Origin of the sequence: Amycolatopsis sp. NBC_01286, assembly GCF_035982555.1 — a bacterium.
GTDB lineage: Bacteria > Actinomycetota > Actinomycetes > Mycobacteriales > Pseudonocardiaceae > Amycolatopsis.
In genome coordinates, this window is sequence record NZ_CP108428.1 from 684,110 (window position 1) to 1,588,745 (window position 904,636).

At 71.2% G+C, this 904,636-nt stretch carries 852 protein-coding genes, 3 tRNA genes, 3 rRNA genes, 2 other RNA genes and 6 pseudogenes (2 of these 866 cut by a window edge); 374 read left to right on the forward strand and 492 right to left on the reverse strand.

Translation table 11 applies throughout. The annotated features are described in order from the left end of the window. Both OG570_RS03205 and OG570_RS03210 read right to left on the reverse strand, forming a co-directional pair. A protein-coding gene (locus tag OG570_RS03205; RefSeq protein WP_326955527.1) for a BTAD domain-containing putative transcriptional regulator crosses the window boundary here: on the reverse strand, positions 1-930 show its 5' portion. Its footprint begins 801 nt before the window's first position; only the first 930 of its 1,731 coding nucleotides appear in the window; it begins with the start codon at positions 928-930; the stop codon falls past the left edge of the window. Positions 931-1,127: 197 nt separating this feature from the next. Next, the gene (locus OG570_RS03210) at positions 1,128-2,612 is read right to left on the reverse strand and encodes a chitinase (RefSeq protein WP_326955528.1); all 1,485 of its coding nucleotides are present in this window, start codon (positions 2,610-2,612) and stop codon (positions 1,128-1,130) included. A gap of 150 nt (positions 2,613-2,762) precedes the next feature. Here OG570_RS03210 and OG570_RS03215 point away from each other — a divergent pair, with 150 nt between their 5' ends. After that, entirely contained in the window at positions 2,763-5,165 is a 2,403-nt protein-coding gene (locus OG570_RS03215; RefSeq protein WP_326955529.1) for a Tex family protein, read from the forward strand. A gap of 68 nt (positions 5,166-5,233) precedes the next feature. Here OG570_RS03215 and OG570_RS03220 read toward each other — a convergent pair whose 3' ends face one another. After that, complete coding sequence (locus tag OG570_RS03220) at positions 5,234-6,688, reverse strand: benzaldehyde dehydrogenase (protein WP_326955530.1); 1,455 nt, start codon at positions 6,686-6,688, stop codon at positions 5,234-5,236. A gap of 116 nt (positions 6,689-6,804) precedes the next feature. Between OG570_RS03220 and OG570_RS03225 the strand changes: the two genes are divergently transcribed. Continuing rightward, entirely contained in the window at positions 6,805-7,761 is a 957-nt protein-coding gene (locus OG570_RS03225; protein ID WP_326955531.1) for a helix-turn-helix domain-containing protein, read from the forward strand. On the opposite strand, the gene OG570_RS03230 is transcribed toward OG570_RS03225, so the two are convergent. The 4 genes from OG570_RS03230 to OG570_RS03245 form a co-directional block, all read right to left on the reverse strand. Beyond that, the gene (locus OG570_RS03230; protein ID WP_326955532.1) at positions 7,697-8,110 is read right to left on the reverse strand and encodes a hypothetical protein; all 414 of its coding nucleotides are present in this window, start codon (positions 8,108-8,110) and stop codon (positions 7,697-7,699) included. The genes OG570_RS03225 and OG570_RS03230 overlap by 65 nt on opposite strands. A gap of 94 nt (positions 8,111-8,204) precedes the next feature. Next, complete coding sequence (locus OG570_RS03235; RefSeq protein WP_326955533.1) at positions 8,205-8,966, reverse strand: 2-keto-4-pentenoate hydratase; 762 nt, start codon at positions 8,964-8,966, stop codon at positions 8,205-8,207. Then, on the reverse strand, positions 8,963-9,412 hold the full coding sequence (locus OG570_RS03240) for a nitroreductase family deazaflavin-dependent oxidoreductase (protein ID WP_326955534.1): 450 nt from the start codon (positions 9,410-9,412) through the stop codon (positions 8,963-8,965). The genes OG570_RS03235 and OG570_RS03240 overlap by 4 nt, the downstream gene beginning before the upstream one ends. Continuing rightward, positions 9,409-11,115, reverse strand: a complete 1,707-nt coding sequence (locus tag OG570_RS03245; RefSeq protein WP_326955535.1) for an acyl-CoA dehydrogenase — start codon at positions 11,113-11,115, stop codon at positions 9,409-9,411. The genes OG570_RS03240 and OG570_RS03245 overlap by 4 nt, the downstream gene beginning before the upstream one ends. A gap of 237 nt (positions 11,116-11,352) precedes the next feature. On the opposite strand from OG570_RS03245, the gene OG570_RS03250 reads away from it, so the two are divergent. Both OG570_RS03250 and OG570_RS03255 read left to right on the forward strand, forming a co-directional pair. Next, positions 11,353-12,951: a DEAD/DEAH box helicase gene (locus tag OG570_RS03250; RefSeq protein WP_326955536.1), complete on the forward strand. Its 1,599-nt coding sequence runs from the start codon at positions 11,353-11,355 to the stop codon at positions 12,949-12,951. A gap of 775 nt (positions 12,952-13,726) precedes the next feature. Further along, positions 13,727-14,095 carry a hypothetical protein gene (locus OG570_RS03255; protein ID WP_326946756.1) on the forward strand — a complete coding sequence of 123 codons (369 nt, stop codon included), beginning with the start codon at positions 13,727-13,729 and terminating at the stop codon, positions 14,093-14,095. Here OG570_RS03255 and OG570_RS03260 read toward each other — a convergent pair. The 5 genes from OG570_RS03260 to OG570_RS03280 form a co-directional block, all read right to left on the reverse strand. Continuing rightward, on the reverse strand, positions 14,050-14,895 hold the full coding sequence (locus tag OG570_RS03260; protein WP_326955537.1) for an SMP-30/gluconolactonase/LRE family protein: 846 nt from the start codon (positions 14,893-14,895) through the stop codon (positions 14,050-14,052). The two genes, OG570_RS03255 and OG570_RS03260, sit on opposite strands and share 46 nt — an antisense overlap. Further along, positions 14,892-15,269, reverse strand: a complete 378-nt coding sequence (locus OG570_RS03265) for a DUF1761 domain-containing protein (RefSeq protein WP_326955538.1) — start codon at positions 15,267-15,269, stop codon at positions 14,892-14,894. The genes OG570_RS03260 and OG570_RS03265 overlap by 4 nt, the downstream gene beginning before the upstream one ends. Before the next feature lie 84 nt (positions 15,270-15,353). Then, the gene (locus OG570_RS03270; protein ID WP_326946753.1) at positions 15,354-16,241 is read right to left on the reverse strand and encodes an ABC transporter permease; all 888 of its coding nucleotides are present in this window, start codon (positions 16,239-16,241) and stop codon (positions 15,354-15,356) included. Beyond that, positions 16,228-17,019, reverse strand: a complete 792-nt coding sequence (locus tag OG570_RS03275; RefSeq protein ID WP_247061646.1) for an ABC transporter ATP-binding protein — start codon at positions 17,017-17,019, stop codon at positions 16,228-16,230. The genes OG570_RS03270 and OG570_RS03275 overlap by 14 nt, the downstream gene beginning before the upstream one ends. 19 nt (positions 17,020-17,038) lie before the next feature. Continuing rightward, positions 17,039-18,097 carry an ABC transporter substrate-binding protein gene (locus OG570_RS03280; RefSeq protein ID WP_326959848.1) on the reverse strand — a complete coding sequence of 353 codons (1,059 nt, stop codon included), beginning with the start codon at positions 18,095-18,097 and terminating at the stop codon, positions 17,039-17,041. A 185-nt stretch (positions 18,098-18,282) separates the two neighbouring features. Between OG570_RS03280 and OG570_RS03285 the strand changes: the two genes are divergently transcribed. Further along, positions 18,283-18,714: a hypothetical protein gene (locus OG570_RS03285; RefSeq protein ID WP_326955539.1), complete on the forward strand. Its 432-nt coding sequence runs from the start codon at positions 18,283-18,285 to the stop codon at positions 18,712-18,714. Beyond that, positions 18,711-19,112 carry a hypothetical protein gene (locus tag OG570_RS03290; RefSeq protein ID WP_326955540.1) on the forward strand — a complete coding sequence of 134 codons (402 nt, stop codon included), beginning with the start codon at positions 18,711-18,713 and terminating at the stop codon, positions 19,110-19,112. Before OG570_RS03285 ends, OG570_RS03290 begins: the two co-directional genes overlap by 4 nt. Before the next feature lie 61 nt (positions 19,113-19,173). On the opposite strand, the gene OG570_RS03295 is transcribed toward OG570_RS03290, so the two are convergent. From OG570_RS03295 to galE, 4 genes are all read right to left on the reverse strand, one after another. Next, positions 19,174-20,181 carry an S-adenosylmethionine:tRNA ribosyltransferase-isomerase gene (locus OG570_RS03295; RefSeq protein WP_326955541.1) on the reverse strand — a complete coding sequence of 336 codons (1,008 nt, stop codon included), beginning with the start codon at positions 20,179-20,181 and terminating at the stop codon, positions 19,174-19,176. Further along, the gene (locus tag OG570_RS03300; RefSeq protein WP_326946750.1) at positions 20,178-20,852 is read right to left on the reverse strand and encodes an SDR family NAD(P)-dependent oxidoreductase; all 675 of its coding nucleotides are present in this window, start codon (positions 20,850-20,852) and stop codon (positions 20,178-20,180) included. Before OG570_RS03300 ends, OG570_RS03295 begins: the two co-directional genes overlap by 4 nt. Positions 20,853-20,896: 44 nt before the next feature. Beyond that, a complete protein-coding gene (locus OG570_RS03305; protein WP_326955542.1) occupies positions 20,897-22,270 on the reverse strand; it encodes a purine-cytosine permease family protein in 1,374 nt (457 codons plus the stop codon). Positions 22,271-22,357: 87 nt separating this feature from the next. Beyond that, on the reverse strand, positions 22,358-23,317 hold the full coding sequence (galE, locus tag OG570_RS03310; protein ID WP_326955543.1) for a UDP-glucose 4-epimerase GalE: 960 nt from the start codon (positions 23,315-23,317) through the stop codon (positions 22,358-22,360). Positions 23,318-23,470: 153 nt separating this feature from the next. On the opposite strand from galE, the gene OG570_RS03315 reads away from it, so the two are divergent. Beyond that, on the forward strand, positions 23,471-25,021 hold the full coding sequence (locus OG570_RS03315; protein WP_326959849.1) for a sensor histidine kinase: 1,551 nt from the start codon (positions 23,471-23,473) through the stop codon (positions 25,019-25,021). A gap of 61 nt (positions 25,022-25,082) precedes the next feature. Here the strand turns inward: OG570_RS03315 and OG570_RS03320 are convergent, their stop codons facing one another. Then, entirely contained in the window at positions 25,083-27,047 is a 1,965-nt protein-coding gene (locus OG570_RS03320) for a S53 family peptidase (protein WP_326955544.1), read from the reverse strand. A 348-nt stretch (positions 27,048-27,395) separates the two neighbouring features. After that, positions 27,396-28,544 carry an ROK family transcriptional regulator gene (locus OG570_RS03325; protein WP_326955545.1) on the reverse strand — a complete coding sequence of 383 codons (1,149 nt, stop codon included), beginning with the start codon at positions 28,542-28,544 and terminating at the stop codon, positions 27,396-27,398. Between the two features lie 85 nt (positions 28,545-28,629). On the opposite strand from OG570_RS03325, the gene OG570_RS03330 reads away from it, so the two are divergent. Beyond that, positions 28,630-29,901, forward strand: a complete 1,272-nt coding sequence (locus OG570_RS03330; protein WP_326946744.1) for an MGH1-like glycoside hydrolase domain-containing protein — start codon at positions 28,630-28,632, stop codon at positions 29,899-29,901. Positions 29,902-30,399: 498 nt separating this feature from the next. Here the strand turns inward: OG570_RS03330 and OG570_RS03335 are convergent, their stop codons facing one another. The 3 genes from OG570_RS03335 to OG570_RS03345 are packed head-to-tail and all read right to left on the reverse strand — an operon-like array spanning position 30,400 to position 33,259. Next, a complete protein-coding gene (locus tag OG570_RS03335) occupies positions 30,400-31,026 on the reverse strand; it encodes a TetR family transcriptional regulator (RefSeq protein WP_326946743.1) in 627 nt (208 codons plus the stop codon). Positions 31,027-31,050: 24 nt separating this feature from the next. Next, positions 31,051-32,622 carry an alkaline phosphatase D family protein gene (locus tag OG570_RS03340; RefSeq protein ID WP_326955546.1) on the reverse strand — a complete coding sequence of 524 codons (1,572 nt, stop codon included), beginning with the start codon at positions 32,620-32,622 and terminating at the stop codon, positions 31,051-31,053. 34 nt (positions 32,623-32,656) lie between these two features. Next, positions 32,657-33,259 carry a hypothetical protein gene (locus OG570_RS03345; protein WP_326955547.1) on the reverse strand — a complete coding sequence of 201 codons (603 nt, stop codon included), beginning with the start codon at positions 33,257-33,259 and terminating at the stop codon, positions 32,657-32,659. A gap of 164 nt (positions 33,260-33,423) precedes the next feature. On the opposite strand from OG570_RS03345, the gene OG570_RS03350 reads away from it, so the two are divergent. From OG570_RS03350 to OG570_RS03360, 3 genes are all read left to right on the forward strand, one after another. Next, the gene (locus OG570_RS03350; RefSeq protein WP_326955548.1) at positions 33,424-36,357 is read left to right on the forward strand and encodes an AfsR/SARP family transcriptional regulator; all 2,934 of its coding nucleotides are present in this window, start codon (positions 33,424-33,426) and stop codon (positions 36,355-36,357) included. A gap of 179 nt (positions 36,358-36,536) precedes the next feature. Next, entirely contained in the window at positions 36,537-37,757 is a 1,221-nt protein-coding gene (locus OG570_RS03355; RefSeq protein ID WP_326955549.1) for a hypothetical protein, read from the forward strand. Positions 37,758-37,998: 241 nt separating this feature from the next. Next, positions 37,999-39,234, forward strand: coding sequence for a glucuronyl hydrolase (locus OG570_RS03360; RefSeq protein ID WP_326955550.1), 1,236 nt, complete (start codon positions 37,999-38,001; stop codon positions 39,232-39,234). A 36-nt stretch (positions 39,235-39,270) separates the two neighbouring features. On the opposite strand, the gene OG570_RS03365 is transcribed toward OG570_RS03360, so the two are convergent. After that, the gene (locus OG570_RS03365) at positions 39,271-39,726 is read right to left on the reverse strand and encodes a DUF4396 domain-containing protein (protein ID WP_323332394.1); all 456 of its coding nucleotides are present in this window, start codon (positions 39,724-39,726) and stop codon (positions 39,271-39,273) included. 295 nt (positions 39,727-40,021) lie between these two features. On the opposite strand from OG570_RS03365, the gene OG570_RS03370 reads away from it, so the two are divergent. Continuing rightward, complete coding sequence (locus tag OG570_RS03370; protein WP_326955551.1) at positions 40,022-41,038, forward strand: autoinducer 2 ABC transporter substrate-binding protein; 1,017 nt, start codon at positions 40,022-40,024, stop codon at positions 41,036-41,038. A 3-nt stretch (positions 41,039-41,041) separates the two neighbouring features. Here OG570_RS03370 and OG570_RS03375 read toward each other — a convergent pair whose 3' ends face one another. The 3 genes from OG570_RS03375 to OG570_RS03385 form a co-directional block, all read right to left on the reverse strand. Next, on the reverse strand, positions 41,042-42,610 hold the full coding sequence (locus OG570_RS03375) for an esterase-like activity of phytase family protein (RefSeq protein WP_326955552.1): 1,569 nt from the start codon (positions 42,608-42,610) through the stop codon (positions 41,042-41,044). Positions 42,611-42,793: 183 nt separating this feature from the next. Next, positions 42,794-44,137: a DUF6923 family protein gene (locus OG570_RS03380; RefSeq protein ID WP_326955553.1), complete on the reverse strand. Its 1,344-nt coding sequence runs from the start codon at positions 44,135-44,137 to the stop codon at positions 42,794-42,796. Then, complete coding sequence (locus OG570_RS03385; protein ID WP_326946734.1) at positions 44,134-44,898, reverse strand: bestrophin-like domain; 765 nt, start codon at positions 44,896-44,898, stop codon at positions 44,134-44,136. The genes OG570_RS03380 and OG570_RS03385 overlap by 4 nt, the downstream gene beginning before the upstream one ends. 483 nt (positions 44,899-45,381) lie before the next feature. Here OG570_RS03385 and OG570_RS03390 point away from each other — a divergent pair, with 483 nt between their 5' ends. From OG570_RS03390 to OG570_RS03400, 3 genes are all read left to right on the forward strand, one after another. Next, positions 45,382-46,794 carry a family 2B encapsulin nanocompartment shell protein gene (locus tag OG570_RS03390; protein WP_326946733.1) on the forward strand — a complete coding sequence of 471 codons (1,413 nt, stop codon included), beginning with the start codon at positions 45,382-45,384 and terminating at the stop codon, positions 46,792-46,794. A gap of 178 nt (positions 46,795-46,972) precedes the next feature. Continuing rightward, positions 46,973-48,361, forward strand: coding sequence for a family 2B encapsulin nanocompartment shell protein (locus OG570_RS03395; protein ID WP_326955554.1), 1,389 nt, complete (start codon positions 46,973-46,975; stop codon positions 48,359-48,361). Further along, positions 48,361-49,389 (forward strand): family 2 encapsulin nanocompartment cargo protein polyprenyl transferase, encoded by a 1,029-nt coding sequence (locus OG570_RS03400; RefSeq protein ID WP_326955555.1) that lies wholly within the window; start codon positions 48,361-48,363, stop codon positions 49,387-49,389. The genes OG570_RS03395 and OG570_RS03400 overlap by 1 nt, the downstream gene beginning before the upstream one ends. A gap of 135 nt (positions 49,390-49,524) precedes the next feature. On the opposite strand, the gene OG570_RS03405 is transcribed toward OG570_RS03400, so the two are convergent. After that, positions 49,525-50,658 carry a CapA family protein gene (locus OG570_RS03405; protein ID WP_326955556.1) on the reverse strand — a complete coding sequence of 378 codons (1,134 nt, stop codon included), beginning with the start codon at positions 50,656-50,658 and terminating at the stop codon, positions 49,525-49,527. 381 nt (positions 50,659-51,039) lie between these two features. Here OG570_RS03405 and OG570_RS03410 point away from each other — a divergent pair, with 381 nt between their 5' ends. From OG570_RS03410 to OG570_RS03430, 6 genes and pseudogenes are all read left to right on the forward strand, one after another. Further along, a complete protein-coding gene (locus OG570_RS03410) occupies positions 51,040-52,014 on the forward strand; it encodes a substrate-binding domain-containing protein (RefSeq protein WP_326946729.1) in 975 nt (324 codons plus the stop codon). Positions 52,015-52,128: 114 nt separating this feature from the next. After that, positions 52,129-52,599: pseudogene (locus OG570_RS48230) on the forward strand (ATP-binding cassette domain-containing protein); the annotation flags it as partial. Positions 52,600-52,917: 318 nt separating this feature from the next. Beyond that, a pseudogene (locus OG570_RS48235) lies at positions 52,918-53,622 on the forward strand (ATP-binding cassette domain-containing protein); the annotation flags it as partial. A 64-nt stretch (positions 53,623-53,686) separates the two neighbouring features. Continuing rightward, entirely contained in the window at positions 53,687-54,721 is a 1,035-nt protein-coding gene (locus OG570_RS03420) for an ABC transporter permease (protein ID WP_247061612.1), read from the forward strand. Positions 54,722-54,723: 2 nt separating this feature from the next. Beyond that, the gene (locus OG570_RS03425) at positions 54,724-55,380 is read left to right on the forward strand and encodes a FadR/GntR family transcriptional regulator (protein WP_326946727.1); all 657 of its coding nucleotides are present in this window, start codon (positions 54,724-54,726) and stop codon (positions 55,378-55,380) included. A 154-nt stretch (positions 55,381-55,534) separates the two neighbouring features. Continuing rightward, positions 55,535-56,617: a glycoside hydrolase family 88 protein gene (locus OG570_RS03430; RefSeq protein WP_326955558.1), complete on the forward strand. Its 1,083-nt coding sequence runs from the start codon at positions 55,535-55,537 to the stop codon at positions 56,615-56,617. Positions 56,618-56,679: 62 nt separating this feature from the next. Here OG570_RS03430 and OG570_RS03435 read toward each other — a convergent pair whose 3' ends face one another. The 6 genes from OG570_RS03435 to OG570_RS03460 all read right to left on the reverse strand — a co-directional run bounded on the left by OG570_RS03435 (position 56,680) and on the right by OG570_RS03460 (position 62,347). Beyond that, positions 56,680-57,993, reverse strand: coding sequence for a DNA polymerase IV (locus OG570_RS03435; RefSeq protein WP_326955559.1), 1,314 nt, complete (start codon positions 57,991-57,993; stop codon positions 56,680-56,682). A 1-nt stretch (position 57,994) separates the two neighbouring features. Then, a complete protein-coding gene (locus tag OG570_RS03440; RefSeq protein WP_326955560.1) occupies positions 57,995-58,309 on the reverse strand; it encodes a winged helix-turn-helix domain-containing protein in 315 nt (104 codons plus the stop codon). Further along, positions 58,306-58,932: a hypothetical protein gene (locus OG570_RS03445; protein WP_326955561.1), complete on the reverse strand. Its 627-nt coding sequence runs from the start codon at positions 58,930-58,932 to the stop codon at positions 58,306-58,308. Before OG570_RS03445 ends, OG570_RS03440 begins: the two co-directional genes overlap by 4 nt. Before the next feature lie 51 nt (positions 58,933-58,983). Then, positions 58,984-59,715: an ABC transporter permease gene (locus OG570_RS03450; RefSeq protein WP_326946723.1), complete on the reverse strand. Its 732-nt coding sequence runs from the start codon at positions 59,713-59,715 to the stop codon at positions 58,984-58,986. Then, a complete protein-coding gene (locus OG570_RS03455; protein WP_326955562.1) occupies positions 59,712-60,620 on the reverse strand; it encodes an ABC transporter ATP-binding protein in 909 nt (302 codons plus the stop codon). Before OG570_RS03455 ends, OG570_RS03450 begins: the two co-directional genes overlap by 4 nt. A gap of 152 nt (positions 60,621-60,772) precedes the next feature. After that, positions 60,773-62,347, reverse strand: a complete 1,575-nt coding sequence (locus OG570_RS03460; RefSeq protein WP_326946721.1) for an alpha/beta hydrolase — start codon at positions 62,345-62,347, stop codon at positions 60,773-60,775. Between the two features lie 273 nt (positions 62,348-62,620). Between OG570_RS03460 and OG570_RS03465 the strand changes: the two genes are divergently transcribed. Then, the gene (locus tag OG570_RS03465; RefSeq protein WP_326955563.1) at positions 62,621-63,793 is read left to right on the forward strand and encodes a macrolide family glycosyltransferase; all 1,173 of its coding nucleotides are present in this window, start codon (positions 62,621-62,623) and stop codon (positions 63,791-63,793) included. Here OG570_RS03465 and OG570_RS03470 read toward each other — a convergent pair. The 6 genes from OG570_RS03470 to OG570_RS03495 are packed head-to-tail and all read right to left on the reverse strand — an operon-like array spanning position 63,781 to position 70,086. Next, on the reverse strand, positions 63,781-65,334 hold the full coding sequence (locus OG570_RS03470; protein WP_326955564.1) for a caspase family protein: 1,554 nt from the start codon (positions 65,332-65,334) through the stop codon (positions 63,781-63,783). The genes OG570_RS03465 and OG570_RS03470 overlap by 13 nt on opposite strands. A gap of 4 nt (positions 65,335-65,338) precedes the next feature. Further along, on the reverse strand, positions 65,339-65,725 hold the full coding sequence (locus OG570_RS03475) for an effector-associated constant component EACC1 (RefSeq protein WP_326946718.1): 387 nt from the start codon (positions 65,723-65,725) through the stop codon (positions 65,339-65,341). Positions 65,726-65,777: 52 nt separating this feature from the next. Beyond that, on the reverse strand, positions 65,778-67,496 hold the full coding sequence (locus OG570_RS03480) for an aminotransferase class V-fold PLP-dependent enzyme (protein WP_326955565.1): 1,719 nt from the start codon (positions 67,494-67,496) through the stop codon (positions 65,778-65,780). Next, complete coding sequence (locus OG570_RS03485; RefSeq protein WP_326955566.1) at positions 67,493-68,260, reverse strand: amino acid ABC transporter ATP-binding protein; 768 nt, start codon at positions 68,258-68,260, stop codon at positions 67,493-67,495. The genes OG570_RS03480 and OG570_RS03485 overlap by 4 nt, the downstream gene beginning before the upstream one ends. Then, positions 68,253-69,146, reverse strand: a complete 894-nt coding sequence (locus OG570_RS03490; protein WP_326946714.1) for an amino acid ABC transporter permease — start codon at positions 69,144-69,146, stop codon at positions 68,253-68,255. The genes OG570_RS03485 and OG570_RS03490 overlap by 8 nt, the downstream gene beginning before the upstream one ends. Further along, positions 69,133-70,086 carry an ABC transporter substrate-binding protein gene (locus tag OG570_RS03495; protein WP_326955567.1) on the reverse strand — a complete coding sequence of 318 codons (954 nt, stop codon included), beginning with the start codon at positions 70,084-70,086 and terminating at the stop codon, positions 69,133-69,135. Before OG570_RS03495 ends, OG570_RS03490 begins: the two co-directional genes overlap by 14 nt. A 627-nt stretch (positions 70,087-70,713) precedes the next feature. On the opposite strand from OG570_RS03495, the gene OG570_RS03500 reads away from it, so the two are divergent. Then, the gene (locus OG570_RS03500; RefSeq protein ID WP_326955568.1) at positions 70,714-71,697 is read left to right on the forward strand and encodes a Gfo/Idh/MocA family protein; all 984 of its coding nucleotides are present in this window, start codon (positions 70,714-70,716) and stop codon (positions 71,695-71,697) included. On the opposite strand, the gene OG570_RS03505 is transcribed toward OG570_RS03500, so the two are convergent. Beyond that, the gene (locus OG570_RS03505) at positions 71,658-72,092 is read right to left on the reverse strand and encodes an NADAR family protein (protein WP_326959851.1); all 435 of its coding nucleotides are present in this window, start codon (positions 72,090-72,092) and stop codon (positions 71,658-71,660) included. The genes OG570_RS03500 and OG570_RS03505 overlap by 40 nt on opposite strands. A gap of 24 nt (positions 72,093-72,116) precedes the next feature. Then, a complete protein-coding gene (locus OG570_RS03510) occupies positions 72,117-73,322 on the reverse strand; it encodes a glycosyl hydrolase family 8 (protein WP_326946711.1) in 1,206 nt (401 codons plus the stop codon). Positions 73,323-73,480: 158 nt separating this feature from the next. On the opposite strand from OG570_RS03510, the gene OG570_RS03515 reads away from it, so the two are divergent. Beyond that, positions 73,481-73,873 (forward strand): TIGR03618 family F420-dependent PPOX class oxidoreductase, encoded by a 393-nt coding sequence (locus OG570_RS03515; protein WP_326955569.1) that lies wholly within the window; start codon positions 73,481-73,483, stop codon positions 73,871-73,873. A 47-nt stretch (positions 73,874-73,920) separates the two neighbouring features. Here OG570_RS03515 and OG570_RS03520 read toward each other — a convergent pair whose 3' ends face one another. The 5 genes from OG570_RS03520 to OG570_RS03540 all read right to left on the reverse strand — a co-directional run bounded on the left by OG570_RS03520 (position 73,921) and on the right by OG570_RS03540 (position 80,198). After that, the gene (locus OG570_RS03520) at positions 73,921-74,463 is read right to left on the reverse strand and encodes a TetR/AcrR family transcriptional regulator (RefSeq protein WP_326955570.1); all 543 of its coding nucleotides are present in this window, start codon (positions 74,461-74,463) and stop codon (positions 73,921-73,923) included. Then, positions 74,463-76,004 (reverse strand): long-chain-fatty-acid--CoA ligase, encoded by a 1,542-nt coding sequence (locus OG570_RS03525; protein ID WP_326955571.1) that lies wholly within the window; start codon positions 76,002-76,004, stop codon positions 74,463-74,465. Before OG570_RS03525 ends, OG570_RS03520 begins: the two co-directional genes overlap by 1 nt. Positions 76,005-76,129: 125 nt before the next feature. Then, entirely contained in the window at positions 76,130-77,332 is a 1,203-nt protein-coding gene (locus OG570_RS03530; RefSeq protein ID WP_326955572.1) for a GTPase, read from the reverse strand. Then, the gene (locus tag OG570_RS03535) at positions 77,329-79,110 is read right to left on the reverse strand and encodes an isoniazid inducible protein IniA (protein ID WP_326955573.1); all 1,782 of its coding nucleotides are present in this window, start codon (positions 79,108-79,110) and stop codon (positions 77,329-77,331) included. Before OG570_RS03535 ends, OG570_RS03530 begins: the two co-directional genes overlap by 4 nt. Before the next feature lie 92 nt (positions 79,111-79,202). Further along, entirely contained in the window at positions 79,203-80,198 is a 996-nt protein-coding gene (locus tag OG570_RS03540) for an IniB N-terminal domain-containing protein (RefSeq protein ID WP_247061581.1), read from the reverse strand. 300 nt (positions 80,199-80,498) lie between these two features. Between OG570_RS03540 and OG570_RS03545 the strand changes: the two genes are divergently transcribed. Then, positions 80,499-81,644 (forward strand): molecular chaperone DnaK, encoded by a 1,146-nt coding sequence (locus tag OG570_RS03545; protein WP_326955574.1) that lies wholly within the window; start codon positions 80,499-80,501, stop codon positions 81,642-81,644. Further along, positions 81,641-84,154: a helix-turn-helix transcriptional regulator gene (locus OG570_RS03550; protein ID WP_326955575.1), complete on the forward strand. Its 2,514-nt coding sequence runs from the start codon at positions 81,641-81,643 to the stop codon at positions 84,152-84,154. The genes OG570_RS03545 and OG570_RS03550 overlap by 4 nt, the downstream gene beginning before the upstream one ends. A 22-nt stretch (positions 84,155-84,176) precedes the next feature. Here the strand turns inward: OG570_RS03550 and OG570_RS03555 are convergent, their stop codons facing one another. Genes OG570_RS03555 through OG570_RS03565 form a run of 3 tightly spaced genes read right to left on the reverse strand, consistent with a single transcriptional unit; the run spans position 84,177 to position 86,129 of the window. After that, complete coding sequence (locus tag OG570_RS03555) at positions 84,177-84,920, reverse strand: ferredoxin reductase (protein ID WP_326955576.1); 744 nt, start codon at positions 84,918-84,920, stop codon at positions 84,177-84,179. Then, positions 84,890-85,489, reverse strand: coding sequence for a sulfite oxidase-like oxidoreductase (locus OG570_RS03560; protein WP_326955577.1), 600 nt, complete (start codon positions 85,487-85,489; stop codon positions 84,890-84,892). Before OG570_RS03560 ends, OG570_RS03555 begins: the two co-directional genes overlap by 31 nt. Positions 85,490-85,517: 28 nt before the next feature. Beyond that, positions 85,518-86,129 carry a pentapeptide repeat-containing protein gene (locus tag OG570_RS03565; RefSeq protein WP_326955578.1) on the reverse strand — a complete coding sequence of 204 codons (612 nt, stop codon included), beginning with the start codon at positions 86,127-86,129 and terminating at the stop codon, positions 85,518-85,520. A gap of 43 nt (positions 86,130-86,172) precedes the next feature. Here OG570_RS03565 and OG570_RS03570 point away from each other — a divergent pair, with 43 nt between their 5' ends. From OG570_RS03570 to OG570_RS03580, 3 genes are all read left to right on the forward strand, one after another. Then, positions 86,173-87,066 (forward strand): ornithine cyclodeaminase family protein, encoded by an 894-nt coding sequence (locus OG570_RS03570; protein ID WP_326955579.1) that lies wholly within the window; start codon positions 86,173-86,175, stop codon positions 87,064-87,066. Between the two features lie 436 nt (positions 87,067-87,502). Beyond that, entirely contained in the window at positions 87,503-87,757 is a 255-nt protein-coding gene (locus tag OG570_RS03575; RefSeq protein ID WP_247061574.1) for a hypothetical protein, read from the forward strand. A 285-nt stretch (positions 87,758-88,042) separates the two neighbouring features. Next, positions 88,043-88,870 (forward strand): hypothetical protein, encoded by an 828-nt coding sequence (locus OG570_RS03580; protein WP_326955580.1) that lies wholly within the window; start codon positions 88,043-88,045, stop codon positions 88,868-88,870. Between the two features lie 105 nt (positions 88,871-88,975). On the opposite strand, the gene OG570_RS03585 is transcribed toward OG570_RS03580, so the two are convergent. The 6 genes from OG570_RS03585 to OG570_RS03610 all read right to left on the reverse strand — a co-directional run bounded on the left by OG570_RS03585 (position 88,976) and on the right by OG570_RS03610 (position 96,333). After that, positions 88,976-89,542, reverse strand: coding sequence for a hypothetical protein (locus tag OG570_RS03585; protein WP_326955581.1), 567 nt, complete (start codon positions 89,540-89,542; stop codon positions 88,976-88,978). Beyond that, the gene (locus tag OG570_RS03590) at positions 89,539-91,140 is read right to left on the reverse strand and encodes a substrate-binding domain-containing protein (protein ID WP_326955582.1); all 1,602 of its coding nucleotides are present in this window, start codon (positions 91,138-91,140) and stop codon (positions 89,539-89,541) included. The genes OG570_RS03585 and OG570_RS03590 overlap by 4 nt, the downstream gene beginning before the upstream one ends. Further along, on the reverse strand, positions 91,137-92,252 hold the full coding sequence (locus OG570_RS03595) for a toxic anion resistance protein (RefSeq protein WP_326955583.1): 1,116 nt from the start codon (positions 92,250-92,252) through the stop codon (positions 91,137-91,139). The genes OG570_RS03590 and OG570_RS03595 overlap by 4 nt, the downstream gene beginning before the upstream one ends. 1 nt (position 92,253) lies before the next feature. Further along, positions 92,254-93,321, reverse strand: coding sequence for a hypothetical protein (locus OG570_RS03600; RefSeq protein ID WP_326955584.1), 1,068 nt, complete (start codon positions 93,319-93,321; stop codon positions 92,254-92,256). 97 nt (positions 93,322-93,418) lie between these two features. Continuing rightward, complete coding sequence (locus tag OG570_RS03605; RefSeq protein ID WP_326955585.1) at positions 93,419-94,912, reverse strand: carboxylesterase/lipase family protein; 1,494 nt, start codon at positions 94,910-94,912, stop codon at positions 93,419-93,421. After that, positions 94,912-96,333 (reverse strand): ATP-binding protein, encoded by a 1,422-nt coding sequence (locus OG570_RS03610; RefSeq protein WP_326955586.1) that lies wholly within the window; start codon positions 96,331-96,333, stop codon positions 94,912-94,914. Before OG570_RS03610 ends, OG570_RS03605 begins: the two co-directional genes overlap by 1 nt. Before the next feature lie 44 nt (positions 96,334-96,377). Here OG570_RS03610 and OG570_RS03615 point away from each other — a divergent pair, with 44 nt between their 5' ends. Both OG570_RS03615 and OG570_RS03620 read left to right on the forward strand, forming a co-directional pair. Next, entirely contained in the window at positions 96,378-96,773 is a 396-nt protein-coding gene (locus OG570_RS03615; protein ID WP_326955587.1) for a helix-turn-helix domain-containing protein, read from the forward strand. Positions 96,774-96,788: 15 nt separating this feature from the next. Further along, positions 96,789-97,595, forward strand: a pseudogene (locus OG570_RS03620) (RNA-guided endonuclease InsQ/TnpB family protein); the annotation flags it as partial. 14 nt (positions 97,596-97,609) lie between these two features. On the opposite strand, the gene OG570_RS03625 reads toward OG570_RS03620, so the two are convergent. The 9 genes from OG570_RS03625 to OG570_RS03665 all read right to left on the reverse strand — a co-directional run bounded on the left by OG570_RS03625 (position 97,610) and on the right by OG570_RS03665 (position 108,744). Continuing rightward, a complete protein-coding gene (locus OG570_RS03625; RefSeq protein ID WP_326955588.1) occupies positions 97,610-99,262 on the reverse strand; it encodes an FAD-dependent oxidoreductase in 1,653 nt (550 codons plus the stop codon). Positions 99,263-99,271: 9 nt separating this feature from the next. Continuing rightward, on the reverse strand, positions 99,272-100,198 hold the full coding sequence (locus tag OG570_RS03630) for a ribonuclease Z (RefSeq protein ID WP_326955589.1): 927 nt from the start codon (positions 100,196-100,198) through the stop codon (positions 99,272-99,274). A gap of 15 nt (positions 100,199-100,213) precedes the next feature. Further along, the gene (locus OG570_RS03635) at positions 100,214-100,777 is read right to left on the reverse strand and encodes an HdeD family acid-resistance protein (RefSeq protein ID WP_326955590.1); all 564 of its coding nucleotides are present in this window, start codon (positions 100,775-100,777) and stop codon (positions 100,214-100,216) included. A gap of 61 nt (positions 100,778-100,838) precedes the next feature. Next, positions 100,839-102,365 carry a TIGR03767 family metallophosphoesterase gene (locus OG570_RS03640; RefSeq protein ID WP_326955591.1) on the reverse strand — a complete coding sequence of 509 codons (1,527 nt, stop codon included), beginning with the start codon at positions 102,363-102,365 and terminating at the stop codon, positions 100,839-100,841. Next, a complete protein-coding gene (locus OG570_RS03645) occupies positions 102,365-103,429 on the reverse strand; it encodes an ABC transporter ATP-binding protein (RefSeq protein ID WP_326955592.1) in 1,065 nt (354 codons plus the stop codon). Before OG570_RS03645 ends, OG570_RS03640 begins: the two co-directional genes overlap by 1 nt. Then, positions 103,429-104,232 carry an ABC transporter permease gene (locus OG570_RS03650; RefSeq protein ID WP_247061559.1) on the reverse strand — a complete coding sequence of 268 codons (804 nt, stop codon included), beginning with the start codon at positions 104,230-104,232 and terminating at the stop codon, positions 103,429-103,431. Before OG570_RS03650 ends, OG570_RS03645 begins: the two co-directional genes overlap by 1 nt. Further along, positions 104,229-105,158 carry an ABC transporter permease gene (locus OG570_RS03655; protein ID WP_326955593.1) on the reverse strand — a complete coding sequence of 310 codons (930 nt, stop codon included), beginning with the start codon at positions 105,156-105,158 and terminating at the stop codon, positions 104,229-104,231. The genes OG570_RS03650 and OG570_RS03655 overlap by 4 nt, the downstream gene beginning before the upstream one ends. A gap of 1 nt (position 105,159) precedes the next feature. Continuing rightward, positions 105,160-106,290 carry an ABC transporter substrate-binding protein gene (locus tag OG570_RS03660; RefSeq protein WP_326946684.1) on the reverse strand — a complete coding sequence of 377 codons (1,131 nt, stop codon included), beginning with the start codon at positions 106,288-106,290 and terminating at the stop codon, positions 105,160-105,162. A 240-nt stretch (positions 106,291-106,530) separates the two neighbouring features. After that, on the reverse strand, positions 106,531-108,744 hold the full coding sequence (locus tag OG570_RS03665; RefSeq protein ID WP_326955594.1) for an RICIN domain-containing protein: 2,214 nt from the start codon (positions 108,742-108,744) through the stop codon (positions 106,531-106,533). Positions 108,745-109,024: 280 nt separating this feature from the next. On the opposite strand from OG570_RS03665, the gene OG570_RS03670 reads away from it, so the two are divergent. After that, a tRNA-Ala gene (locus tag OG570_RS03670) sits at positions 109,025-109,097 on the forward strand. 461 nt (positions 109,098-109,558) lie between these two features. Here OG570_RS03670 and OG570_RS03675 read toward each other — a convergent pair. After that, the gene (locus OG570_RS03675) at positions 109,559-109,885 is read right to left on the reverse strand and encodes a hypothetical protein (protein ID WP_326955595.1); all 327 of its coding nucleotides are present in this window, start codon (positions 109,883-109,885) and stop codon (positions 109,559-109,561) included. A gap of 964 nt (positions 109,886-110,849) precedes the next feature. On the opposite strand from OG570_RS03675, the gene OG570_RS03680 reads away from it, so the two are divergent. Beyond that, entirely contained in the window at positions 110,850-111,278 is a 429-nt protein-coding gene (locus tag OG570_RS03680) for a hypothetical protein (RefSeq protein ID WP_326955596.1), read from the forward strand. Here the strand turns inward: OG570_RS03680 and OG570_RS03685 are convergent. The 4 genes from OG570_RS03685 to OG570_RS03700 all read right to left on the reverse strand — a co-directional run bounded on the left by OG570_RS03685 (position 111,275) and on the right by OG570_RS03700 (position 116,609). Then, complete coding sequence (locus OG570_RS03685) at positions 111,275-111,778, reverse strand: hypothetical protein (RefSeq protein ID WP_326955597.1); 504 nt, start codon at positions 111,776-111,778, stop codon at positions 111,275-111,277. The two genes, OG570_RS03680 and OG570_RS03685, sit on opposite strands and share 4 nt — an antisense overlap. 91 nt (positions 111,779-111,869) lie before the next feature. Next, a complete protein-coding gene (locus OG570_RS03690) occupies positions 111,870-114,074 on the reverse strand; it encodes a DEAD/DEAH box helicase family protein (protein ID WP_326955598.1) in 2,205 nt (734 codons plus the stop codon). Positions 114,075-115,971: 1,897 nt separating this feature from the next. Beyond that, positions 115,972-116,172 carry a hypothetical protein gene (locus OG570_RS03695; RefSeq protein WP_326955599.1) on the reverse strand — a complete coding sequence of 67 codons (201 nt, stop codon included), beginning with the start codon at positions 116,170-116,172 and terminating at the stop codon, positions 115,972-115,974. Between the two features lie 209 nt (positions 116,173-116,381). Then, the gene (locus OG570_RS03700) at positions 116,382-116,609 is read right to left on the reverse strand and encodes a hypothetical protein (protein WP_326955600.1); all 228 of its coding nucleotides are present in this window, start codon (positions 116,607-116,609) and stop codon (positions 116,382-116,384) included. 494 nt (positions 116,610-117,103) lie between these two features. Between OG570_RS03700 and OG570_RS03705 the strand changes: the two genes are divergently transcribed. Then, a complete protein-coding gene (locus OG570_RS03705; protein ID WP_326946642.1) occupies positions 117,104-117,886 on the forward strand; it encodes a hypothetical protein in 783 nt (260 codons plus the stop codon). Between the two features lie 98 nt (positions 117,887-117,984). Continuing rightward, complete coding sequence (locus OG570_RS03710; RefSeq protein ID WP_326955601.1) at positions 117,985-118,533, forward strand: hypothetical protein; 549 nt, start codon at positions 117,985-117,987, stop codon at positions 118,531-118,533. Positions 118,534-118,548: 15 nt separating this feature from the next. On the opposite strand, the gene OG570_RS03715 is transcribed toward OG570_RS03710, so the two are convergent. From OG570_RS03715 to OG570_RS03725, 3 genes are all read right to left on the reverse strand, one after another. Beyond that, on the reverse strand, positions 118,549-121,341 hold the full coding sequence (locus OG570_RS03715) for a helix-turn-helix transcriptional regulator (protein WP_326955602.1): 2,793 nt from the start codon (positions 121,339-121,341) through the stop codon (positions 118,549-118,551). Positions 121,342-121,638: 297 nt separating this feature from the next. After that, the gene (locus OG570_RS03720; RefSeq protein WP_326955603.1) at positions 121,639-122,649 is read right to left on the reverse strand and encodes a hypothetical protein; all 1,011 of its coding nucleotides are present in this window, start codon (positions 122,647-122,649) and stop codon (positions 121,639-121,641) included. Between the two features lie 28 nt (positions 122,650-122,677). Continuing rightward, positions 122,678-123,232, reverse strand: a complete 555-nt coding sequence (locus OG570_RS03725) for an RNA polymerase sigma factor (protein WP_326946638.1) — start codon at positions 123,230-123,232, stop codon at positions 122,678-122,680. A 336-nt stretch (positions 123,233-123,568) separates the two neighbouring features. Here OG570_RS03725 and OG570_RS03730 point away from each other — a divergent pair, with 336 nt between their 5' ends. The 9 genes from OG570_RS03730 (at position 123,569) to OG570_RS03770 (ending at position 133,917) form a co-directional block, all read left to right on the forward strand. After that, positions 123,569-124,882: an FAD-binding protein gene (locus OG570_RS03730; RefSeq protein WP_326955604.1), complete on the forward strand. Its 1,314-nt coding sequence runs from the start codon at positions 123,569-123,571 to the stop codon at positions 124,880-124,882. 126 nt (positions 124,883-125,008) lie between these two features. Continuing rightward, complete coding sequence (locus OG570_RS03735; protein ID WP_326955605.1) at positions 125,009-125,632, forward strand: thermostable hemolysin; 624 nt, start codon at positions 125,009-125,011, stop codon at positions 125,630-125,632. Then, positions 125,632-127,215: an AMP-binding protein gene (locus OG570_RS03740; RefSeq protein ID WP_326955606.1), complete on the forward strand. Its 1,584-nt coding sequence runs from the start codon at positions 125,632-125,634 to the stop codon at positions 127,213-127,215. Before OG570_RS03735 ends, OG570_RS03740 begins: the two co-directional genes overlap by 1 nt. 2 nt (positions 127,216-127,217) lie before the next feature. Then, the gene (locus OG570_RS03745) at positions 127,218-128,150 is read left to right on the forward strand and encodes a TauD/TfdA family dioxygenase (protein WP_326955607.1); all 933 of its coding nucleotides are present in this window, start codon (positions 127,218-127,220) and stop codon (positions 128,148-128,150) included. A gap of 11 nt (positions 128,151-128,161) precedes the next feature. Beyond that, a complete protein-coding gene (locus OG570_RS03750) occupies positions 128,162-128,905 on the forward strand; it encodes a class I SAM-dependent methyltransferase (RefSeq protein WP_326955608.1) in 744 nt (247 codons plus the stop codon). A 10-nt stretch (positions 128,906-128,915) separates the two neighbouring features. After that, on the forward strand, positions 128,916-129,989 hold the full coding sequence (locus OG570_RS03755) for a hypothetical protein (protein ID WP_326946632.1): 1,074 nt from the start codon (positions 128,916-128,918) through the stop codon (positions 129,987-129,989). Positions 129,990-130,028: 39 nt separating this feature from the next. Then, positions 130,029-131,231, forward strand: a complete 1,203-nt coding sequence (locus OG570_RS03760) for an MFS transporter (protein ID WP_326955609.1) — start codon at positions 130,029-130,031, stop codon at positions 131,229-131,231. Positions 131,232-131,398: 167 nt separating this feature from the next. Further along, positions 131,399-132,826: a M1 family metallopeptidase gene (locus tag OG570_RS03765; RefSeq protein WP_326955610.1), complete on the forward strand. Its 1,428-nt coding sequence runs from the start codon at positions 131,399-131,401 to the stop codon at positions 132,824-132,826. 5 nt (positions 132,827-132,831) lie between these two features. Next, positions 132,832-133,917: an RNA polymerase subunit sigma-70 gene (locus OG570_RS03770; protein WP_326955611.1), complete on the forward strand. Its 1,086-nt coding sequence runs from the start codon at positions 132,832-132,834 to the stop codon at positions 133,915-133,917. Here the strand turns inward: OG570_RS03770 and OG570_RS03775 are convergent. From OG570_RS03775 to OG570_RS03790, 4 genes are all read right to left on the reverse strand, one after another. Next, the gene (locus tag OG570_RS03775; RefSeq protein WP_326959853.1) at positions 133,823-134,368 is read right to left on the reverse strand and encodes a dihydrofolate reductase family protein; all 546 of its coding nucleotides are present in this window, start codon (positions 134,366-134,368) and stop codon (positions 133,823-133,825) included. The genes OG570_RS03770 and OG570_RS03775 overlap by 95 nt on opposite strands. A 101-nt stretch (positions 134,369-134,469) precedes the next feature. Further along, positions 134,470-135,294 (reverse strand): DUF72 domain-containing protein, encoded by an 825-nt coding sequence (locus tag OG570_RS03780; protein ID WP_326959854.1) that lies wholly within the window; start codon positions 135,292-135,294, stop codon positions 134,470-134,472. A gap of 113 nt (positions 135,295-135,407) precedes the next feature. Then, positions 135,408-135,902, reverse strand: a complete 495-nt coding sequence (locus tag OG570_RS03785) for an RICIN domain-containing protein (RefSeq protein ID WP_326946628.1) — start codon at positions 135,900-135,902, stop codon at positions 135,408-135,410. A gap of 118 nt (positions 135,903-136,020) precedes the next feature. Further along, the gene (locus OG570_RS03790; protein WP_326955612.1) at positions 136,021-136,860 is read right to left on the reverse strand and encodes an SDR family oxidoreductase; all 840 of its coding nucleotides are present in this window, start codon (positions 136,858-136,860) and stop codon (positions 136,021-136,023) included. 91 nt (positions 136,861-136,951) lie between these two features. Here OG570_RS03790 and OG570_RS03795 point away from each other — a divergent pair, with 91 nt between their 5' ends. After that, complete coding sequence (locus tag OG570_RS03795) at positions 136,952-137,323, forward strand: winged helix-turn-helix transcriptional regulator (protein WP_326946626.1); 372 nt, start codon at positions 136,952-136,954, stop codon at positions 137,321-137,323. A 24-nt stretch (positions 137,324-137,347) separates the two neighbouring features. On the opposite strand, the gene OG570_RS03800 is transcribed toward OG570_RS03795, so the two are convergent. The 5 genes from OG570_RS03800 to OG570_RS03820 form a co-directional block, all read right to left on the reverse strand. After that, positions 137,348-137,791, reverse strand: a complete 444-nt coding sequence (locus OG570_RS03800) for a hypothetical protein (RefSeq protein ID WP_326955613.1) — start codon at positions 137,789-137,791, stop codon at positions 137,348-137,350. Between the two features lie 54 nt (positions 137,792-137,845). Then, positions 137,846-138,907, reverse strand: a complete 1,062-nt coding sequence (locus OG570_RS03805) for a hypothetical protein (RefSeq protein WP_326955614.1) — start codon at positions 138,905-138,907, stop codon at positions 137,846-137,848. Between the two features lie 62 nt (positions 138,908-138,969). Beyond that, positions 138,970-140,217: an RNA polymerase sigma factor gene (locus OG570_RS03810; RefSeq protein ID WP_326955615.1), complete on the reverse strand. Its 1,248-nt coding sequence runs from the start codon at positions 140,215-140,217 to the stop codon at positions 138,970-138,972. After that, positions 140,214-140,537 (reverse strand): YciI family protein, encoded by a 324-nt coding sequence (locus OG570_RS03815; RefSeq protein WP_326946623.1) that lies wholly within the window; start codon positions 140,535-140,537, stop codon positions 140,214-140,216. The genes OG570_RS03810 and OG570_RS03815 overlap by 4 nt, the downstream gene beginning before the upstream one ends. A 44-nt stretch (positions 140,538-140,581) precedes the next feature. Continuing rightward, positions 140,582-141,202, reverse strand: a complete 621-nt coding sequence (locus tag OG570_RS03820) for a dihydrofolate reductase family protein (RefSeq protein WP_326955616.1) — start codon at positions 141,200-141,202, stop codon at positions 140,582-140,584. A gap of 336 nt (positions 141,203-141,538) precedes the next feature. On the opposite strand from OG570_RS03820, the gene OG570_RS03825 reads away from it, so the two are divergent. Next, on the forward strand, positions 141,539-143,029 hold the full coding sequence (locus OG570_RS03825) for a right-handed parallel beta-helix repeat-containing protein (protein ID WP_326946621.1): 1,491 nt from the start codon (positions 141,539-141,541) through the stop codon (positions 143,027-143,029). A 25-nt stretch (positions 143,030-143,054) separates the two neighbouring features. On the opposite strand, the gene OG570_RS03830 is transcribed toward OG570_RS03825, so the two are convergent. Together OG570_RS03830 and OG570_RS03835 are read right to left on the reverse strand one after the other, a co-directional pair. Then, positions 143,055-143,681, reverse strand: a complete 627-nt coding sequence (locus OG570_RS03830; protein WP_326955617.1) for a TetR/AcrR family transcriptional regulator — start codon at positions 143,679-143,681, stop codon at positions 143,055-143,057. A gap of 25 nt (positions 143,682-143,706) precedes the next feature. Next, on the reverse strand, positions 143,707-144,180 hold the full coding sequence (locus tag OG570_RS03835; RefSeq protein WP_326955618.1) for a nuclear transport factor 2 family protein: 474 nt from the start codon (positions 144,178-144,180) through the stop codon (positions 143,707-143,709). A gap of 182 nt (positions 144,181-144,362) precedes the next feature. Here OG570_RS03835 and OG570_RS03840 point away from each other — a divergent pair, with 182 nt between their 5' ends. The 5 genes from OG570_RS03840 (at position 144,363) to OG570_RS03860 (ending at position 148,911) form a co-directional block, all read left to right on the forward strand. After that, entirely contained in the window at positions 144,363-144,857 is a 495-nt protein-coding gene (locus tag OG570_RS03840; protein WP_326955619.1) for a VanZ family protein, read from the forward strand. A gap of 6 nt (positions 144,858-144,863) precedes the next feature. After that, positions 144,864-145,958 (forward strand): sensor histidine kinase, encoded by a 1,095-nt coding sequence (locus OG570_RS03845; RefSeq protein ID WP_326955620.1) that lies wholly within the window; start codon positions 144,864-144,866, stop codon positions 145,956-145,958. 84 nt (positions 145,959-146,042) lie between these two features. After that, positions 146,043-147,257: a cytochrome P450 gene (locus tag OG570_RS03850; RefSeq protein ID WP_326955621.1), complete on the forward strand. Its 1,215-nt coding sequence runs from the start codon at positions 146,043-146,045 to the stop codon at positions 147,255-147,257. After that, on the forward strand, positions 147,254-148,177 hold the full coding sequence (locus OG570_RS03855) for an ATP-binding cassette domain-containing protein (RefSeq protein ID WP_326955622.1): 924 nt from the start codon (positions 147,254-147,256) through the stop codon (positions 148,175-148,177). Before OG570_RS03850 ends, OG570_RS03855 begins: the two co-directional genes overlap by 4 nt. Further along, on the forward strand, positions 148,174-148,911 hold the full coding sequence (locus tag OG570_RS03860) for an ABC transporter permease (RefSeq protein ID WP_326955623.1): 738 nt from the start codon (positions 148,174-148,176) through the stop codon (positions 148,909-148,911). The genes OG570_RS03855 and OG570_RS03860 overlap by 4 nt, the downstream gene beginning before the upstream one ends. A gap of 67 nt (positions 148,912-148,978) precedes the next feature. Here the strand turns inward: OG570_RS03860 and OG570_RS03865 are convergent, their stop codons facing one another. From OG570_RS03865 to OG570_RS03875, 3 genes are all read right to left on the reverse strand, one after another. Next, positions 148,979-152,101 carry a BTAD domain-containing putative transcriptional regulator gene (locus OG570_RS03865; RefSeq protein WP_326959856.1) on the reverse strand — a complete coding sequence of 1,041 codons (3,123 nt, stop codon included), beginning with the start codon at positions 152,099-152,101 and terminating at the stop codon, positions 148,979-148,981. Between the two features lie 328 nt (positions 152,102-152,429). Beyond that, positions 152,430-153,149 (reverse strand): ABC transporter permease, encoded by a 720-nt coding sequence (locus OG570_RS03870; protein ID WP_247061517.1) that lies wholly within the window; start codon positions 153,147-153,149, stop codon positions 152,430-152,432. A 15-nt stretch (positions 153,150-153,164) separates the two neighbouring features. After that, positions 153,165-154,049, reverse strand: a complete 885-nt coding sequence (locus OG570_RS03875; protein ID WP_326955624.1) for an ABC transporter ATP-binding protein — start codon at positions 154,047-154,049, stop codon at positions 153,165-153,167. A gap of 107 nt (positions 154,050-154,156) precedes the next feature. Here OG570_RS03875 and OG570_RS03880 point away from each other — a divergent pair, with 107 nt between their 5' ends. Both OG570_RS03880 and OG570_RS03885 read left to right on the forward strand, forming a co-directional pair. Continuing rightward, positions 154,157-155,299: a sensor histidine kinase gene (locus OG570_RS03880; RefSeq protein WP_326955625.1), complete on the forward strand. Its 1,143-nt coding sequence runs from the start codon at positions 154,157-154,159 to the stop codon at positions 155,297-155,299. Then, complete coding sequence (locus OG570_RS03885; RefSeq protein ID WP_326955626.1) at positions 155,296-155,898, forward strand: response regulator transcription factor; 603 nt, start codon at positions 155,296-155,298, stop codon at positions 155,896-155,898. Before OG570_RS03880 ends, OG570_RS03885 begins: the two co-directional genes overlap by 4 nt. On the opposite strand, the gene OG570_RS03890 is transcribed toward OG570_RS03885, so the two are convergent. Together OG570_RS03890 and OG570_RS03895 are read right to left on the reverse strand one after the other, a co-directional pair. Next, positions 155,895-156,743, reverse strand: a complete 849-nt coding sequence (locus OG570_RS03890; protein ID WP_326955627.1) for an alpha/beta fold hydrolase — start codon at positions 156,741-156,743, stop codon at positions 155,895-155,897. The two genes, OG570_RS03885 and OG570_RS03890, sit on opposite strands and share 4 nt — an antisense overlap. Before the next feature lie 54 nt (positions 156,744-156,797). After that, complete coding sequence (locus OG570_RS03895; protein WP_326955628.1) at positions 156,798-157,793, reverse strand: YncE family protein; 996 nt, start codon at positions 157,791-157,793, stop codon at positions 156,798-156,800. A 111-nt stretch (positions 157,794-157,904) separates the two neighbouring features. On the opposite strand from OG570_RS03895, the gene OG570_RS03900 reads away from it, so the two are divergent. Further along, positions 157,905-158,807: a LysR substrate-binding domain-containing protein gene (locus tag OG570_RS03900; protein WP_326959858.1), complete on the forward strand. Its 903-nt coding sequence runs from the start codon at positions 157,905-157,907 to the stop codon at positions 158,805-158,807. Between the two features lie 46 nt (positions 158,808-158,853). Beyond that, entirely contained in the window at positions 158,854-159,570 is a 717-nt protein-coding gene (locus OG570_RS03905; protein ID WP_326955629.1) for a hypothetical protein, read from the forward strand. 38 nt (positions 159,571-159,608) lie between these two features. On the opposite strand, the gene OG570_RS03910 is transcribed toward OG570_RS03905, so the two are convergent. Continuing rightward, positions 159,609-160,265 carry a polysaccharide deacetylase family protein gene (locus OG570_RS03910; RefSeq protein WP_326946602.1) on the reverse strand — a complete coding sequence of 219 codons (657 nt, stop codon included), beginning with the start codon at positions 160,263-160,265 and terminating at the stop codon, positions 159,609-159,611. A gap of 2 nt (positions 160,266-160,267) precedes the next feature. Beyond that, entirely contained in the window at positions 160,268-160,933 is a 666-nt protein-coding gene (locus tag OG570_RS03915) for a glycoside hydrolase family 11 protein (RefSeq protein ID WP_247061506.1), read from the reverse strand. 223 nt (positions 160,934-161,156) lie between these two features. Here OG570_RS03915 and OG570_RS03920 point away from each other — a divergent pair, with 223 nt between their 5' ends. Further along, positions 161,157-161,327 carry a hypothetical protein gene (locus tag OG570_RS03920; RefSeq protein ID WP_326955630.1) on the forward strand — a complete coding sequence of 57 codons (171 nt, stop codon included), beginning with the start codon at positions 161,157-161,159 and terminating at the stop codon, positions 161,325-161,327. Between the two features lie 72 nt (positions 161,328-161,399). Here OG570_RS03920 and OG570_RS03925 read toward each other — a convergent pair whose 3' ends face one another. Together OG570_RS03925 and OG570_RS03930 are read right to left on the reverse strand one after the other, a co-directional pair. After that, a complete protein-coding gene (locus tag OG570_RS03925; RefSeq protein ID WP_326959860.1) occupies positions 161,400-163,943 on the reverse strand; it encodes an ABC transporter permease in 2,544 nt (847 codons plus the stop codon). Between the two features lie 2 nt (positions 163,944-163,945). Further along, the gene (locus OG570_RS03930) at positions 163,946-164,680 is read right to left on the reverse strand and encodes an ABC transporter ATP-binding protein (RefSeq protein ID WP_326955631.1); all 735 of its coding nucleotides are present in this window, start codon (positions 164,678-164,680) and stop codon (positions 163,946-163,948) included. Between the two features lie 133 nt (positions 164,681-164,813). Here OG570_RS03930 and OG570_RS03935 point away from each other — a divergent pair, with 133 nt between their 5' ends. The 3 genes from OG570_RS03935 to OG570_RS03945 all read left to right on the forward strand — a co-directional run bounded on the left by OG570_RS03935 (position 164,814) and on the right by OG570_RS03945 (position 166,936). Then, positions 164,814-166,016, forward strand: a complete 1,203-nt coding sequence (locus tag OG570_RS03935) for a sensor histidine kinase (protein WP_326955632.1) — start codon at positions 164,814-164,816, stop codon at positions 166,014-166,016. Continuing rightward, positions 166,004-166,654, forward strand: a complete 651-nt coding sequence (locus tag OG570_RS03940; RefSeq protein ID WP_326946598.1) for a response regulator transcription factor — start codon at positions 166,004-166,006, stop codon at positions 166,652-166,654. The genes OG570_RS03935 and OG570_RS03940 overlap by 13 nt, the downstream gene beginning before the upstream one ends. A gap of 84 nt (positions 166,655-166,738) precedes the next feature. Continuing rightward, on the forward strand, positions 166,739-166,936 hold the full coding sequence (locus OG570_RS03945; RefSeq protein ID WP_326955633.1) for a hypothetical protein: 198 nt from the start codon (positions 166,739-166,741) through the stop codon (positions 166,934-166,936). On the opposite strand, the gene OG570_RS03950 is transcribed toward OG570_RS03945, so the two are convergent. Then, positions 166,909-167,595 carry a TioE family transcriptional regulator gene (locus OG570_RS03950; protein WP_326955634.1) on the reverse strand — a complete coding sequence of 229 codons (687 nt, stop codon included), beginning with the start codon at positions 167,593-167,595 and terminating at the stop codon, positions 166,909-166,911. The two genes, OG570_RS03945 and OG570_RS03950, sit on opposite strands and share 28 nt — an antisense overlap. A 71-nt stretch (positions 167,596-167,666) precedes the next feature. On the opposite strand from OG570_RS03950, the gene OG570_RS03955 reads away from it, so the two are divergent. Continuing rightward, entirely contained in the window at positions 167,667-168,788 is a 1,122-nt protein-coding gene (locus OG570_RS03955; RefSeq protein WP_326955635.1) for an erythromycin esterase family protein, read from the forward strand. Here the strand turns inward: OG570_RS03955 and OG570_RS03960 are convergent. Then, entirely contained in the window at positions 168,719-169,840 is a 1,122-nt protein-coding gene (locus OG570_RS03960) for a Cmx/CmrA family chloramphenicol efflux MFS transporter (protein ID WP_326955636.1), read from the reverse strand. The two genes, OG570_RS03955 and OG570_RS03960, sit on opposite strands and share 70 nt — an antisense overlap. A gap of 163 nt (positions 169,841-170,003) precedes the next feature. Here OG570_RS03960 and OG570_RS03965 point away from each other — a divergent pair, with 163 nt between their 5' ends. Further along, on the forward strand, positions 170,004-170,441 hold the full coding sequence (locus OG570_RS03965) for a hypothetical protein (RefSeq protein WP_326955637.1): 438 nt from the start codon (positions 170,004-170,006) through the stop codon (positions 170,439-170,441). 76 nt (positions 170,442-170,517) lie between these two features. Here the strand turns inward: OG570_RS03965 and OG570_RS03970 are convergent, their stop codons facing one another. From OG570_RS03970 to OG570_RS04010, 9 genes are all read right to left on the reverse strand, one after another. After that, positions 170,518-171,456, reverse strand: coding sequence for a GlxA family transcriptional regulator (locus tag OG570_RS03970; RefSeq protein ID WP_326955638.1), 939 nt, complete (start codon positions 171,454-171,456; stop codon positions 170,518-170,520). A gap of 21 nt (positions 171,457-171,477) precedes the next feature. Next, the gene (locus tag OG570_RS03975; RefSeq protein WP_326946591.1) at positions 171,478-172,062 is read right to left on the reverse strand and encodes a TetR/AcrR family transcriptional regulator; all 585 of its coding nucleotides are present in this window, start codon (positions 172,060-172,062) and stop codon (positions 171,478-171,480) included. A 63-nt stretch (positions 172,063-172,125) separates the two neighbouring features. After that, positions 172,126-173,439 carry an ABC transporter substrate-binding protein gene (locus tag OG570_RS03980; RefSeq protein WP_326946590.1) on the reverse strand — a complete coding sequence of 438 codons (1,314 nt, stop codon included), beginning with the start codon at positions 173,437-173,439 and terminating at the stop codon, positions 172,126-172,128. Further along, complete coding sequence (locus OG570_RS03985; RefSeq protein ID WP_326955639.1) at positions 173,426-174,502, reverse strand: branched-chain amino acid ABC transporter permease; 1,077 nt, start codon at positions 174,500-174,502, stop codon at positions 173,426-173,428. Before OG570_RS03985 ends, OG570_RS03980 begins: the two co-directional genes overlap by 14 nt. Before the next feature lie 2 nt (positions 174,503-174,504). Next, positions 174,505-175,356: a branched-chain amino acid ABC transporter permease gene (locus tag OG570_RS03990; protein WP_247061486.1), complete on the reverse strand. Its 852-nt coding sequence runs from the start codon at positions 175,354-175,356 to the stop codon at positions 174,505-174,507. A gap of 37 nt (positions 175,357-175,393) precedes the next feature. Continuing rightward, positions 175,394-176,101: an ABC transporter ATP-binding protein gene (locus tag OG570_RS03995; protein ID WP_326946589.1), complete on the reverse strand. Its 708-nt coding sequence runs from the start codon at positions 176,099-176,101 to the stop codon at positions 175,394-175,396. Beyond that, on the reverse strand, positions 176,094-176,885 hold the full coding sequence (locus OG570_RS04000; protein WP_326955640.1) for an ABC transporter ATP-binding protein: 792 nt from the start codon (positions 176,883-176,885) through the stop codon (positions 176,094-176,096). Before OG570_RS04000 ends, OG570_RS03995 begins: the two co-directional genes overlap by 8 nt. Before the next feature lie 235 nt (positions 176,886-177,120). Next, positions 177,121-178,101: an ABC transporter substrate-binding protein gene (locus OG570_RS04005; protein WP_326946586.1), complete on the reverse strand. Its 981-nt coding sequence runs from the start codon at positions 178,099-178,101 to the stop codon at positions 177,121-177,123. A gap of 259 nt (positions 178,102-178,360) precedes the next feature. After that, complete coding sequence (locus tag OG570_RS04010) at positions 178,361-178,492, reverse strand: hypothetical protein (protein WP_326946585.1); 132 nt, start codon at positions 178,490-178,492, stop codon at positions 178,361-178,363. A 160-nt stretch (positions 178,493-178,652) separates the two neighbouring features. Here OG570_RS04010 and OG570_RS04015 point away from each other — a divergent pair, with 160 nt between their 5' ends. From OG570_RS04015 to OG570_RS04030, 4 genes are all read left to right on the forward strand, one after another. Further along, complete coding sequence (locus tag OG570_RS04015; protein ID WP_326959862.1) at positions 178,653-178,982, forward strand: YciI family protein; 330 nt, start codon at positions 178,653-178,655, stop codon at positions 178,980-178,982. A 3-nt stretch (positions 178,983-178,985) separates the two neighbouring features. Continuing rightward, positions 178,986-179,300, forward strand: coding sequence for a YciI family protein (locus OG570_RS04020; protein ID WP_326946584.1), 315 nt, complete (start codon positions 178,986-178,988; stop codon positions 179,298-179,300). Further along, positions 179,297-180,529 carry an RNA polymerase sigma factor gene (locus OG570_RS04025; RefSeq protein WP_326955641.1) on the forward strand — a complete coding sequence of 411 codons (1,233 nt, stop codon included), beginning with the start codon at positions 179,297-179,299 and terminating at the stop codon, positions 180,527-180,529. The genes OG570_RS04020 and OG570_RS04025 overlap by 4 nt, the downstream gene beginning before the upstream one ends. A 62-nt stretch (positions 180,530-180,591) precedes the next feature. Continuing rightward, positions 180,592-181,482 (forward strand): Kelch repeat-containing protein, encoded by an 891-nt coding sequence (locus tag OG570_RS04030; protein WP_326955642.1) that lies wholly within the window; start codon positions 180,592-180,594, stop codon positions 181,480-181,482. A 1-nt stretch (position 181,483) separates the two neighbouring features. On the opposite strand, the gene OG570_RS04035 is transcribed toward OG570_RS04030, so the two are convergent. Next, on the reverse strand, positions 181,484-181,762 hold the full coding sequence (locus OG570_RS04035; protein ID WP_247061473.1) for a hypothetical protein: 279 nt from the start codon (positions 181,760-181,762) through the stop codon (positions 181,484-181,486). A gap of 12 nt (positions 181,763-181,774) precedes the next feature. Continuing rightward, the gene (locus OG570_RS04040; RefSeq protein WP_247061472.1) at positions 181,775-182,125 is read right to left on the reverse strand and encodes a hypothetical protein; all 351 of its coding nucleotides are present in this window, start codon (positions 182,123-182,125) and stop codon (positions 181,775-181,777) included. A gap of 233 nt (positions 182,126-182,358) precedes the next feature. Between OG570_RS04040 and OG570_RS04045 the strand changes: the two genes are divergently transcribed. Both OG570_RS04045 and OG570_RS48240 read left to right on the forward strand, forming a co-directional pair. Continuing rightward, complete coding sequence (locus OG570_RS04045; protein WP_326946581.1) at positions 182,359-183,123, forward strand: GntR family transcriptional regulator; 765 nt, start codon at positions 182,359-182,361, stop codon at positions 183,121-183,123. A gap of 47 nt (positions 183,124-183,170) precedes the next feature. Further along, positions 183,171-183,589, forward strand: a pseudogene (locus OG570_RS48240) (transposase); the annotation flags it as partial. A 173-nt stretch (positions 183,590-183,762) separates the two neighbouring features. Here OG570_RS48240 and OG570_RS04050 read toward each other — a convergent pair. The 4 genes from OG570_RS04050 to OG570_RS04065 are packed head-to-tail and all read right to left on the reverse strand — an operon-like array spanning position 183,763 to position 187,572. Next, the gene (locus OG570_RS04050) at positions 183,763-185,061 is read right to left on the reverse strand and encodes a hypothetical protein (RefSeq protein WP_326946579.1); all 1,299 of its coding nucleotides are present in this window, start codon (positions 185,059-185,061) and stop codon (positions 183,763-183,765) included. Continuing rightward, a complete protein-coding gene (locus tag OG570_RS04055; RefSeq protein ID WP_326955643.1) occupies positions 185,058-185,450 on the reverse strand; it encodes a PTS sugar transporter subunit IIA in 393 nt (130 codons plus the stop codon). The genes OG570_RS04050 and OG570_RS04055 overlap by 4 nt, the downstream gene beginning before the upstream one ends. 9 nt (positions 185,451-185,459) lie before the next feature. Further along, on the reverse strand, positions 185,460-187,088 hold the full coding sequence (locus OG570_RS04060) for a PTS system mannose/fructose/sorbose family transporter subunit IID (RefSeq protein WP_326955644.1): 1,629 nt from the start codon (positions 187,086-187,088) through the stop codon (positions 185,460-185,462). A gap of 7 nt (positions 187,089-187,095) precedes the next feature. After that, positions 187,096-187,572: a PTS system mannose/fructose/N-acetylgalactosamine-transporter subunit IIB gene (locus OG570_RS04065; RefSeq protein ID WP_326955645.1), complete on the reverse strand. Its 477-nt coding sequence runs from the start codon at positions 187,570-187,572 to the stop codon at positions 187,096-187,098. Positions 187,573-188,004: 432 nt separating this feature from the next. On the opposite strand from OG570_RS04065, the gene OG570_RS04070 reads away from it, so the two are divergent. Beyond that, positions 188,005-189,270, forward strand: coding sequence for a ricin-type beta-trefoil lectin domain protein (locus OG570_RS04070; protein ID WP_326955646.1), 1,266 nt, complete (start codon positions 188,005-188,007; stop codon positions 189,268-189,270). A gap of 253 nt (positions 189,271-189,523) precedes the next feature. Next, entirely contained in the window at positions 189,524-190,474 is a 951-nt protein-coding gene (locus OG570_RS04075; protein ID WP_326955647.1) for an MBL fold metallo-hydrolase, read from the forward strand. Here OG570_RS04075 and OG570_RS04080 read toward each other — a convergent pair. Continuing rightward, positions 190,471-190,962, reverse strand: a complete 492-nt coding sequence (locus tag OG570_RS04080) for a MarR family winged helix-turn-helix transcriptional regulator (protein ID WP_326955648.1) — start codon at positions 190,960-190,962, stop codon at positions 190,471-190,473. The genes OG570_RS04075 and OG570_RS04080 overlap by 4 nt on opposite strands. Positions 190,963-191,037: 75 nt before the next feature. Here OG570_RS04080 and OG570_RS04085 point away from each other — a divergent pair, with 75 nt between their 5' ends. Together OG570_RS04085 and OG570_RS04090 are read left to right on the forward strand one after the other, a co-directional pair. Continuing rightward, positions 191,038-191,955 (forward strand): EamA family transporter, encoded by a 918-nt coding sequence (locus tag OG570_RS04085; RefSeq protein WP_326955649.1) that lies wholly within the window; start codon positions 191,038-191,040, stop codon positions 191,953-191,955. 38 nt (positions 191,956-191,993) lie between these two features. Next, a complete protein-coding gene (locus OG570_RS04090; RefSeq protein WP_326955650.1) occupies positions 191,994-193,190 on the forward strand; it encodes a glycoside hydrolase family 64 protein in 1,197 nt (398 codons plus the stop codon). Between the two features lie 75 nt (positions 193,191-193,265). Here the strand turns inward: OG570_RS04090 and OG570_RS04095 are convergent, their stop codons facing one another. Together OG570_RS04095 and OG570_RS04100 are read right to left on the reverse strand one after the other, a co-directional pair. Next, positions 193,266-195,620, reverse strand: a complete 2,355-nt coding sequence (locus OG570_RS04095; protein WP_326955651.1) for an excinuclease ABC subunit UvrA — start codon at positions 195,618-195,620, stop codon at positions 193,266-193,268. A gap of 46 nt (positions 195,621-195,666) precedes the next feature. Further along, a complete protein-coding gene (locus OG570_RS04100) occupies positions 195,667-196,011 on the reverse strand; it encodes a VOC family protein (RefSeq protein WP_326955652.1) in 345 nt (114 codons plus the stop codon). A gap of 102 nt (positions 196,012-196,113) precedes the next feature. On the opposite strand from OG570_RS04100, the gene OG570_RS04105 reads away from it, so the two are divergent. Next, the gene (locus tag OG570_RS04105; RefSeq protein WP_326955653.1) at positions 196,114-196,920 is read left to right on the forward strand and encodes a PGAP1-like alpha/beta domain-containing protein; all 807 of its coding nucleotides are present in this window, start codon (positions 196,114-196,116) and stop codon (positions 196,918-196,920) included. On the opposite strand, the gene OG570_RS04110 is transcribed toward OG570_RS04105, so the two are convergent. From OG570_RS04110 to OG570_RS04120, 3 genes are read right to left on the reverse strand one after another with little or no spacing between them, the layout of a single operon-like run. Then, a complete protein-coding gene (locus OG570_RS04110; RefSeq protein ID WP_326955654.1) occupies positions 196,910-197,752 on the reverse strand; it encodes an ABC transporter permease in 843 nt (280 codons plus the stop codon). The two genes, OG570_RS04105 and OG570_RS04110, sit on opposite strands and share 11 nt — an antisense overlap. After that, positions 197,749-198,666 (reverse strand): ABC transporter ATP-binding protein, encoded by a 918-nt coding sequence (locus OG570_RS04115; protein ID WP_326955655.1) that lies wholly within the window; start codon positions 198,664-198,666, stop codon positions 197,749-197,751. The genes OG570_RS04110 and OG570_RS04115 overlap by 4 nt, the downstream gene beginning before the upstream one ends. Next, entirely contained in the window at positions 198,663-199,790 is a 1,128-nt protein-coding gene (locus tag OG570_RS04120; protein ID WP_326955656.1) for a sigma-E factor regulatory protein RseB domain-containing protein, read from the reverse strand. The genes OG570_RS04115 and OG570_RS04120 overlap by 4 nt, the downstream gene beginning before the upstream one ends. Positions 199,791-200,050: 260 nt before the next feature. On the opposite strand from OG570_RS04120, the gene OG570_RS04125 reads away from it, so the two are divergent. The 5 genes from OG570_RS04125 to OG570_RS04145 all read left to right on the forward strand — a co-directional run bounded on the left by OG570_RS04125 (position 200,051) and on the right by OG570_RS04145 (position 204,840). Next, on the forward strand, positions 200,051-201,094 hold the full coding sequence (locus OG570_RS04125; RefSeq protein ID WP_326959864.1) for a class I SAM-dependent methyltransferase: 1,044 nt from the start codon (positions 200,051-200,053) through the stop codon (positions 201,092-201,094). A gap of 84 nt (positions 201,095-201,178) precedes the next feature. After that, positions 201,179-201,856, forward strand: a complete 678-nt coding sequence (locus tag OG570_RS04130; RefSeq protein WP_326955657.1) for a rhomboid family intramembrane serine protease — start codon at positions 201,179-201,181, stop codon at positions 201,854-201,856. 172 nt (positions 201,857-202,028) lie between these two features. Beyond that, positions 202,029-203,531, forward strand: a complete 1,503-nt coding sequence (locus OG570_RS04135) for a hypothetical protein (protein ID WP_326955658.1) — start codon at positions 202,029-202,031, stop codon at positions 203,529-203,531. Next, positions 203,458-203,925, forward strand: a complete 468-nt coding sequence (locus OG570_RS04140) for a SitI3 family protein (RefSeq protein ID WP_326955659.1) — start codon at positions 203,458-203,460, stop codon at positions 203,923-203,925. The genes OG570_RS04135 and OG570_RS04140 overlap by 74 nt, the downstream gene beginning before the upstream one ends. 156 nt (positions 203,926-204,081) lie before the next feature. After that, the gene (locus OG570_RS04145) at positions 204,082-204,840 is read left to right on the forward strand and encodes a trypsin-like serine peptidase (protein WP_326955660.1); all 759 of its coding nucleotides are present in this window, start codon (positions 204,082-204,084) and stop codon (positions 204,838-204,840) included. Positions 204,841-204,901: 61 nt separating this feature from the next. Here OG570_RS04145 and OG570_RS04150 read toward each other — a convergent pair whose 3' ends face one another. Continuing rightward, complete coding sequence (locus OG570_RS04150) at positions 204,902-205,699, reverse strand: hypothetical protein (protein WP_326959866.1); 798 nt, start codon at positions 205,697-205,699, stop codon at positions 204,902-204,904. Here OG570_RS04150 and OG570_RS04155 point away from each other — a divergent pair. After that, positions 205,602-205,808 (forward strand): hypothetical protein, encoded by a 207-nt coding sequence (locus OG570_RS04155; RefSeq protein ID WP_247064529.1) that lies wholly within the window; start codon positions 205,602-205,604, stop codon positions 205,806-205,808. The two genes, OG570_RS04150 and OG570_RS04155, sit on opposite strands and share 98 nt — an antisense overlap. A gap of 71 nt (positions 205,809-205,879) precedes the next feature. Here OG570_RS04155 and OG570_RS04160 read toward each other — a convergent pair whose 3' ends face one another. Continuing rightward, on the reverse strand, positions 205,880-206,524 hold the full coding sequence (locus tag OG570_RS04160) for a TetR/AcrR family transcriptional regulator (RefSeq protein WP_326955661.1): 645 nt from the start codon (positions 206,522-206,524) through the stop codon (positions 205,880-205,882). A gap of 85 nt (positions 206,525-206,609) precedes the next feature. Here OG570_RS04160 and OG570_RS04165 point away from each other — a divergent pair, with 85 nt between their 5' ends. The 5 genes from OG570_RS04165 (at position 206,610) to OG570_RS04185 (ending at position 212,883) form a co-directional block, all read left to right on the forward strand. Continuing rightward, positions 206,610-208,310 (forward strand): TIGR03086 family metal-binding protein, encoded by a 1,701-nt coding sequence (locus OG570_RS04165; RefSeq protein ID WP_326955662.1) that lies wholly within the window; start codon positions 206,610-206,612, stop codon positions 208,308-208,310. An 862-nt stretch (positions 208,311-209,172) separates the two neighbouring features. Continuing rightward, complete coding sequence (locus tag OG570_RS04170) at positions 209,173-210,000, forward strand: hypothetical protein (protein ID WP_326955663.1); 828 nt, start codon at positions 209,173-209,175, stop codon at positions 209,998-210,000. Between the two features lie 32 nt (positions 210,001-210,032). Continuing rightward, on the forward strand, positions 210,033-210,620 hold the full coding sequence (locus OG570_RS04175; RefSeq protein ID WP_326955664.1) for a TetR/AcrR family transcriptional regulator: 588 nt from the start codon (positions 210,033-210,035) through the stop codon (positions 210,618-210,620). Positions 210,621-210,640: 20 nt separating this feature from the next. Continuing rightward, positions 210,641-211,810: a Glu/Leu/Phe/Val dehydrogenase dimerization domain-containing protein gene (locus tag OG570_RS04180; RefSeq protein ID WP_326955665.1), complete on the forward strand. Its 1,170-nt coding sequence runs from the start codon at positions 210,641-210,643 to the stop codon at positions 211,808-211,810. Positions 211,811-211,854: 44 nt separating this feature from the next. Next, positions 211,855-212,883, forward strand: a complete 1,029-nt coding sequence (locus OG570_RS04185; protein ID WP_247061447.1) for an LLM class flavin-dependent oxidoreductase — start codon at positions 211,855-211,857, stop codon at positions 212,881-212,883. Here OG570_RS04185 and kstD read toward each other — a convergent pair. Next, positions 212,880-214,613 carry a 3-oxosteroid 1-dehydrogenase gene (gene kstD, locus OG570_RS04190; RefSeq protein WP_326955666.1) on the reverse strand — a complete coding sequence of 578 codons (1,734 nt, stop codon included), beginning with the start codon at positions 214,611-214,613 and terminating at the stop codon, positions 212,880-212,882. The two genes, OG570_RS04185 and kstD, sit on opposite strands and share 4 nt — an antisense overlap. 226 nt (positions 214,614-214,839) lie before the next feature. Here kstD and OG570_RS04195 point away from each other — a divergent pair, with 226 nt between their 5' ends. Further along, a complete protein-coding gene (locus tag OG570_RS04195) occupies positions 214,840-215,547 on the forward strand; it encodes an SDR family NAD(P)-dependent oxidoreductase (protein ID WP_326959868.1) in 708 nt (235 codons plus the stop codon). A 10-nt stretch (positions 215,548-215,557) separates the two neighbouring features. Continuing rightward, on the forward strand, positions 215,558-216,283 hold the full coding sequence (locus OG570_RS04200) for a nucleotidyltransferase domain-containing protein (RefSeq protein WP_326955667.1): 726 nt from the start codon (positions 215,558-215,560) through the stop codon (positions 216,281-216,283). Here the strand turns inward: OG570_RS04200 and OG570_RS04205 are convergent. Together OG570_RS04205 and OG570_RS04210 are read right to left on the reverse strand one after the other, a co-directional pair. Further along, positions 216,263-217,555: a 6-phospho-beta-glucosidase gene (locus OG570_RS04205; protein ID WP_326955668.1), complete on the reverse strand. Its 1,293-nt coding sequence runs from the start codon at positions 217,553-217,555 to the stop codon at positions 216,263-216,265. The two genes, OG570_RS04200 and OG570_RS04205, sit on opposite strands and share 21 nt — an antisense overlap. After that, positions 217,552-218,301 (reverse strand): DeoR/GlpR family DNA-binding transcription regulator, encoded by a 750-nt coding sequence (locus OG570_RS04210; RefSeq protein WP_326946554.1) that lies wholly within the window; start codon positions 218,299-218,301, stop codon positions 217,552-217,554. The genes OG570_RS04205 and OG570_RS04210 overlap by 4 nt, the downstream gene beginning before the upstream one ends. A 116-nt stretch (positions 218,302-218,417) precedes the next feature. Between OG570_RS04210 and OG570_RS04215 the strand changes: the two genes are divergently transcribed. The 5 genes from OG570_RS04215 (at position 218,418) to OG570_RS04235 (ending at position 222,305) form a co-directional block, all read left to right on the forward strand. Next, entirely contained in the window at positions 218,418-219,443 is a 1,026-nt protein-coding gene (locus tag OG570_RS04215) for a PfkB family carbohydrate kinase (protein WP_326955669.1), read from the forward strand. Positions 219,444-219,445: 2 nt separating this feature from the next. After that, positions 219,446-220,156 (forward strand): heavy metal-binding domain-containing protein, encoded by a 711-nt coding sequence (locus tag OG570_RS04220; RefSeq protein WP_326955670.1) that lies wholly within the window; start codon positions 219,446-219,448, stop codon positions 220,154-220,156. A gap of 122 nt (positions 220,157-220,278) precedes the next feature. Further along, complete coding sequence (locus OG570_RS04225; RefSeq protein WP_326946551.1) at positions 220,279-221,076, forward strand: heavy metal-binding domain-containing protein; 798 nt, start codon at positions 220,279-220,281, stop codon at positions 221,074-221,076. A gap of 9 nt (positions 221,077-221,085) precedes the next feature. After that, a complete protein-coding gene (locus OG570_RS04230) occupies positions 221,086-221,904 on the forward strand; it encodes a heavy metal-binding domain-containing protein (protein ID WP_247061439.1) in 819 nt (272 codons plus the stop codon). Next, positions 221,904-222,305, forward strand: a complete 402-nt coding sequence (locus tag OG570_RS04235; RefSeq protein WP_326946550.1) for a hypothetical protein — start codon at positions 221,904-221,906, stop codon at positions 222,303-222,305. The genes OG570_RS04230 and OG570_RS04235 overlap by 1 nt, the downstream gene beginning before the upstream one ends. A 167-nt stretch (positions 222,306-222,472) precedes the next feature. Here the strand turns inward: OG570_RS04235 and OG570_RS04240 are convergent, their stop codons facing one another. Next, positions 222,473-223,324: an alpha/beta fold hydrolase gene (locus OG570_RS04240; protein ID WP_326955671.1), complete on the reverse strand. Its 852-nt coding sequence runs from the start codon at positions 223,322-223,324 to the stop codon at positions 222,473-222,475. Between the two features lie 101 nt (positions 223,325-223,425). Here OG570_RS04240 and OG570_RS04245 point away from each other — a divergent pair, with 101 nt between their 5' ends. Both OG570_RS04245 and OG570_RS04250 read left to right on the forward strand, forming a co-directional pair. After that, complete coding sequence (locus tag OG570_RS04245; protein WP_326955672.1) at positions 223,426-223,962, forward strand: CGNR zinc finger domain-containing protein; 537 nt, start codon at positions 223,426-223,428, stop codon at positions 223,960-223,962. A 23-nt stretch (positions 223,963-223,985) separates the two neighbouring features. Then, positions 223,986-224,393, forward strand: coding sequence for a VOC family protein (locus tag OG570_RS04250; protein WP_326946547.1), 408 nt, complete (start codon positions 223,986-223,988; stop codon positions 224,391-224,393). Between the two features lie 31 nt (positions 224,394-224,424). Here the strand turns inward: OG570_RS04250 and OG570_RS04255 are convergent, their stop codons facing one another. After that, a complete protein-coding gene (locus OG570_RS04255; RefSeq protein WP_326955673.1) occupies positions 224,425-225,258 on the reverse strand; it encodes an SCO6745 family protein in 834 nt (277 codons plus the stop codon). A gap of 10 nt (positions 225,259-225,268) precedes the next feature. Then, positions 225,269-226,504: an aspartate--tRNA(Asn) ligase gene (gene aspS / locus OG570_RS04260; RefSeq protein WP_326955674.1), complete on the reverse strand. Its 1,236-nt coding sequence runs from the start codon at positions 226,502-226,504 to the stop codon at positions 225,269-225,271. A gap of 397 nt (positions 226,505-226,901) precedes the next feature. Here aspS and OG570_RS04265 point away from each other — a divergent pair, with 397 nt between their 5' ends. Next, a complete protein-coding gene (locus tag OG570_RS04265) occupies positions 226,902-227,765 on the forward strand; it encodes an SDR family NAD(P)-dependent oxidoreductase (protein ID WP_326955675.1) in 864 nt (287 codons plus the stop codon). Between the two features lie 8 nt (positions 227,766-227,773). On the opposite strand, the gene OG570_RS04270 is transcribed toward OG570_RS04265, so the two are convergent. Further along, positions 227,774-229,003 (reverse strand): cytochrome P450, encoded by a 1,230-nt coding sequence (locus OG570_RS04270; protein ID WP_326946542.1) that lies wholly within the window; start codon positions 229,001-229,003, stop codon positions 227,774-227,776. Positions 229,004-229,217: 214 nt separating this feature from the next. On the opposite strand from OG570_RS04270, the gene OG570_RS04275 reads away from it, so the two are divergent. Both OG570_RS04275 and OG570_RS04280 read left to right on the forward strand, forming a co-directional pair. Continuing rightward, positions 229,218-230,804, forward strand: coding sequence for a discoidin domain-containing protein (locus OG570_RS04275; RefSeq protein WP_326955676.1), 1,587 nt, complete (start codon positions 229,218-229,220; stop codon positions 230,802-230,804). Between the two features lie 77 nt (positions 230,805-230,881). Continuing rightward, the gene (locus tag OG570_RS04280; RefSeq protein ID WP_326946540.1) at positions 230,882-231,511 is read left to right on the forward strand and encodes an SAM-dependent methyltransferase; all 630 of its coding nucleotides are present in this window, start codon (positions 230,882-230,884) and stop codon (positions 231,509-231,511) included. Positions 231,512-231,634: 123 nt separating this feature from the next. Here OG570_RS04280 and OG570_RS04285 read toward each other — a convergent pair whose 3' ends face one another. Together OG570_RS04285 and OG570_RS04290 are read right to left on the reverse strand one after the other, a co-directional pair. Continuing rightward, the gene (locus OG570_RS04285) at positions 231,635-232,651 is read right to left on the reverse strand and encodes a S1 family peptidase (RefSeq protein ID WP_326946539.1); all 1,017 of its coding nucleotides are present in this window, start codon (positions 232,649-232,651) and stop codon (positions 231,635-231,637) included. Positions 232,652-232,835: 184 nt separating this feature from the next. Then, a complete protein-coding gene (locus OG570_RS04290; protein WP_326955677.1) occupies positions 232,836-233,126 on the reverse strand; it encodes a GNAT family N-acetyltransferase in 291 nt (96 codons plus the stop codon). Between the two features lie 268 nt (positions 233,127-233,394). Between OG570_RS04290 and OG570_RS04295 the strand changes: the two genes are divergently transcribed. The 8 genes from OG570_RS04295 to OG570_RS04330 all read left to right on the forward strand — a co-directional run bounded on the left by OG570_RS04295 (position 233,395) and on the right by OG570_RS04330 (position 240,772). Then, positions 233,395-235,572, forward strand: a complete 2,178-nt coding sequence (locus OG570_RS04295) for a terpene synthase family protein (protein ID WP_326959870.1) — start codon at positions 233,395-233,397, stop codon at positions 235,570-235,572. Position 235,573: 1 nt separating this feature from the next. Beyond that, positions 235,574-235,759, forward strand: a complete 186-nt coding sequence (locus tag OG570_RS04300) for a hypothetical protein (protein ID WP_326955678.1) — start codon at positions 235,574-235,576, stop codon at positions 235,757-235,759. Positions 235,760-236,007: 248 nt separating this feature from the next. Beyond that, positions 236,008-236,799, forward strand: a complete 792-nt coding sequence (locus tag OG570_RS04305) for an MBL fold metallo-hydrolase (protein WP_326955679.1) — start codon at positions 236,008-236,010, stop codon at positions 236,797-236,799. Then, positions 236,796-237,398, forward strand: coding sequence for a DedA family protein (locus tag OG570_RS04310; protein WP_247061421.1), 603 nt, complete (start codon positions 236,796-236,798; stop codon positions 237,396-237,398). The genes OG570_RS04305 and OG570_RS04310 overlap by 4 nt, the downstream gene beginning before the upstream one ends. Beyond that, positions 237,395-239,512 carry a phage holin family protein gene (locus OG570_RS04315; protein WP_326955680.1) on the forward strand — a complete coding sequence of 706 codons (2,118 nt, stop codon included), beginning with the start codon at positions 237,395-237,397 and terminating at the stop codon, positions 239,510-239,512. Before OG570_RS04310 ends, OG570_RS04315 begins: the two co-directional genes overlap by 4 nt. Further along, entirely contained in the window at positions 239,509-239,739 is a 231-nt protein-coding gene (locus OG570_RS04320) for a glutaredoxin domain-containing protein (RefSeq protein ID WP_247061419.1), read from the forward strand. The genes OG570_RS04315 and OG570_RS04320 overlap by 4 nt, the downstream gene beginning before the upstream one ends. Beyond that, positions 239,736-239,966, forward strand: coding sequence for a putative acetyltransferase (locus tag OG570_RS04325; protein ID WP_326955681.1), 231 nt, complete (start codon positions 239,736-239,738; stop codon positions 239,964-239,966). Before OG570_RS04320 ends, OG570_RS04325 begins: the two co-directional genes overlap by 4 nt. An 11-nt stretch (positions 239,967-239,977) precedes the next feature. Continuing rightward, positions 239,978-240,772: a methyltransferase domain-containing protein gene (locus OG570_RS04330; protein ID WP_326955682.1), complete on the forward strand. Its 795-nt coding sequence runs from the start codon at positions 239,978-239,980 to the stop codon at positions 240,770-240,772. On the opposite strand, the gene OG570_RS04335 is transcribed toward OG570_RS04330, so the two are convergent. Then, entirely contained in the window at positions 240,714-241,544 is an 831-nt protein-coding gene (locus OG570_RS04335; protein ID WP_326955683.1) for a TetR/AcrR family transcriptional regulator C-terminal domain-containing protein, read from the reverse strand. The two genes, OG570_RS04330 and OG570_RS04335, sit on opposite strands and share 59 nt — an antisense overlap. 76 nt (positions 241,545-241,620) lie before the next feature. On the opposite strand from OG570_RS04335, the gene OG570_RS04340 reads away from it, so the two are divergent. Together OG570_RS04340 and OG570_RS04345 are read left to right on the forward strand one after the other, a co-directional pair. Next, complete coding sequence (locus OG570_RS04340) at positions 241,621-243,894, forward strand: excinuclease ABC subunit UvrA (RefSeq protein WP_326955684.1); 2,274 nt, start codon at positions 241,621-241,623, stop codon at positions 243,892-243,894. Then, a complete protein-coding gene (locus OG570_RS04345; protein ID WP_326955685.1) occupies positions 243,891-244,685 on the forward strand; it encodes a siderophore-interacting protein in 795 nt (264 codons plus the stop codon). Before OG570_RS04340 ends, OG570_RS04345 begins: the two co-directional genes overlap by 4 nt. A gap of 479 nt (positions 244,686-245,164) precedes the next feature. Here the strand turns inward: OG570_RS04345 and OG570_RS04350 are convergent, their stop codons facing one another. The 3 genes from OG570_RS04350 to OG570_RS04360 all read right to left on the reverse strand — a co-directional run bounded on the left by OG570_RS04350 (position 245,165) and on the right by OG570_RS04360 (position 247,875). Continuing rightward, complete coding sequence (locus OG570_RS04350) at positions 245,165-246,358, reverse strand: cytochrome P450 (protein ID WP_326955686.1); 1,194 nt, start codon at positions 246,356-246,358, stop codon at positions 245,165-245,167. A gap of 104 nt (positions 246,359-246,462) precedes the next feature. Beyond that, entirely contained in the window at positions 246,463-247,026 is a 564-nt protein-coding gene (locus tag OG570_RS04355; protein WP_326951784.1) for a TetR/AcrR family transcriptional regulator, read from the reverse strand. 144 nt (positions 247,027-247,170) lie between these two features. After that, entirely contained in the window at positions 247,171-247,875 is a 705-nt protein-coding gene (locus tag OG570_RS04360; RefSeq protein ID WP_326955687.1) for an SDR family oxidoreductase, read from the reverse strand. Positions 247,876-247,975: 100 nt separating this feature from the next. On the opposite strand from OG570_RS04360, the gene OG570_RS04365 reads away from it, so the two are divergent. Next, a complete protein-coding gene (locus OG570_RS04365; protein ID WP_326946526.1) occupies positions 247,976-248,467 on the forward strand; it encodes a winged helix-turn-helix transcriptional regulator in 492 nt (163 codons plus the stop codon). A gap of 187 nt (positions 248,468-248,654) precedes the next feature. Beyond that, a complete protein-coding gene (locus OG570_RS04370) occupies positions 248,655-249,218 on the forward strand; it encodes a snapalysin family zinc-dependent metalloprotease (protein WP_326955688.1) in 564 nt (187 codons plus the stop codon). Positions 249,219-249,343: 125 nt separating this feature from the next. On the opposite strand, the gene OG570_RS04375 is transcribed toward OG570_RS04370, so the two are convergent. Genes OG570_RS04375 through OG570_RS04405 form a run of 7 tightly spaced genes read right to left on the reverse strand, consistent with a single transcriptional unit; the run spans position 249,344 to position 258,430 of the window. Further along, complete coding sequence (locus OG570_RS04375) at positions 249,344-250,015, reverse strand: GntR family transcriptional regulator (protein ID WP_326955689.1); 672 nt, start codon at positions 250,013-250,015, stop codon at positions 249,344-249,346. 30 nt (positions 250,016-250,045) lie between these two features. Continuing rightward, positions 250,046-251,392 (reverse strand): ABC transporter substrate-binding protein, encoded by a 1,347-nt coding sequence (locus OG570_RS04380; RefSeq protein WP_326955690.1) that lies wholly within the window; start codon positions 251,390-251,392, stop codon positions 250,046-250,048. Positions 251,393-251,414: 22 nt separating this feature from the next. After that, on the reverse strand, positions 251,415-252,365 hold the full coding sequence (locus tag OG570_RS04385; protein WP_326955691.1) for an acetylxylan esterase: 951 nt from the start codon (positions 252,363-252,365) through the stop codon (positions 251,415-251,417). Further along, a complete protein-coding gene (locus OG570_RS04390; protein WP_326955692.1) occupies positions 252,365-254,656 on the reverse strand; it encodes a glycosyl hydrolase family 95 catalytic domain-containing protein in 2,292 nt (763 codons plus the stop codon). The genes OG570_RS04385 and OG570_RS04390 overlap by 1 nt, the downstream gene beginning before the upstream one ends. Then, on the reverse strand, positions 254,653-255,534 hold the full coding sequence (locus tag OG570_RS04395; protein ID WP_326955693.1) for a carbohydrate ABC transporter permease: 882 nt from the start codon (positions 255,532-255,534) through the stop codon (positions 254,653-254,655). The genes OG570_RS04390 and OG570_RS04395 overlap by 4 nt, the downstream gene beginning before the upstream one ends. 8 nt (positions 255,535-255,542) lie before the next feature. After that, positions 255,543-256,424, reverse strand: a complete 882-nt coding sequence (locus OG570_RS04400; protein ID WP_326946519.1) for a carbohydrate ABC transporter permease — start codon at positions 256,422-256,424, stop codon at positions 255,543-255,545. Further along, entirely contained in the window at positions 256,424-258,430 is a 2,007-nt protein-coding gene (locus OG570_RS04405; RefSeq protein ID WP_326955694.1) for a CBM35 domain-containing protein, read from the reverse strand. The genes OG570_RS04400 and OG570_RS04405 overlap by 1 nt, the downstream gene beginning before the upstream one ends. 192 nt (positions 258,431-258,622) lie before the next feature. Here OG570_RS04405 and OG570_RS04410 point away from each other — a divergent pair, with 192 nt between their 5' ends. Further along, on the forward strand, positions 258,623-259,786 hold the full coding sequence (locus tag OG570_RS04410; protein WP_326955695.1) for an AAA family ATPase: 1,164 nt from the start codon (positions 258,623-258,625) through the stop codon (positions 259,784-259,786). A gap of 425 nt (positions 259,787-260,211) precedes the next feature. On the opposite strand, the gene OG570_RS04415 is transcribed toward OG570_RS04410, so the two are convergent. After that, complete coding sequence (locus OG570_RS04415; protein WP_326946516.1) at positions 260,212-261,216, reverse strand: LacI family DNA-binding transcriptional regulator; 1,005 nt, start codon at positions 261,214-261,216, stop codon at positions 260,212-260,214. Between the two features lie 155 nt (positions 261,217-261,371). On the opposite strand from OG570_RS04415, the gene OG570_RS04420 reads away from it, so the two are divergent. The 8 genes from OG570_RS04420 (at position 261,372) to OG570_RS04455 (ending at position 270,239) form a co-directional block, all read left to right on the forward strand. After that, a complete protein-coding gene (locus OG570_RS04420) occupies positions 261,372-262,448 on the forward strand; it encodes an ABC transporter substrate-binding protein (RefSeq protein ID WP_247061395.1) in 1,077 nt (358 codons plus the stop codon). Then, on the forward strand, positions 262,448-264,004 hold the full coding sequence (locus OG570_RS04425; RefSeq protein WP_326955696.1) for a sugar ABC transporter ATP-binding protein: 1,557 nt from the start codon (positions 262,448-262,450) through the stop codon (positions 264,002-264,004). Before OG570_RS04420 ends, OG570_RS04425 begins: the two co-directional genes overlap by 1 nt. After that, positions 263,997-264,959 (forward strand): ABC transporter permease, encoded by a 963-nt coding sequence (locus OG570_RS04430; RefSeq protein WP_326946514.1) that lies wholly within the window; start codon positions 263,997-263,999, stop codon positions 264,957-264,959. The genes OG570_RS04425 and OG570_RS04430 overlap by 8 nt, the downstream gene beginning before the upstream one ends. Beyond that, the gene (locus OG570_RS04435) at positions 264,956-265,930 is read left to right on the forward strand and encodes an ABC transporter permease (protein WP_247061390.1); all 975 of its coding nucleotides are present in this window, start codon (positions 264,956-264,958) and stop codon (positions 265,928-265,930) included. Before OG570_RS04430 ends, OG570_RS04435 begins: the two co-directional genes overlap by 4 nt. 31 nt (positions 265,931-265,961) lie before the next feature. Continuing rightward, on the forward strand, positions 265,962-268,460 hold the full coding sequence (locus tag OG570_RS04440; protein WP_326955697.1) for a LamG-like jellyroll fold domain-containing protein: 2,499 nt from the start codon (positions 265,962-265,964) through the stop codon (positions 268,458-268,460). Positions 268,461-268,598: 138 nt separating this feature from the next. Next, positions 268,599-269,105, forward strand: coding sequence for a hypothetical protein (locus tag OG570_RS04445; RefSeq protein ID WP_326955698.1), 507 nt, complete (start codon positions 268,599-268,601; stop codon positions 269,103-269,105). 77 nt (positions 269,106-269,182) lie between these two features. Continuing rightward, on the forward strand, positions 269,183-269,578 hold the full coding sequence (locus tag OG570_RS04450; RefSeq protein WP_326955699.1) for a carboxymuconolactone decarboxylase family protein: 396 nt from the start codon (positions 269,183-269,185) through the stop codon (positions 269,576-269,578). Between the two features lie 10 nt (positions 269,579-269,588). After that, positions 269,589-270,239: an epimerase gene (locus tag OG570_RS04455; RefSeq protein ID WP_326955700.1), complete on the forward strand. Its 651-nt coding sequence runs from the start codon at positions 269,589-269,591 to the stop codon at positions 270,237-270,239. Positions 270,240-270,243: 4 nt separating this feature from the next. On the opposite strand, the gene OG570_RS04460 is transcribed toward OG570_RS04455, so the two are convergent. Further along, a complete protein-coding gene (locus tag OG570_RS04460; RefSeq protein WP_326955701.1) occupies positions 270,244-270,915 on the reverse strand; it encodes a TetR/AcrR family transcriptional regulator in 672 nt (223 codons plus the stop codon). Positions 270,916-270,976: 61 nt separating this feature from the next. On the opposite strand from OG570_RS04460, the gene OG570_RS04465 reads away from it, so the two are divergent. Then, positions 270,977-271,540: a TetR family transcriptional regulator gene (locus OG570_RS04465; RefSeq protein ID WP_326946508.1), complete on the forward strand. Its 564-nt coding sequence runs from the start codon at positions 270,977-270,979 to the stop codon at positions 271,538-271,540. Here OG570_RS04465 and OG570_RS04470 read toward each other — a convergent pair. Both OG570_RS04470 and OG570_RS04475 read right to left on the reverse strand, forming a co-directional pair. Next, positions 271,533-271,949 (reverse strand): PGPGW domain-containing protein, encoded by a 417-nt coding sequence (locus OG570_RS04470; protein WP_326946507.1) that lies wholly within the window; start codon positions 271,947-271,949, stop codon positions 271,533-271,535. The genes OG570_RS04465 and OG570_RS04470 overlap by 8 nt on opposite strands. Further along, positions 271,916-273,376: a serine hydrolase domain-containing protein gene (locus OG570_RS04475; protein WP_326955702.1), complete on the reverse strand. Its 1,461-nt coding sequence runs from the start codon at positions 273,374-273,376 to the stop codon at positions 271,916-271,918. The genes OG570_RS04470 and OG570_RS04475 overlap by 34 nt, the downstream gene beginning before the upstream one ends. A gap of 142 nt (positions 273,377-273,518) precedes the next feature. Here OG570_RS04475 and OG570_RS04480 point away from each other — a divergent pair, with 142 nt between their 5' ends. Genes OG570_RS04480 through OG570_RS04490 form a run of 3 tightly spaced genes read left to right on the forward strand, consistent with a single transcriptional unit; the run spans position 273,519 to position 274,917 of the window. Then, a complete protein-coding gene (locus tag OG570_RS04480) occupies positions 273,519-273,854 on the forward strand; it encodes an ArsR/SmtB family transcription factor (protein ID WP_326955703.1) in 336 nt (111 codons plus the stop codon). Next, positions 273,851-274,318 (forward strand): SRPBCC family protein, encoded by a 468-nt coding sequence (locus tag OG570_RS04485; protein WP_326946504.1) that lies wholly within the window; start codon positions 273,851-273,853, stop codon positions 274,316-274,318. The genes OG570_RS04480 and OG570_RS04485 overlap by 4 nt, the downstream gene beginning before the upstream one ends. Continuing rightward, the gene (locus tag OG570_RS04490) at positions 274,318-274,917 is read left to right on the forward strand and encodes a dihydrofolate reductase family protein (protein WP_326955704.1); all 600 of its coding nucleotides are present in this window, start codon (positions 274,318-274,320) and stop codon (positions 274,915-274,917) included. The genes OG570_RS04485 and OG570_RS04490 overlap by 1 nt, the downstream gene beginning before the upstream one ends. On the opposite strand, the gene OG570_RS04495 is transcribed toward OG570_RS04490, so the two are convergent. Both OG570_RS04495 and OG570_RS04500 read right to left on the reverse strand, forming a co-directional pair. Then, the gene (locus tag OG570_RS04495; RefSeq protein ID WP_326955705.1) at positions 274,905-275,501 is read right to left on the reverse strand and encodes an FMN reductase; all 597 of its coding nucleotides are present in this window, start codon (positions 275,499-275,501) and stop codon (positions 274,905-274,907) included. The two genes, OG570_RS04490 and OG570_RS04495, sit on opposite strands and share 13 nt — an antisense overlap. Beyond that, on the reverse strand, positions 275,498-276,595 hold the full coding sequence (locus OG570_RS04500; protein ID WP_247061372.1) for an LLM class flavin-dependent oxidoreductase: 1,098 nt from the start codon (positions 276,593-276,595) through the stop codon (positions 275,498-275,500). Before OG570_RS04500 ends, OG570_RS04495 begins: the two co-directional genes overlap by 4 nt. A gap of 114 nt (positions 276,596-276,709) precedes the next feature. Between OG570_RS04500 and OG570_RS04505 the strand changes: the two genes are divergently transcribed. The 3 genes from OG570_RS04505 to OG570_RS04515 all read left to right on the forward strand — a co-directional run bounded on the left by OG570_RS04505 (position 276,710) and on the right by OG570_RS04515 (position 283,950). Beyond that, the gene (locus OG570_RS04505) at positions 276,710-278,038 is read left to right on the forward strand and encodes a hypothetical protein (protein ID WP_326955706.1); all 1,329 of its coding nucleotides are present in this window, start codon (positions 276,710-276,712) and stop codon (positions 278,036-278,038) included. 132 nt (positions 278,039-278,170) lie between these two features. Beyond that, positions 278,171-280,222, forward strand: coding sequence for a DNA gyrase/topoisomerase IV subunit B (locus OG570_RS04510; RefSeq protein WP_326955707.1), 2,052 nt, complete (start codon positions 278,171-278,173; stop codon positions 280,220-280,222). Between the two features lie 29 nt (positions 280,223-280,251). Then, positions 280,252-283,950 (forward strand): DNA topoisomerase (ATP-hydrolyzing), encoded by a 3,699-nt coding sequence (locus OG570_RS04515; RefSeq protein ID WP_326955708.1) that lies wholly within the window; start codon positions 280,252-280,254, stop codon positions 283,948-283,950. A 52-nt stretch (positions 283,951-284,002) separates the two neighbouring features. Here the strand turns inward: OG570_RS04515 and OG570_RS04520 are convergent, their stop codons facing one another. From OG570_RS04520 to OG570_RS04545, 6 genes are all read right to left on the reverse strand, one after another. Then, complete coding sequence (locus OG570_RS04520; RefSeq protein ID WP_326955709.1) at positions 284,003-285,178, reverse strand: acyl-CoA dehydrogenase family protein; 1,176 nt, start codon at positions 285,176-285,178, stop codon at positions 284,003-284,005. Next, positions 285,175-286,044 carry an SDR family oxidoreductase gene (locus tag OG570_RS04525; RefSeq protein WP_326955710.1) on the reverse strand — a complete coding sequence of 290 codons (870 nt, stop codon included), beginning with the start codon at positions 286,042-286,044 and terminating at the stop codon, positions 285,175-285,177. The genes OG570_RS04520 and OG570_RS04525 overlap by 4 nt, the downstream gene beginning before the upstream one ends. Continuing rightward, complete coding sequence (locus tag OG570_RS04530; protein WP_326955711.1) at positions 286,044-286,883, reverse strand: MaoC/PaaZ C-terminal domain-containing protein; 840 nt, start codon at positions 286,881-286,883, stop codon at positions 286,044-286,046. The genes OG570_RS04525 and OG570_RS04530 overlap by 1 nt, the downstream gene beginning before the upstream one ends. Then, positions 286,880-287,311, reverse strand: a complete 432-nt coding sequence (locus tag OG570_RS04535) for a type II toxin-antitoxin system Rv0910 family toxin (RefSeq protein ID WP_326955712.1) — start codon at positions 287,309-287,311, stop codon at positions 286,880-286,882. The genes OG570_RS04530 and OG570_RS04535 overlap by 4 nt, the downstream gene beginning before the upstream one ends. Before the next feature lie 7 nt (positions 287,312-287,318). Continuing rightward, positions 287,319-288,503 carry a lipid-transfer protein gene (locus tag OG570_RS04540; protein WP_326955713.1) on the reverse strand — a complete coding sequence of 395 codons (1,185 nt, stop codon included), beginning with the start codon at positions 288,501-288,503 and terminating at the stop codon, positions 287,319-287,321. Positions 288,504-288,600: 97 nt separating this feature from the next. Continuing rightward, positions 288,601-289,908 carry a family 1 glycosylhydrolase gene (locus tag OG570_RS04545; protein ID WP_326955714.1) on the reverse strand — a complete coding sequence of 436 codons (1,308 nt, stop codon included), beginning with the start codon at positions 289,906-289,908 and terminating at the stop codon, positions 288,601-288,603. A 131-nt stretch (positions 289,909-290,039) separates the two neighbouring features. On the opposite strand from OG570_RS04545, the gene OG570_RS04550 reads away from it, so the two are divergent. Then, the gene (locus OG570_RS04550) at positions 290,040-291,305 is read left to right on the forward strand and encodes a PepSY-associated TM helix domain-containing protein (protein ID WP_326955715.1); all 1,266 of its coding nucleotides are present in this window, start codon (positions 290,040-290,042) and stop codon (positions 291,303-291,305) included. Next, a complete protein-coding gene (locus OG570_RS04555) occupies positions 291,302-291,646 on the forward strand; it encodes a hypothetical protein (RefSeq protein WP_326955716.1) in 345 nt (114 codons plus the stop codon). Before OG570_RS04550 ends, OG570_RS04555 begins: the two co-directional genes overlap by 4 nt. Positions 291,647-291,708: 62 nt before the next feature. Here the strand turns inward: OG570_RS04555 and OG570_RS04560 are convergent, their stop codons facing one another. After that, on the reverse strand, positions 291,709-292,998 hold the full coding sequence (locus tag OG570_RS04560; protein WP_326946489.1) for a ThuA domain-containing protein: 1,290 nt from the start codon (positions 292,996-292,998) through the stop codon (positions 291,709-291,711). 31 nt (positions 292,999-293,029) lie between these two features. Then, positions 293,030-294,856, reverse strand: a complete 1,827-nt coding sequence (locus OG570_RS04565) for a glycoside hydrolase family 3 protein (protein ID WP_326955717.1) — start codon at positions 294,854-294,856, stop codon at positions 293,030-293,032. Positions 294,857-294,991: 135 nt separating this feature from the next. Between OG570_RS04565 and OG570_RS04570 the strand changes: the two genes are divergently transcribed. Then, positions 294,992-295,183 (forward strand): hypothetical protein, encoded by a 192-nt coding sequence (locus OG570_RS04570; protein WP_326955718.1) that lies wholly within the window; start codon positions 294,992-294,994, stop codon positions 295,181-295,183. A 57-nt stretch (positions 295,184-295,240) separates the two neighbouring features. Here OG570_RS04570 and OG570_RS04575 read toward each other — a convergent pair whose 3' ends face one another. The 6 genes from OG570_RS04575 to OG570_RS04600 form a co-directional block, all read right to left on the reverse strand. Next, on the reverse strand, positions 295,241-295,735 hold the full coding sequence (locus OG570_RS04575) for a YbaB/EbfC family nucleoid-associated protein (RefSeq protein ID WP_326955719.1): 495 nt from the start codon (positions 295,733-295,735) through the stop codon (positions 295,241-295,243). Between the two features lie 5 nt (positions 295,736-295,740). Beyond that, on the reverse strand, positions 295,741-296,121 hold the full coding sequence (locus tag OG570_RS04580; protein WP_326955720.1) for a YbaB/EbfC family DNA-binding protein: 381 nt from the start codon (positions 296,119-296,121) through the stop codon (positions 295,741-295,743). Positions 296,122-296,130: 9 nt separating this feature from the next. After that, positions 296,131-297,255 (reverse strand): C40 family peptidase, encoded by a 1,125-nt coding sequence (locus OG570_RS04585; RefSeq protein ID WP_326955721.1) that lies wholly within the window; start codon positions 297,253-297,255, stop codon positions 296,131-296,133. Then, entirely contained in the window at positions 297,252-297,581 is a 330-nt protein-coding gene (locus OG570_RS04590) for a hypothetical protein (protein ID WP_326955722.1), read from the reverse strand. Before OG570_RS04590 ends, OG570_RS04585 begins: the two co-directional genes overlap by 4 nt. 111 nt (positions 297,582-297,692) lie before the next feature. Beyond that, positions 297,693-298,436 (reverse strand): DsbA family protein, encoded by a 744-nt coding sequence (locus OG570_RS04595; protein WP_326946483.1) that lies wholly within the window; start codon positions 298,434-298,436, stop codon positions 297,693-297,695. Between the two features lie 72 nt (positions 298,437-298,508). Next, the gene (locus tag OG570_RS04600; RefSeq protein ID WP_326955723.1) at positions 298,509-299,036 is read right to left on the reverse strand and encodes a DoxX family protein; all 528 of its coding nucleotides are present in this window, start codon (positions 299,034-299,036) and stop codon (positions 298,509-298,511) included. Positions 299,037-299,103: 67 nt separating this feature from the next. Between OG570_RS04600 and OG570_RS04605 the strand changes: the two genes are divergently transcribed. From OG570_RS04605 to OG570_RS04620, 4 genes are all read left to right on the forward strand, one after another. After that, on the forward strand, positions 299,104-299,934 hold the full coding sequence (locus tag OG570_RS04605; RefSeq protein WP_326955724.1) for a glutamate ABC transporter substrate-binding protein: 831 nt from the start codon (positions 299,104-299,106) through the stop codon (positions 299,932-299,934). Continuing rightward, positions 299,931-302,312, forward strand: a complete 2,382-nt coding sequence (gene hrpB, locus OG570_RS04610; RefSeq protein WP_326955725.1) for an ATP-dependent helicase HrpB — start codon at positions 299,931-299,933, stop codon at positions 302,310-302,312. The genes OG570_RS04605 and hrpB overlap by 4 nt, the downstream gene beginning before the upstream one ends. A gap of 69 nt (positions 302,313-302,381) precedes the next feature. After that, positions 302,382-303,296 (forward strand): ATP-binding cassette domain-containing protein, encoded by a 915-nt coding sequence (locus tag OG570_RS04615; RefSeq protein WP_326955726.1) that lies wholly within the window; start codon positions 302,382-302,384, stop codon positions 303,294-303,296. Further along, positions 303,293-304,057: an ABC transporter permease gene (locus tag OG570_RS04620; protein WP_326955727.1), complete on the forward strand. Its 765-nt coding sequence runs from the start codon at positions 303,293-303,295 to the stop codon at positions 304,055-304,057. The genes OG570_RS04615 and OG570_RS04620 overlap by 4 nt, the downstream gene beginning before the upstream one ends. A 48-nt stretch (positions 304,058-304,105) precedes the next feature. Here OG570_RS04620 and OG570_RS04625 read toward each other — a convergent pair whose 3' ends face one another. Beyond that, the gene (locus OG570_RS04625; RefSeq protein WP_326955728.1) at positions 304,106-304,660 is read right to left on the reverse strand and encodes a TetR/AcrR family transcriptional regulator; all 555 of its coding nucleotides are present in this window, start codon (positions 304,658-304,660) and stop codon (positions 304,106-304,108) included. A 49-nt stretch (positions 304,661-304,709) separates the two neighbouring features. Here OG570_RS04625 and OG570_RS04630 point away from each other — a divergent pair, with 49 nt between their 5' ends. Further along, positions 304,710-305,837, forward strand: a complete 1,128-nt coding sequence (locus OG570_RS04630; protein ID WP_326955729.1) for an FAD-dependent monooxygenase — start codon at positions 304,710-304,712, stop codon at positions 305,835-305,837. On the opposite strand, the gene OG570_RS04635 is transcribed toward OG570_RS04630, so the two are convergent. From OG570_RS04635 to OG570_RS04645, 3 genes are read right to left on the reverse strand one after another with little or no spacing between them, the layout of a single operon-like run. Then, complete coding sequence (locus OG570_RS04635; RefSeq protein WP_326946475.1) at positions 305,782-306,456, reverse strand: response regulator transcription factor; 675 nt, start codon at positions 306,454-306,456, stop codon at positions 305,782-305,784. The two genes, OG570_RS04630 and OG570_RS04635, sit on opposite strands and share 56 nt — an antisense overlap. Beyond that, on the reverse strand, positions 306,453-308,033 hold the full coding sequence (locus tag OG570_RS04640) for a sensor histidine kinase (RefSeq protein WP_326955730.1): 1,581 nt from the start codon (positions 308,031-308,033) through the stop codon (positions 306,453-306,455). The genes OG570_RS04635 and OG570_RS04640 overlap by 4 nt, the downstream gene beginning before the upstream one ends. A 46-nt stretch (positions 308,034-308,079) precedes the next feature. Then, positions 308,080-308,787 (reverse strand): dienelactone hydrolase family protein, encoded by a 708-nt coding sequence (locus tag OG570_RS04645; RefSeq protein ID WP_326955731.1) that lies wholly within the window; start codon positions 308,785-308,787, stop codon positions 308,080-308,082. A gap of 41 nt (positions 308,788-308,828) precedes the next feature. On the opposite strand from OG570_RS04645, the gene OG570_RS04650 reads away from it, so the two are divergent. Further along, positions 308,829-309,038 (forward strand): hypothetical protein, encoded by a 210-nt coding sequence (locus OG570_RS04650; RefSeq protein ID WP_160698997.1) that lies wholly within the window; start codon positions 308,829-308,831, stop codon positions 309,036-309,038. Then, entirely contained in the window at positions 309,035-309,796 is a 762-nt protein-coding gene (locus OG570_RS04655; RefSeq protein WP_326955732.1) for a hypothetical protein, read from the forward strand. The genes OG570_RS04650 and OG570_RS04655 overlap by 4 nt, the downstream gene beginning before the upstream one ends. On the opposite strand, the gene OG570_RS04660 is transcribed toward OG570_RS04655, so the two are convergent. Both OG570_RS04660 and OG570_RS04665 read right to left on the reverse strand, forming a co-directional pair. Next, complete coding sequence (locus tag OG570_RS04660; RefSeq protein ID WP_247061331.1) at positions 309,778-309,999, reverse strand: hypothetical protein; 222 nt, start codon at positions 309,997-309,999, stop codon at positions 309,778-309,780. The two genes, OG570_RS04655 and OG570_RS04660, sit on opposite strands and share 19 nt — an antisense overlap. A gap of 8 nt (positions 310,000-310,007) precedes the next feature. After that, positions 310,008-311,132, reverse strand: a complete 1,125-nt coding sequence (locus tag OG570_RS04665) for an inorganic phosphate transporter (protein WP_326955733.1) — start codon at positions 311,130-311,132, stop codon at positions 310,008-310,010. Positions 311,133-311,352: 220 nt separating this feature from the next. Here OG570_RS04665 and OG570_RS04670 point away from each other — a divergent pair, with 220 nt between their 5' ends. Then, positions 311,353-312,759, forward strand: coding sequence for a nitrilase-related carbon-nitrogen hydrolase (locus OG570_RS04670; RefSeq protein WP_326955734.1), 1,407 nt, complete (start codon positions 311,353-311,355; stop codon positions 312,757-312,759). Here the strand turns inward: OG570_RS04670 and OG570_RS04675 are convergent. After that, entirely contained in the window at positions 312,756-313,958 is a 1,203-nt protein-coding gene (locus tag OG570_RS04675; RefSeq protein WP_326955735.1) for a PucR family transcriptional regulator, read from the reverse strand. The two genes, OG570_RS04670 and OG570_RS04675, sit on opposite strands and share 4 nt — an antisense overlap. Positions 313,959-314,062: 104 nt before the next feature. Between OG570_RS04675 and OG570_RS04680 the strand changes: the two genes are divergently transcribed. Then, positions 314,063-314,929 (forward strand): esterase/lipase family protein, encoded by an 867-nt coding sequence (locus OG570_RS04680; RefSeq protein WP_326955736.1) that lies wholly within the window; start codon positions 314,063-314,065, stop codon positions 314,927-314,929. 52 nt (positions 314,930-314,981) lie between these two features. Here OG570_RS04680 and OG570_RS04685 read toward each other — a convergent pair whose 3' ends face one another. The 6 genes from OG570_RS04685 to hutH form a co-directional block, all read right to left on the reverse strand. After that, positions 314,982-316,139: an FAD-dependent oxidoreductase gene (locus tag OG570_RS04685; protein ID WP_326955737.1), complete on the reverse strand. Its 1,158-nt coding sequence runs from the start codon at positions 316,137-316,139 to the stop codon at positions 314,982-314,984. Positions 316,140-316,248: 109 nt separating this feature from the next. Then, a complete protein-coding gene (gene hutI, locus OG570_RS04690) occupies positions 316,249-317,394 on the reverse strand; it encodes an imidazolonepropionase (protein WP_326955738.1) in 1,146 nt (381 codons plus the stop codon). After that, the gene (locus OG570_RS04695) at positions 317,382-318,671 is read right to left on the reverse strand and encodes a formimidoylglutamate deiminase (RefSeq protein WP_326955739.1); all 1,290 of its coding nucleotides are present in this window, start codon (positions 318,669-318,671) and stop codon (positions 317,382-317,384) included. The genes hutI and OG570_RS04695 overlap by 13 nt, the downstream gene beginning before the upstream one ends. Continuing rightward, complete coding sequence (locus tag OG570_RS04700) at positions 318,668-319,864, reverse strand: allantoate amidohydrolase (protein WP_326955740.1); 1,197 nt, start codon at positions 319,862-319,864, stop codon at positions 318,668-318,670. Before OG570_RS04700 ends, OG570_RS04695 begins: the two co-directional genes overlap by 4 nt. Further along, a complete protein-coding gene (gene hutU, locus OG570_RS04705; protein ID WP_326955741.1) occupies positions 319,861-321,522 on the reverse strand; it encodes a urocanate hydratase in 1,662 nt (553 codons plus the stop codon). Before hutU ends, OG570_RS04700 begins: the two co-directional genes overlap by 4 nt. Before the next feature lie 57 nt (positions 321,523-321,579). Next, positions 321,580-323,106: a histidine ammonia-lyase gene (hutH, locus tag OG570_RS04710; protein ID WP_326955742.1), complete on the reverse strand. Its 1,527-nt coding sequence runs from the start codon at positions 323,104-323,106 to the stop codon at positions 321,580-321,582. 84 nt (positions 323,107-323,190) lie between these two features. Between hutH and OG570_RS04715 the strand changes: the two genes are divergently transcribed. Then, the gene (locus OG570_RS04715; RefSeq protein WP_326946460.1) at positions 323,191-323,973 is read left to right on the forward strand and encodes an IclR family transcriptional regulator; all 783 of its coding nucleotides are present in this window, start codon (positions 323,191-323,193) and stop codon (positions 323,971-323,973) included. On the opposite strand, the gene OG570_RS04720 is transcribed toward OG570_RS04715, so the two are convergent. Together OG570_RS04720 and OG570_RS04725 are read right to left on the reverse strand one after the other, a co-directional pair. Further along, a complete protein-coding gene (locus OG570_RS04720; protein ID WP_326955743.1) occupies positions 323,970-324,677 on the reverse strand; it encodes a nucleotidyl transferase AbiEii/AbiGii toxin family protein in 708 nt (235 codons plus the stop codon). The genes OG570_RS04715 and OG570_RS04720 overlap by 4 nt on opposite strands. 70 nt (positions 324,678-324,747) lie before the next feature. Continuing rightward, positions 324,748-325,755, reverse strand: a complete 1,008-nt coding sequence (locus tag OG570_RS04725; protein ID WP_326955744.1) for a type IV toxin-antitoxin system AbiEi family antitoxin — start codon at positions 325,753-325,755, stop codon at positions 324,748-324,750. A 271-nt stretch (positions 325,756-326,026) separates the two neighbouring features. Here OG570_RS04725 and OG570_RS04730 point away from each other — a divergent pair, with 271 nt between their 5' ends. Both OG570_RS04730 and OG570_RS04735 read left to right on the forward strand, forming a co-directional pair. Further along, on the forward strand, positions 326,027-327,253 hold the full coding sequence (locus OG570_RS04730) for an MFS transporter (protein ID WP_326959872.1): 1,227 nt from the start codon (positions 326,027-326,029) through the stop codon (positions 327,251-327,253). A gap of 85 nt (positions 327,254-327,338) precedes the next feature. After that, positions 327,339-328,631 (forward strand): diguanylate cyclase, encoded by a 1,293-nt coding sequence (locus OG570_RS04735; RefSeq protein WP_442788309.1) that lies wholly within the window; start codon positions 327,339-327,341, stop codon positions 328,629-328,631. Positions 328,632-328,638: 7 nt separating this feature from the next. On the opposite strand, the gene OG570_RS04740 is transcribed toward OG570_RS04735, so the two are convergent. Together OG570_RS04740 and ssrA are read right to left on the reverse strand one after the other, a co-directional pair. Next, complete coding sequence (locus OG570_RS04740; protein WP_247061315.1) at positions 328,639-328,860, reverse strand: hypothetical protein; 222 nt, start codon at positions 328,858-328,860, stop codon at positions 328,639-328,641. A 709-nt stretch (positions 328,861-329,569) separates the two neighbouring features. Beyond that, positions 329,570-329,937, reverse strand: a transfer-messenger RNA (tmRNA) gene (ssrA, locus tag OG570_RS04745). A 161-nt stretch (positions 329,938-330,098) separates the two neighbouring features. On the opposite strand from ssrA, the gene OG570_RS04750 reads away from it, so the two are divergent. The 5 genes from OG570_RS04750 to OG570_RS04770 all read left to right on the forward strand — a co-directional run bounded on the left by OG570_RS04750 (position 330,099) and on the right by OG570_RS04770 (position 334,381). Beyond that, the gene (locus tag OG570_RS04750) at positions 330,099-330,773 is read left to right on the forward strand and encodes a sensor domain-containing protein (RefSeq protein ID WP_326955746.1); all 675 of its coding nucleotides are present in this window, start codon (positions 330,099-330,101) and stop codon (positions 330,771-330,773) included. Beyond that, positions 330,770-331,903: a sensor histidine kinase gene (locus OG570_RS04755; RefSeq protein WP_247061289.1), complete on the forward strand. Its 1,134-nt coding sequence runs from the start codon at positions 330,770-330,772 to the stop codon at positions 331,901-331,903. The genes OG570_RS04750 and OG570_RS04755 overlap by 4 nt, the downstream gene beginning before the upstream one ends. 39 nt (positions 331,904-331,942) lie before the next feature. After that, the gene (locus OG570_RS04760) at positions 331,943-332,584 is read left to right on the forward strand and encodes a response regulator transcription factor (RefSeq protein WP_247061287.1); all 642 of its coding nucleotides are present in this window, start codon (positions 331,943-331,945) and stop codon (positions 332,582-332,584) included. Between the two features lie 119 nt (positions 332,585-332,703). Then, positions 332,704-332,937 (forward strand): hypothetical protein, encoded by a 234-nt coding sequence (locus OG570_RS04765; protein ID WP_247061285.1) that lies wholly within the window; start codon positions 332,704-332,706, stop codon positions 332,935-332,937. Between the two features lie 109 nt (positions 332,938-333,046). After that, entirely contained in the window at positions 333,047-334,381 is a 1,335-nt protein-coding gene (locus OG570_RS04770) for an acyltransferase family protein (RefSeq protein ID WP_326955747.1), read from the forward strand. Between the two features lie 62 nt (positions 334,382-334,443). Here the strand turns inward: OG570_RS04770 and OG570_RS04775 are convergent, their stop codons facing one another. From OG570_RS04775 to OG570_RS04810, 8 genes are all read right to left on the reverse strand, one after another. Next, positions 334,444-335,340, reverse strand: coding sequence for an amidohydrolase family protein (locus tag OG570_RS04775; RefSeq protein WP_247061281.1), 897 nt, complete (start codon positions 335,338-335,340; stop codon positions 334,444-334,446). After that, entirely contained in the window at positions 335,337-335,819 is a 483-nt protein-coding gene (gene smpB, locus OG570_RS04780) for an SsrA-binding protein SmpB (protein ID WP_247061279.1), read from the reverse strand. The genes OG570_RS04775 and smpB overlap by 4 nt, the downstream gene beginning before the upstream one ends. Positions 335,820-335,876: 57 nt before the next feature. Next, positions 335,877-336,770, reverse strand: a complete 894-nt coding sequence (ftsX, locus tag OG570_RS04785; protein ID WP_326946456.1) for a permease-like cell division protein FtsX — start codon at positions 336,768-336,770, stop codon at positions 335,877-335,879. 45 nt (positions 336,771-336,815) lie between these two features. Further along, complete coding sequence (gene ftsE / locus OG570_RS04790; RefSeq protein WP_247061275.1) at positions 336,816-337,505, reverse strand: cell division ATP-binding protein FtsE; 690 nt, start codon at positions 337,503-337,505, stop codon at positions 336,816-336,818. A gap of 111 nt (positions 337,506-337,616) precedes the next feature. Beyond that, on the reverse strand, positions 337,617-338,720 hold the full coding sequence (prfB, locus tag OG570_RS04795; RefSeq protein ID WP_247061274.1) for a peptide chain release factor 2: 1,104 nt from the start codon (positions 338,718-338,720) through the stop codon (positions 337,617-337,619). Between the two features lie 64 nt (positions 338,721-338,784). Continuing rightward, positions 338,785-339,285 carry a PadR family transcriptional regulator gene (locus tag OG570_RS04800; protein ID WP_247061271.1) on the reverse strand — a complete coding sequence of 167 codons (501 nt, stop codon included), beginning with the start codon at positions 339,283-339,285 and terminating at the stop codon, positions 338,785-338,787. Positions 339,286-339,665: 380 nt separating this feature from the next. Next, positions 339,666-339,742, reverse strand: a tRNA-Met gene (locus OG570_RS04805). Between the two features lie 78 nt (positions 339,743-339,820). Beyond that, the gene (locus OG570_RS04810; protein ID WP_326955748.1) at positions 339,821-340,399 is read right to left on the reverse strand and encodes a TetR/AcrR family transcriptional regulator C-terminal domain-containing protein; all 579 of its coding nucleotides are present in this window, start codon (positions 340,397-340,399) and stop codon (positions 339,821-339,823) included. 92 nt (positions 340,400-340,491) lie between these two features. Here OG570_RS04810 and OG570_RS04815 point away from each other — a divergent pair, with 92 nt between their 5' ends. Beyond that, entirely contained in the window at positions 340,492-341,913 is a 1,422-nt protein-coding gene (locus OG570_RS04815) for an FAD-dependent monooxygenase (RefSeq protein WP_326955749.1), read from the forward strand. Positions 341,914-342,044: 131 nt separating this feature from the next. On the opposite strand, the gene OG570_RS04820 is transcribed toward OG570_RS04815, so the two are convergent. Together OG570_RS04820 and OG570_RS04825 are read right to left on the reverse strand one after the other, a co-directional pair. Beyond that, positions 342,045-342,118: transfer RNA gene (locus OG570_RS04820), tRNA-Met, on the reverse strand. 67 nt (positions 342,119-342,185) lie between these two features. Further along, positions 342,186-345,185, reverse strand: a complete 3,000-nt coding sequence (locus OG570_RS04825; RefSeq protein WP_326946453.1) for a UPF0182 family protein — start codon at positions 345,183-345,185, stop codon at positions 342,186-342,188. Positions 345,186-345,337: 152 nt separating this feature from the next. On the opposite strand from OG570_RS04825, the gene OG570_RS04830 reads away from it, so the two are divergent. Then, positions 345,338-345,889, forward strand: a complete 552-nt coding sequence (locus OG570_RS04830; protein ID WP_326946452.1) for a PPA1309 family protein — start codon at positions 345,338-345,340, stop codon at positions 345,887-345,889. 22 nt (positions 345,890-345,911) lie between these two features. On the opposite strand, the gene OG570_RS04835 is transcribed toward OG570_RS04830, so the two are convergent. Then, positions 345,912-347,018: a YlbL family protein gene (locus OG570_RS04835; RefSeq protein WP_326955750.1), complete on the reverse strand. Its 1,107-nt coding sequence runs from the start codon at positions 347,016-347,018 to the stop codon at positions 345,912-345,914. Between the two features lie 101 nt (positions 347,019-347,119). On the opposite strand from OG570_RS04835, the gene OG570_RS04840 reads away from it, so the two are divergent. Further along, a complete protein-coding gene (locus OG570_RS04840; RefSeq protein ID WP_326955751.1) occupies positions 347,120-348,484 on the forward strand; it encodes a zinc-dependent metalloprotease in 1,365 nt (454 codons plus the stop codon). A 439-nt stretch (positions 348,485-348,923) separates the two neighbouring features. Here OG570_RS04840 and OG570_RS04845 read toward each other — a convergent pair whose 3' ends face one another. Next, complete coding sequence (locus OG570_RS04845) at positions 348,924-349,433, reverse strand: M48 metallopeptidase family protein (protein ID WP_326946449.1); 510 nt, start codon at positions 349,431-349,433, stop codon at positions 348,924-348,926. A 230-nt stretch (positions 349,434-349,663) separates the two neighbouring features. On the opposite strand from OG570_RS04845, the gene OG570_RS04850 reads away from it, so the two are divergent. From OG570_RS04850 to OG570_RS04860, 3 genes are all read left to right on the forward strand, one after another. Next, positions 349,664-350,710: a hypothetical protein gene (locus tag OG570_RS04850; protein ID WP_326946448.1), complete on the forward strand. Its 1,047-nt coding sequence runs from the start codon at positions 349,664-349,666 to the stop codon at positions 350,708-350,710. A 60-nt stretch (positions 350,711-350,770) separates the two neighbouring features. Next, positions 350,771-352,111, forward strand: a complete 1,341-nt coding sequence (locus OG570_RS04855) for an ABC1 kinase family protein (protein WP_326946447.1) — start codon at positions 350,771-350,773, stop codon at positions 352,109-352,111. Between the two features lie 162 nt (positions 352,112-352,273). Beyond that, positions 352,274-353,161, forward strand: coding sequence for a hypothetical protein (locus tag OG570_RS04860; protein WP_326959874.1), 888 nt, complete (start codon positions 352,274-352,276; stop codon positions 353,159-353,161). 187 nt (positions 353,162-353,348) lie between these two features. Here the strand turns inward: OG570_RS04860 and OG570_RS04865 are convergent, their stop codons facing one another. The 6 genes from OG570_RS04865 to OG570_RS04890 all read right to left on the reverse strand — a co-directional run bounded on the left by OG570_RS04865 (position 353,349) and on the right by OG570_RS04890 (position 358,050). Then, complete coding sequence (locus OG570_RS04865; RefSeq protein WP_247061260.1) at positions 353,349-353,534, reverse strand: hypothetical protein; 186 nt, start codon at positions 353,532-353,534, stop codon at positions 353,349-353,351. Continuing rightward, the gene (locus OG570_RS04870; RefSeq protein WP_326955752.1) at positions 353,531-354,403 is read right to left on the reverse strand and encodes a class I SAM-dependent methyltransferase; all 873 of its coding nucleotides are present in this window, start codon (positions 354,401-354,403) and stop codon (positions 353,531-353,533) included. Before OG570_RS04870 ends, OG570_RS04865 begins: the two co-directional genes overlap by 4 nt. A 316-nt stretch (positions 354,404-354,719) precedes the next feature. Then, on the reverse strand, positions 354,720-354,971 hold the full coding sequence (locus OG570_RS04875; protein WP_247061256.1) for a hypothetical protein: 252 nt from the start codon (positions 354,969-354,971) through the stop codon (positions 354,720-354,722). Continuing rightward, positions 354,968-355,321: a WhiB family transcriptional regulator gene (locus tag OG570_RS04880; protein WP_326946444.1), complete on the reverse strand. Its 354-nt coding sequence runs from the start codon at positions 355,319-355,321 to the stop codon at positions 354,968-354,970. The genes OG570_RS04875 and OG570_RS04880 overlap by 4 nt, the downstream gene beginning before the upstream one ends. 151 nt (positions 355,322-355,472) lie before the next feature. Continuing rightward, positions 355,473-355,733: a hypothetical protein gene (locus OG570_RS04885; protein WP_247061252.1), complete on the reverse strand. Its 261-nt coding sequence runs from the start codon at positions 355,731-355,733 to the stop codon at positions 355,473-355,475. Between the two features lie 232 nt (positions 355,734-355,965). Next, positions 355,966-358,050 carry an ATP-dependent DNA helicase UvrD2 gene (locus OG570_RS04890; protein WP_326955753.1) on the reverse strand — a complete coding sequence of 695 codons (2,085 nt, stop codon included), beginning with the start codon at positions 358,048-358,050 and terminating at the stop codon, positions 355,966-355,968. A 65-nt stretch (positions 358,051-358,115) separates the two neighbouring features. Between OG570_RS04890 and OG570_RS04895 the strand changes: the two genes are divergently transcribed. Continuing rightward, the gene (locus tag OG570_RS04895; protein WP_326946441.1) at positions 358,116-358,844 is read left to right on the forward strand and encodes a DUF4191 domain-containing protein; all 729 of its coding nucleotides are present in this window, start codon (positions 358,116-358,118) and stop codon (positions 358,842-358,844) included. A 390-nt stretch (positions 358,845-359,234) separates the two neighbouring features. Here the strand turns inward: OG570_RS04895 and OG570_RS04900 are convergent, their stop codons facing one another. Beyond that, positions 359,235-359,624: an RDD family protein gene (locus OG570_RS04900; protein ID WP_442788310.1), complete on the reverse strand. Its 390-nt coding sequence runs from the start codon at positions 359,622-359,624 to the stop codon at positions 359,235-359,237. 270 nt (positions 359,625-359,894) lie between these two features. Here OG570_RS04900 and glnA (OG570_RS04905) point away from each other — a divergent pair, with 270 nt between their 5' ends. Then, entirely contained in the window at positions 359,895-361,319 is a 1,425-nt protein-coding gene (gene glnA, locus OG570_RS04905) for a type I glutamate--ammonia ligase (protein ID WP_247061245.1), read from the forward strand. Positions 361,320-361,494: 175 nt separating this feature from the next. Beyond that, a complete protein-coding gene (locus OG570_RS04910; protein ID WP_326955755.1) occupies positions 361,495-362,040 on the forward strand; it encodes a hypothetical protein in 546 nt (181 codons plus the stop codon). 50 nt (positions 362,041-362,090) lie between these two features. Here the strand turns inward: OG570_RS04910 and OG570_RS04915 are convergent, their stop codons facing one another. From OG570_RS04915 to OG570_RS04935, 5 genes are all read right to left on the reverse strand, one after another. Next, positions 362,091-362,522 carry an acyl-CoA thioesterase gene (locus tag OG570_RS04915; protein ID WP_326955756.1) on the reverse strand — a complete coding sequence of 144 codons (432 nt, stop codon included), beginning with the start codon at positions 362,520-362,522 and terminating at the stop codon, positions 362,091-362,093. 10 nt (positions 362,523-362,532) lie between these two features. Next, positions 362,533-365,511: a bifunctional [glutamine synthetase] adenylyltransferase/[glutamine synthetase]-adenylyl-L-tyrosine phosphorylase gene (locus tag OG570_RS04920; RefSeq protein WP_326955757.1), complete on the reverse strand. Its 2,979-nt coding sequence runs from the start codon at positions 365,509-365,511 to the stop codon at positions 362,533-362,535. A 39-nt stretch (positions 365,512-365,550) separates the two neighbouring features. Continuing rightward, complete coding sequence (locus tag OG570_RS04925; protein WP_326955758.1) at positions 365,551-366,684, reverse strand: inorganic phosphate transporter; 1,134 nt, start codon at positions 366,682-366,684, stop codon at positions 365,551-365,553. A 94-nt stretch (positions 366,685-366,778) separates the two neighbouring features. Continuing rightward, the gene (locus OG570_RS04930) at positions 366,779-367,528 is read right to left on the reverse strand and encodes a type 1 glutamine amidotransferase (RefSeq protein WP_326955759.1); all 750 of its coding nucleotides are present in this window, start codon (positions 367,526-367,528) and stop codon (positions 366,779-366,781) included. A 19-nt stretch (positions 367,529-367,547) separates the two neighbouring features. Further along, on the reverse strand, positions 367,548-367,985 hold the full coding sequence (locus OG570_RS04935) for a rhodanese-like domain-containing protein (RefSeq protein WP_326955760.1): 438 nt from the start codon (positions 367,983-367,985) through the stop codon (positions 367,548-367,550). Positions 367,986-368,097: 112 nt separating this feature from the next. Here OG570_RS04935 and OG570_RS04940 point away from each other — a divergent pair, with 112 nt between their 5' ends. Next, positions 368,098-368,550, forward strand: coding sequence for an Lrp/AsnC family transcriptional regulator (locus tag OG570_RS04940; protein ID WP_326955761.1), 453 nt, complete (start codon positions 368,098-368,100; stop codon positions 368,548-368,550). Positions 368,551-369,244: 694 nt separating this feature from the next. Here the strand turns inward: OG570_RS04940 and rrf are convergent. From rrf to OG570_RS04970, 6 genes are all read right to left on the reverse strand, one after another. After that, positions 369,245-369,361: ribosomal RNA gene (gene rrf, locus OG570_RS04945) — 5S ribosomal RNA — on the reverse strand. Positions 369,362-369,443: 82 nt separating this feature from the next. Beyond that, positions 369,444-372,565: ribosomal RNA gene (locus OG570_RS04950) — 23S ribosomal RNA — on the reverse strand. Between the two features lie 330 nt (positions 372,566-372,895). Continuing rightward, positions 372,896-374,411, reverse strand: a 16S ribosomal RNA gene (locus tag OG570_RS04955). Together the 16S, 23S and 5S rRNA genes form the textbook arrangement of a ribosomal RNA operon. 431 nt (positions 374,412-374,842) lie before the next feature. Further along, positions 374,843-376,402, reverse strand: a complete 1,560-nt coding sequence (locus OG570_RS04960; protein ID WP_326955762.1) for an amidase — start codon at positions 376,400-376,402, stop codon at positions 374,843-374,845. Next, complete coding sequence (gene glnA / locus OG570_RS04965; protein ID WP_247061234.1) at positions 376,402-377,745, reverse strand: type I glutamate--ammonia ligase; 1,344 nt, start codon at positions 377,743-377,745, stop codon at positions 376,402-376,404. The genes OG570_RS04960 and glnA (OG570_RS04965) overlap by 1 nt, the downstream gene beginning before the upstream one ends. Before the next feature lie 62 nt (positions 377,746-377,807). Next, positions 377,808-379,088, reverse strand: a complete 1,281-nt coding sequence (locus OG570_RS04970) for an MFS transporter (RefSeq protein ID WP_326946432.1) — start codon at positions 379,086-379,088, stop codon at positions 377,808-377,810. 87 nt (positions 379,089-379,175) lie between these two features. Here OG570_RS04970 and OG570_RS04975 point away from each other — a divergent pair, with 87 nt between their 5' ends. Further along, the gene (locus OG570_RS04975) at positions 379,176-379,838 is read left to right on the forward strand and encodes an LppX_LprAFG lipoprotein (protein ID WP_326955763.1); all 663 of its coding nucleotides are present in this window, start codon (positions 379,176-379,178) and stop codon (positions 379,836-379,838) included. Here the strand turns inward: OG570_RS04975 and OG570_RS04980 are convergent. After that, on the reverse strand, positions 379,835-381,325 hold the full coding sequence (locus OG570_RS04980; protein WP_326955764.1) for an alpha/beta hydrolase: 1,491 nt from the start codon (positions 381,323-381,325) through the stop codon (positions 379,835-379,837). The genes OG570_RS04975 and OG570_RS04980 overlap by 4 nt on opposite strands. Next, positions 381,322-382,890: an alpha/beta hydrolase gene (locus OG570_RS04985; RefSeq protein ID WP_326951780.1), complete on the reverse strand. Its 1,569-nt coding sequence runs from the start codon at positions 382,888-382,890 to the stop codon at positions 381,322-381,324. The genes OG570_RS04980 and OG570_RS04985 overlap by 4 nt, the downstream gene beginning before the upstream one ends. 149 nt (positions 382,891-383,039) lie before the next feature. On the opposite strand from OG570_RS04985, the gene secA2 reads away from it, so the two are divergent. Both secA2 and OG570_RS04995 read left to right on the forward strand, forming a co-directional pair. Beyond that, the gene (gene secA2 / locus OG570_RS04990; protein WP_326946428.1) at positions 383,040-385,382 is read left to right on the forward strand and encodes an accessory Sec system translocase SecA2; all 2,343 of its coding nucleotides are present in this window, start codon (positions 383,040-383,042) and stop codon (positions 385,380-385,382) included. A gap of 77 nt (positions 385,383-385,459) precedes the next feature. Continuing rightward, on the forward strand, positions 385,460-386,020 hold the full coding sequence (locus tag OG570_RS04995; RefSeq protein WP_326946427.1) for an RNA ligase 1 family protein: 561 nt from the start codon (positions 385,460-385,462) through the stop codon (positions 386,018-386,020). Here the strand turns inward: OG570_RS04995 and OG570_RS05000 are convergent. Then, positions 386,004-386,621, reverse strand: a complete 618-nt coding sequence (locus OG570_RS05000) for a hypothetical protein (RefSeq protein ID WP_326955765.1) — start codon at positions 386,619-386,621, stop codon at positions 386,004-386,006. The genes OG570_RS04995 and OG570_RS05000 overlap by 17 nt on opposite strands. A 158-nt stretch (positions 386,622-386,779) precedes the next feature. On the opposite strand from OG570_RS05000, the gene OG570_RS05005 reads away from it, so the two are divergent. Beyond that, the gene (locus tag OG570_RS05005; RefSeq protein ID WP_326946425.1) at positions 386,780-388,501 is read left to right on the forward strand and encodes an NAD+ synthase; all 1,722 of its coding nucleotides are present in this window, start codon (positions 386,780-386,782) and stop codon (positions 388,499-388,501) included. Positions 388,502-388,573: 72 nt separating this feature from the next. Here the strand turns inward: OG570_RS05005 and OG570_RS05010 are convergent, their stop codons facing one another. Then, positions 388,574-389,188 carry a VOC family protein gene (locus tag OG570_RS05010; RefSeq protein ID WP_326955766.1) on the reverse strand — a complete coding sequence of 205 codons (615 nt, stop codon included), beginning with the start codon at positions 389,186-389,188 and terminating at the stop codon, positions 388,574-388,576. A gap of 62 nt (positions 389,189-389,250) precedes the next feature. Between OG570_RS05010 and OG570_RS05015 the strand changes: the two genes are divergently transcribed. Then, entirely contained in the window at positions 389,251-389,784 is a 534-nt protein-coding gene (locus OG570_RS05015) for a methylated-DNA--[protein]-cysteine S-methyltransferase (protein ID WP_326955767.1), read from the forward strand. Positions 389,785-389,924: 140 nt separating this feature from the next. Here OG570_RS05015 and OG570_RS05020 read toward each other — a convergent pair whose 3' ends face one another. From OG570_RS05020 to lysX, 3 genes are all read right to left on the reverse strand, one after another. Continuing rightward, complete coding sequence (locus OG570_RS05020) at positions 389,925-390,515, reverse strand: DinB family protein (RefSeq protein ID WP_326955768.1); 591 nt, start codon at positions 390,513-390,515, stop codon at positions 389,925-389,927. A gap of 66 nt (positions 390,516-390,581) precedes the next feature. After that, the gene (locus tag OG570_RS05025) at positions 390,582-391,151 is read right to left on the reverse strand and encodes a hypothetical protein (RefSeq protein WP_326946421.1); all 570 of its coding nucleotides are present in this window, start codon (positions 391,149-391,151) and stop codon (positions 390,582-390,584) included. 64 nt (positions 391,152-391,215) lie between these two features. Then, the gene (gene lysX, locus OG570_RS05030) at positions 391,216-394,539 is read right to left on the reverse strand and encodes a bifunctional lysylphosphatidylglycerol synthetase/lysine--tRNA ligase LysX (RefSeq protein ID WP_326959876.1); all 3,324 of its coding nucleotides are present in this window, start codon (positions 394,537-394,539) and stop codon (positions 391,216-391,218) included. A gap of 253 nt (positions 394,540-394,792) precedes the next feature. Between lysX and panB the strand changes: the two genes are divergently transcribed. After that, on the forward strand, positions 394,793-395,677 hold the full coding sequence (panB, locus tag OG570_RS05035) for a 3-methyl-2-oxobutanoate hydroxymethyltransferase (protein WP_326955769.1): 885 nt from the start codon (positions 394,793-394,795) through the stop codon (positions 395,675-395,677). Here the strand turns inward: panB and OG570_RS05040 are convergent. Then, a complete protein-coding gene (locus tag OG570_RS05040) occupies positions 395,674-396,543 on the reverse strand; it encodes a cytochrome c oxidase assembly protein (protein ID WP_326955770.1) in 870 nt (289 codons plus the stop codon). The two genes, panB and OG570_RS05040, sit on opposite strands and share 4 nt — an antisense overlap. 1 nt (position 396,544) lies before the next feature. Then, positions 396,545-397,471, reverse strand: coding sequence for an undecaprenyl-diphosphate phosphatase (locus OG570_RS05045; RefSeq protein ID WP_326955771.1), 927 nt, complete (start codon positions 397,469-397,471; stop codon positions 396,545-396,547). Positions 397,472-397,930: 459 nt separating this feature from the next. Here OG570_RS05045 and pip point away from each other — a divergent pair, with 459 nt between their 5' ends. Then, complete coding sequence (pip, locus tag OG570_RS05050; protein WP_326955772.1) at positions 397,931-398,869, forward strand: prolyl aminopeptidase; 939 nt, start codon at positions 397,931-397,933, stop codon at positions 398,867-398,869. Between the two features lie 91 nt (positions 398,870-398,960). Here pip and OG570_RS05055 read toward each other — a convergent pair whose 3' ends face one another. From OG570_RS05055 to OG570_RS05075, 5 genes are read right to left on the reverse strand one after another with little or no spacing between them, the layout of a single operon-like run. After that, positions 398,961-399,758 carry an ABC transporter permease gene (locus OG570_RS05055; RefSeq protein ID WP_326946417.1) on the reverse strand — a complete coding sequence of 266 codons (798 nt, stop codon included), beginning with the start codon at positions 399,756-399,758 and terminating at the stop codon, positions 398,961-398,963. A gap of 9 nt (positions 399,759-399,767) precedes the next feature. Next, entirely contained in the window at positions 399,768-400,607 is an 840-nt protein-coding gene (locus OG570_RS05060; RefSeq protein ID WP_326955773.1) for an ABC transporter permease, read from the reverse strand. A gap of 1 nt (position 400,608) precedes the next feature. Continuing rightward, on the reverse strand, positions 400,609-401,811 hold the full coding sequence (locus OG570_RS05065) for an ABC transporter substrate-binding protein (protein WP_326955774.1): 1,203 nt from the start codon (positions 401,809-401,811) through the stop codon (positions 400,609-400,611). Next, on the reverse strand, positions 401,808-402,881 hold the full coding sequence (locus OG570_RS05070; RefSeq protein ID WP_326955775.1) for an ABC transporter ATP-binding protein: 1,074 nt from the start codon (positions 402,879-402,881) through the stop codon (positions 401,808-401,810). The genes OG570_RS05065 and OG570_RS05070 overlap by 4 nt, the downstream gene beginning before the upstream one ends. Positions 402,882-402,889: 8 nt before the next feature. Continuing rightward, on the reverse strand, positions 402,890-404,311 hold the full coding sequence (locus OG570_RS05075) for a gamma-aminobutyraldehyde dehydrogenase (protein WP_326955776.1): 1,422 nt from the start codon (positions 404,309-404,311) through the stop codon (positions 402,890-402,892). Positions 404,312-404,423: 112 nt separating this feature from the next. Between OG570_RS05075 and OG570_RS05080 the strand changes: the two genes are divergently transcribed. Both OG570_RS05080 and OG570_RS05085 read left to right on the forward strand, forming a co-directional pair. Then, on the forward strand, positions 404,424-405,152 hold the full coding sequence (locus OG570_RS05080; RefSeq protein ID WP_326946412.1) for a FadR/GntR family transcriptional regulator: 729 nt from the start codon (positions 404,424-404,426) through the stop codon (positions 405,150-405,152). Between the two features lie 33 nt (positions 405,153-405,185). Continuing rightward, positions 405,186-405,902, forward strand: a complete 717-nt coding sequence (locus OG570_RS05085) for a cache domain-containing protein (RefSeq protein ID WP_326955777.1) — start codon at positions 405,186-405,188, stop codon at positions 405,900-405,902. A 20-nt stretch (positions 405,903-405,922) separates the two neighbouring features. Here OG570_RS05085 and OG570_RS05090 read toward each other — a convergent pair whose 3' ends face one another. Next, the gene (locus OG570_RS05090) at positions 405,923-407,389 is read right to left on the reverse strand and encodes a PucR family transcriptional regulator (protein WP_326955778.1); all 1,467 of its coding nucleotides are present in this window, start codon (positions 407,387-407,389) and stop codon (positions 405,923-405,925) included. Positions 407,390-407,491: 102 nt separating this feature from the next. On the opposite strand from OG570_RS05090, the gene gabT reads away from it, so the two are divergent. The 3 genes from gabT to OG570_RS05105 are packed head-to-tail and all read left to right on the forward strand — an operon-like array spanning position 407,492 to position 410,801. Continuing rightward, on the forward strand, positions 407,492-408,847 hold the full coding sequence (gene gabT / locus OG570_RS05095) for a 4-aminobutyrate--2-oxoglutarate transaminase (RefSeq protein ID WP_326955779.1): 1,356 nt from the start codon (positions 407,492-407,494) through the stop codon (positions 408,845-408,847). Then, positions 408,844-410,271 (forward strand): aldehyde dehydrogenase family protein, encoded by a 1,428-nt coding sequence (locus OG570_RS05100; RefSeq protein ID WP_326955780.1) that lies wholly within the window; start codon positions 408,844-408,846, stop codon positions 410,269-410,271. The genes gabT and OG570_RS05100 overlap by 4 nt, the downstream gene beginning before the upstream one ends. 5 nt (positions 410,272-410,276) lie before the next feature. Further along, the gene (locus OG570_RS05105) at positions 410,277-410,801 is read left to right on the forward strand and encodes an HAD domain-containing protein (protein ID WP_326955781.1); all 525 of its coding nucleotides are present in this window, start codon (positions 410,277-410,279) and stop codon (positions 410,799-410,801) included. Between the two features lie 68 nt (positions 410,802-410,869). On the opposite strand, the gene OG570_RS05110 is transcribed toward OG570_RS05105, so the two are convergent. Next, positions 410,870-411,640 (reverse strand): helical backbone metal receptor, encoded by a 771-nt coding sequence (locus OG570_RS05110; protein WP_326955782.1) that lies wholly within the window; start codon positions 411,638-411,640, stop codon positions 410,870-410,872. After that, on the reverse strand, positions 411,637-413,043 hold the full coding sequence (locus OG570_RS05115; RefSeq protein ID WP_326959878.1) for an RNB domain-containing ribonuclease: 1,407 nt from the start codon (positions 413,041-413,043) through the stop codon (positions 411,637-411,639). The genes OG570_RS05110 and OG570_RS05115 overlap by 4 nt, the downstream gene beginning before the upstream one ends. Positions 413,044-413,172: 129 nt before the next feature. On the opposite strand from OG570_RS05115, the gene OG570_RS05120 reads away from it, so the two are divergent. Next, positions 413,173-414,117 carry an ATP-binding protein gene (locus OG570_RS05120; RefSeq protein WP_326955784.1) on the forward strand — a complete coding sequence of 315 codons (945 nt, stop codon included), beginning with the start codon at positions 413,173-413,175 and terminating at the stop codon, positions 414,115-414,117. Here OG570_RS05120 and OG570_RS05125 read toward each other — a convergent pair. The 12 genes from OG570_RS05125 to OG570_RS05180 form a co-directional block, all read right to left on the reverse strand. Next, the gene (locus OG570_RS05125) at positions 414,114-414,299 is read right to left on the reverse strand and encodes a hypothetical protein (protein WP_247061188.1); all 186 of its coding nucleotides are present in this window, start codon (positions 414,297-414,299) and stop codon (positions 414,114-414,116) included. The two genes, OG570_RS05120 and OG570_RS05125, sit on opposite strands and share 4 nt — an antisense overlap. A 3,562-nt stretch (positions 414,300-417,861) precedes the next feature. Next, entirely contained in the window at positions 417,862-418,863 is a 1,002-nt protein-coding gene (locus OG570_RS05130; RefSeq protein WP_326955785.1) for a C40 family peptidase, read from the reverse strand. Between the two features lie 2 nt (positions 418,864-418,865). Continuing rightward, positions 418,866-419,471, reverse strand: coding sequence for a hypothetical protein (locus OG570_RS05135; protein ID WP_326946402.1), 606 nt, complete (start codon positions 419,469-419,471; stop codon positions 418,866-418,868). A gap of 3 nt (positions 419,472-419,474) precedes the next feature. Next, positions 419,475-421,565, reverse strand: coding sequence for a magnesium transporter (locus OG570_RS05140; protein ID WP_326955786.1), 2,091 nt, complete (start codon positions 421,563-421,565; stop codon positions 419,475-419,477). 88 nt (positions 421,566-421,653) lie between these two features. Then, positions 421,654-424,635: an ATP-binding protein gene (locus tag OG570_RS05145; RefSeq protein WP_247061184.1), complete on the reverse strand. Its 2,982-nt coding sequence runs from the start codon at positions 424,633-424,635 to the stop codon at positions 421,654-421,656. A 3-nt stretch (positions 424,636-424,638) separates the two neighbouring features. Then, positions 424,639-425,172, reverse strand: a complete 534-nt coding sequence (locus tag OG570_RS05150; protein WP_247061183.1) for a hypothetical protein — start codon at positions 425,170-425,172, stop codon at positions 424,639-424,641. Between the two features lie 13 nt (positions 425,173-425,185). After that, positions 425,186-425,452 (reverse strand): hypothetical protein, encoded by a 267-nt coding sequence (locus tag OG570_RS05155; protein WP_247061182.1) that lies wholly within the window; start codon positions 425,450-425,452, stop codon positions 425,186-425,188. 455 nt (positions 425,453-425,907) lie between these two features. Beyond that, the gene (locus OG570_RS05160; RefSeq protein WP_326955787.1) at positions 425,908-426,768 is read right to left on the reverse strand and encodes an SCO6745 family protein; all 861 of its coding nucleotides are present in this window, start codon (positions 426,766-426,768) and stop codon (positions 425,908-425,910) included. Positions 426,769-426,872: 104 nt separating this feature from the next. Next, positions 426,873-427,267, reverse strand: an RNA gene (gene rnpB / locus OG570_RS05165) — RNase P RNA component class A. A 29-nt stretch (positions 427,268-427,296) separates the two neighbouring features. Beyond that, positions 427,297-428,553, reverse strand: coding sequence for an NAD(P)/FAD-dependent oxidoreductase (locus tag OG570_RS05170; protein ID WP_326955788.1), 1,257 nt, complete (start codon positions 428,551-428,553; stop codon positions 427,297-427,299). Then, the gene (locus tag OG570_RS05175) at positions 428,550-429,362 is read right to left on the reverse strand and encodes a ferredoxin (RefSeq protein WP_326955789.1); all 813 of its coding nucleotides are present in this window, start codon (positions 429,360-429,362) and stop codon (positions 428,550-428,552) included. Before OG570_RS05175 ends, OG570_RS05170 begins: the two co-directional genes overlap by 4 nt. A gap of 8 nt (positions 429,363-429,370) precedes the next feature. After that, positions 429,371-430,039: a DUF4142 domain-containing protein gene (locus OG570_RS05180; protein WP_326955790.1), complete on the reverse strand. Its 669-nt coding sequence runs from the start codon at positions 430,037-430,039 to the stop codon at positions 429,371-429,373. Between the two features lie 247 nt (positions 430,040-430,286). Here OG570_RS05180 and OG570_RS05185 point away from each other — a divergent pair, with 247 nt between their 5' ends. From OG570_RS05185 to OG570_RS05205, 5 genes are all read left to right on the forward strand, one after another. Then, positions 430,287-430,865, forward strand: a complete 579-nt coding sequence (locus OG570_RS05185) for a sigma-70 family RNA polymerase sigma factor (protein WP_326959880.1) — start codon at positions 430,287-430,289, stop codon at positions 430,863-430,865. Then, on the forward strand, positions 430,862-431,281 hold the full coding sequence (locus OG570_RS05190; protein WP_326946396.1) for a hypothetical protein: 420 nt from the start codon (positions 430,862-430,864) through the stop codon (positions 431,279-431,281). Before OG570_RS05185 ends, OG570_RS05190 begins: the two co-directional genes overlap by 4 nt. A gap of 31 nt (positions 431,282-431,312) precedes the next feature. Then, entirely contained in the window at positions 431,313-434,108 is a 2,796-nt protein-coding gene (locus OG570_RS05195; RefSeq protein WP_326955791.1) for an AAA family ATPase, read from the forward strand. A gap of 57 nt (positions 434,109-434,165) precedes the next feature. Further along, on the forward strand, positions 434,166-435,281 hold the full coding sequence (gene sfnG, locus OG570_RS05200; protein ID WP_326955792.1) for a dimethylsulfone monooxygenase SfnG: 1,116 nt from the start codon (positions 434,166-434,168) through the stop codon (positions 435,279-435,281). Positions 435,282-435,370: 89 nt separating this feature from the next. After that, entirely contained in the window at positions 435,371-436,612 is a 1,242-nt protein-coding gene (locus tag OG570_RS05205) for an SLC13 family permease (protein ID WP_326955793.1), read from the forward strand. Positions 436,613-436,732: 120 nt separating this feature from the next. Here OG570_RS05205 and OG570_RS05210 read toward each other — a convergent pair whose 3' ends face one another. The 4 genes from OG570_RS05210 to OG570_RS05225 form a co-directional block, all read right to left on the reverse strand. Next, positions 436,733-438,478, reverse strand: a complete 1,746-nt coding sequence (locus OG570_RS05210; protein WP_326955794.1) for a hypothetical protein — start codon at positions 438,476-438,478, stop codon at positions 436,733-436,735. Positions 438,479-438,661: 183 nt separating this feature from the next. Continuing rightward, the gene (locus tag OG570_RS05215) at positions 438,662-439,783 is read right to left on the reverse strand and encodes a bifunctional RNase H/acid phosphatase (RefSeq protein ID WP_442788311.1); all 1,122 of its coding nucleotides are present in this window, start codon (positions 439,781-439,783) and stop codon (positions 438,662-438,664) included. 8 nt (positions 439,784-439,791) lie between these two features. Beyond that, positions 439,792-440,529 carry a zinc ribbon domain-containing protein gene (locus OG570_RS05220; protein WP_247061167.1) on the reverse strand — a complete coding sequence of 246 codons (738 nt, stop codon included), beginning with the start codon at positions 440,527-440,529 and terminating at the stop codon, positions 439,792-439,794. A 10-nt stretch (positions 440,530-440,539) separates the two neighbouring features. Then, positions 440,540-441,361, reverse strand: a complete 822-nt coding sequence (locus OG570_RS05225; protein WP_326946388.1) for a Nif3-like dinuclear metal center hexameric protein — start codon at positions 441,359-441,361, stop codon at positions 440,540-440,542. A gap of 31 nt (positions 441,362-441,392) precedes the next feature. Between OG570_RS05225 and OG570_RS05230 the strand changes: the two genes are divergently transcribed. The 4 genes from OG570_RS05230 to OG570_RS05245 all read left to right on the forward strand — a co-directional run bounded on the left by OG570_RS05230 (position 441,393) and on the right by OG570_RS05245 (position 444,233). Further along, complete coding sequence (locus OG570_RS05230) at positions 441,393-441,956, forward strand: chorismate mutase (RefSeq protein ID WP_326955796.1); 564 nt, start codon at positions 441,393-441,395, stop codon at positions 441,954-441,956. A gap of 235 nt (positions 441,957-442,191) precedes the next feature. Further along, positions 442,192-442,653, forward strand: a complete 462-nt coding sequence (locus OG570_RS05235) for a low molecular weight protein-tyrosine-phosphatase (protein WP_326955797.1) — start codon at positions 442,192-442,194, stop codon at positions 442,651-442,653. A 60-nt stretch (positions 442,654-442,713) separates the two neighbouring features. Further along, on the forward strand, positions 442,714-443,559 hold the full coding sequence (locus OG570_RS05240; RefSeq protein WP_326955798.1) for an SURF1 family cytochrome oxidase biogenesis protein: 846 nt from the start codon (positions 442,714-442,716) through the stop codon (positions 443,557-443,559). A 50-nt stretch (positions 443,560-443,609) separates the two neighbouring features. Further along, positions 443,610-444,233 carry an FMN-binding negative transcriptional regulator gene (locus OG570_RS05245; protein WP_326955799.1) on the forward strand — a complete coding sequence of 208 codons (624 nt, stop codon included), beginning with the start codon at positions 443,610-443,612 and terminating at the stop codon, positions 444,231-444,233. A 1-nt stretch (position 444,234) separates the two neighbouring features. On the opposite strand, the gene OG570_RS05250 is transcribed toward OG570_RS05245, so the two are convergent. The 3 genes from OG570_RS05250 to OG570_RS05260 all read right to left on the reverse strand — a co-directional run bounded on the left by OG570_RS05250 (position 444,235) and on the right by OG570_RS05260 (position 446,286). After that, complete coding sequence (locus tag OG570_RS05250) at positions 444,235-445,125, reverse strand: cobalamin biosynthesis protein CobD/CbiB (RefSeq protein WP_326955800.1); 891 nt, start codon at positions 445,123-445,125, stop codon at positions 444,235-444,237. Positions 445,126-445,195: 70 nt separating this feature from the next. Further along, a complete protein-coding gene (locus tag OG570_RS05255) occupies positions 445,196-445,336 on the reverse strand; it encodes a hypothetical protein (protein WP_326955801.1) in 141 nt (46 codons plus the stop codon). A gap of 257 nt (positions 445,337-445,593) precedes the next feature. Further along, a complete protein-coding gene (locus OG570_RS05260; protein ID WP_326946381.1) occupies positions 445,594-446,286 on the reverse strand; it encodes a FadR/GntR family transcriptional regulator in 693 nt (230 codons plus the stop codon). Positions 446,287-446,390: 104 nt separating this feature from the next. Here OG570_RS05260 and OG570_RS05265 point away from each other — a divergent pair, with 104 nt between their 5' ends. From OG570_RS05265 to OG570_RS05280, 4 genes are all read left to right on the forward strand, one after another. Beyond that, on the forward strand, positions 446,391-446,885 hold the full coding sequence (locus OG570_RS05265) for a gluconokinase (RefSeq protein ID WP_326955802.1): 495 nt from the start codon (positions 446,391-446,393) through the stop codon (positions 446,883-446,885). Further along, on the forward strand, positions 446,882-448,249 hold the full coding sequence (locus OG570_RS05270) for a GntT/GntP/DsdX family permease (RefSeq protein WP_326955803.1): 1,368 nt from the start codon (positions 446,882-446,884) through the stop codon (positions 448,247-448,249). The genes OG570_RS05265 and OG570_RS05270 overlap by 4 nt, the downstream gene beginning before the upstream one ends. Before the next feature lie 603 nt (positions 448,250-448,852). Further along, the gene (locus OG570_RS05275; protein WP_326955804.1) at positions 448,853-449,176 is read left to right on the forward strand and encodes an ArsR/SmtB family transcription factor; all 324 of its coding nucleotides are present in this window, start codon (positions 448,853-448,855) and stop codon (positions 449,174-449,176) included. Then, the gene (locus OG570_RS05280) at positions 449,173-449,679 is read left to right on the forward strand and encodes an SRPBCC domain-containing protein (RefSeq protein ID WP_326955805.1); all 507 of its coding nucleotides are present in this window, start codon (positions 449,173-449,175) and stop codon (positions 449,677-449,679) included. The genes OG570_RS05275 and OG570_RS05280 overlap by 4 nt, the downstream gene beginning before the upstream one ends. A gap of 51 nt (positions 449,680-449,730) precedes the next feature. On the opposite strand, the gene OG570_RS05285 is transcribed toward OG570_RS05280, so the two are convergent. From OG570_RS05285 to OG570_RS05335, 11 genes are all read right to left on the reverse strand, one after another. After that, on the reverse strand, positions 449,731-450,699 hold the full coding sequence (locus OG570_RS05285) for an N-acetylglucosamine kinase (RefSeq protein WP_326955806.1): 969 nt from the start codon (positions 450,697-450,699) through the stop codon (positions 449,731-449,733). Continuing rightward, positions 450,696-451,961 (reverse strand): 6-phospho-beta-glucosidase, encoded by a 1,266-nt coding sequence (locus OG570_RS05290; protein WP_326955807.1) that lies wholly within the window; start codon positions 451,959-451,961, stop codon positions 450,696-450,698. The genes OG570_RS05285 and OG570_RS05290 overlap by 4 nt, the downstream gene beginning before the upstream one ends. Next, entirely contained in the window at positions 451,958-452,848 is an 891-nt protein-coding gene (locus OG570_RS05295) for a carbohydrate ABC transporter permease (protein ID WP_326946375.1), read from the reverse strand. The genes OG570_RS05290 and OG570_RS05295 overlap by 4 nt, the downstream gene beginning before the upstream one ends. Continuing rightward, complete coding sequence (locus OG570_RS05300) at positions 452,845-453,837, reverse strand: carbohydrate ABC transporter permease (protein ID WP_326955808.1); 993 nt, start codon at positions 453,835-453,837, stop codon at positions 452,845-452,847. The genes OG570_RS05295 and OG570_RS05300 overlap by 4 nt, the downstream gene beginning before the upstream one ends. Next, the gene (locus OG570_RS05305) at positions 453,834-455,195 is read right to left on the reverse strand and encodes an extracellular solute-binding protein (protein WP_326946373.1); all 1,362 of its coding nucleotides are present in this window, start codon (positions 455,193-455,195) and stop codon (positions 453,834-453,836) included. Before OG570_RS05305 ends, OG570_RS05300 begins: the two co-directional genes overlap by 4 nt. Before the next feature lie 23 nt (positions 455,196-455,218). Beyond that, a complete protein-coding gene (locus OG570_RS05310) occupies positions 455,219-456,454 on the reverse strand; it encodes an ROK family transcriptional regulator (protein WP_326951776.1) in 1,236 nt (411 codons plus the stop codon). A 363-nt stretch (positions 456,455-456,817) separates the two neighbouring features. Continuing rightward, on the reverse strand, positions 456,818-457,837 hold the full coding sequence (gene nudC / locus OG570_RS05315; RefSeq protein WP_326955809.1) for an NAD(+) diphosphatase: 1,020 nt from the start codon (positions 457,835-457,837) through the stop codon (positions 456,818-456,820). After that, the gene (locus OG570_RS05320) at positions 457,837-459,219 is read right to left on the reverse strand and encodes a M16 family metallopeptidase (protein WP_326946370.1); all 1,383 of its coding nucleotides are present in this window, start codon (positions 459,217-459,219) and stop codon (positions 457,837-457,839) included. Before OG570_RS05320 ends, nudC begins: the two co-directional genes overlap by 1 nt. After that, a complete protein-coding gene (locus OG570_RS05325; protein ID WP_326955810.1) occupies positions 459,216-460,508 on the reverse strand; it encodes a M16 family metallopeptidase in 1,293 nt (430 codons plus the stop codon). The genes OG570_RS05320 and OG570_RS05325 overlap by 4 nt, the downstream gene beginning before the upstream one ends. A 63-nt stretch (positions 460,509-460,571) precedes the next feature. Beyond that, positions 460,572-462,143, reverse strand: a complete 1,572-nt coding sequence (locus OG570_RS05330; RefSeq protein WP_326955811.1) for a DUF2207 family protein — start codon at positions 462,141-462,143, stop codon at positions 460,572-460,574. A gap of 2 nt (positions 462,144-462,145) precedes the next feature. Next, entirely contained in the window at positions 462,146-463,891 is a 1,746-nt protein-coding gene (locus OG570_RS05335; protein WP_326955812.1) for a DUF2207 family protein, read from the reverse strand. A gap of 558 nt (positions 463,892-464,449) precedes the next feature. Between OG570_RS05335 and OG570_RS05340 the strand changes: the two genes are divergently transcribed. Continuing rightward, positions 464,450-465,553 carry a neutral zinc metallopeptidase gene (locus OG570_RS05340; RefSeq protein ID WP_326946366.1) on the forward strand — a complete coding sequence of 368 codons (1,104 nt, stop codon included), beginning with the start codon at positions 464,450-464,452 and terminating at the stop codon, positions 465,551-465,553. Between the two features lie 117 nt (positions 465,554-465,670). Here the strand turns inward: OG570_RS05340 and OG570_RS05345 are convergent, their stop codons facing one another. Further along, positions 465,671-466,816, reverse strand: a complete 1,146-nt coding sequence (locus OG570_RS05345) for an RDD family protein (protein WP_326955813.1) — start codon at positions 466,814-466,816, stop codon at positions 465,671-465,673. 32 nt (positions 466,817-466,848) lie between these two features. Here OG570_RS05345 and OG570_RS05350 point away from each other — a divergent pair, with 32 nt between their 5' ends. Beyond that, positions 466,849-467,856 carry a stage II sporulation protein M gene (locus OG570_RS05350; RefSeq protein WP_326946365.1) on the forward strand — a complete coding sequence of 336 codons (1,008 nt, stop codon included), beginning with the start codon at positions 466,849-466,851 and terminating at the stop codon, positions 467,854-467,856. On the opposite strand, the gene OG570_RS05355 is transcribed toward OG570_RS05350, so the two are convergent. From OG570_RS05355 to OG570_RS05380, 6 genes are all read right to left on the reverse strand, one after another. Further along, positions 467,848-468,627, reverse strand: a complete 780-nt coding sequence (locus OG570_RS05355) for an RICIN domain-containing protein (protein ID WP_326955814.1) — start codon at positions 468,625-468,627, stop codon at positions 467,848-467,850. The genes OG570_RS05350 and OG570_RS05355 overlap by 9 nt on opposite strands. Positions 468,628-468,720: 93 nt before the next feature. After that, positions 468,721-470,013: a DUF58 domain-containing protein gene (locus OG570_RS05360; protein WP_326955815.1), complete on the reverse strand. Its 1,293-nt coding sequence runs from the start codon at positions 470,011-470,013 to the stop codon at positions 468,721-468,723. Position 470,014: 1 nt separating this feature from the next. Next, positions 470,015-470,986, reverse strand: coding sequence for an AAA family ATPase (locus OG570_RS05365; RefSeq protein WP_326946362.1), 972 nt, complete (start codon positions 470,984-470,986; stop codon positions 470,015-470,017). Next, positions 470,983-472,122: a DUF4350 domain-containing protein gene (locus OG570_RS05370; RefSeq protein WP_326955816.1), complete on the reverse strand. Its 1,140-nt coding sequence runs from the start codon at positions 472,120-472,122 to the stop codon at positions 470,983-470,985. The genes OG570_RS05365 and OG570_RS05370 overlap by 4 nt, the downstream gene beginning before the upstream one ends. After that, positions 472,119-472,745 carry a DUF4129 domain-containing protein gene (locus OG570_RS05375; protein WP_326955817.1) on the reverse strand — a complete coding sequence of 209 codons (627 nt, stop codon included), beginning with the start codon at positions 472,743-472,745 and terminating at the stop codon, positions 472,119-472,121. The genes OG570_RS05370 and OG570_RS05375 overlap by 4 nt, the downstream gene beginning before the upstream one ends. Before the next feature lie 77 nt (positions 472,746-472,822). After that, positions 472,823-474,001, reverse strand: a complete 1,179-nt coding sequence (locus OG570_RS05380; RefSeq protein ID WP_326955818.1) for a hypothetical protein — start codon at positions 473,999-474,001, stop codon at positions 472,823-472,825. Positions 474,002-474,195: 194 nt separating this feature from the next. Here OG570_RS05380 and OG570_RS05385 point away from each other — a divergent pair, with 194 nt between their 5' ends. Further along, entirely contained in the window at positions 474,196-475,275 is a 1,080-nt protein-coding gene (locus OG570_RS05385) for a neutral zinc metallopeptidase (RefSeq protein ID WP_442788244.1), read from the forward strand. A gap of 3 nt (positions 475,276-475,278) precedes the next feature. On the opposite strand, the gene OG570_RS05390 is transcribed toward OG570_RS05385, so the two are convergent. Both OG570_RS05390 and OG570_RS05395 read right to left on the reverse strand, forming a co-directional pair. Then, complete coding sequence (locus OG570_RS05390) at positions 475,279-475,713, reverse strand: hypothetical protein (RefSeq protein ID WP_326959885.1); 435 nt, start codon at positions 475,711-475,713, stop codon at positions 475,279-475,281. 115 nt (positions 475,714-475,828) lie between these two features. Beyond that, positions 475,829-476,908 carry a potassium channel family protein gene (locus tag OG570_RS05395; protein WP_247061127.1) on the reverse strand — a complete coding sequence of 360 codons (1,080 nt, stop codon included), beginning with the start codon at positions 476,906-476,908 and terminating at the stop codon, positions 475,829-475,831. A gap of 91 nt (positions 476,909-476,999) precedes the next feature. Between OG570_RS05395 and OG570_RS05400 the strand changes: the two genes are divergently transcribed. Beyond that, complete coding sequence (locus OG570_RS05400) at positions 477,000-477,368, forward strand: DoxX family protein (RefSeq protein WP_247061126.1); 369 nt, start codon at positions 477,000-477,002, stop codon at positions 477,366-477,368. A 125-nt stretch (positions 477,369-477,493) separates the two neighbouring features. Here OG570_RS05400 and OG570_RS05405 read toward each other — a convergent pair whose 3' ends face one another. Together OG570_RS05405 and OG570_RS05410 are read right to left on the reverse strand one after the other, a co-directional pair. Next, on the reverse strand, positions 477,494-480,733 hold the full coding sequence (locus OG570_RS05405; RefSeq protein WP_326955819.1) for an ATP-dependent helicase: 3,240 nt from the start codon (positions 480,731-480,733) through the stop codon (positions 477,494-477,496). Between the two features lie 76 nt (positions 480,734-480,809). Then, positions 480,810-483,983, reverse strand: coding sequence for an ATP-dependent helicase (locus tag OG570_RS05410; RefSeq protein ID WP_326951773.1), 3,174 nt, complete (start codon positions 483,981-483,983; stop codon positions 480,810-480,812). A gap of 172 nt (positions 483,984-484,155) precedes the next feature. Here OG570_RS05410 and OG570_RS05415 point away from each other — a divergent pair, with 172 nt between their 5' ends. The 6 genes from OG570_RS05415 to OG570_RS05440 all read left to right on the forward strand — a co-directional run bounded on the left by OG570_RS05415 (position 484,156) and on the right by OG570_RS05440 (position 488,374). Next, positions 484,156-484,479 (forward strand): MGMT family protein, encoded by a 324-nt coding sequence (locus OG570_RS05415; RefSeq protein ID WP_326946357.1) that lies wholly within the window; start codon positions 484,156-484,158, stop codon positions 484,477-484,479. 28 nt (positions 484,480-484,507) lie between these two features. Next, positions 484,508-485,359 carry a siderophore-interacting protein gene (locus OG570_RS05420; RefSeq protein ID WP_326955820.1) on the forward strand — a complete coding sequence of 284 codons (852 nt, stop codon included), beginning with the start codon at positions 484,508-484,510 and terminating at the stop codon, positions 485,357-485,359. A gap of 83 nt (positions 485,360-485,442) precedes the next feature. Next, positions 485,443-485,877 carry an SRPBCC domain-containing protein gene (locus tag OG570_RS05425; RefSeq protein ID WP_247061121.1) on the forward strand — a complete coding sequence of 145 codons (435 nt, stop codon included), beginning with the start codon at positions 485,443-485,445 and terminating at the stop codon, positions 485,875-485,877. After that, the gene (locus OG570_RS05430) at positions 485,877-486,206 is read left to right on the forward strand and encodes an ArsR/SmtB family transcription factor (protein WP_247061119.1); all 330 of its coding nucleotides are present in this window, start codon (positions 485,877-485,879) and stop codon (positions 486,204-486,206) included. Before OG570_RS05425 ends, OG570_RS05430 begins: the two co-directional genes overlap by 1 nt. Before the next feature lie 21 nt (positions 486,207-486,227). Then, complete coding sequence (locus OG570_RS05435; protein ID WP_326955821.1) at positions 486,228-487,577, forward strand: MFS transporter; 1,350 nt, start codon at positions 486,228-486,230, stop codon at positions 487,575-487,577. Next, entirely contained in the window at positions 487,577-488,374 is a 798-nt protein-coding gene (locus tag OG570_RS05440; protein ID WP_326955822.1) for a DUF899 family protein, read from the forward strand. Before OG570_RS05435 ends, OG570_RS05440 begins: the two co-directional genes overlap by 1 nt. A gap of 173 nt (positions 488,375-488,547) precedes the next feature. Here the strand turns inward: OG570_RS05440 and OG570_RS05445 are convergent, their stop codons facing one another. Next, on the reverse strand, positions 488,548-489,354 hold the full coding sequence (locus OG570_RS05445; protein WP_326955823.1) for a uroporphyrinogen-III synthase: 807 nt from the start codon (positions 489,352-489,354) through the stop codon (positions 488,548-488,550). Beyond that, on the reverse strand, positions 489,347-490,315 hold the full coding sequence (locus tag OG570_RS05450; protein WP_326955824.1) for a helix-turn-helix transcriptional regulator: 969 nt from the start codon (positions 490,313-490,315) through the stop codon (positions 489,347-489,349). Before OG570_RS05450 ends, OG570_RS05445 begins: the two co-directional genes overlap by 8 nt. Before the next feature lie 63 nt (positions 490,316-490,378). Between OG570_RS05450 and OG570_RS05455 the strand changes: the two genes are divergently transcribed. Continuing rightward, complete coding sequence (locus OG570_RS05455; protein ID WP_326946349.1) at positions 490,379-490,774, forward strand: DUF3224 domain-containing protein; 396 nt, start codon at positions 490,379-490,381, stop codon at positions 490,772-490,774. Positions 490,775-490,786: 12 nt separating this feature from the next. Further along, entirely contained in the window at positions 490,787-491,893 is a 1,107-nt protein-coding gene (locus OG570_RS05460; RefSeq protein WP_326955825.1) for a DNA glycosylase AlkZ-like family protein, read from the forward strand. Positions 491,894-491,933: 40 nt separating this feature from the next. Here OG570_RS05460 and OG570_RS05465 read toward each other — a convergent pair whose 3' ends face one another. The 11 genes from OG570_RS05465 to OG570_RS05515 form a co-directional block, all read right to left on the reverse strand. Beyond that, positions 491,934-493,037: a uroporphyrinogen-III synthase gene (locus OG570_RS05465; RefSeq protein WP_326955826.1), complete on the reverse strand. Its 1,104-nt coding sequence runs from the start codon at positions 493,035-493,037 to the stop codon at positions 491,934-491,936. Then, on the reverse strand, positions 493,034-493,378 hold the full coding sequence (gene nirD / locus OG570_RS05470; protein WP_326955827.1) for a nitrite reductase small subunit NirD: 345 nt from the start codon (positions 493,376-493,378) through the stop codon (positions 493,034-493,036). The genes OG570_RS05465 and nirD overlap by 4 nt, the downstream gene beginning before the upstream one ends. Then, positions 493,375-495,879 (reverse strand): nitrite reductase large subunit NirB, encoded by a 2,505-nt coding sequence (gene nirB, locus OG570_RS05475; RefSeq protein WP_326955828.1) that lies wholly within the window; start codon positions 495,877-495,879, stop codon positions 493,375-493,377. The genes nirD and nirB overlap by 4 nt, the downstream gene beginning before the upstream one ends. A 1-nt stretch (position 495,880) precedes the next feature. Then, positions 495,881-497,236, reverse strand: a complete 1,356-nt coding sequence (locus tag OG570_RS05480; protein ID WP_326955829.1) for a nitrate/nitrite transporter — start codon at positions 497,234-497,236, stop codon at positions 495,881-495,883. Between the two features lie 29 nt (positions 497,237-497,265). After that, positions 497,266-498,693: an FAD-dependent oxidoreductase gene (locus OG570_RS05485; RefSeq protein ID WP_326955830.1), complete on the reverse strand. Its 1,428-nt coding sequence runs from the start codon at positions 498,691-498,693 to the stop codon at positions 497,266-497,268. After that, positions 498,690-500,738 carry a molybdopterin oxidoreductase family protein gene (locus OG570_RS05490; RefSeq protein ID WP_326955831.1) on the reverse strand — a complete coding sequence of 683 codons (2,049 nt, stop codon included), beginning with the start codon at positions 500,736-500,738 and terminating at the stop codon, positions 498,690-498,692. The genes OG570_RS05485 and OG570_RS05490 overlap by 4 nt, the downstream gene beginning before the upstream one ends. A 120-nt stretch (positions 500,739-500,858) precedes the next feature. Continuing rightward, on the reverse strand, positions 500,859-501,272 hold the full coding sequence (locus tag OG570_RS05495; RefSeq protein ID WP_326955832.1) for a hypothetical protein: 414 nt from the start codon (positions 501,270-501,272) through the stop codon (positions 500,859-500,861). A 32-nt stretch (positions 501,273-501,304) separates the two neighbouring features. Next, positions 501,305-502,102 (reverse strand): TIGR02569 family protein, encoded by a 798-nt coding sequence (locus tag OG570_RS05500; protein ID WP_326946340.1) that lies wholly within the window; start codon positions 502,100-502,102, stop codon positions 501,305-501,307. Between the two features lie 144 nt (positions 502,103-502,246). After that, the gene (moeZ, locus tag OG570_RS05505; RefSeq protein ID WP_326955833.1) at positions 502,247-503,422 is read right to left on the reverse strand and encodes an adenylyltransferase/sulfurtransferase MoeZ; all 1,176 of its coding nucleotides are present in this window, start codon (positions 503,420-503,422) and stop codon (positions 502,247-502,249) included. 123 nt (positions 503,423-503,545) lie between these two features. Further along, on the reverse strand, positions 503,546-504,706 hold the full coding sequence (locus OG570_RS05510; RefSeq protein WP_326955834.1) for a DUF3152 domain-containing protein: 1,161 nt from the start codon (positions 504,704-504,706) through the stop codon (positions 503,546-503,548). A gap of 80 nt (positions 504,707-504,786) precedes the next feature. After that, a complete protein-coding gene (locus OG570_RS05515) occupies positions 504,787-505,686 on the reverse strand; it encodes an alpha/beta fold hydrolase (protein ID WP_326951772.1) in 900 nt (299 codons plus the stop codon). 213 nt (positions 505,687-505,899) lie between these two features. On the opposite strand from OG570_RS05515, the gene OG570_RS05520 reads away from it, so the two are divergent. After that, positions 505,900-506,526, forward strand: coding sequence for a TetR/AcrR family transcriptional regulator (locus OG570_RS05520; protein WP_247061100.1), 627 nt, complete (start codon positions 505,900-505,902; stop codon positions 506,524-506,526). A gap of 94 nt (positions 506,527-506,620) precedes the next feature. Here OG570_RS05520 and OG570_RS05525 read toward each other — a convergent pair whose 3' ends face one another. Both OG570_RS05525 and OG570_RS05530 read right to left on the reverse strand, forming a co-directional pair. Further along, the gene (locus tag OG570_RS05525; RefSeq protein WP_326955835.1) at positions 506,621-507,532 is read right to left on the reverse strand and encodes an alpha/beta fold hydrolase; all 912 of its coding nucleotides are present in this window, start codon (positions 507,530-507,532) and stop codon (positions 506,621-506,623) included. Next, positions 507,529-508,437 (reverse strand): AurF N-oxygenase family protein, encoded by a 909-nt coding sequence (locus OG570_RS05530; RefSeq protein WP_326955836.1) that lies wholly within the window; start codon positions 508,435-508,437, stop codon positions 507,529-507,531. Before OG570_RS05530 ends, OG570_RS05525 begins: the two co-directional genes overlap by 4 nt. A gap of 55 nt (positions 508,438-508,492) precedes the next feature. On the opposite strand from OG570_RS05530, the gene OG570_RS05535 reads away from it, so the two are divergent. Further along, the gene (locus OG570_RS05535; RefSeq protein ID WP_326951771.1) at positions 508,493-509,266 is read left to right on the forward strand and encodes a TetR/AcrR family transcriptional regulator; all 774 of its coding nucleotides are present in this window, start codon (positions 508,493-508,495) and stop codon (positions 509,264-509,266) included. Continuing rightward, positions 509,263-509,580 carry a DUF4873 domain-containing protein gene (locus OG570_RS05540; protein WP_247061095.1) on the forward strand — a complete coding sequence of 106 codons (318 nt, stop codon included), beginning with the start codon at positions 509,263-509,265 and terminating at the stop codon, positions 509,578-509,580. Before OG570_RS05535 ends, OG570_RS05540 begins: the two co-directional genes overlap by 4 nt. A gap of 159 nt (positions 509,581-509,739) precedes the next feature. On the opposite strand, the gene OG570_RS05545 is transcribed toward OG570_RS05540, so the two are convergent. The 4 genes from OG570_RS05545 to OG570_RS05560 all read right to left on the reverse strand — a co-directional run bounded on the left by OG570_RS05545 (position 509,740) and on the right by OG570_RS05560 (position 512,672). Further along, positions 509,740-510,195 (reverse strand): pyridoxamine 5'-phosphate oxidase family protein, encoded by a 456-nt coding sequence (locus OG570_RS05545; protein ID WP_326955837.1) that lies wholly within the window; start codon positions 510,193-510,195, stop codon positions 509,740-509,742. 109 nt (positions 510,196-510,304) lie between these two features. After that, a complete protein-coding gene (locus OG570_RS05550) occupies positions 510,305-511,573 on the reverse strand; it encodes a DUF418 domain-containing protein (RefSeq protein ID WP_326955838.1) in 1,269 nt (422 codons plus the stop codon). A 95-nt stretch (positions 511,574-511,668) separates the two neighbouring features. Further along, complete coding sequence (locus tag OG570_RS05555; protein ID WP_326946335.1) at positions 511,669-511,899, reverse strand: DUF3107 domain-containing protein; 231 nt, start codon at positions 511,897-511,899, stop codon at positions 511,669-511,671. Between the two features lie 119 nt (positions 511,900-512,018). Continuing rightward, positions 512,019-512,672 carry a ferritin-like fold-containing protein gene (locus tag OG570_RS05560; RefSeq protein ID WP_247061088.1) on the reverse strand — a complete coding sequence of 218 codons (654 nt, stop codon included), beginning with the start codon at positions 512,670-512,672 and terminating at the stop codon, positions 512,019-512,021. A gap of 438 nt (positions 512,673-513,110) precedes the next feature. Between OG570_RS05560 and OG570_RS05565 the strand changes: the two genes are divergently transcribed. Then, on the forward strand, positions 513,111-514,724 hold the full coding sequence (locus OG570_RS05565; RefSeq protein ID WP_326959887.1) for a DEAD/DEAH box helicase: 1,614 nt from the start codon (positions 513,111-513,113) through the stop codon (positions 514,722-514,724). A 24-nt stretch (positions 514,725-514,748) separates the two neighbouring features. Then, the gene (locus OG570_RS05570; protein ID WP_442788245.1) at positions 514,749-516,092 is read left to right on the forward strand and encodes an Rv3212 family protein; all 1,344 of its coding nucleotides are present in this window, start codon (positions 514,749-514,751) and stop codon (positions 516,090-516,092) included. Between the two features lie 131 nt (positions 516,093-516,223). On the opposite strand, the gene OG570_RS05575 is transcribed toward OG570_RS05570, so the two are convergent. The 7 genes from OG570_RS05575 to OG570_RS05605 all read right to left on the reverse strand — a co-directional run bounded on the left by OG570_RS05575 (position 516,224) and on the right by OG570_RS05605 (position 522,834). Beyond that, positions 516,224-516,820 carry a hypothetical protein gene (locus OG570_RS05575; protein ID WP_326955839.1) on the reverse strand — a complete coding sequence of 199 codons (597 nt, stop codon included), beginning with the start codon at positions 516,818-516,820 and terminating at the stop codon, positions 516,224-516,226. Positions 516,821-516,832: 12 nt separating this feature from the next. Next, positions 516,833-517,684, reverse strand: coding sequence for a RecB family exonuclease (locus tag OG570_RS05580; RefSeq protein WP_326959891.1), 852 nt, complete (start codon positions 517,682-517,684; stop codon positions 516,833-516,835). A 162-nt stretch (positions 517,685-517,846) separates the two neighbouring features. Next, complete coding sequence (locus tag OG570_RS05585) at positions 517,847-520,333, reverse strand: alpha-L-rhamnosidase-related protein (RefSeq protein ID WP_326955840.1); 2,487 nt, start codon at positions 520,331-520,333, stop codon at positions 517,847-517,849. 128 nt (positions 520,334-520,461) lie between these two features. Continuing rightward, positions 520,462-521,091 (reverse strand): MarC family protein, encoded by a 630-nt coding sequence (locus tag OG570_RS05590; protein WP_247061080.1) that lies wholly within the window; start codon positions 521,089-521,091, stop codon positions 520,462-520,464. A 1-nt stretch (position 521,092) separates the two neighbouring features. Continuing rightward, the gene (locus OG570_RS05595) at positions 521,093-521,956 is read right to left on the reverse strand and encodes a PHP domain-containing protein (RefSeq protein ID WP_442788246.1); all 864 of its coding nucleotides are present in this window, start codon (positions 521,954-521,956) and stop codon (positions 521,093-521,095) included. 131 nt (positions 521,957-522,087) lie between these two features. Continuing rightward, positions 522,088-522,648, reverse strand: a complete 561-nt coding sequence (locus OG570_RS05600; protein WP_326946331.1) for a PH domain-containing protein — start codon at positions 522,646-522,648, stop codon at positions 522,088-522,090. 21 nt (positions 522,649-522,669) lie between these two features. Continuing rightward, positions 522,670-522,834: a hypothetical protein gene (locus tag OG570_RS05605; RefSeq protein WP_167379843.1), complete on the reverse strand. Its 165-nt coding sequence runs from the start codon at positions 522,832-522,834 to the stop codon at positions 522,670-522,672. A 194-nt stretch (positions 522,835-523,028) separates the two neighbouring features. Here OG570_RS05605 and OG570_RS05610 point away from each other — a divergent pair, with 194 nt between their 5' ends. After that, a complete protein-coding gene (locus OG570_RS05610; protein ID WP_326946329.1) occupies positions 523,029-523,442 on the forward strand; it encodes an NUDIX hydrolase in 414 nt (137 codons plus the stop codon). Between the two features lie 159 nt (positions 523,443-523,601). On the opposite strand, the gene OG570_RS05615 is transcribed toward OG570_RS05610, so the two are convergent. Together OG570_RS05615 and OG570_RS05620 are read right to left on the reverse strand one after the other, a co-directional pair. Beyond that, complete coding sequence (locus tag OG570_RS05615; protein WP_326955842.1) at positions 523,602-524,708, reverse strand: DUF2332 domain-containing protein; 1,107 nt, start codon at positions 524,706-524,708, stop codon at positions 523,602-523,604. 7 nt (positions 524,709-524,715) lie between these two features. Then, entirely contained in the window at positions 524,716-525,219 is a 504-nt protein-coding gene (locus OG570_RS05620; protein ID WP_247061070.1) for a MaoC family dehydratase, read from the reverse strand. 333 nt (positions 525,220-525,552) lie between these two features. On the opposite strand from OG570_RS05620, the gene corA reads away from it, so the two are divergent. The 3 genes from corA (at position 525,553) to OG570_RS05635 (ending at position 528,304) form a co-directional block, all read left to right on the forward strand. Next, positions 525,553-526,641: a magnesium/cobalt transporter CorA gene (gene corA, locus OG570_RS05625; protein ID WP_326946327.1), complete on the forward strand. Its 1,089-nt coding sequence runs from the start codon at positions 525,553-525,555 to the stop codon at positions 526,639-526,641. 179 nt (positions 526,642-526,820) lie between these two features. Then, a complete protein-coding gene (locus OG570_RS05630; protein WP_326955843.1) occupies positions 526,821-527,471 on the forward strand; it encodes a metallophosphoesterase family protein in 651 nt (216 codons plus the stop codon). Beyond that, positions 527,468-528,304 (forward strand): chromosome partitioning protein ParB, encoded by an 837-nt coding sequence (locus OG570_RS05635; RefSeq protein WP_326946325.1) that lies wholly within the window; start codon positions 527,468-527,470, stop codon positions 528,302-528,304. The genes OG570_RS05630 and OG570_RS05635 overlap by 4 nt, the downstream gene beginning before the upstream one ends. Here OG570_RS05635 and OG570_RS05640 read toward each other — a convergent pair. The 6 genes and pseudogenes from OG570_RS05640 to OG570_RS05660 form a co-directional block, all read right to left on the reverse strand. Beyond that, positions 528,276-528,797: an SLATT domain-containing protein gene (locus tag OG570_RS05640; RefSeq protein WP_326959893.1), complete on the reverse strand. Its 522-nt coding sequence runs from the start codon at positions 528,795-528,797 to the stop codon at positions 528,276-528,278. The genes OG570_RS05635 and OG570_RS05640 overlap by 29 nt on opposite strands. 49 nt (positions 528,798-528,846) lie before the next feature. After that, a complete protein-coding gene (locus OG570_RS05645) occupies positions 528,847-530,355 on the reverse strand; it encodes a diguanylate cyclase domain-containing protein (protein WP_326955844.1) in 1,509 nt (502 codons plus the stop codon). Positions 530,356-530,403: 48 nt separating this feature from the next. Continuing rightward, a pseudogene (locus tag OG570_RS48245) lies at positions 530,404-530,595 on the reverse strand (PAS domain-containing protein); the annotation flags it as partial. A 156-nt stretch (positions 530,596-530,751) separates the two neighbouring features. Next, complete coding sequence (locus OG570_RS05650; RefSeq protein ID WP_326955845.1) at positions 530,752-530,922, reverse strand: hypothetical protein; 171 nt, start codon at positions 530,920-530,922, stop codon at positions 530,752-530,754. A gap of 311 nt (positions 530,923-531,233) precedes the next feature. Next, the gene (locus OG570_RS05655; protein ID WP_326955846.1) at positions 531,234-531,476 is read right to left on the reverse strand and encodes a sigma factor; all 243 of its coding nucleotides are present in this window, start codon (positions 531,474-531,476) and stop codon (positions 531,234-531,236) included. 65 nt (positions 531,477-531,541) lie between these two features. Further along, positions 531,542-533,041, reverse strand: a complete 1,500-nt coding sequence (locus OG570_RS05660; RefSeq protein ID WP_326955847.1) for an MFS transporter — start codon at positions 533,039-533,041, stop codon at positions 531,542-531,544. 117 nt (positions 533,042-533,158) lie between these two features. Here OG570_RS05660 and OG570_RS05665 point away from each other — a divergent pair, with 117 nt between their 5' ends. Then, positions 533,159-533,824 (forward strand): TetR/AcrR family transcriptional regulator, encoded by a 666-nt coding sequence (locus OG570_RS05665; RefSeq protein ID WP_326955848.1) that lies wholly within the window; start codon positions 533,159-533,161, stop codon positions 533,822-533,824. Between the two features lie 69 nt (positions 533,825-533,893). On the opposite strand, the gene OG570_RS05670 is transcribed toward OG570_RS05665, so the two are convergent. Continuing rightward, on the reverse strand, positions 533,894-534,088 hold the full coding sequence (locus OG570_RS05670) for a PspC domain-containing protein (RefSeq protein ID WP_247061051.1): 195 nt from the start codon (positions 534,086-534,088) through the stop codon (positions 533,894-533,896). A 250-nt stretch (positions 534,089-534,338) separates the two neighbouring features. Here OG570_RS05670 and OG570_RS05675 point away from each other — a divergent pair, with 250 nt between their 5' ends. Continuing rightward, positions 534,339-535,244, forward strand: a complete 906-nt coding sequence (locus tag OG570_RS05675) for a hypothetical protein (protein ID WP_326955849.1) — start codon at positions 534,339-534,341, stop codon at positions 535,242-535,244. A 64-nt stretch (positions 535,245-535,308) separates the two neighbouring features. On the opposite strand, the gene OG570_RS05680 is transcribed toward OG570_RS05675, so the two are convergent. The 6 genes from OG570_RS05680 to OG570_RS05705 form a co-directional block, all read right to left on the reverse strand. Then, positions 535,309-536,490: an ABC transporter ATP-binding protein gene (locus tag OG570_RS05680; RefSeq protein WP_326946317.1), complete on the reverse strand. Its 1,182-nt coding sequence runs from the start codon at positions 536,488-536,490 to the stop codon at positions 535,309-535,311. 2 nt (positions 536,491-536,492) lie between these two features. Continuing rightward, positions 536,493-537,332, reverse strand: coding sequence for a carbohydrate ABC transporter permease (locus tag OG570_RS05685; RefSeq protein WP_247061047.1), 840 nt, complete (start codon positions 537,330-537,332; stop codon positions 536,493-536,495). After that, positions 537,332-538,303: a carbohydrate ABC transporter permease gene (locus tag OG570_RS05690; protein ID WP_305879371.1), complete on the reverse strand. Its 972-nt coding sequence runs from the start codon at positions 538,301-538,303 to the stop codon at positions 537,332-537,334. Before OG570_RS05690 ends, OG570_RS05685 begins: the two co-directional genes overlap by 1 nt. Beyond that, complete coding sequence (locus tag OG570_RS05695) at positions 538,300-539,622, reverse strand: ABC transporter substrate-binding protein (protein ID WP_326946316.1); 1,323 nt, start codon at positions 539,620-539,622, stop codon at positions 538,300-538,302. The genes OG570_RS05690 and OG570_RS05695 overlap by 4 nt, the downstream gene beginning before the upstream one ends. Before the next feature lie 243 nt (positions 539,623-539,865). After that, on the reverse strand, positions 539,866-540,381 hold the full coding sequence (locus OG570_RS05700; RefSeq protein WP_247063953.1) for a general stress protein: 516 nt from the start codon (positions 540,379-540,381) through the stop codon (positions 539,866-539,868). Between the two features lie 177 nt (positions 540,382-540,558). Then, complete coding sequence (locus tag OG570_RS05705; RefSeq protein ID WP_326955850.1) at positions 540,559-541,755, reverse strand: acyl-CoA dehydrogenase family protein; 1,197 nt, start codon at positions 541,753-541,755, stop codon at positions 540,559-540,561. 140 nt (positions 541,756-541,895) lie between these two features. Here OG570_RS05705 and OG570_RS05710 point away from each other — a divergent pair, with 140 nt between their 5' ends. Together OG570_RS05710 and OG570_RS05715 are read left to right on the forward strand one after the other, a co-directional pair. Continuing rightward, positions 541,896-542,321 carry a DUF4190 domain-containing protein gene (locus tag OG570_RS05710; RefSeq protein ID WP_326955851.1) on the forward strand — a complete coding sequence of 142 codons (426 nt, stop codon included), beginning with the start codon at positions 541,896-541,898 and terminating at the stop codon, positions 542,319-542,321. 41 nt (positions 542,322-542,362) lie between these two features. Beyond that, the gene (locus OG570_RS05715; RefSeq protein WP_326955852.1) at positions 542,363-543,037 is read left to right on the forward strand and encodes a DUF4190 domain-containing protein; all 675 of its coding nucleotides are present in this window, start codon (positions 542,363-542,365) and stop codon (positions 543,035-543,037) included. On the opposite strand, the gene OG570_RS05720 is transcribed toward OG570_RS05715, so the two are convergent. After that, positions 543,034-543,945, reverse strand: a complete 912-nt coding sequence (locus OG570_RS05720; protein ID WP_326955853.1) for a slipin family protein — start codon at positions 543,943-543,945, stop codon at positions 543,034-543,036. The two genes, OG570_RS05715 and OG570_RS05720, sit on opposite strands and share 4 nt — an antisense overlap. A gap of 95 nt (positions 543,946-544,040) precedes the next feature. On the opposite strand from OG570_RS05720, the gene OG570_RS05725 reads away from it, so the two are divergent. The 4 genes from OG570_RS05725 to OG570_RS05740 are packed head-to-tail and all read left to right on the forward strand — an operon-like array spanning position 544,041 to position 547,916. After that, the gene (locus OG570_RS05725) at positions 544,041-544,949 is read left to right on the forward strand and encodes an aminoglycoside phosphotransferase family protein (RefSeq protein WP_326955854.1); all 909 of its coding nucleotides are present in this window, start codon (positions 544,041-544,043) and stop codon (positions 544,947-544,949) included. A 10-nt stretch (positions 544,950-544,959) separates the two neighbouring features. Next, entirely contained in the window at positions 544,960-546,258 is a 1,299-nt protein-coding gene (locus tag OG570_RS05730; RefSeq protein ID WP_326946311.1) for a magnesium transporter MgtE N-terminal domain-containing protein, read from the forward strand. Then, positions 546,251-546,760, forward strand: a complete 510-nt coding sequence (locus OG570_RS05735; protein ID WP_247061038.1) for a DUF1003 domain-containing protein — start codon at positions 546,251-546,253, stop codon at positions 546,758-546,760. The genes OG570_RS05730 and OG570_RS05735 overlap by 8 nt, the downstream gene beginning before the upstream one ends. A gap of 10 nt (positions 546,761-546,770) precedes the next feature. After that, positions 546,771-547,916, forward strand: a complete 1,146-nt coding sequence (locus OG570_RS05740) for an Mrp/NBP35 family ATP-binding protein (RefSeq protein ID WP_326946309.1) — start codon at positions 546,771-546,773, stop codon at positions 547,914-547,916. Positions 547,917-547,988: 72 nt separating this feature from the next. Here the strand turns inward: OG570_RS05740 and tatB are convergent, their stop codons facing one another. The 4 genes from tatB to sigE all read right to left on the reverse strand — a co-directional run bounded on the left by tatB (position 547,989) and on the right by sigE (position 551,879). Then, a complete protein-coding gene (tatB, locus tag OG570_RS05745) occupies positions 547,989-548,399 on the reverse strand; it encodes a Sec-independent protein translocase protein TatB (RefSeq protein WP_247061036.1) in 411 nt (136 codons plus the stop codon). A gap of 76 nt (positions 548,400-548,475) precedes the next feature. Then, positions 548,476-549,993 carry a S1C family serine protease gene (locus OG570_RS05750; RefSeq protein ID WP_247061035.1) on the reverse strand — a complete coding sequence of 506 codons (1,518 nt, stop codon included), beginning with the start codon at positions 549,991-549,993 and terminating at the stop codon, positions 548,476-548,478. Between the two features lie 606 nt (positions 549,994-550,599). Further along, positions 550,600-551,268, reverse strand: a complete 669-nt coding sequence (locus tag OG570_RS05755) for an anti-sigma factor (RefSeq protein ID WP_247061034.1) — start codon at positions 551,266-551,268, stop codon at positions 550,600-550,602. Continuing rightward, a complete protein-coding gene (gene sigE / locus OG570_RS05760) occupies positions 551,265-551,879 on the reverse strand; it encodes an RNA polymerase sigma factor SigE (RefSeq protein WP_442788247.1) in 615 nt (204 codons plus the stop codon). The genes OG570_RS05755 and sigE overlap by 4 nt, the downstream gene beginning before the upstream one ends. Positions 551,880-552,069: 190 nt before the next feature. On the opposite strand from sigE, the gene OG570_RS05765 reads away from it, so the two are divergent. Continuing rightward, positions 552,070-552,714, forward strand: coding sequence for an O-methyltransferase (locus OG570_RS05765; RefSeq protein WP_247061033.1), 645 nt, complete (start codon positions 552,070-552,072; stop codon positions 552,712-552,714). A gap of 2 nt (positions 552,715-552,716) precedes the next feature. Here the strand turns inward: OG570_RS05765 and OG570_RS05770 are convergent, their stop codons facing one another. After that, positions 552,717-553,901: an MFS transporter gene (locus OG570_RS05770; RefSeq protein WP_326955855.1), complete on the reverse strand. Its 1,185-nt coding sequence runs from the start codon at positions 553,899-553,901 to the stop codon at positions 552,717-552,719. Positions 553,902-553,960: 59 nt separating this feature from the next. On the opposite strand from OG570_RS05770, the gene OG570_RS05775 reads away from it, so the two are divergent. After that, a complete protein-coding gene (locus OG570_RS05775) occupies positions 553,961-554,866 on the forward strand; it encodes a LysR family transcriptional regulator (RefSeq protein WP_326955856.1) in 906 nt (301 codons plus the stop codon). 215 nt (positions 554,867-555,081) lie between these two features. Here OG570_RS05775 and OG570_RS05780 read toward each other — a convergent pair whose 3' ends face one another. Both OG570_RS05780 and OG570_RS05785 read right to left on the reverse strand, forming a co-directional pair. Beyond that, the gene (locus tag OG570_RS05780) at positions 555,082-556,554 is read right to left on the reverse strand and encodes a leucyl aminopeptidase family protein (RefSeq protein WP_326946304.1); all 1,473 of its coding nucleotides are present in this window, start codon (positions 556,552-556,554) and stop codon (positions 555,082-555,084) included. A gap of 90 nt (positions 556,555-556,644) precedes the next feature. Further along, positions 556,645-556,812 carry a DUF3117 domain-containing protein gene (locus OG570_RS05785; RefSeq protein WP_005155393.1) on the reverse strand — a complete coding sequence of 56 codons (168 nt, stop codon included), beginning with the start codon at positions 556,810-556,812 and terminating at the stop codon, positions 556,645-556,647. A 198-nt stretch (positions 556,813-557,010) separates the two neighbouring features. Between OG570_RS05785 and OG570_RS05790 the strand changes: the two genes are divergently transcribed. Continuing rightward, a complete protein-coding gene (locus OG570_RS05790) occupies positions 557,011-557,805 on the forward strand; it encodes an enoyl-CoA hydratase-related protein (protein WP_326955857.1) in 795 nt (264 codons plus the stop codon). 87 nt (positions 557,806-557,892) lie between these two features. Here OG570_RS05790 and OG570_RS05795 read toward each other — a convergent pair whose 3' ends face one another. From OG570_RS05795 to OG570_RS05815, 5 genes are read right to left on the reverse strand one after another with little or no spacing between them, the layout of a single operon-like run. Then, positions 557,893-558,456, reverse strand: a complete 564-nt coding sequence (locus OG570_RS05795; RefSeq protein ID WP_326955858.1) for a DNA-3-methyladenine glycosylase I — start codon at positions 558,454-558,456, stop codon at positions 557,893-557,895. Beyond that, the gene (locus OG570_RS05800; RefSeq protein WP_326946301.1) at positions 558,449-558,907 is read right to left on the reverse strand and encodes an SRPBCC family protein; all 459 of its coding nucleotides are present in this window, start codon (positions 558,905-558,907) and stop codon (positions 558,449-558,451) included. The genes OG570_RS05795 and OG570_RS05800 overlap by 8 nt, the downstream gene beginning before the upstream one ends. Then, positions 558,904-559,263: a DivIVA domain-containing protein gene (locus tag OG570_RS05805; protein WP_326955859.1), complete on the reverse strand. Its 360-nt coding sequence runs from the start codon at positions 559,261-559,263 to the stop codon at positions 558,904-558,906. The genes OG570_RS05800 and OG570_RS05805 overlap by 4 nt, the downstream gene beginning before the upstream one ends. After that, positions 559,260-559,928 (reverse strand): permease prefix domain 1-containing protein, encoded by a 669-nt coding sequence (locus OG570_RS05810; protein ID WP_326946300.1) that lies wholly within the window; start codon positions 559,926-559,928, stop codon positions 559,260-559,262. Before OG570_RS05810 ends, OG570_RS05805 begins: the two co-directional genes overlap by 4 nt. Continuing rightward, on the reverse strand, positions 559,925-560,242 hold the full coding sequence (locus OG570_RS05815) for a helix-turn-helix transcriptional regulator (protein WP_247061020.1): 318 nt from the start codon (positions 560,240-560,242) through the stop codon (positions 559,925-559,927). Before OG570_RS05815 ends, OG570_RS05810 begins: the two co-directional genes overlap by 4 nt. A gap of 60 nt (positions 560,243-560,302) precedes the next feature. On the opposite strand from OG570_RS05815, the gene OG570_RS05820 reads away from it, so the two are divergent. The 5 genes from OG570_RS05820 (at position 560,303) to OG570_RS05840 (ending at position 566,880) form a co-directional block, all read left to right on the forward strand. Beyond that, positions 560,303-561,466: a cytochrome ubiquinol oxidase subunit I gene (locus OG570_RS05820; RefSeq protein ID WP_326955860.1), complete on the forward strand. Its 1,164-nt coding sequence runs from the start codon at positions 560,303-560,305 to the stop codon at positions 561,464-561,466. 3 nt (positions 561,467-561,469) lie between these two features. Further along, entirely contained in the window at positions 561,470-562,459 is a 990-nt protein-coding gene (locus OG570_RS05825) for a cytochrome d ubiquinol oxidase subunit II (protein WP_326955861.1), read from the forward strand. Positions 562,460-562,468: 9 nt separating this feature from the next. Beyond that, positions 562,469-564,025 carry a thiol reductant ABC exporter subunit CydD gene (cydD, locus tag OG570_RS05830; protein ID WP_326955862.1) on the forward strand — a complete coding sequence of 519 codons (1,557 nt, stop codon included), beginning with the start codon at positions 562,469-562,471 and terminating at the stop codon, positions 564,023-564,025. Positions 564,026-564,483: 458 nt separating this feature from the next. Continuing rightward, positions 564,484-566,160, forward strand: a complete 1,677-nt coding sequence (gene cydC, locus OG570_RS05835; protein WP_326955863.1) for a thiol reductant ABC exporter subunit CydC — start codon at positions 564,484-564,486, stop codon at positions 566,158-566,160. Between the two features lie 45 nt (positions 566,161-566,205). Then, positions 566,206-566,880, forward strand: coding sequence for a lysophospholipid acyltransferase family protein (locus OG570_RS05840; RefSeq protein WP_247061010.1), 675 nt, complete (start codon positions 566,206-566,208; stop codon positions 566,878-566,880). 1 nt (position 566,881) lies between these two features. Here OG570_RS05840 and OG570_RS05845 read toward each other — a convergent pair whose 3' ends face one another. Continuing rightward, a complete protein-coding gene (locus OG570_RS05845) occupies positions 566,882-567,598 on the reverse strand; it encodes an SDR family NAD(P)-dependent oxidoreductase (protein ID WP_326955864.1) in 717 nt (238 codons plus the stop codon). A gap of 70 nt (positions 567,599-567,668) precedes the next feature. Between OG570_RS05845 and OG570_RS05850 the strand changes: the two genes are divergently transcribed. Beyond that, the gene (locus OG570_RS05850; protein ID WP_326955865.1) at positions 567,669-568,556 is read left to right on the forward strand and encodes a LysR family transcriptional regulator; all 888 of its coding nucleotides are present in this window, start codon (positions 567,669-567,671) and stop codon (positions 568,554-568,556) included. Here the strand turns inward: OG570_RS05850 and OG570_RS05855 are convergent. Both OG570_RS05855 and OG570_RS05860 read right to left on the reverse strand, forming a co-directional pair. Then, positions 568,505-569,089, reverse strand: a complete 585-nt coding sequence (locus tag OG570_RS05855) for a TIGR00730 family Rossman fold protein (RefSeq protein ID WP_326946292.1) — start codon at positions 569,087-569,089, stop codon at positions 568,505-568,507. The genes OG570_RS05850 and OG570_RS05855 overlap by 52 nt on opposite strands. Next, positions 569,089-569,874, reverse strand: coding sequence for a TIGR00730 family Rossman fold protein (locus OG570_RS05860; RefSeq protein ID WP_247061002.1), 786 nt, complete (start codon positions 569,872-569,874; stop codon positions 569,089-569,091). The genes OG570_RS05855 and OG570_RS05860 overlap by 1 nt, the downstream gene beginning before the upstream one ends. A gap of 381 nt (positions 569,875-570,255) precedes the next feature. On the opposite strand from OG570_RS05860, the gene OG570_RS05865 reads away from it, so the two are divergent. The 6 genes from OG570_RS05865 to OG570_RS05890 all read left to right on the forward strand — a co-directional run bounded on the left by OG570_RS05865 (position 570,256) and on the right by OG570_RS05890 (position 581,066). Next, positions 570,256-571,548, forward strand: a complete 1,293-nt coding sequence (locus tag OG570_RS05865) for a helix-turn-helix domain-containing protein (RefSeq protein ID WP_326955866.1) — start codon at positions 570,256-570,258, stop codon at positions 571,546-571,548. A gap of 581 nt (positions 571,549-572,129) precedes the next feature. Beyond that, positions 572,130-574,202, forward strand: coding sequence for a M4 family metallopeptidase (locus OG570_RS05870; RefSeq protein ID WP_326955867.1), 2,073 nt, complete (start codon positions 572,130-572,132; stop codon positions 574,200-574,202). An 82-nt stretch (positions 574,203-574,284) separates the two neighbouring features. Further along, a complete protein-coding gene (locus tag OG570_RS05875) occupies positions 574,285-575,559 on the forward strand; it encodes a helix-turn-helix transcriptional regulator (RefSeq protein WP_326955868.1) in 1,275 nt (424 codons plus the stop codon). Between the two features lie 337 nt (positions 575,560-575,896). Further along, complete coding sequence (locus OG570_RS05880; protein WP_326955869.1) at positions 575,897-578,161, forward strand: M4 family metallopeptidase; 2,265 nt, start codon at positions 575,897-575,899, stop codon at positions 578,159-578,161. Between the two features lie 93 nt (positions 578,162-578,254). Continuing rightward, positions 578,255-579,862: a M28 family peptidase gene (locus tag OG570_RS05885; RefSeq protein WP_326955870.1), complete on the forward strand. Its 1,608-nt coding sequence runs from the start codon at positions 578,255-578,257 to the stop codon at positions 579,860-579,862. A gap of 151 nt (positions 579,863-580,013) precedes the next feature. Next, positions 580,014-581,066: a chitinase gene (locus tag OG570_RS05890; protein ID WP_326946286.1), complete on the forward strand. Its 1,053-nt coding sequence runs from the start codon at positions 580,014-580,016 to the stop codon at positions 581,064-581,066. Between the two features lie 62 nt (positions 581,067-581,128). Here the strand turns inward: OG570_RS05890 and OG570_RS05895 are convergent, their stop codons facing one another. Both OG570_RS05895 and dapE read right to left on the reverse strand, forming a co-directional pair. Further along, entirely contained in the window at positions 581,129-581,941 is an 813-nt protein-coding gene (locus OG570_RS05895) for a DUF3152 domain-containing protein (RefSeq protein ID WP_326955871.1), read from the reverse strand. 120 nt (positions 581,942-582,061) lie between these two features. Beyond that, the gene (gene dapE / locus OG570_RS05900; RefSeq protein WP_326955872.1) at positions 582,062-583,132 is read right to left on the reverse strand and encodes a succinyl-diaminopimelate desuccinylase; all 1,071 of its coding nucleotides are present in this window, start codon (positions 583,130-583,132) and stop codon (positions 582,062-582,064) included. 56 nt (positions 583,133-583,188) lie between these two features. Here dapE and OG570_RS05905 point away from each other — a divergent pair, with 56 nt between their 5' ends. The 3 genes from OG570_RS05905 (at position 583,189) to OG570_RS05915 (ending at position 585,660) form a co-directional block, all read left to right on the forward strand. After that, the gene (locus OG570_RS05905) at positions 583,189-583,596 is read left to right on the forward strand and encodes a hypothetical protein (protein WP_326959895.1); all 408 of its coding nucleotides are present in this window, start codon (positions 583,189-583,191) and stop codon (positions 583,594-583,596) included. 28 nt (positions 583,597-583,624) lie between these two features. Next, entirely contained in the window at positions 583,625-584,623 is a 999-nt protein-coding gene (gene dapD, locus OG570_RS05910) for a 2,3,4,5-tetrahydropyridine-2,6-dicarboxylate N-succinyltransferase (protein ID WP_326955873.1), read from the forward strand. 98 nt (positions 584,624-584,721) lie between these two features. Next, positions 584,722-585,660, forward strand: a complete 939-nt coding sequence (locus tag OG570_RS05915) for a CHAD domain-containing protein (RefSeq protein WP_326955874.1) — start codon at positions 584,722-584,724, stop codon at positions 585,658-585,660. 21 nt (positions 585,661-585,681) lie between these two features. On the opposite strand, the gene OG570_RS05920 is transcribed toward OG570_RS05915, so the two are convergent. Further along, positions 585,682-587,082: an FAD-dependent monooxygenase gene (locus OG570_RS05920; protein ID WP_326955875.1), complete on the reverse strand. Its 1,401-nt coding sequence runs from the start codon at positions 587,080-587,082 to the stop codon at positions 585,682-585,684. A gap of 44 nt (positions 587,083-587,126) precedes the next feature. Between OG570_RS05920 and OG570_RS05925 the strand changes: the two genes are divergently transcribed. Beyond that, positions 587,127-587,774 carry a TetR/AcrR family transcriptional regulator gene (locus OG570_RS05925; RefSeq protein ID WP_326946280.1) on the forward strand — a complete coding sequence of 216 codons (648 nt, stop codon included), beginning with the start codon at positions 587,127-587,129 and terminating at the stop codon, positions 587,772-587,774. Here OG570_RS05925 and dapC read toward each other — a convergent pair. From dapC to OG570_RS05940, 3 genes are all read right to left on the reverse strand, one after another. Beyond that, the gene (gene dapC, locus OG570_RS05930) at positions 587,771-588,862 is read right to left on the reverse strand and encodes a succinyldiaminopimelate transaminase (RefSeq protein ID WP_326955876.1); all 1,092 of its coding nucleotides are present in this window, start codon (positions 588,860-588,862) and stop codon (positions 587,771-587,773) included. The two genes, OG570_RS05925 and dapC, sit on opposite strands and share 4 nt — an antisense overlap. Beyond that, on the reverse strand, positions 588,859-589,185 hold the full coding sequence (fdxA, locus tag OG570_RS05935) for a ferredoxin (protein ID WP_247060974.1): 327 nt from the start codon (positions 589,183-589,185) through the stop codon (positions 588,859-588,861). Before fdxA ends, dapC begins: the two co-directional genes overlap by 4 nt. A gap of 112 nt (positions 589,186-589,297) precedes the next feature. After that, positions 589,298-589,474 (reverse strand): hypothetical protein, encoded by a 177-nt coding sequence (locus tag OG570_RS05940; protein ID WP_247060972.1) that lies wholly within the window; start codon positions 589,472-589,474, stop codon positions 589,298-589,300. Positions 589,475-589,541: 67 nt separating this feature from the next. Between OG570_RS05940 and OG570_RS05945 the strand changes: the two genes are divergently transcribed. The 7 genes from OG570_RS05945 to OG570_RS05975 are packed head-to-tail and all read left to right on the forward strand — an operon-like array spanning position 589,542 to position 594,371. Then, positions 589,542-590,321 (forward strand): GNAT family N-acetyltransferase, encoded by a 780-nt coding sequence (locus OG570_RS05945; protein WP_326955877.1) that lies wholly within the window; start codon positions 589,542-589,544, stop codon positions 590,319-590,321. Further along, a complete protein-coding gene (cofD, locus tag OG570_RS05950; protein ID WP_326955878.1) occupies positions 590,318-591,307 on the forward strand; it encodes a 2-phospho-L-lactate transferase in 990 nt (329 codons plus the stop codon). The genes OG570_RS05945 and cofD overlap by 4 nt, the downstream gene beginning before the upstream one ends. Then, positions 591,300-592,646 carry a coenzyme F420-0:L-glutamate ligase gene (locus OG570_RS05955; RefSeq protein ID WP_326955879.1) on the forward strand — a complete coding sequence of 449 codons (1,347 nt, stop codon included), beginning with the start codon at positions 591,300-591,302 and terminating at the stop codon, positions 592,644-592,646. The genes cofD and OG570_RS05955 overlap by 8 nt, the downstream gene beginning before the upstream one ends. Then, positions 592,643-593,188, forward strand: a complete 546-nt coding sequence (locus tag OG570_RS05960) for an NUDIX hydrolase (RefSeq protein ID WP_326946275.1) — start codon at positions 592,643-592,645, stop codon at positions 593,186-593,188. The genes OG570_RS05955 and OG570_RS05960 overlap by 4 nt, the downstream gene beginning before the upstream one ends. A 26-nt stretch (positions 593,189-593,214) precedes the next feature. After that, complete coding sequence (locus OG570_RS05965; protein WP_326955880.1) at positions 593,215-593,715, forward strand: hypothetical protein; 501 nt, start codon at positions 593,215-593,217, stop codon at positions 593,713-593,715. After that, a complete protein-coding gene (locus OG570_RS05970; protein ID WP_247060967.1) occupies positions 593,712-594,083 on the forward strand; it encodes a GntR family transcriptional regulator in 372 nt (123 codons plus the stop codon). The genes OG570_RS05965 and OG570_RS05970 overlap by 4 nt, the downstream gene beginning before the upstream one ends. A gap of 3 nt (positions 594,084-594,086) precedes the next feature. Further along, positions 594,087-594,371 carry a hypothetical protein gene (locus OG570_RS05975; protein ID WP_326955881.1) on the forward strand — a complete coding sequence of 95 codons (285 nt, stop codon included), beginning with the start codon at positions 594,087-594,089 and terminating at the stop codon, positions 594,369-594,371. Between the two features lie 132 nt (positions 594,372-594,503). On the opposite strand, the gene OG570_RS05980 is transcribed toward OG570_RS05975, so the two are convergent. Both OG570_RS05980 and OG570_RS05985 read right to left on the reverse strand, forming a co-directional pair. Further along, the gene (locus tag OG570_RS05980; RefSeq protein ID WP_326955882.1) at positions 594,504-595,400 is read right to left on the reverse strand and encodes a DNA-3-methyladenine glycosylase family protein; all 897 of its coding nucleotides are present in this window, start codon (positions 595,398-595,400) and stop codon (positions 594,504-594,506) included. A gap of 3 nt (positions 595,401-595,403) precedes the next feature. Further along, on the reverse strand, positions 595,404-596,492 hold the full coding sequence (locus OG570_RS05985) for an NDP-sugar synthase (protein ID WP_326946271.1): 1,089 nt from the start codon (positions 596,490-596,492) through the stop codon (positions 595,404-595,406). A 141-nt stretch (positions 596,493-596,633) separates the two neighbouring features. On the opposite strand from OG570_RS05985, the gene OG570_RS05990 reads away from it, so the two are divergent. After that, the gene (locus tag OG570_RS05990; protein WP_326946270.1) at positions 596,634-597,125 is read left to right on the forward strand and encodes a hypothetical protein; all 492 of its coding nucleotides are present in this window, start codon (positions 596,634-596,636) and stop codon (positions 597,123-597,125) included. Here the strand turns inward: OG570_RS05990 and OG570_RS05995 are convergent. Next, positions 597,122-597,982 (reverse strand): glycosyltransferase family 2 protein, encoded by an 861-nt coding sequence (locus tag OG570_RS05995; protein ID WP_326955883.1) that lies wholly within the window; start codon positions 597,980-597,982, stop codon positions 597,122-597,124. The genes OG570_RS05990 and OG570_RS05995 overlap by 4 nt on opposite strands. A gap of 492 nt (positions 597,983-598,474) precedes the next feature. Between OG570_RS05995 and OG570_RS06000 the strand changes: the two genes are divergently transcribed. Further along, positions 598,475-599,008 carry a hypothetical protein gene (locus tag OG570_RS06000; RefSeq protein WP_326955884.1) on the forward strand — a complete coding sequence of 178 codons (534 nt, stop codon included), beginning with the start codon at positions 598,475-598,477 and terminating at the stop codon, positions 599,006-599,008. A 103-nt stretch (positions 599,009-599,111) separates the two neighbouring features. Here OG570_RS06000 and OG570_RS06005 read toward each other — a convergent pair whose 3' ends face one another. After that, entirely contained in the window at positions 599,112-600,260 is a 1,149-nt protein-coding gene (locus tag OG570_RS06005) for a glycosyltransferase family 4 protein (protein WP_326946267.1), read from the reverse strand. Between the two features lie 53 nt (positions 600,261-600,313). Then, positions 600,314-601,390 carry a glycosyltransferase family 4 protein gene (locus OG570_RS06010; RefSeq protein WP_326955885.1) on the reverse strand — a complete coding sequence of 359 codons (1,077 nt, stop codon included), beginning with the start codon at positions 601,388-601,390 and terminating at the stop codon, positions 600,314-600,316. A 9-nt stretch (positions 601,391-601,399) separates the two neighbouring features. Here OG570_RS06010 and OG570_RS06015 point away from each other — a divergent pair, with 9 nt between their 5' ends. The 3 genes from OG570_RS06015 to OG570_RS06025 are packed head-to-tail and all read left to right on the forward strand — an operon-like array spanning position 601,400 to position 605,951. Beyond that, entirely contained in the window at positions 601,400-602,332 is a 933-nt protein-coding gene (locus tag OG570_RS06015; protein ID WP_326955886.1) for a glycosyltransferase family 2 protein, read from the forward strand. Between the two features lie 30 nt (positions 602,333-602,362). Next, positions 602,363-604,873: a glycosyltransferase gene (locus tag OG570_RS06020; protein ID WP_326955887.1), complete on the forward strand. Its 2,511-nt coding sequence runs from the start codon at positions 602,363-602,365 to the stop codon at positions 604,871-604,873. After that, positions 604,866-605,951, forward strand: coding sequence for a glycosyltransferase family 4 protein (locus tag OG570_RS06025; RefSeq protein ID WP_326955888.1), 1,086 nt, complete (start codon positions 604,866-604,868; stop codon positions 605,949-605,951). Before OG570_RS06020 ends, OG570_RS06025 begins: the two co-directional genes overlap by 8 nt. A 6-nt stretch (positions 605,952-605,957) precedes the next feature. Here the strand turns inward: OG570_RS06025 and rfbD are convergent, their stop codons facing one another. Next, positions 605,958-606,851 carry a dTDP-4-dehydrorhamnose reductase gene (gene rfbD / locus OG570_RS06030; protein WP_326955889.1) on the reverse strand — a complete coding sequence of 298 codons (894 nt, stop codon included), beginning with the start codon at positions 606,849-606,851 and terminating at the stop codon, positions 605,958-605,960. 5 nt (positions 606,852-606,856) lie between these two features. Beyond that, entirely contained in the window at positions 606,857-607,846 is a 990-nt protein-coding gene (rfbB, locus tag OG570_RS06035) for a dTDP-glucose 4,6-dehydratase (RefSeq protein WP_326946261.1), read from the reverse strand. Between the two features lie 136 nt (positions 607,847-607,982). Between rfbB and OG570_RS06040 the strand changes: the two genes are divergently transcribed. Continuing rightward, a complete protein-coding gene (locus OG570_RS06040) occupies positions 607,983-609,515 on the forward strand; it encodes an LCP family protein (protein WP_326946260.1) in 1,533 nt (510 codons plus the stop codon). A gap of 38 nt (positions 609,516-609,553) precedes the next feature. Further along, complete coding sequence (locus tag OG570_RS06045) at positions 609,554-610,834, forward strand: LCP family protein (RefSeq protein ID WP_326955890.1); 1,281 nt, start codon at positions 609,554-609,556, stop codon at positions 610,832-610,834. On the opposite strand, the gene OG570_RS06050 is transcribed toward OG570_RS06045, so the two are convergent. Further along, positions 610,827-611,663: an NAD(P)H-binding protein gene (locus OG570_RS06050; protein WP_326955891.1), complete on the reverse strand. Its 837-nt coding sequence runs from the start codon at positions 611,661-611,663 to the stop codon at positions 610,827-610,829. The genes OG570_RS06045 and OG570_RS06050 overlap by 8 nt on opposite strands. 107 nt (positions 611,664-611,770) lie before the next feature. Here OG570_RS06050 and OG570_RS06055 point away from each other — a divergent pair, with 107 nt between their 5' ends. After that, the gene (locus OG570_RS06055) at positions 611,771-612,481 is read left to right on the forward strand and encodes a TIGR03089 family protein (protein ID WP_326946257.1); all 711 of its coding nucleotides are present in this window, start codon (positions 611,771-611,773) and stop codon (positions 612,479-612,481) included. A gap of 63 nt (positions 612,482-612,544) precedes the next feature. Here OG570_RS06055 and OG570_RS06060 read toward each other — a convergent pair whose 3' ends face one another. Then, positions 612,545-612,985 (reverse strand): DoxX family protein, encoded by a 441-nt coding sequence (locus OG570_RS06060; protein ID WP_326946256.1) that lies wholly within the window; start codon positions 612,983-612,985, stop codon positions 612,545-612,547. A gap of 257 nt (positions 612,986-613,242) precedes the next feature. Here OG570_RS06060 and OG570_RS06065 point away from each other — a divergent pair, with 257 nt between their 5' ends. Continuing rightward, on the forward strand, positions 613,243-615,099 hold the full coding sequence (locus OG570_RS06065; protein ID WP_326955892.1) for a translation factor GTPase family protein: 1,857 nt from the start codon (positions 613,243-613,245) through the stop codon (positions 615,097-615,099). On the opposite strand, the gene OG570_RS06070 is transcribed toward OG570_RS06065, so the two are convergent. The 3 genes from OG570_RS06070 to OG570_RS06080 form a co-directional block, all read right to left on the reverse strand. Beyond that, entirely contained in the window at positions 615,096-615,911 is an 816-nt protein-coding gene (locus tag OG570_RS06070; RefSeq protein WP_326955893.1) for a DUF1206 domain-containing protein, read from the reverse strand. The two genes, OG570_RS06065 and OG570_RS06070, sit on opposite strands and share 4 nt — an antisense overlap. A gap of 127 nt (positions 615,912-616,038) precedes the next feature. Then, positions 616,039-616,464: a hypothetical protein gene (locus OG570_RS06075; RefSeq protein WP_326955894.1), complete on the reverse strand. Its 426-nt coding sequence runs from the start codon at positions 616,462-616,464 to the stop codon at positions 616,039-616,041. 68 nt (positions 616,465-616,532) lie between these two features. Next, on the reverse strand, positions 616,533-617,462 hold the full coding sequence (locus OG570_RS06080) for an esterase/lipase family protein (protein ID WP_326955895.1): 930 nt from the start codon (positions 617,460-617,462) through the stop codon (positions 616,533-616,535). A 154-nt stretch (positions 617,463-617,616) separates the two neighbouring features. On the opposite strand from OG570_RS06080, the gene OG570_RS06085 reads away from it, so the two are divergent. Then, complete coding sequence (locus tag OG570_RS06085; protein WP_326955896.1) at positions 617,617-617,853, forward strand: hypothetical protein; 237 nt, start codon at positions 617,617-617,619, stop codon at positions 617,851-617,853. Positions 617,854-618,172: 319 nt separating this feature from the next. Here OG570_RS06085 and OG570_RS06090 read toward each other — a convergent pair whose 3' ends face one another. Further along, entirely contained in the window at positions 618,173-619,330 is a 1,158-nt protein-coding gene (locus OG570_RS06090) for an acyl-CoA dehydrogenase family protein (RefSeq protein ID WP_247060937.1), read from the reverse strand. A 116-nt stretch (positions 619,331-619,446) separates the two neighbouring features. On the opposite strand from OG570_RS06090, the gene OG570_RS06095 reads away from it, so the two are divergent. Beyond that, positions 619,447-621,120: a class I adenylate-forming enzyme family protein gene (locus tag OG570_RS06095; protein WP_326955897.1), complete on the forward strand. Its 1,674-nt coding sequence runs from the start codon at positions 619,447-619,449 to the stop codon at positions 621,118-621,120. A gap of 9 nt (positions 621,121-621,129) precedes the next feature. Here OG570_RS06095 and OG570_RS06100 read toward each other — a convergent pair whose 3' ends face one another. Then, entirely contained in the window at positions 621,130-622,140 is a 1,011-nt protein-coding gene (locus OG570_RS06100) for an Lrp/AsnC family transcriptional regulator (RefSeq protein WP_326955898.1), read from the reverse strand. A gap of 101 nt (positions 622,141-622,241) precedes the next feature. Here OG570_RS06100 and OG570_RS06105 point away from each other — a divergent pair, with 101 nt between their 5' ends. Beyond that, positions 622,242-622,946, forward strand: coding sequence for an SDR family NAD(P)-dependent oxidoreductase (locus tag OG570_RS06105; protein ID WP_326946247.1), 705 nt, complete (start codon positions 622,242-622,244; stop codon positions 622,944-622,946). Between the two features lie 15 nt (positions 622,947-622,961). Here the strand turns inward: OG570_RS06105 and purE are convergent, their stop codons facing one another. The 5 genes from purE to OG570_RS06130 all read right to left on the reverse strand — a co-directional run bounded on the left by purE (position 622,962) and on the right by OG570_RS06130 (position 628,110). Continuing rightward, positions 622,962-623,459, reverse strand: coding sequence for a 5-(carboxyamino)imidazole ribonucleotide mutase (purE, locus tag OG570_RS06110; RefSeq protein ID WP_247060933.1), 498 nt, complete (start codon positions 623,457-623,459; stop codon positions 622,962-622,964). A 10-nt stretch (positions 623,460-623,469) separates the two neighbouring features. Continuing rightward, complete coding sequence (locus OG570_RS06115; RefSeq protein ID WP_326955899.1) at positions 623,470-624,654, reverse strand: 5-(carboxyamino)imidazole ribonucleotide synthase; 1,185 nt, start codon at positions 624,652-624,654, stop codon at positions 623,470-623,472. A gap of 12 nt (positions 624,655-624,666) precedes the next feature. After that, positions 624,667-625,863 (reverse strand): glycosyltransferase 87 family protein, encoded by a 1,197-nt coding sequence (locus tag OG570_RS06120; RefSeq protein ID WP_326955900.1) that lies wholly within the window; start codon positions 625,861-625,863, stop codon positions 624,667-624,669. Then, positions 625,838-627,190, reverse strand: coding sequence for a glycosyltransferase 87 family protein (locus tag OG570_RS06125; protein ID WP_326946244.1), 1,353 nt, complete (start codon positions 627,188-627,190; stop codon positions 625,838-625,840). Before OG570_RS06125 ends, OG570_RS06120 begins: the two co-directional genes overlap by 26 nt. Positions 627,191-627,261: 71 nt before the next feature. Continuing rightward, a complete protein-coding gene (locus OG570_RS06130; RefSeq protein ID WP_326955901.1) occupies positions 627,262-628,110 on the reverse strand; it encodes a GGDEF domain-containing protein in 849 nt (282 codons plus the stop codon). A 269-nt stretch (positions 628,111-628,379) separates the two neighbouring features. On the opposite strand from OG570_RS06130, the gene OG570_RS06135 reads away from it, so the two are divergent. From OG570_RS06135 to OG570_RS06170, 8 genes are all read left to right on the forward strand, one after another. Next, positions 628,380-630,617, forward strand: a complete 2,238-nt coding sequence (locus OG570_RS06135) for a sigma-70 family RNA polymerase sigma factor (RefSeq protein WP_326955902.1) — start codon at positions 628,380-628,382, stop codon at positions 630,615-630,617. Between the two features lie 10 nt (positions 630,618-630,627). Continuing rightward, positions 630,628-631,137 (forward strand): GtrA family protein, encoded by a 510-nt coding sequence (locus OG570_RS06140; RefSeq protein ID WP_326955903.1) that lies wholly within the window; start codon positions 630,628-630,630, stop codon positions 631,135-631,137. A gap of 38 nt (positions 631,138-631,175) precedes the next feature. After that, positions 631,176-631,703 (forward strand): GtrA family protein, encoded by a 528-nt coding sequence (locus tag OG570_RS06145; protein ID WP_247060924.1) that lies wholly within the window; start codon positions 631,176-631,178, stop codon positions 631,701-631,703. 239 nt (positions 631,704-631,942) lie between these two features. After that, positions 631,943-633,286 (forward strand): MFS transporter, encoded by a 1,344-nt coding sequence (locus OG570_RS06150; RefSeq protein ID WP_442788248.1) that lies wholly within the window; start codon positions 631,943-631,945, stop codon positions 633,284-633,286. After that, complete coding sequence (locus OG570_RS06155; protein WP_326955904.1) at positions 633,283-634,131, forward strand: NAD(P)H-binding protein; 849 nt, start codon at positions 633,283-633,285, stop codon at positions 634,129-634,131. Before OG570_RS06150 ends, OG570_RS06155 begins: the two co-directional genes overlap by 4 nt. A gap of 19 nt (positions 634,132-634,150) precedes the next feature. Then, positions 634,151-634,801 (forward strand): response regulator transcription factor, encoded by a 651-nt coding sequence (locus tag OG570_RS06160; RefSeq protein ID WP_326955905.1) that lies wholly within the window; start codon positions 634,151-634,153, stop codon positions 634,799-634,801. A 92-nt stretch (positions 634,802-634,893) separates the two neighbouring features. Beyond that, positions 634,894-635,526: a response regulator transcription factor gene (locus tag OG570_RS06165; RefSeq protein WP_326955906.1), complete on the forward strand. Its 633-nt coding sequence runs from the start codon at positions 634,894-634,896 to the stop codon at positions 635,524-635,526. Between the two features lie 3 nt (positions 635,527-635,529). Beyond that, the gene (locus OG570_RS06170) at positions 635,530-635,934 is read left to right on the forward strand and encodes a Pvc16 family protein (RefSeq protein WP_326955907.1); all 405 of its coding nucleotides are present in this window, start codon (positions 635,530-635,532) and stop codon (positions 635,932-635,934) included. On the opposite strand, the gene OG570_RS06175 is transcribed toward OG570_RS06170, so the two are convergent. Continuing rightward, positions 635,931-637,214, reverse strand: a complete 1,284-nt coding sequence (locus OG570_RS06175; RefSeq protein ID WP_326955908.1) for an ATP-binding protein — start codon at positions 637,212-637,214, stop codon at positions 635,931-635,933. The genes OG570_RS06170 and OG570_RS06175 overlap by 4 nt on opposite strands. Positions 637,215-637,217: 3 nt before the next feature. Next, the gene (locus tag OG570_RS06180; RefSeq protein WP_247063947.1) at positions 637,218-637,913 is read right to left on the reverse strand and encodes a response regulator transcription factor; all 696 of its coding nucleotides are present in this window, start codon (positions 637,911-637,913) and stop codon (positions 637,218-637,220) included. 42 nt (positions 637,914-637,955) lie between these two features. On the opposite strand from OG570_RS06180, the gene hisN reads away from it, so the two are divergent. Next, on the forward strand, positions 637,956-638,741 hold the full coding sequence (hisN, locus tag OG570_RS06185; protein ID WP_326955909.1) for a histidinol-phosphatase: 786 nt from the start codon (positions 637,956-637,958) through the stop codon (positions 638,739-638,741). Positions 638,742-639,214: 473 nt separating this feature from the next. After that, a complete protein-coding gene (locus OG570_RS06190; RefSeq protein WP_326955910.1) occupies positions 639,215-642,463 on the forward strand; it encodes a GH92 family glycosyl hydrolase in 3,249 nt (1,082 codons plus the stop codon). 64 nt (positions 642,464-642,527) lie between these two features. Here the strand turns inward: OG570_RS06190 and OG570_RS06195 are convergent, their stop codons facing one another. The 5 genes from OG570_RS06195 to OG570_RS06215 form a co-directional block, all read right to left on the reverse strand. Beyond that, the gene (locus tag OG570_RS06195; protein ID WP_247060908.1) at positions 642,528-642,788 is read right to left on the reverse strand and encodes a hypothetical protein; all 261 of its coding nucleotides are present in this window, start codon (positions 642,786-642,788) and stop codon (positions 642,528-642,530) included. Next, complete coding sequence (locus OG570_RS06200; protein ID WP_247060906.1) at positions 642,785-643,744, reverse strand: TNT domain-containing protein; 960 nt, start codon at positions 643,742-643,744, stop codon at positions 642,785-642,787. Before OG570_RS06200 ends, OG570_RS06195 begins: the two co-directional genes overlap by 4 nt. Positions 643,745-643,854: 110 nt before the next feature. After that, complete coding sequence (locus OG570_RS06205; RefSeq protein ID WP_326955911.1) at positions 643,855-644,784, reverse strand: hydroxymethylglutaryl-CoA lyase; 930 nt, start codon at positions 644,782-644,784, stop codon at positions 643,855-643,857. Continuing rightward, positions 644,784-645,350: a PH domain-containing protein gene (locus tag OG570_RS06210; RefSeq protein WP_247060903.1), complete on the reverse strand. Its 567-nt coding sequence runs from the start codon at positions 645,348-645,350 to the stop codon at positions 644,784-644,786. The genes OG570_RS06205 and OG570_RS06210 overlap by 1 nt, the downstream gene beginning before the upstream one ends. Before the next feature lie 85 nt (positions 645,351-645,435). Beyond that, complete coding sequence (locus tag OG570_RS06215) at positions 645,436-646,236, reverse strand: biotin--[acetyl-CoA-carboxylase] ligase (protein ID WP_326955912.1); 801 nt, start codon at positions 646,234-646,236, stop codon at positions 645,436-645,438. Between the two features lie 81 nt (positions 646,237-646,317). Here OG570_RS06215 and OG570_RS06220 point away from each other — a divergent pair, with 81 nt between their 5' ends. Next, positions 646,318-647,391, forward strand: a complete 1,074-nt coding sequence (locus OG570_RS06220) for a C40 family peptidase (RefSeq protein ID WP_247060899.1) — start codon at positions 646,318-646,320, stop codon at positions 647,389-647,391. A gap of 1 nt (position 647,392) precedes the next feature. Here OG570_RS06220 and OG570_RS06225 read toward each other — a convergent pair whose 3' ends face one another. Next, the gene (locus OG570_RS06225; RefSeq protein WP_326946230.1) at positions 647,393-647,821 is read right to left on the reverse strand and encodes a hypothetical protein; all 429 of its coding nucleotides are present in this window, start codon (positions 647,819-647,821) and stop codon (positions 647,393-647,395) included. A gap of 105 nt (positions 647,822-647,926) precedes the next feature. Here OG570_RS06225 and OG570_RS06230 point away from each other — a divergent pair, with 105 nt between their 5' ends. Then, the gene (locus OG570_RS06230; protein WP_326955913.1) at positions 647,927-648,265 is read left to right on the forward strand and encodes a VOC family protein; all 339 of its coding nucleotides are present in this window, start codon (positions 647,927-647,929) and stop codon (positions 648,263-648,265) included. Here the strand turns inward: OG570_RS06230 and OG570_RS06235 are convergent, their stop codons facing one another. Further along, positions 648,266-649,291: an alkene reductase gene (locus tag OG570_RS06235; protein ID WP_326955914.1), complete on the reverse strand. Its 1,026-nt coding sequence runs from the start codon at positions 649,289-649,291 to the stop codon at positions 648,266-648,268. A 64-nt stretch (positions 649,292-649,355) separates the two neighbouring features. Here OG570_RS06235 and OG570_RS06240 point away from each other — a divergent pair, with 64 nt between their 5' ends. Continuing rightward, on the forward strand, positions 649,356-650,243 hold the full coding sequence (locus OG570_RS06240; RefSeq protein WP_326955915.1) for a sigma-70 family RNA polymerase sigma factor: 888 nt from the start codon (positions 649,356-649,358) through the stop codon (positions 650,241-650,243). Here the strand turns inward: OG570_RS06240 and OG570_RS06245 are convergent. Together OG570_RS06245 and OG570_RS06250 are read right to left on the reverse strand one after the other, a co-directional pair. After that, a complete protein-coding gene (locus OG570_RS06245; protein ID WP_326955916.1) occupies positions 650,200-650,373 on the reverse strand; it encodes a hypothetical protein in 174 nt (57 codons plus the stop codon). The two genes, OG570_RS06240 and OG570_RS06245, sit on opposite strands and share 44 nt — an antisense overlap. Before the next feature lie 104 nt (positions 650,374-650,477). After that, complete coding sequence (locus OG570_RS06250; protein ID WP_326955917.1) at positions 650,478-651,476, reverse strand: GlxA family transcriptional regulator; 999 nt, start codon at positions 651,474-651,476, stop codon at positions 650,478-650,480. 71 nt (positions 651,477-651,547) lie between these two features. Between OG570_RS06250 and OG570_RS06255 the strand changes: the two genes are divergently transcribed. Next, positions 651,548-652,315 (forward strand): NAD(P)H-dependent oxidoreductase, encoded by a 768-nt coding sequence (locus OG570_RS06255; protein WP_326959899.1) that lies wholly within the window; start codon positions 651,548-651,550, stop codon positions 652,313-652,315. 58 nt (positions 652,316-652,373) lie between these two features. Here the strand turns inward: OG570_RS06255 and OG570_RS06260 are convergent, their stop codons facing one another. Next, positions 652,374-653,123, reverse strand: a complete 750-nt coding sequence (locus OG570_RS06260) for an SDR family oxidoreductase (protein WP_326955918.1) — start codon at positions 653,121-653,123, stop codon at positions 652,374-652,376. Then, a complete protein-coding gene (locus OG570_RS06265; protein WP_326955919.1) occupies positions 653,120-654,055 on the reverse strand; it encodes an NAD(P)-dependent oxidoreductase in 936 nt (311 codons plus the stop codon). The genes OG570_RS06260 and OG570_RS06265 overlap by 4 nt, the downstream gene beginning before the upstream one ends. On the opposite strand from OG570_RS06265, the gene OG570_RS06270 reads away from it, so the two are divergent. Beyond that, positions 654,054-654,413 (forward strand): winged helix-turn-helix transcriptional regulator, encoded by a 360-nt coding sequence (locus OG570_RS06270; protein WP_326946222.1) that lies wholly within the window; start codon positions 654,054-654,056, stop codon positions 654,411-654,413. The genes OG570_RS06265 and OG570_RS06270 overlap by 2 nt on opposite strands. Here the strand turns inward: OG570_RS06270 and OG570_RS06275 are convergent. Next, entirely contained in the window at positions 654,385-655,575 is a 1,191-nt protein-coding gene (locus OG570_RS06275; RefSeq protein WP_326955920.1) for an FAD-dependent monooxygenase, read from the reverse strand. The genes OG570_RS06270 and OG570_RS06275 overlap by 29 nt on opposite strands. A 73-nt stretch (positions 655,576-655,648) precedes the next feature. Here OG570_RS06275 and OG570_RS06280 point away from each other — a divergent pair, with 73 nt between their 5' ends. Further along, on the forward strand, positions 655,649-656,221 hold the full coding sequence (locus OG570_RS06280; protein ID WP_326955921.1) for a TetR/AcrR family transcriptional regulator: 573 nt from the start codon (positions 655,649-655,651) through the stop codon (positions 656,219-656,221). Here the strand turns inward: OG570_RS06280 and OG570_RS06285 are convergent. Then, positions 656,218-656,781 (reverse strand): flavodoxin family protein, encoded by a 564-nt coding sequence (locus tag OG570_RS06285; protein WP_326955922.1) that lies wholly within the window; start codon positions 656,779-656,781, stop codon positions 656,218-656,220. The genes OG570_RS06280 and OG570_RS06285 overlap by 4 nt on opposite strands. A gap of 80 nt (positions 656,782-656,861) precedes the next feature. Here OG570_RS06285 and OG570_RS06290 point away from each other — a divergent pair, with 80 nt between their 5' ends. The 5 genes from OG570_RS06290 to OG570_RS06310 are packed head-to-tail and all read left to right on the forward strand — an operon-like array spanning position 656,862 to position 661,122. Beyond that, positions 656,862-657,278, forward strand: a complete 417-nt coding sequence (locus tag OG570_RS06290) for a MarR family winged helix-turn-helix transcriptional regulator (protein WP_326946218.1) — start codon at positions 656,862-656,864, stop codon at positions 657,276-657,278. 56 nt (positions 657,279-657,334) lie between these two features. Then, the gene (locus OG570_RS06295; RefSeq protein ID WP_326955923.1) at positions 657,335-658,126 is read left to right on the forward strand and encodes an SRPBCC family protein; all 792 of its coding nucleotides are present in this window, start codon (positions 657,335-657,337) and stop codon (positions 658,124-658,126) included. 34 nt (positions 658,127-658,160) lie between these two features. After that, positions 658,161-659,252: a sensor histidine kinase gene (locus OG570_RS06300; protein WP_326955924.1), complete on the forward strand. Its 1,092-nt coding sequence runs from the start codon at positions 658,161-658,163 to the stop codon at positions 659,250-659,252. Continuing rightward, positions 659,249-659,890, forward strand: a complete 642-nt coding sequence (locus tag OG570_RS06305; RefSeq protein ID WP_326955925.1) for a response regulator transcription factor — start codon at positions 659,249-659,251, stop codon at positions 659,888-659,890. The genes OG570_RS06300 and OG570_RS06305 overlap by 4 nt, the downstream gene beginning before the upstream one ends. 29 nt (positions 659,891-659,919) lie before the next feature. Beyond that, a complete protein-coding gene (locus OG570_RS06310) occupies positions 659,920-661,122 on the forward strand; it encodes an FAD-dependent monooxygenase (protein ID WP_326955926.1) in 1,203 nt (400 codons plus the stop codon). A 1-nt stretch (position 661,123) separates the two neighbouring features. Here the strand turns inward: OG570_RS06310 and OG570_RS06315 are convergent, their stop codons facing one another. Next, positions 661,124-661,330 (reverse strand): hypothetical protein, encoded by a 207-nt coding sequence (locus tag OG570_RS06315; RefSeq protein WP_326955927.1) that lies wholly within the window; start codon positions 661,328-661,330, stop codon positions 661,124-661,126. A gap of 233 nt (positions 661,331-661,563) precedes the next feature. Between OG570_RS06315 and OG570_RS06320 the strand changes: the two genes are divergently transcribed. After that, complete coding sequence (locus OG570_RS06320) at positions 661,564-663,201, forward strand: acyl-CoA carboxylase subunit beta (RefSeq protein WP_326955928.1); 1,638 nt, start codon at positions 661,564-661,566, stop codon at positions 663,199-663,201. Further along, positions 663,198-663,440, forward strand: coding sequence for an acyl-CoA carboxylase subunit epsilon (locus OG570_RS06325; RefSeq protein ID WP_326955929.1), 243 nt, complete (start codon positions 663,198-663,200; stop codon positions 663,438-663,440). Before OG570_RS06320 ends, OG570_RS06325 begins: the two co-directional genes overlap by 4 nt. Here the strand turns inward: OG570_RS06325 and OG570_RS06330 are convergent. Continuing rightward, complete coding sequence (locus OG570_RS06330) at positions 663,433-664,818, reverse strand: hypothetical protein (protein WP_326955930.1); 1,386 nt, start codon at positions 664,816-664,818, stop codon at positions 663,433-663,435. The two genes, OG570_RS06325 and OG570_RS06330, sit on opposite strands and share 8 nt — an antisense overlap. 256 nt (positions 664,819-665,074) lie before the next feature. Between OG570_RS06330 and OG570_RS06335 the strand changes: the two genes are divergently transcribed. Both OG570_RS06335 and OG570_RS06340 read left to right on the forward strand, forming a co-directional pair. Next, on the forward strand, positions 665,075-665,494 hold the full coding sequence (locus tag OG570_RS06335) for a hypothetical protein (protein ID WP_326955931.1): 420 nt from the start codon (positions 665,075-665,077) through the stop codon (positions 665,492-665,494). After that, complete coding sequence (locus OG570_RS06340; RefSeq protein WP_326955932.1) at positions 665,491-665,733, forward strand: hypothetical protein; 243 nt, start codon at positions 665,491-665,493, stop codon at positions 665,731-665,733. Before OG570_RS06335 ends, OG570_RS06340 begins: the two co-directional genes overlap by 4 nt. A gap of 7 nt (positions 665,734-665,740) precedes the next feature. Here the strand turns inward: OG570_RS06340 and OG570_RS06345 are convergent, their stop codons facing one another. Both OG570_RS06345 and OG570_RS06350 read right to left on the reverse strand, forming a co-directional pair. After that, positions 665,741-666,181 carry a MarR family winged helix-turn-helix transcriptional regulator gene (locus OG570_RS06345; RefSeq protein ID WP_326955933.1) on the reverse strand — a complete coding sequence of 147 codons (441 nt, stop codon included), beginning with the start codon at positions 666,179-666,181 and terminating at the stop codon, positions 665,741-665,743. A 9-nt stretch (positions 666,182-666,190) separates the two neighbouring features. Continuing rightward, positions 666,191-667,084: an LLM class flavin-dependent oxidoreductase gene (locus OG570_RS06350; protein ID WP_326955934.1), complete on the reverse strand. Its 894-nt coding sequence runs from the start codon at positions 667,082-667,084 to the stop codon at positions 666,191-666,193. A 100-nt stretch (positions 667,085-667,184) separates the two neighbouring features. Between OG570_RS06350 and OG570_RS06355 the strand changes: the two genes are divergently transcribed. Then, entirely contained in the window at positions 667,185-667,685 is a 501-nt protein-coding gene (locus tag OG570_RS06355; protein WP_326955935.1) for a DinB family protein, read from the forward strand. On the opposite strand, the gene OG570_RS06360 is transcribed toward OG570_RS06355, so the two are convergent. Next, complete coding sequence (locus OG570_RS06360) at positions 667,682-668,077, reverse strand: hypothetical protein (RefSeq protein WP_326955936.1); 396 nt, start codon at positions 668,075-668,077, stop codon at positions 667,682-667,684. The two genes, OG570_RS06355 and OG570_RS06360, sit on opposite strands and share 4 nt — an antisense overlap. A 1-nt stretch (position 668,078) precedes the next feature. Beyond that, on the reverse strand, positions 668,079-668,702 hold the full coding sequence (locus OG570_RS06365) for a nucleotidyltransferase domain-containing protein (protein WP_326946206.1): 624 nt from the start codon (positions 668,700-668,702) through the stop codon (positions 668,079-668,081). 175 nt (positions 668,703-668,877) lie between these two features. Here OG570_RS06365 and OG570_RS06370 point away from each other — a divergent pair, with 175 nt between their 5' ends. From OG570_RS06370 to OG570_RS06385, 4 genes are all read left to right on the forward strand, one after another. Further along, positions 668,878-669,504, forward strand: a complete 627-nt coding sequence (locus OG570_RS06370) for a PadR family transcriptional regulator (RefSeq protein ID WP_247060859.1) — start codon at positions 668,878-668,880, stop codon at positions 669,502-669,504. After that, positions 669,485-671,101: a DHA2 family efflux MFS transporter permease subunit gene (locus OG570_RS06375; protein WP_326946205.1), complete on the forward strand. Its 1,617-nt coding sequence runs from the start codon at positions 669,485-669,487 to the stop codon at positions 671,099-671,101. The genes OG570_RS06370 and OG570_RS06375 overlap by 20 nt, the downstream gene beginning before the upstream one ends. Before the next feature lie 387 nt (positions 671,102-671,488). Further along, positions 671,489-672,121: a Maf family protein gene (locus tag OG570_RS06380; RefSeq protein WP_326955938.1), complete on the forward strand. Its 633-nt coding sequence runs from the start codon at positions 671,489-671,491 to the stop codon at positions 672,119-672,121. Between the two features lie 100 nt (positions 672,122-672,221). Then, positions 672,222-673,574: a dicarboxylate/amino acid:cation symporter gene (locus OG570_RS06385; protein WP_326955939.1), complete on the forward strand. Its 1,353-nt coding sequence runs from the start codon at positions 672,222-672,224 to the stop codon at positions 673,572-673,574. Positions 673,575-673,639: 65 nt separating this feature from the next. Here the strand turns inward: OG570_RS06385 and OG570_RS06390 are convergent, their stop codons facing one another. Then, positions 673,640-674,362, reverse strand: coding sequence for a hypothetical protein (locus OG570_RS06390; RefSeq protein WP_326955940.1), 723 nt, complete (start codon positions 674,360-674,362; stop codon positions 673,640-673,642). Positions 674,363-674,520: 158 nt separating this feature from the next. Between OG570_RS06390 and OG570_RS06395 the strand changes: the two genes are divergently transcribed. From OG570_RS06395 to OG570_RS06435, 9 genes are all read left to right on the forward strand, one after another. Continuing rightward, positions 674,521-674,805, forward strand: a complete 285-nt coding sequence (locus tag OG570_RS06395) for an SAV_915 family protein (RefSeq protein WP_247060851.1) — start codon at positions 674,521-674,523, stop codon at positions 674,803-674,805. Between the two features lie 106 nt (positions 674,806-674,911). Continuing rightward, positions 674,912-676,705: an acetyl/propionyl/methylcrotonyl-CoA carboxylase subunit alpha gene (locus OG570_RS06400; protein ID WP_326946201.1), complete on the forward strand. Its 1,794-nt coding sequence runs from the start codon at positions 674,912-674,914 to the stop codon at positions 676,703-676,705. A gap of 58 nt (positions 676,706-676,763) precedes the next feature. Next, on the forward strand, positions 676,764-677,306 hold the full coding sequence (locus tag OG570_RS06405) for a DUF1707 SHOCT-like domain-containing protein (protein ID WP_326955941.1): 543 nt from the start codon (positions 676,764-676,766) through the stop codon (positions 677,304-677,306). A 7-nt stretch (positions 677,307-677,313) separates the two neighbouring features. Beyond that, on the forward strand, positions 677,314-677,703 hold the full coding sequence (locus OG570_RS06410) for a DUF1707 SHOCT-like domain-containing protein (protein WP_247060845.1): 390 nt from the start codon (positions 677,314-677,316) through the stop codon (positions 677,701-677,703). Positions 677,704-677,725: 22 nt separating this feature from the next. Beyond that, complete coding sequence (locus OG570_RS06415; RefSeq protein WP_326959901.1) at positions 677,726-678,910, forward strand: sensor histidine kinase; 1,185 nt, start codon at positions 677,726-677,728, stop codon at positions 678,908-678,910. After that, positions 678,907-679,518: a response regulator transcription factor gene (locus tag OG570_RS06420; protein ID WP_326955942.1), complete on the forward strand. Its 612-nt coding sequence runs from the start codon at positions 678,907-678,909 to the stop codon at positions 679,516-679,518. Before OG570_RS06415 ends, OG570_RS06420 begins: the two co-directional genes overlap by 4 nt. A 65-nt stretch (positions 679,519-679,583) precedes the next feature. Then, positions 679,584-680,606: a hypothetical protein gene (locus tag OG570_RS06425; protein WP_326955943.1), complete on the forward strand. Its 1,023-nt coding sequence runs from the start codon at positions 679,584-679,586 to the stop codon at positions 680,604-680,606. A 91-nt stretch (positions 680,607-680,697) separates the two neighbouring features. Next, positions 680,698-681,714, forward strand: a complete 1,017-nt coding sequence (locus OG570_RS06430; RefSeq protein ID WP_326955944.1) for a hypothetical protein — start codon at positions 680,698-680,700, stop codon at positions 681,712-681,714. A gap of 81 nt (positions 681,715-681,795) precedes the next feature. Beyond that, positions 681,796-682,326, forward strand: coding sequence for a GNAT family N-acetyltransferase (locus tag OG570_RS06435; RefSeq protein ID WP_326955945.1), 531 nt, complete (start codon positions 681,796-681,798; stop codon positions 682,324-682,326). A 254-nt stretch (positions 682,327-682,580) separates the two neighbouring features. On the opposite strand, the gene OG570_RS06440 is transcribed toward OG570_RS06435, so the two are convergent. Beyond that, a complete protein-coding gene (locus OG570_RS06440) occupies positions 682,581-684,320 on the reverse strand; it encodes a glycerol-3-phosphate dehydrogenase/oxidase (RefSeq protein ID WP_326946195.1) in 1,740 nt (579 codons plus the stop codon). 244 nt (positions 684,321-684,564) lie between these two features. Between OG570_RS06440 and OG570_RS06445 the strand changes: the two genes are divergently transcribed. Further along, complete coding sequence (locus tag OG570_RS06445) at positions 684,565-685,317, forward strand: MIP/aquaporin family protein (RefSeq protein ID WP_247060835.1); 753 nt, start codon at positions 684,565-684,567, stop codon at positions 685,315-685,317. A gap of 31 nt (positions 685,318-685,348) precedes the next feature. After that, positions 685,349-686,863, forward strand: coding sequence for a glycerol kinase GlpK (glpK, locus tag OG570_RS06450; protein ID WP_326946194.1), 1,515 nt, complete (start codon positions 685,349-685,351; stop codon positions 686,861-686,863). A gap of 47 nt (positions 686,864-686,910) precedes the next feature. Here the strand turns inward: glpK and OG570_RS06455 are convergent, their stop codons facing one another. From OG570_RS06455 to OG570_RS06475, 5 genes are all read right to left on the reverse strand, one after another. Further along, the gene (locus OG570_RS06455; protein ID WP_326955946.1) at positions 686,911-687,714 is read right to left on the reverse strand and encodes a VOC family protein; all 804 of its coding nucleotides are present in this window, start codon (positions 687,712-687,714) and stop codon (positions 686,911-686,913) included. Between the two features lie 80 nt (positions 687,715-687,794). Further along, positions 687,795-688,445, reverse strand: coding sequence for a class F sortase (locus OG570_RS06460; RefSeq protein WP_326955947.1), 651 nt, complete (start codon positions 688,443-688,445; stop codon positions 687,795-687,797). A 121-nt stretch (positions 688,446-688,566) separates the two neighbouring features. Then, positions 688,567-689,151 (reverse strand): hypothetical protein, encoded by a 585-nt coding sequence (locus OG570_RS06465; RefSeq protein ID WP_326955948.1) that lies wholly within the window; start codon positions 689,149-689,151, stop codon positions 688,567-688,569. A gap of 220 nt (positions 689,152-689,371) precedes the next feature. Then, positions 689,372-689,827, reverse strand: coding sequence for a hypothetical protein (locus OG570_RS06470; RefSeq protein ID WP_326955949.1), 456 nt, complete (start codon positions 689,825-689,827; stop codon positions 689,372-689,374). 72 nt (positions 689,828-689,899) lie between these two features. Then, entirely contained in the window at positions 689,900-691,303 is a 1,404-nt protein-coding gene (locus OG570_RS06475) for an NAD(P)H-quinone dehydrogenase (RefSeq protein ID WP_326946189.1), read from the reverse strand. A gap of 128 nt (positions 691,304-691,431) precedes the next feature. Here OG570_RS06475 and OG570_RS06480 point away from each other — a divergent pair, with 128 nt between their 5' ends. Next, positions 691,432-691,884 (forward strand): gamma-glutamylcyclotransferase, encoded by a 453-nt coding sequence (locus OG570_RS06480; RefSeq protein ID WP_247060826.1) that lies wholly within the window; start codon positions 691,432-691,434, stop codon positions 691,882-691,884. A 62-nt stretch (positions 691,885-691,946) separates the two neighbouring features. Here OG570_RS06480 and OG570_RS06485 read toward each other — a convergent pair whose 3' ends face one another. From OG570_RS06485 to OG570_RS06510, 6 genes are all read right to left on the reverse strand, one after another. Beyond that, positions 691,947-692,789 carry a DUF559 domain-containing protein gene (locus tag OG570_RS06485; protein ID WP_326959903.1) on the reverse strand — a complete coding sequence of 281 codons (843 nt, stop codon included), beginning with the start codon at positions 692,787-692,789 and terminating at the stop codon, positions 691,947-691,949. Positions 692,790-693,009: 220 nt separating this feature from the next. Further along, positions 693,010-694,311, reverse strand: a complete 1,302-nt coding sequence (locus tag OG570_RS06490; protein WP_326946188.1) for an amidohydrolase — start codon at positions 694,309-694,311, stop codon at positions 693,010-693,012. A 226-nt stretch (positions 694,312-694,537) separates the two neighbouring features. Then, positions 694,538-694,840 carry a hypothetical protein gene (locus tag OG570_RS06495; RefSeq protein WP_326946187.1) on the reverse strand — a complete coding sequence of 101 codons (303 nt, stop codon included), beginning with the start codon at positions 694,838-694,840 and terminating at the stop codon, positions 694,538-694,540. A gap of 59 nt (positions 694,841-694,899) precedes the next feature. Further along, entirely contained in the window at positions 694,900-695,895 is a 996-nt protein-coding gene (gene meaB / locus OG570_RS06500) for a methylmalonyl Co-A mutase-associated GTPase MeaB (protein ID WP_247060823.1), read from the reverse strand. Positions 695,896-695,898: 3 nt separating this feature from the next. Beyond that, a complete protein-coding gene (gene scpA / locus OG570_RS06505; RefSeq protein ID WP_326955950.1) occupies positions 695,899-698,067 on the reverse strand; it encodes a methylmalonyl-CoA mutase in 2,169 nt (722 codons plus the stop codon). Beyond that, a complete protein-coding gene (locus tag OG570_RS06510) occupies positions 698,067-699,899 on the reverse strand; it encodes a methylmalonyl-CoA mutase family protein (RefSeq protein ID WP_326955951.1) in 1,833 nt (610 codons plus the stop codon). The genes scpA and OG570_RS06510 overlap by 1 nt, the downstream gene beginning before the upstream one ends. Before the next feature lie 97 nt (positions 699,900-699,996). Here OG570_RS06510 and OG570_RS06515 point away from each other — a divergent pair, with 97 nt between their 5' ends. After that, a complete protein-coding gene (locus OG570_RS06515; RefSeq protein ID WP_326955952.1) occupies positions 699,997-701,733 on the forward strand; it encodes a serine/threonine-protein kinase in 1,737 nt (578 codons plus the stop codon). Continuing rightward, the gene (locus OG570_RS06520) at positions 701,733-702,740 is read left to right on the forward strand and encodes a ketopantoate reductase family protein (RefSeq protein ID WP_326955953.1); all 1,008 of its coding nucleotides are present in this window, start codon (positions 701,733-701,735) and stop codon (positions 702,738-702,740) included. Before OG570_RS06515 ends, OG570_RS06520 begins: the two co-directional genes overlap by 1 nt. Here the strand turns inward: OG570_RS06520 and OG570_RS06525 are convergent. Then, the gene (locus tag OG570_RS06525; RefSeq protein ID WP_326955954.1) at positions 702,737-703,366 is read right to left on the reverse strand and encodes a MerR family transcriptional regulator; all 630 of its coding nucleotides are present in this window, start codon (positions 703,364-703,366) and stop codon (positions 702,737-702,739) included. The two genes, OG570_RS06520 and OG570_RS06525, sit on opposite strands and share 4 nt — an antisense overlap. A 130-nt stretch (positions 703,367-703,496) precedes the next feature. Between OG570_RS06525 and OG570_RS06530 the strand changes: the two genes are divergently transcribed. Genes OG570_RS06530 through OG570_RS06540 form a run of 3 tightly spaced genes read left to right on the forward strand, consistent with a single transcriptional unit; the run spans position 703,497 to position 705,714 of the window. Then, positions 703,497-704,453, forward strand: coding sequence for a hypothetical protein (locus OG570_RS06530; RefSeq protein ID WP_326955955.1), 957 nt, complete (start codon positions 703,497-703,499; stop codon positions 704,451-704,453). Then, a complete protein-coding gene (locus OG570_RS06535; protein ID WP_326955956.1) occupies positions 704,453-704,908 on the forward strand; it encodes an ABA4-like family protein in 456 nt (151 codons plus the stop codon). The genes OG570_RS06530 and OG570_RS06535 overlap by 1 nt, the downstream gene beginning before the upstream one ends. 26 nt (positions 704,909-704,934) lie before the next feature. Next, complete coding sequence (locus tag OG570_RS06540) at positions 704,935-705,714, forward strand: purine-nucleoside phosphorylase (protein ID WP_247060815.1); 780 nt, start codon at positions 704,935-704,937, stop codon at positions 705,712-705,714. 82 nt (positions 705,715-705,796) lie between these two features. Here OG570_RS06540 and OG570_RS06545 read toward each other — a convergent pair whose 3' ends face one another. Then, entirely contained in the window at positions 705,797-706,957 is a 1,161-nt protein-coding gene (locus OG570_RS06545) for a glycosyltransferase (RefSeq protein WP_326955957.1), read from the reverse strand. Positions 706,958-706,987: 30 nt separating this feature from the next. On the opposite strand from OG570_RS06545, the gene OG570_RS06550 reads away from it, so the two are divergent. The 9 genes from OG570_RS06550 (at position 706,988) to OG570_RS06590 (ending at position 716,171) form a co-directional block, all read left to right on the forward strand. Next, positions 706,988-708,622, forward strand: coding sequence for a phospho-sugar mutase (locus OG570_RS06550; RefSeq protein WP_326955958.1), 1,635 nt, complete (start codon positions 706,988-706,990; stop codon positions 708,620-708,622). Beyond that, positions 708,622-709,074, forward strand: a complete 453-nt coding sequence (locus OG570_RS06555) for a flavodoxin family protein (RefSeq protein WP_326946176.1) — start codon at positions 708,622-708,624, stop codon at positions 709,072-709,074. The genes OG570_RS06550 and OG570_RS06555 overlap by 1 nt, the downstream gene beginning before the upstream one ends. Before the next feature lie 333 nt (positions 709,075-709,407). Then, positions 709,408-709,815: a helix-turn-helix domain-containing protein gene (locus tag OG570_RS06560; protein ID WP_326946174.1), complete on the forward strand. Its 408-nt coding sequence runs from the start codon at positions 709,408-709,410 to the stop codon at positions 709,813-709,815. Beyond that, positions 709,812-710,333 (forward strand): hypothetical protein, encoded by a 522-nt coding sequence (locus OG570_RS06565; RefSeq protein ID WP_247060810.1) that lies wholly within the window; start codon positions 709,812-709,814, stop codon positions 710,331-710,333. The genes OG570_RS06560 and OG570_RS06565 overlap by 4 nt, the downstream gene beginning before the upstream one ends. Continuing rightward, positions 710,330-711,445, forward strand: coding sequence for an MAB_1171c family putative transporter (locus OG570_RS06570; protein ID WP_326955959.1), 1,116 nt, complete (start codon positions 710,330-710,332; stop codon positions 711,443-711,445). The genes OG570_RS06565 and OG570_RS06570 overlap by 4 nt, the downstream gene beginning before the upstream one ends. 1 nt (position 711,446) lies before the next feature. Next, complete coding sequence (locus OG570_RS06575) at positions 711,447-712,613, forward strand: amidohydrolase family protein (protein ID WP_326955960.1); 1,167 nt, start codon at positions 711,447-711,449, stop codon at positions 712,611-712,613. 639 nt (positions 712,614-713,252) lie between these two features. Further along, positions 713,253-713,642, forward strand: a complete 390-nt coding sequence (locus OG570_RS06580) for a hypothetical protein (RefSeq protein WP_326955961.1) — start codon at positions 713,253-713,255, stop codon at positions 713,640-713,642. Between the two features lie 25 nt (positions 713,643-713,667). Beyond that, positions 713,668-714,957 carry a histidine--tRNA ligase gene (hisS, locus tag OG570_RS06585; protein ID WP_326955962.1) on the forward strand — a complete coding sequence of 430 codons (1,290 nt, stop codon included), beginning with the start codon at positions 713,668-713,670 and terminating at the stop codon, positions 714,955-714,957. A gap of 59 nt (positions 714,958-715,016) precedes the next feature. After that, positions 715,017-716,171, forward strand: coding sequence for a hypothetical protein (locus OG570_RS06590; RefSeq protein ID WP_326955963.1), 1,155 nt, complete (start codon positions 715,017-715,019; stop codon positions 716,169-716,171). Positions 716,172-716,305: 134 nt separating this feature from the next. On the opposite strand, the gene OG570_RS06595 is transcribed toward OG570_RS06590, so the two are convergent. The 6 genes from OG570_RS06595 to OG570_RS06620 form a co-directional block, all read right to left on the reverse strand. Next, on the reverse strand, positions 716,306-717,514 hold the full coding sequence (locus tag OG570_RS06595) for a sensor histidine kinase (RefSeq protein WP_326955964.1): 1,209 nt from the start codon (positions 717,512-717,514) through the stop codon (positions 716,306-716,308). Then, entirely contained in the window at positions 717,511-718,158 is a 648-nt protein-coding gene (locus tag OG570_RS06600; protein ID WP_326946167.1) for a response regulator transcription factor, read from the reverse strand. Before OG570_RS06600 ends, OG570_RS06595 begins: the two co-directional genes overlap by 4 nt. A gap of 64 nt (positions 718,159-718,222) precedes the next feature. Then, positions 718,223-719,503, reverse strand: a complete 1,281-nt coding sequence (locus OG570_RS06605) for a cation:proton antiporter (RefSeq protein WP_326946166.1) — start codon at positions 719,501-719,503, stop codon at positions 718,223-718,225. Then, on the reverse strand, positions 719,500-720,825 hold the full coding sequence (locus OG570_RS06610; protein WP_326946165.1) for a cytochrome P450: 1,326 nt from the start codon (positions 720,823-720,825) through the stop codon (positions 719,500-719,502). The genes OG570_RS06605 and OG570_RS06610 overlap by 4 nt, the downstream gene beginning before the upstream one ends. Further along, the gene (locus OG570_RS06615; protein WP_326946164.1) at positions 720,822-721,892 is read right to left on the reverse strand and encodes an alpha-hydroxy acid oxidase; all 1,071 of its coding nucleotides are present in this window, start codon (positions 721,890-721,892) and stop codon (positions 720,822-720,824) included. The genes OG570_RS06610 and OG570_RS06615 overlap by 4 nt, the downstream gene beginning before the upstream one ends. After that, complete coding sequence (locus OG570_RS06620; RefSeq protein ID WP_442788249.1) at positions 721,892-723,448, reverse strand: NAD(P)-binding domain-containing protein; 1,557 nt, start codon at positions 723,446-723,448, stop codon at positions 721,892-721,894. The genes OG570_RS06615 and OG570_RS06620 overlap by 1 nt, the downstream gene beginning before the upstream one ends. A 175-nt stretch (positions 723,449-723,623) precedes the next feature. On the opposite strand from OG570_RS06620, the gene OG570_RS06625 reads away from it, so the two are divergent. Both OG570_RS06625 and OG570_RS06630 read left to right on the forward strand, forming a co-directional pair. After that, complete coding sequence (locus OG570_RS06625) at positions 723,624-724,388, forward strand: DddA-like double-stranded DNA deaminase toxin (RefSeq protein ID WP_326955965.1); 765 nt, start codon at positions 723,624-723,626, stop codon at positions 724,386-724,388. Further along, positions 724,385-724,795, forward strand: a complete 411-nt coding sequence (locus OG570_RS06630) for an Imm1 family immunity protein (protein WP_326946162.1) — start codon at positions 724,385-724,387, stop codon at positions 724,793-724,795. Before OG570_RS06625 ends, OG570_RS06630 begins: the two co-directional genes overlap by 4 nt. 36 nt (positions 724,796-724,831) lie before the next feature. On the opposite strand, the gene OG570_RS06635 is transcribed toward OG570_RS06630, so the two are convergent. Further along, a complete protein-coding gene (locus OG570_RS06635) occupies positions 724,832-725,809 on the reverse strand; it encodes an aldo/keto reductase (protein WP_326955966.1) in 978 nt (325 codons plus the stop codon). Further along, the gene (locus OG570_RS06640; RefSeq protein WP_326955967.1) at positions 725,806-726,207 is read right to left on the reverse strand and encodes a MerR family transcriptional regulator; all 402 of its coding nucleotides are present in this window, start codon (positions 726,205-726,207) and stop codon (positions 725,806-725,808) included. Before OG570_RS06640 ends, OG570_RS06635 begins: the two co-directional genes overlap by 4 nt. Positions 726,208-726,291: 84 nt before the next feature. On the opposite strand from OG570_RS06640, the gene OG570_RS06645 reads away from it, so the two are divergent. Then, positions 726,292-726,906 (forward strand): TetR/AcrR family transcriptional regulator, encoded by a 615-nt coding sequence (locus OG570_RS06645; RefSeq protein ID WP_326955968.1) that lies wholly within the window; start codon positions 726,292-726,294, stop codon positions 726,904-726,906. Here the strand turns inward: OG570_RS06645 and OG570_RS06650 are convergent. Genes OG570_RS06650 through OG570_RS06670 form a run of 5 tightly spaced genes read right to left on the reverse strand, consistent with a single transcriptional unit; the run spans position 726,879 to position 730,729 of the window. Beyond that, positions 726,879-728,117 carry a hypothetical protein gene (locus tag OG570_RS06650; protein ID WP_326955969.1) on the reverse strand — a complete coding sequence of 413 codons (1,239 nt, stop codon included), beginning with the start codon at positions 728,115-728,117 and terminating at the stop codon, positions 726,879-726,881. The two genes, OG570_RS06645 and OG570_RS06650, sit on opposite strands and share 28 nt — an antisense overlap. Next, positions 728,114-728,689, reverse strand: a complete 576-nt coding sequence (locus OG570_RS06655) for an RNA polymerase sigma factor (protein WP_326955970.1) — start codon at positions 728,687-728,689, stop codon at positions 728,114-728,116. Before OG570_RS06655 ends, OG570_RS06650 begins: the two co-directional genes overlap by 4 nt. After that, positions 728,686-729,660 (reverse strand): pentapeptide repeat-containing protein, encoded by a 975-nt coding sequence (locus OG570_RS06660; protein WP_326955971.1) that lies wholly within the window; start codon positions 729,658-729,660, stop codon positions 728,686-728,688. The genes OG570_RS06655 and OG570_RS06660 overlap by 4 nt, the downstream gene beginning before the upstream one ends. Positions 729,661-729,662: 2 nt before the next feature. Beyond that, positions 729,663-730,286, reverse strand: coding sequence for a uracil phosphoribosyltransferase (upp, locus tag OG570_RS06665; RefSeq protein WP_326946156.1), 624 nt, complete (start codon positions 730,284-730,286; stop codon positions 729,663-729,665). Positions 730,287-730,291: 5 nt separating this feature from the next. Beyond that, positions 730,292-730,729 carry a protein-tyrosine phosphatase family protein gene (locus OG570_RS06670; RefSeq protein ID WP_326946155.1) on the reverse strand — a complete coding sequence of 146 codons (438 nt, stop codon included), beginning with the start codon at positions 730,727-730,729 and terminating at the stop codon, positions 730,292-730,294. A 93-nt stretch (positions 730,730-730,822) separates the two neighbouring features. Between OG570_RS06670 and OG570_RS06675 the strand changes: the two genes are divergently transcribed. From OG570_RS06675 to OG570_RS06695, 5 genes are all read left to right on the forward strand, one after another. Then, complete coding sequence (locus OG570_RS06675; RefSeq protein ID WP_326951756.1) at positions 730,823-731,437, forward strand: DUF1707 SHOCT-like domain-containing protein; 615 nt, start codon at positions 730,823-730,825, stop codon at positions 731,435-731,437. An 84-nt stretch (positions 731,438-731,521) separates the two neighbouring features. Continuing rightward, positions 731,522-732,496, forward strand: coding sequence for a deoxyribose-phosphate aldolase (gene deoC / locus OG570_RS06680; RefSeq protein WP_326955972.1), 975 nt, complete (start codon positions 731,522-731,524; stop codon positions 732,494-732,496). Further along, a complete protein-coding gene (locus OG570_RS06685) occupies positions 732,496-733,929 on the forward strand; it encodes an aldehyde dehydrogenase family protein (RefSeq protein ID WP_326955973.1) in 1,434 nt (477 codons plus the stop codon). Before deoC ends, OG570_RS06685 begins: the two co-directional genes overlap by 1 nt. Beyond that, positions 733,922-734,788 (forward strand): aldehyde dehydrogenase family protein, encoded by an 867-nt coding sequence (locus OG570_RS06690; RefSeq protein WP_326955974.1) that lies wholly within the window; start codon positions 733,922-733,924, stop codon positions 734,786-734,788. Before OG570_RS06685 ends, OG570_RS06690 begins: the two co-directional genes overlap by 8 nt. Positions 734,789-734,826: 38 nt before the next feature. After that, positions 734,827-735,606: a beta family protein gene (locus tag OG570_RS06695; RefSeq protein ID WP_326955975.1), complete on the forward strand. Its 780-nt coding sequence runs from the start codon at positions 734,827-734,829 to the stop codon at positions 735,604-735,606. Between the two features lie 9 nt (positions 735,607-735,615). On the opposite strand, the gene OG570_RS06700 is transcribed toward OG570_RS06695, so the two are convergent. Together OG570_RS06700 and OG570_RS06705 are read right to left on the reverse strand one after the other, a co-directional pair. Next, positions 735,616-736,455 carry a GH12 family glycosyl hydrolase domain-containing protein gene (locus OG570_RS06700; protein WP_326955976.1) on the reverse strand — a complete coding sequence of 280 codons (840 nt, stop codon included), beginning with the start codon at positions 736,453-736,455 and terminating at the stop codon, positions 735,616-735,618. A 104-nt stretch (positions 736,456-736,559) separates the two neighbouring features. Then, complete coding sequence (locus OG570_RS06705; protein ID WP_326955977.1) at positions 736,560-737,204, reverse strand: TetR/AcrR family transcriptional regulator; 645 nt, start codon at positions 737,202-737,204, stop codon at positions 736,560-736,562. A 180-nt stretch (positions 737,205-737,384) separates the two neighbouring features. On the opposite strand from OG570_RS06705, the gene OG570_RS06710 reads away from it, so the two are divergent. From OG570_RS06710 to OG570_RS06725, 4 genes are all read left to right on the forward strand, one after another. Continuing rightward, on the forward strand, positions 737,385-738,617 hold the full coding sequence (locus tag OG570_RS06710; protein WP_247060781.1) for a cytochrome P450: 1,233 nt from the start codon (positions 737,385-737,387) through the stop codon (positions 738,615-738,617). Between the two features lie 13 nt (positions 738,618-738,630). Further along, the gene (locus OG570_RS06715) at positions 738,631-739,836 is read left to right on the forward strand and encodes a cytochrome P450 (protein ID WP_247060780.1); all 1,206 of its coding nucleotides are present in this window, start codon (positions 738,631-738,633) and stop codon (positions 739,834-739,836) included. A 39-nt stretch (positions 739,837-739,875) separates the two neighbouring features. Further along, entirely contained in the window at positions 739,876-740,070 is a 195-nt protein-coding gene (locus tag OG570_RS06720; RefSeq protein ID WP_247060779.1) for a ferredoxin, read from the forward strand. 151 nt (positions 740,071-740,221) lie between these two features. Further along, positions 740,222-741,235 (forward strand): hypothetical protein, encoded by a 1,014-nt coding sequence (locus OG570_RS06725; protein WP_326955978.1) that lies wholly within the window; start codon positions 740,222-740,224, stop codon positions 741,233-741,235. Between the two features lie 41 nt (positions 741,236-741,276). On the opposite strand, the gene OG570_RS06730 is transcribed toward OG570_RS06725, so the two are convergent. Genes OG570_RS06730 through OG570_RS06750 form a run of 5 tightly spaced genes read right to left on the reverse strand, consistent with a single transcriptional unit; the run spans position 741,277 to position 746,491 of the window. Next, complete coding sequence (locus tag OG570_RS06730; protein ID WP_326955979.1) at positions 741,277-742,356, reverse strand: ABC transporter ATP-binding protein; 1,080 nt, start codon at positions 742,354-742,356, stop codon at positions 741,277-741,279. A 2-nt stretch (positions 742,357-742,358) separates the two neighbouring features. Further along, entirely contained in the window at positions 742,359-743,231 is an 873-nt protein-coding gene (locus OG570_RS06735; protein WP_326946143.1) for a carbohydrate ABC transporter permease, read from the reverse strand. Beyond that, the gene (locus OG570_RS06740) at positions 743,228-744,160 is read right to left on the reverse strand and encodes a carbohydrate ABC transporter permease (RefSeq protein WP_326955980.1); all 933 of its coding nucleotides are present in this window, start codon (positions 744,158-744,160) and stop codon (positions 743,228-743,230) included. Before OG570_RS06740 ends, OG570_RS06735 begins: the two co-directional genes overlap by 4 nt. Then, entirely contained in the window at positions 744,160-745,500 is a 1,341-nt protein-coding gene (locus tag OG570_RS06745; protein WP_326955981.1) for an ABC transporter substrate-binding protein, read from the reverse strand. The genes OG570_RS06740 and OG570_RS06745 overlap by 1 nt, the downstream gene beginning before the upstream one ends. Further along, on the reverse strand, positions 745,487-746,491 hold the full coding sequence (locus OG570_RS06750) for a zinc-dependent alcohol dehydrogenase family protein (RefSeq protein ID WP_326946140.1): 1,005 nt from the start codon (positions 746,489-746,491) through the stop codon (positions 745,487-745,489). The genes OG570_RS06745 and OG570_RS06750 overlap by 14 nt, the downstream gene beginning before the upstream one ends. A gap of 128 nt (positions 746,492-746,619) precedes the next feature. On the opposite strand from OG570_RS06750, the gene OG570_RS06755 reads away from it, so the two are divergent. Further along, on the forward strand, positions 746,620-747,600 hold the full coding sequence (locus OG570_RS06755; RefSeq protein ID WP_326955982.1) for a sugar-binding transcriptional regulator: 981 nt from the start codon (positions 746,620-746,622) through the stop codon (positions 747,598-747,600). A gap of 122 nt (positions 747,601-747,722) precedes the next feature. Then, the gene (locus tag OG570_RS06760; protein WP_326955983.1) at positions 747,723-748,409 is read left to right on the forward strand and encodes a hypothetical protein; all 687 of its coding nucleotides are present in this window, start codon (positions 747,723-747,725) and stop codon (positions 748,407-748,409) included. On the opposite strand, the gene OG570_RS06765 is transcribed toward OG570_RS06760, so the two are convergent. After that, a complete protein-coding gene (locus OG570_RS06765) occupies positions 748,300-748,623 on the reverse strand; it encodes a winged helix-turn-helix transcriptional regulator (RefSeq protein WP_247060771.1) in 324 nt (107 codons plus the stop codon). The two genes, OG570_RS06760 and OG570_RS06765, sit on opposite strands and share 110 nt — an antisense overlap. 67 nt (positions 748,624-748,690) lie before the next feature. Here OG570_RS06765 and OG570_RS06770 point away from each other — a divergent pair, with 67 nt between their 5' ends. Further along, positions 748,691-749,248: an NADPH-dependent F420 reductase gene (locus tag OG570_RS06770; protein WP_326955984.1), complete on the forward strand. Its 558-nt coding sequence runs from the start codon at positions 748,691-748,693 to the stop codon at positions 749,246-749,248. A 21-nt stretch (positions 749,249-749,269) separates the two neighbouring features. Here OG570_RS06770 and OG570_RS06775 read toward each other — a convergent pair whose 3' ends face one another. Both OG570_RS06775 and OG570_RS06780 read right to left on the reverse strand, forming a co-directional pair. Continuing rightward, a complete protein-coding gene (locus OG570_RS06775; RefSeq protein WP_326955985.1) occupies positions 749,270-750,322 on the reverse strand; it encodes a C45 family peptidase in 1,053 nt (350 codons plus the stop codon). A 38-nt stretch (positions 750,323-750,360) separates the two neighbouring features. Then, entirely contained in the window at positions 750,361-752,865 is a 2,505-nt protein-coding gene (locus OG570_RS06780; protein WP_326955986.1) for a DEAD/DEAH box helicase, read from the reverse strand. Positions 752,866-753,016: 151 nt separating this feature from the next. On the opposite strand from OG570_RS06780, the gene OG570_RS06785 reads away from it, so the two are divergent. Next, positions 753,017-754,291: a primosomal protein gene (locus OG570_RS06785; protein ID WP_326955987.1), complete on the forward strand. Its 1,275-nt coding sequence runs from the start codon at positions 753,017-753,019 to the stop codon at positions 754,289-754,291. A gap of 219 nt (positions 754,292-754,510) precedes the next feature. Here the strand turns inward: OG570_RS06785 and OG570_RS06790 are convergent, their stop codons facing one another. Both OG570_RS06790 and OG570_RS06795 read right to left on the reverse strand, forming a co-directional pair. After that, positions 754,511-755,722 carry an MFS transporter gene (locus tag OG570_RS06790; RefSeq protein ID WP_326959907.1) on the reverse strand — a complete coding sequence of 404 codons (1,212 nt, stop codon included), beginning with the start codon at positions 755,720-755,722 and terminating at the stop codon, positions 754,511-754,513. A gap of 111 nt (positions 755,723-755,833) precedes the next feature. Next, positions 755,834-756,928 carry an adenosine deaminase gene (locus OG570_RS06795; protein ID WP_326955988.1) on the reverse strand — a complete coding sequence of 365 codons (1,095 nt, stop codon included), beginning with the start codon at positions 756,926-756,928 and terminating at the stop codon, positions 755,834-755,836. 211 nt (positions 756,929-757,139) lie between these two features. Between OG570_RS06795 and OG570_RS06800 the strand changes: the two genes are divergently transcribed. After that, positions 757,140-758,264 (forward strand): PA containing protein, encoded by a 1,125-nt coding sequence (locus tag OG570_RS06800; RefSeq protein ID WP_326955989.1) that lies wholly within the window; start codon positions 757,140-757,142, stop codon positions 758,262-758,264. A 204-nt stretch (positions 758,265-758,468) separates the two neighbouring features. On the opposite strand, the gene OG570_RS06805 is transcribed toward OG570_RS06800, so the two are convergent. The 6 genes from OG570_RS06805 to OG570_RS06830 all read right to left on the reverse strand — a co-directional run bounded on the left by OG570_RS06805 (position 758,469) and on the right by OG570_RS06830 (position 765,325). Further along, on the reverse strand, positions 758,469-759,752 hold the full coding sequence (locus tag OG570_RS06805; protein WP_326959909.1) for a thymidine phosphorylase: 1,284 nt from the start codon (positions 759,750-759,752) through the stop codon (positions 758,469-758,471). A gap of 26 nt (positions 759,753-759,778) precedes the next feature. Further along, the gene (locus OG570_RS06810; RefSeq protein ID WP_326955990.1) at positions 759,779-760,168 is read right to left on the reverse strand and encodes a cytidine deaminase; all 390 of its coding nucleotides are present in this window, start codon (positions 760,166-760,168) and stop codon (positions 759,779-759,781) included. Beyond that, complete coding sequence (locus OG570_RS06815) at positions 760,168-761,445, reverse strand: ABC transporter permease (protein ID WP_442788250.1); 1,278 nt, start codon at positions 761,443-761,445, stop codon at positions 760,168-760,170. Before OG570_RS06815 ends, OG570_RS06810 begins: the two co-directional genes overlap by 1 nt. After that, complete coding sequence (locus OG570_RS06820; protein ID WP_326946131.1) at positions 761,445-762,533, reverse strand: ABC transporter permease; 1,089 nt, start codon at positions 762,531-762,533, stop codon at positions 761,445-761,447. Before OG570_RS06820 ends, OG570_RS06815 begins: the two co-directional genes overlap by 1 nt. Next, complete coding sequence (locus tag OG570_RS06825) at positions 762,530-764,101, reverse strand: ABC transporter ATP-binding protein (protein ID WP_326955991.1); 1,572 nt, start codon at positions 764,099-764,101, stop codon at positions 762,530-762,532. The genes OG570_RS06820 and OG570_RS06825 overlap by 4 nt, the downstream gene beginning before the upstream one ends. A gap of 81 nt (positions 764,102-764,182) precedes the next feature. Beyond that, entirely contained in the window at positions 764,183-765,325 is a 1,143-nt protein-coding gene (locus OG570_RS06830; RefSeq protein WP_247060759.1) for a BMP family lipoprotein, read from the reverse strand. A gap of 1,314 nt (positions 765,326-766,639) precedes the next feature. On the opposite strand from OG570_RS06830, the gene sdhC reads away from it, so the two are divergent. The 5 genes from sdhC to OG570_RS06855 all read left to right on the forward strand — a co-directional run bounded on the left by sdhC (position 766,640) and on the right by OG570_RS06855 (position 771,171). Then, a complete protein-coding gene (sdhC, locus tag OG570_RS06835) occupies positions 766,640-767,083 on the forward strand; it encodes a succinate dehydrogenase, cytochrome b556 subunit (protein WP_086861784.1) in 444 nt (147 codons plus the stop codon). A gap of 1 nt (position 767,084) precedes the next feature. Then, positions 767,085-767,498 (forward strand): succinate dehydrogenase hydrophobic membrane anchor subunit, encoded by a 414-nt coding sequence (locus OG570_RS06840; RefSeq protein WP_247060758.1) that lies wholly within the window; start codon positions 767,085-767,087, stop codon positions 767,496-767,498. 19 nt (positions 767,499-767,517) lie between these two features. Beyond that, the gene (gene sdhA / locus OG570_RS06845) at positions 767,518-769,272 is read left to right on the forward strand and encodes a succinate dehydrogenase flavoprotein subunit (RefSeq protein ID WP_326946129.1); all 1,755 of its coding nucleotides are present in this window, start codon (positions 767,518-767,520) and stop codon (positions 769,270-769,272) included. Then, positions 769,272-770,042, forward strand: coding sequence for a succinate dehydrogenase iron-sulfur subunit (locus OG570_RS06850; RefSeq protein ID WP_247060754.1), 771 nt, complete (start codon positions 769,272-769,274; stop codon positions 770,040-770,042). The genes sdhA and OG570_RS06850 overlap by 1 nt, the downstream gene beginning before the upstream one ends. 163 nt (positions 770,043-770,205) lie before the next feature. Further along, the gene (locus OG570_RS06855; RefSeq protein WP_326955992.1) at positions 770,206-771,171 is read left to right on the forward strand and encodes a hypothetical protein; all 966 of its coding nucleotides are present in this window, start codon (positions 770,206-770,208) and stop codon (positions 771,169-771,171) included. Between the two features lie 73 nt (positions 771,172-771,244). Here the strand turns inward: OG570_RS06855 and OG570_RS06860 are convergent, their stop codons facing one another. Continuing rightward, positions 771,245-772,639, reverse strand: a complete 1,395-nt coding sequence (locus OG570_RS06860; protein ID WP_326955993.1) for a S8 family peptidase — start codon at positions 772,637-772,639, stop codon at positions 771,245-771,247. A 77-nt stretch (positions 772,640-772,716) separates the two neighbouring features. Beyond that, positions 772,717-772,953: an SCO4848 family membrane protein gene (locus tag OG570_RS06865; protein WP_247060748.1), complete on the reverse strand. Its 237-nt coding sequence runs from the start codon at positions 772,951-772,953 to the stop codon at positions 772,717-772,719. Between the two features lie 43 nt (positions 772,954-772,996). Between OG570_RS06865 and OG570_RS06870 the strand changes: the two genes are divergently transcribed. Continuing rightward, complete coding sequence (locus OG570_RS06870) at positions 772,997-774,244, forward strand: D-alanyl-D-alanine carboxypeptidase family protein (RefSeq protein WP_326955994.1); 1,248 nt, start codon at positions 772,997-772,999, stop codon at positions 774,242-774,244. Here the strand turns inward: OG570_RS06870 and OG570_RS06875 are convergent. From OG570_RS06875 to OG570_RS06905, 7 genes are read right to left on the reverse strand one after another with little or no spacing between them, the layout of a single operon-like run. After that, complete coding sequence (locus tag OG570_RS06875) at positions 774,241-774,687, reverse strand: winged helix-turn-helix transcriptional regulator (protein ID WP_247060745.1); 447 nt, start codon at positions 774,685-774,687, stop codon at positions 774,241-774,243. The two genes, OG570_RS06870 and OG570_RS06875, sit on opposite strands and share 4 nt — an antisense overlap. Continuing rightward, positions 774,684-775,685: an NADP-dependent oxidoreductase gene (locus tag OG570_RS06880; protein ID WP_326955995.1), complete on the reverse strand. Its 1,002-nt coding sequence runs from the start codon at positions 775,683-775,685 to the stop codon at positions 774,684-774,686. Before OG570_RS06880 ends, OG570_RS06875 begins: the two co-directional genes overlap by 4 nt. An 8-nt stretch (positions 775,686-775,693) precedes the next feature. Further along, positions 775,694-776,800, reverse strand: coding sequence for an acyl-CoA dehydrogenase family protein (locus OG570_RS06885; RefSeq protein WP_326955997.1), 1,107 nt, complete (start codon positions 776,798-776,800; stop codon positions 775,694-775,696). Between the two features lie 56 nt (positions 776,801-776,856). Next, positions 776,857-777,870 (reverse strand): inner membrane protein YhjD, encoded by a 1,014-nt coding sequence (yhjD, locus tag OG570_RS06890; RefSeq protein ID WP_326946123.1) that lies wholly within the window; start codon positions 777,868-777,870, stop codon positions 776,857-776,859. Positions 777,871-777,915: 45 nt separating this feature from the next. Then, positions 777,916-778,434: an ATP-binding protein gene (locus tag OG570_RS06895; protein ID WP_326955998.1), complete on the reverse strand. Its 519-nt coding sequence runs from the start codon at positions 778,432-778,434 to the stop codon at positions 777,916-777,918. After that, positions 778,431-779,462, reverse strand: a complete 1,032-nt coding sequence (gene trpS / locus OG570_RS06900) for a tryptophan--tRNA ligase (protein WP_247060740.1) — start codon at positions 779,460-779,462, stop codon at positions 778,431-778,433. The genes OG570_RS06895 and trpS overlap by 4 nt, the downstream gene beginning before the upstream one ends. A 46-nt stretch (positions 779,463-779,508) precedes the next feature. Beyond that, positions 779,509-779,868, reverse strand: a complete 360-nt coding sequence (locus OG570_RS06905; RefSeq protein ID WP_326946121.1) for a hypothetical protein — start codon at positions 779,866-779,868, stop codon at positions 779,509-779,511. 467 nt (positions 779,869-780,335) lie between these two features. Between OG570_RS06905 and OG570_RS06910 the strand changes: the two genes are divergently transcribed. Further along, a complete protein-coding gene (locus tag OG570_RS06910) occupies positions 780,336-781,073 on the forward strand; it encodes a chitinase (RefSeq protein WP_326946120.1) in 738 nt (245 codons plus the stop codon). 54 nt (positions 781,074-781,127) lie between these two features. Here the strand turns inward: OG570_RS06910 and OG570_RS06915 are convergent, their stop codons facing one another. Beyond that, complete coding sequence (locus OG570_RS06915) at positions 781,128-781,625, reverse strand: MarR family winged helix-turn-helix transcriptional regulator (protein ID WP_326955999.1); 498 nt, start codon at positions 781,623-781,625, stop codon at positions 781,128-781,130. A 65-nt stretch (positions 781,626-781,690) separates the two neighbouring features. On the opposite strand from OG570_RS06915, the gene OG570_RS06920 reads away from it, so the two are divergent. Continuing rightward, positions 781,691-782,164: a cupin domain-containing protein gene (locus OG570_RS06920; protein ID WP_326956000.1), complete on the forward strand. Its 474-nt coding sequence runs from the start codon at positions 781,691-781,693 to the stop codon at positions 782,162-782,164. Here the strand turns inward: OG570_RS06920 and OG570_RS06925 are convergent. After that, complete coding sequence (locus OG570_RS06925) at positions 782,161-782,967, reverse strand: exodeoxyribonuclease III (RefSeq protein ID WP_326959913.1); 807 nt, start codon at positions 782,965-782,967, stop codon at positions 782,161-782,163. The two genes, OG570_RS06920 and OG570_RS06925, sit on opposite strands and share 4 nt — an antisense overlap. A 165-nt stretch (positions 782,968-783,132) precedes the next feature. Between OG570_RS06925 and OG570_RS06930 the strand changes: the two genes are divergently transcribed. The 3 genes from OG570_RS06930 to OG570_RS06940 all read left to right on the forward strand — a co-directional run bounded on the left by OG570_RS06930 (position 783,133) and on the right by OG570_RS06940 (position 785,414). Next, entirely contained in the window at positions 783,133-783,876 is a 744-nt protein-coding gene (locus OG570_RS06930) for an MBL fold metallo-hydrolase (protein ID WP_326956001.1), read from the forward strand. Between the two features lie 325 nt (positions 783,877-784,201). Then, positions 784,202-784,786, forward strand: a complete 585-nt coding sequence (locus OG570_RS06935) for a TetR/AcrR family transcriptional regulator (protein ID WP_326956002.1) — start codon at positions 784,202-784,204, stop codon at positions 784,784-784,786. A 79-nt stretch (positions 784,787-784,865) separates the two neighbouring features. Next, the gene (locus OG570_RS06940) at positions 784,866-785,414 is read left to right on the forward strand and encodes a permease (protein WP_326946116.1); all 549 of its coding nucleotides are present in this window, start codon (positions 784,866-784,868) and stop codon (positions 785,412-785,414) included. Positions 785,415-785,423: 9 nt separating this feature from the next. Here the strand turns inward: OG570_RS06940 and OG570_RS06945 are convergent, their stop codons facing one another. Continuing rightward, a complete protein-coding gene (locus tag OG570_RS06945) occupies positions 785,424-785,723 on the reverse strand; it encodes an SH3 domain-containing protein (protein ID WP_326946115.1) in 300 nt (99 codons plus the stop codon). A gap of 201 nt (positions 785,724-785,924) precedes the next feature. Continuing rightward, positions 785,925-787,148 (reverse strand): NADP-dependent isocitrate dehydrogenase, encoded by a 1,224-nt coding sequence (locus OG570_RS06950; RefSeq protein WP_247060730.1) that lies wholly within the window; start codon positions 787,146-787,148, stop codon positions 785,925-785,927. A gap of 258 nt (positions 787,149-787,406) precedes the next feature. Here OG570_RS06950 and OG570_RS06955 point away from each other — a divergent pair, with 258 nt between their 5' ends. From OG570_RS06955 to OG570_RS06970, 4 genes are read left to right on the forward strand one after another with little or no spacing between them, the layout of a single operon-like run. Then, positions 787,407-787,916: a hypothetical protein gene (locus OG570_RS06955; protein ID WP_247060728.1), complete on the forward strand. Its 510-nt coding sequence runs from the start codon at positions 787,407-787,409 to the stop codon at positions 787,914-787,916. A gap of 25 nt (positions 787,917-787,941) precedes the next feature. Continuing rightward, positions 787,942-788,322 carry a DUF2203 domain-containing protein gene (locus tag OG570_RS06960; RefSeq protein ID WP_326946113.1) on the forward strand — a complete coding sequence of 127 codons (381 nt, stop codon included), beginning with the start codon at positions 787,942-787,944 and terminating at the stop codon, positions 788,320-788,322. Between the two features lie 10 nt (positions 788,323-788,332). Further along, a complete protein-coding gene (locus OG570_RS06965) occupies positions 788,333-788,932 on the forward strand; it encodes a class I SAM-dependent methyltransferase (protein WP_326956003.1) in 600 nt (199 codons plus the stop codon). Then, the gene (locus OG570_RS06970) at positions 788,929-789,636 is read left to right on the forward strand and encodes a hypothetical protein (protein ID WP_326956004.1); all 708 of its coding nucleotides are present in this window, start codon (positions 788,929-788,931) and stop codon (positions 789,634-789,636) included. Before OG570_RS06965 ends, OG570_RS06970 begins: the two co-directional genes overlap by 4 nt. 48 nt (positions 789,637-789,684) lie before the next feature. Here OG570_RS06970 and OG570_RS06975 read toward each other — a convergent pair whose 3' ends face one another. Both OG570_RS06975 and OG570_RS06980 read right to left on the reverse strand, forming a co-directional pair. After that, positions 789,685-790,191 (reverse strand): hypothetical protein, encoded by a 507-nt coding sequence (locus OG570_RS06975; RefSeq protein WP_326946110.1) that lies wholly within the window; start codon positions 790,189-790,191, stop codon positions 789,685-789,687. A 132-nt stretch (positions 790,192-790,323) separates the two neighbouring features. After that, entirely contained in the window at positions 790,324-790,737 is a 414-nt protein-coding gene (locus OG570_RS06980) for a DUF2000 domain-containing protein (RefSeq protein ID WP_326956005.1), read from the reverse strand. A gap of 49 nt (positions 790,738-790,786) precedes the next feature. On the opposite strand from OG570_RS06980, the gene OG570_RS06985 reads away from it, so the two are divergent. Next, positions 790,787-791,566: a helix-turn-helix domain-containing protein gene (locus OG570_RS06985; RefSeq protein WP_326956006.1), complete on the forward strand. Its 780-nt coding sequence runs from the start codon at positions 790,787-790,789 to the stop codon at positions 791,564-791,566. Between the two features lie 64 nt (positions 791,567-791,630). After that, complete coding sequence (locus OG570_RS06990; RefSeq protein WP_326956007.1) at positions 791,631-792,224, forward strand: HhH-GPD-type base excision DNA repair protein; 594 nt, start codon at positions 791,631-791,633, stop codon at positions 792,222-792,224. Positions 792,225-792,275: 51 nt separating this feature from the next. On the opposite strand, the gene OG570_RS06995 is transcribed toward OG570_RS06990, so the two are convergent. Beyond that, positions 792,276-793,454, reverse strand: coding sequence for an MFS transporter (locus tag OG570_RS06995; RefSeq protein WP_326956008.1), 1,179 nt, complete (start codon positions 793,452-793,454; stop codon positions 792,276-792,278). Between the two features lie 109 nt (positions 793,455-793,563). On the opposite strand from OG570_RS06995, the gene OG570_RS07000 reads away from it, so the two are divergent. Together OG570_RS07000 and OG570_RS07005 are read left to right on the forward strand one after the other, a co-directional pair. Then, a complete protein-coding gene (locus OG570_RS07000; RefSeq protein ID WP_326946105.1) occupies positions 793,564-793,887 on the forward strand; it encodes an ArsR/SmtB family transcription factor in 324 nt (107 codons plus the stop codon). 195 nt (positions 793,888-794,082) lie between these two features. Continuing rightward, entirely contained in the window at positions 794,083-795,264 is a 1,182-nt protein-coding gene (locus OG570_RS07005) for an MFS transporter (RefSeq protein ID WP_326946104.1), read from the forward strand. Here OG570_RS07005 and OG570_RS07010 read toward each other — a convergent pair. Together OG570_RS07010 and OG570_RS07015 are read right to left on the reverse strand one after the other, a co-directional pair. Further along, positions 795,261-795,584: a DUF3017 domain-containing protein gene (locus OG570_RS07010; protein ID WP_442788251.1), complete on the reverse strand. Its 324-nt coding sequence runs from the start codon at positions 795,582-795,584 to the stop codon at positions 795,261-795,263. The two genes, OG570_RS07005 and OG570_RS07010, sit on opposite strands and share 4 nt — an antisense overlap. Beyond that, entirely contained in the window at positions 795,581-796,438 is an 858-nt protein-coding gene (locus OG570_RS07015; protein WP_326956009.1) for a bifunctional methylenetetrahydrofolate dehydrogenase/methenyltetrahydrofolate cyclohydrolase, read from the reverse strand. Before OG570_RS07015 ends, OG570_RS07010 begins: the two co-directional genes overlap by 4 nt. Positions 796,439-796,626: 188 nt before the next feature. Between OG570_RS07015 and OG570_RS07020 the strand changes: the two genes are divergently transcribed. Then, positions 796,627-799,473 (forward strand): TNT domain-containing protein, encoded by a 2,847-nt coding sequence (locus OG570_RS07020; protein WP_326956010.1) that lies wholly within the window; start codon positions 796,627-796,629, stop codon positions 799,471-799,473. A gap of 52 nt (positions 799,474-799,525) precedes the next feature. Here OG570_RS07020 and OG570_RS07025 read toward each other — a convergent pair whose 3' ends face one another. Then, positions 799,526-800,113, reverse strand: coding sequence for a pentapeptide repeat-containing protein (locus OG570_RS07025; RefSeq protein WP_247060710.1), 588 nt, complete (start codon positions 800,111-800,113; stop codon positions 799,526-799,528). A gap of 44 nt (positions 800,114-800,157) precedes the next feature. Beyond that, the gene (locus tag OG570_RS07030) at positions 800,158-800,640 is read right to left on the reverse strand and encodes a VOC family protein (RefSeq protein ID WP_326956011.1); all 483 of its coding nucleotides are present in this window, start codon (positions 800,638-800,640) and stop codon (positions 800,158-800,160) included. A gap of 75 nt (positions 800,641-800,715) precedes the next feature. On the opposite strand from OG570_RS07030, the pseudogene OG570_RS07035 reads away from it, so the two are divergent. The 3 genes and pseudogenes from OG570_RS07035 to OG570_RS07045 form a co-directional block, all read left to right on the forward strand. Next, a pseudogene (locus tag OG570_RS07035) lies at positions 800,716-801,393 on the forward strand (DUF6597 domain-containing transcriptional factor); the annotation flags it as partial. 117 nt (positions 801,394-801,510) lie between these two features. Next, positions 801,511-801,939: an acyl-CoA thioesterase gene (locus OG570_RS07040; RefSeq protein WP_326959915.1), complete on the forward strand. Its 429-nt coding sequence runs from the start codon at positions 801,511-801,513 to the stop codon at positions 801,937-801,939. A gap of 31 nt (positions 801,940-801,970) precedes the next feature. Further along, the gene (locus tag OG570_RS07045) at positions 801,971-802,693 is read left to right on the forward strand and encodes a class I SAM-dependent methyltransferase (protein ID WP_326956012.1); all 723 of its coding nucleotides are present in this window, start codon (positions 801,971-801,973) and stop codon (positions 802,691-802,693) included. 1 nt (position 802,694) lies between these two features. Here OG570_RS07045 and OG570_RS07050 read toward each other — a convergent pair whose 3' ends face one another. From OG570_RS07050 to OG570_RS07065, 4 genes are all read right to left on the reverse strand, one after another. Next, positions 802,695-806,036: an error-prone DNA polymerase gene (locus OG570_RS07050; RefSeq protein ID WP_326956013.1), complete on the reverse strand. Its 3,342-nt coding sequence runs from the start codon at positions 806,034-806,036 to the stop codon at positions 802,695-802,697. Further along, positions 806,037-806,693, reverse strand: coding sequence for a hypothetical protein (locus OG570_RS07055; protein WP_326956014.1), 657 nt, complete (start codon positions 806,691-806,693; stop codon positions 806,037-806,039). A 2-nt stretch (positions 806,694-806,695) separates the two neighbouring features. Continuing rightward, on the reverse strand, positions 806,696-808,240 hold the full coding sequence (locus tag OG570_RS07060; protein WP_326959916.1) for a DNA polymerase Y family protein: 1,545 nt from the start codon (positions 808,238-808,240) through the stop codon (positions 806,696-806,698). Positions 808,241-809,027: 787 nt separating this feature from the next. Continuing rightward, positions 809,028-809,729, reverse strand: a complete 702-nt coding sequence (locus OG570_RS07065) for a hypothetical protein (protein ID WP_326956015.1) — start codon at positions 809,727-809,729, stop codon at positions 809,028-809,030. Positions 809,730-810,112: 383 nt separating this feature from the next. On the opposite strand from OG570_RS07065, the gene OG570_RS07070 reads away from it, so the two are divergent. Next, the gene (locus OG570_RS07070) at positions 810,113-810,601 is read left to right on the forward strand and encodes a GNAT family N-acetyltransferase (RefSeq protein WP_326956016.1); all 489 of its coding nucleotides are present in this window, start codon (positions 810,113-810,115) and stop codon (positions 810,599-810,601) included. Between the two features lie 46 nt (positions 810,602-810,647). Then, entirely contained in the window at positions 810,648-811,400 is a 753-nt protein-coding gene (locus tag OG570_RS07075) for a hypothetical protein (RefSeq protein WP_326956017.1), read from the forward strand. 7 nt (positions 811,401-811,407) lie between these two features. Here OG570_RS07075 and OG570_RS07080 read toward each other — a convergent pair whose 3' ends face one another. The 9 genes from OG570_RS07080 to OG570_RS07120 all read right to left on the reverse strand — a co-directional run bounded on the left by OG570_RS07080 (position 811,408) and on the right by OG570_RS07120 (position 821,336). Continuing rightward, entirely contained in the window at positions 811,408-812,199 is a 792-nt protein-coding gene (locus tag OG570_RS07080; protein ID WP_326956018.1) for a hypothetical protein, read from the reverse strand. Between the two features lie 27 nt (positions 812,200-812,226). Further along, the gene (gene purH, locus OG570_RS07085; protein ID WP_326956019.1) at positions 812,227-813,789 is read right to left on the reverse strand and encodes a bifunctional phosphoribosylaminoimidazolecarboxamide formyltransferase/IMP cyclohydrolase; all 1,563 of its coding nucleotides are present in this window, start codon (positions 813,787-813,789) and stop codon (positions 812,227-812,229) included. Continuing rightward, entirely contained in the window at positions 813,779-814,396 is a 618-nt protein-coding gene (gene purN, locus OG570_RS07090) for a phosphoribosylglycinamide formyltransferase (RefSeq protein WP_326959918.1), read from the reverse strand. The genes purH and purN overlap by 11 nt, the downstream gene beginning before the upstream one ends. Before the next feature lie 78 nt (positions 814,397-814,474). Beyond that, positions 814,475-815,980, reverse strand: a complete 1,506-nt coding sequence (locus OG570_RS07095) for a cell division protein PerM (protein WP_326956020.1) — start codon at positions 815,978-815,980, stop codon at positions 814,475-814,477. 146 nt (positions 815,981-816,126) lie between these two features. Continuing rightward, complete coding sequence (locus tag OG570_RS07100) at positions 816,127-816,909, reverse strand: DUF5336 domain-containing protein (RefSeq protein WP_326946090.1); 783 nt, start codon at positions 816,907-816,909, stop codon at positions 816,127-816,129. Positions 816,910-817,116: 207 nt separating this feature from the next. Next, the gene (gene sucD, locus OG570_RS07105) at positions 817,117-818,007 is read right to left on the reverse strand and encodes a succinate--CoA ligase subunit alpha (protein WP_247060690.1); all 891 of its coding nucleotides are present in this window, start codon (positions 818,005-818,007) and stop codon (positions 817,117-817,119) included. Position 818,008: 1 nt separating this feature from the next. Next, a complete protein-coding gene (sucC, locus tag OG570_RS07110) occupies positions 818,009-819,178 on the reverse strand; it encodes an ADP-forming succinate--CoA ligase subunit beta (protein WP_247060688.1) in 1,170 nt (389 codons plus the stop codon). 119 nt (positions 819,179-819,297) lie between these two features. Continuing rightward, positions 819,298-819,642, reverse strand: coding sequence for a hypothetical protein (locus OG570_RS07115; protein ID WP_326956021.1), 345 nt, complete (start codon positions 819,640-819,642; stop codon positions 819,298-819,300). Further along, positions 819,639-821,336, reverse strand: coding sequence for a hypothetical protein (locus OG570_RS07120; protein ID WP_326956022.1), 1,698 nt, complete (start codon positions 821,334-821,336; stop codon positions 819,639-819,641). Before OG570_RS07120 ends, OG570_RS07115 begins: the two co-directional genes overlap by 4 nt. A gap of 1,659 nt (positions 821,337-822,995) precedes the next feature. Between OG570_RS07120 and OG570_RS07125 the strand changes: the two genes are divergently transcribed. Beyond that, the gene (locus OG570_RS07125) at positions 822,996-823,676 is read left to right on the forward strand and encodes a M23 family metallopeptidase (protein WP_326946087.1); all 681 of its coding nucleotides are present in this window, start codon (positions 822,996-822,998) and stop codon (positions 823,674-823,676) included. 893 nt (positions 823,677-824,569) lie between these two features. Here OG570_RS07125 and pcrA read toward each other — a convergent pair. Further along, complete coding sequence (pcrA, locus tag OG570_RS07130) at positions 824,570-826,987, reverse strand: DNA helicase PcrA (RefSeq protein WP_326956023.1); 2,418 nt, start codon at positions 826,985-826,987, stop codon at positions 824,570-824,572. Positions 826,988-827,095: 108 nt separating this feature from the next. Between pcrA and OG570_RS07135 the strand changes: the two genes are divergently transcribed. From OG570_RS07135 to OG570_RS07165, 7 genes are all read left to right on the forward strand, one after another. Then, on the forward strand, positions 827,096-827,521 hold the full coding sequence (locus OG570_RS07135; RefSeq protein WP_326946085.1) for a DUF1707 SHOCT-like domain-containing protein: 426 nt from the start codon (positions 827,096-827,098) through the stop codon (positions 827,519-827,521). A 163-nt stretch (positions 827,522-827,684) separates the two neighbouring features. Further along, the gene (locus OG570_RS07140; protein ID WP_247060676.1) at positions 827,685-827,981 is read left to right on the forward strand and encodes a chorismate mutase; all 297 of its coding nucleotides are present in this window, start codon (positions 827,685-827,687) and stop codon (positions 827,979-827,981) included. Between the two features lie 64 nt (positions 827,982-828,045). Beyond that, on the forward strand, positions 828,046-828,360 hold the full coding sequence (locus tag OG570_RS07145) for a hypothetical protein (RefSeq protein ID WP_326956024.1): 315 nt from the start codon (positions 828,046-828,048) through the stop codon (positions 828,358-828,360). Between the two features lie 335 nt (positions 828,361-828,695). Continuing rightward, the gene (locus OG570_RS07150; RefSeq protein WP_326956025.1) at positions 828,696-829,970 is read left to right on the forward strand and encodes a hypothetical protein; all 1,275 of its coding nucleotides are present in this window, start codon (positions 828,696-828,698) and stop codon (positions 829,968-829,970) included. A 259-nt stretch (positions 829,971-830,229) separates the two neighbouring features. Further along, positions 830,230-831,096, forward strand: coding sequence for a hypothetical protein (locus OG570_RS07155; protein WP_326946083.1), 867 nt, complete (start codon positions 830,230-830,232; stop codon positions 831,094-831,096). Between the two features lie 215 nt (positions 831,097-831,311). Next, complete coding sequence (locus tag OG570_RS07160; protein ID WP_326956026.1) at positions 831,312-832,946, forward strand: serine/threonine-protein kinase; 1,635 nt, start codon at positions 831,312-831,314, stop codon at positions 832,944-832,946. A gap of 13 nt (positions 832,947-832,959) precedes the next feature. Continuing rightward, positions 832,960-834,108 carry a serine/threonine-protein kinase gene (locus OG570_RS07165; RefSeq protein WP_247060671.1) on the forward strand — a complete coding sequence of 383 codons (1,149 nt, stop codon included), beginning with the start codon at positions 832,960-832,962 and terminating at the stop codon, positions 834,106-834,108. Here OG570_RS07165 and OG570_RS07170 read toward each other — a convergent pair. Beyond that, entirely contained in the window at positions 834,105-835,007 is a 903-nt protein-coding gene (locus OG570_RS07170) for a LysR family transcriptional regulator (RefSeq protein ID WP_326946079.1), read from the reverse strand. The two genes, OG570_RS07165 and OG570_RS07170, sit on opposite strands and share 4 nt — an antisense overlap. 103 nt (positions 835,008-835,110) lie before the next feature. Between OG570_RS07170 and OG570_RS07175 the strand changes: the two genes are divergently transcribed. Further along, entirely contained in the window at positions 835,111-836,079 is a 969-nt protein-coding gene (locus OG570_RS07175; RefSeq protein ID WP_247060669.1) for a DMT family transporter, read from the forward strand. Between the two features lie 130 nt (positions 836,080-836,209). Here OG570_RS07175 and OG570_RS07180 read toward each other — a convergent pair whose 3' ends face one another. The 3 genes from OG570_RS07180 to OG570_RS07190 all read right to left on the reverse strand — a co-directional run bounded on the left by OG570_RS07180 (position 836,210) and on the right by OG570_RS07190 (position 838,933). Continuing rightward, complete coding sequence (locus tag OG570_RS07180) at positions 836,210-836,878, reverse strand: response regulator (protein ID WP_247060668.1); 669 nt, start codon at positions 836,876-836,878, stop codon at positions 836,210-836,212. A 40-nt stretch (positions 836,879-836,918) separates the two neighbouring features. Further along, a complete protein-coding gene (locus OG570_RS07185; protein ID WP_247060666.1) occupies positions 836,919-838,244 on the reverse strand; it encodes an ATP-binding protein in 1,326 nt (441 codons plus the stop codon). A gap of 65 nt (positions 838,245-838,309) precedes the next feature. Then, positions 838,310-838,933, reverse strand: a complete 624-nt coding sequence (locus OG570_RS07190; protein WP_326956027.1) for a restriction endonuclease — start codon at positions 838,931-838,933, stop codon at positions 838,310-838,312. 144 nt (positions 838,934-839,077) lie between these two features. On the opposite strand from OG570_RS07190, the gene OG570_RS07195 reads away from it, so the two are divergent. Then, complete coding sequence (locus OG570_RS07195; protein WP_326956028.1) at positions 839,078-840,373, forward strand: PspC domain-containing protein; 1,296 nt, start codon at positions 839,078-839,080, stop codon at positions 840,371-840,373. Then, positions 840,366-840,605 (forward strand): hypothetical protein, encoded by a 240-nt coding sequence (locus tag OG570_RS07200; protein WP_326946076.1) that lies wholly within the window; start codon positions 840,366-840,368, stop codon positions 840,603-840,605. Before OG570_RS07195 ends, OG570_RS07200 begins: the two co-directional genes overlap by 8 nt. Before the next feature lie 66 nt (positions 840,606-840,671). Here the strand turns inward: OG570_RS07200 and guaA are convergent, their stop codons facing one another. After that, positions 840,672-842,228 (reverse strand): glutamine-hydrolyzing GMP synthase, encoded by a 1,557-nt coding sequence (gene guaA / locus OG570_RS07205; RefSeq protein ID WP_326946075.1) that lies wholly within the window; start codon positions 842,226-842,228, stop codon positions 840,672-840,674. Positions 842,229-842,353: 125 nt separating this feature from the next. Here guaA and OG570_RS07210 point away from each other — a divergent pair, with 125 nt between their 5' ends. Beyond that, complete coding sequence (locus OG570_RS07210; RefSeq protein ID WP_326956029.1) at positions 842,354-842,899, forward strand: DinB family protein; 546 nt, start codon at positions 842,354-842,356, stop codon at positions 842,897-842,899. A gap of 92 nt (positions 842,900-842,991) precedes the next feature. Beyond that, positions 842,992-843,462, forward strand: a complete 471-nt coding sequence (locus tag OG570_RS07215; RefSeq protein WP_326956030.1) for a hypothetical protein — start codon at positions 842,992-842,994, stop codon at positions 843,460-843,462. A 22-nt stretch (positions 843,463-843,484) separates the two neighbouring features. Here the strand turns inward: OG570_RS07215 and OG570_RS07220 are convergent, their stop codons facing one another. Continuing rightward, positions 843,485-844,093 (reverse strand): rhomboid family intramembrane serine protease, encoded by a 609-nt coding sequence (locus tag OG570_RS07220; protein ID WP_326956031.1) that lies wholly within the window; start codon positions 844,091-844,093, stop codon positions 843,485-843,487. A 74-nt stretch (positions 844,094-844,167) separates the two neighbouring features. Between OG570_RS07220 and OG570_RS07225 the strand changes: the two genes are divergently transcribed. Beyond that, a complete protein-coding gene (locus OG570_RS07225) occupies positions 844,168-845,202 on the forward strand; it encodes a zinc-dependent alcohol dehydrogenase family protein (RefSeq protein WP_326946071.1) in 1,035 nt (344 codons plus the stop codon). Positions 845,203-845,268: 66 nt separating this feature from the next. Continuing rightward, positions 845,269-846,714 carry an aldehyde dehydrogenase family protein gene (locus OG570_RS07230; RefSeq protein ID WP_326956032.1) on the forward strand — a complete coding sequence of 482 codons (1,446 nt, stop codon included), beginning with the start codon at positions 845,269-845,271 and terminating at the stop codon, positions 846,712-846,714. Position 846,715: 1 nt separating this feature from the next. Here OG570_RS07230 and OG570_RS07235 read toward each other — a convergent pair whose 3' ends face one another. The 3 genes from OG570_RS07235 to OG570_RS07245 all read right to left on the reverse strand — a co-directional run bounded on the left by OG570_RS07235 (position 846,716) and on the right by OG570_RS07245 (position 850,815). Continuing rightward, positions 846,716-848,251 (reverse strand): FAD-dependent oxidoreductase, encoded by a 1,536-nt coding sequence (locus OG570_RS07235; protein WP_442788252.1) that lies wholly within the window; start codon positions 848,249-848,251, stop codon positions 846,716-846,718. Between the two features lie 118 nt (positions 848,252-848,369). Beyond that, positions 848,370-849,092, reverse strand: a complete 723-nt coding sequence (locus OG570_RS07240) for a maleylpyruvate isomerase N-terminal domain-containing protein (RefSeq protein WP_326956033.1) — start codon at positions 849,090-849,092, stop codon at positions 848,370-848,372. Positions 849,093-849,102: 10 nt separating this feature from the next. Next, positions 849,103-850,815, reverse strand: coding sequence for a GMC family oxidoreductase (locus OG570_RS07245; protein WP_326956034.1), 1,713 nt, complete (start codon positions 850,813-850,815; stop codon positions 849,103-849,105). A gap of 164 nt (positions 850,816-850,979) precedes the next feature. Between OG570_RS07245 and OG570_RS07250 the strand changes: the two genes are divergently transcribed. Then, complete coding sequence (locus OG570_RS07250) at positions 850,980-851,183, forward strand: DUF397 domain-containing protein (protein ID WP_326946067.1); 204 nt, start codon at positions 850,980-850,982, stop codon at positions 851,181-851,183. On the opposite strand, the gene OG570_RS07255 is transcribed toward OG570_RS07250, so the two are convergent. From OG570_RS07255 to guaB, 4 genes are all read right to left on the reverse strand, one after another. Continuing rightward, positions 851,167-852,300 (reverse strand): GuaB3 family IMP dehydrogenase-related protein, encoded by a 1,134-nt coding sequence (locus OG570_RS07255; RefSeq protein ID WP_247060642.1) that lies wholly within the window; start codon positions 852,298-852,300, stop codon positions 851,167-851,169. The genes OG570_RS07250 and OG570_RS07255 overlap by 17 nt on opposite strands. Before the next feature lie 76 nt (positions 852,301-852,376). After that, entirely contained in the window at positions 852,377-852,871 is a 495-nt protein-coding gene (locus OG570_RS07260) for a hypothetical protein (protein WP_326956035.1), read from the reverse strand. A gap of 2 nt (positions 852,872-852,873) precedes the next feature. Then, complete coding sequence (locus tag OG570_RS07265; protein ID WP_326946065.1) at positions 852,874-853,368, reverse strand: hypothetical protein; 495 nt, start codon at positions 853,366-853,368, stop codon at positions 852,874-852,876. A 226-nt stretch (positions 853,369-853,594) separates the two neighbouring features. Beyond that, positions 853,595-855,106 carry an IMP dehydrogenase gene (gene guaB / locus OG570_RS07270; protein ID WP_326946064.1) on the reverse strand — a complete coding sequence of 504 codons (1,512 nt, stop codon included), beginning with the start codon at positions 855,104-855,106 and terminating at the stop codon, positions 853,595-853,597. 129 nt (positions 855,107-855,235) lie between these two features. Here guaB and OG570_RS07275 point away from each other — a divergent pair, with 129 nt between their 5' ends. Next, positions 855,236-855,631 carry a DUF5319 domain-containing protein gene (locus tag OG570_RS07275; RefSeq protein WP_247060636.1) on the forward strand — a complete coding sequence of 132 codons (396 nt, stop codon included), beginning with the start codon at positions 855,236-855,238 and terminating at the stop codon, positions 855,629-855,631. 67 nt (positions 855,632-855,698) lie between these two features. On the opposite strand, the gene OG570_RS07280 is transcribed toward OG570_RS07275, so the two are convergent. From OG570_RS07280 to OG570_RS07300, 5 genes are all read right to left on the reverse strand, one after another. Beyond that, positions 855,699-856,643 (reverse strand): anti-sigma-D factor RsdA, encoded by a 945-nt coding sequence (locus tag OG570_RS07280; RefSeq protein ID WP_326946063.1) that lies wholly within the window; start codon positions 856,641-856,643, stop codon positions 855,699-855,701. Beyond that, on the reverse strand, positions 856,644-857,216 hold the full coding sequence (locus tag OG570_RS07285; protein WP_247063912.1) for a sigma-70 family RNA polymerase sigma factor: 573 nt from the start codon (positions 857,214-857,216) through the stop codon (positions 856,644-856,646). A gap of 397 nt (positions 857,217-857,613) precedes the next feature. Then, positions 857,614-858,210, reverse strand: a complete 597-nt coding sequence (locus OG570_RS07290; protein ID WP_003073605.1) for a response regulator transcription factor — start codon at positions 858,208-858,210, stop codon at positions 857,614-857,616. Between the two features lie 131 nt (positions 858,211-858,341). Next, a complete protein-coding gene (locus OG570_RS07295) occupies positions 858,342-859,196 on the reverse strand; it encodes a hypothetical protein (RefSeq protein ID WP_326956036.1) in 855 nt (284 codons plus the stop codon). Between the two features lie 121 nt (positions 859,197-859,317). Next, positions 859,318-860,262 carry a MerR family transcriptional regulator gene (locus OG570_RS07300; RefSeq protein ID WP_326946061.1) on the reverse strand — a complete coding sequence of 315 codons (945 nt, stop codon included), beginning with the start codon at positions 860,260-860,262 and terminating at the stop codon, positions 859,318-859,320. A gap of 191 nt (positions 860,263-860,453) precedes the next feature. Here OG570_RS07300 and OG570_RS07305 point away from each other — a divergent pair, with 191 nt between their 5' ends. Next, positions 860,454-860,774 (forward strand): WhiB family transcriptional regulator, encoded by a 321-nt coding sequence (locus tag OG570_RS07305; protein ID WP_305879369.1) that lies wholly within the window; start codon positions 860,454-860,456, stop codon positions 860,772-860,774. A 568-nt stretch (positions 860,775-861,342) separates the two neighbouring features. On the opposite strand, the gene groL is transcribed toward OG570_RS07305, so the two are convergent. The 3 genes from groL to OG570_RS07320 form a co-directional block, all read right to left on the reverse strand. Continuing rightward, positions 861,343-862,956 carry a chaperonin GroEL gene (gene groL, locus OG570_RS07310; protein ID WP_247060629.1) on the reverse strand — a complete coding sequence of 538 codons (1,614 nt, stop codon included), beginning with the start codon at positions 862,954-862,956 and terminating at the stop codon, positions 861,343-861,345. Between the two features lie 97 nt (positions 862,957-863,053). After that, positions 863,054-863,347 (reverse strand): co-chaperone GroES, encoded by a 294-nt coding sequence (gene groES / locus OG570_RS07315; protein ID WP_007031106.1) that lies wholly within the window; start codon positions 863,345-863,347, stop codon positions 863,054-863,056. A gap of 212 nt (positions 863,348-863,559) precedes the next feature. After that, positions 863,560-863,961 (reverse strand): ArsI/CadI family heavy metal resistance metalloenzyme, encoded by a 402-nt coding sequence (locus OG570_RS07320; RefSeq protein WP_326956037.1) that lies wholly within the window; start codon positions 863,959-863,961, stop codon positions 863,560-863,562. 73 nt (positions 863,962-864,034) lie between these two features. Here OG570_RS07320 and OG570_RS07325 point away from each other — a divergent pair, with 73 nt between their 5' ends. Both OG570_RS07325 and OG570_RS07330 read left to right on the forward strand, forming a co-directional pair. Then, positions 864,035-864,367, forward strand: coding sequence for a metalloregulator ArsR/SmtB family transcription factor (locus tag OG570_RS07325; RefSeq protein ID WP_326956038.1), 333 nt, complete (start codon positions 864,035-864,037; stop codon positions 864,365-864,367). A 72-nt stretch (positions 864,368-864,439) separates the two neighbouring features. Further along, positions 864,440-866,332 carry an N-acetylmuramoyl-L-alanine amidase gene (locus OG570_RS07330; RefSeq protein ID WP_326956039.1) on the forward strand — a complete coding sequence of 631 codons (1,893 nt, stop codon included), beginning with the start codon at positions 864,440-864,442 and terminating at the stop codon, positions 866,330-866,332. A gap of 60 nt (positions 866,333-866,392) precedes the next feature. On the opposite strand, the gene OG570_RS07335 is transcribed toward OG570_RS07330, so the two are convergent. Together OG570_RS07335 and xrtP are read right to left on the reverse strand one after the other, a co-directional pair. Then, the gene (locus OG570_RS07335) at positions 866,393-867,769 is read right to left on the reverse strand and encodes a glycosyltransferase family 2 protein (protein WP_326956040.1); all 1,377 of its coding nucleotides are present in this window, start codon (positions 867,767-867,769) and stop codon (positions 866,393-866,395) included. Further along, positions 867,766-868,275, reverse strand: coding sequence for an exosortase P (xrtP, locus tag OG570_RS07340; protein WP_326956041.1), 510 nt, complete (start codon positions 868,273-868,275; stop codon positions 867,766-867,768). The genes OG570_RS07335 and xrtP overlap by 4 nt, the downstream gene beginning before the upstream one ends. Positions 868,276-868,587: 312 nt before the next feature. On the opposite strand from xrtP, the gene OG570_RS07345 reads away from it, so the two are divergent. From OG570_RS07345 to wecB, 3 genes are all read left to right on the forward strand, one after another. Then, on the forward strand, positions 868,588-869,352 hold the full coding sequence (locus OG570_RS07345) for a choice-of-anchor P family protein (protein ID WP_326956042.1): 765 nt from the start codon (positions 868,588-868,590) through the stop codon (positions 869,350-869,352). Positions 869,353-869,363: 11 nt separating this feature from the next. Beyond that, positions 869,364-869,546: an LPXTG cell wall anchor domain-containing protein gene (locus tag OG570_RS07350; RefSeq protein ID WP_326946054.1), complete on the forward strand. Its 183-nt coding sequence runs from the start codon at positions 869,364-869,366 to the stop codon at positions 869,544-869,546. Between the two features lie 94 nt (positions 869,547-869,640). Continuing rightward, positions 869,641-870,792 carry a non-hydrolyzing UDP-N-acetylglucosamine 2-epimerase gene (wecB, locus tag OG570_RS07355; protein WP_326956043.1) on the forward strand — a complete coding sequence of 384 codons (1,152 nt, stop codon included), beginning with the start codon at positions 869,641-869,643 and terminating at the stop codon, positions 870,790-870,792. 62 nt (positions 870,793-870,854) lie between these two features. Here the strand turns inward: wecB and tsaD are convergent, their stop codons facing one another. From tsaD to tsaB, 3 genes are read right to left on the reverse strand one after another with little or no spacing between them, the layout of a single operon-like run. Further along, positions 870,855-871,901 (reverse strand): tRNA (adenosine(37)-N6)-threonylcarbamoyltransferase complex transferase subunit TsaD, encoded by a 1,047-nt coding sequence (gene tsaD, locus OG570_RS07360; protein ID WP_326956044.1) that lies wholly within the window; start codon positions 871,899-871,901, stop codon positions 870,855-870,857. Then, on the reverse strand, positions 871,901-872,380 hold the full coding sequence (gene rimI / locus OG570_RS07365) for a ribosomal protein S18-alanine N-acetyltransferase (RefSeq protein WP_326946051.1): 480 nt from the start codon (positions 872,378-872,380) through the stop codon (positions 871,901-871,903). Before rimI ends, tsaD begins: the two co-directional genes overlap by 1 nt. Continuing rightward, entirely contained in the window at positions 872,377-873,042 is a 666-nt protein-coding gene (gene tsaB / locus OG570_RS07370) for a tRNA (adenosine(37)-N6)-threonylcarbamoyltransferase complex dimerization subunit type 1 TsaB (protein WP_326956045.1), read from the reverse strand. Before tsaB ends, rimI begins: the two co-directional genes overlap by 4 nt. 146 nt (positions 873,043-873,188) lie before the next feature. Between tsaB and OG570_RS07375 the strand changes: the two genes are divergently transcribed. Both OG570_RS07375 and OG570_RS07380 read left to right on the forward strand, forming a co-directional pair. Then, positions 873,189-874,613: an acyl-CoA synthetase gene (locus OG570_RS07375; protein WP_326956046.1), complete on the forward strand. Its 1,425-nt coding sequence runs from the start codon at positions 873,189-873,191 to the stop codon at positions 874,611-874,613. Then, the gene (locus tag OG570_RS07380) at positions 874,606-875,937 is read left to right on the forward strand and encodes a carboxyl transferase domain-containing protein (RefSeq protein WP_326956047.1); all 1,332 of its coding nucleotides are present in this window, start codon (positions 874,606-874,608) and stop codon (positions 875,935-875,937) included. Before OG570_RS07375 ends, OG570_RS07380 begins: the two co-directional genes overlap by 8 nt. 24 nt (positions 875,938-875,961) lie before the next feature. Here the strand turns inward: OG570_RS07380 and tsaE are convergent, their stop codons facing one another. From tsaE to glmS, 8 genes are all read right to left on the reverse strand, one after another. Beyond that, positions 875,962-876,417, reverse strand: a complete 456-nt coding sequence (tsaE, locus tag OG570_RS07385) for a tRNA (adenosine(37)-N6)-threonylcarbamoyltransferase complex ATPase subunit type 1 TsaE (RefSeq protein ID WP_326956048.1) — start codon at positions 876,415-876,417, stop codon at positions 875,962-875,964. Next, positions 876,414-877,514: an alpha/beta fold hydrolase gene (locus OG570_RS07390; RefSeq protein WP_326956049.1), complete on the reverse strand. Its 1,101-nt coding sequence runs from the start codon at positions 877,512-877,514 to the stop codon at positions 876,414-876,416. Before OG570_RS07390 ends, tsaE begins: the two co-directional genes overlap by 4 nt. Next, a complete protein-coding gene (alr, locus tag OG570_RS07395) occupies positions 877,511-878,629 on the reverse strand; it encodes an alanine racemase (RefSeq protein ID WP_326956050.1) in 1,119 nt (372 codons plus the stop codon). The genes OG570_RS07390 and alr overlap by 4 nt, the downstream gene beginning before the upstream one ends. A 29-nt stretch (positions 878,630-878,658) precedes the next feature. After that, positions 878,659-879,750, reverse strand: a complete 1,092-nt coding sequence (locus OG570_RS07400) for an ABC transporter ATP-binding protein (RefSeq protein ID WP_247060595.1) — start codon at positions 879,748-879,750, stop codon at positions 878,659-878,661. Between the two features lie 5 nt (positions 879,751-879,755). After that, on the reverse strand, positions 879,756-881,186 hold the full coding sequence (xylB, locus tag OG570_RS07405; RefSeq protein ID WP_326956051.1) for a xylulokinase: 1,431 nt from the start codon (positions 881,184-881,186) through the stop codon (positions 879,756-879,758). Then, on the reverse strand, positions 881,176-882,009 hold the full coding sequence (locus tag OG570_RS07410) for a DeoR/GlpR family DNA-binding transcription regulator (RefSeq protein ID WP_326946044.1): 834 nt from the start codon (positions 882,007-882,009) through the stop codon (positions 881,176-881,178). The genes xylB and OG570_RS07410 overlap by 11 nt, the downstream gene beginning before the upstream one ends. A gap of 209 nt (positions 882,010-882,218) precedes the next feature. Then, entirely contained in the window at positions 882,219-883,655 is a 1,437-nt protein-coding gene (locus OG570_RS07415; protein ID WP_326956052.1) for an NAD(P)H-hydrate dehydratase, read from the reverse strand. Positions 883,656-883,670: 15 nt separating this feature from the next. Then, positions 883,671-885,533 carry a glutamine--fructose-6-phosphate transaminase (isomerizing) gene (gene glmS / locus OG570_RS07420; protein ID WP_326956053.1) on the reverse strand — a complete coding sequence of 621 codons (1,863 nt, stop codon included), beginning with the start codon at positions 885,531-885,533 and terminating at the stop codon, positions 883,671-883,673. A gap of 204 nt (positions 885,534-885,737) precedes the next feature. Here glmS and OG570_RS07425 point away from each other — a divergent pair, with 204 nt between their 5' ends. Continuing rightward, on the forward strand, positions 885,738-886,562 hold the full coding sequence (locus OG570_RS07425) for a dienelactone hydrolase family protein (protein WP_326956054.1): 825 nt from the start codon (positions 885,738-885,740) through the stop codon (positions 886,560-886,562). A 54-nt stretch (positions 886,563-886,616) separates the two neighbouring features. On the opposite strand, the gene OG570_RS07430 is transcribed toward OG570_RS07425, so the two are convergent. From OG570_RS07430 to OG570_RS07450, 5 genes are all read right to left on the reverse strand, one after another. Then, positions 886,617-887,090, reverse strand: coding sequence for a hypothetical protein (locus OG570_RS07430; protein WP_326956055.1), 474 nt, complete (start codon positions 887,088-887,090; stop codon positions 886,617-886,619). 44 nt (positions 887,091-887,134) lie between these two features. Continuing rightward, positions 887,135-889,750: a WXG100 family type VII secretion target gene (locus OG570_RS07435; protein ID WP_326956056.1), complete on the reverse strand. Its 2,616-nt coding sequence runs from the start codon at positions 889,748-889,750 to the stop codon at positions 887,135-887,137. Then, positions 889,750-890,061: a hypothetical protein gene (locus tag OG570_RS07440; RefSeq protein WP_247060586.1), complete on the reverse strand. Its 312-nt coding sequence runs from the start codon at positions 890,059-890,061 to the stop codon at positions 889,750-889,752. Before OG570_RS07440 ends, OG570_RS07435 begins: the two co-directional genes overlap by 1 nt. Positions 890,062-890,210: 149 nt before the next feature. Next, positions 890,211-890,471 (reverse strand): acyl carrier protein, encoded by a 261-nt coding sequence (locus tag OG570_RS07445; protein ID WP_247060584.1) that lies wholly within the window; start codon positions 890,469-890,471, stop codon positions 890,211-890,213. After that, the gene (locus tag OG570_RS07450; protein WP_326956057.1) at positions 890,464-892,014 is read right to left on the reverse strand and encodes a fatty acyl-AMP ligase; all 1,551 of its coding nucleotides are present in this window, start codon (positions 892,012-892,014) and stop codon (positions 890,464-890,466) included. The genes OG570_RS07445 and OG570_RS07450 overlap by 8 nt, the downstream gene beginning before the upstream one ends. A 30-nt stretch (positions 892,015-892,044) precedes the next feature. On the opposite strand from OG570_RS07450, the gene OG570_RS07455 reads away from it, so the two are divergent. Further along, the gene (locus tag OG570_RS07455) at positions 892,045-892,929 is read left to right on the forward strand and encodes a cytochrome P450 (RefSeq protein ID WP_326956058.1); all 885 of its coding nucleotides are present in this window, start codon (positions 892,045-892,047) and stop codon (positions 892,927-892,929) included. Between the two features lie 40 nt (positions 892,930-892,969). On the opposite strand, the gene glmM is transcribed toward OG570_RS07455, so the two are convergent. From glmM to rplM, 3 genes are all read right to left on the reverse strand, one after another. Beyond that, complete coding sequence (gene glmM / locus OG570_RS07460; RefSeq protein ID WP_326946036.1) at positions 892,970-894,304, reverse strand: phosphoglucosamine mutase; 1,335 nt, start codon at positions 894,302-894,304, stop codon at positions 892,970-892,972. Positions 894,305-894,503: 199 nt separating this feature from the next. Then, on the reverse strand, positions 894,504-895,118 hold the full coding sequence (rpsI, locus tag OG570_RS07465; RefSeq protein ID WP_326956059.1) for a 30S ribosomal protein S9: 615 nt from the start codon (positions 895,116-895,118) through the stop codon (positions 894,504-894,506). Between the two features lie 14 nt (positions 895,119-895,132). Beyond that, a complete protein-coding gene (gene rplM, locus OG570_RS07470; protein ID WP_247060576.1) occupies positions 895,133-895,585 on the reverse strand; it encodes a 50S ribosomal protein L13 in 453 nt (150 codons plus the stop codon). A gap of 263 nt (positions 895,586-895,848) precedes the next feature. On the opposite strand from rplM, the gene OG570_RS07475 reads away from it, so the two are divergent. Together OG570_RS07475 and OG570_RS07480 are read left to right on the forward strand one after the other, a co-directional pair. Then, positions 895,849-896,742 carry a hypothetical protein gene (locus OG570_RS07475; protein WP_247060575.1) on the forward strand — a complete coding sequence of 298 codons (894 nt, stop codon included), beginning with the start codon at positions 895,849-895,851 and terminating at the stop codon, positions 896,740-896,742. Positions 896,743-896,783: 41 nt separating this feature from the next. Next, on the forward strand, positions 896,784-897,488 hold the full coding sequence (locus OG570_RS07480) for a DUF4333 domain-containing protein (protein WP_326956061.1): 705 nt from the start codon (positions 896,784-896,786) through the stop codon (positions 897,486-897,488). A gap of 27 nt (positions 897,489-897,515) precedes the next feature. On the opposite strand, the gene OG570_RS07485 is transcribed toward OG570_RS07480, so the two are convergent. Beyond that, the gene (locus tag OG570_RS07485; RefSeq protein WP_326946034.1) at positions 897,516-897,884 is read right to left on the reverse strand and encodes a VOC family protein; all 369 of its coding nucleotides are present in this window, start codon (positions 897,882-897,884) and stop codon (positions 897,516-897,518) included. A 62-nt stretch (positions 897,885-897,946) separates the two neighbouring features. Between OG570_RS07485 and OG570_RS07490 the strand changes: the two genes are divergently transcribed. Then, a complete protein-coding gene (locus OG570_RS07490) occupies positions 897,947-898,396 on the forward strand; it encodes a MarR family winged helix-turn-helix transcriptional regulator (protein ID WP_326956063.1) in 450 nt (149 codons plus the stop codon). Between the two features lie 106 nt (positions 898,397-898,502). Here the strand turns inward: OG570_RS07490 and OG570_RS07495 are convergent, their stop codons facing one another. The 5 genes from OG570_RS07495 to eccCa form a co-directional block, all read right to left on the reverse strand. Then, positions 898,503-898,793, reverse strand: a complete 291-nt coding sequence (locus OG570_RS07495) for a WXG100 family type VII secretion target (RefSeq protein ID WP_247060571.1) — start codon at positions 898,791-898,793, stop codon at positions 898,503-898,505. A gap of 61 nt (positions 898,794-898,854) precedes the next feature. Next, positions 898,855-899,178 (reverse strand): WXG100 family type VII secretion target, encoded by a 324-nt coding sequence (locus OG570_RS07500; protein WP_326956065.1) that lies wholly within the window; start codon positions 899,176-899,178, stop codon positions 898,855-898,857. A gap of 254 nt (positions 899,179-899,432) precedes the next feature. Beyond that, a complete protein-coding gene (locus OG570_RS07505) occupies positions 899,433-899,798 on the reverse strand; it encodes a hypothetical protein (RefSeq protein ID WP_247060568.1) in 366 nt (121 codons plus the stop codon). Positions 899,799-899,812: 14 nt separating this feature from the next. Further along, positions 899,813-901,852, reverse strand: coding sequence for a type VII secretion-associated protein (locus OG570_RS07510; RefSeq protein ID WP_326956066.1), 2,040 nt, complete (start codon positions 901,850-901,852; stop codon positions 899,813-899,815). A gap of 115 nt (positions 901,853-901,967) precedes the next feature. Continuing rightward, positions 901,968-904,636 carry the 3' portion of a type VII secretion protein EccCa gene (gene eccCa / locus OG570_RS07515; protein WP_326946030.1) on the reverse strand. The gene runs 1,348 nt beyond the window's last position, so the window shows 2,669 of its 4,017 coding nt (coding positions 1,349-4,017); its start codon lies off the right edge, out of view; its stop codon occupies positions 901,968-901,970.

A 904,636-nucleotide genomic window follows, 5' to 3' on the forward strand; every position in this document is an offset into this window, starting at 1 on the left:
GGTGTCGTCGTGCACCACCAGCGGGCCGCCGATCTCGGCCTCCAGCTCGCCGATCTCCTTCTCCAGCGCGTCCGCCGTGCTGCGCACGCGCCAGGCCGCGGACTCGAAGTCGCCTTCGCGCGCCACGATCAGCAACGTCGCGACGGCGCGGATCGCGGCCAGCTCGATCAGCGACCCCGTCCGCACCTGCTCGCGCGCGGCCGGCGGCGGTTCCAGCCCCGGGTCGCCCGCCAGGATCCGCCGGTGCAGCCCGCGCAGCACCGGCCCCGGGTCGGCGCCCAGGTACTCGGCGAGGCGACGACGGACGCCCTCGAAGTGCGCGAGTGCGTCGGCCTGCCGCCCGCTGCGGTAGTAGGCGAGGATCAGCTGCCCCGCGAGCCGCTCGTCGAACGGGTGCTCCGCGGCCAGCTGCGGCAGCATCGCCAGCAGCGCCGCGTGCCGCCCGAGCCGCAGCGAGACGTCGTGGCGGTCCAGCCGGGCCGCGAACCGCTCGGCTTCCAGGCCTTCGCGGACGCCGGTCAGCCACGGCGAGTCCAGCCCGGCGAACGGCTCGCCGCGCCACAGCGCCAGCGCTTCGTCGAACAGCGTGGCCGCGGCGACGTCGTCGGACGCCGCTCGCGCGCGCGTCACCTTGTCCCGGAACCGGTGCAGGTCGACCGACGCCGGGTCGACGCGCAGCACGTAACCGTGCGGGGTCCGCTCGATCGCGCACCCGGCGGCGCGCAGCCGCGAAAGGTAGCTGCGGAGCGTCGCTGTCGCGCGGTGCGGCGGGTTACCGCTCCAGACACGGGTGACGAGCTGGTCCGGCGTCACCGGCCGGTTCGGGTCCGCCAGCAGCGCCGCGAGCACGTAGCGCTGGCGCGTGTGCCCGACGTCGAGCGCGGCCCCCTCGGATTCGGCTTCGAGGGTGCCGAGGACGCCGAACCGCATCACCGGACTCCTCCCTGGACCTACTCAGACCCGCTCCGACCTGCGGATTCCACGTTTCCGCAACGATCACACACGGACCGTCCTGCAGTCTAGGTGGCGCGGGCGCGCGGCCGGGGGGTCTGCGCGCGCCGGCTGGGGGTGCCGTGAAGGGGCCCTTCCGGACGAGCGTCCGGAAGGGCCCCTTCATGACGTATGCGTCACGGCAGGCCGGCGAGCCCAGCGGACACGGTGTTCGCGAACGCGTACCCCGCGGTCGCGTCCCAGTTGATCGACCACGTCATCGCGCCGCGGATCGCCGGGTAGGTCGCCGACGGCTTGAACGAGCCGCACGACGTGCCCTTGGCCAGGCAGTTCAGCGCCGAAACCGTGTTCGCCGGCGCCTGGTAGCCGCCCCCGGCCGCCTGCGACGACGCCGGCAGCCCGAGCCCGACCTGGTCGGCCCGCAGGCCGCCCTGCAGCTGGATGCAGGCCAGCGCGGTCAGGAAGTCGACCGTGCCCTGGGCGTAGACGCTGCCGTTGCAGCCGAGCATGGTGCCCGAGTTGTAGTACTGCATGTTGACGATCGTCAGGATGTCCTTGATGTTCAGCGCCAGCTGGAAGTAGCCGCCGCCGGTGGACTGCATGTCGATCGTCTGCGGCGCCATCGTGATGACCTTGCCGCCGCCGTTGTAGATGCTGCGCAGCGCCTGGCCCATGTAGGTGGCGTTGACGCCGTTCTCCAGGTCGATGTCGACGCCGTCGAAGCCGTACGACGAGATCAGCGACTTGATGCTGTTGGCGAAGTTGTTCGCCGACGACGAGTCGCCGACGCTGATCGTGCCGTTCTGGCCGCCGACGGAGATGATGACCTTCTGGCCGCGCGCCTGGACCGTCTTGATGTCGGCCTTGAACTGCGCGTCGGTGTAGCCGCCGAGCTGCGAAGACAGGCCCGAGTCGAGCGTGAAGCTCACCGCGCCCGGCGTGCCGGTGGCGTCCGCGAAGGACACCGCGATGATGTTGTACTTCGTCGGGACGTCGGCCAGCTTCAGCGCCTTCGCGCCGTTGTAGAAGTTCTGCCAGTAGCCGGTGAGGACGTGCTTGGGCAGGTCACCCTGGGTCGGCGGCGGCGTGGTCGTCGTCGGCGGGGTGGTCGTGGTCGGCGGCGTCGTCGGGGTGGTGGGGGTCGTCGGGGTGGTCGGCGTCGTCGGCGGCGGGGTGCCCGGGCCGTCGAGGCTGACGTCGTCGGCGAAGTAGGTCGGCTGGCCGTACCAGCCGTGCAGGTAGACCGTCAGCGAGGTGCTGGCGCCGGTCGTGAAGCTCAGCGAGAGCTGCGTGTAGCCGCTGGTGCCGGGCGTCCACGTGCTGGTGGTCGCGGATCCGGAAACACCCAGGTAGACGTAGCTGCCCTGCACCCAGGCGGACAGCTTGTAGGCGGTGTTCGCCGCGACGGTGAGCGTCTGCGAGCACTGCGCGGTGTCCGACGACGTCGGCGTCGCGCTCAGGGCGCGGCTGCCGCTGTGGACCGGGGTGCTCACCGCGGTCGGGGCGGCGGTGCAAGTCCACCCCGCGGTGCCGGATTCGAAGCCGGGGTTGGCGAGGATGTTGGCCGCCGAGGCGTTGCCGGCGAGCACGAACGTCACGCCGAGACACAGCGCGACCGCGGAAAGTAACGATAACAGGGCTAGACGGGCTTTGGGGACCACGGGGCGACCTCCACTGGTCGTGAGGCAGGTCACCACAAAATGGACTAGACCAATCTCGTTGTCAAGGAGCCCCATCCGAAAGTCGGGGTGGTCGGAACGGCAGAATGTACGGATCGGAACCACCCGAGGGCGAAGCAGGAGCGTGTTGCAGTGAGCGTGTCGGTCGAGCAGAGGATCGCCGAAGAACTGGGCGTGCGCGAAGGACAGGTCAAGGCCACCGTCGAGCTGCTCGACGGCGGTTCGACCGTCCCGTTCATCGCGCGGTACCGCAAGGAAGTCACCGGCATGCTCGACGACGCGCAGCTGCGCACGCTCGAAGAGCGGCTGCGCTACCTGCGGGAACTCGACGAGCGCCGGCTCGCCGTGCTCGATTCGATCCGCAGCCAGGGCAAGCTGGACGAGGCCCTCGAGGCCTCGATCCTCGCCGCGGACACGAAGTCGCGGCTCGAGGACATCTACCTCCCGTTCAAGCCGAAGCGCCGCACGAAGGCGATGATCGCGCGCGAGGCGGGCCTCGAGCCGCTGGCCGACGGCCTGCTGAACGACCCCACCACGGACCCGCACGCCGCGGCCGCGGTGTTCGTCGACGCGGACAAGGGCGTCGCGGACGCGCAGGCCGCCCTCGACGGCGCCCGCTCGATCCTCGTCGAGCGCTTCGCCGAGGACGCCGACCTCATCGGCGACCTGCGGGAGAAGATGTGGGGCCAGGGCCACCTTGTGGCCAAGGTCCGCGGCGGCAAGGAGGAGGACGGCGCCAAGTTCTCCGACTACTTCGACTTCTCCGAGCCCTACACCAAGCTCCCCTCGCACCGGATCCTCGCGATGCTGCGCGGCGAGAAGGAGGAGGTCCTCGACCTCACGATGCTGCCGGCCGAGCCGACCGACGAGCCGCAGGTCGGGCCGACCGACTACGAGACGCGCATCGCCGCGAAGTTCGGCGTCACCAACGAGGGCCGCCCCGGCGACAAGTGGCTGAACGACACCGTGCGCTGGGCGTGGCGCACCAAGATCCTGCTGCACCTGGGCATCGACCTGCGGATGCGGCTGCGCCAGGCGGCCGAGGACGACGCCGTGCGCGTGTTCGCGTCCAACCTGCGCGACCTGCTGCTCGCCGCCCCGGCCGGCACCCGCGCCACGATGGGCCTCGACCCGGGCTTCCGCACCGGCGTCAAGGTGGCCGTCGTGGACGCGACCGGCAAGGTCGTCGACACCCACGTCATCTACCCGCACCAGCCGGCCAACAAGTGGGACCAGTCGATCGCCGAGCTGGCCGCGCTGTGCGCGCGCCACCAGGTCGACCTGGTCTCGATCGGCAACGGCACGGCGTCGCGCGAGACGGACAAGCTCACCCAGGAGCTGATCAAGAAGCACCCGGAGCTGAAGCTGACCAAGGCGATCGTGTCCGAGGCGGGCGCGTCGGTGTACTCGGCGTCGGCGTTCGCCTCGGCGGAACTGCCGACCATGGACGTCTCGCTGCGCGGCGCGGTCTCGATCGCCCGGCGGCTGCAGGACCCGCTGGCCGAGCTGGTGAAGATCGACCCGAAGTCGATCGGCGTCGGCCAGTACCAGCACGACCTGTCCGAGGTCTCGTTGTCCCGCTCGCTCGACGCGGTGGTCGAGGACTGCGTGAACGCGGTCGGCGTCGACGTCAACACGGCGTCCGCGCCGCTGCTGACCCGCGTCTCGGGCATCACCACCGGGCTGGCGGAGAACATCGTCTCCCACCGCGACTCGAACGGCCCGTTCCGCTCCCGGACGGCGCTGAAGGAGGTCGCGCGGCTCGGCCCCAAGGCGTTCGAGCAGTGCGCGGGCTTCCTGCGCATCCCGGACGGCGACGACCCGCTCGACTCGTCGTCGGTGCACCCGGAGGCGTACCCGGTGGTCCGCCGGATCCTGACCACGACGGGCACGGACCTGCGCGCGCTGATCGGCAACACGCGCACGTTGTCGTCGCTCCGCCCGGCCGACTTCGTGGACGAGACGTTCGGCCTCCCGACGGTGACGGACATCCTGGCGGAGCTGGACAAGCCGGGCCGCGACCCCCGCCCCGCGTTCAAGACGGCGACGTTCGCCGAGGGCGTCGACAAGATCGGCGACCTGAAGCCGGGCATGCGCCTGGAGGGCGTCGTCACGAACGTGGCGGCGTTCGGCGCGTTCATCGACGTGGGCGTCCACCAGGACGGCTTGGCGCACGTTTCGGCGCTGTCGAAGAACTTCGTGAAGGACCCGCGCGAGGTCGTGAAGCCGGGCGACATCGTGAAGGTGAAGGTCCTCGAGGTCGACGTGCCGCGGAAGCGGATCTCGCTGACGCTGCGCTTGGACGACGAGCCTGGCGCTCCGTCCGGTAACCGCGGCGGCGGTGGCGGCGGTGGTCGTGACCGGGGTCAGCAGGGCGGCGGTGGCGGCGGTCAGCGCCGGGGCGGTTCCGGTGGCGGCGGCGGCCAGCGCGGCGGCAGTGGTGGCGGCGGTGGCGGCCGGGGTGGGAACTCCGGCTCCTCGAGCAGCAGCGGCTCGATGGCGGACGCGCTTCGCCGGGCCGGCTTCGGCAAGTAGGCACAAAGCCGTGAAGGCCTCCTTACCGGCTATAAGAGCCGGTAAGGAGGCCTTCACGGCTTTACGGGTCAGAACGGGAAGCCGTGGGCCTGTTCGCGTAAGGTCACCCACTGCCACTGCGTGAACTCGTCCCAGCTGTGGCCTGAGCCGAAGCGGCTTCCGTTGCCCGAGGCTCCCGTGCCGCCGAAGGGCGCGAACGCGTCGTTGTTCAGCGTCTGGTCGTTCACGTGGACGATGCCCGTGCGCAGGCGGTCCGCCACCGCTCGGCCGCGGTCCACCGAGCCCGTCTGGATCGCTGCCACCAAGCCGTATTCCGTGTCGTTCGCGACCGCTACCGCTTCGTCCTCGTCGCGGACCACGATCACCGGGGCCACCGGGCCGAAGATCTCCTCGCGGAACGCCGGCATCGACGTTGTCACGCCCGCCAGGACCGTCGGCTCGTAGAACAGGTCCGTGTACGAACCGCCGGCGCGGACCGTGGCGCCCGCGGCGACCGTTTCCGTGACAATGCGGTCCACATTGGACAGTTGGCGAGCGTTGATCAGCGGGCCCAGTGCGACCTGGCCGGTGAACGGGTCGCCCACCGGGAGCTTCGCGGCCCTTGCCGCCAGGCGGTCCAGGTACTCGTCCGCCACCGACTCCATGACGATGTGGCGGCCCGCCGTCATGCAGACCTGGCCCTGGTGCAGGAACGCGCCCCACGCGCCGGCCGAGCTGGCCGCGTCCAGGTTCGCGTCGTCCAGGATCACCAAGGCGTTGTTGCCGCCCAGTTCCAGGCTGACCCGCTTCAGCGTCCGCCCCGCCGCCTCGCCCACGCGACGACCGACCGCCGTCGAGCCGGTGAACGAGATCGCCGCGACGCCCGGGTGTTCCGTCAGCGCTGCGCCCGGCTCCGCGTCACCCGCCAGAACGTGCAGCAAGCCGGAAGGCAGGCCCGCCGCTTCGAAGAGACGTGCGATCAGCGTGCCGCCGGCGACCGCTGTGTTGACGTCCGGCTTCAGCACCACGGCGTTGCCCAGCGCCAGCGCCGGCGCGACCGCCCGCACCGACAGGATCTGCGGGAAGTTCCACGGGCTGATCACGCCGACGACGCCCAGCGGGATGCGACGCGCGATGCTCTCGCGGCCGGCCTCACTGGTCGGCAGCAGGTGCCCCCACGGCTGCGTCGGCAACGCGGCGGCCTCCCACAGCTCGGCCAGCACCAGGTCGACCTCGAACGCCGCCTTGGGCGGGATCGCGCCGCCCTCGCGGACCAGCCAGTGCTCGAACTCGGCGCGGTTGTCCTCCAGGACCCGCGCGGCCTTGCGCAGCAGCGCCGCGCGCTCCGGACCCGGCGTCGCCGCCCAGGCCGGTTGCGCCGCGGCCGCCCCCTTCACGGCGTTGTCGATGTCCTGCGCGTCGGCCAGCCCGACCTCGGTGAGCACCTCGCCGGTGGCCGGTTCGGTCACCGGGAGCGTCCCGCCGTGGGCCGGCACCCAGCCGCCCGAAAAGATCTTCCCGCGCCAGTCGACGTCGTCCAGCATGCGTTCCTCCCGCGTTCCGACAGAGCTTCCAGCCTGGTCGCGGGAGCGGCGAGCGCGTTGATTCTGCGGGTCACGGTGTTAGCCTGATCAGGTCAGCGACGACCCCGGGCGGCACCATGACCTTCCCCGTGTACCACCGCGGCGAGGCCTGGCGGGAGCGGCTCGGCGGCGCGTTCAGCGAGCTGTTCCCCGAGCGCCTCGACAGCTCCGAGCCCGCGGGTGACGTCGTCACGACCCCGCTCGGCGACGTCCACGTCTACACCGTCGCGGGCACCCCGCAGGTCGTCCGCCGCTCCCCCGGGACGATCCGGCAGAACCCTTCCGACCTGCTCAAGGTGTGCGTCCAGGTCCGCGGCCGCGCGACGGTCGTGCAGGGCGACCGCGAGATCGTCGTCGAACCCGGGCAGCTCGCGCTCTACGACACCGGCCGCCCGTACGCGCTGCGGCTCGAAGGGGAGTGGATCTCCGCGGTGATGGCCTTCCCGCGCGACGTCCTGCACCTGCCCACCGCCCGCGCGATGGAGCACGCCTTCCCCGCCACGAACGGGCCTGGCGCGGTGTTCGCCGACTTCGTCTCGGCGTCGGTCGCCCAGGGCAGCCACCTCTACGCAGCCGCCGCCAGCCGCCTCGGCGACGCCGGGCTCAGCCTGCTGGCCGGCACGCTCACCGAGCACGTCAGCGTCGACGAGATCCCCGACGCGCTGCGCGCCCGCGTGCTCGACCACGTCCAGCGCCACCTCGACGACCCGCGGCTGTCCCGGGCGACGGTCGCCGCCGCGCACGGCATGTCGCCGCGCACGCTGAACCGGCTCTTCGAAGACGAGCCGCACACCGTCACCGACCACATCCGCCGGCTGCGCCTGGACGCCGTCCGCCGCGACCTGCGGGATCCGTTGCTGGCCAACAGAAGCGTCGGGGCGATCGCGGCGCGGTGGTGCTTCGTCGACGCCGCGCACTTCAGCCGGGTGTTCCGCGCCGAGTTCGGGGAGAGCCCGTCGGCGTTCCGGCTCACTTCAGCGCGACCAGGCCCACCACGAACAGCCCCGCCGGGACCACCGCCGCCGACAAGCTGATCAGCCACGTGCCGCCGCGCCAGCCGGCCGGCGACGCGTCGAGCACCATGCCGCGCACGAGCGCCGCTTCGACGACCGCCGTCAGCAGAAAACCGAGGCCCACGCTGAAGATCGACGCCGCGCCGACGAAGAACAGGCCCGACGTCGACGCCGCGGCGAGCGGCGCCGCGACCTCCCAGCGCACCAGGCCCGCGCTCGCCGCGAGCAGGGCCAGCAGGAGCACGAACGCGACCAGGAACCCGACCCGCGCGCTCGTCTGGTGCTGGCCGCGGGTGAACAGCCAGAACCCCGCATCGAGCGCCGCCACGACCACGGCGAGCACCACGAAACCGGCACGGAAAGTCAGCACGTGATCACTCTAGTGTCCGGACGCCGCTACCGGTCGTGAGTGGTAATGAGGGTTAGAACCCTCATTACCACTCACGACAACCGGCACCGACCGCTCAGAGGAAGTGGGCTTCGATGTGGCCCAGCGTGCCGAAGTCGGCGAGCACGTGGCCGCCCGCGTGGATCGGGCACGGCGGGGTCGCCGTGCCGGTCGTCACTACGTCGCCCGGGCGGAGGCGGTGGCCCGTGCGGGCCAGTTCCGTCGCGAGCCAGTGCAGCGCCAGGCGCGGGTCGCCCAGGACGAGGCCGCCGTGGCCGCGGGCGAACTCCGCGCCGTCGGCGTGCAGGACCACCGCCTGGCCCGGCAGGTCGAGGTCGCGCCAGCCCGGTACGGCCCGTCCTTCGACGAACCGGCCCGCGCACGCGACGTCCGCCAGCAGCTGCGGGCCGCCCGCGTGCCGGTGGTCGGTGTAGCGGCTGTCCGGCATCTCGAGCGCCAGGAACATCGTGTCGACCGCGTCGAGCACCCCGCCGAGCGACGGCGCCGGGCCCGGGTCGGCCTTCATCCGGAAGGCGAACTCCGGCTCGGCGACGCCCATCGTCATCGTGTCGGCCGGCACCGGCGGGCCTTCGAGCTGGTGGAACCGCTCGAACAACGCGCCCGGCAGCGGCCCGGGGACACCGAGGTGCTGCTGGGCGTACGCCGTGGTCGCGGCGATCTTCCAGCCGCTCACCGGGCCGGCCAGCGCGGCCAGCGCGGTCTGGGCCGCCATGCCCTCGGCGGCGTCATGCGGGCGGACGTCGGCCGGGAGCCCGTCCAGCCGCTCGCCGGTGCGCCACGCGTCCCAGAGCAGCTCCGCCGCCCGCTCGTGCTTCACGCCCGTGATCTTGCCAACCGGAACACCGGGTGTCGATCGGCTTCCGCCTGGAACGCCTCGACGGGACCACTGCCCTTGGCGTCGAAGTACGACGCCGTGACCGGGATCTGCCGCACGTAGGCCCGCAGCACCGGCGCCGCGGTGGCGGCGTCGGCCTCCTCGACCTCCCACGTCTCGGTCTTGCGGCCACGGCTCAGCCGGGCGACGGCGTCGGCCCGCAGGTTGTGCACCCAGGCGACGGCGCCGTAGGGCGCGACGAGCCACCGGTCGCCGCCGACCTCGACGACGTTCACCGGTGTCGTGCGCTCGAGACCGCTCTTGCGGCCCTTCGTCGTCAGCAGCACGCCACCCTTGCCCGCGGCCGGGACGCCGCGCGCGAGCAGCGGCTTCACCAGCGCGTTGACGGTCTTCCGCAGCGTTCCCAGCCGGTACTCCCTGGCCATCATGGGTGCATAGCGTAGGCCCCGGAGAGGTCGCGGACGAGCGCCCAGACGGCGTCGAAGCGCTCGGCGTCGACCACCGGCTTGCGCAGCGCCGCCAGCGCGACGGCCTGCTGGGCTTCGGTGGAGCTCGGCTTCCCGTTCAGGTCCACCGCGGCGAGGCTGAAGTCCTGCACCAGCACCGCGAAGATCTGGTCGACGACCTGTTCGTCGAGCCTGGTGATGCCGGCCTGCTCCAGGATCAGCTGGCCGTAGACGACGAGGGTGAACAGCTCGGTGAGCGCGAGGCCGAAGTCGAGGTCGGCCTGCTGGGCCTCGTCCGGCGTCGCCTCGGTGAGCAGCTTCACCAGCGCGCCGGCCTGCTCGGTGAACAGCGCGACGTTCGGGATGTGCGACGCCTGCGCGTACGCGGCCCGCCAGTCGTGGAAGCGGACCTTCGACAGCCCGCGCGCCGGGCCCTGGCGGAAGAGGAACTCGTCGTCCGCGGCGTCGGTGCGGGTCGGCACCGGGGCGTACTCCTGCGGCGAGAACAGGTACGCGGGCATGAACTTCGCGATCAGCGCGAGGTTCACCGCCACCGTGCCTTCGAGCTTCGGCAGGCCGTCGATGTCGTTCTTGGCCATCGCGAGGTAGGTGCCGGCCTCGAAACCCTTGGCCGCCACGACGTCGGCGACCAGGCCGATGACCTTCTGCGCCTCGGTGGTCACCTTCATCTTGGTGATCGGGTTGTAGAGCAGGTAGCGGCGGTCGTCCGCGTGCGCGCTGCGGAAGTAGTCCACGGCGCGGTCGGAGAACAGCTTCATCGCCGTCAGCCGCGCGTAGGCCTCGACGAACTCGCGGCGGACGTGCGGGAAGTTCGTGACCGGCTTGCCGTAGAGGACGCGGTTGTGCGCGTGCGTGATGGCCTCGTACAGCGAGTGCGTCGCCATGCCGATGCCGCCGAAGCAGAGGTTGAACTTGCCGATGTTGACCGTGTTCAGCGCGGCGCTGAAGGCCTCGGCGCCGACGTGCAGGAGGTCCTCGGCGTGCACCGGGTAGTCCTCGAGCCGGAACTCGGCGACGTACATCTGCGACGGCACGACGTTCTTGACCACGTGGTAGTTCGGGTGCTCGGCGTCGGCGTAGAAGAAGACGTACTGGTCCGGGCCCTCGACGCCGTCGATCCGGCCGAAGACGGCGACCGTGCGGGCGACGTTGCCGTTGCCGATGTAGTACTTCGAGCCGGTGGCGCGGTAGCCGTCGCCGTCCTTCGTCAGCACCAGGTCGGAGGAGTAGATGTCGGCGCCGTGGTCCTTTTCGGACAGTCCGAACGCGCCGACGCCACCGGCGTCCAGTGCGTCCGCCGCGCGCTTGCGGGCGACGTCGTTGCCGCTCTGCCACACCGGTCCCAGGCCGAGGATCGTGACCTGCCAGGGATACCAGTAGTTCAGCCCGTAGAACCCCAGGATTTCCGACAGCGCGGCGACGCGGCTGGTGTCCCAGCGCTTGTCCGGGTTGCCGTCGGCGTTCGCGGCGGGCGTCAGGAAGGTCGAGAACAGGCCTTCCTTGCCGGCGAACTCGAGGAAGTCCGCGTAGAAGGTGCGCGCGTGGTAGTCCTCGGCCAGCTTCGCCTTGCCGCGCTGCTCGAACCAGTCGATGGTGGCCCGGAGCAGCCGGCGCGTTTCGGCGTCGAAGTGCGCCGGGTCGTACTCGTGCGGGTTCAGCAGCATGGGGTGAGCCTCCTTGATTACCGACCGGTAACTTAGCAAGGCGATCCTGGTGCGGGCAATCTCACTAGGAGTACGTCACTCGCGTTGGGTACACTGATCTTGCGGGCCGCTCAGTTCTGCCTCGGCCCGCTGCTGTTGTCGACTACCACGCGCCGCGGCCGTTGACCGGTCTGCGCCGGGCAGGACAACCCTTCTCAGGTTATGGAGACCAGGGCGCAGCCGCGCCCGCATGCACTTATGAGCACATTCGCTGAACTCGGCCTGCCCACCACGCTCGTGGACGCGCTGGCCGCTCAGGGCGTCACCGAGCCCTTCCCGATCCAGGCGGCGACCCTGCCGCACACCCTCGCCGGGCGTGACGTGCTCGGCCGCGGCCGGACCGGCTCCGGCAAGACCTACGGCTTCGTGCTGCCCGTGCTGGCCCGCCTCTCGGCGGGGCCGACGCGGCGCAAGCCCGGCCGTCCGCGCGCGCTGATCCTGGCGCCGACCCGTGAGCTCGCGACGCAGATCGAGGCGTCCATCCTGCCGCTGGCCAAGCCGCTGGGCCTGCGCACGACCACCATCTTCGGCGGCGTCTCGGCCAACCCGCAGATCACCAAGCTGCGCGACGGCGTCGACATCGTCGTCGCCTGCCCCGGCCGGCTCGCCGACCACATGCGCTCCGGGCACGTGAAGCTCGACGCCATCGAGATCACCGTGCTCGACGAGGCCGACCACATGGCCGACCTGGGCTTCCTGCCCGAGGTGCGGCGGATCATGGACGCGACGCCGTCCCGCGGCCAGCGGATGCTGTTCTCCGCGACCCTGGACAACGGCGTCGACGTGCTGGTCAAGCGCTTCATGAGCAACCCGATCACGCACAGCGTCGACTCGGCGCAGTCGCCGGTCTCGACGATGGAGCACCACGTGCTGCACCTCGAGGAGACCCACCGGCTGCCGGTGCTGGTCGACCTCACCGCGGCGCCGGGCCGCACGCTCGTGTTCACCCGGACGAAGAGCCGCGCGAAGGCGCTGACCCGCAAGCTGGTGGCGTCGGGTGTCCCGGCCGTCGAGCTGCACGGCAACCTCGGCCAGAACGCGCGCACGCGCAACCTCGAGGCGTTCTCCTCGGGCGCGGCCAAGACCCTGGTCGCGACGGACATCGCGGCCCGCGGCATCCACGTCGACGACGTCCGGCTGGTCATCCACGCCGACCCGCCGGTCGAGCACAAGGCGTACCTGCACCGCTCGGGCCGCACCGCGCGCGCCGGCGCGTCCGGCACGGTCGTCACGCTGATGACCGACGAGCAGGTCCGCGACGTCCGCGACCTCACCCGCAAGGCCGGCATCAAGCCGACCACCACCCAGCTCGGCCCGGGTCACCCGCTGCTGGCGGAGCTGGCCCCGGGCGAGCGGTCGTTCACGGCGGCGCCGAAGCGGCCCCCGGTGGACAATCGCCCGAAGAAGGTCACGGCTTCGGGCGCGGCCCGCCCGGCCCGCGTGCGCGACGGCGACGAGCGCCCGGCCCGCGGCGGACGCCACGGTGGCGCGGGCGCGCCGAAGGAGAACCGCGGCGGCCAGCGAGCCCGGGCGAACTCCCAGTCCCGCCGCGACGACCAGCCGCGTTCGGACCGCCGCACCCAGTCTTCGGAGCCGGGCCGCGGCTCGGGTTCGGGCCGCAGGTCGGGCGCCCCGGCGGCGGCCGGAGCTTCGGGCTCGGCCGACCGCCGCGGTTCCGGCGGCGGCGGTCGCCGTGGCGGCGCTCCTGCTGCCGGAGCGGGCGCCGGCGCCAGCCGGTCTGGCGGCGCGGCGGCGTTCTCCTCGGGCACCCGCGCGGGCGCCCGCCGAGGCCGCTGACCTTCGCAGATAGCTGACATCGACCCCCGGGCTGCGGCCCGGGGGTCGTTGTCGTTTGCACGGGCCGGCGCCGGCGGATGGCCGACGCCGGGCATCTGACTCCGGACCAGAAAGACCCCGCTCGTGGCGAGACACCGGTCCACGGCCGCATTCGGGCCCTGGGCTCCGGCCCGGGTCGAGTCGTCTGCACGGGCCGGCGGACGGCCGACGCCGGGCATCTGACTACAGATCAGAAGGACCCCGCTCGTGGCGAGGCACCGGCCCACGGCCGCATTCGCCCCCTGGGCTCCGGCCTGAGGGTCGAGTCGTCTGCATGGTGACGGCGCCGGCGGATGGCCGACGCCGAGCATCCGACTACGACCAGAAAGGCCCCACTCGTGGGGAGGCACCGGCCCGCGGCCGCATTCGCCCCCGGGGATCCGGCCCGAGGGTCGAGTCGTCTGCATGGTGATGGAGCCCAGCGCCGGGCATCCGACTACGGACCAGAAGGAGTCCGCGGGCACACCCCACTCGCATGAGGCACCGGCCCTCGACCGCATTCGACCACCACGGGCAGCCCAGCCACCGCGCCAACGACTGTTCAGGCCCACCCTCGCGAAGGCAGCCCCCACCCATCCCTGGGGGGCGGCCCCTGTCCAGTCTATCGGCTCTGACCTGCAAAAACCGTCGCTCGCGAAATCTGTGGACAACCGGACCCGATGTGGACAACTCCGCGGCGGGCCGGGTTGCGCGGCGATCACCGGGGTGCGGCCGCGGCCGTGGCATGCTCACGGCCATGGAGGACACGGAACTGGTGCAGACCGGGATCGGCCTGCTCGCGTCGGTCTACCGGCTTCGGCGGAACCTGCGCGACGGCAACGACGAGTCCGGCTCGAGCGGGTACCCCGAGCTGCTCGAAGGGGCGTTCGACTTCACCATGACCGCGGACATGAACGTCCCGGAGGAGCACGTCGCCGACGTTCAGCACATCGTCAACCAGGCCGTCGACCAGCTGGCGCACCGCCAGGAGGCCGTCATGCGCGGGCTGCTGATGGGGTTCGTCAAGGTCGTCGAGGCCTATGAGGAAGAGCAGCCCGAGCCAGACGTGCTGGAGGTCCTTCAGCAGCTTTCGCTCGAGGTGGCGACCGCCCCGCCGGAGGACTGACCGACCGGGTGGGTCAGGATCCGGCCCGTCCGGGGGCCGCCGACGCCGTCCAGGCCGTGCCACTCCTGGGCCACCAGGTACAGCGTGTCCTCGCTCAGCGCGCACGCGAAGCACCCGCGGTCCAGCTCCACCCGCTCCAGGACTTCGCCGCCTTCGCGCACCCGCGTGCACGACTTGCCCGGGACGTCCGCCACCCAGATCGCGCCCGACGCGTCCAGGGCGATGCCGTCCGGGACGCCGTCGCCGAGGTCCGCCCACACCCGGCGATCACGCAGGGAGCCGTCCGAAGTCACGGTGAACGCCGTCAGGCAGTTCGCGTATGACTCCGCCACGACCAGCGTCGAGCCGTCCGGGGTCAGGGCCATGCCGTTGCCGAACGCGATGTCGTCCGCGACCTGGCGAGCCGCGCCGGACGGCGAGACGTGCCAGACGCCGCCGGGGCGGTACGGCTCCCCTGCCATCAGGTCGAAGCCGCCGCCGTTGACGTAGCAGCCACCGTCCGAAGCCACCACGATCTCGTTGAAGCCGGTCGAGCCCAGGTCGGCGTGGGTGGACAGGGAGCCGTCCCGGGACAACCGCAGCAGCAGGCCCTGCGACGACGAGACGATCAGCGGGTCGCCGCCGAGGAAGCCGAAGCACATCGGCATCGTCGGGAAGTCCGCCCGGAACACCACCTCGCGCTCGCCCGCCGGCGTGACCGCGACGATCTCGTGGGCCAGCCAGTCGGCGAACCACAGCCGGCCGTCGTGCCAGCGCGGGGACTCGCCGAACGCGATCCCGTCGATCAGCACCCCGGTCATCGCCACACCCCCAGCACCAGCGCCACGACCACGATCTTCACGAGCCAGTCGCCCGCGTGCAAGGCGGCCAGCCGCACCGGCACGTTCTCGTGCAGCACCGACCCGGCCAGGATCAGCACCGGGAAGCCCACCCAGAGCACCAGCGCCAGGCCGAGCGCACCCGCGACGCCGTCGACGCCGACCGCGGTGCTCAGCCCGGCGAACACCGTGACCAGCGCCAGGGTCCGGACGAACTCCGCCGCCATCTTCCACGGCGCGGGCCGCTCGGCCGCCGCCTCGCTCAGGCCGGCCCAGACCGTCCCGAACGCCGTGTACCAGGCGGAACTCACCACGAACCCCGCCACCGAGGCCACCAGCACAGCCACGACACCCATCGCCATCTCCTTCGCGCAGGACCTGCTTGCGAAGGGGACGTCGACGCCGTCAGCGGCGCTTCGACACGCCGCGCGGAAAAGTTTCTAGAGCGACGACGTGAGCCCGCGGGCCCGCAGCACCGAGCGCTCCAGCGGGCGGAACACGATCAGCTCGATCCCGACGCCGACCAGCAGGATCAGGAAGATCGCCGCGATGACCGTCTCGATGCTGTTGAGCGAGGAGCCCTGGTTCAGGTACGCGCCGAGGCCGACGCCCAGCTGCGGGGACAACGCGATCAGCTCGGCCGCCATCAGCGAGCGCCACGAGAACGCCCAGCCCTGCTTGAGCCCGGCGAGGAAGCCCGGCAGCGCCGCCGGCAGCAGGATGTGCCGGGCCGACGACAGCCGGCCCGCGCCCATCACCTGGCCGACGCGCGGCAGGATCGGCGGGATCTGGTCGATGCCCGAGACCAGGCCGTTCGCGATCGACGGCACCGAACCGAGCAGCACGACGAAGTAGATCGCGCCGTCGTTGATGCCGAACCACAGGATCGCGGCCGGCACCCACGCCACCGACGGCAGGCTCTGCAGCCCGGTCAGCAGCGGGCCGATCGCGGCCCGCACCACGCGGACCTTCGCGACGAGCAGCCCGAGCGGCGTGCCGAGGACGACCCCGGCGACGAAACCGAGCGCGGCGCGGTGCACCGACGTCCAGACGAACCCGAACACCTCGCCGGTGACGACGTGGCTCCAGAACTCGTCCCAGACGGCGATCGGCGCGGGCAGCTGTGTCTCCGGCCAGAACGCCGCGGCCCACAGCAGCTGCCAGACGACGACCAGCACGACGAGCGCCAGCACCGGGGGCAGGAACCCCCAGGCGAACCGCTTCCAGAAGCTCGGCCGGCGGTCCCCGACCGGGGTGTCCAACGAGTCCAGTCCAGCACCTACAGCGTCGAGATCCTCGACATCCGCGGGCCGGTCAAGCTGCGGCATGGGTGCTGATCACCTCTCGCAGGTGCCCGGTGATCTCTTCGGTCAGCTCCTCGGCGTCGGCCAGCGGCACGTCCACCCACTCGCGCACGACCCGCCCGGGCCGCGACGACAGGAGCACCACGCGCTGCCCGAGCCGGACCGCCTCGCGCACGTCGTGGGTCACGAACAGCACCGACGTGCCGGTGCTGCGGTAGACGCGCAGCAGCTCACCCTGCAGGACGTCGCGGGTGATGGCGTCGAGCGCGGCGAACGGCTCGTCCATCAGCAGCAGCGCCTGCTCCGGGTCGCCGCCGACGCGCAGGGTCGCGGCCAGCGCGCGGGCCAGCGCGACGCGCTGGCGCATCCCGCCGGACAGCTCGTGCGGCCGCTTCGCCCCGGCGTCGGTCAGCCGGACCAGGTCCAGCAGCTCGGCGGCCTTCTCGCGGCGCTCGGCCCGGCCGAAGCCGGCCAGGCGCAGCGGCAGCTCGACGTTGCGCGCGGCGGTCAGCCACGGCATCAGCGCGGCCTCCTGGAACATCACCGCCGGCCGGGACGTCGTGAGCGTGATCTCCCCCGCCGACGGCGCGTCCAGGCCCGCGACCAGGTTCAGCAGCGTGCTCTTGCCGCAGCCGGACGCGCCGAGCAGGCAGACGAACTCGCCCGGCGCGACCGTCAGGTCGACGCCGTCCAGCGCGACCACCGCGCGCCCGCCCGTGCCGAACGTCTTGCGCACACCGTCCAGCCGGACCGCGGCCGTGCCGGTGTGCCCGGTCCGGCCACTCGGGAGGGTCGTGGTCATCGCAGGCTGCCTCTCCGGATCACTTGATGAGCTCGGGCGCGTTCACGGCGGGCTGGTTCTGGGCCTTGAGGACGTCGTTGAGCGGGCCGAAGTCGGCGAAGCCCTTCAGCGCGACGACGCTCTTCACGACGCCCGCGGTCACCGAGTCCTGCGCGAGCTGCGGGAACTCGGCGGGGATCGGGTCGGAGGTCAGCTCGATGTTCGAGAACGCGCGGTCGATGACCGCCGGGCTGAGGCTGCTGCCGGCCAGCTCCTTGAGCGCGCCGTTGACCACGGTCTTCGCGTCCGCCGGGTTGGCCTTCGCCCAGTCGATCGCGGCCAGCTGGCCCTTCAGCACGGCGCGGACGGTGTCCGGGTGCTCCTGCAGGAACTGGCTGCGCACGATGACGACGGTGGTCGGGAACCGGCCACCGGGCCACAGGTCCTTCTCGTCGACCAGGACCTTCGCGCCGGCGTCGAGGACCAGCCGCGACGACCACGGCTCGGGCAGCCAGCCGCCGTCGACCTCGCCCTTCTTGAAGGCGTCGAGCGTCTTCGAGTTGTCCAGGTTGGTGATCTTGACCTGGCCGGTCAGGCTCTTGCCGGCGAGGAACTTCTTGAGCGCGACGTCCTGGGTGTTGGCCAGCTGCGGGGTGGCGATGTTCTTGCCCTTGAGCGCGTCGACGCTCGCGATGTCCGGCTTGACGACCAGCTGCGCGCCGCCCGAGACCGCGCCGGAGATCAGCTGGATGGTGCCCTTGGACTTGGTGAAGGCGTTGATCGCCGGGCCGGAGCCGATGTAGGCGATGTCGAGGGAGTTGCCCAGCAGCGCGTTGACCTCGTCGGGGCCCGCGTTGAACGTCTGGGTGGTGAGCTTGGTCGAGCCCAGTTCCTGCTTGAAGAAGTCCTTCTTGACGCCGATCAGCGCCGGGGCGTGCGTGACGTTCGGGAAGAACCCGAGCCGGACCTCGGTGGCGGCGCCCGCGTTGGCGGCGGGGGCGGTGTTCTCCGCGGCGCGGGAGCAGCCGGCGAGCACGCCCACGACGGTCAGGGCGGCGAACGCCGAGGCCAGGAAGCGGGTTCTGTGGTGGGAGCGCACGTCAGCGTCGCCTTTCACGGGGTCGATGTCGGGGGCGAGGTTCGCACGGTCACCCACTGGGGCGCATAGCCATCCGCATCCCGGGAAAACGAGTGAGATTCCTTGACATCGACGATTCATGCGCCTAAGTGCAACCTCCTGGGCCGCTCGCGCGTGGTGCTCCCGACGACTTCCGAGGGGGAGCTGTGGAACCTGACGCGCGAAACCGGCTGACGAGCCAGCTGGTGCTGCTGATGTGGGCGGCTCTCGGACTGGGGCCGATCGGCGCCGACTGGCTGGAGACCACGGGCCTGGGCGAGTGGCCGGCCGTGGGGGCGGTCGCCGCGGCCCCGCTGCTGGGTCTGCTGGCCGGCCTGGCGGTCTGGGTGCTCTCCGGGAGGCCGCGCCCACGGGCCGCGTTCCTGCCGGACTGGGCGGCCGTGCCGTCCCTGGCCATCGGCCTGATGGGCCTGGTCACCGGCACGGCGTCGCGGGGTCACCTGTTCGTGTTGATCTTCCTGACGGTGCCGGCGTTGATCGTTCTGCTGGTCGTCGCCATCGAATTGCGAAATGCGGGCAACCGGACGCGTCATCCGGACGTGGTACAGGTGACCACGGACTTGGGAGGGATGACATGACGAGCACCGCACACCGTGCCGGCCAGGGGGCCACCATCCGCGTGGCGCTGGTCGTTCTCTTCGTCGGGCTGGGCCAGGCGTCGTTCGAATGGCTCCGGTCGCTGGGGATGGACGCCGTGACGAGCATGGTCGTCTGGGCGATCCCGGTCGCCACCGCGGCGGCCGTTTCGCTCGTGCTGTGGCTGGCGTCGGACCGCGCGTTCGCGCTGCGGACCTGGCTGCCGGTCAGCCTGTGCATTCCGGTGTACCTGGGCGGCCTCTTCGGCCTGGCGACCGGCACGGCGAGCCTGGTGGCCTCGATCGTCAGCGGCGTCGGACTGGGGATCACGGTCGTCGCCGTGGCCGGCCTGTACCGGGCCCGCCGCCAGGACGACACCCGCGAACCGGCGCGCCAGTAGCGGATGTCCGTGAAGGCCTCCTTACCGGCTCTTATGGCCGGTAAGGAGGCCTTCACGGCTTTCAGCGACGCAGGAGCAGGGAGACGTCGCCGAACTCGTGCCAGAGGTAGCGGCGCTCCACCGCCGCGTCGTAAGCCCGCTGGACCAGCTCCGGGCCGGCCACCGCCTCCAGGAGCAGCAGGTGGGACGCGTCCGGCGCGTGCAGGCCCGTGACGATGCCGTCCACCACCCGGGCCGGGCGGTCCGGGCCCAGGACCAGGTCCGTCCAGCCCTCGGCCGCGCCGACCGCACTGCCGTCGAAGGCCGACTCCAGGGCGCGGGCCGCTGTCGTGCCCACCGCGATCACGCGGCCGCCGCGGGTGCGGACCCACGAAACCAGCGCGGCGGTCGTGGCGGGGACCCGGAAGCGCTCGGCCTGGGGCGGCTCGCCAGTCTCCAGCGACGACACCCCGGTGTGCAGCAACAGTGGCGCGACCAGCACGCCGTCGGTCACCAGGCGGGTGACCAGCGCGTCCGTGAACGGCCGGGCCGCCGACGGCATCTCCGCGCTGCCCGGCTCGCGGGCGAACACCGTCTGGTAGTCGCTCAGCGGCCACGCGCGTGGGACGTAGCCGTAGCGGATCGGACGTCCGCTCGCGGCCAGCAACCCGGGCACCGGGACCGACGCGGCCGCCCGCCACAGCCGTGCCTGCCCCGGGACGTGCTCGGCGAGCAGCGTCAGCGACGCGCCCCCGGGCAGGTCCAGGCGCTCGCCCGGCCGGCCGTCGAGCAGCGGGCCGCCGGGGGCGCGCAGCTCGACCACCCACGCGCCGTCGGCCAGCTCGGTCGAGAAGTGGACGACGACCGGACGCCCGCCGCGACGGGCGTCGATCGCCGCGGGCAGTGTCCCGGACGTGTTGACGACCAGCAGGTCGCCCGGCCGCAGGTGATCGCCCAGTGCGCTGAACACCGTGTGGTGCACCGCGGACGGGCTCGCGACCAGCAGGCGGACCTCGTCGCGCGCCACCCCGCGGGCTTCCGGTGGCGCCGACGCCGAGAGTTCGCCGGGCAGCTCGAACCGGACGCTCATGCGGGCACCAGCAGGTCGGCGGCGCGGTAGCGGCCGCTGGCCGGACGCTCGTCGAGCAGCCGCAGGAACGCCGGGACCGCCGCCTCGGGCAGCGGCCGGTCGGAGATGTCCTCGCCGGGGAAGGCGAGCTGGTGCATCGCGGTGCGCAGGTCGCCGGGGTCGACCGCGTAGACGGCCAGGTCCGGGTGCTCCGCGCCGAGCACGGCGGTGAGCTGGTCGAGCGCGGCCTTCGCCGAGCCGTAACCGCCCCAGCCTTCGTAGGCTTCGACGGCGGCGTCTGAGCTGACGTCGACGATCGTGCCGCCGGTCTTCGTCAGGGCGGGCAGCAGCAGCTGGGTCAGCGCGAGCGGCGCGAAGACGTTCACGCGGTAGACGTTTTCCAGCTCCGCCAAGGGATAACGGCCCAGCGGCGGCAGCGGGCTGACGCCGAGCGTGCTGGCGTTGTTGACGAGCAGGTCGAGCCCGGAGCCGACGGTGGCGGCGAGTGCGGCGCGGTGGTCCGGGTCGGCGACGTCGCCGGGGACGGGCGTGAAGCCCGCCTCCCGGGCCGCGGCGGTCAGCGCGGCCGCGTCCCGGCCGTCGCCGACGACCGTCCACTTGCGACTCACCAGGGCCGCGGCGAGGGCCTTCCCCAGCCCCGCCGAGGCGCCGGTGATCAGTGCGACTGGCATGGTTCCTCCTTGCAGGGGTACCACACCATCGTTGAACCTCTACATTAGTCGAGGTCAACAGGACGGCGGCCGCGCAGCAGGAAATACGCTGCCAGCGAAACGACGAGCCCGACGTAGTAGGCGAGATCGGCGCCGTGCAGGGCCGCGGCGACCGGGCCGGTGTAGAGCGACGTGTTCATGAACGGCACCGCCGCGCCGAAACCCGCGACGAACGCCACGACGGCGGCCCAGGGACGCGTGGTCGTCGCGGCCCGGACGTCCACGGATCGGCCGCCGCGGGTGCGCCGCAGCCAGTCCGGGAGCACGACGCCGAGGAACGGCGGGATCCAGTAGCTGACGAACAGCAGCACGTTCTGGAACTTCGCCGCCAGCTCGCCGCTGTGCATCCAGAGGATCAGCGCGAACGCGAGCACCGTGACGAGAACCGCCGACACCGGGCGCCGCAGCCGGACGCCGACGGTCTGCAGCGCCAGGGATCCGCTGTAGTCGTTCATCGCGTTGGACGACACGGCCGCGAGCGCGATCACCGCGAGGGCCAGCGAACCGAGGAAACCGCCGCCGAGCAACGTCGCGACGCCGGTCGCCGTCTGGTCGCCCAGCGACGACCCGAGCGCGAGCCCGAGGCCTTCGCCGATCGCGTACGACGCCGTCAGACCGAGCAGGGTGAACCAGAAGACGCCGCGCGACGACGTGTCCGCGGGCAGGTAGCGACTGAAGTCCGAGGCGTACGGCGCCCAGGAGATCGCCAGCGACAACGCGATCGTCGAGAACAGCACGACGGCGCCGGTGTGGTCGCCGCCGGTGGCCGTGTCGGCCGTCGCGATCGGGTGTCCGGAAAGGACCTTCACGGCGAGCGCGGCGAACGCGAGCACCAGCAGGACGCTCATCACGGCCTGCACGCGGTGGATGAGCGCGTAGCCGAAGACGCCGAGCGCGCACTGCAGCACCAGCACGATCAGCACCGCGGCCCAGAACGGCAGCCCGGTCAGCTCGGCCAGCGCCTCACCGCCGAACAGCCCGACCAGCGCGTCCCAGGCGATGGAACCGAGCCACTGCACCAGGCCGGGCAGCACGACGCCGCCGCCGAACGGCAGCCGCGCGAGCGGGAGCTGGCCGGTGCCGGTGCGCGGGCCCCAGGTGGACAGGTAGGCCACCGGCAGCGATCCGAGGACCGTGCCGGCGAGCATCGCGACCAGGCCCGTCCAGAAGCCGAGGCCGAGCGACGCGGCGAGGGTGCCGGTGAAGACCGCCGTCATGGTCAGGTTCGGCGCGAACCACACGCTGAACAACCGCCACGGCCGCCCGAACCGGTTGCTCTCCGGCACCGGCGTGATGCCGTGGGTTTCGATCGCCAGGTCCGAGCCCCCGGCGGGCATCCGCCCGCCGAAGACCTCGGCGTCGAGACCGCGTCCGCTCATGTCCTGCCTCCACTCGGGTGATCGAGGCAACCCTAGGGGATGCGTGATCACCCCCCGGCCCGGCGAGCTCTTGACGTGCCTCGACGGTCAGTGGTGGTTGGTGTGGAAGGACCAGGCGTCGGCGACGATGTCGCGCAGATCGGGCCGGCCGGGCTGCCACCCCAGGTCCTTCCGGGCCTTCTCGCTGCTCGCGACGGTGACGACCGCGTCGCCGTCGCGCCGAGGGGCGAGCACCACGGGGATGGGGTGCCCGGTGACCTCGCGAACCGCGGCCACGACCTGCATGTTGGTGTAGCCGTTGCCGTTGCCCAGGTTGTAGATCTCGTGCCGGCCGGGCTCGATCGCCTCCAGCGCGAGCAGGTGCGCCGTGGCCAGGTCGGCGACGTGGATGTAGTCCCGCACGCACGTGCCGTCCGGGGTCGGGTAGTCGTCGCCGTACACCTGCAACCGCTCCCGCTTGCCCGCCGCGACCTGCACCACGATGGGGATGAGGTGGCTCTCCGGGTCGTGCCGCTCGCCGAGGTCGCCGACCGCGCCCGCCGCGTTGAAGTAGCGCAGGCTCGTCGCGCCGAGGCCGAACGCCGCGGCTTCCGCGGACAGCATCAGGTCGACCATGAGCTTGCTGGCCGCGTAGGGGTTGCGCGGTTCCACCCTGGCGGTCTCGTCGAGCTTCTCGTCGCCCTCGCCCCGGTACATCGAACCGGTCGACGAGAAGATCAGGCGCCGGACGCGCGCCGCGCGGGCCGCCTCCAGCAACGCGAGGGAGCCGCGCACGTTGACGTCCCAGTAGCGGTCCGGCCGGGCAACGGACTCCGCGACCTCGATCCGCCCCGCGAAGTGGAGCACGCCGCCGAAGCCCGCTTCGGGCGTCAGCACCCGAGCCGCGTCGTGCACCGACAGCTGGTGGAAGGCCACGCTGTCCGGCACGCTCGCGCGGTGCCCGGTCGACAGGTCGTCGAGCACCTCGACCTCGTGCCCGGCCGCCAGAAGCGCTCGGGTCACCACACTCCCGATGTAGCCCGCACCGCCCGTGACCAGCAGTTTCACCGTGAAATCCTCCCTCGCCGAATGGTCAGGGGAGCTTAGCGACCCGGCCGGCCGCGAATGCGCGGCGCCGCACCGTGCCCGGACGGCCGCGCGGTGTAACGCGGCGGGCCGAACGGGCGAATCACGGTTAGCCGTCCGGGAGGGGTTCGCGTGGTGCAGCACCCCCGGACCGTCGTGCTGACCGGGCTGCTGAGCCTCGGCTTCGGCCTCGGCGTCACCGCGCTGACGCTCAAGGTCGCCGACGGCAGCCACTCCGCGCTCGACACCGCGCTCAGCACCACCACCGGCTTCCTGTTCCTGCTCGCCGGCGCGGTCGCGCACGTGCGGCGGCCGGCCAACGCGATCGGCGTGCTCATCGCGCTCGTCGGCGTCGCGTTGTTCCTCGAAGACCTGCAGTTCACCGCGAACCCGGTGCTGTACACGCTCGCCGTGCCGCTGCGGGCCGCGTCCAGCCCGGTGATCGCGCACCTGGTGCTCGCCTTCCCGCACGGCGGGCTCCGGTCGCGGTGGGAACGGCTGCTCGTGGCCGCGTCCTACCTGGTCGTGCTCGGGCTGGGGGTGCTCGGGCTGCTGTTCAGCGACGACCCGCGCGACCTGCTGGCGATCTCCGCCGACCACGACGGGCACGGCCTCGCCGACCGCGTCCTGGGACTGGCCGCCGCGGTGATCAGCGCCGGTGTCCTCGTGGTGCTGCTGTACCGGTGGCTGACCGGCCGGCTGCCCCAGCGGCGGCTGCTGTCGCCGGTGATCGCGATCGCCCTCGTCGGCGCCGCGACGTCGGCGGCGGGCACCGCGCTCGGTGACGCCAGCCCCCTGTCGGAGCCGCTGCTCGGGATCTACCGGATCGCGTTCTGCCTGTGGCCGCTGGCGTTCCTGGCCGGCGTGCTGCGCGCCCGCGTCGGCAACGCCGAGATGATCCGGCTGCTGCTGGAGCGCGACGGCACCGGGCTGGCGGCGCTGGTGCAGGACGACGAGGTGTGGAAGGACAGCCGCTCGATCGACGCGCTCAACGCGGCGGCCGGGCTGGTGCTGGACAATCAGCGGCTCACCGCCGAGCTCGAACAGCGGCTGGCCGAGGTGCGCGCGTCGCGGGCCCGGCTCGTCGCGGCCGGCGACGAGGAGCGCCGCCGGCTGGAACGCGACCTCCACGACGGCGCGCAGCAGCGGCTGGTCAGCGTCGTCCTGCTGTTGCGGATGGCCAACCGCCGCGCGGAGCTGCCGCCGGCGGTCGGCGAGCTGCTGACGAGCACGGTCGACGAGCTGCAGACGGCGATCACCGAGCTGCGCGAGCTGGCCCGCGGCATCCGCCCGGCGATCCTCACCGAGGCGGGCCTGGTCGCGGCGGTGCGGTCGCTGGCGGACCGCGTCCCGATGGAGGTGGCGCTCACGGTGGGCACAGTTCCGCGCCTCGACGCCGCGGTGGAGGCGACGGCCTACTACGTCACGTCGGAAGCGCTGACGAACACGTTGAAGCACGCGCGGACCGGCCACGCGGACGTCCGCATCGCGGTGGCCGGCGCGCAGCTGCGGGTCGAGGTGACGGACCGGGGCGTGGGCGGCGCGGACCCCGCCGGCGGCTCGGGACTGGCCGGGCTGCGCGACCGCGTCCAGGCCCTGGGCGGCGACCTGTGCGTGGAGACCTCCGGGGAAGGCACGACGATCCGCGCGGTCATCCCCCTAGCAACGCGGCCCGAAACGCCGTGAAGGCCTCCTTACCGGCCATAAGAGCCGGTAAGGAGGCCTTCACGGACCTCGATGGAGCTGACTAGACGAGGAGCAGGAACAGCAGCCCGCTGGGCGAGCCGAGGCCGGTCACGTCGTCGTAGCCCTTGGTGGTGTGGATCGTCAGACCCTGGTAGTCGAACGTCCGCACCGAGCGGAGCAGGCCGTCCGACGCGTCGACCGAGTTCGCGTAGTCGACCCGGGCCACCGCGGCGTCCACGTGCTGCACGTCGCTGATCGCCTTGGTGCGGGAGGTCAGCTTGTAGATCACGGGGTTGATGAAGCCGTGGTGGAAGTGGTCGAAGCTGTCGGCCACCGCCATGATGCCGGCGAACACCGGCGACGCGAGGCTCGTGCCGCCGATCCGGTACTGGTCGTAGTGCGCACCCTCCGGGAAGGTCTGCGTCTGGCCGACCAGGAAGCCGGTGTTCGGGTCACCGATCGCGGAGATGTCCGGAACCACGCGGCCCTTGTTGCCGGCCGTCTGGTTCTTCGTGGACAGCGAGTCCGGCACGACACCCTTCTGGTAGAAGGGCTGCGGGAACAGGCGGCTCGTGCCACCACCGGAACCGGAGGTGTAGGCGAACGGCCCGAACGCACCGTTGGTGATCGTGGACTTGCTGGTCTCCCAGCCGGTCTCGAACAGCCGCTGGCCGTTCTTGCCGACCGCCAGCGACGTGCCGCCGACCGCGGTGATCCACGGCGCGGAGGCGGAGAAGTCCGGCGACGGCGTGCCGAGGCGCGCCACCTCGTCACCGTTGTCGCCCGAGGAGAAGTAGACGCCGATGCCCTCGAGGACCGCCTGCAGCGAGATCTGGTTGAAGACCTTGACCTCGTCGGCCGGGATGTCCTCGCCGGTGTCGCCGTAGGAGTTCGACACGATGTCGGCCTTGTGGCCGGCGATCACGTAGTTCAGCGCCTCGTCGAGCGCGTTGTCCTCGCAGGACTCGCCGCCGACGTAGAGGATGTTCGCGCCCGGGGCGAGCCCGTGGGCGGCCTCGACGTCGAGGGTCTCCTCGCCGTACCAGCCCGCCGCGTCACACTGGTCCGGCGGCTCGAGAACCGGGTTCGCCGGGAAGACGTGCTGCGAGAACTGGCTCTGCTTCAGGGGGTGCTGCGGGTCGTTCTTCTTCGCGTACGTGCTCGCGTCGGCGTAGATCGTCGGCGAAGCGAAGGCGTCCACGATGGCGATCGTGGTGCCGTGGCCGTCCGCGCCGAACTTCGCGGCCTGGTCGACACCGTAGGCCGAGCGGAGCTGGGCCGGGGTGTAACCGCAGGGCGCGTAGGTCAGCTGCTTGCCGTTGTAGGCGGGGTCGGTGGTGTCGACCTTCTCGCCGTAGTAGGAGCTGCACGGCGGCGCGTTGCGGAAGCCGGGCCCGGGCGCGACGTCCGACGGCTGGACCGACTTGGTCGCCTTGCCGGAGTCGATGCCGTCGGTGTGGTCCGGCTTGAACAGGTTGGTCGCCTGGTCCACGCCGACGACGCCGAGCACGTCGTTCGCCAGGTTCGCGGGCACCGAAAGGTTCTTGTCGGCGGCGCGGAGGGTCTGGCCCTTGACGCTGTACTTGCCCAGCTTGACGCCGAACGCGTTCTGCGTCTGGCCGGCGGTGCCGGTGGCCTCGACGTAGGCGCGGTTCGACGGGATGTCACCGATGCTGAAGCCGCTGCCGGTCAGCCACGCCTTGACGGCGTTGACCGTCGCGTCGCTGGCGGCGAAGCGGTCCCGCACCTGGTCGGTGCTCAGGAACTGGCGGTAGGTCTTGCTGTCCGGGTCGGACACGGCCTGGGCCAGCGCCTCGGCTCCGGCGTTGTCACGCTGGTTCAGGTAGACGCGGAAGCTCAGCTTCGCCGCGGGCGCCGTGTCGGCGACCTTCGCCTGCGCGTTCGCCCACAACGGGTGCGACTGCGGAATGTCCTGACGCCCCTGTGCCGACGCCGCTGCCGGCATGGCCGCGGTGAGACCACCCACCACCGCGAGCGAAAGGAGCAGGGTGGAGCTTCTTCGCACAGAAATCTCCCTCTTCTGAATCGGCCCGGGTAACGGACCTAGAACACCGGACGAGACTAGATCGGGGTTCCGGCCCCGGGGAAGTACTTGCGGAACCGTTATCTGGTCGCGAATTCACCGAATCCGGAGCGCGGGACGGAAATCCGATTTGTCGTCCGAAATACGCGAGGATTGCTCCGCGATGCGCGGTAAGTCCGATTCGTGGCCGTATTACGGACCACGCGATCGGAGTACCCGCCACCTACGAAAGTCGGTTGCTCCGTCCACTCCGGACAGTCCCGCGATGACGGCACTTAAGCCGTCAGCCACCGGCTCGGCCGGGGATCCGGGACCGGCCGCGGGCCGACGTCAGACCTGCGCCGCCAGCCGGCGATCCACTTCCACCGGGGAAAAGACCGACTCCACCACCATCGCCACCGCGCCGCCCACCGCGAGCCCGGTGCCGCCGATCTCCACCTGCAGGCTCTGCGTCGCCCGCGGCAACGCGCGCCGGTACAGCACCTCGCGGACACCCGCCACGAAATGCGGCTCGGCCAGGTCGCCCGCGATCACCAGGACGCCCGGGTTGACCACCGACACCAGCGTCGCGAGCACCTCGCCCACCTGGCGGCCCGCGAACTCGGCCAGCCGGACCGCCGCCGGTTCGCCGGCCAGGATGCGGTCGCGCACGCCCGAGCCCGACGTCGTCGGCAGGCCCTGCTCGGTCAGGCGCGCGGCCAGCGCGCCGCCGCTGGCGACCGCCGCGAGGCAGCCCTGGGAGCCGCACATGCAGCGGGCCTCCGGGAACGCCGGCAGCCGGATGTGCCCGATGTCGCCGGCGCCGCCGTCGACCCCGCGGTAGACGTCGCCGCCGATGACCAGGCCGGCGCCGATGCCGGTGGACACCTTGACGACCACCAGCGCGGGCGACTCCGGGTGGCGGGCGCGGTGCTCGCCCAGGGCCATCAGGTTCGCGTCGTTGTCGACCAGCACCGGGGCACCGAACCGCTCCCCCAGGTACTCGTCGATCGGGTAGCGGTCCCAGCCCGGCATGATCGGCGGCTGCGTGACCCGCGCCTGCCCCGGCTCGACCGGCCCCGGCACGGAGATCCCCACCCCGCAGACCGGCAGGTCGACGTCGGCGAGCAGCTCCTCGAACCACTCCGCGATCCGGCCGAGCACGGGTTCCGGGCCGTCGGCGACGCGCACCGGACCCTCGCGGCCGCCCAGCCGGCGTCCGGACAGGTCGGTCAGCGCGACCTCGGCGTGCATCGTGTCGACGCTCGCGGCGAGGACGACGGCGTGCCGATCGTCGAACCGCAGCTGCCGCGCGGGGCGGCCACCGGTGGAGTCCTCCTGCCCGCCCTCGGCCAGCAGGCCCGCCGACTGGAGCAGGTCGAGCCGCGCGGTGAGCGTCGAGCGGGACAGCCCGCTGCGCGTGAGCAGGGCCTTGCGCGTGGTCGCCTGACCGGTCCGGACCAGTCTCAGCAGCTCACCGGCGCTGGTCGGCGTGGTCATCCGGGCCCCCTTCGCTGTGGGTCACATCATCCCAGGGCCTACTTTTGTCCATTGACAAGACATAAGTAGGAGATAGATTGGACACATGGACGTAACATGGGGGTCCGCTGAGGCCGTGCTGGCCGAGAACTGGATCGGCGCGTCCACCGTGCCCTCGCGCGGGCTGTACCCGCACCAGTGGAGCTGGGACTCCGCCTTCATCGCCTTCGGCCTGCGCCACCTGGCCCCGGAGCGCGCCCGGCGCGAGCTGGTGACGCTGTTCTCCGCGCAGTGGCGCGACGGCCGCGTCCCGCACATCCTCTTCAACCCGGACACCCCGCCCGAGGCGTACTTCCCCGGCCCCGCGTTCTGGCGCGCCGGGCGGACGTCCGGGCTGATCCAGCCGCCGGTGCACGCGCGCGCCGTGCTGGCCGTGCACCGCGCCGACCCGGCGGGTTCCGGCGCCGAGACGTTCCTCGCGACGCTCTACCCGAAGCTCAAGGCCTGGCACGGCTACCTGCGGACCTACCGCGACGCCGGCGGGCGCGGGCTCGCCTCGATCGTGCACCCGTGGGAATCGGGGATGGACAACAGCCCGGCGTGGGACGGCCCGCTTTCGCGCGTCACGCCCGCCGACCCGGCCGGGTTCGTGCGCCGCGACCTGGAGCACGGCCACGCCGCCGACCGCCCGAGCGACGAGGACTACGGCCGCTACGTCCGGCTCGCGTCGGCCTACCGCGACAGCGGCTACCTCGACGCGCGCTGGGCCGACGTCGACGGCGGCTTCACCGTCGAGGACCCGGGCCTCAACGCGCTGCTGGCCGACGCCGAGCTCGCGCTGGCCGAGATCGCCGAGGTGCTCGGCCTGCCCGCGGCCGCTGCCACGCACCGCGACAGCGCGGCCCGCGTCGCCAAGGCGCTGCAGGAAACGTTGTGGGACAGCGCGTCCGGCTTCTTCTTCGCCCGAGACGTCCGCACCGGCGAGCGCACCCGCGAGTACACCTGCGCCGGGCTGCTGCCGCTCGTGCTGCCGGACCTCGCCGTCGCGCCGGCGCTGCTGGCCACCGCCACCGGCCCGCGCTTCCGGCTCGGCCAGGTGCACGGCGTCCCGAGCTACGACCTGACCGCGGCCGACTTCGACCCGGGCCGCTACTGGCGCGGCCCGTCGTGGTTCAACGTCGGCTGGCTGGTCCGCCAGGGGTTGCTGCACCACGGCGAGCACGCGCTGGCCTCGTGGCTGCGCGACGACCTCGTCGAAACGGCCACGCGCACGGGTTTCGCGGAGTACGCGGACCCGTTCACCGGCGCGGGCCACGGCGCCCGCTCGTTCGGCTGGACCGCGGCGCTCACCGTGGACCTGATGTCCACCACCGGCTGACGGCCGGCCCAGCCGCGTCGGGGGCGGGTGGGCCGGCCGCCGCTACTCGTTGTGGTGTGCTGGGCCGGCGTGACCCACGACGACGCGTACCTGCTGTTCCTCGACGCCGCGGGGTATTCGAGCATCGTCGCGCGGGCCGAACTGTGAACCGGCGAGCTGCGGCCAGCCGTGGACAAGGGGCCGTGCGGTTGCCGGACGACCAGTCCGAGCCCGATCCATTCACCGCACGTCAACTTCGCGGAGCACCCCGGCCCGAGGGGTGACGTGAGCGGCCAGAAAGCGTTTTCCCACGGCCGACCAGGGGACCCGCACCACCCCCAGCCGGGTGCGGGTCCCCCGTTGTGCAATGGTGCGGTGCTCCGGTTTTCGTGGCGGCGAACCGGTCCTGACACCGAAGACCTCTGCCGGCTTCGGCGTCCTATCAGAATTTTCGCAGTCTACCTTCGCGGAGCCCGCGGCGAACGTGCATTTTTCATGGTCCACACCGTGAATCCCGCATCAGCCGAAACCTACGCCGGACGACAGCAGGCCGAACGCCCGATCGGCGGCGGCGACCGCGTCCGGATGGCGCTGCTCCGCGGGAATCCCGTTCGCGACGGCGTCCATGTTGGCCGTCGACAGCAGCCGGCGGACCGCCGCGATCTGGGCCGCCGCCAGTTCGGCGTCCAGTGAAGGCACGTTCGCTTCCATCAACGCCAGTGCCAGTGCCGCCTCCCCCGCGGAGACGAACTCCGCCAGCCGCGCCACCAGCGCCGGGGTGCCGGTGACCAGCCGGAACACCGCGACGACCTCGAGGGCGTCGCACAGGCCGGTCACCGGTTCGCGCTCGGCGAGGCCGCGCAGGAACGCCTCCCGCAGCGCCGCCAACGGCCCCTGGCCCGGGCGGCGGGCGCGGACGACGTCCGCCGCGTCCGTCTCGTGGTCGGCGAACCGGTGCAGCACCAGGTCCTCCTTGCTCGGGAAGTAGGCGAAGAGGGTCCGCTTGGACACCTCGGCCACCCGCGCCACCTCGGCGACCCCGACGGCGTCGAACCCGCGCTCCAGGAAGAGCGTGATCGCCGCCGTCGAGATCGCCGCCCGCGTGCGGAGTTTCTTGCGCTCCCGCAGGCCCAGTTCATCGGTCACGTCACTCAGCGTAGCGCCCGGGCTTCAGACCTTCTGCAGGCCAGGCGTCCCTGCTTGCACTACGTAGCTGGCGTCGTTCTTGATGACCACCTTCGCCGGGTCGTAGACGCTCGTGTCGGACGTCGTCATGAAGTCCGCCCGCGTCTGCGACGGCGTGGCCGTGACGCGGACGTAGCCGCGCTCGCCCTTGCAGTACTTGACGTGCGGGTTGTTCGCCAGCCAGGCCGCGCTCGGCGGGGTCGCGGTATCGCTGTTGCTCGTCACCGACGTCGTGACGAGCTCCGAGCCGATGAGCGGGTCGCTGTGGTCGAAGTAGTCCAGCCGCAGGTCGGCGGCCCAGTGCCGGTGGACGTCGCCGGTCAGCACGATCGGGTTGGCCACCTTCCGGTCGACCCAGCCCTTCGCGATCCGGTCGCGTGAGGCCTCGTAGCCCTGCCAGGAGTCGGGGCTCTCGCAGGTGGCCTTGTTGCCGTCACCGTCCCGCGTGGCGAAGAAGACCTGCTGGCCGAGGAAGTCCCACGTCGCCGGGTGCGACTCGAACTGCTTGAGCAGCCACGCCTCCTCCGTGGCCCCCAGGATGCTGCGCGAGGTGCTGCGCATGTCGGTGCAGGAGGGGCCCGCCGAGCCGGACGGGTCGGCGACCTGGGCGTTGCGGAACTGGCGGGTGTCGAGCATGTGGAACCGGGCGAGGTTGCCCCACATGAGCTGGCGGTACAGCTGGATCGACGAGCCGTTCGGCTTCGCGGTCGAGCGGATCGGGGTGTGCTCGTAGAACGCCTGGAACCCGGCGGCCTTGCGGGCGGCGGGCGCGGGCGAGGTGGTGCCGTTCCAGTTGTTCATCACCTCGTGGTCGTCGAAGACGACGATCCACGGCGCAATGGCGTGCGCGGCCTGCAGGTCGGCGTCGGTCTTGTGCTGCCCGTGGCGGGCGCGGTAGATCGCGAGCGTGGTCGCGTCGTCGGCGACGGCGAGGCTGCGCGGGTTGCGCTCCGCCGCGGCGCGGCCCGACTTCTTCTCGTAGATGTAGTCGCCGAGGAACAGCACCAGGTCCGGGTCGTCGGCCACGACGCCCTTGTACGCGTGGTAGTAGCCCTCCTCCCAGTGCTGGCAGGAGGTGAAGCAGTACTTGAGCTGGTTGACGGCGGCGCCCGCGGCGGGCGCGGTGCGCGTGCGGCCGACCGGCGAGATGTAGCCGGAAGTCTTGAAGCGGTAGAAGTATTCACGCGCGGGCTGCAGCCCGACCGGTTCGATGTGGACACTGTGCGCGGACGCGCGGACCGCGCTCGCCGACCCGCTCTGCACGATCGAGCTGAACGCCGCGTCGTTCGCGATCTCCCAGTCGACCGCGTACGTCGCGTCGGGCATGCCGCCGAAACCGTCCGCGTTGAGCGGCGCGGGCGCGAGTCTCGTCCACAGCACTACGCTGTCGGGAAGCGGATCGCCGGAGGCGACACCGAGCTGGAACGGATCGTGGATGGCGGGCGCGGCCGCCGTGGTGCGGGCGTTCGCCCAGGACGGCAGGGCCGCCGAAGCCGCCGTGGCGGTGACCGCGGCGAGGCCGCCGAGCAGCACCTTGCGCCGGTTGACCTGACTCATGTCGGAAGTCCTTTCGGGGAGGGGGAAGACGCGGTCAGGCGGCGAAGTCGGTGATGCCGTCGCTGCAGGACTTCAGGTCCGGCTGGCCGGTGGTGTAGTTGGCGACGCAGACCTTGTAGAAGACCCAGCCGCCCTTCGCGACGGTGACGGCCTTGTCGACCTTCGTGCCCTCGCCGCCGGAGTTCCAGACGTAGAACGGGCCGGCGCCGCCCTTGAGCCAGTAGGTGACGACGGCGGAGTAGCCGTCGGCATCGGTGTCGTAGACCAGGAAGTGCGAGTCGGACGAGCGGTACTGGCCCTCGCCGACGCAGGCGTCGGCGCACTGGCCGCTGCCCGTGCCGACGCCGCAGTCGGGCGCGACCCGCGTGTCGGAGCCCGTGTTGACGTAGGTGTCGGAGACGTAGCCGCCGAGCGCGGGCACGTAGTCCCACAACGTGCTCGTGCCGAACGTGCCGGTCACGGACGTGCCGGTGGTCTGGCAGTCGATGCTCACCGACGCGCCGTTCGCGACGGTCTTGACGGCCGTGGCGCTCGTGGTGGGCGCCCGGCGGACGTTCAGCGGGTCGCCCGCGGTCTTGATGGTGCCGGTCGCCGCGGCCGACGCCTCGAGCGCGCCGCCCACCGAGAGCGTGCCCACCGCCGTGAGAATGATCCCTAAGCCGGCGATACGCCGGAGGTTCAAACGCTTCATGGCGGGAGCGTGACGCACTCCGGTACACGTCCCATACAAAGCGCCGGACCCGCGCGCAGACACTCCGAATGGATCTATCGGGCCCGGTGGCCGGGAAATAGCATCCGGGCATGGGGGAACTCATCGGGCAGGTTGAGGCCACCTCGCTTACCATCCGCGTCCTCGGGCCGCTGGAGGTCACCGCCGCCGGGCGGGTGATCGCCCTCGGCGGCCCGAAGCCCCGGCTGCTGCTGGCCGCCCTGGCGCTGCAGCCGAACGTCGTCGTGTCCACCGAGGTGCTGGTGGAGGTGCTGTGGCCGGCTTCGGCGCCGCGCTCGGCCGCGGCGAACATCCGGACCTACGTCCATTCGCTGCGAAGGCGGTTCGCCGAGATCGACCCCGGCCTCGGCGAGCGGATCAGCAACCGGGCCTCCGGCTACCTGCTGACCGCGTCGCCCGGCGAACTGGACCACCTCGCGTTCACCGCGGCGGCGGGCGACGCGCGGGAAGCGCTCGACCGCGGGGACGCCGAAAGCGCTCTCACGGTGCTCGACCGCGCCGAAGGCCTGTGGCGCGGCGAAGTTCTCGAAGGGCTCCCCCACGACCACAGCTGGGGCGCGACCGTCGCCCGGCTCGCCGAGCTGCGGCTTTCGGTGCAGGAACAGCGGCTGCGCGCGCGGATCGACTTGGGCCGCGGCGGCGAGGCCGTCGCCGAGCTGCGCGGCCTGGTCACCGAACACCCGCTGCGGGAAGAACTCTGGGCGCAGCTGATCGTCGCGCTGCGCGCCGCGGGCCGGACCACCGACGCGATCGATGCGTTCGACGCGGCCCGGCGGGTGCTGCGCGAGGAGCTCGGTGCCGAACCGGGCGCCCGGCTGCGGGAGCTGCGCGCGACGCTGGTGGTGTCCGAAAGCGTGCCTGCCACGCGCCCCGCCGACCTCGCCCCGATCTGCCAGCTGCCGCTGGACCTGCCGGACTTCACCGGCCGCGACGACGTCATCCGCGAGGTCGTCGCGTTGATGAAGGAGCGGGCCGAGCGCAACGCACCCGCCGTGATCGTGCTGTCGGGCGCGCCCGGCGTCGGCAAGTCCGCGGTCGCCGTCCGCGTCGCGCACGCCGTCCGCGACGACTTCCCCGACGGGCAGCTGCACGTCGACCTGGCCGGCACGTCGTCGTCACCGCGCGCGCCGATGGGCGTGCTCGCGGAACTGCTGCACGCGCTGGGCATCCCGGACGCCGGCCTGCCGCGCGAGCCGGCCGAACGGGCCGCGCTGCTGCGATCGCGGCTGGCCGGGCGGCGGATGTGCGTCGTGCTCGACGACGCCGGCAGCGCCGCGCAGGTGCGGCCGCTGCTGCCCGGCGCCGGCGCGTGCGCGGTGCTGGTGACCAGCCGGCTGCGGCTGCCCGGGCTCGCCGGGGCGAAGCCGGTGGACGTCGACCTGCTGCCCGAGGCCGACGGCGCGCGGTTGCTGGAGGGCATCGTCGGCGCCGAGCGCGTGGCCGCGGAACCGGAGAGCGCCGCGGCGATCCTGCGCCAGTGCGGGCACCTGCCGCTGGCGATCCGGGTCGCCGGCGCGAAGCTCACCCACCGGCCGGGCTGGACGCTGCGGCTGCTGGCCGACCGGCTGCGCGACGAACGCCGGCGCCTCGACGAGCTGCGCGTCGGCGACCTCGCCGTCCGCGCGAGCGTGACGCTCTCCTACGACCTGCTGCCGCTGTCGGCGGCGACGGCGTTCCGCGGGCTCGGGCTGCTCGGGCCGGTGCAGTTCCCGGCGTGGGCGGTCGCCGCGGTGCTGGGCCGCCGCGAGGCCGACGACGTGCTCGACGTGCTCGTCGACGGCCACCTCGTCGAGCTGGTCGGCTCCGACGCCGCCGGGCAGCCGCGTTACCGGCTGCACGACCTGCTGCGTGTGTACGCCGTGGAGCTGGCCGAGCAGAGTGATCCCGCGAAGACGCGCGCGGGGCTGCGGCGCGTGCTGGAGGGCTACCTCGCGCTCGCGCTCGAAGCCGCGCGGCTCATGCCGATCCACTTCTTCGGCAGGTACCGCGACGACGAGCTGCCCCGGCCGCAGCTGCCCGCGGACGTGCTGCCGCCCGAGACCGCGGCGTGGTTCGCGGCCGAGCGGCCCACCAGCGTCGCGGCCGTCTCGCTGGCCGCCGGGCACGGGTTCGACGACCTGGCCTGGCAGCTCGCGTCCGCGTTGACGCCGTACTTCGACCTGCGCGGTCACCAGGACGACTGGCACAGCACGCACACCATCGCGCTCGCCTCGGCCCGGCGCACCGGCTCACTGCGCGCCGAGGCGATCGTGCAGCGCAACGTCGGCCAGTACCTGCTCTACCAGGACGAATACGCCCGGTCGCGGGTGGCGTTCGAGGAGTCGAAGGCGCTGTTCGAGCGGGTCGGCGACGCCCAGGGCGTCGGCATCGCGCTGACCGGGCTGGCCACCATCCTGCGCATCGAGGGCGAAGGCGACCGCGCGCTCGACCACTGTCACGAGGCCCTGAAGGTGTTCGCCGAGGCGGACGACCGGCACGGCGAGGCCGTCGCCCGGATCAGCGCGGGCGCGGTCTGGATGTCGCGCGGCTGCTACGCGGCGGCGAAGCGCTGGTTCACCGACGCGCTCGAGCTGTCGGCGGCGATCGGCGACCGGCACCGCGAGGCCCACGCGTTCAAGCGGCTCGGCCTGCTCCACCAGCACCAGGGCAACCTGGCCGCGGCCCGCGAGCACGTCGACCGGGCGATCGCGATCTTCACCGAGCTCGGCGACGACCACTGCGTCGGCTACGCGAACCAGAACCTCGGCGAGCTGTGCCTGCACAGCGGCGACTTCGCGCACGCCCAACTGCTGCTGGTGAACTCGCTGTCGGTGCACCGCCGCAACGGCGACCGGCGCTCGGAGGCGGAGGTGTCCCAGCTGCTCGGCGAGCTGCACCAGGCCCTGGCGCAGCCGGACCGGTCCCGGGAGTACTCGGAGCGCGCGCTGGCGCTGTGGCACGAGCTGTCGACGCGGCCGCCGGACCCGGCACCGCCGGCCGAACCCCCGCACACCGTCTCCGCCTGACCGCTCGCCACCTGCCGCTTGCCGTGAGGGGCACCCTCAGGGCGCTTAAAGCCATGGGGGGCACCTTCAGGGCATTCCGCGCCGGCCGATTCGCCTGCGAGTGACTTTGTACGGATCATGTATGGGCCCCCGCCAGGCTTTGCCACGTTCGAGTGAACGAGGGCGAAGGGAGACCGGGGATGATCCGGATCAGGAAGACCGGCCGCGTGACCGCGGCGGTACTGGCCGCGGGAGCGGTGACGGCGCTGGCCGGAGCCCCCGCCCAGGCGGCGACCGCGGCGGCGAACGGCTGGACCGCCGACCTGTCCACTGTGGACGGCGACGACGTCAACGTCACCGGCGCGGGCGGAACGCTCACGCTGGCCGACCCGGCGTGGCACAGAACCGCGCGGGTCTTCGCGGGCAGCGAAGGCAGCCTGCTCCTGCCGGAGCACGCGCTGAGCGGGCCGGCCGACCGCGTCAGCGCGGCGGTCGGCGCCGACGTCCCGGCCGGCACGAGCGTCGAAGTCGACGTCCGCGGCCGCACCGGCGTGAACGACTGGACGGAGTGGGCGCCCGCGGGCACGGCGCTGGGGGCGAGCGTCGGTTCCGTGCAGGTGCGGATCAGCCTGCACAGCACCACCGACGGCGTCGCCCCGGCCGTCCGGAGCGTCGCGCTCAGCGCGGACTCCGTCCCGCGGGTCGACGCGCTGGCCGCGACGACGCCGTTGACCTACAAGGTCTACGGCACCCGCGAAGGTCTGGTCGGCGGCACCACCGCCAACGGCCACAAGATCGTCAGCCACGACCACTTCGTCTCGTTCCCGTCGGTGAAGTCCGTGTCCCCCAAGGGCACCGGCAACTACACCGCGCGCGTCTGCCGCACCGACGGCAGCAAGTGCGAGTACGCGCCGGTGTGGGAGGTCGGCCCGTGGAACATCCACGACGACTACTGGAACCCGGCGTCGGTCCGCGCGGAGTTCAAGGACCTGCCGCAGGGCAAGCCCGAAGCGCAGGCCGCCTACCTCGACGGCTACAACGGCAAGAAGGACGACTCGGGCCGCACGGTCCTGAACCCGGCGGGCATCGACCTCGCCGACGGCGTGTTCTGGGACGGCCTCGGCATGTCCGACAACGGCTACGTGAACGTGACGTACCTGTGGACCGGCTCCGGCCCGACGGGCGTGGTCGGCACCGCGGGCGACCCGCTGAACGTCCGGGCGAGCGCCAGCACGTCGGCGGCGGTCAAGGGCCTCGCGGCGAACTACGCCAAGGTGACGATCGAGTGCTACACCACCGGCGACACGGTCACCGGCAAGTTCGGTACGAGCAACATCTGGGACCGCATCGGCGCCGGCCACTACGTGTCGGACACGTACCTGCAGACCGGCTCCGACAGCCCGGTCGCCCCGCACTGCTGAGCGGCCCGCGGCTCGAGTGAGCCTCGATCGTCGCGTGGTTGACTGCCCTCACCCCCGCGACAACAGCGAAGGCCCGGCATCCCCCGCCGGGCCTTCGCCCATTTCGCGCAGTGCGTATTCCGCTCTCCGGGACATCAATTCACAACCGTGAACGACTATCCGCCGGGTGTACAAGCACGTGTCCGTTGTGTAAAACTTCCGGCACCTGGAGCATTTCCCCACACGGAATGGCGGGCACCTTGTGAGCGTTACCCGGAGAACCCTGCTGACCACCGCGGCCGGCGCCGCGGTGGCGGTGAGCGCCAGCACCTCCACCACCGCGTCGGCGAGTACCCCTGCTGCCGTCGACCAGGCAACCGTCACCCGGACGCTCCGCCAAGCGGCCGACTACGCGGTGGCCAAGCTCCGCGCCGTGGCCCCCGGGGTCACCGCGTTTCCGACCGGCACGAAGTTCGAGAAATGGGCTTATTCGCAGAATGGCGACTGGGTCGGCGGATTCTGGCCCGGTCAGTTGTGGCTGGCGTACCTGCACAGCGGCGACGAACAATTCAAGACGCTCGCGCTGGCGTCCGCGGACAAACTCGCGCCGCGGCAGTTCGACACCGGAACGCACGATCTCGGCTTCCTCTTCTACCCGTCGTGGGTCACCGCGTGGCGGCTCACCGGTGACGAGAAGTGGCGGGCCGGCGCGGTGCAGGCCGCGGCGTCGCTGATCAAGCGCTTCAACCCGGCCGGGAAGTTCATCCGGGCCTGGGGCGCGCTCGACGACCCGAAGGACGCGGGCCGCGTCATCATGGACACGATGATGAACCTCGACCTGCTGGCTTTCGCGAGCAAGCAGACCGGGGACCCGCAGTACCTCGACGTCGCGATCGCGCACGCGAAGACGGCGCAGCGCAACTTCGTCCGCCCGGACGGCTCGACGCCGCACGTGTTCGACTTCGACCCCGTCACCGGGGCGCCGATCGGGCAGAACACCGTGCAGGGCTACAGCCCGACGTCGTGCTGGTCGCGCGGGCAGGCGTGGGGGATCTACGGGTTCACCACGATCTACCGGCGCACCGGTGACAAGGAGTTCCTGACGACGGCCCGGCGCCTCGCGGACTACGCGCTGTCGCGGCTCACGCCCGACAACGTGCCGGTGTGGGACTACCTCGCCCCGCAGGCGCCGAACGACATCAAGGACGCCTCCGCCGGCGTGGTCATGGCGTGCGGGCTGCTCGACCTGGCCGAGCAGACGCACCGCCCGCAGTACCGGGACAGCGCGCTGCGGATCCTCGACGCGACGTCGAAGACGTGCCTGACGACGAAGTCGACGCGGGCCGAGGCGACGGTCGCGCGCTGCACCCGCAACCGCCCGGCCGAGGACGGCATCGAGATCTCGCTGCCGTACGCCGACTACTACCTGCTCGAAGGCATCCTGCGGGTGCTCGACCGCGCCAAGGTGGATCGCGCCGTCGACCTGTCGAGCCGGTAGGACCCGACCGGGGAGGCCGCCACCTCCCCGAGGCCGTCAGTGCTGGTGGTGGGCGTGCACCTTCGCGTGCCCGAGCCCGCGGCCGATCATCCACTTGTTCACCGGCACCGTCACCACGAACGCGATCGCGAGCGAGAGCACCAGCGAAAGCCAGAAGAGCACGCTGGCCAGGCCCGCGTCCATCGCCCCCGGGATCGCCACGACCACCGTGTTGTCGATGACCTCCATGACCGCGATCGACACCGTGTCCGCGGCCAGCGCGACCTTGAACGCCGCCGCCAGGTCCAGGCCCGACTTGAGCACGCCGCGCATCGTCAGGCCGTAGCCGAAGACGAAGGCCAGCACGATCGACAGGACCACCGTCGCCGCGTTGTGCAGGCCGAACGCCGTGCCCAGCACCATGCCGAGCACCTCACCGATGGCGCAGCCGGTCAGGCAGTGCACCGTCGCCTGAACCGCCGTCGCCCACGAAGCCCCGTGCTGTTCGCTCATGCCTGCGACTATACCCCCAAGGGGTATCGACGTGCTTGTCTCGCCGGCCACACCGCGGGCGAGCACGCACAGCGACGTCCAGCTCGCCGCAGTGCTACCCAGAGTGCTATCCAGTGTCGCTCAGCGTAGCGAACACCGCCGACCAGGCGTTCTCCCGCCGGAAAGCCGCCAGGTAGAACTCACTTTCGTAACCCTTTGCGCACATCCCGTTGACCACAGTTACCCGGGGCCCTACGTTCGCCGTGGGTCTCCACCGCGCGCAGACCGTCACCGAAGCAGTGAGGAATGGGTGGGGATGCGAGGGCCGACGAGGACGTCCCGGCTGATCGCGACGCTGCTGTTGAGCGTGGCGTTCGCGCTCGGCGGCTGCTCGGAACAGCTCGGCAGCACGCCGCCACCGGCACCGACGCGGATCGTGTTCGTGCCCAAGATCGCCAAGATCCCGTACTTCGAGGCGATGAACAGCGGCGGGACGGAGGCCGCGAAGCAGCTGGGTGCCGAGTGGACGATGACCGCCCCGGCGTCGGTCGACCCGGCCGCGCAGGTGACGATCCTGCGCACGCTGATCGCGCGGAAGGTCGACGTCATCGTCGTCGCGCCGAACGACCCCGCCGCGCTCGCGCCGGTGATCGCCGAGGCCCGGGCGAAGGGCATCCACGTGCTCACCTCGGACACCGACGCGCCGGGCACGCAGCGCGAGGTGTTCGTCAACCAGTCCAGCGCCGAGGGCATCGGCACCGCGGTCACCGACGCGCTGATGGCGAAGACCGGCGGCGCCGGCAAGTACGCGATCGTCTCGTGCGGCCCGGCCGCGGCGAACCTCAACAGCTGGATCTCGGTCCAGAAGGAGTACACGGCCGCGCACTACCCCAAGGCCCAGATCGTCGAGACCGTCTACGCCGGGGAGGACGAGGACGCCGCGACGGCGCTGGCCAAGCAGCTGATGACCCGCTACCCCGACCTGACCGGCCTGGTCGGCGAGTGCACGACGTCCGCGCCGGGCGTCGCGAAAGCCGTGAAGGAACAGCAGAAGATCGGCCAGGTGTTCACCGTCGGCGTCGGCACGCCGCAGTCGATCAAGCCGTACCTGCTCGACGGCTCGTGCTCGCAGTCGGTGCTGTGGAACGTCGAGTCGCTGGGCTGGCTGACCGCGTGGACGGCCAAGCAGGTCGCCGACGGCAAGCCGCTGAGCCCGGTCAACAGGGTGAGCCTGGAGTTGCCGGCGGTGAAGTACGACGCCCCGTCGAAGACCGTCCTGCTGGGCGATCCGCTGCTCATCACCGCCGACAACGTCGACCAGTTCAAGTACTGATCGCTACCGTACGTCGATGGTGACCGTCGCCGTACTGGTGACCGCCGGGAGCCGGGTCGTGTCGACCGCGAGGTACTCGCCGTCGTCCTGACGGCCGTCCGGCAGCGTCTTCGGATGCAGCGCGTACGGCGGGGCCGCGTTCGTCACGCCGTCGATGCCGAAGTCGTTGTCGTTGCTGATGACCAGCGTCCGGCCGCCGTCGGTGGTGGCGACGCCCTCGACCTTGTCGTGCCCGAAGAAGCCGCCGGCCGGGTCGAGGCCGGTCACCAGCGCGCCGAGGTCCAGCGAGAGCTTCTTGCCCACCGGCGTGATCCCGGCCGCGGCGAGGTCCCTGATCGCGTCGGCGGTGGTGTCCTTGCCGACGTAGGCGTCGATGCTCTTGCCGCCGACCAGCACGCCACCCTTGACGGCGTCGTAGCCCGCCGCCCGCGGCCCGACGTCGGTGGCGCCGGCCAGGTCGATCTCGAAGAGCTTCTTGTACGCGCCCGGTTCGAGCTTGCCGTCCCGTTCGTCCACCAGGAAGCGGGTCGCCGACAGCGCGGTGATCTCGCTGACCGCGGTGCCCGTCGTGGCCGGGTCGTCGAGCAGGTAGAGGTACTCGTGCGTGGCGCGGGTGCGCAGGTCGACGGTGACGATCCGCAGCGTGGTGACGTTGCCCGGCTTCTTCGTCAGGTCCGGCTGCTGCAGCGCGGACTGCATGACGCCGACGAGCGTCCGGCCGTCGGGGGTCAGCGCGAGGCCTTCCATGCCCTTGTTCGGCACCCGGTACTTCAGCTCGGCCGGCAGCGAGCCGTCGAACGGCGAGAGCCGCTCGAGCGCCCGGCCGTCGCGGCCGAAGTGCGTGATGAACGGGCCGTACTCGTCGGACACCCAGAACGTGCCGTCGCGCTGGGCGACCAGGCCTTCCGAGTCGTAGCCGTCCGCCGACTTCGGCAGGACGTTGCCGTTCAGGTCGACGATCTTCTCGCCGGTGTCGGCCTGCGGGCTGACCTGGCCGTTGTACGGCGTGCCGTCCGCGGCGCGCAGCGGGATCGTCTTCTCCAGCACGGCTTTCCCGTCGTGGAGCCGGAACTTCCCGATGGCCGGGGTGAACGCGGGCAGTGGCTCGATCTTGCCGCCGTCGGGCGCGTCGACGTTCGGGCCGCGGTCGGTGAGGCCGTAGAACTCGTCGCGGTTCCCGGGGACGGGGGTCAGCGCGGAGCCGTACGCGCCGCCCTTGAGCTGGACGCCGCCGATCGTGGCCAGCGGCTTGAGCGCGGTCGGGTAGAGCTTCACCGCGTCGGAAACGGTGTAGGTGAAGGAATCACGGCCGTGGAAGCCGGGTGCCGGGGTGTAGTGGAACGCGCCGTCGGCACCGATCGTGACGCTGCCGTGCGCGGCCGCGGTGTGCCGGACGACGGCGGTGGCGCCGCGGTCGTTGCCGAGCACGTCGTCGTGCAGGGTCTGCCCCGCGCGGACGCGGTAGTGGTCGTCCTTCGCCCGCGGCCCGTGCTCGTGCGCCGAGGCCGGCCCCGCGGCGGCCAGCGGCAGCGCCAGGACCGTGGCCACCAGGGCGATTCGTACCCGCTTCATCGGTTTTCTCCTCCTCCGGCGCGTGACTGCGCCGGAGGAGGAGTCTGAGTGGCCGAAGTGGACAACGCCCGTCTTCGAGGAGACCGTGGCGTTAACGGTGCCGCCGGGTGGTCTGCCGCAGCTCGTCGTGAGTGGTAATGAGGGTTCTAACCCGCATTACCACTCACGACCCCGGCCACGGTGCTAGCGGTGGCGGCGGGCCGCGGCGACCGCTCCGGCGCCCAGCACCAGGATCAGCGTCGTGAGGCCCCAGCGGCGCTTCTCCTTCGTCCGCACGGCGGTGTCCTGCGCCACGGGTTCGGCCTTCTTCGTCGGGACGGCGTGCGGTTTCTTCGTCGGGGGCGCCGGGGTCGGCGGCGCCGTCGTGGGCTCTTCCCGCGGTGACGCGGTCGGTGGCGGCGGCGGCGCGACCGGTTCCTCCACCGGTGGCGGCTGCGACGGCGGAGGCTGCTCCGGCGGTGGCTTCGGTTTCGGTTTCGGTGTGGGGGTCGGCGTCGGCGGGTTCGGCGGCGGCGAGTTGGGCGGCGGGCTGTTGGGCGGGGGCGAGTTCGGCGGGGGCGTGTTCGGGGGCGGGGTGTTGGGCGGCGGCTCGGTGGGCGGCGGCGTGTTCGGCGGCGGCTCGGTCGGGGGCGGCGGCGGGGGCACCGCCGCCTCGGCGTAGCAGCCGGCCGCGTCACCGCTGGCCAGCACCGGGCCGGTCGAGATCTCGACCGCCGGACCCGAGCCGTCGCGGGGCAGGCGGTACGTCACGCTCCGGCGGCCCTCGTGGTTGGCCGTCGCGTAGATCGCGCCCGGGCCGAGGACGACCGAGCCGTACGCGCCGCCGCTGGGCAGCTGCAGGCCGGGCACCACCGCGACCTTGCCGGACGACGGGTCGACCGTCACCACCGAACTGTCGCCGCGCGACGACGTCGAGACGCCGTACAGCAGCCCGTCCGCCGGGTCGTAGGCGAAGTCGTCGACGCCGTCGGCCAGCGACACCGGCCGCAGCGACGTCCGGTGCACGACGCGCACGTAGTCGGCGCTCGCCGGATCGACGTCCACTGTGTACAGATCGCTGTTCTGCCGGACGTACCAGTGGTTCCCGGCCACGACGCCGGCGGTGGCGCCGGTGACCTGGCTCCACACCGGGTGCGGCGTGCCCGCCTTGCCGACCACGCCGAGGTCGGTGACCGCGCCGGTCCGGCTGATGCGCACGGCGTGCGCGCCGTCGTGGTAGCGGCCGGCGCGGGTGCCGTCGGCGACGCCGTACACCACGTCCTGCGCGGGCGCGTAGCCCATCGCGTTGATCCAGTACCCGACCTCGGTCAGGCGTTTCGTGAGGCCGTCGGGCAGCGACAGCAGTCGCAACGTCGTCGGCGCGCCGCTGCGTTCGTTCTCGGCCTGCAGGATCGTGCAGCCGTTCGGGGCCGGGGCCGCCGGGCGCTTCGGCGACGAAGGAGCGAGCCACCCCGTCGCCGCCAGCAGTGCCGAAACCACCGCGGCGACGCCGAGCATCGCCGCCCAGCGGGCCCTCCCGCCGGTCAAGCCAGCCTTTCCAGCGCCGACTTGAACGCGTCCGGCGGGATGCTCGCGCCGCCGCTGAACGGGTTCTGCAGCTGGTAGATCGCGAACAACAGCAACGTGATCGTGCCGGCCAATGTGGAGACGATGATGATGTGCGCGGCGAGCCGGGTGCCGCCGAAGAGGTTGGGCAGCAGGATCGCCGTGATGATGCTGCCGAGGACGAGCGCGAACCAGACGACCGCGCCCACCCCACCACCGCCGGCGTTGTTCAGTCGCTGCGTGCGGGACTGGTACACCGACCAGAGCTGGTTGCTGGCCTCGGTCTTGCGGTCGATCTGCCAGTCGCCGTCGACGTTCGCGGCCGCGACGGCCTGGCGCATCTGGTCCAGCTGCGTCCAGCCGGTGGCCGGGATCGCGCCGCCGTCGGCCAGGCGCGGCCACTCCTGCTGCTCGACCGTCTGCGAGTAGGCGGTGGCGAGCTGGCGCACGCGGTCCGCGGTGTCGGGCGGGAGCGCGTCGGCGGCCCAGGTGGCCGCCACGAGGCTGTCGGCCTCGGTCTGCGCGTCCTGGGTCGCGCCGCCCACCGAGTCGTAGAGCGAGATGAGCACGAACGCCATCAGCACCGCGTGCAGCCCGCCGACGATGGTGAACACCTGGCCGGCCGCGTCGTTGTTGTCGGCCCGCCCCTCGTCCCAGCCGAACCGCCGGACCAGGTACCCGATCACGGCGCCGACGAGCGCCGCGCCGACCACCCACAGAGTGCCGGCCAGGAAGATGTTCATCCGAGTCCTTTCACCCGCCGAACGCGGGACGCGCCGCCCGGTGAATTCCGCAACCGGACCCGCTCAAGTTAGTCAGCCATTTCCGGGCGGACAACTTGGTATTGTGGGAATCATCCGAGTGGCCGCACCCGCGCTCCGATTATCGCCGGTTCGGCCCAGTCGACCGGCACCGGGGTCCGTCTCGCCACCGCGTGGCGCTACTCCGAATTCCCCTTACGAGCAGGGAACTTTCCCGACCGAGTGACGCGCGGGCACCCGTCGTGACCAACTGTGGCCGACACCCCGCCGGCAGGTGTCCGGAATGGGCGGACCGGGGCCCGCTGAATATCCCGGTGACCCGATCGTGTCATTGTGCGGCTCCGCCCGGTTGATATGTTGATTTCGCGGCGCCGTCAACCGCGCATTATCGAAAATCGCAGGTCACAACTCCGCGCGCCGCAGGGCGGGCGCGCACCGACTCCGAACGAATGGGTGGTTCTCGCTGTGACTGTCACCGACCCGGTGGACTCCGCGACCGCGGAACAGGCACCTCTGAGCCTCGGCCGGGCCGCGGCCCGGACCCTGGCGACGACGACGAAGTCCGTCCCGCAGATGCAGGGCATCTCGTCGCGGTGGCTGCTGAAGCTGCTGCCGTGGGTCGAGGTCTCCGGCGGCGCCTACCGCGTCAACCGCCGGCTGAGCTACTCCGTGGGCGACGGGCGGGTCACGTTCACCACGACCGGCGCCGAGGTCCGCGTGATCCCGCCGGAGCTCGGCGAGCTCGCGCCGCTGCGCGGGTACGACGACGAAGAGGTCCTCAACGAGCTGGCGAGCCGCTTCGGCCAGCACGAGTACGAGCCGGGTGACGCGCTCGTCGAGTTCGGCAGCCAGGCCGACCACGTCTTCCTCATCGCGCACGGCAAGATCACCAAGGTCGGCACCGGCGCCTACGGCGACCAGACGGTGCTCGGCACGATGGCCGACGGCGACTACTTCGGCGAAGGCTCGCTGATCAGCAGCGACGGGATCTGGGAGTTCACGGCGAAGGCCGTCACCCGGTGCACCGTGCTGAGCCTGCCGCGCCAGGTGTTCCAGGAGGTGCGGGACCGGTCGGAGACCCTGCAGGCCCACCTGGACGCCTTCGTCGCCGGTGGCGCGTCGGCCCGCAACGACCACGGTGAAGCGGAGATCACGCTCTCCGCGGGCCACGACGGCGAACCGGCGCTGCCGGGCACGTTCGTCGACTACGACAGCTCGCCGCGCGAGTACGAGCTGAGCGTCGCCCAGACCGTGCTGCGGGTGCACTCCCGCGTCGCGGACCTCTACAACCAGCCGATGAACCAGATCGAGCAGCAGCTGCGGCTGACCGTGGAGGCGTTGCGGGAGCGCCAGGAACACGAGCTGATCAACAACACCGACTTCGGGCTGCTGCACAACGCCGACTTCGCCCAGCGCGTCCCGACCCGCACCGGGCCGCCGACGCCGGACGACCTCGACGACCTGCTTTCGCTGGTGTGGAAGGACCCCGGGTTCTTCCTGGCCCACCCGAAGACGATCGCCGCGTTCGGCCGCGAGTGCAGCAAGGCCGGGATCTACCCGGACGCCGTCGACATGGGCGGGCACCAGGTGCCGGCGTGGCGCGGGATCCCGATCCTGCCGTGCAACAAGATCCCCGTCACCGAGACCCGCACCAGCTCGATCCTGCTGATGCGCACCGGCGAGCAGTCCCAGGGCGTCGTCGGGCTGCACCAGACCGGGCTGCCCGACGAGTACCAGCCGGGCCTGAACGTCCGCTTCATGGGCGTCTCGGAGCAGGCGATCATCTCCTACCTGGTCAGCGCCTACTACTCCGCCGCGGTGCTCGTGCCGGACGCGCTCGCCGTCCTGGAGAGCGCCGAGATCGGCCGGGAGGGCTGATGCCCGAACCCGCCACGCCACCCCGGAAGCCGGACGCGGAGCCCCCGCGTCCGGGCTCCGGCCTCCCCCCGTCGGCCTTCGGGCCGACGGGCCTGGGCACGGCCGCCGCCCGGATCGTGCCGAAGCCCGCGGGCGCCCGTCCTCCTGAAGCCCCAGAACCCGATCGGCGCGTGAAACCTTGACAGTCACCGAAGAACCGGCGCCGCCGCAGCTGTCGCTCGGCACCCGAGCGGCCCGCACGCTCAGCACCACCACCAAGTCGCTCCCGCAGATGCGCGGCATCACCCCGCGGTGGCTGCTCTCGCAGCTGCCCTGGGTCGAGGTCCCGGCGGGCAGCTACCGGGTCAACCGGCGGCTGACCTACACGATCGGCGACGGCAAGCTCAGCTTCTTCAACACCGGCGCCCGCGTCCAGGTGGTGCCCGCCGAGCTGACCGAGCTCGAGCTGCTGCACGGGTTCGGCGACGAGCAGGCCCTCTCGGCGCTGGCCGACGCCTTCGAGCAGCGCGAGTACGAACCGGGCGCGACGATCACGACCGCCGGCGACCCGCTCGACACGCTGGTGCTGATCGCGCACGGCAAGGTGACCCAGCACGGCCGCGGCGAGTACGGCGACGAGACGCTGCTGGGCACCGCCGCCGACGGCGACCACTTCGGCGCCGACCTGCTCGCCCGCGACGACGCGACGTGGAAGTTCACCGCCCGCGCCAAGACCCGGGTGATCGCGCTGATCCTCCCGGTGGCGGCGTACGCCCGGCTCAACGGCCGCTCCGAGTCGCTGCGCGCGCACGTCGCCGAGATGGCCGGGCGGGAGCGCAAACCCCAGAACGCCCGGGGCGAGGCGAGCATCGACCTGTCCGCCGGCCACGACGGCGAGCCGATCCTCTCCGGCACCTACGTCGACTACGACGCGTCGCCGCGGGAGTACGACCTCGCCGTCGCGCAGACGATCCTGCGCGTCAGCAACCGCGTCACCGACCTCTACAACCAGCCGATGAACCAGCTGGAGCAGCAGCTGCGGCTCACCGTGGAGGCGTTGCGGGAACGGCAGGAGCACGAGCTGATCAACAGCACCGAGTTCGGGCTGCTGCACAGCGCGGACCTCAAGCAGCGGATCACCACCCGCAGCGGCCCGCCCACGCCGGACGACATGGACGAGCTGCTCACCCGCCGCCGCAAGACCCGGTTCTTCCTGGCGCACCCGCGCGCGATCGCGGCACTCGGGCGCGAGTGCACCGCACGCGGGCTCTACCCGGCGACGACGGTCCTCGACGGCCGGCGCGTGAGCGCGTGGCGCGGCGTGCCGATCCTGCCGAGCGACAAGATCCCGGTCACCGACGCGGGCACGACGTCGATCATCGCGATGCGTACGGGCGAGGACGACGCCGGCGTGATCGGGCTGCGGCCGGCGTCGCTGCCGGACGAGTACCAGCCGGGCCTCAACGTGCGGTTCCTGGGCATCAACGAGCGCGCGGTGACGTCGTACCTGGTCAGCGCCTACCACTCGGCGGCCGTGCTGGTGCCGGACGCGCTCGGCGTGCTCGGCGACGTCGAGGTCGGGCGCTGATGACGACCTTGGACACGCGCACCGCGGCCCGGCCGCTCTCCGACGTCCTGACCTGGAGCAAGAGCCTGGTCGACGCGGCGACGCGGACGGCGGCCGAGCGGCTGCCGGAGTCGATGCGGCGGATCGCGGGTTACCACTTCGGCTGGTGGGACGCGAACGGCGAGCCGACGCGGGGTGACGGCGGCAAGGCCCTGCGCCCGGCGCTGGTGCTGCTGTGCGCGGAGGCGGTGGGCGGGGACGCGGCGGACGCCGTCCCCGCCGCCGTCGCGGTCGAGCTCGTGCACAACTTCTCGCTGCTGCACGACGACGTCATGGACGGCGACACGACCCGGCGGCACCGGGCCACGGCGTGGACGGTGTTCGGCACCGGGCCGGCGGTGCTCGCCGGGGACGCGTTGCTGTCGCTGGCGTTCGAGCTGCTCGCGCCGAGCGGCGTCGCGAGCACCCGGCTGCTGTCGGCCGGGGTGCTCGACCTGCTCGACGGCCAGGCCGCGGACCTCGGCTTCGAGCAACGCGACGACGTCACCCCGGGCGAGTGCGTCCGGATGGCGGAGGGCAAGACGGCGGCGCTGCTGGGCGCGGCGTGCACGCTCGGCGCGCTGGCCGGGCAGGGAAAGCCCGAGGACGCCGAGCGGCTGGGCGCGTTCGGCCGGTCGATCGGGCTGGCGTTCCAGCACATCGACGACCTGCTCGGCATCTGGGGAGACCCCGACGTCACCGGCAAGCCGGTGTACTCGGACCTGCAGAACCGGAAGAAGTCGCTGCCGGTCGTGACGGCGCTGTGCTCCGGCACGCCGGCGGGCGCCGAGCTGGCCGAGCTCTACGCGCAAGCGGACCCGCTCGACGACGCTTCGCTGGCCCGCGCGGCCACGCTCGTCGACGAGGCCGGCGGCCGCCAGTGGAGCCAGGCCCAGGCCGAGGCGTTGCTGGCCAAGGGCCTCCGCGACCTCGCCGCGGTGAACCCGAACCCCCGAGCCGGCGCCGAACTCGCCACCCTGGCCCGCCTGATCACCACCCGCACCCACTGAGGTTGTGATTGAAGGGTCAACTCGCGTGATCAGAACGCCAACTCACGTGATTGGAGGGTCGACACGATGCCATGGCCCGTGTCGACCCTTCAATCACGCGTGTCGACTCCTCAATCACGCGTGTCGACCCTTCCGTCACGGCTTTCCGGGGCGGGTGAGGCCGTCTTTGTCGGCTCCCAGCGACAGGATGTTCTTGTCCGTGTCGGACAGGGCCTTCGTGACCTGCGTTGACGCCGGGGATGTCGACAAGTCGAGAAGGCGGATGGGGGCGTCCAGCTTGATGAGGGTCGGGACGTACTCGGCCTTGTCGACCTTCCAGCGGTCGCCGTCGCGGACGAAGCGGAACCGGGCCGCCGCGCCCTCCTCCGTGTCCCCGCGCGGGTCGGAGTGGCGGGCGACGCTGTTGCCGAGGCCGTAGGCCACCCACTTGTCCCCCACCTTCTCGAACGGCTGCACCACGTGCGCGTGGTGGCCGACGATCAGGTCGATGTCCGCCGATCCCAGCAGCTTCTTCGCCTGGCTGCGCTGCTCGGCCGTCGGGTCGTGCTGGTACTCGACGCCCCAGTGCAGGCTCGCGATCACGACCTGCGCCCCCGCCTCGCGCGCCTTCTTCGCCGCCGCCAGGACGTCGTCGACGTCGATCTGGTTGGCCAGCCACGGCTTCCCGGCCGGCACCTTGATCCCATTGAAGCCGAAGGCGTAGGACACCTGCGCGACCTTGACGCCGTGGACGTCCAGGATCAGCGGCGTCGCCGCTTCCTTCGCCGAGCGGGCCGAGCCGGTGTGCTTGAGGCCGTTCGCGTCGAGCGCGTCCAGGGTCCGCTCGACGCCGCCGGCGCCCTGGTCGATCGTGTGGTTGGACGCCGTCGAGCAGGTGTCGTACCCGGTGTCCTTGATCGCGGCCGCGATCTCCGGCGGCGCGCTGAACGACGGGTACCCGCTGTAGGGCCCGCCTTCGGGCGCCAGCGGCGTCTCGAGGTGGCAGATGCCGAGGTCGGCGCCGGAGATCAGCGGCTTGATCCCGGCCAGCAGCGGCCGGTAGTCGAACTTGCCGTGCCCGTCGGCCTCGGCCTGGTCCGACAGCGCCGGGTGGATCAGGACGTCGCCGGTCGCGACGACGCTGAACGACCCGTCGGGCGCCGACGCCGAAGCCTCCGACGACGACTCCGGGAACGGCGTCGGCGCCGGGCCTCGCTGCTGCGGCGGGCTGCTGCAGGCGGCCAGCAGGACGGCGGTCCCGGCGAGCACGGCGACGCGGTAGCTCGTCATCGATCCCCCTTGTGACGTGGTCCGGTCATCCTCCCAGTCGGGCGAATCCGACATCTCGGGGGCGACGTCCTCCGTCAACCAGCGCAACAGTCGACAACACCGATCACAACACTCACACCGGACAGCTACCGGACAACGCGCAGGTCGAGCGGTAATTAATACGATTAATGGCCGGGCCCGAGCGACACGGCGATCACACAGAGTAGATCTCGCTCCGCTAACTGCCAGGCCGGAGCGTCTTGACGTCACCCGAACGAGTGTCTTGTAATACGAGTCACACGGCGTTCACGCGCCCGCAACACTCACCCCCGGCCCCCATGGGAGCACTCGATGTCCACATACCCGCACAGGTCACGGACCTGGGGCGTTGTTGGTTGTTGTTTGATTGCCGGTGCCATGTTGGCCGCCTGCTCCTCCGGCAAGACGGAAGCACCGGCGTCGCAGCAGGCGCCCGCCAACGGCAAGATCACGCTGTACTACCTGCAGAAACAGGGCGACCAGCAGTACTTCGTCGAGCAGGCGCAGGGGGCGCAGGAGAAGGCGAAGGAGCTCGGCGTCGAGCTCAAGGTCGTCAACCTCGGCCAGGACGCCAACAAGGCGATCACCGAACTGGACGCCGCGGTCGCGCAGGGCGCCAACGGCGTCGCCATCGTCGTCCCCGACCAGGCCATCGGCCCGCAGGTGATCGACAAGGCGAAGAGCGCGGGCATCCCGATCATCGCCTCGGACGACGTCATCAAGGACGGCTCCGGCGCGAAGGCCCCGTTCGTCGGCTTCAACGGCAGCCAGATGGGCGACTCGGTCGGCACCGAGGCCGGGAAGCTGTTCAAGGCCGCCGGCTGGACCGCCGCCGACACCAAGATCATCAGCGCCTACAAGCAGGACCTCAGCGTCTGCACCGACCGCGTCAACGCCGCCAAGTCCGCGTTCGCGAAGGCCGGCGACCCGAGCATCCCGGTGATCGACGTCGGCACGGACAACTCGCCGGTCGACGCGCAGAACCGCTCCGGCGCGGTGATCGGCTCGAACCCGGGCGTCAAGCACTGGGTCGTCTGGGGCTGCAACGACGAGAACGAGACCGGTGTCGTGACGGCGCTGGCCAACTCGGGCGTGCAGGCGAACAACATCATCGGCGTCGGCCTCGGCGCGTACCTCACCTGCAAGGACTGGGCGGCCGGCAAGGATACCGGCAACAAGTCCGCGCTCTACATCTCCGGCGCCGAGGTCGGCCGCTCGGCGATCCAGGTGCTGGTGGACAAGGTGAAGAACGGCAAGGAGCTGCCCGCCGAGACGATCGCGAAGACCACGATCGTCAACAAGGACAACTACAAGCAGGCCGGCGTCAACTGCACCTGACCGAACTCCCGTGCCCGTCACTTTCACGTGAAAGTGACGGGCACGGGTTCCACCGCTCGAAGGGCGATCATGTCCAGCTCTGCTCCCGCGCTCGCCGTCGAGGGCATCGGCAAGCGTTTCTCCGGGGTCACCGCCCTCGACGACGTCTCGCTGGAGTTCCGCTCCGGCGAGGTGCTCGCGCTGATGGGCGAGAACGGCGCCGGCAAGTCGACGCTCCTGCGTGTGCTCTCCGGCGACCAGGGCCCCGACGACGGCCGGCTGCTGCTCGACGGCACCGAGGTCACCTTCGACACCCCGCGCGCGGCGATGGCCGCCGGGGTGCGCGTGATCTACCAGGAACCCGAGATCATCCCGCACGTTTCGGTGGCGGAGAACGTCTTCGTCGGCGAGCTCCCCGCCAAGGCGCGGGTCTTCAACCGCCGCACGCTGCTGAAGGCGACGCAGGACGCGCTCGCCGAGTACGGCTTCGAAGGCGTGCTCAACCCGGCGACGCTCGGCGTCGCGCTCTCGGCCGCCCAGCGGCAGATCGTCGAGATCCTGCGCGTGCTCACCGCGGACACCCCGCCGAAGGTGATCGCCTTCGACGAGCCGACGTCGTCGCTGTCCGAACACGAGGTGGACGCGCTGTTCCGGCTGATCGGGCGGCTGCGCGACAACGGCGTCGCCGTCGTCTACGTCTCGCACCGGCTGAAGGAGATCTTCCGGCTCGCCGACCGCGTCGCGGTGCTGCGCGACGGGAAGCTCGTCGGCGTCCAGCAGGCCGCGGACACCGACGAAGCCAGCCTCGTCCGGATGATGATCGGCCGCGACCTGTCCGCGCTCGAACGCCGTGTCACGCAGGACACCGGCGAAGTCGTGCTGAAGCTCGACGACGTGACCACCGACGACGTCACCGGCATCTCGCTGCAGGTCCGCGCGGGCGAGGTCGTCTGCCTGGCCGGGCTGGTCGGCGCGGGCCGCTCCGAGCTGGCCCGCGCGATCGTCGCCGACCTGCCGATCCGCTCGGGGACCATCGAGCTCGCCGGGAAACGGCTGCGCGCCCGCAACCCCGGCGACGCCGTCAAAGCGGGCATCGGCTTCGCGCCCGAAGAACGCAAGACGGACGCGCTGCTCATGCAGCGGTCCGTGCGCGACAACATCTCCATCTCCGTGCTCGACCGCCTTCGCCGCTTCCGCGTGGTGAAGCGCGCGAAGGAACGCGCGCTCGTCGAGGAGTACATCCGCGAGCTGCGTGTGCGGACGCCGTCGATGGAGCAGGAAGTCCGGAAACTGTCCGGCGGCAACCAGCAGAAGGCCGTCCTGGCGCGGTGGCTCGCGCGGCGGCCGAAGCTGCTGATCCTCGACGAGCCGACCCGCGGCGTCGACGTCGGCGCCAAGGCCGAGATCTACCGGATCATCGACGGCCTCGCCGCGGAGGGCATCGCGCTGCTGGTCATCTCGTCCGACCTGCCCGAGGTCCTGACGCTGGCCGACCGCATCCTCGTGATGCGCGCCGGGCGGCTGGCCGGCGAGATCGCCAGTGCCGACGCGACCGAGGAAGCCGTGCTGACCCTCGCCATCCCCGAAACCGAACCCGCAGTAGAAGAGCAGCAGGAGATCGGCGCATGAGTGAGCTTGCGAACGAATCGATCGACACAGCAGTAGCCGTGCCGAGCGTCAGCGAGGTCGGCGCATGAGTACCCCGACGCAGGAGAAAGCCATGTCCTCGGAGCCGGCCGCGCCGCAGCAGCCCTCGGTGGTCCGCCGCGTGCTGACCGGCATCGGCGTGCAGAACTCGAGCCTGATCATCACGCTCGTCGCGTTGATCGTGCTGCTGAGCATCCTGAACGACAACTTCCTGCGCACCAACAACCTGCTGCTGATCGGCAGCGCGATCACCATCATGGGGCTGCTCGCCCTGGTGCAGACGCTGGTGATCATCCTGGGCGCGCTGGACATCTCGGTCGGCTCGATGGCGGGGCTCGCCTCGGTCGTCTCGGCGATGGTGTTCACCTCGTCCGGCAACGCCGAGGTCGGCATCCTCGCCGCGGTCGGCGTCGGCATCGTCTGCGGCCTGGTCAACGGCATGATCATCATCTTCGGCCGGGTCAACCCGGTGGTCGCGACGCTGGCCATGCTGGCCACCTACAAGGGCATCGCGCAGGTCATCTCCGACGGCAAGTCGCAGGGCTACACCGGCGGCGACGACCTGTTCATCTTCCTGGCCAAGGGCGCCATCCTCGGCCTGCCGTCGCTGGTGTGGGTGTTCCTGATCGTCGCGGCGGCGCTGCACTTCCTGCTGAAGTACACCGACATCGGCCGCAACGTCTACGCGATCGGCGGCAACGACACCGCCGCGCGGCTGGCCGGCATCAACATCAACCGGTACATCATCGGCGTCTACGCGCTGGCCGGCGTGGTCGCGGCGGTCGCGGGTGTCCTGATCACCGCGCGCACCGGCTCGGGCCAGCCGGTGTCCGGGTCCGAGGGCCTGGAGCTGCAGGCCGTCACCGGCGCCGCGCTCGGCGGCACGATGCTCAAGGGCGGGCGCGGGTCGATCATCTCCACCGTGCTCGCGGTGATCATCCTGGGCGTGCTCGACAACGGCATGTCCGGGCTCGGCATCAACCCGTTCTGGCAGAACGTCGCGCACGGCGCCCTGCTGGTGATCGCCGTCGTGCTGCAGCAGCTGCGCAGCGGAGAGCGCCGCGTCGGCCTGCCCGAGTAGCGGTGAACCTCCACGCTCGGATAGTGGACGAGCTGGGCAGGCTCATCGTCGAAGGCGTCCTCGGGGACGGGCAGCCGCTCGTCCCCGAGGAACTTGGACGCCGCTTCTCCGCATCCCGGACGGTGGTCCGCGAAGCGCTGCGCGTACTGGAGTCGAAGGGCATGGTGACCGCGCGGCCGCGCGTGGGCACGTGGACGCTGCCGCCGGAGTCGTGGGACGCGATCGACCCGGACGTCATCGCCTGGCGCGTCAACGGGCCCGACGGCCGCAAGCACCTGCACGAGCTGCTGGAGCTGCGGCTGACCATCGAGCCACAGGCGGCCCGGCTGGCCGCGCACCACCGGCGCCCGGGCGAGCTCTCGGCGATGGCCGCGGCCTACGAACTGATGGCGGACGCGGTGGAACGCCAGGACACGGCGGCCTTCCACGACGCCGACTCGGAGTTCCACGCAGCCTTGATCCGCGCTTCCGGCAACGCGCTCATCGCGCAGCTACAGGTGCCCGTCGTCGCGGCTCTGCGGGCGCACGGCGAGCCGCTGGAGCTCGTCGCGCACTCCCGCGTGCTCACGCTGGTGCTGGCGAAGAACGCCGACGGGGCCGAATCCGCGTCGCGCCGGCTGCTGGAAACCGTTGCGCCGTACCGCTCACCGGCACCTTGACACGTCCAGCGGGAAGCCTGAACACTCGCTGGCGAACGGCCGCCGGGTGGGTGGTCGCCGCCGCCACGACCTGCTCGAACATCAGGGGCTTCGCCCCTGGCCGGGGGGCTCCGCCACCCGGACCCCCGAACCGATCTTTGAGGAGGACGCTCCCATGCGTTTCCCGGGAATTCGCGGCTTCGGCGTGCTCGCGGCCGTGACGCTGACCGGCGGGCTGCTGTCCGCGCCGGTGGCCACCGCGGCCGCCGCGGACTGCGCCGTCGCGGACCAGATGGTCGCCGCCGGCGACTACTGGGTGGCCAACGGCACGAACCTCGACGCGATCGACTGGCAGAACGCGACGTTCCACGTCGGCAACCTGGCGCTGGTCCGGACCACCGGCCAGTCCAACCACAAGACGCTCCCCTGGGCCGAGGCCGCGAACTACCAGCTGCCGCAGGACCCGAAGCGGCCGTTCTTCCCGGACGACCAGGCGGCCGGCGAGGCCTACCTGGACCTCTACACCTACTTCCACCCGGAGATCTCGCTCGACTCGATCCGCACCCGGATTCGCGACGAGGTCGCTTCGGTGCAGGCGGGTCACAAGGACTACTGGAACTACGTCGACGCGCTGAACATGGCGATGCCGTCGTTCGCGCGGATGAGCGTCATCGACCAGGATCCGTCCTATGTGGACACGATGGACAAGCTGTTCAAGTCGTCGGAACACAAGCTGTTCAACGAGCTGACCGGCCTGTGGTACCGCGACGCGCGCTTCACCGGCTCGGGTGTGTTCTGGTCGCGCGGCAACGGCTGGGCCCTGGCGGCGCTGGCGAAGGTGCTGCAGGCCCTGCCCGCCACCGACCCGCACCGCGCGGAATACCTGCGGGTGTACAAGAAGATGGCGTTTTCGCTGTCCCTGCTGCAGCGGCGTGACGGCTTCTGGAACCCGGACCTGCTGAACCCGTTCGACCACGGCGGCCCGGAGAGCAGCGGCACGGCGTTCTTCGCGTACGGCATCGGCTGGGGCGTCAACGCGGGCATCCTCCCCGCCGCGAAGTACCGCCCGGTCGTCGACAAGGCGTGGACCGCGCTGTCGACGAAGGCGCTGCAGCCCAACGGCTTGGTGGGTTACGTCCAGGGCGTCGGCGACCGCCCGGCCACCGCGAAGGCCACGGATACCGCGGCTTACGGCGTCGGCGCGTTCCTGCTGGCCGGCCAAGAGGTCGCCAAACTGCAAGGCTGCTCCGCCGAGTAGCCGAAGTCCGTGAATGCCACATTGAGGGACACTATGTCCCTCAATGTGGCATTCACGGACTTTCACCGCAGGCAGTCGCCGGGTTCGCCGCGGCGTAGGGCCGGGTCGTCCTGGAGGAACGTTTTCGCGCGGCCGGGGCCGCTCGTGCGGTGCTCGAAGCGGACCGTGACGCGGCCGTGGCCTGCCCCCTGGACCCAGCCCGTGCCGTGGTCGTCGTGGACCACGTCGTCGCCTTGGCGCCAGGTTGACGGCGGTGGCGCGGGAGTCGCCGGGGCCGCGGGGGTGACCACCGTCGAAGACGGAGTTTCCGGGACGGCCAGGGTGAACAGCGCGTCCTGGTGCGGCACCGAAAGGCCGCTGTACGCGACGCCCGCCAGGCGGATGCCGCCGAACTCCGCGGGGTCCAGCAGGAGCCGTTCCGCCGTCGCGGCCAGCTCCGCCAGGTCGTCCGTCGGCGCGGAGATCGTCTCGGAGCGGGTCACCGTGTGCATGTCGGTGTGCCGCAGCTTGATCACCACCGTGCGGGCCACGCGCTCGGCCTTGACCAGCCGCTGGTGCGCGCCCACCGCGATCCGCCGCACCTGCTCGCGCAGCGTCGCCAGGTCCTTGATGTCGATGTCGAACGTCGTCTCGGCGCTGACCTGCTTGGTCTCGCCGCGGTCGGCGACCGGGCGGTCGTCGAAGCCGGTGGCCAGCAGGCGCAGGTCGCGCCCGACCACGCCGCCCAGCGTGCCGACGGCGTCCTTTTCGGACAGTGCCGCCAGCTGCCCCAGCGTCTGGACGCCGATGAACCGCAGCTTGCCCTCGGCGACCGGGCCGATCCCCCACAACGCGCGCACCGGCAGCGGCGCCAGGAACTCGCGTTCGGTGCCCTGCGGCACGACCAGCAGCCCGTCCGGCTTGGCCTCGTCGGAGGCGATCTTGGCGATCTGCTTCCCGTTTCCCGCGCCGATCGACGCCACCAGGCCCGTCTCGGACCGGATCCGCGCCCGCAGCGACGCGCAGAACGACGTCACCGCTTCGAGCGACGCACCCACGAGCGAAGGCGGCTCGGCGAACGCCTCGTCCAGGGAGATCTTCTCCAGCACCGGCGCCACCGACGTGACGACGGCGAAGACCTCCTGGCTCAGCCGCTCGTACACGCGGAACCGCGGCGGCACGATCACGCCGTTGGCCGGCAGCAGCCGCCGGGCCTGCGCCATCGGCATGGCCGAGTGGATGCCGAACGCGCGGGACTCGTAGCTCGCGCCCGCGACGACGCCGCGTGGCCCGGCGCCGCCGACGAGGACGGGACGCCCGGCCAGCGTCGGCCGGGTGAGCTGCTCGGCCGAGGCGTAGAAGGCGTCCAGGTCGAGGTGGATCACCCAGCGGGCCACGTCAGTCCCCGCCGGTCGCGTCCAGCAGCTGGTGCAGGGCCTTCGTGTAGCTCTCGAACGCGGCCCGCCCGGCGGCGGTCAGCCGGACCAGCGTGACGGGCGTGCGGTGTTCGTAGGCCTTGGTGATCTCGACGTACTCGGCTTCTTCGAGCTTGCGCAGGTGCGTCGAGAGGTTGCCGGCCGTCATGTCGAGCAGCTGCTGCAGCCGCGGGAAGGTGATCTGGTCGTTCGAGTGCAGCCCGGCCAGCGCGACCGTGACCCGCAGCCGTGCCTGGGCGTGGATGACCGGGTCGAGCTGCGGCAGCGGATCGCTCATCGCCGGCCGCGTTTCTCACGCACGAAGTACACGATCGCGCCGAGCAGGAACCCACCGCCACCGCAGACGGTGAGCACGAGGAAGTTCGCCGGATAGCCGACGAGGACGCTCAACGCGGCCGAGACGAGCATCCACGCGCCGAGGCCGTACATCATCCGGTCCTGCCAGATCGTGCCGCCCGCCATGTACATGACGCCCGTCAGCAGCAGCCACGTCCCGGTCCACATCAGGGAGATCTGGTCGGGGGTCAGCGTGCCGAAGCTCGTGATCCGGATGTCGACGACCGTCAGCCCGATCGACCCGAGGCACCAGCTCCAGCCGTACATCGCCCCGGTGATGCGGGACGGTCCCCGCAGCCCGCGCCCGGCGCGCGCGGTGACGTAGATCGTGTAGCCGACGGCGCCGAAGAACAGCACCGGGACGACGATGCCGCCGATCCAGACGGGCACGGCGTCACCGGATTGGGTGGCGTAGTAGGTGAAGCCCCAGCCGATCAGCCAGGCGAGGGCCCACGCCGCCAGGATGCGCGCCGGGCCCCCGCCCAGTTCCCGGCGCATCCGCCGGTTCTGCTGGGCGATCAGGTTCAGCGACTCTTCCGCCGACAACGGTTCGTCGTCCACCATGATCACCCTCCCGTGCAGACCCCGCGATACTGCACGGAAGTTAACACGCATTCACAGCCGCGCCGTGTCCAGCCGGAACCGGCGCACCACCACGAGGGCCGGGACGATCAGCCAGCCCGCCAGCACCAGCGCCGCCAGCCCCATCCCGCCCGCGTGGGCGAGCGGTTCCAGCCCGACCCGGCCGAGCCAGAACGTCGGGAAGAAGTGGGCGAGCGTGGCCATCCAGTCCGGCAGGACGTAGAGCGGGATCCACAGGCCGCCGAGCATGCCCAGCGGCATCATCAGCGCGCCGGTGACCGCGCCGACCGTGTCACCCTTGCCGAACAGGCCGATGGCCAGGCCGAGCACGGCGAACGGGAGCGTGCCGAGCCACAGCGACACCAGGACCAGGCCCCACTGCGCGGCGCTCATCTGCACCCCCATCGCCAGGCCCGCGGCGAACACCACCACGAGCACCGGCAGCGCGACGGCCATGGCCGAGATGACCTTGACGACCAGGTAGCCGGGGCCGCGCATCGGCGTCAGGCGCAGTTGCCGCTGCCAGCCGTCGGTGCGCTCCTGCGCCACTCTCGTGCCGGTGAACAGGGCGCCGCCGCTCGCGCCGTACGCAGCAAGGTTGATCATGGTCTGGACGTCCGCCGGGAGGCCGTTCGGCGCGACGAGCTTGCCGAAGATCGAGCCGAACAGCAGGAACATGGCCACCGGCATGCCGATGGTGAAGATGGTGAACTGCGGGCTGCGGACGATCCGCTTGATCTCCAGGCTCAGGTACGTCGTGTTCACGCGACGGCTCCTTCGGTCTCGTCGGCGGTGAGGGCGAGGAACGCCTCTTCCAGGCCGAGCGCGGTGATTTCGATGTCGGCGGCGAGCGGGTGCGCGGCGAGCAGGCCGCGGATCGCGGCGTCGGAGTCGGCGCAGGCCAGCTCGGCGCGGCCGGCGCGGATCTGCACGCTCGTGACGCCCGGGAGCGCGGCCAGGTCGCTCTCGCCGGCGCCGGGCACGACGGCCTTCAGCACGCGCCCGGACACCGCGGCCCGGACCTCGGCGACCGGGCCGTCGGCGACGACCTTGCCGTGGCGCATCAGCACGACGCGGTCGGCGTAGTCCTCGGCCTCGGCCAGGTAGTGCGTCGCGAACACCACGGTGCGGCCGGCGTCGGCGAAGGCGCGGATGGACGCCCAGAAGGACCGCCGCCCGTCGACGTCCATCGCGGCGGTGGGCTCGTCGAGCACGAGCAGCTGCGGGTCGCCCGCCAGGGCGAGCGCGAACCGCACACGCTGCCGCTCACCGCCGGAAAGCTTGCCGCAGCGGCGTTTCACGAGGTTCTGGAGGCCGGCCCGGGCGATCACCTCGGCCGCGGGCAGCGGCTTGGCGTGCGTCGAGACGACCAGCGCGACGATCTCGCCGACGGTGACGTCCGGTAGCAGCGCGCCGTTCTGCATCATCGCGCCGACCAGCCCCCGGTCGACGGCCTCGCGCGGGCTCCCGCCCCCGACGACGACCTCCCCCGCGTCCGGCTTGGTCAGCCCCAGCAGCATGTCGACGGTGGTCGACTTGCCCGCGCCGTTCGGCCCGAGCAACGCGACGACCTCCCCGCGCGCCACCTCGACCGACACATCGGCGACGGCCGTGACCGCCCCGAACCGCTTGGTCAGGCCGTGGAGCGCGAACGCCGGTCCGGTGTCCATGGGTCCCCCTTCGTGAACTTTGAATCGCAAAGTCGCTGCGGACTTTGTAACACAAAGTCCGCTCAACTTCAAAGCCCCCGGTGCGGGAGAGCGCACAAAAGCGGGGTGCCGGGCCCTGGGCCCGGCACCCCGCTTTCAGCGGTTACCGCAGGTCAGCCGGTGAACCGACCGGAAACCAGACCCTGCGTGTCGGCCTTGGCCGAAGCAGCCGGAGCCGGCGCCGGGGGCGTCGGCTGTGGCAGCGGGGCGCACTCGACGTCGGCCGTGCGGCCCGGCTTGCGGGCCGGGAGCGCGCCCGTCGCCAGGTAGTCGGCGATCTTGTTGTCGACGCACGCGTTGCCGCGCGGGGTGATCGCGTGGCTCGTGCCGCCCGGCTCGGCGATCAGCGAGGCACCCGGGAAGCGGCTGCGGACCTCGAGGCTGCCCGGGAACGGCGTCGCCGCGTCCAGCGTCTCGTCGATCATCAGCACGCTCTGCACGCCGTGGCCGTCGACCTTCGTCGGCGTGCCCGGCTTCACCGGCCAGTTCAGGCACGGCGCGTTGTACCAGGCGTTCTGCCACGTGAAGTACGGCGCCTTGGCGAACGTCTTCCAGTTGTCGGCCTTCCACTGGTTCCAGCTCGTCGGCCACTGGACGTCCGAGCACTGGACGGCGAGGTAGACCGCGTAGCCGTTGTCGTCGCCGAGGCCGCCGAACGCCTCGAACAGCGACTTCATCGTCGCCACGTCACCGTTGTTGACGAACTTCGACAGCGCGTCGCCGAGCAGCGTCCAGCGCAGCTGGTAGTAGGACGCCTGCTGGATGACGTCGATCAGCTCGTCCGAGCCGATGACCCCGCCCGCGGGGTGCAGCGCCAGCTTCAGCAGCTGCTCGTTCACGACGCGCTGCACCGCCGGCTGCGTCTTGCCCAGGTGGTAGACGTCGTCGTGCTGGGCGAGCCAGCCGAACCAGATCCGGATGTTGACGTCGAACGCGACGTCCTGGTTCAGGTTGTCGCCGTACCAGACGCCACGCGGGTCGACGGTCGAGTCGAGGATCATCCGGCGCACGTTCTGCGGGAACAGCGTGCCGTAGACCTGGCCGAGGTAGGTGCCGTAGGAGTAGCCGTAGAAGTTCAGCTGCTTCTGGCCCAGCGCCTTGCGGATGGAGTCCATGTCCTTGACCGTGTCGGTCGTCTTCATGTTCTGCAGCAGCGCGCGCGAGTTGTTCTTGGCGCACGCGTCGGCGTAACCCTTGGCCTTGGCCAGCCAGGTCCGCTCGAGCTGCGGCGTCACCGGCACGTACTCCGGCCGGTCGTAGGTCATGTAGTTCGGGTCGCACGACAGCGCGGGCTTGCTCGCGCCGACCCCGCGCGGGTCGAAGCCGATCCAGTCGTAGGCGTCGCCCGCGTGGTTCGGCACCTTCGGGCCGCGGGTGGCCAGCAGCAGGCCGGAGCCGCCGGGGCCGCCCGGGTTGGTCAGCATGACGCCCTGGTACTGGGCGTCCGCGACCTTGTGCTTGACGCGGCTGACGGCGAGCTGGACCTGCTCGCCGTTCGGCTTCGAGTAGTCGAGCGGGACCGCCAGGTACCCGCATTCGGCGCCGGCGGTGACCAGCGTCGGGTCGGTACACGGCCCCCAGGCGATCGACGCGGCGGCCGGCGCGGGCGCGGCGACCGCGGCCGGCGCGGCCACGAGCGCGGACGCCAGCGCGGCGGCGGCCACCGCGGCGATTACAGCACGTCTCACTGTTTTCTCCCTTTTCAGCTCCGACGAAAGCGGGTGAACCCTAGACCCGCCTCCGGGCCGCAGGTACCGCAAACGGTTGCCCGTCGGCGAATGCCCTACGAAAGGAGGAAATCGGGTGGCGCGCCGAATCGGACATCCCGTACGGTGCCGGTCATGATCTACTTCATCCGCCTCCGCCGCGTCTGAGACGGCGTGACCGCCGGACCGCCCGCCCACCGGGCCGGTCCCCCTCACCTGCGCGCCGTCTGCCCTTCTTCCTCTTGAAGGAGACTCATGCTGCGCAAGCACATCGTCATGGTCGGCTGCACCGCGCCGAGCCACGTCTACCCGTCGCTCGGCGTCATCACCGAGCTGGTCCGCCGCGGGCACCGCGTGTCCTACATCGTCGGCGCGCCGCTGGCCGGGCTGGTGTCGCCGACCGGCGCGTCCGTGGTCGAGCACCCGACGATCTTCCCGCTCGGCGAGGCCGCCGTCTGGCCGGACGATCCGGCCGACGCGATGCGCGTCTTCCTCGACGAGGCGATCGCGATCCACCCGCGGTTGACGTCGGTGTTCGACGAAGACCGGCCCGACCTGCTGCTGTACGACATCGGCGGCCTGGGCGCGCCGGTCCTCGGCGAGCGGTACGGCGTCCCGGCCGTGCAGCTGTCGCCGACGCTGGTGGCCTGGGACGGCTACGACGAGGACATGGCCGAGGTGCTGGCCCCGATCAAGGCGTCACCGTCCGGTGTGGACTACGCCGCGACGTACACCGCGTGGCTGCGGGCGAACGGGATCTTCGCGGACGCCTGGGACTGGATCGGGCACCCGCCGCAGGTCCTGTCGCTCATCCCGCGGGCGATGCAGCCGCACGCGGATCGCGTCGGGGACCACGTCCGGTTCGTCGGGCCGTGCCTGGACCCGTCCCGGCTGGCGGACCGGTCGTGGAAACCACCGGCTTCGGGACGTCGTGTGCTGCTGGTGTCGTTCGGCACGGCGTTCAACGACCAGCTCGACGTCTACCGGGCGTGCGTCGAGGCGTTCGCATCGGATTGGCACGTCGTGATGTCGATCGGCAAGCACGTCTCGCCGGACGCCTTGGGACCATTGCCATCCTCGGTGGAGGTGTTCGAGAGCGTGCCGCAGCTGGCCGTGCTGGAGACGGCGTCGGCGTTCATCACGCACGCCGGCATGGGCGGCGCGACGGAGTCGCTGTGGTTCGGCGTCCCGACGGTCGCGATCCCGCAGGCCGCGGACCAGTTCGGCAACGCGACCCAGCTGGAAGCGCTGGGTGTCGGGCGGCACCTGCCGGCTTCCTCGGTGACCGCGGAGTCGTTGCGGAAGGCGGTCGACGAGGTGTCGTCGTCACCTTCGGTCGCTTCCCGGCTCGCGAAGCTGAAGGCGGAGATCCGCGGCCACGGCGGAGTAGCCGCGGCGGCGGACGCGGTGGAGTCCTACTTGGACTGACGGCGGAGGAGATTGGCGACGCCGATCACGAGGAAGACCACGAAGATCATGGCGAGCAGGAGGATCAGCGCACCGCCGACACCGCCGAAGCCGAGCGCCATGATCAGGACGAGGACGAGACAGGCGGTGCCCAGGTAGAACCGCGCGTCGCGGGCCGGGCCGCGACGACCGGGGATGGCGGGATCCGGCGGGATCGTGCCTCCGGCGGACGGTCCCGCCGGTTTCGACCGAGCTGCTCGCGGTACCGGGGTCGTCGCCGGCGGCTTCGAAGCCGGAGTTGTCCTTGCCGGAGTTGTCGTCGTCGGCGGTTTCGGAACCGGAGTCGTCCTTGCCGGAGTTGCCCTTACCGGAGTTTTCGGCTTCGGCGCCGATGGTGTCGTCTGCGGCACCACCGGTGCCGGCTTCGGGGCCGGTGGTGCGATCCCGGGCGCGGCTCCGGCTTCCGGCTCCGCTTCCCGCACTTCGGCAGCCGACGGCTGCTGAAGTGCCGAGGTCGCCGCGACCTGGGCCACCTCGTCGGCCGAGCCGACCGGAACACCCGGCGAAACCGCCGCCTCGACCGGTGGCGGCGGCGTGCCCTCCGTGACCCGCGTCGCCTCCTCCGCCGCTCGCGCCCACGTCCGGGCCGTCGCCGAGACCATCCGGCTGTCGTCGTCCACCAGGCGGCGGATCTCCTTCTCCGTGCGGGCCTTCACCACGCTGTTGCCCACCCGGTTGAGCCGCACCAGACCCTCCAGCGCCGTCAGCCGGTCCGCCGCGATCGGGCTCGCCAGGCCGTGCCTCAGGTACTCCGGCAACGCCCAGTGCGGGTTGCGCGCCAGCACGATGCGACCCTCCACATCGGACTGGTGCTTCGGCCGCTGCCGGGGCATCTCCGCCACCACGTGCTCGTGGACGTAGCTGTACAGCTCGTCGACCGTGACGTCGCCGTCGCCGTCGAGGTCCGCGCTGCCGTCGCGCAAGCCCGCCACCAGGTGCCGGGTGAACACCGAACGGGCCGCCGAGCCGACCACCGAATCGCCCTCGAACGAGTACTGCGTCGCGTCGGACGCCGTCAGCACCGCGCGGCCGCGGCCCTGGAACCGCTCCAGCGTGTGCACGTCCGTGCCCGCCTTCGCGAGCTTCCCGGACGGGAACGCGCCGCTGTAACAACAGTCGAGCACCAGCACCTTCTGCCGCGACGCGCAGCCCGCCATCGCGCGGTCCACCTGCTCCGCCGCCAGCGCGGTGAACATCAGGCTGTCGCGGCGGGTGTTGGCCATCGCCAGGTACAGACTGCCGTCGTCGTCCTTCACGCCGTGGCCGGTGAAGTACAGCAACGTCAGCTCGTCACGGCGGCGGCCGCGGTAGAACTCGCCGATCGCCTCGCCGACGACGTGGTGCGGCTGGTCGACCAGCGTCGTGACCTCGAAGCCGGCGATCTCCGGGTCGCTGAGCACCTCCGCCAGCGCGCGGGCGTCGCCGCCGGGCGCGGTCAGCCGCCGCAGCGCCGGGTCGGTGTACGTCTCGGTCGCGATCAGCAGCGCGTGCCGGGCGGCCACGGCCCTAGCCGTGCCGTCGGACGAAGGCGTCGATCAGCTGCTGCCGCTCGGCCGCGGTGGCGCGTTCCAGCTCGACGGTGTCGCCGTCGACGGTCACCGTGATCCGGTGCTTGCCCGCCTGCCGCCCCAGCCACTCGCGCAGCGTCTCGACCAGCCCGGGGAACACCCCGCCGGCCGCGCTGAAGGCCACCACGAGCGAGCCGATCGTCACCGGGTCGGCGGCCTTCGCCCCGGGCGGCGGCTCCCCGGCCGGGACGGCGGCGAGCACGTCGAGGTCCAGCTCGGCCAGCTCGGCGCGCAACCGCCGGGCCAGCCGGTCCAGCTCCTCGGCGTCGGCCTCGTCGTCCGCCTCCAGCCGCAGCAGCGCCCGCCGCGTGTCCGGTTCGGTCATCGCCACATCGTCCGCCCCGCCGGGGGCGCGGACAAGGTCCGATCGGGCAGCCTCAGGCGCGGATTTCGTTGAGGTAGTTGTAGATCGTGTAGCGCGTCACGTCCAACCGCCCGGCGAGGTGGTCGACCGCGTCCTTGATCAAGAAGTACCCCGCCTCGTCGAGTTCGCGCACCACACCGGCTTTGTGGCGCTTCTTCATCAGGTCCACCGGGATCCCGGCCTTGCCGATCGCCCGGTCGACCAGGAACCGTTGCAGGCTGTCGACATCCGGTGGGAAAGTCTCCGGCTCGCCGTTGCCGCCCGTCGACGCGGCCGCGTCGACGCTGTTGACGCACAGGCAGCCGACCGCGACACCGTCGGCGTCACGCAGGAAGAGCGTCGACGACCGGATCGCGCGGCCGTCCGGGCCGTGGGTGCGGTAGTTCGTCAGGTCCTGCGTCGTGCCGCGGCGGACCAGGCCGAGCAGCAGGTCGGTCATCGGGCCGCCCACGTTGCGGCCGGTCAGGTCACCCGCGATCGCGACGATCGAGTCCGGCAGCCGGCTCAGGTCGTGCAGCAGCACCTCGTTGCCCGGGCCGAGCATCGCCGCCAGCCCCGGGATCGCCGGCACCAGCGCGGTCAGCACCTCGTGCGTCGTCGCGCCCGCGGCCGGGATGGCCAACGGTTCCCGGGGCTTGGTCAGCGTCTCCAACGCCTCGCGGAGCAGGTCCGCCGCGGCCGCCGGCGTGGACGCGTGCGGCGACAACCGGACGTGCTCGGGCCGGACGGTCGCGGCGATCCCGGCGTTGGCCAGCGCCGCGCCGACCTGCTCGGCCGGGTGACCCGGCAGCGTGAACGCCAGGATCCCGGCCCGCCGTCCGGTCGCCGAGACGACCTCGGCGCCGCAGGAGGCCAGCACCTCTTCGAAAGACCCGATCCGCTCGGCGATGCGGGCGGCGATGGCGCCGACACCGGCGTCTTCGACCAGCTCCAGGGCCTCGGCGAACGCACCGGACGTGATCGGGCTGAGGTTGGAGATCGACCAGGCCTGGGCGGTGGTGTCCGGCGGGTGGATCTCGTCGTCGAACAGGCCGGGGTCACGCGCGCCGGTCCAGCCCGACAGCACCGGGTCCAGCCGGTCGAGCGCCCGGTCCGACAGCACCGCGAAGCCGGTGCCCCAGCCCGCCCGCAGCCACTTCTGGCCGCCGACGACCAGGACGTCCGCGACCTCCCACGGCGCCTCGATGACACCGAAGCCCTGGATGCCGTCGACGACCAGCAGCCGGTCGCCGACGACGTCGCGCAGCGCGGCGAGGTCGGCGCGGAAGCCGGTGCGGAAGTCGACGGCGCTGACGCTGACGGTGGTGATCTCCGGCGTCAACGCCTCCGCGACGCGCTCAGGCGTCACGTAACCGCCGGTCAGGCGGCGCAGCTTGAGCCGTCCGGCCTGTTCGGCGCGGGCCCACGGGTAGGTGTTGGCCGGGAACTCCGCGGCCGACACCAGGACCTCGCCACTGCTGTGGAACGCGGCCTGGAACAGCCCGAGGCTCGTGTTCGGCAGCAGGACCGTGTGGTCGGTGTCCGAGCCGGACAGCCGCGCGGCGGCGGCCTTGGCCCGGATCTCCTGCCGCATCAGCTCGTCCACAGTGGACGGACCGGCCGTGGTGGCCTGGTCGAGCAGCGCGGCCGTCGTGTCGAGCACCGCGTGGGACGGCGGGCCGAACCGGGCGAAGTCGAGGTAGCCGGCGGGCTCGTCGAACTGGAGCAGGTACCGGGGCGAAATCCGCGTCACGCGAGGATCCTCGCCAGGAACTGCCGGGTGCGTTCGTGCTTCGGCGCGCTCAGTACCTCACTCGGCGGCCCGGTCTCGACGACGGCGCCGTCGGCCAGGAACACCACCTCGTCGGCGGCCTCCGCGGCGAAGCTCATCTCGTGCGTCACGACGACCATCGTCATCCCCTCCCCCGCCAACGTACTCATCACTTCGAGCACCTCGCCGACCAGCTCCGGGTCCAGCGCCGACGTCGGCTCGTCGAACAGCATCAGCTTCGGTTTCATCGCCAGCGACCGCGCGATCGCGACGCGCTGCTGCTGCCCGCCGGACAGCTGCGCCGGGTAGGCGTCACCGCGGTGGGCGAGGCCGACGCGGTCGAGCAGCTCGAGGCCCTGCTTGCGCGCCTCGTCCGCTTTGCGGCCCAGTACCCGGATCGGCCCTTCGACGACGTTTTCCAGCGCCGTCCGGTGCGCGAACAGGTTGAACCGCTGGAATACCATGCCGATGTCGCGGCGCTGGCGGGCGACGTCGCGTTCGCGCAGTTCGTACAGCTTGCCGCCGCGTTGCCGGTAGCCGATCGGCTCGCCGTCGACCCAGATCTGGCCGGCGTCGATCGTCTCCAGGTGGTTGATGCAGCGCAGGAACGTGCTCTTCCCGGCACCGGACGGGCCGAGCAGGCAGACGACCTGTCCCTTGTGGACCTCCAGGTCGATGCCGCCGAGGACTTCGGTGTGGCCGTAGGACTTCTTGACGCCGACCGCGCGCAACAAGGGCTCAGACACGGGCACTCCTCACCAGCGGCACGCCGCGCAACGCCTTGCCGGCGCGGGAAAGCGGCCCGCGGTCGGCCTGTCCGAACGCGCGTTCCAGGTAGTGCTGGCCGACCCCGGCGACGGTCACCACGACCATGTACCAGACGGCCGCGGCCAGCAGCGTCTCCATGACCAGCAGGTTGTTCGACGAGATGTTGTTGGCCGCGTGGATCAGCTCGGTCACGCCGATCACCGACGCCATCGACGTCCCCTTGAGCATGTTGATGAAGTCGTTGCCGGTCGGCGGGATGATCACGCGCATCGCCTGCGGCAGCACGACCCGGCGCAGCGTCGCGGCCGGTGTCATGCCGATCGACTTCGCGGCTTCGGTCTGTCCGCTGTCGACGCTGTTCAGCCCGGCCCGCACGATCTCGGCCATGTAGGCGCTCTCGTTGAGCGCCAGGCCGAGGAACGCCGCGGTGAACGCGCTGATCAGCACGTTCGTCTGCGCGTCGACCAGGAACGGGATGTGGATGACGGGGAAGACGAGCGCCAGGTTGTACCAGAGCAGGATCTGCAGCAGCACCGGCAGGCCGCGGAAGATCCAGATGTAGCCGGCGGCGAACCACCGGGCGACCGGGTTGGCGCTGCGGCGCAGCAGGGCGATGACAATGCCGAGCACGATCGCGACGGCCTGCGACAGCACGGCGAGGACGACGGTGTTGAGCAGGCCGGTCGCCATCACCTTGAAGAAGACGAAGTCCGGGACCTGGCTCCACTCGATCTGCGCGTTGCCGAGGGCGACGCCCAGCAGCACGAGCAGCGCGAGGATCACGACGGCGGCGACCCACCGGCCCCAGTGCCGGAGCCGGACGATCGGCAGTGGTTCGATTCCAGCCGGTTCAGGAGCCGCCATTGATCGCGACCTCCTTGATCGCCCCCTGGTCGACCCCCCAGGCCTGCAGGATCTTGCCGTAGGTGCCGTCGGCGACGAGCGCCTGCAGCGCCTTCTGCACGGAGTCGGTCAGCGGCTTGTTCTGCTTGTTGACGCCGATGCCGTAGGGCCCGCCTTCGATCGGCTCACCCGGGACGACCTCGAAGAACTTGCCGTCGCCCGCCGTCTTCGAGATGTAGACGGCGCTGGGCAGGTCGTTGAGGATCGCCGCGACACGGCCGGTGCGCAGCTGGTTCTGGTTCTGGTTGTCGCTGTCGGTCGCGGTGACGTTGACGGCGGGCTTCCCGGCCGACGTGCACTTCGTGCTCTGCGTCGCGGCGAACTTCTGGTGACTGGTCCCCTGCACGACGGCGACGTTCTTGCCGCACAAGGCGTCCGGCCCGGTGATGCCGTCCGGGTTGCCCTTGCGGGTCATGATCGTGATGCCGGAGGTGAAGTAGTCGACGAAGTCGATCTGGGCCTGGCGGGCCTTGGTGTCGTTCATCCCGGCCATGGTGAGGTCGATGCGGCCGGACTGGAGGCTGGTGATGAGCGAGCCGAAGGCCATGTCCTGGTGCGTCACGGTCACCCCGAGCTTGGCGGCGATCGCCTTGGCGAGATCAACCTCGTACCCGATCGGCGTCTTGCCGTCGGCGGCGTAGAAGTTGTTGGGCGCGGACTGCAGGTTCGAGGCCAGATGCAGCACCCCAGCCTGCTTGACGTTCGCCGGGAGAGCAGCGTTGAGCTGGGCATCCTTCTGCACACCTTGGACGATCGCGGCGGTATCGGGAATGCCCCCGGACGCGGGCGCCCCGGGAGCCTGCGACGTCCCGCCGGCACCGTCGGGGCCACCACCACAGGCGGTCACCAGGACGGCCAGGCTCGCGAGCAACACCGCCTGGACTGCACGGGAACGGGACATAGCGGACCTCCACTGTTCGGCTGGCGGGAACGGTACAACTCGTTGTTGAAGAGGTCAACTGCTTGTTGAAATCTGGTTGGGTCGGCCACTGGCTGTCACAAAGAGCCGGTTCGCGGCCGGTTGAGGTGCGCGAACGGCCCGCTGGTGACGGCCGCAGGGGCCGCGAACGGCCCGTCGATGACGGTCGGCAGCGCACGAGCAGCCCGTTGATGACCACCGAGGAATACGAACGGCCCGCTGGCGACGGTAGATCCCGCGCGAACGGCCCGTTGCCGACCACGCCGAGGCACGAACGGGCCACTGGCGACCGTCGCGGATCGCGAACGGCCCGTCGACGACAGTCGGCGGCGCGCGAACGGCCCGTTGGCCACCATCGAGGGGTGCGAACGGCCCGCTGACGACCACCGCCGAGGCGCCAACGGGCCGTTCGTCCCAGCGGAGGTGCGCAAAGCGCACGAACGGGCCGTTCGCGCACCTGGACCAGCGAGCGGCAGCCAGCACGAATGGCCCATTCGCGACCGAAACAGCACGAACGGGCCGTTCGCACAGCCGACAGGCGAGCGGGTGAGCGGGTGAGCGACCAGGCGACCGATCGAGCCCAAACCAGCCGGTGCTAGCTTCGCGCCCATGAGTCTGCGGATCGGCATCCTGGGTGCGGCCCGGATCGCACCCACCGCCCTGATCAAGCCCGCCGCCGCCCACACCGACGTCGAGGTCGTGGCGGTCGCCGCGCGGTCTGCTGATCGGGCGCAAGCGTTTGCGGCCAAGCACGGCATCGGCCGGGTGCATTCGTCCTACGAAGCGTTGGTCGCCGACCCGGATGTCGATGCCGTTTACAACCCGCTGCCCAACGGTCTCCACGGCCGGTGGACGAAGGCGGCGATAGCAGCCGGGAAGCACGTCCTCTGCGAGAAGCCCTTCACCGCCAACGCCGCCGAAGCCCGCGAGATCGCCGACCTGGCCGCGGCGTCCGATCGCGTCGTGATGGAAGCCTTCCACTACCGCTACCACCCCCTCGCCCTGCGGGTGGAGGAGATCGTCGCGTCCGGTGAGCTGGGCGAACTCCAGCGCGTCGAGACCGCGTTGTGCTTCCCGCTGCCCAAGTTCTCCGACATCCGCTACGACTACGGTCTCGCGGGCGGCGCGACGATGGATGCGGGCTGCTACGCCGTCCACATGGCCCGCATCTTCGGCGGTGAAACCCCGGAAGTCGTTTCGGCGCAGGCGAAACTGCGCGACCCGCGGATCGATCGCGCGATGACGGCCGAGCTGCGGTACCCGTCGGGACACACCGGGCGGGTCACCTGCTCGATGTGGTCGTCTTCGGTCCTCAAGATCAGCGCGAAGGTGACCGGCTCCCTGGGGTCGCTGAGCGTGCTCAACCCCGCGTCCCCGCAGGTGTACCACCGCCTCACGGTCCGGGTCGGCGGCGCCCGCCGCGTGGAGCGGTTCCCGCGGCGGGCGTCGTACGCCTACCAGCTGGACGCCTTCGCGGCGTCGGTGCTGGAGGGCGCGCCGGTGAAGACGTCGGCGGAAGACGCGGTGCGGACGATGACCGTGATCGACGCGATCTACCGCGCGGCCGGGCTCCCCGTGCGCGAACCGAGCTGAGCCCGGACGTCGGCGAGGGCGAAGCCGAGCAGGTTCAGCCCCCGCCAGCCGCGGGGGTTCCCGGTCCGCGGGTCGTCGGCGGCCAAGTAGCGGCCGAGATCGGGGTGCTGGGTGAACTTCGCGACGTTGCCGTCGACGACGATCTCGCGACGGGCACCGACCCACGTCGCCTCGTCGAAACGCCGCACGCGACGGCCGAGGTCCTTCGCCCGCTTGGGGTGCGCCGCGGCCACGACCTGGGCGGCCACCTCGTCGTCGCCGAAGAGTTTCGCCTTGCGCCACATCATGTAGTGCTCGGCCGTGGCGAACCGGACGTCGTCGACGACGAACGGCGACGGCCCCCACTGGCTGAGACACCCGGAACCGGCCCCAACCAGCCGCCCCGCACCCGAAATACCGGTGCGGGACGGCCGGTGCGGCTAAGCAGCCACGTAGTTGCCGGTCAGGATGAGCAGCACCTGGACCGTGATGCCCGTTCCGTAGTAGTCCGTCGAGTCCGGGGCGAACGCCGCGATCGACGTCCACAGCTTGTCCAGCCACGCCTGGCTGCCCGGGTCCGTCATCGCCGCCACCGCGAACGGCGCCGTGAAGCACGGGTGCTGGCCGCTCTCGGTCTTCGTGCCCGACAGCGAGTAGCCGCTCTGGATCTTCGACGGGTCGCCGCCCGTCGCGGACTTGATCCACGTGTTCATCTTGCGGACCTGTGCGGCCGCAGCGCTGCCGGACGCCGAGATCGCGTCCGCGCCGAGGCGCCACGGGTCGCGGCAGGCGTTCCAGCTGTACTTGCCGTCGTACTCGCCCTCGAGGAAGTCCGCCGGCGCCGGCTTCGGCGTCGAGTTCGTGTTCACCACGAAGTCCGGCAGCAGCCCGGTGTTCGGCGCGTACTGCGACTGCAGCTGGCTCACCGCGGTCTCCGACCGGGTGCGCACGGAGTCCCAGAAGCTGTCGCCGGTGGCCTTCGCGAAGGCCCGCAGGTGCCCGGGCATCCAGTCCGACGAGCGCGAGCTGTTCTTGTACTCCGCGTCGTTGCCCCAGTCACCCAGCAGCGTGAACTTGGTGCTGTTGTTGACCTCGCTCTTCTTGATCGCGTTGATGATCCGGACGGCTTCGGCCTTGTAGTTGACCGACCCCGTGCTGCCCCACTTCGTGTCCGCGATCAGCAGGCCGTACGCGATTTCGAGGTCGCCGTCGGTGGCCGAGTCGCTGCCGTTGACGCTCTTGCAGTTCGCGTCCTGCTCGGCCGCGTGCAGGTCCTTGTTGTTGACCGACGGGTGGGCCTTGACGAACTTCACGATCCCGTCGACGATCGCGCGGGCCTGCGGGTCCTTGTCGGCCATCATCGCCGAGATCGTGACGCCGTAACCCTCGCCCTCGGCCACGAACGAGTGGTCGGCGTCCTTCGACAGCACGGCGTAGGTGCCGCTGCCGCACTTGGTCGTCAGGAAGTTCTTCTTCCAGAAGTCGTAGTACTTCTGGAGCACCTGGTCCTGCGTGGCCTGCGAGACCGAGGGCCGCAGGGTTCCCGGCACGTACGGGGTGCCGGCCGCGGACGCGGTCGTCGGCACGCTCAGCAGCCCGGCGGCCAGCGCGGCCGTGGCCACCACCGCCCGGACGATCTTCTTCATCGCTCCTCCGTAAAGGACATCGTTTCGGCTGCGGCGACAGCGGCTCCGAGCGTGACAGAAAGTTCAAGAGCTGGTCAAGACTGTTAGGAAACTTTCCTTACAATTACCGTGAGTGGTTTCACGGCCCCCCGCTCGCCCGGACGGACTAGCGTGGGGGCATGGAGATCGACCGCGGCGCAGACTTCCGCGCCTTCTGGACCGAACGACGCCTGGCGTCCCTGACGACCGTCCGCCCGGACGGTACCCCGCACGTCGTCGCGGTCGGCGTGACCGTCGACTTCGAAGCCGGCCTCGCCCGCGTGATCACGTTCGACACGTCCGTCAAGGCACGGCTGATCCGGGCCGCGGGCGCCGACGGGATCCCCGTCGCCGTCTGCCAGCTCGACGGCCCGAAATGGTCCACTTTGGAGGGACGAGCGGTGCTGCGCGACGACCCGGAATCGGTGCGGGACGCGGAAAACCGCTACGCCGCACGCTACCGGCAGCCGAAGCCGAACCCGCAGCGGGTGGTCCTCGAAATCACCGTGAACCGGATCCTCGGCAACGCTTGACCCGGCTTGTCGTGAGTGGTTAGGGCGGTTCTAACCGCCCTAACCACTCACGAGCCGCGGGAGTGCACCAGCCGCGTGTACTCGGCCAGCAGCGCCGCCAGCTCGCTGTGCTCCCCCGCCGACGCGAGCTGCTGGTGGCCCACCAGCATCGCCATGCCCAGCGACGTCAGCGTCCGGGCCAGCTCGCGGTCGCCGACGATGCCCGTGACCGCCTTGCCGACCGTCCGGACGCGGGCCTCGTCGACGCGTTTCTGCACCGCGCGCACGCTCTCGTCGTTCATCCCCCACGCCCGGATGGCCGCCTCGGCCTCGTGGTGCAGGCCGAGCGTGAGGTCCATCAGCGCGGCGAAGTCCGCCGACGGGCCGCCGGTGCCGAAGTCCCGTTCGCGCAGGATCAGCACCTGCCGGTTCTCCCAGTGGTCCAGGAGCTGCTCGACGAACCCCGGCCAGCCACCGAAGTGGTGGTAGAACGACCCGCTCGTGACGCCGAGGTCGCGGCAGAGCCGGCCGACGTTCAGCTCGGTGAACCCGTGCGCCGCCAGCGCTTTCAGCGCCGCCTCGAAGTAGGCCCGCCGCGTGACCGGCGGCATCAGACGTTCCGGCTCCGGTCCCGCCAGTACGGCTCGCGCAGTGAGCGCTTCAGGATCTTGCCGGTCGCGTTGCGCGGCAACGCTTCCACGACGTCGACGCTGCGCGGGCACTTGTAGTGGGCCAGGTGCTCGCGGCAGAACTCCATGAGCTTCTCGGCGTCGAGCTGCTCGCCGGCGACGATGGCCTTGACCTGCTCGCCCCACCGGTCGTCCGGGACGCCGATCACGGCCACCTCGGCGACGCCGGGGAACTCCGCGACCACCCGCTCGACCTCCGGCGAGTAGACGTTCTCGCCGCCGGTGATGATCATGTCCTTGACGCGGTCTTCGAGGAACAGGAACCCGCCGTCGTCGAGGCGGCCGACGTCGCCGGTGCGCACCCAGCCGTCCACAATGGTCTCCGCGGTCGCCTCGGGATTGCCGAGGTAGCCCGCCATCCGCTGGTCGGTGCGGATCCAGACCTCGCCGGCGGCGACGTCTTCGAGCGTGACTGGGTCGACGATCCGGATGTCCACTCCGGACAGTGCGGTGCCCGCGGAGGCCAGCCGGTCCGGGCGGGAGTCGTCGCGGTGCGCCTCGGGGTCGAGCGCGGTGACCGCGCCGGACAGCTCGGTCATGCCGTAGACCTGCGCGAACCTGACGTCCGGCCAGGCGGCCAACGCCTTGCGCAGCAACGGAAGCGGCATCGGCGACGCGCCGTAGCAGAGGTAGCGCAGCTTCGAGAACGCCTGCATCGCCTGGTCGCCGGCCTGCGCGATGCCGGCGACGACGGCGGGCACCAGGAAAGCGTGCGTGATCCCGGCCGCCAGCGCGGCGAACAGCGAGGCCGCGTCCGGCTCGCGCGTCAGGTAAGACGGTTCGCCGTACAGGAAGCCGGAAACCGCGTAGCAGCTGCCGCCGACGTGGAACAGCGGCATCGCGACGAGGTTGACGTCGCCCGGCCCGATCGGGAACGCGGTGCCCGCGGCGAGGCCGTGCGAGAGGATGCTGCGGTGGGTCAGCACGGCGCCCTTGGGGAAGCCGGTGGTGCCGCTGGTGTACATGACCAGGACGCCGTCGTGCTCGTCGAGTTCGTGCGGCGCAGCGGGTTCCGCGGACAGGAGCGGTTCATACTGGTCGTCGTCCCCGCCGACGACGACCACGCGCTCGACGGCGGGCAACCGGTCCCGGACCGCTTCGACGGCGGGCAGCAGCTCGGCGCCCACGAAGACCACCTTGGCCCCGGCGTCGGCCAGGACGTAGGCGAGTTCGTCGCCGGAGAGCCGCCAGTTGACCACGGCGTTCGCGGCGCCGATCCCGGCCGCCGCGAAGGTCGTCTCCAGGCAGGCGGGGTGGTTCTTGTCGATGAACGCGACGCGATCACCGTGCCCGATCCCGGCCGCCGTCAGCGCACCCGACAGCCGCCGGACGCGCTCGTCGAGCTCCGCCCAGGTCCACGCGCGGTCGCCGTAGACGAGCGCGGTGTCCGTGGCGCGTTCCCGCGCCCAGTGCGCGAGAAGCTCGCCGAGCAGCCGGACCCGGGGGCGGTGGTCATCGGGCATGGCGGGTTTCCCTTCGGGCCGGCGCTGGACCGTAGACCGCTCTATGGTGCGTCGCGCCCGGACGCGCGTCAAGGCCGGACAGGGATCGCCGGGTCAGGTGAGCGGTCGGTGTTTTCCTTGCCGCGTCAGCCGAACAGCGCCAGCAGTCCCTCGGTCGACCGGACCACGACGTGCGCCGCGGTGCGTTCCGCGTGGGGCCGGTCCGGGCGCTCGGCCTCGTGGCGCCAGCGGCGCAGCGCGTCCAGGCTCGAGTCGTAGATCTCGCCGGGGTCCGCGTCCGCTTCCAGGCCGAGGCGGTCGGCCGGGGCGGTGCCCTGGGCTCCCAGCAACCGCACCGCTTCCTCGGCCGGCTCGCCGGACAGCGCCGTGCGGCCGCCGCGGATGTCGGCGATCAGGCGCAGCTCGCGGAAGTCGTGGGCGGCCGCCGCGAAGCGCTCCACTCGCGACACCAGGCGGTCACCGCCCGCGCGGGGTTGCGCCGCCAGCAACGCTTCCAGGCGGATCACCGCCGTCCGCGCCTTCAACGCTTCGGCCCGTGCGACGAAACAGCCGGCCAGGGTGTCGCGCAGTTCGCCGAGACCGCTGCGGCGGACCAGTTCCGCCGAGAGCTTGACGCGGTCGTCGCAGCCGGTGCGGATCAGTGTCAACGCCAGCCGGACGCCGAACATGCCGAACCGCACGATCAGCGACCGGCGCGTCTCCACCGGGATCGGGCCGGGGAACGCCGGGTCGGTGAACGAGTCCACCGAGAGCACGTGCCGTTCCAGTTCCTCGCGCGGCACGGCGGCGAACGCGGCCAGGAGGTCGAACTCGTCGTCGCGCAGGGAACGTCCGCCGTAGGCCAGCTGCCCGGCGACGGCGATCACGCCCAGGAACCCGTTGCACAGCGGGTCTTCGCGCCACGCCCGCCGCGCGAGCTGCTTCGCCGTGAGCAGCGCGTCGATCCGGCCCGCGCCGATCTCGTCGGCCCGCGAGAGCACCAGCACCGAGTTGACCGCGCTCTGCCGCGCGAACGCCGAGCCGCCCGGCGGGTGCGCGGCGGCGAGCTCGTCCGGCTCGAGGTGGCGCACCAGGCGGACCGTCGCGTCGGGGAAGTCGTCGGCCGGGCCCGGGTCGTCGAGCAGCACGAGGTCGCGCAGCGCCCGCGTCGGCCACTCCCCCAGCGCGGCGGACAGGGTCGTCTTCCCGGACGACGGCGCCCCGGCGAACGCGACGCGCAGTGGTTGCTCCAGCCGGTGCTGGCAGTCGAGCAGCAACGCCGACGCGCGCGGGTCGTCGCGGTAGAGCCCGGCCGCGGCGGCCAGCAGGTCGCGGACGTCCTGGGTCACGCCGAAAGCTCCCGCCGCGTCGTCCGGCCGGCGATCGTGCCGAGCTCGCCCGCGCGCTGGTGCAGGCCGGCGAGCCGGTCGATCTCGCGGCGGATGTGCACCGTCCGCCGCTCGCGCTCGGCCGTGCCGGCCAGGATCGTCTCGCGCTCGTGCGTCAGCTCGTCCGCGAGCTCTTCGGCCAGGCCGGTGAAGTGGTCGCGCAGGCGTCGCTGCACGACGCGGATCGCGTCGCGGCATTCCTTGCCGAAGCGCAGGAAGACGTCGTCGACGTGCCGTTGCGCGGCCTGCTTGGCGACGGCCTGGCGGCGCTGCAGCCGCATCCCGCCCTCGTCCTTGATCGTCTTCGCGGCGAACGCCGCGCCGGCGCCGAGCGAGACCGGGTTGATCAGCGGCAGCCCGGCGAGGCTGGTCACCAGGCCGAACATCAGCACGCCGCCGTACGACCCGCGCAGGCCGGTGAAGGCCTGCTGGCCGACCTTGAACTTGTCGATCTTCGGGCGGCGGACGTCGTCGAGGGCGTCGATGCCCGGGCCGTCGAGCCGCAGGTCGGGCAGCGCGCCCTCGTACTGGGCGCCGAAGCAGGCCGCGGTCGCCTGCGCGATCCACTCGGCCCGGTCGGCGAGCCAGTTGTAGTTGGTGTCGACGGCTTCGGCGAGCGCGCCGTCCAGCCACGGCGCGAACTCGTCCCACACCTTCGCCGGGTCGCCGTCGTCGAAGGTCTGGTCGATGGTGTTCACGATCTTGCGGGTCCGCTCGCGCAGGTCGTACTCGGCGTCGGACAGCAGGTCGGTGATCTCGTCGGACAGCAGGTTCTGCCAGCGGGTGTTCTGCCGGCGCAGGTCGTCGGCCCGGCGTTGCGCCCGCTGCAGCAGCGCGGCCTGGCCCAGCCCGGCGTCCTGCCCCGCGGCGTCCGCGCGGTCGCGCAGGGATTCGACGAGTTCCGCGGCGGCGGCGCGCACGCCCACGGCGGCGAGCAGCGCGCGGGACTGCTCCGGCGGCCGCGCGGCCTGCTCGGCGATCCAAGACAGCAGCTCGGGGAAACCCGAGCGGGCGTTGAGGTCGGCGTCGCCCGCCTTCGCCGCGGCCTGGCGCACGACGGCGGACACCGGCAGCACCGGCGCGTCGATCCCCGCTTCGGCGAGCATCGCGCGGTCGCGTTCGGCGACGGCGCGCCAGCCCGGGGAGGCGTCGATCTTGGTCAGCGCCAGCACGACGTGCGGGCACCAGGTGCGCACGTGCCGGGCCAGCGCGAGCTCGGCGGGGCTCAGCGGCGCGGTCGCGTCGGAGACGAGGATCACCGCGTCCGCTTCGGCGAGCAGGTCGAGCGCGGCGGCGGTGCGCGGCGAGCGCGGGTCACCGACCGGCGGGGTGTCGACCAGGATGAGCCCGGCCGAGAGGAGTTCGCGGGGCACACCGACTTCGACGCGGCTGAGCGTGCCTGCGGGCCGGGCGCCGAGCTCACCGGTGAGCTGTTCGACCGCGACGGGGATGCGTTCGAGGGACCGGCCGACCAGGGTGGCGGCGGGTTCGTCGGCGTACCCGATCTCGGTCGGCACGGCGGGGGTGGCGGCGTCGCCGACCGCGCACACCGGCGCGTTCAGGACGGCGTTGAGCAGGTAGCCCTTGCCCTGTTTGGGAAAGCCGAGGACGCCCAGCCGGATCTGCTCAGCGGGGGCGTCACGGCGTCTGCGCAGGAGCTCGGCGAGATCGGCGCGGCCGTGGGTGCGGCACGCGTCGAAGGTCTCGTTGAGCACTTCGAGCCAAGCTGGGGCGGTCACGACGAAGGAGTCTCCCCCGTACGAGTGATGGACGCGAGCCGGGTGCCCGTTCCGCGGTCGCACCCTGACCGCGGAACGGGCACCGGAGGAGATCAGTGACCCAGGTGGATGTCGTTGTGACCGAGGTCGCCGACGTGGATGTTGCCCAGCGCGTTGTGGCTGAGGTTGTCGGTGACGCCCGACACCACGTCGTGCACCGCGTCGACACCGTTGTTGCTCGCGATGTCGCCGACCGCGTTGTGGTCGACGCCGCCGACGGCACCGGTCACCGTGGTGACGGTGTTGTGGGTGATGTCGCCCAGGCTGTTCTGCACCGCGCTGGTCAGGTCGCCGCCGACGTGCTTGACGTCGAGGTCGCCCACGTTCTTCAGCGTGCCGGTGAAGTCGCCGATGTGGTTGGTGACCTCGCCGACGGGGCTCACGGCGCCGGTGACGGCACCGGCCAGGTCGCCGCCGTGGACCGGGGCCGCGACGGTGCCCGTGACGCCGGTGACGACCTGCTCGACCTGGCCGACACCGTTGTGGCCGTCGACGGCGCCGGTGACGGCACTGCCCAGGCCGAGCGAACCGGCGTCGATGCCGTGGGCGAGGTCGCCGCCCAGGCCGAGGGAGTTGGTGACACTGCCCGCGAGGGCCGTCACGTTCGCGGCGTTGGTGACGTCGGTCACGCTCGACAGCTGCTGGCCGCCGAAGACCGCGCTGGTCGGCAGGCCGAGGTCGCCGACGACGGGCAGCTCGCCGACGCCGCCGACACCGAGGTCGCCGACACCCGGCAGCACCGAGGTGGCCGGCAGGCCGAGTCCCGCGGTCAGGGCGGTGAGCTGGTCGATCGCGCCCTGGATGCCCGTGGTGTCGGTGCCCAGCGAGGTCAGGTCGCCGACCACCGGGAGACCGCCGACGGCGGGGAGGCTGTCGACCGGGACGTAGTCGAGCACCAGCGGGATGACCTCGTGCACGTCGGCGGCACTGACGTCGCCGAGGCCGGCGAGGGCGAGCGCCTGCTGCGGGTCCGTCCCGAAGGCCGCGAGGGCGGTCGGGTCGTTGAGCAGGTTGAGGGCGAAATCGTGCAACGTCTGCACGGAGTCCATGGAGGTTCTCCTGATCCGGTGGTTCGGGGGACGGCATCGGCCGCTGGGACCGGTGTCCATGGCCAAGTTAGGGAGCCGGTCCCCCCACGCACATCGGGGATCACTCCGAGTCGCATCCGGCTCAGCCGATAGGGGATCGATATGTCATCGTTAGGGAGTTAGGGGCTCATCCGAGATGCTCGCAGTTGGGTTAAATCCCCCCAGACCCTTGCCTGACTAACCCGTTTGGGTGAGGATGCCCCGAGCCCTAGGGGGCTTTGCCGCCCCCGATCGGCCCCGCGAGGTGAGGAGGAAGCGCCGTTGCCCTACGTCCTCGGGATCGATGTGGCCCAGGGGCGGACCCACGCCGCGATCAGCCACCGCCACGGCCCCGGCTGGGGTGCCCCCGAACCCCTGTGGCTGGGTGAACGGTCCCCGGCCGCGGCGTCCGCGCTGTTCCTGGACGACGAGGGGTACCTGCTCACCGGCGACGCGGCGGCGCAGGCGGGCACCCGGGTCCCGTCCCGGCTGCTCACCGGCTTCCACCGGCGCATCGGCGACGACGTGCCGATGGTCGTCGAAGGCGAGACCTTCCCGCCGGAGACGCTGACCACCGTGCTCGTCGAAGGCATTGCCGAGCACGCCGAGAACCAGTTCGGCGGACCCCCGCAGCACCTGGTGATGACGCACCCCGGCGACTGGGGCGGTTACCGCCGTGACGTGCTGCGGCGGGCACTGGCCGACGCCGGGTTCACCGCGGTCACGCTGGTCCCCGGCTCGATCGCGGCGCTCGGCGCGCACCTGCCCGTCCCCGGCCCGGGGGTGACCGGCGCCGGGGTCTGCGAGTTCGGCGCCGACGGCGTGAGCGTCACGCTGGCCACCCCGAGCGGCGCGAACGGCTGGCAGATCGGGGCGAGCGCCGAAGGTGTGTCCCCGGCGGCCGCGTTGAGCACGCTGTTCGCGCTCGCCGGCACCGCGTCGACGTCCCCTAGGGGCCTCGCCGGCGTGGTCTTCTGCGGTGACGTCCCGCCGCACGCGCTGCCCGCCCGGCCGCCGTGCCCGATGTTCGCGGGACCGGTTCCGCCGGCCACCACCGCGCTCGGCGCGGCCGCCCTCGCCGGGCTGCGCGCCGAGGGCCGGGGCACCGCCCAGGAACCCCCCGCCGTCGAGACCACCCTGCTCCCCAAGATGGACACGCTCGGTGAGCTCGGCGAGCGGCCACCCCGCCCGCCGGTCGAGATCACGCCGTTCGAGCTCCCCGAACGCACCGGCCCGATGGACCTGTTCCGGCGACGGCGCCCCCTCGCCGCCGCGGTCCTCGTGCTCGCCGCGGCCGTCTCGGCCGTCCTGATCACCATCACCGCCCGCGAAGCCACCGCCGGCCCCGACCAGCCCCCGGCTCCCAGCCAATCCACCCCGAGCCACTGCGCCGCTCCCGGCGCCCCCTCCGGTGAAGGTCACTGTTGAACACTCTGCTCACGCAGGCCGCCTCGCTCCACCCCGTCCCCGTGCACCCGGCGGCCCGGCAGCTGCTCCGCCAGGTCGCCGCCGACCCGGCCGCGCCGCTGCGGATCGCCGTCGTCGCCCCCGGCGGCTACGGCAAGAGCGTGCTGCTCGCCGCGCTCGCCCGCGCCTACCGGGACGCCGGCGCCGACGCGCTGCTCGTCGACGACGCCGACCGGATCGACGCCGACCAGCTCGAAGAGCTGCTGGCGGGCGCCGACGGCCCGATCGTCGTCGCGCACCGCCCGGCCGCGGTCGCGGCCGGCTGGACGTTGCTGCAGCTCGCCCCGCTCGGCGTCAACGATGTCGCGCGGCTGGTCGAGGCGCTGACGGGCACCCCGGCCGAGCCGGCCGCGGTGGCCGAGCTGCACCGGGTGAGCGGTGGCGTGCCCCGGTTGGCCGAGCGCGCGCTGCTCGGGCGGCTGGAGGAGTTCCGGCCCGAGCTCGACGAGCTCGACGACGACGTCCTGCGCTACCTGATCGCGGCGGAGGCCGGCGCGGGCCGCAACCTCGACCTGCTGTGCGTGCTGCTGGACCGCACGCCCGACCAGCTGCCGGGCATCGTCGACGGCGCCCGCGCGACCGGCCTGCTCGCCCCGGACGACACGCTGCTGCCGCTGGCCTCGGCCGCCGTCCGCGACTTCGGCCCGCCGGCGCGCCGGCTGACCACGGTGCAGCGGCTGGTCGAGCTGCAGCTGGCGAACGGCCTCCCGGTGCTCGACCTGGCGCGTTCGCTGCTGGGCACGGGCAGCACGGGCACGTCCGCGGCGGCCGCCTTCGCCGCGGCGGCCGCCGAAGCCCTGCCGACGGACGCCCGCCTGGCGACCAAGCTCTTCGAAGCCGCGGCCGAAGCGGGCGACCGTTCGGCGTCGGTCACCGCGGGCTGGGCCCGCGCGGCGGCGCTGTCGGGCGACCTGGACACGGCGTTGCGCCTCGGCGACGGCATGCTCGGCGCCCCGGACGCCGAAACCCGCGCGGCGGGCGCGGAGATCGCGGCCACGGTGCTGGCCCACCGAGGCGAACTGGCCCGCGGCGCGGAGCTGTACCAATGGGCCGCTTTAGGTGGGCAGAGCCCCGGCCAGCACGCGGCCGACCCGTACTCGGCGGGCCACGGCCCCAGCTCCCCGGCGGGGTGGACCGACCCACGGCACTCGACGGGCCGCGGCACCGGCCCCGGCTCCCCAGCGGGGCGGGGTGGCACCGATGCCTTCGCGGTGATGGCCCTGGTCGGCACCGGCGACCTCGATGGCGCCCGCCGGCTGCTCGACTCCCCCGCTCCCGGCGTTGCGCCGACCTTGTTCGCCGGTGCGGCTACCCGGATGGCTCGCGGTATCGCCGACTCGGTGTCCGGCTGTGCGACCGAGACGTTGTCCACCCTGCTCGGCGCGGCGGCGATGCTGGAACCGGCGCTGGGCGGCACCTTGCTGCCCGACAGCCCCGCGGCGCTGGCCGCGCTCGCCGCGTTGCACACCGGCGAGCTGGCCCTGGCGGAGTCCGCGCTGACTCGTGCCCTGGACGGCCGGATCGGCGGTGACCTCCTCGCGGTGCGCCACCGCCTGCTGCTGGGCTGGGTGGCGATGACCGCGGGCGACCTCGCGACGGCGGCGGGGCACCGCGACGCCGTCGCCGGCCGGCCGCTGGAAGCCCGCGACGAGATGTTCTTCACGACCTTGGAGCTCGGGCTGGCCCGGCGCTCCAGCGACCTGGTCGGGCTGCAGCGGTCGTGGGACCGGGCGTACCAGGCGTCGATGCGCCAGCAGACGGACCTGTTCACGCTGCTGCCGCTGGGCGAGCTGGTGATCGCGGCGGCCCGCACCGGCGCCCACGCGAAGCTCGCCGGCCAGCTCGAACGCGCCCACACCCTGCTGGCCCGCCTCGGCGAGCCTCCACTGTGGACGGTTTCGCTGGTCTGGCACGAACTCCACGCGGCGATCACACTGGAGGACGCGGAAGCGGCGAAGGCGCACCTGGCGACGTTGACGTCCCACGCCCACTGCGGCCGCCACCCGAGCGCGCTGGCCACGGCGGCCCGCGGCTGGCTCGCGGTCCTGAGCGGCACGTTCGCCCCGGACGAGATCTCGGCGGCCGCGGCGGAGCTGCACGATCTCGGGCTGCGCTGGGACGCGTCGCGCCTGGCCGGCCAGGCGGCGATCCGCACGTCCGACCGCAAGGCGATGGTCCAGCTGCTGGAGGCGGCCCGCCAGTTCCAGGGCACCGGCGTCCGCCGCGAGGCGGGTGCGGCGGAACCGGCGTCCTCGGGCACCGGGCTCGCGGCGTTGAGCGAGCGCGAACTCGAAGTCGCGCGGCTGGTGGTCGAGGGCCTGACGTACAAGCAGGCGGGCAGCAAGCTGTTCATCTCGAGCAAGACGGTCGAGCACCACATGGCCCGGATCCGCGGGAAGCTGGGCGCGTCGGACCGCCGGGAGCTGCTGGCGACGTTGCGCGAGCTGCTGTCCCGCCCCGACGCCCCCTAACCCCGGCGTTCACGCGGGACGGTCAGTCGCGGCTGGGGCCGAAGCGTTCGGTGCGGATGCGGTGCGGGTCGTGGCCCAGCGCGACCAGGATGTCCGCGACCGTCTCGACGAAGCCCGTGGGGCCGCAGACGAAGGACGTCGCGCCGAACTCGGCGGGCCAGCCCGCGGTGTTGAGCGTCGCGACGTCGATGCGGCGCGGGATCCCCTCGCGGCCGTCAGGCAGCTCGCGCGTGTAGACGTACGTGACGTCCAGGCCCGCGACCGGCTTGCGCAGTTCGTCGGCGTAGTACAGCTCGGCCGGGGTGCGCAGCGAGTAGATCAGCTTGAACGGCGTGCGGACGCCTGCCGCGCGCTGGGCGCGGACCATGGCCATCAGCGGCACGATGCCGGAGCCGCCGGCGACCAGCAGGACCGGTTCGGGGTCGGCAGGCCGCCAGACGAACCAGCCGCCCACCGGGCCGCGGATCTCGACCGGGTCGCCGATCGCGTACGGGCCGGTGAGGTGTTCGGACACCTCCCCGTCGGGGACGCGCTGCACCGTCAGTTCGATCCGGTCACCATCGGCGGGGGCAGCGAGTGAGTAGCTGCGCTGCGCACGATAGCCGTCGGCGGCGGTCAGCCGGACGTCGACGTGCTGTCCCGCGAGGTGCCCCGGCCAGCCCGGCAGGTCGAAGACGAGCGTGCGGGCCGTGGGGGTCTCGTCGCGGAACCCGGCCAGGCGGGCGACCCGCCAGGCTAGTCGCCCTGATACCGCTGTTCGCGCCATGGATCCCCGTAGTCGTGGTAGCCGACGTTCTCCCAGAAACCCGGCTCGTCGCGGGTCTTGAGCTCCAGCCCGCGCACCCACTTCGCGGACTTCCAGAAGTACAGGTGCGGCACGAGCAACCGCGCCGGGCCGCCGTGCTCGGGAGTCAGCGGCTTGCCGCCGTACTCGTAAACGATCCAGGCCTGGCCGTCGAGCAGGTCGGCCAGCGGCAGGTTCGTGGTGTAGCCGCCGTAGGAGTGCACCAGCACGTAGTCGGCCGCGGTGTCGAGCCCGCCGACCAGCGTGTCCACCGGGACGCCCCGCCACCGGGTGTCCAGTTTGGACCACTGGGTGACGCAGTGGATGTCCACAGTGAACTTCTCGCTCGGCAGAGCCGTCAGCTCCGCCCAGCTCCAGGCGTGTTTCTCGCCGGTCTCGGTGGTGACCGTGAACTCCCACGCCTCGGTGCGCACGCGCGGGGTCGGGCCCGCCGACAGCACCGGGAAGTCCTCGGCCAGGTACTGCCCGGGTGGCAGGCGCGGGTCGCCGCTGCGGGCACGGCCCCGGAACCCCGGTGTCACGACGCCCATCCGGCTCTCCCTCCTGCTGCCGACGAGTCTAAGCCCGCACCTGAAGCCCGAGCGACGTGACGAGCACCGCAGCCTGTTCGGGTGAAACGATCGCCGCGTGCAGCTCGGCGTTCAGCGGGTCGAGCGCCGAGAGGTCGCTGCCCCGCAGGTCGGCGCGCGGCAGCTTGACGGCGTGCAGCGTCGCCCCGGACAGGTCGACGTCCGCGAACACCGCGTCGCCGCAGTTCGCCCCGGTGAGGTCGGCCTCCCGCATCCGCACGCCGTGGAAGGCGACCGACCGCAGGTCGGCGCCCACCAGCCCGGCGAACGACCAGTCGCCGCCGGTCACCCGCAGCGGCCGCAGCTCGCACTCGGTGAACGTCGTCCCGACGAGCTTGCACCCGGTGAACTCGGCGTCGAAGAAGTTGCACCGCTTGAAGGCGCACCCGGTGAAGGCCGAGTCGGTGTGCCGCGACGAGTTGAAGCGCACGTTGCCGAACACGCAATCGGTGAACGTCGAGTTCCGGACGACCGCCTCGGAGAGGTCGACCTCGTGGAACTCGCACCGCACGTAATGCCGCCCGACGAGCTCTTCGCCGTACCAGTCGTCACGGGAGAAGCGCTGGTCTTCGACGAGTGGATCTTGCGTGGCATCGGACACTCGGCCAGGCTAGCGGCCACCGACGACGAGGAGGTGCCGAAGCATGCTGGACGCCGACGACGTCCGAGCGGCCGTGCCGATGCGAGCGGCGGTCGACGCGGTGCGAGAGGCGTTCCTCGACCTCGCCGCGGGCCACTTCGAGGTGCCGCAACGCCTGTCTTTCGACGGCGGCACGACGCTCGTCATGAGCGCCTGCCACACCCCCACCGGCCGGACGGCGGTGAAGACGCTCAGCCTCGTCGCCGGCCGCGACCCGATGATCCTCGGGACGCTGGTGTGGAACACCACCGAGGGACAGCTGGTCGCCGACGCGATCGCGGTGACGACCTTGCGCACCGGCGCGGTGTCCGGCGTCGCCACCGACCTGCTGGCCCCGCCCGGGGCGAGCCGCCTGGCCGTGATCGGCACCGGCGCCCAGGCCGCGGATCAGGTCCGCGCAGTGGCGGCGGTCCGCCCCATCCGGCAGGTGACGGTCTTCGGACGTTCGCCGGCACGGGCCGCGGAGTTCGCCGACCGGTTGCGAGGCGAGTTCCCCGGCGTGCGCGTGGCACCGAGCGTCGAGGACGCGGTGTCCGACGCGGAGATCGTTTGTTGTGCTACTTCGTCCGCCACTCCTCTCTTCGACGTCGACGCCTTGCCGGAGCGCGTCCACGTCAACGCGATCGGGTCGTACCTGCCGTCGATGCGGGAACTGCCCGCCGAGCTGCTCGCGACGGCTGATTGTGTTGTGGTGGACCAGGTCGACGCCGTCCTGGAGGAGGCAGGCGAGGTGATCCACGCGGTGGACAGCGGGCTGGTTTCGCGGGATTCGCTGGTGGAGCTGGGGAACGCGCTTCGGGAACCTCCGGTGGTCGGCGGGCGGACCGTGTTCAAGTCCGTGGGGGTGGCGGTGCAGGACTGGGCCATCGCGCGACTGCTCGGTGAGGCGGGTCGTTGATTGCCTCGTTGACCGGCGTTCAAGTCGCCAGAGCCTGGCGGACCGATCGCGCTCCGTTCTTCGAGGGCGATGTCAGGACTAGACCACTCCACGATCGCTCGGCGAAGGGGTTCGTCGAGCGCGCGAAGGTGACGAGCCGCGTGAGCGAGGATGGGCCTTTCGGGGGGGGGTATCGGGGGCAGTCGCCGCGCGCTGGCGGTGGATGGGCGTCTTGAGTCGACTGAGGGTGCGCTGGCCCATGGCGGAGGGCGTGCCTTGGCGGATTGAGGGCGCTAAAGGCGGATTCTGGCTCACTGAGCGTGCCAGTGGCCCAGCAGAGAGCAATAACAGCGGCCAAACGGCGCAATCTGGGGCTTGAAGCGTTTGACAGGTCACCCAATCCGGGAATTTCGGCGGCATGTCTCCTTGGCGAACCACCACTCGACGGAACACGGCCGTGCGGGTCATCACGGCGATCGGCGCGATCTTCGCGGGGATCGAAGTTCTTTACATGATCATGGTGCTCGCCGGCGCGAATGCCGGTAACTCCTTCTTCGTCTTCATCAAGTCGTTGGCCGTTCCTCTCGCGTTGTTCTGGCCGGGCCTGTTCCCGGTGAGCAACCCGAGCCTGGCCGTGATCCTCGACTTCGGTCTGGCCGCCGTGTTCTGGCTGGTCGTCACGGGCATCATCGCCCGCTTCGCCGGTCGGTGACGGGCGCTCGCCGCCCGCGCCTTCCACTGGACTGCCGCCTGCCGTCGCCGACCCCTCCGGTGACGGCAGGTGGCTCACCACACTGACCGCGCTCACCACACTGACAACGAAACGCGCACGACTGCCTGGCGCATGTGACGAAGCAGGCGCCAGGCACCGGCCGAAACCGTCCGGGCTGGTCACGAAGGCCCTTGTCGACGCGCAACCGACGGCAGGCACGCTCTCACCCCTTCGGGCGGCCACCCGCCATCCCCGCCGACCGCGTTCTTCGGCGACACTGGACGGATGACTGACGGCAGATGGTTCGACGGCTGGGCACCTTGGCCTGAGCTGGCCGGGCTGGCCGCGGTCGGGCGCTCACTGCTTCCGAACGTCCCGGTCACGCCGGCCGCTGTCGTGCGGACCGTCACCGAGCAGCTCGTCGGGCGCCGGTTGACCACCAAGGTCGACGGCCGCGAAGTGGGCCTCACCCTCACCGAACTCCACTACCCGGCCGACAGCCTGCGCCTGGCCACCGGACGCGTCGGCGACGTGCGCATCGTCGCCGAGGACGTCGACTGGCCCGAGCCCGCGGACGAGACCGGCCAGCAGCGCAGCATCCTCCTCAAGCGGGTCACCGTGCTCGCCGAGGACGTCCGCCTCCGCTCGCTGCCCACGCCGGCCGCCATTCCCGCGCGGGTCGAGCTGCGGATCGCCGTGGCCGCGGACGTGCTGCGTGAACGGGTGGCGGCAGTCCGCCCCGGGATCGTCGCCGCGCCCGCCGAAAGCGGGCTGCTCCAGATCCACTGGGCCAAGCGGCCGCAGTGGGGCCACCTGACCCTGGAGGCCCAGGTGGCGGACGACGCCGTGGTGCTCGTGCCGCGGACCCTCCACATCGGACGCCGGCGGCTGAAACCACCGGCACGCTTTCGCCCCATCGTGCTTCCCCTGCCGGAACTCCCGCCCGGGATAAAGCTGACGAAGGTGGAGCCCCGGCAGGACGAACTCGTGCTCCACACCGTGGCGGAGGAATGGCCGGAACGGCTTTCCCGCATTCCGCTGACCGACCTGCTGAGCTGGCTGACCACCGCGGCCATGACCCTGACTCTGCCGAAACTCGGTACGCGTTCATAACTCTCCTTCATCGACGTGGGCCCTACGCCAATGAAGCTACTCGAACGCCCGTTCGAACACATCACTCACACGGGTACAACCGGGAAACCCTTGCACAGCAAGGAATCAAGCGTCCCGGTCGCGCAGATAGCGCGTGTGATCCGCCTGCCGGTCGACGTCCGCCGCGTAGAACCGCTCGGCGATCCGATGCGCTTCCGCTTCGAGCAAATCGAGCTGTGCCACCAGCTCCGCAGCCGCACCGGCCCGCCGGGAGGCGAACCACCGCGGCAGGTTCAGGAAGGATTCCACCGACAGCGGCAGATCCGTCCGCACCAGCCGGACCACGGAGTGCCGCAGGTCCGGATCGGCCGACAGCCGCGCGGGCTGCGCGAGCAGGTCGGCCAGCACTTCGGCGATCCGCCGCACGGTATCCACAGTGGACTCGGGCATTCGCGACGCCTGGGACGACACCGAAGAAACCAGCGTCTCCAAAGACACGCGCAGCTCCCCCGAAGCGTCGGGCAGCAGCCGGACCTTCTCCGGCGGCGCGAGCAGCGCGCCTGCCGCGTACAGCGCGACCACGACCACCGGCCACAGCCAGCCGATCACCCCGGCCAGGTACAGGCCCAGGCCGGCGAGCCCGCCGACGCAGCCGGCGAGGTTCTTGGTCGAGCCCAGGTAGCGCAGCATCATTGGTACCCGCGAATCTCCTGGAAGACGCTCGCAAGCTGGACCTTCCGCGCGTCGAACACCTTGCCGCCGGTCAACGTCGCGACCTGCGTCAGCTCGTCGCTCGACCCCTCGCCGAACAGCACCGTGAACACCGGCACCCCCTTCATCGCGGCCGGTAGCGAGCCGAACGACGCCTGGAAATCGGACAGGGACGAGCCGTTCGCGTTCTCCCCGTCGGTCATCAGGACGATCGAGGTGAACCGATCGGGATCGCGCGCCGCCAAGGGTTCCAGCACCCGGTAAGCCTCGGAGAGACTGTCGTAGATCGCCGTCCCGCCGCGGGCGGAGAGCCCTTCGGCGAACGCCTTGATCCGCGCCAGCTCGGCCGCCGGATCCTGCTCCGGCACGACGAACGTCGACGCCGGTGAAGGCCCCGAGTTGAACGGCAGCATCGTCACCTCCTCCCGGCTCCGGAACCGCCGGTACCGGCCGGTGAGCGAGTTGTCGGCGCCCGTCAGCCCGGCCAGCGCGGTGCGCAGCGAGTCGATCCGGTCGCCCTCCATCGAGCCGGACGTGTCGAGCACGTACAGCGTCCGCGACGGCCTGCGGATCTTGTCGAAGTACGCCTGGAGCAGGGCGTCCACCGCCTGCTGCGTCGCCGGGAACGGCAGCTCGACGAGGTCCCGCTGCGCGAACTGCGACCCCAGCGCGACCCCGGGCACGACCGGACGTCGCTGGGTGGTGTCCATGATCCGCTTCTGGACGTCCGGCGTGCGCAGGTAGTCGGAGAGCCGCTGGTGCGACGAACGCGCGTCGGAACCGGCGTCCGCCAGCAGCGTCAAGGGATAGTCCGCGGTGACGACGCCGTCGCTCGGGTAGATCAGCTTCAGCGGCTCCGGCAGCTTCCCGGACGCGTTCGCCGACAGCAGCACGGACTCGTAGTTGATCAGCCCGTCGACCTTCTGCCCGGGGTCCTGGCCGGTCGCGCGCCGCGTGTACGCGTCCGACAGCCAGCCCGACGACCCGGCCGAAAGTGCCTGTGCGCTGAAGAACTGCGTCAGCTGCGGGGTGACGGCGGCGATCTGCCGGGCGTCGATCGCGTTGCCCGCGCCCGCGAGCGCCGACGCGACGCCGACCAGCGCCGAGAACCCGGAGTTCGACGCCGACGGGTCGGTCATCCCGTACGTGAACGCCTTCTTGCCGGCCTGCGCGGCGATCTCGCCCCAGCCGACCGGCTTGCCGGTCCAGCCGAGCCGTTGCGCGGACGACGCCGAGAGCCCCAGCACCACCGGCGAACTCATGATCTTGACCTGGTTGCCGAGCCGCTTCGCCGCGTCGGGAATCCCGGCCGGGTAACGGTTCGACGAGAACCACACGGCGTCGTACTTGCCGTCGGCACTGCCGTTCGCGAGCGACTCGGCGCCTTCCAGGGTGCCGGTGAAGGTGAACTTGACCTTGACGCCGGTGGCCTTCGCGGCCTCGTCGAGCACCGGCTGCATGTCCGCCAACTCGCTGCCCGCGAGGATCCTGAGCGTCCCCGGCTCAGGGCCGTCGGACGCCGCGGAGGAGCAGCCGGCCAGCAATACCGCGCTCAACGCCAGTAAAACGAGCTTCTTCATACTTCCCCCTCGTGCGAACGCCGCAGGTGGTCCTCGGCGCGGCGCAGCTCGCCGGTCAGTGACTCGACCGTGGTCGCCATGGTGCGGACGGCGTCCGCGCGGAAGCCGTCGATCGCGTCGATCGAGGCGTAGATCCGGTCGAACGACGCGCGGATGGTCTCGGTCGCGACGGCCGGGTCGCTGCTCGCCTTGCGGATCTCCGCGGACTGCGTTTCCAGCAGCTCGGAGTTGGCGCGGATCAGCCCGTCGGTGGTCGACTGCAGCGCCGCCACCTCGTCCAGGACGTCCCGCTGACCCGCCAGAGCGGCCGAGACGAGCAGTGCGACGCGCAGGGCGGACACGGTCGTCGAGACCGCCCGCTCGACGCCGCGGATCAGCTCGTCGTTGGTGCGCCGCACCAGGTCCAGCGCGAGGTACCCCTGCGCGCTCACCGCGAGCTGGGTGAGCAGGTCCTGGTGCCGCTGCCGGATCGGGTACAGGATGTCGCCGCGCAACGCCTGCGCCCGCGACGGGTCGGCGAACTCGAACACCGACGCCTGACGCTCGATGGCCGCGTCGACGGCTTCGGCGAACACCGATGCTTCGGCGAGCTTCCCCAGCACCTTCCACAGCCGTTCGCGCTCGCCCTTGATCGCGGCGTTGTCGCGCCGCAACCGGTCCTGTCGCGTCCGCAGATCGACGACCAGCGCGTTCACCGGCTCGTTCGCCGCGTGGTAGCGATCGAGAGCCCGCTTCGCGGCACCAGCCATCGGGAACATCCCGAGCAGCTTCCGCCCGGTGATCGGCAGTTTCGCCGGGTCCAGCTCGGCGACGGTCCGGCGCAGCCCGGCGAGGCTCGTCGTGACGCCGTCCTGTGGAGAAGCGGAACCACGCAACGAGCGGTCCAGCATCGCGCCCGCGACGCCGGCCGCGGCCCGCATGTCGGCCTCGCCGACGGCCAGCAGCTCGTCGAGGACGTCGGTGAACTCCGGCGACTTGACGTCCAGGGCTTCCAGGCGCGTCGCGAAGACGCCGGCGCGCGCGGTGATCTCGGCGCGGGTGTCGGCCCCGAGCGTGACGAGCCCGGCGGCGCGCTCGGGGGAAACCGCGGTGACGGGGGTGAGTTCGTCCATGTCAGTACTGCTTGCCGACGGCGTCGAGCAGGCGCTCGAGGGTCTCGAACGACGGCGGCTCGACGGCGTCCACCAGGTCGGCGGGCGCGTGCGCCGGCGCGGCGACGTCCGCGAAGAGCTTCGGATCGGTGGTGCGGAACCCGAACGTCGCGGCCAGCTTGCCCAGCTCGGGGTCGGTCGCGAGCAGCTGACCGACCTTGTCGCCGTCGGCGGACAGCGGCACCAGCGTGTGCTTCGAGTACACCGTCGGCGCCGTGTAGATCATCCGCATGTCCGGCCGGATCGAGCCGTCGCCGCGGACGACGCGGTCCACGAACTGCGACTCGTAGATCAACGCCAGCGGCGTCTTGCCCATGCCCGCGGACAGGTAGTCCTCGAACGGTCCTTCGGTGCTGTTCTGCGTGTATCCCTGGTCCAGGAACAGTTTCGACACCGACGGCAGCACCCTCGCCTCCTGCTCGGGCGAGCTGACGACGGTGTTGCCGTTGGCCACGAAGGAAACGATCGACAGGTACATCGCCGCGGAGTTCGACTCACGCGGGTCGGTGGTCGTGACCAGGACGTTCTTACGAGCCGGGTACGCGGTGTTGCCGGGCAGCTGGTCCCAGCGCGTGCCCGCCTTCGCGACGTCCAGGTACTTCGCGACGTCGAGGACGTCGTAGTCGCCGGCGCCCTTGCGCACCACGCCGTTCGCGCGCAGCAGCGCGACGATCGGCTCGAAGGTGGCGATCGCCATCGGCGACTGGAACGGCGTGTAGACGGTCGTGACCTTGCGGTCGCGCTGGATCTTCTGCGCCGCGGGCGAAGACGACGGGAACGCGAACGCGTACTTCCCGAGGTCGACGGTCGTCGCGAGCTGCCGCGACCCCGCCGTGTCGACCTCGACCTTCAACCCGTGGTGCGCGAAGGCGTCGACGACGCGCTGGTCGGTGAAGAAGGCCTGCTTCTCCGACCCGATGACCCCGCGCACCGTCGCAAGCCCCGGCCCGGAGTCGTTGCCCCAGACGATCACCGCCACGACCGCGAGCAGCAGCACCACGGCCAGTCCGATCGATACCCGGCGTTTCACGAGCCACTCCCCTCGACGGCCCGATGATTCAGGGCCTTCGACTCGTTTGACGCGCGAACGAGCCGGTTCGAAGTGAACAGCGGGTGAAGGAACGGTGTCAGGTCACCGGGAACCAGGTCCCGGACGCCCATTCCGTGTCGCCCCAGGCTTTTCGCTCTTCGACGCGTGGGTCGAGCACCAGATCCGTGTCTTCCCGGAAAACCAGCACCGGCCGCAGCTCCGGGCCGTACGGCGGCCATTCGGGGCCGTCTGCGGACGCGACGCCGTCGTGCACGAACCGCACCCAGCAGCGGTGGATCAGGAACGCCGCGCGCTCGCGGGCCGGGTTCACGTCGGTCGCCTCCGCGAACAACGGCAGCGGCGTCTTCCAAGCCATCGTCGTCTCCGTGCCGTGCCCGCCGTCGAGCTGCTCGGGCACGCCGGGCGCCGCGATGTCGATGCGGTAGCGGTAGACGGGCGCGTGCGCGGACTGCGCGTCGGCGAGGCGCTGGGTCGGGACGCCGTAGCGTTCGTCGCCCATCGCGGCGATCTTCGCGGCGTTGAGGTCCGGGACGCGGCGGAGGTACGTCTCGAGGAGCTGCGAAGCGCCTTCGTCACCGAGGATCGCGGAGAGGACGTCGTCAGCCGGCGCGGTCGCGGCGTCGTCACCCAGCATCATCGCGTACGTGCTGCCTTCGTTGCTGTTGCAGCCGACGAGCAGCGGGACGCCGGCCGCGCTGCCGCGGCGGATCGGCTCGATCGGAACCTCGGGCAGCACGCGGGGGTGCAGCGTCGGGCGCCACAGCCACAGCGCCTGGAAGCCGCTGAGGATCCGTTCCTGCGCCTCGACGAACTCCTTGGCCGGCAACGCCCGCAGCGCTTCGACGTCGTGGCAGCCGACCTCGTCGAGCAGCCGCCGGGCCAGCGCGGTGCCGGTTTCCGGCGTCGCCACGTGGTCCGCGCCGCCGCTGCTGCTGATCGCCTGCGCGAACAACCCCGCGCCGAGCGGGCTGCCCATCAGGTTCCCGACGCTCTTCGCGCCCGCCGAGACGCCGTAGACGGTGATCCGCGACGGGTCCCCGCCGAACGCGGAGATGTTGCGGCGCACCCACTTCAGGGCGGCGATCTGGTCGAGCAGGCCACCCACCCCGGCGTCCGCCTCGGCCTCGCCGAAGACGCCGGCGAGGTGCAGGAACCCGAGCGAGCCGAGCCGGTAGTTGATCGTGACGACGACGATCCCGGCGCGCGCGAACTCCTCGCCGTCGCCCAGCTGTTCGCCGTGGCCGACGCGGTAACCGCCGCCGTGCAGCCAGAACAGCACCGGGTACCCGCCCTCGGGCGCGGGCTCCTCCGGCGTGCAGACGTTGAGGTACAGGCAGTCCTCGTCGCAGACCGCCCGCGGGTTCATCGGGTCGGGCGACTGCATCGCGTGCGGCCCGTACTCCGCCGCGACGTGCACGCCATCCGAGAGCGAAGGCGGCTGCGGCGCCTTCCACCGCAGCTCGCCCACCGGCGGCCGGGCGTACGGGATCCCGCGCCACCTGCGGACGCCGTCACCCGCCAACCCCACCAGCGCCCCGAGCTCGGTCGTGACCGTCGGGACCGAGGCCATCAGAGGGAGGCCTGCTCTTCGGTCGGGAGGCACACCTCGAACCGGGTGCTCCCTGGCTCGGACTCGACGCGCAGGTCGCCCTGGTGCCGCTCGACGACGATCTTCCACGAGATGTCGAGGCCCAGCCCGGTGCCCTCGCCGACCGCCTTGGTCGTGAAGAACGGCTCGAAGATCCGGCCCTTGATGTCTTCCGGGATGCCCGGGCCGGTGTCGCCGATCTCCACGCGGACCTGGTCGTTGACGCCCCAGGTGCGCAGCGTGAGCGTGCCTTCGCCGCCCATCGCGCCCAGCGCGTTGTCGATGATGTTCGTCCACACCTGGTTGAGCTCGCCCGCGTACGCCGGGATCTTCGGCAGGTCGCGGTCGTACTCCTTGACAACGCGGACGCCGTCGCCGATCTTGCCGGCGAGCATCACGAGCGTGGAGTCGAGGCCGTCGTGGACGTCGACCCACTGGTGCGGCGACCGGTCCATCTGCGAGTACTGCTTGGCCTTGCCGACCAGCGCGGAGATGCGGGTGGTCGAGTCCTCGATCTCGCCCATCAGCATCTCGGTCTCGAGCGCGTAGGCGAGCCAGCGGACGGCGCCGTCCATGAAGGTGTCGCCGACCTGCTCCAGGACGTTGTCCAGGTCGGTCGTCGTGAGCCCAGCCCGGACGTAGATGTCGGCGAGGTCCCAGCCGCCGTCGATGTCGTGGTCCTCGAACCAGTCGCTGATCTGGTCCTCGCGGTCGGACTGCTGCATCGCGCTCAGCTTCGGGGCCTGCGCGACCTGCTTGACGAGCTTTTCCTGGACGTCGATCAGCTGGTAGAGCAGCTCGGGATCGATGGTCTTCTTCGCCAGGAACGCCAGCTTGTGCCGCATTCCGGCGACGCGCTCGCGCAGCGCGGACGTCGCCCGGACGGCGGCCGCGGCCGGGTTGTTCAGCTCGTGCGTCAGGCCGGCCGACAGCTCGCCCAGCGCCAGCAGACGGCGGCGCGAGCCGATCACGGTGTCGCTGTTGCGCCAGCCGAGGTACATGCCTTCGAGCAGGTGCGTCGCCATCGGGAACCACCGGCGGAACTCGACGGAGAACTCCCGCGAGGGCAGCGCCAGGAACGTGACGTCGGACAGCGCGCGCACCGAGGCGCCGTAGCGGTGGTCGGTGTCCTGGTGCACGAAGAACTGCGTCGCGCCGAAGTAGACGCCACGCTGGTCGGACCGGTTGGTCTCGACCTCGGTGCCGCTGACGAGCCGCGTCATCCGGATCGCGCCGCTCAGCAGGACGTAGAAGCAGGTCGCTTCGTCGCCTTCGCGGATGACGACGGTGTCGCCCTCGTACTCCTCGAGCACGGCGTTGTCGGCGATCCAGTCGAGCTGGTCTTCGGAAAGGTGTTCGAACAGGAAGAGGCCGCGAAGCTCTTCCCGCGGCAATGCGCTCATTCCTTCACCCCTGTTTTGTCGGTGGCCGGGGCTACGTTTCCCGCATGTCCCGCTTTCGCTTGACGCCCACAGCCGAACAGGAGGCTCGGCTGCTGGTCCATTGCGCCCACGCGCGGTTCGTCTGGAACCTCGCCGTGGAGCAGCACTCCCATTGGCGGCCCGGGCGGCCGCTCCCTCCAGGCTACGTCGAGCAGGCCCGGCAGCTGACCGAGATCCGGGACGAACACGCGTGGTTGCGCGAGGGCTCGGTCACCGTCCAGCAGCAGGCGCTGCGCGACTTCGCCCAGGCTCTGCGCAGCTTCTTCGGAGGCACCCACGGCAAGCCGACTTGGCGCCGAGCGGCGGTCCACCAGGGATTCCGGCAGGTCGCCGTCCGGCCTGAGCACGTACGAAGGCTCAACCGGCGGCGCGCCGCCGTGTGGGTGCCCAAGGTGGGCTGAGTCCGGTTCCGCTGGTCGCGGCGCCCGTCCGGCGAATTCAAGTCCTACCGGATCACCCGCGACCGCGCCGGGCGGTGGCACCTCGCGTTCGCCGCTGTCCCCGCGCCCGTTCCGGCGCCGGGCGACGGCAGTGCGGTCGGGATCGATCGAGGCGTTGCCGTGTCGGCGGCACTGTCGACCGGAGAGCTCCTGCACTGCCCCGGGCTGTCCCGCGCCGAGCGGGCGAGAGCGTTGCGGCTGCGACGGCGGCTCGCCCGGGCCGCCCGCGGATCGAACCGGCGCGCCCTGCTGCTCCGGGCGATCGCGCGGCTGACCGCCAAGGCGTCCGCACGCCGGAAGGACTGGGCGGAAAAGCTGACGACGCGTGTCGCCCGCGAGTTCGACGTGATCCGGGTCGAAGACCTGCGCATCACGCACATGACCCGATCGGCGAAGGGCACCGCCGCGGCGCCGGGACGGCGAGTGCGGCAGAAGTCGGGCCTGAACCGGGCGATCCTCGCCCAGGGGTGGGGTCTGGTGGTCTCGCGCCTGGAGAACAAAGCTCCGGGCCGGGTCGAAAAGGTCCCCGCCGCCTTCACGTCGCAACGTTGTTCCGCCTGCGGGCACGTGGCGTCCGAATCCCGCGAGAGCCAAGCGGTGTTCCGGTGCGTCGCCTGTGGGTACAGCGGCAACGCGGACGTGAACGCGGCCAGGAACATCGCCGCCGGACGGGCGGTGACCGCGCGGGGAGGCGGGACAGTGGTCCGGCCGGTGAACCGTGAACCTCGGCGACCCGACCCGGCCGTGCCGGGCTCGCGCCGCCGGAATCCCCTGGTCGGATGACTGCGGGGAGGACGTCAATGTTCCTCCAGGTACCGGTGTACCAGCGTCACGGCCATCGCGCCTTCGCCGACCGCGGAGGCCACCCGCTTGACCGACTGGGACCGCACGTCGCCCGCTACGAAGACGCCCGGGATCGACGACTCGAGGTAATGCGGGTCACGGTCCAGGGTCCAGCCCCGGGGGCGCTGGCCGGCGGCCAGCAGGTCCGGGCCGGTGCAGACGAAGCCGTGGGCGTCGCGGTGGAGGTCGTCGCCGAGCCACTCCGTGCGCGGGGCCGCGCCGATGAAGATGAACAGGTGGCCGGTGTCGACCTCCTCGGTGACGCCGTTTTCGCAGAGCGTGAGCCGCTCCAGATGGTCGTCGCCGTGGGCCTGCTTGACCGTGGTGCGGGTGCGGACGTGGATGTTCTCGATGCCGGCGATCTGCTCGATCAGGTAGTGCGACATCGACGACTCGAGCGACTCGCCGCGCACCAGGATGCTGACGTCGCTGGCGTGCTTGGAGAAGAACACCGCGGCCTGGCCGGCGGAGTTCGCGCCGCCGACGATGTAGACGTGCTCGCCCTTGCACTCGGGCGCCTCGGTGGGCGCCGAGCCGTAGTAGACGCCGCGGCCGCTCAGCTCCTCGATGCCCTCGGCGTCCAGCGCGCGGTAGGTGACGCCGCTGGCGAGGATCACCGAGTGCGCGGCGATCTCGCTGCCGTCGCCGAAGGTGATGACCCGGGACGAGCCGCGGGCCTCCAGGCCGACGACGTCGCGGGCGGTGAGCACCTCGGCGCCGAACTTCTGAGCCTGGCGCCGCGCCCGGTCGGTCAGCTGCGCGCCGGAGACGCCGTCGGGGAAGCCGAGGTAGTTCTCGATGCGCGAGCTGGTGCCGGCCTGGCCGCCGGTGGCCTTCTTCTCGACGAGCACCGTGCGCAGGCCCTCGGACGCGCCGTACACCGCGGCGCCGAGCCCGGCCGGGCCGCCGCCGATGACGACGAGGTCGTAGAACTCCTGCGCGGGGCGGGTCGACAAGCCGACCGCGTCCGCGATCTCGCCGCTGGAGGGGTGCTTGAGCACGGTGCCGTCGGGGGTGACGATCACCGGGATGTCGGCTTCGACGGCGTCGGCGGCCTTGAGCAAGCGCTTGCCCTCGTCGTCCTCGACCGAGTACCAGCGGTAGGGCACGGCGTTGCGCGCGAGGAAGTCGCGCATGTGGAACGACGGCGACGAGTACCGGTGGCCGAGGAGCTTGACCTCGTCGACCGGCTTGTCGCCGACGGCCTTCCAGGTCTCGACGAGCGCGTCGATCACCGGGTAGAGCTTCTCCTCCGGCGGGTCCCACGGCTTGAGCAGGTAGTGGTCGACGTCGACGACGTTGATCGCCTGGATCGCGGCGTCGGTGTCGGCGTAGGCGGTCAGCAGGGCCCGGCGGGCGTGCGGGAACAGGTCCATCGCCTTCTCGAGGAAGGCGATGCCGTCCATCTGCGGCATCCGGTAGTCGGCGAGGATCGCCGCGACGGCGTCGCCGCGCAGCTTGATCTCGCGCAGCGCGTCGAGGGCGTCGGCGCCCGAGTCGGCGCGGATGATGCGGTAGTCCTTGCCGTAGCGCCGGCGCAGGTCACGGGCGACCGAGCGGGACACGGCGGGATCGTCGTCGACGGTCATCAGGATCGGCTGGCTCACGCTTGCAGCCTACGGCGCGAGGCGCTCCGCTGGGGAGGACCGGCGTTTCGGCACCTGGACCCGCTCCAGGTCTCGGGCCACCACGATCTCGCCGTCGAACTCGGCCCGGGCTTCGTCGAAGAACCGCTGAGGCTCGGTGTAGCGCTGCGAAAAGTGGGTCAGCACGAGCAGCCGGACGCCGGACTCGGCGGCGACGCGGGCGGCCTGCTGGGCGGTCAGGTGGCCGAAGTCACGGGCCAGGGCGGTGTCCTCGGCGAGGAAGGTCGACTCGATCACGAGCATGTCCGCGTCCTCGGCGAGGGCGTAGACGCCGTCGCAGAGGCGGGTATCCATGACGAACGCGAACCGCTGGCCGCGCCGGGGCACGCTGACGTCGTCGAGGCTCACCGTCCCCAGCCGTCCGTCCCGCTGGAGCTTGCCGACGTCCGGGCCCTGGATGCCGAACGAGCGCAGCCGCTCGGGGAGCATCGTCCGGCCGTCCGGCTCGACCAGCCGGTAGCCGAACGCCTCGACCGGGTGACTCAGCAGCCGGGTCTCCAGGACGCCGAACTTGCCCGACGCGATCTGGCCGCTCGAAGAGATGGGCTGTTCCCGCAGGTCGGCGGTCTCGTAGAACGACGTCGCGTGCCGCAGCCGCTCGAAGTAGTGCGCGCCGGACGCCGGGAAGTGCGCGTGCACCGGGTGCCGCACCTTGTCCAGCGACAGTCGTTGGATGACGCCGGACAGCCCGAGGCTGTGGTCGCCGTGGAAGTGCGTGACGCAGATCCGGGTGACGTCCGTGACCGCGACGCCGGCGTGCACCATCTGCCGCTGGGTGCCCTCGCCGGGGTCGAAGAGGAGGCCTTCGCCGTCCCAGCGCAGGAGGTAGCCGTTCTGGTTGCGGTGGCGCGTGGGCACCTGGCTCGCGGTGCCCAGCACCACCAGTTCGCGGGTCACATCCCCGCACGGTACTCAGACCGCGGCGGGCGTGTTCGCGATCTTCCGCAGCCGGAAGGCCAGCACGAGCAGCACGATCCCGTAGACCAGCGCGTAGATCCCGGCCAGCAGCGCGACGCCGTACGCGCCCGCGATCGGGTTGATCACGATGAGGATGCCGGCGAGCACGGAGATCGCGCCGGCCAGGATGAGGAACGCCTCGCCCCGGATCTGCTTGCGCAGGCGGATCGCGGCGGCGATCTCGGCGATGCCGGTGACGATCGCCCACAGCCCGACCAGCAGCGCCAGCAGCAGCACCGTGATGCCCGGCCACACCAGCACCACGATCCCGGCGACGATGCCGAGCACGCCCAGCACGCCGTACGCGGCGCGGTGGGCGCCGTCGCCCGGGCGGAACGCCTGCATCAGCCCGCCGATGCCGTCCACGATCGCGTAGACGCCGTAGAGGATCGCGAGCACCAGGACGGTCGCACCCGGCCAGACGAGCGCGAAGATCCCGAACAGCACGGCGAACACACCGCGCACGGCCGTCAGCGGCCAGGCTTGCCGGGGTTCGACGACGATTCCGAAGGCGGTCATGTCCCGCTCCTTTGCACTCCGGGAGCCCCAGTATCGCGACACCCGGGGCCCTCGGCGCGGTTCACCACCCGTTCGGGCGTGGATCCCGGAGCAGGAGCTCGACGTTGCGGTCGGCGGCGGTCCCGGCGCCCCGCTCGGGGCCGTCGCGGTGCTGCCAGTAGTTCGCCGACAGCTCGCGGGACAGCCCCGCCAGCCCGATCGGGTCGGCACCACCGCCCGTCACCGGTCCACTGTGGTCGACGATGGTGACCACAATGGACAGCGTGCCGTCGGCGTTGTCGCGGACTTCGACGAGCCGGGCCTGCTGCGGCCAGTCGATGTGCGACGCCGTCGTCACTTCCCAGAACGTCTCCTGCGGGGTCACCTTGTTCTCGTGCGTGTGGCCGTTCACCCAGAGGACGACGTTCGGTGACGCGTGCAGCAGTGCGGCCAGCTCGTCGGCCAAGACCCGCCGGTCCGGGCCGTGGTCGTTGACCAGCGTGTCGAGGGGGTGGTGGCTGAACAGCACGACGAGCCGGTCCGCCGACGCCGTCAGCTCCGCGCGCAACCACTCGAACTGGGGAACGTCGAGCGAGCCCTGCCAGAAGCCGTGCGGGTTGACCGTGTCGAGCACCAGGCAGCGCAAGACGCCGTGGTCGAACGCGTAGTAGGCGGTGTCGGACTCGGCGTTCGCCCGGACGTATCCGTGGCCGTGGCAGTCGACGTGCGCGCCGATCCACTCGGCGCGGGAGACGTGCCGCCGCTCGGCGTCGGGCGTCACGGGCACCGTGGCGCCGTCCAGCAGCCGCGCGACGACGTCCCGCTCGGCCTGGTCGAAGCCGTGCAGCAGCTCGACGACGTCACCCTCGGGCAAGGCCGTCAGCTTGGCCCCGCCGACCGTGATCTCGCCCAGTTCCGGCCACGGCGGGACGACACCCTGCAGCATGTTGTCGTGGTTGCCGTAAACGGCGTACCAGGGCACGTGCAGCCCGGTCGCCTCGAACGGGCGCGCGGCCGCGTCGAGGGCGCCCGGCGCTTCCGGGAAGCCGTAGCGGGCCCGCGCGTGGTCGTCTTCGCAGCCCTCCGGCGTGCCATCGGGGTGCCAGTAGCGGACGTCGTAGGTCGCCGGGTCGCTCGCGTGGACGCCCTCCCAGTGCCCGCGCTCGCCGGAGTCCGGGTCGACCGGGCCGCCGTCGAGCGTGCCCAGGTAGGCGCGCAGTTCGTTGGCCTGGCAGGCGTCGGTCGCGTCGCCGGTGGACACCGCGAAGTCGACGTCGAACTCGTTGACCGCGCGGACCATCGCCTCGACGACGTGCGTGGTGAACACGTCCTGCGGCCGGTAGGTGCCGATCAACGGGAGGTACGGCCGCAGCGGCGAGTCCGGGTCGGCGTGCCGTTCCAGGTACTCGACCCGGCTCGGCGACTGCGCGTCCATCACGTGCAGGTCCGACAGGTGCGCGAACCGCGCCAGCGGCGTCCCGGGCCGGGAGGCCGACGCCGGCGCGAAGTCCTCCCGGACGGCGTGCGGCTCGCCCGGCGCCTCGGCGAGCCGCCGGTAACCCAGCTCGCCCGCCTCGGCCCGGACGATCCGCCGGCGCGTCGTGTCCACTACGCGTCCGCCGCCAGCAGGACCGGGCGGCTGCCGAAGCCGACGGCCGCCGTGCTGCCCGGGAGCAGCTCCGCGGCCGTCACGCTCGGCAGGTCCACGAGCACCGTCGTGCCGTCCGGCAGCACCGCCGTGAGGCGGGTGACCGCGCCGCGGAAGCTGTGGTCGGTGACGCGGGCCGGGCCGCCGGGTTCGAGCGTCACCGACTCGGGGCGGACCAGCACGCGCACGGCCGCGCCGTCCGCCCGCTCCCCCGGCTCGGCCAGCTTCAGCCGCTGCCCGGCGACGTCGACCTCGGTGCCGCCGCCGGTGACCGTGCCCGCGAGGTGGTTCATCGTGCCGACGAACTCCGCCACGAACGCCGTCGCCGGGCGCGCGTACAACGCGGCCGGGGTGTCGCACTGCTCGAGCCGGCCGTCCTTCATCACGCCGACGCGGTCCGCGATCGACAGCGCCTCCTCCTGGTCGTGCGTGACGAACAGCGTGGTGATGCCGACCCGCAGCTGCAGCCGGCGGATCTCGTCCCGCAGCTGCGTGCGCACCTGGGCGTCCAAAGCGGACAGTGGCTCGTCGAGCAGCAGCACGCGCGGCTCGATGGCCAGCGCCCTGGCGAGCGCGACGCGCTGCTGCTGGCCGCCGGAGAGCTGGTGCGGGTAGCGCTTGGCGTGGCTGTCCAGCCCGACCAGCTCCAGCAGCTCCTGCGCCCGCTGGTGCCGGGGCGCCGTGCCCTGGCCGCGCAGCCGCAGCCCGAACGCGACGTTGTCCCGCACGGTCAGGTTCGGGAACAGGCTGTAGGCCTGGAAGACCATGCCCATGTCGCGTTTGCTGGCCGGCACGCCGACGACGTCGGAGCCGTCGACGAGCACCTCGCCCGAGTCGACCTGCTCGAGGCCGGCCAGCACGCGCAACGCCGTCGTCTTGCCGCAGCCGGACGGCCCGAGCAGCGCGACCAGCTCGCCGGGCTCGATGAGCAGGTTCAGCCCGTCGAGGGCCTTGACGTCGCCGAACTCGCGGTGCAGCCCGCGGAACTCCACGGACGCGCCGGTCTTGGTTTCGATCACGGTCATCAGGCGGTTCCTTGCGGTGCGGGGGCGATGGGCGCGGCCGGGTTGTGCTCACGACGGCGGCGGCCCGCGACGAGGGACAGGACGAACAGCAGCAGGAAGGCGACGAACAAGCTGAACAGCGACACCGCGACCGACACGCCGGCCTCGGACTGTCCGGTTTGGACGGTCCACACCGGGAAGGTGTCCATCAGCAGGATGCTGGCCAGGGTGTATTCGCCGAGCACCAGCGCCAGGTTGAGGAACGCGGCGCCGAACACCGCACTGCGGATGTTGGGCACGATCACCCGCAGCAGCACGGTGCCCCAGCCGGCGCCGAGGCTGCGCGCGGCCTCGACCAGCGTCGGCAGCGCGATCGCCTGCAGGCCCGCGTCGAGCGTGCGGTAGGTGAACGGCAGCGCCAGGACGACGTACTCCAGCACGAGGATCACCGGCGTCCCGTTGATCACCTCCGGCGCGTCCGCGAACACCACGAGCACGCCGTTGACCAGCACGATCGGCGGGATGACCAGCGGCAGCAGGCTGATCCCCTCCATCACCCGGCGCAGCTTCGGCTTGCGCAGGTGCACCCAGCTGACCGTCGGGACCATGATCAGCAGGGTCAGCACGACCGTGCCCGCGGCGACCCACAGTGACGTGCCCAGCGTCTCGAACAGGCCCGGCTCGTCGAGCAGCTTGCTCCACGAGACGAAGCTGTGCGTGTCGTTGACGTCGCGCAGGCTGAACTCGACCGACGCCGCCATCGGCACCAGGAAGTACAGGCCGAACAGGGTGAGAATGGTCCAGCGACCCCATTTGTTGGTCATCCGAGCCACCTCGACGCGCGCCGCTGCATCCACGAGTAGAACGCCATCACGATGGCGACCACGACGATCATGCCGAGGCCGAGCGCCTTCCCGAGGTTCTGCTGGTCCGCCACGACGTTGCCGGAGACCAGCGAGCCGATCTGGATCGGCACCAGCGGGATGATGCCGGTGGTCAGCGCGTACGCGGTGGCGTAGGCGCTGAACGCGTTGGCGAACAACAGGAGCGTCGAAGCCAGGAACGGCGGCAGCAGCACCGGGACGGCGATGAGCCGGAAGTACTGCGTGCGCGTCGCGCCCAGGTTCTCCGCCGCCTCGCGCCACTGCGCGCGCATGCCTTCCAGCGCCGGGGTGAACACGATGACCATCAACGGGATCTGGAAGTAGATGTAGACGATCGCGATGCCGGAGAAGCTGAACAGGCTGAACCCGGACGCGTAGAGGTCGAGGCCGAGCCCGGTCAGCGCCTTGGTGACGATGCCGATGCTGCCGAGCGTGGCGATGAACGCGAACGCCAGCGGCACGCCGCCGAAGTTGGCCAGCACGCCGGCCGCGCTGGAGACGACCTTGCGCAGCAGGCCGTCCGGCTTGGACCCGAGGACGGCGTGGGCGAGCAGCGCGCCGAGCACGGCGCCGACCACGGCGGTCAGCGCGGACAGCTCGATGGACGTCACGAACGACCGGCCGAACTGGTCCTTGAAGGCCGCGCCGAGGTTGTCGGTGGTGAACGCGCCGTCGTTGTCCTGGAAGGCACCGACCGCGACCATCACCACCGGCGCGCCGAGGAAGACGCCGGTGTAGGCGAGGAAGGGCAGCAGGCCGAGGTGGCCGGTCACCCACTTGAGCAAGCGCCGCGCGAACCCGGGGCGCACGGGCACGGCGGCAGGCGACGTCGCGCCTGCCGCCGTGGTGAGGGTCTCGGCCGTCACGTCAGCCGACGGCCTTCGCCCACTCGTCCGCGACGACCTTCTTGGCCGCGTCGATCTGGTCGTTGGTCGGGAACTTCGTCTCGCCGGGGATCTGCGGCAGGGCCGCGAGCGACGTCTTGTCCGCGGTGCCCGCCGTCTCCATCTTCGGCAGCCGCGCCGGGCGCGAAAGGCCCTTCAGGAAGAGGTTCTGGCCCTCGTCGGAGAACAGGAACTCCTGCCACAGCCGCGCGGCGGCCGGGTGCGGGGCGGTCTTGCTGACCGCCTGGCAGTAGAAGTTCGAGTAGACGCCGTCGGCCGGGACCGCGACCTTCCAGTCGACCTTGCCCTCGAGCTTCTTCGCGTAGCCGGCCTGCAGGTAGTCCCAGTCGAGCGTGATCGGCGTCTGGCCGCTCTCCACGGTCGCCGCGCTCGACTGCACCGGGATGAAGTTGCCGGACTTCTTGAGGTCACCGAAGTAGCTGATGCCGGGCTTGATGTCGGCGAACGAACCGCCGTTGGCCAGCGCCGCGGCGTACACGCCGGCGAAGGCCGCGCCCGCCTTCGTCGGGTCGCCGTTCAGCGCGATCTTGCCCGCGTACTCCGGCTTCTTCAGGTCGGCGAAGGACGTCGGCGGGTTCGGCACCTTCTTGGCGTCGTAGCCGATGGAGATGTAGCCGCCGTAGTCGTTGACCCACTGGCCGTCGGCGTCCTTCTGGTTGTCCGGGACGTCGGCGAAGGTCGCGACCTTGTAGGGCGCGAGCAGGCCGTCCTTGGCCGCCGTCAGCGCGAAGGCGCCGCCGAGGTCGAGCACGTCGGGCGCACGGTCCTGGCCCTTGAGCTGCTTGACGGCGTTGACCTCGTCCTGGCTCGAGCCCTCGGGGTTGGCCTCGGTGACCTTGAGGCCGTACTTCTTCTTGAAGGCGTCGAGGACCTCGCCGTAGTTCGCCCAGTCGTGCGGGAGGGCGATGACGTTGAGGGTGCCTTCCTTCTTCGCCGCCTCGACGAGCTTGTCGAGCCCGCCGAGGTCGGCGGCCGACTTGGCGGTGCCGGCGGCACCGGAGTCCTTGTTGTCGCTGGAAGATCCGCCACAGGCGGTGAGTACCAGGGCACCTGCGGCGACCGCCGCGGTGAGCGCCGCGAAACGTCTGTTCACTTGCTACGTCCTCCGATACCCGGGGTGGCTGTGCGAGCGAACGCTCCCCGAGCAAGGTGAACAATCCATAACTTCCCGGTAAATATGTACTACCGTACGCATGCACGCTCTGTAATCACACTTTTCGCCCGTTCGGCGGTTGCCCGTTAACCCGGCCGACGGGTTTCGCGTGAGGACTTCCGTTACGGAGAATGAGGACCGGCGTGCGCCGCGGCCGCCACCACGGCGCACGCCGGTTGATCAGGGGTAACTCACCAGGTTGACGGGCTTCGTCCCCGTCGGCGTCGTGTCACCGGTGGTGTTGATGACGTGCGTGATCGTCCCCTGGTAGTTCAGCGAGACGGTCACCATGTCGTGGAACTTGACACCCGGGGTGTTCGGCGCCTCGAAGGCGTGCGCGCTGGCGACCGAGGGGTTGGTGCTGAAGAAGCAGTAGCTGCCCAGCCCCCACGCCTCGTGACTCGTCACGTTCGGGCCCACCTTGTACGCGGAGTAGCCCTTCGTGGAGCCGTTCATCCAGCCCGCCTGGTTCGGCACGTCGTACGGCATCTCGTTCTGGAAGAAGTACGTCCGGCCGCCGTTGCCGTTCCAGACGACCTGCGTCTTCTGGTAGTGCTCGACGAACAGGCCGTACATCGTCACGTTGTTGCCGTTGACCGTGAGCCCGTTGTCGGCGGTGTTGGTGGTCCAGCCGACGTTGTTGCCGTTGTCGGCGTGGTCGGCGCGCCAGATCCACATGTGGTCGCCGATCACGTTGTTGCTGTTCACCACCAGGCTGTTGGTCGCCTTGCCGACGGCCGGGCCGCCGATCCGGAAGAACACGTCGTGCAGCGACGTCGGGTCGGCCGAGTGGTCGGCGGTCGAACCGGCCGCACCGACCTGCATGAGCGTGTTCGAGTTGGTCGTGCCGGCGTCGATCAGCAGGCCGGCCACCTTCACGCCGTTGACGTCGTCGACGTTCATCGCGGTGACGCCGCCGTCCGGCACCAGGGTAGCGATGCCGAGACCGAGCACGACGGTGTCGGGCCGGGTCACGTGCAGCGCCTGGTTGAGGTGGTAGACACCGGGCGTCACCAGCAGGTTCTTCCCGGCGGCCAGCGCGGCGTTCATGTCCGCGGCGGTCGCGCCGGGCTTGGCGATGTAGAACTGGTCGATCGGCAGCGAGGTGCCCGGCGCGGTGCCGTTCGCCCAGCTCGTGCCGGACGCGTTGGTCTTCACCCCGGGGACGAACACCTGGTAGTTGCCGGCGTTGTCGATGTACAGGAACGGCTTTTCGCGCACGACCGGCGTCGAGGCGACGGTGGTGTAGGGCGGCGACGGGAAGGTGTTCGAGGGAGCGCCCTGGACGCCGGCGAAGACCATGTTCCAGTTCGAGCCGTTCCAGCTGCCGAACTGCGAGTTGCGCGAGATCCACTGCTGCTGCGAGCCGGAGCGGACCTGGCCGTCGATCTTCGAGTCGGAGATCCAGCCGCCGCTGGCCCAGCCGCCGTCGTCGAGCTGCAGGTCACCGCGGACGTGCATGCGGCGGTACGGCGCGGCCTGGCTGACCGCCCAGCGGTCGGCGCCGCCGGTCGGGTTGACGGATAGGTTCTCGGCGCCGCGCCAGAAGTTCTGCGTCGCGTTCTGCGGCGGGAACCAGTCGGCCTCGACGTGCACGGCGCCGTTGATCGTCACGGCGTCCGGGCTCAGCCCGAGGCCCAGCACCTGCGTGTAGAAGCCGACGTTCACGTCGTTGGAGTACGTGCCCGGCTTGAACATCACGGCGTAGCGCTGGCTGCCGAACTGGTTGCGTTCCTGCTGGCTGAAGATGCCGTTGAGCCGGCTCTGGATGCTGGAGCTCGACATCGACGGGTCGAAGATCACCACGTTCGGGCCGAGGTCCGGCTGACCGGAGGTCGGAGGAGTAGTGCCACCCACGGGGGTAAGTGTGAACGACTGCGCACTGGTGTTGTTACAGGAGTACTGCTGAAGCTGGACGGAGTCGGCGGTGGAGGCGCTCGGCACGTCGAGGCACTTCCCGCTGTTCCGGTTCACGAAGTGGTACCGCCCGCTGCCCTCGTCGACGGCCTGCCACTGCTGGTTGAGGCCGTTCGAGTAGCTCCACAGCTGCACGAGCCCGCCGTCGGCGGTCGAGACGCCGGTGACATCCCAGGCCGCGGCGGCGTTGTTGCGCGTGTTGACGCGGAAGTAGCCGTCCCCGGTCGACTGGAACTGCCACTCCTGGGAAGCGCTTTGATTGCAGCTGTACTGCTGCACGACGGTGCCGTTGGCACTGGCGGCAGCCCGAGCATCGACACACTTACCACTGTTCACGGCGGCGACCGTGTACCACCCGTCAGGGGTGATCGCGGCCTGAGCCGCCGGCGCCGCCGCGACGACGGTGATCAAGCCCGCGACCAGGGTGGACGCTGCCGAGAGCACCGTCATCACCCGCCGTCGCACCGGACTCTTCATCGAAACCTCCTCTGCCGCACAGGCGGCGTTCTTCGAGCAGGAAACGGCAGAGGCATGCCCGGTGAAGACGCGGCGTAACGGGCGGGGACCTCGGCGTCACAACCGCCGAAAATGTAACGGCGGACACACCGGGAGTCAATACACGCCTAAAAATAAGTCCTAAAACTGCAGGTCACAAGGTTGTGCCCAAGTTGGTGACCATGCAGGCACCCCCGCGTCGAGGGCCTTGGGAGGGCGTGTAGGGTATAGCCATACGAGATGCGGAGTACACCTTCGTCTCGGGGCTATGGCGCAGCTGGTAGCGCACCTCACTGGCAGTGAGGGGGTCAGGGGTTCGAGTCCCCTTAGCTCCACAGTGACGAAACACCGCTCACCGGAACAGAAGTTCCAGGTTGAGCGGTTTTTTCGTATCGGCGAACTTTGACTTTCGTCCAGAAGAAGTTCAGCTACCGGCGGGTAGCTGGGCAAAACTGGGGCACCGGCCCGAGGGCGGCGAAATGGGGTCACGAAAAGTGCCCCAGTAGCGTCCCCCGGACAGGTGGACGCCAAAGGTTCTTTGCGCGCACCTTCGTGCCATCGGCGGCAAGCTCAGCTCCTTCGCCGAGTCTCGTAACGAAGCGGTTCGCCGCCCATCACCGCAGTCCTGTCTCCTCCGATGCGGCTGGACGGAGTTAGCAGCGACCACGACCCGTCGCTCGATGCGAGGCAGCCATGCAGACCGACGATGAAGCCCTGCGGCGATCCGACCCCGTAGCGCTCGAGCAGGGCGAACCGACGAGTGACCGACACTGGCCGCCCACGACAACACCTGTTGTCAAGCGGTGAGTTTCCGGCACCTCCGGATTCGGAAGGTGCGGTAGACCGCGCCGCCGGTGACGAGCACCACCGGCAAGCCGCCGAACGCGACGGTGAACCGCGCGCTGTCCGACCTCCGTTCGACGCAGTGCTCGGCCGGTCGGTACCGGACGTCCAGCCGGCAGCCGACCTGGTGGCGGTGCCGGGTTCCCGGGTTGAGGTCCACCCGGACTACACCCTCAGGGCCGACGAAGGCGATCTCGTACTCCGGCGCTTTCTGCGGCACCAGCACCTGGGCGGGTGTGTGCTGGACCCGCTGGACGCGTCGAGTAACTGGGAGATTCACGGCTATTCGGACTCCTGCGCCATTGTGGACGATCGCCGGATATAGCTGGTTAGCGGTGGCGCACTGGGCTTCACCAGGCCCGCTTCCGCGAAGGGCGCTTTCAAGAAGATCGACGCCCCTTCGACGCCGAGGCCAACCCCCGGGGTGCCGATTTCGCAGCGGCACGAGGCGCAAAGGTTCCCGTTTTCGGAGACCTTTCGGGCAGGGGTAAAACGTTCCGGGGCGTTGACGCCGTCTGGGTCATCGCTGATACGTTCAGTCGAACAAGAGTGCATCACCCGGCTGGGGTAGCAGAGGTGATTCCGGCACTCTCGGTAACTGGGGTTTGGTTTACGAGGGAAGGCAGAAGACTTTATGGCGAGGAACGAAGGCCGAAGTGACCACGCCTCGCCGGCGCCGTCGATGACGAGCCTGTCGCCCGCAGTGGTTGCGCTGCCGGTGACCTGATGACCGGAGACCTGCGGTTCCGGCGAAAACGCCGACGCGCTTCTGCTGTTGTTGCGTGACCTGACGGAGGAAGCCGCGGGAGCCCCGCCGGCAACGCCGTTCGTGCCGAGACGGGGCACCGTGACGACGGTGTGCGCGCTCGTGCGAGCGGGGGTCTGGCCGAGCTGCGCAAGTTGAGCGGCACAGAAGCGGATTCTTCGGCGGTGAAGAAATGATCCGCGTGATCCTCCCAGGTGCTGAACCCACCCCGTCGGAGCCGCGCCACATCCACTGACTCCGCGGGTGCACCCATTCCGACTGTCCCAATCGGCGAGCGTCCTCAGCGAGGAACTGTTCATGCGGTGGCGCCGAACCGCAGCGGATAAGCCGGTCATTGTCGGGCGGACAGTGGTCCGATGCCGGTTGGCGCCGAGGTTGTTCGACTGCGGCGGGATCCTCTGCTGCTGCAGCAGATGATGTACATCAAATACAGCTCGTCCAGATTTCCCTGTGCGAGTACAAGAATGGGAGTCATACGATGCGCAACAAGATCGCGGCCTTGGTCGCGACGACTGCTTTTGTCGCCGGCGGGACACTCATGACCGCGACGTCGGCGTCGGCAACTGTGGACCCTCCCGGCGGCAGCTGGGACCACACGTGGACCACCACGGACGCCAACAAGGGTGGCACTGTCTACGTCGAAGAAAACGGCGACGTCGTGTCCGTCTGCGACTCGTTCGCCGACGGACTTGCCGCCCGGGCGCGTGTCTCCGTCCAACAGAGTTCGGGCGCCTACCTCGAGCGTTACACGCTCGTCGCCTCCGGTGGATTGGGATCTTGCGCCACGGCCAGGGCTTCTGATGGCGGCACGCACGACCTCCCGGAACACGTGAGCATCGGCGTCACGGTTTACCTGGGTCCGGACTTCCAGCACGCGAGCGACCACTATTACCTCAACGATCACTAGGTTTCTTGCGTCCTGGCTTCGTGTGCTGAGCCGAAGCCTGTCGGACCAGGGGTGTAGTGCAGCCGAAGTCGGACTTGCTTCGGTAGTCCTGTTCGGACGGCCCGGTCGTTGGATCCCGACCGGGCCGTCTGCTCCGGCGTCGCCCAGATCCGCTCCGGCACGGCGCGTCGTGATCGCCGGCCACGACGCCTCCGCCGGCGCACCGGATTGAACGGAATCAGCCGCTCATCAGCTGCATCGGTCAGCAGCATCGACAACGGGTTGAGCTGCGAGCTCACCGTCGCCTGGGCGTAGCCGTCCCGATCCAGTTGTCGGGCCAATTCGGTCACGCCCAGCGCCGTGATCGCACCCAGCGGTAGTTGGCCGAACTTCGGCAGGATGTGACACCGCAACCGGCTCCGGTAGCTCTCGATCGTCCGCGGATCCAGATCCAGCGACCGGAACCACCGCGCCACCCAGTCAGCGACCGTGACCGCGCTGTCGGCCGGATCGATCCACACCCGCCGACGCCGATCCGCCTCCAACTCGGCGGCATAGACCTATCACCGGGTATTACGAGCTCGTCTCGCGGGTGAACACCTCACTCTCGTCTCATCCCGAGCGGCCGAGCAAGCCGCCGGTGTTCTTGTGGAGCTGGCCGCCCGGTTGCGGTGGTGGTGCCTGAAAGGCCCGGTAGCGTTGCTTGGTGACGCATCGGATGACTGCGTGCATAAATTTCGTGCGGTCGGGCACTCGTACTGCCCAGCGCTCGTCGGTACGGGTGTTCCACAACACGCCCGTCTCATGGCCGCCCATCACCAGATAGAGCGCCAGCTGGAGAAACATGGCGCGATCGAGTTCGGAGACGAACTTCAGCTCGAAGACCCGGCCATCGTGCACGGCGTCGGCGACACCAACGAACGTGATCGGCGTCGCCGCTGGTGACCCCAGAGCCATGCCGGAGAGGTTCATCGGCACCTGGGCCTCGCAGTCGCGGGGAAGCTGAGTCGCCAGCCGCCTGGTCAGCGCGTCGCGCACCTCCTCACTGACTTTCCGGGTGACCTGCTCGGCGTAGCGCATCTGGTCGGTGTCGACGGCGGTCAGCAGCAGCGCATCGTGCCAAGGGTCCTCGTTCAGCTTGACGCGCAGTTGCTTCGCGATCGGTTTGGGGTTCAGCATCACCTCGAGGGCCGGGTTGTACCGGTCGAAGAACACCGCTTCCTGGTAGTGCCCCACCACGGGAGAGAGATCGATCAGCCCGTCGACGCGGTCGATGACGATCTCCTCGCCCGAGCCGTCGTCGAGACGTCGCCGATCGAGCAGGGCGACACACGCCTGAAGGTTCTCCGCGTAGGTGAAGTCGAAACAATCCGAGGCCAGCAGCGGCTTGTCATACTTCGGCTGGTCCTCGTTCAGCAGTTGCGTGAACCGCTGCACGGGGATGAACCCGATGCTCTTGGGTTGCCGACGAGCATGTGCGGATCGCACAAAGACGACTTCGTGCTTCCCTCGGGATGCGGCGACCAGGAACACGTTGCGCAGGACGGTGATGTCCACGTTCGGGAAGCCGCAGCGCATATCCCACATGTTTTCGTCGTAGTCGAACACCACACTCGTCGGGCGTTCCAGGCCTTTGCTGGAGTCGAAGGTGGTGAACACGGCGGTGTTGTCGTTATAGGTGACCGACTTGTCGCCGTCGCGGATGGAGGCGTAGACGGTTTGCTTGTTGAAGACCTCGCTGTGGTGGTGTTCCAGGTGGTTCAGTGCCTCGGCCATCTGCCCGTTGCGTTTGCCCAGGCACAGCAGGTCGCCCGGGTTCTTCGCCCGCATCAGGTCGAGCGCCTCGCGGTAAGAGACATACCGGATAGTCTGCGCGGGGTTGACGCCCACCACCGGCTTGTTCCATGCCTCCGACAGCAGCGCGCCGAGTTCCTGACCTGCCCGGAAAGACTGTGTGAACGGCATCAGCTCAGCTTGACGGGTGATCTCCCGGGTGAACCGTTGGACATCCAGCGTGGTGTTCGACTGCACTTTCTGAGCCAGGTCGCCGACCAGAACGGTCTGCATCGACGGGTTCAGCGACTTGATGTTGCGCAGCAGCTGCGCGTACTCCTCGTTGATGTCCTGGTACTCGTCGACCACGAGCAGGTCGAAGCGGGGAAACCACGCCGAAATGCTGTTGAAGGCCGCGTTGAACCGCCGGATGGATTCATCGAGGCCGCAAGTGATGCCCGCCTTGAGCAGCGATGGATACACGATTCCGTGATAGTTCTGCACTTTCGCGTTCCGTACCCGGCGTTGCGCATCGGCCTTCAGCAGCTTGCTGTAGGTCAGGTACAAGACCTCCCGGCCTCGGCCCACTTCGCTGCACAATGCCTGGATCGCGGTGGTCTTGCCCGATCCCACCGTGGCGTCGACGATGACATCCCGCCCCGCGCGTACCGCGTCGATCATCCGCCGCTGCTCGCCACTCAGCGGCACGGGCGTGGGAGCCGCGGCAATGCGGCCGCGGCTCCCACGACGGCTGGACACCCGGGTCGGGCTGACGACCGCAGCGAAGTTCGGGTTGGCCGCGAGCTGCGCCCGTAGCACCGCCTCGCCATCAGCTCGCATCGCCGGCCGCAGGTCCGGCGGCAGAAGCACCTGGCACCGTGCCTGCACCGCACCGGGCGTGCGCTGCAGCGTCCCCGCCAGCGCCTCCAGCGCCACACCGCGCCTGAGCCCGTCCAGCAGCGTCGCGGTGTCCTCCGCCGACCAGGCTGCGCCCGCACGGCGTGGCGCAGGCTTGGAGTCGTCACTCCGGCTTTCAGTAGTCACCTTGTCACGCTATCGACAATCATCGACATAATGTGCCGGTATCGCGAATCCAGGCCGGGCTGCGCGCGTTCTGTTCGGGTGCCGGTGGGCGTGGCGCGGTAACACAGTGTGGGCCAGCGCGGCGACCTCAGAGTGCGCCGCGTTTCTTCTGCCGGGCCGATGCCGGCAATTTCCGACCGGTCACGAGAACCGATGCGGCTCCGCGATCAAGAAACCGCCGCCCCCGTGATCGATCTGACCAGTCTCGGCCTCGGCGCGGCCCGCACGGGGAGCCGGGCCACGACGCTGCGGTTCCACCAGAGCGCCGGGTCGCTACCCGTCATCAGATTGGGGAAACCACGTCCACGAAATCGGCGAGACCGACGATCCGGGGGCCTCCATACAGCGACAGGACCGACCGGCGGCCAGAGATCGGGCATGAGCGGATAGAGCCTCACCATCGCCTCTTCCCCGGGCGCGAGCGTCTTCACCTTCTCCAGCGTCAGAAAGGATCGGGGTGCGACGGCAGCCTTGGCGAGGTGGTCAGGAGCCACGATCGGGCGCGAACGTGTCCACACTCCGGTTCGGTCGCCGTCCACCTGTCCTGCTCACGATGGGGGTCCGTGCCGAAAATATGCCGTGACGTAGAACTCGGCGTTAGCATTCGGTTCATGCGGCGGCAACGCTTCACCAGGACGATCACCACCGGCCCCCGTGGCCGGGTGTACCTGCCGGTGCCGTTCGACCCGGACGAAGTGTGGGCCGAAAAGGATACCCACCACGTCACCGGCACCCTCAACGGTCACCAGGTCCGCGGCCCGCTCGCACGCTTCGGCACCGACATCGGCCTGGGACTGGGACTGGGACTGGCGCCAAGTGTAGCGGCGGGACAACGGCATCGAAGCGGGCGACCGGGTCGACGCGGAGCTGCAGCCGGAGGGGCCCCAGCACCAGGACCTGGCCGACGACATCGCCGAAATGATCACTCTCCTCGAGCAGCGGAAGAAGCAACGGTGACCGCGACGCCCGGACCAGGTACACCGGTCGAGGACCGTCGGCGACTGTCCACACATGCCGCAGAACCCGGGTCTCGACCGACGCTCGGTAGCTCGACGCGGCGGCCGGCCAAGTGGCTGACGTAGCTTGTTACCGCGCCTTCCGGTGCACGTCGTCGCTCGCCTTGACTGCTCGACTGGCGCCAAGCCCGTGGTCGTGTGCCGATCACACGTTTGTTCGAAACAACCGCAAGCGGTCCTCTCACCAATTTCACCGGGGCACAGCTGGGGCAAACCTCCTGTTACAACTGCACTCAACAACACACAGTTGCCAACAACGGCACCGAAGCGCATCATCTGACTAGGCGATTCTCTATCGCCGCAGGTCAGGGCCATGATCGACCCTCACTGGCAGTGAGGGGGTCAGGGGTTCGAGTCCCCTTAGCTCCACTCTCTTACAGAACCCCTTCGATTATGCCGTTTCGGCAGGTCGGAGGGGTTTCTTGCGTTCCGGGTTCGATCTTCGGTGATCGACCTTGCTGCGTGATCTTGTGCTCCTGGTGGGGCAGAACTGGAGCACCACCCCCTCGATACGGCGTCGGCGCGGTGTTCCTGCTGCTCCCGGGCCCGACCGGGGGGTGACCCCCACCGTGGCGAAGAGGGGGACAACCGGCGCAACCCGCCTGCTGTCGACCACACTCGTGACGGTGTCGGGGCGCCGTGTGCCAGCACCGCTCGAGATCGTCGAGCAGCCGCTGCTCAACCTCCGGGGCGACGTGGGGGTAAGTCTCGACGGCCCGGTTGTCCAAGTGATGGCCGAGCCTGCGGGCCTGCGCGATCTACGGTGCGCCGCCCGCGATCAGCCACGTCTTGTGACTGTGCCGCAGCCCGTGGAACGTCGACCCGGGCCGCGCAGCCCGCCTTCATCCCGGACGCGTCGCTGTCGTCGATCGCCGGGTGGAAACCCGCCGCAGGAACGTCGAGCGCCACAACCACGTCCCGCTCGGCGCGGGGAACACGAACCCACGCCGGTGCCTCGCGAGGTGCTCGCGCAGCAACGCGACCAAGAACGGCGGCCACGCGATCGGCCCACCGAGCAGACCGGCCTGCTCGGCAATCCGCACCACCTGCTCCGCAGCCGATCGGCCGTCATCCAAGATGCGCGGACTGCGGCGACGGGTCCGAAGACACGCCCATGCCGATGAACGGACGTCCATCCGTTGTGTTGTCTCCGCCCGCTGGATGTCATCGTCTTGCGGATCGCAGACGGGCGGATCGCGGTATGAGGTCAACCGCAGGACCATCGCCAGGGCCGCTCTGCAGGAGGTGCCTCTCAGCGCCCCGGTGGAGGACCGTCCTCGACGACCACTTTCTCGGCGCCTCGCTTGGCGAACGCCGCCCACAGGCTGAAGCTCACGACGCCCACCGCGACCGCCAGCCAGAGCCAGACGAACGGCTCCCTCAGCGGGAACCGCACCAGTACGAAAACGATCATCGCGACCCCGACGACCGCGCCGAACACGGCGGAGGGCTTGGACGGCTTGATCCGGTACACGAGCATCACTCCCCGGACAGCAATTTTCGTGGCCCTCGACTATCCCCTGAACGATCTACCGAAACTTCACCGGCTTCCTCGATTGGCGCCGGTTCGAAGTCGCCGTACGCCAGTCCCGTAACGGCGGCACGGGGTGGCTTCGGGTCGATCGCACCCTGTCGAGGTTCGAGCGGATGGTCCTGGTCGTGGGGTGGTCGGGTCCCCAACACCCGCTGGCTGTCGGCAAGGGTCGCCTCGAACCGCGGGATCACCCGCCAGGTGGTGGGCAGCAGCGAGGTTGTTCCGCGAGCTCAGCTCACACTGGTTCCACAAACGCACCGGATTGGCGCCGCACCCCATCCTGCGCAGCTCGAACAGCCCCGATAGCGAAGATTAGGGTTTCGTGTAGGGGTTTCCCTGATGAGCGACCACTGTCTTCCTCTTAACCTTCGACAAGTGCGGCCGCGGTGGTACCCGAAATCGTGGCCAGCCGGCCGAAGTCGAATGATTCAGGAGGAAAAATGGCTCAGGAAACGACTTCTTTCGAAGAGTACGACAAGAAGGCCTACGAGTCGCAGGTTGCCGCCCTGCGGTTGAACGGGTCGGCTGTCGTCACCAACCTCAAGAACATGAAGCGGACGTTCATCAGTGTCAGCCTCGAAGGATCGAACGTCGCCGCCAGCATCGACGGCAAGCTGATCTACGACAAGGACGACAAACGAGGGTACTTCTGCGACCAGATCGACGTCGAACTCTCCATCGGCTCGCCGTACAAGATCGGCATCGACAGCCCGCAGACGACCATGGGCAGCGAATCGACGAGCACCAGTTCGCAGTGGCAGCTCGACGTCAACGCGGGAACGTTCGGGCCGGTGCCGACCACGGGCGTCAGCGGCGGCATCGTCATCGGCAGCTCGTTCAGCAAGGGCCTGCAGGACTGGAAGGTCGTCAACACCTCGACCAACGACGTCATCCGGCACAGCTACCGGATGGCCGCATCCGAGCGCGCGGCCTACGAACAGCCCTCCGACCTCGTGGACCAGACGGCGGGCGGCCAGCTCCAGGGGTGTCCGCTCTTCCACGTACCGGACATCTCGGTGGCCAACATGCCGCTGCTGACCACGGGCATCTTCGTGAGCGACCGGCTCCAGGACCGTTCGCGCGTCAACCTGCAGGTGAAGGTCACCGGACACTTCGTCCGCGTCGAGAAGACCTTCGAGTTCTTCGTGGTCGACATCGAAACCCTCCGCAAGCCGTGGACCTGGCAGTACTCGGTCCCGGTCACCATCCCCGCGGCCGACTGACCTGTATTTCAGCACCACGCCTTGAACGGAGGGGAATCATGCCCGAGGAAATTCCGACGTCCGAACTCCAGCGAATGCCAAGAGACATGTTCAACGAGATGGCCAGATACCTGTCCCCAGCCGACCTTTCGAGTCTGCTGACGACGTCATCGGACATGAACAAGAAGGTCGGCGCGTACATCGACAAGATCCTCCTGTCCGGCGACATCGTGCGGTCCAGCGGGATCCCGGTGGATCGCACGGAATCATGGCGCAAGATCGTCTCGTTCCTCGATCGGGGTGACTACCTGCGCAACCCGGGGCAGGACCCGAAGACCTCGATCCTCGACGTCCTGAAGAACCAGGAAAACCACGACCAAGCCGAAAAGTTCACCCAGTACATCGTGATCTGCACGTACGGGCTGGAGCGGGAAGCGAACCAGTTCAAGGCGTACGCACTGGACGCCCTGGAAAGGGTCAACTACACCTTCACCTGGTTCGAGGACGGCAAGTACCTCCGCACCGGGGACAAGGACGAAAACGGAGAAGGAGTCATCTTCTCGCGCCCGGAGGGTGAGACGATCCTGGACATGGCGCGGCGATGGCGCGTCATATCCGGAGTGCTGGCACCCCTCCCGGGAGAAGCGCCCGATCAGCGACACCGGTAAGGCCGGGCTCCAGGGTCAACCGGCGGCGAAGTGGGTGACGAGCTGGGTCCGCGAGCGGACACCGAGTTTGCGAAACGTCCTGCTCAGGTGAGCCTCGACGGTCTTCTCGCTGACGAACAGACGCTCGGCGATCTCACGGTTGGTCAACGCGTCCGCGGCCAACCGCGCGACCCGGCGTTCGGACGGCGTCAACCCGCGCACGCCGTTGATGCGAAGCTTGGGCGGCCGGCCGCCACCTCGCGCCAGCCCGGCTTTCAGCCGCTCGGCCAGTTCGAGGGCGTGACACTCCACGGCCAGCTCGGCGGCACGCCGGACAGTGGCCCGAGCGGTGCCTCGATCGCCGTCCCGCAGCTGCAGGTCGCCGAGATCCGAGAGGGTCCTGGCCAGCTCCAGCCGGCCAGGACCGTCTCGCAACAGGTCTGCTGCTTCAGCGAGATTCCGCAGTGCCTCGGCGGGGGCGGCGAGCTGGGCCGCGGCGCGCAGGGCGATCGCGATGTGCCTGGGAACAGCGAAATCACGGGCCAGCCGCAGTTGCTCGGCGACGAATGCTCCGGCTTCCTGCCGGTTGCCCGCGAGCAGATGGGCGCTCGCGGCCGCCAATCGCCACGGCACGTCCCAGGTCAGGCTCATACCCCACCGTTCGTACCACTGTCCGCACAGCAGCGCGTCGGCGAGTGCGGCGGCGTGGTCACCTTCGGTCAGATGCAGCCGGATTCTGGCCTCCAGCAACCACATGAGGGTGGACGCGTGCGGTTGCCGCCCACCCGCGAGCTCGCCGCTTTCCAAGATCTGCCGCGCTTCCGGCAGCCGGCCCTCCTCCATTCGCAAGTGGACCGCGGTGGCGTCCAGCAACGGCAACCCGACGTTCGGCCGGGGTGTCGCCGCGGTGCCGAGTTCGACGTGTTCGACGGCCTCCGCCAGATCACCACGCGCCCAGGCGATCCGGCTCAAGTAGCCTCGGATGATGCCCATCGGCAACAGCAGCCCGCGCTCGACGGCGGTGTCCAGCGCTCGTTGCATGCGCCGTTCGGCTTCGTCCAGCTGATCGGCCACCAACAGGGTGTGCACCGCCGCCCAGAGGGCGCACCGCTCGGGGGTGAGCGCGTCACCGGCGAGCGCCGAGCGTGCGAGCCGCAGCGCTTCGGCGACCGGGCGACCGGCGAAGATCGCCTCGATCGACCGCTGCGAGTCCGGTATCGCGCCTGGGCGGCCGCTTCGCCGTTCCAAGGACTCCAGGTGCCGCAGCAGCAGGGTGCGGCCGGCCGGATCGGCCCTGGCCATGCCGACCAGTTCGCCCTCGACCTCCAGCTCGAGGTCCGGGGCATCGGCACCGGCCAGATCGTCGAGCGCTTGGACCAGCAACGGGATGGCCGTGTGCGGGTCACCACTGGCGTTGCGGAACCGGGCGAGGCTGTAAGCGCACAAGGCCCGCTGCCTGCGGTCATCGGTGAGCGTGAGCGCTTCCCGCAGGTGGATTTCGGCGTCGGTGACGGCCAGGTGGTGGGCCCGGCAGTTGCCCAGCTGCCGGCTGATCTCCGCCCGCAGTGCCGGTGCCGGCGGTTCGGCGCGCGCCCTCTCCAGGAACACGGCCGCGTCCTCCGGCGACCCGTGCTGGAACGCCTGCCTGGCCGCCGCGGCCAGCAGTGTGACGCGGTCGTGCACGCCGCGCGGGGCAGTGCGCAGCAGGTGCGAGGCGATCTGGACCAGTGGTCTTCCCGCCCGCTGCAACACCGCCGCCGCCCGTTCGTGTTCCGCGCCGAGGTCGTCCGCCGGGATCAGCGAGAGCGCGACATCGCCCACGACGGCATGCACGAAGGCAGGAGGGTCGGCACGCTCGAATATCCCCAACCGAGTGAGCTTCTGCGCGGCCGCCACGGTTCCGGACCCAGGCAGGCCGGCTTGTTCGGCCACGACAGCGACGGGCGTGTCGTCACCGAGCACGGCGACCGCCCGCGCCACAGCTTGGACCTCCGGTGTTTGGCGGCGCAACCGGCCGGCGACGTACCAGCGGATCGCGTCCGGGCCCGAATCCGCGACGGAGGCGGCGTTGGCCGCCTCCGGCCGTACACCGTCGGCGGCCAGCACTCGCAACAGTTCCCGGACGAACAGCGGGTTCCCGGCGGTGACGGCGTGACAGGCGACGCAGAACTCGTCGTGCGCGTCCCCGCCCAGCTCCCGCCGCACCAGTTCGGCGACCGCGACGCCGCTCAGGTTCTTGGGGCGCAGCAACGTCAGTTCCCCGGCGGCAAGGATGTCGTCGATCAACTCGTCGGCGCCGGGTTCCGCGGGCCGGATCGCGATGATCACCAGGGCCCGGGCCGAGTCGAGCCGGCGCGCCAGGAAACCCAGGAACTGCAAGGACGGCAGATCGGCCCACTGCGCGTCGTCCACCAGCACGACCAACGGCGCCCGCTCCGCCAGGTTGACCAACAGCCAGTACAACCCGTTCAGCAACGGGTAGAGCGAGCCGGGCGCGTCCTCCTGGCCGGTCTCTCCGAACAGGCGCTCGGTGGCTTTGGCCGCACCCGTGAACACTTCGTCCCGCGCGGCCCGCTCCCTCGGCAGAACCGGCTCGAAGAGCTGCCGCACCACGCCGAAACCGAACTGGCGTTCCAGCTCCGCACCGCGCGCCCCCATCACCGTGCACCTCTGACCGGCCGCGAGCCTGCGCACCTCCCGCAGCAGTGTGGTCTTGCCCAGCCCCGGGCCCGCTTCCACCACCGCCAGACCACCCCGGCCGGCCGCCAATTCGGCCAACGACCGCTTGAGGTCGCGCAGCTCTCCGTCCCGCTCCACGAGCCGCGTCACCAGACGTTCACACTCCTGTGTCCGACACCCTGAGATCAAGAACTTCGTCGAGCCGGAAGTGTTGTCAGCATAACGACTCGCCACAGGGCTGATCCACGTCGAACACTCTGCTCCGTGTGGCGCAGAGGAGTGGGCGCGGATCGAGGAGTTCGGGGCGGCGACCCTGACGTTGCGGACGCGCAGGCGTTCATCGAGGCGATGATCGGGCTCGGGTGGCGGGCTCGGGTGATCGACATGGTGATGTCCTGGGAGGGCCGAGATGATCTCGGCCCTCCCAGGACAGTTCGGTACGAGGGGTCAGATCTTGCCCGCGGCGACGTCGGCGAGGGTGACGCGGAACGACTTGTAGTTCACCACGTAGTGCTTGGACGATTCCGCCGAGGTGACCTCCTCACGGATCGGCAGGCCGTTGTCGGCGTTGATGATGAGGACGTCCGCACTGCCGCCCAGGATGGCGGGGGGCGCGGTGAGGGTCAGTGCGGCCTGGCCGTCGACTTCGGTCTTGCCGACGATCATGTCCGGGATGGTCGCGTACAGCTTCAGCACGCCCGCGCGGACCTCCGCATCGGCGGCGTTGGCGAACAGCGCGTGCTGGGTGTTGCTCCACAGGTGGTTGTTGATGAGGTTTTCCAGGTCCTTGCCCGTCGGACGCGGCCGGGGAGCGGGAACCGGCTTGCCGATCTTGCGGAGCACCTCCGCGGTCTCCGCTTGGGCGGCCGCCCAGGCCTTGTCGGCCTCGGCGGGGCTCAGGCCGATTCCCAGAGCGTTGCCGGCCGCGGTGATCATCGCGATCCTGGCCTTGTCCACGTCGCCGTTCGCGGCGAGACGGGCCGCCGCCATCACCTTCCCGTCGTACGGCGTAGCCGGCTCGGCGTCGCCCTTGGCGACCGCGTCCGCCAGGGTCTTCGCCGAGTCGCCCGTGAACTGCCGGCCCTTGTCGGTGTAGAGGGTGTAGTAGAGGTCCGGCTTGCCGTCCAGCCCGAACTTCGTGTTGATGATCAGCGACGCGTCTCCTGGCCGCGTGCCGGCCGCCCGGACCGCGGAGGCCAGCTTCACCAGCGGCGCCTCGACCGCCTGCGGGGCGGCGCCGGACGGGCCGGCCGGGACGCTGCCGCCTGACGTACCCATCACCACGGCCGCCGCGACGGCTGCCGCACCCACGGCGGCGACGCCGACCTTGGGCCAGGAGAACCAGTGCTTCGGTCGCACGACCGTGGCCACGGGTTCCTCAATCGCCGTCCGCAGTGCCGCGCGGGCACGGTCATAGGCCTCGGGACCGGGGGACGGCACGTCACGCAGATTCTTCATGAGATCCATTTCATCCATGGGTTGTCTTTCACGTTGTCGGGACTTGCAGCAGCGCGATCACTTCGGGGGCTTCACGCAACGCCTTGCGCGCCTGGTGCAACAGGCGGCGGGCCGTGCCGGCCGGGATGTCGAGCACCCGCCCGGCCTCGGCGACGGTCAGGTCCTCCCAGGCGACCAGGCCCAGCACTTCCCGCTCTTCCGGTTTGAGCCGAGCCAGTGCCCTGCTCAGCAGGGCCTGCGTGTCCACGCGGGCATCCACCGCCGGCCAGGGATCCCAGTCACCCGCCACGCCGGTCAGGTCCGACGCCGGCTCCTCGGCCGGCGCGGACCGCCAGTGCCGGCGCAGCCTGTTCAGCGCGACGCCGTACAACCAGGGCCTGGCTTCGGGATACGAACGGTCGTAGTTCGCACGGGACTCGTAAGCCGCCACCCACACATCGCCGAGCACGTCCTCGGCTGCCTGCCGCCCCACTCTGCGCGCCAGATAGTTCCCGAGCGCGGTCTCGTGCCGGCTGATCACTTCCACGAAGGCATCGGTGTCCCCGCGCAGCGACCTGCCGATCAGTTCCGCGTCTGACGACATGAAGCTCCTCGGGTTTCGCTTCGCCCTGACACCCCGTCTTTGCCAACGCGCGCCCAAAGCGTTCAGGTCAGGTCAGGTCAGGTCAGGTCAGGTCAGGTCACCCCACTGGGGCACAGCAAGCGAGTCCCGAGGCGGAGTCCAGCGGGTCACGCCCGCCTCAGCGCCGACTCCGGCGCCGAGGGCACGGTGTCCGGCGCTGGTCACGTCCGGGGGGTCCGCATCGGCTGTGGGCGGCCTACCTGTCAAACCCATTGTCCAGAACGTGCAGAATGCACTACTGCGCCGGCGGCTGTTCAGACAGGATCAGGGGCAATCGAAATCGTCGGAGGATGCCTGATGACCGCACCGCACGCTGGTCGTGGAACGCCGCCCGATGATGACTTCGGGCACCTGGTCAGCCGGCGTCCCGCTCTTGTGGAGCAACCGGGTGGACCTGACGAGCTGGCCGCGCTCATCGTCGGCTCTGCCGCTCTCGGGCGGACGGTCGTCGCTCGGGGCGAGGGGCACTCGACCTTCGGGCAGGCGCAGTCCGCGGGAGGCGTGCTGGCGGACCTGCGGTCGTTGGCTGGGGTTCCCGAGATTGGTGAGGATCGGGTTACCGTGTTGGCCGGTACTCGCTGGTCAGCCCTTCTCAAGGCGACGCTCGCGGCCGGCCTGACGCCGCCCGTGCTTCCCAACTACCTCGAACTGTCGGTCGGTGGCACGCTCGTGGCGGGCGGCTTCGGCGGGACGGCTCACCAGCACGGCCCGTTGACCGACTCGGTGCTGGAACTCGACGTCGTCACCGGCGACGGTCAGGTGCACACCTGCCACCGCGGCGACGAGCTGTTCGTCGCGACCCTCGGTGGCCTGGGGTTGTCCGGCGTGATCACGCGCGTGGTGCTGCGGCTGGTGCCGGCGCCCGAGCGCGTCCGGCGGCACCTGGTGCCGGTGCCGGACGCCGCGACCCTCATCGCGGCGCAGCGGGACCTGATCGGGAGCACGCAGTGGCCCTACGTCGAAGGCATGGTGCAGGCCCGCGCGGAGGGCAGCGGGTTCCTGCTCGACGTCGCCGCCTTCTACGACGCGGCCACGCCGCCTGACGACGCGAAAGCGCTGGGCGAGCTGGGCTTCGACCCGGCGGACGCGACCACGACGGACCTGACCTACTCGGAGTTCCTGCACCGCATGGCGGCCGGCGAGGCGACGTTCCGGGCTTCGGGAGACTGGTTCCACCCGCACCCGGGGCTCAACCTGCTGCTGCCCGACGAGGTGGCGGCCGAGTTCGTCGCCGAGGTCGCCGCGGAGCTGACCCCGGACCACATCGGGCCGAGCGGGGTCGTCCTGCTCTACCCCGTCAAGACCACCGACGCGCCGCTGCCGCGGATGCCGCGGGGTGCGACGGCGTTCTTCTTCGCCCTGCTCCGGACCGCGCCGCCGGACCCGGTCGCCGCGGAAGCGCTCGTCACCGCCAACGAAAAGCTGTACCACCGCGCCCGGTCGCTCGGCGCCGTGCAGTACCCCGTCGGCTCCGTCCCGATGCGCCCGGCCGACTGGATCGTCCACTTCGGACAGGCCTGGCCACTGGTGGAGTCGGCGAAGCAGCGCTACGACCCGGGCAACGTCCTCGGCAGCGGCCAGGGTGTCTTCACCGGCGAAGAAGCGGAGTGACCACAACGGGGCGTCGCTGACGCGAAGTGACCGCAATCCAGGAGCAGCCTGCTCCCGCGCCGTCGTGTGACCCTTACGGGCATGGCGGTTTCCCCCAGTATTGCGCGCGCTCCCGTGGTGGATCCGGTGCGCCGGCCGGTCGGTCCCGTCGTCGTGCGCGACCTGCGCGACGGCGTGGTGCCCGACGCCTGCGTCGTGTGGCCGGACGATCCGTACTACGACGTCTGCGTCGACACGGCCAAGGCCAAGTACCTGGCCGTCTACGGCGCCGTCATCGACCCGCACCCCGACTTCTTCGTCGCGGCTCGTGACGTCGTCCGTCCCTCGGCCGAACCCCTCGGCGTCGCCGGGATCACCTCGGCCGGCGGCCGGACGCTGCTTTCCGAGCAGTACCTCGACTGTCCGGCGCAGGACGCCTGCGCGCGGCTCAGCGCCGAAGTCCCGCCACGCGAACGCGTGTGCGAGCTCGGCCCGCTCGTGTCGAACGCGCGCGGGTGCGGGCTGTTCCTGATGCGCACCGTGCCCGAGATCGTGCGCTCGCTCGGCTTCGACTACCTCGTCGCCACGCTGACCGAACAGCTGCACGGTGTCGCCCACCGCGCCGGCTGGCGGTTCACCACGCTCGCGAACGCCTGTCCCTCGGACCTGCACGACACGGACCGAGAGCGCTGGGGCACCTACTACTCGACCCGGCCCCGCACCGGGATCCTGCTGTGCGCGTCGCACGGCACCGCGAAAGGAGCAGCTTGATGCGCTGGTTGAGGCAGGTCGACCTGGACGCCGCGGACGCGGTGGCGGTCGAGGAGCTCGCCGCCGACGGCACGGTCACGACCTACACCTACGGTGCGGTCTTCGGGGCGGCCGTCCGGCTGGCGGAGGCGCTCGACCTCCGCGCCCGCGGTCGCGGTGACGACGACAGCACCGTCGGCATCCTCACCGGCAACGGTGTCGCGGCCGTGATCGCCGACATCGCCTGCCAGCTCACGACGGTCAGTTCGGTCCCGATCCCGCTCGCGTTCGCCCGCGAGCAGGCGCGCCACCTGCTGCGCACGGCGATCACCGTGCTCGTCGACGAGCAGGGGACGCGGCAGCTGGAAGCGTGGGGCGGGGCCGCGGACCTCTTGCCGCAGAAGTGCGAGATCGTCCCGGTGGCCGCCGAGGCCGACGCCACGGCACTGGCGGACGCCTGCGAGCGCATCGCCCTGGCGGAAACGTTTTCCGAGGAGGCGATCTGCAAGATCGTGCACACCTCGGGGACGACGTCGACGCCCAAGGGCGTCATGCTCCGCCGCGGCGCGGTCGACGACCTGCTCGATTCGGTCCGCTCCCGCGTCGGCGTCGAGGCCTGGCAACGCTACGTCTCGGTGGTGCCGATGAGCTTGCTCGTCGAGCAGGTCTTCGCCGTGTACCTGACCTTCCTGGCCGGCGGCACGGTGGTGTTCCTGCCCGAGGACGTCAAGCCGCTCGGCACGGCGGGGTCCGATGTGGAGCGGGTCCGCGAGCTGCTCCCGCGCGTCCGCCCGACCGTCTCGCTGGTGCCGCCGTCCCTGGTGGAGTCCCTGGCCCAGAAGGTCGACCGCACCAGGGAAGCCGGTACACGCGCGCTTTCCCTTTCGCTGTACGGCCGGGAAGACCCGATGCTGCTCTTCAGCGGCGGTGCGCCGGTCTCCGACACGGTCCTGCGGGCGATGTGGGATCGCGGGCTGCCCGTGTACGTCGCCTATGGCCTCAGCGAAAACGGTTCCGTCGCCACGCTGAACGCACCCGGCCAGGTGAAGCTGGGCACGGTCGGCCGGCCGCTGAACCACTGCCAGGCCCGGGTCGGCGAGTCGGGCGAGCTGCTCATCAAGAGCACGTCCCAGCTGTCGGGCTACCTCGGTTCGAGCGACCCGAGCGCCCTGCCGCTGGACGACGACGGGTGGCTGCACACCGGCGACATCGCGCTGCTCGACAACGACGGGTACGTGACGATCACCGGCCGCCTGAAGAACGTCATCATCACCTCGAACGGCCGCAACGTCAGCCCGGAATGGGTGGAGGCGCAGTACAAGAGCCGGCCGGCCATCGAGTCGGCGGTCGTGTTCGGGGACAACCTCGAACGCCTGGTCGCGGTGTTCGTGCTCGCACCCGGCGCGGCGCCCGGGGAAGCGCTTTCGCAGGTCCGGCAGGTGAACGCGGAGATCCTCTCCGAGATCGAGCAGGTCGCCAAAGCCGCCTTCGTCACCGGCGACGAGCTGTTCCACGCCGAGTTCTTCACCGTCACGGGACGTCCCCGCCGGACGGACATCTGGACCGCGGTGCAGGGGCACCGCTTCAACATGGTGGAGGTGTGAGCATGTCCGAGTTCACCTTGGCCGATCACATCGACGGCCACGGCCTCGTGGTCGAGAGCGGCGCCCGCGACCCGTTGACCGCGGTCGACGGCGTCGAGCTGCTGACCGCGCTGTCCGAGCACGGCTACGCGGTCCTGCGCGGCTTCGACACCGCGCCGGAGTCGTTCTCCGGGCTCGTCGAACGGGTCTCCTCGCGGATCACCCTGGACCCGGCGCGCCGGTTCGCCGGCGGCAGCGTGGCCCAGAAGATCGAGGCCGGGCTGGTGCCGCAGGGCCTGCACGTCGAAAACGGGGCCACGCCGTGGGTGCCCGACCTGGTCTGGTTCTACTGCGAGCGGCCGGCGAAGATCGGTTCGCAGACCACGATCTGCGACGGCGCCCGCACCTGGGACCGGCTGTCGCCGCGGACCCAGGAGCGGTTCCTGGAACAGCGGATCTCCTTCGCCCGGCCGATGCCGGCGGACAAGTGGAAGAACCTGGTGTTCCGCCTGCTCGACGGCGCGAAGACCGCCGAACAGATCACGTTCGACGACCTGCTCGCGGTCACCGACGACGACGTCGACGTCAAGTACCTGCTCCGGGCGGACGGCTCGGTGCACTACACGTACTTCACCCACGCCGCCCACACCACGATGTTCGGTCAGGGCCCCGTCTTCGCCAACAGCATCCTCACCCCGTCGGTCAACTACGAGCCGCCGGTGATCGAGTTCGAGGACGGCACCCCGCTCGACGCCATGCTCATGCGCGAGATCATCGAAGCGACCGCGCTGGAGACCGACGAGATCGACTGGTACGCCGGCGACGTCGCGATCGTCGACAACAGCCGGGTGATGCACGGCCGGCGCAAGATCCGCGACGAGAACCGTTCGCTGTTCAACGCGCAGAGCTACGTCAAGCCCGAACTCCTCGCCGAGGCCCGGTCCCGGCTCTCCTGATCGGAGGCGCGATGGAAACCCAGTACGACGCGATCGGCCAGTCCTACGAGCGGCTGAAGAAACAGATGCCGCTGGCCCGTTTCCCCGAGGGCGCGACCTTCCACCGGCTGGCCACCCGGCCCGCGGGCGCGGCGGCGGCCGAGGTCCTCGACCTCGCCTGCGGCACCGGCTGGTACAGCCGCGCGCTGGCCCACGGCGGCGCGCGGGCCGTGCACGGCGTCGACATCTCCCAGGAGATGGTCGCCTCGGCCCGGCGCACCGAGGAGGCCGAACCGCGCGGGATCGAGTTCAGCGTCGGCGACGCGCGCTCGGCCGGCGTGCTCGGCGAGTTCGACGTCGTCACCGCCGTGTGGCTGCTGTGCTACGCCGAGACGCAGGCCGACCTGACGGCCATGGCCGCCACGGCGTACGCGAACCTCCGCGACGGGGGCGAGTACGTCGGGATCGAGATGAACCCGGCCTTCGACTGGAGCCGCGAGCCGGCGACGAAGTACGGCCTCACCCACCGGGTGCTGGAGGACTTCGACGACGGCAAGCGGCTGGAGGTCACCGCGCACGTCGAGCCGGAGATCTCGTTCAAGGCCGTCTTCTGGTCGGCGAGCCCGATCGTGCGCGCGTTCCTCGACGCCGGCTTCCGGTCCGTGGAGTTCACCGCACCCGACCTCCCGGAAGCGGCGGTCGCCGAGTTCGGCGCCGGCTTCTGGGCGGAGTTCCTGGCCAACCCGACGATTCTGGGCCTGCGCGCCCGGAAGTGAGGAGGTCACCGTGCCCGCCGGACTCGAACCATTGCTGGAGTCGCTCGGCCGCGCACAGCGGAAGGGCTTCGAGTACAAGGGGTTCGTCGCCAACCACGCGCCGATGGGCGCCGAGGTATTGTCCACAATGGACGTCGGCGAGGAGCTCGTCGGCTGGACCGACACGTACCTGACCTGGGTGGACGATCCCGAACCCGCGAAGCAGCGGATCGACGGCGATCCGGTTTCCCTCGCCTGCGCGCTCGGCGACATCGAGCGGTCGACGGACTGGATCGAGTTCTTCACCCGCGAACTGGCCGAAGCGCACTGGCGTGACGTCGTCGACGCGTGGTGGCCGCGGCTGCTGCGCGGCATCTCCGCGGCCGGCACCCACGGGTTCCTGCGCACCGCCCACGCGGTCCGCGCGATGAACGAGCACGGCAGCGAACACCCGTTGCTGCTCGACGAGATCGCGCACGGCCTCGGTTACTGGGCGGCGCGCTACCAGGAGCTGCCGGGTGTCTACGCGCAGGCCCGGCCGCTGCGCACGGCCCCGGGCGCGCTCGAAACGATCCCGTGGCTCCCGGCGACGGCCAAGTCCCGGCGTGAGGGCATCCCGGGCCGGCTCGACCTGCTGCGCGACGACCGCGAGTTCGCCGCCGGCGTGGAAAGCTTCCGCCCGACGGTGTCGTGGCCCGACCAGATCGGCCGGTTGACGCAGATCGGCGCCCGCGCGTTCGCCGCGCACCACAACACGCCGATCCCGTTCGTCCACCTGGTGACCGCGCCGTCGGCGTTGCGGATGCTGAGCAAGGACCTGACCGCCGAGGCCCTGGAGTCGACGGCCTGGCACCTGTGGCAGTTCTTCGCCGGGATCTTCGCCGGGTTCGGTGCGCTGACGCCGGAACCGGCGGCGGTGCCGGTGGAGCCGGCGCCGTCGATCGACGCGCTCCGCACGGCCGCCGTCGAGCACGGTGACGAGCACGTCATCAAGTTCACCGACGCCTGTCTCACGGAGTTCACCATTTCCGGTGACGACATCTTCCTGCGTGCGGCATCTCTCGCGCCGGCTCGCTTCGGTGCGCTGCACTGTAAACCACGCTGATCGGCGCCGGCCGGTGCCGAACCACGGAAAGAGGTCGGGATGCCGAGCGAACGGACCGCGCCGACGAGGTCGCTCGTCCTGGTGATGGCGATCGCGACCGGGGTGACGGTCGCGAGCCTCTACTACGTGCAGCCGCTGCTGCCGATCGTGGAGGCGGAGTTCCACGTCGGCTCGACGGCGGCCGGGCTGACCGTCTCCCTGTCCCAGCTGGGTTTCGCGGTCGGCCTGGCCGCGGTCGTCCCGCTCGCGGACGTGCTGACTCGCCGCAAGCTGGCGGTGGGACTGCTGGCCCTGCTCGCCGCGGCGATGGTCGTGGCGGCGAGCAGCCCGTCGGTCGCGGTGCTCATCGGGGCGTCCGTGCTGATCGGGCTGGGCGTCACCGCGGCTCAGGTGATCGTGCCGTTCGCGGCGTCCATGGCCGACGACGCCTCACGCGGCCGCGTGGTCGGCACGGTGATGACGGGCATGCTCGTCGGCACCCTGCTGGCTCGCACGGTGGCCGGCCTGCTGGCCGACGCGGCCGGCTGGCGCATCGTCTACTGGGGCGGCGCCGTGCTGGTGACGCTCGTCGCGTGCGTCCTCGCCCGCCGCCTGCCGGCCGACGGCCCGCGCGAGCGCCTGAGCTACCCGGCGCTGCTGGTGTCGATCTACCGCGTGTTCCGCGCGGAACCGGTGCTGCGCAACCGGATGGCGATGGGTGCGGTCGGTTTCGCGACGTTCAGCCTGTTCTGGGCGACGATGGCGTTCATGCTCGCGGACGCGCCCTACCACTTCGACGCGAGCACGATCGGGCTCTTCGGCCTGGCCGGAGCGGCGGGCGCGCTCGCCGCGAACTTCGCGGGCCGCTTCTCCGACCGTGACCTGGGGCGCCGCCCGGGGGTGGCGTTCGCGGGGTGTGTGCTGCTCTCGTTCGGCCTGCTGGTGCTGGGCCGCCAGTCGGTGGTCCTGCTGGTGCTCGGGATCGTGGTGCTGGACGTCGGGGTGCAAGGCCTGCAGGTGACCAACCAGGCGACGATCTACCGCCTGGCCGCGGGCCGCAACGGCCGCATCACGGCGAACTACATGATCGCCTACTTCGTCGGCGGCGCGGCGGGCTCCGGCCTCGGCAACGCGGCGTACGTCGTGGCGGGCTGGACGGGCGTGTGCGCGGCGGGAGCGTTCCTGGGCGCGGTGCTGCTGGGCCTGGCCGCCCGCGCTCGCCTGCCGCGACCGGCAGCGGCGGACCGGGTACCCGCGCGCTGAGCACGGGCGGGTGCACTACCCGGCGGCGGTGGATCACGCCGGGAGTCCTTTGTGGGCACAACCGGCCAGGAACCGCCCGAACCGGACTCCGAGGCCGCCACGGCAGGGTTGATCCGCGTGTCGGATCGGACCTACTCTTCAGCGTCGATGACTGCCGAGGAGGACCGATGCGAGGCATCAACCGTAGCCGTGGCCACTTGGTGATCATCTCCTGCGCGCTGACCGCCGGCCTGCTGGCCGCGACGGGCCCGGCGGCGGAGGCGGCGCCCGCACAAGCGCCGCGGTACTCCCCCGGTGCGCCGGGCGCCGGGGACCCGTACTTCCCCGACATGGGCAACGGCGGCTACGACGTCGGCCACTACGACATCCGGCTGGCGTTCAGCCCCGCGACCCAGGCGATCGACGCGACCACGACGATCCTCGCCACGGCCACCCAGGACCTCTCCCGCTTCGACCTGGACTTCCAGGGACCGCTGAAGATCAGCAGGCTCTCGGTGAACGGCCGGAACGCCGCCTTCACCCGCAGCGGCGCCCAGGAGCTGGTGATCACCCCGCCGTACGGCCTGCGGAAGGGCAGCGCGTTCGTCGTCTCGGTGAGCTACGCCGGCGTCCCGCGGAAGATCGACGACCCCGCGCTGGGCCTGTCCGGCTGGGTCCCCACCAAGGACGGCGCGGTCGCGCTCAACCAGCCGATCGGCGCGGCGACCTACTACCCGGTGAACGACACCACCGACGACAAAGCGACCTACACGCAGACCATCACCGTGCCCACCGGGCTCACCGTGCTGGCCAACGGCGAACCCGGGCCCACCACCACCCGCGACCACCAGACGACCTTCCGCTGGTCCATGAACCGGCCGATGGCCAGCGAGCTGAGCATGCTCGCGATCGGCGACTACGACGTCACCCGCGGCGTGGCGGCCGGCGGCCTGCCGAACATCACCGCGATCGGCAAGTCGATCGACACCAAGCCCGGTCAGGGCAAGGTGTTCAACCAGACCACGGCGCAGGTCATCCAGTGGGAATCCTCGATGTACGGGCAGTACCCGTTCGACTCGACCGGCGGCATCCTCGCCGACGTCGGCGTCGACTACGCCCTCGAGACGCAGAGCCGCCCGGTCTACGACCAGAGCACCAGCGACGTCGACGGCGACCTGCTCGCCCACGAACTCGGTCACCAGTGGTTCGGCGACAGCCTCACCCCGGTGCACTGGTCGGACATCTGGCTCAACGAAGGCTTCGCGACCTACTCGGAGTGGCTCTACCAGGAGAAGTTCGACAAGGTTCCCGTGCAGCAGACCTTCGCGAAGGCCTACGCCGACGAGAAGGACTGGAGCGGCGAAGTCGCCGACCCGGGGCGTGACCACATCTTCGACGACCTGGTCTACAACCGCGGCGCGATGGCCCTGCAGGCGCTGCGCATGAAGATCGGCGACCGCGCCTTCTTCAAGGTGCTCACGCAGTGGCCGACGGCCCACCGGTACGGCAACGTCTCGACGCGGCAGTTCATCCAGTTCGTCGAGCGGCTGACCGGCCGCGACCTCGACACGTTCTTCCACACCTGGCTCTACCAGCCGGGCAAGCCGGCGCTCTGACGACCATGACCGACGCCGGACCGCCGGACGCCGACGAGGCCGCGTTCATCGCGGCGGTCCGCTCCGGCGACACGGCGCGGTTCGCGGTCGTCACCGAACGCCACCGGCGTGAGCTGCAGGTGCACTGCTACCGGATGCTCGCGAACTACGAGGACGCCCAGGACATGACGCAGGAGACGTTCCTGCGGGCGTGGCACAAGCGGGAGACGTTCAAGGGCCACGCGGCGCCGCGGACCTGGCTGTACCGGATCGCGACGAACGTCTGCCTCGACTTCCTGGACAAGCGCACGCCCGTGGCGTCGGAGCTGCCGGACCCCGGCGCCGAGGTGCCGCACCTGCAGCCCTACCCCGACCGGATGCTCCCCGAGGACCCGCAGGAATCGGTGGTGGCGCGGGAGACGATCGAGCTGGCGTTCATCGTCGCCGTCCAGCACCTGCCACCGCGGCAGCGGGCGGTGCTCGTCCTGCGCGACGTCCTCGGCTGGCCGGCGTCGACGGCCGCCGACGCCCTCGAGCTGACCGTCGCGTCGGTGACCAGCGCGCTGCAACGGGCGCGCGTGACCATGCGCGAGCAGCTGCCCGGCCGCCGCCTCGACTGGCGGAACCCCGCCACCCACGAGCTGTCGGACGACGAGCGCGGCGTGGTGAAGGCGTACATCGACGCCCACGAGCGCAACGACGTCGACGCGCTGACGGCCCTGCTGCGCGACGACCTGCGCTTCGCGATGCTGCCGGATCCGGGCACCGTGACCGTGGGGGCCGGGGACGCGGTGGACGGCTGGGTCGCCGGTGGGCTCTTCCTTCCCGGCCACGACTGGCGCTGCGTCGCCACGACGGTCAACCGCATGCCCGCCGCCGTGCTGTACCGCCGCACCCCCGACGACCCGGTGTACCGGTTGCTCAACATCGCGGTCCTGCACATCGTCGACGGGAAGATCGCCGAGCTCACCGGCTTCGACGTCACCGGCAAACCGTGGCTGGAGCTGCCCCCGTCCCTCAGCGCCTCGTCTCGTACCGGGTCAGCACCACGCCGCCGGGGAACGTCCGCGTCTCCACGAGGTTCAGGTTCACCCAGCTGTCCAGCGCCGTGAACAACGGCGTGCCGCCGCCCACCAGGACCGGGTGGGTGACGATCTCGTAGGCGTCGACCAGCCCGGCCCGCACGGCCGCCCCGGCCAGCCTCGCCCCGCCGACCCGCATCGGGCCGCCGTCCCCGGCCTTGAGCCGGGTGATCTCGGCGACGGCGTCGCCGGTGACCAGGCGGGTGTTCCAGCCGACCTCGTCGATCTTCGAAGAGAACACCACCTTCGGCGTGTCCCGCCAGTTCCGCGCGAACTCGGCCTGCGCCGGGGTGGCGCCGGGCCGCTGGTCGCCGGTCGGCCAGTGGGAGCTCATCGCCTCCCACAGCCCGCGCCCGTACAGCGACAGCGTGCCCGCCAGCTCCTGGTCGAGCCACCACTGGAACATCTCGTCGCTCGGCGGCCCGCTCCAGCCGAGGTCGTCGCCGGGCGCGGCGACGTAGCCGTCCACCGTCACGTTCATGCCGAAGATCAATTTGCGCGTCAAGCCAGCCTCCTGTGAATCGATCTCACACGTATAGACGGGCGCGGTGCGAAGTTCTAATCGGTGCGCGGCGACGTCGCTCAGAACAGGGTGGCGGGCTCGATCGGCTCCGGCTCGGGCAGCGGTTCGAGGCTGGGCACCAGTGCTCGGACGTCGTCGTGGAAGCGGCGGGCCAGCGCCGGCGCGTCGTTGTTGTCGGGGGTGTGCAGGAAGACCGTCGGTGACCGGCCTTCGCGCAGCCAGCCGGCGACCACCTCGGCCCACGGCTGCCAGCCCTCGACCGTCTCCTCGACCGAGTCGCGGCCCAGGTAGCGGACCACCGGCTGGTCGGTCAGGGCCCGCGTCCGCCGTGGGAGCCGCGGCTTCTTCGTCCAGGCTTCCTGCTCGGCCTCGCTGGTCGGCGGGGTCCCGAAGAAGACCGTCGTGTCGAACGGCACCCACTCGGCGTCCGCGGCGGCCAGCGCCCCCTCCAGCAGCGACGTCGAGGCGGCGTCGGTGAAGAACCCGGGGTGCCGCACCTCCACCGCGCGCCGGCGGTCGGCGGGGAGCCGGCGCAGGAAGCGGACCAGGGCGTCGACGTCCGCGGGGCCGAACGAGCCGGGCAGCTGGGTCCAGAGGACCGCCCGGTCGCCGAGGGGTTCGATCGCGTCGAGGAACGCCCGCATCTCGGCCTCGACCCCGGCGAACCGGCGCTCGTGCGTGACGACCTTGGGCAGCTTGAGCACGAACCGGAAGCCGGGGCCGGTCTGCTCCGCCCACGTCGCGACGGTGTTGCGGGCGGGCGTCGCGTAGAAGGTCGTGTTGCCTTCGACCGCGTTGCACCAGCCGGCGTAGGCCCGCAGGCGCTCGCCGGCCGGCAGCGCCTGCGGGACGAACCGGCCGGGCCACGCCTTGTGGGTCCACATCGCGCAGCCGACATGAAGACGTGCCACTCCGTCCGCTCCCCTCGCTCGTGCGGGAAACCACCACCCGGGCAGCAGTTTTCCACTCACGGCAACGGGAGCGGCCAGCGGCTGCGTCAGTTCCACCTCTGGTCTACGTGGTAGTGGCAGTCCCACAGCACCAGCCGGGTCCCGTTCGCGGTGCTGCCGTTGTCGGCCAGGCCGACGCACTTGCCGGAGGGCGTGTTCTTCAACGCCCACCCGCCGGCCGGCACGTCGACCCAGCTCCACTGCTGGTCGGGATTCCCGTGGCAGTCCCACAAAACCAGCTCGGTCCCGTTCGCCGTGCTGCCGTTGTTCGCCAGGCCGACGCACTTGCCGGACGGGGTGCTGCGCAACAACGGGTTACCGCCCCAGAACCAGTACTGGTCGGGGTTGAGGTGGCAGTCCCACAGGACCAGCCGCGTCCCGTTGGCGGCGCTGCCGTTGTCGGCCAGGCCGACGCACTTGGCGGGCGAGACGGCCAAGCTGTGGATGGGGCGGCTGTCGGTGGCGCTCGCCGGGAGGGTGACACCGGCCGTCAACGCCAGCGCTCCGGCAAGCGCCACTATCACTCGGCTGAATCCGCGCATGGTGAGACCTTTCGCCGTTCCTGGTGGACAGGGCTTCGCACCGGAAAGCATCACCGGATCGGCCGGTGTGGCAGCCCGTCCAAGGGGCAGCACAAAGGGCGGCACCACGGGCGGGAACTCAGCGGAACGCGGCGATGTTGCGCGCGGCCCAGCCGGCGAACGGGCGCGGGGCGCGGCCGAGGACCCGCTGGACGTCCGGGCTGACACGCAGCTCGTCCGGGTTCGGGGCACCGAGGATGTCCAGCGTGTCGTCGGCGAGCTCCGCCGGCATGCTCCGGGCCATCCCGGCCTTCGCCTCCGCCCGGGTCAGCTCGTGGAACCGCACCGGCGAGCCCAACGCGGTGGCGATCGCTTCCGCCTGCCCGCGCGGCGTGATCACCTCCGGGCCGGTCAGCGCGTACACGCCGCCGGTGTGCCGGTCGTCCAGCAAGCAGGCCGCCGCGACCTCGGCGATGTCCGCGGGGTCGATGATCGGCACCCCGACGTCACCGAAGGGCGCGGCGACGACCCGCCGCTCGCGGACGGACTCGGCCCACCACAAGGCGTTCGAGGTGAACCCGCCCGGCCGCAGGACGGCCCAGTCCACATCGGACTCCCGCAGCACGTCCTCCACCGCGCGCAACGCGATCCGCGTCGCGCCGAACGGCCTGGTCGCCACGCCCAGCGAGGAGAGCAGGACGATCCGCCGGACCCCACCGGCCACGGCCTGGTGGATGACGTCGGCGGGGTTCGCTCCGGTGGCGTGCAGGTCGCCGGACAGCAGCAGGAACAACGCCTTCGCCCCGGCCAGCGCGGGCTCGAGGCCGGCCGGATCGGCCAGGTCGGCCACCACGTGCCGGCCGCCGGCCGGCGCCGGCGCCGCGTGCCGCGACACCGCCGTCACCTGCTCGCCCGCCTCGATCAGCGCCCGCGTCAGCGGCTTGCCCACGTTCCCGGTGGCTCCGGTCACCACGATCATCTTCAGCTCCTCGGTTCGACGTCTTCTACGGCCGAACGCTAGGAGCCGGGCTAACTTTTGGTAAGGACATACCTGGAGGTAAGCTCCGGACATGACCGGAGGCGCGCAGCTCACCCCCGCCGAGGCGGGCAAGCGGTATGAGGTGTTTCACACCGACTGCCTGGCGCGTGACGTGGTCGACCACGTCACCAGCAGGTGGGGCATCTGGGTGCTGATCTGCTTGCGCAGCAACGACCTTCGGTTCTATGAGCTGCGCGAGAGCATCCAGGGCATCAGCGAGAAGATGCTTTCCCAGACCCTGCGCACCCTGGTCCAGGACGGCCTCGTCTGGCGGAAGGTCGAGCCGACGACACCGCCGCAGGTCACCTACGGGCTGAGCGAGTTCGGCCGGTACGCCAGCGAGCCGCTGACCGAGCTGTTCGACCGGATCACCGAACGGCTGGCACCGCGCGGCACGGACTAGCGTCGACGGGAAAGGGACTCCTGGTCAGCGACGGCGGCCGGTGGCCAGGATGACGAGGAACTGACCGCCGCCCGGCTCGATGTTCGCCGTCACCGGCAGGTCCGGCACCAGCCGGGAAAACCGGTCCACGAGCCAGTCCGCCGCTTCCTGGGCGTCCTGTTTCGTCGGGCAGCGGCCCACCATCTCGCGGCCGCCCTTGCGCTCCAGCCGCCCGGCCACGGTGATCAGCGGCGCGGGTTCGGCCACGTGCAGGCGATCCGGCCAGGCGATGACCACCTTGACCGCGCCCTTGCGGGTGTTGCACCCGCGGTGCGCGAGCCGCTCGGCGATCTTGGCCTTGCGGTCGGCGGTCCGGCTGTCGACGCTGGGTCCCCGCGGGTCGTTCACCGACATGTCGGGGTCGACCGGCTCGTCGCACACCCAGCACCGCCAGCCGTCGCGCTCGGCCACGTCATCGAGGAGACTCATCCTGGCAAACTAGCCTGCGCGGCCACCGTCGTGCGCACCGCACTCGGGTGCGGCTCAGCCGATCCGGAAGCTGCCCGCGCAGGGGTAGCCCGGCACGCCGGCCGTCGCCGGCTTGGCCGGCTGCGGGTAACCCAGCAACCACAGCTGCCCGGTCATCGCCACGTTCGCGGCCAGTGAGGTGTCGGCGAACAGGCGGAACCGCGTCTGCCGGCCGTCCGGGTGCAGCGCCCAGCCGGTCAGCTTGGCCACGCCGCGGACGCGCGGCGCGAACGGCGTGTCGAGCGCGACCCGCAGCTCCACCCAGACGTCCTCGGTGATCGGCCGGCGGATCCGCAGGACACCGGCGACCATCAGCAACCCCAGCAGCACCAGCACCGCGCTGCCGCCGGCGACGCCGCCCAGCGCGGCCGGGCCGGTGATGCCGTCGGGCTCGAACCGCACGGTCGCCACGGCGACGAAACCCGCCGCGCCCAGCACCAGGAACGTGCTCGCGGAGACGACCGTCCGCCGGATCCTGGCCGCCCGGTGCGCGGCCAGGACCGGATCGTGCCGCGGCGGCGTCGGATGGCGCGAGACCGGCTCCACGGGCGTCGCCCCGGATGTCGCGGTGTCTTCGATCCGCCCGGCCCGCAACCACATCGCGCCCGGCAGGCGGACGAACACCCGCCGGCCGCCGCCGAGCACCCACAGCCGTCGCTCGCCGGCCAGCTGCACCCGCGCCCCGCCGGGCAGCCGGGACCGCAGCCACCGCCCGTCCGGCAGCCGCACGAACACCCGCGATCCCTTCGCGAGCAACCCGTCCGGGGCGACGTCGAGCCGGTGGTAGGGCTCCCCGAACAGGCGCCGGACCCGCTGGTAGACGCTCAGGACGTAGCTCCACAGCGCCAGCGAGCCGCCGAAGACGGCGAAGTAGTAGTACGGCAGGGCGCTCCCCGGCCGTTCGACCAGCGCGAGCAGGACGCCGAAGAGGAGGAGCGCGCCGCTGAGCCCCATGCGGACCGTGGTCGCGTTGGTCAGCTGCCGGACGTACCCGGGCAACAGCGGTTCGGCCCCCGACGGCACGGCGGGCACGGGCTCGTGGACGCGGACCCGGCCGACGTCGGAAGCGATGTCCATGGCTCGTCGTCCCCCGTCGGTCCGTGTGCTCGGCCGCGGCAGCGTACCGGGCCGGATCCGGGCTATCCCAGCTGGTCGCGGCGGCGGGTCAGGTAGGCGGTCTCGGCGGTGTTGCCCGCCAGCCCGATGGCCCTGTCGTACGCCTCGCGCGCCGGCCCGCTACGGCCCAGCCGGCGCAGCAGGTCGGCGCGGGTCACGTGGTAGGCGTGGTAGCCGGCCAGCTCGTCCGCCAGGCGGTCGACGGCCGCGAGAGCCACCTCCGGGCCGTCCAGCTCGGCGACGGCGATGGCCCGGTTGAGGGCGACGATCGGCGACGGGTCGAGGCGGACGAGCCGGTCGTAGAGGGCCAGGACCTGCGACCAGTCGGTGTCGCGCATGTCGCGGGCGGAGGTGTGCACGGCGTTGATCGCGGCGAGGATCTGGTAGCGCCCCGGAGCCACCCCGGCGGCGGCCGCGGCGAGGCGTTCGCGCACCAGCCCGTGCCCCTCGGCGATCAGCACCGCGTCCCAGGCCCCGCGGTCCTGCTCGGCGAGCGCGACCAGCTCGCCGCTCGCCGAGACGCGGGCGGGGCGGCGGGCCTCGGTGAGCAGCATCAGCGCCAGCAGGCCGGCCACCTCGCCGTCGGCCGGCAGGAGCGCGCGGATCAGGCGGGCGAGCCGGATCGCCTCGGCCGTCAGGTCGTGCCGCACCGGATCGGTGTCCGGGCCGGTGGCCAGGTAACCCTCGTTGAAGACGAGGAACAGAACGGCGAGCACGCCGGAGACGCGGGCCGGGAGGTCCTCGGCCGCGGGCACCCGGTAGGGGATGCGGGCCGCCTTGATCTTGGCCTTCGCGCGGGTGATCCGCTGCCCCATGGTGGGCTCGGCCACCAGGAAGGCGCGGGCGATCTCCGGCATGGTCAGGCCGCCGACCATCCGCAGCGTCAGCGCCATCCGGGTCTCCATCGCCAGCGCCGGGTGGCAGCAGGTGAAGATCAGCCGGAGCCGGTCGTCGTCGATGGCACCGAGAGGCTCGGGTGGGGCGTCGTCGTGCACCATCTGTACCTCCTTCTGGGCCTCCTTGTGCTTGTCGTCGCGCTTGTTCTCGCGCCGGATCCGGTCGATGGCCTTGCGCTGGGCGGTGGTGGTCAGCCAGGCGCCGGGGTTGGGCGGCACGCCGTCGGCCGGCCACCGCTCGACGGCGGTCGCGAACGCCTCGGCCGCGGCCTCCTCGGCGACGTCGAGGTCACCGAAACGCCTGGTCAGCGCGGCGACCACCCGGGCCCACTCCGCGTGGTGCACCCGGGTGATCGCCTCCTCGACGTCGCTCATCGGAACGGCCGCACCTCGATCTTGCGGTCACACGCCTTCGACGCCTCCGTGGCGAGCTTGAGCGCCACGTCCAGGTCGGGGGCCTCCCACACCCAGACGCCGGCGAGGTACTCCTTCGACTCCACGAACGGGCCGTCGCTGAACACCGCCTGCTCGCCGCGGCTGTCGACGACCGTGGCCGTGTCGGTGTCCGCGAGCCCGCCCGCGAAGACCCAGTAGCCCTCGGCGATCAGGCGTTCGTTGAACGCGCTGATGGCGGGCTGCCGGTCCGTGCGGCCGGGATCGTCCTTGTCGTCGATGACGGAAACCAGGTACTGCATCCGAAGCTCCTCTCCTGCGGGGTCGAGACAGTGTGGTCCGGCGGTCAGGCCTTCGAGCCGGTGGCGTACCGCGGGCGCCCGGCCGGCCGCAGGACCTGGATCGTCACGCCGTTGGTGTCCACTCGCGACTCGACCACCTCGAGCGCGAGGTCCGGACCGGTCTCCGGGAACAGCCGCGTGCCCTGGCCGACGACCACGGGCACGACGATCAGCGTCAGCTCGTCGACCAGGTCGTGCGCCAGCAGCCACCGGACCAGGGTGCCACTGCCGTGCACCTGCAGGTCGTCGCCCGGCTTGGCCTTCAGCTCGCGGACGGCCGCCTCCAGGTCGCCGTCGAGCACGGTCGTGTCCGCCCAGCCCGGCGCGGTGAGCGTGGCCGAGGCGACGTACTTGGGCGCCTCGCTCAGCGCCACGCCGACGGGGTGGGCGCGCATCCCGTCGACCGCTCCCCAGGAGCCGGCGAACAGCTCGTAGGTCCGGCGGCCGAACAGGAACGCCCCGGCGCGCTGGTAGGTCCGCGTGATGAACGCCCTGGTCTCGTCGTCACCCGCGCCCAGGGCCCACCCGCCGCGCTCGAACCCGTTGCGGCGGTCCTCGTCCGACGCGCCGCCGTTGCCCTGCACCACGCCGTCGAGGGTGATCTGGGTGATGGTCGTCAGCTTCATGGTGGTGGTTCCTCACCTCGGCGCCGCCCCTCGTGGGCGGCCTCACCCCTGCCACGAACACCACCGGCCCGATCCGACAACCCCGCCAGGATTTCTTCGGGGAAGTTTCCGAACACGCGCCCGGCGGGGCGCCGCCACCGCATTTTTCCCCACACGGGAGTCCGGCAACCCGCCCACCGAGGAAATTCCGGGCGATTACCCCGGCATTTCACCTGCCCTTGCCTAATGGACGTGAATTGATCACCCCGAATTCCGTCACTACGTACACTCGAAAGCGGCGAAGTCAACACGGGTGGTCTATGCTCATTTCCGGGCACACTCCGTAGATTCGTCCGTATGTCCCGCATCGGTCCCGTTTTAGCTGCCGCAGTACTGGCCGTCCTGCTGATTCCCCCCACCGCCGCCACCGCGGCGAAGTCGCCGACGCCGGGGCCGGTGTGCGACCACCAGCCGGTCGCCAACACCACCGCGCCCGCCGGGGCCGTGGTAATCGACCCCGCCGTTTCCGCCGACCTGTACCACAAAACGCAGGATTCGCCGGCCGGCACCACTTTCTGGCTCGCGCCGGGAACGCACACGCTCGCGTCGGATCCGTTCGGCCAGGTCATCCCGAAAGACGGGGACGTCTACCTCGGCGCGCCCGGCGCGGTGCTCGACGGGCAGCGGATCAACCTGGCCGCGTTCACCCAGCAGGCCAAGGACGTCGTCATCCGCGGCCTGACCGTGCAGAACTTCGTCCCGCCGCAGGACCAGGGCGTCGTCAACCACGATTCCGGGGAACACTGGACCATCGAAAACTCCACGCTGCAGAACAACGCCGGCGCCGGGTTGATGGCCGGCGCGCGGCAAGTGGTGCGGCACAGTTGCCTGCGGAACAACGGGCAGTACGGCATGAACGCCTACCGCTCGGACAACACGATCACCGGACTGGTCGTCGAAGGCAATGAAATCGCCGGGAACAACACCGACGACTGGGAAACCCGCGTTCCCGGCTGCGGGTGCAGCGGCGGGATCAAGTTCTGGTCCGTCAACCGGGCCGACATCCGCGGGAACTGGGTCCACGACAACCACGGCGCCGGCCTGTGGGCCGACACCAACAACAACGACTTCCTCATCGAACACAACCTCATCGAGGGCAACGAGGCCGAAGGCCTGTTCTACGAGATCAGCTACAACCTCGTCTTCCGCGACAACACCCTGCGGCGCAACGCCCTCGTTTCCGGCAAGTACAAAGCCGATCGCGGCGACAACTTCCCGGTGGCCAGCGTGTACATCTCGGAGTCCGGCGGCGACCGCCGGGTGCCGGCCCGGACCCACCTGATCGACATCTACGACAACACCTTCGAGGACAACTGGTCCGGGATCACCGCGTGGGAGAACGCCGACCGGTTCTGCAACAGCCCCGCCAACACCTCCAGCAACACCTGCACCAAGCTGGTCCCCGACCGGACGTCGTGCTCGGCCCCGGCGATCGCCACCCGGCCGCTCTACGACGACTGCCGGTGGAAGACGCAGCTGGTCGAGGTGCACGACAACACGTTCCGGATCGACCCCGCCCACATCGGCTGCACGAGCGCGCTGTGCGGCCGGATGGCGCTGCTGGCCAACTACGGCACCTACCCGGACTGGTCGCCCTACCGCGGCACCGTCGTGCAGGACGCGATCACGCACGACCAGGGCAACTACTGGTTCAGCAACGCCTACTACGGCCCGTGGAGCTTCGTCGCCGGCGACACCTCGCGCACGCTCACCGCGCAGCAGTGGCAGTCGACGCCGTGGGACCAGGACGACTGCGCCTCCTTCGACGGCGTGGCCGGCCCCTGCTGAGCGGGACGGCGGCTGACGGGGCCCGTCAGCCGCCGTCGCCCTGATCCGGGCGGCGGGCCAGCGACGCGAGGATGATCTCCCGCGCCGCGCGGTCGGTGGCCGCGAAGGCGGCCGGGTCCCGGCCGATGCGTTCGGCGCCCGAGCGCATGACCCCGGACAGCAGCTCCACCGCCAGCTGGACGTCACCGACGTCGCGGAACTCCCCACGCTCGATGCCGGCCCGGACGACGTTCTCCACCGCGACGACGATCGCGTGGAACGGGCTGTCCGGGCCCTTCGGCGTCCCGGCGAACGGCAGGCCGGCGCCCGGCCGGAACATCAGCTGCACGACCTGGTCGGTGAACGCGTCCAGGACGGCGACGATGATCTCGCGCAGCCGGTGCGCGGCGGGGTCCGCGGACCGCGCGGCGATCGCGGCCACCCGCTCGACCGCCGGCTGGGCCAGCCGCTGCGTCAGCGCCAGGACCAGCGCGCTCTTGTCGCGGGCGTAGTTGTAGAGGGTGTTGCGGGCGAGCCCCGCCCGGGCCGCGATGTGGCCCATGGTGATCGAGTCGTAGTCGCGTTCGAGCAGCAGCTGCCGCGTCGCCGCGGCGAGCTCGGCCCACACCACCTCGTGGTGCTCCTCGATGCTGGCTCCGCGGATCCGTGGCATCGGATCATCTTCCCATCGCCGCGCGCTAGCGTGCCCGCTCCGCGGCCAGTGCGACGCTCGACAGGTGCGGGTTGTCCTGGTGCGCCGAGGTGAGCTTGACGCGATCGAGGCGCCAGCCGGCCGCCGTCCGGACCGCCTCGTTGTCGTAGAAGCCGACCACCAGCCAGTGGTTCGGTCCCCCACCGGCTAGCTCGTCCGAGACCCAGTGGTCGGCGCGGACGTGCGCGTGGATCTTCGCGCGGTCGCCGTCGACGTCGACGACGTGCCCGGTGATGGCGTGGTGCGTCGCCGTGTAGAAGGCGAAGGCACCGCGGAGGTTCTCGACGTAGTCGGCGAGCGGCACGGTCATCGGCGGGATGTCGGCGACCGACCCGAAGTCGAGCGTCACCGGATCGGTGAAGACACGGCCGGGCAGCTCGGTGAACTCCTTCAGGTCGGCGATGTCGGCGTAGCGGCCGAGCAGCTCGACGAGTTCGGCGCGATCGCTGAGCGCGTTCATGGGGATCCCTCTCGGTCGGTGCTGGTGCCGCCTTGATGCGACAACCTGTCGTAAAGATTACGACAGGTTGTCGCGAAAAGCTAGCAGCCCGGGCCTATCGCGGGCGTATCGGAATCCGCGTACCCCCTCGCAACGGGCCCGCGGCTTCAGTGGGCGCGTGGACCACAGCGAACGGAGGCCGTGTGCTCGACGGGTGGCACGGCTGGACCGGGACGTTCACCGGCGTCGCCGTCGTCACCGTGGCCGCGCTGCCCCTGGCCGCGCTGGCCGTGTGGGTGTCGGCTCGCCGCAGGGCGTGGCGGATGGCGCTGGCCGAGGTCGCCATCGGGTACGGGACGGTGCCGTGGGTGTGGCTGATCATGCTGCCGGGCAGTCACGCCGGCACCGTGCCCGGGCGGGTGAGCCTGGTGCCGCTGCGCGACCTGCTCACGATGCCGGTGGGCCAGATCGCCGGCAACCTGCTCGTGTTCGCGGCGCTGGGGTTCTTCGTCCCGGTACGGTTCGCGACGTCGGTGCCGCGGGTCCTGGCGCTCGCGGCGGGGCTGTCGATCCTGCTCGAGACCGCGCAGTACGTCCTGCGGCTGGATCGGGTGTCCTCTGTGGACGATGTGCTGCTCAACGCGGCCGGCGCGGGCCTGGCCGCGTTGGCGTCACGGCGCTGGTGGGCGGCCCGCTGAGTGCGCGTGCCGGCTAGGCGTCCGGGACCGAGCGCCCGCCTGAAGCTCACCCTCAGCTACGCCGGGCTCCTCCTGCTCACCGGCGCCGTCCTGCTGGTCGTGGTGTGGGTGTTCCTGCTGCGCTACGTCCCCGACAACGACCGGGGCCTGCTCGGCATCGCCCCCAACCGCTACCTCCTGGTGCGCGTCTTCTTCCCCGCCGCGGCCACCGCGATGGGCGTCCTGGTCGTGGTCGGGCTCGTCGGCGGGTGGGTGCTCGCCGGCCGGATGCTCGCGCCGCTCACCCGGATCGCGGACGCGGCGCGGCTGGCGTCGCGGGGCTCGCTCTCGCACCGGATCCGCCTGGAGGGCCGCAAAGACGAGTTCCGCGACCTCGCCGACGTCGTCGACGTCATGCTCGGACGGCTCGAATCCCACGTCGCCGAGCAGCGGCGGTTCGCCGCCAACGCCTCGCACGAGCTGCGCACCCCGCTGGCGATCTCGAAGACGCTCCTCGACGTCGCCCGCACCGACCCCACCCGGGACCGGAGCGAGCTCGTCGAACGCCTCCACGCCGTCAACGCGCGGGCGATCGGCCTCACCGAGGCCCTCCTGCTGCTCAGCCGCGGCGAGCGCGGGAGCTTCACCCGCGAGGCCGTCGACCTCTCGCTCATCGCCGAAGAGGCCGCCGAGACGCTGCTTCCGCTCGCCGAACAGCGCGGGATCACGCTCGACGTCACCGGCGAGCCGACCCGGAGCGCCGGCTCCGCGGAGCTGTTGCTGCGGATGCTGACGAACCTCGTGCAGAACGCCATCGTCCACAACCTCCCCGGCGGCGGCACCGTGACGGTCCGCACCGAGGCGAAGCGCTACGCGAGTGTGCTGCGGGTCGAGAACACGGGCCGGGTGCTGCCCGCGGACCTGGTGCCGACGCTCACCGAGCCGTTCCAGCGCGGCACCCAGCGCACCCGTGCCGACGAGCACGCGGGCGTCGGCCTCGGGCTGGCGATCGTGCACAGCATCGTCCGGGCCCACGACGGGCACCTGGAGCTGACCCCCCGCGCGGACGGCGGCCTGCTGGTCACGGTCCGCCTCCCCGAGACCGGCCGGGGACGCGGCTGACGCAGCCGTGTCAGGGCGGTGTCAGGTGCGTGTCAGCTCCGGCCGTGATCGTGGCTTCACCAGCCCGCCACGAAAGGCACTTCGATGACCAAGACCGCAGGCCTGCCCATGGAACGCGACGCCGGCCCCTTCGACCCGCCCCGTGAGATCACCCGGCTGCGGGAGACGCGGCCCGTCAGCCCGCTGCTCTTCCCCGACGGCCACGAAGGCTGGCTCGTCACCGGGTACGACGCCGTCCGGGCGCTCATGGCCGATCCGCGCTTCAGCTCGCGGCAGGACATCGGTGTGCTCCACGTGCCGTATGAGACGCCCGGGATGCCCGTCGCCACCGAGCCGTCTCCGCCGCTTCCCGGCGTCTTCATCGCGATGGACCCGCCGGATCACAGCCGGCTGCGGAAAAGGCTCACCGGGGCCTTCACCGTCAAGCGGATGAAGCAGCTCGAAGCGCACATCGTCGACGTCGTCGAGCGGCAGCTGGACGTGCTGGCGAAGCTGACGCCGCCGATCGACCTCGTCGCGGAGTTCGCGTTGCCGGTGCCGTCGCTGGTGATCTGCGAACTGCTCGGCGTCCCCTACGCCGACCGCGCGGAGTTCCAGGCGAACTCGGCCCAGTTCATGGTCAAGGAGCAGCCGCTCGAACAGAAGATGGGCGCCTACATCGCGCTGAACACCTTTCTCGCCGAGCTGGTCACGCGCAAACGCGCCGAGCCCGGTGACGACATCCTGTCCGATCTGGCCGGCCAGGACGACCTCAGCATCGAAGAACTGACCGGCGTCGCCTTCCTGCTGCTGCTCGCGGGCCACGAAACCACCGCGAACATGCTGTCGCTGGGCACTTTCGCGCTGCTGGAGCACCCCGCGCAGCGGGCCGAGCTGGCCGCCGACCCGGCGCTGCTGCCCGGGGCCGTCGAGGAGCTGCTGCGCTACCTGTCCGTCGCCGACATCTTCTACCGCTACGCCACCGAGGACATCGAGCTCGGCGGCGAGACCATCCCCGAGGGGTCGACCGTCGTCGTCTCGCTGCTGGCCGCCAACCGCGACCCGAAACGCTTCGAGAACCCCGACGTCCTGGACGTCCACCGCACGGCCCGCGGGCACCTGTCCTTCGGCCACGGCGTCCACCAGTGCCTCGGCCAGCAGCTGGCCCGGATCGAGATGCGCGCCGGGTTCGAGGCGCTGCTGCGCCGCTTCCCGACGCTGGAACTCGCCGTCCCCGCCGGCGAGGTGAAGCTGCGGACCGACATGAACATCTACGGCGTCCACGAGCTGCCGGTGACCTGGACGGCGGCGGACCAGTGACGGCGATCGAGGTTTCCGGGCTGCGCAAGGCGTTCAAGGACAAGGTCGTGCTCGACGGCGTCGGCTTCGACGTCCCCGAAGGCACGGTCTTCTCCCTGCTCGGCCCGAACGGCGCGGGCAAGACGACCACGGTGAACGTGCTGACCACGCTGATGAAGGCCGACGGCGGGACGGTCCGCGTCGGCGGGCACGACGTCGGGACCGAGGCCAAGGCCGTGCGCGCCCAGATCGGTGTCACCGGCCAGTTCGCGGCGGTCGACGAGCTGCTGACGGGCCGGGAGAACCTGCAGCTGATGGTGGACCTGAAGCGGGCGGACGGCCGGGTCGTCACCGAGCTGCTCGAGCGGTTCGACCTGACGGGCTCGGCGGGCGAGCTCGCGTCGGCCTACTCCGGCGGCATGCGCCGGAAGCTGGACCTGGCGATGACGCTCGTCGGCGACCCGCGGATCATCTTCCTGGACGAGCCGACGACCGGCCTGGACCCGCGCAGCCGCCGGACGATGTGGACGATCATCCGCGAGCTGGTCGACGGCGGCGTGACCATCTTCCTCACCACGCAGTACCTCGAAGAAGCCGATCGGCTCGCCGACCGGATCGCGGTGCTGGACCGGGGAAAGCTCGTCGCCCAAGGCACGCCAGACGAGCTCAAGCACCGGCTCCCCGGCACGCACGTCCGCCTCCGGTTCACCACCGCCGCCGAGCTCGACGCGGCCGCGCGGATCTTCCCCGGCGCCACGCGCGACGACGAAGCCCTGGCCCTGCGGGTGCCCAGTGACGGCGGGACGCACTCGCTGCGGGCCCTGCTCGACCGGCTCGACGAGTACGCGGTCGGTGCCGAGGGGTTCTCCGTCCACACGCCGGACCTCGACGACGTCTTCCTCGCCCTGACGGGCCACAACACGAAGGTGACCGTGAAATGAGCACCCAGGTCATGGTGCGCCGCAACTTCAAGCACATCGCCCGGAACCCGACGTCGGTGTTCAACGCGGTGCTGATGCCGATCGTGATCATGCTGATGTTCGTGTACATGCTCGGCGACGCGTTCAGCGTCGGCGTCGACTACGTGGACTACGCGACGCCGGGGCTGATGCTGCTGGCCGTCTGCTACGGCCTGGGAGCGACCGCGACGTCGGTGAACTCCGACATGACGAAGGGCATCATCAACCGCTTCAAGGTCATGGACGTCTCCCGCGGCGCGGTGCTGACCGGGCACGTCGTCGCCAGCCTGCTGACGAACCTGGTCGCCATCGCCGCGCTCGTCGGGGTGGCGTTCCTGCTGGGGTTCCGCACGTCGGCGAGCCTGCTCGGCTGGCTCGGCGTGGCGGGGATCGTCGTGCTGCTGGGGGTCGCGGCCGGCTGGTTCACCGTCGCGCTGGGCCTGGCGGCGAAGTCCCCGGAGACGGCCGGGCTGGCCACCGTGCCGCTGGTCATGCTGCCGTTCTTCAGCAGCGCGATCGTCCCGGCCGAGAAGATGGGCCCGGGCCTGCGGCAGTTCGCGGAGTACCAGCCGTTCACGCCGATCATCGAGACCCTGCGCGGCCTGCTCAACAGCGCCCCGGCCGCGGCCGACGTGATCCCGGCCCTGGCCTGGTGCGCCGGGATCGCGGCGGTCGGCTACCTCTGGGCGCGGGCGACGTTCAAGAAGCGGGCGTGACCACCTCGCCCGGACCTCGGTGCCGGTGGTCGTGAGTGGTTAGGGCGGTTAGAACCGCCCTAACCACTCACGAGGGCTTGACCAGCTCGCTCCACGCCGTTTCCGTGCCCTCGCGAACCGCCTCGGCGAACCCCTCGCCGCCGAGGCGGTCTCGTGCGGCCTGCTCGAGCCGGGCCACGTCCGGGTGGGAACAGTCCGGCAGGCCGCGCAGGCCGGCGCTCGCCGTGAGCAGCCGCACGGCCTGCGCGGGGCGGTCTTCGCGCAGGGCCACGTCCGCGAACCCGACGAGGACCTGGGCGATCGTCAGCGGGTGTCCCGCCTCGGTCGCCGCGCGCAGGGCCGCGGCGCGGTGGTCGCGGGACTCGGCGACGTCGTCGGCGAGGTAGCCCAGCAGGTCCTGCGTCATCGCGCGGACGCCGGGCAGCTCGGCGGCGTCGCCCAGCAACGCCGTCGCGGCGTCGAGCTGGCGGCGGGCCAGCTCGGGGTCGCCGCTCCAGCGGGCGAGCTCCGCCTTCGCCAGGGCCAGCTCGGCCAGCGCGCTCGGCCAGGCGACGCGTTCCGCGTGCCGCTGCGCCTCCGCCATGGCCGCCGCGCTCGCCTCGGCGTCGCCCGAGAGCCAGTACAGCTGGGCCTGCCGCGACCGCATCGGCACGACGTCGTCGAGCGCGCCGACCTCGGTGACGACGGCGATCGCGGCTTCGTAGTGCTCGCACGCCCGCGTGAACTCGCCGCGGGTGGCGATCCGGTTCGCCAGCTCCATCAGGGCGAACGCGATCCCCCACCGTTCGCCGAGCGCGCGGAACTCGGCCAGCGCCAGTTCGAGGTACTCGTCCGCGGCCCGCCCCTCCCGGCCGAGCTCGATCCGCATCTTGCCCAGGTGCAGCCGGGCGAGGGCGCGGACCCACGGATCTTCGTCGGCGAGCAGCGGTTCCCACGCGGGCAGGGGCTCCTCCGGCGCCTGCAGCAGCCGTTCCAGCGCGCCGACGACGCCCCAGATCGGGTGGTGGCGCGGGCTGCGCCGGGTGAACGCGTACGCCTTGTGGATCCACTCCTCGGCCCGGTACTGGTCCCCGCCCCGCCCGGAGCTCAGGAACATCGTGGCGTAGCCGTACACCGTGGCGCGGACGTCGTCGGTCACCTCGCCGGGCACGGCGGTGGCCGCCATGATCAGCTCGTTGCTCTCGGCCTTGTGCCCGCCGAGCCACCAGTACCAGGCGGCGCCCGCCGCGAGCCGCATCGCGCCCTGGGCCTCGCCGGCCGCGAGCGCGCCGCGCATCGCGGCCCCGATGTTGTCGTGCTCGGCCGCGAGCGTGGCCAGCCAGTCCAGCTGCTCGACGCGGCGAAGGTGCGGCTCCGCGGTTTCGGCGAGCTCGGTGAAGTACGCGAGGTGCGCGTGCCGCGCCTGCTCCGCCTCCCCCGCCTCGGCGAGCCGCTCGGCGGCGTACTCCTTGATCGTGCCGAGCATCCGGTAACGCGGCGCCGCGTCGTTTCCCGTGACCACCAAAGACTTCTCCGTCAACGCGGTCAGCAGTTCCAGCACCTGCCACGCCTCGACGGCGTCACCGGCGCAGACGCGCTCGGCCGCGTCCAGGCTCGCCCCGCCGGAGAACACCGCGAGCCGGCGCAGGACCGTGCGTTCGGCGTCGGTCAGCAGCTCCCAGCTCCAGTCGACCATCGCGCGCAGCGTGCGGTGCCGCGGCAGCGCGGTACGGCTGCCGCCGGTCAACAGGCGGAACCGGTCGTCGAGCCGGTGGGCGAGCTGGCCGGGGGACATCGTGCGCAGCCGGGCCGCGGCGAGCTCGATGGCCAGCGGCATCCCGTCCAGCGCCCGGCAGATGCGGGCCAGCGTCGACGCCGTGGCGGCGTCGGTCGCGAGGTCCGTGCGCACCGCGCCGGCCCGGTCCCGCAGCAGCCGGACGGCCGGCGCGGCCTCGATCTCGCCGGGTCCGGCGTCGTCCGCGGGCAGGACCAGCGGCACGACCTGCCAGAGCGCCTCGCCGGTGATGCCGAGGGGTTCCCGGCTCGTCGCGAGGATCCGGAGCCGGCGGCACTCGCCGAGCACGCGGTGGGCGAACGTCGCCGCCGACTCGATCACGTGCTCGCAATTGTCCAGGACCAGCAGCACGTCCCGGTCGCGGACCGCGGCGACGACCCGGTCCGTCGCTTCCGCGTCCGTCGCCTCGGCGAGCAGCGCGTCCCGCAGCCGCAGCGCCGACAGCGTCGCCTGGGCGACATCGCCGTTCGCGCCGAGGGCCGCGAGTTCCACCACCCAGGCGCCGTCCGGGAAGCCGCCGAGCAGCGTGCGGGCGGTTTCCGTGGCCAGCCGGGTCTTTCCCGAACCGCCGGGCCCGATCAGGGTGACGAGCCGGTGCGCGGCGACGAGGTCGCGGACCGTCGCCACGTCGGCGTCCTTGCCGACGAAGCTGGTCAGCTCGGCGCGCAGGTTCGTCTGCCGGGTCTCCTTCCGCCGGGTCAGCTCGCCGCGCAGCAACGCGACGTGCACCGCGGCCAGCTCCGGCGACGGGTCGACGCCCAGCGCGTCGGCCAGGGCTTCCCGCGTGCGCTGGTAGACGAGCAGGGCTTCGGTGTCGCGGCCGGCCGCGGCGAGGGCGCGCATCAACGCGGCGACGAGCCGTTCGCGCACCGGGTGCGCGGCCACCAGATCGGTCAGTTCCGCGACGAGGTCGGCACCGCGGCCGGCGCCGATCTCCGCGTCGAACCGGTCCTCCACGGCGGTCAGGCGCAACGCCTCGAGCCGGGTGACGGCCGCGGCGAAGGCCTCGCTCTCCACGAGACCGACGTCCTGCATGGCCGCGCCACGCCACAACCCGACGGCCTCGCGCAGCAGCCGCGGGTCGTCCTCGGTGCGGGCGCGGGTGACCAGGCGCTCGAACCGGACGGCGTCGACGGCGTCGGGGTCCACCTTCAGCCGGTAGCCGTCCGGCTGGCCCTCGACCGAGCCGTCCGGCAGTGCTTTCCGCAGCCGGGAAACCAGGCGTTGCAAGGCGTTCGCCGCTTCCGCGGGCGGGTGCTCACCCCAGATCCAGTCGACGAGCGCCGTCTTCGGGACCACGTGCCCCGGTTCGAGCGCGAGGGCGATCAGCAGCCCGCGCAGCCGGGCGCCCGGCACGTCGGCGGTAACGCCGTCGTCCGTGCGCACCTCGAACGGTCCCAGCATCCCGATCTGCACCCGGCCGATCTTGCCACGGGCGCCCGGCTCCGGGTGGTCCGGCAAGATTTCCGCCGGCCGGGGGTCACGAACAGTGGCGAGCCGGGTTCGCTGCGCAGCGGTCGCCGTGCACGGCGGGCCACAAGCCGGCCGCCCACGCGATCTCCCGTTCCACGGCCGTGAAGACGCGCCCGCGAATGTCCTCATAGGACTCCAGGAACGCCGCCGAACGCCCGATCGGCGCTGATTCCGGTCGTCGAGGAAGCCGATCGACGGCCACCGGCCCATCAGCCGGGTGAGAAGGCGAAGCCGGCCCCGGCGAGTCAGTCCACTGTGGACGCCCGCGGCGTCACCGGCGCGGCTCCCAGCGGAAGAGGCGGGTGGCCAGCGCGATCGCGACGATCACCCAGGCCAGCGTGGGCGCGAGCAGGATCAGCGAGTCGCCCAGTGCGACGCCGCCGTTCCACGCGTCGAGGATCAGCTCGGTGGCCGAGCCGCCGGGGAGCAGGCGCTTGAGCAGCGTGAGCTGCTCGGTGCCGGTGGCGCCGACCCACCCGGCCACGGCGACGACACCGACGGTGACCGGCAGCGTGGTGACCTGGGCGTGCTCCGGGGAGTTGGTCAGGCCGGCCGTGGCCAGGCCCAGCGCGAGCATCATGACGATCGTCGAGACGACCGCCGCCACCAGCAGGAGCGGGTGGGCGGGCCGGTCGGTGACCGCGGCCAGCACCCCCAGGATCACGGTGACCTGGACCAGCGTGAGCACCGTGATCGGCACCAGCAGCCCGGCGAGGATGCCGACGTCACCGGCCGCGGTGGAGCGCAGGCGCTTGAGGAAGAGGTTCTGGCGGCGGGACGCGAGCGTCGTCACCGAGGTCGTGTACAGCCCGATGCTCACCACGAAGAACAGGGCCAGCGCCGCGATGTAACCGAGGCTGCCCACCTTGGTGAACAGCTCGTGCTGGTTGATGAGGAACGCGCTGAACGCGACCGGCAGGAGCAGGGCGGTGACCAGGACCAGCCGGTTGCGGAAGATCTGGATCAGCTCGCCGCGAGCGATCGAAAGCATGGGAGAGGCCCTTTCTCAGGAGTTGCTGATGGCGCGGAAGACGTCGTCGAGGCGGGTCGGGCCGGCTTCGAGCCCGCGCAGCTCGACGGCGTGGTCCTGCGCCCAGGCGAGCACGGTGTGGAGGTCCTTCTGCAGGCCGAAGGTCTCGATGAGGAACCGGCCGTCCGGCTCGCGGGTGGCCTGCAGCGGCGGCGCCGGTGCGTGCGGCGGGAGTGCGAAGTGGATGGTCGAGGGCAGCGTCCGCGTCAGCTCGGCGACGGTGCCCTCGCGGTGGAAGGTGCCCTCGTGCATCAGGCCGATGCGGTCGGCGCGCCGCTGGGCCTCTTCGAGGTAGTGCGTGGTGAGCACGATGGTCGAGCCGTCCTCGCGCAGCCGGTCGACGGCGTCCCACAGCGCGTCGCGGGACTGGATGTCCAGGCCGGTGGTGGGCTCGTCGAGGAAGATCAGCTCCGGCGTCCCGTAGACGGCGGTGGCGAAGTCCAGCCGCCGCTTCTCACCGCCGGACAGCTGCGACACCTTCGTACCCGCCTTGCGCGTGAGGTCGACGATGCCGAGCACGCGCTCGACGTTGTCGGCCCGCTCGGTGAGGCTGCCGATCAGCCGGACCGACTCGCGCACGGTCAGGTCCGGGGAGAACCCGCTCTCCTGCAGCATGATCCCCATCCGGGGCCGCACCGCGGCGCGGTCGCGCGGGCTCTTCCCGAACACCCGCACGGCGCCCGAGGTGGGCGCGCGGTGGCCCTCGACGGTCTCGAGGGTCGAGGTCTTGCCGGCGCCGTTCGTCCCGAGCAGCGCGTACAGCTCGCCGCGCTCGACCTGGAACGAGAGGTCCCGCACGGCGTGGAAGCCGCCGTAGGTGAGGTTCAGGTGGTCGACGTCGATGACTGGTGTCGTGGACATGCTCCGATTCCAGCCCCGTTCGCGCCCCGGCGGCAGTGTGGCCACGTCACCACAGGACATGACGTGGTGTCACTGGTGGGGCCCGCCGTGGCCGTTACGCTCGGGGTATGGAGGTGACCACGCTCGCGCGCCGGGCGACCTGGACCGGTGGGGCGGTGCAGGAACGGCTGCGCCGGCTCAACCTCATCACGACGGTGCCGCCGCTGGCGTTCGTCGGGGTGCTGCTGGTGGTGCTCACCGCCCGCACCTGGTGGCACGTCGTGCTGCAGGTCATCGGCCTGGCCGCCGCGCTGGCGACCGCGGAGCGCTGGACCGCGGGCGACTTCATCCGCGTCGCGCGGCCCTGCGTGGCCATCACCGCGGCGGTCTGGCTCGCCGGGGCGATCAACGACGACTCCTCCTCGTTCTACGGCCTGTGCGTCGTCGGCTCGTTCACCATCCCGCCGCTGCCCCGCCACCGCATCGCGGCCCTGCTGGGGCTGGGCGTGCTGGTCGCCGCGCTGGGCTCGACGAACCTGTTCGTGCACCCCGACTCCGGCCACGGCATCGGACGGCTGATGCAGTTCGTCGTCATCCCGGCTGTGTCCGTCGTGGTGTCGACCGCGTTCACGTTCGTCAGCCAGCGGTTCTACGACCTGGTGGCCGAGCTGGAGCAGTCCCGCGACCGGGAGGCGGAGCTGGCCGTCATCCGCGAGCGCATGCGCTTCGCCAGCGACCTGCACGACATCCAGGGCCACACGCTGCACGTCGTGAAGCTGAAGGTCGCGCTGGCCGAAAAGCTGCTGCGCAGCGACGTCGACCGGGCCCAAGAGGAGCTGAAGGAAGTGCACACCCTGGTCGGCGACACCATCCTCCAGACCAAGGAGCTCGCCTACGCCCAGCGGCGGCTCAACCTGTCCGCGGAGCTGGAGAACGCGAAGAACCTCTTCGAGGCCGCGGGCATCCACGTGCGCGTCGACCGCGAGGCCGAGGTCGACGCGCGGGCGGGCGAGCTGCTCGGCCAGGTCCTGCGCGAGACGACGACGAACATCCTGCGCCACGCCCAGGCCGAGCAGGTGCGGATCACGCTCACGGAGTCCGGGATCTCCATCGTCAACGACGGCGCGCAGGAGGGCGGACTGCCCGAGCTGAACGGCCTCGCCACGCTGCGGCAGCGGCTGGCGGAGGGCGGGGGCGAGCTGAAGGTGGAACAGCAGGACGGCCGGTTCCTGACGGCGGCCGTTTTCCCGCGACGGGGGGACGTCCGATGACGACCGTGGTGCTCGCCGACGACGAGGCGTTGCTGCGCAAGGCGTTGGCGGCGTTGCTGCCCCTCGAGGGCGAGATCACCGTGCTCGCCGAGGCCGAAGACGGCGAACAAGCCGTGAAGGCCACCCTGGAACACCGGCCGGACGTGCTCGTGATCGACCTCGAAATGCCCCACGTGGACGGGCTCGGCGCCGTCGCCGAGATCCGCCGCACGCGGCCGGACCAGGTGATCCTCATGCTCACCCGGCACGCCCGGCCCGGAGTGCTGCGCAAGGCGCTGAAGCTCGGTGTCCAGGGGTTCGTCAGCAAGTCGGCGGAACCGGCGCACATCACGTCGGTGATCAAGACCCTGCACGAGGGCAAGCGCTGGATCGACCCGGACGTCTCCGCGCTCGCCGTCGTCGACGACTGCCCGCTCACCGACCGCGAAGTCGACGTCCTGCGCGCGACCCGCGAAGGGTTCGCGGTCGCCGACATCGCGGGTCAGCTGCACCTCGCGGAGGGCACGGTCCGCAACTACCTCTCGAACGCGATGCAGAAGACCCAGACCCGCACGCGTCACGAAGCGGCCCGCTACGCCCGCGAGCACGACTGGCTCTAGACCAGCTTTTCCGTCCACGCCAGCAGTTCCGCGACGACCTCGGCGCGGTTCGTCTCGTTGAGGATCTCGTGCCGGGCGCCCGGGTAGACCTTGACCGTCAGGTCCTTGATGCCCGCGTCGCGGTAGCGCTGAACGAGGACGTCGAACAGCGCGAGGTTGCCGTTGACCGGGTCCTGCTCGCCGACGGCCAGGTACATCGGCAAGTCCTCGCGCATCCCGCCGACCGCTGCGGGATCCGCCAGCCGGCGGGCACCGGCGAACATCGCCTTCGTGTTCGCCGGGTCGATCCCGAAGCCGCACAACGGGTCAGCGACGTAGGCGTCCACTTCGGACTCGTCGCGGCTGAGCCAGTCGTAGTCCGTGCGCGGCGGCTGGAACGGCGCGTTGAACATCGCCAGGTCCAGCGGCTGGTCGAGGTCCAGCGCCGGCTCCAGGACGTCGAGCGCGGCCGTGCCGGTGAGGACGGCCGCGTCGACGTCCGCCGAGTGGTCGAGCAGGTACTGCTGGGCCGCGAACGAGCCCATGCTGTGCGCGAGCAGCATGACCTGCAGGCCCGGCTGTTCGTCGCGGATATGCGCGGTGAGCACGCCGATGTCGGCAACCAGCGCCGGCCAGCCGTCCGGGCCGAGGTCGCCGGGTGTGTCCCGGATGGACGCGCCGTGGCCGCGGTGGTCCTGGCCGTAGACGGCGAACCCGCGATCGGTGAACGCGCGGGCGACCCGGTCGTAGCGGAGCACGTGCTCCCCCATGCCGTGGGTCAGCTGCAGCACGCCGACCGGCGGTCCCACCGGGTCCCAGCGGTACGCGGTCACGCTTCCGGGCAGGGTGAACGTCTCATCGGGCATCGTTGCCTCCTCGTTCCGCCCACCCTGCCTCATGCGCCCCGCCGGTTCCAGTCCTCAGCCGGCCGGGATGTAGGCCAGGCCGTGCGCGCCGGGCTCGCCGGCGCGCGGCACGTCGAGCGTCGCCACGACGGCGGGCGCCGCGGGATCCGCCAGGTCGACGACCGTGACCGTGGAACCGACCACCGCCGAGACGTACGCGCGGTCGCCGTCGGGGGACGACGTCAGCGTCAGCGGCATCGTGCCGACCTCCGCCGTCCCGACCAGCTCCAGCGCCTCGGGCGACGCGCCCTTCCAGACGGACAGGCGGCCGTCGGGGCGGTGCTGCTCGCCGGCCAGCAGCAGGCCGGTGGCCGTCCAGTGCACCGGGATGACGGCGTGGGCGGCGGGCAGGGTGCGCACGACCGTGCCGCTCCGGGTGTCGATCAGCGCGACGCCGGGCTCGGCGTCCCGCACGGCCACCGCGACAGTCGCGCCGTCCGGGCTGACGGCGATGCCCTCGCTGCCGGCCACGGCGATCTTGTCCAGCAGCTCGCCGGTGGCCAGGTCGACCACCGTGACGAACGGCGCTTCCTTGTTCGCCGCGTACCCGCGCAGGCCGTCCGGGTCGATGGCGAACCAGTGCGGGCCGGGCGCGAGGGTGTCGATGCGGCGCAGCACGCGGCGCGTGGTCGTGTCCACGACGACGACCCCGCCGGGGCCCGCCGGACCGGCCTCGACGCTGACGTAGAGCAGCCGGCGGGCCGGGTCGAGGGCCAGGCCGTGCGGCCCGTGCTCGGGTGAGAGGTCGAGCACCTCGACGATCTCACCGGCGTCCGGGTCGATGACGGTGACCTGGTGGTTGTGGCCGTCGTGGGCGCCGTAGTAGCCGCGGACGTAGGCGCTGGTGCAGTAGAGCAGCCGGTGTTCGGCGTCGAAACACAGCTCGTGCGGCTCGGCCGGCACGGTCAGGACGGCGCCGGCCTCGTGGGTGACGGCGTCGAACAGGGTGACGATGGGACCGCTCTGGCTGACGACGGCGATCCGGTCGCCGGGGCGGGGGTAGGTGGACATCTTGGTTTCTCCTTCGTTCGTTCTGGTCCCACCTTGCGTCGTGCGGCGGGATTGCCACAATAGGAATGTCGGCACGGGATAGTTGCTCAGATCGGAACGGTGCTGGTGAACATCGATGCGAACCTGCTGGTGGCGCTGGACGCGTTGCTGGCCGAACACAGCGTCACGCGCGCGGCGGAGCGGCTGCGCACGTCCCCGGCGGCGATGAGCCGCACCCTGGCCCGGCTGCGGCGGCTGCTGGGCGACCCGCTGCTGGTGCGCGCGGGGCAGGCGATGGTGCCGACGCCGCGAGCGGAGGCGATGCGCGACGAGGTGGCGGCGGTGGTCCGCCGCTGCGGGGCGCTGCTCTCCCCCGGCGAGGACGTCGACCCGCTGACGCTGCACCGGACGTTCACGGTCCAGGCGGCCGACATCGTCGCCGCGGCGCTGGCCCCGGGCCTGCTGGACCTCGCGGCTGCGGAGGCCCCCGGGGTGTCGGCGCGGTTCCGGGCCGAGGAGCTGGAGGGCGGCCCGGCCCTGCGCGACGGCCAAGTCGACCTCGAGGTCGGGGCCCTGGACCACGCGGACCCGGAAACCCGCACGGAACCCCTGGTCACCCTGCACATGGCGGCGGGGGTCCGCGCGGGCCACCCGCTGACCGAGGGCCGCCTGACACCGGCCCGCTTCGCGGCGGCGTCGCACGTGGTGGTGAGCCGCCGGGGCCGCTTCACGGGCCCGGCGGACGCGGCCCTGGCGGACGTCGACCTGCGACGGCGGGTGGTGGCGGTGCTGCCCAGCCACCTGACGGCGATGACGCTGGCGGCGCGGACGGACCTGGTGTGCCTGGTGCCGGGCGGCGAGACCGGCCCGATGACGGAGGCGGCCCGCGCACTGGGGCTGCGGCTGCTGGAGGTGCCGCTGCCGCTGCCACCGGTGGTGATCGGGATGGCGTGGCACCCACGGAACTCCGCGGACGGCGGACACTCCTGGCTGCGCTCGGCGGTGCGGCGGGCCCTGGGCGAGGAACTCCGCTAGTGGCAGCGCGGTAACCCACCGGCGCCGGCCGCGGGACAATCGTCCGGTGACCGACTCCGGGGTAGCCGATCGGGCCGCTTTGCTCTCGCGGCTGAAGCGGCACTGGTGGCGGATCGCGCTGGTCGTCGCCGCCGTCGGCGTCGCCGCGTTCTCCTGGGAGCACCCCTTCGCGGCCTTCTTCGGGCTGCTTCCGATCATCGCCTGGTGCTCCCTCGCGACGGCACCGCGAACCGGCGTGCTCTTCGGGCTGGTGCTGCTGCTCCTGCTGGCCTGGTTCACGGTGCCGCGCGGGCTCGAGCTGGCCGGGCCGCGGGTGCCCGCGGCGATCGAGGTCTACTGGTTCCACACCGCTCTCGCGGCCGTCGTCGGCGCCGTCGGGATGCTCGTCGAACGGCAGCGTCCCAGCTCGCTGCTGCTCACCATGGTGGTCGTCGGGTTCGTGGCGGCCGGCGTCGTCGTGTTCTCGGAGTGGGAGGCGCCGCCCGGGGACGAAGGCGTCGCACCCGGGCCGTCGCAGCTGACGGTCGTGCGGACCGTCGGCTGCGGGTCCGGCGGGTGCTGGGGTGTCCTGGACGCCACCGGCGACCGCGCCGCCGAGGTGATGCGCGACTACCTCGTGCCGCACGGTTTCACGCCGGCGAGCGAGATCGACGGGGTGCCCCGGCTCTGCCGGCGCACGGGCGTGCTCGTGACGCACGAGGTGTGCGCGGAGCTGCGGACCCGGTCGGCGACGGCCGTCCGGGTCGAGTGGTACGTGAACTGACGCGCGGCGGCTCGCCGGGGAGCCACCGCGCGTCCGGTTCAGGCCGGCGCGACCGCGCGGCCCGTCTGCGGGGAGATCATCCCCGCGCACAGGCCGCGGGAGGCCAGCCCCTGCGCGATGCGCGGGATCGCCGTCCGGGTGTTGGCCGGCCACTCGTGCATCAGGATGATCTGGCCGTTCTGCAGCCGGGCGTTGGCCGCGACGATCGCGTCCACGCTCGCGCCGTTCCAGTCCTGCGAATCGACGTCCCAGATGATCTGGGTGAGACCGTACTTCGCTTCGACCGTCCGGAGGGTCGTGTTGGTCTCGCCGTACGGCGGCCGGAACAGGCGCGGGGTGCCGCCGCCCGCGCCGGCGATCGCCTGCTGCGTCCGGGAGACCTCCGAGTCCACTTGGGACTGGCTCTGCTGGATCAGGTGCGGGTGCGTGTAACTGTGGTTGCCGACCCACATCCCGGCGCTCACCTCCGCCCGCACCTGCGCCGGGTACGCGGCCGCGTACTGCCCCTCGTTGAACATCGTCGCGCGCAAGCCGTTCTGCCGCAACGCGTTCAGCAGCGCCGGGGTGTTACCGTTGGACGGACCGTCGTCGAAGGTGAGCCCGACGTACCCGGAACAGGCGGCCGCGTGGGCCGGGGTGACGGAGATCGTGCTCGCCGCGGCCAGCACGGCGGCGGCGACCAGGGATTTGCGCATGATCAGCCCACCGTCAGGTTCGAGTTGCCGCTGCTCTGGTAACCCTCGGTCGCGAGGATCATGTAGTAGCTGAAGTTGCCGAGCCGCATGCCGTAGCGCGCCCACGCGTCGAAGTGGTTGCCGGTGGTGATCGTGCCACCGGTCCGCTTCTGCTGCCGCACGCTCCAGTACTGGTTGAAGGTCTTGGTCCCTTCGACGGACGGCGCGTTGTACCGCGTCGTCTGGTAGACGTCGTAGGTGCCGCCGTCACTGGTGACGGTGCCCTTGTAGGTACCGGTCGGCCGGTAGGTGCCCCAGTTGTCGACGATGTAGTACTCGACGAGCGGGTTCGACGTCCAGCCGTAGAGCGCGAGGTAGCCGTTGCCGGAGGGGTTGAAGCTGCCGGAGTAGTTCACGGTCCGCCGGCTCCCGTTGCTCCACCCCTTGCCGGCGACGAAGTTCCCGGTGTTGCTCCAGGAGGTGCGGTAGTTGCCACCGGAGCCGAGCGTCATCGAAACCGAGCCACCACCATCGGTCCAGAAGGAGTAGTAGTAGCCGTTGCTGGTCCCGGTCTGGTTGGTGGTGACAACGGTGTCGGCGTGGGCGACACCCGGCGTCAACGCGGCGATCAGCGCCAGGGCGACCCCGCCGGTCAACGCCCTGAAGCGGCCGTGGTTCTTGGTGCGCATGCTTCCTCCTCATTGAGGCTGGCAGGCAAGCCAGGATGACGGAAGCATGATTTCCGCACGGTTGGTTGGGCAATAACTTTCGAAGATTTTCGAGAGTTTCGAGCCGCGCGCAGCGGCTATTGCGAACGCCGTTGACTGCGCAGGTTGTGTGGCCGTACCGCGGGCTGGGCCGCGAGGACGCCGGCGGTCCCTCGCCGACCACGCTCGGGTCGCTCGCGCGCTGGTGGCGTTGGTCCGGTCCCTGGCGGCGACCGGGAAGCACACCGAAGCGGCGACCGAATCCCGTCAGACGATCGCGCTCGTCGCCGAGCTGGACGAGAAGGTCCGTGCCCATGTCCGCGAACACTTCTCCGGACTGGGTCTGTGGCCGGCGGCCGATCCCGGAAGCGGCTGAGGCCGTGCGGCTGCCCGCGAATCTCCGCCCTGCTGCGGTACTGACCGCAGCAGGGCGGATCCGCGGCCACGGCTACTCCCGCAGCCCGATGGCGTCGATCGGCTTGGCTCGCAGCGCTACCCGGGTCGACAGGCCCATCGACAGCAACCCCAGCAACACCGCACCCGCGATGATTCCCAAGTAGACGGTCGGCGCGCCTGATGGCACCACCGTCCCCCGCAGGCCCATGTTCAGCAACGCCAGCGGTACCAACGGAACCAGCGTCCCGACGACCGCCGCGACCCCGACCGTGGCCAGTGCCTCCAGGCGCATCATCCGGATCACCTGGCCGCGCGTTGTGCCCACCAAACGCATCAACGCGAACTCTCGGCCGCGCTGGGCGGTGCTCATCACCAGTGTGTTGGCCACCGAAATCGCCACGTAGCCGATCAGCACGCCGACCGCCACCAGGTTCAGGTAGAACTGGGCCTGGCGCTGGCCGCCCGTTTCCGGGGATGCCGCGGTGAAACCCAAGCCCGGGTAGCGCTCGGCGACCGCGCTCAAGGCCGCGGACACGGCCGAGGGGTCCGCGGTGGGCGAACGGCGGACCAGGACTGAGTCGTCCAGCTGGTCACCGGTGTGCGCACGAGCCAGCGACGCAGGCAGCACGAAGTCGCCGAAGGCCAAGTCGTGCGTGTACGTCGCGACCAGGCGGAGAGTGGCCGGAACCCCGTCTCCGTAATAGAACTCGACCTGGTCGCCGATCTTCTTGCCCAGCCAGCTCGCCTCCGACTCGCTCAGCGCCACCGTGTCGCCTCGCAGGTCCGCCAGGCGGCCGGCCGAGATGCCCAGGTCCAGGGTCGCGCCGGCCTGGTCGCCCAGCAGGCCCTGCGCCGGCAGGCTCTGGACGTCGATGTCTTCGCCCGTGGGCGTCGCCACGATCACCTGGGTGCGCACCACCGGCGTCGCCGCCGCCACGCCCGGGACGCGGCGGACCGCTTCGGCCACCTCCGGGGAGATGCCGCCCGCCGGGCTCGTGAGCACGTAGTCCGCCGTGGTCGATCGCGCCGTCTGCTGCTCGGCGGCCGCCGAGGCCGACGTCTGGCTGTAGAACATCGACAGCGCGAACGCGACCGCCAGCATCAGCGGGGTCACCGCCGCCGCCAGCCGGCGCGTGTTGGCCTGGCTGTTCGCCGCGGCCAGGTAACCGCTGATCCGCGACACCCGCGACAGCACCGGCGCGAGCACCCGCACCATCAGCCCGACCACCTGCGGCCCCACGACCGCCAGCCCGATGACGGTCACGAGCGTCGCCATCGACGACGCCGCCGTGCCCGCGTCGCCGTGCACGAACAGCGGGACCGCCGCGCCGCCGAGGCCGATCAGCACCAGCGCCCAGCCCGTGACGAGCCGGACCTTGCCGAGCTCACGCCGCTCCACCGCGGCCTCGCCGAGTGCCTCGACCGGCTTGATCGTCGACGGCCGCCGCGACGCCGTCCAGGCCGCCAGCCGCGCCGCGCCCAGGCCGAGGACCACCGCCGCCACCAGCGGGAGCGGGCCGATCACCAGGCCGAAGTCCGCCGGGATGACGCCGATCGCGGCGAACGCGTCGCGCATCCCGGCGGCGACCGCCAGCCCGAGCAGGCTGCCGAGCACGCCGGCGACCAGCGCGATGAGCGTCGTCTCGACGCCGATGAGCTTGCGGATCTGCTTCGGCGTCGCCGCGACGGCCCGCAGCAACGCGAACTCGCGCCGGCGCTGGTTGATCGTGAGCGCGAGGGTGCTCGCCACCACGAACACCGCCACCATCAGCGCGAACCCGCCGAACGAGCCGGCGATCGCGAGCAGCAGCGTGCGGGTCTGGCTGACGTCGAGGAACTCGACGGTGCTGCGCTCGACGCCGCTGGTCACCTCGACCGGCGCCCCGGCCGTCGCGGTGCGCACGCGGTCGGCGAGCGCGTCCGGAGCGACACCCGGGCCGGCCAGGACGCCGATCGCGTTCACCTGGCCCGGCCGAGCGGCCAGGTGAGCGGCCTGCGACGCCGTGAAGAACAGCGCCGACTGTCGCGACAGGTTGGCGGCGGTGGCGACGCCGGACACCCGGAACGGCACCGGCGTCGACCGCGTCATGACGCGCACCTGGTCGCCGACGACGACGCCGGCGCGCTGGGCCAGGTCGGCGTCGAGGACGACCTCGCCGTCGGTCGCCGGCGCCCGGCCGGCGCTCAGTGTGAACGGCGCCAGGACCGCCGCGTCCCAGTTGTGCCCGAGCGACGGGACGCCGGTCAGCACCTGCCCGTCGCGGGTCACCACCTGCGCCGGGAAGCTCTGCTCCGCCACCGCGGCGCGGACGCCGGGGACCGCGGCGAGCCGGCCGGCCAGGTCCGCGGGCACGGTGGCCTGCTCGGCCACCTGCTCCGACGACAGCGCGTCGGCGCCGGGCGGCCGCACCGACTGGGTGCCGCCGACGACGACGGCCGCGGCCGCGTAGCGCTGCGTCGGGACGCCGGCGCGCAGGCCGGACTCCATGAGGATCCCGCACGCGGCCACCAGGGCCGCGCCGCACAGGATCGCGATGAACGCGCCGGCGAAGCCGCCGATGCGCGTCCGGATCGTCTGCAGGGCCAGGGTCAGCACGGTCACCACTCCCCGAGGTGCGTCATGCGCTCCGCGACCCGCTCGGGCGTGGGCTGCGTGAGGTGGCCGGCGAGCTTGCCGTCGGCGAGGAAGAGCACGCCGTGCGCCGCTGATGCGGCGACCGGGTCGTGCGTGACCATCAGGACGGTCTGGCCCATGCCTTCGACGACGGCGCGGAGCAGGTCGAGCACCTGCCGCCCGGTGCGGGTGTCGAGCGCGCCGGTCGGCTCGTCGGCCAGCACGACCTCGGGCCGGGTGACGAGCGCCCGCGCGATCGCGACGCGCTGCTGCTGCCCGCCGGACAGCTCCGAAGGCCGGTGTTCGAGCTTCTTCGCGATGCCGACGCCTTCGACGATTTCGCGCAGCCAGTGCGGATCCGGCTTGCTGCCGGCCAGCCGCGTCGGCAGCGTGATGTTCTGCAGCACGTTCAGCGACGGCAGCAGGTTGTAGGCCTGGAAGACGAACCCGATCCGGCTGCGCCGCAGCTGCGTGAGCGCGGTTTCCTTCAGCTTGCCGATCTCGGTGTCGCCCAGCAGGACCCGGCCCGACGTCGGCCGGTCGAGCCCGGCCGCGCAGTGCAGGAACGTGCTCTTGCCGGAACCGGACGGCCCCATCACGGCGGTGAACGTCCCTCGCGGCACCCCCACGGACACCCCGTCGAGCGCGGTGACGGCGCCGTCGCCGCGGCCGTACACCTTCCGCACCTCGGCCAGCTCCAGCGCATACCCTGTGGTCATCACGATCCCTTTCGTTCTGTAGCACCAAAACTAGGTTCGTGGCGGCCTCCGTTCGATCCCGTGGGGAGGTGGATCCGGGGTAGCGCCTGCACCACCACGGCGGTGGGGTGTGCCTCGGTGGGACACTGGCGGCGTGACGACCCGCTTGCGTGCCTGCTGGTCGGCGGTGCGCTACCTGCTGGCCGGGGCGGCGACGTCGCTGTTGTCGATCTTCGCCCTCGTCGGCCTGCTCGTCGTGCTCGTGCTGTGCCCGTTCGGCATCGGGATCCCGTCGGTGGCGCCCGCGATCCGGCTGTCGCGCAAGGTCGTCCGGCTCGATCGCCGCCGCGCCGCCCGCGCGCTCGGCGAGCCGATCCCCGAGCCCTACCGCGACGGCAACCCCGTGACCGACCCGGCGACGCGCCGTGACGTCGCGTGGCTCGCGCTCCACGCGGCGACCGGGATGCTCATCGGCGCGCTGGCGATCGGCCTGCCGCTCGGCGCGGTCCAGCAGGTCGTCTCGGCCGCCGTCTGGCCCGCGGTGCCCGGCGGGATCGAGGCGTCGATGGGGATCCTCGTGCACTCGTGGCCGACCGCCGGGCTGGCCGTGCTCAGCGGCGTCGTGATGGCCGCGGTGACGCTGTTCCTCGCGCCGGTGGTCGCCCGCTGGCAAGCCCGTACCGCGCGGTCGCTGCTCAAGCCCGGCGCGGGCGTCGTCCTGGCCGACCGCGTCGCCGAACTGACGGCGACCCGGGCCGCCGCCCTGGAGGCGCACGGTGCCGAACTGCGCCGCATCGAGCGTGACCTGCACGACGGGACGCAGGCGCGGATCGCCGCCGTCGTGCTCCAGCTGGGCATCGCGGGCCAGCTGTACGAGCGGGATCCGGACACCGTGCGGGACCTGCTGGTCAAGGCGCAGGACACCGCGACCGACGCGCTGGCCGAGCTGCGGACGGTCGTGCGCAGCATCTACCCGCCGCTGCTGAGCGAACGCGGGCTGGCCGGCGCGGTGCGCGCCCTCGGCGAACGCAGCCCGGTGCCGGTCGCGCTCACCGTCGAGAACGACGCCGGACGGCCGGCGGCGGTCGAGGCCGCCGCGTACTTCGTCGTGGCCGAGGCGCTGGCCAACGTGACCAAGCACGCCGACGCGTCGAAGATCGAGATCACCCTCGGCGGCCCCGCGGGCCTGCTGTCCATCGACATCCGCGACGACGGCCGCGGCGGTGCCGTGGAGACCGGCGGCAGCGGGCTCGCCGGGATCCGGCGGCGCGCCGAGGCCTTCGACGGGACCCTCACCCTGACCAGCCCACCCGGTGGGCCGACCGAGCTGCGAGTGGAGCTGCCATGCGGGTCGTGATCGCCGAGGACGACGCCCTGTTGCGCGAAGGACTTTCGCTGCTGCTGAAGACGTCGGGCATCGAGGTGGCCGCGACGTTCGACAACGCCGAGGACTTCCTCGAGTTCGTCGGGACGGACCGGCCGGACGCCGTCGTGATGGACGTGCGCATGCCGCCGACGCACCGCGACGAGGGGTTGCGCGCCGCCGTCCGGGCCCGCGAGATCCACCCGGGCCTGCCGGTGCTGGTGCTCTCGGCCCACGTCGAGACGAGCTACGCGGTCGAGCTGCTGGCCGACGGCGTCGGCGGGGTCGGCTACCTGCTCAAGGAGCGGGTCGGCAAGGTCGAGCGGTTCCTCGACGCGCTGCAGCGGGTCGCGAAGGGCGGCACCGCGATGGACCCCGAGGTGATCGGCCAGCTGATGGCCCGCAGCCGCGCGAAGGACCCCCTGGACGCGCTCACCGCGCGCGAGCGCGAGGTGCTGGCGCTGATGGCCGAGGGCTACAACAACGGCACCATCGCCGAACTGCTGGTCGTCAGCGACGGCGCGGTGCTCAAGCACATCCGCAACATCTTCCAGAAGCTCGACCTGCCCTCGGACGAGGGCGGCCACCGGCGCGTGCTGGCCGTGCTCGCCTACCTCGGCCGCGACAGCTGACGCTCGGCGGTAGTGCAGGCGCTACCCGGATTCCGGGTGCGCAGGCCAGTGAATCGCGCCGCGGCCGCTTCTAACGTTCTGCCCATGGAAAACGACACCACTGCCACCACCCGCTCGGCCGCCCCGCTCCTCTGGCTGGTCCTGGTCATCAGCGCCGGAACCAACGCCGTCGGTTCCGTGACAGGGCTGGATTTCACCCTCCGCATGGTCGCCGGCTCGGTCGCCCTGGTCTGCACCATCCTGCTGATCACCCATTACGTCCGCCGCCGCAAGGCCAGGTAGTCGCCGAGGCGCGCCGACGCGTCGAGCATGGCGACACCCTGGGCCGTGAGCCGCGTCTGCCAGCCGGCCAGCGCGCGGGACAGCTCCTCGGTACCGCCGGCCGTCCGGATCTGCTCGACCACCGTGGCGATGTGCCCCAGCGGGTAGCCGCCGCGGCGCAGGAGGTGGGCGAGGTCGGCGTCGCGGACGTCCTCCGCGCGGTAGACGCGGTAGCCCGCGGCGTCGCGCGCGGGCGTCAGGATGCCGGCCTGCTCCCAGTTCCGCAGCGTCGCCGGCGTGACGCGCAGCCGGTGCGCCAGCTCGCCGATCGTCCGGGCGCCGGGGTCCGGCGCGGGTTCCGCCGTCAGGTCGCCCACCGCGCGGCGCACCGAGCCGAGGGTTTCGCGGTCCCGCAGCAGCCGGGCGTGGCCGCGGTCGATGGCCAGCAGGGCGTCGTCGAGGTGGCCGTCGTGGAGCGCGAGCATCACGCGACCGGCCGTCGGGTGGCCGTATCCCCTGATCAGGGCCAGGTAGGCGCGCAACGCGGCCGCGTGCGTCCCGGTGTAGATCCGGTAGCCGCTCGGCGTGCGGTCCGCGGGCGGGAGGAAGCCGTCCGCCTCGTAGTTGCGGACGGCCTGGGTCGAGAGCCCGTGCTCGCGGGCCAGGTCGGCGGGTCTCATCGAGTTGAGACTTTACCGAGCCCGGCTTAGGCCAAGTCTCAACCGTTCTTTCAACGATACGCTTGAGCCTCATGAGTCAGGACATCCGAGACTTCGCCCCTGCGTCGTGCACCCTGCTGGGCTACGGCGAGCCGTCGCACCAGGAACCGGCGTTTCCCTTGCGGCGCAACGCACTCTTCGCCCAGCTGGCCGGCCACGGCTTCCGCTCGATCGCCCTCGAGACCGACCGGGTGGCCGCGCTCGCCGTGGACGGTTTCGTCCGCGACGGCGCCGGCACCCTCGACACCGCGATGAAGGAAGGCTTCTCGCACAGCTTCGGGGAGCTGGACGCCAACCGGCGCCTGGTCGCCTGGATGCGTGAGCACAACGAGCCCCTCCCGGCCGCGGAACGCCTGGCGTTCCACGGTTTCGACGCGTCCACCGAGATGATGAGCGCGCCCAGCCCGCGGCGCTACCTCGAACACGCCCGCGACTACCTGGGCCTCGACGTCGACGTCGCGAGCCTGGCCGGCGACGACGACCGGTGGAGCCGCACGGAAGCCGTCATGGACGCGGCGGCCTCCCCCGGCGCCACGCCGGCGGCCGACGCCCTGCGCGCGATCGCCGACGACCTGCTGACCACGCTCCACAGCCGCGCGCCGGAGCGGATCGCGGCGACGTCACGCGCCGAGTGGGTCCGCGCGCGGACGCACCTCACCGCCGGGCTCGGCCTGCTGCGCTACCACAAGCAGGCGGCGATCGACGGCGCCGAACGGTATTCGCGCCTCAGCGGCACCCGCGACGCGATCATGGCGCAGAACCTGCTCGACATCCGCGACCTCGAAGCCCAGCGGGGGCCGACGATGGTGTTCGCCCACAACAGCCACCTGCAGCGCGGCACGAGCACCTGGAACTCGGCGGTGGCGAACCTCGTGTGGTCCGGTGCCGGCGCCATCGTGGGGTCGCTGCTGGGCGAGCGGTACGTCTTCGTCGCCGGGAGCGTCGGGCGCAGCGAGGCGCTCCGGCTCGGGGAGCCCGAGCCGGAGACCTACGAGGCTTCGCTGCAGGACCGCGTCGACGGCTGGGGCCTGGTGCGCGCGGTCGAGCCCGGCCGCACGCGCACGGACGCCATCCCGGAGACGGGTTACTTCCCGCTCACCCCCGAGGTCCTCGACGGCGCCGACGCGGTCCTGCACATCAGCGCGACCACCTGAGCGATCGCGATCAGGACGACGGCCGTCCGGACCGGCGCCGCCACCGCCCCGAGCACCGGGCCGGCGGCGGCGCCGACGTTCAGCGCCGCCGTCGCGTACGACCCCGCCATCGTCGGCGCGCCCGCCGCCAGCCGCAGGATCCGCGCGATCACCGTGCTCCCGACGGCGAACGACAACGCGCCCTGCGTGAACGCCAGGACGGGCAACGCGGCCGGGACCAGCGCCAGCACGACCCAGCCCGCGAGCAGCAGGAACCCGCCGATCGCGACGACCTGGCCAGGCCACCGGTCGGCGAGCCGGCCCGCCGCGGTCACGCCGGCGAAGCAGCCGGCGCCGAAGATCGCGAGGACCAGCGGCACCGGCGCGATCCCGGCGGCCAGCGGCGCCAGGGCCGTGAAGACGCCGAACGTGGCCGCGTTGACCAGGGCACCGAGCAGCAGCGTCCCGGCGAGCGTCGGTCGTCGCAGCTCGGCGAGTTCCTTACGCAGCCCGGACGGCTTCGCGGTCGCGGGAGTGCCGGGGATCCGCGCGACTCCCGCGACCGCGGGCACGCACAGCAGCGCGACGGCCCAGAACGCCGCGCGCCAGCCGAACGCGGCGCTCAGCAGCGCGCCGCCGGGAATGCCGGCGACGCAGGCGAGCGTCGTGCCGCCGAGCAGGACGGCCAGCGCGCGGCCCGTCCGGTCCGGCGGTACGAGACCGGCCGCCGCGGTCAGCGCGACGGCCAGGAAGCCCGCGTAAGCCACCGCGGCCACCGCCCGCGTCACCAGCAGTACGGCGAACGATCCGGTGAGGCCGCCGACGACGTGCGTCGCGACGAACACCGCGAGGAAGCCCAGCAACGCCGTGCGACGCCGCCACGAACGGGCCACGGCGGCCATCAGCGGCGCGCCGGCGACCAGGCCGACGGCGAACGCGGACGTCAGGAAACCGGCCTGCGCCGGGGAAACCCCCAGCGCGCCGGCGATGTCGGGCACCAGCCCGGCGAGCATGAACTCGGACGTGCCCATGGCGAACACGCCCAGGGCGAGGAAGTAGACAGGAAAGGGCACAACAGGCTCCAGGGATCACGAGATCGGCAGACGACTTCGTGGTCACCCGGGGACCCGGGCACGCGGGTGGTGAAAGGAGCGAGCTACCGGGCTGCCGGGGCGACCGACAGCCCGGTCCTGGACGCTTCGGGGCTCGACACGCGTCCGACGATACCGTGGGCCCATGTTCGAGCAGGAAGTCGCACGCGTGGACGCCGTCCTGGAGCCGATCGCGAACGCCCCGTTCGACGGGGAGCCGTTCGAGGTGGTCCTTCCGCCCGGTGCGCGGGAAGTGCTGCGCGCCCTGCTGGACCACTACGCGACCGGCGACGACGACGCCCGGGCCGAGGTCCGCGCGTTGTTCGAGCGGTACCCGTCGTTCCGCTGGGCGGTGTCCCTGCCCGACGCGGACTTCCGCACCCGGCTGCTGCACATCTCGGCCTGCGACCAGGGCGCCGACCCGCGCGACGAACTCGTGGCGCTCAACGCCCTCTGCACCGCCGCCCGCGCCGACGGCGTCGACATCCGGCCGGTGCTGCGGGAGGTGGCGGCACTGTCGAGCCCGGTGGACAAGTACGGCATGGGCTCAACCCGGGACTTCCTCTTGCGCAGTGCGGGTTAGCTACGCCGTCCTCGCGCCGGGTGGTCTGCCGCGGCTCGTCGTGAGTGTTTAGGGCGGTTCTAACCGCCCTAAACACTCACGACCGGAAGCTGGCCCGGTAAGCGTTCGGGCTTGTTCCGACGACTCGCTTGAACCGCTCCCGGAACGCCGTCGCTGAGCCGAAGCCCACCTCGCCCGCTATCCGGTCCACCGCGTGGCCCGTCGCCTCCAGCAGGTGCTGCGCGCGCCGGACGCGGACCCGTAGCAGCCACTGCAGCGGCGTCGTGCCCGTCTGCTCGCGGAAGCGGCGGTTGAGCGTCCTCGTGCTCATCCCGGCGTACGCGGCGACGTCCTCGAGGGTCAGCTCCTTCGCGCAGTTCTCCTCCATCCACGTCAGCACCGGCTCCAGCGCCGAGCCGCGCGGGGTCGGGGGCTGGTCGTGGACGATGAACTGGGCCTGGCCACCTTCGCGTTCCAACGGCATCACCGACAGCCGGGCCGCGTCGGCCGCCACCGCCGAGCCGTGGTCGCGGCGGATCAGGTGCAGGCACAGGTCCAGCCCGGCCGCCGCGCCCGCCGACGTCAGGAACTGACCGTTGTCGACGTAGAGGACGTCCGGGTCGACGTCGATCGCCGGGTGCCGCCGGGCCAGCTCGGCCGCGCCGACCCAGTGCGTGGTCGCGCGGAGGCCGTCGAGCAGGCCGGTCTCGGCCAGGATGAACGCGCCCGAGCAGATCGACGCGATCCGCGCGCCCCTCGCGGCGGCCCGCCGCAGCGCGTCGAGCACTTCGGGAGCCACCGGCGGGTTCGCGTCGCGGCCCGGCACGATGACCGTGTCCGCGTCGTCGAGCCCGTCGAGGCCGAACGGCGGCCGCAGGGTGAACGCGCCCGCGTCGACCTCGGGGCTCGCGCCGCAGATCCGGACCTCGTACCCGCGACGCCCGCTCGGCAGCAGCGTCCGGGAGAACACCTCGATCGGCGTCGCCAGGTCGAAGGGGACGACCCGGTCCGGCGCGAGGACGGCCACGATGTGCATGCCGTCCACGATAGGCCCGGCCTACCCGGCCGCCGGCGGCTCCGGGCGGAGGCTGCGCAGCATCAGGTTGGCGAAGTGCTCGCCCACCTGCTCACCCGACAGCTCACCCTCGGCGTGGTACCACATGCCGAGGCGGTGGATCGCGCCGTAGTGGTAGTTGATGACCAGGTCGGCCGGGACGTCTTCGCGGAAGACGCCCGCTCGCTGGCCTTCCTCGACGAGGTCGCGCACCCGCTCGTGGTAAAGCCGGCGTTCGGCACGCACCTGGACCTGTTTGGACTTTTCGAGCAGCGGGAACGACTGGAAGAACACGGTCGCCGCGTCGAGGTCCGCAATGGACGTCACCACGACGTCGGCGATGATGGCGTGCAACCGTTCCGGCAGCGGCATGTCCGACTCGGCGATGGTCCGCATCCGCTGGGTCTGCATCCGCAGCATCGCGCTGTAGATCTCGAACAGCAGGTCGTCTTTGGACTCGAAGTAGTGGTACAGGCCACCTTTGGTGACGCCGGCCGTCTCGACGATCTCGCGGACCGTCGTGGCCTCGAACCCCTTCTCGGCGAACAACCGCACCGCGGCCCGCATGACCTTTTCCCTGACCGCCATGTCTTCACCTTAAGTGAGGGGGTGGGCCGGCTCGCGCGGCGCCGCGAGCCGGCCCACGTTCCTCTACTTCCCCAGCAGGTTCACCTGGTCGGGGGTGGCGCGTTCGCCGCTGTACGGCGTGATCGCGCCGGTGCCCCGGTCGGTGACGGCCGGTTGCTGGATCACCGTCGTGGTCGTGTCCGGGTTGATCTTGAACACGTACCCGCCGGTGTACCCCGAGTGCGAGTCCTTCGAGAATCCGAACGGCGTCAGGCCCGGTCCTTTGAGGGAACCGGAACTCATGGCTTCGACGATCTTCTGCCGCGTCGGGTCGGGCCCGGAGGCCTTGAGCGCCTGCGCGAACGTGTAGGCCAGCACCATGCCGTAGAACAGCGTGTTGGTGAGCTGCTCCTTGGGGATGTACTTGTCGTGGATGCCCTTGAAGTAGGCGACCCACGGGTCGGACGTCTGCGCGACGTCGGGCAGGTAACCGGTGCCGATCAGCCCGTTCAGCAGCTGCGCGCTCGACACGCTCGCGCCGCCGCGCTTGGCGAAGTCCTGCAGCAGCCCGGAAAGCGTCGCCGGGTCGGCGCCGATGCTGCTGACGACGAACTGCGGCTTGTAGCCGATCTTCGCCGCGGCCAGGATGGACAGCGCGGTGAACGCCGGGATGCACTCGCACACGACGACCTCCGCGCCGGCCGCCTTGAGCGCGGACAGCTGCGGTGTGACGTCGGTGTTGGCGCTGTCGTAACCCTGCTTGGCGACCGTCTGGTCCTTGATGAACTGGTCGAGGCCGGCCTGGGTGTCGCGGCCGACGTCGTCGTTCTGGGTGAAGTAGCCGACCTTCTTGCCCGCGAAGGTGTCCTTGATGTACTTGCCCTGGATCTTGCCCTCCCGGGTGTAGTCCAGTTGGTACCCGAAGGTCATCGGCGCCTTCTGCGGGTTGTCCCAGGCGAGCGCGCCCGACGACACCAGCAGGTCCGGCACGCCTTCGGTGTTCAGGTAGTCGACGACCTTGGAGTGCGTCGGCGTGCCGAGGCCGCCGACGATCGCGAACACCTTGTCCTGCAGCACGAGCTTCTTGACGACCTCGACGGTCTTGGTCGGGTTGTAACCGTCGTCCTCGACCTTGTAGTCGATCTTGCGGCCGTTGATCCCGCCGCCGTCGTTGATCGACTGGAACACCGCGCGGGCGCCGACGGAGATCTTGCTGTAGCCCGGCGCGGCCGGCCCGGTGAGCGGCTGGTGGGTGCCGATCACCACGGAGTCCTTGGTGACGCCGACCGCCGAGTCCGCGGCCTGCGTGCCGCTGGTGTCGGACTCCCCCGCACCGCCGCACGCGCTCAGCGCCAAGGCCAGGACCGCGATTCCCGCGACGGTTCTAGTGCTTCTCATGGGTCTCCTTTTGCTCGGCGGATCGACGGAGAAGTCCTCGCAGCCGGCTGAAACCGCCCTGGATGCCGCGCGGGAAAGCGAGCACGACGACGATGAGGATCACGCCGTACACCGCGAGCGGGAGGTTGTTGGCCACGTCGGTGTTCAGGTGCAGGGCGTCGGCGAGGTCTTCGGACCACGCCTGGAAGTAGACGAGCGCGATCGCGCCCCACAGCGCGCCCCAGAGCGACCCGAGCCCGCCGAGGACCACGGCGGCCAGCAGGCTCAGCGACAGCGCGGGGGTGAACGAGCCGGGCGCGGCGGTGCCGAGCAGGAACGCCTGCAGGCCACCGGCTAGCCCGCCGCACACCGCGCTGATGAGGAACGCCAGGATCTTCGTGCGCCCGACGTGGATCCCGCTCAGCGAAGCGGCGACCTCGTCGTCGCGGACGGCGCGGAAGGTGCGGCCGAGCTTGCCGCGCACGATGTTCACCACGAACACCAGCGCGATGAGCACGCTGAGCCAGACGATCCAGGTCTGCCAGCGCAGTTCCGGCACCACGCCGACCAGGCCGGCCGGTCTGCTGTGGACGGTGAAGCTCAACCCGTTGCTGCCGCCGAGGAAGTCCTGGAACCGGCGGGTCAGCGCGGGCAGGCCGACGGCCAGCGCGAGCGTCGCCCCGGCGAGGTACGGCCCGCGCAGCCGGGCCGCGGCGGCCCCGGCGAGCAGCCCGCCGAGACCACCGGCGGCCGCGGCGAGCAGCAGGTCGGCCCACAGCGGGAACGCCGGGACCCGGCGCACCAGCAGCGCGACGGTGTACGCGCCGATGAACATGAACGCGCCGTGGCCCAGGGAAACCTGGCCAGTGAGGCCGGTCAGCAGCGTCAGCCCGGCCACCGCGATCAGGTAGTAGCCGACCGTCGCGATCCGCAGGTTGGTGAACTCGTCGGTGACCAGGGAGAGCACCACGACGACGGCGAGCGCGCCCAGCGCGGCCAGGATGTGCAGGACCAGGGGCGGCAGCCGGCGCTTCCCCGCGCGGGCGGGCGAACCGGCCGGGGCCTCCGGGAGACTCGTGCGCACGCTCACACCCGCCTCGCCTTCGCGCGGCCGAACAAGCCGGCCGGCCGCAGCGTCAGCACGATCACCAGGATCGCCAGCGCGGCGATCGTCACCGTCTCCGGTCCGAAGTAACCGGACACGTAGGACAGTCCGACGCCGAGCACGAACCCGCCGGCGATGGTGCCCAGCGGGTTGTCGAGCCCGCCGAGCACGGCCGCGGTGAGCGCGTAGACGAAGACGCCGTCCAGGACGTTCGGGAACAGGAACGGCGGGGTGGCCAGCAGCCCGGCCAGCGAGCCGACGGCCGCCGCCATCCCCCAGCCGACGGTGAGCATCACCCCGACCCGCACGCCGAGGGTGCGCGCGACGTCCGGGGCGAACGCGGCCGCCCGCATCCGCAGGCCGAGCGGGGTGTACTTGAACACCACCAGCACGAGCGCGGCGATCGCGAGCACCACCAGCACCACGAAGAGGTCATTGGCGGAGAACCGGCCGACGAAGTCGAAGGCGTACGGGTACGCCAGCGGCTCGTTGGACCAGATCATCCCGGCCACGGCCTGCAGCACCAGGAGCAGCCCGAGGGTGACGATGATCGAGCTGAGCTCGGAGCGGTGGCGCAGCGGGCGGATCAGCAGCCGTTCGGTCACGACGCCCAGCAGCGTCCCGGCCACGATCGCGACGGCGAAGCCGAGCCAGTAGCTGCCCGTCCCCTTGGTCACCGAGTACGCGAGGTACGTCGAGATCAGGGCGAGCGCGGGCTGCGCGAAGTTCACCACCCGGGTGGCCCGGTAGATGATGACCAGCGCGAGCCCGAGGGCCGCGTAGACCGCACCGGCGGAGATCCCGCCGAGGGTCAGGTCGAGGAATTCCTGCATACCGGACCGTTCACCTCCCGTTTGATGGTCAGCAGCGTCAGAAGCCGAGGTAGGCGTGGCGGAGGCCGTCGTCGGCCAGCAGCTCCGCCGCGGTGTCGACCGCCACGACGCTGCCGAGCGCGAGGACGTACCCGTTGTCCGCGATGGACAGCGCGCTGTGCGCGTTCTGCTCGACGAGCACCACGGTGAGCCCGGTCGAGGCCCGCAGGTCACGCAGGATCCGCATGATCCGCGCGGTGATCAGCGGCGCGAGGCCGAGCGACGGCTCGTCCAGCAGCAGCAGCTGGGGCCGGCTCATCAGCGCCCGGCCGATGGCCAGCATCTGCCGCTCGCCGCCGGAGAGCGTCGCGGCGAGCTTGGCCGAACGTTCTTCCAGCGGCGGGAAAAGCTCGAACACCTCGCGTTTCGCGGCCGCGCGGTCGGCGCGGTCCCGCCGCCACAACGCGCCCAGGCGGAGGTTCTCCTCGACGGTCAGCTCGGTGATCACGCCACCGCCTTCGGGCACGTGCGCGACGCCGCCACGCGCGATGCGGTCCGGCGCCCGGCCCCGCAGTTCCGTGCCGTCCCAGGTGATCCGGCCTTCGCGGGCCGGTTGCAGGCCGCTGATCGTGCGCAGCAACGTCGTCTTGCCCGCGCCGTTCGCGCCGAGCACCGCGGTGATGCCGCCGCGGTCGACGGTCAGGCTGACGCCGTCGAGCGCGCGGACGGCGCCGTAGGCCACGGAAAGGCCCTCGATCTCAAGCACCGGTCGCCTCCTCGGCGGGGTCGCCGAGGTAGGCCTCGGCCACGCGGGGGTCGGCCTGGATCTCGGCCGGGGTGCCCGCGGCGATCACCTCGCCGAAGTTGAGGACCACGACGCGGTCGCAGACCTGCATCACCAGGTCCATGTGGTGCTCGACGAGCACCACCGCCATGTGCCGCCGCAGCGACAGGATCAACGTCGTGAGCTCGACCAGCTCGGCGGCCGAGAGCCCGCTCGCCGGTTCGTCGAGCAGCAGCAGGTCCGGTTCGGCGACCAGCGCGCGGGCCAGCGCGACGCGCTTGCGCACGCCGTAGGGCAGCACACCGGGCAGCCGGTCGGCGAGGTCGGCGATGCCCAGCTCCGCCAGGGTCGCCCGGGCCCGGTGGGCGAGGTCGGCCTCGTCGCGGGCCGAGCGGCCGACACCTGCGAGGGCCGGGAGCACGCCGGAACGAGCGTGCCGGCCCGCGCCGGCCATCACGTTCTCCAGCACGGTCAGCCCGGCGAAGAGGCCGAGGCCCTGCAGCGTGCGGACGATCCCGAGCCCGGCGAGGTGCTCGGGGCGGTGCCGGACCAGCGGCGTCCCCCGCCAGAGGACGCGCCCGGACTGGGGGCGGACGAAGCCGCAGATGACGTTGAACAGCGTCGTCTTGCCGGCGCCGTTGGGGCCGATGACGCCGACGACCGTGCCCTCGTCGACGCTCAGCCGGACGTCGCGCAGCGCGGTGAGACCACCGAACCGCACGGTGAGGCCGTCGACCACGAGCAGGCCCTCGCCGGGAAGTGTCATCGATGACCCCTCTAGTTCTCACCATGTGGACCAGTCCGTACCGCGCGGTCGGTATGAAGAGGGTGGGGCGCGGCGCCAGCCGTGTCAAGGTGCGAACCGGCAACATCCGGATCTTCCGGGCCGGTCCGAAAATTTCGCGAAGCACGGCCTCGGCGGGAAGCGGCGACGTCCGCGAAACGACCGAAGGCGGGTGCGCAGAGTGCGCACCCGCCTTCGACGGTGGAAACCTCCGGGATCAGCCGGTACCGGACTGCGGCGCGATCATCTCCGAGGCGTCGACCTTCGTCTGGATGATGCCCAGCTGCTGGAGCAGGTCCGGCACGCGCTGGATGCGGCGGGCGTCGAGCGTGGAGCCGAACGTGGGCATCACCATCAGGCTCGCGACGTCCTGGTCCACCCGGGCGTTGCGGACGACCAGCGGCTCGATCCGGCCGCGGTCCACCGAGTCGCGGGTGGCCTTGAGCATCGCGCGCTGGAACGCCGCCATCGTCCTGGGGTGCTCCTGGACCCACTTGCCGGTGGCGCCGAAGCCGGTCAGCGGGAACGACTGGGTGCTCCCGCTGGCGGCGTCGACGACCGGGTACGCGCCGGCCACCTTGGCGGCCTGGGTGAGGAACGGCTCCGGCTGGTACGCGGCGTCGACCTTGCCCTGGGCCAGCGCGGCGCCCATCTCCGGCAGCGGCATCGGGACCCACTGCACCTTGCTGAAGTCGATGCCGTGGTCGCGCATCACCGACCGGGTCAGGATGTCCGACGCGGCGTTCTTCGAGCTGATCGCGATCCGCTTGCCGCCCAGGTCGTTCACGGTCTTCACCGGCGAGTTCGGCACGGTGACGACCTCGTTGCTGAGCGGGCTCGCCGAAGTCGCGTCGGCCACCAGCCGGACGTCGGCGGAACCACTGCTCTTCGCCAGGAAGAACAACGTGTACGTGGACAACGCGATGTCGTCCTGGCCCTTCGTCATGCGCGTCAGCGATTCCTGGCCGCTGGCGGCGAGGTCGGTCTGCACGTCGAGGCCTTCGGCCTTGAAGTAGCCGCCTTGCTGGGCCAGCCACAGCGTCGCGAGGTCGACGGCGGTGAAGATGGCGACCCGGATGGCCGGTTTCTCGACGTCGCCACCCGCGGAACCGCTTCCGCCCGCCTGGTTGCAGCCGGCCAGCAAAAGCCCGGCGGAAAAGAGCACAGCGAACCGCCGTAACGAGGCGCGTCGGAACATGACACTCCCGGAAAACACTGGACAGATCAGGGAAACCGGCCGGTATGGCCGTGATCTGCCGGACTGTAGATGACGCTTTCCACAGCCGCAAACGTGTTGCCGACAAAAGAGAACACGTTATTTCCGGAAAAGGATCACCGGACATCGTTCAGTGCGGAGCACGCAAGCAACCCACCAATACACCGCCACGGAAATGAGCAACGGCAAATTGCAATCGGCGTTTTCCCGTCGAGGACGATCCCGATGTGCGCGCGGTCGGTCATCGGCTGACCCGCGCCCGGCGCAGGCGGCGCGTCCACCGGGCGACCAGCCGGCCGAGGCGCTCCTCGGCCCGGCGGCGGTCCCGCTCGTTCTGGCAGGTGGCGGTCCACAGCTGGCTGACCGGGATCATGACGGCTCCTCTCGCCGGGGGCTTCCGGCAGGACGACGCCGTGGTCCGCCCGGATCGACAGAGTCCGGAGAAAGTTTCCGGGACCCTGTCGATTCCGGCCCGCGGCCGCGTCGGGTGGGTGAGAAGCTGCACCGGACGATCAGGAGGAGCCTTGCGGTACATGCTGATGATCTGCGACGACGGCGCGGAGCTGTTCAGCCCGCCCGAGATCGACGCCCAGCCCGAGTTCGTCGCTTGGCTGCGCGACGTCGAAGCCCGCGGCGCCACCCACAAAGGGACGCTGCTGCGGCCGCCCGCCGAAGCCGTCACCGTGCGGGTGCGCGACGGGCAGCGGCTGACGTCGGACGGCCCGTTCGCCGAGACGAAGGAATGGGTCGCCGGCTGCGAGGTCGTCGAGTGCGAGGACCTCGACGAGGCCATCGCGATCGCGTCCGCCCACCCGTCCGCCGGGCGGTTTCCCATCGAGATCCGGCCGTTCTGGGAGGACTGAGCGATGAAGTTCCTGATGTGGGTGTGCGTCGACCCCGAGCTCGTCGGCACCGCGGAAGAAGACCCGGGCGACTGGGTCGCCGAGGCCGGCGCGCGCCGGCTCGAAGGCAACCAGCTGCGGCCGGTCGGCGACGCGACGACGCTGTGGCCGCGCGACGGCGGCACGTTCGTCTCGGACGGCCCGTTCGCCGAGACGAAGGAGCAGATCGCCGGGTACGACATCCTCGAGTGCGCCGACCTGGCCGAGGCGATCGACGTCGCCGCGGCGCACCCGGTCGCGAAGTTCGGCGCGATCGAGCTGCGGCCCGTGTGGGAGTGACCGAGTCCGTCGCCACGGCGGTCGACGAGGCCTTCCGCACCGAGTGGGGCCGCGTCGTCGCCACCCTGATCCGGATCACCGGCGACTGGGACCTGGCCGAGGAGTGCGCCCAGGAGGCGTTCGCCAAGGCACTGGCCACCTGGCCCCGGGACGGCGTGCCGCGCCGTCCCGGGGCGTGGCTGACGACGGCCGCCCGCAACCGGGCCCTGGACAAGCTGCGGCGCGGCACCGCCGAGGCGAACCGGCTGCGCGAGCTGGCCGTCACCGCACCCGTCGACGACGCGCCACCGGAACCCGACGACGTCCCCGACGACCGGCTGCGGCTGATGTTCACCTGCTGCCACCCGGCGCTGCCGCTGGAAGCGCAGGTCGCGCTGACGCTGCGGACCCTCGCCGGCCTGACGACCCCGGAGATCGCCCGCGCGTTCCTGGTGCCCGAACCGGCGATGGCGCAGCGGATCGTGCGGGCGAAGCGGAAGATCCGCAACGCCCGGATCCCCTACCGCGTCCCGCCCGCCGAGCTGCTGCCCGAGCGGACGGCGGGTGTGCTCGGCGTGCTCTACCTGCTGTTCAACGAGGGCTACTCGGCCAGCGCGGGCGCCGACCTGGTCCGCCAGGCCCTGACGGCGGAGGCGATCCGGCTCGCGCGCGTCGTCCTCCGCCTGCTGCCGGACGCGCCGGAAGCCGGCGGGCTGCTGGCGTTGATGCTGTTCCACGACGCCCGCCGCGCGACCCGCACCGACGACGACGGCGACCTGATCACCCTCGCCGACCAGGACCGCACCCGCTGGGACCGCGCGCTGATCGACGAAGGCGTCGCCGTCCTGGACGAGGCGCTGGCGCTCGGCCGGCCGGGCCCGTACCAGCTGCAGGCGGCGATCGCGGCGTGCCACGCGACGGCGTCACGCGCGGCGGACACGGACTGGGCCCGGATCGCCCGGCTGTACGAGCTGGTGGCGAAGCTGAACCCGTCGCCGGTGGTCGAGCTGAACCGGGCGGTGGCGGTGGCCATGGCCGACGGGCCGTCCGCCGGCCTGACCCTGGTCGACGCGCTCGCGGACGGCGGGCAGCTGGCGGGTTACCACCTGCTCCCGGCCACGCGCGCGGACTTCCTGCGTCGCCTGGGCCGGGCCGGGGAAGCGGCCGAGGCGTACCGGGCGGCGCTGGAGCTGGCGCCGACCGACGCGGAGCGCCGTTACCTGGCCCGGCGAATCGGCGAATTGCAGTAACAAACCACCCGGCCGCGGAGACTCTGGCCGCGAATCGCGACGCGCGAAGAGGGTGGGGAACGATGAACGACTCCTGGAAGTACCGGCCGCCGCTGCTGTCTCCCAGGTTCGGCCACGAGGTGGCGCGCGCCGGCGACGACATCTTCGTCATCGGCGGCACCGACGGGAGCACCGGCCACAGCTCCGTGGAGACCCGCAAGGTGACGGGCCGCGGCGAGTGGCGCCACGTCAGCCCGCTGCCGGTCCCGCGCCGCGACCACGCCGTCGGGGTGGCCCGCGGCCGGGTCTACGTCGCCGGCGGCACCGTCGGCGACCGCCCCACCGACGCCGTCGACCGCTACGACCCGCAGCTCGACGAGTGGAGCCCGGCGCCGCCCCTGCCCGTGCCGCTCGCCGCGGCTTCGGCCGCCGGCCTCGGGGACCTGCTCTACGTCGCGGGTGGCAGCGCCGGGGACAGCGCCTCGGACGCGGTGCTCGTCTTCGACCCGGAGGAGAAGCGCTGGGACCCGGTGGCCCCGATGCGCACCCCCCGGACCCGGTTCCGGCTGCTCGCGACGGAAACCCACCTGTACGCCATCGGCGGGCTGGCCGGCGGGCCGCAGGACATGCTCGACTCGGTGGAGCGGTACTCGCCCCGGACGGACACCTGGGAAGCCGTGGCCCCGATGCACAAGCGGCGCGTGCTCCCCGGCGTCGCGCTGCTGGGCGACCGGATCGTGGTCGTCGGCAGCGAACCGGCGGCCGAGGACCCGATCGCGCGCGACCGCACGACCGAGGTCCTCGACCTGGGCACGGGAGCGTGGCACCTGCTCGCCACGCTCCTGCCCCACGGCCGGTCGTCGGTGGTCTGCACCGCCGGCGCACCGCACCGGGTCCTGGCGATCGGCGGCCGCGCGAACCCCTACGGCCAGCGGATCACGGTGCCCGGCGTGCTCTCGCTGAAGGTGCAGTGACTCAGCAGAACCAGCCGGACTGGACCCAGCCTCTCTTGTTGACGTTGCCCATGGCGTAACCCTCGGCCCAGTCGCCGCTGGGCGAGTACCGCGACAGCTCGAAGTGGTCGCCGCGGTAGAGCGTCCCGACGATGACGCCGGCGGGCTGCGTCCGGACGTACAGGTCGGTGGCGCAGATCTCGTGGACGGTCCCCGCCGAGGCGGCGGGGGCGAGGGTGATCGCCGCGGACACGGCGAGCGTCGCGGCCGCGAGACCGCCGGCGATGCGTGCTGTGGTCATGTCTTTCTCCCGTCAGTCCAGTGAAAAGCAGCTGCGGAGCAGGAAGCCCCACTTGCTCGCGCCGTGCCAGAAGACGTCGGCCGAGTTGTGGTCCGACGTGATGTACCGGACGCCGATGTAGTTGCCCTGCACGAGCGTGTCGATCGGGTCGGAGTGGCCCTGCCCGGAGGTGTAGTTGCCGAAGAGCGTGGCGGACGAGCACGTGATGTGGGCGGCGCGCGTCGGCACCCACGGGTCGCTGATGGTGCCGCTTCCACTTTGGACGGTCGTGGTCCCGGCTTCCGCGGGGGCGACGGCGAGGCCGCCCGCCGCCGCGGCCAGTGCGACCACCGCGCAGGCGCGTTTGACGCTGGTGAACGTCATCATCGGTCCTTTCCTCAGCGGTTTCTCCGCTGCTCGGAAAAGAACTACCGAGTAGGCCGTCCCGGCGGAAGCCCACGTCGTGACCGTGCGTGCACACTTCGGGTCTCACCGTGCAACCGCGCAGGTCAGCGCGGCCCGTCCGACGGCAGGTGCGGCCCGCCGGGCCCGGCACCGGCGGCCGGTCCGGCTCCGGCGGATGTGCCCCCGCCGGGGCGGGACGACATACTGGTGCCATGCCCCGTCCGAAGCACGTCCCCGCGAGCGATCTCCGGCTCCCGGACGCACTGGAGCCGGGGCGGCCGAAAGGCGACCAGCTCCGCGAGATCATCGAAGGCGTCGCGACGGAGGCGGGCCCCGGCAGGCTGATGCCGTCCGAGCGGTTCCTCGCCGAGCACTTCCAGGTCGCCCGCGGCACCGTCCGCCAGGAGATCAACCGCCTGGTCGCCGACGGCGTCCTCTACCGCCAGCACGGCACGGCGACCTTCACCGCCCAGCGCCAGGCCGCGCACATCGACATGCTGACGTCGTTCACCGAGGACATGAGCGCCCGGGGCGTCGTCCCGAAGACGAAGGTGCTGCACGCCGAGATCGAGAGCGCGGGCCCGCGCATCGCCGGCCGCCTGAACGTCCCCCCGGGCGCGCGGGTGTTCCGCCTGGAGCGGCTGCGTTACGTCGAGGACGAGCCGTTCGCGGTCGAGCGCACCAACCTGTCGGTCGACCGGTTCCCGGACATCGAGCTTTTCGACTGGGAGACGCAGTCCCTGCACCGCACGCTGGAGGAGCGCTGGGGCGTGCGGGCGGACTGGAACGACACGGCGATCTCCGCGGTCCTCCCGAACACCCACGACGCGGGCCTGCTGGGCATCGAGGCCACCCAGCCGTGCCTGATCATCGAAGGCACGCTCCACGACCAGAGCGGCGGCGTCATCGAGGCGGGCCGGTCGCTCTACCGCGCGGACCGCTACACGGTCTTCACCCAGGCTCGCCGCAGCGGTTAGGCGCTGTCCTGCAAGCGGTTGACCTGGGTATCCGGTAATCGTGTGCGATGGCCGGCCGAGGAGAACCGGCAGACCGGGCGCGGGCAGTGATCGAACCGCTGCCGCCGCCCGCGGCAAAGCGGTGGCCGAAGTCGGCGGGATCACCGTCAGGTGATCAACGCGATCCCGTGGAAACTCCGCACCAGTGCTCCGTGGCGTGACCTGCCAGAACGCCACAGCCATTGGAAAACCGCGCATGAACGACTGCGGTTGTGGACCAAGGACGGCACCTGGGATCGGATCCTTGACTACGTCATCGTCAAAAGACGACGCCGTCGGTGACCTCGAATGGGTCGTCTCGGTGGACTCGAGCGTGGTCAGGGCGCATCAGCACTCCGCCGGGGCCCGGAAAAGCAGCATCGCCCGGACCGGGCCAGGCCGGCCACGATGTCGGCCGGAGGCGGTGATCGCGGACAAGGCGTATTCGCATCCCTCGACACACGAGGCGATGCGCCGACGGCGGATCACCTTCGTCAGCCGAACGCGATGACCAGATCGCCTTCGATGCTGAGGTCTGCAAGCAGCCCGACGTCGTGGAGCGGTGCTTCAACCGGCTCGAACAGTTCCGTGACCCGGCTCCGATGACTTACAGGACAGTGGTTAGGCGTAGTGGCTCTTGAGCGCCTTCGCGCAGTGCGCCACCAGCACCTCCGCCGCGTCCGGGCCGAAGAGCGTCACGTACGACTCGTAGATCCCGTCGCGGTGCCCGTTCGCGTCCGGCAGGTACCCCAGGTAGCCGTCGGTGTAGCCGATCACCCGCGTGTGCCGGAACGGGCTGCCCTCGCGAATCCGCAACCCCAGTGACGCGAACAGCTCGAACGGCGTGTGCAGCCAGGCGATCTCCCCCACCGACACCACGCTGACCGGCACCTCGGCGCACCCCGTCGGCCGGTCGCTGGCCGCCATCACGGCGAGCATCGCGCAGCCCTCGTAGCGGGTCTGGGCGATCCGGACGGCCGGGTGGTCCGAGCCGTGGCGGGACAGTTCGCGCTGCCACTCGCCTTCGGCCGACTCGCGCAGCTCCAGACTGTCCTCAATGGACGGTACGTCGCGGTAGGGCAGGTACAGCGACGAGCGGGTCAGCCGGACCGGGCCGGTGGCCGGGGCCGACGACGTGGCCGCGAGCGTCCGGGCGATCGACGTCGCCAGGTGGCCGCCCAGCGTGCGGACCTCGTCGTGGTCGCGGCCGCGGCGGACGAAGCGGGAGCTGGCGTCGCCCGCCGCACCCTGGAGGAACGCCGCGACCGGGCGGCCCATCAACGCCGCCAGCTCGCGGCGGGTGGCGCCCGGCCAGTCCGCGGACCAGCGCAGGTTCTCCGGGCCCAGCACCGTGGGGTGGCTCGCGTAGTCGAACAGCAACGCGGCCGGGGTGTCGTCGTCGCGCCGCAGTTCGAGCACGCCGAACGACGTGTCGTGCGGGCCGTCGGGGTCGTAGCGGTTGCTGCCGACCGCTTCCGTCTCGCCCGCGTGCCACCGGGCCCGGACCCGTCTTCGGCAGGCGCGCAGCAGGGCCGCGGCGCCGGTGACCTTCTCCGTCATGCGCTCGACCAGGCCAGTGTCCCGCTGCCCCGGCAGCCCGGGGTGCAGCGGCCCTGTCCAGCCCTCGGGCCCGGAGTGCGTGTGCGACGCGCAGACGAGCACGCGCTCGGCGTCGATGCCGACCACGTCGGCGACGGCGTCGGCCAGGGTGCGGGTGAGCCCGGCGTCCACGGCCAGCGCGTCCAGCGCCACCCACAGCACGCCGGGGTCGTCGTCGGTGGACAGCCAGATCAGCGACGCCTCGAGGTCGTCGTGGGTGCCGGTCGCGACGCCGTTGCGAGCCAGGTAGCCGCCCAGCGGGTGCCCGGGTCCCGGGGTGATCCGCACGTCCTGCGCGGCGAGCAGGAGCGAGGCGGTCACCAGGTGGATTCCAGGACGTCGACGACGCCGTCCCGGCCGGCGGCGCGTGCCACCCCGGCCAGCTCGGTGACGTCGGCGGCGGGGTGCAGCAGGACCTCCAGCAGCATCGGCAGGTTCAGCCCGGACACCAGCTCGACGCGGGCCGGCCCCTGTGCGGAAAGGGTGCGGACGGCGTTGAACGGCGAGCCGCCGTGCAGGTCGGCGAGCACGAGCAGCTCGGTGGCGGCGCCGGCCAGCTCCCGCAGCCGGGCGCCGAAGTCCTCCGGGCGGTCGCTCGGGTTCAGCTCGCAGACCTTCAGCCGCGCCTGCGGGCCGAGGATCATCTCGGCCGCTTCGCCGACGCCCGAAGGCAAGCTGCCGTGCCCCGCGAGGATGATCGGGATCGACATGACGGGCTCCTAACTCTTCGCAGGCCCGGCGGGTGCGAACCAGCCGAGCCACCCCAGTGCGACGCCGACGACCATGACGACCGCGATGATCCAGATCGGCCGCATCCGGGCCTTCGCCGCGAGCAGGTACACCCCAGCCGTGACCAGTACCGGCAGCAGGAACGGCACCAGCTCGTCGAGCCGGTCCTGGATCGCCACCGCCTGCGTCACCGCCTGCCCCTGGACGGTGGTGGTCTGCCGGTAGGTCAGCGTGGTGACGACCTTGACGATCGACGGGATGAACCCGCCGAGCACCACGAACCCGAGCACCGTCGCACCCTGCGCGACGCGGGCCAGCGCGCCGGCCGCGAGGTGCCCGGCCAGCCGCTTCCCTTCACGGTACGCGAACCCGAACTGCCACCGCCGGATGAGCGCGTAGGGCACGAGCACCATGACGGCGGCGAACGCCGGGCCGAGCCAGTTGCCCTGCAGCGCCCACGACGCGCCCATCGTGAAGATGATGCTGTTGTACAGCGCGAAAACGAGGGTGTCGCCGATGCCGGCGAGCGGGCCCATCAACGCGACCTTGGTGCTGGCCGCGGAAGTCGGTGTGCCCGCTTCCTCCAGCGCGACGGCGGAGCCGAGGATCAGCGGCCCGCCGACGAGCACCGAGGTGTTGAAGAACTGCATGTGCCGCTGCAGCCCGGCGGCGTAGTCGGCTTTGTCCGGGTAGAGCCGGCGCAGCACCGGTTCCATCGAGTACGCGAAGCCGAGCGCCTGCATCCGCTCGTAGTTCCAGGAGATCTGGCTCGACCAGAAGTACCGGCGGTAGGCGCGGCGCAGGTCCTGCTTCGTCAGCCGGGGGTCCACAGTGGACTCTTCGTCGACGGCTTCCGAAGCGGTCTCCGGCACGGCCGCCGGCTCTTCGCGCTTGAACGTCACGAACAGCATGGCCACCGCGACGCCGACCAGCGCGACGCCCAGCACCGGCAGGTGCAGGTAGGCGAACGCGACGAAGCCGATGAGCAGCAGGTACCAGTACTTCCGCAGCTCCATCATGCCGAGCAGCAGCGCGAACCCGACCGCGGGCAGCAGCGAGCCGGCCAGCGTCATGCCGTTCACGAAGCCGGCGGGGATGCCCGCCGTGATGTCCTTGACCAGCCCGCCGGACGCGGCGAGCGCGGCGAGGAACGTCGGGATGGCCCGCACCGCCACCCACGGGATGAGACTGACCCAGTGGATCATCGCCATCCCGCGCGCGTTGCCGTCGGCGGCGTAGGCGTCGGCGCGGTGCACCAGCCCGGTGGTCACCATCTTGCCGACCGGGTCCAGCGCGGAGAGCAGGACCGCCGCCGGCAGCCCGACCCCGAGCCCGACCGCGACCTGCGCGGACGTGCCCCCGGCGGCGCCCGCGGCCAGCGCGGTGCCGACGATCGCGCCGGTCTGGTAGTCCGGGATCGTCGCGCCGCCGTAGGTGTAGACGCCGAGCGCGGCCAGCTCCAGCGTCGCGCCGATCAGCAGGCCGAGCAGCGGGTTGCCGGTGATCAGGCCGGCGACCGAACCGGCGATCAGCGGGCGCTGGGCGTAGATGAGGAACGGGCCGAGCCCGTCGTAGGTGCAGTAGACGGCCCAGACGGTCAAGGCCAGCGCGACGAGCATGCCGGGCTCACAGCCCCTTTCGATCGAGCAGCGCGACGAAGTCGGCGGGTTTGTCCTGGGGCATGAGCTGGGTGACGAGCGGGACGCCGGCCGCGGCCAGCTTCCGGTAGCCGGCGGCCTCGTCCGCGGTGACCGCGATCGAGCGGGTGACCATGGTGTAGCCGTCGCCGGGCCGGGGCGCGGCGTTGCCGACGTTGACGACCTCGGGCCGCAGCCCGCCCTCGACGAGGCGGAAGACGTCTTCGGGGTGCTTGGCGATGATCATCACGTCGGCGGCGGCGGGCGCGAGCAGCGTGTCGGCCACCGAGAGCACCTCGGTGGGCAGACCGCGCGCGGCCTGCGGGAGCAGCATCCGCTGCAGGTCGTCGGCGGCGACGTCGTCGTTGCAGACGAGCAGCCGGCGCACGCCGAGACGACGGGTCCAGGCGACGGTGACCTGCCCGTGGACCAGCCGGTTGTCGATGCGAACGTGCGCCCCCGCCATGTTTCTCCTCCCAGATGGCAGGAGACATCCTGGTTCGTCGCAGTAGTGAAGTCAATACTCCGGGTGACCGGCCGCGGGTGACCGGGAAGCGCGGGTGACCGAGAAAACAGCCTCGCGCGGGCCGACGGCAGGACCCCTCAGACCTCCCGTCGGCCCCGAGCGCGCGAAGCCCTCTTTACGTATCCCGGTGTGAAATCCCCGGACCCTCCCATAAAGGTATATACCAGTATGGACCGTCTAGATCGACTGTCAAGACCCGTACCGCTCAGCGGACCGGGCCCGCCGGGCCGGCCGTCGTCGATCGGTGACCGGTTCACCCCAAGCTGTCCGTTCTTGTCAGTGACAGCCATCGGGCCCGCTTCTATCATTCCGAGTGGTCTAGACCGCCTGCGTACTTCTCGTCCACTGCCGCATCGGGAAGGCGGAATCCTCGTGACCGCAAGAACCTGGCGCCTCGTCGCACTCAGCACCGCCCTCGTGTTCGCCACCGCGTTGCTGCCATCGGCCGGGGCCGCCGGCAACGATGGCACCGAACAGCTCCCCGATCACCTCCGGACGCCGGCGGCCACCGCCGCGGCGCCGCTGTCGACCGTCTGCGACGGCGACGGCACCAGCGGAAAGCGCGTTCAGGCGCTCTACGTCCGCGGAAATGGGCAGACCGACCGGTATTCGCAGTTCGCCGCTCGGTTCCAGACGTTCGCGAGCCAGATCGACGACGCCTTCGTCGAGGCCGCGGGCCGGCTCGGCGGCGGCGTCCGGCACCTGCGGTACGTCACCGACACGAGCTGCCGCGCCACCGTCGCGAACGTGACGATCGCGCAGGCCGACATGGCCACCGTCGACACGATCACCAACGCGATCAAGGCGCAGGGCTACAACCGCGCCGACCGCAAGTACATCGTCTGGTACGACAAGGACGGCTGCGGCCTGGCGTTCGGCAACGGCGGCAACGACAGCCCGGGCGCGAGCAACCCGTACAACGCCGGCCCGCACTACGCGACGGTCGGCACCGGCTGCTGGACGTGGCAGGCGACCGGCCACGAACTCCTGCACACGCTCGGCGCCGTCCAGGGCAGCGCGCCGCACGCGACGCCGTACGGCCATTGCTGGGACGACGAGGACATCATGTGTTACGACGACGGCGGCATCCCGAACCCGCCGGGCGGCCTGGTGAAGGTCTGCCCCGGCGCGCCGGAGAACCAGATCGACTGCGGCGGTGACGACTACTTCACCACCAACCCGCCGGCCGGCAGCTACCTGGCGACGCACTGGAACGTCGCGAACAGCGCGTACCTGATCACCACCGGCACCACCAGCCCGGCGGGCGCGATCACCGGGATCGGCGGCAAGTGCGTCGACGTCAGCGCGTCGAACACCGCCAACGGCACCGCGATCCAGCTGTGGACCTGCAACGGCACGGGCGCGCAGCGGTGGACGTCGCAGAGCGGGACGCTGCGGGCGCTCGGCAAGTGCCTGGACGTCGCGTCGAGCGGCACCGCGGACGGCACGCTCACGCAGCTCTGGGACTGCAACGGCACCGGGTCGCAGACGTGGCAGGCCCGCTCCGACGGCACGCTGCTGAACCCGCAGTCGGGCAAGTGCCTCGACGCGACGGGCGGCTCGTCGGCCGACGGCACCCGGCTGCAGATCCGGACCTGCGCGGCGACGGCGAACCAGCGGTGGCAGGTGCCGGCCTGATCTTTCCGTGATTTTCTCGCGAAGAGGTTCCCATTCGGACGGAAACTGGCAGAATGCGGATTGACCTGCCGGTTTCCGTCCTTACCGAGAACCCGCCGAGAAGTCGTCGGGAACTCGTCGAAATCCCGGCGGAAAGCGCGCAACCTGGCCGCGCCCTCGTCGTTAAGCGCAACGCCGGTCAGAACCCGCTCACGTGGGAGACCGACACGCTGCGAAGCCGGGCCGTTACGGCTTCGCTCAGGGAGGGAAAGCAATGCCGGCCGTTACCGCGAACATCGTCCCGCTCCGGCACGCGCGCCCGGGGGTCGTGGCGTACGTGAAGAGCCCGGACGAATGGTTCGTCGCCAACAGTGGCTGGATCCAGGGCAGCGAAGGCGTCGTGCTGATCGACACGTGCGGCACCGAGCAGGCCACTTTGGAACTGGTCCGCGACGTCCGCAAGTACGCGCCCGAAAGCGCGCAGCAACTCACCGTGGTCGTCACGCACGCGCACGGTGAGCACCACAACGGTGTCGGGGTCGCGCTGCGCGACGGCGGGACCGTGCTCGCCGCGCCCGCGAGCGTCGAGGTCGTCAAGGCCGGGCCGCAGACCTACGGCAACGTCTTCACCTGCACCCAGTGGGGCGTGCTGGAGCCGCCGGAGCCCGCCGCGGTCCACCCCGTCATGGGCTGGAAGCGGCTCGACCTCGGGGGCGCGGCCGCCGACGTCGTGGCCGTGCCGGGCACCGCGCACACCGCCGGTGACCTGGTGGTGCACGAACCGCGCTCGGGCACGCTGTTCACCGGCGACCTGGTGTTCATCGGCAGCACGCCGATGGCGGTGCACGGCTCGATCCCGGGCTGGCTCGACGCGCTCGACTGGCTGCAGGACACGTTCCGCCCGCGGACGCTCGTTCCCGGCCACGGACCGGTCGCGAACCCGGGCCACAGCGCCGTGCACGCGATGCGCGTCTACCTGGAGTGGCTCCTGGACGCGACCGCGCGCAGCCGCGACTTCTCGAAGCTGGCGACCCAGGCTTCGCTGCGCTGGCCGACGTGGACCAACCCGGAGCGCCACATCGGCAACCTGATGCGCGCGTACGCCGACCAGCACGGCCTCAAACTCGACGTGGACCTCGCGGTCGACGCGGTGATCGCCGCCGCGGGCGGCCGCATCGACCTGGACTACCTGCTGGGCGCCGAGCCGGTCCGCCGGATCTCCTAAGCGGGCCCGAGGCTCTCGAGGAGCTTCCGCAGCATCTCCGCCAGGTCCTCCCGCTCGTCGTCTTCGAGCACGGCGAGGACGCGGTGTTCGGTCGCGATGTGGTCCGGCAGCGCGCGATCGATCAGCTCACCGCCGGCGTCGGTCAGCTCGACCCGCACGCCGCGGCCGTCGGCCTCGTTGGGCGTGCGGCGGACCAGGCCCCGCGCCTCCAGCTTGTCGAGGCGCTGGGTGATCGCGCCGGAGGTGACCATCGCCGAGCGCATCAGCTCCGTCGGCGTCAGCCGGTACGGCGGCCCCGTGCGGCGCAGGGTCGCCAGGACGTCGAAGGTCGCGTGGTCCAGGCCGTGCCGGGCGAACGTCCGCCGCAGCTCGGCGTCGACCAGCACGCCCAGCCGTGACAGCCGGCCGATCACGGCCATCGGGGAGACGTCGAGGTCGGGACGTTCGGCGTGCCACTGCTCCAGCACCCGGTCCACGTGGTCGGCCATCGGCCCAGCGTAACCGATGTCTTAGCGGTAAGTGAGCGGTAGCGATTTACCTTAGCGCTGAGCTATATTGCCTTAGTGCTCAACAATCGACTCCTGGTGGTCACCGCCCTCGCCCCGGTCATCTGGGGTTCCACCTACCTGGTCACGACCGAGCTGCTGCCACCCGGCCGGCCGCTGCTGGCCGCCGTCGTCCGGGCGCTGCCCGCCGGTCTCCTGCTGGTCGCGCTCACCCGGCAGCTGCCGCGCGGCAGCTGGTGGTGGCGCTCACTGGTGCTCGGCACCCTGAACATCGGCGCGTTCTTCGCGCTGCTGTTCGTCGCCGCCTACCGGCTGCCCGGCGGCGTCGCCGCAACCCTCGGCGCCCTGCAGCCGCTGCTCGTCGCGGGCCTGTCCACCGGCCTGCTCGGCGAACGGCCGACCCGGCGCACCCTGCTCGCCGGCGTCGCGGGCGTCGCCGGCGTCAGCCTGCTCGTGCTGCGATCGGACGCCCGGCTCGACGCGCTCGGCGTCGCCGCGGCGGTCGGCGGCGCGGTCGTGATGGCCACCGGCGTCGTGCTGAGCAAGCGCTGGACGTCGCCCGCTCCCCTGCTGGCGACCACGGGCTGGCAGCTCGTCGCGGGCGGGCTGGTGCTCGTGCCGCTCGCGCTCGCCGTCGAAGGGCCGCCGCCGTCGACGCTGTCCGCGGCGAACTACGCGGGTTACGGCTACCTCACGCTGATCGGCGCCGCGCTGGCGTACACGCTGTGGTTCCGCGGGATCCGCGCGTTGTCGCCGACGCACGTGACGTTCCTCGGGCTGCTCAGCCCGGTGGTCGCGACCCTGCTCGACTGGCTCGTGCTCGGCCAGCGCCTCGGCGGGTGGCAGCTGCTCGGCGGCGCGGTCGTGCTCGCCGCCGTCGTGACCGCTCAGCGACGGACGCTGGGCCGGACGGCTGCTAATAATTATCAGCCTTTGACAACGTCTCCGCGTGCCACCGACTCTGAAGTGGTCTGAACAACTCGTGATCACCGGCCTCGACGAGGAGGCGCCCCGTGCGTCCGAGATCCCCCTTCCGACGGCGGTTTTCCGCTCTGGCCGCGACGCTCGCCGTCGCCGCCGGGCTCACGACCGCCGTCGCCCCGGCCGCCGACGCGGTCCCGGCCACCATCCCGTTGAAGATCACCAACAACTCCGGTCGCGGTGATCAGGTCTACATCTACGACCTGGGCACGAACCTGGCCACCGGACAGCAGGGCTGGGCCGACGCCAACGGCACGTTCCACGCCTGGCCGGCCGGCGGCAACCCGCCCACCCCGGCGCCCGACGCGTCGATCCCCGGGCCCGCGAACGGCGGCTCGAGCACCATCCGGATGCCGAAGTTCTCCGGCCGGATCTACTTCTCCTACGGGCAGAAGCTGGTGTTCAAGCTGACGACCGGCGGCCTGGTGCAGCCCGCGGTGCAGAACCCCTCCGACCCGAACGTCAACATCCTGTTCAACTGGTCGGAGTACACGCTCAACGACGCCGGCCTCTGGATCAACAGCACCCAGGTGGACATGTTCTCCGCGCCGTACGCGGTCGGCGTGCAGCCGACCGGCGGCACGACGAAGACCACCGGGCACCTGAAAGCGGGCGGCTACAACGGTTTCTACACCGCACTGCGCGGCCAGCCCGGCGGCTGGGCGAACCTGATCCGGACCCGCTCGGACGGCACGGTGCTGCGCGCGCTGGCGCCGAGCCACGGCATCGAGGCCGGCGCGCTGCCCGCGACCGTGCTGCAGGACTACATCAACCGCGTCTGGACGAAGTACAGCTCATCGGCGCTGACGGTGACGCCGGTCGCGGACCAGCCGAGCGTGAAGTACACCGGCCGCGTCTCGGGCAACGTCATGAACTTCACGAACACCTCGGGCGGGTTCGTGACGGCGTTCCAGAAGCCCGACTCCGACAGCATTTTCGGCTGCTACAAGAACCTCGACGCCCCCAACGACGTCCGCGGCCAGATCTCGCGCACGCTCTGCGCGGGCTTCAACCGCTCGACGCTGCTGACGAACGCCAACCAGCCGGACACCAGCTCGGCGGGCTTCTACCTGGACAGCGTCACGAACCACTACGCGCGCAAGATCCACGCGCAGATGGCGGACGGCAAGGCGTACGCGTTCGCCTTCGACGACGTCGGCAACTACGAGTCCCTGGTCAACGACGGCAACCCGGCGACGGCCTACCTCACGCTGGACCCCTTCAACTGAGGACACCACGGCCCTCGTGAGTGGTTAGGGCGGTTAGAACCGCCCTAACCACTCACGACAAGCCGCGGCAGGACCTCAAGCCCCGACGTAAACCGCCAGGTGCTCGCCGGTCAGCGTCGACCGGGCCTCCACCAGCTCCCGCGGTGTGCCCTCGAAGACGACCGTGCCACCGTCGTGGCCGGCGCCGGGGCCGAGGTCGATCAGCCAGTCCGCGTGGGCCATCACGGCCTGGTGGTGCTCGATCACGATCACCGACTTGCCCGAGTCCACCAGCCGGTCGAGCAGCCCGAGCAGGTTCTCGACGTCGGCCAGGTGCAGGCCGGTGGTCGGCTCGTCCAGGACGTAGACGTCACCCGCCGAACCCAGGTGCGTGGCCAGCTTGATCCGCTGCCGCTCACCGCCGGACAACGTCGTGAGCGGCTGGCCCAGGGTCAGGTAACCGAGGCCGACGTCGCCGAGCCGCTCGAGGATCTTGTGCGCCGCGGGCAGCTTGCCGCTGAAGAACTCCGTCGCCGCGGCCACCGACATCGACAGGACCTCGCTGATGTCCTGGCCGCCGAACTTGTAGTCCAGCACCTCGGCCTGGAACCGCTTGCCCTCGCACACTTCGCACGGCGTCGCGACGCCGGCCATCATGCCCAGGTCGCTGTAGATCACGCCGGCGCCGTTGCAGTTCGGGCAGGCGCCTTCGGAGTTGGCGCTGAACAACGCCGGCTTGACGCCGTTCTCCTTCGCGAAAGCCTTGCGGATCGGCTCGAGCAGCCCGGTGTAGGTCGCCGGGTTGCTGCGCCGCGAGCCGCGGATCGCGCCCTGGTCGATCGAGACGACGCCCTCGGCGCCCGCGACCGAACCGTGGATCAGCGACGACTTCCCGGACCCCGCCACGCCGGTGATGACGGCGAGCACGCCGAGCGGGATGTCGACGTCGACGTCACGCAGGTTGTGCGTCGACGCGCCCCGGACCTCCAGCGCCCCTTCGGGCTTCCGCACTTCGTCCTTGAGCTTGGCCCGGTCGTCGAGGTGACGGCCGGTCATCGTGTCGCTCTTCCGCAGTCCCGCGACGGTGCCCTCGAAGACGACCTCGCCGCCTTCCGAACCGGCCTTGGGCCCGAGGTCGACGACGTGGTCGGCGATCGCGATCGCCTCCGGCTTGTGCTCCACGACGAGCACCGTGTTGCCCTTGTTCCGCAGCTGCAGCAGCAGTTCGTTCATCCGCTGGATGTCGTGCGGGTGCAGCCCGATCGTCGGCTCGTCGAAGACGTAGGTGACGTCGGTGAGCGACGACCCGAGGTGCCGGATCATCTTGGTCCGCTGCGCCTCACCGCCCGAGAGCGTGCCAGACGGCCGATCCAGCGAGAGGTAACCGAGGCCGATCTCGACGAACGAGTCGAGCGTGTGGCCCAGCGCCTCCAGCAGCGGCGCCACCGACGGCGCCTTCAGGCCGCGGACCCAGCCGGCGAGGTCGCTGATCTGCATCGCGCACGCGTCCGCGATGTTCACCTTCCCGATCTTCGACGACCGGGCCTCCGGGCTCAGCCGCGTGCCGTCGCACTCCGGGCAGGTGGTGAACGTGACCGCCCGCTCCACGAACGCGCGGATGTGCGGCTGCATCGCGTCGACGTCCTTGGCGAGCATCGACTTCTGGATCGACGGCACCAGGCCCGTGTACGTCAGGTTGATGCCCTCGACCTTGATCTTGGTCGGCTCCTTGTAGAGCAGGTCGTCGAGCTGGCGCTTGGTGAACTTCTTGATCGGCTTGTCCGCGTCGAAGAAGCCGCAGCCGCGGAAGATGCGGCCGTGCCAGCCCTCCATGCTGTAGCCGGGGATGGTGATCGCGCCCTCGTTGATCGACTTCGTCTCGTCGTAGAGCTGGGTGAGGTCCATGTCGTTGACCGCGCCCCGGCCTTCGCAGCGCGGGCACATGCCGCCGAGGACGCTGAAGCTGCGACGCTCCTTCGTGGTGCGGCCGCCCTTCTCGAGGGTGACCGCACCGGCGCCGCTGATCGACGCGACGTTGAAGGAGAACGCCTGGGGCGAGCCGATGTACGGCTTCCCGAGCCGGCTGAACAGGATCCGCAGCATCGCGTTGGCGTCGGTCGCCGTGCCGACCGTGGAGCGCGGGTCGCTGCCCATCCGTTCCTGGTCGACGATGATCGCCGTCGTCAGCCCGTCGAGGACGTCGACGTCGGGGCGCGCCAGCGTCGGCATGAACCCCTGCACGAACGCGCTGTAGGTCTCGTTGATCAGCCGCTGCGACTCCGCGGCGATCGTGCCGAACACCAGCGAGCTCTTGCCCGAACCGGAGACCCCGGTGAACACGGTCAGCCGGCGCTTCGGCAGCTCGACCGTGACGTCCTTGAGGTTGTTGACGCGCGCGCCGTGCACCCGGATCAGGTCGTGGCTGTCGGCTTCGTGGCTGGCCTTGCTCATCGTGTCTCCATCTTGTCCGGGCGGGCCTGAGAGCGATCCAACCAGGTCAGCTGTCCTGCAGCACACCCAGAACGTTGCCGTCGGCGTCGGTGAAGGTGGCCACCAGCCGGCCGCCGCCGACGTCCTTCGGGGCGTCCTTCACGGTGCCGCCGGCCGCGGTGACCTCGGCGAGCTTCGCCTCGATGTCGTCGACGTGCCAGTAGCTCACCGGGCCGGTGCCCGGTGCGGCGCCACCCGGCACCAGCCCGATGTGCTGGCCCTGGACGTCGTAGCCGACGTAGTAGGCCGAGTCGGCGGTCGGCTCGGCGCCGAGCAGCGCGGTGTAGACGGCCTTGGCCTTCTCCAGGTCGGAGACGGGGTGCAGCACGGTCTTGATCCCCTGGGTGCTCATGGTCACTCCTCGTTGTCGTCTTCTGTGCCACCGACGCTACGACCGGGGCGATGACCTGCGCTTCTCGATTCCTGATCGGTCTCGCGCGTGCATGATGGAGGTATGCGGATCACGGCTTGGTGGCGCGGCATCAGCCCGCGACGGCGCCTGATGCTCAGCGGCGTGGCGGTCGTCGTGGTGGCCGTGGTCGTCGCGGCCATCGTCGTCACCTCCGGCACCAGCGCCGCGCCGCAGGCCGGGACACCCGACCAGGACAAGCCGGGCCCGGTGCTGCTCGTGCCCGGTTACGGCGGCGGCCAGGGCGCGCTCAACGAGCTGGCCGCGCACATCCGGCAGACCACCGGACGCACCACCGAGGTGCTCACCCTGGCCGGCGACGGCACCGGTGACCTGCTCGAACAGGTCGCCGTGCTCTCGGCGGCGGTCGAACGCGCGTACGCGGCCGGCGCGCCCTCGGTGGACGTCGTCGGCTACTCCGCGGGCGGCGTCGTGGCCCGGCTGTGGGTCGGCCGCGAGGGCGGCGAGCACCAGGCCCGCCGGGTGGTGACGCTCGGCGCGCCGATGCACGGCACCGGCCTGGCCGCGGCGGGCGGCGCGCTCGTGCCGGGCGCCTGCCCGACGGCGTGCGTCCAGCTGGCACCGGGCAGCGCGCTGCTGCAGGAGATGGCGAAGGACCCGATCCCGTCGACCCTGCCGTGGCTGTCGGTGTGGACCGAGCGCGACGAGACGGTCACGCCCCCGGACTCGGCCCAGGTGGACGGCGCGGTCAACGTGGCGCTGCAGCAGGTCTGCCCCGGCAACCAGGCCGGCCACGGCGACCTGCCCACCGATCCCGCCGTCACCGAGCTGGTCCTGCAGGCGCTGGGCACCACGCCGCTGGAAGCGCCCGCGGACTGCCTCAGCTCGTGACGTCCTTGGTCGCGAAGTTCGCCCAGGCCGCGCCGAAGAACACCACGATGTAGCCGGCCTGCAGCAGCAGGCCGTGGTCGATGTTGCGCCACAGCACAGGATCACGGAAGAAGTCGATCCACGACAGCCAGTAGTGCGTCGGCAGGTACGGCTTCACCGACGCGGCCGCGTCCAGCGTCTCCAGCACCGAGCTGGTGATCAGCACGGCCAGCCCGCCCAGCGCGGCGCCGAGCGAGGAGACGGTGACCGTCGAGAGGAACATCGTGATCGCCGCGAACCCCAGCATCGACACCACGATGTAGGTCACCGCGCCGAGCAGCCGCAGGCCCAGCCCGGACGAGCTGAGCGACTGCCCCGACAACGACGTCACCCCGGCGGGCTGCCCGCCGGGACCCGCGACGCCGGGGTTGCCGCCGGTGCCGAACAGGATCACGCCGAGCATCAGCGACGTCAGCACCACGATCACGATCGCCGCGGTCACGTACACCGCGATGGCGACCATCTTGGCGCTGAGCAGGCGCGTCCGGCCGACCGGGCGCACCAGCAGGTACCGCAGGGTGCCGCCGGACGCCTCGCCCGCGATCGCGTCACCCGCGACGACGGCGACCGCGATCGGCAGGAACAGCGGCAGCACCAGGGCGAGCGCGGCCGCCGGGTAGAGCGCGCCGTCGTTCACCACGGCCGACAGGAACGCCCCGCCCTGCCCGGGCGGCGGCGCGAAGTCGGCCGTCGCCAGGAAGATCCCGACGATCGCGGGCAGCAGGCAGAGCAGCAGGACGCTGACCCAGATCCGCGGCCGCAGCACGAGTTTCCGCAGCTCGACGCCGATCATCCGGCCGCCACCTCCCCGAAGCGGTCCGAGCCGGGGCCGGTGAACTCGAGGACCACCTGTTCGAGGGTCCGCCGCTCGGCGTCGATGGACGACACCCGCACGCCGGCCTGGACGAGCATCGCGTTCAGCGCCGCCGGGTCTTCGTGCCGGATCACCAGCCGGTCACCGTCGCGGGACTCGAGCTGCCCGTCGAGGACCGCGGCCGCCGCGGCCGGGTCCGGCGTGCCGACGAGCACCCGGCCGGTCAGCGCGCGCAACGACGTCAGGTCTTCCTCCAGCACCAGCCGGCCGCGGTCGACGACGCCGACGCGGGTGCACAGCTGCTCGACCTCGGCCAGCAGGTGACTCGACAGGAACACCGTGGTCCCGCCCGCGTTCAGCTCGACCAGCAGCTCGCGGATCTCCTTGATGCCCTGCGGGTCGAGGCCGTTGGTCGGCTCGTCGAGGATCAGCAGCCGCGGCTTGCGCAGCAGCGCGCCGGCCAGCCCGAGCCGCTGCCGCATGCCCAGCGAGTACGCCTTGATCGGCCGCTGGTCGACCGCGCCCAGCCCGACCTGCTCCAGGGCGTCGTCGATGCGACGCCGCCGGGTGCGCCGGCCGCCGCCGCGCCCGGCGGCGTCGAGCAGCGAGAGGTTCCGGCGGCCGGACAGGTGCGGGTAGGCGGCCGGGCCCTCGACGAGCGCGCCGACCTCCGGCAGCACCTCGGCGACCCGTTTCGGCACCGGCTTCCCGAGGACCTCGATCTCGCCGCTGGTCGCGTAGACGAGCCCGAGCAGCATCCGGACCAGCGTGGTCTTGCCCGAGCCGTTCGGGCCGAGGAAGCCGTAGCGGTCGCCTTCGCGCACGTCCAGGTCGACGGCGTCGACGGCGAGCACCCGGCCGTAGCGCTTGGTCAGGCCGCGGGTGACGATCATCGGCCGCTCCGGCGCAGCCGCGACAGCTCGTCCGCGACCGTGCGCAGCACGTCCGGCGTCACCGTCCCGGCCAGCAGGTACGAGCGCCGGGAGAACGACGACCGCACGATCGCCAGCGACAACGGCGTCAGCGACAGCTGCACCACGCTCCCGGCCGTCAGCTTGACCTCCACACCGCCTGCCTTCCCGGCCGCGTCGCTCGCGGCGTTCCCGACGTTGCGCGGCACGGCGATGACGGCGAAGGCCGCCAGCCCGGTGCCGTAGAGCGCGGCGCCGGTGACCCCACCGAAGTTCGACGACGCCACCGGCCGCCCGCCGAGCGTGTCCGGCAGCACGGCCTGGCCCAGCGCCCCGAGGGCGTCGGTGACGTCCGGGGCGCTCGTGACGGAGAAGCCGGAGCCGAGCACCGGCCGCGGCGCCTCGACCACCGGCGTCGTCTGCTCGACCTGCTGGAACGCGGTGCTCAGGATCGGTGCCTGCTGGCCCCGCGCGGTGACCTCGACGCGCACCGGCAGCCCGGTCGCCGGGTCGGCCCACAGGTCCACCTGGCCGATCGTGGTGTCCGGGTCGGCCGGGACCAGCCGCAGCCCGGACGCGTCGACGCCGGCGACGCGCCGCGCGGGCAGCGTGCTCACCGAGTCGTTCTTCGCCGCCTGCAGGACCCGCCGCGCGAGCTCCGGCGGCAGCAGATCCCCTGCTCGCGGCAGCCGGACGCTCGGTTCGCCGATCAGCTCGGTCAGCGTGTTGGTGCCGTAGTCCCAGGTGTATTCGCCGTCGGGCAGCCGGTAGACGTCGTGCTCGCCCGCGGTGCCGAGGGTGTCGACGCGGTAGCGGTCGGGCCCGGCGTACCAGGCGCGCATCCGCGTCGTCCCGGCGAAGAGCGCGGCGACGTCGGCGAGGTTCGGCAGCTCCGGCAGGGCGAGCGAGCCGGAGCTCTCGGCATACCCCTGGTACGGCCGGCCGGCGGACGCCAGCACCAGCGTGCGCAGGCGCGCCGGGTCGATCGACTCCCCCGCGGACGGCAGGGCGGCGACGACGGCGGGCACCGACACGAGGACAAGGGTCACCGCGGCGACCACCGCCCACCGGCGCCGCGTTTCGTGCCGCACCACCGAGGGCGTCATCCGGCATCACCTCTGTCGTCCTTTGTACGCCATGGCACCCGGAAGATCAGCCGCCGAGTTCTTACGAATCCTGTGGATCGCGGCGGTACGCTCGCCCGGTGACGACCCCCGTTCATGCTGCTGTCTTGAGCTAGTTCCGGCTGCTCCGGCAGTCCCGAACCCCCTCACCCCGCGCCGCGCGCGGGCACTCCGCCACGCGCGCGGCCGCAGCAGAACGGAATTCCGTGCCTCACCTCGTCATGCCCGGCGAACCCGGCCGCATGCTCTTCGCCCCGCCCTCCCGCTCCGACGTCCCTGCCGTCCCCGCCGACGAAGCGCTCTCGGCCGACGCGGCACTGCGCAGCTTCTCCGCCGGCGTCGCCCTGCTCTGGAGCGGCGGCTACCCGGCCGCGCGGCAGCTCCTCGACGCCGTGTCCCGGCGGCTCCCGCCCCCGCCGCCGGACGACTACCCGGCCCACCGGGCGCACCGCGCGCACCGGGCGCGGCTGCTCTCGCTGCTGTACGTGCCCCTCGACCCCGGGCACATCGTCCCGCTGCGCCGGGCGCCGGACGTCCGGGAGGCGTGCGCCGGCGTCTACGGCTCGCTCGACGTCGCGGCCGCGGTCCCATTGCGGGAGCTGCTCGGCGTCCTCGGCGCGGCCGGGTGGCGCCGGACCGGGATCGCCGTCCCCGCGCTCGGCGCGCGGATCCACCCGTACTACGGCGTTTTCGCGCCGGTGCGCCAGGAGTACGTCCGGCTGGTCGCGGAAACGCCGTTGCCCGCCACGGATGTCGCGTTCGACGTCGGCACCGGGACCGGCGTGCTCGCCGCCGTGCTCGCCCACCGCGGGGTGGCGCGGGTGGTCGCGACGGACGCCGAGCCCCGGGCCGTCGCGTGCGCGGCGGACAACCTGGCCCGGCTGGGGTTCTCCGCGCGCACCGAAGTCGTCTGCGCGGACCTGTTCCCACCCGGCCGGGCTTCGCTGGTGGTGTGCAACCCGCCGTGGCTGCCGGGGCGGCCCCGGATGTCGCTCGACCACGCCGTGTACGACCCGGGCAGCCGGATGCTGCGCGGCTTCCTCGACCGGCTGCGCCGGCACCTGAAGCCGGGCGGTGAGGCCTGGCTCGTGCTGTCCGACCTGGCCGAACACTTCGGCCTGCGCACCCGCGGCGAGCTGCTCGGCTGGATCGACGCGGCGGGCCTCGACGTCGCGGGCCGGACCGACACGGCACCACAGCATCCCCGCGCGACCGACGCCGACGACCCGCTGCACCGGGCCCGCGCGGCGGAAGTCACGTCGCTGTGGCGCCTGCGCGCGGACTGAGCACCACCGCCGGAGTCACGACTCGGTCCGGAATGCCGGATCCGGGCCGTGCCCCGGTTATTCTCGGGCCCAGCGCAACCGACCATGGGGGACGAAGTGAGCACGACCGGCGAGGGCACACCGCAGAGCAACGCCGAGGCGATGATCGCCGAGGCCAAGCGGGCTTTGTGGGTGATGGTGGGCCTGCTGGCCGTGATGTGGGTGCTGCAGATCGTCAACGCCCTCGACGACAACGGCCTGAGCCACGAGTTCGGCATCGAAGCACGCGACCCCGCGTCGCTGCCGGAGATCTTCAGCGCGCCGTTCTTCCACTTCGGCTGGGACCACATCGAAGCCAACTCCGGCCCGCTGTTCGTCTTCGGTTTCCTCGCGGCTTACCGCGGGGTGAAGAAGTGGCTGGGCGTGAGCGTGCTGATCATCATCGCGAGCGGCCTGGGCGTCTGGTTCATCTCCCCGTCGACCGCAGTCACCGCCGGCGCCAGCGGCCTGGTGTTCGGCTACTTCGGCTACATCATCGTGCGCGGCCTGTTCGACCGCCACCCGATCGACATCGTGATCGGCCTGGTGATGGCGTTGTGCTTCGCCTACCAGTTCTCGTCACTGCTGCCCTCCGACGAGCAGGTCAGCTGGCAGGGCCACATGTTCGGCTTCGCGGGCGGCATCATCGGCGGCTGGCTCTTCCGCGACCGCCACCCCAAGGCCGCAACCGGCCCGGACGCCACCGACCCGGCGACCGTGCTGCTCCCCAAGGACCTCAGTTAGGCGGCAGGCGCAGCTCACCGGTCGATGTGGCGGGGCACGACGCGTTCCACGACGCGATCACCGAGCGGTTCTCCTCCGCTCGCGACCTGCGGGACCAGCTGCACTGGATACGGGGCGTCGTCGTCAACGCTCACAAGAACCACGCCTCCGCAGTGAACGCCAACCTCCGGATGTGGCGAGGCTGAAGGTGGCAGGGGCGGAACGCGGACCCGATGGCGGGCCGGTCACTCCGGTGAAGATCGTCCTTTCCGACTTCCACGCCGTCGCGCAGCAGTTCGTCGACGCGCAGACCGGCCTCGAACGGATCCGGCAGGACCTGCTCACCGGTCTCGACGGGGCGAACGGCGCCGCCGGGGCGTGCGGCGGTGCGCACCAGTACCAAGAGGGCTGGGCCGCGGCGATCGACTGCATCGTCAACGACGGCTTCCACACCGCGTTCGATCTGCTCGGCTCGATCGGCAAGGGCATCGACACAGCCGCCCTCAACCACGCGGCCGCCGATCGGAACAGCGTCCCCGGCCAACCCGGCGACGGGCAACCGTGGACCCCCGTCGCGCCCAACACCTGGCCGGCCAACAGTGATTTCGCAGTCCTGACCGGCGATTCACCGTGGTGGATGCCCGACTTCCTCGAGAAGTACATCCCGACCGCGGACACAGGCCGGATCGACAACGCCGCCGACGCGTGCCGCCACGCAGCGGCCGCGACGCGCGACCTCGTCACCGGCCTGCACACCAAGCTGCAGGGCCTGGTCAGCAACAACAGTTCCGACGACGTCAGCGAACTCGAGCAGTTCTGGCAGCGCGCCGCAGGCCCGCAATCGATCCTCACCGAGTTGCCTCGGACGCTTGATGACGTCGCGTCCAGCCTCGTCGACTTCCGGGTGTGGAACACCGACACCCAGGAAAAGATCAAAGAGAAGATCAAAGAGAGCGTCGACGGCCTCTCCGTCGTCGGCGTCATCCTGGTCATCGGCAGCATTCTCACCGAAGGTGCCCTCGACGTGCTCATCGTCGGGGTGATCGAAGCCCTCGAGCTCTTCGGCGTCGACGCAGGCGCCACACTGGCGATTCCCATCGCCGAAGTCGTCACCACAGCCGAGACGATCCTCGTCGTGGCCGGCGGCGCGATCGCCATCACCCAAGGTGTGGTGCCCGCGATGCAGGCGGCCATGAGCAGCACACCCAACCCCGACGTCGAAGGCGTCGACGCCACCAGGATCGGCGACGAGCTCAGCGGCCACACCCAGCCGTCCCGGGTCCCGGATCCCGGCGGCCACCCGACCACGGTCCCCAAAGGCGCGGACGCGGGCACCACCCGCGCACTGCAGCGCGAGAACGAATCGGCCACCACCCTGGCCAGGGCCGGCTACGACGTCGAACAACACCCGGAACATCTCCACCGAGATAGCGAAGAAGGTCGAGCGGGAGCAGACCGACCGGGTCGTGCTCAACCTGGCGGACAGTCCCGCCGACCTGGGCGCGATGCGCGCGCAGCTGCACGACTGGCCGGTGGACGGGCTCAAGGAGGTCATCGCGATCGACAAACTCGGCAATATACTTCACCTCTACCCGTAAGACACCACGCAAGGACTTCTCTGGATGGCAATTTCCTACGACCTCGAGCTGTCGCCGGAGCAGGTCGCGCGTCAACTGCTCGACGTCGCGCGTCGTGAGAAGCTGCTCGACGCACCGGTCACTCCGGAGCAGATCCTTCGCGACGGCGCAGTCACTCCGCTGCACACGTGGATCCGGGTCTACGAACGCAAACCCGCCGCCTGGGCGCCGGTGATCACCGATCTCGGTATCACCCCGACCGTCGCGGCCGGGTTCAGCCTCCACAAGCACGACAAGATCGCCGAACAACAAGATGACATGATCCGGCTGTCGGCCGGTCTGCTGGAACACGTTCCCGGCGACGCGCTGCTGTCCGGAATGGACACCATCTGGCTGCTGCGTCGCAATGGCGCCCTCACCGTGAACGAGCAGGACGACATCTGGCCACCGCGCCGTCTGGCCGTGCTGCGGCAGCCCTACCGTCGCGCCACGCAGACGTTCGCCGAGGACTGAAGGCATGGGCGAACAGCCCGCCGAACCCGCATGTCCCCGATGACCTGAGAACGCGCCGATGTGGCTTCCTGGGTGCGGGGTGTGAACCGCTGTGAGAACGCTGTGGATCCGGCTCCGCGAGATGCCGGGCCGGCGCGGCTGTGGTGATCTGGATCGGTGGCGAACAGTTTCCTCCGGACCGCGGTCCTCGCGGCGGCGTCGACGCTGGTCCTGGGGACCGGCGTCGCTCTCGGCGCGAACTCGACCGCCGACGACGCCTACGCGGCGGCCGCCCCGGTCAGCACGCCCATGCCCACCGTCAGGTCCATACCTGAAGCCGCGGCGCCCGCGACCACCTCACCGGTCGGCGCGTTGTTCGCGAACGGGAGCCACTTCTGCAGCGCCAGCGTCGTGCACTCCGGCGCCGGTGATCTCGTGCTGACCGCCGCGCACTGCGTCAAGGACGGGATGGCCTTCGCGCCCGGTTATCACGACGGCGTCGCGCCGCTCGGAATGTGGACCGTGACGGACGTGGCCGTCGCGGCCGGCTGGACGTCGGCCGCGGATCCGGATCTCGACTTCGCTTTCCTGACCGTTCACCAGGCCGGGAACACCGCTTCCCTGGAAAGCCTGACCGGCGCGAACACCCTCGGAATCGATCAGGGATTCGACCACGAAATCACTCTTACGGGCTACCCCGACACGACCGATTCCCCGGTCGTCTGCACCGGCGGGACGACCCGTTCCGACACATATCAGCAACGGATCGCGTGCCCCGGTTTTCCGGACGGGACCAGCGGCGGGCCGTGGGTGACGAACGGCGTGGTCGTCGGCGTGATCGGCGGTTACCAGCTCGGCGGCGACACCCCGGACGTCTCCTACAGCGCCTATTTCGACGACGACATCCAGCAGCTCTACACGTCGGCCGCGGGCTGAACGCGAACCGGGCCCGCGTCCCTGGCGGAGGACACGGGCCCGGCTCATCTCACGTGAACCTTCAGCAGGTCACGATGAGCCCGGTGAGCGCCGAGCACGTCTTCGACGCGCTGTCGTTGGCGCTGGTGGGGTCGGTCGGCGCGCTCGTGGTCTTCTGCACCGTGGTGGTGTAGGAGCCGAGGGCCAGCAGGCCGCCGTTGACCGAGAACTTCGCGGTCGTGGACGCGCCGGAGGCCAGCGAGGCGACGTCGCAGTTCAGCGTCCGGGTGCTGCCCACGTGGGCGCACCCGGTCGAGCTCGCGTACGAAAGACCCGACGCATACGTTGCGACGACCCGGATCCCGGACGCGGCCGACGGGCCGGTGTTCGTCACGGTCAGCGTGTAGTCGATGCGCGCGTTCAGGCCGCCGTGGCCGGTCGCGGCGAGCGCGACTTTGACGTCGGCGAGGTTCGACGCCTCACCGATGGTGACGACCGGGCCGTCGAGGGTCTCGAAGGCGTAGTTGTCGCCGACGAACTGGTGCTGCAGCGTGAACTGGCCCGGCGTGATCGTTTCCTTGGCGCGCAACGTGAACACCGCGGTCCGGGTGCCACCGGCTTCGAGGTCGCCGAAGGGCGCGCGGTAGCTGCTGCCGGCCTGGAAGCAGCCCAGGTCCGTCACGCCGGTGCAGGAGACGAGGTCCGCGACGTCGGTGATGGCGGTCGGCGAGCCGTAAATGGCCGCCTTCGCGAAGGTCACCGTGAAATCGCGGTCGTTGTAAATGGTTTCCGAGACGGTGAATGTCTGCCCCGGCAGTACCGTTGTGGGACTGACTTCGACAGAACTGGAGGGCGGGGCCGCGTCCGCGGCGGGCGCCATCGCGATGAACGCGGTGGCCAAAGCGGCCACCGAAGACAGAATCGTTGTCCGTCGCCAGCTTCTTCGCATAGTGGTGTTCTCGCCGTTCAGTCGAGGAATGCCGCTCTGACAGATGCTGCTGTTCAGTCGTCGCGTCCCCACAATTCGTTACCTCCATCCGGCGGCGCCCCGGCACCGCCTTCAGGACTGACGCCAGCGGCCGTTCATCTCACCCGGGCGCGGCGGTGGGCCCGGCAGGTCCGGGCCGTCACCGGCCGACAGCCCTTCCAGGAGCAGCGCGAGGTACCGCTGCCGCAGCTCACTGGTGCGCACCGGGTCGTCGACGCGGATCGCCGCGCAGCACTCGAGGATCATGCCGACGTCTTCGGTGACGGCGTCACGGCGCAGGCGCCCGCTCTCGTGCGCGCGGGCGACGAGCCCGGCGGCCAGCTCGTTCGCGCGCTGGGCGTCGAGGCCCATCTCCCGGGTCGGCGTGAACGTGCCCGCCAGGTGCGTGGTCAGCGAGTGCACGTCGGCGTCGACCACCCGGCCGAGGAAGCCGGTGAGGGCCGTCCAGGCGTCCGGCTCCTCGACCGAGACCTCGGCCTCGGAGATGAACCGGCGGAGGCCGTCGTGGCACAGCCTGCAGAGCAGCAGTTCCTTGCTCGGGTACCGCCGGTAGAGGGCGCTGATACCGACGCCGGCGCGCTCGGCGACGGCCGAGACGGGCGCCTTCGGGTCCAGCAGGAAGACGTCACGGGCGGCGTCGAGGATCACGACGTCGTTGCGGGCGGCCTGGCCGCGGCGGCCAGGCAGTGCGGTGTCGGACGGAGTGCTCTCGGACATGACCCGAGGGTAGCACTGGAACGGATCGTTCCGCTCTGCTATCGTACGGAACGAAGCATTCCGTTCCAGTCATCGAGGAGCAGTTATGACGGTCCCCGCCCTTCGCCCGTTCCGCGCCGAGATCCCGCAGTCCGCCCTGGACGACCTGCGGGCGCGGCTCCAGCGCGCCCTCTGGCCGGACGACCTGCCGGCCGGCTACGGCGTCACGAACGAGCGGGTCCGCGCGCTGGCCGAGCACTGGCTGGAGCGGTTCGACTGGCGGGCCTTCGAGGCGCGGCTCAACGCGTATCCGCAGTTCACGACCGAGATCGACGGCGAGACGATCCACTTCCTGCACGTCCGGTCGTCCCGCGCCGACGCCACCCCGCTGGTGCTGACACACGGCTGGCCGGGGTCGGTCGCCGAGTACCTCGACGTCATCGGCCCGCTGACCGAGCCGGAGTCACCCGAGGCGCCGGCGTTCCACCTGGTGATCCCGTCGCTGCCGGGCTTCGGGTTCTCGGGCCCGGTGAAGTCCGCGGGCTGGGGCACGCACCGCACCGCGGCGGCGTGGGCCGAGCTGATGAGCCGGCTGGGCTACGAGTCGTACGGCGCGGCGGGCAACGACGCCGGTTCGATGATCTCGCCGGAGATCGGCAGGCTTGCGCCGGAGAAGGTCGTCGGCGTGCACGTCACGCAGCTGTTCTCGTTCCCGTCGGGCGACCCGGCGGAGATGGCGGGCCTGAGCGCGGCCGACCAGGGCGCGCTGGCGCACCTGCAGTGGTTCTACGAGAACATGTTCTCCTTCAACCAGCTGCACAGCCAGCAGCCGCACACGCTGGCGTTCGCGCTCGCCGACTCGCCGCTGGCCCTGCTGGCGTGGAACGCGCAGCTGTTCGGCGAAAGCCTCGACGCCGACTTCGTCCTGGCGAACGTGGCGCTGTACTGGCTGACGGGAACCGGCGGCGCGTCGATCCGCTTCTACTACGAGGACGCGCAGAGCCCGGCGCACCCCGCGGCGCCGACCACGGTCCCGACGGCGCTGGCGATGTTCAAGGGCGACTTCCAGTCGATCCGCCGGTTCGCCAACCGCGACCACGCGAACATTGTCAGCTGGAACAGCTACGACGCCGGCACCGGCAGCGGCGGCCCGCGCGATGCCGCCGGCCACTACGCGGCACACGAGGCCCCCGAGATCCTGGTCGCCGACATCCGCCGGTTCTTCGCCGGCCTCTCCCGCCCCTGGCCGGTCCTGGACCAGGCCCACGCCGCACTGCGCTCGGCAATCGAAGGCGTCGAGGACTGGTCGGCCCCGACCCCGTGCGCGGACTGGAACATCACCCAGGTCCTGCAACACGCGGCGGCCGACCAGCTGGGTTACGCCGCGTTCATCACGGGTGAGCCGGGCCCGGACTTCAACCCGTTCACCCCGTCGGGCACCCTCACCGAGTCGCCGAGCGCCTACCTGGAACCCAAGCTGGCGGCGGCCGAGGCCGCATTCGCGACGATCACCCCCGACACCACCGCGGTCCCGACCCCCCTCCCCCAGGGCGCACTGCCGGCCCCGGTAGCGGTCGGCGCAGCAGCTCTCGACGCGGCGGTCCACGCCTGGGACATCGCAACCGCAACGGGCCGGAAGTCGTTGCTGACACCCGAACTGGCGGAAGCGTTGCTGCCGGTGGCCAAGGAACTGGCCGAGCCACTGCGAGGGTTCGCCTACGCCCCAGCCCTACCGTCACTGACCGAAGACGACGCGGTGTCGACACTGCTGAGGTACCTGGGCCGCAACCCCCATTGGACGGCCTAACGCGCCATCTCACCGCCGCGGGGTCGGGACCCTCCCCGCCACAGCACCCCTCAGCCAACCCTGCTCGACCAGTTCGCGGCAGCGGCCGCCCTCAGCCAAGCACGACGGGACCACGCAAGGCTCTCCAGCCACGCCCTCAGCCGACGGCAACATCAGCGCCACCGGCCGCAGCAATCAAACCGACTGCCACAAGCAATCCAGCTCGCAAACTGACGGCCAGCAGCCACCACCCACCCGCCGCAAACCGCACTCAGGCAGCCAGGCCCACCAGATCACGACAGCAGCCACGCCCGGACAACGCATCCCGCGCAACACCTCTCCACTCAACCGACAGCCATCACCCGCCCGCCGCAAGCTGCACTCAGGCGGCCAAGGCCTCACCAGATCGGACGGCAGCCACGCCCGGACAACGCCGTCCTACGCAACACCTCTCCACTGAGCCAGCAGCCAACCCCATCACCGACTTCCGGCGCACCTCCCACCCGGCCGACGGCAGCACCAGCACCCCACCATCCACCGCACAGCCGACCGGCCACCGGCCACGCTGCTGCCCACCACCACGCCGGGTTCATACAGTTCGGGGGCGGTCGTCACCGGCGCGGTCGGTCGAGGCCATGTTCAGCTGGCCCGGCCTCGGCCATCTGAACTATCCGACCGGCCACCACCGACCCGCCACAGCGTCCCCTCGAAACCCAAGCCCAACCGGCTCACGGCGGCAACCACCCTCCGCGCGCCCAACGCACCACCGGCCGCCGAACATCCACAGTGGACCACCCACCACCCGGGATCACCATGAACGACCCTACCGAGAGCACGCGAAAATCCGTTGCCCCGCAAGGAACCGCGATCCTAACCTCGAGCCATGACGAACCGGCCCTTCCGTTGGGACCTCGTGCGTCCCGACCAGGTCGGGACGCTCCTCGACCACGCCCGGGAACCGCACCTCTGGTTCCTCCCCCAGCTCACCGAAGCCACCGGGAAAGTGCTGGCGCGCTGCGGAAACGGCGAGCTCCACTTCGTGGGCCGCTCGCTCGACAGCATGCACGACCTCCTCGGCGGGGCCCTCGAACGCACCTCCTGGCACGACCGCGTCCACCAGCTGCCGATGTCCCTGAAACCACTGCGGGACTTCACGAAACACGACACCACGCTGCTGCGGGAGCACCTCGCGGCCGCCGGCATCACGCCGTACCGGCTGGCGCGGGGCACGCGGCCCACGGTGTTCGTCGACCTCGTCCACGAAGGCGAGACCTTCACCGAGCTCTACCGGCAGCTGCGCCGGTGGATCGTCGAAGACCGGGAGGCCTGGCCGGTGATCCGGCGGAAGCTGCGGTTCCTCGGCGTGACGCCCCGCAACCTGTCCTGGCGGTGGCGGGAAGACGCGGGCTGGCCGGCCGAGCTGTCGGCGGCCGCGGTCCGCAACGTTTCGCTCGACCGCGACGTCTGGTACTACTTCGGCGACCACCAACCGAAACTCACGCCGTCGTTCCCGCGGCAGCGGTGGACCGACGAGAGCGTCCGATCCCCCGACCGCGGGAAGGCCACCCGGAGTGCCCTGGCCGAAGCGTTCGCGCTGGTCGACGCCGGCCGGCAGGCCCGGACGAGGGAGCAGCTCGTCCGGGCCGTCGCCGGGGAGCCGGCGATGGCCGGGTCGTGGCTGCGGACGCTGATCACCGAACTGCGGTACTGACCGATCGGTCAGCAGGCGGTACGGTGAGCCGCATGGCGCGGAAGTCGGTGTCGGTGCGGCGGGAAGAAATCGTCCTCGCTGCGCTCGAACAGGTCCGCGCGCGGGGCATCGCCGGGGTCCGGGCGGCCGACGTCGCGAAAGCCCTCGACGTCAGCACGGCCCTGATCTTCTACCACTTCGGCACCCTCGAAACCCTCATCATCGAGGCCTTCCGGCAGGCCGCCGAGACCAACCTCGCGGTCCTGCGCGGCGAACTCGACCGCGGCGGCCCGGCCGGCGAACGACTGCGGGCCGTCCTGGCGCTGTACGGCCCCACCGAGCCCGCGCACGGCTGGAAACTGTGGATCGAGGCGGGCGCCGCGGCGATGCGCGACACCCAGCTGCGCGCCGTCCTGCAGCGGCTGGACCTGCGGTGGCGCGACGCCGTCGTCGCGCTGATCGCCGAGGGTGTCGGGGCCGGCGAGTTCCGGTGCCCCGACCCGCACGGCGCCGCGTGGCGGCTGACCGCGTTGCTCGACGGGCTGGCCATGCAGGTCGTCGCCCGCGAAGGCACCGTCACCGCCGACGACTGCGCCCGGTGGATCGAGCAGGCCATGACCCTCGAACTGGGCCGTAACTGACTCACCGATCAGGAGGGGTGATGACCGAACCCGCGTTCCTCGAGGTGACGTGGACCGACCCCGGCACCGGGTGCCGCGGTTACCTGGTGATCGACCGGCTGGTCCGCGGCGTCGCCAGCGGCGGGCTGCGGATGCGCCGCGGCTGCACGCTGTCCGAGGTCCGCGGCCTGGCCCGGGGCATGACGCTCAAGGAAGGCCTCAACTACGACCCGGCCGGCCGGGTCGTCCCGCTCGGCGGCGCCAAGGGCGGCATCGACTTCGACCCGTACGACGAGCGGGCCCGTGACGTCGTCGCCCGCTACCTGCACGCCATGCGGCCGCTGATCGAGCAGTACTGGACCCTGGGCGAGGACCTGGGCCTGCGCCAGGACGTCATCGACAGCGTCATCACCGAAATCGGCCTGCAGAGTTCGATCCAGGCGATCTACCCGCTGCTCGAAGACCGGGAAACAGCGGTCGAACGGCTCGCGGCCGCGTTCAAGATCGAGGTCGGCGGCCTGGGCCTAGACGAGCTGGTCGGCGGCCTCGGCGTCGCACAGGCCACGCTGACCGGTCTCGAAGTGCTGGGCCTCGACGGCCCGAACCGCGTGGTCGTCCAGGGTTTCGGCTCGATGGGCGGTGCCACCGCGCGGTTCCTCGCCGAGGCCGGGCTCGACGTCGTCGGCGTCTCGGACGTCCACGGGGTCGTCACCAACCCGGACGGCTTGGACGTCGAGAACCTGCTTCGGCACCGCGACCGGTTCGGCGGCATCGACCGCGACCACCTGAAGCCCGGCGACGGGCTGCGGCCGCCGGAAGCGTGGCTGGACGTGCCGGCCGAGGTGCTCGTGCCCGCGGCCGTCTCCTACTGCGTCGACGCCGGCAATCAGGCCCGGATCGGCGCGAAGCTCGTCGTCGAGGCGGCCAACATGCCGGTGACGGCGGAGGCCGAGCAGCTGCTCGGCGCACGCGGGATCCGGGTCGTGCCGGACTTCGTGGCCAACTCGGCGACCAACTCCTGGTGGTGGTGGACGCTCTTCGGCGACGTCGAGGCGGACGCCGATGCGGCCTTCGCCAAGGTCCGCAGCCGCATGCGCGAGCTGGTGACCGGCATGGTCGAGCGGGCAGCACGCGACGGCCTCGGCCTGCGTGCCGCCGCCCTGGCGCTGTCGGAGAAGAACCTCGAAGCCATCCAGGCGAGGTTCGGGTGACCCACCCCGGGAACGAATCGGACCGAAAGATAGTTGAACGCTCTATGAAACTCGGTATCTACAGCTTCGGCGACCGGCCGCCGGACCCCCGCACCGGTGACCAGGTCTCCGTGGCCCAGCAGCTGGCCAACACCCTCGAGCGGATCAAGCTCGCCGACGAGCTGGGCCTGTCCTTCTACGGCCTCGGCGAACACCACCTCGACCAGTACGCCATCTCGAACCCGGCCACCGTGCTGGCCGCGGCCGCGAGCGTGACGGACCAGATCACCCTGAGCTCCGCCGTGACCGTGCTGAGCACCGAGGACCCGGTGCGCGTCTACCAGCAGTTCACGACCCTCGACCAGCTCAGCCACGGCCGCGCCGAGCTGCTGGCCGGGCGCGGGTCGTTCACCGAGTCGTTCCCGCTGTTCGGCAACGACCTCGGCGACTACGACGAGCTTTTCGAAGAGAAGCTCGCCCTGCTCCTGCGGATCGACCGCGAAGACCCGCTCACCTGGTCCGGCAAGTTCCGGCCGCCGCTCGACAACGTGCGGATCCTCCCCCGGCCCTACGGCCGGCGGCTGCGGATCTCCGTCGGCACCGGCGGCAACCCCGAGTCGTCGATCCGCGCGGGCCTGCTCGGCCTGCCCGTGGTCTACGCCGTGATCGGCGGCCGTCCGGAGCGCTTCGCGCCGCTGGTCGACCTCTACCGCCAGGCCGGCGAAGCGGGCGAGCACCAGCGTGAAGACCTGCACGTCACGATGAGCGCCATCGGGCTCATCGCGCCGAACTCGCAGGACGCGAAGGAGAAGTTCTACCCGTACTGGCTCGAGACGATGAAGTACGGCGCGAAGGCCCGCGGCTGGGCGATCCCGACCCGCGCCGAGTACGACACGTACGCCCAGGGCGCGCAGGCGTTGTTCGTCGGCAGCCCGCAGGAGATCGCCGAGCGGCTGATCTCCGTCGGCAAGCTCACCGGTGCCGACCGGTACGCGCTGCAGATGGACTGGTCGGGCGTGCCGCACCAAGACGTCATGAAGGCCATCGAACTGCTCGGCACCGAGGTGCTCCCGCTGGTGCAGAAGGAGTTCTAGACGTCGTTCGCGGCGATGTAGCCGAACGTCATCGCCGGGCCGATGGTCGAGCCCGCGCCCGCGTAGCTGTGGCCCATCACGGCCGCGCTGGCGTTGCCGGCGGCGTAGAGACCGGGGATCACCGAGCCGTCCGGGCGCAGCACGCGCGCCCGGGCGTCCGTGCGCATGCCGCCCTTCGTGCCCAGGTCGCCGGGGACGAGCTTGAGCGCGTAGAACGGCGGTGCCCACAGCGGCGCGAGGCAGGAGTTGGGCAGCACCAGCGGGTCGGTGTAGTAGTGGTCGTACGCGCTCGCGCCGCGCCGGAAGTCGCGGTCGACGCCCGCCCACGCGAAGCCGTTGAACCGGTCCACTGTGGACTTCAGCGCCGCCGCCGGCACGCCGATCGCCGAGCCGAGCGCCTGGATGCTCGACGCCTTGAAGACCGCGCCCGCGCTGTACCAGGCGTCCGGGAACGGCAACAGCGGCAGGATGTCGCGGAACAGGTACTTGCTGCGGTAGCTCTGGTCGACGATGAGCCACGCGGGGATGTCCGGCGCCGACGGGTTCTTGTCGTACATCGTGTGCACGACGTCGCTGTAGGGCGCGGCTTCGTTGACGAACCGCTGCCCGGCCTGGTTGACGATCAGGCCGCCGGGCAGGGTCCGCTCGGCCAGGCAGAAGTACGGGTCGCCGGGGGTCGGGATCGCCGGACCCCACCACGCGTCGTCCATCAGGTCGAGCGCGGCGCCGGCCCGCTGACCGGCGCGGTGGCCGTCGCCGGTGTTCTCCTTGGCGCCGACCGTCCAGGCCGTGCCGATCGGCTGCCGCTGGTACTGCGCGCGCATGGCCGCGTTGTGCTCGAAGCCGCCCGAGCCGACGATCACGCCGCGCCGCGCGCGGATCAGCCCCTGGGGCACCAGAACCCCGGTGACCGCCCCGTTTTCGACGTTCAGGTCGGTGAGCGGGGTGTTCAGCAGCACCGGGACGTTCGCGGCGAGCAGCCCGGCCCGCAGCCCGGCGGCCAGCGCCTGCCCCATGGTGAGCGGCTTCTGCCCGGCGAGCGCGGCGGCCGTCCCCCGCGCGAGGCACGTGGCGGCCACCGCGGCCCCCTTCGCGTTGACCGCGGCGAGGTTCAGCCACTTGTAGTCGGCGCTGAACACGACGAGCCCGGCCGGTGTCGCGAGGTACGCGGGGTTCAGGTTCGCCAGCTCGGCGCCCAGCAGGTTCCCGTCGAACTGGTCCGGCTCGATGGACCGCCCGTTCGGCAGGCCGCCCGGCAGCTCCGGGTAGTAGTCGCTGTAACCCTCCATCCAGCGGAACCGCAGCGGGCTGTTGGCCATGACGGACGCGATCATCGCGGGTCCGTTGCGCAGGAACGCTTCCTGCCGCGCGGCCGGCACGTCCGGGCCGACGACGGCGGCGAGGTACTGCGCGGCCTTCGCCGGGGTGTCCGGCACGCCGGCGGCGAGCAGCACGGGGTTGTTCGGGATCCAGATGCCGGCGCCGGACCGCGCGGCGGACCCGCCGAACGTCGGCGCCTTCTCGACCACGACGACGCTCAGCCCGCGCTTGGCCGCCGTCAGCGCGGCGGTCATCCCGGCCGCGCCGGAGCCGACCACGACGACGTCGTACTCCCCCACGAGTGGTGCGGCGCTCGCGGACGACGTCCCCGCGATTCCGGCGGTCACGGCGAAACCCACGCCCGCCGCGGTGCCGCGCAGGATCTGGCGGCGGGTCAGGTCGGCATCCATGGCGCACTCCTCGCTCGCGGAACGGCGAACGTCATGGTGTCGGTACCGGCCAGAAACTGGAACATGTTCTACCCGCTTGGAGCAGCCGTCACCGTCTCGAATGGACCGGTGGCGCCAACCGTTGACGACATTCGGCGCACCGGGCCCTAAGTTGACGGCCTCCTCATCTTCTGGCTAACTTGAGAGCAGTCTCAAGTTCTCTCCCGAGGAGGTCCTCTTGTCGAAAGTGCTCGCCGTCCTGGGTGTCGGTCCCGGGCTCGGCCTGTCGATCGCGCACCGGTTCGGCCGCGAAGGCTTCACGACGGCGCTGGTCTCACGCACCGACGCGCGGCACGCGACCTACCGCGCGTCGCTCGCCGAAGCCGGCGTCACCGCGCACACCTACACCGCCGACGTCACCGACAAAGCCCAGGTCGACGCCGTCCTCGCCCGCATCACGGCCGACGCGGGCGAGATCGACGCCGTCTACTTCGGCCCGGCGGACCTCGGCGTCGGCTCGGCCATCGCGCCGCTCACCGAAGCCGGCGCCGACCACCTGCGCGTGCCGTTCGAGTCGATCGTGCTCCCGGCGGCGCAGCTGACCCAGGCCGTGCTGCCGCGCATGCTGGAACGCGGCGCAGGCTCGCTCCTGTTCGCCGGCGGCATCAGCGGCAAGTACCCGATCCCGCTGCTGGGCAGCTTCGCCCCCGCGGCGGCGGCGTTGCGCATGTACGTCCTGACGCTCAACGCGGCCGTGCGCGACCAGGGCGTCTACGCCGGAACGCTCACCATCGGCGGAGTGATCGAACGCGGCGACATCCACCGGATGTTCACCGAGCAGGCCCCGGATTCCATGCCGGGCACGCTGGATCCCGACGACATCGCCGAGCGGGCGTGGCGCCTGCACACCGAGCGCGACGAGGCCGAAGCGGAGTTCAACGCGCTGGCGGTTTAGCCTGGCGATCATGTACACCTCCGGGGAACGGAACCGCTTGCGGGACAAGCTGATCAAGGCGGCCCGCGCGGACGACCGCGTCACCGGGGCCGCGCTCACCGGCTCGGGGGCGCTCGACGCCGAAGACGCCTGGTCCGACATCGACCTCGCCTTCAAGACGGCCGCGCCCGAGCCCGTGCTCGCGGACTTCACCGCGCTGATGTACCGCGAGCACGGCGCGCGGCACCACATGGACGTCGTGTTCGAGCGGACCGTCTTCCGGGTGTTCCTGCTGGAGAACACGCTTCAGGTCGATCTGGCGTTCTGGCCCGAGGCGGATTTCGGCGCGACGACGCCGAAGTTCCGGCTGCTCTTCGGCACCGCGAACGAGCGTGAGCAGGCACCGCCGCCGGACGCGCGGCGGCTGGTCGACCTGGCCTGGCTGCACGCCCTGCACGCGCGGTCGAGCATCGCCCGCGGCCGTCACTGGCAGGCCGAGTACATGATCGGCCGGGTTCGCGACCACGCCCTCGCCCTGGCCTGCGTGCGGCACGACCTGCCCGCGGGCGAGGGCCGCGGCCTCGACCTGCTGCCCGCCGCGGTCACCACGCCGTTCGAGGAAACCCTGGTGCGCGGGCTCGACGACCTCGGCCGGGCGTTCCGCGCCGTCACCGGACTCCTGATCACCGAGATCGAGCGGGTCGACGCCGAGCTGACCGGGACGCTGGCTCCGCTGCTACGCGCGCTGGCGTCCTAAGTACGCGAGTTCCGGGTGCGCGGCGACGTAACCGTCGAGCAACCGGCGCGCCACGGACACCGACTCGACCAGCGGGTGCAGCGCGAACGCCCGCAGCGCCGCCGCCCGCGAACCCGTCGTCGCCGCTTCGATCGTCGCCCGCTCGACGGCTTTCACCGCCGTCACCAGGCCCAGCGCGTGGTCCGGCAACGGCCCCGCGCCGATCGGCCGCGCACCGTCCGAGTCCACCACGCACGGCACCTCGACGACGGCGTCGGCCGGGACGCCCGGGAGCGCGGATCCGTTGCGGACGTTGAGGATCAGCGTGGCGCGCTCACCGCCGGCGAGGGCGCGCATCAGCGTCAGCGCGACCTTCTCGTAGCCGCCACCCTCGAGGTCCTCGCGTTCGCCGTCGCGCGTCTCGGCCATGTATGTCTCTTCGCGCTCCAGCCGCGTCCGGTCCCACGACGCCAGCGACGGCTCCGCGTAGAACGGCTTTTGCTGCTCCAGCAGGAAAGCCCCGCGCGACGCGACGCCCAGGGCTTCGCGGGTGAAGTAGTAATAGTGCAGGTACTCGTTCGGCAGGGAACCCAGCGTACGCAGCCAGTCCGCGCCGAAGAGCTTCCCTTCCTCGAACGACTCCAGTGCGTCCACATCGGACAGCAGCCGCGGCAGGACGTCCTCGCCGCCGACGTGCACGGCCCGCAGCCAGCCCAGGTGGTTCAGGCCCGCGTAGTCGAACCGCGCGGTCGCCGGGTCGACGCCGAGGGCGCGCGCCACCCGGCGGCAGAGCCCGACCGGCGAGTCGCAGATGCCGATCACCCGGCCGCCGAGCACGCCGGCCATCGCCTCGGTGACCAGGCCGGCCGGGTTCGTGAAGTTGACGACCCACGCGCGCGGCGCCACCTCGGCGATCGTGCGGGCGAGCGCGACGGCGACCGGGACCGTCCGCAGGCCGTACGCGATCCCGCCCGCACCCACGGTTTCCTGCCCCAGCACGCCTTCCGCGAGCGCGACCTGCTCGTCGAGCCGCCGGCCGCGCATCCCGCCGACCCGGATCGCGGAGAACACGAAGTCCACATCGGACAGTGCGGCGCGCAGGTCCGTGGTCGTGCGCACCCGCGGCGCGCCCGGGACACCGGCCGCCTGCTCGGCGAGGACGCGCTCGATCGCGGCGAGGCGCCCGGCGTCGACGTCGTGCAGGACCAGCTCGGTGATCTCGCCCCCGGCCAGCAGCGCGCCGTGCACCAGCGGGACGCGGAACCCGCCGCCGCCGAGCAGCGCGAGCCTCATCGCAGTACCTCGACGCCGGCCTCGCCGAGCGCCACGCACGTCGGTTCGTCGGCTCCCGCGCTGGTGACGACGATGTCGAGCGCCTCCGGCCCGCAGACCTTGGCGAGCCCGGTGCCGGGGAACTTGCCCGCGTCGGCCAGCAGCACCACGCGGTCGGCCGCGGCGACCATCGCCCGCTTGACCGGCACCTCGACGACGGTCGAGTCCATCACCTGGCCGTCGCACCGCACGCCACTCGCGCCGAGGAAGACGGTGCCGGCGCGCACCTGGCGCAGCGCGTCTTCGGTGAGGAACCCGACCATCGAGTGGTAACTGCGGCGCACCACCCCGCCGAGCAGCACGAGCTGGACGTCTTCGGCGTCCTTCAGCTCTTCGTAGACGGCGAGGCTGCTGGTGATCACGGTCAGCGCGCGGTCGCGCAGGTGCCGGGCCAGCCGGTGCGCGGTGGTGCCGATGTCGAGGAGCACCGTGTCGCCGTCGGCGACCAGCGCGGCCGCGCGGCGGGCGACGGCTTCCTTGTCGTCGGCGCGTTCCGCGGCGACCTGCGCGAACGGCTCGTCGTCGTCCGCGCACGCCACCGCGCCGCCGTAGACGCGGGTCAGCCGGCCTTCGCGGTCGAGGTGCACCAGGTCGCGCCGCACCGTCGCCGGGCTGACGCCGAGCCGCTCGGCCAGCACGCCGACCGGCGCCGGCCCCTCCACGCGCAGGGTCCGCAGGATCAGGTCGTAGCGGCGCTGGGGCAGCATCCGGCGACGATAGCAGTCAAACCTGCTCACCACACGGACGAGTTTGCGCAGGTCTTGCGAAATCTGCGCGACTCAAGCAGTCTCGTGCGCAAGCTTGCGCAGCTCTGGAGGCGCCCGTGACGGCTGAACCCGACGTCGACGTCTTCCTGTCCGGTCTGCTGTTCTTCGACCTGGTCTTCACCGGTCTGGAAAAGCCGCCCGCACCAGGGGAAGAGGTGTGGACGGGCGGCATGGGCTCGGGGCCCGGCGGGATCGCGAACTTCGCCGTCGCGCTGAGCCGGCTCGGGCTGCGGACGTCGCTGGCGGCCGCGTTCGGCACCGACGTCTACGGCCGCTACTGCTGGGACGTCCTTTCGCGGCAGGAGAACATCGACCTCTCGCGCTCGCGGCGGTTCCCGCAGTGGCACTCCCCCGTCACCGTCTCGCTCGCCTACGCCGGCGACCGCGCGATGGTCACCCACGGCCACGCGCCGCCCGTCCCCGTCGCGGAGCTGGCCGGTTCGCCGCCGCCGAGCCGCGCGACCGTCGCCCACATCGGGCTCGACACCGCCGACTGGGTCCACACGGCGCACCAGTCCGGCAGCCTCGTGTTCGCCGACGTCGGCTGGGACCCGTCCGAGGCGTGGTCGCGGGCGCTGCTGGACCAGCTGGCGTGCTGCCACGCGTTCCTGCCCAACGACATCGAGGCCATGCGCTACACCCGCACGGACACGCCCGAGGCGGCGCTGTCGACGCTCGCCGACCTCGTGCCGATCGCCGTGATCACCCGTGGCGGCGCGGGTGTGCTGGCCGTCGACAGCACCACCGGCGAGACGGCCGACGTGCCCGCGCTGCCGGTCGACGTCCTCGACGCCACCGGCGCGGGCGACGTCTTCGGCGCGGGGTTCGTCGCCGCGACGCTGACCGGCTGGTCGCTGGCGGACCGGCTGCGGTTCGCGTGCCTGACCGCGAGCCTGTCGGTGCAGCACTTCGGCGGCGCGCTCGCCGCGCCCGGCTGGCACGAGATCGCCCAGTGGCACGCGCGCACCCGGCGCCGCGACTACGCGTTCCTCGACGAGGTCCTGCCCGCCGACACGGAAACCGGCACGTCCCGGCGCGGGCCGGTGACGCTCGGCTTCGGCACCGAGGACGGCTGGGGGTAGCCGTGCCGGACCGCGCCGCCCGCTACACCGCGTCCGGGCTGCGGACGTCGTTGCTGACGGTGCCGGGCGCGGTCGGCGCCGAGGCGGTGGGGCTGCGGCCGATCGGCGAGGTGATGGGCTGCGTCGTCGAGCACGCCGGTGTCGACGACCCGGCGGCGTGCCTGCGCCGCGGGTACGCCACGGCACTGGACCGGCTGCGCGCGGAAGCCTGGGCCCTGGGCGCGGACGGCGTCTTGGCGATCCGGTGCACGGTGACCCGCGCCGGCCGGACGCGGGAGTTCGTCGTGCTGGGCACGGCCGTCCGCGCCACCGGCGGCAAGCGGCCGGGGCGGGTCTTCACGACGAGCCTGTCGGGTCCGGACGTCGCGAAACTCCTGCCGGCGGGCTGGGTCCCGGTGACCCTGGCGATCGGCCTCGACGGCGGCACGGTCTACGACCTCGCGATGCCGGACCGCCCGGCCCGGGAGATCGCGGCCCCGACGGAACTGGTGACGCGCGTGCGGGCGACGGCCCGCGCGGAGTTCCTGGAGGCGGTCCGGCTGTCGGGCGCGGACGGCGGCCTGGTGTCGGCGACGACGCTGAGCGCGTGGCCCCTCGGCCGCACCGGTGCGGCGGCGGTGGCGGGTGTGTTCGGCACGGCGATCGCCCGCTGCGGTGACGGTCCGGCGCCCCGGGACGCGCTGGCTGTGCTGCCGCTGGACCGCCGCGGCTGACCCGGCACGCTCAAGATCCTTCCCCTGAACCGGGAGCTTCCGGACTGATCACCCCGGGTCCGCCGCCCCGGGTGCGGATCCGTGCCACGATGGCGGGAGAAGCCGGCCGAAGGAGGTCCGAAGTGCCCGAGTGGGACGGTCGTGGCCTGCCTCCCGTCGCGCGGGCCCGTGTCGAGCGTTACGCCGCGTCCGGGCTCAAGACGTCGCTGATGAGCGTGCCCAGTGCGGTCGGCGCCGAAATCGCCGGCTTCACCGCGGTCGGCGAGGTGATGGGCTGCGTCGTGCAGCAGGTCGGCTGGGCCGGCACCGCCGTCTTCGCCGACGACCAGGTCAAACTGATCTCCGGCATGCTGCGGCAGGGCTACTCGACCGCGCTCGACCGGCTCGCCCAGGAGGCGACCGCCCTGGGCGCCGACGGCGTGCTCGGCATCGGGTTCACCGTCACCTCGCTCGACGGCGTGATGGAGGAGTTCGTCGCCCTCGGCACCGCCGTGCGCGCGGAGACGAAGCAGCGGCCGCGGCGGCTGTTCACCACCGACCTGCCCGGCCAGGACGTCGGCAAGCTGATGCAGGCGGGCTGGGTGCCGGTGCGCCTCGCGGTCGGCATCGCCGGGCGCGCGCAGTACGACTACAACATGCAGTACCAGACGACCACCTGGGCCGGGAACACCGAAGTGGACGCGCCCACGCGGGTCGTCACCGAAGTCCGGGCCGCCGCGCGGGCCGAGTTCGCCCGCGCGATCCGCGACGCCGGCGCCGACGGCGGCATCGTCTCCGGCATGACCCTGCGGACCTGGCCCGTGCAGGAGGTCGCGATGGCCGGCATCGCGTCCGTCACCGGCACCGCGATCGCCCGCTTCCACACCGGGCGCGCCGCCCCGACCAGCGCGCTCAAGATCCTTCCGTTGAACCGTTCCTGAGGAGGCTTCGTGACCACCGCGGACCCCGCCGGGCAGCACATCCCCGAGGATGCGATGCGCCGGCTCGCCGAGATGCGACCGGGCCAGAAGACCAGCCTGTTCACGTCGGACCTGAGCGTCAACGAGTTCCTGCTCGTGCGCGAAGCCGGGTTCCGGCCGCTCGGGCTGGTGCTCGGGTCGAGCATCTACCACGTCGGGTTCCAGATGGGCCGGTGGAGCAAGAACCAGGAGCTGGATCGGCTTTCCCAGGCGATGTACCACGCCCGCGAGCTCGCGATGTCCCGGATGGAGGCGGAGGCGGACGTGCTGGGCGCGGACGGCATCGTCGCGGTCCGGCTCGAGATCGAGTTCAAGGAGTTCGGCAGCGACCTCGCCGAGTTCATCGCCGTCGGCACCGCGGTGAAGGCCGACGAACCCGGGCAGTGGCGCAACAACACCGGGAAGCCGTTCACCTCGGACCTGTCCGGGCAGGACTTCTGGACGCTGGTGCAGGCCGGGTACGCGCCGCTGGGCATGGTGATGGGCACCTGCGTCTACCACATCGCGCACCAGCGGTTCCGGCAGATGATGGGCAACATCGGCCAGAACGTCGAGATCCCGCAGTACACCGAAGCGCTCTACGACGCGCGCGAGCTCGCGATGTCGCGGATGCAGACCGAGGCGGAACAGCTTGAGGCGGAAGGGATCGTCGGCGTGCAGCTGCTGTCGCTGCCGCACCGCTGGGGCGGGCACACGACGGAGTTCTTCGCCATCGGCACCGCGGTGAAACCGTTGCGGGAGGACCACCACATCGCCAAGCCGCAGCTCGTGCTGCCCCTCACCGACTGATGGGCGCCGAGCTGGAGTTCCACCTGCTGGTGGCGGCACTGCGCACGGACCGCGCGGACGTCGAGTCCTACCACCGGGTCCTGTCGGAAACACTGGGCGACGCGCTCCCGCCGGGCATGGTCGAGGTGACGCGGCGCAAGACGTTCGCCGACCGCGTCGCGGGCCGTGACGGGCAGGTGGTCTCGGTGCAGGTGACCACCCCGGACCGGGTCCTGGTGCTGAGCGCGGGCAAGCACGGCGGGGTCGCGGCGGAGATCCGCCAGGTGGTGCGCGGCGTGGTGATCAGCCGCAAGGAAGCCGCGGTCGACGACTGGCTGGCCGCGCTGGCCCAGGAGCTGACGACGCTGGCCGAGAAGGACGCGAAAGCCCGGGACGCGCTCTCACGCCTCCTCGGCGGCTGAGAAGTCCTTGCTGCGCAAGGGAAGCTGTGTCGGGGACGGGATGAGCACCCCCGAATACACAGCCTAGCCGCGGGGTACGACAGAACCGGGCGCCACGCCAGCGCTCGGGCGCCAGCACCCGGGCGCCAGCGCTCAGGCGTCAGCACCTCGGTGTCAGTACTCGGGTGTCAGCTCAGCACTCGGCCGAGGAAGCCCCGGATGTAGCCGGCGATCGCGTCCAAGTGTGTCTCCAGGGCGAAGTGGCCGGCGTCGAGCAGGTGGATCTCCGCGTCCGGCAGGTCGCGGGCGTACGCGCGGGCGCCGTCGGCGATGAAGATTGCGTCGTTGCCGCCCCAGACCGCGAGCACCGGCACCCGGCTGGTGCGGAAGTACTCGTGGAACTTCGGGTACAGGCCGATGTTGTGGTGGTAGTCCGCGAGCAGCGCCATCTGGATCTCCGCCGCGCCCGGCCGGTCGAGCAGCGCCTGGTCGTGGATCCAGACGTCCGGGCTGACCAGCTCGGCGTCCGGTGAACCGTCGAGGTACTGCCCCTTGGTCGCCTCGAGGGTGACCATCGCGCGCAGGTCCTCGTCCGTCAGCGTGCCGGCGGCCAGCTTCTGCGGGAGACCTTCGCCGAGACCCTCGACGTAGGCGTTGCCGTTTTGGGTGACGATCGCCGTGACGCGGTCCGGGTTCGCCGTGGCGATCCGCAGGCCGACCGGCGCGCCGAAGTCCTGGATGTAGAGCGCGAAGCGGGTCAGGCCGAGCTGGTCGAGCAGGCCCTGCGTCAGCTCGGCGAGCGCGTCGAAGGTGTAGGTGAACTCGCCGACCGGCGGCGCGTCGGAGGCGCCCGCGCCCAGGTAGTCCGGCGCGATGACGTGGTAGCGGTCGGCCAGCGCCGGGATCAGGTGCCGGTACATATGCGAGCTCGTCGGGAAGCCGTGGAGCAGCACGATCGTGGGTGCTTCGGCGGGCCCGGCCTCGCGGTAGAAGAGCCGGTGGCCGGCGACGGTGGCGTGGCGGTGGTGCACGGCGGTCATGGTTACTCCTCGCGTCTCATGTTTACTTTTCCATTTATCCATGAGACGCGGTACGCTGTCAACGGGCCGGGGAAACTGGAGCCCGGACTCGGGAGGCGAACGTGGTCACTGCGGCACCCGGCGAGGAGCTCTCGCTCGCGCTGGCTTTGGTCAACACCCATCGGGTCGGGGACGTCGACGACCTCGAAGACCCGCTCCCCTGGCTGCACGCGCACGGGCTCCGGGTGACGTCGGTGGCCGACGTCACCCCGCTCACCGACCTCCGCACGGCGGTCCGCGAGCTGCTGGCCGCGCTGGCCGAGGACCGGGCGCCGGCCGCGGCCGCCGTCGACGCGGTGAACGCGGCCGCCCGCACCGACGCCGCCGCGCCGCAGCTCACCTGGGCCGCCGGCCCGCGCCGCGAGTGGCGCAGCACCCGGCCGGGCAGCGTCGACGAAGCCGTCGCGACCCTGGCCCGCGACGCGATCGACGTCGCCGGCGGCGACCTGGGCCGGTTGGTGCGCCCGTGCGAGGCCCACGGCTGCGTCCGGTTCTACCTCCGCGAGCACGCCCGCCGCCGCTGGTGCTCCACGACGTGCGGCGACCGCGTCCGCGCGGCGCGGCACCAGCAGCTGGTGGTCGAGCGGCGTACCGTGTGAGCCCGCCGACGAAGGGACGCACCATGGACTGGACGCTCGAAGTGATCGTGGTACCGGTGTCCGATGTGGACCGGGCGAAGGCCTTCTACACGGACAAGCTCGGCTTCCACCTCGACCACGACACCGCGCCCGTCGAAGGCGTCCGGATCGTCCAGGTGACCCCGCCGGGCTCGGGCTGCTCGGTCGTGTTCGGCCGCGGCGCCGTGCCGGACATGCCGCCGGGCTCGATGAAGGGGCTCCAGCTGGTCGTCGGCGACCTGCCGAAAGCCCACGCGACGCTGGTCGAGCGCGGCGTCGATGTCGGTGACATCCAGGTCGTCGGCGCGGGTCCCTGGGACGGCAAGGCCGACCTGAACAACGTCGGCTTCGTGTTCTTCGCCGACCCCGACGGCAACGAGTGGGCGATCCAGCAGATCACCGCCCGCGGCTAGCCGGCCAGGGGCGCCGCGCGGCCCCGGGTGGTCACGGCCGTGGGACGCCCATCGGGTTCGGGACCGGCACCAGGCCCGCGTCGATCACCGCGCGGCTCAGCGGGACCGCCAGTTCCAGCACCCGCGCCACCCCCTCCTCGCCGAGCGCCTCGACCGGTGCCGACGCCAGCCGGTCCGTGTCCTCCTCGATGCCGCGCCGCAGCGCTGCCCCGGACGGCGTCAGGTGGCCCGCGGCGTCGAGCACACCCCGGTCCCGCAGGCGATCGACCGCCGTGTCCCAGTCGTCGTCGGACCAGCCGCGGTGCGGTTGGACGTCGCCGCGGCCGATGACGCCGTCGCCGATGTGGGTCAGCGTCGTCTCCAGGCCCGACAAGCCCGCGTGGACCGCCGACAGGACGTGGCCGTCGCCGCGGTGCTCGCGCAGGATGGTCGCCGCCAGCCACAGCCGGCCGAACAAGCCGGACGGCCGCGGCACCGCCGACCACGCCGCCGCCAGCGGACGCCCGTCGAAGCGGCACGCGTCCGCCGCGCGCTCCAGCAGCGAAGCCAGCTCGTCGACGGCGGGGAGCACGCGAGACAACGCCTTCTCCACCGCGGAAAGCCGAGCCTCGAGGACGTCGGACGGCGACGCGAACGACCACGCGTCCGGCAGCGCCCGCGCGACCATCGCCGGGGCGAAGCCGAACAGCACCGACGTCGCCGCCGCCGGGCCGATCGGGCCCAGCGGGGCGAGCCGGCCGGCGAAGTAGCCCATCCAGTAGCCGCGCAGGCCGACGGCCTTCGCCGCGGCCGCCGTCTCCGGCGCGAAGTAGACGACCGCGTGCAACGGCTCCACCGCGGCCCACAACCGGCGGGGCAACGTCATCGTGTGCTCCTCACGGGGTCAGCCGGTGCAGGTCGCGCGGGAACAGCGTGACCTCCCGGATGTTGGCGACTCCGAGGAGCCGCGCCGTCCACCTTTCCAGGCCCAGCGCGAAACCGCCGTGGGGCGGCATGCCGTGCGCGAACACCGCCAGGTAGTCGCCGTAGTCCGCGACCTCACCGCCGAGCGCCGCGACGTAGTCGGCGTGGCGGTGCAGCCGCTGGCCGCCCGTCACCAGCTCCAGCCCGCGGAACAGCAGGTCGAAGCTGTTCGAGTACGCGGGCCGCGCCTGGTCCGGGTGGGTGTAGAACGGCCGTTTCGCCATCGGGTAGCCCGTGACGAACAGGAACTCCGACCCGTGCTCGCGCACCGCCCAGTCCGACAGCCACCGCTCGTCGGCGGGCGCCAGGTCGAGTTCGTCCTTCCCCAGCATCTCCTGGGCGTCGGCGAAATGGAGCTCCGGGATCTCGGCGGGCACCTCCGGGACGGCGACGCCGAGCGAGGCGACCGACCCGGCCATCCCGGCGAGCACCTCCCGCAGCACGGCCATGACGTCGTGGTGGTCTTCGATGAACCCGAGTTCGGCGTCGAGGCTGGTGTATTGCGCCAGGTGACGCGCGGTGTCGTGCGGCTCGGCGCGGAAGACCGGGCCGACCTCGTAGACGCGCTCGAACACCCCGACCAGCGCCTGCTTGAAGAACTGCGGCGACTGCGCGAGGTAGGCGCGGCGGCCGAAGTAGTCGACGCCGAAGACGTTCGCGGCCGACTCGGTTGCCGACGAGACGATCTTCGGCGTGTGCGTCTCGGTGAAGCCGAGACCGTCCAAAGTGGACCGGAACCCGGCGACGGCGGCCGCGGACACCGCGAACCGCGCCTTCAGCAGCGGATGCCGCAGGGCGACCGGTGCGTGGTCGAGGATCGTCGGCAGCGACGTCGAAACCGCGGGCCGAAAGAGGTCGAACGGCGGTGGCGACGCCGGTTCCGACAGCGGGACCACTGACGCCGACGTCAGCTCGACGCCGCCGGGCGCGCGCGGATTCGCCGTCGCGGTCGCGCGCACCTCGACCACGGTCTCCTCCGGCGGCGGCACGACGTCGGAGCGCAGCACGACCTGCGCGGTGCCGGAGCGGTCCCGGAGCACGAGGAACGTGACGGATTTCAGGCGACGACGGCGGTGTACCCACCCGGCGACGCGGACGTGGGTGCCGACGTGCCGGGGCAGGTCGGCGGTCAAGGTTCGGGAGATCATCGTGGGCCCTTCGCAGGCGACGTGACCCCTTGGGAGTGCGGGCGATAAGGGAACTCGCGGTGCCACCGCACTTTCACCGTCCGGGGACGGCCTCTCGTGGCCCGTGACGGGGGCCGGCCGGCGGGGCATTTCCTCCCCGCACTCCGGAGGGTCTTCACCGCGGGACACGGGACCGCCTTCCCAGCTGCCGGCGGCTCTCTGGACCCGTGCGCTCCCGGGGCTACTCGGCTCCATCAGCGCGTTGGCCGGGAGGTTAGCCCGGCCGCGGCGCAGCGCGCACGGCATTTTCGGGCGTGGCCGACGTCACGCCACTATTGAATGAACGTTCAGTTGACAGTCTTGGCGGGCAGGCCTACCGTCCCTGTTGAATGAGTATTCAGTCAGGAAGGGACATCCCATGACCGGCAAAGTCTGGTTCGTCACCGGCTCGTCGCGCGGCCTCGGCCGGGAGATCGTCGACGCCGCCCTGGAGCGGGGCGACTCCGTCGTGGCCACCGCCCGCGACCCGCGCAGCCTCGGCGACCTGCCGGCGGACCGCGCGCTGGCCGTCGCGCTCGACGTCACCGACGAAGCCGCCGCCGACCGGGCCATCGCCGCGGCCGTCGAGCGGTTCGGCCGCATCGACGTCGTCGTCAACAACGCCGGCTACGCCGACTTCGGGTCCATCGAGGACACCCCGGCGGCGCAGTTCCGCGCCCAGATCGAGACGAACCTGATGGGCGTGGTCACGGTGACCCGCGCGGCGATCCCGGTGCTGCGCGAGCAGGGCCACGGGCACATCATCCAGATCTCCACCGTCGGCGGCCGGATCGCGCCGGGGGTCGGCCTGGCCGCGTACTCGGCGGCGAAGCACGGCGTCGAAGGCTTTTCCGGCGTGCTGGCCAATGAAATGAAGCCGTTCGGCGTCAAGGTGACCATCGTCGAGCCGGGCGGGATCCGCACCGACTGGGCCGGCTCGTCGATGTCGTTCATCGAGCCGAGCGCGGCCTACGCGCCGGTGCTGAACCCGATGATCGAGCACATCCGCGGCCCGGAGCAGCTCGCCACCAGCGACCCGGCCAAGGCCGGCCGCGTGATCACCGAGCTCGCCGACCTGGCCGAGCCGCCGCTGCGGCTGCCACTGGGCTCCGACGCGGTCATGCTGATCCGCGCCACCGACGAGGCCAAGATCGCCGAGATCGACGCGTGGGCCGAGACGTCCCGCCGCACCGACGCCGACGACGCCACGCAGCGGGACTTCAGCCGCCTCGCGCGGAACTGAACCCGGAACTAGGGTTGCGTGACTGTTCCACCCCAGGCGACCGGCAGCTCGCGAACGCCGTAGACGAGCGTGTTGTGCTTGTACGCCAACGACTCCCGCGGCACCGCGAGCCGCAGGTCCGGCACCCGGCGGAACAATCGCGTCAGTGCCTCCTGCAGTTCGACGCGCGCCAGCTGCTGGCCGATGCACTGGTGCGCGCCGAACCCGAAGGCGACGTGCGTGCGCGGCGACTCGCGGTGGAAGTCGAGCTTGTCGGCCGCCGGGAACAGCTCCTCGTCGCGGTTGGCCGAGTTCAGCGCGGCGACCAGCCACTCCCCCGCCTTCACCGCGCGGGCCCCGACCTGGACGTCTTCGGTGGCGTAGCGCAGCACCCCGAACTGCACCACCGACAGGTACCGCAGCAGCTCCTCGACGGCGCGTTCCGGTGCCGCCAGCACGACTTCGCGCTGCTGCGGGTGGTCCAGCAGCACCAGCGTGCTGAGCGCGATCATGTTGGCCGTCGTCTCGTGCCCGGCCACCAGCAGGCTGAGCCCGAGCATCACCAGCTCTTCCATGGTGAGCGCGTCACCCGTTTCACGACCCCGGGCGATCAGCCGGCTGAACAAGTCGTCCTGCGGATTCTCCTGCTTGTCCACGAAGAGCGCGGCCAGGAACCCGGAAAGCTCTTCGTAGGCCTGCTGTCCCTGTTCACGGGTGGTGTCGGTGCTGACGAGCGTCGAGCTCTGACGCTGGAACCGCTCGCGGTCGGCGTACGGGACGCCGAGCAGCTCGCAGATCACCAGCGACGGGATCGGCAACGCGAAGTCCCGCACCAGATCGGCTTCGCCGGGCTTCGCGAGCATCGCGTCGAGGTGGCTCTCGACCAGCCCCTGGACGTAGGTCCGCATCGCCTCGATCCGCCGCACGGTGAACTCCGCGAGCACCATCTTGCGCAGCCGCGAATGGTCCTTGCCGTCGAGCTGGATGATCGAGCCGGGGGCGACCTCGATGTCGAGGTCACGTTCGGCGCCGGCGTTCACGTGCACCGAAGACGCGCCGCGCGAGCTCATCGTGCGGTCGGCGAGCACCGCGCGCACGTCGCTGTAGCGCGTGACCAGCCAGGCGTCCATGCCCGCCGGGCAGCGGACCTGCGACGTCGGCGCCTCTTCGCGCAACGTCGCGTAGTTCTCGGGTGGGTCGTACGGGCATCCGGCCGGTCGCGTCGTCGGGAGGGCCGGGGTGTCGGATGCTGCCGTCACAGCGGATCACGCCTCTCTACCGGTGGTCTGGACACTTCCACCATGGAGACGTCCGGCGCCGTCGTGGGACGTCCGACCCACATCCGACCCGGATGGACCAGTCCGGACGGCGTTCGTTAGAGAACTTTACGAATAGGTCTTGACGCGCCGACGCCGCACCGCGAACCTGGACGCACGCCGCAGTCATCGTCCGTCCACTCCTCCCGGAGGCAGCATGACCCGGCGCGCTTTCGTGCTCGTCGTGACCCTTTTCCTCGCTTTGGCCGGCGCCCTCGCCGGCGGCACCCCGGCGAGCGCGGAGACCACGCAACCGACGTTCCTCACCTTCTACGGCTGGTGGGACAACACCCCGCCCGGCGGCGACATCGCCTACCCGCAGATCCACGACACCGCCGGCGGCAAGGGCACCTACACCGACCCGATCACGTTCGCCACCAGCACGTCCGAGCTCAAGGCCGGCACCAAGGTCTGGGTGCCCCGGGTGAAGAAGTACTTCATCATGGAGGACGGCTGCGACGAGTGCTCCGACGACTGGAACGGCCGGGGCCCCAACGGCGGCCCCAACCTGCGGCACATCGACCTCTGGCTCGGCGGCCAGGGCGGCAGCGCCTTCGACGCGATCGACTGCGAAGACGCTCTGACGCACTACAACGCCGACAACACGCCGGTGCTGGAGCCGGTGGTGGTCGACCCGCCGTCGACCGAACCGTACGACTCGACGCCGATCTTCAACACCAGCTCCGGCGCCTGCTACGGCGGCGCGCAGCCGAACACCACGGTCGGCCAGTACCGCAACAACTCGACCAGCACGTGCCTGGAGGCGCCGAGCAGCGGGACGACGCTGAAGGTCGCCGCCTGCACCGGAAGCGACGCCCAGCGCTTCACCTTCCACGGCGCGTTCCTCGTGCACAACGACAAGTGCGCGGGCATCTCCGGCAGCTCGATCGTGCTGCAGACCTGCACCGGCGGCCCGGCGCAGCAGTGGTCGATCAACCCGGACGGCACCATTTCCGACATCCAGACGAGCAAGAAGTGCTTCCGCGCTTCGGGCACGGCACTCACTGCGGGCAGCTGCTCCGGTGACCAGGCCCGCTGGACGTTCACCGCGGCCGGCAGCTCCACCGGCCTCAGCGTGACGCCGTCGGCGGTTTCGGTGGCGCCCGGCGCTTCGGTGACCGCCACCGTGACGGCCACCGGCGCGGCGTCCGGCACGTTGTCCGCGAGCGGCGCCCCCGCGGGCGTCACCGTGGCCTTCTCCCCGACGTCGGTGCCGGCCGGCGGCACCTCGACCGCGACGGTCACCGCCGCCGCGAACGCCACCCCCGGCTCGGCGACGATCACCATCACGGGCGGCACGAACACCGCGTCACTCGGGGTCACCGTGACCGGCGGGAGCGGCGGTCAGGAGACGCTGCTTTCGCAAGGCAAGACGGCGACGGCGTCGTCGACCGAGTCGACGTCCTACCCGGCGAGCGCGGCCTTCGACGGCAACCTGACCGGCACCCGCTGGGCCAGCAAGGAGACCGCGTCCGAGTGGCTGCGCATCGACCTCGGCGCGACCAAGGCCGTCTCGCACGTCAAGCTGACCTGGGAGGCCGCGTACGGGAAGGCGTACAGCATCCAGACCTCGCCGGACGGCACGACCTGGACGACGATCTACAGCACCACCACCGGCAACGGCGCCACGGACGACCTGACCGGGCTCGCCGGCAGCGGCCGGTACGTGCGGATGAACGGCGTCACGCGCGGCACGGCGTACGGTTACTCGCTGTACGAGATGCAGGTGTACGGCACCCCGTAAGTTGCCGAACCGGCAACTAGATTTGCCTTCCCGGGGACGTTCTCCGCATGGTGGGAGGACGTCCCCGAGGAGGAACCATGGCCCACACCCACGAGCAGCCGGTGACCGTCGAGAACATGCTCAAGCAGGAGTTCTGGGAAGCGCTCTACCAGCGTGACGAGCACCGGATCTGGAGCGGGAACGTGAACCGCAACCTGGAGAGCGAGGTGACCGGGCTGAAACCCGGGCACGCCCTCGACCTCGGCAGCGGTGAAGGCGGCGACGCGATCTGGCTGGCCCAGCAGGGCTGGACGGTCGACGGCGCCGACATCTCGACCCTCGCACTGTCCCGCGCCGAAGCCGCGGGCAAGGAACGCGGCGTGGACGTTCGGTGGCTGCACCGCGACATCCTCACCTGGCGGCCCGAGGAGACCTACGACCTGATCTCGGCGCAGTACATGCACCTGCCGCCGGACCTGCGGAAGAACGTGTTCACGGCGGCCGCGGCGGCGGTCCGGCCCGGCGGTTCGCTGCTGATCGTCGGACACTCGCCGAGGGCGATGCGGGAGTTCGGCGGCGAGGCGCCGCCGCAGGAGCTGTTCTTCGAGCCGGAGGAGATCACGAACTACCTGGGCGACGCCCGGGAGTGGGTCGTCGAGACGTGCGAGACGCGCGGCGAGGGCCACCACACCGACGCGGTCTACCGCGCGAAGCGCCTCGAATCCTGACAGCGACTCCCGAAAGCGGCACTTTCACGTGAAAGTGCCGCTTCCCGAAATGCCGCGAGGGCCTCTTCACGCGCCCTCGACGCGTGTGAAGAGGCCCTCGCGGGTGTTCCACCGGAGTGTGGATCAGGCGAGCTCGAGGCCGTAGCTCGAGAGCTCCAGGGTGAGCGGGTAGAAGTAGCTGGTCACGGTGTCGCCACCGGACAGCGTGCCGAGGCCCTTCGAGCCGTCGTACGCCGGGCCGCCCGAGTCACCGTGGTCGGTGTGCGCGGTCGTGCCGAACTCGTGGTTGAGGACACCGACGTCGAAGTTGACCGACTCGTCGACCGAGGTGACCTCGCCGCTGCCGCCACCGGTGGTCGAGCCCTGCTTCTCCATCTGCTCGCCGACCGTCGGCTCCGCGGCGCTGGTGATCGCCTGGCCGGTGTTGATCTCGCTCGGGCCGGTGCCGTTCGGGCGGGTCAGCAGGCCGGAGTCGGCGTCGGGGCAGTCGCTCTCGACGACCGTGGCGCCGGAGACGTCACCGCCGGCCCAGGTGCCGCCGAGGTTGGTGCAGTGGCCCGCGGTGAGCAGGAAGGGCTCCCCGCCGCGCGTCACGTTGAAGCCGAGCGAGCAGCGGCCCTGGTCGTTCTGGATCGCGTCACCGTCGGCGATGTGCAGTTCGAGCTTGCCGGTGCGGTGCTCGACCCGGACGCTGTCGCCGTACTGCGCGGCGGCCGCGGTGACCTTGTCGGCGGTCTCCTTGCTGGCCGAGTCGTAGACCTTCACCACGACCTGGTTGGTCTTGGTGTCGATGCCCCACGCGGTCTGCGGGACGTTCTTCACGGCGTCCAGCGAGTTCTTGACGCCGGTGAGCGCGGCGAAGGTGTGCTTGACCTTCTTCGCGGTGAGGCCCGCGGCCTGCACCTTCTGCGCCGACGCGTCGTCGGTCACGTTCACGACGGCCTTGCCGTTCTCCAGGTAGATGCCACCGGAGGTGGCGCCGAGCGAGCCCGCCACCTGCGTGGCGTTGCTGACGGCGTTGGCCTGCATCTCGGAGAAGGCCAGTGGGGACGCGGTGGCCGCCGACGCGCACACGCCGGACGTCAGCGCCGCGGCCGACAACACGGCGAAGGTCTTGAGAGCGGTCTTCCGGGGAGTCATCAACTTCCTCCAGTTTGCCGGTTCGAAGCCTGCGCCGGTCACTTTGGTTGCCGAGCAACCAACGCACCACCGACTAAGGTTGGTTAATAACCAGCAGAACCGGACATACCTCGCACTCAGGACGCGGCGACTCCGTGCCACTACTGCGTTCGGCGTAACAAACGCCTGGTGTAGTCCCTTCGGCTCAAGACCCAGACGGCCAACGGACGTGCGCCTCGTAGTCCGGGTGCTTCCGGAGGTACCCGGCGATGAACGGGCAGACCGGCACGATCGTCCCGCCCTTCGCGACGACGTCGTCGAGCGCGCCCGCCGCGAGCACCTTGCCCAGGCCCTGGCCGGCGAAGGCGTCGTCGATCTCCGTGTGGGTGAACACGGTCAGGTCGCCCCGCTGGTCGTACGCGGCGAAGCCGGCCAGCTTTTCGTCCGACCACACTTCGTAACGGCTCTCGGCGGGGTTGTCGGTCACCTTGGTCATCGGCACTCCATTCTCTCTGCGGCGTGAACACCGGACGGCCGCCGGAGCTTCCCCCATCGTGCGACAGCCGGCCGCCTCGCGCGCCCGGGCCGTGAACCCGACTGGGCCGCCCGGGGGACAGCGGCTTCCCGTTCGTGTGCAACCCGACCGAGACCCTTGGCGCGCCCGGCTGCTTTTGGTTGCCTCATCGTGTCGGAAACCGCCAGCGCCGCAACGGAAAGGCCTCACCCGCGTGCCGCAGCAGCCGTTCGTCCTCCCCGAGTTCTACATGCCCTACCCGGCGCGGCTGAACCCGCACCTCGAGGGCGCCCGCGAGCACAGCAAGGCCTGGGCGTACGCGATGGACATGATCGACGTCCCGCAGCACGGCACGGTGATCTGGAACGAGCACGACCTCGACTCCCACGACTACGCCCTGCTCTGCGCCTACACCCACCCGGACGCCGGCGCCGAAGAGCTCGACCTGATCACCGACTGGTACGTCTGGGTCTTCTACTTCGACGACCACTTCCTCGAGCTGTACAAGCGCACCGGCGACATCGACAGCGCCCGCGGCTACCTCGACCGGCTGAACCTGTTCATGCCCGCCGAAGGCGCGATCACCGACACCCCGGAGAACCCGGTCGAGCGCGGCCTCACCGACCTCTGGAACCGGACGATCCCGCACCGCTCCGCCGGCTGGCGGCGTCGCTTCATCGAGAGCACGAAGGCGCTGCTCGAAGAGTCGCTGTGGGAACTCGCCAACATCAACGAAGGCCGGCTCTCCAACCCGATCGAGTACATCGAGATGCGCCGGAAGGTCGGCGGCGCGCCGTGGTCGGCGAACCTCGTCGAGCACTCGGTGCACGCCGAGGTGCCGGACGCGATCGCCGCGGCCCGGCCGATGGAGGTGCTGCGCGACTGCTTCGCCGACGGCGTCCACCTGCGCAACGACCTGTTCTCCTACCAGCGTGAGGTCGAGGACGAGGGCGAGCTGTCCAACGGCGTGCTCGTGTTCGAGAAGTTCCTCGGGCTGACGACGCAGCAGGCGGCCGACGCCGTCAACGACCTGATCACCTCGCGGCTGCACCAGTTCGAGCACACCGCGCTGACCGAGGTCCCGGCGCTGTTCGACGAGCACGCCGTCGACCCGGCGTCGCGGATGGCGACGTTCGCCTACGTCAAGGGCCTGCAGGACTGGCAGTCCGGCGGGCACGAGTGGCACCTGCGCTCCAGCCGCTACATGAACGAAGGCGCCCTGGAATCCCGCGGCGGCCCGGAGCTGGGCACCGCCACCGGGCTCGGGACGTCGGCCGCGCGCATCTTCTCGTCGGTGCTCGCGACGGCGCCGCAACGGCTGCGGTCGTACTCGAGCACGCCGTTCCGCGCGGTCGAGATCGAGCGGCCGCCGGTCGAGCTGCCGTTCCCGCTGCGGCTGAGCCCGCACCTGGACGCGTGCCGCGTCCGCAACGTCGACTGGGCGCGGCGGATGGGCTTCCTCGACGGCGTGGTGTGGGACGAGCGGAAGCTGCGCGCCACCGACCTCCCGCTGTGCGCGGCGGGCATCCACCCGGACGCCGCCGCCGACCAGCTCGACGTCACCAGCGACTGGCTGACCTGGGGCACGTTCGCCGACGACTACTACCCGATCGTGTTCGGCGCGACCCGCGACCTCGCCGGGGCGAAGGCGTGCAACGCGCGGCTGTCGCTGTTCATGCCGGTGGACGGCGAACCCACGCCGACGCCGACGAACGCGCTGGAGGTCGGGCTGGCCGACGTCTGGCCGCGCACCACCGCCGGGATGTCGCCCGAAAACCGCCGCACGGTGCGGAAAGCCGTCGACTCGATGACGTCGAGCTGGCTGTGGGAGCTGGTGAACCAGGCGCAGAACCGCATCCCGGACCCGATCGACTACGTCGAGATGCGGCGCCGGACGTTCGGCTCGGACCTCACGATGAGCCTCTCGCGCTTCTCGCACGGCCGCGCGGTGCCGCCGGAGCTGTACCGCACGCGCCCGGTCCAGGCGATCGAGCACGCGGCGACCGACTACGCGTGCCTGGTCAACGACGTCTTCTCCTACCGCAAGGAGATCCAGTACGAGGGCGAGCTGCACAACGCGGTGCTGGTGGTGCAGAACTTCCTCGACTGCTCCGAGGAACGCGCGTTCGGCGTCGTCGACGACCTGATGAAGGCCCGCCTGGCGGAGTTCAAGCACGCGGCGGCGATCGAGCTGCCGGCGCTGTTCCGCGACTACGCCATCGACCCGGACGTCCAGGAGATGCTGCTGGAGTACGTCGAAGAGTTCCGCGACTGGATGGCGGGCATCGTCAACTGGCACGAGAACGTGGGCCGCTACACGGAGAAGGAGCTGAACTACCATCCGATGGCGGCCTCGGCGTGGCAGGGCCCGACGGGCATCGGCACGTCGTCGCTGCGCATCTCGTCCCTGCTCCCCAGCGGGCGGTGACGTGCCGGGCTCCCCGACCACGAAGCAGTGCGAAATCGCCCGGCTGCTGCGCGCGGTCGGCATGCACCGCGAGGCCGAGCAGGCGCTGCGCACCGACCTCCGGGCGCGCTTGCGCCGAGCCCGAAGACGCCTGCGGGTCCGGCTGATCCGATCGTCCCGCAGGCTCCGCCGCCGAGTCCGGGTGTGACGGAACCGCCGGCTCGCGTGACCGGGGAGTCAACTCGCGTGAGTGAAGGGTCGACACGGCGCGCAGGCTCCCGTGTCGCCGTGTCGACCCTCTAATCACGCGTGTCGACCTCCCAGACACGCGAGCCGACCCTCCAGACACACGTGTCGGCGTTCTGATCACGTGCGGCGGCGCTCGGATCACATCGGTCGCGTCGTTCGCGCCACTCCGCCGGGCATTCCCGGCGCGAGAAGGCGATACTCAAGGGCGTGAGCGGCTTCAACCTGCGTTTCCTCGGCCATTCCACCGTCCGGCTCGAGCTCGGTGACCGCGTCGTCCTCACCGATCCCGTGCTCACCGCCCGGGTCGGCGGGCTGACCCGGGTCGTGCCGCCGCCCCCGCCGGACGCGTACGCCGGCGTCGATCTCGTGCTGCTGTCGCACCTGCACGGCGACCACCTGCACGTGCCGTCGCTGAAGCTCGTCGGCCGGCGGACCCGGATCGTCGTGCCGCGCGGGGCCGGGAGCTGGCTCGCCAAGAAGGGCTTCACCGCCGTCGAGGAGATCGCGCCCGGCGAGACGCTCACCGAGGGCGGCCTCACCATCACCGCGACCGAGGCCATCCACTCCGGACACCGCTGGGGCCCGCGCCTCACCCACGGCCCGCAGAGCCCGGCCATCGGCCACCTGATCGACAGCGAGGGCCTGCGCGTCTACAACGCCGGTGACACCGACCTCTTCGACGGCATGGCCACGTTCGGCCCGGTCGACGTCGCGCTCCTGCCCGTCTGGGGCTGGGGGCCGAACCTCGGGCCCGGCCACCTGAACCCGGCCCGCGCCGCCGAGGCCGCCGGCCTGCTGCAAGCCCGCGCGGTCGTGCCGGTGCACTGGGGCACGCTCGCCCTCCCCGGCATCCGGCGCACCACGCGCATGCGGCGGCTGCTCGCCGACCCGCCGCGGGAGTTCGCGGCCCACGTGGCCGCGGCGAAGATCGCCACCGGCGTCCTGTTCACCGAGCCCGGCGCCGACGTCGTGCTCCCGGCCTCGACGGACCGGGCGTGAACTGGACCGATCCGGCCGCCATCGGGTACCCGGTGCTGTTCGGCGGCGTGCTGCTCGGCTCGATCATCCCGATCGTGCCCACCGGCGCGGTGGTCGGCGCCGCGGCCGCCGTCGCGACCACCACCGACCACCTGTCGCTGCCGCTGGTGATCGTCCTGGCCACGCTCGGCGCGTACGTCGGTGACGTCGTGACGTTCGGCGTCCCGCGCCTGGGCAGCGAAGCCGCGTTCCGCTGGATCAGCCGCCGCCAGCCCGCCGAACGGCTCGAGAAGGCGCGTGACCAGTTCGCCCGCCGCGGCTGGCAGATCGTCGTGATCGGCAGGCTCGTCCCGGCCGGCCGGATCCCGGTGCTGCTCGCGGCGGCCGCGCTTAGCTACCCGTGGCGGCGCCTGCTGCCCGCCGCGCTCGTCGCGTGCGTGCTCTGGGCGGTCGCCTACAGCCTGCTCGGCATCGTCAGCGGCGGCATCTTCGACTCACCGCTCATCGCGACATTGCTGGCGACGGTGCTGGTCCTGCTGGTCACCGTGCTGCTGAACCTGATCGCCCGCCGGCGGCGCACCAAAGCCGAGGCGAAAGAGAAGACGGGAGACCGAGCTTGACGACGACCGCGCCGAAGGGCCGGCTGCTGCGGGGCGGCCGGGTCGTCGCCCGCGTCCTGCTGGTGTGGGTGGCGGTGACCGGCGCGCTGCGCCTGCTCGACGTGCTGCTGTCCGGCTTCCGGATGACGCACTGGTGGCAGCCGACGGTGTGCGCGCTGCTGCTGGGGGTGCTGGCGGCGTTCGTCTGGCCGCTGGTCATGCGGATCGCCTACCCGCTCGCGTTCTTCACCTTCGGCCTCTTCGGATTCCTGCTGCTCGGCGCGGGCACGCTCGCCGTGTTCAAGACGGTCCCCGGCGTCGAGATCGTCGGCTTCCGGACCGCGGTGATCGTCACCGTGGCCATGGCCGGCGTCGGCGCGGTGATCTCCAGCCTGCTGGCCATCGACGAGGACGAGATCTTCTTCCGCCGCGCGAACCGCCGCCGTCGCCGGCACGCCGCCGGGCCCGGCGACGCCGAACAGCCGCCCGGCGTGGTGTTCCTGCAGATCGACGGCCTCGGGTACGACACCGTCCGCCGCGCGATCCGCGACGGTGACATGCCGACGTTCGCCGCGTGGCTCGCCGAGGACAGCCACGCGCTGACGCAGTGGCACACCGACTGGAGCTCCCAGACCGGCGCGAGCGTCTGCGGCATCCTGCACGGCTCCAACCACGACATCCTCGGGTTCCGCTGGTACGAAAAGGACCGCGACCACGTGATGGCGTGTGCGCACCCGACCGACGCGGCCGAGATCGAACGGCGCCACTCCGACGGGCGCGGCCTCCTCTCGGGCGACGGCGCGAGCCGCGGCAACCTGTTCTCCGGCGACGCCGACCACGTCAGCCTCACCATGAGCTCGATCCCAGTGCTGGTCCCGAAGGGCCTGCGCCACCGGCACCGCGACCGCCTCGGCGCGGGCTACTACGCCTACTTCGCGAACCCGGTCAACGCGCTGCGGACGTTCGTCGTCGCCCTCGCCGACGTCTTCCGCGAGATCAGCGCGTCGGTCCGCCAGCGCCGCGCCGGCGTCGTGCCGCGGATCCCGCGCGGCGGCTGGTACCCGCTGGCCCGGCCGGGCACGACGGTGATCGCGCGCGACGTCGTCGTCTCGGCGATCCTCGGCGACATGCTGGCCGGACGGCCGGTCGTCTACGCCGACTTCCTCGGCTACGACGAGGTCGCGCACCACTCCGGCATCGAGCGCTTCGACACGCTGTCGGTACTGCGCTCGATCGACCAGCAGATCGCCCGGCTGCACCGGGCGAGCCGGCTTTCCTCGCGCCGCTACCACGTCGTCGCGCTGTCGGACCACGGCCAGACCCAGGGCCAGGCGTTCTCGCAGCGGTTCGGCGAGACGATCGAGGCGTACGTCGGCCGGCTGTGCGGCGGCTCGCCGTCAGCGGCTTCGGGGAAACGCCGCCAGGCCGAGAGCTGGCAGATCAACGCGGCGCTCGCGGAGGCCACCAAGAGCGGCGGCCTGATCGCGCGCCGGCTGCGGGGCCGCGTCGAGAACGCCGAAGGCGGCGAGGACCGGCCGCGCACGGAGTCAGGTTCTCCTGGCGCGGTCACGCGCGTGGCGCCCGGCGTGGTCGCGGTCGTGTCCGGGCACACCGCGATGGTGTCGTTCACCGAGCACGAAGGCCGCGTCGAGCTGGAGACGATCGAGCGCGAGTTCCCCGACCTGCTGCCGTCGCTGGTGGACCACCCCGGCGTCGGGTTCCTGCTGGTGCGCAGCCGCGAGTTCGGGCCGGTCGTGCTGGGCCGCGACGGGCTGCACCGGCTCGCCACCGGCGTCGTCATCGGCGAGGACCCGCTGCTGCGCTACGGCCCGCACGCCGCGGACCTGGTGCGCCGCGTCGACACGTTCCCGCACTGCGCCGACGTGATGATCAACAGCAACTACGACCCGGAGACGGACCAGTCGTCGCCGTTCGAGACGCACGTCGGCTCGCACGGCGGCCTCGGCGGCCCGCAGCAGCGCGGCTTCGTCGTGCACCCGCGTGAGTTCCCGCCGCCCGGCGACGTCGTCGGCGCGGAGGCCCTGCACCGGGTCTTCCGCGGCTGGCTGACGCACCTGGGCCACCCCGCCCCGGCTTCGGCCGAAACCCCTGCCGCTTCGGAGGTCGCTTCGTGAAACTGACGGTCTACGGCGCTTCCTGGTGCCCGGATGTCAAGCGCAGCCGCGCGTTGCTCGACCGCGAAGGCGTCGAGTACTCCTATGTGGACGTCGAGGCGGACGCGGCCGCCGAGGCGCGCGTCCGCTCGCTGCAGGACGGCGAACGCCGCATCCCGACGATCGTCTGGGACGACGGCACCTTCCTGGTCGAGCCGTCCGACGCCGAGCTGGGTTCGCGGTTGTGAAACTGCTGCGAGAGCTGCCGATCGGGACGCGGGTCGTGGCGCGCTACCGCGTCGAGGGCGGCCTCACCGACGCGCTCGGCCTGCTGGTCGCCCGCGACGAAACGACGTGCACGATCGAAACCCGCCGCGGCCCGGTGGTGGTGGACTTCGACGCCGTCACCCTGGCCAAGCCGGTACCGCCGCCGCCGGCGCGGAAATCGGCTGGTGGCGCGCCCCCGGCTTTGTGACGATCGGGACCATGTTCGACGAACTGGTGGCCGAAGCCGACGCGGTGTCCGTCGACGGCTGGGACTTCTCGTGGCTCGACGGCCGCGCGACCGAGCAACGCCCGTCGTGGGGCTACCAGCGGCTGCTGGGCGAACGCCTCGCCGACGTCCACGCGGCCCTCGACCTGGAAACCGGCGGCGGCGAGGTCCTCGACGGCTGCCCGGCGCTGCCACCACTGATGGCGGCGACGGAGTCCTGGCCGCCGAACGTCGCTGTCGCGTCGGAGTTGCTGCGGCCGCGCGGAGTCGTCGTGGTGGCGACTTCGGACGAACCGCCGCTGCCGTTCGCGGACGACCTGTTCGACCTCGTGTCCAGCCGCCACCCGGTCCGGACGTGGTGGGCCGAGATCGCCCGCGTGCTGCGCCCGGGCGGGACGTACTTCTCCCAGCAGGTCGGCCCGGCGAGCGTGTTCGAGCTGGTCGAGTACTTCCTCGGCCCGCAGCCGGCCGACGTCCGCGAGGGCCGCCACCCGGACCACGCCGTCGCCGCGGCTTCGGAGGCCGGTCTCGAGGTCGTCGACTTGCGCTCGGAGTCGCTGCGCACCGAATTCCGCGACATCGGCGCGGTGGTCTACTTCCTGCGCAAGGTGATCTGGATGGTCCCGGGATTCACGGTCGAGCAGTACCGGCCGCGCCTGCGGGAGCTGCACGACCTGATCGAGCGCGACGGCCCGTTCGTCGCCCACACGACCCGGTTCCTCATCGAAGCTAGGAAGAACGAGGCCCGGAAGAACGAGGGTCGGAAGATCGAGGCCCGGAAGCCCTGACGATCGCCGCTTCGACGCCGTCGAGCAGCAGCTCCAGCCCCGCCTCGAACGACAGCCGCGCCTCGCGCTCCAGGTAGGGCTCGCCGTCCGGGACCGCGGCCATGTCCGCGCCGAGGGCCGACACCGTCGGGAAGCGGGCCGGGAGGTCGGGGACCAGCTCGCCGAGCAACGCCGAGCGGGCGTACCACCAGTCCTCTTCGGACTGCCCCGTCTCGCGCGACGCCTGACGCGACTCCGCCGCCGACTGGACCGAGCCGCGCACGACGTTGAACAGCGCCGACACCACCCAGCGCACGCGCGGCAGCGGCAGGCCCGTCTCCGCCAGGACGCGCAGCAGCGTCTCCTGCACGTGGAACTCCCCCGGCCCGAGCACCGGCCGCGCCGGGGAGACCTGCAGCAGCCACGGGTGACGCAGGTGCAGGTCCCACAGCTCGTCGGCCAGGGCCAGCGCCGCCGCCCGCCAGCCACTTGCCAGGTCGGGGTCCCCGGGCAGCTCGCCGAGCGTCCGGTCGTACATCAGGTCGACCAGCTCGGTCTTGCCCGGCACGTACGTGTAGAGCGCCATCGCCGTGCGGCCGAGCCGCTCCCCGACCGAGCGCATGGACAGCGCCGCCATGCCGTCGGCGTCGGCGATCCCGATCGCCGCGCCGACGATCGCCTCGACGCTCAGCCCCGGCTTGGGCCCGGGACCGGTGCGCGGGGCGCCGACGCGCGGGCCCCACAGCAGCTCCATGGACCGCCGGGCGTCGCCCTGACCGGCGAAGACGACCACCTTGCCGACTCCTTACAGCCTAAAGTATTGTTACCAGAGCAATCACCTTACAGCCTAAAGTATCAAGAAGGACGGTATGACCTCACCCAGGCGGGCCGCCGACACCCACGACGTGATCGAGGTCCGGGGGGCCCGGGAGAACAACCTGACCGGCATCGACCTGGACATCCCGAAACGCCGGCTGACGGTGTTCACGGGCGTGTCCGGCTCCGGCAAGTCGTCCCTCGTCTTCGGCACCATCGCGGCCGAGTCCCAGCGCATGATCAACGAGACCTACAGTGCCTTCCTCCAATCGTTCATGCCGAACCTCTCGCGCCCGGACGTCGACCTGCTGGAGAACCTGAGCGCCGCCATCGTCGTCGACCAGGAGCGGATGGGGGCCAACTCCCGCTCGACCGTCGGCACCGCGACCGACGCCCACACGATGCTGCGCATCGCCTTCTCCCGGCTCGGCGAGCCGCACGTCGGTACGTCCGGCGCGTTCAGCTTCAACCTGCCCGAGGGCATGTGCCCGGCGTGCGAGGGTCTCGGCCGGGTGTCCGACCTCGACGTCCGCGCCCTGCTCGACTTCGACAAGTCCCTCAACGACGGCGCCATCCAGGTACCCGGCTTCACCCCGGACACCTGGTACGTCCAGACCTACCTCGCTTCCGGTTTCTACGACCCGGACGCCAAGATCCGGGACTACACCCCGCAGCAGCTCGACGACCTGCTGCACAAGGACTCCTGCAAGGTGAAGGTCGGCAAGACCAACGTCACCTACGAGGGCCTCGCGGTGAAGGTCAAGCGCCTCTACCTGCACAAGGACACCGAGTCGCTGCAGCCGCGCCTGCGCGGGTTCATCGAGAAGGCGGCGGCCTTCAGCACCTGCGCCACCTGCGGCGGCGCCCGGCTGAACCAGGCCGCGCTCTCGTCGACGATCGACGGCCGGAACATCGCCGGCTGCTCGGCCATGCAGATCAGCGACCTCGCCGAGTTCGTCCGGAAGCTCGACGAACCCTCGATCGCGCCGCTGCTGGGCAACCTGCGCGACACGCTCGACTCGCTGGTCGAGATCGGCCTCGGCTACCTCTCGCTGGACCGCGAGTCGGGCACGCTGTCCGGCGGCGAGGCGCAGCGCGTGAAGATGGTGCGCCACCTGGGTTCGAGCCTCACCGACGTCACGTACGTCTTCGACGAGCCGACCGTCGGCCTGCACCCGCACGACATCGAGCGGATGAACAACCTCCTTCTCTGCTTGCGGGACAAGGGGAACACGATCCTGGTCGTCGAGCACAAGCCGGAGACCATCGGGATCGCCGACCACGTCGTCGACCTCGGTCCCGGCGCGGGCAAGGCCGGCGGACGGCTCTGCTACACCGGCGACCTCGACGGCCTCCGCGCGTCCGGCACGCTCACCGGGCGCCACCTCGACCACCGCGTCACCGTGCGCCCGGAGGTCCGCGCGCCGGCCGGGCACCTCCGGATCACCGGCGCCAGCCTGCACAACCTGCGCGACGTCAGCGTCGACGTTCCGCTCGGCGTGCTGACCGTGGTCACCGGTGTCGCCGGGTCCGGGAAGTCATCGCTGATCCACGGCTCCCTGGCCCACCGCGACGGTGTCGTGGTGGTCGACCAGTCGGCGATCCGCGGTTCGCGGCGGTCGAACCCGGCCACCTACACCGGCGTGCTCGACCCGATCCGGACGGCGTTCGCCAAGGCCAACGGGGTCAAGGCGAGCCTGTTCAGCGCCAACTCCGAAGGTGCCTGCCCGAAGTGCAAGGGCCTCGGGCTCGTCTACACGGACCTGGCGATGATGGCCGGCGTCGCGTCGGTCTGCGAGGAGTGCGAAGGCAAGCGCTTCACGCCCGACGTGCTGACGTACACCTTGCGGGGCAAGAACATCAGCGAGGTGCTGGCGATGCCGGTCACCGAGGCGCGCGAGTTCTTCCCGTCCGGCAACGCGCGGGCGGTGCTGAACCGGCTCGCCGACGTCGGCCTCGGCTACCTGACGCTCGGGCAGCCGCTGACGACCCTGTCCGGCGGTGAGCGGCAACGGCTCAAGCTGGCGATCCGGATGGCCGAGCACGGCTCGACGTACATCCTCGACGAGCCGACGACCGGGCTGCACCTGGCCGACGTCGACCAGCTGCTCGCGCTGCTCGACCGGATCGTCGACGCGGGCAACACGGTGATCGTCATCGAGCACCACCAGGCCGTGATGGCCCACGCCGACTGGCTGATCGACCTCGGCCCCGGCGCCGGCCACGACGGCGGCCGCGTGGTCTTCGAGGGCACGCCGGCTGCGCTGGTCGCCGACGCCACCACCCTGACCGCCCGCCACCTGCGCGAGTACCTGGGGAAGCCGTGACGGGCCTGCTCGACGTGACGGCGGTCCACCGGGTGACCCCGCGCACGGTGCGCGTCACCTTCACCGGCGAGGGCTTGGAGGCTTTGGAGGCGTGGCCGGACCAGCAGCTGAAGCTGATGTTCCCGCCGCCGGGACGCCCGGTGCGCCTGCCTTCCGCCGACGGCGACGTCATGCGCTGGTACCAGGCGTTCCTGGCGATCCCGGCCGAAGAGCGGCCGGTGATGCGCAGCTACACGGTGCGCGACCGGCGCCCGGCGCTCGCCGAGATCGACGTCGACTTCGTCCTGCACGGCGACGCGGGCGGCCCGGCCACGAGCTGGGCGCGCACGGCGGCTCCGGGTGACGTCCTCGGCCGGTACGGCCCGGACGCGGCCTACCGCCGTCCGCTCCCTGTGGCCGACACGGTGCTGCTGGCCGGGGACGAGACGGCGATCCCCGCGGTCTCCTCCCTGTTGTCCGAAGTGGACAACGCGGTGGTGTTCCTGGAGGTCCCGGACGCGGCCGAGGAGCAACCGCTGCCCGGCAACGTCCACTGGCTGCACCGGTACGGCGCCCCGCACGGGGCCGCGCTGCTGGACGCGGTGCGCGAGGCGAAGCTCGGCGACGGCTCGGTCTCGGCGTGGCTCGCCGGTGAGGCGGGGGTGGTCCGGGCGCTGCGCCGGCACCTGGTGGGCGAGCGCGGGCTCGGTAAACGGGACATCGAGTTCACCGGCTACTGGCGCCGCAAGCTCACGCAGGACGACGCGCCCACGCCGGAAGATCTGGCGGACGCCGCCGAAAAGCTCGGCTGACGGGCTCGCGGTCCGAGCCGAGCACTGCCCGGGTTTGCCACAGGTCCCGCCCATCGGCAGAGGTGCTCGGCAGTTCCCGCACAACCGCGGCCGCCGGCCGGTTGTCTCCGCGCTACTCTGGAGGCGATCGACCGGCGGGCCGGGCTGGAACTGGCGCCACGACAGGACATCGACGCGCGCCTCACCGGCCATTTGGCCGCGGATCTCGACGCCGGCCGGAGCGCGCTCTGACCGGGCGCGGCGCAGGAACCGGAACACGCGGCTGAGAATCGTTGTCGTCACGAATCCCACGTTACCGAACACGCGTGCGAACACCATCGCTAAACCGGGTGATCCTCGCGAACGCCGAGCGCAGCGAGATTTCCGTTGCGGCGCAAGCGAATCAGCAGCTCAGGAGCGACGAGAAGCCCCCGAATTCCAGGCTACCGGTGAGCACCGACAGAACCGGAATCCGAGAGAACCGGAATCCGCCAGAATCCTCACCACGTGACCGGCAGCGAATGGACGCCGTAGACCAGCATGTCGTTCTTGAACTCCAGCTCCTCGACCGGAACCGCCAGCCGCAGCGCGGGAATCCGGCGGTAGAGCGTGCCGTAGACCACCTGCAGCTCGACCCGGGCCAGCGTCTGGCCGAGGCACTGGTGCACGCCGTAGCCGAAAGCGACGTGGTGGCGGGCGCCGCGCGTGACGTCCAGCTCGTCCGGTGTGTCGAACACCGAGTCGTCGCGGTTCGCGATGTCCGAGGCGCCGATGATGCCATCACCGGCGTGGATGACCTGACCGCCGAGTTCGAAGTCTTCGACGGCGACGCGGCGGCGGCCCGAGTGCGTGATGTTCAAGTACCGCAACAACTCTTCGACCGCGCTGCGCAGCAGTTCCGCGTCGCCGGACCGGACCAGCTCCAGCTGGGCCGGGTTCTCCAGCAGCGCCACCGTGCCGAGCGCGATCATGTTCGCTGTCGTCTCGTGGCCCGCCACCAGCAGCAGCTGACCCATCCCGGCGATCTGCTCGGCGGTCATCGTGCCCAGCTGCGAGACCGCCAGGCGGCTCAGGACGTCGTCGCCCGGGGACGCCGCTTTCTTTTCCACCAAGCGGGAAAGGTAGGCGAGCAGCTCGTCGGTGGCCTTCACGGCCCCTTCGGGCGACGCGTCCATCGAGATCATCACCTTCGTGATGTCCTGGAAGAACTCGCGCTCCTCGTACGGCACCCCGAGCAGCTCGCAAATCACCAGCGACGGCAGCGGCAGCGCGAACGCCGGCACGAGGTCGACCGGCTTCGGGCCCGCCAGGAGGTCGTCGATCAGGTCGTCGACGATCTTCTGGATCGCCGGGCGCAGCGCCTCCATCTTCTTGACCAGGAAGTCGCCGGTCAGCAGCTTGCGCTGGGCCGCGTGCTCGGCGCCGTCCATGTTGATGAACGACTTGACGCGGTTGCGCCGCGCCGCCGACGCCGCGCTCTGGTGCGGGTAGCCGGGCCGGTCGGAATCGGCGCTCACCCGCGGGTCGCGCAGGATCGTGCGCACGTCTTCGAAGCGCGTCACCAGCCACGGCGTGCTGCCGTTCCACAGCTTGACGCGGGAAACCGGTTCGTCACGCTGCAGTTCCCCGAGCTCGGCCGGCGGGTCGAAGGGACACCGCCGGGTCATCGGAAAAGCGGGCACACCGTCCGTCATGAGGACCTCCCGAAGCCGCCGCACAGTTCGACAAGAAATTACATAGCTATGCTAAGCATCTTGTCGCGACTCCGCCACACTCCGTTCAGGCGACAGCGGGAAGTTCACACGAACACGAGGGACAACAGCTCGTCGACGAACGGCTCCACCAGCTCGGCCCCGGTCCGGTGCAGCACGCTGTGGAACAGCGCGACCCGCCCGTGCGCGCCGACGAACACCACCGCGGCCGCGCGACCCGGCGAAACCCGCAGCGGGTGGCCGGCTTCGACGCACCGCTCGAACGCCGCGGCCAGCCCGTCGATGACGTCCAGCAGCGGCCCTTCCGCACGCGCGTCCGGATCGGGCCGGGACGCGCCGTTCGCGAGCATCAGCCGGTAATGTCCGGGATGGTCCATGGCGAACGCGCAGTAGGCGTGGATCTGCGCCCGCACCCGGCCGACGACGTCGGTCTCGCCGAGCGACTCCTCCGCCGCGCGCATCGAGTCGCGCAGCCGCGCGTATTCGTAGTCCAGCAGCCCCTGCACGAGTTCCGCGCGGTCGGCGAAGTGCTGGTAGATGCTGGCCGGGGCGATCCCGACCGCGCGGGCCACCCCGCGGATCGTCAGCCCGTCCTCGCCGCCGAGCTCGGCGAGCAGCCGGGCGGCGGCCGCGAGGATTTCCCCGCGCAGCCGATCCCCTTCGCCCCAACGATTCCTGGTACGGCCGATTCCCGCGTTGTCCGGCACCCGCCCATTCATACGCCGGTGGCCGCCGCGGCCGTGTTCCGGGGGTCCCGGAATGACCATGGCGGCCACTCGCCGTCCTAAGTGGACTCAGGCGGTCAGGCTCGGGTACAGCCCGGTCAGGTCGCCGGAAAGCCCGGCGCGCACTCCCCGGCTGACGTCGTCGGCGAGCACCTCGTAGCGGCCCTGTTCGACACCTTCGAGAGCGAGACCGGCCACGACCGCCGGGTCGATCTTCGGGCCGTCGACGTGCTTGGCCATGTCGGTGTCCATGTACCCGACGTGCAGCGCGGTCACCTGCGTCTTCTGCGACGCCAGTTCCAGGCGCAGCGCGTTGGTCAGCGACCAGGCCGCCGACTTCGCCGCGGAGTAGGCCGCGACCTGCGGCGAGGTGAACCAGGACAGCACCGAAAGGACGTTGAGCACGGCGCCGCCGCCGTTGCGCTCCAGGATCGGCGCGAACTCGCGCGTCACGGCCAGCGTGCCGAAGTAGTGCGTGTCCATCTCCAGCCGGATGTCCTCGAGGGACCCGCCGAGCACCGACGCCCCAGTGGACGAGCCGGCGTTGTTGACCAGCAGCGTGACGTCCCCGGCGATCGCGGCGGCGGCGCGGACCGATTCGGGGTCCGTGACGTCGAGCCGCAACGGGATCACTCCCGGCAGGTCCACCGACTCCGGGTTGCGCGCGGCCGCGTAGACCTTCGCCGCTCCTCGTTCGACGAGGGCGGCCGCGAACTGCCGGCCGAGCCCGCGGTTCGCCCCGGTGACCAGCGCCACCGCACCTGTGATCTCCATGTCGAGCTCCTCTCGCATCTGACTTGCTCGTTGCAAGCTAGCTACCGGCGACCCTACGGCGTAAACTTGCTCCAAGCAAGCCAGCTCGAAGGGATCACACATGAGCCGTCGCATCACCTGGGAGGACGCCTCCTGCCCGATCGCCCGCGCCGCCGACGTCCTGGCCGAGCCGTGGACGCTGCTGATCCTGCGCAACGCCACCGCGGGCACGACCCGGTTCGAGGACTTCCGCAGCGAGCTCGGCATCGCCGACAACGTGCTGACGACCCGGCTCGGCAAGCTCGTCGACCGCGGGCTGCTGACGAAGCTCCCCTACCGCGACGGCGGCCGCACCCGGCACGAATACCGGCTCACGCAGGCCGGTTCGGACGCGCTCCCGGTGCTCCACGCCCTCGGCGCGTGGGGTGACGCCCACACCGATTCGGTGAGCGCGTACGGCCCGATGAAGCTCGTCCACACCGGCTGCGGACAGCTCACCCGGCCGGGCCCGAACTGCGACAGCTGCGGAAAACCGCTGGTCAGGGACGATCTGGCGTGGCGCGGCTCGTGGCTGAGCGAAGGTGAGATCCCGCTGGCCGAGCCGATCTCCTGAGCCCGGCGGGGCATCCTCGTATGCGTGGCAGCGCATGTCAACACTGCAAAATGGTTGGTAAATCACCACTAAACACGCAGTACGAAAGTCGGGTCACAAGCGGCGCCCGGATACGTAAATTCGGACCACAGCACACGCAAACCCGGCAAATTCCCCACAGCTGCCCCTACCGCGAGGAGCCGTCCCGATGTCCAGGAAGTACCTGCTGCCCGGAGCCGCTGTCGCACTGGCGATGATCGCCACCCCGATGACCGCCGCCCCGGCCTTCGCGGCCCCGGCCCAGGCCGAAGCGGCCACGATCGTCTACTACGACACCTCGGACGCCCCCACCTTCCGCGCCCAGATCAACGCCGGCGCGGCGAACTGGAACGCGGCGGTCTCGAACGTCAAGCTCGAAGAAAGCTCCTCGGGCGCCACGCTGCACTACACCGAAGGCAACGACCCGCAGGGTTCGTACGCCCAGACCGACGGCCACGGCAGCGGCACCATCTTCATCGACTACACGCAGGCCGAGGAGTACAACCAGACCCGCATCACGGCCCACGAGACCGGGCACGCGCTGGGCCTGCCAGACCACTACGAAGGCCCGTGCACCGAGCTGATGTCGGGCGGTGGCCCCGGCCCGTCGTGCACCAACGCGAACCCGAACGCGGACGAGTCCGCTCAGGTGGAATCCCTGTGGGCCAGCGGTTTCCGCGCGGCGGCCGGCACGCCGACCCGCATCTACGAAGTGACGATGCCGGTCAAGTGACCCGCAGCTGACGTCGTCGGGGGAGGCCGCACCGGGTACGCCCGGTGCGGCCTTCGCACGTGACGGAAGGGTCGACACGCGTGATTGCGAAGCCGACACGCGTGATTGGCGGGTCGACACGGCGTTCAGAGGCGGGAGACCAGGCGGTCCCGGGCCACCTCCAGGTGGGCTGTCATCGCCTTGCGGGCTCCCGCGGCGCTGCCCGCGACCAGGGCGTCCACGATCGTCCGGTGCTCGGCGATCGTCTGCTCGCCGAACGGCTGGTTGTAGTTCAGCCGGAAGAAGTGCAGGTGGCAGTGGGTGCGGGCGAACGCCTGCTCCACCGCGACGTTGCCGGCCAGGTGCAGGATCAGCTCGTGCAGCCGGGCGTCGTGCGCGGTCAGGGCCTTGTAGTCGCTGTACGCGTCGTCGACCGGGGCCGCCGGGCACGTCGCCAGCTCGGCTTCCAGCGCGGCGACACTCGCGTCCGACATCGCCGCCGCCGCCAGGGCCGCGGACGGCGGCTCCAGCAGCAGCCGCAGCGCGTACACGTCGTCGACTTCCTTGCGGTTCAGCAACTCCGTGACGCGGTAACCGCGCAACGGCAGCCGGCTGACCAGCTCCTCGGACTCCAGCCGCGCCAGTGCTTCGCGCACCGGCGTGCCGGAGACGCCGAGCTCGCGGGCGATCTCGTCGATGTTCACCCGCGCGCCCGGCTCGATGCCGTCGTTCATGATCAGCGCCCGGATCTGCTCGTAGACGCCGTCCGCCAGCACCTGCCGGTTCGGCAGTGCCTCGAGCCGTCGTCCGGAACTCACCCTGACTCCCTCATCGCTGGTGACTACAGGCTACTGCTTGCCCAGGATCTGGCTGCTCTTCTGCGCCATCTCGGCGAAGACGTCGTCGTCGCGCTGGTGCGCGAAGTACGCCTCGAACAGCGGCCGTTCCGCGTCCTGCAGCGCCGCGCCGTTGCCGTAGACGACGGCCGGGACGAGCGAGCCGTCCTTCATCATCGTGGTGAACACCGACAGGTCGACGCCCTGGCCCTTCACCGCCGCTGCCGCCGCGTCCATCGACGCCGGGATCGACGGGAAGAACGTACCGCTCGCGCCGGCGGCCGACTGGCAGTCCGGCGAACCCATGTACGAGACCCACTTCCAGGTCAGGTCCGGGTTCTTCGTGCCCGCCCAGATGTTGTTCCCGTTCGAATTGGACAGCAGCGCGCGCTTCCCGGACGGCCCGAGCACGGTGGGCGCGATGCCCACCTTGACGCCGGGCAGCTTCGCGAACGTGCCGGCCGTCCACGACCCCGCCGTCTCCATCGCCACCTTGCCCGAGCCGATCAGGTCGGTGTCGCTGATCGTCGCCTGACCGCCGGTGGTGAACGTGCCGATCTTCGGGGAGAACCCGCGGTCGGCCAGTGAGCGCACCCAGTTCATCGTCTTGGCGAACACCGGGTCGTCGTAGCCGAACTTCGTCGGCCACGTCTGCTTGTCGGCCAGGCGCCAGCCGGTGGTCATCGCGAACGAGCTCCACGTCGACTCGCCGATGAAGTCCCGCGAGGCGAGCTGGCCGGTGCCGAAGGTGGCGACGTGGTCCTTGTCGAAGCCGGGCTGGTCGCCGCGGACGCCGTTCTTGTCGACGCTCAGGTGCTCCGCGACCTTCTCGAACGTCCCGCCGTCGTCGGGGTTCCAGGTCAGCTTCGCCAGGTCGGCAGGGGTGTAACCGGCCTTCGTGATGGTGTCGACGTTGTAGTAGATCCCGGTCGCGGACCAGTCGAGCGGCAGCGCGTACTGCTTGCCGTCGGTGAACTTCCACGAGTCGACGCCGACGGAGAACCGCTTCAGGTCGAACTTGTCGCGGGCGACGAGGTCGTCCAGCGGCAGCAGCTGGTGCTGCGCGGCGTAGGCCTGGAAGTACTGGACGCTGTTCTGGAACGCGTCGGGCGCGGTGCCCGCGACGAACCCGGCGGTCAGCTTGGTGAAGTAGTCGTCCACGTTGTACTGCGTGATCTTCACCGTGGTGCCGGGGTTGGCCTTCTCGAAGGCGGACGCGCAGCTCTGGTAGGCCGCCGCCTGCTTGTCGTCCCAGGTCCACCAGTTGACGGTGTTCCCGTTGCCGCTCGCCGAGCCATCGCCGCAGGCGGCCACCAGGGCTCCCAGCGTCGCCACCAGGCCGATCGCCAAAGTTCTCATCTTGTCACTCCATTGTGGATGGTCATGGCCGCAGGATCGGCCGGAACCCTTCGAGTACCGCCTGGACGTCGTCCGCGCCGCCGGCGTCGTGGCCGTTGTATTCCCAGACGCCGATCTGCTTCGGGCCCTTGTAGGCGTGGTAGGCGCCGAACACCGTGGACGGCGGCACGATCCCGTCCATCAGCCCGGCGGAGAACCAGGCGGGCGCGGTGGCGCGGGCCGCGAAGCCGACGCCGTCGAAGTAGGACAGCACCTCGAACGTCCGCGCGACGGCGTCCCGCTTGTCGGCCAGGTACCGCGTCAGCTCGACGTACGGCCGCTCCCCCGCGATCAGGCTGGCCCGCCGGAAGTCGCAGAGGAACGGGGCTTGGGCGTGCAGCGCGGCGACGTCCGGGACCAGCGCCGCCGCGGCGAGCGCGATGCCGCCGCCCTGGCTGTTGCCGAGCACCGCGACCCGCGCCGCGTCGACGACGTCGAGCGCGCGCACGGCGTCCACCGCGCGGGCCGCGTCGGCGAAGATCCGCCGGTAGACGTAGGTTTCGCGGCTGTCGATGCCGCGCGTCAGGTGGCCGGGGTACGCGGGTCCGCTGCCGACCGGGTCGGGGGTCACGCCGCCCTGGCCGCGGACGTCGACCTGCAGGTGCGCGTACCCGGCGGACGCCCAGGTCAGCTCCTGTAGCGCGCTCCCCCGGCTGCCGCCGTACCCGTGGAACTGGACGATCGCGGGCCGCGGGCCCTCGACGCCGCGCGGCAGCCGCAGCCAGGCGCGGACCGGGTGGCCGCCGAAGCCTGCGAACGTCACGTCGAAGACGTCGAGGGTCCGCAACGGCGTCTCGACCGGCGTGACTTCCAGGGCCAGGTCGTGGTCACGGGCGTCGTCGAGGGTCGACGTCCAGAATTCGTCGAAGTCGGCGGGGGCGGCGTAGTCGCTGCGGTACTCCCACAGCGCGGCGAGACCGAGGTCGGTGAGCATCAGAGTCCTTTCAGGACGGTGGACTCGCCGGCCCGCAGCCGCAGCTCGGTCTCCCGGCCGCGGAAGCGCACGCGCACCACGCCGGCCGGGTCGCCGGACAGCCGCCGCAGCACGGCGTAGACCAGCTCACCTTCGCGCCATTCGAGGTCCACCGCGAGCCCACCGCGGCAGCGCAACCCCCGCGCCTCGCCGTTCGCCCACTCCGCGGGCAGCGCCGGGAGCAGCGTGACGACGTCGTTCTGGCTCTGCAGCACCAGTTCCACGAGCCCGGCGGGGAAGCCGTAGGTGCCGTCGATCTGGAACGGCGGGTGCGTGCTGAACAGGTTGGGCAGCAGCCCGCCCCACTCGGAGCCGTCGACCGGCGCGTCGCGATGACGGTCGCCGGTGAACGGCTGCGACGCCTCGCCGAGCAGCTTCCGGGCGGTCTCGCCGTCGCCGAGCCGCGCGCGCAGGGCGATCTTCCAGGCCCACGACCAGCCCATCGCGCCTGGTCCACGGCGTTCGAGCAGCACTCGCGCGGCTTCGGCGAGGTCCGGTGTCGCGACGGCGTCGATCTGCCCGAGCGGGTAGAGCGCGACCATCTGGGACATGTGCCGGTGCGCCGGATCGTCCTCGGGGAGGTCCTCGGCCCATTCCTGCAGCCAGCCGCCTTCCGTGATCGCCGGCGGACGCAGACGGGGCAGCGCGAGGGCGATCTCGGCGCACAACGGATCGTGGACGTCGAGCGCGTCCGCCGCGGCGAGGCAACGCTCGAACACCGCGCGGATCAGCGCGATGTCCATCGTCACCGAGTACGTCAGCGACTCCGTCGTCCCGGCTTCGGACAGGAAGAGGTTCTCCGGGGACGTCGACGGGCACGTCTCCAGGAAGCCGTCTCGTTCGACCAGCCAGTCCAGGCAGAACTCGGCGCACCCGCGCAGCAGCGGCCACGCCGTCTTCTCGAGGAACACGCGGTCGCGGGTGAAGTCCCAGTGCTCCCAGGCGTGCTGGACCAGCCACGCGCCACCCATCTGCCAGAGCGCCCACGACGGGTTGCCGTGCCCCATCCCGACCGGCAGCGCCCAGCCCCACGGGTCGGTGTTGTGGTGGGTGACCCAGCCGCGGGCGCCGTACAGCTCGCGCGCGACGTCGGCGCCGGTGACCGCGAGCTTGCCGAGCAGGTCGAACAGCGGGAGGTGGCACTCGCCGAGCCCGGTCGTCTCGGCGGCCCAGTAGTTCATCTGGGTGTTGATGTTGACGGTGTAGTTCGACGACCAGGCCGGGCGGAGGTCGTCGTTCCAGATGCCCTGCAGGTTCGCCGGCGGCGCACCGGGCCGGGACGCGCCGGCCAGGAGGTAGCGGCCGTACTGGAAGAGGACGGTGGCGGTGAGCTGCTCGTCCGTTCCGGACAGCAGTTCGGCGACGTCGTGGGTGCCGCCGCGTCGGTCGCCGATCCTGAGCGAGGACGCGCTCAGCAAGGGCCGCAGGTCGGCTTCGTGCGCGCGTCGCAGCTCCGCCGTCCCGGTCTTGATGGCCTGCTCGGCGAGGACCGCGGCGCGTCGACGGTGCTCGTCGCGGGTGTGCTGGCGGTCGCCGATCCAGGCGTCGTACGCGCTGGTCGAGCTGGCCAAGGTGATCAGGACCTGGGTGCGGGTGCGGCTGACGCGGACGGCGACCGCGGCGAAGGGGTCGTAGCCGTCCGCGGTGCCGTACCGCAGCGGCTCTTCCACCTGCGGTTCGTGCCGCGGCGCGCCGTCGACCGGGATCTCGATGCCCAGGTCGAGCCCATCTCGCGAGACCTCCCGCAGCCGTGTCGACACATCGACGTCGACGTCCAGGGGCCCGGACGACGTCAGTGCGACGCACAGTGCCTGCGCGGGACGGCTCACCCAGGTCGTCCGCTCGACGTCGTGACCGCCGATGGTGAGCCGTTCGGTCGCGACGCCGTTGTCGAGGTTGAGCGTCCGGCCGTGGGAGGTGCCTTCGGGCAGCGTCAGCCAAAGGTCGACGTACGGCAGGAACTCCTGGCTGTACGGGCCTTCGAACGCCATCAGGAGGTCCTCGGCGCGCCGGAAGTCCTGCGCGAACACGGCTTCGCGCACCTCGCCGAGCTGGTCCGGTCCGGCGTCGATGTCCTTCAAAGCAGACGCGGGACCATTCGGCGTGCCGGACCAGACCGTGGCGTCGTTGACCTGGATCCGCGTGCGTCCGGCGCCGCCGAAGACCATTGCGCCGAGCCGGCCGTTGCCGATCGGCATGGCCTCGGTCCATTCCGCGGCCGGGTGTGGCCAGGAGAGCAGGAGATCGGTCATTTCAACCCCGTGAAGCCGATCGAGTTCACCAAGCGGCGGCCGAACGCCACGAACAGCAGGAGCATCGGGAGCGCGGCGACGAGCGTGGCGGCCATCAGGCCGGCCCAGTCCAGGGCCGCCTGCGGCGACGACTGCTTGAACACCGCGAGCGCCAAGGTCAGCGGGCGGACGGTGTCGTCGTTGGTGACCAGCAGCGGCCACAGGTAGTCGTTCCAGGTGTTGATGAACGTCAGCAGGCCCAGGGTCGCAATCGGGGCGGCGCTCATCGGGAGCACGATCCGGAAGCAGACGCGCAGCGGGCCGGCGCCGTCGATGATCGCGGCTTCCTCGATCTCGGTGCTGATGCCGAGCATGAACTGGCGCAGGAAGAAGATGTTGAACGCGGAGAAGAACGCCGTCGGCAGGATCATCCCGCCGAAGCTGTTGAGCAGACCGAGGTCCTTGACCAGCACGAAGTTCGGCAGCAGCGTCAGCACCTGCGGCACCATCAACGCGGTCAGCAGCACCGCGAACAGCGCGTTGCGCCCCTTCCACCGCAGCCGCGAGAACGCGAACGCGGCCAGCGCGGAGAAGAACACCGTGCAGACGGTGAGCAGCACCGCGTAGACGATCGAGTTCCGCAGCGCCGACAGCAGGTCGATCGACGCGGCCGACCCGCCCTGCGCGGCGGCTTCGGCCGGGGACGCCAGGCCGAGCGCGCGTTTGAACGCGCCCAGCGTGAAGTCGACCGGGACCAGTGAAGACGGGTCCGTCGCCATCGCGTAGTTGTTCGACAGCGCCGTCCGCACGATCCAGTAGAACGGGAAGATCGTCACCACCAGGACGATCACGAGGTACGCCCAGGCGACGAGCCGGCCCGGGGACAACCGTCTGCGCACGACCACTCCTAGTCGGTGTCGGACTCGCCCGCGCGAGCCATCCGGAGCTGAGCGAAGGTGACGGCGGCGAGCAGCACGAACAGCGCGAGCGACATGGTCGCGGCGTACCCGAAGTCGAACTGGCCGAACGCCTTGTCGTAGATGTACATCTGCAGCACCTTCGACGCGTCCGCCGGCCCGCCCTTGGTCGTCACCTGCACGATGTCGAAGATCTGGAACGAGCTGATCACCGTCAGCACCACGACCATCACCAGGATCGGCCGCAGCAGCGGCACGGTGAGCCGGCGGAACATCTGCAGCTCGCTCGCGCCGTCGATCCGGCCGGCCTCGTAGATCGTCGCCGGGATGGTCTGCAGCCCGGCGAAGATCAGGACCGCGTTGTAGCCCATGGACTTCCAGACGTTGAGCCCGGCCAGCGTCGGCACCGCCCAGCCGCCCGAGCCGAAGAACAGCACCGGCTCGCCGGTGAGCTTCGTGATGACGACGTTGACGATGCCGAGCTGCGGGTCGAGCATCCACGACCAGACCAGCGCGGTGACGACGCCGGAGATGAGGAACGGCAGGATCATCAGCCCGCGGACGGTGGCCGACACCGCGAGCCGGTGCAGGATCACCGCCGTCACCAGGGAAACCAGGATGCCCAGCACCACCGAGACCGTCACGAAGTAGATCGTGACGACCAGCGAGTGCCAGAACGTGGCGTCCCCGAAGAGTTCCCGGAAGTTGCCCAGGCCGATCCAGCGCGGTTCGGACAGGACGTGGAACTCGGTGAAGCTCAGGTACAGCCCGCGCAGGGTCGGGTAGGCGAAGAACACGGCGAACCCGGCGAGCGCGGGGCTGATGAGCAGCCACGCGATCGGCGCGTCCCGCCGGTGGGCGACCGACCCCACTAGACGGTGATCTTGTCGACGTCGTAGACGTACCCGGCCTGGTTGCCGATCTGGACCGTGTTGGCCCCGGCCTGCAGCCAGACCTGGACGGTCGTGCTCTGCGGCGTGTTCCAGTCGTCGTCGTTGCTCCCGGCGACCGGAAGCGGGAACGACGTCCCGTTGATCGTCACGATGCCGGTCCGGCTGGAGTCGCCGTCCACATAGGACAACTGCAACAGGTAGACGCCGGCCTTGGGCACGGTCACCGCCGGCAGCACGACGTAGCCGCTGCCGCCGAGGTAGCCGACCTTCTTGCCGCCCGAGCACGCGCAGTCGTAGACGGTCGCGCCGCCTTGCGGGGTGCCGTTTTCCGCCTCGTACGTCTTCGGTCCGTCGGCTGCCGGTGTCGTCAGGGAGTACTTCTGGCTGGGCGCGGACGGGCGGCCGTTCCGCTGGTTCGCGACGACCGTGAAGTCGTACGCGGTCGACGGCTTGAGCCCGGTGACGGTCGCGTTGGCGGTGTTGGTGGACGTCATTTTGTGACCGTTCGCGAAGACGTCGTAGTTCTGCGCGCCCTTCGACGCGTCCCAGGCCAGCGAGACGCCGGTGCCGGTGACGCCGGTGGCGTGCACGACACCCGGCGCCTGCAGCGTGTCGCGGTCGCGCGGGGTGACCTTCAGCAGGCGCGAGCCGTGCACCGGCAGGTCGGCGGAAGCGGTGCTTTCCTTGTGGGACCAGAGGTCGCGGATCTGGACCGGGCCGGTGATGCCGAGCTGCGCGAGGTCCGCGGTGACGCGGGCGGGCGTCGCGGCGAGGTTGAACAGGGCGACGGTGTAGCTGCCGTCGGCGTTGCGGTTCGACCAGACCTGCTGGTCACTCGTCTGGCTCACCGGCTTGGCCGGGATGCCGGCCTGGTTGACGGCGATGACCTCGTCGTTGGTCAGGAGCTTGACGCCGTAGTCGTCGAGCTGGGTCAGGTCGTCGCCGATGTAGAGCGGCGCGGCCTCGATCGCCCAGAGCGTCATGTAGCTCTGGCGCTCGGCCTCGGTGAGGCCGTCCATCTTTCCGCTGCCGACGTCGAGGGAGTCGAGGTTGTTCCAGTGGCCGGGGCCGGCGTCGGGGATCCACTGCACGACGTCGTTCCAGCGCTGCTTGACCGAGTTGTTCCAGGTCACGAGGGTGTCGCAGTAGCACTCGACGTCCGTGTCGACGCGCCAGCCGTTCGTGTTCGCCTTCCAGACGTCGGCCTGGCGGTGGCTCAGCGCCCACGAGACGACGAACTCCATCGAGCGGCCCGTCTTGGCGATGGCTTTGTGCCACGCCTCGACGTCGGTGGTGTTGGTGTAGTTCGGGCCGCCCTTGAAGGAGCCGGGACCGACGCCGTCGAGCTTGAGGAAGTCGACGCCCCAGCCGGCCAGCAGCTGCGCCACCGAGTCCACGTAGGACTGGGCGCACGGGTTCGTGAAGTCGATCTTGTAGGCGGAGTCCCAGCCGTTGGTCTTGCGCAGGTCGGGGTAGACGAGGTCTTTGGTGTGGCAGCTCGTGGTGCCCGCGATCGGGGAGTTGCCGTCGTTGTAGGCCTTGAGGTCCAGACCGACCGCCAGGTACGAGCCGAGCTTGAGGCCCTTCTTGTGGACGTAGTCGGCGACGTAGGCCATGCCGTCGGGGAACGTCGCCGGGTTGACGACCGGGCGCGCGTACTGGTCGAAGCCATTGGACCAGCCGGCGTCGATGTTGACGTACTCGTAGCCGTGTTGCTTGAACTTCGCCGCGAGGACGTCGGCCTGCTGCAGGACGTGCTTTTCGGTGAGCCAGCTCGCTGAACCGGCCGGGTTGACGCCGGGGTAGTTCGTCGACTCGAGGCTCCAGCTGCTCCAGCCCAGGTACGGCTTCTGGGCGAGCGGCTGCTGCCGGTTCTCCGGGGCCACTTGGGCCGCTTGGGCCGCGGCCGGCGCCGTGAGCAGGCCCGCGAGCACCGTCAGGCCGCCGAGGACACCCAGGGCCCGGCTGACACGGGAGGCTGCCATTGACCACTCCTTCGAGGTCGGGGGAACTACGTCAGACATCGGAGGACCACGGTCCTTATTACGAGAACCATGGATCCTATAGGATCGACGACTGGAGATTCTGACTGCACAGGTCCGATGCTGTCAACGCTTGCGCGTGACCAAAGATCTGATGAATCGGAAGTTGTCGGGGGTGGCGGTTAGGTTCGAGGCATGTTGACCACGCTGGCCGTCGAGAACTACCGCTCGCTGCGCGACCTGGTGCTGCCGCTGTCCGGGCTGACCGTCGTCACCGGGCCGAACGGCAGCGGCAAGTCGAGCCTGTACCGGGCGCTGCGGCTGCTGGCGGACGCGTCCCGCAACGGCGCCGTGGCGGCGCTGGCCCACGAGGGCGGGCTGCCGTCGACGTTGTGGGCCGGCCCGGAGACGATCGGGCGGTCGGTGCGCGAGGGGCGCACGCCGGTCCAGGGCACGGTGCGGACGAAGGCCCGCGGCCTGCGGCTGGGGTTCGCGGGCGACGAGTACGGCTACGCGCTCGACCTGGGCCTGCCGCAGCCCCTGGACACGATGTTCAACCGCGACCCGGAGTTCAAGCGCGAAGCGGTGTGGTCCGGCCCGGTGCTTCGCCCGTCGGCGTTGCTGGCCGACCGCTCGGGCCCGGCGGTCCGCACGCGGGTGGCGTCCGGCGGCTGGGGCGAGGACGTCCACAAGATCCGGTTGACCGACAGCATGCTGAGCGAGTTCGCCGACCCGAGGGCGTGCCCGGAGCTGCTGGTGGTCCGCGAGCGCATCCGCGGCTGGCGGTTCTACGACCACTTCCGCACGGACGCGGCGGCTCCGGCCCGCCAGTCCCAGATCGGCACCCGCACCCCGGTGCTCTCCCACGACGGCGCCGACCTGGCGGCGGCCCTGCGCACGATCATCGAGATCGGCCGCGCTTCGGAGCTGGACGCGGTGGTGGACCAAGCGTTCCCGGGGTCACGCCTGGAGGTGGTGGCACCGGAAGGCCGGTTCACGGTCCGCTTCCACCAGCACGGCTTGCTGCGCCCGCTGGAAACCGCCGAGCTGTCGGACGGGACTCTACGGTTCCTGCTGTGGGTGGCGGCGCTGCTTTCGCCGCGTCCCCCGGAACTGCTGGTGCTGAACGAGCCGGAGACCAGCCTGCACCCGGACCTGTTGCCGGCGCTGGCATCGCTGATCGCCGTCGCGGCGAAGGAGACCCAGGTGGTGGTGGTCTCGCACGCGCAGCCGCTGATCAGGGCACTGTCGGAGATCGCGAAGGTGGGCGAGGTGGAGCTGGAGAAGGAGTACGGCGAGACCAAGCTCGTCGGCCAGGGGAGGTTGGACCGCCCGTCGTGGCACTGGCCCACCCGCTGAAGCCTGCCCCCAGCGGGTGGGCTCGCGTACCGCGAAGGTCGGCTCGCGTGCCCAGAAGGTCGGTTCGTGAGCCGACTGCTCAGGTACGCGAACCGACCGTCGGGGTACGCGAGACGACCGTCTGGGCACGCGAGTTCGCCGGTTCGCGTGACAGGCATGCGCTCGACTACGTTCTACGGCTCCAGTCTCGCCGCGGCCTCCAGCCTGCTGACCGGCACTCGGGCAGTCGGCTCACATACCCAGAGGGTCAATTCGCGTACCCAGAGGGTCGGCTCGCGTACCGGAAGAGTCGGCTCACGTACCCAGAAGGTCAGTTCGCGTACCCAGAGGGTCGGTTCGTGAGCCGACTGCCCAAGTACGTGAGCCGACCGTCCAGGTACGTGAGCCGACCGTGTGGGTACGAGAGGCGACCACCCTGCTGAGCGTCAGCGGCCCTTGGTGCTTTCGCGGATCTCCAGTGCGAATGGCGTCTGGACGTCCTGTGGTGGCGCCGACTTCTCCCCCGTGATGCGGCGGTGCACCAGGTCGATCGCCGCTTCTGCCAGTGCCGTCTTGTCCGGGGCGATCGTCGTCAACGCCGGTAGGGAGAACGCGCTCTCCTCGTTGTTGTCGAAGCCCACGATCGCGACGTCCTCGGGTACCCGCAGCCCCAGCTCCGCCACCGCCCGCAGTGCGCCGATCGCCAGCAGGTCGTTGAAACAAAAGACCGCATCAGGCCGCGACGGCAACGCCAGCAACGACTTCATCGCCGCCGCTCCGTAACCTCGGTGCCACTTCTCGGCCGGCGCCACCAGGGAGTCCGAATAGGACAGTCCCGCGTCGGTCAGCGCGGAGCGGTAGCCCGCCAGGCGCTGGGACGACGTGCCGCGCGCCGGGTTGCGGCCGATCGCCGCGATGCGGGTGCGGCCCAGGGAGGCCAGGTGGGACACGGCCATGTGCGCCGCCAGGACGTTGTCTATCGCGACGTGATCGATGGGGACGTCGACCGCGTGCTCGCCCAGCATCACCAGGGGGATTCCGCCCGGTTCGTCCGGAAAATCCGCGGCCTCCAGCGCCTCCGGGTGGACCAGCGCGCCGTCGACCAGGTGGGGGCCCAGCGACGACAGCGTCTTGCGCTCGCGCTCGCGCGTGCCCTGGGTCTGTTCGATCAAGACACTCCAGCCCCGTTTCTGGGCCGCCGTGATGACCAGACCGGCGAGTTCGCCGAAGTACGGGATGGACAGCTCCGGCACCATCAGCGCCAGGAACCCGGTGCGGCCGCGACGCAGGTTGCGCGCCCCCACGTTCGGCCGGTAACCGGTCGCCGCCAGGGCTTCTTCGACGCGCCGGCGGTTCTCCGGCTTGACGAAGGCATAGCCGTTCACCACGTTCGACACCGTCTTCACCGACACTCCGGCGAGCGTGGCGACGTCCTTGAGCGTCACGGTCACGGGCGATCCCTTCACATCGGCGTGAGCCAGAGCATAGCGACAATTTGCCGGTTTACAACGTTGTTCCAACGATGTAAAAAGTACCTCAAGGCTCCCGCGGTGACTCCGATCACCCCGGTGAGCGGGCCACCACCGTCGCTGCCCGAGGAGTCGCTGTGCCGCTGTCCACCCGTCCCCGCCTGGTCCTGGTCACCGCGGCCGCCGCCGCGCTCACCCTCACCTCCTGCACCGCTCGGGAGGAGACCCCGGCCGCACCGTCGAACGGCGGCGGGCCGGCCGCGTCCGCCTCTTCCGCCGCGCCCTCCGCCGACGGCTGCACGCTGGCGAAGACCGGCTACCCCAAGATCGACCCGAAGACCGCGGTGATCGGCTTCTCGCAGTCCGAAAAGGAGGCCAACCCCTTCCGGATCGCCGAGACGCAGTCCATTCGCGACCAGGCCGCGAAGCTCGGCATCCCCACCGACAAGCTGCTCGTCACCAACGCCCAGAGCGACCTCAACCGGCAGATCAGCGACATCAAGTCGCTGCTCGACCGGGGCGCGCAGCTGCTGATCGTCGCGCCGCTGAACTCCGACGGCCTCCAGCCGGCGCTCGACGCCGCGAAGGCCAAGAAGGTCCCGGTCGTCACCGTCGACCGCAAGGTGACGTCGGCGCCGTGCACCGACTACCTGACCTTCATCGGCTCCAACTTCGTCGAGCAGGGCAAGCGCGCGGCCGACGCGATGGTGAAGGCGACCGGCGGCAACGGGAAGGTTGCGATCCTGCTCGGCGCGTCGGGCAACAACGTGACGACCGACCGCACCTCGGGCTTCAAGGACGAGCTGGCCAAGACGCCCGGCCTGTCCGTGGTCGCCGAGCAGACCGGCGAGTTCGACCGGTCCAAGGGCCAGGCCGTCATGGAGCAGCTCATCCAGAGCCACCCGGACCTCACCGCCGTCTACGCCGAGAACGACGAGATGGGCATCGGCGCCGTCAACGCGCTCAAGACCGCGGGCAAGGCGCCGGGCAAGGACGTCAAGGTCGTCTCGGTCGACGGCACGCGCAACGCCGTGCAGCTGATCGCCGACGGCAGCTACAACGCCGTCATCGAGTCCAACCCGCGCTTCGGCCAGCTCGCCTTCGACACGCTCCAGAAGTTCGCCGACGGCCAGCCGATCGCGCCGAGCATCGTGATCACCGACGACCAGTACGACGAGACCAACGCGGCGCAGAAGGTCGGGAACGCGTACTGATGACCGCAGCCACCGAAGAGGACGTCGCGATGACGACCGCACCGGTGCTCGAGGTGGCCGGGGTGACCAAACGGTTCCCCGGCACCCTCGCGCTCGACGACGTCAGCTTCCGGCTCGCCCCCGGCGAGGTGCACGCCCTCGTCGGGGAGAACGGCGCCGGCAAGTCGACGCTGATCAAGGTGCTCACCGGCGTCTACCAGCCCGACGAGGGCGAGGTCCGCCACCTCGGCGAGCCGGTGACGTTCAAGCGGCCGATCGAAGCGCAGCGGGCCGGGATCTCCACGATCTACCAGGAGGTCAACCTCGTCCCGCTGATGAGCATCGCCAGCAACGTCTTCCTCGGCCGCGAACCGCGCACCAGAGCGGGGCTCGTCGACTGGTCCAAGATGTACGCCGACGCCCGCGAGCTGCTCAAGGGCTACGGCATCGACGACGACGTCAAGCGCCCGCTGCACACCCTGGGCGTCGGCGCGCAGCAGATGGTCGCCCTCGCCCGCGCGGTGTCGACCGAGGCGAAGGTCGTCATCATGGACGAACCGACGTCGTCGCTCGAACCGCGTGAGGTCGAGACGCTCTTCCAGGTGCTGAACCGGTTGCACGCCGAAGGCATCGCGATCGTCTACGTCAGCCACCGGATGGACGAGCTGTACCGGGTCTGCGACAGCGTCACCGTGCTGCGCGACGGCCGCGTCGTCCACAGTGGACCACTGGCCAAGCTCCCGCGCATCGAGCTCGTGTCGCTGATGCTCGGGCGCGAGATCCGCCAGATCCGCGAAGAAGGCGTCACGGCGTTCGGCGAGGAACACGACGTCGAACGCGAACCGCTGCTCAAGGCCGAACACCTGTCCGGCATGCGCCGGCTGCACGACGTCTCGGTCAGCATCCGGCCCGGCGAGGTCGTCGGCCTGGCCGGGCTGCTCGGCTCCGGCCGCAGCGAGACCGCGCGGGCCATCGTCGGCGCGTTCCCGCTCGACGGCGGATCCGTGCTGCTCGCCGGAAAGCCGCTCAAGAAGGGCAAGGTCGCTTCGGCGATGCGCGCGGGCATCGCGCTGCTGGCCGAGGACCGCAAGACCGACGGGATCATCCCGAACCTGTCGGTCCGCGAGAACATCGTGCTCGCCGCGCTCCCGACGCTCTCGCCGTTCGGCCTGGTCAGCAAGGCCAAGCAGGAGAAGGTCGTGAAGATCTTCATGGAGCGCCTGCGGATCAAGGCTTCGAGCCCCGAGCAGAAGGTGTCCGAGCTGTCCGGCGGCAACCAGCAGAAGGTGCTGCTCGCCCGCTGGCTGGCCACCGGCCCGAAGATCCTGCTGCTCGACGAGCCGACTCGCGGCATCGACGTCGGTGCGAAGGCCGAGGTCCAGGCGCTGATCGACGAACTCGCGAAGGAAGGCCTCGGCGTGCTGCTCATCTCGTCCGAGCTGGAAGAGCTGATCGACGGCTCGGACCGCGTCGTCGTCCTGCGCGACGGCTCGGTCGTCGGCGAGCTGACCGGCGACGGCATCACCGAGGAAAACGTCCTGGCCGCGATCGCAGCGGAAGGTGACAACGATGTCTAGCGCCACCCTGACCAGGGCACCGGACCGGGCCAAGGTCACCGCCTGGCTGCAGAACTACGGCGTCTACCTGGCCGTCGTCGTGCTGCTGCTGTTCAACGTCTTCTTCACCGAGAACTTCCTGTCCGCGGCCAACTTCCGCACGCAGCTGGTGCAGGCCGCGCCGGTCTGCATCGTCGCGCTCGGCATGGCGCTGGTGATCGGCACCGAGGGCATCGACCTGTCGGTCGGCTCGGTGATGTCGATCGCCGCCGCGCTCATCCCGCTCTACCTCGGCGCCGGGCCGCTGACGGCGGTCATCGTCGCGGTGATCGCGGGCATCCTGTCCGGCCTGTTCAGCGGCTACCTGGTGGCCTACCTGGGGATCCAGCCGATCATCGCGACACTGGCGCTGCTCGTCGGCGGCCGCGGGCTCGCGCTCGTGATCGCGCATGGCCAGCTCGTCCAGCTGCGCAACGAGGACTTCCTGGCGCTGGGCACGGGTGACGTCCTCGGCGTGCCGGTCATGGTCATCGTCGCGGGCGTGCTCGCGGTGCTGGCCGGGCTGCTGGTGCAGCGCACGACGTTCGGCCGCCAGCTGGTCGCCGTCGGCGGCAACCGGACGGCCAGCTCCCTGGCCGGGCTCCCGGTGAAGCGCGTGCTGGTCGGCGTCTACGTCATCTCCGGGGCGCTGGCCGCGGTGGCCGGCGTGCTCGCGACGTCGCGGCTGGGCGCCAGCGACCCCAACGACCTCGGGCTGCTGATGGAGCTGTCCGCGATCACCGCGGTCGTCGTCGGCGGCACGCCGCTGACCGGCGGCCGGGTCCGCGTGCTCGGCACCGTGTTCGGCGCGCTGCTCATGCAGCTGGTGCACGCCACCCTGATCAAGCACAACCTGCCGGACTCGACGGCGCAGATGGTCCAGGCGGCCATCATCGTCGTCGCCGTCTACGTCGCCCGTGAGCGGAGCCGCAAATGACCGCCACCCAGACGACAGCTCGCAACGCCGCGTTCGCCGGGGTCCTGCAGCGCCAGGGCGCGGCCGTCGTGCTCGTGCTCGGCCTCGCCGCCGCGTGGTTCGCGTTCCCGCGCTTCGGGTCCGCGGACAACCTGCGCGACCTCGCGCTGCAGGGTTCGTTCCTCGCGGTGATCGCGCTCGGCATGACGTTCGTGATCATCTCCGGCGGCATCGACCTGTCGGTCGGCTCGAACTACGCGCTCGGCGGCGTGCTCGCCGCGTACGGCGCGCAGTACGGCCTGCTCGTGGCGCTCCTGCTGCCGCTGGTGGTGTGCTCGGCGATCGGCTTCCTCAACGGCGTGCTCATCGCCCGCACCGGGATGGCGCCGTTCATCGTGACGCTGGCGACGCTGCTGTTCGCCCGCGGCCTGCTGCTCGCCATCACCTCCGAAGGCGCGACGACGTTCAAGATCGAGCCCGGCTCGGCGATCCTCTGGCTCGGGCAGGGCACGATCTTCGGCGTCGGCGTCCCGGTGTACCTGACGCTCGTCCTCTTCGCGCTCGGCGGCGTGCTGTTGCGGCGCACCGGGTTCGGGCAGTCGGTGTTCGCCATCGGCGGTGCCGAGCAGTCGGCGCTGCTGATGGGCCTGCCGGTGGTCCGCACGAAGATCGCGCTCTACACACTGAGCGGCGCGCTCGCCGGCTTCGCGGGCATCCTCACCGCCGCGTACCTGCAGTCCGGCGTCACGGTGATCGGCGTCGGCACCGAGCTGGACGCGATCTCGGTCGTCGTCATCGGCGGCACGCTGCTCACCGGCGGCGCCGGGACGATCGTCGGCACGCTCGTCGGCGTGCTGCTGCGGGTGCTGATCCAGAACGTCATCAACCAGGTCGGCACGCTCGACTCCAACTACCAGACGGTGGTGAGCGGGGCCTTCCTGCTCATCGTCGTGGTGATCCAGCGCCTGCTGGCTCGGTCCCGAACCCGCTGAGCTCCCTTCCCCTCACCAGGAGGTCTCAACGATGTTTCGTCCTGCCCTCAGAACCCGCCGATGGCTCACCGCCACCGCCGCGTTCGCCGTCGCGGTGGCCGGTCTCGGCACCGTGCCGGCGGCGGCGAGTGCCGCGGCCGCACCCCAGTGGCAACGCCTGACGCCCCCGCTGTCCACGCCGTGGACGAAGGACGTCTCGCCTGCCAACGCCCTGCCCGACTACCCGCGGCCGCAGCTGACCCGCGACAAGTGGCAGAACCTCAACGGCGTCTGGGAGTTCGCCAAGGCGACCCCGGGTGAGGCCGCGCCGATCGGGAAGACGCTCGGCGAGCGGATCCTCGTGCCGTACCCGGTCGAGTCCGCGCTGTCCGGGATCATGCGCCACGAGACGAACATGTGGTACCGCCGCACCTTCGAGGTGCCCAAGAACTGGCAGGTCGGCAAGGGACAGCGGCTGCAGCTGCACTTCCAGGCCGTCGACTACGACGCCACGGTCATCGTCAACGGCAAGACCGTCACCCGCCACACCGGCGGCTACGACGCGTTCTCCGTCGACGTCACCGACGCGCTGACCACGGCCAAGACCCAGGAGATCGTCGTCGGCGTCGCCGACCCGAACGACCAGGGCGGGCAGCCGATCGGCAAGCAGCGCCAGCCCGGCGACGGCATCTTCTACACGCCGTCCTCCGGCATCTGGCAGACCGTCTGGATGGAGCCGGTCGCCTCGGCGCACATCGACCGCCTCGACACCACCCCGGACGCCGCGTCCGGGTCGGTCACGATCAACGCCGTGGTCGGCGGGCCGGTCAAGCAGCGCGTCGAAGCGATCGCCTACGACCACGGCCGCCAGGTCGGGCGCGTCACCGGTGACGCGAACAAGCCGTTGAAGCTCAAGGTGGACCGGCCGCACCTGTGGACGCCGGACGACCCGTTCCTCTACGACCTGAAGGTGCGACTGTCCACAGGGGATGAAGCCGGCTCGTACTTCGGCATCCGGTCGGTCAGCGTCGGCAAGACCGCCGACGGCAAGCAGCGGATGCTGCTCAACGGCAAGTTCGTCATGCAGGTCGGCCCGCTGGACCAGGGTTTCTGGCCGGACGGCATCTACACCGCGCCGACCGACGCGGCCCTGAAGTTCGACCTGCAGCAGGAGAAGGCGCTCGGCTTCAACATGGTGCGCAAGCACATCAAGGTCGAGCCGGACCGCTGGTACTACTACGCCGACAAGCTCGGGTTGCTGGTGTGGCAGGACATGCCGGCGATGAAGGACGACGTCGAGCCGAGCGCCGCGTCGCGCGTCAACTACGAGTCCGAGATGCGGCGGATGATCGACCAGCACCGCAGTTTCCCGTCGATCGTCACGTGGGTGCCGTTCAACGAGGGCTGGGGCGACTACGAGGTCGGCCGGATCGCCGACGAGGTCAAGTCGTGGGACTCCTCGCGGCTGGTCGACGCCGAGTCCGGCGTCAACTGCTGCCGGTCCGAACCGGACAGTGGCGCCGGTGACATCTACGACGACCACACCTACACCGGGCCGGGGACACCGGTGCAGACCGGCACGCGTGCCGCGGTCGACGGTGAGTACGGCGGCCTCGGCCTGAAGGTCGCCGGGCACGAGTTCGACCCGGCGGGCAGCTTCGCCTACGAGATGGAGCCCGACAGCGCGACGCTGACCCGGCGCTACGGCGAACTGCAGCAGCGCCTGCTGCTGGTCGCCCAGCGGTGCGGCGTCTCGGCCGGCGTCTACACGCAGACCACCGACGTCGAGAAGGAGGTCAACGGCTTCTTCACCTACGACAGGCAGGTGAAGAAGATGGACTTCGCGGCGGTCCGCGCGGCCAACCAGGCGGTCATCAAGGGCGCCACCGGAAAGCCGGTGGCCGGGCCTTCGGTGCCGGCGGGCACGCCGGGGGTCGACGGCATCGCCGCCTACCCGTTCGACGAGAACACCGGCACGGTGGCCACGGACGCCGTCGGCGACCACGACGCCACGCTGGTCGGCGGCGCGTCCTGGACCGAGGGCAAGAGCGGTTCGGCACTGGCGGTGAACGGGTCGGGCCAGTACGCCGACACGGGCGCGTCGCTGGTGAACACCGAAGGCAGCTACAGCGCGGCGGCGTGGGTCAAGTTCAACGCCGTGGGTGACGGCTTCCAGACGGTGGTCAGCCAGGACGGCGACAACACCAGCGCGTTCTTCCTGCAGTACTCGGGCGCGGACCACCGGCTGGCGTTCAGCTTCGTGGGCACGCGGGCGCTGGCGCCCACCGCACCGGAGGCGAACCGCTGGTACCACGTGGTCGGCGTCCGCGACGCGGTTTCGGGCACGCTGAAGCTGTACGTGGACGGCCAGCTGGCGGCCACGAAGAGCGTCTGCCTCGGCGACGCTTCGACGGGCCACACGGTGATCGGCCGAGGAAAGTACGGCGGTGGCCCGGTCGACTACCTCGACGGCGCGGTGGACCAGGTGCACGTCTACGACCGCGCGCTGTCCGACGCGGACGTGAGTGCCTTGTACAGCAGCGGTAAGTAGCCGGTTTCGTCCGGAAAGGCCGCATCGGGAAGATCCCGGTGCGGCCTTTCCGCGTTCCCGGGTAACACCATCCGGACCCCCCTCGATACGGGACTGAACCGACACTCCAGGGGGACGCCCGATGCGGTGCCGGGCGTCGTGAGCTACACCTACACCTACGGCGGGTCGGCGGTCACCGTCCCCGCCGGACCGGACGGCACGGCGAGCGCGGTCCTGACCCCGCTGACGACCGACACGCAGTACCTCGAGGTGACCAGCACCTTCGCCGACGGCACGGTGTCGGAAACGGCGTACTACTCGTTCTACCCCCGGTCCGCGGCGCCGCCGCTCACCTGTGACGCGAACGGCGGCGCACAGCCGGGCCAGGTGGTCCACTGCACGGTCACGCCGGTGCAGCCGGGCCTGGCGTCGTACGGCTACTCCGTCCGGACGTGGAGCACCACCGGACCGGAGGTGGCCGTCCAGCCCGCCGCCGACGGCACGGCGGCCTTCGAGTTCACCGCGCCGGCGCTTCAGGAGCGTGAACTGCTGTCGGTGACGGTCTGGAGCGCCAACGCGGCGGGACAGCGTTCCGACACCTCGTACACCAGCTTCTACGTCACCCCGGATCCGGCGACCCTGCCGCACGCGGTGCGGGCGAGCTGAATCCGGGTTTGACCTGGAGTGCGCTCCAGCCCCTAGCGTCGATCCCGACGAGATCGCTGGGGGAAAGGAAACCCGACATGACCGACGAGCGCTTCGAACGTGGCCTGAAGACCCTGACCGAGATCGACGGCGAGGGTGGGCAGCGCGTCATCGACAACCTCGCCGACGTCTCGCCCGCGTTGGCTGAGGCCGTCGTTTCCTGGGGGTTCGGGGAGATCTACTCGCGGCCGGGGCTGGCGCCGCGGGATCGGCAGCTCGTCACGCTCGGCATGCTGACCGCGCTCGGCGGGTGCGAGCCGCAGCTGGACGTGCACGTCAACGCGGCGCTCAACGTCGGCCTGACCCCGGCCGAGATCGTCGAGGCGCTGCTGCACTCCGCCGTCTACTGTGGATTTCCGAAGGCGTTGAACGCGACCTTCGTGGCCAAGAAGGTCTTCGGCGAGCGCGGGCTGCTGCCGGTGGCCGGGGAGTAGGGGTGGGCTCGTGCGGGTGATCCTGTTCGGCGCGACCGGCATGGTCGGGCAAGGCGTGCTGCGCGAATGCCTGCTGGACGAGCGGGTCGAGGCGGTGCTGACCGTGGGCCGGGCCCCGGTCGGCACCACCCACCCGAAGCTCACCGAGAAGGTCGAGAAGGACCTCTTCGCCCTCGAGCCGATCACCGGCTACGACACGTGCTTCTTCTGCCTCGGCCTGTCGTCGGTCGGCGTGGCGGCCGAGGAGTACGAGCGGATCACCTACCAGCTCACCCTTTCGGTCGCGCGGACGCTGCCGGCGGACACCACGTTCGTGTACGTCTCGGGCGCGAGCACCGACAGCACCGAACGCGGCCGGGTGCGCTGGGCCCGCGTCAAGGGCGCGACCGAGAACGCGCTGGCCAAGCTGCCGCTGCGGACGTTCTTCTTCCGCCCCGGCTACATCCAGCCGCGGCACGGGATCACGTCGAAGACCCCGCTGTACCGGACGATCTACCGCGTGGCGGCGCCGCTGTACCCGGTGCTGAGCCGGCTGGCGCCGCGGGTGGTGACGACCACCGAGGACATCGGCCGCGCGATGCTGGAGGTCGCGGCCCACGGCTACGAGCGGCAGATCCTGGAGAACCCCGACATCAACGCGGCCGCCGGACGCGCGAGCTGAGCCGTCACCGGCCCCGCGCGACCAGCCCCGCGAGCAGGTTCGCCAGGCCCTCGGCCAGCGCCGTCGTGAAGAACTCCCCGGCCGGCGGGCCGCCCAGCTCGGCGGTCACCGCCGCGACGGCGTCGGTCGGGTTGGCGTAGGGCCACAGCCCCGACACCACCACGACCATCGCCCCGGCGAAGTGCGCCGCGCCCTCGGCCGTCAGCTCGGGGACCCGCTTCCGGACCAGCTCGCCGAGCCGGTCGGTGTTCGCGGCCGCGCGGCGCTTGAAGCCGCGGGCGAACTCGAGCGAGATGTTGCGTTCCAGGACCGACCCCATCGAGCTGATCAGGTCGCACAGCAGCGGACGCCCGGCCAGCGACGTCGCGAGCGTCGCGGCGAGACGTTCTTCGCGGGCGAAGCCGGGTTCGTCCGGGCCGGGGTCGGCGAGGGTCGCTTCCAGGTCGTCGAGCCAGTCCGTCCAGGTGGCGTCGAGGACCTCGAGGAAGATCGCCTCACGGCTGTCGAAGTAGCGCAGGACGTTGGACTTCGCGAGCCCGACCCGGCAGCTGAGCTCCCGCAGGCTGATCTCGGCGACCGGCCGCTCGGCGAGCAGCTCGCGCGCGGCGGCGAGGATAGCGGTGCGGCGCGCCTCGATCTGCTCGGGCCGCCGGGCGCGCTGGAATCCGCCGCTCATGGGGCCGAGGTTACCGTCCGGGCGGGCCGCGCTGAACGATCGTTCAACTAGAATCGGGGCCATGGCCACCCGGGACCCCGCCGCGAAGCGCCGTCAGCTGCTCGAAGCCGCCCTGGCGGAGTTCGCCGCGCACGGCATCGCCGGCGCCCGGATGGACCGGATCGCGACGCGCGCGAAGTGCAGCGCGGGCCTCGTCTACACCTACTTCGGCAGCAAGGACGACCTGTTCGACGCGGTTTTCGACACGATCGTCGAGCGCACCCTCGCCGAGACGCCGATCACCGCCGACGACCTGCCCGGGTACGCCGGCCGGCTGTTCGACAACTACGTGGCCTACCCCGAGGTGACGCGGATCTCCGCCTGGTACCGCCTCGAGCGCGCCGGCACGGGCCGCACGATCCAGGCGATCGCGGACTCGGCCAAGGGCAAGGTCGAGGCCGTCCGCGCGGCCCAGAAGGCCGGCACGGTCTCGGACCGCTTCGAGCCGGAACAGCTGCTGATGATGGTGCTGACGCTGGCGGCGATGTGGTCGGCCCAGACGGTCGAGATGATCGCCACGGCCCCCGACGACGAGGCCTACCGCCGCGCGACGGTCACCGAAGCGGTCCGCAAGCTGATCAGCTGACCGCCTTCTCCTCCCGCCGGGACTTCACCCGGCGGTAGCTCCAGATCAGCAGCGCGAACAGGATCACCGACGACAGGATCAGGCTCGATCCGGTGCTCCAGCCGCTGAACGGCAGGGACTTCACCGTGCCCCAGACGATGCCCGCCGCCAGCAGGGCGAGCCCGGCCAGCACCGAGCCGGCGATCCGCAGGGGTGACGAGACGCTCTCCTCGGCCGCCTTCATCGCGCGGTCGCGGACCGGGTCGACGTACCGCTCCAGCTTCGGGAACTCCGACGCGAGCAGCAGCAGCCCGGCGAGCACCAGCAGCAGGCCGGGCCCCGGCAGGACCAGCAGCAGCACGCCGACCACCAGCAGGATCCCGCCCGCCACCGTGATCATGACGCGCTTGGCCTGTTTACCGATCCCCACTCGGCCACTCCCCTCGTTCCGTCCGATTCTTCCCGGTTGTGCCGTCGCGTGCCACTCGCGAGTACCCGGATCCGCGCGGCCGACACCACCAACGCGCAGAGCGTGGCCGCCGCGAGCCAGGTCACGACGCCCGGCCAGACGTAGAGGAGCTGCCCGAACGTGCCCCGCCGGCCGGCGAACACGACGCTCATCAGCTGCGGCAGCAGCGCCAGGACCACCGCCGGCAGCAGGCTCGGCAGCAGCCGCAGCCCGGCCCGCCACCACGACGTCCGCCGCGCCGCCCACCGCCGCGCGTGGCGGACGCCGAGCACGGCGAGCACCACCGAGAGCAGGATCAGCCCGGCGAGCACCCGGTCCGCGACGACGCCGGCGGGCAGCGCGAGCTCCGGCGTCCCGCCCTGCACGAGCGTCGCGAGGCCCTGCGCCAGTGAATCGGCGTCGTTGTCCAGGGCCAGCCCGGTGGTGGCGAGCACCGTGACGCCGTAGCCGCCGGGGAGCAGGACCTGAGCGGCGGTGTGGCTGAACCACTCGCCGTTGTGGGACAGCTGTCCCGGCCGGTAGGCGCCCCAGCCGAACGCGTAGCCGTGCCCGGGCGCCGGGGTGTGCGCGAGCGCGGCCGACGCCGGCGAGAGCACGCCGCCGCCGTCCCGCTGCGCGATCAGCCACCGCGTCAGGTCGGTCGCGGTGCTCAGCACGCCGTGGCTGCCGCCGGTGAACCAGTCCGGCTCACCGACCGGGACGGCGAAGCCGAACGCCCGCACGTACCCCGGCGAGAGGCCGGCCGGCGGACTGTCCACAGTGGAGCTGGAGGTCATGCCGAGCGGCGCGAACAGCCGCGTCCGCAGGTAGTCGGCGAACGGCTGACCGGCCACGACCTCGACGATCCGGGCGGCAACCTCGTAGTTCGGGTTGTGGTAGTGGAACTTCGCGCCCGGCTCGTCGGCCAGGCCCGCGTCCCGCAGCCGGGAGACGGCTTCGGCGAGGGTGTGCGGCTGCGGCAGCGTCAGGTCGGGGAACGCCGAGTCGGCCATCCCGGACGTCTGGTCGAGCAGCATCCGCACGGTGATCCGGGCGCCGCGCGGGTCGGCGAGCCGGAACTCCGGCAGGTAGCGCGTGACCGGCTGATCGAGCCCGACGCGGCCGGCGTCGACGAGCCGGAGCACGGCGAACGCCGTCATCGACTTGCTCAGCGACGCGATCGGCAGCCGGGTCGACGCGGTGATCGGCGCGCCCGCCGCGTCGTGGCCGTAGCCGGCGACACGCACGACGTCGGCGCCGTGCGTGACGGCGACCGCGGCGCCGGGCAGGCCGGTGTGGTCGAGGTAGGCGCGGACGTAATCGTCGATGCCCTCCCGGGCGGGAGCGGCCGAAGCCGGGGTCGCCAGCAGGAAGAAGAACGCGCCGAGCAGCGCGAAAAGCCTGGTCATAGCGCAAAAGTAGGCAACGGCCCCACTCGCCGTCGGCTGCCGGACGGCGCGAGCCACCCCCTACTTTCGGCACCTCCTTGACGGCGCCCCCGGGAGTTCTTATAGTCAACACATCGGTTGATAAACAGATTGGTTGATAAAGATGACGGTTGACGACGAGGCGCTGGATCGGGCGTTCACCGCACTCGGCGACCCCGTGCGCCGCGCGCTGATCGCCCGGCTCTCCCGCGGCGAGGCGACGGTCAACGAACTGGCCGAGCCCTTCGCGATCACCAAGCAGGCGATCTCCAGGCACCTGCAGGTGCTGGAGCACGCCGGGCTGATCAGCCGCGGCCGCGACGGCCAGCGGCGGCCGTGCCGGCTCGTCCCGGCCGCCCTCGAAGAGCTGACGAGCTGGATCGACACCTACCGGCTGGCCACCGAACGCAGTTACCGGCGGCTCGACGCCGTCCTGGAAACGTTGGAGGAAAACGGATGAGCACCACCATCACCGCCCAGCCCGGCACCCCGTTCATCGTCGTCACCCGCGAGGTCGCGGCGGCACCGGAGAAGGTGCTGCGGGCCTACACCGACCCGGACCTGATCGTGCGCTGGCTGGGCCCGCACGGCATGGAGATGGAACTGCTGGAACTGGACGCGCGGTCCGGCGGCGGCTACCACTACGTCCACCGCGACGAACGCGGCGAGTACCGCTTCCGCGGCGTCTACCACACGGTGAGCGCCGGGAAGATCATCCAGACCTTCGAGTTCGAGGGCGCGCCCGGCGACGTCTGCCTCGAGACGATCACCTTCACCGGCCTCGGCGACGGCCGGACCCGGATCGACGGCCACTCGGTGTTCCCGTCGGTCGAAGCCCGCGACGCGGCCGTGGAAAGCGGCATGGAGGCCGGCATCACCGACTCGTACGAACGCCTCGACACGCTGCTCGAGAAGGACGCCTGATGACCGTCGCGGCGAGCTTCTGCATGTCGCTGGACGGGTTCGTCGCGCGGCCCGACAACTCCGTCGGGCCGCTGTTCGACTGGTACTCCGCCGGTGACGTCGAGGTGCCGATGGTCGGCTACCCGATGACGTTCCGCGTCGCCGAAGCGAGCGCGGGCTACCTCCGGCGACAGCTCGCTCAGGCCGAGCACAGCGCGTTCGTCTGCGGCCGCACGGTGTTCGACCACACGCACGGCTGGGGCGGCCGCCCGCCCGGCGGCGGCACGGCGTTCGTCGTCACCCACCGCCCACCGCCCGCGGACTGGCCGGCGGAGAACCTCGCGCCGTTCACGTTCTGCCCGGACGTCGAGACGGCGATCGAGCGGGCGAAGGCCGCGGGTGACGGCAACGTCGGCGTCTCCGGGCCGGCCATCGCCCAGCAGTGCCTCACCCTCGGCCTGCTGGACGAGCTGGCGATCGACCTCGTGCCGGTGTTCCTCGGCGAGGGCGTGCGCTACTTCGAGAACCTCGGCGCCGGCGGAGCCGAGCTGGACCGGGTCGAGGTCGTCGAGGGCGAAGGCGTCACCCACCTGCGTTACCGGGTGCGCTACCGGTCCTGAGTGGACGCCAGCAGCTGGTCGAAGGGCACGAAGGACGGCGTCTCGGGCACGACCGGGCGGCCCGCGGCGAGGGTCGCCAGCTCGGCGCCCGCCCGCTCGATCCGCCGTTGCAGCGCGCCTTCACCACTGCCCCAGTCCGACGACGCCGCGTAGACGCCCGTCGCGACCGGGTCCGCCTTCAGGTACCCGAACAGCGGCCGCAGCTGGTAGTCGAGCACCAGCGAGTGCCGCTCGGTGCCGCCGGTCGCGCCGAGCAGGACCGGCTTGCCCACCAGCGACTCCGCGTCCAGGACGTCGAAGAACGACTTGAACAGGCCGCTGTAGCCGGCGGTGAACACCGGCGTGACGGCGATCAGCGCGTCCGCCCCGGTGACCGTCTCGATCGCCTGGCGCAGATCCGGGCTCGGGAAGCCGGTGAGCAGGTTCTTCGTGACGTCCAGCGCGATGTCGCGCAGCTCGACGACGTTCACCTCGACCGGCGACCCGGCCGCGACCCCGTTGACGGTCGCCGCGGCCAGCCGGTCGGCCAGCAACCGGGTCGACGACGGCACCGACAGGCCCGCCGTCACCACTGCGAGCTTCACGCCTGGCTCCCGACGAGCGCCGCGTCCTTCGAGGCCTTCAGGGATTCGTGCGTCGGCGCGTCCGGCACGTGCGCCGGGCGCATCGCGTCGAGTTCCTTGCGCAGCACCGGGACCACGTGCTCACCGAGCAGGTCGAGCTGCTCGAGGACGACCTTCAGCGGCAGGCCGGCGTGGTCCATCAGGAACAGCTGGCGCTGGTAGTCGCCGAAGTGCTCGCGGAAGGTCAGCGTCTTGTCGATGACTTCTTGCGGGCTGCCGACGGTCAGCGGCGTCTGGTCGGTGAACTCCTCCAGCGTCGGGCCGTGCCCGTACACCGGGGCGTTGTCGAAGTACGGCCGGAACTCGGTCCACGCGTCCTGCGACTTCGGCCGGATGAACGCCTGGCCGCCGAGCCCGACGATGGCCTGGTCCGCGCTCCCGTGGCCGTAGTGCTCGAAGCGCTGGCGGTAGAAGGCGATGAGCTGCTGGAAGTGCTCCTTCGGCCAGAAGATGTGGTTCGCGAAGAAGCCGTCACCGTAGTAGGCGGCCTGCTCGGCGATCTCCGGGCTGCGGATGGAGCCGTGCCAGACGAACGGCGGGACGTCGTCGAGCGGGCGCGGCGTGGCGGTGAAGCCCTGCAGCGGCGTGCGGAACTTGCCCTCCCAGTCGACGACGTCCTCGCGCCAGAGCCGGCGCAGCAGCGCGTACTTCTCGATGGCGAGCGGGATGCCCTGGCGGATGTCCTCGCCGAACCACGGGTAGACCGGGCCGGTGTTGCCGCGGCCCATCATCAGGTCGACGCGGCCGTCGGCGAGGTGCTGCAGCATCGCGAAGTCCTCGGCGATCTTCACCGGGTCGTTCGTGGTGATCAGCGTCGTCGACGTCGAAAGGACCAGCTTCGACGTCTGCGCGGCGATGTGGCCGAGCATCGTCGTGGGCGAAGAGGGCACGAAGGGCGGGTTGTGGTGCTCACCCGTCGCGAAGACGTCGAGACCGACTTCTTCGGCCTTGAGCGCGATGCGGACCATCGCCTTGATCCGCTCGTGCTCGGTCGGCGTGGTGCCGGTCGTGGGGTCCGTCGTGACGTCGCCCACCGTGAAGATTCCGAACTGCATGACCTGCTCCCTTTCCGAAGGCGCGTGCCCATCTTACATGCGCGTTCAACTACTTCCAAGCAAGAGATATTCCGCCCCGTCGGCGTCCGAGGGGCACCAGCTAAGGTCAGAGGCATGGACGCGGAGTTCGCTCGGCTGGGTTTGGCAGAACGTTCGGTACGACTTCTCACCGGCCGCGACATCTGGGCCTCGATCACCCCACTGCTCAGCCCACGCCGGAACCTGGTGGCCGCCTTCGGTCACGTCGGTCCCGGCGCGGCCGCCCTGCTGCCGTTGCAGCCGGGCGACACGCTGATCACGGACGCGGGCCTGGATTCGGTGCTCGCCGGCACGACGAGCCCGCACGCCCTGCTGCACTGGGTGAAGGCCGGCGTGGCCGTGCACTCGCTGCGCGGGCTGAACGCGAAGCTGGTGATCGCCGAGGACGACCCGGCGTTCGTGGTGGTCGGCTCGGCCGACGTCACCGCCGCCGGCCCGCGGCAGCTGTTCGAGGCGGTCACGCTCTCGACGGAGAAGCACACCGTCGAGGAGGCTCAGGAGGCCTGGCTCGAATGGGCCGACCTGGCCGGTCCCTCGCTCACCGCCGGTGACCTGGAGCCGCTCCTGGAGCAGTACGGCGCCGGGAAGCTGGTCACCCCGCCGCGTCCGGCGACGCCGGCCCGCACGCCCGCGGCCCGGCCGGTCGTCACGACCCGGCAGGTGACGCCGGTCCGCCCGGCCGCCGCCACTCCCCCGCCGTCCCCGGTCCGCCCGGCCCCGCCGGTCACACCGGTCCGCCCGGCACCGCCCGCTCCGTCGCCGGTGCGCCCGGCGGTGGCCGACACGCCGGCCCCGGCCGAGCCGTCGGACGCCACACCCGCCGAAACCCCCGCGGTCACCGCCGGATCCCCGGAACCGGTTGCGGCTCCGGCCGAAACCGAACCGGCCGAAGCCACCGACGTCCCCCGGCCGTCCTGGCCGCGCCCGGCCGAGCTGTACCTGGTGAGCATCGTCGAAGGCGGCGAACCGTCGGCCGAGGCCGAGTACCGCCTGGAGGAGCTGGCCCGCGAGCACACCCACCCCGGCGACGACGGCGAGGCGCCGTTCCGCGTCGAGCTGTTCTGGGCGGACGACGGCCAGGGCCAGGACCCGCCGCGCACGCTGCGCGCCGGCGTGCACGTGATCCGCGTCTACAGCCAGAAGCAGGGCCGGGCGCTGGTCGGGTCGCGGATCGAGGCCCCCGGCCTCGTGCTGCACGCCTACATCGACGAGTACGCCTACCCGCGCCGCACCTACTGCTACATCCTGACGCGCGAGACGGTGTCGCGGCCGGCGTTCGGGGACCTGCGGAAGGGGCTCGCCACGATCGGCGAGAAGCCCAACTTCCGGAACAGCTTCCAGGTCCCGCGGAAGATCGAAGCGGTGCTCAGCCTGTGGCCCGACCTCGGTTTCGACCCCCGCTAGGGGGCGGTTCACGCCACACCGGGGGACGGACGCGCGGAAGTTGTCGGAGCAGGCGGATATCCTGCAGTACGGTGCAGGCCGAGTCCGCACCTCACTGAACCTTCGCGAGCCACGATCCGGGAGAACGACCCTGTGACTGCCGAGACCTTGTACGGGGCCGATGACCTGACGCATCTCGAGGGTCTCGAAGCCGTCCGCAAACGCCCCGGGATGTACATCGGCTCCACCGACAGCCGTGGTATCAACCACCTCTTCTCCGAGGTGGTGGACAACTCCACGGACGAAGGTGTCGCCGGGTACGCGACGAAGATCGTCGTCACCCTGCACGCCGACAGCAGCGTCCAGGTGGACGACGACGGCCGGGGCATCCCCACCGGCACGCACGCCAAGTCCGGTTTGTCCGGCGTCGAACTGGTCCTGACCCGGCTGCACGCCGGCGGCAAGTTCGGCGGCTCGGGCTACAAGACCTCCGGCGGACTGCACGGCGTCGGCGCGTCGGCGGTCAACGCGCTGTCGCACCGCTTCGACGTCACCGTGAAGCAGGACGGCAAGGTCCACCAGATGTCGTTCAAGCACGGCGTCCCCGGCACCTTCGACGCGCCCGGCCCGAAGGCGAAGTTCACCCGCCGCTCCGGGCTGAACCTCGTCGGCAAGATGAAGCGCGGCGAGCGCGGCGGCACCTCGATCCGCTACTGGTACGACTCGCGGTACTTCGAGTCCGGCGCGGCGCTCGACGTCGAGGGCGTGCGGGCCAAGATGCGCAACACCGCGTTCCTCGTCCCGGGCGTCACGTACGTGCTGCGCACCGCCATCGAGGACACGATCAACGAGGAGACCTTCCACTTCCCGCACGGGCTGGTGGACATGGTCGACTTCCTCAGCCCGTCGGGCGAGAAGCCGGTCTGCGGCACGCTGCTGATCACCGGCGAGGGCACGTACAAGGAGAACGCGGCGGACGCGGCGGGCGTCATGCAGTCCAATGTGGAGCGCCGCGCCGAGATCGAGGTGGCGCTGCGCTGGGGCACCGGCTACGAGCGCACGGTGGAGTGCTTCACCAACACGATCCGCAACGTGCACGGCGGCACGCACCGCCGTGGCTTCGACCGCGCGATGGCGAAGGCGCTGCAGGACGCCATCTCCAAGACCCGCGGGCTGCTCAAGCCCAAGGAGGACATGCCGACGATCGAGGACGTCCTCGAGGGCATGACCGCGGTGATCCACGTCCGGCTGCCGGAGCCGCAGTTCACGTCGCAGACCAAGGACGAGCTGTCCACCGCCGGCGCCACCCGCGTCATCCAGGGCATCGTCGACAAGCACGTCAAGGCCTGGACCGAGGACCGCAAGACCAAGTCCGAGGCGAAGGTCGTGCTGCAGAAGGTGGTCGACGCCTCCCGCGTCCGGCTCACCCAGAAGCAGCAGAAGGACGCCGCCCGGCGCAAGACCGCGCTGGAGGGCGCGGCGATGCCGCCGAAGCTGGTCGACTGCCGCACCACCGGCGTCTCCCGCAGCGAGCTGTTCCTGGTCGAGGGCGACAGCGCGCTCGGGTCGGCGCGGATGGCGCGCGTCTCGGAGTACCAGGCACTGCTGCCGCTGCGGGGCAAGATCCTCAACGTCCAGAAGGCCTCGCTCGGCGACACGCTGAAGAACGCCGAGATCGCGTCGATCGTGCAGGTACTGGGCGCGGGCACCGGCCGCACGTTCGACCTGACGACCATGCGCTACGGCCGCGTCATCCTGATGGCGGACGCGGACGTCGACGGCTCGCACATCCGGACCCTGCTGATCACCCTGTTCGCCAAGTACATGCGCCCGGTGATCGAGGACGGCCGGCTGTACGCCGCGATGCCGCCGTTGCACAAGCTCGTCACCAAGGGCCGCAACCCGGAGACGCACTTCACCTTCACCCAGCAGGAGATGGAGTCGAAGTTCGCCCAGCTGGAGCGGGCGGGCAAGAGCATCGTCACGCCGGTCCCGCGGTTCAAGGGCCTCGGCGAGATGGACGCCGACGAGCTGTGGGACACCACGATGAACCCGTCCACCCGCTCGGTCCGCCGCATCACCATGGACGACGCCGACGCCGCCGAGGGCGCGCTGGAACTGCTGATGGGCGAGAAGGTCGAGCCCCGGCGCAACTGGCTGGTCGCCTCCTCGGACCGGATCGACCGCGACGCCATCGACGCTTGATATTTTCGTAGCTACCAAGGAGTTCTGCCGTGGCACGCCGCAAGGGCCCCACCACCAAGGTCGATCCCAGCGCGTTCGACTCCGCCGGTGCGAACGTCTTCGACAACTCGCTGAAGACGGAGATCGAAGACTCCTACCTGGAGTACGCGTATTCGGTCATCCACTCACGCGCCCTCCCGGACGCGCGCGATGGCCTGAAGCCGGTGCACCGCCGGATCCTGTTTTCCATGCACGAGCAGGGTTACCGGCCCACGCACGCGTATGTGAAGTCGTCCCGCGTCGTCGGTGACTGCTTCGTCCGCGGCGCGCTGGTGTCGACCCCGGCCGGACTGCGGCCGATCGAAGAGATCGAGATCGGCGACCGGGTTCTCGACAGCCGGGGCCGTGCGGTTCCCGTCACCGAGGTCTACGAGAACCCGGCGTCCGACCTCGTGCGTATCACGTGGTCGAACGGGCACACGATGCTCGTGACGCCGGGCCAGCGGTTCCGGACCGTGGCCGAAGACTCGACGCTGACCTGGACGGACGCCCGCGACCTCACCGGGCGGCTGACCGTCGCCTACGGGAACGCCCGCCGGGACGAGCGGCCGGCGGGCGGCGACCGCTACGCCTACCTCCTCGGCTTGATCACGGCCGAAGGGTTCGCGGTCGACCGCAACCGCGACGCGGACGGCCGGGTCCGGATCCACATGTGCGACGTCGAGCCACTCGACGCGGTGCACGACTGGGCGGTGACCAACGGCCTCGGCGTATCCCGGGGAACCCGCGTCGCAGCGAAGCCGGGCTGGCGCGACCAGCACATCCTGACCTTCTCCCGCCACGATGGGCTGCTCGCCGCGGGGAGTCCGCGCAGCGATGAGAAGGCCGTTCCGGCGGAGGTTCTCGCGGACCGCTCGACCTGGGCGCCCTTCCTCGCGGGCATCTTCGACGGCGACGGTTACATCCGCAAGAACCACCGGGAGATCGTCTACGTCAGCACGAGCGAAATGCTCGTCCGGCAGGTCTACGCGATGCTCGCGGATCTGGGGATCCACGGTCATCACTGGTCCAACCCGAAGACCGATGGTCACAAGACCCTGCTCGGCCTGTCCGTCAGCGGATCGGACGCTGCCGCGCTGGCGCGCATCCTGCTGCCGTGGACCGAGATCGGCTACAAGAAGAGCGCGCTGGAAAACCTCACGGAAATCGCCTACGGCTACGGCGGCAAGCAGGGCAACGACCGGTTGCCCGCCAAGGCGGTCATGGCCGAGTTCTCGGCGGCCCACGTCGGCGGCGGCATCGTGCTGGCCGAGCGCTCGTTCCCAGTCGTATCGGCACAACAGGACGGCTGGATCGACAAGCTGCGGCGGATCGGCTCCCCGCTCGCCGAGCGGCTCGACGCGCTGAAGGGGTTCTCGTTCCTCGAAGTCGTTTCGGTCGAACCGGTCGCGGCGGACGTCACCTACGACATCCAGGTCGGCACTGACGAGCACGAATTCACGGCCGAGGGTTTCGTCGTCCACAACTGCATGGGCAAGTACCACCCGCACGGTGACACCGCGATCTACGACGCGATGGTCCGCCTCGCGCAGGACTTCTCCCTGAACGCGCCGCTGATCGACGGGCACGGAAACTTCGGTAGCCCAGACGATGGACCGGCTGCTTCGCGTTATACCGAAGCACGCATGTCCCCCGAAGCCATGCAGCTCGTCGGGGAGCTCGGCGAGGACACCGTCGACTTCCGGCCCAACTACGACGGTTCGCTCGAAGAGCCGACCGTGCTGCCCGCGGCGTTCCCGAACCTGCTGGTCAACGGCACGTCCGGGATCGCGGTCGGGATGGCGACCAACATGATCCCGCACAACCTCGGCGAGGTCGTCGCCGCGGCGCGGTGGCTGATCACGCACCCGACGGCGACGCTCGACAAGCTGATGGAGTTCGTCCCCGGCCCCGACCTGCCCACCGGCGGCAAGCTGCTCGGCCTCGACGAGGTGCGCCGCGCGTACGAGACCGGCCGCGGTGTCGTCCGGATGCGCGCGAACGTCGAGACCGGGCCCCTCGAAGGCAGCCGCGGGCGGCAGGCGATCACCGTCACCGAGCTGCCCTACGGCGTCGGCCCGGAGAAGGTGATCGAGAAGATCACCGACGAGGTCAACAAGTCCAAGCGGCTCACCGGCATCGCCGACGTCAAGGACCTCACCGACCGCGAGAACGGCACCCGGCTGGTCATCGAGTGCAAGGTCGGCGTCAACCCGCAGGCCCTGCTGGCCGACCTCTACCGGCTCACGCCGCTGGAGCAGTCGTTCGGCATCAACAACCTCGTCCTCGTCGACGGCCAGCCGCAGACCCTCGGGCTCAAGGAGCTGCTGGAGGTCTTCCTCCGGCACCGCTACGAGGTCGTGACGCGGCGCACGAAGTACCGGCGCCGCAAGCGTGAAGAGCGGCTGCACCTGGTCGACGGCCTGCTGATCGCCCTGCTCAACATCGACAAGGTGATCAAGCTCATCCGCGAGAGCGACAACGCGCAGGCCGCGAAAGACGGCCTGATGTCGCGCTTCAAGCTCTCCGAGATCCAGGCGACGTACATCCTCGACACCCCGCTGCGCCGGCTGACCAAGTACGACCGCATCGAGCTGGAGTCCGAGCAGGAGCGGCTGCGCGAGGAGATCGCGGAGCTGACGAAGATCCTCGACGACGAGTCCGTGCTGAAGAAGCTCGTCTCCTCGGAGCTGGCGAAGATCGCGAAGGACTTCCCGACCGAGCGCCGCACCGCCCTGATCGACGGCGACCTGAAGGAGGTCCTGGCCGCGTCGAAGCCGTCCGGGCCGCTGGAGGTCGAGGACGACCCGTGCCAGGTGATCCTGTCGGCGACCGGCCTGGTCGCGCGCACGGCGGCGGAGTCCGAGGAGTCGACGGAGACCCGCCGGCGCAACGGCCGTGTGAAGCACGACGCCGTCGCGGCGGTGGTCCACACGACCGCGCGAGGGCAGGTGCTGCTGGTGACGAGCCGCGGCCGGGCGTTCAAGACGGACGTCCTGCCGTTGCCGGTGCTGCCGGAGCAAGCGGGCACGGTCTCCCTGCGCGGCGGCATGGCGGCTCGCGAGCTGGTCCCGCTGGAGAAGGGCGAGACGGTCGTGGGCATCGCGCCGCTGGGCGAGCAGGCGGCGGGCTCTCCGGGCCTGGCGCTGGGCACGCGCGCGGGCGTCGTGAAGGTGTGTTCGCCGGAGTGGCCGGTCCGCTCGGACGAGTTCGAAGTGATCAGCCTGAAGGACGGCGACGAGGTCGTCGGCGCGACGTGGCTCCGCGACGGCACGGAGATGCTGGCGTTCCTGACGTCGGAGGCCTCGCTGCTGAAGTACGCGGCGTCGCTGGTCCGCCCCCAGGGCCTGAAGGGCGGCGGCATGGCGGGCATCAACGTCGGCGCGGGCGCGGCGGTGTTCTTCGGAGCGCTCCGCACGGACGACGACGAGCACGGCGAGCCGATGGTGATCACGGCGACGGGCGTGAGCGTCAAGGTCACGCCGTTCAGCGAGTACCCGGCCAAGGGCCGAGCCACGGGCGGCGTCAGGGCCCAGCGGTTCTTGAAGGGCGAGACAGAGCTGAGGGTGGCCTGGATCGGCCCGCGTCCCGCGGGTTCGGCCCGCAACGGAGATCCGGTGGAGCTACCGGAGGTGGACGTCCGCCGCGACGGCTCGGGCCACGCGCACCCGGGCCCGGACGTGGTGGGCCACCTCATCGAGCGCGACTGACGGTCGTGAGTGAGTAACAGTGTTCTAACACTGTTACTCACTCACGACCTCGCTAGGCCAGCAGGGCTTTCGCGATGTGGGTCACCTGGATTTCGTTGCTTCCCGCGTAGATCATCAGCGACTTCGCGTCCCGGGCCAGTTGCTCCACCCGGTACTCCGCCATGTAGCCGTTGCCGCCGAACAGCTGGACCGCCTCCATCGCCACCTCCGTCGCGGCTTCCGATGAGTACAGCTTCATCGCCGACGCCTCCGCCAGCGATGGGCGCTTGCCCGCCCGCAGCTTGGCCACCGTCTGGAACACCATGTTCTGGACGTTCAGCCGCGCCACCTCCATCTTCGCCAGCTTGAGCTGGATCAGCTGGAAACGGCCGATCTCCTGCCCCCACAACCGACGCGACTTGGCGTACGAAATGCACAGCCGCTGGCATTCGTTGATGATGCCCAGCGACAACGCCGCCACGCCGACGCGCTCCGCCGCGAAACTCTCCCGCGCGCCCTCGGAACCGGACGACGACAGCAGCCGATCGGGGCCGAGGCGGACGTCGTCGAAGAACAGCTCGCCCGTAGGAGACGACATCATGCCCATCTTCTTGAACGCCTTGCCCTGCACGAACCCCGGCATGCCGCGGTCCAGCACGAAGGCGAGCACCGGCCGGTCCCGCGGCGACGAGCCGTCGTCCAGCTTCGCGTAGACCACGACGACGTCCGCGTGCGGGCCGTTCGTGATGAACGTCTTCTGGCCGTTCAGGACGTACTCGCCGCCGTCGAGCCGCACGGACGTCCGCATGCCGCCGAACGCGTCCGAACCCGAGTCCGGCTCGGTGATCGCCCACGCGCCGATCTTCTCGAACGTCGCCAAGCCCGGCAGCCAACGCTCTTTTTGCTCCTGCGACCCCTTCGACAGGATCGTCGCCGCGGTCAGGCCCAGTGAAACACCGAGAGAAGCCACGATCCCCAGGCTCACCCCGGCCAGCTCGCTGATCGCGATCAACGCCAGCGTCTCTTGGCCACCCAAGGAGGAAGAGGAACCCGAAGACGGCGACAAGATCCGCGAGACCGCCTCCGAAGCCATGACATCCAGCCCGAAGGCGGCAAAGAGCTTCCGGATGATGTCGTACGGCGGCAGCTGACCACTCTCCAGCGCGTCCAGCTGAGGCCGGATCTCCTTCGCGATGAACTCGCGGATCGAGTCGCGGACCAGCAGGTCCGTCTCGGACCACTCGATCACGGCAGCCTCGCCGCGATGTCGTCGATCCCCCACGGGCCTTCGGTCTCGATCACCTTGACGTCGTGCCAGCCCGCCAGTTCCGAGATCGCGCCGCCCTGGACCGCGAACACCTTGCCCGTCAAAGCGCACTTCTCAGTAGCCAGATAGGCCACCAGCGGCGAGATGTTCGCGGGTGAGAACGCGTCGAACTCGCCTTCGGAGACCGGTGCCGCGAAGATCGCGCCCATCCCCGGGGTCGCCAGCGTCAGCCGCGTCCGGGCGATCGGGGCGATGGCGTTGACGCGGACACCGTAGCGCTCCAGTTCGGCCGCCGCCACCAGGGTCATCGCCGCGATGCCCGCCTTCGCCGCGCCGTAGTTGACCTGGCCCGCGTTCGGCAGCGTCACCCCGGACGCCGACGCCGTGTTGACCACCGCCGCCGCGACCGGCGTACCCGCCTTCGACTGCGCTTTCCAGTACGCCGCCGCGTGGTGCAGCACCGCCGCGTGGCCCTTGAGGTGCACCGCGATGACGTCGTCCCACTGCTGCTCGGTGATCCCGGCGACGAACGCGTCGCGCAGGATGCCCGCGTTGTTCACCACGACGTCGAGCCGGCCGAACTCCGCGACCGCCTGCTCGACCAGCTCCGACGCGCCCGCCCACGACGTCACGCTCGACGTGTTGGCCACCGCCTCCCCGCCCAGCGCGCGGATCTCCGCGACGACGTCGGACGCGGGCCCGGTGGAAGAGCCGCTCCCGTCGTTGTCCCCGCCGAGGTCGTTGACGACCACCCGCGCGCCTTCGCGGGCGAACAGCAGCGCGTGCTCCCGCCCGATCCCGCGGCCCGCGCCGGTGATCAGCGCGACGCGCCCGTCGAGTGCACCCATCAGTGGTCTCCGATCTCGGCGAAGCCGTCCTTGACGACGACCTTGTCCCCTACGGTGGTCTCGAAGGCGTAAGCACCAGGGCCCGCCGCCCAGATCGACGTCGAGAGGTCCTGCCCGGGCAGCACCGGCGACGCGAACCGCACGGCCAGCCGCCGCAGTCTGTCCACATCGGACCCGGCCACCTCGGTCAGCACCGCCCACGACGTGAACGCCATCGTGCAGAGCCCGTGCGCGATGATCCCCGGCAGCCCCGCGGCCCGGGCGACGTCCTCGTCGAGGTGGATCGGCATCGGGTCGCCGGCGGCCGGGCCGTAGCGGAACGTCTGGTCGTCGTCGACGTGCTGGCTGACCTTCGCCACCGGCGACTGCGAGCGCAACGAGCCGTCGAAGCGGTGCGAAGGCCCCAGTGAACCTTCCTTCGAACCGGTGTCGAAGCCGCGCACGAAGAACGTCACGTACTGCTCGTTCACCAGTTCACCGGAAACGGAACGGCACTCGAGGTAGACCGTCGCGCGCGTCCCCTTCGGCAGCCCCTCGTACCCGGTCATCTTGGCCCGGGACACCAGCGCATCACCGGGCCGGATCGGGCGGTGGAACCGGAAGTCCTGCTCGCCGTGCAGCACCTTGCCGAACAACGACGTCGGCACGACTTCGAGGGCCGGTTCCAGCAGCGACTGGAACACCGGCACGATCGCGAACACCGGGCTCGCGACGTCACCCGCGCGGTGGGCGGGGATCGGATCATTGGTCGCCAAGGCGTATTCGACGAGCCGCTCGCGCGTGACGTCGAAGGAGACGGGGTCGGTCCACTTGTCCAGCCCGGTGGCGTCGAACTTCATGCGACCAGGGCCTTGAACTTGCCGAGGGACTCGTCGAGGTTCTTCTTGCCGTCCTTCTCGACGGCCTTGCCGAGCGCGCCGACGATCATCTGGCCGGTGAACTCGGCGTCGATCGAAGCCACCGAGCCCGGGCCGGCCGCCGCGACCGACAGCGAGAACCGGATCTTCACCCCGGCCATCCCGGTCCCGGAGATGACCAGCCGGTGCGGCGCCTCGTAAGCGTCGACGGTCCAGGTGATCGTGTTCGCCATGCCGAGCATCGTGACGACCTCGGACACCTGGGCGCCCTGCGCGAACTCGGCGGGGACGTCGCCCTTCCACTTGGTGTGGATGGTCAGCCACTTCTCGAAGTTGTTCGGGTTCGAGAACTCCGCCCACACCTTGTCCGGCGTGGCGGGCAGTTCGACGAACGCGGTGATCTGACCCATGTCTCTCCTAGGCTCGCTGGTAGGCGGTGACGACGGCGGCGCCACCGAGTCCGATGTTGTGCTGCAGTGCGGCTTGCACGCCGTCGACCTGCCGTTGGTCGGCGTCACCGCGCAGCTGCCAGGTCAGTTCGGCGCACTGGGCGAGGCCGGTCGCGCCGAGCGGGTGGCCCTTGGAGATCAGCCCGCCGGACGGGTTGACCACCCACTTGCCGCCGTACGTCGTGGCCCCCGCGTCGACGAGCGTTCCGCCTTCGCCCTCTTCACAGAGCCCGAGTGCTTCGTACGTCAGGAGTTCGTTGGCGGAGAAGCAGTCGTGCAGCTCGATGACCTGGAAGTCGGCGGGTCCGAGCCCGGCCTGGTCGTACACCTTCAACGCGGCCTGACGCGTCATGTCGTAGCCGACGATGTTCTTCGCGCTGCCGTCGAAGGTGCTGCGGAAGTCGGTGGTCATGGCCTGCCCGACGATCTCGACGGCCCGCTCGGCCAGGCCGTTCGCCTCGACGAAGGCCTCGCTCGCGAGGATCGCCGCGCCGGAGCCGTCGGACGTCGGAGAGCACTGCAGCTTGGTCAGCGGGTCGTAGATCATCCGGGACGCGAGGACGTCGTCGAGCGAGTAGACGTCCTGGAACTGCGCGTACGGGTTGTTCACCGAGTGCCGGTGGTTCTTCTCGCCGATCTTCGCGAAGTGCTCGGCGGTGGTGCCGTACGCCTTCATGTGCTCGCGGCCGGCGGCGCCGAACATCCACGGCGCGGGCGGGAACAGCACCTCGGAGATCTCGGCGAGCGCCTGCATGTGGTTGCCCATCGGCTGTTCGCGGTCGTCGAAGGTCGACCCGAGCGAGCCGGGTTTCATCTTCTCGAAGCCCAGCGCCAGCACGCAGTCCGCGCGGCCGCCGCGGATCGCCTCCGCGGCCAGGTACAGCGCGGTCGAGCCGGTGGAGCAGTTGTTGTTGACGTTCACGACCGGAATCCCGGTCATGCCCAGCTCGTAGACGGCGCGCTGCCCGGACGTCGACTCGCCGTAGACGTAGCCGACGTAGGCCTGCTCGACGGCGTCGTACCCGAGCCCGGCGTCCGCCAGGGCGTTGGTCCCGGACTCCTTCGCCATCTGCGGGTAGTCCCAGTTCTCACGCCGGCCCGGCTTCTCGAACTTCGTCATCCCGACGCCGACGACGTACACCTTGTTCGCCATGCAACAAACATACAGACCGGCATGTATTTATCAAGACCGGAAGACGCATCTTTCCTAGCGAAAGCTCCAGCTTTTGGGGCTGAAGTGACAGGTGGGGTCAGCTCAGCGGAGCCACCGGACCCGGGTAGCGGGCCGGGTCGAGGCAGCTGCCCAGGCCGTCGACGACCGAGCAGAAGCCCGGCGGCCGGACCGGCGTGTAGCCCGCCGGGACGCCGTGCCCGTCGATCAGCTGCCGGTACGTCGTGACCGCGTCCGTCGGATGACGCACCAGGGCGGCGTCCGAGCGAGCGTCCACTGTGTACAGACCGAAGCGGGGCTGGTAGCTGCCCCACTCGTAGTTGTCGGTGAGGCTCCAGTAGTTGTAGCCGATCACGTTCATGCCGTCGGCCTTCGCGCGCTGCACCCAGTAGATGTGGTCGCGCAGGTGGTCCGAGCGCGTGTAGCCGTCCGGCCGCGCGTTGCCGTTGTCGGTCGGCATGCCGTTCTCGACGACGTAGAGCGGCAGCCCCGGGAACTTCCGCGCGTAGTACCGCAGCGCGTAGTAGATCCCGTCCGGCTGCGGCGTCACCTTCCAGAACTCGCCGCTCGCCGCGTGGATCGCGCTGAGGTTGTCGAGGCTCGCGCCGTAGTAGTAGTCCAGGCCGGCGAAGTCGAGCTTGTCGCGCACCTGGTCGAGGAACGACGCGTCCAGCACCCCCTGCACCGCCGGGACGTACGCGGTGTTGCTGGAGACGAGCGCGCCCGGGTCGAGCTGGTGGATCAGGTCGTACGCGGCGCGGTGGACGCGCACCAGCCGCGCCTGCGCCCACGGCAGCTTCCACCCGGCGAGCCCGCCGTTGGCCGTCTCGTTCTGCAGGTAGACGGTCGGCTCGTTGATCGTGATCCACAGCGCGCCGAGGCCCTTGTAGCGGTCGACGACGCGGCGGGCGTTGACGAGCCAGGCGTCGACCGTGCGGTCGCTGTCCCAGCCGCCCTGGTCGGCGACCCAGCCGGGGTAGACCCAGTGGTCGAGGGTGATCATCGGCCGCATCCCGGCGTCGAGGACGTGCCGGACGACGTCGTCGTAGTACGCCAGCTCACCCTGGTCGACCTGCCCGGGCCGCGGTTCGATCCGGGCCCACTCGACGCTGAAGCGGAACACGTTCACGCCGAGCTGCTTCGCGCGGTCGATGTCCGCGACGTAGTTGTGCCGGAAGTCGACGGACTCGCGGTAGGGCTCCTTGATCGACGACGTCTTCGCCTGTTCGTAGCGGCGCCAGTTGCTGTCGGGCGCCACACCTTCCGCCTGATAACCCGAGGTCGCGACGCCCCAGAAGAACGGCTGGGTGACGGCCACCGCCGGGGACACCCCCGCGACGAGACCCGCGAGCACCGCCAGGACCACGAGGACCGCACTGCGCCGCATCGCTCCCCCATTCATGAAGGAGCTTCATGTTAGCGGCGCGGTGACTCGCCGCACATCCACCGAAGGACGGAAGACAATCGAGGTAAAGCAAGGCTAACCTCACTTCGATCTTCACCAAGCCGAAGGACGTCATGACCGCCGAAGCACCCACGCTGACCAGGACCGTTCCGCCGCGACGCGCGGTCCGGCGCTGGTACCGGCGCAAGCCCGTGCGGCGCGCGCTCGTCGTCACGCACCGGTGGACGTCGCTCGTGCTCGGGCTGCTGCTGGTCCTCGAGACCACTTCCGGCGTCATCCTGCTCTACCGCGCCGAGTACTTCCGGGCCACGCACGGCGACTTCTACGCGCACACCGACAGCCCGCGCCCGCTCGGCCTGCAGCAGGCGCGGGACCTCGTCAAGCAGGCGCACCCGGAGTTCGCCGCGGCCTGGGTCAGCGACGACGGCGGGATCATCGCCGTCGGCGACAGCGACTACACCACCGCCTACGCCGTCGACCCCGGCAGCGGGCGGATCACCGGGCCGCAGAAGCTCGACGACGGCGTAATGGGCTGGCTGACGAACCTGCACGACTGCGCGTTCACCTGCAAGGACGACCCGGGGTACGTGTCGTGGCTGGCCGCGCCGGTGCCGTCGATCGGCTTCGACTGGCCGGCCGGGACGAACTGGGGGCTGCTGCTCCTGGTCGTGCTCGGGCTGCTGATGGTCCTGCTGGCGATCACCGGGATCGTCGTCTGGTGGCCGGGTTTCAAGAAGTTCTCGCACGGCTTCCGCGTCCGGCTCGGCAAGGGCCGCTTCGCGCGCGACTACGACCTGCACAACGTGATCGGCCTCGTGTCAGTGCCGTTCGTGCTGATGTGGGGCGTCACCGGCGCCGCGTTCTACCTGCCGCCGGTGGAAAACGCGTGGCTCGCGATCACCGGCGGCTCGACGCCGGACGAGACGAAGTACAGCTTCACGGCGAACCCCGCCGCGCCCGGCACCCCGGAGATCGGCATCGACCAGGCGTCTTCGGCCGCTTTGGCCGCGTCCCCCGGCACCGTCCGCTACCTCGTCCCGCCGTCCGAAGGCACCGACTACTACTCGGTGTCGATCGCGGATGACGGCTACCAGCCCTACGGCGCCCGCGCGTTCTTCGGCGGCGACCGCACGGTGTACGTCGACAGCCACGACGCCACCCACGTGTCCTCTGTGGACGCCGCGCCGGAGCCGACCGCGAACCGCTTCTACAGCAAGGTGTTCGAGGCCGCGCACTTCGGCTGGCTCGTCGACGGCTGGTGGCGGCTCGTCTGGGTCGTCCTCGGCCTGGCGCCCTTGGCGCTGATGCTCACGGGCATCTCGACGTGGCTCTTCCGCCTCGGCACGAAACACCGTCGCCGCAAAGCGCGCCGGGCGTGATCGAGCCCCTGGCCTTCGCCACGACGGCGCTCTGCCTGCTGTCCGGCCTGACGGCCCTGGTCGTGAGCGCGGCGGCCCGCTACCGCTGGCCACCCTGGCGCCCGCTGGCCGCCCTGATCGAACTCGCCCTGCTAGCGCAAGCGATCGCAGGCGTGATTTCCGATCACCACCCAGCCGAACCGGGCACGCACGTGGCGTACCTGGTGACGTCGCTGGCGATCCTCCCCGCGGCCCTCGCGTGGGGCGCCCGAGACGACACGCGCTCGGCAGGTGCGCTCCTCGCCGTCGCCCTGCTCACCTTGGCCGTCCTGGTGATCCGCCTCCAGACGACCTGGCGCTGAAAGCCGTGAATGCCACATCGAGGGACACTACGTCCCTCGATGTGGCATTCACGGACCTTCCCCTAGCCGACCTTGAACGACTGAGCGGCGCTGCCGTTACAGGTCGCCTGGACCAGCTGGACACTGTCCGCAGTGGACGATCCCGGCACGGTCAGGCACTTGCCGGTGTGACGGACGGCAAAGTGGTAGTAACCACTGCCTTCCGACACCGGCTGCCACTGCTGGTTGTTGCCGCCGCTGTAGGCCCACAGCTGCAGGCCGGCGTTGTCGGTCGTCGCCACGTTGGCGACGTCGATGACCTGCGCCGGATTGATCCGGTTGTTGATCCGGTCGTACCCGCCGCTGGTCGGGGCGAACTGGAACTGCTGCGCCGTGGTGGCGTTGCAGGTGTACTGCTGGATCACGGTGCCGTTGGCGCTGGCCGCGGCCCGCGCGTCGACGCACTTGCCGTTCGCCTTGTTCGACACGGCGTACCAGGCCGACGGGTCGATCGTGCCGGCGGGCGGCGGGGTGGTCGTACCGCCGCCACCGAGCCACTTCAGGCCGTCGAGCAGGAAGCGGTTCTGGTCGGCGCTCTCGAACGTCGAGGACAGCGCGGTGTTCGTGTCGTAGTTCATCGCGTTGTGGCCGAAGTTCGAGTAGATCATCTTGTAGCTCTTGTTGGTCCACGAGATCGGGTAGTACCCGCTGTACCAGGTCTGACTCGGGTCGGTGCCGATCGGGAAGGTGGACTGGTCCATCGACGCAAGGATGGTGATGTTGCTGTTCTGGCGCAGGTCGTTCTGCCAGGCGTACCACTCGGACGTCGACGACTTGATCGTCGCCGGCAGGTTCACCGTCGACGGGTGGGTGCGGTTCTCGATCTTCAGCGTCTCCGGCGTCGGGCCCCAGGAGTTCGAGGTGAACCGGCCGGTGCCGAGGAAGTCGTTGTGGAACCAGTTGGCGTACGACGGCGTGGTGTCGTCGTTGTAGGCCGTGACGTGGAAGCCGTAGAACCCGCCACCGGCCTGCATGTACCGCTGGAAGCCCTGGAACTGCGCCTGCGACTGTGGCTGGTCGTCCAGGAACATGACCACCTGGTACTGGTCGGGCGTGATGGACGTCAGCTGGTTCCAGTTGGTCGTCGAGGTGTAGGTGAAGCCGTTGGCCGCCGCCTGCTGCGGGAACCAGACGTTGGCTTCCTTCTCGAAGCTGATGTGCGCGGCGTCGTAGGTGCCGCTGTAGAAGGCGAGCACCTTGAACGGCGTCGCGGCGTGGGCGACCGGCGCGGCCGGGCCGCCGAGGCTGAGCCCCAGCAAGACGGCGAAAAACGCCAATATCCGGATCAGCGGGCGGCGGGTTCTGGACGGCATACGTGTTCCTTCCGGTGGGGGCGGGGACCGATCACCAATGGCGCGGGTAGTGGAGGCCGTAGCCGAAGGGGAACAGCGCGGGCTGGCCGTCACCGACGTTGATCGGCTGCTGGTCGGCGCTGCGCATCCAGGTCACCGGCAGCTTCCCGGTCGGGTTGTAACCGCCGAAGAGGACGTCGGCCACGCCTTGGCCCTCGCTGCCCGGCAGCCACGACTCGACGAGCCCGGCCCAGTCCCCCACCTGCGCCGCGACGTCGAGCGGCCGCCCGGACACCAGCACGACGACCGTCGGCACGCCGGAGTCCTTCAGCTTCTGCAGCGTCGCGAGGTCCGCGTCGTCCAGGCCCATCCCTTGTGGACGGTCACCCTTCGTTTCGGCGTAAGGTGTTTCCCCCACGACGGCGACGGCGACGTCGTAGCTCTGGTCGATCCCGGTGCCGTCCTTGGCGTAGGCCACCTTCGAGGAAGTGCTCTTGATGCCCTGGAGGATCGTGGTGCCGGGGATGACCGGGCCGCTGGTGCCCTGCCAGCCGACCGTCCAGCCGCCGGACTGGTTGCCCATGTCGTCGGCGCTCTTGCCGGCGACGAAGATCTTGTCCCGCTTCGAGAGCGGCAGCACGTGGTGGTCGTTCTTCAGCAGCACCTGGGATTCGCGGACGGCCTGGCGCGCCAGGTCGCGGTGTTCCTTGCTGCCGATGGTCTTCAGGAACCGCCGGTCGGTCAGCGGGTGCTCGAACAGGCCGAGCTCGAACTTCTTGGTGAGGATGCGGCGGTTCGCGTCGTCGATGCGCGACAGCGGCACGCGGCCCTGCTGCACCAGCGTGCGGAGCGTGTCGATGAACTTCTGCCAGTCGTAGGGCACCATCACCATGTCGATGCCGGCGTTGATCGAGGCCTCGACCTCTTCCGGCGTGAAGCCGGTCTTGCCGTCGATCTTGTCGACGCCGTTGTAGTCCGAGACGACGATCCCCTTGAAGCCCAGTTCCTTCTTGAGGACGTCGTTGATCAGGTACGAGCCGGCGTGCATCTTGACGCCGTTCCAGCTGCTGTAGGAGATCATCACCGAGCCGACCCCGCGGTCGACGGCGGCCTTGAACGGCGGCAGGTGGATCGCGCGCAGCTCCTGCTCGCTGATCTCGGTGTTGCCCTCGTTGACGCCGCCGGTGGTGCCGCCGTCGCCGACGTAGTGCTTGGCGGTGGCCATGACCGAACCGGGCTGGTCGAGTGAGCGGCCCTGCAGGCCGGTGATGACGGTCGACATCTCGGTGGCCAGCTGCGGGACCTCGCCGAACGACTCGTAGGTGCGGCCCCAGCGGTCGTTGCGGGCGACGCACAGGCAGGGCGCGAAGTCCCAGTCGATGCCGGTGCCGGAGACCTCTTCCGCGGTGGCGCGGCCGATCTTCTGGACCAGCTGCGGATCGCGGGACGCGCCGAGGCCGATGTTGTGCGGGAAGACGGTCGCGCCGTAGACGCCGTTGTGGCCGTGGACGGCGTCGACGCCGTAGATCAGCGGGATGCCCAGCGGCGTGGCGAGGGCGGCCTTCTGGAAGCCGTCGTACATGTCGGCCCAGGTGACGGGCGTGTTCGGGGTCGGCTGCGAGCTGCCGCCGGAGAGCAGCGAGCCGAGCCGCCCGGTGGTGACGTCGGCCGGCGACTTCACGCCGAGGCGTTCGGCCTGCATCATCTGGCCGAGCTTGTCGTCGAGCGACATGCGGCCGAGCAGATCGGCCACCCGGACCTTGACGGGCCGCCAGGAGTCCTTGTAGGCCGGGCCGTTCCCGGCGAGAGCCGGGGTTTCCGACGTCACCAGGAGCCCGAGGGCCAGCGCGCCGATACCCAGTCTGCGTCCGAGACCCATCCGGGTCCTCCTCGTCGAGAGACCGAAATTCACGCCTTGAATTAAGACACAGGCTTTCAACGTTGGTCCAGACCTCTGAGCGAACTCGGTTGCCACTGAGCGGGATTGCGCTTTCCGGTCACCTTCCGGCCTAATTTGGCCGACTCCGGCGCGGCGAAGCGCACGACGGTCGGCGACCTGACGCTGGGCGGCTTGATCCGCCACCTGGCCACGGGCGAACGCCGGTGGCTGCAGATCCTGCGTTCCGCCGACGGCTCGCTGCCCGAGGGGCATGCTGGACGTCGATCAGTACTGGACGGCGCCAGCTCCACGGCCCAGCTCAACTGAACCGGGAACTGTCGGTCCTCACCGGTAGCGTGGAAAACGGGGGCTGCTCAGCGCCGGTCAGCGGTCCGAACGCAGCGAAGCCGGGTCGAAGGAATCCCAGTACGCGTCTTCGTCCTCGACACTCGAAACAGGTGCGGGAGCAGCGGGCGCGGAACCCAGGCGTTCCTCCCGCAGCCGCTGGAACTCCTCGACCGTCATGCCCGGGTCGTCGTCCTCGGCTCGGGCCGGGGCGGGCATGCCCGTCATCTGCTCGATCATGAACGTCATGTCCTCGCCCAGCAGCAGCGCGACCTTGTTGTAGCCGTCCTGGGTCGCCTCGCGCATGGCCGCCCGGGCGATCTCCACCACCAGCGGGCCCAGCCGCTCGCCCAGGTTCACCGCGGACGGCGCCAGCCACAGCCGCAGGAGCTTGCCGCGGCCGTCGACCGTCGCCTCGACCTGGCCGTCGTGGTCGTGGGCCGTGCCGGACGCCGAAGCGAGCAGCTCGTCCACCCGCGCCAGCGCCTCTTCGCGCGCCCGGGCCTGGGAAATCAGCTGACGCGTCGTGGGCATCGCGCTCACCTTCCGTAGGAGACGGACTCGGCGTCCGGGTCGTCGTCCGGGATCGGCTCGTAGCCGAGCGCCTCGAGCTGCGACGCGTCCACGACCGGCGCCAGCGCGTGGTACATCTTGTCGCCCGCGCGGCGGGTCGCGCGCTGGGCCAGCTCGACGATCTGGTCCGCGATCACCGCCGACCCGTGCCGCAGCGCGGACCGGTGGATCGTCAGGCCGGTCAGCAGCCCGCCCGGCGCGACCTGGACCTCGATGGTGCTGTCTCCCGAAGCGGCCTTGCCCACCACGGGACCCGAGCGCTCGAAGCGCGCGGCAGCGTCCGCGCCCGCCCGGTCCGCCTGTTCGGAGACGCGGGCCGCCGCCAGGTCCATGTCGAAGTCAGCCACGATGCGAAGTTACCCCGTCGGCCGGTAGAACCCGATGAACGACTGTCCCGCGTTCGTGGTGCGGATCTTGCTGATCTGGACCGGGTCGCCGGCCTCGACCATCTGGCCGTCGCCGATCACCATCGCCACGTGCCCGGACCAGACGACCAGGTCGCCGGGCAGCAGCTGGTCGATCGAGGGCACCTCGGCGCCCACCGTCTGCTGCGCCGCCGTCCGCGGCAGCTGCAGGCCCGCGTCCTGGTACGACGTCATGGTCAGGCCGCTGCAGTCGAGGCCCTGGCCACGCGCGGTGCCGCCCCAGACGTACGGCACGCCGAGCTGCGAAAGCGCGTTGCGCACGGCCTTCGCGGCGGTTTCGTTGGGCGCCATGACGGTCTTGCCGCCGGGCAGGTTGATGCCGACGCCGGTGCCGGGCTGCGGCGGGACCGCGACCGGCAGCCGCGGCTTGTGCACGGCGCCGCCACCACCGCCGCCTCCCCCACCGCCGCCGCCCCCGCCATCGGAGCCGCCGCCGGAGTAACCGCTGTTGCTGTTGAAGGACGAAGCCACCTTCGTCGGCGGAGCGCTGCTCGCCGACGTCGTCTGCTCGCCGCCACCCAGCTTGGTGCCGATGTCGGTGAGCTGGTTGATCGTCTGCTCGCTGAACGTCGCGGCCTGGCCGGTCAGCTGGCCGATCCTGGTCTGCAGCTTCATCAGGATGTCGCGCGACGCGGCGCCGCGGCTCTCCGGCGGCTGGATGCCCTTGACCGCCGCCAGCGCCTTCATCGACGCCGAGATCTCCTTGATGATCTGGTCGCGGACCTGGTCGTTCTTGATCTGGCCCAGGTTCAGCGTCTCGGCGGCCTCGGCGACGGCCCGCTCGATCTCGGCGCTCTCGTCGAGCAGGTCCTGGACTTCCTGCTCCAGGCTCTTGGACGTCGCCGTCGCGCGGTCGGTCGTCGAGCCGGAGCTGGCCGAGGTCAGGTTGACGCGCTGCGCCGACGCGGTGTCGTGGGTCTTGCCCATCGACGTCTGCAGCGCGACGTGCCCGTCGCGCGCGCCGCTGATGGCGGCCGGGTCGTGGTGCAGCTTGTCCGCGAACTGGTTCGTGGTGTCCAGGCCGTGCCGGACGAGCAGGTCGGCGTGCTCGGTCACGTGAGATCCGTCCCGAGGCGCCGGACGACGTCGCTGTGCTCGGCCTCGACGCCGGCGTAGTTGCGGTCGGTCCGGCGGGCGGCGTCACCCATCGCGCTCCAGCCGCCGCCGACGCGGTGCAGCTTCTCCTGCAGCGTCCGCATCCGGCCGGTGTAGGCGCCGGTCAGGCCGGACTCCGCGCCCATGTCGGAGAAGCCGACCCCGACGTGCGGGCCGACGTGCTTGTCCGCCGCGCCTTTGACGTCTTCACCGAGCGGGTCGACCTCACGCGCGTACCGCGTGTACGCGCCGTCGTCGACGTGAAACCCCGAATGCGAACCGTCCACTGGCCCTCCCTGTCACCAGGGATGCGACGTGCGCGCGCCACCCCTGGTTCCCCACCCTGCGGGATCAAGCCTAGACCAGGTTACGTACCCGAGTGGGCGAATTGCCCGGACTCAGCCGAGCACCCCGGTGAGCCAGCTCTGGTCCTGCCAGTTGACGATCGCGCCGTTCGAGGTGACCGTCGGCGTGCCGAACCCGCTCTGGCCGCCGCCGAAGTCCTGCGCCAGCTTGGGGTCGGTCGAGATCTGCTGGAAAGCGGCGTTGATCTGGTCGTTGTAGGTGCCGGCGTTGACCGTCTCGGCGAACTTCGGGTCGGTGATGCCGACGTTCTTGCCCAGGTCGATCAGCTGCGCCTTGTCGTAACCGCGCTTGCCCTCTTCGGGCTGGTTCGCGTACAGCGCGTCGTGGAACTGGAGGAACTTGCCGGCGTCGGCCGCGGCGAGCGCCGCGTTCGCCGAGTCGAGCGAGTACCCGGGCGGGCTCGAGCGGTCGTTGAGCAGCGGCACCATGTGGTAGCGCACCGCCAGCTTGCCGTCGTTGACCGCCTGCTCGATCTGCGTCTTGTTGTTCTTCTCGAACGTGCCGCAGATCGGGCAGAGGAAGTCGGCGTAGACGTCGATCGTGGACTTCGCGCCGGTCTTGCCGACCGTGACGGCCACGCCGTCGCGCTTCTGCGTGACGTCGGCGGCCAGCGACGTGGTGGCCTGGCCGGGGTTGATGACCTGGCCCTCGGTCTTGTTCTTGTCGGAGATCGTCCAGATCACGCCGCCGATCACGAGCGCGGCCACCACGACCACGGCGGCGATCCCGATGATCCACTTCCGCTTGTCGCCGGACGCGCCCCTGGCCTGGGCCACCGCCCTCGCTCCCCCGGCCTGTGCGGCCTGACGACGCTTCCGAGCGGTCCGCTCAGCTCCACCCACTGTGTATCAGTTCCCTTCCGCGATACCCGAGTAGTCGGGCCCGGGCTCGACAGAGTTCCCACGACCTCGCGCCAGCCAGCCGTCGATCGACAGCCAGGTGCGCGGCCGCGCCAGCAGCCAGCCGGCCAGCAGCGCGAAACCGGAGTCGCGGAGGATCTCCTGCGGGTACTCGGTCTGCCCCGCCGCCACCTGGCCGCCGCCGCCGAAGCACCCGCAGTCGATGCTCAACCCGCGCGCCCACGACTGGGCGATGCCGGCGATGAGCACCACGAGCAGCACCAGCGCGGCGCCGGCGACCCACCGGGTCGCCAGGCCCGCGAACAGGAACAGCCCGAGCACGAGCTCGACGAGCGGCAGCGCGACGGCCACCACGTTCACGAGGGCGCCGGGCAGCACGTCGTACGCCTGGACGGCGATCAACGTCTGCCCCGGATCGGCCAGCTTCACGGCACCGGAAACGAGCCAGACGGCCGCGAGCCCGAGCCGGGCGAGCGTGCCGACGGCGTCCAGTACGGGTTGGGACGGTCGCACCACGCACTTAGGCTAACGGGAGGACCTGAGAACTTCGTGAGGGCCCGGCGGGGGCGGAGGGAGCGGCGGGATGCGGTGGCGCGTGCTGGTCTTTTCGGCGTTGCTGCTGGTCACGGCGACCGCGTGCGGTCCCGCCCACGTTTCGCCGACCGACTCCGTGGTGGCCCGCGCCAGTGCCACGGATCACCTGACCATCGGCATCCGGTTCGACGCGCCGGGCCTGTCGGAGCACACCGTGGACGGCCGGTTCGTCGGGTTCGATGTCGACGTCGCAACTTTTGTGGCGGGTGAGCTCGGCGTCGACGCGAAGGACATCACGTGGCGCGAGACGACGTCGGCGACGCGCGAGACGGACCTCGCCTCGGGGACGGTCGACCTGGTCGTGGCGACCTATTCGATCACCGACAAGCGCAAGCAGCAGGTGTCGTTCGCCGGGCCGTACTTCACGACCGGCCAGGACCTGCTGGTCCGGCGCACCGCGGCCGACATCACCGGGCCGGAGACGCTCAACTCGCGCAAGCTCTGCTCGGTGACCGGCTCGACGCCCGCCCAGCAGGTCAAGGACAAGTTCGCCCAGGCCGTCCAGCTGGTCGAGTACCCGCGGTACCCGGACTGCGTCACGGCGCTGCTGGCCGGGCAGATCGACGCCGTGACGACCGACGGCGTCATCCTGGCGGGTTACGTCGCGCGGGACCCCGAGCTGCTGAAGGTCGTCGGGAAGCCGTTCTCGAAGGAGAACTACGGCGTCGGCCTGCGCAAGGGCGATACGCAGGGGGTGAGCAAGATCGACGACGCGATCGGCAAGATGGTCTCTTCGGGTGAATGGCTGCGCTCGCTCAACGCGAACATCGGCCCGTCCGGTTACCAGCTCCCACCACCCCCCGAGGTCACCGAGAAGTGAAGCTGCCCGACCTGCCCGTGCGGGCCGTGCTGCCCGACGTGCTCGCCGCGTTGGACGCGCACGGCACCGCGGTCCTCGTGGCGCCACCCGGCACCGGCAAGACGACGCTGGTGCCGCTCGCGCTGATGTCCGGCGACGGCCGCGTCGTCGTCGCCGAGCCGCGGCGGCTGGCCGCGCGGGCCGCGGCGGGGCGGATGGCGGCGATCCTGGGCGAGCCGGTCGGCGAGACCGTCGGGTACGCCGTGCGCGGCGACCGGAAGGTGTCCTCGCGCACGCGCGTCGAGGTCGTGACGTCGGGGCTGCTGGTGCGGCGCGTGCAGGGCGACCCGGAGCTGCCCGGGGTGGCGACGGTGCTGCTGGACGAGTGCCACGAGCGGCACCTGGACGCGGACCTGCTGCTCGCGCTGCTCCTGGACGTCCGCGCCGGGCTGCGCGACGACCTGCGGCTGCTGGCGACGTCGGCGACGGTGGCGTCCGGCCGGCTGGCCACGCTGCTCGGCGACGCGCCGGTGATCGAGGCGTCCGCCCGGACCTACCCGGTCACGACGTCCTACCTGCCGCCTGCGCGGAACGAACGCGCCGAGCCCGCGGTGGCGCGCGCGGTGCGGACCGCACTGTCCGAAGGGGACGGTGACGTGCTCGCGTTCCTGCCCGGCGCGGGCGAGATCGCGCGGACGTCCGGACTCTTGCATCTGTCCGATGTGGACGTCTTGCCGCTGCACGGACGGCTCACCGCGGCGCAGCAGGACGACGCACTGCGGCCGCGTGCGCGACGCCGGGTCGTGCTGGCGACGGCCGTGGCCGAGTCGAGCCTGACCGTGCCGGGCGTGCGCGCGGTCGTCGACTCGGGGCTGGCGCGGGTGCCGCGCGTCGACCACCGGCGCGGGCTGCCCGGCCTGGCGACGGTCCGAGTGTCGGCGGCGGTGGCCGCGCAACGAGCCGGCCGAGCCGGACGTGAGGCGCCGGGCCGGGTGTACCGCTGCTGGGCAGAGCACGAGCAGGCGACGCTGCCCGCGTACCCCGAGCCGGAGATCCGGACGGCGGAGCTGGCGCGGCTGGCCCTGGAGCTGGCGTGCTGGTCGACGCCGGACGGCAGCGGCCTGGCCTGGTGGGACCCGCCCGGCGAAGGCGCGCTGGCGGCGGGCCGCGCGCTGCTGGCCACCCTGGGCGCGACGGCGCCGGACGGCACGGTGACCGCGCGCGGCCGCCGGATGGCCGACCTCGGGCTGCACCCCCGGCTGGCCCGGGCGTTGCTGGACGGCGCGGAGGCGGTCGGCGCACGCAACGCGGCGGAGGTCGTGGCGCTGCTCGACGCGGGCGGCAAGCTGACGGACGTCGACGCGGAGCTGCGGCGGCTGCGCGGCGCGAGCGACGACGCGGCGCGACGCTGGAAGCGCGAGGCCCAGCGGCTTTCGCGGCTGGTCACCGGGGAGGGCAAGCCCGATCCCGCGTTGATCGTCGCCCTGGCCCACCCGGAACGGCTCGCGCGGCGACGTCCGGGCGGCGAGCCCGTCTACCTCATGGCCGGCGGCACCGCGGCCGAGCTGCCGCCCGGGAGCGGCCTGGACTCCGCGTGGCTGGCCATCGCCGAAGCGACCCGTGATCCCGGGCGTGTGCACGGCACCATCCGGCTCGCCGCGGCCGCCGACGAGCGCCTCGCCGTGCGCGCCGGCTCGGTGTCCGAAGTGGACGAAGTGACCTGGGCCGACGGCGACGTCGTCGCCCGGCACGTCCGGCGGCTCGGCGCCATCACACTGGCGTCGCGGCCGTTGAAGAACCCCAACGTCCACGACGCGCTGGTGGCGGGCTTGCGAGCCGAAGGTCTCGGCCTGCTGAAGTGGACCGCCGACGGGACCCGGTTGCGCGAGCGGATGGCGTTCCTGCACCGGGTGCTCGGCGCGCCGTGGCCCGCCGTCGACGACGCCGCACTGTTGTCCGATGTGGACAGCTGGCTGGACCTCTCCGCGGCCCGCCGCCGCGCGGACCTCGCGAACGTCAACGCCGGTACCGCGTTGAAGGCCCTGCTGCCGTGGCCTACAGCGTCCAAAATGGACGAACTCGCCCCGGAACGGCTGGAAGTGCCGACGGGCTCGCACATCCGCGTCAACTACGGCGGTGACCAGCCGGTGCTGGCCGTCAAGCTGCAGGAGACGTTCGGCTGGACCGGCACGCCCACACTCGCCGGCGTCCCCGTCGTCCTGCACCTGCTCTCCCCCGCCGGCCGCCCGGCGGCGATCACCGCGGACCTCGCGTCGTTCTGGACGAACGGTTACCCGGCGGTCCGCGCCGACCTGCGCGGCCGCTACCCGAAGCACCCGTGGCCCGAGGACCCGGCGACCGCCACCCCGACGCGGCACGTCACGCGGCGCCGCACCTGACGAAAGTCGGGGGCGGCCCGCGACCGTCGGCCGATGTCGTGGCGCCGGGGAAATCCCAGACTGGGTGGCATGATCACGCTCAGGGGACTCACCAAACGCTACGGGGAGAAGACCGTCGTCGACGCGCTCACCTGCGACGTCGCGGCCGGGCAGGTGACCGGGTTCCTCGGCCCGAACGGCGCCGGGAAGTCGACGACCATGCGGATGACCGTCGGGCTCGACCACCCGCAGGCCGGCGAAGTGCGCGTCGGCGGGCGGCGGTACGCCGAGCTGCGGCACCCGCTGCGCGAGGTCGGCGCGTTGCTCGACGCCAAGGCCCTGCACCCCGGCCGCAGCGCCGGCAAGCACCTCCTCGCGATGGCGCGCAGCAACGGCGTCGCGGCGTCGCGGGTCGAGGAGGTGCTCGCGACGGTCGGGCTTTCGGACGTCGCGGGCAAGCGGGCCGGGCAGTTCTCGCTCGGCATGGGGCAGCGGCTGGGCATCGCGGGCGCGCTGCTCGGCGACCCCGGCGTGCTGCTGTTCGACGAGCCGGTCAACGGCCTCGACCCGGACGGCGTCCGCTGGGTGCGGCAGCTGATGCGCTCCCTGGCGGGCGAGGGGCGGACGGTGTTCGTCTCGAGCCACCTGATGAGCGAGATGCAGCTGACGGCCGACCACCTCGTGGTGATCGGCAAGGGAAAGCTCCTCGCGGACGCGCCGGTCGCCGAGTTCATCGCGGGCAACTCCCGCACGACGGTCTCGGTGCGCGTCCCGGACCCCGCCGAGCGCGACACGCTGTCCCGCCGCTTGCGAGCCGAAGGCGCCCACACGGACCTGGACGCGCCGGCCGAGCTGGTGGTCGACGGCATCGACGTCACCCGCGTCGGCGACCTGGTGCACGAGCTGGGCATCCGGGTACACGGCCTCGCCGAGCGGACGGCGTCACTCGAGCAGGCGTACATGGAACTGACCGCTTCTTCGGTGGAGTACGGGGTGTCGGCATGACGACGGCGGTGTCTGTGGTCTCTTCGGAGTGGACGAAGTTCTGGTCGGTCCGCGCGACCTGGTGGACGCTGATCGCCGGAGCCGCGCTGATGGCGTTCTACAGCGCGGTATCGGCGATCGCCCAGCGCTACGACAGCGAAGACCCGATGGGCGCCAACACCATCGCCCTGGGCGGCGGTTTCTACTTGACGCAGTTCGCGGTGATCGCGCTGGCGACGCTGTTCGTGACAAGCGAGTACACGGGCGGCGGCATCCGGTCGACCCTGCTGTGGACGCCGGTGCGTTCACGGGTGGTGCTGGCAAAGGCGGCGGTGCTACTGCCGGTGCTGTTCGTCTACGGCGTGGCGCTGTCGGTCTCGGGAATGGCGTTGGCGGGTGTGGTGAAGGACGGTCACGGCCTGCCGACGTCCGTCGCGGGCGCCCTCACGACGGCTGTGGGCATGGGCGGATACTTCGCCTTGCTCGGCCTGTTGTGCACCGGAGTGGGCTGGGCGCTGCGAAGCGCTGCGGGGACGCTGGTGACGGTGATCGTGGCGCTGGTACCGCTGCCGCTGATCGTGGCGTCGCTGGGGTTGCCGGGCTGGGTGCCGTACTTCCCGGGGATAGCCGGGGTGAACGCCATGGTGGAGGCGGGACAGCCGAACCCGATCACCCAGGCGGCGGCGCCGTACGCACCTTGGGTGGGGCTGCTCATCTGCGCGATCTGGACCGCGGTGGCGTTGGTCGCAGGCACTGCGGTGCTGAGCCGCCGGGACGCCTGAAGTCCGTGAATGCCACATTGAGGGACGCTATGTCCCTCGATGTGGCATTCACGGACTTGAGGAGATCCCCAAGCCCGCCAGCACTTCCCGGGCGCCGCGGGTCAGTGCGGCCCGCGACGGCGGCGCGAGAGAGCCCGTGCCCGCGATTGCGTCGAAGATCGCGCCGTCCAGCCAGGCCACCAAGACCGTCGCGTGGCGGTCTGGTTCTGAGGAGCCTGCGGTGGCCAGGACCGATGCGCAACGACGGCGGATCAGCAAGCCGCCCTTGTCGTACGCCGTTCGCAGCTCCGGGCGGCGGGTTGCCTCCAACGCGAACTCGTACCGCGCCAGCATTCGCGTCCGCCCCACGGTGATCGCCGCGTGGACGAAGCCCGCCAGGAACTCCGCCAAGCGGCCCGGTGGTGGCTCCAAGTCGACGTTGTCCAGCGTGACCATCCGGTCGATCGCCAGCTCCAGCAGCGCGCCCCGGGTTCGCGCGTAGTACGACGTCGACCCCGCGGGCAGCGAAGCCGCCCGGTCGACCGCTCGGTGGGTCAAGCCGCGCATGCCTTCCGCCGCGATCACCTCGATCGCCGCGTCACCGATTGCCGAAAGACGATCCACGAACCCACTCTACAGGTGTAGAGTCCTCTACACCTGTAGAGGAGGAGCTATGCGTGCGGTGGTGGTCGGCGGCGGTATCGGCGGGCTCGCGGCGGCGGTCGGGCTGTGCCGGGTCGGCTGGGACGTGACCGTCCTGGAGAAAGCACCCGAGATCACCAGCGTCGGCGCCGGGATCTCGCTCTGGCCGAACGCCCAGCGCTGCCTCGATGTCCTCGACGTCCAAGCTCCCCTGCAAGAACAGCGCGACGGCGGCTTGAGCGACAAGCGCGGCCGACGGATCACCGGCTGGGACGCGGCCGCCTTCACCAGGCACCACGGGCTTCCCTTGGCCGCGATCCATCGCCGGGATCTCATCGACGCGCTCGCGCGAGCACTGCCCCGAGAGGCGATAGAGACCGGCGCCGAAGTCACCGAAGTCCGCGAAGACGGCTTCGTGCGCTACACCGGCGGAGAACTCCACGCCGACCTCGTTGTCGCCGCCGACGGGATCAACAGCCGGATCACCAAGGGACCGAAGCCGGTCTACAGCGGCAGCACCGCCTTCCGCGGCGTCGCCCACCGACCAGGGACGCCGCTGAGCACCAGCTGGGATCGCGGCGCCGAGATCGGCGTCCTCCCGCTGGTCGACGGGGACGTCTACTGGTGGATCTCCTACGTCGCCCGGGCCGGCGAACGCCCCGCCGACGTCAAGGCCTACCTCCAGCAGCACTTCGGCGGCTGGCACGATCCGATCCCGGCCCTCATCGACGCGACGCCCGCCGCGGACATCCTCCACCACGACCTCTACTACCTCGGCACGCCGCTGACCAGCTACGTCCGGGGAAAGATCGCGTTTCTCGGCGACGCCGCCCACGCGATGCCGCCGTTCCTCGGCCAGGGCGGCTGCCAGGCTCTCGAAGACGCCGTCGTGCTCGCCCACGCCATGTCCACAGAGGACACAATCCAAAAAGGACTAACGAAGTACGACCAGGAACGCAGACCCCGCAGCCAGAAAGTCGCAAGGGACTCCGTCCGGGCCGGGAAGATCGGCCCGCAGCTCACCAACCCCGTCGCCACCACACTGCGCAACGCGCTCCTGAGACTGACCCCGGCCAAAGCCACGGCCCGGATCGGCGCCGGGATCAGTGGCTGGCAGCCGCCGGGTCTCCCCCGACCAGTCCCGCCTCGTACGCCGTGATCGCCGCCTGCACCCGGTTCTTCACGCCGAGCCGGGTCAGGATGGTACTGACGTGCGCCTTCACCGTGCCCTCGACGACGAACAGCTTCGCCGCGATGTCCGCATTGGACAGTCCGGATCCGATGAACACCAGCACTTCCCGCTCCCGGTTGGTCAGCAACGCGATGCGCGACCGGGCCGCCGACGCGCGCGCGAGGCGGCCGCCGGACAGCCGGGCGATGACCCGCTGTGCCACCTTCGGCGAGAGGAACGCGGCGCCGTCCGCGACGGCGTGGATGCCCGCCAGCAGCTCACGCGGGTCGCCCGACTTGAGCAGGAACCCGCCCGCGCCCAGGCCGAGCGCGCGCTCGATGTAGTCGTCCTCGCCGAACGTCGTCAGCATGATGACGCCGGTCGCGGGCCGCAGCCGCCGTATCTCGGCGGCCGCGCCCAGGCCGTCCAGCACCGGCATCCGGATGTCGAGCAGCACGACGTCCGGGTGCGTGGCCAGCACCTGGGAGACCGCCGCGCGCCCGTCGGCGGCTTCGGCGACGACCTCGATGCCGCCGTCCGCGGCCAGGATCGCCGCCACCCCCGCACGCATCAACGCCTCGTCGTCGGCCAGCACGACCCTGATCACGAAACCCCCTCGGCGAACTCGTCCTTCGAAACCAGCTTCCCGTCGGCGAAACACAGCCGATAGGCGGCGTAGTCGTTGTTCAGGAACGATCTTCCGGTGCCGTAGTACTCGCACGCGGCCCCGGGCACCGGCGGCAGCGGCGGCTCGCCGCGCGTCGGCCGAGCGCTGCGCTGGGTGCCCGGCAGCAGCGGCGCGACCTCGGCGCGCGGCTGCCCGAGCCGCAGCCGGTCGTAGACCGGACCGGGCAGCTCCGAGGAGTTCCACAGGTACAGGAACGCGATCCCGGCCACCCCGATGACCACCGCGAACAGCCCGAGCGGGATGCCGACGGCCTGGATCAGGCTGCGCCGGACGTCACGCCGCGCCAGTTCCAGCGCCCGCGCGGACGTCGACTGCCCGACGGCGTCGTCGGCGGCCTCCCGCAGCTCCGCGGTCTCCTCGACCGGCGCGGCGTCGTGCGGCAGCGTCGCGGTGACGGCGAACCCGCCCGCGTGCGGGCCGGCCTGCAGCGTGCCGCCGACCAGCCGGACGCGCTCGCGCAGCCCGATCAGCCCGCGGTGCCCGGACGCGGCGCCCGGCAGCGGCCCGGCGGGCGGCGGCGCGTTGACGACACTCACCTCGGTCTGCGCGCCGGAGCTGGTCACCCGGACCGTCACGGCGGCGCCGGGCGCGTGCTTCGCGACGTTCGTCAGCGCTTCCTGGACGACCCGGTGGGCCGCGAGGGCGACCATCGGCGGCGCCTGCGCGCTGTCCACTGTGGAGTCGATGAGCAGCCCGGACGCCCGCGCCCGCGCGATCAGCTCGCCGAGGTCACCCTGCACCGGCTCGACGGGCGCGGCGTCCTCGCGCAGCACGCCGATGATCTCGCGCAGCCGTTCGGTGGCGGCCGCGGCGCTGGTGCGCAGCTGGGCGGCCGCGCCGCGCCGGCCGTCGTCGAGGCCGCCGGCGACCTCCAGGGCCGCCGCGCGGACGGCGATGAGGCTCAGCTCGTGGCCCAGCGAGTCGTGCATGTCGCTGGCGATCCGCGCGCGCTCGCGCAGCCGCGCCTGGTCGGCGACCAGGCGCTGGCGGCTCTCCATCTCCTCGGCGCGGCGCCAGCCGGTGCGGGCCAGCTCCCCGCGCAGCCGGACGTAGCGGCCCAGCAGCCACGGCGACAGCCCGGCGAACACCAGCATCGTGACCAGTTCGGCCCAGTCGCCGAGGCCGTCCTCGCCGACGAGCAGCGAGAGCGGCAGGCCGAGCACCGCGACGGCGCCGCCGAGCAGCAGGCCCGGCCGCGCCCGCGGCATCCGCAGTCCGGCCTGGTAGCACATCGCGACCAGCACGAACACCACCCAGACCGGCAGGCGGTTGCCGTACGGGAACGGCACGACCAGCGTCCCCACCAGCGCGATGCCGAGCGACACGACCGGGTGACGCCGGGCGGTGGCCACCGAGCCAAGGACGACGGCGAAACCGCCGGCCATCTCCCAGTACGCCCGGGTGTCCACCGTGTCCGAGACGACGATGAACGCCAGGAACAGCGCGAGGACGGCGTCGAACACCACCCGCCACCGTCGCCTCGTCACCTCCTGCACAAAAGCGACGCTACAAGCGGGCCGCGGCGGCGACCACTGCCGAAAGTCAACCTTTCAGGGCGTCCAGGAAGGCCAGGGTCTGCGGCCAGGAGAGCGCGAACGCGTCGGCGTTGACCGCGGTGCCGTGCCGCGAGGAGTCACTGAAGCCGTGCTCGGCGCCCGGGAAGTGCTGGGTGAACGTCGCGCCCGTCGCACGGGACTGCAGCGCGGCCTGGAGCCGGTCGAACGTCTCGTGCGAGACGACCGTGTCGGCCTCCGGGTACGAGACGAGCACCGGCGCGGTGATCGCTGTCGACAAAGCGACCGTGTCGAGGGTGTGGTTCGGCGGCAGCGGGTCGCGGACGGTCGGGTGATAGGCGACGACGCCGGAAAGCCGCTGGTCACGGGCGGCGAGCAGGAGCGCGAACCGGCCGCCCAGGCACCAGCCCATGACGCCGGCCGACGTGCAGCCGAGGTCACCGAGCAGGTGGTCGAGCAACGCCGTCTGCTCGGTCAGCGCGACCTCGTCGGACAGCTCGCCGAGCTTCGCGCCGAGGTCCTCGCGGGAGGTGTTGTCGGTGCTCGCGCCGTGGAAGACGTCCCAGGTCAACGTCGTGATCCCGCGGCCGGCGAGCTCGTCGGCCCAGGCCCGGACCTGCTCGCCGATGCCGGTGATCATCGGCAGCAGCAGCATCCCGGATTCGGAGCCACCGGCCGGGCGGGCCAGGTACGCGGAGAGGTCGCCGACACGGGTGGTGGACGTCTCGATGCTCATATCCGCACGGTAGCGCCCCCGGTGCTGCATCATGATCCACCATGGCCGAGCGCACCCTCGCCGATCAGTTGGGCGGCGACCTCCCCGAAGGCATCGAGGCCCTCGAAGAGCACGAGCGGCAGGACCTCGCCGACGCACTGCGCGACGCGCGCAGACGGCAGGCGAAGGCGTTGGCCGAGGCGGGCGAAGAAGGCCTCCGGTACGTCCCCGCGTTGCTGCGCGGCGCGGTCCGGAAGGCAGTCGGACTGTGACTGACAACGCTGCGACCGACAACTACGAGGCCGAAGCCGAGATCCTCAAGCTGGCCCGCGTCCTCGGCGTCGAGCCGGAGCGGCTCGAGTACCTCGCGCGCGTCGACGCCGGCGACCTGCGGGTGTTCCGCGAGCGCGTCACCGACACGCTGTTCGACGCGAACCTCGCCGTGCTGCAGCGGATGGCGCTCGCCGCGCGGATCGTGCCGGGCGCGGTGCTGGCGAAGATCGCCGAGAAGGTGTTCGGCCCGCTGCTGTGCGCCCGGATCGCCGGCGTGGTCGACGTCGCCCGCGGCGTCGACGTCGCGAAGCGCCTGAGCCCCCGGTTCCTGTCGGAGGTCGCGGCCGACCTCGACCCGCGCCGCGCGAGCGCGATCATCTCGCGCATCCCCCTGGAGACCGTGCTCGCCGTCGCGGCCGAACTGGCCGACCGCGCGGACTGGATCACGCTGGGCCGGTTCGTCGGGCACCTCCCGGACCCGACCGTCCGGCGCTGCCTCGAGGAGATCGACGACCCGGGCCTGCTGCGGATCGCGTTCGTCCTCGACGACAAGAACCGCATCGACCACGTCGTCGGCCTGCTCCCGGCCCACCGCCTCGGCCGCGTCATCACCGCGGCCGGCGCCGACGAAGACCTCTGGACGCCGGCGCTGGACATGCTGAACCACCTGAGCGCCGAGCGCCGGAACACCCTGGCCCCGATGCTCGGCGGGCTCCCGGACGGCCTCCGGGAACGCGCTCAGGCGACGATCAAGTAGATCCCGTAACCGACGATCGCCAGGCAGACGGCGAAGCAGAGGATCGCGCCGGCCAGCGGGCCGGTGCCCGAGCCACCCGCTTCACGGGCCGATTCGCGCTGCGAGAGCCCCACCACTCCGAAGGAGAACAGGCTCGTCAGCACGACCACCGAGGCGAGCGCGACGACGAAGACGAGACCGAGGGAACCCCAATCGATGTTCACGGCGCTCCTCAGACGTTGGCCGGCTGCGGGGCCGGCTCGGGCTCGGTGATGGTGTTGGCGCTGATCGGGTTCCGCCGCGACGCGAGGTAGATGCCCACCGCGATGACGACGCCGGCGAGGCCGATCAGGACCGTGCCCCAGGTGCCGAGCGTCGACACCTCGGCGGCGATCGCGCCGACGATCGCGGCCGCGGGCAGCGTCAACGCCCAGGCCACCACCATCTTGCCGGCGACGCCCCAGCGGACCTCGGCGAGCCGCCGGCCGAGGCCGGAGCCGATGATGCCGCCCGAGCAGACGTGCGTGGTGGACAGCGCGAAGCCGAGGTGCGCCGAGGTGAGGATGACGGCCGCGGCACTCGTCTCGGCCACGAATCCTTGCGGCGTCTGGATTTCGGTGAGCTTCTTGCCCATCGTCTGGATGATCCGCCAGCCGCCGAGGTAGGTGCCGAGCGCGATCGCGGTGCCGGCGGTCAGGATCACCCAGATCGGCGGGTTCGAGCCCGGCGCGAGCGAGCCGGACGCGATCAGCGTCAGCGTGATGACACCCATCGTCTTCTGCGCGTCGTTCGTGCCGTGCGCGAGCGAAACCAGGGACGCCGAGGCGATCTGACCGGCCTTGAACGTCCGGCCCACGGTGTCCTTCTTCGCCCGGGCGGTGATCCGGTAGACGAGGAAGGTGCCCAGCGTCGCGACGAGCCCGGCGACGATCGGCGAGGCGAGCGCCGGGATGAGGACCTTCTCGACGACCTTGCCGAAGTGGACGGCGTCCGAGCCCGACGCGATCCAGGTGGCGCCGATCAGCCCGCCGAACAACGCGTGCGACGAGCTCGACGGCAGCCCGATCAGCCAGGTCACCAGGTTCCACACGATGGCCCCGACCAGGCCGGCGAAGATGATCACCGGCGTCACCTTGGTGTCGTCGACGATCCCGCCGGAGATCGTCTTCGCGACCTCCACCGACAGGAAGGCGCCGACGAGGTTCAGCACCGCGGAGACCCCGACCGCGACCCGCGGCTTGAGGGCGCCGGTGGCGATGGACGTGGCCATCGCGTTGGCCGTGTCGTGGAAGCCGTTGGTGAAGTCGAAGGCGAGCGCCGCGACGATCACCACCAGCACGATCAGCGAGAAGTCCATGCGGGGCTCATTTCCGTCGCCGGAGGCTGTTCGTGAGCAACGCTACGGATCGGCCGGCCGGAACCCGATCCCGGTGGTGTGACGGCTCCCTGAACACTCCATGAACCCGAAAGCGCTTACCGGGATGATCCGCCCATTTCCGGCAGGTAGGGCCAGCCCGACCACGAAGAGGGTGGTGCGGCCCAGTGCGGCCCGCCGCCGCCCCTGCGACCGTCGGGTCATGAGCAGACTGGGGCCGGGCTGGCCGATCGCCGCGACAGTGGCGTCGGGTGTGTTGTTCTTCTTCGGCACGGGGCTGGACCCGGTCGCCGCGCTGGCGTGGTTCGCACCACTGCCGATCCTGCTGCTCGCGCCGCGGGTGTCCGGGGTGACGGCGGCGCTCTGCGCGTTCGTCGCCTACGCCGCGGGCAGCACCGGCACCTGGAGCTACTTCTGGCATTCGCTGGCCGTCCCGCGGCCGGCCGCGATCGCGATCCTCGCCGGCAGCGCGGTGCTGTTCGCACTGGCCGTCGGCCTGTTCCGGCTGCTGGTGCGCCGTCGTCACGCCGTGCTGGCGGTGCTCGCCGCGGCCGGCCTGTGGACCGTCGCGCTGTACGCGGTCTCCCTGCTGAACCCGACCGGCCTGATGGGGACGTTCATGACGACCCAGGCCGACCGGCCGGTGGTCCTGCAGCTCGCGTCGGTGACCGGCGGCTGGGGCGTCGAGTTCCTGGTGCTGGCCGTCCCGGCCGCGGTGGCCGCGATCTGCGCGCCCGGCGTCACGGGCCGGTCCCGGCTGGTCTCGGTGGTGGCGGTCGCCGCCGCGCTGACCGGGCTGTTCTTCTGGAGCACCGCGCGGCTGAGCAGCCCCGCCGGGACCACGGTGAAGGTCGCGCTGATCGCCCCGGCCCAGGCGGCCTGGGCCACGGACGTCACGACGCCGCAGGGCGCCGCGCTCCTCCAGTCCTATGTGGACGCCATCGGCACGTTGCCGGACGGCGTGCGCGTCGCGGTGCTCCCGGAAGCGGCCTTCGCGGTGGACGACGCGTCCCGGGCCGGGTTCACCGAGCAGCTCCGCCGCACCGGCGTCGAGGTCGTCACCGGCGTCTACGACACGACGTCGCAAGGCCGGTTCAACGCGGCGCTCGACGTCCCGCCGTCCGGGCCGGCGGTCGAGTTCCACAAGTGGCACAACGGGGATTCGAAGAACATCGCCGACGGCACGGACCTCGCGTACCTCGCCGGGCCGGCGAAGATCGGCCTGCTGGTCTGCATGGACGTCAACTTCGGCAACCCCAGCGGCGACTACGGCGCGGCCGGCACCGGCCTGGTCCTGATCCCGGCGTCCGACGAGGACGTCGACGGCTGGGAACACAGCCGCACGGCGCTGATCCGCGGCGTCGAGAACGGGTTTTCGGTGGCGTGGAGCGCGTCCCGCGGGACGCCGATGCTCTCCGACGCGCACGGCCGCGTCCTCGCCGACACCCACACCGGAGACCAGCCGTTCTCGGTGGTGACGGCCGACGTCCCGCTCGGCAGCGGCGGCACGCCGTACGCCCGCTTCGGCGACTGGTTCGCGTGGCTGTGCGGGCTGCTGGCCCTGGCCGGCATCGCGGCCGCGGCGAGCCGGGAACGCGTCGACGCCTAGTCCGCGGCGCGGGCCACCACGGCCGCGCCGAGCAGTGTCACGTCCGCCGTCGACGTCGGGTCCAGGCCGGTAAGCGCCTGGACCCGCCGCAGCCGGTAGTCGACGGTGTTCGGGTGGACGTGCAGCTGCGCCGCGGTCGTCCGGCGGTCGCCGAGGCGCAGGTACGCCCGCAGCGTGTCGAGGAGATCCGCCTTGCCGGACAACGGTTCCAGCATCTCGGCGAGCCGGTCGCGGGCCTCGCTGGGGCAGGACAGCTGGTACTCCAGCACGACGTCGTCCAGCCGGTACACGCCGGGCGCGCGGCCGAACGTCCGGGCCACCGCGAGGATCCGGCGGGCGCAGGGGGCGGCCGCGGCGACGCCGTCGGGCTCGGTGACGACCACGCCCGCCGTCACCGGGACGGCCGCCGCGCGGGCCATCTCCCGGACCACGCCGTCCAGCCACGGCCGGTCGCGCTCGGGCAGCAGCGCCAGCCCGCCGTCCGTGGTCAACGACGTCAGCATCGGCTCGCGGACCTGCCGTTCCAGCTCGGCGCGCAGCCGCCGCAGCTTGCGGCGGGCCGCGACCAGCGGGTCGACGTCGGCCGACGCCTCGTCCGGGTGCGCGCCGAAGCCGAACGCCACGACCAGGTAGGACGGCGGCAGCCGCAGCCCGGCCTGGTCGGCCGCGGCCTGCGCGGGCTCCCCGCCGAGCAACGCGGCCAGCAGGCTCTGCCGCGCCGAGTACTCGTCACCGGAGATGGACTGCTGCTGCGCGAGGTAACCCGCCGCGACGGCCGGGGTGATCAGCTCGAGGTAACGCAGCAGGAGCGCGTTGACCGCCATGACGTCGGCGAGGTCTTCGGGCCGCGCGTCGGCGGTCGTCGTGTCCCAGGTGACCTGGATGCCGACGTGGTACGCGGTCAGGACCACCTCGATCGGGATGCCCTCCTCCGCGCGCCGGGCCGCCGACTCGCGCAGGAACGCGACCTCGGCCGCCGTCGGCAGCGTCTTCGACCGGAGCACGCCGACGAACGAGCGCAGGTTCTGCTCGATCACGCGGCTGATGTCGCCGGCCAGCTCCTCGCCGGGCATCAGCCGGTACGCCGTGAGCCGGGCGACCAGCTCCTCGATCACCGCACGGGTCAGCGCCGGCAGCGCGCCAGTCAGCCGGTCGGCCAGGTTCTGGCCGCCGACCCGGAACGCTTTGTCATCCGTCACAACCGGCCCCGTCCAACTCTGAGCGTCGTCCCATGTCGCGGACGACCCGTTGTGCCACATCATGACAGGAATCACTTACTGACGGGTAACTGGAGGCAACGGAAATGCGGGTCACCAACGGCGGTGTCAAGCGAATCCTGACCGCGCTCGTCGCGGCGGTCACTCTCGGCGTCGCGGCTCCGGCGGTCGCCGAAGCGGCGCCGAGCAGCGGCTGGAACAACTGGTCGTGCCAGCCCTCCGCGCAGCACCCCCAGCCCGTCGTGCTCGTGCACGGCCTCGGCGCGAACGACACCGTCAACTGGTTCTTCCACGCCCCGAAGATCGCCGCGCAGGGCTACTGCGTCTACTCGCTGACCTACGGCACCGGCGTGCTCGGCCCGCTCGTCGGCGGCCTCGCGTCCATGCGGGACAGCGCTGCCGAGCTGGGCCGGTTCGTCGACCGCGTCCGGAGCACGACCGGCGCGGCGAAGGTCGACATCGTCGGGCACTCCGAAGGCAGCACGATGCCCGCGTACTACCTCAAGTTCGGCGGTGGTGCCGCGAAGGTCGCGCACTTCGTCGGCTTCGGCGCGAACTACCGCGGCACCACGCTCGGCGGCCTCGACGCGCTCGCGAAAGGCCTCCTCGCCACGGTCCCCGGCCTGCGGGGGATCCTGACGACGGCGTGCGGCTCGTGCACTGAATACCTGGCGCCCACGGCGTTCCTGGACGACCTCGCCCGCGGCGGCGTGCACGTCGCCGGGCCGGCGTACACGAGCATTGTGAGCCGCTACGACGAGGTCGTCACGCCCTACACCAGCGGCATCCTCAACGAGCCGGGCGCGACGGACATCGTGCTGCAGGACTTCTGCCGCACCGACGTCTCGGGGCACCTCGGCCAGGCCGTCGACCCGAACGTGACCGGCCTGATCCTGCACGCGCTGGACTCCCGCTACCAGCCGCGCTGCACGCCGTTCATCCTGCCGCTGTAGCCGGTCGTGAGTGTTTAGGGCGGTTCTAACCGCCCTAAACACTCACGAGGCGTCAGACCGGGAGCGGGTTCTGGCCCATGAACCGCCGGCCGTTCGCGGCGGACTCCCGGACGGCCGCGAAACCGTAGTCCACCATCGCGGACTCGTACGCCGCCACGGCGTCGAGCAGCGGAGCCTCGGCCAGTGCGGACGCCAGCGCCGCACCGTCACGCAACGCGGTGTTGGCGCCCGCGCCGGCCGCGGGGCTCATCGCGTGGATCGCGTCGCCCACGAGGGTCACCCGCGACGGTGACCACGGCTCGATCGGCACGCTCGTGCGGATCGGCTGCGGGAACGTCGCGGTGTCGTCCCAGTGCTCGACCATCGCGCGGGCCCGCGGCGAGAAGTCCTTCACCAGCCCCAAAGCCAGCTCCTGCAGCTCGGCCGGCGTCAACGCGGCCAGCTCGGCGTCGTTCAGCCCGACGACCTCACGACGCGCTCCGACCGCGCACGTCATGTACGGCTCGTGGTCCCGCAGCTCGAGCCCCGGCACGAGCCGCGCGGCCGCCTCGGCGACGGGCTCCGGGTAGTCGACCGGCGCGAACCCGACCATCGTCCGGTCGGGGGCGACGACCATCGAGAACACCGCGAACATCTCGGGGTCGAACAGCTTCCTCGTGTGCGCGGTGAGCGGAATCCGGCCGTACAGCTGGAGAAGCCCGGTGTCGACGACCTCGGCGTGCGGCAAGTACTGGCGCCGCACCGGCGAGTTGACGCCGTCCGCGCCGACCAGCAGCTCACCGTGCGCGGAAGTACCGTCGGCGAAGTGCGCGGTCACCCCACCGGCGTCGGCCGTGTAGTGCGTGAACCGCTTGTCGTAGCGCACATCCAGGCCGTGCAGCAGGATCTGGCGCACGGTGAAGCGGTTGATGTTGAGGTGGGGCCCGGTTTCGTTGAGGACCAGCTCGTCGACGCGCCGCAGCCGCTCGTCGTAGATCTGCGTGGCCGGTAGCGCCCGGCCGGCCGTCGCCCGGAAGAGTTCGTGCAGCTCAGGTGGTAGGACTTCACGCAACGCCGAGTCGCCGACGTGGTCGATGTGCAGCCGGTACCCCTGCACCCGCGCGCCGGGCGCGGCGTCGCGTTCGTAGACCTGGCAGGCGATTCCGGCGCGGCGCAGGCCCTGGGCGAGGCTCAGGCCACCCATCCCGGCACCGATGATGATGACAGACACACTTGTCCCTTCGTCGCTGGCGATGAAGGGACGCACGGGTGAGCGCTGGAACGAGTGCCCGGACTAACCCATACCGGACCGTGCGTTCGCGCGTCCTCTGCGATCCACGTTAGCGCACGAGATCTCCGGCGCGCCACACCACTTTCGTGAGCGGAACTCCGGGGCGGTAGGCCAAATGTGTGACGGACGGCGCGTCAAGCACGTGGACGTCCGCCCGCGCGCCGGGCCGCAGCACGCCGACGTCGTCGCGGCGCAACGCCCGCGCGCCGCCCGCCGTCGCGGCCCAGACGGCCTCTTCGATCGTCATGTGCATCTGCAACACCGCCGTCGCGACGCAGAAGGCCATCGACGTCGTGTACGAGCTGCCCGGGTTGGCGTTGCTGGCCAGCGCGACCGTCGCGCCCGCGTCGAGCAGCCGTCGCGCCGGAGCGAGGGGCTGCCGGGTCGACAGGTCGCACGCGGGCAGCAGCGTCGCGACGGTTTCGGACGCGGCCAGCGCCTCGACGTCGGCGTCGCTCAGGTACGTGCAGTGGTCGACGCTCGCCGCGCCCAGCTCGACCGCCAGCCGGACGCCGGGGCCCTCCCCGAGCTGGTTGCCGTGCACCCGCAGGCCCAGCCCGCGTTCCGCGGCGGCCTTGAGGACGCGGGCCGACTGGGCTTCGTCGAAGGCGCCCGTCTCGCAGAAGACGTCCGCCCAGCGCACGCTTTCCGCGACGACGTCGAGCATCTCGCCGCACACGAGGTCCACATAGGACTCGGCGTCAGCGCCCGGCGGGACGAGGTGCGCGCCGAGGAAGGTGACCTCATCGGCGACTTCCCCGGCGATCCGGGCGCTGCGCGCCTCGTCGGCGACGGTCAGTCCGTAGCCGGTCTTGGTCTCCAGGCAGGTCGTCCCCTGCCGGGCCGCTTCGTCGACGTGCCGGCGCAGGTTCGCGGCCAGCTGCTCGTCGGACGCTTCCCGCGTCGCGCCGACGGTGATCGCGATTCCGCCCGCGGTGTACGGCTTTCCGGCCATCCGCGCCTCGAACTCGGCCGTGCGGTCGCCGGCGAAGACGAGGTGCGTGTGGCTGTCGACCCAGCCCGGCAGCACCGCGCGACCCTCGACGTCGACGTGCTCGTCGGCGTCCGGCGCCTGCGCGCTCGGGCCCACCCAGGCCACTTCGGTGCCGTCGAGCACGAGGGCCGCGTCGGTGAGGCGGCCCAGCTCGGGGTCGTTGGTCGTCAGCTCGCCGATCCCCGTGATCACGACAGCCACAGTGCTTCGATCTCCTTCGCCAGAACGGTTTCCGGTCGTTCGATCAGCTGGTGCGCCCCGTCGCGGACGACGTCGCGGCCCGCGACGACGACGTGCCGGACGTCGGCCCCGGACGCGGCGAACACCACCCCGGACGGCTCGATCCCGGCCGTCCGCACGGAGTCCAGCGCGACCGTCACGAAGTCCGCGCCCGCGCCTTCTTCGAGGCGCCCGACCTCGGGCCAGCCGACGGTCGTGTGGTCGGTTCCGGCGGCCAGGAGTTCCTCGGCGCTGAACCGGCCGCGTTCCTCGCTCGCCAGCCGGTCGTCGAGTTCGAGCGCGCGGGTCTCCTCGAAGGCGTCGACGACGGCGTTGCTGTCGCTGCCGACGCTCAGCCGCACGCCCGCGTCCCGCAGCGCGCGGGCCTGGCCGATGCCGTCGCCGAGATCGCGTTCGGTGGTCGGGCAGAAGCACGCCCCGGCGCGAGCGGCGCCGAGCCGGTCGATGTCCGACGTCGTCAGGTGCGTGGCGTGCACGGCGACCAGGCGATCGGTCAGCACGCCGTGGTCGTCGAGGAGTTCCGTCGGCGTGCGACCGTACGCGGCCAGGCACTGCTCGTTCTCGGCGCGCTGCTCGGAGAGGTGGATGTGGACCACGCGCGCACTGTCCACAAGTGACAACTGGTCGGCCGGAACCGCGCGCACGGAATGAATGGCCGCGCCGACGCGGAACAGGTCGTCCTCTTTCAGCGAGGCGACCCGTTCAGCCCACCGCGAAGCCGAGCCGTCGGAGAACCGCTGCTGAACCTCGTCCGGCGCGACGCCGATGCCCCCGGCGAGGTAACACGTGTCGAGCAGGGTCAGCCGGATCCCGGCGTCCCGCGCGGCTTCCCGCAGCGCCTCCCCCATGGCGTTCGGCGACGCGTACGGCGTGCCACCGGGCGCGTGGTGCAGGTAGTGGAACTCGCCGACGCTCGTGTAGCCACCCAGGACCATCTCGGCGTAGACCCCGCGGGCCAGCCGGTAGTACGAGTCCGGATCGAGCCGCGACGCGAGCGCGTACATCCGCGCACGCCACGTCCAGAAGGTGCCGCGCTCGTGGTGTGTCCGGCCGCGCAACGCCCGGTGGAACGCGTGCGAGTGCCCGTTCGCGAACCCGGGCAACGTCAGTCCACTCAGGACGGTTCCGACGCGGGGCGAGTCCGGCGTGACGCCGGTGATCCGCCCGTCGGCGACGTCGATGCGCACCCCGCGCGCGATGCCGCCGGGCAGCCACGCCTGCTCGCACCAGTAGGTCATCGCGTCATCTGCTCCAGTGCGGTGGCCAGGGCCTGCGCGCCCGCCTCGACGTCGGCGGCCTCGGCGAACTCCTCCGGCGAGTGGCTGATGCCGGTCGGGTTGCGCACGTAGAGCATCCCGGCCGGGACGAACCCGGCGAGGATCGCCGCGTCGTGGCCGGCGCCGGTCGGCAGCTCCGGCACGCCGCCCAGCCAGCCGCCGAGGTCGCGGCGCAGCACGTCGTCGAACACGACGTCGCCGGAGTACGACTCGCGCGTCACCCTGACCTGGCAGCCCTCTTCCGACGCCGCGGCCGACGCCGCGCGGCTGATCTCGGCGACCAGCCCCGGGGTGCCCTCGCCGGGCACCCGCGCGTCGAGCCACAGGTCCACTGTGGACGCGATGACGTTGGTGCCGCCGGGTGTCGGCACGAGCCGGCCGACGGTCGCGCGCGCGTCCGGCACGCCCGAGGCGAGCCGGCGGACGGCGGTGACCGTCGCGGCGGCGGGCAGCATCGGGTCCGCGCGGTCGGCCAGCAGGGTCGCTCCGGCGTGGTTTCCCTGCCCCTCGAAGGAGAACCGCCACCGGCCGTGGGCGATCACGGTGCTGCCGACGGCCACCGGCGCGCCGAGGTCGATCAGCCCGCGTCCCTGCTCGACGTGCAGTTCGAGGAACCGCCCGATCCGGTCGAGCCGCTCTTCGTCCGGCCCCATCCGCGCCGGGTCGATCCCGGCTTTCTTGGCCGCTTCGGCGAACGTGACGCCGTCGGCGTCCCGCAGGCCACGCGCCTTGTCGGCGTCGATGGTGCCGGTGAGCAGCCGCGAGCCGAGGCACGGGACGCCGAACCGGCCGCCCTCCTCCTCGGCGAACACGACGACGGCGAGCGGCTTGCGCGGCCGGAAACCCTTGGCCCGCAAGGTTTCCACGGCGGAGAGGGCGCTCGCGACGCCGAGCGGGCCGTCGAACGCGCCGCCGCCGGGCACCGAGTCGAGGTGGCTGCCGGTGACGACGGCGTTGCGTCCCGGCGGCCCCCACCAGGCCCAGATGTTGCCGTTGCGGTCGGTCTCGACGTCCAGCTCGAGCCCCAGCGCGCGGTCGACGAACCATTCACGCAGGTCGTGCTCCGGCGCGTCGAAGGCGTGGCGGGAGTAACCGCCCCGCTTCGGGTCGCGTCCGACGTCGTCGATCTCTTCCAGGAACCTAGAAGCGGTCACGCATCTCCCTGCATCGGCACCCGCACGCCCCGCTCGTCGGCGACGTCGGCCGCGCGATCGTAACCGGCGTCGACGTGCCGGATGACGCCCATTCCCGGGTCGTTGGTGAGCACGCGCTCCAGCTTCTGCGCGGCCAGGGCCGTCCCGTCGGCCACGCTGACCTGGCCCGCGTGGATCGAGCGGCCCATGCCGACGCCGCCGCCGTGGTGGATCGACACCCAGCTGGCGCCGGACGACGTGTTGACCAGCGCGTTCAGCAGCGGCCAGTCGGCGATCGCGTCGGAGCCGTCGGCCATGCCCTCGGTCTCGCGGTACGGCGAGGCGACGCTGCCGGAGTCGAGGTGGTCGCGGCCGATGACGACCGGGGCCTTCAGCTCGCCGCTGGCGACCATCTCGTTGAACCGCAGGCCGGCCAGGTGCCGCTCGCCGTACCCGAGCCAGCAGATCCGCGCCGGCAAGCCCTGGAACGCGACGCGCTCGCCGGCCAGCTTGATCCAGCGGGCGAGGGATTCGTTCTCCGGGAACAGTTCCAGCATCGCGCGGTCGGTCGCCGCGATGTCCTCGGGGTCACCGGACAGGGCCGCCCAGCGGAACGGGCCGTTGCCCTCGCAGAACAGCGGGCGGATGTAGGCGGGCACAAAACCGGGGAAGTCGAACGCGCGCTCGCAGCCGCCGAGCTTCGCCTCGCCGCGCAGCGAGTTGCCGTAGTCGAAGACCTCGACACCCTTGTCGAGGAAGCCGAGCATGGCCTCGACGTGCTCGGCCATCGACTCGCGCGCGCGGTCGGTGAACTCGTCGGGCTTCTTGGCCGCGTAGTCGTGCCAGTCGGCGACGTCGACGCCCTTGGGCAGGTACGACAGCGGGTCGTGCGCGGACGTCTGGTCGGTGACAATGTCCACCTCGACGCCGCGGCGCAGCAGCTCCGGCAGCACCTCGGCGGCGTTGCCGACGACACCCACGGACAGCGGCCGCCTCTCGCGCTTCGCTTTGGTGACACGGGAAATCGCGTCGTCGAGGTCGTCGGCGACCTCGTCCAGGTAGCGCGTCTCGACGCGGCGGTGCGCGCGCTGCGGGTCGCACTCGATGACCAGCGCGACGCCGTCGTTCATGGTCACGGCGAGCGGCTGCGCGCCACCCATGCCGCCGAGGCCGGCGGTCACCGTGAGCGTGCCCTTCAGGGACCCGCCGAACTTCTTCTTGGCGACGGCCGCGAACGTCTCGTAGGTGCCCTGGAGGATGCCCTGGGTGCCGATGTAGATCCACGAACCGGCCGTCATCTGGCCGTACATCGTGAGGCCCTGCTGTTCGAGGCGCCGGAACTCGGGCCAGGTGGCCCAGTCGCCGACCAGGTTCGAGTTCGCGATGAGCACGCGCGGCGCCCACTCGTGCGTGCGGAACACGCCGACCGGCTTGCCGGACTGCACCAGGAGCGTCTCGTCGATGTCCAAAGTGGTCAGTTCGCGAGTGATCGCGTCGAAGCTGGCCCAGTTGCGGGCGGCCTTGCCGGTGCCGCCGTAGACGACCAGGTCTTCGGGCCGCTCGGCGACGTCGGGGTCGAGGTTGTTGTGGAACATCCGCAGCGCGGCTTCGGTCTGCCACGACTTCGCGGTCAGCTGGGTGCCGCGAGCGGCACGGACGACACGGGACGTGCTGGTCATCAGACCTCCAGGTAGGCGGTCGTGAGTGCGTAACAGTGTTCTAACACTGTTACGCACTCACGACCCGAGACGGGCGGCGTCGAGGACGGCGCCGGAGCGGACGAGTTCTTCGGCGGCCGCGATCTCGGGCGCCAGGTGCCGGTCGGGGCCGGGGCCCTCGACCTTGGTGCGCAGCAGGTCCCGGACGCGGCCGGTGACCGGCGACGGCTCGAGCGGCGCCCGGAAGTCGAGCGCCCGGGCGGCCGTCAGCAGCTCGATGGCGAGCACGGTCGTCAGGCCGTCGACGGCCTTGCGCAGCTTCCGCGCGGCCGACCAGCCCATGGAGACGTGGTCCTCCTGCATGGCGCTGCTCGGGATCGAGTCGACCGACGCCGGGACGGCGAGCCGCTTGAGCTCGCTGACGATCGCGGCCTGCGTGTACTGGGCGATCATGTGCCCGGAGTCGACGCCGGGGTCGTACGCGAGGAACGGCGGCAGACCGTGCGAGCGGGCCTTGTCGAGCATCCGGTCGGTGCGGCGCTCGGCGATGCTGGCCAGGTCGGCGATCGGGATGGCGAGGAAGTCCAGCACGTACGCGACGGGCGCGCCGTGGAAGTTGCCGTTGGACTCGACGCGGCCGTCCGCCAGCACGACGGGATTGTCCACAGCGGACGCGAGCTCCCGCTCGGCGACGAGTTCGGCGTGCGTGAGGCTGTCGCGCGCGGCGCCGTGGACCTGCGGGGCGCAGCGCAGCGAATACGCGTCCTGGACGCGGTTGCAGTCCGGGCCGCGGTGGCTCTCGACGATCTTCGAGCCCTGCAGCGCGTGCCACATCCGCGCGGCGCTCAACGCCTGGCCGGGGTGCGGGCGCAGCGCCTGCAGTTCGGCGGCGAACGCGCGGTCGGTGCCCAGCAGCGCCTCGACGCTCATCGCGGCGGTGAGGTCGGCGATGTCGAAGAGCCGGTGCAGGTCGGCGGCGGCGAGCAGGAGCATGCCGAGCATGCCGTCGGTGCCGTTGGTGAGGGCGAGGCCCTCCTTCTCGGCGAGCACGACCGGCTCGATCCCGGCGTGCTTGAGCGCTTCGCCGGCCGGCACAACCTCACCGCGGTACTCGACGTCGCCCTCCCCCATCAGCGCCAGCGCGACGGCCGCCAAGGGGGCGAGGTCGCCGGAGCAGCCGAGGGAACCGTACTCGTGGACGATCGGCGTGATCCCGGCGTTGAGCAGGGCCGCAAGCGTTTGCGCGGTGCCGGGGCGGACGCCGGTGTAGCCGCTGGCGAGGGTCCGCAGCCGCAGCAGCATCAGCCCGCGGACGACCTCGGTCTCGACGGCCGGCCCGGCGCCGGCGGCGTGCGAGCGGATCAGGCTGCGCTGCAGCGCGGTCCGGCTCTCGACGGGGATGTGGCGGGTGGCCAGCGCGCCGAAGCCGGTCGAGACGCCGTAAGTGGGCGTGACGGCGTGGGCGAGGTCCTCGATGTGCTGGCGGGTCGCGGCGAGGTTCTTCTCGGCCGCGTCCGTGAGCCCGACCGGCGCGTGGCCGCGGACGACGTCGACGACCTGGGCGGCGGTCATGGGTTCCGCACCCAGGAGCACTTTTTCCGGCATGGGCCCATTGGACAGCGTCTTTCCCGCTGGTGGGATGCCCCACGGGGTGGTTCCGTCTGGGATTCCAGACATTAGGCTCGGGACATGGGCGAGAGCAGCGAGGTCCCGGCGCTGCGGCGCGGGCTGGCGGTGCTGCGGCTGCTGGCGACGCGCCCCGGGCCGGTCACGGCGTCGGCGATCGCCCGCGAGGCCGGCCTCCCCCGCTCGACGACCTACCACCTGCTCAACGAGCTGGAGGCCGCCGGTTTTGTCGTGCACCTGCCCGCGGAACGCCGGTACGGCCTGGGCATCGCGGCGTTCGAGCTGGGCTCGGCGTACCTGCGCCACGACCCCCTGGAACGGCTCGCCGGGCCGTTGCTGCGCAAGCTCGTCGACCGCGCCGGGCACACCGCGCACCTCGGCGTCCTGCACGGCAACGAGTCGCTGTACCTGATCAAGGAGCGCCCGGCCCGCCCGGAGACGCTGGTGACGGAGGTCGGCGTCCGCCTGCCGGCCCAGCTGACGGCGTCCGGCCGCGCGATCCTCCGGCACCTGCCCGCCCCGCACGTCCGCGCGCTGTTCCCGTCGGCCTCGACGTTCGTCCGCCGCACCGGCCGCGGCCCGGCCACCCTGGCCGAACTGCGCCGCACGCTCACCGCGGAACGCCGCCTGGGCTGGTCGATCGAAGACGGCCACGTCACGGCGGGTTTCGCCTCGGTGGCCAGCCCGGTCTTCGACCACGGCGCCCGCCCGCTGGCCGCGATCAGCGTGACGTTGCGGCACCACTGCACGTCAGAGCCGTGCGAAGAGACGTGGCCGGAACTGGCGGCGGAGGTAGCGGCAACGGCGGCGGAGCTGACCACCCGCATCGGCGGCCACCCGGGTTAGCCGTCGAGCGATCCGGCAGAGTCCCGGATGCCGGCGCCCATCGCCCGCATCAGCTCCGGAGCCCGGACTGCTCGCGCGTCGTTCGCCAGCCGCCCCAGCACGTCGTTGTCCTCGACGATCCGGAGCAGCACTTGCACTCCTTCGTCGTCGAGCAACCCGGGCAACTGCGAGCCCAGGAGCCAGGCGCCCGCGAGCTCGTGATCGAAACCGAATCGGCCGAGCAGGTCCACGTACTCGTCGTACAGAAGATCGAAGTACGTCCCCGATGAGTACCAGGAGATCATCGTGGCGAGGTCGATCGCGTCGCGAGTGGTGAGAACACGGCGATCCCACCAGGTCAGCAGCTTGAGCAAGGCCAGCGCGGGCACCGCGGGAACCCGGACGGTGAGCCCGCCGGGCAGGAGAACGGACTCAGCTGACGCCACCGCCTCGCGCATGCCGCGGACGTTCATCCGATGGTCGTCGGGCCAGAGGATGGTGCGGTCCGGCTGTTCGATGCCGCCGTAGGGCAGCACGTCGACTTCGATCCCGCCGACGAGGAACGAATGCTCGCTGCGGCCGTGCTTTTCGAGCTTGCCGGCGAGCCGTCGGAAATCGTCCCAGCTGCTGACCTCGGCGGCGATGTCGACGTCCCGGGTGGCCCGCTCGGGTGACCGTCCGATCAACCCCAGCGACAGGATCGTGCGCGCCGTCGCGCCGACCACCAGGTAGTCCACTCCGGCCGCTTGGGCCGCGGCATCCACCTGGGTCAGCGCCCGGGTGGCCAGCAGGATTTCAGGATCGGCCGAGGCGGATAAGTCGATCGTCACTGGTTCGGATCCGGTCTCCGTGTTCGCGCTGGCGGGGATCTCCCGAAGCCAGCAGGTCGGCGTAGATCAGTGGGGATGGCACCGTCCAAGCATCGGGTTCGGGTCCGTGCCAGAACCGTTCCCGGATGTGGACGTTGCCCCGGTCCTCGGCCCGGACCAGGCGGTGCCGGCCGATGAACCGGGCGGGGAGCTGTTCGGCGTAAAGCGTGAGGGAGGCGGGCCGCAGGTGCGGGTCGATGAGGCCGGCTCCGGCCTCTCCCCCCACCTGGATCCCCAGCGAACGCATCTCGGATTCCGAGTCCGGCCACCACGAGAGGTCGTCCACGGAGAACTCACCAAGAGCGAGCGCGGCGTGCAGGTTGATCGAATATGCCTCCGACCAGTGGTCGAGCAACTCGCCGCCGCGGGCCAGCCGGCGGCCTTCCGCCCCTGTGTAGAGGTAACCGGCCCCGGTGAGCTCGTCGATCACCGCCTTGACGGTTCCCAACGAGGCTCCGCTCGCTCCGGCCAGCACCCGGTACGGCTGGGCCGCCATGTCCGGCCAGCTGAGGATGACGAACACCACCCGCAGACCCGCCCGGCCGAAAGCACCGGCCCCGCTCGGCGAAGTTCGCGAACGCGGGACCGCCGGATTGCGACGTCCCCGGACATCGACGAGGACGTCGTCCCAGGCGAGGTGGGCGTTGCCCGCGGTGTCCACGTAGTCGATCCCCAAGGCACGCAGCCGCTCGGCGACCGGTTCGCTGATGTAGGTCGTGACCAGCAACGCCGGGAACCGCGTGGACAGGTTGAGGCTGGTGGCCAGCTCAGGCGTCAGTCGGGGCTTGATCTCGACTCCATAGGTCCGGGTGGCCCCCGACCCCGCCGTGAGCCGCAGCACGGCGTCGACCCGGTGCCTCTCCGCGGGTTCGGCGTGTTCCACGGCGAGCACCTCACCGCGGAGCCCGAGCTCGCCCAGCCGTTCGACTGCCACACCCGCCAAGCTTTTCGCGTTCAACGAGCGAGCATGTTCATTTGAATTGAACATGCTCTTATTCTGAACACTCTTCCTCTTCTCCGCAACCCGCCGAGCTGACCTCCACCCGGCGGCGTCCCGGCTGGTGCGATCGGGGCAACTGTCACCGAACGCCTCGATTCCGCTCCGCTCGGTGATTACCGTGGTTGCGCAAGAGGACACCGGTCGTGGGGGCACGAGGGGAACCGGCGATGGACGACGGCGTGGCATCGTGGCAGCCGGGGCACCGATGGTGACCCGGGTGGGCTTCGGCGCGGTCCTGGCCGTCGCCGAGTTCCGGGCGATGTGGGCCGCCGAGCTGCTGTCCATCTGCGGTGACCAGCTCGCCCGCGTCGCGCTCGCCGTCCTGGTGTTCCAGCGGACCGACTCGGCCGCGCTGACCGGCCTGACCTACGCGCTCACCTACGTCCCGTCGCTGCTCGGCGGGGTGCTGCTGGCCGGCGCGGGCGACCGGTGGCCGCGCCGCGACGTGATGATCGCGTCCGACCTGGCGCGGGCCGCGCTGGTCGCCGTCATCGCGATCCCCGGCGTCCCGCTGTGGGTCCTGTGCGTGCTCGTCGCGGTGATGACGGCGCTCGGCGGGCCGTTCAAGGCGGCGCAGCAGGCGCTGCTGCCGTCCGTCCTCGAAGGCGAGCGCTACCTCGTCGGGATGGCCCTGCGGAACGTCACGATCCAGGGCGCCCAGCTGGCCGGGTTCGCCGGCGGCGGCCTGCTGATCGCGGCTCTCGCCCCCACGGCCGCCCTGGCCCTGGACGCCGTGACGTTCCTGTTGTCGGCCGCGCTGCTGGCGTCCGGCGTGCGACGGCGGCCGGCCGTGGCCGCGACGACGACGTCCGGCGGCCGCGCCTGGCTGGCGTCGACGACGGCCGGCGCCCGGCTGATCTGGCGCGATCCGGCGTTGCGGACGCTGGTCGCGCTCAACTGGCTGGCCGGCTTCTACATCGTCCCGGAGGCGCTGGCCGCGCCGTACGCGGCGGGCATCGGCGCGGGCGCGACGCTCGTCGGGCTGATCATGGCCGCGGACCCGGCGGGCAGCGTGCTCGGCGGGTTCGTCTTCGGCAAGTGGATCCCAGAAGCGACGCAGGTCCGCGTGCTCGGCTGGCTGGGGATCGCGGCCGGGCTGCCGCTGATCGTGTTCGTCGTCCGGCCGGGGCTCGTGCCGGCGGTGGTGCTGCTGGCCGCGTCCGGGCTACTGGCGACCGGCTACAACATCCAGGGCACGGTCTCGTTCATGCGGCGGGTGCCGGACGAGCACCGCGCGCAGTGCGCCGGTGTGAACTCCGCGGGCCTGATCACCGTGCAAGGGGTGGGCGCGGCGGCCGCCGGCGTGCTGGCCGACGTGCTGAGCCCGGCGCACACCATCGCGGTGGCCGGCGCGGCGGGGGCCGCCGTGGCCGTGCCGATCGCGCGAGCGTGGCGCCGGGTCAGACTGCTGGACTCGGAGGGAGAGCGATGACATCAGTTGTCGCGACCGCACATGGCGCGCCTCCTTTCGCCGGCTCGACCCGTGCCGCCTGCGTCACCGGGCGGACACCATGAGTATGCGGAGCGGCGGTGGAGCATCGCGCGTTGTGCCACGCTTTCGTGACGTCTTCGTCTCGCCACGGCGCTGGGCGCTGTGGCGGCAAGGCCCGCGCGTAGTCACGTACTGCCTGGTCAGCGAGGTATTGGCGGTGGTGCTGACGCTGAAGCCGTCGCCCATCGAAGTCGATCGCCGGACGCTGGCGATCCTCGGGGTCCTGCTGGCGCTCGGCATTCTGCAGTCAGAGACGGGCCGCCGGGTCGAGCGCATCCGCCGCCGCGTCTCGGGCACGCCGCACATCAACATGACGTCGGTCTGGACGTTCGCCGGAGTCCTGCTGTTGCCGCCGCTGCTGCTCGCGGTGCTGGTCGGCGGCTTGTACCTGCACCTGGCGCTGCGCAGCTGGTACCGCCTGCAGCGCGTCCCGGCGTCCCGGACGATCAGCAACGCCGCGATCATCCTGCTGTCCTGCTACGCGGCCCAGGGTGTGCTCCGCCTGGCCGGCCTCGACGACGTCCGCTCGGCGACGAGCCACCCGTGGCCGGGCACTTTCGCGGTAGCAGGAGCCGGCGCGACGTTCTTCGTGGTCAACGCGCTGCTGGTGCTGCCCGCGCGCCGGGAGATCGGCCGGACCCCGGAGGCGCTGTTCGGCACGTGGGCCGACAACGGCCTGGAGGTGGCCACGCTGTGCCTGGGCGCGTTGAACGCGGTGGTGGTCGCGATGCTGCCGGGCCTGGTGGTCCTGGTCCTGCCCCCGCTGCTGTTGCTGCACCGCACCGTCCTGGTGAGACAGCTGGAGGTGGCGGCCCACCGGGACGACAAGACGGGCCTGTACAACACGAGCGGCTGGCACGCCCAGGCCGAGCGCACGCTGGCCGGCGCGGCCCGCCAGCGCGGCACGTTCGGCCTGTTGATGCTGGACCTGGACCACTTCAAGCAGGTCAACGACACGTACGGCCACCTGGCCGGTGACGCGGTGCTCAAAGCGGTGGCCGAGGCGATCATCGCGGCAGTGCGAGGCCGCGGCGACGCGGTGGGCCGCTTCGGCGGCGAGGAGTTCGTCGTGCTGCTGCCCGGGATAGCCCACCCGGACATCAGCGCGGTGGCCGAGCGAATCCGCCGCGCGATCAGCGCACTGACAGTCCCGGTGGGCAAGCTGCGGGTCACGGGCCTGTCGGTATCGATAGGCATAGCCGCGTACCCCACAGCGGGAACGGCGTTACAACGACTCCTGGACGCCGCGGACACCGCTCTCTACCACGCGAAAGCCACGGGCAGGAACAAGGTGGTCCACGTAGCGGACCTGGTCTAGCGGGAAGTTATGAGGCGCGGACGAATCGGCGCCGCCCGGAAGAGGCATCAAGCCCCAACATGGCGAGCAGTTCGGCACACTCGGTGACGTCCGAGGAGTGCCCGGCAACGGTGATGACGGCTTTGTCGTTCTGCTCGGCAAGCCGTTCGGCTTCCTCAGCCCGGATAACACCCATCCGGCTGTCTTCGTCGTTGGCGGTGGAGCTGCCATTGGATCGGGCCCAGGTCATCTGGCACCTACTTCCGGCACGGGCATCCCCGGCCGAGACTCGACCGGAACCCACAACCTTCGTCGACCTACAGCATGACACCCCGAGTGAAATCACCCACAAGGAGGTCCCCCACAGCACCCACAGTAAACGCTCCAACACGACAACCTGAGCCCCGACACACCCACAAGAACGGCCCCCCACACCCCCACCAGAACCACAGGCAAACACCCACACACCCAGCGCAACCACCACACGCCCGGACAGACACACCAGACGGCGAGGCGGGCACACCAAGAAACCCAGCAAAGCCAAACAGGCGCTACGAGACCCCCAGCGCAGCATGCCGAACACCCAAAGACTGCCGCACAGCGAGACAGCCGCCCCAAAACCCAGCAAAACCAGACAGGCCCCAAGACACCAGCAAAGCAAGACGAGCGTTCCACGACTCCCAGCGCAGCCAGACAGGTCTTCCAAGACTCCCAGCGCAGCCAGACGGGACGTCCAAGACCCCCAGCGAAGCCAGACGGAACGTCCAAGACTCCTGGGACCACCAGACAGGCGCACCAACACACCCGGGCCAGCCGCGGCGGCAGGGGCAAGGGGCGGCAGCCCCAGGGGGGTCCAGGGGGCGGAGCCCCATGGCGGGGGTCTGGGGGTCCGACCCCCAGAGACAATGGACGAAACCGAAGAGAAGGCCCAAGCTCCGAAGGAGCGAGGGCCTTCTCGAAGGTGGAGGTGCCGGGAATTGAACCCGGGTCCTCTGGCGTATCGACAGGACTTCTCCGTGCGCAGTCCGCTTCGTCTCTACTCGGCCCCTTCAATCACGCGAACAAGCTGAAGTGACGGGCCCAGCCACTGTTTGCTTCACGGCAGGTCCCCGTGGCCGGGACTGCCGCTGAGCCTCCTAGCTGATGCCGGTACCCGGGTCGGAGGCACACCCGGGCCGACAGAGACGCACTCGCTCAGGCGGCGAGGGCGTACTCGCGCTGATTGGAATCGGCGCTTATTCGATTGCGATGACGCTTACGGTGGTCTCTCGCCTGCACCGGCACGCTTCTCCTGGCTCAACGTCCAAAGTCGAAACCGTTCACCCCCTTGGTGGGACACAACCCGTACAGCATAACGCGTGGCGCCAGCCCTTTAGTCCAGGGCGGGGTAGGGCCAGCCCTACCGGCGGGATGCCCGCGCGCACCATGTCGGCCGGCGGTCCGGCGAACGATGCTTGGGGGCATCGTGGGACTGAAGGGAGCCAGGTCATGGCTAGCGAGAGGCGGGATCCGCCGTTCGGCGGTTCGGTGGTTTTCCTGCTGATGAACCTGCCGTTGGGGGTGGCGGCGTTCACGGTCTTGACGTCGTTGACGGCGGCCGGGCTGGGGACGGTCGTGGTGTGGGTGGGGGTTCCGCTGCTCGCGTTGCTGGTGCTGGGGGTCCGGGGCGCGGCGCGGATGGAGCGGGCGCGGGTCTACGCGCTGCTCGACCGGTACATCGATCTGCCGTACCTGCCGTTGCCGGCGGGGAAGCAGAGCCTGCGCTGGAAGGCGCGGCTCAAGGATCTGTCGACGTGGCGGGACCTGCTGTACTTCTTCGTGTTGTTCCCGCTCGGGCTGATCGAGTTCACGCTGGTGACGGCGTTCTGGTCGACGAGCCTGGCGCTGGCGGGGCTGCCGATCTACTTCCGGTGGCTGCCGGGCGGCGCGTACTACTTCCCGTCGGACGACCTGCGGTGGCTGACCGTGGACTCGACGGTGGAGGCGCTACCGTGGGCAGCGCTGGGGGTGCTGTTCATCGCGTTGTCCGTGGCGCTGACGAAGGCGCTGGCGGGGACGCACGCCCGGCTCGCGAACGCGCTGCTCGGCCCGACCGCGGCCCAGCGCCGTCGGATGGAGCGCTGGTGGGAAGAAGCCGAAGAGAAGCACCTGGTGGCGGGATGACGCCGGAGCAACGCCAGCTCGAGCACCCGCGGCCGCACCCGGCTCGCACGATCGGGTACATGCTCCTGAGCTTCGTCTTCCGGCTCCTGCAGTTCGTGCTGATCGTCACGGGGATCTCGGTGGGGGTCGGCACGGCGGTGGTGTGGGTCGGGTTCCCGATCCTGCTGGCGACGACGAGCTTCATCCGCTGGTCGGCGGATCGGGAGCGCGGCTGGGCCGGGCGGATGCTGCGGGTGCCGTTGCCGCCGGTGGAGCGGCGGGCCTACGACGGCGAGCCGGTGCTGCGGCGGTGGCTGATCCGGCTGAGCGACCCGACGACGTGGCGGGACCTGGCGTACCTGATGGCGGCGTTCCCGCTGGCGTGCGTGGAGTTCGCGATCGCGATCGCGTCGATCGTGCTGCTGCCGATGGCGATCTGGGTGACGCCGTGGCTGGGCTGGCTGCACGGGGAGCTGGCGATCGCGTTGCTGGGCCCGAACCGCACGAAGCGGCTGGAGCAGAAGGCCGAGCGGCTGCAGGCTTCACGGGCCCGGGGTGTCGACGCGGCCGAGGCGGAGCGCCGCCGCATCGAGCGTGACCTGCACGACGGCGCGCAGCAGCGGCTGGTGGCCGTCGCGATGAGCCTGGGCCGCGCGAAGTCGAAGTTCGACCACGATCCTGAAGGCGTCCGCGAGCTGATCGACGAGGCGCACGCGGACGCGAAGCTCGCGGTGTCGGAGCTGCGTGACCTGGCCCGCGGGATCTACCCGGCGGTGCTGGGCGACCGCGGCCTGGACGCGGCGCTGTCGGCGCAGGCGGCGAAGTCGCCGATCCCGGTGGACGTCACGGTGAACGTGGAGCCGCGGCCGCCGGCGGCGGTGGAGACGACGGCGTACTTCATCGTCGGCGAGACGCTGACGAACATCGCGAAGCACTCCGGCGCGAAGGAGGCCGAGGTGAAGGTGTGGCGCGACGACGCGCACGTCGTCGTCGAGATCACCGACAACGGCCACGGCGGCGCCGAGATGCGGCCCGGCGGCGGCTTGGCCGGTCTGGCCGACCGCGCCGCGACGATCGACGGCGTGATCACCGTCGTCAGCCCGGTCGGCGGACCGACCGTGATCCGGGCTGACCTCCCCTGTGAATGGTGAATAGGCTGGGCCCCGATCATCGGAGAACCTGGGGGCCGGATGCGGGTAGTGATCGCCGAGGACGCCGTGCTGCTGCGGGCCGGGGTCACCCGCCTGCTCGCCGACGAGGGCATCGAGACGGTGGCGGCCGTCGACAACGGGGACGAGCTGCTGGGCGCGGTCCTGGAACACCGTCCTGACCTGGCCATAGTCGACGTCCGGATGCCCCCGACGTTCACCGACGAGGGCCTGCGCGCCGCCCTCGCGGCCCGCAAGGAGGTGCCGGGCCTCCCGGTGCTGGTGCTCTCGCAGTACGTCGAGGAGTCGTACGCGGTCGAGCTGCTCTCGGGCGGCGCCGGCGGCGTCGGCTACCTGCTGAAGGAGCGCGTGGCGGACGTCGCGGACTTCCTGGACGCGGTCCGCCGGGTGGCGAACGGCGGCACGGCGATCGACCCGGACGTCATCGCCCAGCTGATGGCCCGCGGCCGCCGCAACCCGCTGGACGCCTTGACCGCGCGCGAGTCCGAGGTGCTCGGCCTGATGGCCCAGGGCCTGTCGAACACGGCGATCGCGAACTCGCTCGTGGTGTCGCACGGCGCGGTGGAGAAGCACATCGGCAACATCTTCTCGAAACTCGGCTTGGAGGCGAGCGCGGAGGAACACCGTCGCGTTCGTGCTGTCCTCACCTATCTCGGCCGTTGAGTGGACGTTCAGTGACCAAAAGTCCCGTAAGGTGGACGCTGGGTCACCCGTTCTGACGGCGGCGTCCTCGAGTCCCCTCACCTACCATGAGCGGACCCGCCGACGAGAGGAGTGCGCGGATGTCCGACGAAACCCGCTGCGTCCGCTTCTTCGGCGGTCCGCTCGACGGCCGGGTCCAGGAGCTCGGGGAAACCGAGCCCGTGCCCGGCGCCGTCATCAAGCACATCCACCTCCACGACGGCCCGAAGATCGAGACGCGCTACGAGCTCGGCCTCACCGAGGACGGCTGGGAGTACCGGGTCGCCGCGTCGTCGCGCAGTGAGGCCGAACCCGACGGCATCCGGGAGTCCTGAGCCGTCCGGCGGTAGGGACAACCCCCGCTCCGGCTGGGGGTGAACAGGACCCCGAAGAGGGCGGTCAGCACCGCTGTTCCAGCAGGTCGAAGCGGCCAAGCTCTACTGCATGCAGACAAGCCAGGGGGTCGCACGAGGCGGCCGGGACAGGTTTCTCGACGTCGTCCGGGCGGGGGCCATCCTCGCCGTCATCGCCCAGCACTGGGTCATGCCGGTGCTCTCCTACTCCGGCGGGCAGCTCGCCACCGGCAACGCGCTGGCGACGCCGGGCTGGTGGGTCGTCACCTGGCTGTCGCAGGTGATGCCGCTGGTCTTCTTCGCCGGGGGCGCCGCCAACCTCATCTCGCTGCGCCGCGCGGACTCCCCGCGCCAGTGGCTCGCCGCGCGGATCCGGCGCCTGATGGTGCCGGTGCTGCCGCTGCTGGCCGTGTGGCTGGTCGTGCCGGACTTCCTGCGCGGCCTGGGCATCCCGCCGCAGCCGTTGCAGGTCGCCAGCGCGATCGCCGCGCAGCTGCTGTGGTTCCTCGCGGTGTACGTCCTGGTCGTGCTGCTCACGCCGGTGATGGTCGCCGCGCACCGCCGCTGGGGCCTCAAGGTGCCGCTGGTGATGGCGGTGGCGGGCGTGCTCGTCGACGTCGCGCGCTTCAACGACCTCGGCTACATCGGTTACGCCAACGCGATCTTCGTCTGGGTCGCGGTGCACCAGCTCGGCTTCCACTACGTCGAAGGCCGGCTCGGTTCGCTGACCCGCCGCGGCGCGCTGACGCTGTCCGCCGCCGGCTTCGGCGTCACCGCGCTGATGGTCGCGTTCGGCCCGTACCCGGCCAGCATGATCGGCATGCCGGGTGCGCCGGTGTCGAACATGAGCCCGCCGACCGTGCTGCTCGCGTTCCTCGCCGTCGGCCAGATCGGCCTGCTGCTCGCCTTCCGCCCGCAGCTCAACGCGCTCGCCGAGCGGCCGGGCGTCGGCACCGCGCTCAGCTGGCTCGGTGCGCGGTTCATGACCGTCTACCTGTGGCACATGCCGGCACTGATCGTGGTGGCGGGCGTGACGGTGTACGGCCTCGGCTACGAAACCCCGGCACCGGGCACGGTGCTCTGGCTGGTCATGGCGCCCGCGTGGTTCGCGGTGTGCGGCATGGTGCTGCTGGGCCTGCTGCGGCTGTTCGCCCACTTCGAGACCCAGCGCGACACGGTCGCGGTGACGGCGAAGCTGCCGCAGCTGATCGTCGCCGGGCTGATGGTGTCGGGTGGCCTGCTCGGCCTCGCCGCCCACGGTTTCGCGCCGCTGTCGGACGGCATCGTGCACGGCCCGGTGCCGTGGGTGCTGCTCGCGACGGCGGGCTTCCTCTTGGCGGGCAAGCACATCCCGGCGACGGACCTGGGCACCCGCCTTCTGGGCCGCGCGGTCGCCGTCAGCGAACAGGCGACCATCAGGCGCTGAGACCAAAGCCGTGAAGGCCTCCTTCCCGGCTCTTATGGCCGGGAAGGAGGTCTTCACGGCTTTCAGGCGTTGAGCAGGCGCAGCGGGGTGTCGTGGAGGACGGCCCGCAGGAACGGCTCCCCCAGTCGATCGTCGGCCGCCCAGCCGGCGATCGCCTGCAGCTGGGTCGCGTAGGAGTACGGGATGTTCGGGAAGTCGGTGCCCAGCACCACGCGGTCGGCGACGTCCGCCAGCCGCGACGTCCAGTCCGCCGGCAGCGGCGACATCGCCTGGGCGAACGGCACGCCGACCATCGTGGTGTCGAGGTGCACCCGCGGGTACTTGGCGAGCAGCTCGAACGCGGCGCCGAACTCCGGCATCGCCGCGTGCGCGAGCACCGCCGTCAGCCGCGGGTGCCGGGCCAAGACCTCTTCGAAGACCTGCAACCCGGTGAAGTCGCCACGCAACGGACCGTGTCCACAGTGGACGACCACCGGCACGCCCGCGTCGGCCAGCGCGCCCCACACCGGCGTCAGGTGCTCGTCACGCGGGTCGTACGCGCCGACCTGGACGTGCGCCTTGAACACCTGCGCACCCGCCCGCAGCGCACCGTCCACAGCGGACCCCGCGCCCGGCTCCGGGTAGAACGTGCCGGTCGGCACCGCGTCCGGCACGCGCGACGCGAACTCGAGCGCCCACTCCGTCAGCCACTGCGCCATCCCCGGCTTGTGCGGGTAGACCAGCGGCGCGAACCGCTGGACCCCCAGCGTCTTCAGGGTGGCGATCCGGTCCTGCTCGTCGGTGCGGTAGTGCACCGGCCACTCGGTGCCGTAGTGCGTCGTGGCCCGGTCGAAGTACGCCCAGACCTTGTCCATCACCGGTTTCGGCAGGAAGTGGACGTGCAGGTCGACCAGGCCCGGCAGGCCGAGCGACGCCGTCCAGCGGGCGACGTCGGCGTCGTCGGCGGGCCCGGCCGTCACTCCGTGAACCGGCCCTTCAGCGCGCGGCCCATGGCCTTGCTGATGTCCCGTTCCGCGTCGCGCTTGGCGAGTGTTTGCCGCTTGTCGTAGGCCTTCTTGCCCTTCGCGAGGGCGATCTCGACCTTGACCTTGCCGTCCTTGAAGTACATCGACAGCGGCACCAGCGAGAGCCCGCTCTCCTTGGTCTTGCCGATGAGCTTCTCGATCTCGCGGCGGTGCAGCAGCAGCTTCCGGGTGCGTCGCGGCGTGTGGTTGGTCCATGTGCCCTGCGTGTACTCCGGGATGTGCACGTTGCGCAGCCAGACCTCGCCGTCGTCGACGGTCGCGAACGCGTCGGCCAGCGACGCCTTGCCCTCGCGCAGGCTCTTGACCTCGGTCCCGACGAGCACGAGACCGCACTCGTAGGTGTCGAGGATGGAGTAATCGTGCCGAGCCTTGCGGTTCGACACGATCACCTTCTGGCCAAGTTCCTTGGGCATACGACCACTCTACGTGATGACCTGGGCAACAAGCAGCTGCCTTTTCGGACGGACGCGCTAGTGCCGGACGTACAGGCGCAGCGTCACGTAACCGGTGAGAGCGGAGATCAGCACGGACACCCCGAGCAGGATCGGCGCGACCGGGAACAGCAGTTCCAGCATGGTGATCTTCGGGAACACGTCGCCGGTGAACACCGAGTCCAGGAAGCCGGCCTTGGTGATGATCAGCATGATGATCCCGAGGATCGCGCCGACCGCGCCGGCGACCACCGCCTCCAGGAGGAACGGCAGCTGCGTGTACCACCGCGTCGCGCCGACGAGCCGCATGATGCCGACCTCCGTGCGCCGCGTGAACGCGGACACCTGGATCGTGTTGGCGATCAGCAGCAGGGCGGCGATGGCCATGATGAGCGCCGCGCCGAAGGCCATGTTCCGGACACCGTTGAAGGCGTTGAACACGCGGTCGAGGAACTTCTTCTGGTCGTCGACCTTCCGCACGCCCGGTTTGGTGCTGTAGGCCTGCACGATCGATTCGCTGCGGTCCGGGTCCTTCAGCTTCACGTGCAGCGAAGCGGGCAGCGAAGCGGGGCCGGTGAGGGCGACCAGCTCGGGCTGGCTCTCGAAGATCTTCCTGAACCGGTCGTAGGCCTGGTCGCGGTTCTCGAACACGACCGACTCGACGCCGTCGTTGCCCTGCAGGTCCGAGCGCAGCGACTCGCACAGCGACTGGGTGCAGTTCTTGTCGTTCGCGCTGATGTCGTCGGTGAGGTAGACCGAAACCTCGACGTCGGCGAGGAAGTTGGACTTCATCTTGTCGATCGTCCGCACGGCCAGCAGGCCGCCGCCGAGCATGGCGAGCGACACGGCCGTGGTCAGCATCATCGCGATGGTCATCGTGATGTTCCGGCGCAGGCCGGTGATTACCTCACTGAAGACGAAACTGGCGCGCATGTCGGGTGCAGGTCCTTGGGGTCGGGGGCGTGCGGGGGTGGGCGGTCAGCGGCCGATGCCGTAGACGCCGCGGGCGTCGTCGCGGACCACCCGGCCGAGCTGCAGCTCGACGACGCGGCGCCGCATGGAGTCGACGATGCCGTGGTCGTGGGTCGCCATCAGGACGGTCGTGCCGGTGCGGTTGATCCGCTCCAGCAGCAGCATGATGTCCTGGCTGGTGTCGGGGTCCAGGTTCCCGGTCGGTTCGTCGGCGAGCAGCACCAGCGGCCGGTTCACGAACGCGCGAGCGATCGCCACGCGCTGTTGCTCACCACCGGAGAGCTCGTTGGGCAGCCGGTCCGCCTTGCCGTCGAGGCCGACGAGCTCCAGCACCTCGGGGACGACCTTCTTGATGGTCGGGCCGGGCTTGCCGATGACCTCGAGGGCGAACGCGACGTTCTCGGCGACGGTCTTGTTGGCCAGCAGGCGGAAGTCCTGGAACACGCAGCCGATGGTCTGCCGCAGGCGGGGAACCCGGCGGCGGGCCAGCTTGGCGACGTCGAAGTTGGACACCACCACGCGACCCTTGCTCGGCGTCTCTTCGCGCAGCAGCAGCCGGAGGAAGGTCGACTTCCCCGATCCCGAGGGACCGATCAGGAAGACGAACTCACCCTTTTCGATGTCGACGGACACCCGCTCGAGCGCGGGCCGCGTCGAGGTCTTGTAGACCTTGGAAACCTCTTCGAGCCGGATCACGATTCGGCATACTACCCACCGGTCTCGTGAAGCCCCGGTTGCCCGGGCCACCCGGGTGGAGCAAGGGGCGTTTGCGCACGGTGAGCGGTCACGCGAACACCCCTTGCACCGTTAAACGGCCGCGGACTGCTTCCGCCAGCGGATGCCGGCGTCGAGGAAACCGTCGATCTCGCCGTCGAGCACCGCGGACGGGTTGCCGACCTCGAACTCGGTCCGCAGGTCCTTGACCATCTGGTACGGGTGCAGCACGTAGGAGCGCATCTGGTTGCCCCAGCTGGAGCCGCCGTCCTTGAGCGCGTCCATCTCGGCGCGCTCTTCTTCCTTCTTGCGCAGCATCAGCCGGGCCTGGAGGACCTTGAGCGCGGCGGCCTTGTTCTGCAGCTGCGACTTCTCGTTCTGGCAGGAGACGACGATGCCGGTCGGCAGGTGCGTGATGCGCACCGCGGAGTCGGTCGTGTTGACGCTCTGGCCGCCGGGGCCGGACGAGCGGTAGACGTCGACGCGGATGTCCTTCTCCGCGATGTCGACGTGGTCGACCTCTTCGACCTCGGGCAGCACCTCGACGTGCGCGAACGACGTCTGGCGGCGGCCCTGGTTGTCGAACGGCGAGATCCGGACGAGCCGGTGGGTGCCCTGCTCGACCGAGAGGGTGCCGTAGACGTAGGGGGCGGTCACCGTGAACGTCGCCGACTTGATGCCCGCCTCTTCGGCGTAGGAGATGTCGTAGACGTTGGTCGGGTAGCCGTGGCGCTCGGCCCAGCGCATGTACATCCGGAGCAGCATCTCGGCGAAGTCCGCGGCGTCGACGCCGCCGGCCTCGGAGCGGATGGTGACGACGGCGTTGCGGTCGTCGTACTCGCCGGAGAGCAGGGTGCGGACCTCGAGGCCGTCGATGGCCTTGCCCAGCTCGGTCAGCTCGCCCTCGGCCTCGCCCATGCTGCCGGCGTCACCCTCGTCGCCGGCGAGCTCGTACAGCACGCCCAGGTCGTCGAGCCGCTGGCGCAGGTCGTTGACCCGCCGCAGCTCGCTCTGCCGGTGGGAGAGCTGGCTGGTCACCTTCTGCGCCGCTTCGGGGTCGTCCCAGAGGTTGGGGCTCGAAGCCTGCTGCTCCAGGTCGGCCACCTGCGCGCGCAACGCGTCGAGGTCCATCACCGACTCGATCTGCGTCAGCTTGCCGGTCAGGTCCTTCAATGCCGCGTCGAACTCATCACTCACGTTTGTCGAGGTTACGGCAAAACCCACGACCGGTCGCGAGCACCGGTCGTGGGCGGGGTCAACCTCAGGCCGACGGGATGGCGTCGAGCAGCTTCAGGGCGGCCTTGGCCTGAGCCTGCGCGAACTCGGCGACGGCCTTTTCGTAGGGCCCTTCGGCCGACTTCGTGGCCGTCTTCGCGTCGTCGAGCTGCTGGCCGTAGCTGGTGCGCGCCGACTCGAGCAGCGACCCGCGCTGCTTGGCCGTCAACGAACCGGCGTGCACGAGCCGCAGGATCAGCGGGCTGCGCAGGTGGTCGGGACCGGCCTCGGACGTCAGCCAGGTCTTGAAGGCCTTCTTGCCGGCGGCGGTGATCAGGTACTGCTGACTGGAGCGCGGGCCCTGCTTGCCGAGCCGGACGAGACCTTCCTTGGACAGCGCCGGGAGCTCCCGGTACACCTGACTGCGGGTGACGCTGAAGAAGGCACCGAAGCGCTCACCGGCGCCCGCGACGAGCTGCCCGCCGGTGGCGGGACCGTCGTGGAGCAGACCGAGCAGGGCGGCGGCTGTTGCATTCAATTCGGACACGCCCTCTACATTCCCACTTATCCGCGCCTGTGTCCACAGTGGTCAGCGGATCTGTCCATTGTGGCTAGTGAGATCCCCTCGTTCGGCCCAATCCGCTCTGGTCCACAGTGGACCCCGGACACGCAGCGCTACCACGGTGACCACGCATTGGTCCGACCAGCCGCATCCGGACGGTGGTGACAACCACCAGGCAGGTGAGTTCGCCGGGCGGCCGTCCCCGCTTGGCCCACAGTGGACACGCACCGCAACCATCGGGAACGAGAGCCCGGCTGGCGGAATTCGTAGCGATTCGACAGTTTCACGGAAAAGTCGGCGGCGAAAGTCGTACGAACATGACAAAAAGAGGCGCGTTCCCGGTTTCCCGAGAACGCGCCTCCTGGTGGTAGCGGGGACAGGATTTGAACCTGCGACCTCTGGGTTATGAGCCCAGCGAGCTACCGAGCTGCTCCACCCCGCGCCGTTGTGGTACTTGAGAAAGATTACACGGTGCGTTCAAGGCGTTCACAGGGGGGTCCCAAAACACGCTGACCAGGCGTTATGCCAGCCCGAGCCAGCCGCGGGCGCCCCCGAGGACGATCTCCAGGCCGTCCTCGAACCGCGCGTCGACGTCGGTGAGCACCGAGCCGCCGGGCGCGCCCCGGTAGCGCTCGTCCAGCTGGCCGGGCATCGGGTAGACGGCCTGCTCTTCGATGGTGAACCCGACGACGAAGCTGTAGACGGTGAAGAGCACCTGGTCCGCCCGCCGAGCGTCCAGCCCGGCGTCGATGCTCCGGCGGAACGCGTGCTCGCCGACCAGGCTCAGGTCGCCGAGGTAGGTCCCGGCGAAGACCTTCCCGCCGTCGCGGTAGGCCAGCATCATCCGGCGCGCCGCCCGGGCGCGGTAAGCGACGGTCTCCCACTCCCCCAGCGGCTCCGGCGGCTCCCGGTCGGCGTCGGCGTACATCTGCGTCGCCATCTCGTCGAGCAGCTCCTGCTTGTTCTTCAGGTGCCAGTAGAGCGCCGGCGCCTTGACGCCGAGCTCGGTGGCGATGAGCCGCAGCGTGAGGCCGTTCAGGCCGACCTCGTTGAGCAGCCTGAGCCCGGCACGGGCGATGTCCCGCCTGGTCAGGGCCATGTCCACGATCTCCTCAGCGTCCGAACTTGACAGCTTAACGATGTTAAGGGCATCCTCGGGGCACGTCAATTTAACGTTGTTAAGGGGATCTCATGGACGAGCTGACGACAGCGGTGGTCGTGGCCGGGGCGGGGCCAACCGGGCTGATGCTGGCGAACGAGCTGGCACTGGCCGGAGTGGACGTCGTGGTGCTGGAGCGCCTGGCGGAGCGGACGGGGTTGTCGAAGGCCCTGAACCTCCAGCCGCGCACCGCGGAGGTGCTGGACCTGCGCGGCCTGCTGGGCCGGGCGGAGCGGCGGTCGTTCGCGACGGTGGGCGAAGGCCACTTCGCGATGATCCCGGTGAGCTACGCCGGCTGGGACACGCGCCACCCGTACCAGCTGGGCATCCCCCAGGCCCAAGTGGAGGCGGCCCTGGAGGAGCGGCTGGCCGAGCAAGGCGTGAAGGTCCTCAGAGGCCAGGAGCTGAAGGAGTTCACCCAGGACGAAGAGGCCGTCACGGTCACCACAGCCACGACGAGAATCCGAGCGTCCTACCTGGTGGGCTGCGACGGCGGCCGAAGCGCGGTCCGCAAAGCGCTGAACCTCCCGTTCGAAGGGATCGACGGCCGCGGCCACGGAGTGGTGGCGGACGTCCGGTTCGCGGCCACCCCGGCAGGAGCCCAGACCGAGTGGCGGTCGATGCGCAACATCGTCACCACGGACGGCATCGGCAAGTACACGGGCCTGATCCCGCTGTCGGAACCGAACCTGTACCGCCTGGCCTACGGAGACCGCCTGAACCGCCCGGAGAACCTCCGGGCGGAGGTAACGGAAGAAGAAGTCCGCGACGTGATCACCAAGACGTACGGCGCGGAGACAAAGGTCGAGGAGATCCGCTGGGCATCCCGCTTCGGAGACGACTCGAGACTGGCCGCACAGTACCGGGTAGGCCGAGTACTACTGGCAGGCGACGCAGCCCACACGCACTTCCCAGCAGGAGGCCAGGGCCTCAACCTGGGCATCCAGGACGCCATGAACCTGGGCTGGAAACTGGCAGCAACCCTGAAAGGCACGGGCCACAAAGACCTACTGGACACCTACGAACAAGAACGCCGCCCAGTAGCAGAGGCGGTAGTACAAAACGTAGCGGCCCAGTCAGCCCTGATCCCCTCAACCCCAGAACTTCTGGCGCTACGAAAGCTCTACCGAGCAATGTCCGAACTCCCCCAAGCCCAACATTACTTGTCAGGCTTGGTATCAGGCCTGAGCATCACCTACAAAGCCCCCGAGAACGCCCACCCGGCAACAGGAACCCGCCTACCAGACTTCAAAACCAAGACAGGCAACGCAAGCGACTGGTTCCACAAGGGAAACTTCGTCCTACTGACAACAACCGAAACAGAAAGCCCCCACCCAGACGTCAAGGTGGCCGCAGTGGACAAACTCCCCTGGCCAGACGTAACAAGGGCCCTGATCCGCCCAGACGGCTACGTAGCAAACACAACAGGAGAAACAGAAGCCTGGCTGAAGTAGGAGCCAACCACCCGAAGGGGGGTCCAGGGGCGGCGAAGCCCCCCTGGCGGGGGTCTGGGGGTTCGACCCCCAGGACAAATGCGAAGGAGGCCCGGTCGACGTTCTCCGTCGACACAGGCCTCCTGCATCTGTAGCGGGGACAGGATTTGAACCTGCGACCTCTGGGTTATGAGCCCAGCGAGCTACCGAGCTGCTCCACCCCGCGTCGTGTTCCCTACTTTACGCCCTGGTTTCGAGCGGGCGCAAAGCAGGGGTCACTTAGGACGTCGACCTCACCCGCCGGGCTGGCTGGTGGGTGTGGTGCTGGGTGTCGCGCTGGGTGTGGTGGCCGGTTGTGCCTTGGCCGACTGGTAGGCCTTCGCGGCCGCGTCGAGGGCGGCCAGTGCCGCGCCTTGGTCGGCGAAGTTGCCGGATTTCTGGGCGGCTTGGAGTTTGACGATGGCCGATTCGATGTCGGCGGCGGCCCTGTCGAGGGCTGCGTTGCCGCCGCCGGTGTTGGGCGGTGTGGTCGTCGGTGTAGTCGGTGTGGTCGTCGGCTGGCCGGACTGGGGCGGCGTGGTGGTGGCCGCTCCGGTGCCGGTGCCGAAGACCTGGTCGAGGGCTTCCTGGAGGGTCGCGCCGTAGCCGACCTTGGGTCCGTACGAGACGAGGACGCGGGCCAGCTGTGGATAGCTGTTCTGGTTGCGCTGCCGGATGTAGACGGGTTCGACGTAGAGGAACCCTTCGGCGACCGGGAGCGTGATCAGGTTGCCGTAGATCGGGATGACGTTGGGGTTGTTGAACAGGGTCCGGTCCTGCGCGACGCGTGGATCGCTCTGGAACCGGTTCTGGACTTGGACCGGGCCGTCGACCTGGGTGGCTCCGGTGGCCGCGCTGGGTAGCTGGAGGACGCGGATCTTGCCGTAGTCGACTGGGTCGGAGGACACCGACATCCAGGACGCGAGGTACTGGCGTTGGAGGCCGGTGAGCGAGCTGGTCAGCTGGAAGGTCGGCTGGGTCTGGCCCGGGGTGTCCGCGAGGACGTAGTACCCGGGCTGGTTGGCGGCGCCGGCCGCGGCGGGGTTGGCGCCACCTTCCGCGGTCGGGTCCTGCGGGACGCTCCAGAAGGCCTGCTGGGAGTAGAACTCCTGCGGGTTGCTCACGTGGTAGCGGGACAGGAGCTCGCGCTGGATCTTGAAGAGGTCTTCGGGGTAGCGGAAGTGGGCCCGCAGGTCCTCGGAGATCGCGGAGCTGGGCTTCACGAGTCCGGGGAAGACCTTCTCCCAGGCGTTGAGGACCGGTTCCTTGTCGTCGATCGAATACAGGTTCACGGTGCCGTTGAAGGCGTCGACCGTGGCCTTGACCGAGTTCCGGATGTAGTTGATGGAGCTGTTGCCCTGGCGGGCGACGCCGTTGAGGGAGTCGTTGGTGGCCGCGCCGAGCTGCGTCTGCTGCGAGTACGGGAAGTTGTTGATGGTGGTGTAGCCGTCGATGATCCACTGGATCTTGCCGTCGACGACCGCCGGGTACGGGTCGCCGTCGAGGGTCAGCCACGGCGCGACCTTGCTGACGCGGTCACGCGGGTCGCGGTTGTACATGATCTTCGAGTTGTCGCCGATGGCGTCGGAGAACAGGATGTTCCGTTCGCCGTACTCGGCGGCGAAGGCCAGGCGGTTGAACCAGTTGTCGATCGAGACGCCGCCGGTGCCCTTGTACGTGTAGCGGTCGGTGGCGGTGTCGTACTCGCCGGGCGCGTTGCCCGAGGTGCCGCCGACGATGGCGTAGTCGGAGTCCGCGGCGGACAGCTCGCCGTAGTAGATCCGGGGTTCCTTGACCTCGATGCCGGGGGCGCTCCCGTTGGCGCCGGCGCCGGTCGGGTTCTGGGTGTCGCTGGTGGTGGCGATCGGGTAGCCGCCGTCGGAGTTGGCGTCCTTGACCGCGCGGTCGATCGTGTTGGCCGGCGCGGCGACGAAGCCGTTGCCGTGGGTGTAGACGAGGTGCTTGTTGATCCAGCTGGTCTGGTTGCCGGTCAGGCCCTCGGTCTTGATCTCCTTGGCCGCCACGATGTAGTCCTGTGTGGTGCCGCCGACGGTGTAGCGGTCGATGTCGAGCTTGGCCGGGAAGCCGTAGAAGTTCTCGCGGCCGACGCGCTGGGTGAAGGTGTCGGAGAGGACGTTCGGGTCGAGTAGCCGGATGTTCGACATCGTGCCGGTGTCGGACTTGACCTCGCTCGCGGTCGCGTCGGACTTGCCCGAGTACTGCTGGTACTGGACGTCGGTCAGGCCGAACGCCTTGCGGGTGGCGTCCATGTTGCGCTGGATGGACGTCGCTTCCTTCTCGTTCGCGTTCGGCTTCACCGAGAACTGGTCGAGGATGGCCGGCCAGGCGACGCCGACCAGGATGCTCGACAGGATCAGCAGGACGAGGGCGATGGCCGGCAGCTGCAGGTTGCGCAGGAACGCACCGGCGAAGAACGCGATCGCGCAGATCACCGAGATGCACAGCAGGATCAGCTTCGCGGGCAGGACCGCGTTCAGGTCGGTGTAGGTGGCGCCGATGAACAGCGGCGCGCCCCGGTCGGACAACAGCAGGTTGTACCGGTCGACGAAGTACTCCGCGGCCTTCAGCAGCACGAAGAGGCCGACCGTGATGGCGAGCTGCGCGCGGGTCGGGCCGGCGAGCTGGCCGCCCTTGCCGGCGAGGCGGATGCCGCCGAAGACGTAGTGCGAGATCAGCGCGCCGAAGAAGGAGATGACGACGGTGATGAACAGCCAGCCGAGCAGCCAGTTGAAGAACGGCAGGTCGAAGGCGTAGAAGCCGATGTCGTTGCCGAACTCGGGGTCGGTCTGGCCGAACGAGGTGCCGTTGAGGAACAGCTGCACCACCTGCCAGTCGCTTTGGGCGGACAGCCCGGCGATGAGGCCGGTGAGCACCGGGATGCCGATGCCGAAGAGGCGGATCCGGGCGACGATCGCGGAGCGGTAGCGCGCCAGCGGGTCGTCGGCGCCGGAGATCGGCACGAACACCGGCCGGGAGCGGTAGGCGATCATCAGGCTGATCGCGAGGGCCCCGCCGACGAGCAACCCGACGGCGAAGAAGAGCACGACGCGAGTGACCACCTGGGTGGTGAACACCGATCGCGCGCCGACCTCGCCGAACCACAGCCAGTCGACGTACGTGTCCAGCAGGCGGGCCCCCAGCAACAGCGCGAGCACGATCACCGCGGCGATGATGAGGAGGATCCGGCTGCGCCGGGACAGCTTCGGCAGGCTCACCGGGGGCCGAGTCGCCACGGTGCACGCTCCTGTCTTCGTGAATGCTTGTTACACGGAGACGCGTGCGCCTCCTGATGACCTAACTCTACGGATGCCGCAGGAAGTTCCCGGGACCCGCCCAAACCGGACTCGCGACCGCGTCGCGCGGGGGCGCCTGCCACCATGTGCGCATGAACGAACCGCACCCGGCCGTCCCCGGTGTCGCCGCACTCGCCCGTGAGATCGAGGAGTTCATGGCCGCGGCCGGCTGGGACCAGCCGCCCCAGCTGTTCGCGCTGGTGCCGACGGCGGCCCTGCTCGACGAGCAGCCGGAGCTGGCCGGGCAGCTGGACCGGGCCAACCCGCTGACGCCGGTGGCGCAGGAGGCCCTGCCCGAGGGCGACCTCGCCGAGGCGCTGGGCCGGATCGCCTGGCCCGACCTGGTCATCGGGTGCGCGCTGGCGCAGGAGATCATCGTGCTGCCGCCGGGCTCGGAGTCGGAGCTGCCCGACGTCGCCGAGGCGGACGCGGACAGCCTGCGCCGCGCCGCCGCCGACCACCCCCAGCGGACCGAGGCCCGGCTGGTGGCCGCGGTGCTGCGCGAGGGCGCGCGCTCGTGCGTCATGCGCCTGCGCGGGATCGGCACGGCCGAAGACGGCGACGAGTCCGTCGACGAGATCGTCGAAAGCCCGGACCTGGCCCCGAATCTGATCGAAGCGCTGAAGGCGACACTGATGCCCTGACGGCCGCTGGGTGCCCGGCCGCTCAGCACGACGCGGTCGGCCGTCCCGCCTTGAGGTTGGCCAGCTGGGCGAGCGCGTCGTCCAGTGTGGACACCTTGATGAGGTTCAGCCCGGACGGCGCGGTCGTCTTCGCTTCGGCGCAGTTGTGCTCGGGCACGAGGAAGTCGGTGGCCCCCGCCTCCCGGGCGCCGACGACCTTGAAGGAGATCCCGCCGATCGGGTCGACCTCACCCGTCTCGGTGATCTCGCCGGTGCCGGCGATGTGCCGCCCGGCCGCCAGGTCGCCGGGCCGGAGCCGGTCGATGATCGCCAGGGTGAACATCAGCCCGGCCGACGGGCCGCCGACGTCCTGCAGCGAGATCGTCACGTTGAACGGGGCGTCGGCCCGGTCGACCGCGGTGAGGCCGATGAAGCCCTCCTTGCGGTCGGGGCGCGCGGCGAGGGTGAGCGGCACCGTCCGCTCCGGCTGGCCGTCGGACTGGAAGGTGATCTGGACGGTCTGGCCGGGCAGGGTGCCGGCCAGCGCGGCCCGCACGTCCGCGGCCTCGACGATCTTCTTGTTGTTGACGGTGATCAGCTTGTCGCCGGGGGCCAGCACGTGGTCCGCGGGGCTGCCGGAGACGATCTCCTTCGCCAGCACCTTGACCGGGTAGCCGAGCTTGCGCAGCGCGGCGACCTGGGCGTTGGTCTGCGAGTCCTGCAGCTGCTGGATGTTCTCCTGCTTGACCTGCTCGTTGGTCTCGCCCGGCTTGAAGTACTCCTCGCGCGGCGCCAGCGCGTACCGGCCGCTCGCCCAGAAGCCGAGGCCCTGGAACAGGGTCACGCCGTCGTGCAGGGAGACGGTCGTCATCCGCAGCTCGCCGGTGGTCTGGAAGGTGTCGTGACCGGCGACCTGGATGACCGGGTTGCCCGCCGCGTCGCGACCGAGCGTGTCGTAGGTCGGGCCCGGGCTGATCGCCACGAACGGCACCGGCACGACCGAACCGAGCACCACGAACACCAGGAACAGCGAGCCGCTGACCACGAGCGTCCAGCCCCGGCGGGTCATCCGGCGGGCCTCTCCGGTCCGCTCCGGCGGCGTTTCCGGCGGGGTCGTCGCGGGGGCGGTCTCCTCGGAGGACTTGGTCACGCCCGACAGCGTACGGTGACCGTGTTCGCTTCTCGGTGAAGGCCACGCACATGGGTCCGGTTGACGCGCTTCGGGGCGCCCGACCCGCGTACGGTGGACCCATGAGCAAACCCCCGTTCGGCTTCGGACCTTCCGATCCCGACAAACGAGGTGAGAACGACCCCTCGGAGGGCGGGCAGCAGTCCGGCGCCGAGGCCTTCAACCAGCTCGGTCAGATGCTGAGCCAACTGGGCCAGATGCTCAGTCAGGCCGGTACTTCCAGCGGGCCGGTGAACTACGATCTCGCCAAGCAGATCGCCCTGCAGAACCTGGGCAGCGCCGGCAACACCGGCGAGAGCCGGCTCGGTTTCTCCGGCAGTGACGACTCGAACGCCGCCGTGCGTGACGCGGCCCACCTCGCGGAGATGTGGCTCGACCCGGCGACGTTCCTGCCCGCGGGCGCGACGTCGACGGTCGCCTGGTCGCCGCGCACCTGGGTGGAGAAGACGCTCCCCACGTGGCAGCGGCTCTGCGACCCGGTCGCCCAGCGGATCTCGGGCGCCTGGATGGAGGCGCTGCCCGAGGAGGCCAAGCAGGCCGCCGGCCCGTTGATGCAGATGATGGGGCAGATGGGCGGGATGGCCTTCGGCTCCCAGCTCGGCAACGCGCTGGCGCAGCTCGCGTCGGAGATGCTGACGTCCTCCGAGATCGGCCTCCCGCTGGCACCTCCGGGGACATCGGCGCTGCTGCCGGCGAACATCGAGAAGTTCGCCGAAGGCCTGGAGCTGCCGAACAGCGAGATCCTCGTCTTCCTGGCCGCCCGCGAGGCGGCCCACCAGCGGCTCTTCACGCACGTGCCGTGGCTGCGCCAGCGGCTGCTGGCGACGGTCGAGGAGTTCGCCCACGGGATCTCGGTCGACACGTCGGCGCTGGAGTCCCTGGCCGGCCAGATCGACCCGTCGAACCCGGCGAGCATCGAAGAGGCCATGTCGTCCGGGCTGCTGGAGCCGCAGACGACGGAGGAGCAGAAGGGCGCGCTGAACCGCCTGGAGACGTTGCTCGCCCTGGTCGAGGGCTGGGTCGACGTGGTCGTGGCCGAGGCCGTCGGTGATCGGCTGCCGGGCGCGGACGCCCTGCGCGAGACCCTGCGCCGCCGCCGCGCGACGGGTGGTCCGGCGGAGCAGACGTTCGCCACCCTGGTGGGCCTGGAGCTGCGCCCCCGCCGTATGCGAGCGGCGTCGACGCTGTGGAACATGGTGGGCGAGCAGCACGGCATCGAGAAGCGCGACGCCCTCTGGTCCCACCCGGACCTGATGCCGACGGCCGAGGACCTCGACGAGCCCCTGGACTTCTCGGCCCGAGTCGGCCAGAGCGGCACAGCGGACGACCTGGACCCGATGGCCGAGCTGGAACGCACGGAGCGCGAAGAGCGCGAAAAGGCCGAGCCCCCGTCCACCGAAGACGACACCCCAGACGACAAGAGCTGAGCTTCACTCACCAGACCGGGCGCCCCGCACCAGCGAGGCGCCCGGTTCTGCATCCAGCCCCACGCCCCATCGCGTCGACTCCCCAGTCACACGTGTCGACCTCCCAGTCACGCGTGTTGCCCCCCCCAATCACGCGAGTCGACCTCCCCGTCACGCGTGTCGACCTTCGAATCACGCGAGCCGACCCCTAGGCACGCGAGCCGACCCTCCGAGTGCACAAGCCGACCCTCCAGGTACGCGAGTCGTCCGCCCAAGTACGCGAGCCGTCCCCTCAGGTACGCGAACCGACCGCCCAGGCACGCCGGCCGACCGTCCGAGCAGGGAAACCGCCCCTTCAGACCTCGAGTTCGCCAACCCCGACCGCCGCCACGCCCCCAACGTCAACCGGGGTGACCCGCACCTGCGGATCACCCCGGTTCCGTCCGAAACCGTCACCCGGTCAGTCCTCGGTGGAGATCCCCCACCCGGCGGCCGCCGACAGTCCTTCCAGGTACCCCATCGCGCGCTCCGCTTTCGGGTACCGCTGCACCAACGCCCAGAACGCCGCGTCGTGCCCGGGCTCGCGCAGGTGCGCCAGCTCGTGCACCAGGACGTAGTCCAGGACCCACGGCGGGACCTTCCGCAGCCGGTCGCTGACCCGGATGGTCGCGTCGACCGGCGTGCAGGACGCCCACCGCGTGCGCATCGGCGGCACCCAGCGGACGCTCGCCGGCACCGCGGTGCCGCCCAGGTACTTGCCCGACAGCTGCGCGCAGCGCGCCAGCAGGGCTTCGTCCGACGCCTTCGGGGACGCCGGCCGACGTGGTTCCGAGCGCTGCAGCTTGCGCTCCATCTCGGCGACCCAGTGTTTCTCCTCCGCCCTCGTCATCCGCGCCGGGATGAGCACGACGAGCGTGTCGTCGTTCCAGTACGCGGTGACCGTCCGGTGCCGGCGCTGGCTGCGCCGCACTTCGACCTTGTGTTCGGGTGTGTCCGACGAGGGGTTCTCGTCCCCTCGGCTCCTCAGTGAGGGCATCCGTGCTTCGACCACTCGACAACGGTAAGGCCACCCACCGACAACTCCGAGCTTCTTAAGGTCACAGACCCGAGTTATCCACAACTACCTCCACTTGTGGACAACTCGGCCGTTCCGGGTCCTTCCGAGGTCCGGGGGTCGCCGGCGGATGCGATTCTGCGGACATGCTGCTCTCCCCCGCGGACATGCCACCGGTCCCGCTGCCCGCCTTTCCGGCCCTGCTCCCGGGCCTGACCGTGCTGGAACGCGGCCCGGACGAGATCCAGATCGGCCTCGACCCGCGCCACGGCGTGGCCATCGAAGGCCTGCCCCCGAACCTCGTCACGCGGTTGCGGCTGCTCGACGGCCGGGCGCCCGTCGAGCGGATCCTGCTCGCCGAGAGCGAACACCGTGATCAGCTGCGCACGCTCCTGCTCCAGCTGACCGCCCTCGGCCTGGTCACCGAGGCCGGCGCGCCCGACAGCGCCGTGCTTCGCGGCGAGATCGGCCTGTGGTCGCTGCGGGCCCGCCACCACCAGGCCGCGCTGGCCGACCGGCGGCGCGCGACGGCGATCTCGGTCCAGGGTGACGGCCGCGTGGCGGTCGCCGTGGCCGTCCTGCTGGCCAACGCCGGGATCGGGCACATCGAGCCGCGTTTGCCCGGCGCGGTGACCGAGCACGACCTCGGCTCCGGCTTCACCGAGGCGGACCTGGGCCGGCCGCGGCGCCACGCGCTCGCCGACCTGATCCGCCGGATCGACGCGCGGGTGCGCGTCACGCGGCTCCACGACCGCTACCCCGATCTGGTGCTGCTCACCGACGCCATCGTGCCCGCACCCGAGGTCGTCGCCGAGCTGATGGACGACGGCGTGCCCCACCTGGCGGTCCGCGTCCGCGACGGGACCGGCATCGTCGGGCCGCTGGTGGTGCCGGGCCGGAGTTCGTGCCTGCGCTGCGCCGACCTGCACCGGACCGACCTCGACCCGTGCTGGCCGCGCGTCGCCGGCCAGCTCGCCGGGCGGCACCAGCGGCCCGACCTCGGCGCGGTCCAGGCGTGCGCGTCGCTGGCCGTCGCGCAGTCCATGCGGCTGCTCTCCCCCGCCGAGCTGGCGCCGCCGTCGTGGAACGCGACCCTCGAGATCGACGCCTTCGACGGCCGCATCCGCCACCGCGGCTGGCCGCCGCACCCGAGGTGCGGGTGCGGTCCACCCGCGGCGCAACAGGAGACGTAGGCCACTAAGACGCCGCGAGCAGGCTGCGCGCGGACGCGTGCGCAAGGCAGAATCGACGAGGTGACCGACTTCCGCGACGCCGCCGATCGTGACACCGCGATGCCGAGCAAGGGTGCGGCCCGCACCGCCAAGCTCGCCAGCCTCCCGCTCGGGATGGCCGGACGGGCGGTCAGCGGCTGGGGCAAGCGGCTGGCCGGCCAGAGCGCGGAGCAGGTGAACGCCACGCTGTCGGCCAAGGCCGCCGAGCAGCTGTTCGAGGTGCTCGGCACGCTCAAGGGCGGGGCCATGAAGTTCGGCCAGGCGCTGAGCGTGTTCGAGGCCGCAGTGCCGGACGACATGGCGAAGCCCTACCGCGAGGCACTGACGAAGCTGCAGGCCGCGGCCCCGCCGATGGCGGCCCGGCAGACCCACCGGGTCCTCGCCGAGCAGCTGGGCCGGACCTGGGCCGGCCGGTTCACCTCGTTCGACGACGAGCCGGCGGCGGCCGCGAGCATCGGCCAGGTGCACCGCGCGGTCTGGCACGACGGCCGCGAGGTCGCCGTCAAGGTCCAGTACCCGGGGGCCGACGAGGCGCTGCGCAGCGACCTGCGGCAGCTGCAGCGGTTCAGCAGGCTTTTCCAGGCGTTCGTACCCGGCACCGAGGTCAAGCCGCTGCTGGCCGAGCTCGCCGCGCGGATGAACGAGGAGCTCGACTACCAGGCCGAGGCCCAGCACCAGCGGGCTTTCGCGAAGGCGTTCGACGGCGATCCCGGCATCCTGGTGCCGCGCGTCGTCGCCAGCGCGCCGAAGGTCGTCGTGACGGAGTGGGTCACCGGCACACCGCTGTCGAAGGTGATCGCCGACGGCGACCGCGAGACGCGGAACCTGGCCGGCCGGCTGCTGGCGGAGTTCCACTACTCCTCGCCCGAGCGCGTCCACCTGCTGCACTCGGACCCGCACCCGGGCAACTTCATGATCACCCCGGACGACAGGCTGTGCGTCATCGACTTCGGCGGCGTCGCGCGGCTGCCCGAGGGCATCCCCCGCCACCTGGGCGAGATGACCCGGCTGGCCCTCGACGGCGAGTCCGCCGAGCTGATGCGCCTGCTGCGGGAGAACCGGTTCATCCGGCCGGACAGCGACCTGACCGCGGACGAGGTGCTCGGCTACCTGGCGCCGTTCACCGAGCCGCTGGCCGAGCCGACGTTCCACTTCACGCGCAAGTGGATGCAGCGGCAGGCGTGGCGGGTCGGCGACAGCCGCGGCAACGACTTCAAGGTCGGCCGCTCGCTCAACCTGCCGCCCGAGTACCTGATGATCCACCGGGTCACCGCGGGCTCGACGGGCATCCTCTGCCAGCTCGACGCGGAGATCCCGGCGCGGGGCATCGTGGAGCGCTGGCAGGCCGGTTTCGCCGGCTGAGTTGTCCACAGGCCGGGCCGCGAACGGGCGGATTCCGGCGAGTTGTCCACAGCTCGGGGAAACGGGGTTCCACCCGGTTGGCGGAGCGTTCATGCTCGATGCATGACCGCTACGCATCGCACCGATCCGCTCGCCCTCGGTAACCCCGGCACCGGCGAGGTGATGAACCTCGAACAGCTACGCAGGGCCGGCGTGTCCGATCGAAGAACCCGGCGGCTCTGCGGCCCCGGCGGGCCGTGGCGCCGCCTGCACCCCGGTGTCGTCCTGCTGCGCAACACCACGCCGACGCGGCAGCACCTGCTGCACGCCGCGATCGCGCGCTACGGGTCGAAGGTGGTGATCAGCGGCGCCGACGCCCTGCGGGCCCACGGCGTGAAGTGCCCGGCGACCGGCGAGATCGAGCTGCTGGTGCCCGACTACTGCCGTGTCATGGCGAAGGCGGGAATCCACGCGACCCGCACGTCCCGGTTGCCGGACCCGGTGCTGGTGGACGGCCTGCCGTTCGCCCCACCGGCCCGCGCGGCGCTCGACCTGGCACGGGCGGAACCCGACCCGGCGCAGATCCGGCAGCTGCTGACGCTGCCGCTCTACTGGGGACTGTGCGACCGCCAGCAGCTGCTGGCCGAGCTCGAGGCGGGCCCACAGCGCGGCTCGTCGGCGGTCCGCAAGGTCCTGCGCCGCCTGGACGAAGGCCCGATCCGCGCGCACGGCCTGGCGGCGCGAGTACTGGACACGGCGCTGCTCCCTCCGCCGAACTGGGACGTCACGATCTGCGACCGCCGAGGCCGACGCATAGGCGAGGCCGACGCGTGGTGGGACGAGATCGGCTTGGCCTGGCAGTACCGCTGCGGCCCCAGTTCCCCGGGCGGCTTCACCCACCTGGCCCTGGCGGCCACGGGAATCATCCTGGTCCGCTGCACGGTCCGCCAGCTACGCCAGGTCCCCCGCGACGTGGCGAAGGAGCTGGTCCAGGCCTACGGCGAAGCATCGAGAACACCACGCCCCCGAGTCCGGACATTGACCACACCACTGACCGGAGACGCAGCATGAACCGGGCTTCCGCACCGCTCGGGACACGTCCGCCGACTGCTCATTGATGATCTTCTCTGGCCCGGCGAAAGCGCATGAGCTCGTCACGATGTCTGGTCCATCGTCAGCCCGACTCAGCCAGCCGCCGAGTCGACCGCTGCTGAACAGCACCAACCCAACAGCCGACTCCCGCGGAGGAACCTCGTGATCACCAGTACTCGTCCGGCAGCTTGCCCTCGATGTCGCGCACGTGCTGCCGCGCGCAGTCCGGGCACAGCCACCGCAGCGTGCCGCGCTCGCGGGTGGACACCCAGGCGAGCGCCGTAGCCGGGTCGTCGTCGGCGCCGCGGGTGCGCCCGCAGCGTGTGCACGCGGCCGGCTCCGGCGCGCTCATCGGGACCGTCCACTGTGGATCGCCTTGGCGCCCAGCAGGTACAGGTCCTTACGGCTGCCTAGGAAGTCCGGGCCAGCGGGGTCAGTGAGGGCGGCGATCGTCGCGCGGTCGTCGGCGTCGAGGCGGTCGCCCGCCGACCCGGCGAGCCAGCCGACGCGGTGCACCACGTACTCGCACAACAGGTCCGAGCCGGGCATCGGGTGGTCGATGAGCGCGCCGAACGACTCGACGTCCTCGAGTCCGGCCTCGCGAAGCGCGCGCGGCCAGCCGTAGGGCATGGCGACGCTGCCCGCGATGCCGGCCCGCATCCTGGCGAACCACTCGGCCCGCGCAGCGAGCAGCCGATGCTCCAGCCCGGGCCGTCCGATTCCGAGATCCCAAGGGAGGCAACGCATTTCGAGCCCGCCTTCGGAAATGGCGAGCACCGCACCCGGCCGCAGCAACCCGGCCAGGGTCCGCAACGCGGCCTGCTGATCGCCGACGTGGTGCACCACCCCGGACGCCCACACGAGGTCGGCGGCCGGTATCCGGTCGGCCAGCCGGGGGTCGGCGAGGTCACCGTGCACGCCGACGACTTCGACGCTCCCATCGGCGACCGCGGCCACAGCCCGCTGCGCTTCGGCAAGCAACGCGGGTGTGGCGTCGAGCAGCACAACAGTGCCCCCATCACCAAGGGCCAGCTCACGCGCGAAGTGCACGCTCATCCCGCCGGCCCCGCACCCGACGTCGACCACAGTCGGCCGACCGACCGACCCGGAAAGGAGCCGCCGCGCGACGGGCGCGAGTGCCTCGGCATCGAGGGCGTCGGCCATGCGCAGCTGGGCGAGGCGGTCCGCCCAGTCGATGTCGTCGTGGGTGTGTCCGGGCATCACCCCATTCAACACCGCCACCCGGCAGAAAGGCGCGCTCGAACAACCAGACACCAACCAGACGAGGCGGGGCGGGGGCGGGGGGCGGGGGCCCAGGGGGATCGTGTCTCCCCACTGATCAGCGCCCGACCCCACTCTCACCGGCGACCACCGGCTGGCGCAAGCCGTCGCCGGTGCGAGCGTGATGAGGGCTCGCCGAAGGCCGGCCCCGCGGCGTCGACAAACCAGAGCCAGCCGACACAACCACACACAACCCCATTGACCTGCGCAAACCCAGGCAGGCCCCTGCCGCCGTCGGGGCGGCAGGGGCCTGCTCTCAGCTCTGGTTCTCGTACCGCTCCGCGCGCTGGGCCGCCCATCGGGCTACTCGGCTCCACCGGCGGATGGCACGGGCGCTACCTCGGGCCCGCTGGGTGCGGATGCCCTCCTCCAGATCCCGTATTCGGGCCCTGGACAGTTCTTCGTAAAGCAACATCTCGCTGATCTCCTCGATCTCGGTCTTCGTCAACTGCAGGTGCACGCGTTTGCGCGCTTCGTGGTCCCTCGTGGTGATCGGTTCGACGCTCATGCGGCGGCGCTCCGGTGCTCGCCGCTCTTGGCGGCGACGGGCTCGACGGTGGTGTTCTTGCGCGGACGGCCACGGGGCCGCTTGCGCGCGATCACGACACCGCGCTCGAAGATCTCGCCACCCCAGACGCCCCACGGCTCACGCCGGGCCAGTGCGCCGGCCAGGCAGGCCTCGCGAACCGGGCAGTCGGCGCAGGACGCCTTGGCGCGCTCGAGCTCGGCCGGGGACTCGGCGAACCAGAGGTCCGCGTCGCCCGAGCGGCAGGGCAGAGCCACGTCCGGGACGGTGACGGGGTCGAGCAGGTCGGCGAATATTGCCTCACCCGCGGTGTAGGCGATGGCCGAAGACATGGGGGTTCCTCCTGGTGTCGTACGGGTTTCGGTTTTGGGCGTGGAGCTGGGCAATGCTGTTCCTCTTGGGTTGTGCAGCCAAAAACACGAAGGCCGCGGATCCGGGTTTTCCGGTTCCGCGGCCTTCGTGAGCCTCAGTGTCCTGACTGGGTCAGGAACTTCGCTCCCGTATCGACAACGGAACACGGAACTGCTTGATGGTCGGCAGATCGGCCTGCGGGTACGCGGCGAGAACGCCCTCGGTCCCGAAGACGACGACATCGCCGGTGGTCCAGCCCCGCATGACGCGACGCGTGCCACGGATCTCGTGCGCGCTCACGGGCAGACCGGTGCCCGGGCGCTGTGCAGCCGCGACTTCCGCGGCGCAGGACAGACGGGTGCCCGGGTTCGTGAGCGTCAGATTGATGGTCATTTCACCGGCACCTCCTTCGTCTGTACTCTGCACACGCGGCCGCGGAGCGGCACTTCACGTGGATCCCCAGCCGAGCCCTTCGGGCTCGGTACTGGCAGGTTATTGCCCCCCACCACACCGGGGCAACTTAATTACGGGGAAAATCCTCGAAGATACGAAGATCGCCCCTGAGCAGCGGGTTCGCCGCGTGGATCATGGTCCGGACGCGGTCAAGACCACATCAGGACCCCCGTCAGGACCCCATCGACGCGCGGACGACGCCGAGGATCTCCGTGCCGAAGCGTTCGAGCTTGGTCGCGCCGATCCCGGAGATCGACACCAGCGCCGACTCATCGACCGGGCGCTGCTCGGCGACGGCCATCAGCGTCGCGTCAGTGAACACGACGAACGGCGGCACCTTCAGCTCCCGGGCCCGGTCCGCGCGCCAGGACTTCAACCGCTCCAACAGGTTCTCGTCCACCGACGACGGGCAACGACCGCAGCGGCCGAGCTTGACGTCGAGGGTTTCCAGCAGCGGCCCGCCGCACACCCGGCAGCGCGTCTTCACCGGCGTGGCCTGCTTCTGCTGCGACCGCGCGGCCCGGGCCGCCGGGTGGTCCTCCGGGATCAGGCCGTAGAGGAACCGGCTGCGACGGCGGTTGCGGCGCGCGCCCGGCGTGCGGGCCAGCGCCCACGACAGCCACAGGTGCTCGCGGGCCCGCGTGACGCCGACGTAGAACAGCCGCCGCTCCTCCTCGATCGCCGCCTCGTCGTTGTCGGCGTGCAGGATCGGCACGGTGCCTTCGGCGAGGCCGACGAGGAACACCGCGTCCCATTCGAGGCCCTTCGCCGCGTGCAGCGACGCGAGCGTCACGCCCTCGACCGTCGGCGGGTGCTGCGCCGCCGCGCGCTGCTCCAGCTCGGTGTTGAAGCGCGGCAAGTCGGCGTCGGCGACCGTCGAGGCGAGCTCCTCGGCTAGCTCGACGATCGCCAGGAGCGCGTCCCACCGTTCCTTCGCGGCGCCACCGGCGGGCGGCGACTCGGTGAGGCCGACGCGGGAGAGCACCGAACGCACGGTCGTGACCAGGTCGGAGCTGCCGTCGCCGCTCGCGGTCCGCAGCGCGGACATCGCCTGCCGGACCTCGGCCCGGTTGAAGAACCGTTCGCCGCCGCGGACCAGGTACGGGATGCCGGCCTCGGCCAGCGCCGACTCGTAGGCCTCGGACTGGGCGTTGACGCGGTAGAGCACCGCAATCTCGCTCGCCGCGACGCCGCCGTCGAGCAGCTCGCGCACGCGCCGCGCGACGGCGCCCGCCTCGACGTGCTCGTCGTCGAACTCGGCGAAGCGCGGCTGCGGGCCGGACGGGCGCTGGCCGATCAGCTTGAGCCGCGATCCCGCCGGCCGGCCGCGGGCGGCGCCGATCACCTGGTTCGCCAGCGCGACGACCTCGGGCGTGGACCGGTAGTCGCGTTCGAGCCGGACGACCGTCGCCTCCGGGAAGCGCCGCGTGAACTCCAGCAGCGACCGCGGCGACGCGCCGCCGAAGGAGTAGATGGTCTGGTTGGCGTCGCCGACCACCGTCAGGTCGTCACGGCCGCCGAGCCACGCGTCGAGCAGGCGCTGCTGCAGCGGCGTGACGTCCTGGTACTCGTCGACGACGAAGCAGCGGTAGCGGTCGCGGAACTCCTCGGCGACGACGCCGTGCTCCTCGAGCACCGCCGTCGTGTGCAGCAGCAGGTCGTCGAAGTCGAGCACCTGCGCGGCGTTCTTCAGGTCTTCGTAGTTGCGGTAGACCTCGGCGACCTGCGCGGCCGGGGCGGGGATGTCCCGCTGGGCGCGCGCGGTGACGGCCGGGTAGTCGTCCGGGCTGATCAGCGACGCCTTCGCCCACTCGATCTCGCTCGCCAGGTCGCGCAGGATCTCGATCTCGGTGCCGAGCTTGGCCCGGGTCGCGGCCTGGCCGACGTAGCGGAACTTGTTCTCGAGCAGGTCCCACGGCTGGCCGCCGACCACGCGCGGCCAGAAGTAACGCAGCTGACGGCGGGCGGCGGCGTGGAACGTCAGCGCCTGCGCGGCGTCGACGCCGAGGCCGCGCAGCCGGGCGCGCATCTCCCCCGCGGCGCGCGTCGTGAACGTGACGGCAAGCACCTGACCAGCGGAAACGTGCCCGGACATGACGAGGTGAGCGATGCGGTGGGTGATCGTGCGGGTCTTGCCCGTGCCGGCGCCGGCCAGGACGCAGACCGGCCCCCTCGGGGCACTGGCGGCGGCGCGCTGCTCGGGGTCGAGACCATCGAGCAGACGGGTGCGGCTCTTCGGGGAAAGTACGCCAGTCACGTCCCGCATCCTCGCAGAGGGGGACGGGGAATCCGGGCAGGGGCACGCGGCCGTATCCTGGTCAGATGGCGGGACAGCAGGACAAGGAAGCGGCCAAGCAGGCCAAGAAGGAGAAGCGCGCGGCGAGCAAGGCCCGGCGTGGCCAGCTCTTCGAAGCCTTCAAGATGCAGCGCAAGGAAGACCCTTGGCTCATCCCCTGGATGGTCGGCTCGATCGTCGTCGTCGCGGGTGTGGCCTTCGGGATCGGCTTCTTCTTCGACTCCCAGTGGGTGCTGCTCCCGCTGGGCATCATCCTCGGCGCGCTGCTCGCCATGATCATCTTCGGCCGGCGCGTCCAGAAGACGGTCTACTCGAAGGCCGACGGCCAGCCCGGCGCGGCGGCGTGGGCACTCGAGAACCTCCGCGGCAAGTGGAAGGTGACGCCGACCGTCGCCGCGACGACCCAGCTCGACGCCGTGCACCGGGTGCTCGGCGGCCCGGGCGTGGTACTCGTTGCCGAGGGCGCGCAGCACCGCGTGAAGACGCTGCTCGCCCAGGAGAAGAAGCGCGTCTCCCGGCTGATCGGCGACACCCCGATCTACGACGTCACGATCGGCCACGAAGAGGGCCAGATCCCGCTCAAGAAGCTCCAGGGCTTCCTCATGAAGCTGCCCCGCAACCTCAAGCCGGCCCAGGTCGACGCCCTCGAGGCGAAGCTGGCCGCACTCGGCAACCGTGGCGCGGCGATGCCCAAGGGCCCGATGCCCGCCGGCGCGAAGATGCGCAACGTCCAGCGCACGATCCGCCGCCGCTGACCCGAGCCCGCGCAGACGACGAAGGCCCCGTCCGGTGGACGGGGCCTTTCTCGTACGAGGGTGCCGGGCGGCGGGTTTCGGACGGGACACCCAGGGCCGCCGATGGTGCGGTGCCGACGCCGGCCGATACCAGGGGACGCACTCCGGGAGCGCCGCTCGGGCCGCCGGCCGATACCGGAGGTAGCCGAGACCACCAGCCGGCTGATGTCGGGCCTATCGGGCCGAGGCCTCCGGCCGGGCCGGTCGACCAGTCGGCGTCCGCTGCGGCTGGCCGGCGGCCGCGTGGTCGGCGCGGCTTGATCCAGCAGGCCGTCCGATGCGGCTGTCCGGCGGCCGCGTGGTCAGCGCAGCTGCCGCTGCGGCTTTCCGGCGCGGCTCGCGGCGCACGGGTCAGCGCAGCCGGATGACGACGGTGCCCGTCAGCCGGTCCAGCCAGCTGCGGCCGTCGGCGTTGCGGACGGCGGCCGGGATGATCACGAACGTGAGGACCGCGCGGACCAGCGCCCGCAGCGGGCCGACCAGGCCGGCGCCGTCGAGGCGGGCCACCCGGATGCCGACCACGCCCATCCCGGGGGTGAACCCGAAGAAGCCGGCGGACACGACGGAGATGACCGCCCAGACGCCGCCGGACCACAGGTTGAAGTTCTGCATAGCGACCGGGTCCTGCAGGTCCGGGTGCACGAAGATGGCCGTGACCAGGGCCGCGACCACGAGGTCGGCGAGCAGCCCGAGCAGCCGGGTCCCGCCGCTCGCCGCCGAGCCGACGCCGGATTCGGGCAGACCGAACTTCTCGCCCGGCCAGCGCGCGCCGTCCTGATCAGTACTCTGGCCACCGTCACCCGTGCCGGGCAGCCATTCTCCGGTCCATCTCGCCACCCGTCCAGGGTATGCCGGTGGCGCGGACCACATCCGACCTGGTCGGATACCCGGTATCCACCCACCCGTTAACACCGGCGAAACATACGGGTGACGGTCGGGCAACACCGCGCTTTTAGCGTGAGCCGAAGAGAGCACTGCCGCACGAGCTCGAACGAGAAGGAGTCACCGAGGGTGCCCACTACTCCAGACGACATTCAGCGCCTCATCACGGACGAGGACGTCGAAGTCATCGACGTCCGGTTCTGTGACCTGCCCGGCGTGATGCAGCACTTCACGGTCCCGGCGAAGGCCTTCACCGAAGAGGCTTACGAAGAGGGACTCGCGTTCGACGGCTCCTCGGTGCGCGGTTTCCAGTCGATCCACGAATCGGACATGCTGCTGCTGCCGGACCCCGAGACGGCGCGCATCGACCCGTTCCGCAAGGCGAAGACGCTCTCGCTGAACTTCTTCGTGCACGACCCGTTCACCCGTGAGGCGTACAGCCGCGACCCGCGCAACATCGCGCGCAAGGCCGAGCAGTACATCGCGGAGTACGGCGTCGCCGACAACGTGTACTTCGGCCCCGAAGCCGAGTTCTACATCTTCGACTCGGTCCGCTTCGACTCCGCCGAGCACGCCTCGTTCCACGAGATCGACTCCGTCGAGGGCTGGTGGAACACCGGTACCGAAGAGGTCGGTGGCAACCAGGGCTACAAGACGAAGTTCAAGGGCGGTTACTTCCCCGTCCCGCCGGTCGACCACTTCGCCGACCTGCGCGACGACATCGTCCGCGCGCTGCAGGGCTCCGGTTTCGAGATCGAGCGCGCGCACCACGAGGTGGGCACCGCCGGCCAGACCGAGATCAACTACAAGTACAACACGCTGCTGCACGCGGCGGACGACTTGCAGCTGTTCAAGTACATCGTGAAGAACACCGTGTTCGCCGCGGGCAAGACCGCGACGTTCATGCCGAAGCCGCTCGCCGGCGACAACGGCTCGGGCATGCACTGCCACCAGTCGCTGTGGAAGGACGGCACGCCGCTGTTCCACGACGAGTCCGGTTACGCGGGCCTGTCCGACACGGCGCGCCACTACATCGGCGGCCTGCTCAAGCACGCCCCGAGCCTGCTGGCCTTCACGAACCCGACGGTGAACTCCTACCACCGCCTGGTCCCGGGCTTCGAGGCCCCGGTTTCGCTGGTCTACTCGCAGCGCAACCGCTCGGCCTGCGTCCGCATCCCGATCACGGGCAACAACCCGAAGGCCAAGCGCGCCGAGTTCCGCTGCCCGGACTCCTCGGGCAACCCGTACCTGGCGTTCTCGGCGATGATGATGGCCGGGCTCGACGGCATCAAGAACAAGATCGAGCCGGCGGACCCGATCGACAAGGACCTCTACGAGCTCCCGCCGGAAGAGGCCAAGAACGTCAAGCTGGTCCCGGGCGACCTGGGCACGGTCCTCGACACGCTGGAAGCCGACCACGACTACCTGCTCGAGGGCGGCGTGTTCACGCCGGACGTGATCGAGACGTGGGTCTCGTACAAGCGCGAAAACGAGATCGACCCGCTGCGCCTGCGCCCGCACCCGTACGAGTTCGCCCTGTACTACGACGTGTGATCGGCTCGGGGCTTTGACCAGGGGTTTCGCCGGTCAAGGTCCCGGCCAGGCCGTCAGCTGACGGCCCACCGGACACGGGACGGCGGTCGAGGGGAAAGCCCCGACCGCCGTCCCGTTCTTTGTGCGCCTGTCGAGACACTGCAACGCAGTCGACCGCCGACACGACCTAATCGGCATGTTCAAGATCGTACTCACGGCGCTGGGACTGGTGCTCTCAGTGATAGGCATCTGCCTCGCCGCAGGCGCTTACGCGTCAACCAACCAGGAGCACGGCACCGAGCCCATCTGGCCGGCGCTGGACCGCCTCCTCGCCGGCAGTCGCCATCTCGTACGCCGCTTGCTGCGCCGCAATCGCGACGTCACGGTTCACGATGTAGTCGGGGCGATCAGAGTCCCCACTGGATTCGTGCAGGGCGAGGGCACTGTGACAGGCGGCAACGCCCCCACGGACTTGTCTCTGGAGGAACAGCTTCGCTGGGTCGAACGACGTATCGAGCGAGTCGAGATGGCAGCAGCCCACGAGGCGAGCCGGCGAAGCACCGAGGTCTACGCCCTACGCGCAGCCATCGGTGACACCGAGCGGCGGATCAGGGACGTAGAACAGGCAAGCCGCGCGCTTGCTCGTTCCGTGGCAGTCGGAACCGTGAGACTCCAGGTCACCAGTCTGCTGTTCGTCGGCGCCGGGACAGTCTTCCTCGCTGTCCCAGGGTTCATGCCGTAACGATCGGCGCCATTCTCGCCGCCGGCGTTCTTTCGTCCGGGGCTACGAAGTCAGTCGCCCTCGGCCGTCGACAGCAGCTTCAGGTCCGCGCCCGCCTCGGCGAAACGGCCCCGCGGGTCCGCTGCCAGCTTGCGGCGTTCCAGGTCCATCAGGCCCAGCGTGCACGTGATCTCCGCGGCCAGTGTGCCGTCGGCCTTGTAGATGTTCGAGTCCATCGAGAACGTCTTGCCGCTGCCGAACTTCGCGTCGCACGTCACGTCGACCACGTCGCCCGCGCGGATCTCCCTGCGGAACACGATGTGGGACTCCAGGAGCACCGCCGCGAAGCCCTCGACGCCGTTGAGTGCGCCCGCCTGTTCCAGCAGCTCGAGCCGCGAAACCTCGCCGTACGAGTGGTAGACGGCGTGGTTGAGGTGGCCCAGGGTGTCCAGCTCGTAGTGGCGGACCTTGATCCGGGTCCGGAACGGCTCTCGATCGGTCACGCGCCCCACCTTAATCAGCCTCGTAGAACAGGTGCTCCACCACCGTGTGCGCGCGGCGGGTGATCCGGCGGTACGTGTCGAGGAACTCACCGGGGTCATCCGCCGCGGTCTGGCCGAGCACCCGCGCCACCGCGACCAGGTCGCGGCCCGAGCTGGGGACCTCGTCGACGGCCTTGCCGCGCACCAGCATCCCGGCGTTGCGCACCCGCGTCGCCAGCAGCCACGCCTCGGTCAGCTCGGCCGCTTCGGACTGCTCGGCCAGGCCCGCGCCGGGGAGCAGCGCCAGTGCGTCCAGCGTCGACGTCGTCCGCAGCTCGGGAACGGCGTGGGCGTGCTGCAGCTGCAGGAGCTGCACCGTCCACTCGACGTCGGCGAGGCCGCCGCGGCCGAGCTTCGTGTGCCGCGTCGGGTCCGCGCCCTTCGGCATCCGCTCGGTCTCGACGCGTGCCTTGATCCGGCGGATCTCGCGGGCCTTCGTCGCGTCCAAGCCGCCCTCGGGGTAGCGGATCGGGTCGATCATCGCGATGAACCGCTGCCCGAGGTCGTCGTCGCCGGCGATGAAACGGGCCCGCAGCAACGCTTGCGCCTCCCACACCTCGCCCCAGCGCGCGTAGTAGGCGCGGTAGGACTCCAGCGTCCGCACCAGCGGGCCGCTGCGCCCCTCCGGCCGCAGGTCGGCGTCGACGACCAGCGCCGGGTCCGGGCTCGGCGCGCCCAGCATCTTCCGGACCGTCTCCGCGACCGACGACGCGAACTTCACGGCGTCGGAGTCCGAGACGCCTTCATTCGCTTCACACACGAAGAGCACGTCGGCGTCGGAGCCGTAGCCGAGTTCGGCGCCGCCGAGCCGGCCCATGCCGATGACGGCGATCCGCGCCGGGGTCCGGCCCAGCTCGGCCTGGCGCTGCCGGAACGCGGCGGCCAGCGCGCCCTGCAGCACTGCGACCCAGACGCTGGACAGCGCCGCGCACACGGCCCGGACGTCGAGCAGGCCCAGCAGGTCCGCGCACGCCACGCGCAGCAGTTCGTGCCGCCGCAGCGAACGCGCCGCCGTGACCGCGGGGTTCAACCCGGGCTGGCGCCGGACGGCCGCCCGCAGCGACGTCGCCACGTCGGCCGGCGTGCGGCCCAGCAGCCGCGCCGGGTCGCCGAGCAGCTGCAGCACCTCGGGCGCGCGGACCAGCAGGTCGGGCACCAGCCTCGACGTGCCGAGCAGGATGGCCAGCCGTTCGACGACCGTGCCTTCGTCGCGCAGCACCCGCAGGTACCACGGCGTGTCCTCCAACGCCTCGGAAACCTTGCGGTAGGACAGCAGCCCGCCGTCCGGGTCGGGGGTGTCGGCGAGCAGGTCGAGCAGAACAGGCAGCAGCGCCTGCTGGATCGCGGCGCGCCGGGAGACGCCCGAAGTGAGCGCCTTGATGTGCTGGAGCGCGCCGTCGGGCGCGGTGTAGCCGAGGGCGGCCAGGCGGCTGGCGGCCTGCTTGGTCGTCAAGCGCAGCGCCTCGGTCGGCACGTTCGCGACCGACTGCAGCAGCGGCCGGTAGAAGATTTTTTCGTGCAGCCGCCGGATGCCCTTGCCGTGCTTGCGGAACTCCGCCAGCAGCGCTTCGCCCTCGCTCTTGCCACCGGTCGGTTTCACGCCGCTCGCGCGGGCGAGGATCCGCAGCTCGTCGGTGTCGGACGTCGCGGGGAACAAGTGCGTCCGGCGCATCCGCCGCAGCTGCAGCCGGTGCTCCAACATCCGCAGGAACTCATACGACGCGCCCAGCTCGGCCGCGTCCTTCCGGCCCACGTAACCGCCTTCGCCGAGCGCCGCGAGCGCGTCCATCGTGGACGGCGACCGCAGCTCGTCGTCGACCCGGCCGTGCACGAGCTGCAGCAGCTGCACCGCGAACTCGACGTCACGCAGGCCGCCGCGGCCCAGCTTGAGCTCGCGCTCGGCGTGCTCGGACGGCACGTGCCCCTCGACCCGGCGGCGCATCTGCTGCACCTCGGCGACGAAGTTGTCCCGGTCGGCCGCCGACCACACCAGCGGTGCCACCATCTCGGCGTACTGCCGCCCGAGTTCGGCGTCGCCGGCGACCGGGCGGGCCTTGAGCAGCGCCTGGAACTCCCAGGTCTTGGCCCACTTCAGGTAGTAGCTCTGGTGGCCTTCGAGGGTGCGGACGAGCGCGCCCGCCTTGCCTTCCGGGCGCAGCGCCGCGTCGACCTCGAAGCACGCGTTCCCGGTGACGCGCATCGTCGTGCTCGCCAGCCGCGTCGCGACGCCGAGATCGCCCGCGCCGACGAAGATGACGTCGACATCGCTGACGTAGTTGAGTTCCCGGCCGCCGCACTTGCCCATCGCGATGATCGCGAACGTGTCGTCGGCCGAGGCGCCGACCTCGGCCTCGGCGACCACGAGCCCGGCGGCGAGCGCGGCCTCGGCCAGCTCGGTCAGCTGCGCGGCGACCTCGGCGTAGCGCGGCTGCTCGAGCCCGCTCTCGACGAGGTGCCCCAGGTCCGCGGCGGCGATGCCGAGCAGCAGGCTGCGGTAGGCGACCTTGAGCGTCTGCTCCGCCTCGAGCTTGGTGATCACGGTGCCGTCTTCACGCACGAGCGCGGTGCGCAGGGCTTCGCGGTAGCCGGCGGGGTTCGTGCTCTTCTTGCCGGTGAGCGAATGCCACTGCGCGGGGTTCGCGCACAGGAAATCGGCCAGCGCGGTCGACGTCCCCAGCACACCGAGGAGCCGGCCGCGGAACGTCCGGTTCTCACGGAGCTGCTCTTCGAGCTGTGCCCACTCTTCGCCGTCGGCCTCGCGGATGCGGTCAAGTCCCCGCAGCGCGAGATCGGGATCGGCGGCGCGGGACAACGCCGAGAGGACGTCGGACGCCGCGGCGACCGGGCCGGCGTCGTCCCACCAGCCGGCCGCGCGCAACTGACCCTCGGCACGGGCGTCGGTGAAGCCGTACCTCGCCGCCGAAGCGGTCGTTCGCGCGCGGTCTGCCATCACGAACCACCGTAGCCGCAACGGCCTCGTGATTCCGGCTCAGGCGGCCAGGCGTCCCGGCTCGGTGTCGGCCGGCGTCGGCTCGGGGACCTGGAAGCTGTGCGCGGTGACGGGGTGGCGGCGCGAGAGCAGCCAGATCCCGGCACCCACACCGATTCCGACCACGCCGACGGCGATGGTGCCCGCGCTGCCGAGCGAAGCGATCTTGCCCGAGACCGCGCCGACGATCGCGGCCGCGGGCAGGGTGAACAGCCAGGCGACGACCATCCGGCCCGCCATCCGCCAGCGGACCGGCGCCTCGCGGCGGCCGACGCCGGAGCCGACGATGCCGCCGGAACACACGTGCGTCGTCGACAGCGGGAAACCCAGCCGCGACGAGACCAGGATGACGAGCGCGGAGCTCGTCTGGGCGGCGAAGCCCTGCGGGCCCTCGATGTCGGTCAGGCCCTTGCCGAGGGTGTGCGTGATGCGCCAGCCGCCGAGGTAGGTGCCCGCGGCCAGCGCGCAGGCGGCGCTGATGATCACCCACACGGGCGGAGCGGCGCCGGGCGGCAGGCTACCGGCGGTGACCAGCGTGAGCGTGATCACGCCCATCGTCTTCTGCGCGTCGTTCGTACCGTGGGCCAGCGAAACCAGCGACGCCGAGACGATCTGGCCGACCTTGAACCCGCGCGTGGCCGGCCGGTTCCGGACCAGGAAGCGGTAGACCAGGTACGTCCCGGCCAGGGCCACGAGGCCGGCGATCACCGGCGACGCGGCCGCCGGCAGCAGGACCTTCTCGACGATCTTTCCGAAGTGGACCGAGTCCGCGCCCGCCGAAACCCAGGTGGCGCCGACCAAGCCGCCGAACAGCGCGTGCGACGAGCTCGACGGGAGCCCCACGAACCACGTCACGAGGTTCCAGACGATCGCGCCGATCAGCCCGCCGAACACGATCGACGGGCCGATCTTCGTGTCGTCCACCAGGCCGCTGGAGATCGTCTTGGCGACCTCGACCGACAGGAACGCGCCGACCAGGTTCAGCACCGCGGAGATCGCGACGGCCACCCGGGGCTTGAGGGCCCCGGTGGCGATCGACGTCGCCATCGAGTTCGCGGTGTCGTGGAACCCGTTCGTGAAATCGAAGACCAATGCGGTGACGACCACGATGACGACCAGCAACGAGGGGTCCACCCCGACCTCCGAACCCTTGTGGGGACTTAACCGCAAGGTACCTGACGAGGGACGCGGGTTGTTAACAGCCCGTTGCCGATTGTGACGCTGTCCGTTAAGCCAGCGGTAACGAGCGTTGACTGTCGGCGGCGGGCTGGAGCTCCCCGGACGCCAATCGGACGAACCGCTGCGCGAACGGCCGCCACGTCTCGGCGATGTCGTCGTGCACGGTGATCAACTTGTCGTGGTCGAGCGCTCCCGGGCGGGCCAGCTCCGCCATTTCGGGCTCGTCCGCGGCCCAGCTCTCGACGATCTCGGGCGTCGTCTCGATGTGGAACTGGACACCGTAGACACACCGGTTGAACCGGAAAGCCTGGAACTGGTAGCGCGGAGCGGATGCGAGCAGTTCGGCGCCGGGCGGGAGCCGGGTGATCGAGTCGTTGTGGAACTGCAGGACGTCCTGCATGAGCGGCAGCTCGGCGAAGAGCGGGTCGGTCCACGCCGCGTCCTTCTTCGAGACGAGGTGCGGGCCGATCTCCGGCCCGTCGCGCCCGACCTCGACGCGGCCCCCGGTCGCGACGGTCAGCAGCTGGGCGCCGAGGCAGATCCCCAGCGTCGGGAGCTGCCTCGACCCCGCCTTCGCCAGCAGGCGCCGCACGTCGGCGAGCCACGGGTGCTTCGCGTCGTCCTCCGCACCCATGTTGCCGCCGAGGCAGACGACGCCGGCGTAGCCGTCAAGATCGGCAGGCAGGTCCTGCCCGGGCGGAAGCCGGACGTCGAGGTCCGCGCCGGCTTCGGTCAGCCAGTCACCGAGGGGACCGAGCGGGTCCGAGACGTCCGGCTGGATGATCAGCAGTCGTGTCACGCCTTCCAGGGTAGGTGCGTCAGCAGGCGCAGCGAATCCCGGCCGTTGCCTGTGTTGCTTCGCCGGCCTGGTCGACCGCGTATCCGGCGGCGATCCAGCTGGTGATGCCGCCGGAGAGCCGTTTCACCTGGAAGCCGAGCTCGGCGAGCTTGAGCGCCCCCTTGGTGGCGGCGTTGCAGTTGATACTTTCGCAGTAGCAGACGTAGACGAGGTCGCGATCGAGGTGCGCGGTGCTCTCGGGCGTCATGTCGCGGTAGGGCAGGTTGATCGCGCCGGGGATGTGCGCCTGCGCGAAGGCTTCGGGAGCACGGGTCTCGACGACGACGTAACCTTCGACGCGGCCGGCATCGAGGTCCCGGGCGAGGTCGTCCGGATCGACCTCGAAGCCGAGCTCGGCACTGAAGTAGGCAACGGCCTCGGCGGGCGCGGCGGCGGGGAAGGCAAGTGTGCGTGTCATGGGAACAATCCTGCTGATCACGGCGTCGCGGACACAGGGCAGAATCGGGGTGAAGGCCGTCGCTGGCCTGGGATTTCCCTGTTTCCACCCCTGCTGACTTGGGAGATGTGCGGTGGACCTCGACGACGTCGACTGGCACCTGATCGAGCTCCTCCAGGACGACGGCAGGCTGAGCTTCACGGAGCTGGGCCGCCGGGTGTCGCTGTCGGGGTCCGCGGTGACGGAACGGGTCCGCCGTCTCGAGGAGCGCGGAGTGATCACGGGCTACGCGGCGACCGTGGACACGACGAAGCTGGGTCTGCCGATCGAGGCGTTGGTCCGGGCCAGGGTCCGCAGCCTGGACACACCCCGCTTCCGGACGGCGGTGCTGCCACTGCCGGCGGTCATCGCCGCGGACCACATCACGGGTGACGAGTGCTGGATCCTGCGGGTGCTGTGCCGGAACACGGCGGAGCTGGAGGAGTTGGTGGAAAAGGTGCAGCGCTACGGCGAGACGACGACATCGCTGGTGCTGTCATCACCACTGCGCCGCCGCCCATTGGCCCGTCGGGGACGGGCGGACTGAAGCATCTCGCGTGACGGGGGAGGCATCGCGCGTGATCCGCGGGGCATCTCGTGTGACTGGGCGGGCATCACCGGTGATCCTGCGGGCATCACTCGGATCGTGAGGTCGGAGCAGGGGTGGTCGGAGCTGCAACTCGCGTGATCCCGCACGGATCCCGCGTGATTGTGGCCAGATCTCGCGTGATCCCGGGCGGGACTCGTGTGATCCGGCCGGGATCCACGTGTTTCCAGGCGGATCTCGCGTGATTGAGGCCGGAACTCGCGCACCGCGCGAGAGCAGCTCGCACACCCGAACAGTCGGCCCGCGTACCCAGCCGGTCGGCCCGCGTACCCAGCCGGTCGGCCCGCGTACCCAGCCGGTCGGCTCGCGTACCTCGACGGTCGGCTCCCGCGATCGAAGCCCCGGCCACCTACGATCCAGGGGGTCGGCACCCGTAATCAGGCAGTCGACACCGGTAATTCACGGGTCACCACTCGGCCAGACGGCCGGCGTGCGTGCGTGCGTGCGTGCGTGCGTGAAGGGTCAACTCGCGTGATCAGAGGGTCAACACGTGATTGGAAGGTCAACTCGTGTGATGGGAGGGTCGACACGAAGTGGGTCGCGGTGCCGGCGGCGTGGTTTTGGGCATAAAGAAAAGGGCCTGGCCCGGGAGAACTAGTGTTCTCGACCGGGCCAGGCCCTCTCCCAACGAAATGTTCGGCGGTGTCCTACTCTCCCACAACCCTTCGGTTGCAGTACCATCGGCGCTGTCAAGCTTAGCTTCCGGGTTCGGAATGGGACCGGGCGTTTCCCTGACGCTAAAACCACCGAAACACTATCAAACACCCACACCCCCCAAAAACACGAGGGCCGTGTGGTGTTTCAGAACCGTAGAGTGGATGCGTAACACCTTCGTAGACAAGTCCTCGGCCTATTAGTACCAGTCAACTCGACAACACATTACTGTGCTTCCATATCTGGCCTATCAACCCAATGGTCTATTGGGGGCCTTAACCCACAAAGGGTGGGATACCTCATCTTGGAACAGGCTTCCCGCTTAGATGCCTTCAGCGGTTATCCCTTCCGAACGTGGCCAACCAGCCATGCCCCTGGCGGGACAACTGGCACACCAGAGGTTCGTCCGTCCCGGTCCTCTCGTACTAGGGACAGCCTTCCTCAAGTATCCTACGCGCGCGGCGGATAGGGACCGAACTGTCTCACGACGTTCTAAACCCAGCTCGCGTGCCGCTTTAATGGGCGAACAGCCCAACCCTTGGGACCTACTCCGGCCCCAGGATGCGACGAGCCGACATCGAGGTGCCAAACCATGCCGTCGATATGGACTCTTGGGCAAGATCAGCCTGTTATCCCCGGGGTACCTTTTATCCGTTGAGCGACACCCCTTCCACCAGGTGGTGCCGGATCACTAGTCCCGACTTTCGTCCCTGCTCGACATGTCTGTCTCACAGTCAAGCTCCCTTGTGCACTTGCACTCAACACCTGATTGCCAACCAGGCTGAGGGAACCTTTGGGCGCCTCCGTTACTCTTTAGGAGGCAACCGCCCCAGTTAAACTACCCATCAGGCACTGTCCCTGAACCAGATCATGGCCCGAGGTTCAGATTCCCAATTCGACCAGAGTGGTATTTCAACAATGACTCCACAGTAACTAGCGTCACCGCTTCACAGTCTCCCACCTATCCTACACAAGCCGAACCGAAAACCAATACCAAACTATAGTAAAGGTCCCGGGGTCTTTCCGTCCTGCCGCGCGTAACGAGCATCTTTACTCGTAGTGCAATTTCGCCGGGCCTGTGGTTGAGACAGCCGGAAAGTCGTTACGCCATTCGTGCAGGTCGGAACTTACCCGACAAGGAATTTCGCTACCTTAGGATGGTTATAGTTACCACCGCCGTTTACTGGCGCTTAAATTCTCAGCTTCACCCCCGAAGGGATTAACCGGTCCTCTTAACGTTCCAGCACCGGGCAGGCGTCAGTCCATATACATCGTCTTGCGACTTCGCATGGACCTGTGTTTTTAGTAAACAGTCGCTTTCCGCTGGTCTCTGCGGCCACCCACCCCTAGTCCGTAAAGGACTTCAGGATGTTTGGCCCCCCTTCTCCCGAAGTTACGGGGGCATTTTGCCGAGTTCCTTAACCACAGTTCACCCGATCGCCTTAGTATTCTCTACCTGACCACCTGTGTTGGTTTGGGGTACGGGCCGTGCATGCACTCACTAGAGGCTTTTCTCGGCAGCATAGGATCACTCTACTTCACCTCAAACGGCTACGCATCACGTCTCAGAGTATATAAAGCACGGATTTGCCTATGCTTTCTCCTACACGCTTACACCAGGACAACCATCGCCTGGCGGAGCTACCTTCCTGCGTCACCCCATCGCTTGACTACTACGAAATCAGGTCCCACGCTCCACAATGCCAACTCCGCCCGAAGGCATCACCGGCACGCTTTGGGTGGTTAGTATCAAACGCCTCGTCATGGGCGCACATGCTCGGGTACGGGAATATCAACCCGTTGTCCATCGACTACGCCTGTCGGCCTCGCCTTAGGTCCCGACTTACCCTGGGCGGATTAGCCTGGCCCAGGAACCCTTGGTCATCCGGCGGCAGAGTTTCTCACTCTGCATTCGCTACTCATGCCTGCATTCTCACTCCCACACCCTCCACCGCTAGCTTCCGCCACGGCTTCCCTGGGTGCAGGACGCTCCCCTACCCATCAACACGACTACACAAGGACTTCAAGAGCCCAAGTGGATCTATTGTGTCAATGACACAGCTTCGGCGGTGTGCTTAAGCCCCGCTACATTGTCGGCGCAGGACCACTTGACCAGTGAGCTATTACGCACTCTTTCAAGGGTGGCTGCTTCTAAGCCAACCTCCTGGTTGTCTGGGCAATCCCACATCCTTTCCCACTGAGCACACACTTAGGGGCCTTAGCTGGTGTTCTGGGCTGTTTCCCTCTCGACGACGAAGCTTATCCCCCGCCGTCTCACTGCCGCACTCTCACACCACGGTATTCGGAGTTTGGTTGATTTCGGTAACCCGGTAAGGCCCCTAGACCATCCAGTAGCTCTACCCCCGTGGTGAAACATGCGACGCTGCACCTAAATGCATTTCGGGGAGAACCAGCTATCACGGAGTTTGATTGGCCTTTCACCCCTACCCACAGCTCATCCCCTCAGTTTTCAACCTAAGTGGGTTCGGGCCTCCACGACGTCTTACCGTCGCTTCACCCTGGCCATGGGTAGATCACTCCGCTTCGGGTCTAGACCACGCGACTCATTCGCCCTATTCAGACTCGCTTTCGCTACGGCTACCCCACACGGGTTAACCTCGCCACGCAGCACTAACTCGCAGGCTCATTCTTCAAAAGGCACGCCATCACCATTACAGCTCTGACGGCTTGTAGGCACACGGTTTCAGGTACTCTTTCACTCCCCTCCCGGGGTACTTTTCATCTTTCCCTCACGGTACTAGTCCGCTATCGGTCTTCAGGAAGTATTTAGGCTTACCGGGTGGTCCCGGCAGATTCACAGCAAATTCCACGAGCTCGCTGCTACTCGGGAACACCACCAAGAACAACAACACAAGTTTTCGCGTACGGGGCTCTCACCCACTCCGGCCGCCCATCCCAAGGCGTTCCACTAACCCATGCGTCAATTCCGAAGAAATGTCAGTTCCTTCAAGGCGGGTCCCACAACACCGACTACACAACCCCTGACAGGTATCACATGCAATCGGTTTAGCCTCTTCCGCTTTCGCTCGCCACTACTCACGGAATCACGGTTGTTTTCTCTTCCTACGGGTACTGAGATGTTTCACTTCCCCGCGTTCCCTCCACACACCCTATATATTCAAGTGCGGGTAACACCACATCACTGGTGCTGGGTTTCCCCATTCGGAAATCCTCGGATCACAGCTCGGTTGACAGCTCCCCGAGGCTTATCGCAGCCTCCTACGTCCTTCATCGGCTCCTGAAGCCAAGACATCCACCATGTGCCCTTAACAACTTGACCACAAAGATGCTCGCATCCACTCTACAGTTCTCAAACACCACACCAGAAACAAACCACATTCCCAGGCTGTGTAAGCCCTAAGGCGTGTTGCCTCAGGACCCAACAGTGTGCATAGCAAACAATCACCCTCCGAGGCGCCGGCTACCCGTTCCACGACCATCCGAAGATGCTCAGTACTAGAGGAGGCATTGCCAACCAAAGGTGACCATAACCAGTAGTTCCACAATTCCTTGAGCAAGCCCGGCAACACTGCATTCGAGTGTTAAACCGTGCCCACCCCACGCTCTTGGTCCGGGTATCCCGGGAACGTGGATGTGTTGTGCTCCTTAGAAAGGAGGTGATCCAGCCGCACCTTCCGGTACGGCTACCTTGTTACGACTTCGTCCCAATCGCCAGTCCCACCTTCGACCACTCCCTCCCCGAGGGGTTGGGCCATGGGCTTCGGGTGTTACCGACTTTCATGACGTGACGGGCGGTGTGTACAAGGCCCGGGAACGTATTCACCGCAGCGTTGCTGATCTGCGATTACTAGCGACTCCGACTTCACGCAGTCGAGTTGCAGACTGCGATCCGAACTGAGACCGGCTTTAAGGGATTCGCTCCACCTCGCGGTATCGCAGCCCTCTGTACCAGCCATTGTAGCATGTGTGAAGCCCTGGACATAAGGGGCATGATGACTTGACGTCATCCCCACCTTCCTCCGAGTTGACCCCGGCAGTCTCCCACGAGTCCCCGCCATAACGCGCTGGCAACGTAGGATAAGGGTTGCGCTCGTTGCGGGACTTAACCCAACATCTCACGACACGAGCTGACGACAGCCATGCACCACCTGTACACCAACCACAAGGGAAGCCCCATCTCTGGGGATGTCTGGCGCATGTCAAGCCCAGGTAAGGTTCTTCGCGTTGCATCGAATTAATCCACATGCTCCGCCGCTTGTGCGGGCCCCCGTCAATTCCTTTGAGTTTTAGCCTTGCGGCCGTACTCCCCAGGCGGGGTGCTTAATGCGTTAGCTACGGCACGGACAACGTGGAATGTCGCCCACACCTAGCACCCACCGTTTACAGCGTGGACTACCAGGGTATCTAATCCTGTTCGCTCCCCACGCTTTCGCTCCTCAGCGTCAGTATCGGCCCAGAGACCCGCCTTCGCCACCGGTGTTCCTCCTGATATCTGCGCATTTCACCGCTACACCAGGAATTCCAGTCTCCCCTACCGAACTCAAGTCTGCCCGTATCGACTGCACGCTGAAGGTTAAGCCTCCAGATTTCACAGCCGACGCGACAAACCGCCTACGAGCTCTTTACGCCCAATAAATCCGGACAACGCTTGCACCCTACGTATTACCGCGGCTGCTGGCACGTAGTTAGCCGGTGCTTCTTATCCAGGTACCGTCACTTGCGCTTCGTCCCTGGCGAAAGAGGTTTACAACCCGAAGGCCGTCATCCCTCACGCGGCGTCGCTGCATCAGGCTTTCGCCCATTGTGCAATATTCCCCACTGCTGCCTCCCGTAGGAGTCTGGGCCGTGTCTCAGTCCCAGTGTGGCCGGTCACCCTCTCAGGCCGGCTACCCGTCGTCGCCTTGGTAGGCCACTACCCCACCAACAAGCTGATAGGCCGCGGGTTCATCCTGCACCGCCAGAACTTTCAACATTCTCCCATGCGAAAGAATGTGATATCCGGTATTAGACCTCGTTTCCAAGGCTTATCCCAGAGTGCAGGGCAGATTACCCACGTGTTACTCACCCGTTCGCCACTAATCCACCCGAAGGCTTCATCGTTCGACTTGCATGTGTTAAGCACGCCGCCAGCGTTCGTCCTGAGCCAGGATCAAACTCTCCAACAATGAATAGTTTGATCGAGACTATGTACTCAATCATTCTCAAAGGAACCTCATACGAGGTTATATAAGCTCTACTGGCTTAGTTCACTAGCACACTGTTGAGTTCTCAAGCAACACACTCCGGAATCCGCCACCTTATCAGTGGCTTCACCCTCGGCGATTGTTCCAAGCGATATTCACAAACTTTTGGTCGAGCATGCCTCAGTCTACGAGGTTAGTCGTAGTGGTTCGGCGGCCGCTCGTGGGCCGACGCTGAACATTACCCGGTCCGATTCGCGGTGTCAACCCGCTCGTCCCGTCCTGATCTCCGGGGCTTGCGGCCCCGGTGTGACCCGGTGTTCCTGGCGACTTGGAGAACTTTACATGCCCCGAAACCGGTCCCGACAGGGGGGTCACTTAACGGTGTCATCGCAGGTCAGAACGTGTACGCAGGGCTACTGCGGCAACGTCGGCAGGTACCGCGGCGGGACGCGGGCCGGCGCGACCCGCTCGAAGTCCGCCGCGAGGGCCAGCATCCGGCCGTCGGACCACCGCGCACCCATGAACGAGATACCCACGGGCAGGGGTCCGGCAAACCCGGCCGGCACGGTGACGTCCGGGTAGCCCGCGACCGCGGCCGGCGTCGAGGACGGGATCACGTCGTCGTCGCCCGTCGCGCAGTCGGTCTTCCACGCCGGCGGGTTGGTCGGTGACGCGATCGCGTCGAGGTGGTACTTCGCCAGCGTCTCGTCGAGCGACCGGCGAGCGAGGTCCGAGAGTTCGGCGCGCCCCGCGAGGTAGCCGGGGTCGGTCGGCGGCGGCGCGGCCAGAGCCTGCTCGAACAGCTCCTGGCCAGCGAAGCAGGTCTGCTCCAGCGGGTCGGCGCGGTTGTAGGCGATCAGCTCGGCCAGGTTCCGCGGCCCCTCCGGGCGGGTCGCCAGGTAGGCGTCGATGTCGCGGTGGAACTCCGTGAGCAGCGCCGGGAACTCCAGCTCGCCGAGCCGGTCCTGGTACGGCGGGGTCACTTCGACGACCGTCGCACCGGCCTTGACCAGGGAGTTCCGGGCGGACGTCATGACCGCGTCGGTCTGCGGGCCGAGTACCGGCAACCGCCAGAGGCCGATCCGCGCGCCGCGCAGGACCCCCGGCCGGAGCAGCTTCGCGTAGTCCGTCGGCTGGGTGCGCGGGTACTGCGCGGTGGCCGGGTCCGCCGGGTCGCGCCCCTGGAGGGCGGACAGCGTGAGCGCGACGTCGACGACGTTGCGGGCGATCGGGCCGGCGGTGTCCTGCTCGGCGGAGATCGGCACCACGCCGGTGCGGCTGACGAGGCCGAGGCTGGGTTTGTGGCCGACCGTCGCCGTCATCCCCGCCGGGCAGACGATCGAGCCGTCGGTCTCGCTGCCGATCGCGACCTGGGCCAGCGACGCGGCGACGCCGGCCGCGGAGCCGGCGGACGACCCGCACGGGTTGTGGTCCAGCACGTACGGGTTGTTGGTCTGACCGCCGACGCCCGACCAGCCCGACGTCGGCTTCGCGGCGCGGAAGTTCGCCCACTCGGACAGGTTCGCCTTGCCGAGGATCACCGCGCCCGCGTTGCGCAGCCGGGTGATGAGCGTGGCGTCCTTCGCCGGGTAGCTGCGCAGGGCCCGCGAGCCGGCGGTCGTCCACTGGTCGCGGGTGCCGACGTTGTCCTTGACCAGCACCGGGATGCCGTCGAGCGGCCCGCGCAGGCGGTGCGCGCGACGGCGGGCGTCGCTTTCGCGAGCCTGCCCCAGCGCCGCCGGGTTGACCGCGAGCACGGCGTTGACCTTGCCGTCGACCCGGTGGATCCGGTCGAGGTAGAGCCCAGTGAGCCCCACCGCGCTGAGCCGGCCGGCCGCCATCCGCGTCTGCAGCGCCGGGATGTCGGCCGAGTCCAGGTCGAAGCGCGAAGAGGACGCCGCCGCGGCGGGCGCGGCGGGGACGAGCACGAGTGCGGCGGCCAGGATCGCGAGGAACACCGGCCGCCGCCCCATCAGAGCACCGGCAACAGCGTGCGGAGCTCGTACGGGGTGACCGCGCTCCGGTAGTTGTCCCATTCGGCGCGCTTGTTCCGGAGGAAGAAGTCGTAGACGTGCTCGCCGAGTGCTTCCGGCAGGAGCTCGGACTTCTCCATCTCCGACAGGGCTTCCCCCAGGTTCTGGGGCAACTGCGCGTAACCGGCGGCGCGCCGCTCGGAGTCGCTCAGCTGCCAGATGTTGTCCTCGGCAGGAGGCGGCAGCTCGTACCCCTTCTCGATCCCCTTGAGCCCGGCGGCCAGGATGACCGAGTACGCGAGGTACGGGTTGCACGCGGAGTCCAGGGTACGGACTTCCACCCGACGGGATGACGCCTTTCCGGGTGAATACATCGGCACCCGGACGAGTGCCGAACGGTTCGCCCGGCCCCACGAAACGGTCGTCGGCGCCTCGCTTCCGCTGATCAGGCGCTTGTAGGAGTTCACCCACTGGTTCGTGACCGCGGAGATCTCCTTGGCGTGGTGCAGCAGGCCGGCGACGAACGCCTTGCCGGTCTCCGACAGCTCGTGCGGGTCCTCGGCGTCGTAGAAGGCGTTGCGATCACCCTCGAAGAGGCTGACGTGGGTGTGCATCCCGGAGCCGGGCTGGTCGGTGAACGGCTTCGGCATGAACGTCGCGCGCACGCCCTGGGTCAGCGCGACCTCCTTGACGACGTAACGGAACGTCATCACGTTGTCGGCCATGGTCAGGGCGTCGGCGTAGCGGAGGTCGATCTCCTGCTGGCCCGGCGCGCCCTCGTGGTGGCTGAACTCGACCGAGATGCCCATCGCCTCGAGGGTCTCGATGGCGTGCCGCCGGAAGTGCGTCGCCGTGGCGTGGCTGGCCTGGTCGAAGTACCCGCCGTTGTCCGCCGGCTCCGGCTCGCTGCCGTCGTCGGGCAGGTTGGCCAGGAGGAAGAACTCGATCTCCGGGTGCACGTAGCAGGTGAAGCCCGCTTCGGCCGCCTTCGAGAGCTGACGCCGCAGGACGTGCCTCGGGTCGGCCCACGACGGTGAGCCGTCCGGCATCGCGATGTCGCAGAACATGCGGGCCGAGTACGGGCTGCCGTCCGGGGTCTCCCAGGGCAGCACCTGGAAGGTGGCCGGGTCCGGCTTGGCGACCATGTCGGATTCGTAGACGCGCGCGAACCCTTCGATGGCCGAGCCGTCGAAGCCGATCCCCTCGGTGAAAGCGCCCTCGAGCTCGGCCGGCGCGACCGCGACGGACTTGAGGAACCCCAGCACATCGGTGAACCAGAGACGGACGAAACGGATGTCGCGCTCCTCGAGCGTGCGGAGCACGAATTCCTGCTGGCGATCCATGGCCGCACCCTAACGACAGCGTGTTAACGGGATGTTTCACGACGCGCCGAGGGTGACGAAGGTCAGTTCGCCGGCACCGGAACGGGCTTCTTCGCGCGCTTGACGGCCAGCGACGCGACGGACGCGATGATCGCCAGGACAGCGGCCGAATACCAGGCCAGCGTGTAGTTCCCGAGCTGGTCGCGGACCAGGCCCGCGGCCGACGCGGCGAACGCGGCGCCCAGCTGGTGGCAGGCGAAGACCCAGCCGAACACGATCGGGCCGGCCTCGCCGAAGGCGCGGACGCAGAGCGCGACCGTCGGCGGGACCGTCGCCACCCAGTCGAGGCCGTAGAACAGGATGAACGCCCACATGCTCGGCTGCACGGAGTCGGTGAACAGCTGCGGCAGCATGGCCAGCGAGAGCCCGCGCAGGGCGTAGTAGATCCCGAGCAGGATCCGCGGGTCGACGCGGTCGGTGAGCCAGCCGGAGAAGATCGTGCCGACGACGTCGAAGACGCCGACCAGGGCCAGCAGGCCCGCCGCGGTCGTCTGGGGCATGCCGTGGTCGTGGGCGGCCGGGACGAAGTGGGTGCCGACCAGGCCGTTCGTCGTCGCGCCGCAGATCGCGAAGCCGACCGCGAGCAGCCAGAACGTCCGGGTTCGGGCCGCCGTCTTCAGGACGGACAGGGCGCGGCGGGCGGAGCCGCTCTTCGGGGCGGGGCGGGCGACCTCGGCGCCGGCGGGCGCACCGTAGGCCGTGGTGCCGACGTCGGCGGGGTGGTCGCGGATGAGCAGCAGGACCACCGGGACGACGGCGAGCGCGGCGATGGCGATCACCAGCGACGCGGTGCGCCAGCCGGAGCCGACGGCGAGGTTGGCGATGAGCGGCAGGAAGATCAGCTGGCCGGTGGCGCCCGCCGCGGTCAGCACGCCGGTGACGACGCCGCGGCTGCGGACGAACCACCGGGCCGCGACGGTCGCCGCGAAGCTCATCGCCATCGAGCCGGTGCCCGCGCCGATCAGCACGCCCCAGCAGAGGATCAGCTGCCAGCTCGCGGTCATGAACACCGTGCCGGCCGCGCCGATGGCGATGACGAACAACGCCGTCGCGGAGACCCGGCGGATGCCGAACCGCTCCATCAGCGCGGCCGCGAAGGGCGCGAAGAGGCCGTAGAGCACGAGGTTGACCGAGACGGCCGAGCTGATCGTGGCCGTCGACCAGCCGAACTCCTGGTGCAGCGGGTCGATGAGGACGCCGGGGGCGGACCGGAAGCCGGCGGAGGCGAGCAGCGCGACGAACGCGGCACCGGCGATCAGCCAGGCGCGGTGCAGCTTCGGGGCAGGGCGGGTCTCGACAGTCACTCGTGAAGTGTTGTCTGGCGCGCCTCCCGGTGGAAGTGGCCTGAAGGACATCCTCCGCAAGGATCCGGCCATGGCTAGTCTTGACGGATGTCCCGCATCGCCCTGCTGCTCGTGGTCCTGTTGACGGCCGGGTGCACCGGCTCGCCGGACACGCGCGGGCCGTTCCCCGCGGGTGCCGAGCTGGTCCGCGCCGCGGCGACGTCGTTCGCGTCGGTGCGGAGCGTGCACTTCGCGGCCGGCGTCAACGGCGTCCTGCCCGGCTTCCCGCTGCGGCAGATCGACGGCGACGCGACCCTCGACGCCGGCGGCGGCGCGACCGGCACGGCCGACGTCCAGGACGGCGAGGGCCACGTCAAGTTCCGCTTCACCGTGCGCGACGGCGAGGTGAGCACCGATCCCGACGTCGCTCGCGGCCGGATCCCCGAGACGGACGCCGTGGGTCGCTTCCTCGGGCCGTCCGCCGGGCTGAAGCGGCTGCTCGACGGCGTGACCGACGCGAAGACCGAGGGCAAGGAGAACGTCGACGGCGCCGCAGCCCTGCGGGTCGGCGGCCGGGTGCCCGCGGCCGTCGCGCACAGCGTGTTGCCGCAGGTGAACGCCGACGTCATCGTCAAGGTGTGGGTCTCGGCCGACGGGCCGCGGCGGTTCGTCCGGCTGTGGGTGCAGGTGCCGCCGGCCGGGGACCACCTCAGCCCGGTGATGTTCGAGCTGTCGCTGACCGGGCAGAACGAGCCCGTCGACCTCGGTTAGCAGCGAGCTTCGGCGGCGGTCCCGTCGATCAGGTACGCGACGCCGGCGCGGTCGACGCACGTGTTGCCGTCGAGGAAGACCGTGTGCTGCACGCCTTCGTAGGTGAGCAGGACGCCGCCGAGGTCCTTCGCGAGGTCGACGCCCTGCTGGTACGGCGTCGCCGGGTCGTGCGTGGTCGAGACGACCAGGGGTTTCGGCAGGCCGTCGGCGTGCGGGGCGTGCTCGGCCGAGGTCGGCGGGACCGGCCAGGTCGAGCAGATGTCCAGCTCGCTGGTGTCCGGGCTGCCGCCGGCCAGGAACGGCGCGCCGGCCAGCATCCGCTGGTGCGCGCGGTCGATCGCGGCCCGGTCGGTGAGCCGGGCGCGGTCGACGCAGCGGACGGCGAAGTAGGCGTCGATCCCGCCGCCGTAGTGGCCGTCGCGGTCGCGGCCGTAGTAGCCGTCGGCGAAGGCCAGCGGGGCCCGGCCGGTGCCGCGGGCCAGCTCGGTGAGCGCGCCGTTCAGGGCGGGCCAGTCGCCGCGGGCGTAGAGCGCGGCGAACGTGCCGGTGACGGCGTCCTCGAACGACAGCTTCCGGGAGCCGGCCGGGACGGGCTTCGCGACGAGCGGCCGGACGAGCCGCTGGAAGGCCTCGGTCGTGCGGGCGGGGTCGCGGCCGAGAGCGCAGTCGCGGCGGGCCGCGCACCACTTGCCGAACTCGGTGAAGGCGTCCTGGAAGCCCGCCATCTGCGTGACCAGGGATTCCGCGATGTCCTGCGCCGGGTCGACGGCGCCGTCGAGCAGCAACGCGCGGACATTGCGCGGGAACGCCTCCGCGTAGGCCGCGCCGATCTGCGTGCCGTACGAGTAGCCGAGGTAGGTCAGCTTCTCGTCGCCGAGAGCCGCGCGAAGGACGTCGAGGTCGCGGACGACGTCCCGCGTGCCGGCGTTCGCGAGGAACGCTTTGCCGTACTTCGTCGCTTCGGCGCACTTCGCGCCGTACGCCGTGGTCTCGGCGAGCTGCTTCTTCACCCCTTCGGGCGACATGTCGCTTTCGCCGTCGGACGCGCGGTCGGCGTCCTGCTCGGCGTCGGTCCTGCAGGTGATCCGCGGCTCGCTCGCGCCGACGCCCCGCGGGTCGAAGCCGACCAGGTCGAACCGGTCCAGCAGCGGCGCGGCCGCGGGCGACTTCGCCAGGGACGCCGCCATCGACGTCCCCGCGCCGCCGGGTCCGCCCGGGTTGACGACCAGCGAGCCGATCCGCTGCTTCGCGGCCTTGTGCCGCAGCAGCCCGACGGTCACCGTCTCCCCCGCCGGCTTCGCGTAGTCCAGCGGCACGGTCAGGTGCGCGCAGTCCAGCGACGCGTCCGCCGAGCACGACGTCCACGTGAGCTGCTGCCCGGTGAATTTCCGCAGGTCAGGGGTCTGGGACGACGGCGGCCCGGGCGCCGGAGCGCTCGTGCACGCCGTCAGCACCAGGGCCGCGCCCAGCAGCGCGGCCGCCTTCACTGGCCCTTGCAGCGCGTGCCTTCCGCCGGGAGCGTGCCGTCGACCAGGTAGTCGTTGCCCGCCTGGTCCACGCACGAGATGCCCTGCAGGAACACCGTGTGCTGGGTGCCCTCGAAGGTGAGCAGCGCGCCCTTCAGGCCCTTCGCGAGGTTGACGCCGGCCTGGTAGGGCGTCGCCGGGTCGTTCGTCGTCGAAATGACCAGCGTCTTCGCCAGGCCTTCGACGTTCGGCACGTGCGGCTCCGAGGTGTTCGGGACCGGCCAGAACGCGCACGCGTCGCGGGCGGCGCTCGCCGGGCGGCCGTCGTCGAGGAACGGCGCGACCTGCACGTACTCCTCCTGGGCCTTGAGGATGACGGCCGGGTCGGTGACGCGCGGGTCGTCGACGCAGCGGATCGCGGTGAAGGCGTCCTGCGTGGTGCCGTACTTGCCACTGGTGTCGCGCTCGTTGTAGATGTCCGCGAGCTTCTCCAGCGTCGCGCCGCGCTGCTGCTTCAGCTCGTTGAGGCCGGTGTTCAGCGCGTCCCAGAGGCTCTCCTGGTAGAGCGCCTGGATGACGCCGGTGGTCGCGTCCTCGTAGGAGAGCTTGCGGCCGTCGCCGACCGGCACCGGGAAGTCGATCAACGGCCGGACGAGGTCCTGGAACACCTGCACCGCGGCGGCGGGGTCCTGGCCGAGCGCGCAGTCCTGCTGAGCGGTGCACGACTTCGCGAACTGCGTGAACGCGCCGCCGAAGCCCTGGCCCTGCGCGACCAGCGACTCGACGGCGTCCTGGTCCGGGTCGACCGCGCCGTCGAGGATCATCGCGCGGACGTTCTTCGGGAACGCCTCGGCGTAGGTCGACCCGATCCGGGTGCCGTAGGAGTAGCCGAGGTAGGTCAGCTTCTCGTCGCCGAGGACCGAGCGCAGGACGTCGAGGTCCTTGACGACGTCGCGGGTGCCGACGTTGGCGAGCAGCCCGGTGCCGTCGTCGGTGCGCTGGGCGCACTTGGCGGCGAAGTCCTTTTCCTGCGCTTCCTGCTTGAGCACGCCCTGCGGCGAGCCATCGGTCTCGCTGTCGTCCGCGCGGTCCGCGTCACGCTCCTGGTCGGTCAGGCAGCGGATGATCGGCTGGCTCGCGCCGATCCCCCGCGGGTCGAAGCCGACCAGGTCGAAGCGCTTGGCGAGGTCCGTGTTCGACGCCGGCTTGATCAGCCCGGCGGCGGCGACCATGCCCGACGCGCCCGGTCCGCCCGGGTTGACCACCAGCGACCCGATCCGCGCCCCCTCGTCGGTCGCCTTGTGCCGGAGCAGGCCGAGCGTGATGGTCGTTCCGTCCGGTTTCGCGTAGTCCAGCGGAACGGTCAGCCGCGCACACTGGATGTCTTTCGCCTGGAACGCCGACCTCGCGTCCTCCGACGTCGCGTAAGGTGCGCAGTCGGCCCAGGTCAGGCTCTGACCGTAGAACCGCTCCAGCCCCGCGGGCACCGGCCCGGACGGCGGGTGCGACTCGGTCGTCGGTGACGGCGGCGTGGTCTTGCCGGTGGACGTGCAGGCGGTCAGCGAGGCCGCGAGCAGCGCGGACACCGCGATCGCGGTGATCGTGCGACTACGGGACCTGGCGCTGGGATGAGGGAACACGGTTGGATCGTCCCATCCGGCCGCGGAACTCGAACGCACCACCGCCACGTTGGGTGGGGCAGGCCGGTCGAGCGAGAGAGAACGGGAGACCAGGGGTGGCAGCACTGATCAGCCGGGTGGGCAAACGGCTCCGCCGGATCATCCAGCGTCCGGGCAGCGTCGAGCTGACCCGCTACGAAGCACTGCTGCCCGCAGTCGAGAAGCTCGAACCCGAGCTCGAGAAGCTCTCCGACGAGGAGCTGACCGAGCGGGCCGGGAAGCTTCGCGCGACGCTGAAGGACACCGCGTTCGGCGACAATCACCTGATCGAGGTGTGCGCGCTCGGTCGTGAGGCCGCTCGGCGGGCGCTCGGCGAGCGCGCGTTCGACGTCCAGATCCTCGGCACGATGGGCCTGCTCAGCAAGCACGTCGTGCAGATGGAGACCGGTGAGGGCAAGACGCTCGCCGGTGCGCTGGCCGCGGCCGGGTACGCGCTGCGCGGCAAGCGCGCCCACGTCGTCACGGTCAACGACTATCTGGCGCGCCGCGACGCCGAGTGGATGGGCCCGGTCTACGCGCTGCTCGGCGTGTCGGTCGGCTGGGTCGAACCGGCGCACTCCCAGGAGGAGCGCAAGGAGGCCTACGCCAAGGACGTCACGTACGGCGCGGTCGCCGAGATCGGCTTCGACGTCCTGCGCGACCGCCTGGTCTCGAAGGTCGACGACCTGGTCCAGCCGGACCCCGAGGTCGCGATCGTCGACGAGGCGGACTCCGTGCTGGTCGACGAGGCCCGCGTCCCGCTGGTGATGGCCGGCTCGATCGACCACACCGACGCCGACGACGAGGTCGCGAAGGTCGTCCGGCGGCTGCGGCTCAACCTGCACTACGAGACCGACAGCGAAGGCCGCAACGCCTGGCTGACCGACGCCGGTGCCTCGGTGGTCGCGAAGTCGCTCGGCCTGGAGGTCGACGACCTCTACGGCGACGCGGCCTCCGACCGGCTCCCCGCGGTGAACGTCGCGCTGCACGCGCACGCGCTGCTCACCCGCGACGTCGACTACCTCGTCCGCGACGGCAAGGTCCAGCTCATCAACGCCGCCCGCGGCCGCGTCGCCGAGCTGCAGCGCTGGCCGGACGGCCTCCAGGCCGCCGTCGAGGCGAAGGAGCAGGTCACCGCGACCGACCGCGGCGAGATCCTGGACTCGATCACCGTCCAGGCGCTGCTGGCGCGCTACCCCGAGGTCGCCGGCATGACCGGTACCGCGGTCGCCGTCGCCGAGCAGCTGCGCGAGTTCTACGAGCTCGAGGTCGCGGTCATCCCGCCGAACACCCCGAACGTCCGCGAAGACCAGGAGGACCGGGTCTTCGCGTCGCCGTCGCAGAAGCTGCGGGCGATCGAGGAGGAGATCCGCACGGTCCACGAGACCGGGCGGCCGATCCTCGTCGGCACGCAGGACGTCGCCGAGTCGGAGGAGCTGGCCGAGAAGCTGGCGAAGGTCGACCTCGAGTGCGTCGTGCTCAACGCGCGCAACGACGCCGAAGAGGCGTCGATCATCGCCGAGGCCGGCAAGAAGGGCGCGGTCACCGTCTCGACCCAGATGGCCGGGCGCGGTACCGACATCCGGCTGGGCGGCACCGACGGCGCGACCCGCGAAGAGGTCGTCGAGCTGGGCGGGCTGCACGTCATCGGCACCGCGCGGTACCCGTCGAGCCGGCTCGACGGGCAGCTGCGCGGCCGCTCCGGCCGCCAGGGCGACCCGGGCAGCGCGATCTTCTTCGCCAGCCTCAACGACGAGCTCGTGCTGTCGAACGCGCCGGACGTGCCCGAGGGCATCACCGACGACGAGGAGACCGGCGAGATCACCGACAACGCGGCGCTGCGGCAGCTCAACCACGCCCAGCGCGTCGCCGAGGGCGTCGACCTGGAGATCCACCGCAACACCTGGCGCTACACGCGGCTGATCGAACGGCAGCGGCGTGACCTGCTGACCCACCGCGACAAGGTGCTTCGCACCGGGTACGCGGCGGAGCAGCTGGAGAAGGCGCACGCCGAGAAGTTCGGTGAGCTGAAGGAGAAGCTGGGCGACGACCAGGAGAAGGTGGAGCAGCTCAGCCGCGAGGTGCTGCTGTTCCACGTCGACCAGCTCTGGTCGGACCACCTGGCGTACCTGACCGACGTCCGCGAGAGCATCCACCTGCGGGCGCTGGCCCGGGAGACGCCGCTCGACGAGTTCCACCGCGCGGCGATCCCGGAGTTCCACAAGATCATCAACGAGGCGAACACGCGCGCGGCGAAGACCCTCGAAGAGGCCGAGCTGACCGACGACGGCATCGACCTCGGCGACGCCGGCGTGCGGCGGGCGAACACGACGTGGACCTACCTGGTGCACGACAACCCGTTCGACTCCGACTTCGAGCAGACCATCAAGAAGGTCCGGAGCATGATCAAGCGCAAGTAGTCCTTTTCCCGGGAAACCCCCGCTCGGTTCGGCCGAGCGGGGGTTTTCTCGTTTGCCCGGGCCGGGAGAATCGGGGCATGCGCAAGATCCCGACGCTGTTCCGTCGCGACCCCGAAGACCTCCGGCGGGTGACCCGCGAAGTGCACCCCGCGTGCCAGTGGGTGCTCGACGGCCAAGGCGTGCCCACCCGCAAGTACGACGGCACCTGCGTCCGGCTCGACGAGTCCGGCGAGTGGTGGGCGCGGCGCGAGGTGAAGCCGGGCAAGAGCGCGCCCGCCGGGTTCGAGGCCGTCCAGACCGACCCGGAGACGGGGAAGACCGTCGGCTGGGAGCCGGTCGCGCAGTCGGCGTTCGCGAAGTTCTTCGACGAGGCCCGTGAGGGCCTCGTCGGCGAGGTGCCGGGCACCTACGAGCTGTGCGGCCCGAAGGTCAACGGCGATCCGGAGCAGCTCGGCGTCCACCGGCTGGTGCGGCACGCGACCGCGGAGGAGTTCGGCGATGTGCCGCGCGACTTCGACGGGCTGATGACGTGGCTGCTGGCGCACCCGGAGTTCGAGGGCGTCGTCTGGCACCACCGTGACGGGCGGATGGCGAAGCTCAAGCACCGCGACGCCGCGGCGGTCACGACGGCGTCGTGACCCCGGAGATGCAGTAGTGCTCCTGGATGCGCGTCACCTGCAGTTCGCCGTGCACCGCACCGCTGCCGATGGTGCCGTCGAGCGGGACGCGGATCTCGTCCGCGCCGCTCTGGACGGGTGACCCGGCGGTGAGGTGCGCGTTGCGGCTGCCGAGTGTCCGCACCGCGGCGGCGACGACGCCTTCGGCGGACGCGCAGGCGGCTTGGCGACCGATGACCGCGTCGTCGCCCAGGACGGCGAGGATGAACTTGCCCGCGGCGACGCTGCCCGAGTTCAGGTCGAGCGGCGGGCCGTCGGCGGCGGTCGTCCGGCTGTCCCGGCCGTCGGAGACCAGGAAGCCGGGCGCGACGAACCCGGTGATCAGGAAGATCACGACCAGCAGGCCACCGCCGCCGGCGAGCAGGCCGATGAGCAGGCCGTTGCCCTTCTTCGGCGGCGGATAGCCCGGATAGCCCTGCTGGGGATAGCCCTGGCCCGGGTAGCCCTGCTGCGGGTAACCCTGTTGTGGGTAACCCTGGCCGGGCTGTTGCGGTGGGTAGCCCTGCTGCGGGTAGCCCGGGCCCGGGTACTGGTCGGGCGGCGGCTGCGGCGGATACGTCAAGGTGGTCCCTCCCCTACGGCGAACCCGGCTGCCCGGTTCGTCCGATCAGCGGCAACCTACCCGGGTGGGCGAAGGCGCCGCAGGGGATCGGTGCGCCGGGGTGGCATTTCGCCCACATTCGCTCGGCTGGGCGGGTGGCGGTGCGTCAGAATGGCGGCATGCCGCAACTGCGCATCGCGCTCGCCCAGGTCAACCCCACCGTCGGTGACCTCGACGGCAACGCCGACCTGCACGTCGAATGGACCCGTCGCGCCGCCGAAGCCGGCGCGCACGTGGTCGTCTTCCCGGAGATGTCGCTGACCGGCTACCCGGTCGAGGACCTCTCGCTGCGCCGCACCTTCGCCGAGGCGTCCCGCCTGGGCGTCGAGGCGCTGGCGCGCCGGCTGGACGACGCCGGCTGCGGCGAAGTGCTGACCTACATCGGTTATCTCGACCTCGACGAGGCCGGCCCGCGCGACGCCGCGGCCGCCCTCTATCGCGGCGAGGTCGTCGCGCGGCAGTTCAAGCACCACCTCCCGAACTACGGCGTCTTCGACGAGCACCGCTGGTTCAAGCCGGGCACCACGCTCGACGTCGTCCGCTTCCGCGGGCTCGACATCGGCATGGTCATCTGCGAGGACATCTGGCAGGACGGCGGGCCGATCTCGGCGCTGGGCCGGGCGGGCGTCGACCTCGTCGTGGCGCCGAACGCGTCGCCCTACGAGCGGTCCAAGGACGAGCAGCGGCTGCCGCTCATCGCCCGGCGCGCCGCCGAGGCCGGGGCGCCGCTGGTCTACACCAACCAGGTCGGCGGCCAGGACGACCTCGTGTTCGACGGCGACTCGCTCGTCGTCGGCGCGGACGGCACGGTGCTGGCGCGCGCGCCGCAGTTCGTCGAGCACCTGCTCGTGCTGGACACCGACCTCGCCGCGGGCGGGCACGCCGGGGACGGCGAGCTCGACGGCCTGCACGTCCGGCGCCGGGTGCTGAGCGAAGAGCCGCTGCCCGCGTACGAGCCGACGGCGTCACCGGTGATCAGCGAACCGCTCGCCGACGAGGCCGAGGTGTGGGCGGCGCTCGTCGTCGGGCTGCGGGACTACGTGCACAAGAACGGCTTCTCGTCGGTGACGTTCGGGTTCTCCGGCGGCATCGACTCGGCCGTCTGCGCGTCACTCGCGGCGGACGCCTTGGGCGGCGGCAACGTCTACGGCGTCTCGATGCCGTCGAAGTACTCGTCGGGGCACTCGAAGGACGACGCCGAAGACCTCGCGCGGCGGATCGGCGCGCACTACCGGGTCGAGCCGGTCGAGGACATGGTGCGCGTCTACGTCGAGCAGCTTTCGCTGACCGGGCTCGCCGAGGAGAACATCCAGGCGCGCACCCGCGGCATGCTCCTCATGGCACTGTCCAATCTGGACGGTCACCTCGTCCTCGCCACCGGCAACAAGACCGAGCTGGCCGTCGGGTACTCGACGATCTACGGCGACGCGGTCGGCGCGTTCGCCCCGATCAAGGACGTCTTCAAGACGCACGTGTGGCAGCTGGCGCGGTGGCGCAACGCAGAGGCGTTGAAGCGCGGGGAGACTCCGCCGATCCCGGAGAACTCGATCTCCAAGCCGCCGTCGGCCGAGCTGCGGCCGGGCCAGATGGACTCCGACTCGCTGCCGGACTACGCGCTGCTCGACGACATCCTCGACGACTACGTCGAGGGCGACCGCGGGTACGCCGACCTCGTCGAGGCCGGGTTCGCGCCGGAGACCATCGACCGCGTGGTGCGGATGGTCGACAAGGCCGAGTACAAGCGGCGCCAGTACCCGCCGGGCACGAAGATCACGCTCAAGGCGTTCGGCCGCGACCGCCGGCTCCCGATGACCAACGCGTGGCGCGAGGGCAAGGCCTGACGCTCTCCGCGGCAAAAGCCGTGAAGGCCTCCTTACCGGCTCTTATGGCCGGGAAGGGGGCCTTCACGGCTTTCAGCTCAGTGCGACCTGGCGGCCCTCCGGGGTGCGGACGGCGGCGTTCAGGGCCGCGCGGTCGGCGCGCCGGACGAGCAGTTCCAGGCCCAGCGCGTCCGTCACCGCGAGGACCGAGTCCGGGTCGGGGTGCGCGCCCGTCACCATGAGCAGCGGGAGGGGCGGCAGGCCGCGCGTCGTCGGGTGCGGCGTGGCGCCCCAGTCGATGAGGAACGGCGTGAGCGTGCCCGGGCGGCTCGGCGGGGTCAGCCGCCAGCGCAGCAGCTCGCCGTCGGCCGTCTCACGGGACATCTCGATCGCGTCGCCCGGGTCGAAGCCGTGGGCGCGGGCGTGCGCGATCGTGGCGTCGAGGTCCGTGGTGCGCACCGCCCAGGCGACCAGGGCCGGCTCGGTGAGGTCGTCGATGCCGAACGGCCGGGGTTGCGCGGGCGGCGGCTGCGCCGGGTCCGGGCCGATCACCTCCAGGTAGGCCCCCGCGCCGAGGTCGGCGAGGTGGTTGGCCGTGCCCAGGCCGACGTGGCTGCCGCCGGGCGCGGGCGTGACGCCGGTGAGTTCCTTGACGCGCGCGACGGCCTCGGCGAGGTCCGGTCCGGCGTAGACGAGGTGGTCCAGCACCGGCACATCATCCCGTGGCCGGGCCGCGGCCGACAGCCTCCCTTCGGTCGTAGGCTGAGCGCATGACTGTGGGGTTCGCGGTGTTCGACACGGCGATCGGGCCGTGTGGGCTCGCGTGGCGCGACGACGTCGTGATCGGGACGACGTTGCCGGACGGCAACGCTCCCGGAACGCGCGCCAAGCTGGCCCGGTGGTTCCCGGACGCCGTCGAAGGTCCGCCGCCGCCGGCCGTGGCGGCGGCGGTCGACGGGATCGTCGCGCTGCTGGCCGGCGACCGCCGCGACCTGGCCGAGATCGAGCTGGACCTGGCCGCGGTGCCCGAGTTCAACCGGCGCGCGTACGAGATCGCGCGCACGATCCCGCCGGGCAAGACCCTCACCTACGGCGACATCGCGCACCGGCTCGGGATGCCCGGGTCCGCCCAGGCGGTCGGACAGGCCATGGGGCACAACCCGTTCCCGATCGTGGTGCCGTGCCACCGGGTCCTCGCGGCCGGCGGCCGCGACGGCGGGTTCTCGGCCCGCGGCGGGGTCGCGACGAAACGCCGGATGCTCGTGATCGAGGGCGCGCTGGCGGACGAACCGACGCTGTTCTGACCCGCCGGGTCCCGCCGGGTCGATGTGGCCCCGCCGGCACGCGTGATCAGAACGCCGGCACGCGTGATTGCCGGGTCGACACGCGTGATTGAAGGGTCGACACGGCTCGGCGGGCCGGGTCGCGTGCCTGGGCGGTCGGGTCAGGCTGGTTGGGGGGTGGGTTTCCAGGGCTTCATCCAGGGGGACTCCGGCCAGTTCTCGGCCGCCGCCATCAGGGGGAAGGCCGTGGCGCCGTCGACGTGCTCGCGGATGATGTCCGCGTGGCCCGCGTGGCGGGCCGTCTCCTCGATCAGGTGCAGCAGGACCCAGCGGACCGACCACGCCGGGACGTCGTCCGGGTACCAGGGGACGCCTTTCGGCACCGGGACCGGGCGGCCGAGGTCGTCGATCCGGCCGATGACCTCCGCCGTGCGGGCCGCGACCTCGTCGTAGCGCTCCAGGACGCTCTGCAGCGTCTCCTCCGGGCCCAGCCGGTACGCCTCTTCGTAATCCTGCACGCCCTCGCCGAACGGCTTCTGGGGCAGCTGCAGCGCGATGTCGATCCAGCCGTCCTCGGTACTGGCGACGTGCTTGATCAGCCCGCCCACCGACAGCGCGCTCTTCGTCGGCGTGAGCCTCGCCTGCTCGTCCGTGAGGCCGTGCGCGGCCAGCTTCAGGACGTACCGCTGCTGTTCGAGGTACCGCAGCAGCCCGTCACGCTCGTCGGCCACCGGGGGCACGTTTCCCGCCATGTCGATCTCCTCCTCCGGGAATCGGGAACCCGATGGTCGCATCCGGCACCGACAAATCCGGAAGAACTAGATCCGGGGAGCGTGCCGCGGCGCGGGCTTGATGAAGGCGTACGCCCCGCCCGTGCCGAACAGCACCGCGCGCACCAGCAGCTGGAAGCGGCTGAACACGCCTTCGAACTCGCCGAGCTGCCCCGCGAGCACCACGGCCACCCAGGTCGCCAGCACCAGCACCAGGCCCGCGACGGCAAACCGGCGCCAGCCCGGCGGCCACCACAGCACCAGGCTGATCACCCCGACCAGCAGGATAACGCTCAGCAGCGACGAGATGACCCCGCTGCTCTCCGGGTAGGCCGCCTGGACCAGCACGACGGCGCCGAACACGCTCACCGAGATCGAGCTCAGCCGCGCCGGCCACTGGACCGGGCCGAGCCGGTGCAACGGCGGCCCGGCGAGCAGGAACGCGACGCCCGAAACCGCGAGCAGGACCCGGAACACCGGCGGCCCGGCGAGCAGGGCGTCGGCCGGGTCGCGCACCGGGGACACGCCCGTCGGGACGGCGAACTCCAGTAGCCATCCCGAATAGGCGAGCACGGCCAGTCCCATGAGGAGGGCCGAGGCGATCCGAGCCGTGCGCACGTGGCACACATTAAGCGACCGCTTGCCATTACGCGGCCCCGGCATGATCACGGCGACCCAGTCGTTATGCCTGCGGACGGACGAACGGGAACAGGACCGTCTGGCGGATCGACGCTCCCGTCAACATCATGAGCAGGCGATCTACGCCCAGGCCGAGGCCACCGGTCGGCGGCATTCCGTGCTCCAGCGCCAGCAAAAAGTCCTCGTCGAGTTCCATCGCTTCGACATCACCACTGGCCGCGCGCAAGGATTGCGCCTCCAGCCGGCGCCGCTGCTCGATCGGGTCCGTCAGTTCGGTGTAGGCCGTGCCGACCTCCGAACCGAACGCGATCAGGTCCCAGCGCTCGGCCAGCAGCGGGTCGGTCCGGTGCTGGCGGGTCAGCGGGGAGACGTCGGTCGGGTAGTCCGTGTAGAACGTCGGCAGCACGGTCGCACCCTCGACGAGGTGCTCGTGCGCCTTCAGCACGAGGTCGCCGTGGCTCGGGTCCTCCCCGACCGGCACCCCGGCGGCGAGGCAGAACCGGCGCAGGTCCGCCACCGACGTCCCCGAGCCGACGTGCTCCCCCAGCGCCGTCGAGACGGCTTCGTGCACCGGGACCACCGGCCAGTCACCGGAGATGTCGTACTCGACGACCTTGCCGCCGGCGTCGGGCCGGCGCACGACCTGGGCGCCGTACGCCGCCTCAGCCGCGTGCTGGACGAGCTCGCGCGTCAGCTTCCGCATGGTGTCGTAGTCCGCGTACGCCTGGTACGCCTCGAGCATCGTGAACTCGGGGTTGTGGGTGGCGTCGACGCCCTCGTTGCGGAAGTTGCGGTTGAGCTCGAAGACGCGCTCGACGCCGGCCACGCACAGCCGCTTGAGGTACAGCTCGGGCGCGATCCGCAGGTACATCCGCATGTCGTAGGCGTTGATGTGGGTGACGAACGGCCGCGCGTTGGCGCCGCCGTGCACCGTCTGCAGCATCGGCGTCTCGACCTCGAGGTAGTCGGCGTGGTGCAGCCGTTCGCGCACCGCGCGGACCACTGTGGACCGCAGCCGCAGCATGTTCGTCGAGTCCGGGTTGACCGCGAGGTCGAGGTAGCGCTGCCGCACCCGCGTCTCCGGGTCGGTGAGGCCCTTCCGCTTGTCCGGCAGCGGGTGCAGGCACTTCGCGGTGACCGTCCACTCGTCGACGAGCACCGAGAGCTCGCCGCGCTTCGACGTGACGACCTGGCCGCTGACGCCGACGTGGTCGCCGAGGTCGACGCCGGTCCGCCAGCCCGTGAGGTCCAGCTCCGCCGCGTCCAGCATCAGCTGGATCTCGCCGCTGAAGTCCTTGACGCGCGCGAAGCACAGCCCACCGAGGATGCGCATCGCCAGCACGCGCCCGGCGATCCGGACGCGGTGCCCGGTCGTGGTGTCCGGCTGCAGGTCGCCGAACTTCTTGACGACGTCGCCGATGTGGTCGTCGCGGCGGAACCCGACCGGGTACGGGTCGATCCCCGCCTCGCGCAGCTTGTCGAGCTTCGCGACGCGCACGCGCACCTGCTCGGGCCGCCGCACGGCCTTGGTCGCCGGCACGGCGGCCGACTCCTCGATCTCCCGGACGCGGGCGACGAAGCCGTCGGTGACCGTCTCCAGCCGCAGCGACCGCGACCGGCCGGTCGGGACAAACCCTTCGAGTGCGCCCGCGACGATGCCGACCCGCGGGAGCCGGCGGGCCGAGGAGTAGCAGAGGAACCGCGGTTCCCAGTCCGGCCCGTACTTGGCGTTGGAGCGGTACAGCGACTCCAGCTGGAAGAACCGCGAAGCGACGCTCAGGATCCCGCGCCAGGCGCGCAGCACCGGGCCCGCGCCGATCCGCTCCCCCTCCGAGAAGACCGCGCGGAACATGGCGAAGTTGAGCGAGATCCGCTGCGCGCCCAGTACCGGCCCGGCCGCGACGACCACGGCGATCATGTACTCGTTGAGGCCGTTTTCGGCGTCGCGGTCGCGGCGCATGAGGTCCAGCGAGAGCCCCCGCCGGCCCCACGGGACGAACGACAGCAGCCCGCGCAGCTCGCCGTGGGCGTCGTAGGCCTCGACCATCACGCTGCGGCCGTCGCTCGGGTCGCCGAGCCGGCCCAGCGCCATCGAGAACCCACGCTCGGTCTCGGCGCCGCGCCAGGCCTGCGCCCGGGCCAGCAGCTCGGCCATCTCGCCGTCGGGGATCTCGCCGTGGCGGCGGACCCGCGAGGTGTAGCCGGCGCGCTCGATGCGCTTGACGGCCTGGCGCACCGAACGCCGTTCCGGCCCGGCGAGGCTGAACTCGCGGACGTCGAGCACGGCCTCGTCGCCGATCTCCAGCGCCCGCAGGCCGGCGTCGGTGTAGGCCTTCGCGCCGCGTTCGCTGGCCCCGAGCACGCCGGGCGTCCAGCCGTAGGTGCGCGTCTCGTCGAGCCACGCGCGCACCGCGTCCGGCCAGGCCTCGGCGTCGCCGATCGGGTCCGCGCTGGCGACACTGGTGCCGCCGAGCACGCGGTAGGTCACCGCGGCGCGGCCGTTCGGCGCGAAGACGACGCTCTTGTCGCGACGGGTGGCGAAGTAGCCGAGGGAGTCGTCCTCGCCGTGCTCGGCGAGCAGCTCCCGCAGGCGCAGCTCCTCCTGGTCGGTCCGCAGGCGACGGCTGCGCACCCCGCGGAAGAGCATGTACAGCGCGGCCGTGGCGACGACGGTCGCGCTCAGGTCGAGGAAGACGTCCAGCCAGGCCGGCCCCTCGCCGACGCCGATCCGCCGCAGCTGCAGGTTCTCACCGGTGGCGTGGTTGACGACCCACGCGAAGCGCTCCCACGTGTCGCCGAGGTGGCCTGGGAAGGCCTCACTGAGGCCCCAGCCGACCAGGATGACCACGGCGAAGCCGCCGAACAGCATGGCCAGGCCGTCACGCCAGGCGCTCGGCGCGAGCCGGGCCGGGAAGGCCGGGCGCAGCGTGAGCAGGAACACGATCAGCCCGATCGAGAGCAGGTCGGCCGCGGTCAGGGCCCACAGCTGCGCCGGGATGTGCCGGACCTGCTTCGGCCCGAGCGTCAGCAGATCGGGTGACCACAGCAGGGTCGCCTGCAGGGCCAGGGTGAGCAGCAGCCCGCCGACCTGGAACAGCACGAGCGTGTAGAGCGCCGCCTTCTTGCGGCGGCGCAGCGCTCCGCCCAGCACCACCAGCAGCAGCACCATGACCAAGCTCGCGCTGGTCGGCACGCTCAGGGCGGAGAAGCCCATGTCGATGCCGTTCATCAGGCGCCCGCGCGGGCCGCCGGTGAGCAGCAGGAGCACCGAAAAGACCGCGGCGAGCTGCACCACGGTGGCGACGATGCCGCCGCTCTTCGCCTGCCAGGCGGGGATGCGCGTGCGCGCGTGCGCGGTGGTACCCATCGTCGCCGTTGTCGCCTTTCGCGGCCGTTCGGTCGCCATGCTCTTCATGACCTCTTCTTGACGTCAGTGAACACAGGTTGGTTGTCCCCCGACATCAACCTGAAGGCTGACGCCGGCTCGTCCCGCCGCACGACGGTGTGAAGCTGGTCGCACGGGGTCGAGGTCGGTGCGGGTGCGTGTCACGCTTTGAGACGCCTCTGCTCCACGACCCGGGGACCTCACCCAGGCCCCGAGGGAAGGACGGTCGACGACGATGTCAGCCACCGAGAAGACCCCCTCCGACGAAGTAGCCGCGCCCTACGGCACCGGATCCGCCGCCCCCGCGGCGCCCAGTCCGGGCCGGAAGGTCCGCGTGCACCACCTGCGGGAGCTCAAGGAACGCGGCGAGCCGTGGCCCATGCTCACCGCGTACGACATGTACACCGCCGCGCTGTTCGACGAGGCCGGGATCCCCGTGCTGCTCGTCGGCGACTCCGCGGCCAACAACGTCTTCGGCTACGACACCTCGCTGCCGGTGACGGTCGACGAGCTGCTGCCGCTGGTGCGGGCGGTGACGCGGTCGGTCAAGCGCGCCCTCGTGGTCGCCGACCTGCCGTTCGGCTCCTACCAGCTCTCGCCGCAGCAGGCGCTGGAGACGTCCGTGCGGTTCATGAAGGAGGGCCGCGCGCACGCCGTCAAGCTGGAGGGCGGCCGCCGGTTCGCCGCGCACGTCGAGGCGCTGACCGCGGCGGGCGTGCCGGTGATGGGTCACATCGGGTTCACCCCGCAGAGTGAACACAACCTCGGCGGCTACCGGGTGCAGGGGCGCGGTGAAGCGGCGGACGTGCTGCTCGCCGACGCGCTGGCGCTGCAGGAGGCCGGGGCGTTCGCGGTGGTGATGGAGATGGTGCCCGCCGAAGCCGCGAAGCGCGTCACCGCGGAGCTGGCGATCCCGACCGTCGGCATCGGCGCCGGGCCGGACTGCGACGCGCAGGTGCTCGTCTGGCAGGACATGGCCGGGCTCCGGCGCGGCAAGGCCCCGCGGTTCGTCAAGCGCTACGCCGACGTCGCGACGGTGCTGCAAGACGCGGCCACGGCGTTCGCCGAGGACGTCCGCCGCGGTGAGTTCCCGGCACCCGAACACGCTTTCCACGACTAACCCCGGCCCTTGAACCGCTCGGCCAGTGCCGGGTCGTTCTCCCACCAGAGCCCCGACGTCGACGCGGCGCCCGCGGCGGCTTCCTCGTCCAGCTGGACGTCGATCTGCTTCGCGCGCCGCTCGTCGTCGCGGGCCCAGCGGACGAACAACGCGATGACGAACGGCAGGCCGGCGACGTCGCCACCGATCCACAGCACACCCGCGCCGATGATCTGGTCGGTGCGCGGGTCCGGGCCCCGGCCCGGGTGCGCCGCCGCGTAGTGCGCCGGCGCGAGCAGCGGGCCGAGCCACAGCACCAGGCCGAGCGCGCCGTCGAAGACGACCTCGGTGAAGGCGATCCACACCGACACCAGGTGCGGGTCCGTGCGCGGCGTCGGGTCGAGCCCGAGGCGCGTCCAGAAGTACAGGAAGCCGGACAGGACGAGCATCGCCCGGGCCAGCCCGTCGACCACCGGTTCCCGGAGCGTGAGGTCGTAGAGCGGGGTCAGGTAGAGCGCCAGGACCGGGGCGACCAGGGCGAGCGTGATCACCGGGGGAAAGGTCAGCGCGCGGGCCACCGGGCCGCGGCCGTGCCGTCGCAGCCGGCGGGCCGGGGTGACGTCGAGCAGCAACCGGATCGGTGCGCCCAGGGCCAGCAGCAGCGGCGTGATCATCAGCAACGTGACGGTCTGGACCGCGCGCACCCAGAAGAACGTCCGGTCGTAGAAGGCCAGCGGCGAGCAGGTGACGACGAGGATGGTCGCGAGCCCGGTGAGGAACGCCGTCGTGCGGCCCGGTGGCCACCGGCGGTGGCGGGTCGCGCGGAGGTAGAGCCCGCCCAGGGCGAGGACCACGAGCACCGCGGGGACGTCGAAGGTCAAGGGCATGTCAGACCGCGAAGAAGATCAGGCTGGCGATTCCGGCGATCACGCAGTAAATCGCGAACGGCGTCAGCGTGCGCGTTTCGAAGTAACCCGTGAGGAAACGCACGGAAATGTAGGAAGCGACTCCCGCCACCACGCTGCCGACGAGCGCCGGGCCGAGCGACGCGTGGTTCTCCGGGGCGAACAGCGTCGGCATCTTGAGCACGCCGGCGGCCAGGATCACCGGCGTGGCAAGGAGGAACGCGAACCGCGCGGCGTCTTCGTGACCCAATCCGCGACGCAGCCCGGCGACCATCGTGACGCCGGAGCGGCTGATGCCCGGCAGCAGCGCGAAGATCTGCGCGGCCCCGATCAGGACGGCCTCGCCGACGCCCAGTTTCGCCAGCCGGACGTCGGTCGCCTCCTCGACGGAAACCGCGCGCATGACCAGCGTTTCCTCGGCCGAGAAGTCCACTGTGTCGTCATTCTCCGCGGGACGCCGTCGCGAGAACTTCTCGGCGGCGTAGAGGACTCCGCCGTTGAGCGTGAGGAAGATCGCGGCCGGCACGGGCTTGCCGAGGTAGTCGCGCAGCAGGCCCTCGAAGAGCAGACCGGCCAGCCCGACCGGGATGGTGGCGAGCACGAGCAGCCACGCGAGCCGCTGATCCGGCGTGCGGACCTCGCGGTCGCGGACCGACGTCCAGAGACCGGCGATGATCCGGACCCAGTCCTTCCGGAAGAACAGGACCAGCGCGAGCGCGGTCGCCACGTGCATCGCCACGAGCACCGCGAGGTACGGCGAATCCTTGCCGATGCTCAGGTCCTGCTGCCACTGGCCGCCGAGCCAGGCGGGCAACAGGATGCTGTGGCCGAGACTGGACACCGGAAACAATTCCGACACCCCTTGCAAGGCGCCGACGACAATCGCCTCGACATAGGTCACCGCGGACATTCCGTGCCTTTCCGTACAGCGTTTCCTCGACCCCGATACCGGAACGTACCGGCGCATTCGTTAACGGCGGGCAAGGGGGACCTCAACGCTCAGCGTGCGCTCAGCGCGTGTTCACATCCATGAACATCAATCATGTCCTTGACTGGTGTTCGACTTGTGGCTTAGCGTCTAGCCCGTCGCCGCCACGACAAAAGTTCGAACCCTCGACGAGGAGGACGGGAATGCGTGAGCGGGAACTGACCTTCACGGCCGCACCGACGGCCCTCGTGCGCCGCCCTCCGAGATTCGCGCCGGCCCTGCGCTGACGCGTCACGGACTGGGGGCCCGCTCAGCCCGGCGGCGGGGGCGGGCCCCCACTTTTCTCGGTCGCCGTCCCGAGTCCCGGCGGCGGGGCACCTCGAGGCGGCGACCGAGCACCACCTTCTCCCCCGCGGCACCGGTTCCGGCAGAGTGTCGGGCATGGACGAGCTCTACCCGCCGATCGCCGCGCGCGCCGAAGGGTTCCTCGACACCGGCGACGGGCACCGCATCCGGTGCCAGGAAGCCGGCAACCCCGGCGGGAAGCCGGTCGTCGTCCTCCACGGCGGGCCGGGCAGCGGGATCGCGCCGATGGCGCGCCGGCACTTCGACCCCGAGGCCTACCGGATCATCCTGTTCGATCAGCGCGGCGCCGGGCAGTCCACGCCGGGCGCCGCCGACCTCACGGCCAACACCCTGTGGCACCTGGTCGCCGACATGGAACTCCTGCGCGAACGGCTGGGCATCGAGCAGTGGCAGCTCTTCGGTGGCTCGTGGGGCGCGACCCTCGCGCTGGCCTACGCGGAGACGCACCCTTCGCGGGTCAGCGAGATCATCCTGCGCGGCGTGTTCACCGTCCGGCCGAGCGAGCTGGACTGGATCTACCGCGGCGGCGCGGCCAACCTGTTCCCGCGGGAGTGGGAGGCCTTCCTGGCCCCCATCCCCGAAGACCGCCGCGGCGATCCTTTGGCCGCGTACGCCGACCTGCTCGCCGACGCCCGGGTCCGCGACGCCGCGGCGATCGCGTGGAGCAAGTGGGAGGGTGCGACGGTTTCCCTGTACCCGCAGGAGTCTTTCGTGCAGCAGTACGCCGAACCGGCGTTCGCCCTGACCTTCGCCCGGCTCGCGGTGCACTACTTCAGCCACGGGGCTTGGCTGTCGGACGGACAGTTGATCCGCGACGCGGGCAAGCTGGCCGGCATCCCGGGCGTCATCGTGCAGGGCCGCTACGACGCGGTCTGCCCGCCGACCACGGCGTACGAGCTGCACCGGGCGTGGCCGGGATCGGAGCTGAAGCTGATCGAGGGAGCCGGCCACGCGGTGACCGACCCGGGAGTCCTGGCGGCTTTGCGCGCCGCGACGGACGGGTTCCGGCCGTAGCCCGGCGAACGCTCGGCGCAAGTTGTCGTGAGTGTTTAGGGCGGTTCTAACCGCCCTAAACACTCACGACAAGCCGCGGCAGACCCGGGTACTAGAGCCGGCCGCCGGAAGCGGTGTCTCCCGAGAGGCGCTGCGCCAGGTAGACCGGGACCGTCGAGGCCACGATCAGCACTGCCGCCACCACGTTCACGATCGGTGCCTGATTCGGGCGGAACAGGTTGTTGTAGATCCAGATCGGCAGCGTCTCCATGCCCGTGCCCAAGGTGAACGTCGTCACGATGATCTCGTCGAACGACAGCGCGAACGCCAGCAGGCCGCCCGCCAGCAACGCCGACCGCAGCATCGGGAACGTCACCAGCCGGAACGTCGTGAAGCCCGTCGCGCCCAGGTCCATCGACGCTTCCTCCAGGCTGCCGCCCATCCGCCGCAACCGGGCGACGACATTGTTGAACACCACCACGATGCAGAACGTCGCGTGCGCGATGACCGCCGTCAGCAGGCCCAGGTTGATGCCTAGGATGGTCCGGAACGCGTTGTTCAGCGCGATGCCCGTGACGATCCCCGGCAACGCGATCGGCAAAATAATCAGCAGCGACACCGGGTTGCGGCCGAAGAACCGGTAGCGCTGCAACGCGAACGCCGCCATCGTGCCGAGCACCAGCGCGATCGCCGTCGCCGCCAGGCCCGCCTCGACGCTCGTCCACAGCGCGTTCAACGCACCTTCGTTCGAGGCGGCACGGCTCCACCATTCGAGGGTGAAGCTCGACGGCGGCCAGCCGAACGTCGTGTCCGCGTTGAACGAGTTCAGCAGCACCACCAGCAGCGGGAAGTAGATCACCGCCAAGCCCAGGCCCAGCGCCGTCCACAACAACACCCGAGACGTCCGCACCGAAGACTCCTAGAGGTTGTCCAGCGCGCCGGTGCGGCGCACCGCGGCCAGGTACACGAGCATGATCACCACGGGCACGGTCGCGACCGTCGCCGCGAACGGCAGGTTGTTGGCTGCGCCGATGTTGTCGTAGACGACGTTGCCGAGCATCTGCGACGTGCCGCCGACGATCTTCACCGCGATGTAGTCGCCCAGGGACAGCGAGAACGTGAAGATCGAGCCCGCGACGATCGCCGGGAACGTCAGCGGCAGGATCACCGAGCGGAACGTCCGGAACGAGCGCGCGCCGAGGTCGCCCGACGCGTCCACCAGCGAATCCGGCAGCCGTTCGAGGCCCGCGTAGATCGGCAGGATCATGTACGGCAGCCACAGGTACGACAGCGTGATGATCGTCGCCGTGACGCCGTAACCGGGCGAAAGCCAGCTCAACGCGCCGTTGCCCGACAGCATCGAGCGCCACGCGTACGCCTTCACCAGGTAGCTCGCCCACAACGGCGTCATCACCGCGATCACCAGGATCCGCCGCGCCCGCGGCGACGCCAGCTTGGCCATCGCGAACGCCATCGGGAACGCGATGACGGCGTCGATCACCGTGACCAGCGCCGCGATCCCGACCGTGCGGAAGGTGATCGTGCGGTACACCGCGTCGGTGAACAACGTCTTGAAGTTGTCCAGCGACCACTCGATGACGACCTGGCCGGTGAACGCGTCGGTGTGCCAGAACGCCGTGACGAACAACGCGGCCAGCGCGCCCACGTAGGCCAGGCCGAGCCAGAGCAGCGGGGCCGAGAGCTGGAAACCCAGGCGCAGCTTCGGTTTCCGGTAGAAGAAGGCCGAGAGCGCGGTCATGTCAGCCCTTGATCTCGGTCCACGCCTTGGTCCACTCGCCGTAGTCCTTGCACTTGACGTCCGTGCGGCCGTCGAGGCACTGCGGGATCGGCGTGGTCCAGTACGCGATCTTCGACGCATACGCCGAATCGCTGGCGTGGTAGGTGTCGCAGAGCGTCTTGTCCGTCATCTCCGCGCACGCCTTGGTGTTCGCCGGCGCCTCGCCGAAGTACTCCGCGACCTGGGCATTCACCTTCGGGCTGACGATGTAGTCGAGCCACTTGTACGCGCACGTCTTGTGCGCCGACTTCGCCGCGACCATCCAGGTGTCCGACCAGCCCGTCGCGCCTTCGCTCGGCACGGCCGACTCCAGCGGCGCGCCCTCGCCCTTGGTCAGGTTGACCGTGACCTGCCAGGCGGTGCCGACGACGGCGTCACCGTTCTTCAGCGCCTGCGACTCCTTGAGGTAGTCCGACCAGTACTCGCTCACCAGCGGCCGCTGCTGCTTGAGCAGGTCCACGGCGGCGGCGAACTGCTTGTCGTCGAGGGCGTACGGGTTCTTGATGCCCAGGTCCGGCTGGTGCGCCATCAGGTACAGCGCGGCGTCGGCGATGTAGATCGGCGAGTCGTACGCGATCACCTTGCCCTTGTACGGCGAGTTCGCCTCGAACATCACCGACCACGAGCTCGGCGCCGGCGTCACCTTGTCGGTGCGCCAGGTCAGCAGGTTCGCGCCCCAGCCGTGCGGGATGCCGTAGGCGACGCCGGCGACGCTGTTCCACGACTTGTCCTTGAGGAACGGCTGGACGTCGGTGTAGTTCGGCACGAGCGCGGTGTTCACCGGCTCGACGTCACCCGAGGCGACCAGCCGCAGCGATGCGTCCCCGGACGCCGAGACGACGTCGTACTGGCCCGTCTTCATCAGCGTGACGGCCTCGTCGGACGTCCCGAACGGCTTGACGTTGACCTTGCACCCGGTCTGCTGCTCGAACGGCGTGACCCAGTTGATCTTCGGGTCGTTCGAGCCGTTCTCCGCGTACCCGGGCCAGGCCAGCACGTTGAGCTGGCCCTCCGGCTGCCCGAGCGCCTTGAGCGCCTCCAGCTTCGGCGGGGTGAACCCCTGCGCGCCGGGCGGCGCGGACGCGCTCGTGCCCGACGTGCCACATGCAGCCAACAGCAGGCTGGCGCCGACGATTCCGGCAAGCCGCGTCTTCCTGTTCTTCATGGCGAACCCTCCACTCGGAAGCTGTGTTCGTGGCGCCAGCTCAGCCGGACGCGGCCGGCCGCCAACGCGCCGTCGGTGTTCTGCCGGACGACCGAAAGCCGGCCGCCGGCGTCGAGCGCGACGGCGTACCGCACGGTCGCGCCCGCGTAGACGACGTCGGTGACCGTGCCGGTCGCGGTGGTCTCCCCCGCGGCGGCGGGCTCGGACAGCTCGTCGTCGATCCGGATCTTCTCCGGCCGGATGCTGAACAGGCCCGGCCGGCCGATCACCGACTCGGCGCCGCGGCCGCCCAGCAGGTTCGACGTCCCGACGAAGCCCGCGACGAACGCGCTCGCGGGCCGTTCGTAGACCTCCTCGGGTGGCCCGACCTGCTCGATCTTGCCGTCGTTGAAGACCGCGATCCGGTCGCTCATGGTGAGCGCCTCGTCCTGGTCGTGGGTGACGAAGACGAACGTGATGCCGACGTCGCGCTGGATCTGCTTGAGCTCCAGCTGCATCGCCTGCCGCAGCTTGAGGTCGAGGGCGCCGAGCGGCTCGTCGAGCAGCAGCACCTTCGGCCGGTTCACCAGCGCGCGGGCGAGCGCGACGCGTTGGCGCTGCCCGCCGGAGAGCTGCGACGGCTTGCGGGAGCCGTAGTCCTCAAGCCGCACGGTCTTGAGGGCCTCGAGCGCGCGCTCACGACGTTGCTGCTTCGGGACGCGCTTCACGCGCAGGCCGTACTCGACGTTCTGCTGCACGGTCATGTGCGGGAACAGCGCGTAGTCCTGGAACACCGTGTTGACGTCGCGCTCGAACGGCGCCAGCCGGCTCACGTCGCGGCCGGCCAGCTCGATCGTGCCCTCGGTGGGCAGCTCGAACCCGGCGATCATGCGCAGCACCGTCGTCTTGCCGGAGCCGGACGGGCCGAGCATGGAGAAGAACTCGCCGGGCGGGATGTCGAGGTCGACGCCGTCGACGGCGTGGACGTCGCCGAAGTGCTTGCGCAGCCCGGAAAGCCGGACGGCGGGCTGGTCGTCGTCACTGGCCGACGCGGGTTCGGCCCGGGTCTCGGAAGGTACTTGGTTCGGCATCGCCAGCCTCACAGAGCGCTCATGACGTGCTTGATCCGGGTGTAGTCCTCGAGGCCGTACAGCGAGAGGTCCTTGCCGTAGCCGGACTTCTTGAACCCGCCGTGCGGCATCTCGGCGACCAGCGGGATGTGCGTGTTGATCCAGACGCAGCCGAAGTCGAGCTTCGCCGCGAAACGCATCGCGCGCTGGTGGTCGCGGGTCCAGACCGAGGACGCGAGGCCGTACTGGACGGCGTTCGCGTCGGCCAGGGCTTCGGCCTCGTCGGAGAACCGCTGGACGGTGATGACCGGCCCGAAGATCTCGTTCTGGCTGATCTCGTCGTCCTGCTTCACGCCGGAGACGACCGTGGCCTCGTAGAAGTAGCCCTCGTCGCCGACCCTTCTACCTCCACAATGGACGGTCGTGTGCTTCGGCAGCCGGTCGATGAACCCGGCCACCTTGTCCAGCTGGGCCGCGTTGTTGAGCGGGCCGTACGCGACGTCTTCGTCGTCCGGCTTGCCGGTCTTCGTGCCCTCGGCCTGCCGGGCCAGCGCGCCGACGAACTCGTCGTGCACCTCGTCGGCGACCAGCACCCGGGTCGCGGCCGTGCAGTCCTGGCCCGCGTTGAAGTAGCCCGCGACGGCGATGGCTTCGGCGGCGGCTTCGAGGTCGGCGTCGCCGAAGACGATGACCGGTGCCTTGCCGCCCAGCTCCAGGTGCACGCGCTTGACGTCGTTCGCGGCGGACTTGGCCACCTCGATGCCCGCCCGGACCGAGCCGGTGATCGACACCATGGCCGGGATCTCGTGCTCGACCAGCGCGCGGCCGGTGTCGCGGTCGCCGCACACGACGTTGAACACGCCCGGCGGCAGGAACTCCCCGGCGATCTCGGCGAGCAGCAGCGTCGACGCCGGGGTCGTGTCGGACGGCTTGAGCACGATCGTGTTGCCCGCGGCCAGCGCGGGCGCGATCTTCCAGATGGCCATCAGCAGCGGGTAGTTCCACGGCGTGACCTGGGCGCAGACACCGATCGGCTCACGGCGGACGAAGGATGTGTGGCCTTCCATGTATTCGCCGGCCGAACGGCCTTCCAGCACGCGCGCGGCCCCGGCGAAGAAGCGGACCTGGTCCAGGACCATCGGGATCTCTTCGGCCAGGGTCAGCGCGACCGGCTTGCCGGTGTTCGCGGACTCGACGCGCACGACCTCGTCGGCGCGGGCTTCGAGCGCGTCGGCGATCTTCAGCAGGGCGAGCTGGCGCTGGGCGGGCGTCGTCGCGCGCCAGGTCTCGAACGCGGTCGCGGCGACCCGCAGCGCGTGGTCGACGTCGTCGGGTCCGGCGATCGGCGCGGTGCAGTAGGGGCGCCCGGTGACCGGGTCGGTGATCTCCGCCGTCCGGCCCGACTTTGACTCGACGTACGCGCCGCCGACGTAATGCTTCAGCTCCTGCACGAGTGTCTCCCTCGGGTTCGCGGGAGCTAAAACATATAAGTCCATATGTAATAGGACAAGCGGATCAGGCAAGATTGGTGCGAACGGGTTCTTCGACGGCCGAAGGGGCACGATGCGCCAGGGGATGTCGCACAGCGCGCGCTCCGCCATGTTCGCCCCGCTCGGGCAGGTCGGGCGGGCGGAGGCGGTGGCGGCGCGGCTCGTCGACGCCATCACCCTCGGCCTGCTCGCCGACGAGGAGCAGCTGCCCAGCGAGGCCGACCTGGCCGCGCAGTTCGGCGTCTCGACCGTGACGGTCCGGGAGGCGCTCGTGGCGCTGCGGCAGCAGGGCCTGGTCGAGACGCGGCGGGGGCGCAGCGGCGGCAGCTTCGTCCGCACGCCGGCCAACCCGCCGGCGGACGTCTGGCGCGAGCGGCTGCAGGAGGTGTCGCTGTCCGACCTGCGCGACGTCGGCGACCACTACCTCGCGATCGCCGGGGCCGCCGCGAAGCTCGCCGCCGAGCGCAGCTCTCCCGAGGACGTCGAGCGGCTGCGGCTGGCCACCGACGACCTCCGCACGGCGCGCGGCATCGACTTCACGCGGGCGGAGCGCCAGTTCCACCTGGAGATCGCGGCGGCCGCGCAGTCGCCGCGGCTGACGCACGAAGAGGTCCAGCTGCAACGGGAGCTGGGCGGCCTGCTGTGGCTGCCGCTCGGGGCTCATCCGCACGAGGAGCACGCGGCGATCACCGCGGCGATCGCGTCGGCCGACGGCGACTTGGCCCGCAAGCTCACCGAGGAGCACCTCCTGGGCGCCCTCGACCGGCTCGCGGACGTGCACCTCGACCTGCTCACCCCCTAAACTCGGCATACTCCGCGCATCGAGGTGAGCACCGTGACCGACACCCGCACGCTGGCCGGCGACGAGGTCGTCGAGCACGTTTCCGCTTTGGTGGAAGGGGTTTTCGACCGGCTGAAGCCGCTTCTGGCGGCCGCCGAGTCGGTGCTGGCCGACACACCGGCCGCCTCGGCGTTGCACCGGATCCGCCCGGCCGTCACCGAGGCCCTCGGCGGGCTGATCGTCGGCGCGGGGTTCGTCAGCGCGCCGCGGGTGCTCGCGGACTCGGAGTTCGGCTTCGAGTGGTGGACCGGCTCTGCCGGCGAGCCGCCGTCCCAGTTGTTCATCAGCCTCGACCCGGGCAGCGAGAACTTCCTGGACTACACGCGCCAGTCGTGGTTCACGGTCCCGCGCGACTCCGGACGCCGGCACATCAACGGCCCGTACGTCGATTACCTGTGCACCGACGAGTACACCCTGACGTTCACGATCCCGGTGGTGTCGGCCGGCGCCTTCGCGGGCGTGGTGGGCGCGGACGTGTACGTGCGCGAGTTCGAGCGCGCGGTCCGCCCACGGCTGCGGTCACTCGGCCGCGGCGCGGCATTGCTGAACGCGCAGGGCCGGGTGATCGTGTCCAACAGCGTCCGCCAGGCGACGGGATCGCTGGTGCGCGAGGTGGACGTCCCGGCGTGGTGGTCATCGGGCGCGGAGCCCGGGCCGGGGCTGCGCCGGTGCGGGGACTCGCCGATCGTGCTGGTCAGCGGTCGTGAGTGAGTAACAGTGTTCTAACACTGTTACTCACTCACGACAGCCTGAAGCGCCACCCAGAGTTCCGCGCGGACGCCGGGTGAGTCGAGGTCGCGGCCGAGGAGTTCTTCGGCCTTCCGGATGCGGTTGCGCAGCGTGTGGCGGTGGACGCCGAGCCGCGCGGCCGCGATGTCCCAGTGGCCGTGGTGCTCCAGCCAGCAGCGCAGCGAGCCGACGAGGTCGCCGCGGCCGGTCTCGTCGTGCTCGCGCAGCGGGGCCAGCAGGCCGTGGGCAAACGCTTGCGCCACCACCGGGTCGATGAGGGACAGCAGGCCACGGCCGGTGTGCTCCGCCGCCGACAAGAGGATCTTGTCCTCGGCTTCCGCCGCGCGGGCCGCCAGTTCCGCCTGTTCCAGGCCGGCCGCGAAGTCCGCCGCGGCCACCGGCCCGGCGACGCCGCCGTGCAGGCCGCCGATCCGCAGCGCCGCCTCGGCCACCACGTCGACCACCGTGCCCGAGCCGAAGGCGACCACCAACGCGTCCCAGCGCGCCGCGAACAACGCCTCGCCCTCCAGCGCTTCCAGCAGCTTTCGCCGTGAGGCGGCCGCCCCGGCGAACACCAGCACCGACCACGGCGCTTCCGGCGGCTCGGCCCCCGTCGTGGTCAGCACCCGCAGCGCCAGCTCGTCCTGCCCGCCGACGAGCAGCTCCAGCAGTCCCGACCGCAAAGCCTGCCGCGCCGCGGCCTGCGCACGATCCTGTTCCAGCGCAAGGGAAAGCAACGACACCGCGGTGTTCACGATGTGCCGCCCCGCCGTGTCGAGCGGCACCGCGGTACCGACCGCCAGCACCCGGCGCGCGCTGGTGTCGAGCGTCTGCAGCACCACCTCGTCCTCCCCTGCCGACACCACGCGTGTGCCCGTGCGAAGGCGCTCCAGCTCTTCGCGCAGCGAAGCGCCATACGCCCGCGCACTCGCCGGTGCTGCTTCGGTGACCGTCGTCCGGTCGAAGAGCAGGACCCAGCCGTCGATCAGCTTGGCCAGTTTGCGCAGCACCCCCGCCGGGCCGCCCTTGCCGACCGCCGTGCGGGTCAGTTCCTGCTGGGCCTTGCCGATGCGGACCGTCGTGGCGTACTCGTCCGCCGCCACCGCTCGCGAGACGGCGCGGGTGATCGCGATGAACGGCGTCTCGCGCGGCACCTCCAGCACCGGCAGTCCCACCTCGACGGCGGTGGCGACCAGCGCGTGCGGCACCTCGTCGTGGCTCAGGCCGACGCCGAAGCCGAGCCCCGCGACCCCCGCGTCCACCAAGCGGCGCACATAACCCGGGGACGTCCGCTCGTCCAGGGCCAGGCCGGTCGTCAGCAGCAGCTCGCCGCCCTCCAGGAAGGCCTGCGGGTCGGTCAGCTCCGTCGGGTGCACCCAGCCGATCGGGCGGTCCAGGAGATCGTCGCCGGTCAGCACGCGCAGGCCGAACGGGCGGTCGGCGGTCAGTCCTCGCAGCGTCAGTGCCATAACGGCCAATTCTACGCCCCTAAATTGCCATAACGGCCAGCTGACGGCAGCCGCGCCGCAGCTCATCCTGAGGACGTCCACCCCCGTCCGGAGGAGCACGCCGTGACCGCAAGCACCACCGCCGAGCCGCAGGCCCCGGCACCCCGGCAGCGCCGGCTGCGCACCGAAATCCCCGGTCCCGTCTCGCGCGAGCTGCAGCAGCGGCGTGCCAACGCGGTCGCCGCCGGGGTCAGCTCGGTGCTGCCCGTCTACGTCACCTCGGCCAGCGGAGGCCTGCTGACCGACGCCGACGGCAACGTCCTGATCGACCTCGGCTCCGGCATTGCGGTGACCAGCGTCGGGCACTCCGTCCCGGCCGTCGTCAACCGGGTCCGCGAGCAGGCCGGGCTGTTCACCCACACCTGTTTCATGGTCACGCCGTACGAGGGTTACGTCGAGGTGTGCGAAGCGCTGGCCGAGCTGACGCCGGGTGACCACGCGAAGAAGTCGGTGCTGTTCAACTCCGGCGCGGAAGCCGTCGAGAACGCCGTGAAGATCGCGCGGGTCGCGACCGGGCGCCAGGCCGTCGTCGTGTTCGACCATGCCTACCACGGCCGCACCAACCTGACAATGGGCATGACCGCGAAGTCGGTGCCCTACAAGCACGGCTTCGGCCCGTTCGCGCCCGAGGTCTACCGCGTGCCGGGGTCGTACCCGTTCCGCGACGGCCTGTCCGGCGCCGAGGCGGCCGCGCTGGCGATCGACCGGATCGAGAAGCAGATCGGCGGCGACCAGGTGGCCGCCGTTGTCCTGGAGCCGATCCAGGGCGAGGGCGGCTTCATCGAGCCGGCACGCGGCTTCCTGCCCGCATTGTCGCGCTGGTGCTCGGAAAACGGCGTCGTGTTCGTCGCCGACGAGGTGCAGACCGGCTTCTGCCGCACCGGTTCCTGGTTCGCGTCGAACGACGAGGACGTCGTCCCGGACCTGGTCGCGACGGCCAAGGGCATCGCGGGCGGGCTCCCTCTCGCGGCGGTCACCGGCCGCGCCGAGCTGCTCGACGCCGTCCCGCCGGGCGGCCTCGGCGGCACGTACGGCGGCAACCCGATCGCCTGCGCCGCCGCGCTCGGCTCGATCGAGACGATGAAGGCCGGGAATCTGGCTGCGTCGGCGAAGCGCATCGAAGGGGTTGTCCTGCCGCGGCTGCACGCGCTGGCGTCGGAGACCGGCGTGATCGGCGACGTCCGCGGCCGCGGCGCGATGCTGGCCGCGGAGTTCGTGCGGCCCGGCACGACCGAGCCCGACGCCGACCTCACCAAGCGCGTCGCGGCGGCCTGTCACCGGGCCGGCGTCGTCGTGCTGACCTGCGGCACCTACGGCAACGTCGTCCGCCTGCTGCCGCCGCTGTCCCTGTCCACCGACCTGCTCGACGAGGGCCTCTCGGTCCTCGAGCACGCTGTCCGCACGGAGGCTCGCTCGTGACTTTCCCCTTCTGGGTCGCCGGAAAGCCGGTGACCGGCGGTGCTACGGCCCTTGTCCGGCACTCCTACGACGGTTCCGAGGCGGGCTCGCACTTCGTACCGTCCACTTCGGACGTCGAGGCCGCGGTCCAGGCCGCGCACGACGTCCGCGACGAGTTCGCGACGCTGCCCGCGCACGTCCGCGCCGGCGCGCTGGACCACGTGTCCCGGGCGCTGGGCGAGCGGTCCGAGGAGATCGCCCAGCTGATCACGGCGGAGTCCGGCAAGCCGCTGAAGTGGGCGCGCGGCGAGGTCGGCCGCGCGGTGTCGACGTTCCGCTGGGCCGCCGAGGAGGCCCGCCGCTTCTCCGGCGAGCTGCAGCGCCTCGACACCGACCCGGGCGGCACCGGCCGTCTCGCGCTGGTCCGGCGCGTGCCGCGCGGGCCGGTGCTGGGCATCACGCCGTTCAACTTCCCGCTGAACCTGGTGGCGCACAAGGTGGCCCCGGCGATCGCGGTCGGCGCGCCGATCGTGCTCAAGCCCGCGCCCGCGACGCCGCTGACGGCGTTGCTACTGGGCGAAATCCTGGCCGAGACGGATCTTCCGGCGGGCTCGTGGTCGATCCTGCCGGTCGACAACGAGACGTCGTCGCGGCTGGTCCGGGACCCGCGGCTGCCGGTGGTGTCGTTCACCGGCTCGGTCCCGGTCGGCTGGAGCATCCGCGACAGCGTGCCGCGCAAGCACGTCGCGCTGGAACTGGGCGGCAACGGCGCGGTCCTCGTCTGTCCCGATTGGACGGACCTCGACTTCGCGGCCCAGCGCATCGCGACGTTCGCCATGTACCAGGCCGGCCAGTCGTGCATCTCGGTGCAGCGGGTGTACGCGCACACTTCGGTTTACGACGCTCTGGTCGAAAAGGTCCTTTCGCAGGTGCAAGCGTTGCGGACGGGCGACCCGCGCACGGAAGGCGTCGACGTCGGCCCGATGATCAACGACGACGCGGCCGCGCGGGTTTCCTCGTGGGTGTCCTCTGCGGTCTCCGCGGGCGGACGCTTGCTGACCGGCGGCGGGCGTTCGGGCGCAACCTTCGAGCCGACGGTGCTCACGGACGTCCCAGAGGACGCATCGGTGATGGCGGACGAGGTCTTCGGCCCGGTGGTTTCGCTGGTGCGCGTCGCCTCGGTGGAGGAGGGAGTGGCGCGGATCAACGCGTCACGCTTCGGGCTACAGGCGGGCGTGTTCACGCGAGACCTCCCGACGGCGTTCTCGGTCTCGGCCGCCTTGCAGGTCGGCGGCGTTCTGGTGGGCGACGTGCCCAGCTTCCGCGCGGACCAGATGCCGTACGGCGGAGTGAAGGACTCAGGCGTCGGCCGCGAAGGCCCGGCATCGGCGATGGCGGACTTCACGGAGGAGCGAGTAACGGTCCTGACCGGCCTGACGCTGTAAGGGACGTGCGCCCCCTGATCCTGCTCGACGTGGACGGCCCGCTGAGCCCGTGGGCGGCCCCGCGCCACGCGAAGCCCGCCGGCTACGTCGAGCACCAGCTGAAGGTGTCCCGCTGGGGCCGCCGCAAGCTGCGGATGTGGCTCGACCCGGCGCACGGCCCCACGCTGCTCGCCCTCGCCGGTGCCGCGAACGCGGAGCTGGCGTGGGCGACCACGTGGGAGCACCAGGCGAACACCCTGATGGGCCCGGCGATCGGCCTGCCGCGCCTGCGAGTGGTGGAGTTCCCGGGCGAGCCGACGGAGTGGAAGTTCCCCGCAGTGGCTCGCTTCGGCGCTGGCCGCCCACTGGCCTGGCTGGACGACGACTTCGACACGTTCCCCCAGGCCCGTCGGGAGTTCCTCGACCGCCGCGGGGAGCTGCCGACCGAGCTGATCGCCGTCAACCCGCGCACGGGCCTCACCACCGAGCACTTCGACGCGCTCGAGACCTGGCTCCGCGAGCTGCAAACCGGCAGCTCCTCCGGGTCGTGAGTGTTTAGTCGGGTTAGAACCCTACTTACCACTCACGACAAGCCGCGGCAGACCACCGAGCCGGCCCTTCACAGCTTCGACAGCGCGGCCGTCAGCGCCACGTGCGCGTCGACCAAAGACGGGCCGTACCACGTGATGTGCCGCCCCGAGACCAGGACGTACCGCTCGTCCGGGAAATGGTCCGGGCCGTCCTTCTCGGTGAACAAGTACGGCTCGTCCGGCAGCACCAGCAGGTCCGCGTCCGCCGTGAAGTGCGCGCGCAGCTCTTCGATGTCCGGCCTCGGGTAGCGCTCCTCGGACGCCGCGTAGACGTTCGCCACGCCGACCCGGCGCAGGACGTTGCCCGCGAACGTCTCGCGGCCCAGGACTATCCACGGCTTGCGCCACACCGGGACCACCGCGTGGAACCGGACCGGCCGCACATCGCGCCAGATCTCCTCGGCCTCGACCAGCCAGGCCGGCTCCGCCAGGTCGTACGCCTGGGTCAGGATCCGCCGCAACGAACCCAGCGCGGCCGGGACCGAGGCCGACGCCTCCATCACCCACACCGGGATCCCGTTGGCGCGCAACCTTTCGACGTCCTCCGGGCGGTTCTCCTCCGAGTTGGCCAGCACGAGGTCGGGCGCCAGGTCCAGCACCCGGTCCAGCTTCGGGTACTTCGACCCGCCGACCCGCGGGACGTCCAAAGTGGACGGATGGGTGCAGTAGTCGGTCGCCCCGGCGAGCCGTCCGGGCGCGCTGACCTCGACGGCTTCGGTCAGCGACGGCACCAGCGACACGACCCTCGAAGCCGGTCCTGCCAGCGAAACCGGTTCGCCCAAGTCGTCGGTCAAAGTCATGCGCGTTCGAACGACACCTTCCGCTTCTCGACGTCCACCGCGGTCAGCCGCACGCCGATGCGCGCACCCGCGGTCAGCTTCTCCCCCGCGCACTTGGCCATCACCGTCGGGTCCTCGACGAGGATCTCGGCCTTGTTCTCGTCCGCCCGCAGCACGACGGCGCTGAACTCGCCGCCGACGTGCTCGGCCAGCACCCACGCCTCGACCTGGTCGATGCACGCCCGCTCGACCTTCGCGGCGAGGGTGTCCGACGCCGTCATCCGGTCCGGGACGTCCGTGAGCGCCGCGTGGACCCACTCCGGCACCTCACGATCGGCCGAAACCGCCAGGCAGATCTCCGTCGCGAACCGGTCGACCAGCCGCCGGATCGGCGCCGTCACGTGCGCGTACGCGCCGCCGATGCCCGCGTGCGTCGTCAGCGCGGGCAGCTCGCCGTCGAAAGCCGTGTAGCCCGCGCCGCGCAGCAACCGCGTCGTGTCCGCGTAGATCGCCATCGACGCGGGCTGCCGGGGATCCAGCCGGGACAGGAACTCCGAGACGGTGTCGGCCGCCGGCCAGGCGATGCCGACCGCCTCGGCGGAGCGGCGCAGCCAGTCGACGGCCTCGGGTTCCGGGTCGGGCAGCGTGCGCAGGACGCCGATCTTCGCGTCGATCATGATCCGCGCCGCGGCCATCCCGGTGAGCAGCGAGATCTCGGCGTTCCAGGCGTCGACGACGGTGCGCGGACGGCGGGCGAGCACCCAGCCGCCGTCCGGGTCGCCGCTGATCTCCTGCTCGGGCAACTGCAGCTCGACGGCGCCGCGCCGGACGGCCAGCTCCCGCCGCCGACGTCCCAGCTCGGGCAACGCGGCCACCGACGGGTGCGGATTGCCGGCGTCGAGCGCGGCCTGGACGGTCTCGTAGTCGAACTGCTCGGTGGACCGGACCAGCGCGCGGCGCACCCGGGTCGCCGTCGGCTCGCCCGCTTCGTCGGTCTCGATGGTCCAGAGCACCGCGGGCCGGATCTCGCCGGGCAGCAGGCTCGCCGCGCCCTCGGACAGCACCGGCGGGTGCAGCGGGACGTTGCCGTCGGGCAGGTAGAGCGTCTGCCCGCGCCGGCGCGACTCCCGGTCCAGCGCGCCGCCGGGCGGCACGAACGCGGCCAGGTCGGCGATCGCGTAGTGCACGCGGAAGCCGTGCGCGGTGCGCTCGACGACCATCGCCTGGTCGAGGTCCTTGGAGCCGGGCGGGTCGATGGTGACGAACGGCAGGTCCGTGGCGTCCTCCCGGGGCCCGGCCGCGGCCAGGGGATCCAGGACCGCGGCTTCGGCCTCGGCCAGCACCTCGGGCCCGAAGGACTCCGGCAGCGAAAACTCGGCACGAAGGGGGCCGAAGTCCCCGCCCGCCGAGTGTGTCCTGATCACGAGGGGAGGCACCCCCCAACCCTAACCCGCCAAAGGCCGATGATCGCCCGATCGGGCGCGGGCCGGTCGGGTGTACGTTGATCGCGGTAGTAATGAAAACCGTCTTCATTCCCAGGAAGGGTCTCGACCGTGAAGATCGCGTTCGTCGGCAAGGGCGGGAGCGGCAAGACCACGCTGTCGTCGTTGTTCGTCGCGTACCTCGCCGCCACCGGCAGGCCGGTGCTGGCCATCGACGCCGACATCAACCAGCACCTCGCGGTGGCGCTCGGCGCGACCGAGGAGGAAGCGCTCGCCTGGCCGACGCTCGGCGACAACATGACCCTGATCAAGGACTACCTGCGCGGCGACAACCCGCGCATCCCGGACGCCGCGTCGATGATCAAGACGACGCCGCCGGGGCGCGGGTCGCGGCTGGTCAGGCCGTTCGAGGACAATCCGGTGTTCGACACGTGCTTCCGGCAGCTGGGCGGCGTGCGCCTCGGCGTCACCGGGCAGTTCGACGAGGACGACCTCGGCGTCAAGTGCTACCACTCGAAGGTCGGCGCGGCGGAGCTGCTGCTGAACCACCTGGTCGACGTCGACGGCGAGTACGTCGTGATGGACATGACCGCGGGGGCCGACGCCTTCGCGTCGGGGCTGTTCACGCGGTTCGACGTGACGTTCCTGGTGTGCGAGCCGACGGTGCGCAGCGTGGGCGTCTACCGGCAGTACGCCGACCACGCACGCGACTTCGGCGTGCGGCTCGTGGTGGTCGGGAACAAGGTGACCGACGACGAGGACGTCGAGTTCCTGCAGGAGCAGGTCGGCGGGGCACTGCTGGGGTGGATGTCGGCGTCGGGCCACGTGCGCGCGGCCGAGCGCGGCGCGACCCGCCCGATCGGCGAGCTGGAGCCGCGCAACCTGTCGACGCTGTGCGCGATGCAGGCGGCGGTCGACGCCGAGCAGCGCGACTGGGCGCGCTACCAGCGTCAAGCCGTCGAATTCCACCTGCGCAACGCCAAGGCGTGGGCGGGCGCCGGCCTCGTCTCCCAAGTGGACCCCGAGTTCGTGCTGGGCCCGCAGGTGACGGTCTAGTCGGCGTCTTCGGCGTCGGCCTGCCGGGTCCGCTCCCGCGCGATGTCGAGCGCGCGGCGGGCGGTGGCCTCATCGGGGTACGGGCCGAGCAGGTCGACGCCACGGGAGCGTTCGAGGTGCTCGACCTGGTTGGTGCGGGTGTTGTAGTACCAGCCAGGATCCGGGTTCGCGTCTTTCGCCATGCCCCAAGCCTGGCATCCCGGGGCGAGTCTGTCAGCGCTTGTACCGGTAGGGGATCTCGGTCGGCAGCCCGGTGGGCCCGAACTCCTGAGGTTCCTCGGGATCGGCGGGCTGCTCACCGATCTCGTCGAACCAGCCACGGGAGGGCATGGCGGTCCCGCGCGGAGGAGTGTCGGCGTCTTGCGCGCTCGGCTGGGGAAGGGGCTGGGGTTCCCGCCCGGGAAAGACGGGCGGAGCCTGCTGACTCGGCGGCGGCGTGGAGTTCGGCCCCGGGAAGACGGGCCGTACTGGGGCGGCGTGGCGGGTGGGGAAGGACTGGGGGGTCGATTCGGGGCCGGGAAAGACGGGCTTGGCGGGTTGGCTGCGAGTGGGGCCGTTGGCCGGCCCCGGACCCCACGACTGGGGCTGGCCTGCCGGCGGCTGGGGCGGCTGCGGCTGACCTGCCGGCGACTGGGGTTGGCTCGTTGGCAGCTGAGGTTGGACCGCTGACGGCTGAGACTGGCCTGCTTGGGGCGCGGCCTGGTTTGGCTGAGGCCGAGGCTGAGCGGGCTGCGGCGCAGCCTGCGTCGACTGCGGCTGACCGAACGGCGGCGAGGCCTGGACGGAGTGCTGCTGAGGCTGGCCGGACTGCGGTGGCGTGGCTGAGCCGGGCTGCGGACCAGGAGGCGACGCGACAGGCTGACCACCCTGCGCCGCCGCAGGCTGAACCGGCTGCGGCAAAGACGCCGCGGCCGGCGGTGCGGCGGACTCGCTGTGCTGCGGCGGAGGTCCCCCAGGCTGCGGACCGGCCTGAGGCACCGGGTGCGGCACCACGAGGCCGCCGGGCTGTGGCGAGCCAGGCCCGGTGGGTGTGCCGGGCTGCCAAGCCGACGGTGCAGTCGGCGGAACAACGGGCTGACCAGGTCGCCAACCAGCCGGTGCGACCTGCTGCGATGTCGCGGGCTGATCGGGCGAGGCAGGCGGCACCGCAACCTCCTCGGGAAGCCGCCGAGCGGACTCACCGGCGAGCGAGGTCGGCAAATCGACCCCCGGAGCAGCATGTGACTCTTCGGATTGCGGCAGCTGCGAGTCAGACGGCTCTGGTCGCTGCGGAGGAGTCTCCGCAACGGCCGCGTCCGAGTACGACGCCGGATCGGCATCAGGGACCGTCGCCGGCCTGGCAGTCTCACCGGACTCAACAACGGGTGTCTCAGATCGCGAGGCCGACGCGCCTTCCCCGACCGTCGTCGACTCGACCGGCCGATCAGCTTCCGGCACGGACTGACCAGGCTCCGCGACGGGCACACCGGAATACGAGTCGGCCTGCGTGACCGTCGGTGGCTCGGCGGACTGGTCGGGTTGTGTCGTCTGCTCGGCAGGCAGCGACCGAGACTCGCCACCCTGCTGAGCGGACGGCTCCGCCGGCACCACGGGCTCGGACGCCACTGACTGGGCCGTCGCCTCGGGCGCGGGATCGGTGGGGGCTTGTTCTGCCCTCGCCTCTTCAGCGGCCGCTTCAGGCTGCGACGCAGATTCCGTCCGGAACTCCGCAGCAGGTTCAGGTTGCTGCGCCGGTGCCGCCTCGAACTCCGCAGCGGAAGCTTCGGGTTGCGTTGCCGCCTCTGTCTGGGACTCCGAAACGGGCGCCTCAGATTCCGGCGCCGGCTCCGCCTGGAACTCCACGACAGGAACGTCAGACTGCGGCGCCGGCTCCGCCTCGAGCTCCGAGGTAGGGGCGCCAAGCTCCGGCGCCGATTCCGTGCGGAACTCCGCAGCGGGAGCCTCACGTTCCGGCGCACGCTCCGCCTCGCGATCCGGCGCAGGTTCCGTCTGGAACTCCGTGGCGGCAGCCTCGGGTTGCGATGCCGCCTCTGCCTGGAACTCATCTGCGGGAGCTTCGGGCTTCGGCGCCGGGTCAGCTTGGAACTCCGTGACCGGCACTTCGGGCTCCGGCGTCGGCTCCGACTCCCTGGTGAGAGGCGCCGGTTCGGCCGGTGGCTCCGAGTTCGGATCGGCTTCGGGCCTCGCGGGCTCGCTCGTCGCCGGGACAGCCGAGGGCTCCGGGTGGAACTCGTCGGACAGTGCGGAGCCGGTCGGCTCCGGGCCGGGACGGTCGGCCGGTGCCGGCTCGCTCGGGGCAGGTTCGGCGAGAGGCTCCGGGTGGCGATCCTCCGCGGGCAGGTTCGGCTGAGCGACTTCCGGCGAGCGGAGATCCGACTCGATGGGGGCTGCTGCCGACCCTCCAGCGGGCATCGCCGGCTGGGCGCCTTCAGGCCGCGCGGACTCTGTCGGCGGCTCGGGCTGCTCGGCTGGGGGTGCATGCCGTGACTCGCCCACGTACGGCGGTAGTGGGCCGGCGGGCTCGGATGTCTCCGGGGCCGCGTGACGGGCCGTCTGGTGGGGGGCCACCGGGCTCGGGAGGTCCGCCTCCGCGGCTACCGACCACTCCTGCTCCGGGGCGCGGTGCTCCCAGCTCGGCGGGGGTTCCGGGCGGTGGCGGCTCGGCGACGCGTCCTCCATGTGGCCCCACGACGGGCCCGTGATCGACGCCCCGGACCCCGTGGGCGGCTCGGGCTCGGCCGGGCGACCCGGCCCTTCCGGCCGCGGCTCGGCGAACCCCGCCGGACGGCTCGCCGCTCCCGGCCGTGGCTCAGCGGGCGTCTCGACGCCCGCCGGACGCCCCGGCTGGTACTCCGGAGCCGAGGGGGCCTGGGCAGCTAAGGGAATCGAAGGAGCTGCTTGACCAGAAGGAACCGACTGGCCCGAGGAGGCCTGGGCAGCTGAAGGAACCGCAGGTGCCGATTGGCCCGAGGAAACCGCAGGACCAGGCTGCCCTGAGGGCGCCGGCTGACCCGAGGACGCCGGCTGACCCGACGGCGCCGGCTGACCCGGCTGGCCGTGCGGCATCGTGCGCCACACCGGTGCCGGGCCGATGTTCATCGCGGCCGGGGCCTGCCCTGGCGGCGGTGGTGCTCCCGGTGGTGGGGCCTGGGGTCGCGCCGCCGGCTTGGGGATCGGGTCCAGGCTCGACACCAGGACCGTCGTGTTCATCGGGTCTTCCACCTTGCGGCCGCTGCGCTCGCGGTAGACCATCTCGCCGTCGGCGTCCATCTCGACCAGGTAGCCCGCCTCCGCCAGCTGCTCCTCGTCCAGGTCACCCAGCTTCTCGTAGCGGGACGGGACCACCCGGTAGATCGGCCACGCCAGGCGCGCGTTCTCGGCGTGGAACTGGGCCAGCAGTGCCGCCATCTGCTGCTGCCACGGCAGCGACATCCCCTCGGCCAGGGACCGGGGCAACACGACGTACCCCGCGTCGACGCCGGGGTAGCCGACGCTCAGCTGGTCGGCCAGCGGGGTGCTGGAGGCGGGGCGAGCCGACTGCCGCGGCGGCTGGGGCGCGCCGAACAGCGACGCGGGGTCCTGGGGACCACCGGGCTTGCCTCGCTTGCCGAATTTCCGTCCCACGTGCTCATCCTCTGCCAGTACGCGGCCACCTGCTGGTGGAGGCGCCGCGACGTCGGGTGAATCGGTTCCGTTGTCGGCCCATCCGCCGGCCCGCTCGTGTCAAGGGGGCTTTAACCCATGCTAAACGCCGGGCCGGACCGCCTGCGGCACCACTTCGGCCTCATCGAACGAGAACGCCCGTGTGTGCACCGGAACACCGGTCTGCTGGGCCTCGACGACCTTGCCGTCACCGAGGTACATCATCACGTGGTGGATCGTGTTGGGATCCGCCGGATTGTTCGCGAGGAACAGCAGGTCACCGGGCTGCGCCTCGCGCACCGGCAGCATCGCGCCCGCGTGGTACTGATCACGCGAGACGCGCGGCAGGATGATCCCGGCCGACTCGTAGGCGCGCAGCATCAGACCCGAACAGTCGTACGAGCCGGGCCCTGTGGCGCCCCACACATACGGCTTCCCCTGCTCGCCCAGCGCGAAACTGATCGCCTTCGCGGCGGCCTGGCTCGGCGGCAGCAGCTGGCCCAGCCCGGTGCCGCAGGCGACGACGTCGACGACCTGGCCGACGTTCTCCACCAGCGTCGCCGCCATCGGCTCCCACTTGTGGTAGCGGTCCGGGAACCCCGAGCGCTCGACCCGCTGCGCGGCGTCGCCCGGGCGCATGTTCTCCCAGTCCGGCACCGCCAGCAGGACGTCGAAGAACTTGTTGACCTCGTACGTCGGGTCGGTGACCTGCGCGTACGTGCCCCAGCCCATCGACGGGCGCATCTGGAAGATGCCAAGCGAGTCGCGGTCGCCGTAGGTCAGGTTGTGCAGCCCGGACTCGGTCATGCCGGCCTGGATCGCGACCTGCCAGGCCCGCGGCGCGAGCGACCGCTGCTTGCCCAGCGAGACGATCAGCGCGACGGTGCCGCGCTGCTCGTCGTCCAGGTTCGACGCGTCGACCGTGCCGCGCTCGCCCTCACCGGGCTGGGTCGGGCCGACCGAGGCGTCACAGCTGGTCAGGGAGACGCCCCGGGCCTGCGCCTGCTGGTTGTCGATGACGACCTTGGCGGCGACGGCGGTGACGATGAGGGCGCCGATCGCGACGAACACGACCAGTCCCAGCCACAGCCCCAGCCGCCGCATCGTCAGCTCGCCTGGTCGTAGTCGGCGACCCGCCAGCCCGCGTTGGTGCTCACGACCGTGATGCTGAGCTTCGGCCCGTCGGTGGGGATCGTGAGCTGCACCGAGCTGGTGTAGGACGTGCCGACCGTCGGCTCACCGGTGACCTTCGTGGCCGGGACGTTCGCCGGGTCGACCGACGACATCACCGGCAGGTACTCCTCGGTCGTGAAGGGCTTCAGCTGCTCCAGCCACTGCGCCGACGTGATGCCCGCCGGGTGGTTCACCCAGGCCGCGGCCCATTCCTTCGCGACGCGGACGGCGTCCCCGTTCGGCGCCGCCGTCGTCGGGGTGACCAGGGGCTGGGACAGGCGCGTCGGCAGGTTCGACGTCGGCACCGACGCGGCCACGCCCGGCTGCGTCGCCGTGACCGAAGTGGTGGTCGTGCCGGAGGCGAGCGGCGACGCCTTGGCCGGCTGCTTGCCCATCACCTTGGGCACGACGATGCCGAGCGCGGTGACCAGGATGGCCAGGAACACCAGCGTCCCGATGAGGTGGCGCGGCGAGCGCAGCGGAAAGCCCCACAGGCGGCGGTAGACCGCGGCGCGGCCGCGGTTGGTCCGGATCGGCATCCGTCACCGCCCCATCACTTGGTCGGTGTCACGCGGCTCTTCACGGACTTCGATGCCCCGCGACGGCCGGTACAGCACGAAGACCGGCTTGCCGGCGACGACCTCGGGGTCGACGCGACGCGGCTGCGCGCGCACGCCCGGCGGCCGCGGCGCTTCCGGCGCGGAGTACCCGTTGAAGTCGGCTTCGGGCGAGCGCAGGTCGGACGGCACGACGACGGGCTCGGGCTCGTCGTTCCAGCGCCGGTCGGCCACCGGCGACGTGTCGACGCGGCGGCTTTCCTCACCCCGCACGGTCGGCCGGCCACCGGCGCCGACGACGACGTACTCGCCGGGGTCACCGCCGGCCGGGTTGTACTGGCCGTACACCGGAGAACCCGGGCGGCCACCCGAGGGCAGGGCACCGGCCGAGCCACCGCCGATGGCCCCCGGCCACGCGCCGGACCACGCCGCGGCCGGCCGGGACGCACTGGTGCCGTTGTTGTCGAGCCGCTGGGCGTTGGCGAAGATCGTCGCCTCCGGCCGGAACCGCCCCCCACCGACGGTCGCCCCCATCGGCCCGCGCTGCTCGCCGTCGACGACGTCGTCGGTCTCGCGCACGTTCTGCCAGAACGCGTCCTGCGGCGTCGGGCCATTGTTGTTGCGCCGGAAGCGGGAGAAGATCCCACCGCTGGGCGACGGCACCGCGGCGCCGACCATGCTGACCGACATCTCGACCATCTGCCACAGCCGCCGCACGGGGCGGCCGACCATGAACAGCAACACGGTGATCAGCCCGGCGAGCACCATCTGGGTGAGCATGTTGAGCGAGTTCCCGGCGTCGAAGATGGCCTGCAGCAGCAAGGCGTGCACGCCGGCGAGCACCGAGAGGACGACCAGGTTGAACGCGACCCCGCCGGCGACCTTGAGCACACGCCGCAGGATGTCCTGGTGCAGCAGCGCGACGAGCCCGATCAGCGGCGCGGTGAGCGCGAAGAGCCGGATCAGGACCTGCGCGAGCAGCACGGACGCCTTGGCGAGCAGCTGGAAGAGCGAGTAGACGAGCGCCTGGCCGAGCGACAGGAACCCGGCCCCGGTGCGGCCGCCGGCCTCGCCGGTGAAGTAGCCGGTGGCGGGGCCGAGCTTGGTGGAGATGTCCTTGTAGGAGTTCTTCTTGCCGTCGATGACGCCTTGGTTGCCGTCGTCGCCGTTCACGAGCTGGTTGCGGGTGAACGCCTGGGCGTCGAGCAGCGGTTTGCCGTACTGCTCGGCCTGCGGCGCCGTCGGCGTACCGAACTCCCCGCGCAGCCAGTTGTTGTAGACGATCTGCGTGTGGAGCTGGGTCGGCAGGATGTCGCGGACGATCCGGTCGCCGCTCTCGTCGACGAAGCCCGCCTGGATGTTCGTCGTGGTCTGGACGATCGCCTTGTCGATGGGGTCGAAGTACCGCAACATCGCCAACGACGACGCCGCGAGCCAGATGCCGGCCAACGCGTAGAGCGCCCGTTTGCTGACCGCGGCGAGATCGCCGCGCCAGATGTTGCGGAACATCATGATCGACAGGATCAACGCGACCAAGCCGAAAAGCTGGGCGTAGATGTTGTTGTAGACCTTCTCGGCGCCCGACTTGACCGCGTTGTAGATCGGGTTCAGCAAGCCACCCTCGAGCACCGTGTAGTGCAGCGAGTTGGTGGCGCCGACGATGTTCTTGCCGAGGTTGAAGAGCTGGTTGCCGCCCCAGGTGTCCAAAGTGGACCCGGCCGGGGTCAGGCTCAGGCCGGAACAGTCGGTCTCGAAGGTGTTCCAGACCATGCCGGCGTAGCTGTAGTCGATGTAGGCGCTGTTCGGCTCACCGTGACCTTCCGGCGGGTCGAGGGCACCGACCATGCCCGCGCCCGGGCGTTCCGGGTTCGGCGCCTCACCGCACGCGGCCGCGCTCGCTGCCGGGGCCGTGGCGATCGCCTGCAGGCCCAGGACCAGCATGACGGCGAACATCGTCGCCTTGCGGCTCGGGGTACGGCGGCCCGGGCGGCGCGGGCCTTCCTTGATCCGCCGCTTCAGCGCGTGCCACCCGGCGGCCATCGACAGCAGGACCGCCAACGTCAGCAGGGTGCTCATGCGCCACGCTCCGCGGTCGCCGGGGCGGCGACGCCGGTGGCGAAGCCGCTGCTACGACCGGCACCGGTACTTCGGCTCCGGGCGGCGGTCATGCGGCGTCCCGGCCGGTGCCGCCCTTCCCGCCCGTGCGGGCGTGTTGCTGCCCGCCGTGTCCGTTGCCGTTCGCAGGCTGCTGGACGTCGCCCTGAACTTCGCCCGTCTCCGAGGCCAGTGGGTCCGGTGCGCCCAGCAGGTTCTCGTCGGCCAAGCCGACCTCCAGCTCCGCCGCCAGCTCGAAGTCCTGCTCCAGCTCGATGTCGTCTTCCGGTGGGGCCGCCACGAACGGCTTCTTCTCCTCCGTATGAGGCAGGGCCAGTTCCGTGCCCGGACGGCGGGGCTTCTCCGCGTCCTTCGAGCCCGGCGTCGTGTCCATCACCCGGCGCAGGTGGTCCAGGTGCGGGCCGGAGAAGTCGACGCGGATGCGCTCCACGCCGCCCGCGCCGTCGCCGAAGATGAACTGGCGGGGCTCGATGTCCCGCTCCAGGCCGCGCTGCTGCGCGCCCGGACGGCGGCCCAGCGCCGCGACGACCTGCTCGTAGCCGACGCCCACCGGGACCTTCAGCAGCCGCAGCGCGTCCGCCTGGGCGTCGTCGTCGTCCAGGCGCCCGACGAACACCGAGTCCAGCAGGGTCACGAAACCCTGGATCTTCAGGAAGTCCGCCGGGATCTGCGACGACAGCAGCACGCGGACGTTCCACTTGCGCGAGTCACGCGCGAAGCGGTTCATCAGCACGCGCCCGGTCGGCACCTCCGACAGGAAGAACGCCTCGTCGATCCAGACGCCCTTGCGCATCTCCTTCGGCTTCTCGTAGACCGACCGCTGGGTCAGCCACGCCGCCAGGTTCAGCATCTCGACACCGAGGGACTCCGCGTCCGTCCAGTACTCGCGCGGGACGCCGTCCTTCGGCAGGGTCAGCCCGGCCATGGTCAGCACCGTCAGCCGGTCGTCGCGGGTTTCGGCGTACGGGTCGGCGTCGGTCTCCGGGATGAGCAGCGCCATCCGCTCGCGCATCTCGTCGAGGAAGTCCGCGACGACGCCCGCGTGCTCGTGGTGCTCGCTCGAGTCGCGCCGCAGGGCGTCGATCACCTGGCCCGGGTCGGCGTCGAACCGCCCGCCGACCGTGCGGACCGCGCGCAGCAGCACGATCCGGGTCTGCGCCATCCGCGACACCTCGTACGGCAGGACGCCGGTGAGGACGTCCAGCACAAGACGCCGTCGCGTCGCGCCCGCGAGAGCCTTCTCGCGGCGCCAGGAGCGCTCGGGGTCGTCCTCGTCCATGAAGTGCTCGATCAGCGGCTCGGCGACCACGCGGTACGGGTTGAGGATGCCGGGCTGGGCGTTGAGCAGGTTGATCGGCCGGGCGTAGGGCCGCAGCTCCGGCAGGTCGCACAGCCGCGACAGCGGGCCGGACGGGTCGAGCAGCGTCCAGCTCGCGCCGGCGCGCAGCGTCTTGTAGACGATGCCGCCGCCGAGGAACGACTTGCCGGCACCCAGGCCGGCGACCATCGCGGTCAGGCCCGAGCCGTCGCGGATCTCCTGGGCCATCCACGGGTCCCAGGCCACCGGGCGCCGGGTCGCCGTGCAGGTCTCGCCGAGCAGGATGCCGCGCCGGTCACCGACCTCCGCGGTCGCCGTCGGCACCGCGGACGCGCCCCAGACGACCGAGCCGCGGCGCATGTAGGCCGCCGAGGCCAGCGGCTCGCCCGGGATGAACTCCCGCGCCAGCGCGTACTGGGCCTCCGGGTGCTCGATGGCGATCTTCGGTTTGTACAGGTCGAGCAGCTGCTGGGCCAGGCGCAGCGCGTCCCGCTCGGTCGGGCCGGACACCGCCAGCCGCCACCAGCTGCGCACGCGGGTGGCGAGCGCGGTGAAGCCCGACGTCATCTCGTCGTCGATCTCCAGCACCCGCCCGGCCTGGCGCGACAGCGACTGCGGCGGCTCCAGCTCGTGCTCGTCGGTGTAGTGCTTGACCTGCGAGCGCACCTTGTTCATCTGGCGCGCCAGCTCGCCCGCGACCTCTTCGGGGCGCCGGACGTAGATCCGCGCGGACACCTCGACGGCGGCGGGCAGCCGGTCGGCGTGCTGGATCCACGGGTCGTCGACCTCGGGGATCTGCAGGCCGTGCATCTGGCCCACCGTCAAGATCGCCAGGTGGCGTGAGACGCCGGCGTTGGAGCCGGTGCGGCCGCGGACGGTCACGGTCGGCGCGTACGGGTCGGCGTAGTAGTCGGCGGCGTCGGTGAAGCTGGCCAGGTCCTCGGGCTCCCAGGCCGCGCCGGGCACCGCGGGCATGTTCCGCGGCGCGGGCAGGCCGAGCGAGCACGAGCGGTGCATCAGCCAGGACATCTCCTCGGCGTGCACCGGCCGGCCTTCCAGCCCGGCGCTGCCGATGACCTGGTCGAGGTGCTCGACCTCGGAGTCCAGCGCGGTCAGCTCGGCGTCGACGGCCTCGGGCAGGATCTTGCGCAGCACCGGCGCGGCCCGCTCGACCGCGCGGTCGACCATCCGCCGGGTCTGCACCTGGACGCCCAGGTAGACCTCTTTTTCGGCCATCGAGCGGCCCATCAGCTGCTGCTGCTCGCCGATCAGGTAGTCGTCGAAGGACAGCGCGCCCGGGACGTCGTTGGGGCGGCCGTGCGCGTTGTAGACGTGCGCTTCGGCCCACATCCGGATCGGGTACGGCCGGTTCGTGACGCGCAGGTGCAGCCAGCGGCCCTGCAGCTCGGCGTACTGCCCGGCGATGGCCGCGACGAGGTCGCGGCGCTGCGAGTCGGAGCGGAACGACCAGCGCTGCGGCGCCAGCCGGTACCAGGCGTAGACCTCGTACCCGCTGCGGACCAGGTGACCGTCGATGCTGCGCACCGCGATCGACGGGGTGTACGCCGGAATCGCCTGCTCACCGGGCAGGCGACGGCCCTTGGTGCTGCTGCCGCCCGAACCGTTCCGCGCCGCGCGGACCTGCTCGGGCGGTTGCCACGCGCCCGAGTGTGCGTCCCGACCTTTACCTCGGCTACCGCCGCGACCGAACAACGACTACCTCCCGGCCCGGGCCGCACCGCGGCGGCTCGGGCGCGCTCGTGGGGTTCCTCTGACAGACACCGCGGCGCGTAGCGCTTCCGTTGAGGCGGTGGTGGGGGCATGGGTGGCCACGGCACCCGGCTGCGGGCCGTGGTGCCGGTACTGCCGTCTCCGGCGGTGCTTCGGCAACGGGCGCTCGGCCCGCACCCGGACGCGGCTGGCGCTGACGGCGCCGCCCGTGCCCGTGGTCGCCTGCCGCGGCGTGTTGAGCTCGCGCCCGGCCATCGAGACCACGGTGCCGAGCGGCCGCTCGTGGCTGATCTTGGCCGTCAGCAGCCGGGTCACCACGATGGTGGCGATGAACGCCCACGCCGTCGAGAAGAACCCGAAGCTCCACCCGGCCCAGCGTTCGACACCGAGGACCACGAAGAACACCGGGATGCCGATGAGCCACGCGACGTAGCGGGCCCGCCAGGGAAAAGTCGCTTTCGGGGGGCCGAGCCAGACGGCGTCGACCCGGTAGACCTCGTCATCAGTCCTGATGCGCACGCGGGCCCCTGCCTCAGCCGGTGAACAGGCCGGCGATCCACTGGCCGACGTTGACGCCGGCGCCGCTGACCGCGAGTCCGATGATCGCCAGCGCGATGACCACGCCGGCGAGCCTGCGCATCACGCCGGCGTTGTCGCCCTTGCCGCCACCCAGCCACAGGAGCAGGAGCGCGACGGACAGCAGCACCAGGGGGATGACGTTGTCGAGCAGCCACTGGCGCACGTTTCCGGTGCCCAGCTCGCCTGCGGCCAGCGTGTCGAGGGTGGTCAAGGTCATCATCGCGTTACTCCCGGTGCGCGGTGGGGGCCGCGCGGTTCTGGCTCAAGCAGTGCTTCGAACAACATCATGGCGGCTACGAGGGGTAGCGGTCAAAGCGCGCTGAGTAGGTACCGGCTCGCTGCTCAACCGGGACGGCGCGCTTGTTACCCGAAATCTCCACGCCCACCATCATCGCGGCAAGGGTCCTCCGGTCAAAGCCCGGCCGCCCATCGTTTTTGTCGCAGTGCCGAACTCACTCTCTTGGCAGAGAATCGCTCACTTTGCGTGCCCGGCTTGTGACCGTCGCCGGGCCCGAAACAGTGTGACACGACCCGAACGGCGGGCTTGCAGGAGTCCACACTGTGACGCCGAGTGGACCGGTCCGCCGAGATCCCGATCTTGGCGGCCGCGAACGTCCGTCACTAGGTGTTCAAGACCTCACACAAGTTTCACTACATAGCGTGATCTTGCTCCATTCAGACGCGCCGGCGGCCGGCGAACACGCCTTCCGGGAAGGCGCCCGCCTCGACGGCCTGGCGGCTGAGGGCGCGGCACAGCAGCTCGAGCCGGGCCGTCTTCTCCGGGCCCAGGTGGTCCCACGGCCCGGTCGCGGCGGCCTCGGTGGCGACCTCGACCCGGTCGCGCAGCGCGACGCCCGTCTCGGTGAGCGCGCCCTCGGCGTCGAGGATCCCGCGGTCGGCCAGCCCGGCTTCGGCGGCGGCCCACTGCTCGTCGCTCCAGCCCCGGGTGAGCTTGGCGACCTCGGGCACGAATCCGTCGCCGGTGGCGACGTGCGTGACCAGCGCTTCGATGTTGCCGAGGCCGTTGAGCACGAGCGCGGCGATGTGGCCGTCGCCGCGGTACTCGCGCAGCAGCGTGATGGCGTGCCAGAGGGCGAGGTGCGGCTGGTCGGGCCAGGCCAGCGCCGCGTGCGCGGCGTAGAGGGGACGGCCTTCGGCGGTGCAGCCGGCCGAAGCCTCCCGAGCGAGTTCGGCGGCCTCGGCCACCTCTTCGCTCTTGAGGGTGTCGTCGCCGAGGAGGCGGGTCAGCACCTTGTCGACGCCGTCGAGGCGGGCTTCGAGGACTTGGGCGGGCGTGGCCAGCGTCCAGGCCCGCGGGATCACCCGCGCGACGACCTCGGGGTTGAAGTTGTAGAAGGTGGCCGCGACGACCTCGGCGCCGACGGGTCCCATGGCGGCGGAGCGGCCGGCGAAGTAGGGCATCCGCCCCGGTCGCAGCCCGATCCCGGTGAGAGCGGCGTCGACCTCGGGCGCGAAGTACGTCAGCGCGTGCAAGGAGTCGAAAGCCGACTTGAACTGCTTCTCGTTTCCCGCCATGCGGGCACCCTACCCCCGGGTAACCACTTGGCACGAGCCTCCGCGGCACCCGGTCGTGAGTGTTTAGGGCGGTTCTAACCGCCCTAAACACTCACGACGGGGTGCGGACGAGCTGGCGTGTAAGCCGGATCCTGTTCCCCGGTCGCCTTGCGGCTCGCGGGGCGGCGGTCATCCATCTCGGCCTGCCGTCGCCGGCAGGCTCCAGCGGCCTACCCGCAGACTCGGACGGGCCGTCCTCGAGCGCCTGCGCAGGAGCCGAAGCTCCCTCTTGGCCTTGCTCCGGGTGGGGTTTACCTAGCCGTCCCGGTCACCCGGGACGCTGGTGGTCTCTTACACCACCGTTTCACCCTTACCCCTGGTCCGAGAACCGGGGCGGTCTGTTTTCTGTGGCACTTTCCCGCGGGTCACCCCGGGTTGCCGTTAGCAACCACCCAGCCCTGTGGAGTCCGGACTTTCCTCGAGCCGGGTCGCCCCGGCCCGCGACCGCCCTGCCAGCTCGTCCGCGCCGGGAATCGTACCCGGGCGCGCTCACCACCCCGCGACGGCGCCGCTGTGGTCGCGGTCGCCGCCGTGGCGCGGGCGGACGATCTCGGGCGCGGGCTCCCCGCCGGGTGACCGCCGCCGGCGCGCCAGCTCGGCCGTCCAGTGCAGGACGGCGGCGGGGCTGTCGAGACCGATCAGCCCGACGAGCGCGCCGTCCCGGACGAAGCCGGTGATCGGGCGGGTGCCGGGCGCCGGGGACTCCAGCAGCACCGTGTCGGTGCCGAGCATGGGCCGGCCGGCGACCTGGATGCGGACGCCGTGCTGTTCGGACCAGTAGCGCGGCACCGGTGTGTACGCCGGTGACCCCTGCGGCCCGGCGAGCAGGTTCGCGGCGGCCGCGCGGCTCATCTCGACCGCGTTGAGCCAGTGTTCGTCGCGCCGCGGCACCGGGTCGAAGCGCAGGTTCGGCCAGCGGGCGACGTCGCCGGCCGCGACGATCGTCTGCGAGCCGACGACGTGGCAGGTCGGCCCGCAGACGACGCCGTCGTCGAGCGGGAGCTTGGCGCCGCGCAGCCACGACACCGCCGGCACGCTGCCGACGGCGACCACGACGCAGGCGACGTCGAGGGCGCGCCCGTCGGTGAACTCGATCCCGACCGACGCCGCGGTGGGCCGCCACCGCCGGACCGCGGTGCCGAGCTCGAGGCGGACGCCGCGGGCGGTGTGCAGCGCCGTGAGCCACTCGCCGATGTCGGGGCCGAGGACGTCGGCCAGCAGGGCCCGCGCGCGGCCGATGAGGACGACGTCGCGGCCCATCTCCCGGAGGCTGGACGCGACTTCGCAGCCGATGAAGCCGTCACCGACGACGGCGACCGGGCCGGGACCGGTGGCCAGCGCGCGCTTCAGGGCGATCGTGTCGGCCAGCGTCCGGACGACGACGACCCGCTGGTGGCCGTGCGGGGCGCCCGGCATCCGGCGGGGTTCGACGCCGGTGGCGATGATCAGCCCGTCGTAGCGCAGTTCCTCACCGCCGAGGTGGACGACCTGGCGGTTCGGCGACAGGCCCGTGACGGTGGTGGCGAAGCGCCACTCGGCGTCCACTTCGAGCGGGTCGGCCAGGAGCGTGTCGGCGCGGCTGACCGCGCCGGTGAGCAGGTGCTTGGACAGCGCCGGGCGGTGGTAGGCGATGTCGGGCTCGGCGCCGATGACGACGACCTCGCCGTCGAACCCGAGTTCGCGCACCCGCTCCGCGGCACGCAGGCCGGCGAGGCCGGCTCCGGCGATGACGATCCGTTCGCTCATCGGATGGCTCCCACCAGGTGGATGGCTCGCATGGGACAGGCACGTGCGGCGGCCCGGACGTGGCTTGTCAGCCGCGCCTCCGGCCGTTTCTCGTACTCCAGCCGGCCGTCGTGGCCGAGCCGGAAGACCTGGGGCGCCTCGGACTGGCAGACGCCGTAGGAGTGGCAGAGGTGGCTGTCGACGTCGACGCGCAAGGTGTCCGCGTCCGGAACCGGCGCGATCAGCCCGGCGCGCACGAGCGCCGCCGCGGGCAGCACGCGCAGCGCCGACAGCACGACCGGCGGGACGAGCAGCGTGATCCCGGCGAGCCAGACGGTGGCGAGGTGGCCGCTCCAGATCGCGCCGAGCCAGGCGTGCGCGGCGAGCAGGCCGATCGCCGGGTAGCCGAGCTGGTGGAAGCGGAGCCAGCGGCCTTCGCGGGCACCGCGACGCAACCCGGCCGTGACCGAGACGGCGACGACCAGTTCGAACCCGACGATGCCCAGCGCGTGCCGGGTGGTGCCGTCGTAGAACGGGAGGAGCAGGTCGGCGACGCCGAACGCGTCGTCGTCCCGGAAGTCGTCGAGGAACAGGAACGTCAGCCCGTGCAGGGTGCCGGTGGCGAGGGTGAACGCGGCGAGCACGACGTGCCCGGTGCGCAGCGCGTCCTGCCCGCTGAACCGGCGGACCCAGCCCGCGGCGGCCAGGACGCCCCAGCACAGGGTGAAGCACATGCAGAGGTAGGTGAGGCGGCCGGACAGCGCGGCGGCCTCGGCGATCCCGGCGTCGTGCGGCGACGGCACGGTGTTCAGCGCGGCTGACAAGGACATGGAGCGGCTTACCTCCGGGTGCGCGGCGGGGTCGTGGCGGGGGTTCCGAGCAGGCGGAGCAGGCCGAACGTGGCGACGGCGGCGAAGGCGACGAGGACCGAGCCGAGCGCGATGTCACCGCCGTCGAGCGTGTCGTCCTCGGTGGCCGAGACGAGCAGGGACGTCGTCTCGGCGAGGCCGGTGCTCTCCAGCAGCGTCAGGTGCCCGAGCGCGGTGTCGACGGCGGTCTGGGCGAACGCGCGGACGTCGTCGTCCCGGGTGCCCGCGCGGACGTCGGAGGCCAGTGCGAAGAGATCGCCGTACTCGGCGCGGAGCCGGTTGACGTAGGCGCGGTCGAACTCGGCACCCGAAGCCGCGGCGATCTCGGCCGCCCAGGCGCGTTCCTGCTCCGTCGGCTCGGTGGGCAGCGTGATGGCGATCCGGTCGGCGGCCGCGCGCAGGGCGACGTCGAGGCGGGCCTGGTCGTCGGCGATGCGGGCGGCGACGTCGCGCACGCGGCGGTTGGTGCCGCGCTCGGCCGCCAGCCTGCTGGTCGGCACGGCCCACAGGGTGTGCTGCTTCAGCCGCGTCAGCAGGGTGCGGTCGGTCTGCTGCAGCTCCCCGGCGGCGGCCGGGAGAACGGCGCCGAGCAGCAGCGCGGCGGTGGCCGCGAACAGAGCTGCGAATCGGAGCGGCATTCCGTGTCCCCTCGTGGAGTGGTCCTTACCGGGAGCTACGCGTGAAAGGTGCGGCACGGTTCTCGTTGTCACCTTTTAGTGACTGTGACGTGCATCACAAGACAGTTTTTGAACCGGCCGTGGGCACACACCGTGGCGACTGAGAGCCGAATAGCCGGAGAAACTGATGCATATGGCCTATCAAGTATTTCTGCGCTACGCTCTGCTGGCCCTTTCGGTCCGCCAGTCAGGTGAGGTTGCGAGCTTTATGGAAGCACCGGGCAGAACAGGTATCGGCCACACCGGCCCCTCCTCGTCCGCCGCCGCGGCCGTCCTCGCGGCGGACCCGGTCGACGACCTGGTCCCGTTGCTGTACAAGAACTTCCGCGCCACGCTGTTCAGCCAGGTGTTGTCCCTCACCAACTACGACCGGCAGTGGACCGAGGACGTGGTGCAGGAGACCATGATCCGCGCCTGGCAGCACTCCGACACCCTCGAGCGCGAGCCCGGCATGCTGCGGGGCTGGCTGCTCACGGTGGCCCGCCGGATCGTCATCGACGGCTGGCGGAATCGCCGGGTACGCCCGCAGGAGGTCGCTCTGGAGATCCCCGACAACGCCGAGTCAGCCGACCGCACCGACAGTTCGTTAGCCGCACTAACCATTTCCCGCGCATTGACGGAACTGGACGAGAAATACCAGTCCGTCATCTCGGAGACGTACCTCGCCGGAAATACCGTTCGCCAGGCCGCGACCATTCTCGGAATTCCGGAGGGAACCGTGAAATCGCGGTTGTACACGGCGATGCGGCAATTGCGTAAGGCGCTCGGGGAAGTGACGGTGCGATGAGGGCGGGGAAAGGGGTGCACCGGGACGCCGCGGCCTACGGGCTCGGCGTCCTCGACGATCCGGGGGAATTCGAAGCGCACCTGAGCGGGTGTGCCCGCTGCCGGGTCCGCGTCGCCGAGTTCCGCTCGGTGACCGGGGCGCTCGCGCGGGCGGCCGAGCTCGGCTACCTGCCCCCGGGCGACGGGACGGCCCCGCGCCGGAAGTCGTGCCGGTTCGGCGGCCGGCGGCCCGGCTCGGCGACCGGCACGCTCCTGCTGCTGGCCCTGGGCGTCGGCGTGACGGCCCTGTGCGCGACGGGCGCGGCCTTCGGGAAGGACGGGTTCGCAACCGCTGCGTCCATCGTCTCCCCTGCTCGGTTCGTCGCCGGCACCGGCGCCCACCTGCGGGTTCTCCCGAGTTCGGCCGGTTACCGGTAGTCTGCCCGAACCCAACATGAAAGTCCTTACGGTGGATACCGAAGTAAATCCCGAGAACCCCGTCAGCGGGGCTTCGGTACCGAAGCGTCCCGCTCCGCGGCTCCCCGGCCGCGAGCCCGAACTCAGCCGCTTGACCAGGCTCTTCCCGGTCGCGCTGGGCGGCACGGCGGCGAGCGCGGTACTGGCCGGCGAGTTCGGCATGGGCAAGAGCGCCACCCTGCGCGCCGCCGCGGCGCTGGCCGCGGACTCGGGCTTCACCGTCGCGATCGCCACCGGGTCGCGGCTCGAGAGCCACCTGCCCGGCGGGGTGGCCCGGCAGCTGGCCGAAGCCCTGGAGAACGTCACCGCCGACCCGGCCTCACCGCGCACGCCGTACACCGAGCAGTGCGGGCCCGCCGGGGAGAGCGAAGCGCTCGAACACTTCTTCCACCTCGTCCGCGACGCGACCGGGCACGGCCCGCTGTTCCTCGGCATCGACAACGTCCACCTGTCCGACGCCTGGTCGATGCGGTGCCTCGCCTACATCCGGCACCGCGTGCTCGACCTGCCGGTGCTGATCATCCTCACCGCCCTGATCGGGCACCCGCCCCACCGCGAGGTGGCCCTGCTGGAGATGGCGGGCTGCACGCCGGCCACGATCACGCTCAACGGCCTCGGCGACGCGGCCGCCGCGGAGATCCTCGGCCTCGCCCCCGGCGAGCTGGCGTCCACCTGCCGCGAGGCCACCGGCGGCAACCCGTACCTGCTGCACGCGCTGCGGCCGCGGCTGCTGCCCGGCGCGGACCCGCACGCGCTCGGCTCGTCGCTGATCGGCCAGGTCCTCCACACCCGGATGCACGAGTTCCCGCACGCCCCCGCGATCCTGCACGCCGCCGCGATCGCCGGCGAGGACGCGAGCTTCGACCTGCTGGCCCAGCTCGCCGGCGTCGACGAGCTGGACGCGCTGCCGGCGATCGACACCATGGTCCGGCTGCACGTGCTCGACAACAGCAGCCGGCCGATGCTGTCCTACTCCTTCGTCCGCAACTCCGTGCTCAAGGACATGCCGCAGACGACGCGGGCGGTCAACCACGCGCGGGCGGCGAAGCTGCTGGCGGAGACCGGCGCGCCGATCGAGCGCGTCGCCGCGCACCTGCTCGAGGCCACCGCGATCCGGATCCCCTGGGGGGTCGACGTGCTGCGGCTGAGCGCGCGCAACGCCCTGTCCGCGGGCGACGCCGAGCTGGCCTCGCGGCACCTGCGGCGCGCGCTCGACGAGCGGCTGAGCTCCGGGCGCCGGGTCGCCGTTCTGCTGCAGCTGGCGCACGCCGAGTTCCAGGTCGACCCGCCCGCGGCCGCGGTGCGGGTGCGCGAGGCCGTCGACAACATCGGCCGCCGCGAGACCGCCGCGTTCATCGCCAACGCCATGCTGCTCTCGCTGTGCGGCGGTCAGGACGCCCGGCTCGCGATCAGCGCGGCCGGGCAGATCGCGGCGCGGCTCGACGCCGGGGGCCCGGACGCCGTCGGCCCGCTGCTGAGCATGACCTACCTCGCCGAAGCCGGCAGCCGCCTCGGGCCGCCGCCGGAGTTCCGCGACTTCGAGGAGCAGTGGGCGCCGCTGACCGACCCGGCCGCGCGCCGGAGCCGCTCGGCCCTGCTGGCGCTCGACACCGTCCGCAGCGGCGAGTCCGCGCAGGACGCCATCGCACACTTCGCCGACGCCTTGGCAGGCGACAGCGACGGAGATCTCTTCGAGCAGCACTACTTCTTCACGCTGGCCACCGCGGTGCTCGCGGACGAGCCGGCCCACGTCGACCGGCTGTGCCGCATCCTCGACGTCGAGCGCGAGCCGTGGGACGTGCACGTGCCTCAAGGCGCGCTGCCGACGCTGGCCCGCGGGATCGCGTTGCAGGCCGGCGGCGACCTGCAGCGGGCGAGCGTCCACTTCGAGTCGCTGCTGCGGCGGTTCGACGAGCGCGGCGCGACGACGACGTGCCCGGTCGGCGTGCTGTGCGCGGCCAAGCTCGTCGAGTGCTGGGTCGACCTGGGCCGGTTCGAGGCGGCGACGTCGCTGCTGGACCGGATGGACTTCGTCGCCAGCCAGGGCTTGTTCACCCACACCTACCTCCTCTACGCGCGCGGCCGCCTGCGCGTCGCCACCGGCTACACCCGCTTCGGCTTCGAGGACCTGCTCAGCTGCGGCCGGCGGCTCGCGCACCACGGCATGCGGTTCCCCGGGTTCGTGCCGTGGCGCGCGCACGCGGCCCGCGCGGCGCTCGCGCTCGGCCAGGGCGAGGACGCGGCCCGGCTGGCCGAAGAGGACCTGTCCGCGGCGACCCGCTGGGGTGCGGCGCGCCCGCTCGGCACCGCGCTCACGACGCTCGGGCTCGTCCGCGAGGACGACGAAGCCGAGCGGTCCCTGACCAAGGCGATCACGGCGCTGAGCGCGTCACCGGCCCGCCTGCAGCTGGCGACGGCGCTGACCGAGCTCGGCTCGCTGCAGTCGCGCCACGGCCAGTCCGAAAAGGCCATCGAGACGCTGCGGCAAGCCGTCGAGCTGAGCGAGCACTGCGGCGCGCGACCTCTCGCGCGGCGCGCGGCGGAGGAGCTGCGCTCGTCGCGGCGCGCGTTGACCCCGGCGAAGGACAACGAGCACGGCTTGACGCGCCAGGAAAGCCGCATCGCCGTGATGGCCGCACAAGGCTTGACGAACCGCGAGATCGCGACGGCGTTGCACCTGACGCGGCGCACGGTCGAGCTGCACCTGTCGGGCGCGTACCGGAAGCTCGGCATCCCGGGGCGCGCGGAACTCGGTGGCGCACTGGCGAAGTCCCACCGCGGCGGGTGAAGTCCCACCGCGTGGACGCGCGTTGACCACCCCTGACGTCGTTGCTCTACTCGGGCCATGTCTTCGCCCGAGGAACCTCTGAAATTCGCCTACTGGGTCCCGAACGTGAGCGGCGGGCTCGTCACGAGCGACATCGAGCAGCGCACGGACTGGGGCTACGAGTACAACCGCGAACTGGCGGTGCTCGCCGAGAACAACGGGTTCGAGTACGCCCTCTCCCAGGTGCGCTACACGGCGAGCTACGGCGCGGCCTACCAGCACGAGTCGACCGGGTTCAGCCTGGCGCTGCTGCTCGCCACCGAGCGGCTGAAGGTGATCGCGGCCGTGCATCCCGGCCTGTGGCACCCCGGCGTGCTGGCGAAGTTCATCGCGAGCGCCGACGTCATCTCCGGCGGCCGCGCGGCCGTGAACGTCGTCAGCGGCTGGTTCAAGGACGAGTTCACCGGCCTGGGCGAAGCGTGGCTCGAGCACGACGAGCGCTACCGGCGGTCGGAGGAGTTCATCCGCGTGCTGCGGGAGCTCTGGACCAGCGACCACGCCGAGTTCCGCGGCGACTTCTACCGGATCCACGACTTCGACATCAAGCCGAAGCCGGTCGTCACGCCGCACCCGGAGATCTTCCAGGGCGGCAACTCCACGGCGGCGCGCAAGCTCGCCGGGCGCGTCTCGGACTGGTACTTCAGCAACGGCAAGGACTTCGACGGCTTCAGCGAGCAGGTCGCGGAGGTGAACGGGTACGCGGCGGAGAACGACCACACCGTCCGATTCGGACTGAACGGCTTCCTCATCGCCCGCGAGACCGAGAGCGAGGCGAAGGCCGTGCTGCGCGAGATCGTCGACAAGGCCAACCGCCCCGCCGTCGATGGCTTCCGCAACGCCGTCAAGCAGGCCGGAAAGTCCACTTCGGACACCAAGGGCATGTGGGCGGACTCGGAGTTCGAAGACCTCGTGCAGTACAACGACGGCTTCCGCACCCGGCTGATCGGCACGCCGGAGCAGATCGCCGACCGCGCCATCGAGTACAAGCGGCGCGGGGCGAACCTGCTGCTGCTCGGGTTCCTGCACTACCTGGAGGACGTCGCGCACTTCGGCGAGCACGTGCTGCCGGTGATCCGGGAGAAGGAACGCGACCTCGCCCGCGGCGCCGCGACCCCGGAGCCGCTCGGCGCCTGACCTCCGCGCGTGGCGGCGCCCCCCGTCTTCCACGTTACCCGAGGGCACCGACAGAATCGGCGGCCGACGTCGTCGGTTAGCGTGAGCCGGTGAACTTCTGGGCGGGTGCCGCGAGCCTGGTGCTCCTGATCGGGGTGCTGGTCTTCGCGATCGTCCGGCCGCGCGGCTGGCCGGAGGCGGTCGCCGCGGTGCCGGCGGCGGGGCTGGCGCTCCTGTTCGGACTGGTGCGCCCGGCCGCGGCCGGGCACCGGGCCGTCGAGATCCTGCCGACGCTCGGCTTCCTCGCCGCGATCCTCCTGCTGTCCTTTTTGGCCAGTGTGGACGGCGTGTTCGACTGGCTCGGCAACCGTCTCGCCGAGGCGTGCCACGGCCGCCCCCGGCGGCTGCTGGTCCTGACGTTCGCCGCGGCGGCCGGCGTGACGGCGGTCCTCAGCCTCGACGCCACCGTCGTCCTGCTGACGCCGGTGGTGCTCGCGACGGCGTCGAGCCTGAAGATGCCCGCGCGGCCGCACGCCTACGCCTGCGTGCACCTGGCGAACTCGGCGTCGACGCTGCTGCCGGTGTCCAACCTGACCAACCTGCTGGCCTTCGCCGCGTCCGGGCTGACGTTCGCCGGCTTCACGGCGTTGATGGCGCTGCCGTGGCTGGTGACGATCGGCATCGAACTGCTCGTCTTCCTGCGGTTCTTCGCCACGGACCTGAAGCCGCAGGAGACGGCGGAGCCGCGGCAGCACCTGGAGACGCCGACGTTCGCGCTGGTCGTCCTGGCGCTGACGCTGGTCGGCTTCGGGCTGGGCCCGCTGGGCCACGTCGAGCCGGTCTGGATCGCGACGGCCGCGGCGCTGGTCCTCGGCGTGCGCGCGCTGGCGCGGGGCAAGATCAAGCCGTGGCAGCTGATCAGCGAGGCGGCGCCGCAGTTGTGCCTGTTCGTGCTGGGCCTGGCGGTGGTGGTCGAGGCGGTGTCGGAGCACCTGCTGGGCGGCCTGCTCCGCGACGTGCTGCCGACGTCGACGGGCCTGGTGGACCTCCTGCTGGCGGCCGGCGTCGCGGCGCTGCTGGCCAACCTGGTCAACAACCTCCCGGCGACGCTGATCCTGTTGTCGGTCCTGGGCACGCACCCGGCGCCGGGTGTGCTGCTGGCGGTGCTGCTGGGCGTCAACATCGGCCCGAACGCGAGCTACCTCGGCTCCCTGGCCACGCTGCTGTGGCGCCGAGCCCTCCCGGCCCACCCGTCGGCCAAGACGTTCCACACGCTGGGAGCCCTGACGACCCCGCTGTGTCTGGCCGCGGCCACGGTGGCCCTCTGGCTGGGCCTCACCGTCGCGACGTAATCCGTCACCCGCGTGATCGCGGCCGGATCTCACGTGACTGAGGCCGGAACTCGCGAGTTCCGGCCTCAGTCACGCTGGTCACGGGCCCGATCACGCGAGTGACGGGCCGGGTCACGCGGGTTACGGGTTCGGGACCGTCAGGGTCTGGCCCGGCTTCATCGTCGCGCCGCAGTCGTCGAGCGGGCCGCCGAAACGGTCGGCGGCCACGGCCGGAATCGTCACCTTCGCGTAGTCCTGGGCCGCCTTCAGCTTGGCCGGGTCGGTGACCGCGTCCTTGCGGACCCAGTCGCCGTTGCGCAGGCCTTCGATCGGCGACGAGTAGACCAGCACGTAGTCGCGGTCCAGACGCGGGTCCAGCGCGATCCCGTTGCCCGCGGCCCACGGGCCCCACGAGTGGATGAACGTCGGCTTGACCGTGTCGAACACGTAGTTGCGCAGGCCCGCGAGGTCGTTGTCGTGGACCAGGTCGGCGATCGGCTTGTTGACCAGGCCGGCCATGTCCACCAGCTCGAGCCGGCTGGTCATCGACGAGCCGCCGAGGTCGGGCAGCAGCAGCGACGCCTTCTGGATGCCCAGGATGTCCGCGTACGTGTTGAAGCCGCGACCGAAGCGGTCCGCGACCAGGCACGCGGTGATGTTCGGGTTCTTCGCGAACTTGTCCGCGGCCTGGGCGAACCCGACGGCCGACGGGACGAACGCGCCCACCAGGACCACGACGATCCCGATCCGCAGCAGCGCCCGGCGGTGCTTCAGCAGCTCACCCGCCGACAGCGTGCCGGCGATGACCGCCAGCGGCCAGATCGGGCTGGCGAACCGGTGCTGGTACATCCAGTCGGCGACCATCACGCCGTACGCGACGATCCCCAGCCCCAGCGGCACCAGCAACGCGGTCAGCGAACGCCGCCACGGCGCCTTGACCAGCGCGAACACGATCACGAGCAGCAGCAGGACGACGCCCGCCCAGCCCGCGTAGCCGGCCAGCTCGAACGGCCGCTTCACGGCGTCGATCCCCGGCAGACCCTGCTGCTTCGCGACCGACGGGTTGGCCAGCAGCCTGCCGAACTCGGCGTGCCGCCAGACGACGTACGCGCCGAACGGGACGGCGAACGCGGCCACCGACAGCAGCGCGAGCCGGAAGCTCTTCCAGAACAGGCCCGACCGCAGCAGGAACAGCGCGGCCAGCGGGTACGCGCCCGCGTAGATCAGGCCTTCCGGCCGGGTCAGCGCGGCGAACGCGACCATGACGCCGGCCCACAGCGCGACCTTCGGGGTCAGCAGCTTGTCCCGCTTCACCGAGACGAACAGCGTCACGCCCAGCGTGACGACGACGAAGGCGAACAGCGAGTTCTCCAGGCCGGACACGACCCAGATGACGAACGACGGGATCGTCGCCAGCGTCAGGCCGACGACCAGGGTGGCCAGCCACGCGAAGCGCGTGAAGATCTGCTTCGCGGCGATGTAGCAGGCGGTCAGGATGCCGCCGGTGAACAGCAGGCCCAGCAGCTTCGGGAACAGCACGTAGTCGGGCAGGCCGAAGAGCAGGCCGTGGTCGAAGAGGCCGACGAGCTTGCCGACGCCGAGCAGCACCATCCACGTCGGGTCCGAGAAGCCCTCGACCGGCGGCGCGCCCGGCTGCAGCACCGGGCCGAGGCCGTCGGCGAAACTGCGGGCGTAGGAGAAGGTGATGGCGGCGTCGTCGACGATCCAGTGGCCGTAGCGGGTGGCGTGCGCCGCGACGGCGGCCACCCCGGCGAGCACGGCCAGTACCGGTGCCAGGCGCGCGCCCCAGCCCCGCGTCGTGGTGGTGGCCACGGGGTCGTCGGGGACGTCGCTCTGGGAAGTCTCGGTGAGTGCGCTAGCCGTCATGTCCTCGTCACTGTTCCGCCCGCAGGCCTCTGCCGGTGGGTTACGCACGAGCCGGCGCCCCATGAATGGACCCGAGGCCGGGTCCACCGCCGCGGCGCCGCGGTCGAGCCACTGTAGCCAATACCCCATCGGGGGTCGGCCACGCGTCGCCGTTGAGCGTGATCCACCCCACAGTTGCCCCGGTCAGCTCAGGTGCGACGTGTCGTTCACCAGCCGGACCGACGCGTTGCCGTCCGGGTAGAACTCGACGATCGACAGCGACGCCAGGTCCAGGTGCAGCCGGAACAGCAGCGACGGCCCGGCGTCCAGGCCCATCCGCAGCAGCGTCTTGATCGGTGTCACGTGGCTGACCAGCACCAGCGTCCGGCCGCCGTGCTCGGCGATCAGCTCGTCGCGGGCCTTGCGGACGCGCTGGTGGACGACGTCGAAGCTCTCGCCGCCGGGCGGCGGGACCGAGCTGTCGCCGATCCAGGAGCGGTGCAGCTCCGGGTCGCGGTCGGCGGACTCGGCGAACGTGAGCCCCTCCCACTCGCCGAAGTCGGTCTCGATGAGCCCGGGGTGGGTCTCGACGCGGCCGCCGAGCGCGTCGGCGACGGCCTGCGCGGTCTGCTTCGTGCGCGTGAGCGGCGAGGAGATGATCGGGACGGACTCGCCGTCGACGATCAAGCCTTCGGTCGCGGCCAGCCGCTTCGCCGCCGCGGCCGCCTGCGCGCGGCCGAGCTCGGTGAGCGGGACGTCGCCGCGGCCGGAGTAGCGCCGCAACGCCGACATCTCCGTCTGGCCGTGGCGCAGCAGGAGCAGCCGGGTCGGGGTGCCGCGGGCGCCGGTCCAGGCGACGACGGCGCGGTCCGGCTTCCGGGTCGGCAGCTTCGGCGTGGCCAGGGCGGGCTTGCCGGCGGCCGGCTTCCCGGTGGCCGCGTCCATCGCCTCGTTGGCCAGCCTGTCCGCGTGCGAGTTCTGCGCGCGCGGGATCCACTCGTAGCGGACGCGCGTGAAGCCGGCGGCGATCTCCTTCGCCTGCGCGGCGAGCGGCTGCATGTCCGGGTGCTTGATCTTCCAGCGCCCGGACATCTGCTCCACCACGAGCTTCGAGTCCATCCGAACGTCCACAGTGGACGCTCCGAGCTCGGCCGCGGCGGCCAGCCCGGCGATCAGGCCGCGGTACTCGGCGACGTTGTTGGTGACGACGCCGAGGCCTTCCTTGCGCTCGGCCAGAACCTCGTCCGTCGCGGCGTCCTTGACCACCGCGCCGTAGCCGGCGGGCCCCGGGTTGCCCCGGGATCCGCCGTCGGCCTCGATGACCACGTGCTCGGTCACAGGCCGGACTCCACGGTCCTGACCAGGATCGCGCCGCAGTTCTCGCACTGCACGACGTCGTCCTCGGGGCCGCCCTTGATCTCGTTGACGGTGTTGCGGTCCAGCTCGAGCTGGCAGGCGCCGCACCGGCGGGCGCGCAGCAGCGCGGCGCCGATCCCCTTGTGCTCGCGGACGCGCTCGTACAGCTTCAGCAGCGGCTCCGGGAAGCGCGGCAGCAGCTTCGCGCGGTCTTCGTCGCGGCGGGCGCGGGTGGTGTCGAGGTCCTTGAACGCCTCGTCACGGCGGATGATCGCGGCGGCGACCTCGGACTCGGCCTTGTCGACCTCGGCGCCGGTGCGCTGCGCGTCCAGGCCCAGCGCCTCGCGCTGCTCCATCAGCTCCAGGAGGTCGTCTTCCAGCGCGCTCTGCCGGCGCTGCAGGGTCTGCAGCTCGTGCTCGATGTCGGTCATCTGCTTGGAGTTCACGGATCCGGACGCCAGGAGCTTGCGGTCGCGGTCCTCGCGGGCGCGCACCGACTCGATCTCCTTCTCCTGCCGGGCCACCTCCCGGTCGAGGTCGGACGCGGCGGTCTCCGTGGACACGAGCGCGTCGCGGCGATCCCGGACGGTCTTCTCCCCGGCGTCGATCTCGGCCAGCTCGGGAAGGGTGCGGCGACGGTGCGCGGTGCGCGAGAGCTCGGCGTCCACCTTGGCGAGCTCGAGCAACTGGCGCTGCACGGCGGGTTCGGCCTTCACGGTGCTCCTCTTAATTCGATGTGCGCTCGGCGCGGACGTTCCACGGGTCGGTGCACCGCGTGGAGACGCAGATGTCGACGTTACCCGCAAACGCTCGCGCCACGACCGCCGAGGCTTGCCTGCACCAGGGCCATTCGCTGGCCCAGTGGGTCAGCCCGACCAGCGCGGGCACCGGGCCCGGGCTCGCCAGGTGCTCACCCGCGGGGTGATGCCGCAGGTCGGCGGTGACGTAGGCGTCGACCCCGGCTTCGGTGGCCAGCGCGAGGTAGGAGTCCCCGGCCCCGCCGGAGACGGCGACGGTGCGGATCGGCCGGTCCTCGTCGCCCGCGCCGAGCACGCCGGGGACGGTCGCGGGCAGCGCGTCCGCGACGCGCTGGACGAAGACGCCGAAGGGTTCCGGCTCCGGCAGTTCGCCGATGCGGCCGAGGCCCGTGACACCGTCCGGCTTCGGGTCGAGGGGCCGCAGGACGCGGAGGCCGATCGCTTCGGCGAGCGCGTCGGAGACGCCGGGGTCGGCGGAGTCGGCGTTGGTGTGCGCGCAGTAGAGCGCGATCCCGGCGCGGATCATCCGGTGCACGAGCGCGCCCTTCGCCGTGTCGGCGGGGACGCCGTGCACGCCGCGCAGCAGCAGCGGGTGGTGCGCGACGATCAGCTGCGCGCCGAGCTCGACGGCTTCGTCGAGGGTGTCGGCGCCGGGGTCGACGCAGAAGAGCACGCGCGTCACGGACTCGGCCGGGTCACCGCAGACGAGGCCGACGGCGTCCCACGACTCGGCGAGCGCCGGTGGGTACGCCTGCTCCAGCACGGTGATGACTTCGGAAAGGGCGGGCATCCGGGGATCTTCGCATGTAGCGTTTCGGGCCATGCGGCTTCGGTCCTGGCTCGTCACGGTGATGGTGGCGCTGGCGGCGCTCCTGGCCTGCACGGCCCCCGCTTCGGCGGCGCCTTCCTTGTGGCGCCTCACGGATCTCGCGGCGCAGCGCGTCCGGATCGCCGACCAGGTGGCGGCGGCCAAGTACGGCACGCCGTCCCCGATCGACGACCCGGTGCGCGAGCAGCAGATCTACGACACGGTCGCGGCGCGGGCCCCGCAGCTCGGCCTGGACCCGGCGGACGCGGTGCGGTTCTTCCGCGCCCAGATCGAGGCGAACAAGGTGGTCCAGCGCGGCCTGTACGCCCGCTGGGCCACGCACCCGTCGGAGGTCCCGGCGACCCGCCCCGACCTCGGCGAGATCCGCCCGGTGATCGACCGCCTCAACAGCGGCCTGCTGACGGAGCTGGCGGCGACGCTTCCGGCACGAGCGGCCCGTTCGTGCCCGCAGCGGCAGCTCCTCGCCGCCGGCGTCGCGGACGTCGTCCACCGCTTCGACGCCCTGCACGCTCGCGCACTGGAAGAAGCGGTCTCGGCGACCTGCCTGCCGCGTTAGGGGGCGCTCCGGCGGCGGGTCACCGCCGCCGCGAGCGCCGTGCGGGGGTCAGTTGCAGTTGCCGCAGCAGCCGCAGCCCTGGCCGGTGCACTTCGAGCAGCACCCGTGCATGATCGCTCTCCTTCCGGTTCGCGTCCTCGCGTGATCGACGCTAGGTGCCCGGTGCGGGCCGGTGGTACCGCCGAGCGGTGAGCTGACCAGGTGAACCCGGCGGACCGGTGGTTACGCTCGCCGCATGCTTCGGATCGTCGTTGTCTGCTCCGGCAACATCTGCCGCTCTCCCATGGCCGAGCTCGTCCTCCGGAAGGAGCTCGGCGACGCCGGCCTCGCCGACGCCGTCCGCGTCACCAGTGCCGGAACCGGCGGCTGGCACGAAGGCGAACCCGCCGACAAGCGGGCCCGGGCGACCCTCGAGGCCCACGGCTACCCCACCCGGCACGTCGCGTCCGAGGTGTCCGACGAGGACCTCGGCGCCGACCTCCTGCTCGCCGCCGACGCAGGGCACGCCGAGTTCCTGCGGGCCCGCGTCGACGATCCGGCGAAGGTGCGGCTGCTGCGGTCGTTCGACCCGTCGGCCCCGGGCGGCGCCGAGGTGCCGGACCCCTACTACGGCGGTGACGACGGCTTCGAGGACGTCCTCGGCATGGTCGAACGCGCGGTGCCCGGTTTGCTGGATTGGGTGCGTTCGCACCCCTGACACGTCACAGTGACCGAGGTCGGCGGGCGGGCCGGACCGGGCACGGCCTACCGTGGTGGGGTGCGGTTGCGGTTCCTGCTCCGGCCCGGGTGGCTGGCTCTGACGGTGGTGGTGTTCGCCTTCGCCGTCTGTTGCTTCACGCTCTTGTCGCCGTGGCAGTTCGGCCGCAACACCGAGCGCGAGCAGCAGAACTCCTCGCTCGAGACGTCGTTCACGGCCGCGCCGGTGCCGCTCGACCAGCTGCTGGCGCCGGGCGCCGTGCCCGACCAGCACACCGAGTGGCACCTCGTGTCGATCACCGGTCAGTACCTCCCGGACAAGGAGGTCGTCGCGCGGCTGCGGACCGTGCAGGGCGAGGGCGCCTACGAGGTGCTGACGCCGCTGCGGACGACCGACGGCACGGTCGTGCTGATCGACCGCGGGTTCGTCAAGCTCGACAGCAAGTCCGGCGTGCTGCCCTTCGCGCCGGCGCCGGGCGGGACCGTGCAGGTCACCGCGCGGGTGCGCAGCGACGAGACCGACCCGAAGAACCGTGACGCCTTCGCCGACGCGTCGACCGACGGGCGGCTGCAGAGCTACGTCGTCGACTCGAAGGTCGTCGCGCGGGCGGGCAGGATCGACATCCGGCCCGGGTACTTCCAGCTCGACACCGATCAGCCCGGTGTGCTGGGCGCGCTGCCGCTGCCGCAGACCGACTCGGGGCCGTTCTTCTCCTACGCCCTGCAGTGGATCGCGTTCGGCGCGATGGCCGTGCTGGGCTGGCTGTACTTCACCGTGCGCGAGCTGAAGCCGGGTGGCGCGCTGACCGCGCCGAAGGAGCCGGGCGAGCGGACGCGGCGGAAGTCCGTCTCGGAGATCTTGGCCGAGGACGAGGCCGAGTACGCCGAAAGTGGCCCTTCGAAGTAAGCCGGAAATGGCCCTGGGGCGAGGCCACTTGTGGTCCTCATACTGGGTTCATGCTGATCCACCCCTGGGACGCCGCGAAGGACGACGCCGAGTGGCGGGACTGGCTGGCCGGCCACGACTTCGGCCAGCTGATCGCCGGCGGCACCGGCCGCGACCTGCCGATGGTCACGCCCGCGCACTTCGCCTACGACGGCGACCGCACGATCGTCACCCACCTGGCCCGCCCCAACCCGATCTGGCCGCTGCTGGAGGAGCACCCGCGCGCGCTGCTGACGGTGGTCGACGACTACACGTACATCCGCGCGGACTGGAACACCGCGTCCGGCGCCGACCCGGCACGCGGCGTACCGACGTCGTACTACGCGACGGTCCAGCTCGAGGGCGACGTCCGGCTGGTCGACGACCCGGCGGCGAAGGCTTCCTTGCTGGACAAGCAGTTGCGCCACTTCGAGACCGACGGAGCGCGCGCTCCGGTGAGCGCGACGGACGCCCCCGACCGGCGGCTGCTGCCCGGGATCCGCGGGATCGAGTTCACGATCACGGGCGTCCGCGCGAAGTTCAAGTTCGGCGGAAACCGGACGGAAGAGGACCGCGAGCGGATCGGCGCCCAGCTGGCCGAGCGGGACGGACGGCTGGACGCGGAGGCGTTGACCCAGCTGCGCCGCCGCGGCTGACTCAGTGGTTGCGGCGCCAGAGGCCCGCGACCACCGCGAGCAGCACTGACGTCACGCCGGCCAGCCAGCCGACCACACGGGACAGTTCCACCGCGCGTGTCACGTGACCGGCGTCCGGGTTGCGGCCGACGCCCAGCACCGGGCGCTCCTCGATGCCGTGCGGGTACACCGTCCGGCCGCCGACGCGGATCTCCAGCGCTCCCGCGAACGCCGCCTCCACGCGGCCCGCGTTGGGGCTGGGGTGCGCGATCGTGTCGCGGCGCCACGCGCGCCACGCGCCGCCCGCCGAGCCGCCGACCACCGGGGCCGCCAGCACCGTCAGGCCCGCCGCGATGCGGGTCGGGACCAGGTGGACGAGCTCGTCGAGGCGGTCGAGCGCCCAGTGGCCGGGGCGGCCGCCGCGCGTGCGGCGCAGCAGGCTGACCGCCCGCGCGCCGAGCAGGCCTGGGACGCCCGCCACCGCGCCCCACACCAGCGGCGCGACGACGGCGTCGGATGTGTTCTCCGCCAACGTTTCCACCGACGCCCGCGACAGCGCGACCGGGCCCAGCCCGTCGGCGACGCGGGGGTCCAGTTCGGACAGTGTCGAGCGGGCCGGCTCGAACCGGCACTCCTCGAGGTCGCGCGCGAGCTCGGTGCCCTGCAGCGCCAGGCCGGCCGCGCCGAGCACGGCCCAGGTCGTGACGGCGGTCGCCGAGGCCTGCACCAGCGGACGGCCACGCCCGGCGCGTTCGAGCACCAGGCCACCCAGCACGGCGGCCACGGCCACCGCGGCACCCGGCGCGGGCCCGAAGCGGCGGAAGGCCGTCACCGGCGGACGCCGGCGCGGGTCGCCGAGGGCGCCGTCGGCCGCTACGCCCAACACCAGTCCGATCGCGCGCGCCGCGCTCACCTGTGCCCCCCGGCAGAAAGAAAGTCCAGTTCGAGGAGAGGCTACTCGCCCCACCGGACCACCGAACGGCCTACTCGACGAGCGCCACGATCGCCACCCGCGCCCGGACCACGGTGTCCCGCGCCGGGACCACCGACCGCCTGACCAGCGCCGTGATCACCGAGGGCGCCCGGACCACCCGACCGCCGCCGGGCTGCACCACCAGCACCACGATTCCGCACCACGAAGCGCGCACCGACCGGCTTGACCGCGACCGCTCCGAGCAATTCGGACACCGACCTCGCCGACGATCTCGTTCCGCGCCCGGACCCCACCCGCGCCGACCTAGTCGACCGGCGCCGCGACCCACCCTTCCGACGCGCGGATCACTCCACCGGCACCGCAATCTGGTCCCACGCCCGGGATCCCACCCGCGACCCGCGCCGACCTGCTCGACCGGCGCCGCGACCCACCCTTCCGACGTGCAGGTCACTCCACCAGCGCCGCGATCTCTTCGCGCGCCTGGACCACGATGTCGCGCATTGCGCGTTCGGCCCGGTCCGCGTCGCCCGCCGTGACCGCGGCCGCCACCTCCAGGTGCAGGGCCACCGCCTCGGGCTGGGGTTCCGGGGGCATCAGGCCGTGGCCGGTCCGGCCGGTCAGCACCTCCGCGACCACCTCCGACAGCTGCGCGAACATCGGGTTCCCGGACGCCGTGAGCAGCAGGTCGTGGAACGCGATGTCGAACCCGAGGAACGCCGAGAGGTCGCGCGCTCGGGCTGTCCGCGCCAGCCGCTCGCCCAGTGCGCCGAGGCGGCCGCGCTCCTCCGGGGTCGCGCGCAGGGCCGCGTAGCGCGCCGCGCACGGCTCGATCGCCGAACGCAGCTCGTTCAGCGTGGCCAGGGCGGCCGGGCGCGACGGGCCGTCGAGCTGCCAGCGGATCAGCTTCGGGTCGTAGTGGTTCCACTCCCCCGGGTCCCGCACGATCACCCCGACGCGCCGCTTGCTGCTGGTCAGGCGCATCGTCTCGAGCACTCGGACCACTTCGCGCGCTACCGTCCGCGAAGCACCGAAGCGTTCCTGGAGCTCTTCGGACCGCAGCACCGTCCCCGGCGGCAGCGAACCGTTCGCGATCGCCGCGCCGAGCTCGTCCAGGACCTGGTCGTGCCTGTCGTTCCCCACGACCCCCAACCTAGCGAACTGACTCGATTAAGTAGCACTTAATCTTGAATAAGTAGTACTTTTGAGTTTGACTCACCCGAGCACAACGAAGTGGGAGGTGCGGGATGACCGTCATCGTGGTGATGGGGGTGTCGGGCTCCGGGAAGACGACGGTCGGCACGGCGCTGGCGAACGCGCTGGGCGTCGAGTACGCCGAGGCCGACACGTTCCACCCGCAGGCCAACATCGACAAGATGACCGCCGGGACGCCGCTGACCGACGCGGACCGCGCCCCCTGGCTCGAGGCGATCGCCGGCTGGATCCGCGCGCACCAGGACACCGGCGGCGTCGTGACGTCGTCCGCGCTCAAGCGCCGCTACCGCGACGTCCTGCGCACCGGCGGCAACGTCTGGTTCGCGCACCTGCACGGCGACCGCGAAATCCTCGCCGAGCGCATGCAGACCCGCAAGGGCCACTTCATGCCAGTGTCCCTTTTGGACTCGCAGCTCGCCGACCTCGAGCCCCTCGAGCCGGACGAGCCCGGCGCGATCTTCGACATCCGCGACACCCCCGGTGAGATCACCGAAGCCGCGTTGACCGCCTTCCGGGAGCTCGCATGACGTCCGTCCTAGCCGCCGCCTGGACCGGCCACGACACCCGGCTGATCGGCGCGACCGTCGTCGCCATCGCGGTGATCGTCGTGCTGATCACCAAGGTGAAGCTGCACCCGTTCCTGTCGCTGGTGCTCGGCTCGCTGGTGCTCGGCCTGGCCGCCGGGATGCCGGTCGAGAAGCTGATCAAGAGCTTCTCCAACGGCGTCGGCAGCACGGTCGCCTCGGTCGGCATCCTGATCGCGCTCGGCGCGATGCTCGGCAAGCTGCTGGCCGACTCCGGTGGTGCCGACCAGATCGTCGACACCGTGCTCGGCAAGGCCCGCGGCGCCGCGCTGCCGTGGGCGATGGCCCTGGTCGCGGCGCTGATCGGGCTGCCGATGTTCTTCGAGATCGGCCTCGTCATGCTGATCCCGGTCGTGCTGCTGGCGGTCAAGCGCACCGGGAAACCGTTGATGCTGCTGGGGATTCCCGCTCTCGCCGGCCTTTCGGTGCTGCACGGCCTGGTCCCGCCGCACCCCGGCCCGCTCGCCGCGGCGGGCGCGCTGAACGCGAACGTCGGGATCACGCTGGCGTTCGGCCTGCTCGTCGGCATCCCGACGCTGGTCATCGCGGGCCCGCTGTTCGGCAAGCTCGCCGCCCGGATGGTGCCGGACGCCGTGGCGCCCGCGCGGCTGGTCCCGGAGCGCGCGGACACGGACAAACCGCGGCCCAGCTTCGCCGCGACGCTCTCGACGGTCCTGCTCCCGGTCGTGCTCATGCTCGCGAAGGCGCTGTCGGACATCCTGCTGGACAAGGAAAGCCAGGCGCGCAAGATCCTGGACTTCATCGGCGACCCGCTGATCGCACTGCTCGCGGCGGTGCTGGTGGGCATGGTCCTGCTCGGCCGCCCGGCCGGCCTGGGCCGCGGCCAGCTGTCCACTGTGGTCGGTGACGCGCTGGGCCCGATCGCCGGGATCCTGCTGATCGTCGGCGCCGGCGGCGGCTTCAAGCAGACCCTGGTCGACGCCGGTGTCGGCGACGTCATCACGGGCCTGGCCAAGGACGCGAACCTCTCGCCGCTGCTGCTGGGCTGGCTGGTGGCGGTGGCGATCCGCCTCGCGACGGGCTCAGCCACGGTCGCAACGGTCTCGGCGGCGGGCATCGTCGCACCGCTGGCGGCCACGATGGACCCGTCGCACAGCGCGCTGCTGGTGCTGGCGATCGGGGCCGGGTCGCTGTTCTTCTCGCACGTGAACGACGCGGGGTTCTGGCTGGTCAAGGAGTACTTCGGGCTGACGGTCGGGCAGACGCTGAAGAGCTGGTCGGTGATGGAGACGCTGATTTCGGTGGTGGCGATCGCGCTGATCCTGCCGCTGTCGCTGGTGGTGTAGCTCGACCGCTTGAGGCCGCCATCCCCGCGCCGGGGGTGGCGGCCATTCTTGTGGTCGCCGACCGGGGGTGCGAACGGTCCACTCACGACGGTTTCGGCACGAACGGGCCACTCGCGCTCGCCAGTACTCGCACGGCAGGAGGCGGGTTCGCCACCGCGCGAACGGGCCACTCGCGACAATTTCGGCACCAACGGACCGTTCGCGCGGCAATCGACATCAGCGGGCCGTTCGCCTCGCGACCAGCACGAGCGGCCACTCGTGACGCCCGCCGCCAGGTGCGAACGGGCCAGTCGCGACAGTTTCGGCACCAACGGGCCACTCGCGCTCCGGCCACCAGTGCGCCAACGGGCCGTTCGCGACGAATCCGGCAGTACCGGGCCGTTCGCCTCCACACCGCCGGGGTACCAACGGGCCACTCGCACCCTCGCCCGCCGCGGCACCAACGGGCCGTTCGTGCCCGAACCGGCACCAACGGGCCGTTCGCACCCTCGCCCGCCAAAGCACCAACGGGCCGTTCGCGCCCCAACCGGCACCAACGGGCCGTTCGCACCAGCGCCACCCGCACCGTTGACATGTGACCTTTTGGTCACCTATTCTTCCGGCGTGCCCGACGACGACCTGGTGTTCAAGGCGCTGGCGGATCCGACCCGCCGGTTCCTGCTCGACCTGCTCTTCGAGCGTGACGGGCGCACGCTCACCGAACTCGAAACGCGCGTCGACATGAGCCGCTTCGGCGTTATGAAGCACCTCAAGCTGCTCGAAGAGGCCGGCCTGGTCGTCGCGCGGAAGGAAGGGCGGGAAAAGCTGCACTTCCTGAACCCCGTGCCGATCCGGGAGATCCACGACCGGTGGATCGACAAGTACACCGAGCGCCGGGTGACCGCGCTGCTCGATCTCAAGAACGAACTGGAAGGCGACAAACCATGACGAACACCGTGCAGGTCAACCGCATCTACATCAAGGCCACCCCGGAGCGGATCTGGGAAGCCATCACCAAGCCCGAGTGGACCCAGAGGTACGGCTACACCGGCCTCGTCGACTTCGACCTGAAGGCGGGTGGCAAGCACCGGACCCACCCGACGCAGGCCTTCATCGACGCGGGCTTCACCGGTGACCTGATCGACGGCGAGGTCCTCGAGGCCGATCCGCCGCGCAGACTCGTCATCACGTGGAAGCTGCTGATGGACCCGGCGATGGCCGACGAGCCCTACACGACCGTCACCTACGACATCGAAGCCACACAGACCGCCGGCACCAGACTCACCGTGACCCACGACGTCACCGGCGCGCCCGCCACCGGGGCGATGGTCGGCGGGGAGCACGAGGACATCGACGCCGCGCCCGGCCAAGGTGCGGGTGGGGGCTGGGCCTGGATCCTCTCCGATCTCAAGACCCTGCTGGAGACCGGCGACGTCATCGTGCCGGCCTGACGAGGTCCCGGCAGGCCGGCTCGCGCCGCTTCGAGCCGGCCTGCCGGGGGTCTACGCGCGCTGGGTCGCGGCCTTCAGCGCAGCCTTCGCGGACGCCGGCGCGTCCAGGGTGTCCAGCCCGAACAGGGCCGCCCCCACCACGGGGTTGACGTCCACCACGCGGACCACCGCGCGCGGCGCCACCTTCAGGCACCGCCGCTCGATCTCCGCGATCACCGGGGTGCCGATGCCCGTCAGGACACCGCCGCCGAGGACGATCTCCGGGGCTTCCTCCGTCAGGTCCAGCTTCCGGAGGATCACCGCGGCGAACACGCTGACCTCCTCGACGAACCTCGTCACGATGTCCGCCGCCACCTCGTCGCCCGCCGCGGCCACCTCGAACAACAGCGGGCAGAGCCCGTGGATCGAGGCGGCCGGGATCTCTTCGAAGTGCAAGCCCTGGACGACGTCGAACAGCGTCTCCCGGCCGAAGAAGCCGGCGACGGCCTCGCGAAGCGACGTGCGCGGGCCGCGGCCGTCCTCGGCGCGGACCGCCCACCACAGGGCCTCCTCGCCGAGCCGGTAGCCGCCGCCCCAGTCGCCGGAGATCTTGCCCAGCGCGGGAAAGCGGTGCACGCGCCCGTCCGGGCCGACGCCGGCGCCGTTGATCCCGGCACCGCACACCACGGCCACGCCGATCCCCGCGCTGCCCGCCCGGAGCAGCGCGAGGGTGTCGTTGCCGACGGTCAGCGTGTCGCTCCACCCACGGGCCGCCAGCGCCGCGTGCAGCGCCTCCTCCTCGCGCGGGAAGTCGAGCCCGGCCAGGTACGCCGACGTGTGCACCGCGAACGGCTTCTCCCCGTGATCCGGGAAAGCCTCCAGCACCAGGTCTTCCAGCGCCGCGACGCAGGCCGCGACACCGACGTTCTGCGGAGAAGCACCGGGACCGCGCGACTTTCCCAGCACGACGCCTTCGTGGGACACCACGAGGACCTCGGTTTTGCTGTTGCCGCCGTCGATCGCGATGACAGCTGGCTTCATCCGCGGGCCCAGGGCAGGTACTCACGGTTGATCTGCACCAGCGAATCGGCGAGCGTGTCGGCCTTCGTGTACTGCCCGACCAGCGGGTGCGCGAGCAGCGCGTCGGCCACGCGGTCGCGGCCGCCCTTGACCGCCGCTTCCAGCGCGAGGAACTCGTACGCCGTCGTCGCCGCGATGAGCCCGGAGAACTGCGGCTCCACCGGCGTCTGCGCGATCGGCGTGGCGCCGGAAGAGTCCACAGTGGACCGAACCTCGATGACGGCGTCGTCCGGCAGGAAGCCGAACGTGCCGTCGTTGCGGACGTTCACCACGTGCTCCTCGGCCGGGCCGTCCGCGGTCAGCGCGTGCACCAGCTGCACCGCGGCCTCGGAGTAGTACGCCCCGCCGCGCTTCTCCAGCGACTCCGGCTTCGTGTTCTCCTCCGGGTCGAGGTAGATCTTCAGCAGCTCTTCCTCGACGTCGCTGACGACGTCCGCCCGCGGCCGCTCGGTGCGCTGCTTGGTGACCTGCTCGTCGTGCGCGTAGAAGTACTTCAGGTAGTACGACGGCACGACGTTCATCCGCCGCAGCCACTTCTCCGGCACACTGACCTCATTGGACAGGTAGTCCAGGTGCTGCTCCAGCAGTTCCGGCAGCCGGTCGACGCCGTCGACGAGCGCGCCGCGCTCCCAGCTCAGGTGGTTCAGTCCGGTGTGGACGAGCTTGACGTCGTCCGCGCCGACGCCGAGCAGCTTCCCGAACTGCCGCTGCAGGTTGATCGCGACGTTGCACAGCCCGACCGCACGGTGGCCCTCGTTGAGCAGGGCACGCGTGACGATGCCGACCGGGTTCGTGAAGTTGACGATCCACGTGTCGTCGCCGGCGATCTTGCGGACGCGCTCGGCGATGTCGAGCACCACCGGCACCGTGCGCAACGCCTTCGCGAGCCCGCCCGCACCGGTCGTCTCCTGGCCGACGCAGCCGCACGCGTGCGGGAACGTCTCGTCGGAGCGCCGCGCCCGCTGACCGCCGACACGCAGCTGGATCAGCACGGCCGACGCGCCGTCGACGCCCTCTTCGAGCGACTGCGTCGTCCGGACCTGCGCGGGGTGGCCGGCGTGCGAGAGCAGCCGCTGACTGAACCCGCCGACGGCCTCGACGCGGTAGGCGTCCGGGTCGACCAGCACGATCTCGTCGACGTCCAAAGTGGACCGGCGACCGGCGATCCCGTCGATCAGCTCCGGCGTGTAGGTGGACCCGCCACCGACGACTGCCAGCTTCATCCCTTGACTCCCGTGAATGTGATGCCCTTGACGAACGACTTCTGCGCGAAGATGAACAGGATGATCACCGGCGCCATGATCAGCGCCGTCGCCGCCATCGTCATGTTCCACTCGACGTGGTGCATGCCGCGGAAGGACGCGATCGCCAGCGACAGCGGCCAGTGGTCCTGGTCCTCGCCCGTGTAGAGCAGCGGTCCGAAGTAGTCGTTCCAGGTGAACAGGAAGCAGAACATCGCGGTGGCCGCGATTCCGGGCTTCGCCATCGGGATCAATACCCGGTACATCGCCTGGAACTCGTTGCAGCCGTCGATCTTCGCCGCTTCGAGGTAGTCCTTCGGAATGGTGAGGAAGAACTGCCGGAGCAGGAAGATCGAGAACGCGTCGAAGAAGAAGTACGGCGTGATCAGCGGTACGAGCGTGCCGGTGAGCCCGAGCCGCACCCACAGGTCGTACAGCGGGACGACGGTGACCTGCGGCGGCAGCATCATCGCGGCCACCGTGAGCATGAAGAACAGGTTCTGCCCGCGCCACCGCAGTTTCGCCAGCGCGTACGCCGCCGGGATCGCCGAGAGCAGCGCGCCGATCGTCGCCAGCCCCGAGTACAGCAGGCTGTTGCCGAAGTACTCCAGCAGCGGCGCCTTCTGGAACACCGTCACGAAGTTCTCGAAGTGCCACACGCTCGGCCACAGGCTCGCCGTCATCGCCTGGTCGTCCGCCATCACCGCGGTGAGGAAGACGAACAGCAGCGGCAGCATGAAGATCACGCCGAGCGCGATCCCGGTCGCGTGCAACGCGATCCAGGACAGGCGCTTGTCCCAGCTCCGCTTGAACCGCACCTTCGGGTGCACACCCGCCGGCTTCTGCGGTGCTTCCGCCAACGCGGTCATGTCCCCTCCTCCTGGTGCTGGGACTTACGCAGCTGCCGCACCAGAATCCAGGTGAAGCCCGCCGAAACGATGAACAGCAGCACCGCCATCGCCGCCGCGTAACCCATGTTGAAGTAGCGGAAACCCTGGACGTACAGCCAGATCGGGTACGTCAGCGTCGAGTTTTCGGGCGCGCCGATGAGTTTCGAGTTGCCGGCGACGTCGGCCGTGCCCGCCGAAGCGGACGCCGCGACGATCGCCTGCGTGAAGAACTGCAGCGCGTAGATGATCGAGTTGACCACGCCGAACAGCAGCACCGGCGAGATCGACGGCAGCGTGACGTGCCAGAACTTGCGGACCGAGCCGGCGCCGTCGAGTTCGGCGGCCTCGTACTGCTCGGTCGGGACGTCGAGCAGCGCGGCCAGGATGATGATCATCAGCTCGCCGGAGCCCCACAGCGCGAGCAGCGTCAGCGCGGGCTTCGACATGGCCGGGCTGTTGAACCACAGGCCGCCGTCGATGCCGATGAGCCGCAGGAACCGGTTCACCGGGCCGAACTCGGGGTTGAACACGAAGACGAACGCGAGCGTCGCCGCCGCGGGCGGGGCCAGCGTCGGCAGGTAGCAGAGCGTCCGCACCAGGCCGACGCCCGACTTCAGCCGGGAGATCACCGACGCGATGCCGAGGGAGAACAGCACCCGGCACGTCGTCAGGATGACCACCAGCCACAGCGTGTTGTACGCCGCGACGCCGACGAGCGGCTCGGTGGTGAACATCCGGACGTAGTTGTCGAACCCGATGAACTGCGGCGGGTTGATCAGGTCGTACTTGGTGAAGGAGTAGTAGACCGTGGCGATCAGCGGGTAGCCGAAGAAGACCAGGAACCCGACGAGCGCCGGGGCCATGAAGAACAGCGCGGTCCGGCGGCGCTTGGCCCGGCGGGCCCCCGCCCGCGCCTTTGCAGGCGCGGACGGGGAACCCGGGGCTTTCTCCGCGAGGGTGGAGGTCATCCGCCCGCGCCCTTCTGCTTCAGTTCGTCGTCGATCTGCGCGTCCACCTTCTTCAGGCCTTCGGTCAGATCGGGGATCGAGCCGGCCTGCCACTTCTCGGCGAAGTCGTTGACCGCCTTGAGGTGCGCGTCACCGATCGGGGTGGTCTGGTTCGACACGAGCTTGCCGCTGTCGTACATGTCGAGGAACGTCTTGAACTGCGGCTGCAGATCGAGGCGCGGCGACGTCAGCGAGGCCTTCGTGCTGGGCACGTTCTTCAGGCCGTTGGCCATGTCCACCAGGGTGTCGGTGTCCAGGGTGGCCTGCTTGATCAGCTCCCACGCGGCACCGGGGTTCTTGGCGCCCTTGGGGATCGCGATGATCGTGCCGGTGGTGAAGGCGCTGCCGTACTTGTCGGCCATGCTGGTGAGCACCGGCGCGGGGGCGGTGGCGTAGTTCAGCGTCGGGGCCTGGTCCTTGATGAACGCGGTGCGGAACTCACCGTCGTAGATCATCGCCAGCTTGCCCTTCTGGAAGCCGTTGTCGGCGGAGTACTCGTCACCGAGACCGGCCTTGAACTTCTCGACCTTGTCGTGGCCGCCGAGCGCGTCGATCAGCTTCTGCTGGAACTCGAACATCGCCTTCCAGCCCGGGTTGCTGGCGAGGTCCGATTTGCCGTCCGGGCCGATGAACGGCGCGCCGAAGTTCGGCGCCCAGTACTGGGCCTGGTTGCCGTAGAACGGCATCGACGGCAGGAAGCCGGCGACCTTGATCGAGCCGTCCGCGTTGTACTCGGTCAGCTTCTTGGCGTCTTCGAGCCACTCGTCGGTGGTCTTCGGCGGCGACGTGATGCCCTTCGCCGCGAACAGGTCCTTGTTGTAGTACAGGCCGTAGACGTCGGCGAGCATCGGCATCGCGCAGCGCTTGCCTTGGTACTCGGTGTAGTTGCGGACCGCCTCGGGGATCTGGTTGAGGTCGATCTTGTCGCGGTCGATGTAGGGCTTCAGGTCCTGGAAGCTGCCGTTGGAGCACCAGGCGCCGAGGTTGTCGGTGTAGAACGAGATCGCTACATCGGGCGGGTTGCCACCGCGGATCGACTGCGTGAGCTTGTCGTCGTCCTGGTTGCCCTCGTGCTTGATCTCGATGTTCGGGAACTTCGCCTTGAGCTTGTTCAGGCCCGCGGTGACGACGCCGTACTCGCGGTCGGTGAACTTGCTGTAGACGGTGATCGTGAGCTTGTCGTCCTTGCCGGGCGCTGCGGCCGCGTCACCGCCGCCACTGGGCGCGGCGGCGCCGGAACAGGCGCTGGTCAGCAGGACGGACGCCGCGGCCACGGCGATTAACGCTGCGCCGCGACGGGTCCGGTTGGTAGGGCGCATGGCCCTCCTCCTCATCGGTTGGGCTACTCGGTTGGGGACGGGGCGGGACGGGTGTTCGGGACCGCCGCTTTACCGGGCGAGGGTCCGACCGCGGGTCGGCGCGACCCGAGGAGCGTGGGGGTGACGACGCCGAAGACGTCCTCACGGGTTTTGGCGAGCGCGGACTGCAGCGCGCCCGCGCGGACGGCGTTGCCCTGCACCGACGCGCAGCCGACCGGCGTGCGCGGCAGGACGAGGTCGTGCAGCCGTTGCTGGACGAGCCCGGCGAAGTTCTCGCCGCCGGCGCGGCTGGTGTCGCCGCAGAGCAGCACGAGCTGCGGGTCGGCGACGGCGACGAGGTTCGCGATGCCGCCGGCGACGCGCCGCGCGAGGTCGTCGAGGAAGGGGTGGGCTTCGCCGGCCTGCTCGACGGCGTCCCAGGCGGTCGCGGCGGTGATGCCGTGCGCCGCGGCCAGCCGGCAGATGGCGGGCGAGTCGACGAGGTTGCCGAACCGGGCGCCGGCCTCGGGCCAGACGTCGCCGGTGTCGACGGTCGCCGGGTCGGGCACGCGCATCCAGTCGATCTCGCCGCCGCCGCCGGTGGCGCCGCGCAGCAGCCGCCGGCCGATGACGACCGCGCCGCCGACGCCTTCGGACAGCCACACCATGACGAAGTCGTCGACGTCCTGGGCCTTCCCGGCGCTCATCTCCTCGACGGCGACGAGGTTGACGTCGTTCTCGATCAGGACGTCGACGCCGAGTTCGTCGCTGAGCTTCTGCGGGACGTCGAAGCCGAGCCAGCCGGGGATGTGCGGGGCGGAGGAGAGCAGGCCGGTGCGCGGGTCGAAGGCGCCCTGCGCGCCGATGACGACGTGAGCGAGCTCCTCGCGGGTGATCCCGGCCGCTTCGGCGACGTGGCTGAGGGCCTCGCCGAAGGTCCCGACGACGTCGGCGCCTTCGTGGACGGGCAGCGCGACCTGGTGCTCGGCGAGGATCGTCCCGGCGACGTCGGCGACGACGAAGTCCGCGACGTGCGGAGTGAGATCCACGGCGGCGACGCGGGCGAGACCGCCGTTGGCCGACCAGAGCTGAGCGCGCGGCCCGCGGCCGCCACCCCTGACGCCGGCCTTGATGACCAGGGTGTCCTGCTCGAGGCGGGTGAGCAGCTGCGCGGTGGCGGGCTTGGAGAGACCGATGGCCAGCTCGAGCTCGGCGCGCGTCAGCGGGCCCTCCCGCAGGAGGACCTCGATGGCGGCGCGATCGTTGATCTCGCGCAGCATCCGCGGGCTACCGGCTCGCACTGTCGTCGCTCCCGACTTAATTAGGATACTTTACAGACGGTTTCCGGGGACTGTAGTGAGCCGCGGCACAGCCGTCAACGGGCTCGGGAAACGGCCAGGTAACGCTTGAAGTCGCGCATGTGACACGGCGGATCCCACTAGCCCGGCCGCCGTTTCGCCTGGTGGGAGATTTGCGGTGGGGCGTTTGCGCCGGTCAGCGGGTCACCGGAAAGCGCCACACTGTGGCCTTGGTTGCGCGTGACGCACCGAAGGCGGCCTTGGGGCGCTCGGGGCCGAACGCGCTGAAGGCCACCACGAGAGACCTGGATGTCCTCGTGGTGGCCTTCAGCGAAGCCTACGGAGTTACTCCTCCGCGTCCGCCCAGGCCTTGAGCATGACCCGGGCTATGGACGAGTTGCCCGGCAGGAGGATCTCCGCCGCGCCGTCCGCTATCGGGGTCGGCTTGGCGCCTTCGTTTCGCAGTGAGCTGTTCTCGAACGCCGCGCGGACCTCCGCGCGTGATACCCACAGCGCTTCCTCGATCTCGCCGTCTGCCGGGACCAGCGGCAACGTGCGATCCGCGCGGGCCGTGAAGCCCAGCATGATCGAGCGTGGGAACGGCCATGGCTGGCTCCCGAGGTACCGGACGTCCGAGACCGACGCACCCACCTCTTCGCGGATCTCGCGCAGCACGCACGCCTCCAGCGACTCGCCCGCCTCGACGAAACCGGCCAGCACCGAATAGCGTCCGGCCGGCCAGATCGGCTGGCGGGCCAGCAGCACGTGGGATCCGTTCGTGCCCTCCAGCGAGTGGACCAGGCAGATCACCGCCGGGTCCGTGCGCGGGTACTCCTCGCGGCCGTCGTTCGTGCACTTGCTCGCCCAGCCGAACTGGATCAGCTCCGTGGGATTGCCGCAGCGGGTGCAGAACTTGGCCTGGCGACGCCAGTTGCGCAACGCCTGCGCCGTCGTGAACAAGCCGGCCGACGTGTCGTCCAGCAGGTCGCCGTAGCCACGCAGCTCGACCCAGATCTCGCCGTCGACGCGCGGGACCTCTTCGACGAAGCCCCAGCTCCCGGCCATCTTCACCGTGTCGGCTTCGCCCGTCGGGCCGCCCGGCAGGGACCAGTAGTCGGTGTCCTGCCACTCGCCGAGGAAGACCGCGTCCGACGGCGGTGCCGTGCCGAAGTCGACGGCCTTGCGGAACGCCAGCACCGACGAACCCTCGACGACCGGGGTGCGCCCGGTGTCGTCCAGGAGGACGACCCGGGCGTCGGCCCAGCGCGACACCAATCGCGAAGGGTTGGTGCGCAAGCCTTCCTGGCGGTCCACAGTGGACCGGGACAGGGTCGGCAGGGCACCGAGGGAGAACGGGACGGACATCAGGCCGGCTCGCCCACTACGACGTCGCCGAGCGCGAGGAGCTTGCGTTCGAGGACGCCCGCGTCGCCGACGACCACGCCGGTGAACCGCTTGGGCGCGAAGAACTTCAGCGCCGCGTCGGCCACCTCTTCGGCGGTCACGGCGGCGACCCGCGCCGGGTGCTCGTTGAGCCACTCCAGGCCCAGCCCGGTCGAGGCCAGCGCCAGCACCTGGCCGGCCAGGCCGGACTGCGACGACGTCGACGTCAGCAGCGAGCCGATCGCGTACTGCCGCACCGACTCCAGCTCGTCGCCCGCCGGCGGGACCTGGCCGAGACGGCCCAGCTCGTAGCGGGTCTCCAGCAGCGCCGGCGCCGTCGCGTCGGTCGCGGTGTCGGCGTCGACGTTGACCACCGCGGTGCCGTCGGTGAACTCGAAACCGGAGTGCGCGGAGTAGGTGTACCCCTTGTTCTCACGGATGTTCTCGACCAGCCGCGACGAGAAGTACCCGCCGTAGGCCAGGTTCGCCAGCTGCAGCGCGGCGTACCCCGGGTCCGTGCGCGGCACGGTCTGCGCGGACAGCCGGATCTGCGACTGGACGGCGCCGGCGCGCGGCACCAGCAGCACGCTCGGGCCGGTCAGGTCCGGCAACGCCGGCAGCCGCACGGCCGAGCGGTCCGACGCCCAGGCGCCGAGCACCTTCTCCAGGTCGCCGATCACCGCGGTGGGGTCGATGTCGCCGACCAGCACCAGCACCGAACCGCGCGCCTGCACGGACGCCTGGTGCAGCGCGCGGACCTGCTCGGGCGTCACGACGGCGACGTCCTCGGCCTGGGGCACCTCACGGGTGGCCGGGTGGTCGCCGTAGCGGTGCTTCTGCAGCGCTTCGCGGGCGATCGTGCGCGGCTGGGTGCGGGAGACGGCGATCCGCTCGACCAGCCGCTCCTTCTCGCGGGCGATCTCCTCGTCGGCGTAGGTCGCGCCGGTGAGGACGTCGCCGAGCACGTCGAGGAACGTCGGCAGCTTGTCGGCGAGCGCGGAACCGGTCAGCACCAGGCGTTCCGGGTCGACGCCGCAGCCGATGTCGCCGCCGATCAGCGCCAGCTCGGCGTCGATCTCGATGCGGTTGCGGCGCGCGGTGCCGGTGAGGATGGTCTCGGCGAGCACCTCCGCGATCGCCGGGTGCAGCTTGTCGTCACCCGCGAACGGGATCCACAGCCGGGCCTCGACCATCGGCACGGTCGCCTTGCGCACGGCCACCACGCGCAGGCCGTTGGCCAGCGTGGTGTCCACATGGGACAGGTCGGCGGCGGAACGCTGCTCGCCGAGCGGCGGCAGCGGACGCGGCCCCCGCTCGGTGCGGCCGATCTCCTCGGCGCTGCGGTGCGTTGCAGAAGAAGTCACTGCTCGTTGGTCCCTTCCGAAGCGGGCTTGACCACCAGGACGGCGCGCGCGTCGGGGCGCAGCGCCTTCGCCGCCGCCGAAACGGCTTCCGAGGTGACGGCGGACATCCGGTCCGCGAGCTGGTAGACCAGCGAGGCGTCGCCGTAGAGCAGTTCGAACGAGCCGAGCGCGAGGGTCCGGGACACCAGGCGGTCGTGCTCGGAGTGCAGGCTCGCGGTCCAGCGCGCGGTGACCTTGCGCAGTTCCTGCTCGTCCGGCGGGTTCTCGGCGATCTTCTCGAGCTCGTCGTCCAGCGCCGCGAGCACGCGCTCGCGCGGCACCTCGTGCGGGTGGATCAGGGTGATGGTGAACGTGTCCGGGTCGCGGGCCTCGAACGGGCCGAACAGCCCGGCGCCGGCGCCGATGTCGACGACCAGGGGCTCCTTGTGCACCAGCCGCTGCTGCAGCCGGGAGCCGTCGCCGTCGGTCAGCACGCCGGCGAGCACGAGGTAGGCGAGGTAGCCGCCGACGTCGTTGATCGGGTCCGGCATCCGGTAGCCGACGGCGAGCGCGGGCAGCGGGGCGTGCGGGTCGATCGTCTCGCCCAGCAGTTCGCTGGTCGGCAGCGGCTCGGCGAACGACGGCCGCTGCGGCGCCGGCCGGTACGGGACGTCGCCGAAGTTCTTCTCGATCAGGTCCTTGGCGTCGGCGATCTCGAAGTCGCCCGCCACGGTGAGCACGGCGTTGGCCGGCGAGTAGTAGGTGTCGAAGAACGCGGCGCAGTCTTCGACCGTGGCGCTCTCGAGGTCTTCGAAGCCGCCGTAACCGTTGTGCGCGTTGGGGAACGTCGAGTACAGGACCGGCGGCAGGGTGATCCACGGGAACCCGCCGTACGGCCGGTTCAGCACGTTGAGCCGGATCTCCTCTTTCACGACGTCGATCTGGTTCGCCAGGTTCTCGGCGGTCAGCTTCGGCGCGCGCATCCGGTCGGCCTCGAGGAACAGCGCGCGTTCCAGCGCGGCGCTCGGCAGCACCTCGAAGTAGTCGGTGTAGTCCGGATGGGTGGAACCGTTGAAGGTGCCGCCGCTGGACTGGACGTGCCGGAAGTGGGCGAGTTTCTCCAGGCTCTCGGAGCCCTGGAACATCAGGTGCTCGAAGAGGTGCGCGAAACCGGTGCGCCCCTCCGGTTCGGAGCGGAAACCCACGTCGTAGTGCACGCTGACGCCGACCACCGGCGCGGTCGCGTCGGGTGCGAGGACCACGCGCAAACCGTTGTCTAGGGTGTATCGGACGAGCTCGGGATCGGCCATGGCCCCACCCTACGACGGCTCCCCCACTCTCCGCGTCCCGCCTCGTGAGTGGTAATTCGGGTTCTAACCCGAATTACCACTCACGAGGCCCTGGAGGCGACCACGATGGGCCGCCGCGAGCGCGCCTGCCAGGTTTATCGCGAAGGATCCGGCCTGGTCAGGGGTGATGTCGCCGTCGTGCCAGTAGACCGGCGGCGGGTGCTCGAGGCCGTCGAACGCGGCCACCCACGGCCCTAGTTCGCCCAGAGCGAGCGCGTACGGCAGGCCGCGTGAGAACACCAGTTCCCGTTGGGGTTTGCCGAGGTCCTTCACCTTCACGGAACCCAGTTTCGCGGCGACCCCGCGGAGCCGCCGTGCGACGTCGAGACCGGCTCGCCGGCGCGCGGGCAGCGCCGCCGAGACCACCGCGGCGGCCGCCCCGGCCAGCGCGAGGATGACGCCGAGCTGGGCGTACCCGGCGGTCAACGCGAGCAGGACGGTCAGGAACACGCCGTAGAAGACGACCCGGATCCCGGCGCGGCGGAGCCGGCCGGGCCGCGGCGCGAGCCAGCCGCGGCGGACGGCGTCGGCGTACAGCTCTCCCGGTGCGATGTCGACGTGGTCGCGCCGCAGTTCGGCAAGGGTCACCGAGTCCTCCGGCAGGACCGCCTCGAAGACCGCACGTTCGAAGGAGGTCAAGTGCTCGTCGGCCGGGTTGCGGCGGGTCAGCCGGGAGCCGTCACTCACCCAGAGGTAGTTGCGGACGGCCAGGTCGAGCACGGTCGCGGCCAGGTCAGCCGCGCCGGTGCGGCCGTGCAGCAGCAGGCCGACGTGGCCCGGCAGCACGCCTTCCGGTGACGCGAACTCGCCGTTCGCCGAGACCAGCTCGACCTTCGGCGGCTCCCCCGCACCGACGTCACGACGGCGCGCGAGCCAGACGAACGCGGCCGCGACCAGCAGCAGCGCGCCGAAGCCCGCCCAAGCCCAGCCGACCGGGGCGGTGAGGACGAACGCGCCCGCGAGGGTCTTGGCCGGAACCAGCTTCGCGTTCGCCGGGACGGTGCCCGCCGGCAGCTCGACGGTGGCCGTCATCCGCTGGCCCGCGAGGAGGTTCTGCTGGCTGAACCGGGTCAGCCCGGCGTGGTCGATCTGCGCGGCGCCGCAGGAGAAGTCCGAATCGGCCGGTCCGGCCAGGCAGTCGACCGCCGTCGGGATCCGGGGCGCCGCGAAGGACGCGCGGAGGAACTTCAGGTCGGTGCTCCAGCCGCCGGCCAGCTCCCAGGTGACGCGGTTCCCGTCGACCGCACCGTCCACTGTGTACCGGACGGTCGAGGTGCCTGCCGTCAGGTGGATCGTGAAGACGTCCTGGTCCACCGCGGCCGTGCCGCTGCCTTCGAGGACGACGTCGCGCACGCCGTAGACGCGGTCGCGGTCGTGCGGCGCCGGGACCCGCAGCGGGACCCGGCGGTCCATCGTGACGCCGTTGGGGACCGAAACCGCCTCGGCGACCGAAAGCGAGCCGTCACGCTCCACCTTGAGCTGGATCTCGGCGCTCTGCGGCAACGCGGGCGGCGGTGGCTGGTCCTGCGCCGTCGCGGGCCCGGCGACGGCCAGGAAGAGCGTCAGCACCGCCGCGGCGACGACCCGGCCGCGCACGGTCAGCGCGGCGACGTCGCGCGGCCGGACTCGGTGAGCAGTCCGTCGAGCGCGGTCAGGAACGACGGGAAGTGCGTGCCGAACCGGCGCAGGTCGCTGTCGGCCTCCATGCCGCCGTACCAGTAGAGGCCGGCCGTGCCGTCCGACGCCGGGTTGAGCGCGGCGAAGGCGCCCAGCCAGCGCTCGGTGTCGCCCAGCACCACCGCGTACGGCAGCGACCGGGAGAACACCATCTCGCGGTCGCCCGGCGGGATGTCCTCGGCCTTGGCGTGGTGCAGGTAGTGCAGCAGGCCGCGGACCTGGCCGACCAGCACCCGGCCGCGCGCGGTGCGCGAGGGCAGCAGCACGGCCGCGGCGGCGACGCCGAGCCCGGCGAGCGCGACCGCGACGCCGAGCAGCGCGTACCCGACGGTGAAGGTGAGGATCGCCGTGACGACCAGGCCCAGCGCGAAGATGCCGGCGCCGAGCCAGGTCAGGCGGCTGCGTGCGGTGTCGGGACGGCGGGAGAACCAGCGCTTGGTGACGACGTCGGCGTACATCGCGTCGCTGATCCGGCGCAGGTCGAGGCCGCCGCGGGCGCGCAGCTGCGACACGAGCACGGCGTCGGTGCCCGCCGGCAGGAGCGTTTCGTAGACCGCGCGCTCGAAGTCGTGCAGGTGCTCGTCCGGCGGGTTGCGGCGGGCGAGCTGCCAGTCGGGCCCCGGTACTTCCGCGAGCCACAGGTAGTTGCGGACGGCCAGGTCGACGACGGTGGCGCTGATGTCGACGACGTCGACGGTCTCGTCGATCACCGTGCCGACCTGCCCGGGCAGCACGCCGTCCGGGGAAGCGAAGTAGACGCGTTCGCCGTCGCGCAGCAGCACCTCGACCGGGCCGGTGGCGGCGGTGAGCGCGCCCGCGTCCTGCTTGCGGCGGCGCACCACGAAGACCGCGGCGACGACGAGCAGCACCAGGAGGACGGCGAAGGCGACGCCGGTCAGCGGCGTCAGGGCGAAGGCGTTGGCGAGCAGGCCGATGCCGGCGAACCTCGCGGTGGCCGGCGCGGTGTTCACGGGCAGGCCGACCAGCAGGTCGACGCGGTCGCCCGGCTGGACGTCGTTCTGCTCCAGGCGCACGACGCCGGTGTGGTCGAGCTCGCTGAGCGTGCAGCGCCGGCTGGAGCCGATCGGGCCGGCGAAACAGTCCACAGGGGACAGCTCCGGCGACGGCGCGATGAAGGACGCGGTGAGCTTGGCGACCGGGCCGTCGAAGCCGCTCGCGGCCTGCCAGCGCGCCTGCTGCCGGCCACCCTGGTCGGCGACGACGCCGTCGACCAGGTAGGTCACGCTTCCGCTGCCCCCGGCGAAGGTCAGGACGAGCTGGTCGCCGGTGAGCTGGCCGGTGGCCGCGCCCTCGGTCTTGACGTCGCGGACGGCGAAGACGCGGTCCTGGTCGTCACCGGCCGAAACCCGCAGCGGGACGCGGGAAACGAGCTGCTGCCCGCCGGGGACGGTGACCTTTTCGGTGACGGAGAGGGAGCCGTCGCGCAGGAGCTTGAGCGCGACGTCGGCGATGGCGCCGTCCGGGGCCTGGACACCCGGGACGTCACTGCCGAGCAGCTGCGGCTTCTTGACCTGCTCGCTCGGCTGCGCGGGCAGGGGCGGCCCCGCTGTCGGCCCAGTCGGCCCGGTCGGCCCGGCGGCGGCGGCCGCGGGCCCGGCGGCGGCGAGCACGCCCGCCGCGACGACGAGCCCCAGTTTCCTCAACACAGCACCACACCCTAGAGCACTGGATCTATGCTGACGGCCGGAACGGCGAGATCAGCGCAGGTACGCCGGTTCCGACGGGGTGAGTCCACGGGGGGTTCCACACAGATGTCCCAACCGCCGCAGGGTCCGCACGACCCGCGACGTCCGATGCCGCCGCCGGGCCGGCCGCCATTGCCGCCGCCGGGGGCCCGGCCGTTGCCGCCGCCCGGGAACCGGCCGCTGCCGCCGGGTCAGCCTGGTCAGGGTCAGCCGGGTCAGCCGGGGCGTGGTCCGCAGGGTCAGCCGGGTCAGGGACCCGCCGGATCGCCGCCGCAGAATCCGCATGCGCCTCGGAATCCGCAGTCACCCGGTGGTCCGCCGCCGGGTTCGCGTGGTCCGCAGGGGCCGCCGCAGCAACCCGGCCGTCCGCCGCAGAGTCCGCACGGGCCGCAGGGCACTCAGGGGTTGCCCGCGCCGGGACCGCCGTCCGGGGCTTACCCGCGTCCCGGGGGCTTCGGTGGGCCGCCGACCGGGCCGCAGTTCCGTCCGCCGCCCGCCGGGGCTCCGCTGCCGCCGCCCGTGACGGCGCCTGCTCCCGTCTTCACCCCCGGGTACGCCGGGCCGCCGCCCGCGATGGGGTTCGGGCCGCGGTTCGCGCCCGGGTACCGGCCCTACGTCGCGAAGAAGTCGAACACCGGCGTGATCGTGGCCGTGGCGATCATCGGGATCGTGGCCGTCGTCGGCGGGGTGATCGCGGCCGTCGCGCTGACCGGCGGGCACTCGCGGCACGTCGCCGACGCCGGCTACTCCAGCACCTACCCGACCGACACCTACTCCGAGACCACCAGCGACGAAACCACGTCCACGACGTCGTCCACCGACGAGACGACCACGCGTCAGACCCGCACGTCGGGGCGCGAAACGCCGACGTCACAGACCCCGGCCGGCCCCCACTCGGTCTCGGCCACCGGCACCAACCCGCTGTTCGGCAGCGCGAACTTCGGGCTGCAGAACGTCCCGTGCACGCTGAGCCGCTGGGCGACCGACCAGAACAGCGTCACGAAGTTCTTCCAGTCCGGCATCGCCTGCCTCGACGCGATGTGGTCGAAGGCCCTCGGCGGCGCGGACCTGCCGTTCGAGACGCCGAACCTGTCCGTGCCGCGGTCGCTCTCGGAGTCCTCGACGCCGTGCGGCAGCGGCGGCACGACCACCGGCGTGACGCCGTTCTACTGCCCGTCGAACAACACGATCTACATGCCGATGGACCGCATCGAGATCGAGACGTGGGGCAACCACCCCGGGCCGTACCTGTCGATCCTCGCCCACGAATACGGCCACCACGTGCAGAACATGGCCGGCATCTCCGACGCCTACGGCGAGCAGCGCTACGACGCGGGCGCGGACTCGGCCGTCGGCCTGGAGCTGTCCCGGCGGATGGAACTCGAGGCCCAGTGCTTCTCGGGGATGTTCCTGGGCTCGGCGTCGGTCTCGGGCGGCTCGGTCGACAAGAACATCTACAACGAGGCCTGGAACGCCCAGGACCGCGGCGACGACTACGCCCGCAACGGCAAACGCGACCACGGCAGCGCCAAGCACAACATCTCCTGGTGGCAGCACGGCGCGACGACCAACCGCAACCAGCAGTGCAACACCTGGACGGCCTCCGGGGGCGACGTCTCGTAGCTCAGCTCGGCGGCCTCGGTGGTAGTCGCGGCTGGGGTGAAAAGCCGTGAAGGCCTCCTTCACGGCTCTTATGGCCGGTAAGGAGGCCTTCACGGCTTTCCGGCGTGGGGCTGGGTCTCAGCTCGGCGGGGTGAACGGGTTCTCGGCGGGCGCCGCCGGGGTCCCGCGCGGCGGGGTCGGCTCGGAGGAGCCCGAGTACTCGGCGGCCTGGGCCGGGAAGGGCTGCGACGGCGCCTGCCCGGGGTGAGGCTGCCCCGGCGCGTTCGGCGGGCGGCCCCAGGCGGTCTCGTGGAACTGCGCGGTGGCCGAGTAGCCCGCCTGCATGAACGCCGGCTGATCCGGCGCCGGGAAGGGCTGCGATTGCGCCTGCCCCGGATAGGCCTGGGCCGCGTTCGCCGGCGCCGGGTAACCCTGCGCCAGTCCCGCGGACGCCTGCGCCGGGTAGCCCTGCCCCTGTGAGGCAAACGCTTGCACCTGCTGGGCCTGCGCCGCCGCGTACGCCTGGAAAGCACGGGCGTGGTCGCGGTTGCGGCGTTCCGCCAGCACCGCCGCGAGGAACGCCCACGGTGGCACCCCGGGCGGCACCGGCGTGCCCAGCGCGTTGCCGACCTGCTGCGCGAGCCCCCAGCCGAGCGCGTGCGAAGCCTCCGGGCGAAGCTCGTTGAACCGGGCGAGGAACTGGCGGCTCGCCAGCGCGAGGCCGTCGGGCAGCCGGGTCAGGTCGAGCTGGGACGCCCAGCCCGCGAGGCCCGGTGGCATGCCGATCGCCGGGTAGCCGGCGCTCTCCGGGACGCGTTCGCGCACCACGAGCGTCCCGGCCAGGAAGTCGCCGACGCGGCGGCCGTCGGTCGAGCACAGCGACACGATCACCGCGACCGCGCCGAACAGCCCGAGCGTCCAGAAGTCCACGACGAACCCGGCGAGCCCGCGGGTGAGGGCGTGCCGGAAGCGGATCGGGCCGCCGTCGACGCGCACCACGCGCAGGCCGACCGCCATCTTGCCCAGCGAGCGGCCCCGCGAGAGCGTCTCGAACAGCACCGGGTAGCCGACCATCACCAGCACCAGGAACACGAGGAAGAGGGTCAGCGCGAGCGAGCCGTCGCCGGCCGGGACGGCCAGCGTCATCACGAAGACCGCGCCGAGCAGCAGCGCGAACTGCACGACGACGTCGAGCGCCATCGCCAGGGCGCGGCTGGCGAGCTTGGCCACGTGCAGGTCAAGGACGACGGCTTCGCCGGTGACCAGCTCGGATTCCTCGTGCACCGGGCCAGCGTATCGACGGATAGGGTGACCGGGTGGATGTGGACGTCTTCGTCGCGGCGCACTCGGCGGAGTGGCACCGGCTCGGCGAGCTCAGCCGCCGCGGCGGGAAGCTCACCGGCGCGGAGGCCGACGAGCTGGTCACGCTCTACCAGCGCACGGCGACGCACCTCTCGATCGTCCGCTCGGTGGCCCCCGACCCGGCGCTGCTCGGACGGCTGTCCGGGCTGGTCGCGCGCGGCCGCAGCGCGATCTCGGGGTCGCACAACCCGGCGTGGCGCGAGGTCGCGCTGTTCTTCACGCGCCGCTTCCCGGCCGCCGTCTACCTGTCACGGCGCTGGTGGATCCCGGCCGCGCTGGCGTCGATCGCGGTGATGGTGGTGATCGCGGTGTGGGTTTCGGGCGACCCGCACGTGCGCGCGTCGATCGCGACGCCGGACGAGCTGAACCAGCTGACCAAGCCGGGCGGCGAAGCCGAGACCTACTACTCGACCGGCCCGGCGACGTCGTTCGCCGCGCGCGTCTGGACGAACAACGCCTGGGTGGCGGCGACCTGCCTGTTCCTCGGCGTCGCGCTGGGCCTGCCGGTGATCGGCGCGCTCTGGATGAACGCGCTCAACGCCGGCGTGATCATCGGCGCGATGAGCGCCGCGGGCCGCGCCGACGTGATGATCGGCCTGCTGCTGCCCCACGGCCTCCTGGAGCTGACGGCGGTGTTCATCGCGGCGGGCGCCGGGTTGCGGCTCGGCTGGACGGTGATCGACCCCGGACGCCGATCGCGCACCGCGGCGCTGGGCGAGCAGGGCCGGTCGGTCGTGGTGATGGCGCTCGGGCTGGCGTGCGTGCTGTTCGTGTCGGGCGTCATCGAGGCGTTCGTGACGCCGTCGGGCTGGCCGACGTGGGTCCGCGTCGGGATCGGCGTCGTGGTCGAGGTGGCGTTCCTGGTCTACGTCTTCACGCTCGGCCGTCGCGCCGCTCGTGAAGGCGAAGTCGGCGACCTCGAAGCGCGCGACATCGGCGACGCGCTGCCCGAGTCAGCATAAGCACGAGCCCTCGAAGGCGATGGACGATCCGTCGTCCAGCCCGGCGGTTCCGACGAACCGGGCCTCGAACTCGCCTTGCTCGGTCAACGTCAGTTTGGGGCTCGACGCCGAGCCGTCGGCGCCCGTCTTCGCCGTCGCCGTGTCACTGCCGCCTTCGAAGACCAGGAGGTTCTTCGGACGGGCCGCGCGGACGTAGAAGCTGACCGGGACGTCCGGCGCCGGCTGGCCGTTCTCGCCGATCACCCGGACGACGAACGGCGCGCCCGGGTCCTTCGTCGCGAGGCGCTGGCCGTTGCCGGACAGGATGGCGAGGGTGCGCCCGCCCGCGGCCCAGGTGTTCGGGATTCCGGTCAGGGAACAGACTTCCTGGTACAGCCGGGCGCCCGCGACGGCGCCTTCCGCGGTGAGGCAGCGCGCGGTGGCGACGTTCGTGATCTCGACGAGCCCCGGCAGCCCCGCGACGCGCCGCCAGGACTGGCGCTTGTCCTTGTCGTCACAGGCGGCGAGCGTCACCGCGACGCCGTCGACCGGGCTGGCCGCAGTGAGGCACTGTCCACTCGGGACACTCTTGAAGTGCTGGGACGTCTTGTCGTACGCCCACTTGGCGTTCGGGTCCTTGGCGTCGGCGAGCACGGGCTTGCCGCCGGCGGCCGCGAGCGAGAGCGTCCCCCCGCCGTCGGCCAGGTAGACGGGCGCGCCGTCGTCGGCCGACGCGGGCACGGGGATCGACACGGCGGCCAGGACCAGGCATCCCACGAAAAGTTTTCGCATCCTCCGGGCTTAACAGTCCGGCGAGCCAGGCACCACCGCAGCCACTCGTGAGTGGTAATGCGGGTTCTAACCCGCATTACCACTCACGACTCCCTAAAGCCGGCCCGCGGCCTTCAGGGCCAGGTACCGGTCCGCCAGGGCAGGCGGCAGCTCCTCCGGGACCGCGTCGACGACGCTGACCCCGTGGCGCGCCAAGCGTTCCGTCACGCGGCTGCGCTCCGCCATGGTCCGCGACGCCGCCGCCGCGTCGTACACGGCTTCCGCGTCACCGCGCCCCGCCAGCATCTCCGCGACCCGCGGGTCCGCGACCGACGCGATCACCAGCTCGTGCCGCGACGTCAGCGAGCTCAGCACCGGGAACAACCCCTCCTCCAGCGGCGCCGCGTCCAACCCCGTCAGCAGCACCACCAGCGCGCGACGCCGCGTGCGCCGCAGGATCTCGGCGACCATCCCGCGCGCGTCCGTCTCGATCAGCGACGGCTCCAGCGGCGCCATCGCGTTGACGAGCGACGTCAGCAACGCCGCACCCGAGGAACCCTGCACCGCCGCGCGCAGGCGGCGGTCGTAGGCCAGCAGGTCGACGCGGTCGCCGGCTTTCGCGGCGAGCACCGCCAGCAGCAGCGCCGCGTCCATCGCCGCGTCCAGGCGCGGGGCGTCGCCGACCCGGCCCGCCGAGACGCGGCCGGTGTCCAGCACCAGCACCACGTGCCGGTCGCGTTCCGGGCGCCAGGTCCGGACCATGACGTCCGCCGCGCGGGCCGTCGCCCGCCAGTCGATCGAGCGGACGTCGTCGCCGATCACGTACTCGCGCAGCGAGTCGAACTCCGTGCCCTGGCCGCGGATCAGCACCGCGTTGCGGCCGTCGAGCTGCTGCAGCCGCGCGAGCCGCGACGGCAGGTGCTTGCGGCTGTGGAACGGCGGCCGCACGCGGACCGTCCACGGCACCACGTGCGAACCCTGCCGCGCCGCCAGCCCCAGCGGGCCGACCGAGCGGACCGTCACGCGCGCCGCCGGCCGGTCACCGCGCCGCGACGGCCGCAGAGAAGTCACCAAAGCGCGTCGCTCCCCCGCCGGTACGCGCAGGACGTGCCGGTCGGCGGCACCCGCCGAAGGCGGCCACGCGTCGCGCAGCTGCCCGCGGACCGCGCGGCCACCGGGGTTCGCCACCACCAGCGTCACCTCGCACGGCTCCCCGAGCCGCACCGACGTGTCGCCGGAGCGCGCGAACGTCAGCGGCCGGACGCTCCCGGCCAGCACGAGATCCACCACGACGAGCACCAGCAGCACCCCGCCGACGGCCAGCAGGCCGGCCCGCGACGGCAGGAGCAGCCCGACCACCAGCGCGCCGAAGAGCGCCAGCAGCCCGAGCCTTCCGGTGACGGCCATGTCAGCGCGGCACGGGCACGGACGCGAGCACCCGGTCCAGCACGCCGTCCGCGGTGACGCCTTCAAGCTCGGCCTCGGGCCGGACGTCCAGGCGGTGCCGCAGCGCGGGCCGGGCCAGCGCCTTGACGTCGTCCGGGGTCGCGTAGTCGCGCCCGGCGAGCCACGCCCAGGCGCGCGTGACGGCCAGCAGCGCCGTGGCACCACGGGGAGAAACGCCGATCCGCACCGACGGCAGCTGCCGCGTCGCCCGGCAGAGGTCGACGACGTAGCCGATCACCTCGGGGCCGATGGTGACCTTCGAAACGGCTTCGCGGGCGGTGGCGAGTTCCGCCGCCCCCGCGACCGGCTTGAGGCCCGCCGCCGCGAGGTTGCGCGGGTCGAAGCCCTGCGCGTGCCGCCAGAGGATGCCGATCTCGTCCTCGCGCGACGGCGTCGGCATGGTCAGCTTCAGCAGGAACCGGTCCAGCTGCGCCTCCGGCAGCGGGTAGGTGCCCTCGTACTCCACCGGGTTCTGGGTGGCGATCACGATGAACGGGTCGGGCAGCGGCCGCGACTCGCCGTCGAGGGAGACCTGCCGCTCCTCCATCGCCTCCAGCAGCGACGACTGCGTCTTCGGCGGCGTCCGGTTGATCTCGTCGGCGAGCAGCAGGTTCGTGAACACCGGGCCCTCGCGGAAGGAGAACTCGCCGCTGTGCGCGTCGTAGACGATCGAGCCGGTGACGTCACCGGGCATCAGGTCCGGCGTGAACTGCACCCGCTTGGTCTCCAGGTCCAGCGCCGCCGCGAGCGCCCGCACCAGCAGCGTCTTCGCGACGCCGGGGACGCCTTCGAGCAGCACGTGCCCCCGGCAGAGCAGGGCCAGGATCAGCCCGGTGACGGCGGCGTCGTTGCCGACGACGGCCTTCGCGACCTCCGCGCGCAGCGCGATCAGCGCGTCGCGGGCCCCGGTCGTCCCTTCGGTACCGCTGCTCAAGTTCGCTCCACCTCTCGTTCCACCCTGTCCAGTTCGCCGGCCAGCCGCACCAGCGCGGGATCGCCGGTCACCGGCGGCCCGTACAGCACGGCGCCGACGTCGTTCGCGGGCCGGCCTGCCCGCTCGCTCACCGACGTCACCAACGCCGTCGCGTCGGCGTCGCGGGGCAGGCCCAGCGTGGTCCGCAGCCGGGACCGCGCCGCCTCGCGCAGGGTCTCGCCGGCGTGGTCCGCCGCCTTCGCGCGCCGGTACAGCCGGGCGCGGCCCTCCGCCGTTTCGGCCGCGCGGACGACGACGGGCAGGGGCTCGGTGACGACCGGGCCGAGCCGCCGGGCCCGCCACAGCGCCAGCAGCGCGACCGCGATGCCCACCTGCGCGGCGCCGAAGTACCAGCCGTCCGGGATCAGCTCGAAGATCGACTTCCGCGAGTCGTCCAGCGCCGGGTCGGTCGCCGACGGCAGGTACCAGACCAGCTTCGGGTGCTGCCCGAGCAGGCGCAGGCTCAACGCCGCGTTGCCCTCGTCGGCGAGCCGGCCGTTGGTCAGCGGCGCCGACGTGCCGAGCAGCGTCGTCGTGCCGCCGGCGTCGGCGAGCTGCAGCAGCGTGCCGCCGCCGTCCTCGCCGGGGTAGCACGAGCGCGCACCCGGTGCGGCGTAACCGATCCCGCCGAGCGTGGCGTCGCCGGCCGCGACCGCGGCGGCGACCGTGCACTGCGGGCTCAGCGTGCCGACGTCGTTCTGGCCGACCGGCCGGACCAGCGGCAGGGAGTCCTTGAGCGTCGGCGCTCCCGGCGTCACGAGGACGACGTCGGCGGCGCGCCGCCGGGCCGCGTCGAAGCGCTTCGCCGGCACCAGGTCCGGCTGGGTGACCAGCAACGTCGTGTTCTCGCCGAGGGCGTCGTCCGCCTCGTCGATCGTGTGCGCGATCCGGACGTCGACGCCTTGGCCGGCCAGCAGCTTCGCCAGCGCGTGCGCGCCGCCGGGTTCGTAGGAACCGGGTTCGAGCGCGCCGTGCGTCTGCTCGCCGCGACCGAGCAGCAGCAGCGCGCCGGCGGCGACCACCAGCGCGAGCAGGGCGAGCGGAATGCGGGAACCGCGCCAGATCCGGCGCGCGTCCGGCGAAACGGAGGTGCTCACGAGGCCGCCATCACCACCGGCCGTTCCCGGCGGCAGCGCTCATCCAGCTCGGTCAGCGTGCGGTACGCGGTTTCGGTGCCTTCACGGCCGCCGTAGTGCACGTCGTCGAACAGCCGCGCGCCGTGCCGCAGCTCGGTCGCGACGTTCGGCAGCAGCACCCCGGCCTCCGCGGCGGCCTCGTCGGCCGTCCGGCCGGAGCGGGCGTCCAGCAGCGCGCGTTCCTCCAGGGCCCGTACGAGGGCCCGGAAGCGGTCGCGGACGGCGTCGTCGTAGCGACCGGCGGCCGCGGCCTCGGCGGCGGAGCGGCGGTAGTCGTCGGCGCTCTGCCGCTTCCCGTCGAAGACCAGCCGGTCCGCCCGGGCCGCGCGGGCGATCTTGCCGGTGCGCAACCGGATCACGACGACGAGCACGATCAGCAGCACCAGGATCAGGACCAGGCCGAAGATCCCGCCCGGGACGACCGAAGACAGGCCGTTCAGCAGCTTCTCCAGCTGCTCGCCGAGCCACTGCGCGACCTGCTGCAGCACACTCGGGCGCGCCTGCTGGTACTTCGGGTCGCTCAGCTCCTCCTGCGCGGCGCGGCGCGCGGTGTCCCGGTCGATGTCGACCGGGACGTCGGTCACCCAGCGCTGTTGGGGGGTCCAGGGGGGCTTGTCCCCCGGCTGGGGTCTGGGGCTCGGCCCCAGAAACCACAGCGACGTCACCATGCCTGCGGCGGCGTCACCCCGGCGGCGCGGGCCAGCTCGATGTCCATGCCCTCGCGGCGCATCCGCTGGTCCAGGTAGATGATCACGGTGACCAGCGCGACGAACGGCGTCGCGATGGTGCCGGAGATGACCTGGCCGACCGACGCCAGCAGCAGGTCGCCGGTGCTCGGCACGACCGCCGCGGCCGACGGGTTCAGCACCTGCTGGAAGACGCCGGTGCCGAGGGTGAACGGCAGCTGGATGATGTTGTTGAACAGGTACTCGATGATCCAGGCCAGCGCCAGGATGCCGAGCACGCGCCAGAACGAGCCCCTGACGAGCTTGACCGAGCGGGAGAACGCCTGCTTGAACGTGCCGCGCTCCAGGATCAGCGCGGCGCTGGCCAGCGCCCAGAACACGTACGCGAGCACGCCGGGGACGATGCAGAGCATCAGGCCGATCGTCGTGACCACCGAGTAGACGAGCCCGATGCCCAGCAGCGGCAGCAGCCGGGGCTGAACCTCGGCCCACGCGATCGAGAAGGTCACTTCGCGCCCGAGTGCGGCGCGGCCCATGACGGCGGCGAGGAACCCGTTGAGCAGCGTCGTCAGCAGTGTCGTGAGCGCCGCCGTCGGCAGGAGCACCAGGAACACGTCGCCGAACACGCCGAACACGGCGTCCCGCGCCTCCGCCTCGGTCGCGCCCGGGCCGAGCGCGGCGACCGAGGTCAGCTCGTCCAGGTCGGCGAAGAGGAACTTCTGCACGAGGAAGGTGATCGCGGCCGAGATCACCGCCAGCACCGCGCCGACACCCAGGATGAGCAGCGGGTGCCGGCGGATCGCGGTGATCGAGCCGTCGAGGATGTCGCCGATGTTGAGCGGGCGCAGCGCGATCACACCGGGCTTGCCCAGCCCGTGCGGGCTGAAGGCCCGCTGCTGCGGGAACTGCGGGTACTGCGGCGGCGGTCCGCCGTAGGGCATCTGCGGCGGGGTCTGCGGCTGCCACCCGGGCGGCGGCTGCGCACCGCGCGGGTCCGGGGCCTGCCAGCCGGTCGGCGGCGTCGACGGTGACTGATCGTAACTTTCCGGTGGCTTCGCCTCACCCGATCCAGGAGCGTGAGCCCGGGGCAAGCCCTGGCTCGGTGTCGGCGTGTCGGCGCCCTCTTCGCCGGACGCGCCACCGGTCTCTGTCATCGAAGCCCCTCGCCTGCGGTACCTGCTTGCGGACACTCTCTCAGAGCGGGTTGCACCCGGCCAGACCTGGGGTGACGTCGGTGCGCCGCGACCCTGCGCACACGGACGGGTGCGGGAGGCACCGTTCCCCCGGTAGGCTGAACGCCGGGATCGGGTACCCCCGGTCCGTACCGAGACCCTTCGGGACTGCCTAGATGACGCAACCGCCCCACGGCCAGGTACCGCCCAGCGGTTCCGTCCAGCCGCCGCCGGTGCCGGATGCGCAACCGGCTCCCGCGTGGCTGGGTCACCCGCACACCGTGCCCGCCGCGCCGCGACGTCGTTCGCCGGCCGCCGTGATCGGGGTGTGTCTCGGCGCCGTGGCCGTGCTGGTGCTCGGGCTGGTCGCCATCGTGGCGCTCAACCGCCAGGACACGCCGCTCGCGAACCCGGCCTACCGCGACACGCCGTCGTCCCAGGACATTCCCTCGCAGCTGCCCGGGGGCGCGGGTGCCCCGGCGTCGGCGTCGCCCGGCCCGTCGACCGAGCTGTCCACGCCGAGCGCGACCGGCCCGCAGAAGGTCCTCAAGCTGGCCGACCACCCGATCCTGCAGGACCCGAACGCCGGGCTGCAGAACCGCGTCTGCACGCTGCCGGCCTGGCAGAGCACCCAGGCGGGCGCGGAAGCCTTCTTCACCGCCGCCAGCAAGTGCCTGGACGCGGCGTGGGGCCCGTTCCTCACCGCCTACGGCCTGCCGTTCACGCCGCCGGCGCTGCACTTCCCGACCGGCGCGAGCTTCGAGACCGAGTGCGGCACCATCCAGGTCGGCATCGCGACCGCCGCGTACTACTGCGAGAACAACCTGTACGTGCCCTTCCGCGGGCTGCAGACCGACCAGTACGGCAACAACCCCGGCGTCTACCTGGCCCTGTTCGCCCACGAGTACGGCCACCACGTCCAGGAGGTCGCCGGGCTGATGGACGCGGCCTGGCAGAAGATCTACGAGGCCGGCCAGAACAGCCCCGCCGGGCTCGAGATGTCGCGGCGCAAGGAACTGCAGGCCCAGTGCTTCTCCGGGATGTTCCTCGGCGCGCACGTCGACCAGGGCGGCACGATCAACCGCGACATGTACAACAAGGCCTGGAACGACCAGGAGACCCGCGGCGACAACACCTCCCGCAGCCACGACCACGGCACCAACGCGCACTACGCGTCGTGGTGGCGGGCGGGCGCGACGAGCAACCGGATCTCCGACTGCAACACCTTCGCGGCACCGTCGTCCGAAGTCAGCTGAGGGTCAGCTGACCTTCGCGGGTTTGGCGGCCTTCGGTTTCGGCGGCAGCCGCAGCCAGGTGTAGACGAAGATCCCGCCCGAGAAGCACGCGAACACCAGAAGTGCGAGCCCGAGCGGGCGCCGCGCGTCCGACGCGCCGGCCGACGTGTCCGCCACCTGGACGGCGACCGTGCCCTGGTCCGGGAGCTCGTCCGGGACGCCGACGTCGACGCGCTCGTTCTGGCCGTGGCCGCAGCCGTTGAGCGTGCCCTCGTGGGTCTTGCCGGCGACGGTGAACCGGACGGTCTCGACGGGGTCCAGGCGGTCGCACGGTGCGGGCTTGATGACCTCGGCCGACACCGGTGCGCCGAGGTCGTCGTTGCTGATCCCGAGCAACCCGGGCCCGGCCAGCCAGGCCAGCAGGACGACGAGCACGCCGGCCGCGGCGGGGATCGCCACCGAGGGCCACTTCAGGGCGAGGGGTCGCGGGGGCACCCGGTCATGGTTCCAGATCCCGCGGGCAAAACCCAGGCGGCACGGTCTCGGCTCCGCAGGTCGGCCGGGCGAACCGGACCTACCGCTCGATCTTCTCCGTCTGCGTCACCTTCTTGACGTAGAGCAGCTTGTCGCCGGGCTCGATGGCGTCGGCCTGCGGGGAGTCGACGCGGTAGAGGACGCCGTCGCGGACCAGGCCCAGGACGAGGTCCGACAGGTGCCGCGGCGACCCGCCCTCCTCCGAAGGCTCGACCGCGCGTTCGGCGATGGCCAGCCCGGACTCCGGGGTGAGCAGGTCCTCCATGATGTCCACGACCAGCGGCGTCGACGTCGCCATGCCGAGCAGCCGCCCGGCCGTCTCGCTGGAGACGACGACCTGGTCGGCGCCGGACTGCTTCAGCAGGTGGACGTTCTCCGCCTCCCGCACCGACGCCACGATGTGCGCCTTCGGGGCGAGCTCGCGCGCGGTGAGCGTCACGAGCACCGCCGTGTCGTCGCGGTTCGGGGCGACGACGACCGCGCGCGCGTGCTGCACGGCGGCGACGCGCAGCACGTCGGACCGGGTGGCCGAGCCGTGCACGGCGACCAGGCCGAGCGCGCTCGCGGCGTCGAGGGCCTGCTGGTCGGTGTCGACGACGACGACCTGGCCCGGGGCGACGCTCTCGTCGCCGAGCAGCGCGTTGACGGCGGACCGGCCCTTGGTGCCGAACCCGACGACGACCGTGTGGTCGCGCACCTTCGTCCTCCACTTCTGGATCTTGAACGCCTGCCGGGAGCGCTCGGTGAGCACTTCCAGGGTGGTCCCGACCAGGACGATGAGGAAGAGCACCCGCAACGGGGTGATCACCAGCACGTTCACCAGGCGGGCGGACGACGTGGCGGGCGCGATGTCGCCGTAGCCGGTGGTCGAGAGCGAGACGGTCGCGTAGTAGAGGCTGTCCAGCAGGGACAGGCCGTCACCGTTGGCGTCGCGGTACCCGTCGCGGTCGACGTAGACGATGATCACCGTCAGCAGCAGCGCCAGGGTCGCGCCGATGACCCGCTTCATGATGGAGCGAAGGGGGCTGACCGTCAGCTCGGGCATCCGCAGGACGCCGACGAGCTCGTGGTCGGGCCGATCGGTGAGACTGCCGAGCGGCAGCCGCCTCAGGGCCCTCATGCACTGGCTCCCGCAGGCAGGTGTCGAGCGTCACTCACGCCCGGAGGATAGCCGAACCGGGCGGCGGCCCGCCGCGTGGAACGATGAGCCGATGGCTACTTCACAACGGCCCGCGCACGTCATGGCAGGTGCGCTGGGTTTCATGGGCGCTCTGCACTTCGCGGTCCCGAAGCCGTTCGACGGCCTGATCCCCCGCTCGCTCCCGGGCTCACGCCGGGCGTGGACGTACGGCTCGGGCGTCGCCGAGCTGGCCGTGGCGGCCGCGGTGGCGGTCCCGCGCACCCGCCGCCTGGGCGCCCTGGCGGCGGCCCTGCTGTTCCTGGGCGTCTTCCCGGGCAACGTGAAGATGGCGGTCGACGCCCGCCGGGCCCCGCTGCCGCAGCGAGCGATCGCGTGGGGCCGGCTCCCGCTGCAGTGGCCGTTGATCGCCTGGGCCCTGAAGGTCCGCGACGCGGCCTGACCAGCGTGTTTCGAGCCGGAACTCACGTGAGTGGGCCCGTATCCCGTGTGATTGGGGCCGTAAGTCGCGAGTTACGGCTCCAATCACGGTGGTTCCGGCTCTGATCACGCGGGTTACGGTTTCCGTCACGACTCGGGGAGGTTGCGGAGCAGGCTTCGGATGCCTTCGGCGTCCAGGAGGTCGGCCGGCCGGATCGTGTGGTTGGCGCGGACGTAGTGGAACGCCGCGCGGACCTGCTCCACCGGGACGTTCTTCAGCGCCGCCCAGGCCATCCGGTACGCCGCCAGCTGGACCGACAGCACCGCCTGCCGGGACTTCGGCGGGACCGAGCCCGTCTTCCAGTCGACCACTTCCCAGTAGCCGTCGGGATTCCAGAAGACGGCGTCCATCCGGCCGCGCAGGGTGATGCCCTCGACGTCGGCCGAGAACGTGATCTCGACGGCGTGCGGGACGCGCGCGGCCCACTCGCTCTTGTCGAACTGCGTCTGCAGCTCTTCGAGGCCGGGGTCCGGGATCTCGGCGAAGTCGGCGGCGCCCGGGAGGTCGTCGATCTCGATGAGCTGGTCGCCGCCGAAGCGGCGCTCCAGCCAGCTGTGGAACTCCGTGCCGCGGCGGGCGAAACTGTTGGGCGCCATCGGCAACGGCCGTCGCAGGTCCGTCGCGAGCTGCGCGGAGTCCTCGGCCAGCGCGACCAGCTGGCTCACCGAAAGCCGGGACGGCAACGGGACCCGCTTGATCTGGTCGTCCTTGCGCGCCCACTCCTCCAGCAGGACGTCGGTGTCGGTGAGCCAGCCGTCGGGATCGTCCTCTTCGGACGCTTCTTCCTCCGAAGACGCCGACAGCGCCTCGAAAACCAGGTCCACTCCACCTTGGACGCCGGTGCGGCGGTCGGCCAGCGGGTCGATCGGCCAGCGGGCCTTCCGCGAGTCCGAGACGAGCGGGTTCTCGTCGTCCGGCCCGGGCTCCGGCGCCCAGTCGCCGAGCTGCCCGACGCCGGATTCCCGGATGACGCCGGCGATCTCGGTCAGGAACTCCGACGGCCCCTTCGCCCGGCTGCTGCTCTCGTTCCACCAGTGCCCGGAGACGATCAGCGCGTGCTCCGACCGCGTCAGCGCGACGTAGCAGAGCCGCCGTTCCTCCGACTGCTCCCGCTCGACGAACCCCGCCTCGTGCAGCTCCAGTCCTTCTTGGACTTCCTTGCGGTCGTAGCCGTCGGCGATCCGCAGCTCGGGCAGGTCCTGGGAGTCGCCACGCAACGCGGCGGGCAACGACGTCGCCGTCCGCAGCCACGACGACGACCGCCGCCGGCCCGGGAAGACGTCCTGCACCAGGTGCGGCACGGCGACGACCTCCCACTCCAGACCCTTCGCCGAGTGCACGGTGAGCACCTGCACCCGATCCGGCACCACCTCGACCTCACCCGGGGTGAGCCCGTCTTCGGCGTGCGCCGCGGTGTTCAGATAGTCCACAAAGGACAACAGGGTCGCCGTCGGCGCCGTCTCGGCGTAGTCGGTGACGACTTCGGCGAACGCGTCCAGGTGTGCCCGCCCCGCCGATCCCGGCCGTGCCAGCGACTCCACGTCCAGCAGCAGCGTGCGTTCGACGTCGGCGACCAGCTCCGGCAGCGACTGGTCCAGCCGCCGCCGCAACGCGGCCAGCTCCCAGCCGACGCGCCGGATCCGCTTGTAGCCCTCTTCCGAATACCGTTCCGGCGAGCCGGGTTCGTCGATCGCGTCGATCAGCCCGGCCTGCTCGACGCGCTCCACGACCAGCTCGGGGCCGTCCGACTTCTCGGGACTCGACAGCTCCCCCGCGCGCCGCCACAACGCGGCGACGTCGGCGGCCGCGAGCCGCCAGCGCGCGCCGGTCAGCAGCCGCGCCGCCGCACTGCCGGAGAGCGGGTCGGCGAGCACGCGCAACGTCGAGACGAGGTCCGCGACCTCGGGTTCGTCCAGCAGCCCGCCGAGGCCGACGACCTCGACCGGCAGCCCGCGCGCCCGCAACTCGGCGGCGATCGGGGCCATGTCGGCCCGACGGCGCACCAGCACGGCCGCGGTCGGCGGCTTGCCGGTCCGCTCCTGCACGGCGTACCAGCGCCGGGCGAGCGCGTCGGCCACCCACTCGCGCTCGGCGCGGACGTCCGGCAGCAGCGCGCACGCGATGTCCGCGGGCCCGGCGCCCTCGCGCGCCCGCAGCCGTTCGACGCCGAGGCCGCGCGCCCGCAGCGGTTCGGCGATCGCGTTGGCGAGGTCGAGGATCTCCGGCGGGTTGCGGAAACTGGTCAGCAGCCCGAAATCGTGGGCGGGGGCGAGCTTTTCGCCGTCGAAGCGCGGGAAGTCCGTGGTGAAGCGCGGCAGGTTGGCCGCGCTGGCGCCGCGCCAGCCGTAGATCGCCTGGGCCGGGTCGCCGACGGCGGTGACCGGCATCGGCGGGTTCTCGACGCCGCCGAACAGCGCCCGCAGCAGCACGCGCTGGGCGTGCCCGGTGTCCTGGTACTCGTCGAGCAGCACCGAGCCGAACCGCTCCCGCTCGCCGCGCACGACCGACGGGTACTCGCTCGCCAGCTGCGCGGCCAGCGACATCTGGTCGGCGAAGTCCAGCGCGCCTTCGTTGCGCTTGCGCCGGTGGTAGGCCTCGACGAGCGGCAGCAGCGCGAGCCGGAAGTGCTGCGCCGCCATGATTTCCGTGAGCTTCTGCGGCAACGCGGCCCGCTGCCCCTTGGCGCGCGGGGCGTTCTCGATGACCTGGCACATCCACGACGTGTACTCGGCCAGCTTCTCTGTGGACACCAGGTGCTCGCCGAGTTCGCCGGCCAGGGCCAGGACGTCGGCGGTGACCGTCGGCGGGACGCGGTCGGTGTCCAGCTCGTTGTCCCAAGTGGACACCACGCGGTGCGCGAGCTGCCACGACGACGTCTCCGACAGCAGCCGGACGCCGGGCTGCACCGGCAGCCGGAGCCCGTGTTCGGACAGCAGCCGGCCCGCGTAGGCGTGGTAGGTGAGCACGGTCGGTTCGCCGGCGACCACAGTGGACCGCAGCCCGCCGGACGGGTCGAGCCGGTCCAGCAGCCCGGATCCGGCCAGCCGTCGCAAGCGTGCGCGGACGCGTTCGCCGAGCTGACGCGCGGCCTTGCGGGTGAAGGTGAGGCCGAGGACGCGGTCCGGGCTGACGATCCCGTTGGCCACCAGCCAGACCACGCGCGCGGCCATGGTCTCGGTCTTCCCGGCGCCCGCGCCGGCGACCACAAGGGACGGTTCGACGGGTGCGGCGATGACCGTGGCCTGCTCGGGGGTGGGCCGGTGCAGGCCGAGCGCGTCGGCGAGTTCGGCGGGCTCGACCGGGTTCGCGATGAGCAGTGGGCTCATGTGGTCACCTCGCGAGCTCGTGAGTGGTAATGAGGGTTAGAACCCTCATTACCACTCACGACCACCACACGCGAAGTCACGGGCCCGGTACCTGCCTGCCCTCGGGACGCAGCGGGCAGCAGCCGCGCGCCGGGCAGCGGTCGCAGTCCACGTTCTCCTGCGCCTGGTAGTCCGGGCCCGCCGCCGACGCCGCCGCGCCGCGGACCAGGTCCAGCCACTGCTTGCCGCCCACCTCGTCCATCGGCGGCTGCGACCGCTCGGTGGCGCCGGTCTTGTTGTTGGCCTTCGCGACGTACACCAGCCGCGCGCCGCCGGCCTCCGTGCGGCCTTCGATCGCACCCAGCAGCACCGCCAGCTGGTACGCGGCCAGCTGCGGGTGCTCCTCCGCGTCCTTGCCCGACACCGGGACCTTGCCCGTCTTGATGTCGACGATCACCGGCCGCCCGTCGGCGTCCAGCTCCACCCGGTCGACGCGGCCGCGCAGCAGCACCCGGACCTCGTCGGCGCCCCCGGCCGGCAGCTCGACCTCGATGTCCTGCTCGACGCCGGCTTCCTTCAGCTCCGCCCGGCTGCGCTCCAGCCAGGTGACGAAGTTCTGCAGCATCCCCTCGACCCGCCGGCGCTCCCGCTTCGAGAACCACGGCGCGCCGGCGTCGACGCGCACCCAGGCGTCGTCCAGCGCGGCCTGCAGCTCGGCGTCGGTGCTCCCGGACGCGACGGCCTGCGCGAGCCCGTGCACCAGCGTCCCGGTGACGGCGGCCAGCTGCGCCGGGTCACTCCCGCCGTGCCGCTCGATCATCCACCGCAGCGGGCACTTCGTCAGGATCTCCACTGTGGACGGTGAGATCCGGATCAGGTCGCCCGGCGGGTGCACCGGTTCGTCGGTGGACGCCGGGAGCAGGCCGTACCAGGTGCTCGGGTGCGCGCCGGGGACCTTGGCGTCGGCCAGCCGCGCGAGCTGCTTGGCCGCGCGGCGCCGGCGCGCCGGGTCGGCCTTGTCGTCGCAGACGACCTCGCGCAGGTCCCCCACCAGCTCGGCGAGCACCAGCGACCGGCCCGGCGGCTTCATCCGCGAGTCGAGGCCGCCGTCGTCGGCGCCGTTCTCCTCCAGGTCGTCGAGGAAGCGCGACGGCTGTTCGTCCTCGCCGGACACCGCGGTGACCAGCAGCGTCTCCTTCGCGCGGCTCATCGCGAGGTAGAACAGCCGCCGTTCCTCGGCCAGGATCGGCGCGGTCTGGGAGACGGCGTCATCGTCCACTCCGGACATCAGGTCCTTGAGCCGTTCCACGCCCAGCACGGATCCACGCAGCCGCAGGTCCGGCCAGGCGCCTTCCTGGACCCCGGCGACGGCGACGACCGTCCACTCGCGACCGGCGGCGGAGTGCGCGGTGAGCAGCGAGACGCCGTCGGCCGGGACGGCGGCCGGCGCGAGCGTGTCGCCCGCGATCTGTTGCGCGCCAAGGTAATCCGCGAAGGACGCGACGCTGGAGCGGGGCAGCCGGTCGACGTACCGGCCGGCCGCGTCGAACAGCGCGACGACGGCGTCGAGATCGCGGTCGGCCTGCGCGCCCAGCGAACCGCCGCGTTCGGTCTGCTTCAGCAGCTTCTCCTGCAGGCCGCTTTCGTTCCACAGCTCCCACAGCACCTGCTCGACGCCGTCGCCGCGGGCGACGGCCTGGTGCGTGACGCGCAGCAGGCCGCCGACGCGCCGCACGGGCTCGGCCTCGGCGTCGCCCAGCCCGATGAGGATGTCCCCGCCGCGCAACGCTTCCACGAGCAGGTCGTCACTCGAACGCTGCCCGCCGCCGGCCAGCTCCAGCCGGCGCAGACCGCGCCGGAGCCGCCGCAACGCCAGGGGATCCGCGCCGCCGAGCGACGATGACAGCAGCATCTCGGCGAGGTCGATGTCGAGCAGGTCCGGCGAGGGCGCGAGTTTCAGCACGGCCAGCAGCGGCCGCACCGCGGGCTGGCGCGCCAGCGGCAGTTCCTCGGTGGCCGACCCGATCGGGACGCCGGCCGCGCGCAAAGCGCGTTGCAGCACCAGGAAGGTCCGCGCCGGCGACCGGACGAGCACCGCGATCTCCGACCACGGCACGCCGTCGACGAGGTGGGCGCGGCGGAGCTGGTCGGCGATCCAGCTCGCCTCGGCGGCGGGCGTCGGCATCACGCGCACGCGGACGTTGCCGCCCGTGGCCCCGGCGGGCGGGACGATCTTGCGGTGCTGGGACAACCCGGGCAGCGTCGCACCGATCTTCGCGACCGCCAGCCGCACCGCCGGGGCGAGCCGGTGCGACGTCGTCAGCGTGATCGTGCGGCTGCCGTCCGGGTCGGCGTCGGCGAACAGGCTCGCGTCGGCGCCGCGGAAGGAATACACGTTCTGGTCGGGGTCGCCGGCGACGACGAACTCGGCCGCGGTGTGCCCGATCATCCGGACCAGGCTGGTCTGCAGCGGGTCGAGGTGGTGGGCGTCGTCGACGAACAGGTGCCGCACGCGCGTGCGCTCCCGTTCGCGCAGCTCGTCGTCGTCCTCCAGCGCGAGCAGCGCGGAGGTGACCAGCTCGGCGGCGTCGAGGGCGGGCGCGCTCGCGACGCCCAGCGCGTTGCCGCCCGCGCCCTGCAGCTGCGTGACCTCTTCGTACTGGGCCCAGAAGAGCCCGGCGGCGAGCCACTCCTCGCGCCCGCGGCGGCGGCCCAGCTCGGCGAGGTCCGCCGGCCCGAGCCCACGCTCGGCCGCGCGCATCAGCAGGTCGCGCACCTCCTCGGCGAACCCGGGCACGATGAGCGCCGGGCGCAGCTGCTCCGGCCAGTTCTCGGCGCCCTCGTCGAGGTCGCCGGCGAGCAGCTCGCGGACGACGACGTCCTGTTCGGCGCCGGCGAGCAGCCGCGGCGCCGGGAGCTCCGCGCCCATCGCTTCCAGCCGCAGCAGCGAATACGCGTACGAGTGGACGGTCCGGACGAGCGGCTCGCGGACGGTCCGGGGCAGCGGCCGCGCCAGGTCCGGGTCGGCGGTGAGGCTGCGGGTGATGTCGGCCCGCAGCGCGTCCGCGGCCTTGCGCGAGGTGGTCAGCACCAGCACGCTCTCCGGGTCGGCGCCTTCGGCGATGCGGCGGGTCGCGGCCGACGCCAGCAGCGTCGTCTTCCCGGTGCCGGGCCCGCCGAGCACCCGCAGGAAACCCCCGGGTGCGGACAGTACGCGCCGAGCGCCGGAATCCCAGGTGAACGTGGGCGCCTCGGCGATCGGCGGGCGCACCAGCCGCGCGTTCGCCGGTCCCGTTCGCCTGCCGTTCACCCCGCGATGGAACCACGTCCGGAGTAACGGGCGTCGCACCGGCACACCTAAGCGCGGGCGTGTCCGGTGAAGGTCACCGCCCGTGCGACGGGCGGCATCGGAAAGTGTCGTACCCGTGCGGCAGAGTGGGGGCATGGACGACGTTCTGCACGAGCGGGTGCGGGAGATCATCGAGTCGGTGCCGGCCGGCACGGTCGCGACGTACGGCGACATCGCGGCGCTCTCCGGCGCGCCCTCACCGCGGATGGTCGGCGCGATCCTCGCCGAGGACGGGCACGACCTGCCGTGGCACCGGATCCTGCGCGCCAACGGCACCCCGGCGCCGCACCTGGTCCACGACCAGCTCGAACGACTGCGCGCGGAAGGCGTGCTGGCCGACGGCCAGCGCGTCGACCTGCGGAAATACCGTTGGCAACCGGAGGGTGCCGCGGATTCCGAGCCGGGAGGACTGTTCTGACGCCTATGAATTAGGTTAGCCTCGCCTAATGACGACGCAGGTGGAGCGACCGGCACTGACGTACCACCGGGCCCGCGTGAGGATGGTCCGGCCGATCACGCCGCACACGGTGCGCGTGACGTTCGAGGCGGCGACCTTCGCCGAGGTGCCCGCCGGGGCGCCGGACCAGTACGTCAAGGTCTTCTTCCCGCTCCCCGGCCAGGAGGCGCCGAACCTGCCGGACACCGGCTCCGACGTCCTGTCGTGGTACCGCACGTACCTCGCGATGCCGGACGGCGTCCGGCCGCCGATGCGGACGTACACCGTGCGCGCGCACCGGCCGCGGTTCGCCGAGATCGACGTCGACTTCGTGCTGCACGGCGACACCGGCCCGGCCTCGGCGTGGGCGTCCCGCGTGACACCGGGCGACCGCGTCGCGTTCCTGGGCCCGCACGGCCTCTACGACGTCCCGGCCGGCACCGATTGGCAGCTGCTGACCGGCGACGAGACGGCGTTGCCCGCGATCGGCGCGATCATCGAGCAGCTCCCGGCCGGCGCGCGGCTTTCGGCGTACATCGAGGTCTCCGGGCGCGAAGAGCGTCAGACGTTCGAGACGCGCGGAGCGGTCGAAGTCCACTGGCTGGTCCGCGGCGCGCGGCCGCACGGCGAGGCGTTGCTGGAAGCGGTCCGCGCGGCGACCTTCCCCAGCGGGACGCCGTATGCGTGGGTGTCGGGCGAAGCGGGCGTGGTGAAGCTCGTGCGCCGGCACCTCGTACGGGAGCGCGAGGTCGACAAGCAGCGGATCTGCTTCACGGGCTACTGGCGGCTCGGGATGAGCGAAGAAACCGCGAGCCGCGAGTCGTTCCGCGCGGTCGAAGCGGGCGAACTCCCCGAGGACTGACGCCGTAAGTGCAACCCTGGGGTTGCACCGCACTCCGTCATGTGCAACTGTGGCATTGCACATGAGACGACGAAGGAGTGCGCATGAGCACCGACAGCATCGAACGCGAGATCGTGATCGCCGCGAAGCCGGCCAAGGTCTGGCCGCTGGTGGCCGAGCCCGGTTTCTGGGCGACCGACGACGAAACCGTCCAGGGCACCATGGCCGAAGAGGGCCAGACCCTGGTCGTCACGCACTCGGAGCACGGCGAGTTCCCGCTGCGCGTCGAGAAGGTCGACCCGCCGCACTACCTCGCCTACCGCTGGGTCAGCGCGTTCCCCGGCGAGGAGCTGCGTGAGGACAACTCGACGCTCGTCGAGTTCACCCTGACCCCCGAGGGCGACGGCACCCGCCTGCGCGTCGTCGAGAGCGGCTTCGCCACCCTGCCGACGTCCGACGAGAACCGCCGCAACGTCGTCAAGGACCACACCGGCGGTTGGGAGCAGTGCTTCACCACCCTCGCCGCCCGCGCCGAATAATGGCTCACGACGTCGTCGACGGCGTCCTGGCCGCACTGGCCGATCCGACCCGTCGTCAGCTGCTGGACCTGCTCGCCGCCCACGGCCAGGCCACCGCGACGACCCTCGCCGGCGGCCTCCCCGTGTCGCGCCAGGCGATCGTCAAGCACCTCACCGTCCTCGACTCGGCCGGGCTGGTCGGCAGCGTGAAGATCGGCCGCGAGGTCCGCTACGCCGTGCGTTCGGAAGCCCTGGACGCGACGGCCCGCTGGATGACCTCGCTCGCCGCCGACTGGGACCGCCGGCTGGCCAAGATCAAGCGCCTCGCGGAGGCCGCCGAGCAGGACTGACTTCCCCTCAAGGAGAACCCCGTGTCCGTCGTTGCGCTACCCCCTGCCCGTTTCACGCCGAGACAGCGCGCCGTCCTGGCCGTGCTGCTCGGTGCCGGTTTCCTGCTGTCGATCGACTTCTCGATCCTGAACGTCGCGTTGCCGCAGGTCGGCGCGGGTGTCGGGCTGGACCTGACGTCGCTGCCGTGGGTCAGCACGGCGTTCGTCCTGCCCGCCGCCGGCTTCACTCTCGTCTGCGGCCGCCTCGGCGACCTGTTCGGCCGCCGGCGGCTGTTCCGGTCCGGCATGGCCCTGCTGGCCGCGGCGTCGCTGCTGGGCGGTCTCGCCACGACGCCGGAGCTGCTGCTGACGGCCCGCGCGTTGCAGGGCTTCGCCACCGCGATGACGCTGCCCTCGGCGTTGTCGCTGCTGACCACGACGTTCGCCGAAGGCCGGGCGCGGGACCGCGTCCTCGGCCTCAACGGCGCCCTGCTCTCCGGCGGCTTCACCGTCGGCGCGCTGGTCGGCGGCGCTCTCGTCGGCCTGCTGAGCTGGCGCGCGGCGTTCTTCATGAACGTCCCGGTGGCGATCGCCATCCTGGTCGCGACGCCGTTCCTCGTCCCCGAGTCGACCGTGGCCGGCCGGGCGCGACCGGACCTGCCCGGCGCGTTGACCGTCAGCGGCGGCCTGCTGGCGCTGGTCTACGCCGTCATCGACAAGAGCGTGCTCGCCGCCGCCGTCGGCGTGGTGCTGCTGGCCGCGTTCTGGCTGATCGAACAGCGCTCGCCCGCGCCGCTCGTGCCGCCGCGGATCCTCGCCCGCCGCACGGTCAAGTGGGGCAACTTCGCCGGGCTCGTGCTGTTCGCGGTGGAACCCGCGGTGATCTTCCTGACGACCCTCTACCTGCAGCGGATCCTGGGGCTTTCGCCGTGGGCGACCGGCCTGGTCTTCGGCGTGCCGGGCCTGGCGTCGGTGGCCGCGGGCGTGCTCGCCGGGCGCGCGATCGGCCGCTTCGGCAGCCGCGTCCTGCTGGCCGCCGGGCTGACCGTCGAGGCGCTGGCGACGGTGCCGCTGCTGTTCCTCGGCCCCGGCCGCGGCGCCCTGCTGATCCTGCTGCCGGCCCTGTTCGTCGGGTTCTTCGGCCACGTCGCCGCGATCGTGGCGTACACCGTGACCGCGACGTCCGGGCTGCCCGACGAGGAGCAGGGCCTGGCCACCGGGCTGACGTCGATGACGCAGCAGGTCGGCATCACCGTCGGCATCCCGGTCCTCAGCGCCGTCGCCGCGACGCAGACCGCCGAGCTGACCGGCATCCACCTCGCGCTGGGCGTGGCCGTGGTCGTCACCCTGGCGAGCGTCGTCCTGCTCACCGCCAAGCTGAAGGAGTCCTGATGACCATCGTCGACCGCGAGACGTTCCAGGCCGAGCTGGATGTCTTGCGCAGCAGGGAAAAGGCCCACACCCACGAAGGCGACGCGATCGCCGCGGCCCGCCGCCGGCTGCCGATGGTCGAGGTGGACGCCACCCTCGAGCTGCTCGGCCCGGACGGGCCGGTCACGCTGCTGGACGCGTTCGAAGGACGCCGTCAGCTGATCGCCTACTACTTCATGTGGAACCCCGGCCGGCCCGCGGCGGAGCAGTGCGAGGGCTGCACGTTCTACACCAACCAGGTCGCGGAACTCGCCAACCTGCACTCCCGCGACATCACGTACGCGGTCTTCTCCCAGGGCCGCAACGTTTCCACCGGCCCGGCCGACGCCGGGACGTCGTACGCCGAAAGCCTGCGCTACCGCGGCTTCATGGACTGGCACATGCCCTGGTACTCGGCGCAGCCGTCGCTCGACACGCTGCTGGCCGGGCGCGAGGCCGGCCTGTTCCACCTGGTCTGCTACCTGCGCGACGGCGACCGCGTCTTCGAGACGTACTGGACGAAACGCCGTGGGGTGGAAGCGATGGACTACAGCTACGCGCTGATGGACCTGACGGTTTTCGGCCGCCGGGAGTCCTGGGAGGACTCGCCGGACGGCCGGCCACAGGACCGCACGAACGTCCGGACCGACACCGGCGCACCCACGTGGACACCGGGGCCGGGCCGGCCCATCGCCCAGTGGCCACGGCTCGCGGCCGGCCGCTCCGACGACCTCGGCGTCACAACGGCGCCGGACCAGCCGCCCCACCAATGCCACTGAGGACAGCGCTTTACCCGTCGCCGCCAACCAAAACTCCCCCGCCACACCCAGGGGGGCGTGCCCTGCTCCAGTCTATCGGCCCACCCCACCCCGGATGGGTGACGCAGCGAATCTGTGGATGGCCGGGCGCGATGTGGACAACTCGGGCAGAAAGCCGTCAAGTCGGTTGACAGCTACACCCTGAGCGTCGTGACCAGGAGCTTCACCAGCGCTCCCAGGCGCTGCCGGTCCGGTTGCCGCGTGCGCACCCCGGCTTCTTCGAGGGGCGCCGCCGTCACCGGGCCGACGCACGCGCACACCACCGGGCCGCGCAACGCCGTCAGCAAGTCGTCGTAGCGGCCGTAGTCCTGGGCCAGCGTCAGGAAGTTCGCCGCTGCGGGGGCGCTGGTGAACGCGATCGCGCCGAGCTCCCCCGCGATCGCCGCGTCGATCAGGGCGTGCACCGGGGTGACGTCCGGCGGCGAGTACCAGCGGTACGGCTGGACCGCGACCAGCCGCGCGCCCGCCTGTTCCAGGGCCGACGTGTGCTCCGGCAACGGCGTCCCGTGCAGCTGGACGGCCACGCGCTCGCCCGCCAGCCCCGCCGAAGCGAGGGTCCCGAAGAGTTCCGCGTTGGACTCCGAAGCGGCCGAGAAGGACTCTCGCAACCCGGCGCCGCGCAGCGCGCCCACGGCCTTCGGGCCGCGCGCGTAGATCCGGGACTCGCCCAGCGCCGTCAGCAACCGGTCGCGCAGGCCCCAGCCGTCGGCGGCGGCCAGCCAGCCGCGGAAGCCCGCGCCGGTCGTGATCGCCGTGAAGCCGACGGGGGACGCCAGCAGCGCCTCGGTGCCCGCGCGCAGGTCGGGGTCGGCGTCCAGGGGGACGATGGTGATCGTCGGGGCGTGGCGGACGTCGGCGCCGTAGCGTTCGAGGGCCTCGATGAAGTCGTCGGCCCGCCGTTCGGCCGTGACGCCGATCGCGACCCCGCTCAGCTCACCCATAGATCGCGCCCATCCCCTCGATCGCCGCCGCCAGCTGCGCCCGCAGGTCCGCGGGCTCGAGGACCTCCAGGTGCGGCCCGAAGCGCAGCAGCTCGCCGATGGCCGGCTCGCCCGGCTCCACCGGCAGCTCCATGGTGAGCCAGCCGTCCGCGGCCGGCTCGTTCGGGCACTCGCGCAGGGCCCGGGCCCCGACGGCACCCGCGTAGAACGGTACGAGAGCCTGCGCCCGCGGCGACAGCCGCACCACGGCGACGCGCGGGTACATCCGCCGTTCGAACTGCTCGGACCACTCCTGCCAGTACGCCGCGAGGTCGAAGCCGACCGGCCGCTCGAACTCCTCACCGAGGTCGGTCAGCTCCTGGATCCGCGAGATCCGGTACGTCCGGTCGCTGCCTTCGCAGCGCCCGGCGAGGTACCAGTTCCCGGCTTTGAGGATCAGCCCCAGCGGCTCGAGGTCCCGCTCGACGACGCGCTGCCCCCAGCGTTCGTAGCGGATCCGGATCCGGTGCGACGACCACACGGCGTCGGCGACCGCGGACAGCGTCGGCAGGCTCTCGATGCCCCGGTGCCAGCCGGGAACGTCCAGGTAGAACCGCTCGGCGACGCGGCCTGCGCGGTCACGCAGCTCCTGCGGCAGCGCGGCGTACAGCTTGAGCTGGGCGGCCGCGAGCACCGTGCCGAGGCCCAGCTCGGCCGCGGCGACCGGCAGCCCGGCCAGCGAGAGCGACTGCGCCTCCTCCTCGGTCATCCCGGTGAGCCGCGTCCGGTAGCCGTCGACCAGGCGGTACCCGCCGGTCCGGCCGCGGTCGGCGTACACCGGGACGCCGGACGCCGAGAGCGCGTCGATGTCCCGGTAGACCGTGCGCACCGAGACCTCCAGCTCCTCGGCCAGCTCTTCCGCCGTCATCCGGCCGCGATTCTGCAGCAGCAGGAGGACGGACAGGAGGCGGCTGGCGCGCATGAACACCAGTATGACCGAAATACCTGACACAAGCTGACAGGTATGACCGGCAGACTGTCTTCCATGAACGCATTCACCATGAAGAACTGGGAAGAGAACGTCGTCAGCGGCTCCGGGAACGGGCCGCGGGTGGCGTACGCGCACGCGTCGATGGCGTACGAGGGTGTCATCGAGGGTGAATCGGTCTGCGACCTGCTGCTGTACTACGCGGGCGAGGGCTACGACAGCGGCTCGACGACGTCGCCGAGCCTCGAGCGTGTCGACGGCAAGGTCGACGGTCGCGAAGGGACGTTCATCGTGCGGCACGAGTTCACGTTCGACGCCAAGGGCATCGCGTCGACGTTCAGCGTGGTCCCCGGCTCGGGCACCGGCGCGCTGACCGGGCTCACCGGCACCGGCACGGTCGGCGGCGCGATGGGCGAGGAGAAAATGGGGTACACCTTCGAGTACAGCCTCTAGGAGGAGTCGCACGTGGACCGTCGCCAGGTACTCGCCTACCGCATCGCCGAGCACGGCCTGCACCGTGGTTCGACGGACGTCGCGGATCTCGCCGTCGTCCGGGCCGGGCTGCAGGACAGCATGCGCGACACCGCGCTGCTGGCCGCGGTGGCCCGGCTCGACGGTCCGGTGTCCCTTGTGGACGACGACCGCCTGGTGCCGGCCTGGACGTTGCGCGGTGCGCCGCACTACCACCTCCGCACCGACCTCGCCGAGGTAACGCGCGCGCTGATCCCGCTGGACGACGCGGACGCGCTGGCGAGGATGCTGTGGCAACGCAAGGAACTGGCGGCGACGGGCGTGGCGGCGTCAGAGGTGGTCTTCACGGCGGCGGCCGCCCTCCGGAAGGTCGTCACTGCGGAGATGACCAAGGGCGCGGTCTCGACAGCGGTCACGAAGCTCGTGCCGCCGGAGTTCTCGCGCTGGTGCCGAGGGTGCAATGCGACGCACATCCACGAGCAGTTGATGCGCATCGCGACCCCGTTGGGCGGCATCCGCCTGGTCGCGGGCGCCACCCCGGCGACCCTGGTCCCCCTCGAAGGCCGCGGCCGCATGCGCACGACGTCGGACCCCGCGGCGGCGATGTCGGTGGTCACGTCGTACCTGCGGCTCAACGGCCCGGCGTCCCCGGGCGACGCGGCGGAGTTCGTCGGGACGTCCCGGGCGGTCGTGGACCGGACGTGGCCGTCCGACCTGGCCGAGGTCGACGTGGAAGGCAAGACCCGCTACCTCCCCGCAGCGCGGCTGCCGGCCCTGGAGAACCCGCCGGAGCCCGACGTCGTGCGGCTGCTGCCACCGTGGGACCCGTTCATCCAGGCGCGCGACAAGGCCCTGCTGGTCCCGGACCCGGCGCGGCGCAAGGAAGTCTGGAAGATGCTGGGCAACCCTGGAGTCCTCTTGGCCGAGGGCGACATCGCGGGCACGTGGCGCACAAAGTCGAGCGGCGCGAAGCTGACGTTCACCCTGACGGCGTTCGCCCCCTTGCGCCCGGCGGCCCGGGAAGCGGCCGAAGCGGAAGCCGCGCTGGTCGCGGCGGCTCGCGGCTTCGAGAAACACGACGTCACCTGGTCCGTGTCGTGAGTGTTTAGGAGGGTTCTAACCCTCCTAAACACTCACGACCTCACGCGTCCACCGCCAGGCGGTAACCGCGCTTCACCACCGTCTGGACCACCCGGCCGCCGCCCAGTGACGTTCGCAGGCGGCCGATCGCTGTCTCCACCGCGTGTTCCTCGCCGCCGCCCGGTAAGGCCGCGATCAGCTCGCGGCGCGAGACCACCCGGCCCGGGGACGCCGCCAATGCCCGCAGCAGCGCCATCGGGGCCGGCGCCACCTCGCACCACTCGCCGTCCACGATCGCGGCCTCGCCGCGGAGTTCCAGACACTGGCCGCCCGCCTGCAGCCTGGGGGAACGTGCCATCAACGTCTCCGCGAGCGTCCGGGCCAACGCGCCGATCCGCGCGCGGTGCGGCTGGACCGTCGGTACCCCCAACGCCGCCAGCGGGCCCGCCGTGATCGGGCCCACGCACGCCGCCACCACCGGGCCCGAAAGTGCCGAGACCAAGCCGGGAAGGCGGCCCGTGCGGCGTGCCAAAGCGAGCAAGGAAGCAACAGCGGGCGCGCTCGTGAACGGCAGCGCGTGGATCGAGCCCTCCAAGACGCCGTCCAGCAGGCGGTCCACCGGGCCCGGGTCCACCGGGCCGACCCAGCGGTACACCGAGATCTCGATGACCTCCGCCCCCGCCGTGCGCAGCGTGTCCACGAAGTACGGCAGCGGCTCGCCGTGCAGCTGGACCGCGATCCGCCGGCCGGAAACTCCCGACGCCAGCAGGTGCTGCAACAGCTCCGCGTTGCTCTCCGACGCCGGCGAGTAGTCCTCCGACAGCCCCGCCGCGCGGATCGCGCCCGTCACCTTCGGGCCGCGCGCCAGCAGCGACGACGTCGAGAGGCGCGCGACCAGCGCCTCCCCCAGGCCCCAGCCTTCGGCCGCCTCCAGCCAGCCGCGGAAGCCGATGCCGGTCGTCGCCACCACCGCGTCCACCGGCGCGTCGAGCAGCCGCGCGGTCGCCGCGCGCAGCTCGGTGTCGTCCGTCAGCGGCACGATCCGGATCGCCGGGCCGTACCGGACGCCCGCCCCCTTGCGCACCAGCAGCGCGCCGAGCTCGTCCGCCCGGCGCGCCGCGGTGATGCCGATGACAAAACCGGCCAGCGGAAGCACTTCCGTCACGGCGACTCCACTTCGACCACGCCCTCTCGCACGCGCACCTCGTACACCGGCACCGAGACGCCCTCCACGTCCAGGCACTGTCCACTATGGAGCGCAAACCGTTCTTTGTAGACCGGCGAAGCGACCACTGGCACCCCGCCGGCGTCCCCGACGATGCCCCGCGAAAGCACCGCCGCGCCGCTGCACGGGTCCCAATTGGACAGTGCGTACCACCGCGCACCGGGCAGCCGGAAGATCGCCACCTGGACGCCGTCGCCGAGCAGCGCCGCGACCCCCGAATTCTCCGGCACCGCGTCCACCGGGCACACCGCCGTCCAGGTCCGTTCGAGAGACGTCGTCATCGCCGCACCTCCGGGACTCCCAGCATGACCGGCACCTTCTGCTCCCGCTCGGACCGGAACGAGATGGCCGGATCCGGCGTCCCCGGCGCGTTGACGAACGACGTGAACCGCGCCAGCTTCTCCGGATCCTCCAGCACACCGCGCCACTCGTCGGCGTAGTTGTCGACGTGCTTGGCCATCGCCGCGTCGAGGTCTTCGCAGATGCCGAGCGAGTCGTCGACGATCACCGCGCGCAGGTGGTCGAGCCCGCCTTCCAATTCCTCGATCCACGGCGCCGTCCGCTGCAACCGATCGGCCGTGCGGACGTAGAACATCAGGAACCGGTCGATGGTCCGGATCAGCGTCGACGTGTCCACATCGGACACCAGCAGCTCGGCGTGGCGCGGTGTGGTACCGCCGTTGCCGCCGACGTAGAGGTTCCAGCCGTTGTCCGTGGCGATGATCCCGAAGTCCTTGCTCCGCGCCTCCGCGCACTCCCGCGCGCACCCGGACACCGCGGACTTCAGCTTGTGCGGCGACCGCAGCCCGCGGTACCGCAGCTCCAGTTCGATCGCCAGCCCGACGCTGTCCTGCACGCCGTAGCGGCACCACGTCGACCCGACGCACGACTTCACCGTCCGCAGCGCCTTGCCGTACGCGTGCCCGGACTCGAACCCGGCGTCCACCAACCGCCGCCAGATCAGCGGCAATTGGTCCACTGTGGCCCCGAACAGGTCGATCCGCTGCCCGCCGGTGATCTTGGTGTACAGCCCGAACTCCTTCGCCACCTCGCCGATCGTGATCAGCTTGTCCGGCGTGATCTCGCCGCCGGGGATCCGCGGGACGACGGAGTACGTGCCGTTGCGCTGGATGTTCGCGAGGAACCGGTCGTTGGTGTCCTGCAACGTCAGCTGCTCGCCGCCGAGCACGTGCCCGCTGCCCAGCGTCGCGAGGATCGACGCCACCGCGGGCTTGCAGACCGCGCAGCCGGTACCCGTGCCGTAGCGCGCGATGACCTCGCTGAACGTCGAGATCCGGGTGGCCCGGACGATCTCGAACAGCTCCGCGCGCGAATGTCCGAAGTGCTCACACAGCGCCTTCGACTGCTCGACGCCGGCCGCGGTCAGCAGCCGGCCGAGCAGCGGGACGCAGGAGCCGCACGACGTCCCGGCGCGGGTGCACGCCTTGAGCTTGCCGACGGTGTCGCAGCCGTCCTCGTGGACCGCCCGCGTGATCGCGCCCTTGGAAACGGCGTTGCACGAACAGATCTGCGCCGCGTCCGGCAGCGCGTCGACACCGACCGCCGCACCGCCACCGGCCGGGGCGAGGATCGCGGAAGGCTCCGCGGGCAGCGGACGGCCGACCAGCGCCCGCAGGGTGTTGTACTCCGCCGCGTCGCCGACCAGCACGCCGCCGAGCAGGGTCTTGCCGTCGTCGGTGACCACGAGCTTCTTGTACGTCCCGGCGACCGCGTCGTTGACGGCGACTTCCAAAGCGCCCTCGGTCGTCGCGTGCGCGTCGCCGAAAGAGGCGACGTCGACGCCCATCAGCTTCAGCTTCGTGGACGTGTCCGGTTCCGGGAACGTCCCGGACCCGCCGGTCAGCTGCGCGGCGACGATCTCGGCCATCGCGTACCCGGGCGCCACGATGCCGTAGACGCGCCCCTCGACCGCGGCGCACTCGCCGATCGCGTACACCGAGGGATCGCCCGTACGACAGGAAGAATCGACCAGCACGCCACCGCGAGGACCGACGTCCAAACCGGACTGCCGTGCGAGATCGTCCCGCGGCCGGACACCCGCCGAGAACACGACCAGGTCGACGTCCAGCTCGGTCCCGTTGCCGAGCCGGGCCACCAGCCGCGAACCGTCCGCCTCGATCGCGTCGGTCGACGTTCCCGTGTGGACGGTCACGTCCAGCCCGGTGATGAGCCGTCGCAACAGCGAGCCGCCACCTTCGTCCACCTGCAGCGGCATCAACCGCGGCGCCATCTCGACGACGTGCGGCGAGAGTCCCATGTCCCGCAACGCCTTCGCGGCTTCCAGGCCGAGCAGGCCACCGCCGATGACGACCGCCGCACGCCGGCCGCGGCCCGGGCGCAGAGCCGCCGCGCGGATCGCGTCCAGGTCTTCGATGGTCCGGTAGACGAAACAGCCGGGCAGGTCGTGGCCGGGCACCGGCGGCACGAACGGCCGCGAGCCGGTGGCCAGCACCAGCGCGTCGTAGGCGACCGTGGTGCCGGACGCCGTGGTGACCGTTCGAGCGGCGCGGTCCACCGAGGTGACCAGCTCGCCCAGCCGCAAGTCCACAAGGGAGTCACTCGCGTAGTCCGAGCCGGGCAACGCGAGCGACGCGGGGTCCCAGCCATCCACATAGGACGTCAGGGCCACCCGGTCGTACGCCGGGCGCGGCTCCTCGGCCAGGACGATGATCCGCCAGTGCCCGGCGCTGTCGGCGGTGCGCACCGCCTCCACCAGCCGGTGCGCGACCATGCCGTGTCCGGCGACGACCAGGGTGGGCATCTCAGACCTCCGCTCCCGCGAGCGCCCGACCGCGCTCACTCGGCTGTTCGGCGGGCTTGCGCAGGTAGACCGCCCAGGTGACGGCGAAGCACAGCCCGTAGAAGACCAGGAACCCGACGAACGCGGGCACGCCGCTCTTGGCGTCGGCGAACGACTGCCGGAAGGCGAGGTTGATGAACAGCCCGCCCTCCGCGCCGATCGCGCCGGCCAGGCCGATCAGCGCGCCGGACCGCCGTCGTGCCTTGAGCAGTTCGGCCGCCTCCTCGGCGCCGTTCGCGATCGCCGTACGGGCTTTCGCGCGGAAGATCGCCGGGATCATCTTGTACGTCGAGCCGTTGCCGACGCCGGTGAGGACGAACAGCACGATGAACGCGATCGTGAACAGCGTCAGGGACTTCGACATCGAGGCCAGGATCAGCACGACCGTCGCGAGGGCCATCCCGACGAACGTCGCGAAGGTGACCTTGCCGCCGCCGATCCGGTCGGACAGCCACCCGCCGGCCGGGCGTGCGAGCGAGCCGAGCAGCGGGCCGAGGAACGTCACCGCGGCCGCCTGCAGCGGCGTCCGGCCGAACTGGTTCTGCAGCACCAGTCCGAAGGCGAAGCTGTAGCCGATGAACGAGCCGAACGTGCCGACGTAGAGGAACGACATCACCCAGGTGTGCCGGTCCTTGACGATCTCGCGCATCGCCTTCGTGTCACCACGGACCGTCGCGAGGTTGTCCATGTAGCGGTACGCGCACGCCGCGGCGATCACGATCAGCGGGATGTAGACGTACAGCACGATCCGCGGCGCGGTCGCGCCCGCCGTCCCGATCACGAGCAGCCCGACCAGCTGGATCGCGGCGACGCCGAGGTTGCCGCCACCCGCGTTGAGCCCGAGCGCCCAGCCCTTGTGCTTCTCGGGGTAGAACGTGTTGATGTTGGTCATCGACGACGCGAAGTTGCCGCCGCCGACGCCGCCGAGGGCCGCCACCAGCAGGAACGTGCCGAGCGACGTCCCCGGGTGCAGCACGACCGCGGCCAGGATCGTCGGGATCAGCAACAGCAACGCGCTGACGACCGTCCAATTGCGACCGCCGAACTTGGCGACGGCGAAGGTGTAGGGCAGCCGCATCAGGCCGCCGATGAGTGTCGGCGTCGAGACGAGCAGGAACTTGTCGGCGGCGTCGAACCCGTAGTCCTTGCCCATGAACAGGACGATGACCGACCACAGTGTCCAGACGGAGAAGCCGATGTGCTCGGCCAGCACGGAGAACCAGAGGTTGCGACGGGCGACCCGCTTGCCGGTCTCCTCCCAGAACGTCTCGTCTTCCGGTTCCCAGTGCTCGATCCAGTGCTTCCCTCGGTGGGCCATCACGTTCTCCTCGTTCCGAAGTCGGGTGGTCATTGCGCGGCTAGCCAGCTCGCGACGGCGCCGACGGTGTCGGTGCACCCGCCGCAGCCCGTGGTGGCCCGCGTGGCCCGCGCCAGTGCGGGAGTTTCGGTGGCGCCGGCCTTCCAGGCGTCGATCAGCCGGGCCTTGGTGACGTTGTTGCAGCGGCAGATCACGGCCGTCGCCGGCAGCTCGGCCGGGCCGGCCGCCTGCCCGGCACCGGCCGGCAGGGCCCGGCCGAGCAGCACCGCGATCCGGTCGTCCGGCAGCGGCGTCCCGCGGTCGTGGTACTGGGTGATCGACGCGGCCGCGTCGGGCAGGCCGAGCAGGATCGCGCCGGTGACGCGGTTTTCGCGGACGACGAGCTTGCCGTACCGCCCGCCGGCCGGGTCGGTGAACGTCAGCACCTCGGCGTCGTCGTCGGTGGCCTCGACCTGGGTCTCGCCCAGCGCGGCGAGGTCGATGTCACGAGCCTTGAGCCGGGTGACGGCGGTCGTGCCGCGGTAGCGCGCGGCGGCGTTCGTACCGGTCAGGACGTCGGCCAGCACCTCGGCCTGCTCCCACGCGGGCTGGATCAGCCCGGCCGGGGCGCCGGGGTGGCGGGCGCAGTCGCCGAGCGCGTGGATCCGGCCGTCGCTGGTGCGCAGGACGTCGTCCACGACGACGCCGCGGTCGACGTCGAGCCCGGCGTCCTCGGCGAGGCTCGTCTCGGCGCGGACGCCGGCGGCGACCACGACCAGGTCGGCCGGGACGAAGCTGCCGTCGTCGAGTTTGAGGCCGTCGCCGGGCAGGTAGCGGGCGGCGGTCGCGCCGAACCGGAAGGTGACGCCCATGCCGGTGAGCTGCCGGGCCAGCACGTGCCCGGCGACCGGGTCGAGCTGGCGTTCCATGACGTGGCGGTTCGGGTGCACGACGGTCACCTGGTTGCCGCGCCCGGCGAGGCCGCGGGCGGCTTCCAGGCCGAGCAGGCCGCCGCCGAGCACCGCGACCGGCGCGCCGAAGCGGGCGGCGTCGAGGATCTCGGCGCAGTCGTCGAGAGTCCGGAAGGTGACCACGCCGGGCCCGGCGTCGAGGCCTTCGACCGGCGGGAGCCACGGGTTGGCGCCGGTCGCGAGCACCAGCGCGTCGTAGTCCACTGTGGACCCGTCGGTCAGTTCGACGCGGCGCTTGCCGCGGTCGATCCTCGCGGCGGCCACGCCGAGGCGGAGGTCGACGTGCGTGCGCGCGGCCCAGCCGTCGTCGTGCAGCCGGACGCTCGCCGGGCTCATCCCGCCGGCGACGACGGCCGAGAGCAGCACCCGGTTGTAGGCCGCGTGCTTCTCGGCGCCGAGCACGGTCAGCCGGACGCGCTCGGCGGCCGGGTCGCGGCGGCGGATCTCGTCGGCCAGCCGGGCCCCGGCCATGCCGTAGCCGGCGATCACGACGTCCCGGGCGCTCACGCCACACCGTCCACACTGGACAGCGAGACGGCGCACACCTTGAACTCCGGCATCCGGCTGACCGGGTCGAGCGCCGGGTTGGTGAACAGGTTCGCGCGCTGCGCACCGGGGAAGTGGAACGGCACGAACACCAGGTCGGGCCGCAGCGACTGCACGAACCGCACCTTCGCCGTCGTCTCGCCGCGACGGGACCGGATCCGCGCCTGGTCGCCCTCTTCGAGCCCGGCGCGCTTGGCGGTGTCCGGGTGAACTTCGACGAACGCCTCCGGTACGACGTCGTTCAGCTCGTCGACGAGACGCGTCTGCGCGCCCGACTGGTAGTGCTGCAGCACGCGGCCGGTGGTGGCCTGCAGCGGGAACTCGTCGTCGGGCAGTTCGGCCGGGCCGGTGTGCTCGACGGGCACGAACCGCGCGCGGCCGTCCGGGTGAGCGAAGCCGTCGAGGAACATCCGCGGCGTGCCGGGGTGGTCGTCGGCCGGGACCGGCCAGTGCAGGGCCTCGCCGGCGCGCAGGCGGTCGTAGCTGACGCCGGAGTAGTCGGCGATGCCGCCCTTGGACGCGATCCGCAGCTCGTCGAACGCCGTCTCGGCGTCGGTCGGGAAGCGGCCTTCGGGCTGACCGAGCCGTTCGGCGAGTCCGTTGAGGACGTCCAAATCGGACTTAACACCCTGTGGCGGGTCGATCGCTTTGCTCCGCAGCAAGATCCGACCTTCGAGGTTGGTGAGCGTGCCGTCTTCTTCGGCCCATTGCGTGACCGGGAGGACGACGTCGGCGAGCGCCGCCGTCTCCGACAGCACGAAGTCCGCGACCACCAGCAAGTCCAATGCGGACAGTCGATCTTGGACGCGCTGGGAGCGTGGCGCCGAGACGACGACGTTGCTGCCGAACACCATCAGCGCCTTCGGGCCACCTTCCTGACCGAGCGCTTCGAGCAGTTCCGACGCCGAACGCCCAGGTCCAGGCAGCGAGCCCGCGTCCACACCCCACACTCCGGCGACGTACTCGCGGGCGGCCGGGTCGTCGAGCTTGCGGTAGCCGGGCAGCTGGTCGGCCTTCTGACCGTGCTCACGGCCGCCTTGGCCGTTGCCCTGGCCGGTGAGGCAGCCGTAGCCGGAGCCCGCGCGGCCGGGCAGGCCCAGGGAGAGGGCGAGGTTGATCCAGCCGCCGACGGTCGCGGTGCCGGTGGCGTGCTGCTCGGTGCCGCGCGCGGTGAGGATGTAGGCGTTGCGGGCGCCGGCGAGCTTCGCGGCGGCCAGGCGCATATCGGCGGCCGAGACGCCGGTGACCCGCTCGGCGCGTTCGGGCCACCAGGACGCGGCGATCCGCCACATCGCGTCGAAGCCGTTCGTGCGCCGGTCCACATAGGACTGGTCGAGATGGCCGTCAGCGACGACGGCGTGCAGGATGCCGAGCGCCAAAGCGAGATCGGTGCCGGGCGCGGGCGCGAGGTGCAGGCTCGCGAGCTCGGCGGTCGGCGTCCGCCGCGGGTCGACGACGATCAGGTCGGCGCCCCGCAGGTGCTGGGTGAACGGCGGCATCGTCTCGGCCGGGTTGGCCCCGGCGAGCAGCACGACGTCGGCGTCGCCCAGATCGGTGACGGGGAACGGCATCCCGCGATCGGCCCCGAACGCCTTGCTCCCCGCGGCGGCGGCCGAGGACATGCAGAACCGGCCGTTGTAGTCGATCTGCGACGTCCCGAGCGCGACGCGGGCGAACTTGCCGAGCAGGTAGGCCTTTTCGTTGGTCAGCCCCCCGCCGCCGAAGACCGCGACGGCGTCCGGTCCGTGTGCTTCCTGGAGTTCCCGCAGTTTCCGCGCGACGAAGTCGAGCGCGAAGTCCCAGCCGACGGGCTCGAGGACGCCGTTCTCGCGCACCATCGGGCTGGTCAGGCGCCTCGGCGACGTCAGGAGCTCGCCGGCCGTCCAGCCCTTCTGGCACAGGCCCCCGGCGTTGACCGGGAAGTCCCGCGGCGTGACGCGGACGCCGTCGAGGCGCATCCCGCACTGCAGTGCGCAGTACGGGCAGTGCGTGTCGACCTGCGGCACTGGCCACCTCCGGCGTCGTTCGGGATGACCCGACGCTAAGGAGGCCGTGTTACTCGGAATCGACCGAATGTTTCCGGCAGTTGACATTGCGGCGCGACTCACGCGCCCCGCGCGGTGAGGTCAGGGCCGGCCCCAGCCGTCCTGTTCCAGGAACCGCCGCTCGAACCAGCACGGCGCCGAGCTGAGCGGATCGGGCGACGTGCGACCCGCGAACCGGTAGTCGGCCCGGGAGAGGACCATCCCCACCAGCGCGCGCTCCCGGCGTGGCAGGTCCCGGAGGCGCCCGGCCAGATCGTTCCGCGCGCCCACCGGGTCGCACCCCGGGCAGGGGCACGACGGCACGGCCGGCCGGCGGCTGCCGCAGTCCCAGGCGAGCAGCAGTTCGGCGATGCCGCCGGGTCTCAGCCCGGCGTCCACCTCGGCGAACGCGAGCTGACGGGCGGCTCGGCGGGAGAGGTGCGGAACGCGGACCGGCGGCGTCGCGGTCTCGATGCGTCGAGCCTGGCGCAGGCTCGAAGGCCGGCTACGCGGCACGGGCCTTTCGAAGAGCGATCATGCGTCCCAGGTTAGAGCACTCCGCTGACTTCGCGGGCCGCTACGCGGAGGCCGTCCAGTGCCGCGCGTGTCGATCTCGGGTTCAGGGCGTTGGCCGCCAGGCGGAACAGCACCGCGCGCAGCAGCAGCTGCGGCCACTCCGGCAGGTGGGCCCAGCGCTCCAGCAGCTCGCGGGTCGCGCCGCCCCAGGCCAGGGCGTCGACCGCGACGATCGCCGCGCCGTACTCGCCCGGGCGGTAGTACGGGACGAAGTCGACCAGGCCCGGGGTCGCGTCGCCGTCGAAGAGCAGGCCCGCCAGCAGTTCGCCGTGCGCGACCTGGGACGAGAGCTTGATCGGGCGGCGCGCGCCGGCCAGTACCTCGAACCAGCGGCCGCCCTTCGTCTCCTCCAGCGGGACTTCGAGCTCTTCCCAGGCGATGCGGTCGGCGACGGCGTCGACGTCCTTGCGCAGGGCGATGAAGTCCGGCCGCGGCAGCCCGACCGTCGCCCGGTGCAGCTTCACCGCGGCCAGCACCGAGGCGTCACCGCGGTGCTCGGCGGTGCCGGCGACGAACCGCGACGCCGTCCAGCCGCCGACGATCCAGCGGCCGTCTGTCGAGCGCACCGGCTTCGCGACCCGCAGGCCCGGCTCGTCGACGTAGTCGAGCGCGCGGGCGGTCCACAACGTCTTGGCCTTGTCGGCGACCGGCTTGAGCACGAGGTCGCCACAGCGCCACGCCGCCGAGTCCGGCAGCGCTTCGCCGTTGTCGGCGAGCCCGCCGAAGGCCGCGCAGACGTGGCCGGGAGGGCGTTCGAGGGTTGACCGCACAAGGACCGACGGTACCCGGCCGGGTGGTCCACGATCGAGAAGACGCGCTGGTCACAGACGGTTTTGAGAACCGGGACGAAACGCCGTGAGGGGCACCCTCACGGCCACGGGAGCCGGGAGGGTGCCCCTCACGGAGCACAACTGTCAGTAGGTCGGCAGGCTCGGGTCGATCTGCTTGGCCCAGGCCAGCACGCCACCGCCAAGGTGGGTCGCGTCCTTGAAGCCGGCCGCGTGCAGGGCCGCCAGGGCCTCCGCCGAGCGGGCCCCCGACTTGCAGTGCAGGACGATCGGCTTGTCCTGCGGCAGCTCCGCCAGCGCCTCGCCCGAGAGGATGCGGTCCTTCGGGATCAGCGTCGCGCCCTTGATGTTGACGATCTCGTACTCGTGCGGCTCGCGGACGTCGATCAGGGCGAAGTTGTCGCCGTTGTCGAACTTGGCCTTGAGCTCCGCCGGGGTGATCGTGCTACCCGACGCCGCGGAGGCCGCCTCGTCGGACACCACGCCGCAGAACGCCTCGTAGTCGATCAGCTCGGTGATCTTCGGGGTCTCCGGGTCCTTGCGGATCTTGACCTCGCGGTACTTCATCTCCAGCGCGTCGTAGCTGATGAGCCGCCCGAGCAGCGGCTCGCCGATGCCGGTGATGAGCTTGATCGCCTCGGTCACCATGATCGAGCCGATGGACGCGCACAGCACGCCCAGCACGCCACCCTCGGCGCAGGAGGGGACCATGCCCGGGGGCGGCGGCTCCGGGTAGAGGTCGCGGTAGTTGAGGCCCTTGCCGTTCGGCGCGTTCTCCCAGAACACGCTGACCTGGCCCTCGAACCGGAAGATCGAGCCCCAGACGTACGGCTTGCCCAGCAGCACCGCGGCGTCGTTCACCAGGTAGCGCGTGGCGAAGTTGTCCGTGCCGTCGACGATCAGGTCGTACTGCCCGAAGATCTCCAGCGCGTTCGACGAGTCCAGCCGCTCGGTGTGCAGGTAGACCCGGACCAGCGGGTTGATCTCGGCGATCGACTCCTGCGCGGACGCGGCCTTGAGCTTGCCGACGTCGGACTGGCCGTGGATGACCTGGCGCTGCAGGTTCGACTCGTCGACGACGTCGAAGTCGACGATGCCGAGCGAGCCGACGCCGGCCGCGGCCAGGTACAGCAGCGCGGGGCTGCCGAGGCCGCCGGCGCCGATGACCAGGACCTTCGCGTTCTTGAGCCGCTTCTGCCCGGTCACCCCGACGTCCGGGATGATCAGGTGACGGCTGTACCGGGCCACCTCTTCCTTGGTGAGCTCGGCAGCCGGCTCGACGAGCGGCGGCAGTGCTGACATCGGGTCCTCCATCTCGCGCGGAACACGTCCATCCCACTATGCACAACGCGCGCGGGCGAGCAGACCTTCCCACGTGCACAACGTGCGTGGGCGGATGGACGTCACGTGTCCAAATGGTGGGACTTACGGCGTGGGGTTGGGCCAGGAGTTGGTCTTGCAGATGAGACCGTCCTTGGCCACCTTCCCCTTGTCGCCGCCGGGGATGTCGTTGAGCATCGAGACGTAGTCGTCGTTGACGCCGAAGGACTGCTGCATCATCACCGGCGCGGGCTGGTTGTTGCCGCCGCAGCCGACGTGCTGGTTGCCCAGGGCGTGCCCGACCTCGTGGTTGATGGCGTACTGCCGGTACCCGGTCATGTCGGCGCCGTAGGCCTTCGCGCCGCGCACCCAGCGGGCCAGGTTGATCAGGACGCGGCCCATGCTCTTGCGGTAGCAGGACGCCTCGAACTTGATCTGGAACCCGCAGGCGTCCGCCCGGTGCGTCGTCTCCGGCGTGGTGAGGCTCACCTTGAACGACGGGTTCGGGAAGTTCGCGTCCACGCGCTGGAAGGCGACCTTGCCGTCCCACGTCCAGCTCTTGGGATCCGACAGCGTGCCCTGGACGGCCGAGGCGAAGGCGTCGTCACCGGCGTAGCTCGCCGGGTCGATGCCGTCCTCGACGTCGACGGTGTAGGTGTAGAGCTTGCCGCTGCCGACCTTCGGGCCGGTGCCGGGCACGGTGTGCCACGCGCCCGCGCCGGCCTGGGTGAAGGGGCTGCCTTCCGGCAGGTCCGCCGTCGGCACCTTGAGGTCGACCGGCGTCGCCGGGTTCTCCGGGATGCCCTGGCCGTCGGCGCCGTCGATGGAGCCGCCGGACGTGTCGCCGCCCGCCGACTCGATCCCGGAACCGGCGCCCTGCTCGGCGATCGGCTCAGCCGGGCTGTTCGCGGTGTTGACGACGACGAGCACGGTCAGCACGACGAGGATCGGCAGGGCGTAGACGCGCCAGCCGTAGGTCTTGGTGAGCTTGGCGAAGGCGGTCTTCGGGGGCTCTTCGGCCTGCTTGGCCTCGCGCGCCTGCTCGTGCGGCTTCCAGGACGCGCTCAGCGGTTCGGCGGAGGTCCGGCGGCCGCCGGGGCGGTAGCGGTCCTCGCTGACGCGCTGGGCCGGCGCCTTCGCCGGGCGGTACTGCCCGGTGCGCGGCGGGTCGTCGGACTCGGGGGCGCCTTGCGCCGGCCGGCGGGCCGACGCGCGGTGGGGAGCCCGCCGATCTTCGCCTCGCGCGTCCTGCTTCACCCGGTCCACCGCACCAGGGTGCCACAGCGCCGAAGCGGCGCCCTCGGCGACTGGCGGATCACGCAGCGATCAGTTGTCACCCGATCGGGCTACCAATTTCCGGCTTCGACGTGCTCCCACATGCCCAGAACCGCCTTCGCTACGACGATCGGCCGCTCCATCTGTGCCACGTGGCCGGTGCGCGGGAGCACGAGCAGCCGGGCCCGCGGGAGCGCGCGGGCGGTGCGCATGGCGCGTCGCACCGAGATGACGCGGTCCTCCCGGCCCCAGACGACCAGCGTCGGCACCTTCACCAACGGCGCGAGCGACCACAGGGACGCCTTCCCGACCGCCGACCACGCCCGGAAGATGCCGAACGTGCTGCGCGCCATCGCCGGGGCGGCCCAGGCGAAGGCCGCGCGGGCGCCGTGTTCCTCGGTCAGCTCGTCGAGCCGGCTCTCCGGGAACCGCGACGGGTCCGCGAAGCAGAGCTTGATGACCTGGGCGGCGCGTTCCCGCGGGCCGAGCGCGGCGAGCTGGGCGCGTACCCGCGCGCCGACCAGCGGCAGGTAGGCGAACGCCATCCGCGGGTCCGACAGCCGCCGCGGGTCGGGCCGCCGGTCGGGCATCGCGGGCGAGATGAGCGTCAGCGTCTTGACGAGCTCCGGGTGCCGCGCGGCGACGATGAGCGCGATGGCGCCGCCCATGGAGTTGCCGAGCAGGTGGACGGGCGCGCCGACGTCGCGGATGTGCCGCGCGACGACCTCGGCGTGCGCTTCGAGGCTGAAGTCGAACCCGGCCTCGGGCTCGGAGCTGCCGAAGCCGGGCAGATCCGGCGCGGTGCCCCCGGCGACCGGGGCGAGCAGCGCCGCCAGGTCGGTCCAGTTCGTCGACGAACCGCCGAGGCCGTGGAGGTAGACGGCCGGCACGCCGTCCGGGCCCGGCGTGCGACGGATGTGGAGGCGGGCGGTGCCGACCTCTTCGAACGTCGCCGGCCAGGGCGGCAGCACCGGCTCGAGCGGCGGCAAAGCCCTGGTCGAGAGGGGCACGTGGGTCACCGGCGGCCGGGCCGCGCCGACGTCTCCCGGGCCATGGGCGGAGGTCTTCACGGCTCCAGGATGCCCGACACTTGGCACAGCACGCGTACCGGCGAGTAATCTTCAGGTCGACTTCACGCGGTGGCGACCCCGCCCGTCGAAGGTGGCGAAGACGGGAGGAAGAGCATGACGGAGATGACGCGGTTGCAGCAACGAGGGGTGCGCTTGCCCCGGACCGAGCGCCGGGCCCAGCTCCTCGCCGCGGCGCAGCGGGTCTTCGCCGAGAACGGCTACCACGCCGCCGCCATGGACGAGATCGCCGAGGTCGCGGGCGTCAGCAAGCCGGTGCTCTACCAGCACTTCCCCGGCAAGCTCGACCTGTACATCGCGCTGCTCGAAAGCCATGTCGACGAGCTGGTCAGGCGCGTGCAGGCGGCGCTGGACTCGACGACGGAGAACAAGCAGCGCGTCCCGGCCACGGTCGGCGCGTTCTTCGACTTCGTGAGCAGCGACGCGGGCGCGTTCCGCATGGTGTTCGAGTCCGACCTGCGTGGCGAGCCGGCGGTCCAGGAAGCGGTGGACCGCGCGACCTCGGCGAGCGTGGACGCGATCACGGACACGATCACGGCGGACGCCGGTCTCGACGAGGACAAAGCCCGGCTGCTGGCGGTCGGGCTGGTCGGGATGAGCCAGGTCAGCGCCCGGTTCTGGCTGCAGCACCACCAGTCGATGAGCCAGGAGGAGGCGGTGGCCCTGACGGCCAACCTGGCCTGGCGCGGCATCGGCGGCGGCTTCCCGCTCAAGGACTCCTGACCCCCTGAGGCGGCACTTTCACGTGAAAGTGCCGCCTTGGCGGGTGCCCAAAAGCGGCACTTTCACGTGAAAGTGCCGCTTTTGACAGTGCGTGTCAGTTTGTGACGGCCGTGCGGACCAGGGCCGAGAGGCGGCGGGCCACCTCGTAGGGGCGTTCCTGCGGCAGCATGTGCCCGGCGCCCGGGTAGCGGACGAACTCCGCGTGCGGCAGCTCGTCCGCGATCACCTTCGCGTGCGCCAGCGGGCAGAGGCGGTCCTTCTCCCCCGCCAGCACCACCGACGGGACGTCGCAGAGCGCGCCCAGGCCGCCGACGCCGCGGTGGGACGCGATCGCGGCCAGGAACAGCCCGGCGCTCGCCGGGTGGCTGCACAGCAGCTGCTCGACGACGCTGTCGACCTGCGCGCGGCCGGGCCGGTCGCCGAAGACCAGGCGCCGCGAACCGGACCGGACCATCCCCGGACGCAGCCGCAGCGTGTCCGACCGCAGCCCGGCCAGCAGGCGGGCCAGCCGCGGCTCGAAGCGCGTGACGCCCCGGCCGACCAGGCCCGGGAAGCCGAGCGTCAGCCGATCCATGTCGCCCGACGACGTCGCCACGAAGGCCGCTCCCGCGAGCCGCGACGCGACCAGCTGTGGGTGCCGTTCGGCGAGCACCATCAACGTCATGCCACCCATCGAGTGACCGGCGAGCACGAGCGGGCCGTTCGGGACGCGGTCGGCGATCAGCTCGGCCAAGTCGTCGGCGAGCCGGGCGATCGACGCCGAACCCGGGCGCGCGGGCGCCGAACCGCCGTGACCGCGCAGGTCGTAGCGCAGCACCCGCACCCCGGGATCGAGGTGCGGCAGCACGAAGTCCCACGTGCGGTGGTCCTGCGTCCAGCCGTGGACGAGCACTAGCGTCACCGCGGAGTCTGAGGGGCCGGACTTCGCGACGTGCAGCGCGGCGCCGTCGCTCGCGACGAACCGGTGCCCGAGCGACGGGTCGCGCAGCCGCGACGCGGTGGTCACCGGCCCGCCGGGAGCAGGAAGGACTTGCGCCAGAAGAACTTCCCGGGCAGCCCGACCAGACCCGACTCCTCGAGGAACGGCATGATCTTCTCCCCGGCCCAGGCGATCGTGCCCTGCCAGTTCGGGTTGTTCAGGGCGGCTTCGACGCCGTCGCGCGGCCGGATCCCGACCGCCTTGTAGACGTTCGGGTTGATGAACGCCCGCGTCACGAAGTACGAGATGAGCGCGATGACGAACTGCTGGTAGGCGATCTCGGCCTTGGACAGCTTCGCCATGCCGCGCGTGACCTCTTCGCGGGCGAAGGTGACGTGCCGCGCCTCCTCCAGCACGTGGATCCGGTTGACCATCCGGACCAGCGGCTGGATGCCGTCGTCGTTCATCTGCTCGCGCTGCAGCCGGTCCAGCACCTCCTCGGCGACCAGGATCGCGCCGTAGCGCGCCGGGCCGTAGGAGATCGTCGGCATCAGCTTCGCGAGCTTCCGCAGCCACGGCACCGGGCCGTAGGCGGGGCAGCCGATCCGCGACGCCATCCGCGCGAACATCGTCGAGTGCCGGCACTCGTCGGCGATCTCGGTGAGCGCGAACTGCGCGTGCGCGGACGTCGGGTCCTGCTCGTAGACCTCCTTGAGCAGCATCTGCATCAGGAGGATCTCGAACCACAGCCCGGTGGTCGCGACGCTGGCGACCTCGTGCTTCCCCAGCTCGATGCGCTGCTCCGGCGTCAGCTTGTCCCACAGGTTCGTGCCGTACAGCGAGGAGCGCTCGTCCGGGATGAACCGCTTGCCCTCGACCAGCGGCGCGGTCCAGTCGATGTCGACGTCGGGGTCGTAGAACTTGTTCGCCGACGACTTGAGCAGCCGCTCCGCGGTCTTTTCGCGATCCGGTTCCTTCAGCGTCCGCGTCATCGCCGACAGCCCCTTCCGAAACATGTAACTTGAGGTAACAGTTACCTCTGGTAGCATCCCTCTCGTGATCGAACGTGTCAAGCGCTCCGGCAAGCCGTCCAAGCCTTCGTCGCGCGGCGAGGAGGCGACCGGCGACGCCCGCCGGGACCGCTGGCGCAAGCACCGGATCGCGCGGCGCAAGGAGTTCGTCGAAGCCGCCCTGCGCGCGCTCGACACCCACGGCCCGGACCTCGGCATGGAGGACGTCGCCGCCGAGGCGGGCGTCACGAAACCCGTGCTGTACCGGCACTTCGACGACAAGGCCGACCTCTACGTCGCCCTCGGGCAGCGCGGCACGGAGATCCTCTTCGAGCGGCTGATCCCGGCGATCAACGCCGAACTGGCGCCGGTGCCGCGGATCCGGATGGCGCTCGACGCGTTCTTCACCGTGATCGAGGAGCACCCGAACCTGTACCGGCTGCTCGCGCACGGGCGCCCGGAGAAGCCGGTCGGCTCGGACGTCGTGGCCGAGGACAAGGAACTCATCGCGACGGCGCTGACCGCGCTGCTCGGCGACTACATGCGGATGTTCAACATGGACTCCGGCGCGGCCGAGCCGTGGGCGCACGGCATCGTCGGGATGGTCCAGAACACCGGCGAGTGGTGGCTGGACCGCCGGTCGATGGGCCGCGACGCCGTCGTCGAGTACCTGACGCAGATCATCTGGGCGGCCATCGACGGGCTGAGCCGCCAGCACGGCGTGGTCATCGACCCGAACCAGCCGCTGGAAGCGAACAAGGTGGTCCAGCTGGGCCGCACGGAACCTGTGCCTGTTGAGGAGACGTCATGAGCGACCACGACGAAGACGGCTACAGCGGCGAAGCGACCCTGGTGGTCGACGGCGTCTCGCTGACGGCGCAGGTGGAGCTGCGCGGCTACTTCCAGCCGATCGACGGCTTCTACCGCTGGTACGGCCGGGTGGCGGTGCACGAAGAGCTGGCGAAACTGGCCGGCGGCAAGAAGAAGGCCGTCGAGATCCACGCGGGCGCGCACACGGCGACGGGCGAGCTGTCGGACCCGGACCCGTGGGGCCGCTACCGGATCACCGGCACCAGCACGCCGCCGTTCCACGTGCCGACGTCGCTGGAAGAGCTCAACGCCTGAAGTCCGTGAATGCCACATTCACGGACGCTATGTCCCTCGATGTGGCATTCACGGACTTTCGCAGCCGCCCGCGACGGCGCTCGCCCGTGAAGGCGCCGCCGCGGGCAGCGCGGTGGAACCGGCTCGGCCACCCGCGCGGTGGCCGTGCCGGTGTACGGCTCAGGGATTCCGCGGGCTCGGCAGGTCGCGGCCGGGGAGCCAGCCGTTCGCGATGTCCGTCGCGCGCCAGCCGCGGACGCTCAGGCGGACCGCCACGACCGGGGCGTCCAGGAACGGCGCCGCCTCCGGGACCTTCGCCACCAGCGTCTCGCGCACCTGCGTGTCGTCCTCACCGGCGACGACCTCGGCGAGCGCCCGCGCCTGCAGGAACGGCTGCATCGGCGAACCGGTCGACACGACCACCGACACCACCGGGTTCTCGCGGATCGCGGCGAGCGTCCGGCCGCGGCGCTCCAGCACCAGGTTCAGCGTGAACGCGTCGTCCTCGGCGAAGTAGACGCCGCCGACCCACGGGCCGTCATTGCCCGAAGTCGCGAGGAACAGCGACTTGTGCGTCGCCAGGGTGCTCCGCACGAGGTCCGCCACGGCGGTCGTCGTGGGCTCGACAGTGGTCATCGACTTGCTCCGGAGTGGGTGTCGGTCCGGGCCCCGTGGCGCCGGATCGCCGACGAAGTTAAGCCGGGAAACCCCGACACACCAAGGAAAGCGCACCGATCCGGTGAACCTAGCGGAGGACCTGGTCCGGCCACCTCGAGAACCGCGTCATCGCCCATTCGAGGGGCCCACGCCCGATCCAGCGACGCCAGGCCACCGAAGCGAGGAGCGCGACCGCCGAGAAGGCCACGAAATGGGTGAGCGCGAACACGTCCGTGCCGTCGCCGTCGCTGTCCCAGATGAGCCGGATCGCCACGAAGTGCAGCACGTACGCGGAAAGCGCGCGGCCGCCTAGGTCGGCCAGCGGCCGCAGGAGCCGTTCGAAGCGCGGCGCGAGCAGCAGGCAGCCGCCGATCACCGAAGCCGCGATGCCGATCGACACCAGCAGGTCGAACGGCGTGCACGACGCGCCGCTCGCGAGCAGCTCCCACGCCCACGTCGTGGTCGGCGGCGTGCCGTGGATCCAGGACTCGTCGAGGTGCAGCAGCGTCTCCGGGCTCATGCCGTAGCTCGCCGCGGCCGGCTCCAAAGCCTGGTGGACGGCTTCGAGGCCGCCGAAGACGCGCGTCGCGAGCCACGAGACGGCGTACGCGCCCGCCGCCAGCGCCGCGCCACCGGAGCACAGCGCGCGGGCGACCACCGGGGAGCGAAGGTCGAGGCGCCCGATCGCCATCCCGGCGAACAGGTAGGCCATCAGGGTGACCGCCGGGAACGTCCCGGTCAGCAGCAGCACGCCGGCCGCGCGCCCGAGGCCGTGCCAGGTCGCGAAGTCGCCCCACGCGACGTCCGGCGCCTCGAAGACCAGGTCGCGCGGCGCGAAGACGGACCGCACCGCGAAGGACACCAGCGGCATGACCACGGCCGTGACCAGCGCGGCGACGGCGAGCGTGCGCGCGCGGCAGCGCAGCCACGGGATAGCGAGCAGGAAACAGGCGCCGTAGTAGGCGAGGATGACCATGTAGCCGGTGCCGAGCCCGGTCACCAGGAGCCCCAGCGCGACCAGCAGCGGAGCCCGGGTCGCCAGCCGGAGCGCGACGCGCGTGCGGGCCCGGCCCGCTTTGGGCCGCCGCCCGCCGGACATCAGCGCGATCGAGACGCCGGCCAGCACCGCGAAGAGCGCGGCGGAATGGCCTTCGAAGGGCTTGAACCAGGCGGCGCCACCGCCGTCGAGCGGGTTCGGCCCGAGGTGCACCGCGTACATCCCCAGCACCGCGGCCCCGCGGGCCACGTCGATCCCGGTCAGCCGGACGGCCGGTCCGCTCCGGGGAGCGGGACCGGCCGTGGGCTGGTGTTCGCGGCTCCGTGCCGGAGCCGTTGTCACCGCGTGGACGCCGTCCACCTCATCTCTCGCTCACCCCGCCCGAACCCTGCCGGGGCACGGTGACGGATGGGGCTGAGAGCGAGCTGAGACCGGACGGTTACCGCGGTGTGACGTCAGTCGCCGACGCCGAAGCCGACCTTGCGGGTGTCGGACGGCGCGATCTCGACGTAGGCGATGCGGTCGGAGGGGACGATGTACTTGCGGCCCTTCTCGTCGTTGAGGCGGAAGAGCCCGTCACCGGCCGTCAGGGCCTCGGCGACCAGCTTCTCCACCTCGTCGGGAGACTGGCCACTGGACACCACCAGCTCGCGCGGGGTGTCCTTGATGCCGATCTTGACCTCCACGTGGGACCTCCGCTGGAAATTCGAAAGGGATGTGCTCGGCAAGGCTAACCGAACCGGGTCGTTGCGGTGCCGCATGTCCGCGCCCGGCCACGTCGTCGTGTCCTGGTACTCCATCGGGGTCAGCCCAGGCCGAGGGCCTGCATGCGCTTCGTGTGCCCCTGTTGCAACCTTCGGAACAGTGCCGCAATTCCGGAGAGGTCACCCGATCCGCCGATGATGAGCTCGGCCAGGCCGTCTCGTTCGGCGACGACGTACTGGGCCTGCGTGAGCGCTTCGCCGAGCAGGCGGCGCCCCCACAGAGCGAGCTTGTCGCGGGTCTTGGGGTCGGCTTCGATCCCGGCCGCCACCTCGCGCTCGGCGAAGGCGGAGTGTCCGGTGTCGGCCAGCACGGTGAGCACCAGGTCCTTGGTCTCGGGGTCCAGCCAGCTGGCCATCTCCCGGTAGAGGTCGGCGGCGAGGCCGTCGCCGACGTAGGCTTTGACGAGCGATTCCAGCCACGACTTCGGCGGGGTCGAGGCGTGCCAGTCGTCGATGTGCTTCGGGAACGGCGCCATCGCGTCCTCGATCGCGACGCCGTGCCCGGCCAGGTGCGCGGACAGCAGGCCGTAGTGACCGATCTCGGCGGCCGCCATGGCCGCCAGCGCGGCCCGCCCGGCCAGGGTGGGGGCACTGCGCGCGTCCTCGGCCAGCCGGTCGAACGCGGACAGCTCGAGGTAGGCGATCACGCCCAGAAGGTCGACGACGCCTTCGGTGATCTCTTTCGGGTCGGTCACGGCAGCAGGGTATCGCCGAAGCACCCGGGCGTGTCGGGACGAGACCGATCCCACTGCCTCCGGCGTGCCGGGTACTGTCGAAAAACTGCTGACCAGGTACACTGCGTTTGATATCGAAGCTTCCGTACGTCATACAGGCGTCGGGATCAGGCAGGCCACGAGGCCCGCCGACGTACTGCAATGTGCGTGCACGCCTCTTCCGGCATTCCCGGGACGGACCGGTTCCGCGCTTCACTTCAGCGCTGGGGACCAGGGTTTACTCCCGGTCGAGTGTCGAAACGGGACTCAGGGTTGTGCGCGCTGGTCACGAGAGAGGCGATCACCCTGACCGCAGAAAATCCCACAACCGAACAGAACTCCCCCGCCGTCGCGCTGGAACACAGCGAGACCGGCCCGGCCGCGCTCGACACGTCGCACCCGCTGCAGGCGGGCGTCGAGGTGGAGCCCGAGGCCCCGACCTTCGCGTCCTTCGGCGTCAAGCCGGAGATCATCAAAGCACTCGCCGAAGTCGGCATCGAGCGGACCTTCGCGATCCAGGAGCTCACGCTGCCGCTGGCGATGGCCGGCGACGACCTCATCGGCCAGGCCCGCACCGGCATGGGCAAGACCCTGGGCTTCGGCGTCCCGCTGCTGCACCGCGTGGAGGTGCCGGGCGACGGCACCCCGCAGGTGCTGGTCGTGGTGCCGACCCGCGAGCTGTGCATCCAGGTCGCCAACGACCTCAAGGGCGCCGGCAAGCACCTCGGCATCCGCACCCTGGCCATCTACGGCGGCCGCCCGTACGAGCCGCAGATCGAGGCCCTCCGCAAGGGCATCGACGTCGTGATCGGCACCCCGGGCCGGCTCCTCGACCTGGCCGAGCAGAAGCACCTGGTCCTCGGCAAGGTCCGCGGGCTGGTGCTCGACGAGGCCGACGAGATGCTCGACCTGGGCTTCCTGCCCGACATCGAGCGCATCCTGCGGATGGTCCCGGACAAGCGCCAGACGATGCTGTTCTCGGCCACCATGCCGGGACCGATCATCACGCTGGCCCGCACGTTCCTGAACCAGCCGACGCACATCCGCGCCGAGGAGAACGACGCGAGCGCGATCCACGAGCGCACCACCCAGTTCGTCTACCGGGCGCACTCGATGGACAAGCCCGAGGTCATCGCCCGGATCCTGCAGGCGGCCGACCGCGGCCTCACGATGATCTTCAGCCGCACCAAGCGCACCGCGCAGAAGGTGGCCGACGACCTGGTCGAGCGCGGCTTCGCGGCCGCCGCCGTGCACGGTGACCTGGGCCAGGGCGCCCGCGAGCAGGCCCTGCGCGCGTTCCGCTCCGGCAAGGTCGACGTGCTGGTCGCGACCGACGTCGCCGCCCGCGGCATCGACATCGACGACGTCACGCACGTGATCAACTACCAGTGCCCGGACGACGAGAAGACCTACGTCCACCGCATCGGCCGCACCGGCCGCGCGGGCCGCACCGGTGTCGCCGTCACGCTCGTCGACTGGGACGAGATGCCGCGCTGGAAGCTCATCTCGGACACCCTCGGCCTCGACAAGCCGGAGCCGGTGGAGACGTACTCGTCGTCGAAGCACCTGTTCGAGGACCTGGGCATCCCGGCGGGCACCACCGGCCGGCTGCCGCTGGCCAAGCGCACCCGCGCCGGCCTGGGCGCCGAGGTCGAAGAGGACCTCGGCGGCAAGCGCCGCGGCCGTGGCGCGCAGGGCCGTGGCAACACCGCCGCCGGCGGCCCCGAGTCTCCGGCGCCGGAGACCGAGGAAGCACCGCGCAAGCGCAACCGCACCCCGCGCAAGCGGACCCGCGGTGCCGCGCGCACGGGCGAGCCGGGCGAGGCCGCCGACACCGCGGCCACGTCCGGCTCCGAGCCCGGCGAGGCCGCTGCCGAAGGCCGCACCCGGACCCGGCGCCGCACCCGCGGCACCGCCCCGGAGACGGCCGGCCCGGTGGAGAAGGAGTCCGGCGAGAACGCCGAACGCCCGGCTCGACGGCGCCGCCGTCGCCGCCCGGCCGCGACTTCTGATACACCTGCGTCGGCAGACTGAGGCTTTAGCGCGGGGAGCAGGTACGTGAGCGACGAGGACAAGGCTGCTTCTTCCGTGCCCGAGGAAGAACCGGAGCAGCCTTCGGAAGCCGCCGCTCTGGGCTCTGAAGACGTCCTCGACGACGTCGAACCTGCTCCACCCGCGCCGCGGGTCAAGGCACGTCGTTCGCCTTGGAACCGCGGCCGGGACCGGGTGCTCGCCGCGGTGATCGCGGTGGTCGTCGTCGCGGTCGCGCTGGTCATCAGCGCGACCAGCGACAGCGAAGGCACCGACCGGACCGAGGCCGACCCGCCGTCGCCGCTGCCCGCGGCGCCGAACACGGTGCCCGGTTCGCTGGCCGAGATCTGGAGCGCCCGCAGCGGCGCGACACCGGTCCCGGTGGCCACCGGCGACACCGTCGTCACGGCGGATGGCGGCGAGGTCGCCGCCCGCGACCCGCTGACCGGGCAGATCCGCTGGCACTACACGCGTGACCTGCCGTTGTGCACGCTCAACGAGACGTGGGGGCGGGTCAACGCCGTCTACCACAAGACCGAGAACTGCAGCGAGGTCACGCAGCTCGACCCGGGCACCGGCCGGATCACCGCCCAGCGCAACGGCAATGCCGAGCTGGGCACCCGGCTGGTCAGCGACGGCTCGCACGTGACCACCACCGGCAAGAAGCTGCTCGACACCTGGCGCGACGACCTGGTGCAGAGCGCCGAGTACGGCCAGGTCCCGGCGCTGGTCAACGCGGGCAAGCAGCCGCGTACCGGCTGCACGTACGGCACGGTCGCGGCGGCGTCGGGCAAGGTCGGCGTCATCGAGCGCTGCCCGGGCGACCCGGCGGACCGCCTGAGCGTCTACAAGGCGGCACCGGAGAAGGACGACGAGCCCCAGGTGGCGTTCAGCTCGGTGCTGGCGGGCAAGCGGGCGCGCGTGATCGCGATGTCGGGCGACCTGGCCGCGGTGGTCCTGCCGGACCAGAAGCTCCTGGTGATCTACAACGGCGACGGCTCCCAGCGCGCGGCGTACCCCCTGGACGTCCCGCCGGCCGACCTGGCCGCGGACCCGCCGGGCGGCGTCGAGCAGACGTCCCAGACCGCGGCGAACGTCTACTGGTACAGCGGCTCGAAGGTGCTGGCCCTCTCCCGCGACGACCTGTCCCCGCGCTGGACGCTGGGCAGCGCGATGGGCCCGGGCGTGACGTTCGCGGGCCAGCTGGTCGTCCCGATCAAGGGCGGCCTGGCGGTGCTGAACGAGAACGACGGCTCCACGATCCGCACGGTCGGCGTCGACCGCCGTGGCTACACGGGCCCAGTCCGCCTGGGCACGGCCGGCCCGGTCCTGCTGGAAGAGCGCGGCGACACCCTCACAGCCCTGAAGTAACCCGTATCTCGCGTGATTGAGCACGTCATCAGCGTGATTGAAGCCGGAACTCGCGAGTTCCGGCTTCAATCACGCGAGTTCCGGGTCTGATCACGCGAGTTCCGGGCTCGGTCACGCGAGTTACGGGTTCGTCAGGTGAGCCAGAAGAGGGTCAGGGCGGAGACCACGAACAGAACCACGGCGATCCCGGCGCCGGCGGCGGGAAGGCCGTTGCGACGGTCGGCGACCCGCTGGGCCAGCAACGCCAGCACCGCGGCGATGGGGTGACCGATCAGCAGCACCGGGCCGGGGCCGGGAGCGTCGGTGTACAGGCAGACTCCCGCGACCACGAGGACGCCGACGGCCAGGACGGTGAGGCCCGCGGCCAGTGACCCGGTGAAGCCGCGCCACCAGCGGCCGCGCGGCTTCGCGGGTTTCGCGGGTTTCGCGGGCTCGACTTGCTCGACGGCCTCCGGTGAGGTGGCATCGGCCTGCTCGCCGGTCTCGGTCGGCGCGGCGGCCTCGGTCGAAGCGTCAGGCGATGGCGCCGCCGGGTCGATGACCTGGTGAGGTGCGGTCTCCGCGTCGGCAGCCGAAGCAGCCGACTCCGCGACCTGCCCGTGGGGCGCGGTCGGCGCGTCAGGCGATGGCGCCGCCGGGTCGATGACCTGGTGGGGCGTCGTTCTGTCGTCCGGCCGTGGGGTCGGCAGCGGGACCGTTGCCAGTTCCTCGGTGTCCGGTGAGGCCACTTTCTCTCCTGTTCAGGGCGCGAGCAGGTCCCACGGCTGCATCTGCGGGGCCGTTTCCTGGCCCACCGCGCAGCTCGGCCTGAAGTCGCACCAAGCGCAGCGCCGGTCGGGGCGGGGTGGGAACAACACGTCCTCGTCGCCGCCCGCGTTCAGGGTATCCGTGGCCAGCCTCAGGTCCCCGGCGGTCTCTTCGGCGCGTTGCAGGTGCCGGCGCAGGCTCTCGGGCGTGTGCTCGGCCGCCGCGATCGTGCCGCTCGGGAGGTGGTGCAGCTCGACCGTGGTGCACGGGGTCCGTAGCGTGCGCGCCGACGCCACCGCGTACAGCGCCAGTGCCTGCGACGCCCTCGCCTCGTACTCGTCCGGCGCGCGGCGGCCCGTTTTGTAGTCGACGACCACCAGCTCGCCGTCACGCTGGTCGATGCGGTCCGCGCGGCCCTCGATGATCATCGACGGCCGCTCCCCCGGCGTCGAGTTGACCGGCGCCGACACCCAGCGCTCGAGCCCGACCGGGTCGTGCGTGACGTCGTTGTCCTCGACGTACTCCGCCACCCAGCCCTTGGCCCGCGACCGGTAGCGCGCGGCCTGCTCGGCGTCCTCGAACCCCGCGTCCTTCCAGTACTCGGCGACGAGCGCGACGGCCTTCTGCGGCACGCGCTTGAGCACCGGCAGGTCGAACAGCGCCCGCAACGCGTTGTGCACCACCGCGCCGAGCGTGCTGTGCGCCCACGGCCCGGTGCGCTGCGGTGTCGGCCGCTGCAGGTACGCGAGCCGGTACCGGCGCGGGCAGTCGTCGAAGGTGGCCAGCCGCGCCGGCGACACCTTCGTCAGCCGCACCGGTTGCGCGACACCGAAATCGAAGCCCATCTGCTCCTTCACGGTTCCCCACGCTACGCACCACCACCGACACTTTCCGCGCCGGACCCGCGCCGGCCGCCGCGCCCGCACCACCGCGTAAAGCCGTGAAGGCCTCCTTCCCGGCCATAAGAGCCGGTAAGGAGGCCTTCACGGCTTTTCCTACCGCACCGCCTACCGCACCACCAGCACCGTGTGGGTGCCGCCAGTCGCGGCCACCGTCACCGTGCCGTTCACCGCGGCCGTCCGGACGGCGCGGCCGTCGAGCAGCACCACGCGACCGGCCGGCACCGCCAGCGAGCCGGACGTCCCGCGCGGCGCCGTCACCGTCAGGGAGAACACCGAACCCTGCTGGCCCCACGAAGCCGACAACGCGCCCTTCGGCGTCGGCACCGCCCCGCGCGCCCACGCGACCGAGCCCGGCTTCGGCGAAACCTGCCACGTCGCGAAGCCGGGTGACGTCGGCGAGACGCCCAGCAGCTCGTTCGTCAGCGCCGGGACGACGCCGGTGGACCAGCCGTGCGCCGCCGACGTGTAGCCCTGCTCGTAGTGCGAACCGCCGTCGCCGATGCCCTCCCAGTCCGTGATGCCCGGGTCGTGGCTGGTCATCCAGCCGTACATCCGCTTGATCTGGTCGATCGCGGACGCCGCCTGCCCGGTCTGGAACCGCGCCACCAGCTCCGGGTACGACGTGAACGCGTAGACGCGCTTCGTGCCGTCCGAAACCAGCGTGTCGTTGTCCATGAACGGGTTCCCGTACGGCAACGCCCCGGCCGCCAGCCGGGCCAGCGAGGACGAAGACCGCGCCGGCGACGCGATCCCGGCGACGATCGCCTGGCTGTTGCCGTCCTGGCCGTGGCGCACCGCGCCGGTCGCCGAGTCGAGGTACGCCCCCGCCGCCGGGTCCCACAGGTACTGGTTCACCGCGGCCGCGACGCCGGAAGCCCGCGACAGCCACCGATCGGCGTCGGCGGCGTGCCCCGTCGCCCGGGCCATCCCGGCCGCGCCTTGAAGCGCGCGGACGTACAACGCGTTGTAGTACGTCACTTCGCCGGTGCGCGGGAGGAACGCGTAGTCGCCGTAGCCGCTGGTGCCGTTGAGGCCCTTCGACAGCAACCCGTGCGCGTCGGTGACCGACGGGTACCACGCGTCGAGCGTCTTCACGAGCTTCGCGTAGTACGAAGACGCGTACGCGGTGTCGCCCGTGTAGAGCACGTAGTCCCAGCTCGCGGTGACCCACCAGAGCGGGTAGTCGAACAGCGGGAGCGTGTAGCCGTTGATCGACGCGGGCGGGATCCAGCCGTCCGCGCGCTGGTGGTCGGCCAGGTCGGCGAGCACGTTGCGCGCCGCCGTGCCGTCCTGGTGCGTCAGGTACTCGGTCAGCCCGGAGATCGCGACGTCGCCGACGTACGGGTCCCGGTCGCGCTTCGCGCCGTCGTGCAGCACGACCTTCCCGTCGAGCGACGGCGAGAACGCGCCGCGGGGGTCCACATCGGACGCCCGGAACGTGTCCATGCCCAGCTCGTTGGTGTAGGAAGCGTTGTACCAGTAGCGGTTCAGGTCTTCGTCGGACGACTCGAACCAGCCGCGGTAGGTGTCCGGCGTGCCGAGGAACGGCGTGAAGTCGAGCGAGACGCCGGTGATCCGCACCTCGCCGGACGGCTGCGTGAGCGGCGCGTCCGACGCGAGCGCGTCGAGGCTGATCCGCAGGTAGCGGAAGCCGCGCAGGCCGTCCGCGCACACCTGCGTGCCGCTCTGGCAGCCCTGCGTGTCACGCCAGACGGACGGCGTCGCAGGCACGGCGATCTGGTCGCTGCCCGGCCCGTTCGAGAAGTCCGACCGGCTGAAGTCGGAGCGTTCGCCGAGGTACTGCTGGGTTTCCGAGGTCGACACGCGGATGCCGGGGTGGTTCGCCGACGCGCCCGCGAAGGAGATCTTCGGGTAGCCCGAGACGACCTTGCCGAAGTCGAGCACCGCGACCGGCGTCGGCGGATCGGCGACCAGCCCCGGCCAGACCTCGGTGACCCGGCTGAACTCGCCTGACGGCGTGGCCTGGTCCTTCGTCACGGTGATCCGGACCTGCGTGGTGGTCACCGCGCGGTCGAACGCCACCGCGCGCTGCACCGCGGTGTTGCCGGTGACCGTGGCCGCGGTGCGCCACGCGCCGGCGTCCAGCACGTCGACCGTGAAGTCCTGCGGCACACCGTCCACACTGGACAGCACGGTGACGCCGGGGAGCGCGACCGCCGCGCCCGAGGTGATCGTCAGCACGTCCGGGTAGGCGCCGAGCGTGTCGTCGTTCCAGAACGTGTCGGTGTTGCCGTCGACGGCGTTGCCGGGGCCGTACGTGCGCGGCTGGCCGTTGCCGCCGTTGTTGGGCGCGTGGAACGACGACGCGGCCGCCGTCGTCCCGCCCGGCCAGGCCGGCTTCGGCGGGGGCGCCTGGCGCTTCAGCGTCGCGACGCCCTGCCCCAGCAGGCCCTTCGGGTTGGTGACGTCGCCGGTGGTGGACAGCACGCGCACCGGCCGGACGTCCCGGCTCGTGGGCGCGACGACGTACTTCTGCCAGCCCGGCGCCGCCACGGCGGACGTGGCGGGCACCGCGGCCACGCCGCTCGCCACCAGGACCGTGACCGGCAGGACTGCTCTGAGCCACTTCATCGAGGCCTCCGCAAGGCGCGTTTGAATCGTTTCAACCGCTGAGCTGAGATTCAGGCTGCGGGAGGCGTGGCAACGATGTCAACGCGCGGGCGGGATCCTGTCCGGCAGGACAACCCGAGTGGCGGGGGTCAGTTGCCGCCGGCGATGAAGCCGCGCACCGAGTTCGCGACGAGCTCGACGGCGATCGCCGCGAGCAGCAGGCCGGCCACCTTGGCCAGCAGCGTGATGCCGCTTTCCTTGATCAGCCGGATGACGACGCCGGAGTAGCGCATGCAAATGTAGATGATGAAGTGCGTCATCACGATCGCCAGCGCCAGCGCGATGTACGCGCCGATGTGGCCGTCGGCCTGCCGGACGAACACGATGGTCGCGGCGATGGCGCCCGGCCCGGCCAGCAGCGGCGTGCCGAGCGGCACGAGGGCGACGTTGACGTCGTCGGTGGCCGCCTCGGCCTCGTGGCCGTTGCCGGTCAGCAGCTGCAGCGCGATGAGCAGGAGCAGCAGGCCGCCCGCGCCCTGCAGCGCCGGGATGCCGATGCCGAGGTAGGCCAGGATCGCCTGGCCGGCGACGGCGAAGAGGCTGATCACGAGCAGTGACACCAGGACGGCCTGCCGGGCGGCCCGGGCGCGCGTCGCCAGCGGCTTGCGGCCGACGAGGCTGAGGAACACCGGCACCGTGCCGGGCGGGTCCATGATGACGACGAGGGTGATCGTCGCGCTCATGAAGAGCTTGGCGTCGAAGAAGTCGGCGATCGCCATCTCAGCCCTTCACGACCTGGAAACCGGTCGCGCGCGCCACCAGCTCCTCCAGCTGCCCGGGATCGGTGGTGCATTCGCCGAGGGCGATGGTCTTGTTCGTGCCGTGGTAGTCGCTCGAGCCGGTGACCAGCAGGCCGAGCTCGCCGGCGAGCTCCCGCGTGCGGGCGCGCGTGGCCGGGTCGTGGTTCGGGTGGTCGGCCTCGACGCCGGTGAGCCCGTGGGCGGCCAGGCCGGCGAGGGTGTCCTCGCTGATCGTGGCGCCGCGGCTGAAGGCGAAGGGGTGCGCGATGACCGTGACCCCGCCGGCCGCGGCGATCATGTCGATGGCGTCTTCGACCGGGGTGTCCCGGCGCGCGACGTAGTAGCCGCGACGGCTGTTCAGGTACTCGGCGAAGGCCTCGTCGACGCTCTTGACGAGCCCGGCGCGGACCAGCGCCTGGGCGAGGTGCGGGCGCCCGGCGGGCGAGTCCTCGGGCAGCAGGCCGAAGATCTCGTCGGCGTCGATGGGCAGGCCGTCGGCGGCCATCCGCTCGGCCATCTTGCGCAGCCGGGTGCGGCGTTCGATCCGCAGCCGGGTCTGCTCGGTGACGACGGCCTCGGCGGCCGGGTCGAAGAGGTAGGCCAGCAGGTGGACGCTGATCTGGCGGCCCGTCTCGGGGTCGGTCGAGACGGTGGACAGCTCGGCGCCGGGCACCAGCGTCAGGCCTGGTGGCAGGGCGTCGGTGGCCGGGGCCCAGCCCGCCGTGGTGTCGTGGTCGGAGATCGCGACGACGTCGAGCCCGGCTCTCGCGGCCGCGGCGACGAGGCCGGCCGGCGTGTCGGTGCCGTCGGAGGCGGTGGAATGGGCGTGCAGGTCGATGCGCATCGGATCCATTGTCGACGATGCGCTGGGTCACACCCTCGCCGGGATGAGGCTTGTCCCGGTCAGGCCGCCGCGCCCCCGCTCGCGGACTGCTGCTCAGCGCGAAGTCACGCGGCGGCTGACGGCCTCACGGCTCAGCCGACGGGCTTCTTGCCCCGGGCGGCCCGCTGGGCCTTGATCATCGAGAAGCGCTCGGCCTGCTTCTGCTTGTCGCCGAAGACCAGCTCGGAGATCGTGTCGTAGAACTCTTCGGCCCGCGGCAGGTAGTCGATCCTGTTGAGCGCCTGGATCTGACCGGCGGACTCGACGACCATCGTGCCGTAGCCCATCATGCGACCGGTGGCGGTGCGCACAAAGCTGAGGTCGGTGACCTTGCTGATGGGCATCATCAGCACCTTGGTCGTGAACACCCCGGTGGTCATGACGAACCGCTTGTCGGTGACCACCAGCCGCTCGACCCACCACTCCATCACCACGTAGGCGAACCGCAGCACCACGATCAGCGCCACGTACCAGAGCAGGTTCTGGCCGATGTAGAGCGCCGGTGGCAGCAGGTAGGACACCAGGACGCAGATGGCGAGCAGAGCCGCCGCCTCGAAGGTGTCCCACAGCAGCACCGCCCAGTGGCGGCGGATCCGGATGACCCGCCGCTCGGTGTCGAGGAGGTACTCGTCGGGGTCGCGTGGCGCGAACATGGTTCGAGGGTAACCCCCCTATCAGCCCTTGAACACGTTGCTGACGAAGGTGATCACCGATTCGGCCGAGCTGCGCAGGAAGTCGACGATGTTGCCGACAAGGCCCGCGGCCTGACCGGGCTGGGCAATGACGAAGAACAGCACCAACGCGATACCGGCGAGGCCCGCAATCTTCTTCACGTTCACCGCGATCAAATCCCGTCTCTTACGGTGACACCGGACAACAGCAAAAAACTGACTTTTACGTTGTACCGCACTGAAGGGGCGCGAGGGAGGAAAGTCCCGCGCTTGGGTCAGCACGCCGTCCGGAGTGTACCGTATGGCTACTCTCCGTGTACAGGACATCGGTTTTCACCTCGCTGACGTCTACCCTTCGGGACATGAAGGGCTCCACGGGCACCACCGTCCGCTGCGTCGGCGGGATCGCGTACGACGACCAGGGCCGATTACTCCTCATCCGGCGGGCCAACGACCCCGGTTCGGGCCAATGGTCGCTGCCAGGCGGCCGAGTCGAACCGGGCGAATCAGACGAAACGGCCGTGATCCGCGAGATGCGGGAGGAAACGGGCCTCGACGTGATTCCGGGCACACTGGTCGGCACCGTGACCCGCGAACCCTACGAAATCCACGACTACGCCTGCCGCATCGCGGGCGGCACGCTCACGGCAGGTGACGACGCCACGGACGCCCGCTGGGCCGATGCGGCAGACCTTTCGGACATGGAGGCGGCCGGCGCGCTCGTGGATCTCCTGTACGTGACGCTGCGTGGCTGGAACGCCCTGCCCCGCACCTGAGCAAGACGGCGTTGGAGGTAACCGGAGCCGGTTCGATCTACGCCGACAGTCGAGTCGTCGCTCCGGGCAGGGACTCGCACGGATCTTCACCTACACCGCCGTGAGGTCCCAGCGTCGCAGGGCGGCAGGAACGAAAGGCACCCGCTCGGGTCCGCCGGGCTAGGCCGGGAGCCAGGTCATCCGTTGGCCGTGGGGTGCGGTGCGGGCCAGCGCGTGGGCCTCCGGCTTGCCCTCGGCCCACCGGACGACGCCCAGCGTCGCCAGGCCGTCCGCGCCCGCGAGGTCCGCCCGGCCGGGCAGGACGCCCTCCAGTGCGGCGCCGTAGAACTCCTCCGACACCCACCACAGCGGCCGGGTGGCCGCCAGCGCGGCGAGGGCGTCGACGAAGGCCGCCCGGCGCTCGGCTGTGAAGTACGCCAGGACGTGGCTCGTCAGCACCACCAGCGGGGCCTCCGCAGGCAGCGTCGCGGCCGCCGCGGCCAGGTCGTCGACGCCGTCGCCCTCGATCAGGGGTGGGCGGTGCTTGGCCTGCTCGGCCGCCGCCGTGCGCAGCAGCCGGATGCGGTCCGGCTGGTCGGCCCAGACGCACGCCTCCAGCCACGCCAGCTCGTCCTCGTCGGAGAGGTCGACCGGGGACCGGTCCAGCCCGGCCCGCGCCACCACCGCGAGCTTCTTCGGCAGCTTGGGCGCCACCGCGCCCGGAGCCAGGTCGAGCGCGCAGTGCAGCCCGACCGCGGCCTTGGCCGGGCCCGCCGTCAGCTGCTCGCCGCCGTCGCACTGGTAGCGGTAGCCGAAGCGGTCGAGGCCGAGCAGCAGGCCGGCGCTGCAGCCGACCTCCAGCAGCGCGACCTTCCCGCCCGCTTCCTTCGCCGCCCGGGCCACCGCGGGGTACAGCAGCGCGGCGCGGCGCACTTCATTCGTCTGGGTGTAGCGCGACGCGATGAACGCCCGCGCCTTGTCCGCCCGCTCCAGCAGGAACGACCGGAACAGCGGCCACGTCTCGGAGTCGACACCGTCGAAGCCGCCCAGCGACGGGTAGTACCGCGACAGCGGGTGGATCGGGTCGGCCTGGACGAGCCGGTGCGCGGTCGCCATCAGCAGCGTCGCGCGCGCTTCGCCGTCGCGGGCGGCCGTCAGCAGCCCCGCGACGTCGTCGTCCTCGGCCGCCTGCGTCGCGAGGTGGTCGTACAACGGGGACACGCCGCGCGCTTCGACTTCCGCGAACGTGCGCAATGTGGTTTTGACGCGGTCCAGTTCGATCGTCATCGGAGCCTCATTCGTGCGGGGTCGGCCGGCCCGGCTGCTCGCCGCCACGGGCTTCCCCGTAGGAGCGCTTCGGCACCATGACCTTCCGCCGGAAGGTGCACACGATCAGGCCGTCCTGCTTGTAGCCGCGGGTCTCCACGTAGACGACGCCGCGGTCGTCCTTGGACTTCGACGGCGTCTTGTCCAGCACCTCGGTCTCGCCGTAGATGGTGTCGCCGTGGAAGGTCGGCTTGACGTGCTTCAGCGACTCCACCTCGAGGTTCGCGATCGCCTTGCCCGAGACGTCCGGCACGGACATGCCCAGCAGCAACGAGTAGACGTAGTTCCCGACGACGACGTTCTTGCCGAAGTCGGTCGTCTCTTCGGCGTAGTTCGCGTCGAGGTGCAGCGGGTGGTGGTTCATCGTGATCAGGCAGAACAGGTGATCGTCGTACTCGGTGACCGTTTTGCCCGGCCAGTGCTTGTAGACCGCACCGACCTCGAACTCCTCGTAGTACCGCCCGAACTGCACTCGTCTCTCCTGTCCGCGTAACACCGCGTGAGCCTGGTACGACACGCATCCGTAGTGAGGAGTACCCTCAACCATTGGTGTTCGCTCGTCAACGCGAGCCCCACCACTCTCCACGTCACACGTCCGTGCCTGGCCCGAAGGAGGTGAGGAACCCCGATGAGTAGTGGCGATAGTCCGCTCCCTAGTAGTCCCAGCGTTCCCACCTCACCGGCCGGCCGGCTCATCTCCTGGTAGGTCTTCCCGCGGCTTCGGGAGCGCTGGTGTTGCCGGGCGGACCCCGTTCCGCCTGGTCAGTCGTCCTCGCACGACCACGCACGACGCCCAGGAGACCTCATGCCTGCCATTCCCTCGCTCGGCGGCCTTCGCGGCCGCGGCAACAGCCGGGCCAAAGGCGTCCCCGTCCGGCCGATCCCGGTGCCGCTGTCCGCGTACGTCGTGGACTGCGCGGTGTACGTCGGCGGCAAGCGCGTACCCGGCCGCTGGACGCACATCGAGGCGATCAAAGAGGTCCGCAAGCGCCACGAGGGGTTCGTCTGGATCGGGCTGCACGAGCCCGACGCCGACCAGATCCAGGGCATCGCGGAGACGTTCGGGCTGCACGAGCTGGCCGTCGAGGACGCGCTCGAAGCACACCAGCGGCCCAAGCTGGAGCGCTACGACGACACGCTGTTCCTCGTGGTCAAGACCGTCCGGTACGTCGAGCACGAGTCGCCGACGACGGCCAACGAGATCGTCGAGACCGGCGAGCTGATGGTGTTCCTCGGCCGCGACTTCGTGATCACCGTCCGGCACGGCAACCACTCCGGGCTGGCCCGGCTGCGCCGTGAGCTGGACGACGACCCGGAGCGGCTGCAGCTCGGCCCGGCCGCGGTCGTGCACGCGATCGCCGACCACGTCGTCGACCACTACCTCGACGTCACGGGCCGGATCGAGAACGACATCGACGTGATGGAGGCGCAGGTCTTCGCGCCGCGCTCGCTGGTCAGCGCCGAGCAGATCTACCTGATGAAGCGGGAGGTCCTGGAGCTGCGCCGGGCGGTGATGCCGCTGGCGACGCCGGTCCAGCGGCTGGCCGAGGGCTACACGCGGCTGGTGCCGGACGAGGTCCGCTCCTACTTCCGCGACGTCGCCGACCACCTCACGACCGTGTCCGAGCGCGTCGCGGCGTTCGACGAGCTGCTGTCCACCCTGGTCGACGCGACGGTCGCGAAGATCTCGCTGCAGCAGAACACCGACATGCGCAAGATCACGTCGTGGGCGGCGATCATCACCGTGCCGACGATGATCGCCGGGATCTACGGCATGAACTTCGACTACCTGCCCGAACTGCACTGGAAGTTCGGGTACCCGCTGGTGATCACCGTGATCCTGGCGATCTGCCTGTTGCTGTACCGAATATTCCGGAAGAACGGCTGGCTCTAGGTCCCCTTTTTCTTTACGCCGGAATCGGAGAATTCGTGATGCCTCGCATGCTGTCCAACCTCAAGGCCTGGGCGCTCGCGCTCAGCCTCCTCTGGATCTTCGTCATCACCTTCGTCATCGTCGCCGACCCCGGGTTCGCGCACGGCATGAAGTAGCGCTCGGCGTCGTACCCTGGGGGCGTGCCGAAAGCGCTGGTGGTCGCGGACGAGGTGGACGAGCGGTTGTGGACCGACGCGGTCCGCAGCCGCCCCGTCGACCTCGTCATCGGCGCCGGCGACCTCCCCTACGACTACCTGGCCTTCCTGGCCAGTGCCCTGGACGCGCCGTGCGTGTTCGTGCCGGGCAACCACGACCCGGATCTGACCGGCTACACGCGGTACGGCGGACTGTCCATGAAGGACGGTTTCCCGACGGTCTGGCCGGGCCCGGCGGGCGGCGTCAACGCCGACGGCCGGGTCGTCGACGTCGCCGGGATCCGGTTCGCCGGGCTCGGCGGGTCGATCCGCTACAACGACGGGCCGAACCAGTGGACGCAACGCCAGCAGGCGCGCCGGTCCCGCGCGCTGGAGCGGCGCGCCCGGCGCCGGCGCCGGCGCGACGGCCGTGACGTCGACGTCCTGCTGACGCACTCGCCGCCGCTGGACCTCGGCGACCGCGAAGATCCGCCGCACCGCGGGTTTTCCTGCCTGCACGAGACGATCGACCGCTTGCGCCCGAAGTGGTTGCTGCACGGGCACATCCACCCCCACGGCGAGCCGGTGCCCGACCGGGTCGTCGGCGACACGCGGATCCGCAACGTGGTGGGCCACCGGATCATGGAGTTCTCATGAAGGAAACGGGATTCCCGCGCGCGGACGCCGAAAGCGACTTCCTGCGCGCCCGGCGTCAGCAGGTGCTTTCGCGGCTGTCGACGTGGCTGCGCCGCGAGCCCGACGACGTCAACATCATGCTGCCGTTCCACGAGGTGGTGGAGGCGCTCGGTTACCTCGGCGAGAGCCGGATCGGCCTGCGGGTGATCAAGCTGGACTCGATCGCCGGCACGGTCGACCGCAGCCGCGACTTCGACCGCCGCTTCCGCCCGACGTCGGGCCGCGTCCGCGAGCGCTGGGAAAGACTGGCCCTGGCCGCCCGCCGCGGCGAGGACATCCCGCCGATCGAGGTCTACCGGGTCGGCGAGCTGCACTTCATCATCGACGGCCACCACCGGGTCTCGGTCGCCCACGCGCAGGGACTGTCCACAATAGAGGCATCGGTGACGGTGGTCCGCACCAAGCTCGACCCGAGCGGCATCCGCTACCGGGGCGACCTGATCGTCAAGGACTACCGCAGGCTGTTCCTGGAGCGCGTCCCGCTGACGGGCCACGCGCGGGCGTCGGTGATCGTGTCGGACCCGTGGGACTACGCGAAGCTGGGCGAGCACGTGGAGGCGTGGGGGTTCCGGCTGATGCAGGACGAGGGCAAGTTCTGCGACCGCGCGAGCGTGGCCCAGCGCTGGTTCGAGGAGGAGTACGTCCCGGTGGTGGCCATGCTGCGCCAGGCGGGCATGGTGGGCGACAGGACGGACGCCGAGGCGTACATGTGGGTGGCAGCGGAGCGGTACCGGCTGATCCGCACACACCGGTGGGACGACGAGGTCATCGAACAGCTGCGGACGAAGCGCTAGCCCATCGGGAAGGTGCGGCCCTGGAGCAGAGCTGGTCAGCCCGGCCGATTTCAGGCTGTTGATCGAACTTCGCGACTCGCTCCTTCGAGCGGTCGACAAACCTTCGACCAAATCTGAGTGCCAGCATCGACGGCGGGTCGGCGGTCCTGTTGACCTCCTCTTGCCGGGATGCGATCAGATCCAGCTGACGCCTCGCCTGCGCGTAGCTCATTTCGTCGAGATCGAGCAGCTGCAATCGTCGTGCGGCGTTCCGGATTTCGAGGTACGAGTTCGCGCATCGCTCCGCAACGGTCTGGCGCCGTTGCGCCCCGAGCACGGGTTGGAACGAGCCCAAAGTCGCCGAAGCGATGGCGAGGACACCTACTGTCCCTGCGTTGTTCGCGCCTGACAACGCCAAACCACCCGCGACCGCCGCAGCCGCGGCGGCGGGAAGACCGACCAACAAGTTGATCGTGCGCCAAATCCGTGCCTGGGAGAACTGCGCGGAGGCGATGACATGCGTTTGGAGCTGCGTAGAACGTGCGGCGTTACTCCGAGGTCGGCTAGCCCATCGGGAAGGTGCGGCCCACCCAGGTCTCCGCCTCCGAGCTGGTCTGGTACTCCGGCTGGTAGCTGCCCGAGGCCACCACCACCCCCAGCCCGTACAGCAGCTCCGCCTGTGTCTGGGAGATCACCCCGTACGCGCCGACCTTGACGCCCATCTCCTCCGCGCGCTCCACCAGCTGGCGCACGTTCCGCCGGGCCCACGCCGGGGCGTCGTCCGCGGCCAGGACGTCGACGATCGGGCCTCGCAGCATCACCGCCGGGGCCGGGATCGCGTGGGCCGGGACCAGTTCCAGCTCCGGCAGGCCCGTGATGTTCAGGACGAACAGCACTCCCAGGCGCGCCAGGTGGCCCAGTGCCTCGACCAGGTCGCCGCGGTCGTCGATCAGGGACTCCGCGTCCGCGCACAGCATCAGGTGCCTCGGCTCCAGGCCCGCCCGGTCCAGCTCCGCGCGGACCATGCCGACCAGGTCGGCGTCGATGGCCATCCGGCGCGGCAGCGTCAGGCACACCATCGGGGAGCCGTCGCCGAACCTGGACACCCAGCTCGCCTTCGTCTCCAGGGCCTTCGCCAGCAGGTGCTTGCCCAGCGGGACCGTCATGCCGGTCGTCTCCGCGAGCGGGTAGAACTCCTCCGCGCGCAGCCGGCCGCGGGTGGGGTGGTTCCACAGCAGGGCCGCGTTGAGCGACGTCACGATCCGGGCGTCCGGCAGCACCACGTGCGGCTGGTAGACCACCGTGATCTCGCCGAGCTCCAGCGCCCCGGCGATGGCCGACGCGAGCCGGTAGCGGTCGCGGTCGGCCTGGCCCGACCCCGGGTCGAACAGCACCCACTGCGCCTTGCCGAGCTCTTTCGCCCGGTGCAGTGCCACCTCCGCCGAACGGATCAGCTCGCCGTGCTCCGCCCCCGGCACCTCCGCGACGACGATGCCCGCGCTCGCGCTCACCCCGACTCCGACGCCGTCCGCGTAGACGGGCTTGGCCAGCTCGGCGATCGTCTGCTCGACCAGCTTGACCACCGACGCCGGCTCGAGGTCGCCGCGCAGCGCCACCGCGAAGCCGTCGCCGAAGAGACGTGCGACAAAACCTTTGCCCGGCGCGAAAACCTCGCGCAACGTTCCCGCGACGCCGCGCAGCACCTGGTCGGCGACCTCGGTGCCGAGGCCGTCGTTGACGACCTTGAAGCCGTCGATGTCCAGCAACAGCAACGCGATCCGGCCCTGGCCGTGGTCGGCGAGCATCCCTTCGAGCTTGGAGCGGAAGTGCGCGTTGTTGGGCAGGCCGGTCAGCGGGTCGTGCAGGCTCTGGTGCTGGATGGTCTCCTGCAGCTGCCGAAGTTCGTGCGTGTCCTCGAACATCAGGATCGGGTACTGGTCACGCTCGCCGGGCAGCGTCTTGACCGTCAGCCGGACGACGCGCGAAGCCTCGGGCCGGGAGTGGATCGCGAGCCGGTCCAGCACCCGGTCGCCGGACTCCAGCGCCGCGCGCAGCGCCGAGCGGTCCCGCATGGTCGCCCCGAGGTCTTCGGCGCGCGTGCCGACGAGCCCGGCTTCCCCGGCGGCGTGCGCCAGCCGCAGGAACGCCGGGTTCGCCGCCCCGACAACACCTTCCGGGTCGACAAGAACGACGCCGGACGGGCAATGTTCGTAGAACGCGGCAAACCGCGCTTCGGCACCCCGCGAAGCCAGGACTTCCCGCGCGAACCCGACGGCCATCGCCTCCCGGTCGGCGGCTCCGGCCCCCGCCATCGCGGTGGCCAGGCGCCGGGCGGCGTCGACGAGATCCGGCGCCACCTCAGGCTCCCGCAAGGTTTCACCCCTTCGCACTCGATCGGGTTTTCCACCGCACCATGCGAACAGTTCGGTGTCTACCACCCGATCGGGTGCCCCGTCCAAAGTGGATCTTCAGCCGAGGCCCGGCGTGAGCGCCAACCCCCTGACCTGTACGGCGTTCAACGTCGGTTCCGGCCGCTGGACCGGCAGCGGGACGCCCTTCTGTTCCAGGACACCGCTGTTGCTGGACCAGAACTCGACGTTCATCCCCGGCGCGGTCAGCGACGCGCGGTACGTCAGCACGCCGTTGTCGACGACGCAGCTCAGCCGGTCGGCGATCTGCGCCCGCGTCTCCCCCGACGACGCCGGCGGGCAGCTCCGCCCGGCAGCGGCGGCCCCGCGCCAGGATCCGGGCGCCGTCCAGGCCGATCGGGGGCTCGTCTTCGGTCACGTACGCCGTGAGCGCGGACCGGACGTCCAGGTCTTTCTTCGAGGAAAACGCAGCACGACCATCGCGCGCTGCCGCGGCGTCAGCCCGGTCAGTGCGCGCTCGAGGTCGACGCGGACGTGGCTGTCGTGGTCCGGTGGAGCCGCCCGTTCGGGTGGCTCGGACGTCACGTGCTCACGGCCCGCTTTCCTGCGCCCGGCGAGGAACGCGTTGAGCAGGATGCGCGCGCGTAGGCGTCGACGGTGTCCGGCCGCACCCGGCGCCACCGCCGGTACAGCTGGACGAACATGGCTTGCACGAGGTCTTCGGCGCTGTGCCAGTCCCCGCAGAGCGCGAACGCCACCCGCCGGAACCGCTGCACCCGCGCGGCGGAGTACTCGCTGAAATCGAGCTCTCTCGACGCCCCCACCCGGCCCTCCTTCGCACATTCTCACCCCTACTAGTGCGCGGAGGGCCGGGAAGGTTCAAGCGGACCTACATGTGCACGACGCCCGGCGCCGCCTCACCCTTCGGCGCGCCCGAGCGCAGCAGCAGGCCGCTGAGCACCGCGCCGGCCGCGAAGATGAAGCCGGCCCAGGTGAACGCCGTCGTGTAGCTCTCGATCGAGGCTTCGGCCACCAACTGCGGCGTCGGCACCTTGCCCGCGAGGTACGACGACGCCGCGTTGCCCGCGAGGGTGCTGAGCAGCGCCGTGCCGATCGAGCCGCCGACCTGCTGCATCGTGTTGACCGCCGCCGACGCGACCCCGGCGTCGTGCGCCTCGACGCCGAACGTCGCGACGCTCATCGCCGGCGCCATCGCCAGGCCGATGCCGAAGCCCATCACCAGCAGCGGGCCGAGGACCCCGCTGGCGTACGTGCTTTCGAGGTCGATGCGGCTGAGCCAGAACAGCCCGACCGCCGCGATCGCCATGCCCGTCGGCACCAGCGGCCGCGGGCCGAAGCGCGGGAGCAGGACGGCCGTCGCCGTGGTGGCGGCCAGCATCAGCGTCGCCACCATCGGCAGGAACCCGACACCGCTCTGGATCGGCGTGAACCTCAGGTTCTGCTGCACGTAGAACGTCAGGAACAGGAAGATCGCGAACATGCCGATGGCGAGCAGGAACATCGCCAGGTACGAGCCGCCGCGGTTGCGGTCGAGCAGCACGCGCAGCGGCAGCAGCGGGTGCGAGACGCGCTGCTGCAGCCACACGAACACGCCCAGCAGCACCACACCCGCTGTGAGGAAGCCCCACACCGAGACCGACGACCACGAGTCCGACTCGGCGTTCGCGAAGCCGAAGACCAGCGCGAAGAGGCCCGCGGACGCGGTGACCGTGCCCGGCAGGTCGAGCTTCGGGCGCGGGCCGGCGTCACGCTGGTTGCGCAGCAGGATCGAGCTTCCGACGAAGGCGACGACGGCGAAGATGATGTTGACGAACATGCACCAGCGCCAGTCGAGGTACTCGGTCAGCACGCCGCCGAGCAGCAGGCCGACGGCCGCGCCGCCACCACCGATGGCCCCGAACACGCCGAACGCGCGACCGCGTTCCTTCGGGTCGGTGAACGTCGTGGTCAGCAGCGAAAGCGCGGCCGGCGCGAGCAGCGCGCCGAACACGCCCTGTGCCGCACGGGCGATCAGGAGCATCTCGATGTTGCTCGCCGCGCCGCCGAACGCGGACACCGCGGCGAAGCCGGCCAGGCCGACGAGCAGGGTGTTCTTGCGGCCGAAGAGGTCCGCGAGCCGCCCGCCGAGCAGCAGCAGGCTGCCGAACGCGAGCGCGTACGCCGTGACGACCCATTGCCGCGCGTCGTTGGAAAAGCCCAGGTCGAGCTGGGCGGAAGGCAGCGCGATGTTCACGACGGTCGCGTCGAGAACGACCATCAGCTGGGCCAGGCCGATCATCACGAGGATCAGCCACCGTCTGGCGTGGTGGGGGTTCTCGGCGGCGCGCGCGTCCCCCGACGGCGCGACGACGAGCGTGGACTCGGTCATGGGTGTCCTCACTGAAAGTGATCAGGAAGCTATGTGGAGTAGGTATCTCCCCTTACGTGGCCCAACGTACACAAGAACCGGAGAAGGTGCCTCTACTTCATTGGTAGAGTGGGACGCATGACACGGGACGCGAGTCCCGCCGCACCGGCGCGGCCGCTGCGGCGTGACGCCGAATTGAACCGCCGCCGCATCCTCCAGGCCGCCCGCGAGGTCTTCGGCCGACGCGGCCTGGAAGCCACCCTCGACGACATCGCGCACCACGCCGGCCTCGGCGTCGGCACGGTCTACCGGCGCTTCCCCAGCAAGGAACACCTGGTCGAAGCCATGTTCGCCGAGCGCATGGAGGAAATCGGCGACCTCGCGGCGGACGCGCTGAAGGCCGAAGACGCGTGGGAAGCGTTCGTCAGCTTCACGTGGAAGGCGGCCGAGCTGCATTCGACGGACCGCGGGCTGCGCGAGATCATGCTGTCCAACAAGTTCGGCCACGAGCACGTCGCGGACGCGAAAGCCCGCATGGTGCCGTTGATCACACAGCTCGTCGAGCGGGCCAAGGCGGCGGGCGGCCTGCGCGCCGACTTCGCCCCCACCGACATCCCCCTGCTGCACATGATGGTCGGCTCGGTGGTCGAGTTCACGTGCGCGGTGGACCCGTCGCTGTGGCGCCGGTGCCTGGGCATGCTGCTCGACGGCCTGCGCGCGGAGCCCGGCAAGGCGACGGAACTGCCGCACCCGCCGCTGGACGAGCAGGAGATCGACGAAGCGATGTGCTCCTGGCGACCCTGAGGACCCGGCAGGCACAACAAAACCAGGCGGGTGTCGTAGCTCCCGCCTGGTTCGGCTCCCTCGCTCCCGTCACTCGGCCGGGATGACCGCCCACAGGATGAGGTAGGCCACGAACTGGGGTCCGGGCAGCAGGCAGGACAGCACCGCCAGCAACCGGACCGTGTTGGGCTTCATGCCGTACCGCTGCGCGAGACCGGCGCAGACGCCGGCGATCATGCGGCCGTGGCGGGGGCGGCTCAGTCGCCGGGTGACCGGTGCGCTCATCGTCTTCCCTTTCCTCGAACTTCCGATATACCCACTTCACCACCCGGCCACCCGGTTCCGCATCACTCGCGGGAAGGATCGTTCCCTTAGGGGACGGCGAAAGCGAAAGTCCTTCAGGCACTGCGGAAACCGCAGCTCGCGCAGCGGAAAACCGAGGACCTGCGCGTTTGTCGCTCACCCAGCGGAAAATAGTGAGAGATGTCCCCGTCAGGGGTGGCTTTTCGGCCGGATGTGGTGATACTTGCACCCCGTGTACCCGCGTTGGAAATCTTTGGTCGTCGTGATGTTCTGCGCCCTGCTTTCGGCCGGCTGCGCCACCACGCAGGCCGCGTCCGACCCGGCCGAGGGCTCGGGGCCGACGCCCCTGACCGCGTCCGCCGCGCTCGGCGACTTCGGCACCGTCGACTACTGCAGCATGCTCGACGTGCCCAAGGTCGCGGCCGGCGCCGTCGCCGTGCCGACGTTCGAGAGCTGCCAGGCCGACCTCGGCTGGCGCACGATCCTCGTCGGGCCGCTGGCCTTCGACTCCGACCCGAACATCAAGCCCTACGACTACGCGGGGCCGGTGCCCGACGGCGTCTCGGTGCAGCAGTCGATGTTCAACGACCACACCGCCTGCACCCGCACGATCATCTTCGCCGACGGCAACCGGCTGGACGTGTCGGTGACCGACAGCGGTCCCGCCGACCAGCCCGGCCGCTGCGAAACCGCGGACGCCACCGTCGGCTCGGTGCTCGCCGCGGTCACCGCCGGCAAGGTCGGGCGGCTGACGTTCCCCGAGCGCTCGTGGGGCCGGGTCGCGCCCTGCGCGCTGCTCGACAGCCACGACCTCGACGACCCCGCCGGCGCCGGCAGCCAGCCGACCATCGGGCTGGCCGGGCACAGCTGCATCCGCGGCAAGGTCGGCATCAAGCTCACGGTGGACACCGCGGGCACGAACGGCCCGGTCGAGACGCTCGGCGGCCGCGCGGCCCAGGTCCGGCTCGCGGGCGTGTTCTGCCTGGTCGACAGCACCCAGCCGGCGCCGGGCCTGCCCGGACGCCGTGAGCTGGCGGAGATCAGCGTGGTCGAGACGGCGGGCACGGCCGGCGACGGCACGTGCGCGCTGGCCCGCACCGCGGCGACGTCGATCTACTCACGGCTGCCGAAGGCCTGAAACGCCCTGAAGGGCACCCTCAGGGACTTGGAGTCCCTGAGGGTGCCCTTCACGGCACTACCGTTCAGTCCTCGTAGGTGAGGTTCTTGCCGTTGGCCGGGTCGAAGAGCTTGACCTTGTCCGCGTCGAACCAGACCTGCAGGTCCGAGTTCTCCTTGGCGGCCGATTCCGCCGAGAGCCGGGCCACGATCTGCGACGCCGACCCCGGGACGTCGGCCGAGCCGCTGTCCGCCGCCAGTTCCGCGAGCTCCGCGGACGTGGCGGTTTCGCCTTCGACGGTGAAGTGGGCGAACTTCTCCGACCCCATCGACTCGAGGACGTCGACGTGCGCGGTGAACGTGCCACCGCCCGTCTTCTGGCCGGCTTCGACCAGCGCCGCGTCCTCGAAGTGCTCCGGCCGGATGCCGACCAGCACCTCGCGCGGCGCGTCCGCCTTCTCCACCAGCTGCCGGATCCGATCCGTGAGCGGCGTGGTGCCCAGCGGCGTGCGCAGCTCGTTGTTCTCCAGCGTGGCCGGCACGAAGTTCATCGACGGCGAGCCGATGAACCCCGCGACGAACAGGTTCGCCGGGTTCTCGTAGAGGAACTGCGGCGCGCCGATCTGCTGCACGAAACCGCCGCGCAGCACCACGACCCGGTCGCCAAGAGTCATGGCCTCGGTCTGGTCGTGCGTGACGTACAGCGTCGTCGTGCCGAGCTGCTTCTGGATCTTCGACACCGACGTCCGCATCTGGCCGCGGAGCTTGGCGTCCAGGTTGGACAGTGGCTCGTCCATCAGGAACGCCTTGGGGTTGCGGACGATCGCCCGGCCCATCGCGACGCGCTGGCGCTGGCCACCGGAGAGGTTGGCCGGCTTCCGGTCCAGGTGCGCGGTCAGGTCGAGGATCGTCGCCGCTTCTTCCACCTTCGCCCGCACCGTCTTGTCGTCCACCTTGGCCAGCCGCAGCGGGAAGGCCATGTTCTCGCGGACGCTCATGTGCGGGTACAACGCGTAGGACTGGAACACCATCGCGATGTCCCGGTCCTTCGGGGCCTTCTCGTTGACGCGCTTGCCGTCGATGCGCAGCTCGCCGGAGGAGATGTCCTCCAGGCCCGCCACCATGTTCAGCATGGTCGACTTCCCGCAGCCGGACGGACCGACCAGCACGAGGAACTCGCCGTCGCCGATGGTGATGTCCACTTCGGACACCGCGAGCGCGCCGTCGGGGTACTTCTTCGACACCTTGTCGAGGACGATTTCTGCCATGACTACCCCTTCACCGCACCGGAGGTCAGCCCCGCCACGATGCGACGCTGGAAGAACAACACGAACACAATGATCGGGATGGTGATCACGACCGCGGCCGCGCTCACCTGCCCGGTCGGGTCCTCGAACTGCGAGGACCCGGTGAAGAACGACAACGCCGCCGGCACCGTGCGCGACGCCGTGGTCGACGTCAGCGAGATGGCGAACAGGAAGTCGTTCCAGCAGAAGATGAACACCAGGATCGCGGTGGTGAACACACCCGGCGCGGCCAGCGGCGCGATCACCTTCCGGAACGCCTGGGCCGGCGTCGCGCCGTCCATCTTCGCCGCCTTTTCCAGCTCCCACGGGATTTCCCGGAAGAACGCCGACAGCGTGTAGATCGACAGCGGCAGCGCGAACGTGATGTAGGGCAGGATCAGCCCCGGCCACGTGTCGAACAGCGCCAGGTTCCGCTCGATGTTGAACAGCGGCGTCACCAGCGACACCTGCGGGAACATCGCGATCAGCAGGGAGAGCCCGACCAGCAGTTGCTTGCCGGGGAACTCCAGCCGGGCGATGGCGTAGGCGGCCATCGTGCCCAGCACCACGGCGATCACCGTGGAGATGATCGCGATGCCGATCGAGTTGACCAGTGCCAGCAGGAACTCCGACGTCTGGAAGATGTCCGCGTAGTTCTGCCAGGTCCACGACTGCGGGATGAAGTACCCGTCGGTCAGCGTGTCCTTGGTCTTGAACGAGAGCGAGACCACCCAGAGCACCGGCACCAGCGCGAACACCAGCACGAGGATGTCGACGAGCCCCCAGCGAAGCTTGCGGCCCGTCGTGACGGTTCCCATCACCATCAGCGCTTACCCCCAGTATCCGAACCCGGTGCGGCCGTGCCGAACACCTTGATGAAGATGAACGCGATGATCGCCACCGTGATGAAGATCAGCACCGCCATCGTCGACCCGATCCCGAGGTTGAGCCCCTTGACCAGGTTGTCGTAGGTCTGCATGGACACCGACCCGGTGTCCTGCGCGCCGCCGGTGAGGACGTAGATGTTGTCGAAGATCCGGAACGCGTCGAGCGTGCGGAACAGCAGCGCCACCAGGATCGCCGGCTTCATCACCGGCAGCATCACCTTCGTGAACCGCTGCCAGCCGTTCGCGCCGTCCATCGCGGCGGCCTTGAGCAGGTCGTCGGGCACCAGCGCCAGGCCCGCCATCAGCAGCAGCGCCATGAACGGCGTGGTCTTCCACACCTCGGCGCCGATGATGATGAACAGCGACGGCCACTGCTCGGTGAGCGGCGCGCCGTCGGAGGCGAGCCAGTTCGCCAGGTAGCCGGTCTTCGGCGTCCACGCGTAGTACCACGAGAACGCCGCGACGACCGTGACGATGCCGTACGGGATCAGGGCGACCGTCCGGACGAGACCGCGGCCGACGAGCGTCCGGTGCATCACCAGCGCCAGTGCCATGCCGAGGACGAACTCGATCGCCACGGACACGACCGTCAGGAGCATGGTCGTCCCGAACGCCGTCCACCAGTACGAGTTGGACAGCACGGCGCCGTAGTTGTCGAAGCCGACGAACTGCTGCTGCGCCGGGAACCGCAGGTCGTACCGCTGCAGCGACAGCCAGATCGAGTAGACGATCGGGTAGCCGGTGACGGCGATCATCACGACGAACGCGGGCGCGCACAGCCAGAGCCCGAGCTTCCGCTCGGCCTTCTTGCCCTCGGACAGGGCGGGTTTGCCCTTCTTGTGGGACGTCGCTCCTTCGGCGACGGTGGCCCCGGCGGTGTCGGCCGGGGTGGAGTCCTGAACGGTCACGGGATCACTCCCTTCGACTGGAGCGCGTCACTGAGCTGCTGGCGCAGCTTGTCCGCGGTGGCCTGCGGATCGATTTCGGCCGGTGGCGAAAGGATCTTCGACATCACCGTCGACGCGTTCTGGTAGGCCGGGGTCAGCGGCCGGACCGCGGCGTCCTTCAGTGCGTCGAGGATCGAGTCGCGCATCGGGTACTTGATCGCCATGTTCGGGTTGTCGTCGCCCGCCGGCTTCGACGGGTCGAGCGGCGTGTCGTTGTGGTACACCGATTCGATGGTCGGCGGGACGCCGTCGTTGATCGCCGAGAACTTCTGGTTCTCCGGGCTCCGCAGGCACAACGCGGCTTCGTACGCCTCGGGCTTGTGCTGTGACAGCGAACTGACAGCGAGGTCGTACCCGCCGATCGTGGTCTTGGCCGGCGTGCCGGCCTCGGCCTGCGGGTAGACGGCCCACTTGAAGTGCGAGACGTCCGACGCCTTGTCCTTCGCGTAGGAGGCGTAGACGAACGGCCAGTTCAGCTCGAACGCGGCGTCACCGCGCTGGAACGTCTGCCGGACGTCGTCCTCCTTCGAGTTGGTCAGCGACGCGTCGGTGATCCCCGAATCGGTGATCTTCTTCAGCAGGGCGAGCGCTTTCACGGCGCCGTCGTCCATCACCACGGACTTGCCGTCGTCGGACAAGATGTGCCCGCCCATCGACGCGACCAGGGTGTTGTAGAAGACGACCAGGCCTTCGTACTGCGCGCCGGTGAAGACGATGCTGTACGGCTTGCCCAGCTGCTTGAGCTCCTGCGACTTCTGGATCGCCTCGTCCCACGTCTTGGGCGGGGTCGGGGTGATCCGGTCGTCGTACCAGAGCAGCTGGATGTTCGTGTTCTTCGGAGCCGCGTAGAGCTTCCCGTTGTAGGTCGCGGTGTCGAGCGGTCCCTGCAGGACGCCTTCGGAGGCCGCGGCCTTGTTCTGGTCCTTCCATTCATCGACCCAGCCGGCTTCGGCGAACTCCGAAACCCAGGTCACGTCGAGCCCCAGTACGTCCATCGCGGTGTCGCCCGCCGCCAGCCGCCGCGCCATCTGGAGCCGCTGGTCGTCCGAGCCGCGCTGGAGTTTGTTGTAGACGATCTCGTAGCGGCCGTTCGCCGCCTTGTTGCAGTTGTCCACGACCTTCTGGAAACTGTCCTCGGGTGCGTAGTAGACGTTGATCTTCGTGCCACCGCCCGAGCCGCAGCCGGCCACGAGACCGGTCAGCAATGCCCCTGCCCCCAGCAGGGCGGTGGTACGGCCGGGCGATCGCCCCCGTTTGCCCGCGCCGATCCTCTTCCCCATCAGGCCTCCTCACCCGCGTGCACGCCGGTTACCGCGGTGCCCGGTGGGCACCGCGACGCGATGAGGCGAAACCGCGCCAGCACCCCGACGTGCTAGTGCTCGGGCCGCCACGCTGGTGGGCGGGGCCGCCCGACTGGTGTCGGACAACTTATGCCGGGCGATCACACCCCGCAAGCAGTATCGGTAACGATTCAGGCCAGTGCATGCCGAACTGTGATTATCGCCTGATATTGGCGGTAAACCTCACGACGGCGGTTTGAGCGCGAGCTTCGCCAGCAGTTCCCGCGCCCGCTCGGCCGACCGCGGCTGGCAGAGGACGTCGTACCGGCCCGCGACGAGCTGGCTCGCCGACGAGAAGTCCCGGCGCCCGCGCGACATGCTGTACCCGATCGCGGCGAACGCCAGCCCGGACAGCACGCCCAGCACCAGGCCGGTGAGCAGCTGCAGCGCGAACCCCTGGTTGACGAACAGCCCGAGCAGCAGGCCGGCGAAGAGGCCGAACCAGGCGCCGGACACCGCGCCGGTGGCGAGGACCCGCCCCCACGAAAGCTTCCCGATGACCCGCTCGACAAGCATCAGGTCGACGCCGACGATGGTGACGTCGCCGACCGCGAACTCGTTCTCCGCGAGGAAGTCGACCGCCTGCTGGGCCTCGCCGTAGGTCGCGTACGACCCGATCGGCCAGCCGGTCGGCGGCGTCGGCAGCCGCGGCAGGTTGCCGGGCGCCCGGCCCCCGCCAAAGGGACTACTCACCATCATCACCTGCGCAGTCGTGGGTCCTGGGCGTCCATCTTGTCAAGAACACCCGGACCGTGCGAGCCGCTTACCCCGAAAGGCCGGACGCGCCACCATGTCGACAAGTCGCTTTGCACTTTCCCTAGGAAAGATACGTCCGAGGGCCCTTCGGACGCATCTTTCCCAGCGAAAGTGGCGGTCTCAGGAACGGGACTTGTATTCGCGCAGCAGGCCGCGGCTGATGATGGTCTTCTGGATCTCGCTCGTGCCCTCGCCGATCAGCAGGAACGGGGCCTCGCGCATGAGCCGCTCGATCTCGTACTCCTTCGAGTAGCCGTAGCCGCCGTGGATGCGGAACGAGTCCTGCGTGACCTCCGCGCAGTACTCCGACGCGATCAGCTTGGCCATGCCCGCCTCGACGTCATTGCGCTCGCCCGAGTCCTTCAGGCGGGCCGCGTTCACCATCATCAGGTGGGCCGCCTCGACCTTGGTCGCCATCTCGGCCAGCTTGAACGCCACGGCCTGGTGCTCGGCGATCGCCTTGCCGAAGGTCTTGCGCTGCTGGGCGTACTCCACCGCCAGCTCGAACGCGCGGATCGCGATGCCGCACGCCCGCGCCGCGACGTTCACGCGGCCGACCTCGACACCGTCCATCATGTACGCGAAGCCCTTGCCCGGCGCCTCGCCGAGGACCATGTCGGCGCCGATCTGGTAGCCGTCGAACACCGCTTCGGTGGTGTCGACGCCCTTGTAGCCCATCTTGTCGATCTTGCCGGGGATGGTCAGCCCCGGTGCCACCTCGCCGAAGCCCTCGGGCTTCTCGACGAGGAACGCCGTCAGGTTCTGGTGGGGCTTCTCGGCGCCCTCGTCGGTCTTGACGAGCAGCGCGATCAGGTTGGACGAGCCGCCGTTCGTCAGCCACATCTTGGCGCCGTCGACGACGTAGCCGTCGTCGGTCTTCTTGGCGCGCGTCTTGATCGCGGCGACGTCGGAGCCGAGGTCCGGCTCGGACATCGAGAACGAGCCGCGGACCTCGCCGGTCGCCATCCGCGGCAGGAAGTGCCGCTTCTGCGCCTCGGTGCCGTGGCGGGTGATCATGTGCGCCACGATGAAGTGCGTGTTGATCACGCCGGACACGCTCATCCAGCCCCGCGCGATCTCCTCGACGACGAGCGCGTAGGTCAGCAGCGATTCGCCGAGCCCGCCGTACTCCTCCGGGATGGTGATCCCGAACAGGCCCATCTCCTTCATGCCCTCGACGATGTCGGCCGGGTAGGTGTCGGTGTGCTCGAGCTCCTGCGCGTGCGGGATGACCTCCTTGTCCACGAACTGGCGGACGGTCGCGAGGATCTCCGACTGCACGTCGGACAGGCCGGCGGTCTGGGCGAGACGGGCCATCACGGCTCCCTTTCCGGTTACGACGCCGCTCCCGGCGCTGGGTTACCGGTGAGTATGACCCGAAACGGGCGACCCTGCTATGAGGGCGCTCACGCCCGGCCCCCTCAGCACCGTAAAGTGCGACCGGAAGGGGAGGAACCATGACTTATCCGCAGGATCCGAACGACCCGTACGGCCAGCAGCAGCCGCCGTCGGGTGGTTTCCAGCAGCCCCCGTCGGGCGGCTACCAGCAGCCGGGTTACGGCCAGCAGTACCCGTCGGGCGGCTACCCGCAGCCCGGTTACGGCCAGCAGTACCCCGGCATGGGGATGCAGCCGAAGGAAGGCCCCGGGCTCGCCGTCGGCGCGCTGATCTGCTCGATCGCCGGCATCTTCCTGTGCTTCCTGATCAGCGTCGCGGGCATCATCATGGGTCACATCGCCTACAACAAGGCCAAGGCCGGCCAAGCGGAAGGCCAGGGCCTGGCGATGGCGGCGTTCATCGTCGGCTACGCCGCGATCGCGCTCAACATCCTGGGGTTCATCCTCATCTTCGGGGTCGGCGCCGCGAACGGCCTCTTCCGCTGACCGGCTAAGTTGAGGTCCTGCACGCACCGAGGGGGCCCGCGATGACCGACCCGTCCGGCGACAAGGACCACCCGTCCACGTCGTACGACCCGCCGTCGACCACCGAGTCGTCGTCGTACGACCCGGGGTCCTACGAACCGCCCGCGACCGCGGACCCGACGTTCGACAGCACGGTCCCGGACAGCACCATCGCCGACAGCACGGTTTCGGACAGCACCGCCGCGGATCACACCGTCGCGAGCAGTACGGCCGCCGACACGACGGTCACCGGTGCCACGCCGCCGCCGTACCCGGCCGCCGGGAGCCTGCCGCCGGGGGCGTTCGAGACGCCCGCGGCGCACATCCCCGGCACGCCGTACGCGGCCCCGGGCTACCCGCAGCAGACGTACGCGCAGCCGTACCCGCCGGCGTACGGCGCGCCCTACGCGCCGCCGGCGCCGTACGCCCAGCCGTACCCGGGCGCCCCGCGCACCCAGGACAACGCGCTCGCCATCGGCGCGCTGGTCTGCTCGATCCTCGGCTTCTGCTCCGGCATCACCGCGCTGCCCGGGCTGATCATGGGCCACATCGCGCTGAGCCGCACCAACCGCGGCGAAGGCGGCGGCCGCGGGGTCGCCACGGCCGCCGTGATCATCGGCTACGTCGTCGTCGCGCTGTGGGTCGGCTTCTTCACGACGTTCATCATCCTGGGCGTGAACGGCCAGTTCGACAGCTAGTCGGACGTCGGCAGCGCCGCGTCGCCGGGGGTGCGCGGAGCCGGGGCCGCGTGCCCGTTCGCCTCCGGTTTCGCTTCCACCGCATCGGGTTCCGGCGCGGCCTCGGGAATCGCCGGCGCGACGGGCGCCGGCGGGGCCGCGGGTGCCGCGGCCGGCTTCGGGGTGTGCGCGTCGAGGAAGCGCAGCAGCTCCACCGGGAACGGCAGGATCAGCGTCGAGTTCTTCTCCGACGACACCTGGACCACCGTCTCCAGCAGCCGCAGCTGCATCGCCGACGGCGTGTCGGCCATCGTCGCCGCGGCCTGCGCGAGCTTGTGCGACGCCTGCAGCTCACCGTCGGCCGAGATGACGCGCGCCCGGCGTTCCCGCTCCGCCTCGGCCTGCCGGGACATCGAGCGCTTCATCGCCTCCGGCAGCGCGACGTCCTTGATCTCGACCTTGTCGATGTGGATGCCCCAGTCGAGCGCCGGGCTGTCGATCATCAGCTCCAGGCCCTCGTTGAGGTGCTCGCGGTTCGACAGCAGGTCGTCGAGCTCGCTCTTGCCGATGATCGAGCGCAGCGACGTCTGCGCGACCTGGCCGACGGCGGCGCGGTAGTCCTGCACGTTGACCGCGGCGACGACCGGGTCGATCACCTTGAAGTAGACGACGGCGTCGACCCGGACGGTGACGTTGTCGCGGGTGATGCCGTCCTGCGCCGGGACCGGCATCGTGATGATCTGCATGTTGACCTTCTGCATCCGGTCCACGAACGGGACCAGCAGTTTCAGGCCGGGCTCCTGCACCCGGGACCGCACCCGGCCGAACCGGAAGACGAGCCCGCGTTCGTACTGCTTGACCACGCGCACGCCGGCCGCGAGCCAAGCTCCGCCCAGTACGACGACGGCGCTGACGATCTCCACCACCATGGCTGCTCCCGGGGTTGCGATTTCCCCTGAAAACCCAGCGTACGCCCGTGGCCACCAGGGCGAAACGCGCTGGACGCGGCGGCCAGACTGAGGTCGTGAACGACCTTCGCGTGCCTCCGGTCTTCGCCGCCCGCGCACCCCGCGTGCTCGGCCCCGGAGCCGTCCCCTGGCTGGCCGCCCTGCCGGCTCTCGCCGCCGCGTACGCCCGCGAGTGGGGCCTGACGTTCGAGGGCGAGGCGATGCACGGCTACGTCGGCGTCGTCCAGCCCGCGCGCCGGGCCGACGGCACGCCCGTGGTGCTGAAACTGGGCTGGCGCAACGACGAGTCCACCGACGAGCCGGTCGCACTGTCCACATGGGCCGGCCGGGGTGCGGTGCTGCTGCTGGACTCCGCGCCGGACGACGGCGTCCTGCTGCTGGAGCGGCTCGACGCCGGGCGCACCCTCGATCACCTCCCGCTGCGCGAAGCCGTCCCGATCCTGGGCGGGCTGGCACGGCGGCTGGCCGTGCCCGCGCCGCCGGAGCTGACCCGGAGCGTCCGCGCCGAGGCCGCGGGGCTGGTCGAGGAACTCCCCCGGCACTGGACCGAGCTGGGCGAGCCGTTCGACCGGCGGCTCGTCGACGACGCCGTCGCGATCTGCCGCGAGCTGGGGCCGTCCTCGGGCGACCTGCTGGTGAACGAGGACCTGCACTTCCAGAACGTGCTCGCCGGGCGGCGCGAGCCGTGGCTGGTCATCGACCCCAAGCCGCTGTCCGGCGACCTCGAGTACGGCGTGATCCCGTTGTTCTGGAACCGGTTCACCGAGTCCACACTGGACGAACGGCTGGACCTGATCGTCGCGTCCCAGGAGCTGGACGCCGGGAAGGCACGCGCCTGGACGCTGGTGCGGGCGGTGCAGAACTGGCTCTGGAGGGTCGAAGAGTCCGCCGAACACGGCGTGGACAGCGACGACCCGGCCTTCGTCACAGTGCCGGAAATCGCCGCGTGGGCAGCCAGCCGATAGGGTCGGCGCCATGGCAGCGGTCAACAGGGTTTTCGCAGCTCAGCTGTCGGGTTTGCCGGTGTTCGGCCCGGACGGCGAATCCATCGGCCGGGTCCGCGACCTCGTCGCCGGATTGCGCCTCGACACGCAGCCGCCGCGGATCCTCGGCGTTGTCGTCGAGCTGACCACCCGGCGGCGGGTCTTCGTGCCGATGCTGCGGGTCACCGCGATCGAGCCGACCGCCGTCACGCTCGCCACCGGCTCGGTCAACATGCGCCAGTTCAACCAGCGGCCCAACGAGGTCCTGGTCCTCGGCCAGCTGCTGGACGCGCACGCGTCGCTGGCCGGCTCGGACACCCGCGTCACCGTCGTCGACGCCGGGATGGAGCCGACCCGCACCCGCGACTGGGTGCTGGCCAAGCTCGCCATCCGGGAGCGGCGGGTCGGGCTGGGCCGCCGCCGCTCGGCGATGCAGGTGCTGCCGTGGGCGGAGGTGGCCGGGCTGAGCCTGACCGACATCACCGGCCAGCAGCAGGGCGCCGGGCAGCTGCTCATGCTGTTCGACACCATGCGCTCGGTCGACGTCGCCGCGACGATCCGCGACCTGCCGCTCAAGCGCCGGCACGAGGTCGCCGACGCGATGGACGACGAGCGCCTCGCCGACGTCCTCGAAGAGCTGCCCGACGACGACCAGAAAGAGCTGCTGTCCTACCTCGCCGAGGAGCGCGCGGCCGACATCCTCGAGGCGATGAGCCCGGACGATGCCGCCGACCTGCTGGCCGAGCTGGCCCCGGCCGAGCAGAGCCGGCTGCTGGAGCTGATGGAGCCCGAGGAGTCGGCGCCGGTCAGGCGGCTGCTGGCCTACTCGTCCGACACCGCGGGCGGCCTGATGACCCCCGAACCGGTGGTCCTCACGCCGGACACGACGATCGCCGAGGCGCTGGCGCACATCCGCAACGCCGAGCTGCCGCCGGCACTGGCCAGCATGGTGTTCGTCTGCCGGCCGCCGACCGCGACGCCGACCGGGCGCTTCGTCGGCGTCGTCCACTTCCAGCGGCTGCTGCGCGAACCGCCGGCCGAGCTGGTGGCCAGCGCCGTCGACACCGGGCTGGCCGCGCTGCGGCCCAACGCGACGCTGCCCGAGGTCACCCGCTACTTCGCGGCCTACAACCTGACCTGCGGACCGGTCGTCGACACCGAGGACCACCTCATCGGCGCGGTGACCGTCGACGACGTCCTCGACCACCTGCTGCCCGAGGACTGGCGCGAGACCGGCCTGCACGACACGACCGGCGAGACCGGCGAACAACTGGAGGCCGAACGTGCCTGAGCTGACGTCCGGACGGCGGCTGGACCAGCCCCGCAGCCAGAACCGGTTCAAGCTGAACATCGACCCGGACACCTTCGGCAGGCTCACCGAGCGCGTCGCCCGGTTCCTCGGCACCGGCAAGTACCTGTTCTGGCAGACGCTGCTGGTGATCATCTGGATCGCGATGAACCTCACCGCCGTGTCGCTGCAGTGGGACCCGTACCCGTTCATCCTGCTCAACCTGGCCTTTTCGACCCAGGCGGCGTACGCGGCGCCGCTGATCCTGCTCGCGCAGAACCGGCAGGACGACCGCGACCGCGTCTCCCTGGAGGAGGACCGGAACCGGGCCCTGCAGACGAAGGCCGACACCGAGTACCTGGCCCGGGAGCTGGCGGCGCTGCGGCTCGCGGTCGGCGAGGTGGCGACCCGGGACTACCTGCGCGGCGAGCTGGACCGGCTGCGGGAGGACCTCGACGTCCAGCCCAGGAAGGCCAAACCGAACCGCGCTCCTACCGGCTCGTAACATGGACGGGGTGACCAGCACTCAGCAGCTCCCCAGCGTCGATGACGTCCGCAGCGCGCTGAAGAGCGTGCAAGATCCCGAGATCCACAAACCCATCACGGACCTGGGGATGGTGAAGGACGTCGTCGTCGGCGAAGACGGTGTCGTCACCGTCGGGATCTACCTGACGGTGGCCGGCTGCCCGCTGAAAGCGACGCTGACCAAGGACACTCAGGACGCCGTCTCGAAGCTCCCCGGCGTCTCCGACGTCCGGGTCGAGCTGGACGTCATGAACGACGAGCAGCGCACCGAGCTGCGGAAGTCGCTGCGCGGCGAGGCCACCGAGCCGGTGATCCCGTTCGCCCAGCCGGGCTCGATGACGCGGGTGTACTGCATCGCCTCGGGCAAGGGCGGCGTCGGCAAGTCGTCGGTCACCGTGAACCTGGCCGCGGCGATGGCCCAGCGCGGGCTCTCGGTCGGCGTCGTCGACGCGGACATCTACGGCCACTCGATCCCCCGCATGCTGGGCACCCGCGAGAAGCCGACCAAGGTCGACACGATGATCATGCCGCCGCAGGCGCACGGCGTGAAGGTGATCTCGATCGGCATGTTCACCCCGGGCAACACCCCGGTGGTGTGGCGCGGCCCGATGCTGCACCGCGCGTTGCAGCAGTTCCTGGCGGACGTCTTCTGGGGCGACCTCGACATCCTGCTGCTGGACCTGCCGCCGGGCACCGGCGACATCGCGATCTCGGTGGCCCAGCTGATCCCGAACGCGGAGATCCTGGTCGTCACCACCCCGCAGCAGGCGGCGGCCGAGGTGGCCGAGCGCGCGGGCGCGATCGCGCTGCAGACGCGTCAGCGCGTCGCGGGCGTCATCGAGAACATGTCGTGGCTGGAGCAGGCCGACGGGTCCCGCCTGGAGATCTTCGGCTCGGGCGGCGGCCAGACGGTGGCGGACTCGCTGACGAAGTCGATCGGCTCGGAGGTCCCGCTGCTGGGCCAGGTGCCGCTGGACCCGCGCCTGGTCGAGCAGGGCGACTCGGGCACGCCGCTGGTGCTGTCCGCGCCCGACGCCCCGGCGTCCGTGGTGCTGAAGGAAGCGGCGAAGAAGCTGACGGTCCGGGCGCGCGGGCTGGCCGGGATGATGCTGAACGTGACGCCCGCCGGGCGCTGACCCTCAAGTCCGTGAATGCCACATTGAGGGACCTGAAGTCCCTCGATGTGGCATTCACGGACTTCCGGTGAGCTACGTGGCGTCCGGGTCGATCGGCGGACGCTCGCCGGGCTTCAACGGCTCCGGCTGGGGCTTCGTCTGAGCGGCGGTGTAGCCGTTCGTGCCGTTGGTCCCGTTGCCGCCGTTGGTGATGCCCTTGAGGCCGAGCGGGTCGCTGTCACCGTCGAACAGGTGCTGCGTCACCACCCGCTTGGGGTCGAAGTTGCGCAGCCCGCGCAGGTCTTCCAGCGGCTTGCGCAGCTGGTCGAACTCCGGGCCCATCTCCTCGCGGAGCTGCTCTTTCGCCCCGGTCGCGAAGTCGCGGACCTTCTTCACGCTCTTCGCCATCCAGGACGCCGCCTCGGGCAGCCGTTCCGGGCCGAGGATGAAAAGACCGGCGATGATGAGGACGAGGATTTCCCCCCATCCGACACTGTCGAACACCGTCAACCTCCGCTCGGAACCTACTGGCTCAGGGTACTCGCCACCGGCCCTGCTCAAGCAGGCCGAACGTCCGAACTCAATCCGAAGCCAGGGTTACGTCCACGACGAAGCTGGCACCGTCACGCGCCAGCGACACCGGGACCACCTCGCCGACGTCGTGCGCGCGCACCGCGACCGTCAGTTCCGCGGAGTCGCGGACCAGGCGGGTGCCGATCTTGGTGATCACGTCGCCCTCCTTGATGCCCGCGTTCGCGGCCGGGCCGCCGGGGGCGACGTTCTTGACCTGCGCGCCCATCGTCGACGAGCCGGCGACCGTCGAGGACGCGTTGATGCCGATGTCGGCGTGCTGGACCTTGCCGTCCTTGATCAGCGCCTTCGCGATCTTGATCGCGTAGTCGCTCGGGATGGCGAAGCCGATGCCGATGCTGCCGCCGTCCGCGCTGGACGAGCGGATCGACGAGTTGATGCCGACCAGCGCGCCGGTGGCGTCGACGAGGGCGCCGCCGGAGTTGCCGTGGTTGATCGCGGCGTCGGTCTGGATGGCCTCGTAGGTGACCGGCGCGGCGCCGTTGTCGCCGCCGGCGGTGATCGGCCGGTTCAGCGCGCTGACGATGCCCGCCGTCACCGAGTTCTGCAGCGCCAGCGGCGAGCCGATGGCCATCACGGTGTCGCCGACCTGCAGGTCCGACGACTTGCCGATCTGCAGCACGGTCGGGTTGGTGACGTTGACCTTCACCACCGCGAGGTCGGTCTTCGGGTCGGTGCCGACGAGCTTGGCGTCGGTGCGGGTGCCGTCGATGAAGATCGCGGTGATCTTGACGCTCGGGTCCGCGGCGGCGGAGCTGATCACGTGGTCGTTGGTGAGGATGTAGCCCTGCGGGTCGATCATCACGCCGGAGCCCTGTTCGCCGGACTCGGCGCCGGGCTTGAACACCTCGAGCGAGACGACGGCCGGGGAGACGCGCTTGGCGATCTCGGCGACCGACCCGGCCGGACGCTCCTTGGCGGCCTCGGCTTCGGAGATCGTCGCGGAGCCGGTGAGCTCGGTGCCGGTGTCGGCGGCCCACCAGCCGACGAGCCCGCCGACGGCCCCGACGAGCAGCGCGACGACCCCGAGCAGGATCAGCGCCTTCGGCTGCACCCGGCGGCCGAACAGCACCTCGGGCAGGCTGAGCAACGCCCCGGGCGGACGTCGAGCGGGCTTCTCTTCGTCTTCGGCGGGCATCGCGGGCCCGGCGAGCACGGCCCCGGCGCCCGGATCACGCCACGGGTCACCCGTCCCGGTCCACAGCGGCGGCTCGGCCTGCGACGCGTCCCCGACGGCCTCCCGTGGCCGCTCGAGGAGAACGCCTTCGGCCCCGGGCGGCCGGCTGAACGCCTCGGCCAGCGACTCGGGAGCGGGCGGCGTCAGCTTGACGCCGTTGGCCTGCTGGGGGGTGTAGAGCTTGTCGAACGCCCCGTCGACCCCTTGGGGCCTGCCGAACACCGCGGCCTGCCCCGGATCGACGGCCGGCCGCGCCAGCGGGCGCGGCCCCAGCCGGTCGGCATCACGCGCGCCGGGCTGCTCGGGATTCACGTTCGGCTCGGTCATCATTCCCCGGTGCTGAAGATCAGGTGGCTGGGCGTGACGATACCCAAGCCCGGTGCGCCGAGTCTGCCGGTACGGCGGTGAAATGGCTGTTTCTTGGCCGAGTCGTCGGGTGAAGCGGCCGGTTGACCAGGGAGAGCATGCCGGGTTCCTGCGCGAGACAGGTCGGTTTCCCAGGCCGAGCAAGCCGAGTTGCCCATGCGAGGCGGGTCGGTTCCCAGGCGGAGCTCCCGCGCCAAGCGGGACGGTTCCCCCAGGCCGGGCAAGCCGAGTTCAGCACTCAGAACCGTGCGATCTTCCAGGCAAAAGGCCGGTTGCCCACAGGCAGAACGGCAATGTGGACAAATCGCCGTCGCCCCTCGCGAATGGTCATTTCCGTCGGGGGTCGCCGATAGACTGGACTCGGGGCAGCCCCCCAGGGATGGGCGGGGGGCGCTTTCGATCGGCAGGCCCGGCCCCGAGCAGTTCTGCGGGCGCCGGGACCTGGTCTGAACCGGGCCGCGCACTGGGCCACGCCAGGAGTCTGCGTACCGGGCCGCGTATGAGCCGAACGCACGGAAAGGCCACCTCGAGATCGAGGTGGCCTTCAGAACGAAACGTGCGCGGATCCGGTCAGCGAACGCCGACCGGCACCGCGATCGGCGAGCTCACCGGAGTGGACGTCACCGAGGGGGCCGGCTCCAGGCGCGGGGCCTGGGGCACCGCCATCTGGGCCGGGAGCAGGTTCGCGTTCTGCGGGACCTGGCCGCCCGTGTCCGGGGTGCCGTCACCGCTGTCCGCCGTCGTTCCCACCAGCGCCAGTGCGCTCAGCACCAACCCCGACACGACCACGCCCGCGCCCTGCGCCGCGCGGCGCTTGAAGCGGCCGCCGCCCAGGACGTTCGGGGACTGGCCGAGCGGGGCCGACGAGCCGAGCGGCGCCACGCCCCCCAGGACGCCCGAGTCGCGCAGGCCGGCGACCCGGTCGGGCCGCTGGACCGCGACGAGCTGGCCGTCGGCGGTGATCGCCAGGTTGTCGGGGCTGCTGGGCAGGTCCGTGTGCTCCGGGATGGACCGGAGGCTCGCCAGGAACCCGGCCGACATCGACGGCGCGCCGGCGCCGCGGATCGCGGCGCAGGCCTGTCGCTGAGCCTGGACGTCACCGGCGCAGGATGCGCAGCGCGTGATGTGCGACGCCGCGCGGTCACGCGCGCCGTGCGAAAGCTCGCCGTCCACGAACGCGACCACGGCGTCCGGCAGCAGGTGCGACTCGGGGAGTCCCCAGCCTCGCGGTGCGGTCATACCGACACCTTCGCAGACTCCGGGGCGTAACTGCGCCGGCGCTCCAGCGAAGCGCGCAGCGCCTGCCGGCCACGGTGGATCCGGCTGCGGACGGTGCCCAGCTTGACGTTGAGGGTGGCGCCGATCTCCTCGTACGAGAGGCCTTCGACGTCACACAGCACCACGGCGGCCCGGAACTCCGGCGGCAGCTCGTCGAGCGCGGCCTGCAGGTCCGGGTCCAGGTGGGTGTCGGTGTAGACCTGCTCGGGGCTCGGGTCGTCGCCCACGATGCGGTCGGTGTCCTCCGGCAGGCCTTCCATGCGCACCCGCGAACGGCGGCGGGCCATGTCCAGGAACAGGTTGGTGGTGATCCGGTGCAGCCAGCCCTCGAACGTGCCGGGCTTGTAGGACGCCAGCGACCGGAAGACCCGGATGAAGGTCTCCTGGGTGAGGTCCTCGGCGTCGTGGGTGTTGCCGGTCAGGCGGTAGGCGAGCCGGTAGACCCGGTCACCGTGCTCGCGGACGACCTCGTCCCACGACGGTGGCGTCCAGGCCGCCTCGTCGAGGGACACGGGCTGAGCCGCGTCGACGGCCGTATCGGCGTTCTGCATCGCGGGAGCAGGCACCTCCATCTGTGTTTCTCCTGTCTGCTCCACCCAACGCGGGCCACGGGCACGGTGTTCCCGTGCGTCTGGATTCGAGTCTGTCGGCGTTCCTTATGGTTCTAGTGAGACTGGACTGAGAACAGGCTGAGAAGTTCTTCCGGGGTGCTTACCAGGGAGCCTGCGCGGATTTATCGACAACCAACGCTAACCTCCGTGCGTGAACACGCCCACCCCTGCGGCCGCACCGGCCGACTCCGGGTTCGTCGACGGGTACCTGCCCGACGACGAGGTGCTGTCTTCGGCGCGCGCGCGGGCCGAGGACCTGGGCTGCAGCCCGCTGAGCGCGGGGGCGGGAGCGACCCTGCGGTTCCTGGCCGCCACGCTGCGGGCGAAGGCCGTCGTCGAGGTCGGCACGGGTGCCGGCGTGAGCGGGCTGAGCCTGCTGCGCGGGATGGCCCCGGAGGGCATCCTGACGTCGATCGACCTGGAGCCGGAGTACCAGCGGGCCGCGCGAGCGACGTTCCGCGAGGCCGGCTACGCACCGGGCCGGACCCGGCTGATCGTCGGGCGCGCGCTGGACGTCCTTCAGCGGCTGACACCGGGCGGCTACGACCTGGTGTTCGTCGACTCGGCGCACATCGAGTACCCGGGGTGCTACGAGCTGGGCGTATCGCTGCTGCGCCGTGGCGGGATCATCGCGTTCCACAACGTCCTGGCGGGCGGCCGGGTGATCGACCCCTCCCGCCGCGACCCGGAGACGCTGGCCCTGCGCGAGGTGGCACGGGCGTTTCGCGAGGACGAACGCCTGGTCCCGGCCCTGTTGCCGGTGGGCGGCGGTCTGCTGGTGGCCGCGGCGATCTGAGCTCAGCTCGGGACCAGCTCGCGGTGCTCGGTGCGGATCCGGGTTCCTGCCGCCACCGCGGCCGCCGCCAGCAGGAGCCAGATCGTCACCAGCGCGATCAGCCAGCCCCAGCCCGCGTGGCCGTAGACGTTCGCGCCCGCCGCGCCACCGATGCTGCTGCCCAGGTAGTACGTCGCCGTGTACATGCCGCCCACCTGGCCACGCGCGTCCTCGGGGGCGTCGGCCGCCGCCCAGCCGTTGGCGACCGCGTGCGCGGCGAAGAACGCGCAGGTCAGCACCAGGAAACCGGCGATGACCAGCGGTAGCGAGTCCGGCAGGGTCAGCGCCGCTCCGGCGGCCATCAGCAGCAGCGAGCCGATCACCGCGCGACGACGGCCGACGCGCGCGACCAGCCGTCCGGCCGCCGCCGACGAGACCGAGCCGGTCGCGTAGGCGAGGAACACCAGCGACGCGATCGCCGACGACAGGTTCAGCGGATCGCCGGTCAGCCGGAACCCGGCCGCGTTGTAGAGCGCGACGAACGAGCCCATCGCGAGCAGCGCCACGGCGTACTGCGCGAGCAGCACCGGGCGCCGCACCGCCGTCAGCAGGCCCGCCGCGACCGCCTTGAGCTGCACCTTTCCGCGAGCCGTCCCGGGCGGCAGCGTCACGACGGTGATCGCGGCGCACACCGCACCGATGCCCGCGACGACGTAGAGCGCGCCGCGCCAGCCGAGCGGCCCAGCGGAGAAACCGGCGGACAGCCGGCCGAGCATGCCGCCGACCGTGTTGCCCGCGATCATCGCGCCGACGGCGGCGGCGACACCCGCGCGGCCGAGCCGTTCGGCCAGGTAGGCGGCCGCGACCCCGGGGAACCCGGCGATCGCGATGCCTTGCAGCGCGCGCAGCACCAGTAGCGCCGGGTACGTCGGCATCAGCGGCAGGAGCAGCCCGAACACGACCGACGCGACCACCGACGTCACGATCACCGGCCGCCGCCCGACCACCTCGGACAGCGCGGCGATCGGCAGGACCGCGATGGCCAGCGCGCCGGTCGCGACGCTCACCGCGAGCGCCGCGCCGCCGGGATCGAGGTGGTACTGCGCGGCGAGCTGCGGCAGCACCGGCTGCGGCGCGTAGAGCAGGGCGAAGGAGGAGATCCCGGCCGCGGCGACGGCGGTCTTGACTCGGCGGGTGCTGGTCACCATCCGAAAGTAAGCAGGGCTAACCAATACGTCCAATACGCCGTTGGCCCATAATTCATGTGATGACGTATGACTCGCTGTCCGCGCAGGTCGCGCCGCACCTGCGGCTCCTCGTCACGCTGCGGGCCACGGGGAACGTCACACGCGCGGCCGAACTGCTGGGCGTCCCGCAGCCGACGGTGAGCCGCCGGATCGCGGCGCTGGCCGACGCGCTGGGCGCGCCCCTGACCGTCCCGGACGGCCGCGGCATCCGGCTCACCCGAGCGGCGGAACTGCTGGCCGAGGCGGCCGAACGCGCGTTGGCGGCGGTCGACACCGGCGTCCGGCTGGCGCGCGAGGAGGTGGCGCCGGAGTCCGGGCACGTGGTGCTCGGGTTCCTGCACCTGCTGGGGCGGACGCTGGTGCCGTCGCTGTTGCGCGGCTACCGGGCGCGGTACCCGGGAGTGCGGTTCACGCTGGTCCAGGGCTCGCGACAGGACATGCTCGACCGGCTCGCGGGCGGCGAGCTGGACCTCGCGCTGCTCGCGCCGTTGCCGTCGGAGGCGCCTTCGCTGGTCTCGGCGGGGCTGGCCGAGGAGGAGACCCTGCTGTCGGTCCCGACGGGCCACCGCCTCGCGGACCGGCGGCAGGTGCGGGTGGCCGAGCTGGCCGAGGAGGAGTTCGTGCTGCTGGAGCCGGGTTACGGCGTCCGCACGCTGACGGACGAACTCTGCGCGGCGGCGGGCTTCACGCCACGCATCGCGTTCGAGGGCCAGGAGTCCGACACGGTCCGAGGCTTGGTCGCGGCGGGTCTCGGCGTAGCGCTGCTGCCGAGGTTCGGCCCGGGCACGCCGGCAGGAGTGGCGGAGGTGCCACTGAACCCACCGGCGTCACGGACGATCGGCCTGGTGTGGCGCGCGGGCGAACCGACAACACCGGCGGTGACGGCCTTCCGCGACCACGTGCTGAAAACGGCGGGGCGCACATAATCTGGCCGCCGCCGGGAAACTCCCCCACCCTTCCCTGGGGGGCGTCCCCGGGTCCAGTCTATCGGCGGCCCCCGACGAAGCCCGGCGAAAACGGTCGTGAGCAGCGAGTTGTCCACAATGCAGCCGGGCTGTGGACAACTCTGGACGGCACGACGACAGCGACAGTCCGGCAACAGCGCAGACAGCCCAGGCCGCCGCCAAGCGGCCGCCGGACCTCAGCCCAGTGAAGCGGCCAGCTCCACCAGGGTCCGGGCCGCGAAGCCCGTCGCTCCCGGGACCACCTCGTTGTAGTTCTTCTCCGACCTCGCCGGGCCCGCGATGTCCAGGTGGGCCCACGGCAGGCCCTCGGTGAACTCGCGCAGGAACAGCGCCGCCGTGATGCTGCCCGGGCCGCCCGGGGTCTGGCGGACGTCGCCGAACTCGCCTCGGACGTTCTCCGCGTAGTCCTCCACCAGCGGCATGCGCCACCACGCCTCGCCGACCCGCGCACCCGCCGCGACGACCGATGACGCCAGCGCGTCGTCCGTGGCGAACAGGCCGCCGGTGCGCAGGCCGAGCGACACCTTCATCGCGCCGGTGAGCGTCGCCGCGTCGACGACGACGTCCGGGGCGAACCGCTTGATGCCGTACGCCAGCGCGTCGGCCAGGACCATCCGGCCCTCGGCGTCGGTGTTGCCGACCTCGGTCGTCTTGCCGCCGTAGTGGCGGACGATGTCGCCCGGCCGGTACGCCGATCCCGACACGTGGTTCTCGGCCGCCGGCACCAGCGCGGTGACCCGCACCGGGAGCCCGAGCGCGGCGATCGCGCGGGTCGCGGCGATCACGGCCGCGCCGCCCGCCATGTCCGTGCGCATCAGGTGCATGCCGTCGGCCGGCTTGATCGACAGGCCGCCGGTGTCGAACGTGATGCCCTTGCCCACCAGCAGCAAGTGCTTGACCGCTCCGGAAGCACCGGACGGCTTGTAGGACAGCTCGATCAGCCGCGGCGGCCGCGCGGAACCGCCGCCGACGGCCAGCACGCCGCCGAAGCCCTGCTCCGCGAGCCACTGCTCGTCGCGGATCGTCGCCTCGACGCGGGGGCCGGCCACCTTCGCCGCGGTGTCCGCGAGCCACGCCGGGGACTTGACGTTCGAGGGGGTGTTCGCGAGGTCGCGGGTCAGCGCCGTCGCGGCGGCCAGCGCCGTCGCGCGCTCGACGAGCTCGGTGTGGCTCGCCACCGCGCGGTCGTGCGTCACCAGCCGCACCGTCCGCACCGCCGGCTTCGGGTCCTCTGTGGACACCTTGAAGCGGTAGCCGCCGAGCAGCAGTCCCAGTGCCAGCTCCGTGACGTGCTCGCCGGACGCCTCCTCGGGCAGCACGAGCTGCACCGCGCGGAACGCCTTCCCGCCGTGCTCGACGTCGTCGGCCAGCCCCGCGTTCACCGCGCGGACCAGCGCCGCGCCGGTCTTGCGGTACTGCTTCGGCTCGCCGTCGCCGAGCCCCGCGACCCAGCGGGGGCCGTCGCCGGGGACCGTCTGCACGTCGCCCGCTTTGCCGGTGATCCGGACGCCGCCGACCTCGACCGGCTCGGCCTCGACGTCGTCGGCCGGCGCGGTCACCAGCCGGACGGTCGGGGTGCCGCGGCGAAGGTCGCCCGCGACCTCGATGTCGAGGAGACTAGTCGGAACGGGGGGTAGCGGATTACGCACAGTGAGCAACCTTCGGGCGCAGAGGAACCGCGACCCCGGCCTCCGAAGGGAGACCGGGGTGCGACGGAAGGACGGTTCTGGGGGGCCGGTTCAGCCGGTGACCTCCTGCAAAGCGGCGCCGAGGTCTTTCGCTTCCTCCGCGGAGAGTTCGACGACGAGTCGCCCGCCACCCTCGAGCGGTACGCGCATCACGAGGCCCCGCCCCTCCTTAGTCACTTCGAGGGGACCATCTCCGGTCCGGGGCTTCATGGCCGCCATAGCGTGCTCCCTCCGTCTCAACCGGCGCGCCCGGGTCGCGCTCGCGTGAAAGCCAGCCGGGTCTTACCGTCCATTGTCCCCTATCAGCGCCTCGGCGCATCAGCGGACCGATCTTTTGCTGCCGTATCGGTGCTGGTATGCGGCCCGCGAGGGGTGTGAGAGTCTCGGACGACCGATGTTTCAGCGCAAGGAGAAGACGTGACCACATCCGACGTCCTGCTGATCGCCGACGCCGACGGGGTGCGCACCCTCACCCTCAACCGGCCGCAGGCGTACAACTCGCTGACCGTCGAGCTGAAGGAAGCACTGCTCGCGGCCCTGCGCGGGGCGGCGGACGACGAGAGCGTCCGGGCCGTCGTGCTGACCGGTTCGGGCAAGGCGTTCTGCGCCGGCCAGGATTTGAAGGAGCACGTCGGGTTGCTGCAAGCGGGTGACCCCGCCCCGCTACACACGGTGAAGGAGCACTACAACCCGATCGTCAAGGCGATCGTGGCCATGGCGAAGCCCGTCATCGCGGCGGTCAACGGCACGGCCGCCGGGGCCGGTGCGGCCTTCGCCTACGCCAGCGACCTGCGGATCGCCGCCGAGTCGTCGTCGTTCCTGATGGCCTTCGCGAACGTCGGGCTGGGCCCGGACTCGGGCGCGTCGTGGACGTTGCAGCGGCTGGTCGGTTACGGCCGCGCCGCCGAGCTGATGCTGCTGGCCCGCACCGTCGACGCCGCCGAGGCGCAGCGGCTCGGCCTGGTCGGCGAGGTCGTGCCGGACGACGAGCTGGCGGCGCGCGCCCAGCAGGTCGCGGCGAAGCTCGCGGCCGGGCCGACCGTGGCGTACGCGAAGATCAAGAGCGTGCTCAACCTCGCCGCGCAGTCGACGTTCGACGAGGCGCTCGACGCCGAGGACGCCGCCCAGACCGCGCTGGGCGCGACCGCCGACCACACCGAGGCCGTCGAGGCCTTCGTCGGCAAGCGCAAGCCGGCCTTCCAGGGCAAGTAGGCAGTCTGCCGCAGCTCGTCGTGAGTGTTTAGGGCGGTTCTAACCGCCCTAAACACTCACGAGGGCCACGGCAGACCCGGGAACCCGTCAGCCTGCTCGGAAGCAGGTTTCGATGTGGTCGTCGACCATGCCGGTGGCCTGCATCAGCGCGTAGCACGTCGTCGGGCCGAGGAACGCGAAGCCGCGCTTCTTCAGCTCCTTCGCCATCGCCTTCGACTCGTCCGTGATGGCCGGGACGTCCGCCATCGTCCGCGGCCGCCGGTGCGAAGAGGGCGCGAACGACCACAGCAGGTCGTCCAGCGGGACGTCCAGGTCGGCGATCGCCCGGGCGTTGTTGATCGCCGCGAGGATCTTCGCGCGGTTCCGCACGATGCCCGCGTCCTGCATCAGCCGCTCGACGTCGGCGTCGCCGAACTTCGCCACCTTCGCCGGCTTGAACTGCTTGAACGCCTTGCGGAAGTTCTCACGCTTGCGCAGGATCGTGATCCACGACAGCCCGGACTGGAACGCCTCGAGGCACAGGCGCTCGTACAGCTCGTCCTGGCCGTGGAGCGGCGTGCCCCATTCCTTGTCGTGGTAGTCGATGTAGTCCGGGGTCGAGTTGCCCCAGCTGCACCGCGCGACGCCGTCAGTGCCGATCAGCTCAGTCATCCCCGCCCACCGAATAGTCCTCCGCGAACCGCGCGAACCGCCGCAGCGACTGGCGCACCCCCAGCGCGAACGCCGGCCGCACGACCGGCCAGCCGAGCCGGCCCAGCGGCCCGAACGGCAGCCGCAGGTGCTCGGCCCAGACGAACGTCGAGCGCTGCGCGCCCTTCGGCACCACCTGGAACACGCCGGTGCCCTGCACAACGCTGCCGAAGTGCCGCACCGAGCACCGCACCGGCGGCTCCCAGGTAGTGATCTCCATCTTGTCGGTGAAGCCGATCCCGGCGACGCCGGTGAACGCGGCCAGCCGCGAGCCGACGCTGCGGCCGTTGCCCTCGGTCACCTCGACGTCGGTGCCCAGCATCCACTCGCCCTGGCGCGTCCAGTCCGTGAGCGCGAGCCAGGTCGTCCCGGCCGGCGCGCGGACGTCGACGGACAGCACGAGGTCCGTCACTGGGCGCTCTCCGGCGCGGTCTCCCGCTCGGCTTCGCGCTCCGGTTGAAGCTCCGGTTGACGCTCGGGTCGACGCTGCTCCAGCTCGGCGACCCGGGTGCGCAGCTCGTCGATCTCGACGCCGAGGCGGCGCAGCACCCAGTCCACTTCGGACATCTTGTAGCCGCGCAGCACCAGCTGGAAGCGCACGTCCTCCAGGTCTTCGCCGGTGATGTCCTCGGCGGGCAGCCGCGTGGGCGAGCTGCCCGGCGGCAGCGGGGCCAGCTCCTCACCCCGGCCGAACACGACGGCGGCCAAGAGGAACACCACGGCGGCCACCAGCAGCATGACTACGAGGTAGATCAGCGCGGTCGTCACGCGACGATCGTGGCATACCCGCCCCAGGAACGTCTCGCGAGCACGACGAGCCGCAGGGAAAGAAGCACCCAGGCGACCATCAACACGGCACACGGGACGCTCAGGAACAACCTCGACGCGTCGACGACGCCGGTCGAGCCGATCAGCAGGCCGACCGAGGCGAGGTTGACGCCGACGGCCACCGCGAGCAGGACACCGCAGAACCGGGCCAGCCGGACGGCGTCGAGGCGGCGGCTGAGCCAGCGGGTGCCGAGCAGCGCGAGCAGGCCGATGACCGGCACGACGAACACCGCGCCGTGGGTGAGGTGCGCGACGACGCGGTACCACTGCGGCGTCGACGTCGGCAGGTTCGTCCAGGCGCCGTAGGTGAGGATCCGGGCGTAGTCCCAGGACGCCTGCATCAGCGGCACGCCGATGACGAGCTTCCACAGCGTGCGGACGCCGCTGAGCATGCCGAGCTCGGCCTGGTAGTCGCGGGCGACGACGGCCGCCGGGCCGAAGTCGGCGACGGCGCGGCGCTCGGCGTCCTCGTCGCCGCGGCCGCCGGCGCGGTAGGCGTCGGCGGCGTCGTGCAGGCCGTCGCGCGCCTCGTCCAGCAGGTCGGCCTTGAACTTGCCGCAGCCGTGCAGCCGCCGGTCGAGGTCGGCCAGGTACTCGTCGATCATGCGCCCAGCACTCCCCCGATGACGGCCGTGAACTGCCGCCATTCCGTGCGTTCGGCGGCCAGGGCCTGCTGGCCGGCGCGGGTGAGCCGGTAGGTGCGGCGTTTGCGGCCGGAGACGACGTCCCATTCGCTGGCCAGCCAGCCGGCCCGCTCGAGCCGGCGCAGGGCCGGGTAGACCGTGCCGGTCGGCAGGTCGAGCGCGCCGTCGCTGCGCAGCTGCAGGGCCTCGATGATCGCGTAGCCGTGCAGCTTCCGGCCGTCGAGGACCGCCAGCAGCAACGCGTCGAGGTGCCCGCGCAAGGAGTCCGCCTTCATGGGTACGCAGTCTACACGTCGACTGGCTACATGTAGGCAGACTACGTGTAGCCTGGCTACATGAACGCACTCCCGGTCGCGAGACTCCAGTTCGCGACGACGACCTCGTTCCACTTCCTGTTCGTGCTGCTCACCCTGGGTCTGGTCACGCTGGTGGCCGTGATGCAGACGCGCTCGGCACTGGGCGGCAAGCCCGAACTGGAGCGGATGACGCGCTTCTGGGGCCGGCTCTACGTGATCAACTACGCGCTGGGGATCGTCACCGGAATCGTGATGGAGTTCCAGTTCGGGCTGACCTGGACCGGGCTTTCCGCCTTCGCCGGCGACGTCTTCGGCGCCCCGCTGGCCATCGAGACGCTCGTCGCGTTCTTCCTCGAGTCCACGTTCCTCGGATTGTGGATCTTCGGCTTCGGGCGCATGGGCAAGTGGCTGCACCTGACGCTGATCTGGCTGGTCACGCTCACGGCGTACGCGTCGGCGCTGTTCATCATGCTGGCCAACTCGTTCCTGCAGGACCCGGTCGGCAGCCACGTCGAGCACGGCACGCTGCGCCTCGACGACTTCGGCGCGCTGTTCACCAACCCGGCGCTGGCCGCGTCGCTGCCGCACGTGGTCGCCGCCGCGATCCTGACCGGCGGGTTCTTCGTGGCCGGCGTCAGCGCGTACCACTTCCTCAAGCGCACCACCGAGATCGAGTTCTTCCGCCGCTCGATGCGGATCGGCGTCATCGCGGCGCTGATCGGCGCGATCCTGGTGGTCAACCAGGGTTTCGCGCAGTTCGGCGAGCTCGCGATGTACCAGCCCGACAAGCTGAAGGACGGCGGTGTCGGGCTGCCGCTGGGCCTGATGATCATGCTCGGGTTCGTCATGCTGCTGTGCGCGCTGCTCGGCACGGTGCTGCTCTTCCGCGACTGGATCACCAAGGCCCGGTTCCTGCACCGCCTGATGGTCGCGGCGATCCCGCTGCCGTTCGCCGCCGCGATCCTCGGCTGGCTGGTGCGCGAGATCGGCCGTCAGCCGTGGCTGGTCTGGGGGAAACTGCGCACCGCTGACGCGCTCGCGGACGTCCCGGCCGGCCAGATCCTGTTCTCGTTCATCGCTTTCTCACTGCTGTTCGCCGCGCTCGCCGTGGCCGACTGGGTGCTGCTGGCGCGCGTGGCCAAGCGCGGCCCGGAGCCGGTCGAGCGCGACGTCGCCGAACTGCCCGTCCTGAGCGGAGTCTGACCGATGGTGACCTTCTGGTGGGGTGTGCTGGGCCTGCTGACCTGTGGCTACTTCGCGCTCGCGGGGTACGACTACGGCGTCGGGATGCTGCTGCCCGCGTTCGACGCCGGCGAGCGAAGACGGCGGCAGACGCTCGGCGCGCTCGGGCCGTTCTTCCTGGCCAACGAGGTGTGGCTGGTGGCCGCGGTGGGCGTGCTGTTCGGCGCGTTCCCGCACCTGGAGGGCAAGGTGTTCGCCGGGGCGTACGTCCTGGTCGTGACGCTGCTGCTCGGCCTGGTGACGTTCACGGCGTCGATGCAGCTGCGCAGCCGCCGCCCCGGTGCGCCGCGCGGCGCGTGGACCGCGGGCATCGTCGGCGGCGCGCTGGTGACGGCGGTGTCGTGGGGCCTGTTCCTCGGCAACCTGGTGGCCGGGCTGCCGCTGACCGCCGACGGCTCGCCGTCCGGTGACGTCTTCGCGCTCTTCAACCCCTACGCCGTGTTGTGGGGGCTGGGGTTCGTCGCGTTGTTCTGCTTGCAGGGCGCGGTGTTCCTGGCCGTGCGCGCGCCGGCCGAGCTGACCGGCCGCGCGGTGCGGCTGGCCAAGACCTTCCTGCCGCCCGCGGCCGGCTTCCTCGTCGTCGCGACCGGGTGGAGTTCGGTTGTCCTGCGCGGGGTGACGGCGGCGGGCATCGGCGTGGTCGTGCTGGCGTTCCTCGCGCTGGGTTCGGTGTGGCTGGGTCTCGCGCTCAAGCGCCACCGGGTGGCGCTGCTCGGGGCGATGACGCTCGCGGCGTGTCCCGCGCTGCTCGCCGGCACGCTGCGGTTCCCCGCGATCCTGGTGGCGGACTCGGGTTACGCGCTCACGACGGCCGAAGCGGCGACGTCGTCCGACACGTTCGCGGTGCTGACGTGGTTCGCGCCGCCCGCCGTGCTGGTGCTGCTCGTCGTGCAGTGGCTGACCTGGCGCGCGCACCGCGCCCCCGTCGACCAGCGTTCGCTGCTGCACTTCTAGGAGGACGACGTGCCCGCACTGCCCGGACTCCGGCGGTACCTGGTTCTGCTGACCTCGCTCGGCGTGCTGTCGGCGTTCGCGGTGTTGCTCCAGGCCGAAGGTCTCGCCACGCTGCTCACCGGCGGCGGTCTCTCGTTCGTCTTGGTTCTGGCGATTGCGTCACGCGTAATGCTTTCCCTGGTCGGCGATGTCCTCAGTGGACGGTTCGCGTCCTCGGTGAAAGCCGGTCTGCGGCATCGGCTGCTCGGCTCGTCGTCCGATCGGGCGGGCGTCGTCGCGACGCAGGTGACGCGCGGTGTCGACGCCACCGACGGCTACCTGACCGGGTACCTGCCGACGCTCGTCGTGTCGGTGGTGGTGCCGATCGCGGTGATCGTCCGGCTGTTCACGACGGACCTGACGTCGGCGCTGGTCGTGACGGCGACCCTGCCGCTGATCCCGGTGTTCGCGATCCTGGTCGGCAAGCACACGTCGGCGCACACGCAGTGGGACCTGCTCAAGAAGCTGGGCGGGCACTTCCTCGACGTCGTCCGCGGGCTCGGAACGCTGAAGGTGTTCGGGCGGGCGGAGGCGCAGGCGCGCACGGTCCGCGCGATGGCGGACGCGCACGCGGACGCGACGCTGAAGACGTTGCGGGTGGCGTTCCTGTCGGCGCTGGTGCTGGAGCTGGTCGCGACGCTGTCGGTGGCACTGGTCGCGGTCCCGATCGGCTTCCGCCTCCTGGACGGCGGCCTGGACGCGCGGACGGCATTGTTGATTCTGATCCTGGCCCCGGAGGCGTACCTGCCGCTGCGAGCGGCGGGCGCGAAGTTCCACGCGGCGGCGGAAGGGTTGACGGCGTTGCGGGAAGCGCTTGCGGTACCGGTGGTTTCGCTTCGTTCCGGGACTGTGGTTCGACGCCGGGGTGCGCCTTCGCTGGTCTTCGAGCGGGTGACCGTCCGTTTTGGCGATGTTGCCGCATTGTCCGATGTGGACCTGTCGGTGCCCGCCGGGTCGCGGCTGGCGCTGGTCGGACCGAGCGGATCCGGGAAGAGCACGTTGCTGGCGGTGCTGCTGGGGTTCGTGGCGCCGACATCGGGCCGCGTCCTGGCGGACGGGGTGGACGTGCGCGCGCTGGATCCTTCCGGCTGGCTGGCGGACATCGCGTGGGTCCCGCAACGGCCGACGTTGTTCCGGGGTTCACTGGCTTCGAACATCGGACTGGGCCTCGCGCAGCCCGACGTCACCGGCGCGGCCCGCGCGGCGGCGCTGGACCAGGTGGCGGCGGGGTTGCCGGGTGGTTACGCCACGCAGGTGGGCGAGCTGGGCGAGGGCTTGTCGGCCGGTCAGCGGCAGCGGGTGGGGCTGGCCCGAGCGCTCGCCCGGACGACGGCGGGCCTGGTGCTGCTGGACGAGCCGACGGCCCGCCTGGACTCCCGAACGGAGGCGACGGTGCTGTCCGCGACCCGGCGGCTGCTGCCCTCGCGGACGGCGGTGCTGGTCGCGCACCGGCCGGCGATGGTTTCGCTGGCGGACCGGGTGGTCGAGCTGCGCGATGGCCGGGTGTCCGCGGAGGTGGCGGCGTGACGTTGTGCCTTGCGATCGGTCCGGGCCGCGTTGCTGGGGCTTGGGCCGGGGCCGGGACCGGGACCGGGACCGGGACCGAGCTTGCTGCCCCTGCGCTCGTGGGTACCGCTGCCCTTCCGTTCACGGCGCACGCCGACCACACCGAGGCCCCGAACGTCGCGGTGGTCGGCTCCGCCCCGCCGCTGAGATGGGTCCGCGCCGCCGTCTTGTCAAGTTCGGTATCCACAGGCAAGCAGTTGTCCACAGATTTCCGCGCACCCCGTTTTCGCAGGCCAGGGGCGGTACGCTGGGATCGGGGACGCCCCCCTGGGAGTGGTGGGGGCCGCTCTGGGAGTGGTGGGGGCCGCTTTGGGCCCGGTCGGCAGTCGTCGTCGGCGGCGGGTGTGCCGCTGCGGTCTCGCGATGATCCGCTGGGACCTTAGCCCGCGATCTCACTTCTCACCCCGGGGAATCACCTCATGAACAGCGCGAACGATCCCGCCGGAGCGGGGCTGTGGGCAGTGTCCACAAAGGACCTCCTCCGCCTCGCCCGGGCCGCGTTGCTCGCCGCGGGAGCCGAGCTGGCCGCGCTCGCGCTCATGGCCACCGCCGCCTGGTTGCTGCTTCGCGCTGCCGAGCGGCCGCCGCTTGCCGCACTCACCGTGGCCGTCACCGCTGTGCGGGCTCTTGCTCTTCTGCGTGGTGGCCTGCGGTACGCCGAACGGCTTGCCGGGCACGAGGTCGTCCTGCGGTGGCTCGGCTCGCTGCGCACCCGCGTCTACCAAGCCCTCGCGCCCGGGTCGCGGTATTCCGGTGGGGACCTCCTCACCCGGCTCGTGTCCGATGTGGACGCTCTGCAGGACGCCGTCCTCCGGTGGTTGCTGCCCGCTGTCGTTGCCGGGATTGTCGGGCTCACCGCCGTCGGGGTGGTGGCGACGGCTTCCGTGGGGGCCGCGGGGGTGCTGGCCGCGGGGCTCGTCGTCGCCGGTGGGGTGCTGCCTTGGCTGGTCATCCGGGTCACCGCGGCGCGAGCGGTCGAAAACGCGCCGAAACGGGCGGAACTCGCCGAACGTGCCGTCGAGCTCGTCACCGGATATCGGGAACTCGTCGCTGCTGGGGCGCTGACAGAAAAGCGGGACGCCGCGCACGACGTCGTCGAGCAGCTCAGGGAACCGGTCACGAAGACCGCTCTGCTCGGTGCCGCGGGGATCCTCGTCCAGCTCGTGACCACCATCGCCGTCTGCCTTCTCTGCGACGCCTCCGTTCCGTGGACCGCCGCTCTCACCCTCGGCTCCATGACGACGTTCGAGGTCGTCCTCCCGCTGATCACCGCCGCCCACCGGGTTCCGGAGATCCGCACGTCGGCGGCTCGTGTGACGGCCGTGCTCGCCACGCCGCCGGCCAGCCCGGGCACCCGCACCGTCCACGAAGGACACTTCAGGCTGGAACGCGCCGGCCTCCGTTATCCGGGACGCGCGCCCGCTCTGCTGGACGTCGACCTCGACCTCGCGCCCGGCCGCCGCGTCGGGATCGTCGGGCCCAGCGGAGCCGGGAAGACCACCCTCCTGCGCCTGCTCCTCGGCCTCGAAACCCCGACCTCCGGGCGCGTCACCCTCGACGGGCACCCGCTCGCCGAGTACGCCGACCTGGCGAAGACCGTCTCCGGGGCGCTCGCCGACGCGCACGTCTTCCACACCACCGTCCGCGAGAACCTCCTGCTCGCGAAGCCCGACGCGACCGACGACGAGCTGCGCGAAGCCTGCGAAACGGCCGGCTTCGACCTGGCCCTCGACCGCGACACCGGCCCGGACGGCGACGCGCTCTCCGGCGGTCAGCGGCAACGGCTGGTCCTGGCCCGCGCGGTACTGGCGGCGCCCCGGGTCCTGGTGCTCGACGAGCCGGTCGACGGCCTCGACCCCGCGCACGGCGACGCCGTCCTCAAGCGCGTCCTCGAGCGCACGCGGGGCAGCGTCGTCCTCGTGACGCACCGGCCCGAGCACCTCGACGGCTTCGACCAGGTCCTCACCCTCGAGGACGGCCGTGACCGAACCGACGGTCGAGCGCCGGTAGCACAACGGAAACCGTCCGGTCACCCTTCGCGGTCAGGATGGGCCGGGCGGCCGGCCACTACGCCGCTCGAACCAACTCACGAGTAGCGACCGTGCCATGCTGGAGGCACCGCATCCGAGGAGGAGGACCACTTGATCGCGCAGCTTGTCCGCTTCGTGCTGGGCCCGCTGGCCAGGGCGCTCTACCGGCCGGAGGTGCGTGGCGTGGAGAACGTGCCCGCCACCGGCCCGGTGCTCCTGGCGGCCAACCACCGGGCCGCGCTCGACACCGGCGTGATCACCTTCGCGACGCCGCGGCAGGTCAAGTTCCTCGGCAAGGCCGAGTACTTCGTCGGCAAGACGATCAAGGGCCGGCTGATGGCCGGCTTCCTCGGCGGCCTCGGGTACGTCCCGGTCGAGCGCGGCAACGCCCAGGCCGGCCTCGCCGCGCTCGAAGCGGCGCGCAAGGTGCTCGACGCGGGTGGCGTCTTCGCGATCTACCCCGAAGGCACGCGCTCGCTGGACGGCCGGCTGCACCGCGGCCACACGGGCGTCGGCGCGCTGGCCCTGGCGACGGGCGCGAAGGTGGTGCCGGTCGCGCTGACCGGCACCGAGAACCTCCAGCCCGAGGGCGCGCGTGTCCCCCGCCTGGCCAAGATCGGCATCACGTTCGGCAAGCCGCTCGACTTCTCCCGCTACGAAGGCCAGGACTACGCGCCGGCGATCCGCCGCTCGGTGACCGACGAGGTGATGTACGCGATCCTCGAACTGTCGGGCCAGGAGTACGTGGACACCTACCACAAGCGGCCCAGCGAAGGCGCCGCCTGAGTCACCAGGGCACCGGGCCCTCGTCGTCGACGAAGGTGCCCGTCGGGCCGTCCTTCGGGATCGTCGCCATCCGGACCGCCGACTCCGCGCCCTGCGCCGCCGTCCGGGGGCCCGAGTGACGGTTCAGGTCCGTCGCGCAGTGGCCGGGGCAGACGGCGTTGACCAGGATTCCGTCGGCCCGCAGGTCCCTGGCGTACTGCAGCGTCAACGACGTCAGCGCGGTCTTCGACGGCGTGTACCCCGCCGAGATCGGGAGTTCACTGACCGGGTCGGCGTTGCGGGCCAGCGACGCGCCGCTGCTGGAGACGTTGACGATGCGCGGTGCGGCCGACCGGCGCAGCAGCGGCAGCAGGGCGTTCGTCACGCTGACGACGCCGAAGAGGTTCGTCTCGAAGATCGCGCGCAGGACGTCGAGGTCGGCGGTGCTGGGACGCTGGCTCGCCAGGTCGGAGCCCGGCGGCACGGCGACGGACGCGTTGTTGACCAGGACGTCGAGCCGGCCGTAGCGGGCGTCGATGGCGGCCGCGGCCGCGGCGACCGAAGCGGGGTCGGTCACGTCGAGCACCACCGACGAGCCGCCGATCTCCGCGGCCGCCTGCTCGCCGGCAGCGGCGCTGCGGGCGCCGACGACGACGGTGTGGCCGAGGGCGGCGAGCCGGCCGGCGATCTCGCGGCCGATGCCCTTGTTCGCGCCGGTGACCAGAGTGATTTGGTTCATGACCCCAGCACACCAGCGCGTGGCCGCTTCGAGCCAACACCGGATCCGCATCGGCCGATACCCTGCGGGTATGCAGCAACCGGAAACGCGGGAGCTCGCCTACTTCGTGGCCGTCGCCGAGGAACGGCACTTCGGCCGCGCGGCCCAGCGGCTCGGCATGGCGCAGCCGCCGCTGTCGCGCGCCATCCAGCAGCTCGAACGGCGGCTGGGCGTGCCGCTGCTGGAACGCACCAGCCGCGGGGTGACGCTGACCGCCGCCGGCGCGGTTTTCCTTGTGGAGAGCCACAAAGCGCTCGACGCCGTCACCGCCGCGGTCCGCCGGGCGCAGCGGGCGGGCGAGGCCGTCCCGAAGCTGCTCGTGGCGACGAAACCCGACGGTGACGCCGGCCTGCTCGAGCGGATCCTGCCCCGGTACCGGCAGGACCCGGACGCCGTCGAGGTCGAGGTGGTCGTCTGCGGGATCGGCGAGCAGACGCCGATGCTGCGCGACGGGCGCGTCGACCTCGCGTTCGTGCACCCGGCGCACGACGACCTCGCCGGGTTCGACACCGAGCTGCTGCTGACCCAGGACCAGGTGGCGGTCCTGCACCGCGACCACCGGCTGGCCGGGCGCAGCGCCCTGGTGCTCGCCGACCTCGACGGCGAGCCGTTCCCCCGTTGGCCAGGGACGGACAAGACGACGAGCGGCCCGCTGATCCGGGACCCGGGCCAGCTGATGGCGCTGATCGCGCTGGGTCAGGCCGTCGCCGTGCTCCCGGCGTCGGTCCGGCGGCACGCCTGGGCGGACGTCGTGTGCGTGCCGGTGCTCGACGCGCCGCAGAGCTCGATCATGCTGGCCTGGCCCGACCGGACGCGGTCGCGGGCGGTGGCCGCGTTCGTCCGGGCGAGCACCGAAGCCGTGAGCGCTCAGATTCCGGGCGGTCCCGCGGCCCACTTCGGCGGAGCCGGCGGCTCGTAGGTCGCGAACTTGTCGAGCAGCACGGCCGGGTCCGGGTCGGTCAGCAGCAGCTGCCGGTAGTCGTCCTTGACGAACCCTTCCGTCACCATGTGGTCGGCGAAGGTGAGCAGCGGGGCGTAGTAGCCGTCGACGTCGACCAGGCCGATCGGCTTGCCGTGCAGGCCGAGCTGGGCCCACGTCCAGACCTCGAACAGCTCCTCCAGCGTCCCGGCGCCGCCGGGCAGGGCGAGGAAGCCGTCCGACAGGGCCGCCATCTTGGCCTTGCGCTCGTGCATGTCCTTCACGACGTGCAGCTCGCTCAGCCCGGCGTGCGAGATCTCGACGCTCGAAAGCGCCTCCGGGATCACGCCGATCACCTCGCCGCCCGCGGCCAGCGCCGCGTCGGCGACCACGCCCATGGTGCCGACGCTCGCACCGCCGTAGACCAGCCCGATGCCGCGCTGGGCCAGCAGCTTGCCGAGCGCCGCCGCCTGCTCGGCGTAGCGCGGCGAGAAGCCCATCGACGACCCGCAGAAGACACAGATCCGGCTCATCAGTGGGTGTCCTCCCAGGCCTGGTAGGAGTTCTGCACCACGCTGACGGCGTCGTCGATGTCGTCGGTGACGTGCAGCAGGTTCAGGTCGTGCGCGCTGACCTTGCCCTCGGCCTGCACGGTCTTGGCGATCCAGTCGTAGAGCCCGCCCCAGTACTCGCTGCCGAACAGCACGACCGGGAACTTCGTGACCTTCTTCGTCTGCACCAGCGTCAGCGCCTCGAACAGCTCGTCGAGCGTGCCGAAGCCGCCGGGCAGGCAGATGAAGGCCTGCGAATACTTGATGAACATCGTCTTGCGGGCGAAGAAGTAGCGGAAGTTGACGCCGAGGTCGACCCACGGGTTCAGGCCCTGCTCGAACGGCAGCTCGATGCCGAGCCCCACGGAGAAGCCGCCGGCCTCGGCCGCGCCGCGGTTGACGGCCTCCATCGCACCCGGGCCGCCGCCGGTCATCACGGCGAACCCGGCGTTGGCCAGCGCCGCGCCGATCTTGCGGCCGAGCTCGTACTCCGGGTGGTCGCGCTTGGTGCGCGCCGAGCCGAACACCGTGACCGCGCGCGGGACCTCGGCGAGCGCGCCGAAACCCTCGACGAACTCGGCCTGGATCCGCAGCACGCGCCACGGGTCGGTGTGCACCCAGTCGCTGGGCCCGCGCGAGTCGAGCAGCCGCTGGTCGGTCGTGCTGCCCTGGTCACGGCGGTCGCCGCGCAGGACCACGGGGCCCTTCTGGCGCTCGACCGGACGCTCGGGGTACTGGCCGTCGGGGAATTCAGACTGTTCGCTCACTACGCCATGCTACGACCTGCCCGCCAGCGAGAATGCGAGCAACGCTGTCGAGGTGAAGTCGATGGCCGGCTCGTTACTGGGCCATGAACTCAGGTCGTCGGCGTAGCGGGATCCCTGACCGTCGAAGGATTCATCCGGACGGGTGCATCTTTCGGGCCCGCGGGGAACAGCGGATCTGCGCCGTCGGGTCCATTCACGACCGCGCACTTTCGAAGGTCCGGTGAGGTCACCGCCGCCCCGTCGCTCCAAAGTGGACAGTTGTGGCCGGACGCGTCGACGTCGGCGCCGGCCCGGTCGACGCGGGTGCCGACGTCCCGGCCGGCCCGGGCCGACGAGATGTCCGTTTCCGCGCTATCCACCGCGATGACCTACCGTGGGACGATGACCAGGGCCCCCGCCGAACCGCTCGGCACGCGGATCCGGCGGCTGCGTGCCGACCGCGGCTGGACGCAGCGCGAGCTGGCCGAGCCCGGGTACGACCGGGGTTTCCTGGCGAAGGTCGAGACCGGCAGCCGGCCGCCGTCGGAGGAGATGCTGGCCTACCTCGCGCGGCGGCTCGGCCTGACCGTCGACGAGCTGCGGTTCGGGCGCCCCCCGGGCGTCGCCGCGGACCTGCGGGACGCGCTGGACGAGGGCTACCGGGACCTGGAGCAGGGCCGCGTCGCTACTGCGGAGACGCGCTTCGCGTCGGTCGGCCAGCAGGCCGCGGGCTACCACCTCGCCGACGTCGAGTGCTACGCGCGGTTCTGCCAGGCCGAGGTGAAGTGGCAGCTGTTCGACGTCGAGGGTGCACAGGCGGCGCTGGAGCACGCCGAGGAGCTGGCGGCCGCGGCGCCGCCGTGGCTGCGGGCGATGATCGTGCACCGCTGGTCCGGCTGCCGCTACCTGACCGGCGACGCCGGCGCGGCGATCGCCCGCGTCGAGGAGGCGCTCGGCGTTCTGGCCGGCGACCCGGACGCCGAGTTGTGCCTGCTCAGCGCGTTGATCCACCCGCTGATGGAGATGGGCGGCCTGCACCGGGCGCGCCAGGCCGCGGTGGCGGGCCGCCGGCTGATCCGGTCGGCCACGCGGCCGGACTTCGTGGCGCGGTTCCACCGGCAGGCGTCGCAGGTCTGGCAGGCGATCGGCGAGGCCGACCGGGCGGAGCAGGACCTGATCGAGGCGTCACGGCTGTTCGCGTCGGTCGGCTTCGACCGCGACGCGGCCCGCTGCCGCTGGGCCCGCGGCTACCTCCTGCGCCGTCTGGGCCGGCTGGCGGAGGCGCGCGCGGAGCTGACGGCGGCCCGCGACCAGCTCGCGGCGATCGGTTCGGAGGAGGGCGTCGCGGGCGCGACGATCGAGCTGGCCGAGGTCCGGCTGCGCCAGGGCGCGCTCGCCGAGGCGTCGTCGCTGGTCGATGCAGTGCTGCCGCTGCTCACCCAGGACGTCGAGACGCTCGGCGAGGCGACGGGCCTGCTGGGGCAGATCGCCCAGGCCCAGGGCGATCTGCCCGCCGCCACCCGCCTCCTGAAAGAGGCACTGGAAATCCAGACCCGAGCTTCTTTGCACGCGGCGGCGGTTTCGACGTCCCTCCGGCTCGGAGACGTCCTACGACAACGTGGTCATCTCGACGACGCCATCGCGGCCTACCACCGCGGCCTCGATTCGGCCGAAGTCACCGACACCCCGGCCTGACCGACCCTCCAGGCACGCGAGCCGACTCCCCGAGTACGCGAGCCGACCCCTTGGGCACGCGAGTCGACCCTCCAATCACGCGTGATGCGTCCCCAATCACGCGTGATGCCTCCCCAATCACGGGTGATGCCCGCCTGATCACGCGGGACCGACGGGCATCTCGCGTACCTGGACAGGCATCTCGCGTACCTGGACGGTCGGCTCGCGTACCTGGACGGTCGGATGCGTGATTGAGCGGGCTTCACGCGTGATTGGGGGGTCGACTCGCGTGATTGGGGGGTCGACACGCGAGTGGTGTGGACCACTCGGGGTGGCGGTCCGGGAATCCGGGCGGAAACGCAAGTTCCTACGAAAGTAAGTGAATTGGTTCAGACCAGTCGGTGATACCGGCCGTTGCCTGGGGATTTGCGCGGAACGGCGTGATCTTTCCCGGAGGGCGCTGGGCCGTTCGGCCCATTGACCGGCAGGCCGGTGGAACCTTTACTCGGATGCGTCCGGCGCCATAACACCAGTTATTCCGGCGGACACATCGCGACCCGGCCGGGCGCACGGTCTCCCGAGTCCCACCGGAAAGGTTCCCCATGAGATCCCCACGAGGGCTGGCGGCGATCGCCGGCCTGACCCTGACCTTCGCGCTGCCGGCGATCCCGGCCAGCGCCGCTCCCGCTCAAGCCCCGGCCCAGAACCCCGAGGCGCTCGCCGCGGTCGCCGCCGACCAGGCCGCGCTCAGCGGCGTCGACCAGCTGGCCAAGGGCCCGAGCGAAGCGTTCGTGCGCACCGGCGTCACCCCCGGTGGCGGCGGCCTCTTCTACGCCTCCTACCAGCGCACCTACCACGGCCTGCCGGTCGTCGGCGGGGACGCGGTCGTCGTCGCCGACGGGGCCGGGCGCGTCCGCGCGACCGACGCCGCCAAGACCGCGCCCATCAGCGTGACCACCAAAGCCACGCTCGGCACCGCCAAGGCCTCCAGCATCGCCAAGGCCAAGGTGTCCCGGGTGGACTCCACGAGCACCCCGCAGCTGGTCGTGCTCGCCGGGGACGCCCCGAAGCTCGCCTACGAAGTCGTCGTCAGCGGCCACAACGCGGCCACGCCCACCCGCCTCCACGTCTTCGTCGACGCGGCCACCGGCGCGGTCCTCGACTCCCGTGACGACGTCCGCACCCTCGCCGGGCCGGGCAAGGGCGCGACGACGAACACGGCGGCCGTCGCGGGCACCGGCAACTCCTACTACGCCGGCCAGGTCTCGATCGACACGTCCGGCTCCGGCAGCTCCTACTCGATGACCGACCCCGGCCGCCACGGCATCGCCTGCGGCCGCGAAGGCGGCGCCATCTTCACGAAGAGCACCAACAGCTGGGGCAACGGCTCCGGCACCGACCTCGAAACCGGCTGCGTCGACACGCTCTACAGCGTGCAGTCCGAGTGGAAGATGCTCAACGACTGGCTCGGCCGCAACGGCATCGACGGGGCCGGCGGCGGCTTCCGCGCGAGCGTCGGCCTCAACGACGTCAACGCCTACTGGGACGGCTCCTCGACGCACTTCGGCCACTCCCAGGACAACCAGCGCCAGGCCACGCCGATGGACGTCGTGGGGCACGAGTTCGGCCACGCGGTCTTCCAGACCACGCCGGGCGGTGCCGGTTCGGGCAACGAGAACGGTGGTATGAACGAGTCCACCGGCGACATCTTCGGCGCGCTCACCGAGGCCTACGCCAACAACCCGAAGGACACACCGGACTTCGTCGTCGGCGAGGGCGTGAACCTCGTCGGCCAGGGCCCGATCCGCTACATGTACAACCCGTCGCTGGTCGGCGACCCGAACTGCTACTCGTCCTCGATCCCCAGCACCGAGGTGCACGCCGCCGCGGGCCCGCAGAACCACTGGTTCTACCTGCTCTCCCAGGGCAGCAACGCCTCCCCGGCGAGCCCGACGTGCAACGGCTCCAGCGTCACCGGCATCGGCATCCAGAAGGCCGGCAAGATCTTCTACAACGCGCTCCTGAAGAAGACGTCTTCCTGGAACCACAAGGCCGCCCGCAAGGCGACCCTCGAAGCCGCGATCGCGCTGTACCCGGGCAGCTGCACGGAGTTCAACGCCACCAAAGCCGCCTGGGACGCCGTCTCTGTCACCGCCGCCAGCGGTGAGCCGACCTGCACCGGCACCCCGCCGGCCGGCAACGACTACTCGCTGACGCTCTCGCCGACGTCGGCGTCCGTCCAACCCGGACAGTCCGCGTCGACCACGGTGACCACCCGGGTCACCGCGGGCAGCGCGCAGACCGTGCAGCTGCAGGCCACCGGCCTGCCGGACGGCGCCAAGGCGACGTTCAGCCCGGCGAGCGTCCAGTCCGGCGGCACGGCGACGCTGACCATCACCACCGCGGCGACCACCCCGAACGGCACCAGCCAGGTGACGGTCACCGGTGACGGCACCGACGCCGACCACACCGCGCAGTTCTCGCTCACGGTCGGCACCGGCACCCCGCCGACCGGCTGCTCCGGCCTCGCCGAGTGGGACTCCGCGAAGGCGTACGTGCCCAACGACGTCGTGGGCCACAACAGTCACAAGTGGACGTCCACCTGGTACTCGACCGGGGCCGAGCCGGGCGCGCCCGGGTCGTGGGCCGTCTGGAGCGACGCCGGCGCCTGCTGATACCCGCCGCGCGGCGGTGGGTGACTCCCCCGCCGCCGCGCGGCTTCCGGGCATATCCTGTACCAGTGGAAAGGCGAACCGCGTGAGCGTGAGCGGCGAGACCGTCGGCGAGCGCCTGCGTGAACTGCGCACCGAGCGCGGGCTCACCCAGCGGCAGCTCGCCGGACCGCAGTACTCCGCGGCGTACGTCTCGTCGGTCGAGACGGGCGCGCGGACACCGTCGGGTGACGCGCTGCGGTTCTTCGCGCAGCAGATCGGGATCGAGCCCGACGAGCTCCTCGGCGGCAGCTCCCCGCGTGAGCTCCTCGAGCTGGACATCGAGCTCATCGAGACGGCGGAACGGTTCCTGCTCGGCGACGCCCGCCGCGCGACGCCGCGGATGCAACGGCTCCGGCGGCGCGCCGAACGCCTCGAACGGCCGCGGCAGGAAGGCATCGCGCTGCTGTGGCTGGCCGGCTACTCTCGCGGCGAGGCGCGCACGAAGTACGTCGCGGAGGCCGAAACCGCGCTGGCGAGCGAGCCGCCGCCGGTGCGGGCGATGGTGGCGCCGCTGCGCGCGGCCGTGCTCAGCGACTGGGGCGAGGCGCAGTATTCGTTGCACCTGCTGGAAACCTGCCACGCGGAACTGCTGCGCGACGGCTACCCGCAGCCGTCGATGCTGCTGACGTTGCGGGCCTGCCTGGCCGAGCGGCACCTGCGTCAAGGCGATCTGGAACGGGCTTCGGAGTACGCCGACGCGGCGCTGCGCCTCACCCGGGGCGGGCCGGCGGTGCTGGCCGAGCTGACCCGCAGTCACGTCGAGGTGTGCCGCAGCCACCTGGCCGCGGACCGGTTCGCCGACGCGGCGGCGTCGATCGCCGCGGCCTACGACCTGATGCAGGAGCGGGCGCTGCACCCGGCGATGGCGCACTGCCTGCTGGCCAGGGCCCGGGTCCGCGGCCGCCGGGGTGACGTCGAGGGCGCGCTGGCCGACCTCGGCGCGGCGCGGGAGACGGCGTGGCCGGACGACGTCCCGGCGATCACGGTCGAGCTGGCCGGGGAGTACCTGGCCGCGGGCCGGCTGGAGACGGCGGGCGCGTTGCTGGACCAGATCCGCCCGGCCGTCGTGGCGGGCACGCCGCTGGCGGCGGAGCTGCGGCTGCAGCTGGGTTCCCTCGCGCGAGCGCGGGGTGACGAGCGGCGCGCGGCCGAAGACCTGCGGGCGGCGGTCGAGCTGGCCACCGGGCTCGGGGCGCACGGGGTCCTCGTGCGCGCGCTGCGTCCGCTGAGCGAACTCCTCGGCGAGACCGGCCGTCAGGAAGAAGCGGCCGACGTGCTGCGCAACGGCCTGATCGCGCTGGGCGCGGAAACCGACTGAGCACGATTCCTGAGCAATACTAACGATTCTCGGTGATCGACACCCATCCGGCGTTCGGATGGTGTCCGGGACAATCCCTACGAAAGTCGTTCCGGGGCACCCGCCGGGAAGAATCCCCAGTTGCAGGCGGGTTTGTACGAATTGACCCATGAATCCGGAACGCGCCGTTGGTCCGTTCGGCCCATTGACGCCCCGTGCCCCTGATCCTTTACTCGGATGCGTCCGGACGCATACCTGCAGTTAGGCCCCCGGACACGTTCCCCGTACCCCCTGATCCGGTCGCCCTGTTTTCGCGTGCCCGGGCGAACCGTCGTGCCTGCATGGAAGGACAACCTCGATGACCCATCGTGGGTTCAGAACGGGCTTGGCGGCCGCCGCCGGGCTCGCCATGACGCTCGCGTTGCCGGTGGCCCCGGCGAACGCGGCTCAGCAAGCACAACCCGCCGCTCCCGAAGCGGCGGCCGCCCGGGCCGCCGACCAGGCCGCCGCGAGCGGCCTCGACGCCCTCAAGCGCGGCCCGGCCGAGGCGTTCCGGCGCGTCGGCCTGACCGCCGGTGGCGGCGGTCTCTTCTACGGCGCCTACCAGCGGACCTACCAGGGCCTGCGGGTCGTGGGCGGGGACGCGGTGGTCGTGGCCGACGGCGCCGGGCGCGTCCGCGGCACCAGCGCGGCCGAGACCGCGGCGATCACCGTCGGGACCCAGGCCGGGCTCGACGCCGCCAAGGCCGCCGCCACCGCGCGCGCCCAACTGGCCACTGTGGACAGTGTGAGCACGCCGGAGAAGGTCGTGCTGGCCGGGGCGACGCCGAAGCTGGCCTACGAGGTCGTCGTCGCCGGGCGCACCGCGAGCGCGCCGAGCAACCTGCACGTGTTCGTCGACGCCGCCACCGGCGCGATCCTCGACAAGCGGGACGACGTCAAGACGTTCTCCTCCGGCGCGAAGACCCAGGCCCAGCCGGGCACGGTGAACGTCGCCGGCACCGGCAACAGCTACTACGTCGGCAACGTCTCGATCGACACCACGCAGTCCGGCAGCACCTACACGATGCGCGACCCGGGCCGCACCGGCATCAGCTGCGGCCGCGAGGGCGGCTCCGTCTACAGCGGCCCCGACAACGCGTGGGGCAACGGCACCGGCACGGACCTCGAAACCGGCTGCGTCGACGTCCTCTACAGCGTGCAGACCGAGTGGAAGATGCTCAGCGAGTGGCTGGGCCGCAACGGCATCAACGGCAGCGGCACCGGCTACCCGGCTTCGGTCGGCCTCGCCGACGTCAACGCCTACTGGAACGGTTCCTCGACCCACTTCGGGCACTCGCAGGACAACCAGCGCCAGGCCACCTCGATGGACGTCGTCGGCCACGAGTTCGGCCACGGCGTCTTCCAGTTCACCCCGGGCGGTGCCGGTTCCGGCAACGAGAACGGCGGGATGAACGAGTCGACCGGTGACATCTTCGGCGCGCTGACCGAGGCGTACGCCAACAACCCGAAGGACGTCCCGGACTACCAGGTCGGCGAAGGCGTCAACCTGGTCGGCCAGGGCCCGATCCGCTACATGTACCAGCCGTCGCTGGTCGGCGACCCGAACTGCTACTCGTCGTCGATCCCGAGCACCGAGGTGCACGCGGCGGCCGGCCCGCAGAACCACTGGTTCTACCTGCTCGCCGAGGGCTCCGCGCCCGGTGGCGGCAAGCCGAACAGCCCGACCTGCAACAGCTCGTCGGTCACCGGGCTCGGCATCCAGAAGGCCGGCAAGATCTTCTACAACGGCCTGCTGAAGAAGACGTCGTCGTGGAACCACAAGGCCGCCCGCAAGGCGACCCTCGAAGCCGCGATCGCGCTCTACCCGGGCAGCTGCACCGAGTACAACACCACCAAGGCCGCGTGGGACGCCGTCTCCGTCACCGCCGCGACCGGTGAGCCGGCCTCGTGCACCGGCGGCGGGCCGGACTTCTCCGTCGCGCTGAACCCGGCTTCGGGTTCCGTGCAGCCGGGCGGCTCGGCCACCACGACCGTCAGCACCGCGATCACCTCCGGCGCGGCGCAGTCGATCACGCTGTCCGCCTCCGGCCTGCCCGCCGGCGCGACCGCGACGTTCAGCCCGGCCACCGTGCAGTCCGGCGGTTCGTCGACGCTGACCATCGCGACGACGTCGTCCACCCCGACCGGCAGCTTCCCGATCACCATCACCGCGGACGGGGCCAGCACCGACCACACGGCTTCGTTCTCGCTCACCGTCGGTACCACCGGGTCGTGCGCGCCGGTGACCAACGGGACGCGGCTGAACATCCCGGACTACCCGGGTGCCGCGGTCAGCAGCACCAGCACCGTGGCCGGCTGCGCGCGCAACGCGTCGTCGACCACCAAGGTCGAGGTGCACATCACCCACACCTACAGCGGTGACCTGGTGCTCGACCTCGTCGCGCCGGACGGCTCGTCGTACCGGCTGAAGAGCTCCAGCTCCTCCTCGACGCCCAACATCAACACGACCTACACCGTCAACGCCTCCTCGGAGGTCGCGAACGGTGCGTGGAAGCTCCAGATCCGCGACGTCGGCCCGGCCGACACCGGTTACCTGTCCTCCTGGACGTTGACCGTCTAGTCCCAAGTCCGTGAAGGACTCCTTACCGGCCTTAAGAGCCGGTAAGGAGTCCTTCACGGCTGTCCCCCTCCCTCACCGAAGGAACTCACCGCCATGAAGTGGAAGACGAAGCTCGGCGCCGGGGTCACCGCCCTGGCCGCTGTGTTAGGGGTCGTGACCGCGCCTGCGGCTACAGCCGCACCGGTCACGACGCTCGCGGCGCCGGACATCTCGCTGGCCAACATCAAGACCCACCTCAACCAGCTGCAGACCATCGCGAACAACAACGGCGGCACGCGCTCCCCGCGCGGCGCCGGGTACGCGGCTTCCGTGACCTACGTGGAAAACCTGCTCAAGAACGCCGGGTACACGACGACCCGGCAGACCTGCAGCAGCTGCATCGGGCAGTCGCAGAACCTGATCGCGGAGTGGCCGCAGGGTGACGCGAGCCAGGTCATCATGCTCGGCGCGCACCTCGACAGCGTCAGCGCCGGGCCCGGCATCAACGACAACGGCTCCGGCAGCGCGTCGATCCTCGAGACCGCGCTGACGCTGGCCCGCACCAACCCGGCGATGGCCAAGCGCGTCCGCTTCGCCTGGTGGGCCGACGAGGAGTCCGGCCTGGTCGGCTCGAAGTACTACGTCAACAACCTGCCCAGCGCCGAGCGCACGAAGATCAAGACCTACCTCAACTTCGACATGATCGGTTCCAAGAACTGGGGTTACTTCGTCTACGACGACGTCGCTTCGGTCAAGGCGATCTTCGACGAGTACTTCTCCTCGATCGGCATCCAGACCGAGGGTGACAGCGAGGGTGACGGCCGGTCCGACCACGCCTCGTTCAAGAGCGCGGGCATCCCGGTCGGCGGCCTGGCCACCGGCGCCGGCGACATCAAGAGCTCGGCGCAGGCCCAGAAGTGGGGCGGCACCGCGGGTGCGGCGTTCGACAACTGCTACCACCGCGCGTGCGACACGACGTCGAACATCCCGGACGCGCCGCTGGAGAAGAACTCCGACGCCATCGGGTACGCGCTGTGGAAGCTGGCCGTCGCCGCGCCGCAGGGCAACGACTTCTCGGTGAGCCTGAACCCGACGGCCGGGACCGTCCAACCCGGACAGTCGCTCCAGGTCGCCGTGAGCACCACGACGACGTCCGGCTCGGCCCAGTCGATCGCGCTGACGGCGTCCGGCCTGCCCGCGGGCGCGACGGCGTCGTTCAGCCCGGCCACCGTGCAGTCGGGCGGCTCCTCGACGCTCACCATCGCGACCACGTCCGGTACCCCGACCGGGACGTTCCCGATCACCGTGACGGCCGACGGCGCGAGCGTCGACCACACGGCGGCGTTCTCGCTGGGTGTCGGCAGCACGTCGTCGTGCGCGCCGGTCACCAACGGGACCCGGCTGAACATCCCGGACTACCCGGGTGCCGCGGTGAGCAGCACCGCGACCGTCGGCGGCTGCGCGCGCAACGCGTCCGGCACCACCAAGGTCGAGGTGCACATCACCCACACCTACCGCGGTGACCTGGTCATCGACCTGGTCGCTCCGGACGGTTCGGCCTACCGCCTGAAGAGCTCCAGCAGCGACTCGACGGCGAACCTCGACACCACCTACACCGTCAACGCCGCTTCGGAGGCCGCGAACGGCGCGTGGAAGCTGCAGCTGCGTGACGTCGGCCCGGCCGACACCGGTTACCTGTCCTCCTGGACGCTGACCGTCTGACCCTCGGAACGACCGGGGGTGGCACTTTCACGTGAAAGCGCCACCCCCGGTAATTTGTCTAGACCACCCGATCGTCGGTAGTCAGCGGTTCCCGGCGGCACCTATCTTGAGCGGACACGCCGCGTTCGCTTCATCGAAGATGGGAGCCGGTATGCCCGGTCGGAGAACCCGCTTTTTCGGAACCCTTCTGGCGGCAGCGCTGGCTGTCCCGCTGCTCGTGTCGGCCCCCGCGCAGGGGGCGGTGCAGGCCGACACGTGCGCGGTGAAGTCGCGTCCCGCGGGCAAGGTCCTGCAAGGCTATTGGGAGAACTGGGACGGCGCCGCGAACGGCGTCCACCCCGGACTGGGCTGGGTGCCCATCACCGACAGCCGCATCGCGCAGCACGGCTACAACGTCATCAACGCCGCGTTCCCGGTGATCCGCTCCGACGGCACGGTGCTGTGGGAGAACGGGATGGACGCCGGCGTCAAGGTCTCCACGCCCGCCGAGATGTGCGCCGCCAAGGCCGCCGGCTCGACGCTCCTGATGTCCATCGGCGGCGCGGCGGCCGGGATCGACCTCTCGTCTTCCGCCGTCGCCGACAAGTTCGTCGCCACGATCGTGCCGATCCTGAAGGCGTACAACTTCGATGGAATTGACATCGACATCGAGACCGGCCTCACCGGCAGCGGCAACATCAAGACGCTCTCGGCGTCGCAGTCCAACCTGATCCGCATCATCGACGGCGTGCTCGCGCAGATGCCGTCGAACTTCGGGCTGACGATGGCGCCGGAGACCGCGTACGTCACCGGCGGCAGCATCACGTACGGCTCGATCTGGGGCGCGTACCTGCCGATCGTCAAGAAGTACGCGGACAACGGCCGCCTGTGGTGGCTGAACATGCAGTACTACAACGGCTCGATGTACGGCTGCGCCGGCGACTCGTACCAGGCCGGCACGGTCCAGGGCTTCACCGCGCAGACCAACTGCCTCAACCAGGGCCTGGTCGTCCAGGGCACCACGATCAAGGTGCCCTACGACAAGCAGGTCCCGGGCCTGCCCGCCCAGCCCGGCGCGGGCGGCGGCTACATGTCGACGAGCCTGGTTTCCCAGGCGTGGCGCGCGATCCCGAGCCTGAAGGGCCTGATGACGTGGTCCCTGAACTGGGACGGCTCGAAGGCCTGGACCTTCGGCAACAACGTCAAGTCCCTGCAGGGTCGCTAATCCACAAGCCGTGAAGGCCTCCTTACCGGCTCTTATGGCCGGTAAGGAGGCCTTCACGGCTTTCAGGAGTCGCCGGCGGGGATGGGGTCGTTGTACTCGCCCGAGGGGCCGGCGTAGGAGCGGCCGTTCGGGAAGGGCCAGGGGTTCGGGACGCAGCCGTGCAGGCCGAGCGTCTGCTGCTCCATCACCGGCGCCGGCTTTCCCGTGCCGGGGCACAGTTCGTGGCCCTGGCCCAGCCGGTGCCCGGTCTCGTGCGTGACCATGTACTGGCGGTACAACGCGAGCGGGGCGCCGTAGTTCGGGACGGCGTTGGCCCAGCGGGCGACGTTGAGCACGACGTTGCTGCCGTTGCGGCACGACGTGTAGCCGTCCGCGGTGCCGCCGCAGAGCCGGTCGCGGCTGGCCGGGGTGGCCAGGTAGATCGTGAAGTCGGCGCTGTCGTCCGGGCCGACCTGCTGCAGCCGCCACTCGCCACCGCCGGTCCAGCCGCGCGGGTCGCCGAGGATCGTCCGGATGTCCTTGGCGAACTCGGCGGGCCCGACGCCGTCGATGTCGGTCTCCAGCGCGATCCGGTACCGCATCAGCCGGCCTTGTGTCCCGGCCACCTGGTCGCTGCCCGGGGTGAACATCCACTGGCCCGACCCGGTCTGCGGGAACGTGATCAGGACGGTCTGCGCCTGGGTCTGCGGTGGCGGCTGCTGCGCGGGCTGTTCGGCGGGCGGGGGCGGCACGGACGTCGCGTCCGCGATGGCCATGACCACGGGCCCGGCCGCGGGCGCCGCGACGGGCTGGCCTTCACAGGCGGTCACGGCACCGACGACCGCCAGGGCGAGCACGGCGACGGCCGCGGCTCGTCTCGCGGCGGTTTTCGGCATGGGTCCTCCCCAACAGGCGGTGTCACCAGTGGATACGGCTCGCACCGGGGAAAGGTTGCAAGCTCGCGCGACTGTAGAGCTTCACCGCAGTTCAGGACCTTCGGGTGTGACGCCCGACACTCAGCCCAGGAACTTGCGCAGCACGTCGGCGACCTGCCGGATCTCCGCCGTGCGGACGTTCTCCTGCTGGGTGTGGGCCAGCGTCGGGTCGCCCGGGCCGAAGTTCACCGCCGGCATGCCCAGGGCCGCGAAACGCGCGACGTCGGTCCAGCCCAGCTTCGCCGCCGCCTGGCCGCCCGCCGCCGCGACCAGCTCGGCCGCCGCCGGGGCGGACAGGCCCGGCAGCGCGCCCGGCGAAAGGTCCACAACGGACAGTTCGAAGCCCGCGAAGACGTCGCGCAGGTGCTTCTCCGCCGCCGCCGGGTCGCGGTCCGGGGCGAAGCGGTGGTTCACCGTCAGTACGGCTTCGTCCGGCACGACGTTCCCGGCGACGCCGCCGCGGATCGCCGTCGCCTGCAGGCCCTCGCGGTAGGTCAGGCCGTCGATGTCGACGATGCGCGGCTCGTACTCCGCCAGCCGGCGCAGCGGCTCGGCGAGCGCGTGGATCGCGTTCTCCCCCATCCACGCCCGCGCCGTGTGTGCGCGGGTGCCGGTGAAGCGCAGCTCGACGCGCATGGTGCCCTGGCAGCCGGCCTCGATGACGCCGTTCGACGGCTCGCCGACGATCGCCAGGTCCCCGGCCAGCCACTCCGGCAGCTCGCGCTCGATCCGGCCGAGGCCGTTCTTGACCGCTTCGATCTCTTCGTTGTCGTAGAAGACGAACGTGATGTCGTGCTTCGGCTCCGGGAGCGTCGCGGCGAGGTGCAGGAACACCGCGTCGCCGCTCTTCATGTCGACCGTGCCGAGGCCGTGCAGGGTCTCGTCGTCGCCGCTGCCCTCGCGCCGTGACGGCCGGTTGCCGTTCTCCGGCACGGTGTCCAGGTGCCCGGCGAGCACGACCCGCGAGCCGCGGCCGAGGTGGGTCCGCGCCAGGACGGCGTCACCGTTGCGGACGACCTCGAGGTGCGGCGCCTGCTTCGACAGCGCTTCCTGCACCAAGGTCGCGAGTTCCGCCTCGCTGCCGGAGACGCTGAAGACGTCCACCAGGGCGGCGGTGAGGTCGACGGGATCGGCGTGCAGGTCGAGGCTCATGACCGGCACGCTACCGGCAGGGCTACCGTGGGCGCGTGGTTAGGTTCCCGGTCGCCGTGGGCGGCGCGTTGCTGGTCCTGCTCCTGTCCGGCTGTGGCAGCGAGGCCGGCCCGACGCCCAAGCAGGGCGGCGAACCCGGGCCGGACGCGCTCCCGACGAAGCTGGACGCGCTGACCGCCGACCAGTGTTACGCCAGCCCGCGGACCCAGCTGCCGAAGGGCTGCGAGAAGTACGTCACGGAGCTCGGCAGCGTCCCCGGCTCGGCCCGCAAGCGCGCCGGCGACAAGGACCCGCAGCTGGTCACCGAGGCGGCCGGGCTCGAACGGGCCGTCGGCACGTTCCGCAGCACCGGCTGCACCACGGTCGCGGACCCGGGCGGGCCCTGCACGCAGGCGCTGGTCGACATCGCCGCCGCCCTTTCGGGGCTGAAGAAGCAGGTCGACGCCCGGCCCACAGAGGGTTGACCCAGGTCACTCCACTACGGTTGGGGCCGTGAGCGAGCAGACCCCGAACCCCGAAACGACCGGCGCCACCGGCGTCGGGCTGGCCACCGTCGCGACCGACGGGACGGTCCTCGACACCTGGTTCCCGCAGCCCAAGCTGACCGAGACCGGCGCGTCCGGCACGTCAGACACCTCCGGCACCGACGTCCTGAGCGTCGAAGAGGCCACCGAGGTGCTCGGCGAGGCCGCCGCGGCGCTGCTGGACCCGGACACCGACCGCGGGGTCGAGGTCGTCGCCGTCCGCACCACGATCGGCAAGCTGGCCGACGCGCCGGCCGGCACCCACGACGTCTACCTGCGGCTGCACCTGCTCTCGCACCGCCTGGTCCGCCCGCACGGCCAGAACCTCGACGGCCTGTTCGGCCTGCTGGCGAACGTCGTGTGGACCAACCACGGCCCGTGCCCGGTCGAGGGCTTCGAGGCGACCCGGCTGCGGCTGCGGGCGCGCGGCGCGGTGACCGTCTACAGCGTCGACAAGTTCCCGCGGATGGTCGACTACGTGATGCCCGCCGGCGTCCGGATCGGCGACGCGGACCGCGTCCGCCTCGGCGCCCACCTGGCGAGCGGCACGACCGTGATGCACGAGGGCTTCGTCAACTTCAACGCCGGCACGCTCGGCGCGTCCATGGTCGAGGGCCGGATCTCGGCCGGCGTGGTGGTCGGCGACGGCTCCGACGTCGGCGGCGGCGCGTCGATCATGGGGACGCTCTCGGGCGGCGGCAAGGAGACGATCTCGCTGGGCGAGCGCTGCCTGATCGGCGCGAACGGCGGCATCGGCATCTCCCTGGGCGACGACACGGTCGTCGAGGCCGGCCTGTACGTCACGGCGGGCACGAAGGTCCTCGTCGACGGCAAGGTCGTCAAGGCCCGCGAGCTCAACGGCGTCTCGAACGCGGTCTTCCGGCGCAACTCCGGCACCGGCGCGGTCGAGGTCGTCGCGCGCGCGGGCTCCGGCGTCGAGCTGAACGCGATGCTGCACGCCAACTGAGACAGTCCGTGAAGGCCCCCTTGCCGGCGATTACAGCCGGTAAGGGGGCCTTCACGGCTTATTGGGTGACGTCGGGTTGTTCACCTACCATTCATCTGGTGACCACCGAATCGTTGCCCCACACCCCGGCCGAGCTGGGGCTGCCCGACGTCCCGGTCGAGGCCCGGCCGGCCGATCCGGCGGTCCACCACGTGCGCGCCAAGCTCGACCGGGAGATCCGCGCGCTGCTCGCGCACGAGCCCGGCACGCGCTCCGGCGCCGACCCCGAGGACCTGCACCAGATGCGCGTCGCCCTGCGGCGGATGCGCAGCGTGCTCAAGCTCTCGGGTGAGCTGGTCGGTGACGGCGCCGAGCCGGTGCGGGCCGAGCTGGGCTGGCTCGGCCAGTCGCTCGGCGAGGTGCGCGACCACGACGTCCTGATCGAGCACCTGCGCGAGGTCATCGCCGACTTCGAGGTCCGCGACCAGCCCGCCGGCCGGCAGCTGGTGTCCCGGTTCGTCTCCGAGCGCGCGACGGCGAAGGGGCGGCTCACCCGGGCCCTGTCCAGCGCCCGGTACTCGACGCTGCTGCGCGAGGTCAGCCTGCTGACGCGGGCGGCGCCGTCCACTGTGGACGTTCCGCAGCGCGACCTGATCGCCGGGCTGGCCAAGCCGCACCGCAAGCTCGCCAAGGCCGTGCGCGCGCTGCCGGCCGACCCGCCGGACGACGACCTGCACGCCCTGCGCATCCAGGGCAAGAAGCTGAGGTACGCCGCCGAGCTGGCCCAGACGTCGGCGAAGAAGAAGCAGGCCAAGCGGATCAAGGCGCTGCTGACGACCACGAAGGACTTCCAGACGGTGCTGGGCGACCACCAGGACGCGGTGCTCGCGGCCGAGCGGATGCGCACGGTCCTGGACACCGGCGACAGCGCGATCGGCTTCGTGGCCGGCCGCATCGCGGAGCGCGAGCTGACCCGCCGGGCCGAGGCCCGCGCGACGTGGCGGGCCTCCTGGGAAGCCGTCGACGCCGCCGCGCAAGCCGTCGTGAGTGGTAATTAGGGTTCTAACCCGCATTACCACTCACGAGACCGACCAGACGTACCCGTCCGGCCGCACCAGCACCGTCCGGCCGCCTTCGGCCTCGTACGCCGCGTAGGCGTGGCCGTCGTCGTCGACCAGGTCCGCACCCGTCGCGACGCTCCCCTGCGGGAGGATCCGCAGGCCGGGGCCGTCGCCGAAGGACAGCTCCGTCGCGTGCGGGCCGCGGAACAGCTCGAACAGCCGGACGCGCTTGCCGTTGGCGTCGGTCAGCGGGGCGTCCGGGGCGCGGTCGCCCGGCTGCAGCGCGCCCGTGCCGGCCGGGGACAGCGGGCCGCCGCGGTAGGTGATGTCCAGCTGCTGGGTGTCCTCGCCGCGCTTGTGGGCGTCCTCGTCGCCGTCCTTGTACTTCTGCAGCAGCCCCGTCGAGACGCCCAGCACCCGCGCCGCGACGGTCCGGCGCTCCACCTCGTAGCTGTCGAGCAGCTCCGGTGAGCCGTCGGCGAGTTTCCAGCCGAGGTTGTAGCCGTCCTGGACGCCGGTGTTGAGGCCCTGGCCGCCGGTCGGCGGGTGGACGTGCGCCGCGTCGCCGGCCAGGAAGACCCGGCCGTCGCGGAAGCGCGCCGCGAGCCGGATGTTCGGCCGCCAGACCGTCGACCAGGCCAGGTCGGACAGCACGACGCCGCCGCCGGTCAGCGCGTCGAGGCGGGCCTGGACCGCGGGCAGCGCCGTCTCGACGTCCACGTCGCCGTCGCCGAGCGGCGCGCCGAACTGGAAGTGCGGCGTGCCCGGCAGCGGGCTGAACATCATGCCGCTCATCGGGTTCTCCGGCGTCGCGAACCAGTGGCCGTAACCGCGGTCGAGGCCTTCGGCCCGGACGTCGCCGAGCAGCATCCGGATCGACTCGTCCGTGCTGCCCTCGAAGGCGATCCCCAGCGCCTTGCGCACGAAGCTCTTGCCGCCGTCGGCCCCCACCAGGTAGGCCGCGCGGACCGTCTCGCCCGTGCTCAGCGTGGCCGTGACACCGTCGGCGTCCTGCTCGAAGCCGGTCAGCGCGGTGGCCAGCTCGACGCGGACGCCGAACTCGGCGAGCCGGTCGCGCAGGATGCCCTCGGTCTGCGACTGGCCGAGGAACCAGCCGGTCGGGTACGGCTTCGCCGGCGTCGGCTCGACCGGGTCGAACATCATCCGTTCGCCGACGACCTCGCCGCCGAGGTGGATCTTCATCGGCACCGGCGCGGCACCCTGCGCGAGCACGGCGTCGAGCACGCCGAGGTCCTCGAAGACCTCCAGGGTGCGCGGCTGCAGGCCGTCGCCGCGTGAGCCGACGAAGAACGTCTCGGCCTTGTCGATGATCCGCACGGCGACGTCGCGCCGCGCCAGTTCGATGCCCAGCGTCAGCCCGGTCGGCCCCGCCCCCGCGATCAGCACCGTGGTGTCCATGTCGCCCTCCCAGTGAATTGAAATTCAGTGAATCTGAATTCAGAATGGCACTGCTAGCGTCCCGCGTCAAGGAGGTGGCGGTGAACCGCAAGGAGAAGGCCGCGGAGACCGAGGCCGCGCTGAAGGCGGCGGCCCGGCGCGTGTTCGCGCACAAGGGCTACCTGAACACCAAGATCACCGACATCACGGCGGAGGCCGGACGCGCGGCGGGATCGTTCTACAACCACTTCGCCAGCAAGGAAGAGCTGCTCGAGGCGCTCCTGGCCGACATCGCGACCTCAGGCGACGAGAGCGCGCTGACCGAGGGCCACCTCTCGGACTTCAGCGACCCGGCGGCCGTGCGCTGGCACGTGGCGCAGTACTGGGAGTTCTACAAGGAGCACGCGTCGACGATGCGGGCCCTCGGCCAGGCGGCGCTGGTGAACGACGCGTTCGCCCGCACCCTCGCCGGCTTCGGCGCCACCCAGGCGGCGGACCTCAACGGCCACCTCGAGCACATCACGGCCGCGGGCATGCGACTACCGGCGCGGCTGGACCTGAGCATCGTGATGATGTACCGGCTGGTCGACAGCTTCGCGCAGATGTGGCTGCTCGACCCGGCCCCCACCGGCTGGACCCCACCGACCGACGAAGAGGCGGTCGAGGCCCTCACCCGGTTCGTCTACCGGGGTTTCACCGGCCGCGACTACTAGGCGCTCAGGCGCTCGACAGCCGCGTCGATGCGCTCATCCGTCGCCGTCAGTGCGACGCGGACGTGGCGGCGGCCGGTCGGGCCGTAGAACGTGCCCGGTGCGACCAGGATGCCGCGGTCGGCGAGCCACGCCACCGTCGCGTGCGCGTCCTCGTCGCGGGTGGCCCAGAGGTACAGGCCGGCCTCGGAGTGGTCGACGCGGAAGCCGTTGTCCTGCAACGCCTTCCGCAGCGCCAGCCGGCGGCGGGCGTAGCGTTCGCGTTGTGCGGCCAGGGCCTCGTCGTCGGTCAGGGCGGCGACCATCGCCTCCTGGACCGGGCGCGGCACGATCATGCCCGCGTGCTTGCGGATCTCCAGCAGCTGCGCGATCAGCCGGGGGTCACCGGTCAGGAACCCGGCGCGGTAGCTGGCCAGGTTCGCCGACTTCGACAGCGAGTGCACGGCGATCAGGCCCTCGGTACTGCCGCCGGAGACGTCCGGGTGCAGCACCGACAGCGGTTCGGTCTCCCAGCCGAGCGCCAGGTAGCACTCGTCGGACACCACCACGACGTCACGCTCGCGCGCCCACTCGACGACCTTGCGCAGGTGCTCGACCGGCAACACGCGACCGGTCGGGTTGGACGGCGAGTTCAGCCAGATCATCGCCGGGCGCTGCGGGCCCAGCGCCGTCAAGCCGTCCGACCGCAGGATCGACGCGCCCGCGAGCAGCGCCCCGACCTCGTAGGTCGGGTAGGCCAGCTCCGGGATGACGACGAGGTCGCCCTCGCCGAAGCCCAGCAGCCGCGGCAGCCAGGCGACGGCTTCCTTGGACCCGATCGTCGGCAGCACGGCGCCGGCCTCGATGCCGGTGACCCCATGCCGGCGGCCGAGCGCGGCGATGGCCGCCGCGCGCAGCGCCGGGATGCCGTGGGTCGTCGGGTACCCGGGGATCTCCGAGACCGACGCCAGGGCGTCACGGATGCCGGCCGGGACCGGGTCGACGGGCGTGCCGATCGAGAGGTCGACGACCCCGCCGGGATGCGCCTGCGCCGTGGCCTTGACCTCGGCGAGCGAATCCCAGGGGAAGTCGGGCAGCGCGACGCGGCTCATTCGCCCTGGGGCTGAGGGGGCAGCGCCTTGACGAAGGCGGGGTCATGGGCCGTCTTGCCGACCTTCGACGCCCCGCCGGGCGAGCCCAGCTCGTCGAAGAAGTCGACGTTGGCCTTGGTGTAGTCCGACCAGCCGTCCGGGACGTCGTCCTCGTAGTAGATCGCCTCGACCGGGCAGACCGGTTCGCAGGCGCCGCAGTCGACGCACTCGTCCGGGTGGATATACAGCATCCGTTCGCCCTCGTAGATGCAGTCCACGGGGCACTCGTCGATACACGCCTTGTCGAGCAAGTCGACGCAGGGCTCGGCGATCACGTAGGTCACTGCGCACTCCTGCTTTTCTCTGCCAACAGCCAGTCGCCGCCGACATTACGCGGCACGGCCACCGGTCGGGATGGTGAGGCAACCCTTAGCCATACTCGGGGTATGGCGGGGATCAACGGTCGCGGCGGCGCTTGGGCGGGACGGCGCGGGCATCGCCGGTGATCACGAACTTGGGCTTGGCGGGCGCACCCTCTTCGTCCTCCTTCGCGCCGACAGCGCGGTTGAAGCCCTCGGAGATGTCGTCGACCAGCTCTTCCTTGTGCCGTTCGTCCTTGCGCTGGACGCCCATCGCACCCGGCCTCCTTCGGAAATCGGTTCGCCGCCTCAGGGACAATCTAGCCGTGAATGCTCCCGAAATGCTTGAGATCCGCTGCAGCCGGGCCTGGCCCCCGCTGGCCGAGGCGCAGCTCGGCGAGTGGGTGCTCCGCTGGGCCGGCGGCTTCACCGGCCGTGCGAACAGTGTCCTGGCCGTCGGGGACGCCGGGCGGCCGGTCCGCGAGGCCCTGGACGCGGTGTGTGACTTCGCCCACGATCGGGGGATCCCGCCGATGGCGCAGGTCGTCCGCGACAGCCCGAACGAGCACGCGATCGTCGCCGAGGGCTGGGTCGAGGCGAAGGGTCACCGCCGTGGCCACGAGGTCGTCGTCCTCACCGCGCCGCTGGCGCAAGAGCGGCACTTTCACGTGAAAGTGCCGCCCCCAGGTGGTCACTTTCACGTGAAAGTGACGGATGAGCCCTCGGACGCCTGGTGGGAGCTGACGCTCGGGCCCGGCGAGGACTCCCCCGCCGCGCGGCAGGTCCTGACCGGCGGGAAGGTCGGCTACGGCGTCGCGACGCTCGACGGCGTCACGGCGGGTGTCGTCCGCGGCGCCCTGGTCGACGGCTGGCTGCACGTCGGCCGGCTCGAGGTCGCCCCGGCCTTCCGGCGCCGCGGGCTCGCGTCCGCGCTGATGGGGGCGGTGGGTGCCTGGGGCCTGGAACACGGAGCGGATCGCGCGGTGTTGCAGGTCGCGGAAGGCAACGAGGGCGCGCTCGCGCTCTACGCGGGGCTCGGGTACGCCCCGCACCACCGATACCGCTACTGGGTGCCCGCACCCGGCTCGCGCATCGAGGGAGAGGAAGATTCGACGTCGTGAAGATCGTGGTGATGGTCGGCGGAGTGGGCGGGGCCCGTTTCCTGCTGGGAGTCAAGGCAGCACTGGGCATGGCGCCGGAGGGCGCGAGCGAGTCGCCGCACGAGGTGACGGCGCTGGTCAACACCGGCGACGACGTCTGGATGCACGGCCTGCGGATCTGCCCTGACCTCGACACCTGCATGTACACCCTGGGCGGCGGGATCGACAAGGAACGCGGCTGGGGGCACTCGGGCGAGACCTGGGTGGTCAAGGAGGAGCTGGCGGCCTACGGCGCCGACCCGGACTGGTTCGGGCTCGGCGACAAGGACATCGCCACCCACCTGATCCGGTCCCGGATGCTGCGCGCGGGCTACCCGCTCTCCGCGGTGACCGAGGCCCTGTGCGACCGCTGGCAGCCCGGCGTGCGGCTGCTGCCGATGTCGGACGACCGCGTCGAGACGCACGTCGTGATCGACGACCCGGACCAGGACGGCCAGCAGAAGGCCATCCACTTCCAGGAGTGGTGGGTGCGCTACCGCGCCGAGCCGAAGGCGCACTCGATCGTCGCCGTCGGCACCGACGAGGCCAAGCCCGCGCCGGGCGTGCTCGAAGCCATCGCCGGCGCCGACGCGGTGCTGCTCGCGCCGTCGAACCCGGTGGTATCGGTCGGCACGACGTTGGGCGTGCCGGGGATCAGGGAGGCGCTGCGCAAGACGTCCGCCGGTGTGGTCGGGGTGTCCCCGATCATCGGCGGGAAGGCGTTGCGCGGGATGGCCGACGCGTGCCTGACCGCGATCGGCGTCGAGACGTCGGCCGAGGCGGTGGGCCGGCACTACGGCTCGCGCAAGGACGACGGCGTGCTCGACGGCTGGCTGATCGCCGAAGGCGAGACCGCCGACGTGCCGGGCGTGACCGTCCGCGACGTGCCGCTGCTGATGTCCGATGTGGACGCGACCGCGGCGATGGCCCGCGCCGCTCTCGAACTCGCTGGAGCCCCTGTTGAGTAACACCGCCGACCACGCTTCCCCGAAGCTGGAGATCCTGCCCGTCACCGGGCTGCCCGAGTTCCGCCCGGGCGACGACCTGACCGGCGCGATCGTCACCGCCGCGCCCTGGCTGCGCTCGGGCGACGTCGTGGTCGTGACCAGCAAGATCGTCTCGAAGGCCGAGGGCAGGCTCGTCCGCGTGCCCACCGAGCCCGAGGCCCGCGACGCCGCCCGCCGCAAGCTCGTCGAGCAGGAAGCCGTCCGGATCGTCGCGCGGATCGCCCGCACGGTGATCACCGAGAACCCGCTGGGCATCGTGCAGGCGGCGTCCGGCATCGACGCGTCCAATGTGGCCGGTGACGAGGTCGCGCTGCTGCCCGCCGACCCGGACGCGTCCGCGCTGGCCCTGCGCAACGGGCTGCGCGAACGGCTCGGCGTCGAGGTCGCCGTCGTCGTCACCGACACCATGGGCCGCGCCTGGCGGGTCGGGCAGACCGACAACGCCATCGGCGCGTCCGGGCTGCGCGTGCTGCACGCCTACCGGGGCACGATCGACGGCCAGGGCAACGAGCTGGCCGTCACCGAGGTGGCGATCGCCGACGAGCTCGCGTCGGCCGCGGACCTGGTCAAGGGCAAGCTGGGCGGGACGCCGGTCGCCGTCGTCCGCGGTCTGGACCTCTTCGACGACGGCTCGACCGCGCGGACGCTCATCCGGCCGCTCGAAGAGGACCTCTTCCGGCTGGGCACCAACGAAGCCATCGCACAGGGCCGCCGGGAAGCCGTGCCCGTCCGGCGTTCGGTGCGGCAGTTCAGCGACGAACCGGTCTCGCCGACGTCGATCCGGCGAGCGGTGGGCTCCGCGCTGACCGCGCCCGCGCCGCACCACACGCACCCGGTGCGGTTCGTCTGGCTGCGCGACGGCGCGAAGCGCAAGGAACTGCTCGACGCGATGCGCGAGTCGTGGCAGGCGGACCTCAACGGCGACGAGTTCACCCCGGAGCAGGTCGAGAAGCGGCTCAGCCGCGGCGACATCCTTTACCGGGCCCCGGAAATCGTCATCCCGTTCCTGGTGCCGGACGGCGCGCACACCTACCCCGACGCCCGTCGCAACGACTGCGAGAAGACGATGTTCACCGTCGCCGGCGGGGCCGCGGTGCAGGGCCTGCTGGTCGCGCTCGCCGCCGAAGGCCTCGGCTCGTGCTGGATCGGGTCGACGATCTTCGCCGCCGACGTCGTCCGCGACGTCCTCGGCCTGGACGAGCGCTGGCAGCCGCTGGGCTCGGTCGCGATCGGCATCCCGCTGGCCGAGCCGGCCCCGCGGGGAGCGGCCGCGCCGGGTGACGGGCTGCTGGAGCTGTGAGCCTGCACGCCGAAGCCGTCGCGACGCTGGGTTCGTGGACGCCTCCGGACGCGTCCCAGGAGTCGCTGCGCCAGGCGTTCCTCGGCTTCCTCGCGGCGCGGGACGACACGTGCCGCCGGTCGTGCGAGGCCGGGCACCTGACGGCGTCCGCGGTGCTGCTGGACCACACCGGCACGCGGGTGCTGCTCACGCTGCACCCGCGCGTCGGCCGGTGGCTGCAGCTCGGCGGGCACTGCGAACCGTCCGACGTGTCGTTGGCCGACGCGGCGCTGCGGGAGGCGACCGAGGAGTCCGGCGTGTCCGGCCTGCGGATCGGCGACGCGCCGGTGCACCTGGACGTCCACCCGATCACCTGCTCGCTCGGGGTGCCGACGCGGCACTTCGACGTCCGGTACGCCGTGCACGCGCCGCCGGGTGCGGAGCCGGTGCGCAGCGACGAGTCCGACGACCTGCGGTGGTGGCCGGTGGACGCGCTCCCGGCCGGCTCCGAGGATCTCGCCGATCTGGTGAAAGCGGCCGTTTCTGTCGGTGCCGGGCACTAGCCTGGAGCCGGGAGAGGGAGGACCACATGGCTACGCAGTTCCCCGAGCGGGTGCACATCCACTCCGGTGGCGGCAGCGGCAGCGGGGTGTTCGGCTACATCGTCGTCGGCCTGCTGATCCTCGCGATCATCGTGTTCGTGATCGTCGTCGCGGTGCGGGTGTCGAAGATGCGGCGGACCGAGGCCATGCGCGCCGGCGGGCAGTTCCCCGCCGCGAACTTCCCGCCGCAGCAGGGTTTCGCGCCGCCGTCGCAGAGCTTCCCGCAGCCGGGCGGGTTCGCGCCTGCACCGCAGGGGCCGCCGCCGTCGCAGGGGTTCCCGCAGCCAGGCGTTCCGCAGCAGCAAGCCGGGTTCCCGCAGCCGGGCGGGTTCGCGCCCGCACCACAAGGGCCGCCGCCGTCGCAGGAATTCCCGCAGCAGCAGCCGGGCTTCGCGCCGGTGCCGCCGGGGCCGCCGCCGGCTCAGCAGGGCTACTACCCGCCGCAGCAACCGCCGCCCGGTCCGGGAACGGGGCCGCAGAGCTGGTGAGCCCGATCGTCCCCTTCGACAGCGCGTCCCCGGTGCCGCCGTTCGAGCAGGTGCGTGCCGGGCTCGCGGCGCGGATCAACGACCGCTCGCTGGCCGTCGGCACGAAGCTGCCCACGGTGCGGCAGCTGGCGGTCGACCTCGGCATCGCGCCGAACACCGTCGCGCGGGCCTACCGGGAGCTGGAAGAGGCCGGGCTGATCGAAACCCGCGGCCGCGCGGGCAGTTTCGTCGGCGCGTCCGGCGACCAGACGCGCCGCCGGGCCCAGCAGGCCGCGGCCGAGTACGCGGCGGTCACCCGTAGGCTCGGCCTGGACGCAACCGAGGCGCTGTCGATCGTCCGCGCCGCGCTCGACGAAGGGAGCGGCTGACCCGTGACCGTGCTGATGCTGTTGATCCTGCTGGTGGTGCTCGGGGGCATCGCGGCGGTCGTGATCGTCGTGATCAACGTCTCGAAGCCGAAGCAGCCGCCGTACCCGCCGCAGCAGTTCCCGGGCTACCCGCCCCAGCAGGGCTACCCGGGCCAGCAGCCGGGTTATCCCCCACAGCAACCGGGTTACCCGCCCCAGCAGCCGGACTACCCGCCGCAGCAGGGCTACCCCGGCCAGCAGCCGCCGCCGTACCCGCCCCAGCAGGGCGGCTACCCCCCGCAGCAGTAGGACAAGCCGTGAAGGCCTCCTTACCGGCCATAAGAGCCGGGAAGGAGGCCTTCACGGCTTTCCGGATGTCCTGAAGGGCACCCTCATGGCTTTACGTCCCTGAGGGTGCCCTTCAGGACATTCCGGGGGTGCTCACATGGCGCGGTATTCGCGTAGTTCGATGCGCGGGCCGAAGCGCGGGCGGCGGTGGCCGGCCGCTTCCAGGTAGCGGACCGCGCGCTGCCGTTGCGGCGCGTACGGCGCCAGCAGCTCCGCCATCCCCTCGTCGTCGAGCTTCGCGCCCAGCAGCGCGTGGCCCACCATCGACGGGATGTTGTAGTCCCCGAAGCTCACGGCGTCCGGGTCGCCCCACGCGCGCTGCGCGATCTCCGCGGCCGTCCAGACGCCGATGCCCGGCACGTGCCGCAGCAGCAGCCGGCCTTCGCGGCCGCGCAGCTCCACCGCCCGTTCCAGGTGGTGCGCGACGCGGGCGGCGTTGAGCAGCGCCGTCCGCCGCTTGATGTCGACGCCCGCGCGGTGCCAGTGCCAGTCGTGCAGCGACCGCAGCGCCACCGGCGTCGGCGGCACGCGCAGGCGGTCCGGAGCCGGGCCGGGCGCCCGCTCGCCGAACCGGCGGCACAGCTCCGCCCACGACCGGATCGCTTCCTTGCCGGTCACCTTCTGCTCCAGCACGGCGAGCACCAGCCAGTCCCACACGAACCCGGTCGCGCCGAGCCGCAGACCGGGGTTCTCCCGCCGGGCCCGCGCGACGACGTCGTGGTGCGCGACGAACCCGCTGTCGTCGTCGTCCGCGCCGAGCAGCGCCGGGACGCCGCTGAGCAGCCGGTCCGCGCCGTCGCCCCACGCGGCGGCCTCGATCCGGCCGTCACCCAGCTTGCGCAGGGCGAGCGTGCCGGGGCCGTCCGGCGTGTTCGACGCCAGCCAGGTGACGCCGCGCTCGTCGGTGAAGATGTTGAGCGACCCGCGCCCACGCGTCAGCGGACCCAGGACCCGGCCCAGGTCGACCTCGAACGCGGGACGCCAGAACATCGGCTACGCGTCACTCGAGAAGCGGACGGATCCGTCGGGGAGCACGACGTCGGGCCAGATCCGGGCGCCGTCGAGCAGCTCGCAGCCGGCACCGACGGACGCGCCGTCGCCCACCACCACGCCTCGCAGCACCGCGCCGGCGCCGACCCGCGCGCCGTGCCCGAGCACCGAGTTCTCGACGATCGCGCCTTCGGAGACGGCCGCGCCGTCGAACAGGACCGAGCCGTCGATCCGCGCGCCGGAGCCGACGACGGCCGCGACGCCGATGGTCGAACCACCGGACAGCTCGGCGTCCTCGGCCACGGAAGCGCCGTCGAGGACCAGGAACTCACCGGTCCGGCCGGGCAGCGCCGACGTCGGCGCGATGCCCCGCACCAGGTCGGCCGAGCCGCGGACGAACGCTTCGGGCGTGCCGACGTCCAGCCAGTAGGACGCGTCGACGAACCCGTGGATGTGCGCGCCCTGCTCCAGCAGGCCGGGGAACGTCTCGCGCTCCACCGAGACGCGGCGCCCGGTCGGGATCGACTCGATCACCGGGCGGCGGAAGACGTAGCAGCCGGCGTTGATCTGGTCGGTCGGCGGGTCCGGCGTCTTCTCGAGGAAGGCCTGCACACGCCCGGTTTCGTCGGTGGGCACCGAGCCGAACCGGCTCGGGTCCGGGACGCGCTGCAGGTGCAGCGTGACGTCGGCGCCGGTGTCGTGGTGCACGCGCAGCTGCTCGCCGAGGTCCGAGCCGGAGATGATGTCGCCGTTGAAGACGATCACGTGGTCGGCGCGCAGCTTGTCGTAGACGTTGCGGATGGCGCCCGCCGTGTCGAGCGGCTCCTCCTCGACGACGTACTCCAGCTCCAGCCCGATGGCCTCGCCGTCGCCGAAGTACTCCTCGAACACCTCCGCCCGGTAGCTCGTCCCCAGCACGACGTGCCTGATCCCGGCCTCGCGGATGCGGGAGAACAGGTGGCTCAGGTAGGGCGTCCCGGCTGTCGGGAGCATCGGCTTCGGCGCCGACAGGGTGAGCGGCCGCAGCCGGGTGCCTTTGCCCCCGACCAGCACGACGGCGTCGACAGCGCCGGTTCGGACCTCGGACGTCACGGAAATCTCCTCCTGTATCACGCACCGCTGAGCGACAAGCCGCGGGAAACCCTGACGGAGGTCGCCCGGAGGGCCTACCCTAGACAGGAAACTAGCGGGCCTTTCCCCAGAGGGCCCCGGGTCAGTCGGGAGGCCGAGGGGATGGACCCCCGCGATCGGGCGGACGCCCTGCTCGCACGAGCCCAGGCGCGTGGTGTGTTCGTGGTGACACCGGACAGCGCCATTTCGCCCATGGACGCCTCGAACACGCAGCAGATACCGCGTGCCGCCATCGACGGCCTCGACAGAAGCCAGGACCCGGACACGACCACGCAGCTGCCGGCGTCGCTGATCGAGGAGAACGACCACCCGCTGGCCGGCAAGTCGCCGACCCGGCGGCTGGAGGCCTCCGGCGCCACGGGCGTCGCCAGCGGCGCGGGCGGGCGGCGCCAGCAGGTGACCACGCCGCTGAGCACGCCGTCGCCGACGACGCCGTTGAAGACCCCGGTCACGACGCCGCTCGCGCGCCGGCCCCAGGCCGAGCCGATCACGAGCCCGCTGAAGGAGCCCGATCCGGAGGACACCGGCCTGGTGCCGACGGTGACGCAGAACAACGGCAGGTCCGACCTGTCCCGCCGGCTCGACGGGATCTAGCGGGTCTCGAGCTTCAGCCGGAGCTTGAGGCCGAGCTTCACGGCGGCCAGGACCGGCTTCCAGGCGAGACCCCGGTGGCGGTCGGCGAGGTAGCGGTAGGCGCTGTCGTGGTGTGCCTTCAGCATCTTCTCCGACGCCTGCGACGTCGAGTGCCCGCCTTCGTGCATCACGCTCGCCGACGGCGCGTAGACGTTCTGCCAGCCCGCCTTGGCCAGCCGGTCGCCGAGGTCGACGTCCTCGAAGTACATGAAGTAGCGCGTGTCGAAGCCGCTGACGGAGTCGAACGCCTCCCGGCGCAGCAGCTGGCACGAGCCGGACAGCCAGCCCGCGACGCGCTCGACCGGCGTGCCGGTCTCCTGCCGGTACTGCCTGGTCCACGGGTTGGCCGGCCAGACCTTGGCGAACGCGGCGTGGCCGATGCCCCGGCCGAACGAGGGCAGCAGCCGCGCCGACGGGTAGACGGTGCCGTCGAGGTCGTGGATCAGCGGCCCGAACGCACCCCCGCGCGGCCACCGCGTGGCGACGTCGAGCAGTGCGTCGAGCGAGCCGGGCTCCCATTCGAGGTCGGGGTTGACGACGACGACCCAGCCGTACCGGTCGTCGAGCTCGGCGACCCCGCGGTTGGCGGCGGTCCCGTAACCGACGTTCTCCCCGATGTCGAGCAGCTGCACGTTGGCCCGCGGCCGCGTGACCTCCTCGAGGGCCCCCTCGACGGAAGCGTTGTCCGCGACGACCACCTTGACCTCGCGCTCGGTGGCCTTCTCGAGGGTGTCGAGGAACCGCTCGATGGTGTCCTCGGAGAAGTAGGTCACGGTCACGACGCCGACGTCATCGCCATAGCGGGAGTCCTCAGTCACCCGGCCATTGTCCACGCGTCACCGAGCGTGAAGCGGGTGCCCCGGGCCAGGAGCAAGGTGAGAGAAGCCAGCGGGCCGGCTCACGTGATCAGGAGGTCGACACGCGTGCTTGACGGGTCGACACGCCAGAGGTCAGGGGCGCACGCCGTGTCGTCGCTCTGATCACGCGTGTCGGCTCCGGAATCACGCGAGTCGACCCCTCGATCACACGGCTCAGCAGGTGGGAGCGGATTGCGTACCCAGACGGTCGGCTCGCGCACTCGAGCGGTCGGCTCGCGTACCTGGAGGGTCGGTTCACGAGCCGACCGTCCAGGTACGTGAACCGGCGGTCTGAGTACGCGAGCCGACTGTCTGGGTACGCGCGGTCAGCGGATGCGGAGGTGGCGGGACCAGGCCTTGGCTGGTTCCGCTCGGCGAGCGAACTCTCCCGAAAGTCACTCGAAGTAGCCACCCGACTGCGGAACGCATGATCGACCGCGCCATGATGACCCGATGACGGTGCACGCCTTCGTCGACGAGTCCGCGCGCGGCGGCAACTACCTGTTGTGCGCGACCGTTGTGGAGCCCGCCCACCTGACGTCGACCCGGCGCGCGTTGGCCCCGCTCTTGCTGCGCGGCGCTCGTGAGCTGCATTTCAAGAAGGAGAAGGAACCTCGCCGCCGGATGCTCATCGACCGGATCGCGGCGCTGCCGGTCTCCGCTCGGCTCTACCTCGCCGAATGCACTCCCAAGACCGAAGAAGCCGCCCGCCAGCGTTGCATCGAGCACTTGGCGGAGGATCTGCTCGTGTTGCGGGCACACCGGCTGGTCCTCGACTCCCGCGACCACCGCGACGGTCACGACCGCCGGACCTTGCAGCTGGCGTTGGGAGTCCGGCCGTCGAAGACGGAACTCACCTACGAGCACGTCGACTCCACAGCCGAGCCCCTGCTGTGGATCTCCGACGCCGTGGCGTGGTGCTTCGGGGCGGGCGGTGGCTGGCGGCGGCGGGCGAACCCGCTGGTCGCCGAAGTCCTCACCGTCTGAGAACAGCGAAAAGCCCGCAAGACGACCGTCCGGACGCGTTGCGGGCTCTCATACTCGGTCCCACGGGGACCTCGCATCATCAGGCTACCACCGCCGAAGGCGGTCAGCGGGTGCGGAGGTGGCGGGACCAGGCCTTGGCGTACGCCTCCCGGTGTCGTTCCGCGGTGGTCGCCCACGAGAACTCCTTGGCTCGCTGCTGGGCCGCCGTCGCCAGTTCCGAACGACGGCCCGGGTCCGCCAGGAGTTCCGAGATCGCCGCCGCGACGTCGCCCGCTCCCACTCCGCAGTACGCGACCGCGTCGCCGCCTACCTCCGGGAGCGACAGCCTGCGCGTCGTCAAGACGCAGGCGCCGCACGCCATCGCCTCCAGGACCGGCAGGCCGAAGCCCTCGCCCAGCGACGGGTACGCCACCAGCGACGACCCGCCCAGGAAGCCCGCCAGCGTGCCGAACGGCAGGTAGCCCGCGCGGATCACGCGCAGGCGGTGCGGGACGGCGTCCAGTGCGCGCTCCACCTGCGTGTCCCAGCCCGGCTGGCCCGCCAGGACCAGCGCCGGGGCGTCTGCCCGCCCGGCTACCGCGCGGGCGAAGCCGCGGATCAACGCCGGGACGTTCTTGCGCGGCTCCAGCGCCCCGAGGAACGCCACGTACGGCGTCCGGCCCAGGCCGACGGCCGTGCGCGCGGCGAGAACCTCCGCCGGGGACGGCGGGTGGAAACGCTCCGTGTCGACGCCGTGGTGGATGACCTCCACCGACGCGTGCCGCACCGGGCTGACGCGGGCCAGCTCCGCGGCCGTCGCCGCCGACGGGACCACGCACAGCGTCGCGCGGCGCAGCGCCGTCGCCGTCCACGCGCGGAAGAAACGGGCCTTCACCGACGAGTGCAGGACGGCGTCGGTGAAGAACGTCGCGTCGTGCAGCGTGACGACCGAAGCGGCCGACGTCGCCAGCGGCATCGTGTAGTGGGGCGAGTGGACGACGTCCGCGCCGAGGCGGCGCACCAGCCGGGGCAGGGTCGCCTGCTCCCAGGTCAGCCGCGCGGTGCGGGTGGTCGTCGACGGCGACGCGGGCACGATGCGTGACCTCGGCGCCAGCCGATCGTAGAGCTGCAGGTCCCGCGGCTGGCAGACGACGGCGATGCGAGCACCGTCCGCGTCCAGCGCGGCGACGAGCGAATCCACGTACCGGCCCACCCCGCCGCGGTCCGCGGGCACCGCGGTCGCGTCGATCAGGACCCGGGGATCATCGCTCACCCCCGTAGGGTACGGCGGCGACGCAGCGTCATGGTGGGGAACTGGCAAACCCGCTAGGCGCGCCCGCGGCGGTGGATGGCCCAGACGGCTTCCGCGGCGCGACGCCACGTGAACGACTTCGCGCGGTCGCGCCCCGATCGGGTCAGCTCGGCGGCCCGCTCGGGTGAACCGAGCACCTCGCGCAGGGCTTTCGCCAGGGCCGCCGCGTCGCCGCGCGGGACCGTGACGCCCGCGCCGCCCGCCACCTCGACCAGCGCCGGGACGTCGGTGTGCACCACCGGGACGCCGGCCGCCATCGCCTCCAGCAGGCCCAGCCCGAAGCCCTCGGCGAGGCTCGGCACGGCCAGCACGCTCGCCCCGCGCAGCGCGGTCGCCAGCTCGGCGTCCGGCACCTTCCCCAGCACCCGCAGCCGCTCCGGCGGCAACCCCCGCTCCACGGCCAGCGCGACCGGGTCGACGCCGCCCCAGCCCGGCTGCCCGGCGAGCACGAGCACCGTGTCGTCCAGCGCGGCGACGGCGTCGATCAGCACGTCGATGCCCTTGCGCGGCTCGATCGTGCCGACGGCCAGCACGTACCGCGCGGGCAGGTCCAGCGGCGCTTCCCCCACCGGGACGCGCACGCCGTGCGGGACGACGTGCACCGGGACGTCGACGTCGACCAGCACCGCCAGCTCGTCGGCGACCGCCCGCGTCGGCACGACCAGCCCGGACGCGCGGCGCGCGGCCCGCGCGATCATCGACCGGTGCCAGCTGACGCCACGCGCGGTGAGCGTCTCGGGGTGGGTCCACGGCACGGTGTCGTGCACGGTCACGCTCAGCGTCCGCCCGGCCGGGGTGCGCGGCGGCGCGAACGGCGTCGGCGCGTGCACCGCGTCGCCGCCCGGCCACCAGGGGATCCCCAGCTGCCAGACGCCGATCAGCGCCCGCGGCGGGAGCCCCAGTACCCGCGGGCCCTCGACGCCGTCGAGCTCGGCCGCGCCGACGTCGGCGTGCCGCGCGACGACGCTGGACACCGTCCAGCCCGGCGGCGCGGTCCGCGCGAGCGCGGGGAGCAGCTCGGCCGTGTAGCGCCCGGTGCCACCGGGCACGGGCGCGAGGAGCTGCTCGGCGAGCACGACCAGTTCGGGCACGCGGCTATTGTGCGGGACGTGACGCCGAATCCCGCCACCACGGTGGTAGTCGTGACCTGGCGGGGCGCCGGGCACGTCACCGCCTGCCTCGACGCGCTCGCCGCGCAGACGCGTCCACATCGGACGCTCGTGGTGGACAACGCCTCCGACGACGGGACGGCCGCGCTGCTCGCGGCCCACCCGAGCAAGCCGCACGTGCTGCGGCTCCCCCGCAACACCGGCTACGCGGGCGCGCTCGCCATCGCCGTGAAACAGCTCGAGACGCCGTTGATGGCGTGGCTCAACGACGACGCCGAACCCGAGCCCGGCTGGCTGGAAACACTCGAAGACACGCTTGGGAAGTCGCCGCTGGCCGCCGCCGCGACGGCGTTGCTCGTGCTGCCCGGCGGCACCGTGCAGTCCGCCGGGGTGCGGCTGACCGCCGACGGCCACGGCGCCGACCTCACCGAGCCCACCGGCGAGGTCTTCGGCTTCTGCGGCGGCGCGGCGCTGCTGCGCGTCGACGCCCTGCGTGCCGTGGGCGGCGTCCCGGCGGGGTTCTTCTGTTATTACGAGGACACCGACACGGCGTGGCGGCTGCGGCTGGCCGGCTGGGACGTCGTCGCGGCGCCCGGCGCCCGGGTCCGGCACGCTCACGGCGTCAGCAGCAAGCCCGGCTCGGTGCCGTTCCACCGCTGGAACGAGCGCAACCGGCTGCTGATGCTGCTGCGCTGCGCCCCCCGCGGCGTCGCGCTGAACCAGGTGGCCCGGTTCGCCGTGTTGACAGCGGTGCTGCCGCTGCGGGGCCGCCCGGCCGCGGCGAACTTCCGGTTCGGCCTGCGCTGCCGGGTCCTGGCCGAGGTCGGCGCGCGGTTGCCGGCGACGCTGCTGGCCCGGCGCCGGATCGGCCGTCGCGCGGCACTGGGCCGAGGCGCGGTCTGGGAAGCATGGGCTGGCCTTTAAGCTGGGGCCATTCCGACGAAGGAGCTGGCTTTGGCGCAGGGGGAACAGCAACCGCTCGTCTCGGTGGTCGTGGTCAACTACCACGGCGCCGACGACACGATCACCTGCCTGCGCGCGCTCGCCGACCACGACTACGCCGACCTCGAGCTGATCTGCGTCGAGAACACCCCGGGCAGCGCCGACGCCGCGCGCATCCGCGAGGCCGTCCCCGGCGCGCGGGTCATCGAGGCCGGGCGCAACACCGGGTTCGCCGGCGGCTGCAACCTCGGGGCGCGCCACGCCAAGGGCACGGTCGTCGCCTTCCTCAACAACGACGCGCGCCCGGCGCCCGGCTGGGTCGCCGCCGCCGTCGCCGAGCTGCGCGCGCAGCCGCGCGTCGCCGCCGTGGCCAGCAAGGTCCTCGACTGGGACGGCACCGGCACCGACTTCGTCGACGGCGGCCTGACCTGGTTCGGCATGGGCTACAAGCGCCACGCCGGCAGCCCGCTGGCCGACGTCCCGGCCGCCGAGCACGAGGTCGCGAAGGACGTCCTGTTCGGCACCGGCTCGGCGCTGTTCGTCCGCGCGAGCGTGTTCGCCGAGGTCGGCGGCTTCGACGAGCGGTTCTTCATGTTCTACGAGGACGTCGACCTCGGCTGGCGGCTCAACCTGCGCGGCTGGCGCGTCCGGTACGTGCCGGAGTCGCTGACCTACCACCGCCACCACGGCACGATGGCCTCGGTCGACGCGCCGGAGACCGGCCGAGAGACCTTCCTGCTGGAGCGCAACGCCCTGGCCGCGCTGTACAAGAACCTCTCCCACGAAACCCTGGTCAAGGCGCTGCCGGCGGCCCTCGCGCTGGCCGTCCGCCGGGCCACCGCCCGCGGCGACCTCGACGCGACGCAGCTCGACCTCGAGCAGGGCGTCGGCCCGATCGAATCCGGCGACGTCGCGATCCCGCGGACCACGCTGGCCGGGATCCTCGCGATCGACCAGTTCGTCGAGCTGCTGCCGTCGCTGGCCGAGTCCCGCGCGGTCGAGCAGGCCGCCCGCGTGCGCACCGACGCGGATCTGCTTCCCTTGCTGCGCAAGGCGTTGGAGCCCGCCTACCCGCTGCCGCGCTACCTCGCCGCGCACGACATCCTCGTTGAGGCGTTCGGCATCGAGAAGGCGTTCGGGCAGCGCCGCAAGATCCTGGTGATCACCGGCGACGCGCTCACCGAGCGGATGGCCGGCCCGGCGATCCGCGCGTGGAACATCGCGCTGGCGCTGTCCGCCGAGCACGACGTCCACCTCGTCACGACGAACCCGCTGGCCACGCCGCCGCCCGCGCCGTTCCGGGTCAGCGCGGGCAAGCGCCACGAGCTGGAAGCGCCGATCGTCTGGGCCGACGTCGTCGTGCTGCAGGGGCACGTGCTCGAACTCGCGCCGTCGCTGAAGAAACAGCACTCGGGCAAGATCGTCGTCGCCGACCTCTACGACCCGATGCACCTCGAACTGCTGGAGCAGGGCAAGGGCGTCGCCGACGACAAGCGCGCGGCAGACCTGGTCGGCGTCACGAAGGTCCTCGACGCGCAGCTCGAACGCGGCGACTTCTTCCTGTGCGCGTCCGAGCGGCAGCGCCACTTCTGGCTCGGCCACCTGGCCGCGCTCGGCCGCCTCTCACCGCGCCTCTACGACGCCGACCCGACCACGCAGTCGCTGCTCGCGGTCGTCCCCTTCGGACTGTCGCCGGAACCGCCCGCCCGCACCGGGCCGGGCCTCCGCTCGGCGCTGGGCATCGGCGGCACCGACCACGTCGTGATCTGGGCCGGCGGGGTCTACAGCTGGTTCGACCCGCTGACGCTGGTGCGCGCGATCGACGAGCTGCGCCGCCGCCGCGGTGACGTCCGGCTGGTGTTCCTCGGGATGAAGCACCCGAACCCCGAGGTCGCCGAGATGGACATCGGCGCGCGGACGATCCGGCTGGCGGATTCGCTGGGGCTGACCGACAAGCACGTCTACTTCAACGAGCAGTGGGTGCCCTACCAGGAGCGCCAGAACTGGCTGCTGGACGCGAACTGCGGCGTCACCACGCACTACGAGCACGTCGAGACGACGTTCGCGTTCCGCACCCGGGTGCTCGACTACCTGTGGGCCGGGCTGCCGATCGTCACCACCGACGGCGACTCGTTCGCCGACCTGGTGCGGGCCGAGAAGCTCGGCGTCGTCGTCCCGGCCGAGGACGCCGGGGCGCTGGCCGACGCGCTGGAAAAGTCGTTGTACGACGAGGAGTTCGCCGCCGGTTGCGTCGAGCGGATCGCCGCGGTGGCGCAGCGCTACGCCTGGCCGGAGGCGCTGAAGCCGCTGGTCGAGTTCTGCCGCGACCCGCGCCCGGCGGCCGACCGCCTGCCCGGGTCGGCCGACCTGGTGACGACGCCGGCGGTGCGCGGCCGGGCGATGCTGCGCCGCGACACCGACCTGATCCGCGAGTACCTCGCCGACGGCGGCCCGTCCGAGCTGGCGCGGCGCGTCGGCGGCCGGGTCATCAAGGTTGCCAGGCAACGGATGCGTCGTGGCTAAACCGCTTCGCGTCCTCCTCGACGGCACGCCGCTGCTCGGCGCCCGCACCGGCATCGGCCGCTACACCGCGGCGCTGAGCGAGGAACTGGCGTCGAACCCCGAGGTGGACACACGCGCGGTGGCGTTCACGCTGCGCGGCTGGCGGCGGCTGCGGCACGTGCTGCCGCACGGCGTGCGGGCCCGCGGGATGCCGGTGGCGGCGCGGCTGCTGCGGATGACGTGGCTGCGTTCGGACTTCCCGCCGGTGGAGCTGTTCGCCGGCTCGACCGATGTCGTGCACGGCACGAACTTCGTGCTGCCGGGCCGGTTCCGCGCCGCGGGCGTCGTCACGATCCACGACCTGGCCTTCATGGACAACCCCGCGGAGCTCGCCCCGAGCGACCGCGACCTCCCGGAACTGGTCCGCCGCGGCGCCCGCCGCGCGGACGTGATCTGCACCCCGACGGCCGCGGTGGCCGACGCGGTGGCGGAGCGGCTGGACGTCGACCGCGCCAAGATCGTCGTGACGCCGCTGGGCGTGAACGCGGCGTGGTTCACCGCGCGCCCGCCGGACGACGAGCGCCGCGCGCGCCTGGGCCTCCCGGCCCGGTACCTGCTGTTCGCCGGGGCGGCCGGGCCGCGCAAGGGCCTCGATTGGCTGGTCCGCGCGCACGAAGCGGCCCCGGACCTGCCGGACCTGGTGTTCGCCGGCCCGGGCCCGTTCCCCCGCACGTCACGCTCGCGCCAGACCGGCTATCTGTCCGATGTGGACCTGCGCACGGTGGTCGCGGGCGCGTCGGCGCTGGTGCTGCCCTCGCGCGACGAGGGTTTCGGGCTGCCGGTGCTGGAGGCGATGGCCTCGGACGTCCCGGTGGTGTGCACGGACATCCCGGCCCTGCGCGAGGTCGCGGGCGACTGCGCCAGCCTGGTCCCGTACGGCGACGTCGACGGCCTGGCCGAAGCCCTGCGCACCGCGGTGATCGACCCGCACGCGGTGGCGACGTCCGCGGCACGGCGCGCCCAGGCGGCGAGCTTCACGTGGCACACGTGCGCGGAACTGACGGTGGGCGCGTACCGCCTCGCCTCAGGCCGCCACTGAGTCAGCTCACTCGGCCGCGAAGTACGCGGCCAGTGCGTCCTCCCACGGCCGCAGCGGCGTCAGCCACGCTTCCTTCCACGACGCCGGTGACAGCACCGAGTACGCCGGCCGCGGCGCGGGACGCGGGAACTCCTCCGTCGTGCACGGCTTCACCCGCGCAGGATCCGCGCCCAGCTGCGTGAAGACGGCGCGCGCGAAGCCGCACCAGCTCACCGAACCCGCGTTCGTGCAGTGCAGCACCCGCTGTTCCGGGCCGTCGCCCGTGGCCGCCCGGGACGCCAGCTCCAGCAGGCCCGCCGCGAGGTCGGCCGTCCACGTGGGACCGCCGACCTGATCGTCCACAACGGACAGTTCCGGGTTCGAGGCCTCCAAGCGGGCCATGGTCTTCACGAAGTTCGTGCCCGACTTGCCGTACAGCCAGCCGGTGCGCACCACCCAGGACGACGCGCCCGAACCCAGCACCGCGTCCTCGCCCGCCGCCTTCGTGCGGCCGTAGGCGCTGCGCGGGCCCAGCTCGTCCGAAGGTTCGTACGGCGCCGAAGCGTCGCCCGGGAAGACGTAGTCCGTGGACACGTGGATCAGCGGCACCCGCCGGGACGCGCACGCCGCGGCGAGCACGCGCGGGCCGTCGGCGTTGACCGCGAACGCGCGCTCCTCGTCCGTCTCCGCCGCGTCGACCGCGGTGTAGGCCGCCGCGTTGATCACGACGGCGGCCGAACCCGCTTCGCGCGCGCGGTCGGCGAGCGCGCCGACCGCGGCCAGCACCTGGCCGGTCTGCGTCAGGTCCAGCTCCGCCGACCCCGGCGCGACGACGTCCACCTCGTCGCCCGATGCAGCGGCGAGATCCCGGCCGAGCTGTCCGGAACCGCCGGGCACGAGCACCGTCAGCCGCACGAGCACATCCTCTACTTCTTGAGCGCGGCCCGCTCCGCCAGGGGCTCCCACCACGCGCGATTGTCCGTGTACCAGGCCACTGTCGCGGCCAGACCGTCCTCGAAGGACACGCGCGGAGCGTACCCCAGCTCCTCGCCGATCTTCGTGACGTCCACCGAGTACCGGCGGTCGTGGCCCTTGCGGTCCTCGACCGGCTCGACGCTGTCCCAGCCCGCGCCGAGCGCGTCCAGCAGCCGCTCGGTCAGCTCGCGGTTCGTCAGCTCGAGGCCGCCGCCGATGTTGTAGATCTCGCCCGGCCGGCCCGCCTCGGCGACCAGCTGGATGCCGTGGCAGTGGTCGTCCACGTGCAGCCAGTCACGGACGTTGAGCCCGTCGCCGTAGAGCGGCACCTTCCGGCCGTCGAGCAGGCTCGTCACGAACAGCGGGATGAGCTTCTCGGGGAACTGGTACGGACCGTAGTTGTTGGAACACCGGGTGATGCAGACCGGCAGCCCGTGGGTGCGGAAGTACGACCGCGCCACCAGGTCGGAGGACGCCTTCGACGCCGAGTACGGCGAGTTCGGCTCCAGCAGCTGGTCCTCGGTCCACGACCCGGTCTCGATCGAGCCGTACACCTCGTCGGTGGACACGTGGACGAACTTGCCGACGCCGGCTTCGACGGCCGCCTGCAGCAGGTTGTGCGTGCCCAGCACGTTCGTCAGCACGAAGTCCGCGCCGCCGAGGATCGAGCGGTCCACATGCGACTCCGCGGCGAAGTGCACCACGAGGTCCACACCACTCATGACCTCCGCGACCAGCGCGGTGTCACAGATGTCGCCGCGGACGAACCGCAGCCGCGGGTCGGCGGCGACGGGGGCCAGGTTGACCTCGTTGCCGGCGTAGGTGAGTTTGTCCAGCACGACCACCTCGGCGTCACGCAGTGCCGGATACGCGCCGCTCAGCGCCTGCCGGACGTAGTGCGACCCGATGAAGCCCGCACCACCGGTGACCAGGACCCGCATCTTCCCGCCTCTCCTCGGCCCCCGTCGGGGGCAACCGGACCCCAGCCTACGGAGGCCCCACAACACCCTCAGTAGAGTCCGGGTGGAGGCACACGGGTGCCCTGGGGGAAGCACGGGGTTCGCAGGGAGGAAGCGCGTGACCGATTGGCCTGCGCCGCCCGTCCCGGTGCGCCGTCGCCACGGTGTCGCCATCTTCGCCCGCCGCGGCGGCAAGGTGGTCGTCTCGTTGCTGTCCGTCGCGATCCTGGCGCTGACCTGGTACGGCTGGCACTTCATCGGCGACCCGAACACCGGCCTGACCACCACGAACGTCTTCGCCGACACCGAGGCCCACGCCAAGCCGCTCGACGGCGCGGTCGACATCCTCCTCGTCGGGCAGGACAGCCGCACCGACGCGCAGGGCAACCCGCTGCCGCGCGAAGTGCTGGACATGCTGCACGCCGGCGTCTCGGACGGCGAGCTCAACACCGACACGATGATCCTGGTGCACATCCCCCAGAACGGGAAGCACGCCGTCGCGATCTCGTTCCCCCGCGACTCCTGGGTCGAGCTGGCCGGCGGCTACGGCAAGCACAAGCTCAACAGCGCGTTCGTCTACGCGTACACGGACACCTACAAAACGTTGCAGCGCCAGGGCATGACCGACCTGAAGCAGGCCGACGCGCAGGCCAAGGTCGCCGGGCGGAAGAACCTGATCGCGACGATCGAGAAGTTCATCGGCAAGCCCGGCATGATCGACCGCTACGCCGAGGTCAACCTGGCGAGCTTCTACGAGATCACGCAGTCGATCGGCGGCGTCGAGGTCTGCCTCAAGGGCCCGGTCAAGGAGAAGAAGTCCGGCGTCGACCTGCCGGGCGGGCGGCAGAGCATCGAAGGCGTGCAGGCGCTCGCTTTCGTCCGCCAGCGCTACGACCTGCCCAACGCCGACCTCGACCGGATCGCGCGCCAGCAGGCGTTCCTGTCCGGCCTGGCCCGCAAGGTCATCTCGACCGACGTGCTGACCAGCCCGACGAAGATCGCCGACCTGGTATCCGCGGTGAAGAAGTCCGTGGTGCTGTCCCAGGGCTGGGACCTGAGCGAGTTCGCCGAGCAGATGCGCGGGCTGACCGGCGGCAACATCGAGTTCCACACCATCCCGACCCAGGGCAACGCGGTCATCGGCGGCGCCGACGTGCTGCGCGTCGACCCGGCCGCGGTGCAGGCGGAGGTGACGCGCCTGACGTCCGACGGCGACACCCCGGCCGGCCCGGCGCAGGCGCAGCTGCCCGGCGCGAACGCCGTCACGGTGGAGCTGTTCGACGGCTCGGGCTCGCCGACGCTGGCCACCCAGACGCACTCGACGCTGCAAAGCAAGGGCTTCACGCTCCCCGCCGACCAGAAGCTGAGCACCCGCAACACCACCGTCGTCCGGTACAACCCGGCCGACGACACCGCGCTGGGCCTCGTCAAGCAGGTCCTGGGCACGGCGATCCAGGCCGAGCCGGACAAGGACGTCACCGCCGGGCACGTGCGCGTGCTGCTGGGCAAGGACTTCAAGAGCTCGGCCGCCGGGTCGGGCGGGGCGCCGTCGACGACGCCGTCGAAGCCACCGGTCCAGACCTCCACCCCGTCGAGTGCTCCCCCCGCCGCGCCGCCGATCACGGCGGGCGACGTCCCCTGCGTCAACTAGACTGAGTACTCAGTGTGTCCGGGGGAGGGGAACAAGGGGTGGATGACGACCAAGAACAGCAGGAACAGCCGGAACCGGCCGCCGAGGCGGTGACGCAGAGCGACGAGCCCGAGTGGAAGCCTTCGCCGTTCCCGCGTCAGCCGATCGCCGAAGCGCCATCGCCGTCCCGCGCGCGCCGCGCCGGCCGGGTGACGCGCCGGATCGCCGTCGGCCTCGTCTCGCTGATCGCCCTGGGCGCGAGCGGCTACGCCTACGTCACGAAGGACCAGCTGCAGAGCACCGTCCCGACGACCGACGCGCTGACGCCGCGGGCCGGCGAGCCCGCTCCCCCGCCGGCCGACGACGGCGCGGACGACATCCTGCTCGTCGGCAGCGACGCGCGGACGGACGCGCAGGGCAACGCGCTGCCGGCGCGGGTGCTGCGCGAGCTGCGGACCGAGGCGAACAACGGCGCCGTCAACACGGACACCGTGATCCTGCTGCGGGTGCCGAAGGACGGCGGGAAGCCGTCGGCCGTCTCGATCCCGCGTGACACCTGGACCGAGATCCCGGGCCGGGGCAAGGCCAAGATCAACTCGGCGTACGGCATCGCGAAGGCGCACTACGCCCAGACGTTGCGCGGCCAGGGCGAGCGCGACCAGGCGAAGATCGAGCGCGACTCCGACACCGAAGGCCGCCGGGTCCTGGTGCAGGCCGTGCAGGACCTCACGCAGGTGCGGATCGACCACTACGCCGAGGTCAACCTGCTGGGCTTCTACCTGCTCACGGAGGCGCTCGGCGGCGTCAAGGTGTGCCTGAACCACGCGACCGAGGACAAGGACTCCGGGGCGGACTTCCGCCGCGGCGAGCAGACCGTGTCGGGCGGCGAAGCGCTTTCCTTCGTCCGCCAGCGCAAGAACCTGCCGCGCGGCGACCTCGACCGGATCGTGCGGCAGCAGGCGTTCCTGTCCTCGGCGCTGCACCAGGTGCTCTCGGCCGGGACGCTGACGAGCCCGGGGACGCTGAGCAACCTGACCGACGTCGTCCACCGGTCGCTCACCCTCGACCCGGGCCTGGACCTGCTGCAGTTCGCGCAGCAGGCCAAGGGCATCGCGTCGGGCGACCTGGCGTTCGCGACGATCCCGGTGATCACCGCGAACGGCCGCAGCGAAGACGGCCAGAGCATCGTCGAGATCGACCCGCAGGCGGTCCGGCAGTTCGTGGCCGGCCTGGCCGGGCGCAGCGCGGCTCAGCCCGCGGGCGGCGGCTCGGGCAGCGGCGCCGCCCCCGCCGCGGCGCCGCTGCACCGAGCCTCCCCCGGTGTCACCTGCGTCAACTGAAGTCGGCGCGGTGGTCTTCGGCCCACTGGCGGAACGTGCGCGGCGCGTTCCCGGTGACGTCGCGGACGACGTCGGTGACCACCGAGGGCTCCCGCGTCGTCCGTTCCATGGCCCGGAGGACCTCCGGCGGCACCTCGGGCGGCCAGCCCAGCGCCGTCATCTGCGCGGCGGCCTGCTCCGGGGTCAGCTCCTCGACCCGCAGCGGCCGGCCGAGGACGTCCGCGAGGACCGCCGCCTGTTCCCGGAAGCTGATCGGCTCCGGCCCGCTCAGCGGCAGGGCGGCGCCGACGTGCGACCCGTCGACGAGGATCCTGGCCGCGACGTCGGCGATGTCCCGCTCGTGGATCGCGCCGCTGCGCGAGTCGGGGTAGGCGGTGCGGACGACGCCGTCGGCGATGCCCGCGCGCCAGCCCAGTGCGTTGGTGGCGAACGCGCCGGGGTTGAGCAGCGTCTCCCCGAACGACGCCGCGATCAGCGCCTCCTCGACCGCGCGGTGCAGCTGGGCGATCCGGCTCTGCGCGGACCGCGGCTCGAGCGTCGCGCCCGACGACAGCAGCACGACGTGCCGCACGCCGGCCGCCTCGGCCGCCTTCACGAAGCCGTCGATCCCCTGGCGTTGCGTGTAGAGGAACACCGAGCCGACGCCGTCGAGCGCGGCGTCGAGGGTTTCCGGGCGTTCGAGGTCGGCGCTCACCGTCGCGACGCCGTCCGGGACGTCAAGCGTGGTCGCGTCGCGGCTCGCCGCGCGGACGTCTCGACCTGCGGAAACGAGCGCGTCGACGACGGCGTGGCCGACGTTCCCGCGCGCGCCGGTGACAAGGATGGTCATGGCTGTCCCCAGTCCGTCAAATAGCTTTGCTTGCAAAGCAAAGCTACTCAGCGGCGTGATCCGGTGTCAACCGGCGAGGCGGGTGGTCCGCGCTTTAGCCTTGGCGCATGAGCCTCACCGACGAGCTGCTGCGGCCGCTGCAGGCCTCGCCCGCCAAGCCGTTGATCACCCACTACGACGACCAGCTCGGCAGCCGCGTCGAGCTGTCCGTGGCGACGACCGTGAACTGGGCCGCGAAGACGGCCAACTGGCTGACCGAGGAGTTCGACGTCGAGCCGGGCGACGCCGTCGCCGTGCAGCTGCCGGCGCACTGGCAGACCGTCGGCGTGCTGCTCGGCGCGTGGTGGAGCGGTGCCCGCGTGGTGCGCGAAGGCACCGGCGCGCGGGTGGCGTTCGTCGGGCCGGACGACCCGGAACCGACCGGCGCGGCCGCGACCGCCGTCGTGACGCTCGACCCGATGGGCCGCGGCCTCGACGAGCCGCCGGGCGGCGGCGCGTTCGACTACCTCACCGAGGCGCGAATGGCGGGCGACCAGTACCGCCCGCTGTTCCCGGTCCCCGGCGACACGGCGGCGCTGTTCGAGTCCACAGTGGACGAGATCCTCGCGGAAGCCCGCGCCCGCGCGGCGAAGCTCGGCCTGAGCGCGGACGACCGCGTGCTGTCCACACGCGACTGGAGCGGGCCGGAGGGCATCCTCGACGGCCTGCTCGTCCCCCTCGCCGCCGGCGCGCACCTGGTGCACGTCAGCAACGCGGACCCGGCCAAGCTGTCCGCCCGCCGCGAGGCCGAGCGCACCACGGCCGACCTCCCCGCCTGAAAGCCGTGAATGCCACATTGAGGGACACTAGGTCCCTCAATGTGGCATTCACGGACTACGGGGTTACGCGTTCTGGAGTTCGCCGACCTCGGTGTCGCGGCGGGCGCGTTTGCGGCCCCACAGCAGGTGGTCCAGCGTCAAGCGGCCGCCGTTGAAGCCGAGGGCGAGGCCGGCGAGCGCGAGCACCAGGACCAGCTCGTAGCCGCCCTGGCCGGTCAGGCCGTTGTCGATGTGCACCGAGAGCAGCGCGCCGACCGAGATCACGACGTAGCCGACGCCGACCAGCGGCATCAGGAACCCGGCGATGAACGCGATCGAGCCGAGGATCTCGACGGTCATGGCGAAGATCGCGGCGACCGTGGGCAGCGGGATGCCCGTCATGGCGAAGAACTTCGCCGTGCCGTCGACGCCGTTGTTCCACTTCTGGATCCCGTGCGCGAGGAAGACGACCGCGACGCCGATCCTCCCCAGCAACAGGGCCACGTCCTTGAATCGTCCGAACATCCGTGCCCACTCCCGATCGGTGAAATTTCAACTGACCCGACCCAAAGTAGGGCACCCGGCACCGGTGATCGAAGCTCCGGAGGGTGATCGACAGGGAACCGACAGGGACGACGGAGGCCCTGAAAACCGGTTTCGCGCGGGCCCGCCGCGGGCTATCTTCGGCCTGACCTGCGTCCACGACCGCGAGGAGACCCCGATGCGCCGACAGACCGTCCGACCCGGCCTGTCCACCGCATCCCAGAGGACCTCCCGCACCCGTGAAAACCCTGAACATCGGCATTCTCGCGCACGTCGACGCCGGTAAGACCAGCCTGACCGAGCGCCTGCTCTTCGAGGCCGGCGCCATCGCCCGGCTCGGCAGCGTCGACGGCGGCGACACCCAGACCGACTCCCTGGACCTCGAACGCCGTCGCGGCATCACCATCCGCTCCGCGGTGGCCTCCTTCGTGACCGGCGGCACCCGGATCACGCTGATCGACACCCCAGGCCACTCCGACTTCATCGCCGAGGTCGAACGCGCGCTGCGGGTGCTCGACGGCGCCGTCCTCGTGGTGTCCGCCGTCGAAGGCGTCCAGGCCCAGACCCGCGTGCTGATGCGGACGCTGCGCCGCCTCGGCATCCCGACGCTGATCTTCGTGAACAAGATCGACCGGCCGGGCGCGCGTGACCTGCTCGACGACGTCCGCGCGAAGCTGGCGCCGCGGGCGATCGCGCTGAACGCCGCTACGTCGTCCGACGAGCTGGCCGAGCTGCTGGCCGACGGCGACGACGCCTTCCTGGAGTCCTATGTGGACGACCAGGTCGACGCCGCGGCCTGCCGCGCCGAGCTGGCCCGGCAGGTCGCCCGCGGCACGCTGCACCCGGTGCTGTCCGGCTCGGCGATCACCGGCGCGGGCGTCGCGGACCTCGTCACGGCGATGGCCGAGCTGCTCCCGGCCACCGAACGCACCGGCGACGGGCCGCTCTCCGCGACGGTGTTCAAGATCGACCGCGGCCGCGCCGGCGAGAAGATCGCCTACGCCCGGCTGTACTCCGGCGCGCTGGCGCCGCGCCAGCGGATCTCTTTCTACCGCGGCGAAACCGCGCTCACCGGACGCGTCTCGGCGGTCGAGGTCGCCGGGGACGAGGTGGCGCTCGCCGGCGACGTCGCCCGGCTGCGCGGCCTGCGTGACGTCCGGATCGGCGACCGGCTCGGCTCCCCCGGCGGCGCGCGCGAAGGCGTGTTCGCGCCGCCGAGCCTGGAGAGCGTGGTGCGGCCGGTCCGGCCCGAGCAGACCGCGGCGCTGTTCACGGCCCTGACGCGACTGTCCGAAGAGGACCCGTTGATCGACGTCCGCCGTCGCGGTCACGACCTCTCCGTGCGGCTCTACGGCGAAGTGCAGAAGGAGGTGCTGCGCTCGATGCTGGCCGAGGGTGCCGGGATCGACGTCGAGTTCGAGCCGACGAGCACCCTGTACGTCGAGAAGCCGGTGGGTATCGGTGCGTCGGTCGAGGAGATGGATCCCGCGCAGCGGCTGTACTTCTTCGCGACGGTCGGGCTGCGCGTCGAGCCGGGGCCGGGCGTCACGTTCGGCCTGTCGGTGGAGCTGGGCTCGCTGCCGCTGGCGTTCCACAAGGCGATCGAGGAGACCGTCCACAGCACGCTCGACCAGGGGCTGCACGGCTGGGAAGTGCTCGACTGCGCGGTGACGTTGACGCACACGGCGTTCTTCAGCCCGCTCAGCGCCGCGGGCGACTTCCGCAAGATGACGCCGTTGGTGCTGATGGCGGCGCTGCGCGAGGCCGGGACGCGGGTGTACGAGCCGGTGCACCGCTTCGAGCTGGAGATCCCGCCGAACGCCGTCAGCGCGGCGCTGCTCAAGCTGGCGGAGCTGCGGGCGGTGCCCGGCGAACCCGCCATGGGCGCGGCGTCGTGCACGCTGCACGGCACCATCCCGGCCGGTCACGTCGACGAGTTCGCCCAAGCCCTGCCCGCGCTCACGCAGGGCGAGGGCGTCTTCCTGAGCGAGTTCGACGACTACCGGCCGTACCCCGGGAAGCCGCCGGCACGCCCGCGCACGGGCGAGAACCCCTTGGACCGCAAGGAGTACCTCGCCCAGCTGGCGCGGCGTTAGCGCTTGTGGGCCCAGGCCGCGCCGAAGCAGTAGGCGCCGAACGCGGCGAAGCCGAGGGCCACCACACTGAGCAGCACGGTGCCGAAGGGCTGGGCGGCGAGCGTCTTCAGGGCGGCGTCCAGCCCGCCGGCCTTGTTCGGGTCGGCGTTGAACCCCGCGTAGGCGAGGAGGACCGCGACGATCGCCAGCACGACGCCCTTGGCGAGGTAGCCGGCCTGGCCGAGCCAGGTGACCCAGCGCTTGGTCTTGCCCGGCAGGTCGTTCATGTCGAGGTCTTCCAGGAACTTCTTCTTGACGCCCTTGACCCCGGACGCGATCGCGACACCGAGCACGGCCGCGGCGGCGATGACCACCAGCGCCGGCCCGAACGGGAGCTGCAGCAGCTTGGCCGTGAACTCCTGCTGGGTCTGGTTGCTCGAACCCCCGCTGCCGCTGCCGATGGCGATCTTGAAGGCGGAGAAGCCCAGCGCGATCACGACGACACCACGCGCGCCGGCGCCGATCCGCTTGCGCGTCCGCTTGCCGCCGCTGACCCACGTGTACCCGACGGCGGCCATCATGAACTGCCAGAGGCCGAAGAGCACCAGGCCGAGGGCGAGCACCCAGAGCAGGACCTGCCCGAACGCCTTCGAGCCGATCTCCTGCAGGGCACCTTTCTGGTCGGCCTGTTCGCCGCTGCCGAACGCGACCTGCAGGGCGAGGTAGGCGAGGACGAGGTGGACCAGGCCGTAACAGGCCATCCCGATCCGGCCGAGCAACTGCGCGGTATCGGTCTTTTCGCCTCGTTGGGCCGTGGCCGCTGTCCGGTTCATGCCTGCTGGGTACCCAGTGCGAAGCCCGATCGGCTGCGCCATGCGGCCTAATCGCCCACCGTGATGGGACGATTCCCGGATGGACGCGCGACTGGTCGTAGTCGGCGCTCCAGCAGCCCGGCAGTGTCTAGGCGGGGCGGCGGCGCTCTTCGTCGAGGCGGGTCCAGCCGCCGTTGACGGCGAGCAGCGTCAGCACCTCTTCCGCCTGCTCGGCGAACCGCGCGAGGTCGTCGTGGAGCAGTGCCGCGCGCTCGCTGTCGAGCTGGTCGAAGTCGTCCCACCAGAGGCCGATCGCGGTGCCGGCGGTGAGGACGAGCCCCTGCACTAGACGCAGGAAGCCGGCCGACGGCTCGGCGGTGGCGTCGCGGTAGGACGTCTCGATCTCGTCGCAGGCCGCGAGGAGGTCCCGCAGCTGGGCGACCGCGCCGGCCGGGGTGCCGTCCCAGGCCGCCGTGGGCCAGGCGCGGTCGGACAGCTCGAGCCACAGCCGCCAGCCGGCGACCAGCTCGGCTTCGTCACGGGGTGTCCAGGACGCGGGGACCGGCCAGTACATGCTTCGAGCGTGACACCGCCGGGGCGGAAATCCGCCCCGGCGGTGGGTTATATCTCATGTGGCGTAGCTCAGCTGATCACCGGCGGCACCAGCACGCAGGGCGGCGTCTTCGCGTGCGCCGGGTCGAGGGCGTTGAGCACCAGCCCCTGGGCGACCGGGTCGTAGGTGATGCCGAGGTGGTCGGTGAAGTCGAGCCCGCAGACGTTCTGCAGCAGGATGTTCTTCACGTTCGGCGCGGCCTTCAGGTAAGCGCTCGTGTACGGCGTCACGACGTCGTCGTAGCGCGTCTGGATCACGGTGTAGTCGATGCCGGGCACGGTCTCGCCGCCGGCGTTGAGGTCGGTGAGGAAGGCCGACCCGACAGCCTGCTCGTTGCACGACTGGCACACGCTGCCGAGCACGGCCGGCACCCCCGGGATCATTTCGAGCGTGCTCAGCAGGCCGAAGAGGTCGGTCCCGTGGTTGGACGGCGACAGCCCGACGAGCCGGCTGATCTTGTCCGCGCCACCGAGGTACTTGATCCAGTACCGGATGTTCATCCCGCCCTGCGAGTGCCCGACGACGTCGAGTTTCGCGGCCCCGGTCGCGTTCAGAATCTTGTCCCCGAAGGCGGCAAGCGCTTTCGCGGTGTCGGCGATCGGCCCGACGGTCTGCAGGAACGTCCCGGGCGTCCCGCCGAAGTTGCCGGCGAAGACGCAGTACCCGGCGTTGGCGAGCTTCTGGGACAGGTTGGCCCAGTTCTCGTAGGCGTTGGCGGTGGTCCCGTTCGAGAGGAGCACGGGATTGGGGTGCTTGGCGGACGGTTTGCAGTTCCAGTCGTTCGTCCCGGGCGGCGCGATGGTCGGCGCCCCGAGCGAGTAGACGGCGGCGGTGAGGATGTTGGGCTGCACGGGCCCGGTGGGTTCCTTGACCGCTGCTTGGGCCGTGGTGGCCCCCAGTACGAGCGCGGCCGTCACGGCCATCCCGGCGACCAGCCACCGGCGCGTCCTCAAGCCCATCCAATTCACCTCTCTGTGAACCGACGGTGACCTGCATCACCACACTCATTAACGCGCGGGTAACTTGTCCGGACACTCCCCCTGGTGAGTGATTTTCTTTCGCACGCTGACCTGCTATGTGTGACACAAGACGGTTCGAGTGACACTCACGAACATGACAAAACGCTTTGACGACCCGGGCGCGGGGCAGTTGGCTTCCGGGGTGGCCAAGCGGCGTTATGTGGCGAGAGGGGTGCCGGGCGGCTACCGGATCTGGGACAACAAGGGCCGCCGCTGGTGGGGCGACCACTACGACCTGTGCCCCGACGACCTCCTGGCCGAGCTCAACGGCGCGAAGGACCCGGCGAAGATGACGGCGCTCCTCAAGAGGCACCGAGCCCAGCGCCGATGAAGCCGGACGCAGGGTTCGCAAGCAGCGGGCCCCGAACCTCCGGCGCTAGCGGCCGCCGATCTTGATCGCGATGTAGGCCAGCAGGATCACGGCGAGGCCGAGCAACACGACGATCGCGATCATGCCGAGCACGAAGCCGTCCGTGGAAGTGGTCACGATCATCGAGTAGTGCTCTGGTCGACCGGTAGTCGACTTCCTGGCGCAGTGCGTTTCAGCCGATCCGGACCGGAAGGCACCCGAGGCGCGGGTCCCGCGCCTTGGCGACACGAAAACGCCCCCGGCGCCAGCAGGCACCGGGGGCGTTCGAGTCTGTCGTGGGTCAGCCCTTGAGCAGGGCCCGGGCCATGACGACCTTCTGGATCTGGTTCGTGCCTTCGTAGATCTGCGTGATCTTGGCGTCGCGCATCATGCGCTCCACCGGGAAGTCGCGGGTGTAGCCGGCGCCGCCGAAGAGCTGGACGGCGTCCGTCGTCACCTCCATCGCGATGTCCGATGCGTACATCTTCGCCGCCGAGGCCATGAAGCCCGCGCGCTTGTCGCCGCGCTCGGAGGCCGCCGCGGAGGCGTAGACCAGGTGGCGGGCCGCCTCGATCTTGGTGCCCATGTCGGCCAGCATGAACTGGACGCCCTGGAACTCCGCGATCGCCTTGCCGAACTGCTTGCGCTCCTTGACGTACGCGATCGCCGCGTCGAGCGCGCCCTGGGCGATGCCCAGCGCCTGCGCGCCGATCGTCGGGCGGGTGTGGTCGAGCGTGCGCAGCGCCGTCTTCAGGCCGGTGCCGGGCTCGCCGATGATGCGGTCCGCCGGGATCGTGCAGTTCTCGAAGTAGATCTCGCGCGTCGGGGAGCCCTTGATGCCGAGCTTCTTCTCCTTCGGGCCGACCGAGAAGCCCGGGTCGTCCTTGTGGACCACGAACGCCGAGATGCCGTTGGCCTTCTTCTCCGCGTCCGGGTCGGTCACGACCATCACGGTGTACCAGGTCGATTCACCCGCGTTGGTGATCCAGCACTTGGTGCCGTTGAGGACCCAGTGGTCACCGTCGAGCCGCGCGCGGGCGCGCATCGACGCGGTGTCCGAGCCCGCTTCGCGCTCCGACAGCGCGTACGAAGCCGACGCCTCGCCCGACGCGATCGAGGGCAGGACCTGCTTCTTCAGCTCTTCCGAGGCCGACAGGATGATCGGCTGGGTACCCAGTTTGTTGACCGCCGGGATCAGCGACGCCGACGCGTCGACGCGGGCGACCTCTTCGATGACGATGCAGGCGCCGACGGCGTCCGCGCCCTGGCCGTCGTACTCCTCGCCGATGTGGACGGCGTTGAAGCCCGACTTCACCAGCGCGTTGTACGCCTCGATCGGGTAGCGCTCGTTCTCGTCGACCTCGGCCGCGTACGGCGCGATCTCCTTCTCGGCCAGGGCCCGGACCGCGGCCCGCAGCTCCTCGTGCTCCTCGGCAAGCTGGTACAGGCCGTCGGTCACTTCCGGTCACCTTCTCTACGACGTCGGGAGGGGTTCCGTCGATGTTAGCGCTCGTTCACTGACTGCGTCGGCCGTCGTCCTTGTGTCCTTGACCGCAGAATTCGTATGGTCGAGTGATGCCGCTCACCGCGCCGACGACGCCGCCCGGTTTGCCCGTCTCCCTCGACTACCCCGAAGTCCCGGTCGGGTCGATCCTCACCGCGGGCGCGACCCGCTGGGGCGACCGGACCGCCTTCGCCCAGGACGGCCGCAGCCTCACCTTCACCGAGACCCACCGCGCCGCCTGCCGGTTCGCGAACGCCCTGATCGAACGCGGCATCGGCCGCGGCGACGTCGTGGCGCTGCACCTGCCGAACTGCCTCGCGTTCCCGATCGCCTACTACGGCACGCTCATGGCCGGGGCCACCTTCAGCCCGACGAACCCGCTGCTCCCGCCGGACGACCTCGCGTTCCAGCTCGCCGACTGCGAGGCCGCGGCCGTCGTCACGTTCGGGCCGGTCGCGGGCGCGCTGGCGAGCGTCGCCGGCCGGATCCCGGCGAAGTTCGCCGTCGTCGTCAACCCGGCGGGTGACCTGCTCGACGGCCAGGTCGAGTTCGAGGCGTTCCACGCCGGGCAGCCGGAGACGCGGCCGGAGGTCGCCATCGCCGTCCACGACGACCTCGCGCACCTCGCCTACACCGGCGGCACCACCGGCCGGTCGAAGGGCGTGCGGCTCACCCACCGCAACGTCGTGGTCAACACCCTCCAGCACTCGTGCTGGGGCTCCGGCTCGGTGCCGGCGCTCGACGCCGACGGCGAGATCACGATCGACCAGATCGGCAGCGAGGACGAGTGGCCCTCGCGGCTCGGCACCGGGATCGCGATCAACCTGACGCCGTGGTTCCACGCGATGGGCATCATCGGCGGGATGAACGCGGCGATCATCGGCGGCACGACGACCGTGCTCCACGCGCGCTTCGACCCGGCCGCCTACATCGCCGACGCCGAACGCCTGCGCGTCACCGGTCTCGGCGGCGCGCCCGCGCTGTTCGCGGCGCTGCTCGCGACGCCGTCCTTCCACACCGCGGACCTCTCGTCGGTGCGGTCGATCGGTTCCGGCGCGGCGCCGATGAACCACGCGATGATCAACGCGCTGCGCGAGCGCTTCCCGGGCGTGGTCGTCGCCGAGGGCTACGGCCTCACCGAGGCGACGATGGGCGCGATCATCTCGCCGACGTACCGCTCGGGCACCCGCAAGGTCGGCTCGGTGGGCGTCCCGATCTTCGACACGCAGGTCAAGGTCGTCCCGGCCGAGGGCGGCGAGGACCCGGTCCCGGCGGGCGAGCGGGGCGAGGTCTGCCTGCGCGGCCCGCAGATCATGCAGGGCTACCGCAACCGTCCGGAGGAGACGGCGGCCGCGCTGGTCGACGGCTGGCTCCACACGGGCGACATCGGCATCCTCGACGAGGACGGCTACCTGTCCATCGTGGACCGCAAGAAGGACATGCTGCTGTACAAGGGGTACAACGTCTTCCCGCGCGAGCTGGAGGAGCTGCTGATCACGATGCCGGGCGTCGCGGCGGCCGCGGTCGTCGGCCGCCCGGACACCGAGGTCGGCGAGCTGCCGGTGGCGTTCGTGGTGCCGCAGGGAGAGCTCGACGCCGACGAGCTGATGGCCGCGATCAACGAGAAGGTCGTGCCGTACAAGCGGTTGCGGGAGATCCACGTCGTCGAGCAGATCCCGGTGTCCGCCGCCGGGAAGGTCCTCAAGCGGCAGCTGCGGGACCAGCTGCCGGCCAAGCTCGACTGAGGTCGGCTGTCAGGCCAGGCGGTCGCCGGAGAGGTGGGTGGCCGCCTGCTTCACGTGCCTGAGCAGCGGGGAGACCTCCATGCTCTGCAGGCCCGGCAGGGAGCCGATCTGGTCGGAGGTGAACTCGAACAGTTCGTCCAGGTCCCGGCAGTGCGCGACCGCGTGGAGGTTGTGCGGGCCGGTCACCGCCGCGGCGAAGGCGATTTCCGGCAGCCGGGCCAGGGCGCGGCCCAGGGTCTTGACCGCCGACGGGTGCACGCGCAGCCAGAGGTTCGCTCCCGCGTGGTAGCCCAGCGCCGTCGCGGCGAGCTCGACGTCGATGTGGACGGCCCGGCGCTCCAGCAGCGTCCGCAAGCGGCGTGCCGCGCGCCCGGGCGTGAGGTCCGCCGCCGCGGCCAGGTCGACCAGGCTCGCGCGGCCGTCCTCGGCGAGCACGGCGAGCAACCGCTCGTCGCCGGGTGTGAGGCGCACCGGCTCGCGGGCCACGACCGGGGCCTCCGTGAACGGCTCGCCGCCGGTCCCCAGCGCGGCCTCCTGCTCCGGCGTCAGCGTGCCGCGCAAGGCGGCCCAGTAGTGGCCGCGGCCGCCCATGAACTGGCGCAGCATCGCGGCCGCCTGGATGTCCAGGACGGCCGCCGTGCGCGGGAGCTGCCTGCCGAGCAGGTCGTCGCGCTGTTCCTGGCTGCGGGACCGGACCGCGCAGGTGATCTCGGCCCCCGCGGCGCACAGCGCCACCCAGCTGACGTCCTCGCGCTTCGCGAGCGCGTCGGCGATGGCCGCGACGCTGCCCGGACGGCAGCGCAACCGCACCAGCCACTTGCTCTGCCCCAGCGCGCCCGGGTCGACGATGCCGGCCACCCGGACGATGCCGTCGGCCCGCAGCCGCCGGTAGCGCCGGCCGACCGCGGCTTCGGTGAGCCCGAGCGCCTCGGCGATCGCGGCGAACGACGCCCGCGGAGCGACCTGCAGCGCCCGCAGGAGACGCACATCCTCCGGCGATGCGGCGACGGATTCGGCCATCAACGCTCCTCCTGTCGAGGCAATCCTACAAATCACCCCGGCGAACGCGCGGTGCAGACGTCAGCGCGGTGAGACTGGGAAGCCGAACCCGAGGAGACGAAATGACCGAACCCACCGAACCCACCGCCCTCGTCGTCGGCGCGTCCCGCGGCCTCGGCCACGCGATCGCCACCGAGCTCTTCGACCGCGGGTGGCACGTCATCGGCACCGTCCGGGACACCACCGCCCGCACACCCCTGCACGACCTGGCGGACCGCTCCGGCGGCCGCGTCGAGGTCGAGCACCTCGACATCACCGAACCCGGGCAGCTGCCGCCCCTGCACGAGCGGCTCGCGCACCGGCGGCTCGACGTGCTCTTCATCAACGCCGGGACGACCAACAACCCGCAGACGCCGGTCGGCGAGGTCTCCACCGCCGACTTCGTCGACGTGATGGTCACCAACGCGCTCAGCCCGATGCGCGTCGTCGAGGCGCTCCGGGACCTCGTGCCGCCGGACGGGCTCATCGGCGCGATGTCTTCCGGCCAGGGCAGCATCGCGAACAACACCGCCGGCTCGCGCGAGGTCTACCGCAGCAGCAAGGCGGCGCTGAACATGTTCATGCGCAGCTTCGCGGCCCGCCCGGCCGAGGCCGAGCGCGCGCTCGTCGTCATCGCCCCCGGCTGGATCCGCACGGCTCTCGGCGGGCCGGACGCGCCGTTCACCATGGAAGAGACCGTCCCGCTGATCGTCGACGTGCTCTTGGCGAAGCGCGGCAAGCCCGGCCTCGAGTTCCTCGATCGCAACGGCGAAACCGTGCCGTGGTGACCGGCGAGTGACCGGCTAGTGGCCGGCCTTCGCGCGCAGGGCCGCGTCCTTGTCCAGGACCAGCTTCTCCAGGTCCAGCTGGAACTGCGTCATCTTCGACCGCAGGCCCTCGTCGGACGCGGCCAGGATGCGGACCGCCAGCAGGCCCGCGTTGCGCGCGCCGCCGACGGAGACCGTGGCCACCGGGACGCCCGCCGGCATCTGGACGATCGACAGCAGCGAGTCCAGGCCGTCCAGGTACTTCAGCGGCACGGGGACGCCGATCACCGGGAGGACGGTCGCCGAGGCGACCATGCCCGGGAGGTGGGCCGCGCCGCCCGCGCCCGCGATGATCACCCGGATGCCGCGCGCCACCGCCGACGTCGCGTAGTCCAGCATGCGCTGCGGGGTGCGGTGCGCCGAGTAGACGCCGACCTCGTAGCCGACGCCGAACTCGTCCAGCGCCGCGCCGGCCGCTTCCAGCACCGGCCAGTCCGAGTCGCTGCCCATGATCACGCCCACCTGCGGCGCCATAGCTGTTCTCCTAGTGGATCTCGTGGCCGTCGAGCCAGACGGCGTGGGACAGCCAGTGCGCCGAGAGCAGCGCGCGGTTGCGCAGGTCGTCCAGGCGCTCGCCGGTGAAGTTGACGTGCCCGAGCTTGCGGCCCGGCCGCTCCTGCTTGCCGTACAGGTGCACCCGCGCCTCCGGGTACCGCGCGAAGAGGTGGTGCAGCCGCTCGTCCGGCCCCATCTCGGGCAGCACCGGCGCGCCCAGCACGTTCGCCATCACGCACGCGGGCGCGACCATGTCGGTGCGGCCCAGCGGGTAGTCGAGCACCGCCCGCAGGTGCTGCTCGAACTGCGAGGTGCGCGAGCCGTCCATCGTCCAGTGCCCGGAGTTGTGCGGGCGCATCGCGAGCTCGTTGACCAGCAGGCCGGTGTCGGTCTCGAACAGCTCGACCGCCAGCAGGCCGGTGACGTCCAGCGTCGACGCGACGCGCAGCGCGAGGTCCTGCGCCTCGTGGACCCGCGCGTCCGAGAGACCCGGCGCCGGCGCGAGGACCTCGGTGTTGATGCCGCCGGTCTGGACGGTCTCGACCACGGGGTACGCCGCGCCCTGGCCGAAAGGTGAGCGGGCGACGAGCGCGGCCAGCTCCCGCCGCATCGCCACCTTCTCCTCGACCAGCAGCGGCGTGCCCGCCGCCAAGAGCTCCGGCACGGTCTCGCGGGCCTGCTGCGCGGTGTCGAGCATCCAGACGCCGCGGCCGTCGTAACCGCCGGTGGACGCCTTGAGCACCACGGGCCAGCCGTGCTCGCCGCCGAACGCCAGCACGTCGTCCACAGTGGACACCTCGGCGAAGGCGGGGCCCGGCACGCCCATGCCGGCCATCATCTCGCGCATCACCAGCTTGTTCTGCGCGAAGCCCAGCGCGGACGGCGCCGGCCGGATGACGTAACCCTCCATGGCCAGCGTCAGCAGGTGCTCACCCGGCACGTGCTCGTGGTCGAACGTGAGCACGTCGACCGAGGCCGCGAACGCCCGCAGTGCCTCGAGATCGGTGTGGTGGCCCTGCACGACGTCGCCGGCGACGAGCCCGGCGGACTCGTTTTCGCCCGCGGCGAGGACGCGCAGTGACTGACCGAGGGAGATCGCCGCCTGGTGGGTCATCCGGGCGAGCTGCCCGCCGCCCACCATGCCCACGACGGGCAGACCGGTGTGTTTGTCCATAGCGACACCAGACTAAACGGTGACCACCTGCGGTGACCGCCGGACCAGCCGTAGCTCACGCACCGCGAGCCCGACGATCCCCGCCGCCGCCGCGAGCACGTACGCGTTGCCGAGGACCGAAAGGCCCAGGCCCCAGCCGAACTCCGTGTCACCGCCGTTGGGCACGAGCATCACGATCTGCGAGGCGAACAGCATCGCGACCGCCGCCGCGGCCCAGCGGCGGCCCTTCACCAGCAGCAGCGTGATCAAGGGCACGCACCAGACCCAGTGGTGCGACCACGACACCGGCGACAGCAGCAGCCCGTAGAACGCCGTCACCAGCAGCGCCGCCGCGTCTTCGCCGCGCCGGTGCAGCCGCACCACCAGCCACACCGCGGGCACGGCCAGCACCGCCGCCACCCCGACCGCCACCGCCAGCGACCAGGGCGCGAGTTCCGAAGCCCGGCTGACCAGCCCGTTGAGCGACTGGTTGAAGATCCAGTGCACCGACCCGACCCGGCTCGGGTCGGTCGCCGAATCCCGCCAGAACCGCAGCGCGTCGACCGGGATGACCGCGAACATCACCGCTTCCAGTGCGACGAACGTGCCCAGCGCGCGCAGCCCGTCCTTCCACCGGCCGGTGAAGAACAGGTGCGGCACGAAGATCAGCGGCGTGAGCTTGATCGCCGCCGCCACGCCGATCAGCACGCCCGCCCAGCGCGACCGCCGCGCCGAGAGCACCAGGACGTCCAGCACCACGAACGCCATCAGTATCAAGTTGATCTGGCCCAGGAACAGCGTCTTCCACACCGGTTCCAGCGCCAGAGCGGCGGCCGTTCCCGCCGGCAGCGCCCACCACGCGGGTGAGCGCCCCGGCGACGACGAAACCACCGTGATCACGACCATAAGGGCGACCACCGACAAAAACGCGATCACGCCCCAGACCAGGCCGGACGGCACGAGCGCGAACGGCAGGAACAGCGGCGCCGCGGCCGGGGTGTAGGTGAACGGCAGCCGCACCCAGTCGGGCAGCGCGGTCAGCACGTCGCGGGTGTAGAGCGGGTCGCCGTGGACCAGCGTCAGCGCGCCGGCCCGGTACACCGCGCTGTCCGCGCCCAGGTGCCACCCGGCCAGCCAGGCGAGGACCCCGAACGCGAGGACGAGGAGTGCGAGGACCCCGGCGAGAACCCGGCCGGTGCGGGCCTCAGACGCCGGTGGGGACGTCGACATGCTCGCCGGCCGCCGCCTTCTTCTTCCGGGCCCGCCGCTGCAGGCCCCAGCGCAGCGCCAGCGCCAGCGCGAGCACCACCGGCATCAGGATGTACGCGTCGCCCAGCACGTTCTGCCAGACCGTCCAGTGCAGCTCGACGTTGCGCCCGTTGGGCAGGATCAGCAGCACGCAGCTGACGAACACGAACGCCGCCAGGAACGTCCCGACCCAGCGCTTCCACGCCGTCGCCGGGGTCGTCTTCGGCAGCCGCGACACCAGCAGCACGATCAGCGGGACCACCCACACCCAGTGGTGCGTCCACGAGATCGGCGAGATCAGCAGCGTCCAGAACGCCGTCACCAGCAGCGCGGCCAGCGCCTGGCCCTTGCGGTGGAACCGGATGAGCAGCCACAGGGCCGGGATGGCGAGCAGGAAGCCGATGCCCATGGCCGCCTTCGACGCCCACGGCGCGAGGTCGGTGGCCCGGTTCATCAGCGCGTTCAGGGACTGGTTGCCGGCCCAGTGCACCGGCCCGATCCGGCCGGTGTCGGGCAGCGTGATGGTCCAGTACTTGGCCGCGTCGTGCGCGTTGATCAGGAACATCAGGCCCTGGAGCAGCACGAACGTCGCCAGCCCGCGCAGCGCGTCCTTGCGGCGGCCGGTGATGAACAGGTGCCCGAGGAACACCAGCGGCGTGAGCTTGATCGCCGCCGCGACACCCACCAGGACGCCGCCCCAGCGACTGCCCCGGGCGCCGATGACCAGCATGTCCAGCAGGATCATGGCCATCAGGATCAGGTTGATCTGGCCGAGGAAGATCGTCCGCCACACCGGCTCGAGGCCGAGGAAGACCAGGAAGAACACGATGGTCGAGCGGGCGGGCGAGGCCCACCAGCGCGGGCCGTCGGCGGCCGGGCGGGGCAGGGCGCCGATCGCGATCCGGATCGAGAGGGCCATCGCGCCCAGCGAGATCGCGGTGATCAGGCCCCAGGAGATCTGCGTCGGGAACGCCGCGAGCGGGACGAAGATCAACGCCGCCGTCGGCGGGTAGGTGAACGGCAGCAGCGCCCACCACGGCTCGTTGGCGAGGGTGTTCGAGTCGTAGAGGGAGTCGCCGTGCAGCAGGGTCAGCGCGCCCGCGCGGTAGACCGCGCTATCGACGCCGAGCACCCAGTCGTGCTGCCAGCCCCAGATGCCGTACCCGATCGCGACCAGCGGGATCACCGACAGGATCAAGATCGACCGCGGGCGCACGGACAGCCGGGCGAGTGACCTCCGCAGGGCCAATCGGTGCGTGGATCTGGCCGCGACTTCGCCGTCGACGTCGGTGGATACGGTCCTGGTCACCGCACCAGGAAATCATGGCGGCCCGGGTCCAGGTCAGAAGGGTCCGGGCGGAACCGGACTTTCCGGGTGTTCTACACCCTCGCGAGGCGCGCCAGCAGGTCGCAGGCCGATTCGTGGGTGGCCGGCAACCGCACCGCCGAGACGCGCGCCTGACCGGCGTCCGCCAGCTGCGCGTCGACCGACAACCGTTCGTGCAACGCCCTCCTCAGCGCGACGCCGTGGGACGCGACCTTGTCGTCGCGCTGGACGAGCGCGGCGACGACCGACGGCCCGAGCGAGGCGACGCTCTGCCCGCTGTCGAACACCGCCCGCAGGGCGTCCGCGACCAGGATCATCCCGGTCAGCCGCGGGAAGCCGGCGACGGTGCTGAGGTCCAGCGAGACGACCAGCAGCATGTGCTCCTCGGCCGCGGGCCGCTCGCGCGCCGCGGCGGCCTGGTAGAGCTCGGCCAGCCGCGTCCGCAGGTAAGCGGCCGAGGGCAGGCCGGTCAACGGGTCGGTGACCTCGGTGTGCACGAGCTGGTCGGTGGCGACGTCCGCCCAGGCCAGCGCCGTCACCCGGAGCAGCCGGGACGGCGTGGCGTCGACGTCGGGTGAGACGAAGCCGTCACCGACGTGGTCGAGCACCGCGTGCAGCGCGGCCAGGTCGGCGAGGGTTTCGGCGAGTCCCGCGCCCGCCGCCGCACGGGCCCGGGCCAGCCCGGCCAGCGCGATCTCGGCGGCTTCGACGCGGCCCTTGTTGAGCACGGCCGCGCAGACGGCGTCGACCTCGGGCAACGCCCAGTCGCTCGGGAAACGCCAGCCCGCGGCGAGGCTCGCCGTGCGCCAGCGGCCGCGCAGGGCGCGGAGGGTGCGGTCGCGCTCGGCGGTGGACGGAACGTCACCGGGGCCGGAACGCGCACCGGTTGCCGGAACTTCCACAGGCCACCGCCCCTTTCGTCCGGTCCGTGTCGATCTTGCTCGGTGCTTCACGATGAGGACGGTCGACGGAGTACCCCGTGACGGCGTACTCACCAGTTTTGTTAAGAAGCTTTTCTCCGAAGCTCGCGAAGGCCGGGTGATTTTCTTGCGCCGTCGGTGTCTTCACCCCCACCACGACGTGACCGCTCAGGGTGGGTCAGTCACACTTGCCTCGTGCCCCGGGCCCGCCTGTAATGGCAGGTCCAGGCCTTAGCCGACCGAGGAGTGCCGTGTCCACCATTCCCGCCGATCTCAGCGGAAAGAGTGACGCCGAGCTGATCGCGGAGGTCCGCGCCGGGAAGATCGCGTCGTACGGCGGTCTGTACGAACGCCACACCGGCGCGGCGCACAACCTCGCCCGTCAGCTGGCCCGCTCGAGCTCCGAGGCCGACGACCTGGTGTCCGAGGCCTTCGCAAAAGTGCTGGACACGCTCCGTGGTGGCAAGGGACCGGATACCGCCTTCCGGGCGTACCTGCTGACCGCCCTTCGCCACACTGCGTACGACCGGACGCGCAAGGAGCGCCGGGTCGACCTCAACGAGGACATGAGCGAGGTCGGCGGGGCCGCGGCCGAGGCGCTGACCGTCCCGTTCTCCGACACCGCCGTCGCCGGGCTCGAGCGGACGATGGCCGCGAAGGCGTTCGCCCGGCTGCCCGAACGCTGGCAGGCCGTGCTCTGGCACACCGAGATCGAGCAGCAGAGCCCGGCCGAGGTCGCGCCACTGCTGGGGCTCACCGCGAACGGCGTCTCCGCGCTCGCCTACCGCGCCCGTGAGGGCCTGCGACAGGCGTACCTGCAGGTCCACCTGCAGGAGAACGCCGAGGAACGCTGCCGCGCCTGCGCCGAGCGGCTCGGCGCGTGGACGCGCGACGGGCTGTCCAAGCGGGAACGCGCCCAAGTGGAGTGCCACCTCGACGAGTGCGACAACTGCCGGGCGCTGGCCGCGGAGCTGGCCGACGTCAACGGCGGCCTGCGCGCGATCATCGCCCCGATCGTCCTGGGCGGCGCCGCGCTGGGTTACCTCGCGACCATCGGCGCGGCCAAGGCGAGCGCGGCCACCGCGGCCGCGGCCGGTGCGGCCGCCGCCGGGGCCGCGGCCGCCGGTGGCAAAGCCGGCGCGGCCGCCGGGGCCGCCGCCGCGGGCCCCCGCCAGTTCGCCGGGGTCGCCGCGTCCGGGACGGCGGTCGTCGCGGCCGTCGTCATCGCGCTGACGGCCGGGGGCGGGGCGCAGGACATCCCCGCCGCGGCCCAGGTGCCGCCGCCGATCGTCCAGCCCGTCGTGCCGCCCGCACCGCCGAAACCGGCCCCGCCCGCGCCACCCGCTCCCCCGGCCCCGCCGGCGCCGCCCGCCGCGCCGCCGGTGGAACCCCCGCCCGCACCCGTCGTGCCGCCGCCGGCGCCCGCCCCCGCTCCGGAACCGGCGCCCACACCGGCGCCGCCCGCGCCGGCCCCGCCGAAGGTGTCCGCGACGACCCCCGCCGACGGCGTCGAGCTGCAGCCCGGCGCCGGGCCCGTCAGCCTGCCGATCACCGTGCGCAACGACGGCGGCAGCGTGTCCGAGCCGGTGGTCGCCGCCCTGAAGCTGCCACCGGGCGTGCACGCGGTCGAGTCGGGCGGTGGCGGCGCGCCGATGGCGTTCGCGCAGGACGCGGCGGCCCCGATCTCGGTCAACTGCCCGGGCGGTGAGGGCACGGTGACGTGCAAGACGGGCGCCGGCCTGCAACCCGGCCAGAGCGCCACGCTCAACTTCCGGCTCGAGGCCGACGAGGACGCCACGGGCGGCACGGTGACCGGCTCGGTCACGGCCGGCGTGCAGATCAACGTCGCCGTCAGCGTCAAGGTCACCGTGAAGCAGCCGCCGGACGCCGTGGTCCTGGAAGCCCAGGGCGACGGGCTTTCGGCGTTCCCGTGGACCCGCAACCCGCTGGTCTACGTGCGCGTCCGCAACACCGGCGAGACGACCCGGCCGGTCACGGTCACCTTCGACCACGCGCTCTGGCAGTGGTGGAGCCTGCGCGGTTTCCCGTGCACGCCGACCGCCGACGGCGCGAGCTGCACGACGACCGGCTCGGTGGCGCCCGGCCAGCACGTCAACCTGTGGGCCCGGCTGAAGGGCCGGCCCGACGACGGGCAGGTCACGATCGGCGCGCAGCTCGGCAAGGCGTCGGCCGGACCGGTGACCGTCGACTTCGGCTGCTGGCACCACTGGTGCGGGAAGGACCCGCGGCCGCCGACCACGCCGACGACCACGCCCACCGTGCCTTCGACGTCAGACACGACGACGCCGTCGAAGCCCAAGCCGTCGCACACCCCGTCCAGCACGCCGCCGGCGACGAGCGAGCCCGAACCGACAAAAACCCCACCGCCGTCGTCGACGTACTCAAGCGCCCCACCGGTTCCCGGCAAACCGGGCGACAAGCAGCCGACGGTCACCCCCGAAAGGGCTTTCGGCTGGTTGACCGGGTAGCGTCCGCGCGGTGCGCGAGCTGCTGAAAAAGCATCGCGAGCTCCTCCGCTTCGCCGTTGTCGGCGGGATCAGCTTCGTGATCACGATGTCCGTCAACTACGGCTTGAAGTTCACCGTGCTGCGGACCCACCCGGTCACGGCGCTGATGATCGGCGTCCTGGTCGCGACGATCTTTTCCTACGTCGCCAACCGAGAGTGGTCGTTCCGCACCCGCGGCGGCCGCGAACGCCACCACGAGGCCGCGCTGTTCTTCCTGATCAGCGGGATCGCGCTGGGCCTGAACGCGCTGCCGCAGTGGTTCTCGCGATACGTCCTGCACCTGCAGGCGCCGCAGCTGTCGCCGTTCGGCGTCGAGGTGGCCGACTTCGTCAGCGGCATCATCATCGGCACTCTGCTCGGCACGGTGTTCCGCTGGTGGGCGTTCAAGAAGTGGGTCTTCCCGGACGAGGACGCACGCACCGTTGCCGTGGCCGCCGAAGCCGCGGAGGATCCGGACATTCACGGCAGCAAGGCCGCCTGAACCACAGGTCACGGCGGTGTGCTCCTAGACTGGGTCGTGTGACCGTTGTGGAGACCGTGCTCAAGCGCACGCCGGAGCCACTGCGTTCGGTGCTGATCAAGCACCGGGAGCTGCTGAAGTTCGCGATCGTGGGCGGCACGACGTTCGTGGTCGACAACGGCGTCTGGTACTTCCTCAAGCTGAGCGTGCTGGAGTCGAAACCGACCACGGCGAAGGCGATCGCGATCATCGTCGCGACGATCGTGTCGTACATCCTCAACCGCGAGTGGTCGTTCCGCACCCGCGGCGGCCGGGAACGCACCCACGAGGCCGCGCTGTTCTTCGTGATCAGCGGCGTCGCCGTCGTGGTGAACCTGATCCCGCTGTACGTCTCGCGGTACGTGCTGGACCTCGAAGTCCCGCACGTGACGCGGCTGGTGATGGAGGTCGCGGACTTCGCGAGCGGGTCGATCATCGGCATGCTGCTGGCGATGTTCTTCCGCTTCTGGGGCTTCAAGAAGTGGGTCTTCCCGGACGAGCTGGGCGAGCGCCGGCGCGACAACGGCGACGTGACCCGCCTGCGCTGAGCGCTCTCCGAAAAGTACTTGTCTCCTGACATGTAGTTGTCTACAGTCAACTCTGTCAGTGTTCCTTCGTGAGGACGCCGTCCGGGTTCGGCCGGGCGAGCGGGACGATTCGAGGTGGTTTCCGAGCGCGAAGAGGTCGCACCCGTCCGCGGGTGACGATGGAGCCTTTTCCCGACTCGACGGGACGCGTTTTTCGACGCGTCCGGACATCTCTCGTCCCTTCTTCACGAGGACATCCCTTGATCACAACCGCGCCTTCGCGCGCCCAAAAGCCGGCCCTCGTCGGGCTGTTCCTGTCCGTTTTCCTCGCGATGCTCGACGCCCAGGTCGTCGCCACCGCGCTGCCGCGGATCGCCGCCGAGTTCGGCGGGACCGGGGCCTACGCCTGGGTCACCACCGCCTACCTGCTCGCCGGGAGCGTCACCGCGCCGCTCTACGGCAAGCTCGGTGACGTCTTCGGGCGCAAACGTGTGCTCCTGGGCGCGCTCGCCCTCTTCCTGCTCGGCTCGCTCGCCTGCGGCCTGGCGCCGTCGGCCGGCCTGCTGGTCGCCGGCCGCGTCCTGCAGGGCGCCGGCTCCGGCGGTCTCTTCGTCTCTGTCGGCGCTTCGCTCGGCGAGATGTTCACGCCTCGCGAAGGCGCGAAGTACTTCGGGTGGTTCTCGATCTGCTTCGCCGTCGCCTCGCTCGCGGGTCCGGTCGTCGGCGGGGTGCTCACCGGCCTGACCGGGTGGCGGTCGATCTTCCTGGTCAACCTGCCGCTCGGGCTGGTCGCCGTCGCCTTGCTGTACCCACTCGACCTGCCGAGACGTCGTCGCGAGGCGCCGTTCGACTTCGCCGGCGTCGCTCTCCTCGGCGTCACCATCACCGGGCTCACCCTGCTCACGCCGTGGTCGATCAGCCTCGGGATCGCGGCGGCCGTCGCCTTCGTGGTCGTCGAACGGCGCGCGAAAGCCCCCGTGCTGCCGTTGCGGCTGTTCCGCGACCGGACGTTCACCGTGGCCGTCCTGCTGAGCGTGCCCGCCGGGTTCGCCTTCCTCGGCTCGATCAACTACATCGCGGTCTTCCTGCAGATCGGCGCGGGTCCGGCGGAAGGCGGCCTGCTGCTGGTGCCGATGACGCTCGCCGTGGCCGTCTCGTCCGTCGTCGCCAGTCGGGTCATCGCCCGCACCGGCCACTACCGCTGGGCACCGCGGCTGAGCATGGCGCTCGGCCTGCTCGCGATGCTCGGCCTGACGACGCTGGACGAGCACAGCCCGCTCGCGCTGGTCCTCGGCTGCCTCGTCGTCTTCGGGCTCGCGGCCGGGCTGAACATGCAGGTCCTCGCCGTGGCCACGCAGAACACCGCGCCCCGCGCGGACCTCGGCGCGGTGTCCGCGACCGTCAACCTCGCCCGCGCGCTCGGCTCGGCGCTCGGCCCGGTCGCGCTCGGCGCCGTCTTCACCGCCGGCCTGCCCGCCGGTCCCGCCCACGCCACCCACGGCGTGTTCCTCACCCTGCTGCCCGTGCTCGCGCTCGCCCTCGTCACGGCGTTCGCACTCCCGCACGTGCCGCTCCGCGACCACCACCAGGAGAAACCCCGATGATCTTCGTCCTCGGCGCCACCGGCAAAGTCGGCCGCGCCCTCGTCCCCGCCCTGCTCGACGCCGGTGCCGCGGTCCGCGCGCTGACGCGTGACCCGGCCAAGGCCCGGATCGACCCGCGCGCCGACGTCGTCCAGGCCGACCTCGACACCGCCGACCTGCCCGCGCTGCTCGACGGCGCGGACCGCGTCTTCGTGCTGACCCAAGGGGCCCACCACGAACCGGCGGTCGCGCAGGCCGCCGCCCGGGCCGGTGCCACCCACCTCGTCAAGCTGTCCACCACTGGTGTCCACTTCGGACAGACGGATCCGATCACGCTGGCCCACGCCGAAGCCGAGCAGGCCGTGCGCGAAGCCGGTCCGGCGTGGACGATCCTGCGGCCCGGCGCGTTCATGGACAACCGCTTCGCCTGGCTGCGCACGATTCGCGAGGAGAACGCCGTGTACGTGCCCGAAGGCGACCCGGCGTCCGCGCTGGTGCACGTCCGGGACATCGCCGCGGTCGCGACGCTCGCGCTCACGACGTCCGCCCACGAAGGCGCGACCTACGAACTCACCGGCGGCGAGGCGCTTACCACTGAACGGCAGGTCGCGATCCTGTCGGACGCGCTCGGCCGCGAGATCGAGTACGTCGAAGAGCCGGAAAGCGCGGCCCGCCAACGCATGACGCGCATGTACGGCTGGCCCGCCGAAGCCGTCGACGGCTTCTTCGCGCTGAAGCGGGCGTCCGCCGATCGCGAGCACGTCGTCTTCGGCACCGTCGAGCGGCTGCTCGGCCGGCCGCCGCTGACCTTCGCCGGCTGGGCGCGTGAGAACGCGGCCGCGTTCACCTACCATTACCGGGGGTGACGGCGGGGAGGTGAGGCGGGTGGCCGGCAGCTTGCGCGTCCTCGTCGTGGACGACCACCCGCTGTTCCGCTTCGGCGTGTGCACGCTGCTGGCCAACGAGCCCGGCATCGAGGTCGCGGGTGAGGTGGCGAGCGGCGCGAACGCGATCAGCGCGGCCGCGGCGCTGCGCCCGGACGTCGTGGTGATGGACCTGCACCTGCCCGACCTGTCCGGGATCCAGGCGACCCGGCACATCGTGGCCGAAAGCCCGGACGCCGGCGTGCTGATGCTGACGATGGCCGACGAAAGCGAGTCGGTCTTCGCGGCGATGCGCGCCGGCGCCCGCGGTTACCTGCTCAAGGACGCCGAGCCGGACGAGATCGTGCGGGCCGTGCGCGCGGTGGCGCGCGGCGAGGCGATCTTCGGGCCCGACATCGCCAACCGCGTCCTCGGCTTCTTCAGCCAGCCGCCGCCGGTCAGCGACCCGGTGTTCCCGGAGCTGACCGGGCGCGAGCGCGAAGTGCTCTCGCTGATCGCGGCCGGGCACAACAACGGCGTCATCGCGAACATGCTGTGCCTGAGCCCGAAAACGGTGCGCAACCACATCTCGAACGTCTTCGCCAAGCTGCACGTCGCGGACCGGGCCGAGGCGATCGTCCGGGCCCGCGAAGCCGGCCTCGGGCTCCCCTGACCCGGGCGACAATCGGGACACCGGTCCCATGCGCCCGGGACACCCCGGCGGGCAGGCTGGAGGCCTGCACCGTGCGAGGGGAATGGGGGGCGATGTTCGAATCCGACCGGACGCCGGTGGTGGTGCGTGCCACCGATCCGATCCTGCACAACGGCGTCTGCGTGGCGCTGCGTTCGCGTGCCGACGTCCGGGTGGTGGACGGGGACCCGGCGGCGTCGGCCGGGGTCGCGCTGCTGGTCGCCGACCGGCTCGACGAGCCGATGACCCGGCTGCTGTCCGCGCTGCACCACCAGGGCTTCACCCGCATCGTGCTGGTCGCGGGCGAGGTCGATGACAACGAGGTCCTGGGCGCCGTCGAGCACGGCGTCTGCGCGGTCGCCCGCCGCGCCGACGCCGGCCCGGAGGTGCTCGTCCGGCTGATCAAGGCCGCCGCGGCCGGCGAGGGCGCCCTGCCGCCGGACCTGCTCGGCCGGCTGCTGAACCGGGTGTCCCGCCTGCAGCGCCAGGTGCTCGAGCCGCGCGGCCTGTCCACGGGCGGCATGAGCAACCGCGAGACGGAGGTGCTGCGCCTGGTCGCGGCCGGGTATTCGACGCAGGAGATCGCCGACCGGCTGAGCTACTCGCAGCGCACGGTGAAGAGCATCCTGCACGACGTGACCAACCGGTTCCAGCTGCGCAACCGGTCGCACGCGGTCGCCTACGCCCTCCGCGAAGGGCTGATCTGACCCATGATCGCCCAGGTCGACGACGCCTTGTGCCGGCTGCTGCGCCCTTGCCTGCCCGCGGGGACGCAGATCCGGCTCGATCCGCCGAAACCGACCTGGCAGACGGAGTCGCAGGTGCGGAGCGTGGAGCTGTTCCTCTTCGCGCTGCGCGACGCCGTCGGGGCGGAAGAAGAGAGGGAGGGGAAGCGCGCGGCCCGGCGCTGCGCGCTTTCCTACCTCGTCACCGCGCGGGCCGGGGCGGTCCGGGAGGAACACGACCTGCTCGACGCCGCGCTGAACGCCGTCCTCAGCACCGAATCGCCGCTGCGGGTGGAGCTGGGCGCGACCGATCCGGCCCAGCTGTGGACGAGCCTCGGCATGCCCGCACGAGCCGGGTTCGTCCTGCTCGTGACGGCCGACATCGGTTAACGCGGGACGCGCTCGGCGGGCCAGCGCACCTCGGGGACGTCGCTCGGCTTGGGGACCTTGAGGAACAGGCTGAACACGGCCGGACGGCGGTTCGACAGCTCGAGCCGGCCGCCGTCGGCTTCGACCAGGGCCCGGGCCAGCGCCAGCCCGACGCCGGTGGAGCCGCCGCCGGAGAAACCGCGTTCGAAGATGTGCGGGGCGAGCTCGTCGGGGACGCCGGAGCCGGTGTCGCTGACCTCGACGACCACCGTGCCCTCGGCGTCGCCTCGGCGGGCGACCACGCTGACCGTGCCCGATCCGTGGCGCAGCGCGTTGTCCAGCAGGACGCCGATGACCTCGCGCAGGCGCCCGGGCGTGGCCCGCGCCATCAGGCCGTCGGCCACGCGCATCCGCAGGTTGCGGCCCTCCGAGCGGAGCAGCTCACGCCACTCCTGCGCCATCTTGGGCAGCTGGTTCGGCAGGTCGACGGGTTCGGCGCCGACCTCACGCGCGGCGCGCGCGGCCGCCAGCAGCCCTTCGAGCGCCTCGGCGAGCCTGTCCGCCTGCTCCTGGGCCGCCTTCGACTCGTCGGCCACTTCGCCGTCCGGGTGCACGGTGAGCGGCTCGAGCCGCAGCTGCAACGCCGTCAGCCGGCTGCGCAGCTGGTGCGAGACGTCCCCGACCAGCTGCCGTTCCCGCTGGACGAGCTGGGCGAGCGCGGTGCCGGACGCGTCCAGTGCCTCGGCGACCATGTCGAGCTCGCCGACGCCGTAGCGGCTGGGGTCGGGCCGGAAGTCGCCGCCGCCGAGCCGCGACGCGCGTTCGGCGACGTGCCGCAGCGGTTTGGCCAGCCGCCGCGCCGTCACCAGCGCCACCACCGCGCCGGTGGTGATCGACAGCAGCACCAGCAGGATGACGACGAGCGTCACCGTCGTCTGCCGCTCGTGCATCGGGCCGGCCGGGACGGCGATCTCGACCTTGCCGTCGCGGGCCAGGTCGGCCGTCTCGGTGACGGTGTCGGGGCCCGGGTCGCTGCCGTAGCGCTTCTCGATCTGGTTGCTGGCGCGGACGGTCAGCAGGCCGTTGACCGGGACCGCGGCCCGCACCTGGTCGAGGTCGATGTCCTGGCCGTTCGCGATCTCGGTGTCGAGGATCGCCGCCGCGGCGCGCGCGTTTTCCGCGAGCGTCTCGCGGTAGCTCGACTCGATCTGCCAGCTCGCCACGATGCCCAGCGGGATGCCGAGCACCGCCGCGGTGACCGCGACGGCGAGGAGGATGGCCAGCAGGATGCGGCGGCGCACGGCTTATTCGGCGTTGAAGCGGAAGCCGACGCCGCGGACCGTGGCGATCCGCCGTTCGCCGTCGTGGGTCTTGCTGGTGCGCCCGGCGGCCTCGTCGGCGGCGATGGCGAGCTTCCGCCGCAGCCACGACATGTGCATGTCGAGCGTCTTGGACGTCTTCGACTCGAGGTCGTTCCACACCTCGGCGAGGATCTCGTCGCGGCTGACGACCTGCCCGGCGCGGGTCATCAGGACGCGCAGCAGCTCGAACTCCTTGTTCGCCAGCTGCACCTCGTGCAGGTCGACGGTCACGAGCCGGGCGCCGAGGTCCATCCGGACCCCGCCGGCCTCGAGCACCTCGGGCACCCGGCGGCGCAGCAGCGCGCGGATCCGGGCGAGGAGCTCGGCCAGCCGGAACGGCTTGGCGACGTAGTCGTCGGCCCCCGCGTCGAGGCCGACGACGAAGTCGACCTCGTCGGTGCGGGCCGTGAGCATCAGGACGGGCAGCTCGGTGCCGTTGGCCCGGAGGCGCCGGCAGACCTCCAGCCCGTCCATCCCGGGCAGCCCCAGGTCCAGGACGAGCAGGTCGACGCGCTGGGCGGCGGTGGCGTCGAGCACCGAAGGGCCGTCGGTGACGACGTGGATCTCGTATCCCTCACGTTCGAGGGCGCGGGAGAGCGGTTCGGCGATAGCCGGATCGTCTTCGGCGAGTAGGACCATGCTCACCTGGCCAACTCTACGGCGGGGAGGCGTGAAACCATCGTGACCGTGCCTGGCTACGGAGATGATCTGGCCCTCGCCACCCGGCTGGCTGACGCCGCCGACGCGATCACGACGGCGCGCTTCCGCGCCCTGGACCTGAGGGTGGAGCGCAAACCCGACCGCACCCCGGTGACCGACGCGGACACCGCCGTCGAAGACGCGATCCGCGCGGTGCTGGCGGCGGAGCGGCCGGAAGACGCCGTGCTCGGCGAGGAGCGCGGCGGCTCGGCCGCGACCGGCCGGGCCTGGGTGCTCGACCCGATCGACGGCACCAAGAACTTCCTGCGGGGTGTACCCGTTTGGGCGACCCTGATCGCCCTGGTGATCGACGGCGACCCGGTCGTCGGCATGATCAGCGCGCCGCTGCTGGGCCGCCGCTGGTGGGCGGCTACGGGTTCGGGAGCGTTCTCTTCGGACTCTGCCGGGACCCGGCAGCTGTCGGTTTCCGGCGTTTCCTCCCTTTCGGACGCCTACGTGTCCACCACGGACGTGAACTCGTGGCGTGAGTACCACTCGCGTGAGAAGTACCTGGACCTGCTCGACGCGTGCTGGGAGTCCCGCGCGTTCGGCGACTTCTGGCAGCACGTCCTGGTCGCGGAGGGCGCGATGGACGTCGCGGCCGAGTGCATCGTGAACCCCTGGGACGTCGCGGCGGCGCAGGTGATCGTCACGGAAGCGGGCGGCCGCTTCTCGGACCTGGACGGCGCGGGCCGCTACGACAACGGAAGCGCACTGTCGACGAACGGCCTCCTGCACGACGACGTGCTGGGGATCCTCAAGCGTTGACCAGGGCTCCGTTCAGGAGATCCTTCCCACGTCGAAGCCGTGCTCGATGAGACGTCGGCGCGCAGTGTCCTGCTCGGCGTCGGTGAACAGCGGGGGCGTACTCGGAGCGCAGAACGGACGCTTCGATCGAGCTTCTTCTCCTACCAAAGCCTGGTGAAGCCGTCCGACGCGTCGCGCTCACGAAGCGAGGGGCGGCTCCGACACCGCCGTGCAGAGTTGACCATCTCCAGGAACTGTTTGGCGCGGTAGTTGATCGTCCTCGCCAGGTAGCGGTACCCGTCGTACAGCTCGTCGGTGAACTCTGCCCGCAGTCGATTCGCCTCGGAACGACTTGACGGGATAGGCCGCTTGGCGGGCACTTCTTGACCGGTCCGAACCGCCGGTGATTCACTCCCAGTGCTCGCCGGGTCACCCCTGCTTTCTGACAACGTTGTCAGCCCCCGCGGTGACCCGCTCACCCCGGGAGGAAGAGCATGCGCAGAGTCGTCACCGCGGCTTTGGTCGTTCCCCTCATCACAGCCGTGGCCACCCCCGCCTACGCCGAGCCCGACCACGCCAAGGACCTCGCCGCCTACGTCAATCCCTTCGTCGGCGCCAAGGCCGGCGACACGCCCGAGACCAACACCTACGCCGGCGACACCTTCCCCGGCGCCGACGTCCCCTTCGGCATGGTCCAGTGGAGCCCCGACACGCCCCTGCAGCCCAAGCCGCCCGCCGGGCAGGGCCGGTACTACGCCCGCGACCGCGACGGCGGTTACGCCTGGGAAGAGAACAAGCTCCGCGGCTTCAGCCTCACCCACTTCAACGGCGCCGGCTGCGGCGGCGCGGCCGGTGACATCCCGTTCCTGCCGTTCGCGGGCAACATCACGACGTCGCCCGCCGTCGACGCCACCCGGTACTTCCCCACCTTCAGCCACGCCGACGAGTCCGCGTCGCCCGGCTACTACAAGGTCACCACCGGCTCCGGCATCACCACCGAGCTGACCGCGACGCAGCGCTCCGGCCTCGGCCGGTTCACCTTCCCGAAGAACTCCCCCGCGACGCTCCTGATCGACGTCGCCCAGTCCGCGATGGGCAGCGACGACGCGTCCGTGACCGTCGACCCGGCCACGCGGACCGTCGAAGGCTGGGTGTCGAGCGGGCACTTCTGCCGCGGCCCCAACACCTACAAGGTCTACTTCACCGCCTCCTTCGACCAGCCGTTCACGACGTCCGGCACCTGGCAGAACGCCGCCGTGACGCCGGGCGCGACCACCGCCCGCGGCGGCGACCTGAGCAAGGACACCTGGGACAAGCAGGTCGTCACCCCCGACGGCGGCGCGGGTGCCTACCTGAGCTTCGACCCGGCCAAGCCGGTCCAGGTCCGCGTCGGACTGTCCTATGTGGACGCCGACGGCGCACGGCTCAACGCGAAGACCGAGCAGCGTCAAGACTCCTTCGACACCGTCAAGGCCAAGGCCCACCAGAGCTGGAACGCGCGCCTGAACCAGATCGCCGTCGAAGGTGGCACGGACGCGGCCACGCGCACCTTCTACACCGCGCTCTACCACACGCTCCTGCAACCGAACGTCTTCTCCGATGTGGACGGTCGTTACCCCGGCTTCGACAAGGCGATCCACCGCGCGAAACCGGGCCACGCGCAGTACGCGAACTTCTCCGGCTGGGACACCTACCGCGACGAGGTCCAGCTGCTGTCGATGCTCGCGCCGCACGAGGCCGCCGACATGGCGCAGTCCATGCTCAACCAGGCGAACCAGGCCGGCGGCGTCTGGGACCGCTGGTCGCAGAACAACGACTTCATGGGCGTGATGGGCGGCGACCCCTACCACTCGATCATCGCCAGCACGTACGCCTTCGGCGCCACGGACTTCGACGCCGCGCAGGCGTTGAAGTCGATGGTCACCGGCGCCACCCGCGTCCAGCAGGCCGGTGAACGCGCCCTCGAACGCCCCGGTCTGTCCGACTACCAGACACTGGGCTACCACCCGAACAACGTCTCCGACATGCTCGAAGACACGACCGCCGACTTCGGCATCGCGCAGCTGGCGCAGCGGCTCGGCCAGAAGAACACCTACCAGCAGTTCATGACCCGCGCGCAGTACTGGGAGAACGTCTACAACCCGGCCACCGGCTACCTGCAGACCCGGATGCGCGACGGCCAGTTCCTGTCGCCGTTCGATCCCGCGGAGTACCAGGAAATGCGCTACCAGGAAGGGAACGCGGCGCAGTACACGTGGATGGTGCCGTACAACGTCCGCGGCCTGTTCGACGCGATGGGTGGCGACGACACCGTCAAGAAGCGCCTCGACTTCTTCTTCACGAAGCTGAACAGCGACGCCAGTTCGCCGTACGCTTTCATGTCGAACGAACCGTCGTTCGAGGTGCCGTGGGAGTACGCCTACGCGGGCGCGCCGTCGAAGACGCAGGACATCGTGCGCCGCTCGGCGGAGCTGCTGTTCAAGCCGACGGAGGACGGCCTGCCCGGCAACGACGACCTCGGCGCGACGTCGGCGTGGTACGTCTTCGCCGCGCTCGGCATGTACCCGGAGGCGCCAGGGCGCGCCGAGATGGTGCTGGCCAGCCCGATGTTCCCGAAGATCACGCTCACCCGGGCGACCGGGCAGCGGCTCACGATCACCGCGCCCGGCGCGTCCAGCTCGGTGAAGTACGTGAAGAGCCTGAAGGTGAACGGGAAGGCGAGCACGAAGCCGTGGCTGCCGGAGTCGTTCGCGGTGAACGGCGGCCGGCTGGACTTCACGCTCGGCGCGTCGCCGACGTCGTGGGGCTCCGGCGCTTCGGACGCTCCGCCGTCGTTCCGCGACGGCGAGGTGCCGGTGCGCGGCCGCGTCGGCCCGGGCCGGATCGTCGTCGCGCCCGGCGGTGCGGCGACGGCGGCCACCGTGACGGCGGAGGGCATCACCGGGTCGGGCCAGGTGACCTGGCACGCCAAGCCGCCGGCCGGGATCACCGTGACGCCGTCGAGCGGGACGCTCACGGTGGGCGCTCACGGCACGGCGTCGCAGCAGGTGAAGGTCACCGCCGCGGCCGGGACGCCGGACGCCTACGCGAGCGTGCCGGTGGAGTTCGGCGGGCAGCTGCCGTCGTACCTGCCGGTGACCGTCGGGAAGCCGGGGACGCTGCAGGCGGCGAACACGAACGTCGGCGTCACGGACGACCGGTTCGTCCAGTACGGCGACTTCGGCGAGACGGACCTCTACCCCGGCCAGTTCGCCTACTCCGCGCAGGGCCTGGCCAAGAGCGGCGTCAAGCCGGGCGAGAAGGTGCGGGAGTTCACCTGGCCGTCGAGCCCGGCCGGATCACCGGACAACGTGATCGCCTCAGGGCAAACGCTTGTGGTCCAGGCTCCGGCGGGCGCGACGAAGCTGTCGTTCCTCGGCTCGGCGACCGGCGGTGACGCGCAGGGCAGCGTGACTGTCACCTACACCGACGGCTCGACGCAGCAGGGCGCGCTGGGCCTGTCGGAGTGGCTGCTCCAGGGCGGCGCGGAGACCCCGCAGTTCGGGAACACCGTCGTCGCGCAGGTGCCGTACGTGAACTCGGCGTTCCCGCGGTACATGTTCCGGCTGTCGCGGCCGTACACGTCGTACTTGTTCGCGACGGCGCCGATCGCCCTGGACCCGGCCAAGCAGGTCCGCAGCATCACCCTGCCGACGTCCACCGGCGCCGGCGCCGCACACGTCTTCACCTACGCCGTGTCCTGAGCCTCAAAGCCGTGAATGCCACATTGAGGGACACTTGGTCCCTCAATGTGGCATTCACGGACTTCTACTTGCCCGGCAGCAGGCCGACGGCGCCGCGGGCGACCTGCGCCCAGGCCAGCCGGCCGAAGAGGTAGTGGCACGCGACCTGTTCGCTGGTGAACCGGGCCCAGTCGTAGCGGTTGCCCTGTTCGCGCCAGAACACCTCCCACGCCCCGTCTTCGCCCTGCATCAGGCACCAGGCGTTGTCGACCTCGGCGCCGAGCGAGACGACCTCGGTCGGCACCCCCAGCACGCCGAGCCAGCGCTGGATCGACTGCGTGTTCATGCGTCCTCCCCCTTGGCCTCGGCCAGGTAGCCGAGGGTGACGAGTTCGTCCGCTCCCAGCAGGGCCCGGTACCGGGTGCCACCGCCGACCTGACCGAACCAGTGCGCCGATTCCGAGCGCCACATGGGCACTTTGCGCACGACGACGTACCGCCGGTACTCGGCGTCGCGCGTGCCCGGCGGCAGCGAGCGTTCCCCGAACGGGGTGCCGTCGGCGGCGAAAACGCGCCCGTACGCCGGTCCGAAGCGGTCGAGCACGGTGTCGACCGGGACCATCACCGGCACCGCGCGGTACAGGCTGCCGTCGGGGTACTGCTCACCCGGCGGCCAGGCGTACTCGGGCCCGAGCGGGCCGTCGCCGAGGACGAACCGGCGGATCCACACGGCCTGGGTCGCGTGCGCGTACGGCACGTAGTCCGCGGTGACGTACCGCGGGACCGGCAGCGGCGCCGCGGTCGGCGACCGGCGGAACCCGGCGGTGACGTTGGTGAGGGCCTGGTCGTCGAAGATCAGCCGGGCGTCCGGGTGGTCGTTGGGCGGGAAGCCGTCCGGGTCGTCGGGCAGCGGCAGCTGCAACGCGGGCTTGTCCATCGCGATCGGCAGGTGCCCGATCGGGAACATGTGGACCAGGAACAGCGCGACGACGCTTTCCCGTTCCGTGCGCGGCGAGCCGAGCGGCGGCAGCGGCGTGGGCGAGCCCGGGCTCATCGGCGGGCCCGCGACCGGCGGTGGCGGGCCGGCGGGTGCCGGCGGCGCCGGGGGCAGCGGGTACGGCGGCAGCAGCGGCGACACCGCGTGCGGCCACGGCGCGGGGCTGCCCGAAGGCGGCGTCGGCGCCTCTTCGAACGCGCCCGAGTCCGTCAGGCCGTAGCCGGGCAGCCGGATCGGCCCGGTATCCAGATCCGGGTCGAGGTCGACCTCGACCGGCTCGGAGCCCGCCTCGGAAGGCTCGGTCACACCCATCCTCCGGCTCGGTCGGTGCCCACGGGCACAGAACTCTTCGACGCGGCCGCGGCGCTGCCGGTCCCCCTTGATACCGCACCCCGCCAGAGCCGGGTGAACCGAGGTCAGCTCAGCGCGGTGACCACCCGGGACGGGCTCGGGCGGCCGAGCTGTCCCGCCATCCACGTACTGGTCGCCACCAGGGCGGCCAGGTCGACGCCGTGGGCGACGCCGAGCCCGTCCAGCATCCACACGAGGTCCTCGGTGGCGAGGTTGCCGGTGGCCGACTCGGCGTACGGGCAGCCGCCGAGGCCACCCGCCGACGAATCCACAGTAGACACTCCACATCGGAGCGCCGCGAGGGTGTTGGCCAGAGCCTGACCGTAGGTGTCGTGGAAGTGCACGGCCAAAGTACCGACATCGCCGAACAGGCCGATCAGCGTCTCGACCTGCCCCGCCGTCGCGACGCCGATGGTGTCGCCGAGCGAGAGCTGCGTGCAGCCCAGCTCCAGCAGCCGGCGGCCCGCGCCGGCGACCTGCTTCGCCGGCACGACGCCTTCCCACGGGTCGCCGAAGCACATCGACAGGTAGCCACGGACGTCCAGCCCGGCCGCGCGGGCCCGCGTGACCACCGGCTCGAACATCGCGAACTGCTCGTCGAGCGAGGAGTTGAGGTTCTTGCGCGCGAACGTCTCCGTCGCGCTCGCGAAGATCGCGATGTGCTCGACGCCGGCTTCGAGGGCACGGTCCAGGCCGCGCTCGTTCGGCACCAGCACCGGGTAGCGGACGCCGTCGCGGCGGTCCAGCCCGGCCAGCAGCCGCTCGGCGTCGGCCAGCTGCGGCACCCACTTCGGGTGCACGAAGCTGGTCGCCTCAAGCGTCGTCAGGCCCGCGGCGGCGAGCCGGTCGAGGAACTCCAGCTTGACCTCGACCGGGACGATCGTCTTCTCGTTCTGGAGGCCGTCCCGCGGGCCGACCTCCCAGATCGTGACCCGCTCCGGCAACTCACCCGTGGCGGGGACCCGTTCCGGCAGGCCCAGTTCACGCGTGCCCATCAGCGTCGTCGGTCGCCGCGCGGTTGCGGCGGCAACGGCTCGGTCTGCTGGGGCGCCGGCGCGTGGTAGTCGTCGTTCGGGTTGTCGTTGACCTCGCGGTAGATCACCGTGTGCACCCGCTCGACGTGCGGGATGTCCTCGAACCGCAGCGGCTCGTGCGACGCCGACTCGATGATCAGCGTGCCGCAGCCGAAGACCCGGTCGAGCAGGCCGTGCTCGAACTGGACGCTGTTGATGCGGCTCATCGGGATGTCGATGCCGGTGCGCTTCAGCACACCCTCACGGGCGATGAGGCGGTCGGTCGTCACGATGAAGTGGGTGGTGCGCCAGCGCACGAACGGCGTGAGGAACAGCCACACGACCAGCACGAGAGCGACCACCCCGATGGCGATCAGCCCGACCGTGTTCCACGGCGAGCCGGCGTCCCTCGCGAGGATCGCGAGCCAGGTGCCCGCGCCCAGGGTGACCAGCAGCGCGAGCGTCGGGAAGATCAGCATCTTGAAGTGCGGGTGACTGTGCACCACGACGTGCTCTTGCTCGCTGAGCAAATCGTCCGGATAAGCCACGGCGGACGCTCCCAAGGTCGGTGCGGCGGTGTCGTCCCACCGTACCGGCGAGACGCCTGGCCGGTACGTGCAACGCCCCAAACTTTCAGGCCGGGCGGACGTGCACCACGTCACCCGCGAACACGGTGTGCCGCTGACCGCCCGCCATGTCGACCTGGAGCTGCCCCGCGGCGTCGATGTCGGCCGCTCGGCCGACGAGGGACGTACCGTCCGGCAGCTGCACCTCGACGTCCTGGCCGAGGGTCGCGCAATGGGCGCGGTAGTCCCCGAGCAGGCCGGCTTCGGTGAGGTCGCCGGCCGCGTAGCGCCAGCGCCGTTCGAGGTCGTCGAACTCCGTGAGCAGCGCGACGGCGACGTCGGTGCGGTCGGTGGTCGTGGCGCCGTGCTCGGCGAGCGACGTCGCGGGCAGCCCGCCCGGCCCCGGCCGGACGTCGCCGAGCGGCAGGACGTTGAGCCCGATCCCGAGCACGATCGACGGGTCCGTGCCGCCGACGGCCTCGGCGAGGATGCCGGCGCACTTCGCGCCGCCGATGAGGACGTCGTTCGGCCACTTCAGCACGGCGTCGACGCCGAGACCGGCGGCGGCCGCGCGGACGGCGAGCCCGGCGACGACGGACAGTGACCCGAGCGCCGAGAACGACACGCCGGACGGCCGCAGCGCGACGCTCAGGTACAGCCCCGCGCCCTTCGGCGAACTCCAGGTCCGGGCGCGCCTGCCGACCCCCGCGGTCTGCGTCTCGGCCAGCAGCACGGTCCGGTCCGCGGCGCCGTCGTCGACGGCTTTGCGCAGGTCGGCGTTGGTGGACCCGGTCGTGTCGACGACGTCGATCTTCGCGTAGCGGTCCTTGAGCGCCGCGCTCAGGCGGGCGGCGTCGATCTCAGGCATGTGCCCACCATATGGGAGTCCCCCTAACGTGCAAGCCGCTCGCTCGTTCACACAGAGGTGCGCTCTTCTAAGTTGGACCCCGTGACGACCAAGCCGACTTCCTGGGCTCGTGGTGCGGCCCTGCGCGGCCTCGTCGCGCTCCCGCTCGTCGCCGGGCTGGTCACGGCGGGCTGGCTGCTGGCGGACCGCACCCCGGAGCCCGCACCGGCCGCCGCACCGCCGCTGCCGACGGCTGCCGGCGCGGCGTCGGGCCCGTCGGTCCTCGAGGTGAGCGCACCGGTGAAGGCCCAGGAGCCGGGTCAGGGCGCGTCCGGCGCGGGCGGCAAGACCCCGCTGCAGCAGTGGGCCGACCAGCTGGCCGGGCCCCTCGACATCCCCGCGAACGCGCTCATCGGCTACGCCAACGGCGAGCTGGCGCTGCGCGGCGAAGACCCGTCGTGCCACCTGTCGTGGGTCACGCTCGCCGGCGTCGGCTCGGCCGCGTCGAACCACGGCCGCGGCGGCGGGAGCCTGCTCGGGCTGTCGGCGGCGCAGTTCAAGAAGTACGGCGCGAGCATCCCGGGCGTCGCGAAGCCCGCCGCGGACGACCCCAGCTCGGCGTCGGTCGCGGCCGGCCGGTCGCTCTGCGCGGGCGGCACCGACCTCGGCGCCGGCGCGGGCTGGTGGAAGGCGATCGCGAGCTACCACCCGGGCGGCGAGGCGGAGCTGTTCCGCCAGCGCGTGCTCGGCACGGCCCAGCTGTACGCGACGCTCTCGCTCGACCCGGCCCGCGCGGGCACCCCGTCGGTCCAGGCGGCCCGGTTCGCCCTCGGCCAGCTCGGCCTCCCGTACGTCTGGGGCGGCAACGGCCCGGACGCGGGCGCGGCCGGCTTCGACTGCTCGGGCCTGACGAAGGCGTCGTACGACAGCGCGGGCGTCGCGCTGCCGCGCACGGCGGACAGCCAGTTCCGCGCGATCCCGGCGGTCCCGCCGTCACAGGAGCCGCGCCTGGGCGACCTGGTGTTCTACGGCAGCCCGGCGACCCGCATCCACCACGTCGGCCTGTACCTGGGCAACGGCTTGATGATCAACGCGCCGACCGAGGGTCAGGCCATCCAGATCCACACGTACCACTCGAAGGGCGACGACTACGCGGGCGCGGGCCGCCCCGCCTGAGTCACGGCTTCTGCTCGATCGTCTCCGGCTTGTAGGCGAACACCGCGCCGTCGGCGGCGAAGACGTGCCAGTCCTCGCAGATCCGGTCGGTCCGGGTCTCCGCGCCACGCGGCCACCAGTCGGCGGTCAGCGTGGCCGCCGTCTTCGTGGGCGCGCCCAGCACGCACGTCGGCGGCAGTGCCGCGGTCGTGAACTTCAGGAGCCGCTCGGAACCCGTGGTCCGGATGACCTCGGTGACCCCCTTCGCCTGGTCCGGCACCCAGCCCGGCAGCCGCGCGTCCTGGTTCTTCTTGCCGTCCGCGCCACTGTCGTAGCCGACGGTCTTGACGTGCCCGTTCGCGTTCTCGTCGATGCCTTCCTTGAGACCGCACCCGGTCAGGGTGACCACCAGTGCCGCGCCGACGCCGATCATCTTCGTGCTCGTGTTCATGGGACGAGCTTCGCGGGCCGGCGCACCCGTCACATCGGTCGTCCGGTCGTGGACGAATGGCCATCCGGCCGATTTTTGTCGGTGGTCGCCGCTAGCGTCGGCGGCATGTACGAAGTCGACTTCGTCGAGTTCCCGTCCACGTCGTCCGCGGCGTCGGGCCGGTTCTTCGAGCACGCGTTCGGGTGGGCGGTCACGCCGTACGGCCCGGAGTACGCGGACGTCCGCGCGGCCGGGATCACCTTCGGGTTCCAGGCCGACACGGCCGCGCAAACCCCCGCGCCCCTCGTCACGATCCGCACGGACGACCTCGCGGCGGCCCGCACCGCCGTCGAGGCGGCCGGTGGGGTGGTCACCGTCGAGCCGTTCGGTTTCCCCGGCGGGCGGCGGTTCCACTTCCGCGAGCCGGGCGGGAGCGAGCTGGCCCTCTGGTGTCCGGAGGAGTGATCAGTCGTGGCACAGGTATCCGTCGACCCCGCCGCCGTAGTACGTCGCCGGGTCACCGGCGGCGAGGTCGCGGCCGAGCGCGAACCGCGTCACCAGGTCCGGGTTCGCGACGAAGTGCCGGGCATAGGAGACGGCGTCGGCGATCCCGGCCTCGACGACGGCGTTTCCCGAGTCCCGGTCGAAGCCGTTGTTGACGATCAGCGGTCCGTCGAACAGCCGCCGGTAACGCGCGAAGGCGGCGAAGTCCGGTCCCGTGTCCGGCCCGCGCAGGTGCAGGTAGGCGAGCGAGCCCAGTTCGCGGACCAGCTCGTCGAGGTCGGCCCGGACGCCATCGTCCACAGTGAACAGTCCGCCGGTCCAGTACGGCGCGAGCCGCACGCCCACGGCGATCCCGGCACCGGCCACGGCGCCGACGACGTCCAGCACCAGCTTCCGCCGGGCCCGCGCCGAACCGCCGTACGCGTCGCGGCGCCGGTTCAGCCGCGGGTGCAGGAACTGCGCGAGCAGGTAGACGCCGTGCGCGGCGACCTCGACGCCGTCGAACCCGGCGCGCCGGGCGTTCACGGCCGCCGTCCGGTAGTCCTCGACGGTCCGCTCGATCTCGCCGGCGCTCATCTCCCGCGGCGTCACCGTGGGCCGCCGGCCGCTGGGCGTGTGCACGGACTCCGCCGGATCGACCGCGGACGGCCCCGCCGGCCGCGCGCCGAGGAACTCCGCGTGCGACACCGCGCCGGTGTGCCACAGCTGCAGCACGATCCGGCCGCCGAGCGCGTGCACGACGTCCGTGACCCGCCGCCACCCGGCGACCTGCTCCTCGGTGTGCACCCCGGGCACGTCCGGGAAGCCGACGGCCCGGTCGCTCACCCAGGTCCCCTCGGTGATGACGAGCCCGGCGCCCGCACGCTGCGCGTAGTACTCGGCGTGCAGGTCCGTGGGCACGCGGCCGCGGGCGCGGGTCGTCGGCGCCAGCACCACGCGGTTCGGCAGGCGCCAGTCGCCCAGGTCGGCCGGGGTCAGCAAGCTCATCGGTCACCTCGGGTCGCGGGGATTCGTCAGGAGAGCGACGGCTGAGGCGAGCGGAAGGTGACCGATGGACGAGCTGGCGGAACGGTTCGAGGCCGAGCGCGGCAGGCTGCGCGGGCTGGCGCACCGGATGCTGGGCTCGGCGACCGAGGCAGACGACGCGGTCCAGGAGGCGTGGCTGCGGCTGAGCCGGGCGCGCGGCGTCGACAACGTCGCGGCCTGGCTGACCACGGTCGTCGCCCGTGTCTGCCTCGACGCGCTGCGCTCGCGGAAGGCGCGCCGGGAGGACCCGGTCGAGCTGCTGCCCGAGCCGGTCGCCGACGCCGACCCGGCGGGCGAGGTGGAGCTGGCCGACTCGGTGGGCCGCGCGCTGCTCGTGGTGCTCGACGCGCTGGGCCCTGCCGAACGGGTCGCGTTCGTGCTGCACGACCTGTTCGCGGTGCCGTTCGACCGGATCGCGCCGGTGCTGGACCGCACGCCGGTGGCGGCGAAGAAGCTCGCCAGCCGCGCGCGGCACCGCGTCCGGGGCACGTCTCCCCTGCCCGCCACCGACCTCGCCCGGCACCGCCGGGTCGTCGACGCCTTCCTGACCGCGGCCCGCGGCGGCGACCTCGACGAGCTGCTCACGGTGCTGGCCCCGGACGTCGTCCGCCGCGCCGACGCCGCCGCGTTGCCGGTGGGCGCGTCCCTCGAAGTCCGCGGCGCCCGCGCGGTGGCGGAGGAGACGCAGGTGTTCGGCAAGCGCGCCCAGTTCGCGGAACCGGCGTTGATCGACGGCTTCGTCGGCGTGGTCGTGGCCCCACGCGGCCGGCTGACGCTCGCGTTGCTGGTGACGATCGAGGGCGAGCGGGTGGCCGGCTACGACGTGGTCGCCGACCCGGCGCGGCTGGCGGCGCTGCGGATCACCTTGGTCACCGCAGCACCACCTCGACCGGAACCGGCCCCGGCGGGATGACCGAACGGATCACCGGCGGCACGCGGACGTCGTCGGCTTCGAAGACCACCCGCAGCTGCTCGAGGTCCGGGTCGGCGAGCAGCTCGGCCAGCTCGTCCGCGCTGAGTTCGGCGTCGGCGTCGTCGATCACGCCCCAGACGCGTACGGCAATCCGCGCAGGTGCGGCACGTCCAGGTCCGGGGAGACGACCAGCCGCCACGCGCCGTCGAGCCATGCCGGCCACGCCAGCGGGATTCAGCCGGCCTGCGCGGCCAGTTCGCCGCGGAACGTGACGCGGTAAGCGCTCGGTGACACGCCGAGCGCGGCCTGGAAGTGCTGGCGCAGGGACGCCGCCGTGCCGAAGCCGGCTTCGGCCGCGACGCGGTCGACCGGCAGGTCCGACTCCTCCAAGAGCTGGCGGGCGCGCTCGACCCGTTGCTGCGTAAGCCATTGCAGCGCCGAGATGCCGACCTCTTCGCGGAAGCGGCGGGTGAACGTGCGGGTGCTCATGGCCTCGCGGGCGGCGAGCTCGCGCAGCGTCAGCGGCCGGTGCAGGTTCTCCAGCGCCCACGCGCGGGCGGCCTTGGTCGACGACGTCCGCGGCTCGGGCACCGGCCGCCGGACGAACTGGGCCTGGCCGCCTTCGCGGTGCGGGGACACGACCGTGCCGCGCGCGACCTCGTTGGCGACGGCCGCGCCGTGGTCGCGGCGGATCATGTGCAGCACCAGGTCGATCCCGGAGGCGACCCCGGCGGACGTCAGCACGTTGCCGTCCTCGGTGTAGAGCACGCACGGGTCGACCCGGACCTCGGGGAACCGCTCCTGGAGCTCCTCGGCGGAGCGCCAGTGCGTGGTGGCCGGGCGGCCGTCGAGCAGGCCGGCCGCGGCGAGCACGAACGCGCCCGTGCAGATCGACGCGATCCGCGCGCCCGCCGGGATCAGCTCCAGCGCGGCCTTGAGGGCCGGCGTCAGCACCCGCGCCATGGGCTCGTACTCGGCGCGGGACGCCGGGACGATCACCGTGTCGGCCTCGGCGATGACCTCCGGGCCGCGGTCGACCGGGATGGTGAAGTCGGAGTCGGTGCGCACGAGTCCCGGCTCGAGTGCGCAGGTCACGACCTCGTACAGGGGCTCGCCCGACGCAGAGCGGGCCTGCCCGAACAGGCGGTGGACGATGCCCAGCTCCATCACGAGCATGCCGTGCCGGACCAGCACGGCGACGTGGTGGCGCTCGGGGTGAAGGAATTCGGCCATGGCTCGATTCTTGCACAGGTTGGCCATCGGGCCACTCGATCGCGTCCGCCGGCGGCGTGATGATCGAGGTCATGAACGTCTTGTGGGTATTCGCGCATCCCGAGCCGCGCTCGCTGGGCGGGGCCCTCCGCGACGACGGGCTCCGGACGCTCCGGAATCTAGGTCACGACGTCCGGGAATCGGACCTGTACGCGATGAAGTGGAACCCGGTCGTCGACGCGGCCGACTTCGGCACGGCGGCCGGGGACGAGCGCCTGGTCGTCGGGGCGACGTCCGCCCGCGCATACGCCGGTGGTGAGCTGAGCGCGGACATCGTGGCCGAGCACGAGAAGCTGGCCTGGGCGGACGCGGTCGTCGTGCAGTTCCCGTTGTGGTGGTACGGCATGCCGGCGATCCTCAAGGGCTGGTTCGACCGGGTGTTCGTGAAGGGTTTCGGCTACGGCGTCCGCGCCGACGACGGCCGCACGCTCCGCTACGGCGAAGGCAAGCTGGCGGGCAAACGCGCGATGGTGGTCCTGAGCGCGGGCGCCCGCGAGCCCGCCCTCAGCCCGCGCGGGATCAACGGTCCGCTGAACGACATCCTGTTCCCGCTGCACCACGGAACGCTGTTCTACGCGGGAATGTCGGTCCTGCCCCCGGTCGCGGTGTACGGCGCGGACCGCGTGTCGCCGGAGGACTTCGCCGAGTCCCAAGCCCTGCTGCGCACGCGACTGTCCACCTTGGACACCGCGGAGCCACTGGGGTTCCGCACCCAGAACGGCGGCGACTACGACGACGACCTCGTCCTCCGCCCCACCCACGCGCCCGGCGGCACCGGCCTCGCCATCCACCTCGGCTGACGTGCCGTGAGGGGCACCCTCAGGGCTTTGAAGTCCCTGAGGGTGCCCTTCACGGCGTCTACGCGGGCAGGGTCAGGCGCTGGCCCAGACCGCCGTCCACCGGGAGGTCCGCGCCCGTGGTGAACGTCGCGTCGAAGGCCAGGAACAGCACCGCCGTCGCCACCTCCTCCGCGGTCGCGTGGCGCTTCAACGGCGTCACCTCGTCGCCCGTGGCCTTGAACGCCGCCAGGACCTCGGCGGGGACGCCGGTCACGCCCATCGTCGGCGTGTCCGTGTAACCCGGGCTGACCACGTTCACCCGGATCCCGCGTGGCGCCAGCCCGGCCGCATACGTCCGGGCGAACGACCGGACTGCCGCCTTCGCCGCGGAATACGGGCCCATGCCGGCGATCCCCGCCCCCGCCGCGACCGACGTCGTGAACACGAACGAACCCCCGGGCCGCACCAGGCCCGCCAGCCGCTGGGCCGTGAAGTACGCGCCCTTGGTGTTGACGTCGAACGTGCGGTCGTAGACCTCGGGCGTCGCCGTTTCGTACGGCGTCAAGGTCGCGAAACCGACGTTGACGAACACCAGGTCCAGCTCGCCGAGCGTCTCCGCGGCGACCGTGCCCAGTGCGTCGATGTCGGCCAGGCTGGCCGCGTCCGAGGACAGCAGGTGCGCTTTGCCCGGCAGCTTCCCGCGCGACGACGAGACGTCACGGCCGGTCAGCAGGACCTCCGCGCCGCCGTCGAGCAGCGCGCGGACCACCGCCAGGCCCATCCCGTGCGTGCCGCCGGTGACGACGGCCTTCTTTCCCAGGTACTTCACCGGATCTCCTCGATGACACTCGCGATCGCGTGCGCGCCGTGGCCCGCGTCGACCGCGCGGGTGAACAACTCCGCCAGCGGCGCGGGCACGACCGTGCTGATGCCCTGCGCCCGGCTCGTCTCGACCAGCAGCTTCAGCCCGGCCGCGTTGATGTCCAGGGCCGAGACGTCCGTTGTGTAGTCGCCGCTCGCCACCTGGGCGCTCATGCCGGCGAGGAACCCGCCGACCGCCGAGAGCCACGGCAACGCCATCGGCGTGAACCGCTCCGGCGTGACGCCTTCGGTGCCGACCAGCGCGAGCGCGTGCAGGTAGCCGCTCATCGTCGACCACATGATGCCCAGCAGCGCCAGGTCGTACAGCGCCGCGAGCCCGGCGTCCTCGCCGAGGAACACCGGCTCCCCCAGCACTTCCAGCACCTCGCGGTGCGCCTCGAACGCCGCGGCCGAGCCGCCGTAGAGGATCCGCGCGGCCGGCGTGCCGATGCCCTGCGGGACGGCCATGATCACGCCGTCCACGTAGTCGATTCCCCTTGAGGCCGCCCACTTCGCGACGTCGCGGGCCTGCTCCGGTGTGCCGGAGGTGAGGTTCACCAGTACCGCCGGCGTCAGCTCCTTCAGCACCGGCTGTTGAGTGTCGTGTGTGGACAGACAGCTGAGCACGACGTCCGCCGTGGCGACCTCCGCGGGCGTCGCCGCGAGCCGGGCGCCGCGGTCCAGCAGCGGGCCGGCCTTGAGCGGCGACCGGTTCCACACCACGACGTCGTGGCCCGCCCCCAAGAACGCCCCGGCGAGGGCGGCGCCCATCCGCCCCAGGCCGAGCACGCCCACTTGTTTCTTGCTTTCTCCCATGCCCATCATGCTGCTGAAGCGCTTTACACTGGACAAGTACCGACTAAATAGTCGGGTACTCACCAAAACGTAAGGATCCTGCATGCTGACCCGAAGCTACCGGTGCGGGCTGGACGCCGCGATCGACGTCGTCGGCGGCCGCTGGAAGGCCCTGATCCTGTGGGCGCTGCACGCCGAGCCGCTGCGGTTCGGTGAGCTGCGGCGCAAGGTGACGGGGATCAGCGAGAAGATGCTGATCCAGGCGCTGCGGGAGCTGGAGGCGGACGAGGTCGTGCACCGCGAGGTGTTCCGCGAGGTCCCGCCGAAGGTCGAGTACTCGCTGACCGGCCTGGGTCAGCGGCTGAACACCGCGCTGCTGCCGCTGGGCGACTGGGGCGAGGAGAACATGGCCGGCATCGCGCAGCGCCGGGGCGTCACGCCGGCACCTTCGCATACTCCTTGAGCGTGATCGCGTTGCCCGCCTTGAGCGGCAGCTGCTCGATCACCTTGCGCCACGGCAGGTGCGGCAGCAGCCGCAGGTTGAGGTTGCGCAGCCGGATCCACGCGCGGGTCGGCGGCACGAACCACTTCCCGTTGCCCTCCCCCAGTTTCTGGCACACGGCGACAAACTCGCGCATCTCTTCGTGGTAGGCGGTGAACGCCGTCGCGTGGTCGCCGCCGGCCGCCGCGAGCTCGCCCGCCAGCACGTACGCGCCGACGACCGCCAGGCTCGTCCCCATCCCCGAGAGCGGCGCGGCGCAGTACGCGGCGTCGCCGACCAGCGCGACCCGGCCGGTCGAGTAGGTGTCGAGCTTGATCTGGCTCGCCGAGTCGAAGTAGAAGTCCGGCGCCCGCCGCATCCCGTCGAGCAGGGCCGGCGCCTCCCAGCCCGCGTCCGCGAAGGTCTCCTCGACGATCCGGCGCTGGGCTTCGACGTCGCGGTGGTCGTACGCGAGCGGCTCGGAACCGAACCAGAACAAGGCTTTCGCTTCCGCGTGGTCGCGGGCGCTGTAGACGCCGATCGTGCGGTTCGGCTCGTTGTAGAACCGGCCGACGTGGTCGAGGCCGAGGTGGTTCGGCACGGTGAAGATCGAGACGTAGTAGCCGAGGTCGCGGCGGTACCGGGACTCGTCGCCGAAGACGAGGGAGCGCACGTTCGAGTGCAGCCCGTCGGCGCCCACGACCAGGTCGAACTCACGCGGCGCGCCGTGTTCGAAGGTGACCGTGACGCCGTCGCCGTGCTCGGTGACGCCGGTGATCGAGTCGCCGAAGACGTACTCGACGTCGTCCTTCGTGGCGTCGTAGAGGATGCGCGAAAGGTCGCCGCGCAGGATCTCCAGCTCGCCGCTCTGGAACGTCGGCGGCGTGACCACCAGCGGCCGGTTCTCTTCGTCCACATAGGTCACTTCGCCCATGTTCGTCGCCGCCGCTTCGACCTGGCCGAGCAGGCCCATCCGGTCGAGGACGCGCAGTGAAGCGCCGCGGAAGTCGACGGCGTAACCGCCTTCACGGAGCCGGGGCGCGCGTTCGACCACGGTCGGCGTGAAGCCGTAGCGGCGGAGCCAGAAAGCCAGGGCGGGGCCGGCGACACTGGCGCCGGAGATGAGGACTCGTCTGTTCTGCATGCCGGCAACGGTAACCCGGATTTGGGCGATCGCGCAAGGCGATCGCCTAAGACGTTCGTGCTAGTCTCGGGACATGGGCAACAAAGACGCACTGCTGGCGGGCGCGAAGCGCTGTCTCAACGAGAAGGGCTACGCCCGCACGAGCGTGCGGGACCTGGCCTCGGCGGCGAACGTCAGCATGGCCGCGATCGGCTACCACTTCGGCTCCCGCGAGGCGCTGCTCAACACCGCGCTGATCGAGGCGAACGAGGAGTGGGGCGAGACGCTGGCGAAGACCCTGCAGGTCGAGACGCCGCCGGACGCGTCGCCGGCCGAGCGCTTCGAGCTGATCTGGCAGCGGGTGATCGAGTCGTTCCCCGCGCACCGGCGGATGTGGGCGATGACGTTCGAGGCCTACACGCAGCCGGATCTCGACCCGGCCGTCCGCGCGCAGCTGGCGAAGGCGCTCGAACTGGCCCGCTTCGGGCTGGCGAACCTCTTCCAGGGCCTCGACGACGGCAGCCCCGAGGCCCGGGCCGTCGGCACCGTGCACCAGGCCCTGCTTTCGGGCGTGGTGCTGCAGTGGCTCGCCGACCCGGACCACGCCCCCTCGGGCGCCGACCTGATCAACGGCCTGCGCCTGCTCACGAAGGACGTGCTGGCTTAGGCGGTGACGAGGTCCGCGCCGGCGAAGAAGGTCGACGCGGCCGTCATGGCCGAGTCGTCCAGCAGGACGTCGCCCGGGCGGCTGCCGTTGCCCAGCAGGACGCCACCCCAGTTCATGCTCAGGTACTCCGCGCACAGCTCGAGGGTGCCGACCAGCGGCTGGGCCTCGCGCGCCGTCTCGCTCAGGACACTCACGCCCCACAACGACTTCCCGCGCATCCGCGGCTTGAACTCCACCGGCAGGCGCATCCAGCCGGACCAGTAGTCGAGGTACAGCTTCACGCTCGCCGCGACCGAGTACCAGTACACCGGCGAGACGATCACGATGTCCGTCGCGGCGAAGGTCGCGTCCATCAGCAGCTGTTCGTTCGCACCGGGCGCGGGGTGTTCGCCGGCGCCGTGACGGCGATCCTCGAACGGCGCCAGCGGCACCTCGGGCAGCCGGATCCAGCGCTGGTCCGCGCCACTCGGCAGCTCCTTCGCGGCCCGCCGGGCCAGCATCTCCGTGTTGCCCCCGGCCCGCGCGGCGCCGACCAGGAACAGGAAGCTGCGGTCGCTCATGATCAGGTCCCTCCAGTTACTTGCATGTACATATAAAGAGTGTCCCTACAGGTATCCTGAAGTCAAGAGGAGGTCGCGAGATGACCGTCGACGAACAGGCCTGGGGCCGGGTTCTGGTGCTGCACGCCCGCATCGAGCAGGAGCTGGGCAAGGCGCTGCACCGCCGCCACGGGCTCGGCCTGTCCGAGTACCGCGCGCTCGGCAAGCTGGCCGCGAGCCCCAAGGGCGAGTTGCGGATGCAGGAGCTCGCCGAGGCGATCGGGCTCAACCAGAGCTCGGTCAGCCGGATGTGCGCGCGCCTCGAAGACGCCGGGCTGACCGTCCGCGACCTGTGCGAAGACGACCGTCGCGGCGTCTACTCGGTGATCACCGAAGCCGGCCGCCGGCGCTACGGCGAGACCGAGCCGACCTACGGCGACGTCCTGCGCACCGCGCTCGACAAGGCCGCGAGCGACCCGGAGCTGGCCACGGCGGTCTCCGCCGTCCGCGGCGCTTGACCCTCATATTCCGCAGTGGTTATATACCGGCACAGGCAACCTAACAGGAGGACGCCGTGCCCGCGAAGCTGCAGACCGTCGACGATCGCCCCGCGCTCAGGCTGGAACGCCGCCTGGAGCACGCGCCGGAGAAGGTCTGGCACGCCATCACCGACCCGGCCGAGCTGGCGCACTGGTTCCCGGCCGCGGTCGACGTCGACCTGCGCGACGGCGGCGCGATCCGGTTCACCTTCCCGGGCACCGACGACGTCACCACGGGCCAGGTCATCACCGTCGACCCGCCCCGCGAGTTCACCTTCACCTGGAACGACGACACCCTGCGCTGGCTGATCTCCCCGGACGGCGAGGGCAGCCTCCTGGAGTTCACGCACACCTTCGGCCGCGGCGACCCGGCGATCGCGAAGCTCGCCGCGGGCCGCACGGCCGCGGGCTGGGACGTCTGCCTTGACACCCTCGAAGCCCGCCTCGCCGGTGAGAAGCACGAGCCGCCGGAGGACTGGCACGCCCCGATGGCGTCCTATGTGGACGATTTCGGCCTCGGCGACGGCGAAGTCCTCGCAGACGGCACGATCCGCTTCCGCCGTGACCTCGTCTGGAAATCCCCCGACGAAGTCCGCGCGCTGCTGCCCGGCGAACCCGGCTGGCACGTCGTCCACGACCCGCTCGAAGGCACCCGCGTCGAGTTCACGGAGGCCTCCGAAACCGACGTCGCCGCGCAGCTGGCCCGGCGGCACGAGCAGCTCGACAAGCTGTTCGCCGCCACCCACGGCGTCGAGCTGCCGGACTGGCCGGCCGAGCGCGTCGAGGCCGTGCGCAAGCACTACGCCGAGCGTCCGACTCAGGGTTGACGCGCGGCACGGGCGGCCGCATTACCGTCGGTTCATGCGATTTCGGACAGCCCTGGACGTCCTGGCGGCGGTCCTGCTGGGGCTCGGCGCCGGTGGCAACCTCGCCGCCGGAGCGTGGGCGCTCCCGTCTTGGCTGCCCGGGTGGCTCGGGTGGACGATCCTCGTCGCGAGCGTGGTTCCGATCGTCGTGCGCCGGTGGTGGCCGCTGACCACCTACGTCGGCTCCCTGGTGCTGACGGCGGCGGCCGTACCGATCGGCGGCCCGGTGCTCGGGGTCGCCGCGGTGGGTGCGGCCTGTGCGCTCTACGTCGTCGTGGGCCGGCTGGACAACCGGATCGTCCGCATCGGGTTCGTCGCCGGGCTGGCCGAGGTCGGCGTGCTCTCGTTCGCGCTGCCGACGCCGAGCGCGTCGCAGGCGGTGAACGTCGGCACGGGGGCGCTCATCGTCGGGTACGCGTTCGGCCTCACCGTGCGCGCCCGCCGGGAGCACGCGGTCACCGAACGGGACCAGGCGGTTTCGGCGGAACGGCTACGGATCGCCCGCGAGATGCACGACGTCGTCGCGCACAGCATGAGCCTGATCGCGGTGAAGGCGGCCGTCGGCAACCACGTCGCCCTCGACCAGCCCGGCGAAGCGCGGGAAGCCTTGCGTGTCATCGAAGAGACCAGCCGCGAGGCGCTCGCCGAGCTGCGGCGGATGCTGGGCGTGCTGCGGGACGGCACCGGCGTCCCGGCGCTGGCGCCCGCCCCGACGCTCGCCGACCTGCGTGCCCTCGCCGAACGCGCGCAGCAGGCCGGCCCGGCCGTCGACCTGGTCGTCGAGGGCCTCGACGAGCTGCCGAACGGCGTCGGGCAGTCGGTGTACCGGATCGTGCAGGAGGCGCTGACCAACGTCGTCAAGCACGCGGGCGCGACGACGTGCCGGATCCGCGTCACCGGTGAGGACGGCGAAGTGCGCATCGAAGTCCGCGACAACGGCCGCGGCGGCTCCGCGGAACCCGGCCACGGCCTGATCGGGATGCGCGAACGCGTGGCCGTCTACGGCGGCGAGTTCAGCGCCGGTCCCGGCGAGCGCGGTTTCCGCGTTTTCGCGCGCCTGCCCTACGAACCGGCCGTGGCCCGGTGACCCGTGTCCTCATCGCCGACGACCAGGCGTTGCTGCGCGGCAGCTTCCGCGTGCTCGTCGACAGCGCGCCCGAGCTGACGGTGGTCGGCGAGGCGTCCGACGGCGTCGAAGCGGTGGCCCTGGCCCGGTACGAACAGCCGGACGTCGTGCTGATGGACGTCCGGATGCCCGAGATGGACGGCATCGAGGCGACCCGCCGCATCTGCGCGGAAACCGAGGTGCGGGTGCTGATGCTGACGACGTTCGACCTCGACGAGTACGTCTACGCGGCCCTGCGCGCGGGCGCGAGCGGCTTCCTGCTCAAGGACACGCGCCCGGCGGACCTGCTGGCGGCGATCGGGATCATCGCCGGCGGCGACGCGCTGCTGGCGCCGTCGGTGACCCGCCGGCTGGTGGCGGAGTTCGCGCGGCTGCCGTCGGGTCCGGTGACGCGGCTGGACGGCGTGACGGCCCGCGAGCAGGAGGTACTGACGCTGATCGCGCGCGGCCTGTCGAACGACGAGATCGCCGCGCGGCTGCACCTGGGCATCGCGACGGTGAAGACCCACATCGGCCGGCTGCTGCACAAGCTCGCGGCGCGGGACCGGGCCCAGCTGGTGATCGCGGCCTACGAGTCGGGGCTCGTCCGCACCGCCTGACGGCTACGGTGGGTCGAGGGAGGTACACCTTGAGTCGCAGCATCCTGATTTCCGGGGCCAGTATCGCCGGGCCCACGCTGGCCCACTGGCTCGCGAAGGCGGGCTGGGCGGTGACCGTCGTCGAGCGCTTCGACCACGTGCGCGAGCAGGGCCAGAACATCGACGTCCGCGGGGTCGGGCGCCAGGTCATCCGGCGGATGGGCCTGGAGGACGCCGTCCGCGCCGCTCACACCGGGGAGACCGGCACGGACTTCGTCGACGAGCACGGCCGCGCGATCGCCGCGTTCGCCGGCGGCACCGACGACACCTCCGGCGGCACGGCCGAGCTGGAGATCCTGCGCGGCCAGTTCGCCAAGATCCTCTACACCCACTCCAAGGACGACGCCGAGTACGTCTTCGGCGACCAGATCACCGCCCTGCACGACGACGGTGACGGCGTGGACGTCGAGTTCCAGCAGGGCGCGCGCCGCCGGTTCGACGCCGTCGTCCTCGCCGAAGGCCTGCGCTCACGCAGCCGCGCGCTCGTCATGCCCGACGCGCGGATCGACGAACTGGGCCTCTACAACGCTTTCCTCGCGATCCCGCGCACCGGCGACGACACCGACCGGTGGCGCGTGCTGCCCTGCGGGCGCGGGCGAATGCTGTCGCTGCGCCCGGACAACCTCGGCACCACCCAGGCGTCGCTGAGCTTCACCTCCGACGTCCGCGGCCTGGATCGGCTCGGCCACGACGACGTCGCCGCCGTCCTGCGGGCGACCTTCGCCGACGTCGGCTGGGCGGCCCCACGCGTGCTCGCCGAGCTGGACAACGGCTCGCTGTACTTCGAGGACATCGGGCAGGCGAAGCTCGCCGGGTGGAGCCGCGGCCGGATCGCGCTGCTCGGCGACGCCGCCTACTGCGCGTCCCCGGTCAGCGGCATGGGCACCACCCTGGCGCTGGCCGGCGCGTACGTCCTGGCCGGAGAACTCGCCGGCCAGGACGACCCGCGCGACGCCTTCGCCCGCTACGAGCAGGTGCTGCGGCCGCTGGTCACGAAGGCGCAGCAGCTCCCGCCGGGGGCGCCGCAGATCGCCCACCCGCGCAGCCGGCTGCAGCTCGCCGCGTTCCGGACCGTCGTGCGCGTGGCGTCGTCGCCCCTGCTCGGCCGGGTCTCGGGCGTGGCGGGCAAGTTCATGACGCCGCCGGCCGAGGCGATCACGCTGCCGGAGTACCCGATCCCGGCCACCGCGTAGGTCAGCCCACCGCCCGGGTGAACGGGGCGAACCTCATCGCGGGGTCACCGGGGAGCGGCCGGCCGTCGAGGACCAGCCGGTTCACGCCCTGAGCACGCAGGTCCAGCGCGACGACGTCGGACACCGAGCCCGATGAGGCAGCCGGGCCGCCGTCGTCGAGGAAGGGGCCGACGTGACCATGGCACCCGCCGTCGACCTCGAAGCCCATCGTCGACGGCGTGCCGGGTGATCGCCCGGCCCAAGCCGCGCCGCTCGAACCGGGGCGCGACCAGCACCATCGAGATCGACGCCACACGATCGAACGACACCAGGACGGCCGCTTCGGCCAGGTCGGCGCAGGCAAGCAGGTCGGCGGGGCCCAGGAGCCGGATCGGCGGGAAGGTCATGGACGTTGCCTACGCCACACGCGAAGTGACCGGCAAGTAGCTAAGCTCCCGTGGCATGAGCAGTGCGACGGAGCCGCTCGGGACGCCGCCCGAGGATGAACCGGACATCCACACCACGGCCGGCAAGCTGGCCGACCTGTACCGCCGGTACGACGAGGCGGTGCACGCGGGCTCGGCCCGCGCGGTGGAGAAGCAGCACGCCAAGGGCAAGAAAACCGCCCGCGAGCGGATCGAGCTGCTGCTGGACGAGAACTCGTTCGTGGAGCTCGACGAGCTGGCCCGGCACCGCTCGACCAACTTCGGCCAGGAGAAGAACCGGCCCTACGGCGACGGCGTCGTCACCGGTTACGGGACCGTCGACGGCCGTCCGGTGTGCGTGTTCAGCCAGGACGTGACGATCTTCGGCGGCAGCCTCGGCGAGGTGTACGGCGAGAAGATCGTCAAGGTGATGGACCTGGCGATCAAGACCGGCCGCCCGATCGTCGGCATCAACGAGGGCGGCGGCGCGCGCATCCAGGAGGGCGTCGTCTCGCTCGGCCTCTACGGCGAGATCTTCCGCCGCAACGTGCAGGCCTCCGGCGTCATCCCGCAGATCTCGCTGATCATGGGCGCGAACGCGGGCGGGCACGTCTACTCCCCCGCGCTGACCGACTTCGTCGTGATGGTCGACGAGACGTCGCAGATGTTCATCACCGGCCCGGACGTCGTCAAGACGGTCACCGGCGAGGACGTCACCTTCGAGGAGCTCGGCGGCGGCCGCACCCACAACACGAAGTCCGGCGTCGCGCACTACCTCGGTTCCGACGACGAGGACGCGATCGCCTACGTCAAGGAACTGCTCTCCTACCTGCCGCAGAACAACCTCTCGGACGCACCGGTCTTCGAGCCGGCGGACACACCGCCGGGGTTCTTCGAGGACGTCACGGACGCCGACCGCGAGCTCGACACGCTCATCCCGGACTCGCCGAACACGCCGTACGACATGCACGAGGTGATCAACCGCGTCGTCGACGACGGCGAGTTCCTCGAGGTCCACGAGCTGTTCGCGCCGAACATCATCGTCGGCTTCGGCCGCGTCGACGGCCAGAGCATCGGCGTCGTGGCGAACCAGCCGACGCAGTTCGCCGGCTGCCTCGACATCGACGCGTCCGAGAAGGCCGCGCGGTTCGTCCGCACCTGCGACGCGTTCAACATCCCGGTGCTCACCTTCGTCGACGTCCCGGGCTTCCTGCCGGGCACCGAGCAGGAGTGGAACGGCATCATCCGCCGCGGCGCGAAGCTGATCTACGCCTACGCGGAGGCGACAGTCCCGCTGGTCACGATCATCACGCGCAAGGCGTTCGGCGGCGCGTACGACGTCATGGGCTCCAAGCACCTCGGCGCCGACATCAACCTCGCCTGGCCGACCGCGCAGGTCGCAGTGATGGGCGGGCAGGGCGCGGTGAACATCGTGCACCGCAAGACCTTGGCCAACGCGGCGAACGAGGGCAAGGACGTCGACGAGCTGCGCGCCGAGCTGCTCCAGGAGTACGAGGACACGCTGCTCAACCCGTACGCGGCGGCCGAGCGGGGTTACGTCGACTCGGTGATCGTGCCGGCGCACACGCGCGGGCACGTCGCGCGGGCGTTGTCGTTGCTGCGCAACAAACGCGAGTCGCTGCCGCCCAAGAAGCACGGGAACATCCCGCTGTGAGCGACTCTGTTAGCGATTCCGTGAGCGACGAGGTGCGGCCCCTGCTGCGCGTGGTCCGGGGCAACCCGAGCGACGCCGAGCTGGCGGCGCTGACGGCCGTCGTCGCCGCGGCGTCGGCCGCCCGGGGTCCCGGGAAGCCGAAGCCGCGGACGTCGTGGTGGGGCGACCACGCGACTTCGCTGCGTCGGCCGCACTACCCCGGCGAAGGCGCTTGGCGCGCCTCGGGTCTGCCTAACTGACGTTGAGCGCGGTGTCGTCCACGATGAACGACGTCTGCAGCTGCGAGCCCTCGACGCCGCTGAAGGCGAGCGTCACGGACTGACCCGCGAACGCGGACAGCGAGAAGGTCCGCTGCTGGTACCCGCTGGCCGCGTTGAGGTTGCTGTACGTCGCCAGCGTCGTGCTGCCCGCCTTGACGGTCAGCTTGTCGTACGCCGTCGTGCCCGTCTCGGCGGTGGTGATGCTGAGCCAGAACGAGAACGTGTACGACGAGCAGCCGGCCGGCAGCGTGACGGTCTGGCTGAGCGTGTCCGTGTGGGCGGTGCCGTAGCCGTCGAGCCAGGCGTTCCACGAGCCGCTGCGGGCGGGCGCGTCGGAGGCGTGCTGGCCGATGACGCTCGCCGACGCCGTCCAGCCGGTGTTGCCCGACTCGAAGCCCGGGTTGACCAGCAGCTGGCCGGCGGTGCAGCCGGTCGGCGGCGGCGTGGTCGTGCCGCTGCCCGCGAGCCACGCGGTCGCGTTGAGGCCGAGCGCGTCGTTGTCGGCCGTGGTGTCGCTCCAGCCGTTGTAGAGCGTGTTGCCGGACTGGCCGGTGCCGTCGTCGATGGTCGAACTGTCACCCCAGATCGCGACGCGGCCCGAGCCGAAGGTGCTCGTCACGAAGAAAGCGTTGCTGTTGCCCGGAGACGACGTGCTCAGGAACGCGAGGCCCTTGACGTTCGGGTTGTCGGCGGGCTTGAGGGTGAACGTCGTGCCGTTGGCGATCAGGCTCTTCTTCACCGCGCCGAACGAGCCGTTCAGCACGGGGTTCGAGGAGTCGGTGATGGCCACCGGGTGATCGCTGGAGATGTTCTTGAGGTCGACCGAAAAGCCGAACGGGTCGGTGTTGTCGACGCCGTTGTTCGTCAGGAGGTCGTTGATGATCTTCGGCGAGTCCCAGCCGTCGTTGTTGCGGTCGCTGCCGGTGTGGTCGGAGATCAGGAACAGGCCGCCGCCGTTCTGCACGAACTTCATGATCGCCGTCTTTTCGGCGGTGCTCAGGACGACGTTCGGTTCCGGCAGCACGAATTCGTCGAAGTTCTTGAGGTCCAGCGCGTTCGACGTGCCGTAGGTGATCGTGTTGCCCGCGGGCAGCGTCTTCAGGCTGTACTGCCCGGTCTTCTGCAGCGCGACGCCCCACGCCGAGAGCGCGCCGGTCCAGTCACTTTCCTTCTGTGGCGCGGAGTTCTGCCCGGTCGGGTCGGGCTGCGAGGTGCCGACGATCCAGTCGGCGTTGCCGGCGGTCTCGGCTTTGGTGTTGTCGAAGAGGATCCGGTGGGTGACGGCGGCGTGCGCGGGAACGGCGGTCAGCAGACCCGCGGCGAGCGTGGCGACAGCGAGCGGAATGAGGCGCTTCATGGTGCTCCTCGGCGATGGGGACCTTGGACGGCATCGGTGACATCACGGTGACGAGCGGAGAAGAGGTCCTCCCGGCGGCAGGCGGACCGGCCGGTGAACTTCCGGCAACGTACCCCCGCCACGGCCCGACGAAAGTCGGGATCAGCGCACGTCGGGGGTACAGCACGTATAGTTGCTCACAGGTCTCAAGACTGCTATTTTTGCAATCGAGAGGCCTGCAGTCATCCGTGCAGGCGCAGGCAGCAGGGGAGGCGCCGTGGACGACGACAGAGAAATCGAAGTCTCAGTCGAGAATCGTGAGCGGATTCGGCTGCTTCAGTCGGCTTGGGAGGCGTCCGCAGATGCTGTCATCGGCCGCCTACTTGACTCCTTCGCGCAGAACGGGACTTCGAGGAAGGCGCCGGAGCGGGCTCAGGACGAACTGGAGGTCCACGCGGTCTACGAAGGGCAGCCGGTCAAAGGAATCTTCGAGATCCGCACACACCACCTGAAGATCGTCGAAGGCCCTTTGGCCGGGCGTAGCTTCAAGTCGCCGAGCGGAGCGGCCATGGCCGTAGTCCGGCACCTGAAGCCCGACGTCCACAACAACCGCAACGGCTGGACGTTCTGGACGATCACGAACACGGGTCACCCGCTGCAAGCTGTACGGGACAACGCACCACGGAGGACGACGTGATCCTCCTGATCATCATCGCTTTGTGCGTAACCACAGCCATCTTCGCCTGGGCATCCGTCTGCCACCACGCGATCGACGCAGCTGAGCGCACTACCCGGTACAGCCAGGAGAAGTCGCCTGCCGGCAAGCAAGTCGAAGCCATCGACGCCGGCGGCAGGTTTGCGGCCCGACTGCTCGATTGGCGGCACATGATCTTCTTCGCTTGGCTCGTATCACTGCTCGGCCGACGTCGCCGTTGATCGTGGATCAGCGCACGTCGAGGAACACCGTCGGTACCTCGTTGTCCTGGACCACGCGCCCCAGCAACGTCGCCAGCAGATCGCGTTCGGCGGGCGGCAGGCCGCTCGCGAGCTCCTCGACCCGGCGGCACGTCGCCGCGTAGAAGTCCGCCGCCAGTTCGCGGCCTTCGCCGGTCAGGACCACCTGCACCGCGCGGCGGTCGTCCGGGACGGGCTCGCGGCGCACGAGCCCGCGCCGGACCGCGCGGTCGACGAGGCCGGTGAGGCTGGACTTCTCGAGGCCGAGCGTCGCGCCGAGGTCGCCCATGCCGTAGGGCTGCGCCATCAGCACGCACAACAGCTGCCCCTGCTGCACGGTGAGCCCGTACTCGCGCGCGGACTCGGCGTAGACGGCGTTCACCAGGAACGACGACCGCACGAGTCCGGCCACCACACCGAGAGCCTCCATCAGGCCACCCTACTTCGCGACCGCCTCGCGCACGGCGGGCACGATCTCCCCGGCCCAGCGCGCGACGTCGTCGTCGGTGGGCGGCCGGCCACCCGGGCCGAAGAGCACAAAGCCTCTCGCGTCGTGCTCCAGCACCGCACCGGTCAGCTCCTCTGTCCACTGCGCCGGCGAACCGCCGACCCAGCGGCCGTCGTCGTCACGGGTCTTCGTGAGCGGCTCGGCCGTGATGCGCCCGGGGAAGTTGTAAACGGTGACGATGTCCGCGGGCTCGCGGCCCGCTTCCTTCGCGGCTTGGTCGATCACGGGCCGCGACGTCCGGTAGCGCTCGCTGAGCCAGTCCGCGGCGTGGCCGGGCATCCACCCGTCGGCGACCCGCCCGGTGACGGCGAGGGACTTCGGCCCGACCGAGCCGGTCCACACCGGCGGGATCGCTTCCTGCGCCGGCTCCAGGTTGGTGACCTGGTAGAACTCGCCGTCGAAGGTCACCGGTGCCCCGCCACCGCCGAGCTGTTTGACGAGCCGGATCCCCTCTTCGAAGGCGCGCACGGCTTGTCCCGGGCTGAGCTTGGTCACGCCGAGCCGCGCGATGTCGTCCCAGAGCCCGCCGACGCCCACCCCGAGCACGAGCCGCCCACCGCTCAGCGCGGACAGCGAGGTGACGGCCCGGGCGAGCATCGGCGCGGGCCGCGTCGGCAGGTTGGTCACGCTGACCAGCCCGGAGATCCGTTCGGTGCGCCCGAGAACGACGCCGATCTCGGCGTAGGCGTCGAGGCGGTCGGCGTTGTAGGGGTGATCGGAGACGCTGAAGAGATCAAGCCCACCCCGATCGGCCAGGACGGCCTGCCGCAGGGTGCTTCGCGCCGACGTCACCGCCGTCGAGCCGCCGATGCCGAAGAGCACCATGGTTCCTCCCAGTTGTTAGTTCGTGCTACGAACTGACTATACATAGTTCTTACCACGAACTTCTCCTAAACGGATTGCCCCGGCCGCTAACGTGGACTACATGACCGACCCGAACCTGGACCTGGCGGCGCGCGCCGGCGTCGCCGACGAGCGCGCCCTGCTCTCGGCGTTCGCCGACAACTACCGGGCGATCTTCCGCGCGAAGATTTCGGGCCTGTCCGAGGCGGACGCCCGCCGCAGCCCGGTGCCGACCGGAACGTCGATCGGCGGGTTGCTCAAGCACCTGCGCTGGATAGAGCAGGCGTGGTTCCAGCGCGTCCTGGCGGACGAACCGAACCTCCCCGACCGCCCGGCGGGCGAGTTCTTCCCCACGGCCGAAGACACGGTCGAGTCACTTCTCGCAGAGTACGACGAGCAGTGCGGAATCTCGCGGCGCATCGCGGCCGCACACGAGCTGTCGGACACGGGCGTGCACCACAACCTGGGCGAGGTGACGCTGCGCTGGATCTACGTGCACGTAATCGAGGAGACGGCCCGCCACGCCGGCCAGGCGGACATCATCCGCGAGCAGCTGGACGGCGTCACCGGCCCGGAGATCTAGCCGCGCTCGCGGGCGCGCAGCACAAGGGCCTCGGCGTTCCGGCCGGCCCGCTTGAACTCCTCCGCCGTGGCCGAGGTGTGGCTGTAGCCCGCCTTCGTCTTCAGCGCCAAGAGCGCCCGCAACGCCCGGCCGGCGTCCTTGTCCACCCTGGCCAGGAGTTCCACCGCGTCGTTGTGGTTCTCCCCCTGGGCGTGTTCGCCCAACCCGGCGCAGCAGAGCGCGTCGGCGGCCGCGATGCCCGCGTGCACGCAAAGGGTCACGTACGCGTCCCCGATCTCGCTGGGATCCTGTTCATCGACGAGGCCTCGCACCATGTCAGCCACCTCCCAGAACTGCTCGGCCTTGGCCAGCCGGCCACCGAGGATCTCCGGGGTGCATCTCTTCGTCCGCACTTCAGCTCTTTCCCTTGCGCACCTGCCCGGCCAGCCACGAGTGACGACCGGCGACGGTGAGCCCCTCGCGCAGCACGTCGGCGAGCACCGGCTCGTCGCGGCCACGGGTGGCGACCTCGGTCACGGTGAATTCGAGGATCCGGGCGTCATTGCCCGTCCAGCGGGAAACATCGGCAGCCAGGCCGTCGACCTGAAGGGCCCAGCGATCTTCGTCGACGTCGTCCGGGCGGATCAGCACGAGGTCGATGTCGCTCTCGGCGGTCATCGAACCGCGCGCGGCCGAACCGAACAGCGCGCCGTACTTCGGTTGCGGCCGCCAGGAATCCAGCGCGGCTTCGATGCGCTGGAGCAGTTTCCCGCGCAGCCCCGACAGCGCGATGATGTGCTCCGCGGCGAGGTGGTCGCGGTTGAACCGGTAGGCGAACGCGTTGCCGACGCGGTCCGCGCCCACGATTCCCTGCAGCACCAATCGCCGCAGGACCTTCCGGATCCCCTCCTCCGAATGCGCGCCCAGGACGCGGTGCAGCTGACCGGTCGTGAACGTGCCCTCGTAGCCGGCCAGGGCGGCGAGCACGTCGCCGTCCAACGTCGGGGTCACCGTGGCCAGCGGCCTGCTCAGCTCCATCGCCACCCTCTCCAGAACCCGTACTATAGTACGTCTACCCGCACCATAGTACAGGTAGAGGCTGTTCGCACCGTGTACGCACGGTCACAGAAATCGGCGTGGACTGTCGGATAGTCTGCGCCGTATAGTCCACGTGGAATAACCGACCAGGAGTCACCCGGAGGGACCAACGATCATGGCTTCGGCCAAGCTGACCCCCCTCGGCCTCGCCGTGCTGGAACTGCTGCACGAGAAGCCCATGCACCCGTACGAGATGGCCCAGCTCATGCGTGAGCGGTACGTGAGCACCCGCGTCAACGTGAAGGCGGGCTCGCTCTACCACACCGTGGAGCGCCTCCAGCGGGACAACTACATCCAGGTCGTCGACACGCAGCGCGACGGCCGGCGGCCCGAACGGACCGTCTACGGCATGACGCCGACCGGGCTCGACGTGTTCAACCAGCGTGGCCGCGAACTGCTGGGCGATCTCGCCCAGGAGTTCCCCGCGTACCTCTCCGGGCTCGCCGTGATCGACGAACTGGGGCGCGAGACGTCGCTCATCGAGCTCGAGAACCGGCTGGTGCACCTGCGCGCCGCGGTCGCCGCGGACGACGCGGTCGTGCGGAGCCTCGTCGAGGACCAGACGCCGGAGATCTACTGGCTGGATTGGCGCTACAGCTGCGACCACCGCAAGTTCGAGCTCGAGTGGACCGAACGGCTCCGCGACGACCTGCGCTCCGGGCGGATCCCGTTCCAGGAGTGCGACGCACCCCACCTCACGCTCATCACCAGGGAAGACGACGATGAACGCAAGACAAGCTAACCCCTGGGCCGCGCTCAGCGCGCTGTGCCTCGGTTTCTTCATGATCCTGCTCGACACGACCATCGTGTCGATCGCGATCCCGACCATGCTGCGCGAGCTGAACGCCGGGCTGAACGCCGTCGTCTGGGTGATCAGCGTCTACCTGCTCACCTACGCCGTGCCGATGCTGTTCACCAGCCGCCTCGGCGACCGCTTCGGCCCGAAGCGCGTGTTCCTCGCCGGCCTGGTCGTGTTCACCGGCGCGTCGCTGTGGTGCGGCCTGTCCGGCAACGTCGAGATGCTGATCGCCGCGCGCGCCGTGCAGGGTCTCGGCGCCGCGCTGATGACGCCGCAGACGCTCGCGTTCATCACGCACCTGTTCCCGCCGGCCAAGCGCGGCCCGGCGATGGGCATGTGGGGCGGCGTCGCCGGGCTGGCGACGATCGCGGGCCCGCTGCTCGGCGGCGTGCTGGTGGACCACCTCGGCTGGGAGTGGATCTTCTTCGTCAACGTGCCGATCGGCGTGATCGCCATCGTCCTGACGGTGCTGCTGGTGCCGGACTGGCAGCCGAAGCACTCGCACGCGTTCGACGTCGTGGGCATCGTGCTCTCGAGCCTGGCGCTGCTCCTGATCGTGTTCGGGGTCCAGAACGGCCAGCAGTACGACTGGGGCACGGTCTGGGGCGGGATCACCGTGTTCGAGATCATCGGCGCGGGCGTGCTGCTGCTGGTGGCTTTCGTGGTGTGGCAACGCTTCAACAAGCGTGAGCCGCTCCTGCCGCTGCAGGTGTTCTCGAACCGGAACTTCTCGGCCGGGACGCTGACCGCGACGACCGTCGGCTTCGCGATGACCGGCATGTTCCTGCCGCTGGTCATCTACATCCAGTCGGTGCTCGGGCTGACCCCGACCATGGCCGGCCTGCTGACCGCGCCGATGTCGCTGCTGTCGGGGATCGCGGCGCCGTTCGTCGGGCGCGCGTCGGACAAGGTCAACGGCAAGTACCTGGTGATGTTCGGGCTCGCCGCGCTCGCGGCCGGGCTGGGGATCATCGCGCTGCAGGCGTCGCCGGACAGCAACCCGTGGAGCTTCGTCCCGGCGCTGCTGGTGTGCGGCCTGGGCATCGGCTGCATCTTCTCGCCGATGAGCAACATGACGATGGGCTCGGTCGAGCCGCGGCTGGCCGGCACGGCGTCGGGCATCTTCAACACGTCGCGCCAGGTGGGCGGCGTGCTCGGCAGCGCCGCGATCGGCGTGATGCTGCAGGCGCAGGTGAGCTCGTCCATCGCGGACGAAGCCACGAAGGCGGCTACGCAGCTGCCGGAGCAGTACCGGGCGCCGTTCGCGGAGGGCATCGCCAAGGCCGCGGCGAACACGGGCGAGTTCGGTTCGTCGGGCGGCCCGTCGCCGATGCCGGGGCTGCCGGCGGAGATCGCCGCGCAGGCCGGGCGGCTGGCCACCGAGGCGGTCCACAGTGGACTGACGGACGCGGCCCGCGCGACGATGCTGCTGCCGATGGGCGTGCTGCTGCTGGGCGTCATCTCGGCGTCGATGCTGCGGAAGGTCAAGCCGCGCTGGGAAACCCCGGCCCCGGCGACGGCCGAAGCCGCGACGGCCTGAGGCTTGGAACATCCGGAGGCCGGCATCCCGCGGGGGAAGGTGCCGGCCTCCGGTCGGTTCCGGGGGAGAAACCGTGTGGGCCTCCGTTCCGGAGGTCGGGTTCCGGAGCGGAGGCCCACACGGACCGCGGGAGCGGTGGTCTGTCGGTCAGGCCGTCGCGGGTGGCGACGCCGCGGGCACCGAACCCGGCAATGAGCGAGCCGTCCGGGACTTCGAGGTCCGGCGTTTCGCCCACCACGGCGCTCGCGACGTCGCGGGCGAGTCCGTCACGCGCACGGTCATCAGCCACCTCCGCGCATATGTTGCGAGCCACAACAAAATAACTCGTCCCAGGGTGTGGCGCCGGTCACAATTCGGTCACGACAGACGCCCCGGTACGTTCCGGGGGTGCATTCGGTCATCCTCGCCTCGCAGTCCCCCGCCCGGCTCGCCCTCCTGCGCTCCGCCGGTCTCGACCCGGCCGTGTTCGTCTCCGGCGTCGACGAGGACGCCGTCGCCGCAGCCTTGCCCGATCCGACGCCCGCCGAGCTGGTCATGGCGCTCGCCGCGGCCAAGGCCGCAGCGGTGCTGGACCAGGTCGCCGCGGCGCACCCGGACGCCGTCGTGATCGCCTGCGACTCGATGCTGAACATCCACGGCACCATGGTCGGCAAGCCGGGCGATCCGGACATCGCGCGGCAGCGCTGGGCCGCGATGGCCGGGACAACCGGTGAACTCTTCACCGGGCACACGGTCGTCCGGCTCGACGGCGGCGTGCGCGCGAAGGAGGCGTCCGGCTCGATGTCGACGACCGTCCGGTTCGGCACGCCGAGCGCAGCGGAGATCGACGCCTACGTCGGCACCGGGGAGCCGCTGCGGGTGGCCGGCGGGTTCACGATCGACGGCCTGGGCGGCTGGTTCGTCGAAGGCCTCGACGGCGACCACACCAGCGTCATCGGCCTCAGCCTCCCGCTGACGCGCCGCCTGCTGGCCGAGGTCGGCGTGAGTGTCGTGGATCTCTGGCGGCCTCCCGCATCCTGAGAAGAACGCCACCCGATGAGGTGATTTGGAAGAGTCCAGTTCTGCTTGACGTCGTCTTTACCCGGCAGAACTGGAAACTTTCGAGCACCGGAGTCGCCCCGTGTCTTTCGTACGGACATACACCAAACCGCGGGTGTTCGCGGCCGCGGTTCTCGGCTCGCTCGTCGTCGGCGCCCTCCTGGGCGTCGTCGCACGGCAGACCGAGGCCGGCTGGCTGACCGATCTCCTCGACCAGATCGGCACCATCTTCACCACGCTGCTGCAGGTCGCAGTGATCCCGCTGGTCTTCACGGCGATCGTGGTCGGCATCACCAGCCTGCGCGGGCTGGGTGGCGGCCGGACGGCCGCGCGCCTGGGCGGCAAGACGGTGCTGTGGTTCGCGATCACGTCGTTCATCGCGTCGCTGATCGGCATCGCCGTCGGCCGGCTCTTCGACCCCGGCGCGGGCGGCCTCGGCGGCGTCGAGGCGACGGCGAAGAACGCCGACCGGGCCGCGAAGAGCGTCGACAGCTGGGGCTCGTGGAGCGCGTTCGTCAAGGGCCTGCTGCCGGAGAACTTCTTCTCGGCGTTCTCGGAAGGTGAGACGCTGCAGGTGCTGTTCCTCGCGCTGGTGATCGGCGCCGCCGCGTACAGCCTGGGCGACCGCGCGAAGCCGTTCGTGGACTTCACGACGAGCGTCTTCGAGATCATCCAGCGCTACCTCGGCTGGATCGTCCGGCTCGCCCCGCTCGGCATCATCGGCCTGATCGGCGCGGCCGTGTCCAACTACGGCGACGCCCTGTTCCGCCCGCTGTTCTCGACGACGCTCGCGGTGTACGTCGGCTGCCTGCTCGTGCTGTTCGTCGTCTACCCGATCCTGCTGCGGTTCGTGGCGAAGGTCAGCCCGCTGAAGTTCTTCGCCAAGGCGGGCACGGCGATCCAGTTCGCGTTCGCTTCGCAGTCTTCGGCCGCGACGCTGCCGCTGACCCGCCAGTCCGCGGTGAACCTCGGCGTCCAGCCGGCGTACGCGGCCTTCGCGACGCCGCTCGGCAGCGCCACCAAGATGGACGGCTGCGCGGCGGTCTTCCCGGCGATCGCGGCGATCTTCGTCGCGAACCTGGCCGGGGTGTCGCTCAACTTCTGGCAGTACGCCGGCATCGTGGTGGTCGCGGTGGTCGGCGCGCTGGCGACGGCCGGCACCACCGGCTGGCTGACGGCGTTCACGCTGACGACGTCGTTCATCGGCCTCGACGCCAAGCAGGTGGCCGTCGGCCTGGCGCTGATCTACTCGGTCAACCCGATCATGGACATGATGCGTACGGCCACGAACGTCGCCGGCCAGATCGCGGTGCCGGTGATCGTCGCGCGCGGCGAAGGCCTCCTCGACGACGAGGTCCTCAACGCCCCGACCGACAACCCGGAGCACAGCGACGACGACACCACCGCCCGTCAGACCGAACCCGCCAACGCGTAACCCCGCAAAGCCGTGAAGGCCTCCTTACCGGCCGTAAGAGCCGGGAAGGGGGCCTTCACGGCGTTTCAGGGGCAGGCGCGCAGGTCAGCGCGGGTGAGGCGGACGGCCGGCCAGCCGCGCAGGTCGGACGGCGCGGTCACCTTCCGGGTGCAGCCGAGCGACTTGCCCGTCACGTCGTACACCTCGCCCAGCACCGGCGACGCCTGGCACTCGGGTGTGCCCGACGCCGCGTCCGGGCAGTCGTGGCGGACCACGATCACGTCCGGGCGGCCGTCGGCCGTGACGTCGTAGAGCGTGAGCGTCCCGGCGTCGGCGAAGTACGGCTTGCCCGGGTCGCGCCACACTCCCCCGCCGCGGACGAGCAGCTCGCCGTAGGCGCCGGTGCCGTCGTCCCCGACGTCGCCGCGGATCAGGCACGTCGGCGCCACGCCGTCGATGCAGGTCAGCGAGTTCGCGTCGAGCCGGGCCCCCAGCTGCGCGAGCGACAGGTCGAACACGGTGCCCGGTTCCGGGCCGACGCGCACCTGCGCCGAGCCGCCGGCCGCGTCGGTCAGCAGCACCACCGGCGTCCCGCCGACGGTCATCGCCGCGAGCTGGCGGCACGGGCCGCCGCCGCAGGTCACGGTGGGCGGCTCGGTGCCGGCCGCGGGCTCGGAGACGGTGTCCGCCGGCGCGTCCGGGCGCGGGCGCAGCAGGAACACGGCGCCGATCGCGCCGAGCGTGATCACCGCGGCCAGCACGGCGGTGAGCAGCGCCGACCGAGGCGTCCGCACTGCCGAAGTCCGCATAAGACAGAGCGTAAGCCGCTTCGCCACCGTGCGTGGGCAGCGCCCCGGCGGGTGTGGCTGAAATCCCCCGGGGGTGCACCACCTCACCGCGACCCCACGAAAGGGGGACGCCCCGAAGGGGGCACGAACAGCGGAGAGTGTCCGGTTATGTTGTCCGGGTGACGAACCCCAGCCTTCCCCCCGCGCTGTACCTCCCCACCGGCCCCGCCAGCCGCGAAGCCCAGGGCGCGTCGATCGAGCTGCGCCGCACGCCGGACGGCCGGACGGCGCTGGTCGCCTTCACCGCGCTGGACCGGCTGATCGACTGCTGCGGCGAGCACCAGCCGTGGGTGCTGGTCAGCACCGAGCACCTGCCGAAGGTGCACGCCGCGAACCCGTACGACGTGATCGTGCTCGACTCGCCGCTGCCGGACGACCTGCGCCACAGCCCGACGCTCGTCTGAGCGTGGTTCAGCTCTCACTCCGGAGACTCGTGCCGTCCTGTCCGTAGACTCCCCCGTACCGCGTGAGCGGTCAGCAATGCAGCTGTCGGGACGCAGGAGGTGCGGGGTGGCCGAGCAGGTCGGCGAATCCACCGGTGGTCCGGTGACCAAGATCCTGGTCGCCAACCGGGGCGAGATCGCGGTACGCGTGATCAGAGCCGCCAGGGACGCTGGCCTCGCCAGTGTCGCGGTGTACGCCGATCCGGACCGCGACGCACCGCACGTGCGCCTGGCCGACGAGGCCTTCGCGCTGGGCGGCACCACGGCCGCCGAGAGCTACCTGTCCGTCGACAAGCTGCTCGAGGCCGCGAAGCACGCCGGCGCCGACTCCGTGCACCCGGGCTACGGCTTCCTCTCCGAGAACGCGGACTTCGCCCAGGCGGTCATCGACGCCGGGCTGACCTGGATCGGGCCGAGCCCGCAGGCCATCCGCGACCTCGGCGACAAGGTCACCGCGCGGCACATCGCCACACGCGCGGGCGCGCCGCTGGTGCCGGGCACCAAGGAGCCGGCGAAGGACGCGAGCGAGATCGTCGCGTTCGCCGACGAGCACGGCCTGCCGGTGGCCATCAAGGCCGCGTTCGGCGGTGGTGGCCGCGGCCTCAAGGTCGCGCGCACCCGCGAAGAGATCCCGGAGCTGTTCGAGTCGGCCACCCGCGAGGCCGTCGCGGCGTTCGGCCGCGGCGAGTGCTTCGTCGAGCGCTACCTGGACAAGCCGCGTCACGTCGAGGCGCAGGTGCTGGCCGATCAGCACGGCAACGCGATCGTCGTCGGCACCCGCGACTGCTCGCTGCAGCGGCGGCACCAGAAGCTCGTCGAAGAGGCGCCCGCGCCCTTCCTGTCCGACGACCAGCGCGCCCGGATCCACGAGTCGGCGAAGGCGATCTGCAAGGAAGCCGGCTACTACGGCGCCGGCACGGTCGAGTACCTCGTCGCCACCGACGGCACCATCTCCTTCCTCGAGGTCAACACCCGGCTGCAGGTCGAGCACCCGGTCTCCGAGGAGACCACCGGCCTCGACCTGGTCCGCGAGATGTTCCGCATCGCGCGCGGCGAGAAGCTCCGGATCACCGAGGACCCCGAGCCACGCGGTCACTCGATCGAGTTCCGCATCAACGGCGAGGACGCCGGCCGCGGCTTCCTGCCCGCGCCGGGCACGGTCACGAAGTTCCTCGCGCCGAGCGGCCCCGGCGTCCGCGTCGACTCCGGTGTCGAGTCCGGCAGCGTGATCGGCGGCCAGTTCGACTCGATGCTGGCGAAGCTGATCGTCACCGGCTCGGACCGCAACAACGCCCTCGAACGCAGCCGCCGCGCCCTGGCCGAGATGGTCGTCGAGGGCATGGCCACGGTGCTGCCGTTCGACCGCGTGATCGTCGACGACCCGGCGTTCATCGGCGACGAAAACGGCTTCAGCGTGCACACGCGCTGGATCGAGACGGAGTTCGACAACCGGATCGAGCCGTTCGTGGCGCCGGACGTCGAGGCGCCCGAAGAGGAGCCCCGGCACAACGTCGTCGTCGAGGTCGGCGGGCGCCGCCTCGAGGTGTCGCTGCCCGGCGGGTTCGCGCTCGAAGGCGGCGGTGGCGGCGGTACGGCCGTCAAGGCGAAGCCGCGCAAGCGCGCCGGCGGCGGCAAGGCGGCGGTGAGCGGTGACGCCGTCACCGCGCCGATGCAGGGCACCATCGTCAAGGTCGCCGTCGAAGAGGGCCAGTCGGTCGAGGCCGGCGAGCTGATCGTCGTCCTCGAGGCGATGAAGATGGAGAACCCGGTCACCGCGCACAAAGCGGGCACCGTCACCGGTCTTTCGGTCGAAGTCGGCGCCGCCGTGACGCAGGGCACGCAGCTTCTCGAGATCAAGTAGAGCAGTTCGTTACAGATGTCGTGGTGGGCCGCCCCCGAGGCGGCCTACCATCGGCAAGGTGACCGAAGTCCCGTCTCCGCAGCTGCGGATCAGCGACCAGAACCGCGAGTCCGCGTTGACCGCGCTCGGTGAGCACATGACCGCGGGGCGGATCGACATCGACGAGTACGGCGAGCGCTCGGCCCGCATCACCGCGGCCAAGACGCGCGGCGAGCTCACCGAGCTCTTCGCGGATCTGCCCTCGCCCCACCCCCACTACGACGAAACGCCGCAGGCCGCCGTCGCCGCGCCCGAGCCGGACAAGCAGGCCGTGCCCGCGCCGCAGCGGTCCGGCTCGCCCGAGAACTGGGCGCCGGCGCAGCGGTTCCTCGCCGCGATCGTGCCGCTGGCCTTCATCGCGGCGATCGCGCTGATCGCCACCGGCACGCTGGCCTGGCCGATCATCTTCGTCCCGATCGGGCTGACCGTGGTCGGCAAGTCGATGTGGGGCCACGGCTGGAACCACGACCAAGACCACCACGAGCGGCACCTGCACGACCGGGAACGCCGGCGCGAGGTGCGCGACTCCTACCGCGACCGCCGGCGCGAACTGGGCCGCTGACGCCGCCGTGAGCGACATCCGCCTGAGCGACGCCGAGCGTCAGGACGCCCTCGACGTCCTCGAAGAGCACGTCCGCACCGGACGCCTCGACATCGACGAGTACGGCACCCGCTCCGCGCAGGTCGCCGCGGCCAAGCGGGTCAGCGAGCTCATCCCGCTGTTCGACGACCTGCCCTCACCCCGGCCCAGTGCCCTGGTGGGTGGCGCCGCCGCGCCCGGGGTCCCGGTGGTGACCGGGGAAAGCACCGTGACGCGTTTCCTGAACGCGAGCGCGGTGCCGATCGCCATCGTCGTCGCGATCGCGGTGCTCATCCTCAGCCGCGGGCGGCTGCTGATCATCTCGATCGCGCTGCCACTGGTGATCGCGATGCTCGCGGGGCTCCGCCGCCGGCGCTGAACCTGCGAGAATCGGCCCCGTGATGGGCGTGGTTCCGGGCGCGCTGGACGCCCGGGGTGAGCGGCTGGCCGGGCCGATCTTCACCTTCGTCGGCTTGGCCGGCCTCGTCGCGTGCTCGTTCTGGGCGGCCGGCCGCGACGCGCACTGGGGCACCACGCTGGTCGTCGTCGTGGTCACCGCGCTGTGGCTGCCGCTGCTGATCCCGCTGTTCCCGCGCCGGAAGGCGCACCCGTGGCTGGCCGCCGGCTACTACGCCGGTGTCCTCGCGGGCGCGCTCGTGCTGGTGGCGCGCAACGACCTGTTCACCGGGTTCGCGTCGTTCGGCTACCCGCTCGCGTTCGTGCTGTTCCCGGCCCGCTGGGGGTTCTTCGCGGTGGCGGCGACCGCCGTGCTGCCGATGCTCGTCAACGGGTCGGACCCGCGGAGCCCGACGTGGGTGCTGGTCGCCTCGGTCGTCGGGCCGCTGCTGTACGCGGCCTGGTTCGTCGGCGCGGAGAGCGAGAAGCGGCGCAAGACGAACACCCGGCTGGAAGCGGCGCTGGCGGAGAACGCGGGCCTGCACGCGCAGCTGCTGACCCGGGCGCGCGAGGCCGGCGTGCTCGACGAGCGGCAGCGGATGGCCCGCGAGATCCACGACACGCTGGCCCAGGGCCTGACCGGGATCGTCACGCAGCTGCAGGCCGCCGACCGCGAGGACGGCCCGGGCCGCGACCGCCGGCTGGCCCAGGTGCGCACCTTGGCGCGCGACAGCCTCAGCGAAGCGCGTCGCGCGGTGCAAGCGCTGCGCCCCGAACCGCTGGCCGAGTCCCGGCTGCCGGAAGCGCTTTCCGACCTGGCGGGCCGCGTCGCCGGGACGTCCGGGGTGGCCGTGCGCACCGAAACCACCGGCGACGTCCGGCCGCTGCTGCCCGAAGTGGAGGTCACGCTCTACCGCGTCGCGCAGGAAGCGCTGGCCAACGCGGAGAAGCACGCGAAGGCGTCCCGGATCGGGCTGACACTGTCCTATTCGGACGACGTCGTGCTGCTGGACGTCGTCGACGACGGCGTCGGGTTCAGCCCTGGTGACCGCGGCGACGGCACCGGCTTCGGGCTGGCGGCGATGCGTCACCGCGTCCAGCGGGTGGCGGGGACGTTGTCGGTCGAGAGCACCCCGGGCGGCGGCACGGCGGTCAACGCCCAGGTCCCGGCGCTGCCTGCGGCGTCGTGATCCGGGTCGTCGTCACCGACGACCACCCGGTCGTCCGCGACGGCCTCCGCGGCGCGTTCACCGGCGAGGCCGACATCGAGGTCGTCGGCGAAGCGGCGTCCGGGGTGGAGGCGCTGGCCCTCGTGGCCCGGCACCACCCCGACGTCGTGCTGATGGACCTGCGCATGCCGGAACTGGACGGCGTCGGCGCGATCCGCCGGCTCGCCGTCTCCCATCCCGCGGTGCGCGTCCTGGTGCTGACGACGTACGACGCGGAGACCGACGTCCTCCCGGCGATCGAGGCCGGCGCGACGGGCTACCTGCTGAAGGACGCCCCGGTCGCGGACCTGCTGAACGCCGTCCGCGCGGCGGCCCGCGGTGAGCCGGTGCTGGCGCCGAGCGTCGCGAGCCGGGTGCTGGGCGGTTTTCGCGAGGCCGGCCCGCTGACCCGCCGTGAGCTGGAGGTTCTGCGCCTGGTGGCGGCCGGGGCGACGAACCGCGCGGCGGCGCGGCAGCTGTTCGTCAGCGAGGCGAGCGTGAAGACCCACCTGCTGAACGCGTACGCCAAGCTCGGGGTGAAGGACCGCGCGGCGGCGGTCGGCGAGGCCTACCGCCGCGGCCTGCTCTGAACCCGCCCTAAACCCGTCGCGGTGCTGACGCGTGTCGGTCACATCGAACCCGGGGAGGGAATCGGATGACTTTCGGATTCGCGAGGCGTGTCGCCGTGCTGGCGGCCGCGGCCTTGCTCACCACCACGCTCACCCAGTCCGCGGAGGCCTCGCTCGGCACCTGGCGGGTGGAGCTGCTGCCGTCGCCTGCCGGGTACCCGGGCGCGACGGGCTGGGTGCGCGGCACCGACAGCCACGGCGGTTTCGCCGGGAACCTGGTGCTGGACGGGGCATCCCAGGTCGTGACGTGGTCGGGCACGCAGGCGACGGTCCACCCGCTGCCGGCCGGGCTCCAGTCGCCCGCGGTCGCGGACGAGAACTCCGCGGGGACCGTGCTCGGCGACGTCGCCGACGCCTCGTTCCAGCGGCAGGTGTTCCTGCTGGAGGCCGGGAAGTACCGGCTGCTGCCGCGGCCCGCCGACCGGCCGTACGTGTCGGCGGCGGCCATCAACGAACGGGGTGACGTCGTCGCCACCGCGTCCGGGTGGTCCGCCGAAGACCCGGAGGTGCTGCTCTGGCGCGCGGAAGACCGGGAGCACCCGGTGGTGATCACCGGGGGCCCGTACCTGTCGGCGACCGACGTCGACGACGACGGGAGCGTGCTGGCCGACTCGTTCCCGGGCGCCGTGCTCTGGAAGGACGGCACGTTCACCCGGCTGACGGCCCCACCGGGCGCCGGCTCCGTGCACGCGGCCGCCGTCCGGACCGGCCAGGTGGTGGGCAACTTCGCCACCGCGGACCAGACCCCGGGCGGCGTCCAGTGGCGCACCCCGGCCGACCCGGTGGTGCTGCCCGGCTCGGGCGCGGCGTTCGGCGTCAACCGGACCGGCCTGGTCGTCGGCTACGGCGACGTCTCGACGGGCCGGTTCAGCCCGCTGCGGGTCTGGCTGGGCACGCAGCCGTACGGCACGCTGCCGCCGGCCCCGGGCTTCGCGGCGGCGTGGGCGGAGGTCGTCGGCGACGACGACGTCGTCGCGGGCACCGTGGCCAACAGCGAGCCGACGACGAACACCGGCCGGCCGGCGGTGTGGCGGTATTCCTCGCACTGACCCGTTTCGGCGGATTGCTCCTTTCGCCGGGCAACCGGACCCCGGCCTGCGACGTGGTGATCTTGCAGGTCGGGGGAAAGGGAGAAAGCCGATGAAGAGCAAGTTCTGGGTGCGGGCCGTGGCGCCCGTCGTCGCCACGCTCACCGTGGCGGCGCTGGCGCAGCCCGCCGAAGCCGTGACGAGCCGCCTCCCGTGGCAGCCGACGGTCCTGCCGCTGCCGCCGGGCAGCAGCGGCGGGTTCCTGACCGGTTCGGACGGGAAGGGCGAGTACACCGGGACGTTCCGGGTGAACGACGTGACGCAGGTCGTCAGCTGGCGCGGCGGGCAGCCCGTGGTGCGCGGCCTGCCGAGCGGGTACGAGCGGGCGGACGCCAACGACGAGAACCCGTCCGGGCAGGTGGCGGGCACCGCGCACGACTACCAGACGATGATCAGCCGGGCGTTCGTGCTGGACGCGACCGGGTTCCACCTCAAGGACGTCCCGGCGGGCTACGACTACGTGTTCGGCCTCGCGATCAACACGAACGGCGACCTGCTGGGCCAGGCCTACCAGGCCGACAACGGGCCCGGCGCCGTCGTCCTGTGGCGGGCCGGCGGGAGCGCGCCGATGATCATCCCGCAGTCGGCGGACGTCTCGTCCGCGCGTGACCTGGACGACGACGGCACGATCCTGGTGAACTCGGGCACCGGCTCGGGCCTGTGGAAGGACGGCGTCTTCCGGCGGCTGTCGCCGAGCCCGTCCTCCCAGGCGACCGCCCTCGCGATCCGCAAGGGCGTGGTCGTCGGCGTCCGGAACTGGGGCGGCGAGCAAGCGGCCCGCTGGACCACGCCGGACACGACCGTCGGGCTGGAAGGCGGCGGCATGGCCTTGAGCGTCAACTCCGGGGGCTTGACGGCGGGGCTGGTGCCCAACCCGTCGGGCCCGGTGATCGTCGGGAACGGCGCGGTGTGGCGCGGCACGACCCCGGGCGTCGTCCGGGGCCCGAGCGGCTACGCCGTGTTCGAAACCCGCGTCGCGGCCGACGACGGCTCGCTGGCCGGGTTCGCCACGAACGGATCGCGGGACGCGGGCGGGGTGCCGGTGATCTGGCGCCTGCTGCCTGCGTAACCGGGCAGTCTTCTTGCCTTGACCGCGTCTTGATCGCCAGGCCGGGGGCGGTGTGCCGCCGGCCTGGCTAGGCTGGGCGGAGTGGAACCGGTGGAGATCAACGCGGGCACGTACTACCTGCGCCAGCTGCGCGCCGACCGGCACATCGACGACCGCGCGGTGCTGATGGAGGCGTTCGCCGACCCGACGCACCGCAAGTACGTCCTGAACTACCGCCTGCGCACCCTGGACGAGGCCACGGAGTACGTGACCCTCCGAGCGGCCCAATGGGCGGGCGACGAGCGCTGCTCGTGGGCGATCGCCGAGCCGACGTCAGGACGGCTACTGGGCGAGGTGGGCCTGCGCGAGCTGAGCCTGGACGCCGAGTACGCGGAGGCGACGATCTGGATCCACCCCGCCGAACGCGGCAAGGGCATAGCGACAACGGCGTTGAACGCGGCCCTGCGCTTCGGTTTCGGCGGCTTGGGGCTGACGGAGGTCAGCTACCGCTACGAGGAGAGCAACACGGCGTCGGCAGTAGTCGCGGAGCGCTGCGGATTCACCTTGCTGGGCCCCGAAGACCACCCGGCCCCCACAGGCGAGCGCCTGATCCGCTGGCACCGCACGTCCTAGCAGCACCGGCCATCCAATGTCGCCTGCCATCGACGCCGCCGGCCGAAACTCCCCCCACCCTTCCCTGGGGGGCGGCCCCTAGGCCAGTCTATCGGCGCCCTCGGACGAAACCCGCCCAAAAGGGCGCCGGCGCCCGAGTTGCCCACAAGGCGGGGAGCCTGTGGACAAACGCCACGGCAAGCCGCCTGACGGCCTGCCGTGGCGAACCGCCTGGCAGCCAGGCCGCAGGCGGTTCGACCACGGAAAGCCCGCGATCAGCTGACCGGCGCCACGATGCCCGAGCGGGCCTCCGGGGCCGCGATCCGCAGCGCGTCCGCCGCCTCGTCGCTCGGCTGGGACTGGGACTCGCGTTCCGCCTCGACCCTTGCGCGGTAGACCTCCACCTCGCGCTTCACCGTTTCGGGTGACCAGCCGAGGACTTCGCCCACCAGGTCCGCGACCTGTTCCGCGCAGTCGGCGCCGCGGTGGGCGTACTCGATCGAGATGCGCGTGCGGCGGGCCAGGACGTCCTCGAGGTGCAGCGCGCCCTCGTGCGCGGCCGCGTACACCACCTCGACGCCCAGGTAGTCCGGCGCGTGCTCGATCGGCTTGAGCAGCTCCGGGCGGCCCTCCGCGAGCGCCAGCACCTCGTGCACCAGCGAGCCGTAGCGGTCCAGCAGGTGCCTCACCCGATAGGGGTGCAGGCCGTGCTCCGCGGCCAGGTGGTCGGCCTGGTTGACCAGCGCGTGGTAACCGTCCGCGCCGATCAGCGGGACCTTGTCCGTGATCGACGGCTGCGAGCGGCCCGGCAGGTCGACCGCCGCCGCGTCGACGGCGTCCGCCGCCATCACCCGGTAGGTCGTGTACTTGCCGCCCGCGATCGCGACCAGGCCCGGCGCCACCCGCGCCACCGCGTGCTCGCGCGACAGCTTCGAAGTCTCTTCGCTCTCCCCCGCCAGCAGCGGGCGAAGGCCGGCGTACACGCCTTCGATGTCGTCGTGCGTCAACGGCGTCGCCAGGACGCTGTTGACGTGCTCCAGCAGGTAGTCGATGTCGTGCTTGGTCGCCGCCGGGTGCGCGAGGTCGAGGTTCCAGTCCGTGTCCGTGGTGCCCACGATCCAGTGATTGCGCCACGGAATGACGAACAGCACCGACTTCTCGGTGCGCAGGATCATCCCCGACTCCGACACGATCCGGTCGCGCGGGACGACGATGTGCACGCCCTTGCTCGCCCGCACCCGGAACCGCCCGCGGCCGCCCGAAAGGCGTTGCAGCTCGTCGGTCCAGACGCCGGTGCAGTTGATCACGACGGCCGCCGAGATCTCCGTCTCGCGCCCGTCTTCGACGTCGCGCACGCGCACGCCGGACACCCGGTCGGCTTCGCGCAGGAACCCGACCACCTGGGTCGACGTCCGCACGATCGCGCCGTAGTGCGCCGCGGTCCGCGCCACCGTCATGGTGTGGCGGGCGTCGTCGGACTGCGCGTCGTAGTAGCGGATCCCGCCGATCAGCGCGGACCGCTTGAGCGCCGGCACCATCCGCAGCGCGCCCGCGCGGGTCAGGTGCTTCTGCCCCGGGACGCTCTTGGAGCCGCCCATCGTGTCGTACATCAGCAGGCCGGCGGCGGTGTACGGCCGCTCCCAGACGCGGTGCGTCAGCGGGTAGAGGAAACTGACCGGCTTCACCAGATGGGGTGCAATCGTCGTCAGCATCAGCTCACGCTCGCGAAGCGCTTCCCGGACCAGCCCGAATTCGAGCTGTTCCAGGTAACGCAGGCCGCCATGGAAGAGCTTGCTCGACCGGCTCGACGTGCCCGACGCGAGATCCCGCGCCTCGACGAGCGCGACCCGCAGCCCGCGGGTGGCGGCGTCCAGCGCCGTGCCCGCACCGACCACGCCGCCGCCGATCACGACGACGTCGAAGGTCTCCTTGCCCAGCCGCTGCCAGGTCTCCTCCCGCTTGCGCGGGCCCAGTCGAGCCGGGTTCGTCTCCGCTGCGTGCTGCGCGCTTGCCACGTGACAGTCCTCCTCGAGCCGGCGAGGCTTCCAGCATTGCACGACCTGGTGATCCTCCGCCCGTTCGCGGAGGACACATGTGGCGTAACCCTCCGCGATCTTGAAAAGATTGCGCTAGCCGGTCCTTGGACCAGGCTTATACGCCCGGGTAACGTCGCCCGGACGTGGGTCGGCAACGGTGCCGTGGCACGCCGTGATCGACCTTGCGCAGAGTGTCCAGTGTGGCCAGTGTGGAGGTACAGCGGTGAGTGCTGGAGCAATAATCGTCTGGGAACTACTGGGAACAGCGGCGCTGATCCTGCTCGGCAACGGTGTGGTCGCGAACCACGTGCTGCGCAAGACCAACGGCAACAACGGCGGAATCCTGTTCATCAACTTCGGCTGGGCGTTCGCCGTCTTCACCGGTGCCAGCATCGCCGCGCCGAGTGGCGCGCACCTGAACCCCGCGGTGACCCTCGGGCTCGCCATCGCGGACAAGACCAAGTGGGCCGACGTGCCCTTCTACTTCATCGGGCAGATGGCCGGCGCCATCATCGGCGCCCTGCTGTGCTGGGCGACCTACAAGCTCCAGTTCGACGACCACCCCGAGCCGGAGAACACGCTCGGCATCTTCTCCACGGCACCGCAGATCCCGAACCGGGTCTGGAACCTCGTCACCGAGATCATCGGCACCTTCGTCCTGGTGGCCTGGATCCTGCTCAGCCCGACCTTCGCCACCACCGGGGACGGCGGCACGCCGAACTTCGGCAACTCGGCGCTCGGCTACGCGGGCGTCTCGTTCGTGGTCCTCGTGATCGGTACCTCGCTCGGCGGGCCGACGGGCTACGCCATCAACCCGGCTCGTGACCTCGGCCCGCGCATCGCGTACGCGTTCCTGATGCCGATCCGGAACAAGGCGAACGCCAACTGGGGCTACTCGTGGATCCCGGTCGTCGGCCCGCTCATCGGTGGCGCTCTCGCCGCGCTCGTCTACCTCCTCGTGCACAACCTGACCTGATCGCCTCCCCCACGGAATTCCTGGAGCACAGATGACTTCGTACGTAGCCGCGATCGACCAGGGCACCACCTCGACGCGGTGCATGATCTTCAACCACGAAGGCCGCGTGGTCTCGGTCGACCAGCGCGAGCACGAGCAGATCTTCCCCAAGGCCGGGTGGGTCGAGCACAACGCCGAGGAGATCTGGGAGAACACCCGCCAGGTCGCCGCGGGCGCGCTCGCCAAAGCCGACCTCCACGCCCGCGACATCGTCGCCGTCGGCATCACCAACCAGCGCGAGACCGCGCTGGTCTGGGACAAGTCCACCGGCAAGCCGGTGTACAACGCGATCGTCTGGCAGGACACCCGCACCGACCGGATCGTCACCGAGCTCGGCAACCTCGGCGGCGGCCAGGAGCGCTACCGCGAGAAGGTCGGCCTCCCCCTCGCGACGTACTTCTCCGGGCCGAAGATCAAGTGGATCCTCGACAACGTCGAAGGCGCGCGCGAGAAGGCCGAGGCCGGCGACCTGGTGTTCGGCAACATGGACACCTGGGTGCTGTGGAACATGACCGGCGGACCGGACGGCGGCGTGCACGTCACCGACCCGACCAACGCCTCCCGCACCATGCTGATGGACCTCGACACGCTCCAGTGGGACCCCGAGATCGCCGCCGAAATGACGATCCCGCTGTCCATGCTGCCGGAGATCCGCTCCTCGTCCGAGGAGTACGGCAAGGTCCGCGAGAAGGGCGCGCTGGCCGGCGTGCCGATCGCGGGCATCCTGGGCGACCAGCAGGCCGCGACGTTCGGCCAGGCCTGCCTCTCGCCCGGCGAAGCCAAGAACACCTACGGCACCGGCAACTTCATGCTGCTCAACACCGGTACCGAAAAGGTGATGTCGCAGAACGGGCTGCTCACCACGGTCTGCTACAAGATCGGCTCGAACGACACGATCTACGCGCTGGAAGGCTCCATCGCCGTCACCGGTTCGCTGGTGCAGTGGCTGCGCGACAACCTCGGCATGATCGGGACCGCGGCCGAGATCGAAGAGCACGCGCGCAGCGTCGAGGACAACGGCGGCGCGTACTTCGTCCCGGCGTTCTCGGGTCTGTTCGCTCCTTACTGGCGATCCGACGCTCGCGGTGCGATCGTCGGGCTCACCCGGTTCGTCAACAAGGGACACCTGGCCCGCGCGGTGCTGGAGGCGACCGCCTTCCAGTCGCGCGAGGTGATCGACGCGATGAACGCCGACTCCGGTGTCCCGCTGAAGTCGCTCAAGGTGGACGGCGGCATGGTCGTCAACGAACTGCTCATGCAGTTCCAGGCCGACATCCTCGGCGTGCCGGTGATCCGCCCGGTGGTCAACGAGACCACCGCGCTGGGCGCCGCCTACGCCGCCGGGCTGGCGGTCGGGTTCTGGAAGTCCGAAGACGACATCCGCACCAACTGGGCCCAGGACAAGCAGTGGGACCCGTCGATGGACGACGCCCGCCGCGAATCCGAGTACCGCAACTGGAAGAAGGCCGTTACCAAGACCTTCGACTGGGTCGACGCCGAAGACTGACCGTCAGGGCCGGGGGCACGCGCCGAAGGTGCCCTCGGCCCGCCCGCTCAGTCGTCCCAGCCCTCCGGTTTGCCGGATTGCTCGTTGGGCGCGATGACCAGGAACGGCACGCCCTGGTCGTCGACCAGCCGAACCTGCCGGCCGTGTGGTGAGTCGAACGGCTCGCCCACGGCCCGGCCGCCGAGCTCGACCGCCTTGGCCGCGCTCGCGTCGGCATCCGCGACCCAGAAGTACACCGACCAGTTCGACGGCACCTCCGACGGCACGTCGGTGGGCATCCCGCCGATGCCGCCGATCGGACGGCCGCCGAGCAGCAGCACCGAGTATGTGAAGCCGCCGCCCGAGATGTCGTCGACGCCGTAGCCGAAGACCTTCTCGTAGAACGCCTTGGCCGCCGGGTAGTCCCGGCTCATGCACTCGTTCCAGGCCGACGTGCCCGGTGCCGCCGTCACCTGCGTCCCCGTGTGGTCGCCGGGCTCCCAGAGGCCGAACGCCGCGCCGCCCGGGTCGGTCGCGACGGCCATCCGGCCTTCCTTCATCACGTCCATCACCGGCACCACGATCCGGCCGCCGGCCTCGGTGATCGCCGCGGCCGCCTTGTCCACATCGGACACCGACAGGTAGGTCGTCCACACCGCGGGCATCTCCTGGCCCGCCGGCGTCTGGCCGATCCCGGCGACCGGACGCCCCTGCAGCATCGCCATGCCGTAGAAACCGGTCTCTTCACCGCCCGCCTGCACGTCCCAGCCCAGCAGGCCGCCGTAGAAGGCGACCGCCTTCGCCTGGTCGGGCACCATCAGGTCCACCCAGCTGGGTGTCCCGTCGGGCCATGGCTCGTCGTGGAACAACATGTCGGCTCCCTACCCTCGTTCGCGCCGCCTCGGGTGACGGCCGACACAGTGTGGCACCGGGGTCCGACAAAAACGGAAAATCAGCTCTGGACCAGGCGTGCGTAGACGACGATGTTGTCCACGTAGTTGTGCGCGCTCCGGTCGAAGACGCCGCCGCAGGTGATCAACCGCAGCTCGGGGCCGGCCGTGTCGTCGTACACGCCTTCGGCTTCGAAGTCCTTTTTGGGTACCTGGTGCACTTTCGTCACCTCGAAGAGCGCCGTCGAGCCGTCCTTGCGGGCGACCGAAACCCGGTCGCCGCTGGCCAGTTCCTTGAGGTGGAAGAAAATCCCCTTCTGGTGGTTGCCGTCGACGTGCCCGAGGACGACGGCCGGGCCGACCTCGCCGGGCGTCGGCGCGTAGGTGTACCAACCCGCCTGCAACGGCGTCGTCACCGGCGGGACCTGGATGGTGTCGTCCGGGTTGAGGCCGAGCGGGACCAGCGACGAGTGCGCGCCGATCTTCGGGATGTCGATCGAGACGGGCTCGGACTTGGGCAGCGCCGCGACGGCGTCCTGCGCGGCGCTCGTGGGCTGCGGCTGCACCACGACCGGCTGGGCCGACGGCGGTGGCTGGGCCGTGGACGGCTCGGACCCGCTGCCCAGCGTCAGCGCCAGCACCGCCAGCGCGGCCAGCAGCGCGACGACGAGCGCGATCAGGTAGCCCCGTCTGTTCTTGATCCTCGTGGTCATGGTCTCCCCCGTGACTGGCGCCTGCGGTTCACACGTCCGGGTGGCCCGTTCGGTTGGGTCCCGACGGTACCTCCGCGGGCGGGCCGCCCCGGAACCCCCGTTCCGGAGCGGCCCTGGAGCGTCAGCGGCGTCGTGCCCGTCGGGCCACCACGAGACCGCTGCCTCCGACCGCGAGCACTCCCATGGCGGCCGCGGCCGCGAGGGGTGCGCCGGAACCGTCCGCTGGGCCGTCCGTGCCGCCGGTCTGCGGGGCGCCCGCGGGCACCTTGGCGACCTGCTTCGGAGCCGGGCCCTCGGCCGGGAGCACCTGGAAGTACGCCGTCGAGGCCTCGATGCCGCAGTGCAGCGTGACGGCGTACCTGCCCGGCTTGACGTTCGCGACGGTGCCGGTCCCGAGACCGGGGTTGTCGGCGACGACCGCGGCCGAGCGGATGCCGACCTTCTCGCCCGGCCAGGCCGAGCAGCCGAAGTCGAAGTTCACCCGCGCCCCGGGCAGCCCCTTGCCCGGCGACAGGGACAGCTGCTTCTTGACCCGGGTCATCGGGCCATCCGGGTACTCCGGCTCGGTCGGCTGCGCCGAGGGCGATGGCGAAGCCGAGGTGGCCGGCGCGGACGGCGTGGCCGGCGGTGCGGCCGCGAGCGCGGCGGTCGGCGCGAGAACCAGGAAAGCCGCGGCGACGCCCGCAACGACAACGGTGTTCTTCATTCTTTCTCCCCTGTGGATTATGCTCGGAAACAATGGGAAACGGATGCCGTTCGCAGTTCCCCCTACACGGCCTCATCCGTTCACCTACGCACCAAAAGACGTCTCCACCTGCGATCGGTTGCGCCCGAAGGTCACGAAAGAGGTCGCGAAACCGACGGTGGGGAACTCATGAAAAACCACCCCGGAGCGTGGCTCCGAGGTGGTCTTTCGAGTTCGGAAATCAGCCTGCCATGCTGCCGTCGCCCGCTTTCGCCGCACCGGACGGCACCTTCGCGACCTGAGCGGCGGGCACCGAGAACTGGGTGCTGTAGGACTTGTCGCCGCACGTCACGGTCAGCGGGTACGTCCCGGCCGCGGTACCCGGCTTCAGGGTGGCGTCGGCGCTGATGTTCGCGTCGGCGCCCATGAACGGGCCCGGGGTGTAGTTGGCGAACGTCAGCGCGGGCGAGGAGAACGCCGGCGCCGCGCCTTCGCACTTCGCCAGCGCGACGTTCGGCGCGTCCCGGACGTACTTGTCCACGAGCGACTGGTTGATCGCGGTGTTGACGTTGAGCTGGACGCTGCCGGCGCTCGGCGCCGGCGCGGGGGTCGGACCGGTGCTCTGCGCTGTCGCCGGCGCCGCCAGCGCCGTCGCCCCGATCACCGCTGCCGCAACAAAAACCAACGTCTTGCGCACCTTCGCACCCTTCGCGTCCTTCAGACTTACAACCGACAAGACGCGACGGGCGCGAAGGGGTTGCGTCGTGGATCAGTCGAGATCGTCGTGGCGCATCAACTGGCGCCCGGCCTCGGTGATCGAGCCCGACAGCGACGGGTACACCGAAAATGTCAGTGCCAGGTGGTCCACTGTGAGCTGGTTCTGGACGGCGAGCGCGATGGGAAGGATGAGCTCGCTCGCCTGCGGCGCCACGACGACACCACCGACGACCACGCCGGTGGCGGGGCGGCAGAACAGCTTCACGAAGCCTCGGCGGAGGCCCTCCATCTTCGCGCGCGCGTTGGTGGCCAGGGGCAGCATGATGGTGCGCGCGGGCACCTCGCCGGAGTCGATCGCGTGCTGGCTGATGCCGACGGTCGCGATCTCCGGGTGGGTGAAGACGTTGGCGGCGACGGTCTTGAGCTTGATCGGCGCGACGCCCTCGCCCAGCGCGTGCCACATCGCGATGCGGCCCTGCATGCTCGCCACCGAGGCGAGCATGAGCACGCCGGTGCAGTCGCCGGCGGCGTAGATCCCGGGAACGGAGGTGCGCGAAACGCGGTCGACGGTGATGAACCCGCCGGGGCCGGGCGAGATGCCGACCTTGTCGAGGCCGAGGTCAGCGGTGTTCGGGACCGATCCGACGGTCATCAGCGCGTGGCTGGCTTCGATCACGCGGCCGTCGGCGAGGTGGATCTCGACGCCCTTCTCGGTGCGCTCGACGCGGTCGGCGCGCGCCTGCTTCGCGACGGTCGTCCCGCGCTGCGAGAAGACCTCCTCGAGCACGGCGGCGGCGTCGGCGTCCTCGTGCGGCAGCACGCGGTCGCGGCTGGAGACGACGGTGACCTTGACGCCCATCTCGGTGTAGGCGGACGCGAACTCGGCGCCGGTGACGCCGGAGCCGATCACGGCGAGGTGTTCGGGCAGCTCCTGGAGCTCGTAGAGCTGGCGCCAGTCGAGGATGCGCTCGCCGTCCGGCACCGCGCCGGGCAGCACGCGCGGGGTGGCGCCGGTGGCGATCAGGACGACGTCGGCCGGGAGCTTCTCGGTCTCGCCGTCCTGCTTGGTGACGGAGACCTTGTGCGTGGCGAGGCCGGGCTCTTCGTCGCAGAAGCGGGCTTCGCCGATGATCACGCGGACGCCCTCGCGCTGGACGCGCGCGCGGATGTCGGCGGACTGCGCCAGCGCGAGGCCCTTGACGCGGCCGTGGACGGTCGGCAGGTCGATGCTGGTGTCGGCCATGTCGGTGTTGATGCCGAGCTCGCCGAGGTCGTGCATCTTCGCCAGCGCGCCCGAGCTCGCGATGAACGTCTTCGAGGGAACGCAGTCGTAGAGGACACAGGCGCCGCCCAGGCCGTCGCGCTCGACGATCGTGACGTCGGCGCCGTGCTGGGCTGCGACCAGCGCGGCTTCGTAGCCGGCCGGGCCCCCGCCCATGATCACGATCCTGGTCACCTGGGTCCTCCTCGAAGTGCGTGACAACGGTGGTCTCACCGTACGCGGCGAAGGTGGCCGGACACTGAAGTGGGCGAACACGCCGAGTGCGTCCACTCGGGTGAGCTGTGGGTCGCTACGCTGTCGGCGTGCCGTTGTATGCCGCTTACGGATCCAACATGGAGCCCGCCCAGATGCTGGAGCGCGCGCCGCACTCACCGATGGCCGGCTCCGGCTGGCTGGAGGGGTGGCGCCTGACCTTCGGCGGCGAGGACCTCGGCTGGGAAGGGGCCCTGGCCACGATCGTCGAAGACGCGGGTTCCCGCGTCTTCGTCGTCCTCTACGACGTCACGTCCCTGGACGAGACGGGCCTGGACCGCTGGGAGGGCGGCGAGCTGGGGATGCACAGCAAAATCCGCCTGAGAGTCCAGACGATGGACGGCTCGGTCCTGGCCTGGCTCTACGTCCTGGACGCCTACGAAGGCGGCCTGCCCTCGGCCCGCTACCTGGGCGTCCTGGCGGACGCCGCGGAAGCAGCCGGAGCCCCCGCCGACTACGTCGACGACCTCCGAACCCGCCCCTGCTCCGGCATCACCGGCTAGCCGCCGTGTCGTCCCTCTAATCACACGTGTCGACCCTTCAATAACGCGTGTCGACCTCCTGATCACGCCGCTCGACCGGATCGCCGGTCGAAGGCGCTCCGCAGGTCGGTCAGCAGCCGGCTGGGATCACGGAGATCAGCGGCGGCGGCACGGACGGTGACCCAGCCCCGGCCCTGCATCTGTTCGTCTCGTTTGAGGTCGTAGTCGCGCCGTTCCTCGTGCGCGGCGAACCCGTCGTACTCGAGGGCGATGCGCCGGGCCGGCCAGGCCATGTCGAGCACGAAGAGCTTCCTGCCGTCGATGGCGGTGATCTCGTGCTGAGGCTCGGGCGCGGGAAATCCGGCCTCGACCACGATGAGCCGGAGCACGCTCTCGGGAGGCGACTCCGCCTTGCCCGTGGCGAGGTCCAGCAGCATCAGCGCCCTGTGGATACCTCGCCGGTCCCGGCGATCGTCAAGGCGGTCCCGCACGTTCTCCCGGAGCTTCGCGCAGTGGTCAGGAGGCAGGCCTCTCATCGCCTCGTCGACCGCCGCGAAGGCCGCGCGCTTGTCCCCGTCGCAGAGAAAATCTGCCAGCGCGCGATCGATCGAAAACATGGCCAGGCCATCGATCTCGATCATGTCCTCGTCCCGGAAGCCGCCTTGGTGCACGATCAAGCCGGTGCGCGATCGGATGCGGCGCGAATAGGGCACCGTTACGTGGACATCGCGGTCACCGGCGGCGGAAATACCATGCAGTGCAAGGGAAGTAGCGCCGGACAGAGTCACCGGTTGCCCCACGGCAAGCAGCGCCGCCGCGGCTCTCGTCGGCAGCTTCAACAGGTCGGAGGCATGCACCACAACGCCCCGCCACGGCTGGGTCAGTACGCCTCGTTCAAGCCCCTCAAGGACCTTCCGCCGGCCCAGAACCCGGTCAGCCTCGCTTCGCGAGAGGACCCCATGTCGCCTTGCCCAGTCGATCACGAAGTCAAGAATGAGGCCCTTCCATCGTGCAATGGAAGGGCCTCATCCCCAACCTGTGGATAACTACCAGCCTGTGGATAACCCTGTGTATGCCTCAGTCGTGACTGAAGCGTCGTCACGCGTGATCAGGAGGTCGACACGCGTGATTGAAGGGTCGACACGGTCAGGCGAGGGTGGCTAGGGCTGTGTGGACCAGGGTTCGGACTCCGCAGGCCAGGGCCCGCTCGTCGAGGATGAAGGTCGGGCGGTGGATGTCCGATTGCGGGGCCGGGTCGCCTGGCCAGACGCCCAGGCGGGCGAAGGCTCCCTGGACGTGCTCCAGGTACCAGCCGAAGTCTTCGCCGCCGGAGGACTGCTCGGTGCCGGCCACCGCTTCTTCGCCCAGGGCCGCCTCGACGCCCGCGCGCATCAGGGCCGTGGAGTCCGCGTCGGAGACGACCGGGGGGACGCCTCGGCGGTAGTCCAGCTGGAAGCCGACGCCCGTGGGGGCCAGCAGGGACTCCACCGACGACGCCACCAGGGGCTCCAGCGCCGTCCAGACCTCGTGGTCGGCCGTGCGCAGGGTGCCGCGCAGGACGCCGTCCTGGGGGACGGCGTTGGCCGCCTGGCCCGCGTGGACCGCGCCCCAGACCAGCACCGTGCCGGACCGGGGGTCGACGCGGCGGGACAGCACCGACGGCAGTGACGTGATCACCGTGCCGAGCGCGTGCACCAGGTCGGCCGTCAGGTGGGGGCGGGACGTGTGCCCGCCCGGCGACGTGAGGCGCAGCTCGATCAGGTCCGCGGCCGACGTCAGGGCGCCGACGCGCATGCCGACCTTGCCGACCTCGAGCCGCGGGTCGACGTGCAGGCCGTAGATCCGGTCGACGCCGTCCAGCGCGCCCGCCGCGATCATGTCCAGCGCACCGCCGGGCATGACCTCCTCGGCGGCCTGGAAGATCAGCCGCACCTTGCCGGGCAGCTCCGGCGCGCCGGCCAGGGCGCGGGCCGCGCCGAGCAGGATCGACGTGTGGGCGTCGTGGCCGCACATGTGCGCCGCACCCTCCACAGTCGACGCGTAGGGCAGCCCCGTCGCCTCCGTGAGCGGCAGCGCGTCCATGTCCGCGCGCAGCGCGACGCACCGCTCGCCGCGGCCGATGTCGCAGACGACACCGGTGCCGCCGGGCAGCACCCACGGCTTGAGGCCGACGGCACGCAGCAGCGTGACGACCAGCTCGGTGGTCGCGAACTCGTGCCGCGACAGCTCCGGGTGCGCGTGGATGTGCCTGCGCCACGCGAGCACGTCGGTCGCGTTGGCGCGAAGCCAGTCGTCAAGCCAGAACGGGCCGCGGCCCGCACCAAGGTCCTCCACGGGAGCCATGGTTACGCCGGCTTCGGAAATGAGCGCCTCCGGCCCCTCGATAGGGGTGATGATGCGCCCGTGGGGGTCGCCTGGAACGTCCGGTCGTGAGTCGAGCACCGTCACGCCGCACCTCCTCCCGCAACACGGGTAACCCGCGCAGCGGCTGGGGTCACGCAACGTGCCGATCGTTCTTTCGTACGCATTTGCAGACGATCGTGCACCATGCAGGAGGCAAGCCGCGCCTCGAAACGAGGCGTCCTAGACGGCCGGTAGCTGATCTGCGTTGAACGGTGTGCAGTAGTTCGGCCAAGGCGAACGCCGACGGCTGCTCGCCCGTCCGGACGCAGGGTTACGACCCTTTGGCCTTCTTCGACCGGATCCGCCGGCCCCAGACGACGATGCCGAGCAGGACCACCGCGACCAGGCCGGCGATCAGCTTGGTCTTGGTCTTCTCGGCGTTCGCCTTGTCGGTCTGGGCCGGGTCGAGCACCGGTCCGGGCGCCTGGGTCTGCGTGAGCACGGGCGCCGCGCCGGCGTGCGCCACGGTCACCGTGACAGCCACCGGCCGCGCCGGTGCGGCCTGGGCGGGCGACGCGGTGAACAGCACCGCCCCCAGCAGGCCGGCAACGACCAGAGCACGCAGTATCGCCATGTCATCCCTTCGCCACGACCGGCGGTCAACCGGCATTCTGCCCGCACGGGACCCGCGGGTCAGCCACCACGTGGTGGACCGAACGCGTCGAGGATCCGCTGTGCACCGAGGGTAGCGGTCAGTTCACCGTCACGCACCGCCCGTTCGACGTCGGGAACGACCGTTCGCACGTCCGGATGCGCCGCCAGCCGACTCAGCAGATTTTCGCGCACCATCGACCACGTCCAGTCGACCTGCTGCTGCCGGCGCCGGGCGGCCAGCTCGCCGGACGCCGAGAGCGCGGCGCGGTGCTCCTCGATCGCGCCCCAGACCTCGTCGAGCCGCAGGTTGTGCAGGCCGCTGCAGGTCAGCACGGGTGGCGTCCACGCCGCGTCGGGCCCGTAGATCATCCGCAACGCGCCGGCCAGCTCCCGCGCGGCGCGGCGCGCGTCCTTCTCGTGGTCGCCGTCGGCCTTGTTGACGGCGATGACGTCGGCGAGCTCCAGGACGCCCTTCTTGATGCCCTGCAGCTGGTCACCGGTGCGCGCGAGCGTCAAGAACATGAAGCAGTCGACCATGTTCGCGACGGCCACTTCGGACTGTCCCACCCCGACGGTCTCGACCAGGACGGTGTCGTAGCCGGCCGCTTCCATCAGCACGATCGTCTCGCGGGTGGCGCGGGCGACGCCGCCCAGCGTCCCCGACGTCGGCGACGGGCGGATGAACGCCCGCTCGTCGACGGCCAGGCGCGCCATCCGGGTCTTGTCGCCGAGGATCGACCCGCCGGTGCGCGTCGACGACGGGTCGACGGCCAGCACGGCCACGCGGTGCCCGGCGGCCGTCAGGTCCGTGCCCAGCTGGTCGATGAATGTCGACTTGCCGACACCGGGGACGCCGGTGATGCCGACGCGCCGGGCGCCACCCGCCGACGGCAGCAGCTCGACGAGCAGCTCCTGCGCCTGCGCGCGGTGGTCCTCGCGCTGGGACTCGACCAGCGTGATCGCCTTCGACAGCGTGCCGCGGTCACCCGCCAGCACGCCCTTGGCGTAGGCGGGGACGTCGATCTTGCGCGGCAACGCTCAGGACTCCTGCGCCGCGAGCTGGCCGAGCAGGTCGATGGCCGCGTCCGCGAGCACCGTGCCCGGCCCGAAGATCGCCGCTGCCCCGGCTTCGCGCAGCGCCGGGTAGTCCTGCGGCGGGATCACACCGCCGACCACGACCATGATGTCCGCGCGGCCCAGCTCGGCGAGCTCGTGGCGCAGCGCGGGCACCAGCGAGAGGTGCCCGGCGGCCAGCGAGGACACGCCGACGACGTGGACGTCCGCCTCGATCGCCTGGCGGGCGACCTCGGCCGGGGTGGAGAACAGCGGGCCGACGTCGACGTCGAAGCCGATGTCGGCGAAGCCGGTGGCGATCACCTTCTGGCCGCGGTCGTGGCCGTCCTGGCCCATCTTCGCGACGAGGATCCGCGGCCGGCGGCCCTCCTCCTCGGCGAACTCCTCGACCAGCGAACGGGCCTTCTCGACGTTCTGCGACTTCCCCACCTCCTCGCGGTACACCCCCGAGATCGTGCGGATCTGGCCGGAGTGCCGGCCCCAGAGCTTCTCCAGCGCGTCCGAGATCTCGCCGACGGTCGCCTTCGCCCGGGCCGCGTTGATGCCCAGTTCCAGGAGGTTGCCGCCGTTCCCGGCGCCTTCGGTGAGGCGCCGCAGCGCGTCGTCGGTGGCCGATTGATCACGCTCTTCACGCAGCCGGCGCAGCTTCTCGAGCTGCTGCGTCCGGACGCCGGCGTTGTCGACCTTGAGGACTTCGATGTCTTCATCGCTGGTGACCTGGTACTTGTTGACGCCGATCACCGGCTGCCGGCCCGAGTCGATCCGGGCCTGGGTGCGGGCCGCGGCCTCCTCGATGCGCAGCTTCGGGATGCCCGCGTCGATCGCCTTGGCCATGCCGCCGGCCTGCTCGACCTCGCTGATGTGGCCCCACGCCTTGCGCGCGAGGTCGTAGGTCAGCTTCTCGACGAAGGCGCTGCCGCCCCACGGGTCGATCACGCGCGTGGTGCCGGATTCCTGCTGCAGCAGGAGCTGCGTGTTGCGGGCGATGCGCGCGGAGAAGTCGGTCGGCAGCGCGAGCGCCTCGTCCAACGCGTTGGTGTGCAACGACTGCGTGTGCCCCTGGGTCGCGGCCATCGCCTCGACGCAGGTGCGCACGACGTTGTTGTAGACGTCCTGCGCGGTCAGCGACCAGCCCGACGTCTGCGAGTGCGTCCGCAGCGAAAGCGACTTCTGCGACTTCGGGTCGAAGCCCTTCACCAGCTTCGCCCAGATCAGCCGGGCCGCGCGCAGTTTCGCGACCTCCATGAAGAAGTTCATCCCGATCGCCCAGAAGAACGACAGGCGCGGCGCGAACTTGTCGACGTCCAGCCCGGCTTCGGTGCCCGCGCGGATGTACTCGACGCCGTCGGCCAGGGTGTAGGCCAGCTCGAGGTCGGCGGTCGCCCCGGCTTCCTGCATGTGGTAGCCGGAGATGGAGATCGAGTTGTACTTCGGCATGTGCTGCGAGGTGTAGGAGAAGATGTCGGAGATGACCCGCATCGACGGCTGCGGCGGGTAGATGTAGGTGTTGCGGACCATGAACTCCTTGAGGATGTCGTTCTGGATGGTCCCCGCGAGCTGCTCCGGCCGCACCCCCTGCTCCTCGGCCGCGACGACGTAGAGCGCCAGCACCGGCAGCACCGCGCCGTTCATCGTCATCGACACGGACATCTTGTCCAGCGGGATGCCGTCGAACAGCTGGCGCATGTCGTAGATGGAGTCGATCGCGACGCCCGCCATGCCGACGTCGCCGGAGACGCGCGGGTGGTCGGAGTCGTACCCGCGGTGGGTGGCCAGGTCGAAGGCGACCGACAGGCCCTTCTGCCCGGCCGCGAGGTTGCGGCGGTAGAAGGCGTTCGACTCCTCGGCCGTGGAGAACCCGGCGTACTGGCGGATGGTCCAGGGCTGGTTGACGTACATCGTCGGGTACGGCCCGCGCAGGTAGGGCGCGATGCCGGGGTACGTGCCGAGGAAGTCCACATCGGACAGGTCGGCCGCGGTGTAGACCGGCTTGACGCCGATGCCCTCGGGCGTCTCCCAGGCCAGCGCGTCCGGGCCCTTGCCGGTGGCGTCCTGCACGGCCTTGGCCCAGGCCTCGCGGTCGCCCGGCTCGGGCGTGCCGAGGTCGACGTCGGCGAAGTTCGGGATCGTCATCACGCAACTCCCAGCTTGGCGTGCAGACCGGTCAGGACTTCCAGGGCGTCGCAGCCGGCGAAGACGTTGCCGTCCACGCCGTCGTAAGAACCCTTGCCCGCCAGTAGTACGTGTTCGGCGCCCAAGGATGCCGCGACTTCGGCGGCCTGGGTCGCGTAGGCGTCGTCGGTGCCGCAGATACAGGCGATCTTGGCGCCGGACGCGCGGAACGCGCCGGGCAGGTCGTCGGTCGCGCCCGGGTTGACCACCTCGAGCCCGCCCGCCTGGAACAGGTTGGCGGCGAACCCGGCCCGCGCGGTGTGCGCGGCGACCGGGCCGAGCGTGGCCAGGAAGACCTTCGGCCGCTCGCCGTGCTCGGCGAGGTAGGCGTCGGACGCGTCGCGCAGGGCCTCGAAGCCCTCGGCGTAGCGGTGCCGCGGCAACCCACCGTCCACAGGGGACTCCAGCGGCTCCCGCTTCACGGGCTTCTCGGTCAGGTTCGGGAACTCGCTGACGCCGGTGAGCGGGTCGCGCCGGGTGGCGAGCCGCTTCGCGCGCTTGTCCCACGTCTCGGCGAGGCGGCCGGCGAGCGCGCCGGACGCCAGCTCCGCGACCAGACCACCCGCGGCTTCGATCGCGGTGAACTCGGCCCAGGCGACGCGGGCCAGGTCGTCGGTCAGCTTCTCGACGTACCAGGAGCCGCCCGCCGGGTCGACCACGCCGGCCAGCTTGGACTCCTCCAGCAGCACCGCGTGCGTGTTGCGGGCGATCCGCGCGGAGAACGCGTCGGGCCGGCCGATCGCGGCGTCGAACGGCAGGACGGTGACCGCGGCCGCGCCGCCGACACCCGCGCCGAAGCAGGCGACGGTCGTGCGCAGCATGTTCACCCACGGGTCGCGCTGGGTCAGCATCGCCGGCGACGTCACGGCGTGCTGGCGCATCGGCGAGAAGAAGCCGCACACCTCGGCAACGCGCGCCCAGAGGCGGCGGGCCGCGCGCAGCTTGGCGATGGTCGAGAACTGGTCGGCGGTCGCGGCGATCCGGAACTCCAGCTGCCCGGCCGCACTTTCGACGTCGAGGCCCGCGTCCGTCAACGAACGCAGGTAGGTGACGCCGGCGGCGACCAGCGCGCCCAGCTCCTGCACGTCCGACCCGCCCGCTTCGTGGAACGGCAGGCCGTCGGCGACGATCGTGCGCACCTTCGGGTACTTCCCGGCGACACGCGCGGCCAGCGCGGCGGCCGGTTCCAGCGCGACGTCAGCGCCCGTCTGGGCCGCGAGCCCGATCGGGTCGGCCCCCAGCACCGCGGTGGCCTCGCTCGCCGGGATCTCGCGCTCGTCGAAGATCTCGAACAACGCGGCCGCGGCGGCTTCGTACTCGGCGCCCGCGTCGAGGACCACCGGCGCCAGGTCGACGTAGACGTCGTTCAGCGCGTCGGCCATGGCCGCGGGCGGCACGGTCAGCCAGATCGACGTGACGCCGCCTTCGAGGTCCGCGAGGATCGCCTTGTTGACGGCCTGGGGATCGGTGCCGGTGAACCGGGCCCGGACGTCCCAGCCCGTGCTGACCTGCCCTTCCGGGCTCGCCCCGCGCACGAACGGCGACAGGCCGGGGAAGCCGGCGTCGCCCGGCACGTCGTCCGCGGTGTAGAGCGGCTGGATCTCGATGCCGTCGTAGGTACGCGTGACGAGCTTGCTCTCCGGGGCGCCCGTGAAGTCCTCCGGCAGTCTGCCGCTCTTGCGCAGCACGCCGGCCACGAGCTCCTGCCACTGCTCGCGCGTCGCCTGCGGAAACTCGGCCGCCAGGTCGAATTCGGAGATCGGCGCTGACTCCGGACCGGCCAGTTCAGTCATACCCAGTGATGGTAGAGGCACTCGACACGGACAGCCTGTGAGTCTGGTCGCCCCTGGGGGTGGTAGGGGTCGGAGCGGGGTACGACACAATTGGCGCGTGCCCCCCTCCAGCGAAGAGACACGACTGGTCGCCGGTCGCTACCGGCTGCGCTCGGTGCTGGGCTCGGGGTCCATGGGCACCGTCTGGTCGGCCTACGACGAGTTCCTGCACCGCCAGGTGGCCGTCAAGGAGATGAAGGTGCCGCCGGGCATCCCGTCGTCGCAGGCGGACGAGCTGCGGGAACGCACGTTGCGCGAGGCCCGCGCGATCGCCGTGCTGTCCCACCCGAACGTGATCATCCTGCACGACGTCGCCCGCGAGAACGACCAGCCGTTCGTGGTGATGGAGCTGCTGCCCTCGCGCAGCCTGGCGCACATCCTGCGCGACCACGGGCCGCTGACCTTCGAGCAGGCCGCCGCGATGGGCATCGCGGTCGCCTCCGCGCTGGAGGCCGCGCACGCCGCCGGCATCACCCACCGCGACGTCAAGCCGGGCAACGTCCTCGTGGCCAGCGACGGCCGGATCAAGCTGACCGACTTCGGCATCGCCCGCAACGTCTCCGAAGCGACCATGACGCGCACCGGGATCATGCTCGGCTCCCCCGCCTACATCGCGCCGGAGGTCGCCTCCGGCGGCGCCGTCACCCCCGCCGCGGACCTGTGGGGCCTGGGCGCGACGCTGTTCGCCGCGGTCGAGGGCGCGCCGCCGTACGACGCCGACGGCGATCCGCTGGAGACCGTCGGCAAGGTCGTCAACGGGAAGGTGCCCAAGCCGAAGGCCGGGCCGCTGGCCGACGTCATCTCGGCGCTGATGAAGAAGGAGCCGAACAAGCGGATCACGCTGCGCGACGTCCGGCACCGGCTGTACCCGCTGCAGACGAAGACCGCGCTCGACCTGTTCGGGCCCGAGCTGTTCCGCACGCCGGACGGCAAGAAGACGTCCGCCCAGCCGGACGCCACCGACACGCAGGTGATCAAGACCGTCCTGCCGGAGAAGGTGGAGAAGCAGGCCGAGAAGAGCGCCGAGCTGGCGTCGGACCCGGGCCCGCTGCCGTTCCTCAAGCCGCCGCCCGCCGCCCCGGCCCCGGCACCGCCGGCCGCCACGGTGTTCGTCCCGCCGCCGCCCCTGCCGCGGCCGGGACGGCGGACCGGCAAGGCCACCGCCGTGCTCATCGGCGTGGCGATCCTGCTCTTCCTGGTGGCCGCCGGCGGCGGGTTCGCGCTGGCCAGAACGGTCGGCGGCGAGTCGCTGCTGCCGCCGGCCGCCGAGCCGCGGCCGGCGTCCAACGGGCCCACCGAGGTGCCGCCGCCCGAGCTGGTGCGCCAGTCCGGCGACGCGAACGTGGCGACCGGGGTGAAGGGCGGCGAGTTCGGCCTCGGCGTGCCGAAGGGCTGGGAGAAGTTCGTCGCCCCGCACGACACCCGGTTCGGGCTGAGCACGGTCGTCCAGTACGTCTCGGACGACGGCCGCCGCGTGATCCGGCTCGAACGGCTGACGAACTACTTCGGCGACTACCCCAGCGACCAGCCCTACATCGACCAGCTGAAGCAGCTCTACCCGTCCGACGGCTTCCAGCTCTTCCCGCCGCAGCCCCTGGCGAACGGGACCACGCTGACCTTCCGCACGACCGACAGCGGCGACTCGACCAGCGTCACCCGCGTGACGTTCATGAACCTGCTCAAGGCGGGCTCGAGCCTCTGGATCTTCTCGGTCACCGCCCCGACCGAGCAGGAGGACGCGACCCGCAAGGACGTCTTCGAGCCCGTCGCCCAGTCGCTGACCATCTCCGACTGATGACCCGGTACGTCTTCGTCGGCGCGGGCGCGATCGGCAGCGCGCTCGGCGGCCTCCTCGCCCAGCGCGGTAGCTCGGTCCTGCTGGTCGCCCGCGGCGCGCACGCCGCGGCGATGGCGACCGGCGGCCTGACGCTGCGGTGCCCGGACGGCACGTCCACGCTCCGCGTGCCGGTGGCGACCGGGCCCGACGGCGTGCGGCTGACGGTCGACGACGTCCTGGTGCTGACGACCAAGACGCACCAGGCCGAAGCCGCCGTCGAGCAGTGGGCAGACGTGCCGGTGCACGACCACGCCGGGGCCGTCGCCGGCAGCGCCGCCGAGCTGCTGCCGATCTTCACCGCGCTGAACGGCGTCGCCGGCGAAGAGATCGCGTTGCGCGCCTTCGACCGGGTCTTCGGCGTGTGCGTGTGGTTCCCGACGGTGCTGACCGAGCCCGGCGAGGTCATCGTCCGCACCCGCTCGCCCCGCGGCGTCTTCCACATCGGCCGGTACGGCGCCGGCGACGACGACCTCGGTGCGCTCCCCGCGGACTGGGCCGCGGCCGGCTTCGGCGTCATCCCGGCGGCCGACGTCATGCGGTGGAAGTACCGGAAGCTGCTGTCCAACCTGAGCAACGCGCTGCAGGCGCTGCTCGGCGACACCACGGGCGCGGACGACCTGCGGCGAGTGGCCGAGGACGAAGGCAAAGCCGTCCTCGCGAGCGCCGGGATCGCCTACGCCGGCGACGACGAGGTCGACGCCGACTGGGGTGGCCTGTCGTTCGAGCCGGTACCCGGTGAGCCCGCGCAGCTGGGCGGGTCGAGCTGGCAGTCGCTCGTCCGCGGCACCGGCACGATCGAAACCGGTTACCTCAACGGCGAGATCGCCCTGCTCGGCCGCCGCACCGGGCAGCCGGCGCCGGTCAACGCCAAGCTCACGGCGTTGGCCCGCCACGCGGCTCGCGCGGGACTCCGGCCGGGCTCGCTGAGCGTCGAAGAGCTTCGGCGGCTCCTGGGCCTCGGTTAGTCGGGGAGGTCGCCGAGGACCTCGCGGGACACCAGCTCCTGGCCGAGGTGGCGCAGGCCCGCGAAGATCCGGTCGCCCAGTACCGTCACCACCAGCCCGGCCTCGATGATCTTGTCGTACGACGTCAGGCCCGTCACCGTGTCGACGTCCAGCTCCGCGACGCGGATCGCCAGGTGCGCGTACTCCTCGAGGTGCTCCGCCAGCTTGTCGTGGCCCAGCTCCTTGGCCGTGGCCAGCGCCGCGACGAGGTTCCCGACCGCGACGTGCTTGCGCTTCAGCTCGCCCCAGCCGTTGCGGCGGACGATCCCGTCGAGCAGCTCCCACGCCCAGTCGGCGGCCTCGTCGGACACCTGGGGCGCCGGGCCGGCCAGCTCCTCCTGGACGACGCCCATCGTGCGGTGCGGGGTCTTGTCGCCGTCGATCGCTTCGAGCACCGTGCCGACCGAGGCCAGCGACAGCCCGCCGACCTCGGTGAGGGCCTTGATCAGCCGCAACCGCTGGACGTGCGTCGCCGAGTACCGCGCCTGGTTGGGGCTGGTGCGCTCGCCCGGCGGCAGCAGGCCTTCGCGCAGGTAGTACTTGACGGTCGCGACCGGCACCCCCGACTCGGCGCTCAGTTCGGCCATCCGCATGCGTTTCCGCTCCGATCCCGCGTTCGGTTCAGGGTCCGCCTCCGGGGCAACCCTGAAGACTTCTCAGCATGGATACCTTAACTTCCCATAACGGAGAGCTTGACTATCCATTCTGGGAGGAACCATGACCATCCTTGCCGATCTCCGGACGAGAACCCGCGGGTGGCACCCGCCGTCGCGGTACGCCGGCGCCGCCTTCGGCGTGGTGGCGGTGCTCTGCGTCGCCGCCATGCTCGTCGACCACCGGACGCTCGAAGGCGCGCCGATCTGGGTCAAGCCGCTCAAGTTCGCGATCTCCGGCAGCCTCTACTTCCTCACGTGGAGCTGGCTGGTCTCGCTGCTGCCGCGGTTCCGCCGCACAGCGGGCTGGCTGACGAGCGCGCTCGTGGTGATCTTCACCGGCGAGTACGTCCTGCTGGCGCTCCAGGCCGCCCGCGGCCGGGCGAGCCACTTCAACAACTCGACCCCGCTGGACACCACGATCTACGACGTCATGGGCAAGATGATCATCGGGCTCTGGCTGGCGACGTTCGCACTGACCGTCCTGGTCATGTTCACGAAGGTCGCCGACCGCGCGAGCTTCTGGGCCGTGCGCGCCGGCGCCGTCCTGTCGCTCGTCGGGATCTCGCTCGGCATGCTGATGACGAGCCCGACCGCACAGCAGCTCGCGCAGTGGAAGTCCGGTGGCACGCCGGACATGGTCGGCGCGCACACCGTCGGCCTGGCCGACGGCGGCCCCGGCCTGCCGATCCTCGGCTGGAGCACGGTCGGTGGCGACCTGCGGATCCCGCACTTCGTCGGGATGCACGCGCTGCAGGCGCTGCCGCTGCTCGCGATCGCGCTGCTCGCGCTGACCTCGCGGTTCCCGCGGCTGCGCGACGACGTCGTCCGCGCGCGGCTGGTCCTGATCGGCGCCGCCGGCTACACGGGCCTGATCGGGCTGGTCACCTGGCAGGCGCTGCGGGCGCAGTCGATCGTGCACCCGGACGCCGTGACGCTGGGCGCGGCCGCGACACTCGCGGCCGCCGTCGGGCTGAGCGCGTGGGCCGTCGTGCGGACCCCTGACCGGGTGGCCGTGTGATGGCCTGGTTCACCTGGGCGTTCCCGCTCGCGACGCCGTTCTGGGCGCTCATGATCCTGCTGCCGAAGTGGCGCTGGACGGCGCGGATCATGCGCTCGCCGTGGGTGCCGCTGCTGCCGCTGGTCTGCTACTTCGGGCTCGCGCTGCCGCACTTCGCGGAGTGGGGCCGGGCGATGCTGCGGCCCGACCTCGGCGTGCTGCAGACGCTGCTGGCCACGCCGTGGGGCGCCGGGCTCGTCTGGGCGCACCTCATCGCGTTCGACCTGTTCATCGCGCGGTGGATGTACTTCGAGGCGCGCTCGCTGAACGTCTCGCCGTGGATCGTGAGCCCGATCCTGCTGCTCACGATCTTCCTGTCGCCGTTCGGGCTGGTGGCTTTCCTGGTGGTGCAGCGTCTTGCGGGGGCCCGGCCCCCGCACCCCGGCCGGGGGCCCGCCCCCGGACCCCGGAAGTAGGTGTATGTCCGGATACGCTCGCGGGCATGAGCGCACAGGAAGCCGCGGCCGTCATCGCCGACCGCACTGGGGTGGACAAGCACGACATCGCCGTCGTGCTCGGTTCGGGCTGGCGCCCGGCCGCGGACGTCATCGGGGAGGCCGACGCGGAGATCCCCCTGGGCGAGCTGCCCGGGTTCGAGCCGCCGAAGGTGCCCGGGCAGGGCGGGACGGTGCGCTCGGTGCGCGTCGGCGACCGCCGGGCGCTGGTCCTGCTGGGCCGCACGCACTTCTACGAGGGCAAGGGCATCGACCCGGTGGTGCACAACGTGCGCACCGCCGCGGCCGCCGGCGCCCGGACGGTGCTGCTGACCAACGCGGCGGGCGGGCTGCGCCAGGGGTTCCAGGTCGGCCAGCCGGTGCTGATCGCCGACCACCTCAACCTGACGGCCCGCTCCCCGATCGTCGGCGCGAACTTCGTCGACCTGACGGACCTCTACTCGGCGCGGCTGCGTTCCCTGGCCCGCGAGATCGACCCGTCGCTGGAGGAAGGCGTCTACGCGGGCCTCACCGGGCCGCACTTCGAGACGCCGGCCGAGATCCGCATGCTGCGCACGCTGGGCGCCGACCTCGTCGGCATGTCGACGGTCCTGGAGGCCATCGCGGCCCGCGCCGCCGGCGTCGAGGTCTTCGGCCTCTCGCTGGTGACGAACCTGGCCGCGGGCATGACGGGCGAGCCGCTCAACCACGAAGAGGTGCTGGAAGCCGGCCGCGCGGCCGCGACCCGCATGGGCTCCCTCCTGCGCGACCTGGTCGCCCGCGCCTGACCCGACCCGTCACTTTCGTAGGGAAAGATACGTCCGAGGCCCTCAAAGCGGCACTTTCACGTGAAAGTGCCGCTTTGGGGACTCAGGCGAACGACGGGAGCTGCGCGGCCACCTCGGCCGGGGACGGCATCGCCGCGACCTCCGCGGCCAGCACGCGGGCCGCGTCGCGGACGGCCGAGTCCGTCAGCAGGTGGCGGGCCTGCTCCGCGACGGCGTCCGGGGTGACCTCGGCGGCGAGCAGGCGGGCGCCGACACCCGCCGCGAGCACCGCGTCGGCGTTGCTGAACTGGTCGGCGCCCTGCGGGAGCACCAGCTGCCCGACACCCGCGCCGAACGCGCCGAGCGTCGTGCCGCTGCCGCCGTGGTGCACCACCAGGTCGACGTGCGGCAGCAGCGCCGACTGCGGCACCCACGCCGCGAGCCGCACGTTCGACGGCACTTCGCCCAGCGCCGCCGGGTCGACGGTCGGGCCGGTGGCGACCAGCACGTCGACGTCCAGCCCGGACAGCCCGGCGATCGCCGCGCCGAGGACACCGGCGTGACCCATCGCGGTGCCGAGCGTCAGGTAGACGAGCGGCCGCCGCTTGTCCAGCACGCCCGCGGGCAGCTCACCGGGCTCGCTCCAGCCGACCGGCCGCAGCGGCACGCGCCGCGCCCGCGCCAGGAAACCCGGTTCCTGCACCGATTCCGGGCAGATGTCGATGTACGGTCCGCCGAACGAAAGGTCGTCGCCGACGGTGATGCCCAGGCCGTCGGCGTGCGCCCGGATCGCGTCGCGGATGTGCGTGACCATCGGGTCGTCGCTCGACACCCGGCCGAAACCGTGCGCCACCACGGGAATCCCGGCCTGCATCGCGGCGAACGCGCCACCGGAGTTGCCGGCCTCGCTGACGACCAGATCGGGCCGCGCGTGCTCGAACAGCGGCAGCAGGTCGGCGACGAACCGCTTCGGCATGAGGTCGCCGAAGACCTTCGCGACGATCGGGCCGAGGACCTCCGGCGGGATCTCACCCGGCTGCCGCCGCGGGCCGGGCGGGCCGGAGGTGGCGAACGCCTGGCCGAAGGCGTCCTTGAGGGCGAGCCCGGCGGCGGCCGTCTCGAGCCCGGCTTTCCGCAGCTGGGGCAGGAAGTCTTCCGAAGTGGCGAACACGACGTCGTGGCCCGCGTCCCGCGCGGCCAGCGCCAGCGGGACGAGCGGGAACGTGTGACCGAAGGACCCCAGTGAGGTGAAGAGCAAGCGCACCCGCCCGACCCTAGCCCGTAGGCTGACGCGGTGACTTTGACCTCCACGCTGCGGGACGCCGCGTTCCGCTGGATCGCCGACGACCCGGACGCCGCCTCCCGCGCCGAACTGCAGGGGGTCGTCGCCCGCGCGCTGGGCGGCGACGCCGCGGCCGCCGACGAGGTGGCCGACCGGCTGGCCGGGCCGCTGGAGTTCGGCACGGCCGGGCTGCGCGGGCCGGTGCGCGCCGGGCCCAACGGGATGAACGTGGCCGTCGTCACGCGCACCACCGCGGGAGTGGCGGCCTGGCTGACCGCGCAGGGGCACGCGGGCGCGCTGGTCGTCGTCGGCCGGGACGCCCGCCACGGCTCGGAGGACTTCGCCACGGCCGCCGCGGAGGTGCTGACCGCCGCCGGGTTCACCGTCCAGGCGCTGCCCCGCCCGCTGCCGACGCCGTTGCTCGCCTACGCCGTAAAGCACCTCGGAGCGGTGGCCGGGATCCAGATCACGGCGTCGCACAACCCCCCGGCGGACAACGGGTACAAGCTCTACGACGCCACCGGCGGGCAGATCGTGCCACCGTCCGACGGCGAGATCGAGCGGGCCATCCAGGCCGCGCCGGGCGCGGTCGACGTGCCGCGCGAGCCGGGCGCCGGGGTCGTCGACCTGCTCGGCGGCTACCTCGACGAGATCGCCGCGCTCCCGCTCGGCGCCGAGCGCATCGTGCGCGTGGCCGCGACGGCGTTGCACGGCGTCGGCGCCGAGACGCTGCGCGCGGCCTTCGAGCGGGCCGGGTTCACCGACCTGCACCTGGTCGAGGCGCAGTCTGCACCCGACCCGGACTTCCCGACGGTGTCGTTCCCGAACCCGGAGGAGCCGGGCGCGACCGACCTGCTGCTGGCGCTGGCGGCCGAGGTGGACGCCGACCTGGCCATCGCGCTCGACCCGGACGCCGATCGCTGCGCGCTGGGCGTGCGCGAGCGGGACGGCTCGTGGCGGATGCTGCGCGGCGACGAGACGGGCGTGCTGCTCGGCTCGACCATCCTGTCCACTGTGGACCGCACGATGATGCCGGATCCCTTGGTGGCCACGACGATCGTCTCGTCGTCGCTGCTGGGCGAGATCGCCAAGGCCGAGGGCGCCCGTTATGCGGAGACGCTCACCGGGTTCAAGTGGCTGGTCCGCGCGGGCGACGACCTCGTCTTCGCCTACGAAGAGGCGCTCGGCCTCTGCGTGAACCCGGGATTCGTGCGGGACAAGGACGGCATCGCCGCCGCGACGCTGGCGGCCGGGCTGACCGCGCGGCTGCGCGCCGAGGGCCGCACGCCGCTGGACGTGCTGGACGAACTGGCGCAGCGGCACGGCGTGTACGTCACCGACCAGGTCTCGCTGCGGGTCACGGACCTGTCCGTGCGCGGCCGCCTGATGGGCAAGCTGCGCGAGGCGCCCCCGGCCGAGGTCGGCGGCGTCGCGGTGACGCTGGAGGACCTGCTCCCCGACGCGGACGTCCTGCGCCTCACCGGCGACGGCGTGCGGATCGTGGTGCGCCCGTCCGGCACCGAGCCGAAGCTGAAGGCGTACCTGCAGGTCGTCGAGCCGGTGCGCGACTCGCTGGCGGACGCGCGCGCGGCGGCGGGCACCCGGCTGACGGCGTTGCGGACCGACGTGGCGGCGCTGCTGTCCTGATGCCGAAGCTGCTGGTCGTGCACCACACGCCGTCGCCGTCGACCCAGGCGATGTTCGAGGCCGTGCTGGCGGGCGCGGCCCACCCGGACGTCGAGGGGGTCGAGGTGGTCCGCCGCGCGGCGCTGGCGGCCACGGTCTCCGACGTCCTCGACGCGGACGGCTACCTGCTGGGGACGCCGGCGAACCTGGGCAGCATGAGCGGCGCGCTGAAGCACTTCTTCGACACGGTCTACTACCCGTGCCTCGACGAGACGCGGGGCCGGCCGTTCGGGTACTGGATCCACGGCAACAGCGACACGTCGGGGACGGAACGCCAGCTGCTGGCCATCACGACCGGGCTGGCCTGGGCGAAGGCGGCGGACCCGGTGATCGCGACGGGCGAGCCGGACAAGACGGTGCTGGCGGCGTGCACCGAGCTGGGCGGCACGCTGGCCGCGACGCTCATGCCTTGAGACGTCGGCGCCCTGAGTGTCGCTGCTGATTGTCCCGGAGAAAGTAAGAGGCCTGTCACCGGAAGCCCTGGGGGTCGACCTCCGGCAACAGGCCGTGCCAAGGGTTCGCTGTGAGGCGATCGACCTTGGTCTATGAAGCGTACTACAGACGGCCGATCATGACGAGTCGGAGGCGCGCTTGCCTCTCGCCTTGTGGTTCTGTACACCCCCAGGGTACGGAAGAGCAAGGCGAGAGGCGAAGCAACTGTAAACCACTGCATACGATAGCTGTCAACATGTGCGTACAGTGGTTTCCCGGCTAGAATTTTCACGGTGGAAACTTAGGGGGCGGGGATGGCACAGGAACGCACCTTCGCGGAACGCCTTGCTGCCCTGATCGAGGCGGCCCGCCTCGACGGCCGGGCGCCGCACAGCTACCGCGAGATCTCGGCGGCCGTCGAGCGCGCCGGCGGGCCGGCGATGTCGCCCGCCTACCTCCAGCAGCTCGCGACCGGCAAGCGCGTGAACCCGAAGATCCACTACGTCGAGGCACTGGCCAGACTGTTCGGCGTGCCCGTCACCTACTTCTTCGACGCCGAAGCCACCGGCCCGGCCCCGACCGGCGAGGCCCAGCTGATGGCGATGCGCGCGCAGGAGCTGTCGCCGCAGGGCCGCCGGCAGGTGATGGACCTGCTGGACCTGGTCGAACGCTACGAGCGGGCCGAACGCGACGGCCGAAATCCGGAGGACGCGCCGCGATGAAGGAACGCGAGCTGCGCCGCCGGTGCCGGAAGCTGCTGAAGGACCTCGACATCGGGCCGCCGCTCGACGTCGAGCAGCTGTGCGCGCGGCTGGGCGAGCAGCGGGGCAAGCCGATCCGGCTGATGCCCTACCCGCTGGAGGTCCCCGGGCCGTTCGGCTGCTGGATCGCGACGTCGGCGGCCGACTACATCTTCTACCAGGCCGAAACGACGAAGCCCCACCAAGATCACATCATCCTGCACGAGCTCGGCCACATGCTCGCCGACCACCACCCGCAGGGCGACGCCGAGCCGGCGGACTTCCTGCGCGGCCCGGCTCCGGATCTTGACCCGGATGCAGTACACCGCGCCCTGCGCCGGACGTCCTACGATGACGCCCACGAGTGGGAAGCCGAGACCGTCGCGACCATCATCCTCGAGTGGGCGTCGGTCCTGAACTACACGATCCCGCGGCGCGCTGCGGACCGGGATCTTCGCCGGATCCAGGGGGCGCTCGGCGATCACCAAGGGTGGTTGTGAGCACACTTTTCAGCCCCGTGAACGTTCTCGCGATGGTGCTGTTCGCCGCGGCTTTGGCGTGGCGGATCTACCAGCTGGTCCGGGCGCCGACCCTGCCCAACTGGTCCGTCACCGCGTGCATCGCCGGGTTCGCCGCCGCGTTCCTCCTCCAGCAACAGGTGATCTCGGACGCCTTCGACGCCGTCTTCGGCCTCGGCGGCGCGCGGGTGGCGAACAACGCGCTGCTCGCCTGCGCCGTCTGCGCGCTGGTCCTGTTCTTCCTCGGCTCGGCGCTGGGGCCGATCCGCCGCTACGGGCGCGTGGTCGTCGAGCTGGTGCCGCTGGCCGCGGCGATCGCGCTGATGATCGTCGCGATGGACCTGACGCCGCCGGAGCTGCGCGGCGCCGCGCTCGGGCCGGCGACGATCCACGACAGCGGCGTCGCGCTGTTCTACCTGGGTGCCGGGCTGTACCTGATCTACGGCCTGATCGCCTGCACGGCGTGGATCGTGCGCTACCTGCGCGTCGCCGACCGGAACCTCCGGATCGGGCTGCGGATGAGCGCGGTCGGCCTCGCGAGCGCGGCCGTGGGCAGCATCTTCCGCGCGCTGTACATCGTGGTGGCGTGGGCGTTCGGGCCGGTCATCCGGATCCTGCTGCTGCTCGGGGTGCCGTTCGTGATCATCGGCGGCGCGTTGTTCCTGGCCGGCGTCACCTACCCCGGCGTCCGGGCGCGGCTGTCCGCGATGCGGCGGCGACGGCGGCACCGGCACGAGCACCAGGCCCTCGATCCACTGTGGACGGTCCTGGTCGGCGCGTTCCCCAGCATCGTGCTGCGGACGCCGCCGCGCGAACGGTTCTCGCCGCGCACCGTGCACCGCGTCTACTACCGCCGGGTGATCGAGATCCGCGACGGCCTGGTGCAGCTGTCCCCGTACCTGGACGCGGACTTCGGCGAGGTCCTCGCCACCGACCCGGGCGCCGCGGCGGCCGCGTTGAAGACGGCGTTGCGGCGGCACGCGGCGGGTGAGGAGAGCGACGGCCGCGCCAAGCAGGTGCTGCCCGCGGGAGCCGACGACATCGAGTCCGACGTCCGGCCGCTGCTGGCGCTCTCGGCCGCGATGGGCGCGTGACGTGGACACCCTGATCACGGCCGGCCGGGTGCTGCCACGGCCGTCGACGCCGGTTCCGGACGGCGCGATCCTGATGCGCGACGGCGTCCTGGTGGCGGTGGGTCCGCGAGCGGAGGTGCTGGCGCAGGCCGCGCCCGGCGCTGTCCGGCACGACTTCCCGACCGGCACGGCACTGGCGGGGTTGTTCAACGCCCACGTGCACCTGGCCTTCGACGCCTCACGCGAGATGCTGGCCCGCTTCCTGGCGGGCCCCTCTTTGGAGGACGCCCGCGCACGGCTGGCGTCGATGCTGCGCAGCGGCGTGACGACGGTCCGGGACCTGGGCGACCGCGGCCACCTGGGCGCGGCGGTGCGGACGTCCCTGGAGGGCGTGGCCGCCCCGCGGCTGCTGGTGTCCGGCCCGCCGATCACGGTGCCGGACGGCCACTGCCACTTCTTCGGCGGCGCCACGACGTCCGACGCGTCGATCCGGTCCCTGATCGACGAGAACGCCGCGGCGGGCGCGGACGTCATCAAGGTGATGGCCACCGGCGGCCAGATCACCGAGGGCGGCGCGGACATGTGGGAGCCGCAGTTCGACGCCCGGCAGCTGGCACTGATCGTCGCGCACGCGGCTTCACACGGCTTGCCGGTCGCGGCGCACGCCCACGGCGCCGACACGATCGAGGCGGCGGTCGAGGCCGGGGTGTCGACGATCGAGCACTGCAGTTTCATGACAGGCCCCCGCACGTTCGACCGCCGAGACCCCGTGGCGGCGTCGATGGCCGCTCGGGGGATTTCGGCGTGCTCGACGAGCAGCCGCAACTGGCGGACGATCGTCGAGAAGCTGGGTCCCGAGGTGGCACAGGCGATGTACGGCCGGTTGCCGTGGCTGGAGGAGCACGGCGTCCGGCTGCTGGCCGGCACGGACGCGGGCTTGCCGGGCTCGGTGTTCGACGACCCGGTCGGAGCGCTGGAGCTGTACGAGTGGCTCGGCTTCGGCCGCCGCCGGATCCTGGAGATCGCGACTGAGGACAGCGCGGCCGGGCTGGGTCTGTCGTCCGTCACCGGACGGCTTGAGGCCGGGTTGGCGGCGGACGTGCTGGTGGTCGAGGGCGACCCGCTGGCTTCGCTCGCGGCGCTGCGGAACCCGTTGCTGGTGCTGGCCCGGGGGCGTGCGGCCGCGTAGGTAGGTCGTTCGGTCGGTCGCGAACGGGCCACTCGCGCCCGTTTCGGCACGAACGGACCACTCGCGCCGCAGCGCCGAGCGCACGAACGGTCCACTCGCGCCCTCCCCGGCACGAACGGGCCACTCGCGCTCCACACGACACGAACGGACCGCCCGCACCGCTGCAACACGAGTGGTCCACTCGCGCCCTTACGGCACGAAGGGGTCTACTCGCGCCCCTACGTCACGAACGGCCCGTTCGCACCGTCTCCGCTGCGAACGGGCCACTCGCACACAAAGCCGAGCGCACGAACGGACCACTCGCGCCCATTTCGGTGCGAACGGGCCGTTCGCGCCGCCCCACCACGAACGGGCCACTCGGCCCAGCCTCGACACCAGCGGGCCACTCGCGCTGTCGCACGGGGGCACGAACGGACCACTCGCGCTCGTTCCGGCACGAACGGGCCACTCGCGCCGCCCCCAACGTCACCCGCCCGGCTGGAACCGCGCCCAGCCCACGCGCCACCACCGCCACCCACCCCCTCCCCTACGGCAAGGTCACCCCCCAGCCGCTTCCCCGATCGGGGACCCCAAGTTCCGTGACACCGTTTTAAAACAGTGTTACCGTAACCCCACCACCCCACCACGAATGGAGTCCCGATGCACGGCCCCATCCAGCTCTTCACCGTGATCGCCCTGGTTTCGCTGCCCACCATGATGTACGGCGGCTATGCGCTGATGGGCGTCATGCGCGACCGGAAGCTCACCGAGCACCAGCGGGCGATGTTCCGCGCCGGGCACGCGCACGCCGGCGTTCTGCTGATCCTCGCCCTGGTCGCATTGCAGATCCTGAGTCGCACGACCTTCTCCGACACCACCCTGTGGATCGGCAGTTTCCTGCTGCTGTTCGGGATCCTGGCGCAGTCCGGCGGGTTCTTCCTGCACCTCCTCCCGAACCGGGGCAAGCTCGGCGGGCGGGTGACGTCCGTCGGTGCTCTGCTGCTCGGCGCGGCGACGCTGCTCACCGCGTACGGGGTCGCATTCCCCTGACAAAACCGGTCGTTAAGCTGGTCACGTGCCTGAATACCTGCCGACCGCGCCCTACAAGGGGACCCGGGACTTCCTGCCCGCCGAGATGTCCGTGCGCACGCAGGTGTTCGGACATCTCTACGACGTCCTCGAGCGCCGCGGCTTCCTCCGCTACGACGGCCCGATCCTCGAATCCGCCGAGATCTACGAACGCAAGTCCGGCCAGGAGCTCGCCGACAAGCAGCTGTACACGCTCACCGACAAGCACGGGCGGCGGCTGGCGCTGCGCCCGGAGATGACGCCGTCGGTGGCGCGGATGATCGCCGGGAGCGCGAAGTCGCTGTCGTTCCCCGTGCGCTGGTACAGCCACCCGAACTGCCACCGGTACGAGGCGCCGCAGCGGGGCCGGGTGCGGGAGCACTGGCAGATCAACGCGGACATCTTCGGCTCGGACAGCGCCAACTGCGAGATCGAGATCTTCGAGCTGGTGCACGAGATGATGGCCGCGCTGGGCGCGACGCCGGACATGTTCGTGCTGCGCGTCAACGACCGGAACCTGCTGACGTCGGCGCTGACCGACGTCGCCGGCGTCTCCGAGGACCACCTCTCCCAGGTGTTCGCGCTGGTCGACCGCTGGGAGAAGTACCCCCGCGAGAAGCTGGCGGAGGGCGCCGGCGAGATCGGCCTGTCGGACAAGCAGTTCGACAAGCTGGCCGAGACGCTCGACAAGGGCGAGGCGCTCCTGGAGGAGCTGCCGGCGGCGGTGCGGGAGCAGTCGAACCTGGTGAAGGTGCTCAACAGCAGCGCGGGGTCGCTGGTCAAGTACGAGCCGATCATCGTGCGCGGGCTGGCGTACTACACGTCGACCGTGTTCGAGGTCTTCGACACCGCGCCGGAGAACCGCCGCGCCCTGTTCGGCGGCGGCCGCTACAGCGACCTCGCGTCGATGTTCACCGCACAGCAGATCCCGGGCATCGGCTTCGGCATGGGCGACGTCACGCTGATCGACTTCCTCGAGACGCACGGCCTCACCCCGGCCCCGCGCAGCGAGGTCGACGTCATGGTCATCCCGGTCACCGAAGACCTCTCGGACGCCGCCCGCACGGTCGCGCAGTCGCTGCGGCAGGCCGGGCTGCGGACGTCGACGCCGATCGAGCACCGCAAGCTGGGCAAGGAACTCACCCGCGCGGACAAGGCGGGTGCGGTCGCGGTGGTGATCGTCGGCCAGGAGGACTGGGCGGCCGGCAACGTGACGGTCCGCAGCCTCGCCACGCGCGAGCAGAACCCGGTCGCGATCGCGGACGCGCCGGCGGCGGTCACCGCGCTGCTGGCCTGAAATCGGTTCGACTCCCCCTCGGTGCCCGGGGCATCCTGGGCGCCGAGGGGGAATGCCGGATGCTGGAAACAGAACTGACCGTCGAGGATCTCGACGCGTTCGCGGCCGGTGACGTCCGGCGCTGGGCGGAGTTCGACCTGGCGTTCCGGGGGTCGTGGTGGACCGGACACGACGCACGGCTGAGCCGCCGTCCTTCGCGGGCCGAACTGGCCGAGGCCGCGTGCCACGGGAATGGGCGCCTGCGCGAAGCCGCCGTCGAACGGCTTGCGACCCGCACGGATCCCGAAGTGCTACCCCTGCTGCTGATCCGCTGCGTCGACTGGGTGCGGCCGATCCGGGATCTCGCGCGGCCGCTGACACTGTCCAAACTGGACGAATCGGCGTTCCGCGCGATGCTTCCGCTGATCGGCGTGCTGCGACGGCGGCAGGTCGACGACTGGATGACCACACTGTTCCGCCAGGCGCTGACCCCCCGGCTGCTCGACGACGCGCTGGCGCTGCAGGACACCGAAAGCCGCCGCTTCGCCCACCACGAGGCGATCGGGCTGCTCCCGGCCGGGCGGCTGCTCGACATCGCCGCCGGGGACCGGGACGTCCGGATCCGGACGTTGTGCGGTTCCGCGTTGCTCGACCGCGGTGCGGCCGTCGAGGAACTGCTCGCCGCCGGGACGCCGAAGATCCGGATGCGCGCCCTGACCCTTCTCGGCGACGACACCGCGGTGGCGCACCTCGCCGACCGGGCGTCGGCCGTGCGCTCGATGGCGCAAGCGCTGGTGCTGAAGGCGGGCGGCGACCCGGCCGCGCACTATCGCGAGCTACCGATCTCCGCGGGCGTGCTCGCCGGGCTCGGCGAGACCGGGACGTCGGAAGACGCCGGACGGCTGGAGCAGAACCTCACCGACGAGCGGCCGCGGTTCCGGGCGCTGGCCGTCCGCGGCCTGCGCCGGGTGGCGCCGGAGTCGACGGCGGTGTCGCCGCTGCTGACCGACCCGTCCCCCGCGGTGACCCGGCAGGTCGTGGAGTTCCTGCGCGGCAAGCCCGCGCTGGTCGACGTGCCCGCGCTCCGGGCCCTGCTGAGCCCGGAGCGCCCGGTCCACACGCGACGGGCGGCCGCGGCCCTGCTGCGCGACCGGGACACCTGGCTGCGGCTGCACACCGACCTCGACCCCGCACTGGCCCGCGAGATCCGCCTCGTACTGGGCTTCAGCACGTAACTCGCGTGATCAGCCCCGGATCTCACGTGATCGGGCCCGGAACTCGCGTGATTGGAGCCGTAACTCGCGAGTTCCGGCTTCGATCACGCGGGATCCGGCGTAGATCACGCGAGTTCCGGCCTTGATCACGTGGGTTACGCGAGGTCGGCGCGCAGCAGGCGGAGGGTGAACGTCGCTCCGGCGCCGGGGCGGGCGACGGCGGCGATCGTGCCGCCGTGGCCCGTCACCACCTCGCGGACCAGCGCCAGGCCCAGGCCGAAGCGGCGGCCGTCGCCCTCGGTGCCGCGGGCGAAGCGCTCGAAGATGCGGTCCGAATCCGCCGCCGGGAAGCCGACGCCCGTGTCGCGGACCCGCAGCTCGACGTACCGGTCGTCCGGCTGGCCGAGCCACACCTCGATCGAACCGCCCGGCGGGGTGTGGCCCAGTGCGTTGTCCAGCAACGCCGAGAGCACGCGCCGCAACGCCGTCGGGACGCCCTGGACGACGTACGGCCCGCGCTCGCGCGTCACCGCGATCCGGACCTGACCCGCTCCCGCGCGCACCGCCTCGGCCGCGACCGCTTCCTCGGCCAGCACGCCCAGCTCCACCGGCACCAGCTCCGGCCGGCCACCGCACGCCTGCGCGGACAGCAGCAGGTCTTCGACGACTTCGCCGAGCTCCCGCGTCCCGCGCACCAGCTGCTCCAGCCCGTCGCGGTCCCGCTCCGACGCCCGCCGGGCCAGCAGCTGCGCCCGGGTGTGCAGCCGGGTCAGCGGGGCGCGCAGCTCGTGCGAGGCGTCCGAGACGAACGTGCGCTGCCGCCGCAGCGCGTCGGCCAGCGGCCGGATCGCGCGGCACGCCAGCACCCGGCCGCACACCACCGCCGCCAGCAGCGCCAGCAGCTCGGCGAGCCCGAGCCCGAACAGCAGCGACGAGCGGTCCTGGATCTGGTACCGCTCCTCGAAGTACGCCTGTGAGACGACGCCGCCGTGGTTCTCCACGCGGATCGTGTACGTCATGCCGCCGAGCGAGCGGCGTTCCGTGTGGACATCACCCGGCGACGGCGTGAGCGCGGCCAGCCCGGCGACCGGCACCCCGGCCGGCGACGGCCCGGCGGGCGCGTGCAGCGCGGGTGTGAACAGCCAGACGCAGCCGGGCGGGGTCGCGGTGGGGCCGAGTTCGATCGTGCGGGCCAGCGTCCGGTCGGCGTCGGCGTGCTGGCCCGACAGCAGCATCCCGTAGGCGATCCCGCCCGCGACGGCCACCAGCAGCGACACCACGACGGCGATCTGCGTGGTGATCACCCACCGCGCCCGGCGCAGGGCGCGGGCTTCGGGGTCTCCGGGGTCGCCGCGGGGTCTCACACCGCGCCGATCTGGTAGCCGAGCCCGTGCACCGTGCGCACGACGTCCCGGCCGAGCTTGCGCCGCAGGTAGTAGACGTAAGTGTCCACAATGGACTCACCGGTCGAGTCGGCGAACACGCGGGTGCGCAGCGCCGCCCGCGGGTGGATCGCCTTCGGGCGCTGGGCCAGCGCCCGCAGCAGCTCGAACTCGCGCCCGGACAGCGTGATCCGCTCACCGCGCGGCAGCACGACCTCGTGGCGCTGCAGGTCGAGCGCGGCGGTGCCGAGCGGGATGCACTCGGCGCCGTCGAGGTCACGGCGGCCCAGCGCGCGCAGCCGGGCCAGCAGCTCCTCGGTCTCGAACGGCTTGACGAGGTAGTCGTCGGCGCCGGCGTCGAGCCCGCCGACGCGGTCGGCGAGCGTGCTCAGCGCCGACAGCATCAGGACGCGCGTGGTGACCGCCCGGGCCCGGAGCCGGGCGAGCAGCTCCAGGCCGTCGAGCACCGGCAACCGGCGGTCGATGATCATCACGTCGTACCGCCCGGTGAGGCCGAGGTGCAGACCCCGCTGACCGTCGTACGCCGCGTCCGTCTCGTAGCCTTCGTCCGCGAGCAGCTCGGCGAGCAAGCCCGCGAGTTCGCGGTCATCCTCGACGAGGAGCACTCTCGGTTTCTCCGCCGCATCGTGCACGACCCCATACTGGCAGTTATTTTCTGGTATTGAACCCTCAACTTTTCCCGGTTAGCGGTACCGGTTCCGCCATCAGGACCACTTCGGTGGTCCCTCTGCGGGCATCGCGGCGGTCGAGCCAGCTGAGCACCGGCGCGGTCATGACGGTCGTCACCAGAGCGACCAGCACCAGCACGGTGAACAAAGCGGGCGAAACGATCCCCGCCGCGAGCCCGACGTTGAGCGCGATCAGCTGCATCAGCCCGCGGGCGTTGATCAGCGCGCCGACGCGCAGCGCGACCGGCTGCGACTCCCCCACCAGCCGGGCCGCGCCCCAGCAGGCGCCGAACTTGCCGATGATCGCGACCACGACGCAGAGCACCGCGAACAGCAGCAGCTTCGGGTCCGCGAGCAGGGCGAACCGGGTGTTCAGGCCGGAATAGGTGAAGAACAGCGGGAGGAACACGATCCGCCCGATCGGCATGATCTTCGCGAGCACGGCGTCCGCGGCGGGCACCCGCGGGAACACGATCCCGACGCAGAAGGCGCCGAACACCGCGTACAGCCCGATGATGTCGGTGAACCAGGCGGCCGCGAACAACGTCAACGCCGTGATCAGCATCTTCTGGTCGGCGGAGATCCGGTCGCTGCCCATCGCCTTCGCGAGCACCCGGCGCCCGACGAGCACCAGCAGCAGCGCGAACAGCAGCCCGCCGCCGACGGCGAGGGCCACCGGCCCGGCCGAGTCGGCGTGCATGCCGAGCACGACGGCCAGCAGGACCCACGCCAGGACGTCGTCGAGCGCGCCGCAGGCCAGCGCGAGCGAGCCGAACCGCGTCCCGCCGAGCCCGCGTTCGGTGATGATCCGCGCGAGCATCGGGAACGCCGTGATGGCCAGCGCGACGCCGACGAAGGCCGCCGACGTCACCAGCGACACGCCGTCCTTGCCGATGCCGGCCCAGCTCGACCCGAACACCGCGACCGCGACGCCGAGCGCCAGTGGGACGACCGTGCCGGCCGCCGAAATCGCGCCGACCGACTTCACCGAGCCGCGGATGCTGCGCAGGCTGAACTCGTACCCCGCGCCGAACATGTAGATGACCAGGCCGATCTGGCCGCCGACGTAGAGCAGCGGGCGGACGCCGTCCGGGAACAACCCCGTCTGCACGGCCGGCAGGACCAGCCCGAGCAGCGACGGGCCGAGCAGCACGCCGGCGATCATCTCGCCGACCACCGGCGGCTGGCCCAGCCGCACCGCGACCATGCAGACGACCCGGCAGACCACGAGGATGACCGCGACGGCGAGGAAGAACGCAGGCGCCGCTTCGGTGGGGGTCATGACTTTCCTCCGGCGAAGTAAGTGGTGCAGAGCGCTTGGCGACGGGCGTCGATGACCATGTACGTGCCGAACACGAGCTGGGCGAGGCTGCGCCAGACGTCTTCCCAGCGGTCGCGCACCGCGAGCCACACCAGCGGCGCGCGCTTGCGGCGGACACCGACGGGCGTCAGGAGCGCGGGGCCGCGGTTGGGGATCGAGCGGGTGTGCCCGGCGGTCGAGGCGAGGCTGAACCGGCGCAGCACCTCCCGCGCCACGACGCGCATGGTCAGCGGCGCCAGCCCGCGTGCCGGGCAGGCGCGGTTCTGGGCGATGCCGAACGGGACGAAGTTGACGTCCTTCTTGGCCTGGACGGCGTGCGAGCACCAGCGTTCCGGGTCGAACTCCTCCGGGTGCTCGAAGCCGGCGTGGTGGAAGTCGGGATAGCTGAAGCAGAGCACGGTGCCGGCCGGGATGGTCAGGTTCGCCAGCTCGATATCGGCGGTCGAGATCCGGTGCGCGATGCCGAAGAGCGGGTACGTCCGCAGGCCTTCGTCGATGACGCGGTCGAAATAGGCGTCGTCATCGGGGTTTTCGGCGAGGCGCCGCTGCACGTCCGGGTGCTGCGCGACGATCATCAGGAGATGCGCCATCGCCTCGGACATCTGCACGACGGCGGTGTTGAAGAACGTGCCCTGCAGGTAGTAGACCTGCTCCTGCGGCGTCAGCGACTCCGGCAGCGGGTGCGGGACGTCGTCGAGGCGCCGCCGCAGGTACTTCGTCAGCCGGGCCCGGCGGCGCATGTTCCGCGGCCGCACGCACTTCAGGGCCGAGACGACGTCGTCGGCGTTCGCCACGATGAGGTCTCGCGCCTCCGGCGGGCAGGGTTCTTCGAAGACCAGCTCGTAGTACAGCTCGGCCCAGATCGGCATCATCTCGTCGCGCAGCCGGATCAGCCCGCCGTCCAGCCGGTCCAGCACGTGCGTCGCGACCCGCCGGGTCAGCTCCTCGGAGTCCTTTTTGGACTTCACCAGGATGTGCCGGGTGCACTTGGCGACCTCGTCGTAGCGCGGCCCCGGTTCGAGGTGCTCCTGGTGCACCTCCGGACCCGGCGCGAGCCAGTACCAGAACAGGTCCGACAGCGCCGCGCCGCGGCTGCGGCCGTTCGCCGCCGGGTCGGCGTAGACGCGCCGGAAGTCCTCGGCGCCGACCTGCTCACCCGGGATCGTCACCGTGTCCTCGCCGTTGACCAGCGAGAAGATCTTCACCCGCAACGCGACGACCCGGCCGGGAAGCCACGCGGGCGCCGTGGCCAAGGCCGCCGCGGCAAGCGCTTTCCCGATCATCGGCGCACCTGGTCCGGAGTGAGATCCGCCGGCTGCCGCCCGCCGCACATCGCGAGCGCCTGGTCGAAGTCCTCCCGCAGCAGTTCCAGCACCTTCGAGACGCCTTCGCGGCCACCGGCGGCGAGTCCCCACACCACGGGACGGCCGACGCCGACCGCGTCCGCGCCCAGCGCCAGGGCCTTGACGACGTCGGTGCCGCGGCGGATCCCGCCGTCGAGCAGCACCGGCATCGCCCCGCCGACGGCCGCCGCGATCTCGGGCAGGACGTCGATGGTGGCCGGGACGGTGTCGAGCTGGCGGCCGCCGTGGTTGGACACGACGATCCCGGCGACACCGTGGTGCACCGCGAGGCGCGCGTCCTCGGGGTGCAGCACGCCCTTGATCAGCACCGGGAGCTTCGTCTTCGAGCGCAGCCAGGCGATGTGCTCCCAGTTCAGCCCGGCCGACATGACGATGTCGCGGACGTGGCTGGCGTTGCCGCCGCTGCGGTTCTCGCCGATATCGCGCAGGTTCTCGACGGCAAATCCCGACGGCAGGTCGTGGAAGTCGTTGCGGTCGTCGCGCTCGCGGCGGCCGAGCACCGGCGAGTCCACGGTGACGACGAACGCCTTGACGCCGGCGGCTTCGGCGCGGCGCACGATCGCCTCGGTGAACTCGAGGTCCGGTTGCAGGTAGAGCTGGAACCACAGGGCCGGGTCGGGCGCGACCTCCCGCGCCGCCGCGGCGACGTCCTCGATGGCCGTGGTCGAGGCCATGCTGACGATCATGATCGTGCCCGCGAGCGCCGCGGCCCGGGCCGTCGCGAGCTCGCCGTCGGCGTGGGCGAGCCGGTGGAACGCCGTCGGCGCGATCAGGATCGGCATGGACGCCTGGGAGCCGAGCAGCTCGATGCTCAGGTCCCGTTTGTCGCTGCCGCGCAGGACGCGGGGCAGCAGCTTCAGCTTCCGGAACGCGGATTCGTTCTCGGCGAGGGTGATCTCGTCCTGCGCGCCGCCCGCGTAGTAGTCGTAGTGCGCCGGTTCGAGCCGTTGCCGCGCCACCGCCTCGAACTCCGCGATCGTGCGCATCACAACTCCTTGGTGAAGAACGCGGTCAGCGGTCCGATGTGGACTTCCCGGTCCCACTCGTTCTCGAGGTTCTCGGTCACGTGGTGGGTGGCGACCAGCTCGCCGCGGCGGTAGTGCCGGACGATCGGGTGCAGGTAGTGGCCCTCGCCGTGGTCGTTGGCCTGGTCCTGGCTGGCACGGGCGACGAAGTCGAACGGGTCGATCTTGTCGTGGTCCGGGCCGTAGTCGAGGGTGACGACGAAAGCGTTCTCCGGCGGGTCGTCCAGTACCCGCGCCACCGGCACCTCTTCGAGGTAGCGCGCGGTGTCGCCGTCGATCGTGAGGACGTCGCCGAGGAAGCCGAACTGCTGGTACAGCGCGGAAGTCCGGTTGATCCGGGTGATCACGGCCTCGGTCAGCGCGTCCGGTTTCGCAGGCAGCTCGGTGCTCGGCCACGGCGTCCCGTGGTAGCGCTCGCCGAGGACCTTGGCCAGCGCGCGGACGCCGTAGCGGAAGCCGTGGATGAACGCGCTGGTGGCCTTCTTGAAGTCGCGGACCTGCGTGATCGTGCCGGCGAAGTAGAGGCCGGGCACGTTGACCGACTCCCAGCTGGACGTCTGCGCCGGGAAGCGGTCGTTGATGGTGAGCTGCGGGCGGGTGTCGTCGTCGAAGACGTCGGCGTCGAAGCGGAAGCCGGTGCAGATGATCACGCGGTCGTAGCGGATCTCCTTGACGATCTCGTCGACCCGGGCGAAGGCGTACTTGACGTGGTAGCCGTCGGCGTCCTTGCGGATCTCGCGGACGTCGCCGTCGAGGATCGCGTGCTGCAGCTTGAGCTGGTACATGTCGAGGATGCCCGCGTTGTACGCGCGGAGGTGCCCGACGAAGTGCGTGCGCCAGGCCAGTTTCACCGGCCGCGGGCCGCCGACGTGCACGATCGCGGCCGTCTCGATCAGGTTGTCCGCCGTCTCGAAGGCGGAGTTCCCCTTGCCCAGCACCAGGACCCGCTGGTTCTTGAACTCCTGCGGGTCGACGGAGACGTCGGAGTACTGGTCGGCGAGCTCGATCCCGGGGATGTCCGGGGTGTACGACTTGCTGACGCCGGTGGCCATGACCAGCCGTCGCGCGCGGAACTCGGCGTCACCGGCGGTGACCACGAAGATCTCGCCGTCCCGCCCGATGCGCGTCACGCGCGTGTCGTACCGGACGTTGATCTGGTGCTTCGCCGTGTAGTCGGCGAGGTAGCGGAGCAGATCCTCGGCGACCGGGAAGAGCTTCTCGCTGTAGTCGGTGAAGAGCACCGGTTCGTCGTCGCCGTCGGCGAGGATCGAGTTCCAGTCCATCCGGAGGTTCAGCTCCGGGTCGGTCCAGCCGGTGTACTTCTTGTTGATCGAGATGAGCGTCCGGTGCCGCGGGTAGGTGCCGAAGAACGTGCCGGGCGCGGACCCGCCCTCCAGCACGAGGTACCGCCGGCCGGCGTGGCCGAGGAACTGCCCCAGCTGCAACCCGGCCGGCCCCGCGCCGACGACCAGATAGTCGAGAACTTCCTCGGACACGAAGACCTCCAGGCTCGGCACCGACCGCATGATCGGGACCGAGCCTTCCCCGGAGATCTCAGAAAACCTTCAGAGGCAACTCCCAGCGTGCCCGGCCTCGCCGGTCGCGGCCTCACTGGGTGAGGATGCCGGTCAACGGAGTGGTCGAGTGGCCTGATCGTTCCCACGCCTTGCAGCCATCCTCGATGATCGATCCGTGAGTGATCTCGACGACCTCGCCGACGCGGTCTCCCAGGGGATTTCCGCGATCGAAGCTGCACAGCGAGCGGCCGCTGATGCTGCAGGAAGCTGCAACGCAGCGTCCACCACATTGGCTGCTCTGACGACTGGAAGCGCCATCGCGGACCTTCCGGCGATGTTCGATCAAGCTCGGCAAGCCCTGGAGACGCAAACTGAACAGATCGGCTGGATAGCCGACGGACTCCGCACCTACCTTGTCGGTCTCGGGCGCGTCTTGAGCGCCCCACACCCGGGACAGAGCAGTCCCGATCGTGGCCGTCCTCGAGTAGACGACACAAGACTCCGGGACGGCCCGCCGAAAGATGAGCGAGCGGAGGCCCTGCGGGACGAGCTACCGCCGCCGATACAGAAGAACGGCTCGGGACAGAAAACGCACGGCCGTTGGCTGACACTCACACCAGACGCCGGGGCAAAGACGATCGTGAGTGGCAAGGACGAGATGTCCGAGGCAGTGGAGCGGTACCTCCGTGAACACGACTTGGTGAAACGCGGGATGCCGTCGGCTGTGTACGACGTCGAAATGAAGCTGGCCGTCCACATGGCTACGAACGGGATCACGCACGCGGCCGTTACGATCAACAACACCCCGTGCAAAGGACCGTTCAGTTGTGACCGCCTGGTGCCAAAGATCCTGCCACCGGGAAGCACGATTGACGTATACGGGACAGCCGCGGACGGCAGCAAGACCTACCAGCGCTACGGAGGGAACGGCGAAACGTGATCGAAGCCTGGTACGACGAAGAAGCCAAGGAGCCGGTTGTGATCGAGACGGCCGCCGAGCTTGATCCCGTCTTGGACGACATCGCCGCCGTGGGTGGCCCCACGCTGGTGAACCTCCATGTCGACGGCGAGTACCCATGGCTGGAAGTCGGGCTGAACGACAACCGAGGCACTCTTCGCTACGTCGGCGACGACGCTCCGGAGGGCGCGTTCAGCCGGAACACCGAAGCTCCGTTTCCACTCCCCGAGACAGGCGAAGTCATCTATTACTACATGCGCAACGAACGGCCCTACCCTGACGACGCGGAGATCCCCGCGGAGGTCGTGCGGAGGGCCGCGCACGAGTTCGTGGCCAGTGGCGGATCTCGACCTTCCGGCGTGTCCTGGACGGAACAGGCGGGGTCGTGAGTGGGACACGGTGTCCCACTCACGACCCACAGGCCCTTACTTGCCGGCCGCGCGGGCCAGGCGTTCCGGGTAGCGCTCTCCCGCGATCGCGTCCGCCGGAGCTGCCGCTTCGATGGCTTCGATGTCCGCCGCCGTCAGGTCCAGCGATGCCGCCGCGACGTTCTCCTCCAGGTACTTGCGTCGCTTCGTCCCCGGGATCGGGACGACGTCCTCGCCGTGGGACTGGACCCACGCCAGCGCGAGCTGGCCGGCCGTGACGCCCTTCTCCTCGGCGAGCTTGCGCAGCGCGTCGACGATCGCCATGTTGCGCTCGATGTTGCCGTCGGCGAAGCGCGGCAGGCCGCGGCGCATGTCGCCCTCCGGCAGGTCCTTCACCGACGTCACCGCGCCGGTCAGGAAACCCCGGCCCAGCGGCGAGAACGGCACGACGCCGATCCCCAGCTCGCGGCAGGTGCCGAGGATTTCGCCTTCGATGCCGCGCGTCCACAGGGACCACTCGCTCTGCAGCGCGGTCACCGGGTGCACGGCGTGCGCGGCGCGGATCGTCGCGGCGCTCGCCTCCGAGATGCCCGCGTAACGGATCTTGCCCGCCTCCACCAGCGAAGCCAGCGCGCCCCAGGTCTCCTCGATCGGCGTGTCCGGGTCGACGCGGTGCTGGTAGTAGAGGTCGATGTGGTCGACCCCGAGGCGCCGCAGCGACTCGTCGCACGACTGCTTGACGTACTCGGCGTCGCCGCGGGCGCTCATCGCGCCGTCGGTCCAGACGATGCCGAACTTCGTCGCGAGCACGACCTCGTCGCGGCGGCCGGCGATCGCGCGGCCGACGAGCTCTTCGTTGACGCCGCCGCCGTAGACGTTCGCCGTGTCCAGCAGCGTGACGCCGAGGTCGAGGGCCCGGTGGACCGTCGCGATCGACTCGTCTTCGTTGTCGAAGACGCCGTACGCCTGGCTCATGCCCATGCAGCCCAGCCCCTGCGCACCGATTTCCAGTCCGCCGAGCTTCCTCGTCTTCATGCGGAGATTTCCTCCCTGCCGGGTTCGATGCCGAGCACGCGCTGCTCGACCTGGGCGTAGTTGTCGATCTTGTAGTCGAGGACGTCGAGGCAGCCCTGCAGCTCGGCGATCCGCTCAGCGACCGACCGGCGCTGTTCCACCAGGAGCGCCTTGCGGCGGCCCGCGCTGGCGACGCCGTGGCGGCGCAGCGACGCGTACTCGCGCATGCTCTTGATGGGCATCCCGGTCGTGCGGAGCTTGGTCAGGAACCCCAGCCAGCCGAGGTCGTCGTCGGAGTACGCCCGGCGGCCCGCGGTGTCGCGGGCGGGCGGGTCGAGCAGTTTGATGCGCTCGTAGTACCGGAGGGTGTCGATGGACAGCCCGCTACGTCGAGCGGCTTCCGCTATCGAGTAGCTCATGACCTCGACACTACGACCTGGAGTGCACTCCAGGTCAACTCCACGCTCTGGCTATTCATAACAGCGTTCCGATACGCTGCGTGCATGGCTCGACCACGTACGCACGACGAAGCGCTCCGGCTGAAGCTCCTCGACCGCGCCGGTGAGCTGATCGCCGCCGACGGGCCGAAGGCGCTTTCCCTGCGGAAGCTGGCCGCCGACGCCGGGACGTCGACCACCGCCGTGTACTCCCTGTTCGGCAGCAAACCCGATCTGGTGAACGCGCTCTACACGGAGGGGTTCCGCCGGTTCGGCGCCCGGATGGCCGGGACGGCGCTGTCCGGCGACGCGGTCGAGGACCTCGTGACGCTGGGAAGCGCTTACCGCGCGAGCGCGCTGGCCGACCCGAACCTCTACGGGATCATGTTCACCAGGTCCGTCCCCGGGTTCGAGCCCAACGAGGACGCCGAAGAACTCGCCCGCGAGACGCTCAAGCCGCTGGAGCGCATCATCCGCCAGGCCATCGCCGACGGCGTCTTCGTCGACGTCCCGCCGGAGACGGTCGCCGTCGCCTGCTGGGCGTTCGTGCACGGGCTCGTCTCGCTGGAACTGACCGGCAACCTGCCGGAGGAGTTCGACGTCACGAGCACGTACGAGACGGCCTTGCGCGCGAACGCCTCCGGCTGGCTGGCTCACACCAGCGGCAGCGTCCCGTCGTAGACGACCGCGCCGTGCGCGTCGAACGCCCGGACGTGCACCTTCGCGTCGGCCTTCCCGGCGTAACCGCGCGGCACCCAGCCGAGCGCCATCCCGTCGGTGACCACCAGGTCGCCGCCGCTACCGGTGCCGAACTCGAACCCGGCCGAGGTCGCTGAAGCGGGCAGCACCACGGCGAGCGGCATGCGGGCCTTCCCCGGCGCCGCCCCCGCTTCGGGGCTGCCGAGCGTGTCCACCGGCAGCACCCGGGCCGGGACCTGGCGGTTGCCGGCCAAGTCGGGGTAGGCGCGGGCCTGCGTCCCCGGCCGCCAGTAGTCCAGCTCCCGGGTGCAGACGATCACCCGGTCACCCCGGCGCCCCATGACGACCTGGTAGTCACCTTCCTTCAGCAACGGTCCCGGCCGGTAGGCGGCGGCATCCGGGATCACCACGTCGGCGTCGGTGAGGCACTCGCCCAGGGCCCGGCCCGCGGCGGAGGTGCGGTCGGCCGGTTCCGGGCGGTCGGTCACCGCGAGCAGGGGCGCCGGCGCGTCCGGCAGCGCATTCGCCCGCCGGTCCCCGACGGCCACTTCCGACTTCGCCGGCAGCGCCCCGGTGAACGCCACGAACTGACGGCTGACCGGGGAAAAGCGGAGCCGCCACGAACTCACCGAACCACCGCCCGTCTTCACGATGAAGTCCGCCCGCGGCAAGGCCGGATCGACGACGCCGGCCGCCAGCCCGGTCGCGCTGCGCAGCAGCAGCCCGGTCCGCGTGCCGGGCGCGTACGCGGGCGTGGCTCCCGGATCCGACAGTGTCACGGTCGTCCCGGTCGTCTCGCAGAACAGCGGCTTGCCGGCGGCGGTCGCCGCGACCACCGCGTCGCCCTCCTGTTCCGCGGTGAACAGCGGGACCCAGTCGACACGCGGCGGCACCCGATCGGTTTTGCCCGCCGCTTGGACCGCGGCCCAGCAGCGGTCCAGCGACACGGTCGCCAGCTGCGCGTCGAGCGTCAAGCCACCGCCGGTGACCGCCGGCGTGGTGCCGGCGGGCGGGCGCACCTGCCGCGTCACGACCACGGCGCCGGCGGCCAAAACGAGCACCGCGGCCGCCGCGGCGTACCAGACGTGGGTCTTCCGGTGTGGCTTCGCGATGCCCTCGTGGACGTTCGCCCGCAGCCGGTCGCGGACGTCGTCCGGCAGCGCACGCCGCGCCGGGAGGCCTTCGATGCTCATTTCTCCTCCAGCAGGGCACGCAGCCGGGCGCGGGCCCGGGACAGGTGGGAGCGGACGGTGCCCTCGGCGACGGTCAGCAACGCGGCCGCGTCCCCGGTGCTCAGGTCGCCGAGCAGGCAGAATTCGACGACTTCGCGCTGCGCCCGCGGCAGCGTCCGGACGGCCTCGACGATCCGCCGCAGCCGCTGCTCGCCGTCGAGCTGCTCGGCGACGGCGTCGGCGTGGTCGGACACCACCGGCGGGTCCGGGATCCGCCGCAGCAGCCGCGACCGCCGTTTCGCGCCGCGGTACTCGTCGCGGGCGGCGTTGCCCGCGACGGTGTAGAGCCACGGCAGCGCGCTGTCGCGCACCAGGGTGACGTCGGCGCGGCGGCGCCACGCGGTCAGGAACGTCGTGGACGTCAGGTCTTCCGCGCCGGACCACGACCCGGTCAGCCGGTACGCGTGGTTCCAGACGGCCTCGGCGTGCCGCTCGAACAGCTCGCCGAACGCGCCTTCGTCACCGCCGGCCGCCCGGTCCCACAGTTCGCGGTCACCGGCCTGGTCCACCGGCACCCCCAGATGGCTGCTCACACCTCGTCTGTGGCCGGCACCGCCGCGGTTGTTGCACCGAACCGCGCGTCGCCGAGGTCGATGTCCGCGTGCTCGCCGCCGTCGAAGAGGACTTCGGCGTCGAAAGCCGTGTGGGAGAACTGGAACCGGCCGCCCGAGCGCGTCCGGGTGAAGCGGACCTCACGGGCGAAGTGCGCCCAGGAGAAGAACGCGCCCTCCGCGAAGACCGACTGGTCGAAGTTCGCCGTCGACGTGAACTCCGTGCCGTAGAACCCGGCCTGGCGCGTGAAGGTCGTGCCGCGGATGTGGACCGCGCCGAAGAACGTCGCGCGGCTGAAGTCCGCGGCCGCGACCGTGCAGCCGCTCAGCCGGAAGTCGACGAGCACAGCCCGCTGCAGGTCGATCGCCAGCCCCGGCCAGTAACCCGGTTCGTCGTGACCCAGGTGCGTCTTGAGCAGTTCCTGGGCGGCCAGCCGGACCTGCAGCTCGGCGTCGTCGTACCCGGGCGTCTCGCTGAGTTCCGCGGCGGACCGGCCGCGCAGTCCGTCGGGCGGGCCGGCGAACGGCATCCGCAGGTAGGCGCACAGCACGTTGACGATCGTCTGACGCTGCTTCGGGTTGTCCTGGCCGAGCCGCTCCAGCGCGTACAGCCCGCCGAGCCGGACCGGCGCCTTGTCGTTGCCGAGCTGCTCCACGGCCTTCGTGTACAGCTCGGTGACGCGCCGCTCTTCGAGGTCCCGCTCGGTCACGCCCGCGACGCGGGTCGTCTCGGCCAGCTGCAGCTCCATCGTGCGCTGGCGGCGCGTCGCCAGCCACAGCGCGAACACCCCGCCGGCCCCCGCGCCGACGCCGAACGCCGTCTTGACCGCGTCGATCCGCACCGGCGCGTCGGGCCGTCCGGACCAGGCCAGGAACAGCCAGAGCAACGCGCCGGTGACGACCGCGACGGCGACCGCGACCACCGCGATCCACCGCCACCGCAGGACCGGCAAGGCTAGACGGCGCCGTACTGGCGGTCGCCGGCGTCGCCGAGGCCCGGGACGATGAAGCCCGAGTCGTTGAGGCGCTCGTCGATGCTGGCCGTGACCACCCGGACCGGCAGGCCGGTCTGTTCCAGGTGGGCGATGCCCTCGGGCGCGGCCAGCGCGCAGATCGCCGTGACGTCGTCGGCGCCGCGGTCGGTCAGCAGCCGGATCGTGTACTCCATCGAGCCGCCGGTGGCGAGCATCGGGTCGAGCACCAGCACCGGCCGGTTCGCGAGCGACTCGGGCAGCGACTCGAGGTACGGCGTCGGCTTCAGCGTCTCCTCGTCGCGCGCGAGGCCGACGAAGCCCATCTGCGCGTCCGGGATCAGCTTGTGTGCCTGGTCGGCCATGCCCAGCCCGGCGCGCAGCACCGGGACGAGCAACGGCGGGCTGGCCAGCTTGTAGCCCTCGGTGCGCGCGACCGGCGTGTGGATCCGCTCGGTCTTCACCGGCACGTCGCGCGTGGCTTCGTAGACCAGCATGACGGTCAGCTCGTGCAGCGCGGCCCGGAACGCGGCGCTGTCGGTGCGCGCGTCGCGCATCGTGGAGAGCCGGGCCTTCGCGAGGGGGTGATCGACGACGTGCACATCCATGCGGGTCAACTTAGCCGGTCGGCGAACCGTTTCACCCAGCCGCGCTGCCAGGGGGTTTCGACGGCGCGTTCGTCGTAGTTCGCGCGCACCCACGCCACGGCGTCTCCGGCCGGGACGCCGGAGAGCGTCGCGAGGCACGCCATGACCGTCCCGGTCCGGCCCGCACCGCCGTAACACGCGACTTCGACGTTTTCGCCGGCCTTCGCCCGCTCGTGCAACGCGACGATCGACGCCCGCGCGGCCTTGGGGTGCAGTGGCAGCAGGAAGTCCGGCCAGGTGACCCACTCCTGCGGCCAGGTGACGCCGCCGCCGTGCTTGCGCCGCAACCGGCGCGTCCCCAGGTACAGCCCGAAATCCGGGTCCGGCCCACCCGGCGCGGGGCGGGCGAGACCGCGCCCGCGGACCTTGGTGCCGTCCGGGAATTCGACCGTTGGTGCTCCCATCGGCCCATCGTGCCTGTGTCCGCCGGAAGATGGACACGCAGTGTCGCGTTCGCCGCTAGGCTCCCCCGGGTGAGCGAACTGACGCCCGACCAGATGCGGGCCTCCGACGCCGACCGTGAGCGCGTCGCCCAGGTGCTGCACAACGCCCTCTCGGAAGGGCGAATCACGGTGAACGAACTCGAAGAGCGGCTCACCACGGTCTACGCGGCGAAGACGCTGGGGGAACTGAAACCGGTGACGGCGGACCTCCCGTCGACCGGCGGGGCGATGGAGCAGGCGACGACGCGCGCGCTGGGCTTCCCGGACCAGCGGATCGGCGGCCACCCGGGCTCCCCGGTGTCGATCGGCGTCATGTCCGGCGCGATCCGCAAGGGCAGCTGGGTCCTGCCCCCGCAGCACAACAGCTTCGCGTTCTGGGGCGGCGCGGAGATCGACCTCCGCCAAGCGCGGTTCGCCGAGAAGCACTGCACGATCACAGCGGTCGCCATCATGGGCGGCATCCAGATCACGGTCCCGGACGACATCAACGTGGACGTCACGGGCATCGGCTTCATGGGCGGCTTCATCCTGGAGGACAAGTCGGGAGCACCCCCGGCCCCGCCGACCGCGCCGACGGTGAAGATCAACGGCCTCGGCTTCTGGGGCGGCGTGGTCGTGTACCGGAAACCGGCGCAGCGCAGCGAACCACCACAGATCGAAGGCGCCTGACCTCGACGATGTGACGCGGTATGCACCCAGCGTCACACCCAACGGGGGCTCGCGTTGTCGGACCCGCCGCCTAGACTCAGGCCCATGACAGCCACGACCAGCACGTCAGCGGCGCCGGCCACCCCGGCACCGCCGGCGGACGCGACTCGCGACGAAGCGAGCCTGCGCCGCTTCCTGCTCGGGCTGCCCGGTGTCGACCAGGTCGGCGTCGAGCAGCGCGCGGCGGGCCTCGGCACGCGCAGCATCAAGAAGGGCGCCAAGCGGTGGGCCATCGACACCGCCATCTCCATGGTCGACCTGACCACGCTGGAGGGCGCCGACACCCGCGGCAAGGTCCGGGCGCTCGCCGCGAAGGCGGTCCGCCCCGACCCCGAACGCCAGGACACCCCGCGCGTCGCCGCCGTCTGCGTGTACCCGGACATGGTCGAGACGGCCGTCGAGGCGCTGAAGGGCAGCGGTGTGCACGTCGCGAGCGTCGCGACCGGCTTCCCCGCGGGCCGCACCAGCCGCGAGATCAAGCTGGCCGACACGAAGATCGCCGTCGACGCGGGCGCGCACGAGGTCGACATGGTGATCGACCGCGGCGCCTTCCTCGAAGGCCGCTACATGGACGTCTTCGAGGAGATCCAGGCCATCAAGGCCGCCTGCGGCGACGCCCACCTGAAGGTCATCCTCGAAACCGGTGAGCTGGCGACCTACGACAACGTGCGGCGCGCGTCGTGGCTGGCGCTGCTGGCCGGCGGCGACTTCATCAAGACGTCCACCGGCAAGGTCTCCCCCGCCGCGACGCTGCCGGTCACGCACCTCATGCTGCAGGCCGTGCACGACTGGCACGTGACCACCGGCGAGCTGCGCGGCGTCAAGCCCGCGGGCGGCATCCGGACCACGAAGGACGCCATCAAGTACCTGGTCGCGGTGCACGAGGTCGCCGGCGAGCAGTGGCTGACCCCGGACCTGTTCCGCTTCGGCGCGTCCAGCCTGCTCAACGACCTGCTGCTGCAGCGCCGCACCCAGGTGGACGGCCACTACAGCGGCCCCGACTACGTGACGGTGGACTGATGCCTGTTTTCGAGTACGCACCGGCCCCCGAATCCCGGGCCATCGCGAACCTCAAGGACCACTACAAGCCGTTCATCAACGGCGAATTCGTCGACGGCTCGGGTGAGCCGCTCAAGACGATCAACCCGGCCACCGAAGAGGTCCTGGCCGAGGTCGGTACCGCGTCGAAGTCCGATGTGGACACCGCGGTCAAGGCCGCGCGCAAGGCGTACAACGGCGTCTGGTCGAAGATGCCGGGCACCGAGCGCGCGAAGTACCTCTTCCGCATCGCGCGGCTGATCCAGGAGCGCTCGCGCGAGCTGGCGGTGCTGGAGAGCCTGGACAACGGCAAGCCGATCAAGGAGTCGCGCGACTCTGACGTCCCGACCGCGGCGGCGCACTTCTTCTACCACGCGGGCTGGGCCGACAAGCTGGAGTACGCCGGCTACGGGCCGAACCCGCAGCCGCTCGGCGTCGCCGGGCAGATCATCCCGTGGAACTTCCCGCTGCTGATGCTGGCCTGGAAGATCGCGCCCGCGCTGGCCACCGGCAACACCGTGGTGCTGAAGCCGGCGGAGACAACGCCGTTGACCGCGTTGGTGTTCGCCGAGATCTGCCAGCAGGCCGAGCTGCCGCCGGGCGTGGTCAACATCCTGCCGGGCGCGGGCGACATCGGTGCGTCCATTGTGGAGCATCCCGACATCAACAAGATCGCGTTCACCGGCTCGACCGAGGTCGGCAAGGCGATCCAGCGCGAAGTCGCGGGCACGGCGAAGAAGCTGACGCTGGAGCTGGGCGGCAAGGCGGCGAACATCGTGTTCGACGACGCGCCGCTGGACCAGGCGATCGAGGGCATCGTCAACGGCATCTTCTTCAACCAGGGCCACGTCTGCTGCGCGGGCTCGCGGCTGCTGGTGCAGGAGTCCATCGCCGAAGAGGTGCTGGAGAAGCTCCGCTACCGCGTCTCCACGCTGCGCCTCGGCGACCCGCTGGACAAGAACACCGACATCGGCGCGATCAACTCGGCCGAGCAGCTGGCGAAGATCCGCGGGCTCGTCGAAGCGGGTGACGCCGAGGGCGCGCAGCGCTGGACCAGCCCGTGCCCGGTGCCGGACCGCGGGTTCTTCTTCGCTCCCACGGTGTTCGCGAACGTCCACCAGTCGATGCGCATCGCGCGCGAGGAGATCTTCGGCCCGGTGCTGTCGGTGCTGACGTTCCGCACGCCGGACGAGGCCGTCGCGAAGGCGAACAACACGCCGTACGGGCTTTCGGCCGGGATCTGGACCGAGAAGGGCTCGCGCATCCTGTGGATGGCGAACCAGCTGCGGGCCGGCGTCGTCTGGGCCAACACCTTCAACCGCTTCGACCCCGCCGCGCCGTTCGGCGGCTACCAGGAATCCGGTTTCGGGCGCGAAGGCGGCCGCACCGGGTTGGAGGCGTACCTGAATGTCTGACCGAATCTCCGTAGCCAAGACGTACAAGCTGTACGTGGGCGGCAAGTTCCCGCGTTCGGAGTCCGGCCGGGTCTATCCGGTGACGGACGCGAAGGGCAAGTTCCTGGCGAACGCGGCCCACGCGTCCCGCAAGGACGTCCGCGACGCGGTGGTAGCGGCCCGCAAGGCCTTCCCGGGCTGGTCCGCGGCGACGGCGTACAACCGCGGCCAGGTCCTGTACCGGGTGGCCGAGGTCCTGGAGGGCCGCCGCGACCAGTTCATCACCGAAGTGTCCACTTCGGAGGGCCTGGCCCCGAAGAAGGCGGAGTCCACAGTGGACGCCGCGATCGACCGCTGGGTCTGGTACGCGGGCTGGACGGACAAGATCGCCACGGTCCTCGGCGCGGCCAACCCGGTGGCGGGCCCGTACTTCTCGTTCACCGTCCCGGAACCGACGGGCGTGGTGGGCATCCTGGCGCCGCAGCAGTCATCGTTGCTGGGCTTGGTCAGCGTCCTGGCCCCGGTCCTGGCCACGGGCTCGACGGCGGTGGTGGTCTCGAGCGCGGAGCGTCCCCTGCCGGCGATCACGCTGTCGGAGGTCCTGGCGACATCGGACGTCCCGGGCGGAGTGGCGAACATCCTGACGGGCCAGGCGTCCGAGCTGGGCTCCTGGCTGGCCTCCCACGGCGACGTCAACGCCCTGGACCCCACGGGAGCAGCGGCCGCGGACCGCCCAGGCTTGGCGCGAGAAGCGGCGAACACGGTGAAGCGGGTGCTGACGGTCCCGGAGTCGGAACCGGACTGGACGGTGGCCCCGGACCTCTCGCGGCTGCGCCGGTACCTGGAGGCCAAGACGGTCTGGCACCCACTGGGCGTCTGAGTTTTCGCAGGTGAAGCCACCACCCGGGCCGCCGGGTGGTGGCTTTTCCAACCCTGGTCGCGTTGCGCGCGAAAGGTGGCGAGCTGACCGCGTTGCGAGCACTTTCGCACCCCGAACAGGTCCGGCAGGTCCAGCCGTTGCTCCAGTTCGATCCCCAGGCCAGCGCTCCGGCGAGCCAGCTGGACGCGGTCGAAGTGGTCATCCGCGACCTGCGACGCCTCGGCCGGCACGTCATGCTGGACGCGTCCGAGGTCGCGGACCTGCCGGCGTTCGGGACCGGGCCGACCGGCGCGCTCGGCCAGATGACCGACCGCCTGGCCGACCCGGTGGACCTCCTCGACGGGCCGGATCCGATCGCGTTCATCCCCGTGGTCCGCAGCGATGCCGCGGAACAGCCGGCCGTCGCACTAGGCCGCCTGTGCCACGAGCTCGGGGCCGGCTGCGCGTTCCGCGTCCGGTCGGCCACAGCGGGGCGCGACAACATCGAACGGATCATCGAGCGGCTCGACCTCGATACCGACCGGATCGACCACGTCGCCATGAAGTACACCTGTCCGGACCACTGGCTCTATTCGCGGGAGCGGATGCCGGAGCCGGATGACCGCGCCGCCGATTCACCACGTGCCGGTGCGTTCCGGATCGTGTGCCGGCGCCTGATCGAGTCGGACAACTTCGCCGGGCCGGGCTTCTCGTGGGGCGATCGCGAGATCCACGAAGCCGCCACCGGCCGGGGTCGCGGCTTCGGTGACAGCAGCAAGCCCGTCGCGCTGGCGATCTCGCACCACCTGGCCTACCTGGCCGGCCGCAGTGCGGCTTGACCCAGGCCGCTAACTCATCGTCACCGAGAAGTCCGTCAGTGTGAATCTCGCCTTGCCGCCGCTCGTGGAGCAGAACTCGATGCCGTAGCCGATCTGGTTGACCGTCGGGTTCGGGGGGATGAAGCCCTTGCCGATGCCCCAGGCGATCATCGCCTTCAGGTCCACCGCGCCCGAGTACTGCGTCGCCTGGGAGACGAACGCGATGTAGCCGTCGTCGTCCGCCCAGACGTCGTACGCGCGGCCGCCCGCCGTGTACGTCCCGACCTTGTCGCCGGAAGGTTGCTGCTTGAGGTTTTCCGTCCAGACCATCACCTCGGTCACGCCCTTGCCGTCGCCGACGCCGTTGAGCCAGAGGTCGTACGCGACGTCGTAGATGCCCGTGCCCGGGCCGCGGCCGGCGAACGTCGAGCGGATCACCGAATAGTCGTTGAACGGCTTTCCGTTCTGGTCGTTGATGTCCTTGTGGACGTTCGGATAGGTTTTCACCGACGTCGTCGACGGCTGGGTGGAATCCACGTACCAATTGTCGTACGCACACGCGCGCAGTGTTTCCGGGCCCGCTTCGTCGGAGTTCCACATGTTGTTGTGGACGTAGTAGCCGCCGTCGGACCAGCCGCCGTCGGGGTCGCTCGTGGTGAACTCCGGGCTGCCGCAGTTGCGGACCGGGGTCGCCGACGGCGGACTAGGCGCAGGTCGAGACGCACTTCGCGGGACCGACGCCGGCGGCGCGAGGGTGCCGCTGGACGTCACCGGCGAAGACGCCGGAGGTGACGACGACGCGGCGGGCGACACCGCGGCCGGAGCGGCCGGCGCCGCCGAACCGGCGTCCTGCCCGCACCCGGCGAGCACGAAAAAGGGAATTACCGACAACACGGCCAGAGTTCTTCGTCGCATTTTCCCGCCTCGTCAACAATGGCAGAACGAGGCGGAACCCTAACACGGAAAAATGACGATCAGCCGGCTTCGGGATCGAGGTCGTGGGACGTGATCGGCCGGCCCGGCAACGGCGTTCCCGGCCGCGCGCTCAGCCCGTCGATCATGATGCCCACACAGCGGCTCGCCGCCATCGCCGCGACCTCGTCGGTCTTCGCGCGCATCTGACGCAGCATCGTCGCGAACAGGATCGCGACGTCACCCGCGCCGACGTCGTCGCGGAGCTTGCCCTCGGCCTGGGCGCCGCGGACGAACTCGTCCAGGACCACCAGGATCTCGTCACGCAGGCGGCGGACCTCCGGGTCGCCCTTCAGGATCACCAGCGCCCGGTGCGACACCATCGCCAGCTGGACGACCAGCTGCAGCTCGACCGACTGCCGCAGGAGCCGCTCGAGCGCGCGCCACGACGACGTCTCCTCCGCGGCGATCCGCTTGGCGTCGATCAGGACGCGCTCGAAGTTGTCCATCGCCACCGCGCGGACCAGGGCGTCACGATCCGGGAAGCGCCGGTACAGCGTGCCGACGCCGACGCCGGCCGCCCGGGCGATCTCCTCCATCGGCACTTCGGCACCGGACGCGGCGAAGATGCTCTTCGCGGCGGCCAGGATCTGGTCGCGGTTGCGCCGCGCGTCAGCCCGCAGGCTGGTATCGGGGTCTGCCGTCATGCCGTTCGCCTCTCGCTGAATCTGGCGCGGGGTGATTCTCGCATGGTCAGGCGCCCACACAGTGCATCCGCAAGATGTCACCCGTTAGCTAGTGGACGATGTCCTTCCACTTGGGTACGTTGGGTTCTAGAACCGGAATGTAATCCTCCACATACTTTCCGTCCGATTTGGGGATCCGAAATGACCGAAGTCGCCGAACCCGCCACGACCTCGACCGGGGAAGAGGTCTTCCCGCTGGTGCGCAGCTGCCCGTTCGCGCCGCCACCGGCGTACGAGAAGCTGCGCGAAGCGGGCCCCGTCCAGCGCGTCGAGCTGCAGTCCGGCCAGGAGGCCTGGGCGATCACCCGGCTCGAGGACGTCCGGCAGATGCTGACCGACCCGCGGTTCAGCTCCGACCGGTTCAACCCGGGCTTCCCGTTCCTGACCAAGCAGGGCCGCCCGGTGCGGCGGAGCAACTTCACCGCGTCGCTGATCAACATGGACCCGCCGCAGCACGGCTCGGCCCGGCGCGAGGTCGTCGGCGAGTTCACGGTCAAGCGGATGAAGGCCCTCCAGCCCCGCATCCAGCAGATCGTCGACGAGCACATCGACGCGATCCTGGCCGGCCCGAAGCCCGCCGACCTGGTCACCGCGCTGTCGCTGCCGGTGCCGTCGCTGGTCATCTGCGAGCTGCTCGGCGTCCCGTACGCCGACCACGACTTCTTCCAGGTCCGCAGCTCGACGCTGCTCAACCGCGACGTCGAGCAGGACGACCGGATCAAGGCCGTCGACGAGCTGCAGACCTACCTCGACCAGCTGGTCTCCACCAAGGAGGCCGAGCCGGCCGACGATCTGCTCAGCCGTCAGATCGCCAAGCAGCGCGAGGAGCACGGCGAGGCCGACCACGACTCGCTCGTCTCGCTGGCGTTCCTGCTGCTCATCGCCGGGCACGAGACGACGGCGAACATGATCTCGCTCGGCACCGTCGCGCTGCTGGAGAACCCGGACCAGCTCGAGCTGATCAAGAACGACCCGGGCAAGACGCTCGACGCCGTCGAGGAGCTGCTCCGGTACTTCACGATCGCCGAGTTCGCGACGTCGCGCGTCGCCACCGAGGACCTCGAGATCGGCGGCCAGCTGATCCGCGAGGGCGAGGGCGTGCTCGGCCTCAGCTACTCCGGCAACCGCGACCCGGAGGCGTTCGACAACCCGGACGAGCTGGACCTGGAGCGCGGCGCGCGCCACCACGTCGCGTTCGGCTTCGGGCCGCACCAGTGCCTCGGCCAGAACCTGGCCCGGATGGAGCTGCAGATCGTGTTCGACACGCTCTTCCGCCGCCTCCCGGAGCTGAAGCTGGCCGTGCCGGTCGAGCAGCTGCCGTTCAAGCACGACTCGTCGATCTTCGGTCTGTACTGCCTGCCCGTGACCTGGTGAAAGAGGGGAAATCATGACGACAGTCGAGGAGCCGGTCCACCAGTTCCCGATGACCCGCACGTGCCCGTTCTCGCCGCCGCCCGCGTACCAGGAGATCCGCGAAGAGGAGCCGATCACCCGTGTCGGGCTCCCCGACGGCGGACGCGCCTGGGTGGTCAGCCGGCACGAGGACGTCCGGACCGTGCTGAACGACCGGCGGTTCAGCGCCGACCGGCAGCACCCGGACTTCCCGCAGCTCGTGGCGGGCGGGTTCCGGCGCCAGGGCGACGAGCGCACCATGATCACCATGGACGCGCCCGAGCACGGGCCGGCCCGCAAGGCCGTGCTCGGCGAGTTCACCGTGCGCCGGATGGAGGCGCTGCGGCCGCGGATCCAGGAGATCGTGGACGGGCAGATCGACGCGCTGCTGGCCGGGCCGAACCCCGGCGACCTCGTCGAGGCGCTGGCGCTGCCGGTGCCGTCGCTGGTGATCTGCGAGATGCTCGGCGTGCCCTACGACCAGCACGACTTCTTCCAGACCCACACGGCGAAGCTGATCAAGCGTTCGACGTCGCCGGAGGAGCGGCGCGCGGCGTTCGACACCATCCGCGGCTACATGGAAGAGCTCATCGCGGAGAAAGAGGAGAACCCGCCGGACGACCTGCTCGGCCGGCAGATCGTCAAGCTCCGCGAAGACGGTACTTACCGGCGTGCTTCGCTGGCCGCGACCGGCTTCCTGCTGCTGGTGGCCGGGCACGAGACGACGGCGAACATGATCTCGCTGTCGACGGTGGCGCTGCTCCGGAACCCGGAGCAGCTGGCGCTGCTGAAGGCCGACCCGGGCAAGACGCTCGACGCCGTCGAGGAGATGCTGCGCTACTGGACGATCGTCGACGCGGCGACCGCGCGGCTGTGCGTCGAGGACGTCGAGCTGAGCGGACAGCTGATCCGGGCCGGTGAGGGCGTGCTCGCGCTGGGCTACGCGGCCAACCGCGACCCCGGGGCGTTCGACAACCCGGACGACCTGGACATCGACCGCGGCGCGCGCCACCACGTCGCGTTCGGCTTCGGCCCGCACCAGTGCCTCGGCCAGAACCTGGCCCGGATGGAACTGCAGATCGTGTTCGACACGCTGTTCCGCCGGATTCCGTCCCTGAAACTGGCAGTTCCCGTGGAAGAACTGCCCTTCAAGGACGACGCGAACATCTACGGGCTGTACCGGCTGCCGGTCACCTGGTAGAGATCGAGCGGACGGCCCTCCCACCACAGGAGAAGAACCATGAAGATCATCGCGGACACCGGCAAGTGCGTCGGCGCGGGTCAGTGCGTCCTCACCGAGCCCGCGCTGTTCGACCAGAGCGAGGACGACGGCACCGTCATCGTCCTCGACGACCAGCCACGGGGCGAGCTGATCGAAAAGGCCCGCGAAGCGGTGCACGTCTGCCCGAGCCAGGCCCTCTCCCTCGAGGAGTAGGTCTGCCGCAGCTCGTCGTGAGTGCGTAACAGTGTTCTAACACTGTTACGCACTCACGACCCTGGCTGCGGAGTTATCCACATCGGCTCCGGTTATCCACAGATTCCCTTACTGGCCGCCGTACGCCTGCTCGACCCGGGATGGTCGAAAGGTGCCCGAGAACTTTCGCTGGTCAGCAGACCGGATACCCGACAAGGCGAGACCCAGCTGGCTGACGTTGCTCGCCGAGCAACAAGGCGTGGTCAGTCTCGAGCAGTTGCGCGCGTACGGTCAAAGCGCCGATGACATCTCGGCCAATCTCGACGCCGGACGCTGGCAACGCGTTCTTCCCCGGATCTATGCAACCTTCACCGGAGCATTGGCCCGACCAGCCAGGCTGGTGGCCGCCCTGCTCTACGGAGGCCCGCATTCGGTGCTCAGCCACCACACGGCGGCCGAAGAGTGGCGGCTCATACCGATCATCGAGCGGCCGGTCGAAATCACCGTGCCCTACACAAGCTCGGCCGTCTCGCAACTTCCTTGCGTCGTGGTCCATCGATCGCGGGCGTTGAGCTTCACGACGCTGACGACCACGCCTCCCAGGACTCGTGGCCCCGACACGATTCTCGACTTGGCCGTCTCGCAGCAAACCGCACGTGATGCCACGATGCTCGTCGTCGACCTGGTGAGCCGGAGCTCCATCCAGCTTCAGGCTGTATACGACTGCTTCCTTCTACGCCCGCCGTACCGCTACCGATCGGCTATCCGCCGGGGACTGGCCCTGATCGGCAATGGTTTGATGTCCGCGCTCGAAGTCGAGTTTCTGGAGAAGGTCGAAGACGACCATGGCCTGCCACGCGGCGCTCGGCAGACGCCGTTTCTCGTGGACGGGAAGACTCTCTGGGAAGACGTGACCTACGACGACCACGGGGCCTCCGTCACAGTGAGGCTTGACGGACGTGCGACGCATGCGATCGCGGGCGTCGCCTTCCGGGATCGCCGCAGGGACAATGCCGCCGAACTCGCTGGTCGGGCGCGGCTCGTCTACGGCTGGCAAGACGTCCACGTCTCACCGTGCGCCGTCGCCACGGAAGTTCGCAAAGTCCTGCTACGCGAGGGGTGGAACTCGGCCGGAAGCCGGAGCCCCACCTGTCAACGTTGCGCGACCCCGGTCGTGAGTGCGTAACAGTGTTAGAACACTGTTACGCACTCACGACAAGGCGACCACTACGACAGGCGCAGGGTTGTTTCCGGGTTGAAGGCGTGCGTTTCGCCTTTGCCGCGCAGGGCTACGCGGACGTTGTCGCCCATTCGGGGTGGGCGGCGGCCGTCGACGCGGACTACGAAACGGTCGTCGCCTACCTTGCCGTGGAGGTAGGCGTCCGCGCCCAGTTCCTCCACCAGCTCCACCACCAGCTCGAAGCCGCCCTCCGAGACCAGTTCCAGGGACTCCGGGCGGACGCCGAACGTGACCTCGCGCAGACCGGCAGAACCAGCCGCGGTGAGCACCGACCGTGGCAGTGGCAGGACGACGTCGCCGAGGCGGACGCCGACGTCCGTCAGCGGCAGGAGAGCCAGGTTCATCGCCGGCGAGCCGATGAAGCCCGCCACGAAGGAGTTCGTCGGGTTGTCGTACAGCTCCCGCGGTGACGCGCACTGCTGCAACCGGCCGTCGCGCAGGACGGCCACCCGGTCGCCCATCGTCATGGCCTCGACCTGGTCGTGCGTGACGTAGATGGTCGTCGTGCCGAGCCGTTGCTGCAGCTGCGCGATGTTGGCCCGGGTCTCCACGCGCAGCTTCGCGTCCAGATTGGACAGTGGCTCGTCCATCAGGAACACGCTCGGCTCGCGCACGATCGCCCGGCCCATCGCGACGCGCTGCCGCTGCCCGCCGGACAACGCTTTCGGCTTGCGGTCGAGAAACCGCGTCAGGTCCAGCATCGCGGCGGCCTCGCCGACGCGTGCCCGGATGTCCGAAGCCGACATTCCCCGCAGCTCCAGCGCGAAGCCCATGTTGCCGGCCACCGTCATGTGCGGGTACAGCGCGTAGGACTGGAACACCATCGCGATGTCCCGGTCCTTCGGCGGCAGGCCCGTGACGTCGCGGTCGCCGATCCGGACAGCGCCCTCGTCGACGTCCTCCAGCCCGGCCAGCATCCGCAACGCCGTCGACTTGCCCGAGCCGGACGGCCCGACCAGCACGAGGAACTCCCCGTCCGGCACCGAAAGGTCGAGCTGGTCGACCGCCTTCACCGACGACACGCCCGGGTAGACGCGTGACGCCTTTTCGTAGACGACTGCAGCCATGGCTACTTCACCGCTCCCATCGACAGCCCGCGGACGAGGTGGTTCTGCGCGAACCAGCCGACGATCATCACCGGCAGCGACGCCAGCAGCGCGGCCGCGGACAGCTGAGCCCAGTACAGGCCCTCACTCGTGATGAACCCGACGAGGAACACCGGCACCGTGCCGGCCCGCGCCGCCGTCAGGTTGACCGCGTAGAAGAACTCGGTCCAGGAGAAGATCACGCAGATCAGCGCGGTCGCCGCGATCCCCGGCGCGACCACCGGCATGATGATCCGGCGCAGCAGCGTCGGCAGGTTCGCGCCGTCGATCCGGCCGGCCTCGATCATCTCGTGCGGCACCTCGAGGAAGAACGACCGCATCATCCAGATGGCCAGCGGCAGGTTCATCGACGTGTAGAGGATGATCAACGCCCACACCGTGTCCAGCAGCTCGGTGTTCTGGGAGATGATGTACAGCGGGATGATCGCCGCGACGATCGGCAGCATCTTCGTCGAGAGGAAGAAACCCAGCGCGTTCGACGTCTTCTTCACCGGCGCCAGGGAAAGCGCGTACGCCGCCGGGATGCCCAGCAGCAGCACCAGCAGCGTCGAGATCACCGTGACGAACGCGGAGTTCGCCACGTAGGGCAGGAACCCGCCCTTCAAGACGTTCGCGATCTGGTCGAACGTCGGGCTGAAGAACAGCTTCGGCGGGTCGGTGTAGGCGTCGGACTCCTGCTTGAATGCCGTGAGGATCATCCACAGCAGCGGGAAGACGAACAGGATCGCGATCACCCAGGTGACGACGGTGAGCGCGCCTGGGCCGAGCTTGCGCTTCGGCTTGCGGGCGGGAGCCGCGGTGGTGGCCGCCGAGGGGCGGGTCTCCAGGGTGGTCATTTGATGCCTCCGTCCACCGAGAACGTGCGGAACATCAAGCGCAGGGCGAAGGTCGCGACGATCATCGTCAGGATCACGACGATCACGCCCATCGCCGACGACTGGCCGACGTCGAAGCCTTCGAACGCGCGCTGGTAGATGTAGTACGGCAGGTTGGTGCTGGCCGTGCCCGGCCCGCCCTGCGTCATCAGGAAGATCGCGTCGAAGCTGTTCACGATGTAGATCGCGCCCAGCAGCGTCGCCAGCTGCAGGAACCGCGACAGGTGCGGCAGGGTGATGGAGACGAACGTCCGCCAGCGGCTCGCGCCGTCGACCGACGCCGCTTCCAGGACCTCCTTGGACTGGCTCTGCAGCCCGGCCAGGATCAGCAGCATCATGAACGGCGTCCACTGCCACACGATCTGGGCCATCACCGAAGCCAGCGGGAACTGCGAAAGCCAGTCGGTGTCGGTGCCGAAGACGAAGTGCAGCAGCCCGTAGGTCGGGTCGAACACCGTCGTCTTCCACAGCAGCGCGCCGGCCGCCGGCAGGATGAGGAACGGCGTGATCAGCAGCGTGCGGACGAAACCGCGGCCCATGAACTTCCGGTCCAGCAGGATCGCCAGGCCGAGGCCGAGCAGCAGCGCGACGAGCACGCACACCACGGTCAGCAGCACCGTGTTGAGCAGCGCGACCAGGAACGTCGTGTCGCCGAAGACGTCGATGTAGTTGTCCAGGCCGACGAAGTGCCGCGAACCCGGCCGGACCAGGTTCCAGGACTGGAACGAGTAGAACACGGTCAGCAGGAACGGCAGCTGCGTCACGGCGACGACGAAGAGCAACGCCGGCAGCAGCGGCAGGCGCCGCTTGGCCGCGGTGCTCAGGCCGCGTTTCTCCGTGACCTTCGCGTGCGACTGGGACTTGGGGGTGGATACGGAGAGCGTGGACATCACTGCACCGCCTTGTAGGAGTCGCCCACCGTCTGGGCGTAGTCCTGGGACTGCGTCAGGGCGTCGTCGACCGACTCGCGGCCGGCGATCGCCGCCGACAGCTGCTGGCTCACCCTGGTGCCCAGGTCCTGGAACTCGGGGATGCCGACGAACTGGATGCCCGGGTAGGGCACCGGGTTCGCCATGGCCTTCTGCTGGTTCGCGTCCGCGATGCCGTCGAGCGTCGGTTTCGCGTAGGCCTGCGCGGCCTTGGCGTAGTCGGGAATGTCGTAAGTGGACTGACGCACACCCGGCGGGACGCGGTTCCAGCCGTAGGTCGCCCCGACCTTCTGCACGTACGCCTTGTCGGTCATCCAGGCCATGAACTTCCAGGCCGCGTCCTTGTCCTTGGCCACCTTCGGGATGCCGAGGGCCCAGGTGTAGAGCCAGCCGCTGGCCTGCGTCTTGACGACCGGCGCCGGTGCGTACCCCGACTTGCCGACGATCTTGCTGCTCGACGGGTCCTCGTTGGTGCCGGCCATGACCGTGGCGTCGTACCACATCGCCGCGTTGCCCTGCGTGTAGCGCGTGCCGCACTCGGAGAACCCGGCGCTGGAGGCCCCGACCTCACCGTGATCGCGGATCAGGTTGACGTAGAAGTTCGCGGCGTCCTTGAACTCCGGCGACGTCAGCTTGGCGTTCCAGTCCTTGTCGAAGTACTGGGCGCCGAAGGTGTTGGCCACCGTGCTGAACGGCGCGAGGCTCTCGCCCCAGCCCGGCTTGCCGCGCAGGCAGATGCCGGCGACGCCGTTCGCCTTGTCGTCCAGCTTCGCGGCGAACTCCGCGACCTGCTGCCACGTCGGCTTGGCCGGCATGGTCAGCCCGGCCTTGGCGAAGAGGTCCTTGCGGTAGGCCAGGAACGACGACTCGCCGTAGAACGGCACCGCGTACATCTGGTTCTGGTACGACAGCGACTGCTTGATGCTGGGGATGAAGTCGCCTTCGTCGTAACCCGGGGTGGCCGCCATGTGCGGTTCGAGGTTCTCGAGCCAGCCGTTGGCCGCCCACTGCGGCGCCTCGTAGTTGCTGATCATCACGACGTCGAACTCGCCGCCCTCGGTGGCGGTCGACGCGGTGATCTTGGCGCGGGCCTGGTTTTCCGGCAGCGACACGAACTTGAGGGTGATGCCGGTGGTCTTCTCGAACTCGGGGGCGAGCGAGATCGCGTCCTTCATCTGCGGGTTGGACACGATCGCGATGACGAGCGTCGAGTTGCCGGTGCCGACCGAGCCGGCGCCCGCACAGCCGGTGACCAGCAACGACGTCGCGGCGAGGAGGGTGAGCAGCTTACGCACGGCCACCTCCCGGGAGTACCTGCACCTTGAGGCCTGAACCGCTGCGCATCTTGGCGAGCGCGTCCGGGTACTGCTCCAGCGGCAGCCGGTCCGTGAGCAGCTCGTCCGTGTTGATGGCGCCGCCGGCCACGAGGTCGAGCGCGGTGCCGTAGCTGTTCAGCACGGCCATCGAGCCGACGACGGTGATCTCGTCGTTGTAGATGCGGAACGGCGAAAGCGCGACGCGGGCTTCGGCCGGTGCGACGCCGAAGACGAGCAGCCGGCCGCCGCGGCGGATCGAGTCGAAAGCGGCTTCGATGGCCGGGGCGGCGCCGGTGCAGTCGACGGCGACGTCGAACTTCTCGCCGTTCAGCTCGCCGACGTCGGCCGCGGTGGCGACGGCGCCCAGCCGGCTCGCACGCGGCAGCCGGTCCTTGTTGCGGTCGACCACGGTGACGTGGGCGCCGGCGCGTTGCAGCAGCTGCTGCATGATCAGGCCCATGGTGCCGGCGCCGACGACGAGAAAGCGCTCTCCGGCTTCGACGCCGACGCGGCGCACGCCGTGCACCGCGCAGGAAACGGGCTCGACCAGCGCGCCCTGCTCCCAGGTCATCGTGTCGGGCATCCGGTAGCAGTTGGCCGACGGGACGGCGACGAACTCCGCGAAGGCGCCGTCGACGGTGTCACCGGTGGCGTTCCAGTTCGCGCAGAGGTTGCCGTGGCCGGAGCGGCACGGGCCGCAGTAGCCGCAGAACAGCGAGGGGTCCACGGCGACGCGGTCGCCGATCTCCCAGCCGCCCGGCACGTCGTCGCCGAGCTCGACGATCTCCCCGGCGAACTCGTGACCGGGGACGATCGGGTACGGCGTCGGCGGGAAGTGCCCGTCGGCGATGTGCAGGTCCGTGCCGCAGATGCCGCACGCGCCCACCTTGATGACGACCTGTCGTTCCCCTGGTTTCGGATCGGGCACCTCGCCGACCCTGATCTCGCCGGGCCGGTCGATGATGGCGGCACGCATGCCTAGCCCCTTCCTCGCGCTCATATGAGCATCGTTGACCTGATGCGTCGAGAAGTTGTGAAGGCATTACAGGTCTGACGTCGGTGTTACGTCAACCTTTCGAGCAGATTTCGCGCTATAGTGCTCATATGAGCACGTCCAAGAAGCAGTCGTCGCTGACCGAAGCCATGCTGCTAGCGACCGTCGCCCGGCGCTTCTACGTGCAGGGACGCTCCAAGCTGGAGATCGCCGACGAATTCGACGTCAGCCGCTTCAAAGTCGCCCGGATGCTCGACACCGCCAGGGAGTCCGGCCTGGTCAGAGTGGAGTTCGCGCTGCCGGCGCCGGTGGACCTGACCCTGTCGGACGAGGTCCGATCGGCCTACGGCCTGGACCGGGCCCTCGTGCTGGAACGCTCAACCGAGCGTGAACCCAAGGAGGTCGTCCGGGCCAGGATCGGCGCACTCGCGGCCCGGCTGCTCGAAGAGATCGTGACGACCGACGACATCCTCGGGCTCTCCTGGGCGCGCTCGGTGAACGCGCTGACCGAGGCGATCCGGACGCTGGCGCGCTGCCCGGTCGTCCAGCTCTGCGGAGTGCAGGCGGGGATGGACATGCGCGGCCGCTCGGTCGAGACGGTCAGCCGGGTGACGGCGGTGTCCGGCGGCGACGCCTACCCGATCTTCGGGCCGCTGGTGCTGCCGGACCGCCGCACGACGGAGACCTTGCGGCGGCAGCCGGGCATCGTGGAGACGTTCGGCCAGTTCCGGAACCTGACGAAGGCCGTGGTCAGCATCGGCGCGTGGCAACCGGGCGAATCGACGGTCTACGACGCGCTGGACGAGGCGGAGCGAGCGGCGATAGCGGCCCGCGGCGCGACGGCGGAGGTCGCGGCCCGGCTGTTCGACGCGTCCGGCAACGCGTTGTCGACGGGCTTGGCCCACCACGTGCTGGCGATCAGCCACGAGGAGCTGATGTCGGTGCCGGAGGTGATCGCGCTGGGGTACAGCAAACCGAAGGCGTCGGCGGTGGACGCGGTGCTGCGGTCGGGCATGGTCTCGACGCTGATCACCGACGCGGCGGCCGCGGTGCCGTTGCTGGCGTTGGCGGCGAAGAACCCACCGCGCTGAGCCGTACTCCCGGGGAGGTAGCCGGCGCCCGGCGCGCTACCCCACCGGGCGCAGATCGCGTGACGCGGGCTCCGGGGTTACGCCCGATGTGCGCGCGGGGTTCCTCCGCGAGCCTGGAAACCGTGACCCGAACCAAGGCTTCTCCCCGCTGGCGCCACGCCGTCGTCTGGCTGCACGTCCTGTCGTCGGTCGCCTGGATGAGCCAGGCCCTCGCGCTCGTCGTGCTGATGTCGCTGGCGCTCACGCGTCACGCGCAAGCCGGCGCCGCGACCGCGATGGCCGACCGGCTCGACTCCGTGCTGCTCGCTCCGATGGCGAACGCCTCCGCCTTCACCGGCCTCGTGCTCGCCGGCGCGACCGCGTGGGGCTACACCAGGCACTGGTGGGTCCTCACGAAGTTCGCCCTGACGCTCATCCAGCTCTACGCCGGCATCTTCCTGCTCTCCCCCGCCCTGCGCGACGCCGCGGACACCGCCACCGTCGCGTGGCCGCAGATCGCCGGCGCCTCGCTGATGGCGAGCGCGCTTTCCTTCCAGGCGTGGCTTTCGATCGCGAAGCCGTGGCGGAAGACGCCGTGGTCACCCGCCGCGAAGCCGCCGGCCGCGCCGACCTGGGTGTTCGTCACCGGGGTGGCCGCGCCCGCGTTCGACGTCGGCGCCGGGCTCCTCGCCGGCTACCCGCTGCCCGCGTTGTCGCTGGTCACGCTGGTCGCGCTCGGGTTTGAGCGGCGACGACGTCGTCGCCGTGCTCAGCCGCCCAGCGCCCGAAGCCTTCGATCGGCTCCAGGAAGCTCGAGCCCAGTGGCGTGAGGGCGTACCCGCCGTCGCGGCGCTCGAGGAGGCCGTCGGACTCCAGGCGCCGCACGGTTTCCGTGAGCACCTTGGCGCTGATCCCGCCGATCGAGCGACGCAGTTCGCCGTGCCGGCGCGGGCCGTGGCGCAGCGCCCACAGCACCACCGGGTTCCAGGTGTTGGCGACGAGGTCGAACGCGAGCCGCGTCGGGCAGTCGGCGAGAAAGTCCATGGTTACCTTTCGGTTCCTGCCGGGGTCCCTAACGTCGTGCCGGTACAGCAAAGCACGAGGAGGACACATGCGGATCGGGATCTTCGGCACGGGCGCGATGGCGACGGCACTGGGCCCGCACTGGACGAACGCCGGCCACGAGCTGCGGGTGGCCGGTCGCGGTACCGGAACGTGGGCCGAGGTGGCGGCCTTCGCGGACGCCGTGCTCCTGGCGATCCCCGCGGACGCCGTCTTCGACGTCCTGCCGAAAGCGGGCCCGCTGCGCGGCAAAGTGCTGGTGGACTGCACCAACCAGCCCGGCCCGACCGGCACCGAGCCCCCGCCCGGCACCCCGGTGGCGACCCGGATCGCGGCCGCCGCGCCGGGCGCGCACGTCGTCAAGGCGTTCAACCTGGCCCACGTCGACGTCTGGCGCAAGCCACCCGCGACGCTCACGGTTCCGCTCTGCGGCGACGACCCGGCGGCCCTCGACGTCGTCCGCACGCTGGTCCGCGACGTCGGCTGCACCCCGGTCCTCGGCGGCGGCCTGGACCGCGCGCACCTGCTGGAGGCGACGGCGGCGTTCGCCATCGGCCTGTGGTTCGCGGGCGAGGACGCCCAGGCGATCCTGGTCCCGGCCTCGTGAGTGGTAATGCGGGTTAGAACCCTAATAACCACTCACGACGGCGTCGACGTGGCCCGCCGCGAGGTCGGCAGCCCGGGCCCGCAGGGGTGCGCCGCCGCGCGGGATGAGCGTCACCGTGCCGTCGGCCAGGTCCGTGACCAGCGTGCTCAACGTCAGCTGCGGGTCGCCGCCGGCCGCGTCGCGGTGCACGTCGTTCGTCAACGTGTCGACCAGCCACGTCACGTCCGGGGCGGCCGGTGACAGGTGCGCGCAGACCTCGGCGCGGTCCAGGCTCTCCTCGCCCGCCGCGTCGAGGTCCGGCGGCAGCTGGCGGAAGTGGTTGGTGTGCCAGGAAAGCCCACTGGCCACAGTGGTCACGGCCGTCTCGTGGCCGGCCTTCTCGACCACCGTCACGCCGGCCGAACCGACCTGGCCCATGGTGTACGCGAACCCGCCGGCCGAAGCGTGCGAGCGCAGCGACGACACGGCTTCCGCGACGTCGACGGCCCGCTGCAGCGACCGCGCGACGAAGTGCCGCCCGGCGCACGGCGACGGCGTCACCACGTTCACGCTGTCGATCCCCCACACCAGCCCGTGCGTGGTGAGCGTGAACGTGTTGGCCGGCACGAAACCCGGGTACCACCAGACGCAGACGCCGGGCTCGCCGTCGATCAGCAGGGTCAGCAGCCGCCCGATGCCGTCGAACACCGGGGCGCCGTCCTCGTTGTGCCCGAGCAGGCTCCGCGCGCCGACCCACGCGAGGTCGGTGCAGCCGGTGCCGTCGCCGGTGCCCAGGTCGCCACGCAGGTTGGCCAGCAGCAGGTCGTCGAACGGCACCCCCGCGCCCGACGCCAGCGCGGCGAGCTCGGCGTAGGCGTCCGGGTGCTCGACCTGCGACGCCGATTCGATCGCCCGGAACAGCACCGGCGACCGCCGTGCCCGCCCGGTGACCGGCCAGGACGGCAGTCCGTCGAGGACGGTCCGGATGTCGGCCGCCGCATACGCCCCCAGCTCGGAGAACGCGGCTTCGCGGGGGCCGCGGACGACCGTCCAGCGCACGTCACCGATCCGGTGCTCCACGACCGTCGCCGCCATGCGCTCACGATGCCTGAGCAGTCAGGAAAAGGCAACGGCTAGTGCGCGCCCACCGCGACCACGCGGACCACCGCCGAGCCGGCTTCGTCGGACGCGGCCAGGTCGATCTCCGCGCTGATGCCCCAGTCGTGGTCGCCCGCCGGGTCGTCGAAGATCTGGCGGACCTTCCAGACGTCCGGCAGCTGCTCGATGATGATCAGTGCCGGACCGCGCGCGTCCGGGCCGGTGCCCAGCGCGTCGTACTCCTCGAAGTAGTCCTCGATCGCGTCTTCCCACGCCTCGGCGTCCCAGCCCGAAGCCGCGTCCAGCTCGCCCAGCACGTTCCACGCGCGGCGCCCGAACAGCTCGACCCGGCGGAACAGCTCGTTGCGCACCAGCACCCGGAACGCGCGCTCGTTGCGCGTGACGGCGGGCGGTTCGGCCGGCGGCCGGTGGGAGACCGGCCCCTCCTCGTCCGGGTGCCGCAGGGCTTCCCACTCGTCGAGCAGGCTGGAGTCGACCTGCCGGACCAGCTCGCCGAGCCACTCGATGAGGTCCTGCAGCGGCTCGGTCTTCGCCTCGTCGGGCACCGTGTGGCGCAGCGCGTCGTAGGTGTCCGCGAGGTAGCGCAGCACCAGCCCTTCGGACCGCGCGAGCTGGTAGAAGCCGATGTACTCGACGAAGTTCATCGCGCGCTCGTACATGTCGCGCACGACCGACTTCGGCGACAGCTCGTAGTCGTCGACCCACGGGTGGCCCTGCCGGTAGCTGTGGAACGCGCCCTGCAGCAGCTCTTCCAGCGGCTTCGGGTAGCTGACGTTCTCGAGCAGCTCCATCCGCTCGTCGTACTCGATGCCTTCGGCCTTCATGGCGTTCACGGCCTCGCCGCGCGCCTTGAACTGCTGCTGCGACAGCACGGGCCGCGGATTGTCCACAGTGGATTCCACAGTGGACACGACGTCGAGCGGGTAGCTCGGCGACTCCAGGTCGAACAGCTCGATCGCGGCCAGCGCGAACGGCGAAAGCGGCTGGTTGAGCGCGAAGTCGAACTGCAGGTCGACGGTGAGCCGGACGATCCGGCCCTGCTCGTCCGGCTCGGGCAGCCGCTCGACGATGTCGGCGGACAGCAGCGCGCGGTAGATCGCGATGGCGCGCAGGATGAGCTTGCGCTGCGACGCGCGGTCCTCGTGGTTGTCCTCCAGCAGGTGACGCATGGAGTCGAACGCGTTGCCCGGCCGCGAGATCACGTTCAGCAGCATCGAGTGCGTGACCTTGAAGCTGGACGTCAGCGGCTCGGGCTCGGCCGCGATCAGCCGGTCGAACGTGCTCTCGGTCCAGTTGACGAACCCCTCCGGGGCCTTCTTCCGGACGATCTTCTTTTTCTTCTTCGGGTCGTCGCCCGCCTTCTCCAGCGCCTTCGCGTTCTCGACGACGTGGTCGGGCGCCTGGACGACGACGTAACCGTCGGTGTCGTAGCCCGCCCGGCCGGCACGGCCGGCGATCTGGTGGAACTCGCGCGCCTTGAGGTGGCGCTGGCGGATGCCGTCGTACTTCGTCAGCGCGGAGAAGACCACTGTCCTGATCGGTACGTTGATGCCGACGCCGAGCGTGTCCGTCCCGCAGATCACCTTGAGCAGCCCGGACTGGGCGAGGGTTTCGACCAATCGGCGGTACTTCGGCAGCATGCCGGCGTGGTGGACGCCGATGCCGTGGCGGACCAGCCGCGAGAGCGTCTTGCCGAAGCCCGCGGAGAACCGGAAGTCGCCGAGCAGCTCGGCGATGGCCTCCTTCTCGGCCTTGGTCGTGACGTTGATGCTCATCAGCGTCTGCGCCCGCTCGATGGCCGCGGCCTGCGAGAAGTGGACGACGTAGACCGGCGCCTGACCGCCGTGGAGCAGCTCGGACATGGTCTCGTGCAGCGGGGTCAGCGCGTACCGGAAGGTCAGCGGCACCGGGCGCTGCACCGACGTGACCACGGCCGTCGGCTTGCCGGTGCGGCGGGTGAGGTCCTTCTCGAAGAAGGACACGTCGCCCAGGGTCGCCGACATCAGGACGAACTGGGCCTTCGGCAGCTCGAGGATCGGCACCTGCCACGCCCAGCCGCGGTCGGGCTCGGAGTAGAAGTGGAACTCGTCGGCCACGACCTGCCCGACGGGGGCGTCGGCCCCGAACCGCAACGCGATGTTCGCCAGGATTTCGGCCGTGCAGCAGATGATCGGCGCGTCCGGGTTCACGGCGGAGTCGCCGGTCATCATCCCGACGTTGTCCGCCCCGAAGATCTCGATGAGCTGGAAGAACTTCTCCGACACCAGCGCTTTGATGGGCGCGGTGTAGTAGCTGCGGCGGCCCTGGGCGAGCGCGGTGAAGTGCGCGCCGACCGCGACGAGGCTCTTCCCGGAGCCGGTCGGCGTCGAGAGGATGACGTTCGATCCGGAGACGACCTCCATCACCGCCTCCTCCTGCGCCGGGTACAGCGCGATGCCCCGATCGGCCGTCCAGGTCGTGAACGCTTCGAAGAGGGCGTCGGGGTCGGGATCCGCAGGCAGAAGGTCTGTGAGAGTCATGAGACGTCCATCGTGCCATCCGCTCGTCGCAAAGTCGGCAGGGGCGATCGCATCGCGAGTGGTAAACCCGTAGGCTTCGCGGTACCGCGCACCGACCGGGGCATACTTTCGGTCTCGCGCGCACACGGGCGGTAATCCGGAGGGCTTAGGAATGGCACAGGACATCATCCCGATCGAACTCGGCCTGCCGCAGGGGGACGTCGTCACCCTGTGGGCGCCGCGCTGGCGGGAGGACGGCGAGGAGTGGGAAGCGTTCCTCGGCGACGAGGACGACCTGTACGCGTTCCCGGACGCAGCCCACTTGGCCGCGTTCGTACGCACCTCCGAGCGGCACGACCTGCTCGATCACCCGGCGTGGGACGCGGTTCCGTCGCTGAACGTCCCGGAGCTGATCCCGGACGAGGACCACACGTACGACCTCGTCGGCGTGCCCGAGCTCGTCGCCGAAGAGCCGGACATCTGGCACATCGCGGAGCTCGCCGAGATCATCGGCATCGTGCGGTCGCTCGCCGACGTCTGCGACCTCGAAGAGGTCCACGAGATCCTCGACTCGACCGAGGGCTTCTCGCTGCTCGACCAGGGCACCCTTCCGTTCACCGGGAGCGTCGGCGTCCAGGTGTGGAACGACCTGTCCGAGACGGTGTCGCAGAAGTGGGACACCGTGCTGGACGCGATCGACGGCCTGGTGACCGCACCCGACGTCGACGAGAAGATCCTGGAGCAGACCGCCGAGGAGCTGGCGGCGTTCCACGAGGAGTCCGCGGCGGCCGAAGCCGGCGCCGAGGGTGAAGAGGACCTCGAGGCGATCGACTCCGCCGACTCGGACGACGACGCCGAAGACGAGGAAGAGGAAGAGGACGAAGGTCCGGTCGGCTTCTGGGCCGAGGTCGGCATCGACCCGATCAAGATCATCACGTCCGGCGCGGAGTACTACACGCTGCGCTGCTACCTCGACGACTCGCCGGTGTTCCTCGGCAGCGAGGGCGAGATCGACGTCTACACCTCGGAGAAGGCCCTCGCCAGGGCCCTGGCCGACGGCAAGGACCTCGCCGACACCGACCTCGCCGACGTGTCCACCTGGGAAGAGGTGCTCGCGAAGGCCACCGCGGGCGAGCTCGAGATCGAGGTCGACCCGGAGAACACCTACGTCCTGTCCGGCATCGACGCCGACATCGCGGAAGGCCCGGAGGCGATCGACCCGACCCAGCTCGAGCTGGCCGTCGAGCTGATCACCGACGCCGCCGACTGGGCGGGCGACGACACGGCCGACACGGCACTGGCGAGCAACGAAAGCCTGGGCTGGCTGGTCTCGTTCGTCCTGCGCCCGGACCCCACACGCCTCGAGCCGAGCGCCCCGTTCGACGCGGAGCAGGGCTCGTGGCGCAAGCTGGTGGAGACGTTCGAAAACCGCCTCACGGTCGCCTGACCTTCCGACCTCACGAAGGCCGCCTCCCGGATTCGGGAGGCGGCCTTCGTCGTGTCGACCCTTCAATCACGCGTGTCGTCCATCCAGGCACACGTGTCGTCCGTCCAGGCACGCATGTCAGCCGTTCAGGCACGCGAGTTGGCCGAACCGGTCTGTGCGGGAACGGTCGACTCGCGTGATCAGAGGGTCGACACGCGTGCTTGAGGGGACGACACGGGGTCAGTCTTCTGCGGATCGCTCCGCGCGGGTCGGGACCACCAGCACTGCCAAGGCCGGGAAGATCGCCGCGACGCAGAAGGCCAGCGCGTAGCGGCTGTCGCCGATCACCAGGCCCAGCAGGGGCGGCGTGAGGGACGCCGCGATGTTCTGGCCCGTGTTCTGCGTGCCCATCGCGCGGCCCGACCACGCCAGGCCGGCCAGCTCGGCCGACGCCGTGAAGCCGAGACCGTTGTCGGCGACCGTGATGATCCCGGCCAGCGCCAGCGCGAGCAGCACCAGCCAGAGCCACGTCGTGTCGCCCAGGGCGACCAGCAACATCACGAAGCAGCTCAGCACCGCGAGCTGGCGCATCGGCCGCAACCGGCTGCCGACCCGGTCGGACCACCAGCCCGACCCCAGCCGCCCCGCGGCGCCCAGGACCTGGACCACCGCCAGGTACCAGCCCGCCGACAGCGCGCTCCAGTGCTGCACCGTGACCAGGTACACCGGCGCGAAGGCCGAGACGGCGAACTGCGGGACCACCAGCAACGCGCTCGCGCCGTGCACCCGCCACAGCGTCGCGTGCCGGTACGGCGACGGCGGCTTCTCACCCGAAGCCGGCCGAGGCGGCCGGGGCGGGTCCGCGACGAGCCAGGCCACCAGCAGCGCGACGACGATCGCCAGCCCGGCCGGCAGCAGCACGGCCGCGCGGAACCCGAAGTGCGCGGCCAGCGGCGGCAGCCCGAGCGCGGCGACGCCGACACCCAGCGGCTGGGCCGTCTGGCGGATCCCCATCGCGACCCCGCGCTCGGACTTCGCGAACCAGCCCATGACGACGCGGCCGCTCGCCGCGTTCACCGAAGCCGAACACGCTCCGGCAGCAAGGAACACCCCGAAGAGCAGCCCGATCGAGTGGGCGCCGAGTCCGGCGTACACCAGGAGTAACCCTGAGACCCCCAGCCCGAGGGCCATGATCAGACGCTCTCCGTAACGGTCCGCAGCCGCGCCCCACACGATCAGGGTGCACAACAACCCGATGCTCGGGGCCGCGACGACCGTGCCGGCCTGGGCCAGCGTCAGCCCCTCGGCCGCCCGCATCGCCGGGACCAGGAACGGGATGCCGTAGAGGAACGAACAGCTCGCGGTCTGCGCGGCGAGACCGAGCGCGAGGATGAGCCACCGTCGTGAACTCGCCTGAACCTGCTCGATCGAATCGCCCTTGACCTGCGCCATCGTCTTCACCGTCTCAAATTCTGAGAACAACTTCCTATATGGTGAACGATAGTTGTCGTGCCTAAGGACCGCAACCGCCTATCGGCGGTCACGGTCCCGAGGGCGTCGAGGTCAGCGCAGGGCGGCGTACCCGGGCTTGATCACGTCGTCGATCAGCGCGAGCCGGGAGTCGAAATCTATGAAGGCGGATTTCATCGCATTGATCGTGAACCAGCGCAGCTCGTCCAGGTCATAGCCGAAGGTCTCGTGCAGCGCGGCGAATTCGCTGGTCATCGTGCACCCGCTCATCAGCCGGTTGTCCGTGTTGACGGTGACCCGGAAGCGCAGCTTGGCCAGCAGGCCGATGGGGTGCTCGGCGATCGAGCGCGCGGCGCCTGTTTGGACGTTCGACGTCGGGCAGATCTCCAGCGGGATGCGGCGGTCGCGGACATAGGCGGCCAACCGTCCAAGGTGGACCGTGCCGTCGGCGTCGCTCTTGATGTCCTCGATGATCCGCACACCGTGCCCGAGCCGTTCGGCGCCGCAGTGCTGAATCGCCTCCCAAATGGACGGAAGACCGAACGCTTCACCGGCGTGAATGGTGAAATGCGCATTGTTCTGCCGCAAATACTCGAAAGCGTCGAGATTGCGGGTCGGCGGGAATCCGTCCTCCGGTCCGGCGATGTCGAACCCGACGACGCCGGCGTCGCGGTAGCGGACCGCCAGGTTCGCGATCTCGAGGGCCCTGGCGTGCTGGCGCATCGCGCAGAGCAACGTCCCGACGCGGATCGAACCGCCGGCGGCGACCACGCGGCGTGTGCCCTCCGTGAACCCCGCCTGGACGGCCTCGACCACCGTATCGAGTGACAGACCGCGTTCGACGAACAACTCCGGTGCGTAGCGCACCTCGGCGTAGACGACGCCGTCGGCGGCCAGGTCTTCGACAGCTTCCGCGGCGACTCTGACCAGGGCTTCCTCCGTTTGCATCACCCCGCAGGTGTGCGCGAAGGTCTCGAGGTAGGAGACGAGCGAGCCGGAATCGGCCGCTTGGCGGAACCAGCTGCCCAGCTCGGCGGGGTCGCTGGTGGGCAGGCCGGCATAGCCGGTGGCGTCGGCGAGCTCGGCCACGGTCGCGGGCCGCAGCCCGCCGTCCAGGTGGTCGTGCAGCAGCACCTTGGGCGCGCGGCGGAGCGTCTCGATGGGCAGAACAGGGGTTTCGTCGGACATCCCTCAACGGTAACCTCGGTGTCATTCCCCTACATGGCCGTAACTCTCAGTCTCTGGCTAACCCTGAGCGTCGAGATCAGGTAACGAATCGGCCATCCGGGGGCGGCCTCCGCAATACCCGCTTCACGGGGGCCATACGCACAGCAATTTCGCAATCGTTAAGCTTCGTGGCACGTCCCTCCATTTCCCCGCCGACGAAGGACACACAGCAGTGACCACTGACAACCACATTGCCGCCCCGTCCTTCGACCGGATGCGCAACATGCTGGTGCGCGCGGCCGAAGTGCGTGAGAGCGAGCAGCAGCAGATCTTCGACGCGCTCGACGACATCTACGCCCGCCTCGCGCCGGTCGACTCGCTGGGCGCGGTCCGCAAGCGGCTGTCCGAGATGCCCGACCGCACCGAGGTCAGCGTCCTGGCCGAGCGCCTCGACGAGACGATGTCCCGGCTGGAGGCCCAGGACAACGCCATCGCCGCGCTGACCCGCGCCGTCGAGAGCATCGTCGACAAGCTGGCCAAGCCGTTCGCGCAGCTCGACGGCCGCCTCGACGGCATGGCCTCGCGCTTCGAGGGCGTCGCGGGCCGGATGGACGGACTCGAGGACAAGCTCCAGAACATCCACCGCCGGATCGACGAGGTCGGCGGCCACCTCGACAAGCAGGACGCGAAGCTCGACTCGATCCCGCAGTCGGTGCTCGGCCCGGTCCGCGAGCGGATCGAGCAGAGCGAGGCGTCGCTGCGCGACCGCGTCGACCACGCCGACCACGAGCTGCGGAACAAGGTCGACGAGCTGAGCCGCGTCACGCAGGAGCGGATCGGCGAGCTGGACCGCGTCACCGGCGAGCGGATCGGCGCGAACACCGAGGCGCTCAAGGTCGCGCTGACCGAGACCGGCGAGATGATCGACGCCTCGGACCGCCTGGAGAAGCTCGGCAACCGCCTCGAGACGGTCACCACCCGCCTCGACGACCTGGCCGGCCGCCTCGACAAGGTGGAAGACGGCTTCCTGTCCGGCATCGGCGACCTCGACGGCGCGCTCAAGGCCGGGCTGTCCAAGGTCGAGGGCACCCTGTCCAAGCAGCCGGACACCGACTCGCTCGACTCGCTGGTGCGCAAGAGCAACGACGAGAGCGTCCGCCGCATCGGCGGCCAGCTCGACGAGGCGATGGCGACGTTCGCGGAGCTCATGCTCGGCGGCGGCCCCGCCGTGCAGCAGATCTCGCCCCCGCCGCCGGCTCCGCGCCAGCCGCGTCGCAGCTCCCGCAACGGCCGCGCGCCGAAGCCGGCCGACGCCAAGGCCAAGCCGGGCGAAGGCCCGGAAGAGCCCACGGAGTAAGCAAGCCAGTCGAAGAGGCCCCCACCGGTACGCCGGTGGGGGCCTTCTCGTATCTCACGTGTCTGGAGCCGTGACTCGCGTGATCGGAGCCGGAACTCGCGTGTCTGGGGCCGTACCGGCTCTGATCACGCGAGTTCCAGGTTCAATCACGCGGGATACGACTTCGGACGTCACTCGGTCGGGTGATCATCTTCGCGATGATCATCACACCGTGCCGTGGATCGTCTCCCGGACGATCGGAGCCGCGGCGGGAGCCGCGGCGGCCACCGTGAAGCCGCCTTCGAGGGCCGCCAGGGCTGCCGGGACGGCGGACGGCGTGTCCGTGTGCAGTTCCAGCAGCGGCTCGCCCTCGGTGACCGCGTCGCCCGGCTTGGCCAGGCACAGCACGCCCGCCGCGGCCTGGACCGGGTCCTCCTTGCGGGCCCGGCCCGCGCCCAGCCGCCACGAGGCGACGCCCACCGCGTACGCGTCCAGCGAAGCCAGCACGCCGGAAGCCGGGGCGACCACCGTGTGGATGTGCGACGGCTTGGGCAGCGGCGCCGACGGGTCGCCGCCCTGGGCCGAGATCATCCGGCACCACGTCTCGTACGCCTCGCCCGACGCGAGCACCTCGGCCGGGTCCGTGGAGATCCCCGCCAGCGCCAGCATCTCCCGGGCCAAAGCCAGCGTCAGCTCGACGACGTCCGACGGGCCGCCGCCCTGCAGGACGGAAACCGACTCCGCCACCTCGACCGCGTTGCCGACCGCGCGCCCCAGCGGGACGTTCATGTCGGTCAGCAGCGCCGTCGTCGGGACGCCGTGCGCGACGCCGATCGACGTCAGCGTCGAGGCGAGCGTGCGCGCCTGGTCGAGCGTCTTCATGAACGCGCCGGACCCGAACTTCACGTCCAGGACCAGCCCGGACGCGCCTTCCGCGATCTTCTTGCTCATGATCGAGCTGGCGATCAGCGGGATCGACTCGACCGTCGACGTCACGTCCCGCAGCGCGTACAGCTTCTTGTCCGCCGGGGCCAGCCCGGACGTCGCCGCGCAGACCACCGCGCCGACGTCCTCCAGCTGACGCGCGATCTCCGCCGTGGACAGCGAAGCCCGCCAGCCGGGGATCGACTCCAGCTTGTCGAGCGTGCCGCCGGTGTGCCCGAGCCCGCGGCCGGACAGCTGCGGCACCGCCGCGCCGCACGCGGCCACCAGCGGAGCCAGCGGCAGCGTGATCTTGTCGCCGACCCCGCCGGTCGAGTGCTTGTCGACGGTCGGGCGCGAGACGTCCAGCGTGAGCCGCTCCCCCGACGCGATCATCGCGCCGGTCCAGCGGGATATCTCCGCAGAGTCCATACCCCGCAGGAAGATCGCCATCGCCAGCGCCGACATCTGCTCCTCGGCGACGACGCCGTGGGTGTAGGCGTCGACGACCCAGTCGATCTGCTCGTCGGACAACCGGCCGCCGTCCCGCTTCGCACGAATCACGTCTACTGCCGAGAACGCGCGCAGTGCTGATGGTTCGCCCGCGAGCTCGCTCACGGCAGGTCGTCCGGGCCGAAGGCGTCCGGCAGCACGTCCGACATCGGCAGGATGCCGCTCGGCGTGTCCACCAGGCACGCGGAGCCGCCCAGCTCGAACAGGATCTGCCGGCAGCGCCCGCACGGCATCAGCAGGTCACCGGCGCCGCTGCGGCACGCGACGGCGACCAGCTTGCCGCCGCCGGACAGCCGCAGCTGCCCGGCCATCGTGCACTCCGCGCAGAGCCCGAGCCCGTAGGACGCGTTCTCGACGTTGCAGCCGATGACCACACGGCCGTCGTCGACGATCCCGGCGACCCCGACGTGCAGGCCCGAATAAGGCGCGTACGCGTGGGAAGCCGCTTCGATGGCCTTCGAACGCAGCGCGTCCCAGTCCACTGTAGACACTAGTCTTCACCTCGCCGGTACGGCTGCCCGTCGGCCTTCGGCGGCCGCAGCCGCTGCGAGGCGACGGCGAGCACGATCAGCGTCACGAAGTGCGCGGTGTACGGGATCAGGTCCGACGGCAGCGTGTCGTTGGCCCAGTAGATCAAGTACAGGATCCCGGCGCCGACGACGCCGAGCCCGGCCGCGATCCACTGCTTGCGGAACAGCTGGACGACGACGATCACGGCGACCAGGATCACCGCGCCGTACAGCAGCGCGAGCACCGCTTCACCGCCGCCGGAGAGCTGCAGGCCGTCGGCGTACCCGAACAGCGCCGCGCCGCCGAGGAGGCCGCCCGGGCGCCAGTTGCCGAAGATCATCGCCGCGAGGCCGATGTAACCGCGGCCGTTGGTCTGGTTCTCCAGGTAGTCCGCGCCGCCGCGCAGCAGCACCAGCGACGCGCCGCCCATCCCGGCGAACGCGCCCGAGATCAGCATCGCGACGTACTTGTGCCGGTAGACGTTGACGCCGAGGGACTCCGCGGCCACCGGGTTCTCGCCGCACGAGCGCAGCCGCAGGCCGAAGCGCGTGCGCCACAGGACCCAGAAGCTCACCGGCACCAGGACGATCGCGATCATCGTCAGCGGCGCCACCTCGGTGACGAGGCCGCGGAGGATGCCGGCGACGTCGGAGATCCCGACGCGCTGCTCCTTTTCGAGGTCACCGAGCCAGTCGGACAGGCCCGAAGCCGAGTAGGTGTCGAACTTCGGCACCACCGGCGACTGCCGCGGGTTGCCGGAGATCGGCTCGAAGATCAGGTTCGCGAGGTACTTCGTGACGCCGAGGCCCAGCAGGTTGATCGCGACGCCGGAGACGATGTGGTTGACGTTGAACGTCACCGTCGCCACCGCGTGCAGCAGGCCGCCCAGCGCGCCGAACACGAGCGCGGCCAGCAGGCCGACCCACACCCCGCCGTTGTACGAACCCCAGGCGGCGCCCCAGGTCCCGAGGATCATCATGCCCTCGAGCCCGATGTTGACGACGCCGGCGCGTTCGGCCCAGAGGCCGCCGAGCGCGCACAGCAGGATCGGCAGGGCCAGGCGCAACGCCGTCGACGCGGTGTTGGACGACGTCAGCGTGGAGACGCCGGTGGAGTACGACGCCGTCGAGACGACGGCGATGGCGATCACGGCCCAGATGACGCCGCGGAGCCAGCCGGGGACGCGGGGCCGCTTGCGGTGCACCGGCATCGCGCCGGGGCTGCCGGCGTCGGGCCGGGAAACGTCGGTGACGGCCATCAGACGGCACCTCCCCCGGCGACCGAAGTGCTCTTGCCGCTGAGTGCGCGGCCGACTCTTCGTTGTTCGGCGGCCAGGTCGGCGCGTCGCACGATCTCGTACGCCACGACGACCGACAGCACGATGATGCCCTGCATGATCGTCGCGATCTCCTTGGACACGTTGATCTGCTCCAGCGACACCGCGGAGGTGTCCAGGAACGCCCACAGCAGCGCGCCGAGCGCGATGCCGCCGGGGTGGTTGCGGCCCAGCAGCGCGACCGCGATGCCGGTGAAGCCGTACATCTGCGTCGAGGTGATGCCGTAGGTGTAGTCGCGGCCGAGCAGCTCCGGCATGGCGACCAGGCCGGCGACGCCGCCCGAGAGCACCATCGCGATCAGCGTCATCTTCTTGGCGTTGACACCACCCGCGGCGGCCGCGGTGGTCGACTCGCCGGACGCCTTGAGCTCGAAGCCGAACCGCGTGCGGTTGAGCATGAACCAGTAGGCGGCGCCGATGATCGCCGCGATGATCACGAAGCCGAAGAGCGTGCCGGACCCGAGCGGGATGCCCGGGATCCGGCCGGACGGCGCGATCTCCCGGGTCCCGATGTTGTTGCCCCGCTGCACGCCGAACTGGTCGGCGTTGATGAGGAAGGCGATGATCCCGCCGACGATCGAGTTCAGCATGATCGTCGCGATCACCTCGCTCACCCCGCGGGTGACCTTGAGGATCGCCGGGACCGCCGCGTACGCCGCACCGGCGACGACCGCGACGATGAGGATCACCAGCGTGTGGATCACCGGCGGCAGGTTCAGCGCGCCGCCGGCGATGGCCGCGACGACCGCGGCGAACCGGTACTGGCCCTCGACGCCGATGTTGAAGAGGTTCATCTGGAAGCCGATGGCCACAGCGAGCCCGGACAGGTAGTACACAGTCGCGAGGTTCGCGGTGTCGACCGCGGTCGAGCCCTTGAACATCTGGCCGATCATCGTGCCGTAGGCCTCGAGCGGGTCGGCCCCCGAGATGACCAGTGCGATCGCCGACAGCAGCACGGCGAACGCGATCGCCAGCAGCGGTGGCAGCAGTTTCGTGCGCCAGGAGGTCATTCGTCGTCACCCTCTCCGGCGCCGGTCATCGCCGAGCCCAGTTCCTGCGGCGTCACGGTCGCGGGGTCGGCTTCGCTGACGAGCCGCCCGCGCAGCATGACGCGGATCGTGTCGGACAGGCCGATGAGCTCGTCGAGGTCGGCCGAGATCAGCAGCACGGCGAGGCCGGCGGCGCGGGCCTGGCGGATGTTCTCCCAGATCAGCGCCTGCGCGCCGACGTCGACACCGCGCGTGGGGTGCGAGGCGATGAGCAGCACCGGGTTGCCGGACAGCTCCCGCCCGACGATCAGCTTCTGCTGGTTGCCGCCCGAGAGCGCCGCGGCCGGAACGTCGATCCCCGGCGTGCGGACGTCGTACTCCCGCACGATCCGCTCGGTGTCCGCGCGCGTGCCCGCGATGTCGAGCAACTGTCCTTTGGAGACCGGCTCGCGGGTCTGGTAACCGAGCATCCGGTTGACCCACAACGGTTGCGTGAGCAGCAGGCTGTGCCGCGTGCGGTCCTCGGCGATGTAGCCGATGCCCGCCTCGCGCCGGGCCAGCGTGCCGGCCTTCGTCAGGTCGCGGGCCACGCCCTCGGCGTCGACCAGTTCGATGGTGCCGCCGGAAGCCTTGCGCATGCCCATGATCGTCTCGACGAGCTCCGTCTGGCCGTTGCCCTCGACACCGGCGACGCCGAGCACCTCGCCCGCGCGCACGGTGAACGTGATGTCGTCGAGCGCGTTGCGGTCGGAGCCCTCGGCGCCCAGCGTCAGCCCGGTCAGCCGCAGCACGGCCCGGTCGGTGACGGTGGACTCGCGGGTCTCCGGGCTGGGCAGCTCGGAGCCGACCATCATCTCGGCGAGCTGGCGCGAGGTGATGGTCTTGGGGTCGGCCGTGCCGACGGTGGTGCCGCGGCGGATCACCGTGACGGTGTCGGCGATCGCGCGCACCTCGTCGAGCTTGTGCGAGATGAAGAGGAAGGTGTAGCCGTCGGCCTTCATCTCCCGGACGGTCGCGAAGAGCGCGTCGACCTCCTGCGGCACGAGCACCGCGGTCGGCTCGTCCAGGATGATGATCTTGGCGCCGCGGTAGAGCACCTTGACGATTTCGACGCGCTGGCGGTCGGCGACGCCGAGCTCCTCCAGCAGCGTTTCCGGCTTCGCGCGCAGGCCGGTCCGCTGCGCGAGCTCCGCCAGCCGCGCGCGGGCGGCGCGGCCGATGCCGTGCAGGCCCTCGGCGCCGAGGAAGACGTTCTCTCCGACGGTGAGGTTGTCGGCGAGCATGAAGTGCTGGTGCACCATGCCGATGCTGGCGCGGATGGCGTCCTGCGGGTTGCGCAGTTTCACCTCGTCGCCGTTGATCGCGATGGTGCCCTCGTCCGGCGGCTGCATGCCGTAGAGGATCTTCATCAGGGTGGACTTGCCGGCGCCGTTCTCACCACAGATGGCGTGCACCTCGCCGGCGGCGACGGTGAGGTTGACGTCGGAGTTGGCCACCACGCCAGGGAAACGTTTGGTGATCCCGGTCAGCTGGACGGCGGGCACGCCCCGGTCGGGGACGGCCGCGGCCGGGGCCTCGGCAGTGCTCATGGGCGGGAGAGTTCCATCTCTGTCAAAACACGTGAGGGCTCGGAGGGGAGAAACCCCTCCGAGCCCTGTCCGCGTTGTCAGTTACTTCTGCGGCTTGTCCGAAACGGTGATCGCGCCCGAGATGATCTGGGCCTTGTACCCGTCCAGGACGTCCTTGATGTCGTCGACCTTGCCACCGGAGGTGGCGTAACCGACGCCGTCGACCTTGAGGTCGAACCGCTTCGGCAGGGTCGTCAGGTCACCCTTGGCGACAGCCTGGATGTAGGAGAACACCGCGACGTCGACGCGCTTGAGCATGGACGTGATGATGACGTCCTTGTCGGCCGCGACGGTCTTCTGGTTGTACTGGTCGGAGTCGACGCCGATGGCCAGCGCGTTGCCCGACTTGGCGGCGTCGAAGACACCCTTACCGGAGGCGCCGGCGGCGTGGTAGATGACGTCCGCGCCCTTGGCGATCTCGGCCTGCGCCTTCGCGTTGCCCTTCGGCGGGTCCTGGAACCCGGAGAAGTCACCGGCCGGCGTGAGGTACTCGTCCTCGATCTTGATCTTGCTGGAAACGGTCTTCGCGCCCTGCAGGAAGCCGGCCTCGAACTTCTGGATCAGCGGGGTGTTGACACCGCCGACGAAGCCGACGTGACAGCTCTTGCTCTTGTACGCGGCGGCGACGCCGGCCAGGAACGAGCCCTGCTCCTCGGCGAACACCAGCGGCGTCACGTTGGGGAGCGTGATCGAGTCGTCGTCGACGATCGCGAACTTGGTGTTCGGGTACTTGGCCGCGACGGCCTTGACCGAGTCGGCGTAGGCGAAGCCGACCGCGACGATCGGGTTGAGGCCCTGCGAAGCCATCTGCTCGAGGCGCTGCTGCTTGGCCGACTCGGCCTCGCTGGCGGACGCGGTGCTCTCGTTGACCGTCGTCACGCCCAGGTCGGACTTGGCCTTGTCGGTACCCGCGGCGGCGGCGTCGTTGAAGGACGCGTCACCCCGGCCGCCGACGTCGAAGGCCAGGCCGATCTTCAGCTGGCTGCCGTCGACCTTGCCGGTGGCGGCGGTGCTGCTGGAGGCGACGGCGGGCGCTGCGGGCGGCTTCTGCGCGGTGACGCAGTCCGAACCGCCCGACGAAGGCGCGGCACTGTTGTTACTGCTGCCACCGCTCGAGTCCTTGGCGCACCCGGCCAGGGTGAGCACCCCGGCCATGGCCACGGCGGCCAGCGCGGTTCCACGCATGCGACGCAACGTGTGTCTCCCTCCCCGCTGATCCAGCGGATGGTCAAGGGCGCGTCCCGGCCCAACTGCCGGGTCGACCGCCAGACCGTACCCAACGGACAGGAAAGCGCCATAGGAAAGGCACGCTACGTAACACAAACGTTTACTCACGAGTCGCACGCGCGACGAGATGTACACCCAACGTGATCACCAGGAGCACCGCGAGTCGCTTTCGGTGGCTTCTCGACGCCTTCACGGGGCCCGGGACGGCCAAAATGCCACCGATTGTCACGGAACGTGCCGAAGGCCGGTGCCGCTCGCGTCGGGTTGTCCACACCGTTCGGCGGTTGTGGACAAGTCGCTCGGTGCCGGCCGTTCCAGGCCTGGCTGTCGGGGGGCGCCGATAGACTGGACTGGGGACGTCCCCCCGGAGAGGGTGGGGGACGGGGTTCGGCCGAAGCGATTCGCGGGGCGCGGGGCGGCGGCGAGAGGCGGCTGGAGGCAGGCCGCTCGGAGCGAGCGCGGCACCCGGCGCTGGGGGCTGCCAGGACGTGGCCAGGCGTCCCCTGGAGCGAGCGTGAGCCGGATGACGATCGCGCGAGCCGGATGACGACCGGGCGAGCGCGAACCCGGCACCCGCGCAATCCCCGGCACCCGGCACTCCCCGGGGCGCGTGCGCGAGCGGGGCGTTCTCCGGAACACCGGCGAGCCGGACACCGGCCGGTGCGAGCCCGGCACCCTTCACCGCCCGGACGCGTGCGCGAGCGAGGCGTCCTCCGGAGCGCTCGTGACCCGGACCGGCCGGAGCGAGCCCGGCACCGCCCGGACGTGTGCGCGAGCGAGTGGTCATCCGGAGTACGCGTGAGCAGACGCCAGCCGGAGCGAGCCCGGCACCCGGCACCCGGCACCCGGCACCCGGCACCCGGCACCCGGCACCCGGCACCCGGACGAGGGTCCGCCAGGCGGGCGAACGGCGCGCCACCCGCGCACTCAGCGTCCACAGTGGACCCCCATTGGCTGTGACGGCGCCCACATCGCGACGCGTGCGCCGCAGGTAGAGCCGATACCCGCTGCGGCGCCCCGAAAGCCGTCACCCGTGTGCTCCAGACCACACCTCCGGGTGGCCCTGGCACCACTCCGGTGTCTGGTCCATCACAGAGGGGAACCCGGAGGTGAGCCGTCCGTCCGAGGCGGGTCTAGCATCCTTGGCATCCACGCTCGATGACCCTTGATCTCGGCATTGCCGCCGTAGTTCGTCCCCAGTGGACCAGCGACGATCAGTGCGGACCTCACCGGTCACCCGGGCACAAGTCAGACGTTGGAGGCCGTTCACCGATGTCCACCACGGCGAGCACTGCCACTGAGGCAGGGGCGAGCGATCGGGCGGGTGCCTCACGCCGGCAGGGGACCTTCTACCGGGGCGACCCCGGCATGTGGTCCTGGGTGCTGCACCGCATCACCGGCGTGCTCACATTCTTCTTCCTGTTCGTGCACGTGCTCGACACCGCGCTGGTGCGCGTGTCGCCGAACACGTACGACCAGGTCATCGAGACCTACAAGACCCCGATCGTCAACCTCCTCGAGGTGGGCCTGGTCGGCGCGGTGCTGTTCCACGCGCTCAACGGCATCCGCGTCATGCTCGTCGACTTCTGGTCGAAGGGTCCGAAGCTGCAGAAGGCGATGCTGTGGGTGATCGGCGTGGTCTGGGTCGTCGTGATGGTCCCCGGTGCGTTCTTCATGCTGAAGCGCACCGTCGAAACGCTCTTCGGGGGTAACTGACATGGCCGACCTCGCCCTCGCGAACCCCCGCGCGCCGAAGCGTCCCGCCGCCCGCCGCAGCAACTTCGAGCTCTACAGCTGGCTGTTCATGCGGATCTCCGGCCTGGCGTTGATCATCCTGGTGCTCGGCCATCTGCTGATCATGAACATCCTCGACGGCGGTGTGCACCGGATCAACTGGGGCTTCGTCGCCGGCCGCTGGGCGTCCCCGTTCTGGCAGTTCTGGGACCTGGCGATGCTCTGGCTCGCCGAGATCCACGGCGGCAACGGGCTGCGCACCATCATCGACGACTACGCCCGCAAGGACAGCACGCGGTTCTGGCTGAAGATCCTGCTGTACGTGTCCATGGTCCTGATCCTGGCCGTCGGCACCATGGTGATCTTCACGTTCGACCCGAACATGCCCGCGAACTGAAGCCCGGAGAGCTCCCACCATGCAGTTCCACAAGTACGACGTGGTGATCGTCGGCGCCGGCGGCGCCGGGATGCGCGCGGCCATCGAGTCCGGCCAGCGCACCCGTACGGCGGTCCTCACCAAGCTCTACCCGACCCGGTCCCACACCGGCGCGGCCCAGGGCGGCATGTGCGCCGCGCTGGCGAACGTCGAAGAGGACAACTGGGAGTGGCACACCTTCGACACGATCAAGGGCGGCGACTACCTGGTCGACCAGGATGCCGCGGAGATCATGGCGAAGGAGGCCATCGACGCGGTCCTCGACCTCGAGAAGATGGGCCTGCCGTTCAACCGCACGCCCGAGGGCAAGATCGACCAGCGGCGTTTCGGCGGGCACACCCGTGACCACGGCAAGGCCGCGGTCCGCCGCGCCTGCTACGCCGCGGACCGCACCGGCCACATGATCCTGCAGACGCTCTACCAAAACTGCGTCAAGTACGGCACGGAGTTCTTCAACGAATTCTACGTGCTCGACCTCGTCACCAGCCCGGACGAGGAGGGCAACCCGGTCGCGTCCGGCGTCGTCGCCTACGAGCTGGCCACCGGCGAGCTGCACGTCTTCCAGGCGAAGTCGATCGTGATGGCCACCGGCGGCGCGGGCAAGATCTTCAAGACGACGTCGAACGCGCACACCCTCACCGGTGACGGCCTCGGCATCATCTTCCGCAAGGGCCTGCCGCTGGAGGACATGGAGTTCTTCCAGTTCCACCCGACCGGCCTCGCGGGCCTGGGCATCCTGATCTCCGAAGCCGTCCGCGGCGAGGGCGGGATCCTGCGCAACGCCGACGGCGAGCGGTTCATGGAGCGCTACGCCCCCACCATCAAGGACCTCGCGCCGCGCGACATCGTGGCGCGCTCGATGGTGCAGGAAGTGCTGCAGGGCCGCGGGTGCGGGCCGAACAAGGACTACGTCGTCCTGGACGTCACGCACATCCCCGAGGAGACGCTGAACGCGAAGCTCCCGGACATCATGGAGTTCTCCCGGACCTACCTGGGCGTCGACCCGGTCAAGGAGCCGGTGCCGGTGTTCCCGACCTGCCACTACGTGATGGGCGGCATCCCGACCAACATCCACGGCGAAGCGCTGCGGGACAACGAGAACGTCATCCCCGGCCTGTACGCCGCGGGCGAGGTCGCGTGCGTGTCCGTGCACGGCTCGAACCGCCTGGGCACGAACTCGCTGCTGGACATCAACGTGTTCGGCCGCCGCGCCGGCATCGCGGCCGCGGAGTACGCGCTGGCGCACGAGCACGTCGAGCTGCCGGAGAACCCGACCACGATGGTCGAGGAGCAGCTGGCGGGCCTGCTGTCGGAGCACGGTGACGAGCGCGTCGCCGACATCCGCAAGGAAATGCAGCAGACGATGGACTCGCACGCGTCGGTGTACCGGACCGAGGACACGCTGAAGCAGGCGCTGACCGACATCCAGGCGCTGAAGGCGCGCTACGAGCGGATCACCGTGTCGGACAAGGGCAAGCGGTACAACACCGACCTGCTCGAGGCCGTCGAGCTGGGCTTCCTGCTGGAGCTGGCCGAGGTGCTGATCGTCGGCGCGATCGCGCGCAAGGAGTCCCGCGGCGGCCACGCGCGCGAGGACTACCCGACCCGCGACGACACGAACTTCATGCGGCACACCATGGCGTACAAGCAGGGTTCCGATCTTGCTTCGGACATCCGGCTCGACTACAAGCCGGTTACCTTCACCCGCTACGAACCGATGGAGCGGAAGTACTGATGACTGCCATTGCCGAAGCTCCTTCGTCTTCCGCGTCCGACGAGCACACCCCGATCACGGTCACGCTGAAGATCCTGCGGTTCAACCCGGAGGTCGACACCGAGCCGCACTGGGAGTCGTACGAGGTCCCGGCGCAGCGCACCGACCGCCTGCTGAACCTGCTGTTCCACGTCAAGGACTACATCGACGGCACGTTCTCGTTCCGCCGCTCGTGCGCACACGGCGTGTGTGGTTCGGACGCGATGCAGATCAACGGCATCAACCGGCTGGCCTGCAAGGTCCTGATGAAGGACCTGCTGGCCAAGGACGGCAAGCCGACGACGATCACGATCGCCCCGATCAAGGGCCTGACGACGTTGAAGGACCTGTACGTCGACATGGACCCGTTCTTCGAGGCGTACCGCGCGATCAAGCCGTACCTGATCACGTACGGCAACGAGCCGACGCGCGAGCGCATCCAGTCCCAGGCGGACCGCGACCGCTTCGACGACACCACGAAGTGCATCCTGTGCGCGTGCTGCACGTCGTCCTGCCCGGTGTACTGGAACGACGGCTCGTACTTCGGCCCCGCGGCGATCGTCAACGCCCACCGCTTCATCTTCGACTCCCGCGACGAGGGGGCGGAGGAGCGCTTGGACATCCTGAACGACGGCGAGGGTGTTTGGCGCTGCCGCACAACGTTCAACTGCACGGACGCCTGCCCCCGAGGCATCCAGGTGACAAAGGCGATCCAGGAAGTAAAGCGAGCCCTACTCTTCAAGCGCGTCTGAGTTTCCTGCCGCGGCTTTAAAGCCGTGAGGGGCACCTTCAGGGACATACAGTCCCTGAAGGTGCCCCTCACGGCTTTTCTCAGTTATCCACAAGGGGTGGGTTGTCCACAGGTGGGCCGATGAGGGCTGGTGGAAGTCGTTGAGCACTGCTCACGATGGGTGAATGTCCACACGGAGAAACTGGGATGAGCATCCCGAACTGCTGAAACGGCAAGCCCGGGACGGTGTGATCCGGGCGCAGCACCTGGAATCCCTGGGCATGCACAACCGGACGATCTACCGGAGGTGCTTGCCCGGTGGCCCCTGGCAGCGGCTGCTGCCAGGAATCGTTCTGCTGCACAACGGCGATTCCACTCGTCGAGAGCGGGTTGTCGCAGCTTTGCTCTACGGCGGATCGCGAGCGATGATCACCGGCGCGGAGGCCTGCCGATGGTACGGACTCCGCGTGCCGGAGCAGTTCCCGGCGTCAGGCGTACATCTGCTGGTACCCCACGATCAGCGGGTCCTCAGCAGCGAGTACGTCGTCGCCGAGCGCACGAGGCGGCTTCCCGGCGCTTGGACTCGTCAGGGAATCCCGCTCGCTCCCCTAGTTCGCGCGACCACTGACGCCGTTCGTCGCATCCGCGCGGAAGAACCCATCGGCCACCTGCTGATCGAAGCCGTCCAACACGGACACTGTTCCCCCACCGGGCTGGCTAGCGAGCTCGACGAAGGGACCAAACGGGGCACCGCGATACCCCGCCGGCTGTTGAAGGAATGGGTTGATCTCCGCTCCGTCGCCGAATTGCGTGCGAGGAAGCTGACCGATCGGCTGCCGAACCCGCCGAGCCATTGGAACGCCGGCATCCAGTCGGCCGGCGGCTACGTCGGCTGTCCCGACGCATGGTGGGACGAAATCGCCTTGGCTTGGGAGATCGATTCGTTCGAGTTCCACTTCACGCCGGAGGGATACGCTCGGACCCTCCGGCGGAACAACCGCTACGCGGCTGCCGGCATCAAGGTCGTGCAAACCCTCCCGTCAAGCCTCAGAGACGATCCGGACGGGGTCCTGCAGGAACTGGCCGATGCCTACACCGCCGCAGCCGCCCGGCCACGCCCCTCCGTATTCTTGGTCGAACGCGCGGCCTAACGCCGTGAGGGGCACCTTCAGGGACATACAGTCCCTGAAGGTGCCCCTCACGACATGACGACCTATGCCCGGGTTAGCGGACTGCGTCTAGCGCGTTTACCTGGCCGTGGCCGTAGTAGGAGTTGTCGCGCGTCGGGCCGGAGCACGTTGCTTCGGCTGTTGGGCAGGCCACCGGGTCTGCCTCGCCCGTCAGGAAGCGGGACAGCAGCTGCGGCGGGATGCCGCGGAACCGGGACGCCAGCAGCGCCGCGACGCCCGCCGCGTGTGGGGACGCCATCGAGGTGCCGCACTTCGAGCCGTACTGGCCGCCGAAGACCGTCGACGACAGCGGGCACGCCGGGCCGGCACCAGCGGGCGGGGTCTGGGCGAAGTCGCCACCCGGAGCCGTTACGTCGATCTCGCCGTAGTTGCTGAAGGACGACTTCGTGCCCGCGTAGCCCACCGAGGACACCGTCACCACTCCGTCGATCGCCTTGGGCAGGATGCCGCACGACGAATCCACCGGGTGGGGGCGGTTCGGGTCCGTGGTCTGCGTTGTCGTGTCGAAGCCCGAGTTGCCCGCCGCCGAGATGTTCAGGACTCCGTGGTGCGTCGAGTAGGTGATCGCGCGGCGGACCGCTTCGTACGCCGCCGCGTCGCCCGGCTCGCGGGAGCAGAAGAACATGCCCGGGTCGATGTAGTAGCTGTTGTTCGTCACCGGGAAGCCGTGCTTCGCCGCCCAGACGAAGCCGCAGACCGCGGACTCCGGGAAGATGTAGCCGTCGTCGTTGACGACCTTCACCGACGCCAGACGAACACCCGGCGCGATGCCCGTGAAGCCCGCCGCCGGGTCCTTGCCCGCGATCGTCCCCGCGACGTGTGTTCCGTGGTCGGACGTCGTCGGCGCCCACGACGCCGGCGTCAGGTCCGGCGCGCCCGTGATGCAGCCCGCCGACTCCGACGGGGAAATCGCAGCGCGAAGGGCCGGGTGCGTGGCGTCGATGCCCGAGTCCAGGACGCCGACCGTCACCGCGCGGCTGCCCTGGTACTTCTTGTTGGCCTCCGGCGCGTGGATCGCCTTCATGTCCCACTGCTGCGCCGACAGGTCACCGGCCGCGGCCACCGACTGGGTGTCCTCCAGCGTCCGGACCGCGCCGAGAGACGACCGGGCCGCACCGGCGGAAGCGACGTCCTTGCCGCCCGAGTACGCCCGGTAGACGCCGATCTTCTGCTGGAAGTCCGCGTTGCGCGAGCTGGCGATCGCGACGCCGATCTCGCCGTAGTACGCCACCTTCGTGCCGCACTTCGCGGCCAGCTCCTTGTCGACGGCCGACGCGCGGGTGCCCGGCTGGTAGGTCACGACGTACGTGTAGGCCGTGCTCGTGGTGTCGCAGGCGACCGGGGCGGCCTCGGCGGCCGGCGCGGCGGCCAGCAGGCCACCCCCGACGACCAGCGCCAGCGGAGCCGCCATTCGGCGTAAACGGGACATTCCACCTCCATGTTCGGTGGCGTCAACCTAAACCGAGGGGCAACCGGGCGCCACCGACCAAAGTCAGGAGGCGACAGTCAGGAGGCGACGCGAGCCGCACGCACGCCGCGCCAGCCCAGCACCCCGATGAGCGTGCCCAGCACGAACGACACGACCGTCAGCACGGCGTGCACGACGAAGTACGCGGTCGGCGAGCCGTCCGGCGTCCAGGACTGGTCGCTCGCCCAGAGGTTCTTGGCGAAGGTGATCCAGATGATCCACGACCACACGCCGAAGGCCAGCAGGAACAGCGAGGTGCGCTTGGAAATCCGCATGCCCCTGAGTATGCGCGGGCCGCGGCGACGCTAGATTGCGTGGGTGCACTCCGTCGCCTCCCGGTCGCTCAAGGTCTTCACGACGACGCTCACCGCCGGTCTCCTGGCCCTGGGCACGCCGGTCCTCGCGGCCGCCGCGCCGCCGCAAGGAGCGCAGTGCGCGAACCACCAAGCGCCGCCGCCCGCGGTCGACACGTCGGAGCGGCCCGCGCCCGGCCGGGCGGCGCCCGCGGCGCTGCCGGTGCCCAGCGTGCCCGTCGGCGGCCCGCGGCTGGCCGAGTGCGGCCTCGTCACCCCGGACGGCGCGCTCAACCCGCCGGACGGCAACACCGCCGCGTCCTGGGTGCTGCAGGACCTCGACACCGGCGCGATCATCGCGGCGAAGGACCCGCACGCCCGGCAGCGGCCGGCGTCGCTGATCAAGACGCTGCTCGCGCTCGTCGTCGTCACCCAGCTCAAGCCCGAGCAGGTGCTCGTCGCGACGAAGGAGGACGCCGAGCAGGAGTGCACCTGCGTCGGCATCGTCGCCGGCGGCGGCTACACCGTCGACCAGCTGCTCCACGGCCTGCTGATGCACTCGGGCAACGACGTCGCGCACGCGTTCGCCACGGCGCTCGGCGGGGTCGACTCCACCGTCACGAAGATGAACGCGATGGCCGTCCGCATCGGCGCCCTCGACACCCGCGCCGCGACGCCGTCGGGGCTCGACGGGCCGGGCATGTCGACCTCGGCCTACGACCTGAGCCTGATCTTCCACTACGCGATGAAGCAGCCGGAGTTCGCGAAGGCCGTCGCGACGAAGGACTTCGAGATCCCGCCGGCCGGCGGGAAGCCGGCCATCCCGGTGTACAACGACAACAAGCTGCTCGGCGTCTACCCGGGCTTCCTCGGCGGCAAGACCGGGTTCACCGACGACGCCCGCCACACCTACGTCGGCGCGGCGCAGCAGCAGGGCAAGCGGCTCGCCGTCGTCATGCTGCGCGCCGAGCAGAAGCCGACCAAGGTCGTCGACCAGGCGGGCAAGCTGCTCGACTACGGCTTCGCGCTGGAGGCCGACCACGCCGAGCCGGTCGGCCGGATCACCTACCAGCCGCCCGCGACGCCCGAGAGCGGCGAGCCGTCGATCCTGCCCGACGGCAGCACCGCGACCAACAGCGGGACGTCCACTTCGGCGGCCGCCAAGGACGACCCGTTCGGCGTCACCGGCTGGATCATCACGCTGGTGGTGTTCCTGATCATCGTCGGCGCGTTCGTGGTCGGGCACCAGCGCAAGAAGGCCGCGGGCAGCTAGCGGAACGCGGGCCCGGGCTCCGGGGTCACCTTGTCGGTGGCGATCGCGCCGCCGCAGTGCCCGCAGGCGACGTACGTCTCGGTGATCTCGCCGCAGTCGTTGTGCCGCAACAGGATCGGCGGCCCATCCGGCCCGGCGAGGTGCTTGTCGCCCCACTGCATGAGCGTGACGACGGCGCCGAAGAGGTCACGGCCGGCCTGCGTCAGGTGGTACTCCGGCCGGTCCGGCACTTCCTCGACGCGCTCCAGCACACCCGCCTCGGCCAGCGTCTTGAGCCGCGCGGACAACGTCGGCCGCGGGATGGACAGGTTGCGCGCGAACTCGCCGTAGCGCCGGACGCCGAAGAACGACTCGCGCAGGATGAGCAGGCTCCACCGCTCCCCGACCAGGTCGAGCGCCCGGCCGACCGAGTCCGCCGTGAACCGGTGCCGGAGGTCGGTCACAGCGCCAGCACCAGCTTGCCGGTGTTCTCGCCGCGGAACAGCTTGAGCAGCGTCTCGGGGAACTTCGCGATCCCGCCCGTCACGACGTCTTCGCGCGTCTTCAGCTTGCCCTCGCGCACCCAACCCGCCAGCGCTTCGATCGCCTCGGGGTACCGGTCGGCGTAGTCGGAGAAGACGAAGCCGGTCATGGACGCGCGCTGCACCAGCAGCTGCATGTAGTTGGCCGGGCCGCGCGGGCCTTCGGTGCTGTTGTACTGCGAAACCGCGCCGCTCAGCACGATCCGGGCGCCGCGCGCGAGCCGGGCGAGGGCCGCTTCGAGGACGGCGCCGCCGACGTTGTCGAAGAAGACGTCGATCCCGTCGGGCGCGTGCTCCTTCAGGTCCGCGCGGAGGTTCCCGGCGCGGTGGTCGACGGCGGCGTCGAAGCCGTACTCCTCGACCAGCGTCCGGCACTTGTCCGGGCCACCCGCGATGCCGACGACGCGGCAGCCGTGGATCTTCGCCAGCTGGCCGGTGACGATGCCGACCGACCCGGCCGCCGCCGACACCACGACGGTCTGGCCCGGCTCCGGGCGGCCGACGTCGAAGAGCCCGAAGTACGCGGTGATGCCGCTGATCCCGAGCGTCCCGAGGAACGTCGGCGCCGGGGCGAGGGACGTGTCGACGACCTGGACGCCCTGGCCGTCCGAGACGGCGAAGTTCTGCACGCCGAACGTACCGAACACGCTCTGCCCGGGCTTGAACCCGGCGTGGTTCGACTCGACGACCGTGCCGATCCCGGCGGCGCGCATGACCTCGCCGATCCCGACCGGCGGCACGTACGAGCGGCCCGGGTTCATCCACGTGCGCATGGCCGGGTCGAGCGACAGGTACTGGACCTCGACGAGGAACCGGCCGTCACCGGGCGACGGGACGGCGTCCTCGGTGTACTGCCAGTCGTCGTCCTTCGGCAGGCCGGACGGCCGGGCGGCGAGGCGGTACTGGGCGTTGACGGGCACGGGGCTCCTCAGAACTGTTCGGTGCGGGCCGGCACGCCCAGCAGCAGCTTGCCGGACAGCTCGAAGCTGGCCGGGTTGACCTGGAAGTGCGCGGTGGCCGTGTGCGCGTCGCGGAACCGGCGTTGCAGCGGTGACGTCTCGTAGATCGCCGCGCCGCCGGCGAGGTCGTACATGCTGTCGGCGACCTTCGCGGCCGTGCGCGTGGTGTGCGTCGCGGCGAGCCGGAGGCCGAGCTTGAGCCGGTCCGGGACCGGGTCGGTGCCCTGCGCGGCCTGCCAGGCGTCGTCGATGCTGGTGTAGAACAACAACCGCGCCGCGCGCAGGGCGGCTTCCGCCTCCGCGACGGCGGCCTGGGTCTGCGACCGCTCGGCCAGCGACCGGCTGGAGCCGAGCGGCTTGCGCGTCGAAGCCAGCTCGATCAGGTCGTCGATCGCGCCGCGCGCGTTGCCCAGCGCGGCCGCGGCGACGGACAGCGCGAAGTAGCCGAAGAGCGGGAACCTATGCAGCGCAACGGCTTCCTCCGGCGGACCGCTCAGCACCGAGAAGACGCGGTGCTCCGGGACGAACAGGTCGTCGGCCACGCAGTCGTGGCTGCCGGTGCCGCGCAAGCCGTTGGTGTGCCAGGTGTCGAGCACTTCGATCTCGGTCTTCGGCAACGCGGCGACGTACAACGCGCTCTCGTGCACGAACCCGGCGAAAAGCCAGTCGCAGTGCGGGATTCCGCTGCAGAACGGCCAGCGGCCGGAGACGACGTACCCGCCGTCGACTCTTCGGCCGGTCCCGCGCGGCGCCCAGACGCCCGCGGCGACCGTCCGGGGGTCGCCGAAGACCTCCTCGGCACACTTCCGCGGCGCGTAGGCCGAGAGCAGGCTGCTCGTCACGGCGATCGAGACGCACCAGCCGGCCGACGCGTCACCGCGCGCGACCGTCTCCGCCGTCTCCAGGCTGACGGCGGGCGGCGCTTCGGGGCCGCCGAGGTGACCGGGGACGCCGCTGCGCAGGAGCCCGCCGTCGGTCAGCTTCGCGACCAGCTCGGCGGGCAGCGCGCGCTGCCGCTCGGTGACCGGCGCGAGCGTCTTGGCGAGCGCGGCGCACTCGCGGGCGGCATCCAGCATGAAACCTCCGGTTCAGAATTCTTACCGGTTCAGTTTCTTTACCATACGGGTCGCTGTCAAGACTTGCGACGGCCACCCAGCCACGCGAGCAGTGCCCCGGCGCCGAACGCCCCCGCGACGGTGCCGAGCCCCGGCCCGCGCTGCACGGTGACGCTCTGCTCGAGCCGCACCGGCGCCGGCGGCTGGACGATCTTGTGCTGGTTCTCCTTCGCCGTCGCCGTCCACGCCGTGATGAGCAGGAGGAAGCGCGAGACGAGGTTCGCGAACACGAGCAGCCCGATGACCGGCCCGAACAGCGCGGCCGACGGCGACTTCGTGACGCTCGCCAGGTAGATCGAGCCGACCTGCTGCAGGATGACGAACCCGATGGCGGCGACCACGGCGCCCTTGACGGCGCTGCGCAGCGCGACCTGCTCACGCGGCAGCCGCGCGATCACCCAGAGGAACACGAGGGTGTTGGCGGCCAGGCCGAGCACGATCGTCGCGGCCCGCAGCAGGTAGATCGCCCAGGTCTGGTGTTCGAGCCCGACGAGGTCGAGCAGGAACTGCCCGACACCGCCGCCGACGGCGGTCAGCGCGAACGAGACGATGAGCGCGACCCCGAGGCCGATGAGCGCGACCAGGTCCTTGAGCGTCTGCTTGACGACCGGCTGCGACTGCTTCTCCTGGCCCCACTGCGCGGTGAGCGCGTCGCGCAGGTTCGACATCCAGCCGATGCCGGAGTAGAGGGCGATGAGCAGGCCGAAGATCCCGATCCCGCCGCCGGAGTCCAGCGCGCCCTTGACGATGCCGTTGACGAGCTCCTTGAGGCCGTCCGGCACCGAGCTGTTGATGCCGTCGGTGATCTTCGTGATGATCGTCTGGTCGTGGTTGACGACCAGCCCGACCACGGCGAACGCCACCATGAACAGCGGGAACACCGACAGGACGCTGAAGTAGGTGATGGCGGCCGCGTAGTGGTTGCCGTACCGCTCGCTGAAGGCCTCGTTCGCCCGGATCAGGTGATCGAGCCACGGGTACTTCCGCCGCAGCCGCGGCAGGAGCTTTTCCTTCGTTTCTTCGTTCGCCACCGTGAAACGCTAACCACGCCGGGTGACTCCCGCAACGCGAGCGGCCTACGTGAGGGAGGCGAGAAGGGCCTGGTAGGTCCGATCTTGATCACCGGCGGCCGCCGGGACGACCGTGATTCCGGGCCGCTGCGCGCAGAACTCGATCACGGCGTCGTACACGGCGCTCACCTGCCGCTCGGTGAGACGGGCGGCCGACTCGATCTCCGACGAGCCCCGCTCGGCGACTCTTCGCACGACCTCGTCGCGGCCGGGCAGGAGCACGATCTCGTGGAAACTCGCGCCCGTCTCGCGGGCCAGCGCTTCGAGGCGTTCGGCGAACTCCGGCCGGGCCAGCAGTTGCGGCACGACGACGTCGTGACCGGCGGCGAGGTGTGTCCGGGCGGCGGCTACCGCGAGGTCCCGGGCCAGCAGACCCGCCGGACCCGGCGACTCGCGCCAGCCGCCGATCAGCGCGCGGACGCGGTCGACGTCCAGGGCCAGCGCCGGCGGGTGGTCGTCGGCGTAGCGCCGGGCGAGCGTCGACTTGCCGCTGCCCGGCGGGCCGTTGAGCAGGATGAGCTTCACCGCACCGGCGGCAGGAACCCGATCCGCTGGTACGTCTTGGCCAGCGTCTTCGAGGCCACCTCACGAGCGCGTTCCGCGCCCGCGGCGAGGACTTTGTCCAGCTCGGTCACATCGTCCAAATAGGACTTGACCCGGTCCTGGATCGGCGTCACCCACTCGACGAAGACCTCGCCGAGGTCCTTCTTCAGGTCGCCGTAGCCCTTGCCTTCGTAAGCGGCTTCAAGGTCCGGGATCGTGCGCTCGGCGAGCGCCGAGAAGATCGTCAGCAGGTTCGAGACACCCGCCTTGTTCTCGGCGTCGAACACGACCTCGCGGCCGGTGTCGGTGACCGCCGAGCGGATCTTCTTCGCCGAGCGCTTCGGGTCTTCGAGCAGCTCGACGAGACCGTTCGCGGCGGACGCCGACTTGCTCATCTTGCTCGTCGGGTCCTGCAGGTCGTAGATCTTGGCCGTGTCCTTGATGATGTACGGCTCGGGCACGACGAACGTCTTGCCCAGCCGGTTGTTGAAGCGCTGCGCGAGGTCGCGCGTCAGCTCCAGGTGCTGGCGCTGGTCCTCGCCGACCGGGACCGCGTCCGCCTGGTAGAGCAGGATGTCCGCGGCCTGCAGGATCGGGTAGGTGAACAGGCCGACGCTGGAGCGGTCGGAGCCCTGCTTCGCGGACTTGTCCTTGAACTGCGTCATCCGGCCGGCCTCGCCGAACCCGGTCTGGCACTCCATGACCCAGCTCAGCTGGGCGTGCTCCGGCACGTGGCTCTGCACGAACAGGGCGCTGCGCTGCGGGTCGATGCCGATGGCGAGCAGCTGCGCGGCCGAGACGCGGGTGCGCTGGCGCAGCACCTTCGGGTCCTGCTCGACGGTGATCGCGTGGAGGTCGACCACGCAGTAGAACGGCTCGTGCGTGTCCTGCAGCCGCACCCACTGACGCAGCGCGCCGAGGTAGTTGCCGAGGTGGAACGAGTCGGCGGTCGGCTGGATCCCGGACAGGACACGCGGACGGCGGGCGGCTGCGATCTGCTCTTCGGACACGCTGGGATTCTTTCAGGCCGCGACGCGCCGACGGCGTCGAGGGGCCTCAGGCGTGCGGGTGCGGGGCCAGGAACGGGCGCGTCGGACCGGTGTCGGGCTCGGACAGGACGGCCTCCGCCAGCGCCGTCACCGGGCCCGTGACCTCCGGGACGACCGGAACGGCCTCGACGATCTCGGCGGTGGAGCGGGTCTTGCGGCGCTGGCGCAGCACACCCAGCGTCATGCCGACGATGCCGAGCGCGACGGCGACCAGGCCGACCGGGCCGAGCACACCGAAGCTGTCGGTGTTGGTGTCGGCCTGCGCGGTCGTGACGTCGGCCAGCGCGACCCCACCGGCGGCCAGCAGGCCGGCCGGGACGAGGGCGAGGACCGCGACGGCGCGGAACCCGCGCAGCGTGGACCGCATCAGGAGATGACCTGGGTTGCGCACCGGAGTGCCTCCCGCGAGTGACGAGCGAAACGCTCACCCAAATGAGTGAGACGCTGCGTGCTACTGGTCAGAAAACTACCGAGCGTGTCAAGGCCTGAAGACCCGCTCGACTCGGGGGCCGAGACTAGCGCCCATCTCGTACCACGATCCGGGCACCCCCAGGGTTCACAGCGATCACCCGAACGGTGTTGCGGAGGACGGAACGCTCATACCCAGAGTAGAAGCTGACCGATCGTTGTCCGGCCCCTGGTCACCCGTTCATCGCAACATCACCTCACGTTCTGCCGTTTGCCGCAGTTCGCACTGCTCCGATCGCGGCCTCTTCGCCGTGACCCCGTTTCACTCGTTGGTGATTGGTCTATACCTCTTCACGTAACTCCGAAAGAAATTCACGGCCTGGTCGGACCGCGCACGACCGGCATGACACCCAGAGGAGTCCCAGCATGTCGATCCCACGGTTCCTGAAGCTCGCCGGAGTGGCGGTGAGCGCACTCGCCGCCACCGCCGCGGCCGTCGTGCTCCCCACCGCGACCGCGTCCGCCGCACCGGCCACTTCGGACGCCGCGTTCGTGGTCAGCGAGGCCCAGTTCGACCAGATCTTCCCGGGCCGCAACAGCTTCTACACCTACAGCGGCCTGACGGCGGCGCTCGACGCGTACCCCGGCTTCGCGAACACCGGTGACGACACCGTGAAGAAGCAGGAAGCGGCCGCGTTCCTGGCCAACGTCAACCACGAGACCGGCGGTCTCGTCTACGTCGTCGAGCAGAACACCGCGAACTACCCGCACTACTGCGACACCAGCCAGTCCTACGGCTGCCCGGCGGGCACCGCGGCCTACTACGGCCGCGGCCCGATCCAGCTGAGCTGGAACTTCAACTACAAGGCCGCGGGCGACTCGCTCGGCATCGACCTGCTGAACAACCCGTACCTGGTCGAACAGGACGCGGCCGTCGCGTGGAAGACCGGCCTCTGGTACTGGAACACCCAGACCGGCCCGGGCACGATGACGCCGCACGACGCGATGGTGAACCAGCGCGGCTTCGGCGAGACCATCCGCAGCATCAACGGGTCCATCGAGTGCAACGGCGGCAACCCGGCGCAGGTCCAGAGCCGGGTCGACAAGTACACGCAGATCACCGGGATCCTCGGCGTGCCGACGGGTGACAACCTGTCCTGCTGACTCTCTCCGGCGCGGCGAACAGGGCCTTCCCCCGCGGGGAGGCCCTGTTCGCGTTCACGGGGTGTCGTACTCCCGCAGCAGCTTGCGCAGGACGTCGTCGAGCAGGCCGAGTTCCTTGCCCCGCAACGAAGAGAGCAGCTCGGTGACGTTCGCGGTGTGCTCGGTCATCGCCGCGTCGACGACCTCGAAACCTTTGTCCGTCAGGCGGATGCGGAAACTGCGGCGGTCGTTCGGGTCGAGCGTGCGCTCGACGAATCCGGCGGCTTCGAGCCGGTCGAGGCGGCTCGTCATGCCGGCGCGGGACATCATCAGCGTCGCGGACAGCTCCGACGGGATCAGGGTGTAGGGCTTCCCGGAGCGGCGCAGCGCGGCCAGGACGTCGAACTCCCCGCGTTGCAGGCCGAACTTGCCGAAGACGCGCTCCTGCGCCGGGCCGAGCACGAGGCTCAGCCGGCTGAGCCGGCCGGCGACGCCGATGGCGGTCAGGTCGAGTTCGGGCCGTTCGCGGGCCCACGCCGACACCACGGCGTCGACGGCGTCTTCGTCAGTCACGCGGGCAGTCTATTCGCTCCCAGATAGTTTGACAGCGAACTATCAGCCGTGGAACCATCTCCGGCATGACAACCTTGCTGGTACGCCACGACGAAGCCGAGCAGCTCGGCACCACGCCCGACACGATGACGCTGCTGGCCGACGTCTCCCGGACGGACGGGCACCTGAGCACCAACCGCGCGTCGCTGGGCCGCGGGCGCGACGGCGCGACGCCGCACTTCCACACGGCGTCGGCGGAGATGTTCTTCATGCTCGACGGGGAGCTGGAGGTCCTTCAGGACGATGAGGTGGTGACCGTGCGGACGGGCGACATGCTGTTCGTGCCGCCGCACACGACGCACGCCTTCGGCGCGTCTTCGCGGTCCGGCGCGGACGTGCTGATCGTGTTCACGCCCGGCGTCGAGCGGTTCGAGTACTTCCGGATGATCGACCGCATCCGGCGCGGCGAGGCGTCACCGGCGGAGATCCTGGCGTCGCAGGAGCGGTTCGACAACCACTTCGTGGACAGCGAAACCTGGCGCGCGGCCCGCGCGGCCTAGATGTCGTAGGTGGCGGTGACGGGCGCGTGGTCGGACCAGCGCTGGTCGTAGGCGGCGGCGCGCTCGACGACGACGGACACGACCTTCTCGGCGAGCCCGGGGGTGGCGAGCTGGCAGTCGATGCGCCAGCCGGAGTCGTTGTCGAAGGCCTGGCCGCGGTAGGACCACCAGGTGTAGGGCCCGGGGCCGTCGGGATCGAGGCGCCGCTGGACGTCGGCGTAGCCGGCCTCGGTGTAGACGCGGCCGAGCCACTCGCGTTCCTCGGGCAGGAAACCGGAGCTCTTGCGGTTGCCGCGCCAGTTCTTGAGATCGGCGTTGTCGTAGGCGATGTTCCAGTCCCCGACGACGACGACCTCCCGCCCATCCGCGGCGGCCTTGGCCCGCAGCTCGACGAGGTAGGGCAGGAACGCGGCCATGAAGCGTTCCTTTTCGTCCTGGCGCTCGGTACCGACGTCCCCGCTGGGCAGGTAGAGACTCGCGACGACGACCTTCGGCAGGTGGACCTCGAGGTAGCGCCCGCTGTCCTCGAACTCGGGCTCCCCGAAACCGACGCGGACCGCATCGGGCTCCACACGGCTGTAAACGGCGACGCCGTTGCGCCCCTTCGCGGCGGAGGGAGCGTGCGCCGCGAACCAGCCATCGGGGTCGACGACGCCCGTGGGAAGCTGCTCCGCGGTGGCGCGCACCTCCTGGCAGGCGACAACGTCGGCCTTGGTGGCGGCAAGCCACTCGACAAAGCCCTTTTTGGCGGCGGCGCGAAGGCCGTTGACGTTCACGGTGGAGACGGTCAGCACGAACAGCACGCTACCGGCCGGGGTGCGGGTGGCTGTGGCGCCGGGTCGGGTGTGCGGTGTTTCGCGGCCTGGCGCGGCGTCGGCGGTCGCGGGCATGGCGGCCTTCGGGCGCGCGCCGTGTTCCGGGCGGCGAAATCAGGGCGAGGGACGCGACCGCTCTGTCAGACTGCGGGCATGAGCCAGCTGACGGTGCTCGGCAGTTGCGGGGCGTTCCCGGAGGCCGGGCGGGCGTGCACCGGGTTCCTGCTCGAACACGATGGATTCCGCGTCGTGCTGGACCTCGGGTACGGCGCCGCCTCGCGGTTGTTCGCGCACAGCCGGGACCGGCTGCCCGACGCCGTCGTCGTGACGCACGAACACCCCGACCACTGCGCGGATGTGAGCGCGCTCGGTCGAGCCTGGCACTTCACCGTCCAGGATCGGTCGCCCGACCGGCCGCGGCTGCCGTTGCACTGCACGCCCGGCACCGTCCGGCGGCTCGAAGCGCTGGAGCCGCGCCCGGACCCGAGCGAGCTGTTCGAGGTGCACGACCTCGGCGAGCCGACGACGCTCGGACCGTTCCGGCTCACGACGTTCGCGCTGCCGCACCACCTGCCGAGCTTCGGCGTGCGGCTCACCGCGCCCGGGCTGACGGTGGCGTACACCGGCGACACGGGCCCGTCGCCGGTGCTGGCGGACCTGGGCCGCGACGCGGACCTGCTCGTCAGCGACGCCACCCACCGGACGCCACCCGACGGCCCCCGCTTCCTGCTGACCGCGGCGGAGGCCGGCCACTGGGCAGCAGCCGCCGGCGCCCGACGGCTCCTGCTCACCCATTTCTGGCCGGGCACCGACCGAGTCGCGGCGGCAGCCGAGGCCGGCGCCGAGTTCGACGGGGAAGTGCTGGTCGCGGAGGAGGATCTCACCGTCGTGCTCTGACCCCCGTCAGGCACGGTCCCCGGGCTCGATCCTCCCCCGGACGACCTACGCGAGCACCCCGCGCTCCCCAGCTCGGTGTGCCGCCATTCCCGGCCGCCGCTCAGCCGGCTCATGCGCCCGCGAAACTCCCCCTGGAGACTCCGCGGACACCGCCGCCGCTGTGGCGCACCCAATCACCCAGCCAACCCCTCCTCCCTCGGCAATCCCCTCGCCGACCTGCGGTTTCCGATGGGGTCAGTTCTAACACCCACCACCGACAAAAAACGCGCCTTGACGCCATAAGCTACGAGCCTTAGCTTTAAAGCTATGCCAAGTAGCCAGAGTCATGTCGCCTAGGGCCGGGCTCACCACCAAGACCGTCGTCGACCTCGCGCTCGTGCTCGTCGACGAGCACGGGCCCGACGAGCTGACCCTCGCCAAGGTCGCCGAGCGGGCCGGGGTGGCCGCGCCCTCGCTCTACAAGCACGTCAAGAACCTCGCCGACCTGCGGCGGCTCGTCGATCTGCGGGTGGTTCAGGAGATGGCCGACGTCCTGCGCACCGCCGCCACCGGGCGCGCGGGGGACCAAGCCGTCGGGGCGCTCGCCGACGGCTATCGCGGCTACCTGCGGGAACACCCGCGCCGGACCGGGGCGCTCACCGCCGATCCGGACCGGGGGGACGTCGAACTGAGCACCGCGACCCACGCCGTCGCCGAGGTCGTCTTCGCCGTGCTCCGGCCCTTCGGCTTCGACCACGCGCGGGCCGTGCACGCGACGCGTTGTCTTCGCGCCGCCGTCCACGGCTTCGCCGGGCTCGAGGCCTCCGGCGGCTTCGGGCGGCCCGAAGACGTCGACGAGAGCTTCGAAGTCCTCAAGACCATGCTCGTCCAAGGCCTCAAAACCTATGCAGAGAAAGAGAATCCACGATGACCTTCATCATCGCCGTGCTCCTGTTCACCGTCGGGCTCGGTGTGCTCGACGCCCGCTTCCCCTGGACGGCGGCCCGCCGATGATCGCCGGGCACTTCGGGCTGGCGGCCGCGGTCAAGGCCGGCCGCCCGGCCATTCCCGTGTGGACGCTCATGCTCGCCACCGCGTGGCTGGACGTCGTGTTCGTGCCGCTCTACCTGTCCGGCGTCGAGACGATCGACGGCGAAGGGTACGGCGGCGGCGTCATCCACGCCGACTACACGCACTCCCTCGTCGGCGCGCTCGTGCTCGCCGCGTTGTTCGGCGCCGTCGCCGCGTGGCGGCTCGGCCGGGAAGCCGGCCTGGTCCTCGGCGGCGTCGTGTTCTCGCACTGGCTGCTCGACCTCGTCGTGCACCGCGCGGACCTGCCGATCCTGCCCGGCAACGCGGGCGACCTGCCGACGTTCGGCTTCGGGCTCTGGCGACTGCCCGCCGTTTCGGCCGTCGTCGAACTGCTGATGCTGGTGGTCGGCATCGGCCTCTACTGGCGCGCCGCGGCCAAGCGCGACCCGAAACGCGCGCGGGTGCTGGGGCTGACCGCCGCGCTGTGCGGCGTCATCACCCTCGGCACCGACCTCCTGGGCGTCTGACCGGGACGATCAGCAGGCGGACCCGGCGACCGGCTCGGTGAACGCGGCAGCGACCCACTTGTCGTCGGCCACTTTCCGGAAGCCGTTCTGGACACCCGGCAGCGCGTCGAACTGGGCGTCACGCAGGTACTTCCCGACGACCTTCGCGTTGCCGTCGGCGGATTCGCGGGCGTTGAGGACGTCCGCGATCACCGTGACCTTGCAGCCGGTGGCCGACGCCCCGGCGGACGCTTGCTTGTTCGTGTTCAACGCGTAGATGACGATGACCGCGACGATGGCACCGACGATGATCAGCGTTTTCTTCGACATACGAGGACCACGCCTTCCTTCACCACGAATCCCGTCCTGCACGCCAGGGTAGGCAATCCTTTACCCAGACGAATAGCGCCGGGCGGCGTAACCACCCGGAGGCGCCAATCAAGGCCCTCCGATGGTTACGCAGTGTGCTCGGCCGAACCACGCAAAAGCCCCCTTCCCGACATTCCGGGAAGGGGGCTTTCGTCCGATCGATCAGCCCTGGGCGATCTTCTTGGCCAGGTTGTCGTCCAGCGTCGCGAGGAACTCCTCGGTCGTCTGGAACGGCTGGTCCTTGCTGATGAGCAGCGCCAGGTCCTTCGTCATCTGGCCGGACTCGACCGTCTCGACGACGACTTCTTCCAGCTTGTTCGCGAAGCCGATGAGCTCCTGGTTGCCATCCAGCTTGCCGCGGTGCTCGAGGCCGCGGGTCCAGGCGTAGATCGACGCGATCGGGTTCGTCGACGTCGGCTTGCCCTGCTGGTGCTGGCGGTAGTGCCGGGTGACCGTGCCGTGCGCGGCCTCGGCCTCGACGGTCCGGCCGTCCGGCGTGCGCAGCACCGACGTCATCAGGCCGAGCGAGCCGAAGCCCTGCGCGACCGTGTCGGACTGGACGTCACCGTCGTAGTTCTTGCACGCCCAGACGTAGCCGCCCTCCCACTTCATCGCCGCGGCGACCATGTCGTCGATCAGGCGGTGCTCGTAGGAGATGCCCTTGGCGTCGAAGTCGGCCTTGAACTCGGCCTGGAAGATCTCCTCGAAGACGTCCTTGAACTGGCCGTCGTAGGCCTTGAGGATCGTGTTCTTGGTGGAGAGGTACACCGGCAGGCCGCGGTCGAGGCCGTACTGGAGCGAGGCGCGCGCGAAGTCCTCGATCGACTTCTTGTAGTTGTACATCCCCATGGCGACGCCGCCGCCCTCGGGGAACTTCGCGACCTCGAACTCCATCGGCTCGGAGCCGTCGTCCGGGGTGTAGCTGATGGTCAGCGTGCCCGGGCCGGGGACCTTGAAGTTGGTCGCCTTGTACTGGTCGCCGTGGGCGTGCCGGCCGATGATGATCGGCTTCGTCCACGTCGGCACCAGCCGCGGGATGTTCTGGATGACGATCGGCTCGCGGAAGATCACGCCACCGAGGATGTTGCGGATGGTCCCGTTCGGGGACAGCCACATCTTCTTGAGGCCGAACTCTTCGACGCGCGCTTCGTCCGGGGTGATCGTGGCGCACTTGACGCCGACGCCGTGCTTCTTGATGGCGTTCGCGGAGTCGATGGTGACCTGGTCGTCGGTGCGGTCCCGCTCCTCGATACCCAGGTCGTAGTAGTCCAGGTTCACGTCCAGGTACGGGTGGATCAGCTTGTCCTTGATGAACTGCCAGATAATGCGGGTCATCTCATCGCCGTCGAGTTCGACGACGGTGCCCTGGACCTTGATCTTGGCCATGAGCAGCGGTGCTCCTTCCGCGGATCTTCGCGTTCTTCTTCTACGTCTCGCCGGTAGCGGTACAAGCGTACTGCTTGACGCAGCTGGATGGTTCAAGTAGTGGTCGGCATCAAGTCTCCACCCGTGGATTGTGGCCGGGATCACCGGGCACGACCTGCCGGTCACCCGATCCGACCGCTCGCCGAGCGATCGTCGCGCCGATGGGGTGAACCAGGGCACGATGCCATCCGTGAACTCATCATGCGGGAGGTGACGGCCATGTCGACCCATCGGTACGCCGAATACGAAGACGAATACGACGACTACGACGACACCCCGGACGTGCTCGAAGAACGGCCGCGCCGCGGCGTCGCCCACCTGGTGAGCGCGCTGGGCGGGCTCCTGCTCACCCCGGTCGCGCTGGGCCTGCTGAGCTGGGGCGGGCTGCGGCAGCAGCAGCTGATCCAGGCCACCCTGAGCACCAACCGCGACCCGCTCGGCATCGCGCTCCTGGCCGGCGGCGCGATCCTGCTGCTGCTCGTCGCCGCGCTCGGCGCGCTGTCCGCCGCCGGCCCGATCCTGGGCGGGCTGATCTACGGCGTGCTGCCCGGCGTCGCCGCGATGGCCGTGCCCGAATGGGGCTTCAAGCTGGTGAACCTGATGCCGAAGAGCGACATCGCCTACGGCGTCATGGACTTCCTGTTCATCGGCGGGCTGCTGGGGGTCGGCTTCCTGCTCGTCGGCAGCGGGCTGGCCAACGCGCTGGTCCGGCGGCGCCGCGAAGCCTGACGCTCGCCGATGGCAAAATCGGCGGATGGGACTGTTCACCGTCGCGGAAGCGTGTGACGAACTGGCGCGGCTGCGGCCGGTCCTCGACGAGCTGGTGCGCGTCCGCGCCGACGCGGCCGAGCTCGCCGCGTCACTGCGGCCGGGTGGCCGGGCGACGGTGTTGGGCGGGCTGCCCGAGTGGAAGGCCGCGCAGGCCCGGCTCGACGACCTGATGACGACGGTGCAGCACACCGGCGCCGAGCTCAAGGGCTTCGCGCCGCTGCTGGTCGACTTCCCGGCCGAGCTGGACGGCGTCGACGTCCTGCTGTGCTGGCTGGAGGGCGATCCGGAGCTGGGCTGGTACCACCGCACGGATCTGGGGTTCGCGGGCCGTCGGCGACTGAAAACCGCTGGTCCGCCCGGCTAGGTTGGGTGCTGTGGACCACGACACCAGAGCCGATTTCTTCGACAGCACAGCCGAGAACTACGACGAAGACACCTTCCACGCTTCGGTGGCGGAAGCGCTGGTCCTACCCCTGCCGGAGGGGCCTGAGCTGGTCCTCGACGTCGCGTGCGGGACGGGCTTCGCGGCGTACGCGGCGTTGCGGCTGAAGCCCTCGCGGGTGCTCGCCGTGGACCTCTCGCCGGCGATGCTCGCGCGGGCCGAGGCGAAGGCGCCGTCGCAGGACCCGTCGGGGGTGATCACGTGGCAGGCCGGCCCGGCGGTCCCGATGCCGGCCGAGGACCACACGGCCGACGTCGTGCTGTGCGCGTCCTCGCTGCACTTCCTGGGCGCGGTGGCCTTCGCCGACTGGCGCCGCGTACTGCGCCCGGGCGGCCGGCTGGCGTTCTCGGTGGTGTCGGGCCTGCGGTTCCGGCCGTCGAGGCAGTTCGAGGCGTTCGTCCCGCGGGACCTCACGTTCCCGACAGACGAAGCCGAGGCGGCGGCGCTGGCCGCGGGGTTCGTGGACGTCTCGGCGACGACGTTCGCGGTCGGGACGCGGAGCGTGTTCGTGGTGCACGCGACAGCTCCGTGAATCTTGACCTGGCGCGGTTCGCCGACGGCCATCTGACGGCGGTCACGACGGACGGGAGCCGCGTCTCGCTGCGGTTGGAAGCGCACACCGGAGGACGGTTCGTGCCCGGTGAGGTTTCCGTCTTCGAGATCTACGAGCTGAGTACCGACCGCGGCGAACTGACGATGGCCGGACCGCCGGCCGCGGACCACACGATGGAAGAGCCGTCGTGCTGGGAAGCCGACGGGCTGACGACAGTCGAGTTCTTCGCGCCCCTCCGGATTCGCGTGACGGCTTCCGCGTTCGAGCTGACGCTGCTGCGGACGGACCGTCGTCCGGTGCTGGCGAAACCGAGCGCAAACGCTTGCACCTTGCGGCTCACCGCCCCGCTGGATCCCGTGCGGTGGCAGGAGGCGCTCGGCCCCACGGTGGCTTGGCGGATTCTCGGCGGGGACGCGGGCACGCCCGCCGATCCCGACGGCTGGTTCATCCAGCGCCGGGACCGGCTGGCGACGTCCCGCACCGGTGTCTTCTGCCGGACCGCCGGGGACCGCGTGACCCTCGAGCGGTACGACGCCGACGACGAGTTGTGGCAGGCCGTCCGGCTGCTCGCCGCCGAGAGCGCGAGCCGCGTGTGGTGCGGGAACTGCGTAGTCGCCCCGGCCGACTGGGTCACCTGGCTGACGACCGGGGCGCTGCCGCCGCTGGAGCGCCTCGTGCCGTGAGGGGCACCCTCAGGGACCTAAGCGCCCTGAGGGTGCCCCTCAGGGACTTCAGGCGTGGAAGTGCGCCTCGCCGTGGGTGGCCGGGCCGTCCGGGGTGCCGCAGTGCTGGACGAACGTCGCGTCGAGGTCCGTCACCTTGCCGTCGGCCGCCCGGTCGAGGCGGTCGATCGTGAACTCGGCGTAGTCGTCGCCACAGGCGAAGCCGCCGGTCACCGTGAAGAAACCCGGGTTCGCCGTGGCCGGGTCCGACGACCAGCGGAATCGTGCTCCCGTGTAGGTCCCGGTGTGCAGCGTCTCGCCCGCCGGCGCGCTCAGCTCGACCCGCAGGTCCTCGAAGCCGGACTGGACGTCGATCTTCAGGATGCCTTCGTTCACCCAGACACGGATCTCGTCGCCGGGTCCGCTGTAGTTCGCGAAGCTCTTCAGCGGCCAGGCGCCGTCATCCGAGGTGTACGCGACCGTCGACACCGGATCCGCCGACGCCACCGGCACGAAAGCGAGACCCAGCGCCAGCGTGGACGCGGCGAGAACACCGGTGCGCAGCAAGGATTTCATCAACAAACCTCCCCAGTCAGGGCCGCCTCCCGCGGCACTGAAGGCGATGATGGCACCGGCCGCCCGGCGCGCGCCGGGTTTGCGCGGTTCGCCACTTTTCGCCGGGCCTTGCAACCGTTTCCGGTGTTCCGCTCACCGGTGCAGGGACGCGCCCTTGAGGATCTTGTCGACGGCGTTCTTCGGGCCGTGCACCGCGAGGCCCGCCAGCGCGAGCTTCTCCCCCGGCACCGCGCGGACCGCGGCCCGGTTGTCGTCGTCGTTGCCCGTGTGGAACAGCTCGTCGGTGAAGATCGAGATGCGCAGGCCGCGGCCGAGCGCGCGGCCGTGCGCCGCGGTCAGGACGTCCCCGGTGCCGGAGAAGACCAGCACCGGCTGGCCGAACATCGGCAGGTACGCCGTGCCGTCGGCGTCTTCGTAGGGCTCGCCCATCAGCTCGGGCGTGACGTGTGCGATGCCGCTGACCAGGAACGCCGTGACGTTGAGCCGTTGCCAGGACGCCAGGTCGTCCCGCAGCAGGACGGCGATCTTCGTGTCGAAGGAACTCATGCGGAAAGCGTCGCCCGCCGCCGACGCCCGCGTCTTGTACGTTCTTGACATGGAGGCGCGCGTCTCGGCTTGGCGGCCGGCGGTCCCGGGGATCGCCGAGGTCTTCCACGCGCGGTTCACCACCCACGCTTACCCGCTGCACACGCACGACACGTGGACGCTGCTGATCGTCGACGACGGCGTCATCCGCTACGACCTCGACCGCCACCACCACGGCGCGCTCGGCCCGGCGGTGACGCTGCTGCCACCGAACGTCGCCCACGACGGGCGCGCCGCGACCAGCCACGGCTTCCGCAAGCGCGTGCTGTACCTGGACGCGCCGGTGCTGGGCGAGGACCTGATCGGCGCCGCGGTCGACCGCCCGAGCCTCGCCGACGGCCTGCTGCGCACCCGGATCCACCAGCTGCACGAGTCCCTGGCCGACGCGGGTGACGCCTTCGAAGCCGAAAGCCGGCTCGTGCTGGTGGCCGACCGGCTGCGCACCCACCTCGGGCGACCCGCGGCCCACGAACCGAAGCGCGGCCTCGCCGACGAGCTGCGCGACCTGCTCGACGCGAAGCTGCCCGAAGCGATGACGCTCGCCGAAGCGGCGGAGACGCTCGGCGCGCACCCCGCGTACCTCGTGCGCTGCTTCGGCGCGCGGTTCGGCCTGCCGCCGCACCGCTACCTGACCGGCCGCCGCGTCGACCGCGCGCGGCGGCTGCTGCTCGACGGCACCCCCGCCGCCGACGTCGCCACGGCCGCGGGCTTCACCGACCAGGCGCACCTGACGCGGCACTTCAAGCGCTACCTGGGCACGACGCCGGCGCGGTACTCGAAGACGCGCTGACCGGCCCGGGCGAACCCGCGCGACGGAGCACGTTCGGAGACGGCGCTTGTGTCAAAATGGCCCCATGCTGCGTGAACTGCACCTGACCGGCGACCCCGCGGCCGACAAGCTGCTCAACGACGATCCCTTCGCCCTGCTCGTCGGCATGCTCCTGGACCAGCAGTACCCCATGGAGCACGCGTTCGCCGGCCCGCGGAAGATCTCCGACCGGATGGACGGCTTCGACATCGCCAAGATCGCCGCGACCGACGTCCAGACCTTCGTCGAGATGTGCGTCGTGCCGCCCGCCATCCACCGCTACGGCGGGTCGATGGCGCGCCGCGTCCACGCGCTCGCCGAGCACATCATCGAGAACTACGACGGCCACGCGGAAGGGCTCTGGACCGCCGGACGCCCGAAGCCCGACGGTCCCGAGGTCCTGAAGCGGCTGCGCGCGCTGCCCGGTTTCGGCGAGCAGAAGGCGAAGATCTTCCTCGCCCTCCTCGGCAAGCAGCGCGGCGTCGCGCCGAAGGGCTGGCGCGAAGCGGCCGGCGCCTACGGCGACCGCGGGTCCCACCGGTCCATCGCGGACGTCACCAACGCCCAGTCGCTCGCCCAGGTCCGCGCGTTCAAGAAGGCCGCCAAGGCCGCCGCGGCCGAACCCGTCTCACCCGCGTAACCACCACCTCGACGCACTGTCCGAAGTGGACCGACGCGGGGACGCCGATTGCTAACCGACGGCGACCTCTTCACGGCGTTCCCGGACCCGGCCCCACGCCATGCTGACGAGCAGCAGCGCGACGAGCGTCAGCGCGGCGGCGACTTCGGGCAGCACCAGCGGGCCGGCGGAGTCGAGGACCGCGCCGCCGACGACGCCCGACAGGCCGACGCCGAGGTAGATCGCGGACGCGTTGAGCGAGAGCACCAGGCCCGCGTGGCCCGGGGCCAGCTCGATCAGGCGGTGCTGCACCGGCGGGCTGAACGACCACGTCGCCACGCCCCACACGAACAGCGTGACGCCGGCCGCGATCGGCGTCGTCGTCGTGATCGGCAGCAGCGCCAGCACGACGGTGATCCCGGCCGTCACGACGAGCAGCGGCGCGCGTGAACCCCAGCGGTCGGCCGCCCGGCCACCGGCGAAGTTGCCGACCGCCCCGCCGACGCCGTAGCAGAAGAGCAGCACCGTGACCGCCGTGCCGTGGACGCCCGCGGTCGCGGCCAGCAGCGGGGACACGAAGGTGTAGACCATGAACGCGGCGAGGCAGCCGAGGACCGTCACGGCCAGCATGACGAGCACGCGCGGGTCGCGGCCGGCGGCGAACCGCTCGGCCAGGGTGACCCGCGGCGGCGCGGCGACCGACGGCAGCGCCAGCCGCACGGCCAGCGCACTCGCCAGGGAGAACACGGCGACCAGCGCGAACGCCGTCCGGTAGCCGAGGTGCTGCGAAATGAGGCTGCCCAGCGGCACGCCGAAGATGAGCGCGACGGTCAGGCCGCCGAACACGAGCGCGATCGCGCGGCCCCGGCGTTCGGGGCTGGTCAGCTCGGCCGCGACGGCACTGGCCGCCGGGGTGAACACCGCGGCACCGATCGCGGTCACGACCCGGGCGAGAAGGAGCGTGCCGTAGCCGGGCGCGAGCGCGGCGAACAGGTTGCCGGCCGCGGTGACGACGAGCGCGGCGACCAGCAGCGTGCGGCGTTCCCAGGTGCCGGTGACGGCGGCGAACAGCGGCGAGCCGATCGCGTAGGCGATGGCGAACGCGGTCACGAGCTGCGCCGCGGCGGTGGCGGAGACGTGCAGCTCGCCGGTCAGCGCGGGCAGCAGCCCGGCGACGATGTAGCCGCTGGTCCCGACGCCGAACGCGCCGAAGGCGAGCACGGAGATCCTCGATGACGAGGGTGCGGACATGGTGGAGCCCCCAAAGCGAAGCAGGCGATTGGTTCGACGAACGTCGTAGTTCGATGGCTACCGTACTACGCGGTGGCGACAATTTCGACCGGCGTCGTACTATGGACCCATGGCCAAGTCCGTCACGCTGTCGCCGCTCGTCCACCCCGGGCAGGACGAGATGACCGTCGAGGGCACGCTCCGCGCGCTCGCCGATCCCGTGCGCCTGGCGATCGTCCGGCAGCTCGCGGCGTCGGAGCGCGAGGTCTCGTGCGGCGCGCTGGCCGTCTCGGTGACGAAGTCCACACTCACGCACCACCTGGGCATCCTGCGTCAGGCCGGCGTCGTCGCCAGCCGCCAGGAAGGCACGACCCGGTTCAACTCGTTGCGCCGCAAGGATCTTGACGCCCTGTTCCCGGGCCTGCTCGACGGCGTGCTCGCGGCGCCTCGCTGACCCGCGCGCCCCAGGTGTGGATCGTCACCCGATATCGGGATGACAACGACCCCCCTCGTCGGTTGGACTGTCCGCAGGGCAGCTCACGGCGTCGGTGCCGGGTAGCTGTCTTCCTTTTTGCCCCCGGACTGAACCGATCCAGACGTTGATCCAAGATCGTCCGGGTAATCGATTTCTCACCTTGGAAGGAGTGCCGTGCCCGTCGCGCTGCTCGCGCTCGCCATCGGAGCCTTCGGCATCGGGACCACCGAGTTCGTCATGATGGGCGTGCTGCCCCAGACGGCCGCCGACTTCGGCGTCGACATCCCGACCGCCGGCTACCTCATCTCCGGATACGCCCTCGGCGTCGTCGTCGGCGCCCCGCTGCTCACGGCAGCCGCCGTCCGATTGCCGCGCAAGACCATGCTGCTGGCCATGATGGGCCTGTTCACGCTGGGCAACGCCCTCTTCGCGCTCTCGCCGAACCAGGAGTTCGGCGTCGCGTTCCGGTTCCTCGCCGGGCTGCCCCACGGCGCGTTCTTCGGCGCCGGCGCGGTCGTCGCGTCCGGCCTCGTCGGCCCCGGCCAGCGCGCCAAGGCCGTCTCGATGATGTTCCTCGGGCTGACCCTGGCGAACGTCATCGGCGTGCCGCTGGGCACGCTGCTCGGCCAGCAGGTCGGCTGGCGCGCCACCTTCGGCGTCGTCGCCGTGATCGGCCTGGTCGCCGCGGCCGCCATCGCCAAGCTGGTGCCGCACCAGGGCAAGCCCGCCGAAGCGTCGCTGCGCACCGAGCTCAGCGCGTTCAAGCGGCCGCAGGTGCACCTGGCGCTGGCGATCGTCACGTTCGGGCTGGGCGGCGTGTTCGCCTGCCTGAGCTACATCACGCCGATGCTGACCGACGTCGCCGGCTACTCGCCGTCGAACGTCACGCTGCTGCTGTCCCTGGCCGGCGTCGGCATGACGATCGGCAACCTGCTCGGCGGCCGGCTGGCCGACAAGGCCCTGATGCCGGGCCTGTACGCCGCGCTGCTCGCGCTGGCCTGCGTCCTGGGCATCTTCACCATCACCGCGCAGGGCAAGGTCGGCGCCGCGATCACGATCTTCTTCGTCGGCGTCGCCGGGTTCATGATCGGCCCGATGATGCAGGCCCGGATCATGGAGAAGGCCGGCGGCACGCCGTCGCTGGTCTCGGCGGCGGTCCAGTCGGCGTTCAACATCGCCAACTCGATCGGGGCCTACCTCGGCGGCCTGGTCATCGCGGGAGGCCTCGGCCTCGTGGCACCAAACTGGGTCGGCGCGCTGCTGGCCGTCTTCGGCCTGTCGCTGGCCATCGTCTCGGGCACATTGGACCGTCGCGAGGCCAAAGCCGAGCGTCGCGAACTCGCGATGGCGTCCTAAGAGGAGCTGAGCGGGCCGCCGATGATCGTCAGCGCCACGAACAGGATCAAGGCGGCCAAGCCCACGTAGGTGACGATGTCGACGACCTTGCCGCGGATCGCCAGCAGCCCGGCCTTCTCCGTCGACAGCACCGCCCGCAGCACCGCGGCGACGAGGAGCGCGGCGCCGATCAGCGCCGCGCCCTCGCGCCAGTGGTACTGGAAGATCCGCAGGGCGGCGACCGCCACGACCACCAGGACCGCCGCGAACGGCAGCTGGCTGAACCGCGCCTGCCGTGGCCGGCGGTCCCGCTGGTCCCGCCGGTCGTCGGTCATGGTCATCGGGCCTGGGCCGAGCGCTCCGCCGCTTCGACGACGTTGCTCACCAGCATCGCCCGGGTCATCGGGCCGACACCGCCGGGGTTCGGCGAGATCCAGGCCGCGACCTCGGCCACGTCCGGGTGAACATCGCCGGTGAGCTTGCCGTCCACGTGGGACACGCCGACGTCGAGCACCGCGGCGCCCGGGGCGACCATGTCCGGCGTGATGATCCCCGGCACGCCGGCGGCGGCGACCACGATGTCCGCGCGGCGGACCTCGGCCGCGAGGTCGCGGGTGCCGGTGTGGCACAAGGTGACGGTGGCGTTCTCGCTGCGGCGGGTCAGCAGCAGGCCCAGCGTGCGGCCGACGGTGATGCCGCGGCCGACGACGGTGACGCGCGCGCCGTTCAGCTCGACGCCGTGGCGCCTGAGCAGCTCGATGATCCCGTACGGCGTGCACGGCAGGGCGCCGCGCTGGCCGAGCACCAGCCGGCCGAGGCTGACCGGGGCGAGGCCGTCGGCGTCCTTCTCCGGGTCGATGCGCTCGAGGACGCGGTTGGCGTCGAGGTGCTTCGGCAGCGGCAGCTGGACGATGTAGCCGTGACAGGCCGGGTCGGCGTTGAGGTCGTCGACGACGGCCTCGAGCTTCTCCTGGGTGATGTCGGCCGGCAGGTCGCGGCGGATCGAGTTGACGCCGATCTTGCCGCTGTCGGCGTGCTTCATCCGCACGTACGAGTGCGACCCCGGGTCGTCTCCCACCAGGACGGTGCCCAGGCCGACCGTCACCCCCTGCGCGGCCAGCGCCGCGACGCGCGGCTCGAGCTCCGCGAAAATGGCGTTCTTGGTGGCTTTGCCGTCGAGAATCTTCGCCGTCACAACGCCCATTCTGGCAAAGGGGCGCCCGCGCGTCGCTTCCAGGCGTACGCGGTCGCAGCCCGTAAACTCATCGCCACTCCCGGAGCGGCCCTCCGTGATCTTGTCCGCGACCAACCTGTGATCTATGGCACGTCGCATCACGCGAGGTCAGGGCGTGTGCGGCTGACCCGTCGAGCGGCAAAACCCACATGCGGGGTGCACTCGCGCGCGCGAACAGTCAAAATGTCCCCGTGGCACAACCGACGACGCAGTTGAACGCGACGGAGCAGGACACCCTGGTCAAGCAGATCGGGCTGGCTTTGCTGCGCGCCGCCCCCCGCGACTGGCGCAAGGTCAGCGCGGAGTACCGAGCCGTCGGGAGGTACCACGAGCTCACCGGCGAGATCGTCACCGAGGACGGCACGGTGCACGAATGGCTCGCCACCCACGACATCGCGACCCTCTTCGGGCGGTTGCGCGGTGGGATGTACCGCGACGGCCGGGGTACCTGGTTCAACGCGCGGTACCAGCTGGACCACCCGTCCAGCTACAACCTCGAGTACAACCGCGACGAACCCGTGTGGAACCTCGCGCCGCCCCCACAGGCCTATTCGGACGAACTGCGCATGTTCCCCCGCACTGAGGAGAACGTGCCCGAGTGGCTGATCCGGCGGATGTCCGGGCTCGGCCCGGAGCAGCCGGGGCCGCACTTCCGGATCGCCCGGATCTTCGACACGATCGGCCCGGCAGGCCGCCCGGTGATCAACCGGCCCGACCTCGAGGTCGACGAGCAGGACCGGATGCTCGAGTACCTCGACCGGGCCCCCCTGGTCGTCACCGAGCGCGGGTACGACATCGACCGGCTGGCGCAGACGCCCGAGGCGACCGTGCCGGTCGCGTTCCACAGCGACGGCCAGTGGATCTGGCCCGCCGCCGTCAACTTCTACCTGCGCAAGTACGGCGTCTCGCCGGAGCCGGACCTGGTCGAGCACGTTCGCGCCGTCGGCTTCAAGCTGCCGCCGGTCGACGAGCCGACGCTGCAGGCCGCCGGGGCGTACCTGACCCGGGGCAACCCGCAGCAGCGTCCCGCCGGGCCGCCGCCGCAGGGGCCGCCCCCGCCGCAGCAGCAACAGCAGGGGCCGCCGCCGCAGCAGCAGGCCCCCGCGGGCCCGCCGCAGGCGGCCATGGCCGCGCAGGCTCCCCCGGCCCCGCCGGTGCCGCCCGTGGCGCCGCCGCAGCAGCACCAGGAGCCGCCCGCGCAGGTCGAGCCGCCGCTCCTGACGCACACGGCGGAGCCCGAGGCCCCGGCCGAGGAGCACTACGAGGACGAGGCGTACCCCGCCGCGGGCGCACCGCAGCAGGAGTACACCGAAGAGGCCGAGTACGCCGAAGACGGCTACGACGACCAGGAGTTCGACGACCGCTTCGCCGAAGACGACCAGTACACCGAGGACGGTCACTACGAGCCGGCCGGGCACGCCGCCGGGACGAACGGCACGACGCCGGAGCCCGGCCGGGTGCCGGACCTCGAGGAGACCGCGGAGTACGTCCCCGACCAGCCGATCGGGCAGGAAGAACCGGCGCACGACGGCGTCGCGTTCGACGCCGGTCAGCCGGAGCCGGCCGACCCGCACGGCTTCCCGCAGGGCCGCCACGACGAGGAGCCGGCCGCCGACGAACCGGCGCACGCCGCTTTCGAGCCCACTCAGGACGCCGCGGGGCGGACCGTCTTCCAGCCGCCGGTGCGGGACGACGACGGGTTCGACGACCACGTCGCCCACGACGACGACGAGCCGGCGCGGTCCGCGTTCGAGCCCGGCCCGCCGCGGCGGGAGGACGAGCCGGCGCACGCGGCCGCGTTCGACCCCGGCCCGCCGACCATGATCACCCAGCCCGAGGTGCCCGGTGTGCTGCCGGTGCCGGAACCGCCGGCACCCCAGCCGGCCGTCCAGGCGCCGGCTCAGGCCGAGCCCGCCGCCCCGCGCTCGGGCCGGCGCGCGCTGCGCCGCGAGACGCCGGACCACCCGGTGCTGGCCGGGCTGCAGTCCAAACTGAACGAACTGGACGTCCCGGAGAGCGGCTACAAGCTGGGCGAGCCGGCCGAGCACGGCTGGAGCGTCGAGCAGGTCGACGACGGCTGGCGCGTCGGCTGGTACGACGGCAAGCTCAGCAACCCCGCGGTGTTCGGCGACGCCGAGGACGCGGCCGCGTTCATGCTCGGCAAGCTGCTGCTCCACCCGGAGGGCCACGTGGTCGCCGAGGAGCCGCCCGCGCCGGAGCCCGAACCGGAACCCGAACCGGAACCCGCGCCGCAGCGGGTCGTGGCGACGCTGTCGCCGGAGATCGCGACCGGTTCGTACCCGGTCCGCAAGCCCGAGCCGGTGCCGCTGCAGGAGCAGACGGCGTTCACCAGCGCCGACGAGCTGTTCGGCGACCTCGAAGACGACGAGCCGCCGACGCCGGTGCGTCAGCCCGGCCCGCCCGCGCCGGTCGCCGCCGGCCCGGGTGGTCCGCCGCCGCTGGCGCAGCAGCAGGCCGGACCGCCGCCCCTGGCCCCGGCCCCGCCGCGCCGTGAGCCGCCGCAGGCCGCGCCGACGGTCCTGGCGCCGGTGCCCCAGGGCGCCCCGCTGGTCCCGTCCGGCCCGGGTCGTCCGGAGCCGGTCCGCGGGGCCGTCAACGGCGGCGGCGGTGGCGGTAATCAGCAGTGGCCGATCGGGCCGATGTCCGGGGAGCCGCCGCTGACGCTGTTCCGCGGCAAGGAGCTGCGCGAGCTGCCCGCGGGCAGCGAGCTGGACCGCTTCGGCGGCCCGAACGGCAACCTGACGTACGCGGCGGGCACGCCGTTCGCCGAGCGGTCGCTGGTGCCGGAGTGGATCAACCGGCCGTACCACGTGTACCGGGTGCAGCGGCCGCTGGAGACGCTCGCGGGCGTCGCGATCCCGTGGTTCAACCAGCCCGGCGGCGGGTCGGCGTACCTGCTCCCGGCGTCGATCGAGGAACTGGTCGCCGACGGCGCCCTGCTCGAGCTCGACCCGGGCGAACCGCCGATCGACTGAGAGTCTGTGTACTGAAACCGGCGGCGAGCTTCGTGCTCGCCGCCGGTTTGTCTTAGCGGACGATCAGGCCGTGCGCGGCGGCGAAGGAGACGGCGGTCTCCATGTCGACCTGCGCGCCCCGGAGATCGGCCTGCACCAGGGCGTTCGCGTCGAGCCGCGCGCCGCGCAGGTCCGCGCCGTCGAGCTTCGCGCCCTGCAGGCGGGCGCCCGTCAGGTCGCTGCCGCGCAGGTCGGCGCCGGTGAGGTCGGCCTCCATCAGGTTGGCTTCGCGCAGCCGCAGCCCGGACAGCCCGAGCCGGCGCAGCCGCGCCTTCGCCAGCGACGCCAGCGAGAGGTCGCACTCGGTGAGCGCGATCCCGCCGAACCCGCTGTCGCCGAACGACGAACCCAGCAGCGAGCACGACGACCAGCGGCTGTCGACGAGCACCGTCCGGTCGAACGTGCACGAGCGGAACGCCGACGCCTCGTGCCGCGAGCGCGACAGGTCGGCCCGGCTGAAGTCGCAGTCGTCGAACGTGCAGCCACGGGTCTGCAGCCCGCTCAGGTCCGCCCCGGTGAAGTCGCAGCCGGTGAACCGGCGCTTTTCCCACCACTGGCCGGACAACCCCGCTTCGCGGTAGTCCTCACCGGTTTCCAGCACGGCCCCAGGGTGTCACACCGCCGCGGCCGCGCCGCAACCGTCCACTATGGACGACGGCTGACCAGGTCCGCGCCCTGGACGTAGTTCATCGCCGCGACGTACTCGGGCAGCTGAGCGCGGCGCATCATCTCGGCTTCGTCGAGGTTCTCCAGCCGGGTCTGGATCCACCAGAGGTTGCCGAACGGGTCGCGCACGCGTCCGACACGGTCGCCGAAGAACAGCTCGGTCTGCCGCGTCACCTCGGTCGCGCCCGCTTCCAGGGCCTTCCGCTGCGTCTCTTCGCTGTCCGGGACGTACAAGCGCAGGTACGCCGGGGTCTCCGGCCAGTCGTCCGCGGCGTCGAAGGCCATCACGACCGCGTCGCCGATGCGGACCTCCGCGTGTCCGATCTTCCCGTCCTCGCCGACGACGCGCCCGAGCTCTTCGGCGTCGAAGGCGTGCTTCAGGAAGTCGAGCAGGCCGGCGGTGTCGCGGCCGATGATCCACGGGGTGACCGTCGTGTAGCCGTCGGGAACGGGGTTGACCATGGTGCCTCCATCTCGGGTGTGCGACCGAAGCTAACGGCGAACTAGGACGGATCCTGACCGCTGCATACTGGCGTCATGGGAGTTCCGCTGCGGCCGCTGGCGGTCACCGCGAGCACGCGGTCGAGCTACCGCGAAGTCGCGCCGCCGCCCGCGCTCGCGGGCGTGCTGGCCTGCGGCTGGCACGGGCGCACCGGCTGGGCGCGGCCGCTGCGCGTGCTCCCGGACGGCTGCGCGGACCTGGTCTGGGACGGCGACGCGCTCACGGTGGTCGTCACGGCCGGCGCGTCGCTGCGGCTGTGGGTCCCGGCCTCGGCGTCCCGCGTCGGCGTGCGGCTCCGGTGCGGCGCCGCGGGCGCGGTGCTCGGCACGCCGATGGCGGACCTGCCCGCGGGCGCGACCCGGCTGAGCGACCTCTGGGGCGCCATCGCTCGACGCGCTTCGGAAGTCCTGGCCGCCACTGAGGATCCCTTGGCACAGCGGGAAGTCCTCGAAGATCTGGTCGCCTCGCGCGGCGTGACACCCGACCGGCGCGTGCTGGCCGCGCTCGGCGGGCCGGGGACGCGGACGATCGACATCGCGGGCGAGCTGGGCGTCAGCGACCGCGCGTTGCGGCGGGACCTGGCGCACGCGGTCGGCGCCGGGCCGAAGCAGGTGCACCGGATCCGGCGGTTCCAGCGCTTCCTGCGCCGGCTCGAACCGCTCGCGGCCCGGCGGACGTCGCTGGCCGCCGTCGCCGCCGACCTCGGGTACGCCGACCAGTCGCACCTCGGCCGCGACTGCCGCCGGCTGTCCGGCTCCTCCCCCGCCGCGCTCGTGCGCGTGGCCGAAAGTTCCAGACGCCGCCCGCCGCCCGCCGCGAAGATCCGGGGCATGACCTTTCGCGTCACGATCGCGGTGCGCGCTGACGACCTCGACGTCAACCGCCACGTCCGCGGCCCGGCCTACCTCGCCTACGCCGACCACGCGCGCTGGACGTGCGTCCAGGCCGCCGGGATCGACCCGGCCGAGCTGACCGCGCGCCGGATCGGCCCGGTGAACCTGGAGACGACCGTGCGGTTCCGCCGTGAGCTCCGGGGTGGCGAGGTCGAGGTCGGCTGCGCGTTCCACTGGGGCACCGGGAAGACGTCGCGGGTGACGCAGGAGTTCCGCGCGCCCGACGGCACGCTCGTCGCCGAGGTCGAGGTCGTCTCCGGCCTGCTGGACCTGGACCGGCGGCGGCTGGTCGCGGACCCCGGCTCGCACTGGCGGGAGCTGGCCGCGCGGCCGGAACTGCTCGGCCTGGCGCCGAAAACCGGGTGAGTTCCTCTCCGTCGGACATTACCGTGACGACGTGCCTGATCACGCCTTCGCCGACACCGGCCTCGCCGCGCTGTACGACGCCTTGAACCCGCGGGAGAGCTCCGGCGACTTCGAGTTCTACCTGCCGATGATCATGGCCGCGGAGTCGGTGCTGGACGTCGGCTGCGGCACCGGCTCGCTGCTGCACTGGGCGCGCGAGTCCGGCCACACCGGCCGGCTGGTCGGGCTCGACCCGGCTCCCGGGATGCTCGCGCAAGCCCGCCGTCGTGACGACGTCGAGTGGGTGCTCGGCGATTTGTCGACCGCACGCTGGGACAGCGAGTTCGATTTCGCCGTGATGACCGGGCACGCGTTCCAGGTGCTGCTGACCGACGACGAGCTGCGGACGGCGTTCGCCGCGATCCACCGCGCGCTGACCCCGGCCGGCCGCTTCGGGTTCGACACGCGCAACCCCGCGCGTCGCGCCTGGGAACGGTGGACACCGGAGAACGTGTCGCAAGCGGGCACGGTGCGTTCGTGGAACGACGCCGGCCCCTTCGAGGACGGCCGCGTCACCTTCAAGACGACCTTCGAAAGCCCGAGCTGGGACGCGCCGCGGTTCAGCGAGTCCACGTTGCGTTTCCTCGATGTGCCGGCGCTTTCCGCCTTCGTGGCGGAGGCCGGCCTGGTCGTCGACGAGCAGTACGGCTACTGGGACCGCACGCCGGTGACGGACGCGAGCCCGGAGATCGTCACGATCGTGCGCCGCGCCTGAGTCACTGGAAGTCGCGCGACTTCGCCTTGATCCGCATCGGCAGCGCCTCGACGCGGTCGGCGAGGACGCTGATCACGCCGTCGGCCTTCTCGACGACGCCGCGGATCAGCAGCGCCGAGCTGCCGCGCGCGACGCGGTGGTAGCGCTGCCACAGGCCGAGCGTGCAGATCACGTTGACCATCCCCGTCTCGTCCTCGATGTTCAGGAAGGTGATCCCGCCCGCCGTCGCCGGGCGCTGCCGGTGGGTGACCGCGCCGCCGATCAGCACGCGCGCGCCGTCGTCGTGGTCGGCCAGGCGGGCCGCCGGGACGACGCCGAGCGCGTCGAGGCGGTCGCGGATGAACTCGGTCGGGTAGCTGCCCGGCGAGATCCCGGTGGCCCAGACGTCCGCGGCCGCGACGTCGAGGCCGTCCATCCCGGGCAACGTCGGAGCCTGCGCGCTGATCAGGCCCGGGAGCTTCTCCGCGCGTTCGCCGGCGACCGCGCCCGCCGTCCACAGCGCCTGCCGCCGGTCGCCGCCGAAGCTCTCGAACGCGCCCGCCGTGGCCAGCGCCTCGATCTGCGGCGTGGTGAGCCGGACGCGGCGGGCGACGTCGGCCATGTCCGTGTAGCCGCCGGTTTCCCGTTCGGCCACGATCTTCTTCGCCAGCTCCTCGCCGATCAGCCGAATCGTGCTCAACCCGGTGCGCACGGCGTGCAGTTTTCCCTTGTCCGGCTCCAAAGTGGCGTGCGGCAGGCTGCGGTTGATGTCCGGGCCGTGCACGGTGACGCCGTGGCGGCGCGCGTCGGCGACCAGCGACTGCGGTGAGTAGAAGCCCATCGGCTGCGCGCGCAGCAGGCCCGCCAGGAACGCGTCCGGGTGGTAGAGCTTGAAGTAGGCGCTGGAGAACACCAGGTGCGCGAAGCTCAGCGCGTGACTCTCGGGGAAGCCGAAGTTCGCGAACGCCTTGAGCTTCAGGAAGATCTTCTTCGCGAGCTCTTCCTCGACACCGTTCGCGGCCGCGCCTTCCAGGAACCGCTGCCGCAGCCGGTCCATCTTGCTCTCGGAGCGTTTCGAGCCCATCGCGTGCCGCAGCTGGTCGGCCTCCGCCGCGGTGAAGTTCGCGACGTCCAGCGCGATCTGCATCATCTGCTCCTGGAACAGCGGCACGCCCTTGGTCTTGTGCAGCGCCTTCTCCAGCAGCGGGTGGTCGTAGGTCCAGGTCTCCTTGCCCTGCTTGCGGCGGATGTACGGGTGCACCGAGCCGCCCTGGATCGGCCCGGGCCGGATCAACGCCACCTCGACGGCGAGGTCGTAGAACTCGTCGGGCTTCAGACGCGGCAGCGTCGCGAGCTGCGCCCGGCTCTCGACCTGGAAGACGCCGACCGCGTCGGCGCGGCACAGCATCTCGTAGACCTTCTGGTCGGTCAGGTCCAGCTCGGCGAGGTCGATCTTGTCGTCCTTGTACTCCTCGACGAGGTCGAGCATGTAGTGCAGCGCCGAGAGCATGCCCAGGCCGAGCAGGTCGAACTTGACCAGGCCGGCGGCGGCGCAGTCCTCCTTCTCCCACTGGATCACGCTGCGGTCGGCCATCCGCGCCCACTCGACCGGCACGACCTGGCTGACCGGTTCCCGGCACATGACCATCCCGCCGGAGTGGATGCCGAGGTGACGTGGGAAGTCCTCGAGCGCGAACGCGAGCTGCACGACCTCGTCCGGGATGTCGTGGTCGTGGTCCTTTTCGGTGTCGCGCAACGAGCCCCAGCGGTCGATCTGCTTGCTCCAGGCGTCCTGCTGGCCGGGCGAGTACCCGAGCGCCCGCGCGGCGTCCCGGACCGCGGACCGGGCGCGGTAGGTGATGACGTTCGCGACCTGCGCGGTGTTGAGCCGCCCGTGTTTCGCGAAGACGTATTGGATGGCCTCTTCGCGGCGGTCGGACTCGATGTCGAGGTCGATGTCCGGGTAGCCGTCGCGGTCCGGGGCGAGGAAGCGTTCGAAGAGCAGTTCGTAGGCGACGGAGTCGACCTTGGTGATGCCGAGCGCGTAACAGACGGCCGAGTTCGCGGCCGAACCCCGGCCCTGGCAGAGGATGTCGTTCTCGCGGCAGAACCGCACGATGTCCCAGACGATCAGGAAGTACCCGGGAAAACCGAGTTCTTCGATGATGGCGAGTTCGTGCTTGATCTGCGCTTTCGCTTTGGTTTCGTGGTCCTTGCCGCCGAAGCGTTCTTCCGCACCCGCTTTCGTGAGTTCGCGCAGGTAGGTCGTCTCGGTGTGGCCGTCGGGGACGTCGAACGGGGGCAGCTTGGGCGCGAGGAGCTTCAGCGGGAACGCGCATTCGATGCCCAGCAACGCCGAACGCCGTACCGCGCCGGGATAACGCCGGAACATCACGTCCATCTCCGCGCCGGAGCGGAGGAAAGCCGCTCCACCCGCGGGCAGCCAGCCTTCGAGGTCGTCGATCGCCCGCCGGGCCCGGATCGCGGCGAGCGCGTCGGCCAGCCGGGCCCGCTCGGGCCGGGCGTAGTGCGCGGCGGTGGTGGCGACGGTCGGCAGCCCGAATTCTTTCGCCATTTCGCTCAGCAGATCGTTGTGCGTGCTGTCGAGCGGCTGGCGGTGGTCGGTGAGCTCGACGTAGACGTTGTCGCGGCCGAATCTTTTCGCGAGATCGTCGAGCTTCTCCGCGGCGGCCGCCGGGCCGTGCGCGACGAGGGCCGAGCGCACCGCACCCTTGCGGCAGCCGGTGAGCACCACACACTGCCCGGCGACCTCCTCGGCGACTGCGTCGAGGTCGTAGACGGGCCGGCCCTTCTCGGCCTTGACGCTTCGACCGTCGAACCCGGACAGCTGCCCGGCGGTGATGGCGCGGCAGAGGGCCCGGTACCCCTGATCACCGCGGGCGAGCAGCAGGAGGTGCTCACCTTCGGGGTCGGCGACGCCGTTCTGCGGGCCGCGGAGCCCAAAGCTGAGTTCGGTGCCGAAGACGGTGTTCACGCCGAGTTCCCGCGCGGCTTCGGCAAAGCGCACGACGCCGTACATGCCGTCGTGATCGGTGAGGGCGATGGCGTCGAGGTTGAGGCGGGCGGCCTCCTCGACGAGTTCTTCAGGGTGGCTGGCACCGTCGAGAAAGCTGAAGTTGGAATGACAGTGCAGTTCGGCGTAGGGCACCCGGACGGCCTCGCCGCCGTCGTCGGCGCTGCGTCCGGGCAGGTCGTCCGGCCGCTGGTAGCCCTCGCGGTGCCGGCTCCAGGCGGGGCTGTCGCCGTGGTCGCCGCGCGCACTGTGGTCGCCAGGGTCGCCGGGGTCGCCGTTCAGCCGCCTCGCGAGGTCCTTCCAGGGGACGGGCGGGTTGTTCCACCCCATCTAACGGCTCCGGTCCTCGGGATCGTCGTTGTCGTTGTTCCGGTTGCGTTCCCGAGCCGCATCAAGCTCTTCACGGCGGCTTCGGTCGATGGCGTCGTCCAGCTCCCGCCAGGGCCGCTGCTCATCGAGCCGATCCGAGCGGCTTGGCCGTCCGGCGTGGTTGTCGGGATCGAGCAGGGGCCAGTTCGGCCCCTCGGGCTCGGCCACGCGATCGCCGATCTCCGCACGCTCCGCAGCTTTCCGGCGATGCCAGTTGGAGGGATGGTTCCAGCGGCTCCGCTCCTCCGCCGCACTCCGGCTTTCCGCCTCCCGCTCCGGACCCGGACCGCTTCGATCTCCGACCTCACCGCGACCGCCGGAATCCAGCGACCACGCCGCCCCAGTTCGGCCTTCGGCTTCAGCCCGGCTAGTCAGATCCCGCCCCGAGCGACCGTGGTCTTCGGCCGCAGTCCGGCCCTCCGCCTCAGCTCGGCTCCCCGGCTCGTCGCCCTCTCGGACTTCGGGCGCGGTCCGGTCCGTTGCGTCTCGGGGGCGGCGGTTCTCCTCGGAGCGCCGGGGCAGCGGAATCGCCACGTCGTCGGAGTCCGGGCGGGGGCGCGGCGTCCCCGGGTCGGCGCGCAACCAGTCGCGTAGCAGGCGTGCGTAGTCCTCGTCCATGCTCAGTCGTACACTCCCTCAACCGTCCATAAAGGATTCTCAGTGCCCGCGCAGTGCACCAGCACCGCTTCGGGTGGCTCATCCGGTCCGGCCGCGAGCAGCAGCTGGAGCCGCGCCCGCTGCGGACCCGGCCGCCGTCGGTCGCCCGCGAGCGGCCACGGGCCGGCCCAGCCCACGACGTCCCGCGGTGCCCCGCCGGCGACGCTCAGCCGCCGCGGCGGCGCGGTGACCCACTCGCGCGCGGTGATCCCGACGGCGCGGCCTTCGGCGTCGAAGACCTGGGCGGGCACCGGCCGGTCGAGGACGGTCGCCGGGGAGGGCGCGGGGAGGCGTCCCGGCCAGGTGGCGCCGGCCGGGGTCGTCCGCTCGCGCGGGTCGCCCCACGGCACGAGCCGGAGCCGGGCCGCCGGGTCGCGGCCGCCGTCGAGCAGCGGGGTGAGCACACCTTCGGGTCCAAGCAGGCCCTGGACCCGCACGAACGCCCGCGCCGCGCGTTCGTCGGCCTCCGCCGGGCCGCCTTCGCCGCCCAGCTCGAGCTGCAGCGACCGCCCCTCGACGGTCTCCTCGGGTTCCAGCCGCAGCCGCACCACGCCGGACTTCGGCCGGTGCCCGGGCCGCAGCCAGCCTTCGAACTGCCAGCGCACGCGATCGGCGACCCCGGCGGGCGTCAGCGGTTCCGCGCAGCGCCACACCCGGCCGAGCTGCTCGCCGTCTTCGGTGACCGCGTGGATGCCGAGCCGGGTGCAGGCGAGCCCGTGGGCCGCCAGCCCGGCGCAGAACCGCGTCGCGAGGCCCTTCGCGAGGAACGCCGCGACGTCCACCCGCTCGATGACGGGGTCGAACTCCTCGGTGAGCGTCAGCTCGGGCGGTGGACGTCGCCGCAGCGGCGGACGTTCCGAGCGGCCCCGGGCCAGCCGGTGGGCGAGCATCCCGTCGGCGCCGAACCGGTTGACGACGTCACGCTCCGGCAAGGCCGCGAACGCCCCGAGCGTCCGCAACCCGAGCCGGCGCAACAGATCGACGAGTTCGAGGCGGTCGTCAAGCTCGGTGATCGGCAGCGGCGCGAGAAACTCGGCCACGCGCCCGGGTTCGACGAACTCGCCGTGCCGCGCGGCGAGCGTCGCGGCGAAAAGCCCCTCGGCGACGCCGACCTGACACTCCACACCGGCGGCGGCGGACACCTCGTCGACAAGCCGTTCGACGAGCGCGTGTTCACCCCCGAAGTACCCCGCGGCCCCCGCGACCGGCACGGCCACGAGCCCGGGACGCACCACCTCGACCCCGACGACAAGCGCCTCGACAGCCCGCGCGACGGCCTCGAACAGCCGGGCATCCCGCCCGTCATCGCTCGCGAAGACGGCCAGGTCGGGACACCGCGACTGAGCCTCCCGCCGCCGCATCCCCCGCCGCACCCCATCCCGCCGCGCGACGGCGGTACAGGCGACAACCCGGTTGGCGGAGAAGACGGCAGCAGGCCGCGTAACGGCAACACCACCCACAGCCGCCGCGGCGACGGCAGGCCAGTCCGGGCACCACAGGACCAGCATCCGGGTCGGGAGGTCGGAAGAGCTGCGCTGGCTGGGGACGGTCACGCGACCTCCCTCAGCCGGCCGCCGACGCCGCCCCGGAACGCCCGGACGACGGCCTTCGGCATCCGGGCAAGACCGCCGGCGACATCGGGTACCGCGTGATCAGCGGGCCGACACACGTGATTGAAGGGACGACGCGCGTGATTGAAAGGTCGACACGCGTGATCGACGAGACGACACGCGTACCCAGACAGCCGGCCCACGCACGCGGACAATCGGCTCGCGCACCCAGGCAGCCAGCTCGCGTACCTGGACAGTCGGCTCACACAGCCGGGCAGTCGGCCCAGGTACCCAGATGGTCGGGTCGAGTACTCAGGCAGTCGGGCCACGCGCCCAAGCGGTCGGCCCACGTACCCAGACGGTCGGGTCGCGTACCCGGACGGTCGGCCCGCGCGCCCAAGCGGTCGGGTCGCGCAACCGGGCAGTGGGCTCGCGTACTCGGGCAGTCGGGCCGCGCACGTGAGCGGTCGGCCCACGTACCCAAGCGGTCGGGTCGCGTACCCGGACGGTCGGCCCACGCACCCAGGCAGTCGGGCCGCGCACGTGAGCGGTCGGCCCGCGCACCCAGGCGGTCGGGTCGCGTACCCGAACGGTCGGCTCGCGTGATTGGGGAGTCGACTTGCGTGATTGGAGAGTCGACTTGCGTGATTGAAGGGGCGACTCGCGTGATTGGGGAGTCGACACGTGTGGGCGGGTGGGCGGCGCGTGGTGGGGCGCACGAGTCGGGTGTCTGCTTTGGGCTGGGTCATGCTGTTTCCTCGCGTAGCGAGGTGACCGTGCCCAGGCGGGAGGTGGCGATGGAGCCCGTGGCGGTGGGGAGGTCGACGTGCGTCGAGAGTGGGCGGGCCGCCGCGCCTCGGCCTCTTGCCCGGACCACGGCCCGGCGGTGGCGGAGGTGGCCGTAGCCGTCGTCCAGGCCTGACCAGGTGTCCAGGCGGCATGACAGCTCGATGTCCGCGGCCGGCCACGCGCCGAACGGCAGCAGGACCGCGCCGCGGTGGCGGGCACGTGCCGACAGCCGGCGCGCCACGGCCGGCTGGATCGTCGACGTCGATGTTGCCACCAGATCGACTCCGTCGAGCAACGCTGCGACCACCGCCGGCAGCTCCGGGCCCGGCCGCGGGACCAGCGCCACCCGGCCCAGGTCCACGCCGTACTCGGCCGCCGCCGCGAGGCCCAGCGATGGCAGGCCGACCACCGCCGCCCATGAGCCGGCGGCGGTGGCTTCGGCCAGCAGGGCGAGGAGCAGTGAACTCGCCCCGTGGACCGCCACGGTGGTTCCGCGCCGGAGGCCGACGTCGGGCAGCAACCCGGCCAGCGCCGGGACGACCGGGAGCACCCTTCCCGTCGCCCGCGCCTGGCCGGCCTGGGCCGCGACCCGGCTCGCCGTGCTGACCCCGGGCAGGGCCGCCAGCCAGGCCACCGGCGGCTCCACCACAGCGGTCACCGCACGCACCTCCCCACCAACGGGCCAGCGACGACGGCCGCGCCTCTCCCAAAACACGACCGGCGGCCCTGGCACGCCGCGGGGAAGGCGGCGGATCCATTACCTGCGTCGAACACCTGTTCGACACATTCAGTCAACCGCGAACGCCCACCCCTGTCAAGTCACCCACAGGTGGGTAACGCCAGCCACGCAACGGCGCCCAGGAAGAGCAGCGGCAGGCGAAGCCAGAGGAACGGAAGCCGGCGTGCGTGGCCGTGCTCAGCGACGCCGCCAACGCCCAGGCCCGCAGTGCGAGCGCGAGCCACGCCGGAGACGAGCCGGAAGTCACCCCGCCGCCGTAATGAAGTTGCCCGCGTCCCGGCCGCGTCACTAAACAGACCGCCGTGGACATCACCGACGCCCGGCCCGACGACTGCCCCGAACTGCTGGTCCTGCAGCGCTGCTGCTGGGTCCAGGAGGCGATCCTCAACGGCACCCTCGACATCCCCGCGCTGCACGAGACCCTCGAAGACCTGCGCGACTGGACGAAGAAGTGGTCGGTGTGGACGCTGCGGGACGGCCACCGCCTGGTCGGCGCCGTCCGCGCCCGGCTCGACGGCGACCACTGGGAGCTCGGCCGGCTGATGGTCGCCCCCGACCTCGCCGGCCGCGGGCTGGGCCGGCGGCTGCTCGAACACGCCGAGGCTTGCGCGCCCGCGGAGGCGCGCACGTTCGTCCTGTTCACCGGGGCTCGCAGCGTCCGGAACATCCGGCTGTACGAGCGGGCCGGCTACCGGCTCACCGACGTCCCGGACGCACCGGGTCACATCCCGGGCGCCGTTCATCTCGAAAAGGACGTCACAGAGCGCGAAAAGCCCGGTCCGCCCGCCTGACGCTGCGGGGTCGGCTAGATTCCCGGGTGGACTTCCGGGGGTGGCGATGACGAAGAGACCGATCCTGTGGGCGGCCGGGGTGCTGGTCGTGGCGGGCGCGGTGCTGGCCGTCGTGCTCGCGTCCGGCGGCAGCGGCCTGCCCGGCGCGAAGGCCGCGGCCCCCGGGCCGACGACCATCGGCCCGGAGTGGCGCTCGTTCCGCGCCGACGTCACCGGTATCCGCCCCGGTCCCGACCCGTTCAGCCTGTTCGTCCAGGTCGCGCTGCCCGGCCCGGACCCCGACTGCGTCCGGGAGCCGCGGATCGAGCAGGTCACCGAGGCCAAGACCGACATCCGCGCCGACGTCGTCTACTCGACGCGGCCCGCGGCGGGCGGCTGCGAGGACAAGGTGCCCGCCGAGCTGCGGCTGGCCACGACCGGGCCGGTCGCGGACCGCACGGTGATCCTCAACGCCGACAACGGCAACGCCTGGCACAAGCTCGGCGCCGGCTGGGGTCACTGCGCCCCGCAGGGCACCTGCGCCCCGCCCGCCGACCACTGCGACCCGGCGTGGATCGGCGCGGCGGTGTCCGCGACGGGCGCCGAGAGCAGCGGCGCCACCCGCGCCTGCGACTCGAACTGGCTGGTCATCGACCTGCTGCTGCACCAGACCGAACCGCCGTCGCGCACGGCCTTCCGCTGGAGCGACGCCGGCTGGACGGCGTTCGCGCAGGCGAAGTCCGCGGGCTGCGCGGAGATCCGGGCGGCCGACCCGAAGTTCCCGGCGGCGCTCTGCAAGGCGCTGCCGGCACCAGCGTGAGCCGCTCCTAGCGCGGCAGCTTCTTGACGACTTCGGCGCCGACGGCCTTCACCGCGTCGTCGGCTTCCTGCTGGGGAATCGGCGAGTTCGAGAAGAAACCCTTGTCCCAGCCGGAAACCTCGACTGTGACGACGTTCGTGCCCTTCAGCACGTGCAGTTCGGCGCCGCTGAACGCGCTCTGGGTGATCAGGCGGACCAGCGCCGCCTTGTCGCCCAGACCGCGCACCTCGATCGGCGGGTTTTCCGGCTTCGCCGGCATGAAGTTGTTCTTCGCCTGCTGCAGCGCGCCCTCGCCGGAGTACTCGACGACCCGGACGTTCAGCGTCGCGTCGCGGACGTTCTCCTCAGGACCCGGCTTGAAGCCGCAGCCGATCTGCTTCAGGCCCGGCACCGTCGCGGCGGCGCCGGGGTTGCCGCTCACGAAGCTCGGGAACCCGGCCTTCGCCAGCACCTGCGGCGGCACCTGGCATTCGGCGGGCGCCGGTGACGACACCGGATCCGCGCCGGTGCTCGCGTAGTAGTCACTCGCGAAGATGCCGAGCGGGATGCCGGCGCCGAGCAGCACCACGACGCCGCCGACGATGCCGAGGATCAGCCCGGTCTTCTTTTTCTTGGGCGGCTGGTGCGGCGGCAGCGGACCGCCGTACCCGGGCGGCGGATACCCCGGCGGCGGGTAGCCCTGCTGCGGCGGGTGACCGGGTTGCTGGGGCGGGTACCCGGGCTGCTGCCCGTAGCCCGGGTACCCCTGCGGCCCTTGCTGACCTTGCTGACCTTGACCGTACTGCGGTGGTTGCTGCATCGAGCCCTCCCTCTCGAAGCCCGCGGGTCAGTGCGCGAAGTGGCGCGTCCCCGTCAGGTACATCGTGACGCCCGCCTTCTCCGCGGCCGCGATCACCTCGGGGTCGCGGACCGAGCCACCGGGCTGCACGATCGCCCGGACGCCCGCCTCGACCAGCACTTCCAGGCCGTCCGGGAACGGGAAGAACGCGTCCGACGCGCCGACCGAGCCCTTGGCCCGGTCACCCGCGCGCGAGACGGCCAGCCGCGACGAGTCGACGCGGTTGACCTGGCCCATGCCGACGCCGACGGTCGCGCCGTCGGCGGCCAGCAGGATCGCGTTCGACTTCACCGCGCGCAGCGAACGCCACGCGAACTCGAGGTCGCGCAGGGTCTGCTCGTCGGCCGCCGTGCCGGTGGCCAGCGTCCACGACGCCGGGTCGTCGCCCGGCGCGTCGATCGCGTCGACGGTCTGCACCAGGACGCCGCCGGAGATCGGGCGGAACTCGATCGGCGACGGCCGGTCGATCGCCGGCAGCTTGAGCAGCCGGATGTTCTTCTTGCGCTGCAGGATCTCCAGCGCTTCGGCGTCGAAGTCCGGCGCGAGCACGACCTCGGTGAAGACCTCGGCGATCTGCTCGGCGGCCTCGCGGCTGACCGGCCGGTTCGTCGCGATGACGCCGCCGTAGGCCGAAACCGGGTCGCACGCGTGCGCCTTGCGGTGCGCCTCGGCGATGTCGGTGCCGACCGCGATGCCGCACGGGTTGGCGTGCTTGATGATCGCGACAGCCGGCTCGGCGAAGTCGAACGCGGCGCGGCGCGCGGCGTCGGTGTCGACGAAGTTGTTGTAGGACATGGCCTTGCCGTGCAGCTGCTCGGCGTGGGCCAGGCCCGGGGCCTGGCTCGTGTACAGCGCGGCCCGCTGGTGCGGGTTCTCGCCGTAGCGCAGGACGTCGGCGCGTTCCCAGGTGGCGCCGGTGAAGTCCGGGAAGCCGGAGTCGTCCGCTGGCGCGTAGACGTTGGCGAACCACGACGCGACGGCCGTGTCGTAGGCGGCCGTGTGCGCGTACGCCTGGGCCGCGAGCCGCTTGCGGTCGCCGAAGTCGAAACCGCCGTCGGCGACGCGCTCGAGCACCCAGCCGTAGCGGGCCGGGTCGACGACGACCGCGACGCTGCCGTGGTTCTTCGCCGCCGCGCGGACCATCGCCGGGCCGCCGATGTCGATGTTCTCGACGCAGTCCTCGGGGCTCGCGCCGGACGCGACGGTCTGGGTGAACGGGTACAGGTTCACGACCAGCAGGTCGAACGCCGCGATCCCGAGCTTTTCCAGCTGCGCGACGTGGTCGGCGTTGCCCTGGTCGGCGAGCAGCCCGGCGTGCACGTTCGGGTGCAGCGTCTTGACGCGGCCGTCGAGCGACTCCGGGAACCCGGTGACCTGCTCGACCGGCGTGACCGGGACACCCGCGTCGGCGATGGCCTTCGCCGTGCCGCCGGTGGACACGATCTCGACGCCGGCCGCGTGCAGGCCGGCCGCGAGGTCCAGGAGGCCGGCCTTGTCCGAGACGCCGATCAGCGCCCGGCGGACCGGCCGCCGTCCCAGGTCAGTGCTCACGAAATGTCACCTTTCGTCCGTCCACGGTGCAGCCACCGCGGCCGAGTCGCTCGATCGTTTCCACCAGCAGCCTGCGCTCGACGGCCTTGATCCGTTCGTGCAGGACGTCTTCGTCGTCGTCGTTCTCCACGACGACCGCCTCCTGGGCGATGATCGGCCCGGTGTCGACGCCGGCGTCCGCGAAGTGCACGGTCGAGCCGGTGACGTTCACGCCGGCCGCGAGCGCGTCGCGGACCGCGTGCATCCCGGGGAACGACGGGAGCAGCGCCGGGTGCGTGTTGAGCACCGTGAACCGGCCGAGGAACTCCTCGCCGAGGATCTTCATGAACCCGGCCGAGACGACCAGGTCGGGCTGGTAGGCGGCGACGGCCTCGGCCAGCGCCTTGTCCCAGGCGGCGCGGTCGGGGTGGTCGGCGACGCGGACCGTGAACGACGGGATGCTCAGGCGTTCGGCGCGGGCCAGCGCCTCGATGCCGGTGCGGTCGGCGCCGACGGCGACGACCTTGGCCGGGAAACCCGACCGCCCGGCGGCGTCCAGCAGCGCCTGCAGGAGGGTGCCGGAGCCCGACGCGAGCACGACGAGCTTCACCGGAGTGGGCAGCTCCAACCGTTGAGACAGAGCAGGCTCCTTGCCGCCGGCGGTGCGCAGCCAGGGCGCACGGCGCTTCACCAGGTCGCGTCAACCCTAACGGTCGGCCTCGCCCGGCTCGACGTCGCCGCAGGTCTCGGTGCCTCCGGTCACGGCCTCGTCGGGCTCGGCGGCACTTTCACGTGAAAGTGCCGGGTCCTCGAAGGCGTCACTTTCACGTGAAAGTGCCGGGTCTTCGAGGCCGAGTTCGGCGTCCGCCTCGGCGTCGAACTCCGTGTCCTCGTCGGGCTCTTCCTCGCCGAAGGGCTCTTCGTCCTCTTCGGACTCTTCGAAGTCTTCTAGCGCTTCGGCTGCTTCGTCGGCGTCGACGTCTTCGGTGTCCTCAAAGGCTTCGTTGTCTTCGAGGGCCTCCGGCGGCGCGGGCGGCTCGTGCTCGCCCGCGAAGAACGCCGTGAACGCGCCCGGGATGACGATCCAGCAGAACGCGACCACCGAGGCGACCCCGACCGGCACGTTCACCGGGTCGAACGGGCCGTCGCCGAGCCGGCCGCCGGACAGCGTGCCCAGCAGGACGCAGCCGAGCGCGACCACCGCGCCGGCGACCGCGACCGTGCGGATGCGCTGGGCCGGGTCGGCGTCGACCTTGCGCAGCGACCAGCCGACCAGCACGCCGGTCGCGGCCGGCAGCACCAGCAGGGCCGGCCACCAGGTGCTCGAGTGCTCGGGCAGCCCGCCGAGGATCGGGACGCCGGGCACGGCGCCGCCGTGGTAGCCGAACATCCCGACGTTCAGGCCGCCGATCGAGAACCCTGGGCCGGTGACGAACGACAGCGCCGCCGTCACGGCGTTCGGCAGGTACAGCACGGAAAGCAGGAAGAGCCCGAAGCTGTTGCCGAGCCCGGGCTCGTACATGTCGGCCACGGTCGACCAGGACGCCGCGGTCGCGACGGTGAAGACCGCGGCCCCGCAGGCCAGCAGCACCGCGAGGCCCATGGCGCCGGCCCGGATCCCGCGCAGCGCCATCGGGTCGACGCGGTCGGCGACGAAGTCCGGCAGCCCGCAGGCCGCGGTGATGCCCACGGCCGAGGCCACGGCGGCGAGCAGCCCGGGCACGGCGCAGGCGACCAGCGGGTTCGCCGTCACCGGCGAGCCCTGCGCGCAGAGCGCGATGACGAGCCCGAACACCGCGTGCGCCGCGGTGACCGTGACGAACACCGGCAGCGCCGCACGCGGCGAGCGGCAGCCCAGCCGCTGGGTGGCGCCGGACGCCGTCCGCGCGGCCAGCGCGACCGCCCCGAGGGTCGGCAGCAGCGGCAGCAGGCCGAGCGGGTGCCCGCCGATGCCGAGGCGCACCTGGTGCGCGGCGAGCCAGCCGGGCGCCGCGGCCAGCAGCACGCCGAAACCCGAGAAGACGGTGCGTTCGGCGGTGAGCGTGACGAGGGTCAGCACAGTGGCGACGACGGCGTAGCCGGTGACCAGCGGGCCCAGCGCGGCCGCGAGCAACACCCGCACCCGCGCCGCGCCGGTGGGGTCGACGTCGGCTTCGAAGTCGCTCACCGGCTCTTCGCGGGGGTCGCGGGTGAGCAGGTCCATGATCCGCACCTTGACATCCGGGCTGGTCCGTACGGGTGAGCCACGCCGCCTCCGACCTGCGTGGCGAAGCTAACCCACCCGGTCGGGTAACCCCCTGAGTGCAAAACACCCGCTGTGACACGGTGCGTCACAGCGGGTGTTTCACGCGGTCGGCGTCAGCTCGACTTGCCGAATCCCCCGGGCGGCGTGCCCGGGTTGTCGGACGGCGGCTGCTGGAAGAACTGGCCCTGCATCGGGGCGTACGTCGTGGCCTGCGGCGGCGGGTTGGTGGACGGCGGGTTCGGCGAGCCGTACTGGCCCGGCTGCGCGAACGGCGCCGAGGGCTCCCCCGTCGAACCGGCCGGACCCGGCTGCTGCTGGCCGTACTGGGGCCCGCCCTGGGGGCCGCCCTGGTTGAACTGCTGTCCGCCCGGCTGGCCGTACTGGCCGCCGTAGGACGGCGCGGCGGGCTTCGGCGCCGGCGGCTTGAGCACGTCGTGCTCGATGAGCAGCGCGCCGACCGCGCCGACCATCTGCAGGATCGCCAGGATCAGGACGACGATGACGAGGCCCGGCGTGTTCTGCAGTGAGACCAGCGTGTCCAGGACCTCGAGGGTGCCGAGGACGCTGAACAACGCGGCGAACGGCAGGGTCCGCGGGCCCTTCGGCAGGGCGTGCATCGCGGCGAGCAGGCCGCCGGCCAGCAGGAACGTCGTGCCGAGCCCGAGGTCGGCGTTGTCGGAGAAGCCCAGGAAGTACTGGACGAGGCCGAGGACCGCGACGATGAGCGCGAGCAGCAGCGGCAGGTTCTGCGGCAGGCCCGCGAGGCCCGACGGCGCCTGGTGCGAGTGCTGCGGCTGGTGCTGTTGCTGCTGGAAGCCACCGGGGGGCGGGGGTCCGGGGGGCTGCTGGCCGCCACCCTGCTGGGGGTAGCCAGGCCCACCGCTGGGGAAGGTCATCGGGATGCACTCCTGTCGGTTCGACCGGCACTCCGGGGCACGAGGGCGCCCGGGAAAGACGAGGCGGCTTGTGTGCGCAGAACGCTAGCGCACTCGCAGGCCACCAGCCCATCAGACGCGTGAATACCTCAGGAGGTTTCGTCTTGAAACCAGGAAAGGCCGGGCACCCTGTGGGTGCCCGGCCTCACCAGGAGTTACTCCTCGGTATCAGCCGAGGTTGTTGTACAGCTCACGCGCCAGGACGGCGGTCTCGCTCGGGGTCTTCCCGACCTTGACGCCGGCGGCCTCGAGGGCCTCCTTCTTGGCGGCGGCCGTGCCGGAGGAGCCGGAGACGATGGCGCCCGCGTGGCCCATCGTCTTGCCCTCGGGCGCGGTGAAGCCCGCGACGTAACCGACGACCGGCTTCGTCACGTTGTCCTTGATGTAGGCCGCGGCGCGCTCTTCGGCGTCGCCACCGATCTCGCCGATCATCACGATGACCTTGGTCTCGGGGTCCGCCTCGAACGCCTCGAGGGCGTCGATGTGGGTGGTGCCGATGATGGGGTCACCGCCGATGCCGACCGCGGTGGAGAAGCCGATGTCCCGCAGCTCGTACATCATCTGGTAGGTCAGCGTGCCGGACTTCGACACGAGGCCGATCTGGCCCGGGCCCGAGATGTCGGCCGGGATGATGCCGGCGTTCGACTTGCCGGGGCTGATCACGCCGGGGCAGTTCGGCCCGATGATCCGGGTCGTGTTGCCCTTCGCCACCGCGTGCGCCCAGAAGTAGGCCGAGTCGTGCACCGGGATGCCCTCGGTGATGACGACGGCCAGCGGGATCTCGGCGTCGATCGCCTCGACGACCGCGTCCTTCGCGAACTTCGGCGGCACGAAGATGACCGACACGTCGGCGCCGGTCTCCTTGATGGCCTCTTCGACCGTGCCGAAGACCTTGAGGTCCTTGCCCTCGATGGTGACGGTCTGGCCGGCCTTGCGGGCGTTGACGCCGCCCACGATGTCCGTGCCGGACTTCAGCATCTTGGTGGCGTGCTTCATGCCCTCGGAGCCGGTGAGCCCCTGGACGATGACCTTGCTGTTCTCGTTGATGAAGATCGACATCTCACGCACCTGCCGCGGCGAGCTCGGCAGCCTTGTCGGCCGCGTTGTCCATTGTGTCCACCACGGTGACCAGCGGGTGGTTCGCGTCGGCCAGGATCTGGCGACCCTCGACGACGTTGTTGCCGTCCAGCCGGACGACGAGCGGCTTGGAAGCCTCGTCACCCAGGATCTTCAGCGCCTCGACGATGCCGTTCGCCACCGCGTCGCAGGCGGTGATGCCGCCGAAGACGTTGACGAAGACGCTCTTCACGTCGGTGTCGTTGAGGATGACGTCCAGCCCGGCCGCCATGACCTCGGCCGACGCGCCGCCGCCGATGTCGAGGAAGTTCGCCGGCTTCACGCCGCCGTGCTTCTCGCCCGCGTACGCCACGACGTCCAAAGTGGACATGACGAGGCCCGCGCCGTTGCCGATGATGCCGACCTGGCCGTCGAGCTTCACGTAGTTGAGGTTCTTGGCCTTGGCCTTCGCCTCGAGCGGGTTCTCCGCGTCCTTGTCGACCAGTGCCTCGTGGCCCGGCTGACGGAAGTCCGCGTTCTCGTCGAGGGTGACCTTGCCGTCGAGGGCGATGATCTTGTCCTGCGGGTCGCGGACCAGCGGGTTGACCTCGACGAGGGTGGCGTCCTCGGAGACGAAGGTCTCCCAGAGCTTCACGACGACGTCGGCGGCCTCGTCGATGATGTCGGCCGGGAAGTTGCCGGCCTTCAGGATCTCGAGGGCCTTCGCCTTGTCGACACCGGTGATCGAGTCGACCGGGATCTTGGCGAGCGCCTCGGGGCGCTCGACGGCGAGCTGCTCGATCTCCATGCCGCCCTCGGAGGACGCCATCGCCAGGAAGGTCCGGTTGGACCGGTCCAGCAGGAAGGAGAAGTAGTACTCGGACGAGATGTCCGAGGCTTCGGCCACCAGCACGCGACGCGTGATGTGGCCCTTGATGTCGAGGCCGAGGATGGCTTCCGCCTTCTCCTTCGCCTCGTCGGGCGTCTGGGCCAGCTTGACGCCGCCCGCCTTACCGCGGCCGCCGACCTTCACCTGCGCCTTGACGACGACCTGGTTACCGATCTGCTCCGCGGCGGCCTTGGCTTCTTCGGGGGTGCTAGCCACCGAGCCCGGCAGAACCGGTACTCCGTGGGCGGCGAAGAGATCCCTCGCCTGGTACTCGTAGAGGTCCACTACTCCAGTCTCCTGACGACACGCCACTGTGGTGGTCCGCACTACCGGACCGCGCTGTCGGACCAGTCGAGGTTAGCGACCTGCGCGAACGCAGGGCACTCCGCACCTGGTGAAGTCGGTCACCGTACGCGGTCAGACGGTGTTCCCGAGGTGTGAGACCGCCCACCGCGCAACCATTCCGCCGCTTCTTCGGGGGTTTCGAAGACGCCGCTCGCCGGGTCCGCGGGCGCGTCGAGGTAGAAAACGCGAACGTCTTTCAGCGTCGCTCGCAGCTCGCCGCCGAGCACGCCGACCGCGTCCGGGTCCTCCTGCTCGGCGATGCGGAGGACCTGCTCGGTGGTGTCCAGGGGGCCGGCGTGGACGACCTCCATGCCTTCGTCGCGCAGGACGCGGCCCAGCGCGACGGCGCGCGGGTCGGGCCCGCCGAGCTCGACGACGAGCACCCGCGGCATCGCCCGGCTCACGCCGCCCGCCGGGCACCCGCGGCCGACATGGCCGCCGCGGCCAGCAGCGCGACGGCCGCGGCGAGCGCGACCCAGAACCCGGTCGCCGGGCTCGCGCCGCCGAGCGAGCCGCCGACGAGCGGCAGCTCCGCGGCGTGCAGCAGGGCGAGCAGCGCGGCCCCGGCCAGCAGGGCTGCCGCCGGTTTCGGCCGCGACCGCAGGGCGAGCACGGCCGCGCCGGCGACCACCGCGGCGGCCGTCAGCAGCCCCCACGAAGGCGTGTCGAAGTCCGACCAGAGCCCGGGCGCGACGTAGCCGGGCACGCTGAAGACGGGCAGCCCGAACGCCGCGACGGCCAGCACGGCCCCGGCCACGACCGGAGTCAGCACACCGCCGTCGGCCCGGCTGCCGTCCGCCGCGTCCTCGCGTTCGACGACGCCGGTCCCGACGGCGGCGAGCGCGGCCAAGACGGCGAGCACGAGCGCGGCGAACGTCCACGCGGCGCCGGCCCCGAGGTCGTAGGTGAAGGCGGGCGTGGCGCCGGAAGCGCCGTTCAGGTCGGCCCCGCCGAACCCGGCGAGGTTGCCGGCCTGGGTGGCGGTGAGCGCGGTGTTCAGCACGGCCGTCCCGGCCAGGACGATCCCCGCCCAGGCGAGCCCGAGCAGCGCCCGCGCGGCCGGCGCCGTTTTCGGTGTCAGGACGCCGAAGCTCAGCACGGCCACCACGATCGCGGCGGTGAGCAGGAACCACCGGGCCGGGCTTTCGGCGGCCGCGCTGACGGGCGTCGCGGCGGCCGGGTTCAGCGCGGTGACGGCGACCTGCGGCGCGAGGGTGCCGATCACGGCGGCCAGCGCCGTGGCCAGGCCGAGGAGGCCGGTCGTCAGCCGCCACCAGAACAGGCCGGGCAGTTTCGCCTCGCTGGCCAGGTTCTCGGCGTCTTCTTCCGAGGTCTCGGTCAGCCGGGTGCCCGCGAGCCCGGCGACGGCCGCCATCGCGACGAGCACGAGGACCGGCCCCCAGGTGACGTGCAGGTCGTCCCGGACGAGACCGGCCACCACGGGCGGCGCCGCGACACCGAACGCGGCCGCGGCGAGCCCGCCCAGGGCCCCGCGGGCGACGTGTTCGGACGGCGCGGCCAGCGCCAGCACCGCGGCGAACGGCAGGGCGACGGCGAGCAGGAGGTACCCGCCGAGCGCGGGCCACGGCCCTTCGAAAGCGGAGCGGGCGAGCAGGAAACCGTTGTCCGACAACACAGGCGCGGTCAGCAGCCCGACGGAAGCCGTGACGGCGAGCAGCGGGACGAGCAGCCGCCACCGCCGCCGTTCGGGCTCGTCGTCCCGGGCTCGCACGGCCCGCCAGGCGAGCACCCCGGCGACCCCGGTGAGGACGTCCCCGGCGACGAGCAGCCAGAACCCGCCCCCGACGGCCGAGCCACCCACGAACCGGTCGGGCAGGTAGAGCTCGGGCCGGATGGTGAGCGGCCCGTTGACGGCGAACTGCAGGTCGAGCACCAGCCGCCCGGGAGCGAGCGCGGCCAGCCCGACCACGACGCCGGCGGCCAGCCCGGGCTTGCCACGCACGAGGAAGGCGGCCACGACGGGCCCGAGCGCGAGAACGGCCAGCCAGGGCCAGCTGGTGAACCCGGGCCCGGCGGCCGGGGAGACGTGGACGAAGGCCGCGACGGTCAGCGCGACCGCGCCGAGTGCGACCAGCACGAGGGCGACGGTGAGCTGCGGAGTGGGGCTGAGGTCGTCTTCCCAGGGGGTGATCGGGGGATCTTCCGGGGGTTCGGCCGGCTTGCCGGGGCGTCGGGCGGAGGGGGCGCGTGAAGGTGTGGCCACAGTGGAACCTGACTCGGCTGAGGGCTTGCGCCGGTATTCGGCGGCGGAGGAAGTCCGCGCGGGCACAGGGGAATCGCCGGAATCCGACGCCGCGTCGCCGGCAGCGTCGGTTGGCTCGGCGGATTCGCGCGGGGCTGTGAAGCCGAGTGCTGGCGTCGCTGTGGAGTCCGGCGCCGATGCGGGGCCGGCTGGCTGAGGGGATCGCGCGGCGGCGGAGCCCAGCGCGGAAGTCGCCGCAGAATCCGGCGCCGATGTGGGGGCGGCCGGCTGGGTAGATCGATGCACAGCGGCGGAGCCCAGCGCGGACGTCTCCGCAGGGTCCGGCGCCGATGCCAGGCCGGCCGATTGGGGGGATCGGCCCGCAGCGGCAGGGTCCGGCGCCGAAGCCGCCACAGAATCTGGCGCCGACGCCGGGCCGGCCGACTGAGGAGATCGGCGCACGGCGGCGGAGGCCGGTGTGGAAGTCGCCGCAGGGTCCGGCGCCGATTCGGGGCTGGCCGGTTGGGGGGATCGGTCCGCAACGGCAGGGTCCCGCGTCGAAGTCGCCGCAGAATTCGGCGCCGATACGAGGCCGGCCGACCGAGAGAATCGCGTGGCAGCGGAACCCTGCGTGGAAGTCGCTGCAGGGTCCGGTGCCGGTGCGGCTGCGGGGTCACGGCGCTGTGCGGCCGCGCCGTGGGCGGCGGTCTGCTGTGCGCGGTCGGGCTCCTGGGCGGGTTCGCTCGTGGCCGTGAAGCCGAGTGCGGGCGTCTCCGTGGCGTCCGGCGCCGGTCCCGTGGCGGGGAAGCCCACCGTTGGCGGCTCCGGTGTGGAGTCCGTCGCTGCGGGCTTTGGGGCGTCCTTCGCTGCCTCGGCCGGTGCCGGCTGGTCTGGGCGCGGCTGGGGAGGCGTCCGCTTGGCGGTGGGACTTGGGGCCTCGGGGGCCGGGTTCTGCGGGGTGCCCGGGGAGGAGGGGGCGCTCCCGGCTGGGGGCTCTGAGCGTGGGGGCATTGCCCGCGAACCTAGCAAGTCCGGGCGGATTCGGACGGGTCGCGGGCGCTCCGGTCGTCGAGCGGTGTTCAACGCCCGTCCGCAAATCCTTATTCCGGCGGGCGGCGGCCCGGAGCACCCTCGGAGGTCTCCAACCAACCGGGGATCCTGTAAGCCAAGTCACACCGAACGCAGTAACTCCCCTTTAACTTTGCGTAATTCCCACAGGTGGACGCAAGATCGACGCCACCCGATCGGCCGACGCGGGGGGCAGATCTTGCCTACAGCGGTGCCCCTTCGTTACTGTCCCCCGGTCCCCATTACAGTCAGGTCACGAAGTAGGACACCGAGCAAACCACCCCCGAGGTTGGCTCACCGGGTTCCCCCGCCCGCAGTCCTAGGCCCGGCTCCCCGACGATGGAAGGCCCTGTCTTGGCTTCACACCGCTCCCCCGGCGGCCAAGCTCCTTCCCCGGCATTGAAGGACGCACTGGAAGGTGCGGTCGTTCGTGTCCGGGGTGCGCACCGCATCGCTCCGCCCTCTTCGGCCCTCCGCGGCCGTGTCGTGGTTGCCGCTGTCGCGGCCGGTGCGTTCGCTGCAGCTGCTGCGGGCTCGACCCTCAAGACAGTCACCGACTCGGACGCCGCGATCACGCCGCTGGCCAGCAGCCAGGACGCCAGCGCCTCGTTCACCGCCGGAGGTGCGGGTTCCGGGGGCGCTCCCGAGCTCCTGCCGACCGGCCACGTCGTCGACGCTTCCGCCGAAGCCGCGAAGCTCGCCGACAGCGCCTCGATCACGCAGGCCCGTGAGCAGCGCGAAGCCGACGCCGCGAAGAAGGCCGCAGAAGAGGCTTCCCGGCCCAAGACCTGCCTGCCGGCGCACGGCACCTTCACCTCGGGCTTCGGTGCCCGGTGGGGCACGAGCCACCTCGGCATCGACATCGCCAACGCGATCGGCACCCCGATCTACGCCGCCTCCGACGGCACCGTGATCGACGCCGGCCCGGCCAGCGGCTTCGGCCTCTGGGTGCGCGTCCAGCTCGACGACGGCACGATCCAGGTCTACGGCCACATGAACAGCTTCTCCGTCAAGGAGGGCCAGAAGGTCAAGTGCGGCCAGCAGATCGCCGAGATCGGCAACCGCGGCCAGAGCACCGGCCCGCACCTGCACTTCGAGGTCTGGCAGGACGGCACGAAGAAGATCGACCCCCGGCCCTGGCTGGCCGCGCGCGGCATCGTCGTCTGAGTCGCCTGATCCACCTGATCTGCAGTTCGCTCCACTCATGACGGCCGCGCGAGAGCTGCACAGCAGCCGCGCGGCCGGGGTGTCGAAACCGCCTGCGGCTCCCTGAGCCGCCGGCGACGGCCGAAGACGCCCACCGGCCACGGGAATCACCGCAGGCTCGAAGCGCCGCTCCGGACACGGGTTCTGGACGCGGCCGCCGACCACAGGACTCGCTGCCCCTTCGACCGGCGGCTCGAGCACCGCACGACGCCGGAACACCGCCAGCGCCACAGAGCGCCTCAAGACCTCGCGGGTGGTCCGGACCACCGATCGCACCCCTGCGCCCGCCCAGCGGCTCCTCAGCGCCGGAAACCACCTACCGGTGACCGCCTGGCAAACGGCGGATGAAGTACCCCACCGCGACCTGCCACACCGTGCACAGCTCCGCCGGTCTTCGCACCGGCAGCCAGCCCCACGCCACCGAGGCCGGCTCGGTCTTCGCGGAGCGGACACGCGCGGCTCTCCGGGCCCTGGTCGTCCAGCGGTGTCCCCGGCCGCAGGTGACACAGTGCCCGTCCGCGCCGAGCTCGTGCTGCCTGAGCAGCGCTCGCCAGGCGGCGGCCAGCCGGCACGCCTCCGCTCCCGCACGCGAGGTGCTTCCCGAAGCCCCCGATGGCTCCCGACCCCGATCCGGAACCGTCGTCTCCAGGACTCCTCGCAAGTATTTTCGTACCCCTTCGGCCAGTAGCCCAAACAGCACCGCGTCCACACCACGTTCCCCCTTCGTCGAACCCGTGTTCGATCACGGGGTCAGTTCTACCGGTGGGGTACGACGATTCCGGCGGCGATCGCGGAGATCGCCGCCGGAATCACTCGGACGGGTGGTGCGGCCCTGAACAGGGCCGATGACCGGGCTAGAGCTTCACCATCGGGACGCTGCCGATCAGCATCAGCCGGACCTTGCCGGCCGCGCCGAAGTCGATCGTCGCCGTCGCGCGCGGGCCGACGCCGTCGCACGAAACCACCGTGCCCAGGCCGTACTTGTCGTGGCTGACGCGGTCGCCGACGTCCAGCTTCAGCGCCACCGTGTCCTTCCAGCCCTTGCCGAAGGAACTCACGCCCGGGGACGAAGCGGACGGCGACGACGACCGGTTGCCCCACGTGGTCGCCGCCCGCGGCGTGCCGCGCGAACCGCTGCCGAAGGACCCGAAACCGCGGTTGGACGGCTCCAGGCGCCGCCAGTCGACGAGGTCCGGCGGCAGCTCGTCCAGGAACCGCGAAGCCGGGTTCATCGACGGCTGGCCCCACGCCGACCGCGTGATCGCGCGCGAGACGTAGAGCCGCTTGCGGGCCCGCGTGATCGCGACGTACGCGAGCCGCCGCTCCTCGGCCAGCTCGGCCGGGTCGCCCAGCGCCCGCATGTGCGGGAAGACGCCGTCCTCCCAGCCCGTGCAGAACACGACCGGGTACTCCAGGCCCTTCGCGGTGTGCACGGTCATCAGCGTGACCACGCCCGCGCCGCCGTCGCCTTCTTCGCCGCCGTCGGGCGACGGCACCGAGTCGGCGTCCGCGACCAGCGAGACGCGCTCGAGGAACGCGGGCAGCGAACCCGGCGCCGGGACGCCTTCGTCGACGATCAGCTCGGCGTTCTCGTCCGCGACGATCTCGGCGGTCAGCTCGGTGAACTCCCGCGCGACCGTGACGAGCTCGGTCAGGTTCTCCACGCGCGAAGCGTCCTGCGGGTCTTCCGACTCCTCGAGCTCGACGCGGTAGCCGGTCTTGTCCATCACCGCTTCGAGGACGTCGTGCACCTCGGCGCCGTCCGCGATCATCGTGCCCAGCTCGTCGAGGATCGCGACGAACCCGCCGATCGCCTTGACCGAGCGCGGGTTCAGCAGCGGCACCTTGTCCTCGACGGCGTCGCGCAGCGCCTGCGCGAACGAGATCCGCTCGCGCTCGGCGTGCGTCGCCACGACGGCTTCGGCGCGGTCGCCGATGCCGCGCTTGGGCACGTTCAGCACGCGCCGCAGGCTGACCGTGTCCTCCGGGTTCGCCAGCACGCGCAGGTACGCGATCATGTCGCGGACCTCGCGGCGCTCGTAGAACCGCACGCCGCCGACGACCTTGTACGGCAGGCCGAGCCGGATGAAGATCTCTTCGAAGACCCGGGACTGGTTGTTGGTGCGGTAGAAGACGGCGACGTCGGAGTAGTCGGCTTCGCCCTTCTCCGCCAGCGCGTCGATCTCGTTCGCGACGAACGCGGCTTCGTCGTGGTCGTTGTCCGAGACGTAGCCGACGATCTTCTCGCCGTCGCCCGAGTCGGTCCACAGCCGCTTCGCGCGGCGGTTCGGGTTCCGCTCGATGACGGCGTTGGCCGCGGACAGGATCGTCTGCGTGGAGCGGTAGTTCTGCTCCAGCAGGATGGTGTGCGCGTTCGGGAAGTCCCGTTCGAACTCTTCGATGTTCCGGATCGTCGCGCCGCGGAAGGCGTAGATCGACTGGTCCGCGTCACCGACGACGACCAGCTCGGCCGGCTCGACGCCCGACTCGTTCGGCGTGGTCCCGGCCAGCTCGCGCACGAGGGTGTACTGCGCGTGGTTCGTGTCCTGGTACTCGTCGACCAGCACGTGGCGGAAGCGCCGCCGGTAGTACTCGGCGACGGCCGGGAACGCCTGCAGCAGCGAGACCGTGCGCATGATGAGGTCGTCGAAGTCGAAGGCGTTGGCCTGGTTCAGCCGCCGCTGGTACTCGACGTAGACCTCGGCGACCCGGCGTTCGAGGTCGTTGGCCGCGTTGGCCGCCGCCTCGTCCGGGTCGACGAGCTCGTTCTTCAGGTTCGAGATGTGGATGGCGAGCGTGCGGGCGGCGTAGCGCTTCGGGTCGATGTCGAGGTCCCGCGCCACGAGCGTGATGAGCCGCTTGGTGTCGTCCGAGTCGTAGATGGAGAAGCTCGACGACATGTCCAGCGTCTTGGCTTCCCGGCGCAGGATCCGCACGCACATCGAGTGGAACGTGGAGACCCACATCGCGTTGGCGCGGCGCCCGACGAGCGCGGCGACGCGCTCGCGCATCTCGGCGGCGGCCTTGTTGGTGAAGGTGATCGCCATGATTTCGCCGGGGTGCACGTGCCGTTGCCCGAGGAGGTAGGCGATCCGGCGGGTCAGCACCCGGGTCTTGCCCGAGCCCGCACCCGCGACGACCAGCAGCGGGCCACCGGCGTGGGTGACGGCTTCGCGCTGGGCGGGGTTCAGGTCGTCGAGCAGATCGGCCTGCCCGCCGGAGGCGGGCTTGCGCGCGGGGGTCTCGGCGGGGAGATCGAAGAGGGTGTCCATCGCCTGTCCACGCTACCCCGGGCGGGTGGGCTACCGCGCCAGGCGTAGCGGGAGATGTCGCCTGGCGTCCGACGCGCCGCCGGCCCGCCGCGCGGAGCATCGGCGGGTATGGAAGACATCCGCCCCGCCCGCATCCGGGCCGCCGACGCCGATCGCGAGCGCGTCGCCACCACCGTCCAGTCCGCCGGCGCCGAAGGCCGGCTCACCCTCGACGAGGTCGAAGAGCGCCTCACCCACGTCTATTCCGCGCGGTTCACCGACGAGCTGACCGCACTCACCGCCGACCTGCCGCGGCCCGTGCCGCAGTGGCCCGGCTTCCCGCTCTCCATGGCAGCGCTGCGCCGCCATCCGGCGCTGCGGCTGCACCTAGCCGTGGTGGTCGCCATCGCGGTGGTGGCGATCGTGCGGTGGGCCGTGCTGGGCGCCGGGTTCTTCTGGCCCGCGTTCCCGATGTTCTGGCTCGCGGCGAGCCTCTTCATTCATGCCGGGGTCCGCTCGGCACGGGAACGCGTCCGGACGCCTGTGCCATACTGAACCCATGCGGCACCACGCAAAGCGATTTTTCTACGGGACCCGGACCCCGGCTCCCGTGATCGCGTAGTGCCCGAACCCGCCATCACGCCAGCCCCGGAGTCCACGGACCCGGGGCTGTCGCCGTCCCTGGGGCCGGATCCGGGCTTCAAGGAAGAGGTTCCCGATGAACGCACAAGCGACGAACGCCGACGGCCAGCCCGCCGAGGACACTCCCGCCGGTGACGACATCGCGTCGCTGCGGCAGGAGATCGACTGGCTCGACAAGGAGATCCTGCGGCTGGTGAAGCGCCGGGTCGAGGTGTCCAAGACGATCGGGGCGGCGCGGATGGCCGCCGGCGGCACGCGCATCGTCTACAACCGCGAGATGGACGTCCTCGCGCGCTACCGCGAGCTGGGTCCCGACGGCCGTCAGCTGGCCATGGCGCTGCTGAACCTGGGCCGCGGGCGGCTCGGCCGGTAACGGTTGACCGAATTCGGGGTCTTCCCCGAGGCACCGGTGGCCCCGGTACGGGCAGACTGGGGCCATGGACTGGATCGTGAACCTCATCGCCGTCATCGTCGCTCTCGCGAGCGTGCTGGCCGCACTGGGCCATGTGGGTTATCTGGCCCTGCTCAACAACGCGGCGGGTAAGCGTGCCGGCGGTGCTCCGGTCGCGCAGTACGTCCGCGGCCGGTGGGCGGTTGCCGGCGGTACCACTGCGGCGTCACTGTTCGCCTGGCTGCTCACGGCCGGGGGAACGACGCTCGACATCTTCGCGATCATCGTCGCTGCGGGTAGCGGCGTGGTGGCCACGAAGGCGCTGCAGTCGACCCGGGATCGCTACCGCACCGGCGGCTGAATCCCGTTGAGCTGCGGCGATCGCGCTGCGTGAAGTTTCGCAGCGCCCGTCTCCCCCTTTCGGTCGCGCCCGACCGAGTGAAACCTCTGCAACTTGCAGGTTTGGGGGCGACTTTCTACGCCGGATGCTCCTAGGGTTGACGCCGTGAGGACCCTTGCGCCTGGGTCGGGCGACGCCCGGAAGGCGCGCGGGGGCACTGGCCCCGCGCGTCCATTCTCGCATGCGCGTGCATCTGCGCAGGATTCCGAACAGGATTCCGCGCGTGAGGGTGCTCCGTTCGGGTTGACCCGGCCCCGGCCGGCGTCAGACCCGGACCGGCGGGTGGTCGAGTCCGCATGAGCAACGGCACGGAGTTCCACGGCCGCGGCACCGCCCCCGCGCACCCCGGACGGCACCGGCAGGGCGTCACCGACGGCTGGACGCCGACGGCGCCGCCGTACCGCCCCGTGCGGCACTGCGCGGACGACACGGCGCCGATCGACGTGCCGGTGTCCGGCTCGCTCCCGCTCCCCCAGCCCAGCCGGCCGCTGCTGCCCCAGCCGCGCGACCGGCGGCCCGCGCTCTTCCCCGCCGCTCAGGGAAACCTGCCGCTGATCGAGACCCCCGCGGTCCCCGAGATCCCCGCTGCCCCCGGCTTCGGCGACCCGGGCCCGGGAACGGGACCCGTCTCGATGCCCGACACCGAGTCCCGCGCGGAACAGGCCGCCCGGCGCACCCGGGTGTCGCTCGCCACCCCGAAGCCGCGCTGCCCGGAGCCCGACGACGACGAGGTCCGGATCTACGCCGCCCCGCCGATCGACGCCATCGACGGGCTCGGCGGCTTCACCATCGGCTCGGTGCCCGCGTCGGTGACCCCGCCGAAGACGTGGCGGAAGGCGGCCTGGTTCGCCACGGGCGCGTCCGGTGCCGTGGTCGTCGGCCTGCTGTTCGCCGGGTCCTTCCTGATGGGCAAACCACCGATGGACCAGGCCGTCCAAGGCGCGTGGCCGGGTTACCAGGGCGCGCCGACGGTCGACGACCCGGTGAACGGCGGCGGCGACCGGCAGCAGCAGCCGACCTCCCGCCCGGGCGCGTCCGCGGCCGGCCCCGACAGCACTTCGCCACAGCAGCAGGACGACGCGACCAGGACGAGCAGCGGCGGGGGCGCCGGGCCGGTCGACGGCACGGTCCCGCCGCCCCCCGAACACTCTTCGGGCTCTTCGGGGTCGACGACCACCGGCGACACGGCCACGACGAGCGGCCTCCCGCAGAAGCCGCCGGTCACCGCGGCCGAGCGCGAAACCCCCGTGAAAGCGCCGTGGTGGTACTCCTTTCCGCCCGACGTCCAGACGCTGGGCGACAACTCGGAGAAGTTCTTCAACACGGTCACGACCGACCCCGGCACGGCGTCGACGGTGACCACCGGCGAGCTGCACGACCAGGGCCCGCACGCGCTCGCCGAGCGGTACGCCGGCATCGCGTACTTCGAGGTCAAGAAGGTCAGCATCGACCAGCAGCGCGGCGTCACGGTGAACACCGTCGAGATCACGCACGATGACGGGACCAAGACGATCGAGGAGCGCACGCTGACGTTCGGGGACGGCGACAAGATCAGCAGCGACGGTCAGTAGTCGATCTTGCACGTGCGGTTCGCCCGTTCCGATGCACGTGCGGTGCGCCCAGCGGTTATGCCTGGTCCGGGTGGGTGACATAAGCTGCCGCTCGTCGTATCGCGACGGCATTCCGGCGACAGAGCCTGGCGATTGCCGTCCGCACAGGGTTACCTGGCGACAGCGGCTCCGGATCCGGTCACAAGTCGGCCATCCGGAGCAACGGACATCCGGCCGAACGGCCGAGTGCCCGTCCCCGGAACCCAGAGCGAGGACTTTCGTGCTTGATCGGCAGCGCACTCGGCGTGAGGCACCCAACGCCGTCCGCGTCGAGGACGTGATCCCGGCCGAGATTCTCGACGGCGTCGGTGACGCCGATCGCGACTATCTCGAGCAGGTCTTCCGTGATCCGCAGAAGTTCCTGCCGCCGCGCCCGGAACCGGTCCGCGACGCCGAGCAGGCCGTTGACCAGGGTGAGCCGGAGAGCCGCTTCGCCCGCCGGGCCAAGCTGGCCGGGCTCCTCGCGGCCGGCGCGCTCGTCGCCGGGGCCGTCATCGCCGCACCCATGCTGACCAGCGCGCACCGTGCCGTCTCCGCGGGCGACGCGGCCACGCCGGCCGACTTCACCGGCGCCGCGGAACTCGGCGGCCTCGCCGTCCCGCAGCGCCAGGCCGGTGGCGGGGCGCCGGAGCAGTCCGGCCCGACCACGCCGCAGGGCACGCACTCCGGCGGCGCGCCGTCGGCCCAGGAGTCGACGTCCGGTGGCAGCCCGCAGCCGCAGGCGGCCCCGAAGTCCGACACCACGGTGCCGGACGCGGCGGCCGATCCGCGCAGCGCGACCCGGAAGATCCAGGCCGTCAAGAACTTCTACGCCGCGATCGCCAAGAACTCGGACGGCGCGCTGGCCCTGCTGAGCCCGACGCTGGCCGACGGCGCGGCCGGTGAGCTCGTCCGCACCTGGAGCGCGATGGACGCCATCGACGTCCAGGAAGCCGACACGCAGATCAAGCCGGACGGCTCGATCGTCGCGGTCGCCACGCTCCACCGGCCGGACGGCGCGCTGGTGCGCGTGACCCAGCTGTTCCGGGTCGCCGACACGGGCGGGTTGATCACCGAAGCCGAGCTCGTGTCCGCCCAATACATGTAGCCCAGCGCGATCACTCCTTCACCCGTGGTTCAAGTGCCTGTACCGGATTCGTGTGCGCAGAGTGAGCGCCTAGCCTTGTCACGCGTCGGTCTCGGAAATGCCGGCACACAGCCCACGACATGTGCATACGCTCCAGCGAAGCGGCGTGCGCCTGGCCGCGTCACCGGGAACCCATCCTCACGCCCTGGTGAAGTCGGAGCCCAAAGGGAGGTCGCGTGAGCGACGAGGGTCGCCTGGTCGCCGGTCGGTACCGCATCGACGGCCGGATCGGCACGGGCGCGATGGGGGCCGTCTGGCAGGCGCACGACGAAGTCCTGGGCCGCACCGTGGCCATCAAGCAGCTCCTGCTCCATTCCCACCTGGACGAGCACGACGCCGAGGACGCCCGCCAGCGCACCATGCGCGAGGGCCGGATCGCGGCCCGGCTGCACCACCCGAACGCCATCTCCGTGTTCGACGTCGTCACCGACGACAACGGCCAGCCGTGCCTGATCATGGAGTACCTCAACTCCACCAGCCTGGCCGCCGTGCTGCAGGAACGCCGCACGCTGCCGCCGACCGAGGTGGCGCGCATCGGCGCCCAGGTCGCCGCGGCGCTGCGCGAGGCGCACGCGGTCGGCATCGTGCACCGCGACATCAAGCCGGGCAACATCCTGCTCGGCGGCAACGGCGTCGTGAAGATCACCGACTTCGGCATCTCCCGCGCCAAGGACGACGTCACGGTCACCAAGACCGGGATGATCGCCGGCACGCCCGCGTACCTGGCCCCCGAGGTCGCCATCGGGGGTGATCCCGGTCCGGAGTCCGACGTGTTCTCCCTCGGGTCCACGCTCTACGCCGCGTGCGAGGGCCAGCCGCCGTTCGGCCTGTCCGAGAACACGCTGAGCCTGCTGCACGCCGTCGCCGCCGGGCAGATCAACCCGCCGCGCCAGTCCGGGCCGCTGGCGAGCGTCCTGGCCGTACTGCTGCACCCGGACATCGAGCACCGGCCGACCGCCGAGGAGTGCGAGGAGCTGCTCGCCGCCGTCGCGCGGGGCGAACTGCCGCTCGGCGGCCCGGCCGACGAGACCGTGCTGGCCCCCGCGGCCGGCGTGCTCGGCGCGGCCGCCCTCGCCGACCCCGGCGCGACCCAGATGTTCGACGAGATCCCCGCGGGCCACTCCGGCACGCTGCTGGGTGGCGGCGCGGCGCCGACGCAGGCCGTGCCGTTCTACGACGATGACGACTACGCCGAGGGCACCGGCTACCCCGAGGACGACTACGACGGGTACGACCAGTACCCGGAGGACCGCCGGTACGCCTCGACCGGCGGCGTCCCGCCCGGCCTCGCCGCGACCCGCGCGGTGCCCGTGCCGCCGCACGGCCAGCAGGACCCGTACGCGGACGACCAGTACGACGACTTCGACGACGAGCCGGCCCCGCCGCCGCCTCCCCCGCGGCAGCGGCCGCAGGCGAGCCCGCCGCCGGACGACGACGACAAGCCCGGGGCCTGGAAGCGCCCGGCGATCATCGGCGGCATCGTGGTCATCGGCCTGGTCGCGCTGGGCGTCTGGCTGCTGAGCCCGAACAACCCGGCGGCGCCTGTCACTCCGGCGTCGAGCAACAGGCCGACGGTCGCCGCTACCACGGAGTCGCTGCCGTCGACGACCGAAGAGCCGACGGATACGGTGACACTGCCGTCGACGACCGAGGAAGCGACCTCGTCGTCGAAGCGGACGACGCAGCGGCAGACCGAGCCGCAGCAGACGACTCCGAAGACCACGCCGAAGACGACGACGTCCGTGCCGACCACCAGCGAGGAACCGCCGCCGTCGAGCACGCCCCCGACATCCACGCCCGTCACGCCGTAACCAGAGGTTTGTGTTGAGTTCCGAAGGCACCATCGTCGGCGGCCGGTTCCGGCTGGACCAGCCGATCGGCCGCGGCCGCGCCGGGATCGTGTGGCTGGCGTTCGACACGCGGCTGTTCCGCACCGTCGCGATGAAGCGGATGTACCTCCCGGTCGGCGCCGGCGACCGCGCCGAGCAGGCGCGCGCGGCCGCGATGCAGGAGGGCAAGGACGCGGCCCGGATCGAGCACGCGTCCGCGATCAAGGTGTTCGACGTGCTGCCCGAGGGCCAGGACGTCTGGCTGGTGATGGAGTACATCCCGTCGCGCAGCATGGCGACGTTCCTCGCCGAGCACGGCCGGCTCACCCCGGACCAGGCGGCGGCGCTCGGGATCCAGCTCGGCAACGCGCTCGCCGCGATCCACGCGGCCGGGTTCGTGCACCGCACGCTCGAACCGGGCACCGTGCTGCTCGCCGACGACGGCGGCGTGAAGCTCACCGACATCGGCATCAGCGGCGGCGGGCCGAGCCCGGCGTACGTGGCCCCCGAGGTGGCGCGCGGCCTGCCGCCGTCGCCGCCTGCGGACGTCTTCTCCCTCGGCTCGACGCTCTACACCTCGGTGGAGGGCGTGCCGCCGTTCGGCGACGACGGGCAGTCTTCGGAGCGCCCGGCGCAGAACGCCGGCGTGCTCACCGCGGCGCTGCGCAAGATGCTGCGAGCGGACCCGGCGACCCGGCCGACGATGGCGGACACCGTCCGGGCGCTGAGCGCGATCACCGAAGGCCGGGAGACGGCGTTCATCCCGCCGACCGCGCCCGGGATCCCGCCGCCACCACCCCCGCCGCCCCCGCCCTTCAACCCGGCGCACACGCCCGCGGCACCGCCGCCGCCGTCGGGACCGCAGTACCAGCAGCAGATCCCGCTCAACACGCCCGCGCCCGGCTACTCCTCGGCGGAGGAGACGCAGCGGATGCAGCCGGTGCCGCCGTCGCAGCAGGCGACGCAGTACGTGCCCGCACCGGTTCCCCAGTCGCCGGCTCCGCAGTCCTCGCAGGCCTCGCAGCAGGCGGCGGCCACGGACGAGTGGAACCTCCCGGTGTCGAAGAAGACGCTGATCACCGTGGCCGCGATCCTCGCGGCCGTGCTGGTGGGCATCCTCGTCTCGGAACTGTTCTTCGTTTAAGCCACTTTCGCGGTCGCCGCGCGCATCGCTTCGAGCAGTGTGCGGACGGCCGGGTGCCCCCAGGCGCGTGACGCGACGGCGGCGTGGATCGCCCGGATCGGCTCCGGGTGGCGGATCTTGCGCACGACCACGCCGGGGTGCTGCGAGCCGAGCCCGAGCTCCGGGATCAGCCCGACGCCGATGCCGGCGGCCACGAACCCCTGCGCCGTCTGGTAGTCCTCGGACTCGACGACGACGTTCGGCGCGAAGCCGGCCTGCGCGCACGCGCCGAGCAGGATGTCGCGGCAGACGCCGGGCATGCCGTCGACCCCGACCCACGGCTCCTCGGCGAACTCCGTCAGGTCGATGACGCGCTTGCGGGCCAGCGGGTGGGTCTTCGGCAGCACGGCCCGGTACGGGTCGTCCAGCAGGTGCACCAGCTCGACGCCCTTGCCGGGCGGGGTCTTGCGCGGGAAGACGGTGATCGCGACGTCGGCCTCGCCCGACTCGACGTCGGCCAGCGGGTCCAGGGGTTCGACGAGCTTGAGGTCGAGGCGCACGCCGGGGTGCTCGCGGCGGACCGCGGCGATGGCGGGCGGGACCAGCGACGCGCCGGCCGTCGCGAAGTAGCGGATGGTGATGCGGCCGATGCGGCCCTCCTTGAGCTCGGTCAGCGCGGCTTCGGCCCGCGCGAGCTCGGTGCTGAGCGTCTCGGCGTGTTCGGACAGCAGCGAGCCCGCCGGTGTCGGCCGGACGCCGCGCCCGACGCGTTCGAGCAGCTCGGTGCCCGCCTCGCGTTCGAGCGCGGACAGCTGCTGGCTGATCGCGGACGGCGTGTAGCCCAGGTTGCGGGCCGCGGCGGTGATCGAACCGCTGGTGATCACGGCGCGGAGGACCTGCATGCGGCGGACGTCGAGCATGGCCCGATCGTACAGCTCGGCTTAAGTGTTCCTGCAGTTATTTGCGCTTGTCCTTACGTCTCGTGGGCGCGAAGCTGACGATGATCGTTGAAGGAGGACAGGGGTGGGCGAGACGAAGACCCTGCTCAGGATCGCCGCGCTGGCGCTGATGTGGGGCTCGAGTTTCTTCTGGATCAAGCTGGGGCTGGGGATGTTCTCGCCGGTGCAGCTGGTCCTGGCGCGGCTCGTGCTCGGCGCGGCCATGCTCCTGCTGCTGTGCAAGCTGCAGCGGGCCCGGCTGCCGCGCGACCGGCGGACGTGGGGGCACCTGACCGTCGCGGCGTTCTTCCACAACGCGCTGCCGTTCCTGCTCTTCGCGATCGGCGAAACGACGGTCGACTCCGGGATCACCGGCGTGCTGAACTCGACGACGCCGCTGTGGGTGCTGCTCGCGGCGCCGATGATGGGGACGTCGTCGCGGATGACCGGGACGCGCCTGGCCGGGCTGCTCGTGGGCCTCGGCGGGATCCTGCTGATCTTCGCGCCGTGGCAGGCGTCGGGCCTGCTGAGCTGGGGCGCGCTGGCCTGCCTCGCGGCGGCGGCGAGCTACGGCTTCGCGTTCGTCTACGAGGGCAAGTACCTGTCGGGGACTCCGCTGTCGCCGTACGCGCTCTCGGCCGGGCAGATGCTGATCGCGAGCGGGTTCCTGCTGCTGGCGCTGCCGGCGGGCGGGTTCACGCCGGTGCACTTCTCGGTGGGGCCGCTGCTCGCGATGCTGGTGCTCGGCATCGGTTCGACGGGCATCGCGTTCGCGCTGAACTACCAGCTGCTGGCGAGCGAAGGCGCGGTGGCGGCCTCGGTGGTCGGGTACCTGCTGCCGGTGGTCTCGGTGCTGCTGGGCGCGGTGTTCCTGGGCGAGCAGCTGAACCTGCGGGTGATCGCGGGAATGGCCGTCGTCCTCGGCGGCGTCGCGTTGACCCGGCTCCAGAAGCCGGAGCGAGGGGTCCTGGAGGAGCCCGGTGACCAAGCGGATGGGCTTGGTGACGACACCACCGGCCGCACGTCCAGGCCTCTCGCTCCTCTGGCGGACTGACGCTCCCTCGGAGTGCCGTCACGAACGGCCCGTTCGCGCAGCCCAAAACGCATCTTTCCTAGAGAAAGTGACGCCTCGAGGGCCGGATCGTGCATCTTTCCTGGTGAAAGTGGCGGCTGACGGGTTGCGGTCAGACCAGGCGGCGGTCGGAGGCCCAGCGGGACAGCTCGTAGCGGTTCGACAGCTGGGTCTTCCGCAGGACGCTCGACACGTGCGTCTCGACCGTCTTCACCGAGATGAACAGCTCCGACGCGATCTCCTTGTACGCGTACCCGCGGGCCAGCAGCCGCAGGACGTCGCGCTCTCGGGGGGTCAGCAGGTCCAGCTCGGGGTCGTTGATCGGGGCCGAACCGGGGCGGTCGGCGAACGCGTCCAGCACGAACCCGGCCAGCCGCGGGGAGAACACCGCGTCGCCGTCCGAGACGCGGACCACCGCGCGGACCAGTTCCTTCGACGAGATCGTCTTCGTGACGTAGCCGCGGGCGCCGGCGCGGATGACCGCGATGACGTCTTCCGCGGCGTCCGACACCGAGAGCGCCAGGAACACGATGTCCGGCAGCTCCGGGCGGACCCGGCGCAGCACCTCGGCGCCGCCGCCGTCGGGCATGTGAACGTCCAGCAGCACCACCTGCGGCTTCGTCCGGGCGATCCCGGCCACCGCCTCGGCGACCGAACCGGCCTCGCCGACCACGCGGACCTCGTCCGTGATCGAGTCGAGCTCGGTGCGGACGCCCGCGCGGAACAACGCGTGGTCGTCGACGAGGAAGACCTTGACCGGTTCCCGCTTGCTATCCGTCACGACTCTCCCTCACTGGCCCTGGCCCCCGAGCATAGCCGCCTCACGCCGCCCCCTTGCCCGCTTTCACCGGCATGGCGAGCTGCACTTCGGTGCCCTCGCCCGGCGCGGTCCGCAGCTTGCACGTGCCGCCGTGGCGGGTCATCCGGCCGCGGATCGAGTCGGCGAGGCCGTGGCGGTCGCCCGGGACGACGTCCGGGTCGAAGCCCTTGCCGCGGTCGCGGACGAACACCGTGACCGACGTCGGCTCGACCTCGGCGTAGACGCTGACCTCTTCGACCCCGGCGTGCTTGGCGGCGTTGACGATCGCCTCGCGCGCGGCCTGGACCAGGGCGATCAGCGCCTCGTCCAGCTCGGCGTCGCCGACCACGACCTGGCCGACGGAGATCGCGAAGGTGTCCTCGACCTCGCCGCACGCCGTCGCGAGCGCTTCGGACAGCTGTCCCGAAGTCTGGGTCTCTTCACCTTCGGCGGTCTTCTCGACGGGCTTGCCGTAGCCGTTCGGGCCGTAGAGCCAGCCGCGCAGTTCACGTTCCTGGCTGCGGGCGAGGCGCGCGACCTCGCGCGGCTGCTCGCTCTGCTTCTGGATCAGCGCCAGCGTCTGCAGCACGGAGTCGTGCAGGTGGGCGGCGATCTCGGCGCGTTCGTCGGTGCGGATGCGGGCCTTGCGCTCGTCGGACAGGTCGCGGACCAGCCGCAGCCAGAACGGCACGGTCAGCACGGCGACGCCGATCAGCGTCGCGATCACCGCGATCAGCGCGAACTGGACCTGGTCGAGGCTGCCGCTGCGGAGCACGACGACGCCGATGCCGGTGATCACCAGCGCGACGCCGGCGACGATCCGGATGGCCGCCGACCAGCCACCGCCCCCGAGGAAGGCGCCGGCGACGCTGTCCTTCGCGCCGGTGCGCCAGCGGCGGCGCTGCGACTCGTCGGCCTCGCGCCAGACGACGGCCGCACCGATCATGGCGACGGCGAGCGGCACGGCGACCCAGCCGCTGATGAACCCGGTGAGCGTCCCGCTGGCGACGGCGAGACCGACACCCAGCGCGATCAGCCCGAACGCCTGCTGACGCTCTTTCGACGTCGGCGTCCTCGCGGTTTCTTCGGACTGCTGCTGGACGAACACCCAGAGCAGGCCGTACGCGAGCAGGCCGGCGCCGTTGAGGGCGGCCAGCAGCGCGAACCCGGTCCGCACCCAGACAACGGGCACGCCGAGGTGATCGGCGAGACCACCGGCGACGCCGGCGATCGCCCGCCCGGACCGGCGCCGGAACATCTTCGGCGAGGGCGGGACGGTGACGGCCTGCGTCACCGTCTCGGGGACGACGACCTGGTCGTGGGACTCCTGCACGCCGTCCATGGTCACACGCGCGGACGTGGGGGTGCATCGGGGAAACCCCCTGATCCGGTGGATCGACGCGGCTTCCAGGGTCAGTGCCAGGGCGCCGGCCCGGTGCGGCTCGCCCACGCGGCGAGACCGTGCGCGTCGAAGAGCCGGATGCCGTGGTGCGCGGCGTACTGCCGGGCCGGCTCGGTGAACGTCGAGGTGGTGACCACGACGGCGACGCCGGCCCCGTGCACGGTGTAGCAAGTACCGCCGAAGCGCTGCAGGTCCGGGCTGGTGACCTTCTTCGTGGCGCCGAACCGCTTGGCCTGCAGCACGATCTTGCGCCCGTCGGGAGCGAAGGCGACGACGTCCGCCCCCAGGTCGCCGGCGCGGCCGGTGACCTGGGCGTGCGCACAACCGTCGCGGGTGCACAGGAAGGCCAGCGCTCGCTCGAACTCGCCTGATCCCATCGCGTGGTACCGGGCGATCTCCTGCGAGCGGGCGACGTCGAGCTCCCAGGCCTGCCGCGCCGTGCGGGCGCGCGACTGCTGCCACAGCACCAGCAGGTAGATCGTCACGCCTAGCACGGCGCTGCCGGTGACGATCGACGCGACGGGGTGCGCCGCGACCACACTCAGCACCGCGGCCGCCGCCACCGCGACCACGAAGACGCCCAGCGCGGCCACGGCGCAACCGGCCCCCGTGACCGGGTTCTGTTTTCGGGCCACTGCTCCTCCACGGTCCGCCGACGTTCGTGACAAGGTCGCGGCCGGGCGTCGCGCGTTACGGACCAAGCCCCCGGGACCCTCTCCGGGGAGAATCAGGGTCCTTCCCGGATGTCTCCGGGACCGCCGTCGCGCATGCTTTGGCCTATGAGTGGTGCGAGTGAGACACGGGCACCGAAGCCGAGTCCGTTGAACGGCTTCGAGGAGACCGTCAAGGACTTCTGGGGCAGCCGGCCGCGGCGGCCGCACGGTGGGCGCAAGGTCGCCGGGGTGGCCGCGGCGATCGGGAACCGGTACGGGATCGATCCCGTCGTGGTGCGGGTCGCCCTGGTGGTCGCGACGATCTTCGGTGGCTTCGGGGTGACCTTCTACCTGCTGGGGTGGCTTTTCCTGCCCGGCGAGAGCGACGACGTCTCGGGCTTCGAAGGGCTGATCGGGCGGGGGCGCTCGTCGGTGTCGCCCGCCTTCGCCGTGGTGCTGTCGATCCTGACCGTCGTGAGCGTCGGCGGGAGCTTCAGCGGCTCGTGGTTCGACGGCGGCGGCCTCATCAGCTTCGCGCTGCTCGGCATCGCGCTCTACCTGCTGCACCGCAGCCGGGGTCACGAGAACCGGCCGGCCCCGGTCACGCCGCGGTCGCCGGCCGCGGCCTTCACCGGGAACGGAGCCTTCACCATGACCGACACCGCGACCGCCGAAGCGCAGTCGCCGTCCCAGCGGGGCTGGGACCCCCTCGCCGCCGACCCGGCCGGCTGGGACCTGCCCGACGCACCGTCCTACCGGGAACCGCCGCCGCCCGTGCCGCCCAAGGCGTTCAAGGCACCTGTGCCCCGCCACCGCTCGAAGGTGGGCTCGGCGACGTTCGGCCTGGCCGTCGTGACCGCCGGTGGCGGCGTGCTCGCGAACCTCAACGGCGTCACCTGGTTCTCCGCGCAGCACATCATCGGGCTGGTGCTCGGGGTGGTCGGGATCGGCCTGGTCACCGGCGCGTTCGTCCGCGGCGGGCGGGGCCTGATCGGGCTCGCGGTGCCGCTGGCGATCGTCGGGATGATCCTGACGACGGCGCCGTTCCAGAACTTCGACTTCCGCGGCGGTGCCGGCGACCTCAACGTGACGCCGGTCGTGGCGACCGACGTCAAGCCGCTCTACCAGCACGCGGCGGGCGACATCGACCTCGACCTGACCAAGCTGCCCGTCGGTTCGCCGATCACCACGAACGTGGTCAACGGCGCCGGCAACTCGACGATCACCGTGCCGGACACGGCGGACGTCACGTTCGACTGCCGTACCGGCGCCGGTACGGCGGAGTGCTTCAACCGGTCGACGGACGGCATCAGCCAGGACTCGCTGACCGGGACGGACTACGGCACCGACGGCGTCGGCGGCCAGAAGATCACCCTGCACGTGTCGAACACGGTGGGCGACGTGGAGGTGCGCCGTGGCTGACCAGAACCCTTACGCCTACGACAATCCCGCCGAGGCGGCGCCCGCGCGGCGCGGCGTGGACTTCTTCACCCTGATCGTCGGGGTCGCGACGCTGCTGATCTCGGCGTACGTCCTCTCGGACGGCGCGAGCTGGCTGCCGCACTTCGACTTCCGCTGGGTGATCGCGGGCGGCGCGGTGTTCGTGGGGCTGATGCTCCTGGGCGCGTCGTTCGGCGGCAAACGCCGACGCTGAGCCAAAACACACCACTCTCTCGAGGCCCCGGATCCCACGCCGGGGCCTCGAGTCCGTCTTAAGGCCTTACTCCCACTCGATCGTGCCCGGCGGCTTGGACGTGACGTCCAGGACCACCCGGTTGACCTCCGCGACCTCGTTGGTGATGCGGGTCGAGATCCGCTCCAGGACCTCGTACGGCAGGCGCGTCCAGTCCGCGGTCATCGCGTCCTCGGACGACACCGGACGCAGGACGATCGGGTGGCCGTACGTGCGGCCGTCACCCTGGACGCCGACGCTGCGGACGTCGGCCAGCAGCACCACCGGGCACTGCCAGATGCTGCGGTCCAGCCCGGCCGCCGTCAGCTCCTCGCGGGCGATCAGGTCGGCCGCGCGCAGGGTCTCGAGGCGCTCGGCGTCGACCGCGCCGATGATGCGGATGCCCAGGCCGGGGCCGGGGAACGGCTGGCGCTGGACGATCGTCTCCGGCAGGCCCAGCTCGGTGCCGACCTTGCGGACCTCGTCCTTGAACAGCAGCCGCAGCGGTTCGACGAGCTCGAACTGCAGGTCGTCCGGCAGGCCGCCGACGTTGTGGTGGCTCTTGATGTTGGCCGTGCCCTCGCCGCCGCCGGACTCGACGACGTCCGGGTAGAGCGTGCCCTGGACCAGGAAGCGGTAGTCGCCCTCGGCCTTGAGGTCGCGCTCGGCCTGCTCGAAGACGCGGATGAACTCGCGGCCGATGATCTTGCGCTTCTGCTCCGGGTCGGTGACGCCGGCGAGCGCGTCGAGGAAGCGGTCGCGGGCGTCGACGGTGACCAGGTTGACGCCGGTGGCGGCGACGAAGTCCTGCTCGACCTGGGTGCGCTCCCCCGCCCGCAGCAGGCCGTGGTCGACGAACACGCAGGTCAGCCGGTCGCCGATGGCGCGCTGCACCAACGCGGCGGCGACGGCGGAGTCGACGCCGCCGGACAGGCCGCAGATCGCGCGGCCGTCGCCGACCTGCTCGGTGATCCGCTGGACCTGCTCTTCGACGATCGACGACGTCGTCCACTGCGGCTTGATGCCCGCGATGTCGTGCAGGAAGCGGCGCAGCACCTCCTGGCCGTGCGGCGAGTGCGCGACCTCGGGGTGGTACTGGACGCCGGCGAAGCGGCGCTCGACGTCTTCGAAGCCGGCGACCACGGCGCCGTCGGAGGAGGCCGTGACGACCGAGCCCTCCGGGGCCTTGGTGACGCTGTCGTTGTGGCTCATCCAGGCGGGCTGGCGCGCGGGCAGGCCGGCGTGCAGGACACCGCCGTCGCCGGTGACGCGGACCTCGGTGCGGCCGAACTCGCGGACGCCGGTCGGCTCGACGACGCCGCCGAGCGCGCTGGCGAGCAGCTGGTGGCCGTAGCAGATGCCGAAGATCGGGACGCCCGCTTCGGTGAGCTTCGGGTCCATGCTCGGGGCGCCTTCGGCGTACACGCTCGAAGGGCCGCCGGAAAGGATGATCGCCGAGGGGTTCTTCGCGAGGAGCTCCTCGACGGACGCGTTGTGCGGCACGACCTCCGAGTAGATCTGCGCCTCCCGGACGCGCCGGGCGATCAGCTGCGCGTACTGCGCCCCGAAGTCCACGACGAGAACCGGACCGGTGGGACTGGGCACCTGGGAACCTCCTGGCGACGGTGGGATTCGCCTCCATCGTCCCAGGTGGGCCGGGTCACCCGGGCCCCGCCCCCACCGTCGAACGAGGACAGCCGCTGTCCGCGAAAGGCTCTACGGTCTGCGGCATGACTGTCGATTGGACCACCCAGCTCGCCGACCAGCTCGACTTCCACTGGCAGAACTTCTTCCGCCCGAAGCTCGACGGCCTCACGGACGACGAGTACCTGTGGGAGCCGGTGCCGGGCTGCTGGACGGTGCGGCCGCGCAAGTCGGACGACGAACCCGGCTCGGGCGAGTTCACCATCGACTTCGCCCACCCCGCGCCCGAACCGCCCCCGGTCACGACGATCGCCTGGCGGCTCAGCCACATCCTGGTCGGCGTGCTGGGCATGCGGACGGCGTCCCACTTCGGCGGTCCGGCGATGGACTACGACTCCTGCGTCTACCCGGGAACGGCCGCCGAGGCGCTGGCCCAGCTCGACGAGCTGTACGGCCGCTGGATCGCGGGCGTGCGCGCGCTGGACGCCGAGGGCCTCGCCCGGCCGTGCGGCCCGGCGGAGGGCCCGTACGCCGCGGAACCACTGGCCACGCTGGTCCTGCACATCAACCGCGAGACCCTCCACCACGGCGCCGAGGTCCTGCTGCTGCGCGACCTCTACCGCAACCGCTGACCGAAGATCCTTGTAACGCCGAGTCACCGCCGGTGCGACTCAACGGGTGGAAGGTGGCTCCGACCGGGACCGCCGCCGAGGGGGACCCGCGCATGCTCTACCGACTCCGCCCGTCCGGCCGGCTGACCTGGTGTGACGTGCCCGGGTACGCGGTCTGCCGCGCCGACGACCAGCCGCCGCCCGACTGGGAACGGCTGTCGTGGGTGCCCGCCGAGACGCGGGCGTTCAGCAACGACCTCCTGCGGATCGCCGCCCGGCACGGCGTGCGCTCGGGCAGCGGGATCGTCCTCGACGCCCGGCACACCGAGGACCTGGGCCGGGCCGACGAGCTGCGCTGCGACCGGATCGCCGCCGCCCACGCCCGGGCGGAGCTGCGCAGCGGCGCGGGCGGGCAGCCGGTGGGGGTGCTCGGCTCGGACACCCGGTGGGAAGCCCAGGACTGGGACCGCACCGAGGAAGCCGCGTGCAAGGCCGAGGCGGACCTCGCCGAGATCCTCGCCGTGCCCGTGCAGCCGCACCTGGTCGCGCACTGGCGGCAGCTCGGCGGTCACTACCCGGACTGAGTCGTGAGTGTTCAGGGCGGTTCTAACCGCCCTGAACACTCACGACGGGCCGCGGCAGGAGCGCGAAGCCGAGCGCCATGCCCAGCAGGCAGGGCACGCCGTGGTTGTCGTGGACGACCGTGTCGACCACGGCCAGCACCGGCAACGCCCACGCCAGCACCCGGAACTGCATCGGCAGCACCACGCCGTAGTGGCGTGACGCCACGATGACCAGCACGGCCAGCGCGCCGAGCAGGCCGGCGACGCACATCGAGTTGCCCGCGCCGACCGGGTTGAGCCAGACGTAGCTCATGAACTGCCCGAACCACCCGCAGCCGAAGTACAGCACCAGCCACCGCCACCGGCCGAAGGCGCGCTCGGCGAGCGTGCCGAACACCGCCAGCCAGAGCAGGTTCGAGACCAGGCCGAACGCCCAGGCGTCCTGGAAGAACATGCCGGTGAGCAGGCGGTACCACTCGCCATCATTGATGCGCGCGGCGTCGCGCACGACGTGGTCGTACAGCGGCGGGTGCACCAGCTGCGCGATCCCGCACGCCAGCGTCACCAGGAAGACCACGCCCGTCAGCACCGGCAGGCGGGGCCCGGTGGCGAGGGCCCCGAACGGGTTGCGAGCTGCGGCGCGAGTGGTCATGACGGAAAATCTAGGGGCGACGACGTGGTCGCACCCCCGACGTTTGTCACGTTCCACCCGAGAAAGGCACCTGCATGCGAGCGACAGTCATCTACGGCGCCGGCGACGTGCGGGTGGAGACCGTCCCCGACCCGAAGCTGGTCGAGCCCACCGACGTCGTCCTGCGCGTCGTGCGGTCCTGCATCTGCGGCAGCGACCTCTGGCCCTACGCCGACATGAAGCCGAGCGAGCACGGCCGCCGCATCGGGCACGAGTTCCTCGGCATCGTCGAGGAGACCGGCGCCGACGTCACGACCGTCGCGAAGGGCGACCTCGCCGTCGCCCCGTTCCTCTACTCCGACAACACCTGCGAGTTCTGCCGGGAAGGCCTCCAGACGTCCTGCCTGCACGGCGGCGGCTGGGGCTCGAAGGGCGTCGACGGCGGGCAGGGCGAGGCCGTGCGCGTGCCGCAGGCCGACGGCACCCTGGTCAAGCTCCCGCACACCGAGGACGACGCGCTGCTCTCGTCGTTCCTCACGCTGTCGGACGTCTTCTCGACCGGCCACCACGCCGCGGTGAAGGCGCGCGTGAGCGCGGGCCAGAACGTCACCGTCATCGGCGACGGCGCCGTCGGCCTCTCCGCCGTCCTCGCGGCGAAGCGGCTCGGCGCCGACCGGATCGTCCTCATGGGACGCCACCAGGCGCGCACCGACCTCGGCCGCGAGTTCGGCGCGACCGACGTCGTCGCCGAGCGCGGTGACGAAGGCGTCGAGAAGGTCCGCGAGCTGACCGGCGGCCACGGGACGCACGCCGTGCTCGAGTGCGTCGGCACCAAGGGCGCGTTCGAGATGGGCATCGGGGCCGTGCGGGCGGGTGGCGCGGTCAGCCGCGTCGGCCTGCCGCAGTACGACGAGGGCCCGATCGGCGTGGGCGTGTTCCGCCGCAACGTCACCGTCACCGGCGGGGTCGCGCCGGCCCGGCACTACATCCCCGAGCTGCTGCCGGACGTCCTCGACGGCAAGTACCAGCCCGGCAGGGTCTTCGACCGGACCATCGACGTCGAAGGCGTCCCGGACGGCTACCGGGCCATGGCCGGCCGCGAGGCGCTGAAGGTGCTCATCAAGCCGTGACCCGTCCGGGTGGGGGTGGGCGGGGTGCGACTCGGCCGGGCCCCCACCCGGATTACGTTGGTACGCATGGACATGATCACCCCCGAGCCGCGCCCCGCCTGGATCGCCGGCCGCCCCGAACCGGGCGCGACCACCCTCGTCGTGCACCACCCGTACGACGGCAGCGAGGTCGCCACGGTCGCGGTTCCCGGGCCGGAGCAGGTCGAGCGCGCGGTCGTCGCCGCGGTGGCGAGCGCGAAGGAGCTGCGACGGCTGCCCGCGCACGTCCGGGCCGGCGCGCTCGAGCACGTCTCCCGGGTCCTCGCCGCCCGCGCCGACGAGATCGCCGAGGTGATCACGGCGGAGAACGGCAAGCCGCTGAAGTGGGCCGAGGCCGAGGTGAACCGCGCGGTGTCGGTGTTCCGCATCGCCGCCGAGGAGGCCCGCCGCTTCACCGGCGAGGTCCAGCGGCTCGACACGGACCCCGCGGGCGAGGCGCGGCTGGCGCTGACCCGCCGCGTCCCGCGCGGGCCGGTGCTCGGCATCGCGCCGTTCAACTTCCCGCTCAACCTGGTGGCGCACAAGGTCGCGCCGGCCCTCGCGATCGGCGCGCCGATCATCGTCAAGCCCGCGCCGCGGACGCCGCTCTCGTCGTTGATCCTCGGCGAGATCCTGGCCGAGACGGACCTGCCCGAGGGCGCGTTTTCCGTGCTGCCACTGGGAAACGAGGAAACGCAGGCGCTCGTCGCCGACCCGCGGCTGCCGGTCGTGTCGTTCACCGGCTCCGGCCCGGTCGGCTGGTCGATCCGCGACGCCGCGCCGCGCAAGCACGTCGTGCTGGAGCTCGGCGGCAACGCGGCGGCCGTCGTGCTGCGCGACTGGCCCGACCCCGAAGGCGCCGCGCACCGCATCGCCACCTTCGGCAACTACCAGGCCGGGCAGTCCTGCATCGCCGTGCAGCGGGTGATCGTGGACGCCGCGATCGCCGGCGAGTTCGTGCCGGAGCTGCTGGAAGCCGTGCAGTCGCAGCGGACCGGCGACCCGTACGACCGCAACACCGACGTCGGCCCGGTCGTCGACGAGGCCGCCGCCGAGCGGATCGTCGCGTGGGTCGACGAGGCCGTCGCGGCGGGTGCGAAGCTGCTCACCGGCGGCACGCGGGACGGCGCGACCGTCGCCCCCACGCTGCTCACCGACGTCCCGCCGGACACGAAGGCGTGGGCTGAGGAGATCTTCGGCCCGGTGCTCGCGGTGTCCGTTGTGGACGGTGTGGACGAGGCCTTCCGGTCGGTCAACGACTCCGCGTACGGGCTGCAGGCCGGTGTCTTCACCACCGACGTCCAGCTGGCCTTCCACGCGTCGGCGGAGCTGGAGGTCGGCGGCGTGATCATCGGCGACGTGCCGTCCTACCGCGCCGACCAGATGCCCTACGGCGGGGTCAAGGGCTCCGGCGTCGGCCGCGAGGGCGTGCTCGCCGCGATGCACGACCTCACCGAGGAGCGCGTCACGGTGTTCACCGGCATCGACCTCTGACTCAGACCTGGATGCCCTGCCCGAACCGGAAGACGTTGAAGGGGTCGTACTTCTTCGCGACGTCCTGCAGCCGGTTGACGTTGTCGCCGTAGTAGGCGGTCTTCCAGTCGGGCAGGGCCGGGTCGATGTAGTTGACGTAGCCGCCGCCCGCGCCGGCCGCGGCGAGGCCCGCGACGACGTCGGCGACGGACTGGCTCACCTTGGCCTGGTTCTTCGCCGTCGCCTGCGCGTAGACCTGCACGCTGGCCAGCGCGTCGCGGTGCCAGAACGCGGTGGCGTTCTTGGCCGGTTCGCCGACCTTGCCGCCGAGGCCGTCGATGAGCAGGTCGGTGCCGGCGCGGCCGGTGGCGAGTGCGACGACCTTGGCCGCGTCGACCGGGGCCGTGATGATCCGCGACGACCCGAGGAACGACTGGCGGTCCGAGCTGCCCTCGAAGTACTTCATGGCGCCGAGGTAGTCGAGGCTGCGGACGGTGCGCTGCGTCGGCTTCGCGCCGGCGTTGGTGGTCAGGTTGTTCAGCAGCGTGTTCAGCCCGGACGCGCCGCCGACGTAGCAGCCGCCGACCCGGCACTGGACCGGCGAACCGCCCGAAACGACCAGGTTCGCCCACAGCTCCGGCGGCATCGCGGGAATCCACTGCTGCCACGCGTTGAGCACGTCGGCCGCCGACCCGACCGGGAAGTGCAGCGAGAACACGGTCAGGTTCGGCGCCGGATCGGTGTCGAAGGTGAACTCGGTGACGACGCCGAAGTTGCCGCCACCGCCGCCGCGCAGCGCCCAGAACAGGTCCGGCTCGGACGTCGCGGACGCCGTCACGAGCTTGCCGTCGGCCGTGACGACCTTGGCGGAGCTGAGGTGGTCGCAGGTCAGGCCGTACTTGCGGGCGAGCACGCCGATGCCGCCGCCGAGGGTCAGCCCGGCGATCCCGACCGTCGGGCACGACCCGGCGGGCAGCGCGCGCCCGGCCGCGCCGAGCGCCGCGTAGACGTCCTTGAGCTTCGCGCCGGCACCGATCACGGCCTTGGTGCCCTGGACTTCCACCTTGTTCATCGCGGACAGGTCGATGACCATCCCGCCCTCGGGCACGGAGTACCCGGCGTAGCTGTGCCCGCCGCTGCGCGCGGCGATGCTCACGCGGCCGGCGATGGCCTGGACGCACGCCTGCACGTCCCGGGCGGTCGAGGCCTGGGCCACGGCGACGGGGTTGCGGCCGTCGAAGAGCGGGTTGAAGGCGTGCTTGGCGGTCTCGTAGTCGTCGTCGCCCGGGCGGAGGAGGCCACCGGTCAGCCGGGTGCGCAGGTCGTCCCAGTTCGGCGGCCCGGTCGGCGGCCTGCTGGTCGTCGGCGAGGCCGGGGGCGCGGTGGTGGGCGCGGTCGAGCCCACGGGCACCGGGCTGCCGCCGGTCGAGCAAGCCGCGGCGACCGCGCCTACCGCCGAAACGCCCGCGATCCGGAGGAACGCCCTTCGGTCCAGGTCCATACGGGGGTAGACGTCCGGCTGTCCGGCGGGTTGTCCCGCGTCCTGCTCGCTGTCCACATCGGACTCCTCAGCCCCGGGGGAAGCACCCGGCGCGGCCAGTCTAGGTCCGCCGGAGAACATCAACACGCTGAGCCGCTCCGGCTCGATGGGTACACGCGCCCGCGCCGCGGCGCGTTCAGGACCAGGCGGGAACGCGCGGCACGGCACCGTCCAAGGCGGACCCGTCGGACCGGCCGCTCAGCCAGGCCAGCAACGCGCCGGGCGTGCCCGTGACGGTCTCTGTCGGCGCGTCGCCCATCGTCCACTCGAAGCCGTCGGTGACCAGGCGCAACGCCGGCAGGTGGGCAGCGCGGGAGGTGATCGCGTGCTGGACGACGTCCTCGGTGAGCGGGCCGAGCAGGGCCAGCACCTGGTCGAGGTCGGGCCCGATCCCCAGGTCGGCGAGGTGGATGGTCAGCTCGGACAGCCGCATCCGCGCGACGACGGCGCCGGTCACGGGCCCACCCTGGCGGTTGCGGGCCTCACGCGCCCAGGCGTCGTCCGGCATGGCCGCGGCGTACTGCTCGAACCGCCCGGCCGAGGCGACGAAGTCCGCGAGGATGTCCGGCACCGCCTGCCGCGCACCGGCCTCGATGTCCGTCTCGCGCGCCTCGGGGCTGGCGTACATCGGCGTCTCGACACCGGTGTTCGCCCAGGTCAGCAGGTTGCGCAGGCCATCGGCGTTGCGCGCGACGTGCGCCACGACGTGCGCCCGCGTCCAGCCGGGCAACGCACTCGGCGCGCGCAGCTCGGGCTCACCGAGCCCGCCGGCCACACGGGCCCATTCGTCGTCGAGCCGCCGCACGCCGTCGAGCAGCGCGTGTGCCTTCCCGGATGCCTGTTCCGATGCCGTCGTCACGGGCCCGAGTCTAGGACCGCCGAAGGGCCGCCGGGGCGTCCGCCGGGACGGCCGGGTTCTTCGGTGCGATCGGCTCCAGCCGCACGTACGGCACGTCCTGTGTGGGGCGCTCGTCCGGTTCGCCCTTGTTCGGCCAGAACGAGAACGCCCGCTCCGCCTGGGCCGTGATCGTCAGGGACGGGTTCACGCCGAGGTTGGCCGTGATCGCCGCGCCGTCGACCACCGACAGGCCCGGGTAGCCGAAGACCCGGTGGTACGGGTCGATCACGCCCTCGTCCGTCGTGGCGCCGATCGGGACGCCGCCGATGAAGTGGGCCGTCAGCGGGATGTCGAAGATCTCGCCCCAGGTGCCGCCCGCGAGGCCGCCGATGCGGTCGGCCGTGCGCTCGTTGGCCTCGTGGCCCGCCGGGATGAAGCTCGGGTTCGGCTCGCCGTGGCCCTGCTTCGACGTGTACTTGCGCCGGCCGAACAGGCCGCGCTTCGTGTACGTCGTGATCGAGTTGTCGAGGCTCTGCATCACCAGCAGGATCACCGTGCGCTCGCTCCAGCGGTAGCCGTTGAGCAGCTTCGCCGTCTGGAGCGGGTGCTTGACCATGAAGCTGACGGCCTGCCGCCAGCGCGGCACCGGCGAGGCGCCGTCGGTGGCGATGGTCTGCAGCAGGCTCATCGCGTTGCTGCCCTTGCCGTAGCGGACCGGCTCGATGTGGGTGTTCTCGTCCGGGTGGATCGACGACGTGATCGCGACCCCGCGGCTGAAGTTGCGGCTCTCGTCGACGTCGGTGCGCGCGGCGCCGATGATCGCCTCGGAGTTCGTCCGGGTCAGCTCACCCAGCCGCCGCGAGAGCGCGGGCAGCGTGCCGGTGTCCTTCATCTTGTGCAGCAGGTTCTGCGTGCCCCAGGTGCCCGCGGCGAAGACGACCTTCTCGGCCGTGATGGTCGTCCGGAACCGGCGGGACGTCGTCCCGGTCTTCTTCAGGTCGACGTCGTAGCCGCCGCCCGACCGGGGCCGGACCGACGTCACCGTCGTGAGCGGGATGACCTGCGCGCCGTCCTGCTCGGCGAGGTACAGGTAGTTCTTGACCAGCGTGTTCTTCGCGCCGACGCGGCAGCCGGTCATGCAGGCGCCGCACTCGGTGCAGCCGGTGCGCGCGGGCCCGGCGCCCCCGAAGAACGGGTCCGCGGCCTTCTCCCCCGGCTTGCCGAAGTAGACGCCGACGGGGGTCGGGTGGAACGAGTCGCCGACGCCCATGTCCTTCGCGACGTCGCGCATCACGACGTCCGACGGCGTGATGGTCGGGTTCGTGACGACCCCGAGCATCCGGCTCGCCTGGTCGTAGTGCGGCGCGAGCTCGGACTCCCAGTCGGTGATGTGCGACCACTGCTGGTCGGCGTAGAACGGCTTCAGCGGCCGGTAGAGCGTGTTCGCGTAGACGAGCGACCCGCCGCCGACGCCGGCGCCCGCGAGCACCATGACGTCGTTGAGCATGTGGATGCGCTGGATCCCGTAGCAGCCGACCTGCGGCGCCCACAGGTAGCGCTTGAGGTCCCAGGACGTCTTCGCGAACTCGTCGTCGGCGAACCGGCGCCCCGCCTCGACGACGGCGACCCGGTAGCCCTTCTCGGTGAGCCGCAGCGCCGCGACGCTGCCGCCGAAACCCGACCCGACCACGACGACGTCGTAGTCGAAACCATCTGCACTGGTGGTGGTGTTACTGGCAGTCACACCTTGAGCGTAACCCCGGGTCCGCTTCCTGACCAGAGGTAAGTTACTGGCCAGTCACCCGTCTGCACGCTTCTCGGACGGTGATTGTGGGTATACAAACAGTAGCTCGATGTTCACGTCGGCGAGACCCGTTCGGCGGGACACGATTTCCGGGAGGGACCGACATGGGCCCCCAGAAGCTCACCGGTTGGCGCAAGTCGAGCCACAGTCACTTCGAAGAGAACGCCTGCGTGGAGATCGGTTCCGCGCCCGGCGTCGTCGGGGTGCGGGACACCAAGCAAGCGGCACTCGGTGCCGCCCGCCCGGTGCTCGTCTACCCCGCGGAGGCCTTCGCGGCCTTCGTGCGGCACCTCACCGGCGAACGGTGAGCCCCACCCGCTGGAACTCCTTCAAATCCGAATAACCCGTCTTCGCCATGGCGCGACGCAGGGCGCCGAAGAGGTTCACCACGCCCTCCGCGTCGGACGACGGCCCGAACAGCAGGGTCTTGAGGTCGACGGCGTAGTCCGGCCCAGCCGCCACGCGCGAGCGCGGCAGCGACGGGTGCGCGGCCGCCGCCGTCCAGTACAGGCCCTGTCCGGGCGCGTCCGACGCGGCGGCCAGTGGTGAACCGAGCATGACGGCGTCCGCGCCGCACGCGATGGCCTTCGCGATGTCCCCCGACGTCGTCATGCCGCCGTCCGCCAGCACGTGCACGTAGCGGCCGCCGGTCTCGTCGAGGTAGTCGCGGCGGGCGGCCGCGGCGTCGATGACGGCCGTGGCCATCGGCACGCCGATGCCGAGCACGCGGTCGGTGCTCGTCACGCCCGGCGTGTAGCCGTGGCCGACGATCACGCCGGCCGCGCCGGTGCGCATCAGGTGCATCGCCGTGCGGTAGTCGCTGACGCCGCCGGCGATCACCGGCACGTCGAGGCGGCCGATGAAGTCCTTGAGGTTGAGCGGCTCGGCGTCGCGCACCACGTGCTCGGCGGAGATGATCGTGCCCTGCACGACGAGGATCTCGACGCCGGCCGCGATCAGGTCCGGGGTCAGCTCGGCGGCGTGCTGCGGGCTGACGCGCGCGGCCACCGTGACGCCGGACTCGCGGACCGTCTTGATCGCCTCGGTCAGCAGGTCGAGCCGGATCGGCGCGGCGTGCAGCTCCTGCAGCACCCGGCCGACGGCGGTCGGGTCCTCGACGTCCTCGGCCGCGCGGACCAGCTGGAAGATCGCGTCCTCGACGTTCGGGTGCCGGGCCCAGAGCCCTTCGGCGTTGAGCACGCCCAGGCCGCCGAGCTCGCCGACGGCGACCGCGGTGCCGGGCGAGACGATCGCGTCCGTCGGGTGGGTGACCAGCGGCAGGTCGAAGCGGTAGGCGTCGATCTGCCACGAGGTGGACACCACCGACGACGACCGGGTCCGCCGTGAGGGCACGATCTCGACGTCGTCGAGGTCATACGCCCGCCGCGCGGTGCGGCCCATCCCGATCTCGACCAGGTCCCGCACGTGAAGCCTCCTCCGACGACGACAATCTGCCGTGCCCCATTGTCGCCAGTCCGTGTGGGTGACCCGCGCACGGGGGTTAGAACAGCAGGAACACGGGCAGTGCGCCGGCTCCCAGCCCGGCCACCGCACCCGCCATCGCCGGGATCGGGCGCTCGGCGTCGGCGCACGCGCCGAGCGCGCCGGCCAGGAACCCGAGCCCGATCAACGCCGCGAGGAAGACCCTGAGACCGCCGGAGTCGACGGTGGTCCGCCTGCCGTCGGCCTCGATGGCCTGGACCTCCCGCCCGACATCGGAGATCTCCGCCCGGAGCCACGTCCCCGCCGACTGGCCGAGGTGCCGGTCCTTGCCCCAGACCTCGAAGTGCTCACCCGACGCCGTGCGGAGGACGAGGTGGTGCTGCTGGTCCTCGCCCGCACCCGGCTCGGTGCTCACCGGCCACTGCACGGGGTCCGCCGCCTCGACCACGGCTTCTTCCCAGCCGGACGGGCCGACGGCCTGGAGGAACCAGAACACGGCGAGGGTGAACGCCGCCCCGGCGACGACCGCCCACAACGCCGGCCTGACGTCCACGGCTACACGCGGACGAACACGGCGACCGGCGACAGGATCGCGCCCAGCGCCAGGGCCAGCCAGGTCGCCATCGGTGGATAGACGTTGAGCCGGACCGCGCCGAAGTAGACCGCGCCCAGCGCGAGCAGCGACGCGACGATCAGCAGCACCGGCCGGATCACGCCCGCCCGCAGGTCGAGCACGCCGCCGCCGGCCCGCAGGTAGGCGATGGTGCCGTCCGCGGTCGAGACGTCGAGCGCGACCGGCTGCCCCGGCGGCAGGTCGAGGCCGGACCCGACCGTGGTGATGCTGTAGTGCCGCCCGTCTGCCGCGTCGATGCCGATGGTGTGCCGGACGGCGCCGTCGTCGCCGCCGACCGGGAGCTCGCCCCGCTCGTGGGACGCCACGTGCCCGTCGACGCGGTAGGTGGGCGCGTCCCGGCCCGCGAGCACCTGGCACATGAGACAGACGACGCCGCCGAGGAACAGCGAGACGAGCGCGACTGCCGTGAAGAACACCCTGCGGAGCAAGCGCGTGAAGCGGCCGGCCGTCATGGCGTCCAGTGCACACCAAGGTGGCCACGGAAGGCGATAGGCCAGTTACCGTAAGCACTCTGGGTAACGAAGGTTCAGCCGAAGAGGCCTATGGCCCAGGCCGAACGGGGGCATTTGCCGCCGAAAGACCCGCGATCTTGTAATCAGAGCAGGTCGCGAGCGGTGCCGTGGGGCACCGCTCGCGCCTCCCCTAGCGAGTCGTGTAGTTGGGGGCCTCGACGGTCATCGTGACGTCGTGCGGGTGGCTCTCCTTGAGCCCGGCCGCCGTGATCCGGACCAGCTGCGCCTCCTGCAGCTGCGGGATCGTCTCGGCGCCCGCGTAGCCCATGCCCGCGCGCAGGCCGCCGACCAGCTGGTGCACCACGTTGGCGAGCGGGCCGCGGAACGGGATCCGGCCCTCGATGCCCTCCGGGACCAGCTTGTCCTCGTTGAGCACGTCGTCCTGGGCGTAGCGGTCCTTGGAGTAGGACTTGCCTTCGCCGCGCGACTGCATGGCCCCCAGCGAGCCCATGCCGCGGTAGACCTTGAACTGCTTGCCGTTGACCAGGATCAGGTCGCCGGGCGCCTCGGCCGTGCCGGCCAGCAGGCTGCCCAGCATCACGGTGGACGCGCCGGCCGCGATGGCCTTCGCGATGTCGCCGGAGTACTGGATGCCGCCGTCGCCGATCACCGGGATACCCGCCGGGCGGGCGGCCTGGTCGGCCTCGTAGATCGCCGAGATCTGCGGGACGCCGACGCCGGCGACGATCCGGGTGGTGCAGATCGAGCCCGGGCCGACGCCGACCTTGATGCCGTCCGCGCCCGCGTCGACCAGGGCCTGCGCGCCCGCGCGGGTCGCGACGTTGCCGCCGACGATGTCGACGGCGTCGCCCAGCTCCTTCTTCAGCAGCGAGACGGTGTCGACGACCGCGCGGGAGTGCCCGTGGGCGGTGTCGACCATCAGGACGTCGACGCCCGCGTCGGCCAGGGCCATCGCGCGCTTGTGACCGTCGGCGCCGACGCCGACCGCGGCGCCGACGATGAGCCGGCCGTCCGGGTCCTTCGTCGCCTTCGGGTACTGCTCGGTCTTCACGAAGTCCTTGACCGTGATCAGGCCGCGCAGCTTGCCCGCGCCGTCGACGATCGGGAGCTTCTCGATCTTGTGCCGGCGCAGCAGGCCGAGCGCGGCGTCCGCGGACACCCCGACCTGCGCGGTGATCAGCGGGGCCTTGGTCATGACCTCGGACACCGGGCGGCTGTGGTCGACCTCGAACCGCATGTCGCGGTTGGTGATGATGCCCACGAGGGTGCCGGCGGCGTCGGCGACCGGCACGCCGGAGATGCGGAACTTCGCGCACAGGGCGTCGACCTCGGCCAACGTGGCGTCGGGCGCGCAGGTGACCGGGTCGGTGACCATGCCGGCTTCGGACCGCTTGACCACCTCGACGGCGGCGGCCTGCTCGTCGATCGGGAGGTTGCGCTGGAGCACGCCGATGCCGCCCTGGCGGGCCATGGCGATCGCCATCCGCGCCTCGGTGACGGTGTCCATGGCGGCGGAGACCAGCGGCACGCCGAGCGTGATGTTCCGGGTCAGCCGGGTGCCGGTGTCGACCATGCTGGGGACGACGTCCGATTCCGCCGGCAGCAGCAGCACGTCATCGAAGGTCAGGCCGAGCATGGCGAACTTGGCCGGAACGGGGGCGGTGATGCCGTCGCTGGTCATAGCGGGTGAAGGGCCTTCCTGGCGCGGGGTGAGCGGCGTCGCTGTGGCGACTCGGAGCCTTCCCCTCATGATATCCGGGTCCGGCCCCCGCCCCGGGTGGTGGGCGAGCCGCGAGGACCGACCGGTAGCGTGCAGGCCGTGGCGCATGACGTTCTGCCTCCGGACCCGTTCGCGGACGACCCGGACGACCCGGCCCGCGCGTTCCTCGACAACGAGGAGCGGCTGGACGAGCCGATCAGCGACCAGGAACGCACCGAGCTGCTGGCCGATCTCTCGGATCTGGCCGTCTACCAGGCGCTTCTCGAGCCTCGCGGGGTCCGCGGGATCGTCGTGGACTGCGGCGAGTGCGACGAACCGCACTACCACGACTGGCACCTGCTGCGGGCCAGCCTGGAGCAGCTGCTGGCTGACGGGCGGATGCGCCCGCACGAGCCGGCCTACGACCCGAACCCCGGTGACTACGTCAGCTGGGACTACTGCCGCGGCTTCGCGGACGGCGTCACGGCGAACGAAAGCGCGTACTGAGCGCCCCTGACCGAACGAAGAAGCCCCGGTGAGTTTCCTCACCGGGGCTTCTTCGGCATGTCGACGTCTACGGCGTATCGGTGACGCCCTGCTGGCCGGCACCGCCGACCGTCTCGCTGCGGGGCGACGTGCCCGGGTCGTTGCCGCTCGCGGCCGTGGTGGTCGGCGTGGTCGGCGGCGGGGGCGTCGTCTCGGTGGTCGGCGGCGGGGGCGTCACGGTCGGCGTCCCGGTGCCCGGCAGGCTGGTCGTGCCGCCGCTGCTGCCCGGGATCGACGTCGCCGAGCCGGCCGGCGGCACCTGCGTCGCCGAGACGCCACCGGGCGGAATCTGCGTCGAGGTGGGCTGCTGGGTCGGGCCCTGCACCGGCGCGTCCGGGTTCTGGAGCTGGGCGGCGAGCTGCCGGTGCTGCTCCATCAGCTGGCCCTTGTTGTCCTCGTCGCTGACCTGCGAGAGCGCGGTCTGGGCGTCTTGGAGGGCCTGGCGGGCGGCGACGAGGTCGCCGCCGGCGATGGCGAGGTTCGCCTTCTCGAGGTCGAGCTTCGCGTTCGCGGCCGCCTCGACCGAGTGGGTGTGATCGGAGTACAGGACCTTCGCGAGGCCCCAAAGCGTGTCGCCGGGCTCCGCGGAGCGCGCGGCCAGCCCGGTTCCGGTGAACGCGATCGCCAGCACAGCGGCGGCGACGGCGACCGGGACGAGCAGCCTGCGGCGGCGTCCGCTCGAGGCGTGCCGCTGCGCGAGAGCGGCGGTGGTGACGGTGCGTACAGCGGTGTCGACGTCGACCAGTTCGGCCAGTGGCTCACTGTCGATGTCTCTTCGCCACGCCACCAGCAACGCGTTGAGCTCCTGGTCGCCGAGGCCGTCGGCCAGGGCCGGGTCGGATCCGCCGAGCGCGTCGAGCAGGGCGTCGTCCGCCTGCACCGCCGTCAGGTCGGCGGCGAACTCCGCCTCCGAACCCGACAGGCCGCCGGCCCAGACGTCATCCGGCTCGAAACCCTTTTCGTGACCGGTCACTCAGAGCACCTCCTCCGCGGCCAGGACCTTTCTCAGCCGCGCGAGCGCGCGGTGCTGAGCGACGCGGACGGCTCCGGGGGTGGACCCCACGGCGTCCGCGGTCTCCTCCGCCGACAGGCCGACGACCACGCGCAGCACCACGATCTCCCGCTGCTTGTCCGGCAGCACCTGCAACAACTGGGACATCCGCTCGTTCAGCTCACCCTGCAACGCCCGCTGCTCGGGACCGACGCCACCCTCGACCTCGTCGGGGATCTCGGCGACCGGTTCGGCGCGGTTGCGAGCCGCCGCGCGGTGCGCGTCGGCCACCTTGTGCTGGGCGATCCCGTAGACGAAGGCCAGGAAAGGGCGCCCTTGGTCACGGTACGAAGGCAATGCCGTTAGCACCGCGAGACACACCTCCTGCGCAACGTCGTCCGCCGAAGCGAACGATCGCTCCTGCCTGCCAACCCGAGCGCGGCAATACCGCACTACCAGTGGACGGATAGCAGCCAGCAGCCGCTCCACTGCCTGGGGATCTCCCTCGACAGCAGCGGCGACCGGTTCATCCAGTCCATCCCCCACATTGGCCATCGCAGACAACAGTCCCAGTGTTACGTGTAGGCGTGCAAAGAGTCCGGCTCGTGGCTGCCCGCGCCGCGGACCGGTGACCGTTACCGTACCTGCGGCCGGCTCGGACCGGCGCGCGCGGTGCTCCCCGGCGCGCCGCGCCTGCCGGCGCCGCGAAAATACGGATTAGCCTCTGAAGCCCACGATCGATGTCGTCGAATCAACGAGCGACCGGGACCACAGGTACGAGTTCCCGTCCGGAGGGCGGGAACCGGGGCGGGAGACCGCCCCGAGGGCTGCCCCGAAGGGCGCCGGAGTGTGATGGGGACCACACAGGTACGGGCCAGGACGATACGTCGCCCTGGCCCGCTGTCACCTGTATTCCGGCCGTGTCAGGATCGAGGAGAGTTCCGCGGAACGGTCAGCTGACCAGGCCGCGGCGGAAGCCGTGAGCCACGGCCTGCGCGCGGTCGCGCACGCCGAGCTTGCGGAACAGCCGCCGGGCGTGGGTCTTGACCGTGTCCTCGGACAGGTACAGCTCGCGGCCGATCTGGCCGTTGCTCTTGCCCTGGCTCATCCCGCGGAGCACCTGAAGCTCGCGCTCGGTCAGCTGGACGCCCGGGTCGGACGGCTGACGGGGCGCGGGCACCGAGGTGCTCGCGAGGGTGTGGGCCAGTGCGGCGACCAGCTCCGGCCGGGACGCGTCCCAGCGGAGGTAGCCGCGGGCACCACCGGCGATGGCGGCAGCGATGCTGCCGGCGTCGTCGGGGGCGCCGAACACGATGACGTTCGCCTGGGGGTTCGCGGAGACGAGCCGCCGGGTGGCTTCGACACCTGTCGGGACCGCGCGTTGCGTCCCGACCAGCACGACGTCGACGGGCTGACGGGAGTACCGGGCCAGCAGCTCGTCACCGTGCGCTACGCAGTCGATGCGACTGACCCCAGGGACCGCGGACATCACTCGGGTGAGCCCTTCACGGACACTGCGTCGGTCGTCGCAGATCAAGACCGTCGTCACGGGGTTTCCTTCCTGCAGCCGGGTGACATTCCACTTCCCCTATCGGACGCTTTAGCCCGAACCTTGACACGATCCGGTGGCTTTTTTTGAAACTTCTTAGCCCGGATGCCGGAACACCCCATTCCGACGGCTCAACCACCCGGGGCGGGGACCCATGGCGATTCCCCCGCGATCCTCCTCCCGCAAGGATCTGCGCTTCGTAACACTGCGTGCAACACCTCGGCGACTCTGAATCGATACTCCTCGGCGTGTCCTGGGCGCAGGTCGGCCGCGACGAGGGCGGCGGGCCACAAAAGTGAAAGCAATTCGCATTCTTCGGCCGCCGCCATTGCCTTTCCGACGAGAGCGTCCGAAATGTTCCGGTGATCGGGTGCTCCGGCCGCCAGCAGGGCCACGGCCAGCACAATGCCGGATTTGGTCGCGTGGCGGCGGGCACCGCGGGCGACGGCGGTTTCGAACGCGCGCTCGGCGGGCGCCACGGCGGCGGCGCCCTGACCTGCGGCGAGCTCGATCTCGGCGCCGACCCAGCCACCGCGGACCTCGGCCCGCCAGCCGGCGTCCTGCGCCGCGGCCCGCGCGGCCAGCCGCCGCGCGGCGCTCAGCCGGCCCAGGGCGAGGTTGTCGGCGGCCAGCCCCAGCAGCGCATCGGCCCGGGCGCCGGCGGCGTCGAGGCCGTCCGGGTCGGGGTCGCCGCGCAGGGCCGCCGCTCGCGCGAAGGCCTCGCCGTCGAGCGCGCGGGCCCGTGCGTGGCCGCCCAGCTGCCGCCGGTGCGCCGCGAGGGTGCTGGCGGCCAGGGAGCCGAGCAAGGGGTCGCCCGCGGCACGCAGGGGGTCCAGGAGCGCCGCGGCGGCCGCGTACCGCCCCTGGGCCCCCAGGACGACGGCGGCGAGCAGGCGAGCGCGTGGCGGCCCGGTACCGCGCAGGACGGCGGGGTCGGGCCGCGGGTCGCTGCCGAAGGCCGCGGCGCGGAGGGCGGGTTCGTGCACCCGTCCTTTCTAGCGCCTGCCACCGACAAGAACGTGATCGAAGCGGCGCGGAGGTCGTGAGGGGCACCTTCAGGGACCTGAGCGCCCTGAAGGTGCCCTTCACGGCGTTCCCTCGGGCCGACTAGTGGTGGACCCCGACCAGGACGTGCTCGATGCGGTCCGCCGCGCCCTGCAGGTCCGGGAGGTGCTCCACCTTGTCCGGCAGCCCGGACGGGTCCCAGCCCGGGCCACAGGCGAACAGCCGGCTCCGCTGGCGCCCGCGCGAGACCCGGGCGAACAGGCGGGTGTCCGCCATCCCGTGGCGGTGGGCCCACAGCACCACCGCCGCCGGCGCGCTGCGGCGGACCGCCACCGCCAGGACGTCCGCGGGCAGCGGGACCCCGAACAGCTGGGCGCCGATCCGCCGGCCGGCCAGTGACGCCGCGAGCGCGTACATCGGCATCGTGTCGCGCTCCTCCGGGACGCAGCCGAGCAGCACCGGGCGGGTGTTGCGCGGCTCGTCGAGCACCGGGGTGGCGCGGATCAGGGCGGCGTACACGCACTCGGCGAGCAGGTACTCGACCTCGGCGCCCGCGCTGGCCCCGCGCCAGCGGGCCCGCAGCGCCGACAGGACCGGTTCGAGGACGCCCGTCCAGGCGGGCAGCACCCCCAGCTCGGCGACGGTGTCGGCGAGCATGCGCTGCACGGCGTGGACGTCCATGGCGAGCGCGGCGGTGCTCAGCCGGCGCGCGAGGCGGGAGCGGACCTCGTGACCGTCGTCGGCGGTGCCGGGGTCGGGAGGCTCCTCGGGCTCCTCCGGCTGCGGTGAGCCGGAGCGCGGGATCTGCTCGAGGGCGTAGCGCGCGGCCTCCGCCGTCGACGCGCCGCTGAGGAGGGCCCGCTGCATCAGTTCGAGCCGGCCGATGTCGGAGGTGCCGTAGCGGCGGTGACGGCCGTCGGTGTGGCGGCTGGGGCCCAGGCCGTAGCGCCGGTCCCAGGTTCGGAGGGTGGACGGCGCGACCCCGAGCCGGCGGGCGACCGAGGCCACCGGCAGGGTGGGTTCTTCGGTACCCGACCCAGCTCCCACGAGCCTCAATATCCAGGCACTCACCGAGGTCGGCAACCGGAGGCAGACACCCCGCTCACACATCCGGGGGATGCCTAACGGCTGAATCGAACCGAATCGCTTGAACAACTATTGGCGCGCTTCTAACGTTACGGCCGTTGCACCGAATGGAGTATCGGCACCACAGCAGAGCAGCTAGCGGCATCGACCGAATGACGGAGGCGGTCAGGATGGCAGACACGCGCAGGCTCCCAGGACCCAACGCCGACATGTGGGACTGGCAGCTGGAGGGGTCGTGCCGGGGGATGGACAGCGCGTCCTTCTTTCACCCGGACGGCGAGCGCGGCCCGGCGCGGGCACGGCGGGAGGCCAGGGCGAAAGCCGTGTGCCTGAGCTGTCCCGTTTTGGAGATGTGCCGCAGCCACGCGCTGGCGGTGCACGAGCCCTACGGCATCTGGGGCGGGCTCTCGGAGTCCGAACGCGAACACTTGATCAAGGCCGACAAGCGAACGCTCAGCATGTCGGGCGGCTGAAGGCCCACGAACATCGGAGGGCGGCGCCGGGTGGGGTGGCCGCCCTCCGTGCTTTCCGGGTGAGTTCTGCCCGGGACGGGACCGGGGCGGCATCCCTCACGGGGTGCCGCCCCGTTTTCGCGCGCGGAGCGGGGCCCGTCCGAGACGAGCAGGCCCCAAGCAGCCGGCGCTCAGCCGAAGAACGGCCTCCACCCGCGCGCGGCCTCCACCTGCCGCCGACAAGCGAGGGTCCGCGCCTCTGCGAGGTGCCGCCCCGGCTTCGGGGATCGGACCTCAGTGTGAGTGACCGCGGCGCGCGGCGGACAGTCCCTCCCGCGCGGCTGCCACCCGGCCGAGAACGGCTCCATCTGCGCGCCGCCTCCCGGCCGCCGAGACGAGTAAGAGGCGACACCCCTGCGGGATGCCGCCCCGTTTTCGCGCGCGCCGAGCGCATCAGTCGGCCGCGCACGCGTCGAGCGGGTACGCCCACGCATCCGGCGCTCGACCGAAGAACGGCCTCCACCTGCGCGTACACGAGAAAGGGCGGCACCCCTTGCGGGATGCCGCCCCTCTCGTGCTCAGGACTGCGTCAGTGCGAGTGGCCGTGGCCCGCTGCGGCGGACTCTTCCTCGGCCGGCTTCTCGACGATCGACGACTCCGTCGTCAGCACCAGGCGCGCGATCGAGGCGGCGTTCGCCACCGCGGACCGGGTCACCTTGACCGGGTCGACGATGCCGGCGGCCAGCAGGTCCGTCAGCTCGCCGGTGGCGGCGTTGAAGCCGTGTCCCCAGCTCTGCTCCCGCACCTTGTTCACGATGACCGCACCTTCGTGGCCCGCGTTGGTCGCGATCCAGAACAGCGGGGCGGACAGCGCGTCGCGCACGATGCGGACACCGGTCGCTTCGTCGCCCTCGAGGCCGAGGCCGTCTTCGAGCTCCTTGACCGCGTGCACCAGCGCCGAGCCGCCGCCGGGCAGGATGCCCTCTTCGACAGCCGCCTTGGTCGCCGCCACGGCGTCCTCGATGCGGTGCTTGCGCTCGTTCAGCTCGGTCTCGGTGGCCGCGCCGACCTTGATCACCGCGACACCGCCGCCCAGCTTCGCGAGCCGTTCCTGCAGCTTCTCGCGGTCCCAGTCGGAGTCGGTGGTCTCGATCTCCTTGCGGATCTGCGCGATCCGGCCCTGGATGGCGTCCTTGGCCCCGCCGCCGTCGACGATCGTGGTGTCGTCCTTGGTGACGACGATCCGGCGGGCCTTGCCCAGCGAACCGAGGTCGGTCTCGGACAGCTTCTGGCCGATCTCCGCGGAGACGACCTCACCACCGGTGACGAACGCGAGGTCGTCCAGGAACGCCTTGCGACGGTCACCGAAGAACGGCGCCTTGACGGCGACGGCGGTGATCGTCTTGCGCAGCGAGTTCACCACGAGGGTGGACAGCGCTTCGCCGTCGACGTCCTCGGCGATGATCAGCAGCGGCTTCTTGGCCTCGACGACCTTCTCGAGCACCGGCAGCAGCTCCGCCAGCGACGAGACCTTCTCGCGGACGAGCAGGATGTAGGCGTCCTCGAGGATCGCCTTCTGCTCCTCCGGGTTGGTCGCGAAGTGCGCCGAGAGGAAGCCCTTGTCGAACTGGACGCCCTCGGTGATCACCAGCTCGGTCGCCAGGGTCGACGACTCCTCGATGGTGATGACGCCGTCTTCGCCGACCTTCTCGACGGCTTCGCCGAGCAGGGCGCCGATGTTGGCGTCACGCGAGGTGACGGTGCCGACCTGCGCGATGCTCTCGCGGCCCTTGACCGGGGTCGCCTTGCTCTTGAGGACCTCGATGACCTTCGCCGCGGCGGCTTCGATGCCACGGCCGATCGAGGTCGGGTTCGCGCCGGCCGCGACGTTGCGCAGGCCGACCTTCACCAGCGACTGCGCGAGCACCGTCGCGGTCGTGGTGCCGTCACCGGCGACGTCGTTGGTCTTGGTGGCGACGCTCTTGGCGAGCTGGGCGCCGAGGTTCTCGAACGGGTCGTCGAGCTCGATCTCACGGGCGACGGTCACGCCGTCGAGGGTGATGGTCGGGCCGCCGAACTTCTTGTCGAGCACGACGTGGCGACCGCGCGGGCCGAGGGTGACCTTGACCGTGTCGGCGAGCTTGTTCACCCCGCGCTCCAAGGCGCGACGAGCGTCCTCGTCGAATCTGATCTGCTTGGGCATAGCGTGTTCCGCTTACCTTTCGGTGGGTCTGAAACGCACGAACGCCCCGCTCCCCGGCTTGTGCGGGGCCCGGGGCGTCATGCGCTGCGAGCGGACGTCAGTTGATGACGGCCAGCACGTCGCGGGCGGACAGGATCAGGTAGTCCTCACCGTTGTACTTGACCTCGGTGCCGCCGTACTTCGAGTAGATGACGACGTCGCCGACGGAAACGTCGAGCGGGACGCGGTTGCCCTTGTCGTCGATCCGGCCCGGGCCCACGGCCAGAACCTTGCCCTCCTGGGGCTTCTCCTTGGCGGTGTCGGGGATGACGAGACCGGAAGCGGTCGTCTCCTCGGCCTCACTCGTCTGGACAACGATCTTGTCCTCGAGCGGCTTGATGTTCACGCTCACCGGGTTGACCTCCACGGTCGTCGAAAGCGTTGGCAGGTTGTGGTTACGGCTCTACCACCCCCGCCGTCGCGGGTGCCGGGGCTGTCGGGCCGTGCGATTAGCACTCTAGCCACGGGAGTGCCAGTCTCGCAAGGAGGGTGCGTCTTGCCGGTGAGAACGCGCCTGACCGGCGGCTTTGTTCCGCCGCCCCCACCGCCGCCCACCGGCGCCGCTCAGGAGCAGCAGCCCCCGGACGGCGCCGCGCTCTCCGCGTCGGCCTTGACGACGTAGACCTCCCACGGCTCCCGCCCCGGCCCGTGCACCCACACCTTGTCCTGGACGGCGTAGCAGCAGGTGGTGCCGGTCTCGGTCCGGGTTTCGAGGCCTTCGCCGGCGAGCCGCCCGGCGGCCGACCCGACCTGCTCGGCGGACTCGACCTCGACGCCGAGGTGGTCCAGGACCGTGGCCTGCCCGGGCTCGCCTTCCAGGAGGACGAGCTTGAGCGCGGGTTCGGCGACGGCGAAGTTCGCGTAGCCGGGACGGCGCTTGGCGGGGCCGGTACCGAACAGCTTCGAGTAGAAGCCGATCGAGCCTTCGAGGTCGCCGACCCGCAGAGCGAGCCGTACTCGGGACACCACTGCCTCCTTGGATAGATGGTTGTCTAAGCAGAGGATTGCGCCTTGGATAGACATTCGTCAAGATAGAGAGGTGTCGAATCAGCCCTCGGATGCCTGCTGCGCGCCGCTCGTCCGCGAGCCGCTGACCGAACCGCAGGCCGTGGAGCTGTCCGCGTTGTTCAAGGCGATGGCCGACCCGGTGCGGCTGCGGCTGCTGTCCCTGATCGCCTCCCACGGCGGCGGCGAAGCGTGCGTGTGCGACCTGACCGAGGCCTTCGACCTGACCGGCCCGACCATCTCGCACCACCTGAAGGTGCTGCGAGAGGCCGGCTTGATCACCGGCGAACGGCGCGGGACGTGGGTCTACTACCGCGTCCACCCCGAGGTGCTGGCCCGGCTGGCCGCCGTGCTCGTCCCCGCCTGAGCGCAGGCTCTTACCCCCGGCGTGAGTTTCTGGTTAGGTTCTCACCGTCTGGCACCTGAACCCTGGGGGTTTATGCCCATGTCGTCTCGTTCGCTCTCCAGAACGGCGGCGCTGGCCGCCGCCGTCGCCCTGCTCGGCGGGGCCCTCACCGGCCAAGCTCACGCCGCGAGCACCACCACCGATCAGCGGCAGCGGGACTTCGCCGCCGCCGCGGCCGAGTTCGGGGTGCCGGTGGACGTCCTGCTCGGCGTCTCCTACCTCGAATCCCGGTGGGACTTCAACGCCGGGACGCCCAGCGCGTCCGCCGGCTACGGCCCGATGCACCTCACCGACCTGCGGGAAGCCGGGGTCGCCGGCAGTCACCACGACGTCGGCAGTGAGGACCCGCGCGGCGACGACGCGCGGCCCGCGTTGCACCCGGCCGCCGGGCCCGACGTGCCGCCGCAGACCGGGCTGCAGACCGTCGACGAGGCCGCGGCGCTGACGAAGACCGACGCGCGGACCCTGCGCACCGACACCCGGCAGAACATCCGGGGCGGCGCCGCGCTGCTCGCGAAGTACCACGTCGGCGGGACCGACTGGTACGACGCCGTCGCGCACTACAGCGGCTCGACCGGCGACGCCGCGCAGACGTTCGCCGACGAGGTCTTCGAGACGATCAAGAGCGGCATGAGCCGCACCACCGACGACGGCCAGCAGGTCACCCTCGCCGCCACGCCGGGCCTCGCGCTGCCGAAGCACGCCGAGGCCGCGGCGAACCCGGCGAACGTCGAGTGCCCGCGGACCGTCACCTGCGAGTCCGTCCCGGCTCCCTACCAGGAGCTGCCGAACGACGACTACGGCAACCACGACCTGGCCAACCGGCCGGTCAGCCAGAAGATCGACCACATCGTCATCCACGACACCGAGGGCTACTGGGACAGCGTCCTCAAGCTCGCCCAGGACCCGACGTACGTCAGCTGGAACTACACCATCCGCTCGGCCGACGGCCTGATCGCGCAGCACGTCCCGACCAAGGACGTCGCCTGGCACGCGGGCAACTGGTACATCAACGCGAAGTCGATCGGCGTCGAGCACGAGGGCTTCGCCGCGAAGGGCACCTGGTACACCGAGGCGATGTACCGCTCGAGCGCGAAGCTCGTCGGCTACCTGGCGCGCAAGTACGACATCCCGCTCGACCGCGCGCACATCATCGGCCACGACAACGTGCCGGGCACGGTCCCGTCGACGATCGCGGGCATGCACTGGGACCCGGGCCCCTACTGGGACTGGTCGCACTACTTCGACCTGCTGGGCGCGCCGCTCGGCGGGTTCGGCCTGCCCGGCTCGTCGCTGGTCACCATCGATCCGGACTTCGCGACGAACCAGCCGCTCTTCACCGGCTGCGACACCGCCGGAACACCTTGCGCGCCAAGGGGTTCCGAGGCCGTCGTGCTGCACTCGCAGCCCAGTGACGCCTCGCCGCTGCTGGTCGACATCGGCCTGCACCCCGCGGGCGGACCGTCCACAACGGACGTCTCCGACGTCGGCAGCCGCGCCGCCACCGGGCAGCAGTTCGCCGTCGCCGGCACCAGCGGCGACTGGACGGCGATCTGGTACCTCGGCCAGAAGGGCTGGTTCCACAACCCGCACAACGCGCGCGTCGCCAAGTCGGCGATCGGCCTGGTCGTGACGCCGAAGCCGGGCCTGGCCACGATTCCGGTGTACGGGCGCGCCTACCCCGAACCCGAGGCCTACCCGGCGAACCTCACGCCGCAGGCGATCACGCCGCTGCCGTACACGCTGGCCGCCGGGCAGAAGTACTCGTCGGCCGGGGTGGTCGGGTCGGAGTACTACTCGGCGACCACGTTCGACGTGGCCGACCACGTGGTCGTGAAGGGCAAGCTCAAGTACGTCCAGATCCAGTTCGGGCACCGGATCGCGTTCGTCAAGGCGGACGACGTCCGGTTCCTGCCGGCGTTCTAGCCCAAGCCGTGAAGGCCTCCTTACCGGCTCTTATGGCCGGGAAGGGGGCCTTCACGGCTTTCAGGCGTCGAGCGCGACCTTCGCTCCCCCGGACCGCTCGGTGTTGCGGCGTGTCTTCGCCCAGCCGTTGCGGCGGCGGATCAGCCGGAACAGCGCTCGCCACGACGTCACGTAGAACGTGTAGATGTACGCCGCGTACGCGAAGCCCAGGCCGATGCCCCGCAGCACATTGCGGCTGCGCAAGCACTTCAGCTGGTAGATCGGGCCCCAGACCAGGAACGGCAGCAGGCCGAACGAACCGTAGATCGCGAACAGGATCCAGGCGCCGCCGGTGAACCACGTCCACATCTGCGCCGGGTCGCCGGCGGTGCTGAAGATCAGCAGCAGGAACGGGATCGGGTACAGCAGCGAGCCGAGCAGCTGCAGCCACGGCTGCGCGAGGTAGTACATCATCTCCGCCGCGCCGAGCGTGCTGACGTGCGGCGAGTCCCAGATCCGCCGCAGGTACCGCGCGCACTGCATGGTGCCCTGGCCCCAGCGCGTGCGCTGCACCAGGAACCGCCGCAGGCTGTACAGACCTTCCTGCGCCACATGGGAATCCGGGGTGAACCCGGTGCGCCAGCCCGCGGTCAGCAGGTGGACGCCGAGCTCGAAGTCCTCCAGCAGCGAACCGCGCCACGGCTGCCCGCCCGGGCCGGCGATCGAGTCGAGCGCGGTGAGCCGGGTGAACTGGCCGTTGCCGCCCATGGAGATAGTGCCGGTGAAGCCGCGCGACGTCTGGATCGCCGCGATCGCCGTCCGGAACTCCAGGTCCTGCAGCTGCGCGAGCTTCAGCCCGAACCAGCGGCCGGCCGGGTTGCGCGTCGGCGGCGGGGTTTCGACGTTGCTCATCCACACGTCGAGCTGCACCGCGCCGATCCCCAGGTCGCCGAAGAGGTGGTCCGCCGCGCAGACCTCGAGGCAGTTCGGCGCCGGGCGGCCGTCGGCGTCGACCACCACGACCACGACGTCGTCGCGGGTCGCGTCCGGCCCCATCCAGTCGTTCAAGGCCCGGTAGGCCGCGTTGAGCGCGTCACCCTTGCCGGTGCGGGCTTCGGGCCGGACGCGCGGCACGAGGTGCAGGTACGGGTCGTAACCACCGTTGCGCCGCCACAGCATCCGGACGACGCGGGCGGTGCGGTCCTCCGAGTCGTCGTCGACGACCCAGACGTGCGCGTGCCGGAACGTCGTGCGCAGGTAGCGGATCGTCTCGCGGATGACGGTCTGCTCGTCGCGGCACGGGACGAAGAAGTGCCACGTGAAGTCCGCCGGGTCACCGACCGGGCCGGGCTTGCGGCGCAGGTACGGCACGACGATCAGCACGACGTAGACCAGGAACGCCACGCTCATCGTCAGCGCGAACGCCTGGGTGATCGCCAGCAGGACCTTGCCGCTCATGCGTTCTTCTTCCGCGTGGCCAGCCAGACGAACAGGACGAGCGAGACGGCGCCGCCGAACACGCTCACCATCGAGCCGAGCAGCGTGTGCCCCCAGTAGTAGCCCTCGTCCGGGCCGAGCTGGTGGACCAGCCCGACGATCGTGAGAATGCGCAGCTGGTTCACCAGCACCACGACGACCGCGGAAACGCCGAGGGAAAAGAACAACCGGCGCGCATTCGCGGGCCGGAACCAGAGCATGGCCATCGTCACAACGAGCAGTGGCAGCAGAAGAAACGCCGATGAACATTCCGGTGTCATTCTCAACCCGAATGGAGCAGCGCCGCTCAACCCAAAGTAAACGGACTCCCGATCACCGGCGACATAAACACCCGATGTAGTGATGATGTTGAGGATCGCGCCCGCCAGCTGTACTTCCAGCTCGCGGTACAGCCGCTCGGCCAGCACCACGACGGCACCCGCGGCGGCCAGCGCGCCCAGCCCTACGACCAGCGGGAACTTCGCCATCCCTGAGTTCGGAGCGCTCGCTACGGCCACGACGTTCCTCTCGGTGTCGATTTCTCATGGAGGTTCAAGCGGCCATTCGGCAGGTGCGGCGGCGAACTTGCTAGACCGTCCGAGTGATGCCGCATTCGACCTGCGAAGACGTCCGAAAGCATTACCCGATCCGGTGATTCGGTGAATTTCGTGTGCTATTCGAGGTCGTGTTGGCGATAGTCGATTCGCGTGCCGACTCGAGGCTGGCCGGACCGATCCGCGCCGGAGTCGGACACACCACGCGAACCCCCGAGAAACTCAGCGAATTCGGAGGACCAGTTGATGAAGAGCTCCCTCGTGCGCCGTGGCGGACTGCTCGCCGCGGTCGTGGCGAGCGTCGTGCTCGCCGGCGCGGCCCCCGCTTCGGCGGCCCCCGGCGACGGTTCCGCGTACGGCGTCAGCGTGAACGTGACGCTGCTCGGCCAGCCTGCGGTGAAGGTCGGGCCGCTCGCGGCCGCCAACACCGCGGGCCCGACGACGAACACCGTGGCCAGCGCCAACGCGGCCGGGATCCTGACCGCCGGGGTGATCACCGCCGAGGCCAAGCGCGACGACGAATCCGGTGCGGTGACGGCGAAGGCGACCACCGCCGACGTCGGCCTGCCGCTGCTCAAGGCCGCGCTCGGCACCGTCGGCGTCAAGACCGTCGAAGCCGTCTGCACCGCCACCCAGGAAGGCGTCAAGGGCAGCAGCACGCTGGCCGACGCGAAGCTCGGCAGCGTCGGCGCGGTCGACGCCAACCCGGCACCGAACACCCAGGTCAAGGTGGCCATCGGCCTGGTCAACGTGGCGACGATCATCCTCAACGAGCAGATCCAGAACAAGGACGGCAGCCTCACGGTCAACGCCCTCCACGTGAAGCTGCTCGGCGGCGTCGTCGGCGCGCTCGGCTCGGGTGACGTGATCGTGTCGTCGGCGACCTGCGGCCCGGCCGCGCCGCCGATGCCGCTGGCCTCCGGTGCCGGCCTGTGGGTCGGGCTCGGCCTGCTCGGCGCCATCGCGCTGCCGATCGGCACGCGCATTCTCCGCAACCGCCGCACGGCCTGAGTGAGGTCCGGATGTACAAGATGCCGGGCGCGGGCGTCGGCGTGGCCGGTGGCGGGGTGGGCACCCTCGCCGCCACCGGCGCCGACATCGGGTGGTGGCTGGCCATCGGCGTGCTGCTGGTCCTGCTCGGGACCGTCGCGCTGATCGCCGTCCACCGCCGCAACCGCCGGCTCTCCCAGGCGCGGGAGCACTGAGGCCGGGGCCGTCGGCGTGCGCCCCTCGCACGCCGGCGGCCCTTGGCAGAGATTTTCGTGGAAACTGGACGATGTGGAAAAGAGGCACCGCGGGGTGGATGTGATGTTGCTGGCCGGGACCCGCCCGGAAGCGCTCAAACTCGCGCCGCTGGCGCTGGCCATGGACGCGCACCCGACACTCCGGCCGATCCTGGTCCACAGCGGCCAGCACGCCGGCATGGTCGAACAGGCACTGCTGCCGTTCGGCCTGGTCGCCGACGCGTGGCTGGACGTCCCGCCGCGCGTCACCGGCGGCCAGGCGGAGCTCGTGGCGGGCCTGCTGCCGGCGCTCGACGACGCGCTGCGCCGCTACGCCCCGGCCGCGCTGGTCGTCCAGGGCGACACGACGACGACGCTGGCGGGCGCGCTGGCCGCGTTCTGGCTGGGCATCCCGGTGGTGCACCTGGAAGCCGGACTGCGCACGCACGACCTCACGGCGCCGTTCCCCGAAGAGGGCGCGCGGCAGATGGTATCCCGCCTGGCCGCACTGCACTTGGCGCCGACCCTCGGCGCGGCGGCCGAGCTGCGCGCGGAAGGCGTTGCGCGGCAACGCATCGCGGTCACGGGCAACACGATCGTCGACGCGGTGCTGGAGATCGCGGCGCGCGACCTCCCGGCGCGCGACACGGCGCTGGCGCTGCTGGAGATGGAGATCGCGGAGGCCGGCGAGCGGCTGGTGCTGGTGACGTCGCACCGCCGCGAGTCCTGGGGCGAGCCGCTGGAGCAGACGCTCGCCGCTGTGCAGCTGATCGTCGCCGAGCACCCGGACGTCCAGGTGCTGTTCCCGGCGCACCCGAACCCGCAGGTCAGGGCCCAGGTGGACGCCTCGCTGGGCGGCCTGCCGCGGGTGACGGTGACGGACCCGCTGGAGTACCCGGACCTGGTCCGCGCGCTGCGGCTGGCGTCGCTGGTGCTGACGGACTCGGGCGGCATCCAAGAGGAGGCGCCGACGTTCGGCACGCCCGTGCTGGTCCTGCGCGACGTCACCGAGCGCGCGGAGGTCGTCGACGCGGGGTGCGCGTGGCTGGTGGGCACGGACACGGCCCGCATCGCCGACACCGCGGCCCGCCTGCTGCGCGGCGAGCTGCGCACGACCCAGGTCGGAAACCCTTACGGCAACGGCAATGCGGCCGTCTTGGCGGTGGCGGCGATCGAGGAGCTGCTGGGCGTCGGGACGCCGGCGCACAGGCACGCCGCGGCTTCCTAGGACCAAGACTCGTCGTGAGTGGTAATGCGGGTTCTAACCCTCATTACCACTCACGAGCGGTACTAGAGCGAGATGACGGTGACCGGGAGGGCCGGGTTCGCGCTGAAGTCCAGGGCCGCCGTGGGGCGCTTGGCCGCCACCACGTGGGCGCCCAGCGCGGCGATCATCGCGCCGTTGTCCGTGCACAGCCGCGGCCGCGGGACGCGCAGCTCGATGCCCGCCGCCGCGCAGCGTTCCGCCGCCAGCGACGACAGCCGCGAGTTCGCCGCCACACCGCCGGAGATGACGATCGTGCCGATCCCCTGCTCCTTCGCCGCGCGGATCGCCTTCGCCGTCAGCACGTCCGCGACGGCCTCCTGGAACGACGCCGCGACGTCGTCCACCGGGATCTCCTCGCCGCGCCGCTGAGCGCCTTCGACCCAGCGCGCGACCGACGTCTTCAAGCCGGAGAAGGAGAAGTCGAACTTCGCGTCACGCGGGCCGGTCATGCCGCGCGGGAACGCGATCGAGGCCGGGTTGCCGTTCTTCGCGGCCTTGTCGATCGGCGGGCCGCCCGGGTACGGCAGGCCGAGCACGCGCGCGACCTTGTCGTACGCCTCCCCCGCCGCGTCATCCACAGTGGACCCCAGCTCGGTGATCGACGACGCGATGTCGTCGACGCGCAGCAGCTGCGTGTGCCCGCCGGAAACCAGCAGCGCCAGGCACGGCGCCGGCAACGGCCCGTGCTGCAGCGTGTCCACCGCGATGTGCCCGGCCAGGTGGTTGACGCCGTAGAGCGGCACGTCCAGCGCCGTCGCGTACGCCTTCGCCGCGGAGACGCCGACGAGCAGCGCACCCGCGAGGCCCGGCCCCGCCGTCACCGCGATGGCGTCCACATCGGACAGTGACAGCCCGGCCGTGGCGAAAGCCCGTTCAGTCGTCGGGACCATCGCTTCGAGGTGCGCCCGGCTGGCGACCTCGGGCACGACACCGCCGAAGCGCGCGTGCTGCTCGACGCTCGAGGCGACCTCGTCGGCCAGCAGCTCGAGCGTGCCGTCGTCGTGCAGGCGGACCAGGCCGACGCCGGTCTCGTCGCACGAGCTCTCGATGCCCATGATGATGCGCGACATCAGCCCGCCACCTCGTCTCGCGTCCGCGCGGGGCGGACCATCGTGTACGCGTCGGCACCGGAAGGCTGGTAGTAGCGCTTCCGGATGCCGAGCCGTTCGAAGCCGTGGCGCTCGTACAGCCCGAGCGCGGTCGTGTTGTCCGTGCGGACCTCGAGGAACACCGGCGCCTCGAACTCGTCGGCGCGTTCGAGCAGGGCCAGCAGCAGCGCCTTGCCGATGCCCTGGCCCTGGTACTCGGGCGCGACGCCGAGGGTGTGCACGGTCGCCTCGTACTCGCCGCGACGCCGGCCGAGAACGGCCAGCCCGGCGTAGCCGAGGAGCTCGTCGCCCTCGTCCGGGCGCGCGGCCAGGTAGAAGTGGCCGATGTCCAGCTCGGAGTGGAACGCGTGGGCGTTCCACGGGTCGTCCCCGGGGAAGAGGATCTTCTCGATCTCGACGCAGCGGGCGATGTCCTTGCGGCGCAGGGGATCGAGTCTCACGGCGCGGTCACCCGTTTCGGCGCCGACGGCTCAGCGGCGTCGGGGCGCCGCAGGTACAACGGCGTCAGCGGCGCGGGCGTCTCCTGCGCGAGCAGGGCGCTCCGAGCGGCCTTGACCAGCCCGGCGGGCGACGGGAAGCGCGGCTCGATCGGCCGGACGTCGAGCACCGCGCCGTAGAGGACCGCGCCGTCGCCGGCCGCGGCCTTGACGTCGGTTTCGAGGTCGGCCGGGCGCTGGACGTCGGGACCGTGCGTGCGCGCGCCGGACGCGTCGTAGGCCGCCCAGTAGACCTCGCGGCGGCGGGCGTCGGTGAGCACGAGGAACGGCTTCTCACCCGGGGCGACGTCGGCGGCGATCGCGTCGAGGCTGCCGACCGGGTACACCGGGATGCCGAGCGCGTGGCCGAAGGCGGCCGCGGTGGCCATGCCGGCGCGCAGGCCGGTGAACGGCCCGGGACCGACGCCGACGACGATGGCGTCGAGGTCCTTGAGGGTGATGCCGGCGGCTTCGGCCGCGGCCAGCGCGTGCGGCGTGATCAGCTCGCCGTGGGCGCGCGGGTCCACGGTGACGCGGTCGCCGCGCGTCTCGACCCGGTCGCCGTCCAGTGCGACGACGCCCGCGGTGACCGCCGGGGTCGAGGTATCGATCGCCAGTACCAACACGGTGTCCCAGCCTACGACCAGGCCGGGATGTCGCGTTCGCGGGCCCGGATCACCGGTGAAACCGGTCGCTGCGGGGGTCTTATCCGCACGGTAACGTGCGAATCGGGGTTCGCAGGAGCGAGTCCCCCGAGCTGGAGGTCCCCGCGGTGCCCGACCCGTTGTTCCCCGCCCTCACGTCAGCCTCGGGCAACGAAGCCCTCCGATTCGGCGAACAGGCCCTGACCTACGCCGAGCTCGCCGCCGTCGCCGGCGGTCTCGCCGCCGAGCTGCCCCGCGGCCGCGTCGCCGTGTGGGCGACGCCGACCCTGCACACCAGCGTCGCCGTCGTCGCCGCCCTGCTCGCCGGGGTGCCCGCGGTGCCGCTGAACCCGAAGATCGGCGAGCGCGAGCTCGCGCACATCCTCGCCGACAGCGAGCCGCAGCTGGTGCTGGCCGAACCCGGCGTCGCGCTGCCTGTCGGGCTCGCCGGCCTGCCGCGGCGGGACATCCCGCTGACCGGGCCGGCCACGCCGCTCAAGGAAGAGCCGGACGCCGAGACGCCCGCGTTGATCGTCTACACGTCGGGGACCACCGGGCCGCCGAAGGGCGTCGTCCTCCCCCGCCGTTCGATCGCGACCACGCTGGACGCCCTCGAAGACGCCTGGGCGTGGACCGCCGACGACGTCCTGGTGCACGGACTCCCGCTGTTCCACGTGCACGGCCTGATCCTCGGCATCCTCGGCCCGCTGCGCCGCGGCGGCTCGGTCCGCCACCTCGGCCGGTTCTCGACCGACGGCGTCGCCCGCGAGCTGAAGGCCGGCGCGACCATGGTGTTCGGCGTCCCGACGATGTACCACCGCATCGCCGGTGAGGTCGGGACTGACGAAGCGTTGACCGATGCCCTGCGCGGCGCGCGGCTGCTCGTGTCGGGGTCGGCGGCGCTGCCGGTGCACGACCACCAGCGGATCACCGAAGCGACCGGCCAGCAGGTCGTCGAGCGCTACGGCATGACCGAGACGCTGATGAACACGAGCGTCCGCGCGGACGGCGAACGCAAGCCCGGCACCGTCGGCGTCCCGCTCGGCGGCGTGGAACTCAGGCTGATCGGCGACGCCGGCGAGGTGCTCGACGACGTCGAGACCGTCGGCGAAATCCAGGTGCGCGGCCCCAACCTCTTCACCGAGTACCTCAACCGCCCGGACGCCACCGCGGCCGCGCTGGCCGACGGCTGGTTCCGCACCGGCGACATGGCCACGCGCGACGCCGACGGGTACGTCAAGATCGTCGGGCGCAAGGCGACCGACCTGATCAAGAGCGGCGGCTACAAGATCGGCGCGGGCGAGATCGAGAACGCGCTGCTGGAGCACCCCGGCGTCGCCGAAGCGGCCGTCACCGGCGAGCCGGACGACGACCTCGGCGAGCGGATCGTCGCCTGGGTTGTCCCGGAGGGCGAGCGGCCGTCGGCCGAGGAGCTGGCCGACCACGTCGCCCGGCTGCTCGCGCCGCACAAGCGCCCGCGGGTCGTCCGGTACCTGGATGCCTTGCCGCGCAACGACATGGGCAAGGTCCTGAAGCGAGCGCTCGGTGACTAGGCGGCCGGCGCGCGAGGTCGTCGACACGATTTCGACCGGCTTCGAGGAGTTCACGACGCCGCTGCGCGAGGAGCCCGCCGACGGGCCGATCGACTGGCCGGGCTACCGCGAAGCACGCTCCGCCGCCGAAGAGCGCACCGGCGAGAAGGAGTCGGTCGTCTGCGGGACGGCGAAGATCGGGGACGCCGAAGCCGTCGTGATCGCGTTCGAGTTCGGGTTCCTCGGCGGCTCGCTGGGCCAGCGCACCGGCGACCGGATCGAGGCGGCGTTCGCGCACGCCCGCGACGTCCGGCTGCCGGTGGTCTCGCTGATCGCGACCGGCGGCAGCCGCATGCAGCAGGGGATGCGCGCGCTCATGCAGCTGCAGCGCGTGGCGCGGGCGGCGGCGCGGACGCGCGCGGCGGGCGTCCCGCAGATCGCGGTGCTGCGCGACCCGACGACCGGCGGCGGCTGGGCGACGCTCGGCGCGGGCGCCGACGTCATCCTCGCGCTGCCCGAGGCCCAGGTCGGCTTCGCGGGTTCACGCGTGCGTCCGGCCGGCTCCCCCGAGGCCTACACGGCAGAGGCAAAGCTCGCCTGGGGCCAGGTGGACGCCATCGTCGCGGCCGAGGACCTCGGACCGGCATTGGAACGTTGGCTGCGCTTGCTGACGTCCCCGTCGAACGCCGCGGCGCCACCGCCACGCGCGCTGCGCGAGGCGGCGCTGCCGGACACGGGCTGGGACGCGGTCCAGGCCGCGCGGTCCCCACGCCGAGCGCGAGCCGTCGAGTACCTGGACGCCTACTTCGACTGGCGCGAGGACATCAGCGGCGACCGCTGCGGCGGCGTCGACGACGGCGTCCGCTGCGGCTTCGGCTGGCGCAACGGCCGGACGATCGCGTACGCGGCCCAGTGCGGCACGCCGACGCTGCCGTCGGGCTTCCGCACGGCGGCGCGTCTGGTCCGGTTGGCGTCACGGCTGGCGATCCCGGTGCTGACGCTGGTCGACACCCCGGGTGCGGCCAACGACGCGGCGGCGGAACAGGCGGGCGCGGGCGGCGCGATCGCGGACCTGTTCGAGGCGGTCGCGACGGCGTCGGCCCCGGTGACAACGCTGGTGATCGGCGAGGGCGGTTCGGGCGGCGCACTGGCGTTCGCGGCCCCGGGCTCGACGTGGGTGACCCCGGACGCGTACTTCTCGGTGACCTCCCCCGAAGCGGCGGCGGCGATCCTGAAACGTCCCGCGTCGGAGGTCCCGGAGCTGGCCAACCAGCTCCGCCTACGACCACAGGACCTGGTGCAGCTGGGCGTGGCCCGCGCGGTCGTCTCGGTGCAAGAGTCGTGAGTGTTTAGGGCGGTTAGAACCGCCCTAAACACTCACGACAGCCCGTGCCGACCAGGTGCCGTGGGGTTCCAGCGTCACCTCGCGGACGTCGTCGTCGCGGCGGTCCAGCCGGACCACCAGGTAGTCCGACGACAGCCGCTCCGCCGAGCCCTCGCCCCACTCGACGACGATGGCCGAACGCTCCAGGTCCGTGTCCAGGTCCAGGTCGTCCAGCTGGGACAGGTCCCCGCCCAGGCGGTACGCGTCGACGTGCACCAGCGGCACGCCGGCGGCACCCGCCGGGTGGACGCGGGCCAGCACGAACGTCGGGCTGCTCACCCGGCCGCCGACGCCAAGGCCGTCCGCGATGCCGCGGGTCAGCGTGGTCTTGCCCGCGCCGAGGGGCCCGGCGAGCAGCACCAGGTCACCCGCGCGCAGGGAGCGGCCGAGCGAGCGCCCGAACTCCATCGTGTCTTCGGGTGTCGGGAACAGATACGTCAACGCTGCCACCACCAGTTCCGCCGGGCCGAGTCCTCGCCGTCCACACCGGAGCAGCGTTGCAACAAGTCGATCAGATGGCTGGTCACCAGGTCCGGCTGCTCCAGCAGCACCATGTGCCCGGCGCCGCGGACGCGCACCAGCTCCGCGTCGGGCAGCTCGGACGCGATCCGCTCGGCGTGCGCGAACGGCGTGAACCGGTCCGAATCACCGCCGAGCACCAGCACTTCCGCGGTCTTCAGCCCGGCCAGCGCCGCGTAGCGGTTGTGGCTGCCGAGCGTGTCGACGAAGTTCACGAGCCCGCGCACCGGCGTCACTTCCAGCATCTCGAGCATGAAGTCGACGAGCCGGGGTGCGACGTCGCGGCTGCCGAACGCCAGCCGGCGCACGGCCTGGCGCGTCAGCTGGCCGCCGGCCGCGCGGACGAACTCGACCAGGCCCGGCTGCCAGCCGGCGAGACCGCCGGCGGCGCGCGTCAGCGGGTTGTACTTCGAGAGCAGCGAACGCGGCAGCCCGCGCGCCCCGACCTCGCCCGCCGCCGTCGCGATGAAGGCGACGCCGGCCACGCGGTCCGCGAACAGCTGGGGGAACTCCGCGGCCAGCTCCATGATCACCATGCCGCCCATCGAGTGCCCCACCAGCACGATGGGCCCCGACGGCACCAGCGACCGCAGCACGACGTCGAGGTCGCGGGCCAGCTGCTCGATCGTCGAGTTCTCCGCCGACGCCGCGCCGGACAGGCCGTGGCCGCGGTGGTCGTAGTAGACCTGACGCACGCGCGGCAGCCGCAGCTTCGCGAGGTCGCGGCGCTGGAAGTGGAAGCACCGCCGCGAAAGCGCGAAGCCGTGCACGCCCACGACGGTCAGTTCGGGCTCGCCGCCGTCTTCCGGGTCGATCTCCTCGACCGAAAGCGGGGTGCCGTCGTCGGCCGCGACCGTGGACGTGCGGTCCGGCTTCAGCTCCCCCAGGGGCTCGTCCACGTACGGGTCCTCACTGTGCCGCCGCTGCTGCGCGGCGACCGCGATGGCGGCCGCGGCGGTCCCGGTGGCCACGGCTCCGACGCCGCCGGCGATGGCCAGCAGTCGACGTGAAGGTGTCACGAGGCCGCCCCCAGATACCGGCGCGCCACCCGCGGGCGGTACATCGACGTCACGATCTCGTAGTCGATGGTGCCGAGCTTGTCGGCCCATTCCCGCGCCGTCGGCTCACCGCACGTCCCCGGACCGAACAGGACGACCTCGGCGCCGACGTCCGGCTCGAAGTCACCGCAGCCGACGATCAGCTGGTCCATGCAGACGCGCCCGACGACCGGCCGCCGTTGCCCGCCCAACCAGACGTCCATCCGCCCGGACAGCGACCGCGGCACGCCGTCGGCGTACCCGGCCGGCACCAGGGCCAGGTTCGTGTCGTGCGACGCGGTCCAGGTGTGCCCGTAGGACACCGACTCCCCGGCCTCGATGCGCTTGACCAGCGCGACGGCGGACCGGAACGTCATGGCCGGGCGCAGGTCCTCGGCCTGCGGCACCGGGTTGAGCCCGTACATCGCGATGCCCGGCCGCACGACGTCGAAGTGCAGGTCCGGCCGGGTCAGCAGGGCCGCGGAGTTCGCGAGGTGGCGCAGCGGGTCGAGCCCGGCGGCGCGGGCGACGTCGTAGGCGTCGTCGAAGCGCTTCGCCTGGGCGTCGATCGACGGGTGGCCCGGCTCGTCCGCGCACGCGAGGTGCGACCAGATCGCGACGACGTCGACGCGCGGTTCGGCGGCCGCGGCCGCGACCAGCTCGGCCCAGCCCGCGGGCGGGCAGCCGTTGCGCGAGAGGCCGGTGTCGATTTTGAGGTGCACGCGAGCCCGGGTACCCGCGGGGACGGCGGCGGCGATGCGACGTAGCTCACCGACCGAGCTGGCGGCGAGGTCGACGTCCGCCTCGACGCCCGCGGCGAAGTCGACCTCGGGCACGTCCAGCCAGCTGAACAGCCGGGTGGTGATCCCGGCGCGGCGCAGGTCGAGGGCCTCGCCGAGCGAGCAGGTGCCGAGCCAGCTCGCGCCGGCCTCGACCGCGGCGCGCGCCACCGGCAGCGCGCCGTGGCCGTAGGCGTCGGCCTTCACCACGGCCATCACTTCGGCGCCGGGCGCGCGGGCGCCCAGCAGCGTGAGGTTGTGGCGGATCGCGTCGAGGTCGATGTCGACCTGGGCGCGGGGAGAACTGGAGGGCGTCATGACGCCCGCCAGTTTCCCATGACCCGAGGTCAGGACAGGCGCGCCCCGGACGTGGCGGAGAACACGTGCAGCTCGTCGGGACGGATCCGCAGGTGCAGGGTGTCACCCATGGCCGGCGGCTTGCGCGGGTCGACCCGGGCCACGACGTTGGACTTGGTGCCCTCGGCGTCGGTCTCGGCGAGCTTGCCGTAGACGTAGGCGTCCGAACCGAGCTCCTCGACCAGTTCCACCTTGATCGGCACGGTGCCGTCTTCGGTGGCCGACACCTCGAGCGACTCCGGCCGGAAGCCCAGCGTCACGGTGTCGCCTTCGGCGGCGGCGATGATCTCGCGGGTCAGCGGCACGCGCGCGCCACCCACCTCGGCGCCGTCGGTGGTGAGCTTCGCGGTGACGAGGTTCATCGCGGGCGAGCCGATGAAGCCGGCGACGAACGCGTTCGCGGGCTTGTCGTAGAGCGCGCGCGGGGTGTCGCACTGCTGCAGCAGGCCGTCCGACAGCACGGCGACGCGGTCACCCATCGTCATGGCCTCGACCTGGTCGTGCGTGACGTACACGGTCGTGACGCCGAGGCGGCGCTGGAGCGCGGCGATCTGCGTACGGGTCGACACACGCAGCTTCGCGTCGAGGTTCGACAGCGGCTCGTCCATCAGGAAGACCTGCGGCTCGCGCACGATCGCGCGGCCCATGGCGACGCGCTGGCGCTGACCACCGGAGAGCGCCTTCGGCTTGCGGTCGAGGTAGTCCTCGATGTCGAGCAGCTTGGCCGCGTCGAGCACCTTCTGCTTGATCTCGGACGCGGGACGCCCGGCGATCTTCAGCGCGAAGCCCATGTTCTGCCCGACGGTCATGTGCGGGTAGAGCGCGTAGTTCTGGAACACCATCGCGATGTCACGCGAGCGCGGCGGCAGCTGCGTGACGTCGCGGTCGCCGATCCAGACGGCGCCGTCGTCGATGTCCTCGAGGCCGGCGAGCATGCGCAGGCTGGTCGACTTGCCGCAGCCGGACGGGCCGACCAGCACCAGGAACTCGCCGTCGGCGATCTCCAGGTCCAGTGCGTCGACGGCCGGGCGGTCGCTGCCGGTGTAACGCCGGGTCGCCTTGTCGTAGGTGATGGAAGCCATCGGGGTCAGTCCTCTCCGAAAGTCCGCCGGACCCCGTGCGCGGCTTCGCGCGCTTCGAGGTGGCGCTGCTGGATCCGGTGGCCCTCGGCGCGCTGCGCCTCGGTCGGCTCGTCCAGCTCGAGCCGCGTCTTGTTCTTTCCTTGCCAGGACGGGGGTTCCGCACCGGAAGTCAGGGCCCAGGCCGCCTGCCGCGCCGCGCCGATGGCGACGTACTCGGCGACCTCGGGCAGCTGCACGGGCACGCCGAACACGAGCGGCGCGACCGCGCGGACGGCGGCCGACTGCGCGCCACCGCCGATCAGCAGCACGCGGTGGACGTCGAGGCCGTGCGCGCGGACCGCGTCGAGACCGGCGGCCAGGCCGCACAGCATGCCCTCGACGGCGCTGCGCGCGAGGTTCTCCGGCGTCATGTTGGCCCGGGTCAGGCCGGCCAGCGAGCCGGTGGCGTCGGGCAGGTTCGGGGTGCGTTCGCCGTCCAGGTAGGGCAGGAACGTCAGGCCGCCGGCCCCGGGCTCGGCGCGCAGGGCGAGCCGGTCGAACTCGCTCAGCGTCGCGCCGAGCATCGTCGCGGTCGACGTCAGGACGCGGGCGGCGTTGAGCGTGCAGGCCAGCGGGAGGAAGCGGCCGGTGGCGTCGGCGAACCCGGCGACCTCGCCGCTGGCGTCGGCCGCGCCGGTCTCGGCGACGCCGAACACGGTGCCGCTGGTGCCCAGCGACACGACGACGTCACCCGGCTGCAGTTCGAGCGCGAGCGCGGCGGCCATGTTGTCGCCGGTGCCGGCGGAGACGAGCACGCCGTCTTTCGTGTGACCGGCCGTGTCGGCCGGGCCGAGCACGGTGGGCAGCTCCGGCGTCCGGCCGCCGAAGGCGTGCGCGAGGACGTCGAGGCGGTAGGCGTTGTCGGACGGCGAGAAGTAGCCGGTGCCGGACGCGTCACCGCGGTCGGTGACCGGGTCGCCGCCGGTGAGCTTCCAGGTCAGCCAGTCGTGCGGCAGCAGCACGCGGGCGACGCGGTCGGCCAGCTTCGGCTCGTGGTCGGCCAGCCAGCGCAGCTTCGTGACGGTGAAGCTGGCGACCGGCACCGACCCGACGGACTTCGCCCAGACGGACGGCCCGCCGAGCTCGTCGATCAGGTCGAGCGCGGCCTGCGCCGAGCGGTTGTCGTTCCAGAGCAGCGCGGGCCGGACGACGTCGCCGTCTTCGTCGAGCGTCACCATGCCGTGCTGCTGGCCGCCGATGCCGATGGCCTTGACGTCGTCGAGCAGCCCGGAGGTCGCTTCCTGGAAGGCGCCCCACCAGGCGGCGGGGTCGACCTCGGTGCCGTCCGGGTGCGGCGCGCGGCCGGTGCGCACGATCTCCCCGGTTCCGGCGTCGCACACGACGACCTTGGTCGACTGCGTGGACGAATCGATGCCGGCCACCAGTTCAGCTGTCATACGGCTGCCCCTCCTCGACGTGTTCGACGATCTCGATCGCCGTGCCCGCGTTGAGCGCGGCCTCGATCTCCTCGGTCGGCGTGGTCTCGCCGGTGATCAGCAGGTCGTAGTCCCCGACGTCGCCGTGCGCGTAGGTCGCGGTGCGGCCGAACTTCGAGTGGTCGACGACGAGGACGCTGTGGTTCGCGATCTTCAGCGCGGTCTTCTTCAGCTCCGCGTAGTCGCGATCGGGGTGGTAGAGCCGCCCGATGGCGACGGCGGTGACCGATACGAAGGAGACGTCCGCGCGGATCGAGTCGAGCAGGTTCAGCACCTCGGGCCCGGCGCAGGAGTCGTACTCGTGGCTGTACCGCCCGCCGGCGAGCACGACGTCGACCTTCGGCCCGAGCAGCCGGGCGGCGTGCAGCGAGTTGGTGACGACGGTGAGCGCGTCGATCTCGGCGAGCCGCTTGACCAGCGGAAGGAGGGTGGTGGAGTCGTCGACGAAGACGGTCTGCCCGGGCTGGACGTGGTTCGCGGCGGCCTCGCCGAGCGCGTCCTTCTCGCCGTGGTGGAGGGTGTCGCGGAAGCGGGCGGCGGTCTCGATGGTGAGCGCCGGATAGGCCTCGACCTTGCCGCGCAGCTTGCGCAGGAGACGACGTTCGTCGAGGTCGTCGAGGTCGCGGTGCATGGTCATCAGGCTGACCTTGAAGCGTGCGGTGAGGTCGTCGATCCGGGCTTCACCCTGCTCGATGACGTGATCGAGGATGTCCTGCCGCCGCTGTTCGACGACAGCATCGGACGGCCGGGTCTTCCGGTCTCCAGACGCTGTGCCGCCGCTCACATGCACTTCTTACCAGATTTAACGCCCGGAGTTAACAGAGAACTCGATAACTCTTCGCACGCCGGTCGCTCGGGCGCAGGTTCGCGGGCTTGGTGGGGGCACAAACGGGCCGTTCGCGACGCTCGCCGGGCACGAACGGGCCACTCGCGGCCCTCGCACGCCGTCCCCGCCAAAGCGGCACTTTCACGTGAAAGTGCCGCTCGGCCAGCTCAGGACGTCAAAGACCGGACCGCGCGGATCGCTTCCGGGATCGCGTGGACCAGCGCCGACGACGACGTCGGGGCGTTCTGGGCCGCGATCGCGCCCGCCAGGGAGTGCACGTGAGCCGCCGCGGCCGCCGCCAACCACGGGTCCACGCCCGCCGCCAGCAGGGCGCCGATCAGGCCTGAGAGCACGTCGCCCGAACCCGGCGTCGCCAGCCAAGCTCCGTGTGGCTTGTTGACCGCCACCCGGCCGTCCGGGGCCGCGATCACCGTCACGTACCCCTTCAACAACACCACCGCGTTGTACCGCCGGGCCGCGTCGCGCGCCGCCGTCACCCGGTCCGCGCCTGGGGCACGCCCCATCAGCCGCGCGTACTCGCCCGCGTGCGGGGTCAGGACCAGCGGTGTGTCCGGGTCGCGCGCGTCCAGGACCTCCGGGGACTTCGCGATGATCGTCGTGGCGTCCGCGTCCGCGCACACCGGCAGACCCCGGCCCAGGACGTACCGGACGACGTCGCGGCCCTCCGAGCCCGTGCCGATGCCCGGGCCGACCGCCCACGCCTGCACCCGGCCGGCGTCGGCGACCGTGCCCGTCGCGATGACCTCCGGCCACTGCGACCGGACGACGTCCGCCGCGTGGCCCGCGTACCGGACCATCCCCGCCGTCGCGCGGACCGCCGAGCCCGCCGTCAGCACCGCCGCGCCCGGGTAGGTCGCCGAGCCCGCCGCGACGCCGACGACGCCCTGGCTGTACTTGTCGTCCTCGGGGCCCGGCACCGGCCACGCCGCCGCGATGTCCACGATGTCCAACTGGTTCAGCGAGGGTTCCCCCAGCTCGAGCCCGATGTCCACCAGCACGACCTCGCCGCACCACGTCGGCGCCAGCACGTGCACCGGCTTGCGGGCGCCGAAGGTGACCGTCAGCGTGGCCCGCACCGCCGGGCCGTCGACGGCGCCGGTGTCCGGGTCGACGCCACTGGGTAGGTCGACCGCCACGATCGGCGCTTCGACGAGGGAGACCAGCCGCGCGGCTTCGGGGCGCAGTGAGCCCGAAGCGGAGATCCCGACGATCCCGTCGACCACGACGTCGGCCCGGGCGATCCACTGTGGACCGTCCTCGGCGGACACGACCCGGCCGCCCGCGCGGCGCAACGCCGCGAGCCCGGCCTCGTGCGCTCGCGAACCCAGCAGCACAGCCGTGACGGCGACTCCGCGACGGCGCAGGAAAGCCCCGGCCCACAAGGCGTCGCCGCCGTTGTCACCGGAGCCGACCAGCAGCACGACCCGGCGCCCGGACACCGTGCCGGTGTGCTCGGCGAGGAACTCCGCCAGCCGCACAGCGAGCCCGAACGACGCGCGCCGCATCAGCTCGCCCTCGGGCGTGACGGCGAACAACCGCCCCTCCGCCTCGCGAATCCGTTCCGTGGTCCAGATTCCCTGCACGGCGAAGGCCTCCCGTTATTCGACGGTGACAGACTTCGCCAGGTTACGCGGCTTGTCGACGTCGTACCCGCGGGTGCGGGCGATCTCCGCGGCCAGCACCTGCAGCGGCACCGTGGACACCAGCGGCTGCAGCAGCGTCGGCACCGCGGGGATCTCGATCAGCTCGTCCGCGAACGGCCGGACCGTCTCGTCACCCTCTTCGGCGATCACGATCGTGCGCGCGCCGCGGGCCTGGATCTCGCTGATGTTCGACACCAGCTTCGAGTGCAGCACCGCACGGCCCTTGGGCGAGGGCATCACGACGACGACCGGCAGGCCGTCCTCGATCAGCGCGATCGGGCCGTGCTTGAGCTCGCCGGCGGCGAAGCCCTCGGCGTGCATGTACGCGAGCTCCTTGAGCTTCAGCGCGCCTTCGAGGGCGACCGGGAACCCGACGTGGCGGCCGAGGAACAGCACGGCCTTCGAGTCGGCGATCCGGCGGCCGAGGTCCCGCACCTGGTCCACAGTGGACAGGACCTTCCGGACGGCCGCGGGCATGGCCTCCAGCTCGGCGAACTCGCGGGCGACCTCGTCCGGGTACTTCGTGCCGCGGGCCTGCGCCAGCGCCAGGCCGACCAGGTAGTTGGCCGCGATCTGGGCGAGGAACGCCTTCGTCGAGGCGACGCCGATCTCGGGGCCGGCGTGCGTGTAGAGCACCGCGTCGGACTCGCGCGGGATCTGCGCGCCGTTGGTGTTGCAGACGGCCAGCACGCGCGCCTTCTGCTCGCGCGCGTGGCGGACGGCTTCCAGCGTGTCCGCCGTCTCGCCGGACTGCGACACGGCGACGACGAGCGTCGCGCGGTCGAGCACCGGGTCGCGGTAGCGGAACTCGCTGGCCAGCTCGACCTCGACCGGCAGGCGGCACCAGTGCTCGATGGCGTACTTGGCGACCAGGCCGGAGTGGTAGGCCGACCCGCAGGCGACGACGAAGACCTTGTCGACGTCGCGCAGGTCCTGGTCGGAGATGCGCTGCTCGTCGAGGATGATCCGGCCGTTGTCGAAGTGCCCGCGAAGCGTGTTCGCCAGCGCCTCGGGCTGCTCCTCGATCTCCTTGAGCATGAAGTACTCGTGGCCGCCCTTTTCGGCGGCCGAGAGGTCCCAGTCCACGGTGAACGGCTTCGCCTGGGCGGCGTCGCCGTGGAAGTCGGTGACTTCGTAGCCCTCGCGGGTGATCACGACGAGCTGGTCCTGGCCCAGCTCGACGGCCTCGCGGGTGTGCTCGATGAACGCCGAGACGTCGGAGGCGACGAAGTGCTCGCCCTCGCCGACGCCGACGACCAGCGGCGACGACCGGCGCGCCGCGACGATCGTGCCCGAGTGGTCGGCGTGCGTCACGACCAGCGTGAACGCGCCTTCGAGACGACGGCAGACGGCGGCGACGGAGGCCGCGAAGTCCCCGGCGGTCTCGCCGCCGGTGTACGCCCGCGCGATCAGGTGCGCGGCGGTCTCGCTGTCGGTGTCGCTGGCCATCTCGACGCCGTCGGCTTCCAGCTCGGTGCGCAGGGCGGCGAAGTTCTCGATGATGCCGTTGTGCACGACCGCGACGCGCTCGGAGGCGTCCCGGTGCGGGTGCGAGTTGCGGTCCACCGGGGCACCGTGGGTGGCCCAGCGGGTGTGGCCCATGCCGGCGGTGCCGGCGAAACTGTCCCGGCCGACCTTGTCCAGCTCGGCTTCCAGGTTGGCGAGCCGGCCGGCCTTGCGCTCGACGTTCAGCGCGCCCGCGCCGTCGAGGACCGCGACGCCGGCCGAGTCGTAACCGCGGTACTCCATGCGCCGGAGCCCGCCGAGAACGACGTCCAGGGCCGGGCGGTGCCCGACATATCCCACGATTCCACACACGCGCACCAGCCTAACGAGGGACATTCAGCGGGCTGACCGGGCACGTGAACCGCCCGCGACCTGCACGGACGGCGTCCCATATGGTCCGGACCAATGCGAAAAGGGTGACGTACTCAGTGTGAGCGCCCGGTTCCGCTCCGCGCTTTCGGCGGCCCCGGTGCGGCGAGCGAGCCGGGGCCGGGTGCGGGCAGTAGGGTTCCGGCCATGGCCAGCAAGCCCAAGCAGCTGCTCGCGGAGCTCAAGCACCCGGGTCCGCACGAGGTCCTCCGGGGCAACCTCGCCCTGGTCGGCCTGCCGGGCGTGGTGTACACGCCCCGCGCCGGTCTCGGCCTGCCCGCCGTCGCCTTCGGGCACGGGTGGCTGCAGCCGCCCGACCGGTACCGGCAGCTCCTGCACCACCTCGCCAGCTGGGGCATCGTCGCCGCGGCGCCGGCCACCCAGCGGGGGCCGCTGCCGTCGCACCGGCTGCTCGCCGCCGACCTGCTGACCACCCTCGACGTCGTCACGACGGTCCGCCTCGGCCCGGACGGCATCAGCGTCGACCCGGCCAAGCTCGGCCTCGCCGGGCACTCGGCCGGCGGTGGCTCGGCCGTGCTGGCCGCGGCGCAGGACGCGCAGGCCGAACACCCGCGGATCCGCGCCGTCGCGACGATCGCGGCCGCCCAGACGCTCCCGCCGGCCAGCGAGGCCGCGCGCGCCATCACCGTCCCGGGCCTGCACCTGGCCGCCGAAGAAGACCTGGTCGCGCCGGCCGTCGGGCACGCCGAGGCGATCTCGGACAACTGGGGCGGCGACGACGTCCAGCTGCGCACCCTCGGCAAGGCGTCCCACCTCGGTGTCACCGAGGGCCGGCACTGGTCGCAGCTGATCATGCACGGCAAGCCGCACCGCGGCACGCAGCAGCTCACCCGCGCGCTGTTCACGGCGTTCTTCCTGACCCACCTGACCGGCACCGACAAGTACCGGCCCCTGCTGGAGGCGGACGTCAAGCGCGCGACCATCGAGCGCGAGGACGAGCCCGCTCACTGACCACGCGAGAAAGGCCCGGCGAGATTCTCGCCGGGCCTTTCCGCTGTCGGAACCTCAGACCAGCCAGCTCGTGCTGGAGAAGTCGTCCTCGTCCTCGACCGGACGCGCGTGCCGTCCCCGCGGGCGCTGCGCCTCGGGTGCCGGGGGCGGTGGCTCCGGTGCGGGCACCGGCTCCGTCACCGGCTCGGGCCGCGGCGCGGTCGCGGCCGGGGCCGGAGCGGCGGGGAAGCTGTTCGTCGGCGTCGAGTCCTCGTCCTCGCCGCCGAACTGCATCAGCGACTCGCGGCCCTTGTCGGCCAGGGTCTTCTCCGTCGCCCAGCCGCCCGCGCTCTGCTTGCGCTTGTTGAGCTCGTCCATGTGCTCGGCGTACTTCTGCGCGGCACCCAGCTCGTTCTTCAGGCCTTCACGCGCCTGCGTCTCGGCCTCCGCGACGCGCCGTTCGCGCAGCCCCCGCTGCTCGTCCTGCTCGCGCGCCGCGGCGTCCATCGTGGAGATCGCCGTGCGGTACCGCTCTTCGGCGCTGCTCATCGCCCCTCCTCAGCTCTCACTCGAAAGCCCTCCCGGAAAGCCCGTCACCGGTCGTACCGGATCGAGCGCTCACCCTCGTCGTCCAGCGAGCCGCTGATCCGGCCCTTCGCCCCGCTCGTCTCGAAGACGCCGCCTTCGATGCGGTACTGGCTGGGGCCGCGCTGCTGGTCGCCACCGCCGCCGCCACCGGGCGAGCCACCCATGCCGCCCATCATCCCGCCCATCCCGCTCATGCCACTGGCCGAGCCGCTCGCGGCCGCCTGGTGCATGCCGGGGTCGACCGGCGTCGCGCCGAGCCCGCCGCCGTCGGCCGCCGGGAGCGACGCGTCACTGCCCGTCTGCGCGCCCGGCTCCAGTGACACCGCACCGGCGAAGTCGGCCGTGGTGTGGCCACCGGTGACGGCCGAGCCGAAGTCGCTCGCCCCGGCCGTGGTCGTCGAGTCGCCGCCACCGCCGGCCCCCGCGTCGGCCGTGGCCAGCGCCGGTTCGGCCGTCGCGTCGGTGCCGAGGTCACCGGAGAAGTCCATGCCCCCCGGCGTGCTGAACCCGCCACCGCCGCCGGCCGACGAGCCCTGCGTCAGGCCCGGGTCCGGGTTGTCCGGCGCCGGGTCCTTCGTCAGCGGCGGCTCGGCGTCCGCGTCGTGCTGGATCTCGGCAGCGACGCCACTGCTGCTGTCCGGCCCGCCGGCCGCGCCGTCGGACCCCCCGGTGCCGCCGGGGGTCGCGCCGGACGTGCTCGTGTCGGACGCCGCGCCGGTCCCGTCGGCCTTGAGATCGTCGGCCTTCGGGCCGTCCTTCGAGTCCAGGGTGTAGGTGGTCGGCTCGCCCTTGCCGTCGTCGACGGTGACGACCGTCGGCCCGCCGGGGCCTTCCGGCCGCTCGGCGGTGATCTTCAGGTTGCCGTCCTGGATGTGGATCTTGCCGTCGGCGCCCGGCTTGTAGCTGCCGTCGGCCGAGGGCTGCCCGTCCTTGACGGCGTGGCTGCCCTGCGGCCCGAAGGCGGCGTCTTTCGCGCCGTCGGTGGTCTTGCCGTCGGCGCCCTTGGCCTCGGCCTTGTCGTCGTCACCCCAGTCGAGGGGGTAGTCCTTCTTGTGGCCCTGGCCGTCGTCGACCGTGATGTCCATCTTGCCCTGCTTGTCGGGCTCGGACATCTCGATCGTGTTGTCGCCCTTCTTGACCGACACGGTCTCCGTGTCGTCGGCGTCCTTGATGGCCTCGCCGGTCTTCGGGTCGATCGGGTACGGCTCGCCGGTCGACGGGTCGACCTCGAGGGGCTTGCCGGTGACCGGGTTGGTGCCGGCGTCGTCCGACTTCGGCGCGGCGTCCTCGGGCTTCGGCGGCTCGCTCGCGGACGGCGTCGTGGTACCGCCGCCACCGCTGCCGGTGCCGCCGCCACCCGTGCCGGGCCCGCCCCCGCCGGTGCCGGGGCCGCCGCCACCGGTGTTGGAGTCCTTGCCCCCGCCGCCGGTGCTGGTGTCCTTGCCGCCGTCACCCTTGCCCGTGTCCGGGCCGGCGCCCTTGGCCTCGGTCAGCTGGTTGGTGTAGCCGGACAGGTACTGGTCGAGCGCGCCCCACTGCTGGTCGATCGTGTCCTTGGCGGACTTGCAGGAGCCGTTGAACGCGTTGATCAGGCCCTGGTACTCGGTGGTGAACGCGCCGTCGCGCCAGTAGCGGCAGACCTGGCGGCCGTACTCCTTGTTCTCGTCGTTGAAGCCGCAGTCGTCGTTCTGCAGCCGCTCGGCGAGGTTCGTCTGGTTGCCGTTCTGCGCGTTGACGCTGTCGACCCAGCCGGCGACCTTCATGAAGTCGTCGAACTCGCCGGTCTCGCCGTTCGCGATCTTGAGGACGTCACGGGCCATGGTGATGTCGGCCTGGGCGATCGTCGTGCGGTGCAGCGCGAGGACCTCGTCGACCTTCTTCTTGACGGCGTCGAAGACGTGCCCGACGGTCTCCGGGAGCAGCTTCGCGGCGCCGTCGATCTGCTGGGAGAGCTCCTTGGCGTGCGGCTTGATCGCCTCGTCGTACTTGATCTCCGCCGCGTTGGCGCCCTTGCCCTTCCACTCCCCGAAGAGGGTCTGGAGCTCGGTGTCGCTCTTGGAGAGCGTGTCCTCGACGACCTTGTGCGCCTTGCCCAGGTCGTCGGCGTCGGTGAGGAACTTCTGGTACTGGATGCCGCGGTTCTCGTGGAACTTGTCCTTGAGGTCCTTCTGCGGGTCGAGCTGGCCGGTGCCGCCCTTGATCTTGTTCCAGATGTCGGTGGTCCACAGCACCAGGAAGTCGACCGTGACGTTGCCCTGGTCGAGCTGCTCGTCGGAGCTCTTCGCGCCCGCGTTGAGCGTCGGCTTCGCGATTCCGTCGAGGTTCTTCTTCGCCTGGTTCTTGCGGTCGGTCTGGGCCTGCTGTTCCTTGCCCTTGGCCTGCGACTCCTGCTGGGCTTCCTTCAGCCGGTCGTCGACCTCGCCGTCGGAACCGGTGGGGTAGAGCGGCGTGGTGGCCCAGTTCCGGTCGGAATACCCGTCGATGTATTCCTTGGCGTACTTTTCTTCTTCGTCGTTGAAGTTCCAGGTGTCCTTGTCGTACGCCTCCATGAGGGCGGATTTCTTTTCCATGGAGACGTTCGGGTCGTCGAGGACCTTCTTGATGTCAGCCCATTCGGCCATTACTTGCTCCCCGCCGCGTTGGCCTGCGCACCCGCGTCCGATTCCTGCGTGGTGTACTTCCCGCCCGCGGTACCGATGCCACTGCCGAGGTTCATCAGCGCGTTCGACAGCCCGGTCATGCCCGCGCCGATCTCGTCGATCCCGGCCTTGTACTTGCCGAAACCTTCCTGGTGGACGCGGCCGAAGTCCGCAGCCACGATCGCCGTCGGCGCGACTTTCTTCGCTTCGCCCGCCGGGTCGTCCGCGACGTCGTTGAGGCGGATCTGCGCCCGCGTCATCGCTTCCGAACTCGCCGTATAACCGTCTGGCATGGTGGCTGCCCCCTTCGATCCCACAGTCCCTGGCACCTGTTCGAAGACTGTGACGCGCCCGGACGCCGATCGGTGCCGTCGCAGATGCACACAGAGTCTAGCGTTCGGCCGTCTGGCCAGCCGTGACTTCGGAAAAGTGCACCCGGGAGTCACCCGGTGGCGCGCTGGGCCTCGACGGCTTCGGAAATGACCTCGGCGACGCCCCGGACGTCGACCAGCCGGTCGAGCTCGTCCAGGTCGACGGAGACGCCGAAGCGGACCTCGACCCGCGCGAGCAGCTGGATCCGCTGCCGGGACGTCAGGCCGATGTCGTCGAACGGCGTCGAGTCGGCGAGCCGGTCCGGCGGGAGCTCCAGCGCGAGCGCGACGATCTTCCGGATCTCGTCGGCGTAGGCGGCCGCGTCAGTCATGGCGCCCATTCTCACCCCACCAGCGGTCCCGGGCCGCGGCGCGGGAGACCTTGCCGCTGGAGGTGCGCGGCACCGCGCCGGGCCGGACCAGCCACAGGCCGCGCAGGGGCAGGTCGTGGCCCGCCGACACGGCCCGGCGGACGGCGGTGGCCACGGCGTCGTCGTGGTCCGCGGCGCCGACCACGGCCGCCACGCCCTCACCGCGGCCGTCCCGCACCTCGAACGCCGCGACCCGGCCGGCCCGGACGGCGGGATGCGCGGCCTCGATCGTCGCCTCGATGTCCTGCGGGTGGTGGTTGCGCCCGTCGACGATGATCAGGTCCTTCAGCCGCCCGGTGACGTACAGCAGTCCGTCGTGGACGAAGCCGAGGTCGCCGGTGCGGAGCCAGCCGGGCTCGGCGAAGGCGTCACCGCGGTCCGGCCTGCCCCAGTAGCCGTCGGCGACGTTGGGCCCGGCCACCCAGATCTCCTTGTCGACAACCTGGACGCGCTGGCCGTAGGGCCGGCCCGCCGAGACCAGCCGTTCGCCGTCGAAGTCCGTGATCGTCGGGCCTTCGTCGCCCGCGCTGGCGACGAACACCGTCGCCTCCGCCAGCCCGTAACACGGCTTCTGCGCGGCCCGGGGCAGCCCGAACGGCGCGAAAGCGCGATCGAACGCCTCGACGGTGGCCGCGCGGACCGGCTCGCTGCCGTTGAGCACCGAGTTCACGTGCGACAGGTCGACGTCTTCGAGCTCGCCGGCGGCTTCCGCGGCCAGCTCGAAGGCGAAGTTCGGGGCCGCCGTGATCGCGCCCGGGTGCCCGGCCAGCAGCCGGATCCAGCGCAGCGGGTCGCGCACGAACTCCATCGGCGTGAAGAACACCGAGTGCGCGCCGAGGAACACGGGCGTGCCGATGAGCAGGACCAGGCCCATGTCGTGGAAGAACGGCACCCAGCCGGCGAGGTGGGTCGACGCGTCGGCGTGGTAGCACCGAGTGGTCTGCCAGCAGCTGGCCACCAGCGCGCGGTGGGAGATCACGGCGCCGGCCGGGCGGCTCGTCGAGCCCGACGTGTACTGCAGGTAAGCGGGGTCGGTCATGGCGACCGCGGCGGGCGGCTCGGCGTCGTCCGGCTCGACGTCCTCGATCGCCAGCAGCACCTCCGGCCGGGACGCCAGGCTCGCCAGGAGGTCCGTCGACGTCAGGATGACAGACGGCGTGGCGTCGGCGAGGGCCGACTCGAGCCGGGCGCGGTGGGTGCGGCCGGCCGGGACGGACAGCGGCACCGCGACGCGCCCGGCGTACAGCGTCCCGAGGAAACCGACGACGTACCCGAGGTCCTGGCGGGCGACGATCGCCACCCGGTCACCCGGCCGGGTGACGCGGCGCAGCTCGCGGGCGATCCCGCGGACGCGTGCGAGCACCTGCGGCCACGTCAGGGTGTGATCGACAGGCCCTGGGAACACCCGGCAGGTGAACGCGGGCCGGTCGGCGGCCGCGTTGCGGAGCAGGAGATCCGTGAGGGGCGTGGTCAGGACCTCGTCCGGGACGGCTGCGGGCGGCACCGCCTCATCCTGCCCTACGGTGTGAATCCGATGGACGAGTTCGAACGGCACGGGATCGCGGTGGTCGAGGGCCGCGACGCGGCCGCGCGCGCCCTGCGGTCGCCGGAGCTGACGTCGGATCCCGGGCTCGGGTCGCCCAGCGTGCTGCTGCGCGACGGCGACGGCCACGCGCGGGTGCGCGCTGTGCTGCGGGAGATCATCGCCACGCTGGAGCCGGTCCCGGATGCGGTCCGCGACGACGTCGAAACGGTCGTCGGCGCGCTGGGGACGTCGTTCGACCTCGTGCGCGACTTCGCGCGGCCGGTCGCGGGCCTGGTGACGTCGGCGGTGCTGGGCGTGCCGCTCGACGACGTCTTCCTGGACCACCTGGAAGCGACGACGGCGAACCTCGACGTCTTCGGCGGCACCGACCGGCAGGGCCAGGCGTCGGCGTTCCGGCTGTCGGTGCAGCTCAGCCGAGCTCCGGCCGAGCCAGGCAGCGGCCTGGCGGCCCTGCGCGCGGCGCACGCGGCGGGCCGGCTCGACGACGACGAGCTGGCGATCAACCCGGTGGTCCTGGCGCACGCGGCGTACGAGAACTCGCTGAACTTCCTGGCGAGCGCCGGACTTTCGCTGGCTTCGGGCGTCGCGCGGACGAGCGTGCGTGACCTGGCGGCGGAGATCTGCCCGGCCCGGTACGTCCTGCGGTTCGATTCCGAAGGTCCGGTGGCGATCTCCCTGACCGACGGCCTCCCGTTCGGCCTCGGCCGTCACGCGTGCCCGGGGTCCGGAGTGGCGCTGGCCGAAGCCGAGATCGCGCTACGCGCGCTGGCCGACGTCCTCAGCGGCGGGTGCCGGGTCGAGGACGTGCGGTGGAAGACCCACCCGGTGTTCCACGGCCTGGCCTCGGCGCGGGTCCTCGTGAGTGGTAATTAGGGTTCTAACCCGAATTACCACTCACGAGAGCCGCGACAGACTACGAAACGGCGGAGACGACGCCCGCGAGGCGGTCGGCGGCGGCCTGGGCGGTGGCCTGGGCCGGGGCCTCGACCATCACGCGGACCAGCTGCTCGGTGCCGGACGGGCGCAGCAGCACCCGGCCTTCCTCGCCCAGCTCGGCCTCGACCTCGCCGACGGCGTCGCGGACCTCGCTCGACCCCGCGACCGCCGCCTTGTCGGCGACCCGGACGTTGATCAGCACCTGCGGCAGGCGGTTCATCACGGCCGCCAGGTCGGCGAGGGACTTGCCCGTCTCGGCCATGCGGCTCATCAGGCGCAACGCCGTCAGCAGGCCGTCACCCGTGGTGGCGTGCGCCGGGAGGACGACGTGGCCGGACTGCTCGCCGCCGAGGGCGAAGCCGCTGGACCGCAGCTCCTCGAGGACGTAGCGGTCGCCGACCGCGGTGGTGACCACGGTGATGCCGTGGGCCCGCATCGCCAGGTGCAGGCCGAGGTTGCTCATCACGGTCGCGACCAGCGTGTCCTTGGCCAGCTCGCCGGACTCGGCCAGCGCGAGCGCCAGCACGGCCATGATCTGGTCGCCGTCGATCAGCTCGCCGGCGGAGTCGACGGCCACGCAGCGGTCGGCGTCACCGTCGTGGGCGATGCCGAGGTCGGCGCCGTGCTTGACGACGGCCTCGCGCAGCCGATCCGGGTGGTTGGAGCCGCAGTGCTCGTTGATGTTGACGCCGTCGGGCTCGGCGTACAGCGCGACGACCTCGGCGCCGGCGCGGCGGTAGATCTCGGGCGCGGCGGCAGACGATGCGCCGTTCGCGCAGTCGACGACGACCTTGAGGCCGTCGAGCGAGTGCGGCGTGACCGCGAGGAGGTGCTCGGCGTAGCGGTCGAGGGCGTCCTCGACGTCCGTGACACGACCCACACCGGCGCCGGTCGGCCGGACGGCGTTCGAGGCCAGGCCGGCTTCGATCTCGTCCTCGATGCCGTCGGGGAGCTTGTGCCCGCCCGAGGCGAAGAGCTTGATGCCGTTGTCCGGCATGGGGTTGTGCGACGCGGAGATCATCACGCCCAGGTCGGCCTCGAGCGAGCCGACCAGGTAGGCGACGGCCGGCGTCGGCAGCACACCGACCCGGCGCACGTCCGCGCCGGCAGAGGTGAGTCCGGCCACGACCGCGGCTTCGAGCATCTCGCCACTGGCGCGCGGGTCCCGGCCGACGACCGCGATGGGCCGGTGCGAACGGTCGTGCGCGGCGAGGACGCGGGCGGCGCTGGCGGCGAGCGCCAGCGCGAGTTCGGGCGTCAGCTCGGCGTTGGCCAGACCACGTACCCCGTCGGTACCGAACAGGCGTGCCATCGATCGACCTCCTCAGAGCGGCTGCGGCAGCGCAACCACCACGACAACCTAGCGAGCGTTCCCGGGCGCACTACCCCACCCCCGAATGTCGCTCCGAGCACGGGAAATGCGACATCCGCCTGGGCGGGTCGGTAAAAAACGCCGGAGCGCCCATCCGATAGACGGATGAGCGCTCCGGTGGGTTGCGCCAGAGGCGCGATCAGCGCTTGCTGTACTGCGGGGCCTTACGGGCCTTCTTGAGGCCGTACTTCTTCCGCTCCGTGGCGCGCGCGTCACGGGTCAGGAAGCCGGCCTTCTTGAGGGCCGGGCGGTCGTCCGCGTCGACCTCGATGAGCGCACGGGCGATGGCCAGGCGCAGCGCGCCGGCCTGACCCGAGACGCCGCCACCGTGCAGGTTGGCGAAGATGTCGAACGCGTCCGGCTTCTCGACCAGGACCAGCGGGTCCTTGATGAGCTGCTGGTGCACCTTGTTCGGGAAGTACTCCTCGAGGGTGCGGCCGTTGAGCTTGAACTCGCCGGTGCCCGGGACGACACGCACGCGAACGACGGCTTCCTTGCGGCGGCCGACGGTCTGGGCGTTGCCGCCCGCGGCCCGCGACGGGCGCGGGGCGGTGGCGGACTCGCTGGTCGCCGCCGGGGTCTCGCTGGTGGCAACCGGGGTCTCGCTCGTCGCGACCGGCGTCTCGCTGGTGGCGACGGCAGCCTCGGGAGCTTCCGTGGTTTCGGGAGCCTCGGTGGCTTCCGGGGTCTCGACGGCGCCGGTCTCGGTCGCCTCGGTGGTGACCTCGGCGGTCTCGGGCTCGGTGCTGGTCACAGACTGTTCCTCACTCACTGCGCGACCTGCGCGATCTTGGTGATCTCGCGCACCTGCGGCTGCTGCGCGGTGTGCGGGTGCTGCGGGCCGGCGTAGACCTTCAGCTTCTTGGCCTGGGCGCGGCCGAGCTTGTTCTTCGGCAGCATGCCCTTGACGACCTTCTCGAGAAGGTGTTCGGGCTTGGTGTCGAGCAGCTCGCCGAAGGACCGCTTGCGCAGACCGCCGGGGTAACCGCTGTGCCGGTAGGCGAACTTCTGCGTGCGCTTGTTTCCGGTGAGCGCGACCTTCTCGGCGTTGACGATGATGACGAAGTCACCGGTGTCCACGTGCGGGGCGTAGGTCGGCTTGTGCTTGCCGCGCAGCAGCGTGGCGACCTCGGTCGCGAGCCGGCCGAGCACGACATCCTCGGCGTCGATCACGTGCCAGGCACGAGTGACGTCGCCGGGCTTGGGGCTGTACGTGGGCAAGGGTCTACCTCGTCGTCAACATTGCGTGTGGGTTCTGTGCGGGCCTAGCGCGCTGATGCGCCGCAACGCACAACGACATATGAAGATACCCCCACGCTCGCCGCAGCCACGCATCGGGGGTGGGTGGAAGCGCCGGGACAGGCCCGGCCCCTGCGGACTCTACCCGGTTTTCCGGCCGAAGTGCCCGCACGCGCGGCCCCGACACGCGAGGATGAGACGATCCGGGCGCCCGGAGCACGGGCACAGGCGAGCAGGGGACGGCGATGAGGAAACGACCGACGGCGATCTTCGTCCTGGGGGCGTTCCTGGCGCTCGTCAGCGCCTGCGGCCAGGCCAAGGCGGGCACGCCGTTGCCGAAGGGCGACGACGCGGCGGACTACGTCGGCGGCAAGTTCGAGCAGGTGATCGGCAAGCTCGAGGACAGCATCACCGACACCCGCGACGTCACCAACTCGCTCGACGCCTACTTCAAGTTCGACGACAAGTGGGTCCACAGCACCGTCACGTCGGCCCGCACCGGCAGCCCGGAGAACCGGGTCGTGCGGCACCGCTCGCTGAAGAACCCCGACGAGATCATCGACACGTACACCCCGGCCGACGGCCCGGTCGAGTACACCTACCTCGGCCCGATGTACGTGCAGAAGGGCGTCTCGCCGACGGCGTGGGTGTCGATGCCGAAGCCCGAGGCCGGCCTGATCCAGCCCTGCGTCTGGGGCGGGGTGCTGACCCCGTGCCGGATGGCCGACTCCACGGTGGACGCCTACCGGGCCGACAAGCGGGCGGTCCGCGGGGCGAAGAGCCTCGGCGACGGCAAGACCGCGCTGACGGTCAACGTGCCCTTCGAGGTCTTCGTCAAGAACCGGGTCGAGATCCTGCCGGCCAGCGTCACGAGCCTGATCGGGCCGGAGCTGAACAAGGCCATGGTGCCGACCACGATCACGCTGAACCCGGACGGCAGCCTGGTCTCGTTCGCGATGGACGCCAAGTTCGGCGGCGACAGCCACCAGGTCGAACTCAAGTACGAGTTCAAGTTCACCGGCCCGGCGAGCCTGCAGGACATGCCGAAGCTGCCCGACGCGTCGCAGATCACCGTGCTGCCCGACCGCGCGGCGATGGACGACTTCTACCGCCGGCTCGGCGACGCGCAGGGCAACTGATCCGTGGCCGTCTCCCCCCGCCCGACCCGAGGTGATCCCCGATGACCCAGCCGCCCGACCAGCAGCCGCAGTGGTGGCAGCCGCCGGCCAACCCCCCGGCGCCGGGCCAGCCCCAGTCCCCGGCGTGGCAGCCGGAGCAGCAGGCGACCGGCCCGCATTCCGGGCAGTGGCAGCAGAACGACGCCCCGGGCGCGGCCACCGGGTCCTACACCGGCCAGTGGGCCCCGCAGCAGCCCGGCCCCAGCGGGTCGTTCTCCGGGCCGTGGCAGGGCCAGCCGAACGCTACGTGGCAGCCGCAGCCGCCGGCACCCCAGCAGGGCGCCCCGGGCGGCGGCCGGCCGCCGCAGCAGCCGGGCCCGCAGTACGGCGGCGGGTTCCAGCCGTCGCAGTACGGCGGCCTCGGCGCGTTCGCCGCGGCGCCCGAGAAGCGGCCGAAGTCGAAGAAACCCTTGCTGATCGCCGGGATCGTGGTCCTGGTGCTCGTGCTCGGCGGCGGTGGCGCGTGGCTGCTCGGCGCGTTCCGCGGGGACGTCCTGGACCAGGAGTCCCTTCAGGACGGTGTGGTCAAGGTCCTGAACGAGAACTACGGCGAGCCGGACGTGAAGAACGCGCAGTGCCCGTCGAACGAAGCGGCCCAGAACGGCACGACCTTCGACTGCACGGTGCAGATCGGCGGCCAGGCCAAGAAGGTCACCGTGCGGGTGCTCAACGACCGGCCCGAGTACGAGGTCGGCGCGCCGCACTGAGTTCCCGGCTCGCCACCGTCCGGCCGGTCAGGCGCGGTCGTGGAGGGTGACCTGGTAGCCGTCGGGGTCGGCGAAGGTGAACGTCCGGCCGAAGGGGCCGTCGATCGGCGCGGCGACGATGGTGTGGCCGCCGGCGACGAGAGCGTCGTGGATGGCCTGGACGTCGGTGGCGTGCAGCCAGATCGCGGCACCGATGCCGGGCTGGGCAACGGATGCGAGATCGGTGCCGGGAACGACGTCGCGGAGTGCGAACGCGATCGGCTTCGTCTCGAAGACGACGGCGTGCGGCGGTCCGGCCGGCGAGCGGACGAGGCCGAGGTACTGCTCGTAGAACGCCTGCGAGGCGGCGAGGTCGCGCGCTTGGAGCGAGATGAAGTCGGGGCCGGTGACGGGCATGTGGTGCTCCTTCTTTCCGTGTCAGTCTTCTGACACGGATCAATCTATGTCAGAATACTGACATGAGTCAAGACGGAGTCGGCGTCGACCTGGAGACGTCACTGGGCTACCTGCTGAAAGAGGCGTCTAGCGCCCTGCGCGCGGCCATGGACGAGGTGCTGCGGCCGCTCGGGATGAGCGTGACGCACTACTCCTGCCTCGAGCTGCTGGCCCAGCGACCGGGCTTGTCGAACTCCGAGCTCGCGCGGGGCGCGTTCGTGACCCGGCAGTCGATGAACGTGCTGCTCCAGACCCTGGAACGAGAGGGCCACGTGACCAGGCCCGAGGCGGCACCGGTCGGGAAGGTGCTGCCCACGCGGCTCACGCCTCGCGGCCGGCGGAGCCTCGAGAAGGCGACCGTGGCGGTGCGGTCCGTCGAGGTCCAGATGCTGGCCGGGATGACCGAAACCGAGCAGTCGGACGCGTTCCGGATCCTGCGGAGCATGATCCGGTCCCTGCGCGACGACGACTAGCTCGCCTCTCATCTTCCGCGATGAGCCGGTTTTCCTGGTCCGGAAACGGAAAACGGCGGGCCCCGCACCGAAGTGCGGGCCCGCCGTGGTTCCCGGGGCTAGCGGCTCAGAACAGGCCTTCGACGGCGCTGTCCGTCGACTGGTAGCCGTCGGCGATCTGCGGCAGGGCGGCGGCGATCTGCGCCAGAACCTGCTTCAGGTCCTCGAAGCTCTGGTCCCACGCGCGCTGGGCCTGGTCGTACTGCTCCTTGGCGGAACCGGTCCAGGTGGTGATCAGCGGCTTCAGGTCGTCCTTGAGGCGGTCGAACGCCTGCTGCAGCTCGCCCCCGGTCTGCGTGCAGTCGTCCGCGGCAGCGCGGATGGTGGCGTAATTGACGACAATGCCGGCATCAGACATGACGTACTCCTTCTGTACTCAAGAATTTTTGGTGAATGAAAAGAAAGACAAGGAGTGCAGATCAGCCGAGCGCGTCGAAGCCGCGGTTGACGGCGCCCAGGATCTCCTGCTGCTGCTGCTCGGACTTCTCGTACTTCGAACCGGCCTCGCGGAGAAGTTCCGCGATCTTCTGCAGCGCCTGGTTCATCTTGCGGGCGTCCTCGTCGAAGCGCTGCATGACGTGGTCGAACGCCTTCTGCGCGTCGCCCTGCCAGCCGGCGCGGGTGGCCTCGATGCGGTCGCGCAGCGTGGACAGGTTGCTGTCCATCCCCGCGCGGACCTCGGTAACCTTGCCCTCGGCGTCGGTGAACTGAGCAACTGTCCCTGTGAATCCGGGCCCGCTCATGCTGGTCCCCCTTCTTAAGAGTGATGGTCGGCCGTAACAAGTTCTTGTTCGTTGTACGGCCCTACGACGCAGACCCTGCCATGCCCGGTTCCCTCTTGTCGTGCTTCACCGGCAAGTAGTTGCTTGCGTGAACGCTCCCTCTGGGAACCGATCGCCGCCCGTTGCGGCGAATCACCCCGATCCGGCGACTCGTCACCCGAAAATACGTTCTCCACCAGCGGGGTTAGCACACGCACAGCGAACACGCGGTGAACTCACTGGCCGCGATTCATGATTCGCATTTGGGAAAAGTCTTCGTCATCGTCACTCGTTCGAGGGGCCCGAGCGGGAGATTGCGAACGCGAAGGAACCGAATCGGGAACCACGGGGGTCTCTGGGGTCTCCGGAACCGCCAGCCCGCGGGCCCGGCGGAACCGTTCGGCGGCCGCCCGCAGGGTGCCGGGCGTCGGATCGCCGGACTTCGCGCCGCGACCCGTTCGCTTCAGCAATTCGACGTTTTCGCTGTGGTGGCGCTGATTGCGCGCCTTCGCGTTCCCGGAGACGCGCCGGGCGTGCGTCACGGCGTCCTGGCCGATCCGCTTGAAGGACGCCGCGGCGCTCTCGAATTCTTCGGACGGCACCGCGTGCCCTCCTCTCAGTTGAGGATTTCCACCGTCCGCACGGCCTGCGTGCAGGCGGCGGCGACCCGGTCGCGCAGCTCGGGTTTCACGTACTGGCAGCCGACGTGGACCCGGATCCGGCCCTTCGCCACGACGTACCAGTCGACCTGGATGTCGGGGCGGTCCGGCTTGACCTGGTGGTAGAAGATCACCGTGCGACCCGCGTACGAGGCGCTCGGGTTGTACGCACTGTACTGGTCCGGGTCGTTGTCGGCGCTCTTCTTGAGCTCGTCCGAGAGCTTCTGCGGGTCCGCCGTCGCGTCGTAGTCCATGACGTACTCCTGCGCGACGAGCAGGTCGTTGCCGTCCGCCGACTCCTGCGGGTGGATGACGACCTGGCGGTCGGCGACCCGGTCGTCGGTCTGGACCCAGTCGGTGGGCGCGACGAACTTGAAGTCGTACTGCGAGAGCGTCCGGCCCGTCTCGGCCTGGGTGCTGTCGCGCGTGAAGAAGAGCACCCCGCCGACGACGAGCGCGGCCACGACGACCACCGCGACGGCCACGACCCCCCACAGCTTCTTGCGGTCCTTCGCGGGCGGCTCGGGCGCGGGCGGAGCCGCGGACGCACCGCCAGGCCGGCCACCAGGGCCGCCGGGACCACCAGGACCGCCGGGGCCGCTCTGGGCGGGCTGGCCGGCCGCCGGCGTCCACGGACGGGCCGCCGGCTGGCCGTGGGGCGGTGACGGTGGCGGCCCGGGACGGTTCGCGTTCGGCGGGGTGAACTGAGCCGGAGCGGACCGGGGTGGCGCCGGGCGCGGGGCGACGTCGCCGGGACGGACGACCTCCGTGCGCTGCGCCGCCGGGTTCAGCGCGCCTCCCGGGACCGCACCCATCCGGGCCATCGCCTCGCCGGGCAGCGCACCGGTGCGGTCCGGGTCGACCAGCACGGCACGCAGCGCGCCGCGCGCGACCACCGTCTCCGGCTGGTCGAGGCTCGTCGGGACGACGCCGGTGCGTTCGTGCACCAGCCGGGAGATCATCGGGATCCGGCTCGACCCGCCGACCAGGAAGATCGCGGTGAGCTGCTTCGGCCGCAGGCCGGCGTCGCCGATCGAGGCGACGGTCAGCTCCACCGCGCGCCCCAGCGGCGCCGCGATCAGCCGTTCGAGGTCCTCACGGGTGACGTGCGCGTCGGCGAACGGCGGCGGCATCGGGACGTCGGTGTAGGCGTGCCGCGACAGGGTTTCCTTCGCCCCGCGCACGTCCTGGCGCAGCACACGGCGGCGTCGGCGGTCGACGAGCTCCCGGCCTTCGACGAGCTGGCGCCAGGCGTCCTGCTCCCCGCCCGCCACGAGCTCGCCGACGTGCTCCAGCAGCGCCTGGTCGATGTCCGCGCCACCGAAGGCGGGATCACCCCGGGTGGCGAGGACCTGGAAGCCGCCGCGCTGCGGGCGGCCGGCCCGGTCCCGGGCGGTGTCCGGCGGGAGCCGGCGCACGACGCTGACGTCGACCGTGCCGCCGCCGAGGTCCAGCACCGCGAGCGCGTCGCCCGGGCGGCCGCTGAACTCGACGGTGCGGTCGTTGGTGACGTCCTGCGGTGCGAACGTCGCGGCGTGGTAGACCGCCGCCGCGACCGGCTCCGGCACCAGCGCGACCTCGCGCGCCAGCCCACCGGCCGCCTGCCGCAGCAGCCGGGTGCGGATGGCGCCCCAGTCCGCCGGGTGGGTCAGCACGAGCAGGTCGACCTCGGCCTCGCCGGCCAGCCGGCGCGCCTCGGCGACCGCGCGGCCGAGCACGGCGTGCACGACGTCGGTGACCCGCAGGACGCTGTCGCCGAGCAGCAGCTCGCCCTCGTCGATCCGCCGCTTGGGGTTCGGTTCGTAACGCGACGGGTCGACCGCCGCCTGCCGCTCGGCCTCCTGGCCGACGAACAGCGTGCCGTCGGCCGCCGCGTACACGGCCGAGGACATCAGCGGCTGGCCGTCGATCACCACGACCTGCGGATCGCGCCCGTTGACCGAGGCGACGACACAGGTACTCGATGTCCCGAAGTCCACCGCTACCCGCACTGTCACCCGATGCTCCCGCAATACTCGCCGCGATCCCCCGCGCCACCGCGATCACGCCGGCGGGGCGCACCCTCGGGGAGGAAACCTACCCCGTCGTCGAAGGTGCGCCCCGCCGCCGTACTTAGTCCGGCTGGATCCACGACACCTGGATCAGCTGCTTGCCGTGCTTGCGGGTCAGCATCAGGCCCCGGCCCGGCGGCATCGCACTCGGCTTGATGTTGCCGATCAGCGCACCTTCGTCGCGCGAACCGTTCATCACCATGCCCGGCGCCGCGATCTCCTTCAGCTTGCCGATGATCGGGTCGTACATCGCCTTGCTCGCACCACCGGTGCGCCGCACGACCACCAGGTGCAGGCCGACGTCCTTGGCCTGCGGCAGGAAGTCCGAGATCTTCCGCAACGGGTTGTTGGACGAGGTGGCCACCAGGTCGTAGTCGTCGACCAGGATGAACAGCTCCGGGCCCTTCCACCACGACCGCGTCTTCAGCTGCTCCTGCGTGACATCCGGGCCGGGCAGCCGCCGCGTCATCGAGTTGAAGACGTCGTTGACCATGCTCTCCAGCTGCGCCGCCGACACCGCGTAGCCGAGCAGCGAATCGCCCTGGACGAACCCGAGCATCGAGCGCCGGTAGTCGACCAGCAGGATCAGCGCTTCCTTCGAGGTGAACCGCTCGGAGATGCCCCGGGCGATCTGCCGCAGCAGGTTCGTCTTCCCCGACTCGCCGTCGGCGAACGCGTAGAAGTGCGGCTCGGCGTTGAAGTCCAGGTAGATCGGCTGCAGGTCCTCTTCGTTGACGCCGATCGGGATCAGCTTCGACTCGCGGGCCGTGTCGAGCTTCAGCACCTCGTCGTAGGTGATCATCTCCGGCAGCAGGCGGACCTGCGGCGCCACCCGGCCCCGCCACGCCGCCTTGATCTTCGCCACCGCGTCGGCCACGCCGGACGCGATCGTCTCCGCGTCGCTCGAGCCGTCGATCCGCGGCAGGCCGCCGAGCAGGTGCAGCTTCTCGCGCGTCAGGCCGCGGCCCGGCCGCCCGGCCGGGATGTTGACCGCGATCCGGCGATCGATGTCCGACTCGGTCGGGTCACCGAGGCGCAGCTCGAACCGGGTGCCGATCATGTCCTTGATGGCCGGGCGGATGTCCGCCCACCGGTTGGCGGAGATGATGACGTGCACGCCGTAGGACAGGCCCTGGGTGGCGAGCCGGGTGATCGTGGTTTCGAGCTCTTCGAAGTCGTCGCGCAGGGCCCGCCAGCCGTCGACGATCAGGAACGCGTCGCCGAACGGGTCCTGGTCCGGCCGGATCTCGCCACGGCGCTTCCGGTTGCGGAACTCGGTCATCGAGTCGATGCCCATCGCCCCGAACCGGCCTTCCCGCTCGACGAGCAGGGTGGTCAGCTCGGCCACGATCCGGCGGGCCTTGTCCGGCTCGCGCCGGGCCACGGCCACCCCGCCGACGTGCGGCAGGTCGGCCAGCCCGGCCAGGGTGCCACCACCGAGGTCGAGGCAGTAGAACTGCGCCTCCTCCGGCGTGTGCGTCAGCGCCATCGACATGATCAGCGTCCGCAGCATCGTCGACTTGCCCGACTGCGGGCCGCCGACGATCACACCGTGGCCGGCCGCGCCGGCGAAGTCCGCCCACAGAGGGTCACGGCGCTGCTCGTACGGCCGGTCGACGATGCCCAGCGGCACCTGCAGCCGGCCGTTGCCGAAGAAACCGACCGGGGACAGGCCGCGGTCGTCGGTCGGGTTCAGGTTCGGCAGCAGCGTGTCGAGCGAGTTCGGGTCCTTCAACGGCGGCAGCCACACCTCGTGCGCCGGCGGGCCCTGCCCGATCAGCCGCGAGACGATGACGTCCAGCTCGCTCGGCTCGACCGCCTCTTCGGGCTGCTGCCGCTCTTCGACCTTCGGCGCCGCGTCGAACAGCTCCGGTTCCGGTTCCTTCGGCAGCTCGACGAAGTCCGGGACAAACAGCTGCGGGCGCTTGTCCGCGCGCACCACCGTCGCCGCCGGGCCCGCGGCCTGGATGCCGGCCGGCCGGTACGGGCCCGACACGTAGGACGCCTTGAACCGCACCAGCGTCGAGGTGTCGAACTTCAGGTAGCCGCCACCGGGGACGGAGGGCAGCTCGAACGCGTCCGGGACGCCGATCGCGGCGCGGGACTCCGCCGCCGAGAACGTCTTCAGGCCGATCCGGTAGGACAGGTGCGAGTCGAGACCGCGCAGCTTGCCCTCTTCCAGGCGCTGCGACGCGAGCAGCATGTGCATCTGCAGCGACCGGCCCAGCCGGCCGATCGCGACGAACAGGTCGATGAAGTCCGGCTTCGCCGCGAGCAGTTCGGAGAACTCGTCGCAGACGATGAACAGCGCGGGCAGCGGGTCGAGGTCGGCGCCGTTCTCACGGGCTTTCTCGTACTCCCAGACGTTCTTGAAGTTACCGCCGTTCTTCAGCGCTTCCTGCCGGCGGTTCATCTCGCCGGCCAGCGCGTCCTTCATGCGGTCGACCAGCGTGACCTCGTCCGCGAGGTTGGTGATGACCGCGGAGACGTGCGGCGCCTTGTCGAGACCCAGGAAGGTCGCGCCACCCTTGAAGTCGACGAGGACGAAGTTGAGCGTGCTCGACGAGTGCGTGGCCAGCATGCCCAGCACCAGCGTGCGGAGGAACTCCGACTTGCCGGAACCGGTCGCGCCGATGCACAGGCCGTGCGGGCCCATCCCCTCGGCGGCGGCTTCCTTGATGTCCAGCTCGACCGGCTGGCCGTACTCGCCGACGCCGAACGGGACGCGGT

Excerpts from the sequence above, each read along its gene's own strand:
- OG570_RS03570 (WP_326955579.1), top strand. The coding sequence starts at position 86,173 with ATGCTGGACGCCGACGACGTCCGAGCGGCCGTGCCGATGCGAGCGGCG.
- OG570_RS03910 (WP_326946602.1), bottom strand. The coding sequence starts at position 160,265 with ATGCGCAAATCCCTGGTCGCCGCCGCCGTGCTGGCCGCGGCGAGCACG.
- OG570_RS07060 (WP_326959916.1), bottom strand. The coding sequence starts at position 808,240 with ATGCTGGTCCTGTGGTGCCCGGACTGGCCTGCCGTCGCCGCGGCGGCT.
- OG570_RS06955 (WP_247060728.1), top strand. The coding sequence starts at position 787,407 with ATGTCGACCCATCGGTACGCCGAATACGAAGACGAATACGACGACTAC.
- OG570_RS06930 (WP_326956001.1), top strand. The coding sequence starts at position 783,133 with ATGAGCCAGCTGACGGTGCTCGGCAGTTGCGGGGCGTTCCCGGAGGCC.
- OG570_RS03725 (WP_326946638.1), bottom strand. The coding sequence starts at position 123,232 with ATGTCGTCAGACGCGGAACTGATCGGCAGGTCGCTGCGCGGGGACACC.
- OG570_RS04715 (WP_326946460.1), top strand. The coding sequence starts at position 323,191 with ATGGGCGAGAGCAGCGAGGTCCCGGCGCTGCGGCGCGGGCTGGCGGTG.
- OG570_RS03915 (WP_247061506.1), bottom strand. The coding sequence starts at position 160,933 with ATGCGCACCAAGAACCACGGCCGCTTCAGGGCGTTGACCGGCGGGGTC.
- OG570_RS06390 (WP_326955940.1), bottom strand. The coding sequence starts at position 674,362 with ATGCGGACTTCGGCAGTGCGGACGCCTCGGTCGGCGCTGCTCACCGCC.
- OG570_RS06050 (WP_326955891.1), bottom strand. The coding sequence starts at position 611,663 with ATGACCATCCTTGTCACCGGCGCGCGCGGGAACGTCGGCCACGCCGTC.
- OG570_RS03825 (WP_326946621.1), top strand. The coding sequence starts at position 141,539 with ATGTCCCGCATCGGTCCCGTTTTAGCTGCCGCAGTACTGGCCGTCCTG.
- OG570_RS06190 (WP_326955910.1), top strand. The coding sequence starts at position 639,215 with ATGCGCAGAGTCGTCACCGCGGCTTTGGTCGTTCCCCTCATCACAGCC.
- OG570_RS03330 (WP_326946744.1), top strand. The coding sequence starts at position 28,630 with ATGGACGTAACATGGGGGTCCGCTGAGGCCGTGCTGGCCGAGAACTGG.
- OG570_RS06060 (WP_326946256.1), bottom strand. The coding sequence starts at position 612,985 with ATGTTCGGACGATTCAAGGACGTGGCCCTGTTGCTGGGGAGGATCGGC.
- OG570_RS03885 (WP_326955626.1), top strand. The coding sequence starts at position 155,296 with ATGACGACCGTGGTGCTCGCCGACGACGAGGCGTTGCTGCGCAAGGCG.
- OG570_RS04110 (WP_326955654.1), bottom strand. The coding sequence starts at position 197,752 with ATGATCGGCGTCGAGCTGCGGAAACTCGTGCTGCGGCCGCGGATCTGG.
- OG570_RS06975 (WP_326946110.1), bottom strand. The coding sequence starts at position 790,191 with ATGAAATCCTTGCTGCGCACCGGTGTTCTCGCCGCGTCCACGCTGGCG.
- OG570_RS05020 (WP_326955768.1), bottom strand. The coding sequence starts at position 390,515 with ATGGCGGGAAACGTGCCCCCGGTGGCCGACGAGCGTGACGGGCTGCTG.
- OG570_RS06115 (WP_326955899.1), bottom strand. The coding sequence starts at position 624,654 with ATGGACAAACACACCGGTCTGCCCGTCGTGGGCATGGTGGGCGGCGGG.
- OG570_RS05070 (WP_326955775.1), bottom strand. The coding sequence starts at position 402,881 with ATGCCGAACCAAGTACCTTCCGAGACCCGGGCCGAACCCGCGTCGGCC.
- OG570_RS05715 (WP_326955852.1), top strand. The coding sequence starts at position 542,363 with ATGACCGACCCGTCCGGCGACAAGGACCACCCGTCCACGTCGTACGAC.
- OG570_RS05110 (WP_326955782.1), bottom strand. The coding sequence starts at position 411,640 with ATGACTTTGACCGACGACTTGGGCGAACCGGTTTCGCTGGCAGGACCG.
- OG570_RS04860 (WP_326959874.1), top strand. The coding sequence starts at position 352,274 with ATGAACCTCGAACAGCTACGCAGGGCCGGCGTGTCCGATCGAAGAACC.
- guaB (WP_326946064.1), bottom strand. The coding sequence starts at position 855,106 with ATGACCAGCGACGGCATCACCGCCCCCGTTCCGGCCAAGTTCGCCATG.
- OG570_RS04380 (WP_326955690.1), bottom strand. The coding sequence starts at position 251,392 with ATGAGAACTTTGGCGATCGGCCTGGTGGCGACGCTGGGAGCCCTGGTG.
- OG570_RS05270 (WP_326955803.1), top strand. The coding sequence starts at position 446,882 with ATGACGTCCGTCCTAGCCGCCGCCTGGACCGGCCACGACACCCGGCTG.
- cydC (WP_326955863.1), top strand. The coding sequence starts at position 564,484 with ATGAACAGCGCGAACGATCCCGCCGGAGCGGGGCTGTGGGCAGTGTCC.
- OG570_RS04365 (WP_326946526.1), top strand. The coding sequence starts at position 247,976 with ATGAGCCGTCGCATCACCTGGGAGGACGCCTCCTGCCCGATCGCCCGC.
- OG570_RS03385 (WP_326946734.1), bottom strand. The coding sequence starts at position 44,898 with ATGAACATCTTCCTGGCCGGCACTCTGTGGGTGGTCGGCGCGGCGCTC.
- OG570_RS03980 (WP_326946590.1), bottom strand. The coding sequence starts at position 173,439 with ATGAGAAGCACTAGAACCGTCGCGGGAATCGCGGTCCTGGCCTTGGCG.
- OG570_RS06265 (WP_326955919.1), bottom strand. The coding sequence starts at position 654,055 with ATGCAGGATCCTTACGTTTTGGTGAGTACCCGACTATTTAGTCGGTAC.
- OG570_RS05755 (WP_247061034.1), bottom strand. The coding sequence starts at position 551,268 with ATGACCGCACCGCGAGGCTGGGGACTCCCCGAGTCGCACCTGCTGCCG.
- OG570_RS05015 (WP_326955767.1), top strand. The coding sequence starts at position 389,251 with ATGACTGTGGGGTTCGCGGTGTTCGACACGGCGATCGGGCCGTGTGGG.
- OG570_RS05785 (WP_005155393.1), bottom strand. The coding sequence starts at position 556,812 with ATGGCGGCCATGAAGCCCCGGACCGGAGATGGTCCCCTCGAAGTGACT.
- OG570_RS06255 (WP_326959899.1), top strand. The coding sequence starts at position 651,548 with ATGAACGTCTTGTGGGTATTCGCGCATCCCGAGCCGCGCTCGCTGGGC.
- OG570_RS07330 (WP_326956039.1), top strand. The coding sequence starts at position 864,440 with ATGCCCATGTCGTCTCGTTCGCTCTCCAGAACGGCGGCGCTGGCCGCC.
- OG570_RS07145 (WP_326956024.1), top strand. The coding sequence starts at position 828,046 with ATGGACTGGATCGTGAACCTCATCGCCGTCATCGTCGCTCTCGCGAGC.
- OG570_RS05880 (WP_326955869.1), top strand. The coding sequence starts at position 575,897 with ATGACCCATCGTGGGTTCAGAACGGGCTTGGCGGCCGCCGCCGGGCTC.
- OG570_RS07195 (WP_326956028.1), top strand. The coding sequence starts at position 839,078 with ATGAGTGGTGCGAGTGAGACACGGGCACCGAAGCCGAGTCCGTTGAAC.
- rfbB (WP_326946261.1), bottom strand. The coding sequence starts at position 607,846 with ATGCGGGTCCTGGTCACCGGTGGTGCGGGCTTCATCGGGTCGCACTAC.
- OG570_RS04490 (WP_326955704.1), top strand. The coding sequence starts at position 274,318 with ATGACCGTCGCGGCGAGCTTCTGCATGTCGCTGGACGGGTTCGTCGCG.
- scpA (WP_326955950.1), bottom strand. The coding sequence starts at position 698,067 with ATGACGATCCCGAACTTCGCCGACGTCGACCTCGGCACGCCCGAGCCG.
- OG570_RS06840 (WP_247060758.1), top strand. The coding sequence starts at position 767,085 with ATGGCCGACCTCGCCCTCGCGAACCCCCGCGCGCCGAAGCGTCCCGCC.
- OG570_RS03525 (WP_326955571.1), bottom strand. The coding sequence starts at position 76,004 with ATGCCCGATGACCACCGCCCCCGGGTCCGGCTGCTCGGCGAGCTTCTC.
- OG570_RS04240 (WP_326955671.1), bottom strand. The coding sequence starts at position 223,324 with ATGACCGCCGTGCACCACCGCCACGCCACCGTCGCCGGCCACCGGCTC.
- OG570_RS06705 (WP_326955977.1), bottom strand. The coding sequence starts at position 737,204 with ATGACGGCAGACCCCGATACCAGCCTGCGGGCTGACGCGCGGCGCAAC.
- OG570_RS03430 (WP_326955558.1), top strand. The coding sequence starts at position 55,535 with ATGCGTTTCCCGGGAATTCGCGGCTTCGGCGTGCTCGCGGCCGTGACG.
- OG570_RS06990 (WP_326956007.1), top strand. The coding sequence starts at position 791,631 with ATGCTGCGTGAACTGCACCTGACCGGCGACCCCGCGGCCGACAAGCTG.
- OG570_RS04275 (WP_326955676.1), top strand. The coding sequence starts at position 229,218 with ATGACCCGGCGCGCTTTCGTGCTCGTCGTGACCCTTTTCCTCGCTTTG.
- OG570_RS07040 (WP_326959915.1), top strand. The coding sequence starts at position 801,511 with ATGACCTTTCGCGTCACGATCGCGGTGCGCGCTGACGACCTCGACGTC.
- OG570_RS05925 (WP_326946280.1), top strand. The coding sequence starts at position 587,127 with ATGGCACTGCTAGCGTCCCGCGTCAAGGAGGTGGCGGTGAACCGCAAG.
- OG570_RS05770 (WP_326955855.1), bottom strand. The coding sequence starts at position 553,901 with ATGGTGACCAGCACCCGCCGAGTCAAGACCGCCGTCGCCGCGGCCGGG.
- corA (WP_326946327.1), top strand. The coding sequence starts at position 525,553 with ATGCCTGCCATTCCCTCGCTCGGCGGCCTTCGCGGCCGCGGCAACAGC.
- OG570_RS04565 (WP_326955717.1), bottom strand. The coding sequence starts at position 294,856 with ATGGGTCTCGGACGCAGACTGGGTATCGGCGCGCTGGCCCTCGGGCTC.
- OG570_RS03490 (WP_326946714.1), bottom strand. The coding sequence starts at position 69,146 with ATGGCGGCTCCTGAACCGGCTGGAATCGAACCACTGCCGATCGTCCGG.
- OG570_RS04080 (WP_326955648.1), bottom strand. The coding sequence starts at position 190,962 with ATGGCCGACCACGTGGACCGGGTGCTGGAGCAGTGGCACGCCGAACGT.
- OG570_RS04330 (WP_326955682.1), top strand. The coding sequence starts at position 239,978 with ATGTTCGACGAACTGGTGGCCGAAGCCGACGCGGTGTCCGTCGACGGC.
- OG570_RS04770 (WP_326955747.1), top strand. The coding sequence starts at position 333,047 with ATGCAGACAAGCCAGGGGGTCGCACGAGGCGGCCGGGACAGGTTTCTC.
- OG570_RS05705 (WP_326955850.1), bottom strand. The coding sequence starts at position 541,755 with ATGGCCCGTCTCGCCCAGACCGCCGGCCTGTCCGACGTGCAGTCGGAG.
- OG570_RS04295 (WP_326959870.1), top strand. The coding sequence starts at position 233,395 with ATGCCCTACCCGGCGCGGCTGAACCCGCACCTCGAGGGCGCCCGCGAG.
- OG570_RS04165 (WP_326955662.1), top strand. The coding sequence starts at position 206,610 with ATGACGGTCCCCGCCCTTCGCCCGTTCCGCGCCGAGATCCCGCAGTCC.
- OG570_RS04170 (WP_326955663.1), top strand. The coding sequence starts at position 209,173 with ATGACGAACCGGCCCTTCCGTTGGGACCTCGTGCGTCCCGACCAGGTC.
- OG570_RS06640 (WP_326955967.1), bottom strand. The coding sequence starts at position 726,207 with ATGAGCTACTCGATAGCGGAAGCCGCTCGACGTAGCGGGCTGTCCATC.
- OG570_RS05405 (WP_326955819.1), bottom strand. The coding sequence starts at position 480,733 with ATGAGCCCACTGCTCATCGCGAACCCGGTCGAGCCCGCCGAACTCGCC.
- OG570_RS04755 (WP_247061289.1), top strand. The coding sequence starts at position 330,770 with ATGACGCCGGAGCAACGCCAGCTCGAGCACCCGCGGCCGCACCCGGCT.
- OG570_RS03880 (WP_326955625.1), top strand. The coding sequence starts at position 154,157 with ATGGAGGTGACCACGCTCGCGCGCCGGGCGACCTGGACCGGTGGGGCG.
- OG570_RS06690 (WP_326955974.1), top strand. The coding sequence starts at position 733,922 with ATGTCTGACCGAATCTCCGTAGCCAAGACGTACAAGCTGTACGTGGGC.
- OG570_RS03700 (WP_326955600.1), bottom strand. The coding sequence starts at position 116,609 with ATGCTCGTGTACCGGATCAAGCCGTCCAAGCCCTCCGCCGTGTTCGGC.
- OG570_RS04740 (WP_247061315.1), bottom strand. The coding sequence starts at position 328,860 with ATGACCTGGGCCCGATCCAATGGCAGCTCCACCGCCAACGACGAAGAC.
- OG570_RS07435 (WP_326956056.1), bottom strand. The coding sequence starts at position 889,750 with ATGGCCGAATGGGCTGACATCAAGAAGGTCCTCGACGACCCGAACGTC.
- OG570_RS04015 (WP_326959862.1), top strand. The coding sequence starts at position 178,653 with ATGCTGATGATCTGCGACGACGGCGCGGAGCTGTTCAGCCCGCCCGAG.
- OG570_RS03795 (WP_326946626.1), top strand. The coding sequence starts at position 136,952 with ATGACCGGAGGCGCGCAGCTCACCCCCGCCGAGGCGGGCAAGCGGTAT.
- OG570_RS04340 (WP_326955684.1), top strand. The coding sequence starts at position 241,621 with ATGACCTCACCCAGGCGGGCCGCCGACACCCACGACGTGATCGAGGTC.
- OG570_RS04175 (WP_326955664.1), top strand. The coding sequence starts at position 210,033 with ATGGCGCGGAAGTCGGTGTCGGTGCGGCGGGAAGAAATCGTCCTCGCT.
- OG570_RS06120 (WP_326955900.1), bottom strand. The coding sequence starts at position 625,863 with ATGTCGACGTCCCCACCGGCGTCTGAGGCCCGCACCGGCCGGGTTCTC.
- OG570_RS04480 (WP_326955703.1), top strand. The coding sequence starts at position 273,519 with ATGACGGTTGACGACGAGGCGCTGGATCGGGCGTTCACCGCACTCGGC.
- OG570_RS03375 (WP_326955552.1), bottom strand. The coding sequence starts at position 42,610 with ATGAAGCGGGTACGAATCGCCCTGGTGGCCACGGTCCTGGCGCTGCCG.
- ftsX (WP_326946456.1), bottom strand. The coding sequence starts at position 336,770 with ATGCGCGCCAGTTTCGTCTTCAGTGAGGTAATCACCGGCCTGCGCCGG.
- purE (WP_247060933.1), bottom strand. The coding sequence starts at position 623,459 with ATGGCGCCGCAGGTGGGCGTGATCATGGGCAGCGACTCGGACTGGCCG.
- OG570_RS05865 (WP_326955866.1), top strand. The coding sequence starts at position 570,256 with ATGACCAGGGCCCCCGCCGAACCGCTCGGCACGCGGATCCGGCGGCTG.
- OG570_RS06735 (WP_326946143.1), bottom strand. The coding sequence starts at position 743,231 with ATGACCACCCTGGAGACCCGCCCCTCGGCGGCCACCACCGCGGCTCCC.
- OG570_RS03270 (WP_326946753.1), bottom strand. The coding sequence starts at position 16,241 with ATGCCGCAGCTTGACCGGCCCGCGGATGTCGAGGATCTCGACGCTGTA.
- OG570_RS06940 (WP_326946116.1), top strand. The coding sequence starts at position 784,866 with ATGATCGCCGGGCACTTCGGGCTGGCGGCCGCGGTCAAGGCCGGCCGC.
- OG570_RS05360 (WP_326955815.1), bottom strand. The coding sequence starts at position 470,013 with ATGGCCGTCACCGGAAGGCTCGGGCTGCTGGCGCTCTTCGGCGCGCTG.
- OG570_RS04425 (WP_326955696.1), top strand. The coding sequence starts at position 262,448 with ATGACCGCAGCCACCGAAGAGGACGTCGCGATGACGACCGCACCGGTG.
- OG570_RS06675 (WP_326951756.1), top strand. The coding sequence starts at position 730,823 with ATGCGGGCCTCCGACGCCGACCGTGAGCGCGTCGCCCAGGTGCTGCAC.
- OG570_RS04410 (WP_326955695.1), top strand. The coding sequence starts at position 258,623 with ATGTTGACCACGCTGGCCGTCGAGAACTACCGCTCGCTGCGCGACCTG.
- OG570_RS04765 (WP_247061285.1), top strand. The coding sequence starts at position 332,704 with ATGTCCGACGAAACCCGCTGCGTCCGCTTCTTCGGCGGTCCGCTCGAC.
- OG570_RS04155 (WP_247064529.1), top strand. The coding sequence starts at position 205,602 with ATGGTTTCCGAGACGGTGAATGTCTGCCCCGGCAGTACCGTTGTGGGA.
- OG570_RS03820 (WP_326955616.1), bottom strand. The coding sequence starts at position 141,202 with ATGAAGCTGACGACCATCACCCAGATCACCCTCGACGGCGTGGTGCAG.
- OG570_RS06070 (WP_326955893.1), bottom strand. The coding sequence starts at position 615,911 with ATGAACCGGACAGCGGCCACGGCCCAACGAGGCGAAAAGACCGATACC.
- OG570_RS04250 (WP_326946547.1), top strand. The coding sequence starts at position 223,986 with ATGGACTGGACGCTCGAAGTGATCGTGGTACCGGTGTCCGATGTGGAC.
- OG570_RS07475 (WP_247060575.1), top strand. The coding sequence starts at position 895,849 with ATGAGGAAACGACCGACGGCGATCTTCGTCCTGGGGGCGTTCCTGGCG.
- OG570_RS05230 (WP_326955796.1), top strand. The coding sequence starts at position 441,393 with ATGCGGCTTCGGTCCTGGCTCGTCACGGTGATGGTGGCGCTGGCGGCG.
- OG570_RS06750 (WP_326946140.1), bottom strand. The coding sequence starts at position 746,491 with ATGCGTGCCGCCATCATCGACCGGCCCGGCGAGATCAGGGTCGGCGAG.
- hutH (WP_326955742.1), bottom strand. The coding sequence starts at position 323,106 with ATGCCGGAAAAAGTGCTCCTGGGTGCGGAACCCATGACCGCCGCCCAG.
- OG570_RS07230 (WP_326956032.1), top strand. The coding sequence starts at position 845,269 with ATGGACATGATCACCCCCGAGCCGCGCCCCGCCTGGATCGCCGGCCGC.
- OG570_RS05585 (WP_326955840.1), bottom strand. The coding sequence starts at position 520,333 with ATGAAGTGGCTCAGAGCAGTCCTGCCGGTCACGGTCCTGGTGGCGAGC.
- OG570_RS05385 (WP_442788244.1), top strand. The coding sequence starts at position 474,196 with ATGACGCAACCGCCCCACGGCCAGGTACCGCCCAGCGGTTCCGTCCAG.
- OG570_RS06920 (WP_326956000.1), top strand. The coding sequence starts at position 781,691 with ATGACAACCTTGCTGGTACGCCACGACGAAGCCGAGCAGCTCGGCACC.
- OG570_RS06910 (WP_326946120.1), top strand. The coding sequence starts at position 780,336 with ATGTCGATCCCACGGTTCCTGAAGCTCGCCGGAGTGGCGGTGAGCGCA.
- OG570_RS07215 (WP_326956030.1), top strand. The coding sequence starts at position 842,992 with ATGCTCTACCGACTCCGCCCGTCCGGCCGGCTGACCTGGTGTGACGTG.
- OG570_RS03645 (WP_326955592.1), bottom strand. The coding sequence starts at position 103,429 with ATGACCGTGATCGAAACCAAGACCGGCGCGTCCGTGGAGTTCCGCGGG.
- OG570_RS05680 (WP_326946317.1), bottom strand. The coding sequence starts at position 536,490 with ATGGCAGAAATCGTCCTCGACAAGGTGTCGAAGAAGTACCCCGACGGC.
- glnA (WP_247061234.1), bottom strand. The coding sequence starts at position 377,745 with ATGGATCGCCAGCAGGAATTCGTGCTCCGCACGCTCGAGGAGCGCGAC.
- OG570_RS05295 (WP_326946375.1), bottom strand. The coding sequence starts at position 452,848 with ATGACCGCGTTGGCGGAAGCACCGCAGAAGCCGGCGGGTGTGCACCCG.
- OG570_RS04440 (WP_326955697.1), top strand. The coding sequence starts at position 265,962 with ATGTTTCGTCCTGCCCTCAGAACCCGCCGATGGCTCACCGCCACCGCC.
- OG570_RS03510 (WP_326946711.1), bottom strand. The coding sequence starts at position 73,322 with ATGAAGAAGATCGTCCGGGCGGTGGTGGCCACGGCCGCGCTGGCCGCC.
- OG570_RS04885 (WP_247061252.1), bottom strand. The coding sequence starts at position 355,733 with ATGACCATCAATCTGACGCTCACGAACCCGGGCACCCGTCTGTCCTGC.
- OG570_RS03990 (WP_247061486.1), bottom strand. The coding sequence starts at position 175,356 with ATGCAGGAATTCCTCGACCTGACCCTCGGCGGGATCTCCGCCGGTGCG.
- OG570_RS03970 (WP_326955638.1), bottom strand. The coding sequence starts at position 171,456 with ATGCACATCGTGGCCGTCCTCGCGCCGGACCGGGTCGTCCCCTTCGAC.
- OG570_RS05895 (WP_326955871.1), bottom strand. The coding sequence starts at position 581,941 with ATGCCGAAAACCGCCGCGAGACGAGCCGCGGCCGTCGCCGTGCTCGCC.
- OG570_RS05945 (WP_326955877.1), top strand. The coding sequence starts at position 589,542 with ATGCTTGAGATCCGCTGCAGCCGGGCCTGGCCCCCGCTGGCCGAGGCG.
- OG570_RS06530 (WP_326955955.1), top strand. The coding sequence starts at position 703,497 with ATGACCATCCTTGCCGATCTCCGGACGAGAACCCGCGGGTGGCACCCG.
- OG570_RS04540 (WP_326955713.1), bottom strand. The coding sequence starts at position 288,503 with ATGGCGAACAAGGTGTACGTCGTCGGCGTCGGGATGACGAAGTTCGAG.
- OG570_RS04525 (WP_326955710.1), bottom strand. The coding sequence starts at position 286,044 with ATGGGTGCACTCGACGGGCGCGTCGCGCTGATCACCGGCGCGGGCCGC.
- OG570_RS06950 (WP_247060730.1), bottom strand. The coding sequence starts at position 787,148 with ATGGCCAAGATCAAGGTCCAGGGCACCGTCGTCGAACTCGACGGCGAT.
- OG570_RS06590 (WP_326955963.1), top strand. The coding sequence starts at position 715,017 with ATGCTGGAAACAGAACTGACCGTCGAGGATCTCGACGCGTTCGCGGCC.
- aspS (WP_326955674.1), bottom strand. The coding sequence starts at position 226,504 with ATGATCTCCCGAACCTTGACCGCCGACCTGCCCCGGCACGTCGGCACC.
- OG570_RS03770 (WP_326955611.1), top strand. The coding sequence starts at position 132,832 with ATGACCGACGCCGGACCGCCGGACGCCGACGAGGCCGCGTTCATCGCG.
- OG570_RS04160 (WP_326955661.1), bottom strand. The coding sequence starts at position 206,524 with ATGTCCGAGAGCACTCCGTCCGACACCGCACTGCCTGGCCGCCGCGGC.
- OG570_RS04040 (WP_247061472.1), bottom strand. The coding sequence starts at position 182,125 with ATGACGTTCACCAGCGTCAAACGCGCCTGCGCGGTGGTCGCACTGGCC.
- OG570_RS04350 (WP_326955686.1), bottom strand. The coding sequence starts at position 246,358 with ATGACGGACGGTGTGCCCGCTTTTCCGATGACCCGGCGGTGTCCCTTC.
- OG570_RS04105 (WP_326955653.1), top strand. The coding sequence starts at position 196,114 with ATGCGGATCACGGCTTGGTGGCGCGGCATCAGCCCGCGACGGCGCCTG.
- OG570_RS06610 (WP_326946165.1), bottom strand. The coding sequence starts at position 720,825 with ATGATCGGGAAAGCGCTTGCCGCGGCGGCCTTGGCCACGGCGCCCGCG.
- upp (WP_326946156.1), bottom strand. The coding sequence starts at position 730,286 with ATGGATGTGCACGTCGTCGATCACCCCCTCGCGAAGGCCCGGCTCTCC.
- OG570_RS07140 (WP_247060676.1), top strand. The coding sequence starts at position 827,685 with ATGAACGCACAAGCGACGAACGCCGACGGCCAGCCCGCCGAGGACACT.
- OG570_RS07020 (WP_326956010.1), top strand. The coding sequence starts at position 796,627 with ATGCGGGGTGCACTCGCGCGCGCGAACAGTCAAAATGTCCCCGTGGCA.
- OG570_RS07345 (WP_326956042.1), top strand. The coding sequence starts at position 868,588 with ATGAAGAGCTCCCTCGTGCGCCGTGGCGGACTGCTCGCCGCGGTCGTG.
- OG570_RS05845 (WP_326955864.1), bottom strand. The coding sequence starts at position 567,598 with ATGAACCAAATCACTCTGGTCACCGGCGCGAACAAGGGCATCGGCCGC.
- groL (WP_247060629.1), bottom strand. The coding sequence starts at position 862,956 with ATGCCCAAGCAGATCAGATTCGACGAGGACGCTCGTCGCGCCTTGGAG.
- OG570_RS03220 (WP_326955530.1), bottom strand. The coding sequence starts at position 6,688 with ATGCTGGACGACGTCGACTGGCGCGGGAAGATCTTTTCGGGCGGCTGG.
- OG570_RS03295 (WP_326955541.1), bottom strand. The coding sequence starts at position 20,181 with ATGAGCGTCCGGTTCGAGCTGCCCGGCGAACTCTCGGCGTCGGCGCCA.
- OG570_RS04730 (WP_326959872.1), top strand. The coding sequence starts at position 326,027 with ATGGTGACCCGGGTGGGCTTCGGCGCGGTCCTGGCCGTCGCCGAGTTC.
- tsaD (WP_326956044.1), bottom strand. The coding sequence starts at position 871,901 with ATGTCGCGCATCATCATGGGCATCGAGAGCTCGTGCGACGAGACCGGC.
- sdhA (WP_326946129.1), top strand. The coding sequence starts at position 767,518 with ATGCAGTTCCACAAGTACGACGTGGTGATCGTCGGCGCCGGCGGCGCC.
- hutU (WP_326955741.1), bottom strand. The coding sequence starts at position 321,522 with ATGACCAGCACGTCCCGTGTCGTCCGTGCCGCTCGCGGCACCCAGCTG.
- kstD (WP_326955666.1), bottom strand. The coding sequence starts at position 214,613 with ATGGATGCCGACCTGACCCGCCGCCAGATCCTGCGCGGCACCGCGGCG.
- OG570_RS07050 (WP_326956013.1), bottom strand. The coding sequence starts at position 806,036 with ATGGGGTGGAACAACCCGCCCGTCCCCTGGAAGGACCTCGCGAGGCGG.
- OG570_RS07430 (WP_326956055.1), bottom strand. The coding sequence starts at position 887,090 with ATGAGCAGCGCCGAAGAGCGGTACCGCACGGCGATCTCCACGATGGAC.
- OG570_RS07000 (WP_326946105.1), top strand. The coding sequence starts at position 793,564 with ATGGCCAAGTCCGTCACGCTGTCGCCGCTCGTCCACCCCGGGCAGGAC.
- OG570_RS03455 (WP_326955562.1), bottom strand. The coding sequence starts at position 60,620 with ATGGACACCGGACCGGCGTTCGCGCTCCACGGCCTGACCAAGCGGTTC.
- OG570_RS04055 (WP_326955643.1), bottom strand. The coding sequence starts at position 185,450 with ATGTCGATCCCGATCATCCTCGCGGGGCACGGCAGCTTGCCTTCGGGC.
- OG570_RS04920 (WP_326955757.1), bottom strand. The coding sequence starts at position 365,511 with ATGGCAGACCGCGCGCGAACGACCGCTTCGGCGGCGAGGTACGGCTTC.
- OG570_RS06195 (WP_247060908.1), bottom strand. The coding sequence starts at position 642,788 with ATGAACACGCAGTCGATCCAGCGCTGGCTCGGCGTGCTGGGGGTGCCG.
- deoC (WP_326955972.1), top strand. The coding sequence starts at position 731,522 with ATGACAGCCACGACCAGCACGTCAGCGGCGCCGGCCACCCCGGCACCG.
- OG570_RS04880 (WP_326946444.1), bottom strand. The coding sequence starts at position 355,321 with ATGTCTTCGGCCATCGCCTACACCGCGGGTGAGGCAATATTCGCCGAC.
- OG570_RS04130 (WP_326955657.1), top strand. The coding sequence starts at position 201,179 with ATGGGGGACGAAGTGAGCACGACCGGCGAGGGCACACCGCAGAGCAAC.
- OG570_RS06215 (WP_326955912.1), bottom strand. The coding sequence starts at position 646,236 with ATGCCTGAGATCGACGCCGCCCGCCTGAGCGCGGCGCTCAAGGACCGC.
- OG570_RS04450 (WP_326955699.1), top strand. The coding sequence starts at position 269,183 with ATGACCGACGAGCGCTTCGAACGTGGCCTGAAGACCCTGACCGAGATC.
- OG570_RS06815 (WP_442788250.1), bottom strand. The coding sequence starts at position 761,445 with ATGGCCGTCACCGACGTTTCCCGGCCCGACGCCGGCAGCCCCGGCGCG.
- OG570_RS06555 (WP_326946176.1), top strand. The coding sequence starts at position 708,622 with ATGCCGAAGCTGCTGGTCGTGCACCACACGCCGTCGCCGTCGACCCAG.
- OG570_RS05700 (WP_247063953.1), bottom strand. The coding sequence starts at position 540,381 with ATGATGGTGAGTAGTCCCTTTGGCGGGGGCCGGGCGCCCGGCAACCTG.
- OG570_RS03680 (WP_326955596.1), top strand. The coding sequence starts at position 110,850 with ATGCGCAACAAGATCGCGGCCTTGGTCGCGACGACTGCTTTTGTCGCC.
- OG570_RS04910 (WP_326955755.1), top strand. The coding sequence starts at position 361,495 with ATGTTCAAGATCGTACTCACGGCGCTGGGACTGGTGCTCTCAGTGATA.
- OG570_RS07445 (WP_247060584.1), bottom strand. The coding sequence starts at position 890,471 with ATGACTGACGCGGCCGCCTACGCCGACGAGATCCGGAAGATCGTCGCG.
- OG570_RS04390 (WP_326955692.1), bottom strand. The coding sequence starts at position 254,656 with ATGACCGATCTCCTGCTCTCCTGGCCACACCCGGCCGCGGAATGGACC.
- OG570_RS03540 (WP_247061581.1), bottom strand. The coding sequence starts at position 80,198 with ATGGACTCCGTGCAGACGTTGCACGATTTCGCCCTCAACCTGCTCAAC.
- OG570_RS05645 (WP_326955844.1), bottom strand. The coding sequence starts at position 530,355 with ATGCGGGACCGCTCGGCGCTGCGCGCGGCGCTGGAGTCCGGCGACCGG.
- OG570_RS04865 (WP_247061260.1), bottom strand. The coding sequence starts at position 353,534 with ATGAGCGCGCCGGAGCCGGCCGCGTGCACACGCTGCGGGCGCACCCGC.
- OG570_RS04435 (WP_247061390.1), top strand. The coding sequence starts at position 264,956 with ATGACCGCCACCCAGACGACAGCTCGCAACGCCGCGTTCGCCGGGGTC.
- OG570_RS04665 (WP_326955733.1), bottom strand. The coding sequence starts at position 311,132 with ATGGACTTCTCGCTGATCGTGCTGGTGGTGATCGTCGCGGCGCTCGCC.
- OG570_RS05750 (WP_247061035.1), bottom strand. The coding sequence starts at position 549,993 with ATGATGACCGAGCCGAACGTGAATCCCGAGCAGCCCGGCGCGCGTGAT.
- OG570_RS05795 (WP_326955858.1), bottom strand. The coding sequence starts at position 558,456 with ATGACTGAGCTGATCGGCACTGACGGCGTCGCGCGGTGCAGCTGGGGC.
- OG570_RS03765 (WP_326955610.1), top strand. The coding sequence starts at position 131,399 with ATGCGAGGCATCAACCGTAGCCGTGGCCACTTGGTGATCATCTCCTGC.
- OG570_RS05305 (WP_326946373.1), bottom strand. The coding sequence starts at position 455,195 with ATGCGCCCTACCAACCGGACCCGTCGCGGCGCAGCGTTAATCGCCGTG.
- OG570_RS03740 (WP_326955606.1), top strand. The coding sequence starts at position 125,632 with ATGCGCTGGTTGAGGCAGGTCGACCTGGACGCCGCGGACGCGGTGGCG.
- OG570_RS06830 (WP_247060759.1), bottom strand. The coding sequence starts at position 765,325 with ATGCGTGGAACCGCGCTGGCCGCCGTGGCCATGGCCGGGGTGCTCACC.
- OG570_RS06055 (WP_326946257.1), top strand. The coding sequence starts at position 611,771 with ATGAGCCTCACCGACGAGCTGCTGCGGCCGCTGCAGGCCTCGCCCGCC.
- OG570_RS04535 (WP_326955712.1), bottom strand. The coding sequence starts at position 287,311 with ATGGGTCAGATCACCGCGTTCGTCGAACTGCCCGCCACGCCGGACAAG.
- OG570_RS03500 (WP_326955568.1), top strand. The coding sequence starts at position 70,714 with ATGAGTCTGCGGATCGGCATCCTGGGTGCGGCCCGGATCGCACCCACC.
- OG570_RS06960 (WP_326946113.1), top strand. The coding sequence starts at position 787,942 with ATGGGACTGTTCACCGTCGCGGAAGCGTGTGACGAACTGGCGCGGCTG.
- OG570_RS06520 (WP_326955953.1), top strand. The coding sequence starts at position 701,733 with ATGACCCGGTACGTCTTCGTCGGCGCGGGCGCGATCGGCAGCGCGCTC.
- OG570_RS05125 (WP_247061188.1), bottom strand. The coding sequence starts at position 414,299 with ATGGCGAAAGACGCGAACCCGGATCCTGGCTGGTACTACAACACCCGC.
- OG570_RS05175 (WP_326955789.1), bottom strand. The coding sequence starts at position 429,362 with ATGTCCTTGTCAGCCGCGCTGAACACCGTGCCGTCGCCGCACGACGCC.
- OG570_RS03635 (WP_326955590.1), bottom strand. The coding sequence starts at position 100,777 with ATGACCGCCTTCGGAATCGTCGTCGAACCCCGGCAAGCCTGGCCGCTG.
- OG570_RS03775 (WP_326959853.1), bottom strand. The coding sequence starts at position 134,368 with ATGAACGTGACGGTGGACGGCTACGTCGCCGCGCCCGGCGACGACCTC.
- OG570_RS05190 (WP_326946396.1), top strand. The coding sequence starts at position 430,862 with ATGAGGGCGGGGAAAGGGGTGCACCGGGACGCCGCGGCCTACGGGCTC.
- OG570_RS06205 (WP_326955911.1), bottom strand. The coding sequence starts at position 644,784 with ATGGGCACGCGTGAACTGGGCCTGCCGGAACGGGTCCCCGCCACGGGT.
- OG570_RS04045 (WP_326946581.1), top strand. The coding sequence starts at position 182,359 with ATGCCCCGTCCGAAGCACGTCCCCGCGAGCGATCTCCGGCTCCCGGAC.
- OG570_RS03650 (WP_247061559.1), bottom strand. The coding sequence starts at position 104,232 with ATGACCAACAAATGGGGTCGCTGGACCATTCTCACCCTGTTCGGCCTG.
- OG570_RS04620 (WP_326955727.1), top strand. The coding sequence starts at position 303,293 with ATGACGACGGCGGTGTCTGTGGTCTCTTCGGAGTGGACGAAGTTCTGG.
- OG570_RS05440 (WP_326955822.1), top strand. The coding sequence starts at position 487,577 with ATGACCATCGTCGACCGCGAGACGTTCCAGGCCGAGCTGGATGTCTTG.
- OG570_RS05045 (WP_326955771.1), bottom strand. The coding sequence starts at position 397,471 with ATGTCCGCGGTGACCTATGTCGAGGCGATTGTCGTCGGCGCCTTGCAA.
- OG570_RS06365 (WP_326946206.1), bottom strand. The coding sequence starts at position 668,702 with ATGGAGCTGAGCAGGCCGCTGGCCACGGTGACCCCGACGTTGGACGGC.
- OG570_RS04370 (WP_326955688.1), top strand. The coding sequence starts at position 248,655 with ATGTCCAGGAAGTACCTGCTGCCCGGAGCCGCTGTCGCACTGGCGATG.
- OG570_RS04840 (WP_326955751.1), top strand. The coding sequence starts at position 347,120 with ATGAGCAAACCCCCGTTCGGCTTCGGACCTTCCGATCCCGACAAACGA.
- OG570_RS03870 (WP_247061517.1), bottom strand. The coding sequence starts at position 153,149 with ATGCTTTCGATCGCTCGCGGCGAGCTGATCCAGATCTTCCGCAACCGG.
- OG570_RS05210 (WP_326955794.1), bottom strand. The coding sequence starts at position 438,478 with ATGACGGCTAGCGCACTCACCGAGACTTCCCAGAGCGACGTCCCCGAC.
- OG570_RS03520 (WP_326955570.1), bottom strand. The coding sequence starts at position 74,463 with ATGCCGCCGGTCACGCGGCGGGCCTACTTCGAGGCGGCGCTGAAAGCG.
- OG570_RS07480 (WP_326956061.1), top strand. The coding sequence starts at position 896,784 with ATGACCCAGCCGCCCGACCAGCAGCCGCAGTGGTGGCAGCCGCCGGCC.
- OG570_RS07485 (WP_326946034.1), bottom strand. The coding sequence starts at position 897,884 with ATGCCCGTCACCGGCCCCGACTTCATCTCGCTCCAAGCGCGCGACCTC.
- OG570_RS07305 (WP_305879369.1), top strand. The coding sequence starts at position 860,454 with ATGACGGAGGCGGTCAGGATGGCAGACACGCGCAGGCTCCCAGGACCC.
- sfnG (WP_326955792.1), top strand. The coding sequence starts at position 434,166 with ATGTCTTCGCCCGAGGAACCTCTGAAATTCGCCTACTGGGTCCCGAAC.
- OG570_RS03860 (WP_326955623.1), top strand. The coding sequence starts at position 148,174 with ATGAGCACCCAGGTCATGGTGCGCCGCAACTTCAAGCACATCGCCCGG.
- OG570_RS05400 (WP_247061126.1), top strand. The coding sequence starts at position 477,000 with ATGGCTACTTCACAACGGCCCGCGCACGTCATGGCAGGTGCGCTGGGT.
- OG570_RS03780 (WP_326959854.1), bottom strand. The coding sequence starts at position 135,294 with ATGTGGACCCACAAGGCGTGGCCCGGCCGGTTCGTCCCGCAGGCGCTG.
- OG570_RS05635 (WP_326946325.1), top strand. The coding sequence starts at position 527,468 with ATGAAGGAAACGGGATTCCCGCGCGCGGACGCCGAAAGCGACTTCCTG.
- OG570_RS07455 (WP_326956058.1), top strand. The coding sequence starts at position 892,045 with ATGGACGAGTTCGAACGGCACGGGATCGCGGTGGTCGAGGGCCGCGAC.
- OG570_RS03800 (WP_326955613.1), bottom strand. The coding sequence starts at position 137,791 with ATGAGTCTCCTCGATGACGTGGCCGAGCGCGACGGCTGGCGGTGCTGG.
- OG570_RS04125 (WP_326959864.1), top strand. The coding sequence starts at position 200,051 with ATGCTCTTCGCCCCGCCCTCCCGCTCCGACGTCCCTGCCGTCCCCGCC.
- OG570_RS03260 (WP_326955537.1), bottom strand. The coding sequence starts at position 14,895 with ATGACCGGGGTGCTGATCGACGGGATCGCGTTCGGCGAGTCCCCGCGC.
- OG570_RS04645 (WP_326955731.1), bottom strand. The coding sequence starts at position 308,787 with ATGAGCATCGAGACGTCCACCACCCGTGTCGGCGACCTCTCCGCGTAC.
- OG570_RS06170 (WP_326955907.1), top strand. The coding sequence starts at position 635,530 with ATGATCGCCCAGGTCGACGACGCCTTGTGCCGGCTGCTGCGCCCTTGC.
- OG570_RS06865 (WP_247060748.1), bottom strand. The coding sequence starts at position 772,953 with ATGCGGATTTCCAAGCGCACCTCGCTGTTCCTGCTGGCCTTCGGCGTG.
- OG570_RS05310 (WP_326951776.1), bottom strand. The coding sequence starts at position 456,454 with ATGCTGCGCGAGATCAACGATCGCGCCGCCATCGAGGTCCTCCTGCGG.
- OG570_RS04995 (WP_326946427.1), top strand. The coding sequence starts at position 385,460 with ATGCGCAAGATCCCGACGCTGTTCCGTCGCGACCCCGAAGACCTCCGG.
- OG570_RS05545 (WP_326955837.1), bottom strand. The coding sequence starts at position 510,195 with ATGACCACTGTCGAGCCCACGACGACCGCCGTGGCGGACCTCGTGCGG.
- OG570_RS03495 (WP_326955567.1), bottom strand. The coding sequence starts at position 70,086 with ATGTCCCGTTCCCGTGCAGTCCAGGCGGTGTTGCTCGCGAGCCTGGCC.
- OG570_RS06560 (WP_326946174.1), top strand. The coding sequence starts at position 709,408 with ATGGCACAGGAACGCACCTTCGCGGAACGCCTTGCTGCCCTGATCGAG.
- OG570_RS03665 (WP_326955594.1), bottom strand. The coding sequence starts at position 108,744 with ATGAAGAGTCCGGTGCGACGGCGGGTGATGACGGTGCTCTCGGCAGCG.
- OG570_RS05040 (WP_326955770.1), bottom strand. The coding sequence starts at position 396,543 with ATGCCCTTGACCTTCGACGTCCCCGCGGTGCTCGTGGTCCTCGCCCTG.
- OG570_RS06230 (WP_326955913.1), top strand. The coding sequence starts at position 647,927 with ATGTACGAAGTCGACTTCGTCGAGTTCCCGTCCACGTCGTCCGCGGCG.
- OG570_RS03250 (WP_326955536.1), top strand. The coding sequence starts at position 11,353 with ATGAGCACATTCGCTGAACTCGGCCTGCCCACCACGCTCGTGGACGCG.
- OG570_RS07100 (WP_326946090.1), bottom strand. The coding sequence starts at position 816,909 with ATGACCTTCCCCAGCGGTGGGCCTGGCTACCCCCAGCAGGGTGGCGGC.
- OG570_RS05395 (WP_247061127.1), bottom strand. The coding sequence starts at position 476,908 with ATGAGGGCCCTGAGGCGGCTGCCGCTCGGCAGTCTCACCGATCGGCCC.
- OG570_RS03305 (WP_326955542.1), bottom strand. The coding sequence starts at position 22,270 with ATGAGCGGACGCGGTCTCGACGCCGAGGTCTTCGGCGGGCGGATGCCC.
- OG570_RS03605 (WP_326955585.1), bottom strand. The coding sequence starts at position 94,912 with ATGGCCTCGGTCCCGACGGTCACGACCGAGCTCGGGGCGCTGGTGGGG.
- OG570_RS06080 (WP_326955895.1), bottom strand. The coding sequence starts at position 617,462 with ATGGGCTTGAGGACGCGCCGGTGGCTGGTCGCCGGGATGGCCGTGACG.
- OG570_RS05415 (WP_326946357.1), top strand. The coding sequence starts at position 484,156 with ATGGACGACGTTCTGCACGAGCGGGTGCGGGAGATCATCGAGTCGGTG.
- OG570_RS04385 (WP_326955691.1), bottom strand. The coding sequence starts at position 252,365 with ATGCTCACCGACCTCGGTCTCGCCGCGCTGTGGGAGTACCGCAGCGAC.
- OG570_RS03585 (WP_326955581.1), bottom strand. The coding sequence starts at position 89,542 with ATGATGCTGCGCTACCTGGGCTCGACCAAGAACCTCGCCGGCTGCGTC.
- OG570_RS04895 (WP_326946441.1), top strand. The coding sequence starts at position 358,116 with ATGGCGGGACAGCAGGACAAGGAAGCGGCCAAGCAGGCCAAGAAGGAG.
- OG570_RS03555 (WP_326955576.1), bottom strand. The coding sequence starts at position 84,920 with ATGGCGCGAACAGCGGTATCAGGGCGACTAGCCTGGCGGGTCGCCCGC.
- OG570_RS05600 (WP_326946331.1), bottom strand. The coding sequence starts at position 522,648 with ATGTTCGCGCCACGCGACCCCGACGAGTACCTCCTCGACACCGAGCGG.
- OG570_RS06645 (WP_326955968.1), top strand. The coding sequence starts at position 726,292 with ATGGCTCGACCACGTACGCACGACGAAGCGCTCCGGCTGAAGCTCCTC.
- OG570_RS06765 (WP_247060771.1), bottom strand. The coding sequence starts at position 748,623 with ATGGACTTTCTCGCCGACTGCCCGACGCGGCTCGCGTTCGACCTCGTC.
- OG570_RS04180 (WP_326955665.1), top strand. The coding sequence starts at position 210,641 with ATGACCGAACCCGCGTTCCTCGAGGTGACGTGGACCGACCCCGGCACC.
- OG570_RS05775 (WP_326955856.1), top strand. The coding sequence starts at position 553,961 with ATGACGTATGACTCGCTGTCCGCGCAGGTCGCGCCGCACCTGCGGCTC.
- OG570_RS06995 (WP_326956008.1), bottom strand. The coding sequence starts at position 793,454 with ATGTCCGCACCCTCGTCATCGAGGATCTCCGTGCTCGCCTTCGGCGCG.
- OG570_RS05060 (WP_326955773.1), bottom strand. The coding sequence starts at position 400,607 with ATGACCGCGCTCTCGGCCTTCTTCTACCGGAAACCGAAGCTGCGCCTG.
- OG570_RS03745 (WP_326955607.1), top strand. The coding sequence starts at position 127,218 with ATGTCCGAGTTCACCTTGGCCGATCACATCGACGGCCACGGCCTCGTG.
- sucD (WP_247060690.1), bottom strand. The coding sequence starts at position 818,007 with ATGTCGATCTTCATCAACGAGAACAGCAAGGTCATCGTCCAGGGGCTC.
- OG570_RS04020 (WP_326946584.1), top strand. The coding sequence starts at position 178,986 with ATGAAGTTCCTGATGTGGGTGTGCGTCGACCCCGAGCTCGTCGGCACC.
- OG570_RS05685 (WP_247061047.1), bottom strand. The coding sequence starts at position 537,332 with ATGGTGATGGGAACCGTCACGACGGGCCGCAAGCTTCGCTGGGGGCTC.
- OG570_RS05445 (WP_326955823.1), bottom strand. The coding sequence starts at position 489,354 with ATGGGTGAGCTGAGCGGGGTCGCGATCGGCGTCACGGCCGAACGGCGG.
- OG570_RS07210 (WP_326956029.1), top strand. The coding sequence starts at position 842,354 with ATGACTGTCGATTGGACCACCCAGCTCGCCGACCAGCTCGACTTCCAC.
- OG570_RS06330 (WP_326955930.1), bottom strand. The coding sequence starts at position 664,818 with ATGAAGCGCCTCATTCCGCTCGCTGTCGCCACGCTCGCCGCGGGTCTG.
- lysX (WP_326959876.1), bottom strand. The coding sequence starts at position 394,539 with ATGGGTACCACCGCGCACGCGCGCACGCGCATCCCCGCCTGGCAGGCG.
- dapC (WP_326955876.1), bottom strand. The coding sequence starts at position 588,862 with ATGAGCCGCGTCGCGCTGCCCGACTTCCCCTGGGATTCGCTCGCCGAG.
- OG570_RS05920 (WP_326955875.1), bottom strand. The coding sequence starts at position 587,082 with ATGGACACCACGGTGCTGATCGCGGGGGCGGGGCCGACCGGGCTGACG.
- OG570_RS06580 (WP_326955961.1), top strand. The coding sequence starts at position 713,253 with ATGCACGGCCCCATCCAGCTCTTCACCGTGATCGCCCTGGTTTCGCTG.
- OG570_RS04065 (WP_326955645.1), bottom strand. The coding sequence starts at position 187,572 with ATGGCGGGGGCGCACGTTCGCATCGACAACCGGCTGGTCCACGGGCAG.
- OG570_RS03830 (WP_326955617.1), bottom strand. The coding sequence starts at position 143,681 with ATGCCACGGATCCGCGGAGCCAGCATCGAGGAGCACCACGAGGTGGTG.
- OG570_RS06885 (WP_326955997.1), bottom strand. The coding sequence starts at position 776,800 with ATGCTGGATGCCGCCCGCGAGTGCGCCGCGCTCGCCAAGACGCTCGCG.
- OG570_RS06105 (WP_326946247.1), top strand. The coding sequence starts at position 622,242 with ATGACCGAACCCACCGAACCCACCGCCCTCGTCGTCGGCGCGTCCCGC.
- OG570_RS07135 (WP_326946085.1), top strand. The coding sequence starts at position 827,096 with ATGGAAGACATCCGCCCCGCCCGCATCCGGGCCGCCGACGCCGATCGC.
- OG570_RS03405 (WP_326955556.1), bottom strand. The coding sequence starts at position 50,658 with ATGACGAGCTACCGCGTCGCCGTGCTCGCCGGGACCGCCGTCCTGCTG.
- OG570_RS05850 (WP_326955865.1), top strand. The coding sequence starts at position 567,669 with ATGCAGCAACCGGAAACGCGGGAGCTCGCCTACTTCGTGGCCGTCGCC.
- OG570_RS05595 (WP_442788246.1), bottom strand. The coding sequence starts at position 521,956 with ATGCGCATCGACCTGCACGCCCATTCCACCGCCTCCGACGGCACCGAC.
- OG570_RS06165 (WP_326955906.1), top strand. The coding sequence starts at position 634,894 with ATGTTCGAATCCGACCGGACGCCGGTGGTGGTGCGTGCCACCGATCCG.
- OG570_RS06465 (WP_326955948.1), bottom strand. The coding sequence starts at position 689,151 with ATGAAGAACACCGTTGTCGTTGCGGGCGTCGCCGCGGCTTTCCTGGTT.
- OG570_RS05325 (WP_326955810.1), bottom strand. The coding sequence starts at position 460,508 with ATGGCCGATCCCGAGCTCGTCCGATACACCCTAGACAACGGTTTGCGC.
- OG570_RS03875 (WP_326955624.1), bottom strand. The coding sequence starts at position 154,049 with ATGTCCACGACACCAGTCATCGACGTCGACCACCTGAACCTCACCTAC.
- OG570_RS05520 (WP_247061100.1), top strand. The coding sequence starts at position 505,900 with ATGACGGAGATGACGCGGTTGCAGCAACGAGGGGTGCGCTTGCCCCGG.
- OG570_RS04000 (WP_326955640.1), bottom strand. The coding sequence starts at position 176,885 with ATGACACTTCCCGGCGAGGGCCTGCTCGTGGTCGACGGCCTCACCGTG.
- OG570_RS06795 (WP_326955988.1), bottom strand. The coding sequence starts at position 756,928 with ATGTCCGACGAAACCCCTGTTCTGCCCATCGAGACGCTCCGCCGCGCG.
- OG570_RS04850 (WP_326946448.1), top strand. The coding sequence starts at position 349,664 with ATGCTGCTCTCCCCCGCGGACATGCCACCGGTCCCGCTGCCCGCCTTT.
- xylB (WP_326956051.1), bottom strand. The coding sequence starts at position 881,186 with ATGACAGCTGAACTGGTGGCCGGCATCGATTCGTCCACGCAGTCGACC.
- OG570_RS04285 (WP_326946539.1), bottom strand. The coding sequence starts at position 232,651 with ATGACTCCCCGGAAGACCGCTCTCAAGACCTTCGCCGTGTTGTCGGCC.
- OG570_RS06495 (WP_326946187.1), bottom strand. The coding sequence starts at position 694,840 with ATGGCGATACTGCGTGCTCTGGTCGTTGCCGGCCTGCTGGGGGCGGTG.
- xrtP (WP_326956041.1), bottom strand. The coding sequence starts at position 868,275 with ATGGCGAAGTTCCCGCTGGTCGTAGGGCTGGGCGCGCTGGCCGCCGCG.
- OG570_RS06720 (WP_247060779.1), top strand. The coding sequence starts at position 739,876 with ATGAAGATCATCGCGGACACCGGCAAGTGCGTCGGCGCGGGTCAGTGC.
- OG570_RS04975 (WP_326955763.1), top strand. The coding sequence starts at position 379,176 with ATGTCCCGCATCGCCCTGCTGCTCGTGGTCCTGTTGACGGCCGGGTGC.
- OG570_RS03515 (WP_326955569.1), top strand. The coding sequence starts at position 73,481 with ATGGAGATCGACCGCGGCGCAGACTTCCGCGCCTTCTGGACCGAACGA.
- OG570_RS06790 (WP_326959907.1), bottom strand. The coding sequence starts at position 755,722 with ATGGCGCAGGTCAAGGGCGATTCGATCGAGCAGGTTCAGGCGAGTTCA.
- OG570_RS05380 (WP_326955818.1), bottom strand. The coding sequence starts at position 474,001 with ATGACAGAGACCGGTGGCGCGTCCGGCGAAGAGGGCGCCGACACGCCG.
- OG570_RS06820 (WP_326946131.1), bottom strand. The coding sequence starts at position 762,533 with ATGACCTCCTGGCGCACGAAACTGCTGCCACCGCTGCTGGCGATCGCG.
- OG570_RS03785 (WP_326946628.1), bottom strand. The coding sequence starts at position 135,902 with ATGCGCGGATTCAGCCGAGTGATAGTGGCGCTTGCCGGAGCGCTGGCG.
- OG570_RS06740 (WP_326955980.1), bottom strand. The coding sequence starts at position 744,160 with ATGTCCACGCTCTCCGTATCCACCCCCAAGTCCCAGTCGCACGCGAAG.
- OG570_RS04075 (WP_326955647.1), top strand. The coding sequence starts at position 189,524 with ATGCCGGCCGTTACCGCGAACATCGTCCCGCTCCGGCACGCGCGCCCG.
- OG570_RS06315 (WP_326955927.1), bottom strand. The coding sequence starts at position 661,330 with ATGGGCTTCGAGGTCGACGGCGGGTGCCATGGTCACGTCGGCCCCTTC.
- OG570_RS04960 (WP_326955762.1), bottom strand. The coding sequence starts at position 376,402 with ATGGGGCGGCGGCCGGTGTTCCTCGCGATCCTGGCCGCCGCACTCGTG.
- OG570_RS06710 (WP_247060781.1), top strand. The coding sequence starts at position 737,385 with ATGACCGAAGTCGCCGAACCCGCCACGACCTCGACCGGGGAAGAGGTC.
- sigE (WP_442788247.1), bottom strand. The coding sequence starts at position 551,879 with ATGGAGGTGCCTGCTCCCGCGATGCAGAACGCCGATACGGCCGTCGAC.
- OG570_RS06650 (WP_326955969.1), bottom strand. The coding sequence starts at position 728,117 with ATGAGCATCGAAGGCCTCCCGGCGCGGCGTGCGCTGCCGGACGACGTC.
- OG570_RS04505 (WP_326955706.1), top strand. The coding sequence starts at position 276,710 with ATGGACGCGGAGTTCGCTCGGCTGGGTTTGGCAGAACGTTCGGTACGA.
- OG570_RS04010 (WP_326946585.1), bottom strand. The coding sequence starts at position 178,492 with ATGATCCCGGTCAGCCAGCTGTGGACCGCCACCTGCCAGAACGAGCGG.
- OG570_RS05285 (WP_326955806.1), bottom strand. The coding sequence starts at position 450,699 with ATGAAGCCAGCTGTCATCGCGATCGACGGCGGCAACAGCAAAACCGAG.
- OG570_RS06945 (WP_326946115.1), bottom strand. The coding sequence starts at position 785,723 with ATGTCGAAGAAAACGCTGATCATCGTCGGTGCCATCGTCGCGGTCATC.
- OG570_RS03255 (WP_326946756.1), top strand. The coding sequence starts at position 13,727 with ATGGAGGACACGGAACTGGTGCAGACCGGGATCGGCCTGCTCGCGTCG.
- OG570_RS06850 (WP_247060754.1), top strand. The coding sequence starts at position 769,272 with ATGACTGCCATTGCCGAAGCTCCTTCGTCTTCCGCGTCCGACGAGCAC.
- OG570_RS05290 (WP_326955807.1), bottom strand. The coding sequence starts at position 451,961 with ATGAAGCTGGCAGTCGTCGGTGGCGGGTCCACCTACACGCCGGAGCTG.
- OG570_RS04575 (WP_326955719.1), bottom strand. The coding sequence starts at position 295,735 with ATGCCCACGACGCGTCAGCTGATTTCCCAGGCCCGGGCGCGCGAAGAG.
- OG570_RS06085 (WP_326955896.1), top strand. The coding sequence starts at position 617,617 with ATGACAAAACGCTTTGACGACCCGGGCGCGGGGCAGTTGGCTTCCGGG.
- OG570_RS03950 (WP_326955634.1), bottom strand. The coding sequence starts at position 167,595 with ATGAGACCCGCCGACCTGGCCCGCGAGCACGGGCTCTCGACCCAGGCC.
- OG570_RS06985 (WP_326956006.1), top strand. The coding sequence starts at position 790,787 with ATGGAGGCGCGCGTCTCGGCTTGGCGGCCGGCGGTCCCGGGGATCGCC.
- OG570_RS04550 (WP_326955715.1), top strand. The coding sequence starts at position 290,040 with ATGACCGCCGAAGCACCCACGCTGACCAGGACCGTTCCGCCGCGACGC.
- OG570_RS03245 (WP_326955535.1), bottom strand. The coding sequence starts at position 11,115 with ATGCTGCTGAACCCGCACGAGTACGACCCGGCGCACTTCGACGCCGAA.
- OG570_RS03325 (WP_326955545.1), bottom strand. The coding sequence starts at position 28,544 with ATGACCACGCCGACCAGCGCCGGTGAGCTGCTGAGACTGGTCCGGACC.
- OG570_RS03445 (WP_326955561.1), bottom strand. The coding sequence starts at position 58,932 with ATGGTGGACGACGAACCGTTGTCGGCGGAAGAGTCGCTGAACCTGATC.
- OG570_RS06770 (WP_326955984.1), top strand. The coding sequence starts at position 748,691 with ATGCGGATCGGGATCTTCGGCACGGGCGCGATGGCGACGGCACTGGGC.
- OG570_RS04815 (WP_326955749.1), top strand. The coding sequence starts at position 340,492 with ATGGACGAGCTGACGACAGCGGTGGTCGTGGCCGGGGCGGGGCCAACC.
- OG570_RS05825 (WP_326955861.1), top strand. The coding sequence starts at position 561,470 with ATGGTGACCTTCTGGTGGGGTGTGCTGGGCCTGCTGACCTGTGGCTAC.
- OG570_RS03420 (WP_247061612.1), top strand. The coding sequence starts at position 53,687 with ATGAGTACCCCGACGCAGGAGAAAGCCATGTCCTCGGAGCCGGCCGCG.
- OG570_RS05160 (WP_326955787.1), bottom strand. The coding sequence starts at position 426,768 with ATGGCGGGAAACGAGAAGCAGTTCAAGTCGGCTTTCGACTCCTTGCAC.
- OG570_RS06180 (WP_247063947.1), bottom strand. The coding sequence starts at position 637,913 with ATGGTCCTACTCGCCGAAGACGATCCGGCTATCGCCGAACCGCTCTCC.
- OG570_RS05300 (WP_326955808.1), bottom strand. The coding sequence starts at position 453,837 with ATGACCTCCACCCTCGCGGAGAAAGCCCCGGGTTCCCCGTCCGCGCCT.
- OG570_RS04265 (WP_326955675.1), top strand. The coding sequence starts at position 226,902 with ATGACCGGCAAAGTCTGGTTCGTCACCGGCTCGTCGCGCGGCCTCGGC.
- OG570_RS06775 (WP_326955985.1), bottom strand. The coding sequence starts at position 750,322 with ATGGCGGCGACGGTCGTGGAGCACCGGATCGGTGACGTGCGCTGGACG.
- OG570_RS03710 (WP_326955601.1), top strand. The coding sequence starts at position 117,985 with ATGGCCAGATACCTGTCCCCAGCCGACCTTTCGAGTCTGCTGACGACG.
- OG570_RS04200 (WP_326955667.1), top strand. The coding sequence starts at position 215,558 with ATGTACACCTCCGGGGAACGGAACCGCTTGCGGGACAAGCTGATCAAG.
- OG570_RS05590 (WP_247061080.1), bottom strand. The coding sequence starts at position 521,091 with ATGGCGATCGCCGACTTCTTCGACGCCAAGCTCTTCATGAGCGCGACG.
- OG570_RS06825 (WP_326955991.1), bottom strand. The coding sequence starts at position 764,101 with ATGAGCACTGCCGAGGCCCCGGCCGCGGCCGTCCCCGACCGGGGCGTG.
- OG570_RS03580 (WP_326955580.1), top strand. The coding sequence starts at position 88,043 with ATGACTGACGGCAGATGGTTCGACGGCTGGGCACCTTGGCCTGAGCTG.
- OG570_RS07500 (WP_326956065.1), bottom strand. The coding sequence starts at position 899,178 with ATGAGCGGGCCCGGATTCACAGGGACAGTTGCTCAGTTCACCGACGCC.
- OG570_RS05815 (WP_247061020.1), bottom strand. The coding sequence starts at position 560,242 with ATGAAGGCGGACTCCTTGCGCGGGCACCTCGACGCGTTGCTGCTGGCG.
- OG570_RS05185 (WP_326959880.1), top strand. The coding sequence starts at position 430,287 with ATGGAAGCACCGGGCAGAACAGGTATCGGCCACACCGGCCCCTCCTCG.
- OG570_RS06155 (WP_326955904.1), top strand. The coding sequence starts at position 633,283 with ATGATCTTCGTCCTCGGCGCCACCGGCAAAGTCGGCCGCGCCCTCGTC.
- OG570_RS06270 (WP_326946222.1), top strand. The coding sequence starts at position 654,054 with ATGCTGACCCGAAGCTACCGGTGCGGGCTGGACGCCGCGATCGACGTC.
- OG570_RS05720 (WP_326955853.1), bottom strand. The coding sequence starts at position 543,945 with ATGGTGGTGGAGATCGTCAGCGCCGTCGTCGTACTGGGCGGAGCTTGG.
- OG570_RS05170 (WP_326955788.1), bottom strand. The coding sequence starts at position 428,553 with ATGAGCGAACGGATCGTCATCGCCGGAGCCGGCCTCGCCGGCCTGCGT.
- OG570_RS05990 (WP_326946270.1), top strand. The coding sequence starts at position 596,634 with ATGGACCCCCGCGATCGGGCGGACGCCCTGCTCGCACGAGCCCAGGCG.
- OG570_RS06855 (WP_326955992.1), top strand. The coding sequence starts at position 770,206 with ATGTCCACACGGAGAAACTGGGATGAGCATCCCGAACTGCTGAAACGG.
- OG570_RS03290 (WP_326955540.1), top strand. The coding sequence starts at position 18,711 with ATGACGAGCACCGCACACCGTGCCGGCCAGGGGGCCACCATCCGCGTG.
- OG570_RS03615 (WP_326955587.1), top strand. The coding sequence starts at position 96,378 with ATGTCCCGCTTTCGCTTGACGCCCACAGCCGAACAGGAGGCTCGGCTG.
- OG570_RS06350 (WP_326955934.1), bottom strand. The coding sequence starts at position 667,084 with ATGGTGCTCTTCGGCATCGGCGGCTCGACGGCGGTGACGTCGGCGCGA.
- OG570_RS07075 (WP_326956017.1), top strand. The coding sequence starts at position 810,648 with ATGACGAAGAGACCGATCCTGTGGGCGGCCGGGGTGCTGGTCGTGGCG.
- OG570_RS05940 (WP_247060972.1), bottom strand. The coding sequence starts at position 589,474 with ATGGGCGTCCAGCGCAAGGACGAACGGCACAAGGAAGAGCTGGTCGAC.
- OG570_RS03595 (WP_326955583.1), bottom strand. The coding sequence starts at position 92,252 with ATGGACGAACTCACCCCCGTCACCGCGGTTTCCCCCGAGCGCGCCGCC.
- OG570_RS06905 (WP_326946121.1), bottom strand. The coding sequence starts at position 779,868 with ATGCGGTCCACGCTGCGCGGGTTCCGCGCCGTCGCGGTCCTCGCCCTC.
- smpB (WP_247061279.1), bottom strand. The coding sequence starts at position 335,819 with ATGCCCAAGGAACTTGGCCAGAAGGTGATCGTGTCGAACCGCAAGGCT.
- OG570_RS06860 (WP_326955993.1), bottom strand. The coding sequence starts at position 772,639 with ATGTCCCGTTTACGCCGAATGGCGGCTCCGCTGGCGCTGGTCGTCGGG.
- OG570_RS06510 (WP_326955951.1), bottom strand. The coding sequence starts at position 699,899 with ATGACTGAACTGGCCGGTCCGGAGTCAGCGCCGATCTCCGAATTCGAC.
- OG570_RS05480 (WP_326955829.1), bottom strand. The coding sequence starts at position 497,236 with ATGGCCCACCGAGGGAAGCACTGGATCGAGCACTGGGAACCGGAAGAC.
- OG570_RS03350 (WP_326955548.1), top strand. The coding sequence starts at position 33,424 with ATGGGGGAACTCATCGGGCAGGTTGAGGCCACCTCGCTTACCATCCGC.
- OG570_RS04280 (WP_326946540.1), top strand. The coding sequence starts at position 230,882 with ATGGCCCACACCCACGAGCAGCCGGTGACCGTCGAGAACATGCTCAAG.
- OG570_RS05615 (WP_326955842.1), bottom strand. The coding sequence starts at position 524,708 with ATGACGATCGAACTGGACCGCGTCAAAACCACATTGCGCACGTTCGCG.
- OG570_RS03930 (WP_326955631.1), bottom strand. The coding sequence starts at position 164,680 with ATGACCACAGGGTATGCGCTGGAGCTGGCCGAGGTGCGGAAGGTGTAC.
- OG570_RS03265 (WP_326955538.1), bottom strand. The coding sequence starts at position 15,269 with ATGGGTGTCGTGGCTGTGCTGGTGGCCTCGGTGGCGGGGTTCGTGGTG.
- dapE (WP_326955872.1), bottom strand. The coding sequence starts at position 583,132 with ATGAGCCTCGACCTGCACGCCGATCCCGTCGACCTCACCGCCGCCCTG.
- OG570_RS05540 (WP_247061095.1), top strand. The coding sequence starts at position 509,263 with ATGAGCGACCACGACGAAGACGGCTACAGCGGCGAAGCGACCCTGGTG.
- OG570_RS04290 (WP_326955677.1), bottom strand. The coding sequence starts at position 233,126 with ATGACCAAGGTGACCGACAACCCCGCCGAGAGCCGTTACGAAGTGTGG.
- OG570_RS03240 (WP_326955534.1), bottom strand. The coding sequence starts at position 9,412 with ATGATGGCCAGGGAGTACCGGCTGGGAACGCTGCGGAAGACCGTCAAC.
- OG570_RS06280 (WP_326955921.1), top strand. The coding sequence starts at position 655,649 with ATGGGCAACAAAGACGCACTGCTGGCGGGCGCGAAGCGCTGTCTCAAC.
- OG570_RS03340 (WP_326955546.1), bottom strand. The coding sequence starts at position 32,622 with ATGAGTCAGGTCAACCGGCGCAAGGTGCTGCTCGGCGGCCTCGCCGCG.
- OG570_RS04115 (WP_326955655.1), bottom strand. The coding sequence starts at position 198,666 with ATGATCGTCACCCGCGGCCTGACCAAGCGCTACGGCCGGGTGCTCGCC.
- OG570_RS03810 (WP_326955615.1), bottom strand. The coding sequence starts at position 140,217 with ATGAGCGACGTCGAGGAGGCGATCACCCGGGTGCACCACGCGGAGTGG.
- OG570_RS06225 (WP_326946230.1), bottom strand. The coding sequence starts at position 647,821 with ATGAACACGAGCACGAAGATGATCGGCGTCGGCGCGGCACTGGTGGTC.
- OG570_RS06100 (WP_326955898.1), bottom strand. The coding sequence starts at position 622,140 with ATGGCCGAATCCGTCGCCGCATCGCCGGAGGATGTGCGTCTCCTGCGG.
- OG570_RS05890 (WP_326946286.1), top strand. The coding sequence starts at position 580,014 with ATGCCCGGTCGGAGAACCCGCTTTTTCGGAACCCTTCTGGCGGCAGCG.
- OG570_RS06455 (WP_326955946.1), bottom strand. The coding sequence starts at position 687,714 with ATGTTGTTCCACGACGAGCCATGGCCCGACGGGACACCCAGCTGGGTG.
- OG570_RS03835 (WP_326955618.1), bottom strand. The coding sequence starts at position 144,180 with ATGAACGCGCTCAGCGATCGCGCCGAACTCGTCGAGCTGCTCGGCCGC.
- OG570_RS05660 (WP_326955847.1), bottom strand. The coding sequence starts at position 533,041 with ATGACCGAGTCCACGCTCGTCGTCGCGCCGTCGGGGGACGCGCGCGCC.
- OG570_RS06240 (WP_326955915.1), top strand. The coding sequence starts at position 649,356 with ATGGACGAGCTGGCGGAACGGTTCGAGGCCGAGCGCGGCAGGCTGCGC.
- OG570_RS06755 (WP_326955982.1), top strand. The coding sequence starts at position 746,620 with ATGAGCACGTCCAAGAAGCAGTCGTCGCTGACCGAAGCCATGCTGCTA.
- OG570_RS04430 (WP_326946514.1), top strand. The coding sequence starts at position 263,997 with ATGTCTAGCGCCACCCTGACCAGGGCACCGGACCGGGCCAAGGTCACC.
- pip (WP_326955772.1), top strand. The coding sequence starts at position 397,931 with ATGGACGAGCTCTACCCGCCGATCGCCGCGCGCGCCGAAGGGTTCCTC.
- OG570_RS06095 (WP_326955897.1), top strand. The coding sequence starts at position 619,447 with ATGCCGCTCACCGCGCCGACGACGCCGCCCGGTTTGCCCGTCTCCCTC.
- OG570_RS07170 (WP_326946079.1), bottom strand. The coding sequence starts at position 835,007 with ATGCTCGACGTCCGCCGCATGCAGGTCCTCCGCGCCGTGATCACCAGC.
- OG570_RS06715 (WP_247060780.1), top strand. The coding sequence starts at position 738,631 with ATGACGACAGTCGAGGAGCCGGTCCACCAGTTCCCGATGACCCGCACG.
- OG570_RS03225 (WP_326955531.1), top strand. The coding sequence starts at position 6,805 with ATGACCTTCCCCGTGTACCACCGCGGCGAGGCCTGGCGGGAGCGGCTC.
- OG570_RS03975 (WP_326946591.1), bottom strand. The coding sequence starts at position 172,062 with ATGGCGGTCAGGGAAAAGGTCATGCGGGCCGCGGTGCGGTTGTTCGCC.
- OG570_RS05820 (WP_326955860.1), top strand. The coding sequence starts at position 560,303 with ATGAACGCACTCCCGGTCGCGAGACTCCAGTTCGCGACGACGACCTCG.
- OG570_RS04695 (WP_326955739.1), bottom strand. The coding sequence starts at position 318,671 with ATGACCTACTGGTGCGAGCAGGCGTGGCTGCCCGGCGGCATCGCGCGC.
- OG570_RS05005 (WP_326946425.1), top strand. The coding sequence starts at position 386,780 with ATGCCGCAACTGCGCATCGCGCTCGCCCAGGTCAACCCCACCGTCGGT.
- OG570_RS06605 (WP_326946166.1), bottom strand. The coding sequence starts at position 719,503 with ATGACCCCCACCGAAGCGGCGCCTGCGTTCTTCCTCGCCGTCGCGGTC.
- OG570_RS05225 (WP_326946388.1), bottom strand. The coding sequence starts at position 441,361 with ATGCCCGCCCTTTCCGAAGTCATCACCGTGCTGGAGCAGGCGTACCCA.
- OG570_RS04750 (WP_326955746.1), top strand. The coding sequence starts at position 330,099 with ATGGCTAGCGAGAGGCGGGATCCGCCGTTCGGCGGTTCGGTGGTTTTC.
- OG570_RS04475 (WP_326955702.1), bottom strand. The coding sequence starts at position 273,376 with ATGACCAGGCTTTTCGCGCTGCTCGGCGCGTTCTTCTTCCTGCTGGCG.
- nirD (WP_326955827.1), bottom strand. The coding sequence starts at position 493,378 with ATGACGACGTCTCTCGAACGGACCTGGACGGCGGTGTGCCCGGTGGAC.
- OG570_RS06670 (WP_326946155.1), bottom strand. The coding sequence starts at position 730,729 with ATGGGAGCACCAACGGTCGAATTCCCGGACGGCACCAAGGTCCGCGGG.
- OG570_RS06415 (WP_326959901.1), top strand. The coding sequence starts at position 677,726 with ATGGGCGTGGTTCCGGGCGCGCTGGACGCCCGGGGTGAGCGGCTGGCC.
- OG570_RS06320 (WP_326955928.1), top strand. The coding sequence starts at position 661,564 with ATGAGCAGTGCGACGGAGCCGCTCGGGACGCCGCCCGAGGATGAACCG.
- OG570_RS04830 (WP_326946452.1), top strand. The coding sequence starts at position 345,338 with ATGAACGAACCGCACCCGGCCGTCCCCGGTGTCGCCGCACTCGCCCGT.
- OG570_RS05710 (WP_326955851.1), top strand. The coding sequence starts at position 541,896 with ATGACTTATCCGCAGGATCCGAACGACCCGTACGGCCAGCAGCAGCCG.
- OG570_RS03475 (WP_326946718.1), bottom strand. The coding sequence starts at position 65,725 with ATGACCGAACCGGACACGCGGCGGGCGCTGCTGCGGCTGGAGGCGGAC.
- OG570_RS05730 (WP_326946311.1), top strand. The coding sequence starts at position 544,960 with ATGGCAGCGGTCAACAGGGTTTTCGCAGCTCAGCTGTCGGGTTTGCCG.
- OG570_RS04680 (WP_326955736.1), top strand. The coding sequence starts at position 314,063 with ATGCGGGTCACCAACGGCGGTGTCAAGCGAATCCTGACCGCGCTCGTC.
- OG570_RS04405 (WP_326955694.1), bottom strand. The coding sequence starts at position 258,430 with ATGGCAGCCTCCCGTGTCAGCCGGGCCCTGGGTGTCCTCGGCGGCCTG.
- OG570_RS04560 (WP_326946489.1), bottom strand. The coding sequence starts at position 292,998 with ATGCCGTCCAGAACCCGCCGCCCGCTGATCCGGATATTGGCGTTTTTC.
- OG570_RS03365 (WP_323332394.1), bottom strand. The coding sequence starts at position 39,726 with ATGAGCGAACAGCACGGGGCTTCGTGGGCGACGGCGGTTCAGGCGACG.
- OG570_RS05695 (WP_326946316.1), bottom strand. The coding sequence starts at position 539,622 with ATGGGGAAGAGGATCGGCGCGGGCAAACGGGGGCGATCGCCCGGCCGT.
- OG570_RS06250 (WP_326955917.1), bottom strand. The coding sequence starts at position 651,476 with ATGGCCGAATTCCTTCACCCCGAGCGCCACCACGTCGCCGTGCTGGTC.
- OG570_RS07220 (WP_326956031.1), bottom strand. The coding sequence starts at position 844,093 with ATGACCACTCGCGCCGCAGCTCGCAACCCGTTCGGGGCCCTCGCCACC.
- OG570_RS03815 (WP_326946623.1), bottom strand. The coding sequence starts at position 140,537 with ATGCAGTACCTGGTTTCCGTCATCGACGACAAGGACGATCCCGGCCGC.
- OG570_RS03895 (WP_326955628.1), bottom strand. The coding sequence starts at position 157,793 with ATGTCCACCTACCCCCGCCCCGGCGACCGGATCGCCGTCGTCAGCCAG.
- OG570_RS05885 (WP_326955870.1), top strand. The coding sequence starts at position 578,255 with ATGAAGTGGAAGACGAAGCTCGGCGCCGGGGTCACCGCCCTGGCCGCT.
- OG570_RS03940 (WP_326946598.1), top strand. The coding sequence starts at position 166,004 with ATGCGGGTCGTGATCGCCGAGGACGACGCCCTGTTGCGCGAAGGACTT.
- OG570_RS06540 (WP_247060815.1), top strand. The coding sequence starts at position 704,935 with ATGAGCGCACAGGAAGCCGCGGCCGTCATCGCCGACCGCACTGGGGTG.
- OG570_RS03370 (WP_326955551.1), top strand. The coding sequence starts at position 40,022 with ATGCGAGGGCCGACGAGGACGTCCCGGCTGATCGCGACGCTGCTGTTG.
- OG570_RS04500 (WP_247061372.1), bottom strand. The coding sequence starts at position 276,595 with ATGCAGTTCGGAATCTTCACGGTGGGCGACGTCACGACGGACCCCACG.
- OG570_RS03730 (WP_326955604.1), top strand. The coding sequence starts at position 123,569 with ATGACCGCACCGCACGCTGGTCGTGGAACGCCGCCCGATGATGACTTC.
- OG570_RS04875 (WP_247061256.1), bottom strand. The coding sequence starts at position 354,971 with ATGAGCGTCGAACCGATCACCACGAGGGACCACGAAGCGCGCAAACGC.
- OG570_RS05425 (WP_247061121.1), top strand. The coding sequence starts at position 485,443 with ATGAGCACCGACAGCATCGAACGCGAGATCGTGATCGCCGCGAAGCCG.
- OG570_RS05140 (WP_326955786.1), bottom strand. The coding sequence starts at position 421,565 with ATGAGCACCCTGCTGACGTTGGCGGTCCTGCTGTCGATGGCCGCCGGG.
- OG570_RS06615 (WP_326946164.1), bottom strand. The coding sequence starts at position 721,892 with ATGCGCACGATCGCGGAGTTCGAGGCGGTGGCGCGGCAACGGCTCGAA.
- OG570_RS07285 (WP_247063912.1), bottom strand. The coding sequence starts at position 857,216 with ATGGCCAATGTGGGGGATGGACTGGATGAACCGGTCGCCGCTGCTGTC.
- OG570_RS03790 (WP_326955612.1), bottom strand. The coding sequence starts at position 136,860 with ATGATCGTGGTGACCGGAGCCACCGGGAACGTGGGCAAGCCGCTGACG.
- OG570_RS04460 (WP_326955701.1), bottom strand. The coding sequence starts at position 270,915 with ATGAGCGGCGGATTCCAGCGCGCCCGGCGGCCCGAGCAGATCGAGGCG.
- OG570_RS07080 (WP_326956018.1), bottom strand. The coding sequence starts at position 812,199 with ATGCAGCAACCACCGCAGTACGGTCAAGGTCAGCAAGGTCAGCAAGGG.
- OG570_RS04150 (WP_326959866.1), bottom strand. The coding sequence starts at position 205,699 with ATGGCGCCCGCCGCGGACGCGGCCCCGCCCTCCAGTTCTGTCGAAGTC.
- OG570_RS03750 (WP_326955608.1), top strand. The coding sequence starts at position 128,162 with ATGGAAACCCAGTACGACGCGATCGGCCAGTCCTACGAGCGGCTGAAG.
- OG570_RS05965 (WP_326955880.1), top strand. The coding sequence starts at position 593,215 with ATGGCTACGCAGTTCCCCGAGCGGGTGCACATCCACTCCGGTGGCGGC.
- OG570_RS04735 (WP_442788309.1), top strand. The coding sequence starts at position 327,339 with ATGCGGAGCGGCGGTGGAGCATCGCGCGTTGTGCCACGCTTTCGTGAC.
- OG570_RS07425 (WP_326956054.1), top strand. The coding sequence starts at position 885,738 with ATGGCCAGCAAGCCCAAGCAGCTGCTCGCGGAGCTCAAGCACCCGGGT.
- OG570_RS06935 (WP_326956002.1), top strand. The coding sequence starts at position 784,202 with ATGTCGCCTAGGGCCGGGCTCACCACCAAGACCGTCGTCGACCTCGCG.
- nudC (WP_326955809.1), bottom strand. The coding sequence starts at position 457,837 with ATGTCCGTCCCGTTCTCCCTCGGTGCCCTGCCGACCCTGTCCCGGTCC.
- OG570_RS06290 (WP_326946218.1), top strand. The coding sequence starts at position 656,862 with ATGACCGTCGACGAACAGGCCTGGGGCCGGGTTCTGGTGCTGCACGCC.
- OG570_RS04605 (WP_326955724.1), top strand. The coding sequence starts at position 299,104 with ATGCGGTGGCGCGTGCTGGTCTTTTCGGCGTTGCTGCTGGTCACGGCG.
- OG570_RS03705 (WP_326946642.1), top strand. The coding sequence starts at position 117,104 with ATGGCTCAGGAAACGACTTCTTTCGAAGAGTACGACAAGAAGGCCTAC.
- alr (WP_326956050.1), bottom strand. The coding sequence starts at position 878,629 with ATGACGCCCTCCAGTTCTCCCCGCGCCCAGGTCGACATCGACCTCGAC.
- OG570_RS07350 (WP_326946054.1), top strand. The coding sequence starts at position 869,364 with ATGTACAAGATGCCGGGCGCGGGCGTCGGCGTGGCCGGTGGCGGGGTG.
- OG570_RS05450 (WP_326955824.1), bottom strand. The coding sequence starts at position 490,315 with ATGCGCGCCAGCCGCCTCCTGTCCGTCCTCCTGCTGCTGCAGAATCGC.
- OG570_RS04485 (WP_326946504.1), top strand. The coding sequence starts at position 273,851 with ATGAGCACCACCATCACCGCCCAGCCCGGCACCCCGTTCATCGTCGTC.
- OG570_RS04205 (WP_326955668.1), bottom strand. The coding sequence starts at position 217,555 with ATGAGGCTCGCGCTGCTCGGCGGCGGCGGGTTCCGCGTCCCGCTGGTG.
- OG570_RS03850 (WP_326955621.1), top strand. The coding sequence starts at position 146,043 with ATGACCAAGACCGCAGGCCTGCCCATGGAACGCGACGCCGGCCCCTTC.
- OG570_RS06565 (WP_247060810.1), top strand. The coding sequence starts at position 709,812 with ATGAAGGAACGCGAGCTGCGCCGCCGGTGCCGGAAGCTGCTGAAGGAC.
- OG570_RS07010 (WP_442788251.1), bottom strand. The coding sequence starts at position 795,584 with ATGACCATGACCGACGACCGGCGGGACCAGCGGGACCGCCGGCCACGG.
- OG570_RS05855 (WP_326946292.1), bottom strand. The coding sequence starts at position 569,089 with ATGAGCCGGATCTGTGTCTTCTGCGGGTCGTCGATGGGCTTCTCGCCG.
- OG570_RS04650 (WP_160698997.1), top strand. The coding sequence starts at position 308,829 with ATGGCCGAGCGCACCCTCGCCGATCAGTTGGGCGGCGACCTCCCCGAA.
- OG570_RS04120 (WP_326955656.1), bottom strand. The coding sequence starts at position 199,790 with ATGACGCCCTCGGTGGTGCGGCACGAAACGCGGCGCCGGTGGGCGGTG.
- OG570_RS05420 (WP_326955820.1), top strand. The coding sequence starts at position 484,508 with ATGACGACGCAGGTGGAGCGACCGGCACTGACGTACCACCGGGCCCGC.
- OG570_RS06300 (WP_326955924.1), top strand. The coding sequence starts at position 658,161 with ATGCGATTTCGGACAGCCCTGGACGTCCTGGCGGCGGTCCTGCTGGGG.
- OG570_RS03465 (WP_326955563.1), top strand. The coding sequence starts at position 62,621 with ATGCTGCGCAAGCACATCGTCATGGTCGGCTGCACCGCGCCGAGCCAC.
- panB (WP_326955769.1), top strand. The coding sequence starts at position 394,793 with ATGTCAGCCACCGAGAAGACCCCCTCCGACGAAGTAGCCGCGCCCTAC.
- OG570_RS03590 (WP_326955582.1), bottom strand. The coding sequence starts at position 91,140 with ATGAAGAAGCTCGTTTTACTGGCGTTGAGCGCGGTATTGCTGGCCGGC.
- OG570_RS04030 (WP_326955642.1), top strand. The coding sequence starts at position 180,592 with ATGAACGACTCCTGGAAGTACCGGCCGCCGCTGCTGTCTCCCAGGTTC.
- OG570_RS04060 (WP_326955644.1), bottom strand. The coding sequence starts at position 187,088 with ATGCTCGTCGCGCTGGCCTTGACCGTCTGGGCCGTCTACTGCACCTAC.
- OG570_RS05155 (WP_247061182.1), bottom strand. The coding sequence starts at position 425,452 with ATGATGACCTTGACCACCCTCGACACGCTGGCCGCAGGCGAGCTGGGC.
- OG570_RS03300 (WP_326946750.1), bottom strand. The coding sequence starts at position 20,852 with ATGCCAGTCGCACTGATCACCGGCGCCTCGGCGGGGCTGGGGAAGGCC.
- OG570_RS06635 (WP_326955966.1), bottom strand. The coding sequence starts at position 725,809 with ATGAAGACGAGGAAGCTCGGCGGACTGGAAATCGGTGCGCAGGGGCTG.
- OG570_RS03805 (WP_326955614.1), bottom strand. The coding sequence starts at position 138,907 with ATGGACATCGCTTCCGACGTCGGCCGGGTCCGCGTCCACGAGCCCGTG.
- OG570_RS05870 (WP_326955867.1), top strand. The coding sequence starts at position 572,130 with ATGAGATCCCCACGAGGGCTGGCGGCGATCGCCGGCCTGACCCTGACC.
- OG570_RS06370 (WP_247060859.1), top strand. The coding sequence starts at position 668,878 with ATGGCTTCGGCCAAGCTGACCCCCCTCGGCCTCGCCGTGCTGGAACTG.
- OG570_RS06000 (WP_326955884.1), top strand. The coding sequence starts at position 598,475 with ATGACGGTGCACGCCTTCGTCGACGAGTCCGCGCGCGGCGGCAACTAC.
- OG570_RS06425 (WP_326955943.1), top strand. The coding sequence starts at position 679,584 with ATGACTTTCGGATTCGCGAGGCGTGTCGCCGTGCTGGCGGCCGCGGCC.
- OG570_RS05610 (WP_326946329.1), top strand. The coding sequence starts at position 523,029 with ATGAAGGGCTCCACGGGCACCACCGTCCGCTGCGTCGGCGGGATCGCG.
- OG570_RS04100 (WP_326955652.1), bottom strand. The coding sequence starts at position 196,011 with ATGAGCACCCAGGGGATCAAGACCGTGCTGCACCCCGTCTCCGACCTG.
- OG570_RS06685 (WP_326955973.1), top strand. The coding sequence starts at position 732,496 with ATGCCTGTTTTCGAGTACGCACCGGCCCCCGAATCCCGGGCCATCGCG.
- OG570_RS05280 (WP_326955805.1), top strand. The coding sequence starts at position 449,173 with ATGACGAACACCGTGCAGGTCAACCGCATCTACATCAAGGCCACCCCG.
- OG570_RS07490 (WP_326956063.1), top strand. The coding sequence starts at position 897,947 with ATGAGTCAAGACGGAGTCGGCGTCGACCTGGAGACGTCACTGGGCTAC.
- OG570_RS06785 (WP_326955987.1), top strand. The coding sequence starts at position 753,017 with ATGGCACAGGACATCATCCCGATCGAACTCGGCCTGCCGCAGGGGGAC.
- OG570_RS07440 (WP_247060586.1), bottom strand. The coding sequence starts at position 890,061 with ATGCCAGACGGTTATACGGCGAGTTCGGAAGCGATGACGCGGGCGCAG.
- OG570_RS05235 (WP_326955797.1), top strand. The coding sequence starts at position 442,192 with ATGCTTCGGATCGTCGTTGTCTGCTCCGGCAACATCTGCCGCTCTCCC.
- OG570_RS06780 (WP_326955986.1), bottom strand. The coding sequence starts at position 752,865 with ATGACTCTCACAGACCTTCTGCCTGCGGATCCCGACCCCGACGCCCTC.
- OG570_RS07400 (WP_247060595.1), bottom strand. The coding sequence starts at position 879,750 with ATGGCTTCCATCACCTACGACAAGGCGACCCGGCGTTACACCGGCAGC.
- OG570_RS03760 (WP_326955609.1), top strand. The coding sequence starts at position 130,029 with ATGCCGAGCGAACGGACCGCGCCGACGAGGTCGCTCGTCCTGGTGATG.
- OG570_RS04465 (WP_326946508.1), top strand. The coding sequence starts at position 270,977 with ATGGCCACCCGGGACCCCGCCGCGAAGCGCCGTCAGCTGCTCGAAGCC.
- OG570_RS05665 (WP_326955848.1), top strand. The coding sequence starts at position 533,159 with ATGACACGGGACGCGAGTCCCGCCGCACCGGCGCGGCCGCTGCGGCGT.
- OG570_RS06235 (WP_326955914.1), bottom strand. The coding sequence starts at position 649,291 with ATGAGCTTGCTGACCCCGGCCGACCTGGGCGACTGGCGCCTGCCGAAC.
- OG570_RS07055 (WP_326956014.1), bottom strand. The coding sequence starts at position 806,693 with ATGGACGAGGACTACGCACGCCTGCTACGCGACTGGTTGCGCGCCGAC.
- OG570_RS04140 (WP_326955659.1), top strand. The coding sequence starts at position 203,458 with ATGGCAATTTCCTACGACCTCGAGCTGTCGCCGGAGCAGGTCGCGCGT.
- OG570_RS04360 (WP_326955687.1), bottom strand. The coding sequence starts at position 247,875 with ATGGAGATCACAGGTGCGGTGGCGCTGGTCACCGGGGCGAACCGCGGG.
- OG570_RS04235 (WP_326946550.1), top strand. The coding sequence starts at position 221,904 with ATGGGCGCCGAGCTGGAGTTCCACCTGCTGGTGGCGGCACTGCGCACG.
- OG570_RS07225 (WP_326946071.1), top strand. The coding sequence starts at position 844,168 with ATGCGAGCGACAGTCATCTACGGCGCCGGCGACGTGCGGGTGGAGACC.
- OG570_RS07150 (WP_326956025.1), top strand. The coding sequence starts at position 828,696 with ATGAGCAACGGCACGGAGTTCCACGGCCGCGGCACCGCCCCCGCGCAC.
- OG570_RS07495 (WP_247060571.1), bottom strand. The coding sequence starts at position 898,793 with ATGTCTGATGCCGGCATTGTCGTCAATTACGCCACCATCCGCGCTGCC.
- OG570_RS03355 (WP_326955549.1), top strand. The coding sequence starts at position 36,537 with ATGATCCGGATCAGGAAGACCGGCCGCGTGACCGCGGCGGTACTGGCC.
- OG570_RS04185 (WP_247061447.1), top strand. The coding sequence starts at position 211,855 with ATGAAACTCGGTATCTACAGCTTCGGCGACCGGCCGCCGGACCCCCGC.
- OG570_RS03610 (WP_326955586.1), bottom strand. The coding sequence starts at position 96,333 with ATGAGCGCATTGCCGCGGGAAGAGCTTCGCGGCCTCTTCCTGTTCGAA.
- OG570_RS05135 (WP_326946402.1), bottom strand. The coding sequence starts at position 419,471 with ATGCCGATCCGGACCAACCGCGGCCGCGCCGCGGTCTACCGCCGCCTG.
- OG570_RS04035 (WP_247061473.1), bottom strand. The coding sequence starts at position 181,762 with ATGACCACAGCACGCATCGCCGGCGGTCTCGCGGCCGCGACGCTCGCC.
- OG570_RS06980 (WP_326956005.1), bottom strand. The coding sequence starts at position 790,737 with ATGAGTTCCTTCGACACGAAGATCGCCGTCCTGCTGCGGGACGACCTG.
- OG570_RS04615 (WP_326955726.1), top strand. The coding sequence starts at position 302,382 with ATGATCACGCTCAGGGGACTCACCAAACGCTACGGGGAGAAGACCGTC.
- OG570_RS03965 (WP_326955637.1), top strand. The coding sequence starts at position 170,004 with ATGTTCGAGCAGGAAGTCGCACGCGTGGACGCCGTCCTGGAGCCGATC.
- OG570_RS05245 (WP_326955799.1), top strand. The coding sequence starts at position 443,610 with ATGCTGATCCACCCCTGGGACGCCGCGAAGGACGACGCCGAGTGGCGG.
- OG570_RS04630 (WP_326955729.1), top strand. The coding sequence starts at position 304,710 with ATGCGTGCGGTGGTGGTCGGCGGCGGTATCGGCGGGCTCGCGGCGGCG.
- moeZ (WP_326955833.1), bottom strand. The coding sequence starts at position 503,422 with ATGTCAGCACTGCCGCCGCTCGTCGAGCCGGCTGCCGAGCTCACCAAG.
- OG570_RS05670 (WP_247061051.1), bottom strand. The coding sequence starts at position 534,088 with ATGAGCGCACCGGTCACCCGGCGACTGAGCCGCCCCCGCCACGGCCGC.
- OG570_RS03560 (WP_326955577.1), bottom strand. The coding sequence starts at position 85,489 with ATGGGCGTCGTGACACCGGGGTTCCGGGGCCGTGCCCGCAGCGGCGAC.
- OG570_RS05455 (WP_326946349.1), top strand. The coding sequence starts at position 490,379 with ATGAACGCATTCACCATGAAGAACTGGGAAGAGAACGTCGTCAGCGGC.
- OG570_RS06075 (WP_326955894.1), bottom strand. The coding sequence starts at position 616,464 with ATGTACTGGCCGGTCCCCGCGTCCTGGACACCCCGTGACGAAGCCGAG.
- OG570_RS03945 (WP_326955633.1), top strand. The coding sequence starts at position 166,739 with ATGGAAAACGACACCACTGCCACCACCCGCTCGGCCGCCCCGCTCCTC.
- OG570_RS04530 (WP_326955711.1), bottom strand. The coding sequence starts at position 286,883 with ATGAAGTTCGACGCCACCGGGCTGGACAAGTGGACCGACCCCGTCTCC.
- OG570_RS03440 (WP_326955560.1), bottom strand. The coding sequence starts at position 58,309 with ATGAGCGATCCGCTGCCGCAGCTCGACCCGGTCATCCACGCCCAGGCA.
- OG570_RS04005 (WP_326946586.1), bottom strand. The coding sequence starts at position 178,101 with ATGTTCCGACGCGCCTCGTTACGGCGGTTCGCTGTGCTCTTTTCCGCC.
- OG570_RS04810 (WP_326955748.1), bottom strand. The coding sequence starts at position 340,399 with ATGGCCCTGACCAGGCGGGACATCGCCCGTGCCGGGCTCAGGCTGCTC.
- OG570_RS06460 (WP_326955947.1), bottom strand. The coding sequence starts at position 688,445 with ATGACCACGAGGATCAAGAACAGACGGGGCTACCTGATCGCGCTCGTC.
- OG570_RS05265 (WP_326955802.1), top strand. The coding sequence starts at position 446,391 with ATGACCGTCATCGTGGTGATGGGGGTGTCGGGCTCCGGGAAGACGACG.
- OG570_RS06275 (WP_326955920.1), bottom strand. The coding sequence starts at position 655,575 with ATGCAGAACAGACGAGTCCTCATCTCCGGCGCCAGTGTCGCCGGCCCC.
- OG570_RS04670 (WP_326955734.1), top strand. The coding sequence starts at position 311,353 with ATGAGCAGACTGGGGCCGGGCTGGCCGATCGCCGCGACAGTGGCGTCG.
- OG570_RS05580 (WP_326959891.1), bottom strand. The coding sequence starts at position 517,684 with ATGGGCTTCGATTTCGGTGTCGCGCAACCGGTGCGGCTGACGAAGGTG.
- OG570_RS04935 (WP_326955760.1), bottom strand. The coding sequence starts at position 367,985 with ATGACACGCACACTTGCCTTCCCCGCCGCCGCGCCCGCCGAGGCCGTT.
- OG570_RS05065 (WP_326955774.1), bottom strand. The coding sequence starts at position 401,811 with ATGAAGAACAGGAAGACGCGGCTTGCCGGAATCGTCGGCGCCAGCCTG.
- nirB (WP_326955828.1), bottom strand. The coding sequence starts at position 495,879 with ATGCCCACCCTGGTCGTCGCCGGACACGGCATGGTCGCGCACCGGCTG.
- glpK (WP_326946194.1), top strand. The coding sequence starts at position 685,349 with ATGACTTCGTACGTAGCCGCGATCGACCAGGGCACCACCTCGACGCGG.
- OG570_RS05980 (WP_326955882.1), bottom strand. The coding sequence starts at position 595,400 with ATGTTCTGGCGTCCCGCGTTCGAGGTCGACCTGGGCCGGGTCCTGGGT.
- OG570_RS03720 (WP_326955603.1), bottom strand. The coding sequence starts at position 122,649 with ATGAAGAATCTGCGTGACGTGCCGTCCCCCGGTCCCGAGGCCTATGAC.
- OG570_RS06285 (WP_326955922.1), bottom strand. The coding sequence starts at position 656,781 with ATGAGCGACCGCAGCTTCCTGTTCCTGGTCGGCGCCGCGCGGGCCGGG.
- OG570_RS05090 (WP_326955778.1), bottom strand. The coding sequence starts at position 407,389 with ATGGCACTGACGCTGCGAGGACTGACCGCCGACCGCCCGTTCGGCCTG.
- sdhC (WP_086861784.1), top strand. The coding sequence starts at position 766,640 with ATGTCCACCACGGCGAGCACTGCCACTGAGGCAGGGGCGAGCGATCGG.
- OG570_RS03890 (WP_326955627.1), bottom strand. The coding sequence starts at position 156,743 with ATGCCCGATGAGACGTTCACCCTGCCCGGAAGCGTGACCGCGTACCGC.
- OG570_RS04210 (WP_326946554.1), bottom strand. The coding sequence starts at position 218,301 with ATGCTGCCCCAGCGCCGCTACGACCTGATCCTGCGGACCCTGCGCGTG.
- OG570_RS07030 (WP_326956011.1), bottom strand. The coding sequence starts at position 800,640 with ATGGTCAACCCCGTTCCCGACGGCTACACGACGGTCACCCCGTGGATC.
- OG570_RS05810 (WP_326946300.1), bottom strand. The coding sequence starts at position 559,928 with ATGATCGACGAGTACCTGGCCGACCTCGACCGGCGGCTGCACGGCTGC.
- OG570_RS07335 (WP_326956040.1), bottom strand. The coding sequence starts at position 867,769 with ATGAGCGGCAAGGTCCTGCTGGCGATCACCCAGGCGTTCGCGCTGACG.
- OG570_RS06430 (WP_326955944.1), top strand. The coding sequence starts at position 680,698 with ATGAAGAGCAAGTTCTGGGTGCGGGCCGTGGCGCCCGTCGTCGCCACG.
- OG570_RS05355 (WP_326955814.1), bottom strand. The coding sequence starts at position 468,627 with ATGCGAAAACTTTTCGTGGGATGCCTGGTCCTGGCCGCCGTGTCGATC.
- OG570_RS03955 (WP_326955635.1), top strand. The coding sequence starts at position 167,667 with ATGAGTCAGGACATCCGAGACTTCGCCCCTGCGTCGTGCACCCTGCTG.
- OG570_RS07250 (WP_326946067.1), top strand. The coding sequence starts at position 850,980 with ATGGGCCCCCAGAAGCTCACCGGTTGGCGCAAGTCGAGCCACAGTCAC.
- OG570_RS05130 (WP_326955785.1), bottom strand. The coding sequence starts at position 418,863 with ATGCGGCGGCTGGGGCTGTGGCTGGGACTGGTCGTGTTCGTCGCGATC.
- glmM (WP_326946036.1), bottom strand. The coding sequence starts at position 894,304 with ATGGCACGCCTGTTCGGTACCGACGGGGTACGTGGTCTGGCCAACGCC.
- OG570_RS04870 (WP_326955752.1), bottom strand. The coding sequence starts at position 354,403 with ATGCCCGGACACACCCACGACGACATCGACTGGGCGGACCGCCTCGCC.
- OG570_RS06730 (WP_326955979.1), bottom strand. The coding sequence starts at position 742,356 with ATGGCTGCAGTCGTCTACGAAAAGGCGTCACGCGTCTACCCGGGCGTG.
- OG570_RS04255 (WP_326955673.1), bottom strand. The coding sequence starts at position 225,258 with ATGACGTTGCCCCGCCGGTTGTGGGCCGCGGTGGAGCCGTTGCACGCG.
- OG570_RS05430 (WP_247061119.1), top strand. The coding sequence starts at position 485,877 with ATGGCTCACGACGTCGTCGACGGCGTCCTGGCCGCACTGGCCGATCCG.
- OG570_RS04545 (WP_326955714.1), bottom strand. The coding sequence starts at position 289,908 with ATGCGGCGCAGTGCGGTCCTCGTGGTCCTGGCGGTGCTCGCGGGTCTC.
- OG570_RS04760 (WP_247061287.1), top strand. The coding sequence starts at position 331,943 with ATGCGGGTAGTGATCGCCGAGGACGCCGTGCTGCTGCGGGCCGGGGTC.
- OG570_RS05180 (WP_326955790.1), bottom strand. The coding sequence starts at position 430,039 with ATGCCGCTCCGATTCGCAGCTCTGTTCGCGGCCACCGCCGCGCTGCTG.
- OG570_RS06355 (WP_326955935.1), top strand. The coding sequence starts at position 667,185 with ATGACCGACCCGAACCTGGACCTGGCGGCGCGCGCCGGCGTCGCCGAC.
- OG570_RS03275 (WP_247061646.1), bottom strand. The coding sequence starts at position 17,019 with ATGACCACGACCCTCCCGAGTGGCCGGACCGGGCACACCGGCACGGCC.
- OG570_RS05080 (WP_326946412.1), top strand. The coding sequence starts at position 404,424 with ATGCGCCAGGGGATGTCGCACAGCGCGCGCTCCGCCATGTTCGCCCCG.
- OG570_RS05530 (WP_326955836.1), bottom strand. The coding sequence starts at position 508,437 with ATGACGCGGACGCTGAAGGAACCGGATCGCGAAAAGACCGCGGAGCGG.
- OG570_RS06525 (WP_326955954.1), bottom strand. The coding sequence starts at position 703,366 with ATGGCCGAACTGAGCGCCGAGTCGGGGGTGCCGGTCGCGACCGTCAAG.
- OG570_RS06375 (WP_326946205.1), top strand. The coding sequence starts at position 669,485 with ATGAACGCAAGACAAGCTAACCCCTGGGCCGCGCTCAGCGCGCTGTGC.
- OG570_RS03400 (WP_326955555.1), top strand. The coding sequence starts at position 48,361 with ATGACGACCTTGGACACGCGCACCGCGGCCCGGCCGCTCTCCGACGTC.
- OG570_RS04095 (WP_326955651.1), bottom strand. The coding sequence starts at position 195,620 with ATGAGCAAGGCCAGCCACGAAGCCGACAGCCACGACCTGATCCGGGTG.
- pcrA (WP_326956023.1), bottom strand. The coding sequence starts at position 826,987 with ATGGACACCCTCTTCGATCTCCCCGCCGAGACCCCCGCGCGCAAGCCC.
- OG570_RS06535 (WP_326955956.1), top strand. The coding sequence starts at position 704,453 with ATGGCCTGGTTCACCTGGGCGTTCCCGCTCGCGACGCCGTTCTGGGCG.
- OG570_RS06345 (WP_326955933.1), bottom strand. The coding sequence starts at position 666,181 with ATGGAGGCTCTCGGTGTGGTGGCCGGACTCGTGCGGTCGTCGTTCCTG.